The organism is Desulfobacter sp. (assembly GCA_028768525.1).
In the GTDB taxonomy this organism is placed as follows: Bacteria; Desulfobacterota; Desulfobacteria; order Desulfobacterales; family Desulfobacteraceae; genus Desulfobacter.
This window is the reverse complement of the sequence record CP054837.1, coordinates 1,193,230-2,115,975: the sequence shown is the minus strand read 5'-3', so window position 1 is coordinate 2,115,975 and position 922,746 is coordinate 1,193,230. Positions and strand designations below refer to the sequence as shown.

The following is a 922,746-nucleotide window of genomic DNA, read 5'->3' as shown; positions in this document are numbered from 1 at the left end:
TTCAGAGTATTTGGACAGAACATTCTGGACATTGTGACCCAGTCCATGTGGAAAGCCCAGGCCAAGCTGTTCAAAATCAGAACCAGCAGCGAAACGTATATTGTTTCCCGGCTCACCAATGAGGCCAATGTCAAGATCCGCGACGGGCTGCTGGATATTAAAACCAAAGTAAGCGAAACCCAGGACGGATACGAAGTCTTCCAGCCCAGGGGAAAATTCCAGTTCCCGGTGAACAGGGAAGAGTTGGGAAAAATCTTTGAAAACCTTCTCGTCGAGGTTGTTCTGGACAAGGCAACATATACCCTTGATGAATTTATCTCCATGGTGGATACCAATGCAGATCTTGCCGCCGTTGACGTTCAAAAAGAAAGATACGGCTTTTCCGTGGACGGCATGATCTGCGAATACGGAAAAGTCCTCTTTAACGGTGCCCTCATCGAAACCGCCTGTGTGGAGAGTGAAGATTATGAGGGAATGAAAAAAGCCATCAAGGCCCTGGAAATTGGTGAACTGGAAAACGTAAACTACCTGAAAGCTGCGAAAAACGTATTGAAGATGTAGTTCACGGACCGTTCCCTCCGCCAGGCAAGCTGCCCAATGGTTTCCTCCTTGGGCCGGGCAGCTTGCTGCCCCTCCCTGCCAGCATGTTCCCCCCGCCGATCTGTTCCAAAATTTCTGTCTTCAATAAAGAATTCAAATAAGGCGGAGTCGGACTGGTCCTGTGCGGCCCTGTGAAAATAATAGTAATTTTTGAGAGGTAATATGTTCGGAACGCTTAAACGCCGGATGTCCGGGAGTCTAAAAATAAGGTTTCTCATTATCCTGATCCCTGCCGTCATCATCGGGTTTGTTGTGTCCTCCTTTTTTGTGACCCACAGCAGCCTCAAGGCCCTGACCCGGGCGGCAGAGAGGAAAATTGCAGGCAGCGGCGCCTTTATGGGCATGAACGTCAGCCACTGGAGGGAATTTCACGAAAACCTGCTGTCCTCCATTGCTGCCAGCCCTTTTGTCGCAAAAGCCATATCAGACCCTGCGGCCAGACCCGATTTGAATTTGAATTGGAAAGAGATGAAATCCCAGTTCGGTTTCAGGAACATTGCCCTGCTGGATTGGAAAGGCGTTGCCATTGCCGGAAGCAATGAAAACCGGATCGGAAAAGAGTATTCAGACATGCTTTTTTTCCAGGAGGCCCTCCACCAGTCCGGGGTGGTGATCTCCAAGCCCCGCAACAGCCGGGTGGACGGCAAGCCCCTTGTCACCTTCGCCCTGAAAGTGGCGTCTGGAAAAGGGGTGATCTTTATCAGTATTCCGCTGGGTGAATTTTATGAACAATATGTGGATATTACTCGCAACGATCCCAACTCCAATGCCTTTATCTTAACCCGAGAGGGCAAAGTCCTGGCCCACCGGGCCCTCGCCTCTGGAAAGCCTGTGGAACTGGACCTTGATAAATTTCTGGCTGAAACCGACGGGCCGGTTACCTTTTCCGAGTATGGGCAAACCTATTTAGTATATGTCCACCAGGATCCCAAGACCGGCTGGTATATTGTCAGCGCCACGGATAAGGAAGAAATTCAAAGGGCCGCCAATGTACTGGTGCTCACCAATTGTATTGTGGCCCTGGCGGCCATCGGCTTGGTTTCCGCCCTGATACTGCGTCTGGTCCAGTCCGTTACCCGCAAAATTGATACCGTTGTAACCGCCATAAAAGATCTTTCTTCAGGCGACATAGAACTCAGCGGGCTGGATGACCAGGCGCGGACCTCGCTTACCCGGGGGCAGGACGAACTGAGTGTGATGGGACAGGCCATGGACAGACTGATACAGATCCAGAAAGGGCTGGTGGAAAATGTCGGCGCCATTGCTTCCGGAGATCTGTCCAGGGGTGTGATACCCGCCGGCCCCAGGGATGTCCTTGGCAATGCCCTGGCCGGGATGGTTGACAATCTCAAGGTGTTGATTCAGGCCATTGAGTCTGCCGCCACCACGCTTTCCGATATAATCCCGGTCATTCTATCGGATGGGGATAACCTGGCCCGGGGCGCTTCGGAACAGTCCGATGCCATTGCATCTATTGGCGATGCCATCCATAGGATCGAAGACCAGACCAGACAGACTGCCCAGGCCTCGTCAAGTGTGAACGACCGGGCCGCCACCGCACTCCATGTGGCAGAGGATGGAAAACAGCAGATGCGCGAATTGGTCAGGGCCCTGGAAGCCATCAGCGTTTCGGGGAAAGATATTTCAGCAACCATGCAGGATATTACCAATATCGCGGATCAGACCAATCTTATTGCCTTGAATGCCACCATAGAAGCTGCCAGGGCAAGAGAACTGGGCCGGGGCTTCGCCGTTGTGGCACAAGAAGTGAAAACCCTTGCCGCCTCCAGTGCCAATGCCGCCCAGAAAAGCAACGCCCTGTTTAAGGTTTCACTTGAAAAAATAGCCGAGGGAAACCAGGTTTTAAATTTGACGGAAAAATCTCTATTGTCCATTGTTCAGCATTTTAATGCCACTTCGGACGAACTTACCCTTATTGTCGGCGCAACACGGGACCAGGCCCAGTCAACGGCCCAACTCGTCAGGGGGGTAACCCAGATTGAAGGGGTGACCAAGGATAATGTCCGCATTGCCGAACAAGTGGCACAACACTGCCATCAACTGGCCTCACTTTCTTCAAAATTCGATAAAGCCTGCTCCAAGTTCTCTTTGTAGGGCTGGCGGCAGTCTTTGGGTGTTTAGAGTCAAGGGGATCGCTGCGGGGCTTTGAACCGTGATTTTTTTTGAGATCTTTAGAGACACCTTCTTTGTCAAGTCTCAAGACACCTGACCTAGACCTGTATAATAACCAGTCATAACGAAATCTTATAGATATCATCAGGGCTCATAATTAGAATCCCGGTCCAATTCATTATATAGATCCTGACAATATGGGTAGAACGTTTTTTTTAAACCAAAAAAGAAAAGGAACGCGAGATGAGAAAGCTAATTGTATTATTTGCATCCATTGCAATGCTTGCCCTTGGCATGCCTGCCGCAACATACGCAGGCGTACCGACCAACGAACAGTTGCACAAGATGATTATTGATTTGGGGAACCAGCTTAAAGTCGCCCAGCAGGAGGCCCGGGACGCCAAAAAAGAGCTTGCCGAAATTAAGGGTAGTGAAGCGTATGACGAAAATGACGCCCTCGGCACCCAAAAGGTCGCACTGGATGCAAGTCATGAAAAAAGTTATCTTAAAATGACATCTGCCGATGGTAATTTTGAATACAAAATTGATGGTAGAATGATGCTGGATACAGGTGCTGTAAATAACAGTAAAGAAGAAAATAATCTTTTTGCCAACACTGAATTCCGCCGTCTACGCCTGGCGTTGAAAACCAAGATGTACAAAGACTGGGCGGGTGAATTTGATCTTGATTTTGCCGATGAAGAACTTGATATCAAAGACATGTGGATTTCCTACAATGGGTTGCCCAACACCATACTGAAACTGGGTAATCATAAACCCAATTTCAATATGGACGAAGTGACCACCTCCCGCTGGATAACTTTCATGGAACGATCCATGGTTTCCGATGCCTTTTCACCTGGCAGGCGCATTGGATTCAGTGCCACGAACTGGGACAAGTATTATTTTGCAGGCCTTTCCATCTTTGGCGATGAATTGGACCAGGACAAAGAATACGCCTCAGAAGCAGAACGCTCAGAACCCTATGGTTATTCAGCCCGTTTGGTGGGACGCCCCATTGTGACGGATGACAACAGCACCATTTTGCACATTGGTTTAAACTATATGAATCATGAACCGGCAAAAAGTGATGGTGACGAGTATAAGATTAAAGTAAGACCGGAAGCCCATTTTGTAGATTATAAATTCCTTGATACCGGTGATATTGATGCGGTTGAGGATATTACTACCTACGGGCTTGAACTCGCCGGTAAATGGAATAATTTTTCCTTTCAGACAGAATACGTGAAGAGTGAGCTCAACCGCTACGCCGGCAATACTGAACCGGAATTTGACGGCTGGTATGCCATGGTCTCCTATTTTATCACAGATGACCAGCGTCCTTACAATCTTGATGATGCCGAGTTTGGCCCCATTGTACCCACCGGCAAATGGGGGGCATGGGAAGTTGCCCTGCGTTATTCAAATCTTGATTTGAATGATCTTTCTGCAGGTGTTGAGGGTGGTTCCGCCGATGCAATTACCATTGCGCTCAACTGGTACATTAACAATAATTTTATGATCAAAATGAACTATCTCAATGTTGATTACGACGAGTATGCGGATAGTGATGGCGATCTTGCCGGTGATGACGACCTCGACATCGTGGGTGTAAGATTCCAGTATCTCTTCTAATAAAAAAATAGCAGTAAATACATTACAAAAAACAGCCGGTAAAATAAGGAACATCCTTTCCCTTTTTACCGGCTGTTTTTGTTTATCACAATCCTCAAAATATGAATCTGACGGTTGAACCCGAATTCTATGTGCGGCAGCCTAAGGGAAATTGTTATTCCCGGATCACCTTCAGGGCCAGTCGGACGATATCATCAATGTCGGTTTTTTTGACCGCCAGCTGGGTCTGGAGGATGAAACCGTCCACCACCGCCACCAGGAACCGGGCCTTGGCTTCCCTGTCGGTTTTGGGGCCGGGCATTTTATCGTAGGCCCGGTCCACCATTTCAAACCATTGGGCGTAGGTGGTCTGGAACCGCTCTTTGATTTCATCATTGCCGGAAACCGCCTCCCTTACCAGGTAGAGGTGGAGGCGGCTTCGGGCCTCTGAACTGAGCAGGGTGTTGAAATAGGCACAGAGCAGTTCCTCCCAGGTGATGCCCCGGGCCTGGTCGATCATGGAGAAAAGGGTGGTGGTGATTCGTTCCATGTGGAGGTCGGCAATGTCAAAGACCAGGTCATTTTTGCTGGCATAGTAATAATAGACTGTTCCCTTGCTCAGGCCCGCGGCCCTGGCAATGCCGGACAGGCTGGTCTTTTCCACCCCCTTTTCCCCGATCAGGGCCATGGCCGCATCCAGAATTTTCCTGCGGTTGTCCCTGCCCGTTCCCTTTGCTGTCCTGGCCATTGTTTACGCCTTTTCAGTCTCCTCGGTCCTGCTCTCCCGGTTCCGGGGGACCATGGTGACGGCGTCGGCCGGGCAGTCCCCTGCGCAGAATCCGCAACCGATGCAAAGCGCCTCATCTGCCAGAACAGGGAAAAGGTGGGGATTCCCCTTGAGCAGGAGTGCCTGTGAGATGGCGGATACCGGGCAGGTGTCCAGGCAGATGGTGCAGGACATGCAGGTTTTCAAATCGAATTGGGGGCAGTCCCACTCCTTTTTGGGGATCCGTTCAAAGGCCAGGCCGAAATGGTCCAGCACGGCCCTGGAGGGGCAGACCCGTCCGCAGGCCCCGCATTCAATGCAGGCTGCAGGATCAATGGCGTGGATTTGTTTTTTTTCGCCGGTGACGGCGTTTGTGGGGCAGATTTTTGCACAGGCCATGCAGCCGATGCATTCATTTGATATGGTGTATGCCATCTTGAATTCTCCTTTCCGGGCTCATGCAATGGATGCAATACGGTTGACGGTCTCCTCCGTGGGCCGGCCGGTTTCCCGGTCCCAGCCGAAGAGTTCCCAATAATCTTTCATCATGGTTTCCACGTCCACGGTGCGGCCCTTGTTGGCCCCCCGGGTCTGGACCGGTCTGCCCAGGAGCCGGTCCGGCACCCGGCAGGTTTTGGGGTCCAGGCCCTGCTTGATATTGAAGGCCTGTTTGAGCACCTGGATATTGGCTCCGATTTCCATGTAGTCTTCCGGAGTGAACTGCCAGCCCGTTGCCCCGTTGAGCCAGTCGAATATCCGTATCCGCGTGGCCCCGATGAATCCGCCGAAAAGACAGGCCCCGGCGCCGTTCATCACGTTGAGGTAAACGGAATTGGCCTTGCCCACCCTGGCGTGGTGGATATCCTTTTTATACTTGGAGGATTTCATATAGGCCGGGCCCATTTTGGGCACCCCTTTCACCTTTTTCCACAGCTGGTACATTTCGTAATAAAGCCCGGCCCCGTTGGTGTGGCGGCCCGGCGCCGGGTCCACGCTGTAGTGGAGGGCAAAGCCCGGGTCATTGCGGGAATCGTGCATGGCCGGCTCCTGGCCGGCGCAGTGCAGGGCAATGGCCTCGGCTTCGGGCCCTATGCTTTCCGCCGCCCGCTTCACCCCGTCGGCCAGAAGGTCGCCGATGCCGTCCCGTGCCACCATGGCTTCCACCAGGAATTTAATATCATCGGGATCCCCCCATTCCAGGGCCCGGCCGCCGGTGTGGCCGGTGGTGATGATGCCTTTTTCATAGCATTCCATGGCAAAGGCCACGGCATGGCCGGCGGAGATGGTATCCATGCCGGCCCGGTTGAGCAGTTCGTTGAGGTAGAAGATCAGGTCCACGTCTTTGTTCATGATGAAGCCGCCGAAGGAAAGCACGGTTTCATACTCGGGCTTGTGGGTTTCAGGGAATCTGCCCTTTGTTTTGCAGATGCCGCCGCAGCCTAAGGGGCAGGAATAGCAGTGGAACTTTTCGGTTTCCTGCCTGGTGAACCTGTCGGGCTGGGAGGAAAAGGATTTGAAAAATCCCCAGTCAGCAGAGGATCCCATCCAGTTTTTGATGGGAGAATCCCCCATTTCCACGGAAATCTGGTTCATGGAAACCGTGCCCCATTTTCGCAGCATGATCTTATAGAGCAGGCCGTCCTGGGTGGCCACAAAGGGAAGTATCCGCATCAGCGCCCCCACAGGTGCCGTGAGCCAGCCCGGCACAAAGGGGGGCTGGAACTGCACCCATTTGTTGCAGATTTTGCTCAGCCGTTTCATTTCCTCCCGGTTGTGGACGCGAATCCGCTTTTTGCCGGCAAGGACCAGGGCCTTGAGGTTCTTGGATCCCATGACCGCGCCCAGGCCGGACCGGGCCGCCAGCCGTCCCTTGTCCGTGGAGACCCCGGAGATCAGGGACCGCTTTTCACCGGCCTGGCCGATACAGGCCACCCGGGCATTGGGATGTTTTTCAATGAGCGCGGTTTCCGCTTCCACCGCATCCTTACCCCAGACTGCCTCTGCCGTCTCCAGCCGGGCCCCCTGGTCGTCCACGCAGAGGTAGACCGGTTTCTCGCTGATTCCCTTGAAAAAAATGCCGTCCACCCCGCAGCGCTTTATGGCCGGAGAAAAGGAGCCGCCGCAGTTGGCCTCTCCCCAGCCGCCGGTCAGCGGCGAAAGCCCGGTCACCATCCACCGCCCGGTGAACAGGGAGCCGGTGCCCGTGAGCAGGCCGGATACAAAGCCCAGGATATTTTCCTGCCCCAAAGGATCGGCCCCGGCAGGGATCCGGTGGTAGAGGATGTGGGCGGCCAGGCCCATACCCGATAAAAAGGACTGGTATACCTTGGGGGAGATTTTCTCCGTTTCTATGGCCCCCGTTGTAAGATCCACCATCATGATTTTGCCCATGTACCCTTTTGGTGTGGTCATTGCTTTATTTCTCCTTGGCAGTTAGAGTCGTTTACCCTGTTGTATTATCCTTTTCTATTACCCCTTTTTGATTTTGGAAAGGTCCAGGGGGACGCCTTCCCAGGCTGCTTCGGCCACCATGAGAAAGTCGTCGTAGTCCATCTCTTCGGGATTGTAGGAGATGGCGCCGTCGCCCAGGGCCGTGGCCGCAATTTCCGGCAGTTTTTCCCTGGGCACCATGGGGGCCCCTTCACGGGTTTTCAGGTCTTTGAGGCGGACGGCATGGGTGCCGCCGGTGGCCCGGTTCAGGTCAATGTTGAACCGCCGGATCCAGTCGATTACGGCTTTGGCCCGCCCGGGTGCCGGGGTGGATACGTAGGCTTCGGGACCTGCCAGGGGCAGCAGAAGATCGGCGATTCTGTCTTCAACCCGGTGGAGGTTGTACTCCAGGCCGTAGGGCAGGAAAATGGCCATGCAGGTGCCGTGGGGCACATGGCAGACCGCTCCCACGGAATGGCCCAGGGCATGGACCATGCCCACCATGGCGTTGGAAAAGGCCATGCCCGCCATGGTGGCGGCGGCGGCCAGGGCCAGCCGTCCTTCCCTGTCCCCGGTGTTTTCAAGGACCCGGGGCAGGTGCCGGGCGATCATGGACATGGCTTCATAGGCATGGCTGTCGGAGATGGGATTTTTGGCCAGCATCACTGTGGCTTCCACGGCATGGGCCATGGCATCCATGGCCGTGGCCGCTGTGATGTGGGGGGGCAGTGTCAGGGTCATTCTGGAATCCACCACTGCGGCGTCGGGGAGGAGGTAATAGGAACCGAACAGCATTTTCCTGGCCGCTTCGGGATCGGCGATGACAGCCGCCTGGGTGACCTCGGAGCCGGTGCCGGCGGTGGTGGGGATGGCGATGAAGGGGCGCAGGGGGCGTTTCAGGGCGCCGACCCCGGTGAATGCCAGAAGGTCGTCTCCCCCTTCCGAAACCAGGATGTTGATGCCCTTGGCCGTATCCAGGACCGATCCGCCGCCGATGGCGATGATGGCGTCGCAGCCCTTTTCCCTGTATACCCCGGCCAGGCGGCCCACCAGGTTGATATCCGAATCCGGTGGGACATCGTCTTCAATAGTGCGGATGTCCAGGCCCCCGTTCAAAGCGGTGACCAGGATCTCCACAAGGCCGGCCCCGGCCACCCCCTTGTCCGTCAGTATCATGGGGGATGAGGCGTCCATCCCGGCCAGAAGACCGGGGATCTTTTCCAATGCGTCGTGGCCGGCCACAAGGTTGACCCGGCAGCAGAATTCATAATAGTCAGGCATGTACATGTTTACTCCTTTTTCCCTAATTCTTGTTTAAGGGAAGCCAGTGCCTCCTGGTTCCATCCGGCCTCGGCCGGGGTTCTGGGCAGCCGCCCCCGGGAGAGGAGGTGCAGGTCGTTGAGCAGATTGCGAATTACCTGAACGGCGGCTGTGGCCCGCTGCTCCGGCGGCGTGGCACTATAGGCCGTCGGACCGGCCAGGGGCTGGAAAAGGGCGGCGGCATCCGGTGCCGGTTCAAGCAGGCCGGGGAGGAGGAGCACCATGGCAAGGCCGGGGGTGAGCCGGCTGTTGGCCGCCAGGGCGCGGCCCAGGGCGTGGAGCCCCGGGGCACCGGGGGAACCGGAGAGAAGGTATCCGGCCAGCACGGCGGCCTGGACCAGGTCCTGCTGCCAATGCTTTTCTTCTTTTTTCCTTTGGGTCAGGTTGTCCTCCGGGGCCAGGCCCGAGACTTTAATGGACTCCAGCACCGGCATAACCAGCCGGATCACGGCGGCGGCATAGGCCCTGGCCGGGGGATTCCAGGGGAGGGCGTAAACTTGGCAGGCGGCGGCCAGGCCGGCCAGGGCCGCATCCAACAGGGATTCCCGGTCGTCGTCCAGATAGAGGGAGGGATCCATGAGGGCCTGGTCCGGGGCAAGAAAGGGGGAGTGGAAGCGACGTCCGTTGAAGCTTGCCCTTCCGGCGGTGGCCGTGCCCGGGTTCACCCCCGTGGGCAGATAGACCAGCGGGGTTAGGGGCCCTGGGATGGTATCCCCGGACAGGGCTTCGGGTCCCAGGGTGACGGCAATGTTCAGGGCCTTTGCCCTGTCCGCGGCCCCCTGGCCTCCCAGGGCGACAATGCAGTCATACCCCTTTCCTTTGTATATTTCATAGATGGATTTAATGAAGTTCACCCCTTCCTTGTTTTCTCCTTCTGGAAAGGGGGGGGTGATGCCCAGGGACATGCCGGAATCGGAAAAGGCTTTGGCCAGGGTTTTGGCAAGGTTGGCCCGGCCGGCGGCAGCGTCCTGGATCACCATGGGTTTTGATCCGCCCATGGCAACGAAGTCAAAGGGGAGATGGGCAAGGGCCTGTTTGCCGCAGCCGGTTTTGGTCCGGCACTGAAAGGTGAAATCAGGCAATGAAAAATCAGTCATAGGGTCTCCTCCTCTCTTAAAAACCGGTGACGGTCCTGACCAGCACCAGGGTCCGGGTAAAAATATGGCGACTCAGGGGCCATTGGGGATAGCGTTTGATGGCCAGTTTTGCCACGGGTTTGGGCAGCAGGTAGACCTGGACCGCATCAAGGATCCTTATGGCGGCGCAGGCCTGGGGCACGTCCCCCGACACATAGAGCCGGTCCCTGGCATTGGCCGTGGGGGTGCTTTCCCTAAAGGTGAAAAGCGTAAAGAGACCGGCGGCACTTTTCAGGCCCATTTCCAGGTGGACCGGGTGCTTGTCCCTGTTCCATCCCAGGTATTTTCCCCTGCCGCTGTCGTCCCTTCCCACAATCATCCAGGGGCCGGTGGGAAAGGCCCCCAGGCAGAAGGTATAGCCCTCGGGCATGGCTGAAAATTCGTCTTTGACGGCCTGGTCGGTCCGGGAGGCGGCCTGGACGGCCCGCCCCACGAACCAGAGCATGACGAACAGATAGATGCGCCTGAAGATTTGTTTTTTGGGTTTGATTTCCTTAAATTTTTCCATGACCCTCCCCATCAGAAATGTTAAGTGAAAAGTTCAGTCGGCCGGTTGGCCGACACTAATATACGAGTGAATGCTTTTTTTTGTCAATATGTTTTTTTCTCTTATTTCAAGAGGATATGAAATCCCTGGGCGGAAACGCCGGATACGGGTTGCGAAGGAAAAACAGATGGGGTAAAACGATGTTTACCATTTGAAAACAGATTTAAGGAGAAGGAGCATCCATGCTGAAAAAAGAGATTCAGGATAATATCGTTATCGCCCAGCTTAGCGACGGGGCCACCAACGCCGTCACCCTTGAGACCTTAAGGCAGCTCAAGGAGATCGTGGATGAGGTCAATGAAAACGATGACCTTAAAGGGATTGTTCTCACCGGCGACGGCCGCTTTTTTTCCTCCGGATTCAGTTTACCCATGTTCATCGGGTTTGAGAGCGGGGAAGAGGCTGTGACGTTTTTTGAGGAAGAAGAGGATATCCTGGTGGATTATTTTACCTGCAAAAAACCTGTGGTCTGTGCCATGAACGGGCATTCCGCGGCCATGGGGCTGATCCTGGCCATGGCTTCGGATTACAGGATCCTCGCCAACCATCCTAAAATCAAAGTCGGCATGAGCGAAATCAAGATCGGCCTGGCCCTGTCCGTGGCCCAGTCGGCCATTGTCCGTTTCGGCCTGGATTCGGACAAGCGGTACAGGGATGTCATGTATTTCGGGGAAATGGTGGGGGTGGACAAGGCCCTTGAGATGGAAATGGTGGATGAGGTGGTGGACAGCGATAATCTCATTGCCCGGGCCAAGGAGATCATCTGCCTATGGATCGATACCCCCAACCGGCCCTTTATCCAGATTAAGGAAGAATTAAAGTCCGCCGTGGCCGGAAAAATCCGCCGGGATCTGGCAACGGGCGAATGGAAACCCTTTATGGCGGATACCATGATGAGCAAAGAGGTCAAAGAGACCCTGTCTTTTGTCCAGGCCATGATGGAAAACAAAAAGTAAAAATGGCTTTTTGCTCCGATTTCCGCGCCTTGAACTCGGAACAAAAATCGTATGTTTAGGAAATGGAGTGCAGTTAAAGGCTGGTGAGACCGAGGAAAGAGGATCTTATCCGCTCCAGGTGTTTGAGCAGCTGCTCTTTCCTGGCCTGGCCCACCTCTTCCGGGGTGCCGCTGCCCAGCAGGTTCCCCAGGATGACCAGGTCTTCCTGCACCGCTTTTACCTCGTTGTTCCAGACCCGGTTGTCCATTTTCAGCATGTTGAAATACCAGAGCCTGAAGGTCAGGGAGTAGAGCCGCTGGGACATTTCCGTGAGAAAGGGATTGCCGGCGGCGCCGTGGAACAGCTCTTTATTTTCCATGTCCACGGCGGCCAGGGCTTTGGGGTCTTTATTATCCTTTAGCGCCCGGCACCGGGATTCCAGTTCCTGGAATTGGAGGATGTCGTCACGGGTCAGGCGCTGGGCCGCCAGGGTGCCGATGACCGCTTCCATTTCCAGCCGGGCCTGGAAAACGTTGGTGATGGTGCCAAGTTCCAGTTCCATCACCAGAATCCCCGTCCGGGGAAGGATTTTGACCAGGTGTTCCCACTCCAGGCGAAAGAGTACCGTGCGAAGCGGGGTGCGGCTGACCCCGAATTCCTGGGCCAGTGTCTGTTCCTTTAAAATGGCGCCGGGTTCGTATTCCAGATGGATGATCCTGTCTTTCAGTGTATTATAGATATCTTTATTCATATGATTCCGGTTCTGGTGGATGGTTATATTGGTATACCTTAATAATACAAAGGGCATGGGAATGCAAGGGCAGGATCCGGACAGATACCCTATCCCTTTTACCAGCGAAGGAATGCATGGGAAAAACGTTGTGAGGTTATACTAGGGCGCTGCTGTTACTGGCGTCTGGTCCACCCTTTCCCACGGGCAGTCTGACCAGAAAACAGGCACCACGGTCTGCCATGGGGACTGCACGTATCTCTCCGCCGTGGTTCCGGGTGATGATGAAAAATGAGACAGAGAGTCCCAGCCCTGTTCCCACCCCAACGGGTTTGGTGGTAAAAAAAGGCTCAAACACCCTTTTGCAGGTCTCAGTATCCATGCCCGGCCCGTTGTTTGCCAGCGAAACAGATACCATCCCGTCTTCTTCAAGCATGATGTCCAGAGTAAAACAAGGTACAATTCCACTATGCTTATTTTCGGCCATGGCCTGGGCACCATTCTTTAATATATTTAAAAAGACCTGCTGAATCTGGTTCCCCTCGCACCAGACCTTGGGAAGATCTGCCTGATAGTTCCGGATGATTTCTATCTCTTTGAAGTCATACTGTTTTTTCAGGTTGTAATCGTTTCTGGCAAGTTCGATGGTCCTGTCAAGAAGGTCGCGGATGTCATGTAACTCTCTCAGGGGTTTTTCCCTGCTGAACGAGAGCATGTTTTCCACAATACGGGCCGCCCGGTCCCCGGCACTCCGTATGGAAGACAGATGCTTGAGAATTTCCCTTTGCTCCGCATAACCCCTTATGGTGTCAATGGAGGTGCCGAGTTCTTCAGCCAATGCCTTATTTTTTGGCAATTCCCCTGACAGACGGTTCATAACCACCTGGGCACCCTGAATCATTCCTGCCAGTGGATTGTTTATTTCATGGGCCATTCCTGCGGCAAGCCCGCCGACGGACATCATCTTTTCAGACTGAATCATCATCTCTTCTATTTTTACATGCCCTGTGACATCGTCCATCCGAATGACAGCCCCGTCAATCTCTTTTGTTTTCAAAGGATAAATAATTATATCCTCGTAGATCAGTCCGTTTTCAGTTTTATGAAGGGTTTTGAGCGCTTTTTGTATCTTTCCCTGATCCATGGCTTTTTGAATCTTTTTTTGCTGTGCTTCAAGGCGCGGCATCACTTCAAAAAGAGGTGTTGCTGCGGCCTTGTACTGTCGTATTCCGGTTGTTTTTTCCGCCATACTGTTCCAGAGGGTTATACGCCATGACCTGTCCACAACGATCAGGACTGAGGGCATGGAATCAATGATATTGGAGAGGTAGCTTCTGAGCCGAAGAAGCTGTTCTTCATCTTTTTTGCGGTGGGTGATGTCCCTTATGGCCGCCAGGATCATGGGCTTGCCGCCGACCTCCATTGTGCTGAGCTGAACTTCGGTAAAAAACAATTCGCCGTCCATCCGGGTGTGAAGCCATTCAAACCGGCTGCTGCCTTGAACCAGGGTCTGCTCGATCAGCTCTTCCTCCCTGGTTTTTGACAGCATGCCCAACGGCTGGTGTTCCGGAGACAATTGATGGGGCTCTTTGCCAATAATATCGTCCTGGCTGCCGGCGCCGAAAATATCAATAGCCGCCTTGTTGCAGTCAATGAATTTTCCATTGAAAATGAGCAGCAGGGCGTCTCTGGAAAATTCGTACAGGGTCCTGAAATCCTGTTCTGCCTGACGGCGTTCCTCAAGTGTGGATTTAAGTCTTTCAGACATGGTATTGAGGCTTTGTCCCAGACATCCGGTTTCGTCGGACGACTGGATATCAAGGGGGGACGGAAACTCCCCCCGGCTGATGGCATCGGCAAAATCAACCGCCCTGTCCAGGGGCTGGGAAATTTTTTTGCCGAGAATCCAGCATGCAGCAGCGGATACGATCAATACGAAAAGGCCCGTGGCCAGTACCTGGAAGATGATGTTTTCCAGGCGTTTGCCGAGGCGTTGGGCGGTGTCTGTGAAATCCTCCTCATAGGCGGAGGCGCCTATGATCCAGTCCCATGGTTTAAAATATATCAGGGCGGCATATTTCTTTTTGGGCGGTTCATCAATAGCGTTTCTCCAATGGTAGGAATACCATACCACTTTACCGGCGGGCTGTTTAATGGTCAGTGCAAGGACTTCCCTGGCCGGAAACCTCCCGTCTTCAGTTTTCACGTCCCAAAGGTTTTCGCGGTCCCGCAATCCTTTCCGGGAAAGGATATACCGGCCTTTCTGCCTGCCCTTGGCGCCAATGATAAAAAAATATCCGGATTTTCCAACAGGGGTATTCATAAACGCCTGTCGCAGGTTTTCCATCAGGTCCTGGCGGATGCCCGGGCCGTACAGGCCGATGATCCGGTTTTCGGCGTCCCGGAGGGGCAGGGCGGTGGAAACAAAGACATAGTCATCCACATAGGTCCGGCCTATTGCCGTTTTCCCCTGGATGATGGCCTGGGAGAAAGGGTTGGGCTTTCCATCCGGGTTCACGGCCGGTAAAACCGTCCCGATTTGGCGTTTCCCTTTTTTGACGACGGAGGTGGCTATCCGGACAAAATCCCCCTTCTCGTTGATCCGAAGCATAATTGAGGCATGGTATCCTGTCAGTTTCATCATTTCGTCAACCACGGGGGTGGCTGCGTCTGGGGAAACATTCAATCCCAATGGCTTGTTTCCCAATAATAGCCGCGGGAGGTTGATTTCTTCGGTTTTCCCCGAGGGGTATGTGACCTTCATCGGCACCCTGTTAGAGGACAGGCTTGGCAGCCCCTGCTTTTCCATCAGCTGTTTCATAATGGTCAGGGCATGCCGCCGCTGTACTATTGACGCCTGGTGCATGGATTCACAAAGGTGGTACATTGTCCTGGCCAGCGGTTCGACCTCCGAATGGATCCGGTTTTCCCCCTCTTTTTCCAGTTCTCGCCGGTAATCGGCCATGCCGGAAAGAAAAACAAGAATGACAGTCACACTGGAGATTGCCACCAGCATCACGGCCAACAAGGCGATTTTCGATCTGATTTTAGTTGGTCTGGGAAACCTGCGCCTGCACATTTCATTTCCTTTGCCGTTTTTCGGCTTATAAAAAGTGGCCTGGCAATTATTTTTCGGGCCTGTTTTTTATCTAAGGTTGAGTGGGTACGGCAGGGAAGGAGTATATTACAATTATAAATAATTGGAAAGTCCGGAATCAGGGCCGGGGCATGAGAGTTAATGGCATAAGGATGATTCACGGCGGCGGATGAATCGCAGCCGTCACCGGGGCAGCGGCCATGGCAACGGGAGCGGGGGCGCCCCCGTTGCCATGGCCTGATTTTCCAGGGTGATCCGGCTTTGGATGGCCGGGTTAGTGTCTGGCTTCCCGCTGCTTTTCAAACCCGATAAAAAATGAGAGCAGGGCCGGCACCACAAAGAGGGTGAACAGGGTGGACAGGGCCAGGCCTCCCAGCAGCACGCTGCCAAGCCCCCGGTACAATTCGCTGCCCGCCCCGGTGGACAGGGCCAGGGGCAGCATGCCGAACACCGAGGTGGCCGCGCTCATGAAAATGGGCCGGATCCGGGTCCGCACCGATTCCGTGATGGCCTCCAGGCCCGCATATCCCCCGTACCGTACATTGTTCAATGACTGGTGGACGATGAGGATGGCGTTGTTCACCACCGTTCCCACCAGGATGATGAATCCCAGCATGGTGAGCACGTCAAAGCCCTGGGGGGCGATGTATGCATCCACCAGGCGAAGGCCGATGAAGCCGCCTGCCCCGGCCAGGGGCACGGTGAACAGGATGATGAAGGGATAAAAGAAATTTTCAAACAGGGCAGCCATGAGCAGGTAGGTGATAACCACGGCCAGCAGGAAATTCCACTGCAGGGCCTGGCGGGTCTGGGTGAGCTTGTCTGCATTGCCGCCCAGGGAAATCTCCACCCCTTTCAGCCGTCCCTGATCCTGCATGGGGCGGACCACATCGGTTTCAATGGTTTCCATGGCCGCCTGAAGCGGCAGGGTTTCCGGCGGGGTAACCTGGAGACGGATGTGGCGTTTGCGTTCCAGGTGGTTGATCTGGGTCATGCCCCGGGTATAGGCCAGCCGGGAGATATCCCCGATGCGCACCGGGTCCCCGAATCTGTTGACAATGGCCGTGTTGGCCAGGTCTTCCGGGGTGCGGGCGGCATCGGCCGGACCACGGAGCACCAGGTCCAGCTGCCGTTTCCCCTCGGGCCGGAACTCGTCTATTTTCCGGCCGTCCATGAGGACGTCCACCCAGGTGCCGAACCCGGATTCCGTCAGCCCCGAGGCGGCCAGTTTCTCCCGGTCCGGAATGAACCGGGCTTCGGGATAGGTGGTTTCCAGGGAGGGAATGGGGCGGATCTGGCTGCCGGGCATGGCCCCCATCAGGGCGCCGTAGAGCTGGCCCCCGGCGGCAATGATGTTCTCCAGCCGTTCCCCGGTGATGTCCACGTCAATGGTCCGGCTGCCCGCAATATCATTCTGGAAGATCCCGGCCTGGAAGGCAAACCCGAAGACATCGGGCAGGCTGTTGGCGATGCGGTTGAAAAGGGGCAGCAGGCCGGCGGCCTGGGTTTCGTGGATACAGGTCCCGCCGACGAGGTTGAAGCCTTCGGTGGAAACGTACCAGGTGTCCTCAATTTTTGGGATGCCGTCCTTTCCGTCTTCCCTGTGGTAGGGGGCGATCATGGCGTCTAAAAATTTCCCCATTTCCTCGCGTTTTTCCACGGAACTGCCCGGGGTGGGGATGAGGATGGACAGGACCAGGTTCTGGTTGCCCTGGGGCAGGTACTCGGTTTTGGGCATGAGCTGCCAGGCAATAAGCAGGGCCGCAGATGTAAAGACCAGTACCGAAGTAATCCGGGTGAAGGGGGTTTTAAGGGAGAATCCGGACAGGGCCATCAGGGTGTTGTGGAGAAAGGAACCGAGTTTGTCAATGGGGCCCAGGGCCTGTTTGCGGCTGTTTTTCCGAAAGGCGTATAGCTTGTGAAGTATGGTGGGAATGACGGCCACCGACACAAAGAGGCTGATGAGAATGGAAAAGGTGATGGCAATGGCGATATCCCGGAAGAGCTGTCCCGCCTCCTCCTGGATAAAGATCACCGGTACAAACACGGCCACGGTGGTGGCGGTGGAGGCCAGCACCGCCCCCCAGACTTCCGATGCCCCGCCATAGGCGGCTTCAAAGGGCTTTTTCCCCAGGTTCCGGTGGCGGTCGATGTTTTCCAGGACCACAATGGCGTTGTCCACCAGCATGCCCACGGCAAAACTGATGCCGGCCAGGCTGACCACGTTGAGGTTCCGGTCCAGGACCCAGAGGAACAGAAAGGTGCCGATGACGGAGATGGGGATGGATACGGCCGTGGTCACCGTGGCCGACACCGACCTGAGGAAGAGCAGCAGTACCATGACAGCCAGCGCCCCCCCCACCATCACGTTTTTCTTGACCAGATCAATGGCGTTGAGGATATACGGGGCCTGGTCGTATACCCAGTCCAGGACAAGGCCCTTGGGCGCCAATACCTTTTCGTTGATCCGGTTGATCTCCCTTTGCAGCCGCGCCACCACCTCGATGACATTGGCCCCCTGTTCCTTTCTCACGCCGATGGCGATAACCGGGGAACCGTTCTGCATCACCGCCCCTGTGGCCCGTTCATACCCGAATCCGGCCGTGGCGATATCGGACAGGCGGATGCGCTGGATGCCGTCGTTGTATATCACGGTGTCCAGGGCGTCCGCCGGGACTTCAAACTGGCTGACGGTCCGGATGCGGTAATCTTTTTTCCCGATGCCCATAAGGCCGGCGGAGGTGTTTTTGTTGGCCCCCCGGATGCCGGCGATGACCTGGTCGATGGTCAGGTTGAACCGGGCCAGTTTAACGGGATCTATTTCGATGTGGACCTCTTTTTCAGTCCCCCCGCCCACAAAGAGGGAACCCACGCCCTGCACCCTTTCAATGTGCTGCCGCAGTTCATTTTCAAAAAAGGTCCGGTACTGGGCAATGGGCGCGGGGTTGTCCGGCAGGGTGCGGAACATGATCCAGATCACCGGGTTGGACTGGGCCCCCGAGGCCTCGATGGCCGGCTTGTCCACATTTTCAGGGTAGTCGGCCACCTCGTTCATTTTATTGGAAACCTTGAGCAGGGCGGCATCCAGGTCCGTGCCCACGGGAAAGGTCAAAGATACTTCACCATAATTGTTAAAGGCCGCACTTTCCATGGATTCCAGGCTTTCCAGCCCCTTGAGGGCCTTTTCCTGTTTTTCGATGATCTCCTGCTCCACCTCCGTGGGGGTGGCCCCGGCCCATACCGTCCGGATGGTGATTTCCGGGGTTTCCACGTCCGGGGTGAGCTGCTTGGGCAGGTGCATGAGGCCGATGGTGCCGAAGAGCACCACCAGGATCACGCCCACGGCCACGGTGATGGGTTTTTCAATGGCGTAGCGGATGATGTCCATTATTTGGTCTCCCCCTGGGTCTTGGGGCGGCCCTGGATCATCACGGGCTGGTCCGGCCGAAGCCGCTCATTGCCTTCAATGACCACGGCCATACCCGGGGCGAGCCCCTGGGCGGCCACGCCGATGCGGTCTCCCAAGGAATACCGGACATCAACGGGCAGGGGCTGTGCCTTGTTGTCAATAATGGTATATATCATGTCCCGGCCCCGCTGCTGAACAAGGGCGTCCCGGGGCAGGATGATGAGCTTTTGCGGCTCAGAGACCGGCACCATAGCAGTCACGGATAAATTTTCGGCAATGGATTTTTTCATGGATGCTGAAAGGGATTCATTGTAATCCAGGCGTATTTTCAAAGAGACATTTTTGGTCTTTGGGTCGGCCGTGGGCCGGATGCCTTCCACAATGCCTGAAATTTTACGGTTAAAGGCGTTAAGGGTCACCTCCAGGCGTTCCTTTTCCCGGGTAAAGCCCATGAGGTGTTCGGCCACCGGAATCTCGGCAAACAGGCTGTCCACGGCTCCCAGGCGGCAGAGCAGGGTGCCGGGCTGTACCCATTCCCCTACCTCTGCGGTTTTTTCCAGCACAATGCCGTCAAAGGGGGCTGTGACAATAAATTTTGAAAGTCTGATTTTAAGGATTTCAGCCTGCTGCCAAAGCGCTGTCCGTTCCTGCTGCTGTTCTTCCAGGGTCAGGCGCAGGTCGTCATAGCCGGATTCCGTGGCCACATCCTTTCTATACAATTCTGTATAGCGGTCCAGGTTGAGTTTTGTCTTTTTGATCCGGATTTCAGCCTGGGCCAGCCTGGCTTTTTGCAGGGCCAGTTCGGTTTGAAGAATGCGGCTGTCCAGGCGGATCAGGATATCCCCCTTGCTTACCCGGTCGCCTTCCATGAAGTTGACTTGGATGGCTCTGCCCGCTTCTTCCGGAGATACCCGGCTGGTTCTTTCAAAATAGAGGGTGCCGGTCATTTTTGCACGGGTGGCCTGCTCCTGTTCAACGGCTGTGGCCGTTTTCACCATTGCAGGGTGCTGCTCCGCAGCCATGGCCGCGGCGGGGAAAAATAAAAGCGCCAATGTGGTCATGATGATGTACTTAATCGGGATGTGCTTTTCCATATGTGTGTCCCTTTTTTATTTCCGCTTTTTTATGTGGTCCGTTTAAAATTTTCCAGTTGATATCATTTTCACTGGATTCCTGTCCACTGTTGTTTGGCTCCGGCATGCCGCACCGGCCGTGGTGGACTCTCTGTCTCATCACGGCCGGTGCCGGTAAACATGCTGGTGTTCAGTCTTCGGCTTAAGGGCGTTAAATGGAAATGGAATGGAAACCGCCCCCTTAATTTGCCCTTCGACCCCATCAGGCAACGGGTTTCAGCGGGATGCAAATGTCAAACATCCATTTGCCCCGGGGGGTGGACACGCCAACGTCATATTCTGTTCGGAACCTGGTCTTTTTGTAAAATTGGGTGGTTGACATTAGCATTTTAATGGTATACCAATAAAATATTATGTGAATGTGATTGAAATATATAATTATATCAGGAGGGACACATGAGCTACTCGGATAGGACGCACGGTCTGTGGGCGGCCACTGCCGCAGGGAAACCTGAACTTGGGAGCCTGGAAGGGGAAAAACAGGCTGAGGTGGCTGTTATCGGCGGCGGGTATACCGGTTTGTCGGCAGCCCTCCACCTGGCAAAGGCCGGGCATTCATGTGTACTGCTGGAAGCCAATGATGTGGGCTTCGGCGGCGCCGGCCGTAACGTGGGCCTGGTCAATGCCGGGCTATGGCTCATGCCCGAAGATGTGATTTCCCTGGTGGGCAGGGACCACGGGGAAACCTTGATCCGGGTGCTGGGGGCCTCCCCGGATCTGGTCTACGGCCTGATTGATGAATACGATATCCAGTGTGAAGCCTGGCGCTACGGCACCCTGCACTGTGCCGACTCCGGCGCCGGATACAAGGCGCTCCAGGAACGGGAACGGCAGTGGCAGAGCTTCGGGGCCCCGGTCCGTCTCATGGAAAAGGATGAGGCATCGGAAAAACTGGGGTCAACGGCATACCGTGCCGCCCTTTTGGACGAGCGGGCCGGTACGGTGCAGCCTCTGGCCTATGCCTTCGGCCTGGCCCGGGCCGCCACGGCCGAAGGGGCAGAACTCTATGTGAATTCCCCGGTCATTGAACTCGACAAGGTGGCGGAGGGGTTTATCCTGAAAACCCCCACGGGCCGGGTCCGTGCCAAAAAGGTCATCGTTGCAGTAATGGGATACCCGGAACAGGTGTTCCAGGACCAGATCCGGAATCTGGTCCCCTTTAACTATTTTCAGTTTGCCACCCGTCCCCTTTCCCCGGAGGTGCTGGAAACGGTTCTTCCCGGAAAAAACGGGGCCTGGGATACCAATTTGATTCTCTCCTCCTTCCGTCTGGATGCGGCCGGCCGAATGGTGGTGGGCAGTGTGGGGAATGTGGAAGGGATGGCCTGGGATCTGAACCGGGCCTGGGCAAAACGGACCCTGAAAAAAGTTTTCCCCCAGATCGGGGAGGCAGACCTGGAATACGGCTGGTACGGCAGGATCGCCATGACCACCAACCATATCCCCAGATTCCACGTCATGGACAAGGATATGGCCATGGTCACCTGTTACAACGGCAGGGGGATCGGACCGGGATCCGTATTCGGCAAACTCATGGCAGCATATATGACCGGCGGCTCCCAAAAGGATATTCCCCTGCCGGTCTCTCCCATGAAGGCGGTAAACTTCAGGCGGCTGAGGGGACTGTTCTACGAGGCCGGTTCACGGGTTTACCACTTTGCCCAGCGCAGGACGGCTATTTTTTAACCCAGGTAGATCTCAAGGGGGCGGTCAATGCCCTTGGCCCTTACGGGTTCGGGATGGCGGGCCAGCCCTTCCGGAAGATCGGGGAGGTGCCGGACCGTTTCCCTTGAAAGAATGAGCCGGGCACCAAGTTCCCGGGTCATGGCCTGGAGCCGGGAGGCTATATTCACCGTATCCCCAACCAGCAGGTAGGAGAGGCGTTCAGGGCTGCCGATGTTGGCGGCCAGCACCCTTCCTGTGTGGATGCCGATGCCGTGGGACAGGACCGGCAGGCCCTGGGCGTTGAATTCAAGGTTAAGCGCCCCCAGGCGCTTTTCCATATCAACGGCGGCGGCCACGGCATGGCGCGGATGGTCCGGATCTGTGGCCGGCGCCCCGAATACCGCATAGATTTCATCCCCGAGAAACTGGAGGATCAGCCCCTTATTGGCTTCAATGGCCCCGGCCATGGTTTTGAAATATCGGTTGAGTACGGCCACCGTTTCCTTGGGATCACGGGAGGCCGTCAAAGGGGTGAAATTCCGAAGATCGGCGAAGAGAACCGTCACCTCCTTGTATTCCCCGTCCAGGGGGATGCGGCCGGAAAGGATTTCATCCCTGACCCTGGGATCCACATACCGGCCGAAGGCCTCCCTGATCCGCTGCCGGTCGGCCAGCCCCTGGACGGCATGGTTGAATGCATCCCCCAGGATACCGATTTCGTCGTTGGACACCACCTGTACCCGGGCGGTGTAGTCCCCCTTTTCGATGGATTTCACCGTTTGCACCATTTCATTTACCGGAGTTGAGATGGAGTGCCCCACCAGGCGTGTGAGAATACCCGACCCGATGAAAAAAATGCAGAAGATAACCAGGGAAAAGATCAGTGCCGATCCGGCAAATTCCCTGGTGGACATGGGGTTGTCATCCACCTGGAGATAGAGGACAAAAAGGGTGAGGACGATATGGGCCAGGGGGATCAGGCTGCTCAGCCGGTAGAAGGCGCGGATTCTCCGGCTGATGGATGAGCGCCGGGTCCGGTCCAGGTCCGTCAGCCTTCCGTGTGGAAAAATAACCGGGATAAGGGTTTTCCGGGCATAGGCTTCCAGGCTGAAAAAGAGGATGGCCGAGGACATGAGACCGACCATGAAGGAACGGACGGTAAAGGTGACGGCGGTGGTGTTGTCCATTAGGTTGAATTCGAACATCAGGGTGAACAGGGTGGCGGGGACCAGTATCCACAGTCCCAGGTTCACCGGTACCATAATAAACGGCAGGTTGATGAGACAGCGGCCGGCATTTTCCCTGAGTGCCGGATTGGGGCCGGCCAGATATCTGCGTACCGGTCGGAGTACCCGGCGCATCACCGCGATCAGGGGCAGGCTGGATAAGATGGTTGCCAGAACCAGCCGGCCGAGGCGCAGGCCCATACCCATGATCCACCCTGAATCCATGAGTTCGCTGATCCGGTCCCGGGAGAATTCAAAGGGGGTGGACAGGTTGATGATGATGATGACCAGCATGGCCATGAAGGTGGCGACCAGTGCCACCAGGTAAAACCCGGTGAGGGCGGAAGCGGGGTTTTCCCGGTCCACGGTTACCTGTCCTCGAGGGTGGCGACCACTGCGGTTTTATTGTGAAGTTCCACATACCCGGCCTCCATTGAGGAAATTTCTCCGAAGGTGAGCACCCCGAAGGGAGAATGGGCTTTGCCCTTCTGGTCCCCGGCAATGATTTCAAACTCCGTGGATACATAGTCCTGTCCCAGTTGTTCAATCATCTGTTTCCGTCCAAAGCAGTCCATGACCAGCACCCGGGGCTCGGGAATCTGAACTGGAAAAAGGCGGAGGCTGTCCAGATAGGCAATCTGGGCGGCTTCCCTGATATTCAGGCATTGGGCTTTTGGGCTGTTTCCCTTGAGGTGGAGAATGCAGGCCTTGGTACCCTCGGGAATTTCCGCTGAAAACTGCAGGGACCTGTCCGCCCCCACAGAGACCGGGGTCCGGTCAATGATCTGTTCCCCGTCCTTTTGACGCCGGATCAGGCCCAGGGGATACCGGATGGCCACCTCGGTGAAAATAAGGTCAGAATCCCCTGACATCAGCCGTCGCTTTTCTTTGGCAATGGTAGGGTCAAACTGGGAGATGAGATCCAGGTAAAATGCCAGGGCCGGCTTATTGTTTAATGTTTCAACGTAACAATGGTTGGTGGCGGTGATGGTGCACTGGGACTTGGGAAGGGGGATCCAGCCGTGTTTGACCCCGATGCCGCTTTCAAGGTCTGTGAAGGCCAGGACGGCGCCGTTTTGGATGGCCTTGTCCGGGGTAAACAGATTGTAGTGGCTGGCCTTGAGTGTATTCCGCCCGGCCAGGCCCCCCACCACCTTGAATGAATGTTTTTTTATGAGACGGTTCAGGGCGTTGATCAGGTTCAGGTTTGATTCGCCGAATCCGTCCCCGAAAACAAAGACTGTTTTAAAGGGGAAGGGGCGGCCCGGGGCCGTTTGGAGTTGAAGCTGTTTTTCAATTTCCGTTTCCAGGCCCTGCCTGCCCAGGCTGTCCAAGGTGACCACATGGGTGTGGCAGCCCAGGCCCGCCATGATGCTGCCCCTTTCCATGAGCCGGCCGTCATCCACAATTCCCGGGAATATGCCGCCGAAGATTTGTATCCCTTGTTTGGACAATTTCTCCAGCAGGGTATCGCATTTTTTCTTATAGGCAGGGTCCTTGTCTATGCCCCCTTCGGCGTGAAAGAGCATGATGGTTTTAAACCCTTTGCGGGCCATGATTCCGGCATTGGCTTCAAGCCCTTCAAAATCGGTGCCCTGATCAACAATGATTTCCATAAGCTGGTTGCCCCCTGAAAAGGCTTTGACGGTTCACTACCGGGCCGGTACGACCTCAAGCCAGTAACCGTCGGGATCATTGATGAAATAGATGCCCATTTCCTTGTTTTCATAGCAGATGCATTCCATTTTGCTGTGCCGGTCATGGGCCGCTTTGAAATCCTCTGTGGTGAAAGCGATATGGAATTCCTCATCCCCTAAGTCATACGGTTTTTTCTGATCCCGCAGCCAGGTCAGTTCCAGTTTTGTGCCGGAAGTGCCGTCGGTCAGGTAGACAATGATAAAACTGCCGTCATCCGCTGTTTTCCGGCGCTGTTCAGTGAGGCCCAGTGCCTTCTCGTAAAAGGCAAGGCTTTTATCCAGATCAAGCACATTGATATTGAAGTGATCTATGGTAAATTTCATTGAATGGATTTCCTTAAATTGTATCGGTGAATGGGTTTCTTAAACATAGGCCTCTGTTATGGCCGGGTCAAGAAAAAAAAGGTTGTTTTCCATGGCAGGATTCACTTATGTTTATCCATGGATAAATAATAGATACTTTAGTTGAAATACAGTCTAAGGGCGCCATGGAAAAAAGGAAAAATCAGTATTCGGCAGCGGACAGGAGACTCCTGGCAGCCAGGGGAACGCCAAATTTTGATCCGGGGGGCATTGACCTGAACCGCCGGGATGTCGCCCGCTTCATCTTTTGATACCATGCGAACTTTATCCTTTTTTATTTTTTTGTCTATTGCTGTTCCAGCTTTTCTCATGCCCGGTCCCTGCCCGGCCCATACCCGGTCCCAATTGGATCGGTTCCAGAGCCGTATCACAGACCACCGCCACCGGATTAATCCCAGGTTCAGAAAAATTGCCAGGTCCAGGACGGATTTTGTAATTGTCCACACCTCCGAACTGGGGCTTGAGGCGACCCTGCGGGTGGTGACCCGTGGGAAACGGCTCAAAAGCGGACGGACCACACCGGGGGGGCATGCAAATTATGTCATTGCCAGGAACGGAAGGGTATACCGGATTCTGGATAAAAAATACCGGGCCGACCATGCCGGGCTTTCAATGTGGAACGGCACCCGGAATCTGAGCCGGGTCTCCGTGGGCATTGAGCTGGTGGGTTACCACTATGCCCCCCTGACATCGTCCCAGTACCGGTCTTTGGGGATGCTGCTGGATATTTTAAAACGGGTGTACCGTCTGTCGGACCGGGATATCCTTACCCACAGCCAGGTGGCCTATGGGCGGCCCAATCCCTGGTTTAAGTCGGACCACAGGGGACGGAAGCGGTGCGCCAAAAATTTTGACCGGGTAAAGGCGGGGCTGGGGCCCACCTGGTCCTATGATCCCGACGTGAGGGCCGGGCGCCTGGCGGCCGACCCCGTACTGGCATCGGTATTTTACCGCTCCGGCCCGGCTGCTGGGGCCGGAGCGCATCTGATCGCCGTAAAGCAGGGATCCAATATTATTTCCAGGGAAAATTCCGCCTGGTCCATTGCCGGGGAGGATTATAATGATGCCGCCACCGCCTATATCCTGCCCGGGGGACGGATTCTGCCGGGAACAAGGGTCGGTAGGGTGATCGGCTGGGACAAACTGCCCGCCGGCACCCGGGTGCTGCTCAGCCAGGAAACGGAAAAGGTGACCGCCCAGGCCAAAAATCCCATCAAGGAAATTACAGGCCGGATGACGGCCTGGTCCCACGCCGGAAAGGATTTCAGGGCGGACACCACCATTTATTTTTTACCCTCGGGCAAAATCTCCCCGGGCTCTTCCATCCGGGACTGGGACGACCTGCCGGCCGGCACAAAACTAATGGTGGGGTACAGGGGGCCTTATTTTATTACCCGGGAGACAACCGCATACCGGATTGCCGGCCGAAGGTACAAGGACCGGTCCGTGATCTACCATATGCCCGGGAATGGGCTGGTTACCGGGGATAAAGTACGGGATTTCAACGATCTGCCCAAGGGCGTCTCCATTTATCTGCCCGTCTCCGCCGGGGGCTGACCCGGATATGGCAGTTTACATGGAATATCCCGGTTAATACTGGTAAAAAAGGTCCTGGACAATTTGGGGGCTTCTTGCCTTTAACAGGGCCAGCATGAGCAGTATCCTGGCCTTGGCCGGGTTGAGTTCGTCCGAGGCGATGAATCCGCCGGCATCGTCATCCACTTCCACGTTTCTGGACACTGTGCCTGTGGGCACCCGGGAGGCCCGGACAATGTATATCCCCCTGGCGGCGAATCCCGACGCGGTGCGCATGGCTTCCTTGCTCATGTTCCCGTTTCCGTCTCCTGCGATGATGATGCCTTTGGCGCCCAGGGAAACCGATGCCTCGATCAGGTCCGGCGGCATGCCGGAACAGGCGTAGACAATGTCCACCCGGGGAAGGGGCAGGTGGTAGTCCGGCCGGAATTCACTTTCCACTGTATGCTTCCGGAAGGGGCCCCTGAAGAATTTTACGGTGCCGAACACCGTAGTGCCCATGAGCCCGTTCACAGGAGACAGGAAGGTCTCCACCGAGGTGGTGTTGCTTTTGGTCAGTGAGTGGGCCCCGTGGATCCGGTCGTTCATCACCACCATTACCCCCCGGTTGCCGGCATGGGGATGGGCGGCCACGGCCACTGCGTTAAAGAGGTTGAGGGGGCCGTCAGCGCTGAGAGCGGTGGCCGGGCGCATGGCACCGGTCATGACCACGGGTTTGGGCGAATCCACCACCAGGTTGAGGAAAAATGCGGTTTCCTCCATGGTGTCCGTGCCGTGGGTGACCACGACGCCGTCCACTTCGTCTGCGGCCAGCAGTTCATTGATCCGTCTGGCCAGGCCGGTCATGATCTCAAAGGACATGTCCTGGGAGCCCACACTGGAAAATTGCTCCCCCTGGATCCGGGCCAGGCGGTCCAGGTTGGGCACTGCGGTCAGCAGTCCCTGGACATCCAGCTGACCTGAAGAATAGCCGGCCTGGGTGGATGAACCGGCAGTCCCTGCAATGGTGCCCCCGGTGCCCAGTATGCAAACTCTGGGTAAATGGCTCATGGATACCTCCTTAACATGATACGCAGCAGACCGCCAGCCCGCCCAGGGCGGTTTCCTTGTACCGGGTGCACATGTCCCGGCCGGTCTCCATCATGGTTTCCACCACCTCGTCAAAGGTGACCTTCTGCCGGGCGGGATCGCCGGTCTGGGCAAGGATACAGGCGTTGACCGCAGTGACGGCACCCACGGCATTTCGTTCGATACAGGGAATCTGCACATAGCCGCCCACAGGGTCGCAGGTCATGCCCAGCTGGTGTTCCAGGGCGATTTCAGCGGCATTTTCCAGGCGCTTGATGTCAAATCCTTCTGCATGGGCCATGAATGCAGCGGCCATGGACGAGGCCACCCCCACTTCACCCTGGCAGCCGACCTCTGCCCCTGAGATGCTGGCGTTCTTTTTGGCGATAAAGGCGATGGCGGCGGCGGCCAGCAGCCCTTTGCGAAGCTGGTCCCGGTCCAGGTGGTGATGGTGTTTGAGCATGTAGACCACCCCGGGCATGACCCCGGCGGATCCCGAGGTGGGGGCGGTGACCACCTGTTTGCCGTCGGCGTTTTCTTCGGAAGCGGCCATGGCATAGGCATTGAGCATCCCAAGAAACCGTCCGTGTTCCCGGGGCATTTTTTCTGCGTTTTCCATGAGCACCTTTGCCTTGCGGAGCAGGCCGATGGACCCGGGCAGCAGGCCGTCCGCTGAAAGGCCCCGCTCCACACACCGGCACATGGCTTCAAGTATGCCGTCAATGCCCTCAAAGATTTCGGCTTCCGTTGCCCCGGTGAGGGCCTGTTCGTTTTCCAGTATGATCCGGTCCAGGGTGAACCCGGTTTTGCGCATGAGTTTACGCAGGGAATTCATATTCCAATAGGCATGGGGGGGGCAGGGCGGAGGGGCCGGGACCTCGCCCCTGCACTGGATGAATCCGCCGCCGATGGAATAATATTCTTTTTCAAGGAGAAGGCGGTCTTTTTCCATGAGCCGAAACCGCATGGTATTGGCAAAGGGAAGGTCCTGGACATCCCTGCCTTCAAAGATGATATCTGCTTCGGTAAAGGAAAGCGTCCCGTTTTTAAAAGGGATTTCGTAAATTTTCTCCGGTTCGCCCAGTAGCCGGCCCAGGGCATCGCAGTCACAGGTTTCCGGCGTCCAGTCCAGAAGGCCGCCCAGCACCGCCTTGTGGGTGCCGTGGCCTTTTCCCGTCAGGCTCAAAGAGCCGTAAAGATGAACGGCCAGTTTCAGTTCCGGATTCCCGGGGGAAATATCAAGCCCGGCCATGGCCTGTTTGAACATCAATGCCGCTTTCATGGGGCCGATGGTGTGGGAACTGGACGGGCCGGGCCCGGTTTTGAAGATGTCAAATATGGATGTGGTGATACAATGGTCTGGTGTCATCATGGTTCGAATTTCAATTGTTATGGGGTTACTTAAGGGGTTAACGGTATCGAGGCAAGGCCGCCGGTGAACAACTACTGCCCCAAAATAATCGGAAACCCCTGGGAAGTCAAAAGGTATTTTCAGGGCCGGGATAAGGATTTTCCTATCTTCTTTGGGGCCGGCGAAAACAGGTTGACACCCGAAAGGCGAATCGGTATTCTTTTATGAAATGCCTACATTTTAATTTACAGATAATTTGTTCCCCCAAAACAGCGTAACTGTAGTTAGTTTAATACAATGCATGTCGAGGAGATCCCATGGAAACAAAATCACCATCCCTGAAAGACAGTATTGCTTTTAAAACCTCTTTCGCCAGCGGAATTATCATCCTGATTCTTTTGGCCGTCAGCAGTTTTATCGCCGTTCGGCTGGAATCCGGTCTGGCGGAGAAGATGATCGATCGTTATGAGGCCACCCAGAAGTCCGCCCTGGAAGAAGAATCCGGGAAGATGAAGCAGGAGCTGGTGGAACATATGAAAATTAACCTTGAGCTCTGCACCTCGGTGACCCGGTCTTTTTTGTATAATTTCGACCAGGAACAGCTTTATAAGCTTCTGGCCTCCTACCTTAAGATGAGCGGGATTGTGGCCATCAAAGTGCTGGATGCGGAAGGCAATCCCTTCGGCGCCGGATGGAAGAACCCGGAGATCGCCACCGGCCAGGCCCTGCCCGATACGGTTAAGGTGGACGAAAACCTGTCCATCGTCTCCGATGCCATGCATGAAGGAGAAAAGGTGGGCAGTGTCAGGCTGTATTATACCAACGACCTGGTCAACAAAGAGATTGCCGAACAGGAAACCCTCACCCGTAAAAGTATAGAGAGCTTCCAGTCCATTGCGCAGCAGAATATCAATCAGGCCGTCACCACCCAGATTATTGTGGCCGCTGTTATCATCATTGCATTGATCATAACGCTGGTGATCTGTCTTCAGATTTTCGTCACCCGGCCCATTAAAAGCACGGTTGCCATGATAAAGGATGTTGCCCAGGGCGAAGGCGACCTGACCAAGCGCCTGGAGGTGAAAACCAAGGACGAAATCGGTGAATTGTCCACATGGTTCAACCAGTTTATTGAAAAACTTCAGGATTTGATTCGGGAGGTATCTGAAAACGCTAAGACCATTAATAAAGCATCTTCGGACTTTACCCAGCTTTCCGCCGTCATGAATTCCGGGGTGGAGGACCTATCCGGCCGGTCGGGTTCGGTTGCCGGGGCGGCCGACAGCATGAGTACCAATATGACCTCAGTGGCGGCGGCCATGGAAGAGGCCTCCACCAATATCAACATGGTGGCCACGGCCTCGGAGGAAATGTCGTCAACCATTAATGAGATCGCACAAAATGCGGAGAATGCAAGAAATATAACAAACAATGCCGTGTCCCAGACCCAGGATGCTTCCCGGCAGGTAAACGAGCTTGGCGATGCGGCCAACCAGATCGGCAAGGTGGTGGAAACCATTACGGATATTTCCGAGCAGGTGAACCTTCTGGCACTCAATGCCACCATTGAAGCGGCAAGGGCCGGCGAAGCCGGCAAAGGTTTTGCCGTTGTGGCCAATGAGATCAAGGATCTGGCCAACCAGACCGCAGAAGCTTCCGGGGCCATCAAAACCCAGATTCAGGGGATACAGGCATCCTCCGCAGGGACGGTGGAGGTGATTTCCAGTATTTCCGAGGTGGTCACCGAGATTAATACCATTGTTGCCACCATTGCCACGGCCGTGGAGGAACAGTCTGCCACCACCAGCGAAATTGCCCAGAATATTTCCCATGCCTCCGCTGGGATCGTGGAGGTCAACGAGAATGTATCCCAGGGCTCTTCCTCCTCCCAGAAGGTGGCCGGGGAAATCACCGAAATCACCGAATCGGCCAACGGACTGGCCGCTTCCAGCCAGGAGGTCAAGACCAATGCAGACCGGTTGTCGACCTTGGGTGCACGTCTGGCAGACCTCATGGGGAAGTTCAAGGTATAAAACATAAAAAAAGGAGAACTGAAATGAGATCGTTGGTTAAAAATTGTTTTCTGGCCCTTGCCTGCGTTTTCTTCCTGGCCTCCGCCGCACCGGCAGAGACATTCAGCATCATGACCGAGGAGTACCCTCCCTTTAATTACACTGAAAACGGAAAACTGACCGGCCTTTCCTCAGAGGTCATGGCTGAGCTTATCAAACGGCTGGGCCATCCGGATGAAATAAAAGTACTGCCCTGGTCCAGGGCCTATAATTTCATTCAGCACAAGGACGGGATGATACTGTTTTCCATGACAAGAACCGAAGCGCGGGAAAACCTGTTTAAATGGGTGGGGCCTGTGGCGCCCAATAAATGGGTGTTTTTTGCCAAAAAGGGAAGCGGCCTGCAGATCAACTCCCTGGAGGATGCAAAGAAGGTAAAAAAGATCGGCACCTATAAGGACGATGCGGCAGAGTCCTTTTTGAAAGCCGAGGGGTTTTCAAATATTGAAAGTGTGGTGAACGATGAGGCCAATGCGAAAAAGCTGGCTGCAGGCCGGATTGATTTATGGATTGTCGGCCAGCTGCAGGGGGTGTTCAAGGCCAAAAAAGCGATCGGAGATGCCGCTGCCCTGGAAAATGTCTTTGACGTTAAAGAGACCCAGCTTTATATCGCCTTCAGTAAAAATACGCCAGACGAGGTGATTGCAAAATGGCAGGCCGAACTGGATAAGATGAAGGCCGACGGCACCTATGATGCCATCATGAAAAAGTATATGTAAAATTTCGATTGAAGCGCTAATAAAACACGGCCCGGGCCCGCTGCCCGGGCCGTGTTTTTTATTGGTAGTGTATCCGTTTTTCCACGAAGACAAACTGCACCAGGGTAATCAGGGCCAGGATGAGTACCAGAATAACGGTGAGGGTGGCCGCATAATTGGTATCCCAGAAGCTGAATGCGTTTTCATAGATATAGTAGAGGAGGAGGGAGGAGGCATTGTCCGGACCGCCCTTGGTCATGATGACCAGGTGGTCCACCAGCTTGAATGAGTTGATCACCGCATTGACCGTGACAAAAAGGGTGGTGGGCATGAGCAGCGGGAATATCACCCGCCTGAAATAATACCAGGCCCCGGCCCCTTCCACATCTCCGGCCTCCCTCAGCTCCGGCGAAAGCTGTTGCAGGGCCGCCAGGTAGAATACCATGAAAAATCCCGCCTCCTTCCAAATGACCATGATGATGAGGCAGAAGAGTACCGTATCCGGGTTGCCCAGCCAGTTGTGGGTGCCGCCGCCGAAAAATTGGGAGATCTGGTCAAATAGCCCGTATTCCGGGGTATAGAAAAAGAGCCAGATATTGGCCACGGCGATCATCGGCAGCACCGTGGGGGTGAAAAAGGACATCCGGACCAGGGCCCTCCCCTTTATTTTCCGGTTGATGAGCAGGGCCATACCCATGGCAATGGCGATGCTGGCCGGCACCGTGCACATGGAGTAGATCATATTGTTTTTCAGCACCTTCCAGAAGTATTCGTCTTCCAACAGGTATTGGTAGTTTTCCAGGCCGATGAAAACCTCTGGTTTTACCGCGTTCCCGGTGGCGAAAAAGGAATGGTAGAGATTGGCCCCGATGGGGTAATGGGTGAACAGGGAAATCATGGCCACGGCCGGCAGCACCAGAAGCCAGCCGTTGACCTGGTGGCGGAGATTCAGGTTCATCATTCCCCTCCTTTCCCCGGGGCGGGCAGGCGGTGGCCGTCGCCGGCGTCAAAAAAGTGAAGGTCGTTGCCCGACCAGTCCAGGCGGACGGTATCGCCTCCGGTGAGGCCGGTTTTGCCTTTGACGGCGGCGATAAGGGACTGGCCCTTTCCATCCCTGCCCGGTATGGTGCAGGACACCAGGGAATCTGCGCCCAGGTATTCTATGGCCGTGACCCGTGCTTCCAGCCCCTTGTCCCCGGAGAGGCGGATGTTTTCCGGACGGATGCCCATCAGGGTATTTGCCGGAAGGGACTCGGCTCCCGGCACCGGCCCCAGGATATTCATGGGCGGATTGCCGATGAAGCCTGCGGTAAATGCGGTGGCCGGTTCGTTGTACAGCGCCTCCGGACTGCCGTGCTGCTCAATGCCGCCGTCTTTCATGAGGATGATCCGGTCCGCCAGGGTCATGGCTTCCACCTGGTCGTGGGTCACATAGATCATGGTCATGCCAAGGCGCTGCTGAAGACTTCTGATTTCCTGCCGCATTTCCTGGCGGAGCTTGGCATCCAGGTTGGACAGGGGCTCGTCCATGAGGCAGACCTGAACCTGGGCCACGATGGACCTTCCCAGTGCCACCCGCTGGCGCTGGCCGCCTGACAGCTGGGCCGGTTTTCTGTCCAAAAGAGTTGACAGCCCCAAAAGAGCGGCGGCTTCCTTTAAACGCTTCTGCTGTTCGGCCCGGCTGACCTTTCTGGCCTTGAGCCCGAACAGGATATTTTCCGCCACGGATAAATGGGGAAAAAGGGCGTAGTTCTGAAAAACCATGGCGATGTTCCGTTTGACCGGGGGCAGGCGGGTGACGTCCTTTCCCCCGATTTCAACGGTGCCTGTTGTGGGTGTTTCCAGGCCGGATATCAGGCGCAAAGTGGTGGATTTACCACAGCCCGAAGGGCCCAGGAGTACCAATAGGCTGCCGGCGTCGCAGGTGAAATTCACATTGCCCAGGGCTTGGTTGTCGCCCCAGGATTTACTGATGTTTTTTAGCACTATATCTGTCATGGTCGGTGTTTCATCTTTTGTTGTTTATTTAATTCCTGAATGCATAAAAGACTGCACAAATTGTCGCTGAAAAAGGATGAAGGCCAGCAGCAGGGGCAAAATGGTCATCACCGTGGCCGCTGTGATGATGGACCAGTCCACACCGGACTCCGGCGCCCCGAAAATGGCCAGGCCCACGGTGAGGGGCCTGGAGTTCACCGAAGAGGTGATAACCAGGGGCCACAGGAAGTTGTTCCAGTGGTAGCTCACCGAGACCAGGCCGTAGGCGATGTAGGTGGACCGTGCCAGGGGCACGTAGACCCGCCACAGGATTCCCAGGGCGGAAAGCCCTTCCACCTGTGCCGCCTCCACCAGTTCCTTGGGAATGGTTTTAAAGGACTGGCGCAGCAAAAAGATCCCGAAGGCGGAGGCCGCATAGGGCAGGCCCATGGCCGGAATGGTGTCCAGCAGGCCCATGGCGGATATGGTCCGGTAATTTTCCACCAGCAGAACCTCGGGCATGATCATGAGCTGAAGCAGAACCAGGGCAAAGAGAAGGTCTCTTCCCCAGAAGGTGAACCTGGCAAATCCGTAGGCTGCCAGGGTGCACAGGATAAACTGGGCCGTTAGGATCATGGTCACCAGCATGAAGCTGTTGACCAGGTATCTGGGAAAAGGGGCATGGGACCAGGCCCGGGTGAAATTGTCAAGGGTCAGCGGGGCGAGCAGATCAAACCGGGTGGAGAATTCCGGTGGATGAAATGCGCTCCAGAATGCAAAAAAAACTGGCAGAAGCCAGAGGATGCCCAGCATCCAGGCGCCGGCATGTTCGAGGGCGGCACCGATATTCCGGTGGGTCATGGGTACTCCAGGTGCCGGGCGGCTCCGGCAGGGGGCGGCCCCCTGCCGGAACATGCCCGGATTTAGGTTGGGGTTAATACCGTTTCAGGATTCTTTCGGCCTGTTTCTGGGCGTCTTTCATTGCCTTTCCAGGTGCTTTTGCATTGGTTAAAGCCGCCTGGATATTGTCGTTTAGGATCTTATAGATCCGGCCGTTTTCATGAACGGAGAGTTCGGCCGTGGCATACTGAAGCTGGTCCCTGGCAACGGCGGCTGCCGGGAATCCGGACACGTACGCTTTCAGGGCTGCGGTTTCATAGGCGTCGGGGCGGGTACCCAGGTAACCCGTACCGATACTCCATTGGGCGGTGCGCTGGGGCTGGGTCATCCACTTGATGAAGGTCAGGGCAGCCCTGCGTTCTTCGGGGGAGGTCTTTTTGAAGATAAAAAAGTTGCCGCCGCCGGTGGGGGTGCCCCGCATTTTCATGGCCGGCAGCATGGCCACGCCGAAGTCGAATTTGGCATTCTTCTTAACGGCGGTGAGGTTGCCTGTGGAATGCCACATCATGGCGGTTTTTCCTTCGAGGAAGGCTGATCTTAGCGTTCCCCACTCAATGGTACCCTGGGGCATGATGCCGTGGGTTCTGCCCAGGGCTTTCCAGAATTCAAGGGCCTCAACCACGCCGGGGTTGGTAAAATAGGTTTCAGTACCCAGGGAGTTCATCAGGACCTCGCTGTTCTGTTTGCAAAGGGCGCCGAACATCCAGTAGGGGTACCCGGTTGAGGGAATTTCGATGCCCCATTGGGTCACCTTGCCGTCCGCATCCTTTTGTACCAGCTTTTTGCCCATGGCAACCAGTTCGTCCCAGGTGGCCGGGGGCTTATCCGGATCAAGGCCGGCTTTGCGGAAGGCATCTTTGTTGTAGTACATGACGATGGTGGAGCGCTGGAAGGGAATGCTCCAGGTTTTACCGCCCGTTTTGGAGTTTTCCATCAGGGCCGGATAGAAGCTGTTGAGCCAGGTTTTTTCTGCATCGGTGGTCACCAGTTCGTCAAAGGGAACCACGGCGTCGTTGTCAATGAGGGTGAAAATTTCCGTGGACAGGATCACGGAAAGATGGGGCGGGTTGCCCCCCTTCAGGGAGGTCATGGCCTTGGTCATGGTGTCGGTGTAGTTGCCCGAATAGATGGCCTTGATTTTTATATCCGGGTATTCGGCCTGGAAATCGTTCACCAGCCCGTCCACAATTTTGGTCAGGGGGCCGCCGACGGCCACCGGGTAATACATGGTCAGTTCAACACAGAATGCCGTGGATGAAAACAGCAGCAGAAACAATGCCGCCGCCATCAGTTTCAGGTGTTTCATTTTGCTTCTCCTTTTAGTTTTATTTTGGGTGATTCCCACCCGGTCGTTTTATTTTACAGGCCGGGGCGGGTGACTTCTGCCCCGGGCCTCGGATTTTGCCTCAGAGCTTTGCCGTGGATTCCCGCACCACAAGATTGAAGTCCAGCATCTTATGGCAGGCCTTGTTTTCCTGTTCCGATTGCCCCTGGATATGACCAAATAGAATCTCTGCCCCCAGGCGGCCCATTTCATAGGCGGGCTGGCTGATGGTGGTCAGTGCCGGGGAGATATAGGAGGCGATTTGTATATCGTCAAATCCAATTACAGACAGGTGCCCCGGGATATCAATTCCTAATTCCCTGGCCCCTTTCATGGCACCGATGGCCAGGTAGTCGTTGGAGCAGAACACCGCCGTGGGCGGGTCTTCCTGCCCCATCAGTTTTTTGATGCAGTCCCGTCCCCCGGTCAGGGAGTATCCTGTCTGGACAAGGAGGTTCGAATCATAGGGAATGCCGTGGTCCCCCAGGCATTTTTTATAGCCGTGCCACCGGTGAAAGCTACGGTCAGAGATGGAAAATTTGCCGGCCACCATGGCGATGCGCCGGTGGCCCAGGTCCACCAGGTGGCGGCAGGCCGCATACCCGCCCTTGTAATTGTCGATGCCCACGGCGGACACCGGCCCTTTTTTAATGGTGGAGTAGAGCAGGACAAGGGGAAGATTGTCCCTTACCAGGGCGCTGATTAATTCCCCCTTGGGGTTGGCAGGGGTGAGGATCAGCCCGTCCACCTGCTTTTCCAGAAAGGTTTTCACCAGGGATTTTTCCATATCCCTGCTATAGTAGGAGTTGCCCAGGATCATTTGGATTTTATTCTTTTCTGCATAGTCCTGGATGCCCCTGGTGGATTCCGCAAACACCGGGTTGTTGATGTTGGGGATGATCATGCCGATGGTATTGGTTCGTTTGGTGGCAAAGCCCCTTGCCAGGGCGTTGTATTTGTAATTGCACATTTTCATTGCCCGGAACACCCTGTCACGGGTTTGGGTCCGGACCCGTTCCGGTGTATTGATCACCCGTGATACGGTTGCCGTGGATACCCCGGCCAGCCTGGCAACATCATTAATTGTACTCATATCTTTCCTGTGTATGTAAGCGTTTACACGTCTATAGTCATCCACGCGAAGGCCTGTCAAGGTTTTTTCCGGTATAAACCAAGTCCTAATCATATGGAAACATTGTTATAATAGGCTATAACATATTTCTAACCATTGCTTTAGGGGGGCTATTCTCCTTGTCTTTTTCAGACAAAATAGATAATAGATATTTATGTAATCGTTTACATAATTGGAGGCTTTTTTGGAAAACGGATTGATGCAATTGGATCCGGCAACGGAACGGCTGGTGTGGAACGGCATGTCAGTGGATTTTGTCACCACCCCGGCCGGGCGGATCCGTATCGGCAGTATGCCGGATATCTCAAAGCTTTGCCGCAGGTTCGGCATTGACGCCGGCCTGGTGGTTGTGCCGCCCTGGCAGGGTTCCATGGCCGGTGACAACTACACCGGCGAAGAATTTGTGCTCTGGGACTGCCAGGTGTCAGAAGGGCAGGGCCGAATTTATGTGGGGCGGCCCGGAGATATGGCTGTCATGTACGGCAATTTGGACCATACTTTTTCCTGGTTTTTCGACCCGTCCTGTACCCGGGTGGAGAAAAAGGGGTGGCTGAGCCGGTGGTTCCGGAAAACGACAGTGGAAAACCAGTATACCACCGGCGATGTGACCATTTTTTTTGACCGGGATTGTATCCGGATCCTTGACCGGGGCCGGGTGGTATACGACGGAGGTGAACTTGACCCGTTTAACGGAGACGGGGTGGTGGAAGATGTTCTGGGAACCGTGGCCCCGGACAGGGCCCGGCGGCGGGAGATGGAGATCACCCCCGTGGGCACGGGCAACGGATTTACAGGAACGGTATCCTCCTGCCTTGTCCGTTTCGGGAAACGGGTCCTCTGGATTGATCCAGGGGGATATCCCGCCCATACCCTCGCCTCCCGAAAGGTACATTGGGACGATATCACCGACCTGTTCATAACCCACAACCATGAAGACCATGTCCAGGGCATATCCGCCTGCCTCTCCAGGGCGGCAGCCCTTAACCGCCCCCTTCATCTGATTACGGCAAAACCGGTTTACGATGTGCTCCGGCAGCAGTTTTTGGGGCTTTTCCCGGATTTCGACGGCCTGGTGCGGTTCACCCCCGTTGTGCCGGGAAGACCACTGGTTCTGGGGGGGATGGAACTGGCCACGCGTTGGAACCACCATATTCTTCCCTATGGTACCCTGGGGCTCAAAATCACTGCCGGCGGGAAAACCTTCGGGTTTTCAGGGGATACCAAATTGGATGACACCATTAATGCCGTGCTGGGCAGGGAGGAGTTGCTTCCCCAATGGTTCGAAGGCTGCAGCCTGGTTTTCCATGAAGTCAGTTTTGGTCATCCAATGGGGGTGCATACCCATTGGAAAGAGGTGAAAAAGCTTCAGGGCCGGCTGGACTGTCCGGTGCTGGGGTACCACACGGCCCCATCCGACGCCCCGCCTATTCCCCTGGCACGGGGGGGCCGAACCTATTGCCTCTGACATCGGTCTTTTGTGCGCCCGGCATCAATCTGTGCAGACTGTCCACTAGGGCCTTGCAGCCTATAAAGGTGTGTGCTAATTTTTATCTTGTTAAATTTACAATGAATTTGCGTGGAGATATCTATGGCATCGGGCAATTCACCCATGAAAAACAGGATGGCACGACGTTCAGTATATCTGATGGCCGCCTGTTTGTCTCTTTTGTTCAATTTAGCCTGGGCCGGACAGGCGGATAAGGTGTCCGGGGCCCTGATCAACGGATTCAGGGTGCTCAATGCGGAGGAACTGGCCAGGGGAAACGGATTTTCGGTTTTCAGGGGGGATTATATCAAATTCGACCTGGGGAGCGGCAGGCCCGTCCTGTTATCCATTCCGGCACTCGGCATTGAAGGGCAATTGGCGCCGGATCAAGGCCGGTCTCCGTATTTTAAGATGAAACAGACCGGCATTTTTGATATTTATATCGGCGATACCGCCGGTACCATCAGGGTCATTGAATATGCCGGAGCCCATTACCGGGCCGTATCGGCCAAAGATGCCCAGGAGGTGATCCAGACCTTTTCCCCCCTCATCCTGGATGTCCGTACGCCCAAGGAGTTTAACCAGGCCAGGATTAAAAATGCAGTGCTGATTCCCGTGCAGGAACTGCAAAAACGGTGGACCGAGCTTTCAGCCCGGAAGGACGATCCCATTCTCATTTACTGTGCCACCGGGAACAGGAGCACGGTGGCGTCCAAAATTCTGATTGACCGCGGATTCACACGGATATTCAACCTCCGGCACGGCATCGTTGACTGGTACAGGAAAAAATATCCCGTTATCCAATGACCAGAGGTCACGCGGCAACCAGAGGTCACGCAGTAACCAAAGGCCACATGGTAAACAGAGATCACAGGGTAACCAGAGGCCGCACGGTCTTCGGGAGTCACAGGCAACGGGCGGCAGGGGATTGAAAATTCAGTGCAAAAGATATATTAAAGCTGTAAAATAGATGTTTAAAGGCTATAATATCGATAAATAATGGCTTCAACAGAGCAGGATATCAAAGACTGGACGTTCAGGGGGAATTTCCAAGAACCCCGGCTATCGGAAATCAAATCATTATATGAAGATCTGGGATTCTCGGTGCGGCTTGCGCCTTTTACGGCTGATCCGGGGGACAGGTCCTGCCGGAAATGTTTTGAAGGGGCGCCGGGAGGGGTTACCGCATTGTATACCAGGGCGCATCTCCCTGAATAACAGGGGGAGATATCCTGCCTGGTCTTGCCCGGAACAGGAATAATTTATGATGGAAGACAGGGATAAAAAAAATACGGAACTAAGGCCCAGGGCCCGTGTGAAATTTGAGGTGTACGGAGAGGAAATGATTGAAAAGGAAGTCAAGGCATCGGGCAATAGCGGACGGATTTACCTGCCCCCCAACTGGGTGGGGCATACCGTTAAAATCATAAAGGTGGAGTAGTTCGGAAACTTCAGGCCGGTCTGCCTCCATTTTTTTGCTGGTCATCATAACCAAGGAGAAATGCCGTGGACACAGGTAAAACATCGGATACCGGCATGTTGCCGGTGAAAGTCGAACTTTTGAACACCCTGATGGACCTTGCCGGTGAACTGGTGCTGGGCCGGAACCAGATGCTCCAGGGAATCGGCCGGCAGGACATGAAGTCCATTGAGGCGGCAGGGCACAGAATTGACATGATCACTTCTGAATTCCAGGAGGTGGTGATGAAAACCAGGATGCAGTCCGTGGCCGGTTTGTTCCGCGGGCTGAAGAATAGAGCCGTGGAAACAGCAGCGGCCCTGGACATGTCGGTTGAGGTGTCGACCCGGGGGGAGGAGGTGGAACTGGATACCGCCATTCTGGACGGCATCCGCATCCCATTGGAGGCCCTGACCGAATATTGCATCCGTTTTTTGCTGGATTCTGCCGACCAAAGGGCTGAAGCGGGAAAACCGTCCAGCCCGGGGCTTGTACTCAAGGCCTCCAATGAAGCCGGCCAGATTGTTGTTAGCCTTGCCGATGACGGTTGCGGGCGATTTTCCCAGCCTCTGCCGGAAGCGGCAGAGGCGGAGATCGAAAGCATCGGCGGCAGAATTGAAACAGACTCCCGGTCCGGTGTGGGCAGTGAAATCAGGGTGAAACTGCCCTTGACCCTTGCCATTATCCCCAGCCAGATTGCCTCGGTGGGTAGGGAAAAATATGCCATCCCCCAGGCCAATCTGGAGGAATTAATCCGGATTCCTGCGAATCAGGTCAAAGAGAGAATCGAAAAAGTGGGAGCTGCGGATGTGGTCCGGCTCCGGGGAGAACTGCTGCCGGTGTTGAACCTGTCCGAGATGCTGGGTATCCCCAGGTACTATATTGATCCGGGGACCGGGGACCCCAGGAGGGAGCGGCGCCGGAATATTGCGGACCGGCGGTCCCTAAAACGGCCTGAGGAGGGAGAGCCCTTTGTCTCCGGCCCGGAAGACGCACAGGAATTCACGGAAAGGGGCGCCCGGGACAGGCGGCGGCACCCCTCCAGTGCCCTGAACATTGCCGTGGTCTTTGCCGGCAGTTATCGGTACGGCCTGGTCATCGACACGCTCCATGATGCAGAGGAGATTGTGGTCAAGCCCCTGGGGCGCCATCTTAAGCATTACCGGGCCTGGGCCGGCGCCACCATCATGGGGGACGGCAATGTGGCGCTTATCCTGGATATCCTGAATCTGGCCCAGATGGGCGGGCTGGCCCTGCGAAGGGAAGGGGACAGCACAAGCGGTAAGAATGAGGCGGTTTCGGGAAAAAACGCTGTGGTTGTCTTTAAGAACGGTGAGTCCGAATACTTTGCCGTGCCCTTTGACAGTGTGGCCCGCATCGAACGGGTCCGCACCACGGCAATAGAGGTGGTCGGCAACCGGAAAGTGACCCAGTATCGCGGCGGCTCCCTGCCCCTGTACGAGCTGTCAGGAATGGTCAATGTGGCCCCTTTACCCCAGCGGGAAGTTCACGAAGTCATTGTGTTCAGGGAAGGGGATATGGAATTCGGCTTGATGGCCACCCCGCCCGTGGATACCGTTGAGACAGAACTGGTTCTGGATGAAGGCGCGCTCAAGCAAAAGGGGGTGAAGGGGACCGTCATTATTAACGGCCGTACCACCCTGTTGATTGATGTGAAGGTTATGGCTGGTTATTTTTTACCTAAATTAGAATAAAAGGATAAAAAACTTACCAGAAGAACCAAAAATATACAGAAAGAATCGAAAAAAGTGGGAAAAAATCAGGGTTTCCCTGATTGATTTACTCCTTTCTGCCCTGATATGATGATTTCGGGCTTAAAAACGCCGGCCGATTTTCCCGCCGGCACCATTGCATGAAAGGAGGAAGCCATGTTTAAGTCGATTGAGACACCGGACCAGGATGACTTTTTTGATTTTTTAAGAATGGATGAACTCTCATCTGATCAATCCTGGTTAAAAGAGAGTTTTTCTGAAAAACAATCCGACCAAACTTCCGATTCTCTCCTACATTCCTTTAAGGATTCTGATAAAGATGAGGGTATCTTCTCCTAACCCTCTGAATTAATTCCTATCTTCATTGCAAAACCGGGGCAGTCAGGGCGTCATCCACCGCCGACTGCCCCGGAATCCTTTTGGGGTGAAGGCTACATACCCAGATAGGCTTTTTTAACATCCTCATTGGCCAAAAGATTTTCACCGGTATCCGTCATGGTGATGGCGCCGGTTTCCATTACATAGCCCCGGTCGGCAATCTTCAGGGCCAGGTTGGCATTCTGTTCAACCAGAAAGATGGTTACCTTGTCTTCTTCATTGACCTTTCTGATGATGTCAAATATCTGTTTGACGATGATGGGGGCCAGCCCCAATGACGGCTCATCAAGGAGCAAAAGCTTGGGCTTGCTCATGATGGCCCGGGAAATGGCCAGCATCTGCTGTTCCCCGCCGGAAAGCGTACCGCCCTGCTGGTTGCGCCGCTCGGCCAGCCTGGGGAAGAGTTCAAAAACGTGGTCGATATCCCTTTTGATATTTTCCTTGTCTTTGCGCAAAAATGTGCCCATGTCCAGGTTCTCCATAACCGTGAGGTAGGGGAAAATCCGGCGGCCTTCGGGCACCTGGCTGATCCCCAGGGCCGCGATCTTATCCGGGGCCGTGCCCGTGATGTCCTGTCCCTGGAATTCAATGGTGCCCGTTGTGGGCGGCACCACCCCGCACAGGGTCATCAGGGTTGTGGATTTGCCGGCCCCGTTGGCGCCGATGAGGGTGATGATTTCTCCCTCATTCACATCCATGTCGATATTCTTCAGGGCCTGGATGTTCCCGTAGAAGGTCTGTATATTTCTGATTTTAAGCATCGATTTCCTCTCCCAGATAGGCTTTGATCACAGTGGGATTGTTTCTGATCTCCTCCGGGTTGCCTTCGGCGATTTTTTTGCCGTAGTCCACCACGAAAATCCGATCTGACAGGCTCATGACCAGCTTCATGTCGTGCTCAATGAGCAGGATGCTGATCTTCTCTTCGTCCCGCAGCCGGATGATCAGGTCGTCCAGTTCCTGGGTTTCCTTGGGGTTCATTCCGGCGGCCGGCTCGTCAAGGAGGAGGAGAAAGGGATCTGTGGCCAGGGCACGGGCGATTTCCAGCCGTCTCTGGGCCCCATAGGGCAGGTTTACGGCCAGTTCGTCCACATATTGGTCCAGGCCGATTTTTTTCAGGATCTCATAGCTTTTGTCCACAATGAACTGTTCCTCGTCCTTGGTGGAGCTTCCCCGGAACAGGGCCCCCAGGATGCCGGCACCTGTGATCGGGTGGCAGCCGATCATCACATTTTCCAGAACGGTCATGGATGAAAAAAGACGGATGTTCTGGAAGGTTCTTGCCAGTCCCCTGCGGGTGACGTGGTTGGGTTTGAGTCCGTTGAGGCGCTGGGTCTCCCCATCTCCGCCTTTGGGCCGGATGAGCACATCTCCGTTGGTGGGTTTGTAGATGCCGGTGATGCAGTTGAAAAAGGTGGTCTTGCCTGCGCCGTTGGGCCCGATCAGGGCCGCAATCTGTCCTTGTTCGATGGACAGGTCGAGGCTGTCAATGGCCCTGAGACCACCGAAATCCATTGTCAGGTTGTTTACTTCTAGTATTGGTTTCATGGCCTTATTTTGTATGCGCTTTAAACTTGTAGGTTTTCCGGACGTTTTCGATCATGCCGCCGGGCTTGAATACCATCATCAGCACCAGGACTGCACCAAAGCAGATCATCCGGTATTCGGCAAATGCCCTCAGGTACTCGGGCAACAGGATCAGGAGCATGGCGCCGACGATGACGCCGGTGATGGAACCCATGCCGCCCAGCACCACGGTACACAGGATGATGACAGATTCCCAGATGGTAAAGGAGGCCGGGTTGATAAAGGTGGTTTTTGCCGCAAATACAACCCCGCCCATACCGGCCCAGGTGGCCCCCAGGGCAAATGCCCGCAGTTTGGTTTTGGCCTTGTCGATGCCCATGGACTGGCAGGCGATCTCATCATCTTTCAGGGCGATCCAGGCCCGGCCGATTCTGGAGTTTTCCAGGCGGTCAATGAAGAAAATAGTGAAAATCACCAGACCGACGATGATGTAGAACAGGTAGATGGTGTAGGCTTCAAGGGAGAGGTCCATACCGAAAAGCGAGGGTTTTGGGATGTTGGCAATACCGGCCGGCCCGTTGGAAAATTCGCTCCAGTTTTCCAGGACCAGGCGGATGATTTCCCCGAACCCCAGGGTGACGATGGCCAGGTAGTCCCCCCGCAGCCTCAGCACCGGATACCCAAGGATGATGCCGAAAATGGCCGAGAGCAGTCCGCCCAGGGGCAGGGCCAGCCAGAAGCTTAAGCCGAAGTGGGCGTTGAGCAGGGCATAGGAATAGGCGCCCACGGCAAAAAAGGCCACATACCCCAGGTCCAGAAGCCCGGCCAGTCCGATAACAATATTCAGCCCCAGGCCCAGCATGACGTAAATCAGGGCTGAGATCATGATATTGGTCTGGTACATGGAAAAAAGATGGGGAAAGGCCAGGGTGATGAGGGCCAGGGCGATGAGAGCACCTACCTGGTTTTTCTTTTCCGCAAAGAATTTCCTGAGGATGGAAACCTCTTTTTCCTTTTCGCTTTTTGTACCCTGTTCTTTTTTCCGGAGCATATGGCGCCAGAGAATGGAGAAAAAGAAGGATGCCACGCCGATAAGGGCCATGTTCCACCATCTCCATTCAACATTATTTGTCACTGTATTGACCCGGATGACCATCAGCGGAAATGTCAGGAACATGAACCAGATGGCGACCAGAGTCGATTTTTTTATTTCTTGAGTAAGATTCATCGTATTATCTTTTTATGTCTTTATCTATACTTTCTGGGTTTCAGATCTGCCGAGGATGCCGGATGGCCTGAAAATAAGGATCAGGACCAGGAAGAGGAATGCAAATACATCCTCGTAGTCACTGGAGATGTAACCGGTGAAAAAGCTTTCGGTCCATCCCAGGACAAGGGAGCCGAGCACGGCGCCGGGTATGGAGCCGATGCCCCCGAGCACGGCGGCCACAAAGGCTTTGATACCGGCGATGAATCCCATGTAAAAGTTGATCTGTCCGATGTGGGAGGCAATGAGAAGTCCGCCGATGGCCGCTGTTGCAGAGCCCACAACAAAGGTAATGGAAATGATCCGGTCCACGTTGACGCCCAGCAGGGCAGCCATGGTTTGGTCCTGGGAGGTGGCCCGCATGGCCTTGCCCACCTGGGTGAACTTGATGAGAAAGGTGAGTCCAATCATGACCACTATCGTGGTGATGATGATCACCAGCTCCGGTGAGGTCATGATATGGGCATAGGGCTCCCAGAATTCAAAATCAGGTATCAGGCTTGGAAAGGGAAGAAAATCGGAGGTCTGGGCCAGTAATACATAGTTCTGGAGAAACAGGGACATGCCGATGGCTGAAATCAGAGCAGAAAGGCGGGGGGCATTCCTCAAGGGCTTGTAGGCGATTTTCTCCATGGTATACCCGTAACTGCAGGCGTAAATCACTGCTGCGCAGGCCGCCACCACCACCACGGCCAATTGGGGGAAACCCGCCATAGTTAAGACACTGGATACGATCAGGCCGGTGAAGGCGCCGATCATGTAAATTTCTCCGTGGGCAAAATTGATTAACTGGATGATACCGTACACCATGGTGTACCCCAGTGCGATAAGGGCGTAGATACTTCCCCGGGTCAGCCCGCCGAAGAAAAGTTCTAGAAAAAAATCAAACTCCATAGTAACCTGCTTTTAAATGAAAAGGTTCCGGCATGGTCAGCCGGCCAAAAACAAAGGGCAGGTATACTTTTCTACCTGCCCTTTGGGATGTGCAAACGGGCGTTTACTTCTGTTCAGTAAACTTGCCGTCTTTAACTTGGTAAACGGTAAAGCCGATGCCTGTGGCGTCGCCGGCCTGGTCAAATCTGATTTTGCCCAGCGGGGTGTCCACGTATTCGGTCTGCAGCGCTTTTACAACCGCGTCATAATCGGTGGAGCCGGCCTTTTCAACGGCGTTGAGCATGGCCAGGGCTGCGGAATAGGCCGCATCAAAGAAGGCGCCGGGATCTGAACCGAATTCGTCCTGGTGTTCTTTTTTAGCCTGTTTGGCAAGGGGGTTGTTGGAGATGTCCATGGGACCTGTTGCATAAACGCCTTCTGCGTATTTGCCGGCAACCTTGATGAAGGTATCGTCTTTTACGCCGTCAGCACCCATGAAAAGGGTTTTCATTCTTTTCTTGCGCATCAGGGTGACAATTTTGGACGCTTCAGGATGGTATCCGCCCCAGACTACCAGTTCGGGTTTTTTACGGCGGACCTTGGTTACGATGGCGGAATAGTCAACGGCACCCGGGGTGACGCCTTCGAAAAGGACCACTTCAACGCCGGCTTCCTCAAAGTATTTTTTTGCAAGCTCAGCCTGGCCCTTGCCGTAGTCGCCCTTGTCGTGGAGGATGGCCACAGTTTTAACACCCAGGGTCTTGGTGGCGAATTGTACCTGGAGCTGTGCCTGTTTGGCGTCGTGGGGGATGGTCCTGAAAAAGTTGGGGTATTCGCCGGAGAGGGTCAGGTCCGGATTGGTGGCAGACGGGGACATGGCAACGATTTTGGCATCTTTGTAGAAGCCCAGGGCCGCTTTGGTGGCACCGGAGCAGATGTGTCCGAGAATCAGGTTGGCACCGTCGGATACCAGTTTGGTGGCGGTGTTGCCGGCCACTTCAGGTTTACATACATCGTCTTCAACCAGCAGTTCAACTTTTTTGCCCAGAACGCCGCCGTTGGCGTTTATTTTTTTGACTACCAACTGGGCGGCATTAACGGACGGCAGGCCGTAGGATGCCAGGTCGCCGGAATGGGCGCCGGCCACACCGAGCTTAATGGTGTCTGCGGCGAATCCGGGTGCAGCGAGCAGAGCAGTTGCGGCAAATGCAACAGCAAAAGATTTCAGAATAGATTTCATTTCTTTCTCCCCTTCTAAATTAAAAAATTAAAAGTACAGCATACCTTACAATTAAATTGTGAGTGTCGATCACTATAAAAACGTAGGATTATATAGTCAAGCAAAAAAAGAAAGCCCCTTCAATTCAGAGTTTACGCTGCTTAAACAGGTTTAAACCGGCTCAAACCTGCAGGTGAAATGGCGCAGAAAACGGGCCTGGTATGTAATGGCATATCCCGGTATTTTTGAGCGGTTCTGCCAGACCTCCCGGATCACCTCGGTAAGGTAGTCAAAATGGCTCTGGGTATATACCCGCCGGGGGAATGCCAGCCTGACCAGTTCCAGGGGGGAGGGAATTTCCCTGCCCCCTTTGTCAAAGCTGCCGAACATGACGGAGCCCAGTTCCACCCCCCGCACTCCCCCTTCTATATACAGGGCATTGACCACTCCGATGCCCGGATACTGGAGGGGCGGGATACGGGGCAGCATCTTTCTGGCATCTATGAACACGGCATGGCCCCCGGCCGGGCGGACAATGGGTACCCCTATGTCAATGAGTTTTTTGCTCAGATATCTGACGGTTGCCTGGCGGTAGACCTGGTAATCATATTCCAGGGCCTCCATCAGGCCGACCGCAATGGCTTCCAGGTCCCGTCCGGCCATGCCGCCGTAGGTGGGAAATCCTTCCCGGATGATGAGCAGGTTTTTGAATTCTTCTGCCCAGTGGTCGTTGTTGCAGATAAGGAATCCCCCGGTGTTGGCCAGCCCATCCTTTTTACAGCTCATGGTGGCGCCGTCGGCATAGGAGAACATTTCCCGGGCGATGTCCACAAGGCTTTTCCCCCGGTATCCGGGTTCCCGTTCATGGATGAAATAGGCGTTTTCCGCAAAACGGCAGGCATCGATGATCAATGGTATCCCGTGGGAGGCCAGAATGGATTTGACCTCTTTGATGTTGGCCATGGACACAGGTTGCCCGCCGCCGGTGTTGTTGGTCACCGTGATCATGGCAAAGGGGATGTTGTCACTGCCGTTTTCGGCAATGCAGGTTTTGAGCCTGTCAATATCCATATTCCCTTTAAAGGGGGACTGGTCGGCGGTGTCCGTCCCTTCGGGGCAGAGGAGGTTCACGGCAATGCCCCCCACATATTCGATATTGGCCCTTGTGGTGTCGAAATGGGAATTATTGGGGATGAGGTTCCCCTTTTTTATAAGGGTCTGGGCCAGGATGGCCTCAGCGGCCCGGCCCTGGTGGGTGGGCAGCACATGCTTGATCCCGGTGACGGACCTCACCGTGTTCTCAAAATGCTTCCAGGACTTGGATCCGGCGTAGGATTCATCCCCCAGCATCATGGCGGCCCACTGCCGGGTGGACATGGCCCCGGTACCCGAGTCTGTGAGCAGGTCGATGCAGCAGTCTTCGGCATCCAGGAGAAATACGTTATTATGGGCCGTCTCCAGGGCCCGGATTCGTTCTGCCCTGGTGATGATTTTGATGGGCTCGGTGGTTTTGATGCGAAAGGGTTCTATGATGGTTTTCATGGGGCTCCTTTCATGTTTTGCTGATACGATTATGCCGGTTGAAGAGGGCATCACGGGAAATCGGGCGGGGAAAAAGATTGAGAAAGAATCCTAAAACGTGTATGGAACTTGTTATTATTGGAATAATATAAGAACCATAGCAGAATAAGGAGGAGCATGAAAGTATTCAATTTGAAAATGAAGCAGAAAATACTTGGCGTGATCTTATTGGTGGTTGTGCTGGTGATGATTTCCTCCTCCCTTGTGGTCTCCTGGGTGACCTACAATCAGAATGTGACAGCGGTAAATGACGGGTTGGCGGCCGGCGCCAAGACGGTGAAATCAAAGATTGCCGATATCAAGGGCGATCTGATTCTTAAAATTGCCCAGATGGACACCCTGTTCAAGGTCAGTGAAAATGTCAAATTCCTGGGCGATTTTAAGAAGGATTATGACCTGGTCATGACCGAGACCGGTTTCATCGATCTGACCTCTGCCCTGTTTGCGACGGCATCGGGGAATGATCTGGACGCCCTGTCCCTTTACGATGCCGAAGGGGAACTGCTGGCCTTTACCGAAAAGCAGAACGGGGATGAACGGGTGGCCGGTTTTTATTATGTCAACCCGGAGAAGGCGTTTAAGTTCACCCGGGTGGGCAAGGATGCGGACCTGAAAAAGAGCAAATGGGAGAGCCGGCCCGGCATTGATGGCCTTTCAACACCACTTTCCCGGCCCGGGACAGGGGGGACAGCCCCTTGGGGCCGCCTGGGCCGTGACGGCAACCGCCTGGTCCTGGCCATGTATGTTCCCATCATGGTAGAAAAGTACAATAAAAAAACCAAGCAGACGGAACCCAAACAGGTGGGCGCCGTGATTCTGTCCAAGTCTCTGGGCAAGGAATTTGCCGCTGATGTGGCCGCCCAGACCGGGCTTCATGTCAATATATTTGCCGGAAACAGGTTTGCCGCCGGGAATTTAAGTGAGTACAGCAGCCTGGATATGGGAGGGGTTCCCGCTTCAGCCGGCAAGGACTGGCGTCTTGAAAACCAGGAGGTACTGGCCGGCACCCTTGAAACAGGCGGCAAGGACTATTTTCAGGGCCTGCTGCCCATCTACGAAAATACAAATTCCGCCGGGGCCATCGCCCTGCTTGCCCCGTCGGACAGGGTAATGCAGAACACCCTCCAGGTGGTCTATACAATGGGCATCGTTTATCTTTGCTGTATGGTGCTGACCATTCCACTGGCCCTGTTCTTTTCAAGTTCCATGGTAAAACCCATCCTCAGGGTGACCGAAGGGCTCAAGGATGTGGCTGAAGGGGAGGGGGACCTGACCAAGCGCATTGACATTCATTCCAAGGATGAAGTCGGTGAATTATCCCGCTGGTTTAATCTTTTTATCCAAAAACTCCAGGATATGATTTCTGAAATCGCAGGAAGCTCGGCCGCGCTTTCCAGTTCCGTGTCGGTGACCCGGAAGGAGGCTGAGGATATTGCCGGCAGTTCCGGAAAAATGATGGATGTCACCCGTTCGGTGACCAAATCCACGGGTGAGATCAGTGCGGGGATTTCCAATATTTCACAGGTGGTGGGCCAGGCCTCGGATAATCTTGATATCGTGGCCTCTTCCACAGAAGAGATGACCGCCACCATTAACGAAATTGCACGTAATGCCGAGACGGCCCGTGCCCTGAGCAGCGACACCGGGGAGAAGATCGGCAAGGCCGGGGAAAAGGTGAGGCAGCTGGGCAGGGATGCCGGTGAAATCAACGCTTTTACCGAGACCATCAATGAGATTTCGGAGCAGACCAACCTGCTGGCCCTCAATGCCACCATTGAAGCGGCCCGGGCCGGAGAGGCGGGTAAGGGGTTTGCCGTTGTGGCCGGTGAAATCAAGGCCCTTGCCGAGCAGACTGCGGGGGCCACCCGGGATATCAAGGCGAAAATAGAGAATATCATGTCCTCTTCCAGAACCACGGTGACGGAAATGGATACCATTTCCAAGACCTTCGGCAACATGAGTGACGCGGTGAACGATATTGCATCGGCCATTGAGGAGCAGTCCGCCACCACAAAAGAGATCGCAGACAATACCGCCGGCGTGGCCACAGGCATTGCCGATGTAAATGACAGCGTCACCCAGTTTGACGAACTCACAACGGAAATCGCCGGGGAAATGGAGGAGGTGAACCGGGCCGGAATCCGGGTCTCTGAAAATTGCACCCGGATCAATAAGGATACCGGGGAGATGGAGAACCAGACCGGAAAGCTGGATGAACTGATCAACCGGTTTAAAATAAAATAGCAAAACACAGGAAGTCATCATTTGAATACAGCAGAAAAACTTGCTGCCCTGAGGGCGGCGATGGAACAAAACGGGGCGGAGGCCGTGGTTATTCCCAGTTCAGACCCCCACCAGAGTGAATATACGGCGGACCACTGGCATGCCAGGCATTGGCTGACCGGGTTTACCGGATCGGCCGGCATTGCGGTGGTGACCCGCTCCACGGCTGGATTGTGGACCGATTTCAGGTATTGGATCCAGGCTAAATCCCAGATGGACGAATTCCAGCTGTTCAGACAGGGGGAACCTGAAGTGCCTGAATTCCAGGTCTGGCTGGCCGATAATCTGGACAGGGGCAGCCGGATCGCAATGGACGGAAAGCTTTTGTCTTTAGCCCAGTTCAGAAAATACAAAGCCCTGTTTGAAGACAAGGGTATTGAGTTGGACACGTCTCTGGATCTGGTTTCGGAGATCTGGGAAGACCGTCCTCCCATGCCTGGTGCACAGGCCTTTGTCCTGGATCCGGCCTATGCGGGCCGAACCCGGACGGAAAAGCTGGATGAGATCCGCAAGAAAATGGCTGGGTATGGCACAGGTTTCCATCTGATGACGGCCCTGGACGATATTGCATGGACCTTTAATCTCAGGGGGGAGGATGCCCATACCAATCCGGTGGCCCTGGCCTTTGCCCTGGTGTCCATTGAGCAGACCCAATTGTTCATTCATCCGGATAAATTGTCTGCCGGGGTGAGGGATGAACTGGAAGGGGAGGGCATTTCCCTTGAACCCTATCAGGGTATTGACCATGCCCTGGCCGGCCTGGAGGCGGGGGGGCGGCTTCTGGTTGACCCGGAGATAGTGAGCGATTATCTCTGCCGGCAGGTCAATCCCGGTGTCCAGATCATAGAAAAGAAGAATCCTGCCACCGAACTGAAGTGTATTAAAAATAAGGTGGAGACCGGCCATATCAGGGAGACCGCCGTAAAAGACGGCCGTGCCATGGTCAACTTTTTACACTGGCTGGCCCATGCACCCGGGCCCTTGACGGAACGCTCCGTTGCTGAGAAGCTGCTTGGGTTCCGCAGGGAACAAAAAGATTTTATCAAGGCTTCCTTTGATTCCATCATGGCATTCAGCGACCATTCAGCCATGTGCCATTATTCTGCCACGGATGAAACCGATGCCGCCCTGACGAAGGACGGAATGTTTTTGACGGATTCCGGGGGCAACTATCTGACCGGGACCACGGACATCACCCGAACCCTCCACCTGGGCCGCCCCAATGAAAAGCAGATGCGGGATTATACCCTGGTGCTAAAGGGGCATATTGCCGTGGCCACGGCCAGGTTCCCCGCAGGCACCAGGGGCTACCAGATCGATACCCTCTCCCGTCAGTATCTCTGGCAGCAGGGCCTGGATTTCGGCCACGGCACCGGCCACGGGGTGGGCTTTTTTCTCTGCGTCCACGAGGGCCCGGCGAGGATCAGCCCCTTTCCCGTTGATGTTGCCCTGAAACCGGGCATGCTGCTGACCAACGAACCCGGGCTTTACCGGGAGGGGGAATACGGTATCCGGCTGGAGAATATGGTCATGGTGGCCCAGGCCGAAAAAAACAATTTCGGCCAGTTCCTGACATTCGAGAACATGACCCTCTGTCATTTTGAGCGGGAACTGATGGCCCGGTCCCTGCTTACGGCGGATGAGATCCAGTGGATCAACGATTACCACCACGAGGTCTACGAAAAACTGGCACCCGGCCTAACCCCGGAGGTGCAGGACTGGTTAAAGAAGAAAACCCTTCCCCTGTGACAGGAACTGGCCGGTCGGTCCAAGGACCAATGTAAGGGCTGGCCTTCCCTATTGATTGACGGCGGTGGCGCCTTTTGCCCGGAGGAGGGTGATGAGACCCTGGTCTCCGGCCAGGTGGGCGGCACCCACCAAAATGAATTCGGTTGCCGGGGTGGCCAGCATCTGTTCAATGACCGGCATCCAGGCCAGATTCCGTTTGACCATCAGTGAATTGTATATCTCCGGGTATTCCTTTTTCAAGGGCGCCAGGGTCTCTTTGTAGAGGCGGGCGTTGTCCCCGTTGCGCCAGGCCTGCTTCATCACCGGCAGCAGCCGGGGGAGCTTTTGGATATCTTTTAAAATGTAGGTGATCATTTTATCTTCCTTGCCAGCGCCGATGCCGGCAAGGAAACGGATCTGTGCTTCCGGAGATTCAAGGAAGCGCAGGGACCTCTGGTCCTGCCCGGCCTTTTTGAAGTAGAATTCGTCAACGCCGGCCCCGCCGGCACCCAGCCGTTCCATTTCCGCCATGGTGAGGAAGACCATAACCATGCCGGGTTTAAACGGGAGCAGGTTTTCAGCAGGGATGCCCCTTTCCGCCGAGAACCGGCCCAGGGCTTCCAAGGTTGCGGGACGGATAAGGCGTTGAAGGGTCCGCTGGCCGGTATAGCGCATCTGGGCCATTATGGCCTGGGCGAACTGGGGATCCTGGGTTTTGGCAATGTCCGTTTCAAAAACGATAATTTCGGATGCCTGATAGGCCCGGTCAAATTCCGGGGGCAGGGGATAATCTGATTCCCCCAGTACATGGATGGTGCCGCCCAGGTAGAGGGTATTACCGCCTTTGGTGATTTTCCATACGGGTGAACCCGCATGGGCCGTTGCCAGGGCAATGAAAAAAAAGCAGAGGGCTGCCAGCCGAACGTTTATTTTTCCGGTTTTAATTGTCATGACCGCCTCCTGGTCAGGTGTTGTCCCGGTCGATCCATTTATTGACCACCGGCGCTTCGTAGGATTCGAATCGCCGGATGAGGCTGATGGGGTCTGCCTCGGTGATGATCATGGTACGGGATGCGTTATTGACAAACCCCTGGTCCACTGTGTGGTCGAGGAATGCCGACAGGTGGTCGTAGTATCCCAGGGCATTGAGCAGGGCACAGGGTTTGCGGTGGAATCCCAACTGGGCCCAGGTCAGGACCTCAAAAATTTCTTCAATGGTGCCCAGGCCGCCGGGCAGGGCAATGAATCCGTCTGACAGGTCCGCCATCATGGCCTTTCTTTCGTGCATGGAGTTGACGATTTTCAGCTCCGTGAGGCCGGTGTGGTAGATTTCCCGGTCCGCAAGGGATTTCGGCATGATGCCGATGGCTTCCCCGCCGCCGTTGACCACTGTGTTGGCGATCTCGCCCATAATACCGATCTGGGCGCCGCCGTATACCAGGCCGATGCCTTTCTCCAGCATGGCCCGGCCCAGGGCCCTTGCCGCGGCCTTGTACCCGGGGTCCCTTCCCTCGCTGGAGCCGCAGTATACACAAATTCGTTTCATTATATGTCCTTATATTGATTATGGTCAGGGTAAAGCAAGGACTATTCCAGATACAGGGGCGCTTGTCAAGATATGGCGAGGCGCCGGTTAAATCCAGAGTTCCCCCACCGGCGTCTCCGGGGAAAACCGGTCCGCCACCTGGGCCATGAACAGTTCTGCGGTGGCCAGGGCGTCGGTCAGGGCATGGTGGGGGGTATACCGCGGCAGGCCGTAGCGCTCCCGTGAATGGGAGAGGCGCAGGGAAGGGCTGGGCGAAAGGCCCATCCAGCGCTGAAAGGTATTGGGGGTGAATGGGGTATGTATCCTGGCTTCCAGTTCCATGGTGTCCACCACCGGAAATTCCAGGGGCTGGCCGAGCAGTTCGCGGCAGGCCCTGTCGAGGAATCCCCGTTCAATGGTGTTGTAATGGGCCAGGATGATGTGTCCGGCCATTGCGTTCAGGAGGTCTTCGAGTATATTGTCGAATTCCGGTGCATTTTTCAGGTGGCTGTGGGTGATGCCGTGGATTTCGGCCAGCGGATGTTCAGGCGATTCCCCCGGGCGGATAATGATGTTCCGGGCGCTGCTGCAGCAAATCCGGTTGAATTTCAGGGGGATGTAGCCGATACTGAGGATGGCGTCGGTTTCAAGGTCCAGGCCTGTGGTTTCCAGGTCCAGGGCCATGAAGTTTACCTTTTTGACCGGGGTGTGGGCCGGAACGCAGGAGGCCCTGTAAAATGCCTTGAGCCGGGGATCGGTAACATTCCGGGACAGGTGGTTGAACCTGGTCTGCCAGTCTTCGGCGGCGGTGTGGGGGGCCTGTTTATGGTCGCGCGGCCTGGGTCTCATCTTGAATTGCTGCTCCCCCTGCCGGTGTTGTACCTGAATTTCAGAAAATCCTGGGCCCGGGCCACGATCTGGAAGGCATCCTTGAGGTGGCGCCGTTCAAAGGCGGAGAGGGTGGACGGGTGGACATTGTTGTGTGGGGCCTCTTTCCGCTCAGCCTGACGGGCCTGGTTGCGGATGCGGACCATTGAAATGAATTCCAGGGCGTCCAGCAGGTCGTCCCCCACCCCCTCGGCCAGGAGGTCGGTTTTTTTGATATCCTCCAGCCGGTTTTCCGTGTTTAGTTTGGTTGAGCCGCAGGCCAGGGCATGTACCCTTGCCAGGTCACAGATGGGGGCGGTGCCCCGCCGTTTGAGGTTGAAGGTGTTTTTATGCGCCCCGTCGGGTTCCAGAACAAATTGCCTGAAAAAGCCGAGGGGCGGCCGCCTCAGCAGGGCGTTCCTGGCCAGGCAGGTCAGAAACCGGGGGCTGTCCCCGGCCTTGGTCCGGATGAGGTGTTTTAATTCATCTGCAAACCGGGTCTCGCCGAAGATGCCGTCCAGGTCAAAGAAGATGGACGCATTGAGCAGGGCCCTCGGGTCATGGTTGTCGATCCAGTCTGAAAATTGGGATTTCCAAACGGACAGGGGCTGGCGCCATTGTTTATTTGTGGCCATGATATTGCCTTTACAATAATGCAGCCCGCAACGGTGCAGGCCGTCGCTGAGAAACCGGGCCAGGGCTTTGAAGTAGGCGTCCTGGGATTCCGGATGAAAGGCATCGTCCAGGACAAATGCGTTATCCTGGTCCGTGAGAAGGGTCAGTTCGTCCCTGGCCATGGCGCCTAGGGCCAGCAGGCAGTAGGGCACCGGCGGGGGACCCAATTCTTTTTCACCCAATTGGAGAAGGCGTTGGGAAAGGGACACGCCGATCCGGGAAAGGGCCGCACCGATGGTGTGGGCGTTGGCGCCCTCGTTGACCAATTGGACAAATAGGCGTCTGATATCCGGGGCCAGATCCGCCAGTTCGTCCACGGTTTTTTTGCGGAAGATGTCGCCGACGATGAATATGGAACCGTGGGAGGCGTACTGGATCAGGTCGGAGACGGTGACGACCCCCAGGGGGGTGTCATTGTCCAGAATGGGCAGGTGGTGGAGGTTGTGGCGCATCATGGTGAGCATGGCCTCAAAGGCAAAGTCACCGGCCTGGTGGGTAACGATGTTCCGGGACATGATGTCCGACACCGGTGCGGAAAGGGCCATCCCCCTGGCGATGACCCGTTTTCTTAAATCCCGGTCCGTGATCAGGCCGGCAATGGGAGGACCGCTGCCGGTTTCTGCCAAAAGCACCAGGGACGAGACCCGGTTCCGGGTCATGATGCGGGCCGCTTCCTGGATGGTTACCGCCGGTGATGCGGTAATGATTTTACTGTGGAGCAGGGTGCTCAGTTTTGAGAACAGCAGGGGATTGCCCTGGTGCCCTGAGGGACTCGTGGTTTGAATTTCGTTCCCATTCCAGCGCTGCGGTCCCTGTTCCAGCGCATGCTGAAGTCTAATGCTGTTGTCTTCCTCCATGAAATCGGCAAATTTGTCGAACCGGTCGTAGAGGATCTGGAACCGGTCATCGGGGATGAGATAGATCAGGGTATCTTCAATGGCCTTGGCCGGATATCTCACCTTTTTTTTCCGCATCAGGGCGAACTGGCCGAAACACTCCCCCTCTCCCATGCGGGTGAGCAGTTCCCCGGAGCTTCTGAAAATTTCCACGGCCCCTTTGCGGATGAAATGAAGGTATTCTGCGGCCTGCCCCTTTTCAAGAATCATGGCATTGGATTTGAAGTAGGCGACCTGAACGTGGGCAACCAGTTCATCCACCGCTTCTTTGGGCAGATGGCGGAAAGGGGGGTGGGAAATGATGTGGTTCCGTATTTCAAAGAGTTCGATTTCCACGGCGGGAATCTCCTATAGCCAGTCCAGGCATGTCTCCAGCATGCCAGAGAATATCTCTTCCCGTGGCCTGGGGTCTGATTTGGGCAGGCCGAAGCCGTGATCTCCATTGTCAACGACGTTAAGCCTTACCGGAGTGGTGATTTTTTCCAGCACCTTGTCCATCAGCGCCAGATCGCAAAAAGGATCCCGGGTGCCCTCGAAAAAGAGCATGGGCTGCTTGATCCGGTACAAGGGCGCATCCCTCAGTTTGTCCTTTCTTCCCGGCGCATGGAGGGGGTAGCCCAGGAAAATCAGCTTTTTCGGGGCGATGTCGCCGTTGGCCGCTGCCTGGGCGGCCATCCGGGCCCCCAGGGATTTGCCGGCGGCAATAAGGGGGCCTGACCCTATCTCTTTTTTCATCCGGGCCATGGCCTGCGCAAAGGTGTGGATGAGGCGGTGTTCCGGATCTGCGGATTTTTTCTGCCGCTCCCGGTAGAGGAAATTGAACCGGAGGCAGCCAACGCCGTTCTGGGCAAGCCCCCGGGCCATGGCAACGATCAGCGGGTTATTCATGTCATTTGACATGCCGTGGGCAATGACCACCCCCCGGGAATCCACTTCAGGGGAAGGCGGCGGTTCCGGGAGGTGGAGTACGGCCGATACACTGTCCCCCGTGTCCAGGGGGATGGATAATTCTTTTTCTAGGGTCATTGAACAACTCCTTTGGTGTTGAACCGGCATTCAGGTCCCGGCACAATGATAATGCAATGCCCGTGCTTTTTTCAGGTCTTTATTAAAGGGCTGTGCACTGGTATCGGGTATGAATCTGTGGTATATTTTTCAACGTATCCTGCATGGCCTGAAATTCAACGTCCTGTTCGATTTTTATTCTCGGTCCATTCATCATCCAAGATATGCGGGAAATGTCAATACTATTTTAAGTCCAGGCGCCAGGCATGGTTTTTGTATATCATGTTGATGAGCGCGGCGTTTACCGCTAAACATAAAATCGCTCCAAAAGAAAAAGGAGATAAATCATGACAAGCTGGATATGCAATAATTGCGGATATAACCTGGAAGCCGACACCCCGCCCGAGGAGTGCCCCTCATGTAAAAAGGACTGCTCCTTTGTGGACAACACCTGCTATACCCCGGACTGCGCCGGAAAACCCAATGATCCGAGAATCAAGGGCGATAACTCCTGAGCGGATATGAAGGAGGAAACCATGTCTAAGAAAAAATACAGAATCACAACATCCTGCCCCCAGTGCGGGTGCAGCGGCACCTCCCATCTGTCGGAGGATGAGTTGAAAAAGCGGTACGGAGACGTGCCCAATATCGAATTGGAATGCCATGAATGCATGATGATCATGGAGGCTGAGGTTGAGGAAGAGGGAAAAGGCCAATAATCTTTTTTCCCCGGGCGGACATGGGCCCATGCCCATGTCCGCCACCGACTCTCCCCCCATTATCCGGATTTTGACCATTATCCTTTGCCCGTTAAACCCTATGGCAGGGGAAAGCGGATTAACCTTGGCGGGTCCCCAGGCAATGCGGGCCCCCAGGTGCTTTTTCCGACGGGAGGGCTTTCCAGGGAGGGCTTATCCCGCTTTTTGTCTGCCGCATACGGGGTGACCGCAGTGGAAAACCGGGGGCGCATCCCCCTGGTGCAGCGGGTTGTTCCATCGGCCGGCGGCCTTTATCCCTGTCATTTATACCTTGTGATTTCCCGGGATACCGGCGGGCTTGAGACAGGAGTGTATTATTATGATCCCATGGACAACAGCCTGGTACAATTGAGGAGGCGGCAGGGGACAAAAGCGGTCGACGATGGGGGCATGGGGATCATTATTACCGCCGCTTATTTTAACAGTGCCTGGAAATACCGGGGGCGTGCATACCGCTATATGCTTCTTGACGGGGGGCACCTGATTCAGAATCTCAGCCTGGTGCTCGGGGCCCTTGGGACAAGCCATTATATAGATCGGGATGCGGGGGACAGGGACGCGGGAGAACTGCTGGGACTGGACAGGAGTATGGAGGCGGTCCTGGGCTGTGTGGCCGTTGGATGGAACAAAGGTGTGTCTCATGCCCTGGAAGGGGTGAAGAATGCTACGGTATCCTGTTCCCCTGAATTAATTGGCCGTCGGGGGGAGTCCGCCTATATGGAGGGGTTCCGGGAATTGCCGGCAGTTCATGCCGCATGTTCAACCCGCCGGACCGGGGAACAATGCCCCGGGATGACGGTGACAGAGGCCGATCCTGTGGCGGTCATGGCCCTGCCCCGGGGCCGCAGCCTGATCAGGGGGGCCGGACCGGAATCTTTTCGTGAATTGGAAGAAATGATTTTCAGGCGCAGGTCCCGGAGAAATTTTTCAAGGGAGCCCATGCCACGATCCCTTTGGCAGGACCTGCTGTCCAGGATCGGGGCGGATGCCGGGAATATGACCGAGGCCCTATCCTATCGTCTCCTGCGATTGGGCATGATCGGCCAGAACCTGGAAGGCCTGGAAGACGGTTTTTATCTGTTCTCCGGGGACTGCAACCGCCTGTCGCTCATCAGGCGGGGAAGGGTTGCTCCGGCCCTGGGGGCCGCCTGCCTTGACCAGGCATGGATCAGCCGCGCGGCTGTAACTTTTTTGTTCATCTCCGACCTTGATGAACTGGAAAGATGTTACGGCCCGGGGGGGTACCGGCAGATGATGATTACCGCCGGAAGGGCAGCACAGAATATTTATCTTGCGGCGGCCGCTCTGGGGCTGGGATGCTGCGGCATCGGTGCCATATATGATTATGAGGCCAAAGCGCTTCTTGGGCTTACGGATTCGTCGGCACTGGTCTATGCCGTTTCCTCAGGACCGGTGAGCGGGCATGGAAATCGAGCTGCCGGCTGAATACGAGCTGCCGGATGAATAGTAGTACGGAATTATCAAATGGCGAAAATTTGAATTTTTGAAACGGTATTTTAAGTTGAGGAGGTATGAGAATGGCAGACCCGAAGGATATGTATCAGTGTCAGGTAACAAATTGCGGCTATATCTATGACCCTGACCGCGGCGACAGGAAGGGGAAAATTAAAAAAGGAACCAAGTTTGAGGACCTGCCTGAAGACTGGCGCTGCCCGGTATGCGGGGCCTCTCCCAAAAGTTTTAAATCCCTGGGCTGATTACACTAGGAAAAAGGAGGCGCTCATGAAGTGGATGCAGTTTTTTACCCCGGCAGAATCCATTGATTTCAACGAGACAAAATCAATCATCGACAACTCCGGTGCCGATAAGGTGACCATTCTGGATGTGCGGCAGCCCAAGGAATACCAGCAGTCCCACATCCCAGGGGCCACCCTGATTCCCTTGCCCCAGCTGGGGGACCGGCTGTCGGAGATTGATAGGGAAAAGCCGGTCCTGGTTTACTGAGCCGTTGGCGGGCGCAGCCGTGTGGCTGCGCAGATGCTGGCGGGCAAGGGATTTAAAAAGGTCTACAATGTGTCCGGCGGCATCAAGGCATGGCAGTCCCAGACCGCAGTGGGTCCCCAGGATCTGGGCGTCCATCTTTTTTCAGATACCGACCTGCCCGAGGAAATCCTTAAGGCCGCCTTTTCCCTGGAGGCGGGACTGGAGGATTTTTACACGGAAATGTCGGGCAGGGCGGCCAATGACAAGGTGCGGTCCCTGTTTGAGAAATTGTCCGCCATAGAAGTCAAACACCAGGAATCCATTGTCAAGGCCTACCAGGACCTGGGCCACCCGGATACCGGCATTGAAGAGTTATCCGCCATGGTCACCGAGAAATCAATGGAAGGGGGGCTGACCACCGAGGAGTACCTGGATCTGTTCAAGCCGGATCTGGGATCCGAGACCGATGTGATTTCCCTGGCCATGTCCATTGAGGCCCAAGCCCTGGACCTCTACCAGCGGGTGGGGGGACGGATTGACTCCGAGGCCTCCAGGGCCGTCGTCCTCAAGATCGCAGATGAAGAAAAGGAGCATTTGGCCAGCCTGGGCCGGCTGATGGATCAACTGTAGCAGAATAGAATCAAGGGAGCGAAGACCATGGGAAAGAATCTTGTTCTGGTGGGGGGCGGCCATGCCCATATGGTCACCCTGGAGAATATTGCGCAGTTTACGGAAAAGGGGATCGGGGTGACGGTGATTGCCCCGTCGGATTACCATTACTATTCGGGCATGGGGCCGGGGATGCTGGGACATACCTACGCACCCGACGATATCCGGTTTGCCACCAGAAAGGTGGTCGAGGCCCAGGGCGGGGTATTTGTCCGGGACCGGGCGGTGAAAATCGATCCGGAGCGCCGTGAGGTCTTTACCCAATCCGGGACGTCCCTGGGATATGATGTTCTTTCTTTTAATGCCGGTTCCTACGTGCCGTTGGATACGGTTTCCCAGGAGATTCCTGAAGCGCCGCCGGATAATCTCTATCCGGTGAAGCCCATCGAAAAGCTCATGGAGGCCTCCCAGCGGCTGGAAAAATTGTTCAGGGAGAAGAAAGCGGTGGTGTCGGTGGTGGGGGGCGGCCCCTCGGCGGCGGAAGTGGCCGGGAACGTCTGGCAGCTGGCCCACAGGATCGGCGCCAACATTCCTGTCATCCGGATTTTCGCCGGTAAAGGCTTCATGAAGCGGTTTGCACCCGGGGTGAGGAAACGGGTGAGAAGAATTCTGGTCCGCCGGGAAATTGAAATCATCGAAACCGGATATGTGGACCGGGTGGAAGCGGATAAAATTCTGATGGGGGACAGGGTAATGTTCCCCACGGATTTTACCTTCATGGCCCTGGGGGTGATTCCCTCCACCATTTTTGAGGCCTCGGGCCTGCCCACAGGACCGGACAGGGGGCTGCTGGTCAATGAATACCTGCAAAGCCCGGACTACCCTGAGATTTTCGGCGGCGGAGACTGCATTTACCATCAGCCCCAGCCCCTGGACAAGGTGGGGGTCTATGCGGTCCGGGAAAATCCCGTGCTCCTGCACAACCTCATGGCCGCCCTTGAGGGAAGGCCCCTGGAAAAATTCGATCCCGGGCCAGACTACCTGCTGATTTTTAATGTGGGCGGGGGCGAGGGGGTACTCAAAAAGCACGGCCTCATATTCGGGGGACGCCTGGCTTTTTTTATCAAGGATTACATCGACCGCAGATTCATCAAACGGTTCCAGGCCATTGAAGCGACCCTGTAACGCCCATTAATTTTTGAGATGATATGAACAACACCGCGAAAACAAAACTGATGCTGGCGGCCGGAATACTTGCCCTGGTGGCCCTGTTTTTTATTTTTGACCTGGACCGTTACCTCTCCCTTGGCGTACTCAAGGCACAACTGGACGATCTGAGGGCATTTTACCAGGCCAATAAAGTCCTCAGTATCGGGGTGTACATGGGGATTTATATTCTGGTCACGGGATTGTCGCTGCCAGGGGCCACGGTGATGACCCTGGCCGGCGGCGCCGTATTCGGCCTGTTCACGGGCCTTGTGGCCATTTCATTTGCTTCCACCATCGGCGCCACCCTGGCATTTTGGTTTTCAAGGTATATGTTCAGGGACTGGGTCCAGACCAAGTTTTCCACACGGATTAACGCCATCAACCAAGGTGTTGAGAGGGAGGGGGGATTCTATCTGTTTACCCTCCGCCTGGTGCCGGCCTTTCCGTTTTTCCTCATCAATCTGGCCATGGGGCTGACCCCCATTTCCGCCCGGCTGTTTTACATCGTTTCCCAGATCGGCATGCTGCCGGGAACCATTGTATACGTCAATGCCGGTACCCAGCTGGGGCAGGTCGATTCTTTGGGCGGTATCCTGTCTCCGGGGCTGATTTTTTCCTTTGCCCTACTGGGTATCTTTCCCCTGGTCGCCAAGAAGGCCGTTGACGTGGCCCGGGCTAAAAAAGCCTATGCCCGATGGGAGAAACCGGCGCGTTTTGACTACAACCTGGTGGTCATCGGCGGCGGTTCCGCCGGATTGGTCTCCTCCTATATTGCGGCAACGGTCAAGGCCCGGGTTGCGCTGGTTGAGGAACAGAAAATGGGCGGGGACTGTCTCAATACCGGGTGTGTGCCCAGCAAGTCCCTGATCGCCTCCGCCAGAATTCTGGCCCATGCGGCCCGGGCAGAGGAGTTCGGCCTTGAAAAAGTGGATGTGACCTTTGATTTTGCAGCGGTCATGGAGCGGGTCCAGTCAAAGATCCGGGCCATTGAACCCCACGATTCAGTGGACCGGTATACCGGGCTCGGAGTGGAATGCATCCGGGGCCGGGCAAAAATCATCTCCCCTTTTGAAGTGGCGGTGGGGGACCGGCGGCTCATTACAAAGAATATCATTGTGGCCACCGGCGCACGCCCCGTGGTGCCGGCCCTCCCCGGGCTGGAGGCGGTGGATTACCTGACTTCGGATACCATTTGGAATATCCGGGAACTGCCCCAACGGCTGGTGGTGCTCGGGGCAGGCCCCATCGGATGCGAACTGGCCCAGGCCTTCCAACGCCTGGGATCCCGGGTCTCCCTGGTCCAGCGGTCCGGAAGGATCATGAAAAAAGAGGATGAGGATGCCACCCTGCCCGTAATTGAAGCATTTGAGGCCGAGGGCATGGATCTGCGCCTGAACCACAGCGCCACATCCATCCGGCAGGACGGGGAAGGGCATGTCCTGGTCTGCGACCACCGGGGGGAGAGGGTGGAGATCCCCTTTGATGCCATATTGATTGCCCTGGGCCGGATCCCAAATACCAGGGGCATCGGCCTGGAGGAATTGGGGGTTGCCCTGGACCCCCGGGGAAGGATACTGGCCGACGGATTCCTGAGGACCAATTGCCCCAATATTTTTTGCTGCGGGGATGTCCATGGCCGCTACCAGTTTACGCACACGGCCGCCCACGAAGCCTGGTATGCCTCTGTGAATGCATTGTTCGGCCGTTTGAAAAAATTCAAGGCCAACTATGATTCAATTCCGTGGGCCACCTATACCGATCCGGAAGTGGCCCGGGTGGGGCTCTGCGAACAGGAGGCGGAGGCCAAAGGGATTCCTTACGAAAAGACGGTCTACGGCATTGGCGATCTGGACCGTGCCATTGCCGATTCCAATGATAAGGGCTTTGTTAAGGTGTTGACGGTGCCGGGCAGGGATACCATATTGGGCGTGACCATCGTGGGGGCCCACGCCTCTGAAATCATTGCTGAATTTGTGTTGGCCAAGACCCACGGCATTGGGCTGAACAAGATACTGGGTACCATCCATATCTACCCGACCATGGCAGAGGCCAATAAATACGCTGCCGGCCAGTGGAAAAAGGCCCATGCCCCGGGCAAGGTGCTGGAATGGGCGGAAAAATTCCACGGCTGGATGCGCAAGGGATAGTGTTCTTACCGAAGACCGTGAAATTATACGGCCTTCGGTTTCATAGTACCATTAACTTTAAGGAGGATGATTGACAATGAAAGTGACCATTACCAAAAATTGTATGGGTGACAGAAACTGCAACGACCTTTGTCCTGAAGTATTTGAGTATGATGAAGACGATCTGCTTTCCAAGGTAAAAATAGATCCCATTCCCGACCATCTCAAGGAGGTGGTTCGCCGGGCCGCAGCGGAATGCGGGGCCGATGCCATTGAAATCGAAGAGTAGCGGGGTGCCCATGGGTAAATTCAGGGAGAGCCAAACCGCCCTCAACCTCCACGCCTCATTTGCGGCGGAGGCCCAGGCAAGGACCCGTTATGATTTTTTTGCGGCCAGGGCCAGGGACGAGGGATTTATCCAGGTTGCCAAATTGTTCAGGGAAACTGCAGACCAGGAGTATGAACACGCCCTGCGGTTTTTCAAGTTTTTCAACGGGGGACATCTTCCCGTAAACTGGTCTTTTCCGGCCGGGGTGATCAAAGACACCCATGCCAACCTCATTTCATCGGCGGAGCTGGAGCATTACGTCAGTAACGACATGTACGCCCGGTTTGCCAGGGAAGCACAGGATGAGGGCTTTGACCGGGCAGCAGATACATTCAATGCCATCATCGTATCTGAAAATCACCATGAAAAGCTCTTTCTGCATCTGGCAGACAACATTGCCCAAGGCAGAAGTTTTTCCCGGGAGGAGGAAAAAACATGGCGCTGCCTGAGCTGCGGCTATATCCATACAGGCAAAACCGCCCCGGATAAATGCCCGGCATGCGTTAAACCCTCGGGGTATTTTGAGATTTTATGTGAAAATTATTAGTTTATTTGGATCGAGACAGTCGGATTGAGACATAAATGTTTCTTTCTGACTGTCTCTTTTTTTGTCTCATACTATTCTGTTTAATTGTTTTCTGGGTATAAGTAACTGGAAATGTAGGTCATATTTACTTTTTATTATTCCGGGCACGCTCTTTGCTTTTAAAGAATCTGCAGAAGGGAAATGCAACCCAGAACCAAATGGAGGGAATATGAGACTTCATGATATAAAAAAGAATTATAACCTGCTGAATTCCGTGGATTGGGATATGACGCCTGAAGAAGCCATTGCATTGCATCTGGAATGGGGGCCCCTGCGTTCCCAGAGCTATTACAATTCCAGGGACAACGACAATGAAACCGTTTATTTTGTTATCAACACCTGGAAAAAGCACCCCATCCTCACCCTGGTCAGGAGAAAGGGGTTTGATTCCGAGGAACTGGGCAATTTTGAATTGCCCAAGGATCTTGAAAAGGAATTCATGCAAAAGGGCATGGGCAAGTACAAAGGGGTCTATGCCGTTGAAGGAAGAATCAGAGACTGGCTGAAAAAGGAACTCAACGTTTAACCATAACCGCCTCCTTTAATGTTCCTTAGCCAAGGCCGGGGCCGGGAATGCCGCCAATAGCATTCCTGCCCCGGTTTTTTTGTCTTTATTTGTCGTTCTTTGCGTTTTTTATGAAGTCTTTGACCATCATTTCGCCAAGCTCTTTTGACCGCTTTGAGGCCGATTCTACGGCATTGATCAGGGTGGTGCGCAGGCCCCCCTGTTCAAGGGTATGGATACCGGCAATGGCGGTCCCCCCGGGTGAGGCCACCCTGTCTTTCAGCTGGCCGGGATGCTCCTTGGAGTCCAGGAGCAGCCGTGCCGCCCCAAGTACGGTCTGGGTGGACAGGAACAGGGAGTTTTTTCTGGAAAGCCCCATCTTCACCCCGGCATCGGCCAGGGCATCCACGATGGTGAAAATATAGGCCGGGCCGGAACCGCTCAGGCCAGTGAAGGCGTCCATGAGCACGTTCTCCTGGATGAATACGGTTTCCCCAACGGAATCGAAAATGGCCCGGGCCAGTTCCACATCCCCCTCCTGGACAAATTCGCCTGCTGCGATGGCTGTGGCGCTTTCCTTGACAAATGCACAGATATTGGGCATTGAGCGGATCAGACGCAGTTCCTTGTCGAGGCCGGCGGCGATGGCGGCCAGGGGGACGCCGGCGGCAATGGAAATAACCAGCTTGGATTTGTCCAGGGCCGGGGCGGTCTCCTTGAGTACGGCGCCCAGGATCTGGGGTTTGGTGGCATAGACGATGATTTCTGCTTTTTCGCAGACTTCGATGTTGTTGGTGGTGGTCTGCACCCCGTATTTTTCCTGGACCTCCGCCAGGAGATCCACATCAATATCCGAGCAGATGATATTTTCCGGTTTGGCTGCCTTGGACAATACAAGACCGCTGACCAGTGCCTCACCCATGTTTCCGCTTCCGATGAATCCTATTTTTTTATCCTGCAGCATGTGGTTTCCTTTGCGTAAATGATTAAAAAAACAAATATTATGGCCATGGACAAGGACCTGTCAAGGAAAAGTTCCCCTGCGAAATACTAATTGCCGCCGGCGGACCCGGGGCGGAATCTGCGGTAGCAGTTCCGTCCGTCCGCTTTGGCCCGGTAAAGGGCCTGGTCGGCTTTGTTCAGCAGGCTGTCCAGGTCCGTCTCCGGATCTGAGATGCAGCCCCCGATACTGACGCTCAGGGACGGAGACTGCGGGTCCGGTACATGGCCGGCAACTGCGGTACAGATCCGTTCGCCCATGAGGCCCAGGGTATTTTCATCAGCCGGCTGCATGAGTATCAGAAATTCGTCCCCGCCCCAGCGGGCAGCCAGATCATAGGGGCGGATCTCAGCGCGGAGGATACCGGCCACGGTTTTCAGGGCCTCGTCCCCTGCGGCATGGCCGTATTTATCGTTGACCTCCTTGAACCAGTCAATGTCCATCCATAGAATTCCAAGAACCGTGTTTTCCCTATATGCCCGTTCAAAGCAGGCCTTCATCTGTTCGGTCATGCCCCGGCGGTTGAGCAGTTCCGTCAGCGGATCACGTCTTGCCAGGCGTTCAAGGTCACGGGTCCGGGCCTTTATTTTTTGCTCAAGGTCACGGCGGGAGGCCAGTACGGCCCGGGCCATCTCGAGAAATCGGCTGATCAGCCGTCCCAGTTCACCAATACCTTCCCGGTCCTCCAGTTCTGAGGGGCTTTCCCCGGCCTTGACCCGTTCCATGGCCCGGTCAAGCCGGCCCAGGGGATTGAGTACAAAGCGGTTCAGGATGAAATTGAAGAGGATCAGGGTGGCCAGCAGGGTGAGAATATATATCAGTATAACCGTTGAAAACTGAGACAGGGGCAGGACCGTTCCCAGATCAATCAGGGTGATTTCATGCCAGTCAATCTCGGGAAGGTAGACGATCCCGGCCAGCTGGCGGCGGCCTCCGGCATGGACGAATGCTACCGCCACCTTTTTTTTGCCGGACTCAAGCCGCTTCATTTCCGCAAAAACGGTTTTCTGTTCTTCAGGATTTTCAAAAATCAGGTCAATGGTTTTTTGTTTCTCGGGTTGCTTGCTGATGGAACCGAAGTCTATGAAATCTTTATCCCGGTGGAGCTGAATGGCGCCGGCATGGTCCACAAACAGGCTGGTAATGCCCGGCTCCCCTTCTGCCACCACCTCGTTGAGAAAATCGGTGAGGTCCAGGCCGGTGCCGGCAATGCCCAATATTTCGCCGCCGTCCCGGATCGGCACATCAATCCAGAGTTTGGTGATCCCCAGTTCAATATCCGGATTCACGTTGATATGGATATCCCTGTCCTGGCGGATCAGGTCGAAAAACCAGGCATCGGATTCTTTCTTGGGGTCCAGGAAATACCGGAATTCCTTTCCGGCATACGCGTTGTCGGCATTGTTGTGGTAGTATCGGCCGTTGCGCCGCAGGCCGACAAAATAAGAGTTGTCCTGGAAATTTTTCCGGAAGTTTTCCAGTTCGCCAAGGGCCGTCCGGGTCAGGCGGGCATCGTCCGGGGAGCTGGCCCATTCCCTGATAAACCGGGATGTGGCCATCTGCCGGGACAAAGCCACCTCCCGCATGATGGGCTGTAGCGTCCGGCTTTTGTCGTACAGAACCTGTTTGATGATATACCGGGAGGCCCATTGCTCGATAATATCTTCGGCCAGGTTGCCCACCGCCCAGGTCACAGCGGCAGCCGACACGATGAATAGCAGGGCGGTGAAAAGGGTGAACCAGAATTTAAGGTTGAGTCCCTGGATGAATGGCCGTTTGTTTTCTGTGCCTGGTGCTTTTCGTTCGTGTTTTGACGCGGCCATGGGGTTGGTAATCCTCCGGGTATGGTATTCTGCAAGGGAAATTGTTGGGAAACGGCATCATATTGGCGGTCTCCCGGTTTTTTGTCAACTGGTATTTTTGCCGGTTATTGACATACCCGGGCATGGATAATAAAAGCATAGCCATATATTGACCAATCGAACCGGTGCCGGCCAAAGCGGTGCGGACCGTTGAAATAAGGAGTAAAAAATGTTGAAAGATGGAGAAAAAGGAGTTATCCGCCAGCGGGGCAAAAAGGACATCAGCTATGCCGTGGCCCCACATCTGCCCTGCGGGCTGGTTAAACCGGACCAGCTGCGCACCCTGGCCGATGTGGCCGACAAATATCAGGTGGCTGAACTGAAGGTTACCTCTGCGGCAAGGATTGCGGTGATCGGCATCAAAGAAGAGGATGTGGACGGGGTCTGGAAGGACCTGGGCATGGATGCCGGTGCCGCCACAGGCCTTTGCGTACGGAGTGTCAAGGCCTGCCCCGGCATCCAGTTTTGCCGCCTGGCACAGCAGGACAGCCTGGAAATGGGAATGAAGCTGGATAAAATCTACCACGGCATGGTGCTGCCCAGCAAAATGAAGATGGGGGTCTCGGGCTGCAAGGTCCAGTGTGCGGAAAACTGCATCAAGGACATCTCCCTTTACGGCACGGCCAAAGGCTGGACCGTGCAGATCGGCGGAAACGGATCGGCACGGCCCAGGCTGGCGGATCTGCTGGTGGAAGACCTGGATTCCGAAGCAGCCCTGGACATGGTGGCTAAGATCATTGATTATTATAAAGAGTTTTCAAAACGGGAGCGCATGGGCCGGATGATCGACCGGCTGGGCCTGGATACGGTACGGGCGGCCCTTCTGGGCTGATGCTGCCGTACGGCTTCCGCTGCCGCTCCCGTTTCAGGTTTAGTAGTCGCAGATGGACTGGTCCACAGAGGTGGGCACCCCCTCATAGGGTGTCCATTTGTTGGAGCTGAAGGATTTGGGATCCCGCATGTTTTTAAGGATTTCAATGCTGGTTTTATAGCCTTTGTACATCCGGCACATATCCATGGCCATGCCGCAGATCAGGCCCACGGCCTGGACCAGGGTGATGTCGTTGAAGGAGAATTCCCAGGGGTCGGCCGTGTATACCCGCAGCGCCCCCAGGATTTTATTGTGGGCGATGATGGGCACTCCTAAAAGGGATGCGATCCCTTCTTTCTTGGCCGCATCCGGATATTCGATCCTGGGATCGTCAAATACATCATAAATGGCGACGGGCACGGCATCCCTTGCTTCCTTGATGGCCTGCATGAAATGAATGGGTCCTTTTTCAAGGTATTCATTGCTTAATCCAGAAGAGGCCACCAGGCCAAGTTCCCGTGTTGCCCTGTCCACTAAAAATACCGAACACCCCTTGGCGCCAAAAGCGGTTTTAACGCTCTCCGCGCTTATTAAAGCCACTTCCTCTGGGTCTCTGCACTGGGAAATGGCAGTGGTAAGTTTGATGATGGTGTCATAATACATGGTGTGATTTTCCATTTTGCCTCCTTAAAAAAATTATAAGGTTCAGCCCCGTCCCGGGTAAAACCGGTTCCGGGTGCAGGTAACGCTTATGGGATGCGCAACAATGGAGAGGACTGACAACAGGGGTATTCTAATTTTATTGTCCAACACTGCCGGGTCAGAATGGCGTTGTATGGGATTCGAAATCTGTCAAAAGCTATGATTAGCATTCACTATATAATATCCGTTCATTTACGTCAAAACGTTTTTTGAAATAAACGGGGGCACCGGCTTGCAAATTCAAATGGGGATATTATTCTTTTAAAATTGACAACAGCCATAATTGGGAGCGGACAAGCATATGAAAGCACTGGTGATTGCGGCACACGGCAGCCGGAAAAAAGAATCGGCTGTGGAAGTGGCGGCTTTAACGGAAAAATTGGCAAAAAAGGCAAAACCTGAATTTGATCTGGTGGTCCACGGTTTTCTTCAGTTTTCAGAACCGTTTCTGCCCGGGGTGGTGGAAGATGCCGTAAATAAGGGGGCGGACCAGGTGGTTATTTTTCCCTTTTTTATTTCGGCGGGGGCCCATATTATGACGGATATTCCTGAACTGGTCAGGGCGTGTGAAGAAAAATATCCCGGGACCGCCTTTATCCTTACCCGGCACCTGGGGGCAGTACAGGGGATTGAAGATATTATTCTGGATGAGGTGAGCCGTGGTTGAGCCCTGTCTCCTTGTAATAAAGGCCGGCGGCACCTTCCCTGAGATGGCCCGGGAACTGGGGGACTTTGAAGACTGGATCATCCGGGGCCTGTGTGTGCCACCTGGCCGCTGCCGGGTGGCGGATGTTGAAAGGGGCGACGCTCTGCCTGGACCGGAAACTGTTCTGGGGGCGGTGATTTCAGGCTCCCATGCCATGGTCACCGAGGAAGCAGCCTGGAGCCTGGCATTGGAGAATTGGACCCGCAGGGCGGTGGCCGGCGGCATGCCGCTGCTGGGCATTTGCTACGGCCACCAGGTCCTGGCCCGCGCCATGGGCGGGACCGTTGACTTCCATCCCCAAGGCACCGAGATCGGCACTGTGGACATTTCATGCCTGGAGGCCTGCAGGACCGACCCGCTTTTCAGCAGGCTGCCTGACACATTCAAGGGCCATGTGGTCCATTCCCAGACCGTCACCGGCCTGCCGGCCGGGGCAGTACCCCTGGCGGCCAACACATTTGAACCCCACCACGCTTTCAGGATCGGCGAAGTGGCCTGGGGGGTGCAGTTCCATCCGGAATTTGATGAATCCGCAGAACAGGGGTATATCCGAAACCTGTCGGAAAAGGCCAGGGCCCAGGGACAGGATCCGGACCAGCTCGTGGCCGCAGTCCGTGAAACCCCCCATGCCGCCGCCCTGCTCAAAGGGTTCGGCGAACTGGCCCTCTGCAATTGATTTACCGCCGGTTTAACGACCAGTCGTAATACAGATAGGTGATGTCCGGCTCCGGGCCTGCCCCATCCAGCTCGGCCCTGAGCCGTTCCCCTGCATACTGCCGGATAAAGAGCAGGGGATTGTCGCTGAAATCCTCTTCAAACCAGTCGAATATTTTGCTGATGAACAGGGTGCCCTCCTTTACAAACGAGGACCGTTTATTGTTGATAAAGGCCCGGGTCTGTTCCTCCAGCTGCCGCTCCAGACGTTCCCCCTGGTATGGACGGTTGAGCAGGGGCGGGCAGCTCCTGGCCGCGCAGTTGATGGCGAAATGAACCCTGGGGTCCTTGAATTCAGGCCGCAGCACCTCATGTTCGATATAATCCAGGGAAACCTTCCATCCGCCCAGGGAAATGAATTTTTTGCTCCAGGGGCTGGAAAAGAATCCGCCCAGCTCCTTGATGGAGTTTACCTCGGGATATTCGCTCAGAATCAACTTGATGGTAAAGGCGTTATAGGCATTGATGTAAAAGGCGAACCTGTGGTTCCGTGTCAGGGCCTTGGGATCTGTGTCGCTTAAAATCTTCAGGTATTGATCAAAAAGGGCTTCCTCCCTTTTAAATCCCCCGTAATCCACCCGCCCCTTTTTCACATGGGCCTTGAGCAGTTGCGCATAAATGCGGTTGTCCACCCCTGCGGACAGGCCGGGGGAAGCTGTTGCCAGGCCCAACGCCAGGCCCAACGCCGTCACCAAAACCATCAGAATATATTTCATCATGCCTCCGTTAACAATTTCAGGTCCTCCCTTTTCTACCATGGGGGAGGCTTTTCGCAAAATCAAATGATCCCGAAGAAATCGAATATTCCCTTTTTATGAGGTAAATGCTAATAATAAATATCATCGATATAAAAAATAAATTGGATGATCGCCCGCGTTGGTGGCGAAAGCCAGAGGAAAAGAGAGATTTGAGACCGGACCCCATTTCTCCTATAAAACTGCGAAAAACCCTTTTTTTATACTCCGCGTTACTTTTTCTTATTTTTTCATTTTCTTTGATCCTCGCAATTACCGTCCCCGTATACAACCGGTTAAAAGAAGCTGAAAACAGCAAGGTGGTTCATGAGGCTGAAACACGGGCAATGGCGGTGAATGAATGGTCAAGAAGAGTGAAAGACCTGGCCTTTCAGGTGACCAGCCGTACCCGGATCAGACAGGAGCTCGAAAAATATAACAATGGGCAGATGTCCTTGAACCGACTGCAGTCTTTCACTGAACCGAAACTCTCAGATGCCATGACATTGTCCAGGGAAATCATCGGCATTATCCGCCTGGATAAAAATGGAAAAGCGGTGGCCCGGTGCGGGGAAATCTTTTCTTTTCAGACATCCCCAATCGATTATACAACCCCCTTTGATATCTCCTTGTCCAGGCCCTTTAGAAAAGACAGCCACTGCCGGGTCATTGTCAGCGCCCCAATTTTTAACCGTGCAAAAGATTACCTGGGGGCCGATCTGGTCCTCATCGATCTGTGTTACCTGAAAGAAATTGTTAAAAACAGGGCTGGACTGAAAACCGGTCATAAAATTCTTCTGGGGGTTGTTTCAAAAGGCGCCGTATCTGTTCTATTTGATGCAAGGGCAGACAACCGAGAGGGACGGGAAAATGAAGTTATCGAATCCTTGTTAACCCAGGCAGGCCGAGGCGGATCCGGAATGGACAATCATTCACTCGACCATGTGGCCGCATACCATGACCTGGATATCGACAATTGGGGGCTGGTTGTGCTGCAGGATAAAAAAGAATTATACAAACCCCTAAACACCCGGTTCCTTTATTGGGGAGTAACCGCTGTTTCAGTGTATATGGCCATCCTTGCAGGGTTTTGGTTTTTAATGAGCCCCCTTGCCAACAGGGTATTGCTCCATACGGATGAATTAAAGGGAAAGATAAAAGAAAAAACAAAATATCTTGAAAAGGAAATCAAGGAGCGGGAACAGGCTGAAAATTCATTGGCCGCCACAATTGCGAAGCTTGAAGATTCAAATGAAAAGTTGAGGGATTTAACCCTTAAACTGGAGGCGGCGCACCAATTAGGAAAATCAGGGTGGTGGGAGTACGATGTTTTAAATGACTCCTTTACGATGGCCAAAGAAACCTATGCGATTTACGGATTAAATCCGGACCGTTTTTCTTTGAACCACGAGACACTGCGCAGCTGGGTTCATCCGGATTCCCAGCAGCATTATAATGAATCAATTGCCGCATTGTATCAAAAAGGAAAGACAGAGTTCCAATATCAAGTATGCCTGCCCAGCAAAGAGATAAAATGGATATGGGCAAAAGGTCACACTGAGTACGATGCCAACCAGACGCCCGTCCGCCTGTTTGGCACTTTTCAGGATATTACAGCACAAAAAAATGCCGAAGAAGGATTGATTAACTCTCAAAGAACCCTAAACAGCATTATTGATTTTTTACCTGATCCGACCTTTGTAATTAACGGCAAGGGCGAAGTGACTCATTGGAATAAGGCGATTGAAAAATTAACCGGAATTAAAGCGGACCGAATTTTAGGGAAAGGAAATTACGAATACGCCATCCCGTTTTATGGTGAAAGAAGGCCGATACTTGTTGATTTTGCGCTGAGTCCAAACCAGGAATTGGAGAGTCGGTACGCGTATGAAAGGAGGGCGGATGATCGGCTCATGTTTTCAGAGACCTGCAATCCAAATTTAAGTGAAAATAGCAGATACTTGGCAGGCTCCGCCTCCCCGCTCTATGACTTTAAGGGCAATAAAATTGGTGCAATTGAAACAATACGAAATATTACCCAAAAGAAAATCCAGGAACAGCGCAGGGAAAAATTGGTGGGGGAGTTAAAACAGGCACTTGAAAAAGTCACCACATTAAGCGGGTTGCTGCCCATTTGCGCGTCATGCAAAAAAATCAGAGATGACAAAGGGTATTGGAGTCAAATAGAATCCTATATACAAAAATATTCCGAAGTCGAATTCAGCCATGGAATGTGCCCCGAGTGTTCAGATAAATTGTATGGGGACCAGGACTGGTATATTAAGATGAAACAAAAAAAAGGCATTGACCATTGATTCTATTGTTCCCTTGAGGGGCAGGGATCATTTTTCATCCAACACCTTGCGTATTTTTCCTGCAATTTCCTCCATCAGCATGGGTTTGAGGAAAAGGGCCTTAACGCCCATGGCTTCAACGGATTCCAGGGATATTTTTTTGCTGAACCCCGTGCAGATGATGATTTTTGCCCCGGGGTTTATTTTAAGCAGTTCCTCTGCAAGGCGGTCCCCCGGCATATCGGGCATGGCCAGATCCGTTATGATGAGGTTAAAGCGGTCCGGCCGGTGCTTAAATGCCTCAAGGGCCTTTATGCTGCTGGTATGGGCGGTGACCCGGTAGCCCAGCCGTTCCAGCAGTTGCTGTTCCATTTCTATGATACCGGCTTCATCATCGACGAGCAGGATCCGTTCGTTTCCTTCCTCCGGGGCCGGCGGGGGCTGGACTGCGGTCAGGTCCTCGGCACCGCTTTCTTCCACCGGAAAATAAATGTAAAAGGCCGATCCCCGGCCCAGACGGCTCTCCACCCGAATGCTTCCCCCCAGTTTATTGACAATGCCGTGGACCACGGCAAGGCCCATGCCGGTTCCCCGGGTTTTTTCTTTTGTGGTGAAAAAGGGGTCGAAAATTTTACCGGCCGTTACATTGTCCATGCCCCTTCCGGTATCTTTTATCGCCAGGCAGGCGTAAGGGCCGGGTTGAAGGTGGGGGCCCAGCAGGGTCACTTCACTGAGCAGTTCTTCTTTAAGGACCACCGTCATTGTGCCCCCGTTTTCCTCCATGGCATGGGAGGCATTGGCCGCCAGGTTCATGATGATCTGGTGGATCTGGGTGGGGTCGGCTTTGATGGGGCGGCAGTCCGGTTCAATCTCCCGGCGGATATTGATGGTCGCAGGAATGGTTGACCTGAGGAGATAAAGGGACTCTTTCAGGATGGGCTGGATATTCATCTGTTTTATTTCGCTTTTCTCCTGGCGCGAGAAGGTCAGGATCTGTTCCACAAGTGCCTTTGCCCTGAGGGCTGAGGTGTAAATGCTGTCAACGCCCGGCCTCAGGCTTGAATCCTGGGGGATGTCTGTCATAAGCATCTGGGTGTGCCCCAGGATGGGGAAAAGAATATTGTTGAAATCATGGGCGATGCCCCCGGCCAGGGTGCCGATGCTTTCCATTTTCCGGGACTGCATGATCTGCTCTTCAAGCATCCGCTGCTCGGTGATATCCGTGTGGGTGCCGACCATGCGGAGTGCCTTTCCGGTTTCGTCCCGTTTCACCGCCTTTCCCCGGCCCATGATCCATCGCCATTCCCCGTTTTTGGCCTGCATCCGGAATTCCACCTTAAACTGGTCGCATTTGTTGTCAATGCAATTCTGGTTTTCCCTGAAGGCCTCTTCTTTGTCGTCGGGATGAATCAGGGAGCGCCAGGAGTCCACATGGGCCGGCACCTTCGTTGAATCGTAGCCCAGCATGGAGGCATAGGCCGGGCTGTAGTAGACCTCATTTAAAACGATGTCCCAGTCCCACAATCCGTCCCGGGTCACGTCCATGGCCATTTTGAAGCGTTCTTCACTTTGATGCAGGGCGGTCTGGGCCAGGGTCTTTTCCCTGAGTTCCTTTTTCAATTGTTCCGTGCTTCTGGTGACCTGGCGTTTCAGGGTCCTGTTCCATAATAAAACCGAAAAGATCACCACTGTCAGCACGCCCACGGCCGAGGAGAGTACCAGCCAGAAGTCCATTTGCGTATAAAAAGGGCCTGCGCCCAGGCTGATCCATTTGCGGTGGATCTCCTGGCGTTCTTCTGGGGATATGGCGGCAAGGCCTTTTTCTAATATGGAATGCAGGACGGGCAGATCTTTTTGGGAGGCAAACCCCAGGTTAAGGACGATATCGGTCTGCCCGGCCATGCGCAGATTGTTTATGCCCCTTGCTTCGATGAGATGGGAGGCTTTGGTCAGGCCGATAATCATTGCGTCCACCCGGTTGAAGGAGACTTCCAACAATCCGTCAATATCCCTTTGAACGGTGTGGATATCAATCCAGGGGTATTGGTGTCTGATCAGCTCCAGCAGAGCATATCCCTGGGTCATGACCACTTTTTTTCCCCTGAGATCCTCCATGGATGCCTTTCCCTTGAAGGCCGTCCCTGTGACGATGATTTCCGGAATCCGGATAAAAGGACGGGTGAACAATAGGAATTTGTCCCGTTCCGGGGTCCGCTGGGCCGTGCAGATGATCTGGACTTTTTTTTCCCGGGCGGCTGCCAGGACTGCATCCCAGGATGGCATCCTCAGGATTTTGAACCGGGCCCCCAGTTTTTTTTCAATCAGCCGAATATAATCGGCAGTCAATCCCCTGTGGGCGCCCAGGTTGTCAAAAAAATCAAGGGGCGGGTCATTGGGGTCCGGTGCAATGGTGATCTTTCCGTTGTGCCGATTCAGCCAGGCCCGTTCCTCCGCAGTCAACAGATCCGTGGCGGTGCTCTGGTTTACCGCTCCCGCCGCAGCCGGCAGGAGTAAAAAGAGAAATGCAAAAAATAAAATGGCGGAACGCATGTTTTATTTTTCCGATTTTAGGAATTATAGAAAGGGGTAAAATGCCCTGCACCGGCAATTTTACTCAGGACCAATTATGATTGGTACAAATCGATAATTTTCAGCTGCACAGATCCTTTGCTTATTTTCAGAAGCTGGAATTTTGAATCTCCCAGCCGGAACGTTTTCCGGAGATCCGCCTTTGAAATATAGTGGGGATAGGCATATTCCGGATCAAGTTCGAGCAGATAGAGGTCCAGGCGGATTTTGTTATCTGTTACGCCCTTGAAAACCAGCCTGCTGTTATTCACTGTGATGCTTTTATCTTTTCTCAACAGAATTCGTTCATCAAAGATTCTGGAGTCTTCCTGGAACTCAGGTATTACCTCTCCCCGGGCGTCGGCCTGGAAAAGACTGTCATTTCGCCAATCTGTGAAATAATAGGCATAGGCAACGGGTATGGAAATCAAAAAAAGAATAATAGCCGTTGAAATGGTGGCCATCTTGTTTGGTGTTGGTTTCATAATCCTTACTGCTGTTAATGTATTAAAAAAAAGGTGAACGTCGTTATACTCCATAATATTCCCGGCGGTCAAGCTGTAAGTTTATGAATTTATTTGATATCGCCTTTGGGGGGATGGGGGCGGCCCCCGGGGTCCCCCAAAGCCGCTTCTGTGCCGGTGCTGGACGTTTTTTTAACGATCAGTAAAATGAGGGAACGGCGTCCTTTTTCAGCCGGGCGATGGTACCGGGGTCCGGTGAAAAGGGCAGTTCCGGTCCATTGGGCCGGGGGAGGCCGCAGGTCTCAGCAAAGGGGGTGCCTTTGAGTTTCATATTATAGGCCAATACCATCAGGTGCTCCAGGTTGACCACGTCTTCGATATTGTAGGCAAGCAGGGTTTCAAGGGCTTTCTCATTGGCGTTCTGCTGGTAATCTGCCCAGAGAAGAATGGCAAAATAGCCGTCCACCCCTTCCAGGTCCCCCCGGCTGATGCCCAGTTCATGTTCACACCGTTTGAGCCCGCCGGCGTAGCCCAGGCTTTTGAGAACATATCTGAGGTCAATGTGGGCATGGTCAAGGCGCACACCGAACTGCCTTTCGATGAAAGGCACATCAAAGGTCTTACCGTTAAAGGTCACAAGGACAGTGTACTGGCGAATATCTTCGATAAAATCCTCCAGGTTCCGGCCCTGTACATAATAGCGGATACCCCTGCCGTCATAGAGGGCGATGGTTGTGATGGTATCCCAGGCCTCGAGCCCTGTTGTTTCAATATCGATATAGGCCGTTGAATTCCGGAATTCGGGGAAGAACCGCCAGTGTTCCTTTGGGGGCAGCAGGTCTGCAAAATACCTGGGATTATTGGTGTTAAGCTGCTGTATGGACTCCCCGGCATGAGCTTTCAGGGTTTCCATCCGTTTGGCAGGGACCGGGTATGGGCCGCCGTTCAAGGCATCCTGCCATTCCCTTAATCCAAAATCCCATAATTGCAGTTCTGTCTTTGTCCCGATGCCCGGTATGTGTTGAAAAGAATTTTTAAGCATAAAACGTTTCCTGTAATTGATTTTTTACCTGATTACCCTTAATCATGGACGGAGATCAAGTCATCTTTTTAATTCAGGCTGGGATTCGGTATTTCCTTGACAAAAAGATAATTGATGCTAATTAATAATAGTTATCAATTAATTTGGCAGAGGGAAGAACTTGGCAGATCATAAAAAAAGATTTGATATTATTATCCGGAAACTGAGGGATAAGGGGCACAAGATCACGCCCCAGCGCCTGGCCATCGTCAGGATTCTGGCCAAAAGCCATGACCATCCCAGCGTTGAGGATATCTACAGTGAGATCAAGGCGGATTTCCCGACCATGAGCCTTGCCACGGTTTACAGAAATATTGTATTAATAAAATCACTTGGTGAAGTTCTTGAACTGGGTTTCCCGGATGGGAGCAACCGATATGACGGAAACAGACCCTACCCCCATCCACACGTCGTTTGTATCAAGTGCAGTAAAATCGTCGATCCGGATCTGGACAGCCTGGACGATATGAAGAAAGAGGTTGCCGCAGAGACCGACTTTAAAATTCTGAATCACCGGCTGGACTTTTTCGGCATCTGCAGCGATTGCATGTCAGAAAAGGCCTGATCTTTTTTTTGCCACCTAATTGATAATGATTCTTAGATGGAATTCATTTTTTTTAACCGAATGAATGAGAGGGGGGAAGATGTCCAATAACGAAAGCAAATGCCCGGTAACGGGAAAAACGGGGAAACGGCCGACCGGCAGGGGAACCTCCAACCGGGACTGGTGGCCTGACCAGCTCAACCTTAAAATTTTGCATCAGCACGCTTCCAAGAGCAACCCCATGGGAAAGGATTTCAATTATGCCGAGGAATTCAAAAAACTGGATTTCCAGGCGTTGAAAAAGGATCTCCATGATCTGATGACCGATTCCCAGGACTGGTGGCCGGCGGATTACGGCCACTATGGCGGGCTTTTTATTCGCATGGCATGGCACAGCGCCGGCACATACCGCATGGGGGACGGCCGGGGCGGGGCCGGCTCGGGCAACCAGCGCCTGGCACCCGTGAACAGCTGGCCCGACAACGTGAACCTGGACAAGGCCCGTCGGCTGCTCTGGCCCATCAAGAAAAAATACGGCAACAAGGTTTCATGGGCCGATCTCATGATCCTGGCCGGCAACGTTGCCCTTGAGTCCATGGGTTTCAAAACCTTCGGCTTCGGCGGCGGGCGCCAAGACGTCTATGAACCCGAAGAGGATATCTATTGGGGGACTGAGACGGAATGGCTGGGTGACAAGCGCTATTCCGGAGACCGGGACCTGGAAAATCCTCTGGCCGCAGTACAGATGGGGTTGATCTATGTGAACCCGGAAGGGCCCAACGGCGAGCCCGATGCCCTGGCTTCGGGCAGGGATGTCCGCGAAACCTTCGCCCGCATGGCCATGAACGATGAAGAGACAGTTGCCCTTGTTGCCGGCGGCCACACCTTCGGCAAATGCCACGGGGCGGCCAGCCCCTCCCATGTGGGGCCGGAACCCGAGGGAACCGCCATTGAGGAGCAGGGACTGGGCTGGAAGAGCAAATACCGGAGCGGCAAAGGGGACGACACCATCAGCAGCGGTATCGAGGGGGCATGGACCCCCAACCCCATCAAATGGGATTCCGGCTATTTCGACATGCTTTTCGGCTATGACTGGAATCTGGTGAAAAGCCCGGCCGGCGCCAATCAATGGGTCCCGGTTACCCCGGATGACAAAGACCTGGCCCCCGCCGCCCATGATCCGTCCAAGCGGGTGACCACCATCATGACCACGGCAGACCTCTCTTTGAGAATGGATCCGGTGTATAAACCCATTGCCAAGCGGTTCCACGAGGACCCAGAGGCGTTTGCCGATGCCTTTGCCCGGGCCTGGTTTAAACTCACCCACCGGGATATGGGCCCCCGTTCCTGCTATCTCGGCCCCGAGGTGCCGGATGAGGAATTGATCTGGCAGGACCCGGTGCCAGCAGTCGACCATGAACTCATTGATGAAAAGGATATCCAGGAGCTCAAGGGGAGGATCCTGGTGGCGGGGCTGACGGTTTCCCAATTGGTCTCCACGGCCTGGGCCTCGGCATCCACCTTCCGGGGTTCGGATAAGCGGGGCGGGGCCAACGGGGCCCGTATCCGCCTGGCCCCCCAGAAGGACTGGCAGGTGAACCAGCCCGAACAGCTCGGGGCGGTGCTGGAAACCCTGGAGGGGATCCAGAAGGAATTCAATGGGGCCCAGCCGGATAAAGGTCAGTCCGGCGGGAAAAAGGTTTCCCTGGCCGACCTCATTGTGCTCGGCGGATGTGCCGGGGTTGAACAGGCGGCCAAAAATGCCGGCCGTGAGGTTACCGTTCCTTTCACCCCGGGGCGCACCGACGCGTCCCAGGACCAGACCGATGCGGTGTCGTTTTCCGTGCTTGAACCGGTTGCCGACGGTTTCCGAAATTTCCTTAAGACCAAATACAGCGTGCCGGCGGAGGAACTTCTGGTGGACCGCGCCCAGCTGCTGACCCTGACCGCACCCGAAATGACGGTGCTCCTGGGCGGCCTGCGGGTCCTGAACACCAATTTCGCCCAATCCGGCCACGGCGTGTTTACAGATAAACCGGAGACCCTGACCAATGATTTCTTCGTGAATCTTCTGGATATGTCCACTGAATGGGCGCCCAGCAAAGAAGATGAAGATATCTTCGAAGGCCGCGACCGGGCCACCGGCGAGCTTAAATGGACCGGCACCCGGGTGGACCTGGTTTTCGGGTCGAATTCCCAGCTCAGGGCTTTGGCGGATGTCTACGGCGCGGATGACGCCCAGGAAAAGTTTCTCAATGATTTTGTCGGAGCCTGGAACAAGGTCATGAACCTTGACCGTTTTGACCTCACCTGATGGGGTACGGCTGTTTTAATTGAAATCCTTTAAGTATAAAGGCGGCGTTTCACCGGGGTGAAACGCCGCCTTTTTTGGGGACATTTGTTTATAACACAGCGTCCCGGTATTTTCAGGGCAGGTTCCGGGATTTGTGGGCTTCAATGTACTGCCTGACCCTGTCTGCGGGCTGGAAAACACCGAAATGGCCCTCGCAGAGGATATCCGCCTCCAGGTCCAGCAGCCGCTCCATGGAGGCCTGGTAATCATTGAGGTCCGACAGGAACCCCGGGTCAAAGGGGCCGTGAAGATCCTGGCCGAACAATACCTTTTTGCCCTGGGATTCAACCAGCACGGAGATGGAACCGGGGGTATGGCCGGGGGTGTGGATGCATTGGAATTCACAGGTGCCGATGGAAAGGCGGGTATCTCCCTCGAATTTCTGGTGGAGCCGGACAGGTTCATATGTCACCCCGTACCAGGATGCGGCGGTCCGTTGGTCGTGGCCCGGTTCCTCAATGGGCGGGGCATCGGCTTTATGGGCATAGAAACGGATCCCGGGCAGCTGCCGTTTCAGCGCTGCACAGGCATGGATATGGTCAATGTGGCAATGGGTGAGGATGCAGTGCCGGATATGGCCGGCATCCAGTCCCAAGGAATCAATTTAGCGGACCAGATCCGGATCCATGCCTGCATCGATGAGGACCAGCCCCTCCGGGCACTTTGTATCCACCATGAAAACGGAACATCCGCTGTCGCCCAGATGGTAAATATTTTCCGTGATTTTCTTCATGGGCTGCCTCCTCCCCTTGGGTGGTTTTTCGTGATCATACTGCCAGACTGCCGGGTTTTCAATACCTGGTTTTCCCTTCCCTTTTTTCATTACCGCCTGCCTTGAAATTAACAGGGGAAATGGTAGGATCAACCATGTTCAATGTTTCCCCTAGGGTGTTGTTTTGAGTTACCTTCTTTCTGTGGACCTGGGACTCAGGACCGGACTGGCCCTCTATGGCAGGGACGGCCGGCTGATCTGGTACCGCTCCCAGAACTACGCTTCGGTCAAGCGGCTGAAACCGGCGGTGTACGGCATATTCAAGGAAACACCCGGGATATCGGACCTGGTCATCGAAGGCGGGGGGCGCCTGGCCGAGATATGGATAAAGGAGGCCAACCGGCGCGGTATCCGCCTTCACCAGATCAGTGCCGAAACCTGGCGGCGTACCTTTCTCTACCACAGGGAACAGCAGACCGGGAAATCGGCCAAAAGGAATGCCGGCATCCTGGCCAAACATGTGATTGAATGGTCCGGGGCAAAGCGGCCCACCTCTTTGCGCCATGATGCGGCAGAAGCTATCCTCGCCGGGCTATGGGGCGTGATCGACGCCGGCTGGCTGCCGGAATTTCCCGGCCGGCTTGATGGCACCAATATTAATAAAAAATAAGGAAAAAACCATGCAGCTTAAATTGTCCACCTGGTGTGAAGTAAAAGAGTATCTGGCCCATAGAAAAGAGATTATCATCCCGGTGGGGTCGACGGAACAGCACGGCCCCATGGGACATATGGGAACGGATTTCATCTGTCCGGAGACCATTGCCGCCCGGATCGGGGAAGAGACCGGCACCATGGTGGCCCCGACCCTGCCCATTGGCATGTCCCAGCACCACCTGGCGTTTCCGGGCAGCCTTACCCTTCGGCCCTCCACCCTCATGGCCCTTGTCAAAGATCTGGCGGCCTCCCTGGCCGGCCACGGCTTTACCCACATCCTTTTTCTAAACGGCCACGGGGGAAATGTGGATGCCATCAGGGCGGCCTTTTCGGAAATCTATGCGGAATACAGCCTTGCTGGAACACCGGCCGAAATCCACCTGGATATCCTCAACTGGTATGAAGGAAAGCGGGTCCAGGCCATTTCGGACAACTATTTCAAGGGCGCCGAAGGCCACCATGCCACACCCTCTGAAATCTCCCTGAGTTTTTATGCCCATCCCGAGGCCGTCAAAACCGCCGACCTGGATCCGAAAATCGCACCGGACAATACCTTCAGGGACTGCTTTGATTTTGAAACCAATTTTCCGGACGGCAGGATCGCCTCGGATTCCTCCCTGGCGTCGGCGGAAATCGGCAGGGAGCTTCTGGACGCCGCCGTCCGGGATGTACTGGAAACCTGCACCTCATTCACGGGATAAGGCAAAGGGGGCTTTATGACCTATAGGTTGACCGGATTTGATGACCTTGCCGTGGGCCAGAAGGCCTTTTTAAGGAAAACCGTCACCGAAGCGGATCTATCCCATTTCATTGCCATCACCGGCGATATGAATCCGCTCCACGTGGACAAGCCCTTTGCGGAAAAGACCTTTTTCGGCCAGCGCATTGCCCACGGCATGCTGTCGGCTGCATTGTTTTCCACCCTGGTGGGCATGCATATCCCAGGCACGGGTGCCATCTATAAATCCCAGACCCTGGAATTCCTGCGCCCCGTCTTTATCGGCGACACCCTCTGCGCCTGGTTTGAGATTGAGGAAATCCACCGGGACAGGGAGGAGATCATCATTAAAAGCTGGATTGAGAATCAGGACGGGGCCGTGGTGATCCAGGGAAGGGCGGTCACAAGCCTTTTAAGGGCGGTCAGGGACTGATGAATCAGCTGCTAAATGGCATTTCAATCCGTTGAAGGGACGAATGCCATGGTGCCGCTGTCATGGGGAAGTTCCAGATACAGGGTGTTATCCTGAGTGAAGAATGAGGCCACCCGCTGTAAATCAGCGGCAAACCTGAAGTCCAGGCTGCCCGGAGGACATGCCATCCGGGTCGAGATCAGGGGGCCGAAGGAGAGTTTCCCGGCGGAGATTTCAAAAGATCCGCCGCCCCTGTTGCAGTCAAATCGGACCTGGGCCTTGCCGCCGGTTTTCAAAAGGAGGGTGTAGTGTTCTGGCCTGTCAGCGGTAATCTTTTCCACAGGTGTGATGGTTGATTCCCACTGCCATTGTCTGTCCAGAACAGCTTGGGGATCATAATCCCGTTCGCTCCGGGGACTCGTCGAAACGGCGGCACAGCCGCTTAACAGCATTACTGATATCATCAATATAATAAATCGATTCATTTTTCTTTTTCATATTTTTCGTTATTGTAAAGTGCCCGGCCCCAATTATGGTGGGGCCAGGGGCTGAGTTACAAAGCGTTTAACCTGGTGGCCTGAATCTATCAGGTCATCGCGTGTTATACTTTAAACTGGTCAACGGTCCGGTTGAGTTCATCAGACAGGGTCTTGAGATCATCGGCATTTGCATTGACCCTGGAGCTGTTTTCCGACATCTTTTGGGCTTCCTGGTTCACCTCGGTGATATCCCTGGCAATTTCATTGGCCACAGTGGAACTCTGGGTGACGCTTTGGGTTACATCCTGAATCCCCAGCGCGGCCTGATTCACGTTACTTGCAATCTCTTTGGTGGTGATGGATTGTTCTTCAACGGCTGCGGCAACCGTATCGATCATCTCATTGGCTTCACTGATTCCCTGGGTTACCTGCTCGATTTCAGAGACGGTCAATTTTGTGGAACTCTGTATTCCGTCGATATTTTCCTTGATTTCAAGCGTGGCTTTTGCGGTCTGATTTGCCAGATCCTTGATCTCACTGGCAACAACGGCAAACCCCTTTCCGGCCTCGCCGGCCCTTGCCGCTTCAATGGTGGCGTTCAATGCCAGCAGGTTGGTCTGCTCGGAAATATCGGTGATGGTTTCCACCACCTGACCGATTTCCTGGGCCGCCCTGCTCAGGCTATTGATATTGTCTGATGCCTGGTGCGCCCTTTTGGCCGCCTCACTGGCGGTTGCCCTTGTTTTTTCAGTATTTTGGGCAATCTCGTTGATGGTCCCGGTCATCTCTTCTGCAGCAGCAGAGACCATGTTGATATTGCTGGACGACTGCTCACTGGCTGAGGCCACAGCCGTCATGTTTGAACTCATTTCATCTGCCGCTGCAGCAACCGTGTTGAATTTTTGCGACATTTGTTCTGCGCCGCCGGCCATTTCCTTGGAAATGGTTAAAAGCTCTTTGGAAGAACTGCTCAGTTTCTCAGAATTCCCGGCAATGCTTTTGATAATTCCCTGGAGTTTTTCTAAAAATGCATTAAACCAGCGGGCCAGCAGTCCGATCTCATTAGAATTATTATCATCAAGACGATAGGTCAGGTCACCTTCACCCTGGGCAACATCCTCCATGGCATCCACCAGTCTGTTCAAGGGAAGTGAGATTCTTCTTGCCACATAAAGAATGATTAAAATCAAGGTGATTAAAATGCCCAGTACCCCATAACTGGCATGGAGTACAGATTTTTTCACAGGATCGCTTTTGATGGTTTCCGGGATGATGATGCCCGCAATCCATTTTATGTTGGGGGTTTCAAGCATAATTGGCTCAAATCCTACCAGATGGGTTGTCCCCCCCCATCTCACATCCTGGATTCCACTTTTTTTGCTGACCATTTCACTGGCAAGCCGGGCAAAGCCGCCTGAATTTTCTATGACGGCATCCACGTCGGACAGCGTTTTTATATCCTTTGCCTGGCTGTCCTTGGCAGGGAAGAAAATAATGGAACCGTCATGGTTTATGACAAAGGCCTCCCCCTGACCCTGGTATTTGAGTTTTGCTTTGATATCCTCTTGCAGGGTGGACAGCAGGATATCGATACCTGCAATCCCGATCAGTTCTTTATGGTCGTTGTAAACGGTTTGTTTGATTGAACAGACAACTGTTTTGTCATTATAATCAATTTCCGGTTTTGTTACGAAAAGGCCGCCTTTCTTAAGCGCCTTCCCCCACCATGGCCGCTTCGTGGCATAATAATCTGGATTCTCATACCTGCCGCTGTTGTCAAAGTACTCTCCTGTGTGGGCGCTTGCAAAAAAAGAGGCCTTTATGGGATCGTCGCTTTTGACAAGGGTATCAAACATTCGGGTGATTTTTTTGTAATCAGCGTCATTGGACAGGTCCTTTTGTCTCTCCGTGTAATTGTTGAACCAGTCCGTCAACTGGGGATTGGCAAGAAAGGTTTCGACCACTCTCCCCCGGGTCTGAAAAAAGCCCTGGATTTTTTGGACCGCAAGCTGAAGGCTGGCGTGCAGGCCCTGTTCGATCCGTTCCTCGGTATCCTTTGAGAGGCGTATGCTGGAAAAGACCAGGATCCCGATTAAAAGCACTCCGATTGCAGCGGACGAAATGATGACAAGTTCCGATTTGATTGATTTAAATCGTATTCCCATCGCAGGCCTCCTAATTGATTAATCTTTTCGTATTAAAGGCATCTCGCCAGAAAAGCCCTTTAGAGTGATTACGTTATGGGCAAGGATTGAAAAAGAATATCATTCCAGGATAAAAATAGCACCTGTTTTTTGATCCCCCCTTGTTTACAGTCCTGGGTGCCGCAGGTGAAAAGGCGGCAGCCGTCCCGGTGTCATGGCACCTGCCGGGGAACAGATGATGCGCCTGACGGTTGACCTGCCAAACCTGCATTAGGACCTAACTGCCCAAAAAGGCCTGGGTAAACCCGGTTCTTTGCAATTGACCATCGCAATTGGCCCTTGTAATTGGCCCTTGCCTGGCCAATGCACCTGTGATAATTTAATAGTTACTAATTTTTAACCGGCCATACCCTTTACCACAGATAAATAACCTGCGCATCAGCGAAATTGATACCGCCCAACGGGTGAAACCGCTTTCCCGGGAATGAAAGCCTATCTTCAGTCCCGGTGAAAGGCGGTGGCATCATAGATTAACCCTAAGTATAAGGAGTAAGAGATGAAAAAAACAATTCTTGCCGTTATCGCCGTGTTTTTCAGCCTGTCCGTCTGTTTTGCCGGAACAACGGTGATCACGGCAGCCTCGGATCCCTGGCCCCCTTTTGTCGACCCGGATCATCCCAAAATGGGCATCAGCATTGAGGTGGTCTCCGCAGCCTTTAAAACCCAGGGATATACATTGGAGCATAAGATCATCCCCTGGGCCCGGGCAGAGAACGGGGTGAAAACCGGTAAAATTGATATCCTCCCCAATACCTGGAAAACGGATAAGCGTATGGCTTACCTTATGTACAGCACGCCTTACGCCTTCAATCAAATCAAATTCATCAAAAAGAAGGGGGATGGGTTTGAATACAACGGCCTTGACAGCCTCGCCGGAAAAAAGGTCGGCATCATGCTCGGATACGGATACGATGACGCATTCATGAAGTCAACGGCCTTCAAGAGGGAAGCGGTCAGCGAATTCGTGACAAGCATTAAAAAACTGGTCAGCGGGCGGATTGACCTGACCCTGGAAGATGAGATCGTTGCAAAGAATAAGATTTCCAAAAAAGCCCCCGGTATGCTGGACAAAATAGAATTTACGAAAAACTCCCTTTCCAGCAAGGGGCTCCATGTGACAAGCGGCCTTGCCAACCCCCGGCACAAAGAGATCATTGAGGCCTTTAACAAAGGGCTGGAAGCCATTAAGGCGGACGGCACACTGGCGGCGATCCTCAAAGGGTACGGCATTGAGTAAATCACTCCGTAACGGCTGATATACGGATTTTATAAGGTATGCGGCCTGTCCGGAAGGAAACGGGCCGCATACTCCTGCTTTTGGTTTTTTCAGTCCATCAGGATGGGATTGTTCCCAGTCCGGCGTGAAGGTCAAGCCCGCCGTGAAAAAGGGGCATGGGGTCCAGGGGGAGGTTGAGGGCCTTGAGCAGCCTTGTTTCAGGGTAGATGATCCCGGCCCGCCAGCCTTTGAAGTCCCTGGATAGTTTCTTCCCGATTTCCTTGAAGAACCGGTCTATATCCATGCCCTTTCCCAGGCGCAGGCCGTAGGGCGGGTTCAGGACGATGACCCCGGGCCGGGTTGCCGGGGGGGAGATGTCGAAGAAATCACAGCACCTGGCAGAGATCCGTGCAAAGGCCGGGTGGGCGGCGCAGGCCGTTTTGAGGTTTTCCACGGCAATAGGGTCCAGGTCCGATGCAAATATGGTGGAGGATGCGGCCGGTGAGGCGGTTTGGCTGATTTTGTTTTTGGCGTGGGCAAAGGCGGTGGCCTTAAATCCGGGCCAGGCCTCAAAGGCAAAAGACCGGAAAAATCCAGGGGGCAGGGCGGCCTGGATCATGGCGGCTTCCAGGGAAAAGGTGCCGGAGCCGCACATGGGGTCCAACAGGGAGTCCCCGGGGGACAGGCCCAACCGGGTAAGAATGGCAAAGGCCAGGTTTTCCCGCAGGGGGGCCTGGACGACCTTCTCCTTGATGCCCCGCTTGAATAATGGGGGGCCGGACAGGTCCAGTGAGAGTTCGAACCGGTCATGGTCGGCCCGGACCATCAGGGTCTGGCCGGAAAACCGTGATGCGGGTTGCCCGGGCTGCCCGGGTGGCGCAGCGGCGTTGAGTCCGGCCGCGATGGCACTGCGGCATCGGTTGGCAACGGCGTCGGAATGGTAGAGCCTGGATTTGCGGGTGGTGACCCGGATTTCCGGGGTACAGTTTGTGGGCAGGAACAGCTCCCAGTCAATTTTAGTCAGTTCTTTTTCAAGCGCTGGGAAACGCTCGGCCTTGAAGCTGGCCATGCGCATGAGAATACGCACCGGGGTGCCCAGAAAGAGGGCGGCCAGGCAGGCCGTTTCCAGGCGGGCGGTGAATTCCACGCCTCCGGCCAGGGGGGTGATCTCCCTGATTTCGGGGGGCCTGGGCACAAGGGGGGCCAAACGGCCGGGAAGGGCGGCCAGTTCCTTCTGGGTCAACCGGCCCAGGCCCGGGGGGCAGGCGGCGAAAAAGGTGTGGGGCCTGCCCGTAATCCGGCGTTTTACCCTTTTTTCAAAGGGGGATGGTTTGCCGCTTTTTTTAGTTGGCAAGGTTTCTGGCGTGGTGCTCTGCCAGGAGGCGGGCCACCTCGGATTCAATGAAGTTAATGGCCGCTTCCATTTTTGATTCGGAGACCACGGGGATGTCCTTGGCCAGGGCGTCCACCTTTTCTTCGTCCATGCCCGTAATTTTGGTGACGGCAAAGGTGTCGGCTTCGCCTTCCGCTTCGGAGACCAGCCCGCAGCCGCCGGCAACGCCCAGGAATTCACCATCGACAATGATGGGTACAACGACTTTTGAAAAGCCGGCGTCGCATTCCTCCACCACGGTGGCCCCGGTGGCTTTGGCAATGGCATTCATGTTCATATGGGCCACGGAGCAGATATAGCTCTGGCCTTTTTCCGTGGACTTGATGGCCGGGCAGAGCGGGTTGCTCCAGTTCTTTACCTGGGTGATCCGGATCCCGTCGGGATTGAATACGGATCCCTGGAAATTGAATTCTTTAAATATGGCGTTTTCCAACTCTTCCCAGGTGCTCAGGGGGCAGATATCGGTGAGTTCCATGTGGTTTCCTTTCGTGGTTTATGGTGCGCCTGTTTTATCACGGGGCCTGAAACAGTGTCAACCCGGCCCAATTGCGCAGGAATCCTAGAAGGTTCTGCCGCAGCAGGAACCAGGGCCGGCGCAGCCTTCCTTCTGGCCCGGGGAGGAGCCGCAGCAGCCCGTATCTCCGGGGCCGGGAAAGGCGGGTTTGGCACTGCCGGACATGGAGGAGTGGGCCGCCATGAGTTTTTCCAGGTTTTCGCTTCCGCAGGCGGGGCAGACCGGTGCATCGCCGGCGCTGGAAATCACCAGGATCTCGCAGGATTCATTGCAGTCTTTGCATTTAAAATCATAAAGAGGCATGGGATGTCTCCTGAAAAGAAAGATAGCGCTTTGTAGTGGCAACACCTTTTAAATGAGACGGGGGTAAGATAGGGGTAAAAAGGTGCCGCCAGTACAAAGCGCTATCGGTTATTGCATATATCTACCAGTGGCCGTCGGTGTTGGCCGCGTCGGCATATTCGAACTTGCCTGCCTTGAAGGCGTCAATGGCCTCCCTGATAGTGCCCTGGGCGTCATTGGCCACTTTTACGCCGGCCGCGTCCAGGGTTTTGAAGGCATTGGGGCCGCAGAATCCGGTGAGGAGCACCTGAGCGCCTTTGTCCGCAATGCTTGAGGCCGCCTGGATGCCGGCGCCTTTGAAGGCGTTTTTGTTGGTTTCGTTGTCAATGACTTCGAACTCAAGGGTGTCGGTGTCCGCCACGATGATGTAGGCGGCCCTGCCGAACCTGGGGTCCACCTGGGCGTCCAGGTCTGTTCCCTGTGCAGTGATGGCTATTTTCATCGCTTTTATCCTATGATTTGTGGATTAATGACCGCCACCGCCGCCGCAGACCTGGTCGTTGCGGATTTCATGGAGGTTGCCTGCAATCAGGTCCATGACAACCGGTTCGATTTCGGGGCGCTGGTCGTCGTGGAATACGTCGATACCCACCTGGCGGAAGCCCATGAGGGGCCGCATGCCGATACCGCCCACGATGAGGGCGTTGACTCTGTTTTCGGCCAGCAGGTTGACGGGAACCATGCAGCCGCCCTGGACATGCTCCTGGTTGGGAAGGATGGAGACCTTTTCGATTTCCCCGTCTTTTACATCCACCAGGGTAAATACATCACAGTGGCCGAAGTGTCCGGCCCGGGTGCCTTTAAGTCCGCCTTCTCCGTTTGAGGGGACTGCAATTCTTCCGTTTTCCATAATTAAACTATACTCCTTTCTTTATATCAGCAGATCCGGTCCAGCTTCATGGCCGGATTGTTCATAACCTTTGTCCAGATTTCCCTGACAGCATGGCCGGCCGGGGAGTCCGGATGTGTTTCCACGATGGACCTGCCTTGAATCATGGATTCCGTAAATGCCGGATCAAAGGGGATTTTCCCGACCAGGTCCAGGTTTTTCTCCTTGGCAATTTTTTCAATGGCCCGGGCCTGATCGGGGTTTAAATCATATTTATTTACACAGGCCATGGCCTTGATCTTAAAGTGGGCGGCAAGGTCCGCCACACGCTCCATGTCGTGGATGCCGGAAACCGTGGGCTCGGCCACGATGAGCACCGCGTTGGCCTGGCCGATGGAGGCGATGACGGGGCAGCCGATGCCCGGAGGACCGTCGGTGATGAGCAGGTCAAGGCGCTGTGCCATTACCCGTTTGCGGGCCTCTTCCCTGACCAGGGCCACCAGCCGGCCCGAGTTTTCTTCAGCGATCCCTAAACGGGCATGGATCATCTGGCCGAAGCGGGTCTGGGAGGCAAACCACTGGCCGCAGGTTTTTTCCGGGAAGTCTATGGCCTGTTCCGGGCAGAGGTCAACGCAGACCCCGCAGCCTTCGCAGTCAATGGGATCAATGGTAAAGATGTCTCCCTCGGGTTTTACCGCATCAAACCGGCACAGTTCCATGCACTGGCCGCAGCCCACGCAGTCGTCGGGGCGGATGGCCGCTTCGTTTCCCGCCACAAAATCATGGGTCTCCTGGACATCCGGGGCCATGATCAGATGGAGGTCGGCGGCGTCCACATCGGCGTCGCAGAGCATGTTGTTTTGGGCCAGGGCTGCAAATGCCGCTGTCATACTGGTTTTGCCGGTGCCGCCTTTGCCGCTTAAAATCACAAGTTCTTTCATTATGCGGCCCTCCCGTCATTCACCAGCTTTTCGATTTTTGTGTATATGGCCTTGAATATGTCCTTGTATTCGGGCAGGGTTTTGACCAGCAGGTCGCCCCGGGAGTAGGCCATGGCAATGCGCTTGTCAAAGGGGATCTCCATGAGGATGGGGATATTTTCCCTCTGGGCGTATGCTTTTACCTCGTCATTGCCCATGCCGGCCCGGTTGATGATCAGGCCGTGGGGGAGTCCCAGTACCTTCACCGCTTCCACGGCCAGGGTGAGGTCGTGGAGGCCGAAGGGGGTGGGCTCGGTGACCATAACTACAAAATCCGTGCCTTTCATGGCGGTGATCACCGGACAGGAGGTGCCCGGCGGGGCGTCGATAATGGTCAGGCCTTCCTTGGCCTCATGGGTCCGGACCTGTTTGATGACCGGGGGAGCCATGACCTGGCCGATGTCCAGCAGGCCCCGTCCGAATTTAACGCCGGGCAGGGTGGCCAGGGTGCCGGTTTCAACGACACCGATGGACCGGTCCGCTTCTGTTATGCATTTTTCCGGGCAGACAATGGCGCAGCCCCCGCAGGAATGGCAGAGTTCCGGAAAGGTCACCACTTTTTTGCCGGCCACGGCAATGGCCCCGTAGCGGCAGATGTCCATACATTTTTTGCAATGGGTGCAGCGGCTTTCATCCACCTCGGGCACCGGTGCATTAACCGGATCTGTTCTGTTGATGGACGGCTTGAGGAAAAGGTGGGCATTGGGCTCCTCCACATCGCAGTCAAGCAGGGTAAGCGTCCCTCCGAGGCTGGCGCAGAGGTTGGTGGCCACCGTGGTTTTGCCGGTGCCGCCTTTTCCGGAGGCAATACTGATTATCATGGGGCAGTTCTCCTTGGCAAAGATATCATCAGCATGGACCCCATACTTAGATTGCCCCGATTTTTTTCAGGGTGGATTCCAGGGTGTCGGCATCTGCCGTGGAGGGTTTGGGGGCGATCTGCAGGAGCACCCCGTATCCTTCGTAGGTATCGTGAAATGCTTTTTTATCCATGGTACCGGCCACAACACTGTTGGTCATGGGGCTTTGGGGGATGAATTCCTTGATCAGGGCGACCGCGTCGGTATCGGCCAGGGTTTCTTCCACAACCACAAGGTTGATCCATTCTCCTTTAGGGGTATTCGAAAGCAGGGATAAAAGGCCTTTTCCGGTTCCGCTCCACTCAACGCGCATATCATTCCTGGCCAGCATCAACTCAAGTTCAGCAAATTGATCTTTTTCCCTGCTTACGAACACTACTCGTTTCATTCTGATGGTACTCCACATCATTGTATTAATTTGGTTATCATGAAAGCGGGTCGTCCCGGCTTTCGAGGAATCATTATGAGCAAGGGGTGTGCCATGGTATAAATGTTTTGGAAATATTTTTTAATGCGTTGAAATCTTAATATAAAACAATTTTATATGGCCGCCTGGACACCGGCAGGCGGAATAGAGAGATTGCAAAAAAGCGACCCGGTATCGCAGTCGCACCCGAATGGGTGCAACTGTGAGACCGTCACCCGCCTTGATTTGGGTGCAAAGGTGTGGGATATATAAAAAATATTAACCAACCGGCAGGTGCCTATGCCCTATATAAAACTGGAGTTCATGGACCCCAAGGCCTTTGAGAATATTCTGGACAGCATTTCCGACGGGGTGTTTACCGTTGACCACAGATTCCGCATCATGACCTTTAACCGGGCGGCCGAGACCATTACGGGCTTTTCCAAAAAGACGGCCCTGGGCCGGGTCTGCCACACCATATTCCGTTCCAATATGTGCGGGGAAAACTGCGCCCTGAAAAAAACCATGCGGGAGGGCACCCCCCATAATCTGCCGTCAGCCTGTATCCTCAGTGCAGACCACAGGGAAATACCGGTAAGCCTTTCCACTTCCCTGCTTTTGGACAAGGCGGGCCGGATCCAGGGCGGGGTGGAGATTTTCAGGGACCTGAGCCACATTGAGGAATTGCGAAAGCAGATTTATGAAGGCTACAGCATGGATGACATCATTGCCAATAGTGCTGCCATGGTTAAGATTTTCCAGATGCTGCCCCAGATTTCCCAGAGTGAGAGCTCGGTACTGATCTACGGGGAAACCGGAACGGGCAAGGGGCTTCTGGCCCGGGCCATCCACAATCTGAGCCGCCGCAAGGCGGGCACCTATTGGGCCATCAACTGCGGGGCCCTGCCCGATACCCTGCTGGAGTCGGAGCTGTTCGGATACAAGGAAGGGGCCTTTACCAATGCGGTCAAGGACAAGCCCGGGTATTTTGCCCTGGCCGACGGGGGCACCATTCTACTGGATGAGATCGGGGATACCAGCCCGGCCTTTCAGGTGCGGCTGCTGAAGGTGTTGGAAACATCAGAATACCAGCCCCTGGGCGGTATTGAAAAGGAAAGATCCGATGTCAGAATCATTGCCGCCACCAACAAGGACCTGTCAAAACTCATTGCCGATGAAAAATTCAGGCAGGACCTTTTTTACCGGATCAATGTGGTGGAAATCCATCTGCCGCCCCTGCGCCACCGCATGGAAGACCTGCCCCTGCTCACGGAGCATTTTATCCACAAGCTCAACCGGATCCGGGGAAAGGCCGTGTCCGGGATCAGCCAGGAAACCCTTTCCGTCCTGATGACCCATGATTTCCCGGGCAATGTCCGGGAACTTGAGAATATCATTGAGCACGCATTTGTTCTCTGCGGGGACGGGGAAATTCTCCCGGACCACCTGCCCCCCCACCTGGTCCGGCATTCACCCAAAGCCCTGGACCACCTGGCGGCTAAGGACCCCCTAAAAGCCGCAGAAATGGAGGTGATTCTGGCCGTGCTCCAGAAAAACCACTATGACCGCCAGGCCGCGGCCAAGGACCTTGGCATCCACAAAACCACCCTATTCCGGAAAATTGAAAAGCTGGGCATTATTTTGCCTAAAATTGACGGCCGCCATAAAAGAAGAAAAGGTTGACCCAGGCTCATCGTTATCTTCTGGCATACTCTTTGCTGTCGAATTCTTCAGGAATGGAACCAACATCGTTCCTGCCGATTTTTTGCGACCTGTGTCTAAAGGAGATAAATATGAAACAGAAACAGAAAGCCAAAGGTATCATGGACAGTATGCCGGCAGAAGACCCCAATGCCGAAGTCAAGGAAACCTTAAGGCATATCACCCATAAATTTATGATCATGAGCGGTAAAGGCGGCGTCGGGAAATCCAGCGTTTCCGTGAACCTGGCCACGGCCCTGGCCACCATGGGGCACCGTGTGGGGCTGATGGATGTGGATATCCACGGGCCCGACATTCCCAGGATGCTGGGGATCAAGGGGGATCTCCATGTCAACGATGCCAAGAAAATCATTCCGGCCAAGTATTCCCCCATTCTTTCCGTGGTTTCCATTGAATCGCTGATGCCGGATAAGGACGCGGCCATCATCTGGCGGGGGCCGGCCAAGCATTCGGCCATCCGGCAGTTTGTGGGGGATGTGGAATGGGGTGCCTTGGACTACCTTATTATAGACGCCCCTCCGGGTACCGGCGACGAACCCCTCACCGTGGCCCAGCTCATCAAGGATGCCAAAGCCCTCATCGTGACCACCCCCCAGGAGGTGGCCCTGGCCGATGTGCGAAAGTCCATCCGTTTCTGCCGCCAGGTTAATATGGAGATCTTCGGCCTGGTGGAAAACATGAGCGGCTATACCTGTCCCAAATGCGGGGAGGTCCTGGATATTTTCGGCACCGGCGGGGGAGAGCGCACCGCCGGGGAACAGGGAATCCCTTTCTTGGGTAAGATCCCCCTGGATCCCTCCCTGGTGGCCTTTGGCGATGCCGGCCGCTCCATCCAGGTGGAAAACCCTTCTTCTCCCGTTACCAAAGCCTTCCGGACCCTGGCAGAAGAGGTGGCCCGCCGCAGCTGACCCGCCGGTTGAATCGACCCCATGCAGAATTGCAAATTTATTGTGTTGCAATTCTGCAAACCTACCAAGATCCTTTCAGACGCTTTTTCGCTTGTGTTTCCCGTCCTCCGGGGAGCCTGACCCTTTTTCCCTAAAAAAATATCCCTGGCATAATGCTTGCTCCTATTTAGGTGTAGCCAAGGAGGTGACCATGCCCCGATCCACCGAGCCCCGATCCAGGGAAGTTTTGTCGGGCAGCGCGCCCGGACCCGACTGGAAGGTTCTGCTCATTGATGATGAGCCGGACATCAGGGATGTTCTTGGCTTGAGCCTCAGGGATGCCGGATATGAGGTCATCTGCGCGCCCGACGGCACCTGTGGCCTGGAACTGCTTTCCGCCCATTCCCCCCAAATCCTTATTACCGACATTAAAATGCCCGGCATCAGCGGGCTTGAGGTGCTTGAAAAGGCAAAGATCGCCCATCCCGACACCGAGGTTATCGTGACCACGGGATTTGCAGACATTGAAAAGGCCACCATCGCCCTGCAGCAGGATGCCTCGGATTTTATCACCAAGCCTGTGGATGATGCCCGCCTGCACCTGGCCATGGACCGGGCCGTCAAGCGCTACCGCGACCGGAAAGCGCTTGCCGACTATACCCGGCTTCTGGAAAAGGAGAACCTTGAAACCTCTGCTGAACTGATTCAGAACATCAATTACCAGGCCCGGCTCATTGAAAACTCCATGGACGGGATACTGGGCTGCGACGGAACGGACCGGGTCATTACCTACAACAAGGCCATGGTGGCCCTGCTGGGATGGCCCAGGCACGAGGTGGTCCAGGTGAGAAAACTGGATGAATTTTTCGGGCCCGGGGATTTCATGGCGTTAAAGCAGAACCTGGTCCGCCAGGGGTACGGGGGAAAGGACAGGCTTTTTCTTTATGAGACCTTCATGAAGGGCCGGGACCGGGACCGGATACCGGTGCAGGTTTCGGGCTCCCTGGTCATTCAGGAGGACCGGACACGGGGGCTGGTTCTATTCATCCGGGACTTAAGAAAGATCCGGGAACTGGAGCAGACCGTGGAAGGCCATGAGAAGATCCTCCACCGGGAGAAGATGATGTCCCTGGGGCGCCTGGCCGCCAGTATGGTCCATGAAATCAACAATCCCCTGTCCGGAATCCTGAACTATATCCGGCTGATGATCCGGCTCACGGACCAGGGGACGCTCTCCCAGGAATATATTGTCCGGTTCAGGGAGTATCTGGAAATTGTGGAACGGGAGACCGGCCGGTGCTCTGATCTGGTGTCGGGGCTGCTGAAATTTTCAAGAAAAGCCAAACCCGAATTTGCGCCGGTGGATGTGAGCGAATTGGTGCGGTACAGCCTCATGCTGTGCCACCATAAACTGGAGATGGGCAATATTGAGGTGAGGCAGAAAACCGCCCCGGATCTGCCCCGGGTGCTGGGGGATTTCAACCAGCTTCAGCAGTGCCTGATCAATCTGGTCTTCAATGCCGGGGCGGCGATCCAGGCCTGTGAGCGGAATATAGACAGGGGGGGAGGAGCCGATCCCGAGGCCGGTGAAAGCGCCGGCGAGCTTCGGATAGAAACGGAACCGGCAGAGGGCGGAAAATGGGTGGCCATCCGAGTCCGGGATGACGGCAAGGGGATTCTGCCGTCTGATCTGCCATATATATTTGAGCCGTTTTTCACCACCAAACCCGAAGGGTACGGGGTGGGCCTGGGGTTGTCCACGGCCTACGGCATCATTGAGCGGCACAACGGCCGGATCGATGTGGAAAGCATCCCGGGCAAGGGAAGCTGTTTTACCATCACCCTTCCGGCCCTGGAGGAGCCCCGAAACAGTGCCGGCCAGGCCCTGAAACCCGAAACTTAAAGGAGGAGAACCATGGCTGAGGGATTGCGCATCGGTGTGTATATCTGCCACTGCGGGGTGAATATTGCCGGCCGGGTGGATGTGGCGGCAGTTCGGGATTACGCCCTGACCCTGGACCATGTGGTGTCGGCCCGGGACTATAAGTTTATGTGCTCTGAGCCGGGCCAGGCCATGATTGAATCGGATATCCATGAATTCCGGCTCAACCGGGTGGTGGTGGCCTCCTGCTCCCCCCGGCTTCACGGCAATACCTTCATGGATGTCTGCCGCCGGTCCGGACTCAATCCCTACTATTTCCAGATGGCATCTGTGCGGGAACAGGTCTCCTGGGTGACCAGCGACAGTGAGCGGGCCACGGAAAAGGCCAAATACCTGGTCACGGCCGCTGTCCACCGGGTGAAATTCCACACCCCCCTCATTGCGGGCATGTCTCCGGTCCACCCGGCCATGGCCGTTATCGGCGGGGGTATTGCCGGGATGCAGGCGGCCATTGACATGGGCAATGCCGGGTACCATGTCTACCTCATTGAGAAGGATACCACCATCGGCGGCCATATGCTCCAGTTTGACAAAACCTTTCCCACTTTGGACTGCGCCGCCTGTATCGGCACCCCCAAAATGGTGGAGGTGGCCCAGAATCCCAATATCGAACTGCTCTCCTTTTCACAGGTCTCCAATGTCTCCGGATTTGTGGGAAACTTCACCCTGGATATCCACAGGTCCCCGAGATTTGTGGATGAGAACCTGTGCACGGGCTGCGGGGAGTGCGCCAAGGTCTGCCCGGTGACCATTCCCAATTCCTGGGACCTGGGGCTGGCTGACCGGAAGGCCATCGGCAGGGCGTTTCCCCAGGCCATTCCCATCACCTATAATATTGAAAAGGCCGGCAGGGCCCCCTGCGTGGGAAAATGTCCGGCAGGGATCAATGTCCAGGGATATATCCAGCTTATCAGGGAGAAGCGGTATGACAAGGCCGTTTCCCTGATCATGGAAAAGGCGCCACTGCCCGGCGTTCTCGGACGGGTCTGCCCCCATCCCTGCGAGGGGGTCTGCAGAAGGGAAGAGGTGGACCGGCCCCTGGCCATCCGGCAGCTCAAACGCTTCGCCGCAGATATGGCCGGCCCCCTGGCCGTGCCCGAAATCCAGGAACGGAAAGAAAAGGTGGCGGTGATCGGGGCCGGACCGGCCGGACTGGCTGCGGCCTATTACCTGCGCCTGAAGGGCTATGGGGTGTCTCTTTATGATGCCCACGACAAACCCGGCGGCATGCTCAGGACAGGGATTCCCGATTACAGGCTGCCGCCAGAGATCCTGGATGCCGAGATCGGTTATATACTGGAACACGGGGTTGATTTTGTCCCCAATGCCCGGCTGGGAGAGGACATCAGCATCAGCCGCCTCATGGAGGAAGGGGCGGAGGCCGTTTTCCTGGCCCTGGGGGCCCAGGCGCCGCTCTCTTTGAATATCCCGGGCCAGGAGCTGGACGGGGCAACGGATGCCCTGGGCTTTCTGGAAGATGTCAACCTGGGCCGGAAGACAGACTGCCGGGGCCGGGTGGTGGTGGTCGGGGGAGGCAATGTGGCCCTGGATGCCGCACGGTGCGCCCGGCGGATTCCGGGATGCGAGGTGACCATTGTCTACCGCAGGAGCCGCAGGGAGATGCCGGCCTATGGGGATGAGATCCTTCATGCCCTGGAAGAGGGGATTGAACTGATCTGTCTGGCCAACCCGGTGCGGCTGGAAGGGGAGGACGGCCGGACAGTGCGCCTGGTTTGTACCCGTAACGAACTGGGGGCGCCGGACGAATCAGGCAGGCGGCGGCCGATACCTCTGGACAACAGTGAGTTTACCCTGGACTGCGACACCTTTATCTCGGCCATTGGGCAGTATCCAGACATCGGCGGCCTGGACGGGGTGGACACGGATTCAAGGAACCGGGTGGCCGTGGCAGGGGGATCTCTTGCCACCTCCCGGCCCGGGGTATTTTCCGGGGGGGACCTTGTCCTTGGGCCGGCCACCGTGGTCCAGGCCATTGCCCAGGGCCGGACGGCCGCCGGGGAGATTGACGCCTGGCTGAAACTGAAGGCTGGGGAGAGGGCCGAGGAGATGGGGGAAGAAAAGGAATCGGGCCAGGGATATGAGCCGGGGGCCGAATACCCGCCCATTCCAGGGGAAACACCGGTGCTGGACCGGGCCTGTCCGGATCTGGTATCGGTTGAAACCAGGACGGATTCATTCTGCGAAGTGGAGGGGGCGTTCACCGAATCCCAGGCCCTGGCCGAGGCGGACAGATGCCTGAACTGCGGGATCTGCTGCGAATGCATGGCCTGTGTGGATGCCTGCGAGGCCAAGGCCATAAACCACGGGATGCTGCCCGAAGACAGGTCCGTCAAGGTCGGGTCCATCATCATTGCCACGGGTTACGATACCCTGGATCCCTCGGTCATGCCCCAATACGGATACGGCCGGTATCCCAATGTGTTTACGGCCCTTGAATTCGAACGCCTCTCCAACGCCACCGGCCCCACAGGGGGGCAGATCCTTATGCGGGACAGGGAGGGGGGCTTTTCACAGCCGCCCAAGGCCGTAGCCCTGGTCCATTGCATCGGGTCCAGGGATGTGAACCACCATGAGTACTGCTCCCGGGTCTGCTGCATGTATGCGCTGAAGTACACCCATCTTATCAAGGAAAAGGTGGGCCATGACACCGAAGTCTATGATTTTTACATTGATATGCGCTGTTTTGGAGAAGGGTACGAGGAGTTTTACAGGCGGTGCCAGGAAGAGGGCACAACCTTTATCCGGGGCAAGGTCGCAGGGATTACCCGGGAAAACGGGAAGCTGGTGGCTATGGCTGAAGACACCCTGATTTCAAAGCTGGTGCGGGTGCCCGTAGATATGGTCATCCTGTGCACGGCTATCCAGGCCCGGGAAGATGCCGGGGAGGTGGGACGGATCCTGGGGGTGAACCAGGGGGCGGATGGGTTTTTTCTGGAAGAGCACCCCAAGCTGGGGCCGGTGAACACCGCTTCCGACGGGGTGTTTTTGAGCGGGTGCTGCCAGAAGCCCATGGATATTCCGGACACGGTTTCCCAGGCCTCGGGGGCGGCGGCCAAGGCCCTGGCCCTGGCGGCCAAGGGTGAAGTGGCGATCTCCCCCACCACCTCATATATAGATCCGGATGTCTGTGCCGGATGCAAGACCTGTGTGGGCTTGTGCCCCTATTCCGCCATTGAATTTGATTACCGCAGGAACGTGGCCGTGGTGAATACGGCCCTGTGCAAGGGATGCGGGAGTTGCTCCGGGGCCTGCCCCTCCGGTGCCGCTTCCAGCCGCCATTTCATGAAAAAGCAGGTGTTTGCGGAGATCAGCGGGGTGTTGTCGGGATTGCCGAACTGATCGTCTGAATCCGTGAGCGTAACAAAGGAGGAAACGATGGAACATTTTGAACCGGTGATTATTGCCTTTGTCTGCAACTGGTGCACCTATACGGCTGCGGACCTGGCCGGGACCTCCCGGCTGGCCTATCCTGAAAATGTCCGCCTGGTGAGGGTGATGTGCACGGGAATGGTGGATACCCAGTATGTGATCAAAGCTTTCCTGGAAGGGGCTGATGCCGTGGTCGTCTCGGGCTGCCATCCCGGTGACTGCCATTATATCAACGGGAATTATAAGGCCAGGCGGCGGATGAAACTGCTAAAGGAGATTCTGCCCCGGTTCGGCATTGACAGGGAGCGGATACGCCTGACCTGGATCGGGGCCAGCGACGGGATTGAGTTTGCCCATGTAATGACCCGGTTTACGGAACAGGTACGGGAGATGGGACCCTGCCGGTCCCGGTCAACTTTAAATAAAGCGGGGTAGCCATGACATCATTTAGAATACAGCCTTCGGGACAGGGAATTGGGGCGGACCTGAAAGGGATGATGGCCGCCATGATGAAAGAGGGGGGCATGGACGGCCTGCTGCTGCCGCTGGTCCAGGCCGACGGGGTGTCGGTTATGCCTTCCCTGGTCACCTCTCCGGAGGGACTGGAAAGGGGGGCGCTCCTTACGCCGGCCTTCCCGGTGAACACCGCCCGGATGGCGGCCAGGCTTTCCTTTAAACCCGCCGGCCGGAAGACCGCGGTATGGCTGCGGCCCTGTGAGATCCGGGCATTTACGGAGTTGGCCAAGCTTAACCAGGCCTCCCGGGAGGAACTGGTGATCCTGGGGATTGACTGCCCCATGGCCATGGACGGGGAGGCGTGCAGGGAATACGGGAAAGACCATAAAGAGGAGCCGGACCACTGGGCAGGGCAGGTCTATCCGGATCCTTCCCGTGCGGACCTGGCATTCTCCCGGGCCTGCACCCTGTGCACGGCGCCGGTGGCGGAGAACGCCGATGTAAATTTCCTCTTTTACGGGAGCACGCCAGATGAGGGGATTGTTGTGGAAGCCGGCAGCGACAGGGGAAGAGATCTGCTGGACCGGCTCTCACTGGAAAAAGGGGCGGTGCCGGAAAACCGTGACGCAGTGGTCTCCGCCCTGGCGCAGTCCCGGGAATCGGCATTTGAGGCCATGGCCGGAGAGGTCTCCTGTGAGACGGACAGCCTGGAAAAGCTGGACGCCTGGTTTTCCGCCTGTATCAACTGCTACAACTGCCGCAATGTCTGCCCGGTCTGTTACTGCCGGGAATGCGTGTTCAACACCGATGTATTTTCCCATGAGCCGGTGCAATACCACCAGTGGGCAGATAAATGGGGGAAGATCCGGCTGCCTTCGGATACCCTCTTCTACCATCTCACCCGCCTGGCCCACATGAGCCATGCCTGTGTCGGCTGCGGGCAGTGTACCCGTGCCTGCCCTTCGGATATTCCGGTATCAGACCTCTTCGTCACCGTGGCCCGGGTCACCCAGGAGGCATTTGACTACAGGCCGGGGAGCGGGGATCCCCCGCCCTTTACCGAATTCAAGGCCGATGAATACCAGGATGTGGTGGGCATAGAATAAGCAACGGGTCATAAAGGAGGTTGACATGACAGATCAGCTAAAAGGCAAAACACTGGTTGTGGGCGCCGGGGCCGGCGGCATCCAGGCGTCACTGGATCTTGCCCGGGCGGGATATCAGGTGATTCTGGCCGAGGGGTCGGACCACACAGGCGGGCTGATTTCCCAGCTGGACCTCCAGTTTCCCACCACAGCCTGCGGGTTCTGCCGGATGCTGCCCATGGCCGACCGGGATAAGGGAAGCCAGCACTGCCTCCGCCGGGGGCTTTCCCATGAAAACATCGATCTGCGGCTGTCCACCGCCCTAATGAATCTTTCGGGGGAGGCCGGGGCCTTTACCGCCTCACTGGAGCAGGCCGCTCCCCTGGTGGACCAGGAAAAATGTATGGGATGCGGAATCTGTGAACAGGTCTGCCCCGTGGAGGTGCCGGATCCGTTTAATGCGGGGCTGGCAATGAAAAAAGCCGTGGCCCGGCCATGTCCCCAGTCCTTTCCCAATGCCTGGGCCATTGATCCGGCGACCTGCACCCGGTGCGGGGAGTGCGTGACCGCCTGTCCCACCGGTGCCATCACCCTGAGCCCTTCGGACCGGGCGGCCTTTAAGATACTTGTGGTGGATGACGAGGCCATTATTCGGGATTCCATGAAGGAGTGGCTGGGGCTTGAGGGCTTTGGTGTGGAGACGGCAGCCTCCGGGAAAGAGGCCCTGGAATTGATGGAAACCCGGGAGTTTGAGGTGCTGCTCACGGACATCAAGATGCCGGGCATGGACGGGGTGGAACTGCTGGCCCGTGCCAAGGAGCGGCTGCCCGGTATCACCGTGATCATGATGACGGCCTATGCAGAGGTGGATTCGGCGGTGAACGCCATGAAACAGGGGGCTTTGGATTATGTGACCAAACCCTTTGAACCGGAGACGGTGATTGAACTGGTGGAGAAAATCTATGGGGAATTCAAGGCCGGCACGGCGGTGAAAGAGGAGGTGGCGGCCGTGATCCTGGCAACGGGCACGGGATTTTATATGCCGGACAGGGAAAAGGATATCTACGGGTACGGCCGGATTCCCAATGTGGTGACGGCATTGGAATTTGAGCGGCGCCTGAGCCCGGCAGGCCCCGGCGGCATGGACGGGGTCCGCCGTATCGCCTGGCTTCAGTGCGTGGGATCCCGGGACAGAAGCCGCGGGTTCTGCTCTTCGGCCTGCTGCATGATTTCCATCAAGCAGGCCCTGCTGGCAAAAGAGAATCTGCCGGATCTGGACCGGGCCGCTGTGTTTTATATGGATTTAAGAACCCCTGGCAAGGAGTTTGACGCATACCGGGCCGGGGCAGAAACCGCCGGGGTGGCGTTTGTCCGTTCAAGGATCCATTCCATTGTACCCAATCCCTCCGGCAGCGGGCCCCTGTCCCTGCGTTACCTTTCCAGAGCGGGCCAGGTTAGTGAAGAGCCTTTTGATATGGTGGTCCTGGCCGTGGGCCAGGCGCTGAGTCCCGGAGCCGGGACAATGATTGAGGCCTTGGGGCTTGAGACCGACGACTGGGGATTTGTCCGTCCTCCTGAGTTTGTCCCCCACGGGACCTCTCAGCCGGGGATATTTACCACCGGCGGCCTCACCGGGTTCAAGGATATCGAAACCACGGTGACCCTCGGGGCGGCGGCAGCCATGGCAGCGGCCCGGACCATGGATGGACCGGGGGATTCGCGCCGCCGGGAGGCGCCGGAAAGCAACGGGCTTGATATGGCCGCGCCCCAAATACAGGTGCTGATCTGTCCCTGCAGCAGGCAGTTGAACGGTAAAATTAATCTGGACGGGCTGTCACCTGATCCCCAGGTTGCCTTACCGGCGGTGGTGGATGATCTGTGCACCCCAGAAGGCTGGGAAAAGGCCCTGGAGATCCTGGGTGCCTCGGACTGCAACCGCCTGGTGCTCGCTGGATGTCCTGGGTGTACCGGCAGGGAAAAGCTGACTGAGGCGGCTGCCGCCCTGGATATCCCGGCACGCCTGGTCCGGCCTGTGGATATCCTGGGCCTGGCCGGAAAATTATACAGCGGCAATGAAACCCGGTTGTCCGCTGACGCCATAACCGTGCTGGACGGGTTGCTGGCCCGGGCAGTGGGCCGGGCAGTATCGGGGCTCAAGGCGGCCCTTCCCCGTCCGCCTGGGCCTGCCCGGGAGGTCAACCGGGCCCTGGTGGTGGGGGGCGGCGTTGCCGGAATGACCGCCGCCATGGCCATTGCCGGTGCCGGGTTCGGGGTGGACCTGGTGGAAAAAAGCGGGACTTTGGGGGGGAATCTTTCCTGGATCAAACATACCATTGAAGGAAAGGAGACCGCCGGCCTGCTTGCCGGACTGGTTGAGGGGGTATCGGCCCATGACCGGATCAATGTCCACCTGTCAGCCAGGGTGTCCCGGGCCGACGGGCTGCCCGGGCGGTGGCACACAATGGTAGAACGGTCCGGGGAAAACGGGGTGCCGGAGCGTATCCGGGTGGACCACGGGGTGGTGGTGCTGGCCACCGGGGGAAAGGAGGCCGATGCCGGTGAATCCGGTCCCGGGGTCTATACCCAGAAGGATTTCCAGGCCGGGCTGGATGCCGGGGAACTCGATCCTGCGGCCCTCTCCTCCCTGGTTATGATCCAGTGCCGGAACTGCCGGGAGGCGGACAAAAATTATTGTTCAAGGGTCTGCTGCCCAAGGGCCCTGGCCCAGGCCCTTTTCCTCAAGGAGAAGAATCCCGGCATCGCAATCTATGTTCTGTACAGGGACATGATGACCCCGGGCGGGCTGGAGGCGTTTTATACCCGGGCCAGGGAAGCCGGTGTTATTTTTATCCCCTACCAGGCCGGACAGCCGCCTGAGATAAGAACGGCCCAGGGCGAACCCTGCCGGGTGGCCTGCCATGACCCGGTCCTGGACCGGGGGGTGGAGATCAAGGCCGATGCCGTGGTCACGGCGGTGGGGGTGGTGCCGGTACTGCCCCGGGAGTTGGCCCGGATGTTTACGGCAGAGCGGGATGATTTCGGATTTTTCAGGGCAGCGGATTCCAAATGGCGGCCGGTGGATGCCCGCCATCCCCGGGTCCTGGGCTGCGGCCTGGCCCTGAAACCCTGTGACATAGACCTGGCCCGGGCCACGGCCCTGGCCGCCGCCGTCCGGGCCGTGGGGGTGCTGTCGGGAGTTGAACAGGGCGCGGCGGCCCGGGTGAAAACGGCCTATTGCAGCCTCTGCCTGACATGCATTCCGGCCTGCCCCTTTAACGCCAGGACTCTGGATGAGGAATCCGGAACCATTGCGGTGGACGGTCAGGCCTGCCAGGGCTGCGGCATATGTGCCGCCGTCTGTCCCAGCAAGGCCGCCCGGGTGGATGGGAAATCCCATTACCTGGATGTGATTGACAGCGTATTGGCAAATTGAAAATAAGGAGAACACCCATGTCCGTTTCCCAAAAAGAAGATATCAATTCACCCGGTGTCATCCGGGCCCTGGACAGGGTAAAGGGGATGGTGAAAACCTGTATCCAGTGCGGCACCTGCTCCGCCTCCTGTCCCAATGTTCACTTCATGGACCTGACCCCCAGGCAGATGTGGCGGCTGGTGCTGACGGACCGGTCGGCAGACCTGTTTACCAGCCAAAGCTTCACCATGTGTTCGGCCTGCTATTGGTGCACCCTGCGCTGCCCCAGGGGGCTGGCGCTCACCGCTGCCGTGGCCGAACTCAAGCAGATCGGGGCGCGGTTGAATCTGCAGACCTCAAAAAAATCCGATCTGTTTTACCGGCTTTTCCTGGACAATGTCCGGCAGTACGGCCGGGTCAGGGAGATGGAATTGATGGGACGGTATTTTTTGGGCCTGAAAAATCCTGTCACGCCCATTGCGTACACCCCCCTGGGGCTGGCCCTGATGAAACGGGGGAAGATACATCCCCAGATGCCCGGCCAGGGGCCCGGCAAGCTGGACGGCCTGTTTGAGGCGGTCCGGGAAAGGAGGGATGGATGAAATCCTATCTGTATTACCCGGGCTGCTCCCTCACAGGGACGGCAAAGGAGTATGATTTTTCGGTGCGGGCGCTGATGGACGGGCTTGGGGCCCAACTTGTTGAGATTGAGGACTGGACCTGCTGCGGGGCCACGGCGGCCCAGGCTGTGGATACCGACATCGCACTGGCCCTTGCCGCCCGGAATCTGGCATTGGCCGGCAAAACCGGGGAGAACCAGGATATTCTGGTCCCCTGTTCCGCCTGTTACCTGAATCTGAAAGCGGCCCGGGAGACCCTGGCTTCAGATAAGGAAAAAAGGAAACTCATCGGCCATGCCCTGTCCCGGGAGGATTTAAACGGGGAGGTGCCGGTGGCCGTACGCCATCTGCTGGATGTGCTCTCCAGGGATGTGGACTGGGTGCCCGGCATGTTTTCCAAATCCATGGAAGGCATGGTGGTCGCCCCTTACTATGGATGCCAGTGTCTGCGGCCTTATCAAGTGTTTGACAACCCGGAACGGCCCCGGTCCATGGATGCCATGATCCAGGCGGCCGGCGCCCGGGTCCTGGACTGGGAGATGGGGGGGCAATGCTGCGGGGCCTCCAATGCCACCACCAAGCCAGAGGCCGGCCGTTTCCTGGTGGGAAATATACTGGATGCGGCCCGGGGGGCGGACTGCATTGTCACGGTCTGCCCCATGTGCCAGATGAACCTGGAGACCTGCGGGGGGACCCGGGATATTCCCGTGCTTTACCTGCCCCAGTTTTTGGGACGGGCCATGGGGCTCTCCCGGGAGGTCCTGGGCCTGGACCTTAACCTCAGTGATAACCGGGCATTAACACTTTAGGATTTCAAGGAGGGGAATGAACCGGTTCTGGACATATATCCGGTACAGTTTGGTTTCCAAGCTGGTCATCATCGTGGGGCTCACCGTGGTCCTGTCGATTTCCGCCTGGGCCTGGGTGAATATTACCAACCTCAAGGCCCAGAACATGAAGACCCTCACGGCCAGCACGGACCGGCTGAGCAATTCAATCAAGCTGGGCACCCATTACGCCATGATGCTCAACTCCCGGGACGACATCACCCAGATTATCAATAATATCGCCTCCCAGCCCGGCATTGAGAATATCCGGATTTATAATAAGGACGGCCAGATCAAGTTCACCAACCACGGTGATGAAATCGACGAGATCGTGGATATTAAGGCCGTGGCCTGCGATATCTGCCACAAATATGACTCGCCGCCGGACCGGATTTCCTTGGAAGAGCGGGTGCGGTATTTCCAGGCCCCCGACGGCACCCGCCAGATGGGGGTTGTCCAGCCGATCTGCAACGAACCGGGATGTGCCTCCGGGGACTGCCATTTTCACCCCGAGCACCAGAGGATCCTGGGGACCCTGGATGTGGTGGTCTCCCTGGAAGGGGCCCACCGCCAGGCCCTGAAAATGGAACGGGGGAGTATTCTTTTGACCCTGTTTACCATCCTGACCATTTCTGTGATTCTTTTTTTCTCCATTCTGCAGTTTGTGAAAAAACCCATTATCCGCCTTATTGACGGCACAAGGCAGATTGCCAAGGGCGATTATGATGTGCGCATTAAAACGGGCAGGGATTACGAGATCGACCAATTGGGACGGGCCATTGAGCAGATGGGCCATGAAATCGGCCATAACCAGGCCGAACTGAGAAAACAAAAGGACGAGTACCAGGATCTTTTTGACAAGGCCCCCTGCATGATTGCGATCCAGGATAAGAATTACCGGCTGCTCCGGTACAACCGGGTATTCAAGGAACGGTTCGATCCCAAACCCGGGTCTCTTTGCTACCATGCCTACAAGGGCAGGGATGAAAAATGCGAAGACTGCCCCGTGGAAAAGACCTTCAGGGACGGCCGTTCGCACTACGGGGAGGCCGAAGGCATGGGCCGGGACGGTGAATCCACCCACTGGATTTTCATCACCGCTCCGGTACGGGACCAGGCCGGGAATATCACGGCCGCCATGGAAATGAGTATCGATATTACCCGCCGGCGGCGGCTGGAAAGGGATCTTCAGCGGTCCGAAGAAAAATACCATGCCATATTCAATAATATCCATAATCCCGTGTTTGTGGTCCGGCGGGATGATTTCAGGATCCTGGACTGCAATATTAAGGCGGTGGAAGTCTACGGGGCGCGGAAATCCGCCTTCCTGAACCGTCCCTTTTCACAGTTTTTCAGGCCGGAGGAACGGCACAGCCTGGAGGCGCGGGTCAGAAGCCGGCAGGAGATATCCAAGGTGAAACATGTGAATGCCCGGGGACAGGTCATTGATGTGGATATGTGGGTCTCCCCCTCCGAGTATTCAGGTAAAAGAGTATTTCTCATCACCGTCAACGACATCACCCAGCGGCTGGAGACCGAGCAGCATCTTCTCCATGCCAGCAAGATGGCCACCCTGGGGGAGATGTCCACCGGCATCGCCCATGAGCTGAACCAGCCCCTGTCCGTGATTAAATCCTCCTCCTCCTTCTGCCTGAAAAAAATCCGGCAGAAAGAGGAATTGGAGTGGGGAATCCTGGCCAATCTCATGTCAAAGATCGATGCCAACGTGGACCGGGCCGAGAAGATCATCCACCATATGCGCCAGTTTGCAAGAAAATCCGAGGTGCGGCTGGTGCCGGTACAGATCAACGATGTGCTTCAGCGGACATTTGAAATGTTCAACCAGCAGTTGAAAATCCACGGCATAGATGTGGGGTGGGAGAAAAAAGAGGACCTGCCCCTGATCCTTGGGGATCCGGACCGGTTGGAACAGGTGTTCATCAATTTGATCATGAATGCCCGGGATGCCATCGAGGCAAAGTGGGCAACACACGGACAATCATCCGGCGACGGGGATGCCATCACCATTGAAACCCGGGTACGGGGGGAGGGCGATGAAGGGGCTGCAGGCTCCCTGGTCATTGAGGTGAAGGATACGGGGCCCGGCATTCCGGAGGCAGTGGAAGAACGGCTGTTTGAACCCTTTTTCACCACCAAGGAAGTGGGCAAGGGAACGGGGTTGGGACTGTCCATCAGTTACGGAATCATCAAGGATTGCGGGGGCAGCATACGGACGGGCAGGAAGAAAAAGGGGGAAGGGGCGGTGTTTGTCATCAGTTTTCCGGTTCCCCGGAACCTGGAGGATAAAATTGTCTATACCTAGGGCTGCGGCCTTGGGAGAGGAGGGCGCATGAATAAACGAGCGTTTACTGTGCTGGTTGTGGATGACGAGGCCGATATCCGTGAGGTCCTTGAAATCGCCCTCATGGACGAAGGCTATACTGTACTGCTGGCCGAAAACGGACAGCAGGCCATGGCGGTTTTCGATAAAAAACATCCCCATATTGTGGTGACGGATATCAAAATGCCGGTGATGGGCGGGGTGGAACTGCTTAAGCAGATCAAACAGGCCTGGCCGGATACCGAAGTGATTATGATCACCGGCCACGGGGATATGGCCCTGACCATCTCCAGCCTGCATTTCGGGGCCATGGATTTCATTACCAAGCCGGTGAATGTGGACATTCTGACCCATTCCGTGGCCAGGGCCGTGGAGAAGATCATTGCCCGGCAGCAACTGATGGACTATACACACCGCCTGGAGCGCCTGGTCCTTGAAAAGTCCAAGCTTACGGGCCACCTGACTTCCCTGGGGCTGATGATGGGCACCATCTCCCACGATATCAAAGGGGGGCTGACCAACCTGGATGGCGGCCTTTACCTGGCCCGGTCCGCCTTGAAGCGGGGGAAAACCGGGGAGGCGGAGGAGGGCCTGGAATTGCTGGAGCAGGCCGTGGACCGCATCAAAAAACTCATCCTGGATGTCCTCCTGTATTCCAAAGAGCGCAAGCTTAAAATCGCGCCGGTGTCTGTGTCAGCATTCACCGAAGATATTTCCCGGTCCATGGCCATGAAAATAGGTACCCGGCCCATCCGGTTTGAACTCCATACCAGCCAGGCCCCGGAGACCATGGATATCGACCCGGAATCCATGATGTCCGCCCTCATCAACATCCTGGATAATGCCATCGACGCCTGTGTGGATGAGAAGGAGAAAGAAGGCAACCTCATTGAACTAGGCATAGAAGAAAAAAACAGCCGGCTCTCCATATGGATCCGGGACAACGGCTGCGGCATGGACATGGAAACCCGGGAAAAGATCTTTGACCTTTTTTACTCCTCCAAAAGCACCAAAGGAACGGGTTTCGGACTGTTTATCACCCACAATATCGTGGCCCAGCACAAGGGCGAGATCCGTGTGGATTCCCTGCCGGGCAGGGGCACCACCTTCCGTATCGAGTGCCCCTGCCTCTCTCCCAAAGGGGATTAAAGCTTGCCGTAGGCGCAGCGGATAAGGCTTTCGGTGGTTTCCCAGGAGATGCATTCGTCGGTGATGGAAATCCCGTATTTGAGGCAGCCGGCATCACCGTTGCATCTGCATTTCTGGTTGCCCTCAAAAAGGTTGCTTTCCAGCATCAGCCCCACGATCCTGTCATTTCCGTCCAGGCGCTGGTCCACGGCGCTTTTGAATACAAAGGACTGGCCCTTGTACTTCTGTCCGGAGTTGTCGTGGGAGCAGTCAACGATGACGGCATCCAGAAGCTCTTTTTCCCGGAGCCGGTCCTGGGCCTTGCCGACGGAGACCGGATCGTAGTTGGGGGTGGGGCCGCCCCGGAGCACGATGTGGCCGTATGCATTGCCTGTGGTGGAGACCACGGCGGATTTGCCGTCGGGATCGATGCCCAGAAAATGCTGGGGGGCTTTGGCCGCAAGGGTGGCGTTGATGGCGGCGGTGAGGCTGCCGTCGGTGCCGTTTTTGAATCCGACGGGCATGGAAAGGCCCGAGGCCATTTCGCGGTGGGTCTGGGATTCCGTGGTCCGGGCGCCGATGGCCACCCAGGTCAACAGCCCTGCAATATACTGGGGGGTAATTGAATCCAGAATTTCAGTGGCGGCGGGCAGGCCCATTTCGTTGATGTCGATGAGCAGGGAACGCGCCCGGCGCAGTCCTTGGTCCATGTTATAGGAGGCGTCAAGAAAGGGGTCGTTGATCAGGCCTTTCCAGCCCACAGTGGTCCGGGGTTTTTCAAAGTATACCCGCATGATCAGGTTGATTTTATCCTTCACCTCTTCCCTCAGGGTGTTCATCCTTTGGGCATACTCCATGGCGGCCTCGGTATCGTGGATGGAGCAGGGGCCGGCAATGACCAGGAGGCGCTTGTCATCACCCTTGAGGATGTTCTCCACATCCTTGCGGCCCTGGATGACGGTGTTGGCAGCCGGATCGGTTACGGGCAGTTCCTCTTTTACGGCTGCCGGGGGAGTCAGGGGTTTGAACGACTTAACGTTGACATCGAAGGTCTGTTTCATGGCTGTTTTCCTTTTGCAAGTTTTTTTGCCTGAAACTTTAAATAAAAAAAGCCGCAGGCGGTTGCTGCCTGCGGCTTTTGGGGGTTATTAAACTATCAGCGCAACGCAGGCAGGCCGGTATAAAAAAAATACCAAAAATAAAAATAAAATCTGTCTGCTTTGCGGGTATTCATAAAAATCTTCTTTTGATTAGATCCTTTAAATGTTTTCATACCTAAAACATAATTGGAATCGGGTGTCAAGGAAAAAACAAATTAAATTTTGATGTCTTTTCAGACGGTTAGTTTTCCGTTAGCAGCAGCCGCAGGAGGCGTTTTCTTTTCCTTTTATCCAGACCTGGATAATATAGGCGGCTCAGCCCACCCCGGGGCTGACGGCCAGGGCCCCGGAGGGGCAGTTGGTCACACAGGCCCCGCACTCCATGCAGCCGTTGAGGTCTGCGATGCGGGCCCTGTTGTCCACGTCCATTTCAAGTACCCGGTGGGGGCAGACCTGGGTGCACAGGGTACAGCCCACGCATTTGTCCCGGTCCAGGACCAGGGTGGCCACGTCTTCGTAATATCTGAAATCTTTCATTCCTTTCTCCCGTTAAAATCCCGCGTAAATCCAGAGCCCCGTGGACAGCAGCAGGCTGGCCATCTGGACCGGGAGATACCGTTTCATCTCTTTTTCAACCCCCGAAGGGGAGGTGAAGGGGGTGGTGCCGGTGAAATTCATGGCCATAAATGAGCTGACCATGAGGGTGAATAAAAATAAGGCAACTGCCGGGGCAATACCTGTCCCGGGCACGAACAAAAGGAGCAGGGCTGCGGTGATGCTGCCGGTGATGATCCCTTTGAGGGCGAATTCCCGTACAGGAATAAAGGGGAGCAGGGCCGGGGTGATAACCGCACCGGAGACCATGCCCGCTGCCAGGGCGCCAATGGCGTCCCACCCCCTTGTCCAGGCCGCATCCAGGGAAAATATGCCCGGCCCCAGGCCGGACAGTACAAAGATGACCAGGGCCGCAGCCAGGGCCGGCTTTAAGGCGATTTGCACCTCCACCGGGGTGAGCACCAGCCGTTCCCTGAAGTTAAAGGTGACCTGGCGCATGGCCGGCTCCGCCTTTTTACCGTTTGCCAGAAACCGGGGCAGATCCGAGGCCCGGACCGGTCCGTAGATCACCCTGAAACCTGACAGCCTTTTCACCTCCCTTGCCGAGATGCCTGTGGCGCCCAGCTGGGGGAGAATGAGGCGTTTGTGACCCACTGCTTTTTCAAGGCCGGCGCTTTTGATTCGGGATACCAGTTCGCCGGTGCCGAAGGTGCCTTTTCCGGCAGCACACCAGACGTTGATGCCCCTGGTGTCCAGTACCAGTATCCAGGCGCTGATTCCTGAAAGATGTTTTCTCAGGTGGTCAAATGTCAGCTTGAAATTGGCCGTCACCAGAACGTCTGAATCCGATCCCGGCCGGCCCACGGCGTACAGCCCGGGCGCTACGGTGTAATTGTGCCGGCCGATGCCGCACCGGACCCGGACCGTGGCGCGCCTGTCTGCGGGGCCCATGGCGGTGGCGACCCGGGGGACGGGTCCCGCCGGTGTCTCTAAAAAGCCGGTTACCCAGGAGCAGAGAATATAGCCGGGTTTCTCATGGGGGGCTGTGTTTCCCTCCGGCGGTATTTCGCCGTCCATGGACGGCATGATCTGCACCCCGGAGGTGGACAGGCCCCTATCGTTTGCCTTCATCATTTGTTCACCTCATTCATTGGAAATGTATATGGAATTTTAGCGTTTTTCCGGAGGGGAGTCCACACGAAAAACAGATGTGCCGGCCTGTTATGCGTATGGCCAAAAGTAATCCTGCTTTACACAACGGCTAGGGTCTGGTAATAATTTTATTATCTTTATTCTTTAATTATAAATTCGCAGGGTCCTGGGACCGGAAAAGGAGTATATTTCGTTGGGATTGGCAACCGAATATTTTGATGACGGCAGTTCCTTTTTTACCATTGATCCCCTGTCCATTAATCCCGAGTCCCTTGCGGAGTTTTCCCTGTTTGAACGCCAGGCCCATAAAAAAGGGCAGTACCGGTTCCGGTGCCTGCTCATGAACACCCGGTCCATTGAAAGGGAACGGCTGCTGGCGTTGATCGGAAACTGGGATGTCGTCTACATCCACCGGCGGGAGGCGGAGGCCTACAGAGCCTATCTGAGGAAAAATCTTGAATTCATTCTGGACCATGGACAGATCAGCGTCAAACAGAAGACCGAAACCCTGGTGGCCACTTCTTCCGAGGTGATCAAGGAGGCGTTCAGCCGGCAGTTCGCCTCAAAAGAGGACCTGGAAAGCATGGTTCAGAATGTGGAGAAGCTGGTGTCCAGAGCCCTTCATTTTATTGCCGATATCAAATCCCTCAACGGGATCGCCGGACTCATCAACCATGATTACGACACCCATACCCATTCCATCAAGGTGGGGTGGCTCACCGCCGTATTCATCAATGCCAACCCGGCGCTTTTTGGAAACCCTGATGCCGGACAGATGCAGGATTTAATAACGGAAGCCACGGTGGCGGGCTTTCTCCATGACCTGGGTAAAACCAAGATACCGGGAAATGTGATCAATAAACCCGGCCGCCTGGATAACCTGGAATATGTTCTCATGCAGTCCCATTCCGCCTATGGGGCCGGCCTGCTTTTTGACAGTCCCCTGTCCCGGCGGGCCGTGCAGACCATTCTTTACCACCATGAGAATGAGGACGGCAGCGGCTATCCCTGCGGCCTTTCAGGCGATGATATCCCCATCATGGCCAAGATTTGCCACATCGTTGATGTCTTTGATGCCCTGACCTCAAAGCGCTCATATAAAGCGGCCAAAACCCCTTTTGAGGCGTTGAAAATCATGGCAGGGGAAAATCCCTACCTGGAGACTTTGAAGCAATTTGAGGACGAGGTCCGGGAGAACCGGCGGCCGCCGGTGGAAACGGTGGTCCGGGATGACTACGAGGCAAAGCTGCGCCGTCTGAGGGAGCGGGAGATGCTTGAGGCGGAGGCCGCCAAGCGGGTCAAGGCCCGGGTGACCCTCAGGGATAAGGGCATGGCCCATTGCTTTGACCTGGAACTGCTCAAACGGTTTATTGTAACCATGAACCGGAGCGAAAGCTTTGACCTTTCAGGGCTTTTGTAAATGACTGTGGGGCGGCGGATGGGAGGTCTTAATATCCCCTGGCAATCCGGGGCGGAATTCAAAGCCGCGTTGGACTTTCTCGGATACATTGACAGCAAAAGGTACAATGACCTGGGGCCGGTCCGCAGCCTTGCCCGCAGGATAGAGATGCGGTTTCACCGGATGGCGGGGGACCTGGACAGTCTCTGCGCCCGGACCTGTCCCGGCTGCACGGATAACTGCTGCCAGCGGGCGGTTATCTGGTATGATTTCAGGGACCTGCTGTATCTGTATTTCAGCCCTGATGGCGGCCCGGACCGGATGCCCGACCGGCAGATTGTCAAGTCCGGGGACCTGTGCCCCCACCTCGGGGCCGCCGGGTGCCGGCTGCCAAGGGACCGGCGCCCCTTTGTCTGCACCTGGTATTTCTGTCCGGCCCAGAAGTCAGAGGCTGCCGGCCTGGCCCTGAACGAAGCGGTTTTGGAAATCAAGGCCGCCCGGATTGACATGGAGGCCGAATTCTGCCGGATTACAGGCCCCCGGCCAAAAGTTGAAGATACCGGCGGCCTGTAATCTGTCCGGTTTAGAATATTTTTGTAAGGGTCAGTACCGTTGTGTTTCCTTCGGAGCGGTCTTCGGTTTCAAATTCAAACAAAGAGCGCAGGGACAGGAACATTTTGAAAGTGGGGATGAATACGCTGATTTCGGGCCCGGCGGCATATATCTGGTCATGGGTGCCGGGATTGGTCGCGGCAGCGCCGGAATCATCAGAGACCTGCCACTGGCAGTAGCCTGAGATGCCTGCCTCCCATACCTTGGCAAAGGCCTTGCCGATGCCCCATTCAAAATGGAAATCGTCCCCCGGGGTATAGTCCCGGTCTTCCTGGTCCGAGTGGATTTCATACCGGGCGAGGAGGGAAAGGGATAGGGTTTTTGCCGTGTCAAGGTAGAGGGTGCCGCCCAGGGTGGTCATGCTGGTCCAGAATCCCTTGCCCGGGGAGGCCGGCTCTGCCGGGTCAAAGCTGCCGGTGGGCAGGTAGACGGCCTGGCTGATGGCAGCATCGAACCTGGGGCCGTGCCAGGCAATACCGAAGGGTTCAATACAGATATCACCCAGGCCGAATTCGTCATCGTAAATTCCGGCGGCGGATATGCTGAAATCGGTGTAGACAAAGGGGATGGTGGCGTCCATGAAGTAATCGCCCCCCAGGATTTTTGTTTTTGTCACCCAAACAAAGCGGTTGGCCATGGCAAATACATCAACCTCAAATCCGTTGTTCAGGTCATTTCCGTTTTGATCCATTAAGCTGTCGGCCGTATAGAACACATTGTACATTTTGTAGTAGACCCCCGGCGGCGGCACGCTGCCCCCTTTTATCCCTTCGATGCCGTTGGTATAATGGTTGTTTCCCGTTGCAAGCAGGAGCTGGGGCAGCGCCAGGATGAATACCAGGGCCAGTAATGCAGCAGAACGTTTCCTCATGTCTTTTCCTTTCTGAAAATTGAACTTGTTTCTGTTTATAGATACATGTTTCTATGCACCACTACATTGTTTTTTGTGAAATTGCAATTCTTTTTATGGGTGTTTTGTGATAAGATGCCGGAATTTAAATTGATATGTGAAGGATAAAATACGTGATGGAATTAAAAGGATCTCAGCGCAAACATTTGAGGGGCCTTGCCCATAACCTGAACCCGGCTGCCTTTGTGGGGCAGAAAGGGCTGACCGACGCGCTGATGGAAGAGATCGACACCGCCCTGGCGGCTTCGGAACTCATAAAAATCAAATTCATTGACAACAAGGAAAAAGAGGTGAAAACCGCTCTTGTGGAAGAAATTTCCAAGCGGGTTTCCTGCCATGTGGCCGGCATGATCGGGCATGTGGCCGTGCTTTACCGTCCCCATCCCAATCCGGACAAACGCCGGATCAACCTGCCTTGATCCCGGAATTTCTACCAGACAGAAAAGTGAATTCGTGAAAGCGAAAATTAAAGGAGTCCGGCGGTGCCTGACATTACTCTGACTGTTCTCAGCGGCAATGGAATGAAACTGGACGGGGGGAGCATGTTCGGCAACGCCCCCAAGGCGCTGTGGGCGTCCTGGATGCCGGCAGACGGACGGAATATGATTGATATCGCCTCTAAATCCCTGCTGGTGAGGACCCCGTCCCATAATATCCTCTTTGAAACCGGGGCCGGGGCCTACCTTGACCCGAAAATGAGGCAGCGGTTCCAGATCTCCGACTCACGCCATCTCCTGCTGGATGCCCTGGCGGAAAAGGGGCTGGACCACAGGGACATCAGTCATATTGTCCTCTCCCACCTTCATTTCGATCATGCCGGCGGCCTGCTGGCACCCTGGGAGGCTGGCCGGGAGGGCCTTGAATTATTGTTCCCCAATGCCCGGCTCATTGTGGGAGAGACACATTTTCACCGGGCAATGACCCCCCATTCCCGGGACCGTGCCTCCTTTATCCCCGGCCTGGCCGGGATGCTGAAAGAGACAGGCCGGCTGGACCTGTACCGGGACGGTGAGCGGATGGACCTGGACGGGGTTGAGATTGAGTTTACCGAAAGCCACGGCCATACCCCGGGGATGCTGGTTTCCTGGATCCGGATAGGTCACCGCAACTTTGTTTTTACCGGGGACCTCATCCCGGCCCATCCCTGGGTCAACCTGCCCATTACCATGGGGTTCGACCGGTTTCCGGAAGGGCTGGTGGACGAGAAGAAAAAGTGCCTGGACAGGGCCATGGAGGCCCGTGCCCTTCTCATTTTTCCCCATGATCCTGTCTGTGATGCCGCCGGCCTTGATTACGACGCAAACAAGGACCGGATCCTGCCGGCAGAACTGCTTTCCGGTATTTCTATTGAACTATAGATAGCCGTTTAAAACGTCAATGGCCTTCTGTTCCGACCAGTAAAGCCCGTCGCGGTTAAAATCAATAAAGCCGACATGGCCGCCGGAACCCGTGATCTTCAAGCTGACATGGGGGTTGTATTCGGCTTCGGCCACGGGAAAGCATTCTCTGGGCAGAAAGGGGTCGTTTTGGGCGTTGACAATGAGTGTGGGCACCTTGATATGGGGGATGAACTGTTTGGACGCGCATTTCCTCCAATAGTCCTCTGCATTCTTGAATCCGTGGATGGGGGCGGTGTACCGGTCGTCAAATGTTTTGAAATTTTTTATTTTTTCGTATCCCGAATCGTCGATGGCCTGGGGCATGGTTGCCATCTTGTCCCTGATTTTCTGGTGGAGCATGCGCAGGAAACGTTTCATGTAAAGCGCGTTGGCCGGTTTGGCCAGGACGGCGGCGCTGGCTTCAAGGTCGCAGGGAACAGAGAAAACCACGGCTTTGGAGACAATGGGGTTTACCGTATCCCTGCCCAGGTGGACCAGGGTGAGGTTGCCCCCAAGGCTGAAACCGATAAGGGCGATTTCCCTGTACCGGCCCGTGGCAGCGGCATGGTTGATGACCAGGGATAGATCCGATGTGGCCCCGTTGTGGTAGGAGCGCAACAATCTGTTGGGCTCTCCAGAACACCCTCGGTAATTCCAAGCCAGGGCGTCCCAGCCGGCAAGGTTCACGGCCTTCACCATGCCTTTGACGTAATTGCGGGTGGTGTTGCCTTCCAGGCCGTGGGAGATGACGGCCAGGCGGTTGCCGTTGATGTTGGACCAGTCCAGGTCCAGGAAATCATTGTCCGGGGTGGCGATGCGTTCCCGGGTGTAGCCGACGTCGTTTATTTTTCTGAAAAGTACGGGGTAGATGGTCTGGATGTGCCCGTTGCCGAATAACAGGGGCGGGTGATAGTCATTGTCGTTCAACCATGGATCTCCTTTGCAGTTGCATTTATACTGTCCTACTGATAAGTAAATTTGATATATTATTTCTCCTATGAAGTAAATTTAAAATGTAAAAACTAAGGAAAATAAAACGATTATGAAGGTTGGTATCATAGGGCTTCCCCAGACCGGAAAAAAGACATTGTTTCAAATCCTCACGGGCAACGAAATCACAGATCCGGCAAAGGCATTCAAGCCGGTGCCCGGCACCGCCGACATTTTGGATTCCAGGTTCAATGCCCTGGTGAAAATGTATGAACCCAACAAAGAGGTACGGGCCCGGCTGGACCTGGTGCTTCTGCCCAAGATGGAAGCCGAGACCATCGCCAAGGGTGATATTTTCAAGGATATTGCGGATATGGATGCGGTCTGCCATGTGGTCCGCGCCTTTGAGGACGAGGCCGTTTACCATGCCGACGGCTCGGTGGATGCCCTGCGGGATTTTAACATGGTCAACTCCGAACTGGTGATGCATGACCAGATTTTTGTGGAAAAGCGTATTGAGCGCCTGGAGGCCATGGTCAAAAAAATCAAGGATGAGGACCAGAAAAAAGAACTGGCCCTGATGCAGAAGATGCAGGCCCACCTTGAGGAAGAAAAGCCGCTGCGCCAGCTGGAACTCACCGAAGACGAGGATAAGATGATCCGATCTTATCCCTTTATCACCCTGAAAAAAATGGTTATTGCCGTTAATGTGGGCGAAGAAGACCTGGGGGATGATGCACTCCTGGGAAGATTCAAGGAGAGCTGCGAGGCCCTCTCCATTGAGGCCATGACGGTGTCGGCCAAGGTGGAGTCGGAAATCGCCATGCTGGACAGCGAAGAGGAAAAACAGGAATTCCTGGCGGACATGGGAATCACCTCCACAGCCCTTGAAACCCTCACCGGGCTTTGCCTCAAGTCCCTGAGCCTGATCTCCTTTTTCACCGTGGGCAAAGATGAGGTCCGGCAGTGGCTGGTCCGCGAGGCATCCAAGGCGCCTGCGGCGGCCGGTGTGATCCATTCGGACCTGGAGCGGGGATTTATCCGGGCCGAGGTCTTTAAGTATGACGACCTCATGGAATTGGGGTCGGAAGCAGAACTCAAAAAGGCGGGCAAGTTCTATGTGGAAGGCAAGGACTACGTGGTCCAGGACGGGGACATCCTCAATATCCGGTTTTCCGTCTAACAAAGTCGTTTGATGTTCGCTTTTTTTAAAAAACTATTTTCAGGATCCTCGGCGGATGCCGTTCCGGAATCCGGCGTTTCCAGACAAGAGATTGCCGGTCCCCCCTGGTTCGGGGTGGACCTGGACGGTACCCTGGCGGTCTGGGATTCGACTTCCTCCCTGGACCGCATCGGCCCCCCGGTGCCTGAGATGGTGGCCTATGTCAGGCGCATGGTGGACAGCGGCATCCGGGTCAAGATCTTCACGGCCCGGGCCTGCGATCCGGCGCAGATTCCCAGAATACGGTCCTGGCTGAGGGAAAACGGCCTGCCGGATCTGGAAATCACCAATGTCAAAGATTACTATATGGAGCGCCTTTACGATGACAGGGCCATCCGGGTGGAGCGGAATACCGGCCGGATGGGTTCCTGACCGGCAATTGTAAAGAAATACCGGGCCGGTATTTGGCCCGGTTTTGGGGGGGCTAAGGCCTATTCCGGGGCGTTGTCATGGGCCTCTGTGAGGCGGGCCTTGATATAGGCCATATCGTCGGCATCGTACTCGTAAAGGTCAAAGCAATGGGCATCTTCGCCCAGCAGGCCTTCCGGGACCATGTCACCTGCTTCGTCCGGGTCCGTGATCATTTCTCCGTAAAAGCAGACCGAGAGCCATCTTTCATTGGGATCGTCGTCAATGACGTCCACCATGCCGAAAAGCGGCCGTTTGTCCTGGGCGGCATGGCGGGGGCGCAGGGAATAGGTGACGCCGGGGCGGGCGTTGAAGTCCAGGGTGGTATCGGCCATGGCCTCCAGGTGTTCCACCAGTTCAACAAAGGCCTGGCGGGTTTTTGTCTCGTTGTCTTTCCACTCTTCGATGAAGGTTGTCAGTTCGCTCATGGTGTTATTCCTTTATATGTTTGAGGATGTGGGTCAGTTCGGGGAATATCAATGCATTACATGCCAGTTTACAGGCTTTGATGCTGCCGGGCATGCAGAAAATCACGGTCTGTCCGACAATGCCTGCGGTGGCCCGGGACATGATGGCGGCGGAATCAATCTCTTCAAAGCTGAGCTGGGCAAACACCGGCCCGAAGGAGGTCAGTTCCTTGTCAAACATGGGGCGGACCGCTTCTATGGTGACATCCTTGGGGCTCAGGCCTGTGCCGCCGGTCATGATCACGGCATGGGGACAGACCCGGTCCACCACATGGGTGAGCAATTCAGTGATGGCGGTGATGTCGTCGGTGACCACCTGGTGGATCACCACCTCGTGCCCTTCTTTTTTTGCCTGTTTTTTGATCCATGATCCGCTTTTGTCCTCTTCCAGTTTCCGGGTGGTGGACACCGATATTACGGCGATCTTCAGTTCCCGGGGCCCGGATTTTTTATGCAGTAGGGTGCTCATTTACCTCTCATCCTGTTAAACCAGTTCCTTGTATACACAATCGTCGCCGTCGTGTTCCTTGACATGGACATGGATCATGTCCGTGGTGTCGGTATCGACACTGATGCCTTTGTAATCGCCCTGGATGGGCAGTTCCCTGTGTCCCCGGTCCACCAGGATGGCCAGTTCGATGCGGGCGGGCCGGCCGAAATCCATCAGGGATTCCATGGCCGCCCGGATGGTCCTGCCGGTGTAGAGAACGTCGTCCACCAGGATGATATTTTTGTCATCCACGGAAAAGGGGATTTTTGAGGGGCGCACCGTGGGCTGGTGGCTGATTTTGGTCCAGTCGTCCCGGTACATGTTGATGTCCATTGAGCCCACGGGAAGGTCGCTGCCTTCGATGTCCCGGATCTGATCGGCCAGGCGTTTGGCCAGATAATCTCCCCGGGTCTGGATGCCCACCAGGGCCAGGTTCTGCACCCCTTTATGGGTCTCGATAATTTCATAGGCGATCCGGGTGATGATCCGTTTGAAATCCTGGTCGTTCAGGATGTTTTTCTTCTTAGTCATGGTTACCCTTTTTTCTATTTGATTCCACTGATAAATTTCTCTATCATCTTTTGCCGGCGCCATCAATCCTTGATTTTCGGTTCAACTTCCTATAATCATCAGAGGATATTTTTACCCCGGGACTGCCGGGGATGATTCGGACAACTGCGGAAGAGAACACCTTGAAAAAAATTGAATGTACCGGTGTCATTCTGGCAGGCGGGACAAACAGCCGCCTGCCCGGAAAGAAGAAAACCTTTTACCGGGTGGGGGAGGCCTCCATGCTGGAGAAGCTCTCCGCCCTCTTTGAGACGCTCTTTGATGAAGTGATCCTGGTGGTCAACGATCCCGGCGCCTTTGCCGGAGCCGACGCCATGGTCGTGAGGGATATCATCCCTGCCCGGTGCGCCCTGGCCGGCCTTCATGCCGGGCTGTTTTACGCCTCCAATCCCTGGATCTATGCCACTGCCTGCGATGTGCCCTTTGCCAATGAGAAAATTATCCGCCACCTCTGGGGGGCCAGGGCGAAAGGAAAGGAGATTGTCATTCCCAGAACCCGGGAAGGTCTGGAACCTTTGTCCGCTTTCTATAACAAATCCTGCATCCCCAGGATTGAAAAAAGTCTGGCAGACAATATCTTTATGATCAAGCGGTTTTTCAAGGCCAAGAAGGTAAGAGAGATTGCGCCGGAAGCACTTGAAAAACTTGATCCGCAGATGCGGTTCAAATTTAACGTTAACACCCCGGAAGACCTGGCTGTCGCAAGGGCGATGGCCGGTAATAAAGGATGACGGGCAGGGCCCGTGGGGTGAAAGAATAGGAGAGAGAATATGGATTTGCCTGCAATGATCAATGCAATGAAAAATCATCCGGAGATTTCCAAGGCCGGGATGGTGCTGTACCATAACGGGATTGTCCGGGCCACCGCCAGGGACGGCCGGGAGGTCACCGGTCTTGAGGTGAAGGTGGACGGCGGGAAGCTGGAGGAAATTCTGGCCGAAGCCAGGGCCGTGCCCGGCATCGTGGATGTCAAGGTGCATATTAATGCGGACAGGCCCCTGACGGTGGGGGACGATGTCATGTTCCTGGCCGTGGCCGGGGATATACGGGAAAATGTACTTGAGACCCTTACCACTACCCTGAACCGGATTAAGGCCGAGGCCACATCCAAGACCCAGGTCTTTGCCTGATACCCGGAGAGATTATGACAAAAAAAGAGTTTACCCACCTGGACGACCAGGGCCGGGTCCGGATGGTGGATGTGGGGGGGAAGGCCCCCACCAAGCGCGTTGCCGTGGCCCGCGGATCCATTGCCATGTCTGAACAGACCCTGGCGTCCATTCTGGATGAGCGGGTGAAAAAGGGCAATGTCCTTGAGACAGCCCGGATCGCCGGGATCATGGCGGCCAAGAGAACCTGGGATCTGATTCCCATGTGCCATCCCATAAATATCACCCATGCCCGGGTGGATTTCACGCCGGATAAGGAAACCCATAAAATCCACATTGAGGCCGAGGTGTCGCTGACGGAAAAGACCGGGGTGGAAATGGAGGCCCTGACTGCCGTATCCGTGGCCGCCCTGACCATTTATGACATGTGCAAGGCCTATGACAAGGCCATGGAGATTTCCGACATCCATCTGGCCACCAAATCCGGAGGCAAGAGCGGCACCTATATTTCGGACAGGGCAAAATGAATCAATTGCAGGCCCTGATTACCCTGGACCAGCTCGCATTCCTTGCAGCGGGGTTTATGTTGGGCGTGTTGGTCTGCCTGGCCCTGGCCCGGTCCGGGGTGCTGTTTTTTTCCGGGCGGCTAAAGGATTTATCCAGCCAGGCATTATATGAAAATTCCAGGGCCTTCATGGACCTGGCCCAGTCCCATTTCAGCGGGTATGTCAGGGAGGCCCGGCAGGATTTCAGGGCCAAAGGGGATGAGATCCGCCAGGCCGTGGACCCGGTCCACCGGGTCCTGGATAAATACGAACAGCGCCTGGGACTCATGGAAAAGGACCGGGAGCGGGCCTACGGGGCCATCAGCCGGCATCTTTCGGAAATGGCCCAGACCCAGCACCTGCTCCACAGGGAGACCGGCAATCTGGTCAAGGCATTGCGGGTGCCCCATGTCCGGGGGCGATGGGGGGAGATTACCCTGAAACGGGCGGCGGAGCTGTCAGGCATGGCCGAACACTGCGATTTCTTTGAGCAGGCGGCATCGGGCGCAGGCAAAGGGGCACTGCGGCCGGACATGCTGGTCCGCCTGCCCGGGAACCGGAATATCGTGGTGGATGCCAAGGTGCCGCTGATGGCCTATCTGGATGCCCTGGAAACCGAAGATCCCCAGGAGCAGAAAGACCGCCTGGCCACCCACGCAAGCCAGGTGCTGGCCCATGTGGCCCAGCTTTCATCTAAAAGATATACGGGGGCTTTCAGTCCCAGCCCCGAGTTTGTGGTGCTGTTTATTCCCGGGGAAAACTTTTTTTCAGCGGCCCTGTCCGCCCGCCCGGACCTCATTGACAAGGGCATTGACCAGGGAGTGGTCCTGGCCACCCCTACCACCCTGATCGCCCTGCTCAAAACGGTCTCCTATTCCTGGGTACAGCAAAAGGGGTATGAAAATGCCGAGGAAATACGGAACCTTGGAGGGGAGTTGTTTACCCGCCTTTCCACCATGGCCGGACATATGAACCGCCTGGGCAAGGACATTGAAAAAACCGCCGCCACATTCAACCGGACCGTGGGAGCCATGGAGACACGGGTGATGGCCTCGGCCCGGAAACTGGACCGTCTTTCCGTTTCAAGGACGCCGCTGCCGGACCTGGCGGATATTGACGAGGAGAAGGCGGTGGCAAGACGCCTGGAGGAAAATCAAAGTGATGAATAAGGGGATGATGGCGGCGCTTGCCATTGCTGCAGTGATTTTAATCTGCGGGTGCGGTGACAAGCGTCCGGCCGAAGATCCTTCCCGGCTTCCCATGGAGCGGCTGTCAAAGGGGGATGTCCCAGAATTCAGGGACACCCTGGGATTTAAAGACCTTGAAGCTTCGATCCTCCAGAGCCTGGTTTATTTTACCCGGGTGCCGGCAACCCGGGTCTTTGTCTACGGGAAGGACCGGTACGATGCCGCGCATATGATCCGCTCCCTTGAGACCTTCCAGGCCTTTATGGGGAATCGGCCTTCGCCTGCTGAACTTTCCCGGTTTATCCGGGACCGTTACCATGTCTATAAAAGTGTGGGCAACACCGACGGCGAGGTACTGTTCACCGGGTATTTTGAGCCCACCTACCGGGGGAGCCTCACCCGGGGGGGGGCGTTTGCCTATCCGGTTTATTCCGTGCCGAATGATCTGTTCCAGATTGACCTGTCGAAGTTTTCCGAAAAATACAAGGGGCATAAGCGCCTCATGGCAAGGGTGGATGCTGACGCCGGCCGGATTCTACCCTACTATGCCAGAAAAGAGATCAACAATATGCAGGGCTTTCATGACCGGGCCGAGCCCCTGGTCTGGCTGGCCAGCCGGGTGGACCGGTTTTTCCTTGAAATCCAGGGGTCGGGCCGGGTGGCCCTGGATACCGGTGAGATCATGCGCATCCACTATGCCGGGACCAACGGAAATGCTTACAGGTCCGTGGGCAAATACCTCATTGACAAGGGCGAAGTGCCCCGGGAAAAGATGTCCATGCAGGCCATCCGCCAGTGGCTGGAGGCAAATCCCGACCGCATGGATGAGGTCCTTCATTATAACGAGAGCTTTGTGTTCTTTAAAAACGGCAGGGGCGGCCCCTACGGCAACATCGGGGTGACCGTGACCCCCCTGCGGTCCATTGCCACGGATGTGAAGGTCTTTCCCAGGGGCGGCCTGGCATTTGTAGACGCGGCCCTGCCTGAGTATACCGGACAGCCCAAAGAGGGCTGGGAAAAAGCCTCTTTTTTTGTACTGAACCAGGATACGGGCGGCGCCATCAAGGGGCCCGGCCGGGTGGATATTTTTTGCGGGAACGGCGAGTGGGCGGCTTACACTGCCGGGCATATGACCGCACCCGGGCAATTGTACTTTCTGGTACTAAAGCCCTGAGGCGCAACAGGGTTACCGCCAGTTGATATCCGAAGAATTAAAGGTAAGCACCACCTCCTTTCCCGGCTGAAGAGAACGCCGGGCTACCTGGTCCCTGTCCAGGCTCAGGGTGATGGAAAATCCATTCATTGAAAATGAGGTCAGGATGTTGCCGTTTCTTTTATCCAGGATCATTTCAATAATCCGGGCATTGACCCGGTTGTTATCATCCCCTCCCGGGTCACCGGTCCCAGCGATACGGATGCTGTCTTGGGGGATGACGGCCGTGTCCCCGGTGGGCGGCGGCAGGATGATATACCCGTCGTTCTCCGTCAGCTTAAGGGTTTGGCCCGATTTCTTTGTATAGGGCGGCGGGATAATGCTCTCTTTTTGGGTGGAGAAAATCCGTCCCTTGTGCATGGAAATCCGGGTGTCGCTGCACTCGTTGAGCCAGATTAAATCATGGCTGACGATGATCAGGGTGCATCCCCAGGCATCCCGGGCCGCAAGCGATGCCCTGCGGATGAGCCCTGCGCTCTGGGTGTCCACACTGGCCACGGGTTCGTCCAGCAGAAGGGCCCTGGGGTGGAGGATGAGCCGGGCGGCCATGGCCACCCGCTGGGCTTCGCCCCCGGAGAGCTGGTGCCATGCCCTGTCCTTGAATTCGCCGAAGTTCAGGCCCACGGCATCCAGGGCCTCTGCCGCCCGCCGGTGAAGCTCTTTTTTATCCTTCCTTATCTTAAGGCCGTAAACGACGTTGTCCAGCACCGTCCGCTTGAGCAGGTAGGGCCGCTGGGTCAAAAGACTGACCCTCGACCTGACCCGGGGGGACATGGGGTGTTCCGGTCTTCCCTTAAAATAGATTTGGCCCTGGGTGGGGGACATGGCAAAGGCGAGCAGCTTGAGCAGAGTGCTTTTGCCGCTGCCGTTGGGGCCTGAGAGGCCCAGAATCGCCCCCTGGGGGATATCCAAACGGTCGATTTCCAGCACTTTTTTATGGCCGTAAAAATGGCTGACACCGGTGAGTTGGTAAAGGGGGGCGGCCATTATCGTTTCCTTAAAAAAGAGAGGCTGAGGTTGACCCCGAAGGCAATTGCCATGAGAACGATTCCCAGGGCGATGCCGTCGGCGAACATCCCCTTGTTGGTTTCAAGGGCGATGGCCGTGGTAATGGTCCGGGTATGGTATTTAATATTTCCCCCCACCATCATGGATATCCCCACCTCGGTAAGTACCCGGCCGTAGGCTGTCACCGCCGCCGCCAGGATGCCGTACCGCACCTCCCACAGACAGGTGAGGACGATGTCTTTTTTGCCGGCGCCCAGGGAGACCAGGGTCAGTTTCAGGTCCTCGTCTATGTTTTCGATGATGGAGGCCGTGATGGCCGTAACAATAGGAAATGCCAGGATGGCCTGACCGGCAGCAATGCCGGGCAGAGTGAAGAGCAGGCCGAATTGTCCCAGGGGGCCCCGGGATGAAATAAAGGCATATACCAGAAGGCCCACGCAGACAGTGGGCAGGGCCAAAAGGGTGTCCACCAGGGTTCTGACCTGGCGTTTGAATCTGAAATCAAAATAGCCCAGGCAGAACCCGCAGGGCAGGCCGGCCAGCAGGCTGACAGCCATGGACCAGGTGGAGGCCTGGACCGTGGCGGAAACTGCCGACCAGGTGGAGGCATCTCCCCTGATCAGCAGTTCAATGGCTTTAAAAAAGCCTGAAGCAAGAAACTCCATTAAGGCTGTGTCTTATTTGGCATTGGGGATAAACAGCTTTTTACCCAGGAGCCTGAATTCAGCGATTTTTTTCTGGGCAGCATCCGAGGCCATCCAGTCGGAGAATTTTACTGCCAGTTCGTATTTTGCGTTGGGGCAGTTCTTGGGGTTCAGGGTCAGCACCGCGTACTGGTTCAGTAGGATGTCATCCCCTTCCACCAGAACGGTAAGGGGGGCATTCCCGCCCTGCTGGTCCTGGTATTTGATGTAGGTCCCCCGGTCAGTCATGGTGTAGCCTTTTCTTTCCTGGGCCACGTTGATGGTGGCCAGCATGCCCTGTCCGGTCTGGACATACCAGGCCTCTTTATCGGGAAGGGGGATGCCTGCGTTTTTCCAGAGGAGCTTTTCTTTTTTATTGGTGCCGGAGTCGTCACCGCGGCTCATGAAAAGCGCCTCTTTTGATTTAACCGCAGCAAGTGCGTCGGAGATATTTTTGCCTTTGATGCCGGCAGGGTCGGCTTTGGGGCCGATGATCACAAAGTCATTGTACATGATTTCCCGGCGGTCCTTGCCGAATCCGTCGGCAATGTATTTTTTTTCTGCGGGCGGTGCATGGACCAAAAGCACATCCACATCGCAGCCCTTGCCCAGTTTCAGCGCCTTGCCGGTGCCGGTGGCGGTCCATTCGATGGTAATGCCGGTATCTTTTTCAAAATAGGGCATGAGGTAATCCAGCAGGCCCGTGTTGTCGGTGCTGGTGGTGGTGGCCATCATCAGGTCCTTTTTTGTACCGGCCTGGGCCGCTGTCATAAAAAACATTACCATTAGGGCGGCCATTAAACCAAACATCAGCTTTTTCGCATTCATTCGTTTTCTCCTTTAAATTGAATTTAGGGATTACCCAAGTATAAATCCGGAGATATGTTAAACTGCTGGCCTTGTCAAGGATGTTGAATGGCGCGGGGAATATACTGACCAAGAATAACTCATGGCGACACTGGCTGCCCTGCTGTTAATCCTAAAGTGCGCTAACGGTCTTTTAGGAAAAGCCCGTGGTATTCATCCTCGGAGATATGTTTTTTCAAAAAATTGTTTACCCAGAGATATATCTCTTCCAGCTCCGTGTCGCTGAGTCTGGGCAGAAAGGCTTTCATGAAGGTGTCTTCACTGAATTTCTGCAGGTAGAACATAATGGTTTCCTCGTCGGTGTCCCGGCCCATGCCGAAGGCGGCCAGGCCCTTGTATTCCTGGATAAACTGGTGGCTGTCTTTTTTCATGGTTTGCTTTTAGGTCTGGTGGGTTAATGTAAGTTAGAGGGACTGTCTGTCAGGCATCGGGATCCAGTCCCCGTTCGGTAATCATATAAATGGCGCAGGAGGGCCTGTGTTTACAATAGAGTTTGGGGTCCTTGCATTTCAGGCATTCCCTGCACTGGTAGACATTGTATTTCGCACAGCGGTATGGGGTCTCACGGGAGGGGTGCTTTTGGCACGGTGCCATGTATCTTCCTTTATGATTCTGTTTTTCGCCTCTTTGGGTAAATATGGCATTGATCCATGATTTGTCAAACCAAGGTTTACAATGGATGCCTTTTTTTTTATACTTTTCCAGTTACGATTTCATTTCTCTTCAACTTTTAAGGAGCCTCCATGGATTTTGAAGCACTGGCATCACGGCTGGGCATCGATATGGAAGATTTTCTGGAACTGGCGCAATTGTTTTATACCACCACCAAGGCGGACATGGAAAAAATACACAGCAGCATGAAGGGAAATTCCCCGGAAGATGCTGCTGCCGCTGCCCATTCCATTAAGGGGGCGGCCGGGAACCTGGGATTTGAAGAGATGGCATCCCTGGCCAAAAAAATGGAATTCAAGGGAAAAGAGGGCAGTTTTGACGGGTTTGAGGGGTGGATGGATGAAATGGACCGGTTGCTGGACCGGCTAAAGGAAGAGATCTAGGATGAGGCATATGGGCCCGGACAATGCACAGCCATACTCGGTGCTGGCCGTTGATGACAACCTGCTGAACCTTCGCCTCATTGAAAAGACGCTGACCAAGGAAGGATACCGGATCTATACGGCGGACAACGGGCCGGACGGGCGCATGGCCGCCCTGGAAAAACAACCGGACCTGATTTTGCTGGATATAGAGATGCCCGGAGAAAACGGATTCGATGTGATCCGGCAGTTAAAGGACAATCCGGCCACCACGGCCATTCCAGTTCTTTTTTTGACCGGTGTCTCCGAGGTGGATGCCAAGCTGAAGGGTTTTGAACTGGGGGCGGTGGATTATATCATTAAGCCCTTCCATCCCCAGGAGGTACTGGCCCGGGTAAGGATTCACCTCAAGCTTTCCATTGCCACCAATTCCCTTATACAGGCCCAGGCGGGAAAACTCCGCCAGGTCACCGAGGCCCAGGCCGCCATGCTTCCCCGGCCCGAGGATTTTCCCGGGGCCGGTTTCAGCGTCTACTACAGGGCGCTTCATGAGGCAGGGGGGGATTTTTACGATATTCTGGAAATTTCCGAAAACATTACCGGATATTTTGTGGCGGATTCATCGGGCCACGATATCGAAACCTCATATATGACGGCCTCGGTCAAGGCGCTGCTGGCCCAGAACTGCACCCCTGTCTACTCCCCGGTGGAAAGCATGAAACTGATCAATGATGTGCTGGTGGAGATTTTGCCCTCGGGCAAATACCTCACTGCCTGCTACATGCACCTGAACCGGAGTACCATGAGGCTGACCATTGTGAATGCCGGCCATCCCCCTGTGGTGTATATGCCCAAGGGCGAACCGCCACGGCTGATCCGGGCGGAAGGGGATATTTTGGGCATCTTTCCCGATGCCGGTTTCGGCCAGGTTCAGCTGCCGGTGTCCGTGGGGGACAGGCTTTTTATTTATTCCGACGGCCTGGTGGAGTCTGCCGAAAACAAGGTAACCTGGGTGTCGGGTGCCGAAAGCCTGCTGCCCGTATATGAAGGGCTCAGGGATATCCCCTTTGACACGGCGCCCGAGGTCCTGGTCAATCAATTGTTCGGGGAACAGGCCCGGCCCGAGGATGACATTGTCCTTCTCTGTGTGGAGGTATAGGGGATGGCGAATGCCGGGAATATCTATGAATTAAGCCGGCAGGGCAATGGCCTGGAGATCCGGTTCTCCTCCTCCCTGGCTAAGATTGACGATGCCTGTAATGCCGTATCCGGATTCCTTGAATCCATGGGGCCGGATCTGTCTTCCCAAAAGTTTGCCGTCAACCTGGTTCTCCGGGAAGGATTGACAAATGCCGTGCGCCATGGAAATAAAAATGATCCGGCCAAGGTGGTGAAGCTGTGCTTGTCCATGGCCACGGGCAACAGCCTGCAGATCTCCATTGAGGACCAGGGGGCGGGGTTTGACTGGAAAAGGATCTGCCGGACCCCCATGGACGAGGCCGCGGACCACGGCAGGGGAATGGTCATCATGGAAACCTATTGTGACCGGTGCCGGTATAATGAAAGGGGAAATACCCTATACCTGGAAAAAGTGATTCTGCAGCCGGGCAAAGATATCCATCCTTGAAAAACCGTTCAATAAACGCCGGGCCGGTGCCAGGTTTAATTTCCCCTTAACCTAAATCTAACAGAATTCTAATGAAATCAGGGTAAAAAAATTCAATTATTTTTATTGAATTGATATATCGGGGGATACAGATGACAACCCATTTGACACGCGCCATGCACCGGATAAAAAAAGAAATACTTTCCCTGGGTGCGATGGTGGAAGACCGGTTTAAAAAGGCCATCTATGCCATCAAAAAAGAGGACCTGGACCAGGCCCAGGAGATCATTGATACAGATTATCTGGTGGATGAGCGGGAGGTTGAGGTTGAAGAAGAGTGCCTCAAAACCCTGGCCCTGTACCAGCCTGTGGCAACGGACCTGCGCCTGATTACGGCGGTGATAAAAATTAACAATGACCTGGAACGGATTGCCGATTATGCTGTGAACATTGCCCAGCGGTACAAGACATCTGCCAAGCATACGGCAACATTCAAATATGATTACACCGCCATGGCCGAGCAGGCTGCCAAAATGCTTAAGCTGAGCCTGGACGCGTTGGTGAGCATGGATGTGGATCTGGCCTATACGGTCCGTGACATGGACAAAGAGGTCAACATCATGAGAAACGATGCCTACAGGATCATGAAGGATGATATCCAACGCCATCCTGAAATGGTGACGGAAATTATCAATATGTATCTGATTTCCAGGCATATAGAGCGGGTGGGAGATCACACAAAAAATATTGCAGAAGAAGTGATTTACCTCATTGAAGGGGAAATTATCAGGCATTCGTGATAAAAATGACCATAAACAAGACCGAAAAATCAGGATAGGATTATGTCCAAGGAAACCATACTGATTGTTGATGATGAAGAAGATATTCTTGAGCTGATTAAGTTTAATTTAAAAAGTGAAGGTTACAATATCGTTCAGGCCATGACCGGGGAAGAGGCCATCAAGATTGCCAAGCAGTCCAGCCCTGACCTGATGGTACTGGACCTCATGCTGCCGGGCATTGACGGCCTTGAGGTGACCCGGTACCTGAAAAATAACGAGACCACCGCCGAAATTCCCATTGTCATGCTGACGGCCAAGGGCGAAGAATCAGACATTGTCACCGGACTTGAACTGGGGGCCAACGATTATATGTCCAAGCCCTTCAGCCCCAGGGAACTGACCGCAAGGATCCGCGCCATCCTGCGCCGGCGGCGCAAAAATTCGTCCGACGCACCGGTCCGTGTCCGCCAGGAAGGGGACATGGTGATCGACCGTGCCAAACACCGGGTCACCATAGAGGGGGCTGTGGTGGAACTGACCCTGTCCGAGTTCGAGCTGCTTTCCTTTCTGGCAGAAAAAAAGGGCTGGGTATTCACCCGGGGGCAGATCGTGGATGCCATCCACGGGGAAAACTATGCCGTGACCGAACGGAGTATCGATGTCATTATTGTGGGGCTGCGCAAGAAGCTCAAGCATTATGCATCCTGTATTGAAACCGTCCGGGGCGTGGGCTACCGGTTCAAAGAAGACGCCTAATCCGGAACAATATCCATGCGCCGAAAAAAAACCAAACTGATATGGCGGATTTTTCCGTCCTTCCTCATTATTATCCTTCTCTCCCTCACCGCTGAAGCCTGGTATGCCACCGGGTATTTCAAGGATTTTTTTCTTGAAAGTTCAGAAAAGGAGCTGAGCGTCAGGGCATCCCTTGTCAGGGACCGGTTCGTTACCGCCCTTTACGGCGACCGGCTGGACAGGGCAGGTATAGATGCCCTGTGTAAAAAAGTTGGCGGCGGCATCAATACCCGTATCACCGTGATTCTGCCCACAGGGGAGGTGGTCGGCGATACCTTTGCCCGTCCCGAAACCATGGAGAATCATAGGGCCCGTCCGGAGATTGCCCGGGCCCTGGCGGGCAGCAAAGGGGTGTCTGTCCGGTACAGCTCCACCCTGGATAAAACCATGATGTATATTGCCCTGCCCATGTCCCATCAGGGCGGGGAAACGGCAGTGATCAGGACGGCGGTCTCCATTTCGGACATTGATACCAAAATTTACGCGGTGAGGAACAGCATTCTTTTTGCCCTGGTCATCACCATTGCCGCCGCAGCCCTGGCCAGCCTGTATGTGGCGGGCCGGATCACCCGGCCCCTTGAGCAGATGCGGAAAGGGGCTGAAGCGTTTTCAAAGGGCAACCTGGCCAACCGCCTGCCTTCGGCCGATACCCGGGAATTGTTTGCCCTGTCCAGGTCAATGAATTTCATGGCCCGGGAACTGGACCGGAAAATCACCGATGCCAGAAACCGGAGCCGGGAACTGGAAGCGGTGCATACCAGCATGCAGGAAGGGGTGATCGCCGTTGACGGCGATGAAAAAATTATCACCATCAATACGGCGGCGGCCCGGATTTTCGATTTTGCACCGGAGACCCTCAAGAACAGAAATATCCTGGAGGTGGCCCGGAATTTTGAACTCCAGAACTTTATCCAGCGGGCCCTGTCAACCCATGAACCCGTGGACGAGGATATCGTGATAGAACGGGACCAGCGCCTGGTTCTCAATATCCACTCCACAGTCCTCTACGATACCAATGAGCAGCGGATGGGCACCTTGATCATCTGCCACGACATCACCCGCATCCGGCTGCTGGAGACCATGCACAAGGATTTTGCCGCCAATGTTTCCCACGAACTGAAAACCCCGCTCACCACCATAAAGGGGTTCATTGAAACCCTGATGCAGATGGCGGCGGACGAATCCGGGGGCGGAGATACCGGCCCCCAGTATCAACGGTTTCTGAGCATCATAGATAAAAACGTCAACCGGATGATCGGTCTTATTGATGATCTGCTGGCGCTTTCCCGCCTGGAGCGGCTCAAGGGCACCGATATCCAACTGGAATCCCACCCCCTTTCCTCATTGATCCGGGGGGCGGTGGCCTATTGCCGGGAAAAAGCACAGGACAACGGGGTTGCGCTGTCGATTCAGTGCCCGGAAGATCTATCGGCCTTGGTGGATCCCGTTCTCATGGAACAGGCTATTTTTAACCTGGTGGATAATGCCGTGAAATACAGCGGGGAGAACACTGGGGTCAGCGTAGCCGCCGTCAAGGGGGAGGGAAGCATTTTTATCCGGGTCAAGGACTCTGGGGCGGGCATTGACAGGGAGCATCTGCCGAAACTGTTCAACCGTTTTTACAGGGTGGACAAAGGCCGCAGCCGGGACCAGGGCGGCACAGGCCTCGGCCTTGCAATTGTCAAGCACATTGTCCAATACCACAACGGCCGCATTGAGGTGGAAAGCGAAAAAAACAAAGGCACCTGTTTTACCATTTCCATTCCCGCCTGATCCGCAGGCGCCGCCGCCTTTATTGGTATAGGGCCGCGGCGTTGCCCCCCAGCACCATATCCTTTTCTTCCGGGGAGAGGGAAGAATTGTCCAGGTCTTTATAGTAGCGCGCCGGGGTGAGCAGCGGGAAGTCCGTACCGAAGAGGACCTTGTCGATTACCCCTGCCGCTGCCGCCATGTCATAGACAGCGGAATCATAGAGAAATACCGAGGCGGCCGTATCGTACCAGATGTTTTTCAGCCTCTCTTTCATTTCTTTTTTCATGATGTGGTAAAAGAAAATGCCACCGCCCCAATGGGCCAGGATGATTTTATTGTCCGGAAAGGCGGCGGCCAGGCCGTCTATCTGCTCCAGGGTGACCGGGGTCTTGCCCGGATAGGGATGGCCCAGAGGCTCGTTGGTGTGGATCATGCAGGGCAGATTACCTTTTTTTCTGAGTACTTCCATCACCGGTGCCAGGAGGGCAATGGCACCCTGGTCAATGCCGGAGAGGTAAAAGGCCAGCTCCCCCACCCCCGAAAGTCCGGCGTCTATGCAGCGTTCCGCCTCGCATGCCGCACCCTCCCAGGCCGCATCAAAACAGGCCAGCCCCCGGATGCGGTCCGGATGGGCGGTGACCGCTTCAATCACGGCATCATTATTGGCTTTTGCATATTCCGGGTTCCGCCACGGAAATCCGCTGACCACAGAAATGTCTACCTCATGGCGGTCCATGGTTTCCAAAAGGGCGTCCGTCGTTGTTATTTTTGATTTGGGTGAATCGTAAAGGAGTTTGAATTCCGGTTCCTTGTCGAAAAACGGGGTTCTGTCCTGTTCCACTGATGATTGGAATAGATGGGTGTGGGAATCGATAATCATGGCGCCCTTTCAAAATGAATAAATATTGAAAAAACTCAAAGGGCAATATATATTAAATCCCTTGTTCAAACAAGGAATGATTAATAAGGATGGCATGAAATACTATCCCATATTTTTGGATGTGGCCGGCAAAACCTGCCTGGTGGTGGGCGGTGGAAAGGTCGGGGCCCGCAAGGCGCTGGGGCTGGCAAAGGCCGGTGCCCGGGTCCGGGTGGTCAGCCTCGGGTTCTCACCGGAGCTTGCCGCAGCCCCACATGACAACATCTGCCTGGAGAAAAAGGCCTTTGCCCCCGGCGACCTGGACGGGGCATGCCTGGTTTTTGCGGCAACGGATAATCTGTCCCTGAACGCCGGGGTGCGGGAAGCGGCCCGCAAGGCCGGGGTCCTGTGTAATATTGCCGACGGAAAAGACAAGGGGGACTTTATCCTGCCCGCCGTGGTGGACCGCGGGGAACTGCAGGTGGCCGTATCCACCGGCGGGGCCAGCCCGGCCGTGGCCAGGCGCCTCCGCGTGGAACTTGAATCCCTGTTCGGCCCGGAATATGAGATCATGCTCACCCTGATGGCCAATATCAGAAAAGAACTGCTGGCCCGGGGCCATGATCCCCAAGGTCACAAAAAAATATTTACCGCCCTGGCCGGGGCCGGTCTGCCGGACCTGATCGCCGGGGGAAAGATTAAAGACATTGACAATCTCCTTGCCCGGCTCCTCGGGGAGGGATTTTCCTTTGACAGCCTGGCCGGCCAGGCAACTTAAATCGGGAGTCGTGATACAGATGGAATTTTCAGATATTCTCCTGAGGGCATCGGCCGTACTTTACTTCATCAGCATGGCCGGGTACGGTTGTTATCTTTTTCACCAGAAGGACCGCATCCAGCGGTTGTCGTTGGGGCTGACCGCCCTTGCCGTGGCCATTCATCTGGTTGCGGTGATTGTCCAGGGCATCGGCATGAAGGGGCTGCCCATCCATAACCTGGTGCAGAGCCTGTCCATGGCGGCACTGGCCGTGGGCGGGATGTTTCTTTATATCCAGTACCGGTTTAATCTTAAAATCCTGGGGCTGTTTGCCACGGGACTTCTTTCCCTGCTCATGCTGGCGGTGGTGATTATTCCGGATACGGCCGTTGAACCGGACAAGGTGATCCGCGGGTTCTGGTTCTTTGCCCATATTATACTGATTTTTACCGGAGAGGCTGCCCTGGGTCTTGCCTGCGGGGCCGGTATCCTCTACCTGATTCAGGAGCAGGGCATACGGGGGAAGAATCCCGGATTCTTTTTCAAGCGCCTGCCCTCCCTGGATTTCCTGGATATGGTTTCCTATACCTGTATCACCACCGGATTTGCCCTGTTAACCTTTGGCCTGGTTACCGGCTTTATCTATGCCAAGGCCATCTGGGGCAGCTTTTGGGGATGGGATGTCAAGGAGGTGTTTTCCGTGGGGGTATGGCTGGTCTATGCGGCACTGCTTCACCTGCGACTTTATTCGGGGTGGCGGGGGCGGAAGTCGGCCATTATGTCCATTGTGGGGTTTGCCATGCTTGCCTTTACCTTCCTGGGGGTCAACCTGATCCTCGGCGGACATCACCAGGATTTTACCCGGTAGGAAAAATACAGCAGCAAAACAGCGAAACAGCGAAGCGAAATATGTCAAAAATTATACTGATTGGTGCCAACCATAAAACCGCGCCGGTGGCGCTGAGGGAAAAACTCTCCTTTTCCGGGGATGAAACCCTGGCCGCCCTTGAGCATTTTAAACAGGATGACCGGATTAAAGAGGCCTTGGTGTTTTCCACCTGCAACCGCATGGAAATCCTTTATATCCCGGAAACCGGTGATCAGATCGATGCCGTGATCCAGTTTATTTCCGATCACAAACAGCTGCCCGTATCCGAGTTCCGGTCCTCTCTGTATGTCCATGAAGGGGATGCGGCCATCCGGCACATGTTCTGTGTGGCGGCCAGCCTGGATTCCATGATGGTGGGAGAACCCCAGATTCTGGGACAGGTAAAGCAGGCCTATAAAACCGCGGTTAAGGTCGGGGCCTCGGGGGTGCTGCTCAACCGGATGATGCACAAGGCCTTTTCCGTGGCCAAACGGGTGAGAAAGGAGACCGGCATCGGAGATAATGCCGTTTCCATTTCCTATGCCGCCATTGAGCTTGCCAACAAGATATTTTCGGATCTGTCCACCAAGAGTGTGATGCTGCTGGGGGCCGGGGAAATGGCGGAACTGGCCGTAGAGCACCTCATGAACCACAATGTTAAAAATATTGTGGTGGCCAACCGGACCTTTGAAAATGCATTGTCTCTGGCCCGGAAATTCAACGGCAGTGCGGTCCAGTTTGAAGAGCGGGAGGCGGCACTGGCTGACGTGGATATCATTATCAGTTCCACCGGTGCCACAGAATATGTGCTGACCCGGGACCAGGTGAAACGGGCCATGAAGGCACGGAACCACAACACCATCTTTTTTATTGATATTGCCGTGCCCAGGGATATTGATCCCGGGATCAACAAGGTCTCCAACGCCTATGTCTATGATATCGACGACCTGAAAAATATTGTGGAGACCAATATCCAGCAGCGGGAACAGGAGACGGTAAAGGCCGGCCGATTTGTGGAGGAAGCCCTGGTCTCCTTCAGAAAATGGATGGGCAGCCTGTCCATCGTGCCCACCATCAAGGCCATTAACGACAAGATGACCGCCATCGTGGACATGGAGTTCGAAAAAACCCTTTCCCGCCTGAACCACCTGGCCCCTGAAGATGTGGATGCCATCCGCCGGATGACCCGGGCCATTGCCTCCCGCGCCATCCATGATCCCGTTTTGTTCCTGCGCAATACCGGTGACCACCGGGACGATTCCCTATACCTCAACGTTGCCCGGCAATTATTCAACCTGGATTTGCCTGACCCAAAATAAAAGGGGGGGGGAGTATATCCTTCTCCTTTGCATTTGTTTCGTTTTATCCTAAGGTTGAAATTGATTGAGCCATTCTGCAATGGCATTCATGGCGGCTTCATCAAATGTCGTGTCGATCCAGGCATATTCTTCGGGTAATCCTGTTTTTGCCGGTTGGAACAGATGGTTCAGCCCCTGGAATACCATTACCTTGGATGCCCCATGTCCCAGCACTGCTTTCATGGCGGGCACATTCTCTTGAGCTGAAACCTGCAGGTCCTTGCTGCAGAAAAGCGCGAGTACGGGGCCTTTAAAATTTTGAAGCCCGGGCATGGGGTCGTGGCGGCACCCGAACATCAGCCAGGCGGGCGGAGCTTGGCCGAGGAAGGTTAGTAGGTCTTTTTTCTGAAGCTTGAGACCTTTGCTGTACCTGTCAAAGGCAGCAAGTACCTTCCGGCGGGCGGTTGCCGGATCTGGCGCGGATTTGAAGATATGGACAAATTCATTGATCCATGCCTGATCTTGTTCAATCCAGGCGTTTTCTTTTTTTTGGGCCCTGGCGATATCATGGTGCTGCCGGATCAGGGGCTCCCCAAGATCCCGCGCGGGTGCAGCAAGCAAGATGAGAAAAGCCGCATCGTTTATTTCTGCTGCCATCGGAGCGATATAGCCGCCGCTGGAATGCCCGGCAAAGCCAATCCGGTTCGGATCGATATCCTTGTTTTTTTGCAACCATTCCCGGGCGGCTGCCGCGTCGGCGGCAAATGCTCTGAACGTTGCAGAGGTATACGCCCCGCTGCTTTTTCCAATTCCCCGTTTGTCATATCTTAATACGGCCCAACCGTGTCGGGTCAGATAGTCCGCCAGAACCAGAAGCGGCTTGTGTCCTGCTATGGTCTCATCCCGGTCATGGGGGCCGGAGCCCGCAATAAGGATAACGGCCGGGAAAGGCCCCCCGTGATTTGGCATTGTCAGCTCCCCGGCCAGGGAAATTGTTTTATCTTCCCCGGGAAAACGGACTTCCTTTATGATATAGGGGCGGTTCTTTGGGATTTGTGGCCGGGGAAGAAAACTGAGAAACAGTGAGTTTCCCCAAGGGGTGAAAAGAAGGAGGGTTCCGAAAACGATCAGAATAAATAAAATTAAACCGCAAAATTTTAAAGAGGTCATGGCTGGCTTTTTTAAAGGGGAATTAAGGGTTATAATCCGGAATGGCTATTTCTCTGCAACTTATGCATAAAATCTATATCACGGGGGCGCTTTCTGTTATGCAGTTTTTTTGTGGGGTTTTGTTACAAAAGGTAATTCATAACCAGCCATGGTGAAGTGGGCGGGGAATAAGGGGGGGTAAATAAAGCTTAAAAACGATACGAATGTCTAAATATACGCCCATGCCGGGGAACAAACACAACAGGTGTTCATATTTTCAATGAGAATAAAAAAGAATCCTTTGTTTTCTCGACGGTAAACCCCATGTGTTTGTGCCAGTTCATGGACGCTGTATTGATAATTGCGGTGCTGGATGTTACCCGGGTTTTTCCGTGGCTGCGGGCAATATCGAAAAACCGCTCGCATAAAAGCCGGCCAATTCCCCTGTTGCGGTGGGCCGGGTGAACGCCCATCCAGTTTATAAATCCTTCGTTCTCATGGGTTTGACTCAAATAGCCTAGAAGAAAAGCCACAAGGGCCCCCTCTTCATTTTCCGCAAGGAAACTTGTGTTTGTAAAGTGGATGAAAAGGCCTTTATAGACCTTGTTCCGCAGGTCACGTCCGCCCCACCAGTTTACCATTACACCGAGAACTCTGTCATAGTCAGACACATTGGGATGTCGAATATTCATATCTTCATTGTTTTTTTTGTTCATCCAGAACGGTTCTTACCATTTGAGCCATTTCCAATTTAGCCACCGGTTTCATTAAAAATCCTTTAATCCCAATATGCTTGGCTGTTTTTTCATTCATTCTTTCGCTGAATCCGGTGCAGATGATGACCGGGATGTCCTTGCGTATTGAAATCATTTCCCTGGCCAGTTGGTCTCCGGTCAGATTCGGCATGGTCATATCGGTGACAACCAGGTCAAAGGCATCAGGGGCCGCTTTGAACGTATTGAGTGCATCGGTACTGCTTTCTCTTGCCGTGACCCTGTAGCCGAGCCGTTGAAGTATCTGTTTTTCAAGCCGGGCAACGGGGGCCTCGTCATCGACCAATAGAATCCTTTCATTGCCAGTTTTTAACTGTTTTTCCGGCTCAGCGGCTTTTTGTTCATGGCTGGTTTCAATTATTGGAATGTGGACAGTAAATTTTGTCCCGGTGCCAAGGGTGCTGCGGACTTCAATATCTCCCCGGCATTCTTTGATAATGCCGTAAACGACGGCAAGACCCAGGCCGGTGCCTTTGTTTTTCTTTTTGGTTGTGAAGTAAGGGTCAAAAATTTTATCCATTGCTTCAGGGGCGATTCCGCATCCCGTGTCGGAAACGGAAAACAAGGCATAGCGTCCTGGTATAAGCGATTTGTTTCCTTGATTTTCTTCGGGCAGTTCGGTTTCCCTTAGCGTGACAGATAATTGTCCCCCTGATTTTTCAACGGCATGATAGGCATTGGTGATCAGGTTCATTGCAATTTGATGGATCTGCACAGGGTCTGCCATGACCTGTCCGCAATCCTGCTGGATGTCACTGATGATGTCGATGTCTGAGGGAATCGTTGACCGGCTGAGTTTGATTACCTCTTTTAATATCTGCTGGATCTGGACCGGTATCAATTTATGGGCGGACCGGCGGCTGAATGCCAGGATCTGCTTGACCAGTTCACTGCCCCTTTTTCCTGCTGTAAATATCTCTTGAATATTGTCATATTCCATGCTGTCCTGGGGAAAATCTTCCAGCATCATTTCAGAAAGCCCGATGATCGGGCACAATATATTGTTAAAATCATGTGCAACACCGCCGGCCAAATTGCCTATGGATTCCATCTTCTGGGTCTGCCGGAGCTGGGCTTCAATTTTCTTGTATTCAGTGATATCTTCCGAAATGCCCAATAAATATTCCGGATCTCCGCAGTCGTCCAGTATGGGGATTTTTTTCGTGTGAAGCCGCCGCTCCCCTTTGGCTTTTGTTTGTATGGGTTCATCGGGGATATCCACCAACTGCCGTGAGGCCAATACTTCCCTGTCTTTTCGGGTAAAAAAGTCCGCCTCGTTTTTGGGAAAAAAGTCATAATCATTTTTTCCAATCAGTTTATCCCTGGAGAGCCCGAGCAACTCTTCGCCGGCCTTGTTAAACCTTATAAATCGAAGCTCCTCGGCATCTTTTACAAACAGCATATTGGGAATATTCTCCACGATGGTGTCAAGAAACCGCTCGCTCCGTTTTGTCTGCTCTTCTGCCCGTTTGCCGACAACCGTTTCCCATGCATGGTCCGCAAGCTGTTGAAGTGTTTCAACATCATGGATATGGTAGTCAGACGGCTTGTTGCCAACGCCAAGAATCGCCATCACCTTTCCCCCCCGAATGACGGGTACGACAAGTTCGCGCACTACCGGGGCATGGCCTTCGGGCAGTCCTTTTTTGTGCTGCAGGCTTTCATAGTCGTTATGGATGATAGGGCCGCCGACGTTTAAACAGTCTGCCCAGACGCCGGCCTGGGATTTGGGATAATGTTGTCCCCCGCCTTCGGCCTTACAAATTTTTTCAAGGGTGTTTGTCGACCAGGCCTGCAGAGACAGCGTCACCTGGTCATTCTCGACAAAATGGAAAAAACCGATTTTGCTTTCAGTCAGAATTTCCGCCTCATCTAAAAATTTCTGCAGCAATTCTTTGATGGAATGATCTGCAGCATATTCTATAAGCCGAAATTGAGATTCCTGCAGTTTGTTTTTAATACTTCGTTCGGTGATGTCCCGGCAGAGGGATAAAATTCTGACCCCATCATCTGAATGGACTAGTTTGGCGTTAATCTCAACAGGAAGCCGTCTGCCGGTTTTATCCATGTAGTCGATCTGCAGGCTCTTTACGCCCCCTTTTTTGCAGCATTTTTTGACCTCCTGTTCATTTTTTTTCCTGTCATGGGGGGCCGTCCACTCAACCACGCTTCTGCCTAAAATTTCTTTAACAAAATTATGCCCGGAAAGGCGTGCATATTCCTGGTTTGCGTCAATTACCCTCCCGGCTTTGTCGAGAATTAAATAGCCGGTATTGGTTGTTTCAATCAAGGCACGGTATTTTTTCTCTGATGCAATTAAAGCCGCGGTGTGTTGTTTCCTCTCGGTAATATCTTGGCCTATGGCGTGGAAGAGAAAGGCTTTTCCCTGGTTGTCGAACACTGCCCTGTTGGTCCACTGCTGCCATCGTATGTTGCCGTCGGGCGCATGGGCCCGATGCTCATGTATCTGAACCGGAGACTGAGGGGTTAAATTCGAGATGCTTTTCATCACTTTCCCCCTTTCTTCTTTGGGGATAAATGACAAAAAGTTGGTACCGATTAATTCATCCGGTTTTTTGTCAAAATAGTCGCAGTAAGCCTTGTTTGCGAATGTTATGTCACCGCCTTGAACATAGCTGCAGATCAATACGGGCAAGTTCTGAATAATCGAAAGATACTGCTGTTTACTTTTCGTCAGCGCAGATTTGGTTTGGAGGTATTTTAATTTAACGCCTTCCAGTTTTCGAACACGCTTTTCCAGCTCATGGTAGGTCGGCCTATCCGTCATGATGCTTCCCCTTAACTTTTGTATTCAGTTTTAGATTGTGAATACTGGCTGTATTTATAAACAGTCAAAGATCATGAGTGACTATAGGGAACAATGGACACGGGCAGTGTTTCGCCCAAGACAATTTAAAACCATGGTATCATGAATTATTCCCTTTGTCTTTTATTTTTGGCGGGTGGCCCGCAAATGGCAGCAATGAACCGTCACTGCAGTCAATGAGTATTAAATGAGGCGGGCGGTGGGGGGGCTTTTCGTTAAATGCTTGTGTCCAGTGAAAACGAATATATTTGCCTTTCTCGGGCAAATGATTAAAAGCCGTTTTTCATATTTTCTTTACTTTATTTGAATTTCGGGTATAATAATTGTTTCTGATGTGGTTGCAGTTGTATACTTTAAGTCAAGGACAACGCCATGAAAAAAGAAGAACTCGAATATTTTAAAAACCTGTTGACGGACCGGCTCAATGAACTGCTTTCCCATGCGGACAGCACGGTGACCGGGATGACCAAGCCCAAGGAAAATTTCGCCGATCCTACAGACCGGGCCTCCCACGAAGCGGAGAGAAGTTTTGAACTTCGTATCCGGGACCGGGAGCATAAATTGATTAAAAAAATTAAAAAAGCCCTGGTACGGATTGAAAACGGGAGCTTCGGCTATTGCGAGAAATGTGAAGAGGATATTTCCATTGAGCGCCTCAAGGCCAGACCCGTGACCACCCAATGCATTGAGTGCAAAACCCGGGAAGAAGATATGGAGAAGGCCCTGGGCATCTAAGCGGTGTTCATGGCGGTAGTTTGATTTTTGATTGACCTTCACGTACATTCGACTGCGTCGGACGGTTCCTGCTCGCCCTTGGAGATCCTCGAGCTGGCGCATAAAAAAGGAGTCAGGGCCCTTGCCCTGACCGACCATGATTCCCTTGGGGGAATCAAAGAGATTCAGGCAAAGGGTCATTCCCTTCCCCTGGAGGTTATCACCGGGGTCGAAATATCCTGCGACCCGCCTCCGGAATTCAAATATTTGGGCAGTATCCATATGCTGGGATACGGGTTCTCCCTTTTCGACAGGCCGCTTAACCAGGTGCTGACCCGGGCAGTCCAGGCCCGGGAGGAACGAAATCCCAAAATTATCGAAAAACTTAATCAGCTTGGCTTTGACATTTCCATGGCAGAGGTGGAAGCCCGGTTCGGTGCCCGCCAGACCGGTCGTCCCCATATTGCAGAACTGATGGTCGAGAAGGGATATGCCAAGAATTTCAGGGCGGTTTTTGATCTGTATATGGGCAAGGACAAGCCAGCCTATGTGGAAAAATACAAAATCTCCTGCAAGGATGCCGTTCAGTTAATCCTGGATGCCGGCGGCGTACCGGTACTGGCCCACCCGGGGCTATTGGAATTTAAGGATGATAAAGGGCTGGCACTCTTTATTGATTCGCTTGTTGAAGACGGGCTCCAGGGACTTGAAGTGTACTATACAGACCACGATGCCAAACAGCAGAAGGCGCTGGCCGCCCTGGCCGGCAAAAGAAATCTTGTGGCCACGGGCGGCTCGGATTTCCACGGCAGTTTCAACAAGGGGGTTGACCTGGGTGTGGGGAAAGGAAACCTCAAGGTGGGGATGGGCGTGTTTAAGGCCCTCACCGAACGCCTGGCAGACCTGAGGTCCCGCCCCCGTCTGGATCTGTTGGAAAAAAACCTGGACTACCGGTTCAAGGACCGCTCCCTCTTATCCAATGCCCTTTGCCACCGTTCTTATCTCAATGAAAACCAGAGCAGCTGCCAGACCGATAATGAGCGCCTGGAATTTTTGGGAGATGCCGTTGTGGGACTATGTGTGGGACAGATGCTCATGGAGGGCGACCCCTCAAAGCAGGAGGGGGAATTGTCCAAACTCCGGTCCAACCTGGTCAGCGAACCGGGCCTGGCCCGTATGGCCCGGAAGATTGACCTGGGACGGCATATTAAGCTGGGCAAAGGCGAATTCCTTTCCGGCGGCCCGGATAAAAATTCCATTCTTTCCGATGCCTTTGAGGCGGTGGTGGCTGCCGTATACCTGGACGGGGGATTTGATACGGCCAGGGAGATTCTCAAAAGACTGTTCGATAAGCCGGTAAACCAGATCCTGGTTTCCTCCAGAACCGTGGATTATAAAAGCTGCATCCAGGAATATGCCCAGGAACATTACGGGACCACGCCGGATTATCATGTGACCCGGGAAATGGGACCGGACCATGATAAAACCTTTGAAATCAGCCTGACCCTGGACAGCATTGAGGCCAAAGGACAGGGCAAAACAAAAAAGGCGGCGGAACAGGATGCCGCACGGAATGCCCTGACCGTTCTGGCACCGGAATCCTTATAGGCGGTGACCCATCATGTCCGCCCCTCTGGTGATTCCTTATTTCATTCCCCACCAGGGATGCCCCCATCAATGTGTATTCTGTAACCAATCCATTATCACCGGCCGAAGGGGCCGGATTGATCTTGATGAAATTGAGACCCTGATCCAGGAATACCTTTCCTTCAAAGGACAGCGCCGACGGGTGGAATTTGCCTTTTTCGGGGGTAATTTTTTAGGCCTTCCCCGGGAAAGGCAGATTGATCTGCTTGACCGTGTCAAGCCCTGGGTGGACCGGGGGGCGATCCAATCCATCCGCTGCTCCACCAGGCCGGACACCGTCAGCCGGGAGACCCTGGATCTGGTGCAGCCCTACGGCCTTGACCTGGTGGAACTTGGCGTGCAGTCCATGGATAACCGGGTGCTGGAGCAGGCAGAACGGGGACATACCCGGGAGGATACCCTGGCGGCGGTCAGGGTGCTCAGGGAAAGAAAGATGAAGATCGGGGTTCAGGTAATGGTCGGCCTGCCCGGGGATACCAGGGCATCGGTCCTTGAAACGGCCGGGGTTCTGGCGGGACTGAAGCCGGACCTTGCCCGGATTTATCCTCTGCTGGTCCTGGCCGGGTCAAAGCTGGCCAGATGGTATGCCAGTGGGGCGTATCTCCCCCTCTCCCTTGAGCAGGCCGTGGTTCAGGTTAAGGCGATGCTGGAAATTTTTAACGGGGCAGGGGTCCCCGTAATCCGCATGGGGCTCCAGGCCGGGGAGATGATGGAAGATCCCGGACAGATGCTGGCCGGTCCCTGGCATCCGGCCTTCGGCCACCTGGTCCACTCGGCCCTGATGCTTGACCGGGCCTGTAACGCCGTTGACACCCTGATCCGGGAAGGGCGGGGTGCCGGGTCAATCCAACTGAGGGTTCATCCCAAATCCCTGTCCAGGCTCCAGGGAAATAAAAAAGGCAATTTTGAGAAACTGGCAGCCCGGTATCCCGGGCTTGTGCTGGGGTTTTCGACGGATGCCTCCCTGGCCCCGGATGAGATTACGGCTGCCTTCGCCTGAGGCCTCTGTCTTTAAATCCCTTCCTTGAACAGATCCTCGGACCCTGTCACTTCATCGCTGCGAGGGGTGTATTCCGTGGGGACGGTGCCTTCCTTAAAGCATTCGAAAATGGTTTTTTCGCTCTCTTCAATGGGGAGCAGGCCGGTCTTTGCATCTATTTTTGCGAATACAATACCCTCGGGGACGTTAAAGGTTCTTGCGGGTTTGCCTTCAAGGGCCTGCTGCATATAATCCAGCCATATGGGGCTGGCCGCTCTGGAGCCTGTCTCGCCTCTGCCCAGTGGGGATTCCTGGTCCAGGCCCACCCAGACGCCGGTGGTGTATCTGGGGGTATAGCCCATGAACCATGCGTCGTATAGGTTGTTTGTGGTGCCGGTCTTGCCCGCAACCGGGCGCTTGAGGGCCTTTACCCTTCGGCCGGTCCCGTCTTTGACCGCGCTTTCCAGGATACTGGTCATGATATAAGCGGTGCTCATATCAATGACTTTTTTTCGGACCAGTTTAGAGGATTCAAGCAGGTTGTTGTCCCTGTCGTATATCTTGGTGATAAACACAGGCTCGATGAGGTAGCCCAGATTGGAAAATACCGAATAAGCATTGGTGAGTTCCAGAAGAGAGACCCCGGATGACCCAAGGGAGATGGAAAGATCCCGGTTGATTTCCGAGGTGATTCCAAGTTTTCGGACATAGTCGATAACATAGTCGATACCGATATCCTGGAGGATCTTGATGGTAACAATATTTCTGGACTTGGCCAGGGCTTCCCGGAAAAGGGTGGGGCCGTAGAATTTTTCCTTGTAGTTGTGGGGCTTCCACACAAAGTCCCGCTCGGTATCCTCGAAGACGACAGGGGAATCGATAATGACCGATGCAGCCGTATACCCTTTGTCCAGGGCGGCGGCATAAAGCAGCGGCTTGAAGGCGGAACCCGGTTGGCGCCGGGACTGGTAGGCCCGGTTGAACTGGGAGTTCCGGTAATCCCTGCCCCCGATCATGGTTTTGACATGGCCGGTTTCCGCCTCTATGCTCAGCAGGGCGGCCTGGGCCACGGGCTCCTGGTGGAGGGCGAACTCATATGCGTTGTCCTCCATGATTTCGTTGAGCACCTTGACATAGATCACATCGCCTGGTTTGAGTACCTGGGAGGGGCTTTTTACCTTGGTCTGGTAATAGGCCACCTGGGGGTTGGGCTTCCTGGCCCAGGTCATGGTGGCCAGTCGGATCAGCCCGTAGGACTCTCCCACCCGGACCTGGGTGACCTTGTTTTCGTCGTCCACTTTCAGGACCACGCCCTGGTAAATGCCGTCTTTCTGTGGCAGGCTGCCCTTGAGTTCTTCACTGATTTTCCTGCAGAATCCTTCGATTTGCAGCGCCGTGATATTTTTTATGGGGCCCCGGTATCCGGTCCGTTTGTCCAGATCGGAGAGTCCTTTTTTTACAGCGGACCGGGCCATTTTCTGCAGTTCGATATTGACGGCGGTGTGGATGTTCAAGCCCTGGTTGTAGAGCATTTCAGCACCGTATTTTTTTTCGACGTAGCGCCTGACATGCTCGGTGTAGCAGGGGACCCGTTCGATGAACCAGTTTTTCCTGGGCTTGATGTCCAGCTTGGTATTGATGGCATCGGTAACATCCAGGTTGGAGATCATTCCTTCTTCCTTCATCCGGTTCAGGGTATAGATCTGCCGTTGTTTGGCCCGGTCCGGATACCTGAAGGGACTGTACTTGCTTGGGGCCTGGGGAAGGCCTGCCAGCATGGCGCATTCGGCCAGGGTAAGGTCTTTGGCGTGTTTGCCGAAATAGTTTTCAGCGGCCGCCTCTACCCCGTAGGCACCGTGGCCCAGGTAGATCTGGTTCAGGTAAAGGTAAAGGATTTCATCCTTGGTGAATTTCTTTTCAATCCGATAGGCGAGAATCGCTTCTTTTAGTTTGCGTTTGTAGGTCCGTTCCGGGGTGAGCAGAAAGGACTTTGTCACCTGCTGGGTAATGGTGGAGCCGCCCTGGACAATGCCTCCGGCCTTTAGGTTTTTGATGAAGGCCCGGACAATGGACTGGATATCAATGCCGGGGTGCTCCCGGAATCTGGAATCCTCTGCGGCAACAAAGGCGTTGGTCAGATTTTTGGGCATCTCGTCCAGGGGAATGACAATGCGCCGTTCCTTGTAGAACTCGCCGATTTTTCTGCCGTCATCCGAGTAGACATTGGTAACCGTGGACGGCCGGTAGTCTTTTAGGGTGTTGATTTTAGGCAGGTCCTGGCTCAGGTAGAAAAACAGTCCGGCAATGCCGGCGCAGCCGGCCAGGGCGGCAATGAATGAAAGAATAAAAACCCATTTAAATAGGGTTCGAAACAGGCTTCTCTCTTTTTTCTTTCCACGTTTCTTCAGAATTTCAGCGCGGCTCTTTTGGGTTGTCATAAGGTCCCGAAAATTTATATGTTTTGGTAAAAAAAATACCTGCTTTTACCAGATTCCCCTTGAGATGGCAATATATTGGGGATGAAATCCAACGGGAGATTAACAAAAAACATACAGTATTTTTATTTTTATTTCATATATACTTTATATATAAATTGACTTTTATATGCCAAACTATTAAATATAAAGGTTTTAATACTCTTTGTTTGGTTTGAATCGATACAATTAAAGGACGATGAAACAACATGGCAGAACTTGATTTTGAAAAAACCGGCGGGCTGATCCCGGCAATTGCCCAGGATGCTGAGACCGGCGAGGTCCTGATGATGGCCTATATGAACCGGGAAGCCTGGGAAGAGACCCTGGCCTCGGGCGTGGCCGTTTATTACAGCCGCTCCAGAAGCAAATTATGGAAAAAAGGAGAGACCTCAGGCCATGTTCAGCATGTGAAGGAAATCCGGGTGGACTGCGACCGCGACACCGTACTCCTGAAGGTTGAACAGGTGGGCGGGGCTGCCTGCCATAAGGGGTACAAGAGCTGTTTTTACAGGGTTGTTGAGGGAAATGAATTCAAAATTGTTGAAGAACGGGTCTTTGATCCGGAAAAAGTATATAAATAAAGGTAAATAACCAATGGAAAAGATTTTAAAACTCGGCATCCCCAAGGGGAGCCTTCAGAATGCAACCATCAACCTGTTTAAAAAATCCGGCTGGAAAATCAACGTGGAAGGCCGCAGCTATTTCCCGGATATTGACGATGACACCATTGAATGCGCCCTTTGCCGGGCCCAGGAAATGTCCATCAACGTGGAATCCGGCATCATTGACGCCGGGCTCACCGGCCTGGACTGGATTGCGGAACACGAATCCGATGTCCATGTGGTCAGCGACCTGGTCTATTCCAAGGTGTCCGCCCGCCCGGCCCGGTGGATCATTGCCGTGGCCAGCGACTCCCCCATCAAGACCCTGGAAGACCTGGAAGGCAAGACCATCTCCACGGAACTGGTAAAGTTTACCAAGCGGTTTTTCAAGGAGCGGGGCATTAACGTCAATGTGAAATTTTCCTGGGGGGCCACCGAGGCAAAGATCGTTTCCGGCCTGGCCGATGCCATCGTTGAGATTACGGAAACCGAAAGCACCATCCGGGCCCACAACCTGAGGGTGATCCACGAGGTGATGGAGACCAACACCCAGCTCATCGCCAATAAAAAGGCCTGGGAGGATCCGGCAAAAAGGGAAAAGATCGAACAGATCGCCATGCTGCTCAAGGCGGCCCTTGTGGCGGACAAGCTGGTGGGCATAAAGATGAACGTCCATGAATCCAACCTGCAGGCGGTTGTGGATCTGCTGCCCAGCCTCAAGGGCCCGACGGTGGCCTCCCTCTACCAGTCCGACTGGTTTGCCATTGAAACCATTATTGAAACCAGTGTGGTCAGGGATCTCATCCCCAAACTGCTTAAGGCCGGGGCTGAAGGTATTATTGAATACTCGTTGAATAAGGTGATTTAAGATGACAGCGGCCAGGAGATGTGAAAAGATTACCCCCTTTATTGTGATGGATGTACTGGAAAAAATCCACAAGATGGAGGCCCAGGGCATTGACGTGGTGCACATGGAAATCGGAGAACCGGATTTCAATGTACCCGAATGTGTCAACAAGGTCTCTGTTGAGGCGCTTTGCCAGAACGAGACTTCCTATACCCACAGTTTGGGGGATCTGAGGCTCAGGGAGGCCATTTCCGACTACCACCGCCGGACCTACGGCACCCGGGTGGACCCGGGCCAGATCCTGGTGACCTCGGGCACATCTCCGGCCATGCTGCTGCTTTTTTCTGCCCTGGTGGACCCCGGTGATGAGGTCATCATCTCCGATCCGCACTATGCCTGCTACGCCAATTTCATCCACTATGTCCAGGGCGTTCCCGTGACCGTAAAGGTCCATGAGGAAGAAGGGTTTGTTTATACGCCGGAGGCCATCCGGGAAAAGATTACGCCCAAAACCAAGGCGATTTTTATTAATTCTCCTTCCAATCCCACCGGGAATGTCATTCCCGAAAAGCGGATGAAGGAGATTGTGGCCGTGGCTGAGGAGCATGGGCTTTATATCATTTCAGATGAGATTTACCACGGGCTGACCTATGTGGGCAAAGACCATTCCATTTTTGAATTCACCGACCGGGCCTTTGTGCTCAACGGTTTTTCAAAGCTATTTGCCATGACCGGGCTGCGCCTGGGCTACCTGATTGCTCCCCAGGAGTTTATCCGGCCTTTGCAGGTGCTCCAGCAGAATTTTTTCATCTGCGCCAATTCCGTGATCCAGCTGGCCGGGGCCGCCGCCCTTACCGGTGCCGAGAAAGAGACGCAGATGATGCGGGATACCTATAATGAGCGCCGCAAATTTGTGGTGAAGCGCCTGAAAGATATGGGGCTGGGCATCACCGTGGAGCCCACCGGCGCCTTTTATGTCTTTGCCAATGCCAAACATATTTCCATGGATTCATATGCCCTGGCCTTTGATATTCTGGACAAGGCCCATATCGGGGTGACCCCGGGTATTGATTTCGGGGCCAACGGGGAGGGGTATCTGCGGTTTTCCTATGCCAATTCCATGGAAAATCTTAAAACCGGCATGGACCGGATGGAAGGATATTTAAAAGAATACGCATGAAGATTAACGGGGTGGAATTTGTCAAAAGTGCCGTAAAACCGGAGCACTATCCGGAGTATGATTTCCCTGAGATTGCCTTTGCCGGCCGGTCCAATGTGGGAAAATCCTCTCTGATCAATACCCTGATCAACAGAAAGGATATGGTCAAGACAAGTTCAAAGCCGGGCTGCACCCAGCTTATCAATTTTTTTATGGTCAATGGGGACCTATCCCTGGTGGACCTGCCGGGGTACGGGTATGCCAAGGTCTCCAAAAAGGTGCGGGCCCAGTGGCAGCCCATGGTGGAAAGATATCTTTCTTCCCGGGAGAACCTGCTGGGGCTGATTCTTTTAATTGATATCCGCAGGGATCCCAGAAAAGAGGAATTTGAACTGGCCCAATGGCTGGAGTCCCATGAAATGCCCTATCTTGTGGTGCTCACCAAGGCGGATAAATTGTCCAAAACCAAAAAGGCCAAACGGCTGGATGCCATCTGTTCCCAGCTCAACCGTGACAGGAACGGGGTGATCCTTTTTTCCGCCAAGACCCGGAAGGGAAGGGAGGCGGTATGGGAGGAAATCAATAATCTTATTGAATGGTACGCTGACGCTGCCGAAGCTGCTGATGGTGCCGACGCTGCCGAGGGCACTGAGGAAGGTGAATGATGAACGATAAAATAACCCGGTCCGGATTCGTGGGAATCATCGGAGCCCCCAATGCCGGCAAATCCACCCTGCTCAACCATGTGCTGGGACAGAAGATTTCCATTACCTCCAAAAAACCCCAGACCACCCGTGACCGGATTCTGGGGATCATCAACCGCCCGGCATCCCAGATTGTATTTTTGGATACCCCGGGTATCCATAAGAGCAGCACCCTATTGAACCAGCGCATTGTGGACCAGGCCATGCAGGCCATGGAAGATGTGGATCTCATCCTGTTCATGGTGGATACGGCGGCCAGGAATTATTCTGCGGAAAAACTGATTATCCGGCGGCTTGAGTCTACAAAAAAGCCGGTGGTCCTGGGGTTGAATAAGATCGATATTTCCCAGAAATCCGATGTGTACAAGCTGGTGGATGAGTTCAGGGACCTTTATCCGTTCAAGGCCATTGTGCCGGTATCGGCCAAAAAAGGGGTTCAGGTAGACGACCTCCTCGGCGAGCTGGAGGCCTGTCTGCCCCAAGGCCCGCCCCTGTATCCTGAAGAGACATTCACCGATGTATCGGAAAAATTCATGGTCAGCGAAATCATCCGGGAAAAGGTGTTCCGGCTGACCGGTATGGAAATCCCTTATTCCTCAGCCGTTACCGTTGATGCCTTTGAGGTGGAGAAGAAACTTATCGTCATCCATGCCAGCATTCACCTGGTCAGGAAATCCCAGAAAGGCATCATTATCGGCAAAGGGGGCGGAATGCTCAAGCGCATTGGTTCCAGCGCCCGGAAAGACATTGAGGATATGCTGGGCACCAAGGTGCTGCTTAAACTCTTTGTCAAGGTGACCAAGGACTGGGTATCAAATGAACGTCGCCTCAGTGAGTTTGGTTATTAACTGAGTATCGCCTCAGCGCGGGGTGGTGTAATTCCGGGGCAGGGACGAAAAAATGGATCATTATTTTACATTCACCGATGAAGCGGTGCTGAAAAAGGAGCGGGCCAAGGCCAGGCAGCTGAGGGCCAGCCAGTGGTGGAAAAGAAAGCGCTCAAGCGGAGTCTGCCACTATTGCAGGGGGCAGTTCACGGCCAAGGAACTGACCATGGACCATGTGATTCCCATCGCACGGGGCGGACGGTCTGAGAAATTTAATCTGGTGCCCTGCTGCAAGGAGTGCAATACACGAAAACGGCAGATGTTGCCGGCGGAATGGGATGAATATCTAAATTCACTGAAATCTTGAGCAGTTAGCGGGCAAAAACAAAAAAACCGGAATACGGGGAAGGGCTTCCCTGTATTCCGGTTTAATTTTTAGTGCGGAAAGGCTTACTTTCTGCTGCAGAGCCTGTGGATGGTCTGGGCGTGCCATTCACCTCGGCCGGAAAATGTGGGCTGTCCAAGGTCGATCAGACGCTTGGCAACCTGGTCGTAGGTGGCGCCTTCTTCCCGCATGGAGTCGATGATTTCCATGATTTCTTCACGGGGCATCAGCTTGCCGTCGGCTTTGGGCTGGGCTGCCTTTTTAGCGGGGAGCGCTGTTCTGGAAACTACTTTTCTCCGTTTTCTCAATACGGGTTTGGGCTGGGAGGCGGCCTCTCTTTTGCGCCGCTCTTCTTCCATTTCCGCCTTGAGCAGCTCCTCAACGGTGCCGTCCATCTCGTCTTCCGGTTCCTGGGAAGATACGTAATGGTTCTCAAAATTCGGTTCGGCCAGTCCCATGTCCGGTGTCATATTAAGGTGGGCCATGACCATCTCAATGGCATCGGCCTGGCGCTGGAGCAGGTCGGCGGTCCGTTCCTGCACGGTGATCATGTACTCCTGGTTTTTGACCAGGGTATCAATCTGGGTATTCAGATTGTCCAGAACATCAGCCAGAAGCGTGGTGTTGGGATCTTCAGCCGGCATTTGATTTCCACCCTGGGGCATCCCGGTCATCTGCTGGCGTTTCATCTGGGGGGGCCTGGTATTTCCGCCGTAGCCGCTGCCGCCGTATGAATGGAATCTCGGACCGCTGGAATACTGATATGAATTGTCGTAGCTTTTGCGCGTTTTAGGGGTGCGCGGTTTTTCTGCCTGGTTATTGCGCAGGCTCTGTAAAAAATCGTTCATTTGTTATGTTTCCTCCTTAGGAATCCAACCCAATGCCGCACAACTTAAAAATTATTTTATTATAAAAACAAGACTTTGAATTAAGGGAGCCTTGATTAAATGCGAACATAATATGGATATTTTTAACCACATTCTAACAGAATGCAGGGTATTTATCTATTGTTTTGGTTGCAATGTCAAGTATTATTTACGATTTTTATTTGTTGCGATACACGGGTATTTTTCGCGCATCCTGTCCTTAAATTTTATTGAGCCCGGATTCAAATTCATTGATTATCTGGAGGGTCATTTCCCGGCTGTGCAGTTGGGACAGGGATTTTCTGAACGCCGATGCCCCGGGCATGCCCCTGACGAACCAGGATAGCCTTCCCCTGAGCATTTTGCATGCGGTTTCCTCTCCGAAATAGTTGACGTATAGACAGGTCAGTTCTCTCATTTTTCTGAAAATTTCCCGGGGGGCCGGCCGGGTATAGCCTCCTGTTGATATGAATTCTTCGATCTGGGAAAGGATAAATGGGTTGGCCATGGCTGCACGGCCGGCCATTACTGCATCGCATCCGGTCTCATCCATCATCCGGGCGGCGTCTTCAGGTGAGTTGATGTCTCCGTTACCGATAACCGGGAGCCCGATTTCCTGTTTCAGCCGTTTGATAAGAGGCCAGGCTGCCTTTCCCTTGAACCCCTGGCTGGCAGTGCGCGGGTGCATGGCAATGGCATCCACGCCCTGGTCTTCCGCAATTTTGGCCAGGGTGATGGCCTGGTCTCCGGAATAGTCCCATCCGGAGCGGATTTTAATCGTAAAGGGAAGGCTGGTGGCGCTTCTTACGGCCCGGATAATCTCCCTGGCCAGCCCGGGTTCTTTCATCAGGGCCACCCCGGCCCCCTGTTTGACCACTTTTTTGACACTGCATCCAAAATTGATGTCGATGATATCGGCCGTGCCGAGCTGGTCGATAAATGCGGCGGCCCGGGCCATGGACTCGGGTTCCGCACCGAAGATCTGCACGGATAGGGGGCGTTCGGCGTCATCGGTCTTTAGCAGGGTGATGGTTTTTTCCGAATTATAGAAAATGCCTTTGGCACTGACCATTTCGGAGCAGACCACAGCGCAGCCGCAGGATTTGACCAGTTGCCTGAAGGGGAGGTTGGTGATGCCGGCCAAAGGGGCCAGAAAAGTGATGCCGGGTATGTCTAAATTTTTTATTTTCATGGTGCTTTACTATATTGATTGTTGCATGGCGTCAAATTGGGTCCTTGCATAGCAGAACAGGCAGTTGTGGGGGCAGGGATGGAGGTCATATGATCCCACATCAACGGAGGTGGTACACCGGCACCCCTGTTTGCGCCGCTGGCCGTAATCCCCGGAAGTTTTGGGTGTGCCTCCGAAAAGGTCCCGGTAAAGACTGCCGTCAATGCAGGCGCTGGCCCGGAGGTTTTTGATTTCGCCCATGGCATCCATCACTCCCGCCTCGCAGCATAGATAGAGGCCAATGGACTTCTCCCCAAGGTGTTCTGCCATTTTTTCAACCACCCGCTTTCGGGCGGAAAGGGGGGGCTGGACGAATTCGACCCGGTTCCCTCCAAGGCGGGAAAGGTGTTTGGTTCGCCGGTCCACTTTTTTATAGGGATCGTAAAAACTGGTAATGCAGCGGGTGATGCCCATATCCGCCATACGGTCGGAAATGGCTGCAAATCCCTTCAGGTTGTTGCCCGGCTGCCCGTTTATTTTAAAAAAACAGATGGGGTCGAACCGCCAGGCAATTTGTTCGGGTGAAAGGGCCTTTGCCAGGGTCTCTGCCTGTTGCAACCGGCTTGCCAGCGCCGGTATACCGGGTTCCAGCACAGGGTTGTCTGCATTGACGGTGAAATTAAAAAAAAGGTTATATCCTTTGTCGGCCAGAATTTTGTGGGCGTTAAGGCCAATAAAAGGGCCGTAGTTTTTGGACCAGAAGACGATGGTATGCACATTTTCGGGCCTTGCCGGTACGGTTCTGGATTTCCTGTTAAATGGGTTGGTGACCGTAAATTCACCTTTGCGGATACATGACAGGAACCAGGGGGTAAACCCGCCGGGGATATCAGTGCGCCTGGAGGCTGATATTACCAGTTCGGGCCGGCCCCCAGGACGGGAGGCCGGCGCCGGCTCGTTTTCTGTGCATGGATTGGTTGCCTGGCTTTGACCGGTGTCTATGCCCCGTTGCCTATCCGATGTCGGGTTCCGGGTCTGATTTGCTGCTTTTAAGGTCTGCAAAGGAGATGATCTTTCCCTTTTCTTCTGTTGCGCCGGAGGAGGGGGCAGGGTCGCCTTTTCCGGCGTTTCCGCCGTCCAGGTTTTTCATGGGTTCCGGGGATTCCTGGTCCGTAGCGGGGCGTTCGTCGACCGGGCATTCCACAAGTTCCAACCGCATCTTTTTCCCGTTCATGAAAAAATCCCCGCCATTGATGTATTCGTCTTTTAGTATCCAGGTCACCGCCTGCAGCGGAATCTGGAGCATGAGCAGTTTAATCTGGTACCAGTCCTTTTTATGGTCCGGCAGTATGCTTTCAATCCGGGCAAAGGAGACCGGTGTGTCCTCAAGGTGGATGAGTACGATATCCTTGATTGTTGCCATTGGCTTTTTTATATCCTTAGGGGGTTTGTGGCCTTTTTTTTCTTGTCCTATCCTCTTGTTAATTGTCAGGATATACCATAATCTGGCAATTACCGGAAGTTGTGAATTGCCGGGTGCATAAATAATGTAACGGGGGGACATGTGGATAGGAAGTGGCAGGTCTTTATTCTTGTGGCGGTATCTGTTTTCATGTCCACCCTGGATTCCAGCATTGTGAACCTGGCCCTGCCCTATATCATGGCAGACCTGTCCGGGGACATGGGGTCGGTGCAATGGGTGGTTACGGTGTATCTTATGGTGGTTTCCTCCCTGCTGCTGACATTCGGCCGGCTTTCGGATATTCTGGGCCGCCCCAGGGTCTACCGTCTGGGGTTTGGGATGTTTACCCTGGGGTCGTTTTGCTGCGGCCTGTCCGGCACCCTGGGATGGCTGGTGCTGTCCCGGGCGCTTCAGGCTGTCGGGGCATCCATGCTCATGGCCTGCTCCCCGGCCATTGTTGTGGATGTGTTTGAGCCGGAGAATCGGGGGAAGGCGCTGGGGCTTGTGGGGGCCTGCGTGGCTTCCGGCCTCACATTGGGACCGGTGACCGGAGGGCTGTTACTGGAGTATTTTTCCTGGCCAATTATTTTCTATATTAATATTCCCGTTGGACTGGCCGCCCTGGTGTACAGCCGGAAAGTCTGGAATGGCGGTATATCGGATGCCGGCACATCCCCCGGCCGTGGCGGATGTGAAAAACTGGATCTGTCCGGCAGTTTTTTCATGGTGGGGATGGTGGCCGCCCTGGTGATGGGCCTGATCCGGTCGCCTGAGTGGGGTTTTTTTTCCCTGAAGGCCATGGGATGCTGGGGGGCGGGGGCCGGTGCCGGCGCAGGACTTTTCAACAGCCTTGGACGGGCCGCACAGCCCCTGATTGACCCGGGCCTGTTTCGCATAAGGCTTTTTATCTTTCCCCTGGCCGCTGCCGTGATTTTATTTATGGCCCTGTTTACCCTCATTTTTATGATGCCATTTTACCTGACTCTGGTCTGCCGATTTTCTCCGGCCCTTACCGGGCTGGCCATGATCGTGCCATTCCTGGTGCTTCTGGTGGTTTCCCCCCTGGCGGGCAGCCTGGCCGACCGGCTGGGATCCCGCAGGCTCTGCCTGTGCGGAATGGGATGCCTTGCCCTGGCGCTGGTGCTCTCCGCCGGCCTCTCTCCTTTGACGGATTTTTCAGCGGTGGCCATGCGCCTGGCCCTGGCTGGTCTGGGGACGGCCCTGTTTATTTCCCCCAACAGCATGGTGCTGATGGGGGCGGTGCCGGCAGACCGCAGGGGGATTGCCTCCGGGGCAATGGCGACTGCCAGGAATATGGGGATGGTGGCCGGGGTGGCCCTGGCGTCGGGAATCTTTTCACACACCTTTACGGGCCTGACCCAGGGCATGGGCCTTGACCGGTACACACCGGAGATGGCCCCGCTTTTCATGGCCGGTTTCCGTCATGTGATGGCCGCCGGGGCAGGGGCGGCAGTGCTGGGCATGGGAGTAACCCTGGCCAGGGGGGACGAATCCGGCTGGAAACAAAGAGGGCATTCAAATCAGGAGGATAAAAGATGAGTGAACATACGCGGTATGCGGCACTGGATCAGCCCGGTGTGCTGGAATATCTGTTTCATCCCAGACCGACCTCCCCGGGGCGCAGGGAGGGGGAAGAGCGACGGGATATGATGATTCCGGTGGCGGAGGGCGCATCGCTCGGTGCATCCTTTCACATTAAAGATCCCAACGCGCCGGTATTGCTCTTTTTCCACGGCAACGGTGAAATCGTCCAGGATTATGACGAACTGGGCCAGGCGTTTACCCGGTGGGCCGGGGTTAATTTTTTTGTGGTGGATTACCGGGGATACGGGGATTCTTCCGGCAGGCCGTCAGTATCCTCCATGATGGCAGATGCCCACAGGGTGCTGGCCTTTGTTAAAGAGGAGATGGTTTCCCGCCAGATGGCCGGCCCCTTGTCGGTGATGGGGCGGTCCCTGGGCAGCGCCCCGGCTCTGGAATTGGCATCGGCCTGTGGTGGTGAATTTTTCAGCCTCATCATTGAAAGCGGATTTGCCTTTGCCGGTCCTCTGCTCCGGGTGCTGGGGCTGGATCCTGACCTGCTGGGGTTCAGGGAGGAAAATGGGATGGGGAATCTTGAAAAAATGGGGAAGGCATACTGCCCCTGTCTGGTGATCCATGCGGCGTCGGATATGCTGATTCCTTTTTCCGACGGCCAGGCCCTTTTCGATGCCTGCCCGTCTCACAGAAAAGAATTGCTGAAAATCGAAGGGGCCGGCCACAATGACATATTCATCCGCGGCATGGGCCCCTACCTGGAAGGTGTAAAGCGGTTCTGTTCTGCGGCCGGCTAAGCCGTCCTATCTTTTGCCCAAGGGCACGACAACCACAGGAACCGATGTCCGCTTCAATACTTTTCTGACCACATTGTCGCCCATGGCTTCGGCCAGAAGTCCCTGCTGCTTGCATCCCATGACGATGGCGTCGCAGTCCTCTTCAACGGCGGTCTGTACGATATCTGCAGCAATGGAGGGACTTTCGGTCACCAGGATCTTGGCAATGGGGGATTTTTCATCCATTTCCGGTGCTTCGCCGCCGCTGTCTGCAAGAAAACCTGCAATGGCCTGGCGGATGCGGAGGGCGTCTACGTTTTTACCTGTAAGCAGATTCCTGGCCCCGGCTTTGTGGTCGCTTTTAATGTTTTGATACAGGGCTTCGCCAAATGCCATGCGCACCAGTTTCTCAGAACTTTTGCTGGCTTCCTCCATGACGTGGAGGACGATGATTTCAGCCCCTGAATAGGCTGAAAATGAGGCGGCACGTTCAAATACCTCTTTCATGTCTGTGGATAAATCGGATGCAAACAGGATTCGTTCGGTTTTGCGGATCATTATGGATCTCCAATGGGTTAGGTTGCTGTTAAGAAAAAGCGAAAACAAAAGGGGGCGTTTCGGGAGGATCAGGCATACGCTTTTTCATCATTCAATAATAAATTAAACAGGGTGAGATGCAAGTTAAATTTCGGCTGCGCCGACCGGCGCAGTGCGCGGTCAGCTTGCTCATGAAAAACCTGAACCGGCGCCGGCCGTCCCTGAGGGACTGCATTTGCCGCTGCCGGTGAGGCTTGCGGCACTCATTTTTTTTGTCACCTCAATGCTGTGGCATTTGGGGCACTCAATTTTTTGATCGTCCCCGGTGAATACCAGTTTTTCAAATTCAGCCTCGCATTGGCTGCATTTGTATTCATAAATCGGCATATTTTTCTCCCTCTCCTGCCTCCATTTTTTTCTCCCACTGGAAAATGGTGCAGGCGTTATTATATTCTTGAATATATGCGGTCTTGACCGCAGGTATTATACCAATTTTGCCGAGGAGAATTCAAATGGAATCATTATTGTTTGCCGGCGGGTTTATCGCCGTTTACCTGCTGCTGCAGATTTATATCCTGCCTAAAATGGGGGTCTCCACATGAATGCGGGAGGCCTGTCAGGAGACAGGCAAAAAAAAGGATCAGGCCCCCTTTAAAATGGATACCGATAAGAATAAAAAACAGGGGGAATCCTAGGCGATCCTTCACGCCTTTCTGGGTCGATAAATCTATTGACAGGGGCGAACCAGGCTTTTATAGTGCAATGAGAAGTGCAAAGTGTCGGTTTTTACTTTTCGTTGCGTGGAGGATAGATGGGAGGGAAAGAGAGCAGGCCCAGAACCAAAGCCGGTGAGCCCATGATCAAGATGAAGGAACTGGCCGAGGCCACGGGGGTGGCCAAGTCCACCATCCTTTTATATGTGAACAGGGGCCTGCTTCACCAGCCCGTTAAAACCAGTCCCAATATGGCCTATTATGATCCGGGCTGTGTGGCACGTATCCGTTTCATCAAAGATATCCAGGCCAGCCACCGACTGCCTCTGGACGCCATCAAGGGGCTGCTCAGGGAAATGGACCGGGGCAGGGATATCGCTCCTCTGCTTGAACTTCAGTCCACGGTTTTTGGAAGTGCCACTGAGAAAATGGACAAAACATCCTTTCTGGAGGCCACGGATCTGAGTGCCGCCCAGCTGGACGAACTTTGCAGCCTGGGGCTGATCATGCCCCTGGAGCCGGATACCTTCGACGGCCAGGATCTGGACCTGGCCCGCCAGTTCAAAATCTGCATGGACCGGGGCATGGCCCTGGACGACTTTTCTTTTTATCCTGAATTTGCCGGAAAAATCGTAGCCGCCGAGATTCGCCTGCGGGACAAGTATACCCGGGACCTGGGGTTCCGGGAAAACGCCTCGCTCACCCTGGAAATGACCCGTATGGCCAGGGGGCTCAGGGCATATGTTATAGACCGGACCCTGCAAAAAGAATTGATCCGATTCAAAGGACTTAAAAAAAACAATTAGGAGGGCAAAATGAAGGACCCCAACACCAATGATCAGTTGTTCGACCCCATCCGCATCAACACCCTGGAAATTGCCAACCGGATCTATCTGCCGGCCATGCATCTGGGCATGGCCCGGGAATTTGATGTCACGGATCAGATTGTCGAGTTCTACGCCCGCAGGGCCAAAGGCGGCCCGGGGATGATCTGCACGGGGTATGCCACCGTGGACGAATATTCCGGGAACACCACCAATATCGGGGCCCATGACGATAAATTCATCCCCGGCCTTGCCCGCCTTGCCTCAGCAATAAAGGAGAATGGGTCCCGGTCCTGCGTCCAGATCAACCATGCCGGTCGTTATAATTTTTCATTTTTCATTGAGGGCAAACAGCCCGTAGCCCCTTCTGCCATTGCTTCCCGCATGACCCGGGAGACCCCCAGGGCCCTTGAAACAGAAGAGATTAGGTCCACGATCCAAGCCTTTGGCGCTGCAGCGGCCCGGGTCAAGAAAGCCGGGTTCGACGCCGTTGAAATTCTCAGCGGCACGGGATACCTGATTTCCGAGTTTCTGTCTCCCTTGACCAACCAGCGCACGGACGAGTACGGGGGCAGCCTGGAAAACAGGATGCGTTTCGGCCTGGAGGTGGCTGCGGCGGTGCGGGAGGCGGTGGGACCGGATTATCCGGTGATGGTGAGGATGAACGGCAACGATTTCATGCCCGGCGGCAATTCGCGTTCAGATCTCATTGAATATGCCAGGGCCCTGTCCCAGGGGCCGGTGGACGCCCTGTGCATCAATGTGGGATGGCATGAGGCCCGGGTGCCCCAGATCGTTGCCCAGGTGCCCAGGGGAGCCTTCGGCTATCTGGCCCGGGAGATTAAAGCCGCCGTGGATGTGCCGGTAATCGCCAGCCATAGGATCAATGATCCGGAAACGGCCAGGGAGATGCTCGGCGAAGGATACTGCGACATGGTGGCCATGGGCCGCAGCCTCATTGCAGATCCGGATCTGCCCAATAAGGCAAAGGACGGCAGGGAAAAGGAAATTGTCCATTGCATTGCCTGCGCCCAGGGCTGTTTTGATAATCTTTTTAAGCTCAAGCATGTGGAATGCCTCTGCAATCCCCTGGCCGGCCACGAGCATGAGGCCATTGGCGCGAAAGCCGCCGTTCCCAAAAAAGTCATGGTCGTCGGCGGGGGGGCCGCCGGCATGACCGCGGCCCTCACCGCCAAACGCAGGGGCCATGAGGTGACCCTCTATGAGAAATCAGGGCGCCTGGGCGGTCAGCTTTATCTGGCTGCCGCCCCTCCGGGCAGGGAGGAGTTTGCCCAGCTTGCCGTTGACCTTGAAAACCAGATGAGTGCAGAAAAAATCCCTGTGGTGCTGAACCGTGCCGTGGATAAGGAATTACTGGCCGCAGAAAAACCCGATGCCTTAATACTGGCTACCGGAGCGGTGCCCCTGAACCCGCCCATTCCGGGAGCAGAACTCCCCCATGTCGTGGGGGCCTGGGAGGTGCTTGAAGGCAGGGCGGTCACAGGAAACAAGGTGGCCGTTGTGGGCGGCGGGGCCGTGGGGGTTGAAACCGCCCTGTTTCTGGCGGAAAAAGGGACCATGCCGGCGGAAACCATAAAATTTTTACTTGTCAATAAGGCTGAACCGGCCGAGACCCTTTTTGAAATGGCCACCAGGGGCAGCAAGCAGATCCGCCTCATCGAGATGACGGACAAGATCGGCAAGGACATCGGCAAATCCACCAAGTGGGGGATGATGCAGGACATGGGCCGGTTCGGCGTGGAGTCCATCACCGCCGGCAAGGTGGTAAGGATTACGGAAACCGGCCTTGAAATCGAACAGGAGGGAAATGTGAGTGAAATGGTGGCGGACACCGTTGTCATTGCCGCCGGGTCCGTTCCTTTCAACCCCCTGGAGGAGACGGTGAAGGAAATGGGCATGGATTACCGGACCATCGGCGACGCCGCCCAGGTGGGCATGGCCTTTGATGCCGTCCATGCCGGATTCAAGGCGGGAAACGAAATCTGAAACCCGTTACAATCCGGGCCGGCCTCCGGGTTACATGGGCCGGTCCGGACCGAATTTCAGGTTCAAATTGAAAAAATCGTCTACCCGGTCTGAATAGGCCTGAATGGTGGTGGCCTTCAGGATTTTTTTCAACGGTTTTTTATAGCCTTGAAATGAGGGGCCAAGGTAGCTCCAGAATCCCTTCATCCGGCCGGTGAGATGGCCCGGCCCGGAAAAGACCTGTTCGTATGCGGCAAAGAGGTCGTCGTGGAAGGCTTTGATGCGTGCCAACCGGATTGCCTGGCCTTCCGTTGCCCTTCCTCTGATCTCCTCGGCCAGGAAGGGATTGGACAGAATGCCCCGGCCGATCATGATTCGGGTGACTTCAGGGAACCGTGCCCTGACCCGGTTGTATGAGGGCAGATCTACGATATCCCCGTTGTAGACCATGGGAATGCTGCAGGCGCTGAGGGCTTTTTCAAAGGCATCCAGGTCTGAGTCGCCTGTGTACATCTGTTCGCCGGTCCGGGGGTGGAGGATAATTTCGTCGATCTTGTGGCAGTGGAACACCTTCAGCAGTTCATCAATTTCGTCCTTGTTCCGGCGGCCCAGGCGGATTTTAACGCTGAGCGACGGTTTCATTCCGGGGATGATCTTTGAGAGCATGGCATCGATTTTCTCCGGATAGAGCAGCAGGCCTGATCCCCGTCTCTTTTTGGCGATTTTGGAGTGGGGGCAGCCCAGGTTCCAGTTCACCTGTTTGTGCCCCATCTCGTAAAGACGGTCGGCCAGGAAGATAAAATCTTCGGCCACATTGCCCAGGATCTGGGGAATAACGAACAGGGACCGGTTCCGTTCCAAATCCACGTCTGCCAGCCTTGACGGCTTGAGGCGCTGCTGCCCCATGGTGGAGATGAAGGGGGCCATGGCCAGGTCCATGCCTGAAAAGTGCCTTGCCCAGGCATTTCTGAAGGTAACATCGGTAAACCCCTGGAGGGGGGCCAGTATAAGGGTGGGGGTATTTTCTGTCATCAGTTATCTTGGCTGCGGGTTGCCCCCGGGAACTGTCAAAATAATTTTTGACAAACCCAAAGGGTATTTACTATAGAATACTATTTTGTGACCACCTATACATAACATTAATTCGGATTGCAAGGAGTGTTTGCGGGTATGAGAGAACTTTACAAAGAGGTTATTCAGATCAACCAGATGCCGGATAATGCAGAAAAAGAAGCCAGAGCGAAATCATTCTTTGAAAGTTTGAATGCCATGACACTGCCGCCTAAGTTTAACTGGGTGAAAGAGGTGTTCGAGGGAATCCATGTGGCCCGTACCCCGGATAAGCCGGCATTGGTTTTCAATAATATCCATACCCTTGAATCCCAATCCTTTTCATATCTTGAACTCTCCCAAAAGGCCAATCAGCTGATTAACCTCCTGGCAGACAAGGGCATCGGCCAGAAGGCCAACATGTACATGATGAGCCCCATCTGTCCGGAAATATGGTTTGCCAGTCTGGCCTGCATTAAAGCCGGGATGGTCACCGTGCCCACGGCAACCACCATGACGAGCAGGGAACTGGAGTTCCGGTTTGAGACCTATCGGCCGGATGTGATCCTGGCGGACCAGGACTCTGTGGAGATACTGGAGAGGGCCATTGGGGAAACCGGTATTTCTCCCAAGGTGAAACTGGTGCTGGGGGAGGCCGAGGGCTGGATTTCCTTTGACGCCATTTACAATGAATCCGACCAGGCCGAGGCGGCTGATACAGCCTCCGATGAGATCCTGTTCTGCTTTTTTACTTCGGGCACCACGGGCCTGCCCAAGCGGGTGGGGCATACCGCCGCCTCCTACCCCATCGGCCATCTGTCCACCACGGTGATGATCGGGGTGCAGCCCGACGATATCCATCACAACCTCAGCGCCCCGGGCTGGGCCAAATGGGCCTGGTCTTCATTTTTCGTCCCCTTTAACGTGGGGGCCACGGTGGCGGGGTTCCATTTTGAGGCCCTGGACGGGGAGGCCTATCTCAATGCCGTTGCCAGGAACCGGGTAACCACCTTCTGCGGTCCCCCCACGGCATGGCGGATGTTTGTGAACATGGACCTTGAAAAATACGACCTGTCCAGCCTGCGCCAGTCCATTTCCGCAGGGGAACCCCTGAACCCCGAGGTCATCACCCAGTGGAAGAACCATACCGGCACAGAAATCCGGGATTTCTACGGCCAGACCGAATGCACGGCCATGATCGGAAATCCGCCCTGGCTGGCCGGGAATATGCGGTCCGGTTCTTTTGGCATGCCCTCTCCCATGTACGATGTCGCCCTGGCCGATGATGAAGGCAACCAGATCACCCGGCCGGACCAGGTGGGGCATATCGTGGTGAAACTGGACAAGTGGCGGGCCATCGGCCTTTTTGCCGAATACATCGGCAATCCCGAAAAGATGAGTTCCGTATTTGTGGACAGCTATTATTATACCGGCGACCGGGCCTCCTTTGACGCGGACGGTTATTGGTGGTTCGTGGGCCGGGCCGACGACGTGATCAAGTCCAGCGATTACCGCATCGGCCCCTTTGAGGTGGAAAGCGCCCTGCTGGAGCATCCCTCGGTGGCCGAGGCCGCCGTGGTCGGTGCCCCGGACCCCAACCGCTACCAGCTGGTCAAGGCCTATGTTATCCTTAACCAGGGCTGCACCGGCGACAGGGCCCTGGCCCTGGACCTGTTCAAGCACACCATGAACATCCTTGCCAAGTTTAAAATTCCACGGATCATTGAATTTGTCGCAGAGGTGCCCAAAACGATTTCCGGCAAGATCCGCCGCATCGAACTGCGGGAGATCGAAGTGAGCCGCATGGATACCGAAGAGGCGGAAGACGAGATCAAGGAATATTTTTACTGGGATTTCCCCGAGTTGAGTTCAAAGCATAAAAAATAAGGGTATAGACCGAAAAAAAAAAGCGCCCTCATAGGACACAGGCCTTATGAGGGCGCCTGTTTTTCTGCCCCGATTGTTATGGCGGCGACTTAAAATGTAGCTTTACATTTACTATCATCTGCTTATAATTATCCATAGCTACCAAGCGGTACGAAATTTTCAATTAAAAAAATCGGGGAGAAAACTATGAAGCGATCTATCGTTGTATTTATCTGTGTCTGGTTTTGCTCTTTATTGACCACACAGGCCTGGTCCGAATCCATGGATGTGGCCTGTGACGAATGGCCGCCTTATCAGGTTGTGGAAGATTCGGGGAAGGTTTCCGGTTTCAGCACTGAGGTGGTAAAAGCCGTCTTTGAACGGATGGGGGTTACCCTTAACTCCCTGAAAGCCTATCCCTGGAAGCGGGCGCTGAACAATGTACAAACCGGAAAGGTCCATGCCCTTTTTTCCGCCAATTTTACCCAGGAACGGACCGCCTTTGCATGGTATCCGGAAGAACCCCTGATAGATTCCCCCTGGGTGATTTGGGTGAAAGAGGGCAGCGGCAACACCTATACCTCTCTGGAGGACCTGAAAGGAAAGACCGTTGGCGTCGTGAACGGATACAGTTACACCGAAGAATTCTGGGATTTCGTCAAGGCGAATAAGGCATTCCAGGGCGCCAATTCAGATGAAACCAATTTTAAAAAACTATCCGGCGGCAGGTTCGAATACGCCGTTGCAGAATTGGGGAACGGATACCATATTCTTAAAAAGCTGGGCATCAAAGGCATCGTGCCGGTCAAGGCGCATCCGATCAAATCCGCAGGGCTCTTTATCATGTTTAATAAGGAGAAGGTCTCCAGGGAACTGGTTGAGAAATTTTCCCAGGAACTCAAAAAATTTAAAATGGAAACCGGATACCAGAATCTGGTAAATAAGTATTTTTCATAGCGGGGTGCAAGCCGGCATGGTACCGCGTTTGAACGACGGATAAAACTTTTTGCCTGTGTAAAACGGATATAAAATACAGAAAGCGACAGGGATGGACATGGGGGCAGCCGGGCCTCAGGCGGCTGCCCCTATGTCTATTTTTTAAGAGAGTAAAAACGCAGAATATCCCTATCTGCTTCATGAATTGCCATTATTATTCGCCGCGAAATGGCTTGAGCCGTTCGGCCATCCGGGGGTGGGTGGAAAGGTAGCTGGTCCATTTTTTCCCATTGCCGGCGGTGTTGCGTTTCTGGCGCATCTTTTTTTCGATGCGGTCCATGAGATCGGCGAACCGGTGCAGGGGGATATCCGAGCGGCGCAGACCGTTGAGGGCGTATTGGTCGGCTTCCAGTTCAAATCCCCGGGAGTAGGCCATCTGGGTGAGGAAGAGGGGCAGTCCCATGAAGAGTTCTGCCGAGCCGGACACATCGCCGGTGAAGGCCAGCAGGGCAAATCCCAGCAGGGAGTCCTGGATTACGGTTCTCAGGCCGTGCCGGTGGATGATGTGGCCGGTTTCGTGGAGGAGGACGGCCAGCAGTTCGTCGTCGTGCTGGGCGGTTTCTACCATTTCATCGGTGAATATGACGGTGCCGTCCGGCAGGGCAAAAGCGTTGGGGCCGATGCGGCCGCCTTGGCGGAAAATGATCTTGATGCCCTGGTCCATGTGTGCATCCAGCACCGGCTGAAAGTGATTGAGGATGCGGTCTTTGGTCTCTTCATCCAGTGTTGAGGGCTTGAAAACGGATTTGTCCAGGAAGTCAAGGGTCCGGACTCCGGCATAGCTCAGGGTGGAGGCCGGGAGGCAATGGGCGATGGCATTGGATGCTGCGGGAACGCCGTAGCGGACCGTTCCCCAGATAAAAACAAGGAGGACGGCCAGGGCAGCGAGTACGTAGGGCATCCGGCTTTCAAGGAAGTGGACCATGTCCGTCCACGACCCCCGGCCGGCCTCGGCCATGATTCCGTCAACTCCTTCATTGTCATGGGTTTCGAATTTTGCGCCCCCGGGAAAATAAAGATACCGGGGGGTATGGGCCAGCCGGGGGCTGATGTTTATCCGGCTGAAATTTTCGGTTTCCATTTTTGTGCCGTCCGGTGTGAGGACGGCACAGCGGCGGCCGTCAGCCGATATGGTGAGGGCCGCTTCCACTGTGCGCGAGGTTTTGCCGTCGTAGTATCTGCCTTTGATTGAAATCACAGTCCGATGTCCAGGTCAAAAAAATCACCGGCTTCTTCGCCCAGGGCACTGACCTCTTCCTGCTCTTGGGCAATGAAATTATCAAGGTCTCCCTTTGCCATGAAGACGAGGTGGTCCAGCTTGTACCTGACGGTCCGCACATGGGCCCAGGGGTAGAAAATACCCAGGGTCACCACCGATGCCAGGGTGTTGACGATGATCAGGCCCAGATATCCCTTGATTTCCAGATCGGCGTCAAAACTGTGCCGGCCCAGCAGGGTGGAGTTGAAGATCAGGTTGGTGGTCTTTACACTGAAATAGGCAAAAAGATAGAGATAGAGCACGATGGCGACCAGGCTGGCAACCGGTGGGAAAATAACACTGGCGATGCCCATTAGGACCGCACCGATAATGATGGGGATCAGGGCCCAGAGGACCATGGCGTAATAGTCCCTGTGGGTGGCGGTGAATTCAAATGAGGCGGTGCCGTAGCTATAGTTTTCCACAATGAATTTTTTCTGGCGGAATATGGCCCAGGGGGACAGGATGCCAAGGGTCAGGCCTGCCAGGAGGGGGAATAGAATAAATACCTTGGCGGCCTCTCCGACACTGCCCTGGAATCCGAAGCGGATATTTTTATAGGCGCTGTTCCGGGCATTAAAGGCCAGGGAGCGGACCACAAGCCAGGGCATGATAATGACGAACAGAAGACTGAGTATCGTTCCGGCCAGGGGAAAAATTTTGGAGACCACGGAATAGCCGATGAAGAATGCGGCGACGATGATCCGTCCTTTGAGGATGTTTTTAGGATCGGCCAGGTATTCGAAGCTGGAGCCGTTGAGCAGGGTGCTGCCGTAAAAGTATTGTTTCCGTCTTACCTTGGCCCAGGCCGAGTATATGCCCAGGGTGAGGATGGAAAGGATGAGGTTGACGATCCAGATTTTGAAATATTCAGAACCCGTACCCATAAATTCAAAGGGTAGGGCTCTGGTTTGGACGGTTCTTGTAATGGGGGCACGGCCGCTTTCGGGCGGCGCCTGGCCCGTCTGATCCATTGGGGACTTTTCCATGACAGGGGCGGCCAACTCGGGTTCAGGAGATCTATGGGGTGCAGGATCGGTCTCCGCTGGGACGGACCGGGTCAAAACCACATTTAGCCCGGCTTTTTTGAGGGCAATGCCGTATTCCTTTGCCCGTTGGGGGGGGAGGTCTTTTTCTATATAAACCCGGCCGCTGTTTAAAAGCTGGCTGGCCTTTTCAACCGTGAAATCGAAGTTTTCCACCAGGGCGGCTTTGACACTCTCTTTGCTATAGCCGTCAAGAATGCGTCCCTTGTAAACAATGTTGTAATTTGCCATAAATATCTCTCTGAATGAATTGTGATTAAGCCCGGGTATTACGAAAAGGGCATTTCTACCTCGACTTCCCCGGTACCGGAGCGGATGAATCTGGCCTCGGGGTATTTTTTCTGGAACATATACAGCATTTTTTCATTTTCCGCCAGCACCGTTGCCGTGAACCGGGTATAATTGTTTTCCCTGGCGATTTTTTCCAGGGCATCGAGAAGGAAGGAGCCGATCCCCTGGCCGTGGAGTTCCTCCCGGACCAGAAAGGCAACTTCCGCAACATCCGGGCCGGCCTCGGCATAGGAGCCGATGGCCACAATCTGTTTGCGCTTGCCCCTTTGCATCAGGGCGATCAGGCTCATATTCCGCCGGTAATCAACCTCCGCCCATTGTTCCTGGAGCATCTTACGGGAAAACACCTTCCGCTTGTTAAAAAAGCGGTAATAGATGGAATCTTCCTGGAGGGAGTAATAAAAGTGCCTTGATTCGAATTCATCCGAAGGCAGCAGCGGCCTGACCTCAAGACTCTTGCCGGCGGGCAGGGTGAGGGTATCCTTATAGGAATCCAAAAAGAGCAGGTCCTGTTGGCTGGGGGGCAGCTGGTCACCGAAAATATAATGGCGCTGTTTGGCCTGTTCAATGAGTTCTTTCCGGAATTTGGGGTGGGCAATCTGGGCCAGTTCCATCACCCGCTGGGAAATGCTTTTGCGCCGGATTTCAGCGATTCCGTATTCGGTAACCACAATATCGATGTCCCCACGGGTGGTGGCCACGCCGGCGCCTTCGCTGAGGTGGGGGACGATGCGGGAGACTTCCCCGTTCTGGGCCGTTGAGGGGATAATCACAATGGAGAAGCCCCCCCTGGACATGGCCGACCCCCGGATAAAATCCACCTGGTCCCCGATGCCCGAGTAAAAGAGATACCCCTTGGAATCTGTACATATCTGGCCGGTGAGGTCCACTTCCAGGGCAGAGGAAATGGAGATGAAATTATCATTTTTTGCAATTACATTGGGGTCGTTTACAAATTCCGAGGACCTGAAATAAAACATGGGGTTATCGTGGACAAATTCGTAAAGTTCCCTGGACCCCATGCACAGGGAGGTGACGGCCCGGTCCGTCAGGTAGTTTTTCTGGGTATTGGTGACGGCCTTGGCTTTGAGCAGGGGGAGCAGCCCGTCTGTGATGACCTGGGTGTGGATGCCCAGTTCCTTTTTGCCGACCAGGTAGGGAACCACGGCATCGGGCAGGTGGCCGAACCCGATCTGGAGGGTGGCACCGTCGTCAACAAGCTGGCTGACGTAATGGCCGATGCGTTCAATGACCTTCTGGTTCTTGGTCTCGGGCAAAGATTCCACCAGGGGTTCCTCCCAGGGGACCAGATAATCGATTTCATCAATGTGGATCAGGGAATCCCCCCAGGTCCTGGGCATGTTGGGATTGACCTGGGCAATGACCATGTCCGCATTTTTGGTGCCTGAGAGGGTGATGTCCACTGAGATGCCCAGGGAACAAAATCCATGGGGATCCGGAGGCGAAACCTGTATCAGGGCCACATCCAGGCCGATTTCATTGTCCTTGAATACCTTTGGGATCTGGGAAAGATAAATGGGGATATAGTCGATCTTCCCTTCAAAGGCAAACCGCCGCATTTTGGGGGAGATGAAGAAAAGCTTGATGGAAAACCGGGAAAGAAAATTTTTGCTGCTGACATATTCGGAAAGGGTGGAGGAGAGCATCTGGTAAACGATGATGTCCTGAATGGCCGGGTTCTCGACCATGGCCCGGATGAGCTTCTGGGGCTCACCGCAGCCCGTTCCGATAAAGACCCTGGATCCATTATGGATTTTTTTAACGCTTTCTTCCGGTGTGAGGAGCTTTTCCGGGCAAATTTCCTGTAAGTTCATATATTCTCTCCTGCCGAACACAGACTACCGGTTGAGCAATTTCGAACAATGATGATACCCGGGACCAATTATTAATCAAATCCCGGGTAAAAGTACAGGAAAAACAAAGCTCATGGTCGGGCTTGACGTATTTCGGCCGTGTCCAGGTGGTGGATTTCCCGGTGGCGGTGCGGATCCCATCCCTTTAGCCAGGTTAAAAAAATCTGGAGGGTATCCCCGTGGGACACCAGAAGGATATCTTTATTTTCATACTGGTTTTCGAGGTTCAGAATACAATTCTGCACCCGATCCAGGACGGCATTTACCCCTTCAACCCCCTGGGGCGGCGGGTCCAGTCTCTGGGCATCCCCCTCCCAGACCCGGGGGTAATTTTCGTCGCCGGTCAGTTCAAAGTCACCGAAAAAACGTTCCCTGAGCTGGGGGATACAGGTGACGCCGCCCCGGGTACTGAGGTGGTTATCCACAATCTGGGCCGTTTCCCGTGCCCTTTTGAAATCCGATGAAACGATGACGGTCTCTTCATCCAGTCCCTTGAATGCCTCTATGGCGCCGGCGGCCTGGGCCTTCCCGGTTTGGGAGAGTCCGTAGCCCGGAATACCGTTTTCCGGGCTGGACACGATGATTTTTTCAACGTTGGCCAGGCTCTGGCCGTGGCGCATGACGTAATACCGGTTTTTAACCGTGGTAAAATCCATTATTTTTCTTTTTCGATGAGGCCTTTGACAAACCACCGCTGCATAAACAGCACCACCAGTACCGGCGGCAGCATGACCAGAAGTGCACCGCCCAGAGCAATATTCCATTCCGGCAGGTCGTCGGCCTGGGGAATGAGGTTCTGCAGACCGATGACCGCAGTGGTCATTTTGGTGTTGGTGGTGACCAGCAGGGGCCACAGGTATTGGTTATACCCATAGACAAATTCAATGACCACCAGAGCGGCGATATTGGTTTTGGACAGGGGAAAGAGAATTTTCCTGAAAAAGGTCATGGGTGAGGCACCGTCTATTTTTGCCGCCTCGCAGAGTTCTTCGGGAATGGTCAAAAAGAACTGCCGGAACAAAAAGGTACAGGTGGCCGAGGCGATCAAAGGAAAGATCAAGCCGGAGTAAGAGTCCAGGAGGCTCCAGTTCAGGGTGAGGCTGAACTCGTTGCCCGTGAACCAGGAAACCACTCCGTTGAGGTGGAGGACATCCCAGACGGCCTGCAGGGGGGATAGCACATTGGCCGCCATTTCATAAGTGGGCAGGATCCTCACCTCCACGGGCAGCATCAGGGTGCAGAATACCGATGCAAAGGCCAGCTTTCGGAATCTATAGTCAAAGTAGACGATGGAAAAGGCACCGATCATGGAGACGCAGATTTTCCCGACGGTTATCCCGGTTGCCATGATAAAGGAGTTGGTGATCTGGGTGCCCAGATCGCCCCGGGTCCAGGCCTCTTTCATGTTCACCATAAACTGGTCGCCCGGTATCAGGGGCATGGGCACCCGGGATACCTCATCCAGAGGCAGGGTGGCCGCAATCAGACTGTAGATGATGGGAAAGCCCACAATGAGGATACCGATCATCAAAAATGCATATGTCAAAAAATCAAGTATGGGGGTTCGTTCAACCATAATATTTATCCGCTGTATTGCACCTTCTTTTCAACAAATTTGAACTGAAGGAAGGTGATAATAATTATTAAAGACATGAGCACCACGGACTGGGCCGATGAAGAGCCCAGGTTCAGGCCCACAAAGCCGTCCTGGTAGACCTTGTACACCAGGATGTTGGTGGAGCCGCCCGGCCCCCCCTGGGTGACGGTGTGGATGATGCCGAAGGTTTCAAAAAAAGAGTAGATGATGTTCATTACCATCAGAAAGAAAAAGGTCGGGGAGAGCAGGGGCAGGGTAATGGTCCAGAACCGCCTGAAGGGGCCGGCACCGTCAATGGCCGCCGCCTCGATCAGGGATTTGGGAACGGCCTGCATGCCCGCCACAAAGAATACGAAATTATAGGAGACCTCTTTCCATGCGCTGGCCATGACGATCATGATCATGGCGTCGGTTCCGTAGAGCACCGGGTTCCAGTCCACGCCCATGCTTTTTTTAATGGCAATGGCCACAATCCCGTAGGAGGGATGGAGAAGAAATAGCCACATGATACCTGAAATGGCCGGGGCCACGGCATAGGGCCAGATGAGCATGGTCCTTACCAGGGCCTTGGCTTTCAGCGCGCGGTTGGCCATGGAGGCGATGAACAGTCCTAAAGAGATGGAAACCGCTGCCGTGGCCAGGCTGAAGATAAAGGTGATGAGGATGGATTTCAGGTAGAGGGGGTCGGTGAACAATTCAATGTAATTATAAAACCATACAAAGGTGGATTTTCTGCCAAAAGGGTCGCTGAGCAGAAAGGATTGTATGATGCCCTGGATCGCCGGCCAGTAAAAAAAGGTCAGAGTGACCAGTATCTGGGGTAAGATCAGAAGGTAGGGCAGATACCTGGATTTAAAAAAGGAACGTTTAATCATAATCCTAACAGTTTATACGATGCTAAAATGATAGCAGTGGTCGCGTAGAAAAGCCGGACAGATGTGCTGTGCTGCAGGATCTGTCCGGCTTTTTACTCTAAATGCTATTTATAAGTTTTGGCAAAGGTTTTCAGTTGGGCGTTGCTTCTGGCAGTCGCATCATCCAATGCCTTCTGGGGGGATTTCTTCCCGTTCCAGACCATCTCCAGTTCTTCGTTGATGATGTTCCTGATCTGGACAAAATAGCCCAGGCGCAGGCCCCGGGAAATCTTGGTGGGGATGGCCCGGTTGAGCTGGCTGATGCCCACTTCCTGAAGGGGATCGCTGTCATAGTATCCTTTGGCTTTCAGGGATTCGTAGGCGTCAATGGTGATGGGGAAGTAACCGGTTTCCTTGTGCCAGAATTCCTGCATCTCGTTGGAGGCCAGGAATTTCAGGAAGGCGGCAACGCCCTTGTATTCTTCTTTGGTGTGTCCGTTAAGCACCCACAGCGATGCCCCGCCGATGATGGAGTTCTGGGGGGTGGTACCGGCTTCGATGGGCAGGGGCGCCGCATCCCATTTAAAATCCTTTACCGCTTTTTTCAGCTTGGCAATGCCGGAGATGGAATCGATGTAGATGGCGGCATTCTGGGCAATGAATTCGGATTTGGGACCCTGGTATTTCTGCCCGCCGTACATGAACCGCTTGTCATCGGCCCAGGATTTCAGGCGGGTGATGTGTTTGACCACCATGGGATTGTTGATTTCAAGCTCGCAGTCCAGTCCTTCGTATCCATTGGCTTTGGAGGCAAAGGGGGTGTTGTGGATGGCGGAGTAGTTTTCGATCTGGGTCCAGGACTGCCATGCAGTGACCATGCCTGCGGGGGCGATCCCTGCCTGGACCAGCTTTTTGGTGATTTCACCCAGTTCGTCCCAGGTGACGGGCTCGGTTTTGGACAGGGGAGCGATGCCCGCCTTTTTAAACATATCCACATTGTAATACATGATGGGGGTGGAGCTGTTGAAGGGCATGGAGACAAGATTCCCGTCGGCGTTCATATAGTAGGAGAGAACGGCCTGGAGGTAACGGCTCCAGTCGATGTCATAGCCGGTGTCCTTCATCAGTTCAAATACAGGATATACGGCGCCGGAGAGCATCATGGTCTGGGTGCCGACTTCAAATACCTGGAGAATGTGGGGCTGTTTTTTTGCCCGGAATGCGGCCACGCCGGCATTCATGGTTTCATCATAGTTGCCCTTGAAGGTACCGACCACTTTGTAGTCGGACTGGGAGGCATTGAACTCTTCAATCATTTTTGCAACCACTTCACCGCGGGCGCTTCTCATGGCATGCCACCAATTGATGGTGACGGGTTTGGCAAATACCGATGCCGGCAGGGCCAGGCACAGGGCTGTCATGACCAACAGGGCTATCCGAGTCAGTTTCATGGGATATTTCTCCTTATCCTATAGTTAAATATGGTTCCGGGGTTAATTTAAGTGTTGTCTGCTTCACATAAAACTTTTTGGGTTAGCCCTGATTTAGTTGGATATTGTTAAGGTGTCAAGATTTAATTGGATTTTTAAAAAAAGATTTGCTTATTCACCTGTTTTATTGTTTATTGGGGCAAAATTTTAAAAATTCCCCGAATAATTAATTTTTTGGAAGTTAAATGGCTGAATTAAAGTTTAAAAAGGTTGTAAAGAAGTACGGTAAAACCCAGGTGGTCCACGGACTGGACCTGGATATCAAGGATAAGGAGTTTCTGGTTCTGGTCGGGCCGTCGGGCTGCGGCAAATCCACATTGCTGCGGATGGTGGCCGGCCTGGAAGAGATCTCCGGCGGCACCATTTCCATCAACGGCAAAGTGGTCAATGATATCGCCCCCAAGGACCGGGGGCTGGCCATGGTGTTCCAGAACTATGCCCTCTATCCCCATATGAACGTGTTCGACAACATGTCCTTCGGACTGAAACTGAGCAAAACCCCCGGGGAAGAGATCCGGCAGCGGGTCCAGGATGTAGCGGAAATCCTTGGGCTGGGAGACCTGCTGAAAAGAAAGCCCCACGAGCTTTCCGGCGGGCAGCGCCAGCGGGTGGCCATGGGCCGTGCCATGGTCCGGAAACCCTCTATATTTTTATTTGACGAACCCCTGTCCAACCTGGATGCCAAGCTGAGAATCCAGATGCGGGCGGAAATCAAGATGCTCCACCAGCGGGTGGATTCGACCATTATCTACGTCACCCACGACCAGGTGGAGGCCATGACCCTGGCCGACCGCATCGTAGTACTCAAAGACGGCTACATTGAACAGGTGGGCACCCCCCTTGAACTTTTTTCCAATCCCGCCAACACCTTTGTGGCCGGCTTCATCGGCACCCCGCCCATGAATCTGGTGGACTGCACCATTACAAAAGAGGGGGATGCATTTTTTGCGGTATTTGAATCAGGCCTGAGAATCCCCGTTCCCCCAAAAGAGGGGGTGCTGCTTGAAGGGGGCACCAACGCCGTGATGGGGTTGCGGGCAGAGGAAATCACCCCCAAGGAAACCGGAAAAGCGGTCCCGGAAGACTGGCAGTTCGAAGGCCGGGTGGTCGTGGCCGAGCCCCTGGGCAGCGAAACTTACCTGCACATGGATATCAACGGAGTGAATATGATGTCAAAGAGTGAAGGCAAGCAGGTCTATGCCCCCGGCGACACCGTTTGTCTCTCAATGAACCTGGAGGAGCTGCATCTCTTTGATGCTGCAACCACAAAGGTCATTTACTAGACATTGTTTTATTCACCCATCGAATAAAGGGCCGGGACCTTGCCCGTAAAACCGGACAGGTCCGGCGCCACGGCTGCTTTTCAGCCCCGGCCCGGCGTTTCCATGAAAAATTTCTTGTGCAATGATTAACTCCGCCAGGAGAAGAAACGGCATGAACGGCACATTGACATTGCGTCCTGCCACCATGGCGGATGCGGATATCACCATGGAATGGCGAAACGATCCAGACACCAGGAAATCCAGCCGGAATACATCGCCGGTGGAGCGGGAAGAACATCTGGTCTGGCTGGCCTGCGTATTGGCGGACAGCAATCGCCAATTGTTAATTGCCCAGGAGGCCGGTGTGCCCGTGGGTACGGTGCGGGCGGACCTGTCCGGAGGTGTATGGGAGCTATCCTGGACCACGGCCCCCCAAGCCAGGGGAAGGGGGGTGGCCAAGCAAATGGTGGCTTTGGCGGCAGGGCGGATTTCAGGGCCTGTCCGGGCGGAAATTAAAAAAAATAACCCGGCGTCGGCGCGAATTGCCGAGTATGCGGGCATGGATTTTATAGGGGAAGAAAATGGTGTTCTTCATTACCGCCGGAACCAATAGGCGTAAACCCGTACAGGAGAATGAGACGTTTGGGTACAGGTGCTGAGATTCGTTTCAAAAGAGGATTTGGGGCGGCAGCGGTTGCTGCCGTTTTGATATTTATGGCCGGCTGCGCCTGGTTTGAGTCCGACACCGAGGCGATAACGCCTCTCCGCTTCGGGGTGATGAACTCCCTCCCCGACCATGCCTGTTTTTTCCCAGGCAATGGGGATGCCGCCGGAGCCATCCAGGGACTTTCCCTGAAAATAAGGGTGATGGAGCGTGTGGGCCGGTACCTGGAAGATCTGGGATATGAGGTGCTGGCGGTTGAAAATGAATCCTCCCTTTTGACCGGACGGGTGGACATGCTCCTTGAAATTGTCCCGGAAGGACTGCCCGGTTGCCCGGCAGCGGCAGGATACGGGTTTGACGGCGGCCGACTTTCCCCGGGGCACTCTCCCCGGTCTTTTGTCTCCTTTTACCTGGCCATGCGCCGCCAGCACAGTCCCCGGGTGATCCGCACCAATCCCCTGGTACAGTTTTCCTTTTTGCCTGTCCAGGGGCTTGCCCCAACATGGGATGAATTATCCGGAGAGGATAAAGAGACGCTGGATTTGAATTTGAGGGAGAATATGGATGACGCCCTGGATATCCATTTCAGCCGCCTTAAAATTTGAGGCGGCTTCTATCGGCCTTGGGCCTGGTTTGAAAACTCGCTTATCGGGTATGCTCATCCATCCAGTTTAGATAGGATGGAAGTCCCTGTTCAATGGGGACGCTGATGATCTGGGGCACCTCATATCCGTGGTGCCCGGCAATGAATTTTTCAATTGCAGGATAGAGTTCTGTCGTTGTCTTGATAACCATTCGGAATTCAGGATCGGTGTGAACCTTGTTTTTCCAGGTATAGATACTGGTCACCGGGTGGATCTGGACGCAGGCGGCCAGTCTTTTCTCCAGCAGTTTCCCGGCCAGGCCATGGGCCTCGGCCTGGCTTTCACAGGTGACCAATACCATACAATAGGACATGGGGCCTCCTTTAGGGGGTCATGGTTTTGGGGGTAAAGTTCAGGGTGGCAAAATAGTCGTCCATGGTTTCGGCCCTGCGGATAAGCGCTACGCTGCCGTCTGTTTTCAACAGCAGTTCCTTGGGGCGCAGGTGGCCGTTGTAGTTGAATCCCATGGCATGGCCGTGGGCGCCGGTGTCATGGATGATGAGGATGTCCCCCTCGCTGGTTTCGGGCAGGTCCCGCTGAACCGCGAATTTATCGTTGTTTTCACACAGGGCGCCGACCACATCCACGGGCTTTACGGGCAGGCCGGATTCTTTGCCCAAAATATGGATATGATGGTAGGCATCGTACATGCCCGGCCGCATGAGGGCGGACATGGAGGCGTCTACGCCCACATATTTTCTGTAGATTTCCTTGTGGTTGATCACGGAGGTCACCAGGGCGCCGTGGGGGCCGGTGATATAGCGCCCGCTTTCCATATACAGCCGGGGGATCCATCCGTTTTTCTCTTTAAAGTCCTTAAAGGAGGCCACAATGCCGGCGGCCATGGCCTGGATATCGAACCGGGGGGCCTCGGGCAGGTAGGGGATGCCCAGGCCCCCGCCGATGTTGATAAATTCAAATTTGATGCCCAGTTTGCCGTGGATTTCCCCAATCAGTTCCAGGAGCATATCCGCCGTATCGATCATGTACTGGTGGTTCAGTTCGTTGGAGGCCAGCATGGTATGGATGCCGAAGCGTTTCACCCCTGCGTCCCGGGCCAGCTCATAGGCCCGGACCACCTGGTCGTTGCTGACGCCGTACTTGGATTCCAGGGGGTTGCCGATGATGCTGTTGCCGTTCCGTTTTGCCCCGGGATTGTATCTGAAGCAGAGCAGCTCCGGCATCTGGGGAAGCTTGGGCAGCAGGGAAATATCGTCCAGGTTGATGATGCACCCCTCCTGGTCCAGGGCGGCGGTGAACTGGGCCCGGCTGGTATTGTTTGAGGTGAACATGATGTCATCTCCGGTGCTGCCGATTCGTCTGGCCAGGGTGAGTTCCGGTACGGATGAACAGTCAAATCCAAACCCCTGGGATCTCAGGATTTCCATGACAGAGGGATTGGGCAGGGCCTTGACGGCAAAAAATTCCTTGAATCCCTCAATGGGTGAGAATGCCGTGTTCAGTTCTTGACATGTACTGAGGATCCCGGCTTCATCGTAAATATGAAAAGGGGTGCCGAAGGTGCTGACAATATCCTTTAAAATGGGGGTCAATCTGCTTTTGAATTCGGTTGACATGGGCATGGTGCTGTTTCCTTATCTATATTTAGGATGCCGGCTAAATCTGATCCGGCAGTTTTATCTTGGCGCTTTCCTTAAAGGAGGAAAGGGCAATGGATGTCCGGGTACCTTCAACGGCATCTATGGCGGCGATTTTTTTGCGTATCACCTCATCCAGCTCCCTGTTTCCCGATGTTTTGATCTTGGCCATGAGGCTGTCTTCCCCGGCCAGATAGTGGACCTCCTGAACCTGTTCAATGGCGGCCAGTTGTTCGCCCGCATTCTGGATCATTGAGGGCGGGCTGACCCTGACATGTACAAAGGCCGTCATGGCGCAGTCGAACATTTCGGGGTTCAGCCGGACCTCATATCCCTGGATGACCCCCCGGGCCTCCAGTTTTTTAATGCGTTCAAGAACCGCGGACGGCGCCATTCCAATGGTTCTTGCCACTTCTACGTTGGGTATTCTTGCTTTTTTCTGTAAAATTTTGAGAATCTGAAGGTCTGTTTTATCCATACGCTTTTGTCCGAAGGTTGTACTGCTTTTGTTTCTGGTTGACTGTGTATTCTATGTTGAACCGGTCGCTTTTTGTAAAATATTCATTTTTATAGGCTGTGTCAAGAATTTTGCACTATAAAAAAGAAAGATAAAAGAATTATATTCTCAATATTTCAAATATGCCGCATTTTGATTTTTGTTGCTAAAAATAGTGCTTTCATATACATTTACCCTTAACTTTCAGAAGCGATTAACAACAGGTTGATTTTCGATGGATAAAGAAAGCGTCAAAATTCTGGTGGTGGACGATGAAGAAGGGATTCTGGACGTCACTGAAGGATATTTTCAAAGAAAAGGATATGAAGTTTACACCGCCGGTAACGGGGCCGAGGCCCTGGAGATTATCAACCGCATCAATATCGGCTGTATTTTCACTGATATCAATATGCCGGTTATGGACGGATTGGAACTGGCCGAGCGGGTCCGGCAGATTGAGAGCACCCTCCCCGTTGTGGTCATGACGGGATACCCTTCCCTGGAGAATTCCATACAGACCCTTAAAAACGGGGTTGTGGACTACCTGATCAAACCCGTTAACCTGGAACAGATGGAACTGACCCTCACCCGGATCCTGCGCGAGCGGGAGCTTTTTGTGGAAAATCTTATCCTCAAGGAGGAGGTGGAACGGCAGGAGCGGCTTCGCAAGCTCAACGAGGAACTGATCCGGCGGGTGGAAGAGGTCAATACCTTGAACCGGGTCATGGAAGACTTTGCCGCCACAGATTCCAGTTACGGCATCTTTAATAAGGTGGTGGACCTGGGGGTCGAGGAACTCAAGGCGGACAAGGTGTTTTTTCATATTTATTCGGAACAGGACCGGTCTCTGGTGCTGGTGGCAAAATCCAGTTCCGGATATGAGGACGACCTGGTGCTGAAGTCCTACAGCAGTGATATCCCCGAACAGGCCAAGGCCTTTATCGTGGAATCGTTGGAGGGGGATGAGAACCCCTGCCTGATCGCCGGTGCCGGGAGTACCAATGCCCTGGGAGAGCCGGTGCGTTCTTTCATGGGGGTTCCCCTCAAGATCAGGGATAAAATATTCGGTGTTGCCTCGGCATATATATTTGAAAACGGGCGGGCTTTCAGCGAGCAGGACATTTATTACATGAATTTTATCACCCAGAAAGCCGCCTCCGCCATTGAGAATATCGCTTTATATGAAAATATTTATGAGAATCTGTTTTCAACCCTCTATGCCTTTGTTACCGCCCTTGAGGTAAGGGATTTGTATACCCGCAAGCATTCTACGCGGGTGGCCAGGTACGCCCATATGATTGCCGAGGAAATGGGGTGTACCGAAGAGGAGCTTGATGTCATTAATTTTGCCGGTAGTTTGCATGACATCGGCAAGATCGGCATCCGGGACGATATCCTGCTTAAACCGGGACGGCTCACGGAAGACGAGTATGAGAAAATAAAGGAGCACCCGGTGATCGGTGCCGATATCATCAGCAAGCTGGGGCTCTGGGACCGGGAAATGGAAATCATCCGCCACCACCACGAGCGGTTTGACGGCAACGGATATCCCGACGGGTTGAAGGGGAACCAGATTCCAAAGCTTGCCAGGATTATGTCCGTGGCGGACTGCTACGACGCCATGGCCTCGGACAGGGCCTACCGGAAAAAAATGGACAAAAAGGATGTGCTGGCCATTATCGCCGAAAATTCGGGTACGCAGTTTGATCCTGAGGCGGTTGACGCATTTCTGCGCATTGCCGATCAGGATATGCCCGAGGACTTTTAATGGCTTGAGACTAAAATTAAAATATGCTAATTTGATTTCCAGGCAAAACCTTAGGTATCTGACGATTTCCAACATGGAGTAAACCGGCTATGGATGCAGTAAACAACGATGACAGACGAAAATATGCCAGAGTGGGATTTGCTACCAGAGTTGAAATTATATTCGATACCGGTGACAGCCGGACCGTTTTAAATGCCAGCTCCAAGGACTTGAGCCAAAAGGGGGTTTTTGCCAAAACAGATGATGCCTTTTCACCGGAAGCGCCCTGCACCGTGAATATTTTTCTCACCGGCGGGATTGAAGAGATTTCCCTGGAGATCCGGGGCCGGGTGGCCCGTCAGGGCGATGGCGGTGTGGGCATTGAATTTGAATCCATGGACGTGGACGTATATACCCATTTGAAGAATATTGTCCGTTACAACAGTGAGCAAAGCTGGGATTAAAGGGCCTGGAGGCAATCGGCTGTGGATGTAAAATTAATCAACCCGTTTATTAACGCAACCATAAATGTCCTGGAAACCATGGCCTTTATGTCGGTGGAGGCCGGGAAACCCTATTTAAAAAAAGGGACAACCGCCGTGGGGGATGTGACCGGTGTGATCGGGTTGACCGGCGTGGCCCACGGCACCATAGCCGTTACCTTTGAAGAAAGCTGCATTTTAACGGTCGTTTCAAACATGCTCGGAGAAGAAATGGAAACCCTTAACGAGGATATCTCCGATGCCGTGGGCGAGTTGACCAATATGATTTCAGGCCAGGCCAGAAAAGAGTTGGATGAGATCGGCAAGGTATTTAAGGCTGCCATTCCGTCTGTAATTACGGGTAAGAATCATACCATCAGGCATTATGTGGACGGACCGAAAATCGCCATTCCGTTTAAAACCGACGGTGGGGAATTTACTATTGAGGTGTGTTTTGACAGGTAGACGAGGGGCTTCAACCCGATTAAGGAGGAAAATGTGGCAATGGACACATCCATCAAGGTTCTGATAGTTGACGATTTTGCAACCATGCGCCGTATTTTAAAGAACATCTTAAAACAGCTTGGTTTTAAAAATCTGGTGGAAGCTGATGATGGTACAACCGCATGGGATGTCCTTGAGAGTCAGGATATTGACCTGATCATATCCGACTGGAACATGCCTAAGATGACCGGCCTTGAATTGTTGAAGAAGGTTCGTGCCAGCGCCAAATATAAAACCGCTCCCTTCCTCATGGTGACGGCAGAGGCCCAGAAACAGAATGTAATTGAGGCGGTGCAGGCCGGCGTTTCCAATTATGTTGTCAAGCCCTTCACTGCCGAGGCCATTTCCGACAAGCTGACAAAGATTCTCAAATGAGCCTTGCTTCGACGGTCCGAACCGGTGAGTGCCCTGCCAGGGGAACGGAAAAAAATGCTGACGGCTTTGACCGCACAGGCATTGCCGGTGTCAGCAACGCATTGGCCAATGTGCTGGATACGGCCCGCAAGGTAGCCAAGTCGGATTCCTCTGTGCTGATCACCGGTGAAAGCGGCACGGGCAAGGAGTTGATCGCCCGGGCCATCCATAAGAATTCCGCCAGAAGAAACGGCCCCATGGTGATCATAAACTGCGGGGCCATCCCCGGAGAACTCCTTGAAAGCGAATTGTTCGGCCACGAAAAAGGGGCTTTTACCGGGGCGCACCGGTCAAGGACAGGCCGGTTTGAAATCGCCGACCAGGGTACTATTTTTCTGGACGAAATCGGGGATATGAGTCCGGAGCTCCAGGTTAAACTGCTGCGGGCCCTTCAGGAGCGGCAGTTTGAGCGGGTAGGGGGCAGCCAGACCATTGAGGTGGATATCCGGGTGATTTCCGCCACCAATAAAGACCTTCCTGCGGCCATTGAAACCGGTACCTTCCGGGAAGACCTCTATTACCGTCTCAACGTGATTCCCATCCGTATTATGCCCCTGAGGGAGCGGACCGAGGATATCATGCCCCTTGTTGACCATTTTCAGGAGGTGCTGGTCCGGCGCTCTGCCGATTACCGCCCAAAAGAATTCACGGCTGAGGCCCGGGACATGCTGATGCGGTATGAATGGCCGGGCAACATCCGGGAACTTGAAAATCTGGTGGAGCGGATCTCCGTTCTGGTGGAAGAGGATCTTGTACCGGCCCATGACCTTCCCACCTGCATGTCCGGCGCCACGCCCGGTCAGGGCTCTCCTTCAGTGGTCTCGGTGTTCAAGAACGGTGTTGGGTTTTCGGAGGCAGTGGAGCTTTACCAGAGGGCCCTGATTGCCCATGCCCTCAACGAAACCGGCTGGGTGAAAGCCCGGGCGGCCGAGATGCTGAAAATGAACCGCACCACCCTGGTGGAGAAAATCAAAAAGCTGAACATTGAGCCTGAAGACGAAATGCCGGTTTTTTGACGCGTTCCGACGGATTCCCCTCCTTTTTACATTCTGTTTGCATGCTTTCCCGGGTTGTTAAGACGGTCTCCGGGCTTTTATTTGCCGGTCTGGTCTGATATGATATGCGTGTAAGGGACATGGCATATTATTTGCTTTCTTAATTCTCCAACTATTAACCCACAGGGATAAAAATACGTTATGAGAGAATTAGCAACCACGTATCGGGGTGTATTTTTCAGGGCGGTGCTTCTTATGGCGCTTTTCTGGGGCTATCCCGGTGCAGCCATGGCAAAATATCCCCTTGTTAAAACCATGCTGATTAAAGGTTCCCCCCTGTCCGTGGAATTTGAAGTCACCGGTAAAGCCCCGGTCAAGGTGATACGCATCAGTGAAAAAGAAGTGCTGATTGCCCTGAAAAATGTGGCCCTGGCCAAGGGGTTCCAAGTGAAAGGGAAAAACAATCCAGCCTTAAGCGCCGTTAATGTGGAAACCCTGGATGGAAATGTGGTGGCCGTGGTTCTGGCAGCCAAAAAGGCCTATGACAAAATCGAGTCATCCTTTAATTCCTCCAATACCCGGCTGACCGTGGGCCTGGAAGCGCTTGCCCCGGCCCCAATGCCGGTTCCGGAGCCAGAGAAGCCCAAGGCTGTACCGGCACCCCAGGAAACTGGGAAAAAACAGGTCCCGCCGCCCCCGGAAAGCGAAGTCTCAGAAACCTCTGCTGCCCCGGAGCCGGCCGAGAAAGCGCCTGCACCCAAGCCGGCGCCGGTAAGGGCAGTTGAAAAGCCTGCAGCACAGCCGGCCCCACCCAAGCCCAAAGCCAAACCCAAACCCAAACCGGTGCCCAAGGCCGTCCCGAAAGCCAAACAGGCTGCTGCGCCTAAGGCGCCGCCTGTGTATGTGCCCCCAAAACGGACGCGGAGCGAGTTCCGTGGAGATATCAGCGATATCCACAGGGGGAAGGATCCCATGATGGGCTGCGATTCAAAGGCCGTTGACCGGGCCGTACTGCTCATTAAAAAGGATTTGTACAAGGATGCATACAAGGTCCTGGACCAGTACATGTTCCAGGAGAATTTCGCCTGCCTGGAACAGGTCTATTATCTTAAAGCCTATACCTACTATAAGAGCATAGAGGATGAAGATTTTGCCAAACTGATCAGGGCGGAACGGATGTTCCAGGATGCACTGGTTTCCTATTCCCAGTCCAATTATGTGCCCTTTGCCTATGCCGCCATGGGGATGATTCAGTCCCGGCTGAAGAACAATTCGGCCGCAGAAGGTTATTTTAATATCGTGCGCAAGGCCTATCCCGATTACACCGGCATGCCGGAAATCGAATACTATCTTGCAACCATCTATGATGAAAAGGGATATACGGACAAGGCCCTGCGGATGTATAAAAAGGTGTTCCAGTCCCCCCTGGACAATAGCTATATCACCGATGCCGGCGTGGGATACGGCAAGGCCCTCTTCCGCAAGAGACAGTATTTTGATTCCCTGAGCGTGCTTAACTATGTGGTGAAAAACGACATCAAAAAGGTGTATGAATCTTCAGACCTGCTTCTCTATACCGGGGATGCAAATTTTGAACTGGGGTTGAGCCGCGGGGCCCGGGAAAGTTATATGCGGGTGATGAACCTTTTTCCGGACATCCCCAACCGGGATATGCTGCTCTCCAAGGTGGGGGATGCATTCAGCATGGAGAATAAGGATAAAAAGGCCCTGAAAATCTATGAGCTGGTCCGGGAAAAATTCCCGGATACCCCGGGGTTTATCAATGCTTCCATCGGCATCGCCCGCTACCTGAAAACCGATCCTGAAAAAATAGAAATCTACCAGATGGTGAAAACCCGGTTTCCGGACAATACCTATGCCAGAATCGCCATGATGCGCCTGGCGGAAATTTATCAGAAGCAGGGGGAGTATGATAAATGCATCAAGGAAATTGAAGACCTGCTTTCCACCCACCCGAGGGGATTGCGCTACGAAGCGGTGAAGCTGATGCAGCGTGCCTATGAGGCCCTTTTTAAAGAACAGCTCAAAAACGATGAATATACCTCGGTGTTAAACCGGTATGAACAGGAATCCGTTAAGCTGGACAAGATGAGCAGCCGACTCATCGCTTTTAGGGTGGGCATGGCTTATCTTAGGGCGGACCTTTATGAAGAGGCATTCAACCAGCTGATTTCCGCCTATAAAAGGTATAAGCGGGCGCGGCGCCCTGCGGAACTGCTCTACGGCCTGGGCGTGGCCATGGATGAGTCCGGCAGGGATGAGGATGCCTTGAAATTGCTGTCCTCCTTTTCCAAGCGGTTCCCCAAGCATAAAGACCGGGCCGCCGTCCTGACCCGCATGGGGCGTATTTATATTGAAAAAAAGAATTTGAGCAGGGCCGACGCCCAGTTTAAAAAAGCCTATGTCGCTGCTAAAAATTCCTTTGACCGGGGCGGCATCCTCATGTATCACTCTCAGGTGTATGAGAAAAAAGGGGACCTGAAGACCTCTTCAGCACTTTTGGAACGGGCGGTGAAAGCCTATGCTTCGGCCAAGGGCAACCATTATGAAGAACTGACCGATTCCTATAAAACCCTGGGCAATACCTATCTGGATATGAAATCCTATGTAAGGGCGGCCGAGGCCTATGCCAAGGCCCTGGATTTTTCTCAAGGGGACCGGGCCAAGGCCAATATCGGTTTTTTGCTGGGGGATGCCTATCAAAAGGGAAATGTCCTGGATAAGGCAAAGCAGACCTTTGAGCATGTGGCCCAGACCTATGATTCAGTATGGGCCCGGCTGGCTCAGCAACGTCTGAGCACCCTTGACCTGGCCGGAAAGATGATCAACTCCTAAAGGATAAGAAAAGGATAAGATAGCCCGACAATGCCTGGACAGAGAGTATTCCTCATCATTGAAAATCCAAAAGACAGGATGAATTACACGGCCCTGCTGGAGGGGTTGGGCTTTCTGGTGGATGCCGTGCCCGACGGCGGTTCTGCATCTGCCCTTCTTAATGAGAACAAGCCCCGGATCGTGGTGGCCGATGACGCCACTCCGGATTTTTCAGCCCTTGAATTTTTAAAGGCGGCGGATGCCGCCCATCCGCAGTGCCGAACCATTATCATCACCCCCGAGCCGGATGTGGATTATGCCGTGGCCCTGATGAAAGCCGGGGCCGTGGATTACCTTATTAAGCCGGTGGATCCCCGGCAGCTTGAACTCAGTGTCCGCAAGGCCCTGACAATGGGAGGGGCGGAGGCGGCCCCGGCACGTGAAAAAAAATCCTCTCAAAAAAAGAAAAAGGTCCGGATTATCACCAGCGATACCAAAATGAAGCAATTGCTGGGCCTTGCGGAACGGGTGGCCGATTCCAGCGCTTCTGTCCTCATCCAGGGGGAGAGTGGTACGGGCAAGGAATTGTTTGCCCGGTTCCTCCATGAAAAAAGCGGGCGCAGGGACCGGCCCTTTATTGCAGTGAACTGTGCGGCCCTGCCGGAAAACCTTTTGGAAAGTGAATTGTTCGGCCATGAAAAAGGAGCCTTTACAGGCGCCCTGTCCAGAAAGATAGGCAAATTCGAACTGGCGGACAAGGGCACCCTGTTTCTGGATGAGATCACGGAAATGCAGTTCCATCTGCAGTCCAAGCTGCTGCGGGTTCTCCAGGAAAAGGTGGTGGACCGTGTGGGCGGCACCCAGTCCGTTGATGTGGATGTCCGTGTCATTGCCACCACCAACCGGGATGCCAAATCCGCAGTGGACAATAAAGAGTTCAGGGAGGATCTGTTTTACCGGCTCAACACCATCCCCCTGGTAATTCCTCCCCTGAGGGAACGGTTCGGCGATATGAATCTGCTCTGTGAGTTTTTCATTGAGAAATACTGTCGGATTGACGGGCGGGACGTCAGAGGATTGACGCCGGAGGCCGTGGCCCAGCTGTCGGCCCATGGATTCCCTGGCAATGTCCGGGAACTGGAAAATATTATCCACCGGGCAGTGCTGCTGGCCCAGTCCGACCGGATCACCCCCCAGGATCTGCTCATGGACGGGGTGGCTCCGGCGACGGGACTGACCGCTGAAACCCACGAAGAACAGGCCTTTGAGGTTCCCGCCGGCTCCTTGAAAGAGATGGAGCAGAAGATGATTTTCAAGACCCTTGACACCACTGAGGGCAACCGCACCCACGCTGCGAAGATTCTCGGTATCAGCGTCCGCACCCTGCGAAACAAACTCAACGAATATAAAGAAACTTCCTGATTTAAAACCCGGCATGTAAATTGCATTTTGTCTTTCCAGTAGTTTGTTTATGATGTTTTGATCTGGTTTGCCCTTTTATCTCGGGGCAGCCACAGGAACAAGGGAGCATTGGAAAGATGGCAGATTCGAGAATCTTCGGTCGTACCCACCAGATGATATCCAAAAGCCTGGATATCTCTGCCAAACGGCATAATTTGATTTCAAGCAATATCGCCAATATGGATACCATCGGGTACACCCCCAGCGACCTGGATTTCCAGAGCGCCCTGAAGCGGGCCATGACCGGCTCCGAACCCGACTATATGGCGAAGACCCATGAAAAACACCTTTCCTTTAACGATGGCCGCCGTCCCTATGAGGTGCGGGGGGAAGACAGCGAGGATGTGGATATCCACCATCTGGATTCGGTGAACATCGATACCGAGATGATGCACCTGATGGAAAACAATATCAAATATAAATCAACCGCGGAGATGCTGCTGAGAAAGGCGGCCATCCTCAATTACGCCATTGAAGAAGGAGGTAAATAATCCATGGATTTGATGAATGCGGCAAAAATCAGCGGCACAGCCCTGGCGGCCCACCGGACGAAGCTCAACGTGATTGCCGAGAACCTGGCCAACGTGGATACCACCCGCACTGAAGAGGGCGGGCCCTACCGCCGGAAAATGGTGGTATTCAAGGGCTCCTCCATTGATTCCTTTGAAAGCGTGATCGAAAAAAATATGAAGAAAAAACAAGTCGGCGGGCCCATTGAGTTTTCCCCCATTGAATTGGACGGAGAGGTGAAACCGAATAAGGGCGACGGGGTGAAGGTGGATCAGATCGTCCGGTCCCAGGAAGATTTTGCCCTGGTATACAATCCGGCCCATCCCGATGCAGATCCGGATACCGGATACGTGAAAATGCCCAATGTGGACCATCTGACCGAAATTGCGGATATGATGGTGGCACGAAGGAGCTATGAAGCCAGTGTTACGGCCTTATCCACCACCAAGGACATGGTGGCCAAGGCTCTGGAAATCGGCAAATAAGGACCAGCAGATAAGTTTAGGAGATGGACATGGCCGGTATAAACAAAATTAATTCGGGAATGACCAACCTTCACCGGGAACCGGTGAACAAGCGGGTGGAGCGGCGGAATCCGGAATTTTCCCAGCGGTTGAAATCCGCTGTCCTCGAAGTAAATGACAAACAGCACATTGCCGACGATTCCGTGGAAGCCGTAATCCAGGGCCGCATGGGTATCCATGAAGGGATGTTGGCCTTGGGCAAGGCAAGCACCACCCTCAAAGTGCTGGCCCAGGTGAGAAACAAGGCCATGACGGCCTATAATGAAATCATGCGCATGCAGGTATAGTAAGGAGCAGCCGGTTTTATGAACCCCGTAGTCGAAAGAATCATAACGACCTTAAAGGAATTGTCCCTGGTCCGTAAAATCATTCTGGGGGTGCTGGTACTCTCCGTGATTGCCGGATTCACCACCATGTTCATCTGGACCAACAAGACCCAGTTCAAGGCCGCATACACCGGTTTGACCCGGGAGGACGCCGCTGCCGTGGTCGAGCACCTCAAATCCGCCAATACCCCCTACCGGATCACCGGAGACGGCACCACCATCATGGTGCCTGAATCCATTGTTTATGATGTCCGGCTGTCCATGGCCAAGGAAGGGATTCCCAAAGGCGGGGGCGTGGGGTATGAAATTTTTGATAAGACTGAATTCGGCACCACCGAGTTTGTCCAGAAAATCAACAAGAAACGGGCACTTCAGGGAGAACTGGCCCGGACCATCAAGGCCTTTGACGAGGTGAAAAACGCCAGGGTGATGATCGTGCTGCCCAAGGAATCGGTGTTTGTGGAGGAAACCAAACAGCCCTCGGCCTCTATCCTGCTGGAACTCAATTCAGATCTGGACAAGGAAAAGGTGGCCTCCATCGCCCATCTGGTGGCCTCTGCGGTCCAGGATCTCACCCCCAAGTTGGTCACCATCGTGGATACGGCGGGGCGGATTCTTTTCGAGGGCAAATCCGAAGAAGAGCAGGCGCGGATTGATGCGGAGAACCTGGCCGATGCCCAATACCAGTACAAGGTCAGGTTTGAGGAAAACCTCACCCGCAGGATCCAGACCATGCTGGAGCGCATCGTGGGCAAGGACAAGGCCATTGTCCGGGTGACCACGGAGATGGATTTTTCCAAAAATAATATGAATGAGGAGATCTACGATCCCTTTGAACGGGGCGGGGAGTTTATCAGAAGCCGGAAAAACAAAGCGGAAAAAGTGGTCCAGGTCACCGAGGATATCGGTATCCCCTCCAGCGTCAATCCCATTACAGATGAAAATCCGCCCGGAGAGCAGACCAACGAGCGGGTAAACAAAAGCGACGATACGGTCAACTATGAAATTTCAAGGCGGGTTCGGGAGACCCAGAAGCCCATGGCAACCCTGACCCGGGTTTCCGTGGCCGCCGTGGTGGACGGCCGGTACGAATTCAAAACCAATGAGGCCGGAGAGACCAGCCGGGCCTATGTGCCCAGGTCCGTTGAGGAGATGAACCAGTTCAAGAATATTGTGGTCAATGCCATGGGCTACAATGAAGACCGCAGCGACCAGGTGTCCATGGAATGCTTCCCCTTTGCTCCCATCGGCGAGCTGGACGGGGCCGCGCCCAAGCTCACGGGCTGGAAAATGGTCCAGAAGGAATATGGCCGGCTTATTGCCAACCTTCTGCTGGTTCTGGTATTATTCCTCTTCATTATCCGTCCCATTATCAAGACGGTGAAGGATATCAAGGTCACTGTGGAACAGGAAGCCCTGCCGTCGCCCGAGGAACTGGCCCTGCTTGAGGAAGAGGAAAAACAGCCCAAGTTCGAGGAAATGGATGCGGATCAGCAGCGCGAATTCCTTGAAATGATGACCGAAGACCAGAAAGAGGAATTCATCAGAAAGATGACGGTCAGCGAGCGGGCCGCTTATCTGGCCAATATGCCGCCAACGGAAAAGGCCAGATTCTACGCCAACCAGGATCTGTTCAAGACGGTGAACATCATCAAGGGATGGGTCAGCGAAACCACAGAGGAAGAAGAGGACTAAACCATGGCAAAGGATTTTGATCCGAAAAATTTGACCGGCTGCCAGAAAGCCGCCGTGTTTCTCATGGTCATGGGGGAGGTTTACGCCACCTCGGTGTTCGAGAAAATGACGGAGCAGGAGATTGCGGATATCGCCTTTGAAATGTCCAAGATCGATCACATCACCCCGGAAATGCTCAAAGGGGTATCCGAGGAATTTGTGGAAAAATTCGAAGGGGATACCAAAATGATCGTGGAGGGGGATACCTTTATCAAGAACGTGGTGTCCAAGACCCTCAAGGAAAACGAGGCCAAAGCCATCCTGGAAGACCTGGAAAAGAAAAAACAGGACAAGCCCTTTATCTGGAGCCGGAATGTCAATGTCGGCACCCTGGCTGCCTATGTGGAAGGGGAGCATCCCCAGACCATCGCCATGATCCTGGCCCACATGCCGGCGGAAATCTCCTCGGAAATTTTGATGACGCTGCCCGACGAGCAGAAGGGTGATATTGCCATGCGTATTGCCAAACTGGGACAGATATCCGAGGATGTGGTCCGGGATGTGGACCGGGCCCTGAAGTATGAACTCTCCGGAGCCGTAGGTCCCGGGGGCAAGGCCGGCGGCCTGGAAGTGCTGGTGGATATCATCAATGGGGTGGATAAATCCACCGAAGATTCGGTCATGGAATATGTGGAAGAAGATGATGCCGAAATGGCCAACGAAATCCGGAACCTCATGTTTGTATTTGAGGATCTCACCGGTATAGACGATACGGCCATGAGGGAAATCCTCAAGAAGGTTGAAGGCCAGCAGCTTACCTACGCCCTGAAGACCGCCACCGAAGAGATGAAGGACAAGATATTCTCCAACCTCTCCCAGCGGGCCGGTGAAATGCTTAAAGACGACCTTGAGGCCATGGGGCCTGTCCGCCTGGCCGAAGTTGAAGAGGCCCAGCAGGCAGTGGTCCGGGCAGCCAAGGAGCTTGAGGCCGACGGCACCATAACCCTGGGCAAAGGAAAGGATGATGTCCTTGTCTGATAAGAATACACCCAATACGGTTCCGGACGATGGGTTCAAGCCAATGGATCTGGGGGCCCTGGAGAGTTTTGAAAAGGAAGTCTCGGTAAAATCCCCGGAAACCGAACCGGATTACGACAGGTTCAAGCTCCTGTTCGATCCGGAGGAGGAGGAAAAAGAGGAGGAAGTCTCCTTTGAGGCGCTTTATAAGGTAACCCGTGAAATCAAGCAGGAGTTGTTCGAGCCCCTGATAGAGGGGACGGATACGGAAGAAAATGGTGCACCGGACACGACGCCGGACCCGGAATCGGATTCGTCAGAGGGTCGGGATGCCCCGCCGGAAAAAACTCCGGAAGAGCTGGGATTTGAACAGGGATACCAGGACGGGCTTGCCCGGGGACAGGAAGAGGGCAGGGCTGCTGGGGAAACCAAAGGCTTTGAGGAGGGCTTTGCCAAGGGAGAGGCCCAGGGCAGGGAAAAAGGAGAGGCCGACGGGTTTGCCAAGGGCCAGGAAGAGGGCTTTCAGCAGGGCCTGGAAGAGGGGCTTGAGGCCGGCCGAACTGAGGTCCGTGCCCAGACCGAGGATGTCCTGGGGCCTTTGAAAGAGAGCCTGGAAACCGCGGACGGGCTGTTGGACCGGATGCTGGTACGGTATGAGGGGCAACTCATTGAACTGGTATATAAAATTGCAGAAAAAGCTGTGGCCGCCAAGGTGGATACCGATGACGAAATCGTCCGTCACACCATTATTGATGCCATGAAAGGCCTTGTGGCCCCGGAAGAGATCACCCTCAATGTCTCCACTGAAGATTATGAGTATGTGGAAATGGTTAAAGAGGTCTTTTTCGAATCCATCCGCTCGTTGAATCATGTGGCTGTGAATTCTGATCCCATGATTCCCAAGGGGGGATGCCGCATCGAAAGTGCCGGGGCCGTCATTGCCACGGATCCGGAATCAAAGCTGGCCGCAGTTTATGATGCGGTGGTGGGGGCCTCCCGGTCATGAGAGCGGATCTTTTTGACCGGGTGGATTTTTCCCGATACCTCAGGGCGGTGGCGGGTGCCAGAACCGTTGTGCCAGAAGGACGGGTTTCACAGGTCATCGGCCTCATCGCCGAAGGGGACAGCTTAGGCCTTGGCGTGGGCGGGGTCTGCAATATCATCAATGACCAGGGCCTGGCCGTCATGGCTGAGGTTGTCGGTTTCAAGGGCGAAAAAGCCCTGTTCATGCCCTTTGGCGATATGCGGGGCATCAGCCTGGGTAGCCGGATTCTTCCCGTGGCCTCCTCCCCCATGGTGGGGGTTTCAGACGCCATGCTGGGCCGGGTGGTGGACGGCATGGGCAATCCCATTGACGGGAAAGGCCCCATTCCGGCGGACCACAGCTACTATCTCTACGGCAAGCCCCTGGGGCCCCTGGAGCGGAAAACCATTAGAGAACCGCTGGATGTGGGCATCGGCGCCATAAATTCCATGATTACCCTGGGCCGGGGCCAGCGGGTGGCCATCATGGCCGGTTCCGGTGTGGGCAAAAGTGTGCTCATGGGCATGATGACCAAGCATACGGCTGCGGATGTGGTGGTCATCGGACTTATCGGGGAGCGGGGCCGGGAGGTCAAGGATTTTGTGGAAGATACCCTGGGGCCCGCAGGGCTGCGCCGGGCCGTGGTGGTGGCCGCCACCTCGGATTCCCCGCCCCTGACCCGTATGCGGGGGGCCTATCTTGCCACCACCATTGCCGAATATTTCAGGGACCAGGGAAAGAATGTCCTGCTCATGGTGGATTCCATCACCCGGTTTGCCATGTCCTCCAGGGATGTGGGCCTGGCCGCCGGCGAACCTCCCACCACCCGGGGATACACCCCTTCCTTTTTTGTCCAGATCCCCATCCTTCTGGAGCGGGCCGGATGCCTTGAAAGCGGGGGCTCCATTACCGGTATTTATACCACCCTGGTGGAAGGGGACGACATGAATGATCCGGTGGGGGATACGGTCCGTTCCATTGTGGACGGCCATATCGTCCTTTCCAGGGATTTGGCCAACCGGGGGCATTATCCGGCCATCGATGTGATGGCCAGTGTATCCAGGGTCATGCGGGATGTGAGCACCCAAGACCACATGGCCGTGAGGGATAAGGCCGTGGCAATAATGGCGGCATATAAAAGTGCCGAAGATATGATCTCCATCGGGGCCTATGTGGACGGTTCCGACCCCAATGTGGACCAGGCCAAGCGGCTCATGCCCAGGATCAACCAGTTCCTGCGCCAGCAGATTGAGGCCGGCATGGACCACAAGTCCAGTGTCGCAGGACTCAGCGCTGCCCTGGAAGTTTAGGGGGATGGCATGAAACGGTTTGAATTCAAACTTCAGTCCCTGCTCAATTACAGGAAACACCTGGAACAACAGGCCCGCCAGGATATGGCCAGGGCCGTGGCGGATGTCACCGCCTGCGAAAAGGGCATTGCAGACATGAAGCAGAATCGGCTGGATGCCGAAGGCCGCCTTGACCGGCTGGTGGAAAAAGGGATTCCCTCAAATGAGTTCCGCAGCCACTACGCCTATCTGTCCGGCCTGGACCAAACCATTGTCAGCGAACGGGACCGCAAAAGGTACCTTGAAAAGGTGGTGGCGGAAAAAAGAAAAATTCTTAAGCAAAGAACCATTGACAAAAAAGCCATGGAACGGTTACGTGAGAGGCGGGCTGAGGAATATACCCGTGAAATGCTCAGGGAAGAGCAGAAGGGGCTTGATGAGATCTCAGCCATAAAAACCGCAAGGGAGGCTTTGAATGGGCAGTCGTAAATATATCTATCTGATGGTTGCTGTGGTGATGCTGGTAAGCTGGGGCGGGAGTGGCACCGGCGGTAATCCCTTCTTTGACGGGGGCTCCACTGCCTTTGCCGCCGATGAGGAAAAAAAAGAGACCGCCAAGGAAGGGGAGAAAGCAGAAGAAGAGGGAAAGCCTGCCCCCTGTCCCGAGTGTCCTGAATGCCCGGACCCGGCCAAGGTCGTACTCAGGGGGCTTGAAGAGAAGAGGCTGGCTGTTGACGCTGAATCCCAGCGTCTGATCCGGGAAAAAAAAGAGCTTGAAAACTATGAAGCCCAGATCGATGAGAAACTGGCTGCCCTGGCCGAGCTGAAAAAACAGATAAACGACGATCTGGCAAAGCTGGAGCGAAAAAAGAGCCAGGCTGAACTGGATAAGGAAGCAGCCTTTGAGGCCAAAATGAACCGGCTGGTAAAAATGTATGCCGGCATGAAACCCAAGGCCGCGGCATTGATCGTGGATAAGATGGCACTTGAGGTGGCCCAGGAAATCTTTGTACGGATGCGGGAAGCGTCGGCTTCCCAGATTCTTTCGTTCGTGGATTCTGCAAAAGCGGCAAAGATCAGCGAACGCCTCGCCTTTAAACGCAAGTAATCCCTCCCCCAATACCCTTTGTCCTGCCTCGTCTTTTTCCGGGCATTCCGGCATGGTCATAATTTGCCGGAATGCCCGGTAATTTTTTCCAAAATTCGGTGCCGGGTATTGGAGATGAATCGAAATGTTTTTTATCCAACTATCTGAAAATTATAGCAAAAACTCTCTTTAATCCGATTTGGCATGATCATTGCCTCTTTAGGGAACTGATAATTTGTTTTTACAGGATTTTAAGGATAGGTGCCCTATGGACATGATGTTTGCCTTTGCCGATATGAAATCAGCAGTTTCCAACCTGGCGGCCCGTAACGCTTCAAATTTGGGGAACCCGTCTGCCGGGACAGGATCGGCTGGCCGGGCCGTTGAAGACACCGGCTCAAACCTGGATGCATTTGCGGCCAGGTTCAAAAAGGCCGTGGGGAAGCTTGAGGCGGTGGAACAGTCTTCCCAGGGGGCGGGCAAGGCGGAAAAACTTGTCGAAACCGGGGAAAATACCGAAACGACGACTTCGGCCGTTAAAAGCGGAAAGGCCTTTTTGGCCAGCCTGGAGGCCGCCCTTCTGAAAATTTCCGGGGGGGATCTCAATGGCGTCACCATGGATAGGGAGGGGCTGGATGCCCTGGAAAAACTCCTGGTCAAGGCCGGGTTCGACCCGGATGAGGTGGCCGAGGCCCTTGCGGGATTCAAAGAAAAGCTCGGGGCAGGGGAAAAGGAAATCAGCCTCGGTGATGTGATGAAAAGCCTTGATTCCCTGGAACCCGTGGACGGGGAGGATGCCGATGAAGATGTGTTCTTGGAAACCTCTTCCCTTCCGTTTATCGCAGCCCTCCTGGAGGAGTACCAAATCCCCAAGGATGTGGCGGCAGGCATCCTGGAAAAAGCGGACAGCGGCCAGAATGGGATCAACCTTAATACACTGGTGCAGGCACTTGAAAAGATGATGGAATCCGGCAGCCAGAGCGGCACTCCGTTGGAAATAACGGCGGACAGGTCTAAGGTAACGGAGCTCCTGGCCAGTGTAAATATGGCCTCAGCGGCAGAGGCGGTGGTGCAGGATATCGGCGCCGGGGCATCTGAAGGGGAGACCGTGACCCTTAAAGATCTGATTTCGATTTTTGATACCTATGCCAGATCCAAAACCAAAGATGTGCAGTCGATACAGCATGCTTCCCAATTGCCCCTGGCAGGCGGTGCCGGGGAAAACGGGGGAAAAGAATCGGCAGGTGCCTTGGTTGACAAGCTGTTCGCCTCCTTTACCCTGGCCAGTGAGGATCAAGACCTGTCCGGATTTTCCTTCCGTGAGGTCCGGGACCAGTTCAAAAATGATTTGCTGATTCCGAAAAAGAACGGGAAAAATAAAACCAGCCTCTTTGCAGCGGAACAGACGGGCGATACCTCCCGGACCGATACCGGCCTCAAGGAGATCAGCACTCCCGTGGCAAAGCAGGTGGCATCCGGGCTTTCCGGCCAGGGCCATGGCAGGCATGCCGCCGGAACGGAACATAAATCTGCGGACGCACAGGCGGACAAGGTCGATGTGCAGTCCGGGGACACAGCCGGGGCAAAGGCCGATACCAACAGCCCCTTGACCAGCCTTAGAACCAAATCCTCTGAACGGGCACTGCCCTCCTATGTGACCAACCAGGTAAACCGGAGTATTGTCCGGGCGGTGAACAATGGTGAGAGTACCCTCAAGATCCAGTTGAAGCCTGCGGAACTGGGACGGCTGATGCTCACCATCGATAATTCAGGCAACAGCATCAAGGTGAGCATCCTCACCGAGAACCAGGCGGCCAAAGATATACTGGCGTCCAATGTCAATGAACTGAGGACAACCCTTGCCTCAGCCGGCATCAGCCTGGACAGCTTTGATGTGGACATGAGCAGTGATTTCAGGCAGTCCATGGCCAATGCGGGCGGGCAGGCCGGCAACTTTAACCGTAAAGGCGGCAGGAATGCCGGCGGCGGATTGGGTGGTTCCAATGCCGAGGGCAGCGATGAGCCCCTTCCGCTTGCGCAGGAATCCGACCTGGACGGTTCATATCATTTTGTAGCCTAACCCTTTTTCCCCCCCTTAAAATTTCCCCAATAATCATCCGGTAATATTTTCCCATGGGCCGGGCCGCCCATGGGGAAATTTATTCCAAAAACAGGCTGAATCAAGACGAAAAATATCAAACTCTAATGATAACTTATTGAAAATAAAGCATAAATTTAAGAGAGGCGTGGCTGGCACAGACATTGCTCAATTAAGTTTGAAATTATTACCTGATTTGGAGAAAAAACAATGGCGGTTACATCAACTGGAAATGCCGGACTGGACAACATCGTATCATCATACACGCCGAGGGAAGACGAAACGGCCCAAAAGAATGATGCGCTGGGGCGGGACGCCTTTTTAACCATGCTGGTGGCCCAGCTTAAAAATCAGGACCCCCTGAATCCCATGGACGGTACTGATTTTTCAGCACAGCTGGCCCAGTTTTCACAATTGGAGCAGTTGATGAACCTGAATGAAACCATGGAAGGTGTGGCCGGCAATTCCGGAGGCGGTTCTTCCTCTGATATCATGGACTATATCGGTAAAGAGGTGGCGGGCAAGGTGGACACCATCGCCCTTCAGGACGGCACGGCTTCCAGCGGCTACTTCAGCATTGATACACCCGCAGAGGTGAAAGTCACCGTCACCGATGCCAAGGGAAATACCGTCAGGACATTCAACCTCGGCCAGCAGGAGGCCGGCGGCCACACCATTACCTGGGACGGCAAGGACAGCAGCGGGAAGATGGCCGACGACGGCACCTATACATATACGGTCAGCGCCAACTACGGGGCCGGGTTCACGGACCTTTCCTCAACCGTATCCGGGGAAGTACAGGGCGTTTCCTACAGTAACGGCAATGCCTTCCTGGTGGTCAATGGGGTGCTCATGGATCCGGCCTCTGTGGATGCGGTGCGGGACAAGGCCGAAACCTCCACTGAAAAACCCGAATCCCTGGTGGGCTACCTGGGCAAGACTGTTACCTCGGAGCAGCCCATTGTCCAGGTGGAAGACGGGGCCGTGGCGGGGACCGACCTGAGTTTCAATCTGGATCAGAAGGCCCTGGCCGTGCTCAATATCCTTGATGCCGCCGGCAACCTGGTCAAGACAGTGCAGATCAGCGAAGACCAGACCGTTGAAGGGGCCAATACCTATGAGTGGGACGGCACCGACAATTCCGGCGACAAAGTGGCCGACGGCCTTTACCAGTACCAGGTCATGTCCAGGGGGAAACTGGCCGACACCCCAGTCAATGAAGAGGTGGCCGGTATTAAGATTGTCAACGGCCAGCAGTTCCTGGAACTTAAGGACAGTTCACGGCTGCTGACACTGGACAGTGTGACGGGAATCAAATAGCGCTACAGGTTGCAAAAAAGATAAAATAAACAAAGAGAGGAAGTTATGTCTTTATCAAGTTCGCTTTTTACAGGTACCAGCGGGTTGAAAAACATGGGAAATGCCCTTCAGGTAACGGGTAACAATATTTCCAATATCAACACCGTGGGGTTTAAAAAGGGAAGAATGACCTTTGCGGACACCCTGTATGAAAGTGTGGCCACCCAGGCCGGGGCCGAACAGCTTGGCCGCGGCATGGCCGTAGGGGATGTGGCCCAGAATTTCAACCAGGGGTCTTTTGAGTCCACGGGCAATGCAACCGATCTTTCCATTGGCGGCAACGGTTTTTTCATCATGCGCCAGTCCAATTCGGAAAACCTGTACTATACCCGGGCGGGGAATTTTTATTTCGATAAAGGCGGGCAGCTCATCAACCCCGAAGGGTATATCGTTCAGGGGTGGGAACTCAACGATGACGGAGAGGATACCGGTTCCATCAAGGATATCGTGCTGCAGGCCTTTACCAGCCCCCCCAAGAAAAGCTCCCAGATCACGGCCATCACCAACCTGGATGCCGATGCCGCCAGCAAAGCCATTGTACTGTCCAATAACTGGGATTCCGGTGAGGATACCTACCTGCCCTCCAATAATTATGAATACCAGACCGTGACCAAGGTATACGATGCCCTGGGGTCCACCCATGACGTCAGTATCTTTTACGATAAAAAATCCGGCACTGAATGGGAATATGTGGTCACCTGCAATCCCGAAGAAGATAAGCGGGACCTGGTCCAGGGCACTGATTCCAAGGGGCTTCTGGCACGGGGGACCATCACCTTCAGCCAGAGCAGCGGTGACATCCTCGATTTCACCATGGATGAATTCACCGGCCGCCTGGGGAATTTTACGGCCAACGGGGTGAACACCGTCGACAATATCGAGTACAAGATCATGAACAGTGAGGCCATGGCCAAGGACGGATACGGGTTCAGCTTTGAATATGACGGGGCTGTCTGGCAGTTTGAAGACAAGGACAGGGACGGCTCCATTGATCCGGCCACTGAAAAACCCTCCAACTACCCCAATGCGGAAATCATCTACTCCGATAATGATGAGATCCATCTGGTCCTTGACCAGACCAGCCCGCCCAAAACCGATCCCGACCTTAAAATTCAGCTGGCCCAGGCGGCGGTGGCTACGGATTCCCTGGGATTTGACATCAACGACCCCAACAACCTCCATGTCCAGGGGATCGAAGGCACCCGGTATTTCGGCGAAACCGCCAACGACAACACCAAGCTTGAAATTAATGATCCCGGGGTGATGGATAAGGACTCCAAGGGACTGGGCATTATCTGGAATCCGTACGGCGGCACCGGAAACAGCGGCCAGTGGTATTGGTCCAATCCCGAGGTGGCTGCACAGCCCGCCTCCGCCCAGACACTGGTAACCGGTGTGAACATCACCGACGGCGGCGGCGGTGCCGTCACCACCACCACCTCCACCACGGCCATCGTCAATGCCCAGGATGTCTCCATGGTGGCATCGGGCATCAAACTGGCATATAACGGGACAAACTGGGAATGGAATGACGATATCAAGTCAGAGGATTTTACCTCCACCTTTACCTTTGTACCTAAAAACGATCCCAAGGTAACGGTGACCAGTGCGGGGAGCCAGGGCGCCTTTTCCACCACGGCCGGGCCCCAGCCCGAACTGCACTGGACCGGCAGTGTCTGGTCCACCATCACCACCGGTGTGTCCAATACGGCCAATATCGGCGGTAACGGCGCAGGTCTGGGCCGGATGGAGATTGTACCCTCCGCCTCAAATAACACCACAGTGGTATTCAGAACCTGGTATCTGGATGGCACGGCGCCGCCTTCTGCCAATCCCACAACGGTTCAGTATTCATTTTCCAGTGCCCTGAACACGGCCGCCGGACAGAATATCAAATTCGACATGGACCCCACCCCGCCCAGGGAATATGCCGACGCCGCCATCATCAATACCGGCGGCAGCGCAGTTTTCTCCATTGATTTTGACGGGGACAGCAGCCCTGACCTGACCTTTAACCCCTCGGCCGGCGGCGCCATCAATGCCAACAGCCATTTTGCCTTTAATACCGACCCCAACGTGCCCCCCGAGGAATATCCCGACGCCACCCTCAAGGGTGACCATGAAGAGGCGGTCATCGACCTGGACGGTTCTGGCAACGACGATGACAACGACGATATCCGGTTTACATTTACCAATGACCTGAAGTACGGGACCTCCACCCATCCCTATAATGACAGGAGCGAAATCGATTTTGATATCCTTGGCTCCACTGCCTGGACCACGATTAATAAGTCGGATATCGCCACCACCGGATATTACGGGTTTACCACGGATTTTCTGGGCGGTGATTTCGGTGCCACGGAAACCAAGATCGAGATGAATATCGGGACAAAATATGTGAACAATGCATTTGTTAACGATTCCCTGTCCACCACCCAGTATTCCAAGGCCTCCTCCACGATATTCCAGGATGCTGACGGCTATGCGGCCGGGGATCTGACACGGGTGCAGGTGGCCTCCGACGGGATAATGACAGGAATTTATTCCAACGGTCAGCTCATTCCCCTTTTCCGGGTGGGGCTGGCCAATTTCAGGAACAATTACGGTCTCTCCAACGAGGGGAGCAACCTTTTCATGGAAACCCGGGCCTCGGGTACGGCCATCACCAATAAGCCCGGTGAAAACGGCCTTGGCAATATTTCGCCCAACTCCCTTGAAATGTCCAACGTGGATATCTCAGAAGAGTTCGTGAATATGATCACCAACCAGCGGGGGTTCCAGGCCAACTCTAAAACCATCACCACCGTGGATGACATGATGCAGACCGTTATCCAGATGAAACGTTAGCCGATTCACGGCAGCCGTTCCCCCGGCTGCCCCTTTCTTTACAGCCGGAGCGGGCAGGTGCCCGCTCCGGCTGTTGCCGTCAAAACCATGACGGTTTTCTGCTCCTTTTGACGGCCCCGGCCTTGTCCGGGCCTGGGACGGGGACAGGAATAAAAAAAATATTTCCAAATTATTCCGGCCCATTCTATAATTCCTGCAGTACTGCACAGGTTCTTCTATCCATATCAAATACCGTGGCACAGGGTTTGCTGTATCAGTTAAAAACAACAAAGAATCACCGGAGGTATTGTGACTGAAGATCTGCTGGAAGAAATAGACCGGGAAACTGGCGGCCCGGGGCAGGATGCGGCCGATTCAGACAAGCCGGCCGGGAAATTTGCCTTTTTAAGAAAACTGCTCTTTTTCAAAGGGCTGACCGGGAAAAAAAAGCTGATCGCCATCATTGCTGCGGCTGTATTCGTTCTGGTGCTGGCCGTGGCAGGGGCATGGTTCTTCTTTTTTTCCGGAGAAGAGGAAAAGGCCGCGCCTCCTGTCCAGGAAGTTGAAAAGAAAGAGGAAATCGTTTTTGAGGATATCGTGGTCATGGAACCCTTTGAGCGCATCCCGATGAAAACAGGGTCTGCCATGAATTTTATATCTTTGGACCTTTCTCTGGAATTGTCGGACCACAGGTACCGCAGGCAGGTGTATACGGTACAGGACCGGCTCCGAAGGATTGTGGAGGTCCAGGTCAAGAACGCCTCCTGGCTTGAGTTGAGAACCCCCGAGGGAAAAATTAAGCTTAAATATGAGATGCTCAGGCAGATGAACAAAATTTTCCCCAAGGTAACCATACGGAATATCTATTTTACCAATTTTTTAATGCAGTGATGGTGTCATGAGTGAAATTCTATCCCAGGACGAGGTTGACAGTTTATTAGACGGTCTGGATTCAGGCGAGGTAGAGACCGAAACCGATGTGGCGTCGTCTCCTGAGCCCGTCGAAGGGGTTGTTGCCTATGATTTCACCAGCCAGGATAAGGTGGTCCGGGCACGGATGCCCACCTTTGACGTTATTAACGAGCGGCTGTCCAGGGAAGTGCGGGCCACCCTCTCCTCCCTGCTCCAAACCAATGTGGATGTCAGTGCCAATCCCTTTGATACCCTGAAATTTTCCGAATTTGTGCGCAGTCTTCCGGTTCCCACCAGTCTCCACGTCTTCAGGATGGAGCCCCTGCGGGGGCACGGGTTGGTGGTTCTGGAAAGCCAGCTGGTCTACAATCTCATCGATACCTTTTTCGGCGGTGAAGCTTTAGGCAAAGCGCGGGTGGAAGGCCGGGAGTTCACCACCATAGAAGAGGTGATGATTAAAAAGGCCGTTGTGGCAACGCTTAAAAATATTGAGGCGTCATGGGCCCCCATTGAGCCGGTGAAGGCATCCTTGATCCGCTCTGAGATGAATCCACAGTTCACAGCCATCGTGCTGCCCACGGACCTGGTGATTGTTACCCGGTTTGAGATCGAACTGGAACAGGCCGCCGGCAACCTGGTGGTCTGCTACCCCTATTCCATGATTGAACCCATGCGGCACAAATTGTCTTCCGGTGTCCAGGCGGAGACCGAGGAAATTGATTCCAAATGGCGGCAGATGATCGAAGAAGTGATCCTCAATTCCGAGGTGGATTTGAGGATTCAGCTGGGCAAAACGGAAATCACAGGGGAACGGCTGCTGTACATGCAGCCCGGCGACGTGATCCAGCTGGATAATGACGCCTCCGAACCCCTCTCCTGTTTTGTGGACGGGCTGGAAAAACTCACCGGTTTCATCGGGGTGCAAAGAGGGTTCCAGGCCTTTAAGATAAGAGATAAAATCATAACGGATTGTGAGAGTTAACCATGGTTGATGAAAACGGCATTCCCGGCGGAGACCCGGGAGAAGATCTGGAAAGAACGGAAGAGCAGGGGGCCAGGGAACTGGATTTTATCCTGGATATCCCCCTGGAATTGTCCGTGGAACTGGGCAAGACGAAAATGCTGGTCAATGACCTGCTTCAGCTGGGCCAGGGTTCCATTATTGAGTTGAACAAGCTGGCCGGCGAACCCCTGGAGGTGTATATCAACCGCAAGCTTATTGCCCGGGGGGAAGTGGTTGTGGTGAATGAAAAATTCGGGGTGAGGCTCACCGACGTGATCACCCCCATCGACCGGGTCAAATCCCTGGCGGCAGAGGAAGAATGAGCACGGATGCGGACATGTGGCTGGCCTTTGCCCGGACCCTGGGCATGCTTTTTGTGGTGCTGGCCATCTTCCTGGTGGCCTTTTACCTTTTCCGGCGCTTTTCCGGCACTGCAGGTGTCAGAGGCGGCGAGGAACTGATCCGGGTGCTGGCCGTGCGCCACCTGGCCCCTAAGGAAAAGCTGGTGCTGGTGGCGGTGAAGGATAAGGCGGTTCTGGTGGGTGTGACCCCTTCGGGGATGTCGCAACTGGCCTGCATGGACCATGATCCGACCACCGAGCCTGAAAATCAGCAGCCGGCCAAAGGCTTTTCAAAAGCACTGGGCCGGGCCATGGCCCGTCGGAGCGGAACCGGGGAGAGACCCAATGGCTGAAAAGAAGATATGCCGGTCACGGGTCCGTTTCGGGCTGGCCTTTGCCGTGGTAATGATCGTCCTGGCCCTGGGGGCTGAAGCGGCCCAGGCCGCCGTCAATTTCCCCATTCCCTCCCTGGAACTGAATGTCACCCAGGCGGCGGAGCCCGAAGAGGTGGCGGTGGTGCTTGAAATAATAGCGCTTCTGACGATTCTGGCCCTGGCCCCGGCCATCCTCATCCTCATGACCCCCTTTACCCGGCTCATTGTCACCTTTCATTTTCTGCGCCAGGCCATCGGCACCCAGTCCAGCCCCCCCAACCAGGTGCTTGTGGGGCTGGCCCTGTTCATGACCTTTTTTATTTACCGTCCCGTGGGACTGGAAATTTACAATACGGCCCTCAATCCTTACCTGGAGCGGGAAATCTCCTATGAGACCGCCTTTGAGATGGCCCAGAAACCCATCCGTAAATTCCTTCTCATCAACACCAGGGAGTCGGACATCGCCCTTTTTGTCAAGGAGGGGGCCATGGAAAAGCCCGAGACCCGGGATGATGTCTCCCTGCTGGCCCTGATTCCGGCCTATGTGATTTCGGAGTTGAAAACCGCATTTATTGTGGGCTTTATCCTTTACATCCCCTTCCTTGTCATCGACATGGTGGTGGCCTCGGTGCTGCTGGCCATGGGCATGATGATGCTGCCGCCGGTAATGATTTCCCTGCCCTTTAAACTCATGCTCTTTGTGCTGGTGGACGGGTGGCATATGATCTGCGGTTCCATGTTAAAAAGTTTCGGAGTGTGACCATGACCCCTGAATTCGTAATCGAGTTTGCCAAAACCGCCATCATGATGACCATCTACCTGTCCATGCCCATGCTGGGACTGGGGCTCATTGCCGGGCTGGCCATCAGCATCTTCCAGGCCGTGACCCAGATCCAGGAGATGACCCTGACCTTTGTGCCCAAGATCATCGCCGTATTTTTGGGGCTGCTCTTTGCCGCCCCCTGGATGCTGGAGGAGATTACCTCCTTTACGGCCAATATTCTGGCCAATATTCCCATGTACATCCGTTAGGAGCCTTTGTGGAACTGCTGGATATCCTTCAACCGGACCGGTTCAGGCTATTTATGCTGGTCCTGATACGGGTATCCGTCTTTCTGTTCACCTTTCCCATATTTTCCTCCAACGTTTTTCCTGCCACCCTGAAATTGGGGTTTGCCCTGGTACTTACCCTGCTGCTCTATACGGTGGTGCCTGTTGATCTGGCCCGGTTTCCAGAGGATGTGATCTCCACGGGACTGCTCATTGCCGCCGAGGTGATGATGGGGATGGTGCTGGGCCTGAGCTTGAGGATTTTTTTCGGGGCCGTGCAGCTGGCCGGCCAGGTATTGGGATTCCAGATCGGATTTGCCATGATCAATGTCATTGATCCCCAGACCGGGTCCAATGTGTCCATCATGGACCAGATCGGATATCTCTCCTGTGTGACCATATTCATGATCCTGGACGGCCACCACATTGTCATCATGTCCCTGGCGGACAGTTTTGATCTGGTGCCCATGGGGTTTTTCGTCATGCCCGGGGCCCTCATGGAAAAAATCCTGGAAATCAGCGCCGGTATTTTTGTCTTTGCCCTGAAAATCGGTGCCCCGGTGCTGGCCGCCCTGACCTTTGTCAATGTGGGGTTCGGCCTGATTTCCAAGTTTTCACCCCAGATGAATGTCATGATTGTGGCCTTTCCCGTGAAAATTGCGGTGGGCCTTTTCCTGTTCGGCCTGACCATTGAGATCATTGCCATGGTTACGAGAAATTATATTGAGCCCTTCAGGAAACTGATGCTGTATTTACTCTTTTATATTGGCGGAGGATAAGCCATGGCCGAAGATCCTGAAGGCGGCGGCGAGAAGACCGAGGACGCATCGTCGAGGAAGCTCAGCAAGGCCAGGGAAGAGGGGCAGGTTGCCAAAAGTATGGAAATCCCCTCTGTCTTTGTCCTGCTGGGCGGCATACTGGTGCTGTACTGGACCGCCTTTTTCATGTACGGGGAATTTACCGAGGTGTTCCTGTATAATTTCCAATTTGAGCGGGTGCCCGAATTCAATCCCCTGGATATGATCCATATACTGGGATACCATTTTAAAAAGATTTTCCTGCTCTGTTTTCCCGTATTTGCAGTGGTGTATGTGGTGGCCCTGCTCACCAACACGGCCCAGGTGGGGTTCGAAATTTCCTGGAAGGCCATTGAGCCCAAGCTTTCCAAGCTCAATCCCATCACCGGATTTAAAAACAAGTTTTCCTCCCGTTCCGTGATGGAATTGGTGAAGTCCCTGCTTAAGCTGGCAATCGTCTCCATCGTTGTGTACTGGGCCGTACGGGGAAAAATGTCGGAAATTTTAAGGCTCTATGACAATGACGTTGCCCAGATCCTGCTTTTTCTTTCCATGGAATCCTTCTGGGTCTTTGTGAAGGTCTGCCTGGTGATGATCGTTGTGGCCCTCCTGGATTTTGCCTTCCAGAAATGGAAGTTTCTGGAAGACCAGAAGATGACCAAAAAGGAGGTGAAGGATGAACTCAAGCAGACCGAAGGCGATCCACAGATCAAATCCAGGATCCGCCAGCTCCAGATGGAAGCGGCCAGAAAAAGAATGATGGCCGAAGTGCCCGGGGCCGATGTGGTGGTCACCAACCCAACACGGCTGGCCGTGGCCCTGAAATACGATAATATGACCATGGAGGCCCCGGTGGTGGTGGCCAAGGGTGCCGGCCCCGTGGCCGCGAAAATCAGGGAGATAGCCCGGGAACATGATGTGCCCCTGGTGGAAGATAAGCCCTTGGCCCGGAATTTGTATAGATTAGTGGATATCGGCGGAGAAGTCCCCATGGAACATTACCAGGCGGTGGCGGAACTGCTGGCATACGTGTACAGAATGAAAAAGAACAGGTAAACAAATGGCGTCGGATTTTTGACGGCGCCGCCAAAATAACGGGGTTTAAATGGCAGGAGAGGCTGCCGGTATCCTTACCGGCCTGAAAAAAGAAGCATCGGATATTATGATGATCGTTGCCTTTATCGGCATCCTCATGGCAATGATCCTTCCCCTGCACCCCATGATCCTGGATTTTTTCCTTGCCTTAAATATTTCCCTGGGGATCGTGGTGCTTATCACCACCATGTATACGAGAAAACCCCTTGAATTCGCTATTTTCCCCTCCCTGCTTCTGGTGCTCACCCTTTTCAGGCTGTCGCTTAACGTGGCATCCACCCGGCTGATCCTGCTCCACGGCAGTGAGGGCCCCATGGCCGCCGGGGCCATCATCATGTCCTTCGGCAACTTCGTTGTGGGGGGCAATTATGTGGTGGGCCTGGTTATTTTTGTTATTCTGGTCCTCATCAATTTTATGGTCATCACCAAGGGTGCCGGCCGTATCGCAGAGGTGGCGGCCCGGTTTACCCTGGACGCCATGCCCGGCAAGCAGATGGCCATTGACGCCGACCTCAACGCCGGGATGATCGATGAGCAGGAGGCCGGGGAACGGCGGGCCGCCATTGCCCGGGAATCGGAATTCCACGGGGCCATGGACGGCGCCTCCAAGTTTGTCCGGGGGGATGCCGTGGCCGGCATTGTCATCACCCTGATCAATATTGTTGGCGGATTTGTCATCGGCGTGGTCCAGCAGGGCATGCCCATGGGCGAAGCCCTGACCAATTATACCCTGCTCACCGTGGGGGACGGGCTGGTTTCCCAGATTCCGGCCCTGCTGATTTCGGCGGCCGCAGGCCTCCTGGTCTCCCGGTCAGGCGCCGAGACCAAAATGGGCAAGGAATTTGCCAAACAGCTGCTTTCCAGTTCCACTCCGGTGCTGGTGGGGTCCGTGATCATATTCTGCATGGGCCTGGTGCCGGGGCTGCCCTCCATCCCCTTCATGACCCTGGGGCTGACCATGGGCACCCTTGCCTGGTATTTTCTCAGGGATCAGGAACGTGAGGAAGAGACTGCCCTGGCCGAGGCAGAAGCCGCTGCCGCCCAGGAAGAGGCCCCGGGCCAGCCCGAAGATGTGGAGCACCTCCTTACCCTGGACACCATCGAGCTGGAAGTGGGCTACGGGCTGATTCCCCTGGTGGACAAACAGCAGGACGGCACCCTGCTGGGACGGATCAAGGCCATCCGCCGGCAGTTCGCAACGGAGATGGGCATCATCATCCCTCCCATCCACATCCGGGATAATTTGAATTTGAACCCGGCCCAGTACCGGCTGATGATCAAGGGGGTGGAAACCGCAGGGTGCGAGCTCATGGTCAACCATTTTCTGGCCATGGATCCGGGCGGGGTAGCCCAGCCCATTGAAGGCATTGAAACCGTTGAACCGGCATTTAACCTGCCGGCCCTGTGGATTCCCGAAGAGCGGGAAGAAGAGGCCAAATTTGCCGGATATACCGTGGTGGACAATTCCACGGTCATTGCCACCCACCTCACCGAGATCGTCCGTAACAACGCCTATGAGCTGCTTGGCCGCCAGGATGTCCAGCACCTGCTGGACAATCTGGCCAAAACCAGTCCCAAGGCCGTGGAAGAGCTGGTGCCCGGCCTCCTGCCCGTGGGCATCGTCCAGAAGGTACTCCAGAACCTGCTCAGGGAACGGATTTCCATCCGGGATCTGCTGACCATTGTGGAAACCCTGGCCGACTTCGCACCGGCGGGCAAGGATCCGGACCTGCTCACCGAATATGTGCGCCAGCGGATTGCTAGGGCCATGCTGGCGCCTTACCTCCAGCCGGGCAAGGTGCTCCAGGTCATCACCCTGGATGCCCAGGTGGAGGAGATGCTGTCCAAAAATATCAAGCGGACCGAGCACGGTGCTTTCCTGGCCCTGGACCCCGTGCTCATCGGGGAAATCATCGGGGCCGTATCCCGGCAGGTGGAACAGCTGGTGGCCATGAATATCCAGCCCGTTCTGATGACGGTGCCCACCCTGCGCCGCCATGTGCGCAAACTGATCGAATCTTCCCTGTCCACGGTTTTTGTGGTATCCCATGCGGAAATTGTGGATGATATTAATTTACAGGCGGTTGGAAAGGTAAGTTTGAAAGATGAATAAGAAGATTTTCCGGGCGGCGAATATCCAGGATGCCCTGGCCTGCATTAAAGACGAAATGGGCCCTGAGGCCATGATCCTTTCCACCCGGAAGCTGCCCCGGTCCCCCAGGGATCCCTACGGCAAGGAGATGTTTGAGGTGGAAGCCGGCATCAAGGACGAGGGCCGGGTACCGGAGGAAACGGTAAAACAGGCGGTGCCTGCCGGGGCATCCACGGACCTGGATGCCCTGCGTTCGGATTTAGCCGAAATTAAGGATATGGTCGCTCTGGCAGGCATGGGCACCGGTGTTGACGCCGTTCTGGGCAACCACTTTGAATCCGTGGGGATCCTGGCGTCGATGATCCGGGCCGGGGTCAGTGACGGCCTTGCCGCCGCCCTGATTCGGGAGGCCGTGGAAAAAACAGAAACAGCGGCTCCCTGGCCCGACCCGGCACAGCAGGTAAAGGCGATTAAAAAAAAGGTGATGCAGCTCTGCCTGGAACGGCTGAAATGCGAGGACTTTTTCAGCCGTTCCAATAACGGCATCGGCGGCCATCCCCATGTGGCTGCCTTTGTGGGGCCCACCGGCGTGGGCAAAACCACCACCATCGCCAAACTGGCCGCCCTGCTCACATTCCACCGGAAGATGAAGGTGGGGCTGGTTTCCATTGACAACTACAGGATCGGTGCCTTTGAGCAGCTTAAAGCCTATGCCGGGATCATGGGGCTGCCCTGCGTGCCCGCCTTCAGCGGGAAAGACCTTTCCTCTGCCCTGGACCGGATGGGGGGCATGGACATGGTGCTTGTGGATACGGCGGGCCACAGCCATTACGACAAGGAAAAGCTGGACGAGATACTGGGGCTGATCTCCAAGGCCTCCAGGATCTCCATTCATTTAACCTTGAGTGTTACGGCTGAATTGATTAATATGAAAGAGGCGGCATCGGCATTTTCCGTATTTAATCCAGATACCTATGTGTTTACGAAAATTGATGAAACCAGACGGTGCGGCAAAATTCTTGACCAGGTCGGCAACTTCAACATGCCTGTGTCCCTGGTGACGAACGGGCAGAAGGTTCCCGAAGATTTGATTGTCCCGGATAAACCGGCATTGCTTAAAATTATTCTGGGGACCGGCCCAAAAGGAGATTAGGTGGATCAGGCAAAAGGACTTCGACAGATGGCGAAAACAACGGCCATGGAAAAACTGGATTCGGTAAGAATGAAAACGGGTGGCGGCAATTCAACAGCCTACCCCAAGGTGATTGCCGTTACCAGCGGCAAGGGCGGGGTGGGCAAAACCAATATCGTGGGCAATATGGCCGTTGCCATGTCCCGCATGGGAAAGCGGGTGGTCATCATTGATGCCGATGTGGGGCTGGCCAATATCGATATTGTCTTCAACCTGCGGCCCAAATACAATATCCGTCATGTGGTCAGCGGGGAAAAGAGCCTGGACGAGGTGATGCTAAAAACCGAGCACGGCATCAGTATTCTGCCCGGAGGCTCCGGGTTTGCCGATCTCACCAGTCTCAAAGAAGGGGAAAAACTGACCCTGCTATCGGAGTTCGAGACCCTTGCAGACCGGGCCGATGTCATTTTCCTGGACACCGGGGCCGGTATATCCTCCAATGTATTGTATTTTAATGCCGCATCTGACGAGTGTGTGGTGGTGGCCACCACCGAGCCCACCTCCATCACCGATGCCTATGCATTGATGAAGGTCATGTCCCAGGAATACGGGACCCGGTATTTTAAGCTGGTGGTGAATATGGTGGACAAGGAGGCGGATGCCAAGCGGGTCTACGGCTCATTGAGCAATGCTCTGGGCAAGTTCCTCAAGAGTGTGGTGCTTGAATACCTTGGGTGTATCCCCTTTGACCGGGAATTGCAGAATGCGGTGCGGCGCAGAAGTATATTGCTGGATGTTGCCTCCGGTGCGCCTGCCGGAAAGTCCATGGCGTCCATTGCCCGGAAACTGGCCGAGGGACGCGGGCGGAACCATGCCGGGGGAAATATGACCTTTTTCATGAACCGGGTTTTTGAGGCGGCGCAATAAAGAGATACCACAGGAAACGGATGATAAAAAAACAGACAAAAGAGGAAAAGGAAAGACTGGACTGGCGCCAGGAAACCATTGTGGAATACGCCTATCTGGTGAGGCATATTGCCTCCAGGTTTGCGGCCCGTCTGCCGTCCAGTGTACTCTTTGATGAGTTGATGTCCGCAGGTTCCCTAGGGCTTATTGATGCTGTAGACAAATTTGACCCCTCCAAACATGTCAGCCTGAAGACCTATGCCCAGTACCGTATCAAAGGGGCCATACTGGACGAATTGAGAAGTATGGACACCTATTCACGGTCCATGCGGAAAAAAATCCAGGATATCAACGATGCCGTCAGGAAGGTGGAGGAAGAAAAGGGCAGCGCCGCAGATGACACTGAAATCTGCAAGGCCCTGGGTGTGGACCTGGAAACCTACCAGAAAATGCTCACGGACATCCATGGCGCGGCCGTGCTCAGCCTTGACGAGTTCATTAAAACCAAAAAGAATGATACCCACTCCCAGACCCGGTTCCAGGCCGGTATAAAGGGAGAGGACAACCCGGCCGATCATTTTGACAGGGCGGAAATGAGGCATGTGCTGGCCCAGACCATTAAAACCCTGAGTGAAAAAGAGCAGATCGTCGTTTCTCTCTACTATTACGATGAATTGACCCTGAAGGAGATCGGGGAAGTGCTTTCCCTGACAGAGTCACGCATCTGCCAGATTCACACGGCGGTTTTGATTAAATTAAAGGCCAAACTCGAGGATTACGGACAATAGGGGGCGATCATGGCGGATCCAGGTATAGAGGAAGAAAGCTTAATTTCCCAGGATGACATTGACAAGCTGCTGGATGCATCCTCCATTGAAGAGGCGGAAGAACGCATCAGCGATGCGGACGGGGATGCCGAGATCGATGATCTGGGTGAATTATCCCAGGACGATATCGACAGCCTGCTCAACGGCGGTGCCCTGAACGGTGACGGGGTTGACGACGACGCCGGAGAACTCTCCCAGGATGACATTGACAGCCTTTTGGGTGGCGGTGCAGATGATGATGAGCCGGAGGAAGATGAGCCGGAGGCAGATGAGGGCGGAGAACTCTCCCAGGATGATATCGATAATCTGCTCTCGGGCGGTGATGCGCCTGAAGAAGATGCGCCTGAAGAAGATGATGGGGATGAAGATTTGGAACTCATTTCCCAGGATGATATCGACCGGCTCATGAACCCCCCCGATGATGGCGATGAGGCGGAGACTGAGGGTGAAGACGACGCTGCCGCTGCCTCCGCTGCTGCCGCTGCCTCCGCTGCTGAGGATGACGATGATGAACTGATCTCCATGGATGATGTCCTGGAGGCCATGGGAAACGGGGCGGATGATGAACCGACCCGGGGCGAGCAGGCGGCTGAAACGGGTGAGGATGAATCCGGAAGCAGCGGTGCTGGGGACGATGCCCCTCCCGATGCCTCCCTGGACGATCCTCTGGACATTCCCATTGATGATGCCGACGCAATGGCTGTTGCCGACTGCCTGATTACCCAGGAGACCATGGATGAGTTGATCCGGAATGCCGGGATCACCGATGCAGAAGAGGCACCCGGCCCGGAGGATGACGCCGTAACAGGGATGGACGTATCGGACATGGGCGGAGATCCTTCCGATATGGATGCGTTGCTAACGGAAGATGAAGACGATGAATCAGACGAGGACCTGGACACCATGTCCGGGTCAGATGAGGGGGATGTTGTCGATCTGGGCCTGAATGAGGACGATGAGGTGGATGACGTCACCCAGGAGGACATTGATGCCCTGCTCCAGGACTCCGATGATGAAGATTTTCTGGACGATGACGATATCCTGATTTCCCAGGATGACATTGACACCCTGCTCATGGCTGCAGACCAGGAGGATGAAGATGTGCTGGGGGATTCCCTTATGGATGACCTTGAGGGGGACCTTGAAGATGAGTTCGATACCGATGCGTTCATGGATGAGGAAGAAGACCTTGGGGACGAAGACGACGGTGCCGACCAGGTGCTTCTTGAAGAGGGGGAGGATGCCGGCGAAGAGGCAGAGGAATCCGCGGCTGAAAAGCGCGGAGCGTTTGCACGGCTTTTTAAATCCAAATTGGTTCTGGCCGCAGTTTCTGCGGCATTGGTCCTGGGCATATCCGTTCCAACGGTTTATTTCATGTTTTTTTCGGAAAAACCGGCCCCCCTGCCGGAGAGGGCGACCGTTCCCACGGCTGAATATCTCCCCGAACTGGATCCGAGCCCGGCTGTGGAGGTGGTCATTGACGAGGCACCGGCACTGCCGCCAGTAAAACAATCCGGTAACATCGTGCTCACGGATTTCATTGTTCTGACATCGGACAGAACCGACAAGATGACCTATGTTTATGCGGATATCTCTATTGATTATTCAGATCAAAGGGCATATCATGAAATAAACAACAACCTTTCCTTTTACCGGGACCTGATATATGAATCAATCCAGTCCAACATGGCCTCGGAAAAAGGAGATGAGGTGACGGAAGCCGATCTGTTATGGGGAATTGAGACCTCATTGAAAAAAGTGTTGCCGCCCCATTACATCGGAAAGATCAGCTTCAAAAATTTACGAACAAGCTGATGGATTTTAAAAAGGGGGGATCATGACCACAGTACCGGGACATAATCAACTCCTTCAGCAATCGGTTATGACCCAGGAACTGGGTCAGCAGAGTCATTCGGCAAAACCGAGTCCGGGCCAGGCCGCAGCCGTTCAGCAGGCCCAGGAGGTGGTCCAGAATACCACCGTTCAGGTCAGCGAGGAATCGGAACGGCTAAAAGAGCAGAAAGAAAAAAGAAAAGAGCGGCTGCGGGCCATGAAAGCCCGTAAACACCGCAAACAGGAGCGGGAGGAAGAACTGGCAATGGATCCTGAAGCCAAAGGTCGGTTGCTGGATACACGGGCATGATGAAATTATTCTCACTGGAGTTTCTTGTTGCGGTTCTTTTTATCATTGATCTCTTTTTCTTTTTTCTGATTTTTCTTGTTGTCCGGCGGGTCAACCGGCTTATTTCTGCAGCCCGGAGCCGGGAGAGTGAACCTGGGTCAGAGGGAAGCGGGACCTTTGCCGATGCCGCCCAGGTAGCTGCAGCAGGCGCTGCGGAAACGGCGGCCGGTGATGTAAAGGCCCGCCTAATTCCCCTCATTGAGGCCTCGGGCGATGCAGCAGAAGAATTCGACCGCCTGATCCGGGAGAAAAAAAAGATCTCACGACAACTTAACGATGCCCTGGACGATAAAATCATCAGTATCAACCTGCTGTTGTCCCGGGCTTCCGCCCTGGAGAAAAAGCTGGAAACCTCCCGGCAGTCCCTGCCTGCTTCCGGCGGTTTTATTCCGCCCGAAAGGGGGAATACGGTGCTGGACCAGCAAAGCCGGATTATTGAAATGTATTATAGAAATGTGGATATCGATACCATTGCAGAACAGCTTTCCATCCCCAAGGGAGAGGTCCAACTTGTCATTGACCTGAAGGAAAAATGTACTGCAATGGAGAAGGCCAGATGATTTTCGGCATCCGCATCGCTCCCGTAGAATTTTCCCTTCTTAAATCTGAAAAAGCCTTGATATCCCTTCCCGGGGTCAAACATGGACAGGTCATCAAGGCCGATGTCATGGAACTGCTGCCCCAGGGGCGGGTCAAACTGATGATTGCCGGCCGGATGGTGACGGCAAAAACCGATCTGCCCGTGGCGCCTGGATCAGATCTTTTTTTGGAGGTCTCCCGTGAAAAAGAGACGATTTCCTTAAAACCGGTGACGGCCAGGCCGGCAGAACCCTTAACTTCTGCATCCCGGGGGGGGACGCCCCGAAGCGCCCTGTCTGCAGCCCAGTTGTTTTCCAGAATCAATGACAGGTTTCCGGAGATCGGCCGGACAAAAGAACCGGCGGTAAAACAGATCCTTCATAGCCTCGCATTGAAATCCGGGGAGAGGGATGAGGGGTTTCTGCCCCGGCTTCTGGAAAATATGGGGCTGGCCCTGGAAAAAAAAATATCTAAGCTTGCCGCCTCTCCGGATAAACAGGCGGTCAAAATCGGGATGGATAATCTGGTTAAAGAGGATTTAAAGGCGGCTGTGCTTCATTTCCATTCCGGGGAAGAAGATGGCGCCGGAAAACAGGTGAAGGAGAAGGCCGCACCCTTTGACCATCTCCAGCAGTTCAACCTCCGGACCGGAGAAACCGGCAGATACCTTCTTCCCTTCCCCGTACCGGCCGGTGAGTTTTTTGATTTCGGCCAGTTGTTCATCAATACCGGGGAGGGTGGGAAAAAGGATACGGCAGGTGATAATAAAACCGTTAAGATCGCATTTCTGATGAATTTAACTGCCCTGGGCCGCCTCAGGGCGGATTTTTCCATATTGAAAAAGGAAATTGCCGGCAGGTTCATCCTGGAAGATGAGGCTACCTGCGGGTATATCAGTCGCTTGATACCTGAATTAAAGTCGCGGCTCTCATCCATCGGCTACCGGGCCGGCAGGGTGGAGTGCCGGGTGGCTGATCCCCGTGAACTGGCCCCCGATGCCCTGGTCCGGTCCGTCACCCTTCGGGATAACGGAGACGGGCTGAATCTGGTGGTGTGATATGGCCGGAAAAAAGAAAGAGATCAAAACGGCAGTTGCCTTAAGGTATGACAGGCTGAGGGACGAGGCACCCACGGTAACGGCCAAGGGCCGGGGGCAGGTGGCTGAAAAGATTATTGAACTGGCAAGGGAACACGGGGTGCCGGTTAAAGATGATCCCGATCTGGTGGAGGTGCTTGCCTCGCTGGACCTTGACCAGGAAATCCCGCCGGAAATATACGTGGCCGTGGCTGAATTGCTGGCCTTTGTATATTCGGCCAATTCAGGCCGGTCTTGAAAATACTTTTAGATGGCCGGGCAGCATCAGTCCCGGTCATCGCCTTCGTTTTTTTCTTCTGCTGTATGGGTTAGCTTCTTGCTGTCAACCAGACGGTTGCATTCGAGGCAGACCATTTTGAATTCTTCTACTTTGCCCCTGAATAATTTGCTGTTGCAAAAGGGACAATAATAGTCTTTCAGCTGGCCTGTTTGGGACTGGTCATTGGTGGTCATTTTATTTCAACTCCGTAAATCCGACAAAGAGAGTATTTTTACCGTGAAACGCGCGGGAATGCAAGGATAATGTGCAGCGCCCGATGTGAACCGTCCCGCAGAAGGGCAGGCGCGCCCGGGAACCGGGGATTTCTTTAAAGGGCGGCATTTTTTTCTGGCGGTGTCAAATTCTCCGGGGGAGGGATGACGGATTTTTGGCAATATTTTTATCCGGAGTCAGGAAATGATGAAAAAAAAGATGGCGGGTTTGCCTGCCGTTACGGGTTCTTGGCCCATGTGAGGGGCTTTGCTTTCTGGCGTATTGGGGGGCGTGGCATTTGTTTTGCTTTAGATATGGGACAGTGAAAAGGACCCAATGAAACCGCGAGGCAGATCTTATGATTTTGGAAATGACACGGCCGGTGCAGGGGGGGCTGCGGCAGGAGAGAAAACTGGAAGCCGTATCCAACAACCTGGCCAATGCCGACACCACGGGCTACAAAAAGGATGTGGTCAGTTTTGACAGGCTTTTCAAAGCCCGGCTCAACAAGGATTATTCCCAGGGGGATGTGGTGCAGACAGGCAATCCCTTTGATGTGTCCCTGAGCCGGTCCGGCTTCTTTAAGATCGAGACGGAGAACGGCATCCAATACACCCGGAACGGGAATTTTACCCTGAACAGCGAGGGGGTGCTGGTGGATATGTCCGGCAATCCCGTCCTCGGACAGGGGGGCGCCATTATACTGGACCTCCAGAATACCCAGGATCCCGGCGCCGAAATAAATGAACTCGGCGAGATCCGGGTGGGCGGAGATGTCGTGGATACCCTTGATGTGGTGGATTTTCAGGATCCGGACAAGCTTGAAAAATCGGGAGAGAACCTGCTGAGCTATACGGGGGAACCCGCCGATGAAATCCCGGTGAACAATCCCGGAATCAAGCATATGGCATTGGAGAATTCCAATGTCCAGGTGGTGGATGAAATGGTTAAGATGATTGATTACCACCGGATGTTCGAAACATTTACAAAATCAATGCTGACCTTTGACGAAGTCGACAATAAGGCCATTTCCGAAGTAGGGCGGCCCAGGTAAGCTAAAACAAGTTTCAGGAGAGAATAGATGATCCGATCCCTTTATTCCGCAGCAACCGGTATGGGGGCCCAGCAGATGAAAACCGATGTGGTGGCCAACAACCTGGCCAATGCCAGCACCACTGGGTTTAAAAAATCCCGGGCCAATTTCGAGGACCTCATGTACCGCACCCAGCTCATCGCCGGCCAGACCACCCCGGGGGGCGGCCAGGTGCCAACGGGCATCCAGGTGGGCATGGGGGTCAAGGCTGCCGGGATTCAAAAAGTATTTACCCAGGGGGATTATGTGGAGACCGGAAACGAGTTGGACTTTGCCATCCAGGGCAAGGGGTTCTTCAGGGTAACCCACGGGGCTGAAGACCTTTATACCCGGGCCGGTAATTTTACCCTGGACAGCGAGGGGTTCATTACCACACCCGGCGGAGACCGGCTTCAGCCGGAAATTTCCGTTCCCCCGGAAGCCATTACCATCAGCCTTCAGGAAGACGGTACCCTGACCATTTTCGGCGAGCAGGATACCATCCTGGCCAGTGAAAATGTACTGGTGAGCACCTTTATCAACCCGGCCGGGCTCTATGCCGTGGGGCAGAATCTTTTTCGTCCGACCGAAGCTTCCGGAGACGCCCAGGAGGGCACGCCCGGGGAAGACGGGGCCGGTACCACCCTCAATAACTGGGTTGAGATGTCCAATGTCTCGGTGGTGGAGGAAATGGTAAATATGATTGTAGGCCAGCGGGCCTATGAAGCCAATTCAAAATCCATCCAGACGGCGGATTCCATGCTCAGCACCGCCAACGGGCTGAAACGGTAATATGAGATGACGCATCGGGACCACATAACCGCCGTCATATTTCTGGCGGTTGCCGTTTTTTTTTCAAACGTGGGAACCGCGTTGCCAAAGGCGGCCCCCCAGGGAATTTTTTTCCATGAATACAATACGGTGGACGGGGAGGATATCCGGTTAGCGGATATCGCCGAGATCAAGGCGCCGGCTTTTATAGCGGAAATGATAGCATCCCTGTCCCTGGGCCGGGCACCGAAACCGGGCCGTATGGTTGCCCTGGAAAGATCCCGCCTGCTTTCCCGCCTTCGGAATAAGGTCCCCGGCGATCTTTCCCTCAACTGCCCGGACCGTATCTATGTGAAGCGAAGTGCCCAGGAACTGGATGAGGACAGGGTTGCCGAAAAGGTGGGGGAGTTACTGGCGGTATATTTCAACGGCAGGGCCTTTAAAATAAAACAGCTGAGGCTGCCGGGCACCGGCCGCTATCCCAGTGGAGATGTTCAATTGACCGTTACGGCACCGGTGGAAGTGGATGCAAAGGGAGGCTTCCGGCTGGCAATGGATGTGGGGGTGGACGGAAATAGAGTGGATAATATCCGAATTCGGGGACATGTTTCGCTATTTGAACCCGTTGCCTGTGCGGCCCGGGATATCAGACGCGGAGAAGCGGTTTCCCAGGCAGATGTCATCCTTGTTGAAAGGGATATATTCACCCTCAGGGGAGCGGTGGTCAGGGATGCGGCCCAGCTGAACGGCAAAATGCTCCGGTCGGCAGTCAGGAAAAATACCCCTATCCAGACCCGGTTGCTGGAAAAACGGCCGGTGATCAAAAAGGGGGAGGTGGTGGCCCTGACCGCCCGGGCAGACCACCTGAAAATCGTCACCTCGGGCATAGCCCGGGAGGATGGATTCCGCAACGAGCCCATCCGGGTGGAAAACCTGGGGTCCGGCAAGGTGGTCCGGGGGATCGTCCGGGAAGGAACCACCGTGGAAGTGATTTATTAATGATAAGGAGAGGGCCGTGGAAAAAAGATTAAAAAGGACGGGTCTGGGAATGGCCGCCGTATTGATGCTGTTCTGGATGGGGACCGGTTGTACTGGATCCGGTACGTCAGGCTCCGCTGTTGTACCCCAGGGCACCCAGGTGCCGGCGCCCCCCATGCCCCCGGCCGATTATACATCGGGACGGGTCTCGGAAGGCTCTCTTTGGAACGACAGCCGGGGCTCCCTGTTTGAAGATACCCGTGCCAACCATGTGGGAGACACGGTGATTATCGATATCGTTGAAAATTCAAGTTCCAAAATGGATGTGAATACCAAGGCCTCGAGACAGAGCGGCATGAATATCGGGGTGCCGACCCTGAATTTTCTGGGGAAAACCACTTCCTTTGGCGGGAGCGGAACCAGTGCCCTGGTCAATACAAGCATGAACAATACCTTTGACGGCCAGGGGGAGAGCGACCGCACCGGCCAGGTTACGGCTTCGGTGGCGGCCCGGGTGGTGGAAGTCTTGCCCAACGGCAACCTGAGCCTTTTCGGCCGGCGGGCCATGAAGGTGGACAATGAAGTCCAGTATATTGTGGTCACCGGGATTACCCGGCCCCAGGATATTTCTGCCACCAACCGGGTGCAGTCCACCTATCTGGCGGATTCCAGGATTGAGTATTACGGCAAAGGCGCCCTGTCCGACAAACAGAAACCCGGGTGGGGCACCCGGCTTATAGAAAATATCTGGCCCTGGTAAATAAATGATCGCCAAGGAGGGCAAAATGAAGTTGATCAGGAATATGGTTTGTTATATTGCAGCGGCGGCCCTGCTGCTGCCGGTTGCCGCCCAGGCCGCCCGGATAAAGGACCTGGCCGCGGTCAAGGGGATCCGTTCCAACCAGCTGACCGGTTACGGCCTTGTGGTGGGCCTCAACGGCACTGGAGACAAGGATAAGGTCAGTTTTACCCGGCAGTCCCTGATCAATATGATGAAAAAGATGAACATCTATGATGACGGCACCTCCCTTAAGGTCAAAAACGTGGCGTCAGTTATGGTCACGGCGGATATCCCCCCCTTTGCCCGCATCGGCGACCGTATGGATATAACGGTGTCCTCTTTGGGGGATGCCAAAAGCCTGAAAGGGGGCACCCTGCTCATTACCCCAATGAGAGGGGTGGACGGCAGGGTTTATGCCGTTGCCCAGGGGGCGGTGAGCCTGGCCATACCGGCGGGTGCCGGTGACCGGGATAGCCATCTTCTAGTGGGACGGATCATGGATGGGGCCACCGTGGAGCGGGAAATTCCCTTCAAACTGGATGGGAAGCGACACCTTACCCTTTCCCTGTTCCGGCCGGACTTTACCACGGCAAGGCGCATGGCGGATACCATTAACATTGCCGTGGGCGAAGGCAGCGCCAAGCTCACGGACGGCGGCACCCTGCGCCTGACAGTGCCCGAAAACATGAGAGAGAGCCGGGTGGCGGAATTTATCGCTGATATTGAAACCCTTTCCGTGATACCCGACACCACGGCCAAGGTGGTCATTAATGAAAAGACCGGCACCGTCGTCATTGGCGCCGATGTGACCATTTCCAGCGTGGCCGTTGCCCACGGGGACCTTTCCGTGACCATTGAACCGGATCCCGGTGCGCCGGCCGGAGCGGCCCCCGAAGAGGAGAGGGTGATGATGCTGGAGGGCAATTCCACCATCGGCGAACTGGTCCGGGGACTGAACGCCATCGGGGTCAAACCCAGGGACCTCATCGCCATCCTCCAGGGCATTAAAACGGCCGGGGCCCTCCAGGCCGAACTTGAAATTCTGTAAGGGAGCCAGAGATGATAAACGATTTCAATGTGGTCAAAAGCCGGCTGGCCGCCGCCCAGACGGCCCAGGTAAAGCAGGCGGATCCCAAATCCGAGGAAGAACTGAAAGCCGCCTGTGAGGGATTTGAGGCCATCTTTACCAAAAAATTGCTGGAATCCATGCGCGATACCCTGCCGGGGAACGGCCTGTTTCCCAAATCCAATTCCCTTGAAATTTTTGAATCCATGCTGGACCAGAACCTGGCGGAAAATTCCTCCCGTGGCCGCAGCTCCATGGGGATAAAGGATTACCTCTTTGATCAGCTGAAAGCCTCATTATAAAGCCCTTTCAGGTTTTATCTCCGATCCTAAAAACAGGTGGCACAGAAGTTGCTCAAATTATCAGGTAACGGTAATTTGCAGCAGATAGACAGCCGCAACCAGGAAAAATTTTCCCCGGGCCTTTCGGCCGGCGGAAGACAGGAGAAACCAGATGGAAAATATTACCCGGATGATCCCGGAACTGCTTAACAAAAAGCTGGGGTTGTATGAACAGCTAAGGATGGTGGTTGAAGCGGAAAAAGCATACATTGTTGATATGGACATCCAGGGGATGTGGTCGGCCACCGAAGAGAAAAAACGGCTGGTCGCCGCCGTTGAAACCGTCCTAAGCACATTGAGGGAAGGGTTTGCCCACCGCATTTCAGGCCGGGACAGCAAAAAAATGGGAATTTCCGATATGGTGGATTTTATGCCTGTTTCCCTGGAGGAAAAGGCGTCCCTGAGACATATTATTATCCGGATCAGGGCCCTGAAAAGGGAAATCTCAATATTGAGCCGGGAGAACCAGCGGTATGTTACCGAATACCTTTCGGTGATTTCAGGGATCTTCTCCACCATAACCAATACCAATGCCAAAAAGCAGTACGGCCGCTCCGGGGTGATGATGCCGCCCCAGGAGACCACCCGGATTCTGCACGCAGAGGTGTAAGTCATGGCCGGCCTTTCCTCTGTACTTAACATATCCAAGACCGCCATTGCGTCACAGCAACAGAGCCTGAACATCAGTGGCCAGAATATTGCCAATGTCAACAATCCCAACTATTCCGTCCAGAACGCCGACCATATCTCGCGGCAGCCGGCGGAGTACGGTGGATTTCTTTTCGGTACCGGCGTCAATATCAACCAGGTCCGCCAGAGCGTGGATAAACTGCTGGAGGAACGGCTGACCACAGAGATATCCGCCCAGGCCGCCTTTGAAGAGCAGGAATCCTATATGCGGGTTCTGGAAAATTTTTTTGATACAGGCTCCCAGACCAGTCTGACCACGGTGATGAATGAGTTCTGGAATTCCTGGCATGAAATAGCCAATAACCCCCAGGGATCGGCGGAGCGGGTCAAGGTATTTGAAAGCGGTAAAAAACTGGCGTCCCGGTTTGAATCGGTGTTCCAGGATATGGACAGCCTCGTGACGGATATCAATTCCGACATCCGGGCCGCCGTGGGGCAGATCAATGACCTGGCCACCAAAATCGCCGATTTGAATCAGGAGATTATCGGCAACGAGAACAACCGGACCTCCAATGACCAGCGTGACCAGCGCAACGGGTTGGTGGATGAACTGGGAACGCTCATAGATATCGATGTGATCGAGCAGCCCAATGGGTCTTTTATCATCAATGCGGCCAACGGTTTTACCCTGGTCAACGGGGTAAGTACCTATCCCCTGGGCACGGACGGAACTGATGTGGTCTGGGGCGGGACGGTTGGAAAGAAGCAGCCCATCACCGATAAAATAACCAAGGGTCAGGTGGGGGGACTGCTTGAGATGCGGGACCGGGTGATTCCCAAGTACCAGGCCGAGATCAACGAACTGGCCCGGGAGATGATCTGGTCCATCAATTACCAGCATTCCCAGGGGGCCGGTCTGGGGTATTTCAATGACCCTGTCACCGGCCACTACGCCACGGATGAGTCCCACTGGCTCACCAGTTTTCCCTTCGGCAATAAAATCGACAGCACAAAGGATTTCACCATGTGGGTGGAAGACAAGACCGACGCCGATGTCCAGTACAGCAAAATCAACATGGACATGGGGATTTCAAGTGCCGGTATTTCCAATTTTTCCGGTCTGGCCCCGGGCGGGGTCCAGTCCATTTACCGGCTTACTGTGGTGGACGAGGGGGATCTGGGGGACAAGGAGGTCATCGAGTCCGACGGTGACGGCCTGGCAAGGGTGCTGGCCTCTTCAGGGGCCAATGTCTCTGCCACGCTGGATGCTGCCATTGCCGAACAGACCATCACGGTGTATGACGGGCCGGACGGCACTCAGTCCGTTAAAATCAAAGATGCCGGCGGCAATGCCAAGCGGTCCGCCGCCTCCATCGCCGAGGCATTGAATCAGATAGAAGGGGTGAGCGCCCATGCTTCAAAGACCTCCTTTACCCTGAAAATTGATGACGGCGTGCTGCCGGTTCCGACCAGTTACCTGCCCAACGCCCATGACGGTGACGAGGTCTCCTTTAATATCTATGTGGACGGGCTGCTCCAGACCGCTTCCTTTATCCGGGATTCCAGTTCCGGCACCATGGACCAGCAGTTTGAGGACGCCCTGCTGGCGGCTGCCGAAAAGGTTAACAACATCAATGAGGATAAAGATCTTGCCGTCAATGGGCTGACCCTGGAAAGCGCTTCGGGCAGGACCCTGGGCGTTCAGGATTTTGATGTGAAGGACAATGCCGGCATCCGCCTGGATACCTTTGCCGATTTCAATGCAGGAGACCAGGTGACCTTTAGTGTGGATGCCATGGTGCCGGGGGCCGGCACGGTGGTCAGCACTACAAATGTGACCGTGGATCTGGGGGATGTGGGAACCCCGCCCGATGAAGCCAAGGTGGCTGAAGCATTCAGCGATGCCCTGTCCGCTGCCCTTGACAGTGGTCAGTTTTCCGTCAGCCATGATCCCGCCACCAATTCCGTGGTCGTCAGGACAAAGGACGGCAACGGGGTGAGGCTGGGCAACGGCGCCAATGACACGGGCAGCAATGCAACCATCAATGTGACAGCGGAACCTGCAGGCGGATCAGCTATTGCGGCAGGTGATGCCAGCTTTTTATTCAACGGTGCAGATGTGGTCCGTTATGACCCTGTGCTCTCCACAGGAGACCAAGTTGTTTTTTCTGCCAAGGATACGGACCAGTTCCTCGTGGAAGCCGGCGCTGCGGCGGGAAACAAAAATGCCGTGATCACCGGTACCCTTACCCTGACCGTGGATGAAGGCATGGTGGTACAGTCGGATATTGCCGGGGCCGGTACCGGGGGGATTTTTTCCGTGAACCAGCCGGAGCGGGGACGCTCCATCCTGACCCTGGGCGGGGAAGGGGGCTTTTCCGGTATTACCGCCGGTGAAACCATCCAGTTCAATCTGGACGGCCAGGCCATTACGGTTAATATACCGGCGGGCGTTGTCACCGACGATGTCATTGCAACAGCCTTGGATGCAGCCCTATCGGGGACCTTGAGTGCGGATTATAATGTCATCCGTACCGGCAATGCCGTGTCCGTCCTTAAAAAGACGGATCAGGATGAGCCGATTAAAATTACGGATTTTGTGGACAGTGCGGGAAATGATGCCGCGGTCCAGGTGAGGACGGGCACGGGGACCGGAACCAATCCGCCTGAAAACCAGATGCTTTCTGCGGACATTACCCGGCCAGAACGGCAGTCCGCCACCTCCACCCTGTACAACGATCCGGGCACCATCATGTGGGAGCGCCTGGATAAAGACGGGCTGAGGACAGGGGTTACAGGCATAGTGACCGTGGAAGACGAAGGACCGGTGGTCATCAATGAAAGCGGGTCTGACACCATCAAATTTGATATCTCCAAGGGCAAGCTGGTTGCCGGAAACGTCATCACCGTGAACACCGATGAAGGCGGCGTCCCCGATCCGCTGGATTTCAGGGTCACTGGCCGTGCCAACGGGGTGAATGAGCTGTACCAGTTCAAGGTGGTTTCCGGGGGCAAGGTGGGCCATGAACCCAAGGAGGGTGAGGAACCCCTGGTGATCGAATGGTCCAACAGCGTTAAAACAGGAACCTTTACCATTGAGGGTGAGAATCCGCCCCGGGTGCCCCAGGTGCCGGTGGAGGTGCAGGTGGACGGGATGAATCTCAAATTTGCTGCAGGCACCCTGTTCACTGACGATGTCTTCACCATCACCACAGGGGACAACGGCATCCCCAAAACCTTGGATGAAAACGGCTATCCCACCGGGGAAACCGAGTCCCGGTGGCACTGGACGCTGGATTCCTTTGCCGGCCAGTTCAACCGCCAGGGCCACGGCATGGAGGCCATTGTCACCAACGACCATCGCCTGCAGTTCCAGGCTTCGGATGAATATTATACGGTCCAGAAAATAGAATATTCCGGCGAAAACGGGTTTGCCGAGGAAAATGTCTCCATCCAGGTCAAAGACTGGAGCAACGTTAACTTCGGAGCCTCGGACTTCGGGTTTGTGCGGTCGGCCTCGGGGGTGTGGGGGGTGGTGAACGATCCCACCGGGGGCACCATGACACTGATCCCCGAAGGCGGGGACGATAACGGATTTGAGTTGGATTTTAACGGGGATGGTCTCGGAGATATCCGCATCGATTTCAAAGAGGCGGTGACCGGGGCCGGTCAGGTGGAGTTTGATCTGCGCCAGCGGAACACCAATGATATCGGGTATGCATTCTCCGATGATGCCTCCCAGGATTCGGGCCTCATGGCAGCGGCCGGTATCAACACCCTGTTCAAGGGAACCGATGCCATCTCCATGGAGATCAACGAGGTGCTCAAAGATACCAAATATGTTGGTGCGGCAAAAATCGATTCCGAGACCGGCATCATCAGCCAGGGAGACAACACTAACGCATTGGACCTGGCCAGTGTCCAGTTCCAGTCTAAGGAGATGAAGATCTGGACCTACACCCGGGGGGAGGAGGCCAAGTCCAATACCACCACCGCCTCCATAGACAATTATTTTAATACCATTATCAGTTCCATGGGCATTGAATCCCGGAGCATCAAGAGTTCCAAGTCATTTTCCGATACCATGGTACAGAATATGAGCGAACAGCGGGACGCGGTGTCTGCGGTTTCCCTGGACGAAGAAATGATCAAGCTGATTAAATACCAGCATGCCTTTTCAGCCGCATCCAAGCTGATCACCGTATCCGATGAGATGCTGAGCACCCTGATCAGTGTGAGGTAAACCGGAAAAGAGGACAGGAGATATACCATGAGGGTTCCCAACATAAACACCTATTATACATCCACCTACCGTCTGGGTAATCTCACCGAAGATTTGAAAAACGCCAATGAGGTGGTCAGCACCCAGAAACGGATCAATGAGATTTCCGATGATCCCCTGGGGCTGAGCCAGGTCCTGTCCCTGAAAAATTCCGTGGGCAACCTGGAGCAGATCAAGGAAAATGTCACCATGGGCAAATCCTGGCTGGAAGCCGGGGAAGCGGCCATGGACAGTGTGAATAAGCTTATTCTCGAGGCCAAGTCCAATGCCGCCAAGCTGGCCAATGATTCGGTAACGGCGGACGAACGCCTGGATGCCATCGAACGGATCGACAGTATTATTGAACAGATTGTCTCTCTGGGGAATACCCAGGTCAACGGAAGCTATATTTTCGGGGGCACGGAAACCGATGTCCCGCCCTTTGAAGTGGTTACGGTGAACGGCGAGGAGAAGGTGATCTACAAAGGCAACGACACACGCTTCCAGATCCGGACGGACAGGGGCGCCGAGGTCCAGGTGGGCCGGGACGGCCATGAAACCTTCTGGGACACCAAAATTGCCATCAATACCACCAACAACACCATTGTGTTCAGAGAAGACAACGGCCACGGAACGGCATCGGAAAAGGTCCTGAGGGCCACCATCCCCGACGGGGAATATTCCACTGAAGACCTGGAGACCGCAGTCAAGAACGCGTTGAACGAAGCCTCGGCCAATGACGGCTACGGGGCGAACTACGTGGTGGATTACGATGCCGATACCCAGACATTTTCCATCCGTGAGGACGGCGCCTATCCCGGGTATCTGAGGACGGAATTCATGTGGGAAACCGGGGAGGATGCCTATCTTACCAATGTGAAAACCGCTGGAGTGGATCCCGATGATGTAACAGTGACGGTCTTGAACAAGAATGCCATGACCATTGATACCCCGGAGCCCTTCGGCACCGAACCCTTTACCCTTACATGGCAGGGCAACGATACCTGGAAGGTGGATAACAATCCCGGGTACCATATTTTTCCGGAAACCATTTCCGGTAAACGGGATTATGTGGCCGTGGATCTGGATAATAACGGCTCTCCCGACATTGAACTGAAATTGGATACGCCGGTTGCCCAGAGGGGGCATAGTGTATCCTTTGAAATCGTCAGTGCCAAAGGGGATCACAGTACAGGGCATGAAATTGGTTTCCCCGGGGACAATACCGTTCATGCCCAGCCCACATCGGATCAGAATGCCACCTTTGTTACGGAACTGACCATTGGGGTGAACGATGAGATTGTGTTTGTGGAAACGCCGGATTCCACCTTGCCGGGAACCACAAGGACCGCCCAGCTGAATACCACAGGCTTCCCCGTGGTGTGGACGGATATGGATGCATTGGCACAGCACATCGAAACCCAGATGGAGGCTGCAGTGCCCGCCAGCACCGTTAATTATTCCGTTACCTATGATAAAGAGGAAAGCCGGTTTATTCTCCGTGAGGACGGCAGTTCCCTGGATGAGCTTCAGGTGCTCTGGGATCAGAATGCCAATACCAGAGCTGCGGCATCTACCCTTGGGTTTTATCAACAGACCGATACCTCAACCCAGCCGGCCAGCAATATCATGACCCAGATGAACATCACCCTGACCAATGATAATAATACCATTGCATTCAGGGAAACCAACGGGGTCGGCGTTCAGGGCGGGGCCCTGACGGTAAAGGTTCCCGAGGGGAATTACAAAACGGCTGCGGATCTGGAAACCGCCATTGAGACGGCCATGAACAATGAATCGGCTATCAGGGGCTACGGGGTTACCTATGACGCCGCCTATGACCCGGTGTCACACCGGTTTTCCATCCAGCGGGCAGGGGGGGCGGCGTTGAACGGCCTGGACATGTTGTGGAATTCCGCCGGGGTCACCTCCATGGCATCCACACTGGGATTTGATGCCGTTGACGATTCTGTAGCCGCGCCGCCTGCCAATGTCCACACCGGGGACAAGGATATGGTTCTGCTGACCTTCGATACCACCAATAATGCCGTGGATTTCCAGGAAATAGGCATTGACGGAAAGGTCTCCGATGAAATTCATATCCGGATACCCGAAGGGGAATACACGGATATGACCGACGTGGCAACTGAACTCCAGGCTGAATTGCGGAAAGCCTCGCCCAATAATGTGGACTATGTGGTTGAATACGATTATACGGCCGGACAATTTCAAATCAAAGGCAGCGATGAAAATATTAAGGGATTTAACCTGCTCTGGCTGAACGGTGGGAACTATGATGAAAACGCCCGGAATATGCTGGGATTTTTTGGTGATGCTTCCGTATCCGCCCCCCAAAGCGATGCTCCGGTGGTTAATATCAAAATCGACGGCACCAATAATATAATCGATTTTATGGAAATCAAAACCGGCAGCAGCGGGAAGAAGACCAGTATTCTGGCCGCTGAAATAGAACCGGGGTATTATACCAGCCACGAACGCCTGGCAAAGGAAGTGGAAAAAGCCATAGAGGCGGAGTCACGGTCCCACGGGCAGAACATCGACTACACGGTTACCTGGGACAGCGAAACCAAAAAGTTCACCATTAAGGAAAACGGCACTGAGCTGGATGAATTCCACCTCATGTGGAATTCCGGGGACCATGCCGCTGCTTCAGCTGGCGGGACCGGCGAGAGTGCTGCCGGGATTCTGGGATTTGATTCGGCCTCTGACGACATATATTCGCCCATGGAAAGCCAGCGGGAGGTGGAATGGGGGATTTTTACCACCCTCCTGGACATGAAACAATACTTGTCAGAAAATGACAGGGATGGTATTGAACGAACCATAGGACGGCTGGAAACCGATTATGACAGCATGACATCCAAGATTGTGGACTCGGGCATGAGGTTCAGCCGCCTTGATGTCAGGGATAATATCACCAATGAGGTCAAGCTGAGCCTGAACGAGCGCCGGTCAAACATCGAAGACGCCGATATGATTGAATCGGTGATGAAGCTCCAGGGCATTGAGACCGCATACAAGGCTGCCCTGTCTGCCACATCCAAAGTATTGAATATCAGCCTGGTGGATTACCTGAGATAGGGATAAAATCATTTATGCTTGTATTGTCCAGGAAAGTTAAAGAACAGATAAAAATCGGAGACAATATCGTCGTCAGTGTCCTGGGAATTGAGGGGAATAGTGTGAAGATCGGCATTGAGGCCCCGGGTAAGATTTCTATTCTGAGGATGGAAGTCTTCGAGCAGATCCAGAAGGAGAATATCGGGTCTGCCGCCGGAGCGCCCGAGGATATCTCCCAGGCTGCTGCGCTGGTTAAAAAAAGGTTTATCAAGGAGCAGAAAGATTGAAGCTGGCAACTTTAAAATACGGTGAAATAGAAATCGATGATGCAACCATACTCTCAATGCCCGAGGGGCTGCCCGGATTTGAGGGGCTTGAAAAGTTTGTCCTCATTGAAGACCCCCAATCGTCACCGTTCTGTTGGTTTCAGTCTGTGGAGGACCCCAATCTTTCCCTGGTGGTTATGGACCCCCTGGTGTTTAAGCCCGATTACCGTATCCAACTCAACGGCGTTATCCGGGATATGGGATGGCAGGGTGTGGAAGAAAAAGACCTTTACATCTACGTGGTCATCAATATTTTCGGCAATAAAGAAAAACGGAAAATAACCGCAAACCTCATGGGGCCCCTGGTCATCAATCTCAATGCCGGCCAGGCGGTTCAGGCGGTACTTCCCGATTCAGGCTACGAGAGCCAGTATGTAATCCTGGATACCTCTTCAGCCAAGGAATAAAAAATCCAAGATAGAAATAGTAGAATTATTATCAGGCTTTTTGGTCAAACAGAAGGCCTGTAAATTCATCCATTTTTTCCTTGATGGCCAACAGTTCTTCGGACGGGATCTGTTTGATCAGTTCATCGGTGTTCCTGTCCTTGACCTCAATAACCACCAGATGGTTCATTTCTTCTCTAATGGAAAAGCCCAGGCTGGTCTGGAGTTCATCCATGACCTCGTTCATTTGTTCGGTCAGTTCCTTGACATCATCGGCGGATAAAACAGACTCTTTTTCCTCGCGCACTTTTTCTTCGGCTTTGGTTATTTCTTCCACGACATCAGGTCTGTTGGGCGGCGGCGGATATGCCACTTTGGTCTGGGTGGCGGTATCCGCCACTCTTTCCGCGCCGTTGACCGGGTTTATGGTTTGGATATTCATTCATTCCTCCTTTAGTTCGCTATGCTTAGCACCCTGTTAGCGGCACCCGGGGTTCTATATGCCCCTATGGCGTTTCTGCCCCTTGTCACCCGGGCCATCTTTTTCTGTAGTTCTTTTTTATGGGCCGCAACCTTGCGTTCAAGGGTCTTGTTTTTTTCAAGGATATCTGCGATCCGGTCATGGAAGCATTTAAGCATGGATTCGGTATGTCCCTGGGTGTTGGTTTCGGCAGCTTTAATAAAACCCGAAATTTCAGCCATGAGCCTTTTAAGTTCCAGATCGCGCACCCGGGTCTGCATGTCCAGGTCCGGCAGCTCATCTCCTTTAAAAGAATCCAGGTGGTCTGAATAGAGACATTCCAGCCGGTCCAATATCCCTGTTATATGTGTAAATTTTTTTTCCATATTCTCACTTACTTGTACCTCTTCCATTTGTCAAACGGAAATGGATCTAAAGTCTTTGGCGTTCCCCCCTGAAGCGGCATAGGCCGACGCTGCCGGCGCCGGTTTGGCTGCCTGGGTATTTTCTTTTGATTTTTTCTCCATGCACATGACATCGCTTTCCCAGATTTCCTTTAAACGGGTGATATACCGGTGGGCCCGGCCCAGGGTGGTCAGGTCGTTGTTCAGGGTTACCTTGGGCAGTTCTGTCAAAATAGCGGTGTAGAGGCCGCGCAGAAAGATGGTGGACTCATCTTCCATACTGGCATCCACAGAGGCGTTTAACTCTGAAATAATGGCAATGGCCTTGGAGAGGTTCTCCCCTTTTTTCTTCGCGTCCTTTTCAATGATCCCCTCTTTGGTCAGAGTCAGGCGGTTTAAGGCCCCGTTAAAGAGCAATAGGATAAGCTGTTCCGGGGTCATGCCCTCATAATAGTTTGTCAGATAATTGTTGACCTGTTGATACGCTGCCATTGGATCTCCTGGGGTTGAATTAAACATCTGGTTATAAAATCGACCCGTTTTGTCTTTTCCTTAAGTCAAATTCTGTTCAATTCACCGGTCAACTGCCGGAATTTGAATTACTGGTCTGCTCAACCAGCATGTCCAGGGCCTTGCCCTGGGCCTGAATCTGGTTGATTACCTTATCCATTTCAGCAAACTGCCTGGTCATGACTTCATATTTTTTGTCAAGGCGTGTTGTTTCTTCTTCTATATCGTCATTCAGGCGCTTAATCCTGGCTTCCCCCTCATCAATTTCAGTGGAGGCAATGCCTGTGGTGCTGACCATGTCTGTAATGGTGTCATTGAAAAGATCTCCCAGCCCCGCCACCTCTTTGGAAGAATCCCCAAGGAAAAGGGCCTTTACGGCATCCGGGTCGGAGGCTATGGCGGAATTGAGTGTGTCTTCATCAATGGTGATGGTGCCGTTCCTGTCAATACTCAGGCCCAGGTCGGTCATGCTTTTGTATTGGGAGTCCACATCTATGACGGTGGATACCAGCGCCTGGAGTTTGGACACAATTCGTTTTGCAGAGCTTTCATTTTCCAGGGGATTGGTTTCGTCTGTCTCCTCCGAGTCTTCGGTGGAGGTGTCGTCTTTCCCCAGAATATATGCGACAAGGTCGTTGAAGTCCTCGATCATTTCGGTGACTTCCGATTTTACCGTATCCCGGTTGATTTCTACATTCAGAGTGGATGTGCCTGTGTTTTTCAGTTCAAGGGTTACCCCGTCGATAACATCCTTGATACTGGTGTTGGACTGCCGGGAATAGGCGATCCCGTCCACGGTGAATTCGGCGTTGAGGGAGTCCCCCCCGGCGCCGGTGACCTCGGTGAGACCATCCAGGTTGGTCAGGGTCAGTCTGGCATCTTCTCCGGTATCCTTGGAGGTGAGGGTGAGCTGATAGGGGTTGGTGTCGCTGCCGTTGTCGATCATTTTTGCCGTGACCCCGGGATTGTTCTCCGCCCCGTTAATGAGGTTGGCCATGGCCTGGTAGGAGGTCCCGGGGGGCACACTCAGGAACATGGTTTCCGTCCCCTGGGCAATGGAAACGGTCTCGTCGGCTGCAATCCAGTCGAAACTGTTCACCGTGATCTGTGAGTCTTCTGTGTTTCCGCCGTTTTCAGCAGAAAGACGGATATAATAATCCCCGTCCGCCGCTTTGGTAAAAGCTGCCTTTACCAGTGGATTGCCGTCATCTCCCTTGTTTCCGGAGGCATTGTTCACTGCATCGGTGATCTCTTCCAATGTCATGCCGGCGGTGAGGCTGACGGTGATATCCTTCTCCTCCCCAGGCTTGCCGTATTGGATGGTCAGGGTTTCAGGCTGGGTAGTGGCGGCTGTGGTATCATGGTCTGCAATCCCTGCAGGTTCGCCAAACATCACTTCTGTTTTGCTGGCCAGTCCCGCCGATTCCCATGAGTTCCGCCTGGCCTTTTGGGTCACCTCAAGGCTGTAGTTGGCGGCGTCATACCCGTCCCCCACTGTGGCGGCCACCACATTTTCATCCGTCACCGAAACAGAGTTATTCAGAAAATTGGACTCCAGGGAAAGGTTCAGGGCATGGGATTTGATGTTGAACAATTTTGCATTTACCGTATTATAGGCGTCCACCCGGGACTGAATATCCGTCTTTTGATTTTTCTTAGTGGTGATGACGGCCTCATCAGCTTCCCTAAGCTGATCAAGAATATTCTGAAGGTCAAGCCCTGAGCCCAAACCCAATGAAGTAATTGATCCTGTTGCCATCTTAAAATCTCCAAATAATTGTTCTTATAATATAATACGGTTAAATACTATATCGGATTGCCAGAATAAAATCTGAATATAATAATGAAATAAATATGAATTCAGGAAAAAAATACACCTGAATTCATATTTTTTTTAAGTTCTTTCCGGCCTGGTCGATAATAGATATCAGGTTTACGATATTCCGGCGGCAAGTTTCTGTTACGGCTGAATCCAGCCCGGGAGGAGGTGGAAAGCAAAAGAGGACTACCTGCCGGATACGGATAGAAAAATCGGGGAAAGGACTCCCCGAATGTTTAACTCTCAAGGAGGAATTAACACATGGCATTAAGAATTAATACCAATATCGCGTCAATGAACGCCCACAAGCAGTTGATTAATACAGACAGCAAGCTGTCTGATTCCCTGGAACGCCTGTCTTCAGGCCTCCGGATCAACAAGGCCGCAGATGACGCGTCGGGTATGGCTATTGCTGACTCCCTGCGTTCCCAGGCACTGGGCCTGGGTCAGGCCATCAGAAACGGCAATGACGGTATCTCCATCGTTCAGACCGCTGATGCTGCCCTGCAGGAGTCCATCAATATTGTTAACACCATTAAACAGAAATCCATCCAGGCTGCCCAGGACGGCCAGACCACCGAATCCCGGAAAGCCATTCAGTCGGATATTTCTAAGCTCAGGGAAGAGCTGGACACCATTGCCAAGACAACGGCATTCAACAATCAGAAACTGCTGTCCGGTAATTTCACCAATAAAAAATTTCAGATCGGTGCCTATGCCGGTGAAACAGTGGATATTTCCATTCAGTCCACCGAAGCGACTAAAATTGGTCATATCACCACGTCTGATCTGACATTTGCCGGTGAAGGAACAACAGAACTGAACATCTATTCCAATCTTCTGGATCAGACCTTCAGCCTGAACACCATTGATATTCAGTACAACAACAGCCGGGAAAACAGCCTGGGTGCAGTTGCTGATGCCATCAATAAACTGAGTGATGTCCTCGGTATCAGTGCCACGGCTTCGGTCGAAAGCAAAACCGAGAGTAATATTGTGGCCGGTTCCACAGATGCCAGTTTTGCCATCAACGGGATCACCATCGGCGCCCTGAATGTTGCGGAAAATGATGCTGACGGCGCTCTGGTTGCGGCCATCAACAATAAAACCAGCGAGCATGGTGTAACGGCATCCGTTGACCAGGCTGGTGTGTTGACACTGACATCCACTGATGACCGGGCAATTGAAGTCACCATGGGCGCTGATACCCAAGCGGTTATGGGCGGTACCGAAGATATGTCCACGCTTGGAAAGGTTGAGGTCCGTCAGGAAGGCACCAGCCAGATTACCATCACCGATGCCAATGCCGAGGCCGGCATTGCCGTATCTGTTGGGGGCGACGGCCTGTTGAAGGTCGGAGCAATCACTAATACCGGCGAAGTAATGGAACTTGCTTCCGGTACGCTTCTGGATGCCGGTACAACAATTGCCTCGGGTTCAAACCTGCAGGGCAGTTTCAAGACCACGCTGGATACCACCATGGCCAGCGGCAGCAATATCGTTGGTGAAGGGACCATCATCCAGTCCGGGTCCACCATCGGTTCCGGTACCACCATCCAGGCGGACTTGAGGATTGATCAGCTGGGCGCCGTAACTACGGATAATAGTACTTTGGCTTCTGGTTCCTTGCTTAAGGCGGGTGCAGCTGGTGGTGATACCATCATTGAATCTGGTTCCAGGTTTGAGGGTGATGTCTCTGCCCACCTGTCTGGTAGTGCCTCTGGGGCAGTTGTTGTTAGTGGCGGTTATACCTATATCGCTGCCGGTGAAACAGCACAGTTGACATCTGATTTTACGACTACTGGCACAACGCTGCTGGCAACCGGTTCGGATCTGCATACGGATACTGTTATCGCAGCAGGTTCAACGGTGTATGCGGATATGACCACCAACCAGATCGGCACCACCGTGGCGGATATGACGGTTCAGGGCGGGTCTGTGTTTGAAACGGGAACCACCTTTAAGACGGGAACCGAGCTTAAAAACAATGTCATGGTCGGGTCCGGTGAAATCAGCGGGGATTCCATGACGCTGAGCAAGGCTTCCACCATCGGGGCCAACTCTTCCCTTGCCACGGGATCTTCCCTTGGCGGGAATGCCACAACCGTGGATGACGAAGTCGTTGCCGACGGCAAGGATATGCTCCTGGCACGAAACAGTGATATTGCCTCAGGTTCCACACTGACAGCCGGTACGGTTCTGACAAATGACATCATTGCCACAGGGGGCGAGGTCTACAAGGAAGGCATGACCCTTGACAAGGATATTGTCACCAGCGGTAACGTGGCCCTGACAAAGGCGATGGTTATCAACTCCGGCTCTATTCTGAAATCCGGAACCATACTGGGGCAGAATACAACGGCAGCAGATGATCGGGTAGACTCCTTTACGACTCAGGGGGAAGCCTATCGTCTGTCCGATGTTGATGTGACCACCCAGGAAGGGGCACAGATAGGCATTGCGGTGGCCGATGCGGCCTTGAAAGCATTGGATAAGGTCCGGTCAGACCTGGGTTCAGTTCAGAACCAGTTGACCTCCACCATTGCCAATATTTCAACCACCAAGGTAAATGTCTCCTCCGCTGAATCCACCATTCGTGATGTGGATTTTGCCGAAGAATCAGCAAACTTCACCAAGATGCAGATTCTGAGCCAGGCAGGTACATTTGCAATGTCCCAGGCCAATTCCAGTGCACAGCAAGTGCTGAGCCTGCTCCAGTAATTTATTGGAACGGACTAACTAAAAAAAACCGGGCAGCGTCTGCTGCCCGGTTTTCTTTTTTTGGGGGTGAATAACTGAGTCTGTTTTATCTTGAGTATTCTAAAAAATCCTGGGCATAATACCAGTTGCCGGGACAGAAAAGAAATCTGGTGTTGCCTGTAATAGGCTTGTGAGCGGTTTTACTGCCTTAAATATATGGAGATGATATGAACCTGAAAACAGTGCTTCATGTGGGATGCGGTCCCAGGCAGTCGGGGATACTTCACCCGTCGTTTGGGAAAAGTGACTGGAAGGAGATTCGTTTGGATATAAATCCAGATGTTGAGCCTGACATTGTGGCCTCCATAACCCATATGGACAGTGTGGAGAATTCTAAAATGGATGCCATCTATTCATCGCATAATTTGGAACATCTTTATCCCCATGAGGTTGATCTCTGCTTGAAAGAGTTTTTGCGGGTTCTCAAATCGGATGGCTTTGCCCTGATTGCGGTGCCGAACTTAAAGCATGTTGCCAAGCTTATCGCGGAAGATAAACTGGAGGTCCCGGCATACCAGTCGCCTGCCGGTCCGATATTTCCTTTGGATATGGTGTACGGGTTCAGGCCGGCGATTGCAGCAGGGAACACATACATGGCCCATAAAACCGGTTTCACACCTAAAAGCCTTGGGCAGGCCCTGATTGATGCTGGATTTGCCTGGGCAAAATGGGCGGAGGATATTAATTTCGGATTGTGGATAAAGGGATACAAAACCCCTCCGCCAAAAGAAATCGCAGACCAGCCGTTATGGTAGCATTCCGTCAGGGAACTCAGGTCCCATCTCAGCATTTAGGCTGTTGCTTTTGGTAATCCTCCCATATCTTGAGGTAGCCCGACTCAAGATCGTTGACAAATTTTTTGATATTAAAAAGAGTTGATCTGTCCCTGTTTTCAGCGAGCGTTTGCCTGATTGTTTTCAGCTTGTTTCTATCGGTTGCCAGTTCAATGCATCGTGCTTTGTATTCGTTTAGGGAATGGGTTATCATTTCAGGTATTCCAATGGCGGTCAGGCTGCTTGAAGACATTCGCGCCACAAACTGTCTGCCTTGGAGTGTGACAACGGGTACACTGGCCCACAGGGCGTTGCTGGTGGTTGCGCCGGAGTTGTAAATCAATGTGTCAAGGGCAATGTCTGCCAGGCGCAGTCGCTCCAGGTGGTCTCCAAGTTCCATTCTGGGGGCAAAAATCAGTCGGTCCGGATCCACGCCTGTGTTGCCGGCTTCCTTTTTCAGGTTCTCCATGGCAATTTGCGACAATTCTCTCATCCAGAGAACCGATCCCGGAATCTGTTTCATGATTTCCATCCAGGTATTAAACATCACAGGATCATATTTATATGCCTGGTTAAAAGAGCACATGATAAATCCATCTTCTGGGAGCCCCAGGTCTTTTCGCCGGAAATTTTTTCCTGAAGCATAGTTGTCATATGTGGTCACCTGATAGCAGTCGAGATGGATAACTTTTTCAGAATAATTCACGAATTGATCCTTGGGTATGACCACAGGGTCTGCAATGATATAATCCATGAATTCTGCGCCGGAAGTCCCCAGGTAACCCAGGTAAGAAACCTGTACCGGCGCGGGGCGCAGGGCAAACACCCCCATTCGGTTGGAGCGTGTATATCCTTTGAGGTCAATGAGGATATCTATCCGGTCATTATGGATTTGTCTGGCACTGTCATAAATATTCAGGCCGCTAATGTCTATGAAACGGTCAAATCCTTTTTCGATGCTACTTGTAAAGCTGCTGCCATCTCCCTCTCCATAGGTATAGGCGGTAACTTCGAATTTTTTCCTGTTATGGCGTTCAAACAGCGGGGCAAGAATATGGCCCACTGCATGGTCCCTGAGATCGTTGGAAAGATAGCCCAGTTTAATTTTCCGGTTTCGGCCGCACCTGTTCTCAAATGAAAAGCGGCCTTTAGCAGACAATAGTGTGTCCTGTTCGATGGAGCGTGCATAGCTTTGGGCGATGGCCAGGTGCCTGGCCGGGTCATCATGATGGGTAATGGCCGAAAAGGGAGGTTCTTTGGGCAGCCTCCTGTTTTTTAACGCCTCATCTGTTTTCCGGTCGAGCAGATTTCCGAATCTTTCAAGTTCGGACCAGTCACAGGCGTATCTTAACCGGGCCACAAGATTGGACAGCACATCTTCATTCTCCGGGGCCATATTAATGCATTTTTTTAAATTTTCAACGGCCTTTCCCTCTTCACCGATATCACCGTACAAGGTGGCCAGGTTATTGTAGGCGGCAAAGTAGCCGGGATCCAGACGGATTGCTTTTTCATAGCTGTCCACGGCTTTTTCAAACTTGTTTTGCTGCTGACAGGCAATGGCCAGGTTATTCCATGCCTGGGCATCGTCAGGTTTCAGGGTGATGCATCTGTCAAACATGGTCTCACATTGCTGGGCGGCCCCTATGGCTTCGAGCACAACGCCTGCGTTAAACCAGGCGTTATAATTGTCAGGACTGGCATTGATGGCTTTCTGGAAGCATTCCAGGGCGTTTCGGGCGTCGCCCTTGTCCTGCATGATTTTACCCATGCAATTGTATGCTTCTGCGTGTCCCGGATTGATCAGTATTACCTTTTTATAGCAAATCATGGCTTCGTCGAGGTTGCCGTCTGCCTGGTATATGAGACCGAGCTGCATATGAAAGTCGATATTGCCCGGAGAAAATAAAAGGGCCCGGTGGATATAATAGGCCCCTTTTTCGTACATATTGTTTTCCTTGAAAATGATGCCGATGAGATAAAATATATCCGGGCCGGATTGTCCATTTTTTATACAGGTTTCGCAAAGTTCCAGGGCGGCATTGTAGTCTTTATTCTGGTAATGCCGTACGGCGCGGCCATACAGGGTGTCTTTGTTTTCAGTCATCTGCGGTCCAGGGGCTGTGGGGTTGAAGGGGGATCCCAATAATGGTCCCCACTTTTCGTTTATATTTTTATTTCGGGTCACGTCGGATTTTATTTATCCGCAGCGGCCGAGTCAAATAAAACCTTTTTTTTATTCCCCTTATCTTTAAATCGCTTAAACCATATCGGTCCCAGGCCGATATGTATGTATATTATGGCCTGCTGGATTCCCGGCCGTTGACCTTGGCGGGGGGAGTTGATAAAGTCCGGGTACAGGTTCACGGAAACACTGATCAACCCAGACGAGTGAGGCTGCACTTCATTTGTTAAATAACGTATTGATAACGGGGAAAGGATAAGTCGCTTGAGAGTATTATTGGTTGTCTATGATAATGATTCCTATATTCACTGGTTCCCCCAGGGATTGGCATATATTGCGGCCGTACTGAAAAAACAAGGGTGTGAGGTCGAGATATACAGCCAGGATGTTCACCACTTCCCGGATGACCACCTGACCCAGTATCTGGACCGAAATAAATTTGACATCATCGGTGTTTCAATCATCGCCGGCTACTATCAATACAAAAAGCTTCTGTCAATTTCCCGTGCCATCGAACGGTCAAGGCAGCGGCCGGCACACTACATCATCGGTGGCCACGGCCCCTGTCCGGAACCGGAATATTTTCTGGGAAAGACCGGCGCTGATGTGGTGGTTATGGGTGAAGGTGAAGAAACAATCGTGGAATTGTGCCGGGCCTTTGCCAACCATGCACCTTTGAACGATATCAAGGGCATTGCATACAGCGACGGCGGTAAGGTGAAGATTAATCCGCGGCGGGAGCTGATTCAGGATATCGATACCATCCCATGGCCTGCCTATGAATTGTTTCCCATTGAGTATTACAGGCTACTGCGCATGCCCCATTGCAGCCATAGCGATTTTATCATGCCCCTGCTTTCGGGAAGGGGCTGCACCTTTACCTGTAATTTTTGCTATCGGATGGATAAGGGCTTTCGTCCGAGATCGGCCCAGGCTATTGTTGAGGAGATCTCATTCTTAAAAAAAGAATACGGGATTACCTATATTGCCTTTTCCGACGAATTGCTTATGTCCTCCAAAAAGCGGACTCGGGAAATCTGCGAAGCCTTTCTAAAGGCAAATCTCAATATTAAATGGGATTGCAACGGACGGCTAAACTATGCCGTGCCCGAGGTGCTGGACCTTATGAAACGGGCCGGCTGTGTATTTATCAATTACGGGATTGAAGCTTACGATAACCAGGTGCTTAAAAAAATGAATAAAGCGCTGACGATAAGCCAGATCGACAAGGGAATTGCCGCCACCCTGGCTGCAGGCATCAGCCCCGGGCTGAATATGCTCTTCGGCCATATCGGTGATACCCGGGAGACCCTGAATGCTGCTGTAGAATTTTTAATCCGTCACGATGACGGGGCCCAGATGCGGACCATCCGCCCGGTGACGCCTTATCCGGGCTCTCCCCTGTATGACGAAGCCATCAAGCGGGGTCTGATTGAGGACATTGATGATTTCTACGTGAACAAGCATTTGAATTCAGACCTGTTTGCAGCCAATTTTACAGATCTTACCGAGGATGAACTCTATTTGGAACTGGCAGAGGCCAACACCAGGCTGACCCGGAATTATTTTGAAAATAAAAAACAGGGGATGGTATCCCAGATCAATGCATTATATACCGACCGTGACCCGTCATTCAGAGGATTCAGGCAGTCATAAAAAATGGAGCTTTTAAGTTGAAATTAAGCAATAAGAAGATTCTTGTCACAGGGGCGGACGGGTTTATTGGTTCCCATCTGACAGAAAAACTTGCGGCCTCAGGTGCCCGGGTCAAAGCCCTGTCATATTATAATTCCTTTAATTATTGGGGATGGCTGGAGGGTCTGCCCTGTCTGGATGAGATAGAGGTGGTGTCCGGAGACATTCGGGATCCCCATTTTTGCAGAGAAATAACAAAGGGTGTGGACATCATTTTTCATTTGGCCGCCCTTATCGCCATTCCTTATTCCTACGTGGCACCGGATTCCTATGTGGATACCAACGTCAAGGGCACATTGAATATCTGTCAGGCGGCAAAGGAGAACGGGTGTGAGCGGCTTATTCATACCTCCACCTCCGAGGTATACGGTACGGCCCGGTATGTCCCCATTGACGAAGCGCATCCCCTGCAGCCCCAGTCTCCCTATTCGGCCAGCAAGATCGGCGCGGACCAGATGGCCCTGAGTTTTTACCTGGCATTCGGTCTGCCCGTAACCATTGCCAGGCCATTTAACACCTTTGGGCCGCGGCAGAGTGCCAGGGCGGTAATTCCCACCATTATCAGCCAGATAGCCGCCGGTAAAAAAGAGATTCAGCTCGGGGATTTAACCCCCACACGGGATTTTAATTATGTTCTGGATACCTGCAGCGGGTTTATGGCATTGGCCGGATCCGATGAAACCATAGGAGAGGTGGTCAATATCGGGTCCGGCGTGGAAGTTTCCGTCCGGGAGACCCTGGAGATGATAAAAAAGATCATGGGTTCGGATGTGAGGTTCATCACGGATGAGCAGAGGCTGCGGCCCAAGGGGTCGGAGGTTTTAAGGTTATGCTGCGATAACACAAAAATTCGGAAACTGACGGGGTTTACCCATGGCCATTCCCTTGAACAGGGGCTTGAAAAAACCATAGACTGGTTTACGGACCCAAAAAATCTATCGGGGTATAAGGCAGATATCTACAATGTATGACAGGCTGATTGATTTTATAAGGGCGTGGTATGAAACAGACGGCACAATCCCTTTGCATGAACCCATATTCGGAGAAAAGGAAAGGGAATATGTGCTTGATACGCTTGATTCCACCTTTGTCTCCAGTGTGGGGGAATATGTCAGCCGGTTTGAAAAGGTGCTGGCCCGATACCTGGGCGGCGGATTTGTTGTGGCAACGGTCAACGGAACCACGGCCCTTCAGCTGGCCCTGCAATTAGCCGGAACCCGCGGGGGGGACGAAGTCATCACCCAGCCGTTGACCTTTGTGGCTACGGCCAATGCCATTGCCCATAACCATGCCGTGCCTTCGTTTGTGGATGTGCAGGAGGAAACCCTCGGCCTCTGCCCTGAGGCCCTTGAGCGTTATCTGGACCGCATCGGAGTCCGGTCCGGCAAGGGGTGTCAAAACAGGGAAACCGGGCGGCGGATAGCGGCCATTCTTCCCATGCATACCTTTGGCCATCCCTGCAGGATGGAGGCTATTCTTGACATCGCAGAACACTGGGGGGTGCCTGTGGTTGAGGATGCAGCCGAAGCACTGGGGTCAAAGCGCGGGTCAGGGTACTGCGGTGGCTTCGGGAAATTGGGGGTGTTCAGTTTTAACGGCAACAAAACCATCACCTGCGGGGGAGGGGGAGCCATCATTACGGGGGATGAGGCTCTGGCAGCCAGGGCCAGACACCTGTCCACCACAGCCAAAAAGGACCATCCCTGGAAATTTGCCCACGATGAGGTCGGATATAATTACAGAATGCCCAATTTGAATGCGGCCCTGGCCTGCGCCCAGATGGAAAGCCTGGACGCTTTTTTATTAGATAAGCGTCGCCTGGCAAAGGCCTATAATGCCTTTTTCAAAGAAACCGGTCTGGGCGTTTTTGTAGATGAACCCGACGGTGCCAGGAGTAATTTCTGGCTCAATGCGGTAATTACAGAAAACAGGGCGCAAAGAGATGCGCTGCTCAAAGAGACCAATGGTGCCGGGGTCATGACCCGGCCGGCCTGGGAGCTTATGACAGATCTGGAAATGTTCAAAGATTGCCCAAAAGGCGACCTGACGGTGGCCAGGCGGATTTGCCAAAGGATTGTCAACCTGCCCTCCAGTGCGAGGAAACATGGCTGATATTCCCATCCTTCTTGTGGGCGGCGGCGGTCACTGCCGGGCCTGTATTGATGTGATCGAACTGGTTCCCGGATATGAAATCGCCGGGATTGTGGAGCAGCCGGGAAGAGAAGGGGCTCCTCCGGTACTGGGATATCCTGTACTGGGCAGCGACGGGGATCTGGAAAAATTGAGACAAACCTATGACCATGCATTGGTGACCATCGGCCAGATCGGCCCCCCGGGAGCGAGATATAAGGCCTTTTGCCGGTTAAAGGCGCTTGGGTTTACTCTGCCGGTTCTGGTTTCCCCCCTGGCCCGTGTCTCCCCCCATGCCGTGATTGAAAAAGGAACTGTGGTCATGCACCAGGCCCTGGTCAATGCCGGTGCCAGGGTTGGCAGAAATTGCATTATCAACACCGGCGCTTTGGTGGAACACGATGCCTGTATCGGCGATCACACCCATATTTCAACCAGGGCTGTGGTCAACGGGGGCGCCGGGGTTGGTGCGGGATCATTTATGGGATCCAATGCTGTTCTTGTCCAAGGGGTGGTGCTGCCGGAAAATCAATTTGTTAAGGCCTGCGCCCTGATTACCAAACCCTAAATTTTTTCTGCGATCACCCTTTGATCTCGGCCGGCATCTTTGATGTGCTGCCCAAAAATCCAGCCTGGTCTTCAACGCCGTCCATATTCACCGTATGACGCAGTTTCCACTCACCGTTCACTTTTTTCCACAGATGTGGAGACCTGAATTTGTCTGCCAGTTCGTTTCTAAAGTATTCCGGTGACATTTCCAGGTAGTCCATGATTTCGTTGAAGTACCGGTCGGGAAATTCTCCGTCAAACCGTTTTACCAGGGCCTGCCCCTCCTCCCTGGTGATATGCCTGTTGCGTATTTCCTGGGAGGCGTCATAGGTGGCCCGGCCGATGCCGAATTTGATAAAGGTGGTATAATAGTGAAGGTCATCAATTTTATCATCAATGCTGTTGTACTTGCTGTAGGTGCCCTGGCTTCTGAAGGGGCGCGCCTTGAACCCTGTGTTTTCAACTGCGTAGTAATAGGCTTCCTGGGGAGTCCATTTCAGGTAATACCCCAGGTAGTGGACCTCAATATTGGAGTTCTGGAATTCTGCTGCGTCCGGCGGCAGAAATGACATCAGATCGTTCACGGTTAAATCGTACCGGTCCGTTATCTCTTTGACAGGGAGCCCCCCAAGATAGATATCATTTAGGTTTTTCATGGTATGGTAGGACCTGTCCCTGAGGGATTTTGCATTATCTGCAATGGGATTGCCGTACTCCGCTTCATTTTCCCCGTAAAAAACCAGGGGAATACCGAATTTCAGGGCAAGTTTCGGGGCCAGGTTTTTTTGACCCAAAATAAATGTCTGGAACGGGTGGAACAGGTTCTCAATGGAGAGCCGGGTCAAAATTCTCATTGCCCTGCCGTTCCGGTTGAAACTGATGTTGTCCAGCCCCCCCACATCAATCCAGTTTTTGAAATTCCGGTAACCGTAGTCGGTGTACAAGATTGGCGGCCAGGTGACGGTCAGCGGGTTCATCCCGTATTTGTATTTGAGAATATGGGCCTGGAGGGCACTGTCCTTGCCACCGGATCCTGGGACCAGACAGTCGTAGGACCCGTCTGTTTTCCGGTGTTTTTCCAGCAGTGTTAATAATTCCTCTTCCCGCTTTTTCCAGTCTATTTGTTTGTCTTTATGCTCCGACACACGGCAGGCATCACATATGCCCTGGTCGTCAAAGGCCAGTGTTTGTTTTTTGCTGTTGATGGTGTGTTTGAATTCAACTGCCGATGCCGGCCGCTGGTTGGACATGACACATTTTTTGCAGAAAATGACATCCGAGGGGAGTCCGTATTTGGTTTCAAGCAGGTTGTTCATAGGTTGATGCCCTTTCTTTAACAAGGTTTGCCCAGTTTTTATAAAATAAGATGCCTTTTTCTGCACTTTTTTCGGGATGGAATTGCGTGGCAATAATATTGTCGTGCATCACTGCAGAACAATAGGTGGTGCTCCCGTACCGGGTGGTGGTGAGAATATCCTCCTCCCGGTCGGGGATACAATAGTAGGAATGCACAAAATACATGAATTCATCGTCATCAATGCCTGCCATCACGGGTGCCGGTTTGGCGAATGCCCCCCCTCGTATCCGGTTCCATCCGATCTGGGGGACCTTTACCCGGGCGCCGTTATATCCCGTGGGAAACTTAACCACCTTGCCTTTAATTATATCCAGTCCGTCCGTTTTTTCAAACTCCTCACTGGTGGAAAATAAGAGCTGCATACCCAGGCAGATGCCCAAAAAGGGCTTTTTGCGGCCAATGGATTCTTTGATGACGGAGATGAGATTCAGCCGGGTTAATTGATCCATGGCTTTGGCAAATGCCCCAACCCCCGGAAGGATGACCCCGTCCGCGGCCATGATTTGGGATTGATCCAGGGTCACAACGGGGTCAAGGCCCACATGCCGGCATGCGTTGGTCACACTGAAAAGGTTCCCCATTTTGTAATCAATAATGGCAACTTTCATTTTATCCATTCCTATCCAGGCCGTCACGGCCTGCAATAAACATTTTCATCTGCCAGATACCCTTTCATGGAAATCAGGTCGGTATAGGAAAATTTCTCTGATTTTTTTCCGTAATTTAAGAATTCCGTATTCCCTTCATCCAGAAAGTCCTCTGATTCCCTGATTTCATCAAGGGCATGGTAGTGAAGAATGGAGGCCATGGAAACGGCATCGGCATATCCTTTTTTAATCACGTCGATGACATGCAGGGGGCTGCCCGCACCACCGTGGGCGATAACCGGAACGGTAACCGCTTTTGACACCGCCCGGGTTAATTCAATGTCAAAGCCGGCGCCTGTCCCCTCATTGTCAACGGAGGTGATAACGATTTCACCTGCGCCCATTTCCTCGGCTTTTTCAGCCCAGTCCACCACCTCAATACCGGTGTGCTCACGGCCGTTGTCCGTATAGGCCAGATACCGCCCGTCTTCCTGTTTGATGGCCTCTACGGTGACCACAATGGTGGATGAGCCGAATTCCCGGCTGGCTTTCCGGATCAGGTCCGGATCATGAATGGCCGCAGTGTTCAATGACACTTTATCAGCCCCGGCCCTGAGTACGCCCCGGATATCGTCTATACTCCGGATACCACCCGAAACGGTCAGGGGAATAAAAATTTTTTTTGCCGTTCGCTTTATAATATCATGAAGGCTGTTTCTTTCGTATAGGCTGGCGACCACATCCACGAACATCAGTTCGTCGGCGTGGTTAATGTAGTAATATTCTGCAAAATGTTCGGGTTTTCCCAATACCCTTAACCCTTCAAGGTGAATACCTTTCACCAGGTTGGGTCCTTTGATGTCCAGTCTGGGAATAATTCTGACGGTTTCCATTGGGTGTTATGTTCTCTGGGGGTTATACATGGTTTTTAATGTTCTTCTGTTTAAATTAAAAATCGGTTCCATTGCAAGAGAACTTTAAATAAAGCAGGGTCCGGCGGTTTAAGTTGAAAAAAAGGAAGCGGGTTGGTATAGGATTGATAACGATAAAAGATAAGGTGTTTTCACCAGATGCAGATCCAGAAGATTTTCATTATTGCCGAAGCCGGTGTAAATCATAACGGCAGCCTGGACCGGGCCGGGGAGATGGTCAGGCAGGCTGCGCTGGCAGGTGCGGATGCGGTTAAATTCCAGACATTTTCTCCAGAGGCCCTGGTTACCAGGCACGCAGCCAGGGCAGATTACCAGAAACGGGACCTGCCGGGGCAAAAGTCACAGCTTGAGATGCTCCAAGGGCTTGAATTGTCCCTTGACGCCCATAGGGAATTGATGGGGACCTGCCGGAGGCATGGGATCCAGTTTCTATCCTCTCCGTTTGATCTGGGCAGCATTGACCTGCTTCAGGGGCTTGGGATCAGCCGATGGAAGATTCCATCGGGGGAGATTACCAACCTTCCCTATTTGAGGAAGATTGCCGCCTTGGGCCAGGAAATTATTCTGTCCACGGGAATGTCGGATATCAATGAGGTGGGAAGGGCCCTCGAGGTTTTCAGATCAGCCGGCCTGTCGCCCGATCGGGTAACCCTGCTGCACTGCAATACGGAGTATCCCACGCCCATGGAGGATGTAAACTTAAGTGCCATGCAGACGATGGCCGGGGCATTCCCCGGCGTTAAAATCGGATATTCCGACCATACCCAGGGAATTGAAATCCCCATTGCCGCCGCGGCGCTGGGTGCCGTTGTCATTGAAAAACATTTTACATTGGACAAATCCCTGTCCGGCCCAGATCATAAGGCCTCTTTGGATGTTGATGAGCTAAAACAGATGGTCAAAGGGATCAGGAATGTCGAAAAGGCCTTGGGCAATGGGGAAAAGACCCCCAGCCCGTCGGAGACAAAGAACATTGCTGCGGCGCGTAAAAGTATTGTTGCGGCCTGTAACATCCTGAAAGGGGCAGCATTTACCAAAAGCAACCTGGCCGTAAAACGGCCGGGCACGGGCCTCAGTCCAATGAAGTGGGATGAGATTCTGGGTACAAAAGCCTCAAGAAATTACAATACCGACGATCTAATAGAAGAGCCGGATCTATGAATCCATTGAAGATCAGAGTCTGTGTTTACACCTCAACACGGGCAGAGTACGGTTTAATGCGGCGGCTGATCAAGGAAATCGATTCAAGCGGAGTCCTGGAACTGCGGCTCCTGGTCAGCGGTACCCACCTGGCAGCGGCCCACGGCATGACCCTGGATGAAATCACCAAAGATGGGGTCGAGCCTGATGCCTGCGTGGATATCGAACCCTGCGATGACAGCCCCCAGGGGATATGCCGCTCCATGGGCATGGCAATGGCGCGCTACGGCAGGTACTTTGGCCAGTCCCGTCCGGATGTCCTGGTTGTTCTGGGGGACCGGTGGGAGGCTTTCTGCTGTGCCGCATCAGCCCATGTGCACGGCATTCCCATTGCCCATATCCACGGCGGAGAGACGACATCCGGTGCCATTGATGAGGCGTTCAGGCACAGTATCACCAAGATGGCCCTTTATCATTTCCCCTGCTGTGACGCATACCGCAAACGGATTATCCAGATGGGCGAGGCGCCTGAGCGGGTGTTTGATGTCGGGGCCTTGGGCGTGGAAAATATTCAGGGGATGAGGTTCATGGAGAAAGCCGAACTTGAACGCTCCCTCGGGCTGGATCTGGATACGCCTTTTTTCCTTATCACCTATCATCCCGAAACCCTGGGAAGGGATGGGCCTGCAGCGTCTTTTTCAGCCCTTCTGGGGGTGTTGGATCAATTCCGGGATCACCGGTTTATATTTACAGGGGCCAATGCCGATGCCGGCGGTCAGAAAATCAATGCGCTTCAAAATGAGTTCCAGCGCCGCCATAAAGGTCAATGCCTCATCGTTTCCTCCCTTGGCAGTTTAAGGTATCTGTCTGCCATGAAGCTCTGCCGGGCAGTGGTCGGCAACAGTTCAAGCGGTATTATAGAGGCGCCTGCCTTGGGGGTGCCCACCATAAATATCGGAGACCGGCAGAAGGGCAGGGTGCGGGCACTGAGTGTAATAGACTGCACTGCCGATCACAGGGCTATTTTTGATGCGTTTAAAAAACTTGACCGTACCGGGTTTCAAGCCGATATAAAAGCAATGGAGATACCGTTTAAAAAGGAAGGCACTGCCAAAATGATCAGGCAGATACTTGAAACCGCCGATTTTGCGGAAAACACGAAAATATTTTATGACATAAAGGCCTAGGGTAGTCCCATGAAAGATTGGAAAAAAACCTCTGTTTCACCCGATACCAGCATTAAAGAGACGATGGCTGTTATTGATAAAAGCAGCCTTCAGATTGCCCTTGTTGTGGATGCTGAAGATAAACTCCTTGGCACCGTAACAGACGGGGATATCCGAAGGGGGATATTAAAGGGCATCAGCATAGAAGAACCTGTGAAGCGCATTTATTATGTTTCCCCCCTCACCGCTTCTGTGGATGAGGATGCAAAGACCATGAAACGGATCATGAAGGAGCAGTCCATCACCCAATTGCCCATGGTGGACCACCAAGGCCGTGTGGTCCGCCTGATTGTGCTTAAGGATATCCTGGCTGGAAAAAAAAGGGAAAATCCGGTGGTATTGATGGCCGGGGGGTTGGGCACCCGGCTGCGCCCCTTGACCGAATCCTGTCCCAAGCCCCTGTTGAAAGTCGGTGGAACCCCTGTGCTTGAAACCATTCTTGAGGGGTTTATCGACAAAGGGTTTGGGAATTTTTATATATCTGTCAATTACAAGGCCGAGATGATCGAAGATTATTTTGGCGACGGTTCGAAGTGGGGAGTGAATATTGAATACCTCAAAGAAAATAAACGCCTGGGCACGGCCGGAAGTATAAAATTGATGCCGGAAAAACCGGATGCCCCTTTTATTGTAATGAATGGAGACCTGCTGACAAAGGTGGATTTTGAAAAACTTCTGGATTTTCATATCAATAACAACAAACTGGGCAGCGCAATGGCCACCATGTGTGTGAGGGAATACAATATGCAGATTCCTTACGGGGTCATCCACCAGGAGGGTAACCGACTGGTGCGGCTTGATGAAAAACCGGTGCAACGGTTTTTTGTCAACGGCGGTATCTATGTGTTTGAGCCGGACATCGTTGATCTAATACCAGGAAACGAGTACTTTGATATGACCCATCTATTTGACAAGATGATGGGAAAGGATTTGAAAACCGTTATTTTTCAGATCAGGGAATACTGGATGGATATCGGTCATAAACGAGATTTTGAAACGGCAGAGGGCGAATACGGAGAAATATTCTGGGGATGATAGGGCAGGACACCATCGCTGATGTTTGATCAGATGAAAATACTAGGGGTGATAGCCGCCCGGGGAGGCTCTAAGGGGGTGCCGCGCAAAAATGTCAGGCGGGCTGGCGGAAAACCGCTGATCGCGTGGATGATAGAGGCCGCAGGGCGGTCCAGACTCATGGACCGTTTAATCCTTTCCTCTGATGACTCTGAGATTATCCGGGTTGCCGGGCAATACGGATGTGAGGCGCCTTTTGTGAGGCCGGCGCATTTGGCCCGGGACGAGAGTTCTGTTTCCGATGTGATTGTCCACGCCATGGAATCCGTTCCAGGGTATGATTTTGTAATGCTGCTCCAGCCGACATCTCCCTTAACCCGGGCAGAGGACATCGACGGGTGTATCGAATCGTGCATCAATTCATCTTCAGATGCAATGGTTTCTGTGACCCAGGTGGATAAGAGCCCCTACTGGATGTTCCATATGGACGGAACCGCCATGTTAAAGCCTGTTCTCGGAGAAAGGTATTTAAATAAACGAAGGCAGGATTTACCCGTGTCTTACCTCCCCAGCGGTGCCATATATATGGCCCGCTCAAGCTGGTTTATGGCAAACAGGTCATTTTATTCCGACACCACAAGGGGGTATGTCGTCCCTGCAGAGCGCTCCCTGGATATCGATACAGAGTCTGATCTTAGATATTTTGACTGGATAACAAAAGCCAACCGTCAAAAATGACAATGGGGAGATCAGGCCTCCCCTGAAGACTGCAGATGTTCTTTTAACCTCGTGTATGCAGCTTTTGCCGCTTCAAGCTGATTGGTCTCCATGTAACAGTCCCCAATTTTTTTGAGCAGATTCATATTGTCCGGCAGGTGGATGAAACATTTTTCATAAGCCAGAATGGCATCATCATACTGGCCGCCGTCCTGCAAACTGTCTCCTATGGTTTCCCAATAGGAAGCAAGGGTGCTATCCTTTTTAACTGCTGAATTCAAAGCGTCAATACCGCGGCCGAATTCTCCGGCCATAAATAAGGCCTCTATTTTAGCCGAATAATTGTCCCTGTTATCCGGCTGATATTCAATGGCCCGGTCAAAGGCATCCACGGCATCCAGGTAGTTTTTTTGGTGGCACTTTAGTTTGCCAAAGCAAAGGTGGAGCCTTCCTATTATGGCGGGAGGGAAGGTGGTGAAAACCTTATTCTGGTCTGTCACATAATTATGCCACTCTTCTGTAAGGGCGGCCTGTGATTCAAAATTGCCTTTGTCCTGCTCCTCGCAGATGGCGTCCAGGTCACTTGCCAGGATGGCTTCCAGTTCTTTTTTCAGCCCGTCATGGTCAGGGGTGTATTTAAGGCCTTTTTGTACCATGTACTTTACGCTTAATTCCCGCCCGGGTTCTGTTTTAAAGTATGTGGCATAGTCTAAAAACTCATCGCCGAATGCCTTCAGGTGGGCGTTGACGGTTCGGGCAAGTTTGGGGTTGGCCCTGACAGCCCTTTGGAAATACCGGTTCGCCTCCTCGTACAGGTTAAACTGCATTGCAATACAGCCGAGATGGACGTTGATTTCCGGTGAGTCCGGCATTTTCTTTTGTAATTTTTTCAATAGCGGCTTGGCCATATGATAGTTTCCGTGTTTCATATACAGGCCGGCAAGCTTTAGTTCATCTTGTTTTAGATATTTGCGTTCTTTTTGGAGGAACGTGATAACCATATTCAGGTTGTTCGCAAATATGGCCAGGGTCTGTTTACGGGTCTGGTTGATTAAAAGACGCTGGTTCAAGCTTTTTATCAACCAATCATGGAATGTATCTGAGTCTTTTTCAAGTATGGATATCGCCTGTTTGCGGCGTTCACTTTCCTTGAGTCCTTCCATGGTTATTTCCTCAAGAATTGCCCATACATCTGTTGTGTCGTCCAGTTCCTGGTGGCATTTATCTATTATTTGGATTTTTTTGTTCTGGGCCGTGGAGAGCATGCTAAAGGAGCTTATTTTTGCTTTTTGTTTTTTTAGTTTTTGAATCTCTTTTAGCAGGGCGGCGGTTGCTGCATCGGATTTTTTGATCAGTTTTTGCAGTTTCCGGGTTTTGGCCAGCATCCTGTCGAACACCTGGGTCAGGCCATCGGCGTTCATGGGCGGGGCTGCAGAGCAGTGGTCTTGAAGAATCCGGTCCGGGTACACTTTTTTGCTGCAATGCATGCCGATGGCGTCCTCAAGGTTGAGAATTTGCGTGCCTTCGATATTTGCCCCCCATGCTGTGGCATTGATATGGGTCCTGTCAGATGCGGCAATGGCGGTCTCAAAATATTTTTTCATGCTCAGGAAGGCCCGGTCTGTCCGTAGCGTTTCACCGTTGATACCGATAACAGTCTCCCCTTTTATTGGATTTTTTATCCTGGCGGTGGGATCCGCTCCCTGTAGAATTGTTCCTTTGGCGTGGGAAGCTGAATCTGCATCCGAATATGCAAGGTCCTGCCCGATAAATATGATGGGGTCGCATCCAAGGATATGGGCTGCAATCAGGTTTAAATGGGCGACGGTACTGGCACCCCCGGTGAAAATTTTACCCCCGATAGTAGTGTTGAGCCAGGCCTCTATGGGTTTTCCTGAAAATGTCCAGAATACCTGGGCCGCCGGGAATATTTTTGGTGTTTTGGCTGTCACCCAGGATGCGCAGATTAAAGCGGTATCCTTTGCCTTCGGGGCGATATCGGCAAACTTTTCATAGGTCAAATCCAGGGGGTCGATACATGTGGTGAAATGGGGGGAAACACCCTCGTCTATCAGCGCCGGCAACACCGTATCCACGGCGATAATTACCGCATTCTCCTCCATCTGCTTGAGCTGCTGGATATTCCGGTTCAAGGAAGGGCCGCCGGCAACCAGTATGGCGGGGATACCCTCGAATTTGGATTGAAGGCCTTCCAGCATCAAATGATGGTGGATGGTGGCAATGTTCTTAAAGCGGTTGTCGAAAAAATCCCTTCCCAGGGACCTGATGGTTGCGCCGCCGATATTCAGGCTGTTAATATAGCTGAACAGGTCTTCTTCAAGCTGTTTGTAGCTATCCGGATGCAGGGTGAAAGATGGCTTGTGATGCAGTACACTCGAGCTTTCAAGTTGAATGGTTCTTGAACTGGTTTCTAATACGACGGGTATTTCAGGGGTTGGCCCTATGCCAAGGATAAGCCTTGGATCATCCAAGATAGATGTGAGATCAACATGTCTGAGGGCTTGGACGAAGATGCCCGGTTCCAGTTCAAAGAAGGCCAGCCGCTGGAGGAGGGGCCGTTCTTTGAGGATTCTCAGAGCACCGTACCCAAGGCCCATTCCGAGAATGGCTGCAAACCCCTTAAAGTCCCCAGGAAGGTTTTGCGCAAACTCTTTGCTTTCAGCCTCAGGATCGATTTCATTGTGTAATGTCACCTGAACGCCTTTTTCGGTCATCACCCGGAGATTGGGCTTGCCGTTTGGCGCATAAAATATCTCTCCTAAAGGCTCGGGGGGATTCTGGGTGATCCTTTTGAATAACGGGTTGTGATGTTTTTCTAAAAGTGCAAGGTTGGATTCATAAATATTCGTGGCAGGTGACTGCATACAATATCCCCCGGGGTTGTTTTATTGCTTCTAAGGGCGGGCTTCCTATATTACAGGATAACGAATTTTCCTGCCCCCATCCTATAGACTGGAAAATTGAGCGTCAATCATAAATCTGCCTTTAAGTTTTTCCTGGCCTGCGCCGAATTATTAAGGCAAATCCATGATGCCATAAAGGGTATGATCCATATGTATATTAAAGGAAGGCCCGTTTTTGCTTCTGTGGAATGGAGCGGTAAAGTCCCCAGTCTCGGCAGATCCGGTTGTGGATCCGGCGGAGGGTGTCCGCATTTGTCCCCAGAGAAAGCAGAACCTCCGGGATGGTCCTGTTTTTTTGAAGGGCCAGGCAATTGTGATCCTGGAAAATCTGCGGTTCACTACCGAAAAACCAGAAGGGATAGATGCGGCAGAAATGGGGACGGGCCTCATTGGGAAGCAGGCATCCCTGATCGTCTTTGAAAATACAGGCATCCCCCTGTGTTTTAAGCTCCATGTGATGTCCGCTCATTGGGAAGGCGTGGTGGATATAGTCGGCCATGTCCGGAAACAGCAGGGTCATCTGGTGGGTAAACTGTTCTGAATTGGGGCGGATATCAAGGATCTCTTCTCTTCTTTGATGACCCTGTGCGGCCAGAATTTTGACAACTTCAGGTTCGGATACCGGTGTGGGCATGCCGTCATTGTCTTCGGCCCTTAGTGTGCAGCATGATCTGTTGGTGGCATCGCATTGGGCGCAAATATGTGGATTGGTCAAAATCTCCCCCTTTATCATGAAAACGCTCCGTTTCCGGTAAAAATTTCCTTTTATGGTTAAAAATATCCTTGTTGAAATGAATAAGCAATTTGTATACCATGATGAGAAGGCTTGCAGCCGAAGCCGGGAGGCTCTGGAGAGCGTTTGTAACAAGGTGCCGGCCGGAAAAAATTGCCTAATACCAACCCAATGCTTTAGATCGTTGATGGGGGCTGGTGGGAGCGTATCAGAGAATGCACCATATTGATGGCTTAAGTGCATGTCGCTGCAGACAATAATAGGGGAAAAAAGAATATGAGACGGTTCTGGGATGAAAATATTTCGTGTTTAAAAGAAAAAGATCCGCAATTGTACCGGCAGGTGTGTCAATTTGCCCCCCGGGACATCGGAGAGGTTATACCTACCCGCTCACTTCCCACGCTCAGGTTTGACAGGCCCGGCCCTAACTATGCCTATTTGTACAACCAGAATGATCCGATTAAGACCCTTTCAGACTGGCTGCCCATATTGAAGAATGAAAGCGCGCTTGATGCCACCGTATGTGTTTTCATTGGCCTGGGGATGGGGTACAGCCAGCGGATTGCCCTGGAACAGCGCCAGGATATATACCGTATGGTAATTTTGGAACCGTGCCTGGATATGTTCTGCCTGGCTATGCACTATGCTGACCTCAGACCGCTTCTGGCATCTGACAAAGTGGTGGTGATGGCCGGTGAGATCGATTGGGATACCTTCTATGATACGATCATAAACACCGGGGTGCAGACCGATTATTTAATCAGCGACTACCCCCCCCTTTCGGAGTGGAGACCCGAGCTTTATGCTGAAACAAAGAGTGTGGCAGGGGCCAGGGTCAGCAGAGCACTGTCAGCCTGCGGCGCCCTGACCGAGTACGGGGAACAATTGTTTGAGAACAGGATTTCCAATCTCACCCTTTTAAGGACGGCTGCTCCGGCGGATGCATTGAAAGGCGCTTTTCAAGGATTGCCGGCGGTTCTGGTATCGGCCGGTCCCTCCCTCGGCAGAAGCATGGGGCATTTAAAAGAGGCCGTGGGCCGGTGTGTAATGATTGCGGCAGACTCCGCCGTGGCGCCACTGTTGAAAAACGGCATTGTGCCGGATTTCGTTACCACCCTGGATTTCAGAAATATGAATTCCGAGAAGCTGTCGCCGGACCTTATCGGAGAGGCCCGTTTTTCCCTTATCGCAGGTGCCGTATCCTCCAGTTTGGCTGCCAAGCGCTTGTCGCTGAAACATCTGTTTTTCAGTTTTCAGGAAAATGAAACCCAGGCCTGGATTTTAAAGGCTTTAAAAGTGAAGCACCTGATGGCGCCTGTCAATTCTGTCGCCCTTTTATCACTCAGCGCTGCCCAGATGATGGGGGCGGATCCCATTATTTTCACCGGGTATGATTTTGCGTTTACTTCAGTTGAAAGGGATCATGTCAAGGGTGCTGTCTTTTCACATGACTGGCATGATCAGACTTCAAAATTTATCACGGTGCCGGGTATCAACGGCGAAGGAGTCCCGACACTCCGCCCATTCCTGGAATTCAAGCAGAACCTTGAAAAAATGCTCGGCAACCACCCTGCCGACTATATCAACGCCACTGCAGCGGGGGCACATATTAAGGGCACACAGGTCCGAGATCTGGCCTCTGTCATGGGGCATTATACGGATAAGCGGATTCCCTTAGACAGAATTATGGATTCGTGTGTCCATGGTGTTGATCGGGCACAGGTGCTTTCTTTTATTCGTGCAGCTGAAAAAGAACTGGCTGCCGCCAGGAAAGCCTCAGGACAGGTGAGGAAAATCGGGAAGATATGCAGGCAGTCAAAAGAATTCCTGACCAAACCTTTCACCGAAAAGCTTACCCGATTTTCCCAACTTCCCCAAAAGGCCCGGCAGATTATCCGGAAATTAAAAAAGGCCCGGGCTGAATTGGAATTGTTTATGCCCATGGAGGAGATGGCCGCCAAAAAACTCTATGAAGCAAAAAATATCCAGGCCTTTGAAAAAGCTGATAATGAAATAGAGGTTCTGATAAAGGAAAACAAGATCCTGGAGACGGAGATGGCGGGGCATGCGCACGGGATTGAACTTTTTAGCCGTCTCGTCGGAAACCTGGTGTCATATCTGAGCACTGAAGATCAGATCCTATCCAAGATCCAGCAGGGCCGGTTTCGTGAGACCGACTTTCTCGAACTGGCGGCGCTGTATCTTAAGAATGGGGATAGTGCAAAAGCCCGAAGCCTTTTGGAACAATGCATGGCTGAGTTCCCGGGTTCAGCCAGGTGCAGGCTTCTGCAGGGAGAAGCGTTTGCCCAAATGCTTGATTTTGACAAGTCCTTTGAGGTCTGGGAAGGCGCCCTGGCCAACCAACCGGATCTGGCTCCAAAGATAGAGGAAAAGAGAGCGGCCATGGCCGCGAATTGGATGGAAAGGGCGAAGAATGAACCCGGGATCTGGGAAACATGTCTGAAGCGGGCATTGAAACTGCGCAATGACGATGCTTTTTTCCGGCAATTAAAAGATGCGAATTATTGGTGGTCCAGCAGCCATGCGATTGTCCGGCTGATTGATCAGGGGCGGATCCGGGAGGCCGCCCTATTTCTTTCGGTGTGGCGGCCCATTGAAAACTATACCCCGTCCTGGCGTTTTTTAAAGGCCAGGTTGATGGATCTTGAAGACAAAAAAGAGCAGGCCCTTGAAATGGCGCAGTCCGCACTTGAGGAACGCCCGGATAATGCTGAGTGGGCGGCATTCACGGCCAGGCTTTTAATGGAAACCGACCGGTTCGACCAGGGTGTTGTCAGGCTGGAAGAGGCGGTTGCTCTTGATTCGGGCCAGGCCGTACTCTGGGAGGAATTGGGCGATACATTTTATGGGGTGGAAGATTATGCCAATGCCGTGGGCGCCTATGAACGGTGTGCTGCTGCCTTGCCGGACCGCCTAGTTGTACTCAACAAAATCGGTGACTGCTTCATCCTCATGGAACAGTTCTCCACAGCGGGGCGCATTTATAGAATGGTCCTTGAAAAAGAGCCCGGCAATAGAGAAGCGAGAAAAGGCCTTGGGAAAATACCCGTATGATACAACAACAGATGTTCTTGTCCTAGGTGCAGGGCTGGGAGGGATTCGGGCAGCCCTGGCTGCCGCCGACGCCCGGCCCCGTGTAAGGGTGGTGGTGGCCGCATCTGGAAAAGGGCCCCAGGGCTCATCATTCGCCAATCCGAACAATGAACTGGGTATCCAGGTCTGTATCAATAAAGAGGAAAAAGATTGTTTTGTTAAAGAGGCGGCATCTTTGGCCCCTCCGGGAGAGATAAACCTAAAGCTGACCAGAATCATGGCAGAGGAAAGTCATCGGGCCTTAGAAAATTTGGTTCAATGGGGGGGGCGCCTTAAAAAAGACCGGAAGGGGAAACCTTTGCGGATGCCGGGCTGCTTCAGCCCGGTTCAGCCCAGGGCCTATATCATTGAAGCCCTTGACCGGTTTTACCATCGGTTGGTAGGGGAACTGGAAAAGCGGGGAATCGTTTTGCTGGCCGGATACAGGGCCGTGGATATCCTGACGGTGAACCACTCCTCTGGTTTGCGTGTTTCCGGAGCTGCTCTGGAGAACAGAGAGACCAAAGAACGGTTACGTATCCATTCCAATAGTGTGGTTCTGGCCATGGGGGGAGGGACTGCTGTACATCCCGTCGTCCTTGCACAGAACGGCCGGTCCGCTCTAATCCTCCATGACTGGTGTAGAAAACATAAAATTTCTTATGTGAACAGCGCCTTTACCCAGTTTGTTTGGTGCAAAGCCGAAAAACTGGAATATTGGCGGATTTCAGCCATGGGCGATGCCGGGGCCCGTTTTAAGGACCGGCAGGGAAGAAAGCATCCTTTTCCGCAATCCTTATATCCGCTTTTTAAGATGAGGAGCACGCACGCGCCCATATCCTGGGGAGGAGAAGACAGGGCGATAGATAAGGTGTTGATTGACCACCTGGATGCCCGGGGAGGGATTGAGGTTTATTGCTCAGACCGTGGCTGGGAAAGGGTGGTGATGGCTGCCCAGGTATCCAATGGCGGCATCCGTATTGATGAAAACGGATATACGGGTATGCCGGGACTATTTGCCTGTGGTGAGGCCGCCGGGGGAATGCATGGGGCAGACCGTATCGGCGGGGCCATGGTGCTTTCCTCCCAGGTGTTCGGCAGGAGGGCTGGGAGGGCTGCCGCAGAATTTTCTTTAAAGTATCATTGAGAAGGTAACGATACTAATCTTAGACATTAATTTCCGGGTTTACAGGGAGTGATGCAGGTGGTAATGTCCAGTCAGTGAATGGTTATTATATTCAGGTTGTTTAAAAAATGATAGAACCCTACCAGTCGGAATATTTGGTACCCAGCAAGAATTTTAGGCGGTTTTCCCTGCTGTTGAGCATTAAGAAAAATCCAAATGTTTCCCAGAAACAGTTGGGCTGTGAAACCTGCTTGAGCAGTTCCATGGTAAATAATTACATCAAGGAACTCGTCGGAGACGGGATGTTAACCGTATCGGGGGAATCCAATCGTACCATGGCCTACCACCTTACATCTGGGGGCAGGGAATACGTGGCGCGGCATTTTCTGTCTTTTTCAGCTGAAATTGTTCAATTCTATGCCGGTGTGCGAAGGGAAATAAAGGAATTGCTGGACGAATGCTATCGTGAGGGAATTCGTACAATAGTCCTTTACGGGGCCTCGGATACAGCTGAGGTGGTCTATTCAGCCGTGCAGAGAACAGAACTTGCCGTTACCGGCGTGGTGGACAACGATTCCCAGAAAGTTGGCACCCTCTTCTGGGGCATGGTGATCCAGGCACCCTCCCGGATCAATAAGATCCGGCCCGACGCATTGCTTATCACCTCCTTTGCCAGGCAGAATGAAATACTTGAGGCACTCAAGGACAATGTGGACGAAAATATTCGGATTAAGGTCGTTGCAAGGTTTTAGATATGAAAGTATTGGTAACTGGCATAACAGGAATGACGGGCAGCCACCTGGCCGAGTATCTATTGAACAGGCCGGGGGTAGAGGTCCACGGCACCATACGGTGGAGAGACAGCCGGCGGTTCATTTCCGGTATCGAAGAAGAATTGGTGCTGCACAACTGCGACCTCATGGACGCCCATGGGGTGGACGGGGTGATCCACAAGGTCAGGCCGGACCGGATCTTTCATCTGGCTGCGGAAACTTCTGTTGACGATTCCTGGAAAAATCCCCACCAGACCATTACCAATAATATTACTTGCCAGTTGAACCTGTTTGAAGCGGTGAAACGGCTGGATCTGAATACCCGTATCCTGGTGACCGGCAGTTCGGAGGCGTACGGACTGGTTTCCGAGGATGAGCTTCCCGTGGCTGAAACCCAGGGGTTCAAACCCCTGAGCCCCTATGGCGTGAGTAAAGTCAGTCAGGATATGCTGGGTTTTCAGTACCATAAAAGCTACGGGATGGATATTGTCAGGGTAAGGGTTTTTAATCTCACCGGCCCAAGGCAGAGTACAACATTCGCCCTGGCCAGTTTTGCACGGCAGATTGCCTTGATTAACGCCGGCAGACAGGATCCGGTCCTTGAGGTGGGCAATCTTGAGGCCCGGAGAGATTTTACGGATTTCAGGGATGCGGCCCGGGCCTATTGGATGGCCCTTGAATATGGAAGGGCCGGAGAGGTGTATAACATCGGGTCCGGCCGGCCCAGGCTGCTGAAAGATGTGCTCAAAGAACTGATCGAGATATCGAATGCAGAGGTTCGGGTCGTGACGGACCCTGATCGGATGAGGCCCTCTGATATTCCGGCCATGGTTTGTGACAATAAAAAGTTTTGTTCGGTAACAGGGTGGGTGCCCCGGATCCCCTTCAGCCGGACTCTGGAAGACCTTTTGGAATACTGGGAAAGGACTCTGGAGGAGAGAGTGTGAGCTGCCCAATAATTCATATCAATGGAAGAGAGGTCGGCGAAAACCGCCCCACTTATATCATTGCCGAAATCGGTATCAACCATAATGGCGATGCCGGCATGGCCAGGGAACTCATTTCCGCGGCCCATGAGGCCGGTGCCGATGCCGTGAAATTCCAGAAAAGATGCCTGGAAAGCCTTTACCCCGAGGATATGCTCAATGATCCCGGAAAATACGAACAGCATTTTCAGTACATGATCCCTCTGCTTCAAAAAGTGGAATTGTCAGAATCTGACTATGGGGATCTTAGGGGGGAGGCCACAGAAAGGGGAATGGATTTTTTATGCACCCCTTTTGACAAGGAGAGTGCAGATTTCCTTGAAGCCTTAGGGGTGGACGGGTATAAAATCGCCTCGGCGGATTTGAACAATCTGGATCTTCTCGCCCATGTAGCCCTGAAAAAACAGCCCATGATCGTGTCCACGGGAATGTCCTACCGTGAAGAGATCGAAATGACGGTGGGGCTGCTCAAGGAAGAAGGGGCTGATTTTGCCCTGCTCCATTGCCGCAGTGCCTATCCCGTCTGGCCAAGGGAGGTGAACTTGAAAATGATCACCTGGCTCAAAAAATTTCAGGCGCCGGTGGGATATTCCGGCCATGACATCGGCATTACCATCCCCCTGGTCGCCGCCTCCATGGGTGCCTCCATCATTGAAAAGCATATCACCCTGGACAAAACCATGGACGGGCCGGATCATAAGATCAGCCTGGAACCCTATGAATTTAAGCGGATGGTCCGGGATATCAGGATCGCCGACCAGGCCATGGCCACGGAGGACCGTTTCCTGCTCAGGGGAGAGGTGGTCAACCGGGAGGTGTTCGGTAAAAGCCTTACGGCGGCTTCCTTCCTTTCCAAGGGAACCCGGGTGGACAGGGACATGGTACGGGTCAAAGGGCCGGGCAAAGGGCTTCCCCCTTCGGCCATGGATGACCTTTTGGGCCGGGTCCTGAATCGGGATATAGAAGAAGGAGGACTTTTTCTGGAAAAGGATATTGCCGGGGAAGGGGACGGTGCCTCTGACATTGGGAAGAATTTTAAGAGCCGGTGGGGGCTGATCGCCCGCTTTACCGATTTCCAAGAAATGGTTGGGTTCAACCCACGTGTGATTGAAATTCATCTGGCGGAAAAAGATCTGGAGCAGCCCTTTGTCCTGGAAATGGAGTACCCCCAGGAACTTGTGGTCCATGCCGCCGAATACATGGACGGGGAGCTTATGGACCTTTGCAGCACCGACGAAAGAATCAGAAGGGCCTCAGTTGACCTGGTCAACCGGACCGCAGCGATGACCCAAAGGCTTGCCCCGTATTTTAAGGGGACTCCCAAGCTCATTGCCCATCCCGGCGCCATGAGCCTCAATATCAAGCTGGATAAGGCCGAATTGAAAGAGAACCTTTTAAAGTCTCTGGATGAAATTGACTGCCGGGGAAGCCGGTTGCTTCTGGAAAATCTGCCCCCCTATCCATGGTATTTCGGAGGGGCCTGGAAGGGCAATTATTTCATGGACGCCGAAGGCATTGCCTCATTCTGTGAAGAAACAGGAATAAAGATCGTTTTTGACATCTCCCATGCGGCGTTGTACTGCAATGCCAAACAAAAGGACCTCGGGGATTTTATTTCAATCGTTTATCCCCATATCCGCCATATTCATATGGGAGACGCCTATGGCCTGGATGGTGAAGGGATGCAGATCCATGAAGGCGATATTGATTTTAAACGCATTATGCCTTTGTTTGCCGAATACCGGGATTCCTGGGTGCCTGAGGTGTGGCGGGGGCACCTGAACCAGGGCCAGGGCTTTTTTACAGCCATAAAAAGATTGAGCCGATACGATTTTTAGGATCCCGGCTAATGCCCGGGATAAAATAAACCTGGTATTGGATAATAAATTGTCCATTTAGTGGGTGAATAGTTGAAAGAATGTACGCAGATTGCCTGTGTAACTGAAAGGGCGAAGCTATGCAAATCCTCATGATTGCAGAAAATGATCCGGCCGGTATGGGCATTGCCTTTACCAATGCCATTAACCGGTATACCGACCACCAGTGCCGGCTCATCACGGTGCAGGACCGGTACGGCATTGATTTCGGAAAGGATATCCATCTGCCGGATATCCATGATGATGATTTCGATGAGGTGGCGGATTTGCTTGAGCATTCGGATATCATCCATTTTCATATGCTAAGGGATGAACATTCCCACCTGGGCCCCCTTGTGATCCGGGATTATATCAAGGGCAAAAAAATCATCCACCACCACCACGGGCACCCGGATTATCTCATCAATGCCCAGAGGTTTAATGACAAGTATCGAAAACTGGGGCGGCGGGTGATCGTTTCCACCCCGGATCTGCTCCATGTGGCTGACGATGCGGTATGGGTTCCCAACCTGGTGCCCATAAACGATCCCCCATATCTGCCGCGGTATGAAACCTGTTTAAAAAACGACCGGATACGGGTGTGCCAGGCGCCTACCCGGAAGTTTGACAAACACACGGATGAGTTCGGGAGGGTGCTCACCCGGCTTCAGGCTTCCCACCCACAGGTGGAGCCGGTGATTATCGAAAGGAAGGGGCGGAGGGAGTGCCTGGATATTAAACGCAAATGCCATATTGTATTCGACCATATGCGGGGCTGGTTCGGTATTTCCTCCCTGGAGTCCCTCAGCCAGGGCAAGCCGGTCATTGCAGGGCTTGACGAGTGGAACATCGGCTGCATCAAGGAATTTACAGGGGCAGACCGCCTGCCTTGGGTGGTGGCAAGGAACGAAACCGAGTTGGAAATCCAATTGGAGCAACTGGTTTCAGAACCCGATGCGCGCTTCCGCATCGGTATGGACAGCAGGAAATTCATGGAGGACTGCTGGCGGGAGCAGGATGCCCTGGCCGTTCTGCTCCGTGAATACGACGTCTTGTGATGAAGAATTTAGACTTGCCCAAGCCCCACATCCTTTTTGACGAAGACGGGCGCCAATTTGTTCTGCCCGATTTCCCGGAGCGGGTGACCCTGGAATTGTCCTTTGCATGCAACCTGAACTGCGTCATGTGCCCCCGAAACCATTTGACCGCCACCGGCGGATTCATGGATTGGAATTTATTTGAAAAAATTATCCTTGAGCTTGAGGATAAAGAGATTAAGGCCATTGTTCCCTTTTTCAGGGGTGAATCACTGCTTCACCCGAGGTTTAGGGATATGATCCGGCTGATCCGGGAGAAAACCGGGGCGCAAATTCAGCTGGCCACCAACGGGCTTTTATTGGACGGGCCCATGGCGGATTTCCTTTTGGATGTGGAGATTGATTTCATCTCTTTCAGTATTGATGCGTTCACCGGAGAGACCTATGAAAAAGTACGGCAGAATAATCAATTTGAGCAGGTCATGGACAATATTGAATATTTTTTAAGCAGACGGAACTGCCGGCAGGTGGCCACGACAGTCCAGGCCTCCGCCACTGCCAATGCCGTTAATCGCCATGAAATCGATGCATTCGTCTCTTACTGGAAAAAAAGGGCGGACAGAGTCCGGATCTATCCTGAGCATTCCGCAGACGGCGAATTCGGTGCCCTGCCCCCGGAGCTTGACCGGGATAGGGGCAAAAGGCAACCCTGCCGAAAACTTTTTAGTGATATGGTTATCCTGTGGGACGGACAGATAAGCGCCTGCAACCATGACTGGGAAGGGCGGGTGCTTGAGGCGTTTTCCGGTGCAGGCGAAAAAACTCTGGGGTCCCTCTGGAAGGGGCAGGCCTATGACATGGCCCGCAAAAAACACCTGGCCGGCGCCTGGGGTGAATTGTCTCCATGCGGGCACTGCAGCCATTGGCAGGGCTGGAACGGCAGCAGGGTAGGAGCGTTGATCCAATGAAAATCCCCATTACCCGTCCATTTATGGATGAGATTGAGATGGCTGCGATCCAAGCGCCATTAAAAACGGGGTGGCTGGTCCAGGGGCCTGAAGTGAAGGGGTTTGAAACGGCCGTTGCCCGCCTCTGCCGGGCCCCCTATGGCGTGGCGGTCAGTTCGTGCACAGCGGCCCTTCACCTCGCTCTGACAGCCTTGGGCATCGGGCCGGGGGACAGGGTGGTGGTGCCTTCGTTCACCTATATTGCCACGGCCAATGCCGTAACCCATGCCGGGGCGATACCTGTGTTTGCGGACATTGACCCCATCACCTTTAATATGGGGCCGAAAGAACTGGAAAAGGCCCTGGGTTCATGGGAAAAGGGCAATCCCGCCAGCCCCAACGCCGTTATCCCGGTCCACCTTTTCGGCCTGTGCGCTGATATGCCATCCATTTCGGATATTGCCGGTGATCTGGGGCTGAAGGTAATTGAGGATGCTGCCTGTGCCCTGGGGGCAAAGACCGGGGGGCTTGGGCCTGGAGAATTCGGCGCCCCGGCCTGTTTCAGCTTTCACCCCAGGAAGGTGATTACCACCGGTGAGGGCGGGATGGTCGTCACCCACGACCGGAACCTTGCCGCCGGGCTTTGCAGGCTCAGGGACCATGGTGCCCGGACCAGTGATTTCGAGCGGCATTCGGACGGCACCAGCGGGCTGCCTGATTTTGATCAGCCGGGATATAATTATCGGATGACAGACCTTCAGGGTGCCCTGGGGAATGCCCAGTTAAAAAAATTGGATATGATAATAGAATCCCGGAGGGCATTGGCACTAAGGTACAATGAGATGCTTGGCGACGTCTCCTGGCTGGCACCTCCCCATTGCCCCCCAAATGCATTCCACACCTATCAGTCCTATGTCTGCCGGGTGAAAGCCGGGTGCAATTCTCGGAAGTCGGGAGAGATCCGGAATCGCCTCATGGCCTTTTTGGGAGAAAACGGCATTGCCGCCCGCCCGGGCACCCATGCCGTCCATGTGCTGGCGTATTATAAGAGGAAATACAACCTCAGGCCGGAGCAGTTTCCCGGTGCATGGGAGTCCCACAACGCCACAATCAGCCTGCCCTTGTTTCCCCAGATGTCATCGGCGGAGCAGGAGTATATTGTCCATAAGATCAAAGCGTTTAGGTGGTAGCATGTTCCGGTTCGCTGAATTGATGAGGGAATTTTAATTGCATTAGAATGTGCGGTATTGCAGGCATATTGGATCTAACCCAGGGTGTCGCCGATGAGGTCATCCTGACCCGAATGACCCGGACCCTTGCCCACAGGGGGCCGGACGGACAGGGGATTTTTACTGACGGCGGCCTGGGCCTGGGCCACAGGCGCCTTGCGGTGATTGACCTGAGCCCGGCAGGCGCCCAGCCCATGTCCGATTCCAATGGGCGGTACACCATTGCTTATAATGGAGAGGTGTATAACTATCTTGAACTTCGCAGGGAACTGGAAACCCTGGGACGTACATTCAGGTCTCAGACAGACACCGAAGTTCTCCTGCAGGCCTATGCCCAATGGGGTCAGGATTGTGTGGGACGTTTCAACGGGATGTTCGCCCTGGCCATCTGGGATGCAGTAGACAAAACCCTTTTTCTGGCCAGGGACCGTTATGGGATAAAGCCCTTGTACTACACTTTTTTCAAGGGGAAATTGCTCTTTGCATCGGAGCAGAAAGCCATATTACAATATCCGGGGTTTCAACGGAAGGTGGACCTTGAGGCCCTGGTGGAGTATTTTACGTTCCAGAATATCTTTACCGACCGGACCCTGATGCGGGGCATCCATATGTTTCCTCCGGGGAGTTGCTGTCTGGTGGGCAGGGAGGCTTCACCGGGAGGGCCGTTGCAATTCCTCCGCTTTTGGGACTATCATTTCCGGGAGCCGGAAAAGCCGCTTTCAAAAAACCAATATGTCGAGCACCTCAACCATCTGCTTTCCCAGGCGGTTAAACGTCAGCTTAGAAGTGATACTGAACTGGGGGCATACCTGAGCGGCGGCATGGATTCGGGCTCAATCACTGCCATTGCTGCACGGGAACTACCCTATATCAAATCGTTTACCTGCGGATTCGACCTGAATTCGGCCTCGGGCATGGAGTTGGCATTTGACGAAAGGCAACTTGCCGAGTACATGTCCTATCGTTTCGGTACCGAGCACTATGAGATGGTGCTCAAGGCCGGGGACATGGAGCGGATTATGCCGGAACTGGTTTGCCATGTAGAAGAACCGAGGGTCGGTCAGTGTTATCCCAATTATTATGTGGCCCGGCTGGCCGGCAAATTTGTCAAGGTGGTTTTGGCCGGCACCGGTGCCGATGAGCTCTTTGCAGGATATCCATGGCGATACTACCGGGCAGCCAGAAACGGCGATTTTGAAAGCTATGTTGATAAATATTACCGGTACTGGCAGCGATTAATCCCAAACAGGTCTATCCATAAAGTATTTCAACCCGTTTGGAAAGATGTCTCCCATGTCTGGACCCGGGATATCTTCCATGATGTGTTTAACGGATGCGACAAGCCGCCCAAGTCCCCTGAAGACTATATTAATTACTCCCTATATTTTGAAGCAAAAACATTTCTCCACGGCCTTCTGGTCATTGAAGACAAGATGAGTATGGCCCATGGACTGGAAACCCGGGTGCCCTTTTTGGACAATGACCTGGTGGATTTCGCCATGCAGATCCCGGTGGGGATGAAACTGGGAAACCTTTCCGAAGTCATCCGGCTCAATGAAAATGAACCCGGCAACAAGACAAAAAAATATTTCAATAAAACACGGGACGGGAAACTGATCCTAAGGGAGGCGGCTTCAGAATTCTTACCGGAACGGATCACCAGGAACATCAAACAGGGCTTTTCAGCACCGGATGCCAGCTGGTTCAAGGGCGAAAGCATGGATTATGTGAAGGCAGTTGTATTCAACAGCCGGGCGGCCATCTATGAATTTCTGGACCGGAAAACAGTTCAGGACCTGGTGACGGAGCATCTCAACGGAAAGGTCAACAGGCGTTTGCTTATCTGGTCATTGTTGAATGTTGAAGGTTTTTTAAGAACTTTCATTGATACGTCTTTTGAACCTGTGGGGAATCTGGATGCCTGAAAGAAACAAAGGGAAAATAATTGCCATTATCCCGGCCAGGGGCGGTTCCAAGGGAATTCATAGAAAAAACATTCAGATACTGGGCGGGAAGCCATTGATCGCTTGGACCATTGAGGCGGCAAAAATGAGTCGTGTTGTGGACCGAATTATTGTTTCTACTGAAGATGAAGAAATTGCCGAGGTGGCAAGGGAATGGGGGGGAGAAGTCCCTTTCTTTCGACCGGTGGAAATGGCCAGGGATGACAGTAGCGCCGGCGAGGCGGTCTGTCACGCCCAGAGTCGTTTAATTAAAGCGGGGGAAAATGTTGCAGTTACTATGGTCCTTTATCCGACCCATCCTTTTCGGACCCGGCATATGTTTAAGGCCGCCGTTTCTGCTTTGCTGGATCATAAGTGTGATACGTTTACCACAGTGCGCAAAATAAATACCCCGCCTGGTAAATTCGTGGGATTGAATCGACAGGGATATATCTATCCCCTGTCTTTACCTGGGGCGCCCCAGGTGCATTACCGTCCCTACGGACTGATAACCGCCACGAGAAGGCACCATTTAAACAGAGGTACCTATGTATATCCTGTTTCTGATTTGGCATCTCTGGTTGATATAGATGAACCGGAAGATCTTAAATATGCAGAAGCGGTTTTGAACGCAGGGTTTGTTGATTATTATGGGTGAGAAAAAAATAACAACGCTTGTTCCTGTGTGTTTGGGGGATGAGGAAACGTTTTGGTTATCTTCCGATGGTATGGATATACTGAAGAGGGAGATTGAAGAGCTGAAAAATTGGAGTTGGGTAGGGCGGCTTTGTCTTGTAACAGATAATTCTATAGTCTTTGAGAGATTGAAGGGCCATTGCCCCGTTATGTATATTGAGGAATCTGTCGGTCAGAACAACATTGAATTTTTACCCCGTGGAACCTCACATGCAATTGACCAATTAAAGAAATTCGGCATAAATGGGCCGTTGCTTATTAAAGAATTTAGAATGCCGGGTATTGTTGAAGAACATGCCGGTGAAATTTATAAACAATGGGTAAAGACTCCGGAGAAAATATGCGTTTCTGTCAGTGAACCATTTGATCATCCTGCCCAGATGAAGCAATATATATCCCAATCTCACATTTCTTATATACATCTTTTTGAAAAAAGGACATGCCTTGAGACCAAAAAATATGTGACCCGGCCATGTGTCCAGCCTGTACCGGGAAACGATGTAACATATGCAAGTCAAAGGGTGTGGGATGGAACCAGGTTGGGTGATTCACGGCCTTTATCTTTTGCCTCAATGCAGGAGGTTCCCGAGAACAGCATTGCTGCTGTTTTTGACACTGCCGGTCGATGCGTTTTTCATGTCCCCCCAAACAAAATCGACTGGATTGGCGAAGGGAAACCTGTTGGGGGGGCTTTTCTTCCCAATGATCCTCCCCTAGTGATCTCAGAACAAGACGGAGGCTTTTATTTACGCATAAAAGACGCCATGGAAATGGATGATTGGGATGTTGTCATTCTGTCCTGGGAAGACGGAGAGAAATCGGTGGACAATGTTTTTTATGATTCCCGCCAGATTTACTTGCCGGTTATTCCTGAGTGCAGCGGGGTCTTCTGTATCATGGGGAAGTTTATGAACCCCAACGGTGAAAACTGTGGATTTGAACTGCCTTTTAATGGCCCTAATTGCAGTTGGAAACAGACGGCGACAGGACGGATGCTCAACCTTGAAACCGGACTTGAAATTTATGGGCGGCAAAATATGCCCCAATGCTATGCGGTGGACGGTGCCATAAGTATTGGTTTCCCCTCCGTGCTTCTTGATATTGAAAAGCAAATTGTTCAGGGAAAGGTAAGAGCAGGCATAGCTGGCAAGGCTAAAGTAAAGATCATTGATCGCGAAACATTGGTCCTCTACAGGAAGATAGCAGGATTGAGCACTTCTGATTTCGATAACGCCTATATGGTTGAGTGTTAACTATGCCGTTATTGGAATGTTTGATTCCCCAGGTCGGAACCAACACCTCCCCCTTGCTCAGAGGGGGGGTCGCCAATTTGAATCAAAGGCAGATTTCTGTACCCGAGAAGGGGCATATGGAGATTGAAGAACGGTTCAATATTTCAGCCAATCAATTCGTAATGAGCCTGCTAAGTAATGAAGCTCAATTGCAATATATAACATTTAGAGGTGAAACCTGTTTCCTCCACGGAGTTCAGGGCGCAGGGGAGCCTTTATTGACATTTAAAAAAGGATTTTGGGCGTTTGGCGGCTGCAACAATGGAAATGAACTCCTTTTCCCAGACCTTTTACCAGAGGTGGCTGTTTTTTCACCAGCGGATTCGAGGGTGAAATACACCCAGGTCCGGGTCCTTGGGGAGCACATGGACGGATTGAGTCCAAGGGGAATATGTAATGCGCGAGACGATATTTTTGTAACAGCTATTCATGGTCCATTAAGTTATATTATACGTCTTACTCGCATGACCGACCAGTGTGAGGTAACGGGTGAGATCATGTACAAAGGTCAGGCTCTAGGAGCCATCAGATATTATTCTGGGCGATTTTATGTAATAGGGTTTCAGCCGAGTCCCCACTTGATCATTTTTCAATTCAGCCACGATACGGAACGGCTCATACCGGTGAGGCATATTCCTTTGTGCGGTTATCCTGTGGAAATCATGGCCGGGGATTTTGGTGTTTTCGTTACCCTTTATGGCGGGGTCGCATGGTTCCCAGAGGATTGCTCTGAATGCAGATTTTACAATTTGTCTAACCGTAAAGACATTCGGGGGGATGCTTATTTTTCACTTGCCTACACAGAGGCGGTAGAGCCGGGCCGATTTTGGCTGAGTGCTTTTCACGGCAAAGAAATTTATAAAGTGACATTCAAATGAATATGTTGTCTTACAATTTTGAAACCAGTCAAAGGGTGTTATTAATAAATCCCCAGGCGTTTCCGGGCCAAAGGCCTGAAAAGAATATGGCCTTTTTCCCGTTCAGCATTGTCTATATTGTGAATTACCTGAAGCGGATAAAACTATGTGAAATTGACTATTTTGACCTTGTCATGGAGGATGAGTCCTTGCTGGTTGAGGAACTCCAGTCTAGTTCATATGATTTGATAGGTGTTACCTGTTTGGCCGCCAACCGGTTTATGGCCATTGATCTTATCAAAAAGCTGAGACAGGTTTCTCCCGGGTCAAAGATTGTTGTCGGGGGGGTGTTTTTCGGTTTTTTCCCCGAGGAGACACTTGCCCGGGTGCCGGAAGTTGATTTTGTCATTAGCGGTGACGGAGAATACACCATGGCCGAATTGGTCCGGGCCATGGATGTAAACCAGCCCTATCATGGCATTAAAGGTCTTTCCTTTCGAGACCAGGAGCAAATTTGCCTGAATGAAAAGCGTCCTGTAGAGATGCATTTCGAACGATTTTACGTTGAACTGGATCTGGTCCGAAAGCCGGGGTATGATATCCTACAACCCATGCCGAACCTTGAATGGCGTGACGATATAAGGGCTTTCCCCCTTTTAGTGAGCAAAGGGTGCGTAAATAGATGTGTCTACTGCATGAACCAGAGTGAGGTTTTCAGGGGGATGAGCCTTGAGTTCTTAATGGAACGCATTATTGAACTCAAAGAAAAATATCATACAAAGTACTTTTTATTCACAGATCCCTCATTCGGATCCAGGCCCGCATTTGTCCGCAAGTTATGCCAGGAGTTGATTGACCGCGATATAGATATCGAGTGGTATTGTGAAACCAGGCCGGATATTGACTTGGATCTACTCTCTTTAATGCGGCGTGCCGGTTGTATTTCAATACATTTTGCAATTGAGACCGGATCGCCAAAAATCATGAAACTGATGCGGCGGAAAACATCACTTGCGCAAGTCACCTCATTCGCCAAAAAATGTAACCGTCTGGGGATTGCTTATGGATATTTCACCCTCATATCCTTTCCCGGCGAGACGCTCAAAGAAGCATGGGAGACATTACGGGTAATAGAGCAATTGGCATACCATAAGGGGTTCAGCGGTCTGTCTCCGCTTTTTATAATGCCTAAAACCGAGCTTGAGAATATGGCACATCAAAGGGGCGTGTTGTCCGAGGCGTTCGATTGGTTTGATGATGATTTCAAGGTGGACCTCTGTTATGTTGAAAGCCCTGTCTTGAAAACCATGCCTCCCTATATCGAACATCTCACCGAGAAACAGATCTATAAAATTATAAGGTTCTCGTGGGCCCTCCAGGATTTTATACACGGAAATAAAAGGGTACGCCACCTGAGATGGCGGTTTATCACACGGACCTATTTTTTTGTTCTCAGGGAATTTTGGAATGCCTTTTCTTGTGTAAGTGAGCCGGGAAAAAAGCTTGATGTATTGCGTATGGGAGTCAAAGTCCTACTCTGGTTTCTGATTTGGAAAATAAAAAAGCCGTTCATAGATTTTAAGGAGCGTAGAAGGTGAAAGGAGAGGTCTGTGATGGATAATTTCCCCGGAAAAATGGTTTTCATAGAATTCAGGCACTATCCCGTCACCCCGGAGTTCGGCCTGTATTCATGTTGCTATCTTGCTGACCAAACCGGAATGGATATGGAAGATATGGCCGTGGTGTTTGTCCAGGATGCCGGAGACCTTAAATATGTTACCAGGGCTCTTGATTCGGCCCTTTCTTGCCCTGATGCCAGTGTAAGTGTATTTCTCTGGCATTATTGGCATTGCATGCCGAACGGCACCGAAAAGTTATTTTTTGAGTGTATCGCGCTCCTCAAGGCGGATCCCAGGGTCAGAATCATCACCGGCGGGTTGCATCAGACACTTGTTCCCCAGATATTTGCAAACAGCCAATTGTTCCATTGTGTGGTCAGAGGCTTCCCTTGGGAAAGTGACGGGTGGTTCAAAAAGGATGTGGAGGGCATTGTTGAACCCTGCTATCCAATGGGTTTCGGAGCAGATTTTAGGCTTTCCCGTGCGTACCACCGGCTTTTAAATCCATTAAGCACCCTGAGAAAAGAAGTGGGTGGTATGGGAACTGGATATTACCTGTCTCTGGGATGTTCTTCAGGGTGCCTGTTTTGCCATCAAACAGCGTTTTGCAAGAGAAAATCCGGGCTTGCGGCAAAACCCCTGGATATGATATGGGCGGATCTTGAATTTTTGTATTCAACCCACCAGGTCACACGAATTGATGTCTTAGACGCCAATATCATGGAATTCACCGACCTGAAAACAAGCTTTCTTGCCCAAATAGCTGCCCACCCTTATTTGGCTTTATACAACACATTGGGTATGCGCGTCACGGATATGGATTGTGACACGGTAAATATGGTTCGCCGCGCTGGAATAGAAACCGTATTTTTCGGTCTTGAAACACTGGATCCTGTGATTCAAAAAAAAATTGGTAAACCTTATGATGTGGCACATTTAGGTGATGTCATCGAATATGGCCATACCCTTGGTTTAGGTTTTGAAGGCAACATACTGGTAGGCGTTGATGCTGTTTTGGGGGACCCTGTTGATAGTGAAAAACTTTCCCGATGTATCAGAAATTTAACTGAGTTTTATGGGGCACACCCGAATCTTCGTGTGCAGATGCGACCTTATATGCCCTATTGGGGGACCCCTCTGGGGGATAGACTTTGGCAGGGGATAGGGGCCTCTCCTGAGAGCTTTCAGTTGTCCCAGTACCTTGATCTGTTAAATTGCGTTTTGTTTGGGCTTCCGTTGAAACAGGGGCTTAAACTGCCGCCTTGCTATTCGGACCAAGGGGTATACGATACCGTGTGCAAGGCGCATGAGGCCTTCCGGTCCCTGGCTTGGTTCAAATCTGCCGTCTATGGCTCCCCGCCGAAGAACGAAAGCAAACGGGCCTATTGCCGAGTTGTTCACAATCACTGCCTTTCCATGGCTGAAAAGATGTTTCTGGATTTCAGCGGGTTTCTGGATGAATCACTAAAATTGCTTGCGCACTGGCGTTAGGATAATGGAGACGATTATGGAGAATACTTCGGAATATATCCCTTATTATATCACTGTGTTCGGATCTTGGAAATGTACTTATGCATGCCCGGGTTGCTATCATACGTCTTCTGAAAAGTGGAAGCAAGATTGGAGGAATAAACCCAGATTTATGCCTTTTTCCACGTTTAAGAGGATTGTTGATGAGTTCAAACAGTATAAAACTCAGATTGGCCTCTACTCTCCGGGTGAGAATTTTTTGAATCCTGATGTCTATGCCATGGTTGAGTATGCCGAAACTGAGGGGTGCCGCGTTGAGATTGACACGACAGGGGCATGTGTGGACCCGGTACGTCTGGCGGACACCGGGATCAGTAATATAATGTTCTCAATTGACGGTATGACCCAGGATGTATACGGTGGTTTTCGTAAAAACGGGCGACTGGAAAATGTCCAGAATCGGTTGGAGAGGTTTACTGATGAGGTGGACCGTCGTGGGATGAAAACGAATATCGTTGTCAAGTATTTGGTAAATGCAATTACCGAAACCCAGATGGATGAAGCTGTTGCTTATTATTCGAAATTGCCGAATGTTACTTTAAAATTCGACTTCTTCATGCCACCTGAAACATTTGAAAACATGCAACAATTCAATGGGCTATATACATCATTGGAAAGTTATGAAAAATGGCGGCCTAGGATAAAAACGAATTTTGATATATATGAACCGGATTATAAAAAGGGTGTGGCTGTCCACAAGGTAGTTTTAAACGGTGAGCGAGGTCCTTTTTGCCCGAATGTGTTTTCAGGAATCACCATAGATACAGACGGCAGAGTGATTCCTTGCTGTAAATTGGATTTCCAGGGATTGGGAGAGCATGATCCCATGTATTTGGGCTCTATTTTCGAACCCGGAGGGGCGCTGGGGGCATTTCACAGTGATCGTGCAAAGCAATTTCGGAAAAAATACATGGAAAGCAAAGGAAATTATTACCGATGTGAGTATTGCAGGCATAATTTTAACTTGAAGGAAAAGGCGTCCATGTCGGAAAAAGTAAGGGATTCAGGTTATCAAACAATGCTGTCAGGGATTTTGAAGGCAGAGTAAGTCTATGGGATATATATCAAAAAGGATGTGAAACCATGGCGTTTTCACAATCGGAAATACAAATTCTTACAGAATATTTGTCGGACTACCGGCCCACTCAAGGAAGAGCGGCAACTTTAGGAACTCAGACCCTGCATATCAGTTATCCTGAATTGATTAAACTGATGTTGAAACAGGGGATTACATTTGCCCCTCTTAGCCGAGAAACGAGATATGAATTTTTTGATCTCTATGAAAAACAATCTTCAAAAACCGTAAATGCCAACGTCTTTTTGTTTCTAATGGGGTTTGATAGTGTAATCAACATCGATATTTTAGCCCATACGCCGAAGGCCTATGAATATGACCTAGGCAACCCGGTGCCGGAAGAACTTTGGAATCGTTTCGACCTGATCCTGGACGGGTGCACAGGTCATCATGTCTTTGATAGACTTCAGTTGTTTAAAAATATCAATAACATGCTTGCTGTTGGGGGGCGTGTGGTTCACACCACCATGTTAGATCCTCTTGGACATGTTCAGGGGCTTTTGAACCTTCATGCCATGATGCGTTTTTATGAATCCAACGGATACGGGGATATAAAGGCATTTGTCTGTGACAATTTGAGTCGAAACACCGTCTACGAGATTAAAGGGGATTTGCACAATAGTAGAAATTCCTTTGATTTAAGCCGTTTCAATCTGATGTTCATGGCTACCAAACAGAAAAAACTGCCTTTGAAAACCTCATTTCTCAGTTGGGCATATGAGCAGTATCAAGCAAAGCTTGATGAAAACAGTGTTTCCGTTCAGTCAATCCGTGGACGGAAGCTTGCCGTATGGGGAACCCGGGGACACTATGAACTGTACTATAGAGACCTTGTTTTAAGTCCAAGGGACAATCATCGAATTATGGGCATTGTGGACAGTGACCCTGAAAGATGGGGGACCTTACTGGATGGATATGAGGTGGGGCCACCTGAGAGTCTGCAAACCATGGATGTGGACGCGGTATTGCTTGCATCCAATAAAAAGAATGAATTAATGGATGGCGTCATAGACCTTCTATACGCCAAGCCTGAAGTGGTTAAGAATACCTATAACCTTTATCGCCATACTTTTTTATTTCAGGATAACTTTGATGCCCATAGTGACTATTGGTCAATACTTGGTCGCTGAACGCTCAGGCTTGGATGTGGCTTTCTAAAATGGAAATTGGAACGATCCTGTGTAATTCGAGATGGTTCGGATACAGTGTGAGGATTTTGCTGTTTCGGGGGAGACAACATAAGATAGGATAGCATTTTATGTGTAAAATACTTGGTTTGAGTATAAATGGTGCCCAAACTTCGGCATGCCTGCTAAAAGATGGGTGTGTTGAGTCAGCCGCGTCAGAGGAACGTTTTTCTAGGATAAAAAGGGATAGCTCATTCCCGCGGCATTCCATTGCCTATTGCCTTGAAACCGGGAAACTATCTTCTCTTAATGATTGCGATGCCATTGCCGTGTCATGGAACCCTGGAATGAATATGCGTCATATTAATATGTCAGGCTTTACGCGGTGGCGAAGGTATGATCCTGAATGGCTGTATATCGTGCCGAACAATTTGATGGATTTCCATTCGCCCTCATCCGAGCCTAAGGATGCTCTGCGGCTGCACCTTGGAATGGCAGAAGATCAACCCATTTATTTTGTCAATCACCACTTGAGCCATGCCGCCCATTGTGTGCTTCATGCCCCTTTTGAGCGAGGTGCATTCGCCGTTGTTGACGAATACGGTGAAATTGACTCGGTTACCTGTGGGGTTTTCGGTTCAAATGGAATTCAGATCCAGAAAAAGATTCCTTATCCCCATTCTCTGGGAATATTTTATGCCGCCATAACAGAATTTCTAGGATTCATGCCAAATTGCGATGAATGGAAGGTAATGGGGGCTGCGGCTTATGGAGATCCCAATGTCTTTTCAGATAAATTGGCGGAACTCATTGTGTGGGATGAAGCAGACGGCGAATGGTATATAAATCAAAGGTACATTGATTTTGCCAATATGAAAAAGGGCGGGTACGGCGTTAAAAAACTGGAGAAAGCTATAGGGATACCGGCGCGTTCAAGATGTGAAAAGATGATGCCCCATCATTTTGATCTCGCATCAGGGGCTCAGTACATTTTTGAAAAAATGTTGTTCACCCTGTTACAACGCCTTAATGAAAAGACCGGTATGACTGAGCTGGCAGTTTCTGGCGGGTGTTTTATGAATTCCCTTGCAAATGGCAAAATCACTGGTAATACACCTTTCAATCAGGTGTTTATTCCCTATGCTGCTGCTGACAACGGCGGGGCGGTAGGCGCCGCATTATGGGTGCATAGCCAACTTAAAAAGGGCTCTCGGATAAAGGATTCCCGTCCCCCGTCCCCGTTTTTAGGTCCTCGTTTTTCTACAAAGGCTGTTCGAAGTACCCTGGAGAATTATGGTATCCCCTACTCCGTATGTGACAATCCTTCAGCCGCTGCAGCACAGGAGATATATCAAGGCAAGCTGGTCGGGTGGTTTAGCGGAGGAATGGAATTTGGGGAACGGGCTCTGGGAGCTCGATCCATATTGGCGGATCCTAGACTGCCTGATATAAAAGACAGGATTAATTCTTGCGTAAAGTACAGAGAGCCTTTCAGGCCTTTTGCCGCCTCGGTTATTGATCAAAGCGCGCATCGATATTTTGATTGTGGGTTGAATCAAAGCATCCCATATATGGAGCGTGTGGTCAGTGTCCGACCTGATTTTAGAGAGCGTCTTCCGGGAATCACCCATAAGGATGGCTCATGCAGAATTCAAACCGTTTCCCGAAATATACATTCCGCATATTATGATTTATTGGTGGAATTTTCAAAACTAAGCCAAATTGATATTGTTTTAAACACCTCCTTTAATGTCCAGGGGGAGCCTATCGTTTGCTCTCCTAAGGATGCAATTCGAACTTTTTTTAGTAGCGGCTTGGACGTTCTATTCCTTGAAAAATGTATCATAAGGAAAAAAAATCTGGCTTGAAGTAAGGCAAAGACGATTTTTGAACAGGTCTTGAAGGAGCCTATAAAAAATAGTAGGAGAAATATGTCTGTTCTTCCCTGGTGTACAGTGCCCTGGTATCATCTGACTATACGGCAGGACCATTTTGCTCCCTGCTGTTATATGGTTTTTAATCAGTTACCGGAAATAGAACTGGAATCTCCAGATCTTTTGTCAAGTCTGTTTAACAGCAATGCAATGACTGAGCTACGAAGCCGGCTGGTGAAGCATGATATTAAAGGCTCCCCATGTGAGCATTGTTATGGGCGAGAGAAAGACTTCGGCGTGTTTTTTAGAGATGAACTACGTAGTTTTCCAGCCTTTCAAAAGGCAAGAAATGCATTTCGCCAAGGGGAGGTCCTTCTAAGATACCCTCCATTCCATCTTGCTTTGGGGACTGCGTCGGAATGTAATTTAAGATGTAAGATGTGTTACACCACCTGGGACGATGCTTCGGGGGTCAAACAGCCGGGGGTTCCCATGCCGTCATTTTTTAAGGTATTGGAAAAGAACGGATGGGACAACATTGCTCATATCGGTATGTCGGGAGGAGAACCGCTTCTTACCGGTGAATTCGGCTTTGCTTTAGAGTACTTTTCACGTCACCGCATAAATACGGTTATTTTGGAAGTCACAACCAATGGTATATTGCTCAATCAGTTCTTTGACAGTTTGGAACGATGTAATCTTAGAAAGATGCGATTTACCATAAGTGTGGATGGCGTGGGCCGTGCATATGAAGAAATTCGAAAAGGGGCATCCTGGGAGCGGTTGAATGAGAATTTGGCTCTGCTCTCCGAGTTGGTCGGCGGGCGGGCGGGTTGGGATGTTGAAATCCATTCCCTGGTGATGCGCTCAACTCTTTCCCATATGGAGGATGTGGTGAGCCTTGCCGACGAATACGGATTTGAGCTTGTTTTCAATTCCATTACCGGCATTGAGAATATTGATGAAAACATATTTGCCTTTCCAAGTTTAGTGGATAACCTTCCATGGGATGATTATTTTGATGCGGCGCTTGGCCGTGCCAGGGAGTGTGGCTTTCACAGAGCCTGCCAAAATCTCGAAGATTGTCGTGTCCTTTTAGGAAGACGGGTACGGGGCGTTTCAAACGCCATGCACCGTGCTGATTGGAATGTCCTGTCCAGGTGGGACCGCTATGTTTCGAAAGAGATCGGAACCAGGCCATGTGTTATTGCCGGATTTTCAGAGCAAAGCTTTGGTTTTTTGGAATTGAATCAAAAATTTGACATTCGGGGCGTGGCAGATTTTAAACCCACTCCGAAGGTGTTGGGTAGGTTCGGTGGTGTTTCTGTTTACCCCCTTGAGAAACTGGGCAACCTGGCCCGGGATATTGTTCTGGATACCCAGACCTATAATCAGAACCACCGGGTCGATTTAATTCGGAAAATGTATCCGCATCACCAGGTTCACCTCATCGACCTTTTTGATCAGAATACCTATGAAACCATCAACACCTTGGTATCTCTGTTGGCAGACCGCTCCATAGTTCTGTTTGGTGCTGGTGGGACAGGGCGTCTACTTTATAGCCAAACAAAGCTGGGACAGTTGAATGTGAAGGCCTTTGCAGATAACAACAAGCAGAAGCAAACCAGAGGGTGCTGTGGGTTGCCGGTGATTCCCGCAGAGGCTATTTTCGACATTGCCAAAGATGTAATCATCCTTTCTCCCAGATTTTTTAATCAGATAAGCCAACAACTCAATGGTTTGTTCGGTGATAAGATAAGAGTCTACAACCTTTTTTGAAGCAGGCCCCAATTTATACCCCATAGAGTGTAGTGATTTAATTAATCCACGATTAGTTAAATATACCGTTAAAGTTTAAAGTGGGTTGAGCCATCCATGTTATTGTCCATTTGTATCATTATCGTTGCGGTCAGTATTTATGTACGTGTAATGCTGAGGGTAAAATATCCCTTGGCCATCAGCTACGATGTCTATCTTTACATGACCATTGCCCGGCTGATTAAAGAAAATCGGAATAGGTTTCTTAAATACAGACCGGTGGGGTATCCGTATCCGTACTCTGCCAACCAGGGTTTCCCCTGGCTTCTATCTTTTTTACCTTTATCCTGGCACCCCTTTGTGGAACGGGTTTCTTCCCAAATCCTGGATATGATTTCATCCCTGGCAGTTCTGGCCGCAGGATTCTGGTTGGCCAGGCATATTACCGGCCCGGGTGCTGAAATTATCCCATTGGCATCACTCCTCATTTTTTGCTTTTCTCCTTTAATTCTTAGGGCTGCTTCAGGCCCACGTTCCTACAGCGGCACCCCAAGGGTGCTGGGAGAAACATTGTATCTTTTTCACGCCCTCTCTGCCATGGCCGCGATACATACAGGCTCGATGGCCATGGGAGGCTTTTCTGCCCTGGTCTGCTCTTTTATGGTGGTCTCTTCGGTTTTCGGCAACCAGGTCATGTTGTTTTTCGGACTATTCCTGACCATTGCCGCACCCGCATATGGATTGATACTAATCGCCGGTTTGATTTTATCCCTGCTGATTTTTCGCGGCGCCGCCATTGAAAGCGTAAAGAGCCAGCTCGTACATTCCTATTGGTATTTCAGTTTTTACCGTCATGTTTTTATCGGGTTCTCTCCCAGAACATGGGCCGACTATACCCGCAGCTGGCAAGAGCACGGCTGGCCTAAGCTGAAATCGCTGAAGATCCGGAATTTTCTTAACTGGTGCCTTGACGAGGCATACGCCCCCCATCTACTGGTTGCCTGCGGGACACCTTTTCTGTTTGCATTTTTTGCCCCGCCCAAAGCCATAGATCCCCTTTTTTATCGATTCCTCATGGCGTGGGCAATGGCCGGCTGCTTTTGTTTCTTTGTGACAAAAACAAGGCTGTTCCTATTCCTTGGGGAAGGCGAGCGCTATCTGGAATTTGCCCTGTTTCCTTCTATCGTTCTTTCCGTCCTGGCTCTGGCCCATTCACAACTATCGCTTTGGAGCCTGGTATTTTTAACGGTTGCTTTAGGACTGATCTGCCTTTTTCGGGTGCCGCAGATATTAGCCGCCCATGAGCAGGGGGGGCAGGCCCATAAAGCAGCCGTGGAAAAGTTAAATGATTTACCTGACGGCCCTGTGTTTGTTTTTGGCTACTCTGCTTACCAGGCCCTTTACTGGGGGAAAAAGGAGCTGATCGGCTTCCCCATTGATGCCTTTAAAGCGGTTATGCCCAAACAAGACTATTTAATTTTTGCAGGCAACTATCCTCTGCCGGATGCCGATTTCGATATGGTGATGTCCAAATACCATCCCCGTTATATCTATGGGCAGGAATGGGCCTTTGGGGAATATGCAAAATTGGCCCAAAAGCCGGATGCCTTTTGGTATGGGTTGAAAAAACTGTACGGGCAGCATGGGGTTGTGATTTACGAGGTCCTGCAGTCATAATGGCCGGGCGAAAGATTGACAGTCACGCACTGGCCTGGAAAATAGTATAAGGATGGCAGAGCCGTATAAGATTCAAATTACCCCTTTAAGGGATGTGCCCGGATATGAAGATTTCATAAACGGCATACACCATAGGCTGCTGTACCACTCCCGTCCCTGGATCCGCATTATGGAAAGTATTATCGGGGACACATGCCAGGTTATATCCGCCCATCATCGGAAACGGTTGTGTGGTGCGCTTCCTGTGTTTATTTCCAGGGACAGGGGGGCGGGCCGGGTGATCAATTCCCTGCCTTTTTTCGGCAGTATCGGCGGGATCCTCTGCCAGCCGGGCCAGATTGACAAGGTGGGCCCCGGATTGTTCAACGCATTGGACGGCCTGGCCCATGATCTGGGGGCGGCAACCGCCATGGTCAATCCCGGCCCCTTTGATCCGGATGTCTCCCTCCATAAAAAGTTATGGCGCCCTGATTTTGAAGAAAAACGCATGGCCCAGGTGCTCAAATTGCCTGAAAGCAAATCGGAACTCTTATCCCTGTTTCATCCCGCCAAACGGCAAAATATAAGGAGTGCCATTGCTAAAGGAAGTACCGTCAGGCCGTTTCGTATGGATGACCTGGACTGGTTTGTGGATGTCCACAATAGGGGCATGGCCGCCAAAAATGGAATCGCAAAACCCAGGGCTTTTTTTCACGGCATCATTGATAAGCTGTTTCCCAAAGGCCCATTCAGAATTGATGTCGCCGAATTTCAGGGAATCCCCTTTGCCGGGCTGCTGTATGCATTGTGGGGACATACCGCAGAGTATCTTGTACCGGTATATGAACCGGATCGGGCCAACCTGTTCGGCCTGCCCCTGTTAATACATCACGCCATGGCCCGGGCCGTGGCCCATGGCATCCGCCGGTGGAACTTCGGGGGGACCTGGAACTCCCAAAGAGGCCTTTACAGGTTCAAGGCCTCTTTTGGTGCCCAGGAGAAAGGCTACCCTTATTTCATTAAAGTATATGACAAAAGGATTCTGTCACTGGATAAGGGGGAACTCATGAGATATTTTCCATGGTATTATTCTCTCCCCTTTGATCTCTTGGACAAGGCAGGGTGATAATGGAACGGATCGATCAAGATTAATGATGGTGGCATATGAGGTTATTAAATTTAATTGAGGAAAAGGTGGCCCGCCTGGCAGAAATGCTTAAGGATTGTCGTGTGGGCGTTTGCCCCTCGGATTTTGGGCGGTTCAGTTCAAACCTGGCCGGGAGGCTAAAGGGAATAATCCCGGTCGGCGTTTATTTGCCGGATTCAAGGACATTTCACCAGGGAATGAATCCTGTCCGTGATCCGGATGTATTTCTGTCCATGTGTGATGCGGTTATTGCCATGGGAAGAGACGATGGGACCTTGAGGTTAAAGGACCGGGCAAGACGGGTGTCTCCTGATATTAAATGGGTGGAACTCCTTGACCCCGAGGACCCCTTGTCCGTTCTACGGTTTGATCTGCCTTACACTTTTTTTTATCTCCATTATCAGAATATCAATACCATTGAGAATCAGTTTCGCCATTCAGGCATCGATACCAGGATTATTCTTGATCAGAAATACCATTCCGGCGAAAAACTGGATCCATTTTCCCATGCCATTTTAAAAACCGGGAAGGCACATTACAATTGCCCATTCTGCGGTAAACCCCTTCAAACAAGACACTCCTTTGTGGTACACGGCGAAACACCCATTCAGACTGCGGTGTTTTTTCGGTTTAACTGCTGTGATGAATTTTACGTGCTTTCACATTCCTTTTATTCAACCATGGCCCTGTATTTTCCCGGCAGGGAAATTATCATGGCCCTCTATTCATTATCCGGGGTTAAACCGGAAAAAAATTTCTGGTATCCCCTTGCCGCCCTGGTCAACGCTTTTAAGGAAGCCGCATTTATCTATCGGGATGAAGTGGACGCCTATTTAAATAGTGAACCGGGGAAGGTCAGGTGCATCGTCCAGGCAATGAGGGGAAATATCAGCATTGAGTTCTGGCAGTATAATGCTGCCAGGGTCTGTGCTGAAGGGTCGTCTTTGATTAAAGAGATGCAGGTCATTGATTCTCCAAAAATCGGGTTTGTCCAATCCTGCCTGGCCGATACCGGCATCCAGGTTTCAAAGGTCTTTGGCATGGATGAAAAACGGTTGAGAATACAGCCTTTTCTGGATAGCATCCAAGGCGATGCCGTCAGTATGCTGGCCATATCCGGTGCACCCATCCGAAAAGAGGTGGGAGAAGCCTGGGTGGCTTATTGCCGCCAGGAGATCCCGTACAGGAGCCATTGTGAAATGGAAGCGGTCAAGGGCTGTTCACCGCTGATGGTGATAACCATTAGAGCCGATTACAGCCGGAACTGGGTGGGACAGGGTAACGGTCTGGCTTACCTGGTGAACGGAGTGGCTGAGCGTTTCCCCGGAGCAGGTGTGGTTTTTGATGGGATTCGTCCCCAGCATGGGAAAGATGCCTATGATGAGATGTGCAGGCGGATCGAAGAAAAGATTTCCGGTAACGTTCCGGTTTTCTGGGCCCTGGACCGACCTTTAAACGATACCATTGCATGGTTTTCCCATGGTGATTTGTATATCGGCCCATGCAGCGGCGGGGTGATTTTTTCCTTAATCGCCGATATGCCTAAATTGATTTATGGTCCAAAAGAGTTTTTAAAGGATTCGGTTGAAGAAAAAAACGGCCGGACACTCATCCAGGGAATGCGCTGGGATGCGTCCCCTATACGCCTGGTGGAAGCCGTTGATGAAACGCTGTGCGACCAATCCTTTATGACCTATGAGCTTGACTGCGATGAACTGCTTGCAAATGCCATTGACATGCTTGAAGCGGCTCGCTGAGGCGGGTCTGCATAAGGAGGTGATTGGAACGTGCGCTATATGAATGATCACTATGCTGCCCAAAAGACGTTGAAACTCCACCTGGGGTGCGGGAAACGGTTTATTCCCGGATTTGTGAATATCGATATCTGTCCCCAGGAATCATTGGATGTCCAACATCGTATTGAAACCCTGCCTTTTAACGATGCATCCGTATCCCTGATATATGCGTCCCATGTACTGGAGCATTTTTCCCGCAGGGAGTTCTTGGATGTCCTGGTTGAATGGCGGCGCGTGCTTGCACCCGATGGCATTTTACGGATCGCAGTTCCTGATTTCAGGGCCATTGTTACCTATTATCTGAAGCATGGTCTGGGAGACGGCGACACCGGGCTCCATGGGCTGATATGCGGCGGCCAGCGGGATCAATATGATTTCCATAAAAACATGTTTGATGAAGCCTATCTGACCTTGGTGCTCAAGCGGGCGGGGTTCTCAAAAGTCAGGCCGTGGGACTGGCGGGCCACGGAGCATCGGGATATTGATGATTATTCCCAGGCATACCTGCCACACCTGGATAAGGAGAACGGACTCCATATGAGCCTCAACATTGAGGCGGTAAAGTAAAAAGAGGGAATGGAAGTCATGGAGGAAATTGAAAAAATATCCGGTATCTGTATGGGCAGGGCCCAGGATAGCGCCTCACAACTGGTAAAAGACATCTGGCAATTGAAAAAGGTAAGGGAACTGGCGCTGCCGGATGATATGTTTATCCATCCCATAAAAGCGGCGGAAGCCTTAGGCGGTCAGGGGCGTGGGGGCAATATCCGTGACATTGCATTGTTTTTAAGCTCGGAAAAAAAGGACAGGGGCAGCATCTTCAGCCTGCTGGCAAGCCTTCAATATATTTTGGCCGACCAAGCTGTGATCGTCATTGACCACGCCGATCTCCCGGCGGTGTACCAGGGGCTTTTGGATGTGCTTTTAAGCTGTCCTGGATACCGGTTGCAAAGGATCGTGCTGGATCCTTCCCCCCATGCAAGGCCGGGACAGGGGGCTGCCATCCTTGATTTCTGTCATGACCGGGCGGCTCCCCAGGAATTCGACACCATTCCCAAAGCCGGCAACAGGCAATTGGGTCATAATTTTATCCCCACAATGGATGCCGGAGGTCTTGATGACTGCCTCAGGCTGGTCAGGGATGCGGTGAACCGGTTTCTGCTGCCCGATGCCGAAACCGCAAAAAAGGCATATGAAACGATAAACAATGAGTTCCCGGATCAGTTTTCCCCCTCAGATTATTGGCATAATGCATATGGCAACGGTTTTGTTCAGTTTTTCTGCTGGGGACACAACCAGGATTTCGGCCATGGATATTCCAGGCAGGGGGCCATGGATGACAGGCATTTGGAAGTTCTGGCAGAATGTCTTCAACAGCAATTCCTGCCCAAGTCTTTAGAGGGATTGACGGTGCTTGACGTGGGCTGCTGGACAGGCGGGGATGCCTTGGGGCTAGCCGGCCTGGGCGCAACGGTCACGGCACTGGAAGAACACCCTGTGTCCGCCCGGGCGGCAAGCCGGCTTTTTGAGGTGGTTCAAGCCTCTATAGACCTGAGCCGCCAGAGCCTTTATTCTGATAATGAAAACTGGCAGGGCACCTTTGATATTGTTTACCTGAGCGGGGTTATCTACCATGTCACCGATCCCCTGCTTGCCCTGCGCATATGTTTTGCCTACTTAAAACCCGGAGGCCGTCTCATCATTGAAACCAAATCTTCTGGTATTGAAGGGGCTTTTTGTGAATATGGCGGCACCCTTGAAAAAGGGTGGAACTGGTTTTCCCCCACGGTGGAGACCCTGGGGCGATGGCTGGCTGATGCGGGGTTTGACCGGACAGATATTTCCATTTTTAAAAGACCCGTGGGCCGTCTTCTGGCCATGGCCGTAAAACGCCGGGAATCTTGTTTAAAGGATGATTCCGGATTTTCGCGCCCGGGAACCTGGCTTTGCCGGTCCATTTGAGAGGAAGCCTGATCCAATGAAAAAACTAAATCGGCTCTTAAACGAGATAGAGTATTACGGGAAGCCATTTAAACTTAGACTGGGGGCCCGTGTATTGTCTAACCGCATATTCAGAACTCAATCCGCCCTAACCGTTGATGTTTCAGTGGGGACACGTTGCAACATGAATTGTGTCCATTGTTCGGCAGCCACATTAACGCATCCCGGGCGTCCTTTGATGGGGGTGGCGGATTACCGTTCGTTATCCAGAGCATTTGACCGGATGAATGTGATCCGGATCAATTTGACCGGCGGTGAACCGTTGCTGAATGCAGACTTAAAAAAGGTGATTTCCTACCTTGATCCGGACCGGCGGCATATTAAGCTTCAAACCAATGGCTCTCTGCTGAACCAAAACATGATCGGCAAATTGAAAGCATGGGGCATCAATGCCATCTCAATCAGCCTGGATACGATGGATCCAAAAGAATACGCCCGATTTCGGGGGGTGCCGCATACCTGGCACAGGCGGGTCTTGTCCAATTTAAACCGGATCCGGGAAGGAGGGGTCCAGGTGTCGGCCTCCATGGTGCTGACCCACGATAATTTAAGAACTCCCGCCACTTTAAAGGTGATTCGGTATACCCGGCGGATGAACATTATCCTGTTGGCAAATATTGCCACGGTGTCCGGACGGTGGCAGCATCGCCCCCAATACCTCTTTACCCCTGAGGACAGGAAATATCTTGAGGAATTGACGGCAATATATCCCCATGTCCGTACGGACCATGATGCCGGAGGGTGTCCGGCTGCAAAACGCAAAATCTACATCACACCTTACGGAGATGTTCTTCCCTGTCCATTCATCCACCTTAGCTATGGGAATGTTATGGCGGAGCCCCTGGAGGAAATTCACCAAAGGATGCTGGACCATTATCCTTTTTCAGGCTTGGCTGTCTGTCCGGCTGCGGAGGACCGTATTTATTTCGAAGATTGGCATAGTGTCATCTCAAATGCGCCCAGGCTGCCCATCGCCCTGGATGCATTTAAAAAAAATAAGGAAAGGCGGGAGGTCAAATGATCATCTTGGATGAAAAAAATAATGAAAAAAGGGATTTTTTCTTTGAAATGCAGAAGTATGCCATGCATTTGAGGACCGACTTTGTTGCCCGCCAGATAGCAATAACGGAATTGTACCGGAAAACAATCGATCTGCCGGGATCTGTCCTTGAATTGGGGGTGCGGAATGGGGCGACATTTTTTTTCCTCGCCCGATTAATGGAAATCTTCGGGCCAAAGGGAAGAACTGCACCGGTTGTATCGGATCGCCATCTTTACGGTTTTGATACCTTTGCCGGGTTTCCGGAAATTTCTGAAAAGGATCAATCACAAGGCCAGTGGCGCGACATGAAAAAAGGAGGCGTTGCCACTTTTAATAAAGATCAGTTTTTCCGGGATCTGGATATCTTCCGCTCCCAGTCGCCTGAAGGGGACCGGATCCATATTATCCAGGGTGATGTGTGCGAAACCATCCCCGAATTTGTCCAGTCCCATCCGGGACTTGTCGTGGCCATGCTTTACCTGGATCTTGATTTGTACCAGCCGACCCTGGATACATTGGAGCAACTCTATAAAAAGGTGGTGCCCGGAGGGATTATCGTGTTCGATGAATTCGGCTACAATGAATTCCCCGGTGAGACCCGGGCGGTTCTGGAGTTCTTTAACGGAATGAATTGTGAAATCCGCCGTTTCCCGTGGGCGTACTGCCCCAGCGGGTATATGATCAAACAAACCATGGGGTAAAGGTGTTCCCGTTTTGGACACCGCCCTGGACTGATAAAACGCTTTAGCATTGCATTGGCTCATCCAATGGCAGGAACCGTAAGACTTTGAAGATCAGCGTTATTATTTTATACGACGTAAAAGGCTGGGCCTGGTGGTACCGTGCAAGAAATATTCAGAGATTCATCCATGAAGATATCCGGGTGGATGTCGCCGGTTATAAGGACAGGGTCGATTATGCCCCCTATGACCTGATTATTTTGTTTGAGTGCTCCCTGATCCATTTTGTTCCGGCCCCTTATCGTTCTAAAGTTGTCCTTGGGACCAGCACCACCATCACCGAATACCTTGACGAACTCCTCGTGGCCGTTGAAGCCCACGGCTGCCTGGCGGGCCTTGTGAACAACCTTACTGCCTTTAACAAGGCCAAGGGGAAGGGGCGGTTTTATTGCTGTGAAAACGGGGTGGATGAAACATTTTTTTACCCCGGCGACAAGGTTGAAAAAAGTACAACCGCCTGTTGGATAGGCAATGCCTGCTCCGTCGGCAATAAGGGGCTTGACTTGATCAGGGCTGCCTGCATCCAGGCCGGTGTTTCCTTGATTTTTAAAAATGTGGACGCCCGGGACGGGGACACATCAAAAATCATATCCCACGATCTTATCAGGGACCGCTATTATCACAGGGCCGGGTTTTACATCTGTGCATCAGAAACCGAGGGAACTCCGAATACGGCGTTGGAGGCGCTGTCGTGCGGCCTGCCGGTGTTGACCACCCGGGTGGGGAATATGCCTGAAGTGATATCTCCGGGAAAGAACGGATATTTTATTGATCGGAGCATAACGGGGATCAGGGATGGCATCGAATCAATTCTTAATGCCGATATCAAAAGGCTTGGGGCCAATGCCCGGAAGTCGATTATAGACGGATGGACATGGAAAGCTAAGGTCAAAAATTATGAGGCCATGATTTTTGAGCTCATGGGGACCGGATCGAGATGATTGAACCCATAATGTCAAAAAAGATGAGAATACTGGTGATCGGTCCGGTGATTGCGCCTCATCTTTATGACAGGGTGCAATGCTTTGCCCGGCTCGGGCATCAGGTGGCATTGGTCACCAATACCCCGGACTACACCATCCCCGGCGTAGATAGCCTGATCATAAAAGGCCTGCCGTTGGGCGGGATGTACCGGACCATTGCCCTGTCACGGATGGTTGGGTTTTATTCCCTGGTGAAACGGTTTGATCCGGATATCATCATGGTGCACTACGCAGCCGGTCTCTGGAACTGGATGGCCGCCACCTGCAGCAGACCTCTGGTGGTCAGCGTGATGGGCGGGGATGTGCTCTTTGAACAGACCGGCCCCTCTCGGCTTGAACGCCGCCTCACGGCCAGCCTCCTCAATCGGGCGGACTGGGTTTTGGCTGAATCTGATTATCTGAAGAACGCCGTTGGGAAAATGGGGAGAAAAGGGGGAATAACGACATTCACCTGGGGGGTTAATTCCCGTTTTTTGCCAGGCCGCCGCAGGGAGGATACGTTCAGAAAACGATACAGGATAAAGGAAGATGCCAAAATTGTCCTAAGCCCCAGGGGAATGTTTCCGATTTACAATATCGATATCATTGTCAGAGGCTTCGCGGGAATATGCCGGAGGATTGAAGCGTCGCTGCTGTTGTCCACCGTTTATGTCGATCCCCGGTATAAAAAACAGATTGAGAATCTCATAACAGACCTTGGAATCGAAGACAAAGTGGTCATACTTCCTGAACTGGCGGACGAGGATATTCCAGCTTTATACGGGTGTGCCGATGTGGCCGTATCTATACCCTCGTCTGATGGGATGCCCCGGTCTTTTTTCGAAGCCTCCGCATGCAATACCCCGATGATTATGGCCAACCTTGAAAACTACCGGGATGTGATCATCCATAGAGAAAATGCCTATTGTGTGGAGCTTGACGCCCAAGAGGTTACCGATGCCCTATGGGCATTGCTGGAGTCTAAAGCGCTGCACAAACGGATTGGTGACAATGCGGCCAGAACCCTGGATGAAATGCAGGCAAGGTCCAAAAGGCATCTGAGTTTTATTGAATCAATGTTTTTCAGGTTTGCCGGAAGGGCAAAACATATCTGCTTCCTCAAAGCGGTGATTCATTTTTTCAGACTGGTCATGCTCTTGCTTTTGAGTCCATCCATTGTTTCCAGGACTGATCAGCCTGTATTTGATTCTATTCCCCATTATATTGAAAGCATTGTCGGGAGAGGGCCTTCCAAAAAATAAAGATGACATCGAAATCGATACAATCTTATAGCGAGGCGTTTTCCTTGGATTTGGATTATGTCAATCCTCCTGCTTGGCTGGAGGATTATAAAACCAGAAGCAATGATCTCCACGGGAAATTTGCGGCCTTTGAAAACTGGGTTAAAACCAAATTCAATCGGAATGTCAGCGTTTATATCTATGGTGGCAACATCAGCGGATGCATCGCTTATAGCTTTCTCAGAGCCATGGATATGGTTTGTGTCCAAGGCGTGATAGACCGGAACATCCCTTTTCCTTATTTGGGAGAGATTCCCCATATTTTCCCTGATTCTTTTTCAGGGAACACAGATTTGGTCTTTGTATGCACATGCCCCTTGCACTATGATGCTGTCCGCAGGGCAATTCCTGGACAAGATTTTTGTTATATGTTTAGGGACAATCAAGACCCGAAGTCCCATCCCCCTGTGAGCATTTCATCCCAGGACAATCTATCCGCAGGGTACACCAAACCCGACAGGGGGGGCGCAGGGATAATCATGCTGGGGGATTCGCTGACATCCGGTTTACAATTCAGCACCGGGGGGGATCGATTTCATATTATCAATAAAGGGTGTGACGGGGCTACGGTGATGGATATTCAGGATGGGCTGGACACTGTATTGGGAGCATCTGCCCAAGCCGTTTTTATCATGGCGGGGATAAACGATTTAATCCAGGGCAGAGTTCATTCGGCGGTGCTGAAGGTATACCTTAATATTTTGGATAGACTTATTGGGGCCGGGGCCAAACCCATTATTCAGTCCACCTTGTATCTGTCTTCTTTTTATCAGTCTCTGGCGGGCGCTGCCACCATTAACCGGGAAGTCGATGGGCTGAATGACGGCCTGAAAAAATATTGCTTGGAGAGGGAACTGGTTTTTCTTGATCTGAACCGCATCCTGTCGGTCCAGGGCTATCTTCAATCCGGATTCACCCGGGACGGCCTTCATTTAAACACCAACGGGTATAAGGTCTGGCATAATGCGTTGATGCCTTTATTCCCCTAACTTTTATTTGCACAGTTTCCGGATGTCCTGTGAGAAAAAAGGGCGGTTGGGTATCATACATGATTTTTTTATTCAAAATGGGGGCATGAATCATTCAGGGACAATAAATATGAGGGTGCAGACCAAATTAATTGTGCTTGCCAGGCCAATGGACGAATGTGATCCTTTTTTACTTGAGATAAGCGGCCGGTATGTGTTTCCAGAGATTCTGGACAGGGTTATCAAGGAAAATAATGTAACCGATACCATTATATCCGTTCCCCATTATACCCCCGCACCTGTTATTGAATGTCTAAGGAACTGGCCATTTGAGATATGCATTTCCATGCAGGATTCGCCCCAGGCAAGACTTATGGAAAGTGCGGACCGGAAAGGAGAGGCCCTTTATATTGTCCTGACGCCATATGCCTACCGTGTCGATCCAGGGCAAGTTTCAGCCGCCGTTACAAGAATGCAGAAAAACGGCTATGACATGGTATACCCGGGACAGGGCGTGGAAGCAGAATTTTTTCTGGTTATCAACCTAAGAGCGATACGGTGGTTGTTTTCCGGCACAGCCAAACCCTTGTCTCCCTTTTCTTTCCCAGCGGCTGCCGGCGCCGCTTCCAACGGGCTCCGCGTCCATGCTGTGGATGGGAGGGGCGCTTCAACAGAAGAATTTTTATGGCAGACGCTATATGAGAAAAATAGGCACTTGCCCCCTTCCGGTGTATTGAGGGCGTTTTGCACGGAGGTGTTCAACCGACCGTGTCCCGGCCGGAACCTATCTGTTTCGTTTTTAAGGAAATTTTTGGAGATATCTGATTGGGAAACGCTTTCCGGCGTGCTTGAAAGGATTTTTGTTTTTCAGGATTCAATGACCCTGGCATACCAGATTCTTTTTTTAAAGACGTTGTTGGTCCGCCTGCCCAAAAAACGGGACCGTTTCCTTGAGGTCGGTTTTGGAAAGACACCGGTCGCCTCAGTCGTGATGGGGATGCATTTTTCACAAGGCATCTGCTGCGAACCGGTAAACTATACCATGGAAGGGATAGAACTGGCAGGGGAATTGGCTGTGCATCTGGTGAACGAAACGGGAATGTTCCGGGAGCAAATCAACGGGATGGCGTCCTTAGATGCCATCCTGAAGTCGGTTTCTTTTGTTGAGGCATATGCCGAAAAAACTGATCTTGCCGATGGAACCATAGATTATTGTTTTTCTTTTTCAGTGTTTGAGCATATCCGCCATGTGGCCCGGGTCAGCGATTATCTTTACCGGGTATTAAAACCGGGGGGGAAAATGATCCATGGCATTGGTTTTATGGATCATGAAGATATGACACATATCCATTTTGATTTTTTAAAGTATTCGAGAGCAGAGTGGGCCTCCATGGACAGGGGGACGAACCTCTGGCGCATAAACGATATCTGCTCCCTTTGGGAAGACCTGGGTTTTAAAGTCAATATAATACAAAGGGAGGTACGGGCCGTCCCTCCGGATAGCCTTCATGAATCCTGGCAGTCTTATGAACCCCAAGATTTGTATTGTTACTGGGCTGTGATTGAGGCCAGTAAACCAGAGGCATAATAATGTGCGGCATTGCAGGCATAGTGAGGTTCGGCCAGAGGGAGGTCCCAGGTGAGATTGACCGGATGGTCAGTGCCTTATCCCATAGAGGGCCGGATGCATCGGATGTCTGGAGAAAAGGCCCTGTTGCCCTGGGCCACGCCCGGCTTTCAATAATTGATATTATGGGCGGCGGCCAGCCCATGGTCAATAATGACGGGACGCTGTGCATCAGCTATAATGGTGAGATATTTAATTTTTTGGACCTTCGTCGGGAATTGGCCGCAGAGGGCGTACAATTCTATACCACATCTGATACGGAAGTCCTGCTGGCCGCCTATCAGCGCTGGGGAAGAGACTGTGTCAACCGGTTAAACGGCATGTTTGCCTTTTGCATCGCGGATTATCAAAGACAAGAACTGTTCCTGGCCCGGGACCATGCCGGCATCAAACCCCTGTATTACCGGCGGGAAAAAGATTTCTTCGCCTTTGCCTCGGAATTGGAGGCGTTAAAAATGCCGGAGGCGCCTCTGCCCCAGGGCCGGCTGCAGAGCATTGATTATTTCCTGCGGTATCAGTATATCCCTGCACCCGATACCATATACCGGAATGTGTATAAGCTGCAGCCTGCCCATTCCATGTGCGTATCCTTTGACGGCACGCTGAATGCCCCCCGAAGATACTGGCGCATCCGGTTCTCTGAGAGCAAAATGAGGCGTGATGAGATTCTTGAGGGGCTTGAAAAGATTGCGGGCAATGCCGTCAGACGGGCGATGGTTTCCGATGTCCCCGTCGGCCTGTTCTGTTCCGGCGGAATGGATTCCTCCCTGGTTGCCCACTATGCCAGCCGCCATGCCAAAGGGACCCTGAAAGCCTTTTCCATCGGTTTTGACGAATCTCGTTTTTCCGAGCTGCCCCAGGCAAAAAAACTGGCGGACAACTACGGATTTGAATTCTGTCATGAGGTGCTGGGAGACAGCGCGCTGGATGTCCTCCCGGAACTGATCCTTCAATACGGAGAACCATTTGGGGACAGTTCCGCAGTTCCCACATTCTATCTTTCCCGATTGGCCCGTTCACAGGTCAAAACTGTTCTGTCAGGGGATGGGGGGGACGAGATCTTCGGAGGATACGATCGGTTTTTTGAGTGGGTGAACCGGGGATGGTGGCCGAGGCAGCCACGCCATCAGTTCCGACTGGATGCCCGTGCAGGGCGGTTTAAGACCGTCAAGGCCATTTTGGATGCCCTTGGGGTCGGGCCGGAGGCCTGGAGTTATTATATTTATCTGACCCAGTACCATCAAAGAGCCCGTTTGTGGCGTCCTGAATTCAAAGGGCTTATCGATACGCCTTCGGCGCTTTTCCTGGACACGTGGCACCATGCAAGACGGTACAGGGGCATGGCCTATGCCCAATGCATGGATTTTGAGACATATCTTCCAGGCGCTGTCCTGAACAAGGTGGATATTGCAAGCATGTGCCATGGATTGGAAGTAAGGCCGCCTCTGCTGGACAGGGAACTGGTGGAATTTGCATCCCGGCTGCCCATGGATTTGAAGTACAGTGGGGGGGGGTATGGAAAAATTGCTGTTCAGAAAATATTGGAAAATAGGGCGCCTGACCAATGTATCAAGCGGCCTAAAATGGGATTCGGAATTCCCAGGCAAAAATGGATGTTGCCGGGAACAAGGGGGGGGGAAATGGTCAACGACTATCTCAGGGGGCAGTCCTCCCCTCTCAATGAATGGTTTTCCCCAAGTCATATCCGCTGGCATATTGATATGCATTCCGCAGATCAGGATAATTCCCATCATCTATGGCTTCTGTTAGTCCTGGCCCTGTGGGCGGATTGCAATAAGGGCATCGGTTTTTCATGAGCGAATCAAAAGAGGTGGGAATGGATATTAAGGTGTTGGTCACCGGATGGTCGGGTTTTATAGGCAGGGCCGTGACAAGGCGGCTGGATGAAAAGGGCATTAAATGGGTGCCCTTTGAGGGCAATGTTTTGGCCATGGAGGATTTCAGGGATTACGGCTCATGCTCCCTATTGCTTCATCTGGCAGGGATCAACCGGGTTGGCGACTCTTTTGAGGGGCAGCAAAAGCTGATCAATGTGAATTTGTCGGGCACCATTAATGCCGTTAACTTTGCGCTGTCCCGGAAAATGCGTTTTATATTTGCCGGCACATGCTGTTATGGCAGGACGAATATGATTCCGACTCCCGAGAGTGAGCCTGTGGTCTCCCATGATCCCTATTCATATTCCAAGTGCTCCGCCGAAGCACATATTCAAGCCTGCCACAGGTTTTTCGGCCTGGAAGGAACCATATTGAGAATATTTAACGCTTACGGGCCGGAACAGCCTGCAGGGTATCTCATTCCGGATATCATTCAGAAAATTCAGGATAACCGCCTGCGGCTATTTAACCTGACCTCGGTCAGGGACTATATTTTTGTGGAGGATATTGCCGATTTGACGGCGGCAGTCATTCAGAATCCAGCTAAAGGACTTGTAACCATTAATGCTGGATCAGGAACCGGATATTCCGTAAAAGATGTCCTCGGTATCATGTTCCGGCTTATGGGGCGGGAGGTTGAAGTGGAAACCGATGACAGGGAAGATTTTATAAAGACAAGCATTGCAGATGTGGGGGCGGCTGAAAAAATGTATGGGTGGCGGAGCCGGACGGGAATTGAGAAAGGGCTGGCCCGCGTGCTGGACGCCCACGGCCTTTTGGAAGATTCGGGTCTCCATATCGACCTTTTAAGGAGAGTCGGTGCGAATGAAGTTCGGTGAAAAAGAAAAGTTATTTTATAGTTGCCCTTACATTGAAGGCGGAATAGATTTTTCCTTTGGCGGGAAGATACGGATGTGTTGTCTGGCGGACCGGCTTCTTCCCGGGAAGGCGCCTTCGATTGATCTGGGGCAATACAATGGAAACGGGCTTGACATGGATGACATTCTGGAGCGCCGTTCCCTCCTCAGACAACTCAACCAGACAAAAGACATCCATTCCTGTGCCGGCTGCGGCAACCTGGTAAAACAGGAGTGGCATAACCCCTCCGCCCCTTTTTCCATTATTACGGTCAATGCGTCATCCATCTGCAACCTGGCCTGTTCTTACTGCCATACATCAAACCAATCCGTCAAACCTGAACCGACGGGCTACGACATTCCGGAACTGTTCACATACATGGCAGATTCGGGGTTGATGGCAGGAGATGCCACAGTGGTCTGGGGAGGCGGGGAGCCCACGATTACACAAGGATTTGACAGCGCCTTATCCCTTCTGAGGGAAAAGGGGATTAATCAGGTCGTATGCACCAATGGGGTGAAGTTCTCAAATCCCCTTGCCAGGGAGTTGGCATTGACGGACCGAATATCCCTGATTGTAAGTGTGGATGCAGGCAACCGTGAAACCTATTGCAGAATAAAGGGAAAAGACAGATTCAAAGAAGTCTGGGATCACATCGGCAGATATGCCGCAGTGGGAAAGGTCTGTGTAAAGTATATTTTATACAGTCAAAACAATGATGAGGAAAATATCCTCCGATTTTTAAACTTGTGCCGTACCCGTGGTATTCATAAGGTGATGCTTTCGACGGAAAATAAGGAACTCAATACCGGAACTGTTTCGGAAGCGACTGTGAACGCCGCCGGCAGATTCATTAAGATGGCCACTGAACTCGGGTTGACAATGGATACCCAGTTCTTTTCAACGGTTGGGGAACGGGGATGATTGCCCAGAAGGTACTTAGGGAAAAGATTGAAGGAGCCAAGGACGGCCTAAAAGTTATTATCGGTGCCGCAGCCATTTCTTATCCTAACTGGATTGACACTGAGCAGCGGGATCTGAATGTGGTGGATGAAGACAACTGGCTGGCTTATTTCCGCCCCGGAGACATAGACAACTTGTTGGCGGAACATGTATGGGAGCATATTGATCCCGGGGAACAGAAACAGGCCACGTTGAATTGTTTTCGATTTCTTAAGCCGGGAGGGGTGCTGAGGATTGCCGTGCCCGACGGCTATAGAACGGATCCAATATATCAGGAAGAGGTGCTCCCTCCAAAGGACGGGCATACCATGATGTTTAATTACCACTCATTATCAACGCTGCTTGAGGGGTGCGGATTCCGTGTGAGACTATTGGAGTATTTTGATGAAACAGGGGTGTTCCATTCCTATCCGTGGCGTGTTGAAGACGGAGGAATGATCCGCCGCTCCTTACGGCATGATACCCAAGAACGTTTTTTTCGTTTCCAGGGCAAGTACCGAATGAATTACACCTCTTTGATTGCCGACGGGGTGAAACCTGTCTGAGCATTGTGGATAGAAGATATGAACAGATTTTGGAAAATTTTAGGCATCACTCAGCCTGATCAGGATGAGCGGGTCAGCATCAGGGGAGAGCGTTACAGGATGGACCGGGGAATCCTGCGCCAGGAGGCCATCTATTCCGGGGCCCAGCGCCAGAGCCGAGATGTTTTTTCACACAAATGGCATAAGCAGGATACCTATGAATCCGAAGATATGAAGTCCGCCACCCTGAAATGGCTGAAAAAAAGGTACGGCGAAACGGATTCCCTGTTTCCGGATACCATGGATGCCGATTATATATTTCTGGATGCCGGTTGCGGTTCAGGGTATACCACTCTTGAGTTTTTTCCCCACGATGTGTTGTCTCGTTTGAACTATATTGGCGTGGACGTCTCTTCCGCAGTCGATGTGGCCAAGTCCAGGTTTGACCAAAGAAAGATTCCCGCCTCCTTTCTCCAGGCCGATATAAATTCTTTGCCCTTTGATCGGCAGAGTATTGACTTTATTTATTCCGAAGGTGTACTTCACCATACCGATTCCACCCAAAGGGCACTGGCCTATTTGTCCGGCCTGTTGAAACCGGGCGGGATTTTTATGTTTTATGTGTATAACAAAAAAGGCCCTATCCGGGAGTTTACAGACGATTATATCCGGAACCGGCTTAAAGAGATGCCCCCTGAAACGGCATGGGAAGCGTTACGGTCACTGACGGCGCTGGGGAAAACCTTGGGAGAGTTGCAGGTTGAAGTTGATATCGAAGAAGATATCCCTTTATTGGAAATCGAAAAGGGAAAGATGGATCTTCAGCGGTTTTTTTATTGGCATTTGTTTAAGGTGTTTTACCGGCCGGATTTTACGATGGATGAAATGCAGCACATCAACTATGACTGGTATGCGCCGCAAAATGCCCACCGCCAGACGCCGGCCCAGGTCAGAAAATGGTGCGGTGATGCCGGGTTGGATGTCCTGAGGGAATATACGGAACGATCCGGAATTTCAATGGTAACACGGAAAAAATGATTACAGTGAAATAGAATGTGCGGAATTTCAGGTATTTATTTTAAGGGGGCAGAGGCTTGCGGGGATCGTATTTCCGGCGATGCCTTGATCCGCACCCTGGTTGAATCCATGGACTATCGGGGGCCGGACCACCGGGGATTCTATCATGATGACCGGGTCTGCTTAGGCATGAGCCGGCTTCGCATTGTGGATGTGCAGGGAGGGGACCAGCCCCTCAAAAACGAAGATCAATCCCTGGTGCTGGTCTGCAACGGTGAAATATACAATCATTTTGATTTGCGCAGGCAATTGGAACAAAAAGGGCACAGGTTCCGGACCCGAAGCGATGCCGAGGTTATTCTCCATCTTTATGAGGAAAAGGGCGCGGCGATGCTGAACGAACTTGCGGGTATGTTCGCCTTTTCTCTCTGGGACTGCAAACAGAACAAAATGATCCTGGCCAGGGACCGTGCCGGGATTAAACCGCTTTATCTGTACAGGGATTCTCGCCGGCTGGTTTTCAGCTCGGAAATGTCCTCTCTTGTTAACGCCTTAAAGCTTTGTGCAGATCTTGATCCGGAAAGGATCTGGGAGTTCTGCGCCTACGGGTTTCCTGTGGATAATCGCCAAACGGTTCACCGGAATATCCAAAGGCTTTGCCCCGGAGAGGCCTTGGTGATTTCGGGGGACGGAGAGGAGGTCTTTTCCTATTGGCAGCCTGCATACCTGGAGTCGGGGCCGACGGGGGCGGTGTCCATGGATGAGGTTGAAGAACGGTATTCCCGTTCCATTGACCGGCATTTCTATACCGAGGTCCCCTTGGCGCTGATGCTCAGCGGCGGATTGGATTCGGCCTCCATTGCTGTGCTGGGACAAGAACTGGGGCACAGGCCCCAAGCGCTGACCGTCGGGTATGACCTGGATACGCCTTCCGACGAACGGGCCTATGCCAGTCAAACCGCCCTGATCTGCGGCCTGGACCTCCATGAGGTGGTTATGGACTATGAGGCCTATGTGAAGGGCTTTCACGACCTTATGGAACATTGCGACGAACCCGTGGCCGATATTGCTGCCATTCCGCAGTGGAAGATATTTGAACGGGCCCGGGAACTGGGGTTTAAAGTGCTGGTCAACGGGTTGGGCGGTGATGAAATTTTTTACGGATACGGGGTCTGGAATGAGGCAGTTGAACGTTTTATGGACGATACCTATTCCCCCTTTTTCGATAAGGATGATGTGTCAGGCTTTTTTTATCACCCGGCTTACCGGGCGGCCCGAAGGTTTCTCGATCTGTGTGCCTTGCCGGATTTCAGGGAATCGGGGACCGGCTGCGACGCCCTCCTTGCGGAACGTTTCGGGGGGGCGTCCCTTAAGGGGGTGGACCGGATTTATCACCTGCTTTTTAAAACCTGGCTGCCTAATAATTGCCTGCTTCTGGCCGACCGCCTCTCCATGGCCCATTCAATTGAGTTGAGGGTCCCCATGCTGGATCCTGACCTGGTGGACTATGTTCAGGGTCTGGCACCGGACGCAAGATATGTCAGGCCCGGTGGCAAGAAGATTTTAAAGGACCTGTTGAAGCAGAGGCTGCCATCTTCCATCCTTGATAGGCCCAAGCAGGGGTTTACCCCGCCGGGTAAGTATATGAAGGAGATGGTCTTTTCATGTAAAGAGTCTGTTTTTGACAACAGGCTGATTCGAAACCTGTTCGATTTGGATGCCATGACCCCTTTCTGGGGGGATACAGCCTACCTTGAAGTCTGGTTCAGGCTGCTGGTACTGGGCAGGTGGCATGACGGCCTCTTCGAGAGGAGAGGATGAGGAAGAATATGGCTATTCCGCCCATTGCATTATTTACATACAACCGACCGGACAAAACCCAAACCATGCTCAACACCCTCAAGACCATGGGGGCTAAAAGCATTTATATCTTCTGTGACGGCCCCCGGGACAACGACCTGGACCGTGAGATGGTCTGCAGGAATCTGGCATTGGTAGAGGATTATCCCTTTGATAATAAAATTATTTTCAGGGCCGGAAATAACCAGGGGCTGTCCAATAGCCTGATCAGGGGAATCTCCCAAGCCTTTGAGCATGAAGATGAATTGATTATCCTGGAAGACGATTGCCTGCCTTTTGGGGGAATGCTGGAGTTCATGGCCGAAAACCTGGCCCATTGGAAAAATCAAAAAACGGTTTTTTCGGTTTCCGCCTACCAGTTTATCCGCCCCCTGGGCTGCTTGGCTATCCCCTATGATGTTTTTCTTTCCCATCGGTTTTTACCCTGGGGATGGGCAACCTGGAAAGATAGGTGGCATGCCGTGCTGCCGGAACTGGAAAACAGGGTTAATCCCTACGGCAGCTTTGACCGGGTGCCGGATCATGCCGGAAGAGATTTGCTCTATCACACCTATGCCGTGGAAAAAAAGATGGTGGATTCCTGGGCCATTCCCCTGGGGCTCATCACTTTAAAACACGGGTACCGGCATGTTATGCCGACCCGGCCCCTGGTCAACAATACCGGAATGGACGATACCGGCACCAATACCGGATCGGCCCATAACCGGATTATTCCGGTAAAACAGCCTCCTGAATACAGATTCCCATTGAAGATGTGCCCGCCGGATTACAGGGATGAGTCCATTGATGCTTTATTTTTGGAGAGCATGGATGTGCTTTTACCGCCTTTGTGGCTGGAAAAGCAGATCCATGAAGAGATAGGCCGGATAAACAGCGACGGAGGCCTGGTTTGATCCCTGTAAAGCAAATGATAGAGCGGGCGTGGGGTAATCTGGCTTTTGATTTCAGGCGGCGGGTATATATTTCCCGCCTTTTGAAAAAGTACAGAAACCGGCATGTTTGGATTGGCCGCAATTGTTTTTTTAAACGGTGCGAATTGGGCGACTGGAACAGAATATATGAAAACTGCCGTCTGGTTTATGTTTCCTTGGGGGATAGAACATATATTTCAGAGCATTGCGCCATGTTTGATGTCGCATTCGGGAAGTTTTGTGCGGTGGGGCCTCGCGTGACCATCGGTCTGGGCATGCATCCGTCCAGAAAATTTGTTTCCATTCATCCCCTTTTTTATTCCAGAACAAATTCGGCATGTCCCGTTCCCTTCACGGATAAAAATTATTTTGTTGAACATCGGCCTGTGACTGTGGGGCATGATGTCTGGATCGGTGCCAACGCCGTTGTTCTGGACGGGGTGACCATCGGCAATGGTGCTGTTGTGGGGGCTGGCGCTGTCGTGACCCGTGATGTTCCCCCTTACGGGGTGGTTGCGGGTGTTCCTGCAAAAATTCAAAGGTTCCGATTTGAGCAGGATGAAATTGAATACCTGCAGGCCTTTTGCTGGTGGGACCGGGAACCGTCGTGGCTGGAAAAAAATTGGCGGTCTTTTCACGATATTAAAGCGCTTATGAAAAAATACCCGATATCGGGCTTGGGCAAGGAAAGGGCGGTATGAATACATACGAACTGGCGACGAAGACTGCCATAACTCAATACCGGAAGTCTGACCTCTGCGGCTTGCTTTGCGGAGAAAAACCGTTTGGATCAAGGCACTGGGAATACCCCTGGGCGGTTGGGCAAAGCGGTATTTTAGAAAAAGCCCCCCTACGGATATTGGATGTGGCCCCTGATTTTACATTTCCCTATGCCGGATTCCTGGAAGACCATCATCAAACCACTTTCATCGACCTTGCCCAACGGGAATGGGCCGATGCCCTCGTGTGGGGGGCCACCACAGCCGAGCTTGCACAGCGGTCCGATTACCGCATCATGGATGTCAGGGAAATGAAGTTTGATGATGGGATTTTTGATGTGATCTTCTGCATTTCGGTGCTGGAACACATTGTCTGTCCCACCCAGGATCCAGACCATCCGGAAATTGGCAGATTGTTCTCAAGCAGTGCGGCAGTGCCGGCATTAAAGGAAATGAGGCGCTGCTTGAAGCCCGGAGGGAAACTTGTCCTCACCGTTGATATATACGGGGGAGAAAAATGGAAACCCTATTTTGACCGGTGGGATGTTTTCAGGGATATTGAATTGGCTGGGTTCCGGATGGAAATAAGACAGCCCTTTGACCGTGAAAAAGCGTTCCAGGATGCCGAAACATTTATCAGTCGATTCCACGGCCCTTATATTACCCTAGGATTTTCTTTGGAAAAATGAACCCACCTTTAGTCACCATTGTTATCCCCACCTTTAACCAGGGCCGGTACCTGCCGGCCTGTGTGGACCATTGTCTTTTCCAGACCTATCCCAACCTGGAACTTATCATTGTGGACGGCGGATCGACGGACAATACCAAAGCCTATCTGTCTGGTCTGGAAGAAAAAATTTCAAAGGCGTCCATTGAACCGGTGACCCATATGGATGATACAGGGGAAATCTGCAGGAAGACTGTTCTGACCCATCCCCAAAACCGGAAAATAACCATATTGACTTATGACGAGGATATCGGTGCCACCCAGACCTATAACCAGGGCCTTTCCAGAGCCTCCGGAACCTATTGTACCTATATCGTTGGTGATGATATTCCCCACCCCCATATGATAGAAGAACTGGTTGCGGCGATTGAAGCAGAAAATGCTGATTTTGTTTATTCCGATATGAACCTTGTGGATGATGCCGGTTGTATCATCAGGCAGATGCGGCAACCGGATTATGATTTTAAAACCTGTCTGGCAGACTGGTTTCATTTAGGCGTAAGCAAATTGTACCGGACGGCATTGCATGAAAGCGTCGGTCTCATGGATGACTCCTATACCGCAGCAAACGATTATGACCACTACCTGAGGTTTGCCCTTGCCGACGCCAGGTTTTACCACCTGCCCCGGGTGCTTTACTCCATCCGGTGGCACGGCCCGGAACGGAAAACCGGCCAGCACAGGCCCAGCAGGTATCAGGTGTTGATGGACGAGTCTGTAAAGTGCGCCGTGCGAGCGCGCTCCCGTTGGAAAAAATGACCGTTCCAATTATTTTTCAGCATATCCCTAAAACCGCGGGGACTTCCCTCTCCCCTTTATTCGTTTCCCAATTTGTTCGGGATCAGGTCTTTGTATGTGGATCCAAAGATGGGGTTTTGACCGATTTTGTTAATTTGGAAGAAGACCGGCGGCTCCAGTTTAAGTTATTAACCGGGCATGTGGATTATGGCATCCATCATCATTTAAAAGAGGGCGCAAAGTATATTGCTTTTCTAAGGGATCCGGTGGAAAGAGTACTGTCCCATTACTATTTTATAAAATCAGAAAAAAAACACGGATATCATAACCTTGCACAGAAAATGGGGATAGATGAGTTCCTGAAAAAGGGAATGCGGCCAAGGTTGAACAATTGTATGGTCCGTATGATTTCAGGTGTCAATCCCTTGTATGGCCAGTGTGATGAGTCTATGCTTGAAGCCGCTGTTAATAATATATCAAAAAATTATATTTTTATTGGCTTTGTTTCACGTTTGGACGATTCGGTCCGAAATCTCGTTGATCTAATGGGGTGGCAACCCATTGAGGTAAAATGGCTTAATGTGACAAGGAAAAGGCCTGCTGTCGGCTCATTGACAAAGCAGACCCTATCATTAATCCAGAGGCATAATTCCCTGGATATTGAGCTATATAATATAATGCGCAGCCGGTTTTTATGATGTTAGTAACCCGGACCGGGCCATTCCGCAGTCCAGAAAAAGTTTAAAAGACGAAATACGATGGGGAATTCAAAAGGATCGAGTTTTACTTAATAACTCCATAATACTATGGCTTTGCCTAAAAGGGAGATGATTGACTATTAAATTTGCAATGATTGGGGCCGCAGGGTTTGTGGCACAGCGTCACATGCGGGCCATTAAAGATACAGGCAATGTCCTGGTTGCCGCACTTGACCCCTGCGACAGTGTGGGGATTATTGATTCTTTTTTTCCCCAAGCGGATTTTTTTACCGAATTCGAACGGTTTGACCGGCATGTTGACCTGTTGAGGCGGAAGGGGAAGAAAATAGATTATATCAGCATCTGTTCTCCCAATTATCTTCACGATGCCCACATCCGGTTTGCTTTAAGAAGCGGTGTCCATGCAATCTGCGAAAAGCCCCTTGTTTTAAATCCATGGAATATTGACGGCCTTATGGAGGTGGAAGCCGAGTGCGCATCACGTGTCTACACCATTCTTCAGTTAAGGCTTCATCCTTCTTTAAAGAAGCTTAAATCAGAATTGGATAGGGCAGGCACGGATAAGAAATATGAAGTGGACCTGACCTATATTACAGCAAGGGGAAAATGGTATCTCAGGTCATGGAAAGGGGATACTGCCAAATCAGGAGGCATTGCCACAAATATAGGAATTCATTTTTTCGATATGCTGATCTGGTTGTTCGGAAAGGTTCAAAACCATGTGGTCCACAAACTTTCTCCTGTTACGGCATCTGGATTCCTGGAACTGGAAAAGGCCCGGATCAGATGGTTTTTAAGTGTTGACGCTGAGAATTTGCCGTCACGGGTACGTGAATCTAAACAGAGTTTTTTCAGATCCATAACCGTAAATCGTGAAGAGATAGAATTCAGCACAGGATTTGCAGACCTGCATACTTTGAGTTACAAAGAAGTACTGGGTGGGAACGGATTTTCCCTGGCAGATGCGAGGCCGAGCATAGAGGTCGTCTCTAATATCAGAAATGCCGGTATTGATATGGGCGCAGGGGAATTGCATCCCTTTTTGAAAGAACAGAAGATTGTCAGCAAATAAGGTTAAGCAATGTCGGAACAGTCAGATGCATCAACAGGTTATTATCTTCACCCCACATCAATAGTGGACCCCGGGGGGGACATAGGAGAGGGCACACGGATCTGGCATTTTTCTCATATTCTGGGTAATACGGTTATCGGAAAGAATTGTAACCTGGGGCAGAATGTGGTTGTCGGGCCGGATGTTGAAATTGGGAACGGATGCAGAATTCAGAATAATGTGTCCGTATATAAGGGCGTAACCCTGGAAAATAATGTTTTCTGTGGTCCTTCAGTGGTATTTACAAATGTGTTTAACCCCAGATCCCATATCCGGAGAATGGATGACATCCGTCCTACACGTGTAAAGGAGGGGGCGTCCATCGGCGCGAATAGCACCATTGTTTGCGGGGTTACCATAGGAAAATATGCCTTTGTCGGGGCCGGAGCTGTTGTAACCAAAGATGTGCCGGACCATGCATTGGTAGTGGGAAATCCGGCAAAACAGACCGGTTGGGTGTGTGAATGTGGAGAGAAACTAAACCATGACGTGACCTGTCCGGTTTGTAAAAAAGAGTATCCTTCTCTCTGTATAGAAGGGAAAACACTGGTAAAAAAACTCCCTTTTGTTGATTTATTTGCTCAGCAACAGAGGATACTGCCTCAAATAAAGGAAAACATGGAAAAGGTATTGAAGCATGGCCGATATATCATGGGGCCTGAGATTGATACCCTGGAAAAACGCCTGTGCGATCTTGTGGGCGTAAAATATACGATATCTTGTTCATCGGGAACCGATGCCCTTGTTATGGCATTGATGGCTGGCGGTATCGGCCCGGGAGACGCTGTATTTACAACCCCTTTCACCTTTTTCGCAACGGCGGAAGCCATTTCAATGGTAGGGGCCACCCCTGTATTTGTCGATATTGATCCGGAAACCTTCAATATCTCTCCCAGGAACCTGGCGGACGCGATTCGGGCGGTAAGGGAAGATAACAATGCCATTTATCCTCTGCCGGATTATCGGGGAAAAGATGCGCCCCTTAGTCCCAAGGCGGTAATTGCAGTAGATCTGTTCGGACTGCCCTGTGACTATGATGCATTGTCAACCATTGCTGACGATAACGGCCTGCTATTGATTGAGGATGCGGCCCAGTCCCTTGGCGGCGCCTATAAGGGAAAACAAGCAGGGGCGCTGGGGGATATGGGGTGTACCTCATTTTTCCCTGCAAAACCCTTGGGCTGTTATGGGGATGGGGGAGCTGTTTTTACAGATTCCGATACGTTGGCTGCAAAACTGAGATCCATTCGGGTCCACGGTATGGGGGGCCACAAATACGACAATGAGCGAATCGGCTTGAATGCCAGGCTTGATACACTTCAGGCTGCTGTTCTACTTGCAAAACTTGATATATTTGATGAAGAAAATCAGTTGCGCCGCCAAAGGGCCCGCACCTACTTTGATCTGCTGAATCCGGCCTGCCCATCACTCTTCCTGCCTTCAATTCCAAAAGGGTGTGTATCTGCATGGGCACAGTATTCCATACTCGCCCAAAATACGGATATGCGTACCCGGATAATCGACGGGTTGGATAAGAAAGGTATACCCACCATGATTTATTATCAAAAGCCCCTTCATCTGCAGGAGGCATATGGAGGTCTGGGGTATGAAAAGGTGAGTATGCCAGTTGCTGAGAAGATATCTTCAAAAATTTTCAGTATTCCCATGCACCCCTATTTGGATGAGGAAACCATAAAAAAAGTTTCCAGAGCCATTATGGATTATGCACAGGGATAAAGGGCATATTTTTTGCTATATCACTCTGTAAATAATTTGTTTTGATAAGAACCAGGAAAAAAAGGCATGTTTAAAGATCAAGTCATTCTGGTCACCGGAGGCACCGGGTCCTTCGGGCAGAAATGTGTGGAGGTGCTGTTAAAAAAGTGCCGGCCGAAAAAAATCATCATATTCAGCCGGGATGAACTCAAACAGTATGATATGGCCCTTAAGTTTCCCAGGGGCAAATACCCGGTGCGGTTTTTCATCGGGGATGTCCGGGACCGGGAGCGGCTGAAATGGGCATTCCAGGGGGTGGATTATATCATCCATGCGGCGGCCATGAAGCAGGTGCCGGCCAGTGAGTACAATCCTACGGAATCCATACGGACCAATATCCAGGGGGCGGAAAATATTGTCAGCGTAGCTGCGGACTGCGGGGTGAAAAAGGTGATCGCCCTGAGTACGGACAAGGCGGTGAACCCGGTGAACCTCTACGGGGCCACCAAGCTTTGTGCTGAAAAGCTGTTCATAGCGGCCAATGCCTTTATGGGGCAAAAAAAATGTCTGTACTCCGTGGTCCGGTACGGGAATGTGGCTGGGAGCCGGGGAAGTGTGATTCCGTTTTTCCTGAAAAAAAAGGCGGAAGGGGTGCTGCCCGTCACCCATCCGGAGATGACCCGTTTCTGGATCACCCTGGACCGGGGCGTGGATTTTGTGCTGAAAAGTCTGGATCTGATGCGGGGCGGGGAAACCTTTGTGCCCAAGATTCCAGCCCTGGGGATAATGGACCTGGCCGCCTATATCGCCCCGGAATGCCGGACCCAGATTGTTGGGATCCGCCAGGGGGAAAAACTCCATGAGATTCTCATCTCAAAAGATGAGGCCCGGCATACCCTGGAGGGAGATGATTTTTATCTGATCAAGCCGGATAATCCTTTTTTTGAAAGCCGGGTGGATGAAACCGGGCTTCGGCCGGTGGCCACGGATTTTGAGTTCCGTTCGGATACCTGCGGGGACCAGTTGAGCCGGGAAGAGGTGACAGAGATGGTCGGTTCCCTGGAGGGAAAAAAATAGTGGTTTGTTTTGGAAAGAGGCGGCTGGGGCCGGGAGAACCATGTTTTATCACCTTTGAGGCCGGGGCTACCCATGACGGGGAGGAGACCGCAACGGCCCTGATCCGGGAAGCGGCCCGGGCCGGGGCAGATGCCGTGAAGTTCCAGATTTTTGACCCGGACCGGCTGGTGGCGGATAAAGAACAGCTGTTTTCCTATGAGGTGCTTGCGGATCGCGGCACCGGGAGGACCGAAAGGGTTGAAGAAACCCTATATGATATCCTCTGCCGGCGGTGCCTTTCCCGGGAAGAGTGGCGGCGGGTAAAGGCGGTCAGCGATGAATTGGGGCTGGCCTTTTTTGCCACTGCCGGCTTTGAAGCGGATATCCGGCTGCTGGAGGAACTGGGGTGTGATTCCGTCAAGATCGCCTCGGCGGACATCAACCACTGGCCCCTGATCCGGCGGGCGGCCCGGACCGGGATGGCCATCCAACTGGATACGGGGAATGCCAGCCTGGGAGAGGTGGAGCAGGCCGTGGACATCTGCCTGGCCGAAGGGAACGCCAATATCATTGTCCATAACTGCCCTTCGGGGTATCCGGCCCGGCTGGAGAGCATCAATCTGAGGCTGATTCCAACCCTTCTTCAGATGTTTCCGGAACTGGCCGTGGCCTATTCCGACCACACCCCGGGGTGGGAGATGGATGTGGCGGCCCTGGCCATGGGGGCCCACCTGCTGGAAAAGACCATCACCCTGGACCGGACCCTCCGGAGCCCTGAGCATGTTTTTTCCCTGGAGCCCCATGATATGGCCGGCTTTATTGAGGCCATCCGCCGGGTGGAAACAGCCATGGGCAGCCCCCGCCGGGTGCTCCATGCCCATGAAAAAAAGATGCGGATGAAGGTCCGGCGCAGCGCCTTCCTTAGGACGGCCGTAAAGAAAGGAGAACGGGTCTGCCCGGAGAATGTGGAGTTCAGGCGGCCGGGCACGGGAATCTCACCGGACCGGTTTGAGGGCTGCTGGGGGATGGTGTTTGGGACGGACCTGCCGGCCGGCCATTGCCTGACGCCCGGGGATATGCGTTCATGAACCGGTGCGTTGCCGTGATTCCTGCCCGGGGCGGGTCCAAACGACTGCCCCGGAAGAATATCCTGGATATTCTGGGACGGCCCATGCTCTCCTATCCGGTAGGGACGGCCATTGCTTCAGGACTTTTTGACCAGGTTATTGTCTCCACCGAGGATGAGGAAATTGCCGGCATTGCGGAATCCTTTGGGGCAAGGGTGATGGAACGGCCGGCCGAACTTGCCCGGGACCGGTCAACCGTGGTTCAGGTCTGCACCCATGTTCTGGATACCCTGGAAAAAGAGGGCGATTTTCCGGATTATTTCTGCTGCATCTATGCCACGGCCCTCTTTATTACCCCGGAGGACATAGGAGAGGCTTACAAAAACCTAGCGGGGCCTATATCAGATCGTGGCCGGGAGAATGGACTAGATAATAGAGCGGATGATGACAGGGATAATGGCCTGAATCATGATCCGGATGTGGTCATGGGGGTATCTGAATTCAACCTTCAGCCGGTCCAGGCCCTTGAACGGAACCGGGAGGGGTTTCTCTCCCATAAATGGCCGGAATACACAGGGCGCCAGTCCCAGTTCCAGCCCAGGCTGACCGCCAGCAACGGTACATTTTACTGGGCGAAGGCCCGGGCCTTTGACGCTACCACCGGCTTTTATCCTGAAAGACTGGCAGGATACCAGATTCCCTGGCTCAGGGCCATTGATATCGATACCCCGGAAGACCTGGAAAACGCAAGGCGGCTGGCCCCTATCTTTTTAAAGAACCGTCTATGAAATTAGATTCCGGGAGAGGGGGGTGCCTTTTTTAATGTGCCGGCGGGCCCTTTTTCCCAGGACCGTTTCCAGTTCCCTGGGGGGGAGCCCGTATCCCGGCCGGATGGAGCGGATATTGTCCCCGGTTAGAATTTCGCCTTTCTGAATATCCTGGACGGCATAGAGCGAACGCCGGAATACCATATTTTTTCGTTCGCTGGGGGAGGGCTCGAAGCGGATCTCTCCCACGGCATTATAAGCGGTCCGGATGTCCCTGACCATGGATTTGAATTCTTTCGGTTCCATGGAAAAGGGGGTGTCCGGACCTTTTGTTTTTCTGGAGAGGGTAAAATGTTTTTCAATGATGGCGGCGCCCAGGCCAGCGGCGGCCACAGCAACGGCAGAACCTGTGGTGTGGTCCGATAGGCCTGCGGGCAGGCCAAAGGTCTCTTCCAGAAAGGGGATGACGGTCAAGTTTGCATCCTTGGCATCGGCCGGATAGGCCGAGGTGCATTTGAGCAGGGCCGCGGCCCTGCAGCCGGCTGCCCGCAGGGTTGCCACGGCCTCTTCTATTTCTGCCAGAGAGGCCATGCCCGTGGATAGGATGACAGGCTTGCCGGTCCGGGCCACTGTTTTTAACAAGCCAGTGTCCACCAGCTCAAAGGAGGCGATTTTATAGGCCGGTACATCCATTTTTTCCAGAAAGTCCACGGCCGTGGGGTCAAAGGGGGTGGAAAAGAGGTGGATGCCGATTTCGTCGGCTCTTTCCTTGAGCTTTGGCTGCCACTCCCACGGGGTGAATGCCTCCTGGTATAGGTCGTAAAGCTGCCTGCCCTTCCAGATGGTATCCTTTATGATGAAATCCGGTTCATTGCATTTGATGGTCAGGGTGTCGGGGGTATAGGTCTGCAGCTTGACGGCGTCGGCCCCGGCTTCCTTTGCCGCGTCAATAATGGCCAGGGCCGTGTCAAAGTCCCGGTGGTGGTTGGCGGACATTTCCGCAATCACATAGGGGGGATGGCCGGAGCCTATTTTTCTGTTTTTAATTTTCATTAATTTCTTTCATTTGCCGGATAATCCGTTCTGCGCCCCTGCCGTCGATGAGGCGCCGGCCCAGGCGGCCCATTTTTTCCCTTGAGGGCCGGTCATGGATGAGCCGCTTAAGAATATCTGCCAGCTTTTCGGCGTTCAGGGTTTCAACCGGCCCGGCATGCACGGCCCCGATTTTCTTTACAAGCCCTGATGCAATGGCCTCCTGGTTGTCGGCCACCGGGATTACCATAAAGGGCAGGCCCATGCGGCAGAGTTCCCAGCAGGTGCTGCCTCCTGCGGTTACGGCCAGGTCGGCCCAGGCCATCATAGTCGCCATCTCCGGATTTCTGACCAATTCTATGCCCGGGGCCTCGGGCATGGAGGTGTCGGAAAATCCCGGGCCCAGGATCACCCGGGTCTCAAGGCCGGGGTCCGCCAGTGCCGCCACCGCGTCAATGAGGAGCGGGGTGATCTTCATGGGGTCTGATCCCCCCAGGGTGATCAAAAGGCGCCGGGCCTTTTCCGGGTGGCCTTTTTTCACTGCAGGCGCCCACAAAAATTCCTCCCTCAAAAGCACATGGTCCGTGCCGGCTAAAAGTTTGCATCTGCCGGACAGCCGGTAGGGCAGCCCCTTGGCGCCGGGACTGGGGTTCACAATAATATCGGCATGGTAATGGTCCAGGTGGTTGTAATCGTCCATGACCACCAGGGGGATGCCTCTGTCCTTTATGGCTTTCTGGTAGGCCGTTGAAAAATGGTAGCCGTCCAGTACCAGCCACGGCAATTTCTTTTCATGCCGGCCGGCATCCAGGATCTTCAATGTCCGGGACAGGTCGGACGGGTGGGGCCATGGCCGTTCGACCCCAATGCTCTCAATGTCTTGGGCCCTGATTTTTTCTTCCGCCAGCCGGCCGGGGGCGAAGGTGATGAAACAGGCCCGGCCCCCTGACCGGTTCCAGGCCGAGGCCAGGGCCAGGCAGCGCATGAGATGGCCCATGCCCATCTGGGATGAAGCGTCGGCGCGGAGATAAAGATCCGGGTGGTCCATTTGTTTCCTTTTAACGGAGGCCGGTCATGGCCGCGGAAATGCCGGCATGGGCCAGGTCCTTTTCAGATACCCCGTCGGCCTCCCATAATCCGGACCTGGATTCCCAGAGGGCGCCGTGCCATTTGGAATAAAAGTAGATGGCCGCCTCGGGATCGGTTTTTTCACAGGGGGCTTCCAGATATATCATTTTCACCCCTGGGAGGTAGACCGCCGGATCCGGGCGGCCGCAGATATCCCTGAATTTCAGGCAGAAGTCCGGAATTATGTATGGGCCTGCACCGGGGCTGAAGCCTCCGGTCCTGAAAAATATTTCTTTGTCAACGGCCATGAAGTAATCCACCATCTGGAACGGCCTCTCCTTTTTCCCATGTTCAAAATCGATATCAAGGTGCCGGTAGGCCGGGACCGGGGTGTTGTTCCGGTCCACCACCATGCCGGTATGGGCGATTTTTCCCTTGTTGTCTGCAATCCGTGTGCCGAAAATCCAGTCTTTCCCGTACCGGGCGGCCGCTTCTTCCAGGCGGGCCAGCCAGCCGGAGAGGGGGGCCATCCCCCTGTCCAAGAATGCCAGTTTTTTCCCCTTTGCCCCTTCAAGGACCTTGTTCAGATGCCGGATCTGTTCCGGGCTCTTCCCGGCGGCGGGGATCTTTGTCATATCCCCCTCCAAGGAGTCCAGTACCCGGCGAACGGACTGGGAAATTTTTTCCGGCACCAGGAAAAAAGTCTCATATGAGGGGCCCTTTTCCGAGTTGACGGCAATGGCTTCCAACTGGGCCAGAAAAATATCCTCCCGGTTTTCCGGCACCTCAACCACAAAGGTCCAGTCCTTTGTTTTTTCCAGGGCTGGGATGGTAATTGGCGTTTCCCGGGTGCGGTTAGCCCGGATGGCCGTTTCAAATACCCGGCAGACCCGCTCTATGGCGGTGCTGGTATCGGCCAGTTCGTTTTCCAAGTAGGCGGCCACCTTGTTCCTGTCCGTAAGGTCATTGAAATCTATGCCCTTTTCCAGGTGCCGGGCCAGTTCTTTCGCGCTCATTTTGGCGGCCACCCCCTGGTCCACAAAGGAGTAGGGCCCCTTGGGATCATAGGCCGTGTCCAGTTTGACCAGGGGCTTGCCCAGGGATAGGGCTTCAAGCCCGGTGGTGCTTTTCTGGCCCAGCACCACCACATCGGCGGCGGAGATCAGGTCATAGGTGTTTTCCTCTTCGTGGATGAACCGGATATGGGGTGACTTCCCCTGGAGCAGGCAGTCTATCCAGCCATCCATTTCGTGGCGTTTGCAGGCCGGGTGGAATTTGACAAAGAGCTTAAGGCCTTTTGCCTTTTCGACGGCCTTTACCAGGGGGGCGAACTGCTCCGGCGGCGGCAGAACGGCCGAAAGGATCAACAGGCATAGAAAATCCTTTTGGGCCTTATAAGCCCTTCGTATCTTTTCCCGTCTCCCTTCCTCTTTCTGGCGTTGGATTTCCCTGGCCAGGTGGGTATTCCCCGTTACAATCATTTTTGACCCCGGGGCTTCAAATCCGGTCATCTTTTTTTTTACCCGCTGGCCCCATACCAGGTTCAGGGTGGCGTACTGGGCATGGCCGGAGTAGCCGAAGTCCAGGTCATATGAGAGCCCCTCCTGGAGGGCGATAAAGGGGATATTGGCTTTTTTGGCCCAGAAGGCGAAGAGCTTGCCCCACCTGTTGAGCTCATGGAGGGCAAAGCAGATATCCGGCTTTTCCTGCTCAATGATGTTTTTAAACCCCACATATTCCATGGCCGTGGCCATCAGGGTTTTATCCGCCACGGTCACCGGCAGGGTGCCCAGGAGAAATTCCTGTTTAAGCGAACCGGAAAAGGTGGCGGCCAGCCGGGTGTAATTATCCGAAATCTCCTTGCGGTCCTCTGGGTTGATATAATCAAAAACATGGGAATAGGGCAGGCCCAGATTGATGGCGGTCATTTCCTGGGACCGTTCGGCCTGGCCCACGATGTATTTGGTCTTTGCCCCCAGGGCGGCAAGCCGCTCCATCACCGGTATAATAAAACGGGTATGATGGGGCAGGGCAATATAGGCAACAATTTTTTTGTCTGTCCAGAATTTATCCATTGGCGGTCATACTCCTTGCCACTTCCATGAAAATGGTGCCGAATTCCTTTTTTATTTTCTTTTCAAGGATCAGGGCTTCCAGGGCATTTCGGACGGGCTCCGCCCCGTTGAACCGCTGTTTGAAACCAAGGGATTCCGGGGGGAGCATGGGGTCGTAGATAATTGAGGGAATGTTTTTTTCCTGGGCAATGACGGTCTGGAAACAGGCGCTGCAGCTCAGCAGTGCATCCGCCGCCATCATCTCCCAGGGCGCGTTCAGGTCATGGAAGGAAAATCCCGCGAACCGGTCCAGCTCTTTCCTGTAAATGGTTTCAACCATTTCCTGCTGGGTATAGGCCCCCCTGACCTGGTCTGCCCCGTAGGCAAACATGAGGTGGATCTCTTTTCCCAGGGGGGCGATGATCCGCAGCAGTTCCTGGTATTCGTAGATCATGGCCACATTGTGGGGCAGGTAGAGCACCGTCCTTGCTTCCGGAATTTTCAGGGTGGATTTGTAGTGGTAGGCGGCCTTTGCCCCGTTGAGGTTGAAGGCCGTGGCCACCGAGGTGAAGATGGAGGATTCGTACAGGGGCAGGCACCAGATATTGGTGTGCCCCAGCACCCGTGTCATCTGGTCGAAGCTTTCCTTTGTCCGGGTGATGACCCCGTCGGGCAGGGAGGGGGCCAGATGCCACCGGGTATCCAGGGGCAGCAGTTCGTAACCGATGGAGGGCAGCTTGGATGCCGCGGCCCAGTTTACGGCGGCATGGAATACCCGCTCTTCGGCTTCCGATGAACCCAGGGGGTGGGGGATTTGAAGGATGATGCCCACGGTTCCTTCCGGCGGGTCCAGGTCCAGGCTGGTCTGGATGACGCCCCCGCCGGAAAAATCGTCCAGGAGCAGGGTGTCGGCAAAATTCAACCCGTGGGTGAACCTGCCCTTTTCCAGGATGCCCCGTTTGACCTTGAAGGCATCGTAGTTATGGGATGTGGACCGGCGTCCCACCTTAAAAGAGACGGGGTCCAGCTCCGGGATCTTTTCGGGGATATCCGCCGAGGTGTCCGGGATCATAAATACCAGGTCCAGGAGGTGGGCCATCCGGGTTCTCAGCAGTTTGAGATATTCATATAGATTGGGGGTGACCTGGTTGGATTGGAGCAGCCAGATCAGTTTGGGGGTTTTCCGGGAATTCTCCATAGGCGTATCGCTTTTCAGGTATGGATTTCAGGGGTTGAAGGTGGTATTCCTTATTTCGGCCGATATGGTTTTATTTTTGCATGTAAGGATATTGCCATAAGATGAAGCTGAATGAAAGAAAATTAAAAGGACCTTAACTCAGATATGATCGGAATCATCGATTACGGGGCGGGCAATATCCGCTCCGTTGCCAATGCCGTGGCCTATTGCACGGACCAGCCCCTGAAAGTGGTGGAGCGGCCGGGGGAGATGGCCCGGTGCTCACGGTTTATCCTGCCGGGGGTGGGGGCTTTTGCCCCGGCCATGGAGCGGCTGCGGGAAAGGGAGTTCGACGCGGCCATCCAAGAGCAGGCCAGCCAGGGTAAATACCTGCTGGGCATCTGCCTTGGGATGCAGTTGCTGGCCGGTGTCAGCCATGAGTTCGGCGTCTGCGAGGGGCTGGACCTGATTCCGGGTGAGATTCGCCCATTGGCGCCCCAGGGTGGGGTATTGCGGGTGCCCCACATGGGGTGGAACCATATCGAAATCAGGCAGGACCACCCCCTGCTCCAGGGGATTGGGGACCAGAGGGATTTTTATTTTGCCCACTCCTATTTTTTTGGTGCCGGGGACCCTTCCCATGTGCTGGCGGAGACGGGTTACGGCGGCTCCTTTGCCTCCGTGGTGGCCAAAGATAATCTCATGGGGGTCCAGTTCCATCCGGAAAAGAGCCAGGCCGCCGGGCTGGCATTGATAAAAAATTTCATCGGGCTTGAGCGCCGGGGTTAAGCGGGGGGGCGATGCTGAAAAACAGGCTGATTGCCGTGATTCTCCTGCGCCGGGGCCAGGTGGTCCAGAGCGTGAGGTTCAAGCACACCAATATCATCCATTACGACCCCATCCATGCCGTGGAAAGCTTTAACCGCTGGGCCGTGGATGAAATTGTCCTTTTGGATGTCACCCGGGAGAAATCCGGCCGGCCCCTTTTTCTGGACGCCCTGGACCGCATTTCATCCCAGTGTTTCGTCCCCCTGTCCGCCGGGGGATGGGTGGCAGACCCGGCCGATGCCAGGGAACTGCTGTCCCACGGGGCGGATAAGGTGGTGGTCAATACCCAGGCCTTTCAGTCCCCCCGATTGGTGACGGAACTGGCCGGTCGGTTCGGCAGCCAGTGCGTGGTGGTTTCCATTGATGCCGTCCGGGATGGGGCCGGTGACTGGCAGGTGGTGGTGGACCGGGGCAGGTCCCCCCAGCCTGTGTCCGCGGTGGACTGGGCAAAGCGGGCCGTGGATTTGGGGGCTGGCGAATTGTTCGTCAATTCCCTGGAACACGACGGCAACCGAAAGGGATACGCCCTTGACCTGATCCGGGCCGTGGGCCGGCATGTGAATGCGCCGGTGATTGCCATGGGGGGCGTTTTTACCTGGGAGCACCTGGCATTGGGGATAGAAGAGGCCGGCGCCGATGCCGTGGCCGCCGCCAATATCTTTCATTACACCGAGCAGAGCACCAAAAAGGCCAAGCAGTATTTAATAGACCGGGGCCATGGGTTCAGGGCCCTTTGAATGAATTTAAAGCGAAGTTGGAAAGAAAGAGATCATGAGATATTGTGCCAGATGCCTCTATCCTGAGAATGCAAAACCCACCATATTATTAGACGATGAAGACGGCATCTGCAGCGGATGCAAATACCACGAATCCCGGCAGACGCTGGAAATCGATTGGGATGAACGGGAGAAGATCTTCCGGCAAATCCTGGAGGAGGCCCGGCAGGAGGCCCAAACCCGGGGAAATATTTACGACTGCATCATACCGGTTTCCGGTGGCAAGGACAGCCACTACCAGGTCTACCTGCTCAAGGAAGTCTACGGGATGACCCCCCTTTTGGTGACCTTCAACCATATCTTTAATACTGAGGCCGGCATCCGGAATCTGGGGAACCTGGTGGAAAAATCCGGATGCGACCTGGTGCGGGTCACGGCCAACCCCAGGTCGGTGAAAAAGGTGGCCAGGTTTATGCTGGAGACCGTGGGGGACTTGACCTGGCACTACCACGCCGGCATCCGCACCGTTCCCTTCCAGGTGGCGGTGGAGAAAAATATTCCCCTCATCGTCTGGGGGGAGCACGGGTTTGCCGAGCTGACCGGGGTGGTTTCCCTGGAGGATTTTGTGGAGTTTACCAAATGGACCCGGAAAGAGCATGATATGCGGGGCTTTGAACCGGCCGACCTGGTGGATAAGTCAAAGGGAGAAATTACCCTTAAGGACCTTGTCCCCTATATTTATCCTTCCGATGAGGCCATTGAACGGGTGGGGGTGAAGGGGATCTATCTGAGCAATTTTTTCTTTTGGGATGCCCGGGCCCATGCCAGGGAGATGATTGAAAAATGGGGCTTTGGCACCCTCTGCCGTGAAAAGGAGAGGAGCTTTAATCTCTATTCGAAAATAGAGGACCATGCCAATGCCGTACATGATTATCTAAAATACCTTAAATTCGGATACGGCAGGGCCACGGACGACGCCTCCATGGAAATCCGCCACGGCCGTATGACCCGGGAAGAGGGCATCGAACTGGTGAAACGGTACGACAGCCAGGTGCCGGAAACACTGGCCGCCTACCTTGGGTTTCTGGAAATCACGGAGGATGAGTTCCATGAAATGATTTCCCCCATGAGGGATCCGGAAATCTGGGAGAAAAAAGACGGGCAATGGCAGGTTCGGGACTCGGTTGCCAACCATGCAACAACCGAATTTACAGAGGCCGCCCGGGTGGGCCAGGCCGGAGAACGGACCTTCGGACCTGAAAACAGGCAATTGTATTTTAATCCGGAGCTTCCGCCGGAGCCCTCCGGGGATCCGGCCTTTGATGAAAAGGATATGAAATTCAGGGTGCTCTGAAATCTGATTTTGAAACTCTTTTTTGGAATCGGGGAATTTCAAAAAAAATAAAAAAATGGTTGACAATGACCGGGAAAACATATAAATTGCCTCTGTTTTTCGGAACAGCCCGCGGGCCGTTAACTCAGTTGGTAGAGTATCTGCCTTTTAAGCAGAGAGTCGTTGGTTCGAGCCCAACACGGCCCACCATAACAACCTGCGGCGTCCGAAAAGCCCATGCGTCCCCATCGTCTAGCCCGGTCCAGGACACCGGCCTTTCACGCCGGCGACAGGGGTTCGAATCCCCTTGGGGACGCCACTTTGATACTAAGGCTCTCGGCAGCAATGCCGGGGGCCTTTTTGTGTTGGCATGGGCACAACCGGGGAGCCCGGGAGTCATCTGAAAGGAGATCCGCCCATGGGAGATAGAATGGATAAATATTTTTTACCCTACGGCCGCCAGAGCATTGACCCGTCCGACATCCGGGCCGTTGTCCGAACCCTGGAATCCCCTTTTCTGACAACAGGCCCCAAGGTTGAAGCCTTTGAGGCGGAGCTCTGCCGGCTCACCGGTGCGGCCCATGCCGTGGCCTGTGCCAACGGCACCGCCGCCCTTCATCTGGCCTGCATGGCCCTGGGGGTAGGGCCCGGCGATGTGGGGCTGACCTCTCCCAATTCTTTCCTGGCCTCTGCCAACTGCATTGAATACTGCGGGGGACGGGCTGATTTTATTGATATCGACCCGGCTTCCCTCTGCCTTTGCCCTGGGGCCCTGGCGGATTATTGCCGGGGGAATGGACCGCCAAAGGTGGTGATCCCCGTTGATTTCGCCGGGACGGCCGCGGATCTGTCCGCCATATACCGTCTGGCAGGGGAATACGGATTCCACGTGATTGAAGATGCGGCCCATGCCCTGGGCTCCCAATATGAATTTGGCGGAAAAACATACGCCTGCGGGTCCTGCGCCCATTCGGACCTGGCTGTCTTTTCTTTCCATCCGGTGAAAAATATCACCACCGGCGAAGGCGGGGCCGTTATGACCAATGACGCCGATCTGGCCCAACGGATGCGGTCCCTGAGGCACCACGGCATGGAAAGGCCGGAGGCGGCAAAAGACCAAGGTGAAGACTGGTACTATGAAATGTCCGATATGGGATTCAACTATCGGATCACCGATTTTCAATGCGCCCTGGGGCACTCACAGTTGGCCCGCCTTGACCGGTTCAAGGCCCGCCGCCGTGAAATCGTGGGATTATACAATCGGGCTTTCCGGGACCGCGCGGATTTGATATTGCCCGGGGGGGGAACCGTTGCCCACGCCTGTCCCCATCTTTATCCCCTCCAGTTCCCGGGCGGTCCTGAAGTGAGAAAAGCCGCCTATCATTTCCTGAAACAAGCCGGAATATTTACCCAGGTTCACTATATACCCATATATTTTCAGCCCTATTACGCTGGAAAATATCATTACCATAAGGGGAAATGCCCCAATGCCGAAGCCTATTACTCCCAATGCCTGAGTCTGCCGCTGTTTCCGGATATGGTCGATGACCAGGTGCAGGCCGTGGTGAATCGGGTGAAGGCATTTTTGGATGGCCTGGGAAGGGGAAGTGCTTGACAATATAGATAATTTGCTTCGACCCAGCATTAAAAAAAATTGACACGGGGTGGTTTTGGATATATGATTCAACTAGTGCTTTAGACAGGGGGACGAGCCAATGCTGACCAATATGTCAAATAACAGTATATCCCAAAGATATGCGGGTCATCAGATCTATCAAAGCCACACCACTGCCAGGGCCCTTGAATCAAATACCGATCAGACCGAAAACCGGCAGGACACGGTGACCCTTTCCACTGAAGCCTCATCCCTGAAGCAGACCTATGAGGAAAAAGAGCAGAGATTGGATCAGAGTTATTCCAACGATGCCAAGGCCCTAGAACGCGAATACCAGCAGGAGAAAAGCCGGCTCCAGCGTGAATATTCCCAGAAGAAAAAGAACCTGGGTGTCAGTATGTACGCCTGATACCGGGCAATTGAACAACACATCGGGCAGCCGCTTTCCGGAAAATGGAGTCGGTTGCCCGTTTTTATTTGTGTCTGGAAAAAGATATAGCCGTTGCCTGTGCCATTCTGGCCTCGCAATCGGTGATCAATGGGACAAAAATAGATGAATGACGCCCCGCCCCTTCCCCGGGTAATCTGCAGCCCCATACTCAGACACCTTACCCCTGAATGCATGGTGGCCTGGTGGGTGAGCCCCGGACCTTTTAACGGCCGGCTGGAAATCTTTCCCGGAAATTGAGACGTGCCCGGGGCGAATGGCCGGTGACCGCCAACACCGCTGAGACAATCAAAATCGTGGAAAAAGAATGGGTGCATCTCTTTCATGCCGTTTTCCCTTCGGCCCTGCCACTGGAAGAGAAGATCGGCTATACCCTGGATTTTGTTCCGGACACGGCCGGCCGAAAAGGTGTTTCTTAACCTTTTTTAACATTTTGGCGATTGACATCCCTGTTCCTTGCCAATATGTTTATGCGCAACTTCACTAATATTCTCAGACAAGGCAGGATGTACCATCGACCGAGATCAACGGAACATAACACGCAAGCTTGCCGCCATCGTTTCCATGGACGTTAAGGATTATTCCCGGCTGATGTCCGAGGATGACGTGGAAACCGTTAAGATGCTCAAAGCCTGCCGCAGTCTCATGTCTTCCCAGATTCAGGGCCACAAGGGCCGGGTGGTGGATTCCCCGGGAGACAATATTCTATCGGAATTCTCTTCTGTGGCCGATGCCGTGCAATGCGCCGTCAGGATTCAGGAGGCGTTGAAGGAGAGAAATAAAGAACTGCCCAGCAACCGGAAAATGGAGTTCAGGATCGGCATCAACCTGGGGGATGTAATTGAAGACGGGGCTCAGATTTACGGCGACGGCCTGAACATTGCGGCCCGGCTGGAAAGCATTGCCCCGGCCGGGGGAATCTGTATCTCCGGTTCTGCCTTTGATCAGGTGAAAAAGCTCCTCCCCGTGGGGTATGAATTCCTGGGTGAAAAATCTCTGAAGAATATTTCCGATAAGATCCGGGTCTACCGGGTGATGCCCGATCCAAAGAAGCCGGGACAACTGGTGTATGCCTGCCGCCATGACGACCCCAGAATCCGCCGGCGAAGGCGGCTTGGTTTTTTGCTGGTCTGTATCTGCCTTGCGGCAGGCCTGGCCTGGTTTCGCCATAAAAATGCCGTAACTCGGGTGGTCAACGGGCCGGGTATTTTAAAAGAAAAGCTCATGGCCCTGCACCTGCCCAAAAAACCGAGCCTGGCTGTCCTTCCCTTTGTGAACATGAGCCGTGACCCGGACCAGGAATATTTTTCCGACGGACTTACTGAAGACCTCATCACCGACCTTTCCCAGGTGTCCGGCCTCTTTGTCATTGCCCGGAATTCGGTGTTTGCCTACAAGGACAACCCCTTAACCATCAAGGAGATCGGCAGGGAACTGGGGGTGAAATATGTGCTGGAAGGCAGTGTCAGAAAACAGGGTGACCGGGTGAGGATAACGGCCCAGCTCATTGATGCCGACACTGAAGGCCATGTCTGGGCCCAGCGGTATGACCGGGGTATCCAGGATATATTTTCTGTCCAGGATGAGGTGCGCCAGAAGATTGTCACCGCCCTGGCGGTTGAGCTGACCTCCGGCGACCGGCAGCGGATATCAAAAAAATCAACGGTGGATCTCGGGGCCTATGACTATTATCTGAGGGGCATGGAGCTGATGTCCGGAAAGATGAAAAACGGCACCGCCCGGGCCCGGGAAATGTTCGAAAAGGCAGTGGCCCTTGACCCGGGGTATGCCCGGGCCCATGCCGCCCTGGGGCACACCATCCTGGTGGACTGGATTTTCGGGCTCAACCGGGATTACGTTTTCCTTGAACAAGCCAGGGCCCTGGCCGAAAAAGCCATTGCCCTGGATCCTGAGGACAGTGAAGGCTATGGCCTTCTGGGCCATTTCTATCTCTGGACCCACCATCATAAAAAAGGCATCGTCAAGATTGAGAAAGCCATTTCCCTGGAACCGGGGAATGCCAAGTGGCTGGCCGGCATGGGGGAGCAACTGGCCTGGGCCGGACGGCCCAAGGAAGCGGTGGCCTTTCTGGAGCAGGCCATGCGACTGGACCCCAAATACCCGGCCTGGGCCATGTGGAATCTGGGCCACGCCTATTTCCTCTCCGGCGCCTATGAAAAGGCCGAGGATATTTTTCTGCGTGCCTTGAACAAGGATCCCTATTTCTGGCCCTCCCACGCCTACCTGGCCCTGACCTACGATGCCCTGGGGAAATCCGGCAAAATCGAACAGCACATCAAGGCCGCGGCCGAGGCCATTCATGATACCTGCCCGGAAAACTGGGAGCAGCGCCTGCCCTACAAAGACAGGGAACTGACCGTCCGTATCCTGAACCGGCTGACGGAACTGGGGCTCCATTAATAATTCGAATTTCCAGGTGTTTATAAAATTTTGCGAATGGTGTATACTTATCTATTTGTTAAATGAAAATAGAGGTTAGACTATGAAACCGGTTGTGGCCCTGCTGGGCCGGCCCAATGTGGGAAAATCCACATTATTCAACAGAATTACAAAATCCCGCCAGGCCCTGGTGGATGATATGCCCGGGGTGACCCGGGACCGGCATTTTGCCGATGCCCGGTGGAATGACAAGGCCTTCACCCTTATCGACACCGGCGGGTACCTGAGTTCCGACGACGATTATTTCGCTTCCCAGATTAAGACGCAGGTACTCAAGGCCGTGGACCAGGCCGATTTCCTGGTCTTCATTCTGGACGGCCGGGAGGGGCTCTCCCCCTATGACCGGGACATGGCCGACTTGCTGCGGCGTACTGACAAACCCGTCTTTTACCTGATTAATAAGATTGAAAGCCTGCGCCAGGAAGATGAACTGGGAGAGTTTTATTCCCTTGGAGTGGACAATTTCTACCTGGTTTCCGGTGAGCATGGCCTTGGGCTTGGCGATTTTCTGGATGAACTTACCGAAGATATGCCGGAGAGCCTTGAAGAGGAAGGCGACGACGAAACCGGCCCCATCCGCATTGCCATCGTGGGCCGGCCCAATGTGGGCAAATCCTCGCTGGCCAACCGGCTTTTCGGTGAGCAGCGGGTCGTGGTCAACCATAAAGCCGGCACCACCCGGGATGCCATTGAACTCTCTGTCACCCACAAGGGCCGGGAATTCGTGCTCAAGGATACCGCCGGTATCCGGCGCAAGGGCAAGGTTACGGATAAGCTGGAAAAATTTTCCATCCTCAAGTCCCTGGACAGCATGGATGACTGCGATGTCGCCCTGATCCTCATCGACAGCGAAGAAGGGATCACCGACCAGGATATCACCATTGCCGGCTATGCGGAAAAGCGGGGCTGCGGTGCCATCTTCCTGCTCAATAAATGGGACCTCATCGACAAGTCGGAAAAGGGACAGCAGGCTTTTCTAAAGGAACTGCGCCAGATGGCCAAGTTCCTCTCCTATGCGCCGGCCATGACCATTTCCGCCAAAACCGGCCAGCGCTGCCACAAAATTTTCGACCAGGTCCTCAAGGTGCACAAGGAATACTGCACCCGGGTGAATACGGGCACGGTCAACCGGATCATTGAGGATGCGGTATACCGGGAGGAACCCTCCCTGCACAAGGGCCGGCGGATCAAGTTTTTCTATTCCACCCAGGTGGCGTCCAAGCCCCCCACCTTTGTCTGTTTTGTCAATTATCCCAAGGCGGTCCATTTTTCCTACCACCGTTACCTGATGAACCAGCTGCGCCAGATGATTCCTTTAAGCCTGACCCCCATCCGGCTCTATTTCAGGGAAAAAACCGGTAAAATAGAATTCTCTGGCAACACCCGGGAGTTCCAGCGGATCCAGAAGAAAAAGAAAAAAATTACCGTGAAGCGCCAGCAACAGCGTAAGGAGCAGAGCCGCAGGAAACGTGAACGGGATCAGAAGCACAGCTGATAATGGATTTATTTGATCGCCAGGCCATCGAAGAGATGTCCAAGGATGCCCCCCTTGCCGACCGTATGCGGCCCGCCGCCCTTAAGGATGTCATCGGCCAGGAGCAGGTTACCGGCCCCGGCACCCTGCTGGAAAAGGCCGTTTCCAAGGACCGTGTCTTTTCCATGATCCTCTGGGGGCCGCCGGGCTGCGGCAAGACCACTCTGGCCAATATCATTGCCAAAGAGACCCGGAGCGAATGTGTCAAGATTTCCGCCGTGCTCTCCGGGGTGAAGGAGGTGCGGCAGATCATTGAGCAGGCAAAGGAAAACCGGAAACTGTACAAACGGCGGACCCTGCTTTTTGTGGACGAAATCCACCGCTTCAACAAGGCCCAGCAGGATGCCTTTCTCTTCCATGTGGAAAACGGGCTCATCACCCTCATCGGCGCCACCACGGAGAACCCGTCATTTGAGGTGAATCCGGCCCTGGTTTCCCGGTGCCGGGTATTCACCCTGAACAGTCTGGGAAAACAGGATATCCTCAGAATTCTGGGGCGGGCCCTGACAGATAAAACCTGCGGCCTGGGACTGGCAGAGAATGCCTTTGCCTCCGAGGCCCTGGCCCACATTGCCGATGTATCCGACGGGGATGCCCGCATGGCCCTGACCAACCTGGAAACCGCAGCCCTGCACTGGGGCGGGGAAAAACCGGTCGAGGTGAAGGATATTGAAACGGCCATGGAGAAGAAAATCCTGCGCCATGATAAGGCCGGTGAGGAACATTACAACCTGATTTCCGCCTTTATCAAGAGCCTGAGAGGGTCGGACCCCGATGCCGCCATTTACTGGCTGGAGCGGATGCTGGCCGGGGGCGACGATCCCATTTACATGCTGCGCCGGATGATCCGGTTCGCCACCGAGGATATCGGCCTGGCCGATCCAGGGGCCCTGACCATGGCCATGAATGCGGACGCTTCCTTCCGCCGGCTGGGACGCCCTGAAGGAGACGGCTCCCTTTTCCAGGCAGCGGTGTATCTGGCCACAGCCCCCAAAAGCAATGCCGTGTACGCGGCCCATAAGGCGGTGCGGCAGGCGGTCCGGGAAAACGGATCCCAGCCCGTGCCCATGCATATCCGCAACGCCCCCACCGGTCTGATGAAGACAATGGGCTACGGCAAGGGGTATAAATACGCCCACGACCATAAGGACGGATACGTGCCCCAGTCCTACCTTCCCGATGCCATGGCGGGAGACCGCTTCTACTTCCCCACCCCCCGGGGATATGAAAAAACCGTAAAACAGCGGCTGGAAGCCTGGATTGCCCTCAAGGAAGAGGCCGGCCGCTCTGGAAAATAATCGGGGCGGTCGCGCTAAGGGGGCTAATTGGTCTGCTGCGATTTGAGCTCTGCCAGCCGGGCCCATGCCAGGTCATACTCGTTCCAGTCATCCAGATAGGTGCCCAGGGCTTCACGGTAATGGCGGGCGGCTTCCTCCCGGTCCCCGGCGGCTTCTGCATCCAGTCCCAGGGCGGTATGAAGGATGATCAATCTTGAAGGCCGGCCCGCAGCCAGTTTCATCAGCTTCGTTTCATCCGTTTTTTCCAGCAGCGCCCGGACCATGATCCGGTACCAGGGGTTTTGGATCTGGTCCCGCAGCTGATTCAGATATTTCCGGCATCCGTTGCCCTTGCCGGCCAGTTTTAAGAGCTGCCCTTTGAGCAGCCCCAGGCTCAGACCCATGGCGGTTTCCCTCATCCGTTCCTTAAAGTACCGGTCAATATAGGAGACAGACTGGTCCCATCTGCCCTCCCTGGCATGGAAAAAGGCGGCCCGCCCCATGATGGTCCGATTGTCCGGTGAAAGGGTAAGCAAGCTTTCAAAGGCCTGGGTTTTTTCCTTGGACGGCAGATCCTCTGTTTCCACTTTTTGAATCAGTTCGACGGCGGCGTCATAGTCTTTTTTTGCTTTTTCCCGTCTGCGGGCCGCTTCTTTCCAGAGCTCATCCTCTCCAGGGGGGGCGGTTTCCGGATTTTCCCCATAGGCTGCCCGGCCTGCCAGCAGGAGGGCCAGCCGGGAGGCGGCCATAAAGTAAAGGTGGTCGTTGGCGCCGGCGGTGAACACCACCTGCTTATAGAGGGCAATGGCCCGGCCCGGTCGGTTTTCTGTCTCCATGACTAGTCCAAGGATAAATGTCCGCCAGGCTTTTTCATACCGGTTTTCATATTCGATGTTTTCAGGATCCATGGGCCGGCCGGATTCCAGAACCCTTGCCAGAAATCCCTGGAATTCGTCGGGGTGGTCCCAGGAGAGGGAAAACAGGGGAGCGGTAAGATCCCGGCTTCTTTCCCGGTTCTCCAGCCGGTCGATAGTATAAAGCATGAGCCGGGAGGCCATATTTTCCCCCTCAATGGAGAGCAGCCGGGCAAAAAGGCTGCGGGAGGCATCAAGGTCGTTGGCGCAGAAGTCCATGAGCGCTGCGGTGAACAAAAGGGCAGGGTTCCGGCTTTCTGCCAGCAGGCTGCGGGCCGTATCGGCAGCCCCTTTGAAATTTCCGGCTTCCGCCAGCTCCACCACCCGGGCCAGTTTTTTTTCCAGGGCAAAATCAAGCATTCCATCCCATTTGGCCTGCCCCGCTTTAAGACTTTCCACGAAACCGGCCGGCCCTGCAATGGGAAGCACCAGGCCGAAATCCGACAGCGGGGTTTTCAGGGGAATATGCCCCATGGGCTGGTCAGTGATCACCCCGGATGCAATACCGATGACCCGGCCCTGTTCATTGATGGCGGGCCCCCCGCTGTTTCCCTTGTAGATGGATGAATCCACCTGGATCAGTTCCCGGGATGTCCGCCGGACATAACCCCGGGTCATGCTGGCATTGACATATTCGTCCTGGGTCTGGCTGCCCAGGGGAAATCCCATGATGATCACCGGGGAAAGGCGTTTAATATCTTCCGGGGCCGTGTCACTCGCCAGGGGAATGGGAAGGATACCCTCCGGCGGATCGTCTATTTTTAAAACGGCAAAGTCGTTTTTGAATGGGCGGTTGCGCCGTTCTCCCGGGCGGCGGGGTTCCCTGGGAACACCTGCCACCCTGAGATTCCCTTTTCCTCCGGTTTTAAAGGCACCTGCCAGGTAATAGGCATCGGCCGGGTCTGCGCTACGGTCAAATTCCTGGTACCGGTTAAATGCCTTTGCCCCCTCAAACCAGAGGTACATCCGGCGCCCGAACCGGATATCCTGTTCCCCGAACCGGTTCCGGATCTGGAGGAGAGTGGCGTCTTCCAGCCAGGGACAGGCCACATGGCGGTTGGTGAGGAGATATCCGTTTTTATCTACCAGAAATGCTGTACCCTCCACCTTGTTTTTATAAAAGATTTTTTCCTGATGGGCCAGCCAGTATTCCACCATTAAAAATCCTACGGACCGGGTGTGGGATTCAAGGGGAGGGGGTGTTGGGTGAGGCCTGTCTGACGGGGCGCGGATCATATAAAAGGCGGTGCCTGCCGCGGCAAGACAGGTGATTACCACAAGGATCAGGGCTGCCATCAGCTTGAACCGTGGATGGCCCAGCAGGCGGTGACCGTTTTTTTCCGGAATCTGGTATACCGGGCCGGGGGGGATGGTATCAAGGATACGTTCAAGGGTTTGGACCACCTTGGCCATGGACTGGGGCCGCAGGTCCGGGTCATCGGAAAGCATTACCTTTACCAATACCGCAAGCTTGGGATCCAGTCCTTCAATCCGGTCGATTCGGGATGAAAATTCTGTCAGATTGGGGTCTGCCGTGAGCAGTTCGGCAAACACTTTGCCCAAAGACCAGATTCCGGATCTGAAATCAATGGCCCTTTTATTGATGATGTCCGGATGGCATTGGAGCAGTTTCTGGAGCATGGGGCCGTGGTGAGTGGCCCGGGCGTTGAGAAATCGGGAGAGTTTGTAATTGATTTTAACCGAAAGGTGACGGGTCCGATCCCGGGGCAGGAGAATATCATCAAGGATGAGATAGGGCATAAAATGGTCGTGGGCATGGAGGCATTCCAGGGCCGTGGCAATATTATAGAAGAGGGTGGCCATCCGGCGCTGATCGTTCAGGATGCCCGATACAAAGATGGAGCCCCAGTTGTCGGCATCCACCCATTCGCTGATCCGGTACCAGAGTCCCTCCCGGCTTTGGCGGATGGCGTAGTGCTGGACAAAAAGATCCGGCGGCAGTCTGGACAGGGTATCCAGTTCTTTTTCAAGGCGGGCGGCAACAGCGGTATCCACCCCGGACTGGTCCGTAAACACCCGGATGGTGACCGGATGGTCATGCTTTTTTTTTACGGCCCTGCAGACCAGGGATGAGCGGCCTTCATGAATGACGGCGATGATCCGGTAATCGTCAACAGCGGTCATCCCGGCGGTCTGGCGTCCGCCGCAGGCCGGGCACCTTTTGATGCGCTGGGCCAGAATTTGTCCGCATGATGAACACCGTTTCATTTATCCCTCCTGTTTTCTGTCCGGGGGACCTGGGTATTACCTAACTATAAGATTACCACATGGGGGGAAAACTTCAAGCGCTCCGGCGGGCATTGAGGGCAACTGTTTGCCGCCGGGCGTTATGGAATGGCAAGGGTAAGACCCGATTCCGGCTCCGGTGCCAGGGATACGGTTTTTTCCACCATGTTTTCATGTGAGAGCCGGTGGTAAACCGCCGGGTCATCCGGGGCGCGGGCGATGAATCGGAGTCCTTTTTCGGTTCTGCCGTAAATGACGGCGTATTCCGGGATCTGGTCCCGGCGGTAGACGATGGTATAGGTCTCTATAATGCCCCTGCCGGTGGGGGCCGGATCCACCTCCATGGGACTGTCCCCTGCCAGGAAATCGTTTTCGTCTTCTCTGTCCATTTCCGCCAGGGAATTTTTCGTCGGGATTGCCGAATAGATGCCGGCGGCATGTTTCTGCATGAACCAGCCCAGGGCCGTGGCCATGCCGGTGGTGGCCTGGCCGTCGGCAATACGGCCGCAGAGGGTGGCCACGGCGTGGAGGTTGTAGTTGTTGCCCGGCCCCCCGAAAAACCCCAGGCCGCCGGTGAGGGTCATGGGGCGGGGATCCTCTGCTGTGATTCCCAGCATTTTCTTTGCAATGGAGACGGCACAGGGAAAACAGGAGTACAGGTCAAAGGCGTCCATATCCGAAATGGTGAGGCCCGAACGGTGCAGGGCTTTTCGGGCTGCCGCCGCCAGGGGCGGGCTTGAGGTGAAATCCGTTTTGTCTATCATATAGGGCTGGCGGTCTTTGGCGAATCCGCCCCCGCAAAAATAGACCCTCCTGCCCCGGGCCGCCCCGTGGGAGCGGGCATATTCCGCCGACATGAGGATGACGGCAGCGCCCATGTCCACGGTAACGAAGGAATTCATGTATTTGGTGTAAGGAAAGGCAATGGGCCGGTTTTGGGGGGTGGGTCTCAGGATTTCTTCAGGGGTTTTCGGGGTTTTTGTCCAGGAATAGGGATGGGCGGCGGCTGCCCGGCTGAATCCGGCCCAGAACCCTGCCACATCTTTCAGGTAGGGACCGATCTCCTTTCCCGATGCCGCCCACAGGGCTGTTTCAAAAAGGGGGAATCCGTGTATGGGATGCCGGATGCCGTACCGGGCTTCCAGCGGGGTGACCCCCTGGGCGTCCTCCCCTTTATAATCTTCTGGGATGCCTTTGAGCAGGGCATTGTCAGACCTGACCTCCCCCGGTGTTCTGGGGACATAGGCCTCGGCCCCGGCCACCAGTGCCATGTTCAGTTCATTTCTGGCGATCATGGCAGCGGCTTTGTTGACAAGGGTCTGGGGGGAATTGCCCCCGATTTCCGACTCAAAGAGAAATTTCGGGGCTGCCCCAATGCGCCCTGCCAATTCCCGGGCCGGATCTGGATAAAAAGCGCTCAAACTTTTGACGATGAAAATACCGTCCACCGCCGGCAGGCACTCCGGGTGTTTGAGTTTGCGGGCGGCGGACAGGGCGGCCTGGACCATCAGCCCCATGGGGCCCTGTGCTGCGGATTCCACGTTTTTGGGCTGGGTGGTCTGTCCCCATCCGACCACAACGACATCTGTTTTCATTGGTTGGCCTCGGGTGTTTTGTCTGCTGTGTATTCCAGGGCGAATGTCCGGTCCTGGTTGGAGCCGGCGTCAGCCCATGTCCTTTCGAGGATTTCAATTTTCCCCGCTGCTGCGATCCGCATCAGGGTGGAGCTTCTGGTGCCGTATGTGTCGCTTTCAATGAACAGGGGAGAGAGTATCCTTTCCCATTCAAGCCCGACCCCGGTATCCGGGAGGCGGTGATCCGGGGGACGGTTGGTGTCTGCCAGCAGCGAGAACAGCAATTCATTGTCACGGGGATCTTTTTTTATGGCGGATTCAAGGGCTGTCTTTCCCAAAGTGACCTTTGGCCAGGGGCTGTCCAGCAGGCTGTTGCTCAAGCCGTGAATACCCTGGGTCACCGTCACTGTTTTCCGGGTTATGTTGGAATACCAGTATACCTGCCTGCCTGCTTCTCCCGCAAGCAGGTTAAACCCGCTGTATGCCCCGGCTTTTTTGTCCAGGGCTGAGAGAAAATCAGTGACAGCGCCTTGAAATGCCAGGAATTCCGGAATCAGTCCGCCCCTGGAGGGGGCATTGGTTTTTATCCGGCCCAGGTCCCGGTAGTTGGTCAGGGCGGCGAACCGGCCGGAAGGCCCGGCACCGAACCAGGTACCCCCGGCTTCAAGATCTTTGCCAGCCAGGATACGGGGCGTTCCCGGCCAAAAGGACATGGGACGGGTGGGGCGGGCATAGAATTCATCCCGGTTTGCCGCCAGAATAAGCGAATAGTCGTCGGATGGGTCAATGGAGAACAGGATCAGGCACACCGCAGTTTCCCTTGTTTTTTATCTGTCTCTTTGCTATGGGACCTATTTGTAGAAGCATTGTATCGGTTGCTAAGAAAAAATCAATTATAAGTTGGAGGTGTACATGCAAAATGTGGTCATCGTCAGCGGAGTTCGGACTCCTGTAGGCTCTTTCGGCGGTTCATTAAAAGCAGTTCCTGTGGTTGATTTGGGCACCTGTGTAATGAAAGATGTCCTCAAACGGGTGGGGCTGAAACCGGCCCTGGATCCGGCCCAGGCACAATTTTCCCCCGACGCCCTCAAGGACCAGGGCATGATCGACCTGGAGAAAAAAGGATACGATTACGGGGACGATCTCAAAGAGATTTTTTTGGATGAAGTGATCATGGGCAACGTTCTCCAGGCCGGCCAGGGACAGAATACCACCCGCCAGGCCATGATCAAGGCGGGTATCTGCCGCCAGACCACGGCATTTACTGTCAATAAAATCTGCGGCTCCGGGCTCAAGGCCATCGCCCTGGGGGCCCAGGCCATCATGGCCGGCCAGGCCGATGTCATTCTTGCCGGCGGCCAGGAAAGCATGAGCAACGCACCCATGGCACTGCTCAAGGCCAGATGGGGACACCGCATGGAACTCACCGGCCAGGGACCGGTACACGATCTCATGGTTTACGACGGCCTCTATGAAATCTTCTATGGCTACCACATGGGGCAGACCGCTGAAAATATAGTTGAAAAATACGGGATTTCCAGGGAAGAACAGGACCAGCTGGCCCTGCTCAGCCATAACCGGGCTTTTGCTGCGGTCAACGACGGCACCTTTGCCCAGGAAATCGTTCCCGTCACCATTTCCTCCCGCAGGGGCGATACAGTGGTGGACAAGGATGAGCGGCCCATGGAAACCAGTATGGAAAAATTGGGAAAACTGAGGCCGGCATTCAGAAAAGACGGCAGCGTCACCGCGGGCAACGCCTCGGGGATCAACGACGGGGCCGCCGCCGTGCTCATGATGTCCGAAGAAAAGGCCAAGGAACTGGGGCTGGAGGTGATGGCCCGTGTGAAGGCCTTCTCCTCCGGCGGACTGGATCCCGCTTACATGGGTCTGGGACCTGTACCTGCCGTGAAAAAGGTCCTCAAGCAGACCGGCATGGCCCTGGCCGACATCGACATGATCGAACTCAACGAAGCCTTCGCCGCCCAGGCCATCGGCTGCATGCGTGAACTGGACATTGATGTGGAAACACCCAATGAACTGGGGTCCGGCATCTCACTGGGCCACCCCATCGGCTGTACCGGTGCCCGGCAGATGGTCACGGCCATCCACCAGATGCAGCGAAAAGGCTACGGCACGGGGCTGATTTCCATGTGCATCGGCGGCGGCATGGGCATGGCCATGATTATTGAGAGATAGCAGGATATCAGGGTAGTTTTGCCTTTACTTAAACAAACTAAAATGGTAAGACACCCTGAGATATTTTTATTGTGTAAATAATTGAATTTGAATTGAATAAAGAGGTGTAGCAATATGGATATTCCCCGCAAACTCGGTATATTGATTTACACGGCTGTTCCCGCCATCGTCGGGGGCGGCATTGTTTACCATTTCTTCGGAAGCTGGACACAGGTCATCATTTATGAAGTCCTGCTTGTGCTGGCTGCGCTGGGGATCATCAGCAGCTAACACCGGCATTATTATTTGTCCGCGTAAAGCCGCAGCCGTGCAAGTTTGCATGCTGCGGCTTTACCTGGTTTTTGCAGACGGGTTTTTTCTCGCGTATTCAAGCACGCGTTTCCACAGATTGTTCAGCAGAGGGTAACAGATTGGAGCAGAATATTTTTCAGCGGGCCGTGTTTTATTTCTTCCTGGCATTGTTCTGTATATCCATTTTTCTTGTGGGCAAACTCATTGCACCCTTTTTTGCCAGTATCCTGCTGGGAGTGGTGACCACCGGCATTTTTAAACCGGTGTACAAGGGGCTGTCCGCCCGGCTCTCCCCTAAGCTGGCATCGGTGGTGACCTGCACGGCCATCTTTTTTGTGGTCTTCATTCCTGTGGTCTTCTTTGTGGGAATTCTGTCCAAAGAGGCCCTGGGGCTGTACAATATGGCCAAGGATGCCGTGTTTTCCAACCACCTTATCAATCTGCTGGAGAATACCCAGGCCCTGGAGCGGCTCAACGAACTTTTGGCCCGGGCCGGGATCGACACCATCGGTTCCTGGCGGGAACTCATAGCGCCGGTGACGGAGCTTGGAAAAGTCGTCGGGTTCTCCCTGTTTGAGCAGGCCCGGTTCATCACCTCCAACCTGCTGAACCTGGTCTTTTATTTCTGCCTCATGCTCATTGTGGTCTTCTACATGTTCATGGACGGGGAACGGTTCATCCAATATTTATTTGACCTCTCCCCCCTCAAGGACGAGCATGACAGGGAGTTATTCGATAAGTTCAATGATATGGCCGGGGCCGTACTCATCGGCAACGGCCTGGGCGGTCTGATCCAGGGCTGCGCCGGCGGCCTGCTTTTTTGGTTCCTGGGATTGAATTCTCCCTTTTTGTGGGGGGTGATCATGGGGTTCCTGGCCTTTCTGCCCATTGTGGGCATCGGTGTGGTTCTGGTGCCCCTGGCCGGTTTTTTCCTGCTGAAAAAAAGCCTGGGCCTGGGCATTTTTATTTTGGTATTTTACGGGATGCTTTCCTGGGGCATTGAGTATATTTTCAAGCCCAAGGTGGTGGGGGACCGGGTGGCCATGCATCCCCTCATCGTCTTTTTTGCCATAATCGGCGGTTTAAAGGTCTACGGTATTCTAGGCATTATTTACGGACCCTTGATCGCCACCCTGTTTTTAACCCTTGCCGACATCTATTTTTCCACCTTCCAGTCCATGGTGGAGCCGGGCAAGGGCTGATTTTAACAGGCCAAGCAATTATTTAAATCTGGAGTAGTATTTTAGGATGATTCAAAACGAAAGCAATGTGACCAGTATCGAGAGGGAGATGAAACAATCCTATCTCGAGTATGCCATGAGTGTCATCATCGGCCGGGCCCTGCCCGATGTCCGGGACGGGCTGAAACCGGTTCACCGGCGCGTGCTCTACGCCATGCAGCAGCTGCGCAACGACTGGAACAAGCCCTATAAAAAATCCGCCCGTATCGTGGGTGACGTCATAGGTAAGTACCATCCCCACGGTGATTCGGCGGTGTACGACACCATCGTCCGTATGGCCCAGGATTTTTCCCTGCGCTATACCCTGGTGGACGGGCAGGGCAACTTCGGGTCCGTGGACGGTGATTCCCCGGCCGCCATGCGTTATACGGAAATCCGTATGCGCAAACTTTCCCACCAGATGCTGGCCGATCTTGAAAAGGAAACCGTTGATTTCATCCCCAACTACGATGAAACCCTGGATGAACCTGCGGTGCTGCCCACCAAGTTCCCCTCCCTGCTGGTTAACGGATCTGCCGGTATTGCCGTGGGCATGACCACCAATATCCCGCCCCACAACATCAGCGAAGTCATCGAAGGCCTCAAGGCACTTATTGATAACCCGGATATGGATACCCGGGCGCTGATGGAGTATATTCCGGGCCCTGATTTTCCCACCTACGGCCATATTTACGGTACCAAGGGCATTTTTGAAGCCTATGACACGGGCCGGGGCATTATTACCGTCCGGGCCAAGGTGGACGTAGAGGAGAATAAAAAGACCGGCAGGGAAACCATCGTGGTCACCGAACTGCCTTACCAGGTCAACAAGGCCAAGGTGGTGGAAAAGATTGCCGAACTGGTCCGGGACAAGGTCATTGCCGGCATCTCCTATGTGAGAGATGAATCCGACCGCCAGGGCATGCGAATCGCCATCGGCCTGAAGCGGGACCAGATGTCCGAGGTCATCATCAATCAGCTCTATAAGCATACCAATATGCAGACCAGCTTCGGCATCATTTTCCTGGCCGTGGTCAATAACCGGCCGGAGCTGCTCACCCTCAAGGAGATCCTTAACCACTTTATTGCCCACCGGATCAATGTGATCGTCCGCCGGACCCGGTATGACCTGAGAAAGGCCGAAGAGCGGGCCCATATTCTTGAAGGGTTGAAGATCGCCCTGGACAATCTGGATGAGGTCGTGGCCCTGATCCGGGCCTCCCGGTCTCCCGAAGAAGCCAAAAACGGCCTCATGGAAACCTTCGACCTGACCGCCATCCAGGCCCAGGCCATTCTGGACATGCGGCTTCAGCGCCTCACCGGTCTGGAACGGGAAAAGATTGAGAACGAATACCAGGCACTGCTCAAGGATATTGCCTGGTACAAGGAAATCCTGGGCTCCGAAACCGTGGTCCGGGGGTTGATAAAGGATGAACTTTCCGAGCTGAACGGGGATTTCGGAGATGAGCGCCGGACCCGCATTGTGGAAAGCACGGCGGAGATCTCCATCGAAGACCTCATAGCCGAAGAGGACATGGTGGTCACCGTGACCCGCTCCGGATACATCAAGCGGAACCCGGTAACCCTCTATGCCAGCCAGCACCGGGGCGGAAAGGGAAAGACCGCCATGGGCACCAAGGATGACGATTTTGTGGAACATCTCTTTGTGGCCTCCACCCATGCCACCTTCCTCTTTATTACCAATTACGGCAAGGTTTACCAGTCCAAGGTCTATGAGCTGCCCATGGCAGGCCGCTCCTCCCTGGGCAAGGCCATTGTCAATTTACTTGATTTTGACGAAGGGGAGAAGCTGGCCACCGTCCTCACCGTGGACGAGTTTGTGGAAGACCGGTACGTGGTCATGGCCACCAAGCTGGGCCGGGTGAAAAAGACCGATCTCATGGCCTATTCCCGCCGGAGAACAGGGGGCCTCATCGGTGTGAAATTGGCCGAGGGTGATGAGCTTATTGCCGCCCGGATCACCGACGGTAACTCCAATATTTTCATGGGTTCCGAAGGGGGCAAGGTCATCCGCTTCCATGAAAACGATGTCCGGGCCATGGCCAGGGGCGCCATGGGCGTCCGGGGCATGCGCATTGAAGAAGGTTCCCGGGTCGTGGGCATGGAGGTGCTTGGGGAAGAAGAAACCCTGCTCACCGTGACCGAAAACGGCTTTGGTAAACGGACCCGCATCGAGGAATACAAAACCCAGGGCCGCGGCGGCAAGGGGGTATTCTCCATTAAAACCTCCGCCCGGAACGGCAAGATGGTGGCCCTGGCCCTGGTGGGTGACAATGATGAACTCATGATGGTCACGGACAAGGGCAAGCTGATCCGTACGGCCATTGACGGCATCAGTGTGATTTCAAGGAATACCCAGGGCGTGAAGCTGATCAATCTGTCCAAGGGGGAAACCCTTATCGGCATTGCCCGCCTGCCCGAGGAAGAGGGCGGCGAGGACGGCGAAGAAATGCCCGAAAACGGTGATGAAGCAGATAACCTGACACCTCCGGAGCAGGAGAATGACGGAGAAGAAGGAGAGGAAACCCAGGCATAAGGGCGAAGGCCACCGGAAACGGCTGAGGGAACGCTTTCTTTCAGCCGGTCTTTCCGGGTTCCGGGACTACGAGGTCCTGGAACTTCTGCTGGCCCTGAATACCCCCAGGCGGGATACCAAGGATGCGGCTAAGGCGCTGATGAGGGCGTTCAAGACCCTGCCCAGGGTGCTGGAGGCCTCCACCCGGGACTTGTGTGAGGTCAAGGGGGTGGGGCCGGCCAACAGTTTCGGCATCCACCTCATCAAAGCCGTCGCCGACCGCTACCTTGAAACCCGCCTGGTACAGCGGGATGTGGTCAAGGATCCGGAGAGCCTGCTTACTTTTTTAAACCAGGCCTTCGGGTACAAGGATCGGGAGCATTTCCTGGGCATCTTCCTGGATGCCAAGAACCGGGTCACGGCCTCGGAAGTGCTGTTTACAGGCTCCCTTACCGCTTCGGCCGTCTATCCCAGGGAGGTCATTGCCCGGGCCCTGGCCCACCGGGCAGCTTCCTTGATTTTTGCCCACAATCACCCCTCCGGCGACATCCAGCCATCACCACAGGATATCCGTATTACCCGCACCCTGACCCTTGCCCTTAAATTTGCCGGAATAAATGTACACGACCATATCATCACCGGCAGCGACGGGTATTACAGCTTTGCGGCCAAGGGGCTGATAAACGGATTTAACAGGGAGTTTGAAGAATTAAATGAGCGAGACTGAAGAACAATTGCCCGACTGTTTCGGGAATCTGGAAAAGGTGTTTCCCATGGGGCCCAAAGGGCTGAGGGAAACCCCGGATGATTGCTTTTACCATTGCCCTGTCAAGACCAGGTGTCTGAAGCAGGCCATGGCCACAAAGGACGGGGTAAAGGTGGAAGAGGAAGTGATTGAGCGGTCGGAAAAGGCCGGTGCCCTGAATTTCTTTGAGCGGTGGTCCAGAAAAAAACAGGCCCACCGCCGGGGGCTTAAATTTAAGAAATAAGGTTTTGAAAAGCGGGATCCACCCCTTCCTTGTGGGCGAATCCCCTGAAACTGTATGCCTTGGTACGGCCCAGCCCGGGAATGTCCAGCTCCCTTGGGTCGCCGGCCACCCGGTCACTGACCAGTGTATGGGTGGTTTCATCCATGAGAAGGCCCTTTTGATCGGCCCTGGCTTCCAGCTTTGACGCCAGGTTTACGGCGTTGCCCAGGAAGGTGAATTCCCGTTTGATGAAATTGCCCAGAAAGAGGGCATATATTTCCCCGGTGCTGATGCCCATGCGGAAGATGATTTCCCGGTCCATGCCGTAGGCTTCCTTGAACCTCATGTTTTTGGTGTGGATGGCCCGGTTGATTTCAATACCAGCCCGTATGGCGTTGACGGCAATATCGGCCTCTGCCTGATCCCCGTGCTCGAATATGGCCATAAATCCGTCCCCGAGGAATTTGTCGATATATCCCCGGTTCCTGAAAATGATCACACAGATCCGGTCCATGAGTTCATCGATCATTTGGACGGTGGTGGTCTCGTCGGAGTCTTTCATGAGGGCGGAAAATCCCGCGATATCCACAAACAGGGTAGATGCGAACAGTTTGCGCTTCTGGTTGCCTGAATGGAAGGGGCTGGTCTGCCCGGCCATGCGGTTCCGGATAAAGGCGGCATCCTGATAGACCAGATCGGAACTGAGGATCACCTTGGCCTCTTTTTTATCCACGAGGCGTGCCGCGTCAAAGGCCCTGAAAATATACCGCTTTACCCCGGCCAGCATACCGATCTTTGCCGAGGATTTAAACAGCCCCATGGCCTTTTCCTCCCGGTCGGTTTCATAGCAGATCAGGCCCATTTCATAATAGACATCGGCCATGATCAATGCGTTGGACAGGTTCTGTTTCCGGGAGAGGTCCACCAGCTCACTCAGCTTGGATTCGGCCAGGCTGTAATCCAGCATTTTTTTATGGAATTTTGCGATGAGAAGGCCTGCGGTGATGCATTCCTTGTACATCTGCCGCTCCTGGAAGGTGGGCTCAATGCCCTGGATCATGAAGAGGGCGCGGTCAGTGAAGTTGAGTTCCAGCAGCAGTTGGGCCGATTCCAGCTTGGCCCTGAGGATGCCCTTGGTGAAATTCTGGGTGACGAAAATGGACAGGGCGTCTTCTATGGAGTCGCTGAGGGTATGGTCCACCAGGCCGATGATCCGCTTGATCCGGCAAAAATCTATTAGGGAATAGGCATAGCCCAGGGCCGCCCCTTTTTCTGCCGGGGATTTGGCCTTGTAGACGGCATAGGCCGCCTTTTTTTCACGGGTGACATATTTTTTGGCCTGAGCATACCGGTTCAGGTGGATGCTGACTTCGGCCAGACGGGCGTAAATTTCGCCTAGAAAATTCTTTAATCCGGTATGGGCGACGGCCAGATCCAGGGCTTTGGAAAAAAAGAATTCGGCATCAATGAAATTGTACTGCTCCAGGTGGATATACCCCAGGGAAAGGTAAATTTTCAGTTTCCATTTGGTCAGTTCCACGGCGGGCGATGCTTCGATTGCCTCCAACGCCTCTTCAAGAAGGGCTTCTGCTCCGGCAAAGTCCCCCATGTCCTGGAAGAAAATATTCTTCATCCAGAGAACGGCGACCTTGCAATCAGTCGCGTCGTTCAGCGTTGAAATGCCGGATTCGAACCGCTGCAGGCAGTCTTCGATTTTTTCTTTTTGTCCCTTGGGGTCAAAAGAGTTGAAAATGGCTTTGAGTTCACGTATTTTATCGGACATATAACCTTCATCTTGATGCTGTTCAACACCAAGTTAGGATGATTCAAAGGAATAGTCAACACTGAAAATATTGCCGGGCCGGTGCGTGTTCCTCAGGTTCATAACCGTCAGCACGGCCGTAGCCGCGGCAGGGAGGCAAGGCATGAGGTCGGTACGTGATATAGAGGTGGCAGGGAAAAAGGTATTCGTAAGGGTGGATTACAACCTCCCCATGGATGCCGATGGGAATATAACCGATGATAACCGGATCCGGGCGACGTTGGATCTGATCCAGTGGCTTCGTGAAAGGAAGGCAAAAATAATTTTGGCCTCCCACCTGGGTCGTCCCAACGGGGTGAGGGACGATAAGTTTTCTTTGCTGCCGGCGGCACTGCGCCTTTCCGAATTGCTGGAGACCGAGGTGCAGTTTGCCGGGGACTGCATCGGGGAAGAGGTGAAGCAGCGGGTGGCCGCCCTAGAGCCTGCAAACATCCTTATGCTGGAGAATTTAAGATTCCATAACGGGGAAAAGAAGAACGATCCTCAATTTGCCAAGGCCCTGGCCGAACTCTGCGAGGTTTATGTGAATAATGCCTTTGCCGTCTCCCACCGGGACCAGGCCTCGGTGACCGGTATGGTTAACTTCGTTAAAGTTTCGGGCGCCGGTTTTTTGCTTGAAAAAGAAATCCGGTCATATTACGATTCCGTGGAACACCCGAAAAAACCGCTTATTGCCGTCATCGGCGGCGCAAAAGTGTCCAGTAAACTGGCGGCTCTGGAAAATATGCTCAAATTTGTGGACAGCCTGATTATCGGCGGGGCCATGGCCAATACCTTTCTTAACGCCCGGGGCGTGGATACCAAGGGGTCCATGATTGAGGCAGATCTTCTGGATACGGCCAATACCATTGTTCAGAAAGCCGAAGAAAAAGGGGTGGAATTGCTGCTGCCCACGGACCTGGTGGCGGCTGACCGGTTTGACAAGGATGCAGAAACAAAGGCCGTGGGGCTTGACGGGATGCCCGATAATTGGATGGCCCTGGATATCGGACCGGAAACGGCCAAATCCTATGCGGCAGCCATTGAGGGGGCCGGCACCATCGTATGGAACGGTCCCATGGGGGTGTTTGAGATGGACCGGTTTGCCCAGGGTACCCAGGTGGTGGCAGACGCCATCGCCGGTTCAGATGCCTTCTCCATTGTCGGCGGGGGGGATACCGGCCTGGCTGCCAAAAAATGCGGCATCGCTGACAAGGTCAGCTATATTTCCACGGGCGGCGGGGCTTTCCTTCACATGATGGAAGGCAAAAAACTTCCAGGGGTGGCTGCGCTGGAGTAATTTTCATGATCTATATAATCGTGTTGAAAGGGGCAGTATTGTGAATTTCTGCAAAGCCAGGCACAGTTTGAGCCGGGACGACCGGTTGCGGCGGTCCTATTATGAGGTGCTGAGGGATGAACTGGACCAGTTTGTCATCGGATATTCTCTTGTGGGGTCCTATAATAATTTTTTACGGCTCAGGACCCCGTACCCTTTTGTAGAGCTCAGAGAACTCAAGCCCAGGGCCAGAATTCCGTCGGTGGAATTCGACGCCCAGAATTCATTTCTGATTATATTTTCCGAAGATCATATTGATAAAAAGCATAAAAAATACATCCGTTATTTTGATGCCAATAAAACCACAAAAACCAATCTGCTTCGGCATAAGTATTTTCCGGACGTGGAAAACTACAACCGGAATATGAAATATTTTGAGACCGGAGAATTTTTCGCCCTGCTCCGTTCACTGATGCCGGTGGACTATGCCCTGCTCATCCAGCGCAACCAGCGGACCAAGACCCAATACGGCCTGACCCATTTCCATGTCAGGGTGGACTGGCCCATTGCCGATGCCTCCGAGGCCCTGGCCAAATCCCTCCGCTATATCTCCAAGGATCTCTATGAGAAGGGGGATAAATACGCCGAAAATATGCAGAAAAAGCTTTTTGAGTACTATGGGGTGCCCCTGATGTCCGGCGGCCGGAGAACGGCAGCTATTGTGGCGGCCCAGTATTTCAGGCAGCTTGACGGGATTACCACCATCTATGTCTCCTCCAGCGAATCGAGGAATTTACTGCGGATTGATGAAAACGGGGTGACCAAATCCGTCCTGGTCAAGCTCAGCAGTGACCAGGTGAAACAGCTGGCCGCCACCGCCGATATCACCCAGAGTTCCTTTACCAAAAATTATGTGGTGGCCCGCCAGGGAAAATCCTATGTCTGTATCCTCAATGTGCGGTACGATCACACCAGCCATGCCATGCCCTCGGAAGGCGGGCGGCTCAGGGAGTTGAATTTTGACACCAACTGGCTTACAGTGGCGGAGGAGCATATCCTGCCCAAGCCCTCGGTTATTAGGTATGCGCCCATCCCCTACAAGATGATATATGCTTAAAGCGGTTTGAGCATGGCGGTTTCGTTGCAGTCCGGGAAGGAGACGCAGCCGATGCAATCGGACCATACCTTGAGCGGCAGCCGTGCCTTGTCTATTTCTGAAAATCCGAACCGGTTGAAAAATTCCGGACGGTAGGTGAGGGTGAATAATTCCTTTATGTTGAAGTAAAAGGCCTCCTGGATGCAGCGCTCAGTAAGGGCGCTGCCAATGCCTTTCCCGGTGTGGTCCTGGTCCACGGCAAGGGAGCGGATTTCTGCCAGATGTTCCCAGCAGAACTGCAGGGCGCAGCAGCCCAGGATGCTGCGGTTTTCCGGATCCTCATAGACCCAGAAATCTCTGATATGGTCGTAGAGCTGGCTCAACGGGCGGGCCAGCAGTTCACCCTGTTCGCTGTAAAACTGCAGCAGGCCATGGATGGCATTGACATCGTCCAGTACGGCTTTTCTTATCATGATCCTTCCTTTGTTTTCATTTTTTAGTCTGGGACACCGTCCTTAGCAGTGCCCTGACAACGCCGGTTCCCGGCCCGGGCACACGGATACCGGAATCCGGGCGGATATATACCATGTCCGTACCGTCGGGTATATCAAAATATTGGAAGGGGCGGCCGGCCAGAAAGGCCTCCATATAATCGACCCATATGGGAAGGGCGGCCCTGGCACCGGTTTCATAGGGCCCCAGGGAGGTGGCATCATCGTTGCCCACCCATACCCCGCAGGCCGTATCCGGGCTGAATCCGATAAATAATGCATCTTTGTATTTATCGGTGGTGCCTGTTTTTCCACCGATATCCTTTTTGATATGGGCGGCTTTTCTGCCTGTGCCTTCATAGACCACAGCCCTGAGCATATCTGCGGTCAGGGCTGCGGTGGTCCGGTTTGTCACCGATTCTTTTTTAGGGGTGTGCCGGAATATCTGCTGCCCCTCCCTGTCCAGGATGCGGTCAACGGCGTGGGGCAGGGCCCGGATGCCGCGGTTGGCAAAGCAGGAATAGGCCGATGTCAGTTCTATGAGGCTTACCTCTTCCGTGCCCAGAGCCAGGGAAAGGTAGGGGGACAGCGGGGCGGTAATTCCGGCTTTCCGGGCAAATGATATGACGGTTTCAGGGCCAAGCCGTTCTGCCAGGCGGACAACCGGTGTATTTTTGGACAATGCCAGGGCTTTACGGAATGTGATTTCACCCATAAATGACCTGGAAAAATTGTTGACCTTCCAGGTTTTGCCCCCTGAAAGATCATAGGAGAGGGGGGCGTCGAGAAGGAGATGATTCTGTTCATATCCCTGTTCCAGGGCCGCTGCATACACCAGGGGCTTGAATGCCGAACCGGGCTGGCGCTTGGCCTGTACAGCCCGGTTGAAAGGGCTTGTCCTAAAGTCCCGTCCCCCGACCATGGCCCGAATGGCGCCGGTGTGGACATCCAGGGCGATGAGTGCGGCCTGGGGATCCGGAGAGGGGCGTCCGTTTTTCTTCATTCGTTTTTCAAGCCGGGCCAGATGGCGGCGGACCGAATTTTCTGCAACGGTCTGGAGGCCGAGATTGAGGGTGGTGAAAATGGACAGGCCCCCGGTTGAATACTCCCCCCGGGTCATTTCGGGAATATGCTTTTTCAAAAAGGCGGTGAAATAGGGCGCCGGCTGCATTTTCGGGGCGTGGTCCGGTATGGAAACCGGTTCGGCGCTGGCGGCAGCATGGGCAGGTTCAGAGATGACCCCCCTCTCCAGCATGAGCCTGAGCACCGTGGCCCGCCGGCGTCTGGCAAGATCCGGATTTTTCAAGGGAGAGTATACACTGGGGGCCTTGGGAAGGCCGGCAATGAGGGCGGCCTGTCCAAGGGTCAACCCCTCCACAGACGTGTTGAAATACGTCCTTGCCGCCGCTTCAACCCCGTAGGTACCGGAACCAAGATAAATCTGATTTAAGTAGAGTTCCAGGATTTCCTTCTTGGTATACCGCCGTTCGATCTGGATGGCCAGAATGGCCTCCCGGATTTTACGGACAATGGATTTTTCAGAAGAGAGGAACAGGGTCTTTGCCAGTTGCTGGGTAAGGGTGGAGGCCCCCTGCTTGAAGCTGCCGGCCCGGATGTCATGGATGATGGCCCGGGCAATGGCCTTTAGGTTAACTCCTGCATGACTGAAGAAATTCCGGTCTTCAGTTACAATGAGGGCATCCACCAGTGTCTGGGGGATGGCATCAATGCTGACGGGAAACCGTTTTTCCAGGTAAAAACGTGAAATGATTTTGTTGTCTGCAGAATACACCTGGGTGACCGAAGATGGCTTGAACTGCTTTAACCGGTTGATCTCCGGCAGGTCGTATATGAGTCCGTAGAACCCGCCGGCCATCGCGCCGGTGAGCAGTCCGAAAAAAATCAGGACCCCGGCCAGTTTTCTGGGCGACAGGGGCATCAGGGTTTCAGGAATTCGAGAATCGTTTCTTTAAAGGCCTCATCTGAAAAGGGCTTGTGCAATACCTTGTTTATCCCTGATTTCTTGAGCATGGCATCGTTGACATCCATCCCGCCGTTTTCACTTACAAAGTCGCTCTGGGTCGTGATCATGAGGATCGGCAGGTCCTTGCGGGTGAATTTTTTCCGTATGGCAGCCGTCAGTTCCAGCCCGCTGATATTGGGCATGTTAAGATCTGTGATCACAAGGTCCGCATTGCCGGCCAGGATTTTGGGAATGGCATCCTCGGGCCGGCTGTATGCCTCGGGGGTCAGCCCCAGCGCCGACAGCTTGTTCTGGTAGAGTTTGAGCATCATCTTTGAATCATCCACAACAATGATTCTATTGCCGCGCTCTGCCTTTCCGTTGTCCTTCACCTGTTGGATGACATCCTTGATAAACGTTTTTTGCCCGATGCCGTCCATGTGTTTGAGAAACGCCTTTCGGGTGGCAGGGGCTGCGTTTTCAAGAACATGGGTCTTGGCAATGGATTTAAAGGCGTCTTCCTGAACCAGAAAATTAAAAATATTGCTGGCCTCTGTATCAATAAGTGCGCCAACCGTCCGTTTGGCACCGTCATTGTCTTCCCGGATGATGTTTTTCAACCCGGCCACAAGGGGTTTGGACAGGTTCTTATCAATGGCCCTGGCTGCGCTCATTCTTACGGCTTCCACCGGATCCTGCAGGCCCTGGGCCAGGCAGATGGCAGTTTTGGGGGATGGTATCCTTTCCATGGCCTCGTAGGCGGCCTGCCTGATGTTGGGATCCTTGGGCTGGGTGTTGATGACATCAATGATGGCTGAGATGGCTGCGGTGTCCTTGATGTATCCCAGGGTGGTGATCAGATGGACCATGTAATCGGCTTCAGCGTTCTTAAAGGCACGGGTCAACAGCGGCGTTGCCTTGGAGCCCAGTTTCATCAACTGGTCAATGGCCGTGTCCCTGACGATGGTGATGGGGGAGGCCAGCAGGCCGGTAATTTTCTCAAGGGCATACAGGTCCTGGACTTCGGCCAGTGCCTCCACGGCAAATTTATTGGTCTCCGGGTCATCGCCCAGAAAATTAACCAGGTGGTCTACTGCCTCCCGGCTCTTATTCTCGGCAATGGCAAAAATGGCCGCTTTGCGTACCGGCAGGTCCGGATGGGCGGCCAGGGAGGAAAACAGATCCAGGTCGGTATCCTGGCGGAGAGCGCCTAAAGCATTGACAGCGGTTTCAAGGATATCCGAATCGGTTTCCGTGCGAACAACAGCACCCAGTGCCGGTCCCAGATCAGTCAGAAGAAGGTCGCCGACGGCCCGGATGAATTGTATCCGGGTGGGTTTCTCATTTTCGGTAATATAATCTAAAACCAGATCGGTATTGCCGTAGGCCTTATCCAGAATAAGGTCGTACAGCCCTTCCTGAACTTCAGGATCGGAAATCTCTATTTTGGTGAGGAACTCAAGAAGTGGAAAAACCACCCTGTCCGGCCCTTTGGCAAGTTCGATCAACGCCCGTTTTTGGATCTGCACATTGACGTTGGCATCCGAGGCAAATTGAAGCAGGGCTTTGGCCTTGACCACATCCTCCTCTTTTAGGCAGAAAATAAGTTCGTCTATAAATTCTTTTGCACTGATGGTTCCCATGAAATCGGCCTATTCAATTTTTAAATTGGTAAAAGACTGAGTTTAAATATTTATTGGATGCAAACAGGTCTGTGTCGTTGACCAGGGATTCCGTGGACCCGATGAGCAGGTAACCGTCCGGTTCCAGGACTTTGGCAATGTTTGCATAGATTTTGCGCCGGTCCTCGCTGGTAAAATAAATCATCACATTCCTGCACAGGACAATGTCAAATTTGCCAAGGCCAACAAACGGTTTCATCAGGTTCATTTTTTTAAACTGGGCCATGGCCCGCAGTTCGTCCTTGATTTTATACCGGTCATCGACAGGGTCGAAATATTTATTCAGCCGCATGGGGTCAAGCCCCCGGGCCACTTCAAATTTATTGTAAGTGCCGTAGCTGGCCTGGGCAATGGCGGCATCTGAAATGTCCGTGCCAAAGAGCCTGATATTGTAATCCTTGGGCGTCACTCCCATTTCCAGAAGAGTCATGGCAATGCTGTAGATTTCCTGGCCCGTTGAATTGGCTGCGCTCCACAGCCTGATGGTGGGTTTGCCAATACTTTTGGATGACCGTTTGTCAATGAGATCAGGGAAAATTTTATGCTGAAGCAGCTGAAAAGGGGATTTGTCCCTGAAAAAGTATGTCTCATTGGTGGAAATGGCATCAATAATCTGGTTTTCGATTTCTTTTTTGAAATCCAGCTTGGCCTTTTTCAGCAGCTCCGAATATGAGGTGCAGCCGTATTTACCCAAAATGGGGTTCAGCCGGGTTTCGAGAAGATATTCTTTTCCGACATCCAAGGCTATCCCCGAAATTTCCAGGATATACTGGGCAAATAGTTTGAACTCCCCTGGAGTTACTGTGGTTTTGGTCATCATAGGGTATCGGCTTTAGGGTCTGGTGGTTAAGGGGCCACGGTCCTCACGATTTCCTCCGCGATCCTATCCAATGGGGCGATGACATCTGCCAGCCCGGTTTCAATGGGTTCTTTGGGCATGCCAAAAACGGTGCAGCTTTCTTCATCCTGGGCAATGACAATACTTCCATTCTGTTTCATCTGAGCCAGGCCCTTGGAGCCGTCGGACCCCATGCCGGTCATGATCACACCGGTGGCGCGGCCCACATAATGCTGTGCAATGGAGCGGAACAGATAATCCACCGATGGTTTGCACGAGTTTTCAGGCGGGTCGTCGGTAATTTTTATTTTACGGGTCAGCCCGTCGGCACCGGCAACAATTTTCATCTGCTTCCCGCCGGGGGCAATGAATACTTTTCCTGCCTGGATGATATCTCCTTCTTCAGCTTCTTTTACCTCCAATTTGGATTTATTATTCAGGCTGTTGGCCAAAGAGGCCGTGAACATGGGAGGCATATGCTGGACAATCAGGATGGGCGCTTTAAATCCAGAAGGCAGCATGGGAATCATTTTGGTCAGGGCATTGGGGCCCCCGGTGGAAATACCGATACCGATAATTTCGGACTTGGTGATCACACTCCGGGGAATGGCCGGGGCTTTTACGGCGCCCGCCGGCTTTTTAACGGGGGAAACAGCGGGCCGTGCCGTCGGCTTCGCCGTTCGTGTAAGGGAGATTGGTGCGCCCCTGCGTCGTTTGATGAGATTGACAATGGGCTCAAGGGCGGTTTTCACCTTGAGCAAATTGTCTGCCATTTTCCCCTCTTCGGGTTTGGCTACAAAATCAATCGCCCCCAACTCCAGGGCTTTGATGGTCATTTCACTGCCTTCCTGGGTCAGGGTGGAGAGCATCACGACCATGGGCGGATTGTCCATTTTTTTCAGTTCTTGAAGTACCTCAATGCCGTTGACTTCCGGCATTTCGATATCAAGGGTGATGAGATCCGGTTTCAGGGTCCGGATTTTGGACAATGCGATTTTACCGTTGTTGGCCGTTCCCACCACATCGATGCCCGGGATGGATTTTAGGACGTCCCCCACAATTTTCCGGTAGACAATGGTATCATCCACCACGACGGCTTTAATGGGTTCCATTATTCTTTTAGCACCTCATCAATATCAAGAATTCCAATAAGTTGATTTTCAGTTTTCAGCACACCCTGAAAATATTTGCCTTTCACCCCGCCGATGTTGGAAGGCGCGGGCTCAATGTCGTCTTTCTGGGCCAGCACCACATCTGAGATGGCGTCAACAAGGAGGCCGATGTGTTCATCTTCTGAATTGACGATGATGTTCCGGTTGTCTTTGTCCTGGGTTGCCGGGTCCAGACCCAGTTTTTTGCCCAGGTCAATGATGGTGACGATGCGCCCCCTCAGGTTAAGTATACCCTTAATATAATCTGCGGCCTGGGGAACCTTGGTGATTTCAAAGTGCTTATTGATTTCCTGGATATTGAGTATATTAATCCCGCACAATGCCCCTCCCACGTAAAAAGTGGAAAACTCAAGATCATTTGATGTGCTGTCAATCGCAGTTTGGTCCATTTTCCTCTCCTAAAGCGGATGCCCTTCAGGCATTAAAGATTCAAATATTTTTTGATGATGGTCATCAGTTTTTCACGGTCCAGCTTGATTTCGTATTCATCTATACCTACGGCACGCCCCTTCTCAATATGTGCTTCGCTGGCGAGTGAGGTCAGTGCAATCACCCCGAGGTGGGAGTACTTGGGATCTGACTTCAGCCGTTTGGTCAGTTCAAAACCGTCCATATTGGGCATTTCAAGGTCAGTGACCACAAGGTCGATTTCATCCACCCGTTCCTTGAGCAGCTCCCAGGCGATGAGCCCGTCTTCGGCTTCAATTACCTTGAATCCGTCATCCTCCATAAATTTTTTGACCTGGTTTCTGAAAAATGCAGAATCCTCTGCAAAAAGGATGATTTTTTCCCCCTCTTCAGCCATATCTGCTGCAGCCTTTACATCATCGACAAACCAGTCCGGATTCAGGGCTTTGACCAGTTCGAAAATATCCACCAGCAGGGTGGTGTGTTCATTAATGATCATGGAGCCGCTGACAGCGGTCTGTTTCAGGGTGCTGGTATCAATGTCAAGGCGGACTTCCAGGGCGTCAACAGGCGGAGTGACCATGAGACCCAATTCTTTGTCCTTGACCTTGAATACAATGACTTCCTGCTGTTCTTTTTCCGGGAGGGCCTCGACCTCGGCCACCTGGGAAAGTTCATAGAGCGGCAGGGAGCCGCCCCTGTATTGGACGACTTTGCGGTCTCCGATCTGTTCTATGGCTGAGGTCTGGATCCGCTCGATCCGTTCAACTATGCTCAATGGGGCCGCAAAATGTTCGCTTTCACCGTTTTTAAATGTGAGCAGTGCGACCTTGTCAGCATTGGCAGCGGCCTCCTCTTCAGCAGCCTTGGCCATCTGCCCGGCTTCGGCCACGGTGGAAAGTTCGGCCATCTGGGCCAGGTTGGAAATATCCAGAATCAGGGCAACCTTGCCGTCACCCATGATGGTTGCACCGGCATAGGCCGTGCATTTTTTCAGGTGGCGCCCCACCGGTTTGACAACGATTTCTTCGGAGTCGTGGAGTTGATCCACCACCAGTCCGTACTTGTACGCGCCGGCGGAAACCACGGCGATGTTCATGGCGGATGAGGCGTGGTATCTTCTGTCTTCCCCCGTCCGCTGAACGACCTCTTCTCCGCCATCTTCAGAAGCGGCGTCACCTGTAAGATGGGTTTTAGAGCGCCGGTCGGCAATGTTTTTTCTTCTGTCCGGCCGTTCCGTATCATCGTTGGGATCGGTGTAGGTTCTTTCAATGCCCAGCATTTCAGAGAGGTTCAGCAGGGGCAGAAGCTCTCCCCTGAGCCTGACCACGGCGGCATCACCGACTTTTTCTATTTTTTCCTTTACCTGGCTGGCCGGAATCCTCAGCAGTTCGTTGAGGTTGACCTGGGGCAGGGCGTAGCGTTCATTGCCCACCGATGTGATCTGGCTTGGAATAATGGCCAAGGTCAGAGGAAGCTTGATCTGTATATCCGTGCCCTGGCCGGGGGTGGAATCAAGCTCGATGATCCCCCCTAAAGTTTCGATGTTGGTGACAACCACATCCATGCCCACCCCGCGTCCGGAGACATCGGTGATCTCTTTTGCTGTTGAGAACCCCGGCAGAAAAATCAATTCCATTTTCTGTTTGTCCGACATCTCTGCGATCTGGGCGTCGGTGATCAGTCCTTTGTTCACGGCGGATTTTGCAATCTTTGTTGGATCCAGGCCCCGGCCGTCGTCCGATATGACGATATTGACCTGGCCGGCATCATGGAAGGCTTTGAGGGTAATGTTGCCCGTGGGCTTTTTACCCATCTGCTCCCTTTCCACAGGGGTTTCGATTCCGTGGTCTACGGAGTTTCTGACCAGATGGGTCAGCGGATCGTTAATGGATTCAAGAATGGTTTTATCCAGTTCAACATCCTTGCCTTCTATCTCCAGGTCAATGGATTTGCCCAACTGCTGGGAAAGGTCCCTGACCACCCGGCTGAATTTGTTGAGAATATTAGCGATGGGCTGCATCCGTGTCCTCATGATGGCCTCCTGGAGTTCGGAGGTGATCATGTCGATACGCTGGCTGGAAAGCTCCGTGGCCTTTACATTGGATGAATTGATGCCCTGGAGCAGCTGGTTCCGGCTGAGAACCAGTTCTCCGGCAAGGTTCATCAAGGTGTCCAGAAGTCCCACATTGACCCTCAGGGAAGTCTGGGGTTTGCCACCCAGACTGATGTCCTGGGTTTTGGCCGTTTCGGCGTTCTGCTTGGTTACTTTTTCTGTGACAACATTGGGCTGGATTTCCTTCCGGGCCTGGACCGGTGCCGCGGCTTGAGCGGCAGTTTCTGCCGGCTGAGGCGTCTCGACGGCCACAGGGGCCGGGTCTGCCTGGGCCATTGCTGTCCTGGCCGTTTGGTCTTCAGTGACCACGCCAATCATATCGTCCGTGACCGGATGGATGTAACGGTCCATGAGATCAAAGAGCGTCTCAGCCATGTCTTCTTCTATGATGGATGCAAAAAGAACCTGAAAGGGGATTCTGGCCGGGCTGCCTGCGTCTTCCAGGGTGCCGACGGAATCGAAATCAATCCTGGAATCAACGATGGTTCCTGTTTTCAGAAGGTTATTGAGGACCTCAATGGGATTTTTGTTTTTTCGCTGAATATCGTTGATCAGGTCGTATTCTACCAAAAAGAGATTTTTGCCTTCGGCTTTGTTTTTTTCCAATTCATAGAGGGAGACCTGGCGGAAAGTTCTTCCGTCTGCAAGTGTAATATCCACCATCTCAGATACCATATCCTGCTGTTCCTCTGGCAGGGATGATTTGGTGATGTTTTCCAAGGCACTGACATGGCTTGAAATGTCCACTTCATTGCTGCTTTCTATATTGTTCAGAAGATTCTCAAGTTCGTCAAACCCTTTTAACAACACTGAAATCCTGTTGGAGTCCGGAATCAACTCATTGTTCCGGATAAGGCCCAGTACATTTTCAAGGTGATGGGCAAGGTCTTTAATGGTCGTCAGTCCCATGAAACCGGCCCCGCCTTTTACGGAGTGGGCAGCCCTGAAAACATTGTTTACCAGGTCGAGATCGATGTTTTCCCCACCTTCCTCAATCGTTAAGAGATCGCTTTCAATATCCGCAAGATGATCCAGGGACTCTTCGATGTACATTTGTAGGGTTTCGTCGTCTTCAAACATATTAACTCTCCTGAAAGGTTGTCATAGAGATGGCAAAACTATTCCGATAATCAAATAATCTACAGAAAAGGGAATAGAAAGTCAAACCTAAAGATGCAGGCAAAAACAGTGTCTGGCCTATATTTTTCGGACGATATCCCTGGGTCGAACCGCTTGATTTATGTGTAAAATCGCCCGGGTGTTCGGCTGGGCATTTTCAATGGGGTTTCCGCTTTCATCGGTTAATGATGAAATCTGCGATATCACAGCTGGACCGTCAGGACCAAGGACTTCTATGGTGTCACCTGCGCTGAGCTTATTTCTGATTTCAACAAGGCATTTATTTTCGTCGCGGCAAGAAAGAACTTTTCCGATGAAACTGTGGATTTTTCCTTCATGGACATTGGTGCGGTTAAGGGTCTTTCCAGGTTCGTCATCCGGGTGGCCGAAGTAAAATCCGGTGCAGTAGGCCCGGTGGTATACCTGGTAAAGCTCTGACCGCCATTCCGGGCGGATCTGGTAGCGGCCGGGGTCGGCTGTGTAAGAGTCAATGGCGTTGCGATATGTTTTAACAACCGAGGCCAGGTAGTTGACCCCTTTCATTCGTCCTTCAATTTTGAGTGAGGTGATGCCCGCGTCAACAAGCTGGGGGATGTGCTCAATCATGCACATATCCTTTGAGTTAAAGATATATGATCCTCGGTCATCTTCCATGAGGGGGTGGAATTCGTTGGGCCGTATCTCTTCCACCACAGAGTACTTCCATCTGCAGGGGTGACTGCACAATCCCCGGTTGCTGTCCCGCTTGCTCATCACTGTACTCAGAAGGCACCGGCCGGAATAGGAGACACACATGGCACCGTGGATAAAGGTTTCGGTTTCGATATCGGTGTGCTGAATAATGCCTTTAATTTCTTGGAGGGAAAGCTCCCTGGCCAGGTTAACCCGTTTCACACCCAGGTTCTGCCAGAAGAGGGCTGTATTGTAATTGGTGGTATTGGACTGGGTGCTCAGATGGATGTCAATATGCGGAATGATTTCCCTTGCGGCCATGAGAATGCCAGGATCTGAGATAATGAGGGCATCGGGCCCTATGTTGCCGGCGTTTTCCAGGAAGGATCTGATGCGATCCTGTTCATGGTTTCGGGAATAAATATTGCAGGCCAAGTATACCTTTACCTGTTTGGAATGGGCATATTTGACGGCCTCCACAAGCTCTTCCCCGGTAAAGTTACCGGAAAAATTCCTCAGACTGAAATCTTTTCCGGCCAGGTATACGGCATCTGCACCGTAATGGATTGCTATTTCAAGTTTTTCAAAATTTCCGGCCGGAGCCAGCAGCTCGGGCTTGTATACGGTATCTGCCATGGTATCCCCTTAATCAGGCCTTAATTTTCAATTGCGATGATTCGTTCGGCAGGAATATTAAGGATTAGGGGTGGAAATTTCAAGGGCGGGATATATGATAATATCAAAATAATGATATGGTACCCCCGGCAGGAATCGAACCTGCGCTCAAGGATTAGGAATCCTATGCTCTATCCACTGAGCTACGGGGGCACACTTTCCGGACACCGGACAGACAATTGAAGACGTCCGATAATCCGGTCAATCTTTATACACGACCGGAGGGGTTATGGCAAGTGGAAAACCGGCAGGGTGCAAAAAAATGGAGCGCCATCCGTCTATTCAACGATCAATTGCTGTCCGGGATAGATTTTACTGGTTTTATTCAGATGGTTCAGGGCCAGAAGTCTTCTTAATGTCATATTATGCTTTTGCGCTATAATGAAGGGGCTGTCCCCTGATTTGACCTGGTAAGTGCCGGTTCCTTTAATGGTTGAGCTTTTAAGCTTAGACGAGGATATGGTCAGGGTTTGTCCGATGTGAAGGGTTGTGTTTCTCAAGCCGTTTTGAGCCATAATCTGCTTGGTGGTTACTGAGAATTTTTTGGCAATTATCCAAAGGTTGTCACCCCGCCGGACTTTGTATTTAACGGATTTCCCGGGTGGGATAGCCTGGGTAATTTTTCCTGAAGCTGTATGGCCGGTGGGGTAGTTTCTGGTTGGTATTTTTAGGACTTTACCTGCAATAATGCGGTTTTTCTTTATTTTGTTGCAGTTCGCGATGCGCCTGACAGAGGTTTTGTATTTTCTTGCAATGGCTGAAAGTGTGTCGCCTCGCCTGACCCGGTGGTAAACATACATGGGGGGCGGGGTGTAGGTCGTTTTTATCTGATCCAGTTTTGCCAGGAAAACCTCTGTCTGGGCCACAGGTATTTTTATTGGATAGGTTTCCGGGGGGAGCAGCGCATGCCGCAATTCCGGATTTAAGGTCTTGAGCGTGGTCGCACTGACCCCGATCTCTTTGGCAATATCCCTGAGGCGGACTTGCTTTTTTATATTAAAGGTTTTGTAGGCGATGGGAGACTTGGGGGCCTTGAGGGTGATATTGTATTTTTCAAGGTTGTTGACAATGTGAATGGTGGCAAGAAATCTTGGGACGTATCTTGCGGTTTCCCTGGGGAGATTCTGGTAAAGGTCCCAAAAGTTGTCAAGGTAGTTGATTTTTTGTCGGCGGATGGTTCTCAGAACTCTGAATTCGCCGCAGTTATAGGCCGCTAAAACAGTTGCCCAGTCGCCGAAAAGATTATGGAGTTCCTTGAGATAGGCAATTGCGGCCCGCGTGGACTTTTCAGGGTCCATTCTTTCATCAATATAATAATTTCGGCTAAGGCCGAATTTATGACCGGTGGATGGGATAAATTGCCAGAGCCCAAGTGCCCTGGCGGGAGACAGGGCCCTTATTTTGAATCCGCTTTCAATCAAGGGAAGCCAAGAAATCTCTTCTGGCAGGCCAGCCTTTTTGAGTTCTTGAACAATGAATGGCCTGTACATGGCCGCACGCTCCATGGCCTGAATGAAAAATCTTTTTTCAGGTCCGGTAAGGCGTTTGATTTCACTCTTTACATGGTTATTCATGGGAATGGGAATGGCTTCGTGCTTTCCGGTAACCACGATCTGTCTGGAGGCATAGATTTCAAGAATCCGTTTTGAAATAAGATAGCGTATGTCTTCCTTCTGCTGGCTGAGTTCAGGGGAGGCGTGATGGTCTATTTCCAGAATGAGGTAGTAGGCTGAATCAAGATTGGAGATGGCTTCTTCCAGGTTGCCCTCTTCCCACATTTCCTGGGCAAAGGTGCATAGTTCCAGTGCCTGATCGATTCGTTTCTGGCCGGGGTCCTTTTCGGCTATCTCATTATCAATGGTGTTGCCCTGTTTTTTATTATCAGATGAATCAGTTGTAATCGGCGCCGCTTGATTAACCTGGTCTTGGTTTTGGTCCGTGCATTGGTGCGGAGTCTGTGCACCTTTGTGTCGTGAATTAAGTGTGGCCGCAGTAAAGGTTTTATTGTCTACGGGCTTAGTCTTCATTGTCTGGGTCTGCTGGCAACCGGTGAGAAAAATAACGATGATGAAAGCCAGGGTAAGTCTGCTAATATTCATTCTGCTCCTTGATTGGCGCGGTTGGTATTTTGGGAATTAGTTAATTGAAAATATTTGAAATGTCAATGAAAAACACGTGAAACCATTGTTCTTTGGGCCTTGGGGTGGTAAAAACATTAGGAGGTGAAATTTAGGGAACTGGAATAACCGGAACAGCCCTTATAAGTTTCGGCCTTTTTTATCTGTCGCTTTTATGCCGGTTTTTCGGGCAGAATTAGGCGGGTTGTGGTTGGTGTAAAAGAATGAAATTTGGTCGTAATGTAGCAAAATAGCGAATAACTCAATAAAAATCAGATTAGCGGAATATTGAATGGTATTTGATGTCTTATTTGGGTGTATTTGGGGGTATTTGGCGGTGGTTGGTTTTTAATGCATTTGATAAACGGGGGGCGCTCTGCTATTATCTCCCGGTCTTTTTGGCGTGATCCGTAGGGTCGCGGCAAGACGAGCCGATATAGCTCAGTTGGTAGAGCATCTCACTTGTAATGAGAATGTCCTCCGTTCGATTCGGGGTATCGGCTCCAGAAATATGCTTAGGTGGGGTTCCCGAGTGGTCAAAGGGATCAGACTGTAAATCTGACGGCTCAGCCTTCGGAGGTTCAAATCCTCCCCCCACCACCAAAAGTATTGTGTAGGAGATCTGCGATAGGTTGGTCGTTACTACATAGTCGATTTTGGTACATTGACTATATGCAGTTTCACTTAAGCGGGAGTAGCTCAGTTGGTAGAGCTTCAGCCTTCCAAGCTGAATGTCGCGAGTTCGAACCTCGTCTCCCGCTCCACACGCAGGTTCCGCAAGACGCACTAGTTGGATTGCCGTGTAAGCCCATGTAGCTCAGCCGGTAGAGCGCTTCCTTGGTAAGGAAGAGGTTCACCAGTTCAATTCTGGTCATGGGCTCCAACAATTTTGGCAGGAGTAACAAGGTGGTTAAGGATGAGTCCGGCGGATATACCTTTAATATAAATGTCGGACCATTGCCTCGTTTTCGGGGTTCCCATCTTTTGCTGTAAAAGCTTTCCTTCCAAGATTTCTTCTTTTCAACAAGTGTGGTATATAAAAAAGCTGTGCTTTGGTGTCGGTGTTGCCGGCAAAATTATAGAATAACGTCATAGGGGTTTATAGTGGATAGAGTACTTATCGCTCTTGCCTGTACAGAGTGCAAGAGAAAAAATTATACAACGACCAAGAACAAGCGTAAGACTCCGGACAAGATCGAGTTCAAAAAGTACTGCAAGTTTTGCAACAAGCATCTCGTTCATAAGGAAACGAAGATAAAATAGTTTACCATGCAGGTCAGTAGCTCCAATTGGTAGAGCGCCGGTCTCCAAAACCGGATGTTGGGGGTTCGACTCCCTCCTGACCTGCCAGTCTTAGACGCTCTGGGGATTCTTAGTAGGGTTATCAGAGCCGATCGATCGGGTGGAATATGTCAAAAATGCAGAAAAAAAAGCCTTCCGTTGATAAAAAGAAAAGGAAGGTCGGGGCTGAGCAGGACGCTGCGGGACGAGTAGCCGTTGCACCAAGTGCAAAACCGGCTGCCACCGGTATTGCATCGAAAGCCAAAGCCGAAAAGGCGGTTGTTGAAGCCGGTAGCGGGAACCTTTTTACAAAGGCTGCAGAGTTCCTCCGGGAGGTCAAAGTCGAGCTGAAAAAAGTGACCTGGCCGACACGCAAACAAACGACAGGGACAACCATCGTTGTTATTCTGTTTGTTTTTGTAGTTGCCGCTTTCCTCGGGCTTTTTGATTTCAGCCTCTCCAGGCTTGTACAAGTCGTCCTTACATAGACTAAGGGGAAGAGCATGGCTTTAAAATGGTATGTGGTTCATGTCTATTCCGGCCATGAGCAGAAAGTGAAGGTTGCGCTGGAGGAAAAGATTCAAGGGTCAAAGCATCCTGAGAAATTCGGGGATATTTTGATACCGACCGAAAGCGTTGTCGAACTGGTGGACGGAAAGAAAAAAGAATCCTCCAGAAAGTTTTACCCGGGATACATTCTGGTGCGGATGCACCTTGATAATGAGACCTGGCATATTGTCAGTTCTACTGCAAAGGTGACTGGTTTTCTGGGTGGGAAAAATAAGCCCGCACCGATTACGGACAGGGAAGCCCAGGACATTATCGATAAAATGGAGCAGGGCAAGGATAAACCCCAGCCCAGGTACTTTTTTGAACCCGGTGACGAGGTTCGGGTTATCGACGGTCCTTTTTCCAATTTCAACGGTACTGTTGAAGAGGTGTCTCCGGATAAGGAAAAGGTCAAAGTGCTGGTTAGTATCTTCGGGCGGGCTACCCCGGTTGAGTTGAATTTTATACAGGTAACCAAAATTTGATTTGGTTATGAATAGCGAGTTTCAGGAGTATTAAAATGGCAAAAAAAGTAATGACACAAATCAAGCTTCAGGTCGAAGCGGGTAAGGCCAATCCTTCACCTCCAATCGGGCCTGCGCTGGGGCAGCACGGCGTCAACATCATGGACTTCTGCAAGGCCTTTAACGCCAGGACAGCAAACGATGCCGGTTCAATCATCCCCGTTGTTATCACCGTATATCAGGACCGGTCTTTCAGCTTCATCACTAAGACGCCCCCCGCATCAAGGCTGCTGCTGGCTGCTGCCAAAATCAGCAAAGGTTCAGGCGAACCGAACCGTGAAAAGGTCGGCAAGGTAACCCGGGATCAGGTGGTTGCCATTGCAGAGACCAAAAAGGAAGACTTGAATGCCGGGGATATTGACGCCGCCGTCAAAATTATCGAAGGCACAGCAAGAAGTATGGGGATAGAAGTAGTTTAACTTTAAGTATAAGAGTGAAGAAAAATGCCTAAGCGGAGTAAAAAACATATCGAAGCACTGAAAAAAGTCGACACGACTGTTCAGTATGGTCCTAAAGATGCCCTGGAGCTTGCTGTATCTTCAAGTTACGCCAAGTTTGATGAAACTGTTGATGTGGCGGTGAGACTGGGTGTTGACCCGCGGCATGCAGACCAGATGGTCCGGGGTACCGTTGTGCTTCCCAATGGACTGGGTAAAGAGGTTAAGGTCCTGGTATTTGCCAAGGGTGAAAAAGAACAGGAAGCCCTTGATGCCGGTGCGGATTTTATTGCCACCGATGAAGTCGTCGAAAAAATTAAAGACGGCTGGTTCGGGTTTGACAAGGCTATTGCCACCCCTGACATGATGGGCACAGTTGGCAAGCTCGGTCGTGTTCTGGGACCCCGGGGGCTGATGCCCAATGCCAAAACCGGTACCGTCACCTTTGAATTGGGGAAAGCCATCGACGAACTTAAAGCCGGCAAGATTGATTTCAGAGTTGAAAAAGCCGGTATTGTTCACGTCCCCGTAGGAAAGGTCTCTTTCGGTGCAGAAAAGCTCATGGAAAACGTACAGGCTTTTCTGGATAAGATTGTTGCCCTGAAACCGGCAGCATCAAAAGGTACCTACCTTAAATCTATTTCGATTTCTTCAACAATGGGCCCCGGCATCAAAGTCGACCCTCTGTTGATTAAATAAGTGTTGACGGCCGGCTCAGCCGGCCGCCGCGCAGTACCAAACCTGTCACAGACAGTAGGTGCATGAGTTTATGCATAATCGGATTTGCCGGCCTGCCGAGACGGAAATATAATCTTGTTTTGGTTTCGTTGGCACCTTCGACGTAATTCTATTAATGGAAGGAGGTGTAAGTAATTGCTGAACATATCCCAGAAAAAAGAGCTGGTTGAAAGACTTTCAAAGCAGCTTGCCGATGCGGAAATTTCAGTCCTGGTCGACTACAAAGGTCTGTCAGTTCTCCAGGTGACTGAACTTCGCGCAAAACTCAGGGAAGCAGGCGTTCAGATGGAGGTTGTAAAAAACACCCTCATGAGACTTGCGTCCAAAGGGACGGACTCTGAGGTTCTTGTCGATCTCTACAAAGGCCCCAACGCTATTGTGGTCTCTCAGGACGATCCTGTGGCCCCTGCAAAAATTCTCGTAGATTTTGCAAAAGATAATGAAAAGCTGGAAATTAAGGGCGCTGCCCTTGGCGGAAAGCTTCTCAGTGTGAAAGAGATCGAACAACTGGCGAAAATGCCGTCCAAAGAAGATCTCCTCGCCAAACTGGTATACACCCTCAATGCCGTGCCCACCAACCTGGTCAACGTGCTTTCAGGCGTACCCAGATCTTTTGTCAATGTGCTTAACGCTGTTAAAGATCAAAAAGACGCAGCATAAAATTAACAAACCAAACAAATTATTAGAAGACGACATATTTCGTGTCAATTTTAGGAGAGTAAAATGGCTGATATCACAAAAGATGATGTTATTGAATTCATTGCAAACATGAGCGTTCTGGAGCTGTCAGAACTGGTAAAAGAACTTGAAGACAAATTCGGCGTATCCGCTGCCGCCCCCGTTATGATGGGCGGTGCAATGCCCGTTGCCGGCGATGCCGGTGCCGCTGCTGAAGAAAAAACCGAGTTCGACGTTGTTCTTGAATCCGTAGGTGACAAGAAAATCAACGTAATTAAGGAAGTTCGCGCAATCACCGGTCTTGGCCTGAAAGAAGCCAAAGCCCTGGTTGAAGAAGCTCCCAAAGCAATTAAAGAAGGCATTGCCAAAGACGAAGCCGACAAGATTAAAGAACAGCTTGAGGGCGCAGGCGCTCAGGTATCTGTAAAATAGTTTTGCAAAGCTGATTTTAATCAACTTTGTGCATAAACTATATGCGGGGGCAAGGCAATTGTGCCATGTCTCCGCTTTTACGGTTGGAAAAACTCACACTGGGAGATATCATGACCGGAAGTCTTTTGACGAATAAGCGTATTAGAAAAGAGTTTGGCAGTAAAAAGAAAATCATAGACATTCCCGATCTTATCGGGATGCAGCGCAATTCTTTCGAGAGTTTTCTCCAAAGAGATATACTTCCCCAGGACAGAGAGGATAAAGGGCTCCACTCAGTTTTTAAATCGGTATTCCCCATAAAGGATTTTACCGATACCTCTTCTTTAGAGTATGTGTCCTATTCTTTCGGGGAATCTAAGCACTCCATGAAGGAGTGTATCAGCCGCGGGATGACCTATGACATTCCCGTGAACATCAGGGTTCGGCTTGTCGTCTATGACAATGACAAGGACACCGGTCTGTCCACCATCCGGGACATTAAAGAACAGGAAATCTATTTTGGAACCATCCCCTTGATGACCCCGAGGGGAACGTTCATTATCAACGGCACTGAACGGGCCGTGGTCAGCCAGCTTCACCGGTCCTCCGGTGTATTCTTCGACCACGATAAAGGAAAAAACTATTCCTCTGGCAAGATCATTTACAATGCCAGAATCATTCCGGTGCGCGGATCCTGGATCGACATGGAAATCGATGCCAAGGACATTGTCAATATCCGCATAGACCGGCGCCGGAAATTCCCGGTTTCTATCCTGTTTAAGGCCTTTGGTTATACCAGTGAAGACATTCTTGATTTTTTCTATACCAAAGAAAAAATCAAACGTAAAAACGGGTCTTTTTTCAGGGAATTCGTGCCTGAAAATTTAGTCCGGCAGCGGGCCAGTTTCGATATCAAGTCCCCGGAAAGCGGGGAAGTGGTTGTCAAGGCCGGCCGGATCTTTACAAAAAGGGCCTTGAAACAGCTCAAGGATGAATCCCTTGATTTTATCCCGGTTACCGAAGAGGAAATTCTGGATAAATCATTCTCCAAAAATTACTTCTCCGCCGGTGGAGATGAAATGCTGTTCAAAGCAGGTGAGATGATCACCGAGGCAACTCTTGAACAGTTTGAAGAATACGGGTTTGAAGAATTTGAAGTTCTCTATGCGGATCCGAGAAGCTCTGACTCCATGCGCAAGACCCTGGTGTCTGACAAAATCGAATCCAAAGAAGAAGCCCTCATGGACATTTACCGCCGCCTGCGCCCCGGTAATCCTGCCACCATTGAAGTGGCCCAGGACTTCATCGATCATCTCTTCTTCCGTCAGGCTTACTATGACCTGTCAAAGGTCGGTCGTCTGAAAATGAACCACCGCCTCGGGGTAAACACCAAGATCGATGTGAAAACCCTGAGGAAAGAAGATGTGCTGCTTACTGCATCTACTTTGATTGAACTCAAGGACACCCAAGGACAGGTTGACGATATCGACCATCTGGGCAACCGGCGCGTCCGTGCAGTGGGTGAACTCCTTGAGAACCACTACCGTATTGGCCTTGTCCGTATGGAGCGGGCCATCAAAGAGAAGATGAGCATGCAGGAAGTGGACGCCATGATGCCCCACGACTTGATTAACCCCAAACCGGTATCTGCTGTCGTGCGCGAGTTCTTTGGCACCTCCCAGCTTTCCCAGTTCATGGACCAGACCAATCCCCTGTCGGAAACTACGCATAAACGGCGTCTTTCCGCACTGGGCCCCGGCGGTCTTACCCGTGAAAGGGCAGGGTTTGAGGTCCGTGACGTCCATCCCTCACACTACGGGCGGATTTGTCCCATTGAAACCCCTGAAGGACCCAATATCGGCCTGATCGTTTCCCTGTGCACCTTTGCCAGGGTGAATGATTTCGGTTTCATTGAGACGCCGTTCCGCCTGGCTGAAGAAGGCTGCGCCAGCAAAGAAATCAAGCACCTGAGTGCCTTTGAAGAAAAAGAACACCCCATTGCCCAGGCCAATGCGCCTCTGGACACCGATGGTAATTTTATTAATCCCACGGTTTCCGCCAGGGTTGCAGGTGAGTATGAAATGGTGGCCCCCCAGGATGTGAAGTTCATGGACGTGGCGCCCAACCAGCTGGTATCGGTTTCCGCCTCCCTGATTCCCTTTCTGGAAAATGACGACGCAAACCGGGCCCTCATGGGGTCAAACATGCAGCGCCAGGCTGTACCCCTTATCCAGAGCGAGGCTCCCCTTGTGGGCACCGGCATGGAAGCGGTTGTGGCCAGGGATTCCGGGGTAACCATTGTTGCTGAATGCGACGGGATCGTTGTGGATGTCGACTCCAAACGGATTGTCGTAAAAAATGAAGATCCCAAAGACGGCAAATTTGACAAGGCCGTTTCCATTTATAATTGCACCAAATTCGTCAGATCCAACCAGAATACCTGTTTCAACCACAGGCCTATTGTGGAAAAAGGGGAATTTGTCAAAAAGGGCCAGGTAATCGCCGACGGTCCCTCCACAGAACTGGGGGAACTTGCCCTTGGAAAAAATGTTACCGTGGCCTTCATGCCTTGGGACGGTTATAACTACGAGGATTCCATCCTTGTAAGCGAGCGTCTGGTAAAGGATGCGGTATATACCTCGGTCCACGTCGAGGAGTTCGAGGTTCTGGCCCGGGATACCAAACTGGGTAAGGAAGAAATCACCCGGGATATTCCCAACGTCGGTGAAGAGGCACTGAAGAACCTTGATGAAAGCGGTATCATCCGTCTGGGGGCTGAGGTCCAGTCCGGTGACATCCTTGTGGGCAAGATCACACCCAAGGGTGAAACCCAGCTTTCTCCGGAAGAGAAACTGCTGAGGGCTATCTTCGGTGAAAAAGCCGGTGATGTAAAAGATACCTCCCTCTGCGTACCTCCCGGGGTTAAGGGCAAGGTAATCGATGCCAAAGTCTTCTCCCGTCGGGGGCTGCCCAAAGATGACAGAACCCGCCAGATTGAGGATGAGGAAATTGAACGGCTGGAAAAAGACAGGGATGATGAGATAAAAATCATCACTGAAGTCGGCCGGGAAAAGGTTGAGATTCTGCTCAACGGTCAAACCCTTGCAACTGATCTGGAACGGAACGGCAAAGTAATGCTCAAGGCCGGAACCGTTGTAAAAACAGGCGTTTTTGGGAAGGTTCCCGTTTCCGTTCTGGTGAATATTGCCGTGGAAGATGCCGAGTTGACAGAGCGGGCCCAGGTGGTATTCGAAAAGGCCCAGGAACAGATCAAAAAGGCCAGAGATCATTTCAACCGCCAGGTGTCCAGATTTGAGAAGGGCGATGACCTGCCGCCGGGTGTTCTTAAGCTAATTAAAATTTCCGTTGCCATGGAGCGGGTGTTGTCCGTTGGTGACAAGATGGCCGGCCGCCACGGAAATAAAGGCGTTGTGTCCAGAATCCTCAGGGTGGAAGACCTGCCGTATTTTGCGGACGGCCGCCCCGTCGACATGGTTCTCAACCCCTTGGGTGTTCCTTCCCGTATGAACGTCGGCCAGATCCTTGAGATCCACCTTGGCCATGCGGCCTTTGCCCTGGGTCAGCAGATCGATGAGCTCATCGAAGAAAAGAAGATGGAAGCGCTCCGGGAAAAGGTTGGGTCCATTTTTGCCCTGACCAGGAAACAGAGGGAAGTGCAGGCAGATGACGTCATTACCCGTGATATAGACAGTATGGACGAGGAAAAACTGCTGAAGTTCGCTAAACTTTACAGGAGAGGCGTCCATACGGCAACTCCGGTCTTTGACGGTGCCACGGAAGAAGAGATCAAAGAATTGATCACTTTGGCCGGCTCCAATCCCTCCGGACAATCCGTACTCTATGACGGCCGGACCGGTGAACCCTTTGATAAACCGGTTACCGTTGGGACCATGTACATGCTTAAGCTCCACCATCTTGTAGACGACAAACTCCACGCGCGGTCCATAGGCCCCTATTCACTGGTTACCCAGCAGCCCCTTGGCGGTAAGGCCCAGTTCGGTGGACAGCGACTCGGCGAGATGGAGGTCTGGGCCATGGAAGCCTACGGTGCAGCCCATGCGCTCCAGGAATTCCTCACAGTTAAATCAGATGATATGACCGGCCGGACACGTATGTACGAAAAAATTGTAAAAGGCCAGAACGTTCTTGAACCTGGTATGCCTGAATCTTTCAGGGTATTGACCAAAGAGCTTAATGCACTGGGTTTGGACATAAATCTTATTGAAGGAACCAAATAAGGAGAAGACATTGGACAATATTTATGATTTCTTCGCAAAACCCAAAGATCCTAAGATTTACCAGGGCGTCCAGATCAGCCTGGCATCTTCCGACCAGATCCGGGAATGGTCCCACGGGGAAATAAAAAAACCCGAGACCATTAACTATAGGACTTTTAAACCGGAGCGGGACGGCCTGTTCTGCGCTAAGGTTTTCGGCCCGACCAAGGATTACGAGTGTAATTGCGGTAAGTACAAACGCATGAAGCACAGAGGGGTTGTCTGCGAAAAATGCGGTGTTGAGGTCATCCAGTCCAAGGTTCGCCGGGACAGAATGGCTCACATTGAGCTGGCTTCCCCGGTTTCCCATATCTGGTTCCTGAAAAGCCTTCCCTCAAAAATAGGCAACGTTCTGGACCTGACCCTGAAAAATCTGGAAAAGGTTCTTTACTTTGATTCCTATATCGTTATTGACCCAAAGGAAACCGGGCTGAAAAAGCTGCAGTTGCTTTCCGATGATCAATACTACGAAGCCCTTGATACATTTGGTGAAGAAGCCTTTGACGCCGGAATTGGCGCCGAGGCCATTCTGACCCTGCTCAGTGAGATTGATCTTCAGGCGGTCCACGATGAGCTTAAGGAAGAAATCGGACTCACCAAGTCTGTTGCCAAGCAGCAGAAGATGGCCAAAAGGCTGAAGGTCATTGATGCCTTTTTGAATTCCGGCATTGAGCCGACCCGGATGATCTTGACGGCCTGCCCGATTCTGCCGCCGGACCTTCGTCCTCTGGTCCCTCTGGAAGGCGGACGGTTTGCGACATCAGATCTCAACGATCTGTACAGAAGGGTGCTTAACAGGAATAACCGTCTCAAACGCCTGGTGGACCTGAATGCGCCTGACATTATTGTCCGGAACGAAAAACGGATGCTTCAGGAAGCCGTTGACGTTCTCTTTGATAACGGTCGTCACGGCCGCGTGGTCACCGGTACCAATAAAAGGCCTCTTAAATCCCTTTCAGATACCCTGAAAGGCAAGCAGGGCCGGTTCCGCCAGAACCTTCTGGGTAAACGTGTGGATTATTCAGGCCGTACCGTTATCACCGTCGGCTCGGAACTCCGGCTCCATCAATGCGGTATCCCCAAGAAAATGGCCCTTGAGCTGTTTAAGCCGTTTATTTACAACTTTTTGGAGCAGAAGGGACTGGTATCCACGGTCAAAAGCGCCAAAAAGATGGTGGAACGCCAGGAAAACGAGGTCTGGGATGCCTTGGAAGCCGTTGTAAAAGAATATCCGGTGATGCTCAACAGGGCGCCGACCCTCCATAGACTCGGATTCCAGGCCTTTGAGCCTGTCCTCATCGAAGGGAAGGCCATCCAGCTCCACCCGCTTGTATGTCCGGCATTTAATGCTGACTTTGACGGTGACCAGATGGCGGTCCATGTGCCCCTTTCCCTTGAGTCCCAGCTTGAGGCCAGGGTGATGATGCTGTCCACCAACAATATTCTTTCCCCTGCAAACGGGCAGCCTATTATTGTGCCCACCCAGGATATTGTTTTGGGCATTTATTATATGACCCGTGCCATGACCAACCAGAAGGGTGAAGGGATTAGTTTCTCCAGCCTTGAAGAGGTGCGGTATGCCTTTGACGCGGGAGAGGTCAGTCTCCATGCCAAAATCAAGGTCCGCATCGACGACGAAATTTATGATACCACCACCGGCCGGATTCTTCTGTGGGAAACCATTCCTGGTGATATCCTGTTGAATATGGCCCGGATCAGAACCGAAACCCTGGAAGACTGCGAAGCTGCCCTTGAAGAGCTTAAGTCAGGCGAAGATTTTGATACCGTGCTCAAGAAATACGGGGATGACGAGATCAAGAAAACCCGTGGAATCACCGGTATTCTGACCCGTAAGGAGTTCAAGAATATATTCCAGGTCTCCGACGTTGTCGTTGAACAGCTTTACGGCCTTAAGGAAGACCAGTTTACCGATGTGAGAATGGTGGGTGAAAAATACACCATTTTCAAGGTCGAGGAGCGGAATACCACTCTGCCGTTTACACTGGTCAATAAGCTAATGGACAAGGGGTCTATTGTCCGTCTTATAGACTATGCCTACAGAAATATAGGTCTCAAGGAAACGGTTATCCTTTCTGACCGCCTCAAGGATATCGGGTACAAATACTCTACTCTGGGCGGACTATCCATTTGCGTTGACGACATGATCATCCCGGATAATAAATGGGATCTGGTCGCCAATGCGGAAAAAAGTATTGAGGACATCAAAAACCAGTACTCCGAAGGTCTGATCACCCAGGGCGAGAAATACAATAAGGTAGTTGATATCTGGGCACAAGCCACAGATGATATTGCCAACGCCATGATGGAAGTCATGAAGAACCCGCCCAAAAAAGAGGGGGATGAGGATCAAGAAGAACTCAACGCTGTTTACGTGATGGCCGACTCCGGCGCCCGTGGTTCCAAGGACCAGATGCGGCAGCTGGCCGGTATGCGTGGTCTGATGGCCAAGCCGTCGGGCGAGATTATTGAAAACCCAATTACGGCCTGCTTCCGTGAAGGCCTTTCCGTACTGCAGTACTTCATCTCCACCCATGGTGCCCGTAAAGGTCTTGCAGATACGGCCCTTAAAACTGCCAACTCAGGGTATCTCACCCGTAGGCTGGCGGATGTCGGTCAGGATTGCACCATCGTGGAGACTGACTGCGGCACCATTAATGGAATCGAAGTCGAGGCCCTTTATGAGGGTGGGGAAATCATCCAGACCCTGGGTGAAAGAATTCTGGGCCGCGTGACCCAGGAAGAGATCCGTGATCCCTACTCTGACGAATTTATTGTCGGGATTGATACGGAGCTTGAAGAATCCCACGTCGCTAAGATTGAGGCTGCCGGTGTTCAGAAGGTAAAAATCCGTTCCGTCCTGACCTGTAATTCAAAGCATGGGGTCTGCTCAAGGTGCTACGGCAGGGATTTGGCCCATGGCGTCACTGTTGAAATCGGACAGGCCATCGGTATTGTTGCGGCCCAGTCAATCGGTGAGCCCGGTACCCAGCTGACCATGCGGACCTTCCATATCGGCGGTACGGCATCCCGGAAAGTAGAGGTTGCCGAAATTAAAGCCAGGGTTGGTGGTATCTTTAAGTGCAATGAAGATATTCAGACCGTAACCTCAGCCGATGGCGAAATCATCGTCATGAACCGTAAGGGCGGCGGCATCACCATCGTGGGTGAAGACGGCAGGGAGCGTGCCAAAGAAACCGTAATTTACGGTGCTACCCTCCACGCCAAAGACGGTCAGAGCATAGAACCCGGCGATATTATTGCTTCCTGGGATCCGTTTACCACCCCCATTATTACGGAGGTTTCCGGGCGGGTGCGCTTTGCTGATATCATTGTTGGCAACACGGTTCAAGAACAAATCGACCCGGTAACCGGCAAGGTGTCCAGAACCATTATCGAGGGCAAGGACTCCGAGATCCGTCCCCAGATTACGGTCAAGGACCAGGACGGCCGGGCGGTGAAACTGCCCAATTCCAAAACACCTGCCAGATATTACCTGCCGGTAAACGCCATTCTGACCGTGGAAGAAGACGACCAGATCATGGCTGGCGACGTTATCGCCAAGCTGCCCAGGGCCACAACCAAGACCAAGGATATCACCGGCGGTCTGCCCAGGGTTGCGGAGCTCTTTGAGGTGCGCAAACCCAAGGATCCCACGGTGCTTACTGAAATTGACGGGTATGTTACTGTCTCCAAGGGCACCAAAGGCCGCCAGAAAGTAACGGTTACGCCTACGGACGTTGGAGATAAAAAAGAATACTCAATCCCCAAAGGGCAGCATGTATCTGTTTATGACGGTGATTATGTCAAGGCGGGGGATCAGCTGATGGCAGGTTCCGCAAATCCCCAGGATATCATGAATATCATGGGTGAAGTCGCCCTGGCCAAATACCTGGTTGATGAAGTCCAGGAAGTATACCGGCTCCAGGGCGTTAGAATCAATGACAAGCACATCGAGGTGGTTATCCGCCAGATGATGCGCCGGGTGAAAGTCACCAGCCCCGGGGATACCGATTTTATTCCCGAAGAGCAGGTGGACCGTATCATGTTTGAAGAAAAGAACCGTGAGGTGGCCATGAACGGCGGTGAACCGGCCAAGGGTGAACCCCTCATCCTCGGTATCACCAAAGCCTCGTTGTCAACCGACAGTTTCCTTTCCGCGGCATCTTTCCAGGAAACAACAAAGGTCTTGACACTGGCAGCCATCGAAGGCAAGTACGACAGTCTTAAAGGGCTGAAGGAAAATGTGGTAATGGGACGTTTGATCCCTGCCGGAACCGGATTTCCGGGATACCGTAACATTGAAGTTGATTACGGAAAAGTGGCAGAAGTTTAGAAAAAATAAATTTTGCTTGACAATAATTTGATTTAAAAGTAGAATTAAATATTTTGTCGTGTATGGCGACGTATTTTATTTGATAAGGAGCGTTGGGAAAGTTATGCCGACCATTAATCAATTGGTAAGAAAAGGAAGAAAGAAAGCAGAGAAGAAGGTGAGTACACCTGCTCTGAAGGGTGGCCCCCAGAAGCGTGGCGTGTGTACCCGCGTGTACACATCTACCCCTAAAAAACCGAACTCGGCCCTGAGAAAAGTGGCCAGGGTTCGTCTGACAACCGGCATGGAAGTTGCGGCTTACATCCCCGGTATGGGTCATAACCTTCAGGAACACTCTGTTGTTCTTGTCAGGGGCGGCAGGGTAAAGGACCTTCCAGGTGTACGCTACCATATCGTCAGGGGTGCGCTTGATACGCTTGGTGTAGATGATAGGCGCCAGGGCCGTTCTAAATACGGTGCAAAGCGTCCGAAATAATCATTGGGCGTATAGATATAAAAATAAAGAAATTTTGGTGGACATGACAAATGGCTGAAAAATTAGTAGTTAAAGAGAATCTGATGCAGGGTGCCACGCAGGAGGAAAAACTTGCTGCCAAGTTTATCAACTGCGTTATGAAGGACGGCAAGAAAAATGCTGCCCGGAAGGTGGTTACCGATGCGTTGGTAATCGCCGAAGAAAAAATCGGCGAGCCGGCTCTGGATGTGTTCAAGAAAGCAATCGACAATATCAGGCCTTCTGTTGAGGTTAAATCAAGAAGGATCGGCGGGTCCACCTACCAAGTACCCACTGATATTAAACCCAGCAGGCAGACGGCCCTGGCATTCAGGTGGCTGATCACTTTCAGTCGGAGCCGGTCTGAAAAAGGCTATGCCAAAAAGCTGGCTGCTGAATTGCTTGACGCCTACAACCAGAGGGGTGGGGCGATTAAGAAAAAAGAAGATACACACAAAATGGCCGAAGCCAACAAGGCTTTCGCCCATTTCCGGTGGTAAATATTTTAAGGAATATCTTTACAACATTCCACAGGAGGAATACAGAAGATGGCTAAGGAGAAATTCGAGCGGACTAAACCGCATGTAAACATTGGTACTATCGGTCATATTGACCATGGCAAAACCACTCTGACTGCAGCAATTACCAAACTTGCTGGCCTGAAAGGCGACGGCGAGTTCGTTCCCTTCGATGAGATCGATAAGGCGCCCGAGGAAAGAGAACGCGGTATTACCATCGCTACTGCCCACGTTGAGTATGAAACCGATGCACGTCACTATGCACACGTTGACTGCCCGGGCCATGCCGACTATATCAAAAACATGATCACCGGTGCTGCTCAGATGGACGGCGCTGTCCTCGTTGTTTCCGCCGATGACGGCCCCATGCCCCAGACCCGTGAGCACATTCTGCTTGCCCGCCAGGTTGGTGTGCCCAAGATCGTTGTTTTCCTGAATAAATGTGACATGGTTGACGACGAAGAACTCATCGAGCTGGTAGAGATGGAGCTCCAGGAACTGCTGGATACCTATGAATTCCCCGGTGATGAAACACCCATCATCCGTGGTTCCGCCCTCAAGGCCCTTGAATGTGACGACCTTGAAGCCGAAGAAGCCAAACCCATTTTTGAACTGCTGGATACCCTTGACTCCTACGTTCCCGAACCCGAAAGAGATACCGAGAAAGCATTCCTGATGCCCATCGAAGACGTGTTCTCCATCTCCGGTCGTGGTACTGTTGTTACCGGTCGTATCGAACGTGGTATCATTAAAACCGGCGAAGAAATTGAAATCGTTGGTATCCGTGAAACTGCTAAAACTACTTGTACCGGCGTCGAAATGTTCCGGAAACTTCTGGACGAAGGTCAGGCTGGCGACAACGTTGGTCTGCTGCTCCGCGGTACCAAGCGTGATCAGGTAGAACGTGGCCAGGTTGTTTGTAAACCCGGTTCCATCAACCCTCACACCAAGTTTAAAGCTGAAATGTACGCCCTGTCCAAAGAAGAAGGCGGCCGTCATACTCCCTTCTTTACTGGTTACAGACCCCAGTTCTTCTTCAGAACCACTGACATCACAGGCGTTCTGACTCTGGAAGAAGGCGTTGAAATGATCATGCCTGGTGACAATGCCACCATCAACGTTGAGCTGATCAACCCCATCGCAATGGAAAAAGAACTCCGGTTCGCTATCCGTGAAGGTGGTCGTACTGTTGGTGCCGGCGTTGTCGGTGAAATTGTAGAATAAGAAAGAACTAACGATATGTTGAAGACTAAAATCAGAATTAGGCTCAAAGCTTATGACCATAAGCTGCTTGATCAGTCTTCAGTAGATATTGTTGATACAGCAAGGAAAACCGGCGCCAGAATAGTGGGGCCGGTTCCCCTTCCCACCCGTATCAATAAGTTTACTGTGCTGCGTTCCCCCCACGTGAATAAGAAATCCCGTGAGCAGTTTGAAATCAGAACGCACAAAAGAATGATGGATATTCTTGAGCCCACACAGCAGACTGTCGACGCACTGATGAAGCTGGATCTTTCCCCCGGCGTTGACGTTGAAATTAAATTATAGGTCATTAACAGGAACAAACAGATATGAGTGCATTAATTGGAAAGAAAATCGGGATGACCAATGTGTTTTCCTCCGATGGAAAACTCGTTCCTGTTACTGTGTTACAGGTCGGCCCCTGCGTGGTTACCCAGGTCAAAACTGAAGAGACTGACGGGTATACTGCACTGCAGCTCGGATTCGATGAGAAACCTGTAGAACGTTTGAATAAGCCCATTGCAGGGCATCTGAAGAAAGCAACTGACAAAGGGTTCAAAGTACTAAAAGAGTTCAGAACCGAAAATGTTGAGGATGTTGAAGCAGGTGCGGTTCTGGGTATTGATATGTTCTCCGTAGGTGACAAGGTCACTGTGACCGGGACCTCTAAGGGTCGCGGTTTTCAGGGTACCATTAAAAGACACGGATTCAGCCGTGGACCTGAAACCCATGGTAACAGAAACCACCGGAAACCCGGTTCAGTGGGCAACTCCGCCTGGCCAGGAAAAATTATTAAAGGCAAAAAAATGCCGGGCCACATGGGTGTAGATAAGACCACTGTGAAAAATCTCACCATTGTAGATATTAAGCACGACGATAATCTCCTTCTGGTCAAGGGCGCAGTCCCGGGCTTCAAAACAGGTGTTATCGAGGTGCGGAAAGCTGATGTAAAATAAAAAGTTTTTTCAGCGCCCCCAAAACATATATGCTTAAGGGCGCAGCATCAGTCTTGTAAAAGACAAAAACGCGGCTATGGGTATTGCAAACTTTTCGCAGTGATGCATAGTCGATCAAAAATTAAAGAGGAAGAATAATGGCTGCTGTAGATGTATTAAACAGTGCAGGCAATAAAGTGTCTGAAACAGAGCTGCCTGATGAAATTTTCAGCGTACCGGTCAAGACAAGCATTCTTCATGACGTAGTAAGATCCCAGCTCGTTGCAAAACGGGAAGGGACTGCTGCGTCTAAGACTCGTGGTATGGTAGCTGGCTCTACTAAAAAACTTTTCAGACAGAAAGGGACCGGCAATGCACGGGCAGGTTCCATCAAGTCGCCCCTTAGAAAAGGCGGCGGCGTGATTTTTGGCCCGTCCCAGCGTTCCTACGACATCAAGGTGCCCAAAAAAGTTCGGCGGCTCGCCCTTAAAATGGCGCTGAGCACCAAGCTGAATGACGAAAAGCTTTTTGTCATTGATGCCCTTGAACTTGAAGCGATCAAAACCAAAGCACTGGCAGAGATCCTCAAAACCCTCAATCTTGAAGACCTTCTCATCGTTTCCGATTCCGACGACGAGAAACTCCTTCTTTCTTCAAGAAACATTCCTGACGTTAAGGTGATCAAAACCGCAGGTCTGAATGTATATGACATCTTAAAGTTTAAAAACCTTCTGCTGGTGGAAACCAGTATCGAGAATATCAAGGGGAGGTTGAGCTAAAATGAGAGAATATGACATCCTCAGAGGACCTGTCGTCACTGAAAAAACAACCCTTCAAAAAGAACTTCACAACCAGATTACCTTTAAAGTAGACAAGCGGGCCAACCGTGTCGAAATCAAGGACGCTGTTGAGAAAGCCTTTAACACCCAGGTTAAGCAGGTCAGAACCGTACAGGTCAAAGGCAAAGTTAAACAGCGTGGCAGAATCATCGGTAAGAGAAACGACTGGAAAAAAGCCATCGTTACCCTGATGCCGGGACAGAGAATTGATTTTTTTGAAGGTGTTTAAAGAGGTATACATATGTCAACAATAGTTAAGACAAAACCGACTTCTCCAGGGAGACGTGCTCAGGAATACCTTTCTTTTGAAGAAATTACCAAGACCAAACCTGAACGGCGCCTGACCAAGAAGCTGAACAAACGGTCCGGCCGCAACTCCTACGGAAGAATTACCGCAAAACACAGAGGCGGCGGTGCAAAGAAAAAATATCGTATTATTGATTTCAAACGGGACAAGGACGGGATTCCGGCCAAGGTATCGGCCATCGAGTACGATCCCAACAGATCTGCCCGTATCGCCCTGCTGACCTATGCAGATGGTGAAAAGAGATACATCCTGGCTCCCCTGGATGTGAAAGTTGGCGATATTCTTGAAACCGGCCCTGAAGCGGATATCAAACCCGGTAACTGCCTGCCCCTGGAAAATATTCCCACAGGCACCCGGATTCATAATATCGAACTCAAGCAGAACAAAGGCGGCCAGATCGTCAGAAGTGCAGGCGGTTATGCCCGGCTTATGGCCAAAGAAGGCACTTACGCCCAGGTACTGCTTCCCTCCGGCGAAGTTCGGATGATCCATCTCCAGTGTAAAGCCACCATCGGTCGTGTAGGCAACGAAAAACACGGTGACGTGAGCATCGGTAAAGCCGGCCGTACCCGTTGGATGGGTAGAAGACCTTCTGTCAGAGGCGTGGCAATGAACCCGGTTGACCATCCCATGGGCGGCGGCGAAGGCCGGTCTTCAGGTGGTCGTCAGCCCTGTACACCCTGGGGCGTTCCCACCAAGGGTAAGAGAACCCGGAAGAATGCCAGAACGGATCAGTACATTGTTAAAAGAAGGGCTAAAAGAAAATAATAGGTGAATAATTATGCCAAGATCATTGAAAAAAGGACCTTATATCGCAACAGAACTGATGAAGAAAGTTCTGGACGCGCAGAAGTCCAACAGCAATAAAGTTATCAAAACCTGGTCTAGACGGTCTACCATTTTCCCTGAAATGGTTGGAATCACCTTTGCAGTGCACAACGGGAGAAAGTTCATCCCGGTATTCGTGACTGAAAACATGGTCGGCCATAAGCTTGGTGAATTTTCACCTACTAGAACCTATTGGGGTCATGCCGCGGACAAAAAAGCCAAAAAACGCTAATTGTCGGCACCATGATAGAGAGGAATAAGTAATGGAAGTTAAAGCAACCACAAGATATGCAAGGATTTCACCGTTCAAGCTCCGCCTGCCCATTTCCGAAATCAAGGGAAAAAATGCAGAACAGGCTTTGACGATGCTGAAGTTCATGCCGCTGAAAGCCGCAGGTATCATGTACAAGACCCTGCAGTCCGCCATTGCCAATGCTGAGCACAACAATGAGATGGACGTTGATAAGCTGGTAGTGAAAAACGTGATTGTAGATCATGGACCATCCATGAAACGGTTCAGGCCGCGGGCAAGGGGAAGAGCCTCCCGCATTTTGAAAAGAACCAGTCATATAACCGTGATTGTAGAAGAAACCGTCTAAACAAGGAGGAACAGGCTTGGGCCAGAAAGTACATCCTACCGGATTAAGATTAGGCATCATCAGGACTTGGGATTCCAGATGGTACGCGGACAAAGACTACGCAGCCTTTGTTGAAGAAGACTTCAAGGTCAGAAAGTTTCTGAAAAAGAAACTCTACCACGCCGGCGTCTCAAAAATTGAGATCGAAAGATTCTCAAAACAGATCAGACTGCGGGTGTTTGCCGCAAGACCCGGCATCATCATCGGCAAAAAAGGGTCTGAGATTGCCCTGCTCAAAAAAGAGCTGGAAAAAATGCTCAACCCCGATGTCCTGATTGATATCAAAGAAGTCAGAAGACCTGAGATTGACGCCCAGCTCGTGGCAGAAAATATTGCCAGCCAGCTGGAAAGAAGAATCGCATTCAGAAGAGCCATGAAAAGAAGCGTATCCTCAGCCATGAGATTCGGAGCCAAGGGTATTAAAATTATCTGCTCCGGCCGTCTGGGCGGCGCTGAAATGGCCAGGACCGAATGGTATAAAGAAGGGCGTATTCCCCTTCACACCCTGAGAGCTGATGTGGACTACGGTTTCACTGAAGCCAAAACTACCTACGGCACCATCGGTATTAAAACCTTCATCTTCAAAGGTGAAGTAGTGGGTCCTGGCGAGCAGGCTTTGGCGACTAAATAGAGGCGATGAGGAGATATTAGCAAATGCTGAGTCCAAAAAATGTTAAATTCCGTAAACAGTTCCGGGGCAGAACCAAAGGTACTCCCACCCGCGGTAACACCTTGAGCTTCGGCGACTACGGTCTCCAGGCCGTTGAATGCGGATATGTAAATGCAAGACAGATAGAAGCAGCCAGGGTTGCAATGACCAGAAAGGCCAAAAGACAGGGCAAAAGCTGGATCAGATTCTTCCCTGATCATCCCGTTACCAAAAAACCCGCCGAAGTCCGGATGGGTAAGGGTAAGGGTGCAACCGATGCGTGGGTAGCACGGGTAAAACCGGGCAAGATCCTTTACGAAATGGAAGGTGTCCCCAGAGAACTGGCTAGAGAAGCAATGCGGCTTGCTGCAAGAAAACTTTCCGTGAAAACCCGTTTTGTGGAGAGGAGTTAGTATTATGAAGGCCAGTGAAATCAGAGAAATGGATGCAGATCAGATTAAAGAAAAGCTTGTTGAGCTCAAAAAAGAACTTTTCAATCTTCGTTTCCAGAATGATGTTGGACAGCTCGAGAACACAGCTATGCTTTCGAATGTAAAGAAAGACATCGCCAGACTCTATACCATTTCCAAAGAAATGAACGTAACCATCAGCTAAGAGTTAACGACATGGAAAATAAAAAAAGTAACAAAAAAGAGCTTATCGGTCTGGTCGTATCCGACAAAATGGACAAGTCTATTGTTGTCCGGGTTGAAAGATTTGTTCAGCACAAGGTGTATAAAAAATACATCAAACGCTACAAAAACTACCACGCACACGATGAGAACAACCAGTGCAACATCGGCGATGAGGTAAAAATCATCGAAACCAGACCTTTGAGCAAGCTGAAACATTTCCGGGTAACCGAGATTGTTAAAAAAGCGGTTTAGTTTTTAAGGAGTTCAATTATGATTCAGAGTGAAACCAGACTGACTGTCGCCGACAACTCAGGGGCCAAGGAATTGTACTGCATCAAGGTGCTGGGCGGATCCAAAAGACGTTATGCCAGCATTGGAGATATTATTGTTGTTTCCGTAAAGGAAGCCATTCCCAATTCCAAGGTCAGCAAAGGTGACATTGTTCAGGCCGTTATCGTACGGACCAAAAAAGAGATTGCCCGGCCGGATGGGTCTTCCATCAGATTTGATGACAATTCCGCGGTTGTGCTTAACAAAAACAATGAACCGGTGGGTACCCGTATTTTCGGCCCGGTGGCCAGGGAACTGAGAGCAAAGCGGTTTATGAAAATCGTGTCCCTTGCTCCTGACGTACTTTAATACCGGGACAGTGGAGAATATAAAGTATGAAAATCAGAATTAAAAAAGATGACAAGGTAAAAGTTCTCACCGGTAAAGACAAAGGCAAAATCGGTAAGGTGCTCAAGGTCGTAAAAAAGACCAACCGGGTCGTCGTTGAAAACATTAACGTTGTAAAGGTTCACCAGCGTCCCACACAGGCCAATCCCCAGGGCGGCATCGTGGAAAAGGCAATGCCCATCCACGTATCCAACCTGATGCTCATGTGCAACTCCTGTGTGAAACCGACCCGCATCGGAATCAAAGAGCTGGAAGATGGTAAACGGGTTCGAATCTGCAAAAAATGCGACCAGCAGATCGACGCATAAGCAACAGCCGGAGAGAATAGATGACTACGCTTAAGGAAAAATATACCAACGAGGTCGCTCCTGCACTGACTGAAGAGTTCAAATACAGCAACCAGTGCCAGGTGCCCAAGTTGGAAAAAATTGTTTTGAACATGGGGCTGGGCGAAGCTGTCCGCAATCCCAAGATTGTTGAATCCGCCGCCCAGGAACTTACCCTGATCGCCGGTCAGAAAGCCGTAATCACCCGGGCTAAAAAGCCCATCGCGAACTTCAAGCTTCGTGCCGATCTTCCCATTGGATGCAAGGTAACCCTTCGCCGGGAAAAAATGTATGATTTCATGGACAGACTGATCAACATTGCACTTCCCCGTGTAAGGGATTTCCGCGGGATTTCCGGAAAGGCTTTTGACGGCCGGGGGAACTACAGCTTGGGGATCACCGAGCACATCATTTTCCCTGAGATCGACTATGATAAGACCGACAGCATCAAGGGTCTCAATATTACGGTTGTAACCACAGCCAAAACCGATGAAGAAGGGAAAGCGTTCCTCAAACTCATGGGAATGCCCTTCAAAAACTAGGATCCAAAGGAGGAGAGCTTGGCTAAAAAAGCTTTAATCGCAAAGGCACAGAGGAAACCCAAATTTGGTGTGCGGGCGTATAACAGGTGCCCCTTATGCGGTAGACCAAGAGCATTTATCAGAAAAGCTGGTATCTGCAGAATCTGTTTTAGAACACTTGCCTCTGAAGGCAAACTTCCCGGCGTTACCAAATCATCCTGGTAATCAAACGGATTCTGAACGAAATTTTATTATCAGCGGATTTTAAGGAGAATTACAAATGGCAATTAGTGATCCAATTGCAGACATGCTGACAAGCATCAGAAACGGTGGCAAAGCAGGTCTGGCCAAAGTGGATATCCCCGGATCTAAGGTTAAACTTGAGATGGTGCGGGTGCTTAAGGAACAAGGGTATATCAAAGACTTCAAATTCCTTGAAAATGAGACACAGGGTGTTATCCGTGTGTACCTCAAATATGTTTCCGAAGGGAACCCGACAATCTTTGGTATCCAGCGCGTGAGCAAACCCTCCTGCAGGGTTTACTCCAAGTCTAAGAACATTAAGCCGGTATTAAACGGCCTGGGTATATCCATCATTTCAACTTCCAAGGGGTTGATGACCGACAAGCAGGCTAAAGAAGCGAACGTCGGCGGTGAAATTCTTTGTAACGTTTGGTAGGACAGGAGTAGAGAATGTCAAGAATAGGAAAACAGCCGGTCCAGCTTCCCGATAAGGTCCAAGTTACCCTTGATGGTGATACGATTAACGTTAAAGGCCCCAAGGGCGCCCTGGATCGTAAGGTACATCCGGCAATCGATATCGATATCAATGACAACGTGTTGACCGTAACCACCGACACGTCTGACAAAAAGAAAGTGGCGCTCCAGGGCCTGTTTAGATCTTTGATCTTCAACATGGTACACGGCGTCACCACAGGATACGAAAAAAAGCTGGTGCTTTCCGGTATCGGGTACCGCGCAGAAACCAAGGGCAAGGCCCTGGTACTCAACGTGGGTTACTCCAATCCGGTAGAATTTGATCTTCCCGAAGGTGTTGCCGCTGCAGTGGACAAAAACGTGGAAGTGACTCTCACCAGTATTGATAAAGAGCTTTTGGGCCAGGCTGCCGCCAATATCAGGGCCATCAGACCCCCCGAGCCTTACAAGGGCAAGGGCATTATGTATGCTGATGAGCGGATTATAAGAAAAGCCGGTAAAACTGCTGGTAAAGATTAATAGGTGAGGAATTAAAACAATGGGAAATACATCACCAAGGCTTAAAGCCAGGCTTAAGAGAAAAAAACGGATCAGAAAGAATATTTTCGGTAATCAGGATCGTCCCAGACTGAGCGTGTTCAGAAGTGCAAAGCACATCTACGCGCAGATCGTTGACGACACCAAAGGGGTTACCCTTGTTGCCGCATCTACTTTGGACCCAGAGTACAAAGATGCCCCTGTTGAAGGTAAAAAACAGGATGTTGCAAAGGCGGTTGGAACCCTCATCGGCAAGAGAGCTCTTGATAAAGGAATTAAAAAAGTGGTTCTGGACAGGAACGGCTTCCTTTATCACGGACGTGTAAAAGCGCTTTCAGACGGGGCCCGTGAAGCCGGTCTTGAATTCTAATTAAGGAGGAACACCCTTGGCAAGACAACAACAGCAGATGGAAGATACAGGTTTAATCGATAAGGTCGTCAGGATCAACCGGGTTGCCAAAGTCGTAAAAGGCGGCCGGAACTTCACCTTCACCGCACTGGTGGTTGTAGGCGACGGCGAAGGCTCTGTGGGATACGGCCTGGGCAAGGCCAAAGAGGTCCCCGAAGCCATTAAAAAAGGCATGGAAAAAGCCAAACGGAATATGGTCAAGGTAGCGCTTCTCAATGGTACTGTACCCTACGAAGTGCTTGGCCATGCAGGTTCCGGACGGGTGATGCTCAAACCGGCATCCCCCGGTACCGGCCTGATTGCCGGCGGCGGTATCCGCGCGGTCCTTGAGGCTGCCGGTGTGACCGATATTCTGACCAAATGTATTGGTTCTCACAACACACAGAACATCGTCAGAGCGACCATGGCAGGGCTTACCTCTTTGTGCACCAAAGAAGAAGTTGCCAAAAAACGCGGTCTCAAACCCGAAGAGATATAAAGAGGCAGATAATGGCTAAAATCAAGATTACACAGATTAAGAGCACAATCGGGCGTCCTGCCAAGCACGGACGGATCATCCGCTCCCTGGGTATCAGAAAGATGCACCAGACCGTAGAGCACGAAAATACCCCCGTGATCATGGGGCAGGTGAACAAAGTTTCTCACCTGTTGAAAGTAGAGGAGGCATAAGGATGCAGCTTCATGACCTTGCTCCTGCTCCCGGAAGCAGAAAAAATAGAAAAAGAGTCGGCCGCGGTCCCGGTTCCGGAATGGGTAAAACCTCCACCAGGGGACACAAGGGCCTGAAAGCCCGTTCCGGCGGATCAGTCCGCCCCGGTTTCGAAGGCGGCCAGATGCCCATTTACCGGCGTCTGCCCAAACGTGGATTCAAAAACATCTTCAAAACAAATAATGCCGTTCTTAACGTAAAAGATCTGGACCGTTTTGAAGATGGCACTGTCATCGACATTGACGCCCTCAGGGGCGAAGGCCTGGTTAAAGGCGTAGTCGACGGCGTCAAAATCCTTGGTGACGGCGAGCTTTCCAAAAAGTTCACCCTCAAAAACATACTGGTTTCAAAAACCGCCCGGGAAAAGATTGAATCTGCCGGCGGCAGCATTGAATAACAACACCACTCAAGGAATGATATAGATGATCGAGAACAGCTATCAGAATCTGTTTAAACTTCCTGAACTCAAACGGAAACTCCTGGTTACCCTGGCCCTGCTTTTTGTTTACCGGGTCGGGATCCACGTTCCCACCCCCGGCATTGACGGGGCAGCTTTGGAATCTTTCTTTGCTGCGGCTTCAGGTACCTTATTCTCAATGTTTAACATGTTCTCGGGGGGGGCGCTGGAACGGCTGAGTATTTTTGCCCTGGGTATTATGCCCTATATCAGTGCCTCCATCATCTTGGAGTTGATGACTGTTGTAATCCCCCACCTTGAGCAGTTGAAAAAGGAAGGGGATGCCGGACGGAAAAAGAAAACCCAATATACCAGATACGGTACAGTACTCCTGAGTGTCATTCAGGGGTTCGGCATTGCTGTGGGGCTGGAGTCCATGACTTCCCCCGCAGGGGTGCCCATCGTACCTTACCCCGGCTGGGGATTCAGACTGATTACCATTATCACTCTGACTGCCGGTACGGCCTTTATCATGTGGCTGGGTGAACAGATCACCGAGCGGGGCATCGGCAACGGGATATCATTGATCATTTTTGCAGGTATCGTGGCTAATATGCCCTCTGCCATCGGCAACACCATCAGGCTGCTGAGCACCGGTGAAATGGGGATCTTCTCCATCATCATCCTGCTGGTCATGATGATCGCTGTTGTCGCCGCCATCATTTTTATGGAACAGGCCCAGCGCAGAATACCGGTGCATTATGCCAAACGTGTGGTGGGCAGGAAGATGTACGGAGGGCAGACCTCGCATCTGCCGTTGAAAATCAACACCTCCGGCGTTATCCCGCCGATTTTTGCATCGTCCATCATCATGTTTCCCACAACATTGGCCCAGTTTACAAACATGCCTGTCATGCAGACGGTGGCGGCCATGTTCAGCCCTGGCACCATCTGGTACTACATCCTTTATATCGGGTTTATCATTTTCTTCTGCTTCTTTTACACGGCAGTTCAGTTCAACCCCGAAGATGTGGCGGAAAACATGAAAAAGAACGGTGGGTACATTCCCGGCATTCGTCCGGGTAAACGGACCGCAGAATACATTGACAAGGTGCTGACCCGGATAACGGTCGGCGGCGCCCTCTACGTTTCTGCCGTCTGTGTACTGCCCACCATGCTGATCAGTAAATTTAACATACCGTTTTATTTCGGCGGCACTGCCCTCCTGATTGTTGTGGGTGTCTCCATAGACACCATTTCCCAGATTGAATCTCACCTCATCACCGGTAACTACGATGGATTCCTGGGACGGTCAGGGGCAAAACGGATTAAGGGTAGGTCCTGATTAACCCATTCACAAAGGAGATGACTTAAGATTATGGCAAAAGAAGAGCCCATCAAAGTCGACGGGAAAGTCCTTGAAACGCTTCCCAATGCCATGTTCAGAGTGGAGCTTGAAAACGGCCACGTTCTGTTGGCCCACATATCTGGGAAAATGAGGATGCACTTTATTAAGATTCTTCCCGGTGACAAAGTAACCGTGGAAATATCGCCCTATGATCTGAGCCGCGGCAGAATAACGTACAGATATAAATAAATTATAAAGATATTAGAGACTAGGAGCAAATAGATGAAAGTAAGAGCATCTGTTAAAAAAATTTGTAGGGACTGCAAAGTCATCAAACGGCGCGGCGTCATTCGAGTGATCTGCGTTAACAAGCGTCACAAACAGCGTCAGGGATAGGGGGAGAGAACATTGGCACGTATTGCAGGTGTAGATTTACCGAGAGACAAGCATGCATGGATCGCTTTAACCTATATCTACGGTATCGGACGCAGCAGATCCAAAATGATACTGGACAAAACCGGTATCGAACATACAACCAAGGCCGGTGACCTGACCGAAGAGCAGGTAAATGAGATCAGGAAGGTTATCGACGCCGAATTCAAGGTGGAAGGTGAACTTCGTTCCGAGGTTTCCATGAACATCAAACGGCTCATGGACCTTGGCTGCTACAGGGGCCTCCGCCACCGTAAAGGCCTTCCCTGCCACGGACAGCGGACCAGCACCAACGCAAGAACCCGTAAAGGTCCCAAACGCGCGGCTGTTAAGAAGAAAAAATAGGCCACTTTACAGATTACTACAATAAGGTGATATATTATGGCAAAAAAGTCTAAAAAAACCATAACCAAGAAACGGGTAAAAAAGAATATCTCCACAGGTATTGTGCATATTCAGTCTACCTTTAATAACACCATCGTAACCATTGCAGATGAAAACGGCAACACCATCTCCTGGTCTTCCGCCGGCATGCAGGGGTTCAAAGGTTCCAGAAAGAGCACTCCCTTTGCCGCCAAGCTGGTGGCTGAGGATGCCGGTGCAAAAGCCATGGAACACGGCATGAAGAATGTCGGTGTATATGTAAAAGGCCCCGGACCCGGTCGTGAATCCGCCCTGCGTGCACTGCACGCCCTTGGATTCAACATTTCCATGATCAAAGATGTGACGCCGGTGCCCCACAATGGATGCCGTCCGCCCAAGAGAAGAAGAGTATAAATAAGGAGGATTACCTTGGCACGTTATAGAGGATCTGTCTGCCGGCAGTGCAGACGCGAAAATATGAAGCTTTTTCTGAAGGGCGACCGCTGTTTTTCAGACAAATGCAGTTTTGACAGAAGAAGTTTTCCTCCGGGGGAACACGGACAGAAGAGAAGCAAACAGTCCGACTACGGCATCCAGCTTCGTGAAAAACAGAAAGTCCGCCGGATTTACGGCGTTTCTGAAAAGCAGTTCAGAATCGCTTTCAAGAAAGCCGACCGTCAGAAGGGCATCACTGGTACCAACCTGCTGCAGATGCTTGAATCCCGCCTGGACAACACCGTTTTCCGCATGGGATTCGTGAACTCCAGAAACCAGGGACGCCATTTTGTTCGCCACAACCACTTCACCGTCAACGGCAAGAAAGTTAACATTCCCTCTTACCAGGTGAAACAGGGCGACGTGATCGAAGTCCGTGAAAAGAGCAGAAATATCCAGGCAATTGCCGAATCTCTGGAAGCCATCGTGAGACGCGGTGTGCCCCAGTGGCTTGAAATCAATAAAGAAAACTTCAAGGGCGAAGTAAAAGGCGCTCCTGCAAGGGAAGATATTACACTGCCCATCCAGGAACAGTTGATCGTCGAGCTTTATTCTAAATAGGTACATCATTATTTTATATATGGTTTATCCAAATATTTATTCAGGAGATTTAAATGTCATCTGAAAACCTTGCATATGTAAACTGGCGAGAGATGATCAAGCCGGAGAAGCTTGATGTTACCACAACATCCACATACGGCAAATTCGTATGTGAACCCCTGGAAAGGGGGTACGGTATCACCATCGGCAACTCTCTGCGGCGGATCATTCTATCATCCATATACGGTGCGGCCATAGTTTCTGTGAAATTTGATGATGCCCTTCATGAATACAGCGTGATCTCTGATGTCCGTGAAGATGTCTCCGAAATTATTCTCAACCTTAAGGAACTGAAGCTTAAGGTTGAGGATACCGAAGACAAGATTCTCACGCTTAACATCACAGGCGAGGCCGAAGTAACCGGTGCCGACATTGTCAGCCCGGACGGTAAGGTCGAAATTCTGAATCCCGAACAGCATATTGCCACTGTCAATAAAAACGGTGTGCTCAATATGGTCATGGTGGTAAAAACCGGTAAAGGCTATGCTTTGGCATCGGCCAATAAAGACGAGGATGCGCCCATCGGCACCATCCCCATCGATTCGGTTTTTTCTCCCATTAAGCGGGTAAAGTACGTGGTGGGAACATCCAGGATCGGGCAGAAAACAGACTATGACAAACTTACCCTTGAGGTCTGGACAGATGGCAGTGTAACACCTGACGATGCCGTAGCCTATGGAGCTAAAATCCTTAAGGAACAGATGAACCCCTTCATCAATTTCGATGAAGAGCTTGAACCCGATGATGTCGAAGTCAAAACCGACGACTCAGACAAGGGATTCAACGAGAACATCTACCGGTCCGTGGACGAATTGGAGCTGTCCGTAAGAAGCTCCAACTGCCTGAAAAATGCCAGAATCCATACCATTTACCAGCTGGTCCAGAAAACAGACAGTGAAATGCTCAAGACCAAGAACTTCGGCAGAAAATCCCTTAACGAGATTAAGGAAGTGCTGAGTACCATGGGTCTGTCCCTGGGTATGGATCTTGAAGGATTTGAACCGCCGGAAGAAGAGATTAATCAGGAAGGAGAATAAGTACCATGAAGCATAGAAAATCCGTATTAAAACTGAACAGGACCTCTGCACACAGAAAGGCGATGTTTAGAAACATGGTAACTTCTCTGTTCAAACACAGCAGCATCAAAACCACCGAAGCCAAAGCAAAGGGCCTGAGACCCATTGCAGACAAGATGATCACCCTGGCCAAACGGGGCGATCTCCATGCCAGACGCCAGGCGCTGGCGGTCATCCGTGAAAAAGATGTTGTCCATGCCCTCTTTGAAGAGGTATCAGAGAAGTTTGCTTCCAGACAGGGTGGATATACCCGAATCACCAAGCTTGGACCCCGGAAGGGCGATGTGGCCCCCATGGTCAAGATTGAGCTGATTTTCGACTAGATCCAGCCGTCTGACACAGACGCTAAACCCCGGCACCGCGGTTTCTTACCGCTGCCGGGGTTTTTTTATTGGACGAAAGAGTTTCAGGCCCTACTGATGGGTAGGCGCGGTTTTACGTGTTGTCCAGGGCTTCCCTGACGCAGTTAAGAAACTCCTTGTTGATGATGGGCTTCTGCAGAAAGCAGGTAACCGATAAACTGCCCGGCCCCTTGTCGGACAGACTGTCGTTGTATCCTGAGCATAATATGACAGGCACCCCTGTTCTCAGTTTTGAAATTTCATCGGCAAGTACAAGCCCGGTCATGGCCGGCATGGTCATATCCGTAACCACAAGATCGAATAGATCGGGTGTCCTGGCAAATGCTTCAAGCGCCCTCTGCCCGTCTTCATAAAGATGTACGGTATAGCCGAATTTTTCAAGCAGTTCACGTATGAAATCCCGGATATCCGGCTCATCATCCACCACCATAACCGTCTCACTGCCGCCAATGGGGGCGGCATCGGTGAGAAGGGGGGAGGGCCTTTCATTTCTTCTATCGTCAACCACCGGCAGATAAATATAAAAACTTGACCCCACACCAGGTTCGCTTTCTGCATGAATAAATCCCTCATGTTCGTCCACAATGGCATGGACGAGTGCCAGTCCGAATCCCGTGCCGTGGCCGACTTCTTTGGTGGTGAAATAGGGATCAAACGCCTTTTCCAGGGTTTTTCTGTCCATGCCGTGGCCGGTGTCGGTGATTTCCAGTTTTAAATAGGGGCCGCACCGGGCTTTGGTGCTGTCATCACAATGGGCCTCTTCGGGGGCATCGACCGTATCCAGGCTCACAGTCATAACCCCTCCGGTGTCCTGCATGGCATGGAAGGCGTTGGTGCAAAGGTTCATAATCACCTGGTGCATCTGTGTGGGATCAGCATTGACCATATCCCGGCTGTTTACCCTGGATACAATATCTATGGTTGTCGGAATTGACGACCTGAGCAGCTTCAGGGCTTCTTTTAGCACCAGCCTGAATTTAAGCGGTTTTTTTTCAAAATCATTCTGCCGGCTGAAGGTGAGTATCTGCTGAACCAGTCCCGTCGCCCGCTGGGCGCCTTTTACAATCTGGGCCAGGTGGCTGCGGGTTTTAGACGGGGTGTCCAGGGTCATTTCGGCCAATTGGGCGTAACCGAAAATGCTGGACAGGATATTGTTGAAATCGTGGGCGATGCCGCCGGCCAAGGTCCCGATGGCCTCCATTTTCTGCGATTTTTCAAGCTGGACCGCCAGTTTTCGCCGTTCATCTTCCCCCTGCTTCAATTCCGTGATATCACGCCCCTCAACCACGATAAATTCCACATCAGAATTGGTGTTGAATATGGGTTTGACCGACATATCTATATTTTTGACCCGGCCTGCCCGGTCGACATGGGTGGTTTCCAGGCGGACGGTTTCCCCCTGTTTTGCTTTTTGGAGAGCGGCCATTACCGGCTGAATTTTTTCTTCTTCATGATCCTCCCACCATGGCATATCCCAGTATGGACGGTACAGGACTTCTCCTTCTGTGCACCCGGCAAAGTCCATTAAACTTTGGTTGATTTCTTCCAAAATGCCGTAGGGGGATAAAATACAAGTGAACTGAAAGGACCGGTTGAACAATCCCCTGAGCTTGAGTTCGTTGTCGACCAGGGCGGCCTGGGTATCCACCGTTTTTTGGATTTCCTGGTTCAGCTGGTCGTGGTATTTTTCAAGCTGGTCCATGAAGGCGTTAAAATGCCCGGCTATTTTTCCTAATTCATCATCCGGCCCGGGAGTCATGCGGATGGTATAATCGCCTTTGGCGCCGGCATCCAGGGTGTCAGCCAGCCGGTCAAGGGGACGGGTGATTGATTTAGATGCCAGAAACGCAAGCAGGGCAAAGGCAGCAGGAATAATGAGAATATCGGCTAGAAGTATGGTGCTGAAGGTATATAAGGGGGTATAAACTTCGTCCGTATAGCTTGTGGCTCCGATGATCCAATGGTATTCAGGAAGGTGTTTGAAAATAACCAGTTTATCCCGTAAACTGCTGTCCTTGGGGCTTTGCCAGGTATATCTGAATTTTCCGTTTTTCTGGTCCAGCATATTCTTTATTACCGCCGTCTCTTTAAACGCATCTATCGGCATTTCCCCGAATTGAGTGGGGTGGACCAGAAAAGTTCCGGATTCATCAATAATAAAGGCATAGCCGCTTTTACCTGATTTGAAGTCAAGTACTTCATCCTTGAATTCATCTACGTCTACAAGGTAGCTGAATTCGTCCATGTAAGTCGAGGCCGAAATGATCCAGTCAAGGGGTTTGTAATATGCCATAAAGACTGCTTTGAGGCGGGGTGAATCATCGCCTTGAGATTTCCATTTGTATTCCAGATACCCGTCTTTCATGGCCATTTGTTTGCGGGCGAATTCCATGTGTGCCAGATTGATGCCCTTGATTCTTTCGTTGGGGTGGATAATGGCGTCGCCCCGGCTGTTAAGGCAGTAGATATATCCTGAGATACCGATGGACTGATTGAGAAAAATTTCTTCGATGGTGTTGATGGCTTGCTGGCGGGTCATCAGGCCGGATCGATGCTTGGAGTAGTAATATTCGGCGATTTCAAAGTTTTTCTCAGCAATACCCTGAAGCCGGGTTTTTATTGTAATGCCTGCGGTGGTCCGGATCAGGCCGGCCAGGGTGTCGGCACTTTGTTGGAGTTCATTTTCGATCCCGCGTTCCAGAATTTTTTTAACCTGGAAGTAAAGAATGCCGTTGGAGGCCAGAATGAGTGGTACTGCAATGAGTAAAAACGAAAAAATCAGCCTGTTTCTGAATGTGAGATGTTTAAATTTCATAACGCCCTGTGACATTCTCTACTGTTTTTCTGATTTGCCTGTCAGACACCGTTTTTTTAGATAGTTGAATAGTATATTAAACAACCGCATAAAGCCATAAAAAACCGGTTGGCCGCTTAAAAACAGGGCCGGCGGGAATTACAGTCGTGATTTTTTTCTGCTTTTTTCCCTGTAGAGTGCCTGGTCCGCAGCTTTCAGCAGCGACGGGGCATCGGTTACCCCTTCATCCGCTGCATTGGCGATGCCGTAACTCAGTTTTACCCAGAACTGTTGATCTTTGAATGCCAGGGGGTGGGCGTCCAGGTCGGCGGTGACCCGCCTGATATAGTTTTCTGCCTGTGATTTACCCGTGGAGGGGAGGATGGCCACGAATTCGTCTCCGGCAAACCGGGCCACGATATCCGAATCCCTCTTGAGCCGTGTGAGGGTGTCGGCAATCAGGCAGAGGGCATTGTCCCCCACATCATGGCCGGCTGAGTCATTGATGGTTTTGAAATCGTCTAGGTCCAGAAATATGATGGATAATTCGGTTTCATACCGTTTCGCCCTTAAAAATTCCCGGTCCATTACCCGCTCCATGACCCCCCGGTTCAAGAGGCCGGTCAGCGGATCGTGAAAGGCAAGAAATTTAAGCTGTTCATGGGCAGTTACATTGGAAAGGCAGAGGGATACCTTCAGGGCCAGTTGTTCCAGCAGAGAGGTGTCGATTCCCGGCTCGAACCTGCCTGGATCCAGATCCGCCTGGTTGATGCTGCCCACGATCTCCCCGTCAAGTGTGATGGGCGCCACTGCGATGGATCCGATGCTATAATCGCCTAATTCCGGCATAAGCTGGCTGAACCGGTCCAAATCCTGGTTGGCCAGAAGAGGTTTGCTGCTATTTTGGATTATGGAGAGAAAGGCCGCTTTGGGCACAAATGCCGATGACCGCCTGAGTAGTTCGGTACCGTTGTTCTCTTTGAGCTGGGCCGCGATTCGGCTTTCACTGATGATGGAGATCCAGATATGGGGAATTGAAAATTTATCGGAAATCTCTCGTAAAAGCCCTTCAAAAAAATCATTGAAGTTTAATATGGATAGGATGCTGATTTCAATTTCGGTGAATTTTTTTGCAATGGCTTCGTTTTCTTTGAGCCTGTCAATTAATGCCTTGGGTATTTCCATATTTTTGTCCTGCTTAGCGCATCTCTCCTGCATGGTCCGGTTCTGTGCCCGCCATTTCCGGTGTCGGGCAAATCATCATCCTTGCTTTAAAGATCATTGAAAGGAAAGTCAATATGAATCAATAGAAATTTATGGCCGAAATTTATTGGACCCGCCCCTGGATATCCAGCAGAAGAATTCCCTTGGAAACCCGGGGCCCGCCGATGGTGACACTGCCATTGTTTTTCAATGCCACTCCGGTGCGGAAAACCTGTTTGCCTTTGGCATTAATACGGATACTATACTGAATGCGGTTGCCGGACATGCCCTGGGGGACAATGGTGAGGTTGCGCCGGCCCGGAAGGGACATCTGACCCTTCCGCCCCTGGGACAGGACCATGGTTTTCTCTTTGATCAGTTTGAACCGGGTGTATTTGAACACCGGCTGGATTTCCCTGACCACATTGCGAATGCCCGGATCCACATGGGACGGCCCCTGACCGGCCTGGATAACCCTGACCCGGGTGTGGTAGGTGGACCCGGCCAGGGCCGGAAGGGCCGACAGCCAGACCGCGGAAATGATTAGGATGAGTATTTTAAGACCTTTATACATTGTTCTCCTTTCGGCCTCAGATTTCGGAAAACCAGATAATGGTGTGCCGGGTATCCGGGGTGTCAATGATCATAACCGATGAGCCGGTGGTGTCAACTGAATTTACAATGGCTGACGGCTCATTGATCGGCGTCCGGGTCCAGGGGAACACGGCCACCGCCAAAATCAGGGCCGCCGTACCCAATGAGGCGAGTTTCAGAGTGAATCCCCTTGAACGTCTGCGGCCTCCTGGACGGGTGGTTCTGCGGACGGAAATGGGGGGCAGTTCATTTTGAATCCTCTGGGCCTGGGCGTCAATATGGCGGCTGACCCCCAGGGATAACTGCCTGTATGCCGCTTCCTTTGCGGCACAGTCGGGGCAACCGGCCATGTGGCGGATAAAGGCGTCACGCTTGTAGGATGATACCTCATTGTCCACAAAACGACTGATGAATTCTTCGCTATAGGCGGTGCACGATATCATGGGGTCCTCCCTTTGGTATGATGGGGCGTTTCCAGGTGGTCCAGAATCATTTTTTTAGCCCTGAAAAGCCTGGAGCTTACGGTGCCCTCCTTAATGCCCAGAAGCCGGGAAATTTCCTTGTAGGAGAGTCCTTCCACTGTTTTGAGCACAAATACCGTCCTGATTTTTTCGGGCAGTTTACCCACGGCCCGGTCCAGGGCCCGTTCTTCCTGTTTTTCCCTGAGTTTCGTTTCCGGGGTGCTGCCCTGGCATGCCCGGTCGTAGACCAGGAATTCAGTGTCCGGTTCCAGGGATGTGTGGTGCCATCTGAACCGCCGTTTCCACTTCCGTTTCCAGTTGAGGCAGGCGTTGATGGTGATTTTTCTCAGCCAGGGCCCCAGGCCTCTGTCGCCCCGGAATTGTGCAATATTGGTGACGGCATTGACAAAGACATCCTGGACGATTTCCCGGCTCTCTTCATGGTCCAGGGTGATGCCGTAAGCGATTTTCAGCAGCCGCTCCTGGTAGAGCCGAACCAAACGGTCGCATGCCCAGTCCTGGCCAAGTTTCAGCCTTTCCACCAGGGCGGCTTCATCCATGGTCTCCCCTTCCGGCAGATTTCGGCCCCGTGTGCCGGAAAGGGATGGTATTGTATTCGGTGTTGACGTTTCTGCCATGCAGTCCAGTCCAAATTCTGTACGTCGGCGGGTTAAAAGTTTCAGTGTTGTCTTACCCACACCCGTTTTCTTTCCCAGTGTCCTTTTTTCGCAAGGCGCCTCTGGTGCCTGCCGGGAGTCCATCTGCCCCGTTTATTGTAGTGGCCAGGGTGCCAACTGGTTGTATATACCGGCTTTACCCAAATTCTGCATATTTCCCAGTGCCCCCTTCTATGCTTTTTGTGGTGGGGGGCATACCGGGCATCATACCGGTGGTGAACAATTGTCCTTTCCGGGGCGGGATGGGATATGCTGTTGGCGATGGCTGTCCCCAAAAGGGTGATCCCGGTGCCGATGAGAATGCCTTCGATGGTGTGGCGGCGGGCCGCGCCTGCCTGGGCAGATGCGGTTGAAAGCCCGATGATCAAAAAGGCTGCGGCAACAATGGCAATTTGCTTTTTCATGATGTCCTCCTCAATGGTGTTTACCATGGCGGGCGTAAAGACTGCCCGGTTAATGGGGTAGACACCGGAAAACCAGAAAACTTCAAAAAAAAATTAGGCCCTTTGCATACACCGGCACCCCGGCCCTGAATGCCGGTTCACGGCCGTTGACCGTTTTTCTGATGAAGAAGGCTGCCGGTCTAAAAGGCAAAGGCAGTCCTGAGGCCGGTGTACCATAAAAATACACGGGCCTCAGGGGAATTCATTTCATCAGCCGCCAATACTGGTCATATGGCTGATGGGGGCATCTTTGACACTTCGGCTGCCCAGGTCGTGAAACAGGGGTTTTTGGGCCAGGGTGGCGTCAATGATCTGTTGCAGTTCATTGTCCTTTGCGCCGGCCCGAAGAGGGGTGAGAATGTCTGTTTCATAGTTTCTCAGCAGGCAGGGACGGAGTGTCCCCCGGGAGGTCAGCCGCAGCCGGTTGCACTCACTGCAGAAATGGGAGCTCACCGGTGTTATGAACCCGAGGATACCCTTGGCATTGTTCAGCCTGTAGTTTTTTGCCGGACCGTCGTTTTCGCCCCGGGGCACCGGCGTCAGGGGGCCGTGGTTTGCCGTGATGATCTCCTGGATGTCACTGGTGAGGATCTGCTGTGCCTTTTCCACAGGGGTATCTCCCATGGGCATATATTCAATGAACCTGATGTGGAAGGGATATTTCAGGGTGAGCCCTGCAATATCCTGGATTTCATCGTCGTTGAATCCCCGCAGGGCCACGGTGTTAATTTTCAGGGGAGAGAAGCCCAGCATATGGGCCGTTTCTATGGCCTGCCATACCTGGTGGAACCGGTCCCGCCGGGTGATTTCCTTGAACCGCTGGGGATCCAGGGTGTCCAGGCTGAAGTTCAGGCGGGAAATCCCCATTGCCTTGATGGCCTTCAGCTTGTCCCGGGTAAGCAGGGCCCCGTTGGTGGTGATGGAAATGTCCTTTAGGGCATCGATCCGGCAGAGCCGTTCCAGAAAGGAGAGAATCCCTTTGCGGGCAAATGGTTCTCCCCCTGTGATTCTCACCTTGGTAATGCCCATGTCACAGGCAAGGTTGGTGATCCTCAGAATTTCCTCATATCTGGCAATCCGGTCGTGCTCTATCACCCTGAAGGGGGTTGCGGGCATACAGTACCGGCACCTGAAGTTGCACCGGTCCGTGACTGAGATCCTCAGGTAATTAATGGGACGGTTGCCTGCAATCATGGTCTAGTTACCTGCATAGTGAGAGAGCAGGGCGTCAATAACCCCCTGGATGGTGTAAGGATCGGCCTCCACCGTGGGCGTCAGCCCAAGGGATTTTGCCGTATCCGAGGTGATGGGGCCGATACTGGCCAGGGCCACGTCCTTGAGCAGGGCAGGGGCGTCTTCATTTTCAAGCAGGGAGATGAAATTGCTCACCGTGGAGGAGGAGGTAAAGGTTACCGCATCCACTGCATTGTCCCGGAGCAGGTCGATGAGGGCTTCCTTGCCGTCGTCGGCCAGTTCGGTCTCATAGGCCGTGACCTCATCCACCAGGGCGCCCATTTTGGTCAGCTCCTCGGGCAGGATGGTTCTGGCCTTTTTGGCCCGGGGCAGCAGGACCTTCTTATCCTTGATGTCCACATCCGAGAAGGCGTCCACAACGGATTCCGCCCTATAGGTTTCCGGCAGGATATCGGAGATGATGCCGTAATCCGCCAGCCGCTCCTTGGTCACCGGCCCGATGCAGGCGAATTTCAGGTGGCCCAGGGCCCTGACGTCTTTGCCTTTTTTAAAGAGGGTGTCAAAGAAGAACTTCACCCCGTTCACCGAGGTCAGCACCAGCCAGTCGTATTTATCCAGGTTGTCTATGGCCTCTTCCAGGGGCGTCCTGTCTTTTGGCGGAGTAATCTTTATGGTGGGGATTTCAATGCACTGGGCGCCCAGCCGGTTCAGTTCCGCCACCAGGCCGGAGGCCTGGGCCCGGGCCCGGGTGATGACAATGCGTTTGCCGAACAGGGGCTTTTTGTCGAACCAGGCCAGTTCCTCCCGCAGGGAGACCACATGGCCCACCACGATGATGGCAGGCGATTTCAGTCCCGCCTTCTTTACCACATCCACAATGGTTTCAAGGGTGCCGGTGACGGTCTGCTGCCGGGTGGTGGTCCCCCATCTGACCAAGGCCACCGGGGTGTCTGCGGGTTTGCCGTTGGCCATGAGGTTTTTCACGATGTTCGCCAGGTTTTTCACCCCCATGAGAAAAACCAGGGTGGCGTCGGATTTGGCAAATACATCCCACTGCATCCGGCTTTCCGCCTTATCCGGCCGTTCATGGCCGGTGATGAAGGAGACAAAGGAGGTATGGTCCCTGTGGGTCACGGGGATGCCGGCGTAGGCAGGGGCGGAGATGGCCGAGGTTACCCCGGGCACCACTTCGTAGGAGACCCCGTATTCCAGCAGTTCCTGGGCTTCTTCGCCCCCCCGTCCGAATACAAAGGGGTCGCCGCCCTTGAGGCGGGCCACGCTTTTACCTTCTTTGGCCTTGTCCACCAGAAGCAGGTTGATCTTATCCTGGGTCAGGGTGTGGTCCCCGCCCTTTTTTCCCACATAGATAACCTCTGCATCTTTGCGGGCATATTCCAGCAGATAGGGAGAGGCCAGGTAGTCGTAGACCACAACATCTGCGCTTTCAATGCATTCTTTGGCTTTGATGGTGAGCAGCCCGGGGTCTCCTGGGCCGGCACCGATGAGGTATACCTTGCCTGTGTGATTACTCATTTGAATTCAGACTCTCCAATATGCGTTTGCCGCCGTTTTCAAGCAGCTGTTCTGCCAGTTTCCGTCCTTTTTGGGCCACGTTTCCGGCCTGGGCGGCGATGCTTTCCCTGATGACTTCACTGCCGTCTTCCGATGCGACAATTGCCGTAAGTACAATATCTTCCTGAATCAGCTTGCCGAAACAGGCCACCGGAATATGGCAGGACCCCTCGATCTGTTTAAGAAAGGCCCGCTCTCCCTCTACACAGACCCGGGTGGGGCCATGATCCAGGGCCTCCATGACAGGGGCCATGTCCGGATCATTTTCCCGGGTCTCAATACAGAGGGCGCCCTGTCCCACGGCCGGTACCATGATCTCTTCGTTGAGGTATTCTGAGATTTCCTTTTCCTGGCCCAGGCGTCTCAGGCCGGCGGCTGCCAGCACAATGGCGTCGTATTCCCCGGATTTCAGTTTTTTGAGCCGGGTGTCCAGGTTGCCCCGGATGGAGCTGATTTCCAGGTCGGGCCGGGCATGTTTGAGCTGGGAGCCCCGTCTCAGGCTGGAGGTGCCGATGACAGCCCCCTGGGGATAGTCTGAAAAGGCCTTTCCTTCCCGGCTGATCAGAACGTCAAAGGGATTTTCCCTCTCGGGTACAGCGCCGATGACAAGGCCCGGAGGCAGTTCTCCGGGCATGTCCTTCATGGAATGGACGGCCAGGTCGATGCGGTTTTCCAGAAGGGCGGTTTCGATTTCTTTAACAAAGAGCCCTTTACCCCCCACCATGGCCAGGGGGCGGTCCGTGATCCGGTCTCCGGTGGTTTTAATGATGACGATGTCAACTTCGATCTGCTCAAAGGCCTGTTCGATACGGCCTTTGATATAGTTGGCCTGCCACAGGGCCAGTTGGCTTCCCCGGGTGCCGATGCGCACTTTATTTTTCATTGATTATCCTATGCTGGTGCTGCAGGAACTGCAATTGGTGGACGTACAGCCGGCGCAGCCAGAGCTGCCTGCGGAAGTGGTAGTCTGAACCTGGCCTCCGGGGCCCTGGGATTTTGATACAAATCCGCATCTGGACATCTTTCTGGCAAGGTCCTGGCTTTCACATTCGGGGCACTGGGGTTTGGAACTGCCCATGACCAGGGTTTCAAAATCCTTGCCGCAGGCATTGCATTTATATTCGTAAATTGGCATTTTTTACCTCTATTGCTGTCTCAAATTTCAATAAACAAACTAATATAAGGGTTTACCCCGGTATTTTCAAGTCGGAACTGAAAGAATCCGGGATATTCAATCCCACATCAATTGTTTTTGAAAAATCCTAACCCCAGGGCAAGACACTTTGATCCGTTTTCCTAAATCTTGTATTCACTGGGTTTAGCATCTATAATGGATAGCCGTCGTTTTCATCGTTTTTTTTATGGGCTTATAATGGATTGAAATCATGCCAAGATTTTTCAGGAAGTCTAAAAAACATGCCGGTGCTTCCCCGGGGACGCTTTATGATATAAAAGGGCCTGATGCGGGGGAAAGCCGGATCTCAATGATCGCATACACCGAAGATTCATTGGAGGAGGCTGAACTGGATGATATCCATTCCGCTGTATCTTTCATTAATGAAAGCGGTATTGTTTGGATCCATATCCTTGGCCTTCCGGGTGAGGCCGTGCTTTCCCGGATCGGTGAATTATTTAATATCCATGCATTGACCCTGGAGGATGTTGTCAATCCCGGCCAACGTCCCAAGTTTGAGGACTTTGAAACTTATTTTTATGTGGCCCTGAAGCAACTTGACTACGATCCTTTAGAAAAACTGCTATCCGCATATCACACCAGCCTGATTGTCTGTGACAATGTGTTGATTTCCTTCCAGGAAAAGGAAGACCCTTGCCTGGCTCCAGTGAAGAAAAGAATCCGCAACGGCAGGGGGCGCATCCGGAAATCCGGTTCCGGATACCTTGCCTATGCCCTGGTTGATTCGATTGTTGACCACTATTATCTTACACTCGCAGAGATCGGGGATGAAATTGAATCCCTGGAGCGTGAAATGCTTGACAGCATTTATTCCGATCAACTCGAACGCATCCACGGCCTAAAGCGTGAAATGATTTTCCTGAGAAAGCAGATTTGGCCGGTGCGGGAGGCCTTGACCCGGCTGATGAAATCCGAGTCCCCTCTGCTGCCCGGGTCAACGGACCGTTTCCTTGCCGATGTCTACGATCATGTCATTCACATACTGGATACGGTTGATACCTTTCGTGAATTATTGGGCTCCATGTTGGAGCTTTATATGTCCGCCCAGAGCAACCGGATGAACGAAGTCATGAGAACCCTGACCATCATCGCCACCATTTTTATTCCTTTGACCTTTCTTGCCGGAATCTATGGGATGAATTTCAAATTCATGCCGGAACTGGAATGGCAATGGGGGTATTTCGGGCTATTGGGAATCATGGCAGCGGTGGGAAGCGTAATGGTTATTTATTTTAAATGGAAAAAATGGTTCTAGGAGAACGATCCATGGTTGGTGAATCCTGTGCTCAGGTGAGAAGAAAAACGGTCCAAATCATTTTTTTGTGGGTGTTTGTCCCTATTTTGACCCTTTTGGCATTCTCCAGCATCACAGAGGTTTATGCAGAACCGGACGAGAGTTCCGCACAGAATCTGGTCAGTGATTTGGGCCAGCCCCTGGAAAATTCCCTGAAAGCGGAGCAGGCCAATCTGGAAGGCTACAAAGAGCGCCTGGCACGGGTAGAAAAAGAAAAAATTTTTCTTGCGGCGGCAGCCAACGGATACCAGCTTCAATTATCCACTTATGGCAACATGATACTATCCACAGGGGTGGACGTTTCATTGCTTCAGAAGGCCAGGGCCGAGATCAAAACCTCCTTGGTTGAGGTCCAGAAAATGATTGACGAAGTGACGCCTGGCGGGGATGCCTTAACCCTTGAGCGTAAAAATCTGGAGCAACAAAAACAACTGATTGATAAGCAGGTTGCGGAACTGGCCAAAATCAACACTGAAGAAAAAAACAATGCCGTCACTAAGGAGCTTGAAAAGACGGCCAGACAGCTTGCCGGTGTGCTCAAGAAAAAAGAAACCCTGGTATTAAAACTGGACCGGATTTACCAGGAACGGTTGGCCCAATTGGCCGATATTCAACAGGCCTTTTCAGCCTTGGACGCCCAGTTTGGGGCCGCCATTGAAAAGCGGAAAGCAAAAAATCTTTTTGAACGGAAAAAGGAGGTCTTCCGGCTTGATGCATTATCGGCGCTGAAAGGTGAGATCCGCCTTTTAGGCGAGCGGGCCGTGCTGCTCATTGCGCCTGAATTCTGGACCAAGGGCGGGCAAAAGCTCTGGCAGAGTGCCGGACTGGTTGCGGTCTCATTCCTCCTGGTTTTTTCCGGTGTCCTGGTGATCCTGGCCCGGATAAGAAAGGCTGCATCAAGAATACAGGAGGCCTCTTTTGTTAAACAACTGGGAAACTGGCACCAGATGACAGCGGCCCTTTTCACCCTGTCCATCATTCCCGGAGGCACGGCGCTGACCCTGTTTCTTTACAGCCGTCTGGATACCATGTTCCTGGTGGCCCCGGCCTTTGAGATGACGGCCTTGTTGATTCTGGTGTCACTTATGGGCCGATGGATAGGACGCGCCCTTGACGCCGGCGCAATGGGTGTAGAAAACAATGCCCGGTCAATCGCCCGTGTGGTCAAGGGGGTGGTTTCTATTCTTTTTATATATGTGCCGGTGTATTACATCCTGGGACGGGAATCCGGACTGCTGACGGTTCTCCGTATCGCAGGCGCGCTATGGATGCTCCTCGTTTCACTGGTCACCTGGCGGGCGATGAGTTTCAAGCATATTCACAGAACAGAGGGGCATGGCACTCGAAAAACGCTGTTGATAGGGCTGTCAGTTAAATATCTGGCCATCTTTGTCTCCGGGGTAACCCTTGTCCTCGACATGATCGGCTATGGTTCGCTTTCCTTTCACTGGCTCGTATCCTGGGCCCAGAGCCTGGCAATTATTTTCTGGTGGGGCCTTTTTTATTCTCTCATCAAGGAATGGGATGGATACTACAGGGAAAAGAGCAGTCAGAACCGGGACGAGTTCCTTTATGACAATTATCCCATCCAATGGTTAATGATAAGGGCGGGGCAGTTTTTCTGTCTGGTTTCTCTCATCGTTGTTCTGCTGCTGGCCTGGGGAAACCCGCAAACTGTTCTGGGGCGGTTATACCAGGTGCTGGCCCTCCCCCTGACCATCGGAAATATGAAGTTCAGCCTCATGGGGGTTATTTCTGCCATCGTTGTGCTGCTGATTACTTATGCGTTGACCCGGATGTGGAAATGGCTGTTTCAATCTAAATTCTTAAGCCGCAGCGGAATGGCGCTGGGGCTTCAGGATTCCATCACCACCATCACCGTGTATGTGATATGGATGTTCGGGATTCTTATTTCCATGCATGTGTTCGGCCTGAATACCGCATCCTTGGCAGTCGCCTTCGGCGCATTGGGTATCGGGCTTGGTTTCGGGCTCCAGAATATCTTCAATAATTTTATTTCCGGCATCATCCTGCTGTTTGAGCGGCCCATACAGGTCGGGGACGATGTGGAAGTCAACGGTATCTGGGCCCAGGTAAAAAAAATAAATGTACGGTCCACCGTGGTGCAGACCTATGACAATGCCTCCCTGATCATTCCCAATGCCGATTTCATAAGCAACCAGGTGACCAATTGGAGTTTCAAAGACAAGCGGATACGTAGAAATATCGATGTCGGCGTGGCCTACGGCTCTGATGTAGAACTGGTACGGGAAACACTGCTGGAGATCGCCAGAAACACCCCCAGGGTACTTGGATACCCAGTACCGGATGTCCTTTTCCGGGATTTTGGGGACAGTGCACTGATTTTCAGGCTCCGGATATGGACCGATATTGACAACATGCTTAGGGTGGAAACAAATATCAGGTTCAGAATCGACAAACTATTCAGGGAAAGAAAAATTGAAATCAGCTTTCCCCAGCGGGATATTCACATTCGCTCAATTGCGGACTCCCCCGGCGAAAATCCCAAATCGGAATCAGGAAAAAACATCCCTGGTATTGAAGTCGGGAGCTAAAAACGGCATTGGGTTTTCTATTTACTACATAAGATCAATCCTGTTTTCCCTAGATCCTGTCGGGGCAATCCGGGTAGCGCCGTGGATAGGGGAATCTTTTGATGGATATGTTCAAAAAAAGTTATGAATATATGTTGAATCTTAAGTTTTGCTGAAGTGAGATTCTTTATTGAAATCAGTGGTTTGTTATGCTAAAAGCCCGCCTATAAAATGATTGGCCGCTACTCCCTCCCCGCGCAACATGCAACAGGACCGAGCAGCTCCTTAAATTGAAGTTGGCACATCTGGTAATGAACCGGATTATTATGTATGGGTGGCTTTATGATTTATCCTCGCTTGAAGACTATGCTTCGAGATCTCAACTGCGTCCAGGACAATACCGAATCGGCTCGTCTGTCTCTGAACGTACTCGTCGAATCCCTTAACCGTTTAAAATGTCCGGAAGAGAATGTTGAAGGCCTCTGCCGGGAGTTTGCAGACGCCGTGAGGGCATCCCGGCCCGGAAATACCCTTTTGATGCATCTGCTTGATTTCTTTGAATCGGATCTGGGGAACTCGAACTCCCGGGAACCCGGCTGTATGAGGCTGCGGGCCTTGGAAAGCCTGGAAGAAAAAATTGACCAGCTGGACCGCTATGGGCGGTTCGTTGCTGAAAACGGACTGGCCTATATCAATGAGGGCGATACCATATTTGTTCTCCAGGCCGATAAGGTGATTGAAGATATCCTGATCCAGGCCAGAAATGAACTGGAATTCAGTTTCAGGGTGGTGCTCCTTGACCGTTCGGGCGAGGGGGCCCGCAGGGCCAAAGAGGCTCTTGCTGAGGCGGGAATTGATGCCCAGATACTGCCCCCGGGAAAGGATCCGGATGGATCAGATGGGACTGCTCGGCTCTTTATGGGCGGCATGACCGTTACGGCAGACCAAAAAATCCTTGCACCCAAAGATACGGCAGCGATGGTGGACCGCTTCAGGTCAACTGGGGGGACCGTTTATTTTGTTGCCCCAAGCCTGTGGTTTTCCCCCCAGCGTTCAACTGTCCGGAACGCTTTCGGGGGAGGGGGCAAGGAGGTGTCTCTGGCCGCTGCTGACCAGGATATGGTGTGCCTTGACCGGGTTGACCATATCGTGACCGAGTTGGGAGAAATGGGGGCGGACGGCCGGGTTACGAAACCGCCGGTATCGCTTGCCAGGCTGAAGGCCGGGACGGACGGAACCGCAGAACTGATCTCCTCAGAGACGGCCAGGCGGGAAATGTCTGCCGCCTGACGCCTGTGCAAAGGGCCCGGTGTCGGCTCCGGGCGCCTTATTGAAGGGCTTCTATGACCCCGGCCGCGATGAGGGGAATGAGGATTTCGTGGTGCCCCACAATGGCATAGCCTTTCCCTTTGCCCAGGGTGGGGCGGTTGACCACATTGGTCATGGGGCGGTAGTGGCGGATGAAATCCAGGTTCACCGTGGTGAAATCGTCCACCCGGTGTCCCAGGTTCCGGACCAGGGTCAGGGCCTTGAGAAAAACTTCGGGGAGGATCACTGCGGATCCGGCATTGATGAACACCCCGTTTTCAAGGCCGGCCACCTGCCGGGCAAAGGCAAGGAAATCGTCGTGGGATGCCTTACCGCAGGCCCCTGCGTCAAAATCCGGGTGCATGTGGATGATGTCCGTGCCCACGGCCACATGGACGGTGACCGGGATATCCAGCCGGGCGCCCTGGGCGGTGATGCTCAACCCCTTGTAGGGCAGGTCCTGGTCCAGAATCATTTGTCCCACGGCCCTTCCCAGCCCCATGCCCTTTTCCTTTGCCGAAGCAATGGCCATGTTGAGCAGGTCCGAGGTTTCCCTGGCCATGCCGAAGCTGCCGTCGGTCAGGCTGGTTGCCACGTCTTCGCTGGTCCGTCCGGTGAGGGCGGTTTCCAGGTCGTGGATGATGCAGGAACCGTTCATGGCGATGAGGGTGAGGATTCCCCGTTCCATGAGGTCAATGAGGATGGGGGGCATCCCGGTTTTGATCACATGCCCCCCCATGCCGAAACAGATCTGTTTTTTTTCTTTGGCGGCCTCGGCCATGGCGGCAATCACCGCCCGGATATCCTTTCCGGCCAGGATGGTCGGCAGGCGGTCCAGGAATTGGTCCAGGCCACCGCCCCGTGTCCAGGGCCGGGCAAAATCATCCTTTGAAACCAGGCTTTTCCTGTCCATGATGGAATAGGTGGACAGTTTGCTGTAATCCAGTTTCTTTGCATCAGCCATTGAAAATCATCCTTTCGGTGAGGTCGCAGAGGACATGGGCCAGCAGGATGTGGACCTCCTGGATCCGGGCCGTGACCGGTGAATCCACGCAAAAGGCCATATCGCTGATCGCCTTGAGCTTGCCTCCGGGACCCGAAAACCCAACCAGGGTCAGCCCCATGTCCCTGGCTGCCTCGGCCGCCAATACCACATTGGGGGAGTTGCCCGAGGTGGAAATGCCGATGGCCATGTCTCCTTTTCTGCCCAGGGCCTGTACCTGTTTCAGGAAAATTTCGTCATAGGAGTAGTCATTGCCGATGCTGGTGATAATGGAGGTGTCGCAGGTCAGGGCGATGGCTGCCAGGGGCGGCCGCTCGATCTGGAACCGGTTGACGAATTCAGCGGCAATGTGCTGGCAGTCGGCTGCCGAGCCCCCGTTGCCGAAGAGCAGGATTTTGCCTCCGGATTCAAGGGTTCGGGCCATGGCCCGGGCACAGTCCATCACAAGGTCGGTGTGGCTGCTGAAAAATTTTTCCTTGGCACGGATGCTTTCTGCAACTGCCGTTTGTATGATCTCTTTCATGGGGTCCTTTTGAGGGGTCCTTTTTGGTGTACCGCCGGGGGTGATCAGGCGGATTTAATGGCGTTGGCCCGGTTCTGTGATTGAACCTGGTCATGGATATCCTGGATCTCTTCCAGGCGGCTCACAAATAGCGCATTTTCCGGATCCATGGCCACACTCTTTTGGGCAAAGCTCAATGCAATGCCGAGGTTTTTTTTCTGCAGGGCCATGGCATGGGCATAACCTGACAGGGCGGCAGCATCTGTGGGGTTGAGTTTTACGGCCGTGTTAAAGGCGGCCCCGGCCCCGGGGGCGTCTTTTCTGTCCAGGAAGATCTGTCCCTTGATCCTAAAGGGGGTGCCGGATTCCGGTTTCAGCCCGATGGCGGTATCCAGGTGGGGAATGGCCCGGTCAAACTGCCCGTCCTTGAACAAAAGATAGCCTAGAAGCAGTTCGATTTCAAATATGTCCGGATTGATGCCGTGGGCCTTTTTCAGATAGAGCATGGCCCGGTCTTCATTGTCATTTATCCGGTGGATCAGGCCGATATTGTAAATGACCATTACCTCTTCAGGGTTGATGGCCGAGGCCTGTTCAAATTGTTCCAGGGCCTTGTCCAGCTGTCCCGTGATCCCGTATGCCACCCCAAGGCTGTTGATGAGGTTGATATCCTTGGGCAGTATCTGCAGGCCTTTTTTGTATTCTTCGATGGCCTCCTGGTGTTTCTTGAGCTGATAGAGCCTGTCCCCGCTGATGTTCAGGGAAATCGCATCAAAGGAGATCATCCGGCCCGGTTCGAAAAAGGCGGCATGATCCAGGGCCTTGAGTGCGTTACCCAGGATATGATTCCGGGAAAAATCCTGGAAGGGGTAAGCCGCCAGTCCCATGATCAGATCTGCCTTGAGGCGCTTTTCAATTTTTTCTTTTAACAGGCCCAGAAGCCGGGTGCCGTCTTTCTCAGTATCGTAATCCCAGAAGACTAGGGCAAAGGTGGCCTGGTCCAGGCTTTCCCATATCCCACGGTTCTTATTCAGGATGGCGTTAAAGCAGGATTCGAATACCTCTCCGGCCTTTTCCCCTGTGTCATCGGAGCCATCCGGGGCGATGCGGACCACGGCGGCAATGAATTTGTCATCGGGGAGGGGGGCCTGGTCCAGCCGCCCTTCAAATGCGGTGAATTGGACCGTTGGGCTGTGGAGCAGGTCGGACAGATAAATATCCGGGGGGGATACCGGCTGGTCGCCGGATCCGGTTTTTAAAAAATGAATTTCCGTTGAGGTGAATTTTTTGATCATTTTTTATGAATCAGCCTGTTAAGGGTTTGTGTCAGCAGGGCTTCCTGTCCGGGTTGAAGGGTTCTGGGATCCATGATGAATCTGTCATCTTCAATGCGGCCCATCACCGGCGGATTCGATGCCCGCAGCTGTTTTTCGAGGGCGGATACGGACATATGGACCGGCCTCAGGGTGATACACCGGGTGGGCAGCTTTAGATCGGGGTAAGAGCCGCCGCCGGGTCTGGATTCCATGTCTGCCAGACGGATATCAACAGCATCCCCCAACGCATCTGTCAGCATCTCAAACAATGTCTCCGCCGTTTCCGAGATGGCCTCATAGGGCATGGTGAGCATCCTCAGGGTCGGAATCTCCCGGACGGCCCGTTCGGTGTCCCTGTAAAGCTTGAGCGTTGCTTCCAGTGCCGCCAGGGTCATTTTATCGATGCGCAGGGCCCGGGTGAGGGGGTTGGCTTTGATCCGGTCCAGGGTCTCTTTTTTGCCCACAATGATCCCGGCCTGGGGACCGCCCAGAAGCTTGTCTCCGCTGAAGGTCACCACATCGGCGCCCGCCGCCACCCGCTCCGCCACCACAGGCTCCGCCGGCATGCCGTAGGGGCTGAAATCAATAAAGGTGCCAGAGCCCAGGTCCTCCATCACCGGAATTCCGTGTTTTCTGCCGATGGACACCATATCCCTTAGGGAGACACTTGCCGTGAACCCCTGGATTTTATAGTTGGAGGTGTGCACCTTGAGCAGCAGCCCGGTATTTTCGTTGATGGCGCCCTCATAGTCCCGGGGATGGGTCCGGTTGGTGGTGCCCACTTCCTTTAGCAGGCATCCGCTTTTGGTCATCACGTCGGGCACCCTGAAGGAACCGCCGATTTCCACCAGTTCCCCCCGGGAGACCACCACTTCCTCCCCTTGGGCGATGGTGTTCAGGGCCAGGAGCACGGCCCCGGCATTGTTATTCACGGCCATGGCCGCCTCGGCCCCTGTCAGCTCGCAGATCAGGTCTTCGATGGCGGCATAGCGGATCCCCCGTTTTCCCGTCCCGAGGTTCAGTTCCAGGTTGGAATAGGCGCCTGATATCCGCTGAATATTCTCCAGGGCGTCCCGGCAGAGCAGGGCCCGGCCCAGGTTGGTATGGAGGACCACGCCGGTGGCGTTGATCAGGGGGACCAACCTGTTTTTTACCGCCTGCCCGGCTTTTTGGGCGGCGGCGTTGATGATGGCCCGGTCTCCGGTGTCGGCGCCGGCGCCGGAAAGTATTTTTCTTCGGGCGGCGTCAATGCTCTGCCTCAATGCTTCCACCACCACTTTCCTGGGAATTTCTTTAAACCGTTCATCCTCCCCGGCTGCGGCCAGGAGATGGTCCACGCCGGGCAGTGATTTTAATAACGCCTGCTTATCTGTCATCTATTGTCCCGTCTGTTTGCTTTGGATTGGGGGTCAGGGCCTCCAGGGGCAGGGCGTCGATGAGCCCGGGGAGATCCACTTTTTCCAGGCCCAGTTGTCTGACCACCCCTCCCAGGCTCCGGGTCTGCATTTTTTCAAGGTCAATTCCGGTGAAGAATCTTTCCATGAGCAGGTCCGCCATGTAAACAATGGCCACCAGGTCCTTTGCCGCTGTTGCCGATTCCGGATTGTGGTGGTGGGCGACCACCTGGGCCAGGGTATCTGAAAATCCCCAGTTTTCAGCCAGAACCGCACCGGCCTGGCAGTGGGTGATCCCCAGGATCTTTTTTTCCGAGCGGATAAAGCTTTCCCTGTTTCTCCCGATATTTCTGAACAGCAGCGGGGCGCTGTCCGCAATGAACTGGTCCAGAACCACTTTGCCGATGTCGTGGAGGAGTCCTGCCGTGTAGGCCAGTTTTCCGTCTACTTTTTCAGTGTTGTCTGCCAGGTGTTCGGCCAGTTTGGCCACACCCACGGCATGGAAAAACAGGCCGCCCCTGCACATGGAGTATCCGGTGGCTCCGGTTTGGTCGTAGTAGGCTTCCACTGCCGCCGTTATAACCGTTTTGACCAGCATGTCCCTGCCCAGCAGCAGCACTGCATCCTTGAGGGTTTCTATTTTCATGGTGCCTGAAAAAATGGCCGAGTTGCACAGTTTCAGCGTTTGGGCGCTGAGCACCTGGTCCCGGGCCAGTTCCAGGGTGATTTCGTCAATACCGCACCGGTGTTGCTGGAACATTCTCAGGATTTTCAGGGCGGTTTGGGGAATGGGCTTGAGGGTGGCGATGGTCTGCCGGATGTTTTCTATGGTCGGCGGAGAAAAATGGTCAGCCGACCCGAGGGTTTGTTCCCAGGCCGGTTTGATCCGGGCGTCCCCGGTTTTCATATCCAGTTCAAGGGTACAGGTAAAAAAACCCCCGGTTTCGGAGTTGATGATCTCAATGCCTTGGCCCCGGAGCAGTTCCTGGGCGATTTCCGCCGACCTTCCGCCGATATCCAGGCCGATGTCCTGGTGGGATAACGGCCCCACAAAGGCGCCGCCGGCAATAACGGCCTTGAGGTTTTCAGGGCGGCAGCCCATACCGGTAAGGGTTTTGATGAGGATGGGAATGCCGGTGGATGCGTATTTTTCCGGTGTGGGGCTGCCGTAATCGCCCGGCGGTTCGGGCAACAGAATATGGATCAGACCCCCGGCTTTGGCAACCGGATCATAAAGAGAAACACCCAGGCAGGTGCCCAGGTAAGCCTGGAGAATATGGTCTGACTGCTTTATTGCCTTGAATTGGCCGGCGGCAATATGCTCGAATGTTCTATAGCTCATTTATCTTGTTTTTCTGTCCGTTCAGCAGCCCTGTGTAAAATAGTATTAGATATCATTAATTATAAAAAGGATTCAAGCCTTATATTTTGAAGAATCCGGGGAATCGCCTGTTTGGGGTAAAGATTTTGCAGACAATGCCGATGAATATCTAAAGCATGGATGCAATAATATAAAGATGCTGGAGACATCATGAAGATTTCAGAAAGCACGATTCACCTATCTTCCTTCCACGCCTCGGAGGAGGCCGATTTTATTCAGCAGGAAACGTCAACGGAGCGCCGGCAGGGCAAAACATCTGCACGGATAGGGAACTGGACGTGGGGCCCGGACGGTGTGCCCGAGGTCTGGGTGGACCGGGTGAGCATTTCTTCCGGTACCCGGAGTGAAATTCAATCCCAATATTCAGGGGCGCTGTCATCCAGGTCGACGGTCCGTTCCCAGGACGGTGAAACCCTGACCGAATTCGGCAGCGACGCATTGGCGGAGCGGATGGTGGGAGCTGCCATTGACCGTCAGGTGACCCTCAGGACCCTCAGGGACGGCGATGACATTCGCCAGGGCAATGACATCGGCGCCGGTTTCCGGGAGAACACTGCCCGGGGTAACAGTGTCCAGGGGAGCGGCATGGCCGAAACCCTGGTTTCCATGAACCGGGTTGAGGTCCACTACGAAACCGAAGAGATGGAATTTTCTTCCCAGGGAAAGGTGGTCACCCAGGACGGCCGGGAAATCGATTTTTCACTGGACCTGAACCTGGACCGGGCCTTTTTATCCAGGACCGAGGAGGAGACCCTGGTGCATACCTGGAAGGAAAAAGTCCGCCTGGTGGACCCCCTGGTCATCAGCCTGGACGGCCGTGTCCCGGAACTCACCGACACCCGGTTTGAATTTGATCTGGACAATGACGGCACTGCCGAGGAGATTTCCTTTGTGGCCAAGGGCAGCGGGTTTTTAAGCTTTGACCGGAACGGGGACGGGAAGATCAACAACGGGTCGGAGTTATTCGGTCCCGGTACAGGCAACGGGTTCGGCGAACTTTCAGCCTATGACGAGGACGGCAATAACTGGATTGATGAAAATGATGCTGTATTTTCCCAGCTCAGCGTCTGGACCCGGGACGACCAGGGCAATGATGTTCTGGTGTCCCTGAAAGAGGCGGGGGTGGGGGCCATCTACCTGGACAATGCCCGGACCGAATTCAGCATGACCGGCATGGACAATGAATTAAAAGGCCAGATGAAGCGGTCGGGAGTTTTTCTTTTTGAAAACGGCAATGTGGGCAGCCTGGGACAGGTCGACCTGGCGGCCCGGGCCCCGGAACCGTCACCGGCACTCAGTGCCCTTGGACAGGAGACGCCTGCCGGGGGGGCTGCATTGGATGGCGTGGAACGGTCCAATCTTCTTCCAGGCACAGGCATGGCCGTGATTGGAGGGGAAGATGACGGGGATGCCGGGGAAAATCCATTGAATGCCCTGCTGGAGCAGATAGAAAAACTCAAGGAAGAACTGCGGCAGATCTTCGGACAGGACAGGGAGGAAAAGGGCCGTGAATCCATCAACCGGTTCCGGCGCGGCGATGGCTTTTCTGTGTCGGATTTTGCCCTTTACAGGATCACCCGCCCGGATCCCGTGGGATTCCACCGGTTTCGCTCGCGGTTTATCTGATTTGGGTAATCAGGGTTCCTTATAGAGTGCCAGGACCCCTGAGCGGGCCAGCTTTTTGATGCCAAAGGGGGTGAGGCGTTCCAAAAGCACATCAATGGCGTCCTCATCTCCGGTCACTTCAAAAATATAGTGGCGGCTGCCTTGGTCCATCATTCTGCCGTTGAAATCCGCTATCAACGATTTGATTTCTTCCTGGTGCTCGGGCCGGGCCTTAACGCAGATCAGTGCCATTTCCCGTTTCACTGCCTTTTCCCCGGTCATGTCCCTGAGTTTGATCACATTGACCAGCCGCTTGATCTGTTTCATGCACTGCTCAAGCATCAGGGGGCTTGCCAGGGTGGTAATGGTGATTCTTGACATCTTGGGGTTGGCCGTGGGCGCGCCGCAGATGGTTTCGATATTGTATCCTCTGCCGGCAAAGAGCCCGGTGATTCTTGCGGTGACCCCGGGTTCGTTTTCAACCAGCATGGTCAGGGTATATCTGTTTTTTTTCATGGCATCCGTTTGTTTGTACCTGTTTTTTTGTCAGGCGTTTTCCAGGTCCGCTTGGGTGACGGTCCGGTTCCTTCCGTTTTCCTTGGCATAATAGAGGGCCTCGTCGGCCCGCTGGATCAGGGCCTCCACATCTTCGCCGGGCCTGTACAGGGACACTCCCATTGAAATGGTGATGGGGCCGATGGTTTTCCCTGAATTTTTGGCCCGCCACCTCATGGACTGAAGGCTTTTCCGGATCTGTTCCGCCAGGGAAACCCCTCCATCCAAACCGGTCTCCGGCAGCACCAGGATGAATTCCTCTCCCCCGAACCTGGCGGCGATATCCTTTCCCTTAATATGGTCTTTTAAAAGTTTTGCCAGCATTTTCAGCACATTATCGCCGATAAGGTGCCCGTGAATGTCGTTGACCTGTTTAAAATGGTCGATGTCACAGAGAATGGCTGACAGGGGAGTGCCGCTGGCTGCGGCCTCTTCCATGGCACGGGCCACGGCCTGGTTAAATCCCCGGCGGTTGAGCAGGCCCGTGAGGGTATCTGTTTTGGCGGCCTGCTTCATCCCCTCCAGCTCTTTTTTCAGGGCGTCTATTTCCGTAATGGTCTCGTCCATGCCCCTTTTGAGGGATTTATTCTCCCTCATGATGGACCGGGTTTCGGAAAGTATGCCTTGGGAGGCTTTCTCCAGGGTATCGGGGGCGGCGGAGTTGATCCCCTCGGTGAAGGCTTCTATCCGTGTCTCACTGCCGGCAAGCCGGCTTCCCGAATCTCCAATGTGTTTGGAAACCTCGGTGATAATAGATTTGAATTCCCGGGTTTTTTTCTCGGTCAGGATGGTTTGGTGGTCGGCAATATAGCTTCTGAACCAGTCCAGCACCCTGTCAAAGGAGATGGGCTTTTTCGCAGTTTCATATGAGTCTATAAGCCGGTTCAGTTCAGGGTTTCTGCCCGATGCATATTCATACCAGACCGCATAGACAATGGGGTTATATGGCAGGTTGTGACGGGCAATCTGCTGAAGGGTCAGCCTCAGATACTTACCAGTGGTTTCGATATTATCCGGATATAAATGGTCTAACATTGGACCCCCTGCATTATTCGCCCAACTGGGCGGCTACCCGGGATTCTAGTTCTTCCAGGGTAAAGGGTTTTTTCATGAATGCCGCAGCGGTATCCTGAATTTTATATACCGAATCATGTACAATCTCGTCTTCGGCATATCCGGACATGAAAATCACCTTGATATCCGGATTGACGGCTAGGATTTCCTTCATCATGTCAGGCCCGTCTTCTCCGGGCATAACAATGTCTGAGATGACAAGGCCGATCCGTTTTCCGGCTGTTCTGATGCAGTCACGGGCCTCCTGGGCCGTTGCTGCGGACAATGACGCATATCCAAGTTCGTCAAGCATATCAGCAACAATGGACCGTGTGTCTTCGTTATCGTCCACGATGAGGATGGTTTGTGTTCTGGGAGGGGGCGCTGTCTTTTCCTGGCCGCTGGTGTCCATGGCCTTTTTCAGCTCCTGGTTTTCTTTGCGCAGGGCATTGAGTTCGTTAATGAGTTCCTGTTTGGATCTGGTATCGTCCGTCATGGTCTATTCGCCTGGGTCTATGGTAATCTTAGTCTCGGGGTTGCCTTTACCCGGTTCCGCAGGGAACCGGCGGGTCTCAACCTCTGCTTTGTTACCAGAAACCGGGTAAAGAATCAAACCCAAATCCCAGGGAGGTTGGCGTTAGGAAATCAGGTCGATGATGCGGCGGGAGGTGTACTCCCCGACATCTGCCAGACCGTCCACGGGCATGAACTGCCTGGCGTTGCCCGAGTACAGGCAGGTGACCCCGGCGGGGAAGTCATCATCTGCTTCGTAGAAAATGTAGCAGAGGGCGATTTTGGGCAGGGGATAGACCACAAAAGAAAAATCGCCACCCGTGCCATGGGGAGCCGCCTGGCCGGCTAAAGTGAGCATGATTTTGGGAATGTCCGATTTGATTTTGGAAACATGGGGGGCGAGCAATTGTTCCGTATGGGTGGCAAAAGCGCCGGCATAGGGCATGGAATCAGGGAATTCCTTAAAGGCCTTGAATGGGGTCAGGCTGATCCGTGTATCTGTGGCGTTGAGGGCATAAAGGGTGACCAGAAGGCTTCTGATGGGATCGGTCTCCCCTGAATCGTCAGGGCCTTTAAAACTGATACCATCCGGAGCAATGGTGCAGTCGCATCCGAATGCGCTCAGCTTGAACCGGTCTTCCTCCCTGGCGGCCCGGATGCATTGTTCCAGATTGGCGGGAAGGGATCCGTATAGTTTGTCAAGATTATCCTGAATGAGACGGGTGTAATTATCCATAATCATGCCTCCTTATTCTATGTATAAATAAAAAGGGCCGTGGGGATCAAGCCTTTATTTAACGGGGGAAATTTTGCAGCGCTTGTGGTAAAATAATAAATTTTCGAATATCGGCAACCATAATGGATAAGGACAGACCATGCTAAAGAAAAGCGGTAAGGATTATATTGTATTTCCCCTGGACTTCCCCACCATGGAGGAGGCCCTCGGCCATGTCAGGCTCCTGGATGGCCATGTGGGCATGTTTAAGATCGGCCTGGAACTTTTCATCCGCCAGGGGCCGTCCGCGGTGGAGAAGGTCCGTGCCCTGACCGGGGCGAAGATTTTCCTGGATCTCAAGCTCCATGATATTTCGGCCACTGTGGGACGGGCCATGGCCCGGGTGGCGGACCTGGGCGTTGACCTGGTGACGGTGCACTGCGCCTCTTCACTTCAGATGCTTGAAGCGGCAGTGGCAGGGGGCGGGGGGAAAACCGGCGTGCTGGGGGTCACCCTGCTTACGGATAACGATGCGGATGCCGTTTCCGCCGGCGGATTCAGGGATGAATATGTGAATTCCTTAATCGATCTGGTCCTCCTCCGGGCCGGGATGGCCAGGGATGCCGGATGTACGGGGGTGGTCTGCTCGGGACGGGAAACCGCAGCCATCAAAGAAAAATTCGGGACGGATTTCTGGACAGTGACCCCGGGGATCCGTCCGGAATGGAGCCTGACGGCCAACGATGACCAGAAACGGGTCACCACCCCGGCCCAGGCGGTGTCCGCCGGCAGCGACTACATTGTTATCGGCCGGCCGATCCGGGATGCCAAAGATCCTGTAAAGGCCGCCGGGATGGTGGCCGAGGAAATTGACCGGGGCCTGATGGCCTGATCCTGTTTCAAAGGGAATATCCTAAATAAAAAACACCGCCGGGAACCTTGTTCCGGCGGTGTTTTTTTGCTGTTGCTGCTGAAAAAGGCTTTGCCTGATCCGTCTGGGCTATGCTTCCTTTTCCAGGCCGAAAGCGGCATGAAGGGTTCTTACGGCCAGTTCCGCATATTTGGAAAGAATGACGCAGGAAATCCGGATCTCCGATGTGGAGATAAGGCGGATATTGATATTTTCAGAAGCCAGGGCTTCAAACATGACAGCGGCAACCCCTGAATGGCTTTTCATGCCCAGGCCGATTACCGATACCTTGGCGATCTCGGTGGCAGTTTTTATTTCATCGGCGCCGATTTTCTGGGCAACGGCCTCGGAGATTTCCAATGCCCGCTGAAAGTCATCCTTTGTAACGGTGAATGTCAGGTCTGTTTCCCCTTCGGACCGGGTGTTCTGGATGATCATGTCCACCATGATCTCGGCCTCGGCCAGGGGACCGAAAATTTTTGCCGAAATGCCCGGCTGGTCAGGCACCCGCTTGAGTGTAATCCGGGCCTCATTCATATCACAGGTCACCCCGGATACCACCGGACTTTCCATATGGGCTTCTTCATTAATTACCATGGTTCCTTCCTCCTCGTTGAATGATGACCGGACATGCACGGGCACATTGTATTTCTTTGCAAATTCAACCGACCTGATCTGGAGTACCTTGGCCCCCAGAATGGCCATTTCAAGCATTTCTTCATAGGATATTTTTGAGATTTTTCTGGCATCCGGGCAGATTCTGGGATCCGTGGTGTAGACCCCGTCCACGTCGGTGAAGATTTCACAGACATCGGCCTTCAAGGATGCGGCGATGGCCACGGCCGAGGTGTCGGAGCCGCCCCGTCCAAGGGTGGTGATATCCCCGTCGTCGTCCGCTCCCTGGAAACCGGCGACAACGACAATATGGCCCTGGTCCAATGCCGTTTTTACCTTGTGGCTGTCAATGTCCAGAATTCTTGCTTTGCCTGACATCTGGTCGGTATGGATGCCGGCCTGGAAGCCCAAAAAGGATTTTGCTTTATACCCCCTGGCTTTTAGCATCATGGCCAGCAGGGCGGCCGTGGTCTGTTCGCCTGTTGCCAGGAGAACGTCCAGTTCTCTTTTGTCTGGTGTGTCCGATGCCTGTTTTGCCATGCCGATGAGCTTGTCCGTCACTCCGGCCATGGCGGAGAGGACCACCACCACCTGGTCACCGTCGTCATGGGCCTTTTGTACCCGGTCCGCCACATTGGCGATCCGTTCCAGATCTGCCACCGATGTGCCGCCGTATTTTTGTACCCTTAAGGACATAATTTCTCCTGAGTCTTATTTCTTAGCTATCAAATCTTAGCTCTTATTAGTCTATTGCGAAAATACGTTGCTTAGCAAATTTGTTCCCTGTTGTCCAGAAGGAAAAAGAGAAATGATCCGGTTAAAATCAGCATCGAACTGGAAGTCCAGCCGCAGGTGGAATTCAAATCCGGTTTCCTCCATCAGGCCGGGCCATTCCACGGCGGCCACGGCATCTTCTCCAAGCAGTTCTTCAAGCCCTAAAAATTCAAGTTCATCGGCCTCGCCCAGCCGGTAGAGGTCCAGGTGGAGGAGCCGCCGGCTGCCGGCCGGGTATTCATTAATGATATTAAAGGTCGGGCTGGTGATATAGTACCCCTCGTCCACCCCCAGGCCCCGGGCAAGGCCCTGGACAAAACAGGTCTTTCCTGCACCCAGATCCCCGGTAAGCGCCATGGCGAAAAAAGAGGTGTGCCGGGCCAGTTCAGCACCGATTTTCTGCCCCAGGTCCATGGTGTCCTGGGCATCATGGGTGATGATTTCCTGTTTCATGCGGTGAGCTCCGCCAGCGCTGCCGGGATGGTTTCCACCATATCCGAAGCCGTGAATCCCAGGGGGAAGTCGCCGGCCAGGAGGTCACCGCAGAGACCGTGGATAAATGTGCCGGATACAGCGGCGGCTTCCGGGGCCATGCCCTGGGCAAGGAATCCGGCGATCATCCCTGTGAGCACGTCCCCCATGCCCCCCGATGCCATGCCCGGGTTCCCCGTGGGGCAGATATAGCAGGTGCCGTCGGGGCAGGCCGTGAGGGTCTGGGCGCCCTTGAGCACCAGAATGACCTTGAACCGGGCGGCAAAATCCCGGGCAATGCCAAGGCGGTCCGCCTGCACATCCCGGCTTGTTTTATTGATGAGCCGGGCCATTTCTCCGGGATGGGGTGTGAGAATCACCGGAACTTTTGCCACCTTCAGGCATCCCGGATCATCGGCCAGGCAGTTGAGGCCGTCGGCGTCGATGACCATGGGCACCGTTGATTCTGTCACCAGTGCCCTGACCAGTTCCCGGGTATCCGGATCCCTTCCAATGCCCGGCCCCAGGGCCAGGGCCTGTTTGCCGGCCAGAAATCCGGTGACGGTGTTAAGGCTGCTTGCGGAAAGGGTGCCGGAGGCAGTCTGGGCCAGGCCCAGGGCCATGGGTTCGATGACCATGGGTTCCATTGTCGGAACCAGTCCTTCTGGAAGCCCCAGGGTTACCAGGCCGGCCCCTGAGCGTACGGCGGCATTGGCACAAAGGGCTGCCGCCCCGGTTTTGCCGGGGGCGCCTGCCAGGGCCAGGAGATGGCCGGCACTGCCCTTGTGGCTGTTGAAGGAGCGATTTGGGAGGAGTTCGGCAATATCTTCTTTTTCAGGCAGGAAAAGGTCTGGCTGCCCGGCCCGGGCAATGTGTCCGGGAATCCCGATATCAATGATTTCAAGGTCGCCGGTGTGCAGATTCCCGGGGTAAAGGACGTGTCCGGCCTTGGCAAAGGCAAAGGTGGCGGTTGCCATGGCTGCGATGGCCGTCCCGCAGACCGCTCCGGTATCGGAATTGATGCCCGAGGGGATGTCCACACTGAAAATCGGTTGACCCGATCCGTTCAGGCTCAGGATAACATCCCTGAAAAAACCACGTACATCCGAGTTCAGGCCGGTGCCGAAAATGGCATCCACAAATAGATCGTGGTCCAGGATGGTGTCGCGGAGCCGTTCAAAGGATGCTTTGTCGGGTACTTCCATGAACTGGGAGTCGGGATGCTCAGGCAGCAGGGCCTCGGCCAGTTCCATGTTCACCCGGGCGTCTCCGGCCACCCTCTCCCTGCCGGCCAGGAGGATAAAGCTGACCCGCACCCCCATTTCCATGAGGTAACGGCCCATGACAAAGCCGTCTCCCCCGTTGTTGCCCCGGCCTGCCACAACAGCCACCCGCCGGTTTTCAATCGGTGCAAAGGCGTCCACCAGGGTTTCCAATGCCCCCCGGCCGGCATTTTCCATGAGCACCAGGCCGGGTATACCGAACTGGTTTATGGTTTTCCTGTCCATTTCCTGCATCTGTTTTGCCGTGACAAGAATCATATTTTTACTTCCTTAATAATTGTGTTGTGATTACCATTTTGCGTAATGTTCTTCCACCACTCCCCCGGCGTTTTCAAGGGTAAGGTGCCGGCCGGAAAGGGTGCGGATATCCCCGTCAAACCGTCCGCAGGGCTGGATAAACCGGCTGGCCAGAAGGAAAAAATTATCGTCTGCCCGGCGGATGCCTTCGGGATGAAATTTCAGGTCGATCCGGCCGTCCTCTGATGAGACCTGCCAGGGGGCCATGGGGTTGGCGGCATCATAGGCATAATCCATCCTGCCCACCGGCTCCGGTATCCCGTCTATCCACAGGGTGTTTTCCAGCCGGTCCCCTTCATACACCCCCCTGGAAAAATTAAATCCCACCATGGGGGCGGCCGACGGATCTGTGTTATCCTTTGCCCGGCCTGCGCCGCAGGCCCAGTTCCAGAAGGTCTGCCGGTGGTAGGCCCCGTGGGTCCAGTCGTAGAGAGTGAAACTTGTCTCCGGATCGAGATGGATCGTTTTTGAACCCAGGCGGATACTCCCGCTGGCGGCCGGTCCTGCGGCCTTGGTGGTAAAAGCGGTTTTTCCGCCGCCCATATCCATGGGAAAATGCATGGGGGCGAAACCCGACCCTGAAAATTCAATATCCGCGCCCAGGCCGGGCAGGTCAGCTCTGATCTGTTTGTATGCGGTTAAATTCCCGGAGAACTCTATTCGCGCGTTCCTGCCGGTATACCGGCAGATGCCGGTTTCAGGGTGCCGGTCATACCGTATCCGGCCCGTTGGCAGACAGACCTTTGTGAATTCCTCCATTTTTCCGGTTTCCCGGTCAAAGGCAAAGCAGAAGCCGGAAGCCGCGTATCCCAGGTGAACCACGGCCGCCCCGAAAAAGATATCGGGCGAAACAATTCCGGCATAGCACCAGCGTTTTTCCCTGAACAGGTTGCGGAACCGGCCGGCCAGGGGAAGGCCTGTGATGATGCTGGTATTTTCCAGGTTAAAGGGGCCGGACCAGGGCGAATCGAGTTTCATCATCTGTTTTCCTCCATAACTTCCCGGTATCTGAAACAGGAGACCAGGTGGTCATTGACCATTCCCGTGGCCTGCATGTGGGCGTAAATGATGGTGGAACCGGTGAACTTAAACCCCCGCTGTTTTAAATCCTTTGAAAAGGCATCGGAAATCTTTGAGGTGGCCGGCACCTGGTCCGGGGAGGCAAAGGCGTTGATGAGGGGCCGGCCGTCCACGAACCGCCAGGCATAGGCGTCAAAGGAGCCGAATTCTTCCTGGACCCTGAGGAACGCCCGGGCATTGGTTACTGCGGCATTCACCTTGAGTTTGTTCCTGATGATACCTGTGTCCAGGAGCAGCTCATTGATTTTTTTTTCGGAAAACCGGGCCACCTTTTCCGGGTCGAACCCGGCAAAGGCCTTGCGGTATCCTTCCCGCCGTTTGAGAATGGTCAGCCAGGAAAGCCCGGCCTGGGCCCCCTCCAGGATGAGAAATTCAAACAGGGTGGAATCGTCGTGTACCGGCACCCCCCACTCCCTGTCGTGGTAATGGATATAATCCGGATCCGATGTGCACCAGCCGCAGCGTTCCATGGATGTGACCGTCCTTTCAAAACAGCGGGCCGTTTTCTGCTGCCGTTTTTAATTGCCGTTTACGCCGGTTCAGGCGTGGATATGTATATCCGTGATTTATACATTAATCCATCGGCATATTCTATAAAAAAGGAAGGGGACTGGCAGGGGCTTATTTTTACGGTTGCAATTTTGTTATTATAGGGGGTAAAGTTAGTATACTTATGTCTCAAGACTGTGATTTTTATAACGAATAAAGAAATTTGGAAACCGTGTGAGGAAACTTGCCAGAACCATAATTTTTTATTTCGTATTGGGTATATGCCTTTTTCCATATTTCCAATGCGCAGCCGGCGACGGCCCGCTGATGGTTGAAGACCCATGGCCGCCTTATACCATTGGCGAGTACGGGGAGCCGTCAGGGGGGATTGCCGTCGACTTGACCCGGGAAATTTTCAGGCGCATCGGCCTTGTGCCCCGGCTTGAACTCTACCCCTGGCAGCGGGTGCTGAAAATGGCCGAAACCGGCAAGGTGGACGGAATCATGCTGCTGATGAGGACAAAGGAACGGGAGGCTTTTTTGGTGTACACGGATAAATTGTTCACCAATATGGACCGGGTCTTTTCCAATAGGAAATCCCACAGCACCCCTGTCCGTACCCTAGAGGATCTTTCAGATTTCCGGCTCGGCTATGTTTTAGGCTATGTTTACGGCGACAAGGTAGACAATCTTTTAGCCAAACTGGCGGAAAAGGCATTTGCGGCTTATACCTCTGAAGAAAACTTAAGATATCTGGTGGACGGGCGGGTGGATTTTATCATCGAATCCCGGAATGTGGTCCAGGGCATCCTGTCGCTTCATCCTGAGTGGGCAGGCAGGATCCACGAAATGGATATTGAAATGGAGACCTATGACTACTACATGGGGATTTCCAGAAAATCAAAATATGCCTCCCGGATTAAAGATTTAAACAGCGCCATAGCACAGATGAAATCCGACGGCACCATGGACCGACTGGCCGGCGGCGCAGGGAACCGTTAATCCGCCTTCAGCCCCCTTGTCCGTATCCGGAATCCGCCATATGGCCCGGAGAATCCCCCCTTAATTTCCTCAACGTTTCACCGGGTAAGAAAAAATCGAATATGCCGTTAAAAATGCGGGGGCATGGTTTTGACTTTTAGCGGAAAGATGCATATAGTAACGGCCATTGACAGCGATTGACAACAGCAGCAAGGAGTTAAAAAAATATGGCGGCAGGGTTTAGAATCGGCACCGGCACCGATGTACATGAACTGGTGGCGGGCCGTGACCTGGTCATTGGCGGGGTAAAGATCGACCACCCCCTGGGGCTCAAGGGGCATTCCGATGCGGATGTGCTGCTCCACGCCGTATGCGATGCACTGTTGGGTGCGGCCGGACTGGGGGATATCGGTGAGCATTTTTCCGATACCGATCCGGCTTATAAGGGAATCGCAAGCGGCCTGCTTCTGGATGAATGTGTCCAAAAAATCCGGGACAGGGGATGGAGCATTGCCAACCTGGATGCCACGATTTTTGCCCAGGCCCCCAAGATGGCTCCCCATAAAGAGGCCATTGCCGCCAATATTGCCGGATACCTGGGGGTCGGAACTGAACGGGTGAATATCAAGGCCACCACCACCGAACATCTGGGATTTGTGGGGCGCAAAGAGGGCATTGCCGCCCAGGCTGCGGTGCTGTTGTACGAAGAATAATTTAAGAATACGGAATACTAATAATGAGTCTGAAAATTTATAATACCCTGAACGGCAAAAAGGAAGAATTCGTCCCGGTCCATCCGGGCAAGGTGGGCATGTATGTCTGCGGCCCCACTGTCTACGACACCAGCCACATCGGCCATGCAAGGTCCGTGGTGGTCTTTGATATGATTTTTAGGTGGCTCAAGCAGCTGGACTACGAGGTCACCTATGTCCGGAATTTCACCGACGTGGACGACAAGATCATCAGAAAATCCAATGAAACCGGAGATTCCTGCACGGCCATCACGGAAAAATACATTGACGAGTTCCACAATGAGATGGATGCCCTCAATGTGCTCCGGCCCACCATGGCCCCCAAGGCCACCGAGCATATCGACCATATCATCCGGTTCATTGAGATGCTCATTGAAAAGGGCAAGGCCTACCATGTGGAAGGGGGGGATGTTTATTTCTCCATCAAGTCTTTTAAAGACTACGGCAAGCTTTCCGGCCGGAATCCCGATGACATGCAGGCCGGTGCCAGGATCGCCGTGGACGAGAAAAAGCACAGCCCCCTGGATTTTACCCTGTGGAAACCGGCCAAGCCCGGCGAACCCGCCTGGGACAGCCCCTGGGGCAAGGGACGGCCCGGCTGGCACATTGAATGTTCGGCCATGAGCTATGAATACCTGGGAGAGGGATTTGACATCCACGGCGGGGGCAAGGACCTGATTTTCCCCCACCATGAAAATGAGATCGCCCAGAGCGAGGCCGTATTCGGCGGGCAGTTCGTCAAATACTGGATCCATAACGGGTTCGTGGATATCAACAATGAAAAAATGTCCAAGTCCCTGGGCAATTTCACCATGATCAAAGAGGTGCTGGCCGATTATTCCCCGGAAGTGATCCGGCTTTTCCTTCTTTCAAAACAATACCGTTCCCCCATTGACTACAGCGAGGACAGCATGCGTGAGGTATCCGTGGGGCTGGACCGGATCTATGGATTTATGGATCGGCTGGAAAATGCGGGCCTGGCATCGGGCAGCGACGCCAGGGGGGCGCTCTGGGAAGAGTTCGCCCGGGCCATGAACGACGACTTTAATTCAGCCCGGGCCCTGGCTGGGGTATTTGAAGCCGTTAAAAAGGGGAACAAGCTCCTGGATGACACCAAGGATGCCCCGGGTGAAGAAGACAAAGCCCTGCTGGCGGGTATTTATGCCGATATAAAATCCATTTCAGGCATTCTGGGGATTTTTATGCTTTCGCCCAAAGCGTATTTTTCTGCCAAAAAGCAGAAGGGCATGGCGGACAAGGATATCGACCCGGCCGTGGTGGATGACCTCATTGCCCAGCGGGCCGCCGCCAGAAAGGAAAAAAACTTTGCCCGTGCCGACGAGATCCGGGACCAGCTCCAGGCCATGAACATTGTCCTGGAAGACGGGCCGGAAGGGACGGTCTGGCGGTTTGAACAATAATGGCGCCGCTAAGATTCCATAAAAATTAATTCAGGGCCGCTCCCTATATGGGGCGGCCCTTGCTTTTTTTAGGGAGGCCGCAGTGGAAGAGACCAGACTTAAAATTGAGTTAAAGGATCGTATCTGCATATTAACCCTCAATGATCCCGGGCATCTGAACGCAATGAGTGAAGAGATGTCACAGGTTTTCAGGGACACCATCACCGACCTGGGGGAGGACGGTACGGTAAAGGTGCTGATTCTTACCGGTGCCGGCCGGGCCTTCAGCGCCGGGGGCAACCTGGACGATATTGCCGGGAATTATAAGGGCGATCCGGCTGCCCTGAAAAAGGCCTCCGTTGAATTTTACAGTCGGTTTCTCTGCATCCGGAACCTCAAGGTGCCCACCATTGCAGCCGTCAACGGCCATGCCGTCGGGGCAGGTGCCTGCCTCGCCCTGGCCTGCGACATGCGCATGGCAGGGGAGAGCGCCAGATTCGGCTTCCCCTTCGCCCGTCTGGGACTCCATCCGGGGATGGGGGCGGAATATCTGCTCCATCGCATCGTGGGGGAGGCAAAGACCTTTGAGCTTCTCATGACCGGCGCCCTGGTGGAATCGCAGGAAGCCATGGACATGGGCATGGTCAACCATGTGGTTGCCGACGAAGAACTCATGGATAAAACCATGGACCTGGCCCGGCGGATTGCTGCCATGCCCGACCTGCCCCTGAAGATGATGAAAGAGACCATCCCCGCTGCCCGCACCGCCACACTGGACGAGTGCCTCCATCGCCAGGCCGCCTACCAGGCCATCAATTATATGACAGAAGATTTCAAAGAGGGGATTGACGCCCTGAAGGCCAGGCGGGCCCCGAAGTTCAGGGACAGGTATTGACCCGGCAGGGAAATATATGAAACGGCAATTTTTATTTATCCTGTTTTTCTGTGGTTTAGCAGCAGGCCTATTCTGTTGTACGTCTGCAATCGGGGCGATGAAGGTCACTTTTTTAAATCCTGATCCACCCGGCAGCCCGTTCTGGACAAATATGACCCGATTTATGCAATCTATTTCCGATGATTTGAATATTGAGTTGCAGGTTTTTTACGGTGACCGCACTCGGTTTGAGAATAAATCAAATTTTCAAAGAGCCATATCCCAGCCGGATAAACCCGACTACATAATGACTATTTTGCAGGTCGGCACAGCTGAATATATGTTGGAAGCTGCAGAAAAAGCAGGCGTTAAAATATTTGTAATCAACACGGATATTCCTGAATTTTTTAAAAATAAGATCGGCACGCCCCGCGATAAATATTCAAACTGGATAGGACACATGCATCCGGATGATGAAAAAGGAGGGGCGTTGCTTGGTGAGACACTGTATAAAAAAATATCCGCCCGAAACTTAAACCCCGGCCCCCCCTTTGCCATGTTGGGAATATCCGGCAGCTATGAATCCAGCCCCGCCTTTTATAGAAATCAGGGGATGGAAACCGTGATCAATCGATATGCCGACATCGTCCAAAGACAGGTCGTATTCGCCTATTGGAATAAGAAAAAAGCATACGAGATTACCAACGTATTACTGCGGCGCTATCCCGACATTTCCATTATCTGGTGTGCCGGTGGGGCGATGACCTTTGGCGTCATTGAAGCCATCGAAGCACAATCCGATTTATATAAAAGCAAACTGCTGTTCGGCACCTTTGACTGGGGAAGTGATATTGTTCAACTCATCAAAGAGGGTAAAATATATGCCTCTGTGGGCGGCCATTTTTTAAACGGCGGTTGGAGTCTGATACTTTTATATGACTATCATCATGGGATTGACTTCAAGGATGAGATGGGGGTGACGATTCAAAAGCCGCTGTCAGTGATCACGCCTGATAATGTCGTCAGATATGAATCACTCCTATCAACGGAAAACTGGGATTCGATTAATTTTAAGGAATTCACAAAAACCCACAGGGGACGGGATTTTTCATATTCTTTCACAATAGAGGCATTGAATAAATAGAATAACGGGAAAATTCAGTCGAAGTTCAGGCCACTCGCCAACCGGGTTCCCTTTTGGGGTGAAAAAGGCGGGGAACGGGATGTCCCCCGCCTTTGGCCTTGCTATTTTTTCTTTCTTGGGGGGGCCGCCTTTTTGGCCACCTTGGCCCAGGCATCCCTCAGGGTTACGGTGCGGTTGAACACCGGCTTGTCTTCGGTGCTGTCCAGTCCGTCCAGGCAGAAATAACCCAGACGTTCAAACTGGAAGACCTGTTCGGGCTCGGCCTTACCCAGGCTTTTTTCCAGCTTGGAATGCTCAAGGATTTCCAGGGAGTCCGGGTTGAGGTTTTCCACAAAATCCTGGCCGTCCTGTTCCGGGTTTTCATCCTTGAATAGCCTGTCGTAGAGCCTGACCTGTGCATCAATGCAGTCGTTTGCATTGACCCAGTGAATGGTGCCCTTGACCTTGCGGCCGTCCGGGGCGTTACCCCCGCGGGTTTCCGGATCATAGGTGCAGACCAGTTCCACCACCTCCCCGGCCTGGTTTTTGATGACTTCTTTGCAGGTCACCAGGTAGGCGGCCCGCAGCCGCACTTCTCGTCCCGGTCCCAGGCGGAAGAATTTTTTGGGGGGATCTTCCATGAAATCGTCCTGTTCCACATAGATTTCCCGGGAAAAGGTCACCTTCCGTTTGCCCATTTCCGGTTTCTGGGGATGGTTCATGGCTTCCAGGGTTTCAGTCTGGCCCTCGGGGTAATTTTCAATGGTCACCTTCAAGGGGCGGATGACGCCCATCACCCTTGGGGCGTTTTCATTGAGGTCGTCCCTGAGGCAGGATTCCAGCAACCCCATGTCGATGCGGCTCTCCTTTTTGGAAACCCCGATGATATTGCAGAAATTCCGGATGGAGGCCGGGGTGTATCCCCTGCGGCGCATCCCTTCCAGGGTGGGCAGCCGGGGGTCGTTCCAGCCGGACACCTTTTTTTCGTCAATGAGGCGCTGGAGTTTGCGTTTGCTCAGGACCGTGTAGTTGATGTTCATCCGTGCGAATTCAATCTGCTGGGGATGGCAGGGCACGGAAAGATTGTCCAGGATCCAGTCGTAAAGGGGGCGGTGGTCTTCAAATTCCAGGCTGCACAGGGAGTGGGTGATCCCTTCCAGGGCGTCTGAAATGCAGTGGGTGAAGTCGTACATGGGATAGATGCACCACTTGTCTCCGGTCCTGGGATGGGTGGCATTTTTCACCCGGTAGATGATGGGGTCCCTCAGGTTGATATTGGGGGAGGCCATGTCTATTTTAGCCCTCACGGTATGCTCACCCTCGCCGAATTCTCCGTTCTTCATTTTTTCAAACAGGTCCAGGTTTTCTTCCACGCTTCTGTCCCGGTAGGGGGAGTCTTTGCCCGGTTCTGTCAGGGTGCCCCGGTATTCGCGTATCTCTTCCGGGGCCAGGCTGCAGACATAGGCTTTACCTGTCTTTATCAGTTCCAGGGCGAATTCATAGAGGCGGTCAAAATAGTCCGATGCAAAAAACGGGGTGTTGTAGTCAAATCCCAGCCAGCTTACCGTATTTTTGATGGAGTCGATGTAAATCTGTTTTTCCTTGGCCGGGTTTGAATCGTCAAACCGCAGGTTGCAGGTGCCTTTGAAGGTCCTGGCCATATTGAAGTTCAGGCAAATGGATTTGGCATGGCCGATGTGGAGAAATCCGTTGGGCTCCGGTGGAAACCGGGTGGCCACAGCGCCGTCGTTTTTGTTGTTGCTCACATCCTCCCGGATGATGGACTCTATAAAATGGCTTTTTTTATTTTCGTCTTCCATTTATCCCTCAATATTGAATTTATTTTTATGTTAAACTTTACTAATTATCATATTCACTGTGGAGTTTAAAGGGGCGGGGCCCCCACCATGCTAAAAAGATTACAAATTAAAACATTTTTACCGTTTTGGGATGGGGGCGCCTGTGATAATTTGAAAGCGCCTGAGGATCCCAAACCGAAACTAGGATAAAGCGTATGGATACGGAAGCAAAAAAAAGGATTTTACTTGTGGAGGATGACCTCCGGCTGGCCTCATTGGTGTCGACCTATTTAAGCCGGCAGGAGTTTGAGGTGGATACCGAACACCGCGGAGATGATGCCGTCCAGCGGATCATCGGGGAAGAACCGGACCTGGTGATTCTGGACCTTATGCTTCCGGGCAAAGACGGGTTTGCCGTCTGCCGGGAGGTGCGGCAGTCCTATGCCGGGCCCATCCTCATGCTCACGGCCAGGGAAGAGGATATGGATCAGGTGGTCGGGCTGGAGCTGGGGGCGGACGATTATGTGAAAAAACCGGTGGAGCCCCGGGTGCTTCTGGCACGTATCAGGGCGCTGTTCCGTCGGGCTGCCGTCACCCAGGCCGCACCGGACCACAATGAGATCAAATTCGGCGGCCTGGCCCTTTTTGCCGCCTCCAGGCGGGTGACCCTGGCCGGGAATCCCGTGGAGCTGTCCACCAATGAGTTCGATCTGTTATGGCTCCTGGCGTCAAGGGCCGGGGAGGTGTTGGACAGGGATCTGCTCTACCGGGAGGTAAAGGGGATTGAATACGACGGCCTGGACCGTTCCATAGATGTGGCCGTGTCCAGGTTAAGGAAAAAACTCAACGACAGCCCGGACCATCCCTGCCGGATCAAAACCGTCTGGGGCAGCGGCTATCTCTTTGTGGCCGATGCCTGGGGGACGAGTAACCCGGCATGAAGCGGATTTTCATCACCGTTTATATACTGCTCCTGGGCACCCTTTTTTTCATTCCTTTCAGCATCGGCCCCATTGTGGAGGCCCTGTTTCAAGATGAGATGCTTAAGACAGAGCGGGAGTTTGCCAGGGGAACCTTTTCCCTTCTTGCCCAGCGCCTTATTCCTCTCTCTCCTGAGGACCGGAGCAAGGAACTGGCAGACCTCCAGCCCAGGTTCGGATACCCCCTGAGCCTCAAATATCTAGCCGATATCAGGGTGGCGGAAAACTTTCAGAGGGAATTCCTCATGGGACTGATTGTCGAGGCTGAACAGGCGGATACGCTGGTCATGCGGCTGGGGCAGTCCGACCAGGCCCTGGCCATGGGCGGCCCCTGGCCGGACAAAGAGCTGAACACCAAGGTTACGGTTCTTTTCATGATGCTTTTGGTGGTTTTTTTAACCCTGCCCGCCCTGGCCTGGAGTATTTTTCTGGTCCGGGACATGCGGAAAGTGCAGGGGACGGCGGCCCGGTTTGCCGCCGGAGACCATGATGCCAGGGTAAAGGTCTCCAGAATTTCTTCCATGACCCGCATTGCCGATGCCTTTAATGCCATGGCCGGCAAAACCCAGAAGCTCATTGCCTCCCAGAAGGACCTGGCCAATGCCGTTTCCCATGAAATCCGCACCCCCCTTGCCCGGATCAAGTTCAGCCTGGAAATGGCCGGGGATATGAACACTGGAACAGCGGCCCATGGCGGCATGGACTATATGGATGAAATCCGTACCGATGTGGAGGAAATCGAAGGGCTGGTGGATGAGATGCTGACCTATGCCCGGTTTGAACGCGAGCCCGAAGCCACGGGCCGCCTGGCCAACCACGAGATGGTTTCCTGGCTGGAGAATCTGGTGGCCAGGGAACGAAAGACTGCAGTGGGCAGGGAAATTATTTTTTCTCCGGAGACAGACCATTTCATCGGGCGGTTTGAGCCGGTTTACCTGGGCTGGGCCGTGCGCAACCTTTTGCGCAACGGGGTTCGCCACAGCGCCGGAACGGTCCGGCTCCGGTTTGTTTCCCGGCCGGATGTCGCCATCATCCACGTGGACGACGACGGCCCGGGCATCCCCAGGGCCCTCCGCCATAAGGTGTTTCTGCCCTTTTTCCGTCCGGACAAAAGCCGTTGCAGGACTTCGGGCGGCTATGGACTGGGCCTGGCCATTGCCAAACGGATCATTAACTGGCATAACGGTAGGATATCAATTAAAAAATCTGATTTGGGCGGGGCCAGGTTTACGCTGATACTGCCTTTGGGGGGCGATGGGACGGTCCAAGAGGCCAGCGATTGTGACTAAGGCATTCGACAGGATGGTCATTTATTTTGCCCACCGCCGTTATCGGCAGTTATAGGCGTCATCATCCCTGCTCCATTCGCTTAAAAAAGGCAGGACCCAATGATGCGTCAGTCACTCAAAATGCCGGCTGCAAAAATTCTATTATTTTCTTTGATTCTCATTGCCGCATTCACGGGGCTGTTTGACTATCTAAGCCGGCAGTATATCAAGGTATTGGAATTGCAGCGCCTGGATCAGATGCGGCAGCTGGTTGAGATTGCCAGAAATACCATAGCGCCGGTTGTCGGCGAATTCCAGGCCGGAGAACTTGGGCGGGACCAGGCGATTTCCAGGGTGCGGAACCTGGTCCGGCGGATGACATTTCTCGAACCCCATGGACCCAATTATGTATTTATGAGTGCCTATGACGGAACCATGCTGGTACAGCCCTTTGAGCCGGAAAAGGAGATGACCAACTACTGGGACTTTAAGGACCCCAACGGCGTGTATATTATACGGGAACTTGTGAATGCCGCCAGAACGAATCGAGAAGGCGGTTTTGTGACCTACCACTATATGGCACCGGGAAGCAAGGTCTATCAGGAGAAAATTTCTTTTGTCCGGGGGATTGAGGAACTGGGCGCCTATATCGGCACCGGAAGATATATGGACGATCTCCGCCGTGAGCAGGCCGCATTCAGGTGGAAGATTATATTTCTTGAGGGTGTTCTGGTGGTTCTGCTGCTGCTTCTCTGCCTCTTGGCCATCCGTGAGATCCTGTTGAAAAACCGGTATCTGAAAAAAGAGGTGGCCATCAGAAAATCTTCGGAGATGGAGTTGGAAAAACGGATGGCCGAGCTCAGGCAGCTTCGAAATTATGCCGGCAGTATCATTGATTCCATGCCGTCAATGCTGATCGGTGTTGATGCCAGGGGCCGGGTGACCCAGTGGAACCGCAGGGCGCAGATCGTGACCGGGCTGGATGAATCCGTGGTGGCCGGGAAAAAACTGGACCAGGTATTTCCCGCTGCCCGGCCGCACATGGAAAAAGTGATCCAGAGCATCCAAACCGGCCAGATTATCCCGGCCGGAAAGCATAAGCGCCTTGAACAGGGAAAAGATGTGTATGAGGATATCATCATTTACCCCCTAGTATCAGATGGTATGGAGGAAGCCGTGGTCCGTGTGGATGATATCACCCACAAGACCCGGATGGAGGAAATCATGGTCCAGTCCGAAAAAATGCTTTCCATCGGCGGGCTGGCCGCCGGTATGGCCCATGAGATCAACAACCCCCTTGCCGGGATGATTCAGAGTGCTGAACTCATGTCCATGCGGCTGAGGAATGAAGATATTCCGGCCAACCAAAGTGCCGCGGAAGCGGCGGGGACAAGTATGCCCGCGATCCGGAGCTACATGGAAGCAAGGGGGATTCCCAGAATGATTGACGCCATCCGTGCGTCGGGCAAGCGGGCAGCTAAAGTTGTGGAAAATATGCTGGGTTTCGCCGGCAAGGGCCGGTCCGTATCCACGCTGGAGAAGGTGGACAGCATGATAGACGATACGCTGGCACTGGCGGTTACAGATTTTAATCTCAAGGAAAAATATGATTTTAGATCCATTGACATCAGGAAAGAGTATTCTGGGGAATTGCCGCCCGTTCCCTGCGACAGGTCAAAAATTCAGCAGGTGTTGCTGAATATATTCCAAAACGCAGCATATGCCATGCAGACATCAGGCGTTGATTCCCCCTGCATTATATTGAGGACCGCTTTGGAGGGGGACATGGTATGCATAGAAATTGAGGATAACGGCCCGGGGATGGAAAAAAAGGTATGCAGGCGGGTATTTGAGCCCTTTTTCACCACAAAGCCCACGGGCATCGGCACCGGCCTCGGCCTGTCTGTTTCCTATTTTATTGTGACCGAGACCCACATGGGCAGGATGGAAGTATGGTCGGAGCCGGGCAGGGGGACGCGGTTTTCAATCGGCCTTCCACTATTCCGCCCGGCTGACGGGCCCGATGAAGATCGCTAGTACTGGTTGGTTTTCAGCAGCACCAGGGTGCAGGCCTCCTGAACCTGGATACCGGCGGATTTGAGCCGGTCGTAGACCGCCGGATTTTCAGTGTTGGGGTTAAAAATCACCCGGTTGGGGCGGAGTACCATGATGTCCTCTATTATTTTTTCCTGGCGGGGCACCCCGACGTATAGGGTCACCGTATCTATTGGCTCTGAAATATCCGACAGGTGGGGGTATACCTTTTTTCCTTCAATGGTGTCGTACCTGAATGCAACGGGGACCGGTTGGTGGCCGTATTCCGCCAGCATGTTCATGGCCTTGTTGCTATAGCGATCTTTGATGGGGCTGGCGCCGACCACTGCCACTCTTTCCATTTTTTTCTCCTGTTCAATGATGGTATACTCATCGCTCCGGCTTGAATCTTTGCCGGAAACCATTAGAGTATAATGGTAAGCGTTAACCTGAATTTGTACAGGAACAGAGATGGGATTATTTAATCTGGTATCGGAATTTGCCCCCACCGGGGATCAGCCCAAGGCCATTGAATACCTGGCCGAGGGGGTGATGGACAATGAGACGCATCAGGTGCTCCTGGGGGTGACGGGCTCCGGTAAAACCTTTTCCATGGCCAATATCATCAATCGGGTGGAAAAGCCGGCCCTGATCATCGCCCCCAACAAGACCCTGGCCGCCCAGCTTTACAACGAGTTCAAGCAGCTCTTTCCGGATAACTGCGTGGAGTATTTTGTCTCCTACTACGACTATTACCAGCCCGAGGCCTATATCCCCTCTTCGGACACCTATATCCAGAAGGATTCCTCCATCAATGAACTCATCGACAAGATGCGCCATTCTGCCACCCGCTCCGTGCTGGCCAGAAAAGACGTCATCGTGGTGGCATCGGTTTCCTGCATCTACGGTCTGGGGGCGCCGGAGGATTACCTGGACCTGAGGGTGACCCTGGCCCGGGATATGGATATCTCCAGGGAAGATGTGATTGCAAAATTCGTGGACATCCAGTACACCCGCAACGACATGGATTTCCACCGGGGAACCTTCAGGGTGAGGGGGGACCGGCTGGAAATATTTCCGGCCTATGAGGAAGACAAAGCCGTACGAATCGATTTTTTCGGGGACACCATAGAGGAAATCGCAGAAATCGATCCCCTCAAGGGCACGGTGATCCAGGATTTCGACCAGATGGTGATCTATCCGGCCTCCCACTATGTGACCAAGAAACAGACCCGGAAGCAGGCCGTGGAGAGCATCATCAAAGAGTTGAAAACCCGGCTGGAATACCTGCGCCGGGAGAACCGGCTGGTGGAGGCCCAGCGGCTGGAGGAACGGACCCAGTACGATATAGAGATGCTCAATGAAATCGGGTACTGCAACGGGATAGAGAATTATTCCCGACACCTCACCGGCCGGTCCCCCGGCGAGCCGCCCCCCACTCTCCTGGATTATATTGATGATGATTTCCTTCTCTTTTTTGATGAAAGCCATATTTCCGTGGGCCAGCTGGGGGCCATGTACAAGGCCGACCGGTCCCGGAAGGAAACCCTGGTGAGGTACGGATTCCGACTGCCCTCGGCCGTTGACAACCGTCCCCTGAAGTTCGAAGAATTCAAGGAACGGGTGCCCCAGACCATCTTTGTTTCCGCCACCCCGGCGGACTATGAAATGGAAAAGGCCGGCCACCGGGTGGCGGAGCAGATCGTCCGCCCCACGGGACTGCTGGATCCCCAGGTGGAGGTGAGGGACGCCAAAATTCAGGTGGACGATCTCTATGAGGAGATCATCAAGCGGGTGGAGGCCCGGGAGCGGGTACTGGTCACCACCCTGACTAAGCGCATGGCCGAGGATCTTTCGGATTATTACGCCGACCTGGGACTCAAGGTGAAATACCTCCATTCGGACATCGGCACGGTGGAACGCATCGATATTATCCAGGACCTGCGCCGGGGGGTATTTGACGTGCTCATCGGCATCAACCTCCTCCGGGAGGGACTGGATATCCCCGAGGTTTCCCTGGTGGCCATCCTGGATGCGGATAAGGAAGGCTTCCTGCGGTCCTACCGGTCCTTTATCCAGATCTTCGGCCGGGCCGCCCGGAACGCCTTCGGCCGGGTGATCATGTACGCGGAAAAAGAGACCGGATCCATGAAAAAGGCCATGGCCGAAACCAACCGCCGCCGGGAGATCCAGAAAAAATACAATGCGGCCCACGGCATCACGCCTTCCACCATCTCAAAGAAGATCAACGAATTCGACTATACCATGGCCGACCTGGAGACCGACACCGCCGCTGCCGCCGTTAATGAGGAACTGGCGGCCTACGAGGGCGATGAACTGGACCTGGAAGATCTCATCCGGGATCTGGAACATAAGATGTCCCTGGCGGCGGAGAATCTGGAGTTTGAGCAGGCCGCCCTTTACCGGGACAAGATCAGCGAACTGGAAAAGATGAAGACCGGCCGGCCATGATCAATTCAGTCATCCAGGAAAAATACGCCCAGGCCCCCCACCTGCCCGGGGTCTACCTGATGAAGAGCCGTGGGGGGAAGATTCTTTATGTGGGCAAGGCCAAGGACCTTAAAAAAAGGCTCTCCTCCTATTTTGTGAAAAAGGAGCAGACCGACCAAAAAACGGCAGCACTGCTTGAAATGGTGGCGGATTTCGACACGGTGATCACCCAGTCGGACCAGGAGGCCTTTATCCTGGAGTCCAATCTCATCAAGGAGCATTCCCCCAAGTATAATGTGATTTTAAAGGACGGGAAAAATTATCCCCTCCTGCGGATCGACATGAATGAGGACTACCCCTCCATCCAGCGGGTGCGCCGGATACAAAAGGATAAGGCCCTCTACTTCGGCCCGTATTCCTCATCCAAAAGCGTGAACCAGACCCTCAAGCAGATCCAGAAAATATTCAAGCTGAGAAAGTGCAAAAATTCCCAGTTTAAAAACCGGTCCCGGCCCTGTCTCAATTACCAGATCAAGGCCTGCCTGGGACTCTGCTGCATCGAGGTGGATCCCGAGGTCTATAAGGAACAGGTGAAGGATGCCGTTCTATTTCTGCGGGGGCGCTCCAAGGATGTGGTGAGAAAACTCAAAGAGGAGATGGCGGACCATGCCCGGGCCCAGGCCTTTGAAAAGGCCGCCCAGGTCAGGGATACCGTTTTCGCCATAGAAAAGGTGATGGAGCGCCAGGTGGTGGTCTCGGCCGACCGCAAGGATCGGGACGTCATCGGCCTGGCGTCGGACAGAGGCAAGGCCGTGGTCACGGTGATGCAGGTCCGTTCCGGCCAGTTGCTGGATACGGCCCATTATCCCCTGGACCTGAACTTCAAGGAGGCCGATGAAATTCTGGCCGCCTTTGTGTCCCAGTACTATGAACAGGCCCGGGAACTGCCGGGATTTGTTCTGCTCAGCCATCCCGTGGACAATATGGAGGGAGTGGAAGCCGGGCTGAACGAAATGTCGGAACGCCGGGTTCATCTTCACCATCCGGTCCGGGGGGAGAAGCGGCGGCTCACGGAAATGGCCGTGGTCAATGCGAAAAAAGAATTGGAAAAGGTGCTGCTCAAGGAGGAAGAGGCCCAGGCCAGCCTGGTGATGCTCAAAAACCTGCTGGGCATGGACCAACTGCCCCAGCGCATTGAATGCTTTGACAACTCCAACCTCCAGGGCAAAGACCCGGTGGCCTCCATGGTGGTGTTCTCCAACGGCCGGGCGGACAAGGGGGCCTACAGGAAGTTCATCATCCGGGATATTGATCAGCAGGACGATTATGCCTATATGACCCACGTCCTTTCCCGGCGTTTCCGCCACGATGAGAACCAGGAGCCCCGTCCGGACCTTCTGGTGGTGGACGGGGGCAAGGGCCAGCTTTCCATGGCCGTGGGCGTGGTAAAAGAATTGGGGCTGGAAGGGCAGTTTGTCTTGGCTGGGCTGGCCAAAAAAGACAAATCCAAGGGGGAAAAGGCGGACAAGATTTATCTGCAGGGCCGGTCCAATCCCCTGAATACGGCCCAGTCCATGAAGGCCCTTTTTCTCCTTGAACAGGTCAGGGACGAGGCCCACCGGTTTGCCATTACCTTCCAGCGCAGCCGCCGTGAGAAACGGGCCGGCCTTTCGGCTCTGGATCATATTCCCGGTGTCGGCCCTGCCAAAAAGAGGCTGCTGCTCAAGGAGTTCAAGGGGGTGGCCAATATCCGGAAACAGTCTCCGGAAAATCTGTCAAAACTGCCCGGCATCACCCGGGAGCTGGCCGTCGCCATCCTGGCGTCCCTGGCCGGGTAACCCGCCGGTATGCCGGTTGGAAAACGGCGGCTGTCACAGTCGGGTCAATTGAAATCCCTGGGCCGGGGTGTACTGGCCCTGGATTCTGATCCGGGTCGCCTTGTCTGTCTTTGATTCGGCCACCATGGCCGGGACCGTGTCTTCAGCCCCCGGTATGAATATTTTCAGGGTGGCGGCCCGCCTGAGCAAACCGTCGATATCCAGCTTCATTTCCGTCATTTCCCTGTCCATGACCGCCATCCGGTCCAGTATGGCATTGGCTTCTGAGGCGGTCTTCTGGATTTGCTCCGGGATGTCCCGGAGCCGGTCCAGATTTTTTTTAATCTGGATCACCTCTTTGGTGTTCATGGATTCTGCAATGGCCTCGAGTTCTTTGTAAATCAGATTATATTCCAGGTCCCGGGCCGCCTGAATCAATGCCGCGAGATTGTCCCTGAGCAGGAGGTGGGTTTTTAGGGTCTTGGCCAGCAGGTGAATCTCCTTTTGCAGCGCCGCCCTGATTTCGGCCAATTGAGTCTCCCTGGCCAGGTTTTTTTCCTGGAGCTTTTTTCTGGCCGCCAGGAGGTTGTCCTTTTCGGCAAAGAGGCGGTGGCCGAAATAAATCCGGTTTTCTCCGTTAAAATAAAGATTTTTCAGGGTCAGTTGCTGGGTGTCCAGGGTTGCACCGGAAAGCACCCCCCTGGATTTTTCAAAGGATATGGATTTTCCGTCGGCCCGGGTGTCCGTCATTTCATCCCGGACCGTGATCCGGCCGTCAAGGGCCGTGAGCCTGCACCGGTGGGAAAAATTGACTATGATGTCCTTTCGGGCCTTGATTCTGCTTCCCGGGTGGACCGTATGGGCCACTGCCGTTTCGTCGGTTTCAACATCGCCCCCGTCCACTTCCCTTACGGCAACCGCCCCCTTTGCCCTGATTCTGAATCCGTCGCAGATGGTGTCGATGGTCATGCTGATGGGGCAGATGAACCGGGACCCGATGTTGCCGGTGGAATAATCCAGCCGTTTGATATCCAGGGCATCCCTGACCTCAATGTCCGTGATCTGCCCGTCCTTGCGGGTCAATACCACCACCCCGGTTTTGGTCGAACGGATAAAGTAGGCGCCTCCCGCTCCGCCGCTTCTATCTTCCACCCGCCTTACCCCTTCCCTGAGGGTCAGAACCATGGGCATGGTCTTTTCCACGGGAACGATGGTGCCGTCATACTGGATCCCGGCCTTGCCCTGAACCGGCGGGGTGATGAAAAAAAGATTGTCCCCTTTTCTCACAATGGGGTATTTATTGATTTCCCTGAAATCAATGACACCGTCGGCATGGATTAAACCGGGGCATCTTTCATGGTCGAACAGCGCCTTGTCAATATCGCCGTCCCTGCCGGGCACCGGGGCGGTTCCCCTGATCTCCACTGCCAGGGCCTTTGAAGAGACAACGGCCTGGAGGTAAATGGAGAGGTGGGCGGTCTGGGGCTCCCCCGCGCCGGACAGGTCCAGGATTTTTTTCCGGAGTTTAATCACCTCCCCCGGTTGGGTCGGCCGGTCCAGGATTTTTTTTATGAAGAGCAGTATTTTCGGGGACCGGAGATTCAGCCGGGGAAAAAGCTGGATCAGGGCTTTGATGATGACCGGATCGGGGCTGGTCTCCCGGTTGATCTGAAAACGAAGGGTGATGGGATCGTCCTGCTTTGTGACGGATTTGAACAGGTTGGTTTCAAGGATGTCTGCCTTCTGGCGGAGCCGGTCCGGATCCGCTGGCCCGCAAGGGGAAGGGGGGATTGGGTTATTCATTTTCTGCATTCCAAAAAAAGGTGGTCATATCCGGAGAATCCTGTAAAATAAGCAAATCCGCCTGTACATATTACTATTACAGGTCGAAATCTGACAAGCCTTTTTAAGGCATGGGGGTTTTTAGGCTTTACACCGGTATCCGGAACGTATAGTAAGCTCTACAGAATTTAAATATTTGCGGATCCCTCCGGGTCCGGGAGAAGGAAAATGAACGAAGAATTTGAAGACAAAGATGGCCTTGGCGCCGAAGAGATGAGTTTTGAGGAGTTGTTTGAGTCCTACGATGCAAAGATGAGCCGTGAACTCAAACAGGGGGACATGGTGGAAGGCCGGATCATTTCCGTTGGGAAAAGCACTGTATATATTGATACGGGCACAAAGAGCGACGGGGTGGTGGACAGGAGCGAACTTCTGGATGACAACGGAGAATTCCCCTATGCCGAAGGCGATACGGTCAAGCTTTACGTGGTTTCCCTCAGCGAAAGCGAAGTCATCCTCTCCAAGGCCATTTCCGGGGCCGGAATGGCAGCCATGCTTGAGGATGCCTGGCGGGGCCGGACCCCTGTGGAAGGGAAGGTCACCGGTGCCATCAAGGGGGGATTCTCCCTGGATATCCTGGGAAAGAGGGCCTTCTGCCCGGTGAGCCAGATGGATGTCCGGTACGTGGAAACCCCGGAAGACTACGTGGGACAGTCCCATCATTTTCTGATTACCCGGTACGAGGAAAGCGGGCGCAATATTGTGGTTTCCCGCAGGGAACTGCTCAATGAGCAGATCAAGGAAGAGCGGGAAGCATTCATGAAGACAATTGCCCAGGGAGATACCGTCCAGGGCACCGTGACCAAGCTTATGTCCTACGGAGCATTCATCGAACTGGCCCCGGGGGTGGAGGGCATGGCCCATATCTCTGAGCTGAGCTGGTCCAGGGTGGAGAAACCCGAGGAAGTGGTCCGGGTGGACGACATCCTTGCGGTGAAAATATTGAAAATAGAAAATCCGGAGTCGGAGAATCCCAAGATTTCCCTTTCAGTGAAACAGACTTCCGGCAACCCCTGGGACAATATGGGAACCTCCTTTAAGCCCGGTGACCAGGTCAGCGGAAAAGTGGTCCGCCTGGCCAATTTCGGCGCCTTTGTGGAAATTGCCCCGGGTGTGGACGGTTTGGTGCATATTTCCGAGATGAGCCATCTGCGCCGGGTGCTCCGCCCCGAGGATGAGGTGCAGGAAGGCGAAACCGTCCAGGTGGTGATCAAGGCCATCGACATGGATGCCAAGCGGATTTCCCTGAGCATGAAAGATGCGGCAGGGGATCCCTGGACCGGTGCCAGCGCCAAGTATGCCCCGGGTACTGTGGTCGAAGGGACCATGGAGAAAAAAGAAGGGTTCGGCCTGTTTATCCGGCTGGAGCCGGGGATTACAGGGCTCATGCCCATGTCCAATATCCGCCAGTCCGAAGCGGGTGCCAAATACGAGTCCCTCAAACCCGGGGAAACGGCCGCCGTGTTGGTACAGGAGGTGGATGAGGAGAAGCGCCGCATTACCCTGGCCTCTCCTGAACAAAAGGATTCCGGAAACTGGAAACAATTTGCCGGTGCCCAGAAATCCGCATCCTTCGGCACCATGGAAAGCCTCTTCAGGGAAGCCATGGCCAAAAAGGAAAAGAAAAAAAAGAAATAACCGGGAATTATTCCCAGTTGGATTCAGCCTCCGGTTTTAAGTAACCGGGGGCTTTTTTTATGGCCCACGCCAGGGCGGCACGGCCGACAAAATGGTAGAGGGGAAGCCCCATGGGCAGCAGCTTTTCCCTGAGCGGACTCAGATAGGCCATTTTGGACAATTTAATGAACAGGTCATTCACGTCGCCGACGCATAATTCCAGGGTGCGGCCCTGCCTCGGGAGATGCCATCTCCGGGCCACGGCCCGAGCCTCGGCCTCCTGCACCCAGGTGGCGGCGGCCCGGAAAGGGCCCGCGGGATTGTAGGGGATGCCCCTGCCCAGGGATGCGGCGTCAACACAGGCGGCTGCAAGTTCCCTGCGCCAGGAGGCCGGGGAGAATTCCGGGTCGGCCTTGTCAATGGGAAAACAGTTCACCCCGGGGATATTATCTGCGGTATGGCGGCAGGCGGCAGGGCAGCCGGAAAAAAACAGGGGAGGGGTTCCAAATGGGGCCAGTCCGGCGGAAAAGAGCTGGGCTTCGGAGATCAGGCGGCCGTTTATCGTTATTTGGGCGATTCTTGAGGTCAGGGTATGGGATAAAAATCCCGGCAGCCCGGAAGGGGCATGCATACCCAGCATGAGAAGACCGTGGAATTTTTCCACCCGCCCCATGCCCGGGACCGGTCCCCTTCGGTATCCCTGGAAAAGCCTGGCCGCGGGGTGGATTCCCCGGGGCATGAGGTTATAGCCGGTCCGGTGGAAGTCCTGTATGCAGACCCGGGCTGCACCGGCATTGAGCAGGGCGGTTGCCGCCGCATTCACATCCCGGGTCATCTCCCGGCAGGCCCGGGGCCATCCCCTTCCCATGAATGATGCGCTCTCCCTGTCCCGGCACCCGGAACTGCCTTCGATATCTGCAATGATAAGAAAGTGCCTGTTCTTCATAGGTCTGTCATCCTATGCTGATTTTTTAATGGATTCAAGGGAATTTACCCTTTTCAATCCGGTGCGGAGTCTGTTATCCTGCTAATCAATTATTTGATGCAGCCTGAATAAACAATTGGGTTACCGTATTATGGAGGGGGACGGCAATGGAACAGGGAACGGAAACCATCCTGTTTGTTGATGATGAAGATTATCTGGTGGAAATCGGCAAGGAAATGCTGGAAGATTATGGATATACGGTAGAGACCCAGACCCGTCCCGAAGACGCCCTCTCCCTGTTTAAACAGAATCCCCGGCAGTACGATCTCTTGATTACCGACTATACCATGCCGGTGATGAACGGTGCCGTGCTGGCCAAGGAAATCCGTTCCGTCAGGCCGGATATACCGGTGATTCTCTGTTCCGGGACCCGCCTGAGCCCCGAGATTGAATCGGAAGTTTCAAAGATACTGCTCAAACCCTTTGATATGGATCTGCTCTTATCCGCTGTCCGGGAGACGCTGGATGCTGCCGGCTGATTCACGGCGATTGTTCATAACGGATTTTGACGGCACCCTCCTTACCGACCACAAAACCATCCGCTCCGGAGATCTGGAAACCCTGGCCTCCCTCAGGGCCGAGCACACCCTTACCGCCATTGCAACGGGCCGCAGCCTTTTCTCCTTTAACCGGGCCCTGGACCAGATGGGGATCTCCCGGGCCGGCCTGTCCGTGGATTATTTGATTTTTTCCACCGGGGCCGGCATCTGTGACCTGGCGCGGGATGAAGTGATCCTTTCCCATTCCCTGTCCAAGTCGGATGTCCTGGAAATCACCGGCTATTTTGATGACATCGGAAGGGATTACATGGTTCAGGATGCCATTCCCCGGACAGAGCATTTCATATACAGAACCCATGGCCTTGAAAATCCTGATTTTAACCGGCGTATTGAATTTTATCCCTCCCTGGGGCGGGCCATGGGGAAAGGGGAGGCGTTGTTTGACGCCGCCACCGAGGTCCTTTCCATCATTCCAGGGGGGATCGCTGCAACAGAGTTCAAACGGATTCAACAGGACCTTTCAAAATTCAGCGTGATTCTGGCCACCTCGCCCCTGGATCATAAAAGCGCCTGGGTGGAGGTGTTTCCCAGGGCCGTGTCCAAAAGCCGCTCCGCTGAGTGGCTGGCCCGGAAGCTGGGCGTTTTAAAAGCGAATGTGGTTGCCGTGGGCAATGATTATAACGATCTGGATTTGCTGTCCTGGGCCGGCCAGGGGTTTTTGGTGGAAAACGGGCCGGAGGATATGAAAGGCCGATTCCGGGTGGTGGGGTCCAACAATCACTGCGGGGTGAGCCAGGCGGTACGGGCGGCAGCATTGCCTGCCTGACCGGATTAATCCCCAGCAAGCTCCCCGAGATCAATATCTGGATAGAGCTTCTCACAGCAATCCGGGCAGATGCCGTGGGAAAAGACCAGGTCGCTGAAGAATTCCTCCACCTGCTGCCAGTTCCGGTCGTCTCTCCGGATACTTTTACAATTGGCACAGATGGGGATGGTGTGTTTCCCCCCGGTGGGTTCATTTTTCAGGAATTTCTGATATTTCTGCTTCAGTTCAATGAGTCTGGTGATGTCCCTGACAACGGCAATGGCGCCGGCATACCGGTTTTTATCATCATACATGGGGCTGCAGGCCAGTTCAACATGGACCGGATTGCCAAGGGCATTGATGAGCTGGATTTCATACCGCCCGGTCTTGCCCTTTCTCCTCTTCTGGGTCTGGCCCAGAATCACGGAAAAGCTTTCCTGGGTGGAGATGTCCTTGAGGTTCATGGCGGTCATTCTTTCTTCCGGAAAACCGGCCATTTTGCAAAAGGCGGGATTCACAAAGGTAAAATTCTCCTGTTCATCCACGGTAAATACCCCTTCTGCAATCTGCCGGGTGATGGTTCTGTACCGCGCTTCGCTTTTTTCCAGCCGTTTTCTGTATTTTTGGTTCTCCCTGACCAGGCGCCGGGTTTCCAGCACCTTTGACACCACGTGGAGAAGCATGTCCATGTCGGTAACCGGTTTTGAAATATAATCCTTGGCACCCATCTGCAGGGCTTTTATGACATCGTGCTTTTTGCCGGCCCCGGAAACCACAATCATGGGGACCTCAGGGGCGTGGGCCTGGATGGCGGTCATGACTTCGATGCCGTCCATGACCGGCATCCTCAGGTCCGTCATGATCAGATCAATGGGTTCCGTAAAAAAAATATCCAGGCCGACCCGGCCGTTTTCAGCGGTAAGCACCCGGTACCCCTCATCCCTGAGAATGGATGAAAAGCTTTCCCGGATGGAAACTTCATCGTCTATGAGTAGTATCGTTTCCTGTTGCATGATGTCATAATAGCCGAAGAAAAAAGGATTTGTATTGATCCATTGACTATATCAGACTTAGGAATAAAGTCAAAGGGCTTTGATTTTATCCTTCATGTCCCGAACCGCCCGGTCTATGCCCGTCATGACGGATTGTGAGATAATGGAATGGCCGATGCTGTATTCCGTAATCTCGGAAAGCCCCTTAAAGGCATCGATGGAATGGTAGCAGATGCCATGGCCGGCATGGACCCCCAGGTTGAGTTTTGTACCGATTTTGGCGGCATCCACGATCCGCGAAAATTCCCTCCGGCGGTCGGCGTCGGTGAGGGCATCGCAGAATGCGCCGGTGTGGATCTCAATGGAGTCGGCATCTATTTTGTGGGCCATTTTGATCTGGTCCAGGTCAGGATCAATAAAGATGCAGACCTTCATGCCGGCATTCTTAAGGGTGGCCACGGCCTCCCGGATATGGGACTGGTGGGTGATCAGGTCCAGGCCCCCTTCGGTGGTCAGTTCTTCACGTTTTTCAGGGACCAGGGTCACGGTATCGGGTTTGATGTCCAGTGCAATGCCTAGCATTTCGTTGGTGGCGGCCATCTCAAGGATCAGCCGGGTTTTGATGACCTGGCGCAGGATGCGGACATCCCGGTCCTGGATGTGGCGGCGGTCTTCCCGCAGATGGACCACAATGGCGTCGGCGCCGGCAGTTTCCGCGGCAAGGGCGGCTGCCACGGGCTCGGGATATGCGGCGCCCCGGGCCTGCCTCAGGGTCGCAACGTGATCAACGTTTACTGCTAATTCTGCCATTTTATCTTCCTCCTGCACCGGATCAGAATGCAGCCAATCCGGTATTTTTTTCAATTTGTCTCAGCAGTTCAAGGCTTTTTGCTTCCATTTTTTCAGCGGCATCCTCGCCCTGTTCATGGTCGAATCCCAGCAGGTGGAGGATGCCGTGAATGAGCAACTGGGACATCCTTTCGTCTATGGTGATTCCGGCGTCCTTGGCTTCCCTTTCCGCTGTATCCAGGGAGATGACCACATCCCCCAGCAGTCCCGGGGTGATGTCCGCGAATTCTCCCTCCTGCATGGGAAAGGAGAGGACATTGGTGGCTTTATCCTTATTGCGGTAGGTGGCGTTGAGGTCCCGGATGCCGTCGTCGTCCATGATGACCACGGATATCTCGTGGGCATCACAGCCCAAGGCGCTTAAGATCTGTTCTGTCTTTTGGCGGATTGGGGGAGTGGGGAGCCTCTCCTCTTGCCGGTTGTCTATCAGTATCTCCATTTTTCTCTTTTTTCTTTTCCTGGGGTTTGTCCGTATACTCGATACGGCTGTGGTAAATTGATGTCAGTATATTGTTAAAACTCTTGGCGATCTGGTGGAGGTCCTTGAGGGTCATCTCGCATTCCTCCAGCTGGCCGTCGGCAAAAATATCGTTGATCAGTTCCTTGACCCGGCCCTGGATTCTTGACGGTGTAGGCCGTTCCAGTGCCCTGACCGCCGCTTCCACCACGTCGGCCAGCATGACGATGCCGGCCTCCCGGGTCTGGGGTTTGGGGCCGGGGTACCTGAAATCCTCTTCATTGACGTTTTCATTGCCGGCTTTCAGGCTTTTATTGTAAAAATATTTAATCAGGGAGGTGCCGTGGTGCTGGATGATCCCTTCGATGATCTCATCTCCCAGCTTGTATTTTTTGGCCATTTCCACCCCTTTTTTCACATGCTGGATGAGGATGAGGGCGGACATGGAGGGGGACAGCTTGTCGTGCCGGTTTTTGCCGTCGGCCTGGTTTTCGATGAAATACATGGTTTTGTCAAGCTTGCCGATATCGTGGTAATAACCCATGACCTTGGCCTTGAGGCTGTCGGCCTGGATGGCCGATGCCGCCGCTTCGGAGAGGGTGGCCACAATGATGCTGTGGTTGTAGGTGCCCGGCGCCTCTATCATCAGCTTTTTAATCAGGGGCTTGTCAAGGTTGGCGAATTCCAGCAGTTTGGCCGCCGTGGTGTAGTTGAACATTACCTCAATTAAGGGGGTAAATCCCACGGTGAGCACGGCGGCGAAAAGGCCGCCGGAGAATGCGATGACCACCTGTTTGGCCAATAGCATGAGGTCGGGTTGTGACTGGTTGAAAAAACCCAGGGCAATGGCCAGGCAGGCATTGAACAGGGCCAGCTTGAATCCGGCTGCGATGAAGTGGCGCCGTTCATCCCGTTCCTTTATCCAATAGGCCGCCGTGATTGAGCTCAGAAAGAAGAAAACAAATACCTGGAAGCTGTTGCCGAAGGAGAGGCTGGCCAGGATGGACAGCACCAGGGTAAAAAACAGGGCGATGTCAAATCCCAGGAACAGGCAGGCGATCATGGCTGCCGCCGGAATGGGCACGGCCATGTATACGGTTCTGGATGCGATTTCCTTGGACATTTCCGGATTGGCCGAGTGGGCAACATAGACGGCCAGTTCGGCAAAACCCAGGTAGAGAATCAGGCCCAGGGCCAGAAAGATCATGTGCTTGTTCAGGTCTTTCACCAGTTTTGGGTGTTCTTTCAGGAAGAGGTAATAGACCACCAGTATCAGCAGGCAGGTGAGCATGGCCGTGCCGATCATGGACATGTAAATATCTTTTTCCTCCACCTGCTGGTTCAGGGCATTGAGCTTGATGAGCTGGAGCTTGTCCACCCGCTCTCCTTCCCGCACGATCATTTCCCCTGCCTTGATCTGGTAGAGAATGGGCTTGATATTGGCCTGGGCCTCCTGGATCCGTTTTTCGGTTTCATTTTTGTTCAGGGTGATATTGGGGCGGAGCAGGCGCTGGCTGATGTCCACGATGAGGTTGGAGAGGCTGTAGTTTACATCCTTGAGCAGGGGCTGGCCGAAAATCCTCACCATGGTCTTGGCCTGGTCCGGCCCGTAAAAGACCTTGAGGTTGGTGATCACCCGTTCCTGGTCGGACTGGATGGTCCGAAGGATAATCCCCTTATCCTCTTCGGCCAGAAGAATTTCCTTGTTGGCCACAATGCCGTTGTCCAGTATCTTAGTGACGATCTGGGTGATCTGGCCGGTGATCTCCTCTGAAAACCGGTTTTTGAACAGGATTTGATAGGCCCCTTTTGAGACCTCAATGCCCAGTTTTTTTTCAAAGTCCGGTTTCGCGGCCAGGGCCATGGCCAGGGTCGGTTCCTGGGGGATCATGGGATCTTGGGACACAGGGGCTTCCTGGTCCGCCGCGGGGCTGTCTGCGGGGGCGTCGAACATCTGGCGGCCCAGGGCCATGGCCGTGTTAATGTTTGCCGTGATGCTTTTGAGGAGGCGGCCGTCAAAATCATACACCGTTCTGATGGTCTCTTTGACCCGGTTGATTTTGGCCTGGTTGCTCTCCTTGTCTTCGATTAAAAAATCCCTGGGCGCCTTGATATCCCTCTGGGCCACATCGCCGATATGGTAGGAATAGGAAGATACCGTCGCCTGGTCAAAGTTCTGGGTCAGGGTGAAAAGGACGGTGACAAGGATGAAGATTATCCAGAGCAGGTAGGGGGTGGACAGCAGAAACTGTCCTGCCGTTGCAAGACGTCCCTCGCTATTTGTTTTTTTCATATGCGTCTATGATGTCGGAGACCAGGCGGTGCCTCACCACATCATCCTTGGTAAATTCTATGAAATCGATCCCTTTTATCCGGGTCAGGATCTTTTTGGCCTGCACCAGTCCGGACCGTTTTCCGCCGGGCAGGTCGATCTGTGTGATGTCCCCGGTGACAACCGCCTTTGACCCGTACCCGATCCGGGTCAAAAACATTTTCATCTGTTCCGAGGTGGTGTTCTGGGCCTCGTCCAGAATGATGAATGCGTTGTTCAGGGTGCGGCCCCGCATGAAAGCAATGGGCGCAATTTCAATCATCTCCTGTTCAATATATGCCCTGGCCTTTTCAAAATCAAGCATATCATAGAGGGCATCGTAAAGGGGGCGAAGATAGGGGTTTATCTTTTCCGCCAGATCCCCGGGCAGAAACCCCAGTGCTTCGCCGGCCTCCACGGCCGGCCGGGTGAGGATGATTTTCTGTACCTCTCCCCGGGTGAAGGCGGCTACGGCCATGGCCATGGCAAGATAGGTTTTCCCCGTGCCTGCCGGGCCGATGCCGAAGAGGATGTCGTTGGTTTTGATGGCTTCCGCATAGGCATGCTGGGCCGGGTTTCTGGGGGTGATTGTTTTGTTTCGGGCCGTGACCAGAATGGTGGTGGAGAACAATTTTTTCAACGGGGTTTTGGGCGTCCGGCGGATGGTGTTGATGGCGGCGTCCAGGATCTGGGGGCTGAGGATGAGATTGTCCTCCAGCAGGGTATATAACTGATCCATGAGGGATGCGGCGGCAGCCGCTTTTTCATCAGGACCGGTGATGGTCAGGTCTCCCCCCCTTGAGTTGATCTGAACCCCGAATGCACGAGCAATTTTTTCCAGGTTGGTGTTTTGTGAACCAAAGAGCTTCTGGGCAAGCCCCATGTTCGAGAAGGCTAAATTTTTCATGGGCTATAGGGTGCATTTAATTTGGCCAAAGGTCAATAAAAATCTTGACTGTGAACTTGCCGTCCTGGTATCTCTGAACTCTTCTAAACTACATTAATAAGGACGGGGAAACATGACGCTTTTTGATTTTTGTGTTGCCGGTATTGTGGGGTTCTGCCTGGTCTTCGGAGGGTTCCGGGGGCTGATCCGGGAAGTCTCGGGTATCATCGGGATTGTTGCCGGGTTCTACGGGGCCAATACCTATTTCCCCCTGCTCATGCCCCATGTTGAACCCTGGATTTCCTCCCCCGGTATCCGGAAGCTGGCCTGTTTTTTTGCCCTCTTCTGTTTGATCCTGGTGGCCGTTGGGCTGGTGGCCTGGATCATCCGCAAGCTTTTGAAACTGGTGTTTCTGGGCTGGGTCGACCGGACATTCGGTGTGGCATTCGGTGCGGCCAAGGGAATACTCATCACCACGGTACTCTTCATCATGGCCACCACCTTTATACCGGACAGCAAAACCTTTTTTGCAGAATCGAAAACAGCCCCCTATCTGGCCCGGGTGGCCGATGCGTTGACGGTGTTTGTCTCCCGGAACATGAAAAATGATTTTAACCGTCACCTGGAAGGATTGAAAAAGACGTGGAAACAATAGTCCCTCTGCTGGATATCATCCGGCGGCTCAGGGGGGAAAACGGATGTAAGTGGGACCGGCAGCAGACCCCGCTGACCATGTGGAAATGCCTGGCCGAAGAACTCTATGAACTGGAAGAGGCCATTGTCAACGATGATACGGAAAATACCATTGAGGAACTGGGGGATGTCCTCTTCCAGGTCCTCTTTATTCTAGAAATTTTTGTGGAGACCGGCAGGTTCCAATTTTCAGATGTGGTGGACCGGGTGGCGGAAAAGATGATCCGGCGCCATCCCCATGTCTATGATACCGCCAAGATCGATACTGAAGAGGCCCTGAACCGGCAGTGGGAAGAGATCAAGGCCAAAGAAAAGCAGCGCAATGGTCAGGCGCCGGCCATTTCCGCCCTGGACGGTGTGCCCAAGGGGATGCCAGGGCTTCTGAGGGCCTTAAAAGTCTCAAAGGCGGCGGTAAAGGCCGGGTTTGAGTGGGAAGATATTCACCAGGTTCTGGATACGGCTAAATCTGAAATCCGGGAATTTGAAGCGGCATTGGAAAAAGGGGATAAGGATGACGCCATGATGGAATTCGGTGATATCCTCTTTTCCATGGTAAATGTGGCAAGGTTTGCCGGGTTCCATCCGGAAACCGCCCTGTACCGGTCAACTGCGAAGTTTGAAGGACGGTTCAGAACCATGGAAGCCGCCCTGAAGGCGGAGCGGCTTGACTTGAAAAAAATGAGGCCCATGGAAAGGGAAACCCATTGGCAGACCGCGAAAAAAGTGTATGCCGACGGGTACTCAGCTTAGGTAATCACCCCTCTGGAATTTCATATATTCCGTCCTGGCGGTCACGGCGGTCTGGGTGGCAATATCCTTCAGGCCGCTGTCCGCTTCCCCGAGAAGTTTGGTTTTTTCAAGAAGGGCGTCCGCCTTTGCATTAATCTCCTCCAATACGGGCTCCATCTGGCGCAATGAGACCCCCGGGTTTTCCAGCTGGCCTGCATAGCTTTCCAGCATGCCGATCAGTTTGTCGGTTTTTCCGGTTACAATGGATGACACGGGCTCCAGATTGAAGCCGGGGGCGGCAATTTCTTCCAGGCCGTCGGCTGCCGTGGCATTTTCGGCCGAGTCGGTTTTATTCAGGGCAGAATTGAGTACGGCGTCAAAAGCATCGGCAGCCTCCCCCGATTTTTGCCTGGTCTGGGACTGCCCGCCCAGGGCCTGGGCAATTTCGTTGATATTATGGATGTTGATCATACTGGCCTCCTTTTAAATTCTTGAAAATAAAGAAAGCAAATTGTGTGCCGGTATTTATTATGCCGTGGAAGGATTTGTATCTGGCTGTTTTGTTCTATTATTACAGGTGGTTGGCTGGGGTGGGGCGTGGGCGGGATGCAGACGGAACCGGCGAACCGGGAAAAAGCTGCCGCTTATCCCAGTTCGTCCAGAAAATGTCCAAGCATTTTTTCCGCCACCTGGTCAGCGTTGACGCTGTACTGGTTGGACTGCACCTTTGCTTTGAGCTCCTCCACCTTTTTAATCCTGTTTTCGGGATCGGTTTGTGATGCTGCAGAAATTTTCTGCATGTCCCGGGTGGTGGATGATAGGTTGATGCTGTCTGTTTTTACATCCGACTTTAAGGCCTTGCTTTTAACCGTCCGGTTTGATTGGTTGGCATAGGTCTGGTTGATGTAAGTTGGGGGTGTGTTTGTAATTTTCATGTCTGCGGTCTCCTCAGGATTCCATATTGTTGTCTGCAACCTGGCGTGCCAGTTCGGTCATCCGTTCCACAACAAACCTGGAATCTTCTACAGACAAGGTTTTGACAACCTTATTATTGTTTTCGTCAACAGTGGTATAGGTGAACTGGGTTTTTCCCTTGGTAAAGTTTATCTTTTTTCCCAGTTCCTTTTCAATCTGATCGGTGATCTGTTCCTCATTCCCCTCTTTAGGGCCTTCGGTGATGATCCGGTCGACAATATTGGCGGCCACCTTGTCAATGATGGCCTGCCGTTTTCCTTCAGATGATATGTTAACACTGTCTGCAGATACCTTATTCGCATTGCCGAATTTGCTTTTGCTCAGCATTTTGCCCTGACTCAATTGTCTGGAATAGACCTTCAGGACATTCTGTATCTGATATGACGGAATCTGCATTTTAATTTTCTCCTTAAACCCATTATCGGACAGGCAAAATTAAAACTTTAGATTTTTTTTTAATCGTCCCAATCCCCATCAGGTCCTTTATCCACAACGATTTTGGACGCCTTCTCAAGGATCTTTTCCCGGGTCCAGTCATTTTCATCTTCGATTTTTTCAGCCTTGAATCCGGGGAAATGAGACCGGCTCTCAAGGATTTGTTTTTTGACATAATCGGCTGTGTCCGTTGCGTTGAACACATCGGTGAGCAGGGTGTAAACAAATGATTCCACTGCCTTGACCATCCGGTCTCTTACCGGGGCGGTCTGGGCCAGAAGCCAGCTTTCAAAAGGAAGGTTCAGCTTTTTGAAATTGCCGCCCTGCCAGTCGTTGTCTGCGGCATAGGCCAGCATTTTTTTCCAGTTTTCGGCGGTTACCCCTTTGCCGGACTCTTTGATGAAGCTGCCGGTGTCGTCCATAATGGCGTTGCCATAGTCATTGACTTTCACCCCCCAGGAGATCATCTGCAGGGCCGTGGCCACATTGGCCTTGGTGGTCCGGGTTTGGGAGGCAATCTGGCGGAGGCGGTCGGAATTGTTGCCCGAGGTGCCGTGCTGGGCCCCGGAAATGCCGTAGGGTGCCAGGGCGTCATGGATCTGGGCCGTCAGTTCCACATTGATGCCTGCATCTGTCTGCTCAATGCCGTGGGTGGTGCCGTTGTTCAATGCAATCCAGTCCGGGAAGATATTGTGGGCGTTGAGGCCCTGGATGAGGAAAAGGGCTTCTTCATCCGTTGACAGCCCTTCTTTTCCTTTGATCTCCCCGACTTCGGTTTCAAGGCCGGCCCATTCCGGCACATAGGGGTAGAGTTCGATATTGGCCAGAAGGTTCTGGTCGTCGGGCATGTGTGAGGCGTCAATGGCAATGGAGGTAATCCCCGCATCGAACAGAGACTGGATCTCAGTCTTGGCCGGTTCTACATCTTCAGGCTTTTTAATGCCGAAGTGGTCTGCATGGATGGCTACCGGAACGGTGATGCCCATTTCGTTCATATAGGCATCGGTCTGACGGGCAATGTTCCAGAGGCTGGTGGGGCAGTATGCGGCGGTTCCCCCTTCGGACCTGGCAATTTCTATGATGATGGCAGCGTTGGCCCGCTGGGCCGCGGCAAGGGCGCCCCTGATGACAAAGGAGCTTCGGCCGTTGGCCGCTATGGTCATACAGCCGCCCTTGGCCAGCATGGCCTGGTCAATGTATTTGCCGCTGACGATCAGGGCCTTGGAGTTGGGGAAACATTTTTTGACATTGGGCGGTCTGCCGTAGTCAAGGATGGATTGAAATTCTTCGGTATATAATTCTGACATTTTATTTTCCTCCCATAGCCGATATGGCTTTGAACAATCAAAATCTGATATAAATGATCTTTATTTTTTGTCATGAAACCGCCCTAAAATCAAGCCTTATCGGGATAATGAATTCTTATTCAGAACAAAGTGAAGGGTTTTGAAAGGCTGGCTTTTTTTGACATGAAAAAGCACGGTCTTTATAACATCCTGTAAATATAGAAAAAAATAATAATATAAATTACATTTTTTTATTGGTCCGGGACTTGACATTTGATTTGATCTATTGTTAGATGAGTGAACCGTTATTCATTTGACCGAAAAGAGGGGCAAAAGAATTTGCAAAAAAATAAAACTGAAAAATATCATAAGATATTAAACAGTGCCGGTGCTGTTTTTGCCGAGTACGGCTTTTACAAAGCCACCATTTCCCAGATTGCGGCGCAGGCCGGTGTGGCTGACGGAACCCTGTACCTTTATTTTAAAAACAAGGATGATATCCTCTACCAATTCATCAGTTTTAAAACCGAATCCGTGTTTGAAAAGATGAATGCCGCCGTGGCCAGCGGAACCAATGCCGAGGACAAGCTGCGCAATCTCATCCGCTGCCATCTCCAGGAGTTTCAGAACGATAAAAACATGGCGGTGATTTTTCAGTCCGAGGTCAGGTACCTGAGGGAAATCGAACACCAGATCAAGGATATTTCCAAGATGTACCTGGATCTGTTATCGGATATCATCGAACAGGGCCAGATCGAAGGGGCCATCCGCCAGGACCTGTTTGTGGGGCTGGTGAAGCGGTTTATCCTGGGGGCGGTGGAAGGGGTGATTTCCACCTGGGTATCGGCCCACGGCCGCTATGACCTGGTCTCCATGGCTGATCCGCTGGTGGACCTTTACATGACAGGCGTTCGGGGGAAATAAACGGCATCCATTATATAAATGGTAAAAATTAGGTGAATACGGCTTTTTGCTTGACGGCACAGCCTATGTTTAATAAAGCTCAATGAACCTGAATTCATTATATTACTCAACGGGAGGTAAGTGAATATGTCTTCAATTCTTGGTCCGGCAAGTTTTAAACTTTTCGGTTTCTTTCCAACCATTATTTTGTCTTTTATTCTGCCCGTCGTCGGTGTGGGCTTGTTCACCTATATCATGGCACGGCGCATCGCTCCCCTGGTCCGGGCAAATCCGGATAAGCGGTTCGGTGACATTCCGGTGCGGATCAAAAACCTTGTGACCGTCTGGCTGGGCCAGATGCGGCAGCCCCGTTACATGCTGGCCGGCGTCCTGCATATCGTCATTTTTGCCGGTTTCCTGGTCTTGTCCATCCGTTCCACCACCCTAGTGATTGTCGGCCTGTCCGACGGCTTTGTCCTGCCGGGCTTCGACGGCAGACTGGGTGCAATTTATAATGTATTCAAAGACTACGCCGCAACGGGCGTGCTCATCGCCTGTATCATCGCCGCCGTCCGCCGGGGGATATTTAAACCTTCACGGTACGCGGTCCCTGAGAAATACGGAAAAGACCACACTGCAGAGGCGGTATTCGTCCTGGGCATCATCTCCACCCTGATGCTCTCCGAAAGTCTGTTTGAAGCCTCGGAACTGGCTTACGCGGCCAGGGAAACCGTCCACAGCCATTCCGTGGCCCCCCTGACCCTGGTATGGTTTTTCAAAGGCATGCTGGAAACCTCCTCACTGGGCTTTCTCCAGGGCCTGCACGTGACCATGTACTTTGTCCATGACATTGCCTTTTTCTTCTTCCTCTGCTTTTTACCCATGGGCAAGCATTTCCATGTTATTACTTCCTTTTTCAACGTCTTTTTCATGAGAACCCGCCGCGGCAATATCAAACCCGTCATGCACGGCGTTTCCGATGCGGATCTGGACGACCTGGAATCCTTTGGCGTTAAAAAACTGGAAGATTTCACCTGGAAACACATGCTGGATTTCTACTCCTGCGCCGATTGCGGCCGGTGTTCCGACCAGTGCCCGGCAAATGCAGTGGGCCGGCCCCTTTCTCCCAGGTTCATCACCATCAAGGCCCGGGATCTGATCTTCAAGAATTATCCCATGACAGGCGAGATCTACAAGTCCCCCAACATGCTGGTGGAGGATATCTATACCGAGGACGAGATCTGGTCCTGCACCACCTGCGGTGCCTGTGAACAGGAATGTCCCCTGGGGATCGAATACATCGACAAGATGGTCGACATGCGCCGGGGCATGGTTGACGAGGGCATGGTGCCCCAGTCCCTGCAGAAACCCATGAAGGCCCTTGAAAAGCGCGGCAACCCCTACGGCAAAATGGAAAAGAAACGTGCCGACTGGGCCAAGGATAAAGAGTTCAAAGCCGAGCATACCATTAAAGATCTCAACAAAGAGTCCGCCGATACCCTCTATTTTGTGGACAGTATCACCTCCTATGACGACAATATCCAGGAAATTGCCAGAAGAACCTCCATCATCCTTGAAAAGGCCGGTGTGGACTTCGGTATCCTTGGCAAGGCGGAAAAGGATTCCGGTAACGAGGTGGTTCGTTTCGGCGAGGAAATGCTCTACCAGACCCTCAAAGAGGAGAACACCGAAGCCATCCTGGAATCCGGTGTAAAGGAAATCGTCACCGCCGATCCCCATGCCTACAATGCATTGAAAAATGATTATACGGGCCTGCCCACGGTAAAGCATATTTCCACCGTGGTGGCGGAGAAAGTAGCCTCCGGCGCCCTTAAACTCAACCCCTGCAATGACCCGGACAAGGTTTTTGTCTACCACGATCCCTGCTACCTGGGTCGCCACAACGGGGTGTACGAAGATCCCAGGGAAGCTCTGGACGCCATTGACGGCCTGACCCGGGTTGAACTTGAAAAGAGCCGCGACCGGTCCTTCTGCTGCGGCGGCGGCGGTCTGATGCTCTTTTACGAACCCGAAGAAGAGACCCGCATGGGCGTTTTGAGGGTGAACATGGCTGCCGAAGCCGGTGCCAATGTCATTGTCACCGCCTGCCCCTTCTGCCTGGTGAACATCCAGGATGCCATCAAGGTGGCCGGGCTTGAAGGGAAGATGGAAGCCCTGGATTTTACACAGCTTATAGAAGAACATCTAGCATAAGTAAAAATTGACTGAAAACGGCTGCCGGCCGGAATCACCGCCGGCAGCCATGTAAATCAAGTATTTTTAAGGAGGCGAAGATGGAAATTTTGGTATGCGTCAAACGCGTTCCAGATACAGCTGAGAACGAATTTGAACTGAATTCCGCCGGAAACGACCTGGACCGTGACGATCTGGTTTATTCTGTGAATGAGTGGGACAACTATGCAGTTGAAGAGGCCATTCAGATCGTGGATAATGTCGGCGGCAGCGTCACCGTCGTGACCGTGGGGGACGACGAGGCCGAAGAAGTTTTGAGACGTGAGATGGCCATGGGCGCCAACAACGGCGTTCTTCTGTCTGACGATGCCTTTGAAGGCTCCGACGGCAAGGGTATTGCCGCCATCCTCAAGGCTGAAATAGAAAAGGGAAAATACGATCTGATCCTCACCGGCGCCCAGGCCGATGAAGGTGCCGGTCAGGTGGGCGGCATGCTGGCCGCCATGCTGGACTACCCCTATGCCTCCCTGGTCAATAAAATTGAAGTGGACGGCGATGCTAAAATCAAGGTCGGCCGTGAAATCGAAGGCGGCAACCAGGAAATGAACGAAATCGAACTTCCCTGCGTGCTTTCCATTCAGACCGGTATCAACGAACCCCGTTACGTGGGCATCCGCGGCATCCGTAAGGTGGCCAAGGTTGAAATTCCTGTAAAATCAGCAGGCGACCTGGGCGTTGACGAAGGCGCCGTGGGCGAAGCCGGTGCCAAGACAAAACGGGTGGATTACTTTGTACCCGATATGGGCGACGGCGCTGAAATGCTTGAAGGCTCCACTGATGAGATTATCGAAAAACTGATTGAGAAGCTGAAAGCAAAAGGAGGACTCTAATCATGACACAGATTTATGCGTATATCCCGTTCAAGAATGGTGCTGCAGAAGATGTGGCATTGGAGTATCCTGCAGCGGCTGAAAAAATCGAAGCCGGCGCAACCGTGACCGCCATCGTCACCGGTTCCGGCGCCGACCTGGACGGTGTTGCCAATGAAATGGCCAAATACTATAAAGAGGTCATTAAGGTTGACAATGCCGCATTGGCATATCCCAACGCCGAAGTGGTCAGAAAGGCCCTGGTTAACATCCTGCCCGCCGATGCCATTGTCCTGGCGGCCCACGATACCTTTGGCATGGACCTGGCCCCGGGCCTCTCCGTGAAACTGGATTCCGCCTATGTTGCCGACGTGGTTGATTTTGAAGGCAAAGACGGCGATCTGCTGAAAATCGTCCGCCAGGAACTGGGCGGTGCCGTATCCACCCATGTGACTTCAGATGTATCCTCAGGCGCGGTCATCACCATTCGCCCGGGTGCCTTTGCCCCGGTTGAGGGCGGCGATGCCGGCGGTTCTGTTACGGATAAATCCGGCGATGCCGGCGACCTGGCTGCCAAAAGAACCTTCCTGGAAGTGGTTGAAGCTGAAGTCGGCGACGTGGACATCACCAAATCCGACGTGCTGGTTTCCATCGGCCGAGGTATTGAAGATGAAGACAACATCGAAGTGGCCCAGGAACTGGCCGACGCCATGGGCGCCGTTGTTTCCTGCTCCAGGCCCATCGTCGATGCCAAATGGCTTGAAAAATCACGCCAGGTCGGCACCTCCGGCCAGACGGTCAAACCTAAAGTCTATATGGCCATGGGTATTTCCGGCTCCTTCCAGCACATGGGCGGCGTAAAGGGCAACCCCTTTATCGTTGCCGTGAATAAAAACCCCAAAGCCCCGATTTTCCAGGTGGCCGACGTGGGTGTTGTGGAAGACATCCTTGAGTTCATGCCCGAACTCCAGGAAGCCATTGAAGAACTTTAGATAACACGCACTGCATCAAAAAAAGGCCCTGCAACCATGCAGGGCCTTTTTTTATTGGCGAAAATTGACATGAATTCCCGTATCATGTAATAAATTCTTTAACGATTCCACTTTTTTAATTACGTTTTTCATATTCAGGCGGTACTGCCGCCATTATCGCTGGTTTCCAGGCGGGCGCCGGTCGTTCGCCAAGGAGGAAAGAGAATGTTCAGTGATCTGACCATCGGCAAACGTATTGGTTTTGGGTTTGGAATAGTGGTGTTATTGCTTATCGTCCAGGGCATCCTCTCTTTTAGCGGCGTGGGCGGTATCGTGGACAATGCCGATGAAGTCATTGACGGGAAGGCATTGGACGGGATTCTTGCCCAGCGGGAGGTGGACCATCTCAACTGGGCCAACGCCGTGAACGAATTGATCTCCGATGACAGCGTTCATACTCTGGATGTGGAGACCGACCATACCCAATGCGGCTTCGGCAAATGGCTATATGGCGAGGGGCGAAAAGCCGCCGAAACACTGGTGCCTTCCATGGCTCCGCTGCTCAAGAAGATCGAGGCCCCCCACCGGGCCCTCCACGAATCCGCTCTTGCCATCCAAAGGGTCTATGCAAAGGCGGATTCCGGCCTGCCGGAGTTTATTGCGCGAAAAGAGATCGACCACCTCAACTGGATTGCCTCCATCCGGACGGCCCTGCTGGAGAACAGGGAGAAAATAGAGGTGCAGACCGACCATACCCGCTGCGGCTTCGGCCAATGGCTTTACGGAGAGAGGGTCAAGAAAAGCGCCCGGCTGGATCCTGAACTGGGGCAACTGCTGGAGAAAATAAAAATTCCCCACAAAGCCCTCCACGATTCTGCTGTCCGCATTATCAATGTGTATCAGCCGGCATATCCAGAGGTATTGGCCATGATGCGGAAAGCCATGGACGAACACCAAACCCGTGTCTCTTCGGCCGTGGACGATGTGATGGAGTTCAGGCCCGGTCTCAGTGTCCCCCATGATCCGGCTTCATGCCCCTTTACCCGATGGCTGGCCAGCGACAAGACAAAGGCGCTGGCCGGTAAAATACCGGAATTGAAATTATTCCTCTCCAAGGCCGCAGCGTCCCACGACACCCTTCACACCAGCCTGGAAGAGATCAATACAGCATTGGGGGACGGCGCCTTTAATGCGGCCGAGGAAATTTTGAAAAATAAGACCAAACCGGCCCTGGCCCATATGAGAAAGGCGATCCGGGAATATATGGTTTACGGCGAAAAGGTGGAAACCGCCCGAAAACAGGCCCTGGAGATTTTTAAGACAGACACCGTACCCAGGCTTGCCGAGACCCGTGACCTGTTGAGAAAAATCGGAGACCGGGCAGCCCAATTGCTGGGCGGTTATGAAAATGCCGCCCAGATTTATGCCACCCGCACGGCCCCGTCCCTGAAACAGGTTCAGCTTCTGCTCGGCGAACTGCGGGAAGAGGCCGCAGAAAATATCCTCACGGACAAGGCCATGCTGGACGCTGCCATGGGCACCAAAAGAAATGTGGCCATTATCTCGGTGATCGCCGTCTTCACCGGCCTGGGCCTTGCCTTTATCATTGCCCGGGGAATCGTTAACATATTGAACCGCATTTCCGACGATCTGGACCAGGGCGCCGCCCAGGTGGCATCTGCTTCCGGTCAGATTTCAGCTTCCAGCCAGTCCCTGGCAGAGGGATCCTCCAGCCAGGCGGCTTCACTGGAGCAAACCTCCTCCTCCCTGGAGGAAATGGCGTCAATGACCCGGATGAATGCGGAGAATGCTGGAAATGCAGACGGGCTGACCCGCACATCCCTGGCGTCGGTCAAGGACGCCATGTCAGCCATGGAGGAGCTGACCCGGTCCATGGATGAGATCACCAAGGCCAGTGAGGATACCTCCAGAATCATCAAGACCATTGATGAGATAGCTTTCCAGACCAACCTTCTGGCCCTGAACGCCGCAGTGGAAGCCGCCAGGGCAGGGGAGGCCGGCGCCGGATTTGCGGTGGTGGCCGACGAGGTCCGCAACCTGGCCATCCGGGCTGCCGACGCTGCAAAAGATACTTCGGAACTGATCGAAACCACCACCCGAAAGGTGGGCCGGGGGGCAGAACTGGCCAGGGAAACCAATACGGCCTTTGTAAAGGTACAGGAGAACACCGGGAAAACCGCCGAACTGATGGCTGAAATTTCCGGGGCCTCCAGAGAACAGTCCAAGGGCATCGACCAGGTGACCATTGCCGTGTCAGAGATGGACAAGGTTACCCAGCAGAATGCGGCCAACTCAGAAGAATCCGCCTCTGCCGCCGAGGAAATGAGCGCCCAGGCAGAACAGATGAAGGAGATCGTGGGCCAGCTGGTTAAGATTGTGGGCGGCGCGCACAACCGGAAGGAACGGGCAAAAAAGGGCATTGCCGGCCCAAGGGGCAGCACGGCCGGAGCAGAATTAGACGCTCCGGTGCACCCGACCATTGACCTGGCCCGGCAAAGGGAAATCAGGCCCGACAAGGTGATTCCCTATGATCAAGGGGCGGATGATTTCAAGGATTTCTGACCGCCGGGTTATTGACGGTTTAATAGCCTGGTTTTTTCAGTAAACTGGGGATAAAGCGCCATTGATGCCTTCAGCGGGTGGCCATAATCCACATCGCTTCTTCGCGGCGTATTCATTATTGCATAGAGGACCGGGTAGGCCACCTTATCATTCAGGATTCTGATCTGGGCCTGCTGCCACAAAGAAATTTGTTTTGCCGGATCAATTTCAAGGCGGGCCCCTTCAATGAGTTTGTCGATGGCATTGTAACCTGCAAAATTTGTATCCGGCTTTTTGCCTGTCACCAGAATCGAATTTGAATGAAAAAAGCGGGAGAGGAAAACGTCTGCATTGGGCCGCCACGCCGTATAGATAACAATGGGCCTGGGGTCATTCCGTATGGTTTTATGCATTTCAGAATGGGAGAGAATGGTCACATGACAATCAATACCGATCCGTGCCAGCTGTTTTTTCAACACTCCGTAGAAGCTGCTGTATATCCGTTTTTCAGAACCCACCAGCTCCAATTTAAATCCGTTTGGAAATCCCGCCTGTGAAAGAAGGGCTCTGGCCTGTGACAGGTCTTCCTCGAATTTGACGCCCAGCTGGCTGACTTCCTGCGCTGTAAGCCCGCCTGGAAGAAAATCAGCAGGGACCGGCGAAAAAACAGGTCCTGCGCTCGCCCCATCGTAGACATCTAAAAATTCGTTGCGGTTCAGGGCCCGGGTGATGGCGGTTCTCACGCGAATATCGTCCATGGGCGGAATGCCGGTGTTAAAATATATGGTGGTCACCTCGCCCGGGCCGTGGGGATCAATTTCAATGCCGGGATGGGTCAGCAGCGCCTTGGCAAATCCTTTTTTTCCGCTTCCGATAATCACATCAAATCGGCCTGACAGAAGACCTGAGCGCCGTTCTTCAGTATTGGGTAAAAAATAGAGGTGAACACCATCCAAGGCGGGTTTCCCCCTGAAATAATCCCCATGGGCCTCAAGATGTAACCCGCTGCCGGGATCATACGATTTAAACATGAACGGTCCGGTCCCCACCGGATGTTTTTGGTAGGCCGCCTCCCCCATTTTTTCAATTGCCTTCCGGCTGACGATAAAACCGCCGTTGTAGTTGGTGATTTTCGGGAAAAAAAGAATGGAGGAAATGGGCTGCGCCAAGGTGATTTCCACAGTGTATTTATCTATTTTACCCACGGTCATCCCCTCGTAGTCACCTGCATAGGTTGATCTTTTGGGGTCTGCGGCTTTGGCAAAAGAGTAAACCACATCATCTGCGGTGAGTTCATAGGACGGGGTCATGGGGCCGGGATGAAACATGACTCCCCTGCGAAGCCTGACCGTCCAGACCTGGTGTCCTTGATCCATTTTTAACTGCGGCATCTCCGATGCCAGATCCGGTTCAATGGCCGGGGCATTGCCGGGGGTGTAACGGAGAAGGCCGTTGAACACCATGTCGGCCAGGGTCCTGTCCTGGGATGCGGCTGCGAAGTGGGGATCCAGTTGGCCCATTTTACTGACGTGAACGGCAAATCTGAGGACGTTATCCCTTTCGGCAGACGGATGGGCTGTATTGCCTGTCCTGCCGGGGGCTGGCAATGAAATCAATAACACAAGCGAAATAAACATGGCCCCAAGGGACCGTAAAAAGGTCATAACAATATTCTCCTCTGGCAATACGTGGCGATGAGTTTTAAAACCCTCTTTTGTTATCATCCTTTTTTAACGGGTTCAAACCTTAACCGCAAATAGTCGTAAATACCTCATTCATATTAAATTTAAGCGTCCCGTTAAAAAAAGAATTGACAGATATTCCGGCCGGGTATACTATGCGCCGATTTTCATTCATCACAGGAATTTCGAAATGGAAAAAAGAGATATATTTCAGTTGCTTAAGCCTTTTGTGTCGCTGTATGCCGCTGTGTTTTTCATGCTGGCGGCCATGAGTCTGCTGACGACCTTTTTGAGCCTGCGCCTTTCCATGGCCGGGGTAAGCGTCCAGACAACGGGCCTGGTGCTTACCGCCTATTATGCCGGACTGACCCTGGGCACCTTTATTTGCGGGGGAATGATCCGGCAGGTGGGGCATATCAGGGCCTTTGCCGCCTTTGCCGCAGTGAGCACCGCCGTCGTCCTGGTTCACGGGGTGGCTGTGAATGTGCCCCTGTGGATCTGCCTCAGGCTCATTTGCGGAATCGGCAATACCGGCATGTTCATGGTACTGGAAAGCTGGCTCAACGAGTGCGCCGAGCCCGGTGCCAGGGGGCGGGTGTTTTCCATGTATATGATCATGACCTATCTGGGGGCAACCCTGGGTCAGAAATTGTTAACAATGGCAGGGGTAGAAGAACAAACCCTCTTTTTGCTGGTGGGGGTTTTCATGGCCCTGAGCATCGTGCCGGTGGTGGTTACCCGGTCTATCCATCCGGAACTGCCTGAGCCGGCGCAGATAAAGTTCTGCAAAATTTTCAGGCGGACCCCCATCGGCATGGCCGGTGTGTTTATTGCCGGTCTTCTGCTGTCGGCCTTTTATGCCATGGGCCCGGTATTTGCCCACGATATCAACATGGATGTGGATCAGCTTTCCTGGTTCATGACCCTGAGCGTTTTGGGCGGATTGCTATTTCAGTGGCCCGTGGGGGCAATCTCAGACCGGATTGACCGCTCCCTGGTGCTGCCCGCCCTGGGCATCATACTGGCGGGCATCGCCATATTGATCTGTATATTTTTCGGACGGTCCATCAACACCCTGCTGGGGGCCAGCGTATTTTTCGGCGGGATCTTATTTACCCTCTATCCTGTGGCAGTGGCCAGGGCCCATGACCTTTTTGAACCCAAAGATGTGGTCAAGGTCTCTTCGGCACTCCTTCTGGTTTACGGCATCGGGTCTGTTATCGGCCCTGTGGCGGCACCCTGGGCCATGGCTCTGGCCCGTACCCCCTTCGGGCTGTACTATTTCTTTGCCGCCGGCAGTCTCTCCTTTGCCGTATTTGCCCTGGCATGGCGCTGGATGGAATCGGTTAAAATTATCCCTGCCGACGAGCAGGTGGATTTTGTTATCATGACCGACTCCGCCAATGTGGCCATGCACATGGATCCCCGTCTGGAGCCTGAAGACTTGGATGGGGACCACAAGGGTGCGCCTGCCAGATGCGATGGGGAACAGGCGGGGGCAGGAAAGATTACACTGCAATCTCAAAACTTATGTGGGGATGGTGCTTGTAGTTCATAAGTGTTGTGTCTGCGTATTCCCAGTCAAATATGCTGGTGAAATTTTCGGTTTCCAGGCCGGGCAGGGGATAGGGCTCGTTTTTTAATTGTTTTTCCAGACCCTGGATGTGGTTCTCGTAGATATGGGTGTCCCCCAGAAACCCCACCAGTTTTCCCGGCTTAAAACCGGCCTCCTTTGCCAGCAGTGTGAGCAGCAGCCCGTAACTGGCAATGTTGAAGGGAAGCCCCAGGGCCGTATCCACAGAGCGCTGGTTCCATAGCAGATTCAGTTTTCCGGCAATCACTGTGACCTGGAAGCCGTAGTGGCAGGGGGGCAGGGCCATGGTTTCAAGCACGGTGGGGTTCCATGCGGAAACAATCATCCGCCGGTCGTCGGGATTGGTCCTGAGCATCTCCACCACCCGTTTAAGCTGGTCCACCCCGGGGGATTTGGGGGCTGCGTCAAATGCGCTGTACTCGGCCCCGAAATGCCGCCATTGGAAACCGTAAATGGGTCCCAGTTCCCGTTCTTCCATCATTTTTTTCTGGGTTTCCTCGTCGTGGCCGTAGGGCACCTTCACCGGTGAACACCACTCGTCCCAGATATGGTTGTTCCGTTTCTGCAGCCATTCCTTGTCCGTGATGCCCTTGATGAAAAATTCCAGTTCGCTGGCCACCAAATGAAAAGGAACGTATTTTGTGGTAAGCAGGGGGAATCCCTCTGACATGTCATGTTCAAACATGGCGCCGGGGATGGCTATGGTGTCCACTCCGGTGCGGTTTTCTTTCCGGATTCCTTCATCCAGTATCTTTCTGACTATATCTGAATAGGCTTTCATCTAATGAGCTTTCTTATTTTCGGGTTTGCATCGCAGACAATAAAAACAGCGGCCTTATTATCGTAAAACAGCAATGTATAATCAATAAAAATTTCATGGTCAACCATTGTCTGGAATTTGGAATTCCATCATTACCCGGCAGCACCTCCATCCATTTAGGGAAGAAATTTTGCCATTTATAGTTTTTCGTAGTAATCTGGTTGTGATCTAAGGCTTAATATTTTTTTTGATTTTCCCATGGATCTTTATTGAGCGGGTGTTCACAAAAACAGACCGTGAAAAAAAGGAACTTGAGGACTGTATGAACAGCTTTTTTGACTTCAAGACCATTTTTGTAGCACTCTGCCTGACAATGCTGACCCTGAGCATCAACATGATCTATTATATCAGGAGCAGGCACATCTATCCTGGATTCCAGGACTGGACAATTGGAACCATATTAATAACCGCCGCCTTCCTGGCGGTTGCTTTCAGGGGTGCCCTCTCTGATTTTATCACCATTATCATGGGGAATTTATCGGCATTTCTGGGAACAATCTTTTTTTATTTCGGCTTTAAGAAATTTACTGGACAGAAAACAAACTACGTTTTCCACATTATTGGATCTTTAATCTGCTCGGCAGGCATATTCTCGTTTTTCACCTATGTGAGACCCAACTTTATCATCCGGGTGTGCACCTCCTCCTTTTTTATGGGCGTTTACTTTATGTTCTGTTTTCTTATGGTTTACAGATACCAAAAAGATGTTTTGAAAAAGAACGCCTCCATACTCAATGGCACATTTCTATCCCTTTCGCTGCTTTTTCTGGTCCGAGGTATCTATTTTTTGCATCCGGCAAATCATGTGCCTGATTTTTCCTCAGCCGGTCTTTTTTCTGATATCAGCATGTTGGTGACCAGCATGCTGTGTATTTCATTTGTAATGGGATTCATTCAGTTAAATACTCAAAAGCTGGAATTGGAATTATCCGAGGAAAAGGAAAATTTAAGGCAGAACGAAGAAAAATACCACAGCCTTTCAGATGCCGCCTTTGAAGGGATTGCAATGACGGATAAAGGGGCGATCATTGAAGCCAATAAAAAGCTCTGCCGCCTGTTTGGATATGATGAGGATGAACTGATGGGTATGAAAGCCGTTGATCTTGTAATCCCCAAGGATAGAGACAAGGTCAAAAACAATATATTGTCCGGTTCTGAGCATGTCTATGACGTCATCGGCTTGAGAAAGGAAGGCACAACCTTTCCTCTGGAAATCCAAGGGAAAATGTTTGATGCCAGGGGCAGGCAACTCAGGGTTGCCTCATTAAAAGATATTACCAAAAGGGTCGAGGCTGAAAAGGAACTGCAGGAAAGCCAGCGCCAGTACCGGCAATTGGTCGAGGATATTGGCCCTTCCAGTTTCCTTTATAGTCACCGGATGGACGGTGTCGTGACCTATGTGTCACCATCGGCAGGAAGCGTGATCGGCCTGGATCGAAAAAATGTCATCGGAAAGTCGTGGATGGACCTTCTAAACTGGGAACCCGAATCCATTGAAAGGGGCTTAAAAAGCATACAGGAATTGACAGGCGGCAAAGAGCACGCCACCTTTGAGGTGACATTTTGGGATAAGACAGAATCTAAACGTACTCTGCTGGTTCAATCTCACCTGATCAGGCACGACCAAAAACAGTCTTTCTGTATAGAAGGCCTTGTCACAGATATAACAGACAGGAAGCGGGCAGAAAATGAAAGGGAGCGGCTTATCCGCGAATTGCAGGATGCCCTTGAAAATATAAGCACCCTCAGCGGGCTGCTGCCGATCTGTGCCAGATGTAAGAAAATCCGAGATGACAAAGGATATTGGAATACTTTGGAAGCCTATATCGAAGACCATTCTGATGCCTCATTCAGTCATAGTCTGTGTGAAGAATGCTCTGATGAACTTTATGGTAATCAGAGTTGGTATCTGAAAATGAAAAACAAGAATAAGGCTGAATAAGCGTACTTTGCACGCGCCTCTTTTTCTATCAGTCTCTATCAGGCGAATCCGATCCGGTTTAGGAATCTGTCATGGTGATTTTATAAATCTGCGGCGGCGGGAGATGGCCGTGATTGCCGGGGGCGTGTTCTCCATGGTTGTTTTGGCCACCATGGAGGACACGAATAAGGGGGGGCGACCAGGGGGAAGAGGACGAAAGCATCCCTTCCCTTTTCTTCCAGGGCCTGGTCAATGGCCTTGGGGGTTATTTTACTTTAATAAGTTCAACCGTGAAGATTAGTGTAGAATAGGGTTCAATGGTTCCGCCGCTGCCGGTGGGACCGTATGCAAGTTCGGATGGAATATACAGCTCATATTTTGACCCCTCTGCCATAAGCTGAAGGGCTTCTGTCCAGCCTTTAATGACGCCATTCAGCGGGAAAGTCGCTGTTTGGCCGCGTTTGTATGAACTGTCAAAGATTACACCATCAAGTGTCTTACCTTCATAATGGGTTTCAACGGTATCTGTAGCAGCGGGCTTTTTCCCGCTTCCTTCAGTAATCACTTTATACTGAAGCCCGCTCTCTGTTGCTTTAACCCCTTCATTTTTAATGTTTTCTTCAAGGAATTTGTTTCCTGCCTCAATATTTTTTTTCCCGGCTTCCATCTGCTCTGCCTGCTTTTTGTCTTCCATGGCTCTTTGGAAATTTTGCATAATGTGCTGCATTTCACCGGCAGCCATTTTGGGTTCTTCCCCGTTAAAAGCCGCAATAAATGAATCCGCGAAAATTTTAGGATCGATTTCAAAGCCCTGTCTTCTAAAATTACCACCCACACTTTGCCCAAACACGTAACTGACCTGATCTAAATCAACTTTCATTTTAAATCCTTATTAAATTTTTGATAAAAATTTCATCAATATACACAAAAAGAAATCAGATTGCATTAATTAAAATAGTGGCCTTGGTTTGTTATTTTGACCATCCGGATTCCTATCCACAGGAATCTGTCAAGGTGATTTTAGAAATTTGCGGCGGAGAAGGATGGCAGTGACTGGCGGAGGAGGGTGTCCTCCATGGCGTTTTCTGCACCATGGAGGACACGAATGTTCGCTGCTGTTAGCCGACCAGGGGGACGGTGAGGCCGCCGTCCATGAGGAAGAGGACGGAAGCATCCTTGCCCTTTTCTTCCAGTGCCTGGTCAATGGCGGTCTGGAGATCTGAAAAGGGTTTGATGAACAGCTTGGAGATGACATCGGCTTCCACGTCGGTGACCCCCCACATCTGGGCCCAGAGTCCGATTTCAGCCATTTTGGCGGCCTTGTGGTAGCCCAGGACATAGCCCTGCTCGATTTTGTCCAGGGCGGCCTTGGGCGTGTCGCAGGAGCCCAGCAGATCGGCAAAGGCCTTTCCGCCGATGCCGCAGCGGCATTTGGCCACCAGGATCATGATCCCGTCTTCCTTCAGGGCCAGCTTGGCATTGTCGATGCCTTTCTGGGCCTGGTAGAGGTCTATATCCTGGGGGAATTTCACAACGGAGACCACGATGTCAGCCTTTTCTTTCAGGGGCGCGGCAAAGACCTCGTTGGCCCGGTCGATGGCGGCGTAAAAGGAATCGTTGATGTGGCCGGAGCAGGTGGCATAGACCTTGTGGTGCTTGTCCAGAACGGTCATGATGGAGAATATTTCCTGCTTCACGGTCTTGATGGCGTCGATCATATCTTCGTTGACCGGGTTGCCGTCCAGGGCCAGGGCCTTGGCTTCGGGCACCAGGGCCAGCTTGTGGTTCTGTTCAATGGTCTTGTATCCGGCAATGCCCGGCAGAAAGGACTTGCGGCCCCCGGTGTACCCGGCAAAGTAGTGGGGCTCCACAGAGGAGATGATAATAAATTTATCCGCTTCCACGCCGGCCTTGTTCACGTACATTTCCGTGCCGTTGGTGGACTGGCCGATGAGCACCATATCCTCGTCCTTGCGCGCATCGTGGACGATGATATTGTCTTTTATCTTTTCATAGTATTCCCCGAAGATCTGGATGTATTCTTCTTCGCTGGGGCCCCGGTGGGCGCCGGTGGCGATGATGAAATTGTAGTTGACCCGGCTCAGGTCTTCGAATATCACATCCAGCACCTTTTTGGTGGGGGTGGGGCGGGTGGCGTCATTGACGATCACCAGCACCTGCTGGGCGTCGGACAAAAAGTCCTTGAAGTTTTTTGAATTGATGGGGTTGGCGATGGAGCCGGCAATGCACTGGTCTTCGTCGCCGATCTGCACATCATTGGCTTCCAGAAAGCCGACCTGGACGGCATCGTCCAGGTCCGCGGCCATGGAACCGTCTTTTCCGTAAGGTACTTCTATTTTCATCTTTTCTATAGTCTCCTTTGGTGTACGCGCTGCTAGCGCACGGGGCCTTTCTGGTTCAACTGGTCTATGAAGGTGTCAATTTCCGCCTGGAACAGGGTTTTGTCCCCGGCGGGTATCTGTACCAGTTGGATGCGGTCCGTATCAATTTCCAGGGTTTCAAAGGTGGCTTTCAATTGTTTGACCAGGTTTTTGGCCTTTTCGTTGCCGTTGTGTTCGCAGTCCCCGTCGGGACAGCAGGCCACCAGCACCCCCCATGCCTTGCTCAGGAACGGGGCCATGAGCAGCTGGGCTTCCAGCCGGCCCCCGCACATATTCACCAGGATTTCATAATCCTTGTCATGGGTCTCGGATTCCGGCAGGCGGGAGGCCATCATTTCCGGGAAGTAGGACCAGTTGCAGGCAAATACAATGGCCTTGGCCGTTTCGTGGCTGTTCAGGAAACCCACGGCCTTATCCGTGAGTTCGTCCCGGCTCAGGCCGAAGGTGTTGACAATTGTCGCCGCCCCGGCGGGACAGGCTTCCACACAGATGCCGCAGGCCTTGCATTTGGACGGATCCGTGACAATACCCTCTTCGCCGATGGACCGGGCGTCGTGGGGACAGGCCCCCACACAGATCAGGCACCTGGCGCAGTTCATCCGGGTGATGGAGGTGGTGCCCGGCCCCTTAAGGCCCATTTCACACAGGTCTTTTTTGGCGTCGGTGAAAATTTCGGTCAGGGGAACCCCGGAGGAGCAGGCTGCCTCGCACCGTTTGCAGTAAAAACAGTTAAAAAGCTTTTCAGCGGCCTGGGGCGTGGCTTCAACATTGCCCGAGAGCAGGCCGAAAGCCGTGATTATCTTGGCCCTTGGGGCGTCGGATTCCCAACCCGTGTGTTTAAACATGGGGCAGTGTTCATAGCAATATCCGCATCTGATACAGCTGGCAAGGGTGCCTGCCCATTTTTCCAAATGTTTGAATTTCTGATCTATAATTTCCATGGTTAATCCCTTTTGTTTAGCTGTTCACAGAGTATCTCAGGTTGGCGGCCGTGACCCAGTTGTCCGGGGCCTGCATGAGTTTGCCCGGGTTCAGGATGTTGTAGGGGTCGAGGGCCTGTTTAATGGTGCTCAGCATTTCAATGGAATCGGATTTTTCCACCTTGAAGGACTGGGCTTTGGACAGCCCGATGCCGTGCTCCGCAGAGGTGGTGCCGTTAACGGAGCGGACAAACTCATAGATTTCCCGGATGGCTTTTCGTGCGGATTCCCACTGGTCCTCCCGTTTGGTGTCCATGAGGATTTTGGTGTGCATGCACCCCGAGCCGCAGTGGCCGTAGGCGGTCATGATGATGCCGTTCTTCTCCGCTACTTCATGGATTTTGGCGGCCATGTCCGCCATGCGGGAGTAGGGCACGGCCATGTCGTCGGCCAGGGAGGTGGACGCCAGGTTGTCGTCGTATTTTGACAATGCGGGAAAGAGCTTTTTCCGGCCCATGAAGATTTTGGTCCGCTCCTTGGGGTCGTAGCTGGACCAGATATCCTTGCCGTGGTGTTTTTCGCAGATTTTTCTCATCTTGTTGATTTCATAATCCACGGCTTCCTTGACCTGTCCGTCTGCCTCGAAGATCAGGGAGGCGGCCACTTCCTTGAGCCCCAGGTCCATGGTTTTGTTCACGGCCTTTATGGCAACGGAATCCACAAGCTCCAGCATGGAGGGGATGGTGCCCGAGGCCATGATGGAGCCGATGGCTTCGCCGGCATCTTTAAGGGAATCAAAGTTGGCCACACCCATGCACCGGTATTCGGGGATGGGTACAAAGCTTAAGGTGGCTTCCACCACAATGCCCAGGGTCCCTTCCGAGCCCACCATGAGTTTGTGCAGCTGATATCCCGAGGCCTCAACCCGTGTATGGGCGCCCAGGGAGACAAGGTCGCCATTGGGCAGCACCACCTTCATGCCCAGGACCGCATCCCTGGTGGCACCGTATTTTACGGACCTTACCCCCGATGCGTTGTTGGCTATTTCTCCGCCGATGGTGGCAATCCTGGAGGATGCCGGGGTGGGCGGGTAAAATACCCCGTAGGGTTTCAGGGCCAGGTTCAGGTCGTCGTCCACAACACCGGGTTCAACCCGGCAGTATACATCGGGCAGGTTGATCTCCAGAATCCGGTTCATTCCCTTCATGTCAAGTACGATGCCGCCTCTCACCGGAACGGTCTGGCCGCACATGCCGGAGCCGCCGCCCCGGGGGATAACCGGGATGCCGTTCTGGCTGGCATAGACCATTATTTTCTGGACCTGTTCGGTGTTTTCAGGCCTGACAACCACCCACGGCATGGCATGGTGAACCGATGCATCCGACCCGTAAACGTACAGGTCAGAGGGGTCCGACTTGATGTTCTTTTCCCCTACAATTTCCCTTAGTCTGGGTTCGTCAACCGTTTTCATGTAAAAGTCCCCTTTTGCTGGTGTAATACCTTAATCTTGTCGTTTAATGAGATAGACCATTAATATTTTCATAACTTTTAAAAAATTTCAATCCCATTTGCTCTCCTGTATTTTATAAGCGTTTGCTTGCATAAGGGGCTGAAATTTAACCTCAAATTTCTATATTAATATTCGCATATTTCAACAATTGCGACATGCTTATGCGGCTTTTTGCGTGACAATAGTTTTACAAATTGGGCCGCAAAAAATTCATAGAATAAAACAGGGTAAAATACGCATACTTCCTTGGCAAAGCCGAAGCTACGGAGTATAATTGCCCGTCAAAAGGAAGCGGGGTTTGTTCCGTTGAAAGGTCTTTAAACAGATAAGGATGATCAAATGACGTATACCATAAAGTTCCTCCCCCATGAAAATACAGTTGAAGTTGAAGAAAACGAAAGTTTGATCCGGGCGGCCATGGAAGCCGGCGTGCACATCAACGCCTCCTGCGGGGGGAGCGGGGTCTGCGGTAAGTGCCGGGTCCTCATTGAAGAGGGCGAGGTGGAAGGCGGCGTCTCCGAACATCTGTCTGATGAGGACCGGGAACAGGGCTACCGGCTGGCATGCCTGGCCAATGTGGCTTCGGACCTGGTGGTGCGCATCCCCGTGGAATCGGAGGTGGACACCTCCCGCCTCAACCAGCAGGCCACGGCACGCCACACGGCAAAGGCCATGTATGCGGACATGGAGGTGCTCAAGGAAAACGGCCTGTTCATCCCCCCTGTGGAAAAGATCTACCTGGAACTGGACCCGGCCATGGAAGGGGACAACCAGGCTGATGTGGCCCGGATCATGAACCACCTGAAGCTCCACCACGACGAACACCGGCTGCGCATTGACCTCAATCTTATCCGAAAAGTACCGGACATCATTCGGGAACAGGACTTCAAGGTCACGGCCACCATTGTCCGGCCGGTGCGCAAAGACGGGAAAAACCGGATCATCAATATAGAGCCCGGGGATACCACGGACCGCAATTTTGCCGTTGCTGTGGACATCGGCACCACCACGGTATACGGCCAGATCCTGGATATGAACACCGGAGAGGTCCTGGGCCAGCACGGCGAATTCAACGGCCAGATCTCCTACGGCGAAGATGTGATCTCCCGGATTATCTTCACTGAAAAGGGGGACGGCCTTAAGGTGCTCCATGAAAAGGTCATTGGGACAATTAACAAGGTCATTGACAAAGGCTTGAAAAAGGCGGGCATCGGCAGGCACGAGATCTCCACCATCACCCTAGCGGGCAACTCCACCATGACCCAGCTTCTGCTGAATATCAAGCCCACCTATATCCGCAAAGACCCCTATGTGCCGGCATCCATCCTCTATCCGCCCTTTTTGGCAAAGGAGATTAACCTGGACCTGCCCGACCACACCATCGCCCTGATCTACCCGGGGGTTTCCTCCTACGTGGGCGGGGACATCATTGCCGGGGTCATGGCCACGGGCATGTACCAGTCCCCGGAACTGACCCTGTTCATGGACATCGGCACCAATGCGGAAATCGTCATCGGCCACCAGGACTGGATGGTCTGCACCGCGGCCTCGGCAGGCCCCGCCTTTGAAGGCGGCGGGGTCAAGTTCGGCATGCGGGCCACCAAGGGGGCCATTGAAGATTTCTCCATCAATCCGGAAACCTACGAGCCCATGATCCTTACCGTGGGCAATGCCAAGGCCAAGGGCATCTGCGGTTCCGGGCTGATCACCCTGGCGGCCAAGCTGCTTGAAGCAGGTGTGATTGACTCCCGGGGCAAGTTCAACCAGTCTCTGGGCACTCCCCGGATCCGGCAGACCGAGGATATCTGGGAATATGTCCTCGTTTATAAGGAAAATACCCAGATCGACCGGGACATCACCATCACCGAACCGGACCTGGACAACCTCATCCGGGCAAAGGGCGCCATGTATTCCGCCGCCCTGACCCTGCTGGAGGAGATCGGCCTTACCATCCATGACGTGGAGCGGATTATCCTTGCCGGCGGCTTCGGGTCCTACGTGGACCTGGAAAGTGCCATCACCATCGGCCTGCTGCCGGAGATCGAACCGGAAAAAGTCACCTACCTCGGCAACGGCTCGCTGCTGGGCTGCAAGATTAACTGCCTGACCAATTCCCTGCGCCGCAACGTGGGCGAGGTGGTTAGCATGATGACCAATTTCGAGCTGGCCACCACCCCCTCATACATGGACCATTACATGGGGGCACTTTTCCTGCCCCACACCGAGTTGAACTATTTTCCCAAGGTTAAAGCAAGACTGGAGGCCCTTCGCAAATGAGTCCGGCAAGCCCCGGCAGGGGATACGTCAGAAAGATAGAGATCGAAAAGCCCATGCTGGGCAACAACCTGTCCGATGCACAGCGTTTGGAAATGGCCCTGAAAAAAGAGGTGGATGCGGGCTTTGTCCACATTCCCGGCCGCCTGCTCAAGGACCTGCCGGCCAGGTTGCGGAACCAGGACTTCAAAGCCACGGCCGTCCTGTTCAAGGACCGCCGTTCCTGGCGCCTGGTGGACCTGCTGCCCCCGGCCCACCCAAAACCGGTACTGGGGGCGGCCGTGGACATCGGCACCACCCGCATCGTCATCCGTCTGATCAATCTGGAGACCGGCGAGGCCCTGGGCGAGGCCGGTCTGGACAATCCCCAGAAAAAGATCGGCCCCGATGTCCTGGCACGGATCCACCATTCCAATAAACCCGGCGGGCTGGCCCAACTCCAGGAACTGGTCATCGAAGGAGTCAACGACCACCTTGAGCTGCTCTGCCGGCAGAGCGGCTGCTCCCCGGAGGATGTCTTTATGGTCACAGGCGCCGGCAACACGGCCATGACCCATCTGTTCATGGGCATTGAGGCCTTTGAGATCATCAAGGAACCCTATATCCCCTGCGTCAACATCCCGGATACCATGTCAGCGGCCAGACTCGGGCTCAGGATTCGTCCCGGCGGGGTCTGTTTCCTTTTTCCCAACATCGGTTCCTATTTCGGCGGAGACCTGTTGGCCGGGATCATCTATTCCGACCTGGATAAAAAGGAACTGCCTTCCCTGGTGGTGGATGTGGGCACCAATGCGGAAATCGTGGTGGGCTCAAAGGACTGGCTCATCGCCTGCGCCGGAGCGGCGGGCCCGGCCCTGGAGGGCGGGGTGAGCAAAATGGGAATGACCGCAGGACCCGGGGTCATCGATACGGTTTCCATTGATCCCCAGACAAAGGAAGTAAGGGTACATACCATTGAGGAACAACCGCCGGTGGGCATCTGCGGCTCGGGCATGATTGATCTGGCCGCAGCCCTCTTTCTTTCCGGCATGATCGATATCCGGGGGAAATTCGCCCCGGAGGTGTGTAAGGAGCGCCTCATCCAAGTGGATGAGATCCCCTCCTTTGTCCTGGTGCCTGCCCATGCGTCAGGAACAGGGGAGCCCATCTGCCTTTCCCAGGTGGACCTCAATTCCCTGACCTCCTCCAAGGCCGCCATGTACACCATCCTGGAAGTCATCGTAAAAAATACCTCGGGCCTGGAATTCGAAGAACTGGACAAGTTTTACGTGGCCGGCACCTTCGGTTCTTTCATCAATCCGGAATCTGCCATATCAATCGGCATGCTTCCGGATTTGGACCGATCCGTATTCGAGGTTCTGGGCAACTCCTCCCTGGGCGGGGCCGCCATGCTGCTCACGGACCCCGGGGCCTTTGACCGGGTGATGGCCATCCGGGAGACCATCACCTACATCGAACTCAACGTCAACCAGGAGTTCATGAACATGTTCTCCGGCGCCAAGTTCTACCCCCACACGGACCGGTCCCGGTTTCCGTCGGTAAGGGGATGAAAAGACAGGTCACAACTGCCTGACCCTGTGCCATGAAACGGGTGGTTTCAGGCACTAAGTCAAAGACTTTTTTTCATTCTGTGACCTCTGCCGGTTTTCAGCGGTTTAAAAATCTTAACGCTATTGGGGGAAATAGAGGACAGAACCCCTGTGGCTTTCCAAAGAACCGTTTTTTGCCTGGTTGACCAGGTTCAGAGACGGATGGGCACTCGCAAGTCTATCTGCATTCTCGAATAAAATACGTAATACCTTCCCGGCTGTTTCCGCGTCAAGGTCCTGGGTGGTGACCAGCAATGCCTGTGTACCGAAGGTGATGATCTTTTCGGGGATCTGCGGATAGGTGCCGGCGGCAATTTCCATTTTGAAAAACGCGGGCCGGCTTTCCACCATGTGGCGGATATCTTCATCTGCCATATGGGCAAGGTCTGCATTGCAGAGCTTTAACAGCTGCTGTAAAGAGGAATCCGGATGGACCCCGATATGAACCATGGCATCCACTGTTTCATGGCAGAAGGCCATGGTGTCTTCCGAATGGCTCCCGGATATCTCGGCAATCAGGCTGAAGTCTTTTTTAGACCAGTTTTTGGCTGCCATAATGGTTTCCACACATAAATGCTGGGTGGATAAAGGGGTTCCGGCATTGAGCCGTTTGTTTCTGAGGCCGTTAAGGTCAGTGATACCGGATTTTTTATTAACCACCAGGGCGATGGGGACCTTGTAAAGGGGCGAAAGAATCCTCAGGCTGTCATAGCTGATGTCCAGGAATTGAAAATGACCGGATTTGCCCATGGCATCATAAAACATGCGGGAGTCCACCAGCGCCATATCCAAAGCGCCGTTTTGAAGATTCGTCAGGTTGTGGATATCGTTGGGGGCCGGGACTGCAGTCAGGGTAATCCCCTGGCCGCGGCGATCAAAAATCCGTTCCAGAACCCGTCCTGTAAACCGGGAAAAATTGTCTGACTGGGAGGTTCCCAGTTGAAGGTCGAAGCTTTCAGCTCCGGCAACGCTTGCCCCCAATATTAAACTAAGAATCAGGGGCAGATAATTTTTTATGATTACATTCATATAATTCATAATGTTATCCCTGAAGTGATGAGTTAAAAAAAAATAAGAGAATGGGCGCTGTTTAATTAGACTAAGTGAATATAATTTTAGGAAAAAAGAGACCTCAAAGTCAAGGCATGATTCTATTGGTTTTGTAATTTCCAGCGCTGTTTAGAACTTTTGTTCCGCAACCATCCTGGATTTGACAGAGGATACTTTTATTCGGCAGTCTCATCCTCTTTGCAATAACCGTTTCGGTTGTTTTTCCGGCTGATATCCATGGGGATCGATATCTCACCTGGGCAACGGAATTTGACAAGATTTTTCAGGTAATGATATAAAGGCGGCGAATTTGGCTATACACGGATTGAATTAAGGAGTTTTTTGTTTACCAAGCTAATGGATATTGTGCCCGTCGTTGCTGATAACAGATAATCAGTAATGGATGGGTATTGATTCTCACACCCCCTGACGATTCTTTTTTATGAATCCCGGGGAACCGGAAGCGTCTGCGAAACGGGAGCCGGTTCTGCATCCTCTCTTCATTGCTGCCCTGTATCGGCAACACCCCCTTTATTTAGAGTCAACACGCCGGAATAGTGTCCGGCTGAATCGTTTTTTCAATACCAGTGAGTTAAATTTTAAGAGGGAAAAGCATTGAAAATAAGAAACTCTTATGCATCGGACAGGCAGGAGATAGAAAGAATTCATACAATGGCATTTGGAAAGGAAAAAGGGCCTGAAATCGCCGAACTCGTCAACGGTTTGTTCGGGGATAACACCGCAGCACCCTTACTTTCCCTGGTGGCTGTTGAGGATAATAAATTAGTTGGGCATGTGCTTTTTACAAAGGTTGATGTGGCACAAAGCCCTGTCCCTGTATCCGCCCGGATACTGGCCCCACTTGCCGTTCTGCCTGAAGTTCAGAAAACCGGCATTGGCGGCCTGCTGATTGAGGCGGGATTCAATCGATTGAAACAATCAGGAGTGGATCTCGTTTTTGTTTTGGGGCATCCTGATTATTATCCCCGTTCAGGATTCACTCCGGCAGGCGCGCAGGGATATGAGGCCCCTTATCCCATCCCAGAGGAGCATGCCGGTGCCTGGATGGTCATTGAACTTTCCGCCGGAATGACCGGCAGGGCCGGGGGAAGGGTCAGATGCTCAAATGTCCTTAACCAGCCCCGGCATTGGCGGGAATAAACGTATCGTAACAATGGATTGTGCCCGGTTTAGGTGAATTGCTGCCACAGGGCGCTTTGTGAAACAACCGGGGGATTGATTGCTTCTTTATGCTTTCAATCCCCCGGAACACATTCTTACAGCAGCCAAGAAAATAGTCAAAAGTCTAGTTCTGCGTTTTGGTGTATCCAAAAGAGGAGAGCCATTTCTCTGCATCGGCAAGGTTCTGAAAAATTTTTGCTTCATGGCGGGTGATATTATCGAATACCTTTTTGACCTGCCATTGTTTCATTTCTGAGGGGCCTGTCACATAGGCATGATGCGTCAGTGTCTTCGTCACAGGGTTATTCAGCATCTTTATCATCATTGATTCAATGGCGGGCGTCCCCAACTCCCATTCTCTGCCATCGTGCAGAATGGCCCAGTTTTTTTTATTGTAGGCTTCTAGGGCAACCTGTTGACCGTGATTGATAAAATTCTCAACCACCCTCTCGTCCCAGGATTTATATGATTTTACATATAAGAGGTTATGAAATGGCTCAAATGTATAAAAGTCGGTTTCAATTTTCATAATATGCGTCATCCTTTTGGAAAAAGTACCACGAAAAAAATTATAATCAAACAGCGCCGGTGTCAACCGGTGATTTCACCGGATGAAATCTGCACAGGCCGTGGGAATTCGGTGACCGGTTTTTCAGGCCCCCCCCTTAAGCCCGACGCGGCGAAACAGGCCTTGACAGGTGTATTGGCCAATGGTTTAAGAAGGATACGCCTGTTCCGCAAACGGCGTGTTCCAAAGGCATCGGTCCAACCAACCTTTATTGAAAGGGAGTCCCAAAATGGCAGATGAAAAATGTTCGTTGAAATACCGGTACACTTTTCCAGATTTTCTCTATTATATCGGGCTTCTGGCCATTCCTTTCACAACGGGTATGGTTGCCGTTCTGGATAAGTCCCTGGCAGGCGCCGTGATCTTTTTTATGGTCATCGCGGTATCAATACCGGTGGTGCTGCGGTTTTTCTGTACCCATTGCCCCCATTACTGCAGGGATGAAAAGCGGCTGAACTGCATATTCTTCTGGAGATTTCCCAAATTTTTCAGTCAGCGGCCCGGCTCCCTCAGTCTCCGGGAAAAAATCCTCTCCGTTGGCGGCCCGGTACTGGTGCTGCTTTACCCTGTTTACTGGCTGGTGCAGGAACCGGGGCTGTTTATCGTCTATCTATTGTCCGTCATCGTCTTTGGCGCTTCGGTGCGCCGGAACGAATGTCCCCGGTGTATTTATACCGACTGCCCGGCTAATATTGCCCAGCGGCACAGGGCAGAATGACTTTTACATGAAATACCTGGGAAATCATTGGAGCCCGTAGGTTTGACGGGGGGTTAGATATTTGGGGAACCGGTCCGCAAGGGATGTGCACAGCTCCGTGCAGAAATGGCATTCATCCACATACCGGCCGCCATGGGGGAGCCGGTATTGTTCGGCCAGGGCCGCGGGGCCGCCCTTGAGCAGCGGTCCGCATACCGGGTGGTTATCGGGATCGTAATTGTTCAATACCTCGGCCAGGGAGGTGTCGAGGTAATTGCCAATGCTCAGCCCCTGGCAGACAAGGACATTGCCGAAGGGATCAATATGAACGCGGCCAGGATTTCTGAGATTCTCCATTTTGCATTCCGTGAGTCCCTCCCATGGCCTGTCCGGCAGATCCTTTACCAGTTTTTCCACTGCCCGCCCCCTGAGCTTCGGCCCCCCGGCATATACAGGTTCCCCTTTGGCCTGGTCATTTGGGCGGGCCAATGATGGGGGCTCAATACATATTGTGTTGGCGGTCATTCCAAGTTCACGGGCGGCTTGTGAGGCCACTTGGGCCGGCGTTTCGCCCGCACCGTCGTGATGGAAGCTGTCGTCCCCCGGTTCTATCGTGGTCAAGCCCGCCTCTTGCAGCGGGCCAAGCCATAGTTTGGCATCTTCTACCCCTGTTGCCCAATAGCAATTGGTTTCCACCGCCGTATCAAACCCGGCCTTTGTGACCTGCCTGATGCCTTCGCAAAGAAGGCCGTAATAGAGAAAGGGTTCTCCCCCTTCAAAACTGATGGAGCGAATGCCGCCCAGATCTGCCGCTGCCCTGATGAGATGGTCCAGCTGTTTCAAGGTAAATACGCCGGCTCGTTCGGGGCTGCAGAAAAGAAAACAATGGTCGCAGGCAAATGTGCAGGTATAGGTTAGGATGATATGGAGTCCTTTTATCATGATGATCTCCCTTTGATGAAGAGTGGAAAGATAAAGATGTTTTCCGATTCTGGGGCAATCATGACGCATTATTCCACGGAATTCAACCGTTTGGTGAAAAGAAAAAATATTGGATCTTCTGCTGCCTTTGTTTTATGTTGAAGCAGTAATTTCTAGCGCCAATCAATATTTATCTTTTAAAGAGGTCGTTTCGTATGCCCAATGAATTGAAGACCTTTTTGACCCGGGCACAGGTCGTAGATGCCGTGGCTGCCGATTTCGGGCAGTACGGCCCCCAGCCTGAACTTTTTCGCAGGATCGCCCCGCTGGTACTTGGAACGGATTTTAAAACCGGGGCGGCTGGGGGAGAAGAGCAGGCATGGGTTCGCAGGGGCGGCGGATATACCCCGGTGGGGGATACGGCACTGGGGTTCTACCTGATTCATATCCTTGAAACTGCGGATCCGGATGAAAAGATGCTGGCCTGGATCGCCGAACTGGTGTTTGAAGTGGCGGCCGGGCCGGGGACGGACGGCGGCCGGACCGGGGTGTGGATTGAAAACCAGATGAAAGGGTTTGCCTGCAAGGGCTGCGGCAATTGCTGCACGCAGCTGGACACGGTCTGCACGGCCAAAGATGTTGAAGCATGGAAAACCCTTGGACGGCACGATATCCTCGAATGGGTGAGGGAAGAGGCCGGGCCCGGCGGCAAGAGGGCATACCGGATCTGGGTGGACCCCCGGACCGGGGAAAGAGCAGACTCCTGCCCCTTTCTCGGCACCTGGCCGGGGAGCGCCTCTTTTTTCTGCACCATTCAGGAGGTGAAGCCCAGGGTGTGCAGAGAGTACCCGTTCACAAAGAAACATGCCGGTCAGACCGGCTGTCCCGGATTTTTTAAATAGGCTGCCCTAAAAGAATATACATGTATATACAAGCTCCCGGGTTTGTGATATGAGATGGAAAATCATATCCATATTTAACCGTAAAAGAGAGGGCGGAACATGAAGAAAATCGTCGAATGCGTCCCCAATTTTTCCGAGGGGCGGAATAAAGAAACCATTGAAGCCATTGCCCAGGCGGTTCGAAATACCAAGGGATGCAGTTTGCTGGACGTGGATCCGGGGCGATCCACCAACCGGACGGTCTATACCTTTGTGGGGGATCCCCAGGCCGTGGTTGAAGGGGCTTTGGCTGCGGCCCGGGTGGCCCGGGAACGGATTGATATGCAGACCCACACCGGCGAGCACCACCGTATGGGGGCCATGGATGTCTGCCCCTTTATCCCCGTGGCCAATGTGACCATGGAGGAATGTGTGGCCGTGTCAAAGGAATTCGGCCGGCGGGCGGCCGAGGAGCTGGGCATTCCCATTTACCTTTATGAAGCGTCCGCTGAGCAGGAATACCGCAGAAAACTGCCCCAGATCCGGGAAGGGCAGTACGAGGCCATCCCGGAACGTATTGTACAGCCCCAGTGGAAGCCGGATTTCGGCCCGGCCGAGTTCATCCCGGAATGGGGGGCCACGGTGACCGGCGCCCGGTTCTTCCTCATCGCCTATAACGTCAACCTGCTCTCCACCCCCAACCAGGCCCACAGGATCGCGCTGAACCTGAGGGAAGCGGGACGGGGCGAAAATGAACCGGGGCGGTTCAAGGATGTCAAGGGCATGGGCTGGTATGTGGATGATTACAACCTGGCCCAGGTGACGGTGAACCTGAACAACTACAATGTCACCGCCATCCATGAGCTTTTTGAAGCGGTGAAGGAGGAGGCCGCCGGCCTTAAGGTGGCCGTGACCGGCTCTGAAATCGTAGGCGTGGTTCCCCTGGAGGCCATCCTCATGGCTGCGGAGTATTATATAGAAAAGGAGGGGCTGTTTGTTCTGGATGAGGACCAGAAGGTGAGGCTGGCCGTGGAGCGGCTGGGGCTCAATTCAGTTGCCCCCTTCAACCCCAAAGAGAAAATCATCGAATACATCATTGCCGAGGAACCGGATGAACCCCTTGCCGGGCTGACCCTGAGGGGCTTTATCCAAGAGGTGACCTCTCGGAGTTCCGCCCCGGGCGGCGGGTCTGCGTCGGCGGCCATTGCGGCCATGGGTGCCGGCTTGGGGTCCATGGTGGCCAAGCTCACCCTGGGGGTGAGGAAATTTGAAGCGGTGGACGGCAAGATGCGGGAGCTCATTCCCCCCCTGCACCAGGCAGCCCATGCCCTGATTCCCATGGTGGATGCCGACACCAATGCCTTTGCCGATTATGTGGCGGCCCTGGGGCTGCCCAGGGGGACGGATGAGGAAAAGGCCCACCGGCAGGCGCAGCTTCAGCTGGGCCTGAAAAAGGCCATTGAGGTGCCCCTGTCCACCATGCGTTTGGGGGACGGGGCCTGGGATGCCATGATGGAGGTGGCCCGGTACGGCAATCTCGCCTCCAAGTCCGATGTGGAAGTGGGGGCCAGGGCCCTGGAAATGGGCATCTGGGGTGCGTACAAGAATGTGGTCATCAATATGGGGGATATAACGGACCCGTCCTATAAGGAAGAGACCCTGGCCAAGGCCGAAGCCATCAAAGAGAGGGCCGCGGACCGCTGCGCCAAGGTACTTGAGATTCTGGAGGCCCGTTCAGCAGAATAGTCTGTTCACGCATTCATCTTGAAGAACAGCCCCCTTTTCCGCAGTTTTGCCGGAAATAGGGGGCTGTTTATTACCGGGTAAGGACCATCAGGTCCTTTTGGGCCATTTCCCGGGCATAGGCCGCCCTTCCCATGGCGTCGATGCGCGCCAGCGATGCCTTTCTGTCGGACCTGAAAATCAGGGCGAAAAATCTGGAAATCAGGTTGTTGAAGGTTTTGCATTGGTTGACATCGGCAAATTGGGTGCAGCCGCTGCAGGTGGTGAGCCCTTTTTCCCGGGCGCAGTCGGGTATTTTGCACCAGGTGGCCCGGGCCAGATCCCGGCATCCCGGGCATTTTTCCTTTTTATATCTATGGCAGGCCCCGCAGAACAGCCCGCAGGGTGCCACCAGTCTTTTGTCTGCTGTTGTCATCAGTATTCCTCTCCGTTTTAATTATTTCATATCGTCAGAAAACCGGCTCCTGATGAGCAGACCATACCACTCTGGTGTGACAGCACTATGTCAGGTTTGAATATATTTTTTTCATTTTCTTTATTTTTTCTGCCAGCTCTGTTTTGAGGGAGGAGGGGGAAATCAGTTCCGCCTCCGGGCCCAGGCTGAGCAGAAACCCGTAGAGCCAGTCGTTTAGGGGCAGGGTGGCTGAAAGCCGCCAGAAGGGGCCGCCCCTGGATGGGCCGGTGCCGCCTTCCTCCCGGGCCAGGGCCGAGGGGCCGAAGTGCTCCTCCATGGCAGGCTTGAGCCGCCGGGAAATCCGAAGCTCCATGGCCACCTGTTTCCCGCTGTAATTGTCCGCGTTAAAGTATTCAATTGGGGTCCACCTGCCTGGTGGTGAAGTACTGGGGCAGGATATTGGCCCGGGACATGCGGGAAAGCTTGAATATCCTGAAGTCCTTTTGCCGCCGGCAATGGGCCAGAAGATACCAGCCCATGCCCTTGAATGCCAGGGTATGGGGCTCTGCCTCACGCTCTTGGGGCGCTTCTCCCGGCTTGGTATAGATAAAGCCCAGGACCCTGGACCGGGTAATGGCTTCGCGGGCAAGGGCGAAAACGGAGAGTTTAGCCGAAGCCCCTCCCCTTTCAAGGCCGGGGGCACGACATTTTCTTTCAGGCTTGTAGGGAAATAACACGTTCAAGGAAATTGGCCAAAGTTTACAGAGTAAGTTTATTCTCCAATAATTTTTTGAACCTATCTTTCAAATCGAATCGCATACAAGATGTGGTGGTCGGGCAATTCCGGTAAAAGCGGACCGTTTATAGACATATTCAACGCTAAATATTTGAAAGCAGCTTTTGTGTTCTGCTAAGCCAGAAATCCATTCCCATTTCCTCAAAAAAGATATTGGCTTTTTCAAGATGTCTTACGGCTTTCTCAGGTTCATTTGTATTCAGGAAAAGCTCTCCTAAATAAAAATGTCCAATCGAATAAAATGGTTTAGCTTCAAAACTTTTTAAAAGTTTCATTCCTTTTTTCATAATGCTCAAGGCATCTTGTTTTTGTGACAGGTCTTGTTTGCATATTAAACTGCCCAAGAAAATACTCGTCCGCCCTTCGATAACTTTTTCATTATTCGTTTGAGATAATTGCACAGCTTTTTCTAAATATTCCCTGGCAATTTCATAATCTTTTGATTCAAAGGCTGCATAACCAGAAAAAGAATAAGCTGCCGGTAAGGAAAATTTCACACCGCTTTCATGATACATTTCCAACCCTTGTTTTATAAGCATCTTAGCTTCTTCATGGTTGCTGAGCATAGATGCTGCGTATCCCATTACACAATAACACCAGGCTTGGCTCCACAGGTTATTGACTTCCTTTGCATACATGACACATATATTAAAATGTTCTAGGGCAGAATTCCAATCGCCCTTTACAAGATAGAAAACTCCATAGTTTAATTCAGCAATGCCAATAGCCAATTTGTCTTTAATTCTGTAAGCAAGTCCCAATCCTGATGTTAAATATTTATTTCCTTCGTTAAATGCCCCTATACAACCCATTGACAGACCGCAAAATGAAGAGAGAGTTGAATAAGGAGCGAAAGGCATGGAAAAAGAATCAAGTTTTCTTTTGCTTTTTTCAATTAGTTCAATAGTTTCTGGTACCATAGTACTTATTTTCTTAAAATTCCCAGTTGATAAATGTGCCATAGAGAGGACGCAAGCATTTTGAACCATCTGATCAAGATTTTGATATTTTTTTGCCTCCTCGAAGGCATTTCCCGCATACATGCAGGCACGATCATTATCTCCCCTATGAGAGTAATATGAAGCTTTTAGGCTATAAAACTCCGATATATCAATACTATTTTCCATCTCTCTGGCAATTGCTATTGCTGTATCTAATACCCAAAGTGATTCATCCGGCATTCCCAGAACAAATAATGGCATATTTGCAAGCTTTAGAATTTTAATTTTTGCTTTTTGATTTTCCGGGGAGTCAATTTGTGTTTCAAGTATGTGGAATGCTTTCTTTAATGAAGCAAAAGCATCCCAATGAGAAAATTTTGCTGAAGCTTTTTGGGCAGACATTTTCAGATAATGGACTGCCTTTTTATCATTGCTGCTTTTCGAAAAATGATATGCTAAAATCTCATAATATTCTTCCATCCGGTCAGAATAAAGTTCCTCTATTGCCAATCCGATTTTTTCATGGATTTCATTTCGCCTTTTCTGAAGTAAACTATTGTAGGCCACCTCTTGGGTTAAAGCATGTTTGAATATATATTCCAGTTCAGGGAAAAGATTTTTTTCATAGATAAACTCTAACCCTTGAAGATTTAGGAGATAAGCTTTTAGCTCTGTTCGCATTCCGGTAATTGTTTGAAGTATCTTGAAAGCAAAATCTCGACCAATAACGGATGCGACCTGCATAGTTCTTTTCAGGTTATCCTCCAACCGATCAATTCGTGCTGCGATAATTCCTTGGATAGTATCTGGAACTTTTATGTCTTTAGAATTCCCTTTTAGGGCAAATTGATTCTCTTGTTTTTCAATGGCCCCATTCTCAACCAGGGTGTTTGTGAATTCTTCTATGAACAGGGGATTCCCTGAGGATCTATTCAGGATTAGCTGTCTAAGTTCCGTTGCCACTTCTCCCTCTTCCAATATTGCTTTAATTAAGTCCCCGCTTGAACTAATACCCAATTGATCGACACCAATCTTTGTATAAAATGATTTGCTCCCCCACTGGTGTGTATATTCAGGGCGATAAAGAAGGATCAATAATATTTGACTATTCGCCAACCAGTCTATGAAAAAGGTTAAGAATTCTTCAGACGTTTTATCAATCCAATGAAGATCCTCAACCGCAATTACAAGAGGTTTGTCTTGGGACATTCTTATTAAAAGATCTCGAATTGCTTCAAAGACCTTTTCACGTTTTTCTTTGGGTTCTAATTTTATATATTCCTCATCATCGACTTTTAGGGAGAGGATATCCTGAAATGATGAATTTAAACTGGTGAATCGATCACTGAGATTTGTAATCGCATCATTAATTTTTCTTTTAATAGCAAACTCTTTATTGTCATCTTTAATTAGGAAAATCGATTTTAAAATATCCAGTATTGGCAGATAAAGGATAGAGTTTCCATATTGCAGACATCTTCCTTCAACGTATTCAAATTCATCCTGGAGTAGCATATTTCTCATTTCAAGCAATAATCTTGATTTACCAACTCCAGCTTCACCGACAATTCCGACAACTTGACCGGAACCGCTTTTAACTCTTTCAAAGGCTTTAATAAGTGCACCCATTGAGTTTTTTCGGCCGACAAAACGGGTCAGACCTTTGACTTGTGAAGCTTCAATGCGGGTTTCAATGTCTCCAGCTCGAATGAGCTGGTAAACTTTCTGAGGCTTTTCTTTTCCTTTAATTTCAATTGTACCTATGGATTTTAGTTCAAAAAAATCTTTTACTATTTTCCTCGTTTTTTCTGATATTAAAATGGTTCCCGGCTTCGCATGGCTTTCCATACGAGAAGCAAGGTTTGTGGTGTCACCGATAGCTGTATAGTCCATGCGTAGGTCATCGCCAATAGAACCCACAACGACTAAACCTGAGTTAATACCGATCCGCATTTTAAATTGAATATCAAATCTAATTTTTAGTTCTTTACGGTATTGCTCAAGTGCCTTCTGGATAATGATTGCTGCCCGGCAGGCTCTGTTAGCATGATCCTCGTGGGCCACAGGAGCTCCAAAGAGGGCCATAATTCCATCGCCGGTAAATTGATTGATAGTGCCCTCATATTTGTGAATTTCTTCCATCAATATCTTAAAGCATCCATCCATTACCTGGTGGACTTCTTCCGGATCAAGCCGTTCTGAAATTGTTGTGTAGTTTGCAACATCTGCGAATAAAACAGTGACAAGCTTCCTTTCTCCCTCAATGGGACCTCGGTTTGTAAGAATTTTGTTGGCTAAATGTTTTGGCGTATAAGATTCAGGCTTTTTATAGTCTATTTCTGAAGTATCTGATGTTTTCTGTAACGAATTACCGCACTTACCACAAAAAGCAAATTCTTCGGGGTTTTCAAAGCCACATTTGATACAAAGTAATACCAATTTTGCACCGCATTTACCGCAAAACAGCATGTTTTCAGGATTCTGAGACTTACATTCGGGACATTGCATCGAACACCTCATCGTTGATGAAATTAATTCAAAGCAGATCTATTAGATTTATAATCAGAGAACGTACAGAGTACTAAGAGGATTTTTTATTCTTTACCAGATTAAAGAAATAAATTCAAATATACGAAAGTTATGATTTTAGGAGATTGGGTGTTTTGTTAGATGGATTCTTCAATTACTTAAAAGGCGATGATTTATGGTATTATTTCCCAGGATTTCCCAATTAGAATCAAACACAGATATTGTGGTTTTAAGATATGGGGCTGAAGCGGTAGTTAATAGACAAAATCAACGCTTGTTTACATCTAAATTTTTTATAGAGTAAACCGATTGAATACGACTTTGTTTTGATTCTTGAGATCCAAATGAAATATTTATTTTCATTATTTTATTTTATAATGGGAGTTTAAAAGAAGACTTTAATTCCCGCAAAGAAATGTTTGATGTGATGTCTGTTATTCCAGGTATTTTTCGTAATTTATGGTCGATAAATTCAACATAAGCATCTAAATCTCTTGCCACAACAATTAATAAAAAATCAGCTGCCCCTGAGGTGTTGTGACAGGCCATCACTTCCGGGCATTCGTTAATCGTATCTTCAAAAAGTTGTGTTAGCTCTTTATCATGCTGAACAAATTTGAGCTGGATAAAAGACATAACCCCAAATCCAAGCTTTCTTCTGTTTAATATGGCTTGGTATCCTTCAATAATCCCACTTTCTTTCAGTCGTTTTAGTCGTCTCCAGCAGGGTGCTTCACTTATTGAAAGCTGTTTGGCTAATTTAACATTTGAAATTCTACCATCTTGCTGTAAGGCACTTAATATTTTGATATCAAATCCATCAAGGTTATCCATGGGCAATAATTCCTATCATTTTGTCTCTATATTGAAATTTTCTTTCTATTTATTCACAAAAAAGATTTGAAAAAGCAAGCACATTTCAACTTGAATATTATATATTATTATCAGTCGGTTAGTAAAATTAAAGAAGGAGGAATGATGAAGGCGATAATGTATGAAGCGTTTAGGGGAACTCCAGAATTGGTAACTCTACCCGACCCGGAACCGGGAATCGATAGTGTCGTCGTTAAGGTGAAAGCCACAGGTTTGTGCCTCAGCGACTGGCATGGCTGGGTAGGCCATGATCCTGACATTCAACTGCCCCATGTACCCGGCCACGAACTGGCAGGTGATATTGTAGCAGTAGGTAAGAATGTTTCTCAATGGAAAGTGGGTGACCGAGTTACAGTTCCATTTGTCGGCGGGTGCGGTGGATGTCCTGAATGTCATTCCGGGAATCATCAGGTCTGCGATCATCAATTTCAGCCCGGCTTTACTCATTGGGGCTCTTTTGCCGAATATGTGGAGATTCATTACGCAGATATCAACCTTGTTCAACTGCCTGAGGAACTTGGCTATGATGTAACAGCAAGTCTCGGGTGTAGGTTTGTCACCTCTTTTCGGGGGGTCGTAGACCAGGGGCGTGTCTCTGCGGGCCAGTGGGTTGCCGTCTACGGCTGTGGTGGTGTTGGCCTGTCAGCCATCATGATCGCAACCGCGCTGGGTGCAAACGTTATAGCCATAGACATAGCCGACGACAAACTTGGACTGGCCAAAAAAATGGGGGCCACCCATACGATAAACAGTAAAACGTTGTCAGATCCGGTCGAAGCCGTGCGAGATATATCCTTGAGAGGCGTACATGTTTCCATAGATGCACTGGGGCATCCTGAAACCTGCTACAATTCTGTTGCCAATCTTAGAAAAAGGGGAAAACATATCCAGATTGGACTTATGGCAGGAGACAGCAGCTCGCCCAAAGTTCCCATGAGCCAGATCGTTGCCAATGAGCTTGAAATTTATGGAAGTCATGGGATACAGGCCCATAGGTATGATGCGATTTGGGAAATGATAAAGACTCGGAAAGTGAAGCCGGAAATGCTGTTAGGAAAAACCATTTCTTTGAAAGAAGCCATTCCAGCATTAATGACTATGGACCGTTATGAAAACCAAGGCATAACCATCATTGATCCGGCTTTGAACTGATTTCTATCTCTTGTTATTTATTTGGCTTTGGCAGAATCCACTGTTCTTTATTTTTATGGTGGATTCTACCTTAAAAAATCAATTCCGGTATCAAGTAAGGAAATAACAGCAAAATGATAATGGTATTAAAGGGGCTTGTTAGAGGATTAAAGGCCCTACGTATAATAGTTCTAAGTATCGTCATATAAAAATTAAAATCCCGGAGTTCAAATTCTTGCTTGCCATCCAGAAGGCAGATAGGATAATGTCCTGTAAGATTAACAACATGCCTAAATGTATGCCATTGCATCAAGATTGTAAAAGAGATAGTCAATATGAAATTTGAAGCGCATGGTGATTTTGAAATCACTGTCAAAGGAGAAGTCTTCATTATAAAATTTTGCCATAAATGGAATTTAGAAGGCGCTAAATTTTTTTTTACGAAGTATAAAGAATGCGTTAAACAGCATAATTTTAAAAATTATGGTGTGTTGAGTGATCTCAGACCATTTGAAGGAGGAACCCCGGAGGCGATTGACTTTTTTGAGGTTGTTGGTGATTGGGCAAAAGAAAATGGGCAGATTGCCCGTGCACTGATTATGGATTCCTCCATAAAAGAATTAACCATGGTTGCAATAAACAAAGGAAAGGAACGTTTTCCTGCTCAAGTTTTTCATAGTGAGAAAGAAGCTTTGCAATGGTTTAAGAATTTTGGTCTTAACATTTCATAAGATGGTTGAAACAGAGGGATTAAATTATTTTCCCGAGAATGGACTTGCGTTGACATATTTCATTGAACGAAATGAGTAATACCAAAGCGTGTATTTAGGGTATTTAACTGGAGAATGTGAAGATCAAACGCCCAATGCAATAACAGATCTAAGTAACGCCACGAAAAATCTAAATTCTATAACTGATAATCTTTCATGCCTTCAAGGTGCCAGTCAAGATATTTTCCAACAATCTTGACTGTTAGTTCATGGATTTAAAAGTCTACCGTTTTTATTCATTCACTACAAAACCTTTCTTGATTGTGATATATTTATTATTCTTGCAAGAAAACTTGTGTTTTATAGATTTAAGAGAAATGAGTCATGATTACGAAAATTGAAACGAACTTTTATTCATTGTTCGTTTATGAAAATATACTGTATATTCAGATAACTGCTTCATGGGATGCTGACGTTGTAAAGAGGCAATACCAAGATTATCTATATCTTACCGATAAGTACTTTAAAGATAATAAATGGTGCCAGATTGTCGAATTTGTAAACGATGTATTACCAACACCTGATGGTATAGAAGAAATGATGAAATTTATGGGAGGGGAAGGGCCTGAACCCAAGGCCAATCATTTAATGCATGTTGTAGGTGATTCTTTATTGAAGGACGGAGTATTGAAGGAAGTTTTTAAGAGTGCTATTTGGACTGAAGTTGAGCATTTCAAAACCATGAAAGATGCCCTTAAAAAGGCAAAGTCCATTGGTTATGATATTTCAGAATTCTAAAATTATTCTACACTGGATAAAAGCCAAAGGCTAAGCAGTTTCGCATAGACCTGGTTATTTAACCTCAAAACACCATCGAAATGTTCAATTTATTTATAGAGCTATGAGTGCATAAATTTCAGAGGCTGTAACTAATGATATTGAAGATTGATTCTAAAAACGAAAAAATAGTCATTTATGTTCAGGTTTTCAATCGCAGCGATTATAATCAAGTGATCGTTTCTTCAGTTTTAGGTGAAGGTTTATACATTTAAGCTCTTTACCCTCCAAAATCAGTCAGGGTGAAGGATTATTGCATCAAAATTGCTGAGCCCAATCATCATATATTCGGATGAATATCGTTGATCAAAATGAGTAATAACAAGGAGTGGACTAATGGTATTATTTCCCAGGATTTCCCAATTAGAATCAAACACAGATATTGTGGTTTTAAGATATGGGGCTGAAGCGGTAGTTAATAGACACATTGAACACGTCGCAATTACTATTTTATAAGCCCTATCAGGTAATGGTTTACTTGGAAAAGAGATGGGAGTTTAAATGTTTAACACACTAAAAAAAATGAATCGGGGTGATGATTGCTGTATTAATTGTTTCTCAATAAATATCATCTAAATTCTGTTCAAATTTTTTTTCAGAATCACATTTACAATTCGTAAAGAACACCTGTTCGGGGCGTAAAAGGGCCCTCCATTGAGAAATTTGCTTCCATCACGGATCTGAGGGACGCAGATTGTCCGGTTTCAGCGCAGCCCTGTGGATTTGATGGGATTTCCGGAAAGTTATTATAAAAATGATTAAGGTGTCACAATATTGAAACTTCCGGAGGGCTTTTCAAAAAGAAGTAGGAACTGGAGCAGATCCAGTCTGCTTCCTTTAACGGAGAGGTCCTCTGAGAAAATAGTTTCTTTGATCCCGGCCTTGCCCACCAGCATCCGGATAAACAACGGGTGGGTAATCCTGACTGTCACATCTGCCTGATCCTCAGCCCTGGCTTCCCTGTGGTGGAGTACGGCATTTTCCAGGCTCAACAGGTAATTTTTATTGATATCCGTGAACCTGAGACATACGGTGATCTTTTTGCCCTGGGCTTTTGGCCCCTTGAGCCGAACAGCCATGGAATCAAAAAAATAGTGAACCGGGGTCTTGGTGAGGACATTTTCCATGATGCACATGTCGATCCCCTTATCCGGGGAGCCGTGGCGCAGTTCATAGGCCCCGGTAAGGTAAACATCCCGCCAGGGGGCCGACTCTGCCTGATATCCCAGTTGATCATAGGTCCGGGCCAGCAGTGTTTTGGCCCTGTCATTGTCCGGTCTTGCAAAAACCAGATGGTTAAGGACCTGGGCGGTCCACCGGTACTCCCCTTTGTCGTAATAGGCCTTTGCCTTTTCAAGGACGGCATCCGCCCCGCCCATCATCTCGACATAGCGCAGGCCTGATTCCTTTGGGGGCAGAGGGTTCAGGTTTGCGGGGTTACCGTCGTACCATCCCAGATAGGCCTGGTATACGGCCTTGGCATTATGCCTGAGGCTGCCGTAATATCCCCGGTTGCTAAAAGAGGCACTAAGGGCGGGGGGCAGTTGGATTTCCTCGGCAATCTCCCGGGGGGTGAGCCCCTGGTTGAAGAGGCGGACGGTCTGGTCATGGATATACTTGTAGAGATCCCTCTGTTTTTTTAGAAAATCCAGGACAGCCTCATTCCCGAATACGGGCCAGTGGTGGCAGCCGAAATAGATTTCAGTCTCTTTGAACAGCTCCATGGCCTCGTTGATGGCGGAACTCCATTTGAGGGCATCCCTGACCTTGGTGCCCCGCAGAGTATAAAGGTTGTGCATGGTTTTGGAGACCACTTCGGCTCCGCAAAAAGCCTTGAATTCAGGGAGATAGAAGGTCATTTCCGCAGGGGCTTCCGAATTCGGTGCAAACTGGAATACAAATTTTACCCCGTCAATCTGTTTCTCTTCTCCGGTACGGCCAATGGTTTCAGTTGGTTCGATAATCCCAAAGGTGCCGTAGGCCGGTCCTTTGCCAAGTCCGGTCCCCACATGGCCCCGGGCAGTTCTTGCCAGGTCTTTACCGTACATGAACATGGACCGCCTTCCCATGGCAATGCCGGCAATGATGTTCTCGCTGGTTGCTTCCGCCATAAACCCCTCAGGTGCGATCACCCTGATATTGTCTGATCTGACCTGGTCCGGGGTTACCACTCCCAGCACACCGCCGAAGTGATCGATGTGGCTGTGGGTATATAAAATGGCCTTCACCGGCAGGGTCCCCAGGTGTTTACGGACAAGGGTCATGGCTTTTTCAGCAGTTTCTTCGGCGGTCAGTGGGTCCACCACAATCCAACCGGTTTTGCCACGGATCAAAGTCATATTTGATCAACGACAAATATTTTTTTCCTTCAACGACAATTAAAACTCCCGTTCCCCAACCTGCGTAACCATTTAATTTCATTAAAAAATACTTGCAAAACAATTCTGATTATGTTTTTTAAGACCATCCTTCCGGAGGATAAGGCTATGCTGGAGAGCAACCTGAGCGCCGAGAAGGTGACTGAAGTATGAGGGGCCGTATTTTCCACGTACGGCCTTTCGCTTTTTGCTCTCATACTTTGGTCTATAATGCGCTAAACTCCGGGGGTTTGGGGGCTGGCCCCCATTATAATCCGGTAAAAAGTCCTTTTAATTACCATCACAAAACCCGGTTCTTCCATGGGTTAAGCCCTCTATCGATAGTATCCGTCCGATAGTGCTTGCTGACGGCATTGGTTCAATATTTTCCGCTTCCATCTCCTTGCTGATAGCACCGGCACCGCAGTTCAGGCCTCGATTGTATAAATCCAGTCGGATCATTTTAATAATCTCAACAATCTCCTGCCTGGTATATCTGGTCTCGATCATTATTCGGCCTCCATTTTAGCCTGTTCCATGCGATAGCTTTCCACATTCAATTCAAGGATGATACTGTGATGAACGAGTCTGTCGATGGCTGCTGCCGTTGTCATAGGGTCCTTAAAAATCTGTTCCCACTTAGAGAACGGAAGATTGCTCGTGATCATCAGGCTGCCCTGTTCATACCGTTCCGCCAAAAAGGTAAACAGCACTTCCATTTCTCCCCGGCTTTGTTGGACATACCCAATGTCATCTATAATCACAGCATCAAACCTGGAGAGGGATTTGAGTTTTTTGGTTAGCTCAAGATCCCTTTTGGCAATCAGCAGATCCTGGACGAGCTGACTGCATGAGATAAAAAGAACCTGCTTACCCTTTGCAATTAATTCATGGCCAATGGCACAGAGCAGATGGGTTTTCCCGCTACCCGGATTACCAAAGGCCAGGATGTTTTCACAGCGCTCTAAAAAAGCGCCGTTGACCAGGACACTTAAATGATTGGCAACCTTTAAGGGGAGGCGCTTTTTATCAAAATTCTCAAATGTCTTGGAAGATGGCAACTTGGATGCCCTCAGGTTACGTGATATCCGGTTCTGCCAGCGGACTTCGCATTCGAGACTCAACAATTGTAAGAGGTACTTTTCATATCCCCATGCCTCCGCCCTGGCCTGATCCGCCATTTCTTCATAACTGCGGCGCATGGTCGGCATATGGAGGCTTTTAAGATTGGTGTCTATCTGATCCCGATCATTGATCATGCCGCCACCCCCTTGAGCAATTGGTCATAACGAGTCAAATCAACTGCCTGGATATGAACATCATCCGGCCTGCTGACAGAGGCGTTGGACTCAATAAGGCGTTTAACAGCCTCTTTGCTGATTTCCTGATCCTCGTTTATTAGAACCATCAGGGCGCTGTCTACTGCCACCTCGCTTGTCTTTGCTGCCAGGTATAATATTTTCAGATACCTTGCTGCTGAGCTTTTAACGGTATAACGCTTTCTTAAATGATCGTAGGCAATCCGGAACCGGCTGGTGGGGAACATGGCATTACGATAACGATAATTTTCAAATGCCCCCGGTTTTTTGACCAGGCTGTCAATGATATGCCGGTAATTGATTTTATATTTGCCCTCACCCCGCAACCTTGGCAAAGTATCGACCTTTCTCTGGCCGTACCAGACCTCCAGGCATTCCATGTAGAGGCGGACCTGGATATTTTCTCCTATGAGCCTGCTGTCTACAGAGTAAACGTTGTGATTGACCCGAATGGTACTGCTGGGACCAACCTTTAAATCCATCTTTTTACATGCATCAAGCCGGCGTTTGGGCAACCGGTGTAGGAGATCCAGTTCTTGTGTAAACCGTTTCCTACGACCGGCATTTAGCTGTGCGAACAGTTTGGCCAGGAACAAGTCATATTCTTCCCGGTCTTTAAAATCCCGGTGTCCTCTCAGCATCAGGGCCTGGTCAACGGCTTTTTTGAACCGATAATTGCGCTGCTCCACGTCTCCATTTTCATTGGGGCTGGCAGGGTTAGTTTTGCAAGGAATGATACCGTAATGGTCAACAAGATCCTGATACCTGCTGGTGAACTCCTCAGGGTGACTTACCTTGTTAACAGCGGATGTCAGACAATCGGTGCGATGTTGCTGCGGCACACCACCAAGTTCCCATAGGGCATTTTGCAGGCCCTGGCTCAGGCTTTCGAAACTCTCTGAAAAACAGACTGTACCTGTCTCCCAATTGGAATAGGTCAAAACAAAATGGTAGATCAGGTGGTCAAAAGGGACGCCGCCTATAGTGACGCCCAGTTTATCCATGTGGGTGAAGTCTGACTGGCATAATTCGCCAGGCTTATGAATTTGAGCAAAAAAGATTTCTTTGGGCGGCCCCTCTGTAGCACGCCATTGCTTTATTCTCCGTTGCAGGGTCCGTAATTGTCCATCGGCGAACCGGCCGGGGTGTCTGCGTTGCAAATCCTCAAACAGTGTCTTGGCCTCCAGACCTGGATTTATGGTCAACATGCCTTTGATACCATCCCAGGTCTCCTCAAACGGATCTTTGCGTGTGCGCCATGTATGATCCGTTTTGAGTTCACTCGGCAACTTCCCGTGTTCACGGTACTTTCGAGCTGTTTTTTCATCCATTCCAGCTTTCATTGCTGCTATCCCGAAACTCTTCTCTGACTGAATCAACTTGAACAACCTCCTCACTTGCTGGTCCGTTACCATCCAAATCTCTCCTTCTGTTCAATTTGGATGTTTCTACCATTTTTTTTGATTCTTAAATTTCGGGAATTTTAATTGTCGTTTGGCGGGAATTATAAATGACGCTGATCACATATTGGCCAGGTCATGGCCCCGGACCTGATAAATGCCGTCGGTGACCTTGAAAAGCCCATGGATATTGTTCAGCCTGGCCTGGCGCCAAAGGCTGGGATTTACGCTGGACGGGGCAGGGCCTTCAATGAACCCATAGGCAGGCATATCCCAGATCACCTCTCCGGACCGGCTTTTGACCCTTAAATCAGGATCCTGTCCCACAAGTCCCTGGGTTGCGGTTTGAAAATCGCCTGGATTCTCCAGGTCCAGTTTTTTGGCGAATTCCGCATTGATCCGGACTGTTGCTTCAGTGGGAGAGGTATGGCCCTGAGTGTCTGCATCATTTGCATCTGACTGGGGGGCCGGGTTGCGGCAGGCCGCCAAAAAGAAAACTAAAAGGGAAAATAAAACGATCTGCCTCATATTGCCTCCTTTGTATGAATTATAGGGTCAGGATACTAAAAGGAGATGATTTAAAAAATGGTTCACAAGGTCATTTTTTTTGGCAATTGGTTGCATGGACGGTCAGATTCAACAAAAGGATTCAGGCCCGGGCCGGAATCTTGATTTCATCCGGGCAATTGTATATGTAAAAAGCCATGGGCCAAAGACAAACCACTTCAGCCGTAGCCATCCTGGCATTATTTGACCTTTTAAGGGATCACGGGCTCTCTGTTGAGCAGATAGAGGCTCGGACCGGCATTGACCGGTCCGGAATGGATGACCCGGACACCCGCATTTTTATGGATCAGTTTCTGACCCTGTGGCAGATTGCCGAAGAGGTCACAAAAGATCCTGCCATCGGGCTTCATCTGAGGCAGGACTACGGAAAGAATTACATGCATTTTACCATAATGATCGCTAAAAATTCCGACACCCTTCTGGAAGCGGCAAAAGCATGGTCGGATTATGCCATGCTGGTCAACGATACAGACCGGGCCCGGATCCATGAACGGGAAGATATTTTTGTCTGCACTTATTCCTGTTCATCGCCGGAGTATGAAAACAAGTGGATCCCCGAACACCATTTCTCCTATGTAATTGACTGTGCCCGAAAGATGTCGGGCCTGGATTTCACCCCTGTGGCCGTCTGGTTCAAACACAAGGACCCGGGATACAGGGATGAATATCAAAAAATCCTTGGCTGTCCGGTCCATTTCGGCATGGACGAAAATCTGATGATGGTGAAAAAAGAGGATATGATGCGCCCGGTTCTCTCTCCGGATCCCTATCTCAAGGCGATTTTGAAAAAACATGCCGACGGCATTGTGGCCAAGTATTCGGAACATCCCTCCATGAAACAAAGGGTGGGGGCGCTGATATCCAAGAAACTCCACACAGGGAGAATCAGTGTTCAGATGGTATCAGATGCCATGAACATGGACCGCTCCACCCTTCACCGCCGCCTGAAAAAAGAGGGAATCACTTTCAGAACCCTGCTCACCCAGACCCGCAGGGACCTGGCCAAGCAGTATCTCATCCAGGGCTTGAGCGCCAGCCAGACCGCATATCTGATCGGGTTTACAGAACCCAGTACCTTTCACCACGCTTTTAAACGATGGTACGGGCAGAGTCCGGGCGAGTTCAGAAAAAATATTCACCACACCCCCAAACCCTGCTCCCAAGGATTAGAAGCAGGGTAATGTAAAGAGGGGGCTTTTAACTTTCAATCGCACCAGAGCGAACGCCTTTGAGGTATTCCATACAGAACTGGTCTTTACCCAGAAGCATGTCAGCAGTGCGGATGGTAGCCATGATTTTTTTATCAAGCGGGTCAATAATGGCTGAATCCATGCCCGCATCCATCATCAGGGTCACAAAGGTCCGGTTGATGATGTGGCGCTGGGGCAGTCCGTAGGAAATATTGGACAGCCCGCCGGTGATGTGGACTTCCGGGAATGCTGCTTTTATGGACCGTACCGCATCCAGAACCATCATCCCTTTGTTGGAGTCGGTGGAGATGGGCTGGACAAGGGGATCCACATAGATATTGGCCGTGGGGATGCCGATGCCGTTGAGCTCCTTGACCAGGGTTTTGGCCCGGTCCAGGATGTCGTTGCTGGATTCGGGCATGCCGGCATCGTCCATGCACAGGGCGATGATCTTGCACTCTTTTCCGTCCAGAAAGGGCATCATGGCGTCAAACCGTTCCTTTTCCAGTGAAATGGAGTTGACCATGGGGGTCTGGTTCACCATGGAAAAAGCCATTTCGAGGATGGCTGGATCTGGACTGTCCAAGGCTAATGGGATTGTACAAACGGGTTGTATTGTGTCCAGAAGCCAGCGCATATCCTCTTCCTCATGGCCGATGCGGGCACCGGCATTCACATCAATATATGTTGCTCCCGCTTCCTGCTGTTTTTTTACGTCGTCAATAATGTAGTCTGCATTCCGTTCTGCAACGGCGGCCTGAACCAGTTTTCGGGAGGTGTTGATTCGTTCTCCAATAACTTCAAACATTTTGGCCATCCCCCCTTAAGCTGCCAGTTGCTTCGCGAGTTTAGAAGCGGACCCGGCGTCGGCGGCAAATCCGTCGGCTCCGATTTCATCTGCAAAGGCCTGGGTAACCGGGGCCCCGCCTACCAGGATTTTTACGTCTTCTCTCAATCCGGCTTCCACAATGGCATCCACGGTCTGTTTCATGGCAGGCATGGTGGTGGTAAGCAGTGCTGAGAGACATACAAGACGGGCGTTTTTTTCTTTAATTTCCGCAACGAAATTTTCAGGGGGGATGTCCACGCCCAGGTCATAGACAGTCATACCTGCGCTTTCCATCATCATGGCCACCAGATTTTTCCCGATGTCGTGGAGATCACCCTTGACGGTACCGATGATGACATTAAGGCCGCCGGAGGCGTCTTCGTCTCCCAGCAGGGGTTTGAGGATCTCCACACAGCCGGCCATGGCCTGAGCGGCCATGAGTACTTCGGGGATGAACATATCTCCGGATTCCATTTTTTCACCCACGATGTCCATGCCGGAGATTAGCCCCTTGTTAAGGATTTCCTGTGCCGGGGTGCCGGCGGACAGGGCGTCATTGACAAGGGCGGTCAACTTTTCTGAGTTACAGGCAACAAGGGCACTGGTCATTTCATTTAAATCAGTCATTTTTGTCTCCTTAAAAAAGTGTGTATGTCTATTTTGGGGTAGCCGTTGATAGGGGGAGGGTTATATCAAATGTTTCCCCCCGGATGTTTTCATCTCTTTAATGTAACCGGCGGCCATGCACAGGCCCATCAGAAGGATGGGCAGACCGCAGACCACCACGGCAGTCTGCAGGGATTTGAGCCCCCCGCTCATGAGCAGGACAAAGGCCATACCGGCCATGAGCGCTCCCCAGAATATTTTGAGGATATTGGGGGCGTCCTGCTCGCTCTTTTCATTATTTTTGTCTTCATCGCCTGCCGATTCGGCCGATGTCATATTGGCAAGGGTCAGGGTCATGGATTCGGCCAGGGTGACAAAGGAGAACACAATGGCCAGAAAGCCCAGGATGTTCAGCAGGCCGGTCATGGGCAGGTTTTTCAGGAAGGCGAACAAGGCCACCTGGGTGCCGCCGTCGGCAATCTCCTTGGCCAGTTCAATGCCCTGGAAGTGCTCCATGTGGATGGCGGCGCTGCCGAAGATGCCGAACCAGACCACGGCAAAGAGAGTGGGGGCAAAGAAATTCACCAGGACAAATTCCTTTATGGTTCTGCCCTTGGCAAGCTTCACAAGGAAGAGGCCCACCATGGGGGCAAAGGCCAGCCACCAGGACCAGTAGAAAATGGTCCATCCGCCCACCCAGCCAGTCTGAAGGGTCGGTTCCAGATACATGGACTGCCGCAGGAAGGAGGAGAGATAATCCCCCAGGGCAGAGTTGGTGTTGTTGAGGATGTAAAGGGTGGGGCCGAAGAGGAACACCCATACCAGCAGGGCGATGTAAATATACACATTGAGACTGGAGATCAGTTTGATCCCCTTGTGCAGTCCGGTGCAGGCCGCAGCGATATAGAAGACGGCCATGGCGGCGATGATCCCCAGCCAGAGCATGAGCACCGAACCCATGGGGGAACCTGCCACGTATTCAATACCGCCGGCCAGCTGCATGGCGCCCAACCCCAGGGAGGTGCCGATGCCGGCCACAATGGAGAAGATGCACAGGGCATCGATGAGGTTGCCGGCCAGGCCGTTGACCTTGTCACCCAGAAGGGGATAGAGGCCGGTGGAGATTTTAAAGGGCTTTTTCCTATTATAAAAGAGGAAGGCGATGAACAGCCCGAAGGAGGTGTAGATGGCATAGGGGTGAAATCCCCAGTGCAGGAACACGGTACGCAGTGCACCTTCGGCGGCCAGGGCGCTCCGGGCTTCAAGGCCGGTGAATCCGGCGGGGCTGGTGTAGTTGCCTAAAGGTTCGGCCACCCCGTAGAATACGATGCCGATGGCAATGCCCGAGGTCAGGGCGATGGCGAACCAGGAAAAAAAGGACATTTCCGGCTTGGCATCAGGGCCGCCCAGACGGATGTTGCCGTACTTCCCTAAGCCCGCCCAGAGGACAAAGGCAAAGAGGATGCTGACCCCAAGGGAGTAGAACCAGGAAAAGTATTTAATGCAAAAGGCAAAGGCCGCGTTGGCGGCGACGCCCAGCTGCTCCGGGAAAAATGCCCCGAAAAGGACCACAGCAGCCAGAAGCAGGGCCGGCGGGTAAAATACCGGCTTATTAACAAGGGCTGCCAGGCCTTTGTTTGCACGTGTCTGTTTAATAGCGATTTCGTTCATTTCTCTCTCCTATGCTTTACGGCTTGCAACATAATCCCTAAGTGCATTTTCTATGGCAGAATCAATCTCAGGTCTTTCATAGCTTTCAAGGCGCTGGGCAATCTTGTCAGAAGCAGCCTGGGCAGCACTTTTTGATCCTGCTGCAGTCCATGAATCAAAATTATCCCGGTTGAAAAGCCCCTGGCTGTGGTATTCGGTCCGGCACCGTTTAAAGGTGGAGGGCTGCATGAGGTAATGGCCGCCAATGCCCACAGTCTTGATGGTCTCAAGGTCCAGGGTCTCGTCATTAACCGCCATGGGGGTAAACATCCGGCGGAGCATTCCGCAGAATTCCTCATCCACCATGAATTTTTCAAAACTCATGGAAATATGGCCGGCCATCTGGCCGCAGGCATGGAGAACAAAATTCACCCCGTTCCTGGCCGCTGTCATCAGGTTCATGGTTGCTTCGCAGGCGGCCTGGGCATCCACAACATGGGAGTCATTGAGCCCTCCCCCGCTCCTGCAGGGCAAATTGTAAAATCTGGCCATCTGGGCAGTCATGGAGATCAGCATGGCGGTTTCAGGAGACCCCACTGCCGCCGTACCGGTTTTCATATGGGTCGGTGTGGACGTGGACCCGTAAATCACCGGGGTGCCGGGGTTGATCACCTGGGCAAGGCAAAGTCCTGCCAGGACTTCGGCATTGATTACGGCCATCATGCCGGGAAGGGTAACCGGGCCGCTGGTTCCCCCCATTACCATGTTGGCGATGACCATGGGCTGTCCGTACCTGGCAAGCTCAACCAGTGCACCAACCATCTCCTCTGAAAACTGCAACGGAGAAAGGGCATTGATCAAAGATACGGATACGGGCATTTCTTTAAGTTTTTCCTTATCCCCGCCGCAAAACACAATGGCACACATTTCCACCAGGTCCCTGGCAATTTCCTTGTTGGTCTGGCATCCCATAAAGGGCTTGTCACAGAGCAGGATGTTGGACAGGACCATATCCAGGCCGGAAGTCTCCGGTGGCACATCCGAAGGCTCCACCATGATATATCCGTTCATGTTAAGATGGGGAGAGGTCTGGACCAGTTTGCAGAAGTTATCATAATCTTCCATGGTGCCGGGACGCTGTGAACCGTCGGCCTCGGCAATGAAAGGCGCGCCATAGGCCGGCAGAAATACAAAATCATCCTCTCCAATGGTTACGCTTTTTTCAGGATTTCTGGCATGAACTTTGAACCGGGAGGGCGCAGAATCAATGGCTTTTTTGATATCAGCTTCCTTGAAAAAAACAGTGCTGCCCTCGACCTTGAATCCGTTTTCCTTAAAAATAGACAGCGCTTCTGATTCGTTAAATGTCACCCCGGTATTTTCCAAAATTTCCATGGTGGCGTTGTGGATTTTTTGGAAGGAGGATTCATCTAATGTCTGCATACGATCATACATGATATTTATCCTTAAGCTTTATTAATGTTTACCCTTTGCCCGTCATTGGCAATACGCCACCAGGTATTGCAATGGGCATACCATTTTGAACAGGAAAGGCTTTTTCAGGAAAAGCCCTTTGATTAAGGGCTTTAAGGAAAAGAAGAGAATTAAAAAATATTTGATTTTTGCAGAGATTTAAAAAATATTTTAAACTGCCGTATGAAATTTAAAATATTTTTTAAATTTTAAAATCCTTGGGATCAATATGAAATTTTTTCAATTTATGGTGCATTAGCTGAGGGGAAATGGACAGTCGGCGGGCAGCCTCAGACGCATTGCCTTTGGTCTGGTCGAGAACATGGGTCAGGGCTGCAATTTCATAGGCTGTTAAAGCATCTGAAAGACTCTGGCCGGCCAGGATCGGGGGAACCAGGGCTGGATGGTGGTCAGTGGTGCCTTCTCTTTCCCCTGATTCCCTGGACGGCCTGCCAATAAGGGGGCCAGGTTCTGGCTCCTGCTCAGCCAATTGGGGGAAATGGCCCACAAACAAGGCCAGGTGTTCTTTGCCGATCACATCCATGTCCCCCACCATATTCATGGCCCCTTCAATAATATGTGCCAGCTCCCGGACATTGCCCGGCCAGTGGTAGGATAAAAACAAATCCAGTGCCTCATCGGAAACACCAATGATTTTTCTTTTAAAGGCCAGATTGTACTTATCAAGGAAATGGCGAACCAGAATCTCAATATCACCGGGCCGGTCCCTTAACGGCGGAATTTCAATATAAACAGCCCCCAGTCTGTACATCATATCCATACGGAAATTCCCCTGGCTACAGGCGGCTTTTAAATCTTCATTGGTGGTGCTGACGATTTTAAGGTCAATGGATGTCTCTTTAGAGGCCCCTACACGCCGGACCTGCCTTTCCTGCAGGACCCTTAGAAGTTTTACCTGAAGGCCCAATGGCATGGAATTTATTTCATCCAGCAGCAGGGTCCCGCCGTTGGCCGTCTCAAAAAGCCCTGCCTTGTCTGTGGCACCGGTAAAGGCACCCTTGGATGTCCCGAACAATATCCCCTCCAGCAGATGTTCAGGGATGGCAGCACAGTTAATGGCCACATAAGGCGCATTCTGTCTTGGGCTTGAATTGTGGATGGACTGGGCAAAAAGCTCTTTCCCTGTGCCGGTCTCGCCGGACAGGATAATGGAGGACGGCGAATCAGAGGCCTTCCTGGCATAGGCCTTTGCCCTTAAAAGAGAGGGATCATCCCCTATAATATGGTCAAAGGTAAACCGGGTGCCGTTGGGCTGCATCTTTTCCTTATGCCGGGTGTTGATGTAAAAGGCTTTTTGCATATCTTTTACCATCCGGGGATGGCTGGCCTTTTCGATGGTTCTTTTTAAGGTGGCATACTCCTGCATGGAGCAGAATGCGCCTTTGAAATTTCCCTGATGAAAAACAGGGAATACATTACAGATGGAATTTACCATTTTCCCTAAATTGGTCCGGTAAAAACAGGCCAGGTTGGCCACTCTTTTCCGGGTATTGATGCATTTGATGGTCGGACTGATCCCGTCATCAATCAGGTACATATCTGTTACTTTTTTTCCAATGATTGATTCAGCTTTGAGGTCATCCATTTGCGCGGCTTTTTTATTATAAAAAGCCACCCGGCCTTCATAATTGGAAATAACAATCCCTTCCTGGTAATCTTCCCAGATCGAAATCATGGCAGGCAGGTCCAATCCCATATCTTCCAGCAGTTCTTTGTGTGCAACCATTTTATTTATCCCATCTTTCCCATATCGCCGAAATCAAGTATTGCCACAATACAGGTTTCAAAGGCAAGCAGCAAGGGGCTGGATGGCATGACGGCTCTGTGTGGGTGCCTAGTCAGGAAATTTGACCCTGATACCAGATGCCAACTGCACCTGAAGTTCATCCTGGACTTCTTTGAAAGTTTCCCGAATACAGGTTTCAAAGGCAAGCAGCAGGGGGCTGGATGGCATGGGGGCTCTGTGGAGGGTGATATGTGCCATGGGCAGGGGCGGGAACCTGTGCGCTTCGCCGATGAGGATTAAATCTTCCGGTATATTGGTGACGCCGAGAATAGCCACGGCAAAACCGACCCGGACCGCCGCCATAATTCCTGTACTTGTAGGGCTGTTGTAATTGATACGAAATTCGCGACCGGCCGCTTCAAGGCTGCCCATGGCCCACCGTCGGTATGGACATCCCTCATATGACACGGCCAGAGGGAGCGGGTCAGTGATTGTATGCTGTTTGTACTTTTCGGAACTGATCCAGGCCAGTGGTTCTCGAAAAACAACGGTGCCGCCCTCCCGCATTTCGGTACACAGTGCAAAATCCAGATCCGCCTGGTCTACGGCCCTTTTTAAATTAACGCTCAAATTGCTGATTACATCGACTTTTACCTGGGGATGCTCTTTGGAAAATCGGGATAAGATGCGTGTAAGAAAAGGTGAAATATAATCCTCAGGGGCACCGATTCTGATATGTCCGAGCAGCTCCCGGTTGGAAATTGTTAAAACGGCTTCATCATGGGTCTGAATAATCTTTCTGGCATAGGCGAGCAAATCTTTGCCTGCACCGGTCAGCTTAACGGTTTTGGCAATACGTGTCAGAAGGGAAATCCCAAGCTCCTCTTCCAGTCGCTTTATTTGTAGGCTTACTGCAGACTGGGTCAGATGAACGGTTTTTGCCGCCTTGGTAAAACTGCCGGTTTCAACCACGGCAATGTAAGTCTTAAGCTGATCAATATTCATTAGAATCCACCCATTATTCATTAAAAATAATCATCATAATAATAAAATATATTAATTTGACTTATCATTCAACCTTCAACTACCTTTAATGGCGATGTCAATCCATTAAAATTAAAAAGGATGTTTACCATGGCAAAAAAAATGAAACTGGGGCTGCATACGTATACACTTCATTTATGGGGTCTTGGTCAAAATTGGGGAATCCAGGCCGATCCACGGCCCAAAGAAATGAACCTGATACAATTGATGGATAAAGCCGTGGAATGGGGCCTTGACGGTCTCCATATTACCGGCTGCGACCTGGAAAGCAAGGATGATCAAAGACTGGAAGAAGTCAGAAAGGCTGCAGCGGACAAAGGGCTTTACCTGGAGTATAATTTTTCCCTGGACGAAGAGTTTGATTCAAGACTCACCGATACCGTTGTTGACGGTATTAAAATCGCGCAAAAAATCGGTGCGGACCTTGCCAAACTCAGTCTGGATATCCGTCGTCCGCGCCCGCTTTACGGCAGCTGTTTCCATCCTGAGGTCATGAGACAGCTCTGCGATGTCCATGATGAAGTAAAGGCCGCCATTCCACTGCTGGAAGAAACGGGAATCCGGCTGGCCCTTGAAAACCACACGGAAACATTTGCCGATGAGATCCTCTGGCTGATTGACAGGATTGACCATCCTCTGGTTGGCGCCTGTGTCGATACCGTAAATTCCATGGGCGTATTGGAAAATCCGGAAACGGCCGTGGAAAAGCTTGCACCATTCGCTTTTTCAAATCATTTCTGCGATCACAAATTAGACAGGGATCAGTTTGGTATCCGCTTCCACGGGGTGGCTCTAGGGGATGGTGATATCGACTGTTTTAAAACCTATAAGACCATACGTGATCACTCCCCGACAGACAGAATCACCTTTGAAATTGAGTGGGACATGGGAAAGGACCCCGTCGAAGTTGCCAGAAAAAAAGAAATGGACGCCTGTATCAGGAGCATCAAGTATGCCAGGAACGTTCTGGGCATCGGTAAATAATGTGTTCTTGGATCGCTTGAACCGAAAATTAAGTTCTAAATTCTAAGGAGTCCCCTCATGTTATTATTTAATTATGCTGTACATTTACAAAGGGCAGCCGGTGGGTTGACAATTGGACCGTTTTTTACTGGGCCTGGTGGTTATCCTTAGCACCGATTTTAGGCGTTTTCCTGGCGAAAAGTTCCTACGGCCGTACCATAGGGAATTCATGTGCGTAAATGTACTTGCACCGGCCCTATTCAGCCTGGCCTGGTTCGTTACCTTTGGCGGCGGTGCAATCTATCTGGAGTCCATGGCAGACGCCAATCTCATGTGCTGAAGCGATAGATAATAGACATAATGCTCATTTTGATTTTACTCAAAAAATAGGATAACAATAGAAATAACTGCTAAATTATCTCATATAAGATGCGTCATTCAGTCTCTGAGACATTTCCAGCGTGAGCTTGTTCAATATTCAAAAAGCCTGAATGATCAACAAAAGTCATCTTCTTTTCAACCAGGATCTCGAGAGATACAAAACAAATAGTTTGCAATTCCTTTCTGTTAGTGTACCATAATTTGCCTTTATCATTGTAAAGACACATTCCCTGTAAGATTATTTCTTTCAGGCAGTCCTCGCTGACAACGTTGTCTGACAAACATCGTACGTTACCGTTGAAGTTTTTACCAAACATTTAACCGTGAAAACCGTATGGTGATTTTGTTGGAAACGTTTTTAATGTCTTTTCCAAATTGGTGATCCTTAAGCCACCACTTACTTTTTTCACTAAATACAAATTGTATACGGATGATGAATCTGTCGGCAGTCAGGAACGGCGTTGGATGAACATTCCCTGATTTCGGAATATTAAAGGATTCACATAGTTTGTCTTCCACCCTGATATTTAATCACGCTTTGGTGTTGAGGGACGATAGACCGTGAGATGGATCGGATAAACTACGAAAGGAGTGGTGTATGTCAGTCAAAAATAAATATACGTTTGAAAAACGCCAAAAAGAACTGGCCAAAAAAAAGAAGAAACAAGATAAAAAACGGCGAAAACTTGAAAAGAAGCAACAGGTTGAAGATGAGACCACCTCTAAACTGGATGAATCCGAATAGGAGATACTTATGTCGGACGTCCGGGGCCGTTACACAACACTTGAAATCGGGGGAATGGATATTCACATCCGCATGCTAAGAGATATTCGCCAGTTTGATGATGATAACGGTATAGCAAAAAAACTGGGGATTTCTTCCGCTGCCTGGCCGATTTTCTGTGTAACCTGGCCTTCGGGTGAAGTACTCGCTCACTTAATGCCGGATTACCAGATTCAGGGAAAACGCATACTGGAGGTGGGATGCGGAATCGGTTTAGCAAGCCTTGTACTAAACAAACGATCAGCAGATATTACAGCCACGGACCATCATCCTGAAACAGAGCGGTTTCTTAATTACAATGCTGATCTGAACGGTGGGGAGACCATTCCCTTTGTGCGGACCGGATGGCAGAATTTGACCCATGGCGGACTCGGTACCTTTGATCTAATCATCGGCTCTGATCTTCTTTACGAGACTGAACATGTTGAGCTTTTAGGCGCATTTATCAACCAACACGGCCGCCGCCACTGCGAAGTGGTTATCGTGGATCCCGGCCGGGGATATCACGCAAAATTCAGCAAAAAAATGGCAACTCTTGGTTATTCTCATACCCGCATTAAATCCCAGAATACAGATTACCTGGACAAAAATTTTAAAGGCTGGATCATATTTTATGCCAGATAGATTATAAAATGAAAGGAAGTACGAATGAATATTTATGTTGGAAATTTTACAGACCAGATGACTGAAAACGATCTCAGGCAGATGTTTGAAGCCTTTGGCGAGGTGGAAAGCGTAAAGATCATAAAGAACAGGTTCAACGGACACTCAAAGGGTTTCGGTTTTGTTGAAATGCCAAGCAATTCAGAAGCAGACAAAGCCATTAAGGCCCTGAACGGAAATGTGGTTGATAAAAGACCCATAAAAGTGAATCACGCAGATTCCGGTGCCAAGAAAAAGAAAAAACAATTTAGAAAAAGAAGATACTAAACCTAAAACCAATGAGATATGTAAGTCTACGCCGTACTTTTTGACCCATAGGCCTTTCTTACTTGAGCGGAGCAATATAAATATGCCGAATTAGCCCAGCCGGGAAAATGAATTTGAAGAAATGTTACGCCAAACCACAAAGAGCACTCCAGTCAAATACCTTATTACTTCATAATGCAATGTCCGATTGCCTGACGAATCCAGACCCCATAGGTCAATGGGCAAGGGGGGAAGACGTATTCAGATACGGGTGATATGACCTATTAATTCTTTGGCCTTTGGATCAGGAGGCGAAAATAAATAATTGAGATTATAAGCTTTTTAATTTTTATTGCTTGACTTACGATCTCCATTCCTATATCTTAGCCGAACTGTGCAAAATTGTTTTAGCACAGAAGTTTCCCTCCGAAGGTATACATTTCCGACGATGAAATCGGTTTTATTCCCAAAGTTAGAAACTCGTTTTTTTATTTTTTTTAGGAGATTGCCAATATGGCTAATGGTATCGTAAAATGGTTTAACGACACAAAAGGTTTTGGATTTATCGAACAGCAAGACGGTGGAAAAGATGTTTTTGTACATCATTCAGCAATTAATGCCACCGGTTTTAAATCCCTCAATGAAGGGGATAGCGTTACATTCGACATTGAAGAAGGCCAGAAAGGTCCTGCAGCTGCAAACGTAACCGTGGTTTAGTCGACCATTTTAATTGCGTGAAAAAGCCATCTTGATGGCTTGAAAATTAAAAGACCCTAAACGGAAAATCGTTTGGGGTCTTTTTGTTTTTTGGAAAAACGACGATATTTCCAGAGAAAGAGCCTGGAAGCCATTCTGTGTAATTGAGTTAGACCCGTCATTCCCCTCTCCTTACGTATACCTGGGTTGGACCCACATATTTGATATACGTTTTGGCTTGAGCCAGTCGCCCAAGGATTCTATATCAACGGCTTGGCAGTTATCTCACAAGGCTATTGAATTAGATGCATCTTTAACATCTGGTCACCTCCTGATGGGGGCCATCTATTTGTTTAAAAAACAATATCAACAGGCGATTGATAAGGGGGAACAGGCGGTTGCCTTAAACCCTGGAAATTCAAAAGCAGCCGCACAATTAGGCCGTACCTTGGCCTACGCAGCAAGATACAAAGAGTCTATAAAATGGTTTGAGAAAGCGATACGCCTTGATCCGAGAACCGAAAACTGGATTTTAACTGTTAACGATGCTGAGTCACAGTTTAATTTATTTAGGAGAATATGAAGAGGCCATCGAACACCTCAAAACAGTTTTGACCAACAATCCGGCTGACACAACGGCCCGTATCCGTTTAATAGTTGCATATAGTCTATCAGGGCAAAAGAAATTCGCAAAGACTGAAGCCGAGGAAATACTCAGACAAGACCCAGCTTTTAAAATCGCAAGCATTGAAACCTGGCCCATAAAAAATAAAGAAGATCAAGATCTCATTATGAATAAATTGCGTGAAGCCGGTCTTCCGGAATAGTTAATTCGTTATGAAGTGCGGGATGGAACAGGACTATTTGAAGGTCGGCGGCCATCACTAATAATAGATCAAGTATGCATGCCTAACTCTACGGCTTTCTCCGTGTTGTAGACACAAGGCTCGGTTTCAATAATGCAAATTATGATGGGGATAATATAAGTTGAAAACCGGGACGCCATTGGCGATAATGTCGTCCCGGTACGGCCTTGCTTTCAGCTTCAGAAGGGCTCAGGAGGCTGAAGCGGCGGATACGCTTCCATCCTCCCCATAGCGGCTGACCGTATTCCTGCCGTTTGCCTTGGAGTGATACAATGCGATATCCGCTTCGTGGATCATCTGCAGATGGCTTTTTATATCCGGCCGGAATTCCACGAGGCCCAGGCTGATGGTTACCCGGATTTCCCGGTCTTCAAACCAGGTGACGGCCTCTTCCACGGCCTGTCTCATCCGTTCTGCCAGTAGGATGGCCTGGGCTTCTTTTGTTTCGGGAAGAAGCAAAAGGAATTCTTCTCCCCCGTAGCGTCCAAGAAAATCGGTTTCCCTCAGCCGGTTGTCAATGAGGCGGGATATGTCTTTTAATACCTCGTCACCGCCGAGATGGCCGTAGGTGTCGTTGACCTTTTTAAAGTGATCAATGTCGAAAAAGACAATGGAAAACGGGGTGTTGTACCGTTTGGCCCTGTTGAATTCCAGGTTGGCCTGGTTTTCAATATAGGCCTTGTTATAGAGGGCGGTAAGGCCGTCATGGCTGGTCATCTGCTCCAGGGTTTTGTTGATGTCCCTGATTTCCGCCAGTTCAAAGTGGGAGGCGGCGGATTCGGTCATGTCGGTGATGGTGATGCAGACGTAGTTGTGGCCGGTGTCCGTATCGGTTACCGGGATAAAGGTGCAGTCCTGATGCATGTATTCAATGTGGGGATTTTGCATCATGTCCTTGTTTTTAAAGCGGAACAGATAGGGTCGGCGGGTCCAGGAAACAAAAGAATAGTTTTTGATCAGCCGGACGCTTCTTAATTTCAGTTCCATCCACGGCCTGGGCAGGTCGGGGAATACCTCGAAAATGTCGCGGCCCATAATGGCCTTGGCCGTGATATTGCTGTGCTCAGCCAGGAAAAGGTTCCATGCCACCACCCGGTTTTCTTCGTCCAGGGCGGCCACACCGATGTTCAGGTGCTGGATGATATTCCTCAGGGTATCGATATTGTTGATTTCGATTCTATTCATATTCAGCCAGCAGTTTGTCCAGGGCCTCGTTAATGGTTTTAATGGCTTCCTGGGAGATGAAAATCACAAGGTCGCTCTTAAATGACCGGTCCTTTAGGGTGAAGGTGATTTTCGATATCAGGGTGTAGTCCCATTTGAGTTTGCGCCGCTTGAACCGTTCGTAGACGGACTCCAGCAGGGATTTGTCTTCGGATACCGGTTCCGGCGGCGAAAAACGCATGGCCAGGCCGAAAAGCTGCTGCGAAATGCTGTTCAAACAGGCCCCCACCATGAGGTTGCTCAACTCCATCATGAAATCCGTGGTTTCCATGCATTCCCCGTCATCGGCGCAGCCCAGGATCTCTGCCACCTTTTCCCGGGTCTCCCGGTTGAAAATGACGATGGATTCGCCTTTCATTAGGGCCGGGTTGGAAAAGGTCTGGCGGAAGAGGCTCACGGTTTCCGTCTCGCTGAAAACGCTTCTTTCAAGAATTTTGTCCACAACATGCTCGGCTGCCGTGATTTCGATGGCCGGGACGGTCAGATCCACAAATGATTTAAGGAGCTTTGCCAGGTCTGCACCGGCCAGGCCCATGGCCTGATTGACCACTTCCATGAGCATGTCGTATTGGTCTTCTGTAAACCGGATGGGGGTCATAATATGCCTCCGTCCCTCAAGATCTGATCCAGGGGCGCCAGGTTCAGAGGCCGCTCCTTTTTAATATACCCCGAGGCCCCCAGGTCCATTACGATTTTTTCGGCACCGGGCTGTATATCTGCCGTGAGCACGATGATGGTTGCCTGGACGCCCTTTTCTTTTAATTCTTCCAGGACCTGATACCCGGTTTTCTCCGGCATGGTGAGGTCCAGGAAAACCAGGTCGAATCCCTTGTGGGATATAAGGTCCAGGGCCTGGACCCCGTTGGCGGCTTCTGTGAACATGAGTTCTTTTCCGGGAAAAAGCGCCGGAAGATCTTTTTTCAATGCCTTTCTGATGAATTTGGAGTCATCTGCCAACAATACGGAAATGCTCATCGGCCACCCCCTATGTCTGGTCAAGCAAGTTTGGGAAATCGTTTTAATTTGGATGAGTTAAAATCATAATATGTAATGGACTTATTTTCAAGGTAAAGGATTCGGCGGGTATAAAAGAACTTGACATTTCGAATCGTATTATAATATTGAGTTTGATTATAAAGATGAATTGAATTCATTATGTTGCTGCTCGGTCTGTCCTCAAGATGGTAATGCCGGATGCCCGGTGCGCCGGTTCGATATATCCACATCTATATTCAAAGGAGGGAACATGAGTCTTACCACGGGTCTTGAACTGGAGAAAAATCTCATTCAGCGGGTTGCCCTGGGCGATATTTTCAGGCGGCGGGCCGCCAATACCCCGGATGCGGTTGCCCTGCGGGATTACAAGGGCATGGGGATGGCCGAGCTTAGTTTTCTTGAACTGAACCGGGCCTTGAACCGTTTTGCGTCTGCCGCCCGGGCAAAGGGGCTGGTCAAGGGCGACCGGGTGGCCCTGCTGGGCTTGAACTCCGCCGAATACGTCATTGCCCTGTACGGTTGCGCCAAGGCCGGGTTAACGGCTGTCCCTGTCAATCCGGGCATTGCGCCGGAGGATATGGTCTATGTACTGAACCATTGCGGGGCGGCCGCCCTGGTCACGGACAGCCTGCTGGTTCCCCTGGTGGACAAGGTGGGGCCCAATCTGCCCGGGGTAAAGACGAAAATCTGTATCCCCACGGGGGAGGAGGCGATCTCCGGGGAGTATATCCTCTTTGAAGATTTTTTGTCTGGCGGCAGCGATACCGAGGTCTGCGATGTGATTATCCAGGACCGGGATATTTTTGAGATCCTCTACACCAGCGGTACCACGGGTAAACCCAAGGGGGTGCTCATCAGCCACCTGTCAGTCTTTATCTCTTCTCTGTCCACGGCCATTGAGTTCGGGCTGAGGTCCGGGGACTCCTCCACCATGATGCTGCCGGTGTTCCACTGTGCCCAGCAGGCCGTGACCCTCTCCACTCTCCACGGGGGCGGCTGCGCCGTGGCCATCCGGCAGTTTGAGCCGGGCGCGGTGATGGATATTCTGGAAAAGGACCGGGTGAATCTGGTTTTCGGGCTGCCCATCATGTACCGTGCCATGGTCAACCACCCGGCGGTCCATGGCCGCAATTGGGAAAGTTTGAGGTCCTGCATCTTTGCCATGGCCCCCATGGACCAGGCCACCCTGGAGGCGGGCATGGATATTTTCAGGGCCGAGTTCAGGCTGGGAACGGGCCAGACCGAGTGTTTTCCGCCCACCAACATGTTCCATGCCAGTGCCTATCCGGACAAACAGGGCAATTACTGGGGCAGATCCAACCTGGTTCTGGATACGGCGGTGATGGATGATAAGGGCAATCTGCTGGGGCCCGGTGAAACCGGGGAGATCGTCTGGCGGGGGCCGGCGGTGATGGAAGGGTATTTCAAGGACGAGGACGCTACGGCCCAGAGCCGGGAATTCGGATGGCACCACTCCGGCGACCTGGGCGCCTTTGACGAAGACGGGCAATTGTTGTTCGTGGACCGGAAAAAGGATATGATCAAGACCGGCGGCGAAAACGTGGCCTCCATCAAGGTGGAACGGGCCATTCTCAACGATCCCAGGGTGGAACAGGTCGCCGTTGTCGGCCTGCCCGACGAACGATGGACCGAGGCGGTGACCGCCTTTGTGGTGCCGGCCAGGGATAGCGGCCTGACACCGGAGGATGTCATCGGCCATTGTAAAAAAGAACTGGGAAAATTTGAAGTGCCCAAACGGGTAATCCTCACCGACAGCCTGCCCCTGACCTCTACAGGCAAGGTGAGGAAAAATATGTTAAGGGAAAAAGGAATCCAGGAATGATCGAAACCGAACTGACCCGCCGGCTGGGGATAAAATATCCCCTGATCGGCGGGGCTATGATGTCCATCTCCACCCCTGAATTTGTGGCGGCCGTTTCCAATGCCGGCGGCATGGGCATTCTGGCCTCCACCATCTACAAGACCCCTGAAAGTTTTGAAGACGCCATTGATACGCTTTTTGAACTGACGGACAAACCCTTTGCCGTGAATCTCAGCCTTTTTCCGGCCATCCAGGGGGTGGACAATGCACTCTATCTTGAGATCATGAAGGCCAAAGGGGTGAATATCGTTGAAACCTCCGGCCATTCCGCGCCGGTGGAACTGAGCAGGGAATTCAAGGCGGCGGGCATGACCTGGATCCATAAATGCGTGGGACCCAGATATGCCCGGAAGGTGGAAGGGCTGGGGGCGGATTTCGTTACGGTGGTGGGCTATGAAAACGGCGGGGCCACCGGCAATTTCGATATCGCCACCATGGTGCTCATCCCCGTGGTCAGGGATGCCGTGGAGATTCCGGTTGTCGGCGGCGGCGGGATTTCCGACGGCCGGGGGGTGGCCGCGGCCCTCTGTCTGGGCGCCTGCGGGGTCATTATGGGGACACGGCTTCTGACCACCAGAGAATGCCCCATCCACGACAATATCAAAGAGGTTCTCCTGAACACCACTGAAATAGACACCCGCCTGGTCATGCGCTCCATCAACGCCACCCACCGGGTCCTGGCCAATGAGGCGGCGGAACGCTGCCTGGAACTGGAAGCCCAGGGGGCGGATTTTGCACAGATCCTGGAGGTGGTCTCAGGCCTCAAGGCCAAGTCCATGTACGAGGGCGGGGATATCCGGGAGGGGATCATTGCCTGCGGACAGGGTGTCGGTTTGGCCAAGGATATTCCCAGTGTGGGTGAACTCTTCGACCGGATCATGGCAGAGGCCTCGGCTGCAGCCGCCGGTGCCAGTACCGCCCTGGCGCACTAATCAGGCACCTTTAATGATTCCCAGGCGGGGATAATTAAAGGTGCCCCTTCTCCGGGGCGGCCACCTGCCGCATACCGCCCACGGTGAATTCAACGGCATCCCGGGCCAGGTCCGCTTTTTCCCCGGGGGTAAGGGTTTCGGTGAGAAAATGGAAGGCCAGTTTTTCGTATACCCCCAGGATGCACTGGGCAAATACCATGGGAGACCGTGGGCCGGGGAACCGGGCGCCCGATTCCCGGCCCAGCCGTTCAATGGCCCCGCTCAGGTCCCGGGCAATGGTTTCGGACATTTTTTTGCGGCGGGCCTCCATTTTCTTCCCGTGGGCCGGGGCCTCCCTGAACAGCACCAGGGCTTTGGTGGTGTACTGGCTGCAGAATTCTTCGAAAAAGGCATGGCCCGCCATTTCCATGCCGGCCAGGGGGGAGGGGGCCGCCTCGAATTTTTCTCCGAGAATGGAGCGCAGGAGAAATAGGCTTTCGTCAAAGAGGGCGGCCAGCAGGGCTTCCTTGTTTTTAAAGTAAAAATAGACCGTGCCCACGGAAAGCTCCGCCGCATCCGCGATCTGTTCCACACTGGTTTTTAGAAACCCCTTTTGGGCAAACAAGTGCTCTGCCGCATCAAGTATGGTGCGGACCCGGTATTCCCGTTCCCGCTCCCGCCGTTTCATGGGCCCTGATAGTTCCCCGGTCATCTCTTTCCCTTTTTGCTTGTTTTCTCATATCCCCGGTTTGTTGATGCCCACTATAGTCAATTTGCAGAATTCTTGTCAACCCCGCCGCGTAAGGCTTTCGGCTCATTTAACGGCGTTGATCTTAGGTTCTTAAATTCCGGCTTTGGATAATGGTAAAGTGTTTCTCAATGAAATTCAGGAGAAAATTAAAGTTGGACATTTTTATAATTGACATTAATAAAGTCATGCTATAATTTAATTTTGAAAAAAATAATAAGGATGCCGGTATCAGATAAATAAAACGGTTGTCCTAATAAACTTCGGTTCGTTCCATATCAATGACCTTAATAACGGGGTGAAACAGGCATGGATGTAATTGAAACCCAGATCGATATCAATTCGGAAAACTACAAGCGAAATTACAAGGAGATGGCGGGCCTGGTTGAGGACCTGAACCGGGAACTGGATATCGCCATGAACCAGCGGTCGGAAAAGGCCCTGCGCCGCCATGAAGAATCGGGCAAGATTCCGGCGGCCAGAAAGCTTGAACTGCTTCTGGACAGGAATACCCCTTTTCTTGAGATCGCCCCCCTGGCGGCCAGGGACCAGTACGGCGGAAAGATCCACAAGGCCGGGATCGTGGCCGGCATCGGCATGGTGGCCGGCAAGGAGTGCATGATCACCATCAGCGATGCTACCATCAAGGGCGGTTCCATGTATCCGCTTTCGGTGAAAAAAACCCTGCGCTGCCAGACCATTGCCATGGAAAACCGGCTGCCCTATATCAATCTCATGGATTCGGCCGGCGCCTACCTGCCCATGCAGTCAGAAATTTTTCCGGATATTGACGACGGGGGCCGGGTTTTTTTCAACCAGGCCCGGATGTCCAAGATGGGGATCCCGCAGATCGTGGGGGTCATGGGGCTGTGTACGGCCGGCGGGGCTTACGGGGTGGCCATGTGCGATGAAATCGTCCATGTAAAAGACCACGGCGCCATCTTCCTGGGCGGCCCCCCCCTGGTAAAGGCGGCCACCGGCGACGAGGTTTCTGCGGACGAACTGGGCGGGCCCATGGTCCACTGCAGCGAGTCCGGGGTATCCGATTACTTTGCCGAGGACGACCCCCATGCCATTGCCATCATCCGCAACATCGTGAAAAATCTGCCGGAGAATGACAAGTCCAGACTCTCTTTCCAGTCGCCCAAACCGCCGGTTTACGATCCCAGGGAACTTTACGGCATCGTGAGCCCTGATTTGGCCAAACCCTACGATATCCGTGAGGTCATCGCCCGGGTGGTGGACGGGTCACAATTTTTGGAGTTCAAAGAGATGTACGGCTCCACCCTGGTCACGGGCTGGGCTTATATCCACGGGTATCCCGTCGGCATCCTGGCCAACAACGGCATCCTTTTTAGCGAAAGCGCCCAAAAGGGCACCCAGTTCATCCAGCTTTGCGACAAGCGAAAGATTCCCCTGGTATTCATCCAGAACATTAACGGGTTCATTGTGGGCAAGGCCTATGAAAAGGGGGGGATCACCAAGGACGGCCACAAGATGGTCAATGCGGTGTCCAACTGCTCGGTGCCCAAGTTCACCATGGTGGTGGGGGCCTCCTTCGGGGCGGGCAACTACGCCATGTGCGGCCGGGCCTACTCTCCGCGCATGCTCTGGATGTGGCCCAATGCCCAGATCGGGGTGATGGGCGGGGTCCAGGCGGCGGATGTGCTCATCACCATCACCAATGACCAGCGGGTACGCATGGGGCAGCCGCCCATGAGTGAGGAAGAGGCCGCCGCCATTAAGGAGCCGGTGGTGGGCAGCGCCCTCAAGGAGGGCAATGCCTATTATTCCACTGCCATGCTCTGGGACGACGGCATCATTGATCCGGCCAAGTCCAGGGATGTGCTGGGGCTGGGGATTTCCGCCGCCCTGAATGCGCCCCTGCATCAGGAACCATACGGCTACGGCGTATTCAGGATGTAAAGGAGGCCGCAAATGTTTAATAAAATACTCATTGCCAACCGGGGCGAAATCGCGGTGCGGGTCATGCGGACCTGCAGGGATATGGGCATTAAAACCGTGGCGGTCTATTCCGATGCCGACGCGGCCGCCCTCCATCGGCTGGAGGCCGACGAAGCGGTCTGCATCGGTCCTTCGGATCCCGGGCAAAGCTATCTGAATATGGACAGGATCATCGCGGCGGCAAAGGAAACCGGTGCCCAGGCCGTGCATCCGGGATACGGTTTTTTGTCGGAGAACCATGAATTTGCGTTGAAATGCGAGCAGGCCGGCCTGGTCTTCATCGGACCGCCGGCCCGGGTCATCCGGGAGATGGGGGACAAGCTCACGGCCCGGCAGATCATGATCAACGCGGATGTACCCGTGATCCCGGGACTGTCCGGCGGGGAATATACCCTGGATGAGATGCTGGCAGCAGCCGAGGATTTGGGTTACCCCGTACTCCTCAAGGCCAGTGCCGGGGGCGGGGGCAAGGGCATCCGGGTGGTGAACGCCGCCCATGAGATGGCCGAGGCCCTGGAATCGGCCTCAAGGGAGGCGGTGAACGCCTTTGGCGACGGCCGGGTCTACCTGGAAAAATTTTTTACCCGGGCCCGGCACATTGAGTTCCAGATCCTGGCGGACAGCCGGGGCCATACCATCCATCTGCTGGAGCGGGAATGCTCGATCCAGCGACGTCACCAAAAGATCATCGAAGAGACCCCCTCGGTGGCCGTGGATGACGATCTGCGGGAGCGCATGGGACGGGCGGCCTGCAATGCGGCCCGGGCGGCCGGGTATGTGAATGCCGGCACCGTGGAGTTCCTTCTGGATGACAGGGGCAATTACTATTTCCTTGAAATGAACACCCGGCTCCAGGTGGAGCACCCGGTGACGGAATTTGTCACGGGCATTGATCTGGTCCGCCGGCAGATTGAAGTGGCGGCGGGGCTGCCCCTGGATATGGAACAGGAAGATATTCTGGGCCGGGGCCATTCCATCGAATGCCGGATCTATGCCGAAGACCCGGAAAACGGCTTTTTGCCCAGTCCCGGAAAAATCGAATATTACAAGGTGCCCTCGGGCCCGGGGATCCGCAACGATGCCGGGGTTTACAGCGGTGCCGCGGTTCCCGTGGAATACGACCCCATCCTGTCCAAGCTTACGGTTCACGGGGAAACACGGGAACAGGCCATCGCAAAAATGATGAATGCCCTGGCCGGTTATGTGGTCCTGGGCGTCCGGACGCCGGTGGATTTTCTGGCCGATGTCCTGGACTGCGAGGCCTTTCGGAAGGGGGAGGTGTTCACGGATTTCATCGACACCGATTTTTCAGACTGGTCGCCCAAGGCGGCTGATGCAGATCTGGCCGCTCTGGCATTCATTGCCGCCGAGCTTCTGCCGGGGCAGCAGGTGTCGGGCACGGGCCTGGGACCTGTTACGGCCCATACCCCCTTTAACACCCTGGGCAGATGGACCCTTTAACCGCCGGACAAAAGGAGAAAGACCATGGAATATAATCTGGATATAAACGGGGAGAGCCGGACCCTGGATGTCCGGTCCCAGACGGAATCGGGCGCAGAAGTCCGGATGGGGGACGCATCCTATGATCTGGCATTCTCCCGGATGGATGAGCGTAAAATCTGTCTTGATATCAACGGCTGCCAGGTCAATGCCTGGGTGGAAAAGACCCGCGGAGGCAGCCTGGTCATCCTCAACGGGAAACGGTATTTTATCCTGGATAAGGATGCCCAGGAACAGTCCGGTGGAACCAGGAAAAAATCCGGGGCCGGGCAGGAACCGGATACGGTTACCCCGCCCATGCCGGCCGTTGTCATCCAGGTGCCGGTGTCCCAAGGGGACTGGGTGGAAAAGGGGGATACCGTGGTGGTGGTCTCTGCCATGAAGATGGAAACCTCCCTTAAAGCCCCCTACGGCGGGAAAATTACCCGCATCGGCGTCTGTGAAGGGGACAAGGTCATGCCCGGGGATATTCTGGCGGACATTGAAAAGGCAGAGGCGGGGGAGGCGGCATGAGTGATCTGGTTTACGAGAAAAAGGGGGCGGTGGGCTGGATAACCATTAACCGTCCCCAACAGGGCAACACCATCAGTCCCGAGGCCATTTTCCTGTTTATAGAATACCTTGACAAGGCCGAGGCCGACAAAGGGGTGAGGGCCGTCTGCCTCACTGCCGCAGGGGAGCGGATATTCTGCTCCGGCGCCGATCTGGGGGGGGCCATGCAGGCCTCCTCCGAGGAAAAAGAAAAGATGTTCAACGCCTATGCCGGGCTTCTGGCCCGGATTGCCCAGTTCCCCAAGCCCACGGTGGCCAGGATAAACGGCCACTGCCTGGCCGGGGGCACGGGCTTTATGCTGGGCTGCGATATTGTCGTGGCAAGGGAGGATGCCAAATTCGGCACCCCCGAGGTGAATGTGGGGCTTTTCCCCATGATGATCGGGTCGCTGATTTTCAGAAACGTGCTACGGAAAAAGGCCATGGAGATGATCCTTTTGGGCGAAAAACTGACAGCTGCCCAGGCCCTGGACATGGGGCTGGTGACCCGGGTCTGCCCGGCAAATACCTTTGACGGGGAAACCGAAAAAATCCTGGAATCCCTGGCCGCTAAAAGCCCCATCGGCCTGGCCCTGGGCAAAGAGGCCTTCAACGCCTGCGAGGGGCTGGACCTGAAACCGGCCCTCTCCCGGCTCTCACAGGGGCTCCAGGCCGTGGCCGGTACCCGGGATGCGGCCGAGGGGATCACGGCATTTATTGAAAAACGCAAACCGGTATTTACGGGGGACTAATGATGGGCAATACGCAGCAACCGTTGATTATCGCAAACTGCAGCGGATTTCTAGGCGACCGGCTGTCGGCGGCAAGGGAGATGGTGGAGGGGGGGCCCATAGACGTGCTCACCGGCGACTATCTGGCCGAGCTGACCATGGCCCTGCTTTTCCGCATGAAGATGAAATCACCGGACAAGGGATTTGCCCTGCCGTTTCTCAGGCAGATGGAGGAAATCATGGGCCCCTGCCTGGACAAGGGGATTAAGGTGGTGGCCAATGCGGGTGGACTCAATCCACCGGGCCTTGCCGCTGCCCTGAAAGAGGTGGCATCCGAACTGGGGCTGCACCCGAGAATCGCGTCGGTGGACGGGGACGATCTTCTGGCCCGGCTGCCGGAACTCCAGGCGGCCGGGGAGGATTTTTATCACCTGGATTCCGGTGAAAAACTGGCCGAGGCCCAGGGCGCTCCCCTGACGGCCAATGCCTATCTTGGCGGCTGGGGCATCACCCGGGCCCTTGATGAGGGGGCCGACATCGTGGTGGGGGGGCGCATCGCTGACGCCGCCCTGGTCTCCGGTCCCTGCGCCTGGAAATTTAACTGGGGGCCCTGTGACTGGGATTGCCTGGCCGGGGCCTATGCCGCCGGGCATATCATTGAATGCGGCACCCAGGCCACAGGGGGCAATTACTCCTTCATGGCTGAGATCCCGGATTATAAGAATATGGGGTTTCCCATCGCCGAGGTCAACGAAGACGGTTCCTTTGTCATCACCAAGCACCATGGCACCGGCGGCCGGGTGTCCACGGGCACGGTGACGGCCCAGCTCATGTATGAAATCCGTGAACCGGCATATAAAACCCCGGACGTAACCGCCCATTTTGACAGCCTGGTGCTGGAAGAGGAGGGAGAGGACCGGGTGAAGGTGACCGGCAACCGGGGCACCCCCCCGCCGGATACCACCAAGGTGTGCATCAATACCTTCTGGGGCCAGAAAAATGCCATGACCGTGGTGCTCACGGGCCTGGATATTGAAAAAAAGGCAGCGCTGGTGGAGGACCTTCTTTTCGAGTCCCTGGGGGGGAAGGAAAATTTTGCCCAGACCGATGTCCAGCTCATCCGGTCGGACAGGGAAGACCCGGACCACAATGACCTGGCCTTTGCCCAGTTGCGGATCACGGTGATGGACCCCGACGCCAAAAAGGCGGGCAAGTTCTTTTCCGCCAAGGTGGTGGAACTGGCCCTGGCCAGCATTCCCGGGTTCACCGTAACGGCACCGCCCGGGGCGGGAAGTCCCGCCATCCGGCACTGGCCCACCCTGGTGGGGGCGGATAAGATCACCCAGGCGGTTTCCCTTGGAGGGCACATCTTCGAGGTGCCCCAGGCCCTGGATTCGGACCTGGCAGGCGCGACTCCGGCCGTGGCGCCGCCAACACTGCCCCCCGCCCTTAACTTTGACAAAGAAAAGACCCGGCAAATGCCCCTGGGACGGCTTTTTGCCACCCGGTCCGGGGACAAGGGCGGCAATGCCAACCTGGGGGTCTGGGCCGGAGATGACAGGGCCTACGGCTTTTTGTTCAACTACCTGACCTGCGACCGCTTAAAGGAACTGCTGCCGGACATGGCCCCCTACGAGATAGAGCGCTACGACCTGCCCAACCTGAGGGCGGTGAACTTTTATATCAAAGGGGTGCTGGGCCACGGGGTGGCCGCTTCGGTTAGAAGCGATCCCCAGGCCAAGACCCTGGGCGAGTACCTGAGGGCTAAAATCATTGAGGTGCCGGTGTCGGTGTTATAAGGTAAGATCTGAACCTGTTAAAATATAAAGGATTTTGAACTATGGGAAGTGATATCTACTTTAACAAGGAACATGGACTGGTCCGCAAGGCGGTGCGGGATTTTGTGAATAAGGAGATCAACCCCTATGTGGACCAGTGGGAGGAAGAGGGCATGGCCCCCCTCCGGGATATCTTCAAAAAGATGGGAGAGCTGGGATTCATCGGTATTCGCTTTGACGAAAAATACGGGGGAGAGGGCCTGGATTACTGGTACGAGACCATCGTGCTGGAGGAATGTGCCAGAATCCACTGCTGGGGCATTCCCATGGCCATTGCAGTGCAGTCCAATATGGCCACCCCCGCCCTGGAGCAGTTCGGATCGGAGTATATTAAGGAGACCTATCTCACGCCGGCCCTGAAAGGGGAAATGGTGGCGGCCATCGCCGTTACCGAACCCGATGCCGGTTCCGATGTGGCGGCCTTGAAAACCACGGCCGTGCGGGAGGGGGACCATTATATCCTGAACGGGTCCAAAACCTTTATCACCAACGGGCTCCAGGCGGATTTCCTGACCCTGCTGGCCCGGACCTCCGATGAGCCGGGGTACCACAGCTTCAGCCTATTTGTGGTGCCCACGGATATTGAGGGATTTTCCGTGTCAAAAAAACTGGACAAGCTGGGCATGCGCAGCTCGGACACGGCGGAGCTTTTTTTCGATAATGTGAAGATTCCTGCGGAAAATCTTATCGGCGTGGAGGGGGAGGGGTTTATCCACCAGATGCAGCAGTTCCAGCACGAGCGATTTGCCGTCCTGCCCATGGCCTATATCGGGGTGGAAGAAACCATCAAGGAGACCGTTGCCTATCTCAAGGAGCGGGTTGTTTTCGGCAAGCCCTTGATTAAAAAACAGGTGCTGCGTCACCGCCTGGCCGAATGGCTTTCCCGGGCCGAAACCCTGCGCCACCTGGCCTACCATATTGTGCGAATGAAAATCGCGGGCCAGGATGTCACCAGGGAAATTTCCATGGGCAAGCTCCTGGGCGGGGATCTGCTCAACGAGGTGACCTCGGGCTGCCTGCAGATGTTCGGCGGGATGGGATTCATGAATGAAATGCGCATTTCACGCAGATTCAGGGATGCCCGGCTGATATCCATCGGCGGCGGTGCCAGCGAGGTGATGAGTGAGATCATCGGCAAAACCTGCGGGTTCTAAATTTTCCGGCAGGAAAATTTTAATTTACTGCTGGTAATATACCACTCAACCCGAGTTTTCGGGTTGACCCGGATTTAACTTTTTGCCCCGCCATCATCACACCCTCGGGTGGACTGATGCCGGGGCAGATTTTTTTCTGGATAGCGGATGTTTTTTCTTGACATGTCGAACGCTGTTCGTTAATTAGAACAAATGATCTCATTTTTCTGATTTTGAAAGGGTTATCATGCAGAAATCAGCATCTTATGCGCATTCGCCCCGGGTGTTTTATTTGCCCATTTCACTATTTCTCTATACCTGTCCCGGTGTCGCCCCATCTTCGGTCATGGATGCGGAACCGTATCTGCCAATATAAAAAAGGAGGGCTGTCCATATGTGGAAAAAAGAAGTGGAAGAAATCGAAAAGAGAAAAAGAATTGCCTATGAACTCGGCGGAGAAAAAGGGGTCAGCCGGCAGCATGGTCAGGGGAAGATGACGGTCCGGGAACGGATTGACCTTCTGCTTGATTCAGGCACATTCAAGGAAACCGGCGTCATGGCAGGGGCCGCTACCTATGTGAACAATAACCAGGATCTTGAGACGCTTACCCCCTGTCCCATCGTCATTGGACGGGGAAAGATAGACGGCAGGAAAGTGATTGTCCAGGGGGATGATTTCACCATCCGTGGGGCATCTGTGGGCCGTCTGTTCAAGGCCAAGCTGGCCTATAACGGGAAAATGGCCCACGAGATGAGGCTGCCCCTGGTCAGGCTTCTGGACGGTGCCGGCGGCACCATCCGGGAGGTTGCGGATATCGGCTATCTTGAACTTCCCGTGGTCAATGACGTTGCCATGGGCATGCTGGCGGATCTCATGTCGGAGATTCCCATGGTTTCCGTGGCCCTGGGTCCTGTTTCAGGCATTGGGGCATTGCTTGCGGTGGAATCCCATTTTTCCGTTATGGTCAAGGAAAAAAGCCAGGTTTTTGTGGGGGGGCCGCCCCTGGTCCAGTTTGCACAGGGACAGAAGGTGACCAAGGAGGAATTGGGCGGATACAGGATACATACCCGGCAGAGCAATGTGATCGATAATGAGGCGGAGAGCGAAGAGGATGCCATAAATCAGGCGAAACGCTTTCTGGATTATCTGCCGTCGAATGTATGGGAAATGCCCCAGAGAAAATATGCGGAAAAGGATGATCCGGAGCGGCGGGAGGAGGACCTCCTGTCAATTGTTCCCAGGGACGGGAGAAAAACATACGACATGAGACGGATAATGGAAGGCATATTTGATACGGATTCCCTGTTCGAGATCGGAAAATACCAGGGGCGCTCCCAGATCACTTCCCTTGCGCGGCTCAACGGTTATCCAGTGGGGGTGCTGGCAAACGACACCCGGTTCAAGGCTGGGGCATTTGCCTGGGATGTGGCTGAAAAGTTCCAGCGGTTTGTGGATATGTGTGACACCTTCCACCTGCCTGTGGTCAACCTGATTGATCAGCCCGGCTTTTTTATCGGTGTGGAATCGGAAACCTATGGCACCATCAGGAAAGGGGTGCGGGCCAGTTTTTCCGTTACCCAGGCAACGGTCCCCTGGGCCTCCATCTATGTGAGAAAATGTTTTGGTGTGGCAGGCGGTGCCCAATCCGATCCCGCAAAGTTGAACTGGCGGTATGCATGGCCCTCAGCCTATTGGGGAAATATTCCCATCGAAGGCGGGGTATATGCCGCCCACAGGGCGGAAATTGAAGCGGCGCAAAATCCATACGAACTCCACGATGAGCTCCAGGCGTATTACAGGGGGTTTGCCCGGCCTTTCAGGGCGGCAGAGCACTTCGGTATAGAGGATATCATTGATCCCAGGGAAACCAGGCCCCTGCTCTGCGACTGGGTGGAGACCATTTTCAGCCGTGAAGAATCAAATCTGGGTATCAAAAAACGGGGTATGAGGTGTTAGATATCATTTAGACGAATTACAAAAAGGAGGCATCATGAACAGGCCATTCCCATCGGTGATTGAAGACCATGCCAAGAATCAGCCCGACCATGTCGTGTATTCGTTTTTCGACCAGTCGGTGACCTATGCTGAATTCAACCGACAGATTGATGTGGTTGCCAAAAATCTTCTGGAGCTGGGGATGCGGCCAGGGGACCGGATATCCACCCTTTTGCCCCAATCGCCCGCGTTCTCCACCCTTTATATGGCCGCCGGCAGGATCGGTGCCGTCATGGTTCCCCTGGATCCCAGATTTAAAGCCGGAGAGATGGCGGCCCTCTGCCGCCGGACCTCCCCCAGAATTCTGGTGACCCTTGCCTTTCCCGACGAAATCAAGGCCGAAGTTGAGCAGTTGATCAAGGTCTATGAATTCGAGGCGGTGTTCTCATATCTGGGGGCGTTGGATGACAAGGCGGTGAGGCCCTATGAAACCCTGGCCCAAGGGGAAGCCGCACCTGTGCCGGAAGAATTCCATCCCAAGGGGGATGACCCCTATATCATCATATTTACCAGCGGCACCACCGGCCGTCCCAAGGGCGCCGTGCTCAGTCACAACAATACCTGGGCCATGGCCAGGGCCACCACAGAGGCCTGGCAGTTAAATGCCTCTGATAAATTCCTGTGCAATATGCCCACCAGCCATGTGGCCGGTACCCATGATATGCTGGCCGCCCAGTTTTATGCCGGAGCCACAGGGGTCCTGGTCCCCAAATTCGATCCCCAGGGAACCCTGGATATGATTTCAAAGGAGGGGCTGACCTTTATGGGCGGTGTGCCCACCATGCACCGGCTCATATTCAAGAATGCGGATTTTTCCAAGGTGGATCTCTCCTCTGTCAAATGTGTGGTCACCTCGGGAGAACCCTCCTCTGCGGAATTGATCCGGCAGATCGCAAAGGCGTTTCCCCGGGCAAAAGTGGTGGCTTCCTGGGGAATGAGCGAGACAGGCGGCTTTTTTACTTTCACCGGCATGGACGACGGATTTGAAATCGTGGAAGAGACCGAAGGAAAACCCGGCAGGGGATTTGAAATGGAGATCAGGACCCCTTCAGGGGAACAGGTCCCCATAGGTGATGTCGGTGAGATCTGGGTGAAGGGGGACAGTGTGATCAAGGGGTATATGGACCCCGAAGATGACAAGGGGGTTTTCGATGATGGCTGGATGAGCACCGGCGATCTTGGAAAACTGGATGAAAACGGGTATCTGCACTTTATGGGCCGGATTAAGGAGATGTACATCAGCGGCGGGTATAATGTGTATCCCATGGAAATTGAATCATACCTGAATACGTATAAAGGGGTTAACACCTCGGCGGTATTGGAGATCCCGGATCCTGTATGGGGCGAAACAGGGGTTGCTTTTGTCATCCCTGAGCAGGGTGCTGAACTGAACCGGGATGCGTTATTGGCCTATTGTAAAGAAGGGCTTGCCGACTATAAGCGACCCAGAAAGATTATCATTACCCAGGATGTGCCCCGGTCCCTGATCGGGAAAATTGCAAAGAATGAACTGCGCAAATCCATAAACGACTATTTATAATTGATTTATCTGCAAAGGAGAAAAACATGGCCATTGAAATTTTAAGTCCAATGCCCGGAACCATCTGCCAGGTGAATGTGGATGCGGGCGATAATGTTGTTGAAGACCAGGAACTGCTGCTCCTTGAGGCCATGAAAATGGAAAATCCGATTATTGCCACGGGGGCCGGGGTCGTCAAAGATATCAAGGTGAAAAACGGGGAGCAGGTAGGCACCAAGCAGGTGCTTGTGGTCATTGAAGAGGCCTGAAGCGGCGCCTAATATCTGAAAGGAAGATGAGATGAATACTGTGACACTTGTCTGTTTTTCCCCTACGGGCACCACTAAAAAAATTCTTAACGCCGTGGCGGAAGGCCTTGAGGCCGGGGCGGTCGATACCATAGATTTGACCCTGCCGGAGGCCGAAAAAAGATCCCCTGAACAAATTGAGGAGGGGCTTATCATTATCGGGGTCCCCGTATATGAGGGCCGGGTGGCCAAAACAGCCGCAGCAAGACTCAAACAGCTCAGGGGCAGTGACACGCCTGCAGTGGCTGTGGTCATGTATGGCAACAGGGACTATGAAGATGCCCTGATTGAGTTAACTGATATCGTCCGTGATCAGGGGTTTTTACCCATCGCCGGCGGTGCCTTTGTGGGCGAGCATTCCTTTTCCAATGAACAGCGGCCCATGGCCAATGGACGGCCGGATGACCGGGATATCGCAGAGGCAAGGGCATTCGGATCAAACATCCGCGCCAAAATGGAGCGGCTGGACAGCCTCAATGGGGAGGCTGTGATTACACCGCCGGGCAACCGGCCTTATATTGAACATGATCGAAGGGGAATGGAAAACAAGGCCGCATCAACCTCGGTACAGGACTGCACCCTTTGTGGTGAATGCGAACCGCTCTGTCCGGTGGGTGCTATCACCATTGAAATGGAGGAGGTAAAGACAGACCGCTCGGCCTGTATTCTGTGTAATGCCTGTGTCAAGCATTGTCCGGCCGGGGCAAGGGTGGTGGATGACCCCATGATCGACAAGCTGCTCAACTGGGTGTTTAAAAATCATCAGGACAGAAGGGAACCTGAAGTCTTTCTTTAGGATATCAGGTTCCGGGGGGGAGGGCCAGGTCCGCCTGGATATAGGGCAAAAGCATGCCCCGGATGACCGCGCCCACCCGTTTCATGTGGGTGCGGATTTCCTCATCGTCTCTTCCGGGGTATTTTCTGAATGAGATGAGGATGCCGCTGAGGCATGAAAAGAATGCATGTGAAAGGATGCGGACATCCCCTCCGTAGTTCATTTTTTCAAAAATCCGGTCAAAAATATTTAAAATTCTCCGGGCCACATTGTTAAGACGCTCGAATGCCTGGGAACTGATATTCCCGAAGAGGAAAAAATGGGTGATCATCCGCCAGTGGTTTTCATGGTCAATGTAAAAATCAAGGTAGCGGTTCATCAGCACCTCGATATCAATATGGTCGTCTGTCTCTACCATGGCTTCCAGTTCATCCAGAAGTTCGTTTGTTTCCCTGAGAATGGCCTGGACAAAAAGGGCCTCCTGGTTTTCAAAATAGGTATAGATAGAGGATACGGCCATGCCCGCTTCCCTGGCAATTTCTCTCATACTGGCCTTGTCGTAGGTTTTTGTTCCGAAAATTTTCTGGGCCGCATCTATGATGAGGTTTCGCCGAAGTTTCCTGTCCTCCTGTTTGAGTTTGCTAAGGGTGCTTGGCTTGGGCATGTATACTTGGATCCTTTGCTCTGTTGAGGTCTTTTTTGTCTGGACAATACCATTGGGGGGGGACGAAATCAAGTTGCCGGTGATTCATTAAACTGAAGAATTTTAGTTTTTTTCTTGACGCATCGAACAGTGTTCGTTAATTGGAACATATAGAATTTATCTTTTCATCCTACGGAGGCGCTCATGGAAGAATTAAAGCTGTCCGAGATCAGTTACGACCCCTCATGGGGGGTACGTCCCACTCCCGAACCACGCCCAATGACGACTTATGAAATGTTTTATGAGAATGTCCGCCGCCATCCGTCAAAGCCGGCGCTGATTTTTCTGGATAATAAGATTTCATACCGGAAGTTGAATGAGATGGTTGAGGCCTTTGCCGCCGCATTGCTGAAATTAGGCGTTAAAAAGGGGGATCGGGTCGGGGCTGTATTGCCGAACTGTCCCCAGCATGTCATTGCCTTTTTATCGGCGAACCGGATCGGGGCCGTCCATGTGCCCGCCAACGTCATGTACGAGGGAGAGGAGCTGCGGCATGTCTTTGTCGATTCCGGTGTGAAAATCGTTATCACCCTGGATCTTTTTTTGGAAAATGTCCTGGCGGTAAAGGAAAATACCGCCATTGAGAGGGTGATCGTCAGCGGTATTGACGATTTCCTTGCTTTTCCAAAGGCCCAGCTTTACAGGTTGAAAACCAGGCTTGACGGCAGTCGTGTAAAAGTGAACCCGGACGCCTCCACCTTAATTTTTACTGATCTTTTAAAGACAGAGGCCAGGCTGCCGTCCAAATTGCCTGATGCGGATTTTGACGATACCATGCTGATACTTTATACCGCCGGCACCACGGGAAAAAGCAAGGGGGTGATGCTGACCCACAGAAATTTTGTCTACAATGCCGGCAATCAGGCTGAAAATTTCAACATGGAGGAAACGGATGTCAATCTGGTGCTTTTCCCGATGTTCCATATTTCAGGGTATCTTCTGGCGACCATCTGCATGTTCTACGGCGGGGGCACCACCATTTTGGAACCGCGGTTTGATGCGGCCCGGTATATCAAGATCCTTGACAAGTACAAGGTGTCCGTCTTTTTTGCACCGCCCACGGTGTATATAGCCTTTTTCAACCTGCCTGACTTTGACCGGTATGATCTTTCCAACTTGAAAATCTGCGGGGCATCCGGCGCCCCGGTTCCCCAGGCCATCCAGGCCAAGTGGCAGAAGAAAACGGGACTGGATTTGCTCAACGGGTATGGACTGACGGAGACCACGGCAGGAGCCATTGTCTCCCTGCCCAATAAGTTCAACCATGATGCCATTGGGGTGCCCATGGGCGGTGAGGTGAAAATCGTTGATGACCAGGGAGAGACAGTGCCCATAGGGGAGCGGGGAGAGATTCTTTTCAAGGGGCCGCAGGTGGCAAAGGGGTATTGGAACCTGCCCGAAAAAACCGCTAAGACCTTTGTGGACGGCTGGCTGCGTACAGGAGATATCGGAACCATGGATGAACAGGGGTTTGTTTTTTTTCTGGACCGGGAAAAGGATCTAATCATTGCATCGGCCTACAATATTGCGCCGGCAGAGGTGGAGGCCGTTTTGATGAAGCATGAGGCCATCCAAGAGGTGGCGGTCATCGGGGTCCCGGACGAGTACAGGGGGGAAACGGTAAAGGCCTTTGTGGTACTGGAGGATGACCATATATCAAAGGTGACCGAACAAGAGATCATTGAATACGGAAGGGCCAATATGGCGGCCTATAAATACCCCAGAATCGTCGAATTTATTGATGCCCTGCCCAAATCTCCCATCCAGAAGGTGCTGCGCAAGGAATTGAGGGATATGGAGGCCAGGAGAAGTGAAGCCCGTGGGGCGGTAAATTAAATTTGAGCAGAAAATGAGAGAAGAGAATATGGTCTTACAAGAAATGTTGAATGAACTGGAAACCAAAAAGGCCAATGCCCTGAAGATGGGTGGCGCGGCCAAGGTGGAAAAACAGCATGCCAAAGGCAGGTTGACGGCAAGGGAACGTCTTGCCTCCCTGCTGGACGAGGACTCCTTTCTGGAGTTCGGCCTTCTGGCCACTTCGGATTATCCCGGCATGGCGGAACGGAGCCCGGCCGACGGCCTGATCTGCGGATACGGAACCATAGACGGGCGGAAAGTCGGAGTGGTTGCAAATGATTTTACCGTTCTGGCCTCCACCAATGCCCGGATCAATTTGAAAAAGATGCTTCAGTTCAAGAGCCAGATCAAGAAAAATAAAATCCCGCTGATCTGGCTTGGGGAGGCTGGCGGCGCAAGGATGCCCGACTGCCAGGGGGCAAAAAATATTTGTACCCTGGGCGGGGGCGGTACCCATACCCTGTTTGCCGAGTACACCCATTTCAGGGAAATGCCCTTTGTCATGGCCGCCATGGGAGAATGCTACGGGGTGCCGGATTTTGAAGCCATGCTGGCCGACTGTGTGATCCAGGTCAAGGGTAGTGTGCTATCCATTTCAGGCCCAAGGGCCCTTGGGAAGGCCATTGGCCAGACCTATTCCGGAGAGGAGATGGGCGGCTGGCAGATACATGACAGCGTGACGGGAATTGCGGACAGGGTGGCCCGGGATGAACCCCACTGCTTTGATTTGATCAGGGAATTCTTAAGTTATATGCCGGACAACAGCCTGCACCGCCCACCCAGGCATCCGGTGCCCGAAAATTCGGGAGAGAGAATGGCGGATATCATTTCTGTGCTGCCTGAAAAGAGAACCCGGACCTATGACATGCACCATATAATTGAGTGTATTGTTGATGGGGGAAAGATTTTTGAAATAAAGCCCAATTTCGGCAAAATGCTCATCACCTGCCTCGCCCGGGTCGACGGGGAAGTGGTGGGAATCATCGCCAACAATCCTTTTTACAATGTTGGAGCCATGGATACGGACGGCCTGGAAAAACATACCAGTTTTCTCTGCCTTTGCGATTCATTCAATATTCCCATTATTTTCCTCCACGATACCCCCGGTCACATGGTGGGAAAGGAGGCTGAAGAAAAGCGGGTGGGGGCCAAGGTTGTCAATAACCTCCAGGCCCTGTGCCAGGTCACGGTACCCAAGATCGTCATTGTGATCCGGAAGTCCTATGGACAAGCCGCCGTGAATATGTGCGGCCCGGGCGTTGGCCCTGATTATTTTGTATCCTGGCCCACCGGAGAACTGGGGTTCATGGAGCCGACCATTGCCGTGGATGTGGTATTCGGGGGATTGCCTGAGGAGGAACGGAAAAAACTTCTGGACCAGATGGTGTCGGATCTGTCCCCATATCCTGCGGCCCAGGATTATTTTATCCAGGATATCATTGATCCAAGACAGACCCGGAATTATCTGACAGAAATCTTATCCATCATCAGGGCTTCGGAGGGGGGCGGTGTCGGAGAACACAGGCTGGCCAACTGGCCCACTAAATTCTGATAAAACTGCAATCGTCCGGTCTGTGTTGGGAAAAACGGTATGTGAAGAATCCATGGCCCATGCATTGAGCTGAGGGGCTGACTGCGATGTCGGGGGGATTCTGTGTTGGTCAGGCAGACCAGCTCTCCCCCCGGCAGGGACTCCTGCCTGGGACCATCATCCAGATGATCCCAAGCAGGTCGGCGTCGAATATTTTGGATCCCGTACCGGCCACAATATTAACGGGGCCTAAGCCTTTTTTTCATCCCTGTTTCTGATTTCAGCCCTTTTGATCTTGCCGCTGATGGTTTTGGGCAACTCCGCAACGTATTGGACGATTCTGGGATATTTATAGGGGGCCGTCACCTTTTTTACATGGTCCTGAAGTTCCTTGGTCAGTGAGGGGCTGCCTTCAAATCCGCTGTTCAATACAACGGTGGCCTTGACCGCCTGGCCCCTGACCGGATCGGGCACACCGGTCACGGCGGCCTCAAGCACGGCATCATGGGAGACAAGGGCACTTTCCACTTCAAAGGGGCCTATCCGGTAACCTGAACTTTTGATCAGGTCGTCCACCCGGCCAAGGAACCAATAATACCCGTCTTCATCCATCCAGGCCTTGTCTCCGGTCCTGTAATAGCCGCCCCTGCATGCCTTTTGGGTCTTTTCCGGCTCTCCGACATAGCCGGTGAAAAGGCCGACCGGTTTTTTATTTTCAGTCCGGATACAGATTTCCCCTTCCACACCCGGGGGGCAGATATGGTCGTTTTTATCAATGAGAACCACCTCCCAGCCCGGGGTGGGGCGGCCGATGGAGCCGGGTTTGGGTTCCATGAAGGGGAAGGTGGCTATCTGCAGCGTGGTTTCTGTCTGGCCGTATCCTTCATAGATGGGAATGCCGGTCTCTTTTTTCCAGGTTTCAAAAACACTATCATTGAGCAGTTCTCCTGCCGTGGTGCAATGTTTCAGTGCGGAAAGGTCGTAATCTGAAAGATTTTCCTGGATAAGGAATCGATACACCGTCGGCGGCGCACAGAATGTGGTGATCCTGTGCTTGGACATGACATCCAGAAGCTGAGCCGGTTCAAATTTGCCCCTGAAGTCATATACAAATACAATGGCGCCGGCCAGCCACTGGCCGTAGAATTTTCCCCATACGGCTTTTCCCCATCCGGTGTCCGCCAGGGTGAGCTGAATGTCGCCGGGTTCAAGGTCGTGCCAGTAAACCCCTGTGGTGATGTGTCCCAGGGGGTAGGAATGGGTGTGTTCAACCATTTTAGGGGCGCCGGTAGTGCCGGAGGAAAAGAAAATCAAAAGGGGATCGTCGCAGGATGCCGCCTCCCCGGTTTTTTCATAGACATTTGCTTCCCGGCTGCAGATGTTCCGGTAATCATGCCAGCCTTCCCGGGGATCGCCGTTGCCGACTTCGATCAGGAGCTCAAGCCCCGGGCATTTGGGCCTTGCATCATTCACTGTCTCCACCACCGTATCCTCGACAATGATCCCTTTTATGTCAGCCAGCCTGACGCGGTATTCAATGTCTTTGGATGTGAGAAGGAAGGGGGATGGGATGGCCACCGCGCCGATTTTCTGGAGGGCAAGCATGGAGACCCAGAATTCAACACGCCGGTACAGGATCAGCATGACCCTGTCTCCTTTTTTTATGCCTTTTTTAGCCAGGGCGTTGGCCAGCCTGGATGATTCCTTTGAAAAAAAATCAAAGGTGTATTCCCTGGATGATAAATCGTCCGATACGTGGATCATGGCCACATCATCGGGGTGTTCCGCAGCTTTCCGGTCTAAAAAATCGAAGGCAAAATTATAATCTTTTTCAATGGTTAAAGAATAATTGTTCAGGAATTCTTCATAGCTTTCAGGGCGTAGTTTTTCCATTTAATCGTCTGCTCCAGCCTCTTTTTATTATTTAATTATACCAGTACATCCAGGAATTTTGCCGGTTTGCCGTCCAGCCCCCTCATGGCATGGGGGATGTGGGAACTGAAATAAAGGTTGTCGCCGGGGTCCATGGTGATTTTATCATTTCCCAGCACCACCTCCAGCCGGCCTTCAAGCATATGGATAAACTCCTGGCCGGGGTGTTCATTAAATGTCATCTGGTCTTCGTCCTTGGGGGGAACCGTCACCCAGAAGGGCTCCATTTTCCGGCCTGAAAACTTATAAGCCAGGCTGTGGTAGTCGTAGTCTTCGCGCCGGTCCACGGTCATCACCTTCTCTTTTTTGATAAGGGAGTAATGGTGCAGGTGGGATTCCGCTCCTGACATGAGGACGGTGGGGTCCAGATTAAACGCCTTTGCCACGGAAAACAAATAGCTGACCGGAATGTCCACATCCCCTGATTCGTATTTTTTCAACAGTTCAATACTCAGATCCAGCTTGAGAGCCATTTCTTCTTCAGATAGGGAGAGGGCGTCCCGCAGTCCCCTGAGCCGGTATGCAATATCTTTGTACACAGATTTATTCTGGTCCATTTAGAATTCCTTCCATTAAGCCTTGCCTGAATTATAATAAAAATATCAATAAGCTGATCTGTTTATCAAATAGGGGGAGGGGTTAGCAAGAGATTTAATGGGATTTAATTTCAAGGGGTTTGGCACCGGCAGCCCGGGGCTGCCGGTTATGGGGACTGTTCAGCCCGGTCAAAGCCGGGACACGCTTAAAAAACCGCCGTGGACGGCGTCGTTGATTTTGCCCGGCTTCAGGCTGTCGCCGATGACGGTGCAGGGGATGCCCAGCTCATCGGCTGTTTTTTCAAGGGTGTTTACGGAGGTTGACCCAAGGGCCAGGATGACAGTGTCAAAGGCGTCGGTGTGAACACTCCCTTCCTGGTCAAATGTCACCTTCCCCCCTTTGATGGAAACCACCTTTGCCGAGGTGCGGATCTTGACCCCGTGGCGGTCCAGGTTGCCCATGAGGATCCATTTGGTGGATTTGCCCAGGTCCTGGCCGGCCTTTTCCAGCATTTCAAATACCGTGACCGTTGAGGTGCCCTTGAACATGTACTGGCGCAGCCGGTCAGGGGAAAGGGCCTGGTAGGTCATTAGAAAGTGCAGCATCTCCGGGGTGAGGCAGCCCTTGGCCGCGACAAAATGGGCGGTTTCAAGGCCCACTGCACCGCCGCCGATGACCGCCACCCGTTTTCCCAGGGGCGGATCCTGGGCCAGGACATCCCAGGCGGACCGGACGCAGGGATCGTCTATCCCCGGGATGGGGGGCATCAGCGGCCTTGCCCCCTGGGCCACGATGAGATGGTCAGGGTCTTCCTTTTGGATCAGGGTTTCATCCACCTTTGTGTTAAGACTGACCGGAATCTTGTATTTTTTAAGCATGGCCCTGTAATAGCGCAGGTATTCCAGCAGCTCGCTTTTATGGGGCGGTGCCGCCGCAATGGGAATCTGGCCGCCGATCTCCCCGGTTTTTTCGTATAGATGGACCCCATGGCCGGCCCGGGCGGCGGTGATTGCCGCTTCAAGTCCGGCCACGCCGGCCCCGGCAATCATGACCTTTTTGGGCGATCCGGCTTTTTGGATGCTGCGCTCTGCCTCGAACCCGGCCCGGGCATTGCCGATGCAGGAGATCGGCCGGCCGTTGAACAATTCGTCGGTGCAGCCCTGGGAGCAGGCCACGCAGGGACGGATTTCTTCAGGGCGGCCTTCCATCGCCTTTTGGGGCCAGAAGGGATCGGCAATGAGAACCCGGCCCAGGTTGACCATGTCGGCCTGGCCGTCCCGGATGATTTTGTCGGCCTGGTCCGGGGTGGAAATGCGGTTGGAGGCCATGACGGGGATGGAAACGGCGGCCTTGATGTTCATGGCCAGAAAGGAGAAGCCCGCCCGGGGGAGGTCCATGGGCAGCTGGGGAACGGGGGATTCATGCCACCCCCCGGTGACGTTGAGGATATCTGCCCCTGCCGCCTCGTAGACCCGTGCGATCTCCGGGGTGGTTTCGTCTGTTGTTGAGCCTTCCACAAAATCGTTGCCCGCCATTCTTACCCCGATGGGAAAATCCGGTCCCACCCGGTCCCGGACCATTTCAATGATTTCCCTGGGAAACCGGGTCCGGTTTTCAAAACTGCCCCCGTATTCGTCGGTTCTCAGGTTTTTCAGCGGGGAGAGAAACTGGGTGATGAGATAGCCTGCTGAGCCGATGATTTCCACCCCGTCGAAACCGGCTTCCTTAGCCCGTGCGGCGGCATCGGCAAATGCAGTCTGGACCCCTTTGATATCGTCATAGCTCATTTCCCGGGGGGTGGTTTTGGAGTATCTGGAGAACACCGCCGACGGGGCCATGGGGGTGTCGTTGTTGATGAGAAAGGGGTGGGCGTAGGCCCCGGCGTGGAAGAGCTGGATCCAGGGGCTGGCCCCCTGATTCCGGATCAGTGACGCGGCCTTTGAAAAGTCTGCTGTGGCCTCGTCCGCGGCCAGGGAAAGGGGGACAAAGCCCGATCCGATGAAATCCACCCCCACCGGCCCCACGGTAACGATGCCTGCGCCGCCCCGGGCGATTTCTTCAAAAAAATGATAATACCTGTCATTGAGCTTGGTGTCATAGGAAAAGAGCAGGCCCAGGGAAGGATAGGCAATGCGGTTGCGGATGGCCAGGGCATTGATGGTGACGGGGCTGAACAGATCGGGATAAAATTGGCCTGAATCTAACGGAACTGGGGTCATGATGTTTTCCTTTGGTTGAGTTTGGCTGCTTCAATGGCGCGCAGGTCCTTGCGAAGCACCTTCCCCACATTGGTCTTGGGCAGTTCATCTATGAATTCCACACGGGTGGGCAGTTTGTATGTGGCAAGATGCTCGGCGCAGAATGAGATGATTTCCTCTTCTGTGGCAGTCTGGCCCGGCGCCATGACCACAAATGCCTTGATCTGCTCCCCCCGGGTGGGATGGGGGACGCCCACGGCACAGGCTTCCATGATTTTGGGATGGGTGAAGAGCACCTCGTCGATATCCCGGGGATAGACATTGTATCCCCCTGAAATAATCATATCCTTTTTCCGGTCCACGATGAAAAAGTACCCGTCTTCATCCATGAGGGCAATGTCCCCGGTGTGGAGCCAGCCGTTGATGAGGGTTTTTTCCGTCTCTTCAGGCATGTTCCTGTATCCCAGCATCACCTGGGGGCCCCGGATGACAAGCTCCCCGGGTTCGCCCACGGGCATGATTTTTTCCGGGTTTCCCAGGTCCACGATGCGGGCCTCGGTGTCAGGCAGGGGAATGCCGATGCTGCCCACCTTGCGTTTCCCTGCGGAAAATGGGTTCACATGGGTGGCCGGGGAGGATTCGGTCATGCCGAAGGCCTCGATGATGATGGAGCCGGTCTTTTTTTCAAATTCCCGGATCACATCCAGGGGCAGGGGGGCGGAACCGGAAACGCAGGCCTTGATGGAGCTGAGGTCGGCCCGTCCGGTTCGGGGGTGGTTGAGCACCCCGATGAACATGGTGGGCACCAGGGGGGCGATGGTGGGCCTGAATTTCTCCATGGCTTCCAGCAGGGGGCCGGGCTGGGGCTTGGGGACCAGGATATTGGTCCATCCTTTGGAGATGGCAAAGTTCATGGAAACGGTGAGGCCCATGACATGGAAAAAGGGAAGGGCCCCCAGGGCGATTTCGTCCTGGTTGTCCCTGAACATGGGCAGCCAGGCGTTTATCTGCTGGGTCTGGCGGCTGAGATTGCCGTGGGTGAGGATGGCGCCCTTGGAGACGCCTGTGGTGCCGCCGGTGTACTGGTACATGGCAATATCTGCAAACCCCAGGCCTCCGGGCACGGAAGCGGGCTTTGCCCCGGCATATTCCCGTACCACCTGCTTCCAGGAAAGCAGTTTGTCCGCCGGCGCCACCGACGCCTTGAGGCCCTTGCGGCCGGCCACCAGGGGAAAGAGGATATTTTTGGGGAAGGGCAGGTAGTCGCCGATGGAGGTGTAAACAATGGTTTTTATTCCGGTCCGGGGGCGCAGGCGAACCATGCGGTCGGCCAGGAGGTCCAGGGTGATGAGCAGGGTGGACCTGGAATCGTTGAACTGGTGGAGCAGTTCAGGATCGGCATATAAAGGGTTGTTCATCACGGCCACGGCGCCGATTTTCATGATGGCGTAAAAGGCCACGGGGCAGGGGATCACATTGGGAAGAAGGATGGCCACGGCGTCTCCCTTTTTAACCCCCCGGCTCTGGAGAAAGGCGGCAAAGGCATCGGCCATTTCGTTGAATTCCCTGAAGCTGATGCGGTATCCCTGGAAGATCAGGGCGGTGTGGTCCGGAATGGACCGGCTGTTTCTCTCAAGGTACTCGTGGAGAAGAATATCCTCGTAGTCAATGGATTCCGGTACCCCCGGATCATAAAACTTCAGCCAGGGTTTTTCTTGGTAGCGCAGGTTCGGTGTCACATCGGCCTCCTTTTCCAGCCCCCTTTTAAGGTCCCTTTAATTTGAGGTAAATGATCGCTGTTTTTTCGGGTTTTCTCCCCTTATTATAGTCCTTCTTTTATTTTTCCTGGCAAAAAACAGTAGTGCTTATTCTTCCGGGTTTTCAATGCCGGCCACAAGGGTATCGATGAGCGGGTCCACAAACTCCAGCAGGCTTTCCGGATTGCCGGTCATCACCCAGTTGGTGACCAGGTGTTCAATGGTGCCCAGCACCATGGAACGGATCAGGTAGGGATTCAGATCCTGCCTGAATTCTCCGGCGGCAATGCCCTCCTCAATGACCTTGGTTATCTGCCTCACCCCTTCCCGAATGACGTGGTGGCCCGAGGTGTCCAGAAATTTTTTATTGTGCTTGAGAAAGAGCATGAGCACGGCGGCAAAGTCGGGGTTGGACTGGTAGGAATCCATGAGCAGATAAACGATGGCCCTCAGCTTGTTCCCCGCTCCCCGGATGAGTTTCAGGTGGAAGGCCATGACCTCAAAGAGGTTGTGGGTGGCCTGGGCCGGGATGGAAAACAAAAGTCCCTCTTTGGTGGAAAAATACTCATATATCGAGGCTTCGGAAACTTTGGCTTCCTTGGCGATTTCCGTTATTGTTGCTTCCTGGAATCCCCTCTGGGCAAATATCTGGGTCGCGGTTTCCAGGATGCTTTTTTTTCTCAGTTCTGTCTTGGTGGTGGCCATTGCATCCTTTATAATATATGGGTTGTCTCGGTGCTTTTTTTGAATCATAAAGTTGCACTTTTATTTTGTCAAATAAAAACTTGTTGCACTTTTATTTTTGGGCGGCTGGCCGGCCCGGCAGCCGGTATCGAAATGCTGCTTTTCCCGGATAAATATGATAGGATCCTTTTCCAAAATCATACACAGCCTATATTTAAGGGGGATTTATGATACGGTTTACCATTCCCGGTTCCGGGGAACTTGCCATCCGGCATATGCTTTTTGACTATAACGGCACCCTGGCCGTTGACGGGAACCCCGTACCGGGCATCAGGGAAAAAATCAATGCCCATTCCCGGGATCTTGATTTCCATGTGATCACCGCAGATACCTTCGGCACCGTTGAACAGGCCCTTCAGGGGGTGGACTGCCGGGTGGTGACCATTCCGGAGGCGGACCAGGATAAAGCCAAGGCAGACTACCTGGAAACCCTTGGGCCCGGGGCCACCATTGCCTGCGGCAACGGGGCCAATGATGAATTAATGCTCAAAAAGGCCGCCCTGGGGGTGGCCGTCTGCCTGGATGAGGGGATGAATACCCGGGCCCTGCTGGCATCGGATCTTGTAATCAAGGACATCATGGACCTGTTCGGGTATCTGGAAAACCCGGGCCGGCTTGTTGCCTGTCTGAGAAAATAAAAAAGGAGAGCGGGATGAAATCGCACAAACTCTTTATGCTCACCCCCTGGACCGAAGCGGGACAGGGGCCGTATTACTGCCCGGACTGCGGGGTTGTGGAGGGGTTCTTTGCCTATTCACCGGGGGCCAAGGTGGATTTGGAAATCATCCACGTGGAATTTACCCGGCCCCGGGCCAGGGTGGTGGAAGCCCTGGGCCAGGAAAACCAGGAGTGCCCGGTGCTGGTCCTGGCCCCGGGCACCGAACCGCCGCCGGAGGCAAAAAAAAGCCTGTCCACCGGCGCCGTGTTCATCGACGATGCCCTGGCCATCTGTAATTATCTGGGGAAAACCTACGGCGGGGTGCTGCCCCATCCCTAGTCCACCGTCCCCTTGCCATCTTTTTATTTAATTTATTGGCGGACCAGTCTGGTATTGGCGGGCAGTTCTTCCGTATTGGTCCTGAATGGATTGATGTCGATGCCCCCCCGCCGGGTGAACCGGGCATAAACAGTGAGGGCCCTGGGGCGGCAGCGGTCCATGATATCCGTGAAAATCCGTTCCACACAATTTTCATGGAATCCGGTGTGAAGGCGAAATGAGATAATGTATTTCAGCAGGCCTTGGCGCGCCATTGCCGGGCCGGTGTAATTAACGGACACCGTGGCCCAGTCGGGCTGCCGGGTCACCGGGCAGTTGGTCCTCAGCAGGTTTGAGTACAGGGTTTCCGTTATTTCCTTTTTCTTTGTTTTCAGAAAATCTGGATTGATTTCATATTTGTCCGTTTCGATGTCCAGGTGGTCGATGCATTCTCCAGGTGGCTGCGCAACACGATAGGGATGCCCGGTTTCCAGCGGGTAAAGGGTGAGCCGGACCTGACCGCCCGTACACCGGTTCAGGTCTTTTTCAATGGTCTGGGCCACCTCTTTTTCAGAGGCGAACCGGGTCTGGTTGAATGAATTGAGGTAAAGCTTTAGGGATTTGGATTCCACAATATTTTCTGAACTGCAGGGCACCGCAAGTTCTCCCAGGGCAACCCGGGGTTTGCCTTTTTTGTCCAGCCAGGAGAGTTCATAGGCATTCCAGATGTCGCTGCCGGTAAAGGGAAGGCAGGTCCCGGAGATGCCCAGGCCGTCCCGGGCCTCTTTTCTGGAAACCGGGAATAGGTGGTCCGGGTCGTAGCAGGGACTGTGGTCCACCTGGGTGCCCAGGGGGATGGTTCTTTTTTCTGTGGGGTTCATGGCATTATTCCCTGTAACCGGTGGGGTCCATGCCCTGGCTGTGGCGAAGGGCGTATTTGCGTTCGTCGCAGGCCCCGCATACCCCGCAGTGGATTTCTCCGCCCTTGTAGCAGGTCCAGGTCTGAGTAAAATCAAGCCCCAGTTTTCTGCCCAGGTCCCCGATATCCCGCTTGTCCATCCGGGCAAAGGGGAAGTTGATTTCCACCTGTCCGCCGGTGCCCAGGTGGACGGCATGTGAGAAGGCCCGGTTGAATTCGGGGCGGCAGTCCGGGTAGATGAAGTGGTCACCGGCATGGGAGCCCAGAAGCACTTCCGCCGCCCCCACGGACTCCGCATATCCTGCGGCAATGGAGAGCATGATGCCGTTGCGAAACGGGACCACCGTGCTTTTCATGTTTTCCGCATCGTAGGCCCCTTCCGGGATTTCTTCGCCGCTGTTCAGCAGGCTGGATGAGAAAAGAGCGTTGATAAAGGGCAGGGGGATGAGGGTGTGCGGCACATTGAGGGTGTTGCAGAGTGCTGCTGCCATGGGCAGTTCCCGGTTGTTGTGCTTGGATCCGTAATCAAAGCTGACGGCGGCCGCTCTCTTCCCCCGGTCCAGGGTATGGGCCAGGAGCACGGCCGAATCCATGCCCCCGGAGAGGACCACCACCGCATCCGGGGTTTGGGTCTGATCCGCTTTTTGTAAGTGATCCATGGTTAAATTCCTTTTTTATTGTTAAAGGCCAGGGTGTGGAGCCGGGGGGAAAAATTAAAGCCTTTTTCCACGCAGTACTGCCAGATATCCGGGGTCCGGCGAAGCTGGGCCTCCCGGTTGTCCCCAAGCGGCATCAGCCAGATTTTTTCCGGCGGGATGGCATGGGTGGCGATGAATGCCTCAATGGGTTCAATATCCTTATCCGCAACAAATTTAAAACAGTCCGCCCTTGTAATGCTTTCCGGGGCCACCTGCCAGCGGCCGTCCAGGTATTTGGGGGAGCAGACTTTGTACCCTTGGCAGGCCTCTGGAATGGCGCGTTTGCCGCTGGTTTCGTACTGGACCCTAAGACCCATATCCAGGAGGCCGGCCTCCAGTCGGTCCAGGCCGTCTTTCCATTGGACAAAGGGTTCGCCGCCGGTGATGACCGCAAGGCCTGTACAGTCAGTTTCCGCCCGGGAGAGGATGTCGCCGATGTCGACGGGGTTGCCCGGGCCCTGGGCATAGGCGGTGTCGCACCAGGGACAGAAAGGGGGCAGGCACCCGCTGAGCCGGATAAACAGGGCCGGCCGCCCCATGAAGGGCCCCTCCCCCTGGATGGATGAAAAGATTTCCGAAAGGTTAAGTGTCATCATCAACCTCCGCCCAGGAATCCGGGGTTTCGTACAGCCGTATTTTTTTCAGCGCTACGCCCTTGGCTCCCAGGGCCGCCTGAAGCCTGCTGAAGATGAACAGGGACATGTTTTCCGCCGTGGGCGGGCAGTCCTGGTATTCCTCCAGTTCATTGAGGTCGGCATGGTCGTACCGGGAGAGGATTTCTTCTTTGACAATGGCCTTGAGTGCCGTAAAATTGATGATCATTCCCGACGGCCCCACCGGTCCTGCCACCGTGATCCTTAAACGGTAGGTGTGCCCGTGGAACCGGGAGCATTTCCCGAAGAGTTCAAAGTTTTCCTTTTCCGAAAGGTGGGAAAGAAACAGCCTGTGGGCCGCATCAAAGCGCAGTTCTTTGGTAATGGTAAGCATAGCCACCCTTAAAATCCATGCAGGGAACAGCCCCGCATTTTTGTTAAACATCATCCGGCAACGCCGGTACAAGGTGAGGGAGAATTTATAGGGCGGGATTCCGCTCGTCCGCCAAAAAAGAACCTTTTACATGAATAACCATCGGAAATCAATTAAAAAAATGCATACAGCGGTCATGTGGTTAGATCGGACCCCATCTCAATTCCTTCAGAAAGACAGCCCTGGGTCCAAATTCCCAGGTAGGCTTTGTGGCAATCGCTATGGGGAATGTCCCCGCCTGTGCCACCAACTATTTCAATCTCTTAATCCTGCTTGCAACCGGGTTATTTCATAGGTTGTACTCCAATCCTTTTTCCCCATGCCGAGAGCTATCGCCGTTAGCATTTTGTCCTTCACTATTCTTGCTATACTTGGAATAGCATACACGTTGGTAAATGCCTCTTCGTATATTTTTACGTCCTTCAAGCCTCCCACTAAATCAAATCCAGCTTTATCAAAATCACGATTTTTAATCTTTTCTGCATACATTTTCAAAGTAGATTCCGCAAAGGCCATCTGAAACATCATCTGAAGAATATCCAGGTTAAGCCCACTTTTTTCGGCGAAAGTGTATAGCTCGCCCATCATTTCCATTTGGGATATGGCCATGTAGTTGGCGCAAACTTTCATGGAAATTGCCTCCGATGCAGTATTTCCAATTGGAAGGCACATTGCTGCATAGCTCTCAACTAAAGGCTTGCAGCTTTCAATGGCCTTTACGTCTCCTGACATAAAGGTCTTTAATTTACCTTCAATAGCCACATCTGGGCGCCCAACCACAGGACCTGAAAGATACGTGCATCCATTTTCCTGATGCCGCCTTTCAAGCGTCTCTGCTGTTTTTATACTGATGGTTGTCAAACAAATGTGGATACCCCCTTTTTTCAACCCGGCAAGAATACCGGATTCACCCGTCGTCGCTTCTATCATTGATTGATCATCCATTAAGCTGGTGAGGACAATATCAGACCTCTCTGCCGCTTCTTTTGGGGAGTTACACCCAAATGCACCTGTCTCTACAAAAGGTTTCATCTTTGATTGCGTCCGGTTGTAAACTGACAATGGGAAACCTGCCTTCTGAATATTACCGCATATGCCGGAACCCATTTTCCCAAGGCCGATAAATCCGATTTTTAATTTTTTTTCCATAAGACCTCCTGTTTTATTGTTTAACGCTTGATAAGCGGCACAATGACATAAACAGCGAACAGGGGGCATTAACAATTGTTAAGGTTTGGATTTATTTCGAATCCGGCTCAAGGAGACAGGGGTAATACCCAGATATGAGGCAATGTAATGATGCGGCACTCGTTTGAAGATTCCAGGATTCTCTTTAACCAGTTCTTCATAACGACGTTGCGGATTGTTTTTTATTCTCGATAAAAACAGCTTTTGATAATGATACAGCCGGTCTGATAAGAGTTCATTGACAGTATCCTTTAATTGGGGAAGGGATTTTTCTGCGGCAGAAAGATCATCTTTGTGTATTCGGTGCAAAACGGATGGCTCAATGGTCTCAAGGTTAAACAGGCTGGGTTTGCTCTTTCTGAAACTTTCAAAGGATGATACAAAACTGCCTTCAAAAAAAAACTGGAATGTAATATCATCACCGTCCCTGTTAAACCATGATCTAACGCAGCCGCTTTCAATGAAGATCAGGTGTTTAGAAATGTCGCCCTCATTTAATAGCCATGATTTTTTAGGATATTCTTTTTTCTTAGATAGCGGCTTGATTGCATTCCAGATAAGCTCAGTTTCATTCATATCGACACATTTTAATTTGTTTCAGTTGATCAAGATTTAATTTATTTTTGTGCATAAAACAACTGATTACGATTAATGTCGCAATTGTTCAATCTTTGTTTCTTGGGGGGATTCTTCCGTCTGGATGACAGACAGGAATAGCAGAACAGGTACGAGCCCTGAAAGCGTGCTGCCTTGTACGGACATGGCTGAGGCGCCGGGTGCCCCGGCATCCCGGATGGTAAGAGCAGGATACTCGGACAGGGGCTATCGGGCGATCACAACCATTTTATTCACATATTTGACCCACTCCCCGCCATAGTGGCCACCAGCGACAAGGCGGGCAGGAAAACCGTGCCGTTGGGGGAGGACCTTGCCATTAACCTGAAAAGCGATAAACACATCATTGGCCATGACCTCATTGATGGTGAATTTTTTTGTTTTTTTTCGTATGCCTTCCGGGCCGCTGAATTTTACATGAGTAGCACTGGGATCAAGACCGGCGGCTGACAGCAGATCCCTGGATGAAATGCCTTTCCATCTGGCATTATAGGCAAAGAATCCAGGGCAGATCAGCAGCACGTTTTTTTCTATGGAAGGAAGTGAGAACAGATCGTCATACGTATAATCTGCTGGGGTTTTGACGGCCCCGGATAACTCCAAGCGCCAGTTCTTGATATCCACATCGTATATGTCCTGGCCCATGACGTCGAATTCTTCCTCAGGGCTGGTGTCCAGAAGCCTGGTGTCCAGTTTGGCAGGGTTTTGGGATATGAGGGTATTCATGGCGGTCCCTTTTGGCAGAATTTTCTTTTTGAATCGACCAAAAGCCAGGGCTGCCCCGGTACCGAATTTTCCAAACAGGATCCAGGCACAGGCTAAAAGGTGGGCTATTTTCTTTATGACCTGCCGTCTTGTTGTCATGATACAATCTTATATTTGTCTGAAAGTATATGGCTGAATATATCCTGTTGATACACCTGGCGCTCAGAATATTCCGTATCTTGTTCTTTGATAAATGGTATTAATTTTTGATACTGGGGTTCGCTTTTATCTCCTCAGCAATGGTATCTAATCCGCCTAGGTGAAATCCTGATGTTCTTACAAATAAGAGATCACCGCCCTGTAAAAATTCAAAAATAGGCGTTCAGAATCTATCTTGCCACCAGATTCTATCCTGCCATCTATGCGGCAATAAGGATGTCCTCCAACCCCAATTTATTTAAAACAATAAGATAAAAATTATGAACCAGAGTTTATGGCGCCTCATCTTTTTATTTCCCCTGCTCGTACCTTCCTGGGCCTTGGCAATGCATCCGGGAACAGGTTCCGGGGCCATGGAAATATCCGGCCAATGCCAAATCCAACACAAAACAGGACCAAGGTGGCTTCTAATCCTGTTCCGGTTCTCCGGGGCTGTATTTCCTGCGCTCCTCTTCGGTCCAGTCGATGCGGGACATTAATCCCCTTAAAATCCGCACATCCCTGGAAGAAAGCCCGGCGTTGCCGAAAATCCGCCGGAATGTCCGCAACAGGTGGTCCGGATTCTGGGGATCCAGGTAATCAATGTCCAGCAGGGTGTTGCGCATGTGGGCGAACATGGATTCCATCTCTTTTCCCGTGGCCGGGTCCTTGACCTTGGGGTCGTAGAATTTTTTCCCGGTATCCGATTTTATGGCGATTTCATAGAGGAGCACGGAGATGGAGTGGCTTAGGTTCATTGACGGATAGGCGTCGTGGGTGGGGATGGTAATGAACTGCTGGCAGAGGTCCAGGTCACGGGTTTCCAGCCCGGTGTCCTCGGGGCCCATGACCAGGGCCGAGGTCATATGGTCCTGGTCCGAGGCGATATGTTCTCCTGCGGTGGCCGGGGTCAGAAAGTTTTTCCGGTATTTGCCGAAGCGCCGGGTGGTGCCGTAGGCGGTGTGGATATCGTGGAGGGCCTCTTCAAGGGTGTTGAAAATTTCAGCATTCTCCAGCAGGTGGAAGGCGGTGAGGGCCATTTTTTTGGCCGGCAGGCTTTTGTATTCCTTGCAGGGATCGACCAGGCGCAGCCGGGTAAAGCCGAAGTTCATCATGCCCCGGCAGACGGAGCCGATATTTATGGGGCCCTGGGGCCGGACCAGAATGACGTAAAGGTTGTCAGGATTCATTGTTTCTCATTTAGTGCAATTATGGGTTAAATGGATGACCAGTGCGCATTCCAGGCCGAAGGGCAGGTAGCCGGCATAGCCCAGAACTGGCATTTCAAATATGTGCAGGGCCTGGACATAGGGGATGCTGTACTCCCAACGGGCCAGGCTGTAAAAATTAAACATTTCCCAGAAAAAACCGCAGCAGAGTGCGGCCAGGGCGTAAGCCGCCACCTGGGTCAGATCCCCTGTGGCCAGACCCGAAAAAGGATGGGGGGCCTTCTGTATCAGCCCGTATCCCAGGAGGATGAACAAGGGGGCGATCCACACCGTAAAAAAGAGCGGGTCGGGAAATATACCGACGAGCCCAAGGGCGGCGGAGCCGAGGAGCATGAGCACCCATCCTGCCGGCCGCCCAATGGCCCAGGCCATGGCCGGCCCCTTTTTAAATCCCCGGTTCATGGGGCCAAAACTCATCAAAAAGGCCTTCATGCTCTCCACGGCGGGCAGCACCGTTGAAAAACTGAGGGTGGCCAGGCAAAAATAGGTGAGCGCCGGGTATTGGCTGCCGGAGTAATGCCAATTGCCAACAAACCGGTTGAGGTATTCGAATATCCACCAGAAAACGGCGGATACCGCAAAGAGCATGATAAACTGCTTGGGCGAAGCTGTCAGGGGGCAGGTGCCGGACCGCATGGCTGTGAGCCCGTTGAGGGCCAGGATGCAGCAGAGCCACAGGGGGAAAAAGGTATGGGGCTGGAAAGACGCGAACCCGCTGAACCGGGTCCAGGCCAGACACCAGAAAATCCCTGTGCCGGCCATGGCAGCCTTTCCCCACCAGGGCAGGGGATAGGTGCCGGTGCGGCTGCTGGCGGGGGGATATGCCAGTCCCTTTTTAACCAGGGGCAGGGTGGCGGCCAGGATAAAGATCAGTACCAGGGCGAATATATCCGGGGAAAAAGGGGCGTGCTTCTGAAAAACGGGCCGGGGCGGAAAGGCCAGAAAGGGGAGAATATCCCGTTGTGCGGCCACCAGCCCTGCCAGGGGCAGAAAAAGAATCAGGCCGATGGGCAGGGCCGGGAATTTCATTTGGGTTTGGATTCCACCACCAGGGTCACCGGCCCCTGGTTGATCAGTTCAACATCCATATTGGCCTGGAACTGCCCGGTTTGTACGGAAATGCCGCTCTCTGCCGCTTTTTGGGCAAAATAGGTATAGAGGCGGTCGGCCTCCTCTGGGGGGGCCGCTCCTATGAAGCTGGGGCGGCGGCCCTTGCGGCAGTCCCCCAGCAGGGTAAACTGGGAGACCACCAATAGTTCTCCGCCCACATCCAGAAGGGAGCGGTTCATTTTGCCCTGGTCGTCCTCAAAAATTCTCAGATTGGTGATTTTATCCGCCAGGTAGTCGGCCTCGGCCTGGCCGTCTCCCCTGGCCACGCCCAGAAGCACCATGATGCCCCTGCCGATGCTGGAGATGACGGTATTGTCCACCGTCACCTGGGCCTTGGAGACCCGTTGTACAATTGCTTTCATTTTATATCTTATCCTTTTGCAGGGATGGTTGCGGAGATGGCTGGCGGGATGATTCTGGGGACCGGCCATTGGGTGGAAAACCCAAGTTCTGAAAGGGTCTGCACCGCCGCGTTCACAAAGGCGCCGGCCTGGGCCTTGCTGTGGGCGTCGTCTCCGGGCACCACCGGGATTCCCATTGCCCTGGCCTGTTCCAGGATTGCGCCATCCAGATAAGGCCGCTTTTCCCCCCTTGAAAGGGGCCGCAGGTTGTAGTCCAGCACCAGGCCCAGATCCCGTATCAGTTCCAGGTTGCGGTTGATTTTTTCCTTGATGGCGGGGGCTGCCAGCCGGGCCGGATAATTTTCGTCATAGATACGGATGATGTCAAAATGCCCCACCACAAAGGGGCGCAGGGTCTGGATCATCTCAAACTGCTGGTCGAAATAGGCCTGGTACATGGCCTCCATGGAACCGCAGTCCCGGGCGATGGACTGGTAATCCTCTTGGGAGTAGTCAAAACAGCGGTCATTGACATGGTGGACCGATCCCACAATATAATCCGGCTCAAATTCCCGGATCAATTCCTTGGCCAGGTCCAGGGCGCCTTTGACCATCTCGGTTTCAAATCCCCTGTATATGGTTATTTGGTCGCCATAGGCATTTTTGAGCCGGTCCAGTTCTTTAAAATAAAGGGCAAACCGTTTTTTCAGATCCGCTGCGGTCATGCCCTGTTCTATTTCATCGGGATAGCACAGGGCATCCGAGGGCATGGGCATGTGTTCGCTGATGCCCACGGCGGTGAAACCCCGGGCCATATATGCCTGAATGATTTCTTCCAGGCTGTTTTCGGCATGGCAGCAAAACTGCCCCGAGTGCCCGCCGTGGAGGGATATGGGTCCGTTTATTTTCATGGGGCGAATTTACATGAACCCATGGGATAAATCAAGGCTGCCCGGCAAGGTCCCGGACGGCAAGGTCCTGGATGTATTTGGCGGGTATGGCATAGGTCAGGCCGGTGGGGTCTTTGAGGGCGTGCTCTTTTTTGCCTTTAATGAACACCTTGTTGATGACGCCGACCACCTCTCCTGTGGCAATGCGGTAGACGGGGCTGCCGCTGTTGCCGGGGAAGGCCACGGCGTCGATCTGGAGAATATCGTAGGGTTTTCGCAGGTGTTTGAGCATTTTTCCGTCGATCATGCTGCCGTGGAGGGAAGGCAGGATGATGGGGGCGATGGCCGAGACGATTCCGGTGTGGGTGGTGGGGTTCAGTCCCAGGACAAAGCCGATGGGATAGCCGGTGAATGCCACGGCGTGGCCCTCCTGAACGGCGCCGGGCCGGGCCAGGGCCAGGGCGGGCAGTTTTTTATCGATCCTGAGAATGGCCAGGTCATGGAAGGCATCATCGGCGATGAGGGTGGCCTTGAGCCGTTTTTTCGGCAGGGCGGTATTGAAAATGTGCAGGTAAAAGAGGCGTTTTTTCTCCTTGATGGGGGCGATCACATGGTGGTTGGTGACCACCCGGGTGCCGTCTCCGATGATGAATCCCGTACCCAAAAACCGGGCCGGTGGCTTTTCGCTGAATTTGTAGGTGCCCACAGCCATGGTGGATGCTTTTACCCTTGCAATCAATTGGGCAATATGGGCGTCCCTGTCCAGAATGGCCGGGTTGCCCCGGGCTGCAGCCGGGAAACCGGGTAGAAGCGAAATCGCCAGACATATTAAAGCAAGGTGTCTCATGGGAACTATGTACCACGGTCCGTCCCCCGGTGTCCACCGGACCAGGATGAAAAATACGGTTCAGTCGCTGTGCCGGCGCAGCCGGGAAGGCAATCTGCAGCAGATATATTGTTTGAAAAGGGTTTGAGTATGGTTTGCTTCCTTTTTTGATGGCGGTTGCCAGGGAAAATTATGTCATAAAATCGGGTAAATAATCTCAAATATCGCCGTTGTTTTGTCCTTTTTAAGTAGTTATTTCCTTCTTTTTATCACTATCGTAATCCTGGGTCCTGTATCCGGAAATGAATACTTAATTCCGGAATAATTTACTTCAAATATTGCATTGTTATACAGATTTCGCCGGATGCTTTGGATTCTGGCAAAATAGGCATTTTCCAATTAATCAAGGAGAGAGGGAATGAAAATCAAGTGGAGTAAGATGGTAAAGGCCGGTGTGGTCGCCGGCTGTCTGGTATTCGGGGCCAACGCTGCCATGGCCGGCGGCAAATGGGAAAATAAATGGAACCACGGTCACCACTACGGCTGGGGAGCAAAAAATGTGATCGTGATGATTCCGGATGGATGTGATGAAACCGTTCAAACCGTTGCCCGCTGGTATAAGGGAGAAGATCTGGAAGTGGATAAAATGCAGAACGGCACCGTTAAAGTCCATATGGCCAACTCTGTTATCCCGGGTTCCGCTGCGGCTGCCACGGCCTTTGCCACCGGCCATAAGACAACCGTACGCTTTCTGGGTGTAGGCCCCAGAACCGATGACCTGCTCACCGGCTTGGAATCGACTGCCGAGCCCTATGCCCCGGTTGCCAGTGTGCTCGAGGCCGCCAAACGTGCCGGCAAGGCCGTGGGCATCGTTGTCACCAGCCGGGTGACCCATGCCACCCCTGCTGCCTTTACCAGCCATATCCAGGACCGCGGTTTGGACAACGATATCATGGAACACATGGTCTATAATAATATTGATGTTGTTTTTGGCGGCGGCGCCCGCCACCTGCTTCCCGTCGGCGAGAGCTACACCACCAGTTTCGGTGCCACCTGGAGCGGCAAACGGACGGACAATGAAAACCTCATGCAGGTGCTGATTGACCGGGGATACCGGTTCATCGACAGCAAAGAACAGATGGATTCGGTTGATTCGGGCAGAGTGTGGGGCCTGTTCGACGACAGCCACATGCAGCCGGACATGGATCGTCAATACTTTGCCACCCATGAACCCTCTTTGGCGGAAATGGTTGAAAAGGCCATTGAGATCCTGTCCCAGGATCCCGACGGCTTCCTGCTCATGGTTGAAGGCTCCCAGGTGGACTGGGCCGGCCACAACAACGACCCCATTTACATGGTCAGGGATTTCATTGCCTTTGACGACGCGGTTAATGTGGCCAATAAATTTGCAAGAAGGCACCACGGCACTACCGTCATGGCCTACCCGGACCATAACACCGGCGGTATGAAAATCGGGCACTACAATACGGCAATGGGCTATACGGAAACCACGATTGAAGACCTGGTTGAGCCCCTCAAGGGGATGAGCATGTCTGCTAACGGTGTTGTGGCAATGATGGCGGACAAATCCGATACCGCACTTTACGACACTGTCCTTGATCACTGGAATATTGAATTGACACAGGCGGATATTACCGAAATTCGGGATCTGGAACCCGCTGTGGGGCTGAGCTATGCCCTGGCCCGGATTGTCAGCAAGAACCACACCGTTATCGGCTGGACCACCCACGGCCACACCGGGGAAACCGTTCCCCTGTGGATGACCGGCAAACCGGCCCCCGCCGGTACCATTGACAATACCGATTTGGCTTATATCGCCGCCGATGCCATTGACGTCGACCTGGACCGGGCCACCAGAAAGCTTTACGTTGACCTGGACACCGTTACAGACGACTATACCATTGAGTATACATACCAATGGGTGGATGACAACGGTACACCGGATGATGCCTCTGATGATGAAGTCATCCAGGAAAATCCTGTGGTGAAAATCGGCAAGATTGAACTGCCTGCAAGCAAAGACTATATGATCAAAAACGGGCGGAAAATCAAGCTGCCAGGCCTCACTGTTTATGCACCTGCCACCGGCAAGGTTTACCTTTCCAAAAAAGCCCTTCGCAAGCTCTATCTGTAGGCCGTTCTTAAAACCGGTTCAATTGCGCTAAACCAAGTGGGGAGATGGGCCACCATCTCCCCACTTGGATTTTGTTTCAGGAGGGAAGGGCTCAGTCCCACCACCGAAAAAAGGTCATGGGGTAGATGAATATTGTATCCTCATCGTTCCTTTGCCAGGGGATGAAATCCGAGTCCATGATCATTTCCCTTACCCGCTGCACAAATTTGTCCGAGTTAATTTCCGATTTTTGAACCCTGGCGGAGGTAACCTCTCCGGTGTATTCCACGCCGACCATAAACCATACCGTGCCCCCGTAAACCGGCGTTCCTTTTTCGTTCATCTGCTTCAGGAGTACCTGTCCGTTGCAGAAGGCAGAATGCATATCTGCTGCAATATTTTCTGGGGGACGGGGGCCCTGAAGGATATCAATGCCCTCTGCCGGTAAAGGGGGCCCTTTCAGGCAGGTCCGGGGATTAAAGTGTTGAACTGTTCCGGTTGCCGCACAGCCGCTTATAAGTACTGCCGCCGCACCGGCACACAATGCTCTTTTCAGTGACACTGGGAGAATCCGCATTTTTTTTACCTTTTTGCAAGAGGTTGTCTTTGGCGCCAATGGTAGGATAGGCCCCTATTTTGTGTCAACAACGGGAGAGACGGCTAATGAAAGCCAAATGTGTTTTCCGGGGTGCCGGTTCAAAGCCGCTGGATGATATACAAAAACATGGGCAGGCGGCTGCGGGTTTTCAGGTGGTAGAAATCAAAGAGCACCTCCCGGGAGGGCCGGCCGAACCGCAGGGGGGAAAGATAGATTGATCCTTTGGGCTGGGTGAATTTCAAACGGTCCCGGACCAGTTCCATCATGGTGGTGTTATGGGCGGGGGGCAGGCCCTCGTCCATGATGAAATTGCCGCTCATTTCAATGGCGGCATAGGATTGGTTGATTTCCTGCATCCGAAGGAATGCCTGTATCACTTTTTTTCGGGTGATGGGTTTGCCGATGCGGTCCAGGGTCTCCTGGTCCGCGGATTCAAGGCCGATGTTGATGTAGGTCCTGTAGTCCATTCGGTTCAGTCCCTGGAACAGGGCCTCGTCCGCATTGAGCAGGGCGTCAACGGAGCCGAAAATGTACAGGCTGGGTTTTTTCATGATGCTCCGCCCAAAGGCAAGGCGCTGGTAGGCGGTACGGGCCGCATAGAGAATCAAGTCCGCCGGGGCGTTGAGGGCATCGTGCTCACCCAGAAAGAGGCTGTTGTAATTGATCAGGTCCTTTTTGTATACCTTGATGAGGCGGTCCAGCTGCCCATCGATATCCTGTCTGGACCGCGGGGCAAATCCTTTTTGGTTTTTTATTTTGCAGAACCGGCATTTGTAGAGGCAGCCGTCGGCGATGGACAGGGGGATGACATCGTAGTCCGAATGCCGGGCATCCGGTGGGAGTACGGTTACCCGGCCCCCGGGAATTTCAAAAAGACGGCAGGCCCGGCTGTCAAGTCCTTCCGGCGTTTTGGCCAGTACCCTGTCCGTCCATTCCATCACCGGGCCGGGCATCCCGGTACGGTTGATGCCGATGTTCGAGAGGGTGCGATGCCAGTTGGTGGAGAGCCGTTCCACCTCCGGTTCCTTAAAGGGCTTTCCCCCGAGCAGGGAATTGGTGGTGTACATGAGGTTGGGCAGGTAGTATTCGCCGATGGATTCAACAACCCCTGCATATCCGCCGGTGGAGTAGTATATCCAGTCGTTGCCCTTGGTCCTTTTGAGCCATTCCTGGGGATGGAGCCATTTCTCTGTCTTGCCCCGGGCATGTCGGATTTCATGGTTAAGGTCGAATTCCATGATCAGTTCCGGGGTCTCCAGCCGCGAGAAGATGCCGTATTTCACAGGATAGGAGATCTTTGTGTATTCCCTGGCCCCCAGGCAGTTCAGTTCAATGGAGAGGTCCGGGGTGCTGTACTGGATCTGGGGATAATCTGTGGGGGCTTTGGCATCCATTGGTTTTCTTTACAACCAGGTACCTGGTTTTGCAATGCTTTTTTTCTTCGTGTTTTATTATTCTCCGGCCCGGCTGTATTCAAAGCCTTTCTGTTTCACCGTGAGCACGGGCACCGGGGAGTACCGCACGACTTTTTCCGCCACACTCCCCATGAAGATGTGCTTGAAACCGGTGTACCCGTGGGTCCCCATGACAATCATATCCACATCATTCTGTGTGGCATAATGTATGATTTCATCAAAGGGGTCGCCGGTTAAATTAACAAAGGCCGGGGCGACCCCGTCCTTGACGATGCTCTGCCAGAAGACCTTTATCTCTTCCTGTTGCTCCCAACTTTTCTGTTTTGGAATATCCCTGAGTGAATAACTGGCTTCGGTGTATTTGTGGGCCGCCGGTGGGAGGAATACCCTGAGCACAGTCAGATCGGCATTAAAGGTACTGGCGATTCGGTCTGCATATAATAATGCTTCCGAAGACGGTTGGGAACAATCCGTCGGAGCAAGGATTTTTTTGATATTCACCATGACACCCTCCTTTTAGATATGGTAATATCTGTATTGAAAGATAGGGAACACAAGATCCTGCTCTGATCTGTACAGATTTTTCAAACCGGATCAGATGTCGCAACGTATGATGCTGAGGTACCTTCAAGAATATAATATTTCCCATTCAATTGCCATTAAAAACCCAGGCCCAGGCCTATCCGTTTTATTCAGTTAAAGGGGCGGCCCCGGCATGGGCGGCGGAGGCCGAGGAAAAGGGGGGCTTCAGATTCCTTTTATTTGCCGGTGCCGGATTACGGCACTGCCATTTTACTTGATCGCTTGTAATATAATTGGTATATCTGAATAAGTCCCGGGATTAAAAAAGAATATCGTACAAAAGAAAAAGGAGAGACCCATGGGGGAGAATACGTCAATCAATTCTGACAGGAGTGATACCATCCGTGCCATCCGTAAGTCCTTCCGGGTGCCGGTGGGGCCGAAATCAGGAATTTCGGCTGTTTTAGGGGGAGAGCGTTATCCTGTCGCCGACATCAGTCCCGGAGGGGTCCGGATCCAGGGAATGGAAACCGCCGATTTTGAAACGGACCAGGTCATCGGCGGCTGTGAACTGATCCTTCCCGGTGATAAGGTGAAGCGTCTAACCGCCAGGCTGGTCCATTGTTCCAGCGGGAGAAACGGCAGGCGGGGAAGCGGTATTGAATGGGTGAATATGCCGGATCCCGATATTGAGAGAGTGGCCGCCCATGTATCCAGAATAAAACAGGCATTGCGCAAGACGATCCAGGACCAGCCGGCTTAAATCAATTCAGGTGGACCTTCGGGAACTCCTGAATCCGCGCCTAAATTATAATAAAAGCGGGCCCGGTATCCCTTTGGATACCGGGCCCGCTTTTTAATTTATAACCTTATGCCGGGAGGCGCCGCCATGATACCGGCATTGTTGCATTCACTGCCGGCGGATTAGTCCCCGTCCAGCATCCGGCCGATGCTCCCCAGTACCGACCCTTCCCCTTTGCTGCTGCCGCCCGCAGACGGGGCATGCTGGATGACCCGGTCGGCCAGCCTGGAAAAGGGGAGGCTCTGGAGGTAGACGGAACCGTATCCGCTCAGGGTGGCCAGGAAAAGCCCTTCCCCTCCGAAAAACATGGATTTCAGGTTGCCGGCCCGCTGGATATCGTAGTCTATTCCCGGGCTGAATCCCACAATACACCCCGTGTCCACCCTCAGGGTTTCGCCGTTCAATTCCTTTTTAACAATGGTGCCCCCGGCGTGGACAAAGGCCATACCGTCCCCCACCAGGCGCTGGAGGATAAAGCCTTCGCCCCCGAAAAAGCCGGCCCCCAGTTTTTTGTTAAAGGCAATGGTGACTTTGGTGCCCAGGGCGGCGCAGAGAAAGGCGTCTTTCTGGCAGATCAGCTCTCCGCCGATTTGGCCCATATCCACGGGGATGATTTTACCGGGGTAGGGGGCGGAAAAGGCCACCCGCTGCTTGCCCATACCCTGGTTGGTAAAATGGGTCATGAACAGGGATTCCCCGGTCACTGCCCGCTTCCCCGCATCAAAGAGTTTGCCCATAAACCCTTTGTCCGGTTCGGAACCGTCCCCCATTTTGGCTTCAAATGCAACGCCCTCCTCCATCCAGTTCATGGCGCCTGCCTCTGCAATGACGGTTTCCCCGGGATCCAGTTCCACCTCAACGGTCTGCATATCATCGCCGAATATTTCATAATCAACTTCGTGGCATTTCATGATGGTCTCCTATGAATATGAATTGATAATAAGGCATCATACACCTTTGGCCGGTATGATGCAAAAGACAATTGCGTTAAACGGGCCCGTTCGTCAATCTGGGGCCCTAAACCGGGTGGTTCAGCAGATCCCGGGCCGCAAAAATTTCGTTTTTCGGCAGGCCGAGCACCCTTGCCGCTTCCCTGAACGCCTTTTGCGGCCCCTGCCCGGATTCCCGGATATCTTTGAGGGCGTATGCCCCCCTTGACTTTGAGAGCTTTTCTCCGTCCGTGCCCAGGAGCAGGCCGTGGTGAAGGATCCGGCAGGCCGGGAAGGACGACAGGCCGAAGAGGGCGGCCGTGTAGCGCTGGGCCGCCGTTGAAAGAAGCAAATCTTCCCCCCGGACGATGAGATTGATACCTGAACTGTCATCTTCCAGCAGGCTGGCCAGCTGATAGCTGGGCTGGTCATCCCGGCGCCAGAGGACAAAATCTCCAAAGGTGTCGGCGAGGTTGATTTGTTGCCCCCCGGCGCGGACGATGCTGTTGCGGGCTACTTTCAGGCGGATGGCATTTTTGCCGGGAATAAAGGGGTGGCCCGCCCGCCGGCAGGTGCCGGGGTAAATGCCGCTGGGGGAAATCTTTTTGATGGCAGCCCTGCTGCATTCACAGGCAAAGGTGCTGCCGGAGGCTGCACCGAGGGTTGTCATCCGTTCACGGTAATATTCCTTTTTGGCCTGGAGGGAAAATGTTCGGTGAAATTCATCCGGGCCTTGGGGGCCCATGTCCCAGTCCAGGCCCAGCCAGTCCAGGCCGTGGAAAATATCTTCAAGAATATCCTGGCGGAAGCGGATGCCGTCCATATCGTCGATGCGCAGGTGAAGAATACCGCCCCGGCGCCTGACCAGGGCCCAGGTAACCAGAAAATTGACGGCATTGCCCAGATGGAGGAATCCGCTGGGGGTGGGGGCCAGTCTGGAAACCAGCGTTTCCGGCAGTGCCGGAATATGAATCGGGGGAAGTACTCGGGGCATAGGCTTGTCTGTTCCTGTGGCGGGTATCCGTATCATAATTTTTTGCATCCCGGCCCATTATCGCCGGTGTCCGAAAAATGTATAAACCAGTTTATGGGGGATGTAAAGCCCGGCCGGGCCAGGGAACAGGACCATGTATGGAGAATTCAACTGTCCGCCCTTGGATGGATTTGCCGAACCCTCTGTCGTGTTTTTATCAGCATTTCCGGGTGGTTATGGAACTTTCACTGGTTTTCACAATTGTTTTTCTTGATTCCTTTGGGCGGGCTTATATACAGTGCAAAGTTCATAGGTGGCAACCGGTTCAGCCTCGTGTTGAACCGGAAGGAGATGTGATCAAGTTAACGCTGAGTTGAGGGTAAAGGAGAGAGCTGTGAAAAGATGCATCATTGCTGTGTTCGTTCTGATTCTGAGTTTGCCGGGCAGTATCCGGGCCAATGAACCGACCAACGCCGAACTGCTCGAAATGATCAAGTCAATGGAACGCCGGTTTGAAACCGCCATGGAACAGGCGGACAAGGCGCTGGCTGAAGTTAAAAAGGCCCGCAGGGAAACCGCTGCCGCAAAGGAAGAAGCCGCCCGGGCCAACGCGGAACTCGCGCGGCTCAAAGCACAGGCCCAAAACGCCGGATCAAAGGCTTCCCCCGCCGATCCGGCCATCGCGGAAGAAAAGACCGGGACCGGATTCCATGCGTCAGTCCAGGGGGTCTACTGGCGGCCGTCCCGCAGTCACCTCGACTATGTGGTTGTTGACCCGGTATCGGACAATAAACTGGAGGGCAGTTCCAGGGAAATCGATCCCGGTTACGACGGCGGGGGGCGCTTTTCCCTTGGGTATGACTTCAGCCCGGGCTCATCGATCCAGGCAGATTTTTTAAAGCTTAAATCTAATACAAGCAGTGACGCACAACGCCCTGCGGGCGGTGAATTATGGGGCTCATGGCTCCATGTCGACGGCGTGATTGATGATAACGATGTGACCTCCGCCCGTGCCGAATATGCACTGGATGTGGACCAGTTTGATATCAGCGCCAAAAAGTCATTTGATTTGGGCCGCAGCCTGAGCCTGTCCGGCGAGGCCGGATTGCGGTATGCCCGGCTGAAGCAGACACTGGACATCCAGTACCGGCAGGATTTTTCTCCGGTCAATTTCCGTATTTCAGACGTTCAGAGCAGAAGTGATTTTACCGGTTGGGGGCCCCGCCTCGGCGCCGGCGTCGACTGGTACATGGGCAAGGGCTTCAGTCTCATTGGTTCCCTTGGGGGATCGCTTCTCATGGGCAAGGCCGACGCAGCATTGAGCCAGTACGATCGGAATATCGGGGTCGTGACACCGGTACTGCTGATGGATCTTGAGGACAGCGGCAGCAGCCGCGTGGTGCCGGTGATCGAAATGCGCACAGGCCTGGCCTATGCCTACCAGATGCAAAACGGCATGGAATTCCGTGCCCAGCTGGGCTATGAATGGCAGAACTGGTTCAATATAACAACCGCGCGGCTGGTTACCGACGATGTGGATGCGCAGCTTATGTCTACGGATACGACAGATTTTGCATTGGACGGTTTTTTCCTGGAAACCACCATCAGGTTCTGATTACCTCTCACACCATGGGCAGGGGCGTTTAATTATCCCCAGGTTTTCCCAGGAGAGGCCCTGTATCGTTTCCAGGGAGGGCGGCCGGGCAAAAAATTCCCCTTTCCGCTGGTGCGGGCAAGCAGTTTTTACTCAGGTGAAAGATCGGGGGGCAGTATCCCCTGATATAGCAGCCTGTTACAGATAGGGAACGGGTGGCATGGCTTTTGCTGATATCCATTTGCAATAGCATTGAAGGGAGAAAGTTATGTCATCCATTACCAGTATAAATCCGTATTCATCGGGCAGTCTCTACCAGTCGGCCGGAGAAACCCTTGCAACCCAGAAAAGTTCAGGCACCCAGGGAAACAAAAATGAGACCGCAGAGGCATCAAACGACCAGGATGTAACGGTTTCCTTATCCAAGGCGGTTGCACAGGCCCGCCTCCGGGAATCAATGGGTCTGGCGCCCACGGGACGGCTTTCCCTGGATGATTTCAAAGCTGCCGCGGAGGACAGGGAAAAAACCGTGGCCGATGCTTTGGCCCGGACCATGAATTCCCTTGGGATTGACAGCGGCCAGAAGATCAGCCTTTCCCTGGATTCAGATAACAAACTGACCATATCCGAATCCTTTTCCGGAAAATCAAAATTGCAAAATACCTTAAACGAAGACGAGGAATTCATGGCGGCGTTTAAGCAGCTCAGTGCCAATCAGGAGGTGGTGTCCTTTACCGAGAAGCTGAGCTCCGGCGGGACAAGCATGGTGGATTATATGGATGACACCCAGGGCTGGGACGGGGCCATGGCCCTGGCCAACCAGTATAATCAAATCAAGGCATCGGGGAACTCCCTTTCTGCCCTGCTTGGTGCCAGCCGCAGCGAAACCCCGTACACCTATGTGCATTTGCCTGAAGAGACGGGGGCATAACCCGGCCGCCGCTTGATTCCCCCACAACATATGCCTGAGCACTGAGCAGGAGGGGAGTGCAAAAGACCCCAAAGATTGTGCAAATGCATTGGAATATGGTAGACTGTTCCAGAATTTATTTCAAAATCGTCCTAGGTTACCATAAGCCGTGAGGGGAATGCGTTTTTACAAATATATGCTAGTGATCTTGATCCTCGGTCTGGGCCATCCCCCCCAGGGCACAGGCCAGGAGAGGATCACATGGATGACGACCCACTGGCCCCCCGTGATGGAACTGGATCCCTCATCCAGGCAAATCACCGGCGGCCAGGTCGGCAACCAACTCAAGCTGATAATGCAGCGGCTCGGCAATTACGAGCATGCCACCCGTGAAATGAGATGGAACCGGTTCTGGTTTTTTGTGGAAAAAGGGGAAAAGCTGTGCAACTGCATGGTCTATAAAACCCCCGAACGGGAGGCTGTTGCCCAGTTTTCCATTCCCGTCAGCCTCACCCTTCCCAACCGTATCGTCATGGGAAAGGACACCTATGAGCGGATCGGGTCTCCGGCCTCCCTTTCGATTGTCGATATCATCACCGATAAACGCTTCCGGGGACTGCTCATTAAAAAACGATCCTATTCCACAGATATCGACCGGATACTGGCCATTTACAAGGGCCGTTCCAATATCACCAGATGCATCATTGATGAGCAGACCTATATTAAAATGCTGGCAATGAAGCGGGTGGATTATATCCTGGAGTATCCCTTTGTTATCCGCCATACCCTTGACCGCCATTTCCCGGAATTCAAGGGGCGGTTCGTCCTTGTTCCCATCACAGAAATTGCTCCATTTTACTATGTTTATATTGCATGCCCGAAAAATGAGTGGGGAAGGGCATTGATAACGGATATCAATGCAGCCCTCAACCGGCTGCGGCCCATGGCAGATTTCCGCAGGGAAGTGGAACGCCTTTATACCGGGGACGAGCTTGACGAGGTAAGGGTCTACTATAACCGGCATCTGCTCTCCATTACCCAATGAACCCATTGACTCAAAGAATGGCAACGTGAAAATTCTCTATCTTGAATCATTTTACGGCGGTTCACACAGGGATGTGGCCGACGGTTTTGCCGAATATTCCAGCCATGAGGTGGAGATTCTCAGCCTGCCGCCCCGGTTTTGGAAATGGCGGATGCGGGGGGCGGCCCTGGAATTTATCCGGCGCATTGAAAATATTTCTGCATACGACCTGATTTTTGCCACGGACATGGTGGATCTCACCGATTTCAAGGCACTGGCTGGGCCGGGATGCCCACCCATTGTCCTCTATTTCCATGAGAATCAGCTCACCTATCCCCTGGCCCCTGGGGAGCGGCGAGATTTCCATCTGGGCTTTACCAATATGGTTTCCGCCCTGGCCGCGGACCGGGTGCTCTTTAATTCCCGTTTCCATATGGATGATTTTTTTACCGCCGCCCGCAGGCTGGTCCGGAAGATGCCCGATGCCCGGCCGTCCTGGATGCTGGATGCCATTGGGGAAAAATCAGGGGTGCTTTATCCGGGATGCCGATTGCCATTACGGGCCTCCCAGGTCGGGGCCAATGACACGGTCCCGCCCCTGGTTGTCTGGAACCACCGGTGGGAATACGATAAAAATCCCGATGGTTTTTTTAGGGCGCTTCGGCATATTAAATCCAGGGGAACGGCTTTTTCACTGGCGGTTCTGGGCGAGCAGTACGACAACGCCCCTCCGGTTTTTGACCGGGCAAAAGAAGAGTTCAGGTCCGAACTCCGGGCCTTCGGATTCCAGGCATCCCGGCGGGATTACCTCTCCTGGCTCTCCCGGGGAACCGTGGCCGTGAGCACGGCGGACCAGGAAAATTTCGGTATTTCAATAATGGAAGCGGTGGCCCACGGTTGTTTCCCCCTGCTGCCGGACAGGCTGTCCTATCCCGAACTCATACCTGAAGACTGCCGGGATGATGTTATCTACGAATCCGAATCCGGACTGGAAGACCGGCTTTCACGGATCCTCCAGCATCCGGCAGGCGTTCTTCCCGCCCGCAATCGCCTGGCTGAGCATGCCGCCTCTTTTTCATGGGAGGCGATGATTGGGGGCTATGATGATATGCTTGAGGATGTTGCGGGGCGGAAATGTCTTTGAATGCGGCAAAATTCCTATTAAAACAGTGGGATAAATCAGTGTTGGAAATTTTAAATCAATTCTTGACGAACCTGTTATTTCCCTTTAGGCTATGATTCCTCTGGGCAAGTATATCCGGAGGGCCGGAAGATTTTTTTATAAGCTGAGCGAAGGGTCGTCGTTTTTGAAAAAATCAGGCAGGTTATAACGATTAATGGTGAGCGGGTTGACTGCGGATGCAGCCGGCCTGGTTTTGTTGTTTTTAAAACCTTTGGAATATAATAATGCAGCTTTCACAACAGCAGATCGATTATTGTATGGAGTGCGGGGTCTGCACCGGGTCCTGCCCGGTGGCCATGTCGCTTGAGGGGTTCTCCCCCAGGCAGATGATCAAACGGGCCATGGCGGATCCCCAGGGAGAAATCCTGGACAGCCAGGACCTCTGGGCCTGCCTCTCCTGTTCCCGGTGTTCGGACCGGTGCCCGGTGGAAATCGATTTCCCCGGGTTTATCCGCGAGTTCAGGAACAAGGCACGGGAAAAGGGGAATGTGCCCAAACTCAGCCACCACGGCATGTTCCAGACCATGACCAATATCCAGAAGGCCCAGATTCAAAACGGCGGCACCGCAGCCGGCGCCGGCCGGACCGCCTGGGCAAAGGATGCCGGCGAAATTGCCGAAACCGGGGATTATTTTTATTTTTCCGGCTGCATTGCCCAATATGATGTGGCCTTTCAATACCTGGATCTTGAGATGATCCAAACCGCCAAAAATAATTTAAAGCTGCTCAACAGACTGGGGATTACTCCCGTGGTATCCGAGCAGGAGTGCTGTTGCGGGCATGATGCCCACTGGAACGGGGATGACGATACCGTGGCGGTCCTGGCGAAGCGCAACATTGAAGCCATCCGGGCCTCAGGGGCAAAAACGGTGATTTTCGGCTGTCCCGAAGGCTATTCCATGTTCCGTGAGGTCTATGCCCACCGGTTCGGTCCCCTGGAATTCGAACTGGTCCATATCACCGAGTTTCTGGCCCGGCAGCTGGCGGAATCTGATTTGTCCTTTACGGCCGGCGAGGGGCAGGGGCGTCAGGCCCGTGTAGTGACCTATCAGGATCCCTGCCGCCTGGGCCGCCGGTCAGGCATCTACGAGGCTCCCCGGGAATTGATCCGGGAAGTTGCGGGGGTCGAGCTGGCCGAGATGGAGCATAACAGGGAAAATGCCGTCTGCTGCGGCACCACCGGGTGGATGCAGTGCTCCGCCTGTTCCAAGGCCATGCAGAGCCTGCGGCTGAAGGAAGCTGCGGCTGCGGGTGCCTCGGCCATTGTAACGGCCTGTCCCAAGTGCCAGATCCACCTGACCTGTGCACAGAAGAATACAGACCACGATATTGAGATTACAGACCTGGCCTCCTTCCTGGTGGATCATTTGGATTAGGTCACCTGGAATAAACGGCTTAACGGTTGAATCGGGAGTTATATAAATGGGAAATACAAATAAAATTCACGGGTCGGTAATGGTAGTCGGTTCCGGTATTGCCGGGATGCAGGCGGCCCTGGACCTGGCGGATTCCGGATACCAGGTGCACCTGGTGGAGAAAAAGGCGTCCATCGGCGGGGTCATGGCCCAGCTGGACAAGACCTTCCCCACCAATGACTGTGCCATGTGAGTGATCTCACCCAAACTGGTCGAGGTCGGCCGGCACCTGAACATTGAACTGCACACCCTGACCACTGTCGAGTCCATCGACGGTGAACTGGGAAATTTTGAAATTACCCTGAACCAAGCCCCCCGCTATGTGGATATGGACAAGTGTATCGCCTGCGGGGCCTGCACCAAAAAATGCCCGGGCAAACCGGAAGATACCTTCAACGAGGGGCTTGTCAGGCGCAAGGCCATCTATGTGGACTATCCCCAGGCCGTTCCCTTGAAATACGCCATTGACCCCGATCACTGCTTTAAGCTCCAGAAGGGCAAATGCGGGACCTGCGCAAAGGTCTGCCCCACCGGGGCAATTAACTATGAGGATACGCAAAAGATCCACAAGATCAATGTGGGCTCCGTGATTCTGGCCCCCGGCTTCAAACCCTTTGATCCTTCCGGGCTGGACAACTACCAGTACCAGGCATTTGACAATGTGGTCACTAGTATCGAGTACGAGCGGATCCTCTCCGCCGGCGGTCCCACCGGCGGCCATATCCAGGTGGCACCGGACAAGCGGCAGCCCAAAAGAATAGCCTGGCTCCAGTGCGTGGGTTCCAGGGACCAGAATAAATGCGGCAATGGCTACTGCTCTTCGGTCTGCTGCATGTATGCCGTTAAGGAAGCCATGATGACCGCCGACCATGTGGAAGGGGAATTCCAGGCCTCCATTTTCCTTATGGATATGAGAACCTACGGCAAGGATTTTGAAAAATACTACGAAAGGGCCAAGAATGAAGGGGTCCGTTTTGTCCGCTCCCGCATCCATACCATTACGGAAAATCAGGACAAAAGCCTCAACTGCACCTATGTGACCGAAGACGGCCAGAATGTGGTGGAAACCTTTGACATGGTGGTCCTGTCCGTGGGCATGGAAACCCCGGCCGAACTGGCGGAACAGGTGGAAGCCATGGGCGTGAAGCTGGATGCCGACCGGTTTGCCGATACCTCAAGTTTTGCCCCGGTGGCCACCAGCCGGGAGGGCATCTTTGTCTGCGGGGCGCTCCAGGAGCCCAAGGATATTCCCATTTCCGTCATGGAAGCGTCGGCTGCCGCCTGCGATGCCGGAGCCTGTCTGACAAAGGCCCGGGGAACCCTGACCCGGACCAAAACCTATCCTGAAGAAAAAGCCATTGAAGCGGAAGAACCCCGTATCGGCGTCTTTGTCTGCAATTGCGGCACCAATATCGGCGGGGTGGTGGATGTGCCGGCCGTGGCGGAATACGCAAAGGGACTGCCCAACGTGGCCTATGTGGAAGAGAATATGTTCACCTGTTCCCAGGACACCCAGGACAAGCTCAAACAGGTGATTGAGGAAAACAACCTCAACCGGGTGGTGATTGCCGCCTGTACCCCCCGGACCCATGAGGCCCTGTTCCAGGAGACCCTCAAGGATGCCGGCCTGAACAAATACCTGGTTGAAATGGCCAATATCCGCAACCAGTGTTCCTGGGTCCATGCCAAGGCGCCGGAGCTTGCCACCCAGAAATCCAAGGACCTGGTGAGAATCGCCGTGGCCAAAGCCGGGCTCATGGCACCGCTTTCCCAGCCCGAAGTGGGCATCACCCAAAAGGGCCTGGTCATCGGCGGCGGCGTTGCCGGCATGACCGCTGCCCTGGGGCTGGCCGACCAGGGGTACCACACCTATCTGGTTGAGCAGGCCGAGGATCTTGGCGGCTATGCCCTGAATCTGGACTATACCTGGCGGGGCGAACCCATTGCAGAAAACGTAAAAGAAATGATGGCCAGGGTTAAAAGCCATGGGGGGATCGAGGTGCTGACCAATGCGGTGGTTGACGATACCACCGGCTTTGTGGGCAATTTCAAGACCACCATTGATCAGAAGGGCACCAAGACCGAACTGGAACACGGGGCCGTGGTCGTTGCCACCGGCGCCGGGGCCGGCCAGCCCAAGGAGTATCTATACGGCCGGGATGACCGGGTGTTTACCCATGTGGACCTGGATCCGGCCCTGGGGGAGAAACCAGAGATTCTGGAAAATGCCCAGTCCGCCGTATTCATCCAGTGCGTCGGCTCCAGGGAGCCTGAACGGCCCTATTGCTCCAAGGTCTGCTGCACCCATTCCATCCAGACGGCGCTCCGGTTCAAGGAAAAGAATCCGGACATGGATATCTATATCCTGTACAGGGATATCCGGACCTACGGCCAGCGGGAGCGGATCTACCGGGAAGCCAGGGATAAGGGCATTGTCTTTATCCGTTACGATGTCAATGAAAAACCCGTGGTCACCGCAGGGGATGACTGCCTGGACATACGGATCAAGGAGCGGATCCTGGGGATGGACGTGAGCATTTCAGCAGATATGCTGATCCTTGCCACCCCCATCGTGGCCCAGGGCAATGAAGACCTGGCCCAGAAGTTCAAGCTCACCCTCAACGATGACAAGTTCTTTATGGAAGCCCATGCCAAGCTGCGGCCGGTGGACTTTTCCACCGACGGCATCTTCCTCTGCGGCACGGCCCATTATCCCAAGCCCGTTGAAGAGTGTATCGCCCAGGCCAAGGCGGCCGCCTCAAGGGCCACGGTGGTGCTCTCCAAACACAGTGTCACCGTGGAAGGGGTGGTCTCACGGGTGAAAGAGTCTCTCTGCCGCGGCTGCGGGGCCTGCGAGGAGGCCTGTCCCTTCGGCGCCATCTCAGTGGTTGAAAATGAAGCGGGGGTGAAGATTGCAGCGGTTCAGCAGGCCCTGTGCAAGGGCTGTGCCGCCTGTGCCTCTGCCTGTCCCACCGGTGCTGCCGGGGTTTACCATTACGACAACGAAGTGCTGGCCATGGTTGAAGCCGCACTATAATCAAGGATAAGCAATATGAGTTTTGAACCACAGATCATAACCTTTGCCTGTAATTGGTGCTCCTATTCGGCGGCGGATCTGGCCGGGGTGAGCCGGTTCCAGTATCCGCCCAATATGCGGATCATCCGGGTCATGTGTTCGGGCGGGATCAATCCCAACTATATTCTCAAAGCCTTTGAAAAGGGGGCGGACGGGGTCCTGGTCTCCGGCTGACACATCGGAGACTGCCATTACCTGGACGGTAATGTAAAAGCAAGCAAGACCTTTGAGATGACAAAACAACTGCTGGACCTGGCGGGTATCGATACCGGCAGGGTGAGGCTGGAATGGATTTCATCTGCCGAGGGCAACAAGTTTGCCGATGTGGCCAATGAGTTTACAGAACAGATTAAGGCGCTGGGGCCGGCGGGTATACGCCCCAATGCGGCGTAGATATTAGGAGGTTTGTTAACATGAGTACTGATATACTCGTCCTCGGGGGCGGTATCGCCGGGATTCAGAGTTCACTGGACCTGGCTGAAATGGGATTCAAGGTCCACCTGGTGGAAACCCTTCCCTCCATCGGGGGGAAGATGGCCCAGCTGGACAAAACCTTTCCCACCAACGACTGCGCCATCTGAATCCTGTCGCCTAAGATGCTGGATGTCGGTCGACATCCCAATATAGAGCTGATGGCCTACAGCGAGTTAACCGAGCTGTCGGGCGAGGCAGGAAATTTCACGGCAACGGTCCTTAAAAAAGCCAGATATGTGGATGCGGACAAGTGCACGGGCTGCGGTGCCTGTGCCGAAGCCTGCCCGACACCGGTGCTGGACCTATACAACGAAGGCCATGCCTTCAGGAAAGCGGTCTACTCCTGGTTTGCCCAGGGGATTCCTTCCACCCACGCCATTGATGCGGACCACTGCCGGGTGCTCCAGGGCAAAAAGTGCGGGATCTGTGCCAAAAAGTGCCAGGCCGGTGCCATTGATTTTGAGCAGAAGGACGAAACCGTTGAATTGAACATCGGTGCCGTGGTTGTGGCCACGGGCTATGACATCTTTGACCCGTCAAAACTGCCTGAATACAGATATACAGACCTGGACAATGTGATCACGGCCATGGAATTCGAGCGCTTCCTCTCCGCCTCCGGCCCCACCGAAGGCCATGTCTACCGGCCCAGCGACCGGAAGATCAAGGCGGAAAAGGCTGAAACTGAAAAGAAACTGGCCAAATCCGCCAAGACCCTTGCCCGGTTTGAGAAGAAGCACGGCATGGCCTCGGATGACTTTCTCCAGGGCCTGACCACCCAAAGTGTGGAACTCACCGAAGGGTTGGCCAAGGATGCGGAAAAATGGGCGGCCAAGGCCAAAGAACACCAAAATATAGAAAACCGCTTCAATGAACTGGACGCCCAGGTGGGCAGGATTTCCACGGCCAAGAAGCTGGCCTTTATCCAGTGCGTGGGATCCAGGGATCTGCGGTTTTACCCCTTTTGTTCCGGCTACTGCTGCATGCACAGTATCAAGGAAGCCATCATCGCCCATGAGCACGACAATGACACCCAGTCCGTGATTTTCGGCATGGATATCCGGGCCGTGGGCAAGGGGTTTGAAGAGTATAAGATCCGCGGCGGCAATTCCTCCCAGATTTCCTACCGGCGTTCCCGGGTGGCTGAGATCACCAGGGGTGAAAACGAGGCGCCTGCATTGATCTATGAAGATACGGCCACCCAGAAGGTGGTGAAGGAAGAATTCGACCTGGTGATCCTGGCCACGGCCTGCGCCCCGGTGAAAAACACCCCGCAGGTGGCCGAGGTGCTGGGCATTGAGCTTGATCCTTACGGATTTTACAAGACCGAACCGGCCAATCCCCTGGATACCACCAAGGAGGGAATCTTTGTATGCGGCTGTGCCCACAGCCCCATGGATATTCCCGAGTCCGTTGCCCAGGCCAGTTCTGCGGCGGCCCGGGCGGTGCAGACCGTGATCAAGGCCAAGAAGAAGGCGTCCTAAGGGGGAAAGATGAATAAAGAAACCATGAAACTATACGAAGAACCCCGGATCGGGGTATTTGTCTGTGACTGCGGGTCCAATATCGCCGGCCACCTGGACTGTTCAGACGTGGCGGAGTACTGCAAGGATCTTCCCCATGTGGTCTATGTAAAGGAAAATCTCTACACCTGTTCCGAATCCGGGATCGTAGAGATTAAAACCGCCATTGAAAAGGAGAACCTCAACCGGGTGCTGGTGGCCTCCTGTTCTCCCAGGACCCACCATCCGCTCTTTTCAAGCTCCTGCGCCGAAGCCGGCCTCAACCCCTACCTCTTTGAGATGGTGAACATCCGGGACCAATGCTCCTGGGTCCACATGGGCAAACGGGCCGAGGCCACGGAAAAGGCCAAGCACCTGATCAAGATGGGGGTGGCCAAGGCCGCCGGGCTCGAACCCCAGGAAGAGATTGAATCCTCCCTCATCCGGAAAATCATGGTCATCGGCGGCGGCATTGCAGGGCTCTCTGCCGCCCAGGCCCTGGCGGACATGGACCTGGATGTGATCCTGGTGGAAAAGACCAAAAATTTCGGCGGACTGCTGCAGTCCGTGGGCACCCTGGAAACCGGGGAAACGGCAGAAGCCTTCCTGGGCAGGGTGGTTGACGACGTGACCTCCCGGGACAATATCACCTGCTATACCAATGCCAGCGTCACATCCACCGGCGGTTATATCGGCAATTACGATGTGGCCATTGACACCCCCCAGGGGGAGGTCACGGACCGTGTCGGTGCCATGGTGGTGGCCACAGGGGCGGTACCCCTGATTCCCGAAGGCCTTTTCGGTTACGGAGATCCCGGGGTGATCACCCTCATGGAGCTGGAACAGAAACTGAAAACCGATTCCCTGGAAGCGGCAGGATTTGCCGGCAGACGGATGGTCTTCATCCAGTGCGCCGGGGCCCGGAGCCAGAAAAAAGAACTTTGCGCCCGGATCTGCTGCATGACAGCGGTTAAAAACGCCATGGCCGTGAAGAAAAAATACCCCCTGGCCGATGTGCGGATTCTTTACCGGGATATGCAGATGTACGGCACCCAGAAGGAACAGATGCTCTGGGATGCCAGGGGCATGGGGGTGAGGTTCGATGTCTACGCCCCGGAAAATCCCCCCAAGGTTGCAGACGGCAAGGTTTCCTACTTCCAGGCGGTGACCGGCCGGGATGTGAGCCTGGATGCCGACCTGACGGTGCTTTCCACCCCTTTGACCTCCCGTAAGGAAACGGCTGAACTGGCCAATATGCTGAGGGTCCCCACAGACGCCAACGGCTTTTTCCTGGAGGCCCATGCCAAGCTGCGGCCCCTGGACTTTGCCGCCGACGGCATTTTCGTGGCCGGTTCCGGACGGTATCCGGCCACGGCCACCGAAGCCCGGACCCAGGGCATCGGCGTGGCCTCCCGTGTGGCCGCCATTCTGTTCAAGGATAAGCTGGTAAAAAGTGCCATCGTGGCCCAGATTAACCCGGAGACCTGTGTGGGATGCCAGGCCTGCCTGCCCATGTGCCCCTACGAGGCCATCTCCTTTAATGAAGATAAACATATCTGCGAGATCAATGAGATCCTGTGCAAGGGCTGCGGCAACTGCGCCGCCACCTGTCCCTGCCACTCGGCGCTGCTGAGGGGCTTCAAGCCGGATCAATTACTGGCCCAGATTGGAGCTGCCTAAAATGTTTGAAGGACAATTCACCCATCTGCTTCGTTGCTGCAGAATCACAAGATCCTCACTTACCCAAGTAAGCTCCGGTCTTGTAATTCCTTGCGCCTTGCATCTGGGCAAATTCTCATCCAAACATATATAAAAGGAAATAAAAATGAGCGATCAAAATTTTGAACCCAATATCATTTGCTTCCTGTGTACCTGGTGAGCGTATGCCGCTGCTGACCTGGCTGGGGTCAGTCGTATGCAGTATCCTGCAAATATCCGGATTATCCGGGTGATGTGTTCCGGGAGTGTCTCGCCCCACCATGTGCTCCGTGCCTTCCAGCAGGGGGTGGACGGGGTCTTCGTGGGCGGCTGACATCTTTCCGAATGCAATTACCTGTACGGTAATTACAGTACTGAGAAACGTGTCAACATCCTCTCCCAGATGATGGAATTCACCGGTATTGAAAAAGAGCGCCTGCGGGCCCGCTGGGTTTCCTCGGCCGAGGCACCCGAGTTCGTGGAAGAGGTGAATGCCTTTATCGATACATTGAAACAACTGGGCCCCTCGCCCTTAAAACTCAAAACGGAAGAAACAGCATGATTGAGACCATAAAAGAGCGAGTCTTGGGACTGCTGAAGGAAAAAAAGATCAAAGGCTTTGTGGGGCTGATGGAAAAGAACGGCCATGTGGCCCCCCATGTATTCCAGGACGGCGACGACCTGGAGGGATTCTGCCTGGGGGACAGGGAAAAGGCCGGCGACGCCCGGTATCCCCTGAACAAGACCCTGACGGCCATCGCCCGGGCATATCCAGAGGATACCTTCGGCATCCTGGTCCGGGGCTGCGACGAGCGGGGGCTTTACGGCCTTTTCCGGCTGAATCAGCTCAAAGAAGAGCTTGTGGTTCCCGTGGGATTCTCCTGCCCGGACGAACTGGCCGTTGCCTGCGAGTGCCCGAAACCCTGGCCCGACGCCCTGGTGGCAGGTGAAAAGACCCAGGCCCCCGAGGCCGTGAAAGTGGCCAATATGGACGCCAAGGGCATTGGAGACCGGTTTGAATACTGGACCTCTCAGTTCCTTAAGTGCATCAAATGCTACGGATGCCGGGATGTATGTCCCATGTGTTTTTGCAAGGAGTGCAGTCTGGAATGCCAGGATCTGGTCTCCAAGGGGGCATTGCCCGTGGATGTGCCCGTTTTCCACCTGACACGGGCCATGCATATGGCCGACCGCTGCATTGACTGCGGGCTCTGCGAAGAGGCCTGCCCCTCGGATATCCCCCTGCGGCTGCTATATAAAAAGACCAGCTGCATCATGGATGCGGAATACGGATTTACCTCAGGGCTGAACAAGAACGAACGCTCCCCCCTGAGCATGATGGGTCCGTCCAAATAGTGCCTGAACAAAAAGGAAAAATCATGGAGTACCAAACCACCCTGACCACCTGTACCTATTGCGGATGCGGGTGCAATTTTTTTCTTGAAACCCTTGACGGGAAGCTGATCAATACCATTCCCTGCAAAACCAGCCCGGTGAATGAGGGCAAGCTGTGCATCAAGGGATGGAATGTCCACCAGTTTGTCCAGAACGAGCGGCGGCTGAAAAAGCCCATGATCCGCAAGAACGGGGAACTCACTGAAGTCTCCTGGGACGAGGCCGTTGCCTTTACCGCAGACAAACTTAAGGCCGTTAAGGAAGAAAAGGGCGGGGACGCCATCGGCTTCTTTGCTTCGGCCAAGGTCACCAATGAGGAAAACTTCCTCATGCAGAAGTTTGCAAGGGCCGCCGTCGGCACCAATAATATAGACCATTGCGCGCGATTGTGACATTCTTCCACTGTGGCAGGTCTTGCCGCAGCGTTTGGAAGCGGTGCCATGACCAACTCCGTTGATGAGCTGGCCGATACCGACACGATTTTTATCATCGGCTCCAATACGGCCACGGCCCACCCGCTTGTTGCGACCAGAATTTTCAGGGCCCTGGAAAAGGGGGCAAAACTGGTGGTGGCCGATCCCAGGAAAAACCAGATTGCCGAATTCGCCCACCTCTACCTGAGGCATAAACCCGGCACCGACGTGGCCCTGATAAACGGGATGATGAAGGTTATCCTGGACAAAGGGCTCCAGGACCAGGCATTTGTCGATGGCTGCACCGAGGAATTCGAGGCCTTCAAGGCACTCATCGGCGGGATTGACCTGGAACAATGCGCCGCCGTCACCGGCCTCACCGTGGAAGGGATTGAACAGGCCGCCGAGATCTACGCCTCCGCCGGCCGGGCCTCCATCGTTTACTGCATGGGCATTACCCAGCACACCAACGGGGTGGACAATGTCAAATCCCTGGCCAACCTCTCCATGCTCACCGGCAATATCGGTAAAGAGGGCACCGGGGTCAATCCCCTTCGGGGACAGAACAACGTCCAGGGCGCCTGTGACATGGGGGGGCTGCCCAATGTGCTCACCGGCTACCAGCCCGTGACCCTGGGGCCTGCCTCCAAAAAGTTTGCCGAGGCCTGGGGGGTGGATGATCTGCCCATGGAAATCGGAAAAACCATCCCCGAGATGCTCACGGCCATTGAGGAAGACAAGCTCAACGCCCTGTGGATCATGGGGGAAAATCCCGTGGTCTCCGACCCCGATGCCGGCCATGTGGAAAAGGCGTTTCAAAAGATTGACTTCCTGGTGGTCCAGGATATCTTTCTCACGCCCACGGCAAAGCTGGCCGACGTGGTCCTGCCCGGGGTTTCCTTTGCAGAAAAAGAGGGCACCTTCGTCAATACCGAGCGCCGGATCACCCGGGTGCGCAAGGCCGTCGAACCGGCCGGAGAGGCCCGGGCCGACTGGGAGATCATCCAGGATATCTCCACTGCCTTTGGCTATAAGATGAACTATGAAAATGCGGAACAGATTTTCAACGAAATCGCGTCCCTGACCCCTTCCTACGCCGGTGTTACCTACCCCAGGCTGGAAGGCGATGGCCTGCAGTGGCCCTGTCCCACCCCGGAACACCCCGGCACCCCCTATTTGCACAAGGATGGGAAATTCACCCGGGGCAAGGGGCTTTTCCATGCCATTGAGTACAAGGGGCCGGCGGAACAGGTGGATGATGAGTATCCCCTGTGGATGACCACCGGCCGGGTTTACGCCCACTACCACACCGGTACCATGACCCGGAATTCCAAAATGCTGGATGAGGAAATTAAGGAAGGCGCCCTGGAAATTCATCCCGAGGATGCCGCCGCCCTGAAACTCAGCGACGGCGCCTGGGTAAACCTGGCCTCCCGCCGGGGGGAGATCAGGACAAAGGTGATGACAACGGACCGGGTGGAAAAAGGGGTGGTGTTCATGCCCTTCCACTTTGAAGAGGCCAACGTCAATAAGCTGACCAACCCGGCATTTGACCCCATTGCCAAGATTCCTGAGTTTAAGGTCTGCGCCGTGAAGGTTACCCCGGCCTGATATAAAGATACCGGTCTGCTGCCGGTGCTTGTTCCCTTGAATAATTTAAGCCGCTTTCCATTAGAATGGAAAGCGGCTTAATTATTTTCTATAGTTTTATTGTCCGATTTTAGACATTTCTCGTCCCATATTCTGCATGGCCGCCTGAACCTTGGGGTCCATCATATAGGAGGCGGTTTTCATCATGGCTCCGGGCAGTTTCTCGGAGATTTCCCTGAGGCGCGCCATCTCTTTTTCCATTCCTTCCGGGATCTTGCCCTGCTGATATTCAGGATAATTTTCCTGCAGTGCCTTGATGTCCGGAATCAGCTTTTCCATTCCTTTGGTATACTTTTCTATGGCAGCCACCACATCGTCGGCATTTCCTGCTTTTTCAAGGTCGTTCACATACACTTCGGTGACATCGGTCTGCTGTTTGATAACGGCACCGGCCTGATCCTCCGGGGATGACCCGCATCCCGTTATAAAAAACAACCCCAGCCACAACGCTGCAATGATTCTGAACATCTGCTTCATGTTTACTTCTCCTTTTGCTTTGGATTTCCGTGATACTGCCAGCATACGAATTACTGATCACTACGACATGTTATGACCTATGCCGCCGGCGGGAAAAAGTCAACCTCGGCAATGCAAAAAAGAGAGGCGCTTTGTCTTTATCTGGTTTTCATAATAAGATATGGTATAATTTCCTGTACCCTTCAGCACAAAAAATAAAACATTTGGGATTAAAGGGGAATCGCCTTTAGATGTTAAGAACCAGACGCTTGACGGATGTTTTTTGGATTTCAATGACGATGATCTACTTAATGTTTGCTGTGGTTATCGTCTATCTCTGGATCGGTGAAAAAATATTAACTGCGAATTCACAAGTCAAAAATATACGCCAGAACTATCTTGAATCCCAGAAAAACACTATCAGAACCCAGGTCAAACAGGCAGTTGAGTATACCTATCACCAGCGGTCCCTGGCCGAAAAAAGAGCCCGTGCCCAGGCGAAGTCCCGAACCAATGAGGCCTGGGAAATCGCCTCCTATATTTATAATCGCAATAAAAACAAATTACCTGTGGGCCGGATACAGCAATTGGTTCATGACGCGCTTTATGCGGCCTCATGGGATGGCGGCAAAGGGTATTATTTTGTGGTCAGTATGTCGGGAATCGAAATGGTCAACCGGAATACCCCTGAACTTGAAGGCCGGAATGTTATGGCGTTCAGGGACAGCAGGGGAACCTATCTGACCAAGGCCTTCATTAAAATTGTAACATCACCTGCCCGGGAGGGCTTTTTATCCTATTATTACCCAAAACCGGGGCTGCATGGGGTCGATGTCCCCAAGATTTCCTTTGTTAAATATTTTCAACCCCTTGACTGGATGATCGCCAATGGAATGTATATCCTGGATGAAGAGGAGAATATTAAAGAGGAGGTCATTGAACGGCTGGAGCAGATAAAATTCGGATCCACCGGGTATATTTTTGTCGGAACCTGGGATGGACTGAGTCTGGCAGGATTGTTCAAAGGAAAAAATGTCCTGGATTCCCCGGATTCAGAACCCGGGCAATTGGCCCGGCAGATGATCAACCTGTCAAAATCAGGGGGCGGCTTTATTCAATACCTTACCCCCAGATTTGAGGGACATGAGCCTGCATCAAAAATCAGTTATATTGAACCCATCCCGGAATGGCAGTGGTATATCGGCACCGGATTATACATTGATGCAATTGAAGTGGCCATCCAGGAAAAACAGCAGAAAATAAAAGATGAGATACGAATTTTAATCGTGAAGTGCATCATCGTCCTCTTTCTTTTTTTAATGGTTTCTTTTTTAATCGTAAGGCTCCTCTCGGGGAAGATCGAAAAAAATCTGAAACTATTTTCCAATTTTTTCAAGCGTTCAGAGAAAAACGCCCTTCCCATTGAGATGGACAAGGTGACATTTTCCGAGTTTAAGTTCCTTGCCGATTCAGCCAATCAGATGGCGACAAAGAGAAAAGAGTCCGAAGCATCGTTGCGTGAAAGCGAGAAACGGTATAGAACGCTTTTTGAATCTTCCTTTGATTCACTGGTTATCATTGACGGCGGTTCCAATACTTATGTGGACTGCAACACCGCCGCTCTGAAATTATATGGACTGGAATCGCAGGACCAGTTCATCGGCATGGCAGTGGGCAAATTCTCCCCCGAGCGTCAACCCGATGGAGAGAAATCCAAAGACCTGGCGATAAAGCATATAGACTCTGCCCTTTTAAAAGGATCCTGCATTTTCGAGTGGACCAGTGCCAAACAGGATGGGACATCTTTCCCGACACTGATCACCCTGAGTACGATGTATATTGGTAATAATAAATACGTATTGGAGGTTATCCGTGATTTAACGGAGATTAAGACGGCAGAAGAAAAACGAGAGCAATTGATTGAGGAGTTGAAGCAGGCTTTGTCTGAGGTGAAGATTTTAAGCGGGCTGCTTCCCATCTGTTCCTCCTGTAAAAAAATCAGGGATGACAAGGGATACTGGAAACAGATTGATTCCTACATTGAAAAATACTCTGATGCCGTTTTCAGCCATGGCCTCTGCCCGAAATGTACGGAAGAGTTGTATGGGGATCAAGAATGGTATATCAAAAGGAAAAACCAAAAGAAAACTGAGTAAACATATAAGACGTAAATCCGTTATACACATTTCAGGACAAATGATTATGAAGGATGATTTAAAAGTGTTTTCAGGCGGGTCCAATCCCGCCCTTGCCCGGGAGATCTGCGACTATATCGGCATCCCCTTAAGCCCCCTTGAGACGGCCCGATTCTCCAATGACAACCTTTTTGTACAGGTGAAGGAGAGCGTCCGGGAAAAGGACGTGTTTGTGGTGCAGTCCCTCACCGAGCCGGTGAGCGATCACCTCATGGAACTGATGATCACCCTGGACGCCCTGCGCAGTGCCTCGGCCCGGAGGATCACAGCAGTAATTCCCTATTATTCCTATGCCCGGTCCGATAAAAAGGATGCCCCGCGGATTTCCATTGCCGGGCGCCTCATCGCAGACCTGCTGAAAACCGCCGGTGCCAGCCGGGTGCTGACCATGGATCTCCATGCCGATTCGGTCCACGGTTTTTTCAGCATTCCCGTGGACCATCTTACTGCCGGTCCCACCATCTGCGAGTATTTTGAACAGCACCTGGATCTGTCCCGGGTGGTGGTTGTGGCCACGGATGCCGGCGGGGCCAAGCGGGCAGGGCGGTTTGCCAAGCGGCTGGATACATCCATGGCCATCATTGACAAGCGGCGCCTTTCCGATTCAAAGGTAAAGCAGGGATTGGTTGTGGGAAAGGTGGAAGGGTTTGACGCCATTATTTTTGACGATGAAATTTCCACCGGCGGCACCCTGGTGTCCACGGTGAACACCCTGGAAAAGGCCGGTGTCAAAAATATCTATGTGGGCGCCACCCATCCCGTGCTCTGCGGCCCGGCTTCCGGCAACCTGGCCGCCTCGTCCATTGCCGAGACCGTGGTGGCCAACACCGTGGAGATCCCTGAGGCCAAACGCTTTCCCCAGCTGAAGGTCCTGTCCGTGGCCCCATTGTTTGCCCGGGCCATTGAGCGGATCCATACCGGGGAAAGTGTCAGCGCACTTTTCAGATAGGACAGGAAAAAAATGAATGCGGTGATCCGGATTATACTTTTTGCGGTTATCCTGGTGTGCAGCCAAGCGCCTGCTTTGCCGGCAGGCACATACGACATCCTGGTCATCCCCAAGAATACCCGGTATGGGTATTGGAAAAAAGTGGGTGCCGGTGCAGAGGCGGCCGGCCGGGAATTTGATCTGGACATCCTGTTCAGGGGGCCCTATGAAGAAGACCAGATTGAGTCACAGCTGGACCTTATCCGGATGGGGATCCGAAAGCCGGTGGACGCCATTGTCCTGGCGCCGGTCCACGGGGAGAAGATGACCCAAACGGTGGGGCGGGCCGTTGAGCGGGGTATCAAAGTGGTGGTGATTGACTCCGCCATGAGCGGTAATTTCCATTCCAGCTTTATTGCTTCAGATAATTATGCGGCGGGCCGGCAGGCGGCCCAATACATGCATTCCATCCTCAAGGCCCAGGGGAGGATCATGATGTTGCGGCTGGCCAGGAAAAATGCGTCCACAGAAAGCCGCGAGAATGGATTTTATAATACCGTAAACGCCTTTGGAACGGATCTGAATGTGGTGGCAGATCCCTATGTGGGCGTTTCCCTGGGGTCTGCCTACCGAACTATTTTGCCGCTCCTTAAGGGGGATTGCGCCATCGAAGGTATATTCGCCCCGAATGAGTCTTCGGTGATGGCGGTGATGAAGGCCGTGCAAAAATACAGCCTTTCAGACAAAATCAAGGTGGTTGGATTTGATTTTAATCCTGAGATTGAGGCGGGCCTGCGCAGCGGGCAACTCCACGGGGTCATTGTGCAGCAGCCCTGGAAAATGGGGTATTTAGGAGTGAAAACCGCATTTGATCTGCTCCGCAATACCCCGGTCCCCAAAAAGATTGTCACAAAAACCATTCTGGTGACCCGGAAAAATATTGACCGGCCCGAAATTCAGGGCATCCTTTCTCCCGGGACCCCCTAGGCCCTCTCCGGGGGGGATTATTCAGGCGCCGGTGCGGCTGTTTTTTCCAGCGTTGAAACCAGTTTTCTGACGGTCCTGGCAAATTCATTCTGGAATTTATGGGTCTGGGCGTTGGTAAAGGCCGAAAAATCAATTAGTTCAAGCCCTTTGATGATATTGAGCAGGTCCAGCATAGATGTTTCGGCAACGGCGCTCCGGGCCTCCTTATCCCCCGCATTCTCCAGGGGGTGGGAATCGGCCGCAAATCGCCGGTTCAATGTTTCGTAAAGCAGAAGGAAGAGCGCATCTATTTTATCCGCCTTGACCAGGGTGGGGCTGTGGAAGAAGGACCGGGTTTCATCCAGATTGACATCCGGAACATTCAGGAAAGCGGTCCGCTCAAACCAGTTGACGGTGTATGCCAGGTGGTCCTTTTGCTGCCATTTTTCCTTTTCCCAGGCATGGGCCCGGACCGCCTTTGCCAGCTCAGGGATGCAGATTTCCTGGGAGTCGTAATCAAAGTTGCCCAGGAATGCGCCGTCCTGGAAAATATCCACACCGGGGCGGTGGGCCTGGTCGGATATCTCTGCGCAGAGCAGCCGGCTTTCCTTTCCCTGGCGCAGGATGATGATTTTATAGGAGGGGGCCTCTTTATCGATGCGAACCAGTTCTTCGACCCCTTCGGGCGGGAGAATGGCGTTGGCCACACGGGGGGGGAGGAAGGCCGCATAAATATTGGGGCTGAGGTCCAGATGCTTGAGGGCGGATTCAAAAATGGGACCGTCCGCTGCTTCCAGGGGAGCGACCGGGGTGAGGCGCCCCTTTTCCATTCCAGGCAGAAAGAGTTCCAGCACCGTTTCAATGGCCGCCTGCCACCGGGCGCTTCTGGGGTCTTTGCCGTTTTCAATCCATTGGTTGATCTTGGGTTGCATCTGATCCATGTAAACACTCTCCCTGTTGATGTTGACATTCGGTTGCCCGTGGGGCACTGCCGGCCAGAAGAGTTGTTAGCATAAAGGGGGGTAAAGGTAAATAGATTGATTATTCAAACGGATTTCAAATTGGGGATCGGTTTTGGATATCACCAGGACGGCCTTGCGGATCTTGGCGGAAGGATCTGAAGGATCATTTTCAAAACGGCTGATCCGGGTTCTTAATTCCTGGAAATCAGCCGTTTCAAGGAAGCGGGTCAGGGCAGCGATCCGGTCTTCGGTGTCGGAATCGGGGGTCTTAAAATAGGAGCGAATCAGCCCTTCCGCCTTGAGCCTGGCAGCCGTTTCAATGCAGTGGCGGCTGAGGTCAAGGCGGATTTCCATTTTTCAGGCCTTATCTTCCTCTTTATTCTGGACCAGGCTGCCCATGTAATTGTCCAGGGCGGCCTGGATGGTGCGGGCGGCCAGGGTGGTGCAGTGCAGGTCGTCTTCCGGCAGTTTGCCGACGGCATCCAGCACATGGTCGGCTGTGATGTCGGTGAGCTCTTCCGGCGTCTTGTCCAGGGTCAGTTCAGCGGCAAAGGAACCGCTGACCATGGAAGAGGCGCAGCCGTCGGTGAAATAGGATGCAGAAGCCACCCGTCCGCCGTTGAATTTCAGGTAAATTTCCATGGTGTCTCCACACTCGCCTTTTACCCGTGCCCAGCCGTCGGGATCTTCCATCCTGCCGTTGTACCTGGGGTTGCGCCACCGGTCGAATCCCTTTTCTCCCAGGGCTTCCCTGGCTTCGTCGAAAATATCTTCCTGAAGCTGGTCTAAAAATTTATCCAGGTTATCCAATTTGATCTCTCCTTATTACGTTTAATTCAAGGGACAGAATTTTGCAAAGAGCGGGCCAAAAAGTCAAGGAGACAAAAAACGGGGGATTTGGGCAGCCGTTGCGGCATGGCCCAGTGGCAGGGGGTCGCAATTTGAGTATGAATGGGGGCGGGGCGTTGCATTAATGCGCATGGTGGCGCAGCCCGTTTTTTTTATCCGTCGAAAAATATATGGGTTTTCAATATGGTTTGTTTTGGTCTGTATTTTGCAGACCTTCTGAATATTTTATGAATTTTCCTGTATAATTAACCCATAATGACCAAAAAGGAGTGAAGATGAAAAAGTGTAGACTGATATCCCTTATTGCTGTTCTGGTGGCCTTGCCTGTCCTGGCCCTTGCCGGGCCTTCCGGAAAATTGACGATTTTCCATGCCGGCAGCCTGACCGTACCTTTTGCCGCCATTGAAAAGGCCTTTGAGGCCAAGTACCCCCAGGTTGATGTGCTCCGGGAAGCCGGCGGCAGCACCAAGATGGCCCGCCTGATTTCCGAAGTGGGCAAGGATGCCGATATTATGGCATCCGCCGACTATAAGGTCATCGACAACAACCTCATCCCCAAATTTGCCGACTGGAATGTCCGTTTTGCCACCAACCAGCTGGTGCTCTGCTACACCGACCAGAGCAAATTTGCCGACAAGGTCAACGGGGACAACTGGTATGATATCCTGCTTGAAAAAGGCGTGGAATGGGGGCATTCCGATCCCAACCTCGACCCCTGCGGCTACAGGAGCCTTATGGTGCTTCAGCTGGCAGAAAAGTTTTACAATATGCCCGGCCTCTATCAGAAACTCTTGGACAACAGGCCCAAAAAAAATGTCCGGCCTAAATCCGTGGAGCTGGTCAACCTGTTGAAAACCGGGCATATGGATTATGCCTGGGAATACCTTTCCGTGGCCATCCAGCACGGGCTCAAATACGTCACCCTCAACGAACATATCAACCTGGGCAACTATAAATATGATGCCTTTTACAAGCAGGCCGCCGTTGAAGTTTCCGGCAAAAAACCGGGGACCTTCAGGACCAAAAAAGGCAAATCATGCACCTACGGCATCACCCTGATCAAAAATTCCCCCAACCCCGAGGCGGCCAAGGCCTTTCTGGCATTCCTGCTCTCGCCCGAGAACGGTTTGAAAACCCTGGATTCAATGGGACAGCCGCCCTTCATACCGGCCCGGGTTCCGGACCAGGCCATGGCGGGCAAGCTCCCGGCCGAACTCTCCGGCCTGGTAGAGGTGAAGAACTAGTCCATGGGAACTGACACCTTTTAGCCATGACGAAATTGGACAATATGGGCAGGCTGTTCATGGGCCTGAGCCTGCCCCTTATTTTGCTGCTGACCCTGCCGCTGATCCAGATGACCACCGAGCCCAGCATTGCCATGCTTGTGGAGACCATTGCGGACAAGGATGTGGTGGCCGCCATTTCCCGGTCCCTGGGGCTTTCCCTGACCGCCGGGGTGCTGGCCTTTTTCATGGGCACCCCCCTGGCCTACCTGCTGGCCAGAAAGGAAATCTGGGGGAAAAAAATCATCGAAGGCATCATCGACCTTCCCATTATGATTCCCCATCCGGTGGTTGGCATCGCCATCCTCAGCCTGGCCGGGAAAAATCATCCCCTGGGCAGGCTGCTGGCTGATTTCGGCATCCAGATCATGGGAACCAAGACCGGCATTGTCACGGTGCTCCTCTTTGTGGGGCTTCCGTTTTACATCAATACGGTGAAGGCCGGGTTTGAAAGTGTGCCGGTCCGCCTTGAAAATGCCTCCCGCACCCTGGGGGCGGCCGGGATTGATACCTTCAGGCGGGTGACCCTGCCCCTGACCTGGCGCCATATGGTCCTGGGCGTCATCATGTGCACGGCCCGGGCCATTTCCGAATTCGGGGCCATTGTCATTGTGGCTTACCATCCCATGACGGCCCCGGTGATGATCTATGAGCGGTTCACGGCTTACGGCCTGAAATATTCCCAGCCCGTTGCGGTATGGCTGATTGGTATTTCCTTTGTTCTGTTTGTCGTCCTGCGCCTGCTTTCCAGATCCGTACACCAGCACTACAGGTAATCCATGATCCAGCTTAAAGATATCTGTCTGCAATTGCCGGGGTTTGCCCTGGATAATATCAATCTGACCATTGACCGGGGGGATTTTTTTGCCCTGATCGGGCCCACGGGGTCGGGCAAGTCATTGCTTCTGGAAGGGATTATGGGATTGATGCCCTTTACTTCCGGACAATTGCTGTCACAGGGGCGGGAGATGAACGCCGTGCCGGTGGAAAAGCGGAATCTGGCCATTGTTTATCAGGATTTTGCCCTGTTTCCCCATCTGGACGTGACCCGGAATATCCTTTACGGCACCGGGTACCACAAGATCTCCCAGGCCGACATCCAGCACCGGCTGGACCGCCTGGTCTCCACCCTGGGCCTCGGGCGTATTCTCGACCGCCGGCCCCATAACCTTTCCGGTGGAGAAAAACAGCGGGTGGCCCTGGCCCGGTCCCTCATCCTCAATCCCCGGGTGCTCCTCCTTGACGAACCCCTCTCAGCCCTGGATCCCGTATTTCACGACGGGGCCAAGCACCTGCTTAAAAAGATCCACGAAGAACTGGACATGACCATTGTCATGGTTTCCCACAATTTCCAGGACGTGGTCTACCTGGCCAACCGCGGGGCCATCATCCACCGGGGCAAAATATTTCAGCAGGGCGAAATACTGGAGGTCTTTGAGAAACCGAACTCAAGATTTACCGCAGATTTTGTGGGCATGAAAAATATCAGACCCATAGGGTTCCGGGATGGGAAACTGGTGGTTGAAGGGGCTGGTGCGGATATTATTTCTGCCGGTGAACCCGAGGCCGGCTGCACCCACATGGGCATCCGGCCCGAAGATATTGTCCTCAATGCCAGCGGCTCCCGCCGGTGGGCCAACCGGTTCCGGGGCCGGGTGACCGCGCTGTCTAACCACGGCCTTTTCCTGGATGTCCGTCTGGTGGCTGAGAACATGGAGTTCCAGGCCATCTGGCCCAGGGGCTATCTCAAAGACTATGGACTGGCTCCCGGGAAATCCGTTGAGTTTGCCTTTCACCGGGAAGCCGTCCATCTCTTTTAGCGGGGGCGAAACGGGTAAGTTTTCGTCACGCTTTATTTGCCTTTGAATTTGTCCAGGTTTAAGAAGGGCAGGGGGGTTGCCGCATCGGGATCCATGATGATGAGGTGGTTGCCCTGCTGGAGGTCTTTGAGCACCTTCATGCTTTCCAGTTTTAAATAACCTTCCAGGGAGAGCGCATCAATGAGTTTGCGTTTGGCGGCCGCTTCGGCTTCGGCTTTGACCAGAACGGCCTTGGCTTCAATCCTGGCGGCTTCCAGGGAGGCATTGGCCGCAATGAGCATCACCTCTTTTTTCTTGTTGGCCTGGATGAGTTCGGCCCGTTTTTCCGCTTCGGCCTGGGCCTCTTTCCGTTCCTGGTCAACCTTGAATTTTTTCAGTTCTTCCTTTGCCTTTTCCGCGGCCTGGGCCGCTTCCTTTTTCCGCATCACAGCATTGGTAATGATTTTGGGCAGGGTGACCTCCCGGATGAGCAGCTTCTCAATTTTTATGCCCTTCTGGGCCAGGGTGGTCAGGCTGGCCAGCAGCTCTTCCTGGATCCGCTGCTGGACGGACTGCTCGTAAAAATTTTCCGCCCGGGGCACACTCTTGCCGATCTCCCGCATCTGGCTGCGGAGCAGGGGCATCATGTGGACTTCAAGAACCTCCCTGGGGGTACCGGTCTCCTTTAACATCACAGGGGCCTGTTCCTTTATGAGTCGGTATTGGATAGATAAATCAAATTTGGTGATAAGCTGGTCTGAACTGGGGACGCCCATGGCCTCTTTATAGGTTTTCTGGCGGGCGTCGAAGAGGGTGATTTTTACCAAAGGATTGATGATATGGATACCCTCGGTGTAGATACTGTCCTGGACCTTGCCAAAGAGGGTGCCCACCCCCACGTGGCCGGCCGGAATGGTGGTAAAGAACCGGGTGACCGTGAAGGCCAAAAAGATGATAGCGATGATGATGAGCAGCAGTGCCGGTCTCAGCCGTCTTTTTTTTGAAGTTCCGAAATCCGCGTCAGTCATGTTTCCTCCGAAAATTAAAGTTGAATTGAACCCAAATCACTGTTGTCCAAAAACGGAATTTAGGTAAAAAAATATTGTAGGAATTCTCCTTGCGAGATTATGGTTGTTGCGACCAAACAATAACCTGAGAATCCCAAACAAGGAGAATTCCGAAATGATGGTACGTCATGCGAGTCTGTTCAGTCAATTGGTAGCCTTTTTTAACCGTAATAAATTTATGAATCTGGTAGCGAAGAACAAAACAGAACGATATTCCAAGGGGTTCAAAAGCTGGGACCATTTTGTTGCTATGCTTTTCTGTCAAGTTGCCCAGGCAAAGAGCCTGAGGGAAATCAGTGGGGGCCTTGCCTGCTGCATGGGGAAACTGCGCCACCTCGGTGTATCCTCGGCGCCAAGTAAATCAACGTTGTCTTATGCTAATAAGAACCGCTCATGGCAGCTGTTTCAAGATCTTTTCTATGATACCTTTGAATTTTGTCGCAAACATTCACCTGGTGGTCACAAATTCAGGTTCAAAAACAAACTGCTTTCTTTGGACAGCACAACAATATCCTTGTGTCTCAGTCTTTTCCCCTGGGCAGAATTCCGTCGTACGAAAGGTGCCGTTAAACTTCATCTGCTACTGGATCATGATGGCTACCTGCCTTCCTATGCTTACATATCAAATGGCAAGAATCACGAATCCAAATATGCCAAAAGATTCCCGCTCGCACCAGGATCAATTATCACAATGGACCGTGGATATAACGATTACAGCCTGTTTGCTTCCTGGACAGCACAAGATGTATTTTTTGTGACCAGGCTGAAAACCAATGCAGCTTATGAGGTGTTATCAGAGCGTGAGCTACCTCTTCGGAGAAACATTCTCTCAGATGAAATGATCAAGTTTACCGGCCACAATGCCCGGAAAGCATGTCCATTCATATTGCGGAGAATCGTTGTTTGGGATGCGGATAACCAGCGGGAAATCATTTTGCTGACAAATCATTATAAATTCGGAGCAACCACCATCTCGTCTATCTATAAGGATCGCTGGCAAATCGAATTGTTTTTCAAGGCCATAAAACAGAATCTGAGAATCAAGACCTTTGTCGGAACGAGTGAGAATGCCTTGTACACACAGATTTGGACAGCATTAATTGCCATGCTGCTGATCAAATTTCTACAACTCAAATCAAAATTTGGTTGGTCTTTATCCAACTTGATCGCTTTTTTGAGATGGAACCTGTTCAGCTACAGGGATCTTTGGAAATGGCTCGATAAACCGTTTGAGACCGTGCCGACGACCCCACCGCCAGTACAGATGGAATTGCCTTTTAAAAGGTTCTGAAAATATAGGGAACGAAAATTGGGACCTGTTTTTTGAAATGCAAACCTGATGCGTGATTAAAAGGGTTTTTGATGACAAAAAATTCGGATTGCAATTTATTTTGGACAGTAATGAACCCAAATATAAAATCATAATAAATTATGGGCGGCAAAGGAATAAAAATCGCTGCCATGGAAAATAATATGATCCATGAGGGGGATTCCCAGCAGGGTGCCGGCCTCCTTTAGCCGCCGGGTCACCTCCCGGTCTTCCGTTGACGGGGACAGGTCGCCTGAAGGGTGGTTGTGGGCGGCAATGAGGCCGGCGGCCCGTTCGGCGATGAGGTCTGAGAAAACCTCCCTGGGGTGGACCTGGCTTTTGTTCACCAGGCCGATGGTCACCACCCGTACGGCCATGACTTCATTGGCCCCGTTTAAAGATACCGATAGAAAGTGTTCCTGCTGCCGGTCCCCGTAGTGGCGGATCAGGGGCAGGATCTCCTGGGGCCGTTGTATTTTTAGGCCCCGGGGCTTGATCCGCCGCCTGGCAAACTCAAAAGCGGCCACCAGTTTAGCGGCGCCGGCCCTTCCGATTCCGGGCACCTTCGTGAGATCCGCCAGGGTCAGTGCGCCCCCTTTTTCGTCGATGATGGGAATGAGTTTCTCTGAAAGGGATAAGACATCGTGCCTGGCCGTCCCGCGTCCCAGGACCAGGGCCAGCAGCTCTTTATCGGAAAGGGATTGAGCCCCCCTGTCCAGGAGTTTTTCCCTGGGCCTGAGATGCTCGGGCAGGTTTTTTAGCTTTGGCATATCGCCCTCTTTTGACTGACCCCCTGTGTTGCTTTCAGGGCTGGAGCATATCTTTTTTGAGCCTGAAAAATCCTTTGAGGTGTTCCAGCCAATAGGCCTGGTAAACCAGGTTGCCGCTGTGGAAGGAAATCACCTGCTGCCTTTTTTGTGAGGCATAGATAAAGTGCATGCGTCCGGACATCCCAACCCGGTAGACCATGGCGGCAAGATTATTGTTCAGTACGATGAGATCGCCGTTCCGGACCGCTTCCGGATTAACGGGCACCATGTTCTTCACCAGGTATTTCATGGGAAGGTACGCCCGGGTATACGTCAGTCCGGCGTTTTGGGCCGCCGTGGTGTAAATGGCGTAAAAGAGGGATGAGTTGTCGGTTGTCCCTGTGCTGGAGGGCCTGCCGCCCATTTTAAAAGGCATGCCGATGAACTGCTCGGCAACGGTGGGTATCTGGCTTAAAAAAAGGGATTCAGGTCCTGCATCAGAACTAGCCGATGCCTCTTCCTTAAAGCTTTTCGCCGTATAGCTGGGCCAGGCCGGCACCATCCACAGCAGGATGATTATGATATGTACGGATATCCTTTTCATTCCCCTCTGCCGATTTTTTCTTGAGTCCCCCGTGGGATGGGTTTTGTCGATTTCATTGAAATAGATACATACCGTATAACCGTTACAGTATTATTTTTTCACGTAGTTAAGTCAAGTAAGAAATATGTTGTTTTTTTCATATTGTACTAGGACCATAGCCGCCCTCCCTGTGGGTTTTATCCGCCTGTCCGGCGGCCAGGTCCTTCCGTGAGGGGGATTATTCAACTTGTGCCAGGTAAACGGTATTGCCACATGGGCTGCCGGTGAAGGGATTGTCAAACTGGACCATATGCGCCTCTACTCGTTTGAACACCTTTTCCAGGTGGGCCTCGAATGCTGACTCCGGTTCACTGTCCGACCACAGGGCAAATACGCCGCCTGGTTTTAAATGGGTCGCCGCCTCCTCCAATCCTTTTTTTGTATAGAATCGTTTATTTGTTTGATTAAGGAGATGGGTGGGGGTGTGATCAATATCCAATAGAATGGCATCGTACTTATTCCCCGGGTTTTCAGGATCAAACCCAATGGACACATCCCGGGATAGCGCAAAGAAATCACCTTGGATCAGGCGGCACCGGCTATCGTTGGTTATGGTCTCACCCAAGGGGACAAGACCGGTTTGGTGCCATTCTATAACCCCCTGCATATACTCCACAACCATAAGCGATTTCACACGCTGGTCTTCCAAGGCCGCGGCAGCTGTATATCCGAGGCCGAGGCCGCCCACCAATACATCAAGATCCTTCTCCCCCAGCATGCCCAGGCCCAATCTGGACAATTGAACCTCCGACTCATGGAACAAACTTGACATGAGAAAATGGTCCCCGAGTTTTACTTCATAGATATCAAGTCCCTGAAGCTGTACAGACCGCCTGCGCCGCAACATCAAATCCCCCAAGGGGGTCTTCCGATAATCCAATTCCTCGTAATACATACTCATTTACGATCTCCTGTCAAAGCATTCTAAAAATCGAGAATGTCTTCTGCCTGAAACCCTGTTTCCAGGGTTTCAATATCATGTCCCAACACTGCCAGGGGCAGCATTGCCTTGGCCTATTTTTTCCATATCCTGGAATCCTAGGGCAAATATAGGGAATGCGCGTTCAATTTAAAAGCCTTCTTTTTCCTATCCCCATGAAGGCCATCAATTGGAGGCCATCAATTTTGATCCACAGTGCCGATGTATGTACCGACGCTTTTCAAGACCGCCTCCATATCCTTAACGGAGATCCGGGCAGGATCATAATACACCCGATTGATCTCTTTTGAATTAAGAAATCCGTTTTGAATATGATGGATGCCTTTCAGCCCTGACAGGGCTGATTTGCCGACATCATATCAGGTCACATAGAAGACGGCCTCAAGCGTATTGCCTTGTGCCGGCATGCCCGTGGTGCCAGATGCCCTGGTATCACGGATGGAAAGGACCGGATACCCTGACAGGGCAAGAGCCAAAATTACCAGCGCAAAAGGGATGCTTATGGGTCTCAGCCAAAGGGATATTTTTTTCATCATGATTGCCTCCTTGCTATTGAAGGGTGATCGTCATGAATCCAAAATAGGGCGTAAATATCACACAATGGTCTCAAATGTGTAATAAGAGATGTTTAAAATGATCTGAAGAAAACAGATGGAATATATTTAGACGCTAGTGATAAAATCCCCCATGGTCCGGGTGACAAAGGCCCACCCCCTGTCACCCAGGGAGGCCCTGTCAATGATCATATGCTTGAAGTCTGTATCAAGACGGCTCTTATGGTTTCTGATGATTTTAACCTGCCAGCGGTCCAGGCCTTTTCTTTTGACCATATTTTTCAGACCATTGCAGGACACAACTTCATCGTCTGGATGGATGAGTACAATGGTTTTTATGTTCACAGCCCTGGAATCAGCCTTGGAATTTATGCTTCGTACCATGTGGAACAAAGCCCGATATGCTGCGGATGAGGTGTGAATGGGGTTGGCCCGGTAATCTACAGGGGTGCGTGAGGGGATGGCTTTCATGATACGGGTAAAGGGGCGGATCAGATGTACATAGGGTTGCAGGCTGAGGCTGGGGGCCAGGAGAACCTGCCCGGAAAACAGTGGCGTTCCAATACTAAGTTGATATTCCTGCGAGATAAGGCCGCCGAGGGAATACGCTACCAGGATTTTTTTTACTGAAGGATATCGTTTTTCAAGCTCACAATATCCATACCTGAAATTTGACCGCCATCGGTTTGCATCCACCGCCATCATATCCTCAAACGGGGCGCCGCCGTGTCCCTGAAGTGTCAGGCGGAATACATGGATCTTCAGGGAGTTGAAAAAATCTATAAGCGCCTGCCATTTGGAGGGTTTCTGGTTGAGGCCGTGGATTAAAAGCACCACTGCCTCTGGATTCCGGGTTTCGGCCTTGAACCACTGGCTCATCTCTGATTTGCGGTAGCCGCTTCGGGTTTCGAGTTCCATCAGGTCGTCTTTGGCGCTGCAATCTATGTATGTCATAAAAACTCCGGTTTTCAGAAAGCGATTCATTTACCATGAATTGCCTGGCGATTGTCTCGGCATTTAAAGGGTCATGGCGGGCCTTGGATTATTTTAAGGATACCGGAAACAGAGTGCACAAACAACCAAAGATCAGGGGGGTGCCCTGAATGTATGACAGCATGACTGTCCGGCCGGCCTGAAAGCGGTCATGGGAAGATCAAAAGCGCCCCTGAAAGAGAACCCTGAACCGGGGGGGATAGACATATGGCCCGCCTATTCAACTGACACCTGTCATTGGTGAACATCGGGGTAAAAAATGATTCGACCACGGGGTTAAATTAAAAACCGGATTGTGGTATACCATCTCCTTGGGATGGGACAAACAGCCCCGGAGCTATTCCTGGGGGGAGCAGGTATGAAATACAATATTGCAATCAACGGATACGGCAGGATAGGGCGGTGCGTGGCACGGGCCATGTATGAATCGGAACGGTTCAGGGAGAAACTGAACCTTGTGGCCATTAATGAGACGGCCCGGCCGGGTACCATTTATCACCTGACCCGGTTTGACTCCACCCACGGGCGGTTTCCCGGAGAGGTGAAAGAGGCGGGCCGTGGCATGATGATCGGGGATGATTTCATTCATCTCTTCCAGGAAAAGAATATTGTTAATCTGCCCTGGAAGGATTTGAATGTGGATGTGGTCCTGGACTGCACCGGTATTTTCAATGACCGTGAGGCGGCCGAACTCCATTTTCTTTCCGGGGCTTATAAGGTGATCTATTCCCACCCGGCCAAGGATGAGATGGACGCCACCGTTGTCTACGGGATAAACCATCAGGCCCTGAAACCTTACCACTCAATCATTTCCAATGCATCGTGCACCACAAACTGCCTTATCCCGATTTTGGATGTGGTGGACCGGAGCCTGGGCATTGAATGCGGCACCGTAACCACCATCCATTCTGCCATGCATGACCAGCCCGTGATCGACGCGTATAACAAGGACCTGCGGAAAACCCGGTCGGCACTTCAGTCCATCATTCCTGTGAGCACCTCCCTTGAAAAGGGAATCGGCAGGATTCTTCCCCACCTGGACGGGAAATTCGAAACCCTGGCCATCCGGGTGCCCACCGTCAATGTCTCCATCATGGATATCACCGTCAATGTCCATGCCCCCACCAGCGTGGAGGCGGTAAACCGGATGCTGTGCACGGCGGCGGAAAATGAATTGTCGGGTATTTTAGGGGTGTCCGACGAGGAACTGGTCTCCTGCGATTTTAACCATGATCCCAGATCTTCCATTGTGGATCTGCCCCAGACCCGGGTGGCGGGGCGTCGGATGGTCAAGGTTCAGGCCTGGTTTGACAATGAGTGGGGGTATTCGAACCGGATGCTGGATACCACCATCGCCGCCATGGAAGCCAAATAAAATTTTGCGTCCTCTGTGTCCTTCGGGGGATCAGTTCATTCCTCACAAAGGACACAAAGATCACGACGCTTATTTATCCAGCGCAATTAGTTTTTCTGCAATTTCCCTGAGTTCTGCGGGGATGGTGCTGATGTCGTCAAAGGGGCGGGAGCCGTCACGGTCTGACTGGACAATTTCATCCAGTTCCGGGAGGAATCCCAGGATGTCATAGTCGGCCATGCTTTCCCGGATCAGGGCTTTGTCTTCCTCCGATCTGACCCGGTTGCCCAGCACCACAATGTTTTTTATGCCGATGTCCTGCCCCAGTTTCCTGATTTTATCCGCTGCCACCCGGCTGCGTTTTCCGGGATTGACAACGACCACAAGGGCATCCACCGATCCTGAGGTTGCCCGGCCCAGGTGTTCGACCCCGGCTTCCATGTCCATGACCACCACTTCGTTCCGGGCCAGGACCAGATGGTTCATCAGGGCCTTTAGAATCGTGGCCTCCGGGCAGATGCAACCTCCGCCGCCCTGCTGGACCGTGCCCATGACCAATAATTTTACACCGTCCTTTTCAATGGAGAACCGCTCAGGGATATCGTCTACCTTGGGGTTGAGGGTGAAAAATCCCCCCATGGTCCCGGGCTGGGCCCCGGTCCGCTCGGCGATGAGGTCCGAGAGTTCCGCCACCGGTGTAATGGGTTCTGTTTCGTCAATGCCCAAACCAGCGGCCAGGTTGGCCACGGGGTCCGCATCAATAGCAATCACGCTTGTCTCTTTTTCTAGTGCTGCGATGGTTCTGGCGATAAGAGAGGTGACCGTGGTTTTGCCCACGCCACCCTTGCCGCCGAATGCAAGTTTCAGACTCACTGACTTAAACTCCTTGTTATGGGTATTCTCCCATTAGCTATTTGTTAAGCTGCCGCGTTATTTTACCCTGTTCATCCATTAAAAAAACATTATGCCCTTTTTCCTCGGCTGCGGTGAGGATATCATCCAGAATCACGGCATGAACATCATATTTGCCCTTGAATACATCCTTGGGCATCAGGGAGAAGCACTCTTTCGCGTCCTGTTTTGTCTTAAAGGCAGGGAGGAATTTCTCGTCTGTATCTTCATTGCTGAACCCGATGAATTTCTCATAGGGTGTTTCCGGGTCCTGGACAATGAGATAGTACCATTTGTCGGTGACTTTCATGTTTTCCATAATAGGTTCCTTTCCTGTTCAGCTTGGGTGGTGTGCACCCTAAAAACATAAGGATGTATCTTAGTAAATAAAGGGGGGCGAAGCAAGAAAAGAAAACGAAAAGAAAGGCCCCTGTCCTTGGGGGACAGGGGCGCAATAAAGGCAATAGATCGTCAGATGGGATCTATGGCAAAAGGCGTTTTAAGCCCTGCGACTAAATTTCCAGCCAGGAGTCGGAATACAGGGTTTCGCCCATAATAACCTTATAGGTTTTATAGTAGTCCAGCAGTTCGCCTTCCAGGCTTGCAGCACCCGGGTCATTGCCGTCCATCAGGCCCCAGATCAGGTCTGTGATGTCAGAACGCTGGCCTTTGGCGATGGCAGTCTGTCTTTTGTCCAGGGGATCTGCAATAACTGATTTCATCCCGTATTTCCACAGCATGCACATATAGGTGGAGTTCAGGATGGGGCGCAGGTGCTCGGGGGGACCATTGGAGATGTTGGACAGGCCGCAGGTGGACTGGGCGCCCGGTGCGATCTCTTCGAGCATCATCTGGAAGTTGAGCAGGCTCATGCACTGCTGCTGCTGGATGTTGACAGGCGTTACAATGCCGTCTACCCAGATCTTTTCATTGGGGATGCCGGCTTCGTTGGCAAAGTAAAGCAGCTCAACGGCCAGGGCGGCCCGTTCGTTCTCGTCACGGGGCAGGCCTTCGGGACCCCACATGAGCGCCACAAAGTCAGCATCGTACTGGGCGGTCATGGGAACCATTTTTTCATACCGTTCTGCCCGGGCCATGATGGAGTTGACAATATGGGGTTTGTCGGCGGGTTTGGCCACTTTCAGGCCGGCTTCGATGGCGTCGATGTTTGAGCTGTCCAGAAGCAGGGGCATGCCCGGAACGGCTTCCTGAACAACATTAACCACCCACGGCATCAGCTCGGTACCGAATTTCTTGGCCGGTCCCAGGTTGATGTCAATGTAATCCATGCCCAGCTCTTTCTGTCTTGTGACTTCTTCCTGAATCGGTTCGGGATTACGCTTGGCAGGATCCGGTTCCTTGAACTCTTTTCCGATGACCCTGGAAATGACGTTCAAGCTTTCACCAAATAAAATCATGTTCTCCATATTTTATCCTTTTACTAAAATTAAAGGGTTTGTCTTGCTGCCGGGAGGCTGGGCCTGTCCCGGCAGCGGTTTGTATTTATTTGGATTTGAGGAAGGCCGGCAGATGGGCCGCTTCTCTCGGTCCGACTGTAATGGTCCAGCCGGGAAGTTCTTCTTCAATGTCACCCGCAATGGCGGCTGCGTAGCCGGGGATGATCAACTCGGTATGTTTTACCTTGTCCATGATGCCGGACTTTTTCACGAACATACCCACATCATCGCCGCCGAATTTGCCGGCTGCCCAGGCCGTCAGTACGGACAGGCCTTCTGAATCCTTAATCAGGAGCCATGCCGGCACCTTGGAGGATTCGATTTCACCGGATACGATGAAGTAGGTCAGGGCAAAGTTGGTGGTGACAAGGACGGGTGAGTTTTCATCCGGGTTGCCGATTTCAAATATGCCTTCGGTCACGGTCATGGGACGCTGGGGATCGGTGAAGATATTCAGCCGTTCCAGCAGCAGCGGGAACAGGGACTCGGCCGCAAAGTCAGACATGACGACGATGCCGCCGTATTTGGCAACGAACATGGCCGCGATCATGGTTTCCATATCCAGGTTGGAAGCCATTTCACAGGGGAAGGTGATGGTGGGGAAGCCCAGGGCCTTGTTGGAGGCCTTCAGGGCCGCACGCCGGATGGCCACCTGGTCTTCCAGGGCCTGTTTGAGCTCACGGGAACCCGGGTCAATGACCAGGTCCTTGAGGCCCATGCCTGTGAGTTTTTCCGTCAGGGGCTGGAGGGCTTCAACGGAATCGGCCTTCACGGCCAGGGGCAGATCATTTTCTTTGGCCAGCCCGCCCAGTTCGTCGGCATTGGCTTCGGTGGCGGCATAAAGCAGGGGCCGTTTGAATCCGGCAACTTCAACACCGGCTTTCATGACGGACATGTCTTCTGTCATGAGTACCAGGTTAAATTCGGATTCCTTGGCGATTTTCTCTGCAACCGCTGCAAATGCTTCTGCACCGTTGCCGGCATCTTTGACAACCAGCAGTTCGGGTCTAAGGTTCAGGCCTACCCGTTCGTACTGGAATGCGTTGAATTTTTTCAGGGTCGCGTCAAGTTCGCCAAGATCAATATCGGAGGCAACTGTGGCGGCCAGGAGGGTGGGGTTGAAAAATGTCTTTTCATGTCTGTAAAGAACGGTTTCCCCGCCGGTGGTGGTTTTGCGGACACCTTTACCCAGGGCTACCGGGCGGATGGGCGGTGCAGATGCCTCAGCCAGCTTTTCCTTTGCTTCGTCGGAAACGTAGGGGCAGCTGTCCAGTTCCGCCTTGCCGGATGCCAAATTCATGGCAAAGGCAAGACAGGTGGGCACTCCGCACTCCTTGCAATTGGTTTTGGGCAGGAGTTTGAATATCTGAATACCGGTTAATGCCATTTTTATCTCCTTAAGTCTGTCTTAAGCAACTCGTCTTAAGTTTGGTGCGGCCCGGCAGCAGGTCTGCCGGGCCGACGGTATTTTAACTAGCCTACAAGGGGTTCCATGGTCAGAGCGGGATGTCCTTTTTCCTGGAGCCAGGGAAGGATCTCCTCTTCTGTGATGCCCACGGTTTCGTCGGCGATCTTGTCATACAGATCGGGGACGCCCATGTCGGCGCCGCGTTTTTCGATTTTTTCCTTGAGTTCTTCCTTGAGCATCTTGGGCATCCAGACCATTCTCAACAGGCCGCCGTCGCCCAGGATGAATTTACCCTGGGTGATGTTATGTTTGGAGTGCCCCACAAAACCCGGGGAAGAAGCGCCGCCGCCCATGACGCCGGCAAGGGTGGTGAACTTCATACCGCAGGGCGTTTCTCCGCCGTAATCACGGCCAACGGTCATCACACCGTTGCAGGACGGCAGCATGGCAGCGATACATTCGCAGCAGCCGCAGGTGGTCATGGGATCATGCACCATTGAGTAGAAGTTGTAATGGGTAACCGCGCCCCTGGATGCCTTGTATACAAAATCGTTGACACCTTTCCACTGGCCCAGTTTGGGATCAATGGTTTCACCCTTTTCGATGGGCTGGTTGGGGCCTGTGGGATTGATTTCAAAGGCAGCCTTGCAGTCCATCCAGTTGTAAGCGCCGCACAGCCCGGTTCTTTCCGGGGATACGGTACATACGTGGGAGGGTGCAAAGGACTGGCACAGGGTGCAGGAGTAGTAGGTTTCCACGTCTTCGTCGGTCATGGTGTCAACCCGTTCGTCACGCATCTTGTAGTTTGCCCTGGCGGTTGCGGTCATCTTGTCGACATCGTCGGTCTTGGTGTACAGGGTAACCTGAACCTTGTCCACAATCTTGGTGAAATCCTGGTGGAACTTGGCATGGAGGACGGTGCCGATATCTTTAAGGGTGAAGCCTTTTTCGATGGCTGCCTTGGAGATACGGACCCAGGAAATATCCCGCTGTCCAATATGCATGATGCCCTGGATGTAGTTGACCAGATGGTGGATCTGACGTTCCATGATGGGCTCGAAGTCTTCCTGGAATTCACGGCCGGCAATCTGGACGAAAATGCCAAGTGGGAAGGTATCGCCTTCTTTGAGGTCTTCGATGTCCGGACCGTCGACAATGACCTTGCCGTCTTCGATTTCATTCATTTCAGCGCGTTTGACAAGCTCGGTACACTGGGTCTTGCCGCCGCCGCACTGGGCATAGAGGTCGGCGCCGCGGACACGTTCGCCCTCGTAGGCCGGACCGAATGCGCAGGGGATCTCAATGTCGGCAACCTGGACTTTCAGGCCGCGGACTTCAACGGATTTCTGGCACATTTCATCATGGGAAACCGGGGCCACAACATGCTCGTAGGTGCAGATACCGGTGGGCAGGATTTCCGGGATTTCGGTGTCTGCCAGGGTCGGGAAACCCCAGTTAACACAACCGGCTGCAGCCACACCCCATTCGGTGCCCACATCACCCAGTGCATTGACGAATGCAAAGATTCTCTCTTTGTTGTACATGAGGATCTTTTTGTAATCGCCGGGCTGGACGCCGCCGAAGGCCATGGCGGCCCTGTTGGCGAAACCGAGGGCAAATACGGCAGAGGAAATGTCCGGACCAAAGGGAACGATACGGGTGTTCCAGCCGACCTGCATCTTGGCTTCCAGGCACTGCTCGATGAGGGTTTTACCGTTGTGGTTGGCAGCGCAGAAGATGTACAGGGATTTTTTCTGGTAATCTTCCACGATCATCTTGGCCGTTTCAACGTCGGGTGCGGCACCGACCATGGCAGCAAAACCGGGGGCGGAGCCGTCAACAAATTCAACACCACGTTTACGCAGGATGGTATCGTCGGCTGCACCCACCCAGAGTTTGCCGTTTTCAATATCCGGGTCTTCCTGGGCAATGTAGAAATCCGGGTCGTTGAGATAACGCAGGGCCTCTTTTACCTCATAGGAGATAATGCCCGCCATACCGGCGTCAAGCAATGGCCCCAGGTACGGAAGCCAGTTTTTCAGTTTAATATGTGGGGGAAGCAGCCCGCGGGCAAATTCCATGGGTTTTTTAAGGTCTTCCAGGGTTTCGCATTTCAGGCCGGTAAGAGAGTAAATAACCGGCAGGAAATATGCGGTGTTGGGGAATCCTATTTTAGTGCTGGCATCGTAGGTCTGCAGGGCTCTTTCAAGTTCACCTTCAACCTGGGCAACCACTTTGTATCCACCCTGAATGGCAGCAAATGCGATCAATTTTGACATATCATCTTCCTCCTTCGTTGAGGATATTAATTATTATTTGTATCGTCTTTACTTATGCACCTTCTTATGCTTCAAGGGCCTGGCGGGATGCCATATCCATCATGACCCTTTCCCTTGCCTTATCGATGCCGAGTTCTGCTCTCTTTTTATCGATGTGGGCAATCATGAGCTGGGCATGTTTCACCGGATCGGTTTCCAGATCCCATTTACCGCCGTAGATGTTTTCCATTTCCTTGGAGATGTAGTCATGGAAAACCGGTGCGCCGGAGGTGGGCAGGGTGACGCCGAATACGGTGTAAACGCCGGAAGCAACAAAGTAATGGCCGATGGAGATGGCCTTTTCACTCATCCATTCGGGTGCGGAACCGGCTGCGGGAAGATCGCAGATGTCGTTGCCCAGGCCGCCGGCCTTGACAACTTCCGTGGCTGCCAGAAGGATACGGGAGTTGTCCACGCAGGAACCCAGGTGGAGAACCGGCGGGATACCGACAGTCTCGCAGATTTCTGCCAGGCCCGGGCCGCAGTGGACGGCGCCGGCTTCAGGGGTGAGCAGGCCTTCCATGGCGCAGGCAATGCCGTTACAGCCGGTGGTCAGAACGATGACGTCGTTCTTGATCAGTTCTTTTACAACGGTGATATGGGCTTCGTTGTGTTTATTCCGTGCGTTGTTGCAGCCAACCACGCCGGCGATGCCGCGGATCCGGCCGTTGATGATGTTGTCGTTCAGGGTGTAGTAGGTGCCGCGGAAGGTGCCGCCCAGATGGTACTGGATGGATTCCACGCCAAAGCCGGCAATCTGGGTGGCTTTGTATGGCGGAATCATGACGTCGGTGCCGCGGTTTTCAAAGTTGTCAATGGCCATTTTTACGATGCGCTTGGCATCTTCCAGGGCATGGTGCTCGTCAAATTCAATGTGGATGACGTTGTCCTGTTCCATCTTGGCAATGGGGTGGGTGGTGATCAGTTTGGTGTGGAAGCATTTGGCCACGTTGGCCAGGTTCTGCATGATACACTGGATATCCACGACCATGGCGTCGCAGGCGCCGGTGATGATGGCCATTTCCTGCTGGAGGAAGGTGGCTGCCGTGGGAATGCCGTGGCGCTGGAGGATTTCGTTGGCCGTACAGCAGATGCCGCCGAGCTGGATACCCTTGGCCCCTTTTTCTTTGGCATAGTCCAGCATTTCCTGGGACTGGGCAACGGCAACGATGATCTCAGAAAGAACAGGTTCATGGCCGTGAACGATGAGGTTGACATGGTCGTCCTTCATGACGCCCAGGTTGGCTTCGGACTGGAGGGGGTAGGGGGTGCCGAAGAGCACATCCTGGAGGTCCGTGGCCAGCATGGAACCGCCCCAGCCGTCGGCAAGGGCTGCACGGGTGCCCTGTTTCATCAGGTTTTTGTAATCCTGGTCAACACCCATGTGGGTCCTGTGCATGATCTCAACGATTTCCCGGTCGATGTTTCTGGGGAGCACGCCCTGTTTTTTCCATTTTTCATAGAGGGCTTCAGGGGCCCGTTTCATGTAAAGGATTTCGCCTTCGGGTTTGCCCCATTCGTTCAATGCTATTTCAGCAACTTCCAGGGCAATTTCATCAAGGTCCCTGTCTTTGACTTCGCCGTCTTCTTCCACGGTAACGTCGACACCAAGATGGGGGGCAATGGCGATCAGTTTCTGGGTATCTTTTATCTGGTAGGCGTCGGTTTCCTTGCGTGCAGCCGACATGAAAACTTCTGCCACGCAGCGGCCGTGGTCAGAGTGGGCGGAGGCGCCGCCGGCGATCATGCGGATAAAGTTTCTGGCTGCAATGGTGTTGGCTGTGGCCCCGCAGAGGCCTTTTCTTGTGTCTTCGCCTTCAATTCCGCCTTTGGGAAGGGGGAGGCGGCAGGGTCCCATGGAGCAGTTCTTACAGCAGATACCCTGGATACCGATGTTGCAGGGTTTCATATTGGCAGCACGGTCAAATACAGTATCAATACCCAATTCTTGGGCACGGGCCTGGAGTTCCTGAGTCCCTAAATCAATGGAGACGTTTTTTGCGTCCGCCAGTTTTGGGGCTTTTTTTTCTTTTGCTTTTTTAATTTCTGCCATCAGAGGTTCCTCCTCTTAGTTGTATAAGTCGATGAATTCATCTTTTTGCATTTTATTAAACGCGTTACTTATGCTACTCGCTTATGGGTTCTTGCCAGGGATTCCAGAATCTTTTCGAGTTCGGTCTTCTGGATTTTGGCAGCAGTTTTAGAAATTTGAGTTTTCGTTACAGTGCCTCTTTCAGCAGCTTTGGCCTCTCTTTCAGCGGCCCGTTTCTGCCGGATTTCTTCTTCTTCAGCGTCCCTTGCAGCAGCGGCATCTTTTTCGGCCTGTTTCTCAGCCTCGATCTTGGCTTTTTCTTCTGCTTCGGCCTTTGCTTTGGCTTCGGCCTTTGCCTTGGCTTTGGCTTCTGCTTCGGCTTTCACCTTGGCTTCGGCTTCTGCCTTGGCCTTGGCTTCTGCTTCGGCTTTTGCCTTGGCTTCGGCTTCAGGATCTACTGCCGGAGCGGCAGGTGCTGCCTCAGCTTTAGGCGCTTCTTTTGCAGGCGCTGCAGCCTTGGGAGCTGGTTTTTCCGGGGCAGGCGCTGCAGCCTTGGGGGCTTCTTTCTTGGCTGCGGGAGCGGCGGCCTTGGCCGGAGCGGCTTTCTTTTCTTCTTCAATGGTCAGGTCTGCTTCCGGAGCAAGCGCTGCAAAATCGATATCCACATCGTCGCAGAGCTTGGCAATGGGGGCAACGTCGGCTGCGGAACCGCCGTCTGTCAGCAGGTCGATGAAAGCCTTTGCCAGTTTAATGGCTTCGGGATGGCGCATGATCATGATGCTGGAGCCGGACATGAAATAGGAAACCGCACCCACGGCTTCCATGAGGATGGCCCGTCTTTCGGGATCACCCAGTTCCGGTGCATCTTCAACGGTCTGTTTGGCTTCTTTACATTTCCAGACTTCATTGCCCAGGTTATTGATCATGGGGTTCTGGAGCTTGTCGTCGCCCTGGGTCATGGCGGCCTGTCCCAGCCGCTCCATTACCGAATAGGAATACTCAAGACCGTAACCCAGACCACCGGTTGTGGGATCAACAATGACCTTGTCCAGGGGGACTCCCAGGTTTTCAAGGAGGATGTTCACCTGTTTGGCCAGGTTGACGTCGATGGGGGAAGAAGAGATGATGGTGTGGCCGTAGCCCATGCAGGCTGCGCCAATACCCTTATGGTTCTTTTCTTCCACCGGGCCGAGGATCAGGTTTTCGCCCTGGCATTCTTCGGCAATTTTTTTGAGGACATCTTCGTCTTTTGCAGGAACGGCACATCCCCAGACAATGAGGGGAACACTGATTGCCCCCAGCACCTTTTTAACGGTGGCAGCGGCATCTTCAGGGCTTGCGTCCTTGTCGTTGGGGTCAATGCTTTTCAGCTGAAGAACAATGGCCTGCGCGCCGTAATCTTCAACACATTTCTTTGCCCAGGCCGCAGGATCTGAGACAACATCCTTAAACGGCGCTATGGCTGCTTCGGGCCAGTCTTCGGGTTCCATGTCCCAGATTTCCATGGCAACCACGGGCTTGTTGGGCATCTCTCCTTCAAACTGGTAGAAAGGATAACTTGTTTGTCCGCCGACGGTAAGCGCGGTGTCGCCTTTGCCAATGGTAACACCCTTGATACTGCCGGCATAAGTTTCTTTGGTTATTTCAAATCCCACTTTTACCTCCTACAATTAAAGATAGTTATGAGTTGGGGGGGGGTAGAGCTAAAAAGACGTGATGCTATCGAAAAAAAGAAAATAAATAGGGGGTGGTCTCTATCCGGGTAAATCCTGATTTTGACGTCCCCTACCATATATTTACCTTAGTTTAGGTTTATATTCCGATAACAGATATTGACTTATAATTGTTGACGTTTTTTGTCAATAGATGAATGAATTTATTGAATCAGGGTTCAAAAGGCAATAATGGTAAGTATTTCAGGATGTTCGCCTGCCTGGGGAACCTGCGGGAGTTTATTGAATCTAATTTAGTTTTTAAATTGAGATCGTAGCCGCGAAAATGATTCGTTTATCCCTATTTTTCTTAAAAATTGAATGCTTTCAGTAAATGAATTGCTGATCATTGTTTTTTGGGAGGAAAACCGGTACACCATCCTTATTATAATGGGAATAATCAACTGTCCCCCCTGGATAGAAAAAAGATGGTGTCGTAATTGTACTATTAAGGTTGATTTTTTGCGTTTTATTTTATAGGTAGGGTATTCAGTTAGGCTATTTGGGATTCAAAAACGTTAAACACACTTGGTTTCTATTACTTTTACCATCGGCCTGATGCGTCTGTCGGGCCCCAATCTACAAAGGAGTAAACCATGGCATTAGATCCTACCAAACATGCAGACTGGGAAATTGCAGAAGATGCAGAAAAAAACATGCTCACCATTTATGAAATTGGTGAGAAACTCGGTCTGACAAAGGAAGAGCTGCTTCCCCAGGGCCATTACATCGCAAAAATCGATTTCAGAAAAGTTCTTGAGCGTCTAAAAGACAGACCCAACGGCAAGTACATTGATGTAACTGCGATCTCCCCAACACCACTGGGTGAAGGCAAATCCACTTCTTCAATGGGCCTGGTGCAGGGCCTTGGAAAGATCGGTAAAAACGTTTGCGCCGCCATCCGTCAGCCTTCCGGCGGACCGACCATGAATATCAAAGGTTCTGCTGCCGGCGGCGGTCTGGCCCAGTGTATCCCCCTGACGCCTTTCTCTCTCGGTTTCACCGGCGACATCAATGCCATCATGAATGCCCACAACCTGGCCATGGTCGCATTGACCTCCCGCATGCAGCATGAAAGAAACTATACCGACGAGCAGTTGGAACGCCTCTCCGGCATGAAGAGAATAGACATTGATCCCACCAACGTTGAAATGGGCTGGATCATGGACTTCTGCTGCCAGGCGCTGAGAAACATCATCATCGGTATTGACGGCGTGAACGGCAAGGCCGACGGTTTCATGATGAAATCCAAATTCGGCATTGCGGTTTCCTCAGAAGTCATGGCCATTCTTTCCCTGGCCACCGACCTTAAGGATATGCGTGAAAGAATGGGCAAAATCGTTGTTGCCTATACTAAAAAAGGCAAACCCGTTACCACTGAAGATCTCCAGGTCGCCGGCGCCATGACCGCATGGATGGTTGATGCTCTGAACCCCTCTCTGATGCAGACCCTGGAAGGCCAGCCCGTCATCGTTCATGCCGGCCCCTTTGCCAACATTGCCATCGGTCAGAGTTCCATCATTGCTGACAAAGTCGGCCTGAAACTGGCTGATTACCATGTAACTGAATCCGGTTTCGGTGCAGACATCGGGTTTGAAAAATTCTGGAACCTCAAATGCCGCTACTCCGGCCTGACACCTGACTGCGCCGTTGTTGTTGCCACCATCCGTGCGCTTAAATGCCACGGCGGCGCTCCGGTTCCCGTTCCCGGCAAGCCCATGCCCGAAGAATACGCAAGCGAGAATGTGGAATGGGTTGCTAAAGGCTGTGCCAACCTTATCCACCACATTAAAAATGTCCGGAAAGCCGGTATCGCTCCTGTTGTATGTATCAATGCCTTCTACACCGACACCGACGCCGAAATTGCCAAGGTTCGCGAGCTTTGCGAAGCTGAAGGCGCAAGGGTTGCTCTCTCCCGTCACTGGGAACAGGGTGGTGACGGCGCCATCGAATTTGCCAAGACCGTTGTCGAAGCGTGTGAAGACAAGACCGATTTCAAATTCCTCTATGAGTTGGATATGCCCATTAAAGAGAGAATTGAACTTATTGCCAAAGAAGTTTACGGTGCCGATGGTGTTGACTACTCAGCCGAAGCGGAAAAGTCCCTTGCCAGAATCCAGGCGGACCCCGAACTTGCCGGCCTGGGCATGTGCATGGTTAAAACCCATCTCTCCCTGTCTGATAATCCCGCGCTCAAGGGTGTGCCCACCAACTGGCGCCTGACCATCCGCGAGGTTCTCACCTACGGCGGTGCAGGCTTCATCGTTCCTGTTGCCGGTGCCATCTCCCTGATGCCGGGTACGGGCTCCAACCCCGCCTTCAAGCGTGTTGACGTTGACGTTGAAACCGGTAAGGTTCAGGGTGTATTCTAGTTTGAAATTCAATCAATAAGATACGGCAGCCGGCGGTCCCCTGGGGATCGCCTGCTGTTGAGCAAATACAGGAGAAAGAGAGATGACTGCTGAAATTATTAGCGGAACCCAGATCAGAAAAGAGATCCTCGCAGAGATCAAAGAGGATGTCGAAAAAATGAAAGAAAAGCACGGGAAAGTCCCCGGCCTGGTAACCATTCTTGTGGGCTCAAGCCCGGCTTCCATTTCCTATGTGACCTTAAAGGTGAAAACTGCCAACAGCCTGGGTTTCCATGAAATCCAGGACGACCAGCCCGATGATATTTCTGAAGAAGATCTGCTGGCCCTGATTGACAAGTACAACAATGATCCGGATATCCACGGTATCCTGGTTCAGCTGCCCCTGCCCAAGCATATTGACGATAAAAAAATCCTCAATGCCATCAACCCGGATAAGGACGTTGATGCCTTCCATCCTGTCAATGTGGGACGCCTGATGATCGGCGGCGACGAAGCCAAATTCCTCCCCTGCACCCCTGCAGGCATCCAGGAAATGATCGTCCGTTCCGGCACTGAAACCTCAGGTGCAGAGGTGGTTGTTGTGGGACGCTCCAATATTGTGGGTAAACCCATTGCCATGATGATGGCCCAGAAGGGTGTCGGCGCCAACGCCACCACCACCATCGTTCACACCCGTACCAAAGATCTGGCCGCCCACTGCAAGCGGGCCGACATCCTTATTGTCGCCGCCGGCGTACCCGACCTGGTAAAACCTGAATGGATCAAACCCGGCGCCACGGTTATTGACGTAGGCGTAAACCGCGTGGGTATGAACGAAGAGACCGGCAAAGCCATCCTTAAGGGTGATGTGGACTTTGATGCAGCCAAGGAAATCGCAGGCAAGATTACACCTGTTCCCGGCGGCGTAGGCCCCATGACCATTGCCATGCTCATGAAAAATACCTTGAAATCCGCCCAGTGGGCCCTTGGGGATCTCTAATCCTCAAACCGTTTGAAAAAACGGATTATTTAAAGACACAGACAAAAACCGCCGGTGCAGGCATGCTGCACCGGCGGTTTTTTGTTTTCTTAACTTTACTTCACCGGGGAAAAGCCATATTTTAAATCGGTGATAAACTAAAGGCTGGCAACAATACCAAGGAACGGAGATGGATATGGATAGATTGGATGCGATTTTTTCACCCGAAACCATAGCAGTCATCGGCGCCTCAACCCAGAAAGGCAAGGTGGGTCATGATATATTTGCCAATATTCTCTCCGGCGGATATAAAGGAACCCTTTACCCTGTCAATCCCAAGGCCAGATCCGTTCTCAGCGTCAAATGCTATACCAGTATTTCCACCATTCCCGACCCCATCGACCTGGCCATGATTATTCTGCCCCCCCGGGCGGCGCTGGGGGCGGTGAAGGAATGTATAGAAAAAGGGGTAAAGGGGATTGTTATCGTTTCAGCCGGGTTTAAGGAAGTGGGGGGTGACGGGCTGGAGATTGAGGAAAAGATCAAGCAGCTTTGCGCCCATGCCGGGGTCCGCCTGGTGGGGCCCAATTGCCTGGGGGTGATCAATCCCTCTCACAAAGTCTCATTGAATGCAAGTTTTTCCGCCCGTATGCCCAAGCCGGGCAATGTTTCCTTTATTTCCCAGAGCGGCGCCCTGTGCACGGCCGTACTCGATTATGCAGCGGACAAGGGGTTCGGCTTTTCAAAATTTATCTCCATCGGCAACAAGGCAGATGTGGATGAACTGGATCTGCTCCGGTATTACCACAACGATCCGGATACCGATGTGGTCATGATTTATATGGAAGAACTCTCCCGGCCGGCGGGGGAGTTTATCACCGAAGTCCGGGAAATGACCTCGGGGACCCATCCCACCCATGTGATTGCCATAAAATCCGGCACCTCGGCGGCGGGTGCGGCGGCTGCCGCCTCCCACACCGGGGCCCTGGCCGGTTCCGACGTCATGTATGACGGCCTTTTTTCCATGGCCGGCATCCAGCGGTGCAACAGCGTCAACCAGCTCTTTGACTATGCCCAGGCATTGGCGGCCAATAAATATCCGGCCGGCGACCGGATCGCCATTGTCACCAATGCGGGAGGCCCCGGGATTATTGCCACGGACATGAGTGAGCAGTCCGGGCTGAGGCTTGCCCGGTTTTCAGAAGATACCATCAAGGAATTGAAAAAATACCTGCCGGCCACGGCCAATTTCCACAATCCCGTTGATGTGATCGGGGATGCGGCCAAAGACCGGTACGAGAATACCCTGGCCACGGTGCTGGGAGACCGGAATGTGGATGCCGTGCTCATCATTCTCACCCCCCAGTCCATGACAGATGCCATCGGCACGGCCGAGGCCATTGTCCGCATTGCCAAAAACAGCCTCAAGCCCATCCTCTGCGCATTCATGGGGGTGGTGGACGTCTCCGACGGGGTGAAGCTGCTCCAGGAACACCGGGTGCCGGTCTACCAGTTTCCGGAGAGTGCGGCCCGTTCCCTGGGTGCCCTTCAGGAAAGCCAGAAATGGCTGTTTCGAAAGATCCTCCCCCAGTATGAGCTCTCCTGCGACCGTGAAAAGGCCGCCGGCATCATCCAGGGGTACCTGGACGAAGGCCGGACGGTTTTGGGGGAACTGGACGGCAACGAAATTCTGAAGTGTTACGGGTTCAATACCATTCCCATGGCACTGGCTAGAACCGGAGAGGAGGCCGTCAAGATTGCCGGGGATATCGGTTATCCCGTTGTTATGAAAATTGTTTCCCGCCAGATCCTCCATAAATCCGACGCCGGTGGGGTGCTGGTGGGAGTTGCCGATGAAGAGGCGGTCAGGTCGGGATTCCAGACGATTATGGACAACGCTGAAAAATATGATGCCGGTGCCGAACTGGACGGGGTGCTGATCCAGAAGGTGGCCCCTATGGGCAAGGAGGTGATATTGGGGATTACCAAGGATCCGGTATTCGGCCATGCCGTGATGTTCGGTCTGGGAGGTATTTTTGTGGAGGTCTATAAGGATGTCGCCTTCCGCCTTTCCCCCATGGGACGGAATGTGGCCCGGCGCATGGTGAAGAGTATCAAAGGGTATCCCATCCTTAAGGGGGTGAGGGGAGAGGCGCCTTCTGATATTGAAGCCATTGAAAAAAATATCGTATCCCTGAAGGCCATGGTGGACCACCACCCCATGATTAAAGAACTGGATATCAACCCCCTCTTTGTCCATGAAGAGGGGAAGGGCACCACGGTAGCTGATATTATTATCCGCCTGGAATCAGACGGGAATGAATGATAGGTAAAAATCAATAAAAACGGAAGGAAAATAAGATGCCGCAAGGAAACGGTTTTGTCATGGAAAACGGGAAACCCGGATCTGAGAAAGGGGCGGGAATGCCCAAAATAGACTTTTCAAGCTTTATTCTCTCTTTGTATTCATCGGGGCTGGTGCAGCTGGGCAAAGTTGAAGATCCGTCCACCGGGAAAAAAACGGTGAACCTGGAAATGGCTCAGCATACCATTGATATGATCGCCATGCTCCTGGAGAAGACAAAGGGCAACCTGACCGAAGATGAGGATAATCTGCTCAAAGCCCTGCTTTCTGAATTGCGTATGGCCTACGTGGATGCCCGTGGATAGCATGGCCGGCAGTGCAGGCAGGGTTTCCCTTATTTCCCCTGCCAAGCTCAACCTCTTTTTATATGTGACGGGAAAGCGGGACAACGGGTTCCACGAGCTGTACTCTTTGATGGTGCCGGTCAGCCTGAGCGACCGCCTGGTAATTGAACTGGGCGGCCACGGTATCCGGGCGGTCTGTGAGCACCCCGGGGTGCCGGAAGACAAAAGCAACCTTGTCTGCCGGGCCGCCGAACGGTTTATGGATGTCTGTCGCAGCAGGGGGATCAATCTTCCCTTTGAGGGCATGCGTATAATTATTGAGAAGAATATTCCGGTTGGCGGCGGGCTCGGGGGGGGCAGCTCCAATGCGGCGTCCGTTCTGACCGGGCTGAACAGGGTGGCTGGTTCCCCCTTGACTGGAACTGAACTTGAACAGATGGGACTGGCGCTTGGGGCCGATGTCCCCTTCTTTATTTCAGGCCGCCCTGCCTTTGCCACAGGGGTCGGGGAAATCCTTCAACCATGCGGGGATCTGCCTGAAATCTGGGCTGTGATTGTCAGCCCCGGGGTCTTTTCCTCAACGGTGGATGTTTTTAAAAAGTTAGAATTTGGATTGACATTTCAACCGGATTATATTATGAATACTGGTTCGAATGCGTTGCCATTCGATTTTGGGTTCGACGGCGGGGGAGAACTGCACAACGATCTTGAAGATCCGGCCTGCAAATTATACCCTGAAATCGGCTCAACAAAGAAAGAGATGGAGTTGTTGCTGCAAAGAAAAGTGCACATGTCTGGAAGCGGCTCATCTCTTTTTGCTCTTTATTCCGGGGGTGAGGCGGCTGGCGCAGGATATCGCCTGCTCAGCAGCAGGTTCCCGGAATCCGGGAAAAAAGTATTTTTGGCCCGGGTAGGGCAGGCCACAATTTGAGTTTAATGTACTGGGGCGTCGTCAAGCGGTAAGACACAGGGTTTTGATCCCTGCATTCAGAGGTTCGAATCCTCTCGCCCCAGCCAGCTTATTTTTAAGAAGTTTTATAAAAGAGAAAAAAGAGATTTACTATGAATGGCTTGTCAATTTTTGCAGGGAATTCCAACTCCGTGCTTGCGGAAAGAATTTCGGAATACCTTGCAAAACCCTTGGGAAGATTGAAAGTCAACCGCTTCAGTGACGGGGAAACCCAGGTTGAAATTCATGAGAATGTCCGGAAACAGGAAATTTATGTGATCCAGTCCACCTGCTATCCGGTCAATGACAATCTGGTTGAACTCCTTCTTTTGATTGATGCCTTTAAACGGTCATCAGCCAGCCGGGTTAATGCGGTTATTCCGTATTTTGGATATGCCCGCCAGGATAAAAAAGTTGCCCCAAGGGTACCCATCAGCGCAAAACTGGTTGCGGACCTACTGGATGCCACCGGTGTTGACAGGGTCATTACCATGGATCTGCATGCGGCCCAGATTCAGGGCTTTTTCAACGTGCCCGTGGATAACCTATATGCGGCGCCCATTATTATTGATGATATCAAGACCCGTTTTTCCGGAGACCTGGTGGTGGTTTCTCCTGATGCCGGAGGTGTTGAGCGGGCAAGGGCATATGCCAAGCGCCTGGATGCCGGCCTGGCCATCGTGGATAAACGCCGCAGCGCTCCGAACCAGGCAAAGGCCATGGCCATTATCGGGGATGTTGAAGGCAAGACCGCCATTGTAATCGACGATATGGTGGATACCGCCGGAACGCTTACTGAAGCCGCAGGGGTAATCCGGGACAAGGGCGCCAAAGAAGTCCATGCCTATTGCACCCACCCGGTGCTGTCCGGTCCTGCCATTGATAGAATCAAAGATTCGTCCCTAAATTCTCTTGTTGCAACCGATACCATTCCCTTATCAGAGGAAGCCCGTGCCTGTGACAAGATTAAGACGCTTTCCATTGCCAAACTCGTGGGTGAGGCGATCATGCGCAGTTACAGGGGTGATTCTGTAAATTCTCTATTTGTATAAATTTTAGATATATCAAATTTAAGTATATCATGTCATCCTGCCCCCATGGGGGCAGTTACGGAGGGTAAAACATTGGAACTAATTGAACTTAATGCAAAAACAAGAGAAGGGAAAGGAAAAGGCGCAGCCCGGAAACTGAGAGCTGCTGACGCTATTCCTGCCATCGTTTACGGCGCAAAAACCGAGCCCGTAATGTTGTCCGTAGATAGGTCGGTTTTCGATAAAATCGTTCGTGATCACGGAACCACCGGTCTGTTTTTCGATATGAAAATCGAGGGCGGCCAGGAAAAGATGGTTATGCTCAAAGAGGTACAGATGGATGCTTTCGGTCTTAAATATCTTCACATTGATTTCCATGAGATCGATATGGATGCCAAGGTATCCGTTACCGTTCCCGTTGAAACCGAAGGTGTTGCTGCCGGCGCTAAAGAAGGCGGCCTGCTGCAGATCATCCGTCGTGAACTGGATATTCTCTGCAAGCCTAAAGACACCCCCGAAAGCATTGTTCTGGATATCTCTGAACTGAATATCGGCGACGCCATCCATGTCGAGGATCTTGATCTCGGCGAGGCCATTGATATCCCCCACGAGGTGAATTTCACCATCGCAACGGTTGTGCCGCCTGTTACTTCTTCTGAAGGTGTTGAAGAAGAAGAAGAAGGGGAAGAAGAAGAAGCTGCTGCTGCCGAATAGTCTGCATCCGGCATTATGTCTGATTCTAAGTTTACACTGGTGGCGGGTCTGGGAAATCCTGGAAAGGAATATTCCCAGACCCGCCATAATATTGGGTTCATGGTTGTTGATGCGTTTGCCGCTCACGTGGGCCAAGAACTGAATAAGCAGCAGTTTGACGCGGCTTATGCCCGTACCCGGTTCAGGGGAAAGGGCCTTTTCCTTGTCAAGCCCATGTCATATATGAACCGTTCCGGCATCCCCATCCAGCGGCTGGCGGCCTACTATAAGATCGACATGGGTGACATCATCGTGATCCATGACGATATGGACCTGGCATTCGGCCAGATTAAGATTGTCCGGGGGCGGGGCCATGGGGGGCATAACGGCATTCGTTCCATTATTGATGCCTTCGGCCGTAAGGAATGTATCCGCGTAAAGGTGGGGGTGGGGCATCCCGGTACCCGCAAGGATGTCACCGGCCATGTGCTTGGCAAGTTTACCCCCGACGAGCAGGCGGACCTGGACCGGCTGGTCCAGGACGCATCCGATGCCTGTCTGGCCATTCTTAATGACGGGGTGGTAAAGGCAATGAATCAAATCAACTCAAAGCGTTAGGCTGTTGAACCCTTATTGACAGGCCGGTCTTTTTGCCTGTTTGCGTTCCTTTTTTTGTTTTTCTCCGTTCCTCTCCATTCTCCAAATCCATTACAAATTGTTCATTTTTTGTACTGTCATGTCCCGCGGTATTTATTTTATTTTTGGCGTTTGCCGGTCAGAACTGAATCGTTCTTCATTTTTTTTGTACCGAATAGTCAATAAAATCAGCAGGAACCTTGTTTAATAAGGTGATCCGTCTATTAATTTGTTGACATTATTGTGAAAATGTGGTTCTCTGTCCGAGAATGGGCAACTTGTTTTTACACTAACTAAGGTGGGCTACCAATGGCAGAAAAATCCGGTAAAACCAAGGCTAAGGCAATAAGTCAATCAACCAAAAAAGAGTTTTCCAAAGGCGACCTAGCTGTCTATCCAGCACATGGGGTCGGCTATATTGAATCCATAGAAAGCCAGGAAATCAACGGGGACACCATGAATTTCTATATGATGAAAATCGTGGAGAACGGCATGATGATCATGATTCCCACATCCAACGTGGAATCCGTGGGCCTAAGGGAAGTTATCCCCAAAAACGAGGTTCCCGAAGTCTATAAGGTAATGCAGGAAAAAGCACAGAATATGGACAACCAGACCTGGAACCGCAGGTACCGGGAGTACATGGATAAAATCAAGACCGGATCCATCTACGATGTGGCAGAAGTGTTCAGGGATCTTTTCCAGCTGAAGCTTGAAAAAGACCTTTCCTTTGGCGAACGCAAACTGCTGGATACGGCCCAGAACCTCCTGGTTCAGGAACTTTCCATGGCAAAGGATATTGATGAAAAATCCATGATGCAAGAGATCGAAAACCTGTTTACCTGATTTTTGATCAACCCAATTTCATAAAGCACCGGCAGCCATTAGGGCCTGCCGGTGTTTTTATATTTATGGATAGATATTCTGATTTCTGATGAAATTGTTATTCACCATTTTACCGGAACAAAAGGGCCTCCGTCTGGACCAGGTCGTGGCTGCGAACAGTGATGGCGTTTCCAGGAGCCGGGCCGCCGCTTTGGCGGCAGCAGGGAAGATACGTGTGAACGACGCCTGCAAAAGGCCCGGATATAAGGTGAAAACAGGTGACAGGGTTGCCGGCGTCATCCTGGAAGAGCAGGCCATGCCGGCGCCGGAGAAAATGGATTTAAACATTCTCCATGAGGATCCTCAGATTATGGTGCTGGATAAGCCCGCCGGCCAGGTGGTCCATCCGGCAGCCGGCCATATGTCCGGCACCCTGGTCAACGGGCTTCTGGCCCATGATGCAGCCTTCCGGGACGGGGAGTGGGATCCGCTTCGCCCCGGCATTGTCCACCGCCTGGATAAAGACACCTCGGGCCTGATCCTGGTGGCTAAAAACCAGAGGAGCCTTGAATTTCTTCAAAAGGAGTTCAAGCAGCGCAGGGTGGCCAAAGAATACCTGGCCCTTGTCCAGGGGGACAAAATTCCGGAGGCCGGCGACATTGAGTTGCCCATCGGCCGGCATCCCAAGCACAGGAAGATGATGGCGGTGCTGGAGGCTGGGGGAAAATACGCCAGAACCGGATTCAGGGTCTGCCAGCGGTTTAAGGGGGGCGCCCTTGTGGCAATCCGCCTTTATACCGGCCGCACCCACCAGATCCGGGTTCATTTCTATCACCAAGGCATGCCCCTGTTCGGTGAACGGACCTACCAGGTCAGGCGCCGCCGCAATCGCACAGGGCCGGCATTGAGGCAGATGCTTCACTCCTGGCGTCTCTCATTCCGCCATCCCTATTCCGGGCAAACCATGGCCTTTGAATCACCCATGCCCAGAGACTTTGAACAAACCCTATCCCGGCTCTCCACAGCCGGCCTGACCCAGGAGTAATTGATGTCCAAATATCCCAAGATGCATTCCGCCGAACATATTCTGAACCAGGCCATGGTCAGGACCTTTGGCTGTGACCGATGTTTTTCAGCCCATATCAATGCCAAAAAATCCAAGTGCGATTATAATTTTGACCGGGCCCTTAATGCAGAAGAGGTTGCGCTTCTTCAGTCAGAAGTCAACCGGATCATCGGCCTGGATCTGCCGGTGATTATTGAGAACATGGACCGTGCCCAGGCTGAAGCCTTGTTCAGCCTTGAGCGGGTGCCCGGAAAAGAAGAACTTTCCGGTTTCAGAATCGTGCGCATGGGAGATTATGATGCCTGTCCCTGTGTCGGGAACCATGTATCCTCCACCGGCGAAATCGGCACCTTTAGGATTATTTCCACAGGATTTGACAACGGCGTGCTCAGAATCCGGTTTAAGCTGGGTTAATTCTCAATACCTTGCGCTGTCCTTGGTTCTAAACCGAATTTTTTAATCAGTATTTTATCCAGCAGCGGGAGGGGAACCAACCGTTTGAGCAACGGCATGAGCGTGCTGGCCTTTCCCAGCCGGACAACGGGTTTCGGCCGGTCAGACATGATCTCGTCCGCAAGCTTGCCGGCAAAAATATCCGCAGGGGTTGCATTCTGCTGGGATGCATTGGCCCGGGCCTCAATATGGGGGGCATAGGGAAGATACCAGGAGTCCTGTTTAAGGACCCGGGAAATGGTTTTGCCTGCGGCATTGCCGAACTCCGACTGGATGGCGCCTGGCTGGACAATCATTACCTTTATTCCAAAGGGGGTCAATTCCATGCGCAGGGTATCGGAAAGGGCATGGAGGGCTGCCTTTGAAGCACAATAGGCCCCGGAAAATGGGGTGGGGGTAATTCCGGAGACACTGCCGATATTGACAATCAGTCCGGCGCCCTTTTTCTTCATGGACCGGGCGGCAGACCGGGCCAGGGTCACGGGGGCAATGACATTGGTTGCGAACTGGTTGGCCAGTTCCTCCCCGGGAAGTTCAATGGACGGTCCCATGAGGCCGTATCCTGCGTTGTTAACCAGTATATCTATGGGCTTGCCTTCCTGTTCCACCTTCTCAACAACCCGGCAGCACTGATCTTCTTTTGTCACGTCAAGGCGGTGGACAGAGATGCCCATGGCCTTGAAATTGGAAAGCGATTCAAGGTTTCTGGCCGTTGCCACAACCTCGCAGCCTCTGTGGTGAAGTGCCAGTGCCAGGGCGCGGCCGATGCCTGAAGAGCATCCGGTGATCAAAACATTTTTTCTTTTCATCGTATTATTTCCCAGGTTGGAGTGCATTCGGGCTTAATGGTTTCAGTTTCATCCATATAGTTCAGTTTTAATGATTCATAGGTGCCGTCGGATTTCATATCATTCAGTGCCTTTTGCAGCTTTATCACAATCTCATCATCGGTCTCTTTGTTAAGGGCAAAATAGTAGTCATACCGGCTGTCGATTCTGATCAACCGTTTCAATACACCAAAAGGTTTTCCCAGTTTCTTCATGTTAAAAGCAGCCTCTAATTCCAGGGCCGAGACCATATCAATGCGGTTAAGAAATAATTTCCGCCAGTTCTGTTCGATGCTCGTTGTCATTTCGACCCTGAACCCCTGCTGTCTGAGCCATTGGCTTGAGGCAAAATCATAAACACCGCCAACAGAATATAATTTTGCATCTTCGATTGATTTCACCGCAATATCCAGCCTGGTTTTATTTTTCCATAGCCAGATTTCTCTCTTTGCAACCGGACCCACCCACTTAAACAGGGGAATTCGTTCCTTTGATTTCGTCATTGAAAAGAGCATGGCATTTTTTTGTTTTTGCACCAATCGGTATCCCCTTGCCCAGGGCAGAACGAGGATGAGGCCATTTTCAGGGGCAATACCGGTTCGTTTCAGCATCCCCTTGAGTACGTCGACTGTAAATCCCTGGGCATTTCTCGTTGACGGATGCTCATAATTGTATGGGGGCATGTTTTCAGTATAGATTTTAAGCTTTGTTGTACCAGGTGTTTGGGCGTAACAACAAACCCAGACTCCCGGAAGCAGAACAATCATAACTAAAAGCGTGCCAATTCGGGAGAAATGGGTGAACAGGGCTCCGATTCTTACGATAAAAGCCCCGGTATAGGCCGCCAGGGCAAAAATAAAAATGCGGATTAAGGCCATGGGCTCTCCTGATTGGATGAGACTGTTTTTAAAACAATATCTTATATACAATAGGGCAGGTGGTTGTTCGGTGTCAACCCGGTCCTCCCCTATTGTCCAGAAATGAAACGGGCTGTTGTTAATCAACAGCCCGTTTTTTTGTGTTTATGTCAGAATGTGGGTCAGGCCTTTGCCGCCTCTATGTTAATGGCGCAGACCTTGAACTCCGGGATTTTGGCCGTGGGGTCCAGCTCGGCATTGGTCAGCTTGTTGGCGGCTGCCTTGGCAAAGTGGAAGGGAATGAAAATGGTGCCGTCCACCGCTTTCTGGGAAACTTTCAATTTGGCCTTTATCCGTCCCCGCCTTGAGCATACATTGACCATCTGTCCGTTGTCGATACCCAGCTTTTGTGCATCCCCGCCTGAAATTTCCACAAAGCATTCCGGCGCCAGCATATTCAGGCCGTTGGTGCGCATGGTCATGGTGCCGGTATGGTAATGGTAGAGCACCCGGCCGGTGGTCAGGACAAAGGGATATCTCTTGTCGGGCAGCTCTGCCGGGGGCACATGCTCAATGGCATGGAAATGGCCCCGGCCCCTGGTGAACTGGGCCGTGTGGAGGATGGGCGTACCGGGATGGGATTCATCCGGACAGGGCCAGTGGATGCCGGCCTTATCGATGCGCTTCCAGGTGATGCCCCGGTAGGATGGGGTCACCGCAGCAATTTCCTTGAAAATAGCCTCGCTGTTTTCATAGGCCATGTCGTACCCCATGCGCTTGGATATTTCACAGATGATTTCCCAGTCCTGCTTGGCGCCTGACGGCGCGTCCACTGCCCGTCGTACCCGCTGGACCCGGCGTTCCGAATTGGTAAAGGTGCCGTTTTTTTCTGCAAAACAGAAGGCGGGCAGGACCACATCGGCCAGGGCCGTGGTTTCAGTCTGGAAAATATCCTGGACCACCAGGAATTCCAGATTGCCCAGGGCTTTTTTGGCATGGTTGAGATCCGGGTCGGAAACCATGGGATTCTCTCCGATGATGAACAGGGACTTCAATTCGCCGCTGTAGGCCTTGTTGAACATTTCAGTGGCCACCAGGCCAGGCGTGGGAGACATGGCCGAGACCTGCCATGCCCCTTCGTAATTTGACCTGGCATCATCGCTGGTGACAGGCTGGTAGGCTGTGAACACGTTGGGCAGGCCGCCCATGTCGCAGGCTCCCTGGACGTTGTTTTGTCCGCGCAGGGGGTTGACGCCGCCGCCGGGTTTGCCCAGGTGGCCGCAGAGCATTGAGAGGTTGGCAAGGCTCTTTACGTTGTCCGTGCCGCAGGTGTGCTGGGTAATGCCCATGCAATAGCAGATGGAGGCTGCGCCTGCCTTGGCAAAGGCCCTGGCCACTTCCCTGAGGTCGTTGGCCGGGATGCCCGTCAGTTCCTGGACATGTTCCGGGGTATATTTTTTGATGACGGCAAGGGCCTCTTCAAAGTTTTCACACCGTTCATCAATGAATTTCTGGTCCTGCAGGCCTTCTGTGACGATGACGTTCATCAGGCCGTTGATCCAGGCGATGTCTGTGCCGGGGTTGGGCCGCAGCCATTTGGCGGCGTGATCGGCCAGGGTAACCCGCCTGGGATCAATGAGATAGAGTTTTTTACCCTTGAGTACCGCCCGTTTTATAAAGGTCGAGAGGACGGGGTGGTTTTCCGTGGTATTGGAGCCCGTGACCAGGATCACGTCGGACTCTTCAATGTCGGCAATGGTGTTTGTCATTGCGCCGCTTCCGAATGCTGCAGCCAGACCGGCTACGGTGGAGCTGTGTCACAATCGGGCGCAATGGTCGATGTTGTTGGTTTTCAACACCCCCCGGGTAAATTTCATGGCAACGTAATTGTCTTCATTGGTGATCCTGGCCGATGTCAGCACCCCCATGGTATCGGGGCCCTGCTCTTTTTGTATCTGGGAGAATCTGGCGGCCACCACTTCCAGGGCTTCATCCCAGGTCGCCGGCACCTGGATACCGCCTTTTTTGATCAGGGGGGTGGTCAGCCGGTCCGGTGAAGAGACGAAATCGTAGCCAAAGCGTCCCTTGACGCAGAGGCTGCCGTTGTTGGGGGGCAGATCCGGGGCGGCGCCGTCGATTTTTACAATTTTATTGTCCTGGACAAATGCATCCATCTGGCATCCCACGCCGCAGAAGGAACAGGTGGTTCTGACGACTTTGGTGGGTTTGAACCGGTCATCCCTGAATTCCCGGTCCGGAACCAGGGCGCCCACAGGGCAGGCCTGGATACATTCACCGCAGAAGACGCAGTCCGAATCCTTAAGATGGGCGTCGTCGCCGGCAATGACCTTCATCTCTTCCCCGTGGTAGCCGAACTCAATGGCGTTGTTCACCTGGATTTCTCTGCAGGCCTTGATACAGCGGCCGCAGAGGATGCAGCGGGAAAAATCCCTGATGATAAAGGGGTTTGCCCGTTCGGTTTCGTAGCTGACGGCCATCTGGGGGAGATGGCGGGTTTTAACCTGGTACCGATAGGCCAGGTCCTGGAGTTCGCAGTCTCCCCATACGGGGCAGAGTGTCTCCTTGCCGTCGGCCTCCAGTACATCCATCTGAAAGTTGGTCCAGTCCATGCTGTCCATGATCCGGATGGCGCAGTTGTGGTTGCCCGTGGCCAGCATGGCGGAGATGATTTCCTTCCTGGCCGCAACCACCCTGGGGGATTCCGACTGGATGACCATGCCGGATTTTGCCTTGGTAACACAGGATTCAACCAGATCCTTTTCCCCCTGGATCTCCACCACACAGATGCTGCAGGTGTTGGTGGGACGGGTGTGTTTAAGGTGGCAAAGGGTTGGAATGTCAATGTTGTTCCGGGCGGCGATATCAAGAATGGTTTCGCCGGGGGTGAATTCAAGTTGGTTCTCGTTGAGCGTTATAATATGCGTATCCATAGGCTGTCCCCATAGTCTGTTTTATAATCTCACGTACTGACCCTGAACTTATGGAATTCTACCTACATTATAAGGACCGCATTGTCAATGTGAAGGTTAGTAAGCTCTAAATAATTTTTCGGATACAGTTGACATTTCAGTACCCTTGAGACTATACAGGGATGGATTATTTTGGGTGATGAACCGGTAGGACAAAACAGACACCATGAGGATATGCAATGTTTCAAGCAATTATGATGATGGGTGGTTTGGGTGTTGTGATCGGTACGGCTCTGTTGATCGCATCAAAGAAATTTTACGTGTATGAAGACCCCAAAGTAGTTGCCATTGACGATGCACTGCCCGGGGCGAATTGCGGCGGATGCGGATACCCAGGCTGCACGGCCAATGCCGAGGCCATCGCCAATGGCGAGCAGGATGTGAATTCCTGCGTGGCAGCCGGCGAGGATGTGGCCATTGCCATTGCGGAGATCATGGGGGTGACCCTTTCCGACAAAGAGCCTGAATTTGCTAAACCCGGATGCCACTACGGCAATGAAGATGCCGATCTGAACTATATATATAAAGGTGTGCAGGACTGCCGTGCCGCATCCATGCTCTTGGGCGGAATGAAGGTTTGCCGGGTGGGCTGCCTGGGGCTGGGGACCTGTGTGACGGCCTGTAAATTCGGCGCCCTTTCCATCGGCGAGGACCACCTGCCCGTGGTGGACCAGGAAAAATGCACGGGCTGCGGAGCCTGTGAAAATATCTGCCCCAAGAATATCATCCGGCTGACATCGGTCTCCCGGAGAATCATGCGCGAATATACCCGGGACGAATGCACCACCCCCTGCCAGCGGGCCTGTCCCTCTGGCCTTGATATCAAAGAGTATGTCCGCCTGATCCGGGAAGGGGACTACACCGGGTCCCTCCAGGTCATCAAGGAGCGGATGCCTTTTCCCACGGTGATCTCACGGATTTGTCCCGCTTTGTGCGAGTTTGACTGCAGGCGGCTGATCCAGGATGAATCCGTGGCCATAAATCACCTCAAACGGTTCGTCTGTGATTATGAGAGGGGCCTGGACCATCGGATCCAGCCCTATTGCGCCCCGGCGACGGACAAGAAGATTGCCGTGATCGGCGGTGGCGTTGAAGGCCTGGCCGCCGGATATTTTTCCACCCGCCTGGGACACCATTCTACGGTGTATGAAGGCACCTCCGAACTGGGCGGTATATTGAGAAAAGCCATTTCCCGGGAGCGGCTCTCCATGGATATTCTTGACTGGGACATCCAGGGCATAGCCGATCTGGGGGTGGAGATAAAGACCAACCAGAAGGCAGGGGTGGATTTTACGATTCCGGACCTGCTGCGACAGGGACATGACGCGGTATTCACGGCAACCGGCGGATGGGATTCCAGACTGGCCAATAACGATGTCGGGACTGCAGCCAATGTAATCCCCAGCGCCTATCTGCTCATTGACCTGCTCCGGAGCAGGAAGGAGCAGGGCATAAAGATCCCCTGCAAAAAGAATGTGGTGATTGCCGGCGGCGGCATCCGCCTCCCCGATGCCGTTGAGATACTTAAGGCCGGCGGGGCCGAAAAAATAACCGTAATATCACGCAAGGCACCCGAAGACTCTTCCTTTGACAAGGTGGGGATTGACGCCCTGGCCAAGGCCGGTGCCGTCATCCTTTATAACACCGGAATCACAAAGCTCACCGGCATTGAGGGCGATTTAACCGCCATTGAGTATATAGAGCTTGACACAGGTGTGAAACATGTTATTGATACTGAGACTCTTGTTATAGGGTCGGGACGTTTCCCTGAACTGGCGTTTGTGCCGGTCAGGGATGATGGTGAAGATGCAGATAATGAAGAGAACCAGACCGGTGAAACAAATGACGGCATTGAGAAGCCGCTGGTTTGGGAAGGGGTTGAACTTCAGAAAAAGCCCGATTCCAACCGTGAGAAGGGACTGCTGTCAAGCCAGGACGTTATTTCCGAGTACACTTCGGCGGTGGCGGCCATTAACGGCGGCAGGAAGGCCGCAACCCTGATGCACCATCTCATGTACGGCATTGAACTGCAGGAGCCGGAGCGGATGATTGCAGAGAAATCCGTGGTTCAGGATGTCAGGACCCTTGACCAGGTGATGCCCTCGCCAAGGACCCTCCTTGAAAAGGCCCAGGCCGCCAGCAAGGAAGACGGATTCTTCTCCGGTTTTTCGGAGCCTGAAGCCCGGGAGGAGGCCAACAGGTGCCTGCGTTGCGGTCTGGTCTGCTATGAAAAAAAGTAAAAACAAACCCTTTGATTCGGGAGAGCCATCTGGAGGAGAATCTTCTTTAGAGCGCCATTAACAACCAGGCAGCTGATTTGGAACAGGGGTACAGCGCACAGGGACGCACTAGTTGATTATGAGATCAGAACAGATTCTTGTCGTTGATGACGAAGAACGCATCGTTGATAATATAGCCAGGTGCCTGGCCCGTGAGGGGCTTGAGGTTACCGGTGCCCATAACGGGGATGAGGCCGTTGCTCTGTTCCAGAAGCAGCGGTTCGATCTGGTGCTGCTGGATATATCCATGCCAGGTATGAACGGATACGAGGTGATGGAGCATATCTTCGGCCTGGACGACGAGGTCCTGGTCATCATCATGACAGGATTTGCCTCCGTTGAATCCGCTGTCAGGGCCCTGAAGCTGGGGGCCTGGGATTACCTGAAAAAACCCTTTGAATATGCCGACCTGGTAAAAACCGTGAAAAACGGTATTACCCAGAAAACCCTTCTCGCCGAGAAAAAGGCCTATGCCGCCCGCCTGGAGGCATCTGAAAAACAATACCAGTATATGGTCAACAATTCCCCGGACCTGATTTTCACCCTGGATGAAAACCGCTGCTTTTCTTTTGTCAACCAGCAGTTTGAACGGGTATTGGGATTTCCCAAGACCGCATTGATGGGCATGCCCTTTGAAGACCTGCTCCATGAGGATGACCGGACACGGGTGAATGAATTGTCCAACCTGCCGGGGAGGGGGCATTCTGGCAGTGCGGAAATGAATCTGAGATTAAAAAAGGCCAATGCCAGGGGGGCCCAGTTTGATCCGTATTCGGCATTTGCGTTCATGGAACTGAAGGCGTCCGCCATTACCCTGCCCGGAGAAGATCCCGGGCGTACCCCAAGAGGGATATACGCCGTGGGCCGTGATGTGACCGAGCGGCTGCGCCTGGAGGCCCAGCTCCGCCAGGCCCAGAAAATGGAAGCCATCGGCACCCTGGCCGGCGGCATTGCCCATGATTTTAATAATATTCTCATGGGCATCCAGGGGTATACCTCGCTGGTCAAGGCCGGGTTTGACCAGACCTCCGATGTGTTCAAGCGGTTGTCCTGTATCGATGAATATGTACACAGCGGTGCTGAGATGGCCCGGCAGTTGCTCGGCTTTTCCCAGAAGAGTTGCCATGAGACCTGCAGCCTGAACCTGAATTACCTGCTCAAGATGTCCGCAAAGATGTTCGGCCGGACCAAGAAGGATATTATTATCAACCAGTGCCTGGAAAAAAAGCTGTGGAGCACCAAGGTGGATGAAGGACAGCTGAAGCAGGTGCTGATGAACCTTTTTGTCAATGCCTGGCAGGCCATGCCCAACGGCGGAAGGATTACCATTTCCACGGAAAATGTGGTCATTGAGGAGGAGCGCATCCATGAAATGGGGATCCACCGGCCCGGTGCCTATGTCAAGGTCAGCGTTGCCGACACGGGGACGGGCATGGATAAGGTCACCATGGCCAGGATTTTCGATCCTTTTTTTACGACAAAAGAACGGGGGAAAGGGACGGGGCTGGGACTGGCCACGGCTTACGGAATCATCAAAAGCCATAAAGGGGCTTTCAGGGTGGAGTCCAGGCCGGGGCAGGGCAGTGTGTTCATGTTCTACCTGCCGGCCAATGACACCCGGGATAAAAAAGATGCCATTTCAAGGCCCCGGATACGGGAAGGAAAGCTTGTGGTCGGCAAGGGCCGGGTCCTGCTGGTGGATGACGAAAAGGGCGTCATTGATGTCTGTTCGGAAATGCTGGAAACCCTTGGCTATGATGTGGTGGTTGCCGAACGCGGTGCCCAGGCCGTCTCTATTGTCCGTAATGATCCGGCCATTGACCTGATTATTCTGGACATGGTCATGCCGGAGATGAACGGATTTGAAACCTATGAAAAGATTCGCAAGATCAATCCAGATATCCGGGTGCTGGTCTGTTCGGGCTATTCAAAGGAAGAGGAAATCCGGCAGATGATTGCCAACGGCTGCGACGATTATATCTACAAGCCCTTTGACGTGGCCATGCTCTCCCAGAAGCTGCAGACGGTTTTCAACCCCTCCTGATTTTCGTCCATAACGCGGGGCGGAGTATGGACCAAAAAAAACGGGCCCTGGGAATTTTCATTCCCAGGGCCCGGATTATTTGGCTTTAGCTATTCTGCTGTGAAATTAGCCGAATACCTTTTCCAGATCGGGGATGATCTGTTTTTTACGGCTCATGATGCCGGGCAGCCAGCATTTGCCTTCAACGGGTTTTTCACCGAAGGCTTTTTCAACAACGGATTCGTCGTCGGAGGCAACCAGAAGTTCGGTGCCTTCTTTCATGATGTCGGTGAGCATGAGCAGGACGGTGTGATGGCCTTTTTCAGCCTTGAGGTCACGGATGTCTTTTTCCAGGTCGGCTTTGATGCCGTCAACGATGGAGAGATCAACCAGTTCCAACTGTCCGCAGCCAACGCCGGAGCCGCTCATGTCAAAGTCTTTGTAGTCCCGGAGAACCAGTTCGCGGACGGGGGTACCTTCAACGGCGGATTTTACCTTGAACATCTCAATGCCCAGGGTTTCCAGGTCGGTTTCGCCGCAGATTTCAGCCAGTTTGGCACAGACTTCTTTGTCCTTGTCGGTGCAGGTGGCGGACTTGAAGATAACGGTGTCGGAGAGGATGGCGCAGAGCATGGCACCGGCAACACCCTTGGGTACTTCAACGTTGAAGTAGTCGTACATGGAAGCGATCACGGTGCAGGTACAGCCCACAGGCCAGATCCAGCATTCCAGGGGCTGAGAAGTGGAAACGTCGCCCAGTTTGTGATGGTCAACGATGCCCAGGATGTTGGCGTCGCCCAGGTCGTCGGGGCTCTGGGCCAGGTCAGAGTGGTCTACCAGGTAAACGTCTTTGCCGGCATAGCTGGTGATGACTTCGGGAGCAGTCAGACCGAATTTGTCCAGGACAAATTTGGATTCGGGGTTGAGATCGCCCTGAACGGCAGGTGCGATATCTTCACCAAGGCTTTTTTTCAGGTCGGCCAGTGCAATGGCGGCTACGACGGAATCGGTATCTGGGTTCTTGTGACCAAATACGAGAGTTGACATAAGTCCTCCTAAAAAGTAATCGTTTATTATATTATCAACGGATGATCCCACACCGGGTAATCATCAAAAAATCTTAATTAAAAGATCAGGATTTCTTATAGAATGTATTGACCGGAACCTCAAGGAAAATTTAAAAAACTGACGGTATTCAAATCTCCCTTTGCCGTATCGGTTTCCTGAAATCCCTGTCCGGCAATTGGTCACTTTGTTAAAAAAACTTGAGATACGCGGCGCATTTATGCTATTTGTCGGTAAATACTCCATTAAAATTTGCCTGAAGAAAGAACGATACGCCTAAAATCCGTAAAAAGGAAAAGGAGATTTTCTCATGGGAAAAATTAGGTTTTTTTTGTTCGGCATTGCCATCTGCGGTGTGATCATTACCGGTACGATGTTCCCGGCGACGGCCAGTGCCCAGGATGTTGTGATCTATTGCGACAATAATTATGCCCCCTACTCCTATGCTGAAAGCGGGAAAGCAGCCGGCATCTATACTGAAATTTTTGCCAAGGCCTTTGCCAGAATGAATGGATATGCGGTGACCATCAAGCCCGTTCCCTGGAAACGTGGGGTGAAACTGATGGAAGACGGCAAAGGATTTGCCCTTTATCCGCCCTATTACAGGCCCAAGGCAAGGCCGTTTATGGATTATCCGGTGCCTGTCCTTGACGAGGGGTACAGTGTCCTGACATCCAAGGCTTTTGCAGGAGGCGGGTCAAAAACATGGCCCGATGACTTTGCCGGTAAAAAAATAGGCATCAATGCCGGGTTTTCCATCCCGGACGTGGATAAGGCCAAGGCACTCGGCGTAAAGATAGAGGAAGCGGCCACAAGCCGCTCCAACCTGCTTAAACTGGTTTCCGGCCGTTTGGACGGCTATATCAGCGATAAAAACGCCATGCTATGGGAACTCAAGCAGCTGAGGGACAAGGGCGAGTATGACCCTGCCACTCAGGAACTGGTCATTGCCGGCGATATCAGCAGGGAACAGGGATATCTCGGATTCACGAACCAGGATAAGGGGGCCTTTTCATTTAAGGCGGATTTTGTGAAACAATTTGTTGCAGTGATTAACGAAATGAAAGCCGGGGGAGAGATCCAGGCCGTTTTGGATGCCTATATCAAGTAATTCAAATAAGATACGGTGTTCCCAAATCGTTTTCAGGGCGCTCCAGGTGAAAACTCAGTGCGGCGCCTGAATTACACCCCAGAGATGATAGAGACCATATAGGATGAACGATATCGGATGAACGATTTTTTTTCCCGGCAGTTTGCTTTGATGGATGACCTTCCCATCGGGGTCTTTGTGGTGGATGATCACTACCATATCCTGTTCTGGAACCGGTGTATGGAAAACTGGACCAAAAAGTCGTTCTCCCAGGTTGAGGGCCGTGAACTGCATGAGCTTTACCCCCGGTTCAGGGAAACACAATACACCAGCCGGATTGATTCCATACTGGGGGGAGGCCCGCCAATAGTTTTGTCCTCCCAGCTCCACGGCCGCTTATTTTCCTGCGTCCTTTCAGACGGCGAACCGAGAATTCTCCAGACAACGGTTACCAATGTCCAGGGGCCCGGAAAGGACCGTTGTTACGCCATGTTTGCGGTGAAAGATGTGACCGAACTCTCGCGCCGAATTATCGAATCCCGCAAAATGGAAAAAAAGGCCGTGGCGGAAATAGAACAGCGGAAAGCCGTTGAAAAGGAGCTGCGCAGGGCCAATGATAAAATCCTGGCCCAGACCCGGGCGGTTATCGAAGAAGAGCGGCTCAAAGTGCTGCTGCAGATGGCAGGGGCGACCGCCCACGAATTGAACCAGCCGCTGATGATCCTTCTGGGCAATCTTGAACTGCTTGAGATGGACCGGGATCATCCTGATAAACTCCTGGAGCGGATTCAAAAGATTAACACGGCTGGAAAGCGAATTGCCGATATCATTAAAAAGATTCAGAACGTAAGGCATGTGTCCAAGATAAGCTACAGCGGGGGCGGGGATATTATTGATATTCACCGGAAAGAACGTATTCTCTGTGTGGAAGATGATCCTGCCTGTTTTAAAATGATCAAAACGATGCTGGCGGACACCATCCGTCCGGACCTCAGCCATGCCCTGACCTTGGATGAAGCAATAAAGGCGCTTGACGAAAACAGGTTTGATCTGGTGATCCTGGGATATGTCCTGCCCGACGGAGATGCCTTTGATTTACTGGCCCATCTAAAGGAGAGGGATATCAGCATCCCGGCCATTGTCCTCATCGATCAGGGAGATGGTATCACAGCCTCCCAGCTCTTTCGCCAGGGGGCGTCAGATTACCTGTCCAGACAGCATCTGGATAAGGCCGGACTGGTGGAGTCCATCCGGTTCAGCCTGGAGCAGCACCTCCTTAAACAGGACCGGGAAAATCCCACGGTGATCATGGGGGCTGATGCCGCCCGGGATGAACTCACCGGCCTGTTCAACCGCCGGTTTTTTGCCGAGGCCCTGGAACGGGAAACTTCCGGCATTGACCGCTATGACAATGATTTGGCCCTGTGCCTTTTGAATATTGATCATTTTAAAAAGGTGAACGACACCTACGGTCATCCCGTGGGCGACAAGGTGCTGGTTCGGATTGCCCGGTTTATCACTGAAAATCTGCGAAAATACGATATTCCCTGCCGGTACGGCGGAGAGGTCTTCGGCATCCTTTTGCCCAATACGGGAAAGGCGGGGGCTGAAAGCATGTGCAACAGAATCCGGGAGCAGGTGGCCTTACACCATTTTGAGTATGGGGAGTTTTCCTTTAATATCACCCTGAGTGCCGGGATCGCCATGGGCGGAAAAACAGCCCAGACTGGCGGACACGTCCTGCCGGAGTATCTCATTCAGGCGGCGGATACGGCGTTGTACAGGGCCAAGGACAGGGGGCGGAATATGGTGGTGGTGGCCTGAGGCCTATTGGGGGGATTTCTCCCGGGCGGCTGCCACCAGGGCGGCGGTGTCAAGAATAAGGCAGACCCTGCCGTCGGCCAGGATGGTGGCCCCGGATACCCCGGGAATATCCCTTGAAATCCCTTTCAAGGGCTTGCGCACAAAGTTCTGCTTGGACACCAGTTCGCTGACCACCAGCCCCGCCTTAATCCCGGCATCTTCCACAATCACCACGATACCGTTATCCGCCGTGCGGCTCATCGGCTTTTGGCCGGGATTGAAAAAACGGTTCAGGTCCAGCAGCGGAATCAGTTCTTCCCTGACCCGGATATATTCATTTTTCCCCATGGCCGTGTTTACCATTTCCTTGGAAACAGCCATGGATGAGACAATGGAAAGGGTGGGAAGGACGTAATGGTCCTCTTCCCCTCCATCCCGGTGGGCAACGGCGACAATCATGCCGTCCATGATGGAGAGGGTCAAGGGCAGCTTGAGGGTCACACAAGTGCCTTTGCCCGGCTCGGAGTCAAGGGTAATGGTGCCGTTGAACTGGGAAATGGCGTCCCGGGCCACATCCATGCCGATGCCCCTGCCGGAAATATCAGTTACCTGCTCGGCCGTACTCAGCCCGGAGTGGAAAACCAGGTTGAGGGTTGAGATGGCGTCAAGTGTGTCGGTCTCTTCCACCAGGCCTGCGGCAACCGCCCGTTGTACCAGTTTGTCCCGGTCAATCCCCCTGCCGTCATCTGTAACCTGGATGTATAGACTTCCCCCTTTGTGAAAACCATTTAGGGTGAGGGCTGCAGTCCCGGGCTTGCCCGCATTGATGCGGTCCAGGGCATCTGGTTCAATGCCGTGGTCTATACTGTTTCGAATGATGTGGATCAGTGGATCGGCAAGGCCCTCCACCAGGTTTTTGTCCAGTTCCGTCAATTCTCCCTGGATAATGACTTCCAGTTTTTTATTTTGTTTTCTGGCCAGGTCCCGGGCCATCCGTTTCATTCGGTTGAATAAAGGGGTGAGAGGCACCATCCTCAGGGAATGGCCGATTTCCTGCAGGGCCCTGGTGCTTTGGCCCAGGGCTTTGAGGGCGTTGCTGAATGCTTGGGTCTCCTGTTCCTTCCGGCGGACGCCCATGGCAACCATGGCCTCTGCAATGGCCAGTTCCCCAATAATGTCGATGAGCTGGTCCAGACGGCGGGCGTCGATCTGAACCGGGCGGCTAAAGCCGTTATTTTCTTCCTGTATTTTCCCCTGACGGCTCTCTTCACAGTCTTGGTCTGGCCCTGGCCTCTGGGATGCCGGGTTAAGCTGGACCGCATACGTATCCAGGCGGCTGAGAATCTGCCGGGGGGCAGTTTGGGGTTTCCGGCCCAGGGCATAATTTCTGAAGGTTTCCTGGAACCAGTCTTTGACCTGGAGAAGAATTTCGGCAAAATCCGGAGCCACATCCATGAGCAGCAGGTCTTCGGTCCGGTGGCAGAGGTGCTCGGCCTCAGTGAGTGACAGAAAGCCGCACTCCCCCTTCATGGTGTGGATGAGACGCTTCATCTCATGGGCCGTTTCTTGGGTATTGCCGCTTTCAAATTCCAGGATCAGGGCTTCCAGTTTATCTAACACCGGCATTTTTGTGGCGAGAAAGCTGTTAACGTCTTCTTGGCTCAGGTGGGGGGGCAGGGCGGAAGGGGGATGGGAAGAGGGACCGTTTCCTCTGCAGGGCGCCTCTGTTTCTCCCGGATGCGCCGGGTTTTTGCCGTGAACCGGATCCGCAAGGGGGGGCATTTCGGCAATAAAGGTGTCCAGGGCTTCCAGTTCCGCGGTGACATCCCCCTGGTTTTTCCTTATTTTTTGGATGCATTTTGCCGCCTCCGAGGTGGCGGTAGCCAGGGCGGTATTTTTTTGTCTTTTTGCCTGGATATGGATTTTTTTAAGCAGGCCCAGGCTTTTTTTAAAGGCCATGGGATCAGCAGGATCGGCCAGGACGATTTCCAGGCTGAGGGCTTCAAGGGAAGTCCTGATACTTGAATATGCGGCGTCTTTTGTACTCATGGTTTCTGCAATGGCGGTTTCATTGGAAATTCCCCCGAATCACTGGCCGGTGAAACGGTATTTTATTCCGGCGCCTGGCCGGGATCTGCCATGCATATCCTGCAGTCCCTGCAGGGTTTCATGGGGCATGAGACAGAGTGCTTTTCTTTTTCGGCCCGGGCAAGTTCTTTGCGCAGAAAGCTGTCGGATACCCGGTGCCTGAGAACATCCCAGGGCAGTGAACCCGGGGCCAGCCTGGTTTTTTCCGTATAAATCACCTGCCGGCAGTATCCGGGAGCGGATTTCAAGGCCCGGGTCCAGCCCTGTTCCAGGGCCAGCTCGATGAGATCCGCAGCCTTCCGGTCTCCCAAGGAGAGCAGGGCATGGATCCTGGCCTGGCGCAGGGATTCAAAGTTCAGGGCCACATTGGGCTCCTTTTTCAGTCCGTGGCGGATGATGTCCACCCGTTTTTTAAGTTCTGATTCCGCCGTCATGGCCGACCATTGAAAGGGGGTGGCCGGTTTGGGAATAAACGGGTTGATGCTCAGGGTGATGGTGCCAATTTTTTTCTTTTTCCGGGAGGCAGCCAGGAAAACGGCCTTGATATCCCGGGTCAGGTCCACAATGGCACTGACATCCTCGGGGGTTTCAAAGGGCAGGCCGATCATAAAATAAAGGCGCAGGTTGATGATGCCCTGGTCCACCAGGGACTGTGCCGCATCAAGGATCTGCCGCCGGGTCAGTTTTTTATTAATGATCTGCCGCATGCGGTGTGAACCGGCCTCCGGCGCAATGGTGGCCGTCTTTACATGGGATTCTGCCAGCCCTGCGATGATCTCTTTGTCAAGCTTGTCCGCCCTCAGTGAAGAGAAGGAAAGGGTCAGGCCCTGGTTCCGGCCGTACCGGCAGATTGCCTTGATATCCGGGTGGTCCAGAACGGCGGAGCTGACCAGGCCCACCCGGTCAGTTTTCTGGGCGGCCTCGTCCATGGCGGAGAGAATGGTGTCTTTGGGGTAGACCCTGGGCGGCCGGTAAATGAAACCGGCCGTGCAAAAGCGGCAGCCGTTGGGACATCCTTTGAGGGTTTCAATGAGAAAGGTGTCCTTGAAAGCCGTATTGGAAGTCATGACGGCAGTGGTGGTCCGGGTTTGGGACAAGTCCCCGATATATTGAACATGGACGCTGCCCGAATTTTCGGAACAGCCCGGTCCCTGGTCAATGGGGAGATCCGGATCCGGATAAAGAATGGGGGCATGGTTGTCCGGGACATAGGCCCCGGCCATCTGCCCTTCAATCTGTTCCAGCAGTGCCGTTCTGGAATCCTTTTTCTGCCCGGCCCGGTGAAACAGGTCGAAAAAAGGAGGGAGCAGGCATTCGGCTTCCCCCAGCAAAAAAAGATCCATAAACGGGGCAATGGGTTCAGGATTTAGGAAACAGGCAACTCCCCCTGCAGCCACCAGGGGGTGGATGTGGTTTCGATCGGATGACCGCAGGGGGATGCCTGATGCCCGCAATATGCGGGCAAGGTTCAAAAAGTCATTCTCAAAGGAAATTGAGAAGAGGATCATGTCAAATTGATCCAGGGGCAGACCGGTTTCAAGGCTGAGGATTTTTTCACTGCCTTTTTGCGGCGCATGTCCCGGGCTCTTTTTGCGGGTGTCAGGCAAAAAGACCCGTTCACAGGCGATCCGCCGGTCCTGGTTGGCCAGGCGGTACACCGTCTGGAACCCCAGGGAAGACATGCCGGCCTTGTAGGTGTTGGGGTAGACCAATGCGACTTTGGTCAGCCCCCGGCCCCGTTTGACAATTGCCCCCTCCTCCTTTACGGGCTGGGGGGGCCGGGCCGGTCTGCGCCTCTTTTTCATGGGCTAGTCTGCTTTACGTCTCAAAAAAGTGGGCACCTCCAGGTCATCTGAATCAAATTTCATACCGTAATCCTGCATCATATCCTCGTCTCCCACCACCCGGCGGCCGGTGATTCTTACCGGATTGTCATATTCGCCCCAGGTGTTCCGCTCTTCGTCGGTCAGATCCCGAACCACGCCCCTGGCAATGACTTCTCGCTGGCTGTCAGGCTGCATGTCCGGTGCGGGAGAGGCATAGGCCTGGGTGGCATATGCGGCATGGGCAGCAGGGGCAACCGCCTGGGCACCAACCGCCGCATGGGCGGCCTGGGGGGCAACGGTCTGGTGGGCCTGGTGCTGTACCGGTTTGGGGTCAAAGCGGTGCATGTTCTCAGCCAGTTCGGGTTCTGCCTGGCCGATGCCGGTGGCAATGACGGTGATGCGCATTTCATCGCCCAGGTCCTCGTCAAAGGTCTGGCCCCAGATGATTTCGGCATCGTCGCCCACTTCCTCGTAGATACGGTCGGAGGCTTCGGTCATCTCGTCCAGGGTCAGGTCCGAGGAGGAGGTGATGTTCATGAGAACGCCCTTGGCGCCGGAAATGGAGATGTCTTCCAGCAGGGGATGGGAAATGGCTTTTTCCGCCGCTTCCGTTGCCCGGTTTTCGCCGGATGCAATGCCGATACCCATGAGGGCCTTGCCGGCCTTCTGCATGGTGGTCTTTACGTCGGCAAAGTCAAGGTTGACGTGGCCGGGCATCATGATCAGGTCAGTGATGCCTTTTACGGAGTGGTGCAGGATTTCGTCGGCCTTGATGAACATGTCCACCATGCGGGCGCCCTTGGGGGCAATGCCCCTCAGCCTGTCGTTGGGAATGGTGATGACGGTGTCGGTGATGCCGTGGAGCTTGTCCAGGCCGGCCAGGGCCTGTTTTTCCCTTTTCTTTCCTTCAAAGGAAAAGGGCTTGGACGCCACGGCAACGGTGAGGATGCCAAGATCCTTGCAGACTTCCGCAATGACCGGCGCTGCGCCGGTACCGGTCCCGCCGCCGAAACCGGCGGTGATGAATACCATGTGGCTTTCTTCCAGGGCGGCCCTCAGTTCATCCATGCTTTCCAGGGCGGCTTCCCGGCCGATATTGGGATCGGCACCTGCGCCCAGGCCTTCGGTCAGGGAAGAACCCAGCTGGATTTTTACCTCGGCCTTGGACTGTTCCAGGGCCTGGGCATCGGTATTGGCTACGATGAATTTAACGCCCTGGAGCTTGGCGTCGATCATGTTGTTGACTGCATTGCCGCCGGCGCCGCCAACACCGATTACCTTGATTTTTGCTTTGTTGTCGTTTTCCACGTAAGAAAAATTCATATCCACCTCCCTTAAGGTTAAATGATATCCTTAAACCATTGTTTCATTCTATTAAATATACTTTGCACCCCTTGTGTTTCCGCTTGTCGCACATCCATTCTGCAGGCTGCAGTGGAGCCGAAAATCACAAGCCCTACGCCGGTGGCGTAAGCCGGGTTTTTCACAATATCTTTGAGCCCGCCGATACGGTTGGGTTCCCCCACCCGCACCGGAACGTTGAACACTGATTCGGCAATCTCATTAATGCCGTTCATGACCACCGATCCGCCAGTGAGGACGAATCCGGCAGGAAATGCATTTTCAAGTCCGTTGGAGAAAAGTTCTTTTTTCAACAGGGAAAAAACCTCTTCCACCCGGGGTTCCAGTATCTCGGCCAGGATGCCCTTGGCCAGACGCCTGGGCTCCCTGCCGCCCACGGCCGGCACCTCAATGGTGGCGCCGGAACGGACATTCTGGGGGACACAGGTACCATGCTCGATTTTTATTTTTTCCGCTTCCGGCAGGGGGGTCCGGAGGCCGATGGAAATGTCGTTGGTAAGGTTGTGTCCGCCCACGGTGAGTTCGTAAATGAATTTTACGTTATTGTCCTTGAACAGGGCCAGGTCCGTGGTGCCGCCGCCCATGTCCGCCAGAACGCATCCCAGCTCTTTTTCCTCGTCTGTGAGCACGGCATGGCCCGAGGCCAGGGACTCCAGGACAATGTCGCAGACCTCAAGCCCTGCCTTGTTGCAGCATTTTACAATGTTCCGGGCCGAGGAGACCGCACCTGTGACGATGTGGATTTTGGCTTCCAGGCGGATGGCGGTCATGCCCACGGGGTTCTGGATGGATTCCATGTCATCCACGATGAACTCCTGGGGAATGACATGGAGGATCTCCCGGTCCGTGGGGATGGCAACAGCCTTGGCCGCATCGATCACCCGCTCGACATCGTTTTCTGTAATCTCACGGCCCTTGATGGCGATGATGCCGTGGCTGTTGAACCCCTTGATATGGCTGCCGGCAATGCCAACATATACGGAGGAAATATCGCATCCGGCCATGAGTTCAGCTTCTTCCACAGCCTTTTTAATGGAGTCCACCGTTGATTCGATATTCACCACCGATCCCTTGCGCAGGCCGGTGGACGGGTGGGATCCAACGCCGATGATATTGATCTCCTCATCGAGCATTTCGCCCACCACGGCACATATTTTCGTGGTGCCGATATCAAGGCCGACTAAAATTTTTTCATTTCCCTGCAAGTTGAACCCCCTTTTCTGAATAATGGTGCAGAGCATTTTCCGTTTTGATAAAAATCTGGTTCATATCGTATAGGTCCATGGCCAATATAATTTTTTCCGGGAAACGGGCCGCCATATACCTGCTCAGATCGATGGCTTTGGCCAGTTTCTCTTCAAATCCGTCAAACCCCAGCTTTATGGGGATGAGGGCCCGGGAGGCTTCCGTTTCTTCAGGTATGTCTCCCTGGGGCCTGTTGTAAATATCAGGTGCCTGGATCAGAATACCGGTGTGTGGATCCCCGTGTATGGAACGGATCCGGCCCAGCCCCTTTACCTTGAGCAGATCCATGACCGAATTGAATAATGCCCCTTCAAATCTGTAAATATTACCGGACAGGGTCAGGTCCACCCCGGTGATCACGGGCAGGGTATTGAGCTGGTCCTTCTCGGGGTCGTATTCCTTAAAGGGCATCCCCTGGGTGTTGATGATGAGATCCGACAGGTTTTCGATGGCCACAATGGCCAAGGGCATTTCCTCTTCAACACAGATGGACAGTTTTGAGAAAAAATGCCGTTCCACCCTGGCCCGGGCGATCCAGGGAAGGGCGGCCAGCCGTTTTTCAATATATTCGGGGCGGATTTCAAACAGGTTGCGTTCCCGGTCCAGTCCGGCCCGGTCCAAAAGCGCCTCCCTGGAGACCCGGTTCAGTCCCGACACCTCCACGGTACGGATGGTGAAAAAGGGGCTCTGGACAACGGCATCGTGGAGCCAGATGGCCGACAGGCTCATGGCGGCCATCAGCAGAAGGCCGGAGGCCGCACCGGCCCATTTTCGCGACGTTATCCTTGCCAGAAGGTTTGATCTCGGACGCCCCGGGGCAGGGCGGCTGCCGGCCAGGGTTTCGGGTTTATACCGATTGGGTTTTATTTTTTTAGCGGCCAATGGCTTTCACCTCTGTTTCCAGTCTGATTCCGAATTTTTCATATACCCGGTCCTGTACCAGGCGTTTCAGGGCCAGTATATCGCTGCAACTGGCATTGTCATGGTTGATGATGAAATTGGCATGGAGATCCGAGACCATGGCCCCATGCATCCTGTACCCCTTGAGGCCTGCCTGTTCAATGAGGCGGCCGGCGGGATTATCCGGAGAGGGGTTCTTAAAAAAACAGCCCCCGCTGGCTTTGGAGACGGGCTGGCTTTTCTTTTTTGCCTTCAGGTTGGCCTCGAACCGTTGCCGGACCTCCCCGGCGTTGCCAGGGGCCAGCGTAAGTTCCGCCTTTAAAATGACTGCGCCGCCCAGGTTGAGGGATCTGTAGCTGAAATCAAGGTCCCCTGCCTTGAGTGTCCGGTATTCCAGGGTTTCCATGTCCAGGATATCCATGGAAACCGTAATTTCTGACATATCTCCGCCGTGGGACCCGGCATTCATCATCAGCGCCCCGCCCAGGGTTCCGGGGATGCCGGCGGCCCATTCCAGGCCGCGCCATCCCTTTTCCACAGCCATGCGGCAGAGGGTGGATAAACGTTCCCCGGCCAGGGCCGTCACCCGGATGCCGGCATCTGTATCAACGGCCTTTGGAGCGGCTTTCATCCGGGAGAGTACCAGTACCAGCCCCTGGATTCCCCTGTCCGAAATCAGGGTGTTTGAGCCGCCGCCCAGGATGGTGACCGGAATATGGTTATGGCTGGCAATCCCGGCAAGCCGGACCAGCTCCTCAACGGTTTCGGGACGGGCCAGCAGATCGGCAGGCCCCCCCACCCTGAAGCTGGTAAACCGGTCCAGGTTCACCCCTGCCTCAAGGTTGAAGCCATTGAAAAGATCCATATGTTCGGGACCGAATGTCATCTGTTTACAGGATCTCCACCAGTTTTTCCCCCAGGGTGTATACGTCGCCGGCCCCCAGGGTAAGGATCATGTCCCCTTCTTTTGCCTTATGGGTGGCCATGGACAGGGCCTGGGTAAAGTCCGGGGCAAATACGGCCTCTTTATGGCCATGGGCCCGGATTCCTTCCACCAGGCTTTCGGCGTCAACGCCGGGGATGGGCGCTTCCGAGGCCGGATAAATGGGCAGGACCATGAGGATGTCGGACTGGTAAAAGGAACGGGTGAACTCGTCGAACAGGGCCTGGGTCCGGGTGTACCTGTGGGGCTGGAACATAACAATCAGCCGTTTGTCCGGATAGCTTTCCCTGACGGCTGTCAGGGTTGCCGCGATCTCAGTGGGATGGTGTCCGTAGTCATCCATCACCGTGATTCCCTTCTTTTTCCCCTTGATTTCCAGGCGGCGCTTGACCCCCTTGATTTTTTCCAGGGCCTTTTTAATGGTTTCAAAGGGGATGTTCAGTTCCAGGCCAACGGCAATGCCGGCCATGGCGTTGAGGATGTTATGCTGGCCTGCAATGTTCAGCAGGATTTCCCCCAGGTCCTCGCCCTTTTGGAATACATTGAATATGCTTTTGCCGTCTTTGAACCGGATGTTTTTTGCCTGGAGATCGGACTGGGCGCTCATCCCGTAAGTGGTATGGCGGACATTGATTCTGGGCATGATGTCCTGGATATGCTCGTTGTCCAGGCAGAGGACGGCCAGGCCGTAAAAGGGAATGGAATTGATAAATTGGACGAATTTATCCTTGATGTCTTCAATACCCGAGTAATAGTCCAGGTGTTCCAGGTCGATATTGGTCACCGCGGCAATGGCCGGGGCGTATTTGAGAAATGACCCGTCGCTTTCATCGGCCTCAGCCACGATGAAGTCGCCTGAGCCGTGGAGGGCGTTGGTATCCAGCCCCTGGAGCAGGCCGCCGATGATCACCGTGGGGTCCAGGCCGGCAGTGTTCAGGATCTGGGAGATCATGGAGGTGGTTGAGGTTTTACCGTGGGCCCCGGATACGGCAATGGAGTATTTGATGCGCATCAGTTCCGCCAGCATTTCCGCCCGGGGAATGATGGGCAGGTTCAGTTCTCTGGCCCGGACCACTTCCGGGTTTTCCTCGGCAATGGCCGAGGAGGTCACCACCACGTTGACCTCTCTTATATTTTCCTTGGCATGGCCCTTGTAAATGACGGCGCCCTTGCCCTCCAGGCGGTCCGTGATATGGGAGAGTTTGAGGTCGGAACCGGACACCCCGTATCCCAGGTTTAAAAGCAATTCGGCAATACCGCTCATGCCGATGCCGCCGATGCCCACAAAGTGAATATGGTAGTTGGGTTGGTACACTAATTGTCTCCTTGTTCGGCCGCTTCCGGATTGGGGCCGAGAATATGTTCTGCGATGATCCGGGCCCCGTTGGGCCGGGCCAGTGTCTTCATGGTTTTTCTCATTTCATCCCGCTTGGCCGGGTGGGCGCGCAGGTCCTGGATCATGGCATAAAGCGCCTCTCCTGTGAGGTCCTTGTCCGCAATCATCAGGGCCGCCCCTTTGTCGGCCAGGTTCTGGGCATTGGCCGTCTGGTGGTCGTCTGCGGCATGGGGAAAGGGAACCAGGATGGCGGGTTTTCCTTTGATGGTCAGTTCCGACAGGGTGCCTGCCCCGGCACGGGTGATGACCAGATCGGCCCGGCGCTGGATGGCGGGCATGTCGTGGAAAAAGGCCCGGGCCTGGGCCTTGAGATGTCTGTTCTTGTAAAAATCACTGGCTTCGGCAATACCGTGCTGGCCGGTCTGATGAATGATAAACAGGTCGTCGGTCTCTTCCATCATGGCCACGGCATCCATGAAGGCCCGGTTAATGGATGCCGCCCCCTGGCTGCCCCCGGTGACCAGTATGGTGAAATCCTTGGGTCCGGCAAGGTCAAGGACAGGCGCCTCTTTAATTTCGTCTGACGCCTGGCTTTTACGGATGGGATTTCCAGAAAGAAAGGTCTTTTCGTTCACCGGCATCCCTTTGGTATTTTCAAAGGAAATAAAGATGGTATGGGCAATTTTCGACAGCATCCGGTTGGTCATGCCGGGAATGGCGTTCTGCTCCTGGATGGCGGTGCGCCTGAACAGCAACCTGCCGGCCGCCACCAGGGCAAAGGATGAGAATCCCCCAACGCCCAGGATGAAATCCGCCCTGAATCTTAAAATGATATACATGGCCTGGAGGATGCTGACCAGGACCAGGGCCGAGGACCAGACCTTGGAAAGCAGGCTGCCGCCCTTGACGGGCCTGGAGACAATGGTCCTGTGGGCAAATTTGTAACGGGCCAGGGTGTTTGTTTCAAAGGGGGCATCGGTGCCCACAAATAGAATCCGGACGGCGGGATCCAGGTCCTTCAGGGCCTGGGCCACGGCTATGCCAGGGAAGAGGTGGCCCCCGGTTTTTCCGCCGGCAATGATGATATGTCTGCTATTTTTTGTCATCTGCAGATGCCCCTATATTCATTAATATGCCCATGGCCGCCATGTTGATGATCAAAGAAGTGCCCCCGTAGCTGATAAAGGGCAGGGTCAGCCCCTTGGTGGGGAGTACCCCCAGGGCCACCCCGGTGTTGATGATGACCTGCAGCCCGATGTACAGGGTGATGCCCGCTGCCGTCATGGCACCGAAGAGACTGTCCGCCTGCCGGGCGATGCGGGTGCCGGCCATGAGGATGACCCCGTAGAGGCAGAGGATGGACATGACCCCGATGAGCCCAAGTTCCTCGCCGATGATGGAAAAGATAAAATCCGTATGGGGTTCGGGCAGGTAATGCAGTTTCTGCATGCCCAGGCCGATGCCTTTTCCCGTGAGCCCCCCGGACCCGAAGGCCTTGAGGGAGTTGGTTATCTGGTATCCGGTGTCGTAGGGATCGTCCCAGGGGTTTAAGAAGGCAGTGATCCGCAGCAGCCGGTATTCCACCTTGAATACCAGGAAGTAGACGATGGGAATCACCAGGGGCAGGGGGCTGAGCAGGTGAAGTATCCTCACCCCGGCCACAAACATCATGCCCCAGCAGATCATTCCCATGACGACGATGGTGCCGAAGTCGGGCTGGTTGATGATGAGCATGGCAAAGAGGGCCATGATCATGGCATGGGGCAGAAAACCGATGGAAAATTGTCTAATCATCTCCTGCTTTTTGGACAGGGAATAGGCCATGAAAATGATCAGGGCCAGCTTTGCAAATTCCGCGGGCTGGAAGGTCAGTCCCCCCAGGCAGAGCCACCGGCAGGCCCCGCCGGCTTTCACGCTCATGGCCGGCACCAGCACCGCAATGAGCAGGCCGATGGCGGCAAAGAGGATGATATACGCCAGGCCTTTGTAAAGCCTGTAGGGAAAAGAGGCGGCCGTGAACATCACGCCCATGCTCAGCCCCAGGAAGACCGCATGGCGTTTGATGTAAAAAAACAAGGTGTTGTGCTCTTCCATGGAGACGGCGGAAGAGGCAGAATAGACCATGACGGCGCCGATGCCGGCCAGGAGAAGAACCGGGAACAGTATTGATTTTTCTTTGAAAAAGGGGTGGAGGCCGCTGGCTCCTGCAGTGGATTTAGCCATGCGCCGCCTCCTTCTCCAATTGCTTAACATTCAAGGAAAAATCCCTTCCCCTTGCTTTATAATCTTTATACATGTCAAAGCTGGCGCAGGCCGGTGATAGAAGCACAATGTCGCCGGCCACGGCCATCCCGGCAGCCCGGGCCACGGCGTCCGCCATGGTGGTACACCGGGTTACCCGGTGCAGGGCGCCGAGGGCTTCCACAATGTGGCGGCTGGCCTCGCCCAGGGCCAAGATTTCCTTCACCCGGCCCAAGGAGGGAATCAGTTCGGTAAAATCTGTGTCTTTTTCCCGTCCCCCAAGGATGAGGATGATCGGTGCCTCAAAGGCCTGGAGGGCCCGGGCCACGGCATCGGTATTGGTGGCCTTGGAATCGTTGTAAAACCGTACCCCGTTCAGTTCCCGGATGAATTGGGTGCGGTGGGGCAGGGGGGCAAAGTCTTCAAGTCCCTTGCAGATACCCGCCTCATTGCCCCCGGCGGCCAGAACGGAGATGGCGGCGGCTGCGATATTCTCCCGGTTGTGCCCCCCGGGCAGGGCCTTGAATGCCGCTGCCGGAATGCAGATCTCTTTATCCTTAAAATGGAACCTGAGGTCGGCCGTTCCCGTACCGGTTTCGGGGGAGAAGGAGAAGATCCGGCCGGAAAGGGGGGAGACCCGCTTGTCAAAATTCTGGATTCCGGTGTTGACCACCGCGGCATCGTTGCCGCCCTGGCGGGCAAATAGGGACCATTTTGAATCCCGGTAGGCCTTGAAATCCGGATACCGGTCCAGGTGGTCCGGGGAAATATTCAGCAATACCCCTACATTTGGGCTGAAGGTGGTTGCAAGATCCAGCTGAAAGGAAGATACTTCGGCCACCACCAGGTCCTGGCGGATACCGGACATCAGGTATTCCACCAGGGGGATGCCGATGTTTCCGCCCACAAAGCAGGAGAGGCCGCAGGCCTCAGCCATGGCGGAGATCAGGTTGGTGGTGGTGGTTTTCCCGTTGCTGCCGGTGACGGCGATGACCGGGGTGGTGTTGTACTGGCCGAATATGTCCAGTTCACCGGTTATTTTCACCCCTTTTGCGGCGGCATTCTGTATATAGGGCAGGGTCAGGGGGATGCCGGGGCTGGGCACAATCCGTTCTGCCCCGTCAAAGGTTGACTGGTCATGGGAACCGATCTGGGTTCGGATCCCAAGCGCCTCAAGTGCTGCGGCTTCATGGGTCTTGGAACCGTCGATATCCGTGGCCACAACCCTGCGGCCCATGGATTTGAGGAACCGGGCCATGGAGAGCCCGGACCGTCCCAGGCCCACAACCAGGTCATATGTGAAAGTGTCTGTCACTCCTAACGCATCCCTACCTTATCTTAAGTGTACTGAGTGCCAGTCCGGCCAGGGCAATGGAAATAATCCAGAACCGGACGATTACCTTGGATTCGTGCCATCCTTTTTCTTCAAAATGGTGGTGCAGCGGCGCCATTCTGAATACCCGCTTTCCCTTGGTCAGCTTGAAATAGGAGACCTGGATGATAACGGACATGGCTTCCATGACAAAAAGACCGCCCACGATGAGCAGCATGATTTCCTGTTTGGTGACCACGGCAATGGTGCCCAGAATGGCGCCCAGGGGAATGGATCCCGTGTCTCCCATAAATACCTGGGCCGGGTGGGCGTTGAACCAGAGAAACCCCATGCCGGCGCCGGCCAGTATCCCGCAGACCACGGAGATTTCCCCGGCTGCGGCAATGTGGCGGACATGGAGGTACTGGGCAAACTGGGCATGCCCGGCCACATAGGCGAACAGCATATAGGTGGCCGCGGCCACGATCAGGGGGCCGATGGCCAGTCCGTCCAGGCCGTCGGTGAGGTTCACGGCATTGGAGGTGCCCACGATGACCAGGCAGGCAAAGGGAATGTAAAAGATCCCCAGGTCCAGGGTCAGGTTTTTGAAAAAGGGAAAGGTCAGGGTGGAACTGAAATCCGGGCTCATGTAAATGAGCCATGCCACAATCAGACCGAACCCCACCTGGATGGTGAATTTACCCTTGGCCGTGAATCCCATGTTCCTTTTTTTCACCCGCATGAGGTAGTCGTCGAAAAATCCGATGAACCCGAACAACAGGGTGGCCAGCAGCAGGATCCCCACATAATGGTTGCTCAGGTTGCCCCAGAGCAGGGTGGCCGTAATAATGGACATGAGGATGAGCAGGCCGCCCATGGTGGGGGTGCCCTGTTTTGCCATGTGGGACTTGGGGCCGTCGGTCTGGATGATCTGGCCGATCTGCATTTTTTGCAGGGTCCGGATCATCCACGGGCCGAAAAGAAAGCAGATGAGAAAGGCTGTGAGCCCGCCATAAATGGTCCGGAAGGTGATATACCGGAAAATGTTCAGGGCGTTGAAGTGCTCGTGTAAAGGATATATGAACTCGTAAAACATGGGGGTTAATCTGCCTTTCGTTCTGCCTGTATCAGTGTTTCAATTTCTGGGATCAGTGTTTCCATGGCCATGCCCCTTGATCCTTTGAGGAGCAGCCAGTTGTCTTTGGTCAGTTTCGGTGCCAGTACCCGGGCGATCTCTTCTTTGGTCCCTGTGAACAGTTTGTTTTCAGGGAAGCCCTTTTCCATGGCGCCTTCCCTTATACGGGCGGCCTGGGTGCCGAAGAGGCAGACCATGGCCGGTGATAATTTTGCCACCAGAAACCCGATTTCCCTGTGGAGGGTATCCGAGTCCTCTCCCAGTTCCAGCATATCGCCCAGGGCGGCCAGACCCTTGCCGGGGCCGGCCACCTGGTCCAGGGTTTTCAGGGCCTGGGCCATGGAGGCGGGGTTGGCGTTGTATGTGTCGTCAATGAGTCGGGTACCACAGGAGAGCCTGCCCAGATTCATCCGCCCCTTTACCGGGGTAAAGGCTGCCAGGCCGGAGCGGACGGCCTCTGTGTCCATGCCTGCGGCCAAAGCGGCGCCCATGGCGGCCAGGGCATTGTTCACCATGAACAGGGCAGGGGAGTTTACACGGAAACGGCTGCTTTGTCCACCGGCTTCCACTGAAAAAACAATGCCGGTGCCGTTGATCTCCACTGCTTTGGCGCGGATATCCGCATCCGGGCCCTGTCCGAATAATTTCAGGGCGCCGAGATTTTTGTTGCCACGGGCGGCCGCGGCCATGATGTCCCGCCGGGGGTCGTCGCTGAAGATCAGGGCCGTTCCATTTTCACGGAGCCCTTCAAATATCTCCGACTTGGCACGGGCAACATTGTCGGCGGTTTTCAGACCTTCCAGGTGGGCGCCGGAGGTGTTGGTGATCAGGGCGATGTCGGGCCGGGCCACGGCCGTCAGCCGGGAGATCTCCCCGGGGTGGTTCATGCCCATTTCAATGACGGCCCATTCATGGACCGGGGCCAGCCTGAGCAGGGTCAGGGGCATGCCGATTTCATTGTTGAAATTGCCCCGGGTGGCCAGGACATCGAATCGCTGGGCAAAGATCTCCCGGGTCATTTTCCGGGTGGTGGTTTTGCCGTTGGACCCGGTGACGGCCACAAGCTTTACATTGGCGCGGTGGCGCTGGTAACGGGCCAACTGCCCCAGGGCGGTCTGGGTGTCTGGTACTTCAAACAGGAGCAGCTGGCGCTTCATCAGGCGGTCTCTGGTTCCGGCATCAAGACCCTCAATATATCCGCTTTGTACCACAAAGGCCCGGATGCCTTTATCGGCCAGGGCCGGCACAAAATCATGGCCGTCGAAGTTTTCCCCGGCCAGGGCCAGGAAAACCATGTCAGGCTCAATGGTCCGCGAATCGGTGCCGATGGTTTTAAATCTGGGACAGCTCTCTTCCGCCCAGGGGGCAGGAGCCGTTTTCAATGCCGCTTCCAGGTCTGCCGCCGACCAGTCGTAGGGCGTCGTCAGCCTGGCACATGCCGCCGACAATTCTTCCATATCATCGAAATGGATGGTGCCCGCATTGGTGATCTGATAGGTTTCATGGCCTTTGCCGGCGGCAACAACAATATCTCCGGGCCGGGAAATTCGTACGGCCAGATCCAGGGCTTTGGCCCGGTCCACTTCCAGAATATAACCCTTTTGCCCGGGAGCCGGATTTTCGGGATCCAGCCTGGCAATCCCGTCGGCCTCAATGCCCTCGATGATGTCCGCCACGATGGCTCCAGGGGATTCAGTCCTGGGGTTGTCCGAGGTGACAACGGCAATATCCGAGTATTTGCAGGCGATTTTTCCCATGGGTGCCCGTTTGGTCCGGTCCCGGTCCCCGCCGCAGCCGAATACGGTTATAAGCCGGGCCGGTGCCCGTTTTGACAGGGTATCCAGAATGGAGGCCAGGGCATCCGGTGTGTGGGCGTAATCCACGAAGATGTGTCGGTTCAGTTCCGTATCCAGCTTTTCCAGCCGGCCGGGCACCCGGTCCAGGGCGGCGATGCCCCGGATAATCACCTCCGGTGCGATTCCCAGGCTCAGGGCGGCTCCGGCAGCACCCAGGATGTTTTCAAGGTTGAACCGGCCGGCAAGGGCCGATCTCATGGAGAGGGTCAGGCCCTTGAGGGTCAGTTGGGCCGAGAGTCCGGTGATTTCATCCTTAACCTTTTCGGCGCTGATGTCGGCAGTACCGTCAACCGAGGTTGTCAGCAGGTGGCCGCTAATTTCATGGGCCAGACGGCGACCGTATTCATCGTCGATATTGATTACAGCGGTACCGGCATCCAGATAGTCGGTAAACAGCTTTTTCTTGCAGCGGTAATACGCATCCAGGTCGTGGTGGTAATCCAGATGGTCCTGGGTGAGATTGGTGAATATGGCGGCGTCGAATTCACATCCCAGCACCCGGTACTGGTCCAGACTGTGGGAGGAGACCTCCATGAGTACATGGGTGACCCCGGCTTTTTTCATTTGGGCCAGGTGTTTCTGGATGGAAATGGGATCCGGGGTGGTAATGGGGTTATCCAGGATTTTACCTGAATACCGGATGTTCACCGTACCCATGACCCCTGTGCTGAATCCGGCGGCAGTAAGGATGCTTTCAAGGATCCAGGTGGTGGTGGTCTTTCCGTTGGTGCCGGTGATCCCCACCAGGGTCAGGTCCCGGCCGGGGCGGCCGTAGAAATTGGCCGCCGCAATGGCCGTGGCTTTCCGGGTATCCCGGGCCAGGATAATTTTGGCCGCTTGTGCCCTATCCAGGCCCTTTGGGATGCGCTGTGCAACGATAAGGGCGGCCCCCTGTTCCAGGGCCCGGCCGATATAGGCATGCCCGTCGGCAGCATGGCCCTCAACGGCAAAAAAGAGGCTGCCCGGGCCGGCCTCTCTGGAGTCGCAGGATACGGCCGAGATTTCTATCCCGCCTGGAATGTCTGTATCAACCAGGTCGCATCCTGTTAATATATCTGAAAGTATCATTGGCGGATCTCCAAAGCCGTTTTATTTTTGGCCGCTGTGTTCACTGCGGCAATCATGGTGCCGGCATTGTCCGGCGGAATATTGAGGTAGTTAAAGGATTTGCTCATGATGGTTTTAAAGGCCGGCGCTGCAACAAGCCCGCCGTAATGCGCTTTTCTGGGTTCATCCACCACCACCAGGATGGCCAGCTTGGGATCGTTCTGGGGGGCGAATCCGCCGAAGGCGGAGATATATTTCCCTTTGGCATAGCCCCTTCGTCCCCGGGCGGCTTTCTGGGCCGTGCTGGTTTTTCCGCAGACTTTATAGCCGTCCATGGCCGCCTTTGTGCCGGTGCCCTCTTCCTGGACCACCTGGTTCATCATCCCTTTGACGATATCGGCGGTTGCCGGGGAAACCACCTGGCGGACTACGGTGGGCTCAAATACCTGCAGGTCGTCTCCTGTATTGGAGATGACTTTTTTGACCAGCATGGGTTTCATGAGCCTGCCCTTGTTGGCAATGGCACTGATACCGGAGATGAGCTGGACCCCGGTCACCGATACGCCCTGTCCGAAGGAGATGGCGCCGGCATCTATCTTTGACCAATTTTTATATGGCCGCAGGGCGCCCAGGGCTTCTCCCGGAGTACCCACACAGGTTCTTTTGCCGAATCCGAATGCGGTCAGATAGTGGTACAGGGCTTTGTTACCGATTGTTTCTGAAATTTTGGCCGCACCGATGTTTGATGAAAATTTTATGATCTGGGCCATGGAGAGCCATTCATGGGGATGGGTGTCGTTCACCGTAAATCCGCCGATGCGGTATTTCCCGTTTTCACAGAAGAAAATGGATTTGGGGGACATCCCCTTTTCGATGGCGGCGGCCACGGTGAATATTTTCATTATGGAGCCGGGTTCGAAGGCATCTGTGACGGCCCTGTTCCTGTAGCTGAACCGGCTAAAGGCCTTGTAATTGTTGGGGTTGAACTGGGGATAGTGGGCCACTGCCAGCAGCTCGCCGGTGGAGGGCCGCATCACCAGTGCCATGCCGGATTTTGCCCTATTGGTTTTCACGGCCTGTTTCAGGGCCTGTTCCGACAGAAACTGGATTTTTTTGTCTATGGTCAGCACGATGGCCTTGCCCTTCAGTTCGTCCCGTTTGTTTTTGCCGGTGTCCAGGATTCTGCCTTCCCCGTCCCGGCGGACCTTTGTCCGGGTCTGCCCGCCTGCTAAAAATTCATTGTACTTATACTCCAGCCCTTCCAGCCCTTTGTCCTCTTCCCCGGTAAACCCGATGACCTGGGCGGCAAGTCCCCGGTTGGGATAAAACCGTTTTGAATCCCGTTTCAGGTATATTCCCTTCAGGTTCAGGGCTTTTACCGCTGCGGCCTGGTCCCGGGGAACCCGTTTGGCCAGGATGACGAACCGGCGTTTGCGGGCCAGTTGCTTTTTGAGTGAGGCGGGCTTGGTGCCCAGGGCACGGGCCAGCTTTTCGGCTGTTTTGCCGGGATCTCCGATCTGGAAGGGGTCTGCCGTGACGTTGGGGGCGTCAATGCTGGTGCCCAGTTTATTCAGGTTTCTGTCCAGGATCAGCCCCCGGTCGCCCTGGATGGTCAGGTATGTGGATTGGGCCTGTTCTGCCTTTTTAGCCAGCACATCATAGTCAAATATCTGGATCTGGACGGACTTGGCGCCCAAGCCTGCCAGGCATAAAACAAGCAATGCCCTGAGGACAAGAATCCGGGTGCCGATTTTGTTTTTTGGGGTCGCGTCCATCAGTTGGCTGCTCCGTAACCTGCCAGCGGGTTCATTGCAGGCAGGCCAGTGTTCTGTATGTATATCGTCTGGTCCGAGACATCCGAGGTCAGCCCCAGGCGGGTGCGGGCGATGCGGGTGATCCTTCCGTCCGAGGCCAGGCGGTCCCGTTCCAGGTTCAAAGCTTTGCGGTAGGAAAGGCATTTCTGGACCCGGGCCTGGGCCTGGGAAATCCTGAGCATGGCCTGGGTGGACTCGGTCCTGACCCAGGTATGGGCCATGAGTTCGCAGATCAGCACCAGGATGAGGGCGAACCATCTCAATCCTTTCCGCTGGGGAACCGGAATCTCATGTTGTTTTGCCATTGCGACAGGCATCCTTTCCTGCAACCAAACCAATACAGCTAGTGGTTATAGTTTTTGAGCCACCCTTAATTTGGCGCTTCTGGCCATGGGGTTGGCAGCAATTTCCTCGGGCGAAGCAATAATTGGCTTTCGGGTGACGGACTTCATACTCGGAACAAAACCGCAGAGGCATTGGGGCAGTTCCCTAGGGCAGGTGCAGCCTTTTTCAAAAGACCTCAGCCGCTGTTTGACGATGCGGTCTTCCAGGGAGTGGAAGGAGATGATGCTGATCCGCCCTCCCTGTACCAGCATGGCCGGCACCTGTTCCATAAATGCTTCAAGGCGTTCCAGCTCCCGGTTGACTTCTATGCGCAGGGCCTGGAAGGTCCGGGTGGCCGGATGGATTTTCTGTTTTGCCGCAGATTTGGCCGGAACGGCCTTTGCCACAAGCTGGGCCAGTTCTCCGCTGGTCCGGACCGGTGACTGGGCACGGGCCTTGACAATGGCTGCGGCGATCCGACGGGAAAAGCGTTCTTCCCCGTATTTGAAAATCAGGTCCGCCAATTGGGTTTGCGTGTATGTGTTGACCACCTCATGGGCCGTCAATGGATTTCGGGTATCCATCCGCATATCCAGGGGCTCATCCTTTTGAAAGGAAAAGCCCCGTTTGCTTCGTGTCAACTGGTTGAGTGAAAAGCCCAGGTCAAGGAGAATGCTGTTTACCCCTGTGATGCCGGATTCGGCAAGGATCAGGGGCAGGTCGCTGAAGTTTCGATGAAACAGCCTGACATTGTCCTGAAAGGAAGATAGTTTTTCTTTGGCATTGGCTATGGCATCGCTGTCCTGGTCAATGCCGATGAGCATGCCGTCCGGGCGGATGGCCCTGACGGTTGAAAGGGCATGGCCTGCGCCGCCGAGCGTACAGTCCACGCAGATGTCCCCTGGTTTCAGATTCTGGTATTCATGCACCTCTTGGGGCAACACCGAAGTATGTTCAAATTCCATACTTATAATCCCAGGGAAGCAATTTCCTCCCGTACATCCTCTTTTTCAAGCTCCTGCTCCATTTTGAGGTTTTCCTGGTCCCATTTTTCCCTGGACCAGATTTCAAACCGGTCCAGAACACCCACAAGGACGATGTCCTTCTCTATGCCTGCATAACTCCTCAGGCTTTGGGGAATCAGTATCCTGTCCTGCTTGTCGCATTTAAGCGGACAGGCATTCCCCAGGAAAAACCGTTTAAACCGTTCCATGGCAGCACTTTTGGCCGCCCGGATCCGTTTTTCAATGTTTTTCCATTCACTGAAGGTGTAGGCATAGATACAGCCGTCCTTTATTGAGACCACCACCCCGTATTCATCATCCGCAGCAATGACCTTCCGGAACCGTGCCGGAATAATGACCCTGCCTTTTGGATCGATTGTATGAAAGGAGCTAGATCGAAACACTTATCTTAAGCCTCTGATTAAAAATAATCATCCACTTTCCACCACCATACGACACACTTTTACGAAAATTCACGGGTAAGTCAAGGGAAAAAATAAATTTTCTTGAAAAAATAATCGTGGAACTACCATGGAATGGGGTATACAGAATTGTAGGCTTTTGTGGTGCAAGGTGGAAGATGGGGTGGGGGATTGTGGGGGGATGGCGTCCGCCCCCGGGGGCAGGGCGTGAAAGCGCAAAAAATACACTGCTGAACTGGGGGGCGAAAAGTGGAGTGGAGGGGAGGTGGAGGAGGGGGGAGGTGCCTGTGCCGGATCAGGAAACCAGGTTGGCCACCATCTCCTTCAAGTCGTTGAGACGGTAAGGTTTGGGGATTGCCCCCTTGAGTCCGTAGGACGGGTAGTCGGCCATCACCGGGTCATCCAGGTAGCCCGAGGAAACCACCAGCCTGGCTTGGGGGTCCATGTCCAGGATTTTGCGGGCCGCCTCCTCACCGCCCATGCCGTTGGGGATGGTGAGGTCCAGGATAACCAGGGCATAGGGAGCGCTCCGGTCAAGGGCGCTGCGGTATTCATGGACGGCCTCGCTGCCGTCGGCCGTGAGGCTGACATGGTAGCCGAATTTTTCAAGCATCTTTTTGGTGATATTGCGGATATGTTCTTCGTCATCCATGACCAGGATGTCTGGCTGCCGGGGATCGGTTGTCATCTGGCTCACCTCGTTTGCTTATTCCTTTGGATCTCTCCCCCACGCCATGGGGAGGTCATTCTGCGCCTATATGGCCGCGGCTATGGTCTGACGCGTCTGTTCGATGATCTGGTCCAACTCTTCCTCATGGTGGGGGCTGAGATGGACCGGACGGTGTACCACAATATCCAGGGTGCCCGGGGTCAAATCCAGTGTATCCGGTGGCAGAATATCGATGGAGTTCCGGATGGTTACCGGCAAAACCGGCACCCCGGTTTCCATGGCGAATCGGAAGGCCCCTTTTTTAAAGGGCATGACCTCGCCGTTCCGGCTCCGGGTCCCTTCGGCAAAGAACAGGGCCGAGGCCTTTTGGGACATCTTCTCCTTTGCCGCTTCAATGGACCTGACGGCCGAATCGTGGTCGGAGCGGTCCACATAGATACATCCCAACTGCTCGCAGGCCGTGCCGAAAACGGGAATCTTTCTTAATTCCTGTTTCATCACCCATTTGATCTTCAGGCCGATGAACCCATGGATGGCTGGAATGTCCGCCATGCTCTGGTGGTTGGCCACCACCACATAGGATTTAAACCGGCTGTAGTTTTTTCTGCCCCGGATCCTGACCCGGACGGGCCCTGCGGCGCAGCAGAGCCTGGACCAGGTCACCGCCAGGATGTCTGCAGCATCCTGGCTGAAAAAAAATCCCACGACTATGCATATGCTGCCCAGAACCAGGGTGGTTAAAATCACGAAGGGAACCGCGATGAGCCACTTATAGGGCTGATATGCAATTTTCAGCAGGATGCTCACTCTTTATCAGATCCGCTATCTTCTTTTTTCTCAATTCCAAGCAGCTTGTCCACGTAGGATACAATGTCATCGGCTTTATATGAGGCCAGGGAGAAGGCGTAGGGGGTGGATGACGCCGTACCTGCCATCGTCTCCTTCCCGTCCTGCTTGAACAGATTTAAACTGAGAACCTGATCATTTTCAAGCATTATTTTGCACAGGACCGTTTCTTTTCCCAGGCCCTGTGCACCCCCCTGGGGCAGAAATGCACTGCATTCCAGGCGGGAAAGGGAGGAGATCAGGTCGGATACGGCAGTCAGGTCCGCCTCTGTACCGTCCCCTGACTGCCAGATATCGGCCCTGTCGTCGCCCTTTTTCTTATCTTCGGCCTGGGTGACCCTTGTCAGGGTTGTGGACTTCCCTTCTTTTTCCATGGTTATTTTTTTGATGGTCTCTGTTTTGATCTCAAAGACCAGTTTGTCCCTGAGGTCGTCCACGGATTTGTCAAAATAGTTCCTGAAGCTTTTGTCAGCCTGGAAGATCCGTTTGTCCCCCGCCAGCATAATAAAGGTGTGGTTGAAGCTGGGGGCGGTTTTTCCCACGGTGAAGGCCCGTTTTTCATCCTGGCCTTCAAAGGCCTTGACCTGAACGGCATTGGGGGGATCCAGTTCGTAACGGATCAGGTCCGACGCCTCGGAAACCAGAGCCGAAAGCTTCAGCCCTTTAACGGTGTCCAGCATGTTGTCCACAGCGGACTTGTCCGCTGGGAATTTTTTCTCCGTAAGGGTCCAGCCTTTATCCCCCTTATTGAGGACAATGGTGAATTTATCTTTTTTTATTTCCAGCCGGTCGATTTTATCTGCATCCACTACGGGCGGCACCGGCAGCTCATAGTGGACACGGTCGTCTTTTTTCAGTCCCAGGTAGGCGCCCAGTCCGATGATCAGGGCGATCAGAATAATATATTCTTTTTTCATGGCAGTTTCCTAAATACACCTTAATATACAATATCTGTTTATCCGTGCGGTTCTTATACCTTATATAATTGGGCGATGCGTTTCTTTTTCAGGTTCCTGCGGAACAGGACCACCAGGCCAAACAGCACCACAAGCACCGGAAGGCCGGCGATGTTGAAGGCCTTGATCACGCCCTTGGCCAGGGGATCGGTCTCCGCGATGGGGTTCAGGGTCTGCTGTTTACTGCGCATGGCGGCAATGCTGTCTTCGCCGTTGAGGTGGTCGATGAGGTTGAGCAGGAAGGTGGCGTTGGTGGTCCGCCCTTCCGGATCCAGCATGTTGTCGTGGAGCACCTGGGCGCAGCCCAGAACGAAGATCCTGGCCGGAACCGAGGTCTTGAGCACCCGGTTTTCCGCCTTCATGCCGGCCAGGGTCCTGGCCGCCGGTTTTTCATTTTTCGGGCCGGCCGCCTCGTCTTCTGCCGTGATATCCTTTTCCCCGGTTTCTTTTTGGGGGACGGGTTTATCCTTGAAGTAGGAGGTGAATTCCCCTTCCAGGATATAGGCTAGGTCCTGGGCGGCGTAGTCGCCCTCGGCTGAGGGCGGGGTAATGAACATGGGGTTCAGGTTGATGTTGTCGGTCATGAGCCAGGACTGGTCAGAGGAACTGAGCAGTTTTACGGTCCGCACCTTGTCTGTGTTGATATTCTCTTCAACCAGTGTCACCGGGGAGATCTGCATGGCCACCAGCCCCTTGATGTTCTTCATGAAGGCCGGGGCGGTGTTGATGCTTTTTTCCTTGAGCATGGGGGCAAAATAGATGCTTTGTTCCCCCCCGCCCTGGGACTGTGGCAGCTGGTGCTTGTAGGCGCTTTTGTCCAGCACATAGGAGGGCTCAATTTTAACCCCGTAGTGGGCCAGAAGCTTTTCAAGGCCGGTGTCGATGGGGGTGAAGGCCGGGGGCATGCCCATCATGCCGCCGCCCCTGTTTTCTTCCTTGAATGCATCGGCAAAGACGGCGATATTGGTTCCCTTCATCAGGGCCTGGTCGATCTGGAAGAGTTCATAGTCGGAAAATGGTTCGGTGGGCTTGGCAATGACCAGGCAGTTGAGCCCTTCGGGGATTCTGTCCTCCTTTAGGGGGATTTGCTTGATATTATACCGGGCGCCCAGGAGCTGGTTGAATGCGCTGAGGCTGTTGCTGGGGCGCCCCTGCATCATGGCCATGCGGTCGGGGAGCAGGGAGGGGACCCCGTGGTCGGAAAGGTAGCCGATGTCCTTGTTGATGCCGATCATTTTTTCCATCACCGCCTGCAGTTCTTCTTCCAGCATCATGGGATCGGCCATCTGGTAGGTGGTACCGATGATGGGCAGTTCAACGGCGGAGATCAGCGGCAGGGCCGTGGCTTCGCCTTTGTACTCAATCACCAGGCCGGCGGTGCCGTTCCCGGCTGGGATATTTGTTTCTTTGACTTCCGGCCAGGACATGGCCATGAGATCGTATTTTTTGGCGATTGTTTCCATCTGGGCTTTGGTGTCGATATCCACGTGCTTGAATTCGAATATGCCCAGGCTTTTTTTATTCATGCCTGCAACGGTCTCTTCCACGGCCCGTCCCAGGCCGGGCAGTTCCGGCAGCCCGATGAGGGGGGCAATGGCATTGAGGCCCGAGGAAAGGTACATGGTGACCTGTATCTTGTCCGTTTGGCGGAGCAGGGCCGATACCTTGTTATTCAGCTTCTGGATGGCCGTGGTAAGCTGGTATTCCAGACCGTTCACCGAGGTGATGGCCGGGATCTTTTCAATGAGGTCTCCGTGGAGGATGACCAGCCCCATGTAGGCATTTTTGAATTTGATCTCATCGTTTTCCATCACCCGGATCTGGACGGGCTGGATCCCGTAGTCCCGGGCCATTTCCCGGTTTTTGTCCGCCTGGGATGCAATATCACCCTCCTGGGAGACATTGTAAAAGGTAAAGTTGAAATACCGGCCGGCCCGGGCCGCATACTCGGCCAGAAGGTCACGCAAATACCGTTCGGTATTGTTGTGGGGGGCGGGCAGGTTTTTGGAGAAAAACACCTTGATGTTCAGGGGCTCGGACAGGGTGGAGACTGCCTGGCGGCTGGCGTCGGACAGGGAGTAGATCCGGTTGGCCGTGAGGTCGGCCCTGAAAAACAGGGTGAGTCCCGCTATATTCACCAGGACGATCACCGCCAGGTATAGGATGAATTTTATATAATGTTCTTTAAGGGAAAGCTTACCCATGGTAACTCCTTAATTCTTTTCTTTCATGGCAATATAGGTTGAGAAGATGAAGACAAAGACCACAGAGGCGAAGTAAAGGATATCCCTGGAGTCGATGATGCCCTTGGAGATGTTCATGAAATGGGCGTTGGCACCAATGTATTCCACCACAGGAACCAGTTTTTCCGGAATGAAGAACAGCATCCGGTCCAGAATGGTCAGGGTAAAGCACAGCGCGCAGCCGATGATAAAGGCCACGATCTGGTTCCGGGTGAGGGAGGAGGCAAAAATGCCCATGCTGCAATAGGCTGCGGCCAGGAGTACGGCCCCCAGGTATCCGCCGATCACCGGCCCCGGATCCACGGACCCGATGGTGGAGATGAACAGCGGATAGGAGAGGGTGGGCAGCAGCATGGCGCCGGCAAATGCCGTGGCGGCCAGAAATTTACCCAGGGCGATGTGGGTAAAGGAGACCGGCATGGTCAGCAGGGTCTCATAGGACCCGACATTTTTTTCTTCGGCAAATAGCCGCATGGTAATGGCCGGGATAAAGAAGGAAAAGGTCATGGGCAGCAGGGAGAAAAAGTCCCTGAGGTCCGCCCGGCCGAAGATGAAAAAGGTGGAAAAGAAAAACCATCCGCTGACAATGAGAAACAGCGAGATCACAATATAGGCGATGGGGGAGACAAAATAGTCCCTGAATTCCTTTAAGGCAATGGTTTTAATGGGTGTCATGCCGCGGCGTCCTCCTGTGTGAGTTCCTGGAAGATTTGTTCGAGTGCCTGGGATTCCCTGGACAATTCGGTGATGATCCAGTCGGTCTCCTTGATGCTCAGGTAGATTTCGGACCGAATGTCCTTGTGCCCCGGGGTTTTGATTTCAAAGGAGACCTCTTTGCCCGGAGGGGCGCCTTCCACGGGCCGGACCTCTATGCCCTGGGCGAGGTTGCCCAGCCGTTCCATGGCGCTTCGTTCGTCGGTTCCTTGGAGGGTGAGCTTGATGAACCCGGCCTGGCGGGCACTCTGCTTGAGGTTGGCAGTGCTGTCGTCGGCCACCTTTTTGCCTTTGTTGATGATGGCGATGCGGTCGCAGGTGGCCTCGGCCTCCGAGAGGATATGGGTGGAAAAGATAATGGTTTTTTCCTTGCCTATGGACCGGATGATATCCCGGATTTCTGCGATCTGGTTGGGGTCCAGGCCCGAGGTGGGCTCATCCAGGATGAGGATTTCCGGATCGGTCATCATGGCATGGGCCAGGCCCACCCGCTGCTTCAGTCCCTTGGACAGGGTGCCGATGGGTTTGGCCATGATGCCGGTCAGGCCGCAGAGTTTGGCAAGCTCCCTGAACCGTTCATCTTTCCGGGCCGGATCGGTGAGGCCCTTGAGCCGGGCCACATAATCCATATAGTCATAGACCAGCATATTGTGGTAGAGGGGCGCGGATTCCGGCAGGTACCCCATCAGGGATTTTATTTTCAGGGTATCCTGCGGCATTTCCAGATCCTTGACCCGGATACGGCCCGATGTGGGGGGGTAATAGCCTGTGAGCATTCTTAAGGTCGTTGTCTTTCCGGCCCCGTTGGGACCGAGCAGGCCAAGTATTTCTCCGGGCTGGATGGTCAGGCTGATACCGTCCACCGCGCAAAAGTCGTTGTAATACTTGGTCAGATTCTGAACATCAATCAATGTCTCCTCCTAAAAATCTTCAAGTACTTTGCTTTTCTCCAGGAACTCGTCCACGTCCCGGCGGGTTTTTCCCATGGCGTCCACCACCTTTTCCAGGCGGCGGCAGAAGGGGTCGTCCGCCCCGAGGGTTTCGGCGGACTTCCGGTAAAGGGCCAGGGTGTGCTTAAATTCATTTTCCATTTCAGCGGCCAGTTTTTTGCGTTCACCGTGCCTTATTTTTTCGGACTGGATAACGGATTCCAGTTTTTTGATGGAATACTCCACCAGGGCATCTCGGGGCATGTTATAGGTGTCCGAGATGGCCGTCAGCGCCTCTATGGTTTTTCGGCTGAGCACAAAGGTCTTCTGTTTCCTGGGGATTTTTTTAAACTGCCGGACCCGGATGGTCCGGGCCAGCTGATCCAGGGCTGCATAATCCTCGATAATATGGTCAAACAGGGATTTCTGTTTTATTCCCATATGTACGGCCACCAGGCCGATGGAATCGATCGCCTTCTGGGAGAGCTTGAAGGTGGCCCTGACCGACTGCTTTCCCCTCAGGTCGAACATGGACGGTCCGGTGAGGGGATCGTTGAATTTTGTCATATCTCCTCCTTTCCGGGATGTTGTGTATTATTTAATAGTTGCGATTCAAAAAAGTAATGGCAACTTATTGTACGACGAATTCTACCCTAAAACCCAGGACGGTTCAACCTGAAATTCAAGGATAACCAAATGATAATTTAAAGGCGGATAAAGGGGATCAGATGAAAAAGAATAGTACGGCGGCGGCTGCAGCCAGAAGAATGGCGGGTATCTCCCTGCCGCTGGAACCAAATTGGGGATCTGTCCGCTCTTCGGTGTAGGCCCGGGCTTCCATGGCCAGGCTCACACTGTCGGCCTGTCTGAACGTTTTGGACAGCAGGGCAAGGGAGAGGATGGAGATCCGTTTGACCGGGTTTTTCCTGCTGCCCCCGCATCTGGCCGCAATGGCCTGGCCGGATTCCCGTGCCTGGCTGAAAATCATGGGAAGAAACCGCAACGAAAGGCCGATGACCATGCCCGCCCGTTTTTCAGGGATGAACGGGACGGGTTTGAGGAACCATTGCACCGCGGCTTTCAGCTCCGAGGGCTTGGTGGTGGCTGAAAAAACGAGCCCCAGGGCCATGACCGTGAAAAAACGCAGGGCCACCAGGCCGCCTTGGGCGGCGCCCTGGAAGGAAAGCGGGTGGCCGAAGAGGGAAAAGAACGGCGTTCCCGGGGTGGCCAGGGACCTGACCAGGATAATAAGGGACAAAAAGAGGATAAAGGTTCTCAACTCCCAGGCCAGTGACACCGGCCCGGTGCCCAGCCGTCGGATCATCAGGAGCAGTGGGGCGAGAATCAGGGTGCAGGATAGCCATGACGCCGATGCCAGGCCCGCGCCCAGAATGCAGAGGATAATGAACTTGCACCTGGGATCCAGGTTGTGGACCAGGGTTCGTCCGGATTTAAATTCAAAGAGCGCGGGCATCGGTTTTACCTGCCGCAGGTGCACAGGGGCTTGAGCCCGTATCGGCCCAGTTCCGGGGCCAGTGCGTCGGCCGCTCCCAGGGCGGCTGTTTCCCCGTTGTCCATGATCATCAACCGGTGGGCGTCCCCAAGGACCTGGTCCAGGTCGTGGGTGGCCATGATAATGGTTTTGCCCGTCCGGTTCAGTCCCCGGATGATCCGGGCCAGGTCCAGGACCGCCGGATAGTCCAGATTGGCAAAGGGCTCGTCGAAAATGATGATTTCAGGATCCATGACCAGAATGCCGGCAATGGTGAGCTTTCTTTTTTCTCCGCCGGAAAGGGAGGCGGGATGACGGTCGCGGAACCGGTCCAGGTCGAAGCTTTCCAGGATACAGCCCACCCGCTCGTCTATGGTTTTTCTGTCCATTCCAAGGTTTTCAGGGCCAAAGGCGGCTTCATCAAAAACCGTTTCCCCCACGATCTGGGTATCGGCATCCTGGAAAACCATGCCGATGGTTTTACGGGTGTGGGCCAGGTTTTTGAAAATATTCTTTCCAGCGAGGCGGATTTCCCCTTTGTCCGGTTTGAGCAGGCCGTTCATGTGCCGGATCAGGGTGGTTTTGCCCGAGCCGTTGGGCCCGGCCAGAATCAGGTATTCCCCGTGATTCACAGCCAGGTTGATGTTGCTTATCCCGCCCCGCAGACTGCCGTAGCAATGGGAGAGGCCGGTGATTTCAAGGATGGGTGTGGACATGGCAAAACCTAGGGAGTTGCCGGCCGGATCATGGGTCGGATTTTTACGGCGATAAAGGCGGCAGCGGCCACCTTCAGGGCGTCGCCTAAAAGAAAGGGATACATGCCGGCGGCCAGGGCCTTGGGCCAGTCCATGGAAAAGGCGTATTTCAGCCATGGGACGCCGGCCGCGTATACGATGAGGGAACCCGTGATGAGCGCTATAATGTCACCGGCCGGGCGCTGATGCATTGATTTTGAGATGAGGCCGGTGGCATAAACGGCGGGCAGGTATCCCAGCAGGTATCCGCCGGTGGGGCCGAATAATTTCCCCATTCCCGCCGTGCCTCCGGCAAAGACGGGCAGCCCGGCCAGGCCGATGAGCAGGTAGGCCCCGATGCACCCCAGGCCCCATACCGGGCCCAGTATGAGTCCTGCCAGCAGGACGAACATGTTCTGCAGGACAATGGGCACCGGACCGATGGGGATTGAAATAAATGCCCCGCAGGCGATGAGGGCCACAAAAAGCGCTGTGTATACGGTCATTCTGGTCTGGGTCATATCACTCTTTTCTCTATTTTGGGTTTAATTGTGAAAGCAATCGCCGTAAATGATGGTTTCGGTTTGGCCTGTCTCTGTCTCAATGATGAGGCTGCCGCCGTCATCCACGCCGACAGCCTTTCCGTTATGGATCCGGTTCAAGGTCTCCACCCGGACCCGGGTACCGATGGTGGATGTCTGTTTCCGCCACAGGTCCATGATGACATGGATATCCGGGTGCCGTGTCTGGACGGAAAAATCCTTTAAAAATTCTTCAAGAACCATTCGGCGTGAAACGGGGCGTCCCAGTTCATTTTTGATGGAGGTGGCTGAAAAGTCCGGATGGGCCGGGTCATTGTTCACGTTGATGCCCATGCCGATGGCCAGAAAATTTACCATATCGGCCCGGGTCTCCATCTCCGAGAGCAGTCCGCATAGCTTTTTCCCCCCAAGGAGAAGGTCATTGGGCCACTTCACCCGGGTATCCAGTCCGAAAAGCCGGTTGATGGTCCGGGAGAGACAGAGGGAGGCGGCAAAATTGTAAATATAGGCCATTGGCGGGGGGATATCCGGTTTAAGGATGAGGGTGAACCACAGCCCCCCCCGGTGGGAATGCCATTCCCTGTTCAGCCTTCCCCGTCCCCGGGTCTGGCGCTCGGCTACGCAGCAGCTGAGATGGGAGGCGCCTTCCCGGGCCAGAGCCTTGGCCGTGTCCATGGTGGTTTCCACTTCTGGAAAATGAAAGATCTTTGTTCCCAGATCCTTTTGGAAGCAAAAGGGGTGGAGCAGGTCACCGGGGTCGGCCAATACATATCCCTTGGGCCGCGCCTCTATGTCCACCCCGGATGCTTTGAGGGCCTTGATGTGTTTCCACACCGCCACCCTGGAGATGCCGGTGGCATCGGAAATCTTTACCCCGGAGAGGGTTTTTCCCCCTGCACGGAAAAGGAGTTCAAGAATACGGCTTTTATTATCATCTGTTTCGTTAACCTTCATGAGTTGGTATGGTTAACAGAAAAAACAAGGCAAGTCAATGCGGAAAAAAGGCTGAGCAGATAAAGTTTCGGTGTCAGAATCGGGCGATGAGGTCGCCTAACCACGGTGTCCAGGCCTTGGGCGGGGAGGGGGCGTAACCGGCGTTGAGGACCGGACTGCCATGGACGGCAAAAGGCCGGGCCGAACGCTTTTTCGCGGTCAGGACGACCGCGGAAATTTAGGGTCGATCCCTTCCCGCTCAGGGCCGGGTTTAATACTGAGCGTCTGCCAGGAAAGGGCGGTTAGCGTCCTTTTTTTCGAATGAGCCAGTCTATGATGGCGTCCGGATCCGGCTGGGAGGGCGGTGGAGGGGCTGTTTCGGGTTTCGGTATTCCGGGCGATTCGTCAGCGGCAGATACCTGCTCGGGTTCAGGATGTTTGGGCTTCGGTGCTTTTTGGGCCTGTGTCTGGGGAAATGCTCCTGGTGATTCAGAGATGGAAGAAGATTCCTTGATCATGAAGACCTCTTTGATAAATTTATCCATATTTGACGGTTCGTCCGCCTCTGCTGCGGGGGGGGCAATCGGTGGCGAGGGCCGTTTTTCCGGTTCCGGCGGCTCGTAGGGTTCGGCCTGGAATTCTTCCGGCCGGCGTGTTTCCGGTTGGGTGGCTGCCAGGTCATGGGGGGGCGAGGTCCGGTGTTCCCGGGAAGGGCCGGACATCACCGGCGGGATGGACGGCATCTCTTCAATTTCCCGGGGATCGGGAGGAGGGGATTCATCCCGGACTGCCTGTTCCGGCGGCATTAGCGTTTCTGACAGCATCGCCGTTTTTGAATGGGGAGACTCATCGGTTGATGCCGGGTCTTCCATTCTGTCAGGGGGAATTTGAATTGGGGCCGAAACCGGCTGGGGGTAAAAGGTATAGGCAACACTGGCCAGGATGATGGCAGCGGCCAGTCCGGCCAGTGCTTTGGCAGGCCGGCGGGGCTGTGCGGCAATCTGGGGGGATGGGGCGGTGACACCGCCCGCCGGTTTGGGCCGGATAATGGGTTTGGGGGTTTCAGGCAGTTTGAGAATGCCCACAGCCTCCTGGAAGGTCTGGACATCCACGGTGTGCATATCCTTTGCGTATGCCGCTATCATGGATTGGTCGCAGGCGATGTTGATGCGCCGGGGGATCCCCTTGGAAAACTGGTGTACCTGGCGGATTGCCGGGGGGAGGAAAATCCGGTCCTTTGCCCCGGCCAGTTCAAGGCGGCGGTGGATGTAGTCCCGGGTCTCATTTTCATCCAGGGAGGAGAGCATGGCATGGACATCCACCTGGTCTTTCCAGTCCCTGCCCAGGGCCTTGGTGAGGACGGTGTGGAATTCCAGCTGGCCGGCAAGGATGAGGGTGAGGGTATTGTCCGGTGCGGATTTGGACCAGGAAAGAAGAAGGGACAGAAATCTGTCCGGAATCAGGTGCGCCTCATCAATGATAATGAGGCATTTTTCCCCTTTTTGGCGTTTGCGCGCTAAAAAGGCCCCCAGTACCGGGGCAAATTTTTCGCCCTCCTGGTAAAGAATCCCAAATCCCAGTCCCTGGGCAATGGCAAGGAATAGGTAGTGAAGCTCCAGGCTGGGATCTGTTATATGGGCAAGGGCGGTCTTCTCGGATACGGACTCAATCAGTTCATGGAGCAGGGTGGTTTTGCCGGTGCCGATGTCGCCGGTGAGGACCAGCAGCCGGCTGGGGCCGTCCATACCCCGCTTCAACAACTCCAGGGCCCCGGCATGGGCCTTCCCCAGCCAGAGAAAGCTGTTGTCCGAACTGAGCTGGAAAGGTTTTTTCTCCAGATTGAAATGGCTGCGGTACATGGGCGGCCTCTTTTTACCCCCTTAAAATCCGCTCCGGTGCGGCCGGATCAGAGGATTTCCTTTATGGCATCCAGGAGCGGGTTCTTTTCCATGGGCGGATCTTCTTCCCCGGGAACGGCGGGCCTGCGGTATTTTTTGACGCAGTCGTATTGTTCCCACCCTTTGAGCGGATAGTCCAGGTCCACACTTTTCCATTTGGGATGGCCGTTTTCTTTGAGCCAGTCCAGGTTGTCGTAGACGATGCTGGCAAACCCTCCCACGTAGTCGCAATTGTTCCGCCTGAAGTCAAAGGAGACGAGCACCGCCTTCACCGCCACGGTGGCCACCTCCTCTGCCTGCCAGGGGTAGGTCCCTGCAGGAATCGTGGCTGCAGGGTAAAATTCAGTGATGCTTTTGTTGCCGATGGGGACGATGTGCAGTCCGTCCTGGGCCGTGACATGTTCTGAAAACAGGGCGACAGGAAACCCGGCCACATAGAACATGGCGTCGATGGTACCTTCCTTGAGCATGGCCAGGGCCTTGTCCGTGCCCACGGCCACTATTTCTGCCGGTTTGATGCCCGACACTTCAAAAAGGAGCCTGGAGGTGAGATAGGTGCCGGAGCCCTCCTTTCCCACGGCCACCCGCCTGTTTTCCAGATCGTCGAATGAGCTTACATCTGTCTTGCCCAGCAGGTGGATCTCTTCGTTGTACAAGGGGAATACCATTTTTGTTTTTTTTGCGATGCGCTTAAGCACTTTATTGGATTTCACCTTGAGCACAAATGCCAGCACATCGGACTGGACAATACCCATCTGGGTTTTAGGGCGTTTATATACAGCATATACGTTTTCCACGGAGCCCCGGGAATTGTATACGTGGATGTGGTATCCGTATTTTTGTCCGATTTCCATCAGGTTCAGGCCGAACTGAAAATAGGTGCCTTTTTTGCTGCCGGTGATTATCCCCATGTCCACGGCCGATGCACTGCCGTAGATGGCTGTGCAGAACAGGATAAATACGATCAGGATGTATTTGCGAAACATAGTTCCCCCCATGAGTTGTACCGGCCTGCGGCGTTACTGCCCCTGAAGAAATCGTCCGGGCGGCTTGGCCCGCCGGTTGATATAAACAAAAATGGAATCAGGTAATTACGTTAATGGTAAAGGTCTACCAAATATGGGCGCAAAGTCAAGGCGCAATGGCCTTCCCAGGGGATAATTTTGGGGTGCCGGGATAATTGACGAAATAATGTGAAAAATATGTGCGAAATTTACTAAATAATTTCCCCCGGCATCCGGATAATGAAAAAAAAGTGCAGCCGGGGGGAGGGGGGCTAATAATAAATCGGTTCGGCATATTCAATGCCGTATCCGTATTGTCCGCCGGGTGATGAGGTGCCCAGGTCATTGGACCATTTGACATAACCGGTATAGTTTTCGTATTTTTCAGGCCCCTTGCCGGCCTTGTCGTAGTTTTTTATCCTGATGTAGACCTGCTGGCCGATTTCCATTTCCTCATCCGCGGTCAGGTAATGGCCACCGCTGCTGTAATTGTACATTTCGCCATCGTAATGCCGGTCAAGGTTTTCGTATCTGTAAATATAAACCGGGTTATCGCATTCGTGGCGTTCATATTGGCGTTTATCGGAGTGCGGGTCCATGGGGGGCTCCTTTTAACTTATTGGTTTGATAGTTATTCCCATGCAAATAATGAACCGTCCTGACAATGGGAAAGCGGATACCGGGCTGCATTTGGGCCGTGTATGACTGAAGAGCATGTTTAGTTAAAAAATTATATCAGGGGCCGTTGTTAAAGTACATTGAATATTGTATTTTTTCTGGGACAGAAAAATCGGATAAACAACACCGGACAAGGAATATGAAAAATACAGTTCTGGTCCCTGTAATTGCGGGGCTTTTCCTGGGATCCCTCTGGGCGTTTCCCGGTCCGGGGCTGGGCGCCCGGCAGGAAGTGCACTGGAACCGCAAGGTTTATATTGCCCTGGGATTCCACGGCAACCTCTATCATTCCTTTAGGGGGGATACCAATGACGAAAACGGTTTCGGCCGGGATATACGGATTATTCGCCATATCATAGAAACCCTGGACCGGTTTAATGACAGGGGCGTCCCGGTCAGGGGAAGTTGGGAGTTTGACAATCATTTTTCCCTGGAAAACATCCTGCCGTTGTACGCCCCCGATATTATCCGGGATATCCGGCGGCGGATTGAGTCCGGCCGGGACGAAATCCTCCTCATGTCATACAACAACGGGCTGGCATCGGCCATGACCCGCCGGGAACTTACCCGGGCCGTTCAATGGGCCATATCCAACCCCTGGGGCAGCGGGGTACAGGACCTTTTCGGCAGGTATACCCCCGTTGTCAGGCCCCAGGAGATGATGACCACCCCCGGAGATTTCAATGTGTACCGCCAGGCCGGAATAGAGGCGGTGGCCCTTTACTACAGCGCCACTCCTTTTGATACCTTTCGCCTCTTTTCAAGGCCCCTGAGCCGGGATGAAGCCCATAATCCCCTGGAGTATAAAAATGATGCCACATCCGAGGAAATCCTGGTGGTTCCCACTTATAATATCGGGGATCTGGTGGAAAATGTCAGTCTGGGCGAATGGGTGGAGGCGCTGCATAAAATGCAGCGAAAAGGAGAAATTAAAAGGGATGTGCTGGTGTTCATCAATTTCGATGCGGATTCCGAATACTGGACCGGTGCGGACCGGCTGACATGGCCGTTGAACCGGCTGCCCAACACCCGGGGGCTGGAAGGGCTGATCCGGGAAGTGGATAATAAAACCTTTGTCCGTTTTACCACCCTTAAAGCATATCTGGCGGAACACGGCCCGGCCGGCAGGGTGACGTTTCAGCAGGACACCGCCGACGGCAGTTTTGACGGGTATAATTCCTGGTCGGAAAAATGGGAGTCCACGGCGTTCTGGACAAGGATAATGGCTGCCCGGCGCATGCACCGGACCGCCTCAAAGGTGGTTAACCTGTTCAAAAGCAGGGCATTGGCCGACCAAATCCGGCCGCTGCTGGACGAAGCCTTCAGGCTTCGTTTGCAGGCATTGTCCACCACCCATTTCGGTATGGGCACCCCCTTTGTCGCCCCCCAGCGGGAGGCAGCCATGGAAAAGATTCTGAGCCGGTTGGACAAGGTGGGCAGCCAGATCAGGCAGGTGCTGGACCTGGCTGTTCAGCGGAAGCTGGCCCGGAGGACCAGGCCCAAACTCCCCCGGGGCCTCAAGGTGGCTGACACCCTCATGGTGATCAACCCGGGTACCGGCGGGCGGTGCCACAGCCGGTTCCTGTCGGTACCGGGGCTGGGGGGCGGGACCGGCTACCGGCTACTGGGAGAGCAGGGCCAGACCTATCCCCTGGTGCCCGTACCCGGCTTGGAGGCGGAGGGCGTCCGCCGGTTTTATGTTTCAGGTCCGCGGCCTGTCCCGGACGGGTTTTATTTCCTTTGCCCGGTTCCGCTCCCTGGGCCGGTAAAAGATGGGCCTGTCGCCGTCTCCTTTACCGACGGAGCGGTGTTGAAAAACAAGGCGGTTGAGGCGGTGTTTGACAGCCGGGGCCGGCTGAAATACCTGAGGCGGCAGGGAGAATCCCTGGTCGGGCCCGGGGGGATGGGGGCCTACCTGAAATACCGGGAAGAAGAATTCCGGCCCGGGCCCATGGAAATCTGTGCCGTTGGCGGGAACGGCGCCGGCTGGGCCGCCCTTGGGATGGCCGGAAAATGGCCGGGGCCCGGCAATCACACCATAGCCGGAGGGCATACCGCCTATTCCATGGGGCTGGTGGGGGATCTGCCCTATCTGTTTGTGGACGGGGAAGTCAGATATCCGGCCACCATAAAGGCGGACCGGATCAAATCGGACCTGCCCGGCATTGCCAGGGATGCGGACCTGGGATGGCAGGAGACCGCCCCCATGGAAATCCGCCTGGACGGCGCTGTCGGGCAGGATTCCCCGGTCCGGATCTATAAGAATAATTTCATGGATGAAGACACGGCCTACGACCTGGATTACCACCGCTATTCTCCTGAAAATCTGGCCCTGGACAATGTGAACAACCATATTACGGCGGGGTACGCAGGGATTTTTGCAAAGGACAAGGGGCTGGCCATAAGCTTTGACCCCGGGGTGGCGGCCAATTTTGCCGGAGCCCCGGCCAGGGTGAGGGTTGATAGTGACGGCGGCCGTTCCGTGTCCATCAATCCCCTGGGCACCTACCACGGCAGCCAGAACCGCAGACCCACCTGGGGAAACGGCCAGGGCCACGAGGCCTCCCTGATTTCAGGGGAGCAATACCATAGTGCGGCCCCCACCTTTAATGGAAAAACAACAAGATTTTCAATGATGCTTGGCGGATTCAGCGGGGACAGGATGCCGGAAAAACTCAAGAGGGATCTCAAGGCCTTTGCCAGCCCCGGTGTGGTGTTCAGCTTGCGCCACAGGAAAGACGCAACTGATGCGGCCGTGGCTCCCGGGGTCCCGGCGGAATATGAAGCGGCCATTGACCGGGGGCGTCTGACCCTTAGGTGGGCCGGTGATGAGCGTCTGGACTATGTGGTCCGAATGGGGACGACATCAAAGCGTTATCCCCATGTGTTCAGGTGCAGCACCAATTCCCTGACCCTGGACGGGCTGTCGCCCTTAAAGCCATTTCGCCCTGGAGAGCGGTACTTTGCCGTGATAGAGTCGGTATCACCGGACGGCGGAATCCCGTCCAGAACCCGGGAAATCCGCCTTGAAATTCTGGACTCCAACCGGATTACCGCAGAAACAAAGATTCCCTGGCAGTTTCCCCTGAAGGTGCTCTGGGCCAATTTAAAAGCCATATTCATGTAAATGCCTTTTTACCGGCCCGGAAAAATTATTGTCTTGAACAAGGGGCGGCATGTGAATTATATTCAGGGCCGACTGAGTAATGAATAGACCCAAATATTTTGAGAGAGACCAATGGCCTGTATAAGAGAGATCCTTCCCAATGCCAAAGATTTTAAATCATTCTGGAAAGAAAAGGGCCCTTTCAGGTATGCCCTGACCAGCAATGAATATCCCCCGGTGCTTCTGGCGCCCGAGGAGTGGATATTCGGCAACGATAAAACAGAGGTGCTCAAGGAACTCATGGGGTTCGGGAAATCAAAGATGGCCTTTGTCCGGGCGCCTTTTAACCCGGATAAAAAAAATATCCTGCGTCCGGAGGAGATCTGTGCCTGGAAAATCAACCATTTCCCAGAAGCGTGGAACCCGATAGTCTGTGATGCATTCGTGCCCGAAGGGCATCTGACCCGTTCGGTAAGCGATGAGGCGGCGGCCATGGGCGGTGAAGATGAGAAAGAGGATGTGGAAAAGGCCTTTTTCAGCCTCATCGGCCGGCAGATGGACAGAATGGGGTATCTTTTGCTCGAACCCCGGGGCAACTCAAAGTCCGCCGCAATTGCCGCCTACCTTGAGGAATGGGAAGAGGATGATGCCGATGCCGGCATCCATTAGAGTTCTCCCCTGCAGATAAGGTCTGCCACCAGTTCCTTGTAATTGATTCCCGCCTGTTGGAAGCCCTTTGTGCCGTATTTCATGTTTCCCTCCAGCACATAATACCTGCCGTTGACTTCGGCAATATCCAGGCCCACATCGTCCCACCCGCATTTGGCGGCCGTGGACAGGGCCAGGTCGTTCACCGCCGGGGGCAGGGGATCGAAACTGATGCCGGCACCCTGGGAGACATTGGTTCTGAATTCCGCTGGGGCTGCGGTGCGCCAGAAGGCCAGGCGGACTGCTCTGCCAATGACCACCAGGCGCATATCCCTTTCAATGGGCAGGTATTCCTGGATATAGGCCGGGCCTTTGCGTGAGAGGTATGTATCCAGGTCCTCCTGGGTTTTAATGAGGAAAACCCCGTTGCCCCTGGCCGATCCCCTGCCAATTTTGGCCACAAAGGGAAAGCTGAAATAACTAAGAATCTGTTTTTTTTGTTTGGGACCGTAAAAGATCTGGGTACGGGGATGGGGGATGCCCAGCATATTGAAAGCAGCGGTCTGCCTTATTTTATCCTGGGCGAATTTATAGGTGTGGAAACTGGGAAATGTGGGCTTGCCCATGGCATTGAAAAGGTCCGCATAAAAGGCCGTCGGGTAGTAAATTTTTTCAGCGGCCATGATTTGCTTCCGCTCCGCCGGGCTGTAATCCCTGAAATTGGGTCTGAATCCAATGGTGCGGATGCCTGGGCAGGCTTTCAACCGGGCGCCGATGGCCAGGGGACGTCCGGTTTTTTGTCTCTGGTTCACCTGGTGCCGGCCCAGGATTTAATTTGGCTGGGTTTGGCCGGGAAGGGGCAGAAAGCGTTGACGCCGGCTTCGGTGAACTGCTGTTCCAAAAGTACGGGGTCCAGGTGTTTTTGCAGGGAGGAGGCAATGACGGGAACTTCTTCAGGAGAATAGAGTTCCCGGATTTCCCGGGCCATGTCCAGGACCGTGAGCTGCCCGATGAAGAGGTCGCAGACCACGGCCACCGGTTTTTCGGCCATGATAAACTCAAAGGCATCAAAGGAGGTGGTAAAGGTCCGGGCCTGGAATCCGCATCCGTGGATGAGTTTGGCATATACATCCAGCGCCGCTGCGTCCGGGTAAATCACTGCGATCCAGGGCGCTTTCTGCCCGGCTCTTTCGGATCTGAGGCGGGTGTATTTTTTTACGGTGGACCTTCTGCCTCTTTTTTCAAGCACCTCAATATAGGCGTCAATGACCTGGGCCGGCGCGTTCCGTTCCAGGTAGTTGGAACTGATATAGGAAAAGGTGTCGGAATCCATCAGGGCGTCGATGAGGCGGGTGGCTTTGGCATCCAGTATGGTCATCCCCAGGGTTTCCCCGGTTTTGGTGCCGGATTCGATTTTCTGCTTGATTTCCGCTGTGACATAATCCGAGCAGTGCCGGTCAAGGAGTTTTACGGCGGCCGTGCGGATGTACATGACCGGGTCTGTTATCCCGTTGAGGATGGCGGCGGCGGACTCAATTTCCGGAAATCGGGAGAGGGCCGTGTATACTGAGAACTTTACCGAGTTGTCCAGATCCCGTTGCCCTGAAAGGGTGAGAAGGTCCCCCAAGGCGCCCCTGGGAATGGTTCTTGCCGCAAGCCTGAGCAGGTTGATCAGAAGGTCGTGGTCAGGGGTGTCCAGATTTTCGTGAAGGAGCTGGGCCACCTGGTCGCCCCGGTCAGAGTAATACTCACAGGCGGCTGCCCGTTCCAAAAGGCCGGGGGCGGTGAGTGCCCTGAGCGTGGGGGCGGATTCCTGTACCGGGGCTGCCGGTGTGGCGGGGGAGGCGGTTGCCTGTTCCGGTTCCGGGGCAGTCTCTTCTGAGGATGCAAGACTGTCCCTGAGGACATCCACGGCATCCAGGATGTCCATGTCGCATTTTTCTGTTTTGGCAACCTGTTCCAGGCGTTCCAGGGCTTTCGCCGTTCCGATCCGTTCCAGGGCTTTTACGGCTTCCCGCTTCAGGCCAGGTTCATCATAGAAGATGAATTCCGCCAGATCATCCACCAGGGGGGCCAGTTTCATCTTGCCCAGGGTCCGGATGAGCTGGTTGAGCTTTTCTCCTTTTATTTCTTTGGTCATGATATGCTTCAGCAGCGGTATGAGCTGCATGCGCTGGGCCTCGTCAGCATGTTTCAGGAGTACCTGTGCGAAGCTGTAATTGACATGGGCCCTGTCCGTGGCCAGCTGAAAGAGCCTTTTGTGGAAGGGGTGGTCGGGGCTGATTTTTTCCATGAGAAAGGAGGTCAGGGGCAGGGCATCCTTGTCCTTGGTCAGGGCCAGCATTTCAATCACTGCCTGCTGGTCGGCGTCGGACCTTTCCTCAATGCCTTTCATGGCCGCTTTTGCGGCCTCGGTGTTCCGGGCATCTAACAGCGACTTTAATTCCTGGATATAATCCGCCATTTTTTTCTCCCTTCTTAATACCCCTCGGGGTTTTTCTGCTGCCAGTGCCAGGTGTCCCGGCACATGTCTTCCATTGTTTTGCGGGCCTTCCAGCCCAGTTCTTTCTGGGCCCTGGAAGGATCGGCCCAGCATGCTGCAATGTCCCCGGGGCGCCTGGGGGTTATCTCGTAGGGGATATCGTGGCCGCAAGCCTTTTCAAAACCACGGATCATTTCAAGCACGGAGTAGCCCTGTCCGGTACCAAGGTTGTATATCTGAACCCCCGGGGTGGCCATGAGTTTGGGCAGGCTGCAGATATGGCCCCGGGCCAGGTCTGTGACATGGATGAAATCCCTTACCCCTGTGCCGTCAGGCGTGTCGTAATCGTTGCCGAATACATTGACCTTTGGCAGCTGCCCCACTGCCACCCGGGCGATATAGGGCATCAGATTGTTGGGCAGCCCCCTGGGGTCTTCTCCGATGAGGCCCGAATGGTGGGCGCCCACAGGGTTGAAGTACCGGAGCAGGCAGATATGCCATTGGGGGGCTGAGGCATGAAGGTCCGTCAGGATATCTTCAATCATCAGCTTGGTTCTGCCGTAGGGATTGGTAACTGAAAGGGGGAACTTTTCTTTAATGGGCAGGCTGGCCGGGTCGCCGTATACCGTGGCCGAGGAGGAAAAGACAATGGCGTTTACCCCGGCTTCCCCCATGGCCGCGATCAGGTTCAGTGTGCCGGTGATATTATTGCTGTAATAGGCCAGGGGCTTTTCCACGGACTCTCCTACCGCTTTGAGGCCGGCAAAATGGATGACGGCGTCGATGTCCTTGTGGGTGGTGAAGACGGATTTGATCCCAGGGGGATCCAGAAGATCAATTTCATGGAATTCAAGGGATCTGCCGGTGATGCTCTCAACCCGGCGAAGGGATTCCAGGGAGCTGTTGCACAGGTTGTCCAGAACGACAACTTCGTGGTTTTCATTGAGAAGTTCTACACAGGTATGGCTGCCGATATAGCCGGCGCCTCCGGTCACAAGTATCTTCATTGGATATCCTCATATGCCTTTAGGCCAACAGGTTTTATTTCAGCGGTCTGTTCGAAAATGGTGTCACATATCCTACATTGTTTGCACTCTTTTGTACAGGTGGTCAGCGTTTTAAAAAAGTTAGGGCCAAGGGCATGGTTGGAGATGTTGATCCGATCGGCCATGAACCGGGCCGTATCCATAAGTGCCAGAAGGTTGCCTTTAAAGGACCGGGCAGAATAGGCCCGGATGCATTGTTTCAAAAAGGCGGTGCCGATGGTTCTGCCGCAGAGTTTAAGGCTGTCGGCCATGCCCCGGTAATGGATGGCGTCTTCGGGGCGGATAAAGGGGGATTTTAAAAATTTATGGGGATTGGTGCTGAAATAAGCATGGCAGCCCATTGTCCGGTTCATCTCCCAGGTGGCTTCCCGGACCAGGCCGGTGTTGGACAGGGCAATGTGGGCGTCGTGGGCCGGCTTGAAGGGACAGTGGTAAATACAGCCTTCATTGGCCAGCAGTTCTATGGACATATCCGGATAGGCGGCCTTCACCCGGGTGTACATATCCCGCAGCCTGTCTGGATTCCGGTTCAGGGACCGGTCGGGGATGATGCGGCCGGGCAGGGCAAACCGGGTCTGACCGATCATTTCCAGGTGACTGAACAGCTTTTCAGGGCTGTCCAGCATGGTGTTGACCCCGGGCACGGCTTCGAGGCGGGGAATGATATCATGGCCGGTTCGATCCAGGGCGTTGAGCAGGTAAAGATCGGAAACCACAATGCCCTGAATGCCAACCGCATGCGCCAGCCGGGAGAGCGTGTCCAGGAACCGGCGCAGCCCCCCCTTGTCCATGTAGACCTCTGGGGGCACAAATCGCGTGTTCATGAGGATATATTTTTTTACATCGGACAGGGGGGACAGAAGCCGGGCTAGTCTGTCCTGGGCCGTGTCGGCCACACCACAGAGTTTTACCCGGGCGTCAAAGGGAATGGCTGTGTCCAGGGGAAAATAGAGTGATGACAGCATTTCGCTGCGCGCCGCCAGGAATCCGGCGTAGTCCGGGTCCGGAATAAAGGGAACAGATAGTTTCATGTCGGGTCCGGGTGTTGTTTTGGGTAAAAGTTTGGCATTGAGTCGGTCACTAACTATGGTATACTTATGGAAAAAATGCAAGGCCTTGACATTGACAGGCCGATAAGTGTGGTTAACGTAAGGCTATTCAGGGGGCGGCCTCTGAATGGCCAAATATTAGATTTTAAGGAGAGTGTTACAATGATTGAGTTGACTGATCCTGCTAAAACGCAGATCGACGATTATTTCCAGGGGAAGGAACCCACCCCTATCAGAATTTTTCTTAACTCCGGCGGCTGAGGTGGCCCGTCCCTTGCAATGGCTCTGGATGAGCCTAAAGATACAGACGATTCTTTTGACGTTAAAGGGCTTAAGTTTGTCGTTGATAAAGATTTCATGGCAAAAGCCGAAAAAATCAAGATTGATTTCACCGGAATGGGATTTCACCTTGACTCAAATATTGATCTGGGCCAGGGCGGCGGCTGCGGCGGTTGCTCAGGCGGTTCCTGCGGCGATTAAGTAATTTAAGCCATTTAATAAGAAGGCGTCTGGACACCCTCTGTGTACGGACGCCTTTTTCATTTTCCATCCCTCAACAGCCTTGCTTTGACTAAAGTTTTTCACCGTTCCCCCCGAACTTAAGAGATGAAGGCCGGCAGGCGTTTCGTTGTACCGGACCCTGCCTTGACCCGTTTCACCGGCCGTGATAGCCTGTCTATCATGAGGATAAACCCATAATCTCAGGACAATACCATGTACGGACAGATCAGGCGTAAATCAGGGGAGGCATTCAAGGTCTCTTTTTTGCTAATGCTTATTCTCATTGCCGTATCCGGAATAACGGGCTGCGGAGAAAAAGAGCCAAGCCGGGAAGAACTGGTGCTGGGCAACTGGACGCATTACAGAAACCGGACATACGTCCTTTTGATCATAAATCCAAAGGGAACATGGAATTCCTCGGTCCGTATTGCAGATGCCACCTCCAAGATTGTCAGTTCAAAAGGCAGTGCAAACGGGTCCTGGCATATGGAGGACGATCAGCTGATTTTTACTGTGGTTGAGTCTGATATCGAAGAGGTCTGGGAGAAGAACGATACCAGTTTCTTCGAGATCGTAGACCTGCAAAGCCGCCTGATGGTGCTCAAGGAAGAGAACGGCCGGGTGGCAGAGTGGAAGAAAACCGGGGGGCAGAAGGCCGGGGGGGACAGCGGTGAAGCCGCCCCAATCATACCGATGAAGCCCATTGCGGTTAATTTAAATAAACATTCCTCCAATGCCAGGGACCGGTATCTCTGCCTGAACATGAGCCTGGCACTCAAGGAACTGATGCCGGATCAAGTGGTGCCCACCATTCATCCCAAGGCCAGGGATGCGGCTATTCTTTTTTTAAGTTCACTGGTCTACGGGGATGTTGAAAATTTTGAGAAAATTAAAAGCCAGAAAAAAAAGCTGATGGATGTTCTTAATCCCTATATGGAGGGATTCATCAAAGAAATCAAGATTGACCATGTCATTGTGGCCTCCTCTGTGGCCAAGGTGGAAGAGTTCATTATCGAGCATACCATCACAGAGACACCCGAGGGGGGAGAAGAGGGGGAGGGTACCGAAGGCAAAGACGGCAAGCCTGATGGAGAAAAGGAAAAATCCTGACGGATTACTCCGCTTACTACTCCCTGGACTTTGTTACGAGGAGTACTCCCGATGCAATGCTGATGTGCGCCCGGGTGCCGGTAAAACAATTACTCACCCCCAGGGCGGTGCCCATTTCAAGTGTTTTATTCTTTAAGGGATATTCAAGGCCTTCCAGGGTCAGGCCGGTGACCCTTTCCGATACAGGGATGACCGAAAGCAGGTCCCCGGGTACCCCCTTCAGGGTGAGATCCGATACCACCAGGTAAATTTCGTTGTGGGCGTCCATGATCCGGGCGTCAATCCCCAGGTCTGCCGTGCGGCGGAGGAGGAGTACATTGGCTATGGTATGGTCCAGCCGGTGGCCGGTCACCCCCAGGAATACGATTTGGGTACATCCCTTGGTAGCCGCATATTCGATGCAAAGTTCCGTATCGGTCTGATCTTTTTTCGAGGGGTAGGTGTTTATGGGCACCCGGGCAGAGGAAAAAAAATCCAGGGTGTCAGAAGAGATGGAATCCAGGTCGCCAATGATGATGTCCGGGGTGATCTTCATCCGGTGCAGATGGCTGGCGCCTCCGTCCGCCGCTATGATTAGATCTGCGTCGCTGAACTGGGCCCGGATCTCCCGGGTGGGTGTCAATTGACCGCTTGCTGCGATGATACATTTCATGGCACCCATCATTACCAGAAAAAAAAAGAATTGAAAACAAGAGTATGCATTGACACCCGGGCAATGAATTCGTATTTTCCCAAGGCAATGATTGGAATTAAGCGTACGCATACATATATTTTCATGGAGCTGGTGCCGCCTTTTGTCATCAGTCTCTTTTTTTTGACCTTTGTATTTTTGATGACCCGGATACCCGAGATCACCAATATGGTGGTCAATTACGACACCAATGTGGCGGATATCCTGATGATGATCGGCTTTACCCTGCCCCGGTTCATGGAATTCACCATTCCCATGTCCGCCATGATCTCCGTTCTTCTGACCTTTATGCGCATGTCCGGGGAAAATGAAATTACCGCTCTGAAAGGGGCTGGGGTCTCCCTGTACAAGTTGCTGCCGCCGGTGCTGGTCTTTGCGGTGCTCGCCACCCTGCTGACCATGTGGGTGACAGTGTTCGGGGTTTCATGGGGCAAGCTTTCCCTGAAAAAAAAGAGTATAGAACTGGCCAGGTCCAGTATTGATGCGGCGCTTCAGGAGCGGCAATTCAATTCCCAGCTCAATGATATCATGATTTATGTCTCCCATGTGGATATGAAAACCCGGGAGCTGACCGATGTCTTCATTGAAGACCGGCGGACACGGGGGGTTATTTCCATCTCCGTGGCCCCCCGGGGAAAGCTGATCCGGATGAGCAATGAAGAGGTCTATACCATCCGCCTCTATGACGGGGGGATCAACCAGGTGAACGCAGACGACAATTCCGTCACCCACATCAATTTCGGCCATTACGACATCAATATCGATTTGGCCAGTATGCAAAAGGGGGGCAACAAAAAACTGGTCAAGGACCTGGATGAAATGAGCCTGGGCGAACTGGTGCACCGCATAAGAGCCGGGTTTAAAACCGAGGCCCTGGACAGCGAGGCCAGGATGGTCTTCCATGAAAAATTTTCCATTCCCTTTGCCTGCCTCTCTTTGGGGCTTCTGGCCTTTCCCCTGGGCGTCCAGTCCATGTCCCTGAGAAGGTCTTCAGGGTTCGGTCTGGGCATCTTCTTTTTCCTGCTTTATTATTTCCTGCTGGCCGCGGGCTGGTCCGCCGGCGAGACCGGGCATTATCCCCCGGTCATCGGGATGTGGCTGCCCAATGTGGTGATGGGGGCGGCGGGCATCTACCTGCTGGTCCGCAATGCCAAAGAGGAACCGGTGCGACTGCCCCGGGTGGTGAGGCGGGGCGTGGAAGCCTTGAAAAAGAGATTGAAAAAGAGGACAAATTCGTGAAGTGCCTCCACAGATACTGGCTGAAAGAGTTTTTTAAGTTTTTTATCATCATCCAGGTGATGATCCTGGTGCTCTTTGTCTTCATTGACTACCTCTCCCGGATGGACAATTTTTTCAATTCAGGCATCGGCCTGGGCCGGGGGCTCTGGTATGTGCTTCTCAAACTGCCCTTCATGTTTGTCCAGCTGACACCGGCCAGCCTGCTTCTGGCCGTTATTGCCTCTTTTGGCATTATGAACCGTAATATGGAACTGACGGCCCTGAAGTCCTCGGGAATCTCCGTCTATTTTCTGGTGAAGCCCGCCCTGCTTGCCGGCACCCTGCTTGCCGGCGTTATGATTTTGATGGGGGAGACCCTGATCCCCATCTCCATGGCCAAAGCCAATTACATCCGGTACCAGGAGATGTCAGGGCGGGCACAGATGTCCCAGGGGCGCAACGACATATGGATTAAATCCGGGTCGACCCTGGTCCATATTAATTTTTACGATCCGGTCCAGCAGACCGCCGAGGGGATCACCTGCACCACTATGGGGGAGGGATTCAGAATTGAGGCCCGGATAGATGCAAAAAAAGGGTATTACGACAACGGGGAATGGGTCTTCCAGGGGGTGACCCGCCAGATGTACAATCCTGCCGACACCGATTATATGGTGTCCACACTGCCTGAAATCCGGCGTACCCTTGATATCAAACCCGAAGACCTGGGACGGGTGGCCCAGAAATCCGACGAGATGAGTTTTTCTGAACTCCGCTCCTATGTAAAAAAGGTGACGGCCGAAGGATACGACGCCACCACTTATAAGGTGGACATGAACGGTAAGCTGGCCTTTCCCTTCATATGTGTGATCATGGCCCTGACAGGGGCCGCTACAGGCATGCGCTCCTTTGTGAAAACCAACCTGCCAGTGGCCATTGCCCTGGGGGTGGTCATCTGTTTTCTCTACTGGTTTGTCTACGGATTCTGCATGTCCCTGGGGTATGCCAAGATACTGCCGCCCCTGGTGGCGGCCTGGGTGGGAAATATCGTTTTTTTCTGCCTTGGGATCATCTATCTCATCCAGACGGAATAAAAGAGAAGAAATGATGATTCTTTACCACATCGCTGCCAGCCTTGTTTTTTTGCTGGTCCTTCCTTTTCTGCCCCTGGTTTGGCTGGCATCTGAAAAACGCCGGGCCAATCTGCTGCAGCGCCTGGGCATGTTTACGGGCATTCCAAAGAAAAAATCGGGAGCATACCGGATATGGATTCATGCCCTCTCCGTGGGGGAAGTGAATTCCGCCCTCCCCTTTGTCCGGCGGATGAAAGAGGAAAAGCCTAATGCCCAGATCATTTTCACCGCCTCGACCCGGACGGGATTTGAAACGGCCCGGCGCCTGATGGGCCCTGAAAAAGAAGGGTCTCCACTCCATGGATTGGGATATTTCCCCTTTGACTTATGGGGGGCGGTTCTGGCTGTGGCCGGCAGGGTTCGGCCGGATCTGGTCTGCCTTGTGGAAACTGATCTTTGGCCGGGGTTCCTCTCCATCATGAAAGGAAAACAGATACCGGTGGTTCTGGTCAATGCAAGAATTTCACCCCGCTCCTTAAAAGGTTACCTGCGCCTGGGCCGGGCCACTGTCCTTTTTTTTTCCGGCCTCTCCCATATCATGGCCCAGACCCGGGAGGACGCAGCGGGGTTCAGGCGGCTTGGGGTTTCCGAAGCCCGTATCAGTGTTACCGGCAATATGAAGTTTGACCAGCCCAGGCCCGAGATCTCCCCGACGGAATTGGAGAAGCTCAGGGAAAGGTTCGGCATCCGGACCGGGCAACCCGTATGGATTGCCGGCTCCACCCACCCCGGTGAAGAGGCCATGGTGGTGGAGGCATTTTCCAAAATAAAAGAAAATTGCCCTGAACTCCGGTTGATCATCGCCCCCAGGGACCCCAACCGGACCGGGCAATTGCTCAAAGAACAGCACTTGGCACCATTTGCCACTGCTCGCCTATCGGATTCCGGGCCCGAGAAATCCGGGGCGGATATTCTTTTTATCGACAGTATGGGAGAACTGGCCATGGCCTATGCCCTGTGCGATTTTGCCTTTGTCGGGGGCTCCCTTGTTTCCTGCGGAGGCCATAACCCCCTGGAACCTGCCATGTTTGCCAAACCAGTACTCTTCGGTCCTCATATGACGGATTTCAGTGAGATGGAAAGACTGCTTCTGGATGGCGGCGGGGCTGAAAGGGTGGATGGCTCCGGGGCGCTGGCGGAAAGGGCTGGGGCGATGCTGGCCGATGCCGGGCGGTGCCGGGCCATGGGCGAGGCGGCCCTAAAGGTGTTTTTAAATAATGTCGGCGCCCTGGATAGAATGATCAAAAGGCTGGATCATGGTTTTCTCCATTAAATCTTTTCTTAAATACCTGGAAAAAAGAATCACCGAGATATCGGACCGGGAATACCGGCCTGGCGTTTTTTCCCTGGAAGGCGTTTTAGTCGCTGTTTCCTATGTTTACCAGGCCATGACGGGGATCCGACTGGCCATGTACTGGGCCGGGATTTTAAAACAAAAAAAACTGCCCTGCCCGGTAATCTCCATTGGCAATATCACAGCCGGAGGATCGGGTAAAACCCCCATGACCATTTATCTGGCTGAGCTGTTGATCGACATGGGATATCGGCCGGTGGTGGTCAGTCGCGGTTATGGCGGGAATTATAAGGAGGCTGCCGCAGTGGTCGGTGACGGCGGCCAGGTACTTATGGATGCGCAGGCGGCAGGTGATGAACCCTTTATGATGGCCATGAAAAAGCGGTTTCCTGTGGTGGTGGGCAGAAAACGGTATACGGCCGGCCGGTTGGCCGTTGACACCTTTCATCCCGACGTAATTATCCTGGATGACGGATTCCAGCATCTGGCCCTTGCCAGGGAGCTAAACCTGGTCCTGTTTGACCATGACAGGCCTTTGGGTAACGGTCGGATGCTGCCGGCCGGGCGCCTGCGGGAGACCCCGGCCATGGCCCGTGAGCGGATTGACGGTATCGTTTTGACCCGGTGCCCGATATCCGGAAATAAGGGTGCTGCAGAAAAAAGGATCCACGAGGTAGAAGATTACTTTCCGGATCACCCTATATTTTATACCCGGCATCAGCCCTTCTTGGCCAGATGGTCGGCCTGTCCTCCTAACCTTGATATACAACCAAGAGTAGAGGGCCTTAAGGGGAAAAAAGCAGTATTGTTTTCGGGAATCGCCCAAAACCATGCATTTAGAAATACCGTTGCCGGCCTAAGGGTGCAGATTCTTGCCCACCTTGAATTTCAGGACCATTACAGGTATAACAGGGCTGATTTTGAGGCGGTAAAGGCCCACGCCCGAACCCTTGGGGCAGATATGGTGCTCACCACGGAAAAGGACCACACCAAAATGGACCCCGGCTTTGACTGGGAAATGGATCTGGGGGTGATCGGTGTCCGGATGGGGTTTGACAACGAGGATGGGTTTAAACAATTTTTTAAATCGAAATTGAATTTATGAACGACGATCAAATATACCGGCTCCTCATGCTGTTGGTGATGATGCTTGGCAGGATTCCCGTATGGGCGGCTGATTTCTGTGCCGATCTCATCGGGCTGCTCTGGTTCAGAATCGACCGCCGGCACAGGAAGATAACCCTGGACAACCTGACCCGGTGCTTTGGAGATGAGATGAACCAGGCCCAGATTGAGGCCATGGGTAAGCGGGTGTTTAAAAATATTGCATCCATCCTGTTTGAAGTGGCCTGGGCCCAGAAATTCAGCAAGGAAGCGTTCCTTTCCCATTTCACCATAAAGGGATTGGAGCATGTTAAACAGGCCCATGCCAAAGGCCGGGGCGTCATTGTGGTCACCTGCCACATGGGGAATTTTGAAATGCTGATACCGGCCATCGACGAAACCGGCTTCAGGGGATATGCTGTTTACCGCGCTCTGGATTTTTCTCCCCTGGACCGGTTGATCCGGAGTATGCGGCAGCGGTTCGGGGTGACCATGATACCCATCATCGGGGCATCGGATACAATTAATGATGTTCTGAAATCTGGTGGTGTGGTGGGAACATTGTTGGATCAGAATGTAGATTGGTATAAAGGGGCTTTTGTCGAATTTTTCGGCAGACCCGCCTGTACTAATAAAGGGCTTGCCATGTTAGCTTTGAGAACCAAGGCTCCAGTTATCCCAATGTATACGGTCCGGAAAAGCAGAGAATACCTTATCGAGTTTTTACCTGAAATACAGTTGGTTGAGACCAATGACAACATTAAGGATCTTGAAATAAACACACAGAATTACAACGATGCCATTGAATCCATGGTGAAAAAATATCCTGATCAATATTTTTGGGTCCACAACCGTTGGAAAACCAAAAACTATAGCCCCTGGCCTAAAAAAATATGAAATTCATCAAATTCGACGACAGAAGTCGGGGTAGGATCCTGATCCGGGCCGCCAACTGGGTGGGGGACGCCATCATGACCACCCCCGTGATCCGGGCGGTGCGTAAAAATTTCCCCCAAGCCCATATCGCTGTATTGGCCAAACCCTGGGTGGTGCCGGTATATGAATCCAACCCCCATGTGGATGAGGTTATGATCTATGAGAATGGCGGACGCCATAAAATGGGGGCGGGCACTCTGAGGTTGGCCCGGGATATCCGCAGAAAGAATTTTGACCTGGCCATCCTCATGCAGAACGCCTTTGAGGCGGCATTGCTGGCATTCCTGGCAGGGGTACCCGAGCGGCTGGGCTACGATACAGATGCCAGAACTCTGCTGCTTAACCGTTGTATCAAGATGGATCCGGCCCTGAAAAAGGGCCATCTCATTGATTATTATATTGCCATTCTTACCCGGGCGGGATTGAGGGCCGACAGCAGAGACCTGGAATTGCATGTCTCTGCCGAAGATAGAACCTGGGCCCAAAGTCTGCTGGCGGAAAAAGATCTGTCCGGATCGGGCATGCCGGTTATCGGTATCAATCCAGGAGCTACGGGCGGAACCGCCAAACGCTGGTTTCCGGAGCGGTATGCAGAACTGGCCGGGGCGCTGGCGGAGAAATACAATACCAAGGTGATCATTTTCGGGGGGGCTTCTGATTATGACCTGGGAGAAAAGATTTCAGCCATGTCGCAGGGGGCATGTGTGAATATGGCCGGTAAAACGAGCCTGGCCAGAGCCTTTGCCCTCATCGGGGCATGCGACCTTTTTGTCACAAACGATTCCGGACTCATGCATGCCGCCGCCGCACTCAAGGTGAACCAGGTGGCGGTGATCGGTTCAACGGATTTTATTGCAACGGCTCCGTCGAACCCAAACAGCATCATGGTCAGGGAACCTGTCCATTGCAGTCCCTGCCTGAAAAAGGAGTGCCCCATCGATCACAGGTGTATGGAACGGATCGGTGTGGGCCGGGTGCTGGATGCCTGCTGTATGCTGATGGAGAAAGGGGGATACCGTGGTTAAGCCTGTTGTGGATGGCAGTGGAAACCTGTCCGGCCCCATTAATCGGATTTTAATCGTAAAACCCAGTGCATTGGGAGACATCGTCCATTCCCTTCCGGTACTCAGCGCCCTGAAAGGAAAATTTCCAAGGGCCAGGATCGACTGGGTGGTGGCCCACGGCCTCCACAAATTTCTTGAAGGCCATCCCATGATTAACCGGTTATGGGTGATCAAAAAGGACCAGTGGAAAAGATTTTCCAATCTCAGGCAGACCCTGGGGGAGATCAATCAGCTTCGCCGGGATCTGGGGAAGCAGAATTACGATGTCTGTATTGACCTGTCCGGTCTGTTCCGGTCCGGCTTGATTTCTGGATTTTCAAAGGCACCTGTTCGCCTGGGATTCAGGGAATCAGACGAAGGAAGCCCTTTATTCTATACCCATAAGGTCCACGGATCCATGAAAATCCATGCCATAGACCGCTACCTCAAGCTGGCAGGATTTCTGGGCTGCCGAACCGATGAGGTGGTCTATCCCTTTGCACCCTATGATCCGCATCCCCCGGTCTGCAAGATCCTGCCGCCCCGCTATGCGGTAATGAGCCCCTCTGCAGGGAAACCTGCCAACCGGTGGCCTGCTGAAAAATTCGGCGCCCTGGCCGCACGGCTGGAGCTGCCCGTGGTGGTCATCGCATCAGCGGCCGAAGCAGAAATTGCAGAAATTACAGTTGCCCATTCCCAGGGCAATGCCATCTCCATTGCCGGACAGACAGGATTAAAAGAATTGCTGCCGGTTATTGGGGGGGCTGAATTTTTTATCTGCAACGATACCGGCCCCATGCACATGGCTGCAGCGCTGAATGTACCGGTGTTTGCCATCTTCGGACCGGCCAACCCCATACGGACCGGACCCTACGGAAAGATGCACACCGTGATTCAAAAGGACCTGCCCTGTTCTCCCTGCTATGCCAAACATCCCTGCGAAGCAAACCGATTCCAATGCATGGCGGATCTTTCCGTTGACGAGGTATATGGGAAAATCCGGGAGAACCGGCCATGAGAGCCTCGGTGATTGTGACCACCTATAACCGGCCTGATGCCTTGAAAAAAGTGCTGGACGGCCTGCTTGGCCAGACCTGCCTGCCCCATGACATTATCGTGGCCGATGACGGTTCCGGCCCTCAAACCGAAGAGATGCTCTCCCCCTACCTGGCCAGGCAGGATATTTCCATATCCCATGTGTGGCAGGCGGATGAGGGGTTCCGGGCGGCAAGAATCCGGAATAAGGCGGTCCTGGCCGCTGAAGGGGATTATCTAATCCTCCTGGACGGCGACTGTATCCCTGAAAGGCATTTTGTGGCCGACCACATGGCCCTTGCACGGCCCGGCAGTTTTTTTCAGGGAAAACGGGTGCTGGTCAATGAAAAGCAGGTGGAAGAGTTTGATCACAGGGACATGGGATCACTCCTCCGCCTCATGGGACTTGTTTTGGGGAAAGACATTTCCAACGGCCACCACATTGTCAGGGTGCCCTTTCTACCAGCCTATACGGTAAAAAAACTCTCTGGGATCCGCAGCTGCAACATGGGTATTTTCCGGGAGGATATGGTGGCCGTGAACGGTTTCAACCAGGCTTTCGTGGGGTGGGGGCGGGAGGATACAGAATTTGTGGTCCGGCTCTTTCGCTACGGCTTGACGCGCAGGGAGCACCCTTTCCGTGCCATCTGCTACCATCTGTGGCACCGGGAGAATTCCCGGGATAAATTGGAAGAAAATGACGCCCTTTTGGAAATTTCAGAGCGTTCTGAAACCTATTATTGCCGGCTGGGACTGGACAGTCTTGCTGCGTCAGATGAAGATGCCGGTGCGCAAGGATATGACAGTGAATAAATTATCCGTTTATATAATCGCATTCAATGAAGCAGACAAGATTAGGGACGCCCTGAAAAGCGTTGCCTGGGCAGATGAAATCGTGGTGGCGGATTCAAACAGCACTGATGGGACCGTTGAAATCGCTGAAGCCCATGGCGCACGGGTGGTTCAGATTCCCTTTAAGGGGTTTGGGAAGCTGAGGAACGATGCCATTGCCGCCTGTTCCCATGACTGGATTTTCAGCCTGGATTCCGATGAACGGTGTACCGAAGCGGCCCGGCAGGAGATTCTGTCAATCATCAATGATCCCGGCAGTATGGACGCCTACTATGTGCCTAGACGTAATTTTTTCATGGGCCGGTGGATCCGCCATGCCGGTTTTTACCCCGATTACAGGCAGCCCCAGCTTTTCCGAAAAGGGGTATTGGTCTTTGAGCCCGACGCCGTTCATGAACGCTACCGGGTGGTCAGCGACCGGCCCTGTGGGCATTTTAAATCCAATATCCTTCAGATTCCCTATAAGAATCTGGAAGAGGTGATCCACAAATCCAACCGCTATTCCACGCTGGGGGCGGAGAAACTGGCGGAAGCCGGAAAATCCGCAGGTATGTTCAAAGCATTGGCCCACGGATTCTGGTCTGCCTTTACCATCTATATTCTGAAACTTGGTATTCTGGATGGCTGGCCGGGATTCATGATCGCATTCGGCAATTTTCAGGGTACCTTCTATAAGTATGCCAAGCTTTATTTAAAGAAGAATGGGATTGATTCTTTTTTAGAAATAAAAAAGAGTGATTATAAATAAGTCGCCTGAGCTGAATTGGACGATCAGAGCCCGAACTATAGTTAAATGCAAATAATAATTTAAGGCTACATAGAATCTCTCCTTGACAATAGCTTTAATGATATCCTAAAAAGATTGCTTGTTTTGCGATTGAGATCTATTCAGATAACTTACATAATTTTGGAAATCATTATATATGAAAACGAAAAATTTATATTTAGAATTATTAAAAGATACGCTTAATTTTGCCCTATGGGATGAACCTGGTATGCCGATTGAAACCTTTGCATACAAAAAGAGCAAAGTTCATAGAACTTTTTTATTAACACTGGTTAAATTTTTCAGACTATTTAATTATCAGATTGTTAAATTACCGAAATCTAATGAGTCAGATAAAGAGGATGGCAAAGTATGGCCACGGTATGGGGAATCTATGGTTGGCAGAAAACGTTTGGACAATATCCAGTATTGCGTTGAAACAGTACTGAAAGAGGATATTAAAGGAGATTTTATTGAAACAGGAGTTTGGCGGGGAGGTGCTGTAATACTTATGAAAGCTATTTTGAAGTCTTACAATATTTCTGATCGGATTGTGTATGTTGCAGACTCGTTTGAAGGCCTTCCTAAACCTGATGAAGAAAAATATCCTCTAGACATTGGAGATATACACTATACAGAGGATTTCCTTGCAGTTTCAGAGGACATCGTTAAGTCAAATTTTGAAAAATATGGATTGCTTGATGAGAATGTTCATTTCCTTAAAGGCTGGTTTAAAGATACTCTGCCCACGGCGCCTATTGATAAACTGTCTGTTTTAAGGATTGACGGTGACATGTATGAATCCACCATGGATGCCATTACAAATCTATATCCTAAATTATCTGATGGCGGATTTTGTATTATTGACGATTATGTTCATCCACCTTGTAAAAAGGCTGTGGATATCTATCGTAAAGAGCACAAAATTGAAAGCCCTATAGAAAGCATTGACTGGACAGGTGTTTACTGGCGGAAATAAGAAGGGGGGTAACATTAGGAGGTATTGATTTAAGACACTGTAAAAGAGGATTTGCATGTATTAAAAACCTCTCTAAGATTTCCCGTAACTAACTCTTAGTCAGTTGTCCAGAAATCCCGGTTTTTAGGCAAAAGCGTGACTGGATATTATTTTGACAGAGTATCTTATTCAGAGATAAAAGATGCATTTTGTGATAAATTGTTTAAACTATTTTTCGAAGACAGTGTATGAAACATAGTTGGTTTGAGTTAATGCATTTTTTTGTTGTTTGGGATTTGAACAGAAGGACATCTTTTGGGGCGTAATAAAAAAAATGAGGAATTATACCATAGAAAATGGTTGATTCTATCGCATTGTTTTAATATGGATGGAAGGGCAGCGAGTCAGACCATAACCGATAAAATTCCGTATCTTATGCGAGATGGGATCCAGCCGTTAGTCATTAGTGCCCCTACAGGGACAAAAGATAAAGCTTTTCCTCACTACCAAGTCATTTCTATGGCTCCATCCGGCTTCAATTTTGAAACTAGGAAAATAATAGAAAAAAAATATTTTAATAGTTCAAGAGCCCGGCTTTTGAAAGCATTAGTCACTATTATATGTTTACCTTTCCTACTGCTTGAAAAAATTTTTATAAATTTGGATAGCCACTGGTCGTGGTTTCTTAGCGCAAGCATTAAAGGATTTGGCCTAATAAAAAGAAACAAGCCCGAATTAATCTATACAACAGCAGGGCCTAGTAGTACCCATTTAGCAGGGTTTATCCTAAACAAACTGTTTGCAATTCCTTGGCTTGCGGAAATCCATGATCCGTTGATTTCTGATCATGGGGAGAAAAAATATCAACGATATGCTTTTCACAAGTGGCTTGAGAAGACAGTGTTTGAAAATGCGTGTGCCGTTTTTTATTTTACACACAGTGCATGTGAACGGGCTGAAGCGCGTACCGGTATATACGGGAAAGGTCATGTCTTACGCCCTGGCGCCTCTCCTCCGAGTATCAAGAAGGTGAGGTATGAGAAGCGCAATCAAATTCACTTCGGTCACTTTGGATCTCTGGCGGAGGATCGGAATTTGTATATTTTGATGGCGGTTCTCGGCGCTCTTTTTGATGAAGATCCGGCCTTGAGAGAGAAGGTAGTTTTAGATGTTTATGGGACAGCCCTTGACGGTATTTCTAGAGCCGCGGTAGATAGATTTTCATTAGAAAAAGTTGTTTGCGAACATGGTCGGCTTGAGTTTGACCACTTCACCGGTAAAACTGGTCGACAGCGGGTGTTTGAGAAAATGCACCTTTGCGATGTTCTCGTTTTGGTTCATGGAGAGTCGAAAATAGGTGAAGAGTATATCCCTTCAAAACTCTATGAGTATTTATTGGTCCGAAGACCTATTGCCTGCATTGCATCCAAGCGCTCGGAATTAGCCTCTTTGATGTGCTCTATCGACAATCCTGTGTTAGATTCGGATGATTTTGAAGGAATTAAATCCGGGATTAAAATGTTGATTAATGCTTGGCGTAAAAATGAATTGAATAGAGCGAGGCCCTCTGCCTCACTCTTTACCGTCGAAAGAGCAGTTGAAAATATAATAGGAGTTGTTGAAACGTGCCTCCCAAAACCAGCATAATAATTGTCAGTTATAATAATTACGATGAAACAACGGGCCCCTGCCTGGAAAGTCTCTTTGATGATGAGTCCAATTCTGAATTTGAGATTATTGTGGTTGATAACAACTCCAAGGACAACACCGTTGAGATGTTGAAAAAAAAGGCATTGAAGCATACTAATCTTAGTTTGATTTTAAATATAGAAAACCGGGGATTTGCGGGCGGCAATAATGATGGTGTAAGGAGGGCAAAGGGTGATATTGTTGTTTTATTAAACAGTGATACAGTTGTTCCTCCCAATGCCATTGGAAAACTATCTTCCTTGCTGGATTCAAATCAAACTTGGGCGATGCTGGCGCCTGTCACCAATGAAGCCGGAAATGAACAGAAAATATATTCAGAAGCTTCAGATTTTAAGAAAATTATAGAAGATGGACATTCCTGGTGCCGTCATTCCAATGAAGATTGCTTTGAATCACCACGTCTGGATTTTTGCTGTGTTGCAATCAAGAAAAATATTTATACTCAACTTGGTGGGTTAGACGAATCTTTTGGATTAGGATATTATGAAGATACCGATTTTTCATTAAAGGTCCTTAAAAAGGGATATAAGATTATGATTACAGAGGGGGTTTTCATTTATCATAAGGCTGGTAAAAGTTTCTCGAGTCACGCTCAGCGCCGCGTTCACAATTTGATGAAGGCAAATAGAAAATTGCTAAAGGCGAAACACCCAGAGGGATTCCAACTTTATCATATAAGGGAATGCAACTTCAGTATATTAAGAGAATATGTCAAACTTCAAGAAGAAAACAAACTAAATCGTGATATTTGTAAAAATATTTATTACCGGTTTATGAGAAGGTATATGATGGCTAAATCGTTCTATCCGACAAATCCGGTCAAGAAAATAAAATATAAAATGGCATTAAACTCAGTGATCAAAAAATTCAGGAAATGTAATGGCGAGTTCGTGTAGAATTTGTGGCGAATCTTCAGATTTGTTGATTCATAAACTATGTGAAACCATGTACGGCATGGATGAAACATTTGAATACTTTGAATGCACCCATTGCGGAACATTGCAGATTAAGGATATCCCAGATGACCTTGGGCGATATTATGATGAATCTTACAATTCGTTCCAGAACCCGCCGAAACTGAAAGATAATAGGGTCAAAGCATTTTTAAAACGAGAAAGAGCAAAGGCATGTCTCGGCAGTAACGGTTTTTTTCGATCTGTATTGCAAGCAGTTTATCGCCCCCCTGAGTATTTTGATTGGTTCAAAGGGGTTAACGTAGACCTGGATTCAAATATACTTGATGTCGGGTGCGGGGCCGGTAATTTTTTAATTCGGTTAAAGAAAGAAGGTTTTAAAAACCTTTACGGGTTGGATAAATATATCTCTAAAACAGTCGTTTATGAAAATGGGGTGTCAATTCTGAAATCAGATCTTGAACAACTTGATGGAAGATATGACTATATAATGCTCCATCATTCCTTTGAACATATGCCAGAGCCAGAACGTGTGTTGAAAAAGTTGTTTGAGCTCTTAAGGAATGATCGTTTTGTAATGATCCGTATACCTGTTTTTGGGAATTTCATATGGCAGAAATACAAAACCGATTGGGTTCAATTGGATGCGCCCCGTCATTTGTTTTTGTATTCTGAGAATAGCATGAGATTACTGGCGGAAAGCGCAGGGTTCAGCGTTAAGAGTATAGTGTACGATTCCAATGAGTTTCAGTTCTGGGGAAGCGAGCAATGTAGGAAAGATATTGCTTTATTTGACAAGGAATCATTTGCTTATTCTCGTAAAAAAAGTATTTTTACAAAAAAAATGATAAATAAATTTAAAAAATGGTCTATTACCCTGAACGAATTTAAGCTTGGAGATCAGGCTTGTTTTTATTTATACAAACAATAACCCTTTATTGGTTATTGTTGCTTTTAGATACAATGCAATCCGAATTCGTTAAAAATAGAAGGTAAAATTTGAGTTGTTTGTTTTCGATCTTTTGTAAGTCATATGCGCCCGATATTGAACGGGTCGTCAAATTGGCTGATAGCCTGGAAAAGTACAATGTAGATAGGATCCCGTTCTATCTATCATGCCCGTGCAAAGAACTGCCATTATTCCAAAATAGGCTGCAAGGCTACAATGTAAGGCTTCTAACCGACGAAGAGATATCAAGCAAAACTGTGGGGGGAGAAGAACACCTTCAAAAGAAAGTTGAAAAACTTCCGCCCCATTTAGTTCAACAGTTGATCAAAGCGGAATTCTGGAGAATGGAAATAAGTCCAAACTACCTTATTATTGATTCAGATTCTTATTTTATTCGTCCATTTTTTTTAAAGGACTTTTTGGTTGACGATTATACGCCATATACAATTTTGCATCAATCTAAAGATCTGCTCAGTTTTGCAGCCCGCCAGGGGCGAAAAAATATTATAAAAGACTATTATGAATTGAGGGAACTCTTCAAAGATATTTTTAAACGGACAGGGTGCTGTTTTGATTTTGGTCCGACACCAGTTGTTTGGTCTTCCAGAGTCTGGCGGGCGTTGTATGAGGAGTATGTGGTTCCAAACAAAACCAATATGATTGAATTGATCTCTAATTATCCATGTGAAATACTATGGTACGGGGAATATCTTTTAAAAAGCAGAGTCATTCCCATCATACCTTTAGAACCATTGTTTAAGGTCTATCATTATAAAAAACAATTTGATGAAAGCATAGGACTTGGAGAAAATGAAACCGTACTTTCAGAAAACTATTTAGGTATTGTAGAACAGTCTAATTGGAGTACTGATAAGCAAAATAGAATTGGAACTAAGAGTTTTTTTAAAAAAATTTTTAAACGGGGTGTATGATAATGGAATTGGGAACAAAATTTTTGTTCAATCTTTTGTTGAGGTTTATAAAGCCGTCTGTAATTTGTGATATTGGATCGATGGATGGATCCGATGCTTTGAGGTTTAAAAAAATACTTCCCACGTCTCAGATCGTTATCTTTGAAGCAAATCCAGATAATTATGCGCAGATCGTTGGCAACCCATTTTTTAGCAATGAAGATATCTCCATATTCAATGAGGTTGTTTGGAATGAAAATGGCCCAAAAGAATTTTTCATTCAAGAAGCGTCTGACCAAGAAGGAAAGGATGAGCACCTCCGTGGAATGAGTTCTGCTTTCCCAAGGACACTTGAAAAAGAGCCGGCGAAGATTCAACTAAATGGAGTGCGAGTTGATTCGAAAATGGCTGAAATGAAAGTCAATGGCAGTATTGCACTTTGGATAGACGTTGAGGGTGCCTCTTATGAAGTGCTTCAAAGCATTACAAATGTCCGGGAGCAGGTCAAGCTTATCCATGCTGAGGTTGAAAATGAGGCCTTTTGGGAAGGCCAGAAAACAAGAGAGGATGTAATTGCCTTGGCAGACAAGATGGGATACGTCATGTTGGGCCACGGCAGAAATAAAGAACAGCATGATATTGTTTTGATTGATAAGGATTTGTTGGCTCGTTTTCCAAGAGTTGTGAAAATAATGACCTGGATTGCTTTTTTTAGGACAATCCGGTTAAAAGATTTTCCAACTAGTTTTAAAAAAGATGGTGAGTTAGGATGATATCAGAGCTTAAAAGGCTTAGGAAAATTGAATTAGAAATAGAAAAAGAGCGTATCGTATTATTTCTGATAATGGGGGGCCTCTTTTTTAACCCTTTCCCCCATAATAATTTTTTGGTGCAGTTATTCTTTTATTCAGCGGTAGGCATCACAATCGTATTAGCCAAAGAAGGCGGCGTTCAATTATATGTTAAATCTCCTCTGTTTTATCCTTTGCTCTTTTTTTCAGCGTGGTCTGCGGTCAGTGTCCTTTTTGCGCTGGATAAACCGGATAGCATCCGTGCTCTTTATTCGCATCTGATAAGGTATTTGCTTTTATATCTTGTCTTAGTAAATTTTATTCTCAGCCAGAGAAAACTCATTCTGCTTTCTGTTTGTATTGTTGTTTCAGAGTTTATTTTTACGCTTTGGCTTTTAATCTATTTTTATCTTATGCTAGGACATGGAATTCATACACGCTTGTGCCAAGGGTTTTCTGCTATTGCTATTGATATTGTGCCATTCGGAATGATTATGGGTATCATATTGGCTGGTTGGTTGTTTCAGATTAGTCGAAAAATGTGGTATCGCATTCTACTGGTGGCAGCCATTCTGGTTTTATTGTCAGGTGTATTGTTAACACATTCAAAGGGTGCTTTTTTATCATTGTGTGTCGCACTGCCGATCCTTTTTTGGAAAAATAAAAAAACATTGTTTGTTATCGCAGTAGCCGTTGTCTGTATCACTTTACAAACCCCTTTAAAGGATAGAATTAAGCCCTCGAAATTATTCGAGGACCATGCCAGGATGGCATTGATTTTTTTCTCGCTTGAGATCATAGAGGATCACCCTATTGTCGGAACCGGATTTTCTTTGGATACCTATAGAGATCCCGATTTAATAGGCAGGGATAAATATCTATTTAGGATACCCGAACAGTATCAAACTAACGAGCATTTTTTGTGGCCTCACAATATGTTATTGAATATCGGTGTAAGGACCGGAGTTACTGGAATTTTATTTTTTTGTGGAATTTTTGCATTTTCCATTAGCACATGCATTAGGCTAATTTTATACGGGAAAAATGAATTTATAAGAAGCCATGCCGTATGTTGTATTGCCCTTATTTTAATGTTTTTCGTCAATGGCTTGGTGCAACCTGTTTTTGTTCATTTTCTAGATACAGTTTTTTATACTATATTGGCAATGATAACTATAATATGGAAAATAAATGAGAACATTGAAATTTACCCACCTGAAGGCGATATGTACCCTATATAGGGCTGACCTTAATGAAAAAAGCACTGCGCATTGCCCTAATCATTAAAAATTTTGTGGCCACAGGCGGGGCTGAACGGTATGCCGTTGAAGCCGCGCAAAGAATGGTGGAAAACGGGCATGAGATTGATCTGTATGCCAGGGAAATTGATGGGAGCCTGACCCGGGGGATGACCGTTTTCAGGATTCCTGAAAAAATGATGTTTTCCAGTGTCCTTGCCCTGCATTCCTTTTCCAGGGGGGTCTTGGCCCGGATGGAGGGAAAAATGTATGATGTGGTCCATTCCCACGATAAGGGATGCCGTGGTGATATCTCAACGATTCATACCTTTTCATTCATGCGGGGCATGGGAACCATGTCCCTGTTGAAAAAAATTAATGAGTTTTTTATTTCGCCCAGGGCCTGGCTCTATATTCACATGGAACGGCAGCAGGCGTCATCCAGCCGCCTGGTAGCCGTTTCAGATGTGATCCGTGAGGATCTTCAGGATTGCCACCGGCGTTTTGGCGGCATTAGCGTCATCCCTCCTGGGGTGGATATTGATGTGTTCTCTCCTTTGAAAATTGCTGCCATGCGGGCGTCGGCCAGGCGGGAACAGGGACTGGCACCCGATGAGACCGCCGTGCTTTTTGTGGGTTCCGAATTCCGGCGCAAGGGGCTGGACAACCTTATCCCTGCCATTGACCGTGGAATGAAACTTTTTGTGGTGGGACGGCAGGAAAAAATGGAGCATTACACCCGTCTTGTGGCGGAATACGGGCTGGGCGATCGGGTGGTGTTTACCGGTCTGACGGATAATGTACTCCGGTATTACGCCCTCGCAGATGTGCTGGTGCTACCCTCCCTTGCAGAGGCCTTCGGTATGACCGTGCTTGAGGCGATGGCGTGCGGAATCCCGGTGGTTACCTCCCGGGCTGCCGGGTGTTCATGCCTGATTGATTCGGGGCGGAACGGCATTGTGTTTGATTCACCGGACCAGCTTCCGGGGATATTGAAAGACCTTAAAAACAAGACGGTTAGGGATGAGATCGGCCGGCAGGGCAGGGAAACAGCAAGCGCCCATACCTGGGATGAGACTGCGGCCCGGTATGAGCGCCTGTATTACGAAATTGCAGAAGAAAAAAAGAGCGCCAGGCTTAATTGTAATGAAGTCTCCGCTCGATCTTGACCTGGCGAAGCCTGTATATCCTGATAAGATCCCGTCCCATGGCATCCATGGTGTATTTGTTTTTTGCCACCTCCCTGGCCACTGCCGCCCTTTTTTGGGCTGACGTTTCATCTGCCAGGGCCGCTTCCGTCATTTTTGCCAATTCAGAATCATGGCCCGGAGTGAACAAAAGTCCGGTTTTCTCATGGGCAATAATATCCCTGATGCCTCCGCAATCGGCGCCGATGACCGGACAGCCGGCATACAGGGCTTCCAGCATTCCCAGGGGGACACCCGGGTAAACGGCCGGAGGCTCCGGAAAGAGTAAACAGTCCAGGGCACGGTATAGGGCCCAGCAGTCTTCTTCTGTACCGGGGGCGTGGTGAATCTTTCCGGCCATCCCCAGTTCGCTGGCCAGTTGGGCCATCCGCTCCTTGTTTTTGTTTTCTGCCTTTTCAAAGAAAACCAGGTGGCGGGATGCCGCCCGGGGGCTTAGTTTAACCGCTTTAAACAGAGCAGCCAGGGCCTTTGGCTCAGGAACCTTTCCAAGAATCCCAATGAACCGGGTGTCCACGGGGAGCCCGAAATCGTGGGCCAGATTTTTTCTTGCATCATCGTTTTCTGGCAGGCCGTCGGGTTCAGAAATCCCGTCGGGGATGGAAAAAATTTCCATCTCAGAGAGGTTGAAGAGATCCCGGAGGTGCCGGGTGGTATCATTGGCCGTGGTAAAGACGTAATGGCTGAGCGTCTTGTAGATTTTCCTGTTGGCCCAGGTGTTTTTCAGGGCCCCGCCGGTGTGGCGGGTGATGATCCTGCAGGGAACCCCTGTTTTCTGGGCGGCTTTCAGGGCGATCCTGGCATCGGCCCGGCCGTGGCAGTTGACCACAAAGGGTTTTTCATTGGCAAAGATCTGCCGTATCCTGCCGTATTCGCCTACCTGGGCCAGGGTCTGAAAGGAGAGGGGATGCACGGTGATTCCCTTTTCCCTGGCCTTAAGGTAGAGGGGGCTGTTTAACGGCGCAATAATGATGACCAGGTGCCCCTGTTCCTCCATCCAGACGGATTCGCTGAGGATTCTTTTTTCCGTATCCCCCCACTGGGTCCGGGCGGAGGTGTGGATGATTTTATAAAATGATCTCCGGGACAATCAGGAAAGCCTCGCTTCGATGCGTTTGATATCTTCGGGCAGATCGATTTCCGGGGAGTCATAGGGGGAAACCACCACCTTGATGGCATACCCGTGTTCCAGGATTCTCAACTGCTCCAGTTTTTCCACCTCTTCGCAGATACCCGTGGACAGGGTGATGATCTTGTCCAGAAACCGTTTGGTATAGGCGTAGAACCCCAGGTGCTTGTAATAGTCCACATCGGTCTGGCCGTCACGGGGAAAGGGGATCTGGGCCCGGGAAAAGTAAAGAGCAGACCCATTTTTGTCAAAGACGACTTTCACATCCTTGGGATCGGTGATCTCCCTGGGATCTTCAATCCTATAAGCCAGGGTGGACATGGAAAGGTCTTTCTCCGTTTCAAAGGGGCGGATCATGTAATCCAGGCACCGGGGATCGAATACCGGCTGGTCTCCCTGGATATTGATAAGAATTTCATCGGGACCCAGGCCCAGCAGCTCTGCTGTTTCAGCCACCCGATCCGTGCCGGACCGGCAGGTGTCCGAGGTCATGAGGGCTTCTCCCCCGAAGGACTCCACGGCCTTGACGATGCGCTGGTCATCCGTGGCCACCACGGTACGGCTGACCACAGATGACTGCTGCGCCTGTTCGTAAACCCGCTGGATCATGGGTTTGCCGGCGATTTTTACCAGGGGTTTTCCTTCGAGTCTGCTGGACCCGAATCGTGCGGGTATGACGGCTACGGGCATGGCGTCTACATCTTTTCGAACAAGGAACGGGCCTTGTCGCGGGTCATGATGGTTTTCCAGTCCCTGCCCAGGCAGTTTTCCCAGAGGGGATCAAGGCCAAGGGCCACAGTGATCATGGTTTCCATCTGCTCATCGGTGAGGCCGGAAGTCAGGCCCCGGGGAATATCCACTCCGGTCTTTTCCATCATGGTCCTGAATTCTTTTACCCCGTCAGCGTAATATTCGTCCAGGGTGTCGAAGGTGATGCAGCAGCCCACCCCGTGGTGGGTGCCCAGGACATAGGAAAGACCGTAGGAGAGGGCGTGGCAGGCCCCGACCTGGGAATAGGCGATGCTCATTCCGCCGAAAAAAGAGGCCATCATGAGCTTGTCGTCTGCGTCAGGATGGTTGTCCAAAAATACCTGGCGGCAGAGGTCCAGGGATTTTTCTCCGTAGGCCTTGGAAAATTCGTTGAGGTAGGTGCCCTCAAGGGACTCGATGCAGTGGATATAGCAGTCCATTCCCGTGTAAAAATGCTGGTCTTTGGGCACCCCTTTAATGAGTTCCGGGTCCAGGACCACCTGGTCGAATACCGTGTAGTCGGAGTTGAGTCCCAGTTTCTTTTCAGGGCCGGTGAGCACGGCGGTTCTGGATACCTCGGCCCCGGTGCCGGAAAGGGTGGGCACGGCGGCATGGTAAATGGCCGGGTGTTTAATCAAATCCCATCCCTGGTAAAGGGTGGAGGAGCCTTCATTGGTGAGCATCAGTGAAATGGCCTTGGACAGGTCCATGGATGAGCCGCCGCCGATGCCGATAACGGCGCAGGGCAGGGTGGGGCGCAGCCCTTTGACTTCCAGGGTCAATGCATCCACATATCCGGTCTTGGGCTCGTCATCCACATTCACCCATAGGATGTGGTCGTTGGCCTGGGCGGGAATCCGTTTTTCCAGCGCCTTGCCCTTGAATACATCATCCACCACAAAAACGGCCCAGCTATCCTTCGCGGTCCGCTGGTTTCCTAAGATTTCATCCAATTGGTTAAAACATCCCCGGCCGAAAATCACGTTGGGGACGAGTTTGAAATTTCTAAACATCGTATATCTATCCTTAATTTTTAAATGCGTTGTAAATGGCCTGGATGCGCTGGTCGATTTCTTCCTTGGTCCAGGAGAGCATGATCTGCATGGAAAGGGTGCGCTTCATGACATTTTCAGTCTGTTCCAGCACCAGGTTTTTATAGTCGGGCAGATTCTCAGCCAGCTCAAAAGCAAGGGGGGCGGACCGTTTCATGTCCTGAAGGTGGTGCCATTTTTTGTAGTAATGCCAGTTGTTGTCATACCAGTAAGGGCAGGGCACACCATTTTCGGCCAGTTTTTTTGCCATTTCCCGGGCCCGGTTTTCCGTGGGCAGAAAAAAGCTCAGGAATGTGGCGGAATCCCCCGTGGGATCGGGCAGATACCTGAAGGTGACATCCCCGATGTCGGCCATGGCATCCTTGATGGCGGCCTTGTTTTTTCTCTGGGTGTCAATTATCTGATCCAGTTTGTTGAGCTGGGCCAGGCCCACGGCGGCGTTGAGTTCGGAAATCCTGAAGTTGGTGCCGATGATGGGATGGTCGTCGGCGCCCCGGTCAGGGCCGCCCAGATGGTCGTGGCCGTGGTCGGCGTATTGGTCGCACCGGCTGTAAACATCCCCGTCGCTGGTGATGATACCGCCGCCTTCGCCGCAGGTCACGGTCTTTACCGCGTCAAAGGAAAAGCAGCCGGCCAGGCCGAAGGTGCCCAGGTGTTTTCCCTTATAGGCGGCCCCCAGGGACTGGCAGGCATCTTCAAGGAGGATCAGCCCCTTTTTATCGCAGAAGGCCTTGATTTCATCAATTCTGGCCATGGCGCCGCACATGTGCACCGGTACCACAGCTTTTGTTCTGGGAGAAATGAATTGTTCCAGGCGGTCGGGATCCAGACAGAGGGTTTCATCGATATCGGCAAAAACCGGTACCGCACCGGCGTGGATCACTGCCTCAAAGGTGGCCACAAAGGTAAACGGCGGTACAATGACCTCGTCTCCGGCACCGATGCCGCAGGCGGCCAGGGCCGTGGACAGGGCGGCGGTGCCGGAAGAGCAGAGGTGGCTGAAACCAGCCCCGGTGATATCTGCCAGTTTTTTTTCAAATTCCAGCGCCTTGAAATGGCCGTTTCTGGCGCCCTCAAACCCGTATCGGAACAGGACCCCTGTTTCCAGTACATCGTTGACCTGTTTTCGTTCTTCATCTCCGAATATTTCAAAGCCGGGCATGGCCGCCTCCTTATTATTTATACTTATGTTTGGTACTTACTATAAAAGTATGAATAAATATCACACTCCAGGCGCTGTTTTCAAGCCGGATCCAAATAAATTGACTTTCGGTTTTTCAATGTTTATAAGACATTGTAATGATAAACAGCGGATACGCTTAGACAATGACGCAATAAGAAGCAAGCATGCCGGCAAAAAAAAACAGACCCGATAAAAAAAAAGATGCGTACAGGGGATTTGAGCAGGGGCCCATTCGCCCGCCTTCAGAGGCGTATAGCCTGTTGCTGCGGCTGACCCGGAACTGTCCCTGGAACCGGTGCACCTTCTGCCGGGTGTATAAGAACAGGAAATTTTCTTTACGGTCCGTCGAAAATATCATCCGGGATATCGATCTTATCCATGGCTATATTTCAGAGATCCGCAAGGTTGTTATCCCGGGGCTGATTCCCGACCACAAGGCCGTCCACGGGGTGTACAAAAATGTCGACGTCAAGGACCGGGTCGCCTTTAATGCCGCCATGAACTGGTATGCTTCGGGCATGGCATCCATTTTTTTGCAGGATGCCAATTCCATGATCATGAAGCCCGGCGACCTGATTCAGGTCCTTGAACATATCCGCCGCTGTTTTCCTGAAACCAAGAGAATCACCTCCTATGCCAGGAGTCACACCATCCTCAGGATAAAATCCAATGATCTCGCGGTGATGGGGCGTGCCGGCCTGAACCGGATTCATATCGGCATGGAATCCGGCTCCGACCTGGTATTGAAGCGCATCAAAAAGGGCATCGACAAGGCCGGGCATATCAGGGCCGGTCTCAAGGTAAAGGCCGCGGGAATGGAGCTCTCCGAATATGTGATGCCGGGACTGGGCGGCATCGACCTCTCCGTTGAACATGCCCTGGAAACCGCATCGGCCCTCAACGCCATTGACCCTGATTTCATCCGCATCCGGACACTGGCCGTTACCCCGGGAACCGTGCTGGCCGAACAGGAGGCCGAAGGGGGGTTCGAGAAGCCCAGCGATGCCATGATGGCCAAAGAGCTGAGGCTTTTTCTGGAAAGTCTGGACCATATCCGGTCCAAAGTGAAAAGCGACCACATCCTCAACCTCTTTGAAACCCTGGAGGGGGAGCTTCCCGGTGACAAGGACAAGATGATCCGTATCATTGACCGTTTTTTCGACCTCTCCGCCCAGGACCGGGTGCTCTACCAGGTGGGGCGGCGCATGGGGTTTTTCAGGGGGCCGGAGGATATGGCTGACAGCCCCAACCTGGAGCGGGTCCGCCAGGCCTGCGAGGATTTCGGCGTTACCCCGGACAATGTGGACCACATCATTGACCAGCTCATGAAGCGTTTTGTCTGAACACATTTATATCCATGTGCCTTTCTGCCTTAAAAAGTGCAGATACTGCGATTTCTATTCGGAAACGGATCTGTCCCGGACCTCGGATTATGTCCCGGCCCTGGTGGAGGAGATCCGGTTGCGGTCCCAAAGGCCCGGCCGCCGTGACCGAACTGCTGTGAAGACAATCTATTTCGGTGGGGGGACCCCGTCGGTTCTGTTGCCTGCCGCCATTGAAAAAATCCTGGAGACGGTATCCAGATATTATTCCCTTGCACCCTCCGCGGAAATTACCCTTGAAGCCAACCCCGGCACCTTGGACCGGACATATCTGAAGGCCCTGCGGAAGGTGGGGGTCAACCGTCTGAGCCTGGGAATCCAGTCCTTTGAGGATGGGCGGCTGGCACTGCTGGGACGGATACACACCGGGAGCCGGGCGGCCCGTGCCATTGATGCGGCCAGGGTTGCCGGGTTTGATAATCTGGGGCTGGATTTGATCTACGGGCTTCCCGGAGAAGCCGAAGGCGACTGGCAGGAGGAAATGGACAGGGCGCTTTCATTTTCCCCTGAACACCTCTCCTGCTACATGCTGACCCTGGAACCCGGCACTCCCCTGTACAGGTCGTGGGAAAAGGGGCTCGTCACTCCCATGGGCGGCCCGGCACAGGTGGATCGTTTCCGGTTCACCTCCATATACCTGGAAGCGGCCGGTTTCAGTCACTATGAGATATCCAATTTTTTCCGGGAAAAAAAATGGGAGTCCCGTCACAATTCAGCCTATTGGAAGATGGTTCCCTACGACGGTTTCGGCCCCTCGGCCCATTCCTATGGTATTCGGCTTGGACGTGCCGGGGAGGTCGAATATGTCCGGTCCTGGAATGTCTCTAATCTAAATCAATATATATCCGCATTAACCCGGGAATGCCTCCCCGTTGGGGATCATGAATGCCTGACCCCGGGCCAGCAAATGCTGGAACGGATCATGGTCGGGCTCCGCAGATCAAAAGGGATTGATATCCCAGCCTTTGACGCATTGCCGGGGGCCGGGTTTCAACGCGATTTCAATATCTTGGCAGATCGCCTGGCAGAGGATGGGCTGGGGCGGTTTTCCAAAGCGGGAGACGCATTTGTCTTGACATTGGCGGGCTGGGCCCGGCTGGATAGTATTGTGGAGGCATTTGCCAAGGAACTGCCAGACGATATCTCCTGAATTGGAACCCGGTTTGATCCAATGATTGCAATTTTGCGACCCTTTTTTTGACGCCATGTGTTCGATTGTATCTTTTATCTTGCTGAATTTATTCTAAAACCTTCAAAAAGCGTGGCTTGCTAATAAGTGGCACAGTCTTTGCTGTCTTAATGGTTGGGCGTCAAAGCTTGGAAAGCTAAATAAAGTTTGTTAATCCTTTAGCAAGGAGGCGTGATGAAAGTAGCTGTAAGCGCATACGGTGAAGATCTGGGTGCTGAGATCAATCCCAGGTTCGGCCGGTGTGAATATATACTGATCGTGGATACCAAAGATAAAAGTGTTGAAGCCATATCCAATGGCAACAGGAATCTTGGGGGCGGTGCCGGCATTCAAACGGCAGGTTTAGTAATTGACAAAGGGGCCGGAGCCGTAATCACAGGTAGTTGCGGGCCCAATGCCATGGATGTACTCTCCGCCTCGGGTGTTAAGGTCTATGCGGGGCAGGCGGGGATTGTGGGAGAGGCAATTGACCGGTTTAACCGGGGCGAACTGGCGCCCGCTGCCGGGGCAACCGTTCCGGAAAAGTCCGGGATAGAAGCCCCATCAGGCAATGCGGGATACGGCAGTGCCCGGGGCGGCGGATGCAGGGCCGCCGGCGGAATGGGCCGGGGGCGCGGGATGGGCCGGGGCCGTGGAATGGGACAGGGACTGGGTCGAAGACAATAGCAAGCGGATGCAGAATGCAAGGAGAATATAATGACAAAGGTAGCCATTATCCGGTGTGAGAAAAATGAGAACAGGTGTCCCCTGACCAGTTGTTTTAAGTCCATGATGGAAAACAGCCAGGGCTTTGCCCGCTATGATTCGTGCAGCCCGGCCGGCGTTTTTACCTGCCGGTGTCCCGGAGATAATGTGGTGGATTACGGGAAAATTCTAAAAGCAAAGGGGGCACAGGCCATTCATTTCTGCACTTGCGCCTTTGCCGGAAAAACCGAAAACGGATGGGATAAAGATAAAGGGGGGTTTTGCGATCATATTGAGGCCATCGCCCAAAAGGTGGCCGAAGGAACTGGTCTGCCCTGTGTTTTGGGATCTGCACATCTGCCTAAAGGGTATGTTCCGGAAGTGAAATAATCCCGTCAGGACAAAATACAACACCACCCCTGCAGAATTCTCCTGCAGGGGTGGTGTACGGTTTGATGACAGCGGCTGATTTAGACCTGACGCCTCAATTGCCGGTGGTCCCCCACCCGGATGGTCAGGCGGGTGGAATCAAAATATTCAATCAGGGGGATAACGAATTTTCTTGAAATACCGGTCATATCTTTGAATTCCGGAGTGGTGATTTTTTCATTTGCCTTTAAAAATTCAATGAGTTTTGTTTCAAGGTCGGCAATGGCACCCGCCCCGAAAAACAGGTCATCTTTGGTTTTAACCACTTCTTTTTCATCGATGAGCATCTGGAGTACATCCTTGGCCGTTTTCTGGTCAAGGTCCAGATCCTGACAGATGGTCCTGAAAAAAGGCGGGGTGAGGCCTGACGTTTTGTAAATCCCCAGGATTTTTTCCTTTATTTCATGCTGGTCCACCTGCAGTGCCACCTCAAACCCGTCCAGTTTGACCAGGTTTTTGTCCTGGATAATTGCCTTTTCTTTTTCCAGGCGGTTGAACAGGATATTAAAGAACCGGGCGTCATCCACGTATTTGAATTTGGATTTCAGTTCCTGGGCGGGCATGCCCTCCTTTAAGGGATTGGCTTCGTGGTAGGCGGCCAGCAGCTTCAGTGACTTTTCTTTGAAATTGTCAAACACCCTGCCGTGGACATATATTTGCCTTTCCTTGTCTGTCTGGATGATTTCCTGTCTGGCCAGCATTTTCTGGAGGGTGGCGGCCAGCTTTTTATCCGGGATATTGGCCATCACCCTCAGGTCGGTGAGGGAGAGCCCGGCAAATCCTCTCTGGGAAAGAAAGTATGAAAGGGTTTTTTCATGGTCCTCTGTGAGCAGGTCGGCAAGGCCCTGGATAACGTCAGGATCGTTTAATTTATGCTTCTGGGAGGCGGGGTTCAGGATGGTGCCGCCGCCGATGGTTTTCACCGGTGAGTATGACCGGACCACGTAGCGGTCATCCTTGATGCAGCAGACCGGTGCCTCCAGGCGGAACTGCACCGGGGCTGAATCCCCCGGCAGAAGTTCCTCCCGGTCAAGGAGAACCATATACCCCAGGATTTCACTGGTGCCGGAATGGAAGCGCACCCGGGTTCTGGCCTTGGCCGGTTTGGCATTGCTTTTCAGAAAATGGAAATCAGCATCCACCATATAGCTCTCGATAAGAGTGCCAGGCGAGGAGAGTATATCCCCCCGGACCACGGATTCCCGGTCCAGGCCCTGGAAATTGATGGCGGTCCGGGTGCCGGCGGCAGCATTGTCAACGGCACTGGAGTGGACCTGAATCCCCCTGACTTTGGAGGTGATTTTTTTGGGGTAGACCATGATGTCATCCCCCACGTTAACCTGGCCGGATATCAGGGTCCCGGTGATGACGGTGCCAAATCCCTTCATGGAGAACACCCGGTCCACGGGAAGGCGGAATATGGAAGAATATTTTCGTTCCGGCAGTTGGCTGCAGATATCTTCAAGGGTGGCTGTGAATTTTTCCAGGCCCTGGCCTGTGGCGGATGATACCGGCACAATGGGTTTTTCTTCCAGAAAGGTCTCTGCCACAAAGTCGTTGATATCTTCCAGGGCCAGTTCAAGCAAGTCTTCATCCACAAGATCGGTCTTGGTCAGGGCGATCATGCCGTGGCGGATGCCCATGAGGTTGCAGATTTCCATATGCTCACGGGTCTGGGGCATGACGCCCTCATCTGCGGCAATCACCATCACCACCACATCAATGCCCGAGGAACCGGCCACCATATTCTTTACAAATTTCTCGTGGCCCGGCATATCCACGATGCCGATGTGCTGTCCGTTGGGAAGATCCAGGGAGGCAAATCCCAGTTCTATGGTGATGCCCCGCTCTTTTTCCTCTTTGAGGCGGTCGGTTTCAACCCCGGTCAATGCCTTGACCAGGCTGGTCTTTCCATGATCAATGTGTCCTGCCGTGCCTAAAATTATATTGTCCACGAATATTATCCGTTAGTCTTTGGATTTTCTGAAAAAACTCATGCCGTAGGCCAGGGCCACCAGGATCACCCCGGTTGCCGCCCCGTGAAAAATTCCCCAATCCGGCCTGAACAGCCGGGTCAGGATGATGCCGAAAGCCAGGCCCATGATCAGGCGCACCGTAAAAATAATCAATGCATTCATATATATTAAGGTCCTTACTTGTTGTCGCAATTCATAATCAAAGGATAATAGTCAAACCCGGGTGCCAGGTCAATCTTTTAATCGATGATGAAATTTTAATCATTTTATAAAAAAAGCTTGCCAAAGGAAAATTGTTTTGATATCTTAGCCTGGTTTTTGCGGTGGGTGTAGCTCAGTCGGTAGAGCACTAGGTTGTGGCCCTGGTTGTCGCCGGTTCAATCCCGGTCACTCACCCCACAATAAAGCAATAAAAGCAGCTGTGTTTCAGCTGCTTTTTTTATGCCCGGACACAGGGTGTCTCTTCCCTTTGAATTTCCCGATTTCAATTAGACAAAATTATTCCGAATTGATATATAGCTCCCAATTGAATTGCAGGATATTGTTACCTTATTGACGCTCGGTGGAAAGCGGGCGGGCTGAAGGGATCCTGCAATGCAGGAACGCATACATCTAAATATCCGGATAGGAAAAATTATGAGATCTGAATTTAAGCCGCCCTTAATGGGAGTAAAATCGGTTTGTAAAGCATTGCTGCCCAGACTTTGTAAAATTTTACTGTTGTGGTCCTGCCTGTTCTGCCTGGCGGTTTCTCCACCCTCTGCCATGGCGGCTCAGGACAGCTATCCCGGGCTTGGGGACGGGTTGTATGCAAAAATGGATACGGACCGGGGCGTCATCCTGATCAAATTGTTTTATAAGCGGGTGCCGCTGACCGTCACCAATTTTGCCGGCCTTGCCAGGGGAACCATGAACACCTCCAGCAAAAAGGGAGAAAAATTCTATGACGGATTGACATTCCACCGGGTCATTGCCGATTTCATGATTCAGGGGGGGGACCCCACGGGCACCGGGCGGGGCGGCCCCGGATACCAGTTCCCGGATGAATTCCATCCCGATTTGAAACACGACGGCCCGGGCATTTTGTCCATGGCCAATTCCGGCCCCGGCACCAACGGCAGCCAGTTCTTCATTACCCATAAGGCAACGCCCTGGCTGGATTTTAAACATTCTGTATTCGGCCGTGTGGTAAAGGGAATGGATGTGGTCAATGCCATTGAAAAGAATGATACAATCAAAAGCGTAGAGATCATAGCCAAAGGAGCGTCGGCCGAGGCCTTCCGGACGGACCAGTCCGGATTCGATGTCCTGATGAATGCCCGTAAAGCCCGGCGGGAGGCTGACAGAAAAAAAGAGATCGCCGCCTTTAAAATGGAGATGCTGGAAAAAAATCCCGGTGCCGTCAGCCTTGAATCGGGGCTGATGTACGTGCCAGTAAAACCCGGCTCCGGTTCGGCCGTGGCAAAGGGTGCCACCGTTCAGGTCCATTATACGGGGGTGCTGGCCAACGGCAGGAAATTCGACTCTTCCAGGGACCGGGGGCATCCCATCAGTTTTACCCTGGGCCGGGGAGAAGTCATTCCCGGATGGGACATGGGAATTGCCGGCATGAAAAAGGGGGAGATGCGGCGGCTGCTGATTCCATATCCCCTGGCCTATGGCGAGAGGGGGTATCCCGGTGTGATTCCGCCCAAGGCAACCCTGATTTTCGATGTGGAGCTTGTGGATTTCAAGTAGGCCGCTGCCGGCCTTTTACAGCAAAGGCATATTTTTCATCTGGCGGAGTATCCGGGACCTGCGCTGTTTGACGTGGGGGCCGGGGTGTTTTGCCGACCATTTATGGGGGCTGGGCAGGACGGCGGCCATGGCAGCGGCCTGGGCAGGCGCCAGCTGTCCGGCATCGCATGAAAAATAGGCCCGGGCACCGGCCTGGGCCCCCACGATTCCCGTTCCCCAGTCCACCGTATTTAAATATACCTCAAGTATCCGTTTCTTATCCCAAAACAATTCAATGAGTACAGTGTACCAGGCCTCTGCGAGTTTGCGCACCAGGCTTCTGGATGACGGGAGAAACAGGGAACGGGCCGTCTGCATGCTGATGGTGGAGGCCCCCCGGAACCGTCCCCTGGCCATGAGATCTCTTATGACATTTTTGATTTCCGTGAAATCAAATCCGTTATGGGTGAGGAACCGCTGGTCCTCGGAGGCCAGGACTGCCCGGCGCAGATGGGGGGATATGTGTTCTATTTTTTTCCATTCCCAGGCCGGTGTGACATAGGGGGCGTCAAAATAGTTTCCCCTGATCCATTCATAGGCCATATTCACGGTGCCCGGCGGGTTGATGAATTTTACGGCCAGCACCTGGAGTGATGAGAGCAGGATCGCTGCCAGGCAGAGTTTCAGTCCGGTTTTTACCAACCAGCCTCGCAGTGTTTTTCCGACGTTTTTTTTCTTTTTTTTCCCCATAACCTCTTTTGTCCCATTTTGGGGGTTCTACTGCGGCGCCCGATTCTTGTCAAATGGAATTCCGGCCTTATCTTTTTTATATCTGTCCGGCTTCTTTTTTAAAGGAGCCCATATCCCAAGAATACACAGAGAGGTGATTATGGCACAAATTCACCATGTCACGGATAACCAGTCCGATGAATATATCACGATGAACATTTCAACAGAAAATCTGGATTTTGCAGCAGCCAAAGCAGCGGCAAAGGGCAAGGCCTTTGAATTTTGCGACCACCCCATGATCCTTTCCTGGAAAAACGGGATCACCGGGGAATCCCATCCCGATTATGAATGCGGGGTTAATGACCGGCCGTTCTGGATACGGTATGCCCAAGGACGGGGAGCAAATCTGACCATTGACATCAACAACGGCGACTATGTGTTTATGGTGCTGAAGATTTAGAATCCAGGGCCGTTGAAAAGGTATTCAAGCCCGTTCCGCTTGATTTCGTATACGGTTTTGAGCATCTCCCCGAGCTTGCCTGCGGGAAAGCCCTTTTGGGAAAACCAGACAAGATAGGGTTCGGGCAGGTCCACCAGCCGCAGTCCCTTGTATTTGCCAAAGGGCATCCGGGTGTTGGCCAGGGCGGCGAATGCCGCTTTATCGGGTTCCACTGGGATTCCCACGGGATTATCCTTTGAGACGGCCCAGGGCAGGATCATCGGCCCTCAGAATATTGCAGGTTTCGGATTCCGGGTCGAATACGATAACGGCCCTGCCGGTTTTGAGGTGGGTCAGCACCTGGCTGATCTTTGTTTCCAGGGAGACCTCATGTTCACCGTAGTCCGTGCCGTCACGGGTGACAAATTCTTCAATCACCCCGTTAAGGGCCTCGGGGGTGAGCTGGTCATATGGAATTTTTAAGGCGTTCATTACAGGTTGGTCTTTATGCATGAACCCGGTGGCGGTGTCAAAGGTTTTTTTGTTTCCTGGAGGGAGATCTCGTGGTATATCCTCTGGCCATGATGGAGATTCTCCTGGCATATAAAACCACCTTGCTCTGGCTTTCCGCACTTTCATTGTTCTTTTTTTTATTCAGCTTGGCGGCGCTGCCATGGATCCTGGCCAGGATACCGGAAACCTTTTTTCTTGACCTGGCCCGTGACGGCGGGGGGGTTAGGAAAAACAAGCCCCTTTCACCGGGGAAAATGGTTCTGGCGGTAATGAAAAATCTGGCGGGCCTCATCCTGCTGGCAGGGGGGATTATCATGCTTTTCATTCCGGGCCAGGGCCTGTTGACTATGTTGGCCGGCCTGCTGCTGATTGATTTTCCCGGTAAGAAGAAACTTCTCCTGATTCTGGCCAGCCAGCCCGGGATCCAAAAGGGGACCAACTGGATCCGGGCCAAAAAGGGGGTGCCGCCGCTGCGTTTCCCCGGTTGACATTCCCGCCGCCGGCGTTAGCTTATATACATGTAACCGTAAGATGACCATAGGACGTTCCGGTAGAAAAAACGCTGGGTAAAAGAAGACGGGACATTTTAGCATAAGGAGAACCGCCATGACCGAATCCAATAAGAAAAAAAACTATTGCGATGCAGCGGACCAGAAGAAAGTGGTCGAGAAAATGATGGACTGCGATGAGAAATCACAGGACGATAAGGAAAAAAGTGAATGCTACGCAAAGATCCTTAAGGAAGATGACGGCTGCATGTCTTGATAATCCCCCGCTTGTAATCACCGCTCCCGGCCCGGATTGCCCGGGCCGGGAGTTGTATTTTCATCCAGGACGGGCAGGTGAAATTTAACAACAACGGTTGAAAGAGGAGGCGTTTATGGATGTCGATTCCCCAGAGGTTCAGGCCTATCTGTACCAGCTCAATGAAATCGCCGGCGCCGACCCGGACGCCCAGGTTTCCATGTATGAGGTGGGAGAGGCCCTGGGGCTTGAAAGGGATGAGGCCGCCCATATGGCCGAAGTCCTGTTCATGGGCGGATATGCCGAGTTGAAAACCCTGTCCGGGGGCATCGGTATCACCCCCATTGGGATGAAGGCGCTGGGCGTGGCCCCGGTCCAGGATCCGGCCGCAGTTCCCTCTCTCAGCGGCGAAACCTCACTCACGGACCAGGACCGGAGCAATACGGAGGCGCTCCTGGCCGAGGTCAAATCTTCTCTGGAGACCCGGTCCGGGGCGTATCAAACCCTTGAAACCGTGGTCATGGATATCAAAACCATTGAGGTCCAGATGCTTTCTCCCCGGCCCAAAACCGCCGTGGTCCGGGAGGTGTTCCGGTCAATGGCCCAGGCCCTTCCGGAAAAGGACTTTCCCGAAATTTTAGGCCGTTTAAAGGCCATGGTCAGCGGGTGAGCCCTTCAGGACCGGAACCTTAAAAACAGTCGGCCCAGTTTTTCTGCCCATCCGGCGTATTTCCCGTCCTGGGCATTGAGATCCAGCGACATGCCTCCGGGGCCGTAGGACTGTTTCATGATGTCCAAGACATTTTTTTTCACCATTTTCCGCATGGGCACCTTGGATACCATGCCGTAGGTGGCGGCGCTGCCGCTGAGGCCAAGCTCAGGATTGGCCCGGATTTTTTCCACACTCTCTTTCAGGTCTCCCAGGTATTGGTTGGTCATTTTGTGGTGAAGGGGGGTGACCATGGCATGGAGGCTTTCAGGCTTCTGCTGCCGGTCGATGTGCCATCCTTTTTCTTCCATCCTGTCCCCCACGGCATAGATGTTCAGGCCCTTGTCCGTGGATCTGTAGGCGAAAAGACCGGCCTCGGGCCGTCCCAGCACTTCCAGGCCTTCAATGGCGTTGATGCCCCGGATCAGGGCGGCGGCCGTATCCATGATGATCCGGGCATGGTCCAGGTATCCGTCCCGCCCCATGGCCTGCATGGCCGCCCAGGCCGCGGCAACGGCGCCGCCGGGCCGGGTGCCCAGGATGCCGGGGGACGCAAATACCCCGCCGGGCCATTCCGTGGAGATGAAAAATTGGTGGGCCATATACTCCATGTCCCGGTAGAGGAGAGTGGAGGCCCCCTTGGCCGCATATCCGTATTTATGGGTGTCGGCGGAAATGGATGTCACCCCGGGTACCCTGAAATCAAAGGGGGAGATATGGTAGCCCAGCTTTTCCACAAAGGGCAGAAGATATCCGCCCACACAGGCATCCACATGGAGGGGGATATTGTTTTCCACGGCAAGGTCCCCCAGGTACTCAATGTCGTCCACCACCCCGTGGGGATAGCCCGGGGCCGATCCCAGGATCATCACCGTGTTTTTTGTGACGGCCCGTTCCACAGCATGGATGTCCACCCGGAAATCCTCGCCCAGAGGGATGCGCACCGGCTTGACGTCAAAGTATTGGGCGCCCTTTTCCCAGGCCACGTGGGCGGATTCCGGGATGATCATTTCAGGTTTTTTTATTTTTTTCGTTTTTCTTGCCATGTCCCTATAGGTTTTTACGGCCAAGAGGCAGGATTCCGTGCCCCCGGAGGTCATGATGCCGCAGGCCCCTTCATCTCCGTTGAGGAGGGCAGCCGTCATCTGTACCACTTCAGCCTCCATCCGTTTTAAGCTTTTGAAGGCCATGGGGTTGAGGCCGTTGGTGGAGGCAAAGAGCCGGCCGGCCTCGTTCAGAAAGTTGGAATATTCCTCATCCCGGTAATAGACAAGGCTCCAGGTCTTTCCGTTCTTATAATCCGGATCGTCCAGGCCGAATGTTTTCAAGTCGTCCAGAACCGTGTCAAAGGAACGGCCCTGGTCAGGAAGGGTGACAGGTTTCATGGTGTCCTCACTGTAAAAGGGATTTAACAATATAGGCCATGGTGATGCCCAGGTAATTGCCCACGGCATATCCGATGATGCCCGTGGTCAGGCCGGACAGGATGATGGCACGGTTTTTCAGGGCCCCTGCCACCACCGGCACAAAGGGGGGCGAGCAGATGGCCGAGGCCGAGGTGATGATAAAGGTGTCCGTATCAATTTTGAATATCCTGCAGAAGAGGCCGTGGAGGGCCATGGACCCGAAAACACAGCAAAGCACATAGCCCAGCAGGGGCAGGGAGAGGGCCACTGTGGCCTCGCAGATGCTGTTCTGCATGGTTTCCGATCCTGCGGGCAGGATGTGGATATTGCCCAGGATCAGCCCGGCGGCATAGCAGAGGATGATCATTCCGATTTTATCGGCCAGGGGGAACCGGATGCACAGATAAATGATGAGCGCCGGAAATAGAACGTAGAATCCAAGGACAGCCGCCATATATACCCCCTGCAGAAAGAAGATCGTGGTTAGAATGTCAACATGGTGAACTTAGAAAGTTTCAGCCTTCCCTGTCAACCAATAATCTGCCTGATGTTTATATGAAAGAACTGAGCAAACCATTTGAGTTATTTCATAATTTGTTGCGGGCAACCCCCTGTGAAAGACCGGGGCGGCCCATGGCCGTTTATTCGCGGGCAATGATCACCTGGATCCCCAGGTCCTCCAGCATTTTTTTGAAATCCGGTTTGATGCCGGCATCGGTGATGAGGATATCGATTTTTTTAATGGGAGCGGTGACAAAGTTGGAGACCACCCCGATTTTGGTATGGTCGGTGACCACCACCACCGGCCCCTGGGTCTGTTCGATCATCAGCCGGGTGACCTCGGCCTCCTGCTGGATGGGCGTGGTCAAGCCGAATTTAATGCTCAGTCCGTCCACCCCGATGATGGCCTTGGAACCGCAGACCTGGTCCAGGACTGAATGGGCAAAAAAGCCGATCATGGAGTTGGACTCCCGCCGGAACAGGCCCCCAGTGAGGATGAGTTCGATGTTGGGGTCGGTGACCGCGGTCAGGGCATTGGCATTGGAGGTGATCACCCTCAGGTTTTTGCCTGAAAGGTGTCGCAGCACCTGGGAGGTGGTGGAGCCGGTGTTGATGAGCAGGGTATCCCCGGATTCCACCACCCGGTTGACGGCCCTGCCGATGAGTTCCTTTTCCCTGCGCTTGATCCGGTCTTTTTCCGTGTAAAGGGGTTCGGTTTTCATCCGGTGGCGCAGGATGGCCCCGCCGTGGGTACGGTCCAGGATACCTTCTTTTTCCAGGGCGTCAAGGTCTCTTCTGATGGTCAGTTCCGTAACCTTGAATTGCTTGCTCAGCTCAATGACCTTGACCACCCCTTTCTCTTCGATGATGGAGCGGATTCTGGACTGCCGTTCTGCGGGTATATATGCCATGCTTTTTTCCCCGTTGGTTGGTGATACAGCAGGGGGGCATTAAAATAAATGCCCCCCTGGGTTTTCAGACGATGCCGTAAAACGGCAGAATTACTTCTGCCAGGTCTTGATCAGCTCGTCGTAATCCACGGTAATGCCCTGGGGCTTTTCATTGGCCAGTTTGGCCTTGGGAGATCCCGGCTTTTTCAGCCATTCTTCTGGATCAACCTTTTTGTTGAGTTTGGGGCCTTTGTCGCCCTGGATGCCGGCACGTTCGATACGGGCCAGGATTTTGTCCTGTTCTTTGGCCAGGTTGTCCATGGCGCGGGATACGGTGACTTCGCCGGAAACGGCTTCACCGATGTTCTGCCACCAGAGCTGGGCCAGTTTCGGGTAATCAGGCACGTTGGTGCCGGTGGGAGTCCACTGTACCCGGGCAGGACTCCGGTAGAATTCCACCAGTCCGCCCAGTTTGGGGGCGCGGTCGGTGAAGGACTGGTGATGGATGTCCGTATCACGGATGGGGGTGAGGCCCACATGGGCCTTTTTCAGGGAGACGGTTTTGGAAACCACGAACTGGGCATAGAGCCAGGCGGCCTTCCGGCGGTCAACCGGGGTGGAGTTCAGCAGGGTCCAGGAACCGCAGTCCTGGTAACCCAGTTTCATGCCTTCTTCCCAGTAGGGGCCGTGGGGGGAGGGTGCCATCCGCCATTTGGGGGTGCCGTCTTCATTGACAACAGGGGTACCCTCTTTAACCATGTCGGCGGTGAAGGCGGTGTACCAGAAGATCTGCTGGGCCACGTTGCCTTTGGCAAGGGCGGGCAGGGACTGGTAAAAGTCCATTCCAAGGGCGCCCGGAGGGGCGTATTTTCTCAGCCATTCCATGTATTTGCGAAGCGCATATTTGGCGGCAGGAGAGTTGGTGGCACCGCCGCGTTCCACAGAAGAGCCCACGGGCTGGTTCTTTTCGTTTACACGGATGCCCCATTCGTCAACGGGCTTGCCGTTGGGAAGGCCCTTGTCGCCGCAGCCGGCCATGGAGAGCCAGGCATCGGTGAACCGCCAGCCAAGATCCGGTGCTTTCTTGCCGTAGTCCATGTGGCCGTATACGGCTTTGCCGTCGATTTCCTTGACATGGTTGCCAAAGAAGTCGGCAATGTCGTCATAGGCGGACCAGTTGACGGGCACGCCCAGTTCATAGCCGTAGAGTTCTTTAAATTTTTTCTTGAAATCCGGGCGGCTGAACCAGTCGTACCTGAACCAGTAGAGGTTGGCGAACTGCTGGTCGGGCAGCTGGTAAAGCTTGCCGTCGGGGCCGGTGGTGAAGGATTTGCCCATGAAGTCGTTGATGTCCAGTGTGGGCAGGGTGACGTCTTTGCCCTTGCCGGCCATCCAGTCGGTGAGGTTGGTTACCTGGCCGTAGCGGTAATGGGTACCGATGAGGTCGGAGTCGTTGACATAGGCGTCAAATACGTTTTTGCCGGACTGCATCTGCACCTGGAGTTTTTCGATGACATCGCCTTCCTGGATCAGGTCATGGGTCACCTTGATGCCGGTGATTTCTTCAAAGGCCTTGGCCAGGGTTTTTGATTCATACTCATGGGTGGGGATGGTTTCTGAAACCACCTTGATTTCCATGCCCTTGAACGGCGCGGCGGCTTTGATGAACCACTCCATTTCCTTGAGCTGCTCTGCTTTTGACAGGGTCGACGGCTGGAATTCGCTGTCCACCCATTTCTTTGCTGCGTCCATTCCGGCCCAGGCCGGCAGGGACATGAGGCAAAGTGCCGTAACGGCGGCCAATACTTTTTTCATCTGACAATCCTCCCAAGGCCTTCAGCTAACGGTTTGAGAATAACAGCCGCCCGGGCACCGGCTTGAAGGCCTATAAAAAAAAAGCCGGTGCCTGGGCATACACAACACTTCTAACCCCAGCGCATCACCACTGCCATCCAGACAAGGGAGATGCCGAGGGCAAACCATATGGTCAGCTCGGTGAGCCCGATCCATGCCAGATGGATATAGGCGGTCACCAGCAGACCGACGAAAAGCCTGTCCCCCCGTGTTGTGGCAATGGGGAGAAATCCTTTCCGTTTAATCGTCGGGGATTTGATTTCCCAGATGGTCATTCCGATGAGCATCAGGACGATGAATGAAAAAAAACATGCCGTAGGTATGGTCCATGCCATCCAGTCAAGTTTCATGGAGCCTCCTTATACGCGGCCCAGGGCAAAGCCCTTGGCAAGATAGTTTCTGACAAAGTAGATAACCAGGGCACCGGGTACGATGGTCAGGATGCCGGCGGCGGCCAGCAGCCCCCAGTCCAGGCCCGAGGCAGACACGGTCCGGGTCATGGTGGCGGCAATGGGCTTGGCCGCCGTGGTGGTCAGGGTCCGGGCAAAGAGCAGTTCCACCCATGAGAACATGAAGCAGAAGAAGGCGGCCACACCGATGCCCGACCGGATCAGGGGAACGAATACAAAGAAGAAAAACCTGGGGAACTTGTATCCGTCGATGAAGGCCATCTCGTCGATCTCAATGGGCACCCCCGAAATAAACCCTTCCAATATCCATACCGTCAGCGGAATATTGAACAGGCAGTGGGCCATGGCCACGGCAATGTGGGTGTCTATGAGGCCGAAGGTGGAGTAGAGCTGGAAAAAGGGCAGCAGGAATACGGCGGCCGGGGACATTCTGTTGGTCAGCAGCCAGAAAAAGACATGCTTGTCGCCGATAAAAGAATACCTTGAAAAGGCATAGGCGGCGGGCAGGGCTGTCACCAGGCAGATCACCGTATTCATCACCACGTAGATGATGGAGTTAATGTAACCGTTATACCAGGAGGGGTCGGTGAATATTTTCATATAGTTGCTGAAGGTGATGTCCGTGGGAAAAAAGACCAGCCTTGCCATGATGTCGGCATTGGTCCGAAGGCTCATGTTCAGCATCCAGTAAATGGGCAGCATGATGACCACAAGGTAAATGGTCAGGGTGATATATCTTTTTTTCATGATTCCTCTCCTCCTCCGACATTGAGCAGGGCCTGGTAGAACAGGTAGCAGAATAATAGTACGATGAGAAAATAAATAAGCGAGAACGCCCCTGCAGGACCCAGGTCAAACTGCCCGACGGCAATCTTGACCAGGTAGATGGACAAAAAGGTGGTGGTGTTCCCGGGGCCGCCGCCGGTGAGGACAAAGGGTTCCGCGTAAATGAGGAAGGAGTCCATGAACCGCAGCAGCAGGGCGATGGTGAGCACCCCCCTCATTTTGGGCAACTGGATATAACGGAAGATGGACCAGGAGGAGGCCCCGTCGATTTTGGCGGCCTGGTAATAGGCCGGGGGGATGGACTGCAGGCCGGCATAGGCCAGCAGGGCCACCAGCGGTGTCCAATGCCAGACTTCCATAAGCATGAGGGTGATCCAGGCATGGAGCCCCGAGGCCGTGTGGTCGAAGGTCAGTCCCAGGGCGTTGATGGTGGCCCCCATCAGCCCGATGTCCGGACGGGTGAAGATGATCCAGATGGTGCCGATGACGTTCCATGGGATGAGCAGGGGCAGGGCCAGGGTGACCAGGCATACCGAGGCGGCAAACCCTTTTTTGGCCGGCATGAGCAGGGCTATGCCGATGCCTAAGGGCATTTCAATGAGCAGCACCAGGCCGGAGAAGAGCAGCTGCCGCCACAAGGCTTCATGGAGACGCTGATCCGTTAGTACTTCCTTGAACCATTCTGTTCCGACAAACACCCGCTGACCGGGTCCGAATATATCCTGGATGGAATAATTGACCACAGTCATCAGGGGCACGATGGCACTGAAGGCAACGATCAAAAAAACCGGCAGGATGAAGAGCCATCCTTTATTATCTTGCCATTTTTTCATTTAATGCGTGCTCCTTACTTGAGTAAATGTTCATCCGCAAATACGCGGATCCATTCTTTGGGAAAGCGGATCCAGGCCGTTGATTCGGGAATGGGATCGTTTTCAGAGATTCTTGCCTTGAGGGTGTTCCCCTGGAAATCAACGGAAATAATCCTGTGGCTGCCCTGATCCTCAATCCGGGTGACAGGCACCTCAAATCCGTCGGGCTGGGCCGTCTGGGAAATGTTGAGGTAAAGGGGGCGGATGCCCATTTCCAGGCTGCCCTTGGCGGCGCTTGCCAGCTGGACGGTTTTTTCATCCGCCGGTATCAGGGCCTCGCCCACTTTGATATGATTCCCTTCCACGGTGCAGGGCATGAAGTTCATGCCGGGGCTCCCGATGAAGTAGCCGACGAACTTGTGGTTGGGGTATTCAAAGAGTTCCTGGGGGGTGCCCACCTGGACGATATACCCTTCGTACATGACAATGATTTTATCGGCAAAGGTCAGGGCTTCGATCTGGTCGTGGGTGACGTAGATCAGGGTCAGCTTGAGCTTTTCGTGGATTTCCTTGAGTTTGCACCGCAGTTCCCATTTGAGCTGGGGGTCAATAACCGTAAGCGGTTCGTCAAAGAGGATGGCGGCCACATCTTCTCGGACCAGCCCCCGGCCCAGGGATATTTTCTGCTTGGCGTCCGCACCCAGGCCTTCGGCCCGTTTTTTTAAAAAGGGCTCCAGGTCCAGGATTTCGGCCACTTCCCTCACCCGGCGGTTGATGTACTCGGCGTCAAATCCCCGGTTGCGCAGGGGAAAGGCCAGGTTGTCGAAAACCGTCATGGTGTCGTAAAGCACGGGGAACTGGAAGACCTGGGCGATGTTTCGTTTCTCCGGGGGAAGGTCGGTGACATCAATCTCCCCGAATTTTACCCGGCCCCGGCTGGGTTTGAGCAGGCCTGAAATAATATTGAGCAATGTGGTTTTGCCGCAGCCCGACGGCCCCAGCAGGGCGTAGGCTCCCCCGTCATCCCAGATGTTGTGGATACGCTTGAGCGCATACTCATCTTCCTTCTGGGTCTCCGGGAGATAGCTGTGGGCAATTTCATCTAAATTTATCTGCGCCATTGGTTCTCCTTATTGTGCCGGCTGGGCCGAATCGCCTTGTGGCAGGCCGTCCGGTGATATCAGCAGTTCACCTGCCTCGGAATAGACAAAGAATTTTTTCGGATTGACATAGGCGGTGATCTCTGAACCGATTTTCCGGCTGTCTATGCCCACCTCATGGATCACTGCCCGGGTATCGTCAAATTTGAAGTGGATAAAGGTTTCAGAGCCGTTGATTTCGGAAATTTCAACCCTGGAATCAATGGTGATATCATCTTGGGCCTGGGGTTTGAGATAGAGGTGGTTGGGCCGGATACCGAATTTGTATTTTCCCGGGGCAAGGGTGTTGAAGGGGGCCCGGTTTTCAATTTTCAGATCCCGTCCGATGGTGATGTTTCCGGTATCGATGTCGCCGGTAAAGAAGTTGATGGGCGGATCTGAAAAAAGCTCCGCGGTCTTGGTGGTGGCAGGATTCCTGTAAACTCTGGCCGTGGGGCCGGTCTGGAGCACCCGCCCTTCGTCCATCACCACGATGTTCCCTCCCAGCTTCAGGGCTTCGGAGGGCTCGGTGGTGGTATAGACCACGACGGATTCCCGCTTTTCGAATATGGCCTGGAGTTCTTCCAGCAACTCTTCCCTCAGCTTGTAATCCAGGTTGACCAGGGGCTCGTCAAGGAGGAGAAGGTCTGTATCCTTCATCAGGGCCCGGGCAATGGCCACCCGCTGCTGCTGTCCGCCGGAAAGTTCCGAGGGCAGCCGGTCCAGCATGGGCTCCAGGTGGAGCAGCTTTGCCGTTTCCCTGACCCTGGCCTCGATTTCATCCGCGGCGACCCCGGCCACCTTGAGGGGGGATGCAATATTATTGTAAACGGTAAACGAGGGATAGTTGATAAACTGCTGGTATACCATGGCCACGGACCGCTTCCGTACCGATACCCCTGTTGCATCCTGGCCGTTGGCCAGGATCCTTCCCGATGTGGGGCGGTCCAGCCCGGCCATGATTCGCAAAAGGGATGTTTTGCCGGCCAGGGTCCTGCCGAGAATGACATACCTGGATCCGGACTGCAGATCAAGGTTGATGTCGGCAAGGTGGGTTTCGCCCTCCACCACTTTGTTAATTTTTTCTAGGGTAAGCCCCATTTTTCAGACAATGCCTCCTGAAAATAATTGTATCCGCTTTTATCCCCGTGAGTTACGAAAAAACAGCGAGCAAACCAGCATCAGTGTAAGGGTAAGCAGACGTTAAATTTTCCCATCATCAAATTTTGATATTAGAGTTTTGTAGTGAAGTCAAGAAAAAAAAAGATAAAAAATGATAATAAATATTGAAATTTAAAAGCAAAAGGGATAAAAAAAGAACATATATGATCTTTTATTCGGCGAAATAGGAATAAAAACGAACAAACATGATCCTGTACAATCCTTTGTATCATTATAAGGAACGGGAACTACCGGACATTAAGATAAGGGTAGAAAAACCAAATTGGAAACCGAGGTATTAATCATAGGGGGCGGCACCACGGGAACCGGCATTGCCAGGGACCTGACCCTAAGAGGGATTTCCTGCATCCTCATTGACCAGAAGGATATCAATGCCGGTGCATCCGGTGCCAACCACGGCCTGCTCCATTCAGGGGCCAGGTATATCTTCAAGGACGGCGAGGCGGCGGTGGAGTGCCACCGTGAAAACCTGCTGCTCAAGCGTCTGGCCCCCCACTGCATTGAAGATACAGGCGGGCTTTTTGTGGCGGTGGATCAGGACGATGACGATTATATTGCCCAATTCCCCAAACTCTGTGTCAAATACGGCCTGCCCTGCAAAGAAATATCTGTGGATGCGGCCAGGCAAAAGGAACCCTGTCTGGCTGAAAATCTCAAGGCCGCCTTTGAGGTGGCCGACGCGGTTGTGGACCCCTTTATGCTTTCCCTGGACAATGCGGCCCATGCCCAGTCAAAGGGGGCGGCCATTCTTCGGAATATGAAGCTGACCGGGTTTGAAATGCGCAATGGGAAAATCCATACAGCCCAAGTGGAAAACCGCCGGACCGGTGAAAAATTAACCATAAAGGCCCAGGAGTTTGTCAATGCCTCCGGCGCCTGGGCCGACAATGTGGCGGCCATGGCCGGTGCATCAATCCCCATGAGTTACTCAAAAGGGTCTCTTCTGGTCACCCAGAGCCGGATCAACCAGGCGGTAATCAACCGGCTGCGGCCGGCCTCGGATGCCGATATCCTGGTGCCCGGCGGCACCGTCTCCATCATCGGCACCACCTCCGTTGAAATCGACTCCCTGGATGACATCCGGCCCACGGTGGAAGAGGTGGATGCCATCATAAAGGAAGGGGCCCAGATGGTGCCCAAACTGGCCACCACCCGGTATATCCGCGCCTATGCCGGCGTCCGCCCCCTGGTCCGGACGGCGGGGGGGGACGGCCGGAGCATCAGCCGGAACTATACCCTGAAAACCCACACTGAAGACGGCATCGACAACCTGGTGACCATCACCGGGGGCAAGCTCACCACCTTCAGGCTCATGGCGGAAAAGGCCTCGGATATTGTGGCCCGGCGACTTAAAAACACCAATCCCTGCCTTACCGAAACGGAAACACTGCCCCCCAGCACCAAGGGGGAATGGACCGAACCGGGCAAATCCCCCCGGGTGTGGATGGCCAATCCGGAACGGCGGGACACCCTGATCTGCGAATGCGAGATGGTCTCCGAATACATGGTGGATGAAATCGTCAACGACCTCAAGGCCGAAGGAACCATCCCCACCCTGGAAGAGGTGGGGCGGAGAAGCCGTATCGGCAAAGGCCCCTGCCAGGGCACCTTTTGTTCTTTCCGCCTGGCCGCCTATCTCTACCGCAAGGGGGAACTGGCCGATTCCCAGGGCATGGGCCAGGTCCGTGAGTTTGTCAATGAACGGTGGAAGGGGTTTATGCCCCTGGTCCGGGACAAGGAGCTGATGCGGGTGGAACTCCAGGAATCTTTTTTATGCGCCCTGTTTGGAATGGAAGAGGATGATGAATAAGCCAGTTAATTGTAATGTCGCCGTCATCGGTGCCGGCATGGCCGGCATGGCCGCCGCCATTTTCGCCGCCAACCGGGGGCTTTCCGTGGTATGCGTGGGCAAGGCCTCTGAAATCTCTTTTTCCAGCGGCTGCCTGGATCTTTTTTCACGGATCCCCGGTTCGGATATGCCGGCCTTTGACAACCCTTTTGAGGGAATTGCGGCCCTGACGAAATTGCAGCCCGATCATCCCTATGCCAAAGTGGGCCGGGAGGATATTGTCCAGGGCTTTGAAGAGTTTACCGGATTCATGAATACGTCCGGCATCCAATACCATTGCACCCCTGAAACCAACCAGAAAATCATCACCCCGGCAGGCACCCTCAAGTCCACCTGGTGCGTCCCCTCAGCCATGTATGCCGGCACCCGGGCCCTGGCGGAAAAAAAGAAAATTCTCATTGTGGACATCCGGGGCCTCAAAGGGTTCGGCGCCAGGCAGATGGCCCAGAGTTTGAAAAAACACCACCCCTGCATGGGCAGTGTCACCGTGGAATTCCCGGGCCGGGAGACCGCAGGGGACCTCATGTGCGAGCGCCTGACCTGGGACCTTGAAACCCCGGATATCCTTTCCCGGTTTATCGGGGTGCTCCGGCCCCATACTGCCGGTTATGATACCGTGGGCCTGCCGGCCATTCTGGGCATTTACCGGTTTGAGGAACTGAAAAACAAGATCGAGAAGGCCCTGGGCAAAACCGTATTTGAAATCCCCACCCTGGCACCGTCCGTTACGGGCATGCGTACCAAAGAGGCTTTTCTCGGGCAGCTGCCGGCAAGTAAGGTCCGCCATTATCCGGTGATGGTAAAAGATATTACCCATGGGGAAGCAGGATTCAGTTTTGAGGTGAGCGAAGGGATTGCTGTCCGGGAGGTCCGGGCCGAAAACCTGATACTGGCCACAGGCCGGTTCATGGGCCGGGGGCTCGGGGTCAATGCGTCAGGAAATATCAGGGAAATGCTCTTTGATCTGCCTGTCACCCAGCCCAGGGACCGGAGAGAATGGTTCCGCCGTGATTTTTTCAATCCAAAGGGTCATGGGGTGAACCGGTCCGGCCTTGAAACCGATGAATGCTTCAGGCCCCTGGGCCGGGGCGGCAAGGTCTTCCATCCCAAACTCTATGCCGCCGGTTCCATCCTGGCCCACCAGGACTGGAAACGGGAAAAATCAGGATCAGGAATTTCCATCGCCTCGGCATACCGGGCGGTGGACCATCTGGCCTGAGAACGTCACCGGCCGGCGGCCATCGGACGGCCTCATCCCCTGAAGTCTTCAGCATTGAGGTCGCATTTTTTCATCTGCTCGTAGAAATCCGCCCGGTATTTGCCGGCCATTTTTGCGGCCTGGCTCACATTGCCTGAGGTCAGGGTCAGCAGCTCGATGATGTATTTTTTTTCAAAATCCCGCTTGGCCTCCTTAAAGGGCTTCAGATCGGTCCGGGGAGGCTCTTCGCCCATGAGTACCAGTTCCTCGGGAATGGTTTTGGTCTGGGACATGGCCACACAATACTCCACCACATTTTTAAGCTCCCGGATATTTCCCGGCCACGGGGCCTGGCACAGCTTTGTCATGGCCGCTTCTGAAAACCGGGTAACGTTCCTGTTCATTTCCCGGCTGAACTGCGCCAGAAAACAATGGGTCAGCAGCGGAATACAGGCGCGTCGCTCCCTTAACGGGGGCAGGGTGATGGGGATCACCCGGATCCGGTAATAAAGATCCTGTCGGAACCGGTTTTTTTTGACCTCTTCTTCCAGGTTGGTGTTGGTTGCGGCGATGATCCTTGCCTTGAGTTTGATTTTCTCATTGCCGCCCAGGGGATAGAATTCATTTTCCTGGAGTGCCCTGAGCAGCTTGGCCTGGGTGGAGATGGGGATTTCCGAAATCTCATCGAAAAAAAAACTGCCGTTTTCCGCCTTTTCAAGAAATCCAATTTTATCTTTATCCGCCCCGGTGAATGCCCCTTTTTTCACCCCGAACAATTCGCTTTCAAAGAGGGCTTCGGGAATGGCGGCACAGTTTACGGCAATGAAGGGCGCATCCCTCCTTGCGCTGGCCACGTGGATGGATTTGGCCATGAGTTCTTTTCCCGTGCCGCTTTCCCCCTGGAGGAGGATGGTGGAGTCGATCTGGGAGGCCTGGATCACCGATTTGAGAACGGCAATCATTTTTTCATCTTTTGCAATGATATTGTCAAAGCCGAATTTGCTCTGGAGCATTTGCTTTAGCGCGTTGATTTCTTCGGTGAGCCTGTTCTTTTCGCATCCCAGCTGGACGTGGTGGATCAGTTCTCCGTCGTCAAATGGTTTTGTCAGGTAGGTATAGGCCCCCTTTTGAATCGCCTCCACCGCATTCTTAATGGTGCCGTGGGCGGTGAGGATGATAACGGGCAGGTCGGGCCGGATTTTTTTTACCTGTTTCATGAGTTGGATGCCGTTTTCATTGCCCAGTTGCAGATCAATGATGGCCAGTTCCAGGGTATGGGTTTCCACCGCAGTGAGGGCGGCCGTCGCGGTTTCCACTGCAATAACCTTGTAGTCCTCCAGTTCAAGCCTCATTTTCAGTATGCCCAGTATGCCCGGGTCATCGTCTGCGACAAGTATGGTGCCCATGGCCGCTCCTTTATTTGAGGTCAATCTGTTTCATTCGTTCCAGCTGTTTTTCCAGGCCGTTGTTCTGTTGTTCGAGACTGCGGACGGCCGCTTTCAGCCGTTTGATTTCAGTTTCAAGGGCTTTTACGGCATCCGCCTCTGTCGTCAATAGCTGGGTTGTTTTATCGGCCCGGGCCGCAAGATCCGCCTTTCTGGCCTGGTCGGATAAGATCTGGTTTAAAAGGGCCCTCCCGGTGCGAAGCAGTATAATTTCCTGGGATTCGGCAGCTGACCGCTCGCCTTCCCGGCTTTGAACCAGTTTGAGCATCAGGCTGTTTGTCCGGGCGGCCTCTTGGAACGCTTTATCCTGAATCTGGGTCTCGTAATCGACCAGGTGGCGGTTCAGGCGCATCTGATCGGGGGAGGGAGCGCTCTTGAAGGTCGCCTTCAGGGCACAGCCCGATACCAGTGTCCCCGTCAGGATGATGCAGGCAAGGTAAACGAAACCCGGGTGCCGCCTGCTTCCACATTTTCTGCCCATATGTCTCCTCCGTGTGCACTGATGATGTATTTTGATATTGACAGTCCCAGTCCGGTCCCCATCCGAGTGTTCTGGTCGCAGTCAATCTGGTTGAATTTATAGAAAATCTTTTCAAGATGATCAAGGGCAATTCCGGGGCCGTCGTCTGTCACCCTGACCTTTAGAATATCCCCCTGTCCCTCAAGTCTGCAGTCCACTGTGACGGTGCCGCCTTCGGGGGTGAACTTTAATCCGTTGCCGATCAGATTGTCCATCACCTCAATCATCCTGTCCTCATCCCCGCAGATCCGGGGAAGGTCAGACCGGGGCGGTTCGAATTCCAGGGAAATTTTTTTTTTCTGCGCCAGGGGGGCCAGCCGTAATATGGATTTTCTTAGCACATCCGGCAGTTGGACAGGATCCTTGCGGTATTCCATTTTTCCGGCTTCCATTTTTGAAAAATCAAGGAGGCGCATGACGGAGTTGAGCAGCCTTGCGCATTCTCCGTTGATCAGTTCAAAGAGCTGGGACTGCTTTTGGGGCTGATTTGCGTAATACCCTTTTGAAAGCATCACGGCCGCCTCTTTGATTGAAGTCATGGGGGTCCGCAGCTCATGGGAGACATGGTTGATGAAATCTGCCTTGAGTTCATCCAGTTCACTGAGGCGCCGGCACATCAGGTTGAAATGGTCGGCCAGATCCTGAATCTCTTTGGGCCCCTGGATGTTTTTGATTTCTTCGAACCGGCCCCGGGAGATGTCCCGGGTCTGTACCTGGAGCCGGCCCACGGCATTGCGGACGGACCGGGTGTTGATCAGGGTGATCATCATTCCTGTGAATACGGTCAGAAGCGTGGTCACTACCGTGATAAAGAATATCTGCCGGGTCATTTCGCCTGAGCGTTCGGTTTTTCGGGTCACCAGGCTGCGGGTTGCCGCCTCCATGGCCATGAGGCCGGTGAGTACCCTGACCTTCATTGGGCCGCGCTGGCGGGAAAGGGTGTCGAACTCCGGCACCGTATCCTCTGTCACCGGTTTTGCATTGGCGGTGAACCAGGCCAGATAGGCCTGGAATGAATTCACAGTGCGGTCAAAGCCTGATTTCTGCCCAATGGTTTCCAAAAAGGGATAGAGGGTCTTGAATGCGTTGTCCACCAGTATCTTTTGCTGGTTGAACCGGTTAAAATAATCCCGGTCCCGGGTGACGAAGAATTTTTCATCAAAGCTCACCAGGCGCTGGAAATTTTCTTCAATCTGTTCTGTCCCGGCCAGGCTTTCCTGCTGCCGCCCAAGGATATCGCGGTTGAGTGACTGGAGGCGCATCAGGTCGTAGGATACCAGGGCACCCATGCCCAGGATCAGCACCAGGATAATAATATTTCCGATGACCAGGCGGGTGAAAATCGTCATAGGCTTCATGGCCGGTCCTGAAGAATTTTAGTTTATAAATGTAGGTCTCTTAGTCGTGCATGGAATTCGCCTTTGTATATCCAAGGTGGGGCGGTTGTGTCAACGGTGAAAATTTCGCATGGGGTCAATTCATCTGAATATCGGTGCCACAGGAAAGGGGGGACCTAACCAAAGACTTATGATTTCACAGCACCGCCTATGGTTGTGATTGCCTCTATGTATTGGGCCCTGATTTTTTCTATTAATCCCTCCTGGTGCATTTTAATCAGCGACGCATTGATTTTCGGTATAATATTTTTATTCTTTTTGTGTACATAATGATACAATTGGCTTTTTACTAACGGCTGTTCCATGGCCTTTACACCCATTAAATGAAGTTTCTTTATCTGTAACAGCCCGGTCAAACGGGATGCTAAACAAATATCAGCCCTGTTTATGTCCAGCAGGTGAAACGCCATGCCATAGGTCGGCACTTTGATGGTGGTCATATCTTGGGTATTTTTTTCAGCGAACTTACTTCCGATTCGCATTACAATCCTGTAGGGTCTGAGGCTGTCCCATCCGTTTAGGGTGAAGGGTAAATTTTTTGTAAATACGACGCCTTCAAAATAGTTGACTGGTGTGGGGATCATGATCAGATTGGCATATTTTTTATCGATTCCCCGTATCCGGTTCACCTCTCCGTCGGTGCTGCCGGCGTTTGATGCGAGCAAAGCCCTTTCTGCAGGGAATTTTCGTATTTTAAGGGTGATGCCGATTCGCTTATATGCCTGTGTTAAAATTCTTTCGGACACTTCTGAAACCGGATCTTTGAGACTTGATAATTCCATGAGGCCATTGGCGCGGGATGCCGTTGTGCAGCATAGCAGGCATATTATGATTATAAGGGATGATTTCACTTTTGAACCTTGTTGATTCAATTCCGTTGATTCGGTTAAACTGCACCGTGCAAAATAAAGATATTGGAGAATAAACTTACTCCGGGATATTTGGCAAGTTTTTTCCTTTAATTAGGGGGCTGAAAGAGAGGCAAGATCCCGGCCTTGAACGGCGGGCCCTCACTGCCAAGACCCGGAAGTTGCCGTTTGCATGGGGATCGGTATGCAGGTTCGTGTATCCTTGACAAAAAATAACCCAGAGGGTAATGCAGTTGCCGTGCATGTGCTGTTGAAATTGTAAAACCGAGATGGAAACTTTGCTGAGCTGAACATGAATCCCGGTATCCTTAGAACATCAGGCCCTTTTCGGGCAGTCTTTTTGTGTATGGCTATCTTGCTGGCCCTTGCTGGGGCCACCGGCTGCCGTTCCGCTGCCCTCCTGCCCCGGGCTGAAAAGGGGCAGTTGGATCTGCAAAAATGGGATTTTGAAGCAGAGGGGCCGGTCCGCCTTGACGGTGACTGGGCCTTTTACTGGGGAAAATTTATGGGGCCCGAAAGGGTTGCCCCGGACACACCGGCGGCGGCCCGGGCATACTACCCGGTGCCCGGGTTGTGGAAACATACCCCCGGCGGGCCGGGTGGAAAAACCGGCTTTGCCACCTATGGGCTGCGTGTGACCGGCCTTGACGGAAAAGGTGTCGGCGGCCTGTTCATCAACGATATTCTTTCAGCAGGGCAGGTGTTTGTAAACGGCCGTCTTCTGGTGTCCAGGGGAATGCCCGGCGCCGACAAAAAGAGCGAACAGCCTGTTGAACACGCCCTGGCCTTATGCTTTCCGCCGCCGGACAACGGGGTGCTGGACATTCTGATCCAGGTTTCCAATTTCCATAATTCCCAGGGCGGCATTAATACGCCGGTGTGGCTGGGAACCGAATCCGGGATCCGGCGAATGGCGGACCGGCAGTGGATTACTGCCGGCGTGCTTGGGGCCGGCCTGATGATCATCGGCATCTACCACATCCTGATTTACCTGGTGCGCCGTCAGGAGCAGATTTCGATGATATTCGGCGCCTATGCCCTCCTCTTGGCCGTCCAGACCTTATTCGGGGTGAACGGCGGATGCCTCATGGCCTATCTTTTTCCAGGACTTCCCTGGCGGCTTTCCATTGACATGACCCTTCTGCCTTTTGGGCTGGCCGCCCCGCTGCTGGTCATGTTTTTTCACAGGATGTTTCCGGAACCTTATGCCCCAGTAATAAACAAATGCTACGGCGGCCTTGGCGGGGTGTTTGTCTTATATCTTCTTGCGACACCCGGTACAAAAGCCTACGATCCTGTGGTCCTGGGCTTCATGCCGGTGACTCTCAGTGCAATGCTCTACGTCTTTGCCCGGCTGGTCAAACGGTGGATGCAGGGGGAAAAAACAGCCCGTTTTCTCTTTCCCGGATATTTGATTCTTGCCCTTACTGCGGTCAATGACGTGCTTTCTGACCTTCATATCCTGGATACCACCCGGCTGGTGCCCCTTGGGATTCTGATTTTCATCCTGTTTCATTCCTTTGTCATCACCCTGCGGTTTTCAACGGCTTTTGCCGCAGTCGATGCCCTGACCCTGAAACTTCGGCGGCGGGAAAAGCGCGAATTGGAGTTGCGGCTGATGCAGCGGCGGCTCTCATCCATGCTCGACCGGGTGGATGACGCCCTGATCGGCGTGAACGGGGCTGGGGAAATCGGGGTTGTCAACAGGGCATTTGAGACCTTTACCGGGCAGTCGGCGGACCGGATTCTGGGGACAGCCGCCCTTTCCTCATTCAAGGAGATCCCATGCCTTGCACCTCTGGTTCCCTGCCTGTCCTCCCCTGCCTCCAGCCTCAGCGGCATCGAGATCCATCTGCCGGACCGGGCCCCTGTGTCCGTGGATGTTGTGATATCCCCATTGGACCTGGAAGAGGAGGCCTTCCGCCTTATGGTGTTGAAACCCGCCGGTGGGATGAACGGCGGAGAGGGGGACCTGCCATCGGCATCCTTCATTGAACGGCTGAATCTGAACCGGGAACGGATGATGAAGTTTGAGGCGCTGTTGGATCATTTGGCGGTGCCGGGCCGGGGGGAGGGTACCCTGAAATCCATTGACCGGCTTTTAAACCGGCTTCCTTCCCCGGGGCCGTCTGCAACAGCTGACAAGCGGTCCCTGGCCGTTCATATCATGAACCGGTCCATTGAGTACTGGTCGGTTTCCACCGGAACTTCCAAGGCGGAAATGGCAGAAAAATCCGGGCTGTGGAATGTATACATCGAAAAGGACGGATGGGTCAGGACCCAGACCCTTGATAAATACCTTTCCCTGGAGTCCCTGCCTGCACGGCCCCGGTGGAAGAGCATTCTCAATACGGCGGAGTATGTCCTTGCCGCCTGCAGTGCGCCCACGCCCTTGAGGGAAAGGCTGGCCGCCGATGTTGAGGCCTTCCGGGCCCTGAAATAATGGATGTTCCTGCTGCCTGATACGGGCGGGGTTACCGGGGTTAATGGTATTTCCCGGCAAGTATCATGCAATATCCGGTTTTGTTATTCACGCTGGGGGTGCCCAGCTGGGAGAGCAGGCCGGTATGGTCTTCAAGAATATCGATTTTGAATCCGGTTTTTTCAATGTCCGTCATCATTTCCATGAGCGTACGGGCGCCGGCGGCACAGGCGCCTTCCCCGTCATCCGGCCCGGGCGCCTTACAGCGCTGCGGCGACCATTTTCTAATGTAGAGATCCGTGAGCACCAGTTTGCCGTTGGGCGCCAGGAGACGATGGCATTCAGAGAGCCAGGCCGCCGGGTCAGGGGAGAGGGAGAGTACGCATTCGCAAAAGATTCCGGTCCAGGTTTCGGGCAAGAAAGGCAGTGAGGGCAGGGCGCCCCTGAGAACGGCGGGGGCCGGGCCGGGGTGCCGGGGCGCGGGGGCCTGGCCCATGCCCGGGATAATTCCGGGATCGGGGTCTATGCCTGTTCCCCGGATTCCGTGGTGTTCAAGCAGATAGGTCAGTGTCATGCCGTAGCCGCATCCCACATCAAGGATCCTGTCCCCGGGCTTGAAATCACAGACTTCCACAGCCCGCCGGGTGAGGGTGAGACCGCCCGGACGGAGGGTATGGGCAGATACGGATATCAGGGATTTCTGCCTCAGCCAAAAAGGAACCCTGCCCGTGGACAAGTGCCGGGGGGAGGGCTTGACTGCAGAGGGGTGACCGTACATACAAAAGACTCCTTAAATTGGTGTATTTAAGGAGTCTTTTAATGGTTGAGGTTTGTTTTGGTCAATAGTTTAATTTTATATAAACCAATACAGACTAAAATTAACTCTAAATAACTTTATCGATGGTTTCCATGGCCAGGGCAAATACCTTTTCATTGAACCGGGATTTGAGGGCCGTCACCAGCATATCCCGGGTCAGCACCAGTTCTTTTCTGGCCAGGATACCCAGGGAGGCCAAAGCCCAGTCGGGTTTCCGGATTTTCATGGCCTTGAAATCCACCTCCTCCACCCGGGCCCTGGTATAGGGAATGGCCACGCTTTTTTCTTTTAGAATAAAGGTGTCCGGGGAAAGGCCCGCAAAGATTTTCTGCCGCCTGGCCACCCCTTCGTCGCTGAGGGCCAGGACCACGGCCGGGGATTCAAGGCCGGTATAGCCGATGTTATCCGGGGAAAGCAGGATTTCGGAAACCGACTGCCCCCTGAGCACGGTAATATTGTAGTCGTTTTTAATGGAGGCGTTGAGGCCGGCGGAGATGCCGGCATAGCAGACAATATCCCCGGCCGTGACAATTCTCATGCCCGCCGATCCCAGGATGACCACTTCCTGCCGCCGGGGGTTTTCAAGTGAATAGCTTTTTTCAATGACCAGGGGGGCGGGGAATTTTTGTTTTTCCGCTGCCAGGGCCCGGTACTGCTCCCCGTATTCCGGACGCAGGTTCTCCTTGACCAGGCCGGTTTCCCTGGGCAGTTTTTCGATCATTTCATCGATGGCCTTGGGGGTGAGCTTATTCCGCTTGGTATACCGGCCTGTGCACATGCCTAAGGTTTCCACCACGGCGAGTCCTTTATGGCGGATGGCCCGGCCGAATTCATCACAAAGGCCGCTGTCGTGGCCGGAATACCGGGAAACATAGGTGGCGCCGGCGGCCTTGGCCACCCGGCAGATATCAATGGGGATTTCCGCCTGGTTGAGGAATTCCGAGCCCACCACGGCATCGGTGGGGGTGGTGGACGAGTACTGGCCCCCGGTCATGCCGAAGTTGAAATTGTTGAGGATGATGAGGGTGAGGTCCAGATTTTTACGGCAGGCGGCCAGCACATGGGCCCCGCCGATGCCCAGGCCTCCGTCTCCCATGGTGACGATGACTGTCAGTGACGGATCGGCCAGCTTGAGGCCGGCGGCATAGGTCAGGGCACGGCCGTGGACCCCGTGGAGGGCGTGGACGTTGAAAAAGGTGTCAAAGAGGCCGGAACAGCCGATGTCCGTAACGATGACGGTTTTATCCGCCTCCAGCCCCAGGTTGACCAGGGTTTTGTCCAGCTCTTTGGTGATGCGCTCATGGGTACATCCCGGGCAGAAGACCGGGGGGCGGTTGTTATTTAAAAAACTAGTCATTTTCAATGGCCTCCATAATTTTTGCCGGCGGAATCAATACCCCGTTCATCTGTCCGTAAAAATCAACTTTTTTGCCCTGGAGCACCCGGCGGATTTCATTGACGTATTGTCCCAGGTTCATCTCAATCACCACAATGCGGTTAAACCGCTGGGCCGCTTCCGTAAGCACCTGTTCGGGAACTGGCCACAGGGTTTTCAGGGAGAGGGTGGATACGGGCCGCCCCTTTTGGGCCATGGCTGCGGCCGCATCTTCAACTGCCCTTGAGGTAATGCCGTAGGAGATGACCAGGGTGTCTGAATCCGGCACCTGGTTTTCCTCGTAAAGGGAGATTTCGTTCCGTTTGGCATGGATCTTATTTCTCAGCCGGTCCTGGCAGGCGGCAATGGTATTGGGATCAATGGTGATATACCCGTCCGGTCCGTGGGTGGACGAGGTCTGGCGGACCAGGGTTTTCCCGCCGATGGGCAAAAAGGGCGGAGCCTTGTCCGGTTCCGCGGCAAAGGGGATGAAGTTTTCCCCCTCAAACCGGTTCCGTTCGACCCGTTCCGGCAGTCGGACGGCGTCCATGTCAAAGCTCTCCTTTGTCATGCCGATTTCCTTGTTGGAGGCGATGAATACGGGGCAGCGGAATTCTTCGGCATAGTTAAAGGCGTGCACTGTCAAGGCATAGCAGTCCTTCACATCCTTGGGGGCCAGAACAATGACCGGGGCCCCGGAAGTGGAGCCCCAGCGGAGAAACTGGATATCCGAGTCCGCGCCCCGGGTGGCCGAGCCCGTGGAGGGTCCCAGGCGCTGGACATCGGCGATGACCATGGGGATTTCGCTGCCGATGGCAAAGGAAATATGTTCGGAATAGAGGCTGATGCCCGGCCCCGAGGTGGCGGTGAGCACCTTTTTACCGGCCATGGCCGCACCGATGCAATACCCCATGGAGGCAATTTCGTCTTCACCCTGGACACAGATGCCTCCCGTGGGGGGCAGCATTTTAAGCATGTTGTTGAATATGGTGGTGGCCGGGGTGATGGGATAGCCGGCAAAGAAGTTGCAGCCCGCTGCCATGGCCCCCCTGGCAACGGCTTCATTGCCTTCCATAAATGCAAATGCCATGTGGTTTCTCCTTGAAAGATGTCTATGGGTTTATCAAATCTGTTATTTAATCATAAATCTGATCAAATAATTTTCTGTGTACAGGTAAAACCCATAGTTGTCAAGGCGTAAGAGACTAAAATATTTTTCTATTTTTTTAAATATTTCATGGGGAAATACAGTGGAATCCTATTGATTTTATAATTGCCTTGATATAATTATGCGGTATGACAAGCAATAGAACCGCTAAAAAAACGACAGCGAAGAAGAAAAAAACAAAAGAAGATTTTACCCAGGAAGCCTATATGGGCATCCGGCGGATGTTTTTTCTCAATGAAATCATTCCCGGCCAGAAGATATCATACGGCGATCTGGCCAAGCGGCTGGACATGAGCACCACCCCGGTGATCCAGGCCCTCAAGCGGCTGGAGTTCCAGGGCCTGGTCCGCCATGAACCCAACCGGGGGTATTACACGGAGAACATCAGCCTGGAAGAGATCACCGAAATCTACGAGTTCAGGGAGCTTATTGAGGTCTCCCTGCTGCCCGCCACCGTCGCCAGGATGACCAAGACCCGGCTTAAACGGCTTAAAAAAGCCTTGGACAACCATCTGGACGCGGTACGGGATATCTTTCTCAAGGACCGGCTTCTCAAGGATATGGAGTTTCACCTGACTCTGGCCGAACTCTCGGGCAACCAGATCCGGATCAATACATTAAAATTCCTGTTTGACCTGCTTTATCTGAAATACCGGGGAAATATTCTTTTTGTGACGCCCATGGACACCGTGGACGACGAACATATGCGCCTTTACGAGCATATTGCCGCAGGAAATGCGGATGGGGCAGCCGAGGTGCTGAGCCGGCATATCACCAATGTGAAAAAACATGCCATCTTAAGTATTGAGCGAATGAACCGGGAAAAAAATATTAAGCAGATATGACGGAGGCCCTGGATTTCAGGCCAGGGCCCCGGCGGCGGTTACTCAGGCAGGTAGGCCACCTGGATATCTGACAGGATATCCGGGTGGAGTTGGTTTTTTACTGCACAGGCACCCATGGCCTTGATCACGGCCTTGATATATTTCTCAGGGAATTTCTGGTTCACATGGAGGATGATCTCAATTTTTTCCATGTGTTTCTGCCCTTTCTTAAAATAGGGGGTGAGCATCAGTTTCATTCCGGTGTAATCCAGTTTCCGGGTATCACAGAAGGATTTTGCATAGATGCCGGCACAGGATGCAAGGCTGGCCAGGAAGAGGGCAAAGGGTTCAGGGGCGGTTTCATCCCCATCGTTCTTTTTGCTCTGGTCGGTTTTGATCAGAAAGTCCTTGACCTTTACATCTACTTTTTTATTCCCGGGAAAAATCACTTCAAGTGCCATAATCTAATTCCTTATCATTAATTCTGGTGGGGATTCTTAATCTGACGGGGCCCGGTTCCACGGAATCAGGCGGAGAGTTCAAGCCAGTCAAACCATATGGGGTAATGTTCCTTGTACCAGGCCAGGATTTCCTTGAGCAGTTCCTGCTTTTCAAGGGTGATGGTGGCCTTGGAGATTTTGTCAAACCTGAGCACCACCTTGGGGCCGAAATGCTCCAGGGCGTCGGTGCACAGGGTCATCAATTCGTTTCGGATCCGGCCGGAGTCGGATATTTTCACCGCCCGGGTCCGATAGTCCTCTCCTTTGAAAAAACGGTTCAGCAACGGAGAGAAAACCAGTTTGCTCTGGTCAGCGGGTTCTTCCAGGCGCAGGGCAAAGGTGATGTGCTTGTCGCCGTGGTCCGAGGTCATGCGCACGGTGACTTCCCAGGTGTCTTCTGAAATCTGGGTCACCCCGTCGGCGCCGGAATAGGGGTCGGGCAGCATATATCCGGAGGTGGCCAGGGTCTGCCAGTGTTTTTCCGCGATGAGATCCGAGGCGCTCACGGTGCGCGGGCCCAGGGGGATTCCTGCGTTGCGGGCCAGGATGATACTGTCCCTGTAGATATCCACCAGTTCGGGGTCAACGGCGGCATCAAAGAATCTGTCCTCCAGAATCCGGGCAAAGTTATTGTCGTCGGGGTCCAGTTTCATGGCGGCCGCATCCTTATGGCAGTCCAGCTTGAACTTGGAGGAGAGTACGGCTAAAGATACATCCAGGTTCAGTATTTTAGCCAGGCTGGCCGCCTGGATGGCCTCGGCAGAGGCCGCATAACCGTCCACCACCAGCAGGTGGGTGCTGCCGTCGTCCTCGGTCCAGGGCTGTACGGCAAAGGTGGGGGCGTAGGTGCCCGAATCGGTGAAGGGGGCCATTCCCGTGGGCAGGGTCCAGCCGCCGTCCACCAGGTGGGCCCCGGTTGCGTCCCATTCTTCCCAGAGTTTCCCGATGCGGGTGCGCCGCTGCTCCCCGGTGAGGGTCCAGACATGGACATGGCCCGGTTCAATGCCGGGGTAGGCCTTTTTTATGGCGTCCATGACCATTTGCCTGGGGGTGAAATAATTGACCAGCACGGACCGTTCAGCCGCCTTTTCAACAACGGTAGCCGGAAGGAGCAGGCAGCCAACATAGCCTTCGTACTGGTCGGAAATGATCAGGGGCTGGTCAAACAGGTGAAACACGCTCATGGGGCCGGTGGGCTCCCCCTTGGCAAAGCGGGAGGTGTTTTCAAGGGTGTCAATGGCCGCCCCCCACACCGTGATATCCTTTTTGGTAATGGCCCGCCGGAAATCCACCCACAGGTAATCGGGGTCATTGATCAGGCGCAGCACACAGGATTCCACAAATTTGGCCACCTGGGGACGGGCATAGACCCGGCCGAATCCCAGGAGGGGATTGGCCCCCATTTCAGCTGTTTCCCCTGCCTTGGGCATGAGGCCTTCCCCCAGGCAGACCATGATGGCATGGTTTTCGGGCAGGGTCCGGCTCAGATACCAGAGGCTTTCGCTCATGGCGTAGGCGGAAATGGCGTCGGCATCTTTTTTAACCAGATTCAACTCTTTTTTTGACAGGCCCCGGCCTTCCCCGTACCGTCCGAAAAGCCGTGTGCCCAGCGCCGTTACCGCCGATGTCATGGCCAGCATTCTTTCGGTGCGGTCGTCGGTGAAGGAGATGGAATCCATCATTTCGGATTTTGCTCCGGGACGGGCGTCGTCACGGAGCCAATTGATGCGGACATCTTCAAGCCAGAGATGGAACCGGCCCAGGATGGGCCGGCAGTCAAAGGCCCACTGGGAGATGAGATTCCGCTTTTGCATTTTCCGGACGGAGAGCTGTTCGTCCATATGGGACTCAGGGGTCTTCTGGGTATCCATGAATGCCTCTTTTATGAGTTAGATCATGGATTTCACTTACCACTTCACAGGAATTAATGTCAAGGTGAACCGCCTGGTGCATTGACATTGCACTTAAGCGGTTTATAATGACCTCAATTTTTAGTTAACCCATTGGAGATATCAGCAGATTTATGGAAGATTACGTCGGGGTCAGGGAATCACAGATTTACCTGTATAAGGATGTCCCCCTTTATTGCAGGTCCAAGGAGGGCGCATATGTCCTTTACAAAAAGGCCGGTACCCTTCTGGACGCGCCCCGGCTCAGTGATAAGAAACATCCTGAGCTTTTTATCAAAAAGAGTGATCAGGGGGCGGCAATCAAAGAGCTTGTGGTTAAGCTGAATCAGCAGTTGGCTGAGCAAATCCTATCCAGTGATCTGGTTAACATAAGGACATCCCTGAACCTGATTATCAAAGAAGCGTTTGAGCATGCAAATGCAGAGGCGTTATCCGCGATTCCGGAAACCATTGAGCTCATGTTTAAAGGATTTTCCACAAAAACAGAATTAGTTGAGACCCTTCTGAAAATCAAGACGACCACTGCAACCGTTATCGAGCACACCGTCAACGTAATGCTGCTTACCTTCAGGTACGGTTTTTTTTATGAATTGAAGGAGGAGGACATCAAGTGCCTGGCCCTGTGTGCCCTTTTCCACGATATCGGCATCACCGAAATAGACCGGAAAATCCTGAAGGTGAATAAACGGCTTACCGAGAAGGAGTTCAAGGAATACGCCACCCACCCCTCCAAGGGCTGTGACCTGCTGGTCAAACAGCCCGGGTTTGATCCCCTGGTCGCCACCGTGGCCCAGGAGCACCACGAACGCATCGACGGCAGCGGTTATCCCTACGGCCGGACCGATGCCTGTTACGAAAGCCAGCTCATCGGCCTGATTGACTGCTACGAGCCGCTGACTTACAGCGAAAAACCCTACCGCAAGGCCAAGCCCCCCTTTGATTCCCTCCAGCTTATCAAAGAGGAGGTCCTCCAGGGCAAATTTTCATCAAAGGTATTCAGGGCGTTTTCCACCAGCCTTACTGCCAAACACTGATTTTGGACTACCGCCTCTTTTTCCGGGGGCGGCGATATGCTTTTGTGTCAGACCGTCGGAATATATCATCCCAAATATTTAATATGCTTACCTTGCGCTTATGCCAGCCATTCCGCCCACATCGTCTTGGGACGGTTCCGGAACCATAGAATCGAGAAATTCTTGAGTTCGCTCTCTGTGTTTTTCCATATATCGTTCGAATTCAACCGCAGCCTGAATTTTGATCATATTTGCCTTAATTCCATTAAGAGACCGCTGGTTTTGTTCTATAAGGGCATTTTCAGAACCTTGTGCCTTTGTATACGCTGAATGGATCTTATATATTTTTGAATTGTCATCTGAGGCGCCGCGATTTTTTCCTTCTACTTCTGCTCAAGGAGTGATATGTGTTTTTTATCTTGATTCAGGCCCAATTCTTTCAGTGATCCAGGGCTTCATTTTAACGAATTGAAATAATTAGCTCATCCAGTGTCTTGTTGCGGGCAGGAATCATTAATGCACAGTATGCACAGCGCATTGAGAAGTTTCATGCCATTTGCCGTTGAATATAATAAAAGAACAGGAGACAGACAATGAAGCAGATAAAGATGTTCTTGTTTTTGATGCTGGCAGCAGTGGCCACACTCTGCCAGAGTGCAGCAGCCGATACCGATTCCGAGGCCGCTATAAAACAGCAGTGGGCCGGTTTCGTCAATCAGGATATCGGGTGTCTCTCCCTTGGTTGGCGAATGATGGGAGTGAACCTTACCGCCCTTGGCATGGTTCAGGACCAATCCATTCTTGGGGAGTATGGCTTCAAGTTTGGACAGGGACCTTACAGGACCTCCTCCACCCGTATTGAAACCGGGCGCTACCTGGTCCGCCTGCAGCCCATGAGCCGTCCCGATGGCGGGCAGGAGATCGTGATACAGCTTAATACCCGGGCAGATGAGGTCTATCCCTACAAGGTGCCGCCGGCACCAGAAGGCAAATATACCTGGAACAGCGCCATACAATACGACATGATGGCCCAGACCGGTATGGCGGCCCACTATGAGATGGCGTTTGAACCGGTCTCTTTTGTGGATGTCCGGATCATTGATCCCGAAAAACTGTCCCGCCTGGGGTTTCCCGGACACAAAAAGAACGATACCCAGTGCCAGCTCATTTACAGGGGCGGCAGCAGATGGGAGTTCAATCCCGGGGGTGTCCGGCCGGGTCACGGCATCCTTGTGTATGAAAAGGGACAGTGGCGAACCGAATCGGGTGCTTCAGCGGATGGGGGTATGGCAGCGGCAGGCTTGACAGGTGATCAGGGAGATGCACCGGGCCCTGTTGTGGCACCTGAAACGGTTCATACACCGGTTCAGGAAGAAGACAGCGGTACAGAACCGCCGGTAAAGGAAAATCGCCGAATAACATTTGTTCAGGCTGCAGCAACGGATATGACCTATAATGATGATCCCATTGAATGGGAGGTATTTGAGGCCCGGACAAATGCGGACCATTATTACCTGATCCGGAACCCCGATCTTGGGACGGCGTTGATTGATGTGTCGGCCTGTCGCATGTTTGATGCCGAAGATGCCCGGCCGCTTTCCGGTGGGGACGGCATGTCCGTGGAGATGAACCGCCTTACGCGGCTTTCGCCTTCCGGAGCAGACCTGGTGGATGATCCGGCCGGTAAAAAGGTGATGGCGTGGTGGGGCAAAGAACGGCTTTCCTTTACATTGGCCGGTGGGGGCGCCCCCCTGAAGCCCCGGGAGACAGTGCTTGAGAGCCCGCCAGCCCAAATGCCCCATGATCCGTCCCTGCTGTTTGAGAACTCCGATTTTGAAGCCGGGGATCTCACCAACTGGACCAGAGAAGGAGATGCCTTTGATTTCCAGCCTACCCGGGGGGACAATCCCCTGGCCCGGGGAAGGAAGGGCATGGCGTCACACCACCAGGGCGATTTCTGGATCGGTACCTATGAGAAATACCAGGGAGACAGCAGTGAGAAACCGGGGGGCCGCCAGGGGGACCGGCCCACCGGGGTCCTGACCTCTGTTCCCTTTGAGATCCGGCAGGATAAAATTTGTTTTCTTATCGGCGGCGGCAGCCAGCCCGGCAAGGAGACGGTTTCTCTGGTCATTGACGGCCAGGCCGTTTATACGCAAACAGGCAGCAATACGGAAACCATGACCCGCCGTACCTGGGATGTGTCCGCCTACCGGGGCGGGCAGGGGCAGATCGTTATTTCGGATATGCACAACGGTGGCTGGGGCCATATCAATGCCGATGATTTCAGGTATGGGCAGTAACTGAAAACCCGCTCAAAACAATGATTCTGTGGCACACCGCATCGTCACGGTGCACCGTGGAGGAGGAAAAGAAATTGACGTGACAAATTTACAGGAAAGGAGATGCCGGCCAGGCAGGCCGCGGGGGAACGGCGATGGACATTCCTCTGCAGCGGCTTGGCTCCCATGGCAACTGCGCCCGGCTTTTCGGGTGAAAACAAGGAGGGAAAGCATGGCAGAGAAAGTTAAATTAACCATGATATTTGTCCTGGGTCTTCTGGTCACAGGCCCGTACAGTCCGGTGGCAGTCCGGGCCATGGATGTTGGTGTCCAGGATTTCTACGTCAATGTCGATGTCCAGGATTTTTACATTGAGGTGAATGTCCAGGATTTTTATTTGAAAACCGGCGTGGAGGCCCCGGCAAAGGTGCTCGAATCCATGGGCACGGGAGGGCAGATTCAGACCCGGGTGGGAGATGAAAAAACTGCCCGAAAGGTGTTCAGGGCCGATGTACACAAAGGAGATCCGGTGATGATCCTGAAAGAAAAAATCGACTGCTTTCTCCTGGTTCATAAAAAAGCAGGCACCGGGGTGAGGGCAAGAATCGGATCCGGCAGGGATAATTGATCCCGGCCGTGGAAAAGGAGGAATTCATGGGAACGATTGAAAAATGCATCTTGCTGGTGGTCATGGTGACCATTTCAGCCTCTTTTCAGGCCGTTGTTCTGGCCGGAGATAAAAAACTCCAGGCCGGAAAGGTGGATGCAAAGATGATGGTGATCAAAGGGGACAATGCCTGGCAGAGTACCGGATTGGTGGTCCAGCCCTCTGACAAGGTGGTGGTGAATGCCTCGGGCCAGGTCTTTTTTTCCAATGGGGAGGGGCACTCCGGGGTGACCCCGGACGGGTATAAGGTGGAGTGGTATCAGAAAGACTATATTGGAATGGACTTTGGTTACTGCGGGGATCCCATGGGCATGGTCAGTCATGCCGCTTTGATCGGCCGGGACAGCCAGGGCATGTTCCCCATCGGCAGAAGCCGGGTGGTTACCGGTAAACGAGGCCCCTTGTTCATCGGCATCAACGACTGCTCTTTTAAAAATGAGTACCACAACACAGGGGAATTCAAGGTAAATATCAAGGTGATGAGGGGCAAATGAGTGCCGGTGCTGCTGCCCCGAACTGGACGGCCGGGCCTGTCCGGGGGGCGTCCTGTACAGATTTCCTCTGCGCACTGTGGGAAGCGCCTTTCCCCGTATAGGTCTAAAAAGACCCGGTTACAGGCGCCATGTCTTCCATGAGTGACCGGGGCAAATTTTTGAGGATAATAAAGACAAGGCTTTTGAATAATGGAGGCTTTCATGAAGACATATCCTAAAGGCGGCACATGGTGTCCCATCCTGATTACGGCAGTGATTTTTTTATTTCTTTTTATCATTGCCGAGTCTGCATTCGCCCTGTTCGGCGGGAAGGTGGATAATTTCACAGCAGACCAGGTCGAGTTGTCCAAAGAGGGTAAAGTAGTAAACACCATCAAATTTTATGTCACGCCGAAGGCGACGCGGATGGACGGGATGCCCGGTGCGGGCATGAACCCGCATATGCCTGCGGCCAACCTGTCCATGTTTTCCTTTAATGACAAAAACGAATACTATATTTTCAACCATGATAAAAAACTGTATTACAAGACGACACAGGAGGATGAAGATTTTTTCAAGGGCATGGGGGATTTCAACAATGCCCAGCAGGTAAAGGAACTGGGCACGGAAAAGGTTTCCGGGTACAAATGCACCAAAAAGGAAATCACGATGACCTCGGAAATTTACGGTATGAAAAATACCACTAAAACGCTGATCTGGCAGAGCGATAAATTTGATATGCCCCTGCGAGTCCAAAGTGAACAGGGGCATACCAGTGAAATGAGACATATCAAAAAAGGGGCCCCGGCTGACAGCGTATTCATACTGCCCAAAGGATATAAAAAGGTCCAGAATATCATGGCGGCCATGGGCATGGATTTTGGAGACAGGAATAGGGATGACGATAAACCACCTGTGCAGGCCTCCCAGGCCGCATCACAGCAGCAGGGTCAAACCGGACAGAACAGTCAGGTCCAGACCGGCACTCCGGGGCAGGCCGGTGAAGAGGGATTTATCAACAAAGAGAATATCGAAAAAACTCTTCAGGGGCTTGGCAAAAAGCTGAAAGGGTTTAAATTCGGCCAGGATTGATATTGTTTTTCCTGCACAACGCCAAAAATTTTAAAAAAATTGTGGGATGTGAACGGGAAACCGCATTATTTGCTGATCCTGGATGATTCTTCGGGGTTCCGGGCAGGTTCGGCAGGTGCCTCCGCCGGCTCCTGGCGCTCTGCGCCAGGGGGCTTGGATGACTGTTCCTGCATAAGTATCCGCACCGTTGCCCGGTACTGGCTTGCCCCCCTGAGGCCGCCCGGGACAAGGCCCGGGGCGTGCCCCAACCTGCTGGTGCCCTGGTACGACTGCTCAAAGGGGAACTCGTTAATTTTCTTCCCTTTTTTTAAATAATACGTCTCTGGTGAAATCCCCAGGGCCGTGTCGATTTCTGGATCAAACCGCATCTCGACGGCCATGGTCTCCCCCTTGTCATGGATCTGCACTGTAAAATCCCTGTGTGCCCGATCCACAACCTCCCGCCGGATACAGTATTCCACCAAGCTGTGACGATCCATTTTACGGGTTACGGACCAGCGTACGGTAGCGGAAATGGTGTAGGCCTGGGGGGTGAATGTATAGCTGGGAGTGGTGCCGGCTTTACCCCGCAGCAGGTGGTTCACATCATAGGTCGCCTCTGTGGAGGCCTGGTCCTCTCCCCTGGGCAGAAAAAGGGTAATGTCGGCCTGGGTGTCGACCTGGAGGGTATGCAGGTCGGAATCCGCCTCAAAAGCCCCGTTGTCGAAAATTTTAAAAACGATCCCGTCACGGCAGTTCAGGGTAAAATCCGTTGACGGCACATCCAAATCCGAGGCGGCGCATTTGATGTCTATCATCTTGGCCTGGCGACCGTTTTGCTGCGGACACATGGCCGTGACTTCAGCGCGGCCGATGGGTACATTCCCAATGCTGTAATACCCGGAGCCCGTGTAGGTGATATTGTCGCCGGAGGCCGGAGATACAATGACGATGACAGGGTCCAGCACGCCGCCGTCCTCATCGGTAATCTTACCGGCGATAAACCCTTTTCCATCAAAAACCACATCCGTTTTCAGGGTTTGCCCGCCCGTTACCTTAAACAGCCCTTCAACAGGATCACATTCCAATTCTTCATCCCGGAGCGTATAGGGAATCGATTCCTTGGGCTGGTTTATCGGATCTTCAAGGAATATATTTTCAAAAGTAAATTTTTCCCCCGCACCGGAATGGGTCTCAAGCAGCCCTTTGGCGGTATTCAGTTCCACATGGATGCCAGCCAGGGGATTGCCTTTCGGGTCTGTCACACGCCCCTCCAGACGACCGTTTTCCGGAACGATCATGAACGGGAAGTTTCTTTTATTGCCATGGGCGACCGGTCCGTTCAACTCCGAAACAATTTGGTTTGATCCGTCGCTTGAAAAATTCAGTGTCTCGGGGTTCGATGTATATTGAAAGTGTTCGCTGGATCCTTCGATGTTTTCAAAACTGTAATTACCCCGGTAAAAGTCTGTTTTAGGGCAGAACATACCGACCCCCTGCCGGCTCAACTCGTACCTGACTTCCGTGCCAACCGTCATCTCTCCCCGAATCTGGATCTGGATATCTGTCGGATTTTCCTCGCACCCGGGCGCCGGTTTCAAGTCAATACAGATATTTTCGCCCGTATCGTAATCAAATTCGTCGCCCATTACCGAAGGGATGAAAGTGGAAAAAGACCGGCACAAAATGGTGGCCCGGCGTTGCACCCGGTCGGTCTCAAAGGGGATCACCAGGCTCTCTTTGTCGCCCGATATCTTGATGACCACCAATTTTTCAAACCGGTCCCCGCAGGAGGCGGGAACGGGAAATGAAACCTTTACCGGATAGGCCGGCGGGGATGTCATGTCAACTTTGTAGGCCTTGCCCAGAGGGGTCACTCCTGGAAATTGTACGGCCGGCACCCTGGTTTCTTTGACTTGGGGAGGGGCAAGCCCTTTCCCGTTCCGTCCCGGGTGCCAGGCCAGGCCGGCTTTTAGCGGCATCATTTTTCCGGGAACCCCTGGTGGTGGCTGCGGGGCAGGGGATGTAACTGGCGGTAATTTTTCTATCGGCTTTTTTGATGCCAGTGTCTTAACCGTCTTGCCCTGGGGCCGCTTGAATCCAGGCGGGAAAGGGATGGATACCAGTAAAAGATTATCCTGCCAACTGGCTTTCAGTGTCCACTTGTTTTGTAGGGCCTTCAGAACCACCCGGCTCCCTTTTATTGGTTCCAGAGCGGTGTAGGTAATACTCATCCCCTTGTCCGATGGGACGGCAGAGAACCCGTCAGGTACCCCTGCGGTTCCCTTAATTGCATCCAGGATAACCTCGCCTGCTTGAGGAACATAAAATAAGGTTTTATCCGGTCCTGCAGGACAGGATAAAACGGTAAACTGCACCAGTTTACCGTTAAAATGAGTCCCGCTGGACGGTTCTTTTAAAAAGGACCTGGCTTCCAGGTTTGCCCCCATCGCCGGGGCCGCGATCATGGTCAGGCAGATGACCAGCGGGCAAAAAAACATATTCCCAAACCGTTGTATCATATTGTTTTCCTCAAATATTCGGAAGACCGGACAGGATATGCCGGTGGACAGGAAAAATGAACCCTGTTTTATTTTTTAAGATCCAGAGTAATGATCAAGGCTTCGCCGGCGTCCCGGATGACGGCAGTCACCTCCCGGCTTTCCTTGGTGAATCCCAATACGGTCCCACCTTCGTTCGCTTCATCAAAGGCTAATGCCCACCCTTTTTGGAGAATTTCAGTCTTATAAAAAAGAACGGCATCGGCAGCAGGGACACCCTTGGCCGTCATCATCACTCCGACATCCTTACCTTTTTCCCGGCTGAGCATGATGCTGCTGCCGGGATAGAGGTCGACAATGGCAGCCAGCTCTGCCGGGTATTTGGTTTTACCGCCGAGCAGCCCGGCCATATTCATTTTTCCTTCCGGTTCTTTTTGTTTGGGAGAAACAACTGGTGGCACCGGTGTTGACGCGGCTGGGCGAGGAGGTTTGACATCCAGGGCCAGCATGCCGACGGTTTCCCCTTTTTGAGTGTCGAGACTGATCACGGCATTCATATTCGGTTTTTCGGCAATAATGGAACGCTCCTGCATGGTATGTTTGATGGTATAACCGTTTTCAGTCAGTTTGGTTTTGTAGTATTCAAAAACATCCGGAAGCAATGACTGGCCGAAACTCACCTGGGCCACATGGCTGCCGTCCGGTGAAGACTGGGCCCGAATTACTTTTAAACCGGGAAACAGGGTAAACTCATCTGCCATGGGTCCGGGGAGCTTTCCTTCGATCATCGCTGCGGACGCAGCCCCGATAACGAAACAACATGCGACCATACAAAAAATGATGGATTTAATCTTCAATGTGGCCTCCTTGGTGATATTTGGATAAATGCAGGTTAAACGATTCCTGCAGAAAAACGATTCTTAAACATCTGGAATATAATCGCCGGCCTGATCCCGGCACCATAACTATTAGCTGTATCAGGGAAAAATGAGTTTAGGCAAGAAAAAAAGCCGATCAGACGAAATGATTAATAAAATAGGAACTTCCCCTATTTTTAAGCAAAATACAACAAAGAATAAAAAGAATATCAATACCAACCTCCAGAATTTCAGGCAAATTGGCGGGGATACCTCATAAATTTTTTGGATCAACATAGCCAGGCAGTCAAGGGGATAATCTAAAGGTTTGAAACTTAAACCTTTTTCTGAACTTCGGTCTTGGCATGAGTCTTTCTTCGTTGAAACGTTTGAATAGAGTGCCATAAATCCGGGCTTGAACAGGGAACTGTGGCCCTAAACCGCGGAAAACCATTGTTTAAACCGGCGGTGTCCGCTATGATAACCGGCCATGAATCACACCTCCCATATGCCGGACAAAGGCCCCCATATCCATGAAACCCTAAGGGGGGTGGTGGACCGGGTCACCTTCCATAATCCGGACAACGGCTGGGCCGTGCTCAAGGTGTTGCCCTTTGACGCCCCCAACAGCCGTGAAACCGTGGTGGTCCACCAGACAAAGGTTTTTGCCGGCGCCACCATGGAATTCACCGGGGAATGGGCCGTCCATCCCAAATTCGGCCGGCAGTTCAAGGCGGTCCATGCCAGGGAGAATAAACCGGCCACGGCCTCGGCCCTGGAAAAGTACATCGGTTCCGGCCTGATAAAGGGGGTGGGCCCCAAGACCGCAAAGAAGATTGTCACCCATTTCAAGGACAATACCCTGGATGTGTTTGAGGGGCAGATTGATCGTCTCACTGAAGTCCCGGGCATTGCCCAAAAAAAGCTGGCCATGATTTCCCAGGCCTGGGAGGAGCACCGTGCCATTAGGGATGTGATGATGTTCCTGCAGTCCCACGGGATTTCTACCCTCTTTGCCGTACGAATTTACAAAGAATACGGGGACAATGCCATTGCCTGGACCACGGAAAACCCCTACCGCCTGGCCAATGATTTTTACGGCATCGGTTTTTTTACCGCCGACAAGGTGGCCCTGAGCATCGGACTGGGAAAGGAAAGCCTCCAGCGGATTACGGCGGGCATCCGCCATGTCCTGTCCGCGGCCCGGGATTTCGGCCATTGTTATCTCACCGCTCCCCAGATCCGTGAACAGGTAAAAGATCTGCTCTCTTTAGACCTTTCAGACAAGCTGGATACCCTGCTTTGCGAGATGGAAGAGTCCCGCCAGCTCATGCGACGGGACCTGAGGGATCCGGAGGTGCCGGAGGGCCAAGGCGCGCTTGTCCCATGCTACTATGCCAGATCCCTATACTATGACGAAGCCTATGTCGCCCGGCGGGTGAACGATCCCGGTCCGGAGCGGCAGATCGACCGGGCCCGGGTGGAGCGCTGGGTCAGCCTCTATTGCAAGGCCCGGCAGATGCAGCTCAGCCCGGAGCAGGCAGACGCCGTCCAGGGCGTTGCCATGGAGCAGTTTTCCGTACTCACCGGCGGACCCGGATGCGGGAAGACCACGGCCACCCGGGTCATGGTCAAACTGCTGGAGGCCATGGGCCGCCGGGTGCTGCTGGCGGCGCCCACGGGGCGGGCCGCCCAGCGCATGAGCGAGGTCATCGGCCGTGAGGCCAAAACCATCCACCGCCTGCTGGGATGGAAAGGCGGGCAGTTCAAGAAGAATGAAAAGACCCCCCTGAAAACCGATTTCCTGGTGGTGGACGAATGCTCCATGCTGGATATCAATCTCACCGCGTCCCTGCTCAAGGCCGTGCCCCCGGAGGCCCAGGTGGTCTTCATCGGCGATTATGACCAGCTGCCATCGGTGGGGGCGGGCAATGTGCTCAAGGATATTATTGCCTCGGGCCGGGTGCCCTGCTTCAGGTTGACCCAGGTCTTCCGGCAGGCCAAAGAATCCTTGATCATCAAATATGCCCATCAGATTAACAGCGGGCAGATGCCCTGGATCAAATCCCCTTTTCAAACGCCGGCCGCGTGGACGGATAACACCGATTGCCTATTCATTGATTCGGACCAGGCCACAAAAGAACAGCTTGATTTCATCAGGCGGGTAAAGCGGATATACGGCGAAAACGGGGGCGCGGCCGCCGGGCAGGTTTCGGAGGATGATTGCTTTGAATTCAGGGTAAACGAGGAGATTGCGCCCTACGACACGGAAATCCAGGTGCCCAAAAAATTCGCCCATGTGGATCTGGAACGCTTGGCCGCCGCAGGGGACGGCATCGGTGAGCTCATGGCGGTTGTGAAAAAAGTTCATCCCTGGTCTTCCCTTCATTACGGCCTTACAGCCCTGGATGCAGTCAAGCAGCTGTATATGGAATGGATTCCCAAATATATGGGCCCCAACGCAGAGGTCCAGATCCTTTCCCCAATGACCCGGGGAAGCCTGGGTACCCTGGCCCTGAACCGGGAAATTCAGGAGGCGGCCAACCCTTTTGCCAAGGGCAAGCAACAGCTTAGTGTGGGGCGGCGGATATTCAGGACAGGAGACCGTGTGATTCACCGGAAGAACAATTACGATCTGGGGGTGTTCAACGGGGATATCGGCACCATCGTGGAGATCAATACCATGGATGTCACCTGTGCGGTGCGGTTTTTCCCGGACAACCGGGTGGTGCACTATAAACAGACCGACATCATGGAACTGGACCTGGCCTATGCCATTACCATCCATAAATCCCAGGGCAGCGAATTCCAGGTGGTGATCATTCCGGTGCTCACCCAGCACTTTAAAATGCTTTTCCGGAATCTCATCTATACGGGGATCACCCGGGCCAAACGGCTGGCGGTGTTTGTGGGTACCCGCAGGGCCCTGGGCATGGCCGTGCGCAACCAGGACATCAGCCGGCGGCAGACCGCTTTGCAGAATCTGTTGATTGAAGGCGGCAATTAGGATATAACCAGCCATCTGCAAACAGGGCAACATGCCCTGAAACGGTAATGAAAAGGAAATCTGACATGAAATTCGCGCATTGGCTGATCGCTGTGTTTGTGTGTGCCGCGGTTTTTTTTGGCTGTTCAAAGATCACCCGGGAAAATTTTGACAAAATCAAGATGGGCATGGGCTATGACGAGGTGGTGGACATCATCGGCGAACCCGATACATGCGATGCCGCCCTGGGTGCCAAAAAATGCGTCTGGGGAAATGACACCCAGAATATCACCATCAGTTTCATGGGGGAGAAGGTGATTCTTCCTGCAATGAAAGGACTTTAAATTTCAGGAGAAGAAGATGCAGTTTATCGTAATCGGCCGGGACGGCACGGATGAAAATGCCCTGGAAAGAAGAATGGCCGCCAGGGAGGAACACCTTGAAACGGCCAAAAAAATGCACGAATCCGGCAACTGGCTTTATGCTGCCGCCATTCTCAATGACGAGGGAAAAATGGCCGGCTCCATGATTGTCTGCGAATTTGAGTCCAGAGAGGCCCTGGAAAAGGAATGGCTGGACAACGAGGCCTATGTCAGGGGCAAGGTATGGGAAACCGTTGAAATCAAGGAAGCCGCCGTCGCTCCGTTCTGGGCGCCAAAGTAAGATTTAATTATTCTTTTTTAGACAGTATTTCACGAATTCGGGGATATCGCTGCCCCGGGTGAAGCGCAGGTGGACCTGGGCCCGGGTCATGGCCACGTAGATGAGATTGAACTCGTCCGGTGCCGTGGCCCCCGGGGCAACGGGCCGGCCCTCCTTCATCAGGGGGGCGAAATCATCCATGAGCAGAACCTGTTGCCATTCAAGGCCCTTGGCCTTGTGGGCCGTGGTCAGCAGGATGACCGGGTTGCCGGTGTCAGAGGCTTCTGCCTTTTCCAGAACCCGGTCCACCAGGCCCGGGATCCGGGACCTGTATTTTTCTACCATCCTGCACCGGCTCAGCAGATCAAAATCCTCCACGGTCCTGGCATAGGAGCGGAGGGCCTTGAAGTTCTGGAAGCCTCTGATATAGGGATCCCGTATCTGGCCTTTCTCCCTGTTGTAAAGATAAAAAACGTCCTTCAGCCCGGGAAACCGGTAGCCGCCCGCCCCGCCCACAAAACCGATGCTGTGGTTTTTCATTAAAGAGACCGCCTTGTCAAACAGCACGGCATTGGTCCGGGCAATGACGGTGTAGTGTGCCGGATTCCAGGGGGCTTTCCGGGGCACCGGGGTGCCGGTGAGGGGCTTGCTCTCCTTTTTAAAGGTGGCCAGCACCATATTGGCGACCTTTGCCACATTATTGTCAAACCGGAAGCTCTGGGTCAGGTAGAGGGTCCGGGCGGCCTCAAAGCGTTTAAGGCTGTCCTTGGCCCCCCTGAAACTGTAGATCTGCTGGTGGTTGTCCCCCACCAGGATAAGGGAGGGCTGCCGTGCGCCGGGCTGGGGGGGGCGGTCGGCCTGGGAGAAGACAAGGGCCGCCGTGACCGGGTTGATGTCCTGGGCCTCGTCCAGGAGGATGCAATCGTAATCCAGCAATGGGGCGGACAATTGAAAGAGCTTGAGGTATCCGTCGTGGAGCATGCCGATATCCGGATGGCTTCCCTCGCACATGATCCGGCCCAGGCGGTTGGCCAGGGCGACCAGGTCGGGCATGGGAAGGCTGTTTTTCCGGTAAAAGGCCCGGGCGGCAGCCGGGATATGGCCGGCCGCGACTTTGGGATCGGCGGAGACCAGGTAATTGTTGAGGGTATCCGTTGCAAACCGGGCGTCTTCGTACTGTTTTAACGCCAGGGCCTCCATGACCTGGTTGGCCCTGAAACCGGCGGTAAGGCGGTCTTTGTATTTAAATCCTTTTGCCCTGAAGGCCAGGGCATGGGTGGTCCGGGCCGTGACATTGGGCGGAAATTTTCTGGCTGCTTCGGTCTGGACGCTTTTATTGAAGGCCACATACAAAAAGCGCAGGTCCGGCCGTTTCCGGGTGTAGGCCTCAAGGGTGGTGGTCTTGCCCGTGCCGGCAAAGGCCATGATTTTCAGTGTCTCTCCGGGGGCCAGATCGCAGTCTGCGATTGCCCGCTGCTCCTGGGTTAATCGCATGGGTTAATTCTGTTCGGTTTTCGGAGATACAAAGTACTGCACCTGGATGGATTCCCTGTCTTTTAATTTCAGGCCCGGCGAATTCAGCTTCAGGCCCACAGAGACCACGCCGGAGTCCTTCAGCCTGCTGAGGTCTATTTTTTCCGTGAATACCGTGGCCAGATTTTTCAGGGCCAGTTCCCCGCCCATGACCGTCAGTTCCGGCGGAATGGCCCTGGCCCCCTTCATGATATAGCCCTCGGGCAGTTTGCCCGTCCAGTCCGGCTGCACCGGCAGTCTCTTTTCCGTCAGGGCGTCCAGGGTGATTTCCACATTGGCGGGATCGATGCTTTTAAGGCGGATGCCCGGGGGCAGCAGGATATTCTCCCTTGTCACGGCCAGGGTGTTAATGCCCGTTGAGGCATCTGCCAGGTCCAGCTTGACCCTTACCTGTTCGGGCTTGAGGGCGTTGATCAGGGGCTTGGCCCCGGAAATCAGCAGTTTGACGCCGGAGACCGAAGCCTTTGTCAGTTTCAGCCTGGGATCCGGGTTGGTGTATTCAATGGGGATCTCATGGGTGGCCAGGGTTTCCATTCCCCTGGAAAAATAATACCAGAGCCCCGAGGTAAACAGAAGGCAGAGGGTGGCGGCCACGGCCAGTTCCCGGGCCTGGCGCCTCAGTCCCCTGGCTTCGGCTTCGTTTCCCGCATGCCGGGTCAGCATGGCTTTGAGGGCCTGTTTGGCATCCGTTGTCCGGCGGATGGGATGGATTTCATTGTCTTTGACCAGGGAGATCTGTCCCCGCTCCTCGGAAACCACAAGGACGACCGCGTCACAGGATTCGGTCAGCCCAAGGGCGGCCCGGTGGCGGGTGCCGTAGGCCGATGCCAGGTCCCGCCGGCTGGTGAGGGGCAGGATGGCGCCGGCCCGGGTTATCCGGTCGCCCTGGATCACGGCGGCCCCGTCGTGGAGGGGATTGTCCGGCCAGAAGATTGAGGTGAGCATCTCCCGGGAGAGGTTGGCCTGGAGCAGTACCCCGTCTTTTACAATGTTGTCCACTCCCTGTTTGAGGGGCAGGATGATCAGGGCCCCGATCTTTTTTTCCGCCAGATCCGCGGCACTGTCAATGATGATGTCCAGCGGGGTGTTGCGCTGGTGCCTGGGGATGCCCCAGAAAAAGGATTTGAAATCCCGGGTCTGGATCACGGCGGAGATTTCGTTCCTGAATACAATGATGATGATGAAGGTGGCGGCCGTGATCACCCCCTGCATGGCCCAGTTGGTGATGACCAGGCCCATGGACCCAGCACTGCGGTGCAGCACCCAAAGCAGACAGACCACCAGGAGCACCCGGAATACATTGGTGCCCCTGAACAGCACATATAGCCTGAACAGGATGTAGGCGTTTAACAAAATGTCCAGGGCGTCCTGCCAGCGGAAGCCCGGAAGGGAATAAAAAACCTGTTCCATAGGTGGTTAATCCGAAATGCTGAACCTAAGGGTTTCTAAAATATGGCCGGCCTTGTCCTGGATTTCCACCCGCCAGGGGCCCTTGTCCGCGTCCCTGAGCTGGATCCGGCTGAAAGACGACCATTTGGGCGGGCTAAGGACCAGGCGCATGGTGAAAATCAGTTTGTCCTGCTTGTACCATTTGTGGAAAATATGGGTTTTGACCCGGACCGGATTGAATTCCGAGAAGCAGAAGACTTCCCCCCGGGCCATGGAAAAAATCACGGCCGGGTTTACCGGCTGGTAGTTCTCCATGGCCTCGCAGATCACGGCCCGGTCCAGAACCATCTCCGGCATTCCGCTCTGGGCCCGGCCCGTTTCCGGGGACAATAAGTTCAGTCCCATGGCGAGGAATAGTAAAACGGCGGATATGTATAGATATGGTATTTTCATAGGATTAACTATAATGAATGGTTTGCGCTTTTCAAGGAAAATGGCACGGGGCTGCTTATTTTTTTCGGATATGGTATTGAATGGCAATTGAATTGGGGGCAGATACGGACAAATGATATGAAAAGATTGCTGCGGTTTATTTTAGTGTTGGGTGTTGCGGCGGCCGGGGCCGCAGGATTTATATATTACAACCATTTTGACACCCTGGTGCAGACACGGTTCCAGGGACGGCTGTGGGAACTGCCGGCCCGGGTCTACGCCCGGCCCATGGAAGTGTACGAGGGCATGCACCTGGATTCCGGCCGGTTTGAAAAGGAACTGGCCCTGATGGGATACCGGAGGGCAGCGGGGGAAAAACCAGAGGCCCCCGGCACCTATCAGAGAACGGGAAGCTTGTTCCGCCTGTATTTGCGTGCCTTTGATTTCGGCGATGAAAAATGTGATCCCCGGCGGATCCGGTTCCGGATCAAAGAGGGGGTGGTGGACGGGCTCCAGCGGCCGGGCAAATTGTCCGCTGCTGATTCCCATGCCGATTTGGCCCGGCTGGACCCTGTGGTCATCGGCAGCTTTTATCCTGATTCTAAGGAAGACAGGATTCTGGTTGACCTGGATGCGTTTCCCCCGCTTCTGGCCAAGGCCATTGTGGCAGTGGAGGACCGTAATTTTTACACCCACCATGGCATCGACCCCAAATCCGTACTCCGGGCCGTGGCCGTAAACCTGAAAAAGGGGCGGCTCACCCAGGGGGCGTCCACCCTGACCCAGCAGTTGGCCCGCAATTTTTTCCTGACCCGGGAGAAGACCCTCACCCGCAAGGTCAACGAGGCCGTCACCGCATTGGCCCTGGAGCGAAGGTTTTCCAAGGAGGACATCCTGGAAGCCTATATGAATGAAGTCTATCTGGGACAGGACGGCAGGCTGGCGATCCACGGGTTCGGTCTGGCCTCACAATTTTATTTCGGGAAATCCCCCCAAAGCCTGCAGCCCCGGGAAATCGCCCTGCTGGTGGGCTTGCTCAAGGGGCCGTCGGCCTATCATCCCCGGCGCCATCCCAAGGCGGCCCGGGCCCGACGCGATGTGGTCCTCCATGTCATGGCCGGCCAAGGGCTGATTTCAGATAAGATTCTCAAAAAAGCCCTGGCCGCTCCTTTAGGGGTTGTAGAAAAAGAAGCCAGGGGGCATTCTCCATTCCCCTATTATTTGGATCTGGTCAAGCGCCGGCTGATGACGGAGTACCATGAGGCAGATCTGAAAACCATGGGACTGAGGATATTTACGGCCCTGGATCCCCAGGTCCAGCTGGCAGCGGAGGCGGGCACCGCCGGATTCCTGAAAGGACGGAACCGTCATCTGGACGCCGGGGTGGTGGTCACCTCCCTGGCCACCAATGAGATCCAGGCCCTGGTGGGTGGAAAGGACTTCAGGTACAAGGGATTCAACCGGGCCCTGGATGCCCGGCGGCCCATCGGCTCCCTGGTGAAACCGGCCATTTACCTGACCGCGCTTTTACAGCCGGAAGCATATACCATGCTCACCCCCCTGGATGACGGAGCCGTGGCGGTGGAAAATCCCGACGGCAGTATCTGGCGGCCCCAGAATTTTGATAGGCAATTCCACGGGCAGGTCCGGCTTTATAGGGCCCTGGTCAATTCCTACAACACCTCGGCGGTGCGGCTGGGGATGGCATTGGGGCTGGACCGGATCGGCGCGACCCTGGAAAAGATGGGATACACGCCCAGGGGAACCCTGCTGCCCTCCATGCTGCTGGGAAGCCTGGAGATGTCGCCCATGCAGGTGGCCCAGCTCTACCACTGCCTGGCGGCCGGTGGGTTTTATATCCCGGCTAAATCCATCCGGGCGGTATACACCCCCCGGGGGCAGGCCCTGAGCCGGTATCCCCTCTCCATTGACCAGCGCCTGGATCCCGGGGCGGTCTTTTTGGTGAGCAAAATCCTCCAGGCCGTGGTGGACCAGGGGTCGGGCCGGTCCCTGGAAAAATGGATGCCCAAATCCATGGGCACGGCCGGAAAAACCGGGACCACAAACGATCTGAGGGACAGCTGGTTTGCTGGATTCACCGGCAGCCGCCTGGCTGTCGCCTGGACCGGCCGGGACGACAACAAGCCGGCCGGGCTTACCGGTGCTTCCGGCGCCCTTCAGATCTTCGGCCGGGTCATGTCCCGGGTTTCCAATACCCCCCTGGTGCTTTCCGCCCCTGAAAATATAGAATGGGCCGCCGTGGATATGGTGTCCGGCATGGTCACCGACCCGGATTGCCCCGGTGCCGTGGCCGTGCCCTTTATCAAGGGATCCGGCCCGGTCCAATACCGGCCCTGCAGCTATCGCAGAACTGCAGGCGGGCAACGGCGTTCTCCCTCCCGGCCGGTACCTGAAAAGGTTAAGCCCAAATACCTCATAGACTGGTTAAAGGAGATTTTTTAAATGCAACTCATCCGTTTCCCACGGCTGGTTCCGGTTTTGGCGGTGCTTTTTATCTGTTCCTGCGCCAAACCGCCCCTGAGGCCCGTGTCCAGAACCCATCTGCCCCCGGAGAACCTCCCCCAGGTCGGCAGCACCCGGCCCCCGGCCGCCTCCCCCTCCGCCCCCCGTCCTGCCCGTCCGGCGGTGGTGGATGCCATGATCTCCAAGGCGGAGCAGCAGTTGAAACAGGACCGGCCCGAGGCCGCCTTCAGGACCCTGGAGCGGGCCCTGGCAGTAGACGGCCGTGATCCCCTGATCTGGCACCTCATGGCAAAGGCCCGCCTGAACCAGGGGCAATACGCCCAGGCAAAGTCCCTGGCCGGCAAATCCAATACCCTGGCCGGTGATGACGGGGACCTGCGGGAAAAGAACCGACGGATCATCAGCCAGGCAAAGGAAGGGCTCAGCCGGATTTAAATCGTGTTCCGGGGGCGCTGCTACCAGGGCACCCGGGTAAAGAATTTATCCCTATAGGCCCTGGGCGAAATCTGGGTATGCTGTTTAAACAGGCGGCAAAAGGAACTCACGTCTTTATACCCCACGGCCCAGGTGATTTTGTCGATGCTTTCCCGGGTGGTTTCCAGCCTTTCCTTTGCCGCGTCTACCCTTACCCGCTGAAGGTATTTCAGGGGCGGCTCTCCGGTGGCCTTTTTGAACCGCCGCTTGAAATGGCGGGGGCTGATGCCCACTTCCCTTGCCACATGGTCGACGGTTTCCAGTTGGGCATATTCTTTTTCAATGATGGCCTGGGCCTGCCTGACCTGGACATCACCGTGGTTGCGCAGGGGCGCGGACATGGCGTAGGGCGCCTGACTGACCCGGTTGGGGTCCACTAAAAGGGCCTTGGAACAGATTGCGGCCAGGTTCTGGGAACCGAATTTTTTAATCAGATGGATGGCCAGATTATAGACGGCCGTGGCCGCGCCGGCGCAGATGATGTTATCGTCCTCGGTGAGGATGCAGGCAGGCGCCAGATCCACCAGCGGATAGCGTTTTCTGAACAGCCGGGCAAAGGTCCAGTTGGTGGTGGCCTTTTTGCCGTCCAGCAGGCCCATTTCAGCCAGCACAAATGATCCGGTGCACACCGTGGCGATGGTGGTGCCTTTCTGCCGCAGGCGGTTGAGGTGTCCGGCCAGTTGGGGCAGACTCTCCGGGATGGGGGTGATTTTGGGCAGGATGGGGGAGATGACGATGCAGTCGGTGTCTGTGACCTGGGCTGCCCCACGGTCCGCTTCAATGCGCAGGTTTCCGTAGGCCGTGATGGGGCCGCCGTCGGTGGTCACCACCTCGGTTTCAAACAGGGGGCCTGGGGATTCCGGTGCCATGGACTGCTGCCAGAGATTTGCAATGGAAAATGCATCCATGAGGGTGGTGATGCTGGAAGCAAGGCTGCCTTCTCCGACCCATAGGCTGATTTTGGCCATGATTTCTCCTTTTAAAAGTCTTTTTTTGCATAGTATTTGTCATTTATGACACTTTTCAATTTAATGGGCAACCCGTATTGTTCTACCATCACACGATCCTAGAGCGAGACAATGACATCAACGGATTAAGGAGGCAGATATGGCGGATGTTTTCGAAAAACTGGCAAAACACCTGGATACCCTTCCGGCGGGCTACCCGGCTACGGATTCCGGCATTGAAATCAGGATTCTTGAGCGGTTGTTCTCCCGGGAAGAGGCAGGGATCACCCTGGGGCTGACCATGCTGCCCGAGCCTGTGGGGGCGGTTGCCGCCCGCATGGGAATAACTGAGGGCGAATTGGCGCCCAAGCTGGAGGAAATGGCTCAAAAAGGGTTGATTTACCGCCACAGCAAAGGGGAGATGAATGCCTATGGGGCGTCCCAGTTTGTGGTGGGTATCTGGGAATACCACCTTAAAAGTCTGGATGAGGGACTGATCCGGGAGGTCAATGAATACCTGCCCCAGTTCATGCATAAAAGCTGGCTCAAGCATGAGACCAAGCAGCTTCGGGTGATTCCCGTATCCCAGGAGATTACGGCGGATAATACGGTGATGCCCTACGAGGCCGCAGAAAAAATCATAAAAGAACAGAGCAAAATCGTGGTTTCGGACTGTATCTGCAGAAAAGAGCATGGGATGGTGGGAGAAAGATGTGAATATCCCATGGAAGTCTGCCTTTCTTTCGGGTCCGGGGCGTATTATTATGAAAAGAACGGGCTGGGGCGGGCCGTTGGCACCGACGAGGCCCTGGAGATTCTGGCCAGAGGGCAGAAGGCTGGCCTGGTCCTCCAGCCGGGCAACTCCAAGAAACCCACCAATATCTGCATGTGCTGCGGATGCTGCTGCCAGGTGCTTAAAAATCTGAAAACCATTGACCGGCCCGCCAAAGCCGTGCATACCAATTATTATGCCCGGGTGGAGGCGGATGAATGCACGGCCTGCGGTGTCTGTGCCCAGCGCTGCCACATGGATGCCATTGAGGTGGAAGCGGTAGCCGTTATTGATCTTGACCGGTGTATCGGCTGCGGCGTCTGCGTGCCTGAATGCCCCGCCGGGGCAATGGCTGTTGTGCAGAAGGATGCGGCAGACCAGTATGATCCCCCGGCAAATGTATTTGAAACCTATATGACGATGGCCCAGGAGCGTGGAAATATTTAGGAGGCAAGCATGGGAGAGTGGCAATCCAGCGGGTGTGTGCTCTGCGCCCAGAACTGCGGGCTGAAGCTTTTTGTTGAAGACGGTAAGATAACCAGGGTGAAGCCGGACAGGGACAATCCCCGGTCAAAGGGGTATGCCTGCCGCAAGGGAATGAAACTGCTTTACCACCAGTACCCGGCCGACCGGCTTACCCATCCCCTGAAACGGGTGGACGGGAATTTTGTGAGGGTCTCCTGGGGTCAGGCCCTGGATGAGATCGCCCAAAAGATGAAAAAAATAGTGGGCGATCACGGCCCAAGGTCCCTGGCCTATATGGGGGGCAGTTCCCAGGGCGGACACATGGAGGCGGGATTCGGACTCAGCCTGCTCAGGGGCATGGGGTCTCAATATTATTATTCATCCGCCGGCCAGGAATTTTCCAGCCATTGGTGGGTGACGGGCCGGGTCATGGGCAAGCAGTATAATATTTCCGGGCCGGATCATGACAATTGTAAGATGCTGGTGGCCTGGGGGTGGAACGGGATGGAAAGCCACCAGATGCCCCGGGCCCCCATAGTGCTCAAGGAAATTTCAAGGGATCCGGACCGCATCCTGGTCTCCATCGACCCCAGGAAGAGCGAAACCGCGGCTATTGCCGATATCCACCTGCCGTTGCGGCCGGGCACCGACGCTTTGCTCATCAAGGCCATGATTGCCATTATTCTGGAAAAGGGCGGGGAAAACCAGGACTATCTGGATGCCCACGTCCATGGCTGGGACAAGGTGCGCCCCTGGTTTGAAACGGTTGACGTTGCGGCCGCCCTGGCGGTTTGCGGGCTGGATTACGATCAGGTGGAAGAATTGTGCCGGCTTCTGTCCACCCAGAAATGGGGGATCCACCAGGACCTGGGCATTTATATGGGCCGCCACTCGGTGCTCAACTCCTACCTGCTCCATATCCTGGGGGCGGTGTGCGGGATATTCCAGACCCGGGGCGGGAATATGATCCCCGGCATGGTCATGCCCATGGGATTCCATGCCGACGAGCGAAACCCCAAGACCTGGCGGACCGTTGCCACGGACATGCCCCCGGCGGCGGCAGGCTCCTTCCCGGCGGCGGTGATGCCCGAGGAGATCCTGTCCGGCCTTCCCGACCGGATCCGGGCGGTCTATGTGTCGGCCTGCAATCCCCTGCGGGCTTATCCCGATACACAGGCATATGAAAAAGCCTTCAGTCAACTGGATCTGCTGGTGGTCAACGATATGGTCATGAGCGACACCGCACGCCTTGCCCACTATGTCCTGCCCTGCAGGTCCTATTACGAATCCTGGGACGCCACCTTTTTCCCCTGGTCCTACCCCGGGGTCTATCTTCAGCTGCGCCGGCCCCTGGTGCCGCCCCCGGGGGAATGCCTCGAGGCCGCCCAGATCCATACGGCCCTGGCCGACCGCCTGGGGCTGATTCCGGACATCCCCGATTTCCTGTATGAAGCGGCAAAGGGGGACCGTCTGGCCTTTGGCGGGGAATTGATGAATTGGGCTGCAAAAGAACCCCGGGCTTTTAAGGCCATGGCCTTTGTTCTGGCCAAAACCCTGGGAGGACAATGGGACAGTGCCGCAAAGGCTGGGTTGTGGGGCATGCTCATGACGGCCCCTGAAAAGTTCCGGCAGAATGCCGCCCGGGCCGGATTTGAAGCGGATGTTTTCCAGGGGGACAAAATCTTCCAGGCCGCCCTTGATGCGCCCCAGGGGTTCTGGGCCGGCAAATCGGACACGGACAATCCCATGGGCGACATCAAGACCGAATCCGGGAAGCTGGAGATTTATATTCCGGAACTGGCGGATTTCATCCGGGACCTGAATCCCCGGGATGAGGCCCGGGATCTGGCACTGCCCCGGGACTATCCTTTGGTTCTCAATGCAGGCCGCCATTCCCGGTTTACCATGAACTCTTTGATGCGCAATCCCGAATGGAATAAGGGGCACCGGGATTGCACAATCGCGCTGAATCCCGCCGATGCAGACGCGCTGGGCCTGGAAGACGGACAGCAGGGCAGGGTGACCACGGCGGCGGGGAGCCAGACCGGTGAGATCCAGGTCAGCGGGCAGGTGGCAAAGGGGACGGTGTTGATTCCCCACGGATTCGGCTTTGAATTTGAAGGGCAGGTCTACGGCATGAATGTCAACCGGCTGACCCGGACCGCCAACCGGGATCTCATGGGCACCCCCATGCACCGGTATGTGCCCTGCCGGGTGGAGGGGGTCCAATGAAAACACCCAATCCCGAGTTTGTCCGTCAATTAAAAACAATGGTTAAAAACAGCCCCTATCCCAGCCATATGCGCATGGCCTTAACAGAGATTTCATTTGACGCCTGCACCGTGGAAATGGCGCTGGCACGCTGCCATCTTCAGCCCTACGGCATTGTCCACGGCGGGGTGCTGGCCACCCTCATCGACACGGCCACCTTCTGGGCGGCCTTTCTCCGGCTGCCCCAGGAGGACGGCCTGGTCAACGTGGATCTCAAGCTCAATTATCTCAAGCCGGTGGTCAACGGAATGCTGACAGCCGAAGGACGCTGTCTGCGCCCGGGCAGGACCATCTCCTATGCAGAGGCAAGGGTGGTGGATGAGGAGGGGGCGCTCGTGGCCCACGGCACTTCCTCACTTATGGCACTGCCGGGCAAGGGCATGGATATGGCGGTGCCAAAGTTTCTGTGATTTGCGGTGGAGGCATCACCCGGCCGCGATACGGGAAGACGCCTCCACTAAAGCATTCCCGGTCGTCCTGGCCGGGAATGCAGCGGAGAGCCCGCCGGCTATGCCGTCCTGGCATCCGGCAGGTCTCCCGCCATTCCAGTGCCCACCCGCACGGCAGCCTGACCATTCAGGCACATTTCTCCGGCTGTTCTTTATTCAAAAGAATGATTTTCCACTGCGATCCTTAGCGGTTTCAGTTAATCCTTCAATACTCTGGATTTTCGCCATACCCCATATCGTGGAATCGGGGATTCCCCGCCGGAAACCTCCAATCATCGACATCGCCAACGGTTTTTAGGTATCACTATTAAATTTTACTTTTTACGGGACCCGCAAATTTAAGAATGTATATTTGTATCAATCTGGAAATTATTTTCATAAAATACAATCTTTTTTTACTGAGAAAAAAAGTTTCGAAAAGTGCTGTAAATATCGACAGTTATGGGTTTTGAACTGCCTCGTGTAAGGTATGTTTCTTGCATTTTTTTTGATGCTGCCTACTCAATTTTACCAAATTAGCCAACAAAGCCAAACTTTTTGTGAGGCAGTGACGGAAAGCCTGCGATATTCATGGGGCATTTCCCGGGGTGCATCTAAAAACAAGGAGACGGTATATGAAAAAAAGCTTATTAGTCATTTGTTTTTTCTTATTTTTTTGGGGATTCAATTCAGCCCAGGCGGATATCATCGAAATAGATTTAACGCCAGGGGATGCTCTTATTACCAGAGATACAAATACGGGATTAGAGTGGCTGGACCTGAGTGCAACCGACGGCATGTCATACAACGATGTCCTGGTCTCTCAATGGTATACCGAATACGGATTCCATCACGCCACAGAAGAGGAATTCGTAGGCTTTTTTACGAATGTTACAGGTATCCAACCTGGGACAGGCACAACTTCGGGGGGATACGATCGTTATTTAGACGTATCTGGTCCAGAATACCACGATCAAATAGCCACTTTAGTTTATTATATGGGGACAACCCATGAATATACTGATCCCTACAACCCAGCATATTCTTATTCCTGGTCAACGGGTCAGATACAAGATACTTATCTCGCACCATATTTGAGCCAAACGTCACACAGAGCAATTCGAATTACGCTTAGTGAATCAAATGGGACAGTAAATTGGGGCTCGCCTGCCTCTGGATTTGCCAGCGAACCTGATGAACGAAGCGGATATGCCGGCCATTTTCTTATTCGGAATTTCACCCAAACGTCTCAAGTTCCCGAATCTGCCACCATGCTTCTTTTCAGCATTGGGCTATTAGGCATTGCAGGGGTGAGCAGAAGAAAGAAATGATGTAAGGCATTATTGAATCAATTTCTAAAGGCAGGGCCGTTTTGGCTCTGCTTTTTTTATCAAATTTTATATGCTTAAGATTGACCGGGTCTATATCTCCTGAAACGCCATAGGTCAGTGTGTCCGCCCCGTCAGTCATCGTCTTTTTGCCTTCAAGATGGACTGGCCCGTTGGGCAACGCCAATATTCTTGATTTTCCGGCGAATTTGGCATATAGAGAGACGATTTGGTTTCTATAATTCATTTTTTAATTTTCTATTCAAAGGAAAATATCATGAAAAGAGTATTGTCTGTTGCACTGGTTCTTTTGTTCGCCAGCGCTGCTTTTGCCGTTGAAAATCCCTGGGACAGAAAACTGCCCTTTAAATCCGCCACCGTAGCCTATAAGGTCGCCGGAACCATGACCGGGACCAAAACCCTTTACGTAAAGGATTACGGCCGGACCACGGCAGAGTATTCAAATATGTCCATGAAAATGTTCGGCATGACCCAGGAGCAAAAAGAGATCATCATCACCACTCCGGACTGGATTTACACCGCAGATCTCGTGGAAAAGACCGGCTCCAAGCAGGCCAACATCAATAAATATATGCAGGAGGAGTTTGAAAAACTCTCTTCAAGCCAAAAGAAAAAGGTGGTTCAGAACGCGGAATCCCAGGGGATTTCCACCATTGAAGGACTGGAAGGCTCCATTGAAAAAAAGGCAGCCACCATTATGGGATATACCTGCGACAAGGTAACGGCCATGGGAACCACCGCCTATAACATCAGCGGCAGCGCCCTGCCTTTGAAAATCCAGGGCGAGACCATGGGGATCAAGATCAGCCAGGAAGTCACCGACCTCTCCACGGGAAGCGTGGCTTCTTCCAAGTTCGCGCTGCCCAAGGGAATTCAATTTGAGCATGACCCTGATGGGGACCGGATGATGAAAGAGCAGGCCAAAACCGTGATTCAAAATCTTGCGGCAGGAAAACCCGCCATGGCCGGTGCCGCCGGGCAGATGCCCGCCGGGTATTCCCAGACCCAGGTTCCGGAACAGCCCCAGGCCTCAAGCGCCTCCGATGATACCGGACTTGCCCAGGATGCCAAGGATGTCGGCCAGGCCGCCAGGCAGGAGGCCAAGGACGCCACAGTAGATCAGGTGAAGGAAGAGGTACAGAATCTGTTTAAAAGCATTTTTGATTAAACCCGGCTTTTCGCTCCTGTGATTTTCAGGGCGATTGTGTGATGCATGGGGGGCTGCTGAGGCCGGTGGGCTGCAGCAGCCTCTTTGATATAGGGAGGATTGGGGCGCGTGCCCCGTTAGTTTGGCCTGCTGTTCATCTCTTCCTTGAGTTTGCCCGCACATTTGAAGGTGACGACCCGGCGTTTTTCCAGAAGCATTGATTCGCCGGTGGCCGGATTCCTGCCTTTTCTCGGAGATTTTTCAATGACCTGGAATTTCCCGAAACCGGATATCATAAGGTCTTCCCCTGATGCCAGGGTGGATTTGATGATTTCGATAAGGGTTTCAACTGTTTCTTTGGCCTCGGACGGTTTTTGATTGAATCTGTCGGAAATTTTTTCGATGAGTGTGGTTTTGGTACAGGTCAAAACGTTTGCCTTTATCTTTTAATTATGAGCCACTTGGCATATATTATCTTCTTTTTTTAAAGAGTCAAGTGATTAGATAAATAATTGGTAATTATTTGAAATTTAAAGTTTTTTGAATTTGATGGAGGGGTTTGTGAACAGGTCTGAAATGATTTTGGGGCTCAATGACCGGCCGCCGGTTTTCCAGGCGGTGCTGGCGGCATTTCAACATCTTCTGGCAATTTTTGTGGGCATCGTTACGCCGCCGCTGATCATCGGGGGCGCCCTGGAACTGCCGCCGGAATATAAGGCGTATATCATCAGCATGGCCCTTTTTGTTTCGGGGGTTGCCACCTTTATCCAGGTAAAGAAATTCGGTCCTGTGGGGTCGGGGCTGCTGAGCATCCAGGGAACCAGTTTTACTTTTTTGGGACTTTCCATCGGTATCGGCCTTTCGGTAAAGGCTGCAGGTGGCAGCCCTGAACAGGCCCTGGGCACCATCTTCGGCGTCGCCTTGGTCTGTTCCCCGGTTGAAATGATCTTTTCCAGGTTTATCCCTCTGCTGAAAAGAATCATTACACCGCTGGTGTCCGGTATCGTGGTCACCCTTATCGGCCTTTCCCTGATCCGTGTGGGGATCACCGACATCGGTGGCGGGCAGTGGCTGCTGACCAATAAACCCGAACTCTACGGATCCGGGGCGAACCTGGCCCTGGCCGCCCTGGTACTGGTGACCATCATTGCCCTGAACCGGAGCCGGAACCAATGGCTGCGCATGGGGGCCATTGTCATCGGCCTGGCATTGGGGTATTTTGCGGCGGCTGCCATGGGCATGGTGCAGTTCGGGAAAATTTCGGACCTGGGTGTTTTTGCCGCGCCCGTTCCCTTTAAGTTCGGATTTTATATCTCCTGGGGGCATGTTATTCCCATGGCCCTGCTTTATCTGATCACCACGGTGGAATCCATCGGCGACCTCACGGCCACCTCCATGGTTTCCGGCGAGCCCATCATTGGTGAGACTTATATGAAACGCATCGCCGGCGGTGTTTTCGGAGACGGGGTGAATTCCGCTCTGGCCGCAGTGTTCAACTCTTTTCCCAACACCACCTTCAGCCAGAACAACGGGGTAATCCAGATGACCGGTGTGGCTTCCCGCTATGTGGGGTATTGGATTTCGCTGCTGCTGGTGCTGTTCGGGATGTTTCCCATTGTGGGCGGGTTGTTCTCCATCATTCCCAATTCCGTGCTGGGGGGCGCCACCATCATCATGTTCGGCACCGTGGCTGCATCCGGAATCCGGATCATCGCCTCAAGCATCATCGACAGAAGGGGCGTACTCATCATGGCCATCTCCCTTGGGATGGGCCTGGGCGTGGCCTTCCGGCCGGAGATCCTGGGGATTTTTCCGCCCCTGGTCAAGCAGATTTTCGGTTCGGCCATCACCACCGGCGGCCTCACCGCCATCTTCCTCAATGTGGTCCTGCCCCAGGACCTGAGGGAACAGGTGCCGGAAGGGGACGGGGACGCATTCTCAAATATCGGTAAGGATAAAAAATAATAGACCTGGCCGGCGCCAACCGCCGGCCAGGCATCAGGAGACGGCCGTCTCAAAAAAAGAGTCGGCCATTTTCACCGCATCCAGGTAGTAGGCCGGCAGCCTTGTCCCCATGGTCCGGCCCGTTACCGCCGTCAGCACATTGGACTCCCACAGCCCCCGTTCAAAACAGTCGATGATATGGAGCATCAGGTTGAATTGCCTGATTCGTCCCATAAGGGCGTCGGTCATATTATCTGAAAACCTGATATTTTCCGCGATCACTTCCATTTTGCAGTTCATCAGGGCGTCCATGAGGGTGAACATCCCCAGGGTGAATAATTCATCGTCGGAGAACTGGGTTTGCATGATCTGCCCCGTTTTTTCACACATCACGGCCCGGACCACCGAGCGCCGGAGCAATTCATGGGAGGCCGCCGGGTTTAAATCCCCCACCGCGATGATGGTGATGAATTTTTTCAGTTCATCCCGTCCTAGGAATATGACGGCGTCTTTGATGGTGTCAATGGGGACGGGGCGTCTGAAATAGGCGGAATTGATGAATTTGAGCAGTTTGAAGGAGGTCCCCGGGTCCTTTTTGATCAGCTCCTGGATCTTGCTGATATTCAGGTCCTCCTGCCTGAGTTGGGCAATGAGCTGCATCTTGGCAGCCTGGTTGGCGGAAATCTCTTTTCCCGTGACGGTTTCCGGCTTGGAGAAAAAATAGCCCTGGAACAGGGTGAATCCCATTTCGCATGCCCTGTGGTAATCTTCCCGGGTTTCCACATGATCCGCCATCAGTGCCGGCCCGTTTTTTTCTTTCAGGCGCCGGATCCGGTCGAAAATGCCTGCCGGGGCCGTTTTTCCGATGTCGATTTTGACGATATCGGAATGGGAAATCAGTTCGGGGGAAGCGGGGGCGTTTAAAACAATCTGGTAGCCTTTTTTGCGCAGGCCGGCGATGGCGTTAAGGAGGTCGGGGGCAGGGGCGGTCTCCCCCGGAATTTCGATGTGCACAAGCCCTGCGGGAAAGAGCAGGGGGATGTTTTCCATGATCATTTCCGGGGTGAAGCGGATGAAGCCCGGCTTGCCTCCGAGCAGGTCCCGGATGTCAAAGGAAAAAAATGAATGGGACAACATGGTGATTGCTGCGGTGTCCCCGGCCTTATCCCCAAGTGTACATTCCACTCCGTCTTTGAACAAAAGTGTGTACCCGGCCACTTTGTTTTTCTGGTCAAAAACAGGCTGCCGTGCAACAAATATGTCCATGGTCATGGGATCCTGGATTTAAATCAAATTGACGTTCAGGCATTACTTTGGAAATGTATACTCGGCTTTTCCCCGGGGATTGTCAATACCTTATTAAAGGCGTTGGCGTGGGCAAATACCCTGAATTGTATCCGGTTCCGGATTAAGGGGATAGAAAGGCTTCTGCTTCTCCCATTGTGGTGGACACCTGCCAGTGGTAGGGCAGGTCCCGGGCCATTCCTGTGAAAAGGCCTGCCATGGATGCGTGGAATTGTCCCTGCACCAGGATGACCGTTTTTTTCAGCCGCTCCGGATGGTTACAGGGAGACTGCCTCAAAATTCCTACGATTTCAGATAAGTCCGCCATGGAAAATCCCGGTGTTGACTGGTAAAGATTCCACAAAGATGGCTTGGCAGGATACTCCGGATGTTTCAGCAGTTCCCCCAGTGAGGATAAGATGGTGTTTTTTACCAGGGTGCCGCTGGTGATGACTTCAAGGTAGTGGCGGTGGTTTTTAAGCCTGAATCCCTGCCCGCTATATCCGGGACCGGGTTGATTTTCTGGGTTGTTGTCTGTCATGCGGCTTTAATTCTCTCCCCCCTAAAGCGGTTCCGGGAGTCAAGGTCAGAACCGTCAGGCTGCAACCAAGGCATGGAGGTGCTGAAAACTGCAGCCCGGCTGTCTCCGACCCAAAGACCCGTGGCTTTCCGTCCCTGTTTTACAACAGGTTTGGCAAAATGTGGGTATTTTAAACGGTTTTATTTTATTGTCAATGGCGATTTAAAAAGAAGACGCCATGCATTTTTCCTGCCGTGGCTTTTATAATGAGGATTAATCGAATTCGCAGACACCCGTTCTTTATGCTTGACAATTTTTCGGTGTTTAATAAAATAGTCACCACTGGTGACAAAATGAAATTGAAAGGATTTTCAATGACAGACCGACAGATGCGAACCCGGAAAAAGTTGATAAAAGCAGTGGGGACGGTGCTGGCTGAAGAAGGGTTCAAAGGGGTGGGCGTCAATAAGGTGGCCAGGACAGCCGGTGTGGATAAAGTACTGGTATACCGCTATTTCCAAGGGCTGCCAGGCCTGATGACTGCCTATAGTGAAACGGTGGATTTTTGGCCCACGGCTGAAGAACTCTTTGGATCTGACCCAGAGGCTGTCCGGGAACTCGCACCCGACATGCAGATGGCCTATTTTTTTAAATCCTTTCTTGCGGCGCTTCGCAGGCGGCCCGTTACCCAAGATATCCTGGCGTGGGAGCTTCTTGAACGGAACGAATTCTCTAAACAGCTCGAGGACCGCCGGGTACGCAGTGTACTGGAATTTTTCGAGCAACTCGACACCCTGCCCGATGATGAGCATCTTCCCGCCATCGTGGCGCTGATGGCCGGTGCCGTGAATCACCTGATTGTCAAGTCTCGCATTGCCAGCTCCATCAGCGGCATTGACATAGAAACGGATGCCGGGTGGGATCAGATCAACAAAGGGATTGATCTTCTGTTGAAAGGTATTTTTACAAAGTAAATTTTTTTTGCCCAAAACGTCACCATCGGTGACATTTCCATAAAAACAGGGAGAAAATAAATGACAGATCATACTGCGGTCAATAAATTGCTGGAAGGGTACTCCTGCTCAGAATCCATTCTGATGGCGTACGCTCCATATTTTGATCTGCCCCCTGAACTCGCAGGCCGGCTGGCTGCAGGATTTTCAGGCGGGTTCGCCCAGGGGAAAACCTGCGGGGCTGTGACAGCTGCCACTGTGGTCATCGGCCTGAAATTTGGTCCCGGCCTCACACCTGATCCGTACAAAAAGGATCTTTGCTTGATCAAGATTCAGGAATTATTCCACCGGTTCGAAAAACGGCATTATACGACCAACTGCGGAAAAATTCTCACCCAGTCTGGGGTGGACCCCAAAGATCCCGAGCAGATTAAACAGCTCCGCCAAAAAAAGATCTGCAACAAAATTGTTTATGACGCTGCTGTCATATTGGATGATCTGCTTGGGGAAAAGGTTTAAAAATCTTCCTCCATTGATATTTTGGGGGTATCACTGACCGCGTATGGGGGGCCGCTACTCGCCAATGAGGGATGGCTTTAAGTCCTGGGCGAAGGATCTGTTTCTGCTAACAGGGATGGCCGTAGACTAGCGCTGGGAGATACCATTCCCCCTTTTTTCAGCGGTTCTTTTGGCCCTGATGTAATCTTCAAGTGAAAAATGAATAGAGCTATGGTATTGGGGGAGGTGCAGAATCAAAAATAAGACACTATGTACAGGGAGACAGGAATTTGAAAAATAGAAGAAATACCGTTGTGGTCGTCTGGTCAATTGTATTGATGGTTTGGGGAATTGTATCTGTGGTTCAGGCGGATGAGATTGGCGAGGTCCGGACAAAATTCAAGATCCTGGGAGCCAATGATAAAATCGTGATTGAGGCCTTTGATGATCCAGATATTCCGGGTGCCACCTGTTATCTCAGCCGAGCCAAGACCGGAGGGATTAGCGGATCTATAGGCCTCGCAGAGGATAAATCCAACGCCTCGCTTGCCTGTCGCCAGATCGGTAAAATTGTTCTGCCGGAACGTGTGCGATCTGGTAAGGACGATGGCAAGAAAGTGTTCAAAAAATCAACCTCCGTTTTATTCAAATCGCTTCAGGTGGTTCGTTTTTATGATAAAAAAAGAAATTGTATTGTATATTTGACCTATTCGAATAAATTAATTGATGGCTCACCGAAAAACAGCATCTCGGCAATTCCTATTTTGGATTGGAAATAAACACTGGGATCAAAAGGAACCACCGAATGGATCGTGAATGGCAGAATCGATATACCATGAGCCGGCGGCGATGTGACCAGAATGCCACTGAGGTGAACAGACTCTGGTCCTGATTTGTACGATATCCTTCGGGAGGAATTAAAAAGAGGATATGCCCATGAATGACTCCCCGGTTGCCGGTCAACGAATCTCCTTTATTGATGCGGCCAGATTTTATGCCATGGTACTGGTTTACTACGGCCATATTGTGGAGCAAGTCATGTACCTGGGCAGCAGCCAGGCCGCTGCCCAGTACAAGTTTATATACTCCTTTCACATGCCCCTGTTCTTTTTCCTGTCCGGTACCATTGTCGCGGACAGGAAACTGGCCCTGGCCTTTGGCCGGTTTGCCAAGCAGGCCCTGGCGGCAAGGCTGGCTCCATATATACTGTTCAGCATACTTTTAGGCCTTTTGTCCCTGTTTATCCCGGGATGGTTCCCACTGGGCGCCCTGACCGACGCCCATGCATATCTCAAGGGGATTTCCAAAACCTTGACCGGATTCCCTGCCTTTTGCATTCCCCTCTGGTTCATGGCCCTTCTCATCAGTGTGGAATTCTTTCATTATATCCTTTCAAAAATTATTAAAAAAAACCTGGTGCTGGCTTTCACCGCTGCCCTCCTGTATTGGGGGGGATATACCCTCAACCATGCCCACAATTTTGTGGCCCAGGGTCAGGCATACTGGTTTATCAATGAAGCCCCGGTGGTCTACCTTTTTTATGCGGCAGGTACTCTGCTCCAGAAATCGGGCTGGCTGGAAAGGGTCGTTTCCCAATGGATCACCGGGCTGGGAGCCGTCCTATGCCTGTTCCTGGTTTTTTTCACCTTTGATTTGAATCAGGGACCCTTCCGGATCATCCAGGCGGTGGTGATTGTACTATCCGCCCACGGCAGCTTCTTTCTTTTCCCGTTCACTGCCTTTGCCGGTTCTTTTTTTATCCTCTTCGCCGCCCGTACCGGCCCTGCATGGGCGTGGATTTCATATATGGGGAAAAATGCCCTCTCCCTGTTCTGCCTAAATGGCCTGTTTTACCATTTCGTCAATCCCAAGGCCGCCAAATGGTTCTCAGCTTCCTTTGAGTTGACCCATGGAACGATTTTGGCCTATTCATCTATTATGACCCTTGTCAGTATCGTTCTATGCATTCCCATGATTTATCTGCTCACGACCTGGCTGCCCCAGTTCATGGGAAAACCCGCAACGAAAGGCCCCATTTTAGGCCCCTTAATTCGGCCTTAATTAGTCAGCAGTTTTATACCGGGGGAAACTTGGAAAGAATGAGCATGAAAGCAAAAAAGCCTTCCAGGGAAAATCCCTGAAAGGCTTTATTATCAGTGGCTGGCTGACTAGGATTCGAACCTAGATTGACGGAGTCAGAGTCCGTTTTTGTGATTTTACACAAGTTTTCACACGACCACATCTTGTCAGTATAACCACTTGACAACATTGTCTTTTGATTGTATTTATGTTCTCGGTTATATACATTTTGTATCACATAAAATCCTATCGCATTTAATAAAAAGTGGGGACTAAGTGGGGATAGATTTGGGGTGCCGAATATTTAAAAGAATGAAAAATTGATTGACAACATTGGATGTGGGCAAACTGAAAAAGAGAGTGAAGCTCCAAAAAATTAATTTGGGAGCAGAGCTATTCTTTCTTGGGCCAAATTAAGGAATGATCCGTTCGTTGCAATTCTCAAAATCAAAATAAATGGGGATAAATAAATGGCTAAGTGGGAAAGTACAAAATTTCCAGGTGTGAGGTTCCGGACGCACAAAACCCGAAAACATGGAATCAGACCAGATCAGTATTTTTCTGTTAGGTATCAAAAAGACGGAAAACGTAGGGAAGAGGGGGTCGGTTGGGCTAGCGAAGGCTGGAGTGCTCAAAAGGTCGCCGTAAAGCTTGCAGAATTGAAAGTTGCTGCTGTTACCGGTGAGGGGGAGGCCCGCCTGTCGGAAGCAAGGGAAAGAATAGAAAAGGATAAAAGGATAGCCCAAAAGACTAAAGAGGAGGCTAAAAAAAAGGCACTTACCATTAATGAGTTTTTTCATGATGTCTATTATCCTCAGATCCAGAAGGAGAAGAAATCCAAGACATACAAGCGAGAGGAGTCTCTATTTCGTTTGTGGATTGACAAAAACATTGGTGCACTCACATTCTCGGAAGTTAGTAAATCAGATATTGAAGGGGTTTTCTATGACATGGTTGATTCTGGAAAAAGTATCCGAACAGCTGAATATGCCATGACGACCCTAAAGCAAATTTGGCGAGAAGCTAGAGAGGGGGAGTATGCCCCGGAAATGCCAATGATATCCAAAACCATGAAAAAGAAAATCAGCCAAAACAATAATTCCCGGATACGGTTTCTTTCTAGGGCAGAGGCTAAAACACTTTTGGGTGAGTTGCAGAAGATCAGTATTCCTCTTTATGAAAAGGCGCTGATCAGCCTTCATTGTGGATTGAGGGCATCAGAAATATTCCACCTGACTTGGTCCAAAGTTGACCTCGAACATGGGATTTTCAATATTATTGATTCAAAAGGGGCTGACAGATCTGTGAGTATGACGCAGGATGTTTTGAGTTTGATGAAGACAAAAGATAGGGGGAAATTGAATGAGTTGGTATTTCCGGGCCGACAGGGGAAACCCTCAACTCAAGTCAGTCAAAAGTTTCGAGAAGTCGTCAATAGATTATTCAATCAGGGAGTGACTGATCGACGGGAACGGGTTACTTTTCACACATGCCGTCATACTTGTGCTTCTTGGATGGTAAAACAGGGAATTAGTCTCTATTTGGTGCAAAAGGTTTTGGGACATTCAACTATTCAGGTAACGGAAAGGTATGCCCACTTGGCACCAGATCAGCTTCAACTCGCTGCCAGTGCCATTGATTGGGCCGTGGCTGAACATAAAAATGAAAAGATTGTATCAATTCAGAAAAAGGCATGATTATCCAAAATGGATAATCCCAGATTCTCCATCCGGTATCAGATACAGTAAAATTTTTGTTCAAAAATGAGAAAATACTTCCTTGAAGTAAAATGGCATGAGATTTTTGATTAGACCAAAAACTAAGAGGTAGATTTTGGTCGGGAAATTTCGTTTTCAGATGACCAGCAGACGCATTTACCCATTGATCGCCCCTACTTTTTTTGTGGGTAAAGAATTTTTTTTACAAATGATAAAAGTTTCGGTTTAGGAACATCTTTCAGTTTTTCATATATTTCTTCTGATGGTTTTGCCGCATGGGAAAGCCCTTTTCCGGTTTCAAGGTATTTGAAATTGCCTTTCCTTGCAATAAAACTCTCTACGGTCATGTCAAGTTTATCAGCAATACCAGATTCAAATAGGCTAAAAACATAATAGATGATCAACGTCATTTATAATACCCGCAAGAAAAAAACATTTGTCATTGATCAAATAGAAAACATTTGAAGTGACTTGATAGGTATCAACCCATGTCTTATTCTGGGGGTATCCCCGTAAATGAGTATATGGGTTCCCTCGTTAATGAAAGCAGTTTTTATTTTTTTATCTGATGGTTGAATGATTATTTGGGGTGACTTAAGGATTTTTTTATCCCCTAAAAAAAATTTTAGGGTGGGCATTTGCCAGATCGAATTTTTTCCTATAAAATTATATATAGCGATAGCTTGAGTGATGACCCATAACCCAAACTTTTTGGCGAGGCGAGGATCATGAGTCATCAAAAAAGAACAGTCAATTGTGATGGTTAGCTTGACTGAATCCTTTTTAGCTTAACAACAAATTCATGTTGGTTCCAGAAATTTGTTGTTGAAAGTTGAGTTTTAAATTTGGTGTCATAAACACCTATACAAGACTACTATATTATTTTGGGATTCCAAGTCAATGAAAAATTGCCGAGGCGGCAATTTTTTTCTTTCTGCGCAATTGCATTGAGAACACATTTTAATGTCAAAGAGGTAATTATTATGACTTGTAGTACGGTTGGAAGTAGAGATGATGAAAAAAACGCAAAGCCGGATTTTAGTTCAATTTTCAAGAATAATCCCACGGGATTTATACTTCGAGAAAGAATATCGGAAGCAACTGGTGGCTTAATCCATCATCGGACCATCGCTAACTTAGACGCCCTTGGGAAGGGGATTCCCCGTTTTCGGGTTGGGAGAAAGATCTGCTACTTGGTGGAAGATGTGGTGGCCTACATCGAAGATCGTGTGGAGATGGTGTAATGCAAAAAAATGGAATAGGGACAAGAATGACAGTACAGGACGACATTCAAGCAAAACGAATCAAGCAACAAGAAAAAAGGATCGAGAGACGGGATATCCTCGAAAATGAAATAAAAGTCCTACGGGCAAAAAAGAAAAAAAGGATAGACAAGCATAGGAATGCAATGAATAGCCTTTTAGGAAGAATCCGTCAAAAAGAAAACAGCGTGAAGAAACTAAATCAGCAAATACTTTTTGAAGCTACAGTTGATATTGATCGAGAAGAACTCAAAAAAGCCATCGAGGCGGCTAAGTCTGCGACGAAAGCAAAACAAGTTGAGAAACAGAAATACGAAGCTCACGAATCTGAAAATGCATCACAATAAAAGTGGCCTGAATGCCAACGCATTCGCAAATTTTGTCGATGGACTTCTATTCGCTGCTCGTACCATAGGAATCTGATACGCCATAAAAAATATTTGATACTCAATGAGTTAGGTGGCTGACGGAGAAATATATTTCTCGAACGAAGTGTCCGAGGAATATACCGCTCCCCCTCGGGGGGAGCGGATGTGGAGTATCAAGGATAATAATAGCGTATCACATCAAGTAGTATAGTACATCAATGAACCATATAAGAAGAATATTTAGATATGATTGAAAAACCGATAAATTCGATGATAGACCACGAAGACGATATCCTTATTCTCCAAGCATCGGTCAAGGAGTTTCAAAAAAATGTTTCGACCAACAAAGATACTCTATTGGCATATTTCCAAATTGCCAAAAGGATAATCGATTATAATAAAGCAAAAAGGCATGACGACTATGATATCTGTGCGTATGCCTTGGATAGCCTAATCGGCAAAAATACTTTTTACAAATATAAAGCGGCGCTGCAGCATTGCCTTGTCAGTGAGATCCAAGACAGCCTTGATGCCTACAAAAAAAAACATATTAAAGCAGATTTGGATAATGCGTGGCGCCTTCTTGATAAGTTTAATGAGTTGGCCCCGATGATTGGGTCTAAGGCAAAGGTTGCTTTTTGGAGAGAGAATGTTTCTATTTATCCTGATCTTGAAATTCGAAAACAAAAAGAAAAACTTGGGAAAGCTAAAAAAAAAGAAGGGCGGCAACAGAGAGCGAATAGTAAACGAAAGTCTATTGTCGGTTTGCCAAAAAACTGGCAAATCTCTGTTTGCAAGAATGTCAAGGAAAAATATCACGTAGAAACATTTTTATTAGCTTTGACTGGATGTCGACCAAAGGAACTGTTTAATGGAATAACTACATATATGCAAGATGGTCATTTGATGTGCAGGATTAATGGCGCAAAGATCGGTGATAATAAGGGGCATGAATATAGGACCTTAGGGTTCACTCCAAGCAAAAACCCAATAGCCCAATTGTTTGTAATGCTTTTGGAGAAAAATGATCAGGAAAGAATAACATATCAACTTCCAGGTGAAGGTAACGCCGACGATGTGCGGGCTTATGGGGATCACATTCGTTATATTGCACAACGTAAGCTAGGTTTAAAACATGTCTCTTCTTATTCCTTTCGGCATCAATTTGCATCTGATTTGAGAAAGCATTTGGGTGGAGATCCTGGACATGAAATTGATTTTGCTTTAGCCATGGGGCACATGACAACTTCGATGAGGAAACATTACGGGTTAAGACAATGTGGTAATGGAAATTTGGGCCTTACCTATTTTGATGCCGCCCGGAAGGATGAAGTCAAGGATGACTATTCGCCACCTGAGCATGTTAGAGAACAGAACCAGGCTGACCAAAACCGAAGGCTATGATTCAGACGAACGAATGTGATCTGGAGGCAAATCTAATAATAGGGTAATCTGTTCTCGACACGGGAGAAGTCAGAGGTTTAAGTCCGCTCTGGCCTATCATAAGAAAACAACAAGCACTTACGAAAATTTTGTAAGTGCTTGTTTGATATCTGCTCCCGGTTTGATTTTTGTGTTTAATTCTGTGCCCACTTACAAGGTCTGCCTGCTCCCCTAAAAAACTCAGGCTTTTAATAATAGTCCGGGGTTCTGAATCCATCATTGGGGAGATTTCTTATTGAAGTAGTCCTCAGTGGAAAAATTCAAAAAGTCTTACCCAAAAAGGCTTTCATGCTGTCAGTTACTGCAATCAGGGATGCTGTTGACGTATCATACCATACGCCGTTAACCTTTTTCTCATCTATTTTTCCTTTCGTGTGTTAAAAGTAATGGGCCATCTAAAATATTATGTGTGTTTACGTTATTCGTTCTGATGGGAAGGCTTGTACAGAAGGCATTTTAGATAAGAAGTTAGAGTTTGATCAGGAAAAACGGAAATTCATGTAAATTTACTATATTTTGTTGATTTTACAGAGATTAAGCGATATGGAGGTGTTGGTACGGTTTGTAAGTATTTAAAAAGACAGGAAATAATTGTTCGGTATCGATTGGAATGTGTGCAACCGTAATGATTAATTCGTCAGATTTTTTTCTGTCTGAATACAGCACGATTCTTTCTCAATGTGCTGTTCTTATTGAAAGGGATGTATAAATAAATCTGGAGGCCTAAGAGGACTAAAAGATGAACCTCAGCTTAGACTACAAGTATATCAAGCTTAATAGAACCTTCCATGAACTATCTAAAGATGGCTTTCAAAGTGATGACTCAGATATTTATCGATTATTAGGCACAGGAGAACGGCTTAATTGGTCTAATCTCATTAAAGAGTACCGTCTAATAATTTTGTCAGAAGCGGGATCTGGTAAAACTTATGAAATTCAAAATGTCGCCCTTATGCTTCGAGAGCAGGGGAAAAATGCTTTCTTTCTTCGATTAGAACATATTCCATCAGATTTTGAAGATGCCTTCGAGATAGGAACTTACGAAAATTTTGAAAATTGGTTGAATTCGGGTGAAGAGGGGTGGCTTCTATTAGATTCGATAGATGAAGCCCGTCTACGACATCCACGTGATTTTGAGAGGGCAATCCGAAAATTGTCCAGAATAATAAGCAAAGTTAAAGACTGGACTCACATTGTGATTACTGGTCGAACAACAGCATGGAGGCCATTATCGGATCTTAAGATTTGTAAAGCCCAATTACCTTATAATGCAAATTCCTCCACGGAAAAAGGGCCTATAAATGATTCTGATCTTGAAGGTGGCTTACATACTCAAACTAAAACAAAAAACAGTGATGAGACGGTGTTTAAAATTGTTGCATTTGATGATTTAGATTCTGGTCAAATTGAGTTATTTGTCAAAGCTCGAGGGATTGAGGATAGCAAATCTTTTCTTGAGGCTGTTGAAAGAGCTGATGCATGGTCTTTTACATCACGTCCCCAAGATTTAGAAGAACTTACTGAATACTGGATCGACAAAGGTAGAATTGGAAGCCGCTTAGAGCTCATGCGAAACAGTATTGATCGAAGGATAATCGAGCGTGACCAAGACAGGGCAGAAGCCTTTCCCCTTTCAGTTGAACGATCCCGAGAAGGTTTAAGGCTTTTATCGGCAGCTACAACACTATCTCAAAATCAAACCATTAGAGTTCCTGACGGAACAAAAAATTCTGAAGGAATACCAATCCAACCTGTACTTCCCGATTGGGATGATAAAGAACAATCAGTGCTATTATCCCGGCCAATACTTGACGAAGCGATTTACGGAACGGTTCGCTTCCACCATCGATCGGTGAAAGAGTACCTAACAGCAGAATGGTTCTCCAAATTACTCCAGAGAGAGACATCAAGAAGATCTATTGAAAAGTTATTTTTCCGAAGTCAATATGGCTTGGAAATAGTTGTTCCAACGTTACGTCCAATTTTGCCATGGTTGGTTATCCTGGATGAAAAAATAAGGGAACGAGTTCGTTTAGTGGCACCCGAAATTATTTTTGAAGGTGGTGATCCCAGCCAACTTCCTTTCGATGTGCGCCAATATATTTTACACGAAGTTTGTGAGCAAATGGAAAGAGGGACCACTGGTCGCTCCATGCACGACTATTCAGCCGTTCTACGGTTTGCAAACCCTGACCTGACTGATGATGTAAGAGCCTTGATAATAAAGTATGAAAAGTCAGACGATTTGGTTGCCTTTCTTTTACGCATGGTATGGTTAGGACAGCTTGAATTGGCTCTACCGGAAGTTATGAAATTTTCGCTATTGTCCACTGCTGATAAGTATACTCGCATAACGGCATTTAGAGCCCTTATTGCAATAGGTTCCGATGAGGATATAGAAAAGGTACAGCAGAGTTTTTTGCTTGAATCATCAGAGCTGAAAAGGGAATGGCTTGCTGAACTGCTTACTGGAATACGAACGACGAAAAAGACTCTGACTTGGCTCTTAGCATGCTTGGAAAAAGTTAAACCCAAAAAACGTTATAGTATTGATCTATTAACAGAAAAGGTGTCAGAATTTGCGAGGAACTCTAAAGTTGAACTTCTTCCACAATTTGTCTCTGGATTAAATAGATTACTTGGGTTTCCACCGATGATCGATCGCCTGTATTGTGATGTTTCAGAAAAATTCAAATGGTTGATATTACCTGCATGTGAATCAGTAGAGCGTTTGATATCAATTCATCATCCTGCCTCGCTTGAAGTTGATTGCCTTGCAACTTTACACAAATTAACAAGTCTCCGAGACTACGAGAGCAATGACCTAAACAAAATCAAAAATAATTTTTCAGAGCTTGTCCCAGCATGGAAAAAATTGAATTGGTGTTTGTTCTGGTATGAAGTAGAAATATCGAGAGAAAAGATTTCAAAAAAACCTGGAAATAGATTGACAGATTTCTGGAGAATATCTGTTTTCAATCCTATTTGGCGTTTTGAACCAAGTGATTTTGAGAATGTAGTTGATGAGATTAATCAACAAAAATTCCTCGACAATAAATTAGTACTTTTATCAATAGCATTTAGCCTCTATAGAGAAAATAGTAGACCTCGTGCATGGCGTATGAAACTAAAAAAGCTCGTTTCAGGTAATGATGAGTTGTCGGAGCGATTAAATTCCTATTTGAATCCACCGCCCCAAAGCGAAGAGGAACTACGCTGGAAACAGCAGGAAGCAAAATGGAAAAAAGAGGCTGAAGTCCGTAAAAGAAAAACAAAAAAGCATCATGCAAATTGGAAAAAATTTCTTAACGAAAATTTTGATAAGAATAAAGCTGATCTGCAAAATAAACCTGGAACTCTCACAAATCCTTTGCTCTATTTATTCGAGCAAACTCGAAAAAAGAACGGGTCTTCATCCAGGTGGACTGAGTATAATTGGAAGACACTGATTACAGAATATGGTGAAAAAATTGCGAGGTTCTATAGAGATGGCACCGTTTCTTTTTGGCGTAACTATGAACCAAAATTACGTTCGCAAGGCGCTCCTCTTAATCAAACCCCCTATGCTGTCATAATAGGTCTTACAGGACTTGAAATAGAGGCCTATGAAATTGAAGGTTGGCCGGCTGGACTAAGTTCAAAAGAAGCTGAATTAGCATGTAAGTATGCATCTTTTGAGTTAAACGGATTCCCGAAATGGTTTTCCAAACTATTTGAAGTCCATTCTGATGTTGTCTGTAATTTTTTCCTTCAAGAAGTCAAATATGAGTTGTCCATAGAAAAACAAAAGGAAAGAACCCATTACATCATAGATGACCTAAGCTGGTCGGGTCAGTGGGGTTGGGATAAATTAGCGAAGCATATTCATGAAATCTTGAAAAAAGAACCTAAAAACTTGTCTAATTTGGATGCATTATTAAAAATTCTTCAAGGTTCAAATGTATCGGATAACTTAATTGAGAAGCTTGCATCTCGAAAATGTCGTACCTTAAAAAAGATGGAACATCTCGCACGGTGGTTTGCTGTTTGGGTAGGGGTTGCTCCAAAAATTGCTATTACATCTTTGAAGATTAAACTAAAAGAAATACTTGATCCTAAATCACAAACTTTGTTTGCAATGGTTTTCATTACGCAGCTTTTAGGTGATCGTATGAGTGGTGAATCTAAAGTGCGAGAACAGTTCAAGACACCCGAATACCTGAAGTCGTTATACCTTCTGATGCACAAATACATTCGAAGGGAAGAGGACATCAATCGAATTGGGGGGTGAGCCTATTCTCCTGGGTTGAGAGATAACGCACAAGATGCTCGTAGTAGTCTCTTTAATTTGTTGAACCAAATCCCTGGCAAAGAATCATTCTTAGCACTTTGCGATTTAGCTAATTTACATCCTGATGAAGAAGTTCGATCGTGGATGTTTTTGAGCGCAAAGAAAAAAGCCGAACAAGATGGAGATTCAGATCCTTGGCCCGTTTCAGAAGTTAGAGAATTCTATGATAAACTGGAACGCACACCCAGCAACCATAGGGAATTGGCTGAGTTGGTGATCAGCGTCATTTATAATTCCCGCCAAACGACAATTAAAATTCCCGAAATTTAAGAATCAAAAAAAATGGTAGAAACATCCAAATTGAACAGAAGGAGAGATTTGGATGGTAACGGACCAGCAAGTGAGGAGGTTGTTCAAGTTGATTCAGTCAGAGAAGAGTTTCGGGATAGCAGCAATGAAAGCTGGAATGGATGAAAAAACAGCTCGAAAGTACCGTGAACACGGGAAGTTGCCGAGTGAACTCAAAACGGATCATACATGGCGCACACGCAAAGATCCGTTTGAGGAGACCTGGGATGGTATCAAAGGCATGTTGACCATAAATCCAGGTCTGGAGGCCAAGACACTGTTTGAGGATTTGCAACGCAGACACCCCGGCCGGTTCGCCGATGGACAATTACGGACCCTGCAACGGAGAATAAAGCAATGGCGTGCTACAGAGGGGCCGCCCAAAGAAATCTTTTTTGCTCAAATTCATAAGCCTGGCGAATTATGCCAGTCAGACTTCACCCACATGGATAAACTGGGCGTCACTATAGGCGGCGTCCCTTTTGACCACCTGATCTACCATTTTGTTTTGACCTATTCCAATTGGGAGACAGGTACAGTCTGTTTTTCAGAGAGTTTCGAAAGCCTGAGCCAGGGCCTGCAAAATGCCCTATGGGAACTTGGTGGTGTGCCGCAGCAACATCGCACCGATTGTCTGACATCCGCTGTTAACAAGGTAAGTCACCCTGAGGAGTTCACCAGCAGGTATCAGGATCTTGTTGACCATTACGGTATCATTCCTTGCAAAACTAACCCTGCCAGCCCCAATGAAAATGGAGACGTGGAGCAGCGCAATTATCGGTTCAAAAAAGCCGTTGACCAGGCCCTGATGCTGAGAGGACACCGGGATTTTAAAGACCGGGAAGAATATGACTTGTTCCTGGCCAAACTGTTCGCACAGCTAAATGCCGGTCGTAGGAAACGGTTTACACAAGAACTGGATCTCCTACACCGGTTGCCCAAACGCCGGCTTGATGCATGTAAAAAGATGGATTTAAAGGTTGGTCCCAGCAGTACCATTCGGGTCAATCACAACGTTTACTCTGTAGACAGCAGGCTCATAGGAGAAAATATCCAGGTCCGCCTCTACATGGAATGCCTGGAGGTCTGGTACGGCCAGAGAAAGGTCGATACTTTGCCAAGGTTGCGGGGTGAGGGCAAATATAAAATCAATTACCGGCATATCATTGACAGCCTGGTCAAAAAACCGGGGGCATTTGAAAATTATCGTTATCGTAATGCCATGTTCCCCACCAGCCGGTTCCGGATTGCCTACGATCATTTAAGAAAGCGTTATACCGTTAAAAGCTCAGCAGCAAGGTATCTGAAAATATTATACCTGGCAGCAAAGACAAGCGAGGTGGCAGTAGACAGCGCCCTGATGGTTCTAATAAACGAGGATCAGGAAATCAGCAAAGAGGCTGTTAAACGCCTTATTGAGTCCAACGCCTCTGTCAGCAGGCCGGATGATGTTCATATCCAGGCAGTTGATTTGACTCGTTATGACCAATTGCTCAAGGGGGTGGCGGCATGATCAATGATCGGGATCAGATAGACACCAATCTTAAAAGCCTCCATATGCCGACCATGCGCCGCAGTTATGAAGAAATGGCGGATCAGGCCAGGGCGGAGGCATGGGGATATGAAAAGTACCTCTTACAATTGTTGAGTCTCGAATGCGAAGTCCGCTGGCAGAACCGGATATCACGTAACCTGAGGGCATCCAAGTTGCCATCTTCCAAGACATTTGAGAATTTTGATAAAAAGCGCCTCCCCTTAAAGGTTGCCAATCATTTAAGTGTCCTGGTCAACGGCGCTTTTTTAGAGCGCTGTGAAAACATCCTGGCCTTTGGTAATCCGGGTAGCGGGAAAACCCATCTGCTCTGTGCCATTGGCCATGAATTAATTGCAAAGGGTAAGCAGGTTCTTTTTATCTCATGCAGTCAGCTCGTCCAGGATCTGCTGATTGCCAAAAGGGATCTTGAGCTAACCAAAAAACTCAAATCCCTCTCCAGGTTTGATGCTGTGATTATAGATGACATTGGGTATGTCCAACAAAGCCGGGGAGAAATGGAAGTGCTGTTTACCTTTTTGGCGGAACGGTATGAACAGGGCAGCCTGATGATCACGAGCAATCTTCCGTTCTCTAAGTGGGAACAGATTTTTAAGGACCCTATGACAACGGCAGCAGCCATCGACAGACTCGTTCATCACAGTATCATCCTTGAATTGAATGTGGAAAGCTATCGCATGGAACAGGCTAAAATGGAGGCCGAATAATGATCGAGACCAGATATACCAGGCAGGAGATTGTTGAGATTATTAAAATGATCCGACTGGATTTATACAATCGAGGCCTGAACTGCGGTGCCGGTGCTATCAGCAAGGAGATGGAAGCGGAAAATATTGAACCAATGCCGTCAGCAAGCACTATCGGACGGATACTATCGATAGAGGGCTTAACCCATGGAAGAACCGGGTTTTGTGATGGTAATTAAAAGGACTTTTTACCGGATTATAATGGGGGCCAGCCCCCAAACCCCCGGAGTTTAGCGCATTATAGACCAAAGTATGAGAGCAAAAAGCGAAAGGCCGTACGTGGAAAATACGGCCCCTCATACTTCAGTCACCTTCTCGGCGCTCAGGTTGCTCTCCAGCATAGCCTTATCCTCCGGAAGGATGGTCTTAAAAAACATAATCAGAATTGTTTTGCAAGTATTTTTTAATGAAATTAAATGGTTACGCAGGTTGGGGAACGGGAGTTTTAATTGTCGTTGAAGGAAAAAAATATTTGTCGTTGATCATGAGTTGGTTATGTTTAGATTTCTTGATCTCAAAGATGATTTGGAACATGGAGATAGTAGCATAGCAAATATACTTAAAGAAGTAACATTGGAAACTGATATGCGAAAGTTCATCGGAAATGAACTTAGAGAAAAAGCATTCGGACGATATTCCATTCCCCAAGAAGAGGAACTTGCCGATGCAAAAAGACCAGATTTGAGATTTCATGGAGTTAATTTCGATCAGCCGGTTCCTGTAGAATTAAAGCTTGCAGATAAATGGAGTGGGCCAAAATTGTTTGAACGTCTTGAAAATCAACTTTGTGGTGACTACCTGCGGGATAACCGTTCGAATAGGGGGCTATTTATACTTGTGTATCAGGGAGCTAAAAGCACTTGGGAAATGCCAAACGGCAATAGGGAATACTTTGAGGGGTTGACTATAGCACTACAAAAATATTGGACAGCTATTTCCACTGATTATCCAAAAGTAGACGATATAGAGATAATCGGTATAGATCTGACTAAGAGATCTAATTAAATAATCTTGAATAGATTATTTAAGTTTTTAACTTCACAATGAAAATAAAATAGAACTAATTTTTTCGTTTTGTAATTATTTATTAATAGTAAATGCAAATATTAACTGAAATTTTAAACTATTTTGCCAGTGACCCTCTCGATCCTTTGTTCTGTGTTGAAGAGGCTGCTGAAGATAATTCGAATTTAATAAATTCAACTATTGTCAGGCAATTAAATTTACTTGATGCTCAAATAGTTGAACAAACAAAAGCCGATACAGAGTTTAAATTCTTATTTAAAAATACCAACGGGGTTGAATATGATAAAAAAGCGAGAATTTGGACTTTAAAGAAAATATTGGATGAAACAATCCCCAGGTTCAGATTAAAATCTTTGCTTGATTCCCACAATTCGAAGAGACCTGATCCATACAACCATAAATCTTTAATAGATATCAATTTGAATTCCGATTTTTTGGTTCCGCTTAACTCTTTCAATATTAGAGGAAGTGCATTAATTAGAAATAATTTTGGCTTCACAATCACACCGCCGATTGATGCTAAAAATTCTCAATATTGGTTGATACAAGCATTATTAGAAGAAAATTTGCAATCAGTAACTGATGTTAGGTTAGACCCTTTCATCTTACGAGAGGAATCTGAATATCCATGCATGGAATACCGCATGTTGGTATATGGGATTTCTCTTGATTGGAATTTAATAGAAAAACTGGGATATGAAGATCACGGAAGATGGTACCCAGGAAAATTTTCTACTAAAACAGCGTATACCGATTATTCGTGGACACCAAGAGATGGGGAAGTCCATTTCAGATGTGAAGAGCTACCATTGAAAGATGATATATACAGGAGAGGGAGTCGGTACCTTCATGGAATATACATGCCATCTAAAAGAAAAATTGTTCATCTTGATGGCGCTATCAGAATATATACACCTGATGAGTGGGAGATGCGTTTAAAATCGCATGTTCGAAAAATTGGTAAAATAGGCAAACGGATTAAAATATTTAGAATTAATAAAGAAGTTTCTCGTGAATGTTTAGGGAATATTGCGTCAAATTTTTTTGTCTGGAATTATGATGTTTCAAGGTATTTTGGTGTAAAAATCCCTGAAGACTACTAACAATCGTTAACTCGATGAGCTACCAATTTGAAAAAGTCCGACAAACCCCAATTGCACTAAAGAAAACTTCCTAAAGGACTGGTAGCGGACCGGAGAAGCAGAAAAGGATTCCGGCCAAATTGCTTGAATCCGTTGTTATCAATGGTTTGAGAAGTAATGAGTGGAGAGAAGATAAGAAGCTATTCGTACAAATGATTTGTTCTATTCTCCCGGCAATCGTTTCTGGTATAGATTGTGTGGGGTAAGTTGAAGTTCAAAGTACTGTGGACTACTTCAGTTTGAGTCTCATCTCTTAGCACGAAATACACCCCATACTATCCCTGTTACTCCAGAGCATTTCCAACGCTAAAGCTCGCCCCCCCGAATTGTGAGTGGTTTGAGCACTGGGAAAAGAAGTGAATGCCTTTATTGACAGTATTTTCGGCCACGAATGATAGATATAGTCAGGATGTACAGAGTACTTTTTAATCAAAAAAATACCAGTGAAGTTGGGGGCATACTTATTGTTGACATTTAAGGACACCAATCAAAGAATGATTTGAGGGCGGGTAGTTTATTTGCAGAAGAAGAGGATTATTCAAATTACACATTTATTATCCACTTAGCCGTTGCGGCTCCACCTCTAAAAACATATTCCAACCCAAAAGCCATTAAATCAGATAAATGGTCATCAATCATATTTATAGATATTCCAGGTTGTACAGCATATATTTCAAAAAACAATTTGTTTGGAACTGTGCTTTTAAGCAAACCTACAGTTGATTCCAACTCTCCTAAAATAAATGCAGAGGGGTTTATATGCCTATTTTCATTTGATCTATGAGTCATATGCTCACATAGGATTGAAACTTCACAGTAAGATACAGATTTTACCATTTGACCAGCTACTTCATAAGCGTCATCGACCCTACCTCCAGAGGGATTTCCACCTGCGCTTTTGCAATGATATAGTTTTACGAACACTTCATTTAAGTCATTTCTTGTGACGGCAATGAAATCTGCTGCCTCTCCGGATCGGTGATCATAGAATAATGACACAATTCCGTTTAACCCTAATAACTCTCTTTCTAAAAGTTGATGTACTGTTAAATCGGGGGATGCCTTTTCGATATTAAATTCTGTTTTTATATCACAATCCCCCCAATCGAGTACTTCCGTATCGTGCTCTGACAAAGACAGTAAAACTGTTGAAGGTGGAGAAATTTGATTTACCCCCTGGAATGACGATTTGTCGGATGCGTAAAATGTAGGCGGATGCGTGGACATCCATTGTTCAAAAGCTGTCCAATCATCTACTCCAGACAAAACCTCGACATTCCATTCAGGATCTTTCTTTTGAATAAGCGCACCACCACTAATTGAGAAGATATAGCGCACTTCAATATCCTCAAATCCGATTTTGAAAGATAATGATTTACGATCATCAGATGTAGTGAAATTAAAAATATCAAAATCGGTAATTTGTTGAAAATTCCAGTTCTGTGATCCATCCATACGATACCTTATTCTTGGAGCAGATCTATAAGCCGATTTATTCCAACCTGCGGCTATTACAATAATTGGAATTTCAGAGAGAACTTTTGCATGTTGAACTATATCTAATTGAGATTGAGCGACAGCATCATTACCGCTTAATCTTGCATTTAGTATTGAAAGCCAATCGAGATATTCAGATACCGTTAATCGTTTGTTGCTCCAAACTCTGGAACTGCTGCTCGCCCCAACTGTCTCTCGTCCATCTTCAGCTTCTCCACTACCAAAAAAATGCCCTTGCACAAACGCTCTCGCATCTCCGGCGGTTACAGCTCTCTCTGCACTTGGTCCAGTTAAAACACGATATGATTCAGCCTGAGTGTTAACGGCTTTGTTTTTTAACCCCACGTTATAGAACCGAAGGCTACCTAAGCCGGCTATAGCCCTGCGAGTCACCTCATAACTCACTGGGCGATGCTGCTTTGAGCATGATTGTTCCATTAAATCCAAATATATTTTGTCCGTTCGGCGAGTGGAACCGATAAAACAATATTTGGTCGCCTCGTTGTATGCCAAAAGAAATACATCATGTCTCAAATTTGAAATAGCGTCAGATTTGGCCCAATTCGGAGGTGAATCGTCTACGGTTAATATTAAACTAATCAGCCCATCATCGGAGACCCATTGTTTTACTATTGGTAAGAAGCCACATATATTATGTCCTACCAACGAAAAATCAGGTGTTGAATTACAATCGAAAATTCTAGCATGTGCGTATAGTTTGAATAATAAAGGTGAAACGGACTCATAATCTGAGTCTCGTTGAATTTTTATCTTCAACAGATCAAGTATCTCCCGATCCTTATCGGACCTTTCAATCTGCTCCCGTGACACTTCGTCTATTAATTCAGCCACATCTATCCCTATTTCAAAAAGCCTTGATGTGGCCTCTTTTAGACGAGTAGGTGCGGTTATGAGTGTAGCATCACTGGTTCGTTCGTCATTAGTCCTCGCAAATCTACCAATGAATTGTAAGGAGGGAACCAATGATTTGTGAGGAGCATGGAGCGCCGCAATTTTCAGTTTAGGAAAATCATAACCTTCGCCAAACATATCAACACAAACGACTCCATCCAATTCTCCATTTATGAGGGCATCTTCGGTCTCATCTTGCTTTTTCTTGGTTAAATAGCTTGTAATGGCTGCTACTTTAGCACCCTCATTTTCATATACCTCAACCAACTCTTTTGCCTTCGGTCTGGATGCCGCTCTAGCGAAAATCCTATGATCATATCCATTAGCTTGATCTTTTCTTAATTGACTCACAGCAGCGGAAGCAATGGCTTGATCGATTTCGTTGTCATTATGGTCATTAGTAACTAATGCCGGTTTATAAATAACTTTTCCAAACGCTTTTTCCCTTGATGCTTTTAGCACAGGGTAAAAATAACAGAGCCTGCCGGGTATAGCTTTGTTATCTCTTCTGAAGGGTGTTGCTGTAAGGAACACAAAATTTGCACCAGAAAATTTTTCTATATAAGCTGACCATGTTTCTGCTGGAGCATGATGGGCTTCATCGAAGATAATTAAATCAAACAAGTCATCTGGAACAGTTCCACTGTTTACTGGGGAACTACTCGCAGGAGTAGAAACAACAACATCATATTTTTTCATTTCTTCCCATTGGTCCAATGATGATATCTGACCTTGTTGTAAAAGGACAATCGGGTTATCTGCATTTTCAGCTACAACATTAAGACGTTTCAGAACAGATAGTTCTTTAAAGTGGGAAGCCGTTTGTTTCCTTAAAGCGTTTGATGGCTCAACAACTAATACTCGCTTTGCTTTCATTACGAATGGCAATGACATAATTATCGCAGTCTTACCATACCCTGTGGGCAAACAAATAATAGCTGGGTCATCATAAACAGAAAAATGTGAGAGTGCGGCATGAATACCTCCTAACTGACCAGGTCTAAAACCGGTATTCGGTGAAGTTATAGGGCGGAGGGACAGCTTCTCAACTTGCTCAAAATAGTCCATGATTGTCCTTATATTTTTAGTCTCCTATTTTACATAACTATCCCTTTTAGAAGTGACTCAATTTTCAAAATACTATTTTTTACTTCTTCAATAAAATCTTCTTCGGAATCATTGCCCTTCATTTCATAACGAAGCTCAATAGTATGTAAAGGCTTAGCGATTTCTCTCAATGCTTCTGACAGGCCTGTTTTAATTCCATTGAAATTATAATAGCTAATTTGGAGAACGATATATCCAAAGTCTGAAACAGTTGAGCGAATATCGTCGAATATTTTATATTTCATACTGCCATTAGATTTTTCATACCTGGTAATTTCTTGATTAAGAACACGTTGTTTTTGCGCTATTATTTTGGATATTTTTAATTTTGATTCCTCTCTAATTGGTATAGCATCTATATGAGCTTTTTTTATTTTCCAGGCTGTTGCGACTGCATTATCAACCAATTTATTAAAATTTTCCCAAGATTCTCGCCCTATTCCTTTTGGAAAATCAACGACTTCATTCAACTGGGTGATTAGAATTTCTAAATCATCAGCAACCTCAATATTTAGAGCAAGTTCTTTAGCAATTAATTCCCGGACTTCACCGATACCATCTTCATAAGAATCTATAACTTCTTGAGCCCATGGGTTTATATCTCGTTGTCTCGATTCTTCTCCGTAAAGTATTATTTTAGTAAGAACCATATTGAGGTGGCTTAGATATTCTATTTTCTCTTTATCTTCTGAATTTTCTTCAAGGTATTCAAAAATAGCTTTCAAGGCATTTTTAAGGTTTTTTCTAAGAATCTTTCTTATTGGACCCGGCTCATCATCTTGTCCCATGTTATAGGTTAGAACACGCTTGAATCGGAGATCAAAAGGTAATTCAGACACATCCCCGTATTCTGTATTGAATACAAGAATAATTCTTTCAGAAGAAATTGATTTTAAAGCATATCCTAACTCAATCAAAACATTAGGATTTGGAAACAATCTTCCATTTTGGGATTTATTCACACAAGAAACGTCACCTACAAAAATTTTAGCGGACTCAATTTTTCGAAAAATTGTGGCAGCGATATCAGGAGATCCGGGTTCTCCAAGAGTATCACGATCTACAACAGGTTCTATGGCTATAGACTCATCCAGTTTAATATCTTTTGTTGCCTTTTCTAAAGCAGATTGAATGAGGCCTCTATTTGTATGATTTGGCAAATCTGATTGCCAAGAATAAAAAATTGTATCACCCATTTTAAAATACCAACTATAATTTTAGATTTATTTCTTATGAGCCTCTCCCATATCCTGGACCGGGCAAATTTAGAAAATTCGGGCTTCTTTTACTTGATACCGGAACTCAAAAGGAGTCAAATCTCCTAACGAGGAATGAGGCCGGAATTCATTATACTCTTTCCACCAAGTATTAATTTTTTCTCTGGCGTCGTCAATGGAAAGAAACCAATTTACATTTAAACATTCATCCCTGAAGCTTCCATTGAACGATTCAATAAAAGGGTTATCTGTTGGTCTGCCTGGTCTGGAGAAATCCAAGACCACCTTGTTTTCATATGCCCACTTATCCAACTCCTTCGATATGAATTCCGATCCATTATCAACCTGAATCCGCTGAGGAACTCGCCCTTCAATCAGGCGCAGTCCCTCAGACTATCCCTGTACTTGAACGCCAAGCGGATTGCAGTCCAGGGCGGTTACTTCTTCAGATATTAATGTGTACTTTAAAAACAGGGCTGGTAATTTTTTATTAGTGTGGCCCTGGCATTACTCATTTTCCTTGTGGTTATCGTCCGAATATATGATCATTTTTAAAATCGAACTTGATGCCAAGTCGGTTGAATATTTGATTTGTCTGGCAGTGAACAATGCCAAAAGCATTGAGCCCCACAAAAAAATCTCAAAGCCAGAGAAGGAATACCATTTCTCAACCACATATTTTTCAGTGATTCAAGAGCAATTTTGATTAGCTACTATCAATCAAGCTCATCAAAAATCAGGAAAACCCCGATTGTTTTCTTTGAATGAGGAGTTTATAGTGCTTCAGTTTCGATGATTGGCAAGGAGTGCTATTTGGAACCGTTTCAATCAATATTGTATCTTGATCTTGAGCCCCTTAACAATGATGCCAAAACTATCAGGGAGATTGGTGTTGTCATTGGGCATTATCAATACAAAAGTGGATCTGCTTCTCAAATCTTCGAGCTGATCGAACCCTATCAACCCCAATACCTATGCGGGCATAACATCAGAGCTTTCGATTACCATTACCTTATGGAGACAAGGCTCTCCCAGTTAATACAGGATCTGGAAGTCATCGATACCCTTGATCTATCTTTACTGTTTTTCAATGAAAAGACCCTGCACAAATTACCTAAAGCATATAAGGCTGATGACCCCGAGAGAATAAGCGATCCTTTGGAAGATGCCAAAATTACCCGTGAACTTCTATTCAAGTTGGTCAAAAGGTTTTCAGAACTCAGTGATGAGTTAAAAATCATCTATCATACCCTGCTATGCAAAACCAACCGGTTCAAGGCGTTCTTCCGTTTGATTGAATCTGATTTGCCCGATACAGTGTCAGACTTAAACTCTTTGATCGTAAAAGTGCTGAACAACAAAATAAGAAATAGCACGAAGATGGATAAATTGATTGAGCAAGATCCTGTGGCGCTGGCTTTCATTCTCAGTGTTTTGCACAATGATATTGAAGTAAGGGCATTCCCCCCCAAGGTGTACTTTGATTACCCACATATCCAGGAGTTGTTGGTCTCATTGACCTTCGACCCTGAGTATGAAATCAAGAACCTTACAGAAAGTGCAAAGACTTATTTTGGATTTGACAGTTTTCGGGCTTTTCCCAAATTGGGAGCAGAAAAAGACCTCTTTGCTCATGGCCAAACGGTTTCTCAAAAGGATATCATTACGGATACTCTTAAACGGGAACACCTTTTAACTGTGTTGCCAACCGGTGGCGGTAAGACTTTTACGTTCTGGTTGCCTGCCATAATCAAAGCTAAGAAAACCAAGAGCCTTACAGTGGTTATCTCTCCATTACAAGCTTTGATGAAAGACCATATCTTCAACTTCAATAAGAAACTTGTCGGTTTATCTTCTGCTGAGGCGTTAAGCGGCTACCTGACTCTTCCGCAAAGAAGGACGATCATTCGCCGTATCATCAATGGTTCAGTGGATATACTCTATCTTGCTCCGGAATCCCTACGATCTAAAAATTTGGAGCGCATTTTAAAGTTCAGGTATATTGATCGAATAGTCATTGATGAGGCTCATTGTCTTTCCACTTGGGGAAATGACTTTCGCCATGATTACTATTACATTGCCAGTTTCATACAAAAGATAACGGATCAGAAATACAATGGAACCCCAATTCCACTTTCCTGCTTCACGGCAACGGCCAACAAAAAGACCATTGAAGACATCGAGGGGTATTTTAAGGGAACTCTTGGGGTTACATTCAAAACCTATATCGCATCGCCTAATAGAACCAATCTAACATACAGTGCTCAACGGTTTAAAAACAAAAAAGAAAAAGCTATGGCTCTGACAGCTAAAGTCAGAGAGATTGAAGATCCGATTCTGATATACAACCCTGCCAGTAGAAAACAGTGCGAGGATATTGCAGAACAACTAAGCACAGATTTGGGGCGTTCTATCCTGCCTTTCCATGCCGGGTTATCATCTTCAGTTAAAAATAATACGCTAACCGGATTCATCAAAAATGAAGCTGCAGGGATAGTTGCGACAACAGCCTTTGGTATGGGCATAGATAAGCCAGATATACGCCATGTCATGCATTATGAAATCTCTGCCAGCCTTGAAGACTATATGCAGGAATCCGGTCGTGGTGGCAGGGATGGTGGACAAGCCCATTGCCATCTCCTGTTCAACTCTGATGATTTTGATAAACTGTTTTTCTCTCAAATCCGTCAAAAGGTAACACAACCGGAGATTAAAAAGGTATTCCAGGTCATCAAAAGCTATGATGGGATGAAGACCAAGGACGATAAAAAACGAATCGTTGTATCGATTCATGAGTTAGCGCAGAGCATTGGGATTCAGACCGATGATGAGAATGCAGGTTTTGACACTAAGATTAAAACTGCCATATTGGAGCTTGAAAGGTGTGGATACCTCAAGCGCGGTTATAATATTCCGGATGTCTGGGTCACGTCACTGCACTTTTCATCTATGGAAGACGTGCACGAGATCCTCAAAAGCAACGGCCTATCAGAAACTGCTGAGGATGAGAACGAACGTATTCAGGTCAAGTCTATTGTATTGGTTTCTAAGACTCTGATTAAAAAAAGCGGACAGAGGTTCAGCCTGCACATCGAAGATTTAGCCCATCTTTTGAATCTGGATGTCAACGAAATCTATAGAGTTCTTGACCAAATGCGCCAGATGGATTTGATCTCCTTGAAGGAAGATTTGATCATTGGCGGTTTTCGACAGCGCAAACTACTTCAGCTCGTCCAGATTATCCCTGCATTGAAAACCAAACTACTTCCCATATTGAACCAACTGTCTCAAACCCGATTCAAACTTAAAGACTTAAATCAACGCCTTAATGATGAAGGGATATCAATCCAGTTTTCAGATTACGCTTACGTATTGAAATACCTTCTGTTTTCTATAACCCGGAGAGGTGTGATCGAATGCTACAGAAGAAAAGCAAATGATCAGTATTGGCATCTTAGTCTCGTTGATCATAAAAAGGCTCAAACCAGGCTGTCAGACTTCTTGGAAACTCTTGAGACAACAGCCAAATACCTGCTTCAAGCCTACCGAGACAATAAAAAAGACAAATTAATCATTCCCTATGAAACCATGGTTCACTCTTGCAATAATACTTTGAAAAGAAGGATTCCAGTAAGTGGTTATGATCAAGCTGTCATGTACCTCCACAACATTTTTCTGATCAAATTAGAAGGAGGAAGAGTTCTCCACCATATGCGCATCGAGGTTCTAATGAATAAGGATTTCGATGCAAGGAAACAATATACGTTGGAGGACTATAAGCGCCGTATGGCCCCGATGTATCAGCGCAAAAGGGCTTCCGTCCATATAATTAATCAGTACATAGATCTATTAGAAGCATCTCCGGATAAAGCCCAAGCCTTTGCCCAAGATTACTTTTCTATGGACTATGACGAGTTCATCAGAGCTAATAAACTGTCACGGCTTGTTAACCTTCCGGTTTCCCAACATAGGTATAAGAAAATTAAGAAAGGGCTGACTGAAGAACAAAAGGAGGTTGTATTTGACGATAAATCCAGAACTATGCTGATTCTGGCAGGACCAGGCACTGGCAAAACCATGGTCCTCATCAATAAGATTGCTCACATGATCCTGGACGAGAATTACAAGCCAGAGCATTTCTTGATGCTCACTTTTACAAGATCCGCAGCTCATGAGTTTAAACAGAGATTGTTTCAGTTATTGGGAGACCTGGCCTATGACATAGATATCTATACTTTTCACGCTTACGCCACAGAACTTGCGGGTATCACAATAGATAGGGGACATGGTGTAAGCGTTTTTGAAGATTTGATCAGCAGGGTTACAGCCCAACTACATAACGATGAAATAGTGTTGCCGTTTAAGAACGCCATCATCCTTGATGAATTTCAGGATGTAAACAGCGACTCTTTCGAATTTATAAAAGCTCTGTACTGGCAATTCTCCAATCGGAAGGATAATGAACGAGAGAATGATGTAAGAATAATTGCTGTTGGTGACGATGATCAGTGCATCATGGAAACAACTAACGGGGCTGATATAAATTTCATGAGAAGATTCATCAGCTCGTTTACAGACGAGAACCAAGATACCAAGAAGCATTATCAATTAACGACTAACTTCCGAAGCCAAGCCAGTCTCGTTAATTATTGCAACCAATTTGCCCAAAACATTAAGGATAGAATCCATATTGGAAAGCAATTAATTCCCAAAAGCACCCATGAAGGAGACGTCCGGGTGTTCAATTATTCAAGCACTGAATTCTTATTCGAGATAAAAGATCATATTCTTAAAAGTGATTCATCCCAGATTGCGGTGTTGACACATGAGAACGAACAGGTGCTTGATCTCTATTCTATACTGAAACAGCACAACATGGATGTAATGTATTTGCTGAGAAACGAAGGATTCAAGCTTTATATGTTGGATGAAATATTTTCATTCACAGCCTATCTTAAATCCAACCTGGAAGATGAGGCCAATCTAATCAGCCATAAACTGTTCGAGGATGCTAAAAATTTTTTGAAAGCGACCTACACCTCTTCTACTTTGCCTTTGGCATTGAATCACATAAATGCATTTGAAGACGACCATGAGCTTTTAACCTTATCATTTTGGGAGAATTATACTTTCGAAGTTAACGTCAGTGATGTTCAGAACACAGAAACGAAGGTCATAGTCTCAACCATCCATAAGTCTAAAGGCAAGGAGTTTGATGAAGTCCATGTAGTCTTGCAGAAAAAGCATAGTATGAACCTACCAGACTATTTCTACAGGCTATATTACGTTGCTTTATCTAGAGCTAAATCCAAGCTCTTGGTACACACTTTTCCCAATGATGTATTTACCAAAGGTGAATCCCGTATTCCAAACCCGGCACCGCCAAAGCAGAGAATTCTGATCATGCAATTGGAGGACTGCTATCTAAGCTATCTTGCAAAAAACAAATCAGCAAAAGATTATGTTGCCCGTAACAAAATCCAGGCAGGAGATTCTGTAGACTTGATTCCCAGCCCTCACGGTTTTGATATTGTCTACGGTAAGAGGACCATTGGTAAAACATCAAAGGCGTTTACTCGAAAGCTGAATAGATCTTTGAAAAAAGGCTATAGTCCATCGGAAGTTCAAATAGAATATATTGCCAAATGGCATTCTCAAGACACTCAAGAACATCTGAATATTTTTCTATGTAGGGTTATTCTGAAGATTGTATAGCATATAAGGTTGGTGAAGTAGACCCACCAACCTTACTTCTGCTATTGATAGCTCTTTCCTGAAAGGCAAAAAGGATGGATCATACCATAAGTCACCGCCCCGGGAATGCGAATTTTTAAGCAATTTAAAATTGTACAAACCATTAAGATATTGATCAAGCGGTGCAAGCCTATTATTAATTTTATTACTCCTACTCATTTTGAATAGCCTATCGAATTGAAATCCAGTTCTGAATTTGTTACAAAGAATTAATAATTCCTTCAGATTCTTTACAGTACGTTTTCTAATTTTGAATTGGTAGGTAGTACAATTTCCTGAAAAACAAAATAGTATCAATAAAAGGTGCCCAAATGGAGTGTCCTGACTGCGGATTTCAGAATCCTGAAGGGATGAAGTTTTGCGGCGAATGTGGGTATAAGTTAAAACAACCCAATGATATCCCGTCCAACAAGTTTTTCCATCCCCAATCCTATACTCCAAAATTTCTTGTCGATAAAATCCTTGCTCATAAAAGCGTCATCGAAGGTGAGCGCAAATTAGTGACTGTATTTTTTGCCGATGTAGCAGGATTTACCGCATTTTCAGAAAAGCTTGACCCCGAGCAGGTCCACCGGATCATGGATGGTGCCTTCAGGATTCTGATGAATGAAATTCATGAATGTGAGGGAACCATTAATCAGTTCACCGGCGACGGTGTGATGGCCCTGTTTGGTGCACCCATCGCCCATGAGGACCACGCCCAACGTGCCTGTCATGCTGCCCTGACAATTCAAAAGGCCATGATCGAATACAGAAAAAAGGTCACAAATGACTTTGGCGTGAAATTCAGAATGCGGGTGGGTTTAAATACAGGTCTGGTGGTAGTTGGTTCTATTGGCGACGATTTGAGGATGGATTACACGGCCATCGGTGACACCGTTAATCTCGCGGCCAGGATGGAGAAGACAGCCAAGCCAGGCAAGGTTCTGATTTCAGAAAATACTTACAGAAGGGCCCGCCGTCATTTTGCATTCGCCCCACTGGGCAAGGTGAAAGTTAAAGGCAAGGAAGATTCCCTGGATGTCTATGAACTACTGGATAAAATCGAAAGGAAAAAATTGGACGTTGACAGCCAGATATTTTCGGAAATGGTGGGCAGAGAAAAAGAACTCAACAACATAGAAATCCAAGTTTTAAAGGCTGTCAACGGTGAAGGTTCTGTAGTGAACATCATCGGTGAGGCAGGCGTGGGTAAATCCAGACTGGTGGCTGAACTCAAAAAGAGGGAAGTCATTCACCAGGTAGCTCTTCTCGAAGGAAGGGCAGTCTCCATGGGCAGGAATTTGAGTTTTCACCCGGTTATTGACATTCTGAAACAATGGGCACGAATAGGTAAACATGACACCGGGGCCGCTGCCCTGGAAAAACTGGAGGAATCCATCCAAAGGGTGTTTCAGGAAGGAATGCAGGAGAAACTGCCTTTTATTGCAACCCTTATGGGAATGAAACTTTCAGGCAAATATAAAGAGAAGATCGATGATATTGATGGGGAGGCCTTGGAAAAACTGATCCAGAAAAATGTACGGGATCTTTTAGCCAGGGCGTCCGAGCAGACTCCGCTGGTCATCGTGATGGAAGATCTGCACTGGGCAGATACAAGTTCTATTGAGCTTATGGAGACGCTGATGCGTTTGGTGAGAACGCACAGGGTTCTTTTTATCAATGTATTTCGTCCAGGCCACAGGGAAACAGGAGACCGGATCGTAGAAACCATTAAGGAAAAACTTTCCATCCATTATCTGGATATCGTACTTCACCCCCTTAATAAAAGCATGAGCGAGGCGCTTATTAACAATATTCTTAAGATTAGGGGGCTCTCCCGCTTTGTTGTGGATCGAATTATCGAGCGTGCCGGTGGAAATCCTTTTTTCATCGAAGAGGTGGTCCGTTCATTTATTGACGAGAAGGCCGTGGTTTCCAAGGAAGGTGCATTTGAGATAACCGAGGAAATTCATACAATGGTCATTCCCAATACCATCAACGATGTGCTCATGGCCAGAATAGATCGGCTCGAAGAGAAGACCCGGCATCTGCTCAAGGCAGCATCCGTGATCGGCAGGAGCTTTTTTTACCGGATTCTTGCAGAACTCGTCGCCACGGATAAAGATCTCGATAAGCGGTTGTTCCATTTAGTAGAGATACAGCTTATCCAGGAACGGAAACGCATGCACGAGTTGGAGTATTGTTTTAGACATGCCCTAACTCAAGAAGTAGTTTATGAATCAATCTTGTTACAAAAACGGAAGGAATTGCATCGACAAACTGCACAGATAATCGAAAGTAAATTTACCGATCATCTCAGCGAATTTTACGGAACTTTGGCATACCATTACAACATGGCTGATGATCTGAGCAAAACAGAAGAGTATATGGAAAAAGCCGGTGAAAAGGCGATGAAGGCTTCAGCTTCCAGTGAAGTAATCAGCTATTATAAACAGGTTATTGATCTTTATATTAGAAAATACGGAGATAAGATTGAACCCAAAAAATTGGCCCGAGTGCAGAAAAACATTGCCCAAGCGTTAATCAAGAAAGGCAATTGGCGTGAGGCAGTCGATTATTTTGATAACGCCTTAAAAAACCTCGGTTACTTTGAATCATCGATAAAACCAGTACAAAAAATAAATTTCATAATGAGCTTCATCAAAATTATCATAGCCGTCCGGTTTAAAAGCCAGAAAAAGGGTTCAACGCCAAGTGAGAATGATATAGAAATATTTGAGATTATCAATGACAGAGCTTTTTCATTAATTTTAGTAGATCCGATGAGGATGTCGTTAGGCTTTTTTCCTGCGGCAAAAAAAATTTTTGGCCTTGATATTTCTAAGTCCCAAGCATTGTTTGATACCATGTGTCTTATAGGTAACGGATTCGCTTGGGCAGGTATCTCATATGATTTAGCCAGGCGTACGCTTAATTTGGCAATCAATTCCTTAGGAGAAAAAGAGAACAGTATTGTACTCCATGTCTATAGGGTAGCTGAGGGATTTTCAAATATGCTGTTCGGCAAATGGGATTTTGAAATAGATTTAAAAAGCGTGGATAAAATGATTGCTACAGCCAATTTTGAATCAGCCGTTAGTTACCTTTGTTTTTCAGGCCCGTTATCTTTGGAAAAAGGTGATTTCCAGATGGTCAAATTGGTTGCCGATCGTTTGGAAGAAATTCGTGACGTCTATAACAATGAGCATTCAACAACCGATTTACTTGAATTAAAAGGTATTAAAGCGATTAAACTTCATGACTATGAAAAAGCTTCAAAATATGTGGAAAAGGGGTTAGAACATGTAGAAAATCTTGGGCATAAAGCCTACAATGTGAGTTTTTTAGGCTTGAAATTACAAATCGAGGTCCTGACAAATAATTTAAGTAAGGCAACAGAAACAATATCTGAAATAAGATCTTTGATAAAAGCGGTTGGAATGATTAATATTGCTCCTTTTTTTTATTCTCGTTATGTAGTCGGACGACTTTTATATCACCGGGCAAATCTTATTAAGAGCATCAATGAAGAAGACCACTCTCTATATAACCAGTCGAAAAAGCAAGCACAAATATGGTGTAAGAACGTATTAAAAACGGCTCAAAAATTTGCGCCAATTCTAACCGAAACATTACGATTGGCGGGTGAAATAAACTGGCTTATTAATAAAAAAAATAAGGCCTTTATTTGGTATAATAAATCGATTCAAGAAGGTGAACGATTGGGATCCAAATTAGAGTTATCCCGTTCCTATTTCGAGGTTGGGAAGCGACTTATAGATTCCAAATCAAAGGACAAAAAGGTCAACGGAATTACCGGAGAAGAATATTTAGAAAAAGCACAGGTTCTCTTTGAAGAGATGGGTCTAAATTGGGAACTGAAACAGCTTAAAGAAGTAAAAACATCCTGATCCTTTTCTAAAACAGGGCCTCACAGTTAAACTCTTTTTGTGTGAATGAAAGGCGAACAATCCGTCTATTTTCTGACCAAAACCCTTGCCAATAAATGTGTTCACTACTTTCGTTATTCTTGCCTGTCTGGAAATCAGGGTTGGCCTCCTTTGATACCCCATGTGCGCCAACAGTTTTATCATCGACATCTACTGGCACAACCATAGTATTTAAGATAGAATTTATGGATTCTGGCTTGACTGTATAAGACTGGGATAAAGCCAAAATAGTTTTGGAATCTTCCGCAATCGCGGCATTTTGGATTTTGCCCCATAAAATACCAGCAGGGTCATTGCCTTCAGCACCGGTGAACATTGATGGAATTTATGTTAGGGCTTCAGGCTCTGAATGGTAACAATACCAACTTTCGCAGTATTATGAGCGGCAATGGAAAGCTTGGAGGAACAATCATCCGTTTTTATTCGAAGGACATCCCACTTGCCCAGATTAAATATTGAATCATCTATTTTTATTTCTGTTTTATCTGTACCGGCAAGAATGAATACCGTGGTGTGTGCGTCAACACCAGAAGACACCCCCTCAGCCACATCACACCAGTCAACCCTGGCGTTAACGAAACAAGGGTCATAAATTAGGTTAAAATCAGAAATTTTTCCATCAACCAGAACAGCACTGGTGTCGGCATCCCCACTAAATGCATAGGATTCAAACGCCCTAAGCACCCCTGAAGATTTTCCGTCAACATCCAGCGTCATCCCGTTTCCGGCCAATACGCTGATATTTCTTTGATACCCTTCAAAATGGGAAAATGCGCCGTCTTTATCCACTGCGGCAATGGAAAGACGCCAGACAAATCCTTCTTTGCCGTCAACGTTTAATTTGTCGATTTCCTGGGTCACCCCTAGCCCATTTTTCCAGGGTACTTGTACAAAATCTGTGTGGGGAATAAATTTATATTTTACCATGAGTATTCATCTTTTTATTTTAATTTACCATGGGCATGAAGGACATAAAGAATGGCCATGTTCATGGTGAAAAATTATCTATTTGGTAACAACCTGTCCATCAAAATCCGGGAACAAAACCCCTTCTGTCCTGCGCGGCGCCTTAGGGGGGTTGGACTCGGCCAGGGCGTCAGACCCTGCCGTAAAGGTTTTCAAAGAGGGGAAGGCGTAATTGGTGATAATTATCATCCCCCCTCTGATGTGGTCAAGTAAAAGTGGACACTTTTCTTAAGCTGCTTTTTCCATCTCCCATTGTTGTGGACTTTTATTCTTTATAAACGAGTGGCACCGTCGAAAGTTGAGTTATTAACTCAACTTTCGGTGATTAAAATCAGCGACATGAAAAGATGTAATGTCTTGAAATTATTATCAAAATTGACGAACTTCACTTTGTATGATATGCTTTGCTTACCACTAAACAAACAATCGAAACAAAGGGAATTCGTCAAAATGAATACTACCTTTACCGGTCCACTAAATCAAAATACAAATTTAGAGCGGTTTGGTGTTCTCAATGAATACTTTGCAAAATTCAAAATAGGCACGCTATTGAACCAATCAGGAATTACTAAAACAAAGGGGGCATCTCCGCTTGCCATCTTCACAGCCCTTTTCAACCTGGCTTTTTGCAATAAAAATTTGTACCAGGGCATTGTGAGAAACAAAGAAATAGAGGTTGATAAGGACGCTGCCTACAATTTTCTGAACACACCAACATTTAACTGGCGACGGTTTACCTTTCATCTTAGCCGCCGGATTTATTTTATCATCAGAGGCCTTCTTGATGATTCTTCCGAAGAAGTTCTTATTTTTGACGATTCTACCTACAGCAGAAATCGTTCTAAAAAAGTGGAGCTTTTATCCCGTGTGTTCGATCACACAAATATGAAGTTTATTAAAGGATTTCGGATGCTGACCCTTGGATGGTCTGACGGTAATAGCTTCCTTGGACTTGATTTTGCTCTTCTATCATCCGCAGAAAAAAAGAATCGGTACAATGAAATCAATCCTGAAATCGATAAAAGGACCTGCGGATACCATCGCCGCCAGGAAGCAGTCACAAAATCTACGGCTCACCTCGTACCAATGGTAAAAAGAGCCCTTGCTATGGGTGTCCAAGCCAGATATGTCGTGATGGACAATTGGTTTTCGATGCCCTCAGCAATAGCAGGTTTGCGGGAGCACATACACGTCATATGTATGCTGAGGGACCATCCAAAATGGTATTATGAATATCAAAGCAAAAAACTCCGGTTGTCCGACCTTTACAGGAAATTGAAGAAAAAAAGGGGAAGAGCAAAGGTCAAAGCCCATGCCGTCGTAGCTCTTCCCAACGGTAAGCGTGCAAAAATAGTTTTTGTTCCCTGTAATACAAACCGAGGCTGGCTTGCACTCCTGTCCACAGATTGGGCTCTTTCTAACGAAGAAATCATACGGCTGTACGGCAAACGTTGGGATATCAAAGTTTTTTTCAAGATGTGTAAGCAGCACCTGAAACTGGTAAAAGAGGTGCAAATCAGGAATTACGATGGTCTGATCGCACATACATCACTTGTTATTGCCAGATATAACCTGCTCAGCCTTTATCAGCGGGAATGTATGGACCAGAGGTCGTTTGGAGATCTCTTCAGAGCCTGTAACGATGAGATGAGCAATTTGTCTTTTATGGTTTCTTTGGAGCGGATCATGCGTTTAGCTTTGGCAAATATTCGGCGACTATTTGATTTTACCGAGCGTATGGTGCAGGAGATGCTCGATCAGGTGATTGGGTCAGGCCCTAAAGTACTTCGGTTTTTCTAGTGAGCCTAAGGAATTATCAGTGGTCACTGTTGTCCAAAAACGGAATTTAGGTAAAAAAATATTGTAGGAATTCTCCTTGCGAGATTATGGTTGTTGCGACCAAACAATAACCTGAGAATCCCAAACAAGGAGAATTCCGAAATGATGGTACGTCATGCGAGTCTGTTCAGTCAATTGGTAGCCTTTTTTAACCGTAATAAATTTATGAATCTGGTAGCGAAGAACAAAACAGAACGATATTCCAAGGGGTTCAAAAGCTGGGACCATTTTGTTGCTATGCTTTTCTGTCAAGTTGCCCAGGCAAAGAGCCTGAGGGAAATCAGTGGGGGCCTTGCCTGCTGCATGGGGAAACTGCGCCACCTCGGTGTATCCTCGGCGCCAAGTAAATCAACGTTGTCTTATGCTAATAAGAACCGCTCATGGCAGCTGTTTCAAGATCTTTTCTATGATACCTTTGAATTTTGTCGCAAACATTCACCTGGTGGTCACAAATTCAGGTTCAAAAACAAACTGCTTTCTTTGGACAGCACAACAATATCCTTGTGTCTCAGTCTTTTCCCCTGGGCAGAATTCCGTCGTACGAAAGGTGCCGTTAAACTTCATCTGCTACTGGATCATGATGGCTACCTGCCTTCCTATGCTTACATATCAAATGGCAAGAATCACGAATCCAAATATGCCAAAAGATTCCCGCTCGCACCAGGATCAATTATCACAATGGACCGTGGATATAACGATTACAGCCTGTTTGCTTCCTGGACAGCACAAGATGTATTTTTTGTGACCAGGCTGAAAACCAATGCAGCTTATGAGGTGTTATCAGAGCGTGAGCTACCTCTTCGGAGAAACATTCTCTCAGATGAAATGATCAAGTTTACCGGCCACAATGCCCGGAAAGCATGTCCATTCATATTGCGGAGAATCGTTGTTTGGGATGCGGATAACCAGCGGGAAATCATTTTGCTGACAAATCATTATAAATTCGGAGCAACCACCATCTCGTCTATCTATAAGGATCGCTGGCAAATCGAATTGTTTTTCAAGGCCATAAAACAGAATCTGAGAATCAAGACCTTTGTCGGAACGAGTGAGAATGCCTTGTACACACAGATTTGGACAGCATTAATTGCCATGCTGCTGATCAAATTTCTACAACTCAAATCAAAATTTGGTTGGTCTTTATCCAACTTGATCGCTTTTTTGAGATGGAACCTGTTCAGCTACAGGGATCTTTGGAAATGGCTCGATAAACCGTTTGAGACCGTGCCGACGACCCCACCGCCAGTACAGATGGAATTGCCTTTTAAAAGGTTCTGAAAATATAGGAAACGAAAATTGGGACCTGTTTTTTGAAATGCAAACCTGATGCGTGATTAAAAGGGTTTTTGATGACAAAAAATTCGGATTGCAATTTATTTTGGACAGTAATGATCAGTGGTGTATATTTACTCCACCGAAAGTTGAGTTATTAATATTCACCACTCCGAGATTGCTTATTTTTACTGATTTTTGATTTAGGTAATAATCGATACATATGTCTATATCTGTCGCTTCAGACCAATTTCCTATAACCACAACATCTTGTGTCTGGTTTTATATCGGAAAACCTGAGCTTTGATACCATAAGTCAACGCCTTGGCATTCCTCAATTTTATACAGGATTTTTTCAGCCTGGCCGGTTTTGGAGAGTAAGGAGTTTAATGTATATTCTTACCCTTTAAGTTAAGAATAATTAGTACCACAAAATATTTTTGCCAAGATTAAAGGAAAAAATGCGTAAATATAAAAAGGACGTTGGAGTCTATGCTGGTTAAAAATGAACGAATTCCTGCACCGTTCCATGAAATGATTATTCGCTAATTCCAGGAATAATTAAATCCGAAAAATCCCAGATATCCTTTTTCATACTTATCCTCTGAATAATCAATGATACCTTTGACAGAAAAGGATGAGGTAAGATCACAGGCTAATTCAAGCGTGCCGCCTACTTCCGTAATCGAAGCATCCCTTCCGGTTATCACAGTCTGAGAGGGGGAACCAACAAACCGGACCCCGATATCATCATCTCCGCTGACCTCAAGCAACTGGTTTACATAGGGTCTGAGTTTAAATGAGCCGCTTTTTTCACCGATGGTAAAATTGTTTTTCAGGGTGAAGGCTGCCTTGACATTCATCTGGGCGTAGGAACATGATTCAACAGACATATTGTATGGATCGCCCTGGGTTTCAGTGTATTCATCGGTCTCATTGTAAAGGTATCCTATCTGGAGGAAAGGCTCTATCATCAATCCTGGTCTGATTTCAAACAGTTTGGATCCCGACAGGGTGGCGGAAAAATTAGCACCGTCATAGTCAGCTTCAGGATTGCCCGAAATACCGCCAATGGAAACATGGCGGACTGAATCATATTGGGCGATGCCGCCGCCCAGGGTCGCTGCCAGCTTATAGGACCCAATAATTTTCTGGCCGTAAAGCCCTAAGATATAGTTTTTAATTTCAGTTTCGCCCACATTATTATCCAGGCCAACGTCCGTGAAAAGGCTGTTAGCATAAACCCCAATGAGGTGCTTTTCATCCAGGGCAAATTCATACCCGGCGAGCAGGCCGTACCGTTCTGTCTCATAGCCGTTGCTTACTTCCGTGGCATCCCCGTTACTTTTTCCGTAGACACCCTGGATCCACAAGCCGGAATCTCCTTTGGTAAAGGGTTGATAGTCTGCTTTGGAGAAAGCATACATCATGGTTTTAAAATCAGAGCCAGATATGGCTCCAGAAAATGGTCCCTGGGTATTGGTGGGTTGCAGGGAAGAGGCGGCATTCAAACCACCGAGTACCGTGCCGATGCGGTCGTTGACAATGGAGCTGGCGCTACGGACATTCCCCACGGCGGTCTGGACCGAGGAAACCGTATTTACAGGGAAAATCTGCCGCATGGCACTTGCAACCTGGGAGGCGGTGTAGGTATTTAAAACGATCGCAACTGTCTGAAGGGTTCCGCTGTCGTCATTTTCGTCAAGATATTCTGCCAGACCGCTGACCGGCTGTGTTTCCACAGTCAGGGTGTAGTTGCCGGAAATGGCGCCGATGGGCACCACGGCATACCGGATAATCCCGCCTGCCAACATGGCATCCCCTGTGCCTGTCCCATACAATGTTACGGTCGTGAAGGTGGCTGAATCATCAATGGTGCCGATAAAGGTTTCGTAGGCTCCTAATTCACTAAAACCTGGATTGTCAGTGTTGGTATTTGCCGTTCCCACGGGAATTGGCGTGCCCCCGTCAAAGCTGATATAAAGCGTAGAAGGCCAGCAGCAGGTCGCCCAGCCTTGGAGATCTATTGCAAATCCGTTGATTGGAGATGAAAATGTAAAGGTTAGGCCGGATGTGATGCTACCGTCAGCATTCATGGAAATAGCATCTCCCCCGGGGATACCGCCCGGTGCTGGAGTGGCAAGGGCCACACTGCTGACGGCTCTGTTGGCTGCGTTGGTTGAGGTAATGATATAATCGGTCCGGTCCCAGGTGTTGGTATTGTTCGTCAGCCCGGACAGGGCATCATTGGTCTGGGTGCCACCGGCATCGGATATCTGGGTATCAAATGTGTCCCGGCCGTCCGGTATAGTGTCAAAAAAAACGACAGGGTCTGCCCAAACACCTATTGGTAGTATGCCCATCATAAGATAAATAAAAGTCACATAGGTGGCAATGAATCTCATAGTGTCCCTCCTCTATTAAGATTTCTACGAATTTTTCTTTTTAAGAGGTTCAATTTCCGTAATGGGTCAGAACAAATCAAAACCTCCTTCTGAAAATTTTGGGATACGCCCAGAAAACATATTATTCAGGAAAGATTAATAAAAGCAGGGTTAAAAATCAACCATATTGGAGAATACCCTGACTGCAGCATAGATGGCAAGGGTGAATTCGAATTCCTGGATTAAGATTTTTCCAGGGTGGTACTTTGATCTGTTATTGGTGGGGGCCTTTGAACTTCAAATAGTCCGGCTCCATACCATAAGTGCGGTCTACTCAAAAATTTGAGTTGGTAGAAATCGGAAATCCCGGGATACACGTAATATTGCCCGCTGGTTTGATGATTTAAAATGTGTGGAAGTACCGGGATAGCCTGTAGAGGCTGTCCGAAAAACGAATCCTGGCCCCGGGGGTAGTCCTTAGCCCATGTAATCATTGCCAGTCGTTAGTGGGTCTAATCCATAACAGCGATAAAACAAAATCAAACTCTTTTGATCCGATCGAATGTTCTACCACCTCTCCGATTCCTTGTTTATCATTAAACCAAGCATCTGCAGGCGTTTCGATAGGGTCATCATATAATTCTTTTCTCTGAAAAAATTCATATGCTTCTGTCCTCTCGTCAAGTGGGACCCCACGTTGTATGAAAAAATCCCAGTCCTGGCTCCCATAGGACCAAACGATTTTGCCATTCTCGGAGTAAACCAGAGCACATTTTTCAGAATTAAGACGAACAAATTTTATCGCAGTTGCGGTCAAAGAGGAGCGAAACGTCTTAGCGATTTCTTTAACCGGCCTAAAGTCAACTTCTTCCACATCACACAATTTTTCAAGCATTGTCGTTGGTAAGATGAGCTCACTGGCAAAATAGTTTGCTTCCGTCTCGATACTTTTTTTATACCAACTCATCATATCCTTTTGGCTACATACCGTTTTGATTTTACCGTTTTGATGATTCAACTTTAAATGGCCGAGCTCGTGGGCAATACTAAATCGCTGTCTCTCTTCTCGATCTCCCGGAGAGATCCTGATAGTGGCCTTATTTTTAGTCCGAACCAAGCTTGCAGCTGCGCTGGTAATCGACTTTTCAACTACAAGCGCTTTTTCAGCATAGGCAATATCTCGTAGCCTGATTTGCTCGGGGAAAATAATGCCGTATTTTTTATGGAGTTCTTGAGCGGCATGCTCCGCTAAACCGTACCGAATAGAAATAGAATGGTCAGCACCCATTTTCATCTTCATCTGGGATTGATTTTGCACTCATAATATCTGTGAGAAGTTCTCTCATCTCCTCTATCCCACCGGATTTCCCGCTTTCATATTCTCGATATGCGATACTCAGGTCCGGATCCTTTCGCGCAAGCTCTTTAAAACGTTCTATGACTTGCTCCGGCGTCCAGACTTTTATCTGCTCAGATATTTTTCTGTACATAGACTCCTGTTGTTCACGTTTCTTTTTTGCCTCATCAAGAGGCTGAGCAAGGGCTGCCATTTCCATCTTACGCTGAAAATCAATTAACCTCGCTTCTGCAGAATCAATATCAAAGCCTTCTTCTCGGAGCTCTTCCCTAACCTCGTCAGGCGTTTGCCCGTCACTTTCACCAAACGTCTCGGAAAGCTTGTCAAGCATCTTGATATATTCCAATTTTTTGTCGGTGCTCATACTTTACCCCTTCCCGATCCATCCTCAATCCAGAGTTTTACCTTTATAAAACTCAAGACGGCGTTTCAGCCTTTTTTTTAAATTATACACTTTTTCAACAGGAAGCCCTATCTCATCCGCTATCTGTGCACTCTTTGTTATGCCGTCCTGATGAATACACATAATCATCAGGCCCAATTCTTCATCACCGTCTGCGACCTCCTTGATCACGGCTGATAACTTATCAATGCGCTCCTTACGAAGAGTTGCATTTTCAGGTGTATCGGGGTGGTGAGAATCAACCGAATCAAAACTATCAACAGCGAGCCCCTTTTCTTCACCAGGGTTCTCATCCCAACAAATTTGCTCTTTCGAATAACCGGTTAAATCCTCTACTTCTCGTTGTACAATTTCTCTGATAACGAATTTAAGAAACAAACCGATGTCAGGATACTTGTCACTATCCCAGTTTCGGTATTTCCCATTCTCACCTTGCCCATAAACCCGTGCGATGGCTTCTTGTATGATATCCTCGTAGCCCTTTTCAGATCCTATAGAATCAAGCATGAACTCTTTCGAACGAGCATACTTAATTAACCGAGGCCGAATAGAATTCCAATCTACAGCTCGAAGCTTCTCAATGACGGATCGATCGTACCCTTTTTTTTGAAGCATTCACATATCCTCGAATCAATGCTTAAGAAGATAAGACTACTTTTTGATGATATTTGCCAAAAAAATTTTTAAAGCGCGGCAAATAATTGAAAATGTTCGTCTTAATATAACAACAGAAAGGGAACGGTCAATGCGGTTAACATCAAAAACACGTAAAAAAAGGAAAGCTAATGGCAAAATCTAAAGTAACAAGTCCTAAAGCGGCCAAAAAGGCGTCATCAACGCTCAAGAACAAGGCCACCAGCCCCAAATCCAAAACTGCAGCTGGCAGTGCGTTGTCACAAACCAAAGCCCCAAAAAAAGTGACATCCTCCAAGGCTGCCAGTGCGGCATCCTCAGTGCTGCGAAACAAAAATACGAGTGAGGCGTCTAAGTCCGCGGCGGGAAGCGCACTTTCACAACGCCCCTCAAAGAAGAAAGGAAAAAAATAGTCGTGAAAATCAAGATGGCTCATTTAAAAGAGAGATCAACATCTGGAGGTTGGATAAATTTTGCGGTTTTTGATGCAAGGTCAAGCTCTGGAACCCAGTCAGGCAATAATAACCTGCTGGTCAGACTTGCTGCAAAGGCCAGAGCTGCCGGGTTAAGGGTAGATCAAGCAGCACTCGCATACCCCAGGAACGGTCGGATTGAATTCTACGGGTCTCAGTCCCTGGTCAATTATTTGTCCCGCCGTGGGCTCCCCAGGTGGACCCATAGCATCAATGTCTAAACGAAAAACCGGAATCTTCCGGACCATTAATTCATTTCACAGGAGAAGCTCATCATGCCAAGATTTATAATTAACCAAAATGCACAGACAAACGGAGATCATGAGGTACACAATGCCACTACTGGCTGTCCACACATGCCCAGGATAGAAAATCAAATTGACTTGGGAACCCATCCATCTTGCCATGGAGCCGTGGCAAAAGCCAAAGCCTCATGGCCAAATCATAAAGTTGATGGGTGTTACCATTGCTGCAACCCCTGCCATACAAGCTGACTTTTTATGGGTGGCTGAAAAAAACTATTAGATAGGGGGTTGTCGGTCGGTACATGATCATAGCACATCATGCCGACCTAAAACGCCTTTCTTTTTAGTTGCACATAAAGGGAATTATGTGCAGCTCCTCACTATGAACCGTGATGGTCCATTTTGAAAGCTCTCCGTGAAATGGACTGCTCTTTATGAGATTGTCTGGATCAAAATCTAATACCCCTGCTCGCCCGATTGTATTTGCGAATGAACCGAGCAATTCCGCACGGGTCTCTTTATTAGCCATTTCCTAAATCTTAATTTTTTGTCTAAAGTTAAAGATTCGATATCTTTCCCATTTTCAGTTCGAAAAGTTCATCAATGATAAGCAGAAAGGATTTTAATAGGCGAACCATACTCAATACATTGAACAGGTTAGTTTTTCTTAATTTCTCGGTTTTATAGGATAGAAATTGAGCGACTGCTATGTCTATGTCCTGTCGCTATTGTGCCGAAAATCCTACCAAGTACTGGAGTTTCTATTGTTGGTGATTGAGATTATTCCAATCCTCTTCAAAAATCAGAATACCGATAGAGTTTTGGATCTTTGGAAAAAATCGCTTGAACCCGGGAAGCGACTGCATCGTTGGCATGTTCAATTGATCTGTTATTGATGAGGGGCTTTAAACTTCAAATAGTCCGGCTCCATACCATTATGCTCGCCCATGATGCTATGAAATGTCTGGGTTCCTGATGCGTCCGAAGCAAAATAATAATGTATACTCTTTTCTTTCAAGTTTGTTTACTTTTCATATATTAGTGCGAAAAAAGGCAAAATCAGTAATGACTCTGCCTTTTTTCAATTTTTTGGGTCGATCAGGATCATTTATTCATTTTGCGCCGGCTTAACCCTGAAAGCCCTAACAGACCAAGGCCCAAAAGTGCCACTGTGGCAGGTTCTGGGACGGGGCTTCCTGGAGCTCCAGATCCCATAGCGTCAATTGCAAGATCCCTTGGAAACCCAGTACTTGAAGCGTCAACTCTTAAAGTATGAACCCCTAACGCTAAATCTGAAAATACAACCGAGAACCAACTGCCAGCATAGGTATTCATACTATGCACCAAGTTTCCGTCAATAAAAAAATTAGCAGGACCATCGTTATTGTCAGATTCAAACTGAACAAAGAGGCTCGTAGATGGAGTTGTAAATTGTGTTTGAACAAAACCAGGGGACCCATAAATCCACATCACACCACCCCAGGCTGGATCTGTTGTGGATGGGTCATAAATACTATAATTTGAACCAGTGATTCGTGCGTCACTGGCTATAAATTCCATTTCTGCAACCTCTTGCCAGTTATCACGTTCTCCCAAAATTCCGGGAGAATTACCTACCCCCCAATCGCCATCCCCAAAACCTATTACGTCAATTGTAATTGCATAACAGCTAGATGAGATTAAAAACGACAACATAAACGAAAAAAATAAAATAGATAATTTTTTCATTTCTACCTCCTTATTGCAGTTAAAATCACATTGCTTGAAATTAGGATTCCGATTGAAGAGCTCAATATTTATCAAACACTTATTTGAAAATAATTTTGCAAAACACATACCAAGAGGATAATGCAACCAGGTCTTCAAATGGTAGAGCTTCCGATTTTTGGGAATGTATTTCTCGGAAATAAATGTGCTATATTAAGAAAATAAGTACATGATATTTTATCAAAAGAGTTTCATTTAACGTTTCATTTAACGTTTTGTATATAAGATGATGAGGTAATGATAAAATAAGAATTATTGGAGATTAAACTTACTTTTTTTTCTTTTTCATTTCTTTATACCAATCTTGGGCGCCATATAGTTTATCTGAACATTCTGGGCACATACCGTGACTAAATGATGCGTCTGAATGCTTTTCAATGAAGAGTTCTAAGTTATTCCAGTAGCCTTTATCGTCTCTTATTTTCTTGCAATTGCTACAGATTGGTATTAAGCCTCTAAGTTGTTTGACCTCCGCCAAAGCACGTTCTGTTTTTTCTTTTTCCTCAATAAGATTGGTGGTGAAATCTTTCATGTCTCTTTCATAAGCATGAATTAATGAACTGATTTGTTTTTCAAACTTAATAAGAATGAAAGCGGATAATATGAATGCAATTATAGCAATGGAAAACGAATAATTTTGTTGTTTATTTAGAGTATCCTCCATTTTTGTTCTTTCAGTCTTTACCAACAGATCCACATCATCCAGATAGACACCCGTGGCCACAACCCAATCCCATGGCTTATACAACTTGGCATATGACATTTTATGAGCAATTCTATTGGAATCCATTTTTTTAAAATAGTAATCAAAATAAATTTCTCCATCCTTTTTGATGCCATCTAACTCAATTTGGTAGGGCTTATTTCCTTTGATATCTTCAGTGTTCGTGGATAACCAATCTCCCTCTGTATGAGGAAGATTGGGATGAATTTGTCTGATGGCATATTTGTCTCCCCCACCATAATTGACAATTTTGTTTACCCAGACATACCCATTGTCAATCAACCTTAATCCTCTGATTTGTCGACTAATCCGATCAATACAAATTTGTTTTATTTGTTCTTGGCTGAATTCTCGTGATGCTGTTTCCTGATAAACCTGCTCCAAGTCGCAATTAATCATACTGATCGTGCGATCTACAGCATTCTTTAAAAATCTTTTTTTTTCGTCAATTATTCCAGAAGACAATTGAGCAATTTTTATTTGATATTCTTGGGTTAGACTTCGAGAGTAGATTCCTGATATAAGTATTATAATAAATAAAATTGCTGAAATAGATCCAAGATAATAGTACAGTCGAATCTTATTCTTTTCGATGGGTTTTCGATACATTAAAATTTGTGCTCAACACTTTTTGGGTTTATTCCACAAAATTTATAGTTTCATTGAAGCAATCTAATTGGAGATTATCTTGATTTATGAAGTGATGGCAAGGCTCTGTTTCAAAAAATCCAGATAATCCGATATTAAATTGACTGTTTCAGATCTTTGGGCGGAATCGATACTCTTTAATAAATTAAATTTATAGGATTTTACTATCATTGATAAGCAAGTTGGTTAGTACGATTAGAATACAAAATGAATCCCAATACCACTATTATTTTTTCGAACGATAAAGCCATTCCGTTTTTTGGGGCCTTCTTTCGGGAGTTGAAACGTGAGCATAACCTTATCACCTACTTTATACCGATCTGGCATTTTGGAATTTAAAAAGATTCCTGTATAACTTAAATCTTTTGATGTTTCTTTAAATAGCTTTCCGTTTTTTATAAACTCAACTTGGGATTCGACATTGTATCTGGGAAATTTCCGTTTTTCTTTACCTTTTGCGTGAATGGTTGAAATTTTATAGTTCTTGGAAGAAGGTGCGTCGTCAAAAGGGTTTTTGTTCTGAATAGATACAACATATATGTCTTTGACAATATTTTTCTTGGGATCCTTTCCACGCTGATAGCTAATCCATATTGTCCTAAAAATTAGAATTAATATCGTTAAAAAAATCGCTGCAGATAAAAGTTTAGATACTGGACCCATTGACGATAAAATTGAATTAAGTAATTCCATTTTCAATGCCATATACTGTGTTTGATTTGGTTACTGCTGCCAGAAATTGTCTGTGTTTTTTGCATAGCCCTATTCGAAGGCAATTAAAGCGCCCTTATGTGAGATAAGGGGTGTCCTACTCAAGCCATTTGTTGGCCTCAGTCAATGACTTGAAAACTTCTATACGGAAGGGACTGTCATCCATTTCTGCATAATTCCTAAACCAAATTGATAAGTCATAAGAATGCTCATCGCAGACAACTATGGCAACTTTTATTCGAATGTAATCTGACTTATAGCTTAAAGTAGAACTGGAAATGGATTCCATATCTTTAGCATTGAGCCCCCAAAGGTCAGCATCCAACAGATTCCAGAGGACATTCTCTGTGGGATTCCTTTCATAAAATTTTTTCACCTCATAGATGAAATCATTCACGGTTATTTTACCTTTGGCTGTGTATGCAGTGAGATTCTTAACTATATTTCGATCAACTTCAATAGACATGGTTCAATCCTTCAAGGAAACATTCTGTAGCCAAATAAGTCTAACCAAGCTTCTGCCTCTTTCTTGGTGCTAAAAAAAGATATTAGCAAATCACCTTTGGTTCTGATTGGTTTATTAACTTTCCATTTTTGTTTTTTAGAATTGCCAACTACATGGGCTACATGGGTTGGCAGGATTGTTATTCCGTTAAAAATATCCTTGAGAACAGTTTCGGGTCTCGGAATGTTAAGATTGCAATTTTTTATATCAGCAAAGATAGCCCACCTTTTGTTGATGTAGTATTCAAAAACCAAGTCCGTGAAACAAAGAAGTCCCTCTCTGGCAATTGTTTGATTCCAGACTGAAAATGCCTCTATAAAGAGAACATTTTGATATACTACGAAACGGTAATATCCTGTATTGATTTCCATTCGTTGTCAATGTGGGGCAAAGCGTATGAAATACTATAATTGCATTTTTTACAGACTGTCAAGACATCTTATGATTTGATTAAATATGGTTATTAGATATTGGTCCCACTTATCAATTCTACAAAAAATAGAGTAGGATAAACTCTTCAAATCCCATATATGCTTCCAGTAGAATTAGGCCCCAGGCAACCCGAAAATTTTACCGGCCCTTGGATAATTAAAGATGGTACCCGACTGATTTCCGAATGAATAGCGGTAGGCAAATAAATCATTTGAATTCTCAAAAAGGCAACCTCTCAACCTTTTTTTCTGGTGTTCTATGGATCTGTTTCGGCTCTCCGGACCTGAGGCAAAACTGCCGTAGACATGCCATGCTTACTCAGTATCGGGCAGAAAGTTTGATGTTCACCTGACCTTTGAGATGTGTCGAAAAAATATTTTTTTGCAAAGTGTGACTTAATCATATGGCTGGTTTCGGTGCAGCGTTTTTAAAGATCAGTTAAGCCTTCTTTAATGGCTATTTTGGTCAAACCAGCTATTGTTCTTGTATTGAGTTTGCTCATTATATTGCTCCGATGAATATCAACAGTGCGTTTGCTTATTTCAAGCTTGTTGGAAATTTCAATACTTGTATTTCCTTCCGCAATAAGTTGCAGCACATTAAGTTCTCTGAATGTTAGTTTTTCAGCAACGGATTTTATTTTCTCAGATTCCGGATTCTGGATCGTTTTTATTACAAAATCCAGAGCTTCAGAGCACAGATGTCTGTCTCCCGAATTCACTTTTTTTATCGCATTGTATAATTCTTCAAACGGACATGATTTTAGTATGAATCCTCTTGCACCTGCTGCTAACATTCGTTTAACAGAGTACTCATCGCACATCATAGACAATGCAATCACATTGGTATCAGGGTTAGATTTGATTATTTTTTTGGTGGCTTCAACACCGTTGAGATCTGGCATGCTAATGTCCATTAAGACTACTTTAGGGTATAATAAATTTGCCAACTGAACCGCATCCAATCCATTATTTGTGTCGCCGACAACCTTGAACTCTTGATGTTGTTCTAAAGTCTTTTTCAGGCTGTGCCTTAAGATTTCATGGTCATCGGCAAGTAAAATTGTAATCTTTTTGTCAGCCATATTTTTATTTTGACCCTTTCATTGGCGCAATCAACATCACATGGACCCCTTTTCCGGGGGCTGTGTCTATCTCCATTTCACCACCAAGAGCCTTCAGTCTTTCATTTATGCTGAATAATCCGAACCCTTTTTTATTCTTCCCTACAGATTGTACTAGGTCAAAACCAATACCATCATCTTCAATGCTAACTACATATGAATTCTCAAAAGTTGACAGCGTTACCTGTACTTGTTTTGCTGTAGCATGTTTGATGACATTTATTATCAATTCCCGAATTGATCTGTACATAGTTATTTTGAGAGACTCTTCAAGAACAATTGGCCCCTTAATGTTGTCATTCAATTGTATATACGTATTATTTCTTTTCCCAAGGTCTGCAACAATCCACTCAATCGCTGCCTTAAGTCCCAAATCATATAGAATTGGAGGATTTATCTGGAATGTGAGAGACCGAATATCTGAGAGTACCTGCTCCAGAGAGGATTCTACCATTTCAAGGTCTCGACTTTTTCCCTCAGAAGACTGATTGAAATTTTTTAGTTTAGATAGACTTAGTGCTAAAGATTGACTGATACTATCATGGAGTTCCTCGGCTATCAAACGGCGCTCACGCTCTTCTGTGGACACCAACTCTTTAGAAATATTCTTCAGTTGCTGTTCAATCGCATAACGTTCGGCGTTAAAAATTTTAGCCTGGATGCGATTGAGTCTTTGGGTTTTTTCCCTAATTATTTTGTCTCTATTTAGAATCTGCTCAGTGAATTCTTCTTGAACTGCATTCGCATTTTCGATTGTATCTTTTACAACTGGAACATGAGAAATAATCAGATTGAATATACGTGCGAAAAAGTTATGGTGTGTGAATCGAATATCAAATTCCCACCTGGCTCGCCCCAGATCTCCATATTTTTTGGGGCCTTCCTCTAAATTGCGCCCTTTAACGATCACATTGCTTGCGCCTGCAATTCTAGCATAAGATTCAAAAATACCAATATGCCATGCCAAAGCAAAGTCATTAATGATAACATTTTCTTTATGGATAACCTCTATGATAACATGTCCTTTTGTAAGCTTTCTAATGACATTCTCTTTGGTCCGGTTATATTTCCTATTCTCCCTTGACATTATTTTTAATAGTGTATAGGGCCCCATGAGTGGTATACCAATTGCTGTCTTTATTATGTGCTGGGCCCTATAACTTGTTTTACCTATTTTATATCCAAGATTTGGATCGAGTACTCTTTTTTGAACGCATTCGTACAACCGAATCATAAATTCATTTGAAAACCAGTAAGCGGTGTCGAGCAAGTGAACTTTCGCTACCGGTTCCATGAAACCTGTTTTTAAATTCTCAACAAGAAAAGGGCAATCTTGATGGACATCTTGCATTATCTCTTCAATGCTGATTTCACTATGATATTGACCCAAATATTTTACGATCCAAAATGTATTTAAGGCTGAAACCTGCTTTTTCATTTTGATTCGTCTTAGCTTTTCTTTGGATAGCAGTGAATCAGAAGAATGCATGAACATTTTTAACCTTGAATATTTTAAGGAACGCTAATTTCATTAAAATTAATTTTCATTTCTTTATTATGCTCCGCAACTCACTGTCAATTGCATTTTGCGATTGCCCTTCAGGTTTTGATAGGTATGAATACTTCAAAACATAAGTATATACCCCTATATACAAAGTAGAATGGATTGATTAGTCAATATTATCAGAAAATAAAAACAAAGGGAATTTATAGTAACGGTGGAAAATGGTCGGAGAATTGAACAAATGTCCCTATATTGAACGCAATTACCCTCGCACGAAGACAACGGTGAAGAGAACTGGCTTAACTTTTGAAAAAATAGAAATGCGATATTATGTTTGATTGTAAATACGCACAAAAAAATAAAAAAATTATAAAAAGAAGCTCTGACAACGGTTTTATCATTGATCAGCTTGAAACAAGACAATTCTGTAAATTAGATGGCTCTCCCTTTCCATTCGGATCTGGAGTAAAGGAGTTGCCTTGTAAAGGAATTGTTAATTCTCCAGAATGTTTTCTGAATAGAAAAATGACACAAACATCTCCTTGGAAAAATTAGTGGAGAAAAGCAATCAATTGGATTGTAGCTTGATTTTTGGTCCTTTGGCAAGATCTCTTTTAGAAAGAATCCAGATAATAAAATTTCAATTTATAATCCGGCCATTTTAATTTTGTTGCAATCACATTGCAGACTAACTATGATTGCAAAATCAACGCTAAAAAAATAAACTAATTTAAAACCTACAAATGGCCTATGATGCCATCCTCATATAGTAAATTTCGTAGCGGATTAGGAGAAACGACATGGACCAATCCTCCTATCAGATGGTTGATATCTCTTATACGATAGGAATTATATTTCCTTCGAAGAAAATGGTAGGGTTCTTGTTGTTTTGTTTCATAACTATTATCGGGTCGCCCAATTTATGGTGCATGAACAAACATTCTATAAAGTTAGGAGCCTTTAAATATCCCCCTTTTTATTTGGAGGAGGAAGGAAAAATATGCGGTATTGCAGTAGAAATTATAGATGAATTGTTCGGACGCCTATCTATCGAGACTGATGTGACGCTCTACCCCTTAAAGCGGGCTCTAGGGTATGCAAAAGAGGGTAAAATTGACGCTATAATGATCCTAATCAAAACCACTGAACGATCTGAATATATCCAATATACAATTCCCATTATGAAGGTTCGAGGGCTAATCTGGTCTGCTGTTGACAGAAAAGGCGGTATTCTTCATTTCTCAAGTCTAAAAGATCTAAAATCTTACAAGATCGGTGCAACCATCGGATACAGTTATGGACAAAAATTTGATGACCTTCTAAAAAGCATGAAAGTGAACCGGGTAGCAACTGACTACCAGAACTATAAAAAGCTCATGGCCCACAGAATAGATATATTCCCTGGAAATGAAATCGTAGCCAAAGGGTTGTTTAAAAAACATCCTGAACTAAGAGGAAAATTTCGTCATTCTGACCAATCCTTTATGGAATGGGTGCTCCACATGGGGGTCAGCAAAAAGTCGGCATTTATACAGACACTTCCATGTATAAATACTGTCCTTAAAGACTTAAAAGAAGAAGGTTTTATCCAAGAAACAATAAGAAAATATACTGAATAAGTACTCTTTTGATTAAAAAGAGTGTTTTAAATGAGATTTGGAATGAATCGCCTCCCGTTTCTTAGACACTTCTGAGTTATAAAAAAAATGACTTTAGGAGGGTCTTATGAACGGAAAACGGTACACACGAGCATTATGTCTATAATCGAACGCCCATAGATATGGCAATTATAGCGTTGATGATCAACGACAAATATTTTTTTCCTTCAACGACAATTAAAACTCCCGTTCCCCAACCTGCGTAACCATTTAATTTCATTAAAAAATACTTGCAAAACAATTCTGATTATGTTTTTTAAGACCATCCTTCCGGAGGATAAGGCTATGCTGGAGAGCAACCTGAGCGCCGAGAAGGTGACTGAAGTATGAGGGGCCGTATTTTCCACGTACGGCCTTTCGCTTTTTGCTCTCATACTTTGGTCTATAATGCGCTAAACTCCGGGGGTTTGGGGGCTGGCCCCCATTATAATCCGGTAAAAAGTCCTTTTAATTACCATCACAAAACCCGGTTCTTCCATGGGTTAAGCCCTCTATCGATAGTATCCGTCCGATAGTGCTTGCTGACGGCATTGGTTCAATATTTTCCGCTTCCATCTCCTTGCTGATAGCACCGGCACCGCAGTTCAGGCCTCGATTGTATAAATCCAGTCGGATCATTTTAATAATCTCAACAATCTCCTGCCTGGTATATCTGGTCTCGATCATTATTCGGCCTCCATTTTAGCCTGTTCCATGCGATAGCTTTCCACATTCAATTCAAGGATGATACTGTGATGAACGAGTCTGTCGATGGCTGCTGCCGTTGTCATAGGGTCCTTAAAAATCTGTTCCCACTTAGAGAACGGAAGATTGCTCGTGATCATCAGGCTGCCCTGTTCATACCGTTCCGCCAAAAAGGTAAACAGCACTTCCATTTCTCCCCGGCTTTGTTGGACATACCCAATGTCATCTATAATCACAGCATCAAACCTGGAGAGGGATTTGAGTTTTTTGGTTAGCTCAAGATCCCTTTTGGCAATCAGCAGATCCTGGACGAGCTGACTGCATGAGATAAAAAGAACCTGCTTACCCTTTGCAATTAATTCATGGCCAATGGCACAGAGCAGATGGGTTTTCCCGCTACCCGGATTACCAAAGGCCAGGATGTTTTCACAGCGCTCTAAAAAAGCGCCGTTGACCAGGACACTTAAATGATTGGCAACCTTTAAGGGGAGGCGCTTTTTATCAAAATTCTCAAATGTCTTGGAAGATGGCAACTTGGATGCCCTCAGGTTACGTGATATCCGGTTCTGCCAGCGGACTTCGCATTCGAGACTCAACAATTGTAAGAGGTACTTTTCATATCCCCATGCCTCCGCCCTGGCCTGATCCGCCATTTCTTCATAACTGCGGCGCATGGTCGGCATATGGAGGCTTTTAAGATTGGTGTCTATCTGATCCCGATCATTGATCATGCCGCCACCCCCTTGAGCAATTGGTCATAACGAGTCAAATCAACTGCCTGGATATGAACATCATCCGGCCTGCTGACAGAGGCGTTGGACTCAATAAGGCGTTTAACAGCCTCTTTGCTGATTTCCTGATCCTCGTTTATTAGAACCATCAGGGCGCTGTCTACTGCCACCTCGCTTGTCTTTGCTGCCAGGTATAATATTTTCAGATACCTTGCTGCTGAGCTTTTAACGGTATAACGCTTTCTTAAATGATCGTAGGCAATCCGGAACCGGCTGGTGGGGAACATGGCATTACGATAACGATAATTTTCAAATGCCCCCGGTTTTTTGACCAGGCTGTCAATGATATGCCGGTAATTGATTTTATATTTGCCCTCACCCCGCAACCTTGGCAAAGTATCGACCTTTCTCTGGCCGTACCAGACCTCCAGGCATTCCATGTAGAGGCGGACCTGGATATTTTCTCCTATGAGCCTGCTGTCTACAGAGTAAACGTTGTGATTGACCCGAATGGTACTGCTGGGACCAACCTTTAAATCCATCTTTTTACATGCATCAAGCCGGCGTTTGGGCAACCGGTGTAGGAGATCCAGTTCTTGTGTAAACCGTTTCCTACGACCGGCATTTAGCTGTGCGAACAGTTTGGCCAGGAACAAGTCATATTCTTCCCGGTCTTTAAAATCCCGGTGTCCTCTCAGCATCAGGGCCTGGTCAACGGCTTTTTTGAACCGATAATTGCGCTGCTCCACGTCTCCATTTTCATTGGGGCTGGCAGGGTTAGTTTTGCAAGGAATGATACCGTAATGGTCAACAAGATCCTGATACCTGCTGGTGAACTCCTCAGGGTGACTTACCTTGTTAACAGCGGATGTCAGACAATCGGTGCGATGTTGCTGCGGCACACCACCAAGTTCCCATAGGGCATTTTGCAGGCCCTGGCTCAGGCTTTCGAAACTCTCTGAAAAACAGACTGTACCTGTCTCCCAATTGGAATAGGTCAAAACAAAATGGTAGATCAGGTGGTCAAAAGGGACGCCGCCTATAGTGACGCCCAGTTTATCCATGTGGGTGAAGTCTGACTGGCATAATTCGCCAGGCTTATGAATTTGAGCAAAAAAGATTTCTTTGGGCGGCCCCTCTGTAGCACGCCATTGCTTTATTCTCCGTTGCAGGGTCCGTAATTGTCCATCGGCGAACCGGCCGGGGTGTCTGCGTTGCAAATCCTCAAACAGTGTCTTGGCCTCCAGACCTGGATTTATGGTCAACATGCCTTTGATACCATCCCAGGTCTCCTCAAACGGATCTTTGCGTGTGCGCCATGTATGATCCGTTTTGAGTTCACTCGGCAACTTCCCGTGTTCACGGTACTTTCGAGCTGTTTTTTCATCCATTCCAGCTTTCATTGCTGCTATCCCGAAACTCTTCTCTGACTGAATCAACTTGAACAACCTCCTCACTTGCTGGTCCGTTACCATCCAAATCTCTCCTTCTGTTCAATTTGGATGTTTCTACCATTTTTTTTGATTCTTAAATTTCGGGAATTTTAATTGTCGTTTGGCGGGAATTATAAATGACGCTGATCACGTTGAATACTATTGTTATTGGGACCTGAAATTTAAACAGCTCAGATACGGTCGAGGTGTCTAATGCGAGTTTTGTTACTTCTGCAGCCATATTGTTTCATCAAGCGGAAAACGACCCAATGCTATTCCTGCTAACCTCGCAACAGAAAAAACCTCAAAATATCAAAATTCGGACCTGCTTTGACTGTTTGGATTTATTTCTTTGAAATCACCAAGGCTTTTGCATCCGCAGAAATTAAGTGTTGGCAGTGGTGACAGACCATATTCAGGCTCTTAACATGGCCTTTAAAAAGAAACTTACCACAGTGAGGGCATCTATACTCATTTAGATCAGGGGCACTTTTCATCGGCGGTACAATTGTATCGGTTGTCTTTAAATTATTCATTTTTTACTAAAAAACGGGGGGCTATTTCTTTGGACTTCTGGAAATTTCGGTTAAATGCTTTACAAGCTCCTCAATTATTTTTTTTGAGGTATCATCAAGTCTATTATAGTTCTGAATGAAAATTTTGTTTTTTTGATCATCTGACATTTCATATTCGTTCTGGTTTGCAAGGTAATCTAATGATAGACCCAAGGCTTTGGCAATGCCAACAATGATGTCAAACGATGGTTTTTTTTGGGGGTCTTTTTCAATTTGCCAGATATAACCCCTACTCGAACCCACCTCTTTAGCAAGTTGTTCTAATGTTAACTTTTTTTGTTCACGAGCCTCTTTAATTTTATTTGATAGCCCTTCCAATGTTACTCCTCTTTTACGGTCAGTTCTACTACCTGTGTTTTTTTTAGTGGCAATAGATGTATGTTATAGCAATAAGATAACTTGACTTTTGTTTGCTATTGCATTAATGTGTTTATCATTAAAGCAAACGGTATGGCTGTGTTTATATGATAGCAGGTTCATCAACAATAAGAGAGGAAAATCGTGATGCAGGATCTTAAAAAATCAAATCTATACATTTTGATGTTTCCAGCAAAAAAAGTAATGAAAATTGGGAAGGCTAATTCTCTTAGAATTAGAATTAGTCAACTTGAAAAACACTGGGGACCTATCGATTATAATTCATCCTATTCGATAGCCATGGAAACCGAGAAGGTCTTTAAGTTGGAAAAGTCTCTGCATTTTATGGTTTCAGAATATTCTGTGGCGTTTGATGAGGGAGATGGACGAACCGAATTTTTTTCAATTAATGCGAAAGAGCAGGTCTTAGAGCATATAAGATTATATCTATCAACCACCGGAGGCCAGAAAGCACTAAAAAAAGGCATTAAAGAATCAATTTGCAAAAGGAATAATAGTCTCAAAAAACATCCTGTCCCACAAAGCAAGCTATTCTCGGAAAAAAGCAATAGATGTATCAATTTTCTTGAGAGGAATACTGCAAACTTAAAAAAAGTATTTTTTCTAATAAAACTTCTATTGCGTTATCAGTCTAAAATACCATTTCAGTACGATGTTATAGAGGATAACATTTATTTTCGTATAAAATATCATACGAGTTCCCAATGGGACTTAATATATTCTGCAATCCATCACTTTAATTTTCATATGGAAGATTGCTTTGGATTAGTCGGTTGGAAAGTTTGCGTAAACATGTGGTCTGAGGACGATATATTTCAATATCAAATGGATATCAAAACTGATGATGTGTTTTTATACAGAACATACATAAATACCCTCATTAAAAATGCGATATATAAATTACCTCAAAAGTCCGGAGCGGTCGTAGAAAATATTCCTATTTTAGATTATGAGCGGATTTTTTGCACTAAACACGCAGCATAAAAGCATTAGTTTGATGAGCATTGTTTTTCAAATGTTGCGAGTATCGGCCACAAATAGGGGTTATTATGGCTTAGGAATCGATTCAAGTATGATCCACGGTAAGATAAGAAAGATTATGGATGAAATAAATCAAACTACACTTTTTCTTACATGAACCCCGGTGCCGGCAACGGCCCGGGGTTTCGTGTAAAGGAAACTTGGAAATTAGCTATATTACACGATGTAAATAAAACTCTTGACTTTAGTTTACATAAGTGGTTTAAGATAAAATTGCGAATATTATTTTTCTAGGAGGGTGAAAGTGAAATATCCTGCTCTGGTCCATAAGGACGAGAAATCTGCTTTTGGTGTTACCATTCCAGATTTTCCTGGTTGCTTCACGGCTGGGGATACTTTGGATCAGGCCCTGGCCAACGTCCAGGAGGCGGTAAATCTTTATCTTGAGGGAGAGACCTTTAAACCTCCGGAGCCGTCTAATATCCAGGATCTTATCAGAGATCAAGAACCGGGTGGCTCTTGGTTTTTTGTTGATATTAATTTTGGAGATTTGTAAATGACCTGGAACTATCGAATCATTAAAAGGCATCATGCCGAATCCGGAACCACCACCTTGGGCATCCACGAAGTCTACTATAATGAGGAAGGGGCTATTGATTCCTGGACGCAAGGCCCAATGGACCCACACGGGGAAACACTTGCAGAATTAAAAGCGGATCTTGAACATTTTGCAGAGGCCTTGGAAAAGCCCGTCCTGGTCGAAAAAGTAAAAGATGGAAAAGATATCCTGGTGCCGGCTGCGGATCTGAAAAATTTGCTTGATCAGTGCGAGGGCAAAGATATGTCCCTGACCGATGAAGATAAGTCCTGGGTCAATGACAAGACGGTTGGCCGGGAAAAAGAAGGGTGGGGTAACTTTTTTGAGCAGGGGCCGTGTCCAGATTTTCCGTCAATTAAAGAACTACGGGCAGGGATAGGGGAGGATGCACCCAGAGAGAGCTTAGATGATCGGGAGCAAAAATAATGGCAGATGTAGGGTATATAAGGGTCAGTTCAGCCGACCAAAACACCGACCGGCAGCTTGCCGATTTCCATCTGGATAAGGTTTTCATTGACAAAATTTCCGGGGCCACCACTGACCGGCCGAAATTGCGGGAGTGCTTGGAGTATGTAAGGGATGGCGATACACTCCATGTCCATTCCATGGATCGGCTGGCCAGGAACCTGGCAGACCTCCAGCGATTAGTTGAGGATCTGACAGAGAGAGGGGTCAAGGTTCGGTTTCGTAAAGAGGGCCTTGAATTTGATGGGACCGAGAACCCCATGAGTAAGTTGTTGCTGCAAATGATGGGGGCTGTTGCGGAGTTTGAGCGTTCCATGATCAAGGAGCGACAGGCCGAAGGGATCAAAAAAGCATTGGCCAGGGGCGTTAGATTCGGTCGCAAGCCTAAACTCTCTGATGCGACTAAGCGAGAGATCATCGCCCTGGTGGACTCCGGCCAGGAAAAAAAAGCCGTGGCCGAAAAATATATGATATCCAGGACCACCGTATATAAAATCCTGGAGGATTGGCAGAGTGGTAAAATAACCGGGCCGGTTGAGTGTCAAACGGAGTTGTCTATTTAAAAGACTAAATTTATGCAAAAGCAGCAGAAAATAAGGACTATTTTTTTACGCAAAATGTGTAACGCATTTTGTGTAAGATGGAAATGGTAGTAAACAAAGGTCATCGTTGGACTGACGCACTTCATTTGTCTTGCTCGGTGTCCAGCGTCCAATTCTCCGTCCGCTGCGCTCCCGGACAGATTGGACACCGGCCCCCGACCCTTTGTTAACTCTCCAGGAGGCTTTATGTCATCCAGTCGCTGGACCGAGGGGCCGAGTGGATTAATTAATCTTTTTTTTGAGGGTAATGATGATCATTTACATTGATATGGATGGTGTGATCTGCAAATTAACCAATAAAGATCTAAGGATGCTAATAAAACAAGGTCACAAGCATTTCCCTCCTGATTTTTTCTTGAGCCTGGAGCCTATGCCCGGGGCAATCGAGGCGGTAAACCGGTTGCGCTCGATGGCAGACGTTTATATCCTGACAGCACCGAGCGTCCGGAACCCGCTTTGCTATACCGAAAAGCGGTTATGGATTGAAAAGCAATTTGATCTGGAGCTTTGCCACCGGCTGATAATCAGCCCGAATAAAGCCCTGTTGAAGGGCGATATCCTGATTGATGACAACATCAGGGGCAAAGGCCAGGACGGTTTTGAGGGCAAACTGATTCATTTTGGATCTGAGGATTGTCCGGATTGGGATGCTGTGGATAACAATATAGGGAGAGTCCTGGTGGAGATGGATTTTGACAAAGCGATGGCCAGGATTGAAGCTAAAATAGAAGAGAGGCGTAATGAATGGTAGGATTGAGATCCGAAATGCCGGAAGAGTATAAGCGACTGTATAGCGAGTATGACCGCTTTGATGGCCCGGAACTGTATCAAGAGATGGTTCGGCGCAACCATGGCCGAATCAAGGTGCTTGCCCTGGACTTGGAATATACGCTGATCACCAGTGCTGTGACCCAATGGCCCCGGCCTGGCCTTTATGAGTTTTTAGAGGCCGTAAAGACCATGTTTGAGAGGGTTGTTATCTATACGGCTGTTGCTGAAAGCCTATTCCGTGAGGTTGCAAACAATCTGGTCCGGGAAAAAGATGTGCCGGAGTGGTTTGCGGATATCGAGTATATAGATTGGCCAAGGCAAGGATACAAAGACCTGTCCCTTATCCCTGGGATAGAGTCACATGAGGCCCTGCTTGTGGACGATTTTCGCCCGTATGCTCATCCGGAACAGTTGTTCCAGTGGGTCAGAATTGTACAATATAGTGGCGGCAGCGAACTCGACGGCCTGGAACTCGTCAAAATTCTGATGATTCTTGAATTGATCCAGACCGGGGAGGTTAGTCAAAAAAGTATTGTGGATCATCTGGCATGGCTTGTTGATGATGATATCTCTATCATTAAGCGGTTACGGCTGTATCCGATGGAGGGGCCTTTTGATCCCTTGAAAATTGCCGTTGAAGTGGACCCTATTGCCGAGGAAAATCATTATGATCCCATAAAACGGACTATTCCGGATCTATTTTACGATAACTTAAAATATTTTTTTAAGTGGACAACGGTGGAGCAGGTGCCTTTTTGTGAGGGTGAGGCTATTGAAATCATCAATACCTGGGAATCGTTTTATGCTGTTTTTAAGAGATCCCCGGGGCGCATTGATATATCCTTTCCGGATCTGCCGGGCCTCAAAGCGGAGTGCGTAAAAAAAGAGGGTGACAATAGTTTCGATAATTATACGCTACAGGCCTACGATGATGTAAGGGAGGCCCTGGCCGCATGGCTGCAGACCGCAAAACCCGAGGACATCCCGGAACAGCGGTTTTCTAGAAAAAAGCTCAAAGAGCTCTATCCGGATGATCTGATAGAAACAACTCATGGACAATTGCCATGGAGGAAAAGAGAAGGATCTTGATTGATGAACTGGTTTTTTACAGCAGATGAGCATTACGATCATTTTAATTCGATTGAATACAACGGCAGGCCGTTCGAAACCAAAGAAGAGATGAACGAGGCCATGATTCGGCGTCATAATGAGGTTGTAGGTCCGGATGATACCACTGTCCATGTCGGGGATTTTTCTTTAGTCGAAAACAGGGGTAAGGTAGAGGCCTTTATCCACCGGCTCAACGGCAATCATATTTTCATCCGGGGGAGCCATGATTATTGGCTCGACAAGGAGCCGATTTCCATTGAAACCCCGATCATTGAGATTTGGGAAAAAGAGTTTAAAATGGATCTTGGCCGGTTTTACATTGTGGCTTGCCATTACGCCATGAGGACCTGGCCAAGATCCCATCATGGAGCTTGGCAGCTCTATGGCCATAGTCACGGAGCTTTGCCCGGGATCGGGCCGCAAATGGACGTAGGTGTGGATACGAATAACTTTTATCCTTATTCCCTGGAAGAAATTGTTAAAATTTTACGGAAACAACCGGCTTTTGCGGATTGTCATCACAACGAAAGGAAGAGGCAGAATTATGGATTTCACAATCGCTCTTGATCTGGAAGGGACACTGATCACAGATGAAAAAAGCCGGATTCCTCGACCTGGCCTTTATGATTTCTTAGAGGCCTGCCGGGATCTGGGTCGTGTAGTCCAGTATACAATGGTCGATGAAGAAACCGTCCGGGAGATCGCACGGGAGCTGGTAGATAGTGGCCATGCTCCTGAATGGTATGCCGATATCGAGTGGGTTGATTGGTTTTCCGTAGACACTGATCACAAGGATCTCAACCTGATCCCGGGAGCCAGCGTTAAAAATGCTGTCCTTGTGGATGATCATATGGGGTTTGTTGCTCCTGGCCAGGAGCATAGATGGATCAAGGTTGATTTCTTTGATCCATCGATATCTGATAGGGAACTCAACCTTGCCCTGTGGAGAATCAAGCGGCAATACTGGAAAAGTCTTGGCCTATCCCAAGTGATAGATCTCACCTGGCCTGGGGATAAGGATAAGTTGATAAATGATCTCCAGGATGAAATAGACGAGCTGCTGCAAGATGTGGTTCGGCTGCAGAGGCCGTAGAAGGAAGAAAACCGCACATTACCGTGGGATACTATTTGTCTCCCGAAACGGGATGACACAAGGCCTCAGGTGAGAGGTCCGGGGTAGCCCTGAACTTGACCAGAGGGCTCCAATTGCCCAAGATGAGAGGTTCAGGGTGGGATAATAGTCTCAAATTTAAGCGGGAAACACAAGTGAAAATACTCTATACAACAGACCTGCACGGCAGGGATCTATATTACAACCTGATTTTTAAAAAAGCGCAGTGCCATGAAGCTGACCTGGTGATCAACGGCGGGGATCTGTTGCCGAAGGTGGAGCCGGTTTTTAAACGGCAGCAGAAGTATATCAAGTACCTGGCAAGGACATATTTCCCCCGGTGGGAAAAAGCTGGCATCCATTATATCCTTTGCCCAGGCAACGATGATGCCCGGGTGTTCGATGATTTGCTGGCCGAGGCCTGCAGCGAATTTGAATACGTCCATTTTCTGCGCCCTGAAGGGGATATGGTCAGCATCGGGGATCTGGATTTCATTGGATTCAACTTGGTGTGTGATTATCCTTTCGGCATCAAGGATCGGTGCCGGATGGATAAAGAAGGCTTTGAGTTCCCACCGCAACGGGGAACCCCGTCATACACGGTCGCAAAAGGGAACGGATACGGTTGGCAGGAGATCGACGATTGGTTTTCTCATGCCCGGACTTTGCCCACCCTGGAGGATGAACTGGAGGCCCTGGTAAAACCTGACGTCCGGCGACCGGATGAAGGCCTTGTGTCATCCAGCCCTCTGGACCTAAAGGCCTCCATGAAAAAGGCCGTGTATATCATGCACATGCCACCGGCCGGCCTGGGCCTGGACGTTTGTTCATCCGGAGATCGGCCGGCAGCGTGGTCCGTCCGGGAGTTCCTTGAAAGGGAACAGCCCTTGCTTTCCCTCCATGGCCATATCCATGAGTCATACATCATGACTTCGATCTGGAAAGCCAAAATAGGTGACACCTGGGCAGTGCAGCCCGGGCAGGGCGGTCCTCATCCTGTATATTGTGTCATTGATACGGATGACCTGGAGAGTATGAGGCGAGTCGGGCATAAAAGCGAACGGCTCCATCTGACGTTGGATAGCTTCGTCCAGGTAGACGAGCTGCCCGATTATTTGCAATATTATTTTTCCATCTGGCTTGCCAAAAATGAAATGGAAGGGGGAAAGGAAGTGCCATTCCCCCATTTTGAAAGGTTCGTTTTGGAAAAAGGACTTAATATTAAGTTGATCCGGAAATAGCGATGAAAAGAGAAGAACACGAACAACGAAGCATTGAAATGTTCGGGAAACCGTTCTCCGAGGTCCATGCGTTCCTGGATCAGTATTTTGCCATGTTCGGGCCGTACCATCGTATCGTGCTTCACCACCGCAGAGGCCTGGAGCTGATGAATCAGCAGATCCCCGGGCCTGTTCGCCAGGTGGGAGAAGGACATATCATTGATGATCTGGGTTTTATTCCGGAAGATTGGACGGACCCGGAATTCGATATGGATCGGGATTATGCCGATTCCTGGCTGAATCGGGATACGGATAAGGGCCTGGATGATGTATTAAAGGAGTTATTTGGTTGAGGCAAGAAGACCACGAAGCAAAGGCCCTGGCCACGTTCGGCCGGGAATGTACGTTTGTCCATGAGTTCCTGGATCAGTATTTCTCGGCCTATGGTCCTTATCATAGGATTGTTTTGCACCATCAAAGAGGGATTGAATTGATCAAAACCGCTTTCCCCAATGAAGATCCGGATTTGATCGAGAAGGTGGCCATACAACACATCAGGGATGATCTACATGGCAGTATGCCGCATGATTGGTGGGAGTTTGACACGACGATAGAGTACCTTGATCATGTAATCTCCAAAAAATGTAAGCGTCCCCCTGGGCGATTGCTGGAGCGCATGAAAAAATTGTATCCGGAGGATTTTAATGCTCGAAAGCGCCCATGGACGGTCCAGGGCAAAACCATGTACTATATTCGCAAGGCGGATCTGGCAGATCCGGAGAGGGAGGCCTTTCAAAAGTTCCTTGTGGCTACCTGCCGGAATGCCCCGGTTCCCCCTGGAGAAATCCCGGGAAGTACGGCATGGTGGCATGACTATCAGGCTTTTGCCCGGGGCGAAGATCCGTACCTGGGTATTAAGGCGATGAGCGGTTTCCCGAAAGAGGATTGATACAGATCCCCCCCGGCACCCTATGTGCCAGGGGCGATCAACTTAAAAACGATCTGCTGTGTTTGCAGACAGGGCGAATATACCATGGTCGGCTGCTTAATTCATTGAAATAATTTTGGATGCTGCTCAATGGAGGCTGGAGGTAGAATGAAAAAAAAGAAAACCTCAAAAACAAAGAATCTACTGATCGACAATCAGTACAACTTTACCCGGAGGCCTCACCGAGTCAGATGTTTAACCATCCTCTTGGAGGTTGAAAAGAAAAAAGGCATGGTGGATACTGGGTACCATAACACACAAACCAAGACCTGATCCCTCAGTTTATCTATTTCAAACCAGACAAACCCTCCTTGTTAACAATGGCAGTGTCCAATCCGGGGGATTCTCCCATGCGATTCCAGAAGGCGAAGGCATAGCAGGGCAACATGGCGTCAAGGTTTCTAAAATTTGAAGCCCTGTGAAGGCCTGTCTCAAGCTCGATTTAAAGCCGTCACAGGATATCCTATGGATATCAACAGAGGTGGGCTATGGATAGCCATAGAATTCATGCCCTTTGGAGGGGACGCCGTTAGCACGGGGTTTTTGAGTTTTTTGGGTAACCCTAAAATGCAGCAAAAAATACCGTAATAAATAAGTAGATTTAAGCACTTTAAAAAACATATTTACCACACTATGGTGTGCGGGAAACATTTTTTAAAAAGGTTTTTCACCCTTTCCGACTGTCTTAAATTAATTTATATGTAAGGACTTTGCTATTATCCATTGGTGTTTGCAGATTACGGAACACTGTGAACTATCCCTGTGACTCAAGCGCACTTCAAACACAAAAACTCGTTCTCGAATTATCAGTGGCCTGAGCGCTGGAAAAAGAATTGATCGCCTTTATTGGCAGTGCTATCAGCGAAAAATGATAGACATAATGTGGGGTACTTGATTCCTAATATTTCTTCCTTCATTTTCCTCCGAGAAGGTAAAACATTTTTTCGTATTTGAATCTTAATGGGCTGCAACGGCCCGCAGTCTTAAAATGCACCGCAGCAACCTTCACAACCTGGCCACAAGGCTTGGCCTAAGGCAAAAAATGGATCAAGGTTAAGAAGGTCAGTCAGCCTGCCATATTTCAAGCCGTCGCCCATCCGGATCAAACAGATAGAACACCCTGGCGTTCCATGGGTGGGCTTTAACTGGGGTTGGATGCAGCCCTTTTTTCACATAGTCATCCCAAACCGATTTGATATCATCAACCTGTAGGGCAATGGTAATCCCATGAGTCTCTTGGCTTTTGATCGACGCTTTTTTCTCATCAGCGATGCTGATTCTGGCATTTCCCGATACCAGAAATTCAACAAACCAGTCGGTCATGAAATTTACCTTCAAAGAGAGTCCATCACGATAAAACCCGACTGTTTCTTCCCAGTGCCGGCAATATAGTATCATGTTTGTCGAGATTACGTTATTGTTGTCCATTTAAATTAAAACCAAAATTCGGGATATTTTCTTTTGCTCGCCATATTGTTCACCACAAGGGCGACAATAAGCATGATCACTACACCCAAGCCTACAGGAACCAACGCATACAAGAAACCCAATTCGTGTATTTTTTCGCTGCCGATCACAGCGATCAGCGCTGTGGCCCCACCGGGCGGATGTAGCGTCTGAGTGGCGTGCATCAGGGCAATGGCCGTTGCAACTGAAAACGCCGCTGCAAACCAGGGAAAAGCCTGGAAAAGCTGCCAGCAGGCCACACCGACAAAGGCGGACAATACGTGACCGCCGATCAGATTTCTGGGCTGGGCCAAAGGGCTTCTCACGGCACCGTAGATCAGGACTGCCGAGGCCCCGAATGACCCGATGATATAAACAAAATCACTTCCAGAAAACAGATTGTAGTTCAAAAAGGCCACCGGGGTAATCCCCAGAAAAGCCCCTATCCAGGACCAGAACACTTCGCTTGGATTCACTTTCGGGGGACGTTGCCCGCCACCGGCCATTTTTTTAAAATACGGAATCATGGTCAGTCTCCTTTGTATCAGCACATGGCCTGGACAAGATCTGACCTGGCAATGATCCCCACCAGGGCGTTGTTATCATCACTCACCGGGACACGGTTGATATTGTTCCGGTCCAAAAGGTTGGCCACATCCATCAGCTTGAGGCCCTGGTGGACGATCACCGGCGGTGAAGACATGATATCCCTGGCTTTCAGCGTTTTAAGGGGCAACGCAAGGCAACGGCTGTCATCCATGCACTGAATCAAAACCTGCATGAACGACGGCTCCTTGTTCTCATTCATCCTGGACAGAAAATCTTTCTCCGATATAACCCCGGTCACAGCCCCCTCTTCGTTGAGAACCGGAACCCCAGAAATATCGTGATCCCTCATTTGCATGGCGGCCTCCAAAAGAGGTGCATCTTCAAGGACAGAAACCACATTCCGGGTCATAATATGCTCGGCCCGGATGGCGGTTTTAACACGGGAGATTGCATGGTCAAAGGCAATCCTGTATACTTCGATGAAGTCGGACGGCGTGATATCCAGGTATCCGGGTATTTCTCTCATTGCCTCCAGCACGTCTTCATCTGTAATGGCTTGAAAGCATTCATTGATACGGCTGAAATTCATATCTCTCCTTTCGCTATCTGGTCCAAGTTCAGCTTTGTAAAAGGCAAATCCCAGGCTAATAAGTCTTTTCAGGATTTACCCCAGCCTATCCATTCGTGGCATTTATCATGGAGTATAGGTAGCGCCGGAAAGAAACGCATTGACATAGATCAATTTTACTTTTTGGTTTGAACTTGATCTATGTCAATGCGACCACCGCCCAAATGCGATAAGAAATTACATCAGATGAGAATTAAGATAGGGGAAACTGAAAAAAGGGAACGAACCGATGAAAATTCATTATCTGCAGCATGTTCCATTCGAAGACCTTGGCATGATGAAACCGGTTTTAATGGCAGGCGGCCATCAGTTAACGAACACACAATTTTTCAACTCTTTCGAGATTCCTTCTGTTCACGATTTTGATTGCCTGATCGTGATGGGAGGTCCCATGGGGGTAAATGACGAGTCTGATTATCCCTGGCTTTATGATGAAAAAAAATTGATCGAAGATGCCGTCAAGCACAAAAAAATCATCCTGGGGATCTGCCTGGGTGCTCAACTGATCGCCGACGTGATGGGCGCAGGTATTCATAAAAATAAATATAGAGAAATCGGCTGGTTTGACATAGAAACAATCAAAGACATCAACGATACTATTCTGGCGAACGTCTTCCCGCCTCAGGCACCTGTCTTCCACTGGCATGGAGATACGTTTGATATTCCAAAGGGAGCGGTGCACATCGCCAAGAGTGAGGCCTGTTTAAATCAAGGCTTTGTATTTGAAAATCATATTGTGGGGTTTCAATTTCATCTGGAGTCAACCCCTCAGACTGTCAAGAATCTGATATTGAACTGCAAAGACGAAATTGACGGATCAAAGTACGTTCAGTCCGAAACTAAAATTTTATCGAGCGAGAATCATTTCTCATACATCAATACGATCATGCATGGCGTTTTGGATAGATTGATCCGGCAGGCGCCAAGATAAACATTTTCTTAAATGAGAAAGGGGAAATCCATGAAGGTTTTAAAGCTTACTGAAACAAACGAATTCACACCGGGAGCGATGAAGCGATTCTTTCTGGTAAAAACTTCAGAATTCTTCAAGATCATTAATTTCAACCTCGATTCCGGAGTTACATTCCCGGTGCATTCTCACGACTTAGACGGAGAATTATCTATCCAGGTTCTTGAAGGAAAGGGATGGTTTTTAGGGGAGAATGACTCAAAAATACCGGCAAATGAAGGTGATATCCTGATTTCAGAAATCAGGGAGCCCCATGGTGTCATGGCCGATACGAAAATGCGGATCATCGTTACAATTGCCCCACCAATTTAATGAAAGGAATCTGGATAAAACACGAGGAGCGCTTCCATGAACCGACAGGAATATGAAAAAATTAAAGAAAGAATGGAGCAGCTTGAGACACTGATCGCTGAAACAAAAAAAAGACTTCCTGCTCATTCTGTAAAGCCCCCTGTCATGCTGGACCTGCTGGAATATGAAGATGAATATGATTTGTTACTTGAAAAAATGAATCAGTTAAAGGCGGGCAACTAGTGGCAGATGATCTGACAGGCAGTGATCAGGATATCACCGAATATTTGAATGCCATTAACCTGCAGAATACTGACGAACTTGTCACAACTCTGGGACTGCAGAGAACAGCAGAGGGCTGCAGGTTTTCTTTTTTTAACAGACAGATACTATTTGATCATCAGGACTTCATTGACGTTTCAGGCGAAGAATTGTCTTTGCCGATAAAAGAGGTTCTATGCAGATACCTGACAAACTGCCCCCAACCAACCGTCAAAGAATCTGCCAGATTGGTGACGTTCAGGGAGTTTTCAAAGAATAGCCCGCTGTTCTATCGATTTGCGGAAAATACAAGCAAAACGATTGAGCAAACCTTTTCGGGCCGGACGAATATCCTGGAACAAAAATGCAGACGGGCATACGGCATTCCCATAGACAACTCATCTTTTGACCTGTGTATCAGATTTAAAGCCCTCCCGAAAATACCGATAGCGCTGCAGTTTAACGATGTCGATGAGATGCTTCCCGCAAAAGCGACATTTTTATTTCATGAGGATGCTGTTAATTATCTGGATGTGAAATCTTTAGGGAGTATTATGACCTACCTTTCAGGCCTTTTGATAAACTGATTTCAAAAAAATCTGCAAAGGGGCTTTCTTTATTTTTTCAGGCCCGTATGTTACAAAGAGACCTGATATTTTTCGTATTCCAATACTGCGTCAGCGCAAAGCTTATATTTTTTGACAAATTGATCCAGATCAAGGCTTTTGATTTTTTTACGCCATATTGTGTATCCGTGTTGCAGTAATACATAAATCGCCAATTTCTAAAAAGGAGGATTTACGATGTTTTGCTTTCAATGTCAGGAAACGGCAAGGGGAACCGGATGTACTGTACGGGGTGTCTGCGGTAAGGAAGAGGCCACTGCAAATCTCCAGGATCTGATCATCTTTCACTGCAAGGGCATTTCCGTCCTGGCTAAAAAAGGTAAAGCGCTCGGCATCGACCGGATTGAAGATGCCGGACGGATCATCACCCACGCATTGTTCACTACGATTACCAACGCCAATTTTGACGATACCGCCCTCATCGACTGTACCAAAAGCCTGCTGGTCTTCAAGGATGATCTTAAATCCGCCTTGGGGGATAAACTTCCTCAAGATCTGCCCGATGCAGCGTTATTCAGCTCTGCTGATGAATCCCAGTTCCAGGAGAAGGCGAAAACGGTCGGTATCCTTGCCACAGAGAATGAAGACGTCAGATCCCTTAGGGAAACGGTTGTCTTCGGCTGCAAAGGCATCAGCGCTTACGCCCACCATGCGGCCATGCTGGGATTCGAGAAAAAGGAAGTGTATGATCAACTCATAGAAAGCATGGCATCGGTAACAGAAGACCTCTCTGTTGACGACATGGTGACCATGGTCATGAAGACCGGTGAAAACGCCGTCGCAACCATGGCGGTACTGGACGAGGCCAATACAACCACCTACGGACATCCTGAGATCTCAGAAGTCAACATCGGTGTGGGGACAAACCCCGGAATCCTCGTCAGCGGGCATGACCTTAGGGACTTACAGGAGCTGTTGATCCAGACTGAAGGCCAGGGTATCGATATCTATACCCACAGTGAAATGCTACCGGCCAACTACTATCCAGAGTTAAAAAAGTTTGCCCATCTGAAAGGCAACTACGGCAGCTCATGGTGGCATCAGAATAAAGATTTTGAGACGTTTAACGGTGCGATTCTGATGACGACGAACTGTGTTATCCCCATCAAGAAAAACAACTCCTACGCAGACCGGCTGTTCACCACGGGGGCCGTCGGATACCCGGGGGCCGTTCATATTCCCGACAGAAAAGATAATGCGGCCAAAGATTTTTCAGGTGTGATTGCCAAGGCGAAAGGATACCAGCCCCCGGAGGAAATCGAAACAGGTACAATCGTCGGCGGTTTCGGACACAACCAAGTTCTGGCCCTTGCCGACAAGGTTATTGACGCCGTTAAATCCGGAGCGATCAAACGCTTCATCGTTATGGCGGGATGCGACGGCAGGATGAAGGACAGAACCTACTTTACCGAAGTTGCTGAAAAGCTGCCCAAGGATACCGTCATCCTAACGGCCGGATGCGCCAAGTACAGGTACAACAAACTTGATCTTGGCGATATCGGCGGCATCCCCAGAGTCCTGGATGCCGGCCAGTGCAACGATTCCTACTCCTTGGCCGTTATCGCCATGAAACTGAGGGACGCCTTTGGGCTTGAGCATATCAATGATCTGCCGCTCTCCTTTGACATCGGCTGGTACGAGCAGAAGGCCGTTGCCGTACTTCTGGCGTTGCTCTCCCTTGGCATCAACGGCATCCGGCTTGGTCCCACGCTGCCGGCCTTTATCTCCCCCACTGTCTTGAACGTACTGGTTGATAAGTTTGATATCAAAGCCATTAGCACCCCCGAAGAAGACATCGCCGCCATGATGGCCGGGAACTAAAAGGAGGAATCAATGGATAAATACGAATGCATACCCTGCGGATATATCTATGACCCTGAAGAAGGTGATGATGAAGGGGGCATTGCGGCTGGCACAGCCTTTGAGGATCTTCCGGATGACTGGACCTGCCCCATCTGCGGAGTCGGCAAAGAAGAGTTTGAAAAAGTCTCCTGATTCTCCAACCGTCTAAAAACAATGCAGCCGCCCAGGATTCACCTGAGCGGCTGCATCTTCTTCATCCTAATTATTTAAAGATCTCTTTGGGCTTTGTCGTATCCCCCGTGGCGTTGGGATAATTTTCTGCCTTATAGGCTTTGGTATTGGTTTCAATCAGATGATTGGCCTCTTCCATGAAGTTGTTAAACCGTTTTTTGCACTCGTAGAACCCGTGCCACCAGGAATAATCCGGAGCCATCATGGCCGCCCCCATTCTCGCCCGACGGCCCTCATGATGCCATAGTTCGTAATACTCCACCTCCAGGCGCTCGTCAAAGAAGCGGGCCTTATCCAGAAGCCCCTTTTCATAAAGCTCATCCAGCTTCGCCTTGGCCGGTTTAAAGTAAACCTCGTTGTACTCCTGAATGGTCTGGTCCATCTGGCTGTAGTGGGACTCGGTCCACCGCTTTCCGTGGCATTGCATACAAACTTCCTGCATTTTGGTCCGCTCTTCTTTCCAATTGGTCTGTGCGGGAAGCGGTTTGAAATTTTCCGGGCGGACCGTCAACGGGGCCTGCAGTTCCCAGGACAACCTTTCCGTTACATCATGGGAGGTCATGACACTGCCTGCTCCCGACATATGGCATGAGGCGCATGTCGGCCCTCTGAAATCAACCCCGGGTGTCCAGGTGCCGGGAGCGGCTTTCCAATTATACTCATCACCAAAGGCATCATAGATATCCCCGTGCTTGGATTCGGTATATATCTCGATCTGCGGATGATCCGGGCCAAGGTGACATTGCCCGCAGGCCTGGGGCTTTCTGGCTTCCATTACAGAGAAACGATGTCTTGTGTGGCAACTGGTGCAGCTTCCTTTGCTTCCGTCCAGGTTGATCCGGCCGACTCCTACATTTGGCCAGGTGGACGCTTCCAATTCGCCCTCTGTCATCTTCACGATGGTGCCGTGGCAATGGTAACACCCATTGACCCGCTCAAAGTCGCTGTTCATGCCCTTGTTGAGCCAGGGATCAATTTTCCATATGATTTCAAGCGTATTGGCGTGCTTGCTTTTACCGTATTGCATGGCCTCATCCGGATGGCACCGGGAACAGTCCTTGGGGGTGACGACTGCGGAAACCGGGACCATGTATTTTTTCTGCCCGTATTTCGTGTCATTTGCCTCGTACTCCTTAAAATGAGCCTGACTGACGTCCGGGTCACTGGGGTCTGCGGCGTGGCAATCATAACAGGTGATATTGGCACTGGCATGACGGCTGGCTGCCCAGTCTGAAAATATACCCGGATGCTGCTTTTTGTGGCATTCAATACAGGCCATTGCCTCTGGTGACATGGACCTTTCAATTCTAAACTCTTTGGATTTCGGCATGTTCATTTGGGCATCCGAACAGAGAACCGTGGATGCGCAAATGACCATGATTAATAAGCCCATTAGCAGTACTATTAAATTCCTTTTCATAGTGCCCCCTGTTTTATATGTAGCTATTTTAAATGCTTTTAAATTCCTAATCCTCTATACGGCGCCTGATTCTGTTTGTACTTGTAAAACTCACTGTCCACGTGAACCAGGTTGCGGTGGCAGTCAACACACTTTTTTTCATACCCTTTTCTCGGGTACAGGACTGATCGATGGGCCAGCATGGCACCTCTCTTATCCGGTATGTGCAGAAGATTACGATGGCATTTCTGGCATTGTGCATTTTTAAAAGTTGCATAGGCATGTTCACGGCTTTTTTCCCGGTCATAGGTGCCATAAGCAAAATGGACGAATACATCTTTTATGCCGTGAGCTGTCTTGGCGTAAAAGAAATTGATCGTATCTTGCGGGGCAGGCAGATGGCAGTCCATACAGTCAGCGACAAACCCCTGGGCATTGTTTACATGGGTGGAAGTTTTCCAACTGTTATAGGCGGGTCGAATTTCGTGACAGGACGCACAGAAACCAGGAGTGGACGTTCGGGCCATGGTATAATAGGTGAGGCTGAAAACGGGGAAAGCGATAATAATACCGATAAAGACGAAAATCACAGGTTTGATCATTTTTTTCATTACGAACCTCAAGCCTGTCAATAGATAAAAATTATGTTTTCTATTGTGATGAATAGCTAAATGGATTTTCTATTTCAGCCACTTTAGTATACAGAAACGCTCAATGTCAAGAAAAAGGCCGATAAATATTAGCGTACAATAAACTACATAATCGCAACTACTCCACCCATGAAAGGGCAATCACTTATGGTATGGAGCCGGACTATTGGAAGTTCAGGCTCCCTCATCAATGACAGATCAAGTTCACATGCCAACGATGCAGTCGCTTCCCGGGTTCAAGCGATTTTTTTCAAAGATCCAAAACTCTATCGGTATTCTGATTTTTGGAGAGGATTGGAATAATCCCAATCACCAACAATAGAAACTCCAGTACTTGGTAGGATTTTCGGCACAATAGCGACAGGACATAGACACAATGATCACTTGATGTTTACTAAAAATTATCGGGATAAAAAAAGAAAAAATTTGGATTAGTATATCCAAAAACGTTAATTTGTTTACAAGAAAATAGTATTTAGATTACAGATACACTGCAGTAACAAGTCTCTTTTGAGCATGTTCAACCTCGAATGTACTTTCGTTTTCTTCATTGAAGGAGTTAAATCCAATTGCATTGAAATTTGAGTGAGTTAGAAATACTTTTTCCCCGCTATTAACTAGTCCAATTTAATTTGGAAAAGCAGTGGTTTACCCAATTAAATTATAGGAAAACAAAACAAAGAGTCATAATTATGGTAGGTACAATTGCATAGGTGAGAAGTAGTATAGGGGAAATTCCATTACTGAAATAATTTTTCAATAGGCTTTGTCCAGCCGGGTTTGGGGCATTGGCAATTACAGTAAGCCCACCGCCGGTAACGGCACCAGCTACCACCGCATATTTCAGACTGTCAGTGAAACCAGGCACCAAGGTGCTCAAGTAAGTTATAGCGGCATTATCATTGAAAGCTGTGAGCACAATCGCACTCAACATAAGAGGCAATTCTCCCAGGCTACCAAGCACCGGGGCAATCCACCATCCTTGGAGGCCGCCGTGGATAACCAGACCACCCAGGAAAAATCCTACCAGCATAGGGGACTTCAGGCTGATATTGTTCTGAAATGGCCAGGTAACATGGCTAAAGCCTATAAAAAACAACATTCCAGAAACAAATATAGCCGGATAGTGTGCATTCACAATGGTCCAGACCATAAAGGTAACATGGACAGCTATAATCCAACCGGGAACATCACCGGAGCGCTTGTCCCAATTAGGATCACTGAGCCTGGGTCTTTTATCTCTGGGAAGCAGACCCGGTACGGAAACACTCATTTGTTGTATTTTGAGATCTTCAAATTCCTGTTCAAATGTTTCCTCCAGCAATGAGCAATCAGTGTCATCCATATCACAAACTGTCATTGTGGACTTTTTGGCAGAGTCTTTAATCCTCTGAAATTCCTGCTGCAGATCCCTACCGATGCGTTCCTCAGCCATCCTCAGGTCCTTTTTGAGAAAATCGCTATGAATATATTTATCCTTAATCTCATTTTTCAGCATAGACAGCTTAAATTTTCTTTCGAGCTTAGAAATTTCTTTCCTGAACACCAGGAAAACCAGTGTGTTTGAAAAAATAATACCAATAACAGCCTTCCAGCCAAATGCGGTTAGCATGAAAGGTAGATTCCAGTCCCACGGAGCTGCCACCATAAGGACCGGCGGGGCGGCAAAATGGGTAAGGGTTCCACCGACAGAAATATTGACAAAAAGCAAAGCTATGGTTGCATATTTAAGCTTCTTACTCGGCTTTAGTTCATAAAATTTTCGTGCAAGCAACATGGCCGAAATGGTCATTGCTGCTGGTTCAGTGATAAATGAACCCAAGATGGGGCCCAGGGTCATAATAGTGAGCCACCAGGCCGCCAAAGTCCCTTTAAAAATACCTGCAACACGGCTCATGATCTTTTCAGAAAGATTTAAAATAGGACGTGATGAAGCCAGGGTCATTATGACCACCACAAACATAGGCTCAGTATAATTTACACTGCTTATATAGGAGACAAAGGTTTGCCAGTCATAGAAGAGAACAATCGCAGCCGTCAGCACTATAGCCCATAGGCCAAAAACAACCTCAACCTCACCTAAAAAATGAAAAATCTCTGCACGGAGCCTGGTGGAGCTTTCCGAAGCCTTTCCTGTTTCAATATCTTTTTGGTGTTCAGCTTTCCATTTATGGGCGTAATAGAGAAATTTGCTGCTGAGAAAAGTATGGAGAATCGCTGCCAGGAAAATAAGAGTGGCCACCAAGTTAAACGGCGTATGACCGATACGATGTTTAAGTATTGTTCCGACACCTTCGATATCAGCATCATTGTAATTTGCAAAACTGGGTGGAAAATTGACAGTGACTCCATGAGGGGCGGAACCTCCCCCACCTGCATAGACAAATGTGGTGGACACTAATACAAAAAACAAAAGGATGATTGCAGACCGTACTTTTATAAGCTCCATCACTACCCTTCTCACTTAAGACACCTGATATTCGGATTATTCTATGAATATTCAAAGATTTAAAATAAATAATTTATCCCGCTTGCTGTGATTTGACAACAGGAAAACAACAGGCCGTTTTTTTACATTAGGTTCTGGGTGCCGGATACAGTACTGCCCTGTTTACGAAAAGATTAGCAATATCATTTTATCAACAAGTGCTTTTAGTTGAAAAAATCCATGGAAATTGAAGTATAATGTATCGTTGTAGAGGAAGGGACATCAAGAGCCCAGATACTTTGATGAGATTAATTTCTGCAGTCCTGTTTTTAGTTTTATATTTCTTCCGGTTATTTTATTTTGACACAAAAAAGAGTGTTTAAAATTTGCAATTCATGTGGACACCAATGGGAAACAAAAGAAAATTTCTTTCCGACCCAGATGTTGAAGTAACCGGTTACCAAACTTACTTTTCGAGCCTAAAGCTCGGGTTGTTTATGTTCAAACACTCATGCGGAACAACCTCGCTATTGAGTCTAATTTTTTTCTGGGTCTTTACAACGGCACCTTTCATCATGAAAGAAAAGCGCGATTAAGGGGAAAAAATGTCCGGGGCGATGCCTGAGCATAAATTTTCTCTCTCCCTGTTCTGACACATGCAAATGTGCGTTTATCTCAAAACCACTTGATATTTTAAATAACTGGGAAAAAGCCCCGTTGTCCAAACTTTAGCTTTCTAAAAACAAAGGTAAAATCAAATAGCATAAAATCGTGTTGAATAATGTTATGTAACCGGACTGTTTGAAGTTCTGAATCACGCATTATACACATTGCGCAAGAGCAGGCTTTTCAAGAGTTACACTGAAACAATTCCACCACATCTCCAATATTTTTGAGCAGCCTAATGATACTTGACATCATGAATAGAATACAATTATACAATATTAAGTTCTTATCGCTATTTTTAATAATTAGAATCAAATATTATCATAGAATGACTTCCTTGAGACCTGATTATGCTCATTATATTATATAACGAAGAGAAGTGCTACTCTTGATGATATATGGGCATGTGATTTTAAAAATTCAAAATGGATACAGAATGTTCCTTCAGAAGGAGCAGTTCATGGCAATTCAAATAATCCAAAACAGGTATAGATTAAATTTTGGTTCTACACTTTCCAAAAAAATATACAAAAAGGCCTTTCATTCATTATTCGTTTATTGTACCGATATACAATACCATGTACAAATAATCTCCTATATATGTAAGGATTGACTGTGTCTAAAGCCTTAAAAATATTTGGTTTCTTATATTTTGTTACCAATATTATTATCTGCTTTTTGATCGCAATGTTTGCCACATCGGCCTGGATGGCTGGGAATTTTTCAACGGGCTATATAATTATTGTGCTTCCTCTCACCGGTATCCTATCAGGATATTGGATGCGGAAAAGTCTTTATGGTTTGTGGCGAAGCCTTATTATTGGAAGCAATATCATTGTTACCATTGCAATACTTTTTACTGCTATTTTTATTTCACCCGGATTGGAGAAAGCTAAGCAAAAGAAATTTGAGAGTAATAGAATTTCGGAACAACATTCGCCTAATGAAGTTCCAGATAAATAGTTTCAATGAGGATGCCGCCATTTAATTAATCATGTAAGAGTTTGATATAAAAGGAGAAATCAAACTCGTTAAATGCCAGGATGTTGCTGCTATCAACCATGACCCGTGGGTAAGAGCAAATGTATTAGTATAATATTGGGTTGCGGTTCTGTCTGCAGAATTTTTAAAGCAAATGTATGATTGAACAATAAATGAAACCCAGGCAATGATAATCCACAAGAAATATGATTTCACTATCACTAAAAACAAAACCCCAGGAGAGGTCCCCATCTGTTCTACATAGATTAATACTATTTTGGAACTGAGAGTAGAAAACAGGCTGTAACTTGCTGTTGCGACCAACATGATTGCCGTCACGATGAATTTTAGATAGTAAGTCATTGGTAAACCTCTGAAATGACATATTAAAGATTGCATTATAAAATTTTAAAAACTACCATTTACTTCATATTAAAAATAACCTACGAATAAAAATTATTATTGGCACTTTCATCCCTGACCGTTTTTTAATAATCGTTACTTCTATCAGATCTAATAATACACCAATAAAGGGCACAAAACATGTTTTATAAAAAATTGTATAGGTCCCTGATAGTCACCTTCACCGACGCTCTACTGATTGTTTTGTTCACGGCCCAATGTATTGCAGGGCAAACCATTGAGCCGGTCCTCCGGGGCAAAGATCCTCTTCCGAATGCCCTGAGGGGGCCGGGGGTTGAAAGCCTTGATGCCCTTGAAAATACATCAGCAAATGAAAAGATAAAAAGTGAAAGCGATATTCAAGGAATGCTTCTACAAGCTTTGGGTATGGATGATGTTGCTCAAGCCGTTTATCTTATCTCAAAAGGGGCGCAGATCAATCAACCCCTTTCTGAGACGGGAGCTACTCCATTGATGCTGGCTCAATCACTTCCCATGGGCCGGATGCTTGTTTCAAAGGGGGCCAATGTCAGTGCCCGGGATACCAAGGGCGGTACTGTCATGCACTATGCCATTGCAAGACCAGCGGCACAGGATCTTATCCCTTTTCTTGTAGAATCCGGTGCTAATATCAACACCCGGGGATGGGAAAATGAAACACCATTCAATATTGCCATCAATTATCTTAATGAAACCAGAACAGCGAATATGGAAATAATAAAACTGTTGGCAGAATTAGGCGCAGACATTAATGCCACGGACAATTATGGTTACACGGGGCTTATGCAGGCCGCTGCCTTAGACAACACGACCTTGGCTGATACACTCATTTCCCTTGGTGCGGACGAGACCCTGACAGACCCTTATGGTAAAACCGCAAAGGAGATTGCTCATGAATCTGGTTCCAGGTATATCTATCTTCAACTTCAATAAGTTATGAAAGAAATCATAAATACGCTTGAAAATTTTGCTGATGACGCAGCTATTGAAATTAGCCGTTGTGACTCAGAATCCCTTGTCCTTTCGATTGAACTTCCTTCAAGAGGGAATGAAAAATGGACTCTAAAAATAAAAAATATTGTTCATTTGGATATGGGAACAGCTTTTATTCTGGGTTCCACAAAATTTGGGGATTTAACCCTTTTACCTGAAGGATATACTGAATCCATAAATTTTGATCATGGTTTGACCAAAATTAAATATAACGTAATCCAATTAACGGATTTAGACTTTAAAAAACATTATATCGTCTATTTGGGAAACTATACATTTATCAGGGGCGAGAATGGGAATCACTTATAAAAATTGGAACCAATCTATCGTATCCGGCAGTTTGACTCTGGAGCCAGCAGAGGATATCCTGAATCAGACTATAAGGCCTTACATTACATATGGGAATGGGCAGGTTATTAAGCACTAAAACTATATTTAGATAGCGATTCATAATCACCATTTTGATACTTTTCTCAATTGTTAAAAGGTATAATCTGGTTTTTACTTTTCTTGACAATATAGAAAAATATATTTTATCTAAAACCACTACACATAGAAACTGACTGGTTCGCTAACTCTTTTAATTAAGGAAAAGACGATGGAATCACGTGCGCAATCCTACTGGATTCATGCAGTCCACATAGGACTTATCCTGGTACTCCTGCTACCAGTCCTGACAGATGCCAAACAGCTCCCTTTAAGTTCCGCCATGAAATCTCTGCTTGGACAGGCAAACTCAATGTACCTGAGCAGATTCGGCACCAATGTCGACAAATTGGTCAATGAGGCGCCCATGACTTTTGCTTCTATCCTTGGTGTTACCATTCAGCGTCAGAGGAATTACGCTTATGATAACCCTGTATATAAAGATAACTATCTCAAATTAAAGGGAGAGTGTTTTGCACTCCTGGAACTTGTGGCAAAACAGAAGAACTTCCAGAACCCCAAGGATGGAAGCCATATGACTGCAAATGATTTGAACGGCGAGTTCTCTGAAGGCATCAGTGGAATTCCCAATAATTTTTTTTATGAAAAATTCGGTTTCGATCCAGCCATTGCCAACCTCCCCATGATTTTGGATCAGGTTGGTCCGGTGCACCAGAGTGGAAGTTGGGAACCCGAAGGCGAATTGCCGGTTCGTGTCAACAAACCCAACCGTATTGTTATCGGTGGGAAGGAGGCTGGTGCAGCTGAAAGTTCTGTAAATTATACACCTTCCAAAACCAGGGTGTTTCCTGAAGACTTTTTGCTGGGTACCTGGGCTGACCCAAAAAACAGAAACAATCAGATTACTTTTCAGCGACAAGGAGGTCGATATGTGGCCTCTTTAATACGGCAGTTTACAGACAAAGGAAAACCGTATTCCATGAAAACTGTCTATACGGTGCTGTCAAGCCAGATAAATAGTGGTATCGCAGGAAAAATCCGAGTGTGGAATGTTCACAGAAAATATATCTGTACTCCTAAAGCTAATGTTTGGAATTGTACAAATGGCTCTGAAAAAACATATAGGATATCTCTCTGGCCCCCCATGAACGGTAAACCTTACTACAGTATATCGGGTGATTTTATCGAAATTGATGATTGGATAAAGATTTAAAAGCAAATGAACCAGCAAAACTCAGAAACTGCTAAAAAAAACAAACTCCCTGGTTATATATTCAAAGGCTGCTTGTGGGGTGCTGGCATCATAACGATTATAACCGCTGCCTGTATTATTATGCTTGTAGCTATACTTGATGGAGATAAAACTGAACGTGAACGGTATGGACAAGAAAAAACTCTAAGAGAGAATGCTCTTGAAACTTTAAGGGGTACTGTTCAAGAGTACTATAACTCACATGCAACCTACCCATCTCACAAACTTATTAGAAGCATCCAAAATGAAAAACTTCAAGAATATCTATCCTCAAGAGTGCTCCGCTATTATATCAACACGGATCCAACAGGCCATGAATGCTATGTGATAGAGTTTATTGATGATGTAAGACTGGGTTGGAGTGGTTACCGATACAGTAATAATCCAGAATGTATTGGGCTGCCAAAAGAGACTATCGCTAACAAAAATGGCACCTACTCCAATATACTTGATTTGCATTAAAAACCTAAGTCCTACACGTTAAACAAATCGACAGCAGAAAGTTAGGGCAAGATAACATTGCACTTGTGGGAATCAAGATATAAACAATACTTACTGTTGTGATTTTGATTTTCATTGATTATTGCTATATGTCAAACCTATAAGATATGTTAATTCCATGGCCTATGACCATATTTCGGCTGCAGCAGGGATGGCAAGGGAAAGTTCATTCAGATAGGATTCACAGATTTCATGGAGCCCCTAACTCCCTATACACAAGAAAGGGCACATTGTTTTGACTCGAAAAACAAAGCGTGAGATCAATCTTGGAAATGAGGTGTATTATTGGGTTGCAGATCAAAAAGACTTAAAAATATACCCTTACACGGAAATGCATATCCGAATCCATCAAGATAATCATACTAAATCCATTTTATATATTGACGTAAATTCTTGGTATTTTGAGATATCTCCTCAAAATATCAAGAACGCAATAAAATTTGCATTATCGAATAACTGGGACCCCCAAAAAAATAATAGGAGTATGTATATTTCAATGAATAATGATGGATTTTATGTTTTACCTAAAGGTCTAAAACATTCCTTTGAAATGCATTAATTTTTAAAAAATTCGGCAAAGCCTTACTTAGTCTGACGGCAAGAAAAAAAGCATCTTTTGGATGGAAAACCCTACCCAGAGCCTCTGACCAGGATTGTATATGTATTGAAATCAGTTAGTATTCTGGTTTGGAATTATTTCCTTATTGAACGTTAATGAAGAAAAAAGTTTTTTATAAGAGCTGATATTAAATCAAAAGGAAAAGGAAACATACAATGAAGCAAATCTTCGGAATGATGCTGGTGTTATTTACAATCATAATGATGGTGGTCAACGTCAATGCAGAAAGCCTTGCTGAATTGGAGAAAAGATATAATAGCTATAAAAATGTTGTGTTGGATTCAAATGCCCTGATAATTCCAGATAATTACACAGAGTATCTTGAATTGGGGTTAACGGGTAATAAATGTTTTACAGACCTAAGAACGGGTATTCAAAAAAGACATCTGGTTGAAGAACAAGTCATGGAATGCGTCATGTCAGATCCGATGGTTCAGCATCGAGCCTACGATGCTTTTATGTTTTCCATTATTGCAGGTTCAAATTCAATAAAAAATGATCTTATAAAGAATGATATTCCGGAACTTCAAAGAAAGATTGCACAATTAAAACAACAGCAGAAGAATGGTTCAAACTCAGATGGGTCATTCAGAGAAACAATGGATAATTTAACGTCGGATTCGCACCTTAGCAGTACCTCTTTTAGCAATATTGAGAGTGTGATTTCAGGTCCTAACCAAAGCGGCACATCTATTTCTTCATCCCAGATATCATCTTTTGACAGGGGGTGGGATGATACTTCAAACAGTGGATATGGTGGCGGTTGCCCAAAAGTCAATCCTGGTAGTAAAACGCAGTTCAAACTATATCCAAACGGTCAAAATTCGGGAAGGACCTACCTTTTATGCGGCTATTTTAGGGATGGGGATATAAATTTCGAAAAGCCTTATAGACAAGGAAAGGTTGACGGAAAGTTTATTGCTTGGAGTAAAACTAATGGTACTCATTACGTTAGAGAAAGATCAAATTGGTTACAGGGCAAGCTAAGTGGACTGAAAGAAACATATTTGCTGTCTAAAACAGGGGCTGTTTACAGGCAAAAGATGATGACATATGCAAATGGAATACAGCATGGGGATTCTGCAAGCTGGTATGATAACGGACACACTCAAAATGAAACAAATTATTTTAATGGGAAAGCTACGCTTCAGTATAATTATAACCGAGATGGTTCTTTCTCTTACTGTACAAAATGGGGAAGCGATGGTAGGCCAAGAGATTGTAAAACTGGTAAACTTAGATAACCTATCTCTTACGTATTTCTCTAACAGTATGATGTATTATCCTAAATATCAAAATTCTGGATTTTTCTAATTGCTTGCAGCCATATTATTGCGAGTTTATATTAACCGTTTTACTTCTAAAAACCAGTCATAATCATGATCAAATGAGTAATGCCAAGGGGAGGACTTATGTTATACAACCGGATTATTTGAAGCTCAAAGCTCCCGACCAATAACAGATCAAGTACACGTGGCCACGGCGCAGACGTTTTCCGAGCTATTCTAAAAATAACCTCCAGCTTTTACCCTGGAATTTTTGTATACTGTCCGTATCCTGAATCATCAGGATGGATTGCAACATTTTTTCAAAGGAGGGCATCATTATGAAAATTTCACAGGCAATCAAAAATTTTCTGGCCTATCAAAAGCTCAATTCAAAAAAAACACCATCCAAAACTATCGGTATTTCCTGGTAGGCTTCCAGAAAGCATTCGGCAAGAGGGATGTATCCGAAGTTACATCGGATGAAATCATGGAATTTCTGGTCAAAATCACGGACGGCCTGAAACCATCGACTAAGAAACTCAAATACTCCCTTCTCAAGAGCCTGTTCAATTTTGTTGAAAACACCGCCATACCAGATCTCTCCAATCCGTGTGACGCTCCTGTCCTTGCAAAGACATTCCGGGTGTCCAAACTGCAGCCATGGACAATCTTGGAACGAGATGCCGTTGATGAATTCATTTTCAAAACGGACAATCATAGAAACAGACTTATGCTTGAACTGATGGCAAGGGGGGGAATGAGGATCGGTGAAGTCTTGAAACTGAAGCCTCGGGAGGTCCAGGATCGAAAACTTCATTTGCCAAATCCCAAAAGTGGACGGGCGTCCGAAGTCGTTTTTATTCCCCAAAAGGTGGCGGACCGGTTACGTGAATATATTGCCGCTGAAAAAATCCTGGATGATGAGCGTATTTTTCCATTGGGTTACACCCGAGCCCGGGAAATTGTCAAAAATGCCGGAAAAAAGATTGGGGTTGATGTAAAACCCCATGATCTCCGGAGGCATGCCGCCACCTATGCCAGTCGTTCGGGAGTGCCTATTGAAATCGTGTCAAAGATCATTCTCCGACATTCCAACCTGTCTACCACCCAAAGATATTTGGGCAAAGTCAGCGACACTGAGGCCATGTATTGGATTGAGAATATTTACCGGTAAAAATCGAAGGGGATTTGGGTGATCCCAATCCCCAACAATAGAAACGCCAGTGCTCATGGGGTTTTTCGGAACAATAGAGTTTTTTCATGGACAAAGTCAACTCTCAATTCCTATTTCTAAAAATGGCAAAAATCAGGAAAATCGGACTGGTCAATTTGAAGACTATGTGCCGCTGTGCCCCCTTTTGACCCACCTATCACTGAAAGAGAAAGTCAACGCCTTTGTTGAGTGGACCTTCAGCGAGCCTGTATATTAGTTAACTCCTTAATCTCTCTCATTTTCAACTTAAAAGGTATAGAATTTTCTAAATTTAATGATAATAAATACCGAATTGTAGTTATTGACATTCTTTTGCTAAACGGTGATTAGTATATTTTATTCCACAATTTGGTAATTTAAAAATTTTGAGATGGATATGTTGCTGAAATTGAACTCAAAGGTGAAAAAGAACACTTGCCTCTGGATCTGCATTTTTAATTTGATCGTTTTAGGGGTATGCATTGAGAATAATAGTTGGGCAGATCAGAAACTTCCCGCCACAATTGATCCCGGCCGGGTCGATAAAAAATACGAGCCGCCCCTTACCCCCCTGTCCATCCCCGAAGCCCCCCTTACCATTAGACACCCCAAACGATTGCCCATAAAAGATGCGGAAAAAATAAGATTTATTCTCAAAGAGGTTCGTCTTGAAGGCAATACTGTTTATACCCAATCTCAATTGATGCAATTTTATGACACCCCTCTGAATACAAAAGTATCTTTGGCAGATATATACAATGTCACAGATAAGATCACGGCCCATTATCGTAATGACGGGTACATTCTATCCCAAGCCATCATTCCCGTCCAGACAATAACCGATGGAAAAATTACCCTGCAGATTATTGAAGGATTTGTTGATGATGTAGAGATTTCGGGTGATATCCAGGGCAGTGTATACATATTGGAAGCCTTTGGAGAAAAAATAACTGAATCCAGGCCCTTGAAGAACGAGGTGTTTGAGCGCTACGCATTGTTTGCCAATGATCTTTTCGGCGCAAAGGTTAAAGCGATTCTTCGCCCCTCAAAAAATCAGCCAGGTGCAGCAACCGTCGTGTTCACAACGGAACACACCCATGCAAGCGGAAGCGTTGGCATTCATAACAGGGGGACCGACAGCGTGGGACCATTGGAGGTGGTCGGAAGTTTGAATCTTAACTCATCCCTGGGATTATATGAGCAGATTTCAGCCGTGCTTGTCATAACAACCGATTACCGGGAGCAAAAGTACGCAGCGCTTACCTATAAACAGCCTGTCGGAACTGAGGGGGCTGTTGTTTCTTTATCTGCAAATATGAACCGTTCCGAACCGGATGGACAATTCATGCGCCTTACCGAGGTGGAAACAGAAAGTGAAAACTATAAGATTTCCTATGAGTATCCGCACATCCGGACGCGCAAGAAGAACTTGCGGTCCCGCATCAGTTTTGAGCATCGAAAATCAAAAACCCAACAACTCAACCAGGTGTCCGCCCTGGATAAAATTCGTGTGCTGACGGCTGGCGCAACCTATGACTTTGTGGACAAGGCCAATGCTACAAATCTATTAGATCTGTCTATATCCCAGGGGCTTGACATTCTTGATGCCACCAAGACAGGTTCCGACAACCTTTCCCGGTCAGACGGCAGAAGTGATTTCACAAAACTCAATATCATGGCAACTCGGAGTCAGCCGTTAAGCAATAAATGGGGATTGCAGTTTGGAATGATCGGTCAATATTCCTTCAGCGACCTTCTCTCATCACAGGAATTCGGGTTTGGCGGAGCCCAATATGGGCGAGCATATGATTCCTCCGAAATAACCGGGGACCATGGCATTGCTTTTAAAACAGAATTACAATACGCACAACAGAGCCAACTGCCCTTTTTAAATAGTTGGCAACTCTATAGTTTTTACGATATCGGCAAAGTCTGGCAGTTAAGCTCTCTGCCAGGGGAGGAATCAAATGAATCCGCTGCTTCTGCCGGTCTTGGATTTCGTTTTAATTCACCGTTCAATATTTCCGGTTCACTGGAAATGGCCGTACCTTTAACGCGGCCGGTCGCAGCAGAAAGCCCCGGCGGTAAAGACCCACGATTCTTCTTTAACCTGAATTCAAGTTTTTGATCATATCGAATGCCCGGCAGCCATTCACAACATATTTATATTGGAGTGCATAGAAGATGGTAAACGTCTCACTGCAAAGAAGACAGGCAGATATCTTTACGAAAAATATTATGCCCAAAGGTGATTGCCCGTTTCATCACCCATTAAGATGGGGTATTCAGGTATTGATTATTCTATTGCTTGCCGTACCCGTGTCAATCGCTTTGGCGAATCCGGAAGGTGGTAATGTTGTGCAGGGACAGGCGGTAATAAATAAGGAATCCGCAACCAAGACAACGATTCATCAAATATCAGATAAAGCGATTATTAACTGGCAGCAGTTTAATATCGGTAAAGGAGAACATACCCGGTTTGTCCAGCCGTCAAAAACAGCAGTCACCCTCAACCGGGTAACGGGTCAGGACCCTTCCAAGATTTTGGGAAAACTATCGGCAAACGGCCAGGTTTTTCTGGTAAACCCCAATGGTATTGTAGTTGGGAAAGATTCCCGGATTGATGTTGCCGGGCTTATGGCATCAACCGCGGACATAACCGATGAAAATTTTATGGCAGGCCGGTATGAGTTTAATATTTCAGGCCATCCCGATGCAAAAATTATCAACCAGGGCAGCATTAACATTGAGCAGGGCGGCCTGGTTGCCTTGGTTGCCCCCCATGTTGAAAACCAGGGTTGTATCATCGCCAAACTGGGCAGGGTCGTCCTGGCCGGCGCAGACAGATTTACCCTGGACTTGTACGGCGATGATCTGATTGCCCTGGAAGTCGGTAGTGACCTACTGGAACGCGCCCAGACCGCAGACGGCCAGTCTCTCAAACAACTTGTGAGCAACAGTGGAACGATCCAGGCCGATGGCGGCTATGTCCTGCTGACCACGGATGTGGCGAAAGATGTGCTGGACCAGGTAATTAATATGGACGGTTACGTCGTTGCTCAGAGTGCTGAGGAACGCAACGGGACCATTGTTTTAAAGGGCGGTGATACCGCAGACGTTAACATTTCAGGCACCATAGATGCTTCAGCTGGGGACGCTGATGTCGATTATGCCGGAGAAGTGCGCATAACAGCAGGGGAAATAATACGTCTGGATCGCAATGCCCAGATATTGGCCCACGGCCATATTGAAGGGGCAGATGGAGGATTTGTGGCCATTGCTACCCAAGATGTTCAAAACATAAATGGCACCGTATCTGTCAAAGCATTGAATTTGAATAATGAAAACGGCTGGCTTTATATCGGTAACAATATTGACGCAGCTGATACCATGCGGAATCCTAATCTGGAAGGTGCCGGAGTGCAACCGGACCAATCCACGGTATTGTTTGAAGAGAATCTTGGGCAAACAGATGCCAATGTGAATTTTCTGACCCGCACAGACAGTGCTACGCTCTATTTAACCACAGCCGAGGCTGTCCTTTCAATGGAGACCGGTGAGAACACTAATGGTAACATTGAAATGGGGTTATCAGGTTCAAATACAGAAGTTACAGCAATTGGTGAAAACAAGCAGCAGAGTTACTCTAATTATTATATTGGCAATGACGAATCCAATTGGGTGGAAGGTGCGTCCCATTATGGTGCAGTCCGTTATAAAAATGTTTATAACGGCATTGATCTGGTTTATTACGGCAACAAAAACGGAGACATTGAATATGATTTGGTGGTATCAGAAGGTGCTGATGTTTCCCAAATTGCCATGAATTATAAAGGTGCCTCTAACGTGGTTCTCAATGAGGTGGGAGACCTGGTGATTACCCTTGGAGAGCGGACGGTCATTCAAAAGGCGCCGTTGACTTATCAGGTAGAACGTGATGCGAAGGTGATTGTACCCAGTCGATATGAGTTGCGCGAAGATGGCCAGGTCAATATTCAGACAGATGATTACGACGCGACTCGTCTATTGGTTGTTGATCCGATTCTGGAGTGGTCCAGTTATCTTGGGGGAAGTAATTCTGATTACGGTCGTGGAATAGCCGTTGATGATACTGGCAGTATATTTGTGACAGGCTCCACGTCTTCTGCAGATTTCAATACCAGCAATGGTTTTGATACCACGTTAGGGGGCACACAAGATGCCTTTGTTACCAAAATTTCTTCAAATGGTTCTATTCTTTGGTCGAGCTATTTTGGTGGCAACAACTCTGATAATGCCAATGGAATAGCGGTTGATAGTGGTGGAAATGCAGTTGTGTCAGGAAGTACATCATCCTCTAATTTTAATACGACCAATGGGTTTGATACCTCCTTAGGCGGGATGCAGGATTCTTTTGTAAGCAAATTTTCTTCAACCGGCGCCTTAATCTGGTCCAGCTATTTAGGAGGAAGCAGTCATGACTGGGGTAAAGCAATTGTTGTTGATGAAAATGATAATATACTTGTTACAGGTTACACGAATTCGTCAAATTTTGATACCAGTAGCGGCTTTGATACCGCATTGGGGGGCACACAAGATGCCTTTATTTCAAAGATTTCATCGGGCGGCGTATTGTCCTGGTCCAGTTATCTTGGGGGAAGCGGCACAGATCAGGGGTTTGGAATAGCAACGGATGGCAATAACAATATTTTTGTAACAGGACAGACGAATTCTGCTGATTTTGATACCAGCAGGGGTTTTGATACTTCTTTAGGGGGAACTTGGGATGCCTTCATAACAAAAATTTCATCTAATGGTTCTGTGTCCTGGTCCAGTTATTTAGGTGGAAGTGGTAACGAAAATTATTTGTTGGGAGGCTTTGACGTTTCAGCGGATAGAAGTGGAAATGTATGGGTGACGGGGCCAACGGCCTCTGCAGATTTTAATACGGTCAATGGTTTTGATACAACGCTTGGAGGTCCTTCAGATGCCTATGTCACAAAAATTTCATCGAGTGGTTCTGTTTCCTGGTCCAGTTATTTAGGAGGAAGCGGAAGTGACCGTGGGGTTGGTATTGCACTGGATGGGAATGGCGACGCATTTATCACAGGGGATACATCATCATCTGATTTTAATACCAGCAGCGGTTTTGATACTTCATTGGGCGGATCCTGGGATGCTTTCGTAACAAAAATCACATCTAATGGTTCTGTTTCCTGGTCCAGTTATTACGGGGGAAACGAACAAGATAACAGTACTGGAATCGCCTTAGATTCCGCGGGTAATATTTTCATTACCGGATATACACGATCGACGGATATCGCTTCTAACGGCTTTGATCTCACCATCGACGGTTCAGTCGACGCCTTTATTGCCAAAATCACCGACCCGGCAACCTCTCAGGTTACAGACAATGTATCACAAGAATTATCACAAGAGATCGTTCGGATTGAGAATATTGTTTTCAAGGATAAATTTATTCCAACCTTTGACCAACAACTGATCAGTTCCGTGGACGATACCATACAATTAATCAGTCCTGTGGACGAAACCACACAAATTAACAACAATTTTATATTCAAGCCAAAAGTTGCTGCTTCATATAGTGGACAATTTATTAAATCTGAGGAAAGTGGGGGGGGAGCCAAACCTATAATATATGATGGAATTGAAATAACGGGTGACAACTATTTTAGTTTTCCGTCTTCTGAAAGATATCAAATTGCCTTTCAACTAATTTCGAAAGCAAAAACATTGGCAGAGCAGAAATACCCGAATGGGTTACCATTAGACATCAAAAATACGATTGACTCTATGGATAGCACCTTAAATTTAACTTTCCTGGGAACTGCTGCAGGTTTTCTTAATAATGTTGCTGTTGAGGATGGCAGATTAGTGTTTGATGACCAAACAAGCCCACTTGTACTAAAAACTTTTTCGAATATGCGTCCTGATGTTGCCAATGCTATCTTAGGCTTAAAAGATGAAAGTTTTGAACAAGATGGTATAAACTTCGATATTATTTCCACAAAAAATAAATATTCCCCAATGGAAATTATCGTAGATAGATTACTCACACAAAATGCTTTTTATGAATATGTTTCAGCTCATAAAAATGCAAATACTGCTGTTGAACTAGGGTTGATTACTCCAGAAGAAAATCATTTTGTAGATTTTGATATTCCCAAAATACCCGAATACCCAAACGGAGTCGGGCCAATTTTAACCACAATTAACAATACAGCGCAGGATCTAGTAATTGCTGGCACGCAAATTATTGCTAAATACGATGATATCAAAAATGATGTTGATAAAATCTCTTTAAGCTATGATCTTTTGACAAATGCGTGGGACAATGGAACGCGAATGATAACTTCTTTTCAAGAAATGGCTGATGGGAAAGGTGTGGGAATAAATTTTGCAACTTCATTCGTTGCTTTGGCTACCGATTTAGCGAATGATTTAAATCAGCTTGCGGGGGGAGAAGAGTCGGATGGATTAGGGCTTGGAGCTAATGCCTCTAAGATATTATTAAAAATTTCTAATATAAAAAAATTAAAAGATAAAGAAAAGCTTTATACAACTATTCAAAAAGTGGATAAGAGTGGAATAGCCGAAAAATATGTTCGTGTTATCCAAGATACAATAAACGCTGAAATAGTAAACATTTTGCAACTGGGAACAGATTCCTTTGATAAATTAATGCCAGCGATGGGGATAAACCTTTTAACAGAACAAGTGAAACTATGGGCTATAGGGGCGGAAGGTATAGTAGATGCAAGAAAACAATTGCTAAGTATCCAACTGTTAGATAATCAAAACATAAACAATGTTTATTCCGAGGCAATTCCAACAAGTCGATTAGAAAGAACGGTTGGCATATCTGAATTTAAGAAAACATCTGAAGCTATTGTTGATGCTCTTACAAAGAATCAAAACCAGCAAATATGATTAGAATTAGCTAACTTTTATCTAAAAATTAGCCAGTTTCATCGTTTTATATTCTTGGACAAATCACGGCGATAGTCGGGGTAATTTCGTATAAAAAAACAATAAAATTTTGAGATGTATTAGAAAGCCAGATATGTCTATAGCGATTCTCAAAAGAATATTCCGATTGGGTTCGTAAATTCCAGTGGCATCATGTCTTTCCGCATGGTTCAAATGGAACTTATTTATGAGAACCGCTATATTGAGGCTCACCGGCCGTGAATCCAAGGCAGACCGGACTGGAAAAAGAGCCTGTAAATTTTTCTGTGTAACTGCCATTTCCCTATACATGAAATCTGCCTTCAAATTCAATGGAGAATCGGTTCATGGCCGGTTTCCACTTTTGAAGCGGCATGCTCCACTTCTTTGAGGCTGACATTATTGCCAAATATATAATTTTACAAGCAGAATTATCGCTTGGAAAAATCTTCCTGTTCTTAATCGCCTTTCTAATGACACTGTTCAAAGACTCAATCGCATTGGTGGTATAGATGATTCGACGGATTTCCTGGGGATAATCGAAAATGGTAATCAGGTTGTCCCAGTGGCTGCGCCAGGATCTGCTGATGGGTGGATATTTTTTATCCCAGCGTTCTGAAAAATTATCCAAAGACTTCTCTGCATCAGACACGGTTGCTGAATTGTAAATAGCTTTAAGATCCGTTGCGACCTGCTTTTTGTCTTTATAGACAACATATTTAAGAGAATTTCTAACCATATGAACGATGCATAATTGGATTTTTGCTTCCGGATAAACGGTTTTAATGGCATCTGGAAATCCTTTGAGTCCGTCAACGCAGGCAATGAAGATATCTTTCAATCCTCTGCTTTGAAGTTCGGTCAGGACAGACAACCAGAACTTGGCTCCCTCTGTCTCTGCGATCCAGAGTCCCATGAGTTCTTTATGATCTTCTGAATTAATGCCCAATGCAATATATACGGATTTATTCACGACCTGGTTGTCCTGGCGGACTTTAATGACGATGCAATCCAGGTAAATAATAGGATATATGTCATCCAGCGGCCTGTTCTGCCAGGCATTGACCTGATCGATCACAGAATCGGTTACTTTGGAAATCAGGGTATGGGAGACCTCAGCACCATACATCTCTTTAAAAGTGGCTACGATATCTCTGGTGGTCATACCCTTCGCATAGAGGGCCAGGATCTGGTCATCAAACTGAGTCAGCCGGGTTTGGCCTTTTTTAACGAACTGAGGGTCAAAAGTGCCGTTTCGATCCCTGGGCGTCTGCATCTCAACTTGCCCGAAATCGCCCTTTAATGTTTTTGAGGAATATCCATTACGGCTGTTACCAGAGTTCCGGCCATCTGGGCTATTTTTGGGGTAGCCCAGATGGTCCTCTATCTCGGCATTCAAAGCTGTCTCAACTGTCAATTTGACTATTTCACTGGTAAGTGTTGAGAGGTCTTTTTCTGATTTAACGTCCTTGGCAAGCTCTTTTACCAAGGCTTCAAGTTTCTTCTTGTCCATGTCTGCTCATCCTTCTTTTCTAATTCTTCGTTAACTACAGAATTATGAGCAGTTACACAATTTTATTTACAGAGCCTGGAAAAAGTATTGCGGTGGGTTCCGTCAAGAATCTTTCGCACTTTTGGCCTCGGTCTCAACTTGATAATTTATTAGGCCACGTGTTCTCTTTCAATTTCCATTTCTTTTAAAAGGTTCATATTTAGATACTTTTTGGAACCCCATTTGGTACCTGCGATGTGCCGCAATCTTGCACCTACCAACATTAGAGCAGATTTGCCGTCAGGGAAGGCTCCAACCACTCGAGTTCGTCTTCTTATTTCTTTCATAATCCGCTCAAGAGGATTGTTTGTTCGAATTCGCCGCCAATGCTCTGCAGGGAAGTCATAGTACGTCAAAGTATCTGCTATTCCCTTTTCCACAGTACCAGCGGCACTGTTGAGCTTTTTCTTTTTTAACTTCTCGATAATATGATCAACGACAAATATTTTTTTCCTTCAACGACAATTAAAACTCCCGTTCCCCAACCTGCGTAACCATTTAATTTCATTAAAAAATACTTGCAAAACAATTCTGATTATGTTTTTTAAGACCATCCTTCCGGAGGATAAGGCTATGCTGGAGAGCAACCTGAGCGCCGAGAAGGTGACTGAAGTATGAGGGGCCGTATTTTCCACGTACGGCCTTTCGCTTTTTGCTCTCATACTTTGGTCTATAATGCGCTAAACTCCGGGGGTTTGGGGGCTGGCCCCCATTATAATCCGGTAAAAAGTCCTTTTAATTACCATCACAAAACCCGGTTCTTCCATGGGTTAAGCCCTCTATCGATAGTATCCGTCCGATAGTGCTTGCTGACGGCATTGGTTCAATATTTTCCGCTTCCATCTCCTTGCTGATAGCACCGGCACCGCAGTTCAGGCCTCGATTGTATAAATCCAGTCGGATCATTTTAATAATCTCAACAATCTCCTGCCTGGTATATCTGGTCTCGATCATTATTCGGCCTCCATTTTAGCCTGTTCCATGCGATAGCTTTCCACATTCAATTCAAGGATGATACTGTGATGAACGAGTCTGTCGATGGCTGCTGCCGTTGTCATAGGGTCCTTAAAAATCTGTTCCCACTTAGAGAACGGAAGATTGCTCGTGATCATCAGGCTGCCCTGTTCATACCGTTCCGCCAAAAAGGTAAACAGCACTTCCATTTCTCCCCGGCTTTGTTGGACATACCCAATGTCATCTATAATCACAGCATCAAACCTGGAGAGGGATTTGAGTTTTTTGGTTAGCTCAAGATCCCTTTTGGCAATCAGCAGATCCTGGACGAGCTGACTGCATGAGATAAAAAGAACCTGCTTACCCTTTGCAATTAATTCATGGCCAATGGCACAGAGCAGATGGGTTTTCCCGCTACCCGGATTACCAAAGGCCAGGATGTTTTCACAGCGCTCTAAAAAAGCGCCGTTGACCAGGACACTTAAATGATTGGCAACCTTTAAGGGGAGGCGCTTTTTATCAAAATTCTCAAATGTCTTGGAAGATGGCAACTTGGATGCCCTCAGGTTACGTGATATCCGGTTCTGCCAGCGGACTTCGCATTCGAGACTCAACAATTGTAAGAGGTACTTTTCATATCCCCATGCCTCCGCCCTGGCCTGATCCGCCATTTCTTCATAACTGCGGCGCATGGTCGGCATATGGAGGCTTTTAAGATTGGTGTCTATCTGATCCCGATCATTGATCATGCCGCCACCCCCTTGAGCAATTGGTCATAACGAGTCAAATCAACTGCCTGGATATGAACATCATCCGGCCTGCTGACAGAGGCGTTGGACTCAATAAGGCGTTTAACAGCCTCTTTGCTGATTTCCTGATCCTCGTTTATTAGAACCATCAGGGCGCTGTCTACTGCCACCTCGCTTGTCTTTGCTGCCAGGTATAATATTTTCAGATACCTTGCTGCTGAGCTTTTAACGGTATAACGCTTTCTTAAATGATCGTAGGCAATCCGGAACCGGCTGGTGGGGAACATGGCATTACGATAACGATAATTTTCAAATGCCCCCGGTTTTTTGACCAGGCTGTCAATGATATGCCGGTAATTGATTTTATATTTGCCCTCACCCCGCAACCTTGGCAAAGTATCGACCTTTCTCTGGCCGTACCAGACCTCCAGGCATTCCATGTAGAGGCGGACCTGGATATTTTCTCCTATGAGCCTGCTGTCTACAGAGTAAACGTTGTGATTGACCCGAATGGTACTGCTGGGACCAACCTTTAAATCCATCTTTTTACATGCATCAAGCCGGCGTTTGGGCAACCGGTGTAGGAGATCCAGTTCTTGTGTAAACCGTTTCCTACGACCGGCATTTAGCTGTGCGAACAGTTTGGCCAGGAACAAGTCATATTCTTCCCGGTCTTTAAAATCCCGGTGTCCTCTCAGCATCAGGGCCTGGTCAACGGCTTTTTTGAACCGATAATTGCGCTGCTCCACGTCTCCATTTTCATTGGGGCTGGCAGGGTTAGTTTTGCAAGGAATGATACCGTAATGGTCAACAAGATCCTGATACCTGCTGGTGAACTCCTCAGGGTGACTTACCTTGTTAACAGCGGATGTCAGACAATCGGTGCGATGTTGCTGCGGCACACCACCAAGTTCCCATAGGGCATTTTGCAGGCCCTGGCTCAGGCTTTCGAAACTCTCTGAAAAACAGACTGTACCTGTCTCCCAATTGGAATAGGTCAAAACAAAATGGTAGATCAGGTGGTCAAAAGGGACGCCGCCTATAGTGACGCCCAGTTTATCCATGTGGGTGAAGTCTGACTGGCATAATTCGCCAGGCTTATGAATTTGAGCAAAAAAGATTTCTTTGGGCGGCCCCTCTGTAGCACGCCATTGCTTTATTCTCCGTTGCAGGGTCCGTAATTGTCCATCGGCGAACCGGCCGGGGTGTCTGCGTTGCAAATCCTCAAACAGTGTCTTGGCCTCCAGACCTGGATTTATGGTCAACATGCCTTTGATACCATCCCAGGTCTCCTCAAACGGATCTTTGCGTGTGCGCCATGTATGATCCGTTTTGAGTTCACTCGGCAACTTCCCGTGTTCACGGTACTTTCGAGCTGTTTTTTCATCCATTCCAGCTTTCATTGCTGCTATCCCGAAACTCTTCTCTGACTGAATCAACTTGAACAACCTCCTCACTTGCTGGTCCGTTACCATCCAAATCTCTCCTTCTGTTCAATTTGGATGTTTCTACCATTTTTTTTGATTCTTAAATTTCGGGAATTTTAATTGTCGTTTGGCGGGAATTATAAATGACGCTGATCAATAATAGCATCTGCCTTTTCCAGGGCAGCTTTCTTATCCTCGGATGCATGGATCGCTTTGAGCATGCGGGATACCTCATTCATTTTGCCTCTGGGAACAGCACTGAATACATTACGGTAAAAATGGACGACACACCTCTGCCATTTGGCATTTGGGTAAAAATCCCCGATGGATTCGATTAAACCAAGGCAGGCATCAGAAATAATGAGTTCTACACCAGTAAGTCCTCTTTGCTTGAGGTGCTTTAGGAATCCTGACCATCCTGATTTGTCTTCTTTATGCCCCTCTTGGACACCCAATACCTGGCGATAGCCGTCTTCTGAAACACTCACTGCAACAAGAACTGACACGTTTCGAATTTCATCCGCCCATGTTCGTTTTAATACGATACCGTCCAGATAGACATATGGATGATTGCCTTCAATGGGGCGATTCCGCCAATTTTCTATATGCTCGTAGATCTTTTTATTTAAATTACTTACAGTGCCTGGACTTACCTTTGTTCCCCACAGAGCCTGGGTGATGTCCTCGACCCTCCTTACAGAGACCCCAGCCAGATACATTTCAATCATAGCTTCTTCAACGGATGACTCACGTCGCTGATATCGTTCTATGATGGCGGTCTCGAATTTTTGCTGCCTGAGTTTGGGGACATTTAATTTAACCTCGCCGGCCTTGGTATGCAGTTTCCTTTGGTAATAACCGGCTCTGGTATCTTTCCTGCCTTCGGTTCGCTCATAACGACCGGCGTTGCAGAATTGGTCGGCCTCTGCATCAAGCATTTTGTTCAATGTCTCTTCAACAGTGCCACGAACTAACTCACCGAGGTGATCCTGAATCTTGGATTCGTCTATTTTGATGACTTTACCCATGGATGTTGTATAATCTTCAGCCAAGATGGTCTCCTTTCTTAGTTATTCTTATTGTTTGGCGACTTAAAAATAACCAAGTTGAGACCATCTTTTCAATTTCTAAATGTGCGAAAGATATTGTACGTTATCTTGCGGTGTAATCTGACCTGAAGCCCAGGCGGTCAATATAACGAGGATCAATGATGACGTAATATCTACCGATTTAAATTTTTTACTATACCACAATGATGGTATTATTGAGCCTTAGGTTTTTTCTGAAGAAAGCGATCAATCCTAAAAGCATTGTCATGGATATATAATTTGAGGGTACTTTCTTAATCTCAGGTATGGCACTTTTTCTGGAATATATGAAAAATAGCCGATTTTGTCAAAATGTGGAAAATTCAAAACGCCCTTAAATAGGGTGTTTAGCGTTAATTAAGGATGTGTGAAAGCCAAAGGTCACTGACTACGAATCAGAGGGGCGGTGGCGTTATCTTGGGGTATTATAATTTGAATTTGACTCCGTTTTTGGGAAATAATTGAATCCTGATTGTGATAATTAATTAATCGGAGAATTGCGCAGTCCCCACATAGTCCCCAGTTTTTTCTCCATTTTATAAAAATTATCGATTGATTGAACTCAAAGCTGGCTCTTTTTAAATTTAGGTTGAATCTTTCCATATAGAGGATATTTGAATGGAGCCCTGGTTGTTATTCACTTAACATCATTTGGAAAATGGGGACTATGTGGGGACAAGATATCTCAGACGCAAAAAAGCCTTTCAAGGGAAATCCCTGAAAGGCTTTATTATCAGTGGCTGGCTGACTAGGATTCGAACCTAGATTGACGGAGTCAGAGTCCGTAGTCCTGCCATTGGACGATCAGCCAGCAGAAGCAACGATGGGGGTTATACACAAAGCCGTTTTTAAAGTCAAGAATAATCTTATTGAAAATTTAATATTTGTCGGGCTAAAATAAAAAGAGGCTGGAAACAAAATAGACCCGGAGGTGAACATGGCTGTTACGGTTTTGATCAGGCGCAAGGTGGCAACAGGCAAGGGGGAACTTCTGGAAAATCTTTACAGGGAGTTGATTGCCCTGGCGATGAGCCAGAAAGGGTATATCGGTGCTGAAACCATGAGACGGACGGATCTTTCCCATGAATACCTGATCATTTCTAAATGGGAAAGTGTGGAGGACTGGTCCACGTGGCTGATTTCGGAGAAGCGCCGGTCATACCAGGAGAGAATCGACGCCCTGACCGATTCGGAAACCAAATTTGAAATTTATGAACATACATGATCCGGCAATGCCGGTTGAATTGACAGGCAAGTTCGAAAATCTGAAAAAAGAAATCAAGCAATATGATTGTATGGCGCTGGCCTTTTCCGGCGGTGCCGATTCTGTATTTTTGCTGGCGGCGGCCAGGGCGGCCGGCCTGGAACGGATTCTTGCCGTTACCGTGGTCTCCGCATTTTTTACCCAAAAAGAGGTGGCACGGGCAAAACGAATTGCCAAGGGCCTGGGGGTTGAACACCTCTGCCTTGAAATGGATGTTTTTGACAATCCAGATGTGGTTCGAAATGGTGCCCGGCGGTGTTACCACTGCAAGGGAGGTTCTTTTTCTATGATAAAAAAAGCGGCGGCCGGCCGTGGTATTCATACCCTGGCTCATGGGATCAATGTGGATGATCTGGGGGATTACAGGCCCGGCATTGAGGCGGCCGAGTCCCTTGAATTTAAGGCCCCCCTGGTGTCCTCCGGATTCTCAAAAGCGGAAATCCGGGCATGTTCCAAGGCCATGGGGCTTGAGTCCTGGAACCTGCCTTCCCAGTCCTGTTTGGCCACACGGATTCCCCTGGGAGAGAAGATCACCCTGAAGGGATTGAAAATGGTGGAAGAGGCCGAAGAGATGCTCCGGGATATGGGGCTGGGACAGGTTCGTGTCCGCTGCCACCGTGATCTGGCCAGGATTGAATTGCTGCCCGGGGATTTTCCCCGGATGCTTGAAGACGGGGTCAGGGAAAGAATCAGTCGGGAATTGACGGGAATCGGATTTGCGTTTGTGGCGTTGGATCTGGGTGGATATGAAACCGGGAAAATGAATCCTGCCGCTCAAAGAAAGGAAATGAAGGGAAAATGAAATATTCGCAGGCAAAGAGCGGGCGGGTCTTTGTGATCCGCCTGGAGGACGGAGATGTGGTTCACGAGGCCATTGAGGCGTTTGCACGGAAAGAAAAGATACGGGCGGCGTCACTGATCGTCCTGGGCGGAGCGGACAGGGGCAGCGTCCTGGTGACAGGGCCGGAACAGGGCCGGGTGGAAACCATAGTTCCTAAAACCAGGGTGCTGGATAATGTGCATGAAGTGTCGGGTACGGGTACGCTTTTTCCCAATGAAGCGGGGGAGCCTGTACTGCATATGCATATGGCCTGTGGAAGGGATGCGTCAACAATAACCGGATGTGTACGAAACGGGGTGCGGGTGTGGCAGGTGATGGAGGTGATTGTCCACGAGATTGTGGAGACTTCGGGCATGCGGCGGCCCGATGCGGCAACGGGTTTCGAACTGTTGATTCCCTGATTCCGCCGGACGCAAAAAGACGCCCCCTGCAGAAGTCAGATACTGCAGGGGGCGGTTGTTTGGTCAACTCCGGTTGTCTTACCGGTTCTGGATTTCCAGGTCGTTGAAAAAGTAGCCGATTTCAAAAGCGGCGGTTTCCGGAGCGTCGGAGCCGTGGACGACATTTTTTTCAATGTCAGTGGCGTACTCCCTGCGGATGGTGCCTTCTTCGGCTTCTTTAAAGTTGGTCGCACCCATGAGTTTTCTGTTTTTGGCGATAACGCCTTCCCCCTCAAGGACCATGACAACGATGGGGCCGGAGGTCATGAAATCGGTGAGGCTGCCGAAGAAGGGGCGTTCCTTGTGGACCGCATAAAATCCTTCGGCCTGGGGCTTTGTCAGGTGAATCATTTTCATGGCGGCAATTTTGATGCCGTTGGTTTCAAAACGCTTGATGACTTCACCAATAATATTCTTTTGGACACCGTCTGGTTTAATAATGGATAAGGTTCTTTCCACGTTTTGGCTTCCTTTATGCTTGCAGGTTAAGGGTTACTTGGATAAAACGGATTGAACCGTAGCACATGACCCTATTATAAGTCAAACCTTATACAGGGAGAGAACGATTCAGGAGGGCGGAAACGGAGCTGGAATGGAAAAAATAATGAAAATCGGGGTGACGGGATCTGCGGGATCGGGGAAAAGCCTGGTCTGCGAAGCGTTCAGGCGGTTGGGGCTGGAAACCCTGGACTGCGATAAAATTGCCAGGGAGGTCGTGGCGCCCGGACGGGATGCTTATAATAAGGTAGTCTCGGTTTTTGGCCAGAAGGTGGTGGCAAAGGACAGGTCTCTGGATCGGGCCGGGCTGCGTAAGATGATTGTGGAACAGCCTGGGCTGCGAAAGCGGCTGGAAGATATTCTTCACCCCGTTATCATCAAGGAGATGGTCCGCCAGATGAATGGCGCCCGGTATACTGGGGAGCCGGCATGCGCCGTGGAGGTTCCCCTGCTTTTTGAACTGGACATGGCGGCTTACTTTGATGTGGTGGTGGTTGTGACGGCAATGGACAGCAGCCTGGCTTCCCGGATAGCCGCCCGGGACGGGGTGACCCGGAGCAGTGCCGAAAAAATGCTTGCCCTTCAGATGGCCCAGGATGAAAAAATAAAGCGCGCCGACCAGGTTATCTATAATAATGGAGACAAAGAAGAATTATTTCAGTCGGTTTCACATTTATATGGGAAACTTAAAAAGAGCGCTTGACAAAAAAAAACTAATGCATTATTTAGCTCCTTGTATTATTATACACCAGCATCTATCTTTTTTTCTGCAGGTCGCTATAAGCTTCCACATTGTCAAAAAAGGTATCCCTTAATACAACTGATCCAACTAAACCTAAAAATAAATAAAACTAAAAACCGGGAGAGTGAATGAATCTTGTAGAACTCAATAAGATGAAAATCAGCGAGCTGACCAAGCTTGCCAAAAAATATAATATCCAGGGCATTGGGGGGCTTAAAAAACAGGAACTGATTTTTGCCCTGCTCCAGGCCAATATTGAGGAAAGCGGACAGATTTACGGGGAGGGAACCCTTGAGATTCTCCCGGACGGTTTTGGGTTTTTGAGGGCGCCGGGGTATAATTACCTGCCCGGTCCCGACGATATCTATGTCTCCCCCTCCCAGATCCGGCGGTTTAACCTGAGGACCGGTGACACCATCTCCGGACAGGTCCGTCAGCCCAAGGATTCAGAGCGGTATTTTGCCCTGCTCAAGGTGGAGGCCGTTAATTTTCTGAACCCGGAGCAGGCGGCAGAGACCATTCTGTTTGACAATCTGCTGCCCCTGTATCCCGACCGGAAGATGAACCTGGAAGCCGAGCCGGACAACTATTCCATGAGGGTGATTGACCTGATGGCCCCCATCGGGTTCGGCCAGCGCGGCCTCATCGTTTCACCGCCCAAAGCCGGTAAAACCATGCTGCTCCAGAACATTGCCAATTCCATGATCAAGGCCCATAAAAATATCGTTCCCATGATCGTGCTCATTGACGAGCGCCCCGAGGAAGTGACGGATATGGCCAGGAACGTTCAGGCGGAAGTGATTTCATCCACCTTTGACGAGCCCGCAGAACGCCACGTCCAGGTGGCGGAGATGGTCATTGAAAAAGCCAAGAGAATCGTGGAACAGGGCCATGACGTGGTCATCCTTCTGGACAGTATTACCCGTCTGGCAAGGGCCTACAACTCTGTGATGCCGCCCTCGGGCAAGATCCTGTCCGGCGGTGTGGATTCCAATGCCCTGGACCGGCCCAAACGGTTTTTCGGTGCTGCCCGAAATATTGAAGAGGGCGGCAGTCTGACCATTATTGCCACAGCCCTGGTGGATACCGGCTCCAGAATGGACGAGGTTATTTTTGAGGAGTTCAAGGGAACCGGCAATATGGAGCTGGTGCTGGACAGAAAGCTGGCCGACAAACGTGTTTTTCCCGCCATTGACATGAATAAATCCGGCACCCGTAAAGAAGAATTGCTGCTGGATCCCCAGGTCCTGAACCGGGTCTGGATCTTGAGAAAACTGCTCTCCAGTTTAAATTCTGTGGACAGCATGCAGTTTTTACTTGAAAAAATGGAAGGAACAAAGGATAATAAAGAGTTTCTTGAATTGATGAATTCTTAATGGATTTGAAGTTCAAGAAACGTTTTACTTTACCATATTAATGATCGGTCTTTTATAACGAAGGCCCCAAGGAGTTACGTGTAACATGAAAAAAGACATCCATCCGAACTACACTAAAACCACCGCTTCCTGTGCTTGCGGTGCGACTTTTGAAGTGGGATCCACCAAGGAAAACATCAAGGTTGAAATTTGTTCCCAGTGCCATCCCTTTTTCACCGGTAAACAGAAACTGGTTGACACTGCCGGCCGTATTGACCGCTTCAAGAAAAAATACGCAGGGTTTGACGCAAGCAAACTGGTTTAGCGTTTCATTGCCTGGAACAATCAAAGGGGGGCTTTTTCCAAAAGCGCCCCTTTTGAATTTGTACCGGGTGAGTTTCACCCGATTTTCCTGACCCATTTTTAAACCCGGGGGTTATGCCGGGGGGATTGAACCATGATTGAAAAATTAAAAGGCATTGAAGAACGGTTTATAAAACTTGAACATCTGCTCAGCGATCCTGCAGTTATTGCTGACCAGAAAAAGTACCAGGAATACCTTAAGGAGCACGGGGAGCTGAATAAAATCGTACCGGTGTTCAGGGAATATGAGGCTGCCCTGGAAGAGCTGGGCGAAGCCAAAGAACTTCTCAAGGACGATGATCCGGATATCCGGGCCATGGCCAAAGAGGAAATTCCGGAACTGGAAACCCGGATCGAGTCCCTCAATGCCGATCTCAATGTGCTGCTCATGCCCAAGGATCCCAGGGACGGTAAAAATGTCATTTTGGAAATCCGGGCCGGTACCGGCGGGGAAGAAGCCGGGATCTTTGCCGGAGATCTCTTCCGCATGTATTCCCGGTTTGCCGAATCCAAAAACTGGAAAATCGAAATTATTGAAAAAAATGATTCCGCCGCCGGCGGGTTTAAGGAAGTGGTCTCACTGGTCAAAGGCAACGGGGCCTTTTCCGAATTTAAATACGAAAGCGGCACCCATAGGGTTCAGCGGGTCCCCGAGACCGAAACCCAGGGCAGGGTTCATACCTCAGCCGTAACCGTCGCCGTATTGCCGGAAGCCGAAGATGTGGATATTGATATCAATCCTGCGGATCTCAAAATCGATGTGTTCAGATCCTCGGGACCCGGCGGCCAGTCCGTCAACACCACCGACTCCGCCGTCCGCATCACCCATGTTCCCACAGGGGTGGTGGCCACCTGCCAGGATGAAAAATCCCAGCATAAAAACAAGGCCAAGGCCATGAACGTACTCAAATCCCGCCTTCTTGACGCCAAGATACGGGAGGAGGAAGAAAAACGGGCGGCCGACCGCAGGGGGCAGGTGGGTACCGGCGACCGATCCGGCCGTATCCGCACCTACAATTACCCCCAGGGCCGGATGACGGACCACCGCATTGGTTTGACCCTCTATAAGCTGGACAATATCATGGAAGGTGATATCCAGGAAATCATCGATGCCCTGAGAACCCATAACCAGGCCGAAACCCTCAAGGAAATGGGTTAGGTCCGTCGCCGGAGGACGCTGTGGCGGAATGGACCATAAAAAAACTGCTGGGCTGGACGGAAGGGTATTTCGGGGAGCATCATATTGACAGCCCCAGGCTCACCGCCGAAATCCTTTTGTCCAAGATTCTTGATATGCGTCGGCTGGATCTGTATCTCCAGCATGACCGCCCATTGGAAAAGCAGGAACTGTCGGATTTCAAGGCCTTGATAAAGCGCCGGGTGGCCCGGGAACCTGTGGCCTATATCACCGGTGAGAAGGGGTTTTACAATGACCGCTTCGCTGTTGCCAAGGGCGTGCTCATCCCCAGGCCTGATACCGAGGTGCTGGTGGAAACCGCCGCCGCCTTTCTGAATGATCCCCAATGGGCCGGGAAAAAAGCCCGGGTGCTGGAACTGGGGGTCGGGTCCGGCGCCATTATCGTGTCCCTGGCAGGCGAGTGCCCGGACCATCTTTATTTCGGATCGGATCTGTCTCCCCGGGCCATTGTAACGGCGGCGGGGAATGCCCGGAATCTCAGTGCGACCCCTGTTTTATTTTTCCGCGGATCCTGGATGGATGCCGTTGCTCCGGATGCCGGCTTTGACCTGATCCTTTCCAATCCTCCCTATATTCCAGCCGGCGATATTGAAACCCTGGCGCCGGAAATAAAAGACCATGAGCCCAGGCTTGCACTGGACGGCGGGCCCGACGGCCTGGATGCCATCCGGGTTATTCTGGCCCAGGCGGGCCGCCGCCTGAATCCCGGAGGGCAGGTGGTTCTTGAGATGGGGTTTGATCAAAAGCCCGGCATGACGGCCCTGGCGGCCGAATTCGACTGGGTGGCCGGCCTTGAATTTATCAAGGATCTTGCCGGTCATGACCGCCTGGCTGTTCTCAAAAAATAATTGATTATCCATATTATTTTTGATATATACATTTGGATTTTGCTTTTGTACGCAAATAAGACACACCCGTGGACCCGGAGTCCGGTGCTTTTCCCAAAGTCGATATCCGGGGGAGAAGCGGGTGGAAGAGTTTTTTAAAACCATTTAAAAATTTGGAGAAAAAATGGCTTACATCACGATCAGAGAATTACTGGAAGCAGGCGTCCATTTCGGACATCAGACCAAACGCTGGAACCCCAAGATGAAAAAATACATCTTTGGCGCCAGAAACGGTATCTACATCATTGACCTTCAGCAGACCGTCAAGCTGTTCAAGGATGCCCACGATTTTATTAAAAGCGTGGCCGCCAACGGCAAAGACATCCTGTTCGTCGGTACCAAGAAACAGGCCTCCGAAGCCATCTACGAAGAAGCCAATCGTGCAGAGTCTTTCTACGTGGAAAACAGATGGCTGGGCGGGATGCTCACCAACTTCCAGACCATTAAAAACACCATTTCCCGGTACCACTTCCTCAATACCATTGAGAACGACGGCACCCTGGAAAACTATCCCAAAAAAGAACAGATTAAAATGCTCAAGGATAAAGCCAAACTTGAGTTCGCCATCGGCGGTATCTCCACCATGAAGAAACTGCCCGGCGCCCTGTTCATTGTTGATCCCAAGAATGAGTCCATTGCCGTCAAAGAGGCAAAACGCCTGGGCATCCCCGTTGTTGCCGTAGTCGATACCAACTGCGATCCCGATGACATCGATTACGTTATCCCCGGCAATGACGACGCCATCCGTTCCATCCGCCTCTTTGCTTCCAGCATCTCCGACGCCGTCATCGAAGGCCGTCAGATCTGGGAGGAAAAACAGCGTGCCAACGCCGACAAAGAAGACAGCGAAAGCAAACCCGCTGGCAAGGGCGGTGAAAAGATCGGCATCGAAGTGGTCTCCGACGGCACCGACGGTCCCGTAGTGGAAAAGATCAAAAGAAAAACTGCCGCTCCTGAAGAAAAACAGGAAGCAGTGACTGAATAACGACGACTATTAAGGAGCAGAATAAAAATGGCTGAAATTACAGCAGCAATGGTAAAGGAGCTTCGTGAAGCTACCGGCTCAGGCATCATGGACTGTAAAAAAGTCCTGAAAGAAGCCGACGGCAGCATGGAAAAAGCAATTGAGCTTCTGAGGAAAAAAGGCCTGGCCAAGGCCGCAAAACGCGCAGGCCGGTCCACCTCCGAAGGTATCATTTTCTCCTACATCCACACCGGCGCCAAGCTGGGTGTTCTTCTGGAAGTGAACTGCGAATCTGATTTCGTTGCAAAAACCGATGACTTTGCCAACTTTGCAAAAGATATCTCCATGCACATTGCAGCGGCCAATCCCGCAGGTCTGGTCAAAGAGGACGTGGATCCCACATTGATCGAAAAAGAACGGGAAATCTACCGTGCCCAGATGCTGGAAGAGGGCAAGCCTGAAAACATTATCGACAAAATTGTCGACGGAAAGGTGGAAAAATTCTACAAAGAAGTCTGCCTCATGAGCCAGCAGTATGTTAAAGATCCCCAGAAAACCATTGAAGATGTCCTGAAAGAAACAATCGGCAAGATCGGTGAAAATATTCAGATCAAAAGATTTGCACGTTTCCAGATAGGAGAATAAGTCTTGGATAAAAAACCTGAGTTTCAACGGGTTCTAATCAAGCTGAGCGGCGAAGCCCTGATGGGAAATCAGGGCTTCGGCATCACCCCTGAGATGATTCACTATGTTGCCGAAGAGGTGGCCAAGGTGTATCGTCTAGGGGTGGAGATTTCAATTGTTGTGGGCGGCGGCAACATCTTTCGCGGGGTCGCAGGGTCTTCTGCCGGTATGGACAGAACCTCTGCCGACAACATGGGGATGCTGGCCACTGTGATCAACAGCCTGGCCCTTTGCGATGCCCTGGAAAAATGCGATGTGCCCACCCGGGTGCAGACCGCCATTGCCATGGACAAAATCGCAGAGCCGTTTATACGCAGGAAAGCCATCCGCCACCTTGAAAAGGGGCGGGTTGTTATTTTTGCGGCAGGTACGGGCAACCCGTACTTTACCACTGATACCGCAGCTGTGCTCCGGGCCAATGAAGTCCGTGCCCAGATTCTGTTCAAAGCGACTCAGGTGGACGGGGTCTATGATAAAGACCCTGTGGTCCATGATGATGCGGTGATGTTTGATGAACTCTCTTATATGAGGGTGATTGAAAAACAGCTCCACGTCATGGATATGACTGCCATCTCCCTTGCCATGGAACATGACCTGCCCCTGCAGGTGTTTGACCTTCACCAGGCCGACAATATCTTTAAAGCGGTCACCGGCGAGGATATCGGTACCAGGATTTATAATAAGTAGTTTTTATTGAGAACAGTCAACAGCGAGAGCAGCTGCCCGAAAGGTGCCCAGTGATAGCTGTTCTCGCTGCTGGCTGTTAACTTTTTTAAGGATGTGTTGTTATGATTAATGATGTGCTCGAAGAAACCAAAGAACGGATGGGGAAATCTGAAAACGCCTTTGAAAACGAAATGACCAAGGTTCGTACCGGGCGGGCATCTCAGTCCATGCTTGACAGCGTCAAGGTCGATTATTACGGCACACAGACTCCTCTTCCCCAGATGGCCACGGTGGCGGTGCCCGAAAGCCGGCTGCTCACCGTAAAACCCTGGGACGTTTCCGTGATCAACGAGGTGGAGAAAGCTATTCTCAAGGCCAATATCGGCCTGACCCCCTCCAATGACGGCAAACTGATCCGCATCTCCATCCCTCCCCTCACCGAGGAGCGCAGAAAAGAAATTGTCAAAAGCGTTTCCAAGACCTGCGAGGATTTCAAGGTCGCTGTCCGGAACATCCGCCGGGATTCCAATGAAATGCTCAAGGACCTGCAGAAAGAAGGGGATATCTCCGAAGACGACAGCTTCAAGGCCCAGAAACAGGTCCAGGACCTCACTGACCAGTCCATAAAAAAGCTGGACGAGATTTTTGCCGCCAAGGAAAAGGAAATTCTTGAAGTCTGATATGTCTCTACCTGCAGGACTGAATATGGAAACCCTGCCCGCCCATGTGGCCATGATCATGGACGGCAACGGGCGATGGGCCAAAAAACGGCTCATGAACCGGGTCAAAGGCCATGAACAGGGCTCCAAAACCGTAAGGGAAATGGTTGCAGCATGCCGGGAACTGGGCATCGGGATTCTGACATTGTATGCCTTTTCCACGGAGAACTGGGCACGCCCCAAAGCGGAGGTCAAGGCATTGATGACGCTTCTCAAGCGCTTCCTGGTTTCCGAGCGGGATGAAATGAACGCCAAGGGAATCCGGTTGAATATCCTGGGACAGGTGGACCGCCTGCCCGAGGATGTGCGTGAGGAGGCCGTCCGGACCATGGAGCTGACCCGGAAAAATAAAGAGATGATCCTGAACCTGGCCCTGAGCTATGGATCCAGGGAAGAGATCACCCAGGCGGTGCAAATTATTTCACGGAAGGTGCGGTCCGGGGCACTCAGCCCTGAAGAGATCACTGACGAAACCATCTCAGCCCACCTTTACACGGGGGGGATGGCGGACCCGGATCTTATTATCCGGACCTCCGGGGAATTCCGGCTCTCTAATTTTTTGATGTGGCAGGCCGCCTATTCGGAACTCTTTATCTCATCCACCCTCTGGCCTGATTTTTCACGGCAGGAGTTCCATGGGATTTTAATCGATTTTCAAAACAGGGACCGCAGGTTCGGGAAGGTAAAATGCAGCACCTCCAGCGATGGCTAACCGCAATTGTTCTAGTTCCCCTCGTACTTTGGATCATTGTCAAAGGTACCAATATTCTTGTGGCCGCACTGGTTTCAGTGGTGGCCATTTTTGCTATTCGGGAATACCTGCGGATTATCTGCGGCAATGAAGAGGGGCCGGTCTCCCAGACCATAAAAATTATCTCCTACACCGTATCCATGATACTGGTGATGGGGGCCTGCCTGTCTTCCTGGCAGATCATCTTCCTCATCCTGGCCCTGAACCTAATGACCCTGTGTGTTTTTGTGCTCTTAAGATTTTCACGAACCCCCCGGGTGTTTGACCTGGTGGCCAGGCAGGTACTGGGCATTGTTTATATCCCCCTGGCCCTGGCCATGCTGGTATTTATCCATGCCGGTCCCGGGGGCGTACTCTGGATTATCTGGCTGCTTATTGTCTGTTTTGCCAACGACACCGGCGCCTTTTACGCCGGCACCTTTTTCGGCAGGCACAAACTGGCTCCCAAGATCAGCCCCAACAAAACCATTGAGGGCTCAGTGGGCGGGGCGACCGCCTCGGTGATTGCCGGGTTTGTTTTCTGCCTGATTTTCTTTTCAGATTTATCCATCGCCCTCTTATGTATTCCCTGTGCACTGATCATGGCCGTTGCCGGACAGATCGGCGACCTGTTTGAATCCGCCATGAAGCGGGTGCACCAGGTCAAGGATTCCGGCCGGATCCTGCCCGGCCACGGGGGGATGCTGGACCGCATTGACGGACTGCTGCTGGCCGTCCCCGTACTTTACGCATTCCTGGTATTAATTCAATGAAGTCATTGTCCATTCTCGGGGCCACCGGCTCCATCGGCACCTCGGCCCTTAAAATTGTACGCCGCCACCCGGACCGCTTCCGGGTGAACTGCCTCACCGGCGCCACCAATGTTGACCTTCTGGCCCGACAGATCAGCGAGTTCAAACCGGCCCTGGCCGTTGTGCTTGATCAGAACCGGGCCGACGAACTGGCCAGACAACTGGCCGGCGGATACTGCCCTGAAATCCTCTGGGGGGAGGCCGGATACATACAGGCCGCCCAATGGGAAAAAACCGACATGGTCCTCCTTGCCATGGTGGGGGCGGCCGGGCTCAAGCCGGCACTGGCCGCCATAGAGGCCAGAAAACAGATTGCCCTGGCCAATAAGGAAACCCTGGTCATGGCCGGGGAGCTGGTCATGGCCCGTGCCCGGGAAAAGGGGGTGGAGATCCTGCCCGTGGACTCAGAACACTCGGCCATCTACCAATGCCTGAGGGGCAACCCGGCCCGGGACATGAAACGGATTTTTCTCACCGCTTCCGGCGGCCCCTTCAGGAACCGGCCCGCAGAGACCTTTAAAGAGATTACCCTGGCCGATGCGCTGAACCACCCCACCTGGAACATGGGCGCCAAAATCACCATTGATTCGGCGACGCTAATGAATAAGGGACTTGAGGTGGTGGAGGCCGTCCACCTTTTTGATGTCTCCCAGGACGATATCCAGGTGGTGGTCCATCCCCAGAGCATTGTCCATTCCATGGTGGGATTTAAAGACGGAGCCGTCATGGCCCAGATGGGGGTGCCGGATATGGTGGGGGCCATCGCCTACGCATTTTCCCTGCCGGACCGCCTGGACCTGGGGACTGGATTCCCGGATTTTGCCACGCTGGGCAGCCTGGATTTTGAAGCCCCGGACACCCAAAAATTCCCCTCCCTGGAATTTGCCTTTGAAGCCTGCCGGCAGAAGGGCACATTGCCTGCGGTGATGAATGCAGCCAATGAGGTGGCCGTGGCCGCCTTCCTGAAAGAAGAGATAAAATTTACTGATATCTTTACCATCATTTCCGAGGCCATGGGCAAACACACCCGCATTGACAATCCTGGGCTTTCAGGTATTATTGAGGCCGACCACTGGGCCAGGGAAACCGCCGCAACCCTGGTCTGCCGAATTTCAAAAATCAATTAGTGAGGTCATATGGGGCACTCTGCCGTTGCATTTATTATTGTTATCGGTGTTCTTGTATTTTTTCATGAACTGGGTCATTTCCTTGTGGCCCGGCTCTGCGGAGTCGGGGTGGAAGTTTTCTCCCTGGGATTCGGCCCCAAACTTTTAAGGCGCAGGGTCGGGCGGACCGAATATTGTATCTCAGCCATTCCATTGGGGGGATATGTAAAGATGGTGGGCGAGGAGGCCGGTGCCGAGATTGATCCGGCTGACAAGGCGCTTTCCTTTTCCCATAAAAGCCTGGGGAAACGGGCCGCCATTGTGGGGGCCGGACCGGCTTTCAATTTTGTTCTGGCCATTTTGATTTTTTATCTGCTCTACCAGGTTTCCGGTATTTATATGGCATTGCCCAAGGTCGGCAGAGTCGTGGAAAACAGCCCGGCTCAAACCGCAGGCCTTCAATCCGGCGACCTTATCAAGGAGGTCAATGATACCCCTGTAAAGGCCTTTGAGGATATCCCGGCCATCATCGCCGAAGGCGGCGGAAAGGAAGTGTTCGTCCTGGTGCAGCGGGAGGGGGAGGTCGTGGGATTTACCATGGTTCCCGAAATAAAGGAGGGTAAGAACCTTTTTGGGGAGGCTGAAAACCGGTATGTCATCGGGATCGTCGGTTCCGGTGAAACCTTCCACGAACGGCTGGGGCCCATCCGGGCCATGGGGAGATCCATTGCCGACACCTGGGGGCTGGTGAAGCTGACCGTCCTTTCGGTGGTCAAAATGATCAACGGGACCGTGTCCGCCGACAACCTGGGCGGGCCGATAATGATCGCCCAGATGGCCGGACAGCAGGCCAAGGCGGGCGTGGTTAATTTTGTATGGTTTATTGCACTGCTATCTGTGAACCTGGGGATAATCAATCTCTTTCCCATCCCGGTGCTGGACGGCGGCCACCTGCTCTTTTTCGGCATTGAGGCCCTCATCGGCCGCCCGGTGAGCGACAAGCTGCGCGAAAAGCTGATCCAATTCGGTGCGGCAGTGCTTGTAACCTTAATGATCTTTGTTTTTTATAACGATATTGTTAGAATTTTTAATGGTGGATAGGATGATTTCAAATATCGAAGTTGCACTAAAGCCGGACCTGAGGGATGCCGAAGGGTCTGCACTGGTAAAAAAGGCGGATTCCTATTTTGGAATCAAAATGGACAGGGCGCGGTGTATCCACATTGTGACCATCGAATCTGACCTGGACGGGGCGGAACTTGAGCGTGCCAGGGAGGAGATTTTCACCAACCCGGTGACCCAGGTATCAAGTCTTTCTCCTCTGGATATGGACTTCGACTGGTGCATCTGGATCGGATTCCGGCCCGGTGTAAAGGACAATGCCGGTGCCACGGCCATGGAGGCGGTAAAGGATGTGCTGGGCAAGGAATTTACCGGCGACGACGGCATTTACACCTCCAAACGGTATTGCCTGAAGGGCCGTGACCTGAGCCGGGAGGATGCGGAGAAGATTGCCGCAGAAATTCTTTCCAATGCCATCATCCAGCAGTTCAAGGTTTTTCACAAGGATGAGTGGGATAAGGCTGTGGGCGCAGATGTGAAGCCGGCCAAGGTGATTCTCAACCATGAGCCCTGTTTTGACATCGTCAATATTGACAGCAACGAAATGCTGGCACAAATCTCCGACGAGCGGAACCTGGCCCTGAACCCCAAGGATATCCCGGTGATCCGGGAATACTTTCTGGATGAAAAAGTGCTGGCCGACCGGGCAGAAGTCGGGCTTTCCAAACCCACGGACGTGGAACTGGAATATATTTCCCAGGCCAGATCCGACCATTGCAACCATAATACATTCAACGGGATATTCCGCTACACCGACGCCGACACCGGTGACACCGTGGAAGAAAACTCCCTGTTCAAAACCTATATCAAGGATCCCACCCTGGAACTCAAGGATAAAAAAGAGTGGGTGGTTTCCGTTCTCTGGGACAATGCCGGGGTCGGTACCTTTGACGAAGAAAACAATTACGTGGTCACCGGCGAGACCCACAACTCCCCCTCCAATATGGAGGCCTACGGCGGGGCCATCACCGGCATCGTCGGCGTATACCGGGACCCCATGGGTACGGGGCTGGGCTCCAAGCTGTTCATGGGCAGTTTCGGATACTGCGTGGGGGATGTAAATTACGACGGCCCCCTGAAACCGCCGCTGCACCCCCGGCGCCTGCTGGACGGGGTCATCGAAGGGGTGAAGGACGGGGGCAACAAGAGCGGGGTGCCCACTACCTTCGGGCAGACCCTTTTCGACCACGGCTATATGGGAAAATCCCTGGTCTTTGTTACGGCCCTGGGGATCATGCCCAAAACCGTCGACAACCGGCCCAGCCACGAGAAAACCACCTCCCCGGGCGAGCTGATCATCATGAGCGGCGGCCGGGTGGGCAAGGACGGCATCCACGGGGTGACCGCCTCCTCGGAAAGCTATTCGGAAAATACCCCGGCCGGCCACGTCCAGATCGGCGATCCCTATACCCAGAAAAAAATGCATGATTTCCTCCTGGTCTGCCGGGACGAGGGGCTGATCACCTTTATCACGGACAACGGGGGCGGAGGGCTTTCCTCCTCCGTCGGCGAGTCCGCCATGCTGTCCAACGGCTGCGAGGTCTGGCTGGACAAGGTTCCCCTCAAGTATGAAGGCCTGGACATGTGGGAAATCTGGATCTCCGAGTCCCAGGAGCGGATGACCATTGCCGTCAAACCCGAACACCTGGACCGGTTCATGGCGCTGTCCGCCCTTCACGAGGTGGAGTCCACGGTCATCGGCCAGTATACGGATACAGGTAAGCTCCATATTAAATATAAGGATGAAACCTGTGCCTATGTGGATATGGACCTGCTGGACAAGGGATTCCCGGCCTGGGAATTTGATGCGCTCTGGACCTCGCCTGAAACCCGGGGGCTCACCGAGCCGGTGATTTCCACCCCCACTGATTTCAACGGCATCATGGAAGATATGCTCTCCCGGCCCAATATCTGCTCCAAGGAATGGATCATCCGCCAGTACGACCATGAGGTCCAGGGCGGGTCCGTGGTCAAACCCCTTGTCGGGGTGAACCACAACATCCCCTCGGATGCTTCGGTGACCCGGCCGGTGCTGACCAGTGAAAAAGGCCTGGCATTCTCCCAGAGTCTGCTGCCCTGGTATTCCAGGATCGACGCCTATCATATGATGACCTGTTCCATTGACGAGGCGGTGCGCCGGCTGCTGGCCGTGGGCGGGGCCTTTGACCACATCGGCGGCCTGGACAATTTCTGCTGGCCCAATATCGGGTATGATCCCAAATCCAATCCCGACGGCAAATTCAAGGCCGCCCAGCTGGTACGGGCCTGCCGGGCTCTGAAAGACGCCTGCATGGCCTATGAGATCCCTCTGCTTTCCGGAAAGGATTCCATGTATGTGGACGGGCATCTGGAAGGGGAGTTCGGTGAGCGGACCAAGGTTTCCGCCCTGGAAACCGTACAGATCTCCGCCACCTCGGTATTGGACGATATTGCCAAATGTGTGACCCTGGATCCGAAAATTTCCGGTGACCTGGTCTATGTGCTGGGTGCCACAGGAGATGAACTGGGTGCCTCTGAATACTATGACATGTTCGGCAAAACCGGGGTCAACGTTCCCCAGGTGGATTTTTCAGGGTCCCGGGTGGTTTACAAGGCCCTGGAAAAGGCAATAGACAAGGAACTTGTGGCCTCCTGCCATGCCGTGGCAAGGGGGGGGCTGGGTATCCATCTGGCCATGAAGGCCATGGCCGGCGGCCTGGGTATGGATATCGATCTGTCCAAACTCCCGGTAAAAGGGGAGGGCGTCCTGGGCCATGAAGCCGCTCTGTTCAGCGAATCCGCCGGCCGCTTTATCCTCACCATTGCCCCGGAAAATAAAGAGACATTTGAAAAATTATGCAAAGGCCTGCCCTGTGCCTGTGTGGGATCGGTAACCGATACCCATGACCGGCTGGCTGTAAGGGGGGAAGGCGGCGCAACACTGGTGGACCTGTCCATCACCGCCCTTGACCAGGCATTTAACAAGACCTTTGGAGAGATGATATGAAAACGGTAAAGGCGCTGATACTGACCGGTTTCGGCCTGAACTGCGACAATGAAACCGCCCTGGCCTTTGAAAAGGCGGGGGCCCAGGCCCACAGGGTGCATATCAACACGTTGATTTCAGGAGAAGAACGCCTGGAAAACTACCATATCCTGGCCTTCGGCGGCGGCTTTTCCTGGGGCGACGACCACGGCGCCGGGGTGATCCAGGCCCTGAAGCTGAAAAATAATATCGGCAAAGACCTGCTGGATTTCGTGGCGGCCGGAAAGCTGGTCATCGGTATCTGCAACGGGTTCCAGGCCCTGGTGAACCTGGGTCTGCTGCCCGGGCTGGACAATGACTACACCAAAAGATCCGTTGCCATCACCTTTAACGACTGCGGCAATTTCAGGGACCACTGGGTCCGCCTGGCACCCAACGGGGAGAGCCCCTGTGTGTTTACCAGGGGCCTTGATGCAGTGGATTATCCCATCCGCCACGGGGAGGGTAAATTTGTGGCCGACCCGGCCGTGATCGACCGGCTCATTGAAAACAACCAGGTGGTCTTCCAGTATGCCCATGCCGACGGGAAACCGGCCAATGGCGCGTTCCCGGCCAACCCCAACGGGGCCATGGCCGATATCGCCGGGATCTGCGATCCCACGGGCCGTATTTTCGGACTCATGCCCCATCCAGAAGCCTACAACCATTTCACCAACCATCCGGACTGGCCCCGGCAAAAAGAGCAGGCCAAACGCCAGGGGAAAACCCCGGGCGGTGATGTGGTGACGGGCATCCGGCTGTTTGAAAACGGAGTGGAATATATTAAAGCGACCCTTCTCTAGATAGGATCTGAATCTCATCATGCTGGGAACCTTTGTAAACTGCCTGGCCATCCTGGCCGGGACCGCCGTGGGGATGCTGTTTCGCAACGGCATCCCCGAACGGTATAATCTCACCGTTATGCAGGCCGTGGCCCTTTCCGTTATGCTCATCGGCATCAAAAGTGCCCTGGGCTGCCCCGACCTGCTCGTTATCATCATCAGCCTGGCCGCCGGTGCCCTGATCGGGGAATTCATCGGTATAGAAGCCCATCTCAAGCGGCTGGGAGATTTCCTGGAACGCAAGTTCTCCAAACCCAGTTCCGGAGAGGCCTCACTGTCTGCCGCATTTGTCACCGCATCCCTGCTTTTCTGCGTGGGCTCCATGGCCATTGTGGGGTCCCTTGAGAGCGGTCTGACCGGCAACCACAGCACCCTTTTTGCCAAGTCCTTTCTGGACGGGATTACCTCCATCATCCTCACCGCATCCCTTGGGGTGGGGGTGGGGCTGTCCGCCCTGGCCGTGCTGGTTTACCAGGGGGCCATTACCCTGGCCGCCGGCATCATGAAGCCCTTTCTGATTCCTTCGGTGGTCAGCCAGATGTCCGCCACCGGCGGCCTGCTCATCCTGGCCATCGGTCTGAATATGCTTCGGGAGAAAAAGATCGCCGTGGGCAATATGCTGCCGGCCATTTTTCTGCCCCTCATCTATTACCTGGCCACCACGCTCTTTGCCTGATCATGGCTGTTGATATTTCCAGGTTTTTAGAGATCCTTAAGGTAGAGGTGGCCGGTTATACCGTGCCCGTGGTTGATCTCATCGCCGTTCAGACCCGGTCTCCCTTCAAGGTCCTGGTGGCCACCATCCTTTCTGCCCGGACCAAGGACGATGTAACGGCAAAGGCATCTGAACGGCTCTTTCGGGCGGCTCCCGACGCCGAATCCCTTTCCCGCCTGACCGAGGCCCGTATCCAGAAATTAATTTTCCCGGTGGGGTTCTACAAGTCCAAGGCCGGGTATCTGGCAAAGCTCCCCAAAGCCCTGGCGGCATTCGGCGGAAATGTCCCTGATGAAATCGCGGATTTGATCACCCTTCCCGGGGTGGGGCGAAAAACCGCTAACCTGGTCCGGGCTGTGGCCTTTGACAAAGATGCCATTTGCGTGGATACCCATGTCCACCGGATCATGAATATCTGGGGATACGTAAAGACCAGAACGCCCCTGGAAACCGAAATGGCCTTGCGGAAGAAACTGCCGCGTCAACACTGGCGAACGGTCAACGGCATACTGGTCGCTTTCGGCCAGGGCACCTGCCGCCCGGTGGGGCCCCATTGCGATGTCTGCATCCTCGGCACCGACTGTCCTAAAAAAGGGGTAACCCCAAGAAAAACCAGATAATGCGCCCTTGGCCGTTCCGGCCTTTTCCGGGGCAAATCCATAAAAAAAGAGTCTGTTTTTTGGGGTGTGGCATTTTTTTCTTAAACCCGATTAGTTTAGACTTGACAATCCACAGGGGATAAAATAAGCCTGTAATCTACAACAATACCGTCATTTTAGTGTATTGATCATCTTTGTCATTTACGTAGTATCGGATTCTGTTTTGACTTTCCCGGGCGGAATAATTTCGAGGAGACAGCCGCGGGTATCCATGAATGAAAGGAAGGGTATGATGACGCATCGGACGAGGTTAGTAAAGGTTGTTTTGATCTTTTTGACATTGGTTTTTGGTGTGGTAACCGGGAGCCAGGCCATGGAGGCGTTGAGCCTTGACCAGGCCCTGAAAACCGCCGCAGGGACAAACCCCCAGATCAAGGAGGCCCTGGAAGATTACCAGAGCATTGTGGCGGAACGGAAAATCGCCAGAAAGGGATACCGGCCGACCCTGGGGGTTGAGGCGTATACCGGCCCTAAATATACCAACGGCGTGCCCACTGGTTTTGAGTCGGACAAGCTGTGGGAGAATTCCGCCACCGCCTATATCCGCCAGAACCTGTTCGAAGGGTTCGGCACCCAGTCTTATATCGACGAAACCGAAGCCCGGATCAAATCCGCGGCCTACAATGTTTTGAATACAGCAAATACGGTGTTTCTCGGTGTGGCAGAGGCCTATGTCAACGTGCTTAACGCCAGGGACCAGGTGGCCATTGCCGAGAAAAATGTGTTGACCCAGGCCAGAATTCTTAAACAAATCAAGGAGCGGTCGGATTCCGGGTTTGGCAGGGCGTCGGACCTGACCAATTCCGAGTCCCGCCTGGCCCTTTCCCGGGGCAATTATATTTCCCGGCAGCAGGACCTTAACCAGGCATTGACCAAGTTCCACCGCCTTTACGGCCGGGTGCTCACCCCGGAGCAGTTCATCATGCCCGAGACCAATTATGCCCTGCCGGAAAACGTCCAGGAGGCTGTTGACACCGCCTTTGGCAATCATCCCGCCCTTGGGGTGGCACGGTACAATATCATTGTGCGCAAATTTTCCAGGGAAAGGGCAAAGTCTGCATTATGGCCCAGGCTGGATCTCTATCTCAGTTCCAATATCCGGCAGGATACCGGAGGGGAACGGGGGGAAACCAAGGATTTCGGCGCCGCGCTTCAGCTGAAATATGAGCTTTACGACGGCGGGGCAAGATACGGAGAGATTGAGAAAAATTACAGGCGGATGCTCAAGGAATACCAAAAGGCCTATGACGAGCGCAGAAATGTCAATGAAATGGTCCGTCTGGCCTGGAACATCCAGGTGGCTGAAAAGAATAAGAAAGATTTTCTCACTGAGCATGTCCGCCTGAGCCGGAAAACCCTTGACGAGTTCATTGAAGAGTTCCATGCCGGCAAACGGGACCTTCTCGAAATCCTGGATATGGAAATCGAGTTTTACAGGGCCCAGTCCTCTCTCATTGAATCTGATTATGCCTATCTTTTGGCATACTACAGGACGGTTCAGGCCATCGGCACCCTGCTCGGCGAATTCAATTCCGATCTTTCCGAAGCGGTCGGCCTTACAAATGAGCCTGGGTTTGATATCCGTTCCTGCGGCGAGCTGGCCGGCGAAATGGGAATCGATGGGGTCGTGACGGACCAGGACGGAGACGCCGTGGACGACTGCGGAGACCAGTGCGATAATACTGCAGAAGGCGCGGGCCTCGAAGCCTTTGGCTGCAGCAAGATCGACCCTTCCGAATCCGGTTATGACATACCCAAGGAACTTAAACCCTATATCCAGAATTAAATGCCGCTGTATACGCCGGGAACCGCCTCAAAAGCGGTTCCCGGCTTGTCCATGGCCTCCTTTCCAAAATACGGTCCCCCAAAAAATAGATGTTGCATATATGTATGCGGCCAGGTAGTCTTAAAGGTCTTAAATTGAGGGCAGGGAGATGAGAAAGACCCGGATTGGTTTTGCCGTTGCCGTACTCTGTCTGTTCTCCGGAATACTCTGGGGAACAGATTCCCTGTTTTACGTTAAGCCGGAGCGATTGGACCGGTATGAGAAAACCTATGGACCAAGAGCGGTAAAACGCCTCAATGCCCTGCTGAAATTAATGAATACCCGGCAGGACAATTCGGAACGGGAAAAGCTGGATGCGGTAAACCGGTTTTTCAACCAGGTGCCATACAGGAGCGATATCAAGGCATGGGGGAAAACCGATTTTTGGGCCTCACGGCTGGAGTTCCTGGGCAAGGGCATGGGAGACTGCGAAGATTACGCCGTGGCCAAATACCTGACCCTGATTCAGCTGGGGGTTCCCCAGGAAAAACTGTTCATGACCTATGTCCGCGCCAGGGGATTTGCCCGGGCCGCCCATATGGTGGTGTCGTATTATACGGACCGCAGAGCGGTTCCCCTGGTTTTGGATAATTACGATAAACGGATTCTGCCGGCCACCCAGAGAAAAGACCTGGTTCCCGTTTACAGCTTCACCGGCCGGGACCTGTTTCTCCAAAAGCAGAAGGGGCTGGGGAAACGGGTTGACCCGTCAAGGGTGAAAAGCCTGAAGCGGCTGAGATCCATTGATCTTGAAATACACAAGGGATGAAGATATGAGTTTATTCAAGCAGATCATGATGTTTATTACGGCCCTGCTTTTCCTGGTCCTGATTATTGTTTTCGGTATTCATTTCAATGCATCCAGGAATTTTGTGGAAAATGACCTCTATCAGCGTGCCAAGAATTCGGTCAATTCCCTCTCCCTTTCCCTGGGCGATGTCAGCGATGATGTGTATCTGATGGAAACCACGATCAATGCCATGTTCGACGGGGGGCATTTCAGGAAGATCGTGCTCATGGATGCGGATAACCAGGTTATCTATAAAACCGAAACGCAATTGTCCATTGAAGGCGTACCCGGGTCCTTTATCCGGTTTCTTAACCTCCAGTCCCCCGTCGCCGAAGCCGTGGTTTCAAACGGGTGGAATATTGTGGGCAGCCTGCAGGTCCAGGCCCATACCGGTGAGGCCGTCATCCGGATGTGGGACATATTTAAGGATCTTGGTCTTTCGTTCTGCCTGATCTGGGGCGGATGCCTTGTGGTCAGCGGCATTATGCTCAAACTGCTGCTACGGTCGCTGGACCTTATCCGGGCCCAGGCCGAAGCCATCGAGGAAAACCGGTTTATCATCAATCCCCATGTGCCGTTTACCACGGAGTTTAAGAAGGTGGCACTGCAGATGAATAAGATGGTGGGGACGGTTCAGAATAATTACGACCGTTCCCTGGAAACCATAAAGGAGGCCAAGCGGCTCAGGTTCCGTGACCGGGTGACCGGGTTGTATAACAAAACCTATTTTGTGAACCGGATTGAGGCCTATATGAGTTCCCAGGAGGCGGTTTCCCGGGGGGAGGCCGCCCTGGTCGGCCTGGACGGCCTGGTGGAACTGAAGGGGACGGCCGGCTATGAAATCAGCGAAGCATTTATAAAAGAGGCGGCAGAGGTGATTGAGACGACTGCGGCCCATATTGACGGGCAGGTGGTCACCCGGCTCAACCATACGGAGTTGGGGCTTATTCTGCCCGGTATCGGCGGAAATGAGGCCATGGAGATTGTGGTGAATGCCCTGGCCGGAATCTGGGAAAAAATCGGGGCGGACACGGCCCTGTCGGATCACATCAGGATATCGGCGGGGCTGGCGGCCTACCATTATGAAGAGGGGGCATCAAGGATTTTTTCCAAGCTGGATTATGCCGCCACCCAGGCAAAGAATTCTTCCCGTACCCGTCCTTTCCATTTCCGGGAGGAACGGGACTGCCTCATGGGCCGCCAGGAATGGAAAGCGTTGATCCGGAACACCCTGGACCTGGACCGGTTTGTCTTCCTATGCCAGCCGGTCCGCACCGGGGAGGGCCCGGTTTTTCACAAAGAGATATTTATTGCCATAACCGATGAACTGGGCGCTTTGAAACGGGCTGGCTTTTTTATGCCCACGGCAACGGAACTGGGTCTGGCGCAGGAGATTGACCGGCATGTCATCGGCCGGATGGCCGGCCTGCTTGAAGAGAGCGCCGGCGATGGTACGGTATACAGCATTAATATCAGTACGGATTTCATTGGGAAAAGAAGTGCATTGATCTGGGCCAGGCAATTTTTATCCGGCCATAAGCACCTGGCGGACCGGCTCTTTTTTGAGATTTCAGAAAGCGCCCTGGTCAGGTATCCGGAGATCTGCCTGGATTATGCCGGCCTGCTTAGGGGCATGGGGTTTAAGCTTGGCATTGATAATTTTACCATAGGAGATGAGTCCCTGGCCATGCTCCAGCAGCTCACCCCGGCCTATATCAAATCCGATGCCGCATGCCTGTACGATGCCCGGGACCCCTCCCGGTCTAAAATTGCGCTGGGCATGCTGCAGACCATGGCCGAAAGCCTGGATATCCGGCTCATCGGTACCAGAATAGAAACCTTAGATCAGCTTGAAGACCTTAAGGCCGCAGGCATCCGGTATTTCCAGGGAGATCATGTGGGCGGGATTCAGGCACTGGAGCAGGATGCCGGATAAGATGACAGAGAAAATGACGGATATGGACCCTCTGCTGGCCTGCCTGGCCACCCTGACCAAGATTGAGAACCAGCCGGTCAGCCCCGAGGCCCTGGTCAGCGGCCTCCCATTTGACCCCAGGGATGACAAAAAACGCCTTTTTTCCATCGGCAACTCAAAGGCAAATTTTTCCAGGGCCGCCAAGAACGCCGGATTCCAGTCCGGCCTGTTCAAACGGAAACTTGTGCAGATCCCAGCGGTGGTCCTGCCGGCCATTCTTCTTTTAAAGGATGAAAAGGCCTGTATACTGACGGCCATGGACCATGGCAGCGGTACCGCAGAGATCATCTGTCCGGATGTGGACGAGACCCCCACTGCCGTGGAGATATCCACCCTTGAGAAGGAATACATTGGATTTGCCTTTTTTTTGAAGAAAGATTATCTGGGCAAACGGGTTGAGGAATTCTCCGCCGGGGAGCGGGATAAAAAGCGGTGGTTTTTTTCCACCCTGCTTCGCTTCAAGGCGATTTATATCAATGTGCTGGTGGCCAGCCTATTTATCAATATTTTTGTGATTGCCGGCCCCATGTTCACCATGAGCGTCTATGACCGGGTGATCCCCCACAATGCGGTGGATACCCTTTGGATGCTTGCCGCCGGTATCCTTGTGGTCTACCTGTTTGATATCATACTCAAATTCCTGCGGACCTATTTTCTGGAAGTGGCCGCCAAAAAGAGCGATGTTATCCTTTCTTCGGTGCTTTTTGAGCAGTGCATGAATATGAAAGTAAAGGATAAACCCAATTCTGTGGGGGCATTTGCCAACAATATTAAAGATTTCGATACCATTCGCTCCTTTCTGTCTTCATCCGTGGTCACCGCCTTCATTGAACTGCCCTTTGCCGCCCTTTTTCTTCTGGTGATATATACCATCCACCCCCTGATGGTTCTGGCACCGCTGACGGCCATTCTCCTAAGCCTCATTTACAGCATTGTCATGCGGGGACCCCTGAAAAAGGTGATCGAAACCACCCAGGGGGCGGTGGCCCGGCGAAACGGAATCCTGGTGGAGTCTTTGTCCAATCTGGAGACCATAAAGGCCTTTAATGCGGCCAGTTCGGTCCAGTGGTTCTGGGAGGAAAGCACCGGGGATATTGCCCAGCGCAGTATTAAGTCCAGGGTGATGTCCACCTCTCTGACCACCATTGTGGCCTTTTTGTCACAGATTTCATCGGTGGCCGTGGTGGTCCTGGGGGTCTTTCTCATTAAAAAAGGGGAATTGAGCATGGGCGGGCTCATTGCCGTAAATATCCTTTCCGGCCGGAGCATCGCCCCCATGTCCCAGGTGGTCTCTCTGGTCTCCACCTTCCAGCAGATGGCCGCTTCCCTGAGATACCTCACCGAACTGATGCAGCTGGATGTTGAACGGCCCGAACACAAGCTGTTTGTCCGGCGCCCCGTATTCAAGGGGGACATTGAGTTCAAGGGGGTGGGGTTCTCCTACCCGGATGAAACCCGGCCGGCCCTGGCGGATGTGAATATCCGGATCCGTTCCGGGGAGCGGGTGGGGATCATCGGTCCGGTGGGATCGGGCAAATCCACTTTGGGAAGGTTATTGCTGAATTTTTATGAACCGGCGTCGGGCAGCATTTCCGTGGACGGCATTGATATCAAGCAGATTGATCCTGCAGACCTGCGCCATAATTTTTCATATGTGCCCCAGGATGTGACCCTGTTTTCGGGCACGGCAAGGGAGAATATTGTGTTTAAGGCGCCCCATGCCGGTGATGCGGATGTGATCCGGGCGGCAGCCATCGGCCTGGTGAATTCCTTTTCCGATACCCATCCCAAAGGGCTGGACATGCAGGTGGGGGAACGGGGAGGAAGGCTTTCAGGGGGACAGCGCCAGTGCATCGGCATTTCCCGGGCCTTTATCCATGCCGCCCCCATTGTTTTACTGGACGAGCCCACCAATGCCATGGATTACGCCACCGAAACCCGGATTGTGAAGAATCTTGCCCAGGCCAGCCGGGGACGCACCGCCATCGTCATCACCCATAAACCATCAATGGTGGCCATTGTGGACCGGCTCATCGTCATGGAGGGGGGACGGGTGGTCATGGACGGCCCCAAGGAAGAGGTACTCCGGCAATTGGGGGGAGGGCCGAAAAAATGAGAAAACCAAGGTACTCTTCCCGGGATATCGAATTCATGAACAGCCTCAACGGGGCGGTGCTGGAAAAAAGCCCGGTCAAAATGACCCTGTTGCTGTATATTATTGCCGGTTTTGTGACGGCCTGCATTGTATGGGCCAATTTTGCCCAGATCGACGAGATGACCCGGGGATTCGGCAGGGTGATTCCCTCCTACAAAATTCAGGTCATCCAGAACCTTGAAGGGGGCATCGTCAAGGAGATCCGGGTCAATGAGGGGGACAGGGTAAAAAAAGGACAGGTGCTGGTGGTCATTGACGATACCGGTGCGGGCAGCTCCTTTGAGGAGAATAATATCCGGATTATAGGACTGAAAGCGGCCAGTGCCCGGCTGAACGCCGAGGCCTCGGGCCGGCCTTTCAAGGTGGATAAGGCAATGGCCGCCGAATACCCGGAAATCGTCATTGAGGAAAAGAAACTCTACCTGGCCAACCAAAAGAAAATAAGGGCAGAGGAAAATGTTCTGGCCCAGCGGCTCCGCCAGAAGAAGATCAGCCTGTCTAAGGCCAAACAGAGCATAAAACAGTTGAAACTGAGCCAAAAGATGATCCAGAGGGAGATGGAACTGACCGAACCCCTGTTTAAAAAAAATCTGGTGTCGGAACTCGAATTCCTCCAGGTGAAACAGAAGGTTGTGGACAACCAGCGTGAACTTCTGGCAGAGACCAATGCCGTATCTTCATCCAAGGCCGAGATTGCCGAAGTTGAGGAACAGATCCGGGACCTCAAGGCGGAATTCGCCCTCAACGCCCAGGCGGAGCTGAGCCGCACCGTGGCCGAGATCGAACGGCTCCAGCGGGGGCGGGTGGCCCTGGAAGACCGGGTGAGGCGGACCCATGTGCGTTCCCCGGTCAACGGTACGGTCAAGCAATTGCTCATCAATACCCAGGGCGGTGTGGTGACCCCGGGGATGGATATCCTTGAAATCGTTCCCACCGATGACAAGCTTCTGGTGGAAGCCAAGGTGCGGCCTTCTGATATCGCCTTTCTCTATCCGGGCCAGAAAGCCGTGCTTAAAATCACGGCCTATGATTTTGCCATTTACGGCAGCCTTGAAGGGAAGGTGGTCCACATCAGTGCGGACACCATTCTGGACCCGGCCCACCAGGAGGAATTCTACCTGGTGAATATCAAGACCGACAAAAATTATCTGGGTACAGAGGACAATAAAAAAGAAATTATTGTGGGGATGACGGTCCAGGCGGATATTGTGACCGGAAAGAAGACGGTGCTGCAATATATCATGAAACCGATTCTCCGCGCCAAATACAACGCATTCAGGGAAAAATAGGCGGCCATGCTGGTGTTTACAGGCGACAAGGGGTTTGTTGAAAGATTGCAGGCAATTCTGGGGGAGCGTAAGATCAAAGCCGTAGCTGATAAGGCGGCTATGCCCTACATGGCAAAGGGAAGCGAGATGATGATCCTGGATCTGGAAACAGGGTTTAGCCCCGATGCCGGATTCCAGGGCAGCGCCCCTGCTTTTTCCTGCCCCTGTCTGGCCCTGTCCAATGTACCTGAGTATGAGGAGGCCGCCCGGCTGCTCCGGTACGGGATCAGGGGATACGGCAATAAATACATGCAGGGGGAAAATTTCCGCCAGGCCCTTTCGGTGGTGGCGTCGGGACAGATGTGGCTGATTCCTTCCATCTTAAACCAGTTTATCCAAAACATGGCGCTGCCTGCCGGAAACACGGCCGGGGGGGAGGGCAGCAGATTCTGGGACCAGGTTTCCAAGCGGGAAAAGGAGGTGGCCGGCCTTGTTGCCAAGGGGCTCTCCAACCAGGAAATTGCCGAGGCCATGTATGTTTCACTGAGAACCGTTAAGGCCCATCTGACCAATATCTTCCGGAAAACCGGCTGCAGGGACCGCATGGAACTGGCCCTGAAAGTGAATCGTCTGAAATAAAAAAGCCCCCGGACAAGGTGATTGTCCGGGGGCGGTGGTTTGGTTGTCAAGGGGCTGTTACTGCAGTTGTTCTCTCATGGTGATATCGTGCCTGAGTTCCTGGATGGTTTTTTTACCCAGTTTCCGGTCATGCCTTTCGGCGTTGAGGGTGGCGCACACCCTTTTAAGCTTCTCTGCATTCCCTTCAATCCCGTTCCGCACATCGCTGGAGAGATTTTCAATGCAACTATTATATTGTCTGTTCAATCTGCGTCTGACTTTGAATTCTTCGTGCCGTCTGACTGCTCTGTCTCTCATGGCAACTCCTTTCATATAATAGTGTAACTGGTGTAAGCAGACCCCCTTTGCCGGTGACAAAGGTTATCTCTTAAGGAAACCATAACCAGTTTTGTGCGGGTTTGCAAGGGAAGGAGTGGAAAAAGTTTGACAAAGCTAAAAGAAAACGGGTGAGCTAATTATTTGCATCACCAATAATTATCCCACCCGTTTTTATTAATGTCCAGCGGATTTTAAAAAAAGTATGTTAACCGCGGCCCAGCATGGCTTTGAGGATATGACTGACCATGGCCGGATTCTCTTTGAGGCGCCGGGTGGAGTAACCAAACCATTGTTCTCCGAAGGGGACATATACCCGGACAGGATGGCCGGCATCCACAAGTTTCTGGCGCTGTTTGGGGGTGACCCCGTAGAGCATCTGGAATTCGTACTTATTCTTGGGCACCTCATATTTTTCAATGAGTTTCTGGGCGCCTTCGATCAGAGGCTTGTCGTGGGTTGCAATGGCGGGGTAGACGCCGTTTTGGAACATAAACTCAAGGTCTTCAAGGTAGTGGGCGTTGATTTCGTGGTAGTCTTTATAGGCGATGCTGGGGGATTCAACATAGATGCCTTTGCAGAGCCTGAAATTGAGTTCCGCCTCATCGGATTTGAGATCCAGCATGCTTTCGATATCCTGGCGGGTCCGTTTCAGGTAGGCCTGGAGAACAAGGCCCACATTCCTGGGAAATTCCTTTTTCAGTTTTCTGAAAATTTCAATGGTGTCGTCTGTGCAGGGAGAGTTTTCCATGTCAATGCGGATAAAATTATCGTAGGATGCCGCTCTCTTCACCATGTCACGCATGTACTCAAAACAGGTTTCCTTGTCTATCAGCAGGCCGAACATGGAGGGCTTGAGGGAGTAGTTGCCGATGACATCGGTCTGTTCGATGGTGTCAATGAGATCAATGTATTCATCTCTGTTTGCCTTGGCCTGGTGCATGTTCTGGATGAATTCTCCGAGAATGTCCAGGGTGACCATGGTTTTTTCCCGGTTCAGGGCCTTTGAGGCATCAATGGCGTCCTGGGTGCTTTCACCGGCAATATAGTTTTTGGAAAACTGCCAGATGAATTTCTGGGGAAAATAGGGAAGGGCTTGGCTGATAATTTTATTTAACATGGGATCCTCCTAATTTAAATGGTTAAACCATTAGTAACTAATTTGAATATGATGGTATTTAAATGAGTTGTCAAGGATTTAATCATTTTTTTAATCGATTGATTTTTTTTTATATGCAGCCCGGACCAGCCTGCCCAAAATTGCAATTCCCTTTTCAAGGTCAGGTCCCCATTTGACGCCGCAGTTGAGCCGCAGGCAGTGGCTGTAGCGGTCCGTGGAGGAACAGATTCGGCCGGGGAGGATGGAGATGCCCTGATGTCTGGCCTGCTGGTAGATTTCCATGGTGTCAACGGACCTGTCCAACTCTATCCAGAGAACCATTCCCCCCCTGGGAAAGGTTACCCGGATATTTTCAGGAAAGTGGTTGGCCAGGGCAATGGAAAGGACCGAGGCCTGGTTCTTAATCTGGTTTCTCAGCCGTCTCAGGTGGCGGTCATAGGCGCCTGAGTCCAGGAACCGGGCTGCGGCCCTGTGGTGGATTCCGGGGCAGGCCAGTTTTGAATTGAGCTTGAGGCGAAGCACCTTTTCCCTGAATTTTCCCGGCACCGTCCAGCCGGTCCTCAGACCCGGGGCCAGGTTTTTGGAAAAGGAAGAGCAATAGAGTACCATACCCTGGGTATCAAGGCTTTTGAAGGTTGAAGGACGTTTTGATCCGAAATAGATGTCCCCGTAGATATCATCTTCAATAATGGGCAGGCCCTGGGCATGGGCAATGTTCAGTACCTTTAGCTTTGCCCCAGGGGACATCACCGAGCCCAGGGGATTCTGGAAATTTGTATTGAGCAAACAGGCCCTTATCTTATGGGAGGTGACAATTTTCTCAAAGGCATATGGGTCCATGCCGGTTTCCGGACATCCCGGCATTTCAATCACATAGAGGTTCAGATCCTCCATAAGCTGCAGAAAGCAGTGAAAAACAGGGGATTCAACCAGGATGGTGTCCCCTGGACCGGCCACGGCCCTCAGGCAGAGGCTGACTGCCTCCAGACAGCCGTTGGTTGTGATAATATCGTCGGGGCCCACGGTACATGCCTGGCCCAGCATCCGGGCGGCCAGGGCCCGGCGGAGTTCAGGCGAACCGGCCGGCGGGTCATAGGTGCCCATGCCCTTTTCAAGTTCATCCATGGTCATGGTTTTGGTGATCCGGGCCAGCTGTTTCAGGGGCAGAAGTTCCCTTGACGCAACCGCTGCCCCCAGTTGGAGCATATCGGGGGCATTGAGGTCCGACAGGATGGTCTCGGCCAAATCGTTGATGCTGACCCGGCTCGGGTGGGGGCTGCCCTGATGCCTCAGGGGCCGGGGCAGGGGCAGGGTGTGCAGGGGACGGACATAGAAACCGGATTTTTCCCTGGCTTCCACCCGGCCCCGTTTTTCCAGTTCAATATAGGCCTGGTGGATGGTGGTGACACTCAGGCCCAGACGGTTGTGGAGCTGCCGCAGTGAAGGAAGCTTTTCCCCGGGTCTGAATTTGCCGGCGAGGATGCCTTCCTGGATTTCATCGGCCAGTGCCACATACCTGAAATTGTTTTGGGATCTCATGGGAGTCGTTCTCTGTTATGGTTGGGTGTGGTGATTTTTTTATCTGTTCCTGTTATACCCCTAAACTTCCCCGATCGGCAAGAAATTTGCATTGGTTGCCGGTGAACTTGATGTTGCATCCCATGGGGTACTATGTTAATTAGAATCCCTATGAAACAATATGTAATCGACGGATTGACGCTCAAGGATTATTCCGCACTAAAAGAGTATCTGGATGCCCACCTGGAATCCGCCCCCATCGGCGGTATCTATTGGCTTGAATTGGCCCCGGAGTGCCTGACACCACTCCAGGCCGAGCACCAAGGCTGCGGGCCCCATGTTTTTGCCCTGATGCTGGAAGAATCCTACCTGTCCTGTGAGTTGCTGGTGAGAATTAAAACCAATATCAAATGCGATTGTATGGGCTATGCCACCAAAGGCCAGCGTGACTGGCTGGTGGACTGGACCGACGCGGTCTTTGAAAAACTGGCCATCTGCATTTGATATGGGGTCTGGATATATAAAAAATATGTTAAAGATCATACCGCTCGGGGGGCTGGGTGAAATCGGCCTGAATATGATGGTGGTGGAGTACGGGGACGTCATGTTTATCATCGACGCCGGGCTCATGTTTCCCGAAGACTATATGCTGGGGGTGGATATCGTTATCCCGGCCATGGATTACCTGCGGGAAAACCGGGAAAAAATAGAGGGCATCATCCTCACCCATGCCCATGAAGACCATATCGGGGCGCTGCCCTACCTGCTCCGTGAAATCCGCCTGCCCGTCTACGGCACCCCTTTTACCCTGGAAATCGCCAGAAACAAACTGGTGGAGTTCGACCTGAACACCCATGTGGACCTCAATGTGGTCAACCCCGGAGAGGTGCTCACCATTGAGCCCTTTGACATTGAATTTATCCGGGTGAGCCATTCCACGGTGGACGGCGTCGGGCTGGCCATTAATACCCCTGAAGGGGTGGTGGTCCATACCGGGGATTTCAGGATCAGTCACTCCGGGGACAAGATGAAGAATACGGATATCTCCAGCTTTGCCCGGTGGGGAGAGCAGGGGGTGCTGGCCCTGATGTCCGATTCCACCAATGTGGAGGTGGAAGGGTATACCATGTCCGAACAGGAGGTGGCCAAGAACCTGGGCAAACTCATTGCAGCGGCCCCGGGTCGGGTCATCGTGGCCCTGTTTGCCTCCAACGTTTTCCGCATCCAGCAGGTCATTGATATGGCCCGGCGCAATAACCGCAAGGTGGTCTTCAACGGCCGGTCCATGGAGCAGATCACCGATGCGGCCATGCGCCTGGGATATATCACCTGCCCGCCGGGCATGATTGTGGACATCAAGCAGATCCATAAACTGCCCCCCGACGAGGTGGCCATCATCACCACCGGCAGCCAGGGAGAGCCCATGTCGGCCCTTGCCCGGATGGCCTCGGGGGTGCACAAGCACATCAATATCCGGAAAGGGGATACGGTGATCCTTTCCTCCAAACACATCCCGGGCAACGAAAAAGCCATTTCCAATATCATCAACAAGCTCTACCGGAGGGGGGCGGAAGTGGTGTATTCCAAAGTCGCCCAGATCCATGCCTCGGGCCATGCCCACCAGGAAGAGCTCAAGCTGATGATCAACCTCACCCGGCCGGAGTATTTTATCCCCATCCATGGGGAATACCGGCATCTGGTGGTCCACGCCCGCCTGGCGGAGAAACTGGGCCTGGAACGGCACAACGTCATTGTGGCCGAAGACGGGCAGGTCATCGCCTTTGACGAGGACAAGGGCGGCCGCATAGAGGGAAAGGTGCAGACCGGCCGGATCCTTGTGGACGGCAAGGGCATCGGCGATGTGGGCCGGTCCGTGCTCAAGGAGCGCCGTGAGCTGTCCGAAGGGGGGCTTGTGGTGGTCACCATGATCATCGACGAGGAAACCGGTGTGGTGCTTTACGGGCCGGAACTGGTCTCCAAGGGGTTTGTCTTTGATTCGGCCACCGGATACCTGGTGGACGACGCCCAGTGCGTGATCCTGGAAATCGTTGAGGAATACGAGGCCGGGCTGGAATCCCGGGTGGAGCTGATCCGCAAAAAACTCCAGCGCGCCCTGAAGCAGTACTTTGCCTTTGCCATCAACCGCCGTCCCCTGATTGTGCCCATTATCATTGAGGTCTGATCATCCAGGTATGAAAAAAGAACTCTACGGCATTTTCCTCTTTTTTCTGATTATCCTGACAGCGGTAAGCCTTTTTTCCTTTCACGCGGCAGACCCCTGCGTGGGCAACCATTTCTTCGAGGTCCCCAAAAAGATCCACAACCTGTTCGGCCTGGTGGGGGCCCATACGGCCGGGCTTTTTGTCTATCTTTTCGGCATCGGCTCCCTCTGGGTCCCTCTGGTCCTCTCCCTGCTGGGCCTCTGGTATCTTAAGGGAAAATCTGCCAGGGTGATCTGGCTTACCCTGGTTGGCGGCCTCATGCTCATGGTTTCCACCGGTAGTATCTTTTATCTGTTCAGGGATGCCTACCGGTTTTCCAACACCCTGATGCCCGCCGGCGGCGTGGTGGGCACGGCGGTGACGGGGTTTCTTTTAAAATATGCCAATATCACCGGATGCATCATTGTGCTGGCTTTCGTGGTGGTGGTGGGATTCGTCCTGGCCACCGGCATTTCCGTTAAAGCGGTGGTGCTGTTGCTCCGGGACAAGGCCGCAGCGTTGATGCGGACCATGCAAAAGGATATGGCCGAGGCCCTTGCATATATGAAGACCCAGGGCGTAAAGATGCGGGAAGCCAGGAAATCGGCAAGGATAGAGCGGGCCGAACGGGCGGAGCAGGCCAGGGAACTTGATGCAAAGCCCAGGGAGTTGCCTGAAAAAACAACGAAAAGGAAGAGAAAAAAGAAAGAAACGGTCCCGGTGGTGGTGCCTGAACCCGTGGAGGGCAGAGGCGATGTTTCCGTGGACGACCTTTTTGCCCCCAATATCGTGGAGGTGGAACGGGATGACAGGGAATATATGGCCGATCCGGCCCTTGAAGATATCCGGGAGCGGCCGGATTTCGTTCTGCCCAAGCTCTCTTTCCTGGATGAAAAGGCCAAGGTCCGCCGCCATGTGGATACCCAGATCCTTCAGGAAAAAGCGAAGATACTTGAGGAGAAACTCAAGGATTTCAACGTCCGGGGCGAGGTGGTGGAAATCCTGCCCGGCCCCGTGATCACCACCTTTGAATACCGGCCGGCGCCGGGAATAAAATTGTCAAAGATCGTGGGCCTTTCCGATGACCTGGCCCTGGCCCTCTCCGCCATTTCCATCCGTATTGTGGCCCCCATCCCCGGCCGGGATGTGGTGGGCATTGAAATCCCCAATGACGAACGGGAACAGGTCAACCTCAGGGAGATGGTCGCTTCCAAGGAATTTGTCACCTCAGATTCCCTGCTCACCCTGGGACTGGGCAAGGATCTTCTGGGGCAGCCAGTGGCCACCAAGATGGATAAGATGCCCCACCTGCTCATTGCAGGAGCTACCGGCACGGGCAAGTCCGTGGGGCTCAACTCCATGATCATCAGTCTGCTGTACAAGGCCAGCCCGGACCAGGTCAAGCTGATCATGGTGGATCCCAAGCGGATCGAGCTTTCCGTATACAACGACATCCCCCATCTGATCACCCCGGTGGTCACGGATATGAAAAAGGCCACCAACGCATTGTTCTGGGCGGTGAAGGAGATGGAGCGGCGGTATGAACTCCTGGAGCTGTCCGGGCTGCGGAACATCGGCCAGTACAATGAGATGGTAAAGGAAAAACTGGCCGCGGCCGGGCCCGGCGCCGATCCCGATGAACTCATGGGTGCGGCCGGGGTCCCCCTTGAGACCCTGCCGTATATCGTGGTCATCGTGGACGAACTGGGGGATCTCATGATGGTGGCCTCCAAGGATGTGGAATACGCCCTCACCCGCCTGGCCCAGATGGCCCGGGCGGCGGGCATTCATCTTATTATCGCCACCCAGCGCCCTTCGGCGGATGTCCTCACCGGCACCATCAAGGCTAATTTTCCCACCCGGATCTCCTTCCAGGTCTCTTCAAAAATCGACGGCCGGATCATCATCGACCAGGGGGGGGCAGAAAGCCTTCTGGGCAACGGGGATATGCTTTTCTGCCCGCCGGGCACGGGCAAGCTCATGCGGATCCAGGGGGCCTATATCTCGGAAAAGGAAATTGGCCGGGTCACCGGGTTTATAAAGGAACAGCGTAAACCCGACTATAATGAAGAGGTTACCATGGGAGACGGCCAGGACGAGGAAAAAAGCTTTGACGAATCCGAGTACGATGCCAAGTACGACGAGGCCGTGGCACTGGTCACCAAGGACCGGCAGGCCTCCATCTCCTATGTCCAGCGTCGTTTGCGCATTGGCTACAACCGGGCCGCCCGGCTCATTGAAATGATGGAACATGAAGGGATTGTGGGGCCGCAGATCGGCTCCAAAGGCCGTGAGATACTGGTGAAAAGCTATGACGAAAATTGATTTTCAGTTTCTGAACACCATCAAGGGATTCATGCACGATGAAGAGGTGGTGCGGCTCTATGATGTCGCCCTGGAGGCATCGGCCATGGGCCCCCTGCTTGAAATCGGCTCTTACTGCGGCCGGTCCGCAGCCGTCATCGGACAGGCCTGCAGGGAAAACAGCGGGATTCTGTATTCCATTGACCACCACCGCGGGTCGGAAGAACAGCAGCCCGGTGAAGAATACTTTGACCCTGATCTTTATGATGGGGCCGTTTTAGGGGTGAACACCCTGCCGCTCTTCCGGCAGACCCTGGAACGGGCCGGACTGGAAGATACGGTGGTGCCCATTGTTTCCTCTTCGGCCACTGCCGGCCGGATGTGGTGCACGCCGCTTGCCATGGTCTTTATAGACGGCGGCCATTCCTATGAGGCTGCCCGAACGGATCTGACCACCTGGGCCCCCCGTCTCATGCCCGGGGGCTACCTTGTGATCCATGATATTTTTTTCAATCCCGAGGAGGGGGGGCAGCCCCCCAGGCAGGTCTACGAAGAGGCAAGGGCGTCCGGCCTCTATGAAGAACTTGAAATGACGAAAACCCTCGGGGTGCTGAGGCGGAAAAAGGAATAGGCCGGATCCTGTATCCGGCCCAAATTATTCCTGAATAACGCCGGTGCCGGCACAATCCGGGCATTTCTGGTCCGGCTCGCAGACACAGTCATCAGCCACGTCTTCCGGATCGTTGGTCCGCCATTCCGCGTTGCATTCACAATTGCCGACAAGCACTTTTTTTCCTTTACAGGTGGGGCATATTTTTTCGGTCATCTGTCTTCTCCTGTATAGTGATGGTGAATCATAAAATGAATACTAATCATTAGAATAGGGCTCTTTTCGTCGATGTAAAGGCAGTTATTCCATTTTCTTTTTTCTCATTTTTTCCAGCGCTTTCCTGAATTTAAGACAGGGATCCTCGTAAGAAACCCGCTGGGTAAACCATAGAAAGTCTCCGGGCGGGGCAGGGGGGTGGTCTTGTAAATCCAGCGGGGCCAAATAGGCGGCAAGGTCTGCCGGTTCCCTGGAGATCTCTGTCATGGCCAGGTTGACCTGGGAAATATCCGGGCTTAAATGGCGCACCCTGTCCATGACCCCCAGCCCGTATTCAGTATGCCCGTTGCCCATGATCACCACCACCGGGCCGGTTCCTTTTGCCCTGGTGCGGTGGAGTTCTGTAATGGACAGGGCCATGCGGTCATTTCTGGCCAGCCAGGTATCGTATAGCCTGTCAGTCATTCTGCCGTGGTCCATGCCGCAGTGGACATTTTTGAAAATTCCGGTCATATGGGTTTTGTACGCCGGATCGTTGAGGCCGGTGGAAAATATCTGCGTTTTTTCAAGGGGCGTGATGCCTTGAATGCCTTTGCGGGTGATGCGCCGTTTCAGTGACGGCACAAGGTCCAGGCCTCCCGCGGTCAGCCCCTTGTCCCTGGCCAGGGTCAGGAGGTTCCAATAAAAGGACCACATGGTGTCGGATTGGTCTTCCCAGCCCAGTTTCTGTCTCATCCGGGTCTCCACGGCTTTTTCAATGTCCGGGGAGTGTCCAGCCTTTTTTGAATCCATGAGATTTAAAAGGAGGGGGGTGTCCTTCACCGGGAAGAATTCAAAACCGAGAATGGGGGAGCGGCCGGAATCGGCCAGATCGCTGATGATCCGCTGCTGGGCGGCATGGTGCATGGGGTTGTCGTGTTTTTCGGAAAGATAGATAACGTCGGCGGCGGCCAGGGCGTCCAGCAGATGGTCGTAGGATATTTCTTTCCCGGTGGTGCCCTTTATAATTTTTCCGATTAAAGGATCGCTGCGTTTCACTGCCTTGGGGGCGGTGGCACATGAATAGGCCAGGGGGATCAGGGCGGCCAGGATGATTAGGGTGCGCATATTTCTCCTCAATATTTAGGTTATGAAGAGAATATAATACCGTTTTCCCCCCTGAACAGGTCAGGCCGCGCGTAAAATCCGGTCTTAATGTTTTTTAAAATACATGACCACGCTTTTGCCCAGCACCGGGTTGAGCAGCCTGTCCACCCAGGTGGTGAGCTTCGGCTTTTTCATCAGGTCCCAGACCAGGAGGCGGTGGTAGAGGTTTACGGCGGCGGAATCGGTCCGGTTGGGGCCCACCAGGCATTTAAGCCACCAGTACGGGCTGTGGATGCTGTGGGCAAAATGGGCACCGGTAAAGGAAAATCCTCTCTCGCGGATCCGGTCCATGAGTTCATTCTTATTGTAGATCCGGACATGGCCCATGTTGGCATTGAAATACTCGTCGGAGAGCTGCCAGCAGATTTTTTCGGGCCAGGCCCTGGGGACGCTGACGGCAAGGGTTTGCCCCGGCTTTACGATTCGGGCCAGCTCGTCAATGGCGGCATCATCGTTGGGGATATGCTCCAGGACTTCCGAGCAGAGGACCACATCAAAGCTTTCATTATCAAAGGGCATGGCCGTAATGTCCATGCAGGAGAGGTTCCAGTCCCTGCAGGAAAGGTCTTCAATGGCCTGGTGGAATTCCAGCTTCCCCCGGGTGGTGACCAGGTTGTCGAACCCGAAGTCGGCCCCGGTGCAGACAGCGCCTTTCTCCTGGCAGATGCGCACGGTGTGGCGGCCTTCGCCGCAGCCGATGTCCAGCACCCGGTCCCCGGGGCGGATATCCAGCCGGTTAAAGTCCATGGTAATCATCAATCACCTCCTGATATACGGCTGCGGTTTTTATGGCGGTTTTCTCCCAGGTAAATTCGGATTGCACCCGTTCATACCCTTTCTGGGCGAGGGTCTCCCGCTGTTTCTCATCATCCAGGAGTTCTTCGATGGCCTTTTCCAGGGCCCGGGCATCCCCGGGGGGAACCAGTTTTGCCGCGTCTCCGGCCACTTCGGGCAGGGCGCCCCCGGTGGTGGAAATCACCGGAATCCGGCAGGCCATGGCCTCCCCCACGGGCAGGCCGAATCCCTCGTACATGGAGGGGACCACGGCCACTTGCGACCTGGCATATTCCCGGACAAACCGCTGGTGGTCGATGCGGCCGGTGAAGTCGATGTGGGGTCCTAAATCCAGTTTTTTAACCAGGTTTTCAATGCCCCCGTCCTTTTTTGGCGTGCCGATGACGGTGAGGGAGACCTCCCGTCCCTTTTTGACCAGCCGGTCCAGGGCATGGAGAAGATGGTAAAGTCCCTTGAGGGGAGTGTCTGCACTGTTGGTTACAATGAGCCGCCCCGGGATCTTTTTGACGTGGTCCAGGGGGTAAAAATTGTCCATGTCAATGCCGATGGGGATGGTCCGGAAATTTGACTCCGGGATGTCAAACTCCCTTGAAATATCTCTTTTGGAACTGTCGGACACCGTGATAATGGCAGGCATCCTCCGGGCCACCCGTTTCTGCATCCCGATGAAGGAGTACCACCGCAGGGCCTTGAGCTTTTTCCAAAATGACCGGGTGCTCTGCACAGCCAAACGCCGGTCCACGGTCATGGGGTGGTGGATGGTGGCGGTGACGGGCATTGACCCCGCCAAAGAGAGGATGCCGTAGGCCAGGGTCTGGTTGTCATGGATGATGTCCAGGCTGCGGGTTCTGTCCTTCATATACCGTTTCACCCGCATGCCGAAGGTCAGGGGCTCGGAATATCCCATGGCGGAAATATCCAGCCACTCAATCAAATTGACCGGATCTTTGAGTTCATCCAGGCTGGGGGTCCTGAACAGATCTTCGGGATTGTAAAGGTCAAGGGTCTGGAGCATGGACAGCTTGATATTGTCCATGGGGCCGATGTCAAGTTGGGGATCCGGCGGCCCGGCGATCACTTCTACCTGGTGGCCCAGGTCGGACAATGCATGGCTGAGGTGGCGGATGTAAACCCCCTGGCCCCCGCAATGGGGATTGGACCGGTATGAAATCAGTCCGATGCGTAATCCTGTTTTATGGAATGTATTCATGGGAGTCTTAAGGATGGCGCGCCCGGCTGGAATCGAACCAGCGATCTTCAGCTTCGGAGGCTGACGCCTTATCCACTGGGCTACGGGCGCTCAAATCAGGCGAAGTTATACCACATTATCAGATAAAATCCAGACAAAATTTTTCTTTTGCCTCCCCGGCCACGTATAGTGACCCGGCAATGCATACGGCATCTTCTTTGGAAGACGTTGATATTGCATGGGATACGGCTTCTTTGACATCTTCAATAATGGTGGTTTCTCCCTTAAAAAATTTTTTCACAGCCTTTTCGAGAACCTCGGTTTCAAGGCTCCGGTCTATTTTTGCCTTGGTGATGATTACCCGGTGGGCCAGGGGCGCCAGGTGTGCCAGCATCTCTTCATGGGGTTTGTCATCCAGGATGCCCACCACCAGGGTGAGTTTTTTGTCTCCCAGCCTGCCGGCCAGGTATTTGCCCAGCACCTGGGCCGCCTTGAGGTTGTGGGCGCCGTCCAGAATCACCAGGGGCTCATCCATGATTTTTTCCAGGCGGCCGGGCCACCGGGCGTTGGACAGGCCTTCCCTGACCAGTTCCGGGGAAACCGTGTATCTTTCATCCCTGCCCTTGTTGTGGTCGAATATCAGTTCGCAGGCCGCCAGGGCCAGGGATAGGTTTTCCCGCTGGTGGTCGCCGGGCAGGGGCTTTACCAAATCTTTATAGGTATTGTGAATTCCCTGAAAGGCATAGGTCTTTTTGTTCGGCGTTTTCCGGATGGAAAAATCCTTTTTGAACCGGAAGAGGGGGGCCTTGTTCTCTTTTGCAATTGTTTCCAGCATCTCAATGCCCGACGGCTGGGATACCGCGGTGACCACCGGGGTGTTGGGTTTTATGATCCCTCCCTTTTCCCGGGCCAGGTCTTTGATGGTGGATCCCAGGTATTCGGTGTGCTCAATGGAAAGGTTGGTGATCACACTGACCTGGGGCTTTATGACATTGGTGGCATCGAACCGCCCGCCCATGCCGGTTTCGATCACAGCCCAGTCCACCTTTTCCTTTGAAAACTGGTAAAAGGCCATGGCAGTGGCAATTTCAAAAAAGGTGGCCCGGCGCTTGCCGATGTCCACGGCATTTACTGCCTCATAAGCCTTGACCACATCATCATCGGAAATCTCTTTGCCGTCAACGGTGATCCGTTCGTTGAACCGGACCAGGTGGGGGCTGGTGTAAATGCCTGTCCTGAACCCCGCCTGCCTGAGAATGGAGGCTATATAGGTGGCGGTGGAGCCTTTGCCGTTGGTGCCGGCCACATGGACGACCTTGTAATTTTTCTGGGGGTTGTTCAGGAATCTCAGGATGTTAAGGATGGTATCAAGCTCCAGCTTGATACCGAAGCGGCCCAGCTTATAGATTTTATCCAGGCACTGCTCATAGGAAATTTTTGGCATGTTCGGTTATCCATAAAAAAAGCCCGGCATGTCAGGAGTGCTAACATGCCGGGCGATTTCAGTGCTTAGCTACGTCTTCTGCGAGATCTTGAGGCGGCAATTCTTTGTCTTCTCATTGCCTCTCTCATCTTACGTCTTCTGTACTGACACGGTTTTTCGTAGTGCTTTTTAACCTTCAGACGTTTGAAGAGTCCGTCGTTCTGAATTTTTTTCTTCAGAATTCTCAAGGCCTTTTCTACGTCATTATCAATAACGGTGACCGTAATTTCTTTCAAGCAGCATCGCCCCTTTCATAGTGGATTTAAATATTAAATATTTATAACCGCACTTTGTAACAAAATGATGATGATAAAGCAAGTGAAAAAACAAAAACCGGTAAGCTCAGGGAATTGGCCGGTTGATAGTATGTCCGGTTACAGGCCCGTCAATATATATTGCCGTAAAGAATATATTGCCGTAAAAATCTCGGGCCGGGCCACCCGAGATCGGCTGTTCGACCTTCACCGGTGTATCTTCTTTGCATGTTCACGTATTCAACTATTAAATAGTGCCTTAAAACGGGCGGACTGAAAATCCAATTCTCTGGATCCGGTTCGATTGGGGGCCTCAATATCAAATTCGTCTTTGGCGTCTTTGCCAAAATAGAAACCTCTTGACTTTTTATATCTGGTTATATACGACACTTCGAAAAAGGCGGCTGAAGCCGCTGATCAAATCTCAGGTACAGCAAAATGCACATCTTTTGTTCTACTTTGAATTCTTAGAGTCGCAGACTAATCCTTGTGGCCATGAAGGTCCAGAAACACCCTTAAACCGGGGAATGGGCATTCATGGCCTTTTTCATATGTATGCCTTCATCCCTCAATTGATGTTGATCTGGAAGCTGAAAAAGGAGAAGAGGAAAATGAAAAAGAGTTGTTGGCCGCTGTGGTCAGGCGTTATACTTATTCTGGCTCAAGTCCTGATCTACCCGGCATGGGCGGAAAAAGACCAAAATAAAGTAAATCAGATTGAAGAAATTACGGTTACGGCCACCAAAACAAGTGTGGCACAGGAATTGTCTCCGGTGACATCATACAGCGTGGACCGTGAGGACCTGGATTGCCAGCCGTCCTATTACATGAACAATTTTGGCGAATTTATCCGGGATCTGCCCGGTGTCAGTGTCGGGCAGTATTACCCTTGGGGCCCGCCTTGGATACAATTGAGGGGCACCGGTCACTTTCTGCAGCGTACCGCCTACCTTATCGACGGGATTCCGGTTCATGCCTTTTTATCTCCGGCAATAAACCCCAACGATATTGAGCAGGTGGATGTGGTTTTAGGCCCCTCATCCGCCCTCTACGGCCCCAGTGCGGCCGGAGGTGCGGTGAATATCCTTACCCGCAGCGGCACGGCCCATGAAGGCATCAGCGCCCAGGTCGCTTACGGCGAAAACAACACTTTTAAGCCCAGCCTTTCCATCGGAGATGCAAAAGATAATTTGACCTACCGGTTTTCCTATTCCGGGGAGATATCCGACGGCTATCAGATGAAACCCGTGGACGGAATGATAGAATTGTCCAAACTGGGTAAACCCCAGTATATAAGGGGATCCTCAGTTGAAGACAATGACTATAGTTACCAATGGCTCAGTGGGAAGCTGGAGTGGGATAACCACAAAGACACGACGCTGTCCCTGGCGCTGAATTATATGGACCGGTATCTCTATGGGGGCCAGGAAAATGCCATCACAAACGATCACGGCGATACCGTGGTGTCCAACCTGAGGCTGAGCCACCAATTTACCGAGCAGGTGAAATTGACGGCAACCACCGGGTACCAGTACCAGTCCATTCCCTCCCAGTCCAATGGAGGGGCAAGCCTTGTGGGCGGCGTGATAGTGGTAAATGATGCCATTACTACAATTGAAGATTGGGATCGCAAACGGATCCCCTTTGAACTGCAGGGCGACTTCAATATTCTGCCCAACAACGTGCTTACCGCCGGTGTGTATTTTGCCAGGGAGGAAGAAACCTCGTATGATTACGACCCTGACGGAACTCAGACCTACCGCTATGAATTGACTACGGACCAGTCAGCCCTGTACCTCCAGGACCAGATGTTTTTCATGGATGACCGGTTAAGCCTCTTGGGCGGGCTTAGGTATGACAAGTGGGAGTACAAGGATATCTATGATTCCGGTTCTTCCAACAGCACTCCGGACGATGTTAGCAAAGACACCGTCACTTACAGGGGCGGTGTCAAATTCCGGGTCAACGACATCCTGGCGCTGCACTCCTCTGCCGGTACGGCCTTCTGGCCCGGCAATCCCAAATGGCTGTTCCAAAATAAAAACACCGGCCCCACCTGGCGGGAAGCCAATACCGACCTGGAACCCGAAGAAACCTGGATGGTTGATCTGGGGGCTGACATCACACTGCCCCAGTGGAACACCCTGATCAAGGTTACGGCTTACCACGGTATTATTGAAAATATCATGGCATACACCTATGAGGATAATACCCCTCTATCCACCACCCTGATCAAAACGAGAAATATCGGAGAGGCGGAAATCAACGGTGTTGAAATTTTCCTTAAACAGCCCATTACCCGGCACCTGGCATTTACCGGATCGCTGACCCTGAACGATTCGGAAATCACCAAGGACGACACAAATCCTGACAATGTTGGTAACCAGTTGAGAAATTCCCCGGACTACTTCGGCAGCCTGGGGCTCAGATACCTGAACGCTCAATTGTTTAACTGGGAAGTGCTGTACCGGTTTTCAGGCAGCCGGTATTACACGGATAACAACGAAGACTTGCCCTATTTTCACATGAAAGCTTATGAAACACTTGATGTAAAGGTCTGGAAGGACTGGGCACTGTCAGAAAAGGTGACCCTAAGTACCCAGGTTTCCGCCGTGAACCTGCTGGATGAGGATTATGCCACCGAGATTGTCTATGTCAATCCCGGCCGGTATGTGGAATGCATGATGGGGGTCAGGTACGCATTTTGAATTTGAAAAGTGTATCCTCAATCACCCTGAACCTTTGGAACCGGTGCCTGATTTTTCTGGCACCGGCCATGATCTGGATGGTCCTGGCACCTGGTTTCTCCCTGGCCGGGGCCATCCAGGCCCGGGAAGACACCCTGATTATCGGGGTGGGTCGGGATTTTCTGGACGGCCCGGCCAGCCGTACCTATCTTCACGGTTCCACCCATACCTGGGAGGCTCTGACCTATCTGGATGACAACCTGAACGCCTGCCCATGGCTGGCCCGGTCCTGGGAAGCAGAAGAGCAGTACCGGACCTGGATTTTTCATCTGCGGGACAATGTTCGGTTCCATGACAATACGCCTTTGACCGCAGAACTTGCCAGGCAGTCGATTCTTCGCACGGCATCCAGTCCGCGCTATGATCCTTCCGGTGTTTATAAAAATCTGGATAGACTGGAAGCCCGGGGCCGGCTGGACCTCGTCTTTCATCTAAAAAAGCCGAATCCGTCCTTCCCAAACAGGGTGTCCTATTACCAGAGCCCCATACTCCACCCAAAGGATTTTGAACCGGACGGCCGTCTTAAAACCGTGACTGGCACCGGTCCCTTTTACCTGCACCGGGCCGTTCCAGGAGACCGCATTTCCCTTAAAGCCTTTGACGGATACTGGGGGAACAGACCCCATTTTAGGCGGGTGGTTTTCAGGAACCTGGTCGATGCCCAGACCCGGGCCATGGCTCTGATGGCCAAGGAGGTGGATGCCGTTGCCGATGTGGGTGCTATTTTACCCCAGCAGGTTGAGACCCTTAAGGATGTGAAAGGCCTGGTTCTGGAATCCGTTGAAGTGGCCACCACCCATTATCTGGTGTTCAACTGTTGGAAAAAACCGTTTATTGATCATTCTGCCCGGCAGTGGCTGGCCTCCATCATTGACCGGAAAAACATTGTCAATGCACTTGTTTCAGGATGCGGCCGTGTGGCAAAAGATCCGTTCACGCCCCTTGCAAAAGACTGGTGTTTCGGACACCTCAACGACGACTGGCATCCGGTTAAAATGCCTGAAAAAGGGACAGTGGACATTCTGCTCCATGCCGGTACCGTAGAGCGCTGGCCCTATCTGGATATTGCCCAGTTTATCCAAATGCAACTGGGCCAATATGGATTTGCTGCAGCCATCCATATCCGGGAACCGGGGGCGTACTATAAGGAAATGAAAGAGGGCAAATTCAACCTGGCCCTGCAGCCCAATACCCTGATGACAGGCGAGCCTGATTTTTTCTATGCTTATTATCTGGCCTCTGACGGTCCGAGAAGCTACGGGTGTGCCTGTGACAAAGCCGATGCGCTCATTGCCCAAGGAAGGCACGGCACCTCCAGGGCCGCGCAGAAGAATATCTACCGTCGCCTGTCAGAATATTTCACCAGGAATCTGCCTTTGCTGCCCCTGTACCATGATATTTCATTCTATGCCTATACCGACCGGCTGGCATATTTTGGCATGGACCATAATTTCAGGCCCCTGCTGGTTGAGGCAAAGCCGGCGGCAGTGTCCACACTCAAAAAGAGGAGCGCTGAACAATGACGTCAGATGCTTTGGACGATACTGCTGAAAATGCGGACTGGGGCGTCCGCTGGAAGGCGTTTGAAAGAAAATCCTTTTTAAAACAGAGCCAGGTTGAATCCCCTGAGAAATGGCAACAATTTTATGACAAGGTTTCTGATCTATGGGAACATATGGCCGGGATCAATCTGGCCTGTGCCCGTGAAATGGCCGCGGTTTTGGCTCTCCATGGCCTCTGTCAGGAACAAGATGCCATTCTTGAAATCGGCTGCGGCCCGGGAAACCTTTCCATTGCACTGGCCGGGCAGGGCGGCCGGGTCACGGCCATGGATAACTCCCGGGGCATGATCCGGTTATTGGAAGACAAAATTCAGACTCGCGGTATTTCCGGGATTAAGCCGCTGGTTGCTGACTGGAACAGCCTTGATTCCACGCCGGAGCACGACCTGATTGTGGCGGCATTTTTCCCAGAGGCCTGCAGTCCCCAAGGAATTTTACGCCTGGAAAAATTGGCTAAGCGCGCCTGTGTGCTGGTGCTGGGAAACGGGGTTGCCGCCTTTCCTTTTTACCGGCAAATATGGACAAAGGTCATGGACATCCCCCTTCCTGCCTCAACAAATCATCTGACCTGTGCCCGGAATTTTTTAAAACAGACGGGCAGGTCCCCCCAGGTGTACGACTTGAGCCTGCCGGCTGTGCTGGATATCGAATTCCACCGGGCCCGGGAATACTTTAGATCCTATTTTGGGATGTTCGGGTGTTCCGGGCCGCATATGGACAAGACCATTGACGATGTGCTCAGCCCTTATGTGGAAAAACATCATATTTGTCTTAAAGGAGAGTTCGGCGCTGCCATGGTCTGCTGGCATCCCCCCAATGGGTCGCCCAATCACAGGAGTATGAAATGAGGACAGCCCCCAACTGGATTAAACGCATGGTTTATACCGGCTTTGTCCTCTGGGGCGTCAGCCTGGGCACCTTTGTCCTGTTTACCTTAAGCCCGGGTGATCCGGCAGAGATCATTCTGTCCAGCCAGAGCCAGGCGCCGGGCCGGGAACAGATTGAGAAACTGCGGCATTCCCTGGCACTGGACCGGCACTGGACAATTCAGTACCTGCATTGGATGGGCAGAATATCTACCGGAGATTTTGGCCTAAGCTGGCAGACGGGCCGTCCGGTTACACAGGAGATGGCCCATTGTCTGCCGCCGACCCTGGAATTGGCCCTGGCCGCCTTTGTGATGGCGGTGGTGTTATCCAGTGCCGGAGGCATGCTGTCTGCCGTGTTCAGGCATAGGTTCGTGGATCATTTGATTTCCGCCCTTACGATTGTGTCTTCTGCCATGCCCCCATTCTGGCTGGGGATTATGCTTGCCTGGCTTATATCCCTTAAACTGGGGCTTTTGCCGGTCAGCGGACAGGGATCTTTTGCCCATGTCATCCTGCCCGCATTTTCACTGGCACTGGGCCTTGGGCTGCTCCAGGGCAGCATGCTGCGCTCGGCCCTGATCAGAACCATGGATGCCGATTTTATACGTTTTGCCCGGACCCGGGGGCTTGGATCATTGAAAATATTTTTCCGGCATATTCTACCCCATGCTCTGGTGCCCATGATTTCCTTGTGGGGAGTGTGCCTGGGCCAGCTTCTGGGCGGTACTATGATCGTGGAATCTGTTTTTGCCAGGCCGGGCCTGGGTCGACTGACGGTTCAGGCCGTTCTGGCCAGGGATATTCCCATGGTCCAGGCCCTTGTCCTGCTGATCTGTCTGGTCTTTGTGGGTGTCAACGGGCTGACAGACTTTGTTCACTGGCGGCTGGATCCCCAGGTGAGGAAAAATCAAATGGGGGCCAGCCTGTGAAAAAAGACCTGCATCTGATTCCCGGCCAAACCGGTTTCAGCCTTTTGTTCTGTCTTTCTATCGGGGGCTCAGCCTTGCTGGCCCCCTGGATTGCCCCCAATGATCCCCTGGCCGCAGATCTTGCCCTTCGGCTGACATCACCCTGCGCAGAATACCCTTTTGGAACGGACCAGCTTGGAAGATGTGTCCTGTCCCGCATAATCTGGGGACTGCGCCTGTCACTGAGCGGTGCACTTGCCGCATCCGGACTGGCTGTGGGAGTTGGGGCAATGATCGGCATCGGGGCGGCCCTGGCCAAGGGCTGGGTTGAAGTTTCATTAAGAGCGGTGATTGATATGGGGCTGGCCATGCCGGGTCTGATCCTGGCCATTGTCTTTGCCGGGCTTGCCGGGGGGACCATGCAGGGGCTGATTATCGGTCTGGCAGCGGCCAATTGGCCCTGGTGGGCACGCCTGATTCGGGGCCTTGCCCTGTCAGCCGCCCAAAAGGAATTTGTCCTTGCCGGCAGGACCGCCGGATTAAAACCGTCAAGAATAGTTCTTGCCTATATCCTGCCCCAGTTTAAGAATCCCGTGCTTGCCGGCGCCGCTTTGAAAACCGGGAGAATGATCCTGGCCTTTGCCGGGCTGAGCTATCTTGGGCTTGGGCCGCCCCCGCCGGCACCAGAGTTGGGCCGAATGCTCCAGGAAGCCGGGATCTATATGGCCCGGGCCCCCTGGCTGGTTTTAGCGCCGGGTATTTCCATTACCATGGTGGTTGGGGCCTTGAATGTGGCAGGAAAAGCATTCCAAAAGGAATTCCAGGATGTCTGACCCTGCTCTTCTGACAGTTCAGAATCTAAGCGTTGGAACACCCGGCGGAATTTCCGGCGAGACCTTGGTTGAAAATATCAGCTTTCGGCTGAACCGGGGGGAGGTAATGGCCATTACCGGCCAAAGCGGATCTGGAAAGACGTTGACCGCCATGGCCCTGGCCGGTATCCTGCCTGCGCCGCTGGCGGTCTGCAGCGGAAAGGTCCGGTTTATGGGGAATCCGGTTTCTCCGGAGAAAGGGGCACAAAAATTTCTGGTTTCCGGCCGGGACATCATGATGCTGTTTCAAAGTCCGTCCAGGGCCCTGGATCCCTGGGTCAAAATCGGCACCCATCTGGCCGACGCCATTCAGGCTGCCCGGCCAGTCCGGAGGGAAAAGCTTAAAGAGACAGCAGTCCATGCCCTGGAAAAGGCCGGGATGGATGCAGAAGCCTTTGACCGTTACCCGTTTGAACTCAGCGGGGGCCAGCGCCAGCGCTGTCTGATGGCCCTGGCCCTGGCAATTAAACCCCGCATCCTCATTGCCGATGAGCCTGCCACAGGACAGGATGACATGAATAAAGCCCTTGTCATCGAAATTATCCAGGATTTGACTAAAAATGAGGGGACAGCCGTTATTCTTATTTCCCACGACTTGAGGGGACTGCAGGGCCTGGCGAAGCATCTGGCGGTCATTTACAAGGGCAGGCAAATAGAGGCCGGCCCGGTCCGGAATATCATTGAAAATCCCTTCCATTCCCACACCCGGGAACTGGTCAGGGCCATGAAATTCATTGAAGGCGGAGGCCGATGAACTCCCATCTTCTATATTTGGACGGTATCAGCAAGGCCTATGCAGACCGGGGGCCTGAAGCAGTATCCTTGCTGTCGAATTTTTGCCTTGGCATAAAGCCCGGAGAGGCAGTCGGCCTGTCGGGACCCAGCGGTATCGGAAAAAGCACCATTGCACGCATTATTCTGGGCGTAGAACCGCCTGATGCCGGCCAGATTTTTTGGAAAGGGCGGCCGGTTGCCAATCAAAAAAAACGTCCCGGCCGAAAGTTTTACCGCAGGGTGCAGATGGTATGGCAGGATCCCTTTGTTTATCTCAATCCTTTTTTACCGGTTCGCACCTCAATCATGGAACCCATGACCGCCTTTGGCATGGGATCGAACCGGTACCGGCATAATCGGGCGGACAAGCTGATGCAGGCCATGGGCCTTGACCCGGTTCTGGGGCAATACCGCCCGGGGATGCTCTCCGGCGGGCAATGCCAGCGCGCCGCCATTGCAAGGGCGCTTTCGGTTTCGCCTGATCTGCTTATCTGTGATGAAGCCCTCTGCGGCCTGGATTTGCCTTTGCAGGTGGATATCATGGAACATCTGACATCCATACGGGAACAATCCGGTATGGCCTTGCTTTTTATCTCCCATGACCCGGACTGTACGTCCCGAATGTGCACCAGGATCATAACCTTAATGTAGGGCCGTGTCAGGATAGGGATGTTTGACCATCCCGTTTTTAGCATGGGGCGGATATGGAGGGGCGTAATAATGCAGTTTCCGATCCGGTAAATGCCAGGATAATCTGATTCTATTAGACATCTGATTATTCACCGTGCCGGTCGTTTTACCAAACCGCGCGGTAAAATAAGGCGTACAAACCAGCGATGCCTGGACCTGCCCGTTCAAATCCTGGTTCATAACGTTTTGTCAGCCCAAAAGTTTCATAATTATTCAGCCTGATCGGTTTTGCTGAGTTTTTATCATCCGTAATCGTTTTTACATTGGGGAACGACTCCTGTAAGTCATCCATGAAGTAGCGCGTTTCCATTTTGCCCTTGGGATTCAATGAGGTTCAGGGTTAAAAATGCACTCATTGTATTGGTGTCTATTTTTTTGAATTACCCGGGATTGACCCGGCGGAGAAAAAAGGCTAAAGCGTCGGATAATCAAATTTCTTATTTTAAGGGGGAGGCATTTCTTTGGGCTTCAGCAAAATGGCCCCTCCCCAAACACCGCCCACGGCGGATCAGGAGGATCGAGGCCTATGACTGATTTTGCTCCGGACATATTCAGAATTCAGCGGTACAGCATCCACGACGGCCCGGGCATCCGGACCACCATTTTTTTCCAGGGCTGTCCCCTTTTCTGTGCCTGGTGCCACAATCCGGAAAGCCAGCCCATGCCGGGCAAAGGCAAGACCCGGGCGGGGGAGGGCGGCCGGGCTGGAGAAAAATACCAGGGCCTTGTCAGGGATCTTGTTCGGGAAATTGAAAAGGATGCGGTTTATTTTGAGGAATCCGGGGGAGGGGTCACTTTTTCAGGGGGAGAGCCCCTTGTCCGGCCCGGTCTTTTAACGGCCCTGGTGGCTGCCTTCAGGGATCGCGGGATTCACACCTGCCTGGACACCAGCGGTTACGCCCCTTTTGCCGTCCTGGGGCCGGTGGCCGGAGCCGTCGATCTGGTACTATACGATATCAAAGTGGTGGATGAATCCAGAGCCAGGGCACTGACCGGCAGATCCCCGGGGGTGATCCTGAAGAACCTTGAACGGCTCAGTGGCCAAAATATTCCCCTTTTGCTCAGGTTTCCACTTATTCCGGGCATGACAGATACCCGTGAGAATCTTGGGGGGATTGCGGATTTTCTTATTCGCCGTACACGTTATAGACAGATTCACCTTCTTCCCTTTCATAACACCGGGGCGCGAAAATATGCCGATCTGGGACTTAAAAATCCCATGGAGAAAGCGTCTCCTCCCGGCGCAGACCGGATCCGGGCCGTTGCCCGGGTATTTGAAGAAAAAGGATTATCCCCCATTATCGGCGGATAGCCGCGTTTCTGCTGCCTTAGTCATTTTTTTATTTTTTTACTTGACCCGGGGAATTTTCACTTATATATAGTTTTAATATATACTTTCTATATATTAAAAATTCATATAAGCCCTTGAGATCAAGGAGATGTCCATGTCCCTCAAATACGCCATCCTCGGCCTGCTGCACTACGAAGATATGCACGGGTACAGAATCAAGGAACATATAGAAAAAAATTTCGGCCATATGTGGTCCGTGAACTACGGCCAGATTTACCCCAACCTTAAGAAATTGGAGCAGGAAGGCCTGGTCTCCATGGGCGAATCCATCCAGAACGGCAGGAAGGGACCGCCCAAAAAACTCTATTCTCTCACGGACCAGGGGAAAACCGTTTTCAGGGAATGGCTGGAATCCTCTCCCGAAAAGAGCATGCTTCTTCGAGATCCCTTTTTAATGCGTTTTGTCTTTTTCGGGTTCGGTGACAAGGACAGGGCTCTGGAATTGCTTGACGAACAGATCCGATCCTACGAAGACCAGCTGGTTCTCCGCCGGAGGAACCAGGAAAAGTGGCGGTCAAAGGATATTTTCGTTAACCAGGTGGCGGACCTGGGAATCAAAATGAACCTGATGTATCTGGAATGGCTGAAATCGTCCAGGCAGGAAATAGATGAACTCCAAAGTGCACCTGAACAGGAGGAAATATGAAACTCACCGGCATTTCCCTTGTGACCGGCGCTGCCGGATTCATGGGCAGCCATGTGGTGGAGTACCTGGCCCGCCAGGGGGTCAGGGTAAGGGCGACGGCCCGGCCCGGAAAAGACCTTACCTTTTTCAATGACCTGGGGGTGGAATTTGTGGGGGCGGACCTCACCGATCCCCAAAGCCTTGTTCCTCTGTTTGAGGGCGGTGTTGACCGGGTCTTCCATCTGGGGGCGGTCTGCAATCTTTCCACCCCCTATGAGAAACTTTATCCGGTCAATGTGCAGGGGGTGGCGGCCATCACCCGGCTGGCCCTGGAAAAGGGGGTCAAAAGCTTTATCCATGTAACCTCCACCAGTGTTTACGGATACTACCAGGGCATCCCCTACCGGGAAACCGATGAGCGGCATCCGGAAAACGATTACGGTAAAAGCAAGCGGGACGGTGAGGATGTGGTGTTCAAACGGATGGAAGAGGGGCTGCCTGCGGTGATTGTAAGGCCCTGCACCGTTTACGGGCCCAGATGCGCCGATGGCGCCGGCAAGGCATTTTCACGGCCGACAAATATTTCGGCCATTCCGGGCTCGGGCCGGCAGCGTCTGTCCAACATCCGGGCCGAGGATGTGGCCAAGGCCCTTTATTTTCTGTCGGAAAAAGAGGGGTGCATAGGACAGATTTATAATATCTGCGAGGATTCCCACCCCACCCTGGCCCAGGCCCTGACCCTGGCCGCCGACACCTTCGGCACCCTCCGCCCCCGGGTCCGGCTCCCCCTGTTCCTGGTCAAGGCCCTGGCCCGGATCCAGGGTTTTGCCGCCCGGATGAAGGGCCGGATCCCGGATCTGGAATACGAGGCCGTCAAATATTTATACCAGGACTATATTGTGGACAACGCCAAGCTGAAAGCCACCGGTTTCACCATGGACTACCCGGATTTTGAGGGCTCCATGGCCCAACTTAAGGCGGCGCAGCTTGAAGTGCGGCCCGGGGAGATGGAGGCGGCACACGGATAACCCCGGCGGTTATCCCCGATATAAGATTACAAAAAAAACAATAATTTAAGGAGGCAGATCATGAAGCAGGTTGTCGTCATCACTGGCCTGGCCCAGGGCATGGGCCGGCAGGTGGCCGAAATGCTGGCCCGGTCCGGAGACAGTATCGCAGGGTTTGATATGAACCAGGAAGATCTTGAAAGCCTGGGCCGGGAGCTTGACCGGTTGGGCGCTGACCACCTCCTTGAACAGATTAATATCCTGGACCGGGACAGGGTCAGGGAATTCAAGGACCGGGTGCTTGAACGGTTCGGCCGGGTGGATACGGTATTATCCAATATCGGCATCGGCTTCTTCGGCCCCTTTGAGGAGGTGGACCTGGACCGGGCGGCACAATGCCTGGATATCAATGTCATGGGGACGGCCGCAGTCTTCCAGGCCTTTATCCCGGCCATGCGTAGCCAGGGCAAGGGGAAGCTTGTGGCCATGTCCTCCCTGGTGGGCCAGATCCCCTTCCCATTTGAGTCGGTGTACACGGCAACCAAATTCGCCATAGAGGGCATGGTCCAGGCCATCCGTATGGAGGTCAAGCCCTTCGGCATACAGGTGGCCCTCATCGAACCGGCCCAGGTTTCCACGGCATTCGCCTCAAAAATCCATACCCTTCCGCCGGAAGCCTCGGTTTACAGGGAGCGGGCCGGCCGGTTTATCTCCCGGGACAACGAATTGATCAAAGACGCCACCACACCCGAGGCCGCAGCCCGGCGGATATATAAGGTTCTTAAGGCGAAAAAGCCAAAACTCCACAACCAGGTGGATTTCATGAGCACCTTTTTTCTTTTTCTCAACAAGGTGCTTCCGGGCCCCATACGGGACCATATTCTTCTCAGTCATATGAATATCAAGTAAGTGCTGTTGCGGCCCTGTTTTAAGGGACGCCTTGGACATAACCCTGCCCGCCGAGGCGGGCCGTCAAAAGGGAGATTCCTATGAAGGCCGAATCTTTGCCTGCATCCACCCAGCGGGTGGCGCGGATCCGGGAGCGGATCATCAACGCGCCCCAGGAAGTCTGTGTGGAACGGGCTCGATACATCACCGGATCCATGGCGCGACACTGGGATGCCCATCCCCTGACACGCATGAGCCGGGCATTTGGAGAGATCCTGAACCAGATCCGGGTCGTCATCCGGGAGGACGAACTCATTGTGGGGTGCAGGACCGCCAAACTCAAGGGCGCCCCCCTGTTTCCGGAAAACAAGAACCGCTGGATCCGGGGGGATGTGGACAATTTTGACCGCCGCCAGGTCCAGCGGGCCCTGATCACCCCGGAAGAAAAAGAGGAACTGAAAAACAGGATTCTGCCCTTCTGGGAAGGCCGGTCCGTGGAGGATATTTTCGAGCAGCGGCTGGACCCGGACGTGGCAGGGGACATGGACAAGTATATTTTCACCTTCATGCTCCAGATCACCTATGGGATCGGCCATTTTACCATGGACCACACCCGGGTACTCTCCAGGGGACTTTCCGGAATGATAGCGGATGCCCGGCAGCACCTGGATGCCCTGGCCCTAGATGATAAGTGTCAAGATGAAAAGCCCGGGGAAAAATCAGGGGAAAAAGGGATCTTTTACCGGGCAGCCATCCGGTCCATGGAAGGGGTCTGCCGCTTTGCCGGCAGGTATGCCCGCACCGCCCGGGAAATGGCTGGAGCAGAAAAAAATCCCGTCCGGAGGGCCGAACTGGAACGGGTTGCAGACATCTGCGCCAGGGTGCCGGAGTATCCGGCCGAAAGTTTCCATGAGGCGGTCCAGTCCGTTTATTTTATCCATCTTGCGGCCCAGATTGAAACCGGGGGCAATTCCGTCTCCCTGGGCCGGCTGGACCAGATCCTTTATCCCTATTATCAGGCGGACATTGAGGCCGGCAGGATCACAGAGGATTCGGCCCGGGAATTGATCTGCCTGCTCTTTCTCAAGCTTAACGAAATCTGGAATGTCCTGGAAGAGGCCTACATCCCGGGGGGCGAAGGCACCGAGGGAAAGACCACCCAGAACGTGACCGTGGGCGGGGTCGGCCGCGACGGCCGGGACGCCGCCAACGGCCTGAGCCATGTGATCCTGGACGCCTACGCATCCATCCGGACGGTCCAGCCCAATTTCGGGGTCCGCCTGGGCCCGGATACCGGCCAATCCCCCCCCATGGGAGGCCTGTTCAAAAAGGCGGCCCAGTACGCCAGGGAGGGGGTGCTCCTCCATTTTTTCAATGACCGGACCATTGTCAGCACCCTGGTCAAGGGGGGACATACCCTGGAAGACGCCCGGGATTACGGGGTGGTGGGCTGCCTGGAGCCCAATGCCCAGGGTAAAACCTTCGGGTCCACCTTTGCGGTCCAGTTTAATCTGATGAAATGCCTGGAACTGGCCCTGAGCAACGGGGTGGACAATATCTTCGGATATCTGTCCGGCCCTGAGACCGGTGTTCCGGAAACCCTTTCCGACTTTGACCGGGTATTTGATGCCTATGATGCCCAGGTGTCCCACTTCATCGGCCAGATGGTGAAGGGCATCTTTTGCCTGGACCAGACCATTGCCGATATCCTGCCCTCTCCCTTTGCCTCGTCCATGATCCAGGGGCCCATGGACAAGGGGATGGACCTGACCCGGGGCGGGGCCGTCTACAATGCCACCGGGGTCCAGTTCATGGGGTTTTCCAATACGGCGGACAGCCTTTTTGCCCTTAAGAGGGCCGTGTTCGAGGAAAAACGGTTCACCCTGGAAGAACTCTCCCAATGGCTGGCAGAAGACTGGACCGATGCCGAAGACAAAAGGGAATTCCTGTTGAGTCAGGTTCCCAAATACGGCAACGACCATGGGGACGCCGATGCCATGGCGGCTAAGGTAGCGGACCACCTGGCCCTGGCCCTCGAGGGCCGGAAACATTATAGGGGCGGGGCCTTCTGGCCGGGGATATTTTCCGTGGGTTTCCATATCACCATGGGCGCGTTTACCGGGGCCTCCCCCGACGGCCGCTGGGCCGGGGACATCCTGGGCAACGGGATCACCCCCTCCAACGGCGTCACCTTTGAAGGCCCCACCGCCCTGATGAATTCGGTCACCAAGCTGCCCCTGGACCGGATATACAACGGGGCCAACCTGAACATGCGCTTTGACGGCAAGTCCGTGGACCCGGATCTGTTCTGTGCCCTGATCCGGGCCTATTTCCGCAGAGGCGGGGCCCAGGTCCAGTTTAATATGGTCAACAAGGAAACCCTCTGCCATGCCCGGGACAATCCTGAACTCTACCCGGACCTGGTGGTCCGGATTTCAGGGTATTCGGCCCTGTTCACCAAGCTCAGCGACATCGCCCAGGAAGAGATCATCAACCGGTTCGAATTCAGTTTCTAAAGGCTGCAACCCAAAGAAAAGAGGTCGATATGAATAAAGTTGTAACCATGAAAGAGGCCATCGCCGACCATGTCCGGGACGGGGATATTTTATTCATGGGCGGGTATATCTGCAGAACCCCCTTTTCCGCCGTCCATGAAATCATCCGCCAGAAAAAACGGGAGCTGACCGTCACGCGGAGCAATGCCGCAGACGATTTTGACATGCTGATCGGCGCCGGATGCGTCAAGGGGTTTATCTCCACATTTTTGTCCCTGGGCATCTACGGCCTGGGACGCTGCTATAGGCGGGCCGTGGAAAAAGGGATTCCCCACCCCATCCAGGTGGAGGAGTACACCAACCTCTCCCTGCCCATGATGCTCATGGCCGGGGCCATGGGCATGCCCTTTGTGCCGGTGCGGGATATGGCCGGTTCGGATCTGCTCAATGTCTCCTCGTTTATGGGGGAGAATAAGTACAAGCTCATAGACAACCCCTTTGACGGCAGCCCCACGGTGGTGGTGCCGGCGCTTAATCCCGATGTGGCCATCATCCATGTCCAGCAGGCCGATGAGGCGGGCAATGCCCAGATGTGGGGCATCGGAGGGGACTGCATGTACGGGGCCAATGCCGCCAAAAAGGTGATCGTCTCCTGCGAACGGCTGGTGGATAGGGAAACCATCGGCAAGGACCCCTCCAGAACCATCGTCTCCGGCACCCGGGTGGCGGCCGTGGTGGAGGAACCCTTCGGGGCCCATCCCGGTTACACCCCTGGGTTCTACGATACGGATTTTTCATTCGGCTATGTCTACCAGCAGGCCTCCAACACCCAGGAGGATTTTGAAAAATTCCTGGATGAATGGGTATACGGAATTGAGGACAGGACCGCCTATATCCAGCATTATATCGACCGGTTCGGGTACGGGGCCTTCGATAAGCTTAAGGCCAAATTCGATTACGGATTTCCGGTGAGCTACGCCTATTAAACCCAAGATACAAGGATGCAGATAATGAATGATAAACCCTATATCAAGCCCGAACTAATGGCCTGCTGCGGGGCCAGGGAAATATCCGACCAGGATCTGGTCATCGTGGGAACCGGTTTTCCCACCATGTCCGCCAATATTGCCAAGCATATGCATGCCCCCAACGCGGTGATGATGCAGGAGTCCGGCGTCATCGACGCAAAACCGCTGCGCCCGGCTCTCTCCGTGGGAGACCCCTGCCTCAACCCGGGGGCCGCCATGATCGGCGGACTGGTGGATATCATGGGCATGTTTCTCCAGGCCGGCCGTGTGGATGTGGGATTTCTCTCCGGCAGCCAGGTGGACCGCTTCGGGAATATCAACACCACGGTCATCGGCGACTACAACCGCCCCAAAACCCGGCTGCCGGGCAGCGGCGGGGCCAATCCCATCGGCGCCCTGGCCAAAAAGACCCTGATCATCGCCCTCCACGACAAACGGCGGCTGGCCCACCATGTGGATTTCATCACCACCCCCGGGTATATCGACGGCCCCGGGGCCCGCAGAAAATGGGGAATGGATGAAAATACCGGCCCCCATGCCCTGATCACCAACAAGGGGGTACTCCGATTCGATCCCGAGACCAAGGAGGCCTATCTGGCCTCCTACCATCCGGGCAGCACCATAGAGGAAATCATTGAACACACCCCCTGGGATCTGAATATTTCGGATACCGTCCAGGAGACCCAGCCCCCCACCCCGGAAGAACTGGAGGTGTTAAGGACCGTGCTGGATCCCTTCGGCATGATCTCAATCTACGAAAAAAAAGGATATGTATAAGGAGGCCCCATGACTACAAACGCATCCGATAGCTGCGCCCAGGCCCCCACCCGGGTGCTGGCCGATTTCTGCGCCGGCGTCCGGTACTGGGCCCTGCCCGAAACCGTGGTCCACAAAGCCAAGCTCTGTATTCTGGACTATCTGGCCAATATCTACGGGTCCCTGAGCCTGGGGGCGGTCCAGCAGACCGCCGGATATATCCGGAGCCTGGGCAGCCGGGGCCGGTCCAGGGTTTTAGGATTGGATTTTACAACGGACATCCACCATGCTGCCTTTATCAACGGCACATCCGCCGAGGCCATAGAGGCCCAGGACGGGGTGAGGTTCGGCGGGAACCATCCCGGGGTCGCGGTCATCCCTGCGGCTTTCGCCCTGGCCGAAGACCGGGGCCTTTCAGGCAAGCAGATCATCGAAGCCATTGTGGCGGGGTACGAGGCGGCCAACCGGGTGTCGGCGGCCATGCATCCCTGGCACACCCTGGGCGGTTTTTTGCCCACAGGGACCTGTGGGGCCCTGGGCGCGGCTGCCGCCGCAGGGCGGCTGATGGACCTGGACGGGGTCGCCATGGCCGCCGCCCTGGGCAATGCCGGGTATGTCCTGCCCGTATCCACGGCGGAAACCCTCATGGGCGGGTATACAGTCAAAATCGTCCAGGGGGGGCAGGGGGCATCCTGCGGCCTTATGGCGGCGGGGCTGGCCGAACGGGGGGTGACCGGTGCCCCCTATATTCTGGAGGGTTCCCACCTCAACGGCGGGTTCACCAAAATCACCACGGCGGCGGATCCCGACCTTAACAAACTTACGGCCAACCTGGGGGAACCCTATTCCATGGAAGATGTCTATTTCAAACCCTATACAGCCTGCCGCCACACCCACGGGGCCGCCCAGGCCGCCCTGGGCCTGCGCCGGGAACACGGACTGGCTGTAGAGCAGATTGAATCGGTCCGGGTCTTCACCTACGGGATTGCCGAGCTGGCCGTGGGCAAACCCGTTGCAGCGGCCGAAGATCAGCCGCCTTCCTTTGTGTCTGCCCAGTTTTCCATCCCATGGGTGGTGGCCGCCTGCCTGGCCGACGGCGAACTGGGCCCGGCCCAGGTCACGGAGAACCGGCTTGAGGACAGGGCGCTTCTGGAATTCTCAAATAAGATCCAGGTGGCCACCGACGAAGCACTCAATGCCGTCTATCCGGAAAAAACCGCCACACGGGTGGAGATCCGTCTGCAGGACGGCAGCACATTTGACCGGCAGGTGGACATCCCCAAGGGGGACCCCAGGGATCCCATGACCCAGGATGACATCATTCAAAAAATAATGAAATTCTGTCCCCAGGCTTCCCCGAAGGCGGTGAACCATACCGCCGAAACCATACTCAGCATAGAAAATATGGCGGATATCCGCCCCCTGGCTGCGGCCATGGATGCGATCTATACCCGTCCCCAACCATAAACAAGGAGATCCAATGGATTTTAGCTTAACCCGAGAACAGGCCATGCTCCTGGACAGCCTCAGGGACATGGGGCGGCGTGAAAATTTCAAGGAACTTGCCGTTGAAATCGATAAAACAGGGGAATTCCCCCACGATCTGATGAAACAATTCGCCCGGATGGATCTGCTGGGCATGACCCTGTCAGCCGACCACGGCGGCCAGGACATGGACGCCCTGACCGCGGTTCTGGCCATCGAGGCCCTGGCCAGGTTCAGCCCCATGATCGCCGCCCCGGTATTTGAGTCCAATGTGGGCCCGGCCCGGGTGGTCAGCCTCTTCGGCACCGAAGAGCAGAAACAGCGGATCATCCCGGGGGTCTGTGCCGGGGATCTGAGTGTTTCCGTCTGCATGACAGAGCCCGAGGCCGGATCGGATTTGACCAATCTTTCCACCAATGCCGAGGACAGGGGAGGGTATTTCGAGCTTACCGGCACCAAGGTCTTCATCACCGGCGGAGGGCTGGCCAGCCACTACCTGGTCTACACCCGGTTCAACGGTGTCCGGGGCTACAAGGGCATCGGCGCGCTTCTGGTGGAAAAAGGGTCGGAGGGGTTTTCCTTCGGTCCCCAGGAAACATTCCTGGGCCTTAGGGGCATGCCCTCCTGCGCCCTTTATTTTGACAAGGTCAAGGTGCCCAGAGAGAACCTGGTGGTCAAGGCCGGGGATTTCGGACAGCTCATGCTGGCCTTTGACATTGAGCGCTGCGGCAATGCGGCCATGTGTCTTGGGATTGCCGGGGCCGCCTTTGAGGAGGCCCAAAGATACGCCATGGAGAGAAAGGCCTTCGATCGGCCCATCTGTGAATTCCAGAACACCCAGTTCGCCATGGCCGACATGGCCATGAAGCTGGATGCGGCAAAGCTTCTGGTCTACAGGGCCGCCTCGGGTGCCGGCCAGGGCCTGCCCTCGGTCTATGAGGCCTCCATGGGCAAATGCTATGCCAATGAGATGGTCAAGGAGGTCACGGACACGGCCCTCCAGCTCTTTGGGGGCTACGGGTATTCCACGGATTATCCCATGGAACGGATGCTCAGGGATGCCAGGGCCTGGCAGGTGGCCGGCGGCTCTTTGCAGATGCTGCGCATCACCATGGCCTCCATCATCTTCGGCAGGCGGTTCAGCCAGAAAAGTTAAGGGTCACCCCGTATTAAGGAAAAGTTATGAAAACATACGATAAATTCTACATAAACGGTCAATGGGCAACACCCCGGGGCAAGGAATGGACCGAGGTGGTCAATCCCTGTAACGAAGAGGTCATCGCCAAGGTGGCCATGGGCAATGAGGCGGATGTGGATCTGGCGGTGCAAGCCGCCACAGGGGCTTTGCCTGAATGGTCCGGGACGCCTGTGGCCCAGCGGGCCCATTTTCTTTCAAGGCTCTCCCAGGCCATGGAAGCCCGCCAGGATGAGATCGGGGACACCATTTCCAGGGAAATGGGTATGCCCTCCCTCTGGTCGCGGATGATCCAGGCGGGCCTGCCCATCGCCGCCGCCAAAAGCTTTGTAACCATCCTTGAGGACTATGAGTTCCAAACCCCCATGGGCAGTACCATGATCGCCAAGGAACCCATCGGGGTCTGCGGATTCATCACCCCCTGGAATTATCCCCTGCACCAGATCATCGGGAAGGTGGCCCCGGCCCTGGCAGCCGGGTGCACCATGGTGCTCAAGCCCAGCCAGCTGGCCCCCCTCAACGCCTTTATCCTGGCCGAGATCATGGAAGAAATCGACCTGCCTGCCGGGGTCTTCAACCTGGTCCAGGGCACAGGTTCCTGTGTGGGGCAGGCCATTTCGGCCCACCCGGACATTGATATGGTTTCCTTGACCGGGTCCACCCGGTCCGGGGTCCTGGTCTCCCAGGCCGCCGCCCGGACTATAAAGCGGGTCACCCTGGAACTGGGGGGCAAGTCCGCCAATATCCTCCTGGAGGATGCGGATTTTGACGCCGCCGTTTCCAAGGGCATGTTCAATTGTTACCTCAACTCCGGCCAGACCTGTACTGCCCAGACCCGGATGATCGTCCCGGCTAACCGTCAGGAAGAGGTCATTGACATGGCGCTGGCGGCCCTGGGTGTCATGGAGATGGGGGACGCCTTTGACGACAATGTCTATCTGGGCCCAATGGTGGATGCCAACCAGCAGGCCTCGGTCCGGGAATATATCCGTACCGGGGTGGCTGAAGGGGCCAGGCTCGTGGCCGGCGGATACAAGCAGTCGGGCATCGGCAGGGAACGGAGCAAGTACGGCCTGGAGGAATACCTGGAGATCAAAGCCATGATCGGATATACGCCCGGGGACTGATTTTTTTACGCTTTCAATTTAAGGAGGATCCCATGAGCCAGTATTACAGAGATAAAGACCATTTGTACGAAATCTACGGAGCCTTTCTGTCCAATGTGCTCCAGGACGATAAAATCGGGCCCAAGATGAAAAAATCCGGGATCATCATCAAATTCATCTATACGGATCCGGACTGTGAAATTCTCATCGATTTGAAAAATCCGCCTGAAAAAGAGGGCTTCTACGGCAATTTCCACCTGGGCCCGGCCCCGGTCCAGGAAGATGTCTGGTCCAGCCAGTCCGCCGACCATTCCCACAGGTTCTGGCACGGCATGGAAAACCCGGTGGCTGCCGTTGCCCGGGGCAAGGTCAGGCAGGGCGGAAAGATTACGGCCATGCTCAAGCTGCTGCCTGTGGTTCGTCCCACATTTCAGAGGTTCCCCGAGGTGCTCAGGGACCTGGGCTATGACGACCTCGTTGTTACCAAATAAAGGAGGAAAAGATGACATCCCAGCTCTTTACCCAATTGGCCCAGGAATTTTCCATTCTGGGCGGCCTGCTTCTGGCTGGCGTGTTCCTGAGGGCCAGAATAGGGCTCTTCCAGAACCTCTTTCTGCCGGCGTCGGTGATCGGGGGATTCATCGGATTGGTATTGGGGCCGGTGGTGCTCAAGGAGAATGCCCTGCTGCCCATCCCGGAGGAATTTATCAGGGATTTTTCCCTGCTTCCGGGTATACTCATCCTGCCCATCATCGCTTCCATTCCCCTCGGGGTGGGCATGGATCCGGGGACTCCGTCATCAAAAAAGACCAATGCCGTGCTGCCCATGTTCCTCATCGGGACCGGATGCGCCTTTGGCCTTTTTGCCCTGGGGTTTGCCACCAAGATCGCCTTTACCGCCCTCATGCCCCAGCTGGACATTTATCCTGCCTTCGGCATGGAGCTGGCCCTGGGGTTTTTCGGGGGCCACGGTACGGCCGGCCTGGTGGGCAATATCCTCCAGAAACTGAACATGCCCTATTGGGAAGTGGCCCAGGGCGTGGCCGTCACCTCTGCCACCGTGGGGCTGGTCTGCGGCATCCTGCTGGGCATGGTCTTCATCAATATCGCCGCCCGGAAAAACAGGATCAACCACCTCACAACCCCCGGGAACCTGCCCCGGGAGATGAGAAAAGGGTATGAAAAAGATACGAACCGCCAGGCCCTGGCCTGCCGGGAGACCACCCATTCCTCGTCCATAGACAGCCTGGCCTTTCACGTGGCCGTCATCCTGGCCGTCTGCGGCCTCTCCTATGTCCTGACCGGATTCCTCAAGGCCTACAAGGTGCCCCTTTTGTCCAATATTGCCGAATGGGCCTATGCCATCGCCCTCATGCTGGTCGTCAACAGAATAATCAGAGGCCTGGGGTTAAGCCATCTTATCGATCCGAAAATCAAAACCAAGTTCACCGCGCTCCTGGTGGACTTTTCCATTGTGGCCGCCGTGGCCAGCCTTCCGGTTTCCGCCGTGATCAAATATGCCCTTCCCATGATCACCATGTTCATCCTGGGGGTGGCCATGGTCTACCTCATTGTCATGAAGCTGGGCGGCAGGATCTTTAATGATTATTCCTTTGAGCGGTGCATCGCCCTTTTCGGGCAGAGCACCGGGGTCATTATGACGGGGATTCTTCTGCTCAGGATCTGTGACTCGGAAATGAAGACTCCGGTGCTGAAGGATTTTTCCATCTCCTACGCCCTGTCCACCATGATATGCTACGCCCTGCTTTTGCCTGTGATCCGGCTGCTGCCCGATTCCATGGCCATTTTCTGGCTGACGGCGGGGGTGGCGTCATCCTGCCTGGTTGGGGCCGTTATCTTTAAATGGAAACGTTCAGGGTAAAGGGGCGGCTGGCTGGTCTGGGTTTTCATAGAACCTTTCGTCACCTGAGAAACGACCCATATGGAATGTCCCGGGACTTAAAATTATTGCAGATTTAACAGGGCTCTGTATACACCGGCCGTCAGCAGGGCCTGGGCCGTGTAGTAGGTGGACATCACCCATATGCTGGAATGGGGGATGGGGGCCAGGAACATGTTCCAGGCGATCAGGGAATCCGATGCGATGAAAATGAGGGCCCCTGTGATGACCATCCTATTGTTCCTGCGGCCCATACAGGCGGAAATGCCCATTATGGCAATCACGGTCAGGTAAAAGAGAATGGGAAGGGTCATCTCCTTGAGGTGGGGAAACAGCAGGGTGCCGAATCCGATGGTGTAGGCCAGGATCAGGATGAGTATGGATACCCTGGGCACCGTTGCCCTGGGCTGGCGGCAGAAAAGGGCGATGTAGAAAATATGGGCGAGGATGAAGGCGCCCATGCCCGGCACAAAGAGAGAGGGATCGGGCAGTTCCAGCAGGATATCTCCGGCGGCCGAAGCCAGGAGTCCTGAAAACAGGAGTTTACCCTCTTTCCCGATGAGGTTTTTCAGGGCAAACAAGGCCAGCATCAGGATGGGGATGGTTTTGACCAGCCAGCTTCCGGCGTAGGGGCGGAGATGGAGGGTGGCCAGAAATGCAACGGCAAATCCGGTAAATACCAGGATGGTCATTCGGTTCGAAGTGTGTTGATCCATGATTTCCTCCTTTCAATATCATAGTAAACGATATGGCGTTTGTCGATGAGAGATTCATATCCCTTCTGCCCGTCCGCTTCAGGTTATAAAAGATCTTTACACCATTCAATAATGTTGATATGCCGTTGACTATATTATCTTCAGCATCCAGATCGGCTAGATAAGGTACCAAATTTCCATATGGTTCTGTTCGCTGAACACTGATGAATATCCTCCGGATCCGGTGGGATTCATTCGTGATACAAAGATGGCTAACCACCAAAGGAGATGGAATCAAAATGACCGCTGAAAAGGAATACGAATTTCCCCGTCGCATCCGCCGGTGTTTCATGACTGGAAAACAATGCATATTCAGCAGCCGCAAGCCCCTATGGGACGATGCCGACTATGTGAAGGGTGAAGAACCCCGGGAATATAACGTATTTGTTGTTATGCCGTTCCGCTCTAATCTGGATACCTTCTACGAATGGAGTTTAAAACGCTATTTGAAAGATGGATTCAATATCGATCAGCCGGATAAACAAATAAAACGGGCGGATGAATTCCGGGATATCGGATATGTCATGTGTGAAAAAATATGCCGGAGAATCCAGGATGCCAATGTCATTGTTGTCGATCTTTCCATTGAAAATGCCAATGTAATGTATGAATTGGGCATATCGGTGGGGCTGGGTAAGCAGCTGCTGATTGTTTGCAATAAGAGTGATAAGGATAAGCGGATTAATACGGACTTGATGGAATCCATCGGCCTGCTGGGCTCGGATGAAGTGCTGGAGTATCCGAGTGTCGGGTATATTGACCCTGAAAAGAGTCCGCCGAAACACTTCCTCAAGCGTGTTAATATAAGCCCTTGCAATGCCACAATGAAGATCGTTCCCCTTGTTGTAAGCACCGCCTTTGACTGGCAAGAAGATCATGCCGGATCCCCAGACACCCAGGGCGGGAAAAAGGACATTGATGTGGGGTTCAGGGATGCCCTGCGGGCCGCCGTAGGCGTCGCCATTTCAGACATTGATCAAATTGAGGACAAGCCGGACGACCTTGATGAGGCATGGCGCATTTTAAAGGACGGCCGTCAATTAGACAATTTACGCAGCCTGGGCAAGAACGACGACATTGAGCTCATCGATAAAAACGGTAAGCCCGCTCCGTTTAAAAAAATTGCTGAAGTTGTTGACTCCGCCTTTACCTGTATTGTGGATCTTGCCGGCGAGAATTGCCATGCATACTTTTGGCTGGGGTATTGCCACGCCAGGGGGATTAATGTCATTCCGGTTTACAGGGATGTTGCAAAGGGAACGGATCGTTCCCATGGGAGTGACCAGAAGAGATCCCTTCCGGCGGGTGAACATTCCATCGCATTTGATATTCGGGCGCTTTGGTATATCAAGTTTGAACAGGACAATATAAAAGCGCTGGCAACCCGTCTCCGGTCTGCTTTGGAGGAGTTGATCGCCAAGGACATTCCGCGCCTGCAGCGCAATGTCTTCTGGGAACGCCTGACCCGGCATCCCACGGTACATATATATACGGGCGCGGTCCATCACGAACGGCTGCAGCGGGAGGTCGTCGGTGATTGGGACCAGCGCACCGTTTCTGAACTGGTGAGGTATCTGTCTTCGGCGGAGGAGTCGGTGGTGCCTGAGCTTGAACGGCCGATCTATTCACCGGAAACCATCAAAAAAAAATTGAATAACCACTGGGATGATTCAGCGTCATTGGATGAATATGTAAAACTTGTGAAAAATGAATTGCAGGATAAAAATTGCCTCATCGTTGCATCGGCCGATGTGAATCCGCTGACTGAAATCATTCTGGCCCATGCCTACGGACTGAAAAAGGCCCGCTTTTCCTCGGCCGACACCATTGAAATGTCTCCACAGGAAAAAAACATTGCTTTGGTGGCTTTAAAAGGATGGCAGGAAGAGATGGAGAATAATGATGGAGAGGGGCAAAACCGCGATAATCCGCATTCGCCCATTCCAACATTTTTTTCCCGTCCGGGGAAGGTGGAAGGCATTGAAGAGAACAACCGCGGCTTTTTTACGGACAACAGGGTGATCGGCCGGCCCTATAAATCCCAGGACCAGGTCCAGGATGAACCCTTTTCTCTTTTATCGCATCTGCTGGTAATGAAAAATCCCTTTTCAAAGAAAAAACCGGACACGCTTATCACCCTGCTAAATGGTGTAAGTGGCCCGGCCACCTTTGCCCTGGCAGAAGTCCTGACCGGAGGAAAAAGCCCAGAAAAGGCCGTTGACTGTGAAAAACTGCTTTCAAAATTTAATCAGAAATGGAGTGCCGTGGAGAAAAACGGCAAAAACACCGATGAGTTATTCGGGGTTCAGGGCATCATAGAAGTGGATATTCAGCCCAAGCGGTATAGCGGCATCATGACTGAGGCACAGGCTAACGGTTCCGGGAGCCCGGAACAAAAGAAGATAACGGTTGATGATAAGTTTTTTGATAAACGGGAGGTGTTAAAATGGGGGCTGCTGAAGACTGACAATCCGGATGAAACACTGGCATTGGGCAATCCCCACGCCTTCACCGTTGAAAAAATCTTAGAAGATTGATGATGCTGGAATCGCAGTGAACGCAGCTATTGATGAACGGACAAGACAACTATATGGAAAAAAGTGCAGCAAAGAAGACAGATGTGTCAACAATTACCTCTTCTTATTATTCGGAATCAATAAAAGGCGATGTCTCATTCGGAACCTCGGGACACCGGGGATCCTCCTTAACGGGGACGTTCAATGAGAGGCATGTGGCCGCCATTTCCCAGGCCGTGTGTGAGTATCGCAGGGCAAATAAGGTCACAGGCCCGCTGTTTTTAGGATATGATACCCATGCCCTTTCAAAACCGGCATTTCGAACCGCCCTGGAGGTGTTTGCGGCAAACGGAGTTGATGTTGCCATCCACAAAGATTTCGAGTATACGCCAACACCCGTTATCTCGTTTCTGGTCTTAGAGCATAACAGGAAAAACAAAACCTTCCCTGCCGATGGCGTCATTCTCACACCGTCCCACAATCCCCCTGAAGATGGCGGTTTTAAGTACAACCCACCCCATGGCGGACCTGCAGATGTGGATGTAACAAATATTATCCAGAAGAAGGCCAACCAATTGCTCGAGTCCGGCAATGACGGGGTTAAAAGAATACCCTATGAAAAAGCATACCGTGCATCGACAACACATGAAGGGGATTTTATCTCGCCGTATGTTGACTCCTTATCCAGCGTTATTGACACCGATATCATCAGACAGTCAAAAATTAAAATCGGCATAGATCCCATGGGCGGTGCCGGTGTTAATTTTTGGGCGCCCATAGCAGAAAAATACGGTTTTGATATTACGGTGGTTAATTCTGAAATTGATAAATCATTTAGTTTCATGCCGCCCGACCATGATGGCAAAATAAGAATGGACTGCTCTTCCCCCCATGCAATGGAAAATATCATCAAGCTTGCCGATCACTACGACATTGCATGGGGGAATGATCCGGATTTCGACAGGCATGGGATTGTGTGCCCCGACGGTTTAATGAACCCCAACCATTATCTGTCGGTGGCCGTTTGGTATCTTCTCCAGAACAGGCCGGACTGGGGTAAAAACACCGGCATCGGGAAGACCATCGTCAGCACCAGCATGATTGATGATATTGTGAAAGACATGGGACGCAAATTATTTGAAACCCCGGTGGGGTTTAAATGGTTTGTGGATGGACTGTTGAATGGGAAAATCGCCTTTTGCGGGGAAGAGAGTGCCGGCGCCTCTTTGGTCAGAAAAGACGGGTCGGTCTGGACAACGGACAAAGACGGATTTGTTCTGACATTGCTTGCCGCGGAAATTCTGTCCCAAACCGGGAAAACGCCATCTGAGATTTACAATGAGACCCTGGTCCGCCAGTATGGAGCCCCCTATTACAAAAGGGTTGACGGGCCGATTACCGATAGGCAGAAATCGATACTTTCGGGAATAAGCCCAGACACCATAAGGGCATCATCATTGGCGGGGCTGCCCATTGTTGACGTACGGACCCGGGCATCTGGAAATAATGCGCCCCTGGGCGGCGTAAAAGTAACCTTGTCCGACGGCTCATGGTTTGCCATCCGGCCATCGGGGACAGAGCCGAAAATGAAATTCTATATCGAAAGCTTTGGCGGGAAACGCCTGTGGGAAAACATTCATGAAGAGGCGCTGAATTTGATATTCAACGCATAGATCCACCCTTTACATCCTGTTGAAGGGCACAAAAATAAAGCAGCCCGGCAAACATCTTGGTTTGCCGGGCTGCTGTGACTCTGGGACATCGTCCGGGTGCGCCCCGGAGTTTGTCTTACAATTTGGAGACCAGTTCTGCAGTAACGTCGGGCAGGGGCTGTTCGCCGTTCAGAGTGAAGTATTTGAAGGAGGCGTCCTTCAGATCCCTGAAGTAGTAGGAAGAAGCCAGGGTGCCGGTTTCTGTATCATAGTAGATGGAATGGCGTTTGTCGATGGCAGCCTCGTCCTGGTCGTCGTCACGGGCGGAAAGGGCGCCGCCGCATACCCGGCATTTGTCTCCGTCGGGCTTGATGGCGTCGATGAAGATATTGTTGGGGTGGTTGTTGTCATTTTCACAGAGCCGGCGGCCCATGATTCTGTCTTTGGCAATCTGGCGGTCCAGGAGCATTTCAATGACATAGTTCAGCTTGATGCCTTTTTCTTCCAGGGCGGCGTGAAGTTTTTCAGACTGTACCTTGTTTCTGGGGAAACCGTCCAGCAGCCAGCCGTTTTTGCAGTCGTCCTGTTCGATGCGGTCGATCATCATGGGGATGGTGATTTCATCGGGTACCAGGTCGCCTTTGTCGATGTATTCTTTGGCTTTTTTGCCCAGTTCGGTGCCGCCTTTGATGTTGTCACGGAAAATTGCGCCGGATTCAACATGGGCAATGTTATATTTATCTTTCAGGATTTTTCCCTGGGTGCCTTTGCCGCTGCCGTTGGGGCCGAAAAATAGAATGTTCATTTTAACTCCTTGAGTTGGTTTATATTCATGTCACGTCGGGACACATCATCCGATCATAAAAAAATTTAAACAGATCATTAAGAAATTCTTAATATAAGACTGTCTTTTCTTTGTCAAGCACAAGTCCGGTTCCAACCCGAACTTATAAAATTATGGTTGAATGTGAAGGCCTAAATTGATATTAATGGACGGATTTAGAAATCCGAAACGATCTGATTTTTAGACCGAATTCGTTTTTAACCTGATTTTGCTGCATTTAAATTACCTAAATACAAATATTAGGGGGATATAATGACGGAACTGATTGATGTCAGGGCAAGGGAAATTGTTGATTCCAGGGGCAACCCCACCGTGGAAGTGGATGTGACCCTGGCCTGCGGCGCCCACGGCCGGGCCGCCGTGCCTTCCGGTGCGTCCACGGGTACCCGTGAAGCGCTGGAACTGAGGGATAATGCCGATAACCGTTTCATGGGCAAAGGGGTGCTCAACGCCGTGGCCAATGTCAATGAGGTGATCGCCCCGGAAATCATCGGGTACGACGCCATGGACCAGGCCGGCCTGGACCGGACCATGATTGATATCGACGGCACGGACAATAAGTCCCGTCTGGGGGCCAATGCCATCCTGGGCGTATCCATGGCCGCTGCCCGGGCGGCGGCTGATGCCTGCGATATCCCCCTGTACCAGCATCTGGGCGGAATCAACGCCCGGGTCATGCCCGTTCCCATGATGAATATCATCAACGGCGGGGCCCATGCGGCCAACAACCTGGACATCCAGGAGTTCATGATCCTTCCGGTTGGCGCGCCCAGCGTTACCGAAGCCGTGCGCATGGGGGCCGAAACCTTCCATAACCTGAAAAAAATTCTCAAGGGCCAGGGCCTGAGCACCGGCGTGGGGGACGAGGGCGGATTTGCTCCCAACCTCCAGTCCAATGAAGAGGCCATCGAATATATTATCCGGGCCATTGAGGCTGCCGGATACCGGCCGGGCAAGGATATCGGCATCGGCCTGGATGCGGCGGCTTCCGAATTCTTCAAAGAGGGGAAATACGTGTTCGAGTCCGAAGGCAGGGAACTTTCCGCCGAAGAACTCATCGATTACTATGAAAGCCTGGTGGATAAATATCCCCTCTACTCCATTGAGGACGGGCTTGCAGAAGGGGACTGGGACAACTGGGAACTCATGACCCAGCGCCTGGGCAACCGGATCCAGATCGTGGGGGACGATATCTTTGTCACCAACCCGGATATTTTCAAGAAGGGCATTGCCAGGGGCGTGGGTAACTCCATCCTCATCAAGCTCAACCAGATCGGTACGGTCACCGAGACCCTGGATACCATCCAGATGGCCAAGGAATCCGGTTACACCACCGTGGTTTCCCACCGGTCCGGCGAGACCGAGGATACCTTTATTGCCGACCTGGCCGTGGGCGTGAACGCCGGACAGATCAAAACCGGCTCCATGTCCAGAAGCGACCGGGTGGCCAAATACAACCAATTGATCCGCATTGAGGAACGGCTGTCGGATTCCGCCGTCTTCCCGGAGGATCTTTTTTAAATAAGAATGCAGAAAAAATATTTTATTTCTTTTCTGGCAGTCATCACCATCCTCCTTGGGGGGATCAGGGGTGAGGCCTTTGTACCCCAGACGCCTCACCTCCTTCATTTGGTGGTGAAAAAAATCCGCATTCCCGAAGGGATGACCGTTTCCCAGACCCGCAGGATTGCAGCGGCATCCCAAGCCGGTCAGGAAGGTGGGGCCGTTGAGATGCAGTCTCTGGGGGAAACCTTGACCTATGGATTCCCGGACCGGCTCAGGTCCGAGATCCGCAATGGCGCGGCCAGCCGGTTTTATGCCCTGTCTCCCGCCGGATTCGTTAAAGTGGAGAACGGGCAGGTCACGGACCTGGCCCAGGCTCCGGGCGAATTCTATACGGATCCGCTGTTGTACAGGGACCATGACATATTTGCCGGAGTCCTGGCCCGCCGGGGGATTAATACAAGTAAAGTAACCCTGCAGCGGCTGGACGGTGAAATCTGCTGGTTTATCGGTGAGCCTGCCTATGACGGTGAGGTGATGCCGGGACTGTGGATCGGAAAGGACAGTTTTTTTCCTAAACGATACCTTATCCGGAACGCGAACCGGATTATTGATGTCCGGTACGGCAATTGGGAGCGGATATCAAGGTCCTGGTACCCCAAAGAGGCCCGTATTTTTGTGGACGGCGAGTTGTTTGCACAGATTGTTGTGGACCGGATGTCTCTGGCATCGGGCCTGCCCGGCTCTCTTTTCGATATAAAGGGGATTCTGGAGCGCTATCCGAAGCGATCCGTGGAAAATGGCGAACAGGGAAGCGGAACCGGGCACCTGGATAAGGAAATAGATACATTTAACCAATTATATGATTAATTTACATGATTAATTCAAAAGAAGTGAGGGATTGATGGCTGAAAACACCAAATACATTTTTGTGACGGGCGGTGTGTTATCATCGTTGGGTAAAGGACTTGCGTCCGCTGCCATAGGGATGCTCCTGGAGAGCCGCGGGCTTTCCGTAACCATCCAGAAGCTGGACCCCTATATCAATGTTGACCCCGGCACCATGAATCCCTTCCAGCACGGGGAAGTCTTTGTCACCGACGACGGCGCCGAGACCGACCTGGACCTGGGTCACTATGAGCGGTTCACCAATGCCAAGCTGGGCAAGAACAATAATTTCACCACGGGCAAAATTTACAACCAGGTCATCACCAAGGAACGTAAGGGTGAATACCTGGGCGGCACGGTCCAGGTGATCCCCCATATTACCGATGAGATCAAGCAGGCCATTCATCTGGTGTCCAATAGTACCGATGTGGTGATTGTGGAGATCGGCGGTACCATCGGTGATATCGAATCTTTACCTTTTCTTGAGGCCATCCGCCAGTTTAAGGCCGATGTGGGATCCTCCAATGTGATTTACATCCATCTGACCCTGGTGCCCTATATCAAGACCGCCTGCGAGGTGAAAACCAAACCCACCCAGCACAGCGTCAAGGAGTTGAGAAGTATCGGCATCCAGCCGGACATTCTGCTCTGCCGTACCGAAAGCATGCTCTCCCAGGATATTAAGAGGAAGATCGCCCTGTTCTGCAACCTGGAACCCGATGCCGTATTTACGGCCAAGGATGTGAACTGCATCTACGACGTTCCCCTGGTGTACAACCAGGAAGGGCTGGGGGATACCATCCTTAAGAAGCTGAACATCTGGGCCCGGGCCCCCCGCCTGGACGACTGGCGGGAGATGGTGGAACGGCTCATGAATCCCCATGGTAAGGTGAATATCGCCATCGTGGGCAAGTATGTGGATCTTACCGAAAGCTATAAGAGCCTTAACGAAGCCCTGACCCACGGCGGTATTGCCAATGAAACCGAAGTGAAGCTCCAGTTTGTGGATTCCTCCACCCTGAACAAGGAGAATGTGGCGGAGATCCTGTCCAAGAGCGACGGGGTGCTGGTGCCCGGCGGATTCGGTTCCCGGGGGGTTGAAGGCAAGATCCTGGCTGCCAAATACGCCAGGGAAAACAAGGTGCCCTTTTTCGGGATCTGCCTGGGCATGCAGATGGCCGTGATTGAAGTGGCCCGTCATCTGGCCGGCCTGGAAGACGCCAACAGCGAAGAATTTGATCCCTATACCCCCCATCCGGTGATTTACCTGATGAAGGAATGGGTGGACGAGCAGACCGGCAAGGTTGAAAAACGGGATGAAAGTTCAGACAAGGGCGGCACCATGCGCCTGGGCGCCTATCCCTGCCGGCTGGTCGAGGATACCTTTGCCAAGAATGCCTATAAGGAAACAGATATTTCCGAACGGCACCGCCACCGGTTTGAATTCAATAATGAATACAAAGAGAAACTTAAAGAAGCCGGACTGGTCATCAGCGGCGAATCTCCGGACCATGACCTGGTGGAGATCGTTGAACTGGCAGACCATCCCTGGTATCTGGGCTGCCAATTCCATCCGGAGTTTAAATCCAAACCCATGTCCCCCCATCCGCTGTTCAGGGCATTTATCAAAGCCTCTTTGAAAAACAGAAAAGAATAGCAGGAGAGCGCTGCCGCCTCCCCGACGGTTGATTATCCGTCAGGCGGCAGCCCTTAAACAAAGGATACGAGATGGAAACGCGCATCACCATTCCCTGTGAGAGTATTCGGCTTGACGGCTGGCTGAATCTCAATCCCGGCAGCAAAAAGGGGGTGGTGGTGACCCATCCCCATCCCCTTTACGGCGGGAATATGGATAATTCTGTCGTTCTGCAGATTGTCCAGAGCTTTTACCGGGCCGGGTTTACCACCCTGAGATTTAACTTCAGGGGGACCGGGGAGAGTTCAGGCATGTTCGACAACGGGGACGGGGAACAGGATGATGTTCGTGCGGCTTTGGCGTGCCTGGGGGAGGAGGGGATATCTGAGCCATACCTGGCGGGGTATTCCTTCGGCAGCTGGGTGAACGCCCGGGTAGTAGACGCCGGGGCCGGTATCAAAGACCATATCATGGTTTCTCCCCCCTGCGCCTTTCTCGCCTTTGACGATGTGGAAAAACTGCCGGATACAGGCCTTATTGTCACGGGCGGTAATGATGACATTGCCCCGCCCGATAAGGTCCGCGCCCTGATTGAACGGTGGGAAAGTCCTGCGGAGTTTGCCGTCCTCAAGAATGGGGACCACTTTTACTCTCAAACCCTGGCCATGCTGGATAAGGTTCTTGCCGGTTATTTGGCATAGCCCCTTATTGGTCGTACCGGCCGGACTTGTTCCTGTAAAACAACTGGATTTTTTTCATATCTGAGTCAAGATGTCCGGTGGGAATAACTGCAGGGCCGATGCCAATGACTTTCTTTTTATAGTCGATAAATCCGAGGACAATGGGGACCCCGGCGGCCGAGGCAATTCTGTAAAATCCGGTTTTCCACTTGGTTACCCGCTGCCGGGTGCCCGAGGGGGCGATGGTGACAACAAGGCGGTCGGCGCTGCTGAATTCATTTGCCATTGTTTTAACGGTATCACCTTTTTGGGTCCGGTCGATGGGAATGCCGCCAAGGCGCTGGAGCAGGTGTCTGAAGGGCAGGGGGAACATGGTATGCTTCCCCATCCAGTGTACGGGGACCTGTAATTTGAAAATGGCAAAAAGGAAAAAAACAAAATCCCAGTTACTGCTGTGGGGAGCGGCAATGAGGATGAATTTCTTCAGGTCCGGCATGCGGCCCTGGACGCGCCAGCCGAATATGGCAAGTCCGGCCCTGGCAATAAAATAAAAAACCGGCTTAAGCACCGGATTGTTTAATACGCTTGGTTTCAATACATCCCTCGTTCAATTTGGCAAAATTACATACATACTGCCAGTGGCGGCCGGGGGGAATCCCCGCGAAGCTGTTTTACAATAAAAATACAAATTTCAAGGATGCAGAATTTGGACAGGATCGATAAGAAAATACTGAATACCCTCCAGGACAACGGAAAGATCACCAATGCCAAATTGTCTAAAATCGTGGGAATTTCGGCGCCGGCCACCCTGGAACGGGTGCGGCGGCTGGAAATGTCCGGGGTGATCTCCCATTTTACGGCGGTTGTGGACCCTGAAAAAATCGGATTCTCCATCACGGCCATTGTCTCCATTGCCCTGAGTTTGAGCAAGCTGGCCTCGGTGGCCCAGATCAAGGAACAGCTGGCCGGCCTGGATGAGGTCATGGAATGCTACCAGATTGCCGGGGGCAATGATTTCATCCTTAAGGTGGTGGCAAGGGATATCAAGGCCTACGGTGAGTTCATGAATGAAAAGCTCACGCAGATAGAGGGGATCCAGAAGATCGAGTCCTCATTTGTCATTGACAGCATCAAAGAGAAGAAAAAGCTGGCCCTTGATCTGGAAGAAGACTATACGATGTAATTTCGTTTCTGAATCAGCCGAATGTCCACGGGAACACCGGTCTGCTCCGTTAGGCATTCTTCGGTTCCAATGATCAGGTTTTCCAGATTTTTGATCTCGTCTGAAAATAGATTCTCATCCATCACCAAAGAAATCTGGAGCAGTTCCGTTCCGCCGCGCCGGATCCGGTCCAGGTCGCAGTCGGGCTCCGGAAAACCCAGGGCCTTTTCAAGGTAGATCCTGACCTGGTCCAGGGAAACCTTGATGCCGGAAATGATAATATGATTATCTGCCCGGCTCCGCAGCCATTCCATTTTCATCAAGGGCGACCCGCAGCCGCAGGGTTCCGTGATAAACCGGGCCATGTCACCGGTACGGAAGCGGATGAGGGGGAACGCCCGGGCGGAAAGCGTGGTCAGCACCAGTTCTCCCTGTTGCCCGGCGGGCACGGTTTTTCCTGTGGACGGATCAATGATTTCGGGCAGGATGTGCGGGTCGTTGATGTGCAGGCCGCAATGGCTGCTGCATTCATGGGCGATGGCCGGCCCGGGAATCTCGCTGAGCCCGTAGTTGAGCCACAGGTCCACGTGAAGCCGTTCCTCAAGGTCTTTTAGGCTCTCCCGTTCCACAGGCTCCCCCACCAGAATGATCCGTTTCAGGTTCAGTTCGTTGGGGTGGCGTTCATTTGCGAACATATGCTCCACCAGCTGTTCGGCAAAGGCCGGGGTGGTCACCAGGGTGGTGGTTTTATAGTCCCGGAGCACCATCAGGGTTTTGGGCAGGGACAGGGCCGTGTTGGGAATCACGCCGGCCCCCAGGGTTTCACCGCCGTCCTTGTAGTCCCGGCCCCAGTTGGCCAGCCCGGGCGGCAGATGGATTTGAAGAATGTCCATCTCTGTGACGCCTGCAGCGGCAAGGCTCCCTGCCACCAGCTTTTTCCAGATCAGCAGGTCGGCCTGGGTATATCCGCTGATGGAGGGGCGGTCCCCGGTGCCCGGTGCGGTGTGAATGCGGACGATGTCCCGCAGGGGAACGGCAAAGAGGCCGTAGGGGTAATGGGTGCCCAGATCCGCCCGGCTCATGAAAGGAAGCCGTTCAAGGTCCGTGAGCGTGGTAATGTCCTGGGGGGACAGATTACTTTCAATGAACCGGTTCCGGTGAAAGGGTACATTCTTATAGGCCCGGTTCAGGGTGCTCTGGAGCCGTTCCAGTTTGCGCTGTTCTTTTTCTTCAATGCTGATTGCTTCGGGCATTTAGTTATCCCTCCCGTCGTAAAAATCTCCGTAATCCTGACCCAGATAGGCGCGTTTCACATCATCGTCCACCAGCAGTTCATCGGCACTGCCCTGGAGGACCGTTTTGCCGGTTTCCAGCACATACCCCCGGTCGGCAATTTTAAGGGCGGCCCTGGCGTTCTGTTCCACCAAAAGAATGGTCACTCCCTGGGTCCTCAGGGTTTCGATGGTATTGAAAATCATTTCAACAATTTTAGGGGCAAGCCCCATGGAGGGCTCGTCCAGGACCAGCAGGCTGGGCCTTGCCATCAGGGCCCGGCCGATGGCAAGCATCTGCTGTTCCCCGCCGGACAGGGTGCCGGCAAGCTGGTCGGCCCGCTCCCTGAGGATGGGGAACATGTCCAGCACCATCTGCAGGTCCTGCACCACTTCGGATTTCATCCCCTTGCGGTACATGGTGTAGGCCCCCATCTTAAGGTTGTCCATGACACTGAGGGGGGAGAAAATCTGCCGTCCTTCTGGCACCATACTGATCCCGGCCCGGACAATGGCCGGGGGGGACATGCCCCCCAGGGGCTTGTCATTGAAGAGAATCTCTCCGGACCAGCTCTTCATCAGTCCGCAGATGGCGAGGAGCAGGGAGCTTTTTCCGGCCCCGTTGGCCCCGATAATGGAGATCAATTCCCCCTTCTGCACCGATAGGCTTACCCCGTGGACGGCGGTGATACTGCCGTAACCGCATTTTAAATTTTTAATTCTCAGCATATGTTCACCCCTGGCCCAGATAGGCGGCCATTACCGCTTCGTTGTTCTGTATCTGTCTTGGAGACCCCTCGGCCAGTTTCCTGCCCTGGTCCAGGACGATCACCTTGTCAGAGACGCCCATGGCCAGGCTCATATCGTGTTCCACCAGCATCATGGTGACGCCCGCGGCTTTTACCTGTCCGATCAATTGCCCCAAGGCCTCGGTTTCCACGGCGTTCAGGCCGGCTGCGGGCTCGTCCAGGAGAAGGAGCAAAGGATCCGATGCCAGGGCCCGGGCGATTTCTGCTGTTTTCTGCCGGCCCACGGGCAGGTCGCCGGCAGGTTTCCCGGCGTAATCTATCAGGCCTGTGAATTCCAGCAGGGCCTCGGCCTTTTCCACGGCTGCTTTTTCTTCACGCAGCACAAAGGGAAGCCGGGTCACCGCCCCCCAGAATCCGGACCGGGTCCTGACATGCATACCCACCAGGACGTTCTCCAGCAGCGTCATGGAACCGAAAAGTTCCACATGCTGGAAGGTCCGGGCAATCCCGGCGTTAACCAATTGGTGGACCGCCATTTTTCTTGTGTCTCTGCCGTTGAAAA

The 922,746-nt window shown here is 52.1% G+C and carries 834 protein-coding genes, 12 tRNA genes, 9 pseudogenes and 1 riboswitch (2 of these 856 cut by a window edge); of the genes and pseudogenes, 508 read left to right on the top strand and 347 right to left on the bottom strand.

The features are described from left to right. The 3 genes from HUN04_09750 to HUN04_09740 all read left to right on the top strand — a co-directional run. Positions 1-561: the 3' portion of a hypothetical protein gene (locus HUN04_09750; protein WDP89975.1), read on the top strand. 72 nt of this gene lie to the left of the window's left edge; the window shows 561 of its 633 coding nt (coding positions 73-633); its start codon lies off the left edge, out of view; the stop codon is at positions 559-561. Positions 562-762: 201 nt separating this feature from the next. Then, positions 763-2,715, top strand: a complete 1,953-nt coding sequence (locus HUN04_09745) for a methyl-accepting chemotaxis protein (GenBank protein ID WDP89974.1) — start codon at positions 763-765, stop codon at positions 2,713-2,715. Between the two features lie 261 nt (positions 2,716-2,976). Then, on the top strand, positions 2,977-4,368 hold the full coding sequence (locus HUN04_09740) for a hypothetical protein (protein ID WDP89973.1): 1,392 nt from the start codon (positions 2,977-2,979) through the stop codon (positions 4,366-4,368). A 154-nt stretch (positions 4,369-4,522) separates the two neighbouring features. Here HUN04_09740 and HUN04_09735 read toward each other — a convergent pair whose 3' ends face one another. From HUN04_09735 to HUN04_09710, 6 genes are read right to left on the bottom strand one after another with little or no spacing between them, the layout of a single operon-like run. Beyond that, positions 4,523-5,095: a TetR/AcrR family transcriptional regulator gene (locus HUN04_09735; GenBank protein WDP89972.1), complete on the bottom strand. Its 573-nt coding sequence runs from the start codon at positions 5,093-5,095 to the stop codon at positions 4,523-4,525. Positions 5,096-5,098: 3 nt separating this feature from the next. Beyond that, the gene (locus tag HUN04_09730; protein ID WDP93236.1) at positions 5,099-5,548 is read right to left on the bottom strand and encodes a 4Fe-4S binding protein; all 450 of its coding nucleotides are present in this window, start codon (positions 5,546-5,548) and stop codon (positions 5,099-5,101) included. 21 nt (positions 5,549-5,569) lie between these two features. Continuing rightward, positions 5,570-7,525, bottom strand: a complete 1,956-nt coding sequence (locus HUN04_09725; protein WDP89971.1) for an aldehyde ferredoxin oxidoreductase family protein — start codon at positions 7,523-7,525, stop codon at positions 5,570-5,572. Between the two features lie 57 nt (positions 7,526-7,582). Beyond that, positions 7,583-8,830 carry an iron-containing alcohol dehydrogenase gene (locus HUN04_09720; GenBank protein ID WDP89970.1) on the bottom strand — a complete coding sequence of 416 codons (1,248 nt, stop codon included), beginning with the start codon at positions 8,828-8,830 and terminating at the stop codon, positions 7,583-7,585. Positions 8,831-8,832: 2 nt separating this feature from the next. Then, entirely contained in the window at positions 8,833-9,960 is a 1,128-nt protein-coding gene (locus tag HUN04_09715) for an iron-containing alcohol dehydrogenase (GenBank protein ID WDP89969.1), read from the bottom strand. 16 nt (positions 9,961-9,976) lie between these two features. Further along, on the bottom strand, positions 9,977-10,507 hold the full coding sequence (locus tag HUN04_09710; GenBank protein ID WDP89968.1) for a hypothetical protein: 531 nt from the start codon (positions 10,505-10,507) through the stop codon (positions 9,977-9,979). A 221-nt stretch (positions 10,508-10,728) separates the two neighbouring features. Here HUN04_09710 and HUN04_09705 point away from each other — a divergent pair, with 221 nt between their 5' ends. Next, positions 10,729-11,502 (top strand): enoyl-CoA hydratase/isomerase family protein, encoded by a 774-nt coding sequence (locus tag HUN04_09705; GenBank protein WDP89967.1) that lies wholly within the window; start codon positions 10,729-10,731, stop codon positions 11,500-11,502. 73 nt (positions 11,503-11,575) lie between these two features. On the opposite strand, the gene HUN04_09700 is transcribed toward HUN04_09705, so the two are convergent. From HUN04_09700 to HUN04_09685, 4 genes are all read right to left on the bottom strand, one after another. Next, entirely contained in the window at positions 11,576-12,232 is a 657-nt protein-coding gene (locus HUN04_09700; GenBank protein ID WDP89966.1) for a GntR family transcriptional regulator, read from the bottom strand. Between the two features lie 136 nt (positions 12,233-12,368). Beyond that, positions 12,369-15,206: a Cache 3/Cache 2 fusion domain-containing protein gene (locus HUN04_09695; GenBank protein WDP89965.1), complete on the bottom strand. Its 2,838-nt coding sequence runs from the start codon at positions 15,204-15,206 to the stop codon at positions 12,369-12,371. A 376-nt stretch (positions 15,207-15,582) separates the two neighbouring features. Then, positions 15,583-18,696, bottom strand: a complete 3,114-nt coding sequence (locus HUN04_09690) for an efflux RND transporter permease subunit (protein ID WDP89964.1) — start codon at positions 18,694-18,696, stop codon at positions 15,583-15,585. Continuing rightward, positions 18,696-19,811, bottom strand: a complete 1,116-nt coding sequence (locus HUN04_09685) for an efflux RND transporter periplasmic adaptor subunit (protein ID WDP89963.1) — start codon at positions 19,809-19,811, stop codon at positions 18,696-18,698. Before HUN04_09685 ends, HUN04_09690 begins: the two co-directional genes overlap by 1 nt. Before the next feature lie 435 nt (positions 19,812-20,246). Between HUN04_09685 and HUN04_09680 the strand changes: the two genes are divergently transcribed. Then, positions 20,247-21,536 carry an FAD-binding oxidoreductase gene (locus HUN04_09680; protein ID WDP89962.1) on the top strand — a complete coding sequence of 430 codons (1,290 nt, stop codon included), beginning with the start codon at positions 20,247-20,249 and terminating at the stop codon, positions 21,534-21,536. Here the strand turns inward: HUN04_09680 and HUN04_09675 are convergent. Genes HUN04_09675 through HUN04_09665 form a run of 3 tightly spaced genes read right to left on the bottom strand, consistent with a single transcriptional unit; the run spans position 21,533 to position 24,762 of the window. Next, positions 21,533-23,107, bottom strand: a complete 1,575-nt coding sequence (locus HUN04_09675; protein ID WDP89961.1) for a HAMP domain-containing protein — start codon at positions 23,105-23,107, stop codon at positions 21,533-21,535. The genes HUN04_09680 and HUN04_09675 overlap by 4 nt on opposite strands. A 2-nt stretch (positions 23,108-23,109) precedes the next feature. Next, positions 23,110-24,357, bottom strand: a complete 1,248-nt coding sequence (locus tag HUN04_09670; protein ID WDP89960.1) for an FIST C-terminal domain-containing protein — start codon at positions 24,355-24,357, stop codon at positions 23,110-23,112. Between the two features lie 36 nt (positions 24,358-24,393). Further along, positions 24,394-24,762, bottom strand: coding sequence for a VOC family protein (locus HUN04_09665; GenBank protein ID WDP89959.1), 369 nt, complete (start codon positions 24,760-24,762; stop codon positions 24,394-24,396). 267 nt (positions 24,763-25,029) lie between these two features. On the opposite strand from HUN04_09665, the gene HUN04_09660 reads away from it, so the two are divergent. Next, a complete protein-coding gene (locus HUN04_09660) occupies positions 25,030-26,358 on the top strand; it encodes an N-acetylmuramoyl-L-alanine amidase (protein ID WDP89958.1) in 1,329 nt (442 codons plus the stop codon). 33 nt (positions 26,359-26,391) lie between these two features. Here HUN04_09660 and HUN04_09655 read toward each other — a convergent pair whose 3' ends face one another. Both HUN04_09655 and HUN04_09650 read right to left on the bottom strand, forming a co-directional pair. Further along, positions 26,392-27,387, bottom strand: coding sequence for a type II asparaginase (locus tag HUN04_09655; GenBank protein ID WDP89957.1), 996 nt, complete (start codon positions 27,385-27,387; stop codon positions 26,392-26,394). Positions 27,388-27,397: 10 nt separating this feature from the next. After that, the gene (locus tag HUN04_09650; GenBank protein ID WDP93235.1) at positions 27,398-28,774 is read right to left on the bottom strand and encodes an L-serine ammonia-lyase; all 1,377 of its coding nucleotides are present in this window, start codon (positions 28,772-28,774) and stop codon (positions 27,398-27,400) included. Between the two features lie 299 nt (positions 28,775-29,073). Between HUN04_09650 and HUN04_09645 the strand changes: the two genes are divergently transcribed. Together HUN04_09645 and HUN04_09640 are read left to right on the top strand one after the other, a co-directional pair. Continuing rightward, complete coding sequence (locus tag HUN04_09645; GenBank protein WDP89956.1) at positions 29,074-30,789, top strand: methyl-accepting chemotaxis protein; 1,716 nt, start codon at positions 29,074-29,076, stop codon at positions 30,787-30,789. Between the two features lie 23 nt (positions 30,790-30,812). Further along, on the top strand, positions 30,813-31,547 hold the full coding sequence (locus HUN04_09640; GenBank protein WDP89955.1) for an amino acid ABC transporter substrate-binding protein: 735 nt from the start codon (positions 30,813-30,815) through the stop codon (positions 31,545-31,547). A gap of 58 nt (positions 31,548-31,605) precedes the next feature. Here HUN04_09640 and HUN04_09635 read toward each other — a convergent pair whose 3' ends face one another. From HUN04_09635 to HUN04_09615, 5 genes are all read right to left on the bottom strand, one after another. Further along, on the bottom strand, positions 31,606-32,484 hold the full coding sequence (locus tag HUN04_09635; GenBank protein ID WDP93234.1) for a sugar ABC transporter permease: 879 nt from the start codon (positions 32,482-32,484) through the stop codon (positions 31,606-31,608). After that, the gene (locus HUN04_09630; protein WDP89954.1) at positions 32,484-33,524 is read right to left on the bottom strand and encodes an ABC transporter ATP-binding protein; all 1,041 of its coding nucleotides are present in this window, start codon (positions 33,522-33,524) and stop codon (positions 32,484-32,486) included. Before HUN04_09630 ends, HUN04_09635 begins: the two co-directional genes overlap by 1 nt. Before the next feature lie 24 nt (positions 33,525-33,548). Continuing rightward, complete coding sequence (locus HUN04_09625; protein WDP89953.1) at positions 33,549-34,364, bottom strand: carbohydrate ABC transporter permease; 816 nt, start codon at positions 34,362-34,364, stop codon at positions 33,549-33,551. 73 nt (positions 34,365-34,437) lie between these two features. Then, positions 34,438-35,709: an ABC transporter substrate-binding protein gene (locus HUN04_09620; protein WDP89952.1), complete on the bottom strand. Its 1,272-nt coding sequence runs from the start codon at positions 35,707-35,709 to the stop codon at positions 34,438-34,440. A 100-nt stretch (positions 35,710-35,809) separates the two neighbouring features. Beyond that, positions 35,810-36,820 (bottom strand): LacI family DNA-binding transcriptional regulator, encoded by a 1,011-nt coding sequence (locus HUN04_09615; protein WDP89951.1) that lies wholly within the window; start codon positions 36,818-36,820, stop codon positions 35,810-35,812. Between the two features lie 223 nt (positions 36,821-37,043). Here HUN04_09615 and HUN04_09610 point away from each other — a divergent pair, with 223 nt between their 5' ends. The 5 genes from HUN04_09610 to HUN04_09590 all read left to right on the top strand — a co-directional run bounded on the left by HUN04_09610 (position 37,044) and on the right by HUN04_09590 (position 41,876). After that, positions 37,044-38,324, top strand: coding sequence for an MBL fold metallo-hydrolase (locus HUN04_09610; protein WDP89950.1), 1,281 nt, complete (start codon positions 37,044-37,046; stop codon positions 38,322-38,324). 156 nt (positions 38,325-38,480) lie between these two features. Then, on the top strand, positions 38,481-39,152 hold the full coding sequence (locus tag HUN04_09605) for a rhodanese-like domain-containing protein (protein WDP89949.1): 672 nt from the start codon (positions 38,481-38,483) through the stop codon (positions 39,150-39,152). Positions 39,153-39,612: 460 nt separating this feature from the next. After that, positions 39,613-39,786, top strand: a complete 174-nt coding sequence (locus HUN04_09600) for a DUF2080 family transposase-associated protein (GenBank protein WDP93233.1) — start codon at positions 39,613-39,615, stop codon at positions 39,784-39,786. A 65-nt stretch (positions 39,787-39,851) separates the two neighbouring features. After that, positions 39,852-41,519 (top strand): chemotaxis protein CheW, encoded by a 1,668-nt coding sequence (locus HUN04_09595; protein ID WDP89948.1) that lies wholly within the window; start codon positions 39,852-39,854, stop codon positions 41,517-41,519. Positions 41,520-41,693: 174 nt separating this feature from the next. Continuing rightward, positions 41,694-41,876, top strand: coding sequence for a hypothetical protein (locus HUN04_09590; GenBank protein WDP89947.1), 183 nt, complete (start codon positions 41,694-41,696; stop codon positions 41,874-41,876). Between the two features lie 92 nt (positions 41,877-41,968). Here the strand turns inward: HUN04_09590 and HUN04_09585 are convergent, their stop codons facing one another. The 6 genes from HUN04_09585 to HUN04_09560 form a co-directional block, all read right to left on the bottom strand. Continuing rightward, positions 41,969-42,676: an ABC transporter ATP-binding protein gene (locus HUN04_09585; GenBank protein WDP89946.1), complete on the bottom strand. Its 708-nt coding sequence runs from the start codon at positions 42,674-42,676 to the stop codon at positions 41,969-41,971. After that, positions 42,669-43,463 (bottom strand): ABC transporter ATP-binding protein, encoded by a 795-nt coding sequence (locus tag HUN04_09580; protein WDP89945.1) that lies wholly within the window; start codon positions 43,461-43,463, stop codon positions 42,669-42,671. Before HUN04_09580 ends, HUN04_09585 begins: the two co-directional genes overlap by 8 nt. Positions 43,464-43,467: 4 nt before the next feature. Then, entirely contained in the window at positions 43,468-44,670 is a 1,203-nt protein-coding gene (locus tag HUN04_09575; protein WDP89944.1) for a branched-chain amino acid ABC transporter permease, read from the bottom strand. 24 nt (positions 44,671-44,694) lie between these two features. Further along, the gene (locus HUN04_09570) at positions 44,695-45,603 is read right to left on the bottom strand and encodes a branched-chain amino acid ABC transporter permease LivH (protein WDP89943.1); all 909 of its coding nucleotides are present in this window, start codon (positions 45,601-45,603) and stop codon (positions 44,695-44,697) included. Positions 45,604-45,706: 103 nt separating this feature from the next. Further along, a complete protein-coding gene (locus HUN04_09565; GenBank protein WDP89942.1) occupies positions 45,707-46,822 on the bottom strand; it encodes a branched-chain amino acid ABC transporter substrate-binding protein in 1,116 nt (371 codons plus the stop codon). 150 nt (positions 46,823-46,972) lie between these two features. Beyond that, positions 46,973-48,343 carry a tryptophanase gene (locus HUN04_09560; protein WDP89941.1) on the bottom strand — a complete coding sequence of 457 codons (1,371 nt, stop codon included), beginning with the start codon at positions 48,341-48,343 and terminating at the stop codon, positions 46,973-46,975. 156 nt (positions 48,344-48,499) lie between these two features. Here HUN04_09560 and HUN04_09555 point away from each other — a divergent pair, with 156 nt between their 5' ends. Together HUN04_09555 and HUN04_09550 are read left to right on the top strand one after the other, a co-directional pair. After that, positions 48,500-50,626, top strand: coding sequence for a methyl-accepting chemotaxis protein (locus HUN04_09555; protein WDP89940.1), 2,127 nt, complete (start codon positions 48,500-48,502; stop codon positions 50,624-50,626). Between the two features lie 21 nt (positions 50,627-50,647). Further along, complete coding sequence (locus HUN04_09550) at positions 50,648-52,414, top strand: aminopeptidase P family protein (protein ID WDP89939.1); 1,767 nt, start codon at positions 50,648-50,650, stop codon at positions 52,412-52,414. 48 nt (positions 52,415-52,462) lie between these two features. Here the strand turns inward: HUN04_09550 and HUN04_09545 are convergent, their stop codons facing one another. The 5 genes from HUN04_09545 to HUN04_09525 all read right to left on the bottom strand — a co-directional run bounded on the left by HUN04_09545 (position 52,463) and on the right by HUN04_09525 (position 57,382). Next, entirely contained in the window at positions 52,463-53,344 is an 882-nt protein-coding gene (locus tag HUN04_09545; GenBank protein WDP89938.1) for a TraB/GumN family protein, read from the bottom strand. Between the two features lie 13 nt (positions 53,345-53,357). Next, positions 53,358-53,939 carry a TIGR00730 family Rossman fold protein gene (locus tag HUN04_09540; protein ID WDP89937.1) on the bottom strand — a complete coding sequence of 194 codons (582 nt, stop codon included), beginning with the start codon at positions 53,937-53,939 and terminating at the stop codon, positions 53,358-53,360. 87 nt (positions 53,940-54,026) lie between these two features. Then, positions 54,027-54,767, bottom strand: coding sequence for a 3'-5' exonuclease (locus tag HUN04_09535; protein ID WDP89936.1), 741 nt, complete (start codon positions 54,765-54,767; stop codon positions 54,027-54,029). Beyond that, entirely contained in the window at positions 54,764-56,692 is a 1,929-nt protein-coding gene (locus HUN04_09530) for a cyclic nucleotide-binding/CBS domain-containing protein (GenBank protein ID WDP89935.1), read from the bottom strand. Before HUN04_09530 ends, HUN04_09535 begins: the two co-directional genes overlap by 4 nt. Before the next feature lie 12 nt (positions 56,693-56,704). Further along, positions 56,705-57,382 (bottom strand): dienelactone hydrolase family protein, encoded by a 678-nt coding sequence (locus HUN04_09525; protein ID WDP89934.1) that lies wholly within the window; start codon positions 57,380-57,382, stop codon positions 56,705-56,707. Between the two features lie 326 nt (positions 57,383-57,708). Between HUN04_09525 and HUN04_09520 the strand changes: the two genes are divergently transcribed. From HUN04_09520 to HUN04_09475, 10 genes are all read left to right on the top strand, one after another. Beyond that, positions 57,709-57,876: a hypothetical protein gene (locus tag HUN04_09520; GenBank protein ID WDP89933.1), complete on the top strand. Its 168-nt coding sequence runs from the start codon at positions 57,709-57,711 to the stop codon at positions 57,874-57,876. Between the two features lie 21 nt (positions 57,877-57,897). Next, a complete protein-coding gene (locus HUN04_09515) occupies positions 57,898-58,080 on the top strand; it encodes a hypothetical protein (protein ID WDP89932.1) in 183 nt (60 codons plus the stop codon). Positions 58,081-58,284: 204 nt separating this feature from the next. Continuing rightward, positions 58,285-59,565 (top strand): SagB family peptide dehydrogenase, encoded by a 1,281-nt coding sequence (locus HUN04_09510; GenBank protein ID WDP89931.1) that lies wholly within the window; start codon positions 58,285-58,287, stop codon positions 59,563-59,565. Between the two features lie 92 nt (positions 59,566-59,657). Further along, on the top strand, positions 59,658-59,837 hold the full coding sequence (locus HUN04_09505) for a rubredoxin (GenBank protein WDP89930.1): 180 nt from the start codon (positions 59,658-59,660) through the stop codon (positions 59,835-59,837). A 25-nt stretch (positions 59,838-59,862) separates the two neighbouring features. Further along, entirely contained in the window at positions 59,863-60,693 is an 831-nt protein-coding gene (locus HUN04_09500) for a ferritin-like domain-containing protein (protein WDP89929.1), read from the top strand. 27 nt (positions 60,694-60,720) lie between these two features. Beyond that, the gene (locus tag HUN04_09495) at positions 60,721-61,857 is read left to right on the top strand and encodes an FAD-dependent oxidoreductase (GenBank protein WDP89928.1); all 1,137 of its coding nucleotides are present in this window, start codon (positions 60,721-60,723) and stop codon (positions 61,855-61,857) included. 23 nt (positions 61,858-61,880) lie between these two features. Beyond that, the gene (locus HUN04_09490) at positions 61,881-64,028 is read left to right on the top strand and encodes an FAD-dependent oxidoreductase (protein ID WDP89927.1); all 2,148 of its coding nucleotides are present in this window, start codon (positions 61,881-61,883) and stop codon (positions 64,026-64,028) included. 76 nt (positions 64,029-64,104) lie between these two features. Continuing rightward, positions 64,105-64,296, top strand: a complete 192-nt coding sequence (locus tag HUN04_09485; protein WDP89926.1) for a ferredoxin — start codon at positions 64,105-64,107, stop codon at positions 64,294-64,296. 10 nt (positions 64,297-64,306) lie between these two features. Then, on the top strand, positions 64,307-64,882 hold the full coding sequence (locus tag HUN04_09480; GenBank protein ID WDP93232.1) for a rubrerythrin family protein: 576 nt from the start codon (positions 64,307-64,309) through the stop codon (positions 64,880-64,882). Between the two features lie 208 nt (positions 64,883-65,090). Next, positions 65,091-65,447: a hypothetical protein gene (locus HUN04_09475; GenBank protein ID WDP89925.1), complete on the top strand. Its 357-nt coding sequence runs from the start codon at positions 65,091-65,093 to the stop codon at positions 65,445-65,447. An 85-nt stretch (positions 65,448-65,532) separates the two neighbouring features. On the opposite strand, the gene proC is transcribed toward HUN04_09475, so the two are convergent. Further along, positions 65,533-66,390 (bottom strand): pyrroline-5-carboxylate reductase, encoded by an 858-nt coding sequence (proC, locus tag HUN04_09470; protein WDP89924.1) that lies wholly within the window; start codon positions 66,388-66,390, stop codon positions 65,533-65,535. A gap of 86 nt (positions 66,391-66,476) precedes the next feature. Further along, positions 66,477-68,249 carry a diguanylate cyclase gene (locus tag HUN04_09465; protein WDP89923.1) on the bottom strand — a complete coding sequence of 591 codons (1,773 nt, stop codon included), beginning with the start codon at positions 68,247-68,249 and terminating at the stop codon, positions 66,477-66,479. 208 nt (positions 68,250-68,457) lie between these two features. On the opposite strand from HUN04_09465, the gene HUN04_09460 reads away from it, so the two are divergent. Continuing rightward, positions 68,458-69,120, top strand: a complete 663-nt coding sequence (locus tag HUN04_09460; GenBank protein WDP89922.1) for an NAD(P)/FAD-dependent oxidoreductase — start codon at positions 68,458-68,460, stop codon at positions 69,118-69,120. A 39-nt stretch (positions 69,121-69,159) separates the two neighbouring features. Here the strand turns inward: HUN04_09460 and HUN04_09455 are convergent, their stop codons facing one another. Then, positions 69,160-69,777 carry a GAF domain-containing protein gene (locus HUN04_09455; protein WDP89921.1) on the bottom strand — a complete coding sequence of 206 codons (618 nt, stop codon included), beginning with the start codon at positions 69,775-69,777 and terminating at the stop codon, positions 69,160-69,162. A 325-nt stretch (positions 69,778-70,102) separates the two neighbouring features. On the opposite strand from HUN04_09455, the gene HUN04_09450 reads away from it, so the two are divergent. Next, the gene (locus HUN04_09450) at positions 70,103-70,468 is read left to right on the top strand and encodes a CbiX/SirB N-terminal domain-containing protein (GenBank protein WDP89920.1); all 366 of its coding nucleotides are present in this window, start codon (positions 70,103-70,105) and stop codon (positions 70,466-70,468) included. Beyond that, positions 70,461-71,183 (top strand): glutamine amidotransferase, encoded by a 723-nt coding sequence (locus HUN04_09445; GenBank protein WDP89919.1) that lies wholly within the window; start codon positions 70,461-70,463, stop codon positions 71,181-71,183. Before HUN04_09450 ends, HUN04_09445 begins: the two co-directional genes overlap by 8 nt. 1 nt (position 71,184) lies before the next feature. Here the strand turns inward: HUN04_09445 and HUN04_09440 are convergent, their stop codons facing one another. Beyond that, a complete protein-coding gene (locus tag HUN04_09440) occupies positions 71,185-71,937 on the bottom strand; it encodes a DUF547 domain-containing protein (GenBank protein WDP93231.1) in 753 nt (250 codons plus the stop codon). Between the two features lie 107 nt (positions 71,938-72,044). Here HUN04_09440 and HUN04_09435 point away from each other — a divergent pair, with 107 nt between their 5' ends. Beyond that, on the top strand, positions 72,045-74,270 hold the full coding sequence (locus tag HUN04_09435; protein WDP89918.1) for a PAS domain S-box protein: 2,226 nt from the start codon (positions 72,045-72,047) through the stop codon (positions 74,268-74,270). A 27-nt stretch (positions 74,271-74,297) separates the two neighbouring features. Here the strand turns inward: HUN04_09435 and HUN04_09430 are convergent, their stop codons facing one another. The 3 genes from HUN04_09430 to HUN04_09420 all read right to left on the bottom strand — a co-directional run bounded on the left by HUN04_09430 (position 74,298) and on the right by HUN04_09420 (position 78,323). Further along, a complete protein-coding gene (locus HUN04_09430) occupies positions 74,298-76,799 on the bottom strand; it encodes a transporter substrate-binding domain-containing protein (GenBank protein WDP89917.1) in 2,502 nt (833 codons plus the stop codon). Between the two features lie 74 nt (positions 76,800-76,873). Next, positions 76,874-77,302: a hypothetical protein gene (locus HUN04_09425; GenBank protein WDP89916.1), complete on the bottom strand. Its 429-nt coding sequence runs from the start codon at positions 77,300-77,302 to the stop codon at positions 76,874-76,876. 178 nt (positions 77,303-77,480) lie between these two features. Then, on the bottom strand, positions 77,481-78,323 hold the full coding sequence (locus HUN04_09420; protein WDP89915.1) for a ribonuclease H-like domain-containing protein: 843 nt from the start codon (positions 78,321-78,323) through the stop codon (positions 77,481-77,483). Between the two features lie 160 nt (positions 78,324-78,483). Between HUN04_09420 and HUN04_09415 the strand changes: the two genes are divergently transcribed. Next, positions 78,484-78,927, top strand: a complete 444-nt coding sequence (locus HUN04_09415; GenBank protein ID WDP89914.1) for a transcriptional repressor — start codon at positions 78,484-78,486, stop codon at positions 78,925-78,927. 79 nt (positions 78,928-79,006) lie between these two features. After that, complete coding sequence (gene katG, locus HUN04_09410; GenBank protein WDP89913.1) at positions 79,007-81,220, top strand: catalase/peroxidase HPI; 2,214 nt, start codon at positions 79,007-79,009, stop codon at positions 81,218-81,220. A gap of 112 nt (positions 81,221-81,332) precedes the next feature. On the opposite strand, the pseudogene HUN04_09405 reads toward katG, so the two are convergent. Next, a pseudogene (locus HUN04_09405) lies at positions 81,333-81,992 on the bottom strand (MBL fold metallo-hydrolase). Positions 81,993-82,155: 163 nt separating this feature from the next. Here HUN04_09405 and HUN04_09400 point away from each other — a divergent pair. From HUN04_09400 to HUN04_09390, 3 genes are read left to right on the top strand one after another with little or no spacing between them, the layout of a single operon-like run. After that, a complete protein-coding gene (locus HUN04_09400) occupies positions 82,156-82,641 on the top strand; it encodes a hypothetical protein (protein ID WDP89912.1) in 486 nt (161 codons plus the stop codon). 10 nt (positions 82,642-82,651) lie between these two features. Beyond that, positions 82,652-83,386: a creatininase family protein gene (locus HUN04_09395; GenBank protein WDP89911.1), complete on the top strand. Its 735-nt coding sequence runs from the start codon at positions 82,652-82,654 to the stop codon at positions 83,384-83,386. Between the two features lie 15 nt (positions 83,387-83,401). Continuing rightward, a complete protein-coding gene (locus tag HUN04_09390) occupies positions 83,402-83,836 on the top strand; it encodes a MaoC family dehydratase (protein ID WDP89910.1) in 435 nt (144 codons plus the stop codon). Between the two features lie 23 nt (positions 83,837-83,859). Here HUN04_09390 and HUN04_09385 read toward each other — a convergent pair whose 3' ends face one another. Both HUN04_09385 and HUN04_09380 read right to left on the bottom strand, forming a co-directional pair. Further along, entirely contained in the window at positions 83,860-84,267 is a 408-nt protein-coding gene (locus HUN04_09385; GenBank protein WDP89909.1) for an META domain-containing protein, read from the bottom strand. Positions 84,268-84,416: 149 nt separating this feature from the next. After that, positions 84,417-86,459 carry a methyl-accepting chemotaxis protein gene (locus HUN04_09380; GenBank protein WDP89908.1) on the bottom strand — a complete coding sequence of 681 codons (2,043 nt, stop codon included), beginning with the start codon at positions 86,457-86,459 and terminating at the stop codon, positions 84,417-84,419. A 535-nt stretch (positions 86,460-86,994) separates the two neighbouring features. Between HUN04_09380 and HUN04_09375 the strand changes: the two genes are divergently transcribed. Further along, positions 86,995-87,735, top strand: a complete 741-nt coding sequence (locus tag HUN04_09375; GenBank protein ID WDP89907.1) for a transporter substrate-binding domain-containing protein — start codon at positions 86,995-86,997, stop codon at positions 87,733-87,735. Between the two features lie 97 nt (positions 87,736-87,832). Here HUN04_09375 and HUN04_09370 read toward each other — a convergent pair whose 3' ends face one another. From HUN04_09370 to HUN04_09335, 8 genes are all read right to left on the bottom strand, one after another. Further along, positions 87,833-89,068: an RNA methyltransferase gene (locus HUN04_09370; GenBank protein WDP89906.1), complete on the bottom strand. Its 1,236-nt coding sequence runs from the start codon at positions 89,066-89,068 to the stop codon at positions 87,833-87,835. Beyond that, on the bottom strand, positions 89,058-89,582 hold the full coding sequence (locus tag HUN04_09365) for a PocR ligand-binding domain-containing protein (GenBank protein ID WDP89905.1): 525 nt from the start codon (positions 89,580-89,582) through the stop codon (positions 89,058-89,060). The genes HUN04_09370 and HUN04_09365 overlap by 11 nt, the downstream gene beginning before the upstream one ends. Before the next feature lie 84 nt (positions 89,583-89,666). Further along, positions 89,667-89,924 (bottom strand): zinc ribbon domain-containing protein, encoded by a 258-nt coding sequence (locus tag HUN04_09360; protein ID WDP89904.1) that lies wholly within the window; start codon positions 89,922-89,924, stop codon positions 89,667-89,669. Positions 89,925-90,045: 121 nt separating this feature from the next. After that, positions 90,046-90,405: a NifB/NifX family molybdenum-iron cluster-binding protein gene (locus HUN04_09355; protein ID WDP89903.1), complete on the bottom strand. Its 360-nt coding sequence runs from the start codon at positions 90,403-90,405 to the stop codon at positions 90,046-90,048. A 24-nt stretch (positions 90,406-90,429) separates the two neighbouring features. Next, complete coding sequence (locus HUN04_09350) at positions 90,430-90,813, bottom strand: NifB/NifX family molybdenum-iron cluster-binding protein (GenBank protein WDP89902.1); 384 nt, start codon at positions 90,811-90,813, stop codon at positions 90,430-90,432. Between the two features lie 26 nt (positions 90,814-90,839). Continuing rightward, the gene (locus HUN04_09345; protein ID WDP89901.1) at positions 90,840-91,733 is read right to left on the bottom strand and encodes a P-loop NTPase; all 894 of its coding nucleotides are present in this window, start codon (positions 91,731-91,733) and stop codon (positions 90,840-90,842) included. Next, positions 91,733-92,593 carry a P-loop NTPase gene (locus HUN04_09340; GenBank protein ID WDP89900.1) on the bottom strand — a complete coding sequence of 287 codons (861 nt, stop codon included), beginning with the start codon at positions 92,591-92,593 and terminating at the stop codon, positions 91,733-91,735. The genes HUN04_09345 and HUN04_09340 overlap by 1 nt, the downstream gene beginning before the upstream one ends. A 46-nt stretch (positions 92,594-92,639) precedes the next feature. Next, complete coding sequence (locus HUN04_09335; protein ID WDP89899.1) at positions 92,640-93,020, bottom strand: hypothetical protein; 381 nt, start codon at positions 93,018-93,020, stop codon at positions 92,640-92,642. A gap of 318 nt (positions 93,021-93,338) precedes the next feature. Here HUN04_09335 and HUN04_09330 point away from each other — a divergent pair, with 318 nt between their 5' ends. The 11 genes from HUN04_09330 to HUN04_09280 all read left to right on the top strand — a co-directional run bounded on the left by HUN04_09330 (position 93,339) and on the right by HUN04_09280 (position 110,869). Continuing rightward, a complete protein-coding gene (locus tag HUN04_09330; GenBank protein ID WDP89898.1) occupies positions 93,339-94,721 on the top strand; it encodes a sigma 54-interacting transcriptional regulator in 1,383 nt (460 codons plus the stop codon). A 110-nt stretch (positions 94,722-94,831) separates the two neighbouring features. Next, positions 94,832-95,668, top strand: a complete 837-nt coding sequence (locus tag HUN04_09325) for an Mrp/NBP35 family ATP-binding protein (GenBank protein ID WDP89897.1) — start codon at positions 94,832-94,834, stop codon at positions 95,666-95,668. A gap of 190 nt (positions 95,669-95,858) precedes the next feature. After that, complete coding sequence (locus tag HUN04_09320) at positions 95,859-97,550, top strand: response regulator (GenBank protein ID WDP89896.1); 1,692 nt, start codon at positions 95,859-95,861, stop codon at positions 97,548-97,550. A 12-nt stretch (positions 97,551-97,562) separates the two neighbouring features. Next, complete coding sequence (locus tag HUN04_09315; protein WDP89895.1) at positions 97,563-100,949, top strand: FAD-dependent oxidoreductase; 3,387 nt, start codon at positions 97,563-97,565, stop codon at positions 100,947-100,949. Positions 100,950-100,985: 36 nt separating this feature from the next. Continuing rightward, the gene (locus tag HUN04_09310; GenBank protein ID WDP89894.1) at positions 100,986-101,414 is read left to right on the top strand and encodes a hydrogenase iron-sulfur subunit; all 429 of its coding nucleotides are present in this window, start codon (positions 100,986-100,988) and stop codon (positions 101,412-101,414) included. A gap of 2 nt (positions 101,415-101,416) precedes the next feature. Beyond that, a complete protein-coding gene (locus HUN04_09305) occupies positions 101,417-102,541 on the top strand; it encodes a 4Fe-4S dicluster domain-containing protein (protein WDP89893.1) in 1,125 nt (374 codons plus the stop codon). Between the two features lie 25 nt (positions 102,542-102,566). Next, entirely contained in the window at positions 102,567-105,953 is a 3,387-nt protein-coding gene (locus HUN04_09300; GenBank protein ID WDP89892.1) for a response regulator, read from the top strand. A 17-nt stretch (positions 105,954-105,970) separates the two neighbouring features. Beyond that, the gene (locus HUN04_09295) at positions 105,971-106,534 is read left to right on the top strand and encodes a 4Fe-4S dicluster domain-containing protein (protein WDP89891.1); all 564 of its coding nucleotides are present in this window, start codon (positions 105,971-105,973) and stop codon (positions 106,532-106,534) included. Continuing rightward, the gene (locus tag HUN04_09290; GenBank protein ID WDP89890.1) at positions 106,531-107,361 is read left to right on the top strand and encodes a disulfide reductase; all 831 of its coding nucleotides are present in this window, start codon (positions 106,531-106,533) and stop codon (positions 107,359-107,361) included. Before HUN04_09295 ends, HUN04_09290 begins: the two co-directional genes overlap by 4 nt. Before the next feature lie 16 nt (positions 107,362-107,377). Continuing rightward, entirely contained in the window at positions 107,378-109,702 is a 2,325-nt protein-coding gene (locus HUN04_09285) for a PAS domain S-box protein (protein ID WDP89889.1), read from the top strand. A 27-nt stretch (positions 109,703-109,729) separates the two neighbouring features. Beyond that, positions 109,730-110,869 carry a response regulator gene (locus tag HUN04_09280; GenBank protein ID WDP89888.1) on the top strand — a complete coding sequence of 380 codons (1,140 nt, stop codon included), beginning with the start codon at positions 109,730-109,732 and terminating at the stop codon, positions 110,867-110,869. Here HUN04_09280 and HUN04_09275 read toward each other — a convergent pair. From HUN04_09275 to HUN04_09265, 3 genes are all read right to left on the bottom strand, one after another. Next, complete coding sequence (locus HUN04_09275; protein ID WDP89887.1) at positions 110,866-111,909, bottom strand: 3-deoxy-7-phosphoheptulonate synthase; 1,044 nt, start codon at positions 111,907-111,909, stop codon at positions 110,866-110,868. The two genes, HUN04_09280 and HUN04_09275, sit on opposite strands and share 4 nt — an antisense overlap. Positions 111,910-112,263: 354 nt before the next feature. After that, positions 112,264-112,485, bottom strand: coding sequence for a 4Fe-4S binding protein (locus tag HUN04_09270; protein WDP89886.1), 222 nt, complete (start codon positions 112,483-112,485; stop codon positions 112,264-112,266). A gap of 12 nt (positions 112,486-112,497) precedes the next feature. Beyond that, positions 112,498-113,580 (bottom strand): hypothetical protein, encoded by a 1,083-nt coding sequence (locus HUN04_09265; protein WDP93230.1) that lies wholly within the window; start codon positions 113,578-113,580, stop codon positions 112,498-112,500. 268 nt (positions 113,581-113,848) lie between these two features. Between HUN04_09265 and HUN04_09260 the strand changes: the two genes are divergently transcribed. Further along, positions 113,849-115,075, top strand: a complete 1,227-nt coding sequence (locus HUN04_09260) for an HD domain-containing protein (GenBank protein WDP89885.1) — start codon at positions 113,849-113,851, stop codon at positions 115,073-115,075. 18 nt (positions 115,076-115,093) lie between these two features. Next, entirely contained in the window at positions 115,094-115,627 is a 534-nt protein-coding gene (locus tag HUN04_09255; GenBank protein WDP89884.1) for a hypothetical protein, read from the top strand. Between the two features lie 10 nt (positions 115,628-115,637). Here HUN04_09255 and HUN04_09250 read toward each other — a convergent pair whose 3' ends face one another. Next, entirely contained in the window at positions 115,638-116,537 is a 900-nt protein-coding gene (locus tag HUN04_09250; GenBank protein WDP89883.1) for a transporter, read from the bottom strand. A 152-nt stretch (positions 116,538-116,689) separates the two neighbouring features. Between HUN04_09250 and yhbY the strand changes: the two genes are divergently transcribed. Both yhbY and HUN04_09240 read left to right on the top strand, forming a co-directional pair. Then, the gene (gene yhbY / locus HUN04_09245; protein ID WDP89882.1) at positions 116,690-116,995 is read left to right on the top strand and encodes a ribosome assembly RNA-binding protein YhbY; all 306 of its coding nucleotides are present in this window, start codon (positions 116,690-116,692) and stop codon (positions 116,993-116,995) included. 102 nt (positions 116,996-117,097) lie between these two features. Next, complete coding sequence (locus HUN04_09240; GenBank protein ID WDP93229.1) at positions 117,098-117,934, top strand: MBL fold metallo-hydrolase; 837 nt, start codon at positions 117,098-117,100, stop codon at positions 117,932-117,934. Here HUN04_09240 and HUN04_09235 read toward each other — a convergent pair. Next, the gene (locus HUN04_09235) at positions 117,929-118,882 is read right to left on the bottom strand and encodes an alpha/beta fold hydrolase (protein ID WDP89881.1); all 954 of its coding nucleotides are present in this window, start codon (positions 118,880-118,882) and stop codon (positions 117,929-117,931) included. The genes HUN04_09240 and HUN04_09235 overlap by 6 nt on opposite strands. Positions 118,883-118,997: 115 nt before the next feature. Between HUN04_09235 and ychF the strand changes: the two genes are divergently transcribed. Continuing rightward, the gene (gene ychF / locus HUN04_09230) at positions 118,998-120,068 is read left to right on the top strand and encodes a redox-regulated ATPase YchF (GenBank protein ID WDP89880.1); all 1,071 of its coding nucleotides are present in this window, start codon (positions 118,998-119,000) and stop codon (positions 120,066-120,068) included. A 90-nt stretch (positions 120,069-120,158) separates the two neighbouring features. Next, positions 120,159-120,479 (top strand): hypothetical protein, encoded by a 321-nt coding sequence (locus HUN04_09225; GenBank protein ID WDP93228.1) that lies wholly within the window; start codon positions 120,159-120,161, stop codon positions 120,477-120,479. 59 nt (positions 120,480-120,538) lie between these two features. Here HUN04_09225 and HUN04_09220 read toward each other — a convergent pair whose 3' ends face one another. Genes HUN04_09220 through pyrR form a run of 3 tightly spaced genes read right to left on the bottom strand, consistent with a single transcriptional unit; the run spans position 120,539 to position 122,003 of the window. Further along, positions 120,539-120,943 (bottom strand): hypothetical protein, encoded by a 405-nt coding sequence (locus HUN04_09220; protein WDP89879.1) that lies wholly within the window; start codon positions 120,941-120,943, stop codon positions 120,539-120,541. A gap of 4 nt (positions 120,944-120,947) precedes the next feature. Next, a complete protein-coding gene (locus HUN04_09215) occupies positions 120,948-121,451 on the bottom strand; it encodes a molybdenum cofactor biosynthesis protein MoaB (protein WDP89878.1) in 504 nt (167 codons plus the stop codon). A gap of 15 nt (positions 121,452-121,466) precedes the next feature. After that, positions 121,467-122,003, bottom strand: coding sequence for a bifunctional pyr operon transcriptional regulator/uracil phosphoribosyltransferase PyrR (pyrR, locus tag HUN04_09210; GenBank protein ID WDP89877.1), 537 nt, complete (start codon positions 122,001-122,003; stop codon positions 121,467-121,469). 131 nt (positions 122,004-122,134) lie between these two features. Between pyrR and HUN04_09205 the strand changes: the two genes are divergently transcribed. The 5 genes from HUN04_09205 to HUN04_09185 are packed head-to-tail and all read left to right on the top strand — an operon-like array spanning position 122,135 to position 126,057. After that, positions 122,135-122,773 carry a molybdenum cofactor guanylyltransferase gene (locus tag HUN04_09205; protein WDP89876.1) on the top strand — a complete coding sequence of 213 codons (639 nt, stop codon included), beginning with the start codon at positions 122,135-122,137 and terminating at the stop codon, positions 122,771-122,773. A gap of 39 nt (positions 122,774-122,812) precedes the next feature. Beyond that, positions 122,813-123,172 carry a molybdenum cofactor biosynthesis protein MoaE gene (locus HUN04_09200; protein WDP89875.1) on the top strand — a complete coding sequence of 120 codons (360 nt, stop codon included), beginning with the start codon at positions 122,813-122,815 and terminating at the stop codon, positions 123,170-123,172. Positions 123,173-123,186: 14 nt separating this feature from the next. Further along, entirely contained in the window at positions 123,187-123,678 is a 492-nt protein-coding gene (moaC, locus tag HUN04_09195) for a cyclic pyranopterin monophosphate synthase MoaC (GenBank protein ID WDP89874.1), read from the top strand. Further along, a complete protein-coding gene (locus HUN04_09190; protein ID WDP89873.1) occupies positions 123,675-124,865 on the top strand; it encodes a DNA recombination protein RmuC in 1,191 nt (396 codons plus the stop codon). The genes moaC and HUN04_09190 overlap by 4 nt, the downstream gene beginning before the upstream one ends. A gap of 7 nt (positions 124,866-124,872) precedes the next feature. After that, complete coding sequence (locus HUN04_09185) at positions 124,873-126,057, top strand: MltA domain-containing protein (GenBank protein ID WDP93227.1); 1,185 nt, start codon at positions 124,873-124,875, stop codon at positions 126,055-126,057. Positions 126,058-126,069: 12 nt separating this feature from the next. Here the strand turns inward: HUN04_09185 and HUN04_09180 are convergent, their stop codons facing one another. The 5 genes from HUN04_09180 to HUN04_09160 all read right to left on the bottom strand — a co-directional run bounded on the left by HUN04_09180 (position 126,070) and on the right by HUN04_09160 (position 129,248). Further along, positions 126,070-127,083, bottom strand: a complete 1,014-nt coding sequence (locus HUN04_09180) for an energy-coupling factor ABC transporter ATP-binding protein (protein ID WDP89872.1) — start codon at positions 127,081-127,083, stop codon at positions 126,070-126,072. Next, a complete protein-coding gene (locus HUN04_09175; protein ID WDP89871.1) occupies positions 127,083-127,769 on the bottom strand; it encodes an ABC transporter permease in 687 nt (228 codons plus the stop codon). Before HUN04_09175 ends, HUN04_09180 begins: the two co-directional genes overlap by 1 nt. A gap of 12 nt (positions 127,770-127,781) precedes the next feature. Beyond that, positions 127,782-128,615 (bottom strand): substrate-binding domain-containing protein, encoded by an 834-nt coding sequence (locus HUN04_09170; GenBank protein ID WDP89870.1) that lies wholly within the window; start codon positions 128,613-128,615, stop codon positions 127,782-127,784. 161 nt (positions 128,616-128,776) lie between these two features. Next, entirely contained in the window at positions 128,777-129,025 is a 249-nt protein-coding gene (locus HUN04_09165; GenBank protein ID WDP89869.1) for a cytoplasmic protein, read from the bottom strand. 49 nt (positions 129,026-129,074) lie between these two features. Continuing rightward, a complete protein-coding gene (locus HUN04_09160; GenBank protein WDP89868.1) occupies positions 129,075-129,248 on the bottom strand; it encodes a hypothetical protein in 174 nt (57 codons plus the stop codon). Positions 129,249-129,397: 149 nt separating this feature from the next. Here HUN04_09160 and HUN04_09155 point away from each other — a divergent pair, with 149 nt between their 5' ends. The 6 genes from HUN04_09155 (at position 129,398) to HUN04_09130 (ending at position 134,644) form a co-directional block, all read left to right on the top strand. Continuing rightward, positions 129,398-129,709, top strand: a complete 312-nt coding sequence (locus HUN04_09155) for an Hpt domain-containing protein (GenBank protein ID WDP89867.1) — start codon at positions 129,398-129,400, stop codon at positions 129,707-129,709. 10 nt (positions 129,710-129,719) lie between these two features. Next, positions 129,720-130,847, top strand: coding sequence for a fused response regulator/phosphatase (locus HUN04_09150; protein WDP93226.1), 1,128 nt, complete (start codon positions 129,720-129,722; stop codon positions 130,845-130,847). A 3-nt stretch (positions 130,848-130,850) separates the two neighbouring features. Beyond that, the gene (locus HUN04_09145; GenBank protein ID WDP89866.1) at positions 130,851-131,315 is read left to right on the top strand and encodes an ATP-binding protein; all 465 of its coding nucleotides are present in this window, start codon (positions 130,851-130,853) and stop codon (positions 131,313-131,315) included. Positions 131,316-131,446: 131 nt separating this feature from the next. Then, complete coding sequence (phoU, locus tag HUN04_09140; protein ID WDP89865.1) at positions 131,447-132,094, top strand: phosphate signaling complex protein PhoU; 648 nt, start codon at positions 131,447-131,449, stop codon at positions 132,092-132,094. A 42-nt stretch (positions 132,095-132,136) separates the two neighbouring features. Beyond that, the gene (locus tag HUN04_09135) at positions 132,137-132,832 is read left to right on the top strand and encodes a response regulator (GenBank protein WDP89864.1); all 696 of its coding nucleotides are present in this window, start codon (positions 132,137-132,139) and stop codon (positions 132,830-132,832) included. A 15-nt stretch (positions 132,833-132,847) separates the two neighbouring features. After that, positions 132,848-134,644 carry a PAS domain-containing protein gene (locus HUN04_09130; protein ID WDP89863.1) on the top strand — a complete coding sequence of 599 codons (1,797 nt, stop codon included), beginning with the start codon at positions 132,848-132,850 and terminating at the stop codon, positions 134,642-134,644. Positions 134,645-134,663: 19 nt separating this feature from the next. Here HUN04_09130 and HUN04_09125 read toward each other — a convergent pair whose 3' ends face one another. Further along, a complete protein-coding gene (locus HUN04_09125; GenBank protein WDP89862.1) occupies positions 134,664-135,503 on the bottom strand; it encodes an amidohydrolase in 840 nt (279 codons plus the stop codon). Positions 135,504-135,597: 94 nt separating this feature from the next. Between HUN04_09125 and HUN04_09120 the strand changes: the two genes are divergently transcribed. The 3 genes from HUN04_09120 to HUN04_09110 all read left to right on the top strand — a co-directional run bounded on the left by HUN04_09120 (position 135,598) and on the right by HUN04_09110 (position 138,426). After that, positions 135,598-136,260 carry a bifunctional precorrin-2 dehydrogenase/sirohydrochlorin ferrochelatase gene (locus tag HUN04_09120; GenBank protein WDP89861.1) on the top strand — a complete coding sequence of 221 codons (663 nt, stop codon included), beginning with the start codon at positions 135,598-135,600 and terminating at the stop codon, positions 136,258-136,260. A 73-nt stretch (positions 136,261-136,333) separates the two neighbouring features. After that, the gene (gene ccsA / locus HUN04_09115; protein ID WDP93225.1) at positions 136,334-137,107 is read left to right on the top strand and encodes a cytochrome c biogenesis protein CcsA; all 774 of its coding nucleotides are present in this window, start codon (positions 136,334-136,336) and stop codon (positions 137,105-137,107) included. Between the two features lie 41 nt (positions 137,108-137,148). Next, positions 137,149-138,426 (top strand): glutamyl-tRNA reductase, encoded by a 1,278-nt coding sequence (locus tag HUN04_09110; protein WDP89860.1) that lies wholly within the window; start codon positions 137,149-137,151, stop codon positions 138,424-138,426. 48 nt (positions 138,427-138,474) lie between these two features. Here HUN04_09110 and HUN04_09105 read toward each other — a convergent pair whose 3' ends face one another. The 3 genes from HUN04_09105 to HUN04_09095 form a co-directional block, all read right to left on the bottom strand. Beyond that, the gene (locus tag HUN04_09105; GenBank protein ID WDP89859.1) at positions 138,475-139,374 is read right to left on the bottom strand and encodes an alpha/beta fold hydrolase; all 900 of its coding nucleotides are present in this window, start codon (positions 139,372-139,374) and stop codon (positions 138,475-138,477) included. A gap of 449 nt (positions 139,375-139,823) precedes the next feature. After that, the gene (locus tag HUN04_09100) at positions 139,824-140,246 is read right to left on the bottom strand and encodes a GNAT family N-acetyltransferase (protein ID WDP89858.1); all 423 of its coding nucleotides are present in this window, start codon (positions 140,244-140,246) and stop codon (positions 139,824-139,826) included. Positions 140,247-140,250: 4 nt separating this feature from the next. Next, a complete protein-coding gene (locus tag HUN04_09095) occupies positions 140,251-143,115 on the bottom strand; it encodes a PAS domain S-box protein (protein WDP89857.1) in 2,865 nt (954 codons plus the stop codon). Between the two features lie 411 nt (positions 143,116-143,526). Here HUN04_09095 and dksA point away from each other — a divergent pair, with 411 nt between their 5' ends. Genes dksA through HUN04_09080 form a run of 3 tightly spaced genes read left to right on the top strand, consistent with a single transcriptional unit; the run spans position 143,527 to position 146,515 of the window. Next, the gene (dksA, locus tag HUN04_09090) at positions 143,527-143,889 is read left to right on the top strand and encodes an RNA polymerase-binding protein DksA (protein WDP89856.1); all 363 of its coding nucleotides are present in this window, start codon (positions 143,527-143,529) and stop codon (positions 143,887-143,889) included. 27 nt (positions 143,890-143,916) lie between these two features. Beyond that, positions 143,917-145,476, top strand: coding sequence for a ribonuclease III (gene rnc / locus HUN04_09085; GenBank protein WDP89855.1), 1,560 nt, complete (start codon positions 143,917-143,919; stop codon positions 145,474-145,476). 13 nt (positions 145,477-145,489) lie between these two features. Then, on the top strand, positions 145,490-146,515 hold the full coding sequence (locus HUN04_09080) for a radical SAM protein (protein ID WDP89854.1): 1,026 nt from the start codon (positions 145,490-145,492) through the stop codon (positions 146,513-146,515). An 11-nt stretch (positions 146,516-146,526) separates the two neighbouring features. On the opposite strand, the gene HUN04_09075 is transcribed toward HUN04_09080, so the two are convergent. After that, entirely contained in the window at positions 146,527-148,932 is a 2,406-nt protein-coding gene (locus HUN04_09075; GenBank protein WDP89853.1) for a PBP1A family penicillin-binding protein, read from the bottom strand. A 245-nt stretch (positions 148,933-149,177) separates the two neighbouring features. On the opposite strand from HUN04_09075, the gene hisI reads away from it, so the two are divergent. Genes hisI through HUN04_09045 form a run of 6 tightly spaced genes read left to right on the top strand, consistent with a single transcriptional unit; the run spans position 149,178 to position 153,477 of the window. Continuing rightward, a complete protein-coding gene (hisI, locus tag HUN04_09070) occupies positions 149,178-149,552 on the top strand; it encodes a phosphoribosyl-AMP cyclohydrolase (protein ID WDP89852.1) in 375 nt (124 codons plus the stop codon). Between the two features lie 13 nt (positions 149,553-149,565). Further along, positions 149,566-150,441 (top strand): ATP phosphoribosyltransferase, encoded by an 876-nt coding sequence (locus HUN04_09065; GenBank protein ID WDP89851.1) that lies wholly within the window; start codon positions 149,566-149,568, stop codon positions 150,439-150,441. 1 nt (position 150,442) lies between these two features. Next, positions 150,443-151,600, top strand: coding sequence for a pyridoxal phosphate-dependent aminotransferase (locus tag HUN04_09060; protein ID WDP89850.1), 1,158 nt, complete (start codon positions 150,443-150,445; stop codon positions 151,598-151,600). Continuing rightward, positions 151,597-152,244 carry a YihA family ribosome biogenesis GTP-binding protein gene (locus HUN04_09055; GenBank protein ID WDP89849.1) on the top strand — a complete coding sequence of 216 codons (648 nt, stop codon included), beginning with the start codon at positions 151,597-151,599 and terminating at the stop codon, positions 152,242-152,244. Before HUN04_09060 ends, HUN04_09055 begins: the two co-directional genes overlap by 4 nt. Continuing rightward, complete coding sequence (era, locus tag HUN04_09050) at positions 152,244-153,131, top strand: GTPase Era (GenBank protein WDP93224.1); 888 nt, start codon at positions 152,244-152,246, stop codon at positions 153,129-153,131. Before HUN04_09055 ends, era begins: the two co-directional genes overlap by 1 nt. Positions 153,132-153,183: 52 nt before the next feature. Further along, a complete protein-coding gene (locus HUN04_09045) occupies positions 153,184-153,477 on the top strand; it encodes an HNH endonuclease (GenBank protein WDP89848.1) in 294 nt (97 codons plus the stop codon). Between the two features lie 83 nt (positions 153,478-153,560). On the opposite strand, the gene HUN04_09040 is transcribed toward HUN04_09045, so the two are convergent. From HUN04_09040 to HUN04_09025, 4 genes are all read right to left on the bottom strand, one after another. Beyond that, the gene (locus HUN04_09040) at positions 153,561-154,343 is read right to left on the bottom strand and encodes a hypothetical protein (protein WDP89847.1); all 783 of its coding nucleotides are present in this window, start codon (positions 154,341-154,343) and stop codon (positions 153,561-153,563) included. A 238-nt stretch (positions 154,344-154,581) separates the two neighbouring features. Next, positions 154,582-155,553: a tRNA dihydrouridine synthase DusB gene (gene dusB, locus HUN04_09035; protein ID WDP89846.1), complete on the bottom strand. Its 972-nt coding sequence runs from the start codon at positions 155,551-155,553 to the stop codon at positions 154,582-154,584. Between the two features lie 9 nt (positions 155,554-155,562). Then, positions 155,563-156,450: a DUF1848 family protein gene (locus tag HUN04_09030; protein ID WDP93223.1), complete on the bottom strand. Its 888-nt coding sequence runs from the start codon at positions 156,448-156,450 to the stop codon at positions 155,563-155,565. A 94-nt stretch (positions 156,451-156,544) separates the two neighbouring features. Continuing rightward, positions 156,545-156,955 carry a hypothetical protein gene (locus tag HUN04_09025; GenBank protein ID WDP89845.1) on the bottom strand — a complete coding sequence of 137 codons (411 nt, stop codon included), beginning with the start codon at positions 156,953-156,955 and terminating at the stop codon, positions 156,545-156,547. Positions 156,956-157,144: 189 nt separating this feature from the next. Here HUN04_09025 and HUN04_09020 point away from each other — a divergent pair, with 189 nt between their 5' ends. Both HUN04_09020 and HUN04_09015 read left to right on the top strand, forming a co-directional pair. Beyond that, a complete protein-coding gene (locus HUN04_09020) occupies positions 157,145-158,554 on the top strand; it encodes an MFS transporter (GenBank protein ID WDP93222.1) in 1,410 nt (469 codons plus the stop codon). Then, positions 158,551-159,348, top strand: a complete 798-nt coding sequence (locus HUN04_09015) for an alpha/beta hydrolase (GenBank protein WDP89844.1) — start codon at positions 158,551-158,553, stop codon at positions 159,346-159,348. Before HUN04_09020 ends, HUN04_09015 begins: the two co-directional genes overlap by 4 nt. Before the next feature lie 6 nt (positions 159,349-159,354). On the opposite strand, the gene HUN04_09010 is transcribed toward HUN04_09015, so the two are convergent. Together HUN04_09010 and HUN04_09005 are read right to left on the bottom strand one after the other, a co-directional pair. Then, the gene (locus tag HUN04_09010) at positions 159,355-159,885 is read right to left on the bottom strand and encodes a universal stress protein (protein WDP89843.1); all 531 of its coding nucleotides are present in this window, start codon (positions 159,883-159,885) and stop codon (positions 159,355-159,357) included. A 168-nt stretch (positions 159,886-160,053) separates the two neighbouring features. Then, positions 160,054-160,251 carry a zinc ribbon domain-containing protein gene (locus tag HUN04_09005; GenBank protein ID WDP89842.1) on the bottom strand — a complete coding sequence of 66 codons (198 nt, stop codon included), beginning with the start codon at positions 160,249-160,251 and terminating at the stop codon, positions 160,054-160,056. Positions 160,252-160,675: 424 nt separating this feature from the next. Here HUN04_09005 and HUN04_09000 point away from each other — a divergent pair, with 424 nt between their 5' ends. Both HUN04_09000 and HUN04_08995 read left to right on the top strand, forming a co-directional pair. Then, on the top strand, positions 160,676-161,383 hold the full coding sequence (locus HUN04_09000) for a MerR family transcriptional regulator (protein ID WDP89841.1): 708 nt from the start codon (positions 160,676-160,678) through the stop codon (positions 161,381-161,383). A gap of 9 nt (positions 161,384-161,392) precedes the next feature. Then, positions 161,393-163,408 (top strand): FAD-dependent oxidoreductase, encoded by a 2,016-nt coding sequence (locus HUN04_08995; GenBank protein WDP89840.1) that lies wholly within the window; start codon positions 161,393-161,395, stop codon positions 163,406-163,408. A 30-nt stretch (positions 163,409-163,438) separates the two neighbouring features. Here the strand turns inward: HUN04_08995 and HUN04_08990 are convergent, their stop codons facing one another. Then, on the bottom strand, positions 163,439-164,419 hold the full coding sequence (locus tag HUN04_08990) for a tRNA-dihydrouridine synthase family protein (GenBank protein WDP89839.1): 981 nt from the start codon (positions 164,417-164,419) through the stop codon (positions 163,439-163,441). Positions 164,420-164,557: 138 nt separating this feature from the next. On the opposite strand from HUN04_08990, the gene HUN04_08985 reads away from it, so the two are divergent. After that, positions 164,558-166,324 (top strand): AMP-binding protein, encoded by a 1,767-nt coding sequence (locus HUN04_08985; protein ID WDP89838.1) that lies wholly within the window; start codon positions 164,558-164,560, stop codon positions 166,322-166,324. 186 nt (positions 166,325-166,510) lie between these two features. Then, positions 166,511-167,260 (top strand): amino acid ABC transporter substrate-binding protein, encoded by a 750-nt coding sequence (locus tag HUN04_08980; protein ID WDP89837.1) that lies wholly within the window; start codon positions 166,511-166,513, stop codon positions 167,258-167,260. Positions 167,261-167,453: 193 nt separating this feature from the next. Here HUN04_08980 and HUN04_08975 read toward each other — a convergent pair whose 3' ends face one another. The 7 genes from HUN04_08975 to ugpB all read right to left on the bottom strand — a co-directional run bounded on the left by HUN04_08975 (position 167,454) and on the right by ugpB (position 175,670). Beyond that, positions 167,454-168,497, bottom strand: a complete 1,044-nt coding sequence (locus HUN04_08975; GenBank protein WDP89836.1) for a M48 family metallopeptidase — start codon at positions 168,495-168,497, stop codon at positions 167,454-167,456. Continuing rightward, a complete protein-coding gene (locus HUN04_08970) occupies positions 168,494-169,834 on the bottom strand; it encodes a DUF898 domain-containing protein (GenBank protein ID WDP89835.1) in 1,341 nt (446 codons plus the stop codon). The genes HUN04_08975 and HUN04_08970 overlap by 4 nt, the downstream gene beginning before the upstream one ends. A gap of 38 nt (positions 169,835-169,872) precedes the next feature. Continuing rightward, a complete protein-coding gene (locus HUN04_08965) occupies positions 169,873-171,729 on the bottom strand; it encodes a GNAT family N-acetyltransferase (GenBank protein ID WDP89834.1) in 1,857 nt (618 codons plus the stop codon). 110 nt (positions 171,730-171,839) lie between these two features. Further along, positions 171,840-172,424 (bottom strand): histidine phosphatase family protein, encoded by a 585-nt coding sequence (locus HUN04_08960; protein ID WDP89833.1) that lies wholly within the window; start codon positions 172,422-172,424, stop codon positions 171,840-171,842. Then, on the bottom strand, positions 172,424-173,344 hold the full coding sequence (locus tag HUN04_08955; protein ID WDP89832.1) for an ABC transporter permease subunit: 921 nt from the start codon (positions 173,342-173,344) through the stop codon (positions 172,424-172,426). The genes HUN04_08960 and HUN04_08955 overlap by 1 nt, the downstream gene beginning before the upstream one ends. Positions 173,345-173,349: 5 nt before the next feature. Then, positions 173,350-174,240 (bottom strand): ABC transporter permease subunit, encoded by an 891-nt coding sequence (locus HUN04_08950; GenBank protein ID WDP89831.1) that lies wholly within the window; start codon positions 174,238-174,240, stop codon positions 173,350-173,352. Between the two features lie 104 nt (positions 174,241-174,344). Then, complete coding sequence (gene ugpB, locus HUN04_08945) at positions 174,345-175,670, bottom strand: sn-glycerol-3-phosphate ABC transporter substrate-binding protein UgpB (protein WDP89830.1); 1,326 nt, start codon at positions 175,668-175,670, stop codon at positions 174,345-174,347. A 224-nt stretch (positions 175,671-175,894) separates the two neighbouring features. Here ugpB and ugpC point away from each other — a divergent pair, with 224 nt between their 5' ends. The 3 genes from ugpC to HUN04_08930 all read left to right on the top strand — a co-directional run bounded on the left by ugpC (position 175,895) and on the right by HUN04_08930 (position 178,240). Further along, positions 175,895-176,992 (top strand): sn-glycerol-3-phosphate ABC transporter ATP-binding protein UgpC, encoded by a 1,098-nt coding sequence (ugpC, locus tag HUN04_08940; protein ID WDP89829.1) that lies wholly within the window; start codon positions 175,895-175,897, stop codon positions 176,990-176,992. 151 nt (positions 176,993-177,143) lie between these two features. After that, positions 177,144-177,584 (top strand): GNAT family N-acetyltransferase, encoded by a 441-nt coding sequence (locus tag HUN04_08935; protein WDP89828.1) that lies wholly within the window; start codon positions 177,144-177,146, stop codon positions 177,582-177,584. 20 nt (positions 177,585-177,604) lie between these two features. Continuing rightward, complete coding sequence (locus HUN04_08930) at positions 177,605-178,240, top strand: hypothetical protein (protein WDP89827.1); 636 nt, start codon at positions 177,605-177,607, stop codon at positions 178,238-178,240. A 40-nt stretch (positions 178,241-178,280) separates the two neighbouring features. Here the strand turns inward: HUN04_08930 and HUN04_08925 are convergent, their stop codons facing one another. Genes HUN04_08925 through HUN04_08915 form a run of 3 tightly spaced genes read right to left on the bottom strand, consistent with a single transcriptional unit; the run spans position 178,281 to position 180,355 of the window. Next, a complete protein-coding gene (locus tag HUN04_08925; protein WDP89826.1) occupies positions 178,281-178,592 on the bottom strand; it encodes a divalent-cation tolerance protein CutA in 312 nt (103 codons plus the stop codon). A gap of 10 nt (positions 178,593-178,602) precedes the next feature. Continuing rightward, positions 178,603-179,862, bottom strand: a complete 1,260-nt coding sequence (lysA, locus tag HUN04_08920) for a diaminopimelate decarboxylase (GenBank protein WDP89825.1) — start codon at positions 179,860-179,862, stop codon at positions 178,603-178,605. Between the two features lie 34 nt (positions 179,863-179,896). Beyond that, positions 179,897-180,355, bottom strand: a complete 459-nt coding sequence (locus tag HUN04_08915) for an Lrp/AsnC family transcriptional regulator (GenBank protein ID WDP89824.1) — start codon at positions 180,353-180,355, stop codon at positions 179,897-179,899. Between the two features lie 253 nt (positions 180,356-180,608). On the opposite strand from HUN04_08915, the gene HUN04_08910 reads away from it, so the two are divergent. The 36 genes from HUN04_08910 to HUN04_08735 all read left to right on the top strand — a co-directional run bounded on the left by HUN04_08910 (position 180,609) and on the right by HUN04_08735 (position 217,169). Further along, the gene (locus HUN04_08910) at positions 180,609-182,141 is read left to right on the top strand and encodes a response regulator (GenBank protein ID WDP89823.1); all 1,533 of its coding nucleotides are present in this window, start codon (positions 180,609-180,611) and stop codon (positions 182,139-182,141) included. A gap of 89 nt (positions 182,142-182,230) precedes the next feature. Further along, positions 182,231-182,584, top strand: a complete 354-nt coding sequence (locus HUN04_08905) for a PilZ domain-containing protein (protein WDP89822.1) — start codon at positions 182,231-182,233, stop codon at positions 182,582-182,584. A gap of 21 nt (positions 182,585-182,605) precedes the next feature. After that, entirely contained in the window at positions 182,606-183,067 is a 462-nt protein-coding gene (locus HUN04_08900) for a chemotaxis protein CheX (GenBank protein ID WDP89821.1), read from the top strand. Between the two features lie 39 nt (positions 183,068-183,106). Further along, positions 183,107-183,481: a response regulator gene (locus tag HUN04_08895; protein ID WDP89820.1), complete on the top strand. Its 375-nt coding sequence runs from the start codon at positions 183,107-183,109 to the stop codon at positions 183,479-183,481. After that, positions 183,478-184,536, top strand: coding sequence for a sigma-54-dependent Fis family transcriptional regulator (locus tag HUN04_08890; protein WDP89819.1), 1,059 nt, complete (start codon positions 183,478-183,480; stop codon positions 184,534-184,536). The genes HUN04_08895 and HUN04_08890 overlap by 4 nt, the downstream gene beginning before the upstream one ends. A gap of 180 nt (positions 184,537-184,716) precedes the next feature. Beyond that, positions 184,717-187,371: a tetratricopeptide repeat protein gene (locus HUN04_08885; protein ID WDP89818.1), complete on the top strand. Its 2,655-nt coding sequence runs from the start codon at positions 184,717-184,719 to the stop codon at positions 187,369-187,371. Positions 187,372-187,401: 30 nt separating this feature from the next. Continuing rightward, complete coding sequence (locus tag HUN04_08880; GenBank protein ID WDP89817.1) at positions 187,402-188,772, top strand: sigma-54-dependent Fis family transcriptional regulator; 1,371 nt, start codon at positions 187,402-187,404, stop codon at positions 188,770-188,772. Positions 188,773-188,888: 116 nt separating this feature from the next. After that, on the top strand, positions 188,889-189,302 hold the full coding sequence (gene flgB / locus HUN04_08875; protein WDP89816.1) for a flagellar basal body rod protein FlgB: 414 nt from the start codon (positions 188,889-188,891) through the stop codon (positions 189,300-189,302). 3 nt (positions 189,303-189,305) lie between these two features. Then, a complete protein-coding gene (gene flgC, locus HUN04_08870; protein WDP89815.1) occupies positions 189,306-189,806 on the top strand; it encodes a flagellar basal body rod protein FlgC in 501 nt (166 codons plus the stop codon). Positions 189,807-189,835: 29 nt separating this feature from the next. Then, a complete protein-coding gene (fliE, locus tag HUN04_08865; GenBank protein ID WDP89814.1) occupies positions 189,836-190,132 on the top strand; it encodes a flagellar hook-basal body complex protein FliE in 297 nt (98 codons plus the stop codon). An 18-nt stretch (positions 190,133-190,150) separates the two neighbouring features. Continuing rightward, positions 190,151-191,866, top strand: a complete 1,716-nt coding sequence (gene fliF, locus HUN04_08860) for a flagellar M-ring protein FliF (GenBank protein ID WDP89813.1) — start codon at positions 190,151-190,153, stop codon at positions 191,864-191,866. A 3-nt stretch (positions 191,867-191,869) separates the two neighbouring features. Then, positions 191,870-192,883 (top strand): flagellar motor switch protein FliG, encoded by a 1,014-nt coding sequence (gene fliG / locus HUN04_08855; protein ID WDP89812.1) that lies wholly within the window; start codon positions 191,870-191,872, stop codon positions 192,881-192,883. Further along, complete coding sequence (locus HUN04_08850) at positions 192,870-193,868, top strand: flagellar biosynthesis/type III secretory pathway protein (protein WDP93221.1); 999 nt, start codon at positions 192,870-192,872, stop codon at positions 193,866-193,868. Before fliG ends, HUN04_08850 begins: the two co-directional genes overlap by 14 nt. Then, a complete protein-coding gene (locus tag HUN04_08845; protein ID WDP89811.1) occupies positions 193,865-195,196 on the top strand; it encodes a FliI/YscN family ATPase in 1,332 nt (443 codons plus the stop codon). The genes HUN04_08850 and HUN04_08845 overlap by 4 nt, the downstream gene beginning before the upstream one ends. Before the next feature lie 9 nt (positions 195,197-195,205). Beyond that, positions 195,206-195,664, top strand: a complete 459-nt coding sequence (gene fliJ / locus HUN04_08840) for a flagellar export protein FliJ (GenBank protein ID WDP89810.1) — start codon at positions 195,206-195,208, stop codon at positions 195,662-195,664. Then, positions 195,651-196,283: a hypothetical protein gene (locus HUN04_08835; GenBank protein WDP89809.1), complete on the top strand. Its 633-nt coding sequence runs from the start codon at positions 195,651-195,653 to the stop codon at positions 196,281-196,283. The genes fliJ and HUN04_08835 overlap by 14 nt, the downstream gene beginning before the upstream one ends. Before the next feature lie 247 nt (positions 196,284-196,530). Further along, positions 196,531-198,342: a flagellar hook-length control protein FliK gene (locus tag HUN04_08830; GenBank protein WDP89808.1), complete on the top strand. Its 1,812-nt coding sequence runs from the start codon at positions 196,531-196,533 to the stop codon at positions 198,340-198,342. 228 nt (positions 198,343-198,570) lie between these two features. Next, positions 198,571-199,680: a flagellar hook capping protein gene (locus tag HUN04_08825; GenBank protein ID WDP89807.1), complete on the top strand. Its 1,110-nt coding sequence runs from the start codon at positions 198,571-198,573 to the stop codon at positions 199,678-199,680. Between the two features lie 45 nt (positions 199,681-199,725). Beyond that, a complete protein-coding gene (locus tag HUN04_08820) occupies positions 199,726-202,566 on the top strand; it encodes a flagellar hook-basal body complex protein (GenBank protein ID WDP89806.1) in 2,841 nt (946 codons plus the stop codon). 288 nt (positions 202,567-202,854) lie between these two features. After that, the gene (locus tag HUN04_08815; GenBank protein WDP89805.1) at positions 202,855-203,436 is read left to right on the top strand and encodes a flagellar basal body-associated FliL family protein; all 582 of its coding nucleotides are present in this window, start codon (positions 202,855-202,857) and stop codon (positions 203,434-203,436) included. A gap of 7 nt (positions 203,437-203,443) precedes the next feature. Beyond that, a complete protein-coding gene (fliM, locus tag HUN04_08810) occupies positions 203,444-204,439 on the top strand; it encodes a flagellar motor switch protein FliM (protein ID WDP89804.1) in 996 nt (331 codons plus the stop codon). Between the two features lie 2 nt (positions 204,440-204,441). Further along, complete coding sequence (gene fliN / locus HUN04_08805; GenBank protein ID WDP89803.1) at positions 204,442-204,783, top strand: flagellar motor switch protein FliN; 342 nt, start codon at positions 204,442-204,444, stop codon at positions 204,781-204,783. After that, a complete protein-coding gene (gene fliO / locus HUN04_08800; GenBank protein WDP89802.1) occupies positions 204,780-205,154 on the top strand; it encodes a flagellar biosynthetic protein FliO in 375 nt (124 codons plus the stop codon). Before fliN ends, fliO begins: the two co-directional genes overlap by 4 nt. Positions 205,155-205,206: 52 nt before the next feature. Then, entirely contained in the window at positions 205,207-205,935 is a 729-nt protein-coding gene (fliP, locus tag HUN04_08795) for a flagellar type III secretion system pore protein FliP (protein ID WDP93220.1), read from the top strand. Positions 205,936-205,937: 2 nt separating this feature from the next. Further along, entirely contained in the window at positions 205,938-206,207 is a 270-nt protein-coding gene (fliQ, locus tag HUN04_08790) for a flagellar biosynthesis protein FliQ (protein ID WDP89801.1), read from the top strand. A gap of 8 nt (positions 206,208-206,215) precedes the next feature. Continuing rightward, the gene (fliR, locus tag HUN04_08785) at positions 206,216-207,004 is read left to right on the top strand and encodes a flagellar biosynthetic protein FliR (GenBank protein ID WDP89800.1); all 789 of its coding nucleotides are present in this window, start codon (positions 206,216-206,218) and stop codon (positions 207,002-207,004) included. Between the two features lie 3 nt (positions 207,005-207,007). Further along, positions 207,008-208,078 carry a flagellar biosynthesis protein FlhB gene (gene flhB, locus HUN04_08780; protein ID WDP89799.1) on the top strand — a complete coding sequence of 357 codons (1,071 nt, stop codon included), beginning with the start codon at positions 207,008-207,010 and terminating at the stop codon, positions 208,076-208,078. Between the two features lie 49 nt (positions 208,079-208,127). Next, on the top strand, positions 208,128-210,230 hold the full coding sequence (gene flhA, locus HUN04_08775) for a flagellar biosynthesis protein FlhA (GenBank protein WDP89798.1): 2,103 nt from the start codon (positions 208,128-208,130) through the stop codon (positions 210,228-210,230). Then, a complete protein-coding gene (locus HUN04_08770) occupies positions 210,223-211,362 on the top strand; it encodes a protein FlhF (GenBank protein WDP89797.1) in 1,140 nt (379 codons plus the stop codon). The genes flhA and HUN04_08770 overlap by 8 nt, the downstream gene beginning before the upstream one ends. Further along, positions 211,363-212,268: a MinD/ParA family protein gene (locus tag HUN04_08765; protein ID WDP89796.1), complete on the top strand. Its 906-nt coding sequence runs from the start codon at positions 211,363-211,365 to the stop codon at positions 212,266-212,268. Positions 212,269-212,288: 20 nt separating this feature from the next. After that, entirely contained in the window at positions 212,289-213,035 is a 747-nt protein-coding gene (locus HUN04_08760; GenBank protein WDP89795.1) for a FliA/WhiG family RNA polymerase sigma factor, read from the top strand. Positions 213,036-213,044: 9 nt separating this feature from the next. Continuing rightward, on the top strand, positions 213,045-214,889 hold the full coding sequence (locus HUN04_08755) for a hypothetical protein (GenBank protein ID WDP89794.1): 1,845 nt from the start codon (positions 213,045-213,047) through the stop codon (positions 214,887-214,889). 22 nt (positions 214,890-214,911) lie between these two features. Next, the gene (locus tag HUN04_08750; GenBank protein WDP89793.1) at positions 214,912-215,217 is read left to right on the top strand and encodes a hypothetical protein; all 306 of its coding nucleotides are present in this window, start codon (positions 214,912-214,914) and stop codon (positions 215,215-215,217) included. After that, on the top strand, positions 215,214-215,816 hold the full coding sequence (locus HUN04_08745) for a hypothetical protein (GenBank protein ID WDP89792.1): 603 nt from the start codon (positions 215,214-215,216) through the stop codon (positions 215,814-215,816). The genes HUN04_08750 and HUN04_08745 overlap by 4 nt, the downstream gene beginning before the upstream one ends. Then, entirely contained in the window at positions 215,789-216,892 is a 1,104-nt protein-coding gene (locus tag HUN04_08740; protein WDP89791.1) for a hypothetical protein, read from the top strand. Before HUN04_08745 ends, HUN04_08740 begins: the two co-directional genes overlap by 28 nt. A gap of 1 nt (position 216,893) precedes the next feature. Beyond that, positions 216,894-217,169, top strand: coding sequence for an EscU/YscU/HrcU family type III secretion system export apparatus switch protein (locus tag HUN04_08735; GenBank protein WDP89790.1), 276 nt, complete (start codon positions 216,894-216,896; stop codon positions 217,167-217,169). A 26-nt stretch (positions 217,170-217,195) separates the two neighbouring features. Here HUN04_08735 and HUN04_08730 read toward each other — a convergent pair whose 3' ends face one another. Then, positions 217,196-217,384: a hypothetical protein gene (locus HUN04_08730; GenBank protein ID WDP89789.1), complete on the bottom strand. Its 189-nt coding sequence runs from the start codon at positions 217,382-217,384 to the stop codon at positions 217,196-217,198. A gap of 183 nt (positions 217,385-217,567) precedes the next feature. Here HUN04_08730 and HUN04_08725 point away from each other — a divergent pair, with 183 nt between their 5' ends. From HUN04_08725 to fliW, 12 genes are all read left to right on the top strand, one after another. Then, positions 217,568-217,729: a hypothetical protein gene (locus HUN04_08725; GenBank protein ID WDP89788.1), complete on the top strand. Its 162-nt coding sequence runs from the start codon at positions 217,568-217,570 to the stop codon at positions 217,727-217,729. Positions 217,730-217,761: 32 nt separating this feature from the next. Further along, positions 217,762-218,457 (top strand): flagellar hook-basal body protein, encoded by a 696-nt coding sequence (locus tag HUN04_08720; GenBank protein WDP89787.1) that lies wholly within the window; start codon positions 217,762-217,764, stop codon positions 218,455-218,457. Between the two features lie 27 nt (positions 218,458-218,484). Further along, entirely contained in the window at positions 218,485-219,267 is a 783-nt protein-coding gene (gene flgG, locus HUN04_08715; GenBank protein WDP89786.1) for a flagellar basal-body rod protein FlgG, read from the top strand. A 6-nt stretch (positions 219,268-219,273) separates the two neighbouring features. Further along, a complete protein-coding gene (flgA, locus tag HUN04_08710; GenBank protein WDP89785.1) occupies positions 219,274-220,245 on the top strand; it encodes a flagellar basal body P-ring formation protein FlgA in 972 nt (323 codons plus the stop codon). A gap of 49 nt (positions 220,246-220,294) precedes the next feature. Further along, positions 220,295-220,984, top strand: a complete 690-nt coding sequence (locus HUN04_08705; protein ID WDP93219.1) for a flagellar basal body L-ring protein FlgH — start codon at positions 220,295-220,297, stop codon at positions 220,982-220,984. A 43-nt stretch (positions 220,985-221,027) separates the two neighbouring features. Further along, a complete protein-coding gene (locus tag HUN04_08700) occupies positions 221,028-222,053 on the top strand; it encodes a flagellar basal body P-ring protein FlgI (protein ID WDP93218.1) in 1,026 nt (341 codons plus the stop codon). Between the two features lie 11 nt (positions 222,054-222,064). Further along, positions 222,065-222,373 carry a rod-binding protein gene (locus HUN04_08695; GenBank protein ID WDP89784.1) on the top strand — a complete coding sequence of 103 codons (309 nt, stop codon included), beginning with the start codon at positions 222,065-222,067 and terminating at the stop codon, positions 222,371-222,373. A gap of 151 nt (positions 222,374-222,524) precedes the next feature. Continuing rightward, positions 222,525-223,022: a flagellar protein FlgN gene (locus tag HUN04_08690; GenBank protein ID WDP89783.1), complete on the top strand. Its 498-nt coding sequence runs from the start codon at positions 222,525-222,527 to the stop codon at positions 223,020-223,022. 3 nt (positions 223,023-223,025) lie between these two features. Beyond that, entirely contained in the window at positions 223,026-227,285 is a 4,260-nt protein-coding gene (gene flgK, locus HUN04_08685; protein ID WDP89782.1) for a flagellar hook-associated protein FlgK, read from the top strand. Positions 227,286-227,312: 27 nt separating this feature from the next. After that, complete coding sequence (flgL, locus tag HUN04_08680; protein ID WDP89781.1) at positions 227,313-230,405, top strand: flagellar hook-associated protein FlgL; 3,093 nt, start codon at positions 227,313-227,315, stop codon at positions 230,403-230,405. Positions 230,406-230,419: 14 nt separating this feature from the next. Then, complete coding sequence (gene csrA / locus HUN04_08675; protein WDP89780.1) at positions 230,420-230,671, top strand: carbon storage regulator CsrA; 252 nt, start codon at positions 230,420-230,422, stop codon at positions 230,669-230,671. After that, positions 230,668-231,117 carry a flagellar assembly protein FliW gene (fliW, locus tag HUN04_08670; GenBank protein ID WDP89779.1) on the top strand — a complete coding sequence of 150 codons (450 nt, stop codon included), beginning with the start codon at positions 230,668-230,670 and terminating at the stop codon, positions 231,115-231,117. The genes csrA and fliW overlap by 4 nt, the downstream gene beginning before the upstream one ends. A 31-nt stretch (positions 231,118-231,148) precedes the next feature. Here the strand turns inward: fliW and HUN04_08665 are convergent, their stop codons facing one another. The 4 genes from HUN04_08665 to fliD all read right to left on the bottom strand — a co-directional run bounded on the left by HUN04_08665 (position 231,149) and on the right by fliD (position 234,229). Continuing rightward, positions 231,149-231,538: a flagellar protein FlaG gene (locus HUN04_08665; protein ID WDP89778.1), complete on the bottom strand. Its 390-nt coding sequence runs from the start codon at positions 231,536-231,538 to the stop codon at positions 231,149-231,151. A gap of 11 nt (positions 231,539-231,549) precedes the next feature. After that, complete coding sequence (locus HUN04_08660) at positions 231,550-231,942, bottom strand: hypothetical protein (GenBank protein WDP89777.1); 393 nt, start codon at positions 231,940-231,942, stop codon at positions 231,550-231,552. A 30-nt stretch (positions 231,943-231,972) separates the two neighbouring features. Further along, positions 231,973-232,452, bottom strand: a complete 480-nt coding sequence (gene fliS, locus HUN04_08655; protein ID WDP89776.1) for a flagellar export chaperone FliS — start codon at positions 232,450-232,452, stop codon at positions 231,973-231,975. 88 nt (positions 232,453-232,540) lie between these two features. Then, complete coding sequence (gene fliD / locus HUN04_08650) at positions 232,541-234,229, bottom strand: flagellar filament capping protein FliD (protein WDP89775.1); 1,689 nt, start codon at positions 234,227-234,229, stop codon at positions 232,541-232,543. A 321-nt stretch (positions 234,230-234,550) separates the two neighbouring features. Here fliD and HUN04_08645 point away from each other — a divergent pair, with 321 nt between their 5' ends. Then, on the top strand, positions 234,551-237,010 hold the full coding sequence (locus HUN04_08645; GenBank protein ID WDP89774.1) for a flagellar protein FlaB: 2,460 nt from the start codon (positions 234,551-234,553) through the stop codon (positions 237,008-237,010). Positions 237,011-237,216: 206 nt separating this feature from the next. Continuing rightward, complete coding sequence (locus HUN04_08640; protein WDP89773.1) at positions 237,217-237,804, top strand: methyltransferase domain-containing protein; 588 nt, start codon at positions 237,217-237,219, stop codon at positions 237,802-237,804. Positions 237,805-237,832: 28 nt separating this feature from the next. Here the strand turns inward: HUN04_08640 and HUN04_08635 are convergent, their stop codons facing one another. Continuing rightward, positions 237,833-239,929 (bottom strand): tetratricopeptide repeat protein, encoded by a 2,097-nt coding sequence (locus HUN04_08635; protein ID WDP89772.1) that lies wholly within the window; start codon positions 239,927-239,929, stop codon positions 237,833-237,835. 342 nt (positions 239,930-240,271) lie between these two features. Here HUN04_08635 and HUN04_08630 point away from each other — a divergent pair, with 342 nt between their 5' ends. The 4 genes from HUN04_08630 to HUN04_08615 are packed head-to-tail and all read left to right on the top strand — an operon-like array spanning position 240,272 to position 244,400. Further along, a complete protein-coding gene (locus tag HUN04_08630) occupies positions 240,272-241,663 on the top strand; it encodes a B12-binding domain-containing radical SAM protein (protein ID WDP89771.1) in 1,392 nt (463 codons plus the stop codon). Between the two features lie 17 nt (positions 241,664-241,680). Further along, positions 241,681-242,673 (top strand): GDP-mannose 4,6-dehydratase, encoded by a 993-nt coding sequence (locus HUN04_08625; GenBank protein WDP89770.1) that lies wholly within the window; start codon positions 241,681-241,683, stop codon positions 242,671-242,673. After that, on the top strand, positions 242,666-243,814 hold the full coding sequence (locus tag HUN04_08620) for a LegC family aminotransferase (protein ID WDP89769.1): 1,149 nt from the start codon (positions 242,666-242,668) through the stop codon (positions 243,812-243,814). Before HUN04_08625 ends, HUN04_08620 begins: the two co-directional genes overlap by 8 nt. Beyond that, positions 243,807-244,400 (top strand): NeuD/PglB/VioB family sugar acetyltransferase, encoded by a 594-nt coding sequence (locus HUN04_08615; protein ID WDP89768.1) that lies wholly within the window; start codon positions 243,807-243,809, stop codon positions 244,398-244,400. Before HUN04_08620 ends, HUN04_08615 begins: the two co-directional genes overlap by 8 nt. A gap of 13 nt (positions 244,401-244,413) precedes the next feature. On the opposite strand, the gene HUN04_08610 is transcribed toward HUN04_08615, so the two are convergent. Genes HUN04_08610 through hisF (HUN04_08600) form a run of 3 tightly spaced genes read right to left on the bottom strand, consistent with a single transcriptional unit; the run spans position 244,414 to position 247,218 of the window. Beyond that, the gene (locus HUN04_08610) at positions 244,414-245,697 is read right to left on the bottom strand and encodes an N-acetyl sugar amidotransferase (protein WDP89767.1); all 1,284 of its coding nucleotides are present in this window, start codon (positions 245,695-245,697) and stop codon (positions 244,414-244,416) included. Next, a complete protein-coding gene (gene hisH, locus HUN04_08605) occupies positions 245,681-246,346 on the bottom strand; it encodes an imidazole glycerol phosphate synthase subunit HisH (protein WDP89766.1) in 666 nt (221 codons plus the stop codon). The genes HUN04_08610 and hisH (HUN04_08605) overlap by 17 nt, the downstream gene beginning before the upstream one ends. A gap of 23 nt (positions 246,347-246,369) precedes the next feature. Continuing rightward, positions 246,370-247,218, bottom strand: a complete 849-nt coding sequence (gene hisF / locus HUN04_08600) for an imidazole glycerol phosphate synthase subunit HisF (GenBank protein ID WDP89765.1) — start codon at positions 247,216-247,218, stop codon at positions 246,370-246,372. A gap of 183 nt (positions 247,219-247,401) precedes the next feature. Here hisF (HUN04_08600) and neuB point away from each other — a divergent pair, with 183 nt between their 5' ends. The 4 genes from neuB to HUN04_08580 are packed head-to-tail and all read left to right on the top strand — an operon-like array spanning position 247,402 to position 251,375. Then, positions 247,402-248,418, top strand: coding sequence for an N-acetylneuraminate synthase (neuB, locus tag HUN04_08595; GenBank protein WDP93217.1), 1,017 nt, complete (start codon positions 247,402-247,404; stop codon positions 248,416-248,418). Further along, entirely contained in the window at positions 248,415-249,584 is a 1,170-nt protein-coding gene (gene neuC / locus HUN04_08590) for a UDP-N-acetylglucosamine 2-epimerase (hydrolyzing) (protein WDP89764.1), read from the top strand. The genes neuB and neuC overlap by 4 nt, the downstream gene beginning before the upstream one ends. A 9-nt stretch (positions 249,585-249,593) precedes the next feature. Continuing rightward, positions 249,594-250,658, top strand: coding sequence for a CBS domain-containing protein (locus HUN04_08585; GenBank protein ID WDP89763.1), 1,065 nt, complete (start codon positions 249,594-249,596; stop codon positions 250,656-250,658). A 21-nt stretch (positions 250,659-250,679) separates the two neighbouring features. After that, entirely contained in the window at positions 250,680-251,375 is a 696-nt protein-coding gene (locus HUN04_08580; protein ID WDP89762.1) for an acylneuraminate cytidylyltransferase family protein, read from the top strand. Between the two features lie 11 nt (positions 251,376-251,386). Here HUN04_08580 and HUN04_08575 read toward each other — a convergent pair whose 3' ends face one another. Both HUN04_08575 and HUN04_08570 read right to left on the bottom strand, forming a co-directional pair. Beyond that, positions 251,387-254,239, bottom strand: coding sequence for a DUF115 domain-containing protein (locus tag HUN04_08575; protein WDP89761.1), 2,853 nt, complete (start codon positions 254,237-254,239; stop codon positions 251,387-251,389). A gap of 196 nt (positions 254,240-254,435) precedes the next feature. Next, positions 254,436-254,993: a hypothetical protein gene (locus HUN04_08570; protein WDP89760.1), complete on the bottom strand. Its 558-nt coding sequence runs from the start codon at positions 254,991-254,993 to the stop codon at positions 254,436-254,438. Positions 254,994-255,287: 294 nt separating this feature from the next. On the opposite strand from HUN04_08570, the gene HUN04_08565 reads away from it, so the two are divergent. The 46 genes and pseudogenes from HUN04_08565 (at position 255,288) to HUN04_08340 (ending at position 309,741) form a co-directional block, all read left to right on the top strand. Further along, entirely contained in the window at positions 255,288-258,086 is a 2,799-nt protein-coding gene (locus HUN04_08565) for a DUF115 domain-containing protein (protein ID WDP89759.1), read from the top strand. Next, positions 258,067-259,251, top strand: coding sequence for an FAD-binding protein (locus tag HUN04_08560; protein ID WDP89758.1), 1,185 nt, complete (start codon positions 258,067-258,069; stop codon positions 259,249-259,251). The genes HUN04_08565 and HUN04_08560 overlap by 20 nt, the downstream gene beginning before the upstream one ends. 173 nt (positions 259,252-259,424) lie before the next feature. Next, positions 259,425-259,982 (top strand): hypothetical protein, encoded by a 558-nt coding sequence (locus tag HUN04_08555; protein WDP89757.1) that lies wholly within the window; start codon positions 259,425-259,427, stop codon positions 259,980-259,982. A 2-nt stretch (positions 259,983-259,984) separates the two neighbouring features. Continuing rightward, positions 259,985-260,950 carry a GDP-mannose 4,6-dehydratase gene (locus HUN04_08550; GenBank protein ID WDP89756.1) on the top strand — a complete coding sequence of 322 codons (966 nt, stop codon included), beginning with the start codon at positions 259,985-259,987 and terminating at the stop codon, positions 260,948-260,950. Next, positions 260,947-262,827 (top strand): N-acetylneuraminate synthase family protein, encoded by a 1,881-nt coding sequence (locus HUN04_08545; protein ID WDP89755.1) that lies wholly within the window; start codon positions 260,947-260,949, stop codon positions 262,825-262,827. Before HUN04_08550 ends, HUN04_08545 begins: the two co-directional genes overlap by 4 nt. A gap of 131 nt (positions 262,828-262,958) precedes the next feature. Then, positions 262,959-263,903, top strand: a complete 945-nt coding sequence (locus HUN04_08540) for a glycosyltransferase (GenBank protein WDP93216.1) — start codon at positions 262,959-262,961, stop codon at positions 263,901-263,903. Next, on the top strand, positions 263,903-264,850 hold the full coding sequence (locus tag HUN04_08535) for a radical SAM protein (protein ID WDP89754.1): 948 nt from the start codon (positions 263,903-263,905) through the stop codon (positions 264,848-264,850). Before HUN04_08540 ends, HUN04_08535 begins: the two co-directional genes overlap by 1 nt. Beyond that, on the top strand, positions 264,847-266,019 hold the full coding sequence (locus HUN04_08530; protein ID WDP89753.1) for a DegT/DnrJ/EryC1/StrS family aminotransferase: 1,173 nt from the start codon (positions 264,847-264,849) through the stop codon (positions 266,017-266,019). Before HUN04_08535 ends, HUN04_08530 begins: the two co-directional genes overlap by 4 nt. Before the next feature lie 47 nt (positions 266,020-266,066). Next, entirely contained in the window at positions 266,067-267,983 is a 1,917-nt protein-coding gene (gene asnB / locus HUN04_08525) for an asparagine synthase (glutamine-hydrolyzing) (GenBank protein ID WDP89752.1), read from the top strand. Then, on the top strand, positions 267,976-268,659 hold the full coding sequence (locus tag HUN04_08520; protein ID WDP89751.1) for an acylneuraminate cytidylyltransferase family protein: 684 nt from the start codon (positions 267,976-267,978) through the stop codon (positions 268,657-268,659). The genes asnB (HUN04_08525) and HUN04_08520 overlap by 8 nt, the downstream gene beginning before the upstream one ends. Beyond that, positions 268,652-269,950 (top strand): hypothetical protein, encoded by a 1,299-nt coding sequence (locus tag HUN04_08515; GenBank protein ID WDP89750.1) that lies wholly within the window; start codon positions 268,652-268,654, stop codon positions 269,948-269,950. Before HUN04_08520 ends, HUN04_08515 begins: the two co-directional genes overlap by 8 nt. Positions 269,951-270,066: 116 nt before the next feature. Next, on the top strand, positions 270,067-270,867 hold the full coding sequence (locus HUN04_08510; protein ID WDP89749.1) for a hypothetical protein: 801 nt from the start codon (positions 270,067-270,069) through the stop codon (positions 270,865-270,867). Further along, on the top strand, positions 270,864-272,444 hold the full coding sequence (locus tag HUN04_08505; protein WDP89748.1) for a B12-binding domain-containing radical SAM protein: 1,581 nt from the start codon (positions 270,864-270,866) through the stop codon (positions 272,442-272,444). Before HUN04_08510 ends, HUN04_08505 begins: the two co-directional genes overlap by 4 nt. 15 nt (positions 272,445-272,459) lie before the next feature. Then, entirely contained in the window at positions 272,460-273,956 is a 1,497-nt protein-coding gene (locus HUN04_08500) for a hypothetical protein (protein ID WDP89747.1), read from the top strand. Between the two features lie 16 nt (positions 273,957-273,972). Next, entirely contained in the window at positions 273,973-275,043 is a 1,071-nt protein-coding gene (locus HUN04_08495; GenBank protein WDP89746.1) for a radical SAM protein, read from the top strand. 35 nt (positions 275,044-275,078) lie between these two features. Further along, complete coding sequence (locus HUN04_08490) at positions 275,079-276,200, top strand: hypothetical protein (protein WDP89745.1); 1,122 nt, start codon at positions 275,079-275,081, stop codon at positions 276,198-276,200. 128 nt (positions 276,201-276,328) lie between these two features. Beyond that, a complete protein-coding gene (locus HUN04_08485) occupies positions 276,329-278,065 on the top strand; it encodes a hypothetical protein (protein WDP89744.1) in 1,737 nt (578 codons plus the stop codon). 444 nt (positions 278,066-278,509) lie between these two features. Beyond that, positions 278,510-279,850, top strand: coding sequence for a hypothetical protein (locus tag HUN04_08480; protein WDP89743.1), 1,341 nt, complete (start codon positions 278,510-278,512; stop codon positions 279,848-279,850). 672 nt (positions 279,851-280,522) lie between these two features. Continuing rightward, the gene (locus tag HUN04_08475; GenBank protein ID WDP89742.1) at positions 280,523-281,506 is read left to right on the top strand and encodes a hypothetical protein; all 984 of its coding nucleotides are present in this window, start codon (positions 280,523-280,525) and stop codon (positions 281,504-281,506) included. A gap of 52 nt (positions 281,507-281,558) precedes the next feature. Further along, a complete protein-coding gene (locus tag HUN04_08470) occupies positions 281,559-282,611 on the top strand; it encodes a peptidoglycan bridge formation glycyltransferase FemA/FemB family protein (protein WDP89741.1) in 1,053 nt (350 codons plus the stop codon). Between the two features lie 218 nt (positions 282,612-282,829). Beyond that, positions 282,830-284,389, top strand: a complete 1,560-nt coding sequence (locus HUN04_08465; GenBank protein ID WDP89740.1) for a hypothetical protein — start codon at positions 282,830-282,832, stop codon at positions 284,387-284,389. A gap of 69 nt (positions 284,390-284,458) precedes the next feature. Continuing rightward, positions 284,459-284,995: a methyltransferase domain-containing protein gene (locus tag HUN04_08460; GenBank protein ID WDP93215.1), complete on the top strand. Its 537-nt coding sequence runs from the start codon at positions 284,459-284,461 to the stop codon at positions 284,993-284,995. Between the two features lie 9 nt (positions 284,996-285,004). After that, positions 285,005-286,390: a methyltransferase domain-containing protein gene (locus HUN04_08455; GenBank protein WDP89739.1), complete on the top strand. Its 1,386-nt coding sequence runs from the start codon at positions 285,005-285,007 to the stop codon at positions 286,388-286,390. A gap of 163 nt (positions 286,391-286,553) precedes the next feature. Continuing rightward, the gene (locus HUN04_08450; GenBank protein ID WDP89738.1) at positions 286,554-287,450 is read left to right on the top strand and encodes a radical SAM protein; all 897 of its coding nucleotides are present in this window, start codon (positions 286,554-286,556) and stop codon (positions 287,448-287,450) included. After that, complete coding sequence (locus tag HUN04_08445; protein ID WDP89737.1) at positions 287,447-288,172, top strand: class I SAM-dependent methyltransferase; 726 nt, start codon at positions 287,447-287,449, stop codon at positions 288,170-288,172. Before HUN04_08450 ends, HUN04_08445 begins: the two co-directional genes overlap by 4 nt. Before the next feature lie 86 nt (positions 288,173-288,258). Continuing rightward, positions 288,259-289,152 (top strand): glycosyltransferase family 4 protein, encoded by an 894-nt coding sequence (locus HUN04_08440; GenBank protein WDP89736.1) that lies wholly within the window; start codon positions 288,259-288,261, stop codon positions 289,150-289,152. Next, on the top strand, positions 289,149-290,435 hold the full coding sequence (locus tag HUN04_08435) for a glycosyltransferase family 4 protein (GenBank protein ID WDP89735.1): 1,287 nt from the start codon (positions 289,149-289,151) through the stop codon (positions 290,433-290,435). Before HUN04_08440 ends, HUN04_08435 begins: the two co-directional genes overlap by 4 nt. A gap of 2 nt (positions 290,436-290,437) precedes the next feature. Next, positions 290,438-291,463 (top strand): hypothetical protein, encoded by a 1,026-nt coding sequence (locus tag HUN04_08430; GenBank protein ID WDP89734.1) that lies wholly within the window; start codon positions 290,438-290,440, stop codon positions 291,461-291,463. Positions 291,464-292,253: 790 nt separating this feature from the next. Next, positions 292,254-293,030, top strand: a complete 777-nt coding sequence (locus tag HUN04_08425) for a methyltransferase domain-containing protein (protein WDP89733.1) — start codon at positions 292,254-292,256, stop codon at positions 293,028-293,030. A 2-nt stretch (positions 293,031-293,032) separates the two neighbouring features. Then, positions 293,033-294,886: an asparagine synthase (glutamine-hydrolyzing) gene (asnB, locus tag HUN04_08420; GenBank protein WDP89732.1), complete on the top strand. Its 1,854-nt coding sequence runs from the start codon at positions 293,033-293,035 to the stop codon at positions 294,884-294,886. After that, positions 294,883-295,806, top strand: a complete 924-nt coding sequence (locus HUN04_08415; protein ID WDP89731.1) for an SDR family oxidoreductase — start codon at positions 294,883-294,885, stop codon at positions 295,804-295,806. The genes asnB (HUN04_08420) and HUN04_08415 overlap by 4 nt, the downstream gene beginning before the upstream one ends. 73 nt (positions 295,807-295,879) lie before the next feature. Further along, on the top strand, positions 295,880-296,749 hold the full coding sequence (locus tag HUN04_08410; GenBank protein WDP89730.1) for a radical SAM protein: 870 nt from the start codon (positions 295,880-295,882) through the stop codon (positions 296,747-296,749). Next, on the top strand, positions 296,746-297,333 hold the full coding sequence (locus tag HUN04_08405) for a hypothetical protein (GenBank protein WDP89729.1): 588 nt from the start codon (positions 296,746-296,748) through the stop codon (positions 297,331-297,333). The genes HUN04_08410 and HUN04_08405 overlap by 4 nt, the downstream gene beginning before the upstream one ends. 129 nt (positions 297,334-297,462) lie before the next feature. Continuing rightward, positions 297,463-298,350: a class I SAM-dependent methyltransferase gene (locus tag HUN04_08400; GenBank protein ID WDP93214.1), complete on the top strand. Its 888-nt coding sequence runs from the start codon at positions 297,463-297,465 to the stop codon at positions 298,348-298,350. A 15-nt stretch (positions 298,351-298,365) separates the two neighbouring features. After that, positions 298,366-300,150 (top strand): asparagine synthase (glutamine-hydrolyzing), encoded by a 1,785-nt coding sequence (gene asnB, locus HUN04_08395; protein WDP89728.1) that lies wholly within the window; start codon positions 298,366-298,368, stop codon positions 300,148-300,150. Next, positions 300,147-301,082: a hypothetical protein gene (locus HUN04_08390; GenBank protein ID WDP89727.1), complete on the top strand. Its 936-nt coding sequence runs from the start codon at positions 300,147-300,149 to the stop codon at positions 301,080-301,082. The genes asnB (HUN04_08395) and HUN04_08390 overlap by 4 nt, the downstream gene beginning before the upstream one ends. Positions 301,083-301,096: 14 nt before the next feature. Beyond that, positions 301,097-301,801 carry a CatB-related O-acetyltransferase gene (locus HUN04_08385; GenBank protein ID WDP93213.1) on the top strand — a complete coding sequence of 235 codons (705 nt, stop codon included), beginning with the start codon at positions 301,097-301,099 and terminating at the stop codon, positions 301,799-301,801. 164 nt (positions 301,802-301,965) lie between these two features. Further along, entirely contained in the window at positions 301,966-302,508 is a 543-nt protein-coding gene (locus tag HUN04_08380; GenBank protein WDP89726.1) for a class I SAM-dependent methyltransferase, read from the top strand. After that, entirely contained in the window at positions 302,505-303,305 is an 801-nt protein-coding gene (locus HUN04_08375; GenBank protein WDP89725.1) for a glycosyltransferase, read from the top strand. Before HUN04_08380 ends, HUN04_08375 begins: the two co-directional genes overlap by 4 nt. After that, positions 303,302-303,982 (top strand): sulfotransferase family 2 domain-containing protein, encoded by a 681-nt coding sequence (locus HUN04_08370; GenBank protein ID WDP89724.1) that lies wholly within the window; start codon positions 303,302-303,304, stop codon positions 303,980-303,982. The genes HUN04_08375 and HUN04_08370 overlap by 4 nt, the downstream gene beginning before the upstream one ends. 151 nt (positions 303,983-304,133) lie before the next feature. Further along, positions 304,134-305,075 carry a Gfo/Idh/MocA family oxidoreductase gene (locus HUN04_08365; protein ID WDP93212.1) on the top strand — a complete coding sequence of 314 codons (942 nt, stop codon included), beginning with the start codon at positions 304,134-304,136 and terminating at the stop codon, positions 305,073-305,075. 9 nt (positions 305,076-305,084) lie between these two features. After that, positions 305,085-305,621 (top strand): annotated as a pseudogene (locus tag HUN04_08360) (N-acetyltransferase). 111 nt (positions 305,622-305,732) lie between these two features. Continuing rightward, complete coding sequence (locus HUN04_08355; GenBank protein ID WDP93211.1) at positions 305,733-306,851, top strand: DegT/DnrJ/EryC1/StrS family aminotransferase; 1,119 nt, start codon at positions 305,733-305,735, stop codon at positions 306,849-306,851. Positions 306,852-306,917: 66 nt separating this feature from the next. After that, positions 306,918-307,907 carry a UDP-N-acetylglucosamine 4,6-dehydratase (inverting) gene (gene pseB / locus HUN04_08350; protein ID WDP89723.1) on the top strand — a complete coding sequence of 330 codons (990 nt, stop codon included), beginning with the start codon at positions 306,918-306,920 and terminating at the stop codon, positions 307,905-307,907. Beyond that, a complete protein-coding gene (locus HUN04_08345; GenBank protein WDP89722.1) occupies positions 307,907-308,974 on the top strand; it encodes an N-acetylneuraminate synthase family protein in 1,068 nt (355 codons plus the stop codon). Before pseB ends, HUN04_08345 begins: the two co-directional genes overlap by 1 nt. Continuing rightward, positions 308,971-309,741: an acylneuraminate cytidylyltransferase family protein gene (locus tag HUN04_08340; protein ID WDP89721.1), complete on the top strand. Its 771-nt coding sequence runs from the start codon at positions 308,971-308,973 to the stop codon at positions 309,739-309,741. The genes HUN04_08345 and HUN04_08340 overlap by 4 nt, the downstream gene beginning before the upstream one ends. Here the strand turns inward: HUN04_08340 and pseI are convergent. From pseI to HUN04_08320, 4 genes are read right to left on the bottom strand one after another with little or no spacing between them, the layout of a single operon-like run. Next, positions 309,736-310,773, bottom strand: a complete 1,038-nt coding sequence (gene pseI / locus HUN04_08335; protein ID WDP89720.1) for a pseudaminic acid synthase — start codon at positions 310,771-310,773, stop codon at positions 309,736-309,738. The two genes, HUN04_08340 and pseI, sit on opposite strands and share 6 nt — an antisense overlap. Then, the gene (gene pseG / locus HUN04_08330; GenBank protein WDP89719.1) at positions 310,763-311,800 is read right to left on the bottom strand and encodes a UDP-2,4-diacetamido-2,4,6-trideoxy-beta-L-altropyranose hydrolase; all 1,038 of its coding nucleotides are present in this window, start codon (positions 311,798-311,800) and stop codon (positions 310,763-310,765) included. Before pseG ends, pseI begins: the two co-directional genes overlap by 11 nt. A 10-nt stretch (positions 311,801-311,810) precedes the next feature. Beyond that, positions 311,811-313,895 carry a hypothetical protein gene (locus HUN04_08325; protein ID WDP89718.1) on the bottom strand — a complete coding sequence of 695 codons (2,085 nt, stop codon included), beginning with the start codon at positions 313,893-313,895 and terminating at the stop codon, positions 311,811-311,813. After that, the gene (locus HUN04_08320; GenBank protein ID WDP89717.1) at positions 313,888-315,072 is read right to left on the bottom strand and encodes a hypothetical protein; all 1,185 of its coding nucleotides are present in this window, start codon (positions 315,070-315,072) and stop codon (positions 313,888-313,890) included. The genes HUN04_08325 and HUN04_08320 overlap by 8 nt, the downstream gene beginning before the upstream one ends. A 144-nt stretch (positions 315,073-315,216) precedes the next feature. On the opposite strand from HUN04_08320, the gene hisH (HUN04_08315) reads away from it, so the two are divergent. From hisH (HUN04_08315) to HUN04_08265, 11 genes are all read left to right on the top strand, one after another. Next, a complete protein-coding gene (gene hisH, locus HUN04_08315) occupies positions 315,217-315,840 on the top strand; it encodes an imidazole glycerol phosphate synthase subunit HisH (protein WDP89716.1) in 624 nt (207 codons plus the stop codon). An 11-nt stretch (positions 315,841-315,851) separates the two neighbouring features. Continuing rightward, positions 315,852-316,616 carry an imidazole glycerol phosphate synthase subunit HisF gene (gene hisF, locus HUN04_08310; protein WDP89715.1) on the top strand — a complete coding sequence of 255 codons (765 nt, stop codon included), beginning with the start codon at positions 315,852-315,854 and terminating at the stop codon, positions 316,614-316,616. A gap of 34 nt (positions 316,617-316,650) precedes the next feature. Next, complete coding sequence (locus HUN04_08305) at positions 316,651-317,949, top strand: N-acetyl sugar amidotransferase (protein ID WDP89714.1); 1,299 nt, start codon at positions 316,651-316,653, stop codon at positions 317,947-317,949. A 113-nt stretch (positions 317,950-318,062) separates the two neighbouring features. Next, positions 318,063-318,138 (top strand) — tRNA-Lys (locus HUN04_08300). A gap of 31 nt (positions 318,139-318,169) precedes the next feature. Next, a tRNA-Glu gene (locus HUN04_08295) sits at positions 318,170-318,247 on the top strand. Between the two features lie 111 nt (positions 318,248-318,358). Next, positions 318,359-319,543, top strand: a complete 1,185-nt coding sequence (gene pseC, locus HUN04_08290; GenBank protein ID WDP93210.1) for a UDP-4-amino-4,6-dideoxy-N-acetyl-beta-L-altrosamine transaminase — start codon at positions 318,359-318,361, stop codon at positions 319,541-319,543. A 100-nt stretch (positions 319,544-319,643) separates the two neighbouring features. Continuing rightward, entirely contained in the window at positions 319,644-319,952 is a 309-nt protein-coding gene (locus HUN04_08285; protein ID WDP89713.1) for a hypothetical protein, read from the top strand. A 275-nt stretch (positions 319,953-320,227) separates the two neighbouring features. Beyond that, positions 320,228-320,410 (top strand): hypothetical protein, encoded by a 183-nt coding sequence (locus tag HUN04_08280; protein ID WDP89712.1) that lies wholly within the window; start codon positions 320,228-320,230, stop codon positions 320,408-320,410. Between the two features lie 172 nt (positions 320,411-320,582). Beyond that, complete coding sequence (locus HUN04_08275; GenBank protein ID WDP89711.1) at positions 320,583-322,412, top strand: tetratricopeptide repeat protein; 1,830 nt, start codon at positions 320,583-320,585, stop codon at positions 322,410-322,412. An 82-nt stretch (positions 322,413-322,494) separates the two neighbouring features. Next, positions 322,495-323,946 carry a ribosome biogenesis GTPase Der gene (gene der, locus HUN04_08270; protein ID WDP89710.1) on the top strand — a complete coding sequence of 484 codons (1,452 nt, stop codon included), beginning with the start codon at positions 322,495-322,497 and terminating at the stop codon, positions 323,944-323,946. A 2-nt stretch (positions 323,947-323,948) separates the two neighbouring features. Then, positions 323,949-325,283: a replication-associated recombination protein A gene (locus HUN04_08265; protein ID WDP89709.1), complete on the top strand. Its 1,335-nt coding sequence runs from the start codon at positions 323,949-323,951 to the stop codon at positions 325,281-325,283. 23 nt (positions 325,284-325,306) lie between these two features. Here HUN04_08265 and HUN04_08260 read toward each other — a convergent pair whose 3' ends face one another. The 3 genes from HUN04_08260 to HUN04_08250 form a co-directional block, all read right to left on the bottom strand. Next, positions 325,307-328,405, bottom strand: a complete 3,099-nt coding sequence (locus HUN04_08260; protein ID WDP89708.1) for a trypsin-like peptidase domain-containing protein — start codon at positions 328,403-328,405, stop codon at positions 325,307-325,309. A 119-nt stretch (positions 328,406-328,524) separates the two neighbouring features. Continuing rightward, positions 328,525-330,018 carry a hypothetical protein gene (locus tag HUN04_08255; GenBank protein WDP89707.1) on the bottom strand — a complete coding sequence of 498 codons (1,494 nt, stop codon included), beginning with the start codon at positions 330,016-330,018 and terminating at the stop codon, positions 328,525-328,527. Next, positions 330,015-330,806 (bottom strand): NRDE family protein, encoded by a 792-nt coding sequence (locus HUN04_08250; GenBank protein WDP89706.1) that lies wholly within the window; start codon positions 330,804-330,806, stop codon positions 330,015-330,017. Before HUN04_08250 ends, HUN04_08255 begins: the two co-directional genes overlap by 4 nt. Before the next feature lie 103 nt (positions 330,807-330,909). Between HUN04_08250 and HUN04_08245 the strand changes: the two genes are divergently transcribed. From HUN04_08245 to HUN04_08220, 6 genes are all read left to right on the top strand, one after another. After that, the gene (locus tag HUN04_08245) at positions 330,910-332,196 is read left to right on the top strand and encodes an acetyl-CoA C-acetyltransferase (protein WDP89705.1); all 1,287 of its coding nucleotides are present in this window, start codon (positions 330,910-330,912) and stop codon (positions 332,194-332,196) included. Positions 332,197-332,310: 114 nt separating this feature from the next. Then, positions 332,311-332,466, top strand: coding sequence for a hypothetical protein (locus HUN04_08240; GenBank protein ID WDP89704.1), 156 nt, complete (start codon positions 332,311-332,313; stop codon positions 332,464-332,466). Between the two features lie 140 nt (positions 332,467-332,606). Next, complete coding sequence (locus HUN04_08235) at positions 332,607-333,689, top strand: AI-2E family transporter (GenBank protein ID WDP89703.1); 1,083 nt, start codon at positions 332,607-332,609, stop codon at positions 333,687-333,689. A 46-nt stretch (positions 333,690-333,735) separates the two neighbouring features. Continuing rightward, on the top strand, positions 333,736-336,264 hold the full coding sequence (gene gyrA, locus HUN04_08230; protein ID WDP89702.1) for a DNA gyrase subunit A: 2,529 nt from the start codon (positions 333,736-333,738) through the stop codon (positions 336,262-336,264). Continuing rightward, positions 336,230-336,970 carry a DNA repair protein RadC gene (gene radC, locus HUN04_08225; GenBank protein ID WDP89701.1) on the top strand — a complete coding sequence of 247 codons (741 nt, stop codon included), beginning with the start codon at positions 336,230-336,232 and terminating at the stop codon, positions 336,968-336,970. The genes gyrA and radC (HUN04_08225) overlap by 35 nt, the downstream gene beginning before the upstream one ends. Then, positions 336,957-337,232, top strand: a complete 276-nt coding sequence (locus HUN04_08220) for a hypothetical protein (GenBank protein ID WDP89700.1) — start codon at positions 336,957-336,959, stop codon at positions 337,230-337,232. Before radC (HUN04_08225) ends, HUN04_08220 begins: the two co-directional genes overlap by 14 nt. Here HUN04_08220 and HUN04_08215 read toward each other — a convergent pair. Then, positions 337,222-338,994 (bottom strand): adenylate/guanylate cyclase domain-containing protein, encoded by a 1,773-nt coding sequence (locus tag HUN04_08215; GenBank protein ID WDP89699.1) that lies wholly within the window; start codon positions 338,992-338,994, stop codon positions 337,222-337,224. The genes HUN04_08220 and HUN04_08215 overlap by 11 nt on opposite strands. Positions 338,995-339,136: 142 nt before the next feature. On the opposite strand from HUN04_08215, the gene HUN04_08210 reads away from it, so the two are divergent. Together HUN04_08210 and HUN04_08205 are read left to right on the top strand one after the other, a co-directional pair. Further along, positions 339,137-340,312, top strand: coding sequence for a phosphoglycerate kinase (locus tag HUN04_08210; protein ID WDP89698.1), 1,176 nt, complete (start codon positions 339,137-339,139; stop codon positions 340,310-340,312). A 40-nt stretch (positions 340,313-340,352) separates the two neighbouring features. After that, positions 340,353-341,408, top strand: coding sequence for a hypothetical protein (locus HUN04_08205; GenBank protein ID WDP89697.1), 1,056 nt, complete (start codon positions 340,353-340,355; stop codon positions 341,406-341,408). Here the strand turns inward: HUN04_08205 and HUN04_08200 are convergent. The 10 genes from HUN04_08200 to HUN04_08155 all read right to left on the bottom strand — a co-directional run bounded on the left by HUN04_08200 (position 341,405) and on the right by HUN04_08155 (position 354,622). Next, positions 341,405-341,860 (bottom strand): N-acetyltransferase, encoded by a 456-nt coding sequence (locus HUN04_08200; protein ID WDP89696.1) that lies wholly within the window; start codon positions 341,858-341,860, stop codon positions 341,405-341,407. The two genes, HUN04_08205 and HUN04_08200, sit on opposite strands and share 4 nt — an antisense overlap. A gap of 16 nt (positions 341,861-341,876) precedes the next feature. Continuing rightward, positions 341,877-343,817: a PBP1A family penicillin-binding protein gene (locus HUN04_08195; protein WDP89695.1), complete on the bottom strand. Its 1,941-nt coding sequence runs from the start codon at positions 343,815-343,817 to the stop codon at positions 341,877-341,879. Next, positions 343,817-345,484 carry a response regulator gene (locus HUN04_08190; protein ID WDP89694.1) on the bottom strand — a complete coding sequence of 556 codons (1,668 nt, stop codon included), beginning with the start codon at positions 345,482-345,484 and terminating at the stop codon, positions 343,817-343,819. Before HUN04_08190 ends, HUN04_08195 begins: the two co-directional genes overlap by 1 nt. 13 nt (positions 345,485-345,497) lie before the next feature. After that, complete coding sequence (locus HUN04_08185) at positions 345,498-346,340, bottom strand: protein-glutamate O-methyltransferase CheR (protein ID WDP93209.1); 843 nt, start codon at positions 346,338-346,340, stop codon at positions 345,498-345,500. 29 nt (positions 346,341-346,369) lie between these two features. Further along, entirely contained in the window at positions 346,370-347,473 is a 1,104-nt protein-coding gene (locus tag HUN04_08180) for a chemotaxis response regulator protein-glutamate methylesterase (GenBank protein WDP89693.1), read from the bottom strand. Further along, positions 347,473-347,922: a purine-binding chemotaxis protein CheW gene (locus HUN04_08175; protein WDP89692.1), complete on the bottom strand. Its 450-nt coding sequence runs from the start codon at positions 347,920-347,922 to the stop codon at positions 347,473-347,475. The genes HUN04_08180 and HUN04_08175 overlap by 1 nt, the downstream gene beginning before the upstream one ends. A gap of 32 nt (positions 347,923-347,954) precedes the next feature. After that, on the bottom strand, positions 347,955-351,137 hold the full coding sequence (locus HUN04_08170; GenBank protein WDP89691.1) for a chemotaxis protein CheW: 3,183 nt from the start codon (positions 351,135-351,137) through the stop codon (positions 347,955-347,957). A gap of 117 nt (positions 351,138-351,254) precedes the next feature. Continuing rightward, positions 351,255-352,484: a U32 family peptidase gene (locus tag HUN04_08165; protein ID WDP89690.1), complete on the bottom strand. Its 1,230-nt coding sequence runs from the start codon at positions 352,482-352,484 to the stop codon at positions 351,255-351,257. Between the two features lie 117 nt (positions 352,485-352,601). Beyond that, positions 352,602-352,676, bottom strand: a tRNA-Arg gene (locus tag HUN04_08160). 125 nt (positions 352,677-352,801) lie between these two features. Next, positions 352,802-354,622, bottom strand: a complete 1,821-nt coding sequence (locus HUN04_08155; GenBank protein WDP89689.1) for a LysM peptidoglycan-binding domain-containing protein — start codon at positions 354,620-354,622, stop codon at positions 352,802-352,804. A gap of 448 nt (positions 354,623-355,070) precedes the next feature. On the opposite strand from HUN04_08155, the gene HUN04_08150 reads away from it, so the two are divergent. The 46 genes from HUN04_08150 to rplQ all read left to right on the top strand — a co-directional run bounded on the left by HUN04_08150 (position 355,071) and on the right by rplQ (position 383,925). Further along, positions 355,071-355,146: transfer RNA gene (locus HUN04_08150), tRNA-Thr, on the top strand. 12 nt (positions 355,147-355,158) lie between these two features. Then, a tRNA-Tyr gene (locus HUN04_08145) sits at positions 355,159-355,243 on the top strand. An 85-nt stretch (positions 355,244-355,328) separates the two neighbouring features. Next, positions 355,329-355,404, top strand: a tRNA-Gly gene (locus tag HUN04_08140). Positions 355,405-355,446: 42 nt separating this feature from the next. Continuing rightward, positions 355,447-355,523 (top strand) — tRNA-Thr (locus HUN04_08135). A 221-nt stretch (positions 355,524-355,744) separates the two neighbouring features. Continuing rightward, entirely contained in the window at positions 355,745-355,903 is a 159-nt protein-coding gene (gene rpmG, locus HUN04_08130; protein ID WDP89688.1) for a 50S ribosomal protein L33, read from the top strand. 10 nt (positions 355,904-355,913) lie between these two features. Continuing rightward, a tRNA-Trp gene (locus tag HUN04_08125) sits at positions 355,914-355,990 on the top strand. A gap of 59 nt (positions 355,991-356,049) precedes the next feature. Then, complete coding sequence (gene secE / locus HUN04_08120; protein ID WDP89687.1) at positions 356,050-356,409, top strand: preprotein translocase subunit SecE; 360 nt, start codon at positions 356,050-356,052, stop codon at positions 356,407-356,409. 15 nt (positions 356,410-356,424) lie between these two features. Then, on the top strand, positions 356,425-356,955 hold the full coding sequence (gene nusG, locus HUN04_08115; protein ID WDP89686.1) for a transcription termination/antitermination protein NusG: 531 nt from the start codon (positions 356,425-356,427) through the stop codon (positions 356,953-356,955). A gap of 35 nt (positions 356,956-356,990) precedes the next feature. Beyond that, positions 356,991-357,413 (top strand): 50S ribosomal protein L11, encoded by a 423-nt coding sequence (gene rplK / locus HUN04_08110; protein ID WDP89685.1) that lies wholly within the window; start codon positions 356,991-356,993, stop codon positions 357,411-357,413. 24 nt (positions 357,414-357,437) lie between these two features. After that, entirely contained in the window at positions 357,438-358,130 is a 693-nt protein-coding gene (locus HUN04_08105; GenBank protein ID WDP89684.1) for a 50S ribosomal protein L1, read from the top strand. A 174-nt stretch (positions 358,131-358,304) separates the two neighbouring features. Further along, the gene (gene rplJ, locus HUN04_08100) at positions 358,305-358,829 is read left to right on the top strand and encodes a 50S ribosomal protein L10 (GenBank protein ID WDP89683.1); all 525 of its coding nucleotides are present in this window, start codon (positions 358,305-358,307) and stop codon (positions 358,827-358,829) included. Between the two features lie 72 nt (positions 358,830-358,901). Beyond that, complete coding sequence (rplL, locus tag HUN04_08095; protein ID WDP93208.1) at positions 358,902-359,279, top strand: 50S ribosomal protein L7/L12; 378 nt, start codon at positions 358,902-358,904, stop codon at positions 359,277-359,279. A 110-nt stretch (positions 359,280-359,389) separates the two neighbouring features. Continuing rightward, positions 359,390-363,517, top strand: coding sequence for a DNA-directed RNA polymerase subunit beta (gene rpoB / locus HUN04_08090; protein ID WDP89682.1), 4,128 nt, complete (start codon positions 359,390-359,392; stop codon positions 363,515-363,517). Between the two features lie 10 nt (positions 363,518-363,527). Further along, the gene (gene rpoC / locus HUN04_08085; GenBank protein ID WDP89681.1) at positions 363,528-367,910 is read left to right on the top strand and encodes a DNA-directed RNA polymerase subunit beta'; all 4,383 of its coding nucleotides are present in this window, start codon (positions 363,528-363,530) and stop codon (positions 367,908-367,910) included. A 103-nt stretch (positions 367,911-368,013) separates the two neighbouring features. Continuing rightward, on the top strand, positions 368,014-368,385 hold the full coding sequence (locus tag HUN04_08080; protein ID WDP89680.1) for a 30S ribosomal protein S12: 372 nt from the start codon (positions 368,014-368,016) through the stop codon (positions 368,383-368,385). Between the two features lie 50 nt (positions 368,386-368,435). Further along, positions 368,436-368,903, top strand: a complete 468-nt coding sequence (gene rpsG, locus HUN04_08075) for a 30S ribosomal protein S7 (GenBank protein ID WDP89679.1) — start codon at positions 368,436-368,438, stop codon at positions 368,901-368,903. 48 nt (positions 368,904-368,951) lie between these two features. Continuing rightward, positions 368,952-370,145, top strand: coding sequence for an elongation factor Tu (tuf, locus tag HUN04_08070; GenBank protein WDP89678.1), 1,194 nt, complete (start codon positions 368,952-368,954; stop codon positions 370,143-370,145). 15 nt (positions 370,146-370,160) lie between these two features. Continuing rightward, positions 370,161-370,469: a 30S ribosomal protein S10 gene (gene rpsJ, locus HUN04_08065; protein WDP89677.1), complete on the top strand. Its 309-nt coding sequence runs from the start codon at positions 370,161-370,163 to the stop codon at positions 370,467-370,469. Positions 370,470-370,492: 23 nt separating this feature from the next. Beyond that, complete coding sequence (rplC, locus tag HUN04_08060; GenBank protein ID WDP89676.1) at positions 370,493-371,119, top strand: 50S ribosomal protein L3; 627 nt, start codon at positions 370,493-370,495, stop codon at positions 371,117-371,119. A gap of 137 nt (positions 371,120-371,256) precedes the next feature. Then, on the top strand, positions 371,257-371,877 hold the full coding sequence (gene rplD / locus HUN04_08055) for a 50S ribosomal protein L4 (protein WDP89675.1): 621 nt from the start codon (positions 371,257-371,259) through the stop codon (positions 371,875-371,877). 1 nt (position 371,878) lies between these two features. Beyond that, positions 371,879-372,166, top strand: a complete 288-nt coding sequence (gene rplW / locus HUN04_08050; protein WDP89674.1) for a 50S ribosomal protein L23 — start codon at positions 371,879-371,881, stop codon at positions 372,164-372,166. Between the two features lie 12 nt (positions 372,167-372,178). Then, the gene (gene rplB / locus HUN04_08045; protein ID WDP89673.1) at positions 372,179-373,012 is read left to right on the top strand and encodes a 50S ribosomal protein L2; all 834 of its coding nucleotides are present in this window, start codon (positions 372,179-372,181) and stop codon (positions 373,010-373,012) included. 13 nt (positions 373,013-373,025) lie between these two features. Continuing rightward, positions 373,026-373,304: a 30S ribosomal protein S19 gene (gene rpsS, locus HUN04_08040; protein ID WDP89672.1), complete on the top strand. Its 279-nt coding sequence runs from the start codon at positions 373,026-373,028 to the stop codon at positions 373,302-373,304. 31 nt (positions 373,305-373,335) lie between these two features. Beyond that, positions 373,336-373,671, top strand: a complete 336-nt coding sequence (rplV, locus tag HUN04_08035) for a 50S ribosomal protein L22 (GenBank protein ID WDP89671.1) — start codon at positions 373,336-373,338, stop codon at positions 373,669-373,671. Between the two features lie 16 nt (positions 373,672-373,687). Beyond that, complete coding sequence (gene rpsC, locus HUN04_08030; protein ID WDP89670.1) at positions 373,688-374,341, top strand: 30S ribosomal protein S3; 654 nt, start codon at positions 373,688-373,690, stop codon at positions 374,339-374,341. A 23-nt stretch (positions 374,342-374,364) separates the two neighbouring features. Then, the gene (gene rplP / locus HUN04_08025; protein WDP89669.1) at positions 374,365-374,772 is read left to right on the top strand and encodes a 50S ribosomal protein L16; all 408 of its coding nucleotides are present in this window, start codon (positions 374,365-374,367) and stop codon (positions 374,770-374,772) included. A gap of 4 nt (positions 374,773-374,776) precedes the next feature. After that, positions 374,777-374,974, top strand: coding sequence for a 50S ribosomal protein L29 (rpmC, locus tag HUN04_08020; protein ID WDP89668.1), 198 nt, complete (start codon positions 374,777-374,779; stop codon positions 374,972-374,974). An 11-nt stretch (positions 374,975-374,985) separates the two neighbouring features. Beyond that, complete coding sequence (gene rpsQ / locus HUN04_08015) at positions 374,986-375,246, top strand: 30S ribosomal protein S17 (protein ID WDP89667.1); 261 nt, start codon at positions 374,986-374,988, stop codon at positions 375,244-375,246. Positions 375,247-375,264: 18 nt separating this feature from the next. Further along, complete coding sequence (gene rplN / locus HUN04_08010) at positions 375,265-375,633, top strand: 50S ribosomal protein L14 (protein ID WDP89666.1); 369 nt, start codon at positions 375,265-375,267, stop codon at positions 375,631-375,633. A gap of 32 nt (positions 375,634-375,665) precedes the next feature. Continuing rightward, positions 375,666-375,980, top strand: a complete 315-nt coding sequence (locus HUN04_08005) for a 50S ribosomal protein L24 (GenBank protein WDP93207.1) — start codon at positions 375,666-375,668, stop codon at positions 375,978-375,980. Between the two features lie 20 nt (positions 375,981-376,000). Further along, complete coding sequence (rplE, locus tag HUN04_08000) at positions 376,001-376,540, top strand: 50S ribosomal protein L5 (GenBank protein WDP89665.1); 540 nt, start codon at positions 376,001-376,003, stop codon at positions 376,538-376,540. 18 nt (positions 376,541-376,558) lie between these two features. Next, the gene (locus HUN04_07995) at positions 376,559-376,744 is read left to right on the top strand and encodes a type Z 30S ribosomal protein S14 (protein ID WDP89664.1); all 186 of its coding nucleotides are present in this window, start codon (positions 376,559-376,561) and stop codon (positions 376,742-376,744) included. A gap of 55 nt (positions 376,745-376,799) precedes the next feature. Next, complete coding sequence (rpsH, locus tag HUN04_07990; protein WDP89663.1) at positions 376,800-377,198, top strand: 30S ribosomal protein S8; 399 nt, start codon at positions 376,800-376,802, stop codon at positions 377,196-377,198. Positions 377,199-377,212: 14 nt separating this feature from the next. Further along, a complete protein-coding gene (gene rplF, locus HUN04_07985; protein WDP89662.1) occupies positions 377,213-377,755 on the top strand; it encodes a 50S ribosomal protein L6 in 543 nt (180 codons plus the stop codon). A 19-nt stretch (positions 377,756-377,774) separates the two neighbouring features. Then, the gene (locus HUN04_07980) at positions 377,775-378,143 is read left to right on the top strand and encodes a 50S ribosomal protein L18 (GenBank protein WDP89661.1); all 369 of its coding nucleotides are present in this window, start codon (positions 377,775-377,777) and stop codon (positions 378,141-378,143) included. A 37-nt stretch (positions 378,144-378,180) separates the two neighbouring features. Continuing rightward, the gene (gene rpsE, locus HUN04_07975) at positions 378,181-378,660 is read left to right on the top strand and encodes a 30S ribosomal protein S5 (GenBank protein WDP93206.1); all 480 of its coding nucleotides are present in this window, start codon (positions 378,181-378,183) and stop codon (positions 378,658-378,660) included. Then, entirely contained in the window at positions 378,543-378,851 is a 309-nt protein-coding gene (gene rpmD / locus HUN04_07970; protein WDP89660.1) for a 50S ribosomal protein L30, read from the top strand. The genes rpsE and rpmD overlap by 118 nt, the downstream gene beginning before the upstream one ends. 2 nt (positions 378,852-378,853) lie before the next feature. Then, positions 378,854-379,288 carry a 50S ribosomal protein L15 gene (gene rplO, locus HUN04_07965; GenBank protein WDP89659.1) on the top strand — a complete coding sequence of 145 codons (435 nt, stop codon included), beginning with the start codon at positions 378,854-378,856 and terminating at the stop codon, positions 379,286-379,288. 25 nt (positions 379,289-379,313) lie between these two features. Next, positions 379,314-380,633, top strand: a complete 1,320-nt coding sequence (gene secY, locus HUN04_07960) for a preprotein translocase subunit SecY (GenBank protein ID WDP89658.1) — start codon at positions 379,314-379,316, stop codon at positions 380,631-380,633. Positions 380,634-380,666: 33 nt separating this feature from the next. Continuing rightward, positions 380,667-380,885: a translation initiation factor IF-1 gene (gene infA, locus HUN04_07955; GenBank protein WDP89657.1), complete on the top strand. Its 219-nt coding sequence runs from the start codon at positions 380,667-380,669 to the stop codon at positions 380,883-380,885. Positions 380,886-380,918: 33 nt separating this feature from the next. Beyond that, on the top strand, positions 380,919-381,032 hold the full coding sequence (gene rpmJ / locus HUN04_07950) for a 50S ribosomal protein L36 (protein WDP89656.1): 114 nt from the start codon (positions 380,919-380,921) through the stop codon (positions 381,030-381,032). A gap of 12 nt (positions 381,033-381,044) precedes the next feature. Next, the gene (gene rpsM / locus HUN04_07945; protein WDP89655.1) at positions 381,045-381,413 is read left to right on the top strand and encodes a 30S ribosomal protein S13; all 369 of its coding nucleotides are present in this window, start codon (positions 381,045-381,047) and stop codon (positions 381,411-381,413) included. A 36-nt stretch (positions 381,414-381,449) separates the two neighbouring features. After that, on the top strand, positions 381,450-381,845 hold the full coding sequence (rpsK, locus tag HUN04_07940; GenBank protein ID WDP89654.1) for a 30S ribosomal protein S11: 396 nt from the start codon (positions 381,450-381,452) through the stop codon (positions 381,843-381,845). Between the two features lie 15 nt (positions 381,846-381,860). Continuing rightward, positions 381,861-382,487 (top strand): 30S ribosomal protein S4, encoded by a 627-nt coding sequence (gene rpsD / locus HUN04_07935; GenBank protein ID WDP89653.1) that lies wholly within the window; start codon positions 381,861-381,863, stop codon positions 382,485-382,487. A gap of 53 nt (positions 382,488-382,540) precedes the next feature. After that, the gene (locus HUN04_07930; protein WDP89652.1) at positions 382,541-383,563 is read left to right on the top strand and encodes a DNA-directed RNA polymerase subunit alpha; all 1,023 of its coding nucleotides are present in this window, start codon (positions 382,541-382,543) and stop codon (positions 383,561-383,563) included. Between the two features lie 5 nt (positions 383,564-383,568). Next, positions 383,569-383,925, top strand: coding sequence for a 50S ribosomal protein L17 (gene rplQ / locus HUN04_07925; GenBank protein ID WDP89651.1), 357 nt, complete (start codon positions 383,569-383,571; stop codon positions 383,923-383,925). Positions 383,926-384,037: 112 nt separating this feature from the next. Here rplQ and HUN04_07920 read toward each other — a convergent pair whose 3' ends face one another. From HUN04_07920 to HUN04_07875, 10 genes are all read right to left on the bottom strand, one after another. Next, entirely contained in the window at positions 384,038-386,779 is a 2,742-nt protein-coding gene (locus tag HUN04_07920) for a cache domain-containing protein (protein ID WDP89650.1), read from the bottom strand. A gap of 138 nt (positions 386,780-386,917) precedes the next feature. Beyond that, positions 386,918-387,943, bottom strand: a complete 1,026-nt coding sequence (locus HUN04_07915) for a GGDEF domain-containing protein (protein WDP89649.1) — start codon at positions 387,941-387,943, stop codon at positions 386,918-386,920. A 142-nt stretch (positions 387,944-388,085) separates the two neighbouring features. Then, on the bottom strand, positions 388,086-388,535 hold the full coding sequence (locus tag HUN04_07910; GenBank protein WDP89648.1) for a hypothetical protein: 450 nt from the start codon (positions 388,533-388,535) through the stop codon (positions 388,086-388,088). A gap of 16 nt (positions 388,536-388,551) precedes the next feature. Beyond that, the gene (locus HUN04_07905; GenBank protein ID WDP89647.1) at positions 388,552-388,998 is read right to left on the bottom strand and encodes a zf-HC2 domain-containing protein; all 447 of its coding nucleotides are present in this window, start codon (positions 388,996-388,998) and stop codon (positions 388,552-388,554) included. Beyond that, complete coding sequence (locus HUN04_07900; GenBank protein WDP93205.1) at positions 388,995-389,576, bottom strand: sigma-70 family RNA polymerase sigma factor; 582 nt, start codon at positions 389,574-389,576, stop codon at positions 388,995-388,997. Before HUN04_07900 ends, HUN04_07905 begins: the two co-directional genes overlap by 4 nt. Positions 389,577-389,695: 119 nt before the next feature. Further along, positions 389,696-390,097, bottom strand: a complete 402-nt coding sequence (locus tag HUN04_07895; protein WDP89646.1) for a hypothetical protein — start codon at positions 390,095-390,097, stop codon at positions 389,696-389,698. Between the two features lie 249 nt (positions 390,098-390,346). Beyond that, complete coding sequence (gene moaA, locus HUN04_07890) at positions 390,347-391,330, bottom strand: GTP 3',8-cyclase MoaA (protein ID WDP89645.1); 984 nt, start codon at positions 391,328-391,330, stop codon at positions 390,347-390,349. 3 nt (positions 391,331-391,333) lie between these two features. Next, positions 391,334-392,863 carry a uroporphyrinogen-III C-methyltransferase gene (gene cobA / locus HUN04_07885; protein WDP89644.1) on the bottom strand — a complete coding sequence of 510 codons (1,530 nt, stop codon included), beginning with the start codon at positions 392,861-392,863 and terminating at the stop codon, positions 391,334-391,336. After that, entirely contained in the window at positions 392,856-393,785 is a 930-nt protein-coding gene (gene hemC / locus HUN04_07880) for a hydroxymethylbilane synthase (protein WDP89643.1), read from the bottom strand. Before hemC ends, cobA begins: the two co-directional genes overlap by 8 nt. Positions 393,786-393,788: 3 nt before the next feature. After that, a complete protein-coding gene (locus tag HUN04_07875) occupies positions 393,789-394,037 on the bottom strand; it encodes a zinc ribbon domain-containing protein (protein ID WDP89642.1) in 249 nt (82 codons plus the stop codon). Positions 394,038-394,287: 250 nt separating this feature from the next. On the opposite strand from HUN04_07875, the gene corA reads away from it, so the two are divergent. The 3 genes from corA (at position 394,288) to HUN04_07860 (ending at position 399,236) form a co-directional block, all read left to right on the top strand. Then, positions 394,288-395,352 carry a magnesium/cobalt transporter CorA gene (corA, locus tag HUN04_07870; GenBank protein WDP89641.1) on the top strand — a complete coding sequence of 355 codons (1,065 nt, stop codon included), beginning with the start codon at positions 394,288-394,290 and terminating at the stop codon, positions 395,350-395,352. 1,880 nt (positions 395,353-397,232) lie between these two features. Next, positions 397,233-397,967: a mechanosensitive ion channel gene (locus tag HUN04_07865; protein WDP93204.1), complete on the top strand. Its 735-nt coding sequence runs from the start codon at positions 397,233-397,235 to the stop codon at positions 397,965-397,967. A 345-nt stretch (positions 397,968-398,312) separates the two neighbouring features. Continuing rightward, positions 398,313-399,236 carry a hypothetical protein gene (locus HUN04_07860; GenBank protein ID WDP89640.1) on the top strand — a complete coding sequence of 308 codons (924 nt, stop codon included), beginning with the start codon at positions 398,313-398,315 and terminating at the stop codon, positions 399,234-399,236. Between the two features lie 37 nt (positions 399,237-399,273). Here HUN04_07860 and HUN04_07855 read toward each other — a convergent pair whose 3' ends face one another. Genes HUN04_07855 through HUN04_07835 form a run of 5 tightly spaced genes read right to left on the bottom strand, consistent with a single transcriptional unit; the run spans position 399,274 to position 404,811 of the window. Next, positions 399,274-400,218, bottom strand: a complete 945-nt coding sequence (locus HUN04_07855; protein ID WDP89639.1) for a hypothetical protein — start codon at positions 400,216-400,218, stop codon at positions 399,274-399,276. Then, positions 400,211-400,780 carry a D-sedoheptulose 7-phosphate isomerase gene (locus HUN04_07850; protein WDP89638.1) on the bottom strand — a complete coding sequence of 190 codons (570 nt, stop codon included), beginning with the start codon at positions 400,778-400,780 and terminating at the stop codon, positions 400,211-400,213. Before HUN04_07850 ends, HUN04_07855 begins: the two co-directional genes overlap by 8 nt. Positions 400,781-400,824: 44 nt before the next feature. Next, positions 400,825-402,054: a tetratricopeptide repeat protein gene (locus tag HUN04_07845; GenBank protein ID WDP89637.1), complete on the bottom strand. Its 1,230-nt coding sequence runs from the start codon at positions 402,052-402,054 to the stop codon at positions 400,825-400,827. Then, positions 402,051-403,451: an L-seryl-tRNA(Sec) selenium transferase gene (locus HUN04_07840; GenBank protein ID WDP89636.1), complete on the bottom strand. Its 1,401-nt coding sequence runs from the start codon at positions 403,449-403,451 to the stop codon at positions 402,051-402,053. Before HUN04_07840 ends, HUN04_07845 begins: the two co-directional genes overlap by 4 nt. After that, the gene (locus tag HUN04_07835) at positions 403,441-404,811 is read right to left on the bottom strand and encodes an HDOD domain-containing protein (GenBank protein WDP89635.1); all 1,371 of its coding nucleotides are present in this window, start codon (positions 404,809-404,811) and stop codon (positions 403,441-403,443) included. The genes HUN04_07840 and HUN04_07835 overlap by 11 nt, the downstream gene beginning before the upstream one ends. Positions 404,812-405,000: 189 nt before the next feature. Between HUN04_07835 and HUN04_07830 the strand changes: the two genes are divergently transcribed. Further along, a complete protein-coding gene (locus tag HUN04_07830) occupies positions 405,001-406,476 on the top strand; it encodes a hypothetical protein (protein ID WDP89634.1) in 1,476 nt (491 codons plus the stop codon). Between the two features lie 9 nt (positions 406,477-406,485). Here the strand turns inward: HUN04_07830 and ilvN are convergent, their stop codons facing one another. The 4 genes from ilvN to HUN04_07810 all read right to left on the bottom strand — a co-directional run bounded on the left by ilvN (position 406,486) and on the right by HUN04_07810 (position 409,315). Continuing rightward, a complete protein-coding gene (gene ilvN, locus HUN04_07825) occupies positions 406,486-406,971 on the bottom strand; it encodes an acetolactate synthase small subunit (GenBank protein ID WDP89633.1) in 486 nt (161 codons plus the stop codon). Between the two features lie 30 nt (positions 406,972-407,001). After that, the gene (locus tag HUN04_07820; protein ID WDP89632.1) at positions 407,002-408,045 is read right to left on the bottom strand and encodes a diguanylate cyclase; all 1,044 of its coding nucleotides are present in this window, start codon (positions 408,043-408,045) and stop codon (positions 407,002-407,004) included. A gap of 13 nt (positions 408,046-408,058) precedes the next feature. After that, the gene (locus tag HUN04_07815) at positions 408,059-408,559 is read right to left on the bottom strand and encodes a response regulator (GenBank protein WDP89631.1); all 501 of its coding nucleotides are present in this window, start codon (positions 408,557-408,559) and stop codon (positions 408,059-408,061) included. Positions 408,560-408,700: 141 nt separating this feature from the next. Beyond that, positions 408,701-409,315 (bottom strand): DUF3786 domain-containing protein, encoded by a 615-nt coding sequence (locus tag HUN04_07810; GenBank protein WDP93203.1) that lies wholly within the window; start codon positions 409,313-409,315, stop codon positions 408,701-408,703. A 136-nt stretch (positions 409,316-409,451) separates the two neighbouring features. On the opposite strand from HUN04_07810, the gene pyrF reads away from it, so the two are divergent. Beyond that, a complete protein-coding gene (pyrF, locus tag HUN04_07805; protein WDP89630.1) occupies positions 409,452-410,183 on the top strand; it encodes an orotidine-5'-phosphate decarboxylase in 732 nt (243 codons plus the stop codon). 108 nt (positions 410,184-410,291) lie between these two features. Here pyrF and HUN04_07800 read toward each other — a convergent pair whose 3' ends face one another. The 5 genes from HUN04_07800 to HUN04_07780 are packed head-to-tail and all read right to left on the bottom strand — an operon-like array spanning position 410,292 to position 415,191. Then, on the bottom strand, positions 410,292-411,512 hold the full coding sequence (locus HUN04_07800; GenBank protein ID WDP89629.1) for an aspartate kinase: 1,221 nt from the start codon (positions 411,510-411,512) through the stop codon (positions 410,292-410,294). A 51-nt stretch (positions 411,513-411,563) separates the two neighbouring features. Continuing rightward, positions 411,564-412,043: a tRNA (adenosine(37)-N6)-threonylcarbamoyltransferase complex ATPase subunit type 1 TsaE gene (gene tsaE, locus HUN04_07795; protein WDP89628.1), complete on the bottom strand. Its 480-nt coding sequence runs from the start codon at positions 412,041-412,043 to the stop codon at positions 411,564-411,566. Further along, positions 412,040-413,602, bottom strand: coding sequence for an NAD(P)H-hydrate dehydratase (locus HUN04_07790; protein ID WDP89627.1), 1,563 nt, complete (start codon positions 413,600-413,602; stop codon positions 412,040-412,042). Before HUN04_07790 ends, tsaE begins: the two co-directional genes overlap by 4 nt. 30 nt (positions 413,603-413,632) lie before the next feature. Then, positions 413,633-414,622, bottom strand: coding sequence for a DUF2804 domain-containing protein (locus tag HUN04_07785; GenBank protein WDP89626.1), 990 nt, complete (start codon positions 414,620-414,622; stop codon positions 413,633-413,635). Then, positions 414,619-415,191 carry a DNA-3-methyladenine glycosylase I gene (locus HUN04_07780; GenBank protein ID WDP89625.1) on the bottom strand — a complete coding sequence of 191 codons (573 nt, stop codon included), beginning with the start codon at positions 415,189-415,191 and terminating at the stop codon, positions 414,619-414,621. The genes HUN04_07785 and HUN04_07780 overlap by 4 nt, the downstream gene beginning before the upstream one ends. 346 nt (positions 415,192-415,537) lie before the next feature. Here HUN04_07780 and HUN04_07775 point away from each other — a divergent pair, with 346 nt between their 5' ends. The 5 genes from HUN04_07775 (at position 415,538) to HUN04_07755 (ending at position 420,361) form a co-directional block, all read left to right on the top strand. After that, the gene (locus HUN04_07775) at positions 415,538-416,212 is read left to right on the top strand and encodes an amino acid ABC transporter substrate-binding protein (GenBank protein WDP89624.1); all 675 of its coding nucleotides are present in this window, start codon (positions 415,538-415,540) and stop codon (positions 416,210-416,212) included. 206 nt (positions 416,213-416,418) lie between these two features. Beyond that, positions 416,419-416,904, top strand: coding sequence for a 2-C-methyl-D-erythritol 2,4-cyclodiphosphate synthase (locus tag HUN04_07770; GenBank protein WDP89623.1), 486 nt, complete (start codon positions 416,419-416,421; stop codon positions 416,902-416,904). 23 nt (positions 416,905-416,927) lie between these two features. Continuing rightward, positions 416,928-418,364, top strand: a complete 1,437-nt coding sequence (locus HUN04_07765) for a cysteine--tRNA ligase (protein WDP89622.1) — start codon at positions 416,928-416,930, stop codon at positions 418,362-418,364. 82 nt (positions 418,365-418,446) lie between these two features. Further along, a complete protein-coding gene (locus HUN04_07760; GenBank protein WDP89621.1) occupies positions 418,447-419,238 on the top strand; it encodes an enoyl-CoA hydratase/isomerase family protein in 792 nt (263 codons plus the stop codon). A gap of 16 nt (positions 419,239-419,254) precedes the next feature. Beyond that, positions 419,255-420,361: an ABC transporter substrate-binding protein gene (locus HUN04_07755; protein ID WDP89620.1), complete on the top strand. Its 1,107-nt coding sequence runs from the start codon at positions 419,255-419,257 to the stop codon at positions 420,359-420,361. Positions 420,362-420,462: 101 nt separating this feature from the next. On the opposite strand, the gene HUN04_07750 is transcribed toward HUN04_07755, so the two are convergent. After that, positions 420,463-422,160, bottom strand: a complete 1,698-nt coding sequence (locus HUN04_07750) for a glutamine--tRNA ligase/YqeY domain fusion protein (protein ID WDP89619.1) — start codon at positions 422,158-422,160, stop codon at positions 420,463-420,465. A 194-nt stretch (positions 422,161-422,354) separates the two neighbouring features. Between HUN04_07750 and HUN04_07745 the strand changes: the two genes are divergently transcribed. From HUN04_07745 to HUN04_07735, 3 genes are all read left to right on the top strand, one after another. Further along, positions 422,355-423,080: a winged helix-turn-helix domain-containing protein gene (locus HUN04_07745; protein WDP89618.1), complete on the top strand. Its 726-nt coding sequence runs from the start codon at positions 422,355-422,357 to the stop codon at positions 423,078-423,080. Then, positions 423,077-424,408, top strand: a complete 1,332-nt coding sequence (locus HUN04_07740; GenBank protein ID WDP89617.1) for a hypothetical protein — start codon at positions 423,077-423,079, stop codon at positions 424,406-424,408. The genes HUN04_07745 and HUN04_07740 overlap by 4 nt, the downstream gene beginning before the upstream one ends. 99 nt (positions 424,409-424,507) lie before the next feature. Continuing rightward, complete coding sequence (locus tag HUN04_07735) at positions 424,508-426,424, top strand: cache domain-containing protein (GenBank protein ID WDP89616.1); 1,917 nt, start codon at positions 424,508-424,510, stop codon at positions 426,422-426,424. Here HUN04_07735 and HUN04_07730 read toward each other — a convergent pair. After that, positions 426,421-426,783, bottom strand: a complete 363-nt coding sequence (locus HUN04_07730) for a CoA-binding protein (protein WDP89615.1) — start codon at positions 426,781-426,783, stop codon at positions 426,421-426,423. The genes HUN04_07735 and HUN04_07730 overlap by 4 nt on opposite strands. A 109-nt stretch (positions 426,784-426,892) precedes the next feature. Between HUN04_07730 and uvrB the strand changes: the two genes are divergently transcribed. Next, positions 426,893-428,893: an excinuclease ABC subunit UvrB gene (uvrB, locus tag HUN04_07725; protein ID WDP89614.1), complete on the top strand. Its 2,001-nt coding sequence runs from the start codon at positions 426,893-426,895 to the stop codon at positions 428,891-428,893. Continuing rightward, the gene (gene uvrC, locus HUN04_07720) at positions 428,890-430,710 is read left to right on the top strand and encodes an excinuclease ABC subunit UvrC (protein ID WDP89613.1); all 1,821 of its coding nucleotides are present in this window, start codon (positions 428,890-428,892) and stop codon (positions 430,708-430,710) included. The genes uvrB and uvrC overlap by 4 nt, the downstream gene beginning before the upstream one ends. Before the next feature lie 33 nt (positions 430,711-430,743). On the opposite strand, the gene HUN04_07715 is transcribed toward uvrC, so the two are convergent. Next, on the bottom strand, positions 430,744-432,492 hold the full coding sequence (locus HUN04_07715) for a DUF342 domain-containing protein (protein WDP89612.1): 1,749 nt from the start codon (positions 432,490-432,492) through the stop codon (positions 430,744-430,746). A gap of 207 nt (positions 432,493-432,699) precedes the next feature. On the opposite strand from HUN04_07715, the gene HUN04_07710 reads away from it, so the two are divergent. Beyond that, positions 432,700-434,169 carry a 30S ribosomal protein S1 gene (locus tag HUN04_07710; GenBank protein ID WDP89611.1) on the top strand — a complete coding sequence of 490 codons (1,470 nt, stop codon included), beginning with the start codon at positions 432,700-432,702 and terminating at the stop codon, positions 434,167-434,169. Between the two features lie 7 nt (positions 434,170-434,176). On the opposite strand, the gene HUN04_07705 is transcribed toward HUN04_07710, so the two are convergent. Continuing rightward, complete coding sequence (locus HUN04_07705) at positions 434,177-435,094, bottom strand: M55 family metallopeptidase (GenBank protein WDP89610.1); 918 nt, start codon at positions 435,092-435,094, stop codon at positions 434,177-434,179. A 146-nt stretch (positions 435,095-435,240) separates the two neighbouring features. Here HUN04_07705 and HUN04_07700 point away from each other — a divergent pair, with 146 nt between their 5' ends. Both HUN04_07700 and HUN04_07695 read left to right on the top strand, forming a co-directional pair. Further along, positions 435,241-435,612, top strand: coding sequence for a response regulator (locus HUN04_07700; GenBank protein ID WDP89609.1), 372 nt, complete (start codon positions 435,241-435,243; stop codon positions 435,610-435,612). A 10-nt stretch (positions 435,613-435,622) separates the two neighbouring features. Then, positions 435,623-436,459 (top strand): HAD family phosphatase, encoded by an 837-nt coding sequence (locus HUN04_07695; GenBank protein ID WDP93202.1) that lies wholly within the window; start codon positions 435,623-435,625, stop codon positions 436,457-436,459. Between the two features lie 5 nt (positions 436,460-436,464). Here the strand turns inward: HUN04_07695 and HUN04_07690 are convergent, their stop codons facing one another. From HUN04_07690 to HUN04_07670, 5 genes are all read right to left on the bottom strand, one after another. After that, positions 436,465-437,451, bottom strand: coding sequence for a response regulator (locus HUN04_07690; protein ID WDP89608.1), 987 nt, complete (start codon positions 437,449-437,451; stop codon positions 436,465-436,467). 69 nt (positions 437,452-437,520) lie between these two features. Beyond that, positions 437,521-438,240, bottom strand: a complete 720-nt coding sequence (locus HUN04_07685; GenBank protein ID WDP89607.1) for a pyridoxine 5'-phosphate synthase — start codon at positions 438,238-438,240, stop codon at positions 437,521-437,523. A 22-nt stretch (positions 438,241-438,262) separates the two neighbouring features. Further along, the gene (gene ybeY / locus HUN04_07680) at positions 438,263-438,718 is read right to left on the bottom strand and encodes an rRNA maturation RNase YbeY (protein ID WDP89606.1); all 456 of its coding nucleotides are present in this window, start codon (positions 438,716-438,718) and stop codon (positions 438,263-438,265) included. Continuing rightward, positions 438,624-441,029, bottom strand: a complete 2,406-nt coding sequence (locus HUN04_07675; protein ID WDP89605.1) for an HDIG domain-containing protein — start codon at positions 441,027-441,029, stop codon at positions 438,624-438,626. The genes ybeY and HUN04_07675 overlap by 95 nt, the downstream gene beginning before the upstream one ends. After that, positions 441,013-441,954, bottom strand: coding sequence for a PhoH family protein (locus tag HUN04_07670; GenBank protein WDP89604.1), 942 nt, complete (start codon positions 441,952-441,954; stop codon positions 441,013-441,015). Before HUN04_07670 ends, HUN04_07675 begins: the two co-directional genes overlap by 17 nt. Before the next feature lie 112 nt (positions 441,955-442,066). Here HUN04_07670 and HUN04_07665 point away from each other — a divergent pair, with 112 nt between their 5' ends. Beyond that, positions 442,067-442,588: a CvpA family protein gene (locus tag HUN04_07665; GenBank protein WDP89603.1), complete on the top strand. Its 522-nt coding sequence runs from the start codon at positions 442,067-442,069 to the stop codon at positions 442,586-442,588. Further along, on the top strand, positions 442,576-443,376 hold the full coding sequence (mazG, locus tag HUN04_07660; protein ID WDP89602.1) for a nucleoside triphosphate pyrophosphohydrolase: 801 nt from the start codon (positions 442,576-442,578) through the stop codon (positions 443,374-443,376). The genes HUN04_07665 and mazG overlap by 13 nt, the downstream gene beginning before the upstream one ends. Here the strand turns inward: mazG and HUN04_07655 are convergent. The 4 genes from HUN04_07655 to HUN04_07640 all read right to left on the bottom strand — a co-directional run bounded on the left by HUN04_07655 (position 443,368) and on the right by HUN04_07640 (position 446,072). Continuing rightward, positions 443,368-443,826, bottom strand: a complete 459-nt coding sequence (locus HUN04_07655; GenBank protein WDP89601.1) for a hypothetical protein — start codon at positions 443,824-443,826, stop codon at positions 443,368-443,370. The two genes, mazG and HUN04_07655, sit on opposite strands and share 9 nt — an antisense overlap. 173 nt (positions 443,827-443,999) lie before the next feature. Next, positions 444,000-444,290, bottom strand: coding sequence for a flagellar biosynthesis anti-sigma factor FlgM (gene flgM / locus HUN04_07650; GenBank protein WDP89600.1), 291 nt, complete (start codon positions 444,288-444,290; stop codon positions 444,000-444,002). Between the two features lie 13 nt (positions 444,291-444,303). Beyond that, entirely contained in the window at positions 444,304-444,726 is a 423-nt protein-coding gene (locus HUN04_07645) for a hypothetical protein (GenBank protein ID WDP89599.1), read from the bottom strand. A gap of 59 nt (positions 444,727-444,785) precedes the next feature. Beyond that, positions 444,786-446,072: a class II fructose-bisphosphate aldolase gene (locus tag HUN04_07640; protein WDP89598.1), complete on the bottom strand. Its 1,287-nt coding sequence runs from the start codon at positions 446,070-446,072 to the stop codon at positions 444,786-444,788. A gap of 318 nt (positions 446,073-446,390) precedes the next feature. Here HUN04_07640 and HUN04_07635 point away from each other — a divergent pair, with 318 nt between their 5' ends. From HUN04_07635 to HUN04_07615, 5 genes are all read left to right on the top strand, one after another. Next, positions 446,391-446,975 (top strand): TetR/AcrR family transcriptional regulator, encoded by a 585-nt coding sequence (locus tag HUN04_07635; GenBank protein ID WDP89597.1) that lies wholly within the window; start codon positions 446,391-446,393, stop codon positions 446,973-446,975. 126 nt (positions 446,976-447,101) lie between these two features. Then, positions 447,102-449,168 (top strand): (Fe-S)-binding protein, encoded by a 2,067-nt coding sequence (locus HUN04_07630; GenBank protein ID WDP89596.1) that lies wholly within the window; start codon positions 447,102-447,104, stop codon positions 449,166-449,168. A gap of 80 nt (positions 449,169-449,248) precedes the next feature. Continuing rightward, complete coding sequence (locus tag HUN04_07625) at positions 449,249-450,037, top strand: electron transfer flavoprotein subunit beta/FixA family protein (protein ID WDP89595.1); 789 nt, start codon at positions 449,249-449,251, stop codon at positions 450,035-450,037. A gap of 2 nt (positions 450,038-450,039) precedes the next feature. After that, positions 450,040-451,008 carry an electron transfer flavoprotein subunit alpha/FixB family protein gene (locus tag HUN04_07620; GenBank protein WDP89594.1) on the top strand — a complete coding sequence of 323 codons (969 nt, stop codon included), beginning with the start codon at positions 450,040-450,042 and terminating at the stop codon, positions 451,006-451,008. Between the two features lie 204 nt (positions 451,009-451,212). Next, entirely contained in the window at positions 451,213-453,570 is a 2,358-nt protein-coding gene (locus tag HUN04_07615; protein ID WDP89593.1) for a CZB domain-containing protein, read from the top strand. Positions 453,571-453,578: 8 nt separating this feature from the next. On the opposite strand, the gene HUN04_07610 is transcribed toward HUN04_07615, so the two are convergent. After that, positions 453,579-455,213 (bottom strand): hypothetical protein, encoded by a 1,635-nt coding sequence (locus tag HUN04_07610; protein ID WDP89592.1) that lies wholly within the window; start codon positions 455,211-455,213, stop codon positions 453,579-453,581. 208 nt (positions 455,214-455,421) lie between these two features. Between HUN04_07610 and HUN04_07605 the strand changes: the two genes are divergently transcribed. Beyond that, entirely contained in the window at positions 455,422-456,789 is a 1,368-nt protein-coding gene (locus HUN04_07605; GenBank protein WDP89591.1) for an MFS transporter, read from the top strand. Here the strand turns inward: HUN04_07605 and thyA are convergent. Continuing rightward, entirely contained in the window at positions 456,740-457,606 is an 867-nt protein-coding gene (gene thyA / locus HUN04_07600) for a thymidylate synthase (GenBank protein ID WDP89590.1), read from the bottom strand. The genes HUN04_07605 and thyA overlap by 50 nt on opposite strands. Positions 457,607-457,907: 301 nt before the next feature. On the opposite strand from thyA, the gene HUN04_07595 reads away from it, so the two are divergent. Next, positions 457,908-459,587 (top strand): PAS domain S-box protein, encoded by a 1,680-nt coding sequence (locus HUN04_07595; protein WDP89589.1) that lies wholly within the window; start codon positions 457,908-457,910, stop codon positions 459,585-459,587. A gap of 244 nt (positions 459,588-459,831) precedes the next feature. On the opposite strand, the gene HUN04_07590 is transcribed toward HUN04_07595, so the two are convergent. The 4 genes from HUN04_07590 to HUN04_07575 all read right to left on the bottom strand — a co-directional run bounded on the left by HUN04_07590 (position 459,832) and on the right by HUN04_07575 (position 464,359). After that, the gene (locus HUN04_07590; protein WDP89588.1) at positions 459,832-460,446 is read right to left on the bottom strand and encodes an FKBP-type peptidyl-prolyl cis-trans isomerase; all 615 of its coding nucleotides are present in this window, start codon (positions 460,444-460,446) and stop codon (positions 459,832-459,834) included. Between the two features lie 238 nt (positions 460,447-460,684). After that, positions 460,685-461,929 carry a nickel-dependent lactate racemase gene (larA, locus tag HUN04_07585; protein WDP89587.1) on the bottom strand — a complete coding sequence of 415 codons (1,245 nt, stop codon included), beginning with the start codon at positions 461,927-461,929 and terminating at the stop codon, positions 460,685-460,687. 32 nt (positions 461,930-461,961) lie between these two features. Then, positions 461,962-462,909: a hydrogenase iron-sulfur subunit gene (locus tag HUN04_07580; GenBank protein WDP89586.1), complete on the bottom strand. Its 948-nt coding sequence runs from the start codon at positions 462,907-462,909 to the stop codon at positions 461,962-461,964. A gap of 16 nt (positions 462,910-462,925) precedes the next feature. Further along, complete coding sequence (locus tag HUN04_07575) at positions 462,926-464,359, bottom strand: FAD-binding protein (protein WDP89585.1); 1,434 nt, start codon at positions 464,357-464,359, stop codon at positions 462,926-462,928. A gap of 378 nt (positions 464,360-464,737) precedes the next feature. On the opposite strand from HUN04_07575, the gene HUN04_07570 reads away from it, so the two are divergent. Both HUN04_07570 and HUN04_07565 read left to right on the top strand, forming a co-directional pair. Continuing rightward, a complete protein-coding gene (locus HUN04_07570) occupies positions 464,738-466,675 on the top strand; it encodes a DUF4445 domain-containing protein (GenBank protein WDP89584.1) in 1,938 nt (645 codons plus the stop codon). Further along, a complete protein-coding gene (locus HUN04_07565) occupies positions 466,672-468,222 on the top strand; it encodes a DUF4445 domain-containing protein (protein ID WDP89583.1) in 1,551 nt (516 codons plus the stop codon). The genes HUN04_07570 and HUN04_07565 overlap by 4 nt, the downstream gene beginning before the upstream one ends. A 120-nt stretch (positions 468,223-468,342) precedes the next feature. Here HUN04_07565 and HUN04_07560 read toward each other — a convergent pair whose 3' ends face one another. Beyond that, complete coding sequence (locus HUN04_07560; GenBank protein WDP89582.1) at positions 468,343-469,299, bottom strand: TAXI family TRAP transporter solute-binding subunit; 957 nt, start codon at positions 469,297-469,299, stop codon at positions 468,343-468,345. Positions 469,300-469,926: 627 nt separating this feature from the next. On the opposite strand from HUN04_07560, the gene HUN04_07555 reads away from it, so the two are divergent. Beyond that, on the top strand, positions 469,927-470,472 hold the full coding sequence (locus tag HUN04_07555) for an N-acetyltransferase (GenBank protein WDP89581.1): 546 nt from the start codon (positions 469,927-469,929) through the stop codon (positions 470,470-470,472). Positions 470,473-470,617: 145 nt separating this feature from the next. Here the strand turns inward: HUN04_07555 and HUN04_07550 are convergent, their stop codons facing one another. Next, on the bottom strand, positions 470,618-471,022 hold the full coding sequence (locus HUN04_07550) for a hypothetical protein (GenBank protein WDP89580.1): 405 nt from the start codon (positions 471,020-471,022) through the stop codon (positions 470,618-470,620). A gap of 268 nt (positions 471,023-471,290) precedes the next feature. Between HUN04_07550 and HUN04_07545 the strand changes: the two genes are divergently transcribed. Then, the gene (locus HUN04_07545) at positions 471,291-471,779 is read left to right on the top strand and encodes a hypothetical protein (GenBank protein ID WDP89579.1); all 489 of its coding nucleotides are present in this window, start codon (positions 471,291-471,293) and stop codon (positions 471,777-471,779) included. A gap of 24 nt (positions 471,780-471,803) precedes the next feature. On the opposite strand, the gene HUN04_07540 is transcribed toward HUN04_07545, so the two are convergent. Next, positions 471,804-472,700 (bottom strand): 4Fe-4S cluster-binding domain-containing protein, encoded by an 897-nt coding sequence (locus HUN04_07540; GenBank protein WDP89578.1) that lies wholly within the window; start codon positions 472,698-472,700, stop codon positions 471,804-471,806. A gap of 194 nt (positions 472,701-472,894) precedes the next feature. On the opposite strand from HUN04_07540, the gene HUN04_07535 reads away from it, so the two are divergent. Together HUN04_07535 and ftcD are read left to right on the top strand one after the other, a co-directional pair. Next, a complete protein-coding gene (locus tag HUN04_07535; protein WDP89577.1) occupies positions 472,895-473,581 on the top strand; it encodes a YkgJ family cysteine cluster protein in 687 nt (228 codons plus the stop codon). A 99-nt stretch (positions 473,582-473,680) separates the two neighbouring features. Further along, positions 473,681-475,306: a glutamate formimidoyltransferase gene (gene ftcD, locus HUN04_07530; GenBank protein ID WDP89576.1), complete on the top strand. Its 1,626-nt coding sequence runs from the start codon at positions 473,681-473,683 to the stop codon at positions 475,304-475,306. Between the two features lie 70 nt (positions 475,307-475,376). Here the strand turns inward: ftcD and HUN04_07525 are convergent, their stop codons facing one another. The 5 genes from HUN04_07525 to HUN04_07505 all read right to left on the bottom strand — a co-directional run bounded on the left by HUN04_07525 (position 475,377) and on the right by HUN04_07505 (position 480,797). Further along, positions 475,377-475,718 carry a DUF3795 domain-containing protein gene (locus tag HUN04_07525; protein WDP89575.1) on the bottom strand — a complete coding sequence of 114 codons (342 nt, stop codon included), beginning with the start codon at positions 475,716-475,718 and terminating at the stop codon, positions 475,377-475,379. Between the two features lie 85 nt (positions 475,719-475,803). Further along, complete coding sequence (locus HUN04_07520; GenBank protein WDP88214.1) at positions 475,804-476,070, bottom strand: WYL domain-containing protein; 267 nt, start codon at positions 476,068-476,070, stop codon at positions 475,804-475,806. 40 nt (positions 476,071-476,110) lie between these two features. Beyond that, positions 476,111-476,440 (bottom strand): WYL domain-containing protein, encoded by a 330-nt coding sequence (locus HUN04_07515; protein WDP89574.1) that lies wholly within the window; start codon positions 476,438-476,440, stop codon positions 476,111-476,113. 136 nt (positions 476,441-476,576) lie between these two features. Continuing rightward, complete coding sequence (locus HUN04_07510; GenBank protein ID WDP93201.1) at positions 476,577-479,903, bottom strand: AAA family ATPase; 3,327 nt, start codon at positions 479,901-479,903, stop codon at positions 476,577-476,579. Between the two features lie 432 nt (positions 479,904-480,335). Further along, positions 480,336-480,797, bottom strand: coding sequence for an Lrp/AsnC family transcriptional regulator (locus HUN04_07505; protein ID WDP89573.1), 462 nt, complete (start codon positions 480,795-480,797; stop codon positions 480,336-480,338). A 144-nt stretch (positions 480,798-480,941) separates the two neighbouring features. Here HUN04_07505 and HUN04_07500 point away from each other — a divergent pair, with 144 nt between their 5' ends. The 3 genes from HUN04_07500 to HUN04_07490 all read left to right on the top strand — a co-directional run bounded on the left by HUN04_07500 (position 480,942) and on the right by HUN04_07490 (position 483,475). Further along, complete coding sequence (locus HUN04_07500; GenBank protein ID WDP93200.1) at positions 480,942-481,988, top strand: zinc-dependent alcohol dehydrogenase family protein; 1,047 nt, start codon at positions 480,942-480,944, stop codon at positions 481,986-481,988. Between the two features lie 314 nt (positions 481,989-482,302). After that, the gene (locus HUN04_07495; protein WDP89572.1) at positions 482,303-482,698 is read left to right on the top strand and encodes a hypothetical protein; all 396 of its coding nucleotides are present in this window, start codon (positions 482,303-482,305) and stop codon (positions 482,696-482,698) included. Between the two features lie 363 nt (positions 482,699-483,061). Next, on the top strand, positions 483,062-483,475 hold the full coding sequence (locus HUN04_07490) for a hypothetical protein (protein ID WDP89571.1): 414 nt from the start codon (positions 483,062-483,064) through the stop codon (positions 483,473-483,475). Between the two features lie 797 nt (positions 483,476-484,272). On the opposite strand, the gene HUN04_07485 is transcribed toward HUN04_07490, so the two are convergent. The 5 genes from HUN04_07485 to HUN04_07465 form a co-directional block, all read right to left on the bottom strand. Next, complete coding sequence (locus tag HUN04_07485; GenBank protein WDP89570.1) at positions 484,273-485,853, bottom strand: MBL fold metallo-hydrolase; 1,581 nt, start codon at positions 485,851-485,853, stop codon at positions 484,273-484,275. A 309-nt stretch (positions 485,854-486,162) separates the two neighbouring features. Continuing rightward, positions 486,163-486,381 carry a hypothetical protein gene (locus HUN04_07480; protein ID WDP89569.1) on the bottom strand — a complete coding sequence of 73 codons (219 nt, stop codon included), beginning with the start codon at positions 486,379-486,381 and terminating at the stop codon, positions 486,163-486,165. Beyond that, entirely contained in the window at positions 486,381-487,130 is a 750-nt protein-coding gene (locus HUN04_07475) for an ATP-binding protein (GenBank protein ID WDP89568.1), read from the bottom strand. Before HUN04_07475 ends, HUN04_07480 begins: the two co-directional genes overlap by 1 nt. Continuing rightward, complete coding sequence (locus HUN04_07470; protein ID WDP93199.1) at positions 487,127-488,566, bottom strand: IS21 family transposase; 1,440 nt, start codon at positions 488,564-488,566, stop codon at positions 487,127-487,129. The genes HUN04_07475 and HUN04_07470 overlap by 4 nt, the downstream gene beginning before the upstream one ends. Positions 488,567-488,710: 144 nt before the next feature. Beyond that, a complete protein-coding gene (locus tag HUN04_07465) occupies positions 488,711-489,118 on the bottom strand; it encodes a hypothetical protein (GenBank protein ID WDP89567.1) in 408 nt (135 codons plus the stop codon). A gap of 176 nt (positions 489,119-489,294) precedes the next feature. Here HUN04_07465 and HUN04_07460 point away from each other — a divergent pair, with 176 nt between their 5' ends. Then, a complete protein-coding gene (locus tag HUN04_07460) occupies positions 489,295-490,338 on the top strand; it encodes an AraC family transcriptional regulator (GenBank protein WDP89566.1) in 1,044 nt (347 codons plus the stop codon). A gap of 16 nt (positions 490,339-490,354) precedes the next feature. Here HUN04_07460 and HUN04_07455 read toward each other — a convergent pair whose 3' ends face one another. The 6 genes from HUN04_07455 to HUN04_07430 form a co-directional block, all read right to left on the bottom strand. Then, positions 490,355-491,155, bottom strand: a complete 801-nt coding sequence (locus HUN04_07455) for a dihydropteroate synthase (GenBank protein ID WDP89565.1) — start codon at positions 491,153-491,155, stop codon at positions 490,355-490,357. 15 nt (positions 491,156-491,170) lie between these two features. Continuing rightward, positions 491,171-491,803: a corrinoid protein gene (locus HUN04_07450; GenBank protein ID WDP89564.1), complete on the bottom strand. Its 633-nt coding sequence runs from the start codon at positions 491,801-491,803 to the stop codon at positions 491,171-491,173. Between the two features lie 60 nt (positions 491,804-491,863). Then, the gene (locus HUN04_07445; protein WDP89563.1) at positions 491,864-493,453 is read right to left on the bottom strand and encodes a BCCT family transporter; all 1,590 of its coding nucleotides are present in this window, start codon (positions 493,451-493,453) and stop codon (positions 491,864-491,866) included. 9 nt (positions 493,454-493,462) lie between these two features. Further along, positions 493,463-494,887 (bottom strand): trimethylamine methyltransferase family protein, encoded by a 1,425-nt coding sequence (locus HUN04_07440; protein WDP89562.1) that lies wholly within the window; start codon positions 494,885-494,887, stop codon positions 493,463-493,465. 220 nt (positions 494,888-495,107) lie between these two features. Continuing rightward, complete coding sequence (locus tag HUN04_07435) at positions 495,108-496,652, bottom strand: sigma 54-interacting transcriptional regulator (protein WDP89561.1); 1,545 nt, start codon at positions 496,650-496,652, stop codon at positions 495,108-495,110. A gap of 108 nt (positions 496,653-496,760) precedes the next feature. Further along, positions 496,761-497,657 carry a LysR family transcriptional regulator gene (locus HUN04_07430; protein ID WDP89560.1) on the bottom strand — a complete coding sequence of 299 codons (897 nt, stop codon included), beginning with the start codon at positions 497,655-497,657 and terminating at the stop codon, positions 496,761-496,763. Positions 497,658-497,786: 129 nt separating this feature from the next. Between HUN04_07430 and HUN04_07425 the strand changes: the two genes are divergently transcribed. From HUN04_07425 to HUN04_07390, 8 genes and pseudogenes are all read left to right on the top strand, one after another. Beyond that, on the top strand, positions 497,787-498,680 hold the full coding sequence (locus HUN04_07425) for a sugar phosphate isomerase/epimerase (GenBank protein WDP89559.1): 894 nt from the start codon (positions 497,787-497,789) through the stop codon (positions 498,678-498,680). Between the two features lie 95 nt (positions 498,681-498,775). After that, a pseudogene (locus HUN04_07420) lies at positions 498,776-498,999 on the top strand (BCCT family transporter). Positions 499,000-499,638: 639 nt separating this feature from the next. Continuing rightward, positions 499,639-499,785: a hypothetical protein gene (locus HUN04_07415; GenBank protein WDP89558.1), complete on the top strand. Its 147-nt coding sequence runs from the start codon at positions 499,639-499,641 to the stop codon at positions 499,783-499,785. Between the two features lie 9 nt (positions 499,786-499,794). Then, positions 499,795-500,448, top strand: coding sequence for a methyltransferase (locus HUN04_07410; protein WDP89557.1), 654 nt, complete (start codon positions 499,795-499,797; stop codon positions 500,446-500,448). A gap of 24 nt (positions 500,449-500,472) precedes the next feature. Further along, positions 500,473-500,754: an RNA-binding protein gene (locus HUN04_07405; GenBank protein ID WDP89556.1), complete on the top strand. Its 282-nt coding sequence runs from the start codon at positions 500,473-500,475 to the stop codon at positions 500,752-500,754. Between the two features lie 492 nt (positions 500,755-501,246). Next, positions 501,247-501,450 carry a cold-shock protein gene (locus tag HUN04_07400; GenBank protein ID WDP89555.1) on the top strand — a complete coding sequence of 68 codons (204 nt, stop codon included), beginning with the start codon at positions 501,247-501,249 and terminating at the stop codon, positions 501,448-501,450. A 313-nt stretch (positions 501,451-501,763) separates the two neighbouring features. Continuing rightward, the gene (locus tag HUN04_07395; GenBank protein ID WDP89554.1) at positions 501,764-502,012 is read left to right on the top strand and encodes a tetratricopeptide repeat protein; all 249 of its coding nucleotides are present in this window, start codon (positions 501,764-501,766) and stop codon (positions 502,010-502,012) included. After that, the gene (locus HUN04_07390) at positions 501,975-502,256 is read left to right on the top strand and encodes a tetratricopeptide repeat protein (protein WDP89553.1); all 282 of its coding nucleotides are present in this window, start codon (positions 501,975-501,977) and stop codon (positions 502,254-502,256) included. Before HUN04_07395 ends, HUN04_07390 begins: the two co-directional genes overlap by 38 nt. A gap of 228 nt (positions 502,257-502,484) precedes the next feature. Here the strand turns inward: HUN04_07390 and HUN04_07385 are convergent, their stop codons facing one another. The 3 genes from HUN04_07385 to HUN04_07375 are packed head-to-tail and all read right to left on the bottom strand — an operon-like array spanning position 502,485 to position 504,494. Beyond that, the gene (locus HUN04_07385) at positions 502,485-503,480 is read right to left on the bottom strand and encodes a diguanylate cyclase (protein WDP89552.1); all 996 of its coding nucleotides are present in this window, start codon (positions 503,478-503,480) and stop codon (positions 502,485-502,487) included. Next, a complete protein-coding gene (locus tag HUN04_07380; protein WDP89551.1) occupies positions 503,473-504,117 on the bottom strand; it encodes a hypothetical protein in 645 nt (214 codons plus the stop codon). The genes HUN04_07385 and HUN04_07380 overlap by 8 nt, the downstream gene beginning before the upstream one ends. Then, complete coding sequence (locus HUN04_07375; GenBank protein WDP89550.1) at positions 504,114-504,494, bottom strand: response regulator; 381 nt, start codon at positions 504,492-504,494, stop codon at positions 504,114-504,116. Before HUN04_07375 ends, HUN04_07380 begins: the two co-directional genes overlap by 4 nt. Before the next feature lie 271 nt (positions 504,495-504,765). Here HUN04_07375 and HUN04_07370 point away from each other — a divergent pair, with 271 nt between their 5' ends. After that, on the top strand, positions 504,766-506,358 hold the full coding sequence (locus HUN04_07370; GenBank protein WDP89549.1) for an AMP-binding protein: 1,593 nt from the start codon (positions 504,766-504,768) through the stop codon (positions 506,356-506,358). After that, the gene (locus HUN04_07365; protein ID WDP89548.1) at positions 506,355-507,329 is read left to right on the top strand and encodes a nitronate monooxygenase; all 975 of its coding nucleotides are present in this window, start codon (positions 506,355-506,357) and stop codon (positions 507,327-507,329) included. Before HUN04_07370 ends, HUN04_07365 begins: the two co-directional genes overlap by 4 nt. Positions 507,330-507,363: 34 nt before the next feature. Here the strand turns inward: HUN04_07365 and HUN04_07360 are convergent, their stop codons facing one another. Then, positions 507,364-508,020, bottom strand: coding sequence for a helix-turn-helix transcriptional regulator (locus tag HUN04_07360; protein WDP89547.1), 657 nt, complete (start codon positions 508,018-508,020; stop codon positions 507,364-507,366). A gap of 345 nt (positions 508,021-508,365) precedes the next feature. Here HUN04_07360 and HUN04_07355 point away from each other — a divergent pair, with 345 nt between their 5' ends. From HUN04_07355 to HUN04_07310, 10 genes are all read left to right on the top strand, one after another. After that, complete coding sequence (locus HUN04_07355; GenBank protein ID WDP89546.1) at positions 508,366-509,982, top strand: methylcrotonoyl-CoA carboxylase; 1,617 nt, start codon at positions 508,366-508,368, stop codon at positions 509,980-509,982. Positions 509,983-509,994: 12 nt separating this feature from the next. Continuing rightward, positions 509,995-511,482, top strand: coding sequence for an acetyl-CoA carboxylase biotin carboxylase subunit (locus HUN04_07350; protein ID WDP89545.1), 1,488 nt, complete (start codon positions 509,995-509,997; stop codon positions 511,480-511,482). Between the two features lie 24 nt (positions 511,483-511,506). After that, positions 511,507-512,034 (top strand): biotin/lipoyl-binding protein, encoded by a 528-nt coding sequence (locus tag HUN04_07345; GenBank protein ID WDP89544.1) that lies wholly within the window; start codon positions 511,507-511,509, stop codon positions 512,032-512,034. Further along, complete coding sequence (locus HUN04_07340) at positions 512,031-512,804, top strand: enoyl-CoA hydratase/isomerase family protein (protein WDP89543.1); 774 nt, start codon at positions 512,031-512,033, stop codon at positions 512,802-512,804. Before HUN04_07345 ends, HUN04_07340 begins: the two co-directional genes overlap by 4 nt. A 2-nt stretch (positions 512,805-512,806) precedes the next feature. Further along, positions 512,807-514,582, top strand: coding sequence for a DUF1446 domain-containing protein (locus HUN04_07335; GenBank protein ID WDP93198.1), 1,776 nt, complete (start codon positions 512,807-512,809; stop codon positions 514,580-514,582). A gap of 41 nt (positions 514,583-514,623) precedes the next feature. After that, positions 514,624-515,775 (top strand): acyl-CoA dehydrogenase family protein, encoded by a 1,152-nt coding sequence (locus HUN04_07330; GenBank protein ID WDP89542.1) that lies wholly within the window; start codon positions 514,624-514,626, stop codon positions 515,773-515,775. Between the two features lie 373 nt (positions 515,776-516,148). Beyond that, positions 516,149-517,711 (top strand): carboxyl transferase, encoded by a 1,563-nt coding sequence (locus HUN04_07325; protein ID WDP89541.1) that lies wholly within the window; start codon positions 516,149-516,151, stop codon positions 517,709-517,711. Between the two features lie 34 nt (positions 517,712-517,745). Next, positions 517,746-519,290 (top strand): acyl--CoA ligase, encoded by a 1,545-nt coding sequence (locus HUN04_07320; protein WDP89540.1) that lies wholly within the window; start codon positions 517,746-517,748, stop codon positions 519,288-519,290. 26 nt (positions 519,291-519,316) lie between these two features. After that, positions 519,317-519,538, top strand: a complete 222-nt coding sequence (locus tag HUN04_07315) for an acetyl-CoA carboxylase biotin carboxyl carrier protein subunit (GenBank protein WDP89539.1) — start codon at positions 519,317-519,319, stop codon at positions 519,536-519,538. 31 nt (positions 519,539-519,569) lie between these two features. Further along, positions 519,570-520,373, top strand: coding sequence for a 4Fe-4S binding protein (locus HUN04_07310; protein ID WDP89538.1), 804 nt, complete (start codon positions 519,570-519,572; stop codon positions 520,371-520,373). A 4-nt stretch (positions 520,374-520,377) separates the two neighbouring features. On the opposite strand, the gene HUN04_07305 is transcribed toward HUN04_07310, so the two are convergent. After that, positions 520,378-521,016, bottom strand: a complete 639-nt coding sequence (locus HUN04_07305) for a TetR/AcrR family transcriptional regulator (GenBank protein WDP89537.1) — start codon at positions 521,014-521,016, stop codon at positions 520,378-520,380. Between the two features lie 183 nt (positions 521,017-521,199). Here HUN04_07305 and HUN04_07300 point away from each other — a divergent pair, with 183 nt between their 5' ends. Beyond that, positions 521,200-522,891 carry a long-chain fatty acid--CoA ligase gene (locus tag HUN04_07300; protein WDP89536.1) on the top strand — a complete coding sequence of 564 codons (1,692 nt, stop codon included), beginning with the start codon at positions 521,200-521,202 and terminating at the stop codon, positions 522,889-522,891. Between the two features lie 28 nt (positions 522,892-522,919). Next, positions 522,920-524,464: a carboxyl transferase gene (locus tag HUN04_07295; GenBank protein WDP89535.1), complete on the top strand. Its 1,545-nt coding sequence runs from the start codon at positions 522,920-522,922 to the stop codon at positions 524,462-524,464. 228 nt (positions 524,465-524,692) lie between these two features. Here the strand turns inward: HUN04_07295 and HUN04_07290 are convergent, their stop codons facing one another. The 5 genes from HUN04_07290 to HUN04_07270 form a co-directional block, all read right to left on the bottom strand. Further along, positions 524,693-526,336 carry an AMP-binding protein gene (locus HUN04_07290; GenBank protein ID WDP89534.1) on the bottom strand — a complete coding sequence of 548 codons (1,644 nt, stop codon included), beginning with the start codon at positions 526,334-526,336 and terminating at the stop codon, positions 524,693-524,695. A 35-nt stretch (positions 526,337-526,371) separates the two neighbouring features. After that, a complete protein-coding gene (locus HUN04_07285) occupies positions 526,372-526,932 on the bottom strand; it encodes a helix-turn-helix transcriptional regulator (GenBank protein ID WDP89533.1) in 561 nt (186 codons plus the stop codon). A gap of 168 nt (positions 526,933-527,100) precedes the next feature. Further along, entirely contained in the window at positions 527,101-529,131 is a 2,031-nt protein-coding gene (locus tag HUN04_07280; GenBank protein ID WDP89532.1) for an FAD-dependent oxidoreductase, read from the bottom strand. Further along, positions 529,128-530,849: a long-chain fatty acid--CoA ligase gene (locus tag HUN04_07275; protein ID WDP89531.1), complete on the bottom strand. Its 1,722-nt coding sequence runs from the start codon at positions 530,847-530,849 to the stop codon at positions 529,128-529,130. Before HUN04_07275 ends, HUN04_07280 begins: the two co-directional genes overlap by 4 nt. Before the next feature lie 126 nt (positions 530,850-530,975). Further along, complete coding sequence (locus tag HUN04_07270; GenBank protein WDP89530.1) at positions 530,976-531,572, bottom strand: TetR/AcrR family transcriptional regulator; 597 nt, start codon at positions 531,570-531,572, stop codon at positions 530,976-530,978. Between the two features lie 206 nt (positions 531,573-531,778). On the opposite strand from HUN04_07270, the gene HUN04_07265 reads away from it, so the two are divergent. Both HUN04_07265 and HUN04_07260 read left to right on the top strand, forming a co-directional pair. Then, a complete protein-coding gene (locus tag HUN04_07265; protein WDP89529.1) occupies positions 531,779-532,249 on the top strand; it encodes an ATPase P in 471 nt (156 codons plus the stop codon). A 14-nt stretch (positions 532,250-532,263) separates the two neighbouring features. Continuing rightward, a complete protein-coding gene (locus tag HUN04_07260) occupies positions 532,264-532,608 on the top strand; it encodes a DUF3088 family protein (protein WDP89528.1) in 345 nt (114 codons plus the stop codon). Positions 532,609-532,640: 32 nt separating this feature from the next. Here HUN04_07260 and queF read toward each other — a convergent pair whose 3' ends face one another. From queF to HUN04_07200, 12 genes are all read right to left on the bottom strand, one after another. Next, entirely contained in the window at positions 532,641-533,468 is an 828-nt protein-coding gene (queF, locus tag HUN04_07255) for an NADPH-dependent 7-cyano-7-deazaguanine reductase QueF (GenBank protein ID WDP89527.1), read from the bottom strand. A 4-nt stretch (positions 533,469-533,472) separates the two neighbouring features. Then, positions 533,473-534,165 carry a 7-cyano-7-deazaguanine synthase QueC gene (gene queC / locus HUN04_07250; protein ID WDP89526.1) on the bottom strand — a complete coding sequence of 231 codons (693 nt, stop codon included), beginning with the start codon at positions 534,163-534,165 and terminating at the stop codon, positions 533,473-533,475. A 2-nt stretch (positions 534,166-534,167) separates the two neighbouring features. Beyond that, entirely contained in the window at positions 534,168-534,776 is a 609-nt protein-coding gene (locus tag HUN04_07245; GenBank protein ID WDP93197.1) for a 7-carboxy-7-deazaguanine synthase QueE, read from the bottom strand. 10 nt (positions 534,777-534,786) lie between these two features. After that, entirely contained in the window at positions 534,787-535,191 is a 405-nt protein-coding gene (locus tag HUN04_07240; GenBank protein ID WDP93196.1) for a 6-carboxytetrahydropterin synthase, read from the bottom strand. A gap of 294 nt (positions 535,192-535,485) precedes the next feature. After that, on the bottom strand, positions 535,486-536,379 hold the full coding sequence (locus HUN04_07235) for an NAD(P)-dependent oxidoreductase (protein WDP89525.1): 894 nt from the start codon (positions 536,377-536,379) through the stop codon (positions 535,486-535,488). Positions 536,380-536,457: 78 nt separating this feature from the next. After that, on the bottom strand, positions 536,458-536,994 hold the full coding sequence (locus tag HUN04_07230; GenBank protein WDP89524.1) for a Crp/Fnr family transcriptional regulator: 537 nt from the start codon (positions 536,992-536,994) through the stop codon (positions 536,458-536,460). Between the two features lie 246 nt (positions 536,995-537,240). Then, the gene (locus tag HUN04_07225; protein WDP89523.1) at positions 537,241-537,897 is read right to left on the bottom strand and encodes a molybdopterin-dependent oxidoreductase; all 657 of its coding nucleotides are present in this window, start codon (positions 537,895-537,897) and stop codon (positions 537,241-537,243) included. 467 nt (positions 537,898-538,364) lie between these two features. Continuing rightward, positions 538,365-539,126 carry an RNA methyltransferase gene (locus HUN04_07220; GenBank protein WDP89522.1) on the bottom strand — a complete coding sequence of 254 codons (762 nt, stop codon included), beginning with the start codon at positions 539,124-539,126 and terminating at the stop codon, positions 538,365-538,367. Positions 539,127-539,132: 6 nt separating this feature from the next. Further along, the gene (locus HUN04_07215) at positions 539,133-540,194 is read right to left on the bottom strand and encodes a hypothetical protein (protein ID WDP89521.1); all 1,062 of its coding nucleotides are present in this window, start codon (positions 540,192-540,194) and stop codon (positions 539,133-539,135) included. After that, a complete protein-coding gene (locus HUN04_07210) occupies positions 540,191-540,637 on the bottom strand; it encodes a D-tyrosyl-tRNA(Tyr) deacylase (GenBank protein WDP89520.1) in 447 nt (148 codons plus the stop codon). The genes HUN04_07215 and HUN04_07210 overlap by 4 nt, the downstream gene beginning before the upstream one ends. An 8-nt stretch (positions 540,638-540,645) precedes the next feature. Next, positions 540,646-541,527 (bottom strand): histidinol-phosphatase, encoded by an 882-nt coding sequence (locus HUN04_07205; protein ID WDP89519.1) that lies wholly within the window; start codon positions 541,525-541,527, stop codon positions 540,646-540,648. A gap of 31 nt (positions 541,528-541,558) precedes the next feature. Next, positions 541,559-542,353 carry a trypsin-like peptidase domain-containing protein gene (locus tag HUN04_07200; GenBank protein ID WDP89518.1) on the bottom strand — a complete coding sequence of 265 codons (795 nt, stop codon included), beginning with the start codon at positions 542,351-542,353 and terminating at the stop codon, positions 541,559-541,561. Between the two features lie 418 nt (positions 542,354-542,771). Here HUN04_07200 and HUN04_07195 point away from each other — a divergent pair, with 418 nt between their 5' ends. Then, complete coding sequence (locus HUN04_07195; GenBank protein ID WDP93195.1) at positions 542,772-544,487, top strand: alkaline phosphatase; 1,716 nt, start codon at positions 542,772-542,774, stop codon at positions 544,485-544,487. 91 nt (positions 544,488-544,578) lie between these two features. On the opposite strand, the gene HUN04_07190 is transcribed toward HUN04_07195, so the two are convergent. The 3 genes from HUN04_07190 to HUN04_07180 form a co-directional block, all read right to left on the bottom strand. Beyond that, positions 544,579-544,851: a hypothetical protein gene (locus tag HUN04_07190; GenBank protein ID WDP89517.1), complete on the bottom strand. Its 273-nt coding sequence runs from the start codon at positions 544,849-544,851 to the stop codon at positions 544,579-544,581. A gap of 311 nt (positions 544,852-545,162) precedes the next feature. Continuing rightward, the gene (locus tag HUN04_07185) at positions 545,163-546,458 is read right to left on the bottom strand and encodes a radical SAM domain-containing protein (protein ID WDP89516.1); all 1,296 of its coding nucleotides are present in this window, start codon (positions 546,456-546,458) and stop codon (positions 545,163-545,165) included. A gap of 57 nt (positions 546,459-546,515) precedes the next feature. Next, on the bottom strand, positions 546,516-546,983 hold the full coding sequence (locus tag HUN04_07180; protein WDP89515.1) for a universal stress protein: 468 nt from the start codon (positions 546,981-546,983) through the stop codon (positions 546,516-546,518). Positions 546,984-547,359: 376 nt separating this feature from the next. Between HUN04_07180 and HUN04_07175 the strand changes: the two genes are divergently transcribed. Then, entirely contained in the window at positions 547,360-547,764 is a 405-nt protein-coding gene (locus HUN04_07175; GenBank protein WDP89514.1) for a PilZ domain-containing protein, read from the top strand. A gap of 161 nt (positions 547,765-547,925) precedes the next feature. Here HUN04_07175 and HUN04_07170 read toward each other — a convergent pair whose 3' ends face one another. Together HUN04_07170 and HUN04_07165 are read right to left on the bottom strand one after the other, a co-directional pair. Next, positions 547,926-548,714 carry a TIGR00266 family protein gene (locus HUN04_07170; protein WDP89513.1) on the bottom strand — a complete coding sequence of 263 codons (789 nt, stop codon included), beginning with the start codon at positions 548,712-548,714 and terminating at the stop codon, positions 547,926-547,928. A gap of 106 nt (positions 548,715-548,820) precedes the next feature. Continuing rightward, the gene (locus tag HUN04_07165) at positions 548,821-549,726 is read right to left on the bottom strand and encodes a tRNA glutamyl-Q synthetase (GenBank protein ID WDP89512.1); all 906 of its coding nucleotides are present in this window, start codon (positions 549,724-549,726) and stop codon (positions 548,821-548,823) included. Between the two features lie 373 nt (positions 549,727-550,099). On the opposite strand from HUN04_07165, the gene HUN04_07160 reads away from it, so the two are divergent. From HUN04_07160 to fdhF (HUN04_07100), 13 genes are all read left to right on the top strand, one after another. Next, positions 550,100-551,320, top strand: a complete 1,221-nt coding sequence (locus HUN04_07160; GenBank protein WDP89511.1) for an outer membrane beta-barrel protein — start codon at positions 550,100-550,102, stop codon at positions 551,318-551,320. A gap of 247 nt (positions 551,321-551,567) precedes the next feature. After that, entirely contained in the window at positions 551,568-552,230 is a 663-nt protein-coding gene (locus HUN04_07155; GenBank protein ID WDP89510.1) for a hypothetical protein, read from the top strand. Positions 552,231-552,474: 244 nt separating this feature from the next. Continuing rightward, the gene (locus HUN04_07150; GenBank protein WDP89509.1) at positions 552,475-553,254 is read left to right on the top strand and encodes a hypothetical protein; all 780 of its coding nucleotides are present in this window, start codon (positions 552,475-552,477) and stop codon (positions 553,252-553,254) included. 25 nt (positions 553,255-553,279) lie between these two features. Beyond that, positions 553,280-554,377, top strand: coding sequence for a DUF3524 domain-containing protein (locus HUN04_07145; GenBank protein ID WDP89508.1), 1,098 nt, complete (start codon positions 553,280-553,282; stop codon positions 554,375-554,377). A gap of 263 nt (positions 554,378-554,640) precedes the next feature. After that, positions 554,641-555,792, top strand: a complete 1,152-nt coding sequence (locus tag HUN04_07140) for a (Fe-S)-binding protein (protein ID WDP89507.1) — start codon at positions 554,641-554,643, stop codon at positions 555,790-555,792. A 46-nt stretch (positions 555,793-555,838) separates the two neighbouring features. Further along, entirely contained in the window at positions 555,839-558,868 is a 3,030-nt protein-coding gene (locus HUN04_07135; GenBank protein ID WDP89506.1) for a CoB--CoM heterodisulfide reductase iron-sulfur subunit A family protein, read from the top strand. Between the two features lie 15 nt (positions 558,869-558,883). Beyond that, positions 558,884-559,300: a hydrogenase iron-sulfur subunit gene (locus HUN04_07130; GenBank protein WDP89505.1), complete on the top strand. Its 417-nt coding sequence runs from the start codon at positions 558,884-558,886 to the stop codon at positions 559,298-559,300. A 20-nt stretch (positions 559,301-559,320) separates the two neighbouring features. After that, positions 559,321-559,488 carry an FAD-dependent oxidoreductase gene (locus tag HUN04_07125; protein WDP89504.1) on the top strand — a complete coding sequence of 56 codons (168 nt, stop codon included), beginning with the start codon at positions 559,321-559,323 and terminating at the stop codon, positions 559,486-559,488. A gap of 15 nt (positions 559,489-559,503) precedes the next feature. Beyond that, the gene (locus tag HUN04_07120; GenBank protein ID WDP89503.1) at positions 559,504-560,862 is read left to right on the top strand and encodes a CoB--CoM heterodisulfide reductase iron-sulfur subunit A family protein; all 1,359 of its coding nucleotides are present in this window, start codon (positions 559,504-559,506) and stop codon (positions 560,860-560,862) included. 24 nt (positions 560,863-560,886) lie between these two features. Then, positions 560,887-562,560, top strand: coding sequence for a CoB--CoM heterodisulfide reductase iron-sulfur subunit A family protein (locus HUN04_07115; protein ID WDP93194.1), 1,674 nt, complete (start codon positions 560,887-560,889; stop codon positions 562,558-562,560). 145 nt (positions 562,561-562,705) lie between these two features. Continuing rightward, positions 562,706-563,140: a hydrogenase iron-sulfur subunit gene (locus tag HUN04_07110; protein WDP89502.1), complete on the top strand. Its 435-nt coding sequence runs from the start codon at positions 562,706-562,708 to the stop codon at positions 563,138-563,140. Beyond that, positions 563,137-563,934: a 4Fe-4S binding protein gene (locus HUN04_07105; protein WDP89501.1), complete on the top strand. Its 798-nt coding sequence runs from the start codon at positions 563,137-563,139 to the stop codon at positions 563,932-563,934. Before HUN04_07110 ends, HUN04_07105 begins: the two co-directional genes overlap by 4 nt. A gap of 23 nt (positions 563,935-563,957) precedes the next feature. Next, on the top strand, positions 563,958-565,997 hold the full coding sequence (gene fdhF / locus HUN04_07100) for a formate dehydrogenase subunit alpha (GenBank protein ID WDP89500.1): 2,040 nt from the start codon (positions 563,958-563,960) through the stop codon (positions 565,995-565,997). Positions 565,998-566,093: 96 nt separating this feature from the next. Here fdhF (HUN04_07100) and HUN04_07095 read toward each other — a convergent pair whose 3' ends face one another. After that, positions 566,094-566,513 (bottom strand): hypothetical protein, encoded by a 420-nt coding sequence (locus HUN04_07095; GenBank protein WDP89499.1) that lies wholly within the window; start codon positions 566,511-566,513, stop codon positions 566,094-566,096. Positions 566,514-566,803: 290 nt separating this feature from the next. Here HUN04_07095 and HUN04_07090 point away from each other — a divergent pair, with 290 nt between their 5' ends. Genes HUN04_07090 through HUN04_07080 form a run of 3 tightly spaced genes read left to right on the top strand, consistent with a single transcriptional unit; the run spans position 566,804 to position 570,602 of the window. Continuing rightward, positions 566,804-568,648 (top strand): cache domain-containing protein, encoded by a 1,845-nt coding sequence (locus HUN04_07090; GenBank protein ID WDP89498.1) that lies wholly within the window; start codon positions 566,804-566,806, stop codon positions 568,646-568,648. Positions 568,649-568,694: 46 nt separating this feature from the next. After that, positions 568,695-569,636, top strand: coding sequence for a ribose-phosphate pyrophosphokinase (locus HUN04_07085; protein ID WDP89497.1), 942 nt, complete (start codon positions 568,695-568,697; stop codon positions 569,634-569,636). Positions 569,637-569,648: 12 nt separating this feature from the next. Continuing rightward, positions 569,649-570,602: a substrate-binding domain-containing protein gene (locus HUN04_07080; protein ID WDP89496.1), complete on the top strand. Its 954-nt coding sequence runs from the start codon at positions 569,649-569,651 to the stop codon at positions 570,600-570,602. A gap of 17 nt (positions 570,603-570,619) precedes the next feature. Here the strand turns inward: HUN04_07080 and HUN04_07075 are convergent, their stop codons facing one another. The 3 genes from HUN04_07075 to HUN04_07065 all read right to left on the bottom strand — a co-directional run bounded on the left by HUN04_07075 (position 570,620) and on the right by HUN04_07065 (position 572,359). Beyond that, complete coding sequence (locus HUN04_07075) at positions 570,620-571,522, bottom strand: hypothetical protein (protein ID WDP89495.1); 903 nt, start codon at positions 571,520-571,522, stop codon at positions 570,620-570,622. A 66-nt stretch (positions 571,523-571,588) separates the two neighbouring features. Continuing rightward, positions 571,589-571,897, bottom strand: coding sequence for a hypothetical protein (locus tag HUN04_07070; protein WDP89494.1), 309 nt, complete (start codon positions 571,895-571,897; stop codon positions 571,589-571,591). A gap of 3 nt (positions 571,898-571,900) precedes the next feature. After that, positions 571,901-572,359, bottom strand: a complete 459-nt coding sequence (locus HUN04_07065; GenBank protein ID WDP93193.1) for an iron-sulfur cluster assembly scaffold protein — start codon at positions 572,357-572,359, stop codon at positions 571,901-571,903. Between the two features lie 308 nt (positions 572,360-572,667). Here HUN04_07065 and wtpA point away from each other — a divergent pair, with 308 nt between their 5' ends. The 3 genes from wtpA to HUN04_07050 are packed head-to-tail and all read left to right on the top strand — an operon-like array spanning position 572,668 to position 575,495. Beyond that, entirely contained in the window at positions 572,668-573,636 is a 969-nt protein-coding gene (wtpA, locus tag HUN04_07060; GenBank protein WDP89493.1) for a tungstate ABC transporter substrate-binding protein WtpA, read from the top strand. A gap of 26 nt (positions 573,637-573,662) precedes the next feature. After that, positions 573,663-574,451: an ABC transporter permease gene (locus HUN04_07055; GenBank protein ID WDP89492.1), complete on the top strand. Its 789-nt coding sequence runs from the start codon at positions 573,663-573,665 to the stop codon at positions 574,449-574,451. 3 nt (positions 574,452-574,454) lie between these two features. Beyond that, positions 574,455-575,495, top strand: coding sequence for an ABC transporter ATP-binding protein (locus HUN04_07050; protein WDP89491.1), 1,041 nt, complete (start codon positions 574,455-574,457; stop codon positions 575,493-575,495). Positions 575,496-575,527: 32 nt separating this feature from the next. On the opposite strand, the gene HUN04_07045 is transcribed toward HUN04_07050, so the two are convergent. Further along, complete coding sequence (locus tag HUN04_07045) at positions 575,528-576,502, bottom strand: hypothetical protein (GenBank protein WDP89490.1); 975 nt, start codon at positions 576,500-576,502, stop codon at positions 575,528-575,530. Positions 576,503-576,659: 157 nt separating this feature from the next. Between HUN04_07045 and HUN04_07040 the strand changes: the two genes are divergently transcribed. Beyond that, positions 576,660-577,832, top strand: a complete 1,173-nt coding sequence (locus tag HUN04_07040) for an IS4 family transposase (GenBank protein ID WDP93192.1) — start codon at positions 576,660-576,662, stop codon at positions 577,830-577,832. A 128-nt stretch (positions 577,833-577,960) separates the two neighbouring features. Here the strand turns inward: HUN04_07040 and radC (HUN04_07035) are convergent, their stop codons facing one another. The 5 genes from radC (HUN04_07035) to HUN04_07015 form a co-directional block, all read right to left on the bottom strand. Further along, positions 577,961-578,620, bottom strand: coding sequence for a DNA repair protein RadC (gene radC, locus HUN04_07035; protein ID WDP89489.1), 660 nt, complete (start codon positions 578,618-578,620; stop codon positions 577,961-577,963). Positions 578,621-578,654: 34 nt separating this feature from the next. After that, positions 578,655-579,203 carry a C40 family peptidase gene (locus HUN04_07030; protein WDP89488.1) on the bottom strand — a complete coding sequence of 183 codons (549 nt, stop codon included), beginning with the start codon at positions 579,201-579,203 and terminating at the stop codon, positions 578,655-578,657. 217 nt (positions 579,204-579,420) lie between these two features. Further along, on the bottom strand, positions 579,421-580,143 hold the full coding sequence (locus HUN04_07025) for a spermidine synthase (GenBank protein ID WDP89487.1): 723 nt from the start codon (positions 580,141-580,143) through the stop codon (positions 579,421-579,423). Between the two features lie 398 nt (positions 580,144-580,541). Continuing rightward, entirely contained in the window at positions 580,542-580,718 is a 177-nt protein-coding gene (locus HUN04_07020) for a hypothetical protein (protein ID WDP89486.1), read from the bottom strand. Between the two features lie 126 nt (positions 580,719-580,844). Continuing rightward, on the bottom strand, positions 580,845-581,690 hold the full coding sequence (locus HUN04_07015; protein ID WDP89485.1) for an alpha/beta fold hydrolase: 846 nt from the start codon (positions 581,688-581,690) through the stop codon (positions 580,845-580,847). A 397-nt stretch (positions 581,691-582,087) separates the two neighbouring features. On the opposite strand from HUN04_07015, the gene HUN04_07010 reads away from it, so the two are divergent. Continuing rightward, positions 582,088-583,104, top strand: coding sequence for an erythrose-4-phosphate dehydrogenase (locus tag HUN04_07010; protein ID WDP89484.1), 1,017 nt, complete (start codon positions 582,088-582,090; stop codon positions 583,102-583,104). A gap of 69 nt (positions 583,105-583,173) precedes the next feature. Here HUN04_07010 and HUN04_07005 read toward each other — a convergent pair whose 3' ends face one another. The 7 genes from HUN04_07005 to HUN04_06975 form a co-directional block, all read right to left on the bottom strand. Then, the gene (locus HUN04_07005) at positions 583,174-583,956 is read right to left on the bottom strand and encodes an AAA family ATPase (GenBank protein WDP89483.1); all 783 of its coding nucleotides are present in this window, start codon (positions 583,954-583,956) and stop codon (positions 583,174-583,176) included. 37 nt (positions 583,957-583,993) lie between these two features. Then, entirely contained in the window at positions 583,994-584,293 is a 300-nt protein-coding gene (locus HUN04_07000; protein ID WDP89482.1) for a hypothetical protein, read from the bottom strand. 193 nt (positions 584,294-584,486) lie between these two features. Next, positions 584,487-585,392: a dihydropteroate synthase gene (locus HUN04_06995; protein WDP93191.1), complete on the bottom strand. Its 906-nt coding sequence runs from the start codon at positions 585,390-585,392 to the stop codon at positions 584,487-584,489. A gap of 85 nt (positions 585,393-585,477) precedes the next feature. Then, positions 585,478-586,818, bottom strand: a complete 1,341-nt coding sequence (locus HUN04_06990; GenBank protein WDP89481.1) for an acetyl-CoA decarbonylase/synthase complex subunit gamma — start codon at positions 586,816-586,818, stop codon at positions 585,478-585,480. Positions 586,819-586,904: 86 nt separating this feature from the next. After that, on the bottom strand, positions 586,905-589,118 hold the full coding sequence (cdhC, locus tag HUN04_06985; GenBank protein WDP89480.1) for a CO dehydrogenase/CO-methylating acetyl-CoA synthase complex subunit beta: 2,214 nt from the start codon (positions 589,116-589,118) through the stop codon (positions 586,905-586,907). Positions 589,119-589,182: 64 nt separating this feature from the next. Continuing rightward, positions 589,183-591,210, bottom strand: a complete 2,028-nt coding sequence (cooS, locus tag HUN04_06980; GenBank protein ID WDP89479.1) for an anaerobic carbon-monoxide dehydrogenase catalytic subunit — start codon at positions 591,208-591,210, stop codon at positions 589,183-589,185. A 68-nt stretch (positions 591,211-591,278) separates the two neighbouring features. Beyond that, complete coding sequence (locus HUN04_06975) at positions 591,279-592,844, bottom strand: acetyl-CoA decarbonylase/synthase complex subunit delta (GenBank protein WDP89478.1); 1,566 nt, start codon at positions 592,842-592,844, stop codon at positions 591,279-591,281. Positions 592,845-593,497: 653 nt separating this feature from the next. Here HUN04_06975 and HUN04_06970 point away from each other — a divergent pair. The 12 genes from HUN04_06970 to HUN04_06915 all read left to right on the top strand — a co-directional run bounded on the left by HUN04_06970 (position 593,498) and on the right by HUN04_06915 (position 604,494). Beyond that, positions 593,498-595,273, top strand: coding sequence for a formate--tetrahydrofolate ligase (locus tag HUN04_06970; protein WDP89477.1), 1,776 nt, complete (start codon positions 593,498-593,500; stop codon positions 595,271-595,273). An 82-nt stretch (positions 595,274-595,355) separates the two neighbouring features. Then, positions 595,356-596,252 (top strand): bifunctional methylenetetrahydrofolate dehydrogenase/methenyltetrahydrofolate cyclohydrolase FolD, encoded by an 897-nt coding sequence (gene folD, locus HUN04_06965; GenBank protein ID WDP89476.1) that lies wholly within the window; start codon positions 595,356-595,358, stop codon positions 596,250-596,252. A gap of 175 nt (positions 596,253-596,427) precedes the next feature. Continuing rightward, positions 596,428-598,557 (top strand): acetate--CoA ligase family protein, encoded by a 2,130-nt coding sequence (locus HUN04_06960; GenBank protein ID WDP89475.1) that lies wholly within the window; start codon positions 596,428-596,430, stop codon positions 598,555-598,557. A gap of 35 nt (positions 598,558-598,592) precedes the next feature. Beyond that, entirely contained in the window at positions 598,593-598,901 is a 309-nt protein-coding gene (locus HUN04_06955) for a DUF1844 domain-containing protein (GenBank protein ID WDP89474.1), read from the top strand. A 1-nt stretch (position 598,902) separates the two neighbouring features. After that, positions 598,903-599,811 carry a 4-(cytidine 5'-diphospho)-2-C-methyl-D-erythritol kinase gene (ispE, locus tag HUN04_06950; protein ID WDP93190.1) on the top strand — a complete coding sequence of 303 codons (909 nt, stop codon included), beginning with the start codon at positions 598,903-598,905 and terminating at the stop codon, positions 599,809-599,811. 11 nt (positions 599,812-599,822) lie between these two features. Continuing rightward, positions 599,823-599,897: transfer RNA gene (locus tag HUN04_06945), tRNA-Gln, on the top strand. A 45-nt stretch (positions 599,898-599,942) separates the two neighbouring features. Further along, positions 599,943-600,881, top strand: a complete 939-nt coding sequence (locus HUN04_06940; protein ID WDP89473.1) for a ribose-phosphate pyrophosphokinase — start codon at positions 599,943-599,945, stop codon at positions 600,879-600,881. A gap of 72 nt (positions 600,882-600,953) precedes the next feature. Next, positions 600,954-601,574 (top strand): 50S ribosomal protein L25, encoded by a 621-nt coding sequence (locus HUN04_06935; GenBank protein WDP89472.1) that lies wholly within the window; start codon positions 600,954-600,956, stop codon positions 601,572-601,574. A gap of 15 nt (positions 601,575-601,589) precedes the next feature. After that, positions 601,590-602,171, top strand: a complete 582-nt coding sequence (locus HUN04_06930) for an aminoacyl-tRNA hydrolase (protein ID WDP89471.1) — start codon at positions 601,590-601,592, stop codon at positions 602,169-602,171. A gap of 327 nt (positions 602,172-602,498) precedes the next feature. Then, positions 602,499-603,035, top strand: coding sequence for a CarD family transcriptional regulator (locus HUN04_06925; protein ID WDP89470.1), 537 nt, complete (start codon positions 602,499-602,501; stop codon positions 603,033-603,035). A gap of 88 nt (positions 603,036-603,123) precedes the next feature. After that, on the top strand, positions 603,124-604,059 hold the full coding sequence (locus tag HUN04_06920; protein ID WDP89469.1) for an RluA family pseudouridine synthase: 936 nt from the start codon (positions 603,124-603,126) through the stop codon (positions 604,057-604,059). A gap of 3 nt (positions 604,060-604,062) precedes the next feature. Then, positions 604,063-604,494 carry a hypothetical protein gene (locus HUN04_06915; GenBank protein WDP89468.1) on the top strand — a complete coding sequence of 144 codons (432 nt, stop codon included), beginning with the start codon at positions 604,063-604,065 and terminating at the stop codon, positions 604,492-604,494. Here the strand turns inward: HUN04_06915 and HUN04_06910 are convergent. The 3 genes from HUN04_06910 to fdhF (HUN04_06900) form a co-directional block, all read right to left on the bottom strand. Continuing rightward, complete coding sequence (locus tag HUN04_06910; GenBank protein ID WDP89467.1) at positions 604,491-605,369, bottom strand: SDR family oxidoreductase; 879 nt, start codon at positions 605,367-605,369, stop codon at positions 604,491-604,493. The genes HUN04_06915 and HUN04_06910 overlap by 4 nt on opposite strands. Next, on the bottom strand, positions 605,339-606,238 hold the full coding sequence (locus HUN04_06905) for an ABC transporter substrate-binding protein (protein ID WDP89466.1): 900 nt from the start codon (positions 606,236-606,238) through the stop codon (positions 605,339-605,341). The genes HUN04_06910 and HUN04_06905 overlap by 31 nt, the downstream gene beginning before the upstream one ends. Before the next feature lie 161 nt (positions 606,239-606,399). Then, a complete protein-coding gene (fdhF, locus tag HUN04_06900) occupies positions 606,400-609,168 on the bottom strand; it encodes a formate dehydrogenase subunit alpha (GenBank protein WDP89465.1) in 2,769 nt (922 codons plus the stop codon). 218 nt (positions 609,169-609,386) lie between these two features. Between fdhF (HUN04_06900) and HUN04_06895 the strand changes: the two genes are divergently transcribed. Then, positions 609,387-611,447, top strand: coding sequence for an RnfABCDGE type electron transport complex subunit B (locus tag HUN04_06895; GenBank protein ID WDP89464.1), 2,061 nt, complete (start codon positions 609,387-609,389; stop codon positions 611,445-611,447). A gap of 118 nt (positions 611,448-611,565) precedes the next feature. Further along, positions 611,566-613,530, top strand: coding sequence for a response regulator (locus tag HUN04_06890; protein WDP89463.1), 1,965 nt, complete (start codon positions 611,566-611,568; stop codon positions 613,528-613,530). A gap of 105 nt (positions 613,531-613,635) precedes the next feature. On the opposite strand, the gene HUN04_06885 is transcribed toward HUN04_06890, so the two are convergent. After that, a complete protein-coding gene (locus HUN04_06885; GenBank protein WDP89462.1) occupies positions 613,636-614,556 on the bottom strand; it encodes a manganese-dependent inorganic pyrophosphatase in 921 nt (306 codons plus the stop codon). Between the two features lie 328 nt (positions 614,557-614,884). Here HUN04_06885 and HUN04_06880 point away from each other — a divergent pair, with 328 nt between their 5' ends. Continuing rightward, complete coding sequence (locus HUN04_06880) at positions 614,885-615,685, top strand: transporter substrate-binding domain-containing protein (protein WDP89461.1); 801 nt, start codon at positions 614,885-614,887, stop codon at positions 615,683-615,685. A gap of 117 nt (positions 615,686-615,802) precedes the next feature. Beyond that, positions 615,803-617,488 carry a diguanylate cyclase gene (locus HUN04_06875; GenBank protein ID WDP89460.1) on the top strand — a complete coding sequence of 562 codons (1,686 nt, stop codon included), beginning with the start codon at positions 615,803-615,805 and terminating at the stop codon, positions 617,486-617,488. Between the two features lie 3 nt (positions 617,489-617,491). Here the strand turns inward: HUN04_06875 and HUN04_06870 are convergent, their stop codons facing one another. From HUN04_06870 to HUN04_06725, 30 genes are all read right to left on the bottom strand, one after another. Next, complete coding sequence (locus tag HUN04_06870) at positions 617,492-619,516, bottom strand: chemotaxis protein CheA (protein ID WDP89459.1); 2,025 nt, start codon at positions 619,514-619,516, stop codon at positions 617,492-617,494. Positions 619,517-619,578: 62 nt separating this feature from the next. Continuing rightward, on the bottom strand, positions 619,579-621,360 hold the full coding sequence (locus HUN04_06865; protein ID WDP89458.1) for a radical SAM protein: 1,782 nt from the start codon (positions 621,358-621,360) through the stop codon (positions 619,579-619,581). Positions 621,361-621,363: 3 nt separating this feature from the next. Next, the gene (ftsZ, locus tag HUN04_06860) at positions 621,364-622,704 is read right to left on the bottom strand and encodes a cell division protein FtsZ (protein ID WDP89457.1); all 1,341 of its coding nucleotides are present in this window, start codon (positions 622,702-622,704) and stop codon (positions 621,364-621,366) included. Between the two features lie 17 nt (positions 622,705-622,721). Next, positions 622,722-623,948, bottom strand: a complete 1,227-nt coding sequence (gene ftsA / locus HUN04_06855; protein WDP89456.1) for a cell division protein FtsA — start codon at positions 623,946-623,948, stop codon at positions 622,722-622,724. After that, on the bottom strand, positions 623,935-624,870 hold the full coding sequence (locus tag HUN04_06850) for an FtsQ-type POTRA domain-containing protein (GenBank protein WDP89455.1): 936 nt from the start codon (positions 624,868-624,870) through the stop codon (positions 623,935-623,937). Before HUN04_06850 ends, ftsA begins: the two co-directional genes overlap by 14 nt. Continuing rightward, positions 624,860-625,774 (bottom strand): UDP-N-acetylmuramate dehydrogenase, encoded by a 915-nt coding sequence (murB, locus tag HUN04_06845; GenBank protein WDP89454.1) that lies wholly within the window; start codon positions 625,772-625,774, stop codon positions 624,860-624,862. Before murB ends, HUN04_06850 begins: the two co-directional genes overlap by 11 nt. Before the next feature lie 4 nt (positions 625,775-625,778). Then, a complete protein-coding gene (locus HUN04_06840; protein ID WDP89453.1) occupies positions 625,779-627,146 on the bottom strand; it encodes a UDP-N-acetylmuramate--L-alanine ligase in 1,368 nt (455 codons plus the stop codon). Next, a complete protein-coding gene (gene murG, locus HUN04_06835; GenBank protein WDP89452.1) occupies positions 627,146-628,273 on the bottom strand; it encodes an undecaprenyldiphospho-muramoylpentapeptide beta-N-acetylglucosaminyltransferase in 1,128 nt (375 codons plus the stop codon). Before murG ends, HUN04_06840 begins: the two co-directional genes overlap by 1 nt. Then, entirely contained in the window at positions 628,260-629,390 is a 1,131-nt protein-coding gene (gene ftsW, locus HUN04_06830) for a putative lipid II flippase FtsW (GenBank protein WDP89451.1), read from the bottom strand. The genes murG and ftsW overlap by 14 nt, the downstream gene beginning before the upstream one ends. Continuing rightward, positions 629,383-630,666 (bottom strand): UDP-N-acetylmuramoyl-L-alanine--D-glutamate ligase, encoded by a 1,284-nt coding sequence (gene murD, locus HUN04_06825; protein WDP93189.1) that lies wholly within the window; start codon positions 630,664-630,666, stop codon positions 629,383-629,385. The genes ftsW and murD overlap by 8 nt, the downstream gene beginning before the upstream one ends. A gap of 70 nt (positions 630,667-630,736) precedes the next feature. Next, on the bottom strand, positions 630,737-631,816 hold the full coding sequence (locus tag HUN04_06820) for a phospho-N-acetylmuramoyl-pentapeptide-transferase (protein WDP89450.1): 1,080 nt from the start codon (positions 631,814-631,816) through the stop codon (positions 630,737-630,739). Between the two features lie 5 nt (positions 631,817-631,821). Further along, on the bottom strand, positions 631,822-634,779 hold the full coding sequence (locus HUN04_06815) for a UDP-N-acetylmuramoyl-L-alanyl-D-glutamate--2,6-diaminopimelate ligase (protein WDP89449.1): 2,958 nt from the start codon (positions 634,777-634,779) through the stop codon (positions 631,822-631,824). Beyond that, positions 634,776-636,533, bottom strand: a complete 1,758-nt coding sequence (locus tag HUN04_06810) for a penicillin-binding protein 2 (protein WDP89448.1) — start codon at positions 636,531-636,533, stop codon at positions 634,776-634,778. The genes HUN04_06815 and HUN04_06810 overlap by 4 nt, the downstream gene beginning before the upstream one ends. After that, complete coding sequence (locus tag HUN04_06805) at positions 636,533-636,877, bottom strand: cell division protein FtsL (GenBank protein ID WDP89447.1); 345 nt, start codon at positions 636,875-636,877, stop codon at positions 636,533-636,535. The genes HUN04_06810 and HUN04_06805 overlap by 1 nt, the downstream gene beginning before the upstream one ends. 45 nt (positions 636,878-636,922) lie before the next feature. Continuing rightward, the gene (gene rsmH, locus HUN04_06800) at positions 636,923-637,861 is read right to left on the bottom strand and encodes a 16S rRNA (cytosine(1402)-N(4))-methyltransferase RsmH (protein WDP89446.1); all 939 of its coding nucleotides are present in this window, start codon (positions 637,859-637,861) and stop codon (positions 636,923-636,925) included. A 2-nt stretch (positions 637,862-637,863) separates the two neighbouring features. Beyond that, positions 637,864-638,304, bottom strand: a complete 441-nt coding sequence (gene mraZ, locus HUN04_06795) for a division/cell wall cluster transcriptional repressor MraZ (GenBank protein ID WDP89445.1) — start codon at positions 638,302-638,304, stop codon at positions 637,864-637,866. 313 nt (positions 638,305-638,617) lie between these two features. After that, on the bottom strand, positions 638,618-639,010 hold the full coding sequence (locus HUN04_06790; protein WDP89444.1) for a response regulator: 393 nt from the start codon (positions 639,008-639,010) through the stop codon (positions 638,618-638,620). 66 nt (positions 639,011-639,076) lie between these two features. Then, the gene (locus HUN04_06785; GenBank protein ID WDP89443.1) at positions 639,077-639,799 is read right to left on the bottom strand and encodes a 1-acyl-sn-glycerol-3-phosphate acyltransferase; all 723 of its coding nucleotides are present in this window, start codon (positions 639,797-639,799) and stop codon (positions 639,077-639,079) included. Then, a complete protein-coding gene (locus HUN04_06780; GenBank protein ID WDP89442.1) occupies positions 639,796-640,755 on the bottom strand; it encodes a DUF4340 domain-containing protein in 960 nt (319 codons plus the stop codon). The genes HUN04_06785 and HUN04_06780 overlap by 4 nt, the downstream gene beginning before the upstream one ends. Positions 640,756-640,808: 53 nt before the next feature. Then, positions 640,809-642,998, bottom strand: coding sequence for a Gldg family protein (locus tag HUN04_06775; protein WDP89441.1), 2,190 nt, complete (start codon positions 642,996-642,998; stop codon positions 640,809-640,811). 9 nt (positions 642,999-643,007) lie between these two features. Next, positions 643,008-643,712, bottom strand: coding sequence for an ABC transporter (locus tag HUN04_06770; GenBank protein ID WDP89440.1), 705 nt, complete (start codon positions 643,710-643,712; stop codon positions 643,008-643,010). Then, complete coding sequence (locus HUN04_06765) at positions 643,709-644,662, bottom strand: ATP-binding cassette domain-containing protein (protein ID WDP89439.1); 954 nt, start codon at positions 644,660-644,662, stop codon at positions 643,709-643,711. The genes HUN04_06770 and HUN04_06765 overlap by 4 nt, the downstream gene beginning before the upstream one ends. Before the next feature lie 9 nt (positions 644,663-644,671). Then, on the bottom strand, positions 644,672-645,247 hold the full coding sequence (locus HUN04_06760; protein WDP89438.1) for a hypothetical protein: 576 nt from the start codon (positions 645,245-645,247) through the stop codon (positions 644,672-644,674). A 157-nt stretch (positions 645,248-645,404) separates the two neighbouring features. Further along, positions 645,405-646,154, bottom strand: coding sequence for an energy-coupling factor transporter transmembrane protein EcfT (locus HUN04_06755; protein ID WDP89437.1), 750 nt, complete (start codon positions 646,152-646,154; stop codon positions 645,405-645,407). A gap of 5 nt (positions 646,155-646,159) precedes the next feature. Then, a complete protein-coding gene (locus tag HUN04_06750) occupies positions 646,160-646,888 on the bottom strand; it encodes an ABC transporter ATP-binding protein (GenBank protein WDP89436.1) in 729 nt (242 codons plus the stop codon). A gap of 8 nt (positions 646,889-646,896) precedes the next feature. After that, a complete protein-coding gene (locus tag HUN04_06745; GenBank protein WDP89435.1) occupies positions 646,897-647,427 on the bottom strand; it encodes a biotin transporter BioY in 531 nt (176 codons plus the stop codon). A 24-nt stretch (positions 647,428-647,451) separates the two neighbouring features. After that, a complete protein-coding gene (locus HUN04_06740) occupies positions 647,452-648,402 on the bottom strand; it encodes a biotin--[acetyl-CoA-carboxylase] ligase (GenBank protein WDP89434.1) in 951 nt (316 codons plus the stop codon). A gap of 281 nt (positions 648,403-648,683) precedes the next feature. Continuing rightward, complete coding sequence (locus HUN04_06735) at positions 648,684-650,240, bottom strand: AAA family ATPase (GenBank protein ID WDP89433.1); 1,557 nt, start codon at positions 650,238-650,240, stop codon at positions 648,684-648,686. A 47-nt stretch (positions 650,241-650,287) separates the two neighbouring features. Beyond that, positions 650,288-651,265 carry a TAXI family TRAP transporter solute-binding subunit gene (locus tag HUN04_06730; GenBank protein ID WDP89432.1) on the bottom strand — a complete coding sequence of 326 codons (978 nt, stop codon included), beginning with the start codon at positions 651,263-651,265 and terminating at the stop codon, positions 650,288-650,290. A 290-nt stretch (positions 651,266-651,555) separates the two neighbouring features. After that, positions 651,556-651,882: a PilZ domain-containing protein gene (locus tag HUN04_06725; GenBank protein ID WDP89431.1), complete on the bottom strand. Its 327-nt coding sequence runs from the start codon at positions 651,880-651,882 to the stop codon at positions 651,556-651,558. 218 nt (positions 651,883-652,100) lie between these two features. Between HUN04_06725 and HUN04_06720 the strand changes: the two genes are divergently transcribed. After that, positions 652,101-655,088: a hypothetical protein gene (locus tag HUN04_06720; GenBank protein WDP89430.1), complete on the top strand. Its 2,988-nt coding sequence runs from the start codon at positions 652,101-652,103 to the stop codon at positions 655,086-655,088. A 111-nt stretch (positions 655,089-655,199) separates the two neighbouring features. Beyond that, entirely contained in the window at positions 655,200-655,736 is a 537-nt protein-coding gene (locus HUN04_06715; GenBank protein ID WDP89429.1) for a hypothetical protein, read from the top strand. On the opposite strand, the gene HUN04_06710 is transcribed toward HUN04_06715, so the two are convergent. From HUN04_06710 to HUN04_06695, 4 genes are read right to left on the bottom strand one after another with little or no spacing between them, the layout of a single operon-like run. Continuing rightward, the gene (locus HUN04_06710; GenBank protein ID WDP89428.1) at positions 655,733-656,527 is read right to left on the bottom strand and encodes a RimK family alpha-L-glutamate ligase; all 795 of its coding nucleotides are present in this window, start codon (positions 656,525-656,527) and stop codon (positions 655,733-655,735) included. The genes HUN04_06715 and HUN04_06710 overlap by 4 nt on opposite strands. Beyond that, a complete protein-coding gene (locus HUN04_06705; protein ID WDP89427.1) occupies positions 656,524-658,179 on the bottom strand; it encodes a hypothetical protein in 1,656 nt (551 codons plus the stop codon). The genes HUN04_06710 and HUN04_06705 overlap by 4 nt, the downstream gene beginning before the upstream one ends. 14 nt (positions 658,180-658,193) lie before the next feature. After that, on the bottom strand, positions 658,194-659,204 hold the full coding sequence (galE, locus tag HUN04_06700) for a UDP-glucose 4-epimerase GalE (GenBank protein ID WDP89426.1): 1,011 nt from the start codon (positions 659,202-659,204) through the stop codon (positions 658,194-658,196). After that, complete coding sequence (locus HUN04_06695) at positions 659,201-660,274, bottom strand: hypothetical protein (GenBank protein ID WDP89425.1); 1,074 nt, start codon at positions 660,272-660,274, stop codon at positions 659,201-659,203. The genes galE and HUN04_06695 overlap by 4 nt, the downstream gene beginning before the upstream one ends. A 297-nt stretch (positions 660,275-660,571) precedes the next feature. On the opposite strand from HUN04_06695, the gene HUN04_06690 reads away from it, so the two are divergent. Then, a complete protein-coding gene (locus tag HUN04_06690) occupies positions 660,572-660,772 on the top strand; it encodes a hypothetical protein (GenBank protein ID WDP89424.1) in 201 nt (66 codons plus the stop codon). Between the two features lie 297 nt (positions 660,773-661,069). Further along, positions 661,070-661,903, top strand: coding sequence for a flagellar basal body-associated FliL family protein (locus HUN04_06685; GenBank protein WDP93188.1), 834 nt, complete (start codon positions 661,070-661,072; stop codon positions 661,901-661,903). A gap of 16 nt (positions 661,904-661,919) precedes the next feature. Here HUN04_06685 and HUN04_06680 read toward each other — a convergent pair whose 3' ends face one another. Further along, complete coding sequence (locus HUN04_06680) at positions 661,920-662,555, bottom strand: thiamine diphosphokinase (protein ID WDP89423.1); 636 nt, start codon at positions 662,553-662,555, stop codon at positions 661,920-661,922. Between the two features lie 87 nt (positions 662,556-662,642). Between HUN04_06680 and lptF the strand changes: the two genes are divergently transcribed. From lptF to HUN04_06595, 17 genes are all read left to right on the top strand, one after another. Continuing rightward, the gene (gene lptF, locus HUN04_06675) at positions 662,643-663,833 is read left to right on the top strand and encodes an LPS export ABC transporter permease LptF (protein ID WDP93187.1); all 1,191 of its coding nucleotides are present in this window, start codon (positions 662,643-662,645) and stop codon (positions 663,831-663,833) included. Continuing rightward, positions 663,830-664,906 carry an LPS export ABC transporter permease LptG gene (lptG, locus tag HUN04_06670; GenBank protein ID WDP89422.1) on the top strand — a complete coding sequence of 359 codons (1,077 nt, stop codon included), beginning with the start codon at positions 663,830-663,832 and terminating at the stop codon, positions 664,904-664,906. Before lptF ends, lptG begins: the two co-directional genes overlap by 4 nt. A 10-nt stretch (positions 664,907-664,916) precedes the next feature. After that, positions 664,917-666,218: a 3-deoxy-D-manno-octulosonic acid transferase gene (locus HUN04_06665; GenBank protein ID WDP89421.1), complete on the top strand. Its 1,302-nt coding sequence runs from the start codon at positions 664,917-664,919 to the stop codon at positions 666,216-666,218. Then, positions 666,202-667,344: a tetraacyldisaccharide 4'-kinase gene (lpxK, locus tag HUN04_06660; protein WDP89420.1), complete on the top strand. Its 1,143-nt coding sequence runs from the start codon at positions 666,202-666,204 to the stop codon at positions 667,342-667,344. Before HUN04_06665 ends, lpxK begins: the two co-directional genes overlap by 17 nt. Then, complete coding sequence (locus HUN04_06655; GenBank protein ID WDP89419.1) at positions 667,341-668,240, top strand: lysophospholipid acyltransferase family protein; 900 nt, start codon at positions 667,341-667,343, stop codon at positions 668,238-668,240. Before lpxK ends, HUN04_06655 begins: the two co-directional genes overlap by 4 nt. Continuing rightward, positions 668,237-669,304 carry a lipopolysaccharide heptosyltransferase II gene (gene waaF / locus HUN04_06650; protein WDP89418.1) on the top strand — a complete coding sequence of 356 codons (1,068 nt, stop codon included), beginning with the start codon at positions 668,237-668,239 and terminating at the stop codon, positions 669,302-669,304. Before HUN04_06655 ends, waaF begins: the two co-directional genes overlap by 4 nt. A 7-nt stretch (positions 669,305-669,311) precedes the next feature. After that, a complete protein-coding gene (locus HUN04_06645; protein WDP93186.1) occupies positions 669,312-670,340 on the top strand; it encodes a glycosyltransferase family 9 protein in 1,029 nt (342 codons plus the stop codon). Next, positions 670,337-671,170: a glycosyltransferase family 2 protein gene (locus HUN04_06640; protein WDP89417.1), complete on the top strand. Its 834-nt coding sequence runs from the start codon at positions 670,337-670,339 to the stop codon at positions 671,168-671,170. Before HUN04_06645 ends, HUN04_06640 begins: the two co-directional genes overlap by 4 nt. Further along, positions 671,163-671,957: a glycosyltransferase family 2 protein gene (locus HUN04_06635; protein WDP89416.1), complete on the top strand. Its 795-nt coding sequence runs from the start codon at positions 671,163-671,165 to the stop codon at positions 671,955-671,957. The genes HUN04_06640 and HUN04_06635 overlap by 8 nt, the downstream gene beginning before the upstream one ends. Positions 671,958-672,132: 175 nt before the next feature. Continuing rightward, positions 672,133-672,954 carry a class I SAM-dependent methyltransferase gene (locus HUN04_06630; GenBank protein WDP89415.1) on the top strand — a complete coding sequence of 274 codons (822 nt, stop codon included), beginning with the start codon at positions 672,133-672,135 and terminating at the stop codon, positions 672,952-672,954. A 294-nt stretch (positions 672,955-673,248) separates the two neighbouring features. After that, the gene (locus HUN04_06625; GenBank protein ID WDP89414.1) at positions 673,249-674,580 is read left to right on the top strand and encodes a hypothetical protein; all 1,332 of its coding nucleotides are present in this window, start codon (positions 673,249-673,251) and stop codon (positions 674,578-674,580) included. Further along, positions 674,559-675,539, top strand: coding sequence for a glycosyltransferase family 2 protein (locus HUN04_06620; GenBank protein WDP89413.1), 981 nt, complete (start codon positions 674,559-674,561; stop codon positions 675,537-675,539). The genes HUN04_06625 and HUN04_06620 overlap by 22 nt, the downstream gene beginning before the upstream one ends. Further along, complete coding sequence (locus tag HUN04_06615; GenBank protein WDP89412.1) at positions 675,523-676,488, top strand: class I SAM-dependent methyltransferase; 966 nt, start codon at positions 675,523-675,525, stop codon at positions 676,486-676,488. Before HUN04_06620 ends, HUN04_06615 begins: the two co-directional genes overlap by 17 nt. Before the next feature lie 131 nt (positions 676,489-676,619). Further along, on the top strand, positions 676,620-677,438 hold the full coding sequence (locus HUN04_06610; protein WDP89411.1) for a hypothetical protein: 819 nt from the start codon (positions 676,620-676,622) through the stop codon (positions 677,436-677,438). Between the two features lie 2 nt (positions 677,439-677,440). Continuing rightward, complete coding sequence (locus tag HUN04_06605; protein ID WDP89410.1) at positions 677,441-678,190, top strand: FkbM family methyltransferase; 750 nt, start codon at positions 677,441-677,443, stop codon at positions 678,188-678,190. Continuing rightward, positions 678,187-679,449, top strand: a complete 1,263-nt coding sequence (locus tag HUN04_06600; protein ID WDP89409.1) for an O-antigen ligase family protein — start codon at positions 678,187-678,189, stop codon at positions 679,447-679,449. The genes HUN04_06605 and HUN04_06600 overlap by 4 nt, the downstream gene beginning before the upstream one ends. 11 nt (positions 679,450-679,460) lie before the next feature. Next, on the top strand, positions 679,461-680,615 hold the full coding sequence (locus HUN04_06595) for a glycosyltransferase family 4 protein (protein ID WDP89408.1): 1,155 nt from the start codon (positions 679,461-679,463) through the stop codon (positions 680,613-680,615). On the opposite strand, the gene HUN04_06590 is transcribed toward HUN04_06595, so the two are convergent. From HUN04_06590 to HUN04_06575, 4 genes are all read right to left on the bottom strand, one after another. After that, entirely contained in the window at positions 680,584-681,648 is a 1,065-nt protein-coding gene (locus HUN04_06590) for a glycosyltransferase (protein WDP93185.1), read from the bottom strand. The genes HUN04_06595 and HUN04_06590 overlap by 32 nt on opposite strands. Positions 681,649-681,741: 93 nt before the next feature. Beyond that, on the bottom strand, positions 681,742-682,470 hold the full coding sequence (gene kdsB, locus HUN04_06585) for a 3-deoxy-manno-octulosonate cytidylyltransferase (GenBank protein ID WDP89407.1): 729 nt from the start codon (positions 682,468-682,470) through the stop codon (positions 681,742-681,744). Positions 682,471-682,475: 5 nt separating this feature from the next. Further along, a complete protein-coding gene (locus HUN04_06580) occupies positions 682,476-683,543 on the bottom strand; it encodes an iron-containing alcohol dehydrogenase (protein ID WDP89406.1) in 1,068 nt (355 codons plus the stop codon). A gap of 13 nt (positions 683,544-683,556) precedes the next feature. Beyond that, a complete protein-coding gene (locus HUN04_06575) occupies positions 683,557-684,744 on the bottom strand; it encodes a DegT/DnrJ/EryC1/StrS family aminotransferase (GenBank protein ID WDP89405.1) in 1,188 nt (395 codons plus the stop codon). 185 nt (positions 684,745-684,929) lie between these two features. On the opposite strand from HUN04_06575, the gene HUN04_06570 reads away from it, so the two are divergent. The 4 genes from HUN04_06570 (at position 684,930) to HUN04_06555 (ending at position 688,410) form a co-directional block, all read left to right on the top strand. Next, positions 684,930-686,108 (top strand): radical SAM protein, encoded by a 1,179-nt coding sequence (locus HUN04_06570; protein ID WDP89404.1) that lies wholly within the window; start codon positions 684,930-684,932, stop codon positions 686,106-686,108. Beyond that, positions 686,101-687,297, top strand: coding sequence for a radical SAM family heme chaperone HemW (gene hemW, locus HUN04_06565; GenBank protein WDP89403.1), 1,197 nt, complete (start codon positions 686,101-686,103; stop codon positions 687,295-687,297). The genes HUN04_06570 and hemW overlap by 8 nt, the downstream gene beginning before the upstream one ends. A gap of 213 nt (positions 687,298-687,510) precedes the next feature. Next, a complete protein-coding gene (locus HUN04_06560; GenBank protein ID WDP89402.1) occupies positions 687,511-688,002 on the top strand; it encodes a NifB/NifX family molybdenum-iron cluster-binding protein in 492 nt (163 codons plus the stop codon). Between the two features lie 30 nt (positions 688,003-688,032). Then, entirely contained in the window at positions 688,033-688,410 is a 378-nt protein-coding gene (locus HUN04_06555; protein ID WDP89401.1) for a CGGC domain-containing protein, read from the top strand. 80 nt (positions 688,411-688,490) lie between these two features. Here the strand turns inward: HUN04_06555 and selB are convergent, their stop codons facing one another. Together selB and HUN04_06545 are read right to left on the bottom strand one after the other, a co-directional pair. Next, entirely contained in the window at positions 688,491-690,404 is a 1,914-nt protein-coding gene (selB, locus tag HUN04_06550) for a selenocysteine-specific translation elongation factor (protein WDP89400.1), read from the bottom strand. A 12-nt stretch (positions 690,405-690,416) separates the two neighbouring features. Beyond that, positions 690,417-690,587: a hypothetical protein gene (locus HUN04_06545; GenBank protein WDP88213.1), complete on the bottom strand. Its 171-nt coding sequence runs from the start codon at positions 690,585-690,587 to the stop codon at positions 690,417-690,419. 161 nt (positions 690,588-690,748) lie between these two features. Here HUN04_06545 and HUN04_06540 point away from each other — a divergent pair. Next, positions 690,749-690,824 (top strand) — tRNA-His (locus tag HUN04_06540). 366 nt (positions 690,825-691,190) lie between these two features. Beyond that, positions 691,191-692,162 (top strand): peptidylprolyl isomerase, encoded by a 972-nt coding sequence (locus HUN04_06535; protein WDP93184.1) that lies wholly within the window; start codon positions 691,191-691,193, stop codon positions 692,160-692,162. 15 nt (positions 692,163-692,177) lie between these two features. On the opposite strand, the gene mtgA is transcribed toward HUN04_06535, so the two are convergent. Further along, complete coding sequence (gene mtgA, locus HUN04_06530; protein ID WDP89399.1) at positions 692,178-692,891, bottom strand: monofunctional biosynthetic peptidoglycan transglycosylase; 714 nt, start codon at positions 692,889-692,891, stop codon at positions 692,178-692,180. Between the two features lie 139 nt (positions 692,892-693,030). Here mtgA and HUN04_06525 point away from each other — a divergent pair, with 139 nt between their 5' ends. Then, the gene (locus HUN04_06525; protein WDP89398.1) at positions 693,031-693,330 is read left to right on the top strand and encodes an AF1514 family protein; all 300 of its coding nucleotides are present in this window, start codon (positions 693,031-693,033) and stop codon (positions 693,328-693,330) included. Here HUN04_06525 and HUN04_06520 read toward each other — a convergent pair. Beyond that, complete coding sequence (locus tag HUN04_06520) at positions 693,327-693,590, bottom strand: DUF3820 family protein (protein WDP89397.1); 264 nt, start codon at positions 693,588-693,590, stop codon at positions 693,327-693,329. The two genes, HUN04_06525 and HUN04_06520, sit on opposite strands and share 4 nt — an antisense overlap. After that, positions 693,559-693,801, bottom strand: a complete 243-nt coding sequence (locus tag HUN04_06515; protein WDP89396.1) for a YheU family protein — start codon at positions 693,799-693,801, stop codon at positions 693,559-693,561. The genes HUN04_06520 and HUN04_06515 overlap by 32 nt, the downstream gene beginning before the upstream one ends. Before the next feature lie 71 nt (positions 693,802-693,872). Between HUN04_06515 and HUN04_06510 the strand changes: the two genes are divergently transcribed. The 3 genes from HUN04_06510 to HUN04_06500 all read left to right on the top strand — a co-directional run bounded on the left by HUN04_06510 (position 693,873) and on the right by HUN04_06500 (position 695,236). After that, positions 693,873-694,310, top strand: a complete 438-nt coding sequence (locus HUN04_06510; protein ID WDP89395.1) for a hypothetical protein — start codon at positions 693,873-693,875, stop codon at positions 694,308-694,310. 118 nt (positions 694,311-694,428) lie between these two features. Next, positions 694,429-694,587 (top strand): hypothetical protein, encoded by a 159-nt coding sequence (locus HUN04_06505; GenBank protein ID WDP89394.1) that lies wholly within the window; start codon positions 694,429-694,431, stop codon positions 694,585-694,587. A gap of 115 nt (positions 694,588-694,702) precedes the next feature. Then, a complete protein-coding gene (locus tag HUN04_06500; protein ID WDP89393.1) occupies positions 694,703-695,236 on the top strand; it encodes a hypothetical protein in 534 nt (177 codons plus the stop codon). Positions 695,237-695,241: 5 nt separating this feature from the next. On the opposite strand, the gene HUN04_06495 is transcribed toward HUN04_06500, so the two are convergent. The 9 genes from HUN04_06495 to HUN04_06455 form a co-directional block, all read right to left on the bottom strand. Continuing rightward, entirely contained in the window at positions 695,242-696,660 is a 1,419-nt protein-coding gene (locus HUN04_06495; protein ID WDP89392.1) for an aspartate aminotransferase family protein, read from the bottom strand. A 7-nt stretch (positions 696,661-696,667) separates the two neighbouring features. Next, on the bottom strand, positions 696,668-697,135 hold the full coding sequence (locus tag HUN04_06490; GenBank protein ID WDP89391.1) for a DUF819 family protein: 468 nt from the start codon (positions 697,133-697,135) through the stop codon (positions 696,668-696,670). 187 nt (positions 697,136-697,322) lie between these two features. Further along, a complete protein-coding gene (locus HUN04_06485; protein ID WDP89390.1) occupies positions 697,323-698,093 on the bottom strand; it encodes a DeoR/GlpR transcriptional regulator in 771 nt (256 codons plus the stop codon). Positions 698,094-698,183: 90 nt separating this feature from the next. Then, a complete protein-coding gene (locus HUN04_06480) occupies positions 698,184-699,887 on the bottom strand; it encodes a carbohydrate ABC transporter substrate-binding protein (protein WDP89389.1) in 1,704 nt (567 codons plus the stop codon). 110 nt (positions 699,888-699,997) lie between these two features. Next, positions 699,998-700,276: a DUF2160 domain-containing protein gene (locus HUN04_06475; protein ID WDP89388.1), complete on the bottom strand. Its 279-nt coding sequence runs from the start codon at positions 700,274-700,276 to the stop codon at positions 699,998-700,000. A gap of 9 nt (positions 700,277-700,285) precedes the next feature. Next, positions 700,286-701,083: a carbohydrate ABC transporter permease gene (locus HUN04_06470; GenBank protein ID WDP89387.1), complete on the bottom strand. Its 798-nt coding sequence runs from the start codon at positions 701,081-701,083 to the stop codon at positions 700,286-700,288. Continuing rightward, a complete protein-coding gene (locus HUN04_06465; GenBank protein ID WDP89386.1) occupies positions 701,080-701,955 on the bottom strand; it encodes a sugar ABC transporter permease in 876 nt (291 codons plus the stop codon). The genes HUN04_06470 and HUN04_06465 overlap by 4 nt, the downstream gene beginning before the upstream one ends. A 14-nt stretch (positions 701,956-701,969) precedes the next feature. After that, positions 701,970-703,055 (bottom strand): ABC transporter ATP-binding protein, encoded by a 1,086-nt coding sequence (locus HUN04_06460; GenBank protein WDP89385.1) that lies wholly within the window; start codon positions 703,053-703,055, stop codon positions 701,970-701,972. Between the two features lie 9 nt (positions 703,056-703,064). Beyond that, positions 703,065-704,174: an ABC transporter ATP-binding protein gene (locus tag HUN04_06455; GenBank protein WDP89384.1), complete on the bottom strand. Its 1,110-nt coding sequence runs from the start codon at positions 704,172-704,174 to the stop codon at positions 703,065-703,067. A gap of 343 nt (positions 704,175-704,517) precedes the next feature. Between HUN04_06455 and glpA the strand changes: the two genes are divergently transcribed. Both glpA and glpB read left to right on the top strand, forming a co-directional pair. Next, positions 704,518-706,065, top strand: coding sequence for an anaerobic glycerol-3-phosphate dehydrogenase subunit A (gene glpA, locus HUN04_06450; GenBank protein ID WDP89383.1), 1,548 nt, complete (start codon positions 704,518-704,520; stop codon positions 706,063-706,065). Then, on the top strand, positions 706,055-707,323 hold the full coding sequence (gene glpB / locus HUN04_06445; GenBank protein WDP89382.1) for a glycerol-3-phosphate dehydrogenase subunit GlpB: 1,269 nt from the start codon (positions 706,055-706,057) through the stop codon (positions 707,321-707,323). The genes glpA and glpB overlap by 11 nt, the downstream gene beginning before the upstream one ends. A 32-nt stretch (positions 707,324-707,355) precedes the next feature. Here the strand turns inward: glpB and HUN04_06440 are convergent, their stop codons facing one another. The 4 genes from HUN04_06440 to HUN04_06425 form a co-directional block, all read right to left on the bottom strand. Next, positions 707,356-708,708, bottom strand: coding sequence for a sigma-54-dependent Fis family transcriptional regulator (locus HUN04_06440; GenBank protein WDP89381.1), 1,353 nt, complete (start codon positions 708,706-708,708; stop codon positions 707,356-707,358). Positions 708,709-708,718: 10 nt separating this feature from the next. Beyond that, on the bottom strand, positions 708,719-709,228 hold the full coding sequence (locus HUN04_06435; GenBank protein ID WDP89380.1) for a hypothetical protein: 510 nt from the start codon (positions 709,226-709,228) through the stop codon (positions 708,719-708,721). Continuing rightward, positions 709,165-710,625, bottom strand: coding sequence for a sensor histidine kinase (locus HUN04_06430; GenBank protein ID WDP89379.1), 1,461 nt, complete (start codon positions 710,623-710,625; stop codon positions 709,165-709,167). The genes HUN04_06435 and HUN04_06430 overlap by 64 nt, the downstream gene beginning before the upstream one ends. Positions 710,626-710,792: 167 nt before the next feature. Beyond that, complete coding sequence (locus HUN04_06425; GenBank protein ID WDP89378.1) at positions 710,793-711,446, bottom strand: transporter substrate-binding domain-containing protein; 654 nt, start codon at positions 711,444-711,446, stop codon at positions 710,793-710,795. Between the two features lie 433 nt (positions 711,447-711,879). On the opposite strand from HUN04_06425, the gene HUN04_06420 reads away from it, so the two are divergent. Continuing rightward, positions 711,880-713,976: a hypothetical protein gene (locus HUN04_06420; GenBank protein ID WDP89377.1), complete on the top strand. Its 2,097-nt coding sequence runs from the start codon at positions 711,880-711,882 to the stop codon at positions 713,974-713,976. A 40-nt stretch (positions 713,977-714,016) separates the two neighbouring features. Here the strand turns inward: HUN04_06420 and HUN04_06415 are convergent, their stop codons facing one another. The 3 genes from HUN04_06415 to HUN04_06405 form a co-directional block, all read right to left on the bottom strand. After that, a complete protein-coding gene (locus tag HUN04_06415; protein ID WDP89376.1) occupies positions 714,017-714,733 on the bottom strand; it encodes a methyltransferase domain-containing protein in 717 nt (238 codons plus the stop codon). Positions 714,734-714,839: 106 nt separating this feature from the next. Beyond that, positions 714,840-716,129: a 2-oxoglutarate synthase gene (locus tag HUN04_06410; protein ID WDP89375.1), complete on the bottom strand. Its 1,290-nt coding sequence runs from the start codon at positions 716,127-716,129 to the stop codon at positions 714,840-714,842. Continuing rightward, entirely contained in the window at positions 716,122-717,237 is a 1,116-nt protein-coding gene (locus HUN04_06405) for a pyruvate flavodoxin/ferredoxin oxidoreductase (protein WDP89374.1), read from the bottom strand. Before HUN04_06405 ends, HUN04_06410 begins: the two co-directional genes overlap by 8 nt. 206 nt (positions 717,238-717,443) lie before the next feature. Between HUN04_06405 and HUN04_06400 the strand changes: the two genes are divergently transcribed. After that, positions 717,444-718,160: a GntR family transcriptional regulator gene (locus HUN04_06400; GenBank protein ID WDP89373.1), complete on the top strand. Its 717-nt coding sequence runs from the start codon at positions 717,444-717,446 to the stop codon at positions 718,158-718,160. Between the two features lie 38 nt (positions 718,161-718,198). Here the strand turns inward: HUN04_06400 and HUN04_06395 are convergent, their stop codons facing one another. Continuing rightward, complete coding sequence (locus tag HUN04_06395; GenBank protein WDP89372.1) at positions 718,199-718,600, bottom strand: OsmC family protein; 402 nt, start codon at positions 718,598-718,600, stop codon at positions 718,199-718,201. A gap of 65 nt (positions 718,601-718,665) precedes the next feature. After that, positions 718,666-720,453, bottom strand: coding sequence for a hypothetical protein (locus tag HUN04_06390; GenBank protein WDP93183.1), 1,788 nt, complete (start codon positions 720,451-720,453; stop codon positions 718,666-718,668). A gap of 209 nt (positions 720,454-720,662) precedes the next feature. Here HUN04_06390 and HUN04_06385 point away from each other — a divergent pair, with 209 nt between their 5' ends. The 5 genes from HUN04_06385 (at position 720,663) to HUN04_06365 (ending at position 726,076) form a co-directional block, all read left to right on the top strand. Continuing rightward, complete coding sequence (locus tag HUN04_06385; GenBank protein ID WDP89371.1) at positions 720,663-721,583, top strand: HD domain-containing protein; 921 nt, start codon at positions 720,663-720,665, stop codon at positions 721,581-721,583. Between the two features lie 572 nt (positions 721,584-722,155). After that, positions 722,156-723,865: a hypothetical protein gene (locus tag HUN04_06380; GenBank protein ID WDP89370.1), complete on the top strand. Its 1,710-nt coding sequence runs from the start codon at positions 722,156-722,158 to the stop codon at positions 723,863-723,865. 211 nt (positions 723,866-724,076) lie between these two features. Beyond that, positions 724,077-724,472 (top strand): hypothetical protein, encoded by a 396-nt coding sequence (locus HUN04_06375; protein WDP89369.1) that lies wholly within the window; start codon positions 724,077-724,079, stop codon positions 724,470-724,472. Between the two features lie 26 nt (positions 724,473-724,498). Then, positions 724,499-725,005: a hypothetical protein gene (locus tag HUN04_06370; protein ID WDP89368.1), complete on the top strand. Its 507-nt coding sequence runs from the start codon at positions 724,499-724,501 to the stop codon at positions 725,003-725,005. Between the two features lie 201 nt (positions 725,006-725,206). Further along, positions 725,207-726,076 (top strand): DUF4412 domain-containing protein, encoded by an 870-nt coding sequence (locus tag HUN04_06365; GenBank protein WDP89367.1) that lies wholly within the window; start codon positions 725,207-725,209, stop codon positions 726,074-726,076. A 65-nt stretch (positions 726,077-726,141) separates the two neighbouring features. On the opposite strand, the gene HUN04_06360 is transcribed toward HUN04_06365, so the two are convergent. After that, on the bottom strand, positions 726,142-728,040 hold the full coding sequence (locus HUN04_06360; GenBank protein ID WDP89366.1) for a carboxypeptidase regulatory-like domain-containing protein: 1,899 nt from the start codon (positions 728,038-728,040) through the stop codon (positions 726,142-726,144). A gap of 605 nt (positions 728,041-728,645) precedes the next feature. Continuing rightward, entirely contained in the window at positions 728,646-729,317 is a 672-nt protein-coding gene (locus tag HUN04_06355) for a hypothetical protein (protein ID WDP89365.1), read from the bottom strand. A 586-nt stretch (positions 729,318-729,903) separates the two neighbouring features. On the opposite strand from HUN04_06355, the gene HUN04_06350 reads away from it, so the two are divergent. From HUN04_06350 to HUN04_06340, 3 genes are all read left to right on the top strand, one after another. Beyond that, the gene (locus HUN04_06350; GenBank protein ID WDP89364.1) at positions 729,904-732,420 is read left to right on the top strand and encodes an AAA family ATPase; all 2,517 of its coding nucleotides are present in this window, start codon (positions 729,904-729,906) and stop codon (positions 732,418-732,420) included. Positions 732,421-732,485: 65 nt separating this feature from the next. Continuing rightward, positions 732,486-732,743 (top strand): DUF3862 domain-containing protein, encoded by a 258-nt coding sequence (locus HUN04_06345; GenBank protein WDP89363.1) that lies wholly within the window; start codon positions 732,486-732,488, stop codon positions 732,741-732,743. A gap of 16 nt (positions 732,744-732,759) precedes the next feature. After that, complete coding sequence (locus HUN04_06340; GenBank protein WDP89362.1) at positions 732,760-733,062, top strand: hypothetical protein; 303 nt, start codon at positions 732,760-732,762, stop codon at positions 733,060-733,062. A gap of 3 nt (positions 733,063-733,065) precedes the next feature. Here HUN04_06340 and HUN04_06335 read toward each other — a convergent pair whose 3' ends face one another. The 3 genes from HUN04_06335 to HUN04_06325 are packed head-to-tail and all read right to left on the bottom strand — an operon-like array spanning position 733,066 to position 736,416. Beyond that, complete coding sequence (locus tag HUN04_06335; GenBank protein WDP89361.1) at positions 733,066-734,535, bottom strand: ATP-dependent helicase; 1,470 nt, start codon at positions 734,533-734,535, stop codon at positions 733,066-733,068. 3 nt (positions 734,536-734,538) lie between these two features. Beyond that, on the bottom strand, positions 734,539-735,984 hold the full coding sequence (locus HUN04_06330) for a DNA integrity scanning protein DisA nucleotide-binding domain protein (GenBank protein WDP89360.1): 1,446 nt from the start codon (positions 735,982-735,984) through the stop codon (positions 734,539-734,541). A gap of 6 nt (positions 735,985-735,990) precedes the next feature. Then, positions 735,991-736,416, bottom strand: coding sequence for a DUF2914 domain-containing protein (locus HUN04_06325; GenBank protein WDP89359.1), 426 nt, complete (start codon positions 736,414-736,416; stop codon positions 735,991-735,993). 117 nt (positions 736,417-736,533) lie between these two features. Here HUN04_06325 and mrcB point away from each other — a divergent pair, with 117 nt between their 5' ends. Together mrcB and HUN04_06315 are read left to right on the top strand one after the other, a co-directional pair. After that, the gene (gene mrcB / locus HUN04_06320) at positions 736,534-738,858 is read left to right on the top strand and encodes a penicillin-binding protein 1B (GenBank protein WDP89358.1); all 2,325 of its coding nucleotides are present in this window, start codon (positions 736,534-736,536) and stop codon (positions 738,856-738,858) included. After that, positions 738,859-739,314, top strand: coding sequence for a tetratricopeptide repeat protein (locus HUN04_06315; GenBank protein ID WDP89357.1), 456 nt, complete (start codon positions 738,859-738,861; stop codon positions 739,312-739,314). A gap of 20 nt (positions 739,315-739,334) precedes the next feature. Here HUN04_06315 and HUN04_06310 read toward each other — a convergent pair whose 3' ends face one another. Next, positions 739,335-740,321 (bottom strand): helix-turn-helix domain-containing protein, encoded by a 987-nt coding sequence (locus HUN04_06310; GenBank protein WDP89356.1) that lies wholly within the window; start codon positions 740,319-740,321, stop codon positions 739,335-739,337. A 139-nt stretch (positions 740,322-740,460) separates the two neighbouring features. Here HUN04_06310 and HUN04_06305 point away from each other — a divergent pair, with 139 nt between their 5' ends. From HUN04_06305 to HUN04_06285, 5 genes are all read left to right on the top strand, one after another. After that, positions 740,461-741,519 carry a 4Fe-4S binding protein gene (locus HUN04_06305; protein WDP89355.1) on the top strand — a complete coding sequence of 353 codons (1,059 nt, stop codon included), beginning with the start codon at positions 740,461-740,463 and terminating at the stop codon, positions 741,517-741,519. A gap of 9 nt (positions 741,520-741,528) precedes the next feature. After that, the gene (locus HUN04_06300; GenBank protein ID WDP89354.1) at positions 741,529-743,769 is read left to right on the top strand and encodes a molybdopterin-dependent oxidoreductase; all 2,241 of its coding nucleotides are present in this window, start codon (positions 741,529-741,531) and stop codon (positions 743,767-743,769) included. Further along, positions 743,766-744,218 carry a PaaI family thioesterase gene (locus HUN04_06295; protein WDP89353.1) on the top strand — a complete coding sequence of 151 codons (453 nt, stop codon included), beginning with the start codon at positions 743,766-743,768 and terminating at the stop codon, positions 744,216-744,218. The genes HUN04_06300 and HUN04_06295 overlap by 4 nt, the downstream gene beginning before the upstream one ends. A 653-nt stretch (positions 744,219-744,871) precedes the next feature. Beyond that, on the top strand, positions 744,872-745,567 hold the full coding sequence (locus HUN04_06290; GenBank protein ID WDP89352.1) for a PEP-CTERM sorting domain-containing protein: 696 nt from the start codon (positions 744,872-744,874) through the stop codon (positions 745,565-745,567). Between the two features lie 274 nt (positions 745,568-745,841). Continuing rightward, positions 745,842-746,753: a hypothetical protein gene (locus HUN04_06285; GenBank protein ID WDP89351.1), complete on the top strand. Its 912-nt coding sequence runs from the start codon at positions 745,842-745,844 to the stop codon at positions 746,751-746,753. A gap of 116 nt (positions 746,754-746,869) precedes the next feature. On the opposite strand, the gene HUN04_06280 is transcribed toward HUN04_06285, so the two are convergent. Continuing rightward, positions 746,870-747,160 (bottom strand): integration host factor subunit alpha, encoded by a 291-nt coding sequence (locus HUN04_06280; GenBank protein ID WDP89350.1) that lies wholly within the window; start codon positions 747,158-747,160, stop codon positions 746,870-746,872. 121 nt (positions 747,161-747,281) lie between these two features. On the opposite strand from HUN04_06280, the gene HUN04_06275 reads away from it, so the two are divergent. Further along, a complete protein-coding gene (locus HUN04_06275; protein WDP93182.1) occupies positions 747,282-748,697 on the top strand; it encodes a purine permease in 1,416 nt (471 codons plus the stop codon). Between the two features lie 33 nt (positions 748,698-748,730). Here HUN04_06275 and HUN04_06270 read toward each other — a convergent pair whose 3' ends face one another. Both HUN04_06270 and HUN04_06265 read right to left on the bottom strand, forming a co-directional pair. After that, positions 748,731-749,942 (bottom strand): HDOD domain-containing protein, encoded by a 1,212-nt coding sequence (locus tag HUN04_06270; protein ID WDP89349.1) that lies wholly within the window; start codon positions 749,940-749,942, stop codon positions 748,731-748,733. Positions 749,943-750,084: 142 nt separating this feature from the next. Next, the gene (locus HUN04_06265) at positions 750,085-750,501 is read right to left on the bottom strand and encodes a hypothetical protein (protein ID WDP89348.1); all 417 of its coding nucleotides are present in this window, start codon (positions 750,499-750,501) and stop codon (positions 750,085-750,087) included. An 86-nt stretch (positions 750,502-750,587) separates the two neighbouring features. Beyond that, a riboswitch (cyclic di-GMP riboswitch) is annotated at positions 750,588-750,666 on the bottom strand. 167 nt (positions 750,667-750,833) lie between these two features. Here HUN04_06265 and HUN04_06260 point away from each other — a divergent pair. The 5 genes from HUN04_06260 (at position 750,834) to HUN04_06240 (ending at position 755,707) form a co-directional block, all read left to right on the top strand. Further along, the gene (locus tag HUN04_06260; GenBank protein WDP89347.1) at positions 750,834-751,454 is read left to right on the top strand and encodes a TetR/AcrR family transcriptional regulator; all 621 of its coding nucleotides are present in this window, start codon (positions 750,834-750,836) and stop codon (positions 751,452-751,454) included. Positions 751,455-751,514: 60 nt separating this feature from the next. Continuing rightward, the gene (locus tag HUN04_06255; protein ID WDP89346.1) at positions 751,515-751,952 is read left to right on the top strand and encodes a C_GCAxxG_C_C family protein; all 438 of its coding nucleotides are present in this window, start codon (positions 751,515-751,517) and stop codon (positions 751,950-751,952) included. A 317-nt stretch (positions 751,953-752,269) separates the two neighbouring features. Then, a complete protein-coding gene (locus HUN04_06250) occupies positions 752,270-752,710 on the top strand; it encodes a CreA family protein (GenBank protein ID WDP93181.1) in 441 nt (146 codons plus the stop codon). A gap of 157 nt (positions 752,711-752,867) precedes the next feature. Then, entirely contained in the window at positions 752,868-753,992 is a 1,125-nt protein-coding gene (locus HUN04_06245; protein ID WDP89345.1) for an acyltransferase, read from the top strand. 488 nt (positions 753,993-754,480) lie between these two features. Beyond that, positions 754,481-755,707 carry a site-specific integrase gene (locus tag HUN04_06240; GenBank protein WDP89344.1) on the top strand — a complete coding sequence of 409 codons (1,227 nt, stop codon included), beginning with the start codon at positions 754,481-754,483 and terminating at the stop codon, positions 755,705-755,707. Between the two features lie 194 nt (positions 755,708-755,901). Here HUN04_06240 and HUN04_06235 read toward each other — a convergent pair whose 3' ends face one another. Next, the gene (locus HUN04_06235) at positions 755,902-756,138 is read right to left on the bottom strand and encodes a hypothetical protein (protein WDP89343.1); all 237 of its coding nucleotides are present in this window, start codon (positions 756,136-756,138) and stop codon (positions 755,902-755,904) included. A gap of 833 nt (positions 756,139-756,971) precedes the next feature. Here HUN04_06235 and HUN04_06230 point away from each other — a divergent pair. From HUN04_06230 to HUN04_06190, 9 genes are all read left to right on the top strand, one after another. Continuing rightward, positions 756,972-757,337 (top strand): hypothetical protein, encoded by a 366-nt coding sequence (locus HUN04_06230; GenBank protein WDP89342.1) that lies wholly within the window; start codon positions 756,972-756,974, stop codon positions 757,335-757,337. A 267-nt stretch (positions 757,338-757,604) separates the two neighbouring features. Then, positions 757,605-758,762, top strand: coding sequence for a site-specific integrase (locus HUN04_06225; GenBank protein WDP89341.1), 1,158 nt, complete (start codon positions 757,605-757,607; stop codon positions 758,760-758,762). Between the two features lie 778 nt (positions 758,763-759,540). Next, a complete protein-coding gene (locus HUN04_06220) occupies positions 759,541-763,071 on the top strand; it encodes a hypothetical protein (GenBank protein ID WDP89340.1) in 3,531 nt (1,176 codons plus the stop codon). Between the two features lie 15 nt (positions 763,072-763,086). Then, positions 763,087-763,401 (top strand): hypothetical protein, encoded by a 315-nt coding sequence (locus HUN04_06215; protein ID WDP89339.1) that lies wholly within the window; start codon positions 763,087-763,089, stop codon positions 763,399-763,401. A gap of 91 nt (positions 763,402-763,492) precedes the next feature. Continuing rightward, positions 763,493-764,932, top strand: a complete 1,440-nt coding sequence (locus HUN04_06210) for an IS21 family transposase (GenBank protein WDP93180.1) — start codon at positions 763,493-763,495, stop codon at positions 764,930-764,932. Continuing rightward, a complete protein-coding gene (locus tag HUN04_06205; protein ID WDP89338.1) occupies positions 764,929-765,678 on the top strand; it encodes an ATP-binding protein in 750 nt (249 codons plus the stop codon). The genes HUN04_06210 and HUN04_06205 overlap by 4 nt, the downstream gene beginning before the upstream one ends. Next, positions 765,678-765,896: a hypothetical protein gene (locus tag HUN04_06200; protein ID WDP89337.1), complete on the top strand. Its 219-nt coding sequence runs from the start codon at positions 765,678-765,680 to the stop codon at positions 765,894-765,896. The genes HUN04_06205 and HUN04_06200 overlap by 1 nt, the downstream gene beginning before the upstream one ends. 316 nt (positions 765,897-766,212) lie before the next feature. Beyond that, positions 766,213-766,722: a hypothetical protein gene (locus tag HUN04_06195; GenBank protein ID WDP89336.1), complete on the top strand. Its 510-nt coding sequence runs from the start codon at positions 766,213-766,215 to the stop codon at positions 766,720-766,722. Positions 766,723-766,814: 92 nt separating this feature from the next. After that, positions 766,815-767,846: a hypothetical protein gene (locus HUN04_06190; GenBank protein ID WDP89335.1), complete on the top strand. Its 1,032-nt coding sequence runs from the start codon at positions 766,815-766,817 to the stop codon at positions 767,844-767,846. Positions 767,847-768,428: 582 nt separating this feature from the next. On the opposite strand, the gene HUN04_06185 is transcribed toward HUN04_06190, so the two are convergent. The 3 genes and pseudogenes from HUN04_06185 to HUN04_06175 all read right to left on the bottom strand — a co-directional run bounded on the left by HUN04_06185 (position 768,429) and on the right by HUN04_06175 (position 772,987). Then, entirely contained in the window at positions 768,429-771,362 is a 2,934-nt protein-coding gene (locus HUN04_06185; GenBank protein ID WDP89334.1) for a DEAD/DEAH box helicase family protein, read from the bottom strand. Positions 771,363-771,391: 29 nt separating this feature from the next. Continuing rightward, positions 771,392-772,597 (bottom strand): hypothetical protein, encoded by a 1,206-nt coding sequence (locus tag HUN04_06180; protein WDP89333.1) that lies wholly within the window; start codon positions 772,595-772,597, stop codon positions 771,392-771,394. Between the two features lie 69 nt (positions 772,598-772,666). Then, a pseudogene (locus HUN04_06175) lies at positions 772,667-772,987 on the bottom strand (transposase). Positions 772,988-773,431: 444 nt separating this feature from the next. Here HUN04_06175 and HUN04_06170 point away from each other — a divergent pair. Together HUN04_06170 and HUN04_06165 are read left to right on the top strand one after the other, a co-directional pair. Next, positions 773,432-778,333, top strand: coding sequence for a RecQ family ATP-dependent DNA helicase (locus HUN04_06170; GenBank protein ID WDP89332.1), 4,902 nt, complete (start codon positions 773,432-773,434; stop codon positions 778,331-778,333). 350 nt (positions 778,334-778,683) lie between these two features. Then, on the top strand, positions 778,684-782,265 hold the full coding sequence (locus HUN04_06165; protein ID WDP89331.1) for an AAA family ATPase: 3,582 nt from the start codon (positions 778,684-778,686) through the stop codon (positions 782,263-782,265). A 7-nt stretch (positions 782,266-782,272) separates the two neighbouring features. Here the strand turns inward: HUN04_06165 and HUN04_06160 are convergent, their stop codons facing one another. After that, positions 782,273-782,620 (bottom strand): hypothetical protein, encoded by a 348-nt coding sequence (locus tag HUN04_06160; GenBank protein ID WDP89330.1) that lies wholly within the window; start codon positions 782,618-782,620, stop codon positions 782,273-782,275. A 14-nt stretch (positions 782,621-782,634) separates the two neighbouring features. Beyond that, complete coding sequence (locus HUN04_06155) at positions 782,635-783,231, bottom strand: HutD family protein (GenBank protein ID WDP89329.1); 597 nt, start codon at positions 783,229-783,231, stop codon at positions 782,635-782,637. Positions 783,232-783,282: 51 nt separating this feature from the next. Between HUN04_06155 and HUN04_06150 the strand changes: the two genes are divergently transcribed. The 3 genes and pseudogenes from HUN04_06150 (at position 783,283) to HUN04_06140 (ending at position 786,387) form a co-directional block, all read left to right on the top strand. Beyond that, on the top strand, positions 783,283-783,483 hold the full coding sequence (locus HUN04_06150) for a hypothetical protein (GenBank protein WDP89328.1): 201 nt from the start codon (positions 783,283-783,285) through the stop codon (positions 783,481-783,483). A 237-nt stretch (positions 783,484-783,720) separates the two neighbouring features. Further along, a pseudogene (locus HUN04_06145) lies at positions 783,721-785,071 on the top strand (transposase). A 143-nt stretch (positions 785,072-785,214) separates the two neighbouring features. Beyond that, a complete protein-coding gene (locus HUN04_06140) occupies positions 785,215-786,387 on the top strand; it encodes an IS4 family transposase (protein ID WDP93179.1) in 1,173 nt (390 codons plus the stop codon). 539 nt (positions 786,388-786,926) lie between these two features. Here HUN04_06140 and HUN04_06135 read toward each other — a convergent pair. From HUN04_06135 to HUN04_06080, 12 genes and pseudogenes are all read right to left on the bottom strand, one after another. Continuing rightward, positions 786,927-788,786, bottom strand: coding sequence for an autotransporter domain-containing protein (locus tag HUN04_06135; GenBank protein ID WDP89327.1), 1,860 nt, complete (start codon positions 788,784-788,786; stop codon positions 786,927-786,929). Positions 788,787-789,255: 469 nt separating this feature from the next. Further along, positions 789,256-790,053: an ImmA/IrrE family metallo-endopeptidase gene (locus HUN04_06130; protein WDP89326.1), complete on the bottom strand. Its 798-nt coding sequence runs from the start codon at positions 790,051-790,053 to the stop codon at positions 789,256-789,258. After that, positions 790,043-790,486, bottom strand: a complete 444-nt coding sequence (locus HUN04_06125; protein ID WDP89325.1) for a hypothetical protein — start codon at positions 790,484-790,486, stop codon at positions 790,043-790,045. Before HUN04_06125 ends, HUN04_06130 begins: the two co-directional genes overlap by 11 nt. Positions 790,487-790,510: 24 nt before the next feature. Then, a complete protein-coding gene (locus HUN04_06120) occupies positions 790,511-791,140 on the bottom strand; it encodes a sigma-70 family RNA polymerase sigma factor (protein WDP89324.1) in 630 nt (209 codons plus the stop codon). Positions 791,141-791,282: 142 nt separating this feature from the next. After that, on the bottom strand, positions 791,283-791,594 hold the full coding sequence (locus tag HUN04_06115) for a hypothetical protein (GenBank protein WDP89323.1): 312 nt from the start codon (positions 791,592-791,594) through the stop codon (positions 791,283-791,285). A 1,386-nt stretch (positions 791,595-792,980) separates the two neighbouring features. Then, positions 792,981-793,604: a PEP-CTERM sorting domain-containing protein gene (locus HUN04_06110; GenBank protein WDP89322.1), complete on the bottom strand. Its 624-nt coding sequence runs from the start codon at positions 793,602-793,604 to the stop codon at positions 792,981-792,983. A 721-nt stretch (positions 793,605-794,325) separates the two neighbouring features. After that, positions 794,326-794,976, bottom strand: a pseudogene (locus tag HUN04_06105) (cache domain-containing protein). Positions 794,977-795,210: 234 nt separating this feature from the next. Further along, entirely contained in the window at positions 795,211-795,708 is a 498-nt protein-coding gene (locus HUN04_06100; protein ID WDP89321.1) for a PilZ domain-containing protein, read from the bottom strand. Positions 795,709-795,823: 115 nt separating this feature from the next. Continuing rightward, positions 795,824-796,192 (bottom strand): hypothetical protein, encoded by a 369-nt coding sequence (locus tag HUN04_06095; GenBank protein WDP89320.1) that lies wholly within the window; start codon positions 796,190-796,192, stop codon positions 795,824-795,826. An 11-nt stretch (positions 796,193-796,203) separates the two neighbouring features. Continuing rightward, the gene (locus HUN04_06090; protein WDP89319.1) at positions 796,204-796,602 is read right to left on the bottom strand and encodes a hypothetical protein; all 399 of its coding nucleotides are present in this window, start codon (positions 796,600-796,602) and stop codon (positions 796,204-796,206) included. 488 nt (positions 796,603-797,090) lie between these two features. Then, on the bottom strand, positions 797,091-797,747 hold the full coding sequence (locus HUN04_06085) for a response regulator transcription factor (protein WDP89318.1): 657 nt from the start codon (positions 797,745-797,747) through the stop codon (positions 797,091-797,093). Positions 797,748-797,751: 4 nt separating this feature from the next. After that, on the bottom strand, positions 797,752-799,224 hold the full coding sequence (locus tag HUN04_06080) for a sensor histidine kinase (GenBank protein ID WDP89317.1): 1,473 nt from the start codon (positions 799,222-799,224) through the stop codon (positions 797,752-797,754). Between the two features lie 396 nt (positions 799,225-799,620). Between HUN04_06080 and HUN04_06075 the strand changes: the two genes are divergently transcribed. Then, entirely contained in the window at positions 799,621-799,845 is a 225-nt protein-coding gene (locus HUN04_06075) for a hypothetical protein (GenBank protein ID WDP89316.1), read from the top strand. Between the two features lie 245 nt (positions 799,846-800,090). Then, positions 800,091-800,909 (top strand): transporter substrate-binding domain-containing protein, encoded by an 819-nt coding sequence (locus HUN04_06070; GenBank protein WDP89315.1) that lies wholly within the window; start codon positions 800,091-800,093, stop codon positions 800,907-800,909. A 486-nt stretch (positions 800,910-801,395) separates the two neighbouring features. On the opposite strand, the gene HUN04_06065 is transcribed toward HUN04_06070, so the two are convergent. From HUN04_06065 to HUN04_06050, 4 genes are all read right to left on the bottom strand, one after another. Continuing rightward, positions 801,396-801,614 carry a hypothetical protein gene (locus tag HUN04_06065; GenBank protein ID WDP89314.1) on the bottom strand — a complete coding sequence of 73 codons (219 nt, stop codon included), beginning with the start codon at positions 801,612-801,614 and terminating at the stop codon, positions 801,396-801,398. Beyond that, on the bottom strand, positions 801,614-802,363 hold the full coding sequence (locus HUN04_06060) for an ATP-binding protein (protein ID WDP89313.1): 750 nt from the start codon (positions 802,361-802,363) through the stop codon (positions 801,614-801,616). The genes HUN04_06065 and HUN04_06060 overlap by 1 nt, the downstream gene beginning before the upstream one ends. Then, complete coding sequence (locus tag HUN04_06055) at positions 802,360-803,799, bottom strand: IS21 family transposase (GenBank protein WDP93178.1); 1,440 nt, start codon at positions 803,797-803,799, stop codon at positions 802,360-802,362. Before HUN04_06055 ends, HUN04_06060 begins: the two co-directional genes overlap by 4 nt. Positions 803,800-804,353: 554 nt before the next feature. Next, on the bottom strand, positions 804,354-804,689 hold the full coding sequence (locus HUN04_06050) for a helix-turn-helix transcriptional regulator (GenBank protein ID WDP89312.1): 336 nt from the start codon (positions 804,687-804,689) through the stop codon (positions 804,354-804,356). 186 nt (positions 804,690-804,875) lie between these two features. On the opposite strand from HUN04_06050, the gene HUN04_06045 reads away from it, so the two are divergent. From HUN04_06045 to HUN04_05995, 11 genes are all read left to right on the top strand, one after another. Continuing rightward, positions 804,876-805,733: a GIY-YIG nuclease family protein gene (locus HUN04_06045; GenBank protein ID WDP89311.1), complete on the top strand. Its 858-nt coding sequence runs from the start codon at positions 804,876-804,878 to the stop codon at positions 805,731-805,733. A gap of 301 nt (positions 805,734-806,034) precedes the next feature. After that, on the top strand, positions 806,035-806,286 hold the full coding sequence (locus tag HUN04_06040; protein ID WDP89310.1) for a type II toxin-antitoxin system HicB family antitoxin: 252 nt from the start codon (positions 806,035-806,037) through the stop codon (positions 806,284-806,286). Next, positions 806,287-806,754: a hypothetical protein gene (locus HUN04_06035; protein WDP89309.1), complete on the top strand. Its 468-nt coding sequence runs from the start codon at positions 806,287-806,289 to the stop codon at positions 806,752-806,754. Further along, a complete protein-coding gene (locus HUN04_06030; GenBank protein WDP89308.1) occupies positions 806,754-807,356 on the top strand; it encodes a recombinase family protein in 603 nt (200 codons plus the stop codon). Before HUN04_06035 ends, HUN04_06030 begins: the two co-directional genes overlap by 1 nt. Positions 807,357-807,645: 289 nt before the next feature. Further along, complete coding sequence (locus HUN04_06025; GenBank protein ID WDP93177.1) at positions 807,646-808,146, top strand: hypothetical protein; 501 nt, start codon at positions 807,646-807,648, stop codon at positions 808,144-808,146. Further along, positions 808,140-809,255, top strand: a complete 1,116-nt coding sequence (locus HUN04_06020) for a hypothetical protein (protein WDP89307.1) — start codon at positions 808,140-808,142, stop codon at positions 809,253-809,255. Before HUN04_06025 ends, HUN04_06020 begins: the two co-directional genes overlap by 7 nt. Positions 809,256-809,258: 3 nt before the next feature. Beyond that, a complete protein-coding gene (locus tag HUN04_06015) occupies positions 809,259-809,843 on the top strand; it encodes a phosphoesterase (GenBank protein ID WDP89306.1) in 585 nt (194 codons plus the stop codon). Continuing rightward, positions 809,821-810,369 (top strand): hypothetical protein, encoded by a 549-nt coding sequence (locus HUN04_06010; GenBank protein WDP89305.1) that lies wholly within the window; start codon positions 809,821-809,823, stop codon positions 810,367-810,369. Before HUN04_06015 ends, HUN04_06010 begins: the two co-directional genes overlap by 23 nt. Before the next feature lie 173 nt (positions 810,370-810,542). Next, positions 810,543-811,628, top strand: coding sequence for a metallophosphoesterase (locus tag HUN04_06005; protein WDP89304.1), 1,086 nt, complete (start codon positions 810,543-810,545; stop codon positions 811,626-811,628). Between the two features lie 2 nt (positions 811,629-811,630). Continuing rightward, a complete protein-coding gene (locus HUN04_06000; protein ID WDP89303.1) occupies positions 811,631-811,960 on the top strand; it encodes a hypothetical protein in 330 nt (109 codons plus the stop codon). Beyond that, positions 811,957-812,556, top strand: a complete 600-nt coding sequence (locus tag HUN04_05995; protein WDP89302.1) for a hypothetical protein — start codon at positions 811,957-811,959, stop codon at positions 812,554-812,556. The genes HUN04_06000 and HUN04_05995 overlap by 4 nt, the downstream gene beginning before the upstream one ends. A gap of 1,101 nt (positions 812,557-813,657) precedes the next feature. On the opposite strand, the gene HUN04_05990 is transcribed toward HUN04_05995, so the two are convergent. Genes HUN04_05990 through HUN04_05980 form a run of 3 tightly spaced genes read right to left on the bottom strand, consistent with a single transcriptional unit; the run spans position 813,658 to position 815,179 of the window. Then, a complete protein-coding gene (locus HUN04_05990) occupies positions 813,658-814,023 on the bottom strand; it encodes a VOC family protein (GenBank protein ID WDP89301.1) in 366 nt (121 codons plus the stop codon). Positions 814,024-814,028: 5 nt separating this feature from the next. Continuing rightward, a complete protein-coding gene (locus HUN04_05985) occupies positions 814,029-814,568 on the bottom strand; it encodes an HPP family protein (GenBank protein ID WDP89300.1) in 540 nt (179 codons plus the stop codon). Between the two features lie 17 nt (positions 814,569-814,585). Continuing rightward, positions 814,586-815,179, bottom strand: a complete 594-nt coding sequence (locus HUN04_05980) for a CBS domain-containing protein (protein WDP89299.1) — start codon at positions 815,177-815,179, stop codon at positions 814,586-814,588. A gap of 268 nt (positions 815,180-815,447) precedes the next feature. On the opposite strand from HUN04_05980, the gene HUN04_05975 reads away from it, so the two are divergent. The 6 genes from HUN04_05975 to HUN04_05950 all read left to right on the top strand — a co-directional run bounded on the left by HUN04_05975 (position 815,448) and on the right by HUN04_05950 (position 819,361). Beyond that, positions 815,448-816,149, top strand: a complete 702-nt coding sequence (locus HUN04_05975) for a type 1 glutamine amidotransferase (GenBank protein WDP89298.1) — start codon at positions 815,448-815,450, stop codon at positions 816,147-816,149. 30 nt (positions 816,150-816,179) lie between these two features. Continuing rightward, the gene (locus tag HUN04_05970; protein ID WDP89297.1) at positions 816,180-816,500 is read left to right on the top strand and encodes a cupin; all 321 of its coding nucleotides are present in this window, start codon (positions 816,180-816,182) and stop codon (positions 816,498-816,500) included. 60 nt (positions 816,501-816,560) lie between these two features. Then, on the top strand, positions 816,561-816,722 hold the full coding sequence (locus HUN04_05965; protein ID WDP93176.1) for a histidine kinase: 162 nt from the start codon (positions 816,561-816,563) through the stop codon (positions 816,720-816,722). Continuing rightward, positions 816,722-817,327: a DUF3786 domain-containing protein gene (locus tag HUN04_05960; protein ID WDP89296.1), complete on the top strand. Its 606-nt coding sequence runs from the start codon at positions 816,722-816,724 to the stop codon at positions 817,325-817,327. The genes HUN04_05965 and HUN04_05960 overlap by 1 nt, the downstream gene beginning before the upstream one ends. 216 nt (positions 817,328-817,543) lie before the next feature. Next, a complete protein-coding gene (hcp, locus tag HUN04_05955; GenBank protein WDP89295.1) occupies positions 817,544-819,187 on the top strand; it encodes a hydroxylamine reductase in 1,644 nt (547 codons plus the stop codon). A gap of 12 nt (positions 819,188-819,199) precedes the next feature. After that, complete coding sequence (locus HUN04_05950; GenBank protein ID WDP89294.1) at positions 819,200-819,361, top strand: rubredoxin; 162 nt, start codon at positions 819,200-819,202, stop codon at positions 819,359-819,361. Between the two features lie 70 nt (positions 819,362-819,431). On the opposite strand, the gene HUN04_05945 is transcribed toward HUN04_05950, so the two are convergent. From HUN04_05945 to HUN04_05935, 3 genes are all read right to left on the bottom strand, one after another. Next, positions 819,432-820,820 (bottom strand): hydroxylamine oxidoreductase, encoded by a 1,389-nt coding sequence (locus HUN04_05945; protein WDP89293.1) that lies wholly within the window; start codon positions 820,818-820,820, stop codon positions 819,432-819,434. A gap of 38 nt (positions 820,821-820,858) precedes the next feature. Continuing rightward, positions 820,859-821,410 carry a NapC/NirT family cytochrome c gene (locus HUN04_05940; GenBank protein ID WDP89292.1) on the bottom strand — a complete coding sequence of 184 codons (552 nt, stop codon included), beginning with the start codon at positions 821,408-821,410 and terminating at the stop codon, positions 820,859-820,861. A 700-nt stretch (positions 821,411-822,110) separates the two neighbouring features. Next, complete coding sequence (locus HUN04_05935; GenBank protein ID WDP89291.1) at positions 822,111-823,898, bottom strand: putative Na+/H+ antiporter; 1,788 nt, start codon at positions 823,896-823,898, stop codon at positions 822,111-822,113. Positions 823,899-825,158: 1,260 nt separating this feature from the next. On the opposite strand from HUN04_05935, the gene HUN04_05930 reads away from it, so the two are divergent. From HUN04_05930 to HUN04_05885, 10 genes and pseudogenes are all read left to right on the top strand, one after another. Further along, positions 825,159-825,506, top strand: a complete 348-nt coding sequence (locus HUN04_05930) for a hypothetical protein (protein ID WDP89290.1) — start codon at positions 825,159-825,161, stop codon at positions 825,504-825,506. Between the two features lie 561 nt (positions 825,507-826,067). Further along, the gene (locus HUN04_05925; GenBank protein WDP89289.1) at positions 826,068-826,859 is read left to right on the top strand and encodes an ankyrin repeat domain-containing protein; all 792 of its coding nucleotides are present in this window, start codon (positions 826,068-826,070) and stop codon (positions 826,857-826,859) included. A 3-nt stretch (positions 826,860-826,862) separates the two neighbouring features. Further along, entirely contained in the window at positions 826,863-827,228 is a 366-nt protein-coding gene (locus tag HUN04_05920; GenBank protein ID WDP89288.1) for a hypothetical protein, read from the top strand. Positions 827,229-827,517: 289 nt separating this feature from the next. Next, positions 827,518-828,519, top strand: coding sequence for a hypothetical protein (locus HUN04_05915; protein WDP89287.1), 1,002 nt, complete (start codon positions 827,518-827,520; stop codon positions 828,517-828,519). 6 nt (positions 828,520-828,525) lie between these two features. Then, positions 828,526-829,020, top strand: a complete 495-nt coding sequence (locus HUN04_05910; protein ID WDP89286.1) for a hypothetical protein — start codon at positions 828,526-828,528, stop codon at positions 829,018-829,020. Positions 829,021-829,833: 813 nt separating this feature from the next. Continuing rightward, positions 829,834-830,922: a hypothetical protein gene (locus tag HUN04_05905; GenBank protein ID WDP89285.1), complete on the top strand. Its 1,089-nt coding sequence runs from the start codon at positions 829,834-829,836 to the stop codon at positions 830,920-830,922. Positions 830,923-831,208: 286 nt separating this feature from the next. Continuing rightward, positions 831,209-831,538 (top strand): annotated as a pseudogene (locus HUN04_05900) (phage integrase N-terminal SAM-like domain-containing protein). Continuing rightward, a complete protein-coding gene (locus tag HUN04_05895) occupies positions 831,443-832,120 on the top strand; it encodes a site-specific integrase (protein WDP93175.1) in 678 nt (225 codons plus the stop codon). The pseudogene HUN04_05900 and the gene HUN04_05895 overlap by 96 nt, the downstream one beginning before the upstream one ends. Before the next feature lie 415 nt (positions 832,121-832,535). Next, positions 832,536-834,266 carry a ShlB/FhaC/HecB family hemolysin secretion/activation protein gene (locus HUN04_05890; protein ID WDP89284.1) on the top strand — a complete coding sequence of 577 codons (1,731 nt, stop codon included), beginning with the start codon at positions 832,536-832,538 and terminating at the stop codon, positions 834,264-834,266. A gap of 56 nt (positions 834,267-834,322) precedes the next feature. Then, positions 834,323-839,068: an SBBP repeat-containing protein gene (locus HUN04_05885; GenBank protein WDP89283.1), complete on the top strand. Its 4,746-nt coding sequence runs from the start codon at positions 834,323-834,325 to the stop codon at positions 839,066-839,068. 322 nt (positions 839,069-839,390) lie between these two features. Here HUN04_05885 and HUN04_05880 read toward each other — a convergent pair whose 3' ends face one another. The 7 genes and pseudogenes from HUN04_05880 to HUN04_05850 all read right to left on the bottom strand — a co-directional run bounded on the left by HUN04_05880 (position 839,391) and on the right by HUN04_05850 (position 845,667). Further along, entirely contained in the window at positions 839,391-840,599 is a 1,209-nt protein-coding gene (locus HUN04_05880; GenBank protein WDP89282.1) for an IS256 family transposase, read from the bottom strand. 149 nt (positions 840,600-840,748) lie between these two features. Beyond that, positions 840,749-841,057 (bottom strand): annotated as a pseudogene (locus HUN04_05875) (transposase). Between the two features lie 316 nt (positions 841,058-841,373). After that, on the bottom strand, positions 841,374-841,592 hold the full coding sequence (locus HUN04_05870) for a hypothetical protein (GenBank protein ID WDP89281.1): 219 nt from the start codon (positions 841,590-841,592) through the stop codon (positions 841,374-841,376). Next, the gene (locus HUN04_05865; protein ID WDP89280.1) at positions 841,592-842,341 is read right to left on the bottom strand and encodes an ATP-binding protein; all 750 of its coding nucleotides are present in this window, start codon (positions 842,339-842,341) and stop codon (positions 841,592-841,594) included. Before HUN04_05865 ends, HUN04_05870 begins: the two co-directional genes overlap by 1 nt. After that, positions 842,338-843,777, bottom strand: a complete 1,440-nt coding sequence (locus tag HUN04_05860) for an IS21 family transposase (GenBank protein WDP93174.1) — start codon at positions 843,775-843,777, stop codon at positions 842,338-842,340. The genes HUN04_05865 and HUN04_05860 overlap by 4 nt, the downstream gene beginning before the upstream one ends. A gap of 143 nt (positions 843,778-843,920) precedes the next feature. After that, positions 843,921-844,796 (bottom strand): annotated as a pseudogene (locus HUN04_05855) (IS256 family transposase). A 797-nt stretch (positions 844,797-845,593) separates the two neighbouring features. Further along, positions 845,594-845,667, bottom strand: a tRNA-Gln gene (locus HUN04_05850). Positions 845,668-845,793: 126 nt separating this feature from the next. Between HUN04_05850 and HUN04_05845 the strand changes: the two genes are divergently transcribed. Genes HUN04_05845 through HUN04_05835 form a run of 3 tightly spaced genes read left to right on the top strand, consistent with a single transcriptional unit; the run spans position 845,794 to position 847,362 of the window. Beyond that, entirely contained in the window at positions 845,794-846,081 is a 288-nt protein-coding gene (locus HUN04_05845; GenBank protein WDP89279.1) for an antibiotic biosynthesis monooxygenase, read from the top strand. A 7-nt stretch (positions 846,082-846,088) separates the two neighbouring features. Further along, positions 846,089-846,922: an ATP-dependent sacrificial sulfur transferase LarE gene (larE, locus tag HUN04_05840; GenBank protein ID WDP89278.1), complete on the top strand. Its 834-nt coding sequence runs from the start codon at positions 846,089-846,091 to the stop codon at positions 846,920-846,922. Then, positions 846,919-847,362: a DNA-binding protein gene (locus HUN04_05835; GenBank protein WDP89277.1), complete on the top strand. Its 444-nt coding sequence runs from the start codon at positions 846,919-846,921 to the stop codon at positions 847,360-847,362. The genes larE and HUN04_05835 overlap by 4 nt, the downstream gene beginning before the upstream one ends. 78 nt (positions 847,363-847,440) lie before the next feature. Here the strand turns inward: HUN04_05835 and ndk are convergent, their stop codons facing one another. Then, positions 847,441-847,860: a nucleoside-diphosphate kinase gene (gene ndk, locus HUN04_05830; GenBank protein ID WDP89276.1), complete on the bottom strand. Its 420-nt coding sequence runs from the start codon at positions 847,858-847,860 to the stop codon at positions 847,441-847,443. Between the two features lie 142 nt (positions 847,861-848,002). On the opposite strand from ndk, the gene HUN04_05825 reads away from it, so the two are divergent. The 23 genes from HUN04_05825 (at position 848,003) to HUN04_05715 (ending at position 873,119) form a co-directional block, all read left to right on the top strand. Further along, positions 848,003-848,602 carry a dephospho-CoA kinase gene (locus HUN04_05825; protein ID WDP93173.1) on the top strand — a complete coding sequence of 200 codons (600 nt, stop codon included), beginning with the start codon at positions 848,003-848,005 and terminating at the stop codon, positions 848,600-848,602. A gap of 167 nt (positions 848,603-848,769) precedes the next feature. Continuing rightward, positions 848,770-850,017: a transcription termination factor Rho gene (gene rho / locus HUN04_05820; GenBank protein ID WDP89275.1), complete on the top strand. Its 1,248-nt coding sequence runs from the start codon at positions 848,770-848,772 to the stop codon at positions 850,015-850,017. Positions 850,018-850,102: 85 nt separating this feature from the next. After that, entirely contained in the window at positions 850,103-850,321 is a 219-nt protein-coding gene (gene rpmE, locus HUN04_05815; protein WDP89274.1) for a 50S ribosomal protein L31, read from the top strand. A gap of 132 nt (positions 850,322-850,453) precedes the next feature. Beyond that, positions 850,454-851,518 (top strand): peptide chain release factor 1, encoded by a 1,065-nt coding sequence (prfA, locus tag HUN04_05810; protein ID WDP89273.1) that lies wholly within the window; start codon positions 850,454-850,456, stop codon positions 851,516-851,518. A gap of 20 nt (positions 851,519-851,538) precedes the next feature. Continuing rightward, positions 851,539-852,405, top strand: coding sequence for a peptide chain release factor N(5)-glutamine methyltransferase (prmC, locus tag HUN04_05805; protein ID WDP89272.1), 867 nt, complete (start codon positions 851,539-851,541; stop codon positions 852,403-852,405). A 163-nt stretch (positions 852,406-852,568) separates the two neighbouring features. Next, positions 852,569-853,429, top strand: a complete 861-nt coding sequence (rpsB, locus tag HUN04_05800) for a 30S ribosomal protein S2 (protein WDP89271.1) — start codon at positions 852,569-852,571, stop codon at positions 853,427-853,429. A gap of 27 nt (positions 853,430-853,456) precedes the next feature. Then, complete coding sequence (gene tsf, locus HUN04_05795; GenBank protein ID WDP89270.1) at positions 853,457-854,053, top strand: translation elongation factor Ts; 597 nt, start codon at positions 853,457-853,459, stop codon at positions 854,051-854,053. A gap of 3 nt (positions 854,054-854,056) precedes the next feature. Continuing rightward, a complete protein-coding gene (locus tag HUN04_05790; protein ID WDP89269.1) occupies positions 854,057-854,779 on the top strand; it encodes a UMP kinase in 723 nt (240 codons plus the stop codon). Between the two features lie 101 nt (positions 854,780-854,880). Beyond that, positions 854,881-855,438 carry a ribosome recycling factor gene (gene frr, locus HUN04_05785; protein WDP89268.1) on the top strand — a complete coding sequence of 186 codons (558 nt, stop codon included), beginning with the start codon at positions 854,881-854,883 and terminating at the stop codon, positions 855,436-855,438. A gap of 1 nt (position 855,439) precedes the next feature. After that, entirely contained in the window at positions 855,440-856,189 is a 750-nt protein-coding gene (locus tag HUN04_05780; GenBank protein ID WDP89267.1) for an isoprenyl transferase, read from the top strand. Continuing rightward, positions 856,165-856,980: a phosphatidate cytidylyltransferase gene (locus HUN04_05775; protein ID WDP89266.1), complete on the top strand. Its 816-nt coding sequence runs from the start codon at positions 856,165-856,167 to the stop codon at positions 856,978-856,980. Before HUN04_05780 ends, HUN04_05775 begins: the two co-directional genes overlap by 25 nt. Beyond that, positions 856,977-858,146 carry a 1-deoxy-D-xylulose-5-phosphate reductoisomerase gene (locus tag HUN04_05770; GenBank protein ID WDP89265.1) on the top strand — a complete coding sequence of 390 codons (1,170 nt, stop codon included), beginning with the start codon at positions 856,977-856,979 and terminating at the stop codon, positions 858,144-858,146. Before HUN04_05775 ends, HUN04_05770 begins: the two co-directional genes overlap by 4 nt. Positions 858,147-858,155: 9 nt before the next feature. Continuing rightward, complete coding sequence (rseP, locus tag HUN04_05765) at positions 858,156-859,226, top strand: RIP metalloprotease RseP (GenBank protein ID WDP89264.1); 1,071 nt, start codon at positions 858,156-858,158, stop codon at positions 859,224-859,226. A gap of 1 nt (position 859,227) precedes the next feature. Beyond that, the gene (locus tag HUN04_05760) at positions 859,228-862,233 is read left to right on the top strand and encodes a phosphoribosylformylglycinamidine synthase (GenBank protein ID WDP89263.1); all 3,006 of its coding nucleotides are present in this window, start codon (positions 859,228-859,230) and stop codon (positions 862,231-862,233) included. Then, positions 862,230-863,054: a phosphoribosylformylglycinamidine synthase subunit PurQ gene (locus tag HUN04_05755; protein ID WDP89262.1), complete on the top strand. Its 825-nt coding sequence runs from the start codon at positions 862,230-862,232 to the stop codon at positions 863,052-863,054. The genes HUN04_05760 and HUN04_05755 overlap by 4 nt, the downstream gene beginning before the upstream one ends. A gap of 19 nt (positions 863,055-863,073) precedes the next feature. After that, entirely contained in the window at positions 863,074-863,769 is a 696-nt protein-coding gene (locus tag HUN04_05750; protein ID WDP89261.1) for a DUF554 domain-containing protein, read from the top strand. Between the two features lie 2 nt (positions 863,770-863,771). Next, positions 863,772-864,428, top strand: coding sequence for an endonuclease III (locus HUN04_05745; protein WDP89260.1), 657 nt, complete (start codon positions 863,772-863,774; stop codon positions 864,426-864,428). Between the two features lie 352 nt (positions 864,429-864,780). Beyond that, positions 864,781-866,253 (top strand): TolC family outer membrane protein, encoded by a 1,473-nt coding sequence (locus tag HUN04_05740; protein WDP89259.1) that lies wholly within the window; start codon positions 864,781-864,783, stop codon positions 866,251-866,253. 148 nt (positions 866,254-866,401) lie between these two features. Next, positions 866,402-867,061, top strand: coding sequence for a transglutaminase-like cysteine peptidase (locus HUN04_05735; protein ID WDP89258.1), 660 nt, complete (start codon positions 866,402-866,404; stop codon positions 867,059-867,061). A gap of 4 nt (positions 867,062-867,065) precedes the next feature. Beyond that, a complete protein-coding gene (locus HUN04_05730) occupies positions 867,066-869,018 on the top strand; it encodes an EAL domain-containing protein (GenBank protein ID WDP89257.1) in 1,953 nt (650 codons plus the stop codon). A gap of 1 nt (position 869,019) precedes the next feature. After that, positions 869,020-871,173: a type I secretion system permease/ATPase gene (locus HUN04_05725; GenBank protein WDP89256.1), complete on the top strand. Its 2,154-nt coding sequence runs from the start codon at positions 869,020-869,022 to the stop codon at positions 871,171-871,173. Further along, positions 871,170-872,501 carry an HlyD family type I secretion periplasmic adaptor subunit gene (locus HUN04_05720; protein ID WDP89255.1) on the top strand — a complete coding sequence of 444 codons (1,332 nt, stop codon included), beginning with the start codon at positions 871,170-871,172 and terminating at the stop codon, positions 872,499-872,501. Before HUN04_05725 ends, HUN04_05720 begins: the two co-directional genes overlap by 4 nt. Positions 872,502-872,507: 6 nt before the next feature. Further along, entirely contained in the window at positions 872,508-873,119 is a 612-nt protein-coding gene (locus HUN04_05715) for a response regulator transcription factor (protein ID WDP89254.1), read from the top strand. Between the two features lie 57 nt (positions 873,120-873,176). On the opposite strand, the gene HUN04_05710 is transcribed toward HUN04_05715, so the two are convergent. The 3 genes from HUN04_05710 to HUN04_05700 form a co-directional block, all read right to left on the bottom strand. After that, the gene (locus HUN04_05710) at positions 873,177-873,416 is read right to left on the bottom strand and encodes a hypothetical protein (GenBank protein WDP89253.1); all 240 of its coding nucleotides are present in this window, start codon (positions 873,414-873,416) and stop codon (positions 873,177-873,179) included. A 226-nt stretch (positions 873,417-873,642) separates the two neighbouring features. Next, positions 873,643-874,554, bottom strand: a complete 912-nt coding sequence (locus HUN04_05705) for a proline dehydrogenase family protein (GenBank protein WDP89252.1) — start codon at positions 874,552-874,554, stop codon at positions 873,643-873,645. Positions 874,555-874,644: 90 nt separating this feature from the next. Continuing rightward, a complete protein-coding gene (locus HUN04_05700; protein WDP89251.1) occupies positions 874,645-876,093 on the bottom strand; it encodes a PLP-dependent aminotransferase family protein in 1,449 nt (482 codons plus the stop codon). 150 nt (positions 876,094-876,243) lie between these two features. Here HUN04_05700 and HUN04_05695 point away from each other — a divergent pair, with 150 nt between their 5' ends. Genes HUN04_05695 through HUN04_05680 form a run of 4 tightly spaced genes read left to right on the top strand, consistent with a single transcriptional unit; the run spans position 876,244 to position 881,208 of the window. Beyond that, positions 876,244-876,576 (top strand): hypothetical protein, encoded by a 333-nt coding sequence (locus HUN04_05695; protein ID WDP89250.1) that lies wholly within the window; start codon positions 876,244-876,246, stop codon positions 876,574-876,576. A gap of 25 nt (positions 876,577-876,601) precedes the next feature. Continuing rightward, positions 876,602-878,254 carry a ribonuclease J gene (locus HUN04_05690; GenBank protein ID WDP89249.1) on the top strand — a complete coding sequence of 551 codons (1,653 nt, stop codon included), beginning with the start codon at positions 876,602-876,604 and terminating at the stop codon, positions 878,252-878,254. Between the two features lie 10 nt (positions 878,255-878,264). Then, on the top strand, positions 878,265-880,598 hold the full coding sequence (locus HUN04_05685) for a DNA translocase FtsK 4TM domain-containing protein (protein ID WDP89248.1): 2,334 nt from the start codon (positions 878,265-878,267) through the stop codon (positions 880,596-880,598). Next, positions 880,585-881,208 carry a class I SAM-dependent methyltransferase gene (locus HUN04_05680; GenBank protein WDP89247.1) on the top strand — a complete coding sequence of 208 codons (624 nt, stop codon included), beginning with the start codon at positions 880,585-880,587 and terminating at the stop codon, positions 881,206-881,208. The genes HUN04_05685 and HUN04_05680 overlap by 14 nt, the downstream gene beginning before the upstream one ends. Positions 881,209-881,232: 24 nt before the next feature. Here HUN04_05680 and HUN04_05675 read toward each other — a convergent pair whose 3' ends face one another. From HUN04_05675 to rpsU, 7 genes are all read right to left on the bottom strand, one after another. Next, positions 881,233-881,403, bottom strand: coding sequence for an ankyrin (locus HUN04_05675; protein ID WDP89246.1), 171 nt, complete (start codon positions 881,401-881,403; stop codon positions 881,233-881,235). 84 nt (positions 881,404-881,487) lie between these two features. After that, positions 881,488-882,510: a ChaN family lipoprotein gene (locus tag HUN04_05670; protein WDP89245.1), complete on the bottom strand. Its 1,023-nt coding sequence runs from the start codon at positions 882,508-882,510 to the stop codon at positions 881,488-881,490. A gap of 84 nt (positions 882,511-882,594) precedes the next feature. Beyond that, a complete protein-coding gene (locus HUN04_05665) occupies positions 882,595-883,305 on the bottom strand; it encodes a methyltransferase domain-containing protein (GenBank protein ID WDP89244.1) in 711 nt (236 codons plus the stop codon). Continuing rightward, entirely contained in the window at positions 883,286-884,554 is a 1,269-nt protein-coding gene (locus HUN04_05660; protein WDP89243.1) for a glycosyltransferase family 4 protein, read from the bottom strand. Before HUN04_05660 ends, HUN04_05665 begins: the two co-directional genes overlap by 20 nt. Positions 884,555-884,568: 14 nt before the next feature. Next, positions 884,569-884,644 (bottom strand) — tRNA-Arg (locus tag HUN04_05655). Between the two features lie 28 nt (positions 884,645-884,672). After that, complete coding sequence (locus tag HUN04_05650) at positions 884,673-885,977, bottom strand: bifunctional folylpolyglutamate synthase/dihydrofolate synthase (GenBank protein WDP89242.1); 1,305 nt, start codon at positions 885,975-885,977, stop codon at positions 884,673-884,675. A 65-nt stretch (positions 885,978-886,042) separates the two neighbouring features. After that, positions 886,043-886,252 carry a 30S ribosomal protein S21 gene (rpsU, locus tag HUN04_05645; GenBank protein ID WDP89241.1) on the bottom strand — a complete coding sequence of 70 codons (210 nt, stop codon included), beginning with the start codon at positions 886,250-886,252 and terminating at the stop codon, positions 886,043-886,045. 629 nt (positions 886,253-886,881) lie between these two features. On the opposite strand from rpsU, the gene HUN04_05640 reads away from it, so the two are divergent. From HUN04_05640 to HUN04_05610, 7 genes are read left to right on the top strand one after another with little or no spacing between them, the layout of a single operon-like run. Further along, positions 886,882-888,978, top strand: a complete 2,097-nt coding sequence (locus HUN04_05640) for a TonB-dependent receptor (protein ID WDP89240.1) — start codon at positions 886,882-886,884, stop codon at positions 888,976-888,978. Beyond that, positions 888,975-890,540 (top strand): ABC transporter substrate-binding protein, encoded by a 1,566-nt coding sequence (locus HUN04_05635; GenBank protein ID WDP89239.1) that lies wholly within the window; start codon positions 888,975-888,977, stop codon positions 890,538-890,540. The genes HUN04_05640 and HUN04_05635 overlap by 4 nt, the downstream gene beginning before the upstream one ends. Beyond that, positions 890,537-891,427 carry a methyltransferase domain-containing protein gene (locus HUN04_05630; GenBank protein WDP89238.1) on the top strand — a complete coding sequence of 297 codons (891 nt, stop codon included), beginning with the start codon at positions 890,537-890,539 and terminating at the stop codon, positions 891,425-891,427. The genes HUN04_05635 and HUN04_05630 overlap by 4 nt, the downstream gene beginning before the upstream one ends. Then, positions 891,424-892,377, top strand: coding sequence for an ABC transporter permease (locus tag HUN04_05625; GenBank protein WDP89237.1), 954 nt, complete (start codon positions 891,424-891,426; stop codon positions 892,375-892,377). The genes HUN04_05630 and HUN04_05625 overlap by 4 nt, the downstream gene beginning before the upstream one ends. Continuing rightward, positions 892,374-893,189 carry an ABC transporter permease subunit gene (locus HUN04_05620; GenBank protein WDP89236.1) on the top strand — a complete coding sequence of 272 codons (816 nt, stop codon included), beginning with the start codon at positions 892,374-892,376 and terminating at the stop codon, positions 893,187-893,189. The genes HUN04_05625 and HUN04_05620 overlap by 4 nt, the downstream gene beginning before the upstream one ends. Next, positions 893,182-893,982 (top strand): ABC transporter ATP-binding protein, encoded by an 801-nt coding sequence (locus HUN04_05615; GenBank protein WDP89235.1) that lies wholly within the window; start codon positions 893,182-893,184, stop codon positions 893,980-893,982. Before HUN04_05620 ends, HUN04_05615 begins: the two co-directional genes overlap by 8 nt. Beyond that, entirely contained in the window at positions 893,979-894,653 is a 675-nt protein-coding gene (locus tag HUN04_05610; GenBank protein WDP89234.1) for an ABC transporter ATP-binding protein, read from the top strand. The genes HUN04_05615 and HUN04_05610 overlap by 4 nt, the downstream gene beginning before the upstream one ends. 145 nt (positions 894,654-894,798) lie before the next feature. Here HUN04_05610 and HUN04_05605 read toward each other — a convergent pair whose 3' ends face one another. Then, complete coding sequence (locus HUN04_05605) at positions 894,799-895,002, bottom strand: hypothetical protein (GenBank protein WDP89233.1); 204 nt, start codon at positions 895,000-895,002, stop codon at positions 894,799-894,801. A gap of 216 nt (positions 895,003-895,218) precedes the next feature. On the opposite strand from HUN04_05605, the gene HUN04_05600 reads away from it, so the two are divergent. From HUN04_05600 to HUN04_05545, 12 genes are all read left to right on the top strand, one after another. Then, entirely contained in the window at positions 895,219-896,004 is a 786-nt protein-coding gene (locus HUN04_05600) for a glycyl-radical enzyme activating protein (GenBank protein WDP89232.1), read from the top strand. A gap of 133 nt (positions 896,005-896,137) precedes the next feature. Further along, the gene (locus HUN04_05595; GenBank protein WDP89231.1) at positions 896,138-896,689 is read left to right on the top strand and encodes a PadR family transcriptional regulator; all 552 of its coding nucleotides are present in this window, start codon (positions 896,138-896,140) and stop codon (positions 896,687-896,689) included. Beyond that, entirely contained in the window at positions 896,686-897,696 is a 1,011-nt protein-coding gene (locus HUN04_05590; GenBank protein ID WDP89230.1) for an NAD-dependent epimerase/dehydratase family protein, read from the top strand. Before HUN04_05595 ends, HUN04_05590 begins: the two co-directional genes overlap by 4 nt. Positions 897,697-897,756: 60 nt before the next feature. Beyond that, positions 897,757-898,584 carry an SDR family NAD(P)-dependent oxidoreductase gene (locus tag HUN04_05585; protein WDP89229.1) on the top strand — a complete coding sequence of 276 codons (828 nt, stop codon included), beginning with the start codon at positions 897,757-897,759 and terminating at the stop codon, positions 898,582-898,584. A gap of 80 nt (positions 898,585-898,664) precedes the next feature. Next, positions 898,665-901,079: a hypothetical protein gene (locus tag HUN04_05580; GenBank protein WDP89228.1), complete on the top strand. Its 2,415-nt coding sequence runs from the start codon at positions 898,665-898,667 to the stop codon at positions 901,077-901,079. 29 nt (positions 901,080-901,108) lie between these two features. Beyond that, positions 901,109-902,044 carry a CoA transferase subunit A gene (locus tag HUN04_05575; protein ID WDP89227.1) on the top strand — a complete coding sequence of 312 codons (936 nt, stop codon included), beginning with the start codon at positions 901,109-901,111 and terminating at the stop codon, positions 902,042-902,044. A gap of 24 nt (positions 902,045-902,068) precedes the next feature. After that, positions 902,069-902,863, top strand: a complete 795-nt coding sequence (locus HUN04_05570) for a CoA-transferase subunit beta (GenBank protein WDP89226.1) — start codon at positions 902,069-902,071, stop codon at positions 902,861-902,863. Positions 902,864-902,872: 9 nt separating this feature from the next. Continuing rightward, a complete protein-coding gene (locus tag HUN04_05565; GenBank protein ID WDP89225.1) occupies positions 902,873-904,309 on the top strand; it encodes an MmgE/PrpD family protein in 1,437 nt (478 codons plus the stop codon). A 13-nt stretch (positions 904,310-904,322) separates the two neighbouring features. Beyond that, positions 904,323-905,483: an acyl-CoA dehydrogenase family protein gene (locus HUN04_05560; protein ID WDP89224.1), complete on the top strand. Its 1,161-nt coding sequence runs from the start codon at positions 904,323-904,325 to the stop codon at positions 905,481-905,483. Between the two features lie 26 nt (positions 905,484-905,509). Continuing rightward, positions 905,510-906,649 (top strand): aldehyde dehydrogenase family protein, encoded by a 1,140-nt coding sequence (locus HUN04_05555; protein ID WDP89223.1) that lies wholly within the window; start codon positions 905,510-905,512, stop codon positions 906,647-906,649. A gap of 32 nt (positions 906,650-906,681) precedes the next feature. Then, positions 906,682-907,119 (top strand): hypothetical protein, encoded by a 438-nt coding sequence (locus tag HUN04_05550; GenBank protein WDP89222.1) that lies wholly within the window; start codon positions 906,682-906,684, stop codon positions 907,117-907,119. An 11-nt stretch (positions 907,120-907,130) separates the two neighbouring features. Then, the gene (locus tag HUN04_05545) at positions 907,131-908,510 is read left to right on the top strand and encodes a glutamate:sodium symporter (protein ID WDP89221.1); all 1,380 of its coding nucleotides are present in this window, start codon (positions 907,131-907,133) and stop codon (positions 908,508-908,510) included. An 83-nt stretch (positions 908,511-908,593) separates the two neighbouring features. Here HUN04_05545 and HUN04_05540 read toward each other — a convergent pair whose 3' ends face one another. Further along, positions 908,594-909,244: a lysoplasmalogenase gene (locus HUN04_05540; GenBank protein ID WDP89220.1), complete on the bottom strand. Its 651-nt coding sequence runs from the start codon at positions 909,242-909,244 to the stop codon at positions 908,594-908,596. Between the two features lie 278 nt (positions 909,245-909,522). Here HUN04_05540 and HUN04_05535 point away from each other — a divergent pair, with 278 nt between their 5' ends. Further along, positions 909,523-911,820, top strand: a complete 2,298-nt coding sequence (locus HUN04_05535; GenBank protein ID WDP89219.1) for a hypothetical protein — start codon at positions 909,523-909,525, stop codon at positions 911,818-911,820. A gap of 53 nt (positions 911,821-911,873) precedes the next feature. Next, the gene (locus HUN04_05530) at positions 911,874-913,472 is read left to right on the top strand and encodes an alpha-D-glucose phosphate-specific phosphoglucomutase (GenBank protein ID WDP93172.1); all 1,599 of its coding nucleotides are present in this window, start codon (positions 911,874-911,876) and stop codon (positions 913,470-913,472) included. Positions 913,473-913,587: 115 nt separating this feature from the next. Here HUN04_05530 and HUN04_05525 read toward each other — a convergent pair whose 3' ends face one another. After that, on the bottom strand, positions 913,588-914,256 hold the full coding sequence (locus tag HUN04_05525) for an adenylate kinase (protein WDP89218.1): 669 nt from the start codon (positions 914,254-914,256) through the stop codon (positions 913,588-913,590). A gap of 291 nt (positions 914,257-914,547) precedes the next feature. Here HUN04_05525 and eno point away from each other — a divergent pair, with 291 nt between their 5' ends. The 4 genes from eno (at position 914,548) to HUN04_05505 (ending at position 919,023) form a co-directional block, all read left to right on the top strand. Beyond that, a complete protein-coding gene (eno, locus tag HUN04_05520) occupies positions 914,548-915,816 on the top strand; it encodes a phosphopyruvate hydratase (protein WDP89217.1) in 1,269 nt (422 codons plus the stop codon). 6 nt (positions 915,817-915,822) lie between these two features. Then, positions 915,823-916,668: a hypothetical protein gene (locus tag HUN04_05515; GenBank protein WDP89216.1), complete on the top strand. Its 846-nt coding sequence runs from the start codon at positions 915,823-915,825 to the stop codon at positions 916,666-916,668. 34 nt (positions 916,669-916,702) lie between these two features. Continuing rightward, positions 916,703-918,343, top strand: coding sequence for a CTP synthase (locus HUN04_05510; protein WDP89215.1), 1,641 nt, complete (start codon positions 916,703-916,705; stop codon positions 918,341-918,343). Positions 918,344-918,414: 71 nt separating this feature from the next. Then, the gene (locus tag HUN04_05505; protein ID WDP89214.1) at positions 918,415-919,023 is read left to right on the top strand and encodes an alpha/beta hydrolase; all 609 of its coding nucleotides are present in this window, start codon (positions 918,415-918,417) and stop codon (positions 919,021-919,023) included. Positions 919,024-919,027: 4 nt separating this feature from the next. Here HUN04_05505 and HUN04_05500 read toward each other — a convergent pair whose 3' ends face one another. After that, positions 919,028-919,597 carry a lysophospholipid acyltransferase family protein gene (locus tag HUN04_05500; GenBank protein ID WDP89213.1) on the bottom strand — a complete coding sequence of 190 codons (570 nt, stop codon included), beginning with the start codon at positions 919,595-919,597 and terminating at the stop codon, positions 919,028-919,030. Between the two features lie 111 nt (positions 919,598-919,708). On the opposite strand from HUN04_05500, the gene HUN04_05495 reads away from it, so the two are divergent. Beyond that, positions 919,709-920,185 (top strand): Lrp/AsnC family transcriptional regulator, encoded by a 477-nt coding sequence (locus tag HUN04_05495; protein ID WDP89212.1) that lies wholly within the window; start codon positions 919,709-919,711, stop codon positions 920,183-920,185. On the opposite strand, the gene HUN04_05490 is transcribed toward HUN04_05495, so the two are convergent. The 3 genes in view from HUN04_05490 to HUN04_05480 are tightly spaced (at most 4 nt apart) and all read right to left on the bottom strand, a layout consistent with a single transcriptional unit that may run on beyond the window. Continuing rightward, positions 920,173-921,417, bottom strand: a complete 1,245-nt coding sequence (locus HUN04_05490) for an AMP-binding protein (GenBank protein ID WDP89211.1) — start codon at positions 921,415-921,417, stop codon at positions 920,173-920,175. The genes HUN04_05495 and HUN04_05490 overlap by 13 nt on opposite strands. Then, positions 921,418-922,164, bottom strand: a complete 747-nt coding sequence (locus tag HUN04_05485) for an ABC transporter ATP-binding protein (GenBank protein ID WDP89210.1) — start codon at positions 922,162-922,164, stop codon at positions 921,418-921,420. Between the two features lie 4 nt (positions 922,165-922,168). After that, positions 922,169-922,746, bottom strand: the 3' portion of a protein-coding gene (locus HUN04_05480; protein WDP89209.1) for an ABC transporter ATP-binding protein. It continues 211 nt past the right edge of the window; only the last 578 of its 789 coding nucleotides appear in the window; its start codon lies beyond the right edge, outside the window; its stop codon occupies positions 922,169-922,171.

Bases quoted from the DNA above. Each gene is read 5' to 3' on its own strand.
- rplF (WDP89662.1), top strand. From the start codon at position 377,213: ATGTCAAGAATAGGAAAACAGCCGGTCCAGCTTCCCGATAAGGTCCAA.
- HUN04_06140 (WDP93179.1), top strand. From the start codon at position 785,215: ATGGTACGTCATGCGAGTCTGTTCAGTCAATTGGTAGCCTTTTTTAAC.
- HUN04_07355 (WDP89546.1), top strand. From the start codon at position 508,366: ATGGATGTAATTGAAACCCAGATCGATATCAATTCGGAAAACTACAAG.
- rpmD (WDP89660.1), top strand. From the start codon at position 378,543: ATGTATTGGTTCTCACAACACACAGAACATCGTCAGAGCGACCATGGC.
- HUN04_06545 (WDP88213.1), bottom strand. From the start codon at position 690,587: ATGAATGCATTGATTATTTTTACGGTGCGCCTGATCATGGGCCTGGCT.
- HUN04_07170 (WDP89513.1), bottom strand. From the start codon at position 548,714: ATGAAATGCCACGAAGTTGATTATGAAATATTCGGCGATGATATGCAG.
- HUN04_09425 (WDP89916.1), bottom strand. From the start codon at position 77,302: ATGAAACCAACACCAAACAAGATGGCCACCATTTCAACGGCTATTATT.
- HUN04_08905 (WDP89822.1), top strand. From the start codon at position 182,231: ATGGATGCAGTAAACAACGATGACAGACGAAAATATGCCAGAGTGGGA.
- HUN04_05775 (WDP89266.1), top strand. From the start codon at position 856,165: ATGCAGCACCTCCAGCGATGGCTAACCGCAATTGTTCTAGTTCCCCTC.
- HUN04_09240 (WDP93229.1), top strand. From the start codon at position 117,098: ATGAAACTGGACGGGGGGAGCATGTTCGGCAACGCCCCCAAGGCGCTG.
- HUN04_08915 (WDP89824.1), bottom strand. From the start codon at position 180,355: ATGGATAAAACAGACCTTCAGATTCTCAAAATTTTACAGAAAAAAGCA.
- HUN04_09645 (WDP89956.1), top strand. From the start codon at position 29,074: ATGGAAACAAAATCACCATCCCTGAAAGACAGTATTGCTTTTAAAACC.
- HUN04_06515 (WDP89396.1), bottom strand. From the start codon at position 693,801: ATGAACGCCTTAAAAATTCCATATGACCAGCTCACCCCCGAGGCCCTT.
- HUN04_06430 (WDP89379.1), bottom strand. From the start codon at position 710,625: ATGAAGCCTATGACGATTTTCACCCGCCTGGTCATCGGAAATATTATT.
- HUN04_09305 (WDP89893.1), top strand. From the start codon at position 101,417: ATGACATCATTTAGAATACAGCCTTCGGGACAGGGAATTGGGGCGGAC.
- rplW (WDP89674.1), top strand. From the start codon at position 371,879: ATGAGAGAATATGACATCCTCAGAGGACCTGTCGTCACTGAAAAAACA.
- HUN04_07045 (WDP89490.1), bottom strand. From the start codon at position 576,502: ATGACTGACGCGGATTTCGGAACTTCAAAAAAAAGACGGCTGAGACCG.
- HUN04_09220 (WDP89879.1), bottom strand. From the start codon at position 120,943: ATGAGCGAACTGACAACCTTCATCGAAGAGTGGAAAGACAACGAGACA.
- HUN04_05660 (WDP89243.1), bottom strand. From the start codon at position 884,554: ATGAATACATTCCATAAAACAGGATTACGCATCGGACTGATTTCATAC.
- HUN04_05610 (WDP89234.1), top strand. From the start codon at position 893,979: ATGAACTCCCATCTTCTATATTTGGACGGTATCAGCAAGGCCTATGCA.
- HUN04_09735 (WDP89972.1), bottom strand. From the start codon at position 5,095: ATGGCCAGGACAGCAAAGGGAACGGGCAGGGACAACCGCAGGAAAATT.
- HUN04_06250 (WDP93181.1), top strand. From the start codon at position 752,270: ATGGTTTGGGGAATTGTATCTGTGGTTCAGGCGGATGAGATTGGCGAG.
- HUN04_09540 (WDP89937.1), bottom strand. From the start codon at position 53,939: ATGAAACGAATTTGTGTATACTGCGGCTCCAGCGAGGGAAGGGACCCC.
- uvrC (WDP89613.1), top strand. From the start codon at position 428,890: ATGATCAATTCAGTCATCCAGGAAAAATACGCCCAGGCCCCCCACCTG.
- HUN04_07730 (WDP89615.1), bottom strand. From the start codon at position 426,783: ATGGAAAGAGTGGCAGTGGTCGGCGCCAGCCCCATCAAAGATCGCTAT.
- HUN04_06095 (WDP89320.1), bottom strand. From the start codon at position 796,192: ATGTCTATTGAAGTTGATCGAAATATAGTTAAGAATCTCACTGCATAC.
- HUN04_06080 (WDP89317.1), bottom strand. From the start codon at position 799,224: ATGAAAAAGCAGGTTTCAGCCTTAAATACATTTTGGATCGTAAAATAT.
- HUN04_07895 (WDP89646.1), bottom strand. From the start codon at position 390,097: ATGAAAAAGCAAATTGCCATTGTTGCCGCAGCCTTTTTGATCATCGGG.
- rplP (WDP89669.1), top strand. From the start codon at position 374,365: ATGCTGAGTCCAAAAAATGTTAAATTCCGTAAACAGTTCCGGGGCAGA.
- HUN04_06010 (WDP89305.1), top strand. From the start codon at position 809,821: ATGGATTTCACAATCGCTCTTGATCTGGAAGGGACACTGATCACAGAT.
- HUN04_06270 (WDP89349.1), bottom strand. From the start codon at position 749,942: ATGGACATATTTGTTGCACGGCAGCCTGTTTTTGACCAGAAAAACAAA.
- HUN04_06195 (WDP89336.1), top strand. From the start codon at position 766,213: ATGTTTAGATTTCTTGATCTCAAAGATGATTTGGAACATGGAGATAGT.
- hisF (WDP89765.1), bottom strand. From the start codon at position 247,218: ATGGAAACCGTCAGAATTATTCCCAGACTGGACATCAAAGGACCCAAC.
- rpsH (WDP89663.1), top strand. From the start codon at position 376,800: ATGGCAATTAGTGATCCAATTGCAGACATGCTGACAAGCATCAGAAAC.
- HUN04_08430 (WDP89734.1), top strand. From the start codon at position 290,438: ATGACATCGAAATCGATACAATCTTATAGCGAGGCGTTTTCCTTGGAT.
- HUN04_07220 (WDP89522.1), bottom strand. From the start codon at position 539,126: ATGAATCCTGACAACCTTTACGTCATTCTGGTCCGGCCCCAGGGCCCC.
- rsmH (WDP89446.1), bottom strand. From the start codon at position 637,861: ATGGAATTTGAACATACTTCGGTGTTGCCCCAAGAGGTGCATGAATAC.
- HUN04_07770 (WDP89623.1), top strand. From the start codon at position 416,419: ATGGCGGCAGGGTTTAGAATCGGCACCGGCACCGATGTACATGAACTG.
- HUN04_06285 (WDP89351.1), top strand. From the start codon at position 745,842: ATGAAAAGAGTATTGTCTGTTGCACTGGTTCTTTTGTTCGCCAGCGCT.
- HUN04_05870 (WDP89281.1), bottom strand. From the start codon at position 841,592: ATGATCGAGACCAGATATACCAGGCAGGAGATTGTTGAGATTATTAAA.
- HUN04_08930 (WDP89827.1), top strand. From the start codon at position 177,605: ATGAGACGTTTGGGTACAGGTGCTGAGATTCGTTTCAAAAGAGGATTT.
- HUN04_07370 (WDP89549.1), top strand. From the start codon at position 504,766: ATGAGTCTTACCACGGGTCTTGAACTGGAGAAAAATCTCATTCAGCGG.
- HUN04_07400 (WDP89555.1), top strand. From the start codon at position 501,247: ATGGCTAATGGTATCGTAAAATGGTTTAACGACACAAAAGGTTTTGGA.
- dksA (WDP89856.1), top strand. From the start codon at position 143,527: ATGAAAAAAGAAGAACTCGAATATTTTAAAAACCTGTTGACGGACCGG.
- rpoB (WDP89682.1), top strand. From the start codon at position 359,390: ATGACCGGAAGTCTTTTGACGAATAAGCGTATTAGAAAAGAGTTTGGC.
- ugpB (WDP89830.1), bottom strand. From the start codon at position 175,670: ATGAAACTGACTCGGATAGCCCTGTTGGTCATGACAGCCCTGTGCCTG.
- HUN04_07030 (WDP89488.1), bottom strand. From the start codon at position 579,203: ATGAAAAGGATATCCGTACATATCATAATCATCCTGCTGTGGATGGTG.
- HUN04_08325 (WDP89718.1), bottom strand. From the start codon at position 313,895: ATGGATAAATTCTGGACAGACAAAAAAATTGTTGCCTATATTGCCCTG.
- HUN04_09280 (WDP89888.1), top strand. From the start codon at position 109,730: ATGAATAAACGAGCGTTTACTGTGCTGGTTGTGGATGACGAGGCCGAT.
- HUN04_06130 (WDP89326.1), bottom strand. From the start codon at position 790,053: ATGGGTGCTGACCATTCTATTTCTATTCGGTACGGTTTAGCGGAGCAT.
- nusG (WDP89686.1), top strand. From the start codon at position 356,425: ATGGCTTTAAAATGGTATGTGGTTCATGTCTATTCCGGCCATGAGCAG.
- HUN04_05725 (WDP89256.1), top strand. From the start codon at position 869,020: ATGACAGAGAAAATGACGGATATGGACCCTCTGCTGGCCTGCCTGGCC.
- HUN04_09740 (WDP89973.1), top strand. From the start codon at position 2,977: ATGAGAAAGCTAATTGTATTATTTGCATCCATTGCAATGCTTGCCCTT.
- HUN04_06415 (WDP89376.1), bottom strand. From the start codon at position 714,733: ATGTACGGTCACCCCTCTGCAGTCAAGCCCTCCCCCCGGCACTTGTCC.
- moaC (WDP89874.1), top strand. From the start codon at position 123,187: ATGACAAAAAAAGAGTTTACCCACCTGGACGACCAGGGCCGGGTCCGG.
- proC (WDP89924.1), bottom strand. From the start codon at position 66,390: ATGCTGCAGGATAAAAAAATAGGATTCATCGGAAGCGGAAACATGGGT.
- fliM (WDP89804.1), top strand. From the start codon at position 203,444: ATGAGTGAAATTCTATCCCAGGACGAGGTTGACAGTTTATTAGACGGT.
- pyrR (WDP89877.1), bottom strand. From the start codon at position 122,003: ATGACTAAGAAGAAAAACATCCTGAACGACCAGGATTTCAAACGGATC.
- HUN04_07545 (WDP89579.1), top strand. From the start codon at position 471,291: ATGGCAGATGAAAAATGTTCGTTGAAATACCGGTACACTTTTCCAGAT.
- HUN04_07560 (WDP89582.1), bottom strand. From the start codon at position 469,299: ATGAATTATATGAATGTAATCATAAAAAATTATCTGCCCCTGATTCTT.
- HUN04_07835 (WDP89635.1), bottom strand. From the start codon at position 404,811: ATGAGCTATAGAACATTCGAGCATATTGCCGCCGGCCAATTCAAGGCA.
- HUN04_08720 (WDP89787.1), top strand. From the start codon at position 217,762: ATGATTTTGGAAATGACACGGCCGGTGCAGGGGGGGCTGCGGCAGGAG.
- murG (WDP89452.1), bottom strand. From the start codon at position 628,273: ATGACAAAAAATAGCAGACATATCATCATTGCCGGCGGAAAAACCGGG.
- HUN04_06690 (WDP89424.1), top strand. From the start codon at position 660,572: ATGGCTCTGGATGAGCCTAAAGATACAGACGATTCTTTTGACGTTAAA.
- HUN04_06090 (WDP89319.1), bottom strand. From the start codon at position 796,602: ATGGAAATCAATACAGGATATTACCGTTTCGTAGTATATCAAAATGTT.
- HUN04_05510 (WDP89215.1), top strand. From the start codon at position 916,703: ATGGCTGAAAACACCAAATACATTTTTGTGACGGGCGGTGTGTTATCA.
- HUN04_07465 (WDP89567.1), bottom strand. From the start codon at position 489,118: ATGAGGCAGATCGTTTTATTTTCCCTTTTAGTTTTCTTTTTGGCGGCC.
- HUN04_06155 (WDP89329.1), bottom strand. From the start codon at position 783,231: ATGGTAAAATATAAATTTATTCCCCACACAGATTTTGTACAAGTACCC.
- HUN04_06115 (WDP89323.1), bottom strand. From the start codon at position 791,594: ATGAGCCATCTTGATTTTCACGACTATTTTTTTCCTTTCTTCTTTGAG.
- HUN04_07395 (WDP89554.1), top strand. From the start codon at position 501,764: ATGGGGGCCATCTATTTGTTTAAAAAACAATATCAACAGGCGATTGAT.
- HUN04_09125 (WDP89862.1), bottom strand. From the start codon at position 135,503: ATGATTATCGATTCCCACACCCATCTATTCCAATCATCAGTGGAACAG.
- HUN04_06775 (WDP89441.1), bottom strand. From the start codon at position 642,998: ATGGGTAAGCTTTCCCTTAAAGAACATTATATAAAATTCATCCTATAC.
- HUN04_06070 (WDP89315.1), top strand. From the start codon at position 800,091: ATGGACCAATCCTCCTATCAGATGGTTGATATCTCTTATACGATAGGA.
- hisH (WDP89766.1), bottom strand. From the start codon at position 246,346: ATGAAAGTTGCCATTATTGATTACAAAATGGGGAACCTTTTCAGTGTG.
- HUN04_07190 (WDP89517.1), bottom strand. From the start codon at position 544,851: ATGCATTCTGCCTTCTGCAACGGACAGGTACTCCTGAAGCAGATGAAC.
- HUN04_07155 (WDP89510.1), top strand. From the start codon at position 551,568: ATGTCATCCATTACCAGTATAAATCCGTATTCATCGGGCAGTCTCTAC.
- HUN04_07120 (WDP89503.1), top strand. From the start codon at position 559,504: ATGCTGGATGTCGGTCGACATCCCAATATAGAGCTGATGGCCTACAGC.
- HUN04_08540 (WDP93216.1), top strand. From the start codon at position 262,959: ATGATTGCAGAAAATGATCCGGCCGGTATGGGCATTGCCTTTACCAAT.
- HUN04_09440 (WDP93231.1), bottom strand. From the start codon at position 71,937: ATGAAATATATTCTGATGGTTTTGGTGACGGCGTTGGGCCTGGCGTTG.
- HUN04_05575 (WDP89227.1), top strand. From the start codon at position 901,109: ATGAATAAAGTTGTAACCATGAAAGAGGCCATCGCCGACCATGTCCGG.
- HUN04_08620 (WDP89769.1), top strand. From the start codon at position 242,666: ATGTATGACAGGCTGATTGATTTTATAAGGGCGTGGTATGAAACAGAC.
- uvrB (WDP89614.1), top strand. From the start codon at position 426,893: ATGGGATTATTTAATCTGGTATCGGAATTTGCCCCCACCGGGGATCAG.
- HUN04_08820 (WDP89806.1), top strand. From the start codon at position 199,726: ATGTCTTTATCAAGTTCGCTTTTTACAGGTACCAGCGGGTTGAAAAAC.
- HUN04_08585 (WDP89763.1), top strand. From the start codon at position 249,594: ATGAAAGATTGGAAAAAAACCTCTGTTTCACCCGATACCAGCATTAAA.
- HUN04_07000 (WDP89482.1), bottom strand. From the start codon at position 584,293: ATGGAAAACATGAAAGTCACCGACAAATGGTACTATCTCATTGTCCAG.
- HUN04_07435 (WDP89561.1), bottom strand. From the start codon at position 496,652: ATGGTTGCACACAAAGAACTGCTGGAAGATATGGGATTGGACCTGCCT.
- HUN04_09605 (WDP89949.1), top strand. From the start codon at position 38,481: ATGGCACGACGTTCAGTATATCTGATGGCCGCCTGTTTGTCTCTTTTG.
- mrcB (WDP89358.1), top strand. From the start codon at position 736,534: ATGAAAAGATTGCTGCGGTTTATTTTAGTGTTGGGTGTTGCGGCGGCC.
- ftcD (WDP89576.1), top strand. From the start codon at position 473,681: ATGAAGAAAATCGTCGAATGCGTCCCCAATTTTTCCGAGGGGCGGAAT.
- fliO (WDP89802.1), top strand. From the start codon at position 204,780: ATGAGCACGGATGCGGACATGTGGCTGGCCTTTGCCCGGACCCTGGGC.
- HUN04_05935 (WDP89291.1), bottom strand. From the start codon at position 823,898: ATGGAGCTTATAAAAGTACGGTCTGCAATCATCCTTTTGTTTTTTGTA.
- HUN04_05715 (WDP89254.1), top strand. From the start codon at position 872,508: ATGCTGGTGTTTACAGGCGACAAGGGGTTTGTTGAAAGATTGCAGGCA.
- HUN04_09720 (WDP89970.1), bottom strand. From the start codon at position 8,830: ATGTACATGCCTGACTATTATGAATTCTGCTGCCGGGTCAACCTTGTG.
- HUN04_06350 (WDP89364.1), top strand. From the start codon at position 729,904: ATGAATCACACCTCCCATATGCCGGACAAAGGCCCCCATATCCATGAA.
- HUN04_06475 (WDP89388.1), bottom strand. From the start codon at position 700,276: ATGAAACTTGACTGGATGGCATGGACCATACCTACGGCATGTTTTTTT.
- fliQ (WDP89801.1), top strand. From the start codon at position 205,938: ATGACCCCTGAATTCGTAATCGAGTTTGCCAAAACCGCCATCATGATG.
- HUN04_08850 (WDP93221.1), top strand. From the start codon at position 192,870: ATGTCCTTGTCTGATAAGAATACACCCAATACGGTTCCGGACGATGGG.
- HUN04_08245 (WDP89705.1), top strand. From the start codon at position 330,910: ATGCAAAATGTGGTCATCGTCAGCGGAGTTCGGACTCCTGTAGGCTCT.
- HUN04_07095 (WDP89499.1), bottom strand. From the start codon at position 566,513: ATGAAGCAGATGTTCAGAATCATTGCAGCGTTGTGGCTGGGGTTGTTT.
- HUN04_09700 (WDP89966.1), bottom strand. From the start codon at position 12,232: ATGAATAAAGATATCTATAATACACTGAAAGACAGGATCATCCATCTG.
- HUN04_09160 (WDP89868.1), bottom strand. From the start codon at position 129,248: ATGGCACCGTGCCAAAAGCACCCCTCCCGTGAGACCCCATACCGCTGT.
- HUN04_09300 (WDP89892.1), top strand. From the start codon at position 102,567: ATGACAGATCAGCTAAAAGGCAAAACACTGGTTGTGGGCGCCGGGGCC.
- HUN04_07300 (WDP89536.1), top strand. From the start codon at position 521,200: ATGGAAGAATTAAAGCTGTCCGAGATCAGTTACGACCCCTCATGGGGG.
- HUN04_07525 (WDP89575.1), bottom strand. From the start codon at position 475,718: ATGACAACAGCAGACAAAAGACTGGTGGCACCCTGCGGGCTGTTCTGC.
- HUN04_07980 (WDP89661.1), top strand. From the start codon at position 377,775: ATGGGAAATACATCACCAAGGCTTAAAGCCAGGCTTAAGAGAAAAAAA.
- radC (WDP89701.1), top strand. From the start codon at position 336,230: ATGACGGAGAAGAAGGAGAGGAAACCCAGGCATAAGGGCGAAGGCCAC.
- HUN04_06480 (WDP89389.1), bottom strand. From the start codon at position 699,887: ATGAAAAAAGTATTGGCCGCCGTTACGGCACTTTGCCTCATGTCCCTG.
- HUN04_09395 (WDP89911.1), top strand. From the start codon at position 82,652: ATGCAGCTTAAATTGTCCACCTGGTGTGAAGTAAAAGAGTATCTGGCC.
- HUN04_08375 (WDP89725.1), top strand. From the start codon at position 302,505: ATGAACCCACCTTTAGTCACCATTGTTATCCCCACCTTTAACCAGGGC.
- HUN04_07085 (WDP89497.1), top strand. From the start codon at position 568,695: ATGAAGGATGATTTAAAAGTGTTTTCAGGCGGGTCCAATCCCGCCCTT.
- HUN04_06265 (WDP89348.1), bottom strand. From the start codon at position 750,501: ATGACAGACAACAACCCAGAAAATCAACCCGGTCCCGGATATAGCGGG.
- HUN04_08155 (WDP89689.1), bottom strand. From the start codon at position 354,622: ATGAATATTAGCAGACTTACCCTGGCTTTCATCATCGTTATTTTTCTC.
- queF (WDP89527.1), bottom strand. From the start codon at position 533,468: ATGAACCCCACAGAAAAAAGAACCATCCCCCTGGGCACCCAGGTGGAC.
- HUN04_09320 (WDP89896.1), top strand. From the start codon at position 95,859: ATGCCCCGATCCACCGAGCCCCGATCCAGGGAAGTTTTGTCGGGCAGC.
- HUN04_07690 (WDP89608.1), bottom strand. From the start codon at position 437,451: ATGCAACAGGAAACGATACTACTCATAGACGATGAAGTTTCCATCCGG.
- ybeY (WDP89606.1), bottom strand. From the start codon at position 438,718: ATGGAGATACTGATAGACAACCGGCAAGAGGAGAGGCTCCCCACTCCC.
- HUN04_06875 (WDP89460.1), top strand. From the start codon at position 615,803: ATGAACGATTTTTTTTCCCGGCAGTTTGCTTTGATGGATGACCTTCCC.
- ftsW (WDP89451.1), bottom strand. From the start codon at position 629,390: ATGGCTAAATCCACTGCAGGAGCCAGCGGCCTCCACCCCTTTTTCAAA.
- HUN04_08455 (WDP89739.1), top strand. From the start codon at position 285,005: ATGGAAGTCATGGAGGAAATTGAAAAAATATCCGGTATCTGTATGGGC.
- HUN04_07575 (WDP89585.1), bottom strand. From the start codon at position 464,359: ATGAAAACGGTTGACGAACCCAGACTAAGGGAAATTGTAGGGGAAAAG.
- HUN04_07380 (WDP89551.1), bottom strand. From the start codon at position 504,117: ATGACCCCCATCCGGTTTACAGAAGACCAATACGACATGCTCATGGAA.
- HUN04_06680 (WDP89423.1), bottom strand. From the start codon at position 662,555: ATGAAATGTATCATCGCAGCAAGCGGTCAATTGACACCCACCCGGGAG.
- HUN04_07315 (WDP89539.1), top strand. From the start codon at position 519,317: ATGGCCATTGAAATTTTAAGTCCAATGCCCGGAACCATCTGCCAGGTG.
- HUN04_05925 (WDP89289.1), top strand. From the start codon at position 826,068: ATGTTTTATAAAAAATTGTATAGGTCCCTGATAGTCACCTTCACCGAC.
- HUN04_05945 (WDP89293.1), bottom strand. From the start codon at position 820,820: ATGAAAAGGAATTTAATAGTACTGCTAATGGGCTTATTAATCATGGTC.
- HUN04_08220 (WDP89700.1), top strand. From the start codon at position 336,957: ATGAGCGAGACTGAAGAACAATTGCCCGACTGTTTCGGGAATCTGGAA.
- HUN04_09465 (WDP89923.1), bottom strand. From the start codon at position 68,249: ATGGCCGCGTCAAAACACGAACGAAAAGCACCAGGCACAGAAAACAAA.
- ftsZ (WDP89457.1), bottom strand. From the start codon at position 622,704: ATGAATTTTTCTTACGTGGAAAACGACAACAAAGCAAAAATCAAGGTA.
- HUN04_06310 (WDP89356.1), bottom strand. From the start codon at position 740,321: ATGGCCAAAATCAGCCTATGGGTCGGAGAAGGCAGCCTTGCTTCCAGC.
- HUN04_06640 (WDP89417.1), top strand. From the start codon at position 670,337: ATGAGAGCCTCGGTGATTGTGACCACCTATAACCGGCCTGATGCCTTG.
- HUN04_07415 (WDP89558.1), top strand. From the start codon at position 499,639: ATGTCAGTCAAAAATAAATATACGTTTGAAAAACGCCAAAAAGAACTG.
- HUN04_06025 (WDP93177.1), top strand. From the start codon at position 807,646: ATGATCATTTACATTGATATGGATGGTGTGATCTGCAAATTAACCAAT.
- HUN04_07540 (WDP89578.1), bottom strand. From the start codon at position 472,700: ATGATAAAAGGACTCCATATCATCCTAACCTATACCTGCACATTTGCC.
- HUN04_05670 (WDP89245.1), bottom strand. From the start codon at position 882,510: ATGCGCACCCTAATCATCCTGGCCGCCCTGATCCCCCTGGCCTATTCA.
- HUN04_08215 (WDP89699.1), bottom strand. From the start codon at position 338,994: ATGTCCGATAAAATACGTGAACTCAAAGCCATTTTCAACTCTTTTGAC.
- HUN04_07050 (WDP89491.1), top strand. From the start codon at position 574,455: ATGATCCAGCTTAAAGATATCTGTCTGCAATTGCCGGGGTTTGCCCTG.
- HUN04_09745 (WDP89974.1), top strand. From the start codon at position 763: ATGTTCGGAACGCTTAAACGCCGGATGTCCGGGAGTCTAAAAATAAGG.
- HUN04_06715 (WDP89429.1), top strand. From the start codon at position 655,200: ATGGCCTGTATAAGAGAGATCCTTCCCAATGCCAAAGATTTTAAATCA.
- HUN04_07125 (WDP89504.1), top strand. From the start codon at position 559,321: ATGAGTACTGATATACTCGTCCTCGGGGGCGGTATCGCCGGGATTCAG.
- HUN04_06120 (WDP89324.1), bottom strand. From the start codon at position 791,140: ATGCTTCAAAAAAAAGGGTACGATCGATCCGTCATTGAGAAGCTTCGA.
- HUN04_07425 (WDP89559.1), top strand. From the start codon at position 497,787: ATGGCAAAAAAAATGAAACTGGGGCTGCATACGTATACACTTCATTTA.
- HUN04_09450 (WDP89920.1), top strand. From the start codon at position 70,103: ATGAAAGCACTGGTGATTGCGGCACACGGCAGCCGGAAAAAAGAATCG.
- HUN04_06240 (WDP89344.1), top strand. From the start codon at position 754,481: ATGGCTAAGTGGGAAAGTACAAAATTTCCAGGTGTGAGGTTCCGGACG.
- fliP (WDP93220.1), top strand. From the start codon at position 205,207: ATGATCGTCCTGGCCCTGGGGGCTGAAGCGGCCCAGGCCGCCGTCAAT.
- HUN04_05625 (WDP89237.1), top strand. From the start codon at position 891,424: ATGAGGACAGCCCCCAACTGGATTAAACGCATGGTTTATACCGGCTTT.
- HUN04_07305 (WDP89537.1), bottom strand. From the start codon at position 521,016: ATGCCCAAGCCAAGCACCCTTAGCAAACTCAAACAGGAGGACAGGAAA.
- HUN04_07930 (WDP89652.1), top strand. From the start codon at position 382,541: ATGTCATCTGAAAACCTTGCATATGTAAACTGGCGAGAGATGATCAAG.
- ccsA (WDP93225.1), top strand. From the start codon at position 136,334: ATGGCCGGGTACGGTTGTTATCTTTTTCACCAGAAGGACCGCATCCAG.
- HUN04_07090 (WDP89498.1), top strand. From the start codon at position 566,804: ATGTTTGCTGTGGTTATCGTCTATCTCTGGATCGGTGAAAAAATATTA.
- HUN04_05605 (WDP89233.1), bottom strand. From the start codon at position 895,002: ATGGAAACGCGCTACTTCATGGATGACTTACAGGAGTCGTTCCCCAAT.
- HUN04_07595 (WDP89589.1), top strand. From the start codon at position 457,908: ATGAACAGCTTTTTTGACTTCAAGACCATTTTTGTAGCACTCTGCCTG.
- HUN04_08750 (WDP89793.1), top strand. From the start codon at position 214,912: ATGACCACAGTACCGGGACATAATCAACTCCTTCAGCAATCGGTTATG.
- radC (WDP89489.1), bottom strand. From the start codon at position 578,620: ATGCCAAAGCTAAAAAACCTGCCCGAGCATCTCAGGCCCAGGGAAAAA.
- HUN04_08340 (WDP89721.1), top strand. From the start codon at position 308,971: ATGAACCGGTGCGTTGCCGTGATTCCTGCCCGGGGCGGGTCCAAACGA.
- HUN04_06490 (WDP89391.1), bottom strand. From the start codon at position 697,135: ATGGCGGCTGTCCTTGGATTCTACGTTCTATTTCCGGCGCTCATCATT.
- HUN04_08505 (WDP89748.1), top strand. From the start codon at position 270,864: ATGAATATGTTGTCTTACAATTTTGAAACCAGTCAAAGGGTGTTATTA.
- hisI (WDP89852.1), top strand. From the start codon at position 149,178: ATGGCAGAACTTGATTTTGAAAAAACCGGCGGGCTGATCCCGGCAATT.
- HUN04_05600 (WDP89232.1), top strand. From the start codon at position 895,219: ATGACTGATTTTGCTCCGGACATATTCAGAATTCAGCGGTACAGCATC.
- HUN04_06895 (WDP89464.1), top strand. From the start codon at position 609,387: ATGTTTCAAGCAATTATGATGATGGGTGGTTTGGGTGTTGTGATCGGT.
- HUN04_08165 (WDP89690.1), bottom strand. From the start codon at position 352,484: ATGGCAGATACCGTATACAAGCCCGAGCTGCTGGCTCCGGCCGGAAAT.
- HUN04_07905 (WDP89647.1), bottom strand. From the start codon at position 388,998: ATGATATCGTGCACCGCCTATAGCGAAGAATTCATCAGTCGTTTTGTG.
- HUN04_07570 (WDP89584.1), top strand. From the start codon at position 464,738: ATGACGTATACCATAAAGTTCCTCCCCCATGAAAATACAGTTGAAGTT.
- HUN04_08645 (WDP89774.1), top strand. From the start codon at position 234,551: ATGGCATTAAGAATTAATACCAATATCGCGTCAATGAACGCCCACAAG.
- HUN04_08285 (WDP89713.1), top strand. From the start codon at position 319,644: ATGCTGACCAATATGTCAAATAACAGTATATCCCAAAGATATGCGGGT.
- HUN04_05980 (WDP89299.1), bottom strand. From the start codon at position 815,179: ATGAATTTCAGCCGTATCAATGAATGCTTTCAAGCCATTACAGATGAA.
- HUN04_08640 (WDP89773.1), top strand. From the start codon at position 237,217: ATGAACCTGAAAACAGTGCTTCATGTGGGATGCGGTCCCAGGCAGTCG.
- ilvN (WDP89633.1), bottom strand. From the start codon at position 406,971: ATGAAAAAAAACAGATATACCCTGACCATGCTGGTTGAAAACGAACCC.
- HUN04_09520 (WDP89933.1), top strand. From the start codon at position 57,709: ATGACAAGCTGGATATGCAATAATTGCGGATATAACCTGGAAGCCGAC.
- HUN04_07475 (WDP89568.1), bottom strand. From the start codon at position 487,130: ATGATCAATGATCGGGATCAGATAGACACCAATCTTAAAAGCCTCCAT.
- HUN04_07140 (WDP89507.1), top strand. From the start codon at position 554,641: ATGCAGCTTTCACAACAGCAGATCGATTATTGTATGGAGTGCGGGGTC.
- dusB (WDP89846.1), bottom strand. From the start codon at position 155,553: ATGAAAATAAAAAATTTAGACATACCCGGCATCACTTTTCTGGCCCCT.
- HUN04_08705 (WDP93219.1), top strand. From the start codon at position 220,295: ATGGCCGCCGTATTGATGCTGTTCTGGATGGGGACCGGTTGTACTGGA.
- HUN04_05845 (WDP89279.1), top strand. From the start codon at position 845,794: ATGGCTGTTACGGTTTTGATCAGGCGCAAGGTGGCAACAGGCAAGGGG.
- HUN04_08185 (WDP93209.1), bottom strand. From the start codon at position 346,340: ATGACCAAAACCACAGTAACTCCAGGGGAGTTCAAACTATTTGCCCAG.
- HUN04_06955 (WDP89474.1), top strand. From the start codon at position 598,593: ATGCCGCAAGGAAACGGTTTTGTCATGGAAAACGGGAAACCCGGATCT.
- rpsQ (WDP89667.1), top strand. From the start codon at position 374,986: ATGGAAAATAAAAAAAGTAACAAAAAAGAGCTTATCGGTCTGGTCGTA.
- HUN04_06125 (WDP89325.1), bottom strand. From the start codon at position 790,486: ATGAGCACCGACAAAAAATTGGAATATATCAAGATGCTTGACAAGCTT.
- HUN04_05835 (WDP89277.1), top strand. From the start codon at position 846,919: ATGAAATATTCGCAGGCAAAGAGCGGGCGGGTCTTTGTGATCCGCCTG.
- HUN04_08490 (WDP89745.1), top strand. From the start codon at position 275,079: ATGGCGTTTTCACAATCGGAAATACAAATTCTTACAGAATATTTGTCG.
- HUN04_06135 (WDP89327.1), bottom strand. From the start codon at position 788,786: ATGAGATTCATTGCCACCTATGTGACTTTTATTTATCTTATGATGGGC.
- cooS (WDP89479.1), bottom strand. From the start codon at position 591,210: ATGGCAGAAATTAAAAAAGCAAAAGAAAAAAAAGCCCCAAAACTGGCG.
- HUN04_08275 (WDP89711.1), top strand. From the start codon at position 320,583: ATGTCCGAGGATGACGTGGAAACCGTTAAGATGCTCAAAGCCTGCCGC.
- HUN04_07800 (WDP89629.1), bottom strand. From the start codon at position 411,512: ATGTCCTTAAGGGTACAAAAATACGGCGGCACATCGGTGGCAGATCTG.
- tsaE (WDP89628.1), bottom strand. From the start codon at position 412,043: ATGAAACAGGAAATCATCACCCATGATGCCCAGGACACCATGGACCTG.
- HUN04_07200 (WDP89518.1), bottom strand. From the start codon at position 542,353: ATGAGACACCTTGCTTTAATATGTCTGGCGATTTCGCTTCTACCCGGT.
- HUN04_09525 (WDP89934.1), bottom strand. From the start codon at position 57,382: ATGACCCTAGAAAAAGAATTATCCATCCCCCTGGACACGGGGGACAGT.
- HUN04_08610 (WDP89767.1), bottom strand. From the start codon at position 245,697: ATGAACAACCTGCTTGAAACCAAATACGGACTCCCCTCGGATGTCATT.
- HUN04_09590 (WDP89947.1), top strand. From the start codon at position 41,694: ATGTTTAAGTCGATTGAGACACCGGACCAGGATGACTTTTTTGATTTT.
- HUN04_07195 (WDP93195.1), top strand. From the start codon at position 542,772: ATGGTAAAGGCCGGTGTGGTCGCCGGCTGTCTGGTATTCGGGGCCAAC.
- HUN04_05690 (WDP89249.1), top strand. From the start codon at position 876,602: ATGTTAAAGATCATACCGCTCGGGGGGCTGGGTGAAATCGGCCTGAAT.
- HUN04_08895 (WDP89820.1), top strand. From the start codon at position 183,107: ATGGACACATCCATCAAGGTTCTGATAGTTGACGATTTTGCAACCATG.
- HUN04_07340 (WDP89543.1), top strand. From the start codon at position 512,031: ATGAGTGATCTGGTTTACGAGAAAAAGGGGGCGGTGGGCTGGATAACC.
- HUN04_09295 (WDP89891.1), top strand. From the start codon at position 105,971: ATGTCCGTTTCCCAAAAAGAAGATATCAATTCACCCGGTGTCATCCGG.
- HUN04_08485 (WDP89744.1), top strand. From the start codon at position 276,329: ATGTGTAAAATACTTGGTTTGAGTATAAATGGTGCCCAAACTTCGGCA.
- hcp (WDP89295.1), top strand. From the start codon at position 817,544: ATGTTTTGCTTTCAATGTCAGGAAACGGCAAGGGGAACCGGATGTACT.
- HUN04_09190 (WDP89873.1), top strand. From the start codon at position 123,675: ATGAATCAATTGCAGGCCCTGATTACCCTGGACCAGCTCGCATTCCTT.
- fliE (WDP89814.1), top strand. From the start codon at position 189,836: ATGGCCGGTATAAACAAAATTAATTCGGGAATGACCAACCTTCACCGG.
- HUN04_06485 (WDP89390.1), bottom strand. From the start codon at position 698,093: ATGGCATATATACCCGCAGAACGGCAGTCCAGAATCCGCTCCATCATC.
- HUN04_09565 (WDP89942.1), bottom strand. From the start codon at position 46,822: ATGAAATCTATTCTGAAATCTTTTGCTGTTGCATTTGCCGCAACTGCT.
- HUN04_07070 (WDP89494.1), bottom strand. From the start codon at position 571,897: ATGGAAATCCGCCTTGACCTCAGCCGCCACTGCATTGAAACGGCTGCC.
- rplK (WDP89685.1), top strand. From the start codon at position 356,991: ATGGCAAAAAAAGTAATGACACAAATCAAGCTTCAGGTCGAAGCGGGT.
- HUN04_06300 (WDP89354.1), top strand. From the start codon at position 741,529: ATGGGAGAGTGGCAATCCAGCGGGTGTGTGCTCTGCGCCCAGAACTGC.
- HUN04_08240 (WDP89704.1), top strand. From the start codon at position 332,311: ATGGATATTCCCCGCAAACTCGGTATATTGATTTACACGGCTGTTCCC.
- HUN04_07280 (WDP89532.1), bottom strand. From the start codon at position 529,131: ATGACCCCAGTTCCGTTAGATTCAGGCCAATTTTATCCCGATCTGTTC.
- HUN04_09475 (WDP89925.1), top strand. From the start codon at position 65,091: ATGAGACTTCATGATATAAAAAAGAATTATAACCTGCTGAATTCCGTG.
- era (WDP93224.1), top strand. From the start codon at position 152,244: ATGAACGATAAAATAACCCGGTCCGGATTCGTGGGAATCATCGGAGCC.
- HUN04_07455 (WDP89565.1), bottom strand. From the start codon at position 491,155: ATGTTTGAAGTTATTGGAGAACGAATCAACACCTCCCGAAAACTGGTT.
- HUN04_05665 (WDP89244.1), bottom strand. From the start codon at position 883,305: ATGATTACCATGGACTTTAACCGGCTGGATATCCGCCCCGGGGACCGG.
- waaF (WDP89418.1), top strand. From the start codon at position 668,237: ATGAAATTCATCAAATTCGACGACAGAAGTCGGGGTAGGATCCTGATC.
- HUN04_09485 (WDP89926.1), top strand. From the start codon at position 64,105: ATGAAAGTGACCATTACCAAAAATTGTATGGGTGACAGAAACTGCAAC.
- HUN04_08180 (WDP89693.1), bottom strand. From the start codon at position 347,473: ATGGAACCCATTAAAGCCGTCGTGGTGGATGATACCATTGTCTACCGG.
- ispE (WDP93190.1), top strand. From the start codon at position 598,903: ATGGCCGGCAGTGCAGGCAGGGTTTCCCTTATTTCCCCTGCCAAGCTC.
- HUN04_08660 (WDP89777.1), bottom strand. From the start codon at position 231,942: ATGGAAAAAAAATTTACACATATAACAGGGATATTGGACCGGCTGGAA.
- HUN04_05650 (WDP89242.1), bottom strand. From the start codon at position 885,977: ATGCCAAAAATTTCCTATGAGCAGTGCCTGGATAAAATCTATAAGCTG.
- HUN04_08535 (WDP89754.1), top strand. From the start codon at position 263,903: ATGAAGAATTTAGACTTGCCCAAGCCCCACATCCTTTTTGACGAAGAC.
- HUN04_07710 (WDP89611.1), top strand. From the start codon at position 432,700: ATGAACGAAGAATTTGAAGACAAAGATGGCCTTGGCGCCGAAGAGATG.
- HUN04_07165 (WDP89512.1), bottom strand. From the start codon at position 549,726: ATGCCCCGAGTACTTCCCCCGATTCATATTCCGGCACTGCCGGAAACG.
- tuf (WDP89678.1), top strand. From the start codon at position 368,952: ATGGCTAAGGAGAAATTCGAGCGGACTAAACCGCATGTAAACATTGGT.
- rplD (WDP89675.1), top strand. From the start codon at position 371,257: ATGGCTGCTGTAGATGTATTAAACAGTGCAGGCAATAAAGTGTCTGAA.
- HUN04_09285 (WDP89889.1), top strand. From the start codon at position 107,378: ATGAACCGGTTCTGGACATATATCCGGTACAGTTTGGTTTCCAAGCTG.
- HUN04_06405 (WDP89374.1), bottom strand. From the start codon at position 717,237: ATGGCATTTGCATTTATGGAAGGCAATGAAGCCGTTGCCAGGGGGGCC.
- HUN04_08575 (WDP89761.1), bottom strand. From the start codon at position 254,239: ATGCAGTCACCTGCCACGAATATTTATGAATCCAACCTTGCACTTTTA.
- HUN04_09345 (WDP89901.1), bottom strand. From the start codon at position 91,733: ATGAAAGAACTTGTGATTTTAAGCGGCAAAGGCGGCACCGGCAAAACC.
- HUN04_07755 (WDP89620.1), top strand. From the start codon at position 419,255: ATGAAACGGCAATTTTTATTTATCCTGTTTTTCTGTGGTTTAGCAGCA.
- HUN04_06555 (WDP89401.1), top strand. From the start codon at position 688,033: ATGACAAAGGTAGCCATTATCCGGTGTGAGAAAAATGAGAACAGGTGT.
- HUN04_09165 (WDP89869.1), bottom strand. From the start codon at position 129,025: ATGAAAAAAGACAGCCACCAGTTTATCCAGGAATACAAGGGCCTGGCC.
- lysA (WDP89825.1), bottom strand. From the start codon at position 179,862: ATGCCCATGTCAACCGAATTCAAAAGCAGATTGACCCCCATTTTAAAG.
- HUN04_05890 (WDP89284.1), top strand. From the start codon at position 832,536: ATGTTGCTGAAATTGAACTCAAAGGTGAAAAAGAACACTTGCCTCTGG.
- phoU (WDP89865.1), top strand. From the start codon at position 131,447: ATGACAACCCATTTGACACGCGCCATGCACCGGATAAAAAAAGAAATA.
- HUN04_06760 (WDP89438.1), bottom strand. From the start codon at position 645,247: ATGACAAAATTCAACGATCCCCTCACCGGACCGTCCATGTTCGACCTG.
- HUN04_06290 (WDP89352.1), top strand. From the start codon at position 744,872: ATGAAAAAAAGCTTATTAGTCATTTGTTTTTTCTTATTTTTTTGGGGA.
- HUN04_06160 (WDP89330.1), bottom strand. From the start codon at position 782,620: ATGTTCACCGGTGCTGAAGGCAATGACCCTGCTGGTATTTTATGGGGC.
- HUN04_07295 (WDP89535.1), top strand. From the start codon at position 522,920: ATGGTCTTACAAGAAATGTTGAATGAACTGGAAACCAAAAAGGCCAAT.
- HUN04_09005 (WDP89842.1), bottom strand. From the start codon at position 160,251: ATGCCGATTTATGAATACAAATGCAGCCAATGCGAGGCTGAATTTGAA.
- HUN04_07290 (WDP89534.1), bottom strand. From the start codon at position 526,336: ATGGAAAAACTACGCCCTGAAAGCTATGAAGAATTCCTGAACAATTAT.
- HUN04_07590 (WDP89588.1), bottom strand. From the start codon at position 460,446: ATGAAAGTTGATTTAGATCAGGTCAGTTACGTGTTTGGGCAAAGTGTG.
- HUN04_09360 (WDP89904.1), bottom strand. From the start codon at position 89,924: ATGCCTCTTTATGATTTTAAATGCAAAGACTGCAATGAATCCTGCGAG.
- HUN04_07430 (WDP89560.1), bottom strand. From the start codon at position 497,657: ATGAATATTGATCAGCTTAAGACTTACATTGCCGTGGTTGAAACCGGC.
- HUN04_07460 (WDP89566.1), top strand. From the start codon at position 489,295: ATGGGCCAAAGACAAACCACTTCAGCCGTAGCCATCCTGGCATTATTT.
- HUN04_05910 (WDP89286.1), top strand. From the start codon at position 828,526: ATGAACCAGCAAAACTCAGAAACTGCTAAAAAAAACAAACTCCCTGGT.
- HUN04_09690 (WDP89964.1), bottom strand. From the start codon at position 18,696: ATGGACATCATCCGCTACGCCATTGAAAAACCCATCACCGTGGCCGTG.
- HUN04_09355 (WDP89903.1), bottom strand. From the start codon at position 90,405: ATGAAAATAGCCATCACTGCACAGGGAACAGACCTGGACGCCCAGGTG.
- HUN04_08415 (WDP89731.1), top strand. From the start codon at position 294,883: ATGAGCGAATCAAAAGAGGTGGGAATGGATATTAAGGTGTTGGTCACC.
- pseC (WDP93210.1), top strand. From the start codon at position 318,359: ATGGATAAATATTTTTTACCCTACGGCCGCCAGAGCATTGACCCGTCC.
- HUN04_05545 (WDP89221.1), top strand. From the start codon at position 907,131: ATGACATCCCAGCTCTTTACCCAATTGGCCCAGGAATTTTCCATTCTG.
- HUN04_06110 (WDP89322.1), bottom strand. From the start codon at position 793,604: ATGAAAAAATTATCTATTTTATTTTTTTCGTTTATGTTGTCGTTTTTA.
- HUN04_09650 (WDP93235.1), bottom strand. From the start codon at position 28,774: ATGACACCAGACCATTGTATCACCACATCCATATTTGACATCTTCAAA.
- asnB (WDP89752.1), top strand. From the start codon at position 266,067: ATGTGCGGTATTGCAGGCATATTGGATCTAACCCAGGGTGTCGCCGAT.
- gyrA (WDP89702.1), top strand. From the start codon at position 333,736: ATGATTCAAAACGAAAGCAATGTGACCAGTATCGAGAGGGAGATGAAA.
- HUN04_08520 (WDP89751.1), top strand. From the start codon at position 267,976: ATGCCTGAAAGAAACAAAGGGAAAATAATTGCCATTATCCCGGCCAGG.
- HUN04_06200 (WDP89337.1), top strand. From the start codon at position 765,678: ATGATCGAGACCAGATATACCAGGCAGGAGATTGTTGAGATTATTAAA.
- HUN04_06060 (WDP89313.1), bottom strand. From the start codon at position 802,363: ATGATCAATGATCGGGATCAGATAGACACCAATCTTAAAAGCCTCCAT.
- HUN04_07510 (WDP93201.1), bottom strand. From the start codon at position 479,903: ATGCTGTTTTGCGGTAAATGCGGTGCAAAATTGGTATTACTTTGTATC.
- HUN04_09685 (WDP89963.1), bottom strand. From the start codon at position 19,811: ATGGAAAAGCACATCCCGATTAAGTACATCATCATGACCACATTGGCG.
- HUN04_06390 (WDP93183.1), bottom strand. From the start codon at position 720,453: ATGCAAAAGCGGAATCTCATCTCCCAGTGGGCCTTTGACTGCCGGCCC.
- rpsS (WDP89672.1), top strand. From the start codon at position 373,026: ATGCCAAGATCATTGAAAAAAGGACCTTATATCGCAACAGAACTGATG.
- HUN04_05565 (WDP89225.1), top strand. From the start codon at position 902,873: ATGACTACAAACGCATCCGATAGCTGCGCCCAGGCCCCCACCCGGGTG.
- HUN04_07865 (WDP93204.1), top strand. From the start codon at position 397,233: ATGGCGCTGGGGCTTCAGGATTCCATCACCACCATCACCGTGTATGTG.
- HUN04_05535 (WDP89219.1), top strand. From the start codon at position 909,523: ATGACCGCTGAAAAGGAATACGAATTTCCCCGTCGCATCCGCCGGTGT.
- HUN04_06065 (WDP89314.1), bottom strand. From the start codon at position 801,614: ATGATCGAGACCAGATATACCAGGCAGGAGATTGTTGAGATTATTAAA.
- HUN04_08435 (WDP89735.1), top strand. From the start codon at position 289,149: ATGATTGAACCCATAATGTCAAAAAAGATGAGAATACTGGTGATCGGT.
- HUN04_09715 (WDP89969.1), bottom strand. From the start codon at position 9,960: ATGACTGATTTTTCATTGCCTGATTTCACCTTTCAGTGCCGGACCAAA.
- HUN04_06340 (WDP89362.1), top strand. From the start codon at position 732,760: ATGCAGTTTATCGTAATCGGCCGGGACGGCACGGATGAAAATGCCCTG.
- HUN04_07180 (WDP89515.1), bottom strand. From the start codon at position 546,983: ATGGTGAATATCAAAAAAATCCTTGCTCCGACGGATTGTTCCCAACCG.
- HUN04_09275 (WDP89887.1), bottom strand. From the start codon at position 111,909: ATGAAACAGACCTTCGATGTCAACGTTAAGTCGTTCAAACCCCTGACT.
- HUN04_07410 (WDP89557.1), top strand. From the start codon at position 499,795: ATGTCGGACGTCCGGGGCCGTTACACAACACTTGAAATCGGGGGAATG.
- HUN04_08510 (WDP89749.1), top strand. From the start codon at position 270,067: ATGGAGATTGAAGAACGGTTCAATATTTCAGCCAATCAATTCGTAATG.
- HUN04_05580 (WDP89228.1), top strand. From the start codon at position 898,665: ATGAAGGCCGAATCTTTGCCTGCATCCACCCAGCGGGTGGCGCGGATC.
- HUN04_07375 (WDP89550.1), bottom strand. From the start codon at position 504,494: ATGAGCATTTCCGTATTGTTGGCAGATGACTCCAAATTCATCAGAAAG.
- HUN04_07015 (WDP89485.1), bottom strand. From the start codon at position 581,690: ATGACATACATAGATTGCAGCGCCAAAGACGACCTGATGGAACTCGAA.
- HUN04_06260 (WDP89347.1), top strand. From the start codon at position 750,834: ATGAAATTGAAAGGATTTTCAATGACAGACCGACAGATGCGAACCCGG.
- HUN04_06995 (WDP93191.1), bottom strand. From the start codon at position 585,392: ATGATTTTATTTGGTGAAAGCTTGAACGTCATTTCCAGGGTCATCGGA.
- HUN04_06820 (WDP89450.1), bottom strand. From the start codon at position 631,816: ATGTTTTACGAGTTCATATATCCTTTACACGAGCACTTCAACGCCCTG.
- rplC (WDP89676.1), top strand. From the start codon at position 370,493: ATGAGTGCATTAATTGGAAAGAAAATCGGGATGACCAATGTGTTTTCC.
- HUN04_07020 (WDP89486.1), bottom strand. From the start codon at position 580,718: ATGATGAAAAAAATATCCCTTTGGCTGAGACCCATAAGCATCCCTTTT.
- HUN04_07625 (WDP89595.1), top strand. From the start codon at position 449,249: ATGGAAATTTTGGTATGCGTCAAACGCGTTCCAGATACAGCTGAGAAC.
- HUN04_07665 (WDP89603.1), top strand. From the start codon at position 442,067: ATGACGCTTTTTGATTTTTGTGTTGCCGGTATTGTGGGGTTCTGCCTG.
- HUN04_07215 (WDP89521.1), bottom strand. From the start codon at position 540,194: ATGAAATTCCCGGCCCTGCCCATCGGCCTGATTCTTTTTCTGCCCCTG.
- larE (WDP89278.1), top strand. From the start codon at position 846,089: ATGCCGGTTGAATTGACAGGCAAGTTCGAAAATCTGAAAAAAGAAATC.
- HUN04_05710 (WDP89253.1), bottom strand. From the start codon at position 873,416: ATGAGAGACAGAGCAGTCAGACGGCACGAAGAATTCAAAGTCAGACGC.
- HUN04_05630 (WDP89238.1), top strand. From the start codon at position 890,537: ATGACGTCAGATGCTTTGGACGATACTGCTGAAAATGCGGACTGGGGC.
- HUN04_09725 (WDP89971.1), bottom strand. From the start codon at position 7,525: ATGACCACACCAAAAGGGTACATGGGCAAAATCATGATGGTGGATCTT.
- HUN04_09635 (WDP93234.1), bottom strand. From the start codon at position 32,484: ATGAACCTGAATCTCCGCCACCAGGTCAACGGCTGGCTTCTGGTGCTG.
- HUN04_09335 (WDP89899.1), bottom strand. From the start codon at position 93,020: ATGAAACGAGTAGTGTTCGTAAGCAGGGAAAAAGATCAATTTGCTGAA.
- HUN04_08355 (WDP93211.1), top strand. From the start codon at position 305,733: ATGGAAAAGGTATTGAAGCATGGCCGATATATCATGGGGCCTGAGATT.
- HUN04_09350 (WDP89902.1), bottom strand. From the start codon at position 90,813: ATGGAAAACGGAAGAATTGCAGTCCCCTCAAACGGAGAAGGCGGACTT.
- HUN04_07850 (WDP89638.1), bottom strand. From the start codon at position 400,780: ATGAAAGAGATCATACAAACGGCAGTTGCAGAAAGCATCCGTGCCAAG.
- HUN04_06385 (WDP89371.1), top strand. From the start codon at position 720,663: ATGGAAGATTACGTCGGGGTCAGGGAATCACAGATTTACCTGTATAAG.
- HUN04_09730 (WDP93236.1), bottom strand. From the start codon at position 5,548: ATGGCATACACCATATCAAATGAATGCATCGGCTGCATGGCCTGTGCA.
- HUN04_08175 (WDP89692.1), bottom strand. From the start codon at position 347,922: ATGGACCAAACTGCGATTGACAGCACATCAAATGATCTTGAGTTTTCC.
- rplN (WDP89666.1), top strand. From the start codon at position 375,265: ATGATTCAGAGTGAAACCAGACTGACTGTCGCCGACAACTCAGGGGCC.
- HUN04_09430 (WDP89917.1), bottom strand. From the start codon at position 76,799: ATGCGTTCCGCCATTTTATTTTTTGCATTTCTCTTTTTACTCCTGCCG.
- rplB (WDP89673.1), top strand. From the start codon at position 372,179: ATGTCAACAATAGTTAAGACAAAACCGACTTCTCCAGGGAGACGTGCT.
- fliN (WDP89803.1), top strand. From the start codon at position 204,442: ATGGTTGATGAAAACGGCATTCCCGGCGGAGACCCGGGAGAAGATCTG.
- HUN04_07655 (WDP89601.1), bottom strand. From the start codon at position 443,826: ATGATCAACATCCATAATATCAACGAAATTGCCCAGGCCCTGGGCGGG.
- HUN04_08740 (WDP89791.1), top strand. From the start codon at position 215,789: ATGTACTGCAATGGAGAAGGCCAGATGATTTTCGGCATCCGCATCGCT.
- HUN04_05560 (WDP89224.1), top strand. From the start codon at position 904,323: ATGGATTTTAGCTTAACCCGAGAACAGGCCATGCTCCTGGACAGCCTC.
- HUN04_07820 (WDP89632.1), bottom strand. From the start codon at position 408,045: ATGTTAGACCATTTATATCCGGATAATATCGAAACCACTGGTAAGTAT.
- HUN04_06495 (WDP89392.1), bottom strand. From the start codon at position 696,660: ATGAAACCTGTCACCCTTCCTGACCAGGGCCGTTCCTTTGACACGGTT.
- HUN04_06355 (WDP89365.1), bottom strand. From the start codon at position 729,317: ATGGCAGATGAGTTTACCCTGTTTCCCGGTTTAAAAGTAATTCGGGCC.
- HUN04_09375 (WDP89907.1), top strand. From the start codon at position 86,995: ATGAAAAAAACAATTCTTGCCGTTATCGCCGTGTTTTTCAGCCTGTCC.
- HUN04_05685 (WDP89248.1), top strand. From the start codon at position 878,265: ATGAAAAAAGAACTCTACGGCATTTTCCTCTTTTTTCTGATTATCCTG.
- HUN04_09200 (WDP89875.1), top strand. From the start codon at position 122,813: ATGGATTTGCCTGCAATGATCAATGCAATGAAAAATCATCCGGAGATT.
- hisH (WDP89716.1), top strand. From the start codon at position 315,217: ATGATCGGAATCATCGATTACGGGGCGGGCAATATCCGCTCCGTTGCC.
- glpB (WDP89382.1), top strand. From the start codon at position 706,055: ATGATGAATAAGCCAGTTAATTGTAATGTCGCCGTCATCGGTGCCGGC.
- HUN04_06970 (WDP89477.1), top strand. From the start codon at position 593,498: ATGGCATTAGATCCTACCAAACATGCAGACTGGGAAATTGCAGAAGAT.
- HUN04_09155 (WDP89867.1), top strand. From the start codon at position 129,398: ATGGATTTTGAAGCACTGGCATCACGGCTGGGCATCGATATGGAAGAT.
- HUN04_06730 (WDP89432.1), bottom strand. From the start codon at position 651,265: ATGTTTCGCAAATACATCCTGATCGTATTTATCCTGTTCTGCACAGCC.
- HUN04_06735 (WDP89433.1), bottom strand. From the start codon at position 650,240: ATGTACCGCAGCCATTTCAATCTGGAGAAAAAACCTTTCCAGCTCAGT.
- pseG (WDP89719.1), bottom strand. From the start codon at position 311,800: ATGGACCACCCGGATCTTTATCTCCGCGCCGACGCTTCATCCCAGATG.
- ugpC (WDP89829.1), top strand. From the start codon at position 175,895: ATGGCTGAATTAAAGTTTAAAAAGGTTGTAAAGAAGTACGGTAAAACC.
- HUN04_05540 (WDP89220.1), bottom strand. From the start codon at position 909,244: ATGGATCAACACACTTCGAACCGAATGACCATCCTGGTATTTACCGGA.
- kdsB (WDP89407.1), bottom strand. From the start codon at position 682,470: ATGCCCGTAGCCGTCATACCCGCACGATTCGGGTCCAGCAGACTCGAA.
- rplE (WDP89665.1), top strand. From the start codon at position 376,001: ATGACTACGCTTAAGGAAAAATATACCAACGAGGTCGCTCCTGCACTG.
- HUN04_06570 (WDP89404.1), top strand. From the start codon at position 684,930: ATGCCGGCAAAAAAAAACAGACCCGATAAAAAAAAAGATGCGTACAGG.
- HUN04_08700 (WDP93218.1), top strand. From the start codon at position 221,028: ATGGTTTGTTATATTGCAGCGGCGGCCCTGCTGCTGCCGGTTGCCGCC.
- HUN04_06230 (WDP89342.1), top strand. From the start codon at position 756,972: ATGCAAAAAAATGGAATAGGGACAAGAATGACAGTACAGGACGACATT.
- prfA (WDP89273.1), top strand. From the start codon at position 850,454: ATGATTGAAAAATTAAAAGGCATTGAAGAACGGTTTATAAAACTTGAA.
- HUN04_05865 (WDP89280.1), bottom strand. From the start codon at position 842,341: ATGATCAATGATCGGGATCAGATAGACACCAATCTTAAAAGCCTCCAT.
- HUN04_05950 (WDP89294.1), top strand. From the start codon at position 819,200: ATGGATAAATACGAATGCATACCCTGCGGATATATCTATGACCCTGAA.
- HUN04_07330 (WDP89542.1), top strand. From the start codon at position 514,624: ATGGGAAGTGATATCTACTTTAACAAGGAACATGGACTGGTCCGCAAG.
- rpsG (WDP89679.1), top strand. From the start codon at position 368,436: ATGGCTGAAAAATTAGTAGTTAAAGAGAATCTGATGCAGGGTGCCACG.
- pyrF (WDP89630.1), top strand. From the start codon at position 409,452: ATGCTAAAGAAAAGCGGTAAGGATTATATTGTATTTCCCCTGGACTTC.
- HUN04_06205 (WDP89338.1), top strand. From the start codon at position 764,929: ATGATCAATGATCGGGATCAGATAGACACCAATCTTAAAAGCCTCCAT.
- HUN04_08825 (WDP89807.1), top strand. From the start codon at position 198,571: ATGGCGGTTACATCAACTGGAAATGCCGGACTGGACAACATCGTATCA.
- rpmC (WDP89668.1), top strand. From the start codon at position 374,777: ATGAAGGCCAGTGAAATCAGAGAAATGGATGCAGATCAGATTAAAGAA.
- HUN04_08845 (WDP89811.1), top strand. From the start codon at position 193,865: ATGAGAGCGGATCTTTTTGACCGGGTGGATTTTTCCCGATACCTCAGG.
- HUN04_06705 (WDP89427.1), bottom strand. From the start codon at position 658,179: ATGGCGGATTATATCCAGGAATTAAAGTCGCTGTTAGATGCCCGGAAC.
- HUN04_09060 (WDP89850.1), top strand. From the start codon at position 150,443: ATGACAGCGGCCAGGAGATGTGAAAAGATTACCCCCTTTATTGTGATG.
- HUN04_07790 (WDP89627.1), bottom strand. From the start codon at position 413,602: ATGATTCTTGTCACGGCAAAACAGATGCAGGAAATGGACAGGAAAACC.
- HUN04_06305 (WDP89355.1), top strand. From the start codon at position 740,461: ATGGCGGATGTTTTCGAAAAACTGGCAAAACACCTGGATACCCTTCCG.
- HUN04_07385 (WDP89552.1), bottom strand. From the start codon at position 503,480: ATGAATAGAATCGAAATCAACAATATCGATACCCTGAGGAATATCATC.
- HUN04_07480 (WDP89569.1), bottom strand. From the start codon at position 486,381: ATGATCGAGACCAGATATACCAGGCAGGAGATTGTTGAGATTATTAAA.
- HUN04_09340 (WDP89900.1), bottom strand. From the start codon at position 92,593: ATGATAATCAGTATTGCCTCCGGAAAAGGCGGCACCGGCAAAACCACG.
- HUN04_05700 (WDP89251.1), bottom strand. From the start codon at position 876,093: ATGAGATCCCAAAACAATTTCAGGTATGTGGCACTGGCCGATGAAATC.
- HUN04_05515 (WDP89216.1), top strand. From the start codon at position 915,823: ATGCAGAAAAAATATTTTATTTCTTTTCTGGCAGTCATCACCATCCTC.
- HUN04_08470 (WDP89741.1), top strand. From the start codon at position 281,559: ATGGCAGAGCCGTATAAGATTCAAATTACCCCTTTAAGGGATGTGCCC.
- HUN04_08550 (WDP89756.1), top strand. From the start codon at position 259,985: ATGAAAGTATTGGTAACTGGCATAACAGGAATGACGGGCAGCCACCTG.
- HUN04_07445 (WDP89563.1), bottom strand. From the start codon at position 493,453: ATGAACGAAATCGCTATTAAACAGACACGTGCAAACAAAGGCCTGGCA.
- HUN04_06345 (WDP89363.1), top strand. From the start codon at position 732,486: ATGAAATTCGCGCATTGGCTGATCGCTGTGTTTGTGTGTGCCGCGGTT.
- HUN04_09055 (WDP89849.1), top strand. From the start codon at position 151,597: ATGAAGATTAACGGGGTGGAATTTGTCAAAAGTGCCGTAAAACCGGAG.
- flgA (WDP89785.1), top strand. From the start codon at position 219,274: ATGACGCATCGGGACCACATAACCGCCGTCATATTTCTGGCGGTTGCC.
- flgG (WDP89786.1), top strand. From the start codon at position 218,485: ATGATCCGATCCCTTTATTCCGCAGCAACCGGTATGGGGGCCCAGCAG.
- HUN04_08835 (WDP89809.1), top strand. From the start codon at position 195,651: ATGGGCAGTCGTAAATATATCTATCTGATGGTTGCTGTGGTGATGCTG.
- HUN04_08515 (WDP89750.1), top strand. From the start codon at position 268,652: ATGGGTGAGAAAAAAATAACAACGCTTGTTCCTGTGTGTTTGGGGGAT.
- HUN04_09255 (WDP89884.1), top strand. From the start codon at position 115,094: ATGGGAGGTCTTAATATCCCCTGGCAATCCGGGGCGGAATTCAAAGCC.
- lpxK (WDP89420.1), top strand. From the start codon at position 666,202: ATGGTTTTCTCCATTAAATCTTTTCTTAAATACCTGGAAAAAAGAATC.
- HUN04_07750 (WDP89619.1), bottom strand. From the start codon at position 422,160: ATGGAAGACGAAAATAAAAAAAGCCATTTTATAGAGTCCATCATCCGG.
- HUN04_09265 (WDP93230.1), bottom strand. From the start codon at position 113,580: ATGGACGGCGAAATACCGCCGGAGGGAAACACAGCCCCCCATGAGAAA.
- HUN04_09330 (WDP89898.1), top strand. From the start codon at position 93,339: ATGCCCTATATAAAACTGGAGTTCATGGACCCCAAGGCCTTTGAGAAT.
- HUN04_08735 (WDP89790.1), top strand. From the start codon at position 216,894: ATGGCCGGAAAAAAGAAAGAGATCAAAACGGCAGTTGCCTTAAGGTAT.
- HUN04_06075 (WDP89316.1), top strand. From the start codon at position 799,621: ATGTTTGATTGTAAATACGCACAAAAAAATAAAAAAATTATAAAAAGA.
- HUN04_06885 (WDP89462.1), bottom strand. From the start codon at position 614,556: ATGTCAACTCTCGTATTTGGTCACAAGAACCCAGATACCGATTCCGTC.
- galE (WDP89426.1), bottom strand. From the start codon at position 659,204: ATGAAGATACTTGTGACCGGAGGCGCCGGCTATATCGGCAGCCATACC.
- HUN04_07915 (WDP89649.1), bottom strand. From the start codon at position 387,943: ATGGAAATACCCAAGGCATTAATTGACAGGCTCAAAGAAAACGAAGCC.
- HUN04_07700 (WDP89609.1), top strand. From the start codon at position 435,241: ATGGAACAGGGAACGGAAACCATCCTGTTTGTTGATGATGAAGATTAT.
- HUN04_06925 (WDP89470.1), top strand. From the start codon at position 602,499: ATGGCAGAAAAATCCGGTAAAACCAAGGCTAAGGCAATAAGTCAATCA.
- HUN04_05770 (WDP89265.1), top strand. From the start codon at position 856,977: ATGAAGTCATTGTCCATTCTCGGGGCCACCGGCTCCATCGGCACCTCG.
- HUN04_08965 (WDP89834.1), bottom strand. From the start codon at position 171,729: ATGAACTTACAGGAAATTTGCCCGGAAAAGCTCCTCACACCGGAAGAA.
- HUN04_07055 (WDP89492.1), top strand. From the start codon at position 573,663: ATGACGAAATTGGACAATATGGGCAGGCTGTTCATGGGCCTGAGCCTG.
- HUN04_06190 (WDP89335.1), top strand. From the start codon at position 766,815: ATGCAAATATTAACTGAAATTTTAAACTATTTTGCCAGTGACCCTCTC.
- HUN04_09185 (WDP93227.1), top strand. From the start codon at position 124,873: ATGGCGGCGCTTGCCATTGCTGCAGTGATTTTAATCTGCGGGTGCGGT.
- HUN04_06600 (WDP89409.1), top strand. From the start codon at position 678,187: ATGATATCAGAGCTTAAAAGGCTTAGGAAAATTGAATTAGAAATAGAA.
- HUN04_06315 (WDP89357.1), top strand. From the start codon at position 738,859: ATGCAACTCATCCGTTTCCCACGGCTGGTTCCGGTTTTGGCGGTGCTT.
- HUN04_09175 (WDP89871.1), bottom strand. From the start codon at position 127,769: ATGGAGTTTCTTGCTTCAGGCTTTTTTAAAGCCATTGAACTGCTGATC.
- flgL (WDP89781.1), top strand. From the start codon at position 227,313: ATGAGGGTTCCCAACATAAACACCTATTATACATCCACCTACCGTCTG.
- queC (WDP89526.1), bottom strand. From the start codon at position 534,165: ATGGATCACTTACAAAAAGCGGATCAGACCCAAACCCCGGATGCGGTG.
- tsf (WDP89270.1), top strand. From the start codon at position 853,457: ATGGCTGAAATTACAGCAGCAATGGTAAAGGAGCTTCGTGAAGCTACC.
- HUN04_06605 (WDP89410.1), top strand. From the start codon at position 677,441: ATGGAATTGGGAACAAAATTTTTGTTCAATCTTTTGTTGAGGTTTATA.
- HUN04_05555 (WDP89223.1), top strand. From the start codon at position 905,510: ATGAAAACATACGATAAATTCTACATAAACGGTCAATGGGCAACACCC.
- HUN04_08210 (WDP89698.1), top strand. From the start codon at position 339,137: ATGAGGTCGGTACGTGATATAGAGGTGGCAGGGAAAAAGGTATTCGTA.
- HUN04_09665 (WDP89959.1), bottom strand. From the start codon at position 24,762: ATGAAATTTACCATAGATCACTTCAATATCAATGTGCTTGATCTGGAT.
- HUN04_06185 (WDP89334.1), bottom strand. From the start codon at position 771,362: ATGGACTATTTTGAGCAAGTTGAGAAGCTGTCCCTCCGCCCTATAACT.
- HUN04_08410 (WDP89730.1), top strand. From the start codon at position 295,880: ATGTGTTGTCTGGCGGACCGGCTTCTTCCCGGGAAGGCGCCTTCGATT.
- HUN04_06810 (WDP89448.1), bottom strand. From the start codon at position 636,533: ATGGACGCGACCCCAAAAAACAAAATCGGCACCCGGATTCTTGTCCTC.
- HUN04_06520 (WDP89397.1), bottom strand. From the start codon at position 693,590: ATGATCCTGCCCTGGGCCGTCTCAAAGGATAATCCCGTGGGAATCCCA.
- HUN04_06015 (WDP89306.1), top strand. From the start codon at position 809,259: ATGAACTGGTTTTTTACAGCAGATGAGCATTACGATCATTTTAATTCG.
- HUN04_08745 (WDP89792.1), top strand. From the start codon at position 215,214: ATGATGAAATTATTCTCACTGGAGTTTCTTGTTGCGGTTCTTTTTATC.
- HUN04_09205 (WDP89876.1), top strand. From the start codon at position 122,135: ATGATTCGGACAACTGCGGAAGAGAACACCTTGAAAAAAATTGAATGT.
- hisF (WDP89715.1), top strand. From the start codon at position 315,852: ATGCTGAAAAACAGGCTGATTGCCGTGATTCTCCTGCGCCGGGGCCAG.
- HUN04_07405 (WDP89556.1), top strand. From the start codon at position 500,473: ATGAATATTTATGTTGGAAATTTTACAGACCAGATGACTGAAAACGAT.
- fliD (WDP89775.1), bottom strand. From the start codon at position 234,229: ATGGCAACAGGATCAATTACTTCATTGGGTTTGGGCTCAGGGCTTGAC.
- HUN04_06360 (WDP89366.1), bottom strand. From the start codon at position 728,040: ATGATGCCGCTAAAAGCCGGCCTGGCCTGGCACCCGGGACGGAACGGG.
- HUN04_09385 (WDP89909.1), bottom strand. From the start codon at position 84,267: ATGCTGTTAAGCGGCTGTGCCGCCGTTTCGACGAGTCCCCGGAGCGAA.
- HUN04_09535 (WDP89936.1), bottom strand. From the start codon at position 54,767: ATGAGACCCAGGCCGCGCGACCATAAACAGGCCCCCCACACCGCCGCC.
- HUN04_05990 (WDP89301.1), bottom strand. From the start codon at position 814,023: ATGGACAACAATAACGTAATCTCGACAAACATGATACTATATTGCCGG.
- HUN04_07745 (WDP89618.1), top strand. From the start codon at position 422,355: ATGGATACGGAAGCAAAAAAAAGGATTTTACTTGTGGAGGATGACCTC.
- HUN04_06525 (WDP89398.1), top strand. From the start codon at position 693,031: ATGGCACAAATTCACCATGTCACGGATAACCAGTCCGATGAATATATC.
- HUN04_07230 (WDP89524.1), bottom strand. From the start codon at position 536,994: ATGAATGAAACTGAGCTTATCTGGAATGCAATCAAGCCGCTATCTAAG.
- katG (WDP89913.1), top strand. From the start codon at position 79,007: ATGTCCAATAACGAAAGCAAATGCCCGGTAACGGGAAAAACGGGGAAA.
- HUN04_06575 (WDP89405.1), bottom strand. From the start codon at position 684,744: ATGCCCGGCTTTGAAATATTCGGAGATGAAGAACGAAAACAGGTCAAC.
- HUN04_09120 (WDP89861.1), top strand. From the start codon at position 135,598: ATGAAATACTATCCCATATTTTTGGATGTGGCCGGCAAAACCTGCCTG.
- frr (WDP89268.1), top strand. From the start codon at position 854,881: ATGATTAATGATGTGCTCGAAGAAACCAAAGAACGGATGGGGAAATCT.
- HUN04_07775 (WDP89624.1), top strand. From the start codon at position 415,538: ATGGTTGAAGACCCATGGCCGCCTTATACCATTGGCGAGTACGGGGAG.
- HUN04_08105 (WDP89684.1), top strand. From the start codon at position 357,438: ATGCCTAAGCGGAGTAAAAAACATATCGAAGCACTGAAAAAAGTCGAC.
- HUN04_05735 (WDP89258.1), top strand. From the start codon at position 866,402: ATGAGAAAGACCCGGATTGGTTTTGCCGTTGCCGTACTCTGTCTGTTC.
- HUN04_06425 (WDP89378.1), bottom strand. From the start codon at position 711,446: ATGGAATTATCAAGTCTCAAAGATCCGGTTTCAGAAGTGTCCGAAAGA.
- HUN04_05750 (WDP89261.1), top strand. From the start codon at position 863,074: ATGCTGGGAACCTTTGTAAACTGCCTGGCCATCCTGGCCGGGACCGCC.
- HUN04_06890 (WDP89463.1), top strand. From the start codon at position 611,566: ATGAGATCAGAACAGATTCTTGTCGTTGATGACGAAGAACGCATCGTT.
- HUN04_06400 (WDP89373.1), top strand. From the start codon at position 717,444: ATGACAAGCAATAGAACCGCTAAAAAAACGACAGCGAAGAAGAAAAAA.
- HUN04_09455 (WDP89921.1), bottom strand. From the start codon at position 69,777: ATGGAAAATCACACCATGTATTATGACACCATCATCAAACTTACCACT.
- HUN04_08885 (WDP89818.1), top strand. From the start codon at position 184,717: ATGAGAGAATTAGCAACCACGTATCGGGGTGTATTTTTCAGGGCGGTG.
- HUN04_05590 (WDP89230.1), top strand. From the start codon at position 896,686: ATGAAACTCACCGGCATTTCCCTTGTGACCGGCGCTGCCGGATTCATG.
- HUN04_08170 (WDP89691.1), bottom strand. From the start codon at position 351,137: ATGTTTGAAGACGACGAAACCCTACAAATGTACATCGAAGAGTCCCTG.
- HUN04_06225 (WDP89341.1), top strand. From the start codon at position 757,605: ATGATTGAAAAACCGATAAATTCGATGATAGACCACGAAGACGATATC.
- eno (WDP89217.1), top strand. From the start codon at position 914,548: ATGACGGAACTGATTGATGTCAGGGCAAGGGAAATTGTTGATTCCAGG.
- HUN04_09170 (WDP89870.1), bottom strand. From the start codon at position 128,615: ATGAATGCGAAAAAGCTGATGTTTGGTTTAATGGCCGCCCTAATGGTA.
- HUN04_07520 (WDP88214.1), bottom strand. From the start codon at position 476,070: ATGGAGCTTCGGATTTCCCGGCGGCTCAAGCCTGCCATGGAGGAGCAC.
- rplQ (WDP89651.1), top strand. From the start codon at position 383,569: ATGAAGCATAGAAAATCCGTATTAAAACTGAACAGGACCTCTGCACAC.
- HUN04_07270 (WDP89530.1), bottom strand. From the start codon at position 531,572: ATGGCCACCACCAAGACAGAACTGAGAAAAAAAAGCATCCTGGAAACC.
- HUN04_09600 (WDP93233.1), top strand. From the start codon at position 39,613: ATGGAAGACAGGGATAAAAAAAATACGGAACTAAGGCCCAGGGCCCGT.
- der (WDP89710.1), top strand. From the start codon at position 322,495: ATGAAACCGGTTGTGGCCCTGCTGGGCCGGCCCAATGTGGGAAAATCC.
- HUN04_05680 (WDP89247.1), top strand. From the start codon at position 880,585: ATGACGAAAATTGATTTTCAGTTTCTGAACACCATCAAGGGATTCATG.
- HUN04_09580 (WDP89945.1), bottom strand. From the start codon at position 43,463: ATGAAACCAATACTAGAAGTAAACAACCTGACAATGGATTTCGGTGGT.
- HUN04_07580 (WDP89586.1), bottom strand. From the start codon at position 462,909: ATGGAAATTATAGATCAGAAATTCAAACATTTGGAAAAATGGGCAGGC.
- HUN04_07855 (WDP89639.1), bottom strand. From the start codon at position 400,218: ATGGCTGATGCAAAGAAACTGGATTACAGCAAACTGTCCACCTATTCC.
- rpmE (WDP89274.1), top strand. From the start codon at position 850,103: ATGAAAAAAGACATCCATCCGAACTACACTAAAACCACCGCTTCCTGT.
- cobA (WDP89644.1), bottom strand. From the start codon at position 392,863: ATGAGTAATCACACAGGCAAGGTATACCTCATCGGTGCCGGCCCAGGA.
- HUN04_07150 (WDP89509.1), top strand. From the start codon at position 552,475: ATGACGACCCACTGGCCCCCCGTGATGGAACTGGATCCCTCATCCAGG.
- lptF (WDP93187.1), top strand. From the start codon at position 662,643: ATGATTGGAATTAAGCGTACGCATACATATATTTTCATGGAGCTGGTG.
- fliF (WDP89813.1), top strand. From the start codon at position 190,151: ATGAACCCCGTAGTCGAAAGAATCATAACGACCTTAAAGGAATTGTCC.
- HUN04_06505 (WDP89394.1), top strand. From the start codon at position 694,429: ATGACCGAATCCAATAAGAAAAAAAACTATTGCGATGCAGCGGACCAG.
- HUN04_07175 (WDP89514.1), top strand. From the start codon at position 547,360: ATGGGGGAGAATACGTCAATCAATTCTGACAGGAGTGATACCATCCGT.
- HUN04_06465 (WDP89386.1), bottom strand. From the start codon at position 701,955: ATGAAAAAATGGCAAGATAATAAAGGATGGCTCTTCATCCTGCCGGTT.
- HUN04_07075 (WDP89495.1), bottom strand. From the start codon at position 571,522: ATGGATCAGATGCAACCCAAGATCAACCAATGGATTGAAAACGGCAAA.
- HUN04_07320 (WDP89540.1), top strand. From the start codon at position 517,746: ATGAACAGGCCATTCCCATCGGTGATTGAAGACCATGCCAAGAATCAG.
- HUN04_06035 (WDP89309.1), top strand. From the start codon at position 806,287: ATGACCTGGAACTATCGAATCATTAAAAGGCATCATGCCGAATCCGGA.
- HUN04_07105 (WDP89501.1), top strand. From the start codon at position 563,137: ATGATTGAGACCATAAAAGAGCGAGTCTTGGGACTGCTGAAGGAAAAA.
- HUN04_07450 (WDP89564.1), bottom strand. From the start codon at position 491,803: ATGACTGATTTAAATGAAATGACCAGTGCCCTTGTTGCCTGTAACTCA.
- HUN04_05585 (WDP89229.1), top strand. From the start codon at position 897,757: ATGAAGCAGGTTGTCGTCATCACTGGCCTGGCCCAGGGCATGGGCCGG.
- HUN04_07900 (WDP93205.1), bottom strand. From the start codon at position 389,576: ATGGATGAAGCCGCCCTGGTGGAAAGGCTGAAACTTGGCCAGGACTGG.
- HUN04_06960 (WDP89475.1), top strand. From the start codon at position 596,428: ATGGATAGATTGGATGCGATTTTTTCACCCGAAACCATAGCAGTCATC.
- HUN04_08365 (WDP93212.1), top strand. From the start codon at position 304,134: ATGATTGGGGCCGCAGGGTTTGTGGCACAGCGTCACATGCGGGCCATT.
- HUN04_05780 (WDP89267.1), top strand. From the start codon at position 855,440: ATGTCTCTACCTGCAGGACTGAATATGGAAACCCTGCCCGCCCATGTG.
- secY (WDP89658.1), top strand. From the start codon at position 379,314: ATGATCGAGAACAGCTATCAGAATCTGTTTAAACTTCCTGAACTCAAA.
- HUN04_07210 (WDP89520.1), bottom strand. From the start codon at position 540,637: ATGAAAGCAATTGTACAACGGGTCTCCAAGGCCCAGGTGACGGTGGAC.
- HUN04_06500 (WDP89393.1), top strand. From the start codon at position 694,703: ATGGATGTCGATTCCCCAGAGGTTCAGGCCTATCTGTACCAGCTCAAT.
- HUN04_06815 (WDP89449.1), bottom strand. From the start codon at position 634,779: ATGATACTTTCAGATATATTAACAGGATGCGACCTGGTTGATACAGAC.
- HUN04_09620 (WDP89952.1), bottom strand. From the start codon at position 35,709: ATGAAACACCTGAAACTGATGGCGGCGGCATTGTTTCTGCTGCTGTTT.
- HUN04_06375 (WDP89369.1), top strand. From the start codon at position 724,077: ATGGCAGAGAAAGTTAAATTAACCATGATATTTGTCCTGGGTCTTCTG.
- HUN04_09010 (WDP89843.1), bottom strand. From the start codon at position 159,885: ATGATCCGCAAAACCGAACGAATCCTGTTTGCATCCGATTTATCCACA.
- HUN04_06655 (WDP89419.1), top strand. From the start codon at position 667,341: ATGAACGACGATCAAATATACCGGCTCCTCATGCTGTTGGTGATGATG.
- HUN04_08890 (WDP89819.1), top strand. From the start codon at position 183,478: ATGAGCCTTGCTTCGACGGTCCGAACCGGTGAGTGCCCTGCCAGGGGA.
- HUN04_07740 (WDP89617.1), top strand. From the start codon at position 423,077: ATGAAGCGGATTTTCATCACCGTTTATATACTGCTCCTGGGCACCCTT.
- HUN04_08955 (WDP89832.1), bottom strand. From the start codon at position 173,344: ATGGTTGAACGAACCCCCATACTTGATTTTTTGACATATGCATTTTTG.
- HUN04_07780 (WDP89625.1), bottom strand. From the start codon at position 415,191: ATGGAACGCTGCGGCTGGTGCACATCGGATCCGGATTATATCCATTAC.
- HUN04_08080 (WDP89680.1), top strand. From the start codon at position 368,014: ATGCCGACCATTAATCAATTGGTAAGAAAAGGAAGAAAGAAAGCAGAG.
- HUN04_07115 (WDP93194.1), top strand. From the start codon at position 560,887: ATGAAACTATACGAAGAACCCCGGATCGGGGTATTTGTCTGTGACTGC.
- wtpA (WDP89493.1), top strand. From the start codon at position 572,668: ATGAAAAAGTGTAGACTGATATCCCTTATTGCTGTTCTGGTGGCCTTG.
- HUN04_05720 (WDP89255.1), top strand. From the start codon at position 871,170: ATGAGAAAACCAAGGTACTCTTCCCGGGATATCGAATTCATGAACAGC.
- HUN04_08935 (WDP89828.1), top strand. From the start codon at position 177,144: ATGAACGGCACATTGACATTGCGTCCTGCCACCATGGCGGATGCGGAT.
- HUN04_05595 (WDP89231.1), top strand. From the start codon at position 896,138: ATGTCCCTCAAATACGCCATCCTCGGCCTGCTGCACTACGAAGATATG.
- csrA (WDP89780.1), top strand. From the start codon at position 230,420: ATGCTTGTATTGTCCAGGAAAGTTAAAGAACAGATAAAAATCGGAGAC.
- HUN04_06180 (WDP89333.1), bottom strand. From the start codon at position 772,597: ATGGGTGATACAATTTTTTATTCTTGGCAATCAGATTTGCCAAATCAT.
- HUN04_09095 (WDP89857.1), bottom strand. From the start codon at position 143,115: ATGACGGATAGGCCGACCTACCATGAGCTGGAAAAGCGTGTTCGAAAA.
- HUN04_06085 (WDP89318.1), bottom strand. From the start codon at position 797,747: ATGGCTGACAAAAAGATTACAATTTTACTTGCCGATGACCATGAAATC.
- flgC (WDP89815.1), top strand. From the start codon at position 189,306: ATGGATTTGATGAATGCGGCAAAAATCAGCGGCACAGCCCTGGCGGCC.
- HUN04_07225 (WDP89523.1), bottom strand. From the start codon at position 537,897: ATGACAACAAGACGGCAGGTCATAAAGAAAATAGCCCACCTTTTAGCC.
- HUN04_09560 (WDP89941.1), bottom strand. From the start codon at position 48,343: ATGAAAACCATCATAGAACCCTTTCGCATCAAAACCACCGAGCCCATC.
- HUN04_08950 (WDP89831.1), bottom strand. From the start codon at position 174,240: ATGATTAAACGTTCCTTTTTTAAATCCAGGTATCTGCCCTACCTTCTG.
- HUN04_09435 (WDP89918.1), top strand. From the start codon at position 72,045: ATGCTAATAATAAATATCATCGATATAAAAAATAAATTGGATGATCGC.
- HUN04_05490 (WDP89211.1), bottom strand. From the start codon at position 921,417: ATGCCCGAAGCAATCAGCATTGAAGAAAAAGAACAGCGCAAACTGGAA.
- HUN04_08880 (WDP89817.1), top strand. From the start codon at position 187,402: ATGCCTGGACAGAGAGTATTCCTCATCATTGAAAATCCAAAAGACAGG.
- HUN04_07010 (WDP89484.1), top strand. From the start codon at position 582,088: ATGAAATACAATATTGCAATCAACGGATACGGCAGGATAGGGCGGTGC.
- HUN04_09420 (WDP89915.1), bottom strand. From the start codon at position 78,323: ATGCTTAAAAATTCTTTTCAACACATACCGGGCATCGGGACAAAGACA.
- mtgA (WDP89399.1), bottom strand. From the start codon at position 692,891: ATGGGGAAAAAAAAGAAAAAAAACGTCGGAAAAACACTGCGAGGCTGG.
- HUN04_08830 (WDP89808.1), top strand. From the start codon at position 196,531: ATGGACATGATGTTTGCCTTTGCCGATATGAAATCAGCAGTTTCCAAC.
- HUN04_06915 (WDP89468.1), top strand. From the start codon at position 604,063: ATGTCCAAATATCCCAAGATGCATTCCGCCGAACATATTCTGAACCAG.
- HUN04_09040 (WDP89847.1), bottom strand. From the start codon at position 154,343: ATGAACGATTTTTTACAGAGCCTGCGCAATAACCAGGCAGAAAAACCG.
- HUN04_09705 (WDP89967.1), top strand. From the start codon at position 10,729: ATGCTGAAAAAAGAGATTCAGGATAATATCGTTATCGCCCAGCTTAGC.
- HUN04_06695 (WDP89425.1), bottom strand. From the start codon at position 660,274: ATGAAACTATCTGTTCCCTTTATTCCGGACCCGGACTACGCCGGATTC.
- HUN04_07535 (WDP89577.1), top strand. From the start codon at position 472,895: ATGCCCAATGAATTGAAGACCTTTTTGACCCGGGCACAGGTCGTAGAT.
- HUN04_07360 (WDP89547.1), bottom strand. From the start codon at position 508,020: ATGACCGGGGAACTATCAGGGCCCATGAAACGGCGGGAGCGGGAACGG.
- HUN04_06755 (WDP89437.1), bottom strand. From the start codon at position 646,154: ATGCCCGCGCTCTTTGAATTTAAATCCGGACGAACCCTGGTCCACAAC.
- HUN04_09290 (WDP89890.1), top strand. From the start codon at position 106,531: ATGAAATCCTATCTGTATTACCCGGGCTGCTCCCTCACAGGGACGGCA.
- HUN04_06000 (WDP89303.1), top strand. From the start codon at position 811,631: ATGAAAAGAGAAGAACACGAACAACGAAGCATTGAAATGTTCGGGAAA.
- HUN04_09020 (WDP93222.1), top strand. From the start codon at position 157,145: ATGTCCACCCTGGATTCCAGCATTGTGAACCTGGCCCTGCCCTATATC.
- hemC (WDP89643.1), bottom strand. From the start codon at position 393,785: ATGAAAAATAAAGTGCGCATCGGCACCCGGGGAAGCCAACTGGCCCTG.
- HUN04_09555 (WDP89940.1), top strand. From the start codon at position 48,500: ATGAAAGTATTCAATTTGAAAATGAAGCAGAAAATACTTGGCGTGATC.
- rpsE (WDP93206.1), top strand. From the start codon at position 378,181: ATGGAAGATACAGGTTTAATCGATAAGGTCGTCAGGATCAACCGGGTT.
- HUN04_09585 (WDP89946.1), bottom strand. From the start codon at position 42,676: ATGCTTAAAATCAGAAATATACAGACCTTCTACGGGAACATCCAGGCC.
- HUN04_06100 (WDP89321.1), bottom strand. From the start codon at position 795,708: ATGGAATTACTTAATTCAATTTTATCGTCAATGGGTCCAGTATCTAAA.
- HUN04_06805 (WDP89447.1), bottom strand. From the start codon at position 636,877: ATGGCAAAACAACATGAGATTCCGGTTCCCCAGCGGAAAGGATTGAGA.
- HUN04_06535 (WDP93184.1), top strand. From the start codon at position 691,191: ATGGCGGCTCAGGACAGCTATCCCGGGCTTGGGGACGGGTTGTATGCA.
- HUN04_05760 (WDP89263.1), top strand. From the start codon at position 859,228: ATGATTTCAAATATCGAAGTTGCACTAAAGCCGGACCTGAGGGATGCC.
- HUN04_07830 (WDP89634.1), top strand. From the start codon at position 405,001: ATGAAGATTTCAGAAAGCACGATTCACCTATCTTCCTTCCACGCCTCG.
- HUN04_06460 (WDP89385.1), bottom strand. From the start codon at position 703,055: ATGGCGCAGATAAATTTAGATGAAATTGCCCACAGCTATCTCCCGGAG.
- HUN04_08265 (WDP89709.1), top strand. From the start codon at position 323,949: ATGGATTTATTTGATCGCCAGGCCATCGAAGAGATGTCCAAGGATGCC.
- HUN04_06045 (WDP89311.1), top strand. From the start codon at position 804,876: ATGCAGGATCTTAAAAAATCAAATCTATACATTTTGATGTTTCCAGCA.
- HUN04_06750 (WDP89436.1), bottom strand. From the start codon at position 646,888: ATGTCCACACCCATCCTTGAAATCACCGGCCTCTCCCATTGCTACGGC.
- HUN04_05915 (WDP89287.1), top strand. From the start codon at position 827,518: ATGGAATCACGTGCGCAATCCTACTGGATTCATGCAGTCCACATAGGA.
- HUN04_08695 (WDP89784.1), top strand. From the start codon at position 222,065: ATGATAAACGATTTCAATGTGGTCAAAAGCCGGCTGGCCGCCGCCCAG.
- HUN04_07025 (WDP89487.1), bottom strand. From the start codon at position 580,143: ATGAGTATGTATTACGAGGAATTGGATTATCGGAAGACCCCCTTGGGG.
- HUN04_07485 (WDP89570.1), bottom strand. From the start codon at position 485,853: ATGACTTTGATCCGTGGCAAAACCGGTTGGATTGTGGTGGACCCACTG.
- HUN04_07715 (WDP89612.1), bottom strand. From the start codon at position 432,492: ATGAATAACCCAATCCCCCCTTCCCCTTGCGGGCCAGCGGATCCGGAC.
- HUN04_05940 (WDP89292.1), bottom strand. From the start codon at position 821,410: ATGAAAAAAATGATCAAACCTGTGATTTTCGTCTTTATCGGTATTATT.
- HUN04_07640 (WDP89598.1), bottom strand. From the start codon at position 446,072: ATGTCAGAATTATATACCGAAGAATTTCAATCCATCCTTGACTACGGC.
- HUN04_06720 (WDP89430.1), top strand. From the start codon at position 652,101: ATGAAAAATACAGTTCTGGTCCCTGTAATTGCGGGGCTTTTCCTGGGA.
- HUN04_09490 (WDP89927.1), top strand. From the start codon at position 61,881: ATGAACAACACCGCGAAAACAAAACTGATGCTGGCGGCCGGAATACTT.
- HUN04_06395 (WDP89372.1), bottom strand. From the start codon at position 718,600: ATGGCACTTGAAGTGATTTTTCCCGGGAATAAAAAAGTAGATGTAAAG.
- HUN04_09270 (WDP89886.1), bottom strand. From the start codon at position 112,485: ATGAAAGATTTCAGATATTACGAAGACGTGGCCACCCTGGTCCTGGAC.
- HUN04_09625 (WDP89953.1), bottom strand. From the start codon at position 34,364: ATGACCCACCGGAATATCGGTGCCGCCCTCGAACATGCCGGCGCCTGG.
- HUN04_05675 (WDP89246.1), bottom strand. From the start codon at position 881,403: ATGACCGAAAAAATATGCCCCACCTGTAAAGGAAAAAAAGTGCTTGTC.
- HUN04_07240 (WDP93196.1), bottom strand. From the start codon at position 535,191: ATGCTTACCATTACCAAAGAACTGCGCTTTGATGCGGCCCACAGGCTG.
- flgK (WDP89782.1), top strand. From the start codon at position 223,026: ATGGCCGGCCTTTCCTCTGTACTTAACATATCCAAGACCGCCATTGCG.
- HUN04_06365 (WDP89367.1), top strand. From the start codon at position 725,207: ATGAAGACATATCCTAAAGGCGGCACATGGTGTCCCATCCTGATTACG.
- ychF (WDP89880.1), top strand. From the start codon at position 118,998: ATGAAGGTTGGTATCATAGGGCTTCCCCAGACCGGAAAAAAGACATTG.
- HUN04_09000 (WDP89841.1), top strand. From the start codon at position 160,676: ATGGGAGGGAAAGAGAGCAGGCCCAGAACCAAAGCCGGTGAGCCCATG.
- HUN04_09570 (WDP89943.1), bottom strand. From the start codon at position 45,603: ATGGAGTTTGATTTTTTTCTAGAACTTTTCTTCGGCGGGCTGACCCGG.
- HUN04_07705 (WDP89610.1), bottom strand. From the start codon at position 435,094: ATGAAGAACAGGCACTTTCTTATCATTGCAGATATCGAAGGCAGTTCC.
- HUN04_06905 (WDP89466.1), bottom strand. From the start codon at position 606,238: ATGGCCTTAATCCGCATTTTTATTTTTGCCCTGGCGGCCTATACCGGG.
- HUN04_05615 (WDP89235.1), top strand. From the start codon at position 893,182: ATGTCTGACCCTGCTCTTCTGACAGTTCAGAATCTAAGCGTTGGAACA.
- HUN04_09680 (WDP89962.1), top strand. From the start codon at position 20,247: ATGAGCTACTCGGATAGGACGCACGGTCTGTGGGCGGCCACTGCCGCA.
- HUN04_05705 (WDP89252.1), bottom strand. From the start codon at position 874,554: ATGTTAAATAAAATTATCAGCCAAGCCCTTCCCTATTTTCCCCAGAAA.
- larA (WDP89587.1), bottom strand. From the start codon at position 461,929: ATGAAAATAGAAGTACCTTACGGAAAAGACGGTTCCATGGCCGCGGAC.
- rpsK (WDP89654.1), top strand. From the start codon at position 381,450: ATGGCAAAAAAGTCTAAAAAAACCATAACCAAGAAACGGGTAAAAAAG.
- HUN04_07630 (WDP89596.1), top strand. From the start codon at position 447,102: ATGTCTTCAATTCTTGGTCCGGCAAGTTTTAAACTTTTCGGTTTCTTT.
- HUN04_06770 (WDP89440.1), bottom strand. From the start codon at position 643,712: ATGACACCCATTAAAACCATTGCCTTAAAGGAATTCAGGGACTATTTT.
- rpsJ (WDP89677.1), top strand. From the start codon at position 370,161: ATGTTGAAGACTAAAATCAGAATTAGGCTCAAAGCTTATGACCATAAG.
- rplO (WDP89659.1), top strand. From the start codon at position 378,854: ATGCAGCTTCATGACCTTGCTCCTGCTCCCGGAAGCAGAAAAAATAGA.
- HUN04_07675 (WDP89605.1), bottom strand. From the start codon at position 441,029: ATGAAAAAAACAAATAGCGAGGGACGTCTTGCAACGGCAGGACAGTTT.
- HUN04_07235 (WDP89525.1), bottom strand. From the start codon at position 536,379: ATGGAAAAAAAATTAAAAATCGGATTTATCGGCCTTGGGAAAATGGGT.
- HUN04_09250 (WDP89883.1), bottom strand. From the start codon at position 116,537: ATGAGGAAACGTTCTGCTGCATTACTGGCCCTGGTATTCATCCTGGCG.
- HUN04_07205 (WDP89519.1), bottom strand. From the start codon at position 541,527: ATGAAAATAAACGGACCCATATCCCTCCACGGCGGGCACTCGGGGCAG.
- HUN04_07490 (WDP89571.1), top strand. From the start codon at position 483,062: ATGATTACGAAAATTGAAACGAACTTTTATTCATTGTTCGTTTATGAA.
- HUN04_06725 (WDP89431.1), bottom strand. From the start codon at position 651,882: ATGGACCCGCACTCCGATAAACGCCAATATGAACGCCACGAATGCGAT.
- HUN04_05880 (WDP89282.1), bottom strand. From the start codon at position 840,599: ATGGACAAGAAGAAACTTGAAGCCTTGGTAAAAGAGCTTGCCAAGGAC.
- HUN04_08405 (WDP89729.1), top strand. From the start codon at position 296,746: ATGATTGCCCAGAAGGTACTTAGGGAAAAGATTGAAGGAGCCAAGGAC.
- HUN04_07080 (WDP89496.1), top strand. From the start codon at position 569,649: ATGAATGCGGTGATCCGGATTATACTTTTTGCGGTTATCCTGGTGTGC.
- HUN04_09080 (WDP89854.1), top strand. From the start codon at position 145,490: ATGTCCGCCCCTCTGGTGATTCCTTATTTCATTCCCCACCAGGGATGC.
- HUN04_08450 (WDP89738.1), top strand. From the start codon at position 286,554: ATGAATTGTGTCCATTGTTCGGCAGCCACATTAACGCATCCCGGGCGT.
- HUN04_05740 (WDP89259.1), top strand. From the start codon at position 864,781: ATGGAGGCGTTGAGCCTTGACCAGGCCCTGAAAACCGCCGCAGGGACA.
- HUN04_08465 (WDP89740.1), top strand. From the start codon at position 282,830: ATGAATCCTGTCCGTGATCCGGATGTATTTCTGTCCATGTGTGATGCG.
- HUN04_08730 (WDP89789.1), bottom strand. From the start codon at position 217,384: ATGACCACCAATGACCAGTCCCAAACAGGCCAGCTGAAAGACTATTAT.
- HUN04_07440 (WDP89562.1), bottom strand. From the start codon at position 494,887: ATGTATGATCGTATGCAGACATTAGATGAATCCTCCTTCCAAAAAATC.
- HUN04_09640 (WDP89955.1), top strand. From the start codon at position 30,813: ATGAGATCGTTGGTTAAAAATTGTTTTCTGGCCCTTGCCTGCGTTTTC.
- HUN04_05640 (WDP89240.1), top strand. From the start codon at position 886,882: ATGAAAAAGAGTTGTTGGCCGCTGTGGTCAGGCGTTATACTTATTCTG.
- HUN04_07325 (WDP89541.1), top strand. From the start codon at position 516,149: ATGTGGAAAAAAGAAGTGGAAGAAATCGAAAAGAGAAAAAGAATTGCC.
- rpmJ (WDP89656.1), top strand. From the start codon at position 380,919: ATGAAAGTAAGAGCATCTGTTAAAAAAATTTGTAGGGACTGCAAAGTC.
- HUN04_08305 (WDP89714.1), top strand. From the start codon at position 316,651: ATGAGATATTGTGCCAGATGCCTCTATCCTGAGAATGCAAAACCCACC.
- HUN04_07285 (WDP89533.1), bottom strand. From the start codon at position 526,932: ATGGACCAGAATAAATCTGTGTACAAAGATATTGCATACCGGCTCAGG.
- HUN04_06560 (WDP89402.1), top strand. From the start codon at position 687,511: ATGAAAGTAGCTGTAAGCGCATACGGTGAAGATCTGGGTGCTGAGATC.
- HUN04_06165 (WDP89331.1), top strand. From the start codon at position 778,684: ATGGAGTGTCCTGACTGCGGATTTCAGAATCCTGAAGGGATGAAGTTT.
- HUN04_07365 (WDP89548.1), top strand. From the start codon at position 506,355: ATGATCGAAACCGAACTGACCCGCCGGCTGGGGATAAAATATCCCCTG.
- HUN04_07840 (WDP89636.1), bottom strand. From the start codon at position 403,451: ATGACAGATAAGCAGGCGTTATTAAAATCACTGCCCGGCGTGGACCAT.
- HUN04_09505 (WDP89930.1), top strand. From the start codon at position 59,658: ATGGCAGACCCGAAGGATATGTATCAGTGTCAGGTAACAAATTGCGGC.
- HUN04_05505 (WDP89214.1), top strand. From the start codon at position 918,415: ATGGAAACGCGCATCACCATTCCCTGTGAGAGTATTCGGCTTGACGGC.
- HUN04_08580 (WDP89762.1), top strand. From the start codon at position 250,680: ATGTTTGATCAGATGAAAATACTAGGGGTGATAGCCGCCCGGGGAGGC.
- HUN04_08725 (WDP89788.1), top strand. From the start codon at position 217,568: ATGACGGATTTTTGGCAATATTTTTATCCGGAGTCAGGAAATGATGAA.
- HUN04_09660 (WDP89958.1), top strand. From the start codon at position 25,030: ATGTCGCCCGCTTCATCTTTTGATACCATGCGAACTTTATCCTTTTTT.
- HUN04_07260 (WDP89528.1), top strand. From the start codon at position 532,264: ATGAAATCGCACAAACTCTTTATGCTCACCCCCTGGACCGAAGCGGGA.
- HUN04_07920 (WDP89650.1), bottom strand. From the start codon at position 386,779: ATGAAATTTAAACATCTCACATTCAGAAACAGGCTGATTTTTTCGTTT.
- HUN04_09100 (WDP89858.1), bottom strand. From the start codon at position 140,246: ATGAATATTCGACATCCCAATGTGTCTGACTATGACAGAGTTCTCGGT.
- rplV (WDP89671.1), top strand. From the start codon at position 373,336: ATGGAAGTTAAAGCAACCACAAGATATGCAAGGATTTCACCGTTCAAG.
- HUN04_08495 (WDP89746.1), top strand. From the start codon at position 273,973: ATGGAGAATACTTCGGAATATATCCCTTATTATATCACTGTGTTCGGA.
- secE (WDP89687.1), top strand. From the start codon at position 356,050: ATGTCAAAAATGCAGAAAAAAAAGCCTTCCGTTGATAAAAAGAAAAGG.
- HUN04_09065 (WDP89851.1), top strand. From the start codon at position 149,566: ATGGAAAAGATTTTAAAACTCGGCATCCCCAAGGGGAGCCTTCAGAAT.
- HUN04_05525 (WDP89218.1), bottom strand. From the start codon at position 914,256: ATGAACATTCTATTTTTCGGCCCCAACGGCAGCGGCAAAGGCACCCAG.
- HUN04_07615 (WDP89593.1), top strand. From the start codon at position 451,213: ATGTTCAGTGATCTGACCATCGGCAAACGTATTGGTTTTGGGTTTGGA.
- infA (WDP89657.1), top strand. From the start codon at position 380,667: ATGGCAAAAGAAGAGCCCATCAAAGTCGACGGGAAAGTCCTTGAAACG.
- HUN04_06295 (WDP89353.1), top strand. From the start codon at position 743,766: ATGAAAACACCCAATCCCGAGTTTGTCCGTCAATTAAAAACAATGGTT.
- HUN04_09365 (WDP89905.1), bottom strand. From the start codon at position 89,582: ATGGAACTCACCGATATCTGCCCCCTGAGCACCTGGGAAGAGTTGGAA.
- HUN04_09515 (WDP89932.1), top strand. From the start codon at position 57,898: ATGTCTAAGAAAAAATACAGAATCACAACATCCTGCCCCCAGTGCGGG.
- HUN04_08500 (WDP89747.1), top strand. From the start codon at position 272,460: ATGGATAATTTCCCCGGAAAAATGGTTTTCATAGAATTCAGGCACTAT.
- HUN04_06420 (WDP89377.1), top strand. From the start codon at position 711,880: ATGGCTATCTTGCTGGCCCTTGCTGGGGCCACCGGCTGCCGTTCCGCT.
- HUN04_06880 (WDP89461.1), top strand. From the start codon at position 614,885: ATGGGAAAAATTAGGTTTTTTTTGTTCGGCATTGCCATCTGCGGTGTG.
- flhB (WDP89799.1), top strand. From the start codon at position 207,008: ATGGCCGAAGATCCTGAAGGCGGCGGCGAGAAGACCGAGGACGCATCG.
- HUN04_07345 (WDP89544.1), top strand. From the start codon at position 511,507: ATGGAATATAATCTGGATATAAACGGGGAGAGCCGGACCCTGGATGTC.
- HUN04_08925 (WDP89826.1), bottom strand. From the start codon at position 178,592: ATGTCCTATTGTATGGTATTGGTCACCTGTGAAAGCCAGGCCGAGGCC.
- folD (WDP89476.1), top strand. From the start codon at position 595,356: ATGACTGCTGAAATTATTAGCGGAACCCAGATCAGAAAAGAGATCCTC.
- HUN04_09545 (WDP89938.1), bottom strand. From the start codon at position 53,344: ATGACAATTAAAACCGGAAAAATAAACGTTCGGCTGGCAGCCCTCTGC.
- HUN04_08475 (WDP89742.1), top strand. From the start codon at position 280,523: ATGTTGTTTTTCGGACTATTCCTGACCATTGCCGCACCCGCATATGGA.
- HUN04_06440 (WDP89381.1), bottom strand. From the start codon at position 708,708: ATGGGCACCATACTTGTCGCAGACGATGACCCGGGCATACTGGGCATA.
- HUN04_06020 (WDP89307.1), top strand. From the start codon at position 808,140: ATGGTAGGATTGAGATCCGAAATGCCGGAAGAGTATAAGCGACTGTAT.
- HUN04_07685 (WDP89607.1), bottom strand. From the start codon at position 438,240: ATGGCAGAATTAGCAGTAAACGTTGATCACGTTGCGACCCTGAGGCAG.
- HUN04_09130 (WDP89863.1), top strand. From the start codon at position 132,848: ATGCGCCGAAAAAAAACCAAACTGATATGGCGGATTTTTCCGTCCTTC.
- HUN04_09380 (WDP89908.1), bottom strand. From the start codon at position 86,459: ATGGGAATACGATTTAAATCAATCAAATCGGAACTTGTCATCATTTCG.
- HUN04_07500 (WDP93200.1), top strand. From the start codon at position 480,942: ATGAAGGCGATAATGTATGAAGCGTTTAGGGGAACTCCAGAATTGGTA.
- HUN04_06590 (WDP93185.1), bottom strand. From the start codon at position 681,648: ATGGAGGAACAGGGGCACCTGGTCATCATTATTGCGCCGTTAAACAGC.
- HUN04_05985 (WDP89300.1), bottom strand. From the start codon at position 814,568: ATGATTCCGTATTTTAAAAAAATGGCCGGTGGCGGGCAACGTCCCCCG.
- HUN04_06990 (WDP89481.1), bottom strand. From the start codon at position 586,818: ATGGCATTAACCGGTATTCAGATATTCAAACTCCTGCCCAAAACCAAT.
- HUN04_08980 (WDP89837.1), top strand. From the start codon at position 166,511: ATGAAGCGATCTATCGTTGTATTTATCTGTGTCTGGTTTTGCTCTTTA.
- HUN04_08480 (WDP89743.1), top strand. From the start codon at position 278,510: ATGTGTTACACCACCTGGGACGATGCTTCGGGGGTCAAACAGCCGGGG.
- HUN04_06380 (WDP89370.1), top strand. From the start codon at position 722,156: ATGAAGCAGATAAAGATGTTCTTGTTTTTGATGCTGGCAGCAGTGGCC.
- HUN04_05905 (WDP89285.1), top strand. From the start codon at position 829,834: ATGAAGCAAATCTTCGGAATGATGCTGGTGTTATTTACAATCATAATG.
- murB (WDP89454.1), bottom strand. From the start codon at position 625,774: ATGACATTCGGTCCCGAACATATGGATCTTTTCAATGGCTTCAACCTT.
- flgM (WDP89600.1), bottom strand. From the start codon at position 444,290: ATGAAAATTACAAACACACCCCCAACTTACATCAACCAGACCTATGCC.
- HUN04_05975 (WDP89298.1), top strand. From the start codon at position 815,448: ATGAAAATTCATTATCTGCAGCATGTTCCATTCGAAGACCTTGGCATG.
- HUN04_07875 (WDP89642.1), bottom strand. From the start codon at position 394,037: ATGCCAATTTACGAATATAAATGCAATGCCTGCGGCAAGGATTTTGAA.
- HUN04_08755 (WDP89794.1), top strand. From the start codon at position 213,045: ATGGCGGATCCAGGTATAGAGGAAGAAAGCTTAATTTCCCAGGATGAC.
- HUN04_06235 (WDP89343.1), bottom strand. From the start codon at position 756,138: ATGACGTTGATCATCTATTATGTTTTTAGCCTATTTGAATCTGGTATT.
- HUN04_09015 (WDP89844.1), top strand. From the start codon at position 158,551: ATGAGTGAACATACGCGGTATGCGGCACTGGATCAGCCCGGTGTGCTG.
- HUN04_06790 (WDP89444.1), bottom strand. From the start codon at position 639,010: ATGACAACCGATCCCCGGCAGCCAGACATCCTGGTCATGGATGACGAA.
- murD (WDP93189.1), bottom strand. From the start codon at position 630,666: ATGGCCCGGTTCCTCAAATCCATGGGCCGCAGGGTTGTGGCCACGGAT.
- HUN04_05550 (WDP89222.1), top strand. From the start codon at position 906,682: ATGAGCCAGTATTACAGAGATAAAGACCATTTGTACGAAATCTACGGA.
- HUN04_07350 (WDP89545.1), top strand. From the start codon at position 509,995: ATGTTTAATAAAATACTCATTGCCAACCGGGGCGAAATCGCGGTGCGG.
- HUN04_07785 (WDP89626.1), bottom strand. From the start codon at position 414,622: ATGATGAAACTCGATTCGCCCTGGTCCGGCCCCTTTAACCTGGAAAAT.
- HUN04_05885 (WDP89283.1), top strand. From the start codon at position 834,323: ATGGTAAACGTCTCACTGCAAAGAAGACAGGCAGATATCTTTACGAAA.
- HUN04_09710 (WDP89968.1), bottom strand. From the start codon at position 10,507: ATGGAAAAATTTAAGGAAATCAAACCCAAAAAACAAATCTTCAGGCGC.
- HUN04_08200 (WDP89696.1), bottom strand. From the start codon at position 341,860: ATGATAAGAAAAGCCGTACTGGACGATGTCAATGCCATCCATGGCCTG.
- HUN04_06930 (WDP89471.1), top strand. From the start codon at position 601,590: ATGTCTGATTCTAAGTTTACACTGGTGGCGGGTCTGGGAAATCCTGGA.
- HUN04_07765 (WDP89622.1), top strand. From the start codon at position 416,928: ATGAGTCTGAAAATTTATAATACCCTGAACGGCAAAAAGGAAGAATTC.
- HUN04_09150 (WDP93226.1), top strand. From the start codon at position 129,720: ATGGGCCCGGACAATGCACAGCCATACTCGGTGCTGGCCGTTGATGAC.
- HUN04_07495 (WDP89572.1), top strand. From the start codon at position 482,303: ATGAAATTTGAAGCGCATGGTGATTTTGAAATCACTGTCAAAGGAGAA.
- HUN04_09135 (WDP89864.1), top strand. From the start codon at position 132,137: ATGTCCAAGGAAACCATACTGATTGTTGATGATGAAGAAGATATTCTT.
- HUN04_07505 (WDP89573.1), bottom strand. From the start codon at position 480,797: ATGGATAACCTTGATGGATTTGATATCAAAATATTAAGTGCCTTACAG.
- HUN04_06330 (WDP89360.1), bottom strand. From the start codon at position 735,984: ATGGAACAGGTTTTTTATTCCCTTCCGGGCTTCCGCTGGCAGGACGCC.
- HUN04_06665 (WDP89421.1), top strand. From the start codon at position 664,917: ATGATGATTCTTTACCACATCGCTGCCAGCCTTGTTTTTTTGCTGGTC.
- HUN04_08665 (WDP89778.1), bottom strand. From the start codon at position 231,538: ATGAATATCCAAACCATAAACCCGGTCAACGGCGCGGAAAGAGTGGCG.
- rpsB (WDP89271.1), top strand. From the start codon at position 852,569: ATGGCTTACATCACGATCAGAGAATTACTGGAAGCAGGCGTCCATTTC.
- HUN04_09310 (WDP89894.1), top strand. From the start codon at position 100,986: ATGGAACATTTTGAACCGGTGATTATTGCCTTTGTCTGCAACTGGTGC.
- HUN04_06780 (WDP89442.1), bottom strand. From the start codon at position 640,755: ATGAAAAAAGAATATATTATTCTGATCGCCCTGATCATCGGACTGGGC.
- HUN04_08260 (WDP89708.1), bottom strand. From the start codon at position 328,405: ATGAAACGGTGTTCATCATGCGGACAAATTCTGGCCCAGCGCATCAAA.
- HUN04_08985 (WDP89838.1), top strand. From the start codon at position 164,558: ATGAGAGAACTTTACAAAGAGGTTATTCAGATCAACCAGATGCCGGAT.
- HUN04_09575 (WDP89944.1), bottom strand. From the start codon at position 44,670: ATGAATCTTACTCAAGAAATAAAAAAATCGACTCTGGTCGCCATCTGG.
- HUN04_07670 (WDP89604.1), bottom strand. From the start codon at position 441,954: ATGAAAAATTTAGCCTTCTCGAACATGGGGCTTGCCCAGAAGCTCTTT.
- HUN04_09045 (WDP89848.1), top strand. From the start codon at position 153,184: ATGGATCATTATTTTACATTCACCGATGAAGCGGTGCTGAAAAAGGAG.
- HUN04_07265 (WDP89529.1), top strand. From the start codon at position 531,779: ATGATACGGTTTACCATTCCCGGTTCCGGGGAACTTGCCATCCGGCAT.
- HUN04_06245 (WDP89345.1), top strand. From the start codon at position 752,868: ATGAATGACTCCCCGGTTGCCGGTCAACGAATCTCCTTTATTGATGCG.
- fliG (WDP89812.1), top strand. From the start codon at position 191,870: ATGGCAAAGGATTTTGATCCGAAAAATTTGACCGGCTGCCAGAAAGCC.
- HUN04_07390 (WDP89553.1), top strand. From the start codon at position 501,975: ATGCTGAGTCACAGTTTAATTTATTTAGGAGAATATGAAGAGGCCATC.
- HUN04_06370 (WDP89368.1), top strand. From the start codon at position 724,499: ATGGGAACGATTGAAAAATGCATCTTGCTGGTGGTCATGGTGACCATT.
- HUN04_07185 (WDP89516.1), bottom strand. From the start codon at position 546,458: ATGGATGCCAAAGCCCCCACAGATTATCCCCAGATCCAGTACAGCACC.
- HUN04_08320 (WDP89717.1), bottom strand. From the start codon at position 315,072: ATGGAGAATTCCCGGAAAACCCCCAAACTGATCTGGCTGCTCCAATCC.
- HUN04_09145 (WDP89866.1), top strand. From the start codon at position 130,851: ATGGCGAATGCCGGGAATATCTATGAATTAAGCCGGCAGGGCAATGGC.
- HUN04_09025 (WDP89845.1), bottom strand. From the start codon at position 156,955: ATGGCAACAATCAAGGATATCGTACTCATCCACCTTGAGGACACACCG.
- HUN04_05730 (WDP89257.1), top strand. From the start codon at position 867,066: ATGAGTTTATTCAAGCAGATCATGATGTTTATTACGGCCCTGCTTTTC.
- HUN04_09670 (WDP89960.1), bottom strand. From the start codon at position 24,357: ATGGAAATCATTGTTGATCAGGGCACCGATTTTGAAGGGCTTGAAGCC.
- rho (WDP89275.1), top strand. From the start codon at position 848,770: ATGAATCTTGTAGAACTCAATAAGATGAAAATCAGCGAGCTGACCAAG.
- asnB (WDP89732.1), top strand. From the start codon at position 293,033: ATGTGCGGCATTGCAGGCATAGTGAGGTTCGGCCAGAGGGAGGTCCCA.
- HUN04_06615 (WDP89412.1), top strand. From the start codon at position 675,523: ATGGCGAGTTCGTGTAGAATTTGTGGCGAATCTTCAGATTTGTTGATT.
- HUN04_07310 (WDP89538.1), top strand. From the start codon at position 519,570: ATGAATACTGTGACACTTGTCTGTTTTTCCCCTACGGGCACCACTAAA.
- HUN04_09315 (WDP89895.1), top strand. From the start codon at position 97,563: ATGGCTGAGGGATTGCGCATCGGTGTGTATATCTGCCACTGCGGGGTG.
- HUN04_08385 (WDP93213.1), top strand. From the start codon at position 301,097: ATGATAGAGCGGGCGTGGGGTAATCTGGCTTTTGATTTCAGGCGGCGG.
- pseB (WDP89723.1), top strand. From the start codon at position 306,918: ATGTTTAAAGATCAAGTCATTCTGGTCACCGGAGGCACCGGGTCCTTC.
- HUN04_06325 (WDP89359.1), bottom strand. From the start codon at position 736,416: ATGAAAATACCATATCTATACATATCCGCCGTTTTACTATTCCTCGCC.
- HUN04_08195 (WDP89695.1), bottom strand. From the start codon at position 343,817: ATGCCCCTGTCGCCCAGAAAACTGGCCGGGGTCCTGATTTTTTTCGGA.
- HUN04_09630 (WDP89954.1), bottom strand. From the start codon at position 33,524: ATGACAGATATAGTGCTAAAAAACATCAGTAAATCCTGGGGCGACAAC.
- HUN04_08565 (WDP89759.1), top strand. From the start codon at position 255,288: ATGAGACGGTTCTGGGATGAAAATATTTCGTGTTTAAAAGAAAAAGAT.
- HUN04_05920 (WDP89288.1), top strand. From the start codon at position 826,863: ATGAAAGAAATCATAAATACGCTTGAAAATTTTGCTGATGACGCAGCT.
- HUN04_08530 (WDP89753.1), top strand. From the start codon at position 264,847: ATGAAAATCCCCATTACCCGTCCATTTATGGATGAGATTGAGATGGCT.
- HUN04_06630 (WDP89415.1), top strand. From the start codon at position 672,133: ATGAAAACGAAAAATTTATATTTAGAATTATTAAAAGATACGCTTAAT.
- flgB (WDP89816.1), top strand. From the start codon at position 188,889: ATGGCAGATTCGAGAATCTTCGGTCGTACCCACCAGATGATATCCAAA.
- HUN04_06940 (WDP89473.1), top strand. From the start codon at position 599,943: ATGAATGGCTTGTCAATTTTTGCAGGGAATTCCAACTCCGTGCTTGCG.
- HUN04_08995 (WDP89840.1), top strand. From the start codon at position 161,393: ATGAAGGACCCCAACACCAATGATCAGTTGTTCGACCCCATCCGCATC.
- HUN04_06745 (WDP89435.1), bottom strand. From the start codon at position 647,427: ATGACCCAGACCAGAATGACCGTATACACAGCGCTTTTTGTGGCCCTC.
- HUN04_08690 (WDP89783.1), top strand. From the start codon at position 222,525: ATGGAAAATATTACCCGGATGATCCCGGAACTGCTTAACAAAAAGCTG.
- HUN04_08960 (WDP89833.1), bottom strand. From the start codon at position 172,424: ATGGATTTTACCACGGTTAAAAACCGGTATTACGTCATGCGCCACGGC.
- HUN04_07815 (WDP89631.1), bottom strand. From the start codon at position 408,559: ATGACGGACGATACCAGATCCAAACAGGAACTCATTAACGAACTCAAT.
- HUN04_08635 (WDP89772.1), bottom strand. From the start codon at position 239,929: ATGACTGAAAACAAAGACACCCTGTATGGCCGCGCCGTACGGCATTAC.
- thyA (WDP89590.1), bottom strand. From the start codon at position 457,606: ATGAAAGCCTATTCAGATATAGTCAGAAAGATACTGGATGAAGGAATC.
- asnB (WDP89728.1), top strand. From the start codon at position 298,366: ATGTGCGGAATTTCAGGTATTTATTTTAAGGGGGCAGAGGCTTGCGGG.
- HUN04_06455 (WDP89384.1), bottom strand. From the start codon at position 704,174: ATGGGGCTTACCCTAGAAAAAATTAACAAAGTGGTGGAGGGCGAAACC.
- HUN04_06920 (WDP89469.1), top strand. From the start codon at position 603,124: ATGAAATTGTTATTCACCATTTTACCGGAACAAAAGGGCCTCCGTCTG.
- neuC (WDP89764.1), top strand. From the start codon at position 248,415: ATGAATCCATTGAAGATCAGAGTCTGTGTTTACACCTCAACACGGGCA.
- HUN04_08760 (WDP89795.1), top strand. From the start codon at position 212,289: ATGATAAAAAAACAGACAAAAGAGGAAAAGGAAAGACTGGACTGGCGC.
- HUN04_06580 (WDP89406.1), bottom strand. From the start codon at position 683,543: ATGTTTAGAAATTTCAAACTCGTCCCCAACGTGATTTTCGGCCGGGGA.
- HUN04_07845 (WDP89637.1), bottom strand. From the start codon at position 402,054: ATGATCAAAAAATTCACCTCAACGGAAATTCATTTTTTAAAAACCGGA.
- HUN04_06255 (WDP89346.1), top strand. From the start codon at position 751,515: ATGACAGATCATACTGCGGTCAATAAATTGCTGGAAGGGTACTCCTGC.
- HUN04_06410 (WDP89375.1), bottom strand. From the start codon at position 716,129: ATGACTAGTTTTTTAAATAACAACCGCCCCCCGGTCTTCTGCCCGGGA.
- fliS (WDP89776.1), bottom strand. From the start codon at position 232,452: ATGGCAGCGTATCAACAGGTCAACAATTATCTGACAAACTATTATGAG.
- HUN04_08990 (WDP89839.1), bottom strand. From the start codon at position 164,419: ATGACAGAAAATACCCCCACCCTTATACTGGCCCCCCTCCAGGGGTTT.
- HUN04_08190 (WDP89694.1), bottom strand. From the start codon at position 345,484: ATGGGAACCATCAGTGCAAAAGAATTTATAGACGAACTTATTTTCTGC.
- pseI (WDP89720.1), bottom strand. From the start codon at position 310,773: ATGAAAATTAAAAACAGAAAAATAGGCTCCGGCCATCCCCCCTATGTG.
- HUN04_09110 (WDP89860.1), top strand. From the start codon at position 137,149: ATGTCAAAAATTATACTGATTGGTGCCAACCATAAAACCGCGCCGGTG.
- HUN04_09495 (WDP89928.1), top strand. From the start codon at position 60,721: ATGGGAAAGAATCTTGTTCTGGTGGGGGGCGGCCATGCCCATATGGTC.
- HUN04_05570 (WDP89226.1), top strand. From the start codon at position 902,069: ATGAATGATAAACCCTATATCAAGCCCGAACTAATGGCCTGCTGCGGG.
- HUN04_05530 (WDP93172.1), top strand. From the start codon at position 911,874: ATGGAAAAAAGTGCAGCAAAGAAGACAGATGTGTCAACAATTACCTCT.
- HUN04_05755 (WDP89262.1), top strand. From the start codon at position 862,230: ATGAAAACGGTAAAGGCGCTGATACTGACCGGTTTCGGCCTGAACTGC.
- HUN04_06470 (WDP89387.1), bottom strand. From the start codon at position 701,083: ATGAAAAAAAGATATATCACCCTGACCATTTACCTTGTGGTCATCATG.
- HUN04_09075 (WDP89853.1), bottom strand. From the start codon at position 148,932: ATGACAACCCAAAAGAGCCGCGCTGAAATTCTGAAGAAACGTGGAAAG.
- HUN04_05745 (WDP89260.1), top strand. From the start codon at position 863,772: ATGGCTGTTGATATTTCCAGGTTTTTAGAGATCCTTAAGGTAGAGGTG.
- HUN04_08970 (WDP89835.1), bottom strand. From the start codon at position 169,834: ATGGCAAATTACAACATTGTTTACAAGGGACGCATTCTTGACGGCTAT.
- HUN04_07550 (WDP89580.1), bottom strand. From the start codon at position 471,022: ATGAAAATTGAAACCGACTTTTATACATTTGAGCCATTTCATAACCTC.
- flhA (WDP89798.1), top strand. From the start codon at position 208,128: ATGGCAGGAGAGGCTGCCGGTATCCTTACCGGCCTGAAAAAAGAAGCA.
- HUN04_09390 (WDP89910.1), top strand. From the start codon at position 83,402: ATGACCTATAGGTTGACCGGATTTGATGACCTTGCCGTGGGCCAGAAG.
- HUN04_06220 (WDP89340.1), top strand. From the start codon at position 759,541: ATGAACCTCAGCTTAGACTACAAGTATATCAAGCTTAATAGAACCTTC.
- HUN04_07620 (WDP89594.1), top strand. From the start codon at position 450,040: ATGACACAGATTTATGCGTATATCCCGTTCAAGAATGGTGCTGCAGAA.
- HUN04_07605 (WDP89591.1), top strand. From the start codon at position 455,422: ATGGAAAAAAGAGATATATTTCAGTTGCTTAAGCCTTTTGTGTCGCTG.
- HUN04_08770 (WDP89797.1), top strand. From the start codon at position 210,223: ATGAATAAGAAGATTTTCCGGGCGGCGAATATCCAGGATGCCCTGGCC.
- HUN04_07610 (WDP89592.1), bottom strand. From the start codon at position 455,213: ATGACCTTTTTACGGTCCCTTGGGGCCATGTTTATTTCGCTTGTGTTA.
- HUN04_05695 (WDP89250.1), top strand. From the start codon at position 876,244: ATGAAACAATATGTAATCGACGGATTGACGCTCAAGGATTATTCCGCA.
- HUN04_09325 (WDP89897.1), top strand. From the start codon at position 94,832: ATGAAACAGAAACAGAAAGCCAAAGGTATCATGGACAGTATGCCGGCA.
- HUN04_08910 (WDP89823.1), top strand. From the start codon at position 180,609: ATGGATAAAGAAAGCGTCAAAATTCTGGTGGTGGACGATGAAGAAGGG.
- HUN04_06910 (WDP89467.1), bottom strand. From the start codon at position 605,369: ATGCACTCCAACCTGGGAAATAATACGATGAAAAGAAAAAATGTTTTG.
- HUN04_07735 (WDP89616.1), top strand. From the start codon at position 424,508: ATGATGCGTCAGTCACTCAAAATGCCGGCTGCAAAAATTCTATTATTT.
- HUN04_09655 (WDP89957.1), bottom strand. From the start codon at position 27,387: ATGAGCCATTTACCCAGAGTTTGCATACTGGGCACCGGGGGCACCATT.
- HUN04_05485 (WDP89210.1), bottom strand. From the start codon at position 922,164: ATGCTGAGAATTAAAAATTTAAAATGCGGTTACGGCAGTATCACCGCC.
- HUN04_06335 (WDP89361.1), bottom strand. From the start codon at position 734,535: ATGCGATTAACCCAGGAGCAGCGGGCAATCGCAGACTGCGATCTGGCC.
- fliJ (WDP89810.1), top strand. From the start codon at position 195,206: ATGAAACGGTTTGAATTCAAACTTCAGTCCCTGCTCAATTACAGGAAA.
- rseP (WDP89264.1), top strand. From the start codon at position 858,156: ATGGGGCACTCTGCCGTTGCATTTATTATTGTTATCGGTGTTCTTGTA.
- corA (WDP89641.1), top strand. From the start codon at position 394,288: ATGCCAAGATTTTTCAGGAAGTCTAAAAAACATGCCGGTGCTTCCCCG.
- HUN04_09215 (WDP89878.1), bottom strand. From the start codon at position 121,451: ATGAGCACCCTACTGCATAAAAAATCCGGGCCCCGGGAACTGAAGATC.
- HUN04_09480 (WDP93232.1), top strand. From the start codon at position 64,307: ATGGGTAAATTCAGGGAGAGCCAAACCGCCCTCAACCTCCACGCCTCA.
- HUN04_09180 (WDP89872.1), bottom strand. From the start codon at position 127,083: ATGGCCGCCCCCCTTTACCAACTCACCGGTGTCAGCCATTTTTACGGC.
- HUN04_08255 (WDP89707.1), bottom strand. From the start codon at position 330,018: ATGAAAACAGATGTCGTTGTGGTCGGATGGGGACAGACCACCCAGCCC.
- HUN04_08390 (WDP89727.1), top strand. From the start codon at position 300,147: ATGAGGAAGAATATGGCTATTCCGCCCATTGCATTATTTACATACAAC.
- HUN04_06030 (WDP89308.1), top strand. From the start codon at position 806,754: ATGGCAGATGTAGGGTATATAAGGGTCAGTTCAGCCGACCAAAACACC.
- HUN04_06865 (WDP89458.1), bottom strand. From the start codon at position 621,360: ATGAAAAAGAGGCGCAGACCGGCCCGGCCCCCCCAGCCCGTAAAGGAG.
- HUN04_05970 (WDP89297.1), top strand. From the start codon at position 816,180: ATGAAGGTTTTAAAGCTTACTGAAACAAACGAATTCACACCGGGAGCG.
- HUN04_06595 (WDP89408.1), top strand. From the start codon at position 679,461: ATGAAAAAAGCACTGCGCATTGCCCTAATCATTAAAAATTTTGTGGCC.
- HUN04_07565 (WDP89583.1), top strand. From the start codon at position 466,672: ATGAGTCCGGCAAGCCCCGGCAGGGGATACGTCAGAAAGATAGAGATC.
- HUN04_08370 (WDP89724.1), top strand. From the start codon at position 303,302: ATGACCGTTCCAATTATTTTTCAGCATATCCCTAAAACCGCGGGGACT.
- HUN04_07335 (WDP93198.1), top strand. From the start codon at position 512,807: ATGGGCAATACGCAGCAACCGTTGATTATCGCAAACTGCAGCGGATTT.
- HUN04_07860 (WDP89640.1), top strand. From the start codon at position 398,313: ATGCTTCGAGATCTCAACTGCGTCCAGGACAATACCGAATCGGCTCGT.
- HUN04_08445 (WDP89737.1), top strand. From the start codon at position 287,447: ATGATCATCTTGGATGAAAAAAATAATGAAAAAAGGGATTTTTTCTTT.
- HUN04_07040 (WDP93192.1), top strand. From the start codon at position 576,660: ATGGTACGTCATGCGAGTCTGTTCAGTCAATTGGTAGCCTTTTTTAAC.
- HUN04_09615 (WDP89951.1), bottom strand. From the start codon at position 36,820: ATGAGTACAATTAATGATGTTGCCAGGCTGGCCGGGGTATCCACGGCA.
- HUN04_07645 (WDP89599.1), bottom strand. From the start codon at position 444,726: ATGCAGATTCCGTCATATCAGATACAGAATGTCCTGAAGGTCTATTCC.
- HUN04_06435 (WDP89380.1), bottom strand. From the start codon at position 709,228: ATGGGCAGAAAATGTGGAAGCAGGCGGCACCCGGGTTTCGTTTACCTT.
- HUN04_09460 (WDP89922.1), top strand. From the start codon at position 68,458: ATGTTGAAAGATGGAGAAAAAGGAGTTATCCGCCAGCGGGGCAAAAAG.
- HUN04_06150 (WDP89328.1), top strand. From the start codon at position 783,283: ATGGCCATGTTCATGGTGAAAAATTATCTATTTGGTAACAACCTGTCC.
- HUN04_07910 (WDP89648.1), bottom strand. From the start codon at position 388,535: ATGTATAAAGGTCTTAAAATACTCATCCTAATCATTTCCGCGGTCTGG.
- HUN04_06740 (WDP89434.1), bottom strand. From the start codon at position 648,402: ATGAAGGTTAACGAAACAGATGATAATAAAAGCCGTATTCTTGAACTC.
- HUN04_08615 (WDP89768.1), top strand. From the start codon at position 243,807: ATGGCTGATATTCCCATCCTTCTTGTGGGCGGCGGCGGTCACTGCCGG.
- HUN04_09105 (WDP89859.1), bottom strand. From the start codon at position 139,374: ATGCCAAATCACGGGGGGCCTTTCCCGGCCGTTATCCTTATTGCGGGC.
- cdhC (WDP89480.1), bottom strand. From the start codon at position 589,118: ATGTCAAAATTGATCGCATTTGCTGCCATTCAGGGTGGATACAAAGTG.
- moaA (WDP89645.1), bottom strand. From the start codon at position 391,330: ATGATTGCAGGCAACCGTCCCATTAATTACCTGAGGATCTCAGTCACG.
- HUN04_06275 (WDP93182.1), top strand. From the start codon at position 747,282: ATGGAGGGGTTTGTGAACAGGTCTGAAATGATTTTGGGGCTCAATGAC.
- HUN04_06870 (WDP89459.1), bottom strand. From the start codon at position 619,516: ATGAGTACAAAAGACGCCGCATATTCAAGTATCAGGACTTCCCTTGAA.